Source organism: Rhodococcus sp. 21391, from assembly GCF_016772255.1.
GTDB lineage: Bacteria > Actinomycetota > Actinomycetes > Mycobacteriales > Mycobacteriaceae > Rhodococcus_F > Rhodococcus_F opacus.
Map to the genome: position 1 here is coordinate 2,287,305 of NZ_CP063781.1, position 922,746 is coordinate 3,210,050.

General features: G+C 67.0%; 810 protein-coding genes, 75 pseudogenes and 1 riboswitch (2 of these 886 running past the window's edge). Of the genes and pseudogenes, 441 read left to right on the top strand and 444 right to left on the bottom strand.

Going from position 1 to position 922,746, the window contains the following annotated elements; all coding sequences use genetic code 11:
* A protein-coding gene (locus GO592_RS10735; protein WP_007299372.1) for a helix-turn-helix domain-containing protein crosses the window boundary here: on the top strand, positions 1-445 show its 3' end. 470 nt of this gene lie to the left of the window's left edge; 445 of the gene's 915 nt are visible here — the last part of the coding sequence; its start codon lies off the left edge, out of view; it ends in the stop codon at positions 443-445.
* 438 nt (positions 446-883) lie between these two features.
* A complete protein-coding gene (locus tag GO592_RS10740) occupies positions 884-1,978 on the top strand; it encodes a HoxN/HupN/NixA family nickel/cobalt transporter (protein ID WP_007299371.1) in 1,095 nt (364 codons plus the stop codon).
* A 315-nt stretch (positions 1,979-2,293) separates the two neighbouring features.
* Here GO592_RS10740 and GO592_RS10745 read toward each other — a convergent pair whose 3' ends face one another.
* The 6 genes from GO592_RS10745 to GO592_RS10770 form a co-directional block, all read right to left on the bottom strand.
* Positions 2,294-2,590 (bottom strand): Mu transposase domain-containing protein, encoded by a 297-nt coding sequence (locus tag GO592_RS10745; RefSeq protein WP_050998671.1) that lies wholly within the window; start codon positions 2,588-2,590, stop codon positions 2,294-2,296.
* Between the two features lie 265 nt (positions 2,591-2,855).
* A complete protein-coding gene (locus GO592_RS10750; protein ID WP_050998670.1) occupies positions 2,856-3,140 on the bottom strand; it encodes a hypothetical protein in 285 nt (94 codons plus the stop codon).
* A 504-nt stretch (positions 3,141-3,644) separates the two neighbouring features.
* On the bottom strand, positions 3,645-4,004 hold the full coding sequence (locus tag GO592_RS10755; protein ID WP_007299370.1) for a Zn-ribbon domain-containing OB-fold protein: 360 nt from the start codon (positions 4,002-4,004) through the stop codon (positions 3,645-3,647).
* A 928-nt stretch (positions 4,005-4,932) separates the two neighbouring features.
* Positions 4,933-6,582: an AMP-binding protein gene (locus tag GO592_RS10760; protein WP_007299369.1), complete on the bottom strand. Its 1,650-nt coding sequence runs from the start codon at positions 6,580-6,582 to the stop codon at positions 4,933-4,935.
* Between the two features lie 911 nt (positions 6,583-7,493).
* Entirely contained in the window at positions 7,494-8,987 is a 1,494-nt protein-coding gene (locus GO592_RS10765; RefSeq protein WP_007299367.1) for an aldehyde dehydrogenase family protein, read from the bottom strand.
* A gap of 182 nt (positions 8,988-9,169) precedes the next feature.
* A complete protein-coding gene (locus tag GO592_RS10770; RefSeq protein WP_237737191.1) occupies positions 9,170-10,717 on the bottom strand; it encodes a sigma-54-dependent Fis family transcriptional regulator in 1,548 nt (515 codons plus the stop codon).
* A gap of 320 nt (positions 10,718-11,037) precedes the next feature.
* On the opposite strand from GO592_RS10770, the gene GO592_RS10775 reads away from it, so the two are divergent.
* Positions 11,038-12,129, top strand: a complete 1,092-nt coding sequence (locus tag GO592_RS10775) for a helix-turn-helix domain-containing protein (protein ID WP_237720541.1) — start codon at positions 11,038-11,040, stop codon at positions 12,127-12,129.
* Here the strand turns inward: GO592_RS10775 and GO592_RS10780 are convergent.
* On the bottom strand, positions 12,087-13,340 hold the full coding sequence (locus GO592_RS10780) for an acyl-CoA dehydrogenase family protein (protein ID WP_007299364.1): 1,254 nt from the start codon (positions 13,338-13,340) through the stop codon (positions 12,087-12,089). The two genes, GO592_RS10775 and GO592_RS10780, sit on opposite strands and share 43 nt — an antisense overlap.
* Before the next feature lie 1,344 nt (positions 13,341-14,684).
* Here GO592_RS10780 and GO592_RS10785 point away from each other — a divergent pair.
* Positions 14,685-16,226: an alpha/beta fold hydrolase gene (locus GO592_RS10785; protein WP_039952306.1), complete on the top strand. Its 1,542-nt coding sequence runs from the start codon at positions 14,685-14,687 to the stop codon at positions 16,224-16,226.
* Entirely contained in the window at positions 16,226-17,779 is a 1,554-nt protein-coding gene (locus GO592_RS10790; protein ID WP_007299362.1) for a serine hydrolase domain-containing protein, read from the top strand. Before GO592_RS10785 ends, GO592_RS10790 begins: the two co-directional genes overlap by 1 nt.
* 9 nt (positions 17,780-17,788) lie before the next feature.
* On the opposite strand, the gene GO592_RS10795 is transcribed toward GO592_RS10790, so the two are convergent.
* The gene (locus GO592_RS10795; RefSeq protein ID WP_202715114.1) at positions 17,789-18,811 is read right to left on the bottom strand and encodes a 3-keto-5-aminohexanoate cleavage protein; all 1,023 of its coding nucleotides are present in this window, start codon (positions 18,809-18,811) and stop codon (positions 17,789-17,791) included.
* A 192-nt stretch (positions 18,812-19,003) separates the two neighbouring features.
* On the opposite strand from GO592_RS10795, the gene GO592_RS10800 reads away from it, so the two are divergent.
* The 3 genes from GO592_RS10800 (at position 19,004) to GO592_RS10810 (ending at position 22,049) form a co-directional block, all read left to right on the top strand.
* Positions 19,004-20,008 carry an AraC family transcriptional regulator gene (locus GO592_RS10800; RefSeq protein ID WP_007299360.1) on the top strand — a complete coding sequence of 335 codons (1,005 nt, stop codon included), beginning with the start codon at positions 19,004-19,006 and terminating at the stop codon, positions 20,006-20,008.
* 217 nt (positions 20,009-20,225) lie between these two features.
* On the top strand, positions 20,226-20,633 hold the full coding sequence (locus tag GO592_RS10805; protein ID WP_007299359.1) for a carboxymuconolactone decarboxylase family protein: 408 nt from the start codon (positions 20,226-20,228) through the stop codon (positions 20,631-20,633).
* A gap of 57 nt (positions 20,634-20,690) precedes the next feature.
* Positions 20,691-22,049 carry an MFS transporter gene (locus tag GO592_RS10810; RefSeq protein WP_007299358.1) on the top strand — a complete coding sequence of 453 codons (1,359 nt, stop codon included), beginning with the start codon at positions 20,691-20,693 and terminating at the stop codon, positions 22,047-22,049.
* 288 nt (positions 22,050-22,337) lie between these two features.
* On the opposite strand, the pseudogene GO592_RS10815 reads toward GO592_RS10810, so the two are convergent.
* The 5 genes and pseudogenes from GO592_RS10815 to GO592_RS10830 form a co-directional block, all read right to left on the bottom strand.
* A pseudogene (locus tag GO592_RS10815) lies at positions 22,338-22,988 on the bottom strand (MFS transporter); the annotation flags it as partial.
* A gap of 18 nt (positions 22,989-23,006) precedes the next feature.
* Positions 23,007-23,405: a Zn-ribbon domain-containing OB-fold protein gene (locus GO592_RS10820; RefSeq protein WP_237720539.1), complete on the bottom strand. Its 399-nt coding sequence runs from the start codon at positions 23,403-23,405 to the stop codon at positions 23,007-23,009.
* A 37-nt stretch (positions 23,406-23,442) separates the two neighbouring features.
* Positions 23,443-24,606 (bottom strand): annotated as a pseudogene (locus tag GO592_RS10825) (thiolase family protein).
* On the bottom strand, positions 24,603-25,004 hold the full coding sequence (locus GO592_RS44225) for an AMP-binding enzyme (protein ID WP_007299355.1): 402 nt from the start codon (positions 25,002-25,004) through the stop codon (positions 24,603-24,605). The pseudogene GO592_RS10825 and the gene GO592_RS44225 overlap by 4 nt, the downstream one beginning before the upstream one ends.
* Before the next feature lie 16 nt (positions 25,005-25,020).
* A pseudogene (locus tag GO592_RS10830) lies at positions 25,021-26,598 on the bottom strand (AMP-binding protein).
* Between the two features lie 668 nt (positions 26,599-27,266).
* Here GO592_RS10830 and GO592_RS10835 point away from each other — a divergent pair.
* Positions 27,267-27,779: a hypothetical protein gene (locus GO592_RS10835; RefSeq protein ID WP_007299354.1), complete on the top strand. Its 513-nt coding sequence runs from the start codon at positions 27,267-27,269 to the stop codon at positions 27,777-27,779.
* Positions 27,780-28,280: 501 nt separating this feature from the next.
* Here the strand turns inward: GO592_RS10835 and GO592_RS10840 are convergent.
* Positions 28,281-28,445 (bottom strand): annotated as a pseudogene (locus tag GO592_RS10840) (IS3 family transposase); the annotation flags it as partial.
* Between the two features lie 178 nt (positions 28,446-28,623).
* Here GO592_RS10840 and GO592_RS10845 point away from each other — a divergent pair.
* Positions 28,624-29,088, top strand: a complete 465-nt coding sequence (locus GO592_RS10845; protein ID WP_037206748.1) for a pyridoxamine 5'-phosphate oxidase family protein — start codon at positions 28,624-28,626, stop codon at positions 29,086-29,088.
* Positions 29,089-29,377: 289 nt separating this feature from the next.
* Here the strand turns inward: GO592_RS10845 and GO592_RS10850 are convergent.
* A pseudogene (locus GO592_RS10850) lies at positions 29,378-29,908 on the bottom strand (transposase); the annotation flags it as partial.
* A 61-nt stretch (positions 29,909-29,969) separates the two neighbouring features.
* Between GO592_RS10850 and GO592_RS10855 the strand changes: the two are divergent.
* A pseudogene (locus tag GO592_RS10855) lies at positions 29,970-30,364 on the top strand (IS110 family transposase); the annotation flags it as partial.
* Here the strand turns inward: GO592_RS10855 and GO592_RS10860 are convergent.
* Positions 30,341-30,523: a hypothetical protein gene (locus GO592_RS10860; protein WP_050998668.1), complete on the bottom strand. Its 183-nt coding sequence runs from the start codon at positions 30,521-30,523 to the stop codon at positions 30,341-30,343. The pseudogene GO592_RS10855 and the gene GO592_RS10860 overlap by 24 nt on opposite strands.
* A 639-nt stretch (positions 30,524-31,162) precedes the next feature.
* A complete protein-coding gene (locus tag GO592_RS10865; RefSeq protein ID WP_007299350.1) occupies positions 31,163-32,104 on the bottom strand; it encodes a hypothetical protein in 942 nt (313 codons plus the stop codon).
* Positions 32,105-32,414: 310 nt separating this feature from the next.
* Here GO592_RS10865 and GO592_RS10870 point away from each other — a divergent pair, with 310 nt between their 5' ends.
* The gene (locus tag GO592_RS10870; protein WP_007299348.1) at positions 32,415-32,750 is read left to right on the top strand and encodes a helix-turn-helix domain-containing protein; all 336 of its coding nucleotides are present in this window, start codon (positions 32,415-32,417) and stop codon (positions 32,748-32,750) included.
* A 74-nt stretch (positions 32,751-32,824) separates the two neighbouring features.
* Here GO592_RS10870 and GO592_RS10875 read toward each other — a convergent pair whose 3' ends face one another.
* Both GO592_RS10875 and GO592_RS44235 read right to left on the bottom strand, forming a co-directional pair.
* Positions 32,825-33,769 carry an RES family NAD+ phosphorylase gene (locus GO592_RS10875; RefSeq protein WP_007299347.1) on the bottom strand — a complete coding sequence of 315 codons (945 nt, stop codon included), beginning with the start codon at positions 33,767-33,769 and terminating at the stop codon, positions 32,825-32,827.
* Between the two features lie 800 nt (positions 33,770-34,569).
* Positions 34,570-34,809, bottom strand: a complete 240-nt coding sequence (locus tag GO592_RS44235) for a hypothetical protein (RefSeq protein ID WP_007299346.1) — start codon at positions 34,807-34,809, stop codon at positions 34,570-34,572.
* Between the two features lie 229 nt (positions 34,810-35,038).
* Between GO592_RS44235 and GO592_RS10885 the strand changes: the two genes are divergently transcribed.
* The 4 genes from GO592_RS10885 to GO592_RS10900 all read left to right on the top strand — a co-directional run bounded on the left by GO592_RS10885 (position 35,039) and on the right by GO592_RS10900 (position 40,434).
* Positions 35,039-36,877, top strand: coding sequence for an AMP-dependent synthetase/ligase (locus GO592_RS10885; protein WP_007299345.1), 1,839 nt, complete (start codon positions 35,039-35,041; stop codon positions 36,875-36,877).
* A 95-nt stretch (positions 36,878-36,972) separates the two neighbouring features.
* Positions 36,973-38,073 carry a patatin-like phospholipase family protein gene (locus GO592_RS10890; protein WP_039952300.1) on the top strand — a complete coding sequence of 367 codons (1,101 nt, stop codon included), beginning with the start codon at positions 36,973-36,975 and terminating at the stop codon, positions 38,071-38,073.
* 169 nt (positions 38,074-38,242) lie between these two features.
* On the top strand, positions 38,243-39,604 hold the full coding sequence (locus tag GO592_RS10895; protein ID WP_007299343.1) for a wax ester/triacylglycerol synthase domain-containing protein: 1,362 nt from the start codon (positions 38,243-38,245) through the stop codon (positions 39,602-39,604).
* Positions 39,605-40,050: 446 nt separating this feature from the next.
* A complete protein-coding gene (locus GO592_RS10900) occupies positions 40,051-40,434 on the top strand; it encodes a hypothetical protein (protein ID WP_039952288.1) in 384 nt (127 codons plus the stop codon).
* Between the two features lie 146 nt (positions 40,435-40,580).
* On the opposite strand, the gene GO592_RS45795 is transcribed toward GO592_RS10900, so the two are convergent.
* Entirely contained in the window at positions 40,581-40,712 is a 132-nt protein-coding gene (locus tag GO592_RS45795; protein WP_272943284.1) for a hypothetical protein, read from the bottom strand.
* A 186-nt stretch (positions 40,713-40,898) separates the two neighbouring features.
* Here GO592_RS45795 and GO592_RS10905 point away from each other — a divergent pair.
* From GO592_RS10905 to GO592_RS10910, 3 genes and pseudogenes are all read left to right on the top strand, one after another.
* Positions 40,899-43,255: pseudogene (locus tag GO592_RS10905) on the top strand (arylsulfatase).
* Between the two features lie 333 nt (positions 43,256-43,588).
* Positions 43,589-43,711 (top strand): hypothetical protein, encoded by a 123-nt coding sequence (locus tag GO592_RS45800; protein ID WP_257225826.1) that lies wholly within the window; start codon positions 43,589-43,591, stop codon positions 43,709-43,711.
* 156 nt (positions 43,712-43,867) lie between these two features.
* Positions 43,868-44,173, top strand: coding sequence for a hypothetical protein (locus GO592_RS10910; protein WP_443218439.1), 306 nt, complete (start codon positions 43,868-43,870; stop codon positions 44,171-44,173).
* 280 nt (positions 44,174-44,453) lie between these two features.
* On the opposite strand, the gene GO592_RS10915 is transcribed toward GO592_RS10910, so the two are convergent.
* Positions 44,454-44,633, bottom strand: a complete 180-nt coding sequence (locus tag GO592_RS10915; protein WP_172650982.1) for a hypothetical protein — start codon at positions 44,631-44,633, stop codon at positions 44,454-44,456.
* A 2,458-nt stretch (positions 44,634-47,091) separates the two neighbouring features.
* Entirely contained in the window at positions 47,092-47,241 is a 150-nt protein-coding gene (locus GO592_RS10920) for a hypothetical protein (RefSeq protein ID WP_167332386.1), read from the bottom strand.
* Between the two features lie 340 nt (positions 47,242-47,581).
* Here GO592_RS10920 and GO592_RS10925 point away from each other — a divergent pair, with 340 nt between their 5' ends.
* Positions 47,582-48,466, top strand: a complete 885-nt coding sequence (locus GO592_RS10925) for a class I SAM-dependent methyltransferase (protein ID WP_007299407.1) — start codon at positions 47,582-47,584, stop codon at positions 48,464-48,466.
* Positions 48,467-48,734: 268 nt separating this feature from the next.
* Here the strand turns inward: GO592_RS10925 and GO592_RS10930 are convergent, their stop codons facing one another.
* Genes GO592_RS10930 through GO592_RS10940 form a run of 3 tightly spaced genes read right to left on the bottom strand, consistent with a single transcriptional unit; the run spans position 48,735 to position 50,911 of the window.
* Positions 48,735-49,364 carry a cytochrome b gene (locus tag GO592_RS10930; RefSeq protein WP_007299408.1) on the bottom strand — a complete coding sequence of 210 codons (630 nt, stop codon included), beginning with the start codon at positions 49,362-49,364 and terminating at the stop codon, positions 48,735-48,737.
* A complete protein-coding gene (locus tag GO592_RS10935; protein WP_007299409.1) occupies positions 49,354-50,460 on the bottom strand; it encodes a catalase family peroxidase in 1,107 nt (368 codons plus the stop codon). The genes GO592_RS10930 and GO592_RS10935 overlap by 11 nt, the downstream gene beginning before the upstream one ends.
* Positions 50,453-50,911: a COG4315 family predicted lipoprotein gene (locus GO592_RS10940; RefSeq protein ID WP_007299410.1), complete on the bottom strand. Its 459-nt coding sequence runs from the start codon at positions 50,909-50,911 to the stop codon at positions 50,453-50,455. The genes GO592_RS10935 and GO592_RS10940 overlap by 8 nt, the downstream gene beginning before the upstream one ends.
* A 209-nt stretch (positions 50,912-51,120) precedes the next feature.
* Here GO592_RS10940 and GO592_RS10945 point away from each other — a divergent pair, with 209 nt between their 5' ends.
* Complete coding sequence (locus tag GO592_RS10945) at positions 51,121-51,678, top strand: sigma-70 family RNA polymerase sigma factor (protein ID WP_007299411.1); 558 nt, start codon at positions 51,121-51,123, stop codon at positions 51,676-51,678.
* Positions 51,665-52,333 (top strand): zf-HC2 domain-containing protein, encoded by a 669-nt coding sequence (locus GO592_RS10950; RefSeq protein WP_007299412.1) that lies wholly within the window; start codon positions 51,665-51,667, stop codon positions 52,331-52,333. Before GO592_RS10945 ends, GO592_RS10950 begins: the two co-directional genes overlap by 14 nt.
* A gap of 24 nt (positions 52,334-52,357) precedes the next feature.
* Here GO592_RS10950 and GO592_RS10955 read toward each other — a convergent pair whose 3' ends face one another.
* Positions 52,358-52,930, bottom strand: a complete 573-nt coding sequence (locus tag GO592_RS10955; protein WP_007299413.1) for an amidohydrolase family protein — start codon at positions 52,928-52,930, stop codon at positions 52,358-52,360.
* 68 nt (positions 52,931-52,998) lie between these two features.
* Here GO592_RS10955 and GO592_RS10960 point away from each other — a divergent pair, with 68 nt between their 5' ends.
* Positions 52,999-53,196 carry an FCD domain-containing protein gene (locus GO592_RS10960; protein ID WP_007299414.1) on the top strand — a complete coding sequence of 66 codons (198 nt, stop codon included), beginning with the start codon at positions 52,999-53,001 and terminating at the stop codon, positions 53,194-53,196.
* 179 nt (positions 53,197-53,375) lie between these two features.
* Here the strand turns inward: GO592_RS10960 and GO592_RS10965 are convergent, their stop codons facing one another.
* Entirely contained in the window at positions 53,376-53,636 is a 261-nt protein-coding gene (locus tag GO592_RS10965) for a WhiB family transcriptional regulator (protein WP_007299415.1), read from the bottom strand.
* A 231-nt stretch (positions 53,637-53,867) separates the two neighbouring features.
* Between GO592_RS10965 and GO592_RS46490 the strand changes: the two are divergent.
* Positions 53,868-55,276 (top strand): annotated as a pseudogene (locus GO592_RS46490) (PLP-dependent cysteine synthase family protein).
* A gap of 14 nt (positions 55,277-55,290) precedes the next feature.
* On the opposite strand, the gene GO592_RS10975 reads toward GO592_RS46490, so the two are convergent.
* On the bottom strand, positions 55,291-55,800 hold the full coding sequence (locus GO592_RS10975) for a GNAT family N-acetyltransferase (RefSeq protein WP_039952325.1): 510 nt from the start codon (positions 55,798-55,800) through the stop codon (positions 55,291-55,293).
* Between the two features lie 456 nt (positions 55,801-56,256).
* Here GO592_RS10975 and GO592_RS10980 point away from each other — a divergent pair.
* Positions 56,257-57,309: pseudogene (locus tag GO592_RS10980) on the top strand (LLM class flavin-dependent oxidoreductase).
* A 161-nt stretch (positions 57,310-57,470) separates the two neighbouring features.
* Here GO592_RS10980 and GO592_RS10985 read toward each other — a convergent pair.
* Positions 57,471-57,831: pseudogene (locus tag GO592_RS10985) on the bottom strand (aldo/keto reductase); the annotation flags it as partial.
* Between the two features lie 204 nt (positions 57,832-58,035).
* Here GO592_RS10985 and GO592_RS46495 point away from each other — a divergent pair.
* Positions 58,036-58,581 (top strand): annotated as a pseudogene (locus tag GO592_RS46495) (class I SAM-dependent methyltransferase); the annotation flags it as partial.
* Between the two features lie 532 nt (positions 58,582-59,113).
* Positions 59,114-59,317, top strand: coding sequence for a cold-shock protein (locus GO592_RS10995; RefSeq protein ID WP_005242781.1), 204 nt, complete (start codon positions 59,114-59,116; stop codon positions 59,315-59,317).
* 123 nt (positions 59,318-59,440) lie between these two features.
* Here the strand turns inward: GO592_RS10995 and GO592_RS11000 are convergent, their stop codons facing one another.
* A complete protein-coding gene (locus tag GO592_RS11000) occupies positions 59,441-60,784 on the bottom strand; it encodes an NAD-dependent succinate-semialdehyde dehydrogenase (protein ID WP_007299423.1) in 1,344 nt (447 codons plus the stop codon).
* Between the two features lie 505 nt (positions 60,785-61,289).
* Here GO592_RS11000 and GO592_RS11005 point away from each other — a divergent pair.
* Positions 61,290-61,448, top strand: coding sequence for a hypothetical protein (locus GO592_RS11005; protein ID WP_005261946.1), 159 nt, complete (start codon positions 61,290-61,292; stop codon positions 61,446-61,448).
* 144 nt (positions 61,449-61,592) lie between these two features.
* On the opposite strand, the gene GO592_RS11010 is transcribed toward GO592_RS11005, so the two are convergent.
* Complete coding sequence (locus GO592_RS11010; protein WP_007299424.1) at positions 61,593-61,952, bottom strand: thioesterase family protein; 360 nt, start codon at positions 61,950-61,952, stop codon at positions 61,593-61,595.
* Positions 61,953-62,173: 221 nt separating this feature from the next.
* On the opposite strand from GO592_RS11010, the gene GO592_RS11015 reads away from it, so the two are divergent.
* Both GO592_RS11015 and GO592_RS11020 read left to right on the top strand, forming a co-directional pair.
* On the top strand, positions 62,174-63,820 hold the full coding sequence (locus tag GO592_RS11015; RefSeq protein WP_039952330.1) for an alpha/beta fold hydrolase: 1,647 nt from the start codon (positions 62,174-62,176) through the stop codon (positions 63,818-63,820).
* A gap of 117 nt (positions 63,821-63,937) precedes the next feature.
* Positions 63,938-65,230, top strand: coding sequence for a wax ester/triacylglycerol synthase domain-containing protein (locus GO592_RS11020; protein WP_007299426.1), 1,293 nt, complete (start codon positions 63,938-63,940; stop codon positions 65,228-65,230).
* A 53-nt stretch (positions 65,231-65,283) separates the two neighbouring features.
* On the opposite strand, the gene GO592_RS11025 is transcribed toward GO592_RS11020, so the two are convergent.
* The gene (locus GO592_RS11025; RefSeq protein WP_005575322.1) at positions 65,284-65,727 is read right to left on the bottom strand and encodes a DoxX family protein; all 444 of its coding nucleotides are present in this window, start codon (positions 65,725-65,727) and stop codon (positions 65,284-65,286) included.
* Between the two features lie 211 nt (positions 65,728-65,938).
* Here GO592_RS11025 and GO592_RS44250 point away from each other — a divergent pair, with 211 nt between their 5' ends.
* Both GO592_RS44250 and GO592_RS44255 read left to right on the top strand, forming a co-directional pair.
* Positions 65,939-66,094 carry a hypothetical protein gene (locus GO592_RS44250; protein ID WP_237720549.1) on the top strand — a complete coding sequence of 52 codons (156 nt, stop codon included), beginning with the start codon at positions 65,939-65,941 and terminating at the stop codon, positions 66,092-66,094.
* Between the two features lie 191 nt (positions 66,095-66,285).
* Positions 66,286-66,504, top strand: a complete 219-nt coding sequence (locus GO592_RS44255) for a GvpL/GvpF family gas vesicle protein (RefSeq protein ID WP_007299427.1) — start codon at positions 66,286-66,288, stop codon at positions 66,502-66,504.
* A gap of 86 nt (positions 66,505-66,590) precedes the next feature.
* Here GO592_RS44255 and GO592_RS11035 read toward each other — a convergent pair whose 3' ends face one another.
* Complete coding sequence (locus tag GO592_RS11035) at positions 66,591-66,953, bottom strand: cupin domain-containing protein (RefSeq protein ID WP_007299428.1); 363 nt, start codon at positions 66,951-66,953, stop codon at positions 66,591-66,593.
* 472 nt (positions 66,954-67,425) lie between these two features.
* Positions 67,426-68,919, bottom strand: coding sequence for a wax ester/triacylglycerol synthase family O-acyltransferase (locus GO592_RS11040; protein ID WP_007299429.1), 1,494 nt, complete (start codon positions 68,917-68,919; stop codon positions 67,426-67,428).
* 951 nt (positions 68,920-69,870) lie between these two features.
* Here GO592_RS11040 and GO592_RS11045 point away from each other — a divergent pair.
* Positions 69,871-70,134 (top strand): hypothetical protein, encoded by a 264-nt coding sequence (locus tag GO592_RS11045; protein WP_172650977.1) that lies wholly within the window; start codon positions 69,871-69,873, stop codon positions 70,132-70,134.
* On the opposite strand, the gene GO592_RS11050 is transcribed toward GO592_RS11045, so the two are convergent.
* Positions 70,113-70,301: a hypothetical protein gene (locus GO592_RS11050; RefSeq protein ID WP_007299431.1), complete on the bottom strand. Its 189-nt coding sequence runs from the start codon at positions 70,299-70,301 to the stop codon at positions 70,113-70,115. The genes GO592_RS11045 and GO592_RS11050 overlap by 22 nt on opposite strands.
* Before the next feature lie 59 nt (positions 70,302-70,360).
* Here GO592_RS11050 and GO592_RS11055 point away from each other — a divergent pair, with 59 nt between their 5' ends.
* Positions 70,361-73,330: a UPF0182 family protein gene (locus GO592_RS11055; RefSeq protein WP_202715116.1), complete on the top strand. Its 2,970-nt coding sequence runs from the start codon at positions 70,361-70,363 to the stop codon at positions 73,328-73,330.
* 303 nt (positions 73,331-73,633) lie between these two features.
* Here GO592_RS11055 and GO592_RS11060 read toward each other — a convergent pair whose 3' ends face one another.
* Together GO592_RS11060 and GO592_RS11065 are read right to left on the bottom strand one after the other, a co-directional pair.
* Complete coding sequence (locus GO592_RS11060) at positions 73,634-73,810, bottom strand: enoyl-CoA hydratase-related protein (protein WP_172650975.1); 177 nt, start codon at positions 73,808-73,810, stop codon at positions 73,634-73,636.
* Between the two features lie 26 nt (positions 73,811-73,836).
* Positions 73,837-73,929, bottom strand: a pseudogene (locus tag GO592_RS11065) (LysR family transcriptional regulator); the annotation flags it as partial.
* Between the two features lie 247 nt (positions 73,930-74,176).
* Here GO592_RS11065 and GO592_RS11070 point away from each other — a divergent pair.
* The 7 genes from GO592_RS11070 (at position 74,177) to GO592_RS11100 (ending at position 80,599) form a co-directional block, all read left to right on the top strand.
* Positions 74,177-75,523: an MFS transporter gene (locus tag GO592_RS11070; protein WP_172650974.1), complete on the top strand. Its 1,347-nt coding sequence runs from the start codon at positions 74,177-74,179 to the stop codon at positions 75,521-75,523.
* A 5-nt stretch (positions 75,524-75,528) separates the two neighbouring features.
* On the top strand, positions 75,529-76,722 hold the full coding sequence (locus GO592_RS11075; protein ID WP_237737192.1) for a CaiB/BaiF CoA transferase family protein: 1,194 nt from the start codon (positions 75,529-75,531) through the stop codon (positions 76,720-76,722).
* 24 nt (positions 76,723-76,746) lie between these two features.
* On the top strand, positions 76,747-77,940 hold the full coding sequence (locus GO592_RS11080) for an acyl-CoA dehydrogenase family protein (RefSeq protein ID WP_172650972.1): 1,194 nt from the start codon (positions 76,747-76,749) through the stop codon (positions 77,938-77,940).
* 46 nt (positions 77,941-77,986) lie between these two features.
* Positions 77,987-78,982 carry a LysR family transcriptional regulator gene (locus GO592_RS11085; protein ID WP_172650971.1) on the top strand — a complete coding sequence of 332 codons (996 nt, stop codon included), beginning with the start codon at positions 77,987-77,989 and terminating at the stop codon, positions 78,980-78,982.
* Positions 78,982-79,335, top strand: coding sequence for a YidH family protein (locus tag GO592_RS11090; protein WP_172650970.1), 354 nt, complete (start codon positions 78,982-78,984; stop codon positions 79,333-79,335). Before GO592_RS11085 ends, GO592_RS11090 begins: the two co-directional genes overlap by 1 nt.
* A complete protein-coding gene (locus GO592_RS11095) occupies positions 79,336-79,656 on the top strand; it encodes a DUF202 domain-containing protein (protein WP_172650969.1) in 321 nt (106 codons plus the stop codon). It abuts the gene before it with no gap.
* Positions 79,657-79,774: 118 nt separating this feature from the next.
* A complete protein-coding gene (locus tag GO592_RS11100) occupies positions 79,775-80,599 on the top strand; it encodes a bifunctional allantoicase/(S)-ureidoglycine aminohydrolase (protein ID WP_172650968.1) in 825 nt (274 codons plus the stop codon).
* Between the two features lie 71 nt (positions 80,600-80,670).
* Here GO592_RS11100 and GO592_RS11105 read toward each other — a convergent pair whose 3' ends face one another.
* Positions 80,671-81,570: a helix-turn-helix transcriptional regulator gene (locus GO592_RS11105; protein ID WP_172650967.1), complete on the bottom strand. Its 900-nt coding sequence runs from the start codon at positions 81,568-81,570 to the stop codon at positions 80,671-80,673.
* Positions 81,571-81,671: 101 nt separating this feature from the next.
* Here GO592_RS11105 and GO592_RS11110 point away from each other — a divergent pair, with 101 nt between their 5' ends.
* From GO592_RS11110 to GO592_RS11120, 3 genes and pseudogenes are all read left to right on the top strand, one after another.
* The gene (locus GO592_RS11110; RefSeq protein WP_172650966.1) at positions 81,672-82,721 is read left to right on the top strand and encodes an alcohol dehydrogenase catalytic domain-containing protein; all 1,050 of its coding nucleotides are present in this window, start codon (positions 81,672-81,674) and stop codon (positions 82,719-82,721) included.
* The gene (locus GO592_RS11115; protein ID WP_172650965.1) at positions 82,718-84,148 is read left to right on the top strand and encodes an MFS transporter; all 1,431 of its coding nucleotides are present in this window, start codon (positions 82,718-82,720) and stop codon (positions 84,146-84,148) included. The genes GO592_RS11110 and GO592_RS11115 overlap by 4 nt, the downstream gene beginning before the upstream one ends.
* 83 nt (positions 84,149-84,231) lie before the next feature.
* Positions 84,232-85,151, top strand: a pseudogene (locus GO592_RS11120) (aldo/keto reductase).
* A gap of 255 nt (positions 85,152-85,406) precedes the next feature.
* Here the strand turns inward: GO592_RS11120 and GO592_RS11125 are convergent.
* The 5 genes from GO592_RS11125 to GO592_RS11145 all read right to left on the bottom strand — a co-directional run bounded on the left by GO592_RS11125 (position 85,407) and on the right by GO592_RS11145 (position 89,897).
* The gene (locus GO592_RS11125) at positions 85,407-86,051 is read right to left on the bottom strand and encodes a TetR/AcrR family transcriptional regulator (RefSeq protein ID WP_172650964.1); all 645 of its coding nucleotides are present in this window, start codon (positions 86,049-86,051) and stop codon (positions 85,407-85,409) included.
* Positions 86,048-87,523 (bottom strand): MFS transporter, encoded by a 1,476-nt coding sequence (locus GO592_RS11130; RefSeq protein WP_172650963.1) that lies wholly within the window; start codon positions 87,521-87,523, stop codon positions 86,048-86,050. The genes GO592_RS11125 and GO592_RS11130 overlap by 4 nt, the downstream gene beginning before the upstream one ends.
* A gap of 100 nt (positions 87,524-87,623) precedes the next feature.
* Positions 87,624-88,358, bottom strand: a complete 735-nt coding sequence (locus GO592_RS11135; RefSeq protein ID WP_337952683.1) for a nitroreductase — start codon at positions 88,356-88,358, stop codon at positions 87,624-87,626.
* Positions 88,359-88,446: 88 nt separating this feature from the next.
* Entirely contained in the window at positions 88,447-89,373 is a 927-nt protein-coding gene (locus tag GO592_RS11140) for an alpha/beta hydrolase (protein ID WP_202715119.1), read from the bottom strand.
* A 26-nt stretch (positions 89,374-89,399) separates the two neighbouring features.
* Positions 89,400-89,897, bottom strand: coding sequence for an alpha/beta hydrolase (locus tag GO592_RS11145; protein ID WP_202715120.1), 498 nt, complete (start codon positions 89,895-89,897; stop codon positions 89,400-89,402).
* Between the two features lie 49 nt (positions 89,898-89,946).
* Here GO592_RS11145 and GO592_RS11150 point away from each other — a divergent pair.
* Positions 89,947-90,729 (top strand): annotated as a pseudogene (locus GO592_RS11150) (AraC family transcriptional regulator).
* 47 nt (positions 90,730-90,776) lie between these two features.
* Here the strand turns inward: GO592_RS11150 and GO592_RS11155 are convergent.
* Together GO592_RS11155 and GO592_RS11160 are read right to left on the bottom strand one after the other, a co-directional pair.
* The gene (locus GO592_RS11155) at positions 90,777-90,983 is read right to left on the bottom strand and encodes a hypothetical protein (protein WP_172650961.1); all 207 of its coding nucleotides are present in this window, start codon (positions 90,981-90,983) and stop codon (positions 90,777-90,779) included.
* Positions 90,980-91,216, bottom strand: coding sequence for a hypothetical protein (locus GO592_RS11160; protein ID WP_005261916.1), 237 nt, complete (start codon positions 91,214-91,216; stop codon positions 90,980-90,982). The genes GO592_RS11155 and GO592_RS11160 overlap by 4 nt, the downstream gene beginning before the upstream one ends.
* A 303-nt stretch (positions 91,217-91,519) precedes the next feature.
* On the opposite strand from GO592_RS11160, the gene GO592_RS11165 reads away from it, so the two are divergent.
* Together GO592_RS11165 and GO592_RS11170 are read left to right on the top strand one after the other, a co-directional pair.
* Positions 91,520-91,708, top strand: a complete 189-nt coding sequence (locus GO592_RS11165) for a ChaB family protein (protein ID WP_202715121.1) — start codon at positions 91,520-91,522, stop codon at positions 91,706-91,708.
* 118 nt (positions 91,709-91,826) lie between these two features.
* Entirely contained in the window at positions 91,827-92,255 is a 429-nt protein-coding gene (locus GO592_RS11170) for a nitroreductase family deazaflavin-dependent oxidoreductase (RefSeq protein WP_005569020.1), read from the top strand.
* 37 nt (positions 92,256-92,292) lie between these two features.
* Here GO592_RS11170 and GO592_RS11175 read toward each other — a convergent pair whose 3' ends face one another.
* From GO592_RS11175 to GO592_RS11195, 5 genes are all read right to left on the bottom strand, one after another.
* The gene (locus GO592_RS11175) at positions 92,293-93,075 is read right to left on the bottom strand and encodes a TetR/AcrR family transcriptional regulator (protein WP_169695092.1); all 783 of its coding nucleotides are present in this window, start codon (positions 93,073-93,075) and stop codon (positions 92,293-92,295) included.
* A 38-nt stretch (positions 93,076-93,113) separates the two neighbouring features.
* Positions 93,114-94,697, bottom strand: coding sequence for an FAD-dependent monooxygenase (locus GO592_RS11180; protein ID WP_202715122.1), 1,584 nt, complete (start codon positions 94,695-94,697; stop codon positions 93,114-93,116).
* 171 nt (positions 94,698-94,868) lie between these two features.
* Positions 94,869-96,566 carry a (2,3-dihydroxybenzoyl)adenylate synthase gene (locus GO592_RS11185; RefSeq protein WP_202715123.1) on the bottom strand — a complete coding sequence of 566 codons (1,698 nt, stop codon included), beginning with the start codon at positions 96,564-96,566 and terminating at the stop codon, positions 94,869-94,871.
* Between the two features lie 43 nt (positions 96,567-96,609).
* The gene (locus GO592_RS11190) at positions 96,610-98,934 is read right to left on the bottom strand and encodes a hydantoinase B/oxoprolinase family protein (protein WP_202715124.1); all 2,325 of its coding nucleotides are present in this window, start codon (positions 98,932-98,934) and stop codon (positions 96,610-96,612) included.
* A gap of 11 nt (positions 98,935-98,945) precedes the next feature.
* Positions 98,946-101,048 (bottom strand): hydantoinase/oxoprolinase family protein, encoded by a 2,103-nt coding sequence (locus GO592_RS11195; RefSeq protein ID WP_172650956.1) that lies wholly within the window; start codon positions 101,046-101,048, stop codon positions 98,946-98,948.
* 639 nt (positions 101,049-101,687) lie between these two features.
* On the opposite strand from GO592_RS11195, the gene GO592_RS11200 reads away from it, so the two are divergent.
* The 7 genes and pseudogenes from GO592_RS11200 to GO592_RS11230 all read left to right on the top strand — a co-directional run bounded on the left by GO592_RS11200 (position 101,688) and on the right by GO592_RS11230 (position 107,997).
* Positions 101,688-102,446 carry a maleate cis-trans isomerase family protein gene (locus GO592_RS11200; RefSeq protein ID WP_202715125.1) on the top strand — a complete coding sequence of 253 codons (759 nt, stop codon included), beginning with the start codon at positions 101,688-101,690 and terminating at the stop codon, positions 102,444-102,446.
* A 23-nt stretch (positions 102,447-102,469) separates the two neighbouring features.
* Positions 102,470-103,117, top strand: a complete 648-nt coding sequence (locus tag GO592_RS11205; RefSeq protein ID WP_172650954.1) for a VOC family protein — start codon at positions 102,470-102,472, stop codon at positions 103,115-103,117.
* Entirely contained in the window at positions 103,114-103,359 is a 246-nt protein-coding gene (locus GO592_RS11210) for a hypothetical protein (RefSeq protein WP_133984012.1), read from the top strand. The genes GO592_RS11205 and GO592_RS11210 overlap by 4 nt, the downstream gene beginning before the upstream one ends.
* A complete protein-coding gene (locus GO592_RS11215; protein ID WP_202715126.1) occupies positions 103,356-104,591 on the top strand; it encodes an alpha/beta hydrolase in 1,236 nt (411 codons plus the stop codon). The genes GO592_RS11210 and GO592_RS11215 overlap by 4 nt, the downstream gene beginning before the upstream one ends.
* 84 nt (positions 104,592-104,675) lie before the next feature.
* Positions 104,676-106,010, top strand: coding sequence for an MFS transporter (locus GO592_RS11220; RefSeq protein WP_237737194.1), 1,335 nt, complete (start codon positions 104,676-104,678; stop codon positions 106,008-106,010).
* Positions 106,007-106,932 (top strand): annotated as a pseudogene (locus GO592_RS11225) (SDR family NAD(P)-dependent oxidoreductase). Before GO592_RS11220 ends, GO592_RS11225 begins: the two are co-directional and overlap by 4 nt.
* A 60-nt stretch (positions 106,933-106,992) precedes the next feature.
* Positions 106,993-107,997: pseudogene (locus GO592_RS11230) on the top strand (acetyl-CoA C-acyltransferase).
* 143 nt (positions 107,998-108,140) lie between these two features.
* Here the strand turns inward: GO592_RS11230 and GO592_RS11235 are convergent.
* Positions 108,141-108,887, bottom strand: a complete 747-nt coding sequence (locus tag GO592_RS11235; protein ID WP_172650952.1) for an SDR family oxidoreductase — start codon at positions 108,885-108,887, stop codon at positions 108,141-108,143.
* A 358-nt stretch (positions 108,888-109,245) separates the two neighbouring features.
* On the opposite strand from GO592_RS11235, the gene GO592_RS11240 reads away from it, so the two are divergent.
* The 3 genes from GO592_RS11240 (at position 109,246) to GO592_RS11250 (ending at position 113,788) form a co-directional block, all read left to right on the top strand.
* Positions 109,246-110,409 carry an amidohydrolase family protein gene (locus tag GO592_RS11240; RefSeq protein WP_237737195.1) on the top strand — a complete coding sequence of 388 codons (1,164 nt, stop codon included), beginning with the start codon at positions 109,246-109,248 and terminating at the stop codon, positions 110,407-110,409.
* A 1,013-nt stretch (positions 110,410-111,422) separates the two neighbouring features.
* Positions 111,423-111,875: a hypothetical protein gene (locus tag GO592_RS11245; RefSeq protein ID WP_237737196.1), complete on the top strand. Its 453-nt coding sequence runs from the start codon at positions 111,423-111,425 to the stop codon at positions 111,873-111,875.
* Positions 111,876-112,033: 158 nt separating this feature from the next.
* Complete coding sequence (locus GO592_RS11250; protein ID WP_202715127.1) at positions 112,034-113,788, top strand: MOSC and FAD-binding oxidoreductase domain-containing protein; 1,755 nt, start codon at positions 112,034-112,036, stop codon at positions 113,786-113,788.
* 22 nt (positions 113,789-113,810) lie between these two features.
* Here the strand turns inward: GO592_RS11250 and GO592_RS11255 are convergent, their stop codons facing one another.
* The 3 genes from GO592_RS11255 to GO592_RS11265 form a co-directional block, all read right to left on the bottom strand.
* Complete coding sequence (locus tag GO592_RS11255) at positions 113,811-114,182, bottom strand: OsmC family protein (RefSeq protein ID WP_237737197.1); 372 nt, start codon at positions 114,180-114,182, stop codon at positions 113,811-113,813.
* A gap of 80 nt (positions 114,183-114,262) precedes the next feature.
* Complete coding sequence (locus GO592_RS11260) at positions 114,263-115,105, bottom strand: hypothetical protein (protein ID WP_202715129.1); 843 nt, start codon at positions 115,103-115,105, stop codon at positions 114,263-114,265.
* Positions 115,106-115,268: 163 nt separating this feature from the next.
* The gene (locus tag GO592_RS11265; RefSeq protein ID WP_172650947.1) at positions 115,269-116,252 is read right to left on the bottom strand and encodes a potassium-tellurite ethidium and proflavin transporter; all 984 of its coding nucleotides are present in this window, start codon (positions 116,250-116,252) and stop codon (positions 115,269-115,271) included.
* Positions 116,253-116,441: 189 nt separating this feature from the next.
* Here GO592_RS11265 and GO592_RS11270 point away from each other — a divergent pair, with 189 nt between their 5' ends.
* The 21 genes from GO592_RS11270 (at position 116,442) to GO592_RS11370 (ending at position 141,316) form a co-directional block, all read left to right on the top strand.
* A complete protein-coding gene (locus tag GO592_RS11270) occupies positions 116,442-116,963 on the top strand; it encodes a TetR/AcrR family transcriptional regulator (protein ID WP_237737198.1) in 522 nt (173 codons plus the stop codon).
* Between the two features lie 195 nt (positions 116,964-117,158).
* Complete coding sequence (locus tag GO592_RS11275) at positions 117,159-120,425, top strand: protein kinase domain-containing protein (protein ID WP_202715131.1); 3,267 nt, start codon at positions 117,159-117,161, stop codon at positions 120,423-120,425.
* A 275-nt stretch (positions 120,426-120,700) separates the two neighbouring features.
* Positions 120,701-121,903 carry a CaiB/BaiF CoA transferase family protein gene (locus GO592_RS11280; RefSeq protein WP_172650944.1) on the top strand — a complete coding sequence of 401 codons (1,203 nt, stop codon included), beginning with the start codon at positions 120,701-120,703 and terminating at the stop codon, positions 121,901-121,903.
* Between the two features lie 28 nt (positions 121,904-121,931).
* Complete coding sequence (locus GO592_RS11285; protein WP_172650943.1) at positions 121,932-122,819, top strand: LLM class F420-dependent oxidoreductase; 888 nt, start codon at positions 121,932-121,934, stop codon at positions 122,817-122,819.
* Positions 122,820-122,848: 29 nt separating this feature from the next.
* Positions 122,849-124,303: an aldehyde dehydrogenase family protein gene (locus GO592_RS11290; protein WP_202715132.1), complete on the top strand. Its 1,455-nt coding sequence runs from the start codon at positions 122,849-122,851 to the stop codon at positions 124,301-124,303.
* A complete protein-coding gene (locus tag GO592_RS11295; RefSeq protein WP_172650941.1) occupies positions 124,285-125,925 on the top strand; it encodes an AMP-binding protein in 1,641 nt (546 codons plus the stop codon). The genes GO592_RS11290 and GO592_RS11295 overlap by 19 nt, the downstream gene beginning before the upstream one ends.
* Before the next feature lie 43 nt (positions 125,926-125,968).
* Positions 125,969-126,439: a VOC family protein gene (locus GO592_RS11300; protein WP_172650940.1), complete on the top strand. Its 471-nt coding sequence runs from the start codon at positions 125,969-125,971 to the stop codon at positions 126,437-126,439.
* A gap of 29 nt (positions 126,440-126,468) precedes the next feature.
* Entirely contained in the window at positions 126,469-127,293 is an 825-nt protein-coding gene (locus GO592_RS11305) for an IclR family transcriptional regulator (RefSeq protein WP_172650939.1), read from the top strand.
* Between the two features lie 130 nt (positions 127,294-127,423).
* Positions 127,424-128,104: an NADPH-dependent F420 reductase gene (gene npdG / locus GO592_RS11310; protein WP_172650938.1), complete on the top strand. Its 681-nt coding sequence runs from the start codon at positions 127,424-127,426 to the stop codon at positions 128,102-128,104.
* Positions 128,085-128,402 (top strand): NIPSNAP family protein, encoded by a 318-nt coding sequence (locus tag GO592_RS11315; RefSeq protein ID WP_172650937.1) that lies wholly within the window; start codon positions 128,085-128,087, stop codon positions 128,400-128,402. Before npdG ends, GO592_RS11315 begins: the two co-directional genes overlap by 20 nt.
* A gap of 102 nt (positions 128,403-128,504) precedes the next feature.
* Positions 128,505-129,554: an LLM class flavin-dependent oxidoreductase gene (locus tag GO592_RS11320; RefSeq protein ID WP_172652294.1), complete on the top strand. Its 1,050-nt coding sequence runs from the start codon at positions 128,505-128,507 to the stop codon at positions 129,552-129,554.
* Positions 129,551-130,249 (top strand): enoyl-CoA hydratase/isomerase family protein, encoded by a 699-nt coding sequence (locus GO592_RS11325; protein ID WP_202715133.1) that lies wholly within the window; start codon positions 129,551-129,553, stop codon positions 130,247-130,249. The genes GO592_RS11320 and GO592_RS11325 overlap by 4 nt, the downstream gene beginning before the upstream one ends.
* Complete coding sequence (locus GO592_RS11330) at positions 130,246-131,409, top strand: acyl-CoA dehydrogenase family protein (protein ID WP_172650935.1); 1,164 nt, start codon at positions 130,246-130,248, stop codon at positions 131,407-131,409. The genes GO592_RS11325 and GO592_RS11330 overlap by 4 nt, the downstream gene beginning before the upstream one ends.
* Complete coding sequence (locus GO592_RS11335) at positions 131,406-133,964, top strand: bifunctional FO biosynthesis protein CofGH (RefSeq protein ID WP_172650934.1); 2,559 nt, start codon at positions 131,406-131,408, stop codon at positions 133,962-133,964. The genes GO592_RS11330 and GO592_RS11335 overlap by 4 nt, the downstream gene beginning before the upstream one ends.
* A 41-nt stretch (positions 133,965-134,005) precedes the next feature.
* The gene (gene cofC, locus GO592_RS11340) at positions 134,006-134,674 is read left to right on the top strand and encodes a 2-phospho-L-lactate guanylyltransferase (protein WP_237737199.1); all 669 of its coding nucleotides are present in this window, start codon (positions 134,006-134,008) and stop codon (positions 134,672-134,674) included.
* Between the two features lie 127 nt (positions 134,675-134,801).
* Positions 134,802-136,058, top strand: coding sequence for an MFS transporter (locus tag GO592_RS11345; protein ID WP_202715134.1), 1,257 nt, complete (start codon positions 134,802-134,804; stop codon positions 136,056-136,058).
* A 69-nt stretch (positions 136,059-136,127) separates the two neighbouring features.
* On the top strand, positions 136,128-137,114 hold the full coding sequence (gene cofD, locus GO592_RS11350) for a 2-phospho-L-lactate transferase (RefSeq protein ID WP_202715135.1): 987 nt from the start codon (positions 136,128-136,130) through the stop codon (positions 137,112-137,114).
* Positions 137,111-138,469: a coenzyme F420-0:L-glutamate ligase gene (locus tag GO592_RS11355; protein ID WP_202715136.1), complete on the top strand. Its 1,359-nt coding sequence runs from the start codon at positions 137,111-137,113 to the stop codon at positions 138,467-138,469. Before cofD ends, GO592_RS11355 begins: the two co-directional genes overlap by 4 nt.
* Before the next feature lie 84 nt (positions 138,470-138,553).
* Positions 138,554-139,747, top strand: a complete 1,194-nt coding sequence (locus GO592_RS11360) for an NAD(P)-dependent malic enzyme (RefSeq protein WP_202715137.1) — start codon at positions 138,554-138,556, stop codon at positions 139,745-139,747.
* A 246-nt stretch (positions 139,748-139,993) separates the two neighbouring features.
* Positions 139,994-140,926, top strand: coding sequence for an NAD(P)H-binding protein (locus GO592_RS11365; RefSeq protein WP_007297719.1), 933 nt, complete (start codon positions 139,994-139,996; stop codon positions 140,924-140,926).
* A 93-nt stretch (positions 140,927-141,019) separates the two neighbouring features.
* Positions 141,020-141,316, top strand: coding sequence for an antibiotic biosynthesis monooxygenase family protein (locus GO592_RS11370; protein ID WP_005571680.1), 297 nt, complete (start codon positions 141,020-141,022; stop codon positions 141,314-141,316).
* Between the two features lie 373 nt (positions 141,317-141,689).
* On the opposite strand, the gene GO592_RS11375 is transcribed toward GO592_RS11370, so the two are convergent.
* The 13 genes from GO592_RS11375 to GO592_RS11435 all read right to left on the bottom strand — a co-directional run bounded on the left by GO592_RS11375 (position 141,690) and on the right by GO592_RS11435 (position 154,948).
* Complete coding sequence (locus GO592_RS11375; RefSeq protein WP_005571679.1) at positions 141,690-141,935, bottom strand: hypothetical protein; 246 nt, start codon at positions 141,933-141,935, stop codon at positions 141,690-141,692.
* Between the two features lie 160 nt (positions 141,936-142,095).
* The gene (locus GO592_RS11380) at positions 142,096-143,844 is read right to left on the bottom strand and encodes a sigma-54-dependent Fis family transcriptional regulator (protein ID WP_007297717.1); all 1,749 of its coding nucleotides are present in this window, start codon (positions 143,842-143,844) and stop codon (positions 142,096-142,098) included.
* A 101-nt stretch (positions 143,845-143,945) separates the two neighbouring features.
* Complete coding sequence (locus GO592_RS11385; protein ID WP_007297716.1) at positions 143,946-144,266, bottom strand: hypothetical protein; 321 nt, start codon at positions 144,264-144,266, stop codon at positions 143,946-143,948.
* A complete protein-coding gene (locus tag GO592_RS11390) occupies positions 144,263-145,633 on the bottom strand; it encodes an FAD-binding oxidoreductase (RefSeq protein ID WP_007297715.1) in 1,371 nt (456 codons plus the stop codon). Before GO592_RS11390 ends, GO592_RS11385 begins: the two co-directional genes overlap by 4 nt.
* Before the next feature lie 50 nt (positions 145,634-145,683).
* Positions 145,684-146,010 (bottom strand): putative quinol monooxygenase, encoded by a 327-nt coding sequence (locus GO592_RS11395; RefSeq protein ID WP_007297714.1) that lies wholly within the window; start codon positions 146,008-146,010, stop codon positions 145,684-145,686.
* Positions 146,011-146,107: 97 nt separating this feature from the next.
* The gene (gene groL / locus GO592_RS11400; protein WP_007297713.1) at positions 146,108-147,757 is read right to left on the bottom strand and encodes a chaperonin GroEL; all 1,650 of its coding nucleotides are present in this window, start codon (positions 147,755-147,757) and stop codon (positions 146,108-146,110) included.
* A gap of 44 nt (positions 147,758-147,801) precedes the next feature.
* Positions 147,802-148,827, bottom strand: coding sequence for an NAD(P)-dependent alcohol dehydrogenase (locus GO592_RS11405; protein WP_007297712.1), 1,026 nt, complete (start codon positions 148,825-148,827; stop codon positions 147,802-147,804).
* Positions 148,824-149,567 carry an iron-sulfur cluster assembly protein gene (locus GO592_RS11410; protein ID WP_007297711.1) on the bottom strand — a complete coding sequence of 248 codons (744 nt, stop codon included), beginning with the start codon at positions 149,565-149,567 and terminating at the stop codon, positions 148,824-148,826. Before GO592_RS11410 ends, GO592_RS11405 begins: the two co-directional genes overlap by 4 nt.
* A complete protein-coding gene (locus GO592_RS11415) occupies positions 149,564-150,610 on the bottom strand; it encodes an amidohydrolase family protein (protein ID WP_007297710.1) in 1,047 nt (348 codons plus the stop codon). The genes GO592_RS11410 and GO592_RS11415 overlap by 4 nt, the downstream gene beginning before the upstream one ends.
* Before the next feature lie 79 nt (positions 150,611-150,689).
* A complete protein-coding gene (gene mimD, locus GO592_RS11420; protein WP_007297709.1) occupies positions 150,690-151,031 on the bottom strand; it encodes a propane 2-monooxygenase effector subunit MimD in 342 nt (113 codons plus the stop codon).
* Positions 151,028-152,134 (bottom strand): aromatic/alkene monooxygenase hydroxylase subunit beta, encoded by a 1,107-nt coding sequence (locus tag GO592_RS11425; protein ID WP_007297708.1) that lies wholly within the window; start codon positions 152,132-152,134, stop codon positions 151,028-151,030. The genes mimD and GO592_RS11425 overlap by 4 nt, the downstream gene beginning before the upstream one ends.
* Before the next feature lie 50 nt (positions 152,135-152,184).
* Positions 152,185-153,228 (bottom strand): 2Fe-2S iron-sulfur cluster-binding protein, encoded by a 1,044-nt coding sequence (locus GO592_RS11430; protein WP_007297707.1) that lies wholly within the window; start codon positions 153,226-153,228, stop codon positions 152,185-152,187.
* An 85-nt stretch (positions 153,229-153,313) separates the two neighbouring features.
* Positions 153,314-154,948, bottom strand: a complete 1,635-nt coding sequence (locus GO592_RS11435; protein ID WP_005264697.1) for a methane monooxygenase — start codon at positions 154,946-154,948, stop codon at positions 153,314-153,316.
* Positions 154,949-155,313: 365 nt separating this feature from the next.
* On the opposite strand from GO592_RS11435, the gene GO592_RS11440 reads away from it, so the two are divergent.
* Positions 155,314-156,942, top strand: coding sequence for a sigma-54-dependent Fis family transcriptional regulator (locus GO592_RS11440; RefSeq protein ID WP_039951360.1), 1,629 nt, complete (start codon positions 155,314-155,316; stop codon positions 156,940-156,942).
* A 113-nt stretch (positions 156,943-157,055) separates the two neighbouring features.
* On the top strand, positions 157,056-158,513 hold the full coding sequence (locus GO592_RS11445) for a catalase (protein ID WP_007297705.1): 1,458 nt from the start codon (positions 157,056-157,058) through the stop codon (positions 158,511-158,513).
* Positions 158,514-158,601: 88 nt separating this feature from the next.
* Here GO592_RS11445 and GO592_RS11450 read toward each other — a convergent pair whose 3' ends face one another.
* Together GO592_RS11450 and GO592_RS11455 are read right to left on the bottom strand one after the other, a co-directional pair.
* Entirely contained in the window at positions 158,602-159,762 is a 1,161-nt protein-coding gene (locus GO592_RS11450) for a hypothetical protein (protein ID WP_007297704.1), read from the bottom strand.
* Entirely contained in the window at positions 159,762-160,712 is a 951-nt protein-coding gene (locus tag GO592_RS11455; protein WP_007297703.1) for a metal-dependent hydrolase, read from the bottom strand. Before GO592_RS11455 ends, GO592_RS11450 begins: the two co-directional genes overlap by 1 nt.
* Positions 160,713-160,967: 255 nt before the next feature.
* Here GO592_RS11455 and GO592_RS11460 point away from each other — a divergent pair, with 255 nt between their 5' ends.
* Positions 160,968-161,573 carry a TetR/AcrR family transcriptional regulator gene (locus GO592_RS11460; RefSeq protein WP_007297702.1) on the top strand — a complete coding sequence of 202 codons (606 nt, stop codon included), beginning with the start codon at positions 160,968-160,970 and terminating at the stop codon, positions 161,571-161,573.
* A gap of 27 nt (positions 161,574-161,600) precedes the next feature.
* On the opposite strand, the gene GO592_RS11465 is transcribed toward GO592_RS11460, so the two are convergent.
* The gene (locus tag GO592_RS11465; protein WP_007297701.1) at positions 161,601-161,975 is read right to left on the bottom strand and encodes an ANTAR domain-containing protein; all 375 of its coding nucleotides are present in this window, start codon (positions 161,973-161,975) and stop codon (positions 161,601-161,603) included.
* 86 nt (positions 161,976-162,061) lie between these two features.
* A complete protein-coding gene (locus GO592_RS11470) occupies positions 162,062-163,024 on the bottom strand; it encodes an NAD(P)-dependent alcohol dehydrogenase (RefSeq protein ID WP_007297700.1) in 963 nt (320 codons plus the stop codon).
* A gap of 252 nt (positions 163,025-163,276) precedes the next feature.
* On the opposite strand from GO592_RS11470, the pseudogene GO592_RS46500 reads away from it, so the two are divergent.
* The 3 pseudogenes from GO592_RS46500 to GO592_RS46505 form a co-directional block, all read left to right on the top strand.
* Positions 163,277-164,290 (top strand): annotated as a pseudogene (locus GO592_RS46500) (condensation domain-containing protein); the annotation flags it as partial.
* 273 nt (positions 164,291-164,563) lie between these two features.
* Positions 164,564-169,537: pseudogene (locus GO592_RS45815) on the top strand (amino acid adenylation domain-containing protein); the annotation flags it as partial.
* A 177-nt stretch (positions 169,538-169,714) separates the two neighbouring features.
* Positions 169,715-170,404: pseudogene (locus tag GO592_RS46505) on the top strand (thioesterase domain-containing protein); the annotation flags it as partial.
* A 255-nt stretch (positions 170,405-170,659) separates the two neighbouring features.
* On the opposite strand, the gene gvpO (GO592_RS11480) reads toward GO592_RS46505, so the two are convergent.
* Complete coding sequence (gene gvpO / locus GO592_RS11480; RefSeq protein WP_237720321.1) at positions 170,660-171,010, bottom strand: gas vesicle protein GvpO; 351 nt, start codon at positions 171,008-171,010, stop codon at positions 170,660-170,662.
* A gap of 724 nt (positions 171,011-171,734) precedes the next feature.
* Between gvpO (GO592_RS11480) and GO592_RS44275 the strand changes: the two genes are divergently transcribed.
* A complete protein-coding gene (locus tag GO592_RS44275) occupies positions 171,735-172,052 on the top strand; it encodes a hypothetical protein (protein WP_007295500.1) in 318 nt (105 codons plus the stop codon).
* Between the two features lie 439 nt (positions 172,053-172,491).
* Here the strand turns inward: GO592_RS44275 and GO592_RS11490 are convergent.
* Both GO592_RS11490 and GO592_RS11495 read right to left on the bottom strand, forming a co-directional pair.
* A pseudogene (locus tag GO592_RS11490) lies at positions 172,492-172,885 on the bottom strand (tautomerase family protein).
* Between the two features lie 126 nt (positions 172,886-173,011).
* Positions 173,012-173,164 (bottom strand): annotated as a pseudogene (locus tag GO592_RS11495) (methylmalonate-semialdehyde dehydrogenase); the annotation flags it as partial.
* Positions 173,165-173,212: 48 nt separating this feature from the next.
* Here GO592_RS11495 and GO592_RS11500 point away from each other — a divergent pair.
* Entirely contained in the window at positions 173,213-173,533 is a 321-nt protein-coding gene (locus tag GO592_RS11500; protein WP_007295498.1) for a hypothetical protein, read from the top strand.
* Positions 173,534-173,869: 336 nt separating this feature from the next.
* On the opposite strand, the gene GO592_RS11505 is transcribed toward GO592_RS11500, so the two are convergent.
* Positions 173,870-174,643: an SDR family NAD(P)-dependent oxidoreductase gene (locus tag GO592_RS11505; RefSeq protein WP_007295497.1), complete on the bottom strand. Its 774-nt coding sequence runs from the start codon at positions 174,641-174,643 to the stop codon at positions 173,870-173,872.
* A gap of 113 nt (positions 174,644-174,756) precedes the next feature.
* On the opposite strand from GO592_RS11505, the gene GO592_RS11510 reads away from it, so the two are divergent.
* Positions 174,757-175,362, top strand: coding sequence for a TetR/AcrR family transcriptional regulator (locus tag GO592_RS11510; protein WP_005560648.1), 606 nt, complete (start codon positions 174,757-174,759; stop codon positions 175,360-175,362).
* A 620-nt stretch (positions 175,363-175,982) separates the two neighbouring features.
* On the opposite strand, the gene GO592_RS11515 is transcribed toward GO592_RS11510, so the two are convergent.
* Positions 175,983-176,408: a YciI family protein gene (locus GO592_RS11515; protein ID WP_202715204.1), complete on the bottom strand. Its 426-nt coding sequence runs from the start codon at positions 176,406-176,408 to the stop codon at positions 175,983-175,985.
* A 166-nt stretch (positions 176,409-176,574) separates the two neighbouring features.
* Positions 176,575-177,417 (bottom strand): class I SAM-dependent methyltransferase, encoded by an 843-nt coding sequence (locus tag GO592_RS11520; protein WP_193385510.1) that lies wholly within the window; start codon positions 177,415-177,417, stop codon positions 176,575-176,577.
* Between the two features lie 270 nt (positions 177,418-177,687).
* Between GO592_RS11520 and GO592_RS44280 the strand changes: the two are divergent.
* Positions 177,688-177,900, top strand: a pseudogene (locus GO592_RS44280) (acetate--CoA ligase family protein); the annotation flags it as partial.
* A gap of 37 nt (positions 177,901-177,937) precedes the next feature.
* Positions 177,938-178,069: pseudogene (locus tag GO592_RS44285) on the top strand (enoyl-CoA hydratase); the annotation flags it as partial.
* 28 nt (positions 178,070-178,097) lie between these two features.
* On the opposite strand, the gene GO592_RS11530 reads toward GO592_RS44285, so the two are convergent.
* Positions 178,098-178,439, bottom strand: a complete 342-nt coding sequence (locus GO592_RS11530; protein ID WP_007300637.1) for a nuclear transport factor 2 family protein — start codon at positions 178,437-178,439, stop codon at positions 178,098-178,100.
* Between the two features lie 87 nt (positions 178,440-178,526).
* Between GO592_RS11530 and GO592_RS11535 the strand changes: the two are divergent.
* Together GO592_RS11535 and GO592_RS11540 are read left to right on the top strand one after the other, a co-directional pair.
* A pseudogene (locus GO592_RS11535) lies at positions 178,527-179,159 on the top strand (MmyB family transcriptional regulator); the annotation flags it as partial.
* Positions 179,160-179,247: 88 nt separating this feature from the next.
* Positions 179,248-179,388, top strand: coding sequence for a hypothetical protein (locus GO592_RS11540; RefSeq protein ID WP_162130662.1), 141 nt, complete (start codon positions 179,248-179,250; stop codon positions 179,386-179,388).
* 380 nt (positions 179,389-179,768) lie between these two features.
* On the opposite strand, the gene GO592_RS11545 is transcribed toward GO592_RS11540, so the two are convergent.
* Positions 179,769-180,680, bottom strand: coding sequence for a helix-turn-helix transcriptional regulator (locus tag GO592_RS11545; protein ID WP_007300635.1), 912 nt, complete (start codon positions 180,678-180,680; stop codon positions 179,769-179,771).
* 272 nt (positions 180,681-180,952) lie between these two features.
* Here GO592_RS11545 and GO592_RS45820 point away from each other — a divergent pair.
* The 5 genes and pseudogenes from GO592_RS45820 to GO592_RS11565 all read left to right on the top strand — a co-directional run.
* Positions 180,953-181,093, top strand: a pseudogene (locus GO592_RS45820) (MFS transporter); the annotation flags it as partial.
* A 79-nt stretch (positions 181,094-181,172) separates the two neighbouring features.
* Complete coding sequence (locus tag GO592_RS45825) at positions 181,173-182,105, top strand: MFS transporter (protein ID WP_272943297.1); 933 nt, start codon at positions 181,173-181,175, stop codon at positions 182,103-182,105.
* Positions 182,106-182,142: 37 nt separating this feature from the next.
* The gene (locus GO592_RS11555; RefSeq protein WP_237720617.1) at positions 182,143-182,412 is read left to right on the top strand and encodes a hypothetical protein; all 270 of its coding nucleotides are present in this window, start codon (positions 182,143-182,145) and stop codon (positions 182,410-182,412) included.
* Between the two features lie 645 nt (positions 182,413-183,057).
* Entirely contained in the window at positions 183,058-183,912 is an 855-nt protein-coding gene (locus tag GO592_RS11560) for an alpha/beta hydrolase (protein WP_082325036.1), read from the top strand.
* Between the two features lie 63 nt (positions 183,913-183,975).
* A pseudogene (locus GO592_RS11565) lies at positions 183,976-184,993 on the top strand (zinc-binding dehydrogenase).
* A 217-nt stretch (positions 184,994-185,210) separates the two neighbouring features.
* Here GO592_RS11565 and GO592_RS11570 read toward each other — a convergent pair.
* On the bottom strand, positions 185,211-186,251 hold the full coding sequence (locus GO592_RS11570; protein ID WP_007300632.1) for an NAD(P)-dependent alcohol dehydrogenase: 1,041 nt from the start codon (positions 186,249-186,251) through the stop codon (positions 185,211-185,213).
* Positions 186,252-186,359: 108 nt separating this feature from the next.
* Positions 186,360-186,821 (bottom strand): MerR family transcriptional regulator, encoded by a 462-nt coding sequence (locus GO592_RS11575; RefSeq protein ID WP_007300631.1) that lies wholly within the window; start codon positions 186,819-186,821, stop codon positions 186,360-186,362.
* Positions 186,822-187,616: 795 nt separating this feature from the next.
* Between GO592_RS11575 and GO592_RS11580 the strand changes: the two genes are divergently transcribed.
* A complete protein-coding gene (locus GO592_RS11580; RefSeq protein WP_007300630.1) occupies positions 187,617-187,919 on the top strand; it encodes a hypothetical protein in 303 nt (100 codons plus the stop codon).
* 240 nt (positions 187,920-188,159) lie between these two features.
* Here GO592_RS11580 and GO592_RS11585 read toward each other — a convergent pair whose 3' ends face one another.
* A complete protein-coding gene (locus GO592_RS11585) occupies positions 188,160-189,140 on the bottom strand; it encodes a proline dehydrogenase family protein (protein ID WP_007300629.1) in 981 nt (326 codons plus the stop codon).
* Positions 189,140-190,795 (bottom strand): L-glutamate gamma-semialdehyde dehydrogenase, encoded by a 1,656-nt coding sequence (gene pruA / locus GO592_RS11590; RefSeq protein WP_007300628.1) that lies wholly within the window; start codon positions 190,793-190,795, stop codon positions 189,140-189,142. Before pruA ends, GO592_RS11585 begins: the two co-directional genes overlap by 1 nt.
* Before the next feature lie 173 nt (positions 190,796-190,968).
* Here pruA and GO592_RS11595 point away from each other — a divergent pair, with 173 nt between their 5' ends.
* The 3 genes from GO592_RS11595 to GO592_RS45835 all read left to right on the top strand — a co-directional run bounded on the left by GO592_RS11595 (position 190,969) and on the right by GO592_RS45835 (position 193,519).
* On the top strand, positions 190,969-192,681 hold the full coding sequence (locus GO592_RS11595; RefSeq protein ID WP_237737200.1) for a PucR family transcriptional regulator: 1,713 nt from the start codon (positions 190,969-190,971) through the stop codon (positions 192,679-192,681).
* A gap of 272 nt (positions 192,682-192,953) precedes the next feature.
* Positions 192,954-193,148, top strand: coding sequence for an NmrA family NAD(P)-binding protein (locus tag GO592_RS45830; protein WP_257225796.1), 195 nt, complete (start codon positions 192,954-192,956; stop codon positions 193,146-193,148).
* 14 nt (positions 193,149-193,162) lie between these two features.
* Complete coding sequence (locus GO592_RS45835) at positions 193,163-193,519, top strand: NmrA family NAD(P)-binding protein (protein ID WP_257226392.1); 357 nt, start codon at positions 193,163-193,165, stop codon at positions 193,517-193,519.
* Here the strand turns inward: GO592_RS45835 and GO592_RS11605 are convergent.
* A complete protein-coding gene (locus GO592_RS11605; protein ID WP_007300626.1) occupies positions 193,516-194,121 on the bottom strand; it encodes a hypothetical protein in 606 nt (201 codons plus the stop codon). The genes GO592_RS45835 and GO592_RS11605 overlap by 4 nt on opposite strands.
* A gap of 686 nt (positions 194,122-194,807) precedes the next feature.
* On the opposite strand from GO592_RS11605, the gene GO592_RS11610 reads away from it, so the two are divergent.
* The 3 genes from GO592_RS11610 to GO592_RS11620 all read left to right on the top strand — a co-directional run bounded on the left by GO592_RS11610 (position 194,808) and on the right by GO592_RS11620 (position 198,053).
* A complete protein-coding gene (locus GO592_RS11610) occupies positions 194,808-195,263 on the top strand; it encodes a helix-turn-helix domain-containing protein (RefSeq protein WP_007300625.1) in 456 nt (151 codons plus the stop codon).
* 9 nt (positions 195,264-195,272) lie between these two features.
* A complete protein-coding gene (locus tag GO592_RS11615; RefSeq protein WP_050998703.1) occupies positions 195,273-196,463 on the top strand; it encodes a PIN domain-containing protein in 1,191 nt (396 codons plus the stop codon).
* Between the two features lie 369 nt (positions 196,464-196,832).
* Positions 196,833-198,053: an NAD(P)/FAD-dependent oxidoreductase gene (locus GO592_RS11620; RefSeq protein ID WP_007300623.1), complete on the top strand. Its 1,221-nt coding sequence runs from the start codon at positions 196,833-196,835 to the stop codon at positions 198,051-198,053.
* 202 nt (positions 198,054-198,255) lie between these two features.
* On the opposite strand, the gene GO592_RS11625 is transcribed toward GO592_RS11620, so the two are convergent.
* From GO592_RS11625 to GO592_RS11645, 5 genes and pseudogenes are all read right to left on the bottom strand, one after another.
* Positions 198,256-198,759: a hypothetical protein gene (locus GO592_RS11625; RefSeq protein ID WP_237720616.1), complete on the bottom strand. Its 504-nt coding sequence runs from the start codon at positions 198,757-198,759 to the stop codon at positions 198,256-198,258.
* 329 nt (positions 198,760-199,088) lie between these two features.
* Positions 199,089-199,832, bottom strand: coding sequence for an alpha/beta hydrolase (locus tag GO592_RS11630; RefSeq protein WP_202715139.1), 744 nt, complete (start codon positions 199,830-199,832; stop codon positions 199,089-199,091).
* A 243-nt stretch (positions 199,833-200,075) separates the two neighbouring features.
* On the bottom strand, positions 200,076-201,587 hold the full coding sequence (locus tag GO592_RS11635) for a protein adenylyltransferase SelO (RefSeq protein WP_007300620.1): 1,512 nt from the start codon (positions 201,585-201,587) through the stop codon (positions 200,076-200,078).
* A gap of 319 nt (positions 201,588-201,906) precedes the next feature.
* Positions 201,907-202,666, bottom strand: a pseudogene (locus tag GO592_RS11640) (enoyl-CoA hydratase-related protein).
* The gene (locus GO592_RS11645) at positions 202,663-203,499 is read right to left on the bottom strand and encodes an SDR family oxidoreductase (RefSeq protein ID WP_039952837.1); all 837 of its coding nucleotides are present in this window, start codon (positions 203,497-203,499) and stop codon (positions 202,663-202,665) included. The pseudogene GO592_RS11640 and the gene GO592_RS11645 overlap by 4 nt, the downstream one beginning before the upstream one ends.
* A 596-nt stretch (positions 203,500-204,095) precedes the next feature.
* On the opposite strand from GO592_RS11645, the gene GO592_RS11650 reads away from it, so the two are divergent.
* On the top strand, positions 204,096-205,127 hold the full coding sequence (locus GO592_RS11650) for a PucR family transcriptional regulator (protein WP_007300618.1): 1,032 nt from the start codon (positions 204,096-204,098) through the stop codon (positions 205,125-205,127).
* A gap of 154 nt (positions 205,128-205,281) precedes the next feature.
* On the opposite strand, the gene GO592_RS11660 is transcribed toward GO592_RS11650, so the two are convergent.
* The 5 genes and pseudogenes from GO592_RS11660 to GO592_RS11680 form a co-directional block, all read right to left on the bottom strand.
* Positions 205,282-206,034: an enoyl-CoA hydratase/isomerase family protein gene (locus tag GO592_RS11660; protein WP_237737201.1), complete on the bottom strand. Its 753-nt coding sequence runs from the start codon at positions 206,032-206,034 to the stop codon at positions 205,282-205,284.
* A gap of 2 nt (positions 206,035-206,036) precedes the next feature.
* A pseudogene (locus GO592_RS11665) lies at positions 206,037-207,469 on the bottom strand (phytoene desaturase family protein).
* A pseudogene (locus tag GO592_RS11670) lies at positions 207,466-209,336 on the bottom strand (DUF3556 domain-containing protein). The pseudogenes GO592_RS11665 and GO592_RS11670 overlap by 4 nt, the downstream one beginning before the upstream one ends.
* Before the next feature lie 31 nt (positions 209,337-209,367).
* Positions 209,368-210,912 (bottom strand): class I adenylate-forming enzyme family protein, encoded by a 1,545-nt coding sequence (locus GO592_RS11675; protein WP_007297754.1) that lies wholly within the window; start codon positions 210,910-210,912, stop codon positions 209,368-209,370.
* A gap of 122 nt (positions 210,913-211,034) precedes the next feature.
* Positions 211,035-211,622, bottom strand: coding sequence for a TIGR03086 family metal-binding protein (locus tag GO592_RS11680; RefSeq protein ID WP_007297753.1), 588 nt, complete (start codon positions 211,620-211,622; stop codon positions 211,035-211,037).
* A gap of 144 nt (positions 211,623-211,766) precedes the next feature.
* Here GO592_RS11680 and GO592_RS11685 point away from each other — a divergent pair.
* A pseudogene (locus tag GO592_RS11685) lies at positions 211,767-212,681 on the top strand (alpha-ketoacid dehydrogenase subunit beta); the annotation flags it as partial.
* A gap of 128 nt (positions 212,682-212,809) precedes the next feature.
* Positions 212,810-215,347 (top strand): excinuclease ABC subunit UvrA, encoded by a 2,538-nt coding sequence (locus GO592_RS11690; protein WP_007296667.1) that lies wholly within the window; start codon positions 212,810-212,812, stop codon positions 215,345-215,347.
* Between the two features lie 42 nt (positions 215,348-215,389).
* On the opposite strand, the gene GO592_RS44300 is transcribed toward GO592_RS11690, so the two are convergent.
* Both GO592_RS44300 and GO592_RS11700 read right to left on the bottom strand, forming a co-directional pair.
* Positions 215,390-215,689, bottom strand: coding sequence for a hypothetical protein (locus tag GO592_RS44300; protein ID WP_237720380.1), 300 nt, complete (start codon positions 215,687-215,689; stop codon positions 215,390-215,392).
* A 313-nt stretch (positions 215,690-216,002) separates the two neighbouring features.
* Positions 216,003-217,442, bottom strand: coding sequence for an ISNCY-like element ISRjo3 family transposase (locus tag GO592_RS11700; RefSeq protein WP_011599295.1), 1,440 nt, complete (start codon positions 217,440-217,442; stop codon positions 216,003-216,005).
* Between the two features lie 185 nt (positions 217,443-217,627).
* Between GO592_RS11700 and GO592_RS11705 the strand changes: the two are divergent.
* Both GO592_RS11705 and GO592_RS11710 read left to right on the top strand, forming a co-directional pair.
* Positions 217,628-218,251, top strand: a pseudogene (locus tag GO592_RS11705) (class I SAM-dependent methyltransferase); the annotation flags it as partial.
* Between the two features lie 175 nt (positions 218,252-218,426).
* A complete protein-coding gene (locus tag GO592_RS11710; RefSeq protein WP_172650843.1) occupies positions 218,427-218,753 on the top strand; it encodes an ANTAR domain-containing protein in 327 nt (108 codons plus the stop codon).
* Positions 218,754-218,857: 104 nt separating this feature from the next.
* On the opposite strand, the gene GO592_RS11715 is transcribed toward GO592_RS11710, so the two are convergent.
* Complete coding sequence (locus GO592_RS11715; RefSeq protein WP_202715140.1) at positions 218,858-220,540, bottom strand: nitrite/sulfite reductase; 1,683 nt, start codon at positions 220,538-220,540, stop codon at positions 218,858-218,860.
* A gap of 105 nt (positions 220,541-220,645) precedes the next feature.
* Between GO592_RS11715 and GO592_RS11720 the strand changes: the two genes are divergently transcribed.
* The 4 genes from GO592_RS11720 to GO592_RS11735 all read left to right on the top strand — a co-directional run bounded on the left by GO592_RS11720 (position 220,646) and on the right by GO592_RS11735 (position 223,207).
* Entirely contained in the window at positions 220,646-221,473 is an 828-nt protein-coding gene (locus GO592_RS11720) for a sulfurtransferase (protein WP_172650841.1), read from the top strand.
* A gap of 9 nt (positions 221,474-221,482) precedes the next feature.
* Positions 221,483-222,175 carry a hydrogen peroxide-dependent heme synthase gene (gene hemQ / locus GO592_RS11725; RefSeq protein WP_043792728.1) on the top strand — a complete coding sequence of 231 codons (693 nt, stop codon included), beginning with the start codon at positions 221,483-221,485 and terminating at the stop codon, positions 222,173-222,175.
* 73 nt (positions 222,176-222,248) lie between these two features.
* Positions 222,249-222,725: a MarR family winged helix-turn-helix transcriptional regulator gene (locus GO592_RS11730; RefSeq protein ID WP_172650839.1), complete on the top strand. Its 477-nt coding sequence runs from the start codon at positions 222,249-222,251 to the stop codon at positions 222,723-222,725.
* Positions 222,726-222,775: 50 nt separating this feature from the next.
* Positions 222,776-223,207, top strand: a complete 432-nt coding sequence (locus GO592_RS11735) for a DUF5313 family protein (protein WP_037202753.1) — start codon at positions 222,776-222,778, stop codon at positions 223,205-223,207.
* Positions 223,208-223,237: 30 nt separating this feature from the next.
* On the opposite strand, the gene GO592_RS11740 is transcribed toward GO592_RS11735, so the two are convergent.
* The 3 genes from GO592_RS11740 to GO592_RS11750 form a co-directional block, all read right to left on the bottom strand.
* A complete protein-coding gene (locus GO592_RS11740; RefSeq protein ID WP_202715141.1) occupies positions 223,238-224,251 on the bottom strand; it encodes an alcohol dehydrogenase catalytic domain-containing protein in 1,014 nt (337 codons plus the stop codon).
* Positions 224,252-224,631: 380 nt separating this feature from the next.
* Positions 224,632-225,270, bottom strand: a complete 639-nt coding sequence (locus GO592_RS11745; RefSeq protein ID WP_202715142.1) for an HD domain-containing protein — start codon at positions 225,268-225,270, stop codon at positions 224,632-224,634.
* 132 nt (positions 225,271-225,402) lie between these two features.
* The gene (locus GO592_RS11750) at positions 225,403-226,359 is read right to left on the bottom strand and encodes a GlxA family transcriptional regulator (RefSeq protein WP_202715143.1); all 957 of its coding nucleotides are present in this window, start codon (positions 226,357-226,359) and stop codon (positions 225,403-225,405) included.
* Positions 226,360-226,511: 152 nt separating this feature from the next.
* On the opposite strand from GO592_RS11750, the gene GO592_RS11755 reads away from it, so the two are divergent.
* The 7 genes from GO592_RS11755 to GO592_RS11785 all read left to right on the top strand — a co-directional run bounded on the left by GO592_RS11755 (position 226,512) and on the right by GO592_RS11785 (position 233,813).
* Positions 226,512-227,438 carry a cyclase family protein gene (locus GO592_RS11755; RefSeq protein ID WP_172650835.1) on the top strand — a complete coding sequence of 309 codons (927 nt, stop codon included), beginning with the start codon at positions 226,512-226,514 and terminating at the stop codon, positions 227,436-227,438.
* 44 nt (positions 227,439-227,482) lie between these two features.
* Positions 227,483-229,015 carry a long-chain-fatty-acid--CoA ligase gene (locus GO592_RS11760; RefSeq protein ID WP_202715144.1) on the top strand — a complete coding sequence of 511 codons (1,533 nt, stop codon included), beginning with the start codon at positions 227,483-227,485 and terminating at the stop codon, positions 229,013-229,015.
* A 114-nt stretch (positions 229,016-229,129) separates the two neighbouring features.
* Positions 229,130-230,365, top strand: a complete 1,236-nt coding sequence (locus GO592_RS11765) for an ABC transporter substrate-binding protein (protein ID WP_172650833.1) — start codon at positions 229,130-229,132, stop codon at positions 230,363-230,365.
* Entirely contained in the window at positions 230,362-231,147 is a 786-nt protein-coding gene (locus GO592_RS11770; RefSeq protein ID WP_144286857.1) for an ABC transporter ATP-binding protein, read from the top strand. Before GO592_RS11765 ends, GO592_RS11770 begins: the two co-directional genes overlap by 4 nt.
* The gene (locus tag GO592_RS11775; protein ID WP_172650832.1) at positions 231,144-231,851 is read left to right on the top strand and encodes an ABC transporter ATP-binding protein; all 708 of its coding nucleotides are present in this window, start codon (positions 231,144-231,146) and stop codon (positions 231,849-231,851) included. Before GO592_RS11770 ends, GO592_RS11775 begins: the two co-directional genes overlap by 4 nt.
* Positions 231,852-231,867: 16 nt before the next feature.
* Complete coding sequence (locus tag GO592_RS11780) at positions 231,868-232,752, top strand: branched-chain amino acid ABC transporter permease (protein WP_202715145.1); 885 nt, start codon at positions 231,868-231,870, stop codon at positions 232,750-232,752.
* On the top strand, positions 232,749-233,813 hold the full coding sequence (locus GO592_RS11785; protein ID WP_172650830.1) for a branched-chain amino acid ABC transporter permease: 1,065 nt from the start codon (positions 232,749-232,751) through the stop codon (positions 233,811-233,813). Before GO592_RS11780 ends, GO592_RS11785 begins: the two co-directional genes overlap by 4 nt.
* A 73-nt stretch (positions 233,814-233,886) precedes the next feature.
* On the opposite strand, the gene GO592_RS11790 is transcribed toward GO592_RS11785, so the two are convergent.
* From GO592_RS11790 to GO592_RS11815, 6 genes are all read right to left on the bottom strand, one after another.
* A complete protein-coding gene (locus GO592_RS11790) occupies positions 233,887-235,260 on the bottom strand; it encodes a phosphotransferase family protein (RefSeq protein WP_237737202.1) in 1,374 nt (457 codons plus the stop codon).
* The gene (locus tag GO592_RS11795) at positions 235,251-236,435 is read right to left on the bottom strand and encodes an acyl-CoA dehydrogenase family protein (protein ID WP_202715146.1); all 1,185 of its coding nucleotides are present in this window, start codon (positions 236,433-236,435) and stop codon (positions 235,251-235,253) included. The genes GO592_RS11790 and GO592_RS11795 overlap by 10 nt, the downstream gene beginning before the upstream one ends.
* Position 236,436: 1 nt before the next feature.
* Positions 236,437-236,829 carry a nuclear transport factor 2 family protein gene (locus GO592_RS11800; protein WP_237737203.1) on the bottom strand — a complete coding sequence of 131 codons (393 nt, stop codon included), beginning with the start codon at positions 236,827-236,829 and terminating at the stop codon, positions 236,437-236,439.
* Positions 236,830-236,903: 74 nt separating this feature from the next.
* Positions 236,904-237,827 carry a hydroxymethylglutaryl-CoA lyase gene (locus tag GO592_RS11805; protein WP_202715147.1) on the bottom strand — a complete coding sequence of 308 codons (924 nt, stop codon included), beginning with the start codon at positions 237,825-237,827 and terminating at the stop codon, positions 236,904-236,906.
* Positions 237,824-239,089: a CaiB/BaiF CoA transferase family protein gene (locus GO592_RS11810; protein WP_202715148.1), complete on the bottom strand. Its 1,266-nt coding sequence runs from the start codon at positions 239,087-239,089 to the stop codon at positions 237,824-237,826. The genes GO592_RS11805 and GO592_RS11810 overlap by 4 nt, the downstream gene beginning before the upstream one ends.
* A 43-nt stretch (positions 239,090-239,132) precedes the next feature.
* Positions 239,133-239,768: a TetR/AcrR family transcriptional regulator gene (locus tag GO592_RS11815; protein ID WP_112298309.1), complete on the bottom strand. Its 636-nt coding sequence runs from the start codon at positions 239,766-239,768 to the stop codon at positions 239,133-239,135.
* 86 nt (positions 239,769-239,854) lie between these two features.
* On the opposite strand from GO592_RS11815, the gene GO592_RS11820 reads away from it, so the two are divergent.
* Together GO592_RS11820 and GO592_RS11825 are read left to right on the top strand one after the other, a co-directional pair.
* Positions 239,855-240,421 (top strand): VOC family protein, encoded by a 567-nt coding sequence (locus GO592_RS11820; RefSeq protein ID WP_172650826.1) that lies wholly within the window; start codon positions 239,855-239,857, stop codon positions 240,419-240,421.
* Positions 240,422-240,456: 35 nt separating this feature from the next.
* Positions 240,457-241,095: a carboxymuconolactone decarboxylase family protein gene (locus GO592_RS11825; protein WP_172650825.1), complete on the top strand. Its 639-nt coding sequence runs from the start codon at positions 240,457-240,459 to the stop codon at positions 241,093-241,095.
* A gap of 54 nt (positions 241,096-241,149) precedes the next feature.
* On the opposite strand, the gene GO592_RS11830 is transcribed toward GO592_RS11825, so the two are convergent.
* Positions 241,150-241,650, bottom strand: coding sequence for a helicase associated domain-containing protein (locus GO592_RS11830; RefSeq protein ID WP_172652278.1), 501 nt, complete (start codon positions 241,648-241,650; stop codon positions 241,150-241,152).
* Between the two features lie 151 nt (positions 241,651-241,801).
* Positions 241,802-242,179: an AMIN-like domain-containing (lipo)protein gene (locus GO592_RS11835; RefSeq protein WP_237737204.1), complete on the bottom strand. Its 378-nt coding sequence runs from the start codon at positions 242,177-242,179 to the stop codon at positions 241,802-241,804.
* 668 nt (positions 242,180-242,847) lie between these two features.
* Between GO592_RS11835 and GO592_RS11840 the strand changes: the two genes are divergently transcribed.
* Together GO592_RS11840 and GO592_RS11845 are read left to right on the top strand one after the other, a co-directional pair.
* Positions 242,848-242,997 (top strand): hypothetical protein, encoded by a 150-nt coding sequence (locus GO592_RS11840; protein ID WP_166680588.1) that lies wholly within the window; start codon positions 242,848-242,850, stop codon positions 242,995-242,997.
* An 86-nt stretch (positions 242,998-243,083) separates the two neighbouring features.
* Positions 243,084-243,464: a hypothetical protein gene (locus tag GO592_RS11845; RefSeq protein ID WP_172650824.1), complete on the top strand. Its 381-nt coding sequence runs from the start codon at positions 243,084-243,086 to the stop codon at positions 243,462-243,464.
* 337 nt (positions 243,465-243,801) lie between these two features.
* Here the strand turns inward: GO592_RS11845 and GO592_RS11850 are convergent, their stop codons facing one another.
* Positions 243,802-245,304 (bottom strand): carboxylesterase/lipase family protein, encoded by a 1,503-nt coding sequence (locus GO592_RS11850; RefSeq protein WP_202715149.1) that lies wholly within the window; start codon positions 245,302-245,304, stop codon positions 243,802-243,804.
* Between the two features lie 384 nt (positions 245,305-245,688).
* On the opposite strand from GO592_RS11850, the gene GO592_RS11855 reads away from it, so the two are divergent.
* The 3 genes from GO592_RS11855 to GO592_RS11865 all read left to right on the top strand — a co-directional run bounded on the left by GO592_RS11855 (position 245,689) and on the right by GO592_RS11865 (position 247,714).
* Positions 245,689-246,024, top strand: a complete 336-nt coding sequence (locus GO592_RS11855; protein ID WP_202715150.1) for an SDR family NAD(P)-dependent oxidoreductase — start codon at positions 245,689-245,691, stop codon at positions 246,022-246,024.
* A 413-nt stretch (positions 246,025-246,437) separates the two neighbouring features.
* Complete coding sequence (locus GO592_RS11860; protein WP_172650822.1) at positions 246,438-247,199, top strand: ParA family protein; 762 nt, start codon at positions 246,438-246,440, stop codon at positions 247,197-247,199.
* Positions 247,196-247,714: a hypothetical protein gene (locus GO592_RS11865; RefSeq protein WP_005253169.1), complete on the top strand. Its 519-nt coding sequence runs from the start codon at positions 247,196-247,198 to the stop codon at positions 247,712-247,714. The genes GO592_RS11860 and GO592_RS11865 overlap by 4 nt, the downstream gene beginning before the upstream one ends.
* 255 nt (positions 247,715-247,969) lie before the next feature.
* Here the strand turns inward: GO592_RS11865 and GO592_RS11870 are convergent, their stop codons facing one another.
* Both GO592_RS11870 and GO592_RS11875 read right to left on the bottom strand, forming a co-directional pair.
* Positions 247,970-248,623 carry a DUF305 domain-containing protein gene (locus GO592_RS11870; protein WP_202715151.1) on the bottom strand — a complete coding sequence of 218 codons (654 nt, stop codon included), beginning with the start codon at positions 248,621-248,623 and terminating at the stop codon, positions 247,970-247,972.
* On the bottom strand, positions 248,613-250,187 hold the full coding sequence (locus GO592_RS11875) for an LVIVD repeat-containing protein (RefSeq protein ID WP_202715152.1): 1,575 nt from the start codon (positions 250,185-250,187) through the stop codon (positions 248,613-248,615). Before GO592_RS11875 ends, GO592_RS11870 begins: the two co-directional genes overlap by 11 nt.
* A 158-nt stretch (positions 250,188-250,345) precedes the next feature.
* On the opposite strand from GO592_RS11875, the gene GO592_RS11880 reads away from it, so the two are divergent.
* Positions 250,346-251,260 (top strand): exodeoxyribonuclease III, encoded by a 915-nt coding sequence (locus GO592_RS11880; RefSeq protein WP_172650819.1) that lies wholly within the window; start codon positions 250,346-250,348, stop codon positions 251,258-251,260.
* Between the two features lie 38 nt (positions 251,261-251,298).
* On the opposite strand, the gene GO592_RS11885 is transcribed toward GO592_RS11880, so the two are convergent.
* A complete protein-coding gene (locus GO592_RS11885; protein WP_202715153.1) occupies positions 251,299-251,616 on the bottom strand; it encodes a hypothetical protein in 318 nt (105 codons plus the stop codon).
* A gap of 45 nt (positions 251,617-251,661) precedes the next feature.
* A complete protein-coding gene (locus GO592_RS11890; protein WP_043792718.1) occupies positions 251,662-252,576 on the bottom strand; it encodes a hypothetical protein in 915 nt (304 codons plus the stop codon).
* 277 nt (positions 252,577-252,853) lie between these two features.
* On the opposite strand from GO592_RS11890, the gene GO592_RS44305 reads away from it, so the two are divergent.
* The 3 genes and pseudogenes from GO592_RS44305 to GO592_RS11905 all read left to right on the top strand — a co-directional run bounded on the left by GO592_RS44305 (position 252,854) and on the right by GO592_RS11905 (position 254,633).
* Positions 252,854-253,438 carry a hypothetical protein gene (locus tag GO592_RS44305; RefSeq protein WP_237737206.1) on the top strand — a complete coding sequence of 195 codons (585 nt, stop codon included), beginning with the start codon at positions 252,854-252,856 and terminating at the stop codon, positions 253,436-253,438.
* 283 nt (positions 253,439-253,721) lie between these two features.
* Positions 253,722-253,865 (top strand): annotated as a pseudogene (locus GO592_RS11900) (DUF2637 domain-containing protein); the annotation flags it as partial.
* 420 nt (positions 253,866-254,285) lie between these two features.
* Positions 254,286-254,633: a hypothetical protein gene (locus tag GO592_RS11905; RefSeq protein ID WP_237737207.1), complete on the top strand. Its 348-nt coding sequence runs from the start codon at positions 254,286-254,288 to the stop codon at positions 254,631-254,633.
* A gap of 330 nt (positions 254,634-254,963) precedes the next feature.
* Here GO592_RS11905 and GO592_RS11910 read toward each other — a convergent pair whose 3' ends face one another.
* Positions 254,964-255,644 carry a hypothetical protein gene (locus GO592_RS11910; RefSeq protein WP_202715155.1) on the bottom strand — a complete coding sequence of 227 codons (681 nt, stop codon included), beginning with the start codon at positions 255,642-255,644 and terminating at the stop codon, positions 254,964-254,966.
* A gap of 309 nt (positions 255,645-255,953) precedes the next feature.
* Complete coding sequence (locus GO592_RS11915; RefSeq protein WP_007299272.1) at positions 255,954-257,351, bottom strand: diguanylate cyclase domain-containing protein; 1,398 nt, start codon at positions 257,349-257,351, stop codon at positions 255,954-255,956.
* 329 nt (positions 257,352-257,680) lie between these two features.
* Between GO592_RS11915 and GO592_RS11920 the strand changes: the two genes are divergently transcribed.
* From GO592_RS11920 to GO592_RS11965, 10 genes are all read left to right on the top strand, one after another.
* Positions 257,681-257,938, top strand: a complete 258-nt coding sequence (locus GO592_RS11920; protein ID WP_007299273.1) for a hypothetical protein — start codon at positions 257,681-257,683, stop codon at positions 257,936-257,938.
* 135 nt (positions 257,939-258,073) lie between these two features.
* Positions 258,074-259,909 (top strand): hypothetical protein, encoded by a 1,836-nt coding sequence (locus tag GO592_RS11925; RefSeq protein WP_007299274.1) that lies wholly within the window; start codon positions 258,074-258,076, stop codon positions 259,907-259,909.
* Positions 259,909-260,706: a hypothetical protein gene (locus tag GO592_RS11930; protein ID WP_007299275.1), complete on the top strand. Its 798-nt coding sequence runs from the start codon at positions 259,909-259,911 to the stop codon at positions 260,704-260,706. The genes GO592_RS11925 and GO592_RS11930 overlap by 1 nt, the downstream gene beginning before the upstream one ends.
* Before the next feature lie 206 nt (positions 260,707-260,912).
* Positions 260,913-262,913 carry a cutinase family protein gene (locus GO592_RS11935; protein WP_007299276.1) on the top strand — a complete coding sequence of 667 codons (2,001 nt, stop codon included), beginning with the start codon at positions 260,913-260,915 and terminating at the stop codon, positions 262,911-262,913.
* A 77-nt stretch (positions 262,914-262,990) separates the two neighbouring features.
* A complete protein-coding gene (locus GO592_RS11940; RefSeq protein WP_007299277.1) occupies positions 262,991-263,242 on the top strand; it encodes a hypothetical protein in 252 nt (83 codons plus the stop codon).
* Between the two features lie 5 nt (positions 263,243-263,247).
* The gene (locus tag GO592_RS11945) at positions 263,248-263,586 is read left to right on the top strand and encodes a hypothetical protein (RefSeq protein WP_237720529.1); all 339 of its coding nucleotides are present in this window, start codon (positions 263,248-263,250) and stop codon (positions 263,584-263,586) included.
* Positions 263,587-264,299: 713 nt separating this feature from the next.
* Positions 264,300-265,103, top strand: coding sequence for an alpha/beta hydrolase (locus tag GO592_RS11950; protein WP_007299279.1), 804 nt, complete (start codon positions 264,300-264,302; stop codon positions 265,101-265,103).
* A 481-nt stretch (positions 265,104-265,584) separates the two neighbouring features.
* The gene (locus GO592_RS11955; protein ID WP_202715156.1) at positions 265,585-265,734 is read left to right on the top strand and encodes a hypothetical protein; all 150 of its coding nucleotides are present in this window, start codon (positions 265,585-265,587) and stop codon (positions 265,732-265,734) included.
* Between the two features lie 228 nt (positions 265,735-265,962).
* Entirely contained in the window at positions 265,963-266,661 is a 699-nt protein-coding gene (locus GO592_RS11960; protein ID WP_007299280.1) for an IS6 family transposase, read from the top strand.
* Between the two features lie 388 nt (positions 266,662-267,049).
* Positions 267,050-267,562, top strand: coding sequence for a hypothetical protein (locus tag GO592_RS11965; protein WP_172650812.1), 513 nt, complete (start codon positions 267,050-267,052; stop codon positions 267,560-267,562).
* A 460-nt stretch (positions 267,563-268,022) separates the two neighbouring features.
* On the opposite strand, the pseudogene GO592_RS11970 reads toward GO592_RS11965, so the two are convergent.
* A pseudogene (locus GO592_RS11970) lies at positions 268,023-268,448 on the bottom strand (YciI family protein).
* A gap of 177 nt (positions 268,449-268,625) precedes the next feature.
* On the opposite strand from GO592_RS11970, the pseudogene GO592_RS11975 reads away from it, so the two are divergent.
* The 4 genes and pseudogenes from GO592_RS11975 to GO592_RS11990 all read left to right on the top strand — a co-directional run bounded on the left by GO592_RS11975 (position 268,626) and on the right by GO592_RS11990 (position 274,398).
* A pseudogene (locus tag GO592_RS11975) lies at positions 268,626-270,058 on the top strand (ISNCY family transposase).
* Positions 270,059-270,276: 218 nt separating this feature from the next.
* Entirely contained in the window at positions 270,277-271,908 is a 1,632-nt protein-coding gene (locus tag GO592_RS11980; RefSeq protein ID WP_007299282.1) for a flavin-containing monooxygenase, read from the top strand.
* Positions 271,909-271,926: 18 nt separating this feature from the next.
* Positions 271,927-273,297: an NAD-dependent succinate-semialdehyde dehydrogenase gene (locus tag GO592_RS11985; RefSeq protein ID WP_007299283.1), complete on the top strand. Its 1,371-nt coding sequence runs from the start codon at positions 271,927-271,929 to the stop codon at positions 273,295-273,297.
* Positions 273,298-273,537: 240 nt separating this feature from the next.
* Entirely contained in the window at positions 273,538-274,398 is an 861-nt protein-coding gene (locus GO592_RS11990; RefSeq protein WP_007299284.1) for a mycofactocin-coupled SDR family oxidoreductase, read from the top strand.
* A 208-nt stretch (positions 274,399-274,606) separates the two neighbouring features.
* Here GO592_RS11990 and GO592_RS11995 read toward each other — a convergent pair.
* Positions 274,607-275,002, bottom strand: a pseudogene (locus GO592_RS11995) (transposase); the annotation flags it as partial.
* A 178-nt stretch (positions 275,003-275,180) separates the two neighbouring features.
* Here GO592_RS11995 and GO592_RS12000 point away from each other — a divergent pair.
* From GO592_RS12000 to GO592_RS12030, 7 genes are all read left to right on the top strand, one after another.
* Positions 275,181-275,609 carry a GlcG/HbpS family heme-binding protein gene (locus GO592_RS12000; RefSeq protein ID WP_007299286.1) on the top strand — a complete coding sequence of 143 codons (429 nt, stop codon included), beginning with the start codon at positions 275,181-275,183 and terminating at the stop codon, positions 275,607-275,609.
* Between the two features lie 260 nt (positions 275,610-275,869).
* Positions 275,870-277,417 carry a sugar ABC transporter ATP-binding protein gene (locus GO592_RS12005; RefSeq protein ID WP_237720527.1) on the top strand — a complete coding sequence of 516 codons (1,548 nt, stop codon included), beginning with the start codon at positions 275,870-275,872 and terminating at the stop codon, positions 277,415-277,417.
* Positions 277,414-278,394: an ABC transporter permease gene (locus GO592_RS12010; protein ID WP_007299288.1), complete on the top strand. Its 981-nt coding sequence runs from the start codon at positions 277,414-277,416 to the stop codon at positions 278,392-278,394. The genes GO592_RS12005 and GO592_RS12010 overlap by 4 nt, the downstream gene beginning before the upstream one ends.
* Entirely contained in the window at positions 278,394-279,386 is a 993-nt protein-coding gene (locus GO592_RS12015) for an ABC transporter permease (protein WP_007299289.1), read from the top strand. Before GO592_RS12010 ends, GO592_RS12015 begins: the two co-directional genes overlap by 1 nt.
* Positions 279,387-279,474: 88 nt before the next feature.
* On the top strand, positions 279,475-280,563 hold the full coding sequence (locus GO592_RS12020; protein ID WP_082324977.1) for a sugar ABC transporter substrate-binding protein: 1,089 nt from the start codon (positions 279,475-279,477) through the stop codon (positions 280,561-280,563).
* Positions 280,564-280,668: 105 nt separating this feature from the next.
* Positions 280,669-281,604, top strand: a complete 936-nt coding sequence (locus GO592_RS12025; RefSeq protein WP_007299291.1) for an AAA family ATPase — start codon at positions 280,669-280,671, stop codon at positions 281,602-281,604.
* An 81-nt stretch (positions 281,605-281,685) separates the two neighbouring features.
* Positions 281,686-282,564: a vWA domain-containing protein gene (locus tag GO592_RS12030; protein WP_237737208.1), complete on the top strand. Its 879-nt coding sequence runs from the start codon at positions 281,686-281,688 to the stop codon at positions 282,562-282,564.
* Positions 282,565-282,629: 65 nt separating this feature from the next.
* Here the strand turns inward: GO592_RS12030 and GO592_RS12035 are convergent, their stop codons facing one another.
* On the bottom strand, positions 282,630-282,854 hold the full coding sequence (locus tag GO592_RS12035; protein ID WP_007299293.1) for a hypothetical protein: 225 nt from the start codon (positions 282,852-282,854) through the stop codon (positions 282,630-282,632).
* Positions 282,855-283,255: 401 nt separating this feature from the next.
* On the opposite strand from GO592_RS12035, the gene GO592_RS12040 reads away from it, so the two are divergent.
* Positions 283,256-283,657 (top strand): WhiB family transcriptional regulator, encoded by a 402-nt coding sequence (locus GO592_RS12040; protein ID WP_039952236.1) that lies wholly within the window; start codon positions 283,256-283,258, stop codon positions 283,655-283,657.
* A 296-nt stretch (positions 283,658-283,953) separates the two neighbouring features.
* Positions 283,954-284,522, top strand: a pseudogene (locus GO592_RS46510) (transposase); the annotation flags it as partial.
* Positions 284,523-284,910: 388 nt separating this feature from the next.
* On the opposite strand, the gene GO592_RS12050 reads toward GO592_RS46510, so the two are convergent.
* A complete protein-coding gene (locus tag GO592_RS12050) occupies positions 284,911-285,210 on the bottom strand; it encodes a hypothetical protein (RefSeq protein ID WP_007299296.1) in 300 nt (99 codons plus the stop codon).
* A gap of 30 nt (positions 285,211-285,240) precedes the next feature.
* Here GO592_RS12050 and GO592_RS12055 point away from each other — a divergent pair.
* The 4 genes and pseudogenes from GO592_RS12055 to GO592_RS46515 all read left to right on the top strand — a co-directional run.
* Positions 285,241-286,068 (top strand): annotated as a pseudogene (locus tag GO592_RS12055) (IS256 family transposase); the annotation flags it as partial.
* Positions 286,069-286,126: 58 nt separating this feature from the next.
* Positions 286,127-287,368 carry a tyrosine-type recombinase/integrase gene (locus GO592_RS12060; RefSeq protein ID WP_202715054.1) on the top strand — a complete coding sequence of 414 codons (1,242 nt, stop codon included), beginning with the start codon at positions 286,127-286,129 and terminating at the stop codon, positions 287,366-287,368.
* The gene (locus GO592_RS12065) at positions 287,365-289,797 is read left to right on the top strand and encodes a tyrosine-type recombinase/integrase (RefSeq protein ID WP_237737170.1); all 2,433 of its coding nucleotides are present in this window, start codon (positions 287,365-287,367) and stop codon (positions 289,795-289,797) included. Before GO592_RS12060 ends, GO592_RS12065 begins: the two co-directional genes overlap by 4 nt.
* 40 nt (positions 289,798-289,837) lie before the next feature.
* A pseudogene (locus GO592_RS46515) lies at positions 289,838-290,364 on the top strand (transposase); the annotation flags it as partial.
* Here GO592_RS46515 and GO592_RS12075 read toward each other — a convergent pair.
* Positions 290,357-292,045 carry a sigma-54-dependent Fis family transcriptional regulator gene (locus GO592_RS12075; RefSeq protein ID WP_202715157.1) on the bottom strand — a complete coding sequence of 563 codons (1,689 nt, stop codon included), beginning with the start codon at positions 292,043-292,045 and terminating at the stop codon, positions 290,357-290,359. The pseudogene GO592_RS46515 and the gene GO592_RS12075 overlap by 8 nt on opposite strands.
* 230 nt (positions 292,046-292,275) lie before the next feature.
* Here GO592_RS12075 and GO592_RS12080 point away from each other — a divergent pair, with 230 nt between their 5' ends.
* The 4 genes from GO592_RS12080 (at position 292,276) to GO592_RS12095 (ending at position 296,297) form a co-directional block, all read left to right on the top strand.
* Positions 292,276-292,722 (top strand): hypothetical protein, encoded by a 447-nt coding sequence (locus GO592_RS12080; protein ID WP_202715158.1) that lies wholly within the window; start codon positions 292,276-292,278, stop codon positions 292,720-292,722.
* Positions 292,719-293,072 carry a MaoC family dehydratase gene (locus GO592_RS12085; protein WP_202715159.1) on the top strand — a complete coding sequence of 118 codons (354 nt, stop codon included), beginning with the start codon at positions 292,719-292,721 and terminating at the stop codon, positions 293,070-293,072. Before GO592_RS12080 ends, GO592_RS12085 begins: the two co-directional genes overlap by 4 nt.
* Entirely contained in the window at positions 293,069-295,237 is a 2,169-nt protein-coding gene (locus GO592_RS12090; RefSeq protein WP_202715160.1) for an acetate--CoA ligase family protein, read from the top strand. Before GO592_RS12085 ends, GO592_RS12090 begins: the two co-directional genes overlap by 4 nt.
* 214 nt (positions 295,238-295,451) lie before the next feature.
* A complete protein-coding gene (locus GO592_RS12095) occupies positions 295,452-296,297 on the top strand; it encodes a mycofactocin-coupled SDR family oxidoreductase (protein WP_202715161.1) in 846 nt (281 codons plus the stop codon).
* A 103-nt stretch (positions 296,298-296,400) separates the two neighbouring features.
* Here GO592_RS12095 and GO592_RS12100 read toward each other — a convergent pair.
* Positions 296,401-296,736: pseudogene (locus GO592_RS12100) on the bottom strand (IS630 family transposase); the annotation flags it as partial.
* 89 nt (positions 296,737-296,825) lie between these two features.
* Between GO592_RS12100 and GO592_RS12105 the strand changes: the two are divergent.
* From GO592_RS12105 to GO592_RS12115, 3 genes are read left to right on the top strand one after another with little or no spacing between them, the layout of a single operon-like run.
* Entirely contained in the window at positions 296,826-297,644 is an 819-nt protein-coding gene (locus tag GO592_RS12105) for an enoyl-CoA hydratase (protein WP_202715162.1), read from the top strand.
* Between the two features lie 12 nt (positions 297,645-297,656).
* Entirely contained in the window at positions 297,657-297,866 is a 210-nt protein-coding gene (locus tag GO592_RS12110) for a hypothetical protein (protein WP_237737210.1), read from the top strand.
* The gene (locus tag GO592_RS12115; protein WP_202715163.1) at positions 297,859-298,908 is read left to right on the top strand and encodes an enoyl-CoA hydratase/isomerase family protein; all 1,050 of its coding nucleotides are present in this window, start codon (positions 297,859-297,861) and stop codon (positions 298,906-298,908) included. The genes GO592_RS12110 and GO592_RS12115 overlap by 8 nt, the downstream gene beginning before the upstream one ends.
* 1,346 nt (positions 298,909-300,254) lie before the next feature.
* Here GO592_RS12115 and GO592_RS12120 read toward each other — a convergent pair.
* Both GO592_RS12120 and GO592_RS12125 read right to left on the bottom strand, forming a co-directional pair.
* Positions 300,255-301,625, bottom strand: a complete 1,371-nt coding sequence (locus GO592_RS12120) for an FAD-binding oxidoreductase (RefSeq protein ID WP_202715164.1) — start codon at positions 301,623-301,625, stop codon at positions 300,255-300,257.
* Positions 301,622-303,322: an L-lactate permease gene (locus tag GO592_RS12125; protein ID WP_172650798.1), complete on the bottom strand. Its 1,701-nt coding sequence runs from the start codon at positions 303,320-303,322 to the stop codon at positions 301,622-301,624. Before GO592_RS12125 ends, GO592_RS12120 begins: the two co-directional genes overlap by 4 nt.
* A gap of 128 nt (positions 303,323-303,450) precedes the next feature.
* Here GO592_RS12125 and GO592_RS12130 point away from each other — a divergent pair, with 128 nt between their 5' ends.
* A complete protein-coding gene (locus tag GO592_RS12130) occupies positions 303,451-304,131 on the top strand; it encodes a GntR family transcriptional regulator (RefSeq protein ID WP_172650797.1) in 681 nt (226 codons plus the stop codon).
* Positions 304,132-304,275: 144 nt separating this feature from the next.
* On the opposite strand, the gene GO592_RS44320 is transcribed toward GO592_RS12130, so the two are convergent.
* A complete protein-coding gene (locus GO592_RS44320; RefSeq protein ID WP_237737211.1) occupies positions 304,276-304,437 on the bottom strand; it encodes a hypothetical protein in 162 nt (53 codons plus the stop codon).
* Between the two features lie 118 nt (positions 304,438-304,555).
* Positions 304,556-304,750, bottom strand: a pseudogene (locus GO592_RS12140) (hypothetical protein); the annotation flags it as partial.
* A gap of 6 nt (positions 304,751-304,756) precedes the next feature.
* Here GO592_RS12140 and GO592_RS44325 point away from each other — a divergent pair.
* From GO592_RS44325 to GO592_RS12150, 3 genes and pseudogenes are all read left to right on the top strand, one after another.
* Positions 304,757-304,921: pseudogene (locus tag GO592_RS44325) on the top strand (Lsr2 family DNA-binding protein); the annotation flags it as partial.
* A 263-nt stretch (positions 304,922-305,184) separates the two neighbouring features.
* Positions 305,185-305,574, top strand: a complete 390-nt coding sequence (locus GO592_RS12145; RefSeq protein WP_172650795.1) for a hypothetical protein — start codon at positions 305,185-305,187, stop codon at positions 305,572-305,574.
* Between the two features lie 81 nt (positions 305,575-305,655).
* Entirely contained in the window at positions 305,656-306,933 is a 1,278-nt protein-coding gene (locus GO592_RS12150) for a sensor histidine kinase (RefSeq protein WP_172650794.1), read from the top strand.
* A gap of 25 nt (positions 306,934-306,958) precedes the next feature.
* Here GO592_RS12150 and GO592_RS12155 read toward each other — a convergent pair whose 3' ends face one another.
* Positions 306,959-307,441 carry a hypothetical protein gene (locus GO592_RS12155; protein WP_172650793.1) on the bottom strand — a complete coding sequence of 161 codons (483 nt, stop codon included), beginning with the start codon at positions 307,439-307,441 and terminating at the stop codon, positions 306,959-306,961.
* Positions 307,442-307,577: 136 nt separating this feature from the next.
* On the opposite strand from GO592_RS12155, the gene GO592_RS46265 reads away from it, so the two are divergent.
* From GO592_RS46265 to GO592_RS12175, 8 genes and pseudogenes are all read left to right on the top strand, one after another.
* Positions 307,578-307,775: a PAS domain-containing protein gene (locus GO592_RS46265; RefSeq protein WP_337952685.1), complete on the top strand. Its 198-nt coding sequence runs from the start codon at positions 307,578-307,580 to the stop codon at positions 307,773-307,775.
* A complete protein-coding gene (locus tag GO592_RS44330) occupies positions 307,762-308,022 on the top strand; it encodes a hypothetical protein (RefSeq protein WP_337952686.1) in 261 nt (86 codons plus the stop codon). Before GO592_RS46265 ends, GO592_RS44330 begins: the two co-directional genes overlap by 14 nt.
* Positions 308,019-308,189: a hypothetical protein gene (locus GO592_RS44335; protein ID WP_237737213.1), complete on the top strand. Its 171-nt coding sequence runs from the start codon at positions 308,019-308,021 to the stop codon at positions 308,187-308,189. The genes GO592_RS44330 and GO592_RS44335 overlap by 4 nt, the downstream gene beginning before the upstream one ends.
* A 111-nt stretch (positions 308,190-308,300) precedes the next feature.
* Positions 308,301-308,453, top strand: a pseudogene (locus tag GO592_RS45840) (diguanylate cyclase domain-containing protein); the annotation flags it as partial.
* Between the two features lie 44 nt (positions 308,454-308,497).
* Complete coding sequence (locus GO592_RS45845) at positions 308,498-308,623, top strand: hypothetical protein (protein ID WP_257226388.1); 126 nt, start codon at positions 308,498-308,500, stop codon at positions 308,621-308,623.
* 344 nt (positions 308,624-308,967) lie between these two features.
* Positions 308,968-312,006, top strand: a complete 3,039-nt coding sequence (locus GO592_RS12165; RefSeq protein ID WP_202715165.1) for a serine/threonine-protein kinase — start codon at positions 308,968-308,970, stop codon at positions 312,004-312,006.
* 148 nt (positions 312,007-312,154) lie between these two features.
* Positions 312,155-312,544 carry a hypothetical protein gene (locus tag GO592_RS12170; RefSeq protein WP_202715206.1) on the top strand — a complete coding sequence of 130 codons (390 nt, stop codon included), beginning with the start codon at positions 312,155-312,157 and terminating at the stop codon, positions 312,542-312,544.
* Positions 312,545-312,633: 89 nt separating this feature from the next.
* Entirely contained in the window at positions 312,634-313,746 is a 1,113-nt protein-coding gene (locus tag GO592_RS12175; protein WP_172650791.1) for a CapA family protein, read from the top strand.
* A gap of 66 nt (positions 313,747-313,812) precedes the next feature.
* Here the strand turns inward: GO592_RS12175 and GO592_RS12180 are convergent, their stop codons facing one another.
* On the bottom strand, positions 313,813-314,001 hold the full coding sequence (locus GO592_RS12180; protein ID WP_202715166.1) for a hypothetical protein: 189 nt from the start codon (positions 313,999-314,001) through the stop codon (positions 313,813-313,815).
* Between the two features lie 165 nt (positions 314,002-314,166).
* On the opposite strand from GO592_RS12180, the gene GO592_RS12185 reads away from it, so the two are divergent.
* Complete coding sequence (locus GO592_RS12185) at positions 314,167-315,435, top strand: serine/threonine-protein kinase (protein ID WP_202715167.1); 1,269 nt, start codon at positions 314,167-314,169, stop codon at positions 315,433-315,435.
* 4 nt (positions 315,436-315,439) lie between these two features.
* On the opposite strand, the gene GO592_RS12190 is transcribed toward GO592_RS12185, so the two are convergent.
* Positions 315,440-316,048 carry a poly-gamma-glutamate hydrolase family protein gene (locus GO592_RS12190; RefSeq protein ID WP_237737215.1) on the bottom strand — a complete coding sequence of 203 codons (609 nt, stop codon included), beginning with the start codon at positions 316,046-316,048 and terminating at the stop codon, positions 315,440-315,442.
* Positions 316,049-316,485: 437 nt separating this feature from the next.
* Between GO592_RS12190 and GO592_RS12195 the strand changes: the two genes are divergently transcribed.
* Both GO592_RS12195 and GO592_RS12200 read left to right on the top strand, forming a co-directional pair.
* Entirely contained in the window at positions 316,486-316,851 is a 366-nt protein-coding gene (locus GO592_RS12195; RefSeq protein ID WP_037233968.1) for a peroxiredoxin, read from the top strand.
* Between the two features lie 94 nt (positions 316,852-316,945).
* Positions 316,946-317,917, top strand: coding sequence for a nucleoside hydrolase (locus GO592_RS12200; protein ID WP_202715169.1), 972 nt, complete (start codon positions 316,946-316,948; stop codon positions 317,915-317,917).
* Between the two features lie 292 nt (positions 317,918-318,209).
* On the opposite strand, the gene GO592_RS12205 is transcribed toward GO592_RS12200, so the two are convergent.
* The 4 genes from GO592_RS12205 to GO592_RS12220 all read right to left on the bottom strand — a co-directional run bounded on the left by GO592_RS12205 (position 318,210) and on the right by GO592_RS12220 (position 320,351).
* Positions 318,210-318,929: a DUF3105 domain-containing protein gene (locus GO592_RS12205; RefSeq protein ID WP_202715170.1), complete on the bottom strand. Its 720-nt coding sequence runs from the start codon at positions 318,927-318,929 to the stop codon at positions 318,210-318,212.
* A 548-nt stretch (positions 318,930-319,477) separates the two neighbouring features.
* Positions 319,478-319,729, bottom strand: coding sequence for a hypothetical protein (locus GO592_RS12210; protein WP_172650785.1), 252 nt, complete (start codon positions 319,727-319,729; stop codon positions 319,478-319,480).
* A gap of 5 nt (positions 319,730-319,734) precedes the next feature.
* Entirely contained in the window at positions 319,735-319,929 is a 195-nt protein-coding gene (locus tag GO592_RS12215; RefSeq protein ID WP_005253188.1) for a hypothetical protein, read from the bottom strand.
* Between the two features lie 95 nt (positions 319,930-320,024).
* Positions 320,025-320,351 carry a hypothetical protein gene (locus GO592_RS12220; RefSeq protein ID WP_043793774.1) on the bottom strand — a complete coding sequence of 109 codons (327 nt, stop codon included), beginning with the start codon at positions 320,349-320,351 and terminating at the stop codon, positions 320,025-320,027.
* Positions 320,352-320,566: 215 nt separating this feature from the next.
* Here GO592_RS12220 and GO592_RS12225 point away from each other — a divergent pair, with 215 nt between their 5' ends.
* Positions 320,567-321,277 carry a tyrosine-protein phosphatase gene (locus tag GO592_RS12225; protein ID WP_172650784.1) on the top strand — a complete coding sequence of 237 codons (711 nt, stop codon included), beginning with the start codon at positions 320,567-320,569 and terminating at the stop codon, positions 321,275-321,277.
* A 40-nt stretch (positions 321,278-321,317) separates the two neighbouring features.
* Here GO592_RS12225 and GO592_RS12230 read toward each other — a convergent pair whose 3' ends face one another.
* A complete protein-coding gene (locus GO592_RS12230; protein ID WP_144286832.1) occupies positions 321,318-321,800 on the bottom strand; it encodes a DUF1707 SHOCT-like domain-containing protein in 483 nt (160 codons plus the stop codon).
* Positions 321,801-321,903: 103 nt separating this feature from the next.
* Here GO592_RS12230 and GO592_RS12235 point away from each other — a divergent pair, with 103 nt between their 5' ends.
* Positions 321,904-322,431, top strand: a complete 528-nt coding sequence (locus GO592_RS12235; RefSeq protein WP_172650783.1) for a PadR family transcriptional regulator — start codon at positions 321,904-321,906, stop codon at positions 322,429-322,431.
* Positions 322,432-322,467: 36 nt separating this feature from the next.
* On the opposite strand, the gene GO592_RS12240 is transcribed toward GO592_RS12235, so the two are convergent.
* The 3 genes and pseudogenes from GO592_RS12240 to GO592_RS12250 all read right to left on the bottom strand — a co-directional run bounded on the left by GO592_RS12240 (position 322,468) and on the right by GO592_RS12250 (position 324,866).
* Positions 322,468-322,998 (bottom strand): hypothetical protein, encoded by a 531-nt coding sequence (locus tag GO592_RS12240; protein WP_237737216.1) that lies wholly within the window; start codon positions 322,996-322,998, stop codon positions 322,468-322,470.
* Positions 322,999-323,076: 78 nt separating this feature from the next.
* Positions 323,077-324,174: pseudogene (locus GO592_RS12245) on the bottom strand (calcium:proton antiporter).
* Positions 324,175-324,176: 2 nt separating this feature from the next.
* Positions 324,177-324,866, bottom strand: coding sequence for a TetR/AcrR family transcriptional regulator (locus GO592_RS12250; protein WP_172650781.1), 690 nt, complete (start codon positions 324,864-324,866; stop codon positions 324,177-324,179).
* A gap of 214 nt (positions 324,867-325,080) precedes the next feature.
* Here GO592_RS12250 and GO592_RS12255 point away from each other — a divergent pair, with 214 nt between their 5' ends.
* Complete coding sequence (locus GO592_RS12255; protein ID WP_065491257.1) at positions 325,081-325,347, top strand: hypothetical protein; 267 nt, start codon at positions 325,081-325,083, stop codon at positions 325,345-325,347.
* A gap of 211 nt (positions 325,348-325,558) precedes the next feature.
* On the opposite strand, the gene GO592_RS12260 is transcribed toward GO592_RS12255, so the two are convergent.
* Positions 325,559-326,944, bottom strand: a complete 1,386-nt coding sequence (locus GO592_RS12260) for a DUF2252 domain-containing protein (RefSeq protein ID WP_172650780.1) — start codon at positions 326,942-326,944, stop codon at positions 325,559-325,561.
* A gap of 353 nt (positions 326,945-327,297) precedes the next feature.
* On the opposite strand from GO592_RS12260, the gene GO592_RS12265 reads away from it, so the two are divergent.
* Genes GO592_RS12265 through upp form a run of 3 tightly spaced genes read left to right on the top strand, consistent with a single transcriptional unit; the run spans position 327,298 to position 330,481 of the window.
* Complete coding sequence (locus GO592_RS12265; RefSeq protein ID WP_202715172.1) at positions 327,298-328,569, top strand: GTP cyclohydrolase II; 1,272 nt, start codon at positions 327,298-327,300, stop codon at positions 328,567-328,569.
* Positions 328,566-329,831 (top strand): URC4/urg3 family protein, encoded by a 1,266-nt coding sequence (locus GO592_RS12270; protein ID WP_172650778.1) that lies wholly within the window; start codon positions 328,566-328,568, stop codon positions 329,829-329,831. Before GO592_RS12265 ends, GO592_RS12270 begins: the two co-directional genes overlap by 4 nt.
* Positions 329,832-329,851: 20 nt before the next feature.
* Positions 329,852-330,481, top strand: a complete 630-nt coding sequence (gene upp / locus GO592_RS12275; RefSeq protein WP_005253200.1) for a uracil phosphoribosyltransferase — start codon at positions 329,852-329,854, stop codon at positions 330,479-330,481.
* Between the two features lie 28 nt (positions 330,482-330,509).
* On the opposite strand, the gene GO592_RS12280 is transcribed toward upp, so the two are convergent.
* The 7 genes and pseudogenes from GO592_RS12280 to ald form a co-directional block, all read right to left on the bottom strand.
* Positions 330,510-330,851, bottom strand: coding sequence for an HNH endonuclease (locus GO592_RS12280; RefSeq protein WP_005575223.1), 342 nt, complete (start codon positions 330,849-330,851; stop codon positions 330,510-330,512).
* A gap of 13 nt (positions 330,852-330,864) precedes the next feature.
* Positions 330,865-332,304 carry an FAD-binding oxidoreductase gene (locus GO592_RS12285; RefSeq protein WP_237737217.1) on the bottom strand — a complete coding sequence of 480 codons (1,440 nt, stop codon included), beginning with the start codon at positions 332,302-332,304 and terminating at the stop codon, positions 330,865-330,867.
* Positions 332,288-333,757: an APC family permease gene (locus tag GO592_RS12290; protein ID WP_172650777.1), complete on the bottom strand. Its 1,470-nt coding sequence runs from the start codon at positions 333,755-333,757 to the stop codon at positions 332,288-332,290. The genes GO592_RS12285 and GO592_RS12290 overlap by 17 nt, the downstream gene beginning before the upstream one ends.
* 271 nt (positions 333,758-334,028) lie before the next feature.
* The gene (locus GO592_RS12295; protein WP_172650776.1) at positions 334,029-334,451 is read right to left on the bottom strand and encodes a hypothetical protein; all 423 of its coding nucleotides are present in this window, start codon (positions 334,449-334,451) and stop codon (positions 334,029-334,031) included.
* Between the two features lie 187 nt (positions 334,452-334,638).
* Positions 334,639-335,121 (bottom strand): DUF1931 family protein, encoded by a 483-nt coding sequence (locus GO592_RS12300; protein WP_172650775.1) that lies wholly within the window; start codon positions 335,119-335,121, stop codon positions 334,639-334,641.
* Positions 335,122-335,568: 447 nt separating this feature from the next.
* Positions 335,569-336,142, bottom strand: a pseudogene (locus GO592_RS12305) (alanine racemase C-terminal domain-containing protein); the annotation flags it as partial.
* 20 nt (positions 336,143-336,162) lie between these two features.
* A complete protein-coding gene (gene ald / locus GO592_RS12310) occupies positions 336,163-337,269 on the bottom strand; it encodes an alanine dehydrogenase (protein ID WP_202715173.1) in 1,107 nt (368 codons plus the stop codon).
* Positions 337,270-337,737: 468 nt separating this feature from the next.
* Here ald and GO592_RS12315 point away from each other — a divergent pair, with 468 nt between their 5' ends.
* The 3 genes from GO592_RS12315 (at position 337,738) to GO592_RS12325 (ending at position 343,576) form a co-directional block, all read left to right on the top strand.
* Positions 337,738-339,267 (top strand): hypothetical protein, encoded by a 1,530-nt coding sequence (locus GO592_RS12315; protein ID WP_172650773.1) that lies wholly within the window; start codon positions 337,738-337,740, stop codon positions 339,265-339,267.
* A 213-nt stretch (positions 339,268-339,480) separates the two neighbouring features.
* Positions 339,481-340,713 carry a hypothetical protein gene (locus GO592_RS12320; RefSeq protein WP_172650772.1) on the top strand — a complete coding sequence of 411 codons (1,233 nt, stop codon included), beginning with the start codon at positions 339,481-339,483 and terminating at the stop codon, positions 340,711-340,713.
* A 19-nt stretch (positions 340,714-340,732) separates the two neighbouring features.
* Positions 340,733-343,576 (top strand): FtsW/RodA/SpoVE family cell cycle protein, encoded by a 2,844-nt coding sequence (locus GO592_RS12325; RefSeq protein WP_202715174.1) that lies wholly within the window; start codon positions 340,733-340,735, stop codon positions 343,574-343,576.
* Here the strand turns inward: GO592_RS12325 and GO592_RS12330 are convergent, their stop codons facing one another.
* The 4 genes from GO592_RS12330 to GO592_RS12345 form a co-directional block, all read right to left on the bottom strand.
* Positions 343,577-344,566, bottom strand: a complete 990-nt coding sequence (locus GO592_RS12330; RefSeq protein ID WP_144286821.1) for a rod shape-determining protein — start codon at positions 344,564-344,566, stop codon at positions 343,577-343,579.
* A gap of 99 nt (positions 344,567-344,665) precedes the next feature.
* Positions 344,666-345,379 carry a YwaF family protein gene (locus GO592_RS12335; RefSeq protein ID WP_172650770.1) on the bottom strand — a complete coding sequence of 238 codons (714 nt, stop codon included), beginning with the start codon at positions 345,377-345,379 and terminating at the stop codon, positions 344,666-344,668.
* Between the two features lie 18 nt (positions 345,380-345,397).
* Entirely contained in the window at positions 345,398-346,744 is a 1,347-nt protein-coding gene (locus GO592_RS12340; RefSeq protein WP_202715175.1) for a permease prefix domain 1-containing protein, read from the bottom strand.
* Complete coding sequence (locus tag GO592_RS12345; protein WP_005246523.1) at positions 346,744-347,106, bottom strand: PadR family transcriptional regulator; 363 nt, start codon at positions 347,104-347,106, stop codon at positions 346,744-346,746. Before GO592_RS12345 ends, GO592_RS12340 begins: the two co-directional genes overlap by 1 nt.
* Positions 347,107-347,236: 130 nt before the next feature.
* Here GO592_RS12345 and GO592_RS12350 point away from each other — a divergent pair, with 130 nt between their 5' ends.
* Complete coding sequence (locus tag GO592_RS12350; protein WP_005262751.1) at positions 347,237-347,980, top strand: Clp protease N-terminal domain-containing protein; 744 nt, start codon at positions 347,237-347,239, stop codon at positions 347,978-347,980.
* Positions 347,981-348,011: 31 nt separating this feature from the next.
* On the opposite strand, the gene GO592_RS12355 is transcribed toward GO592_RS12350, so the two are convergent.
* The gene (locus tag GO592_RS12355; protein ID WP_172650767.1) at positions 348,012-348,908 is read right to left on the bottom strand and encodes an SDR family oxidoreductase; all 897 of its coding nucleotides are present in this window, start codon (positions 348,906-348,908) and stop codon (positions 348,012-348,014) included.
* Between the two features lie 113 nt (positions 348,909-349,021).
* A pseudogene (locus GO592_RS12360) lies at positions 349,022-349,285 on the bottom strand (helix-turn-helix transcriptional regulator); the annotation flags it as partial.
* Between GO592_RS12360 and GO592_RS12365 the strand changes: the two are divergent.
* Positions 349,284-349,724 (top strand): annotated as a pseudogene (locus GO592_RS12365) (aldo/keto reductase); the annotation flags it as partial. The pseudogenes GO592_RS12360 and GO592_RS12365 overlap by 2 nt on opposite strands.
* A 37-nt stretch (positions 349,725-349,761) precedes the next feature.
* On the opposite strand, the gene GO592_RS12370 reads toward GO592_RS12365, so the two are convergent.
* The 3 genes from GO592_RS12370 to GO592_RS44350 all read right to left on the bottom strand — a co-directional run bounded on the left by GO592_RS12370 (position 349,762) and on the right by GO592_RS44350 (position 351,204).
* Positions 349,762-350,343 carry a hypothetical protein gene (locus tag GO592_RS12370; protein WP_237737219.1) on the bottom strand — a complete coding sequence of 194 codons (582 nt, stop codon included), beginning with the start codon at positions 350,341-350,343 and terminating at the stop codon, positions 349,762-349,764.
* The gene (locus tag GO592_RS44345) at positions 350,344-350,631 is read right to left on the bottom strand and encodes a hypothetical protein (protein WP_237737220.1); all 288 of its coding nucleotides are present in this window, start codon (positions 350,629-350,631) and stop codon (positions 350,344-350,346) included. It abuts the gene before it with no gap.
* A 399-nt stretch (positions 350,632-351,030) separates the two neighbouring features.
* The gene (locus tag GO592_RS44350) at positions 351,031-351,204 is read right to left on the bottom strand and encodes a hypothetical protein (protein WP_237737255.1); all 174 of its coding nucleotides are present in this window, start codon (positions 351,202-351,204) and stop codon (positions 351,031-351,033) included.
* On the opposite strand from GO592_RS44350, the gene GO592_RS44355 reads away from it, so the two are divergent.
* The 3 genes from GO592_RS44355 (at position 351,164) to GO592_RS12385 (ending at position 352,694) form a co-directional block, all read left to right on the top strand.
* Positions 351,164-351,322, top strand: a complete 159-nt coding sequence (locus GO592_RS44355; protein ID WP_237737238.1) for an RGCVC family protein — start codon at positions 351,164-351,166, stop codon at positions 351,320-351,322. The two genes, GO592_RS44350 and GO592_RS44355, sit on opposite strands and share 41 nt — an antisense overlap.
* A gap of 101 nt (positions 351,323-351,423) precedes the next feature.
* On the top strand, positions 351,424-352,188 hold the full coding sequence (locus GO592_RS12380) for a haloacid dehalogenase type II (RefSeq protein ID WP_005564579.1): 765 nt from the start codon (positions 351,424-351,426) through the stop codon (positions 352,186-352,188).
* Between the two features lie 101 nt (positions 352,189-352,289).
* Positions 352,290-352,694 (top strand): hypothetical protein, encoded by a 405-nt coding sequence (locus GO592_RS12385; protein WP_144286814.1) that lies wholly within the window; start codon positions 352,290-352,292, stop codon positions 352,692-352,694.
* Between the two features lie 57 nt (positions 352,695-352,751).
* Here GO592_RS12385 and GO592_RS12390 read toward each other — a convergent pair whose 3' ends face one another.
* The gene (locus GO592_RS12390; protein ID WP_202715177.1) at positions 352,752-353,741 is read right to left on the bottom strand and encodes a glutamate ABC transporter substrate-binding protein; all 990 of its coding nucleotides are present in this window, start codon (positions 353,739-353,741) and stop codon (positions 352,752-352,754) included.
* Positions 353,741-355,102 carry a hypothetical protein gene (locus GO592_RS12395; RefSeq protein ID WP_202715178.1) on the bottom strand — a complete coding sequence of 454 codons (1,362 nt, stop codon included), beginning with the start codon at positions 355,100-355,102 and terminating at the stop codon, positions 353,741-353,743. The genes GO592_RS12390 and GO592_RS12395 overlap by 1 nt, the downstream gene beginning before the upstream one ends.
* A 165-nt stretch (positions 355,103-355,267) precedes the next feature.
* Between GO592_RS12395 and GO592_RS12400 the strand changes: the two genes are divergently transcribed.
* Positions 355,268-356,359, top strand: coding sequence for an ABC transporter substrate-binding protein (locus GO592_RS12400; protein ID WP_202715179.1), 1,092 nt, complete (start codon positions 355,268-355,270; stop codon positions 356,357-356,359).
* 21 nt (positions 356,360-356,380) lie between these two features.
* Here the strand turns inward: GO592_RS12400 and GO592_RS12405 are convergent, their stop codons facing one another.
* Positions 356,381-356,803: a nuclear transport factor 2 family protein gene (locus tag GO592_RS12405; protein ID WP_172650761.1), complete on the bottom strand. Its 423-nt coding sequence runs from the start codon at positions 356,801-356,803 to the stop codon at positions 356,381-356,383.
* Positions 356,804-356,964: 161 nt separating this feature from the next.
* On the opposite strand from GO592_RS12405, the gene GO592_RS12410 reads away from it, so the two are divergent.
* Positions 356,965-357,594 carry a class I SAM-dependent methyltransferase gene (locus GO592_RS12410; RefSeq protein WP_005262736.1) on the top strand — a complete coding sequence of 210 codons (630 nt, stop codon included), beginning with the start codon at positions 356,965-356,967 and terminating at the stop codon, positions 357,592-357,594.
* On the opposite strand, the gene GO592_RS12415 is transcribed toward GO592_RS12410, so the two are convergent.
* Entirely contained in the window at positions 357,545-358,291 is a 747-nt protein-coding gene (locus GO592_RS12415) for a MerR family transcriptional regulator (RefSeq protein ID WP_237737221.1), read from the bottom strand. The genes GO592_RS12410 and GO592_RS12415 overlap by 50 nt on opposite strands.
* Before the next feature lie 87 nt (positions 358,292-358,378).
* Between GO592_RS12415 and GO592_RS12420 the strand changes: the two genes are divergently transcribed.
* Positions 358,379-358,849: a DUF6194 family protein gene (locus tag GO592_RS12420; RefSeq protein ID WP_172650759.1), complete on the top strand. Its 471-nt coding sequence runs from the start codon at positions 358,379-358,381 to the stop codon at positions 358,847-358,849.
* Positions 358,850-358,911: 62 nt separating this feature from the next.
* Here the strand turns inward: GO592_RS12420 and GO592_RS12425 are convergent, their stop codons facing one another.
* Positions 358,912-359,253 (bottom strand): hypothetical protein, encoded by a 342-nt coding sequence (locus GO592_RS12425; RefSeq protein WP_202715181.1) that lies wholly within the window; start codon positions 359,251-359,253, stop codon positions 358,912-358,914.
* A gap of 305 nt (positions 359,254-359,558) precedes the next feature.
* On the opposite strand from GO592_RS12425, the gene GO592_RS12430 reads away from it, so the two are divergent.
* The gene (locus GO592_RS12430; RefSeq protein WP_237737222.1) at positions 359,559-360,290 is read left to right on the top strand and encodes an alpha/beta fold hydrolase; all 732 of its coding nucleotides are present in this window, start codon (positions 359,559-359,561) and stop codon (positions 360,288-360,290) included.
* Between the two features lie 39 nt (positions 360,291-360,329).
* Here GO592_RS12430 and GO592_RS46520 read toward each other — a convergent pair whose 3' ends face one another.
* Positions 360,330-360,851 (bottom strand): hypothetical protein, encoded by a 522-nt coding sequence (locus GO592_RS46520; protein WP_443218440.1) that lies wholly within the window; start codon positions 360,849-360,851, stop codon positions 360,330-360,332.
* On the opposite strand from GO592_RS46520, the gene GO592_RS44360 reads away from it, so the two are divergent.
* Complete coding sequence (locus GO592_RS44360) at positions 360,747-360,998, top strand: hypothetical protein (RefSeq protein ID WP_237737223.1); 252 nt, start codon at positions 360,747-360,749, stop codon at positions 360,996-360,998. The genes GO592_RS46520 and GO592_RS44360 overlap by 105 nt on opposite strands.
* Before the next feature lie 191 nt (positions 360,999-361,189).
* Entirely contained in the window at positions 361,190-361,780 is a 591-nt protein-coding gene (locus GO592_RS12440; RefSeq protein WP_172650757.1) for a class I SAM-dependent methyltransferase, read from the top strand.
* 52 nt (positions 361,781-361,832) lie between these two features.
* Here the strand turns inward: GO592_RS12440 and GO592_RS12445 are convergent, their stop codons facing one another.
* Entirely contained in the window at positions 361,833-362,153 is a 321-nt protein-coding gene (locus tag GO592_RS12445) for a hypothetical protein (protein WP_005246478.1), read from the bottom strand.
* Between the two features lie 244 nt (positions 362,154-362,397).
* On the opposite strand from GO592_RS12445, the gene GO592_RS12450 reads away from it, so the two are divergent.
* From GO592_RS12450 to GO592_RS12460, 3 genes are all read left to right on the top strand, one after another.
* Entirely contained in the window at positions 362,398-363,108 is a 711-nt protein-coding gene (locus GO592_RS12450; protein ID WP_202715182.1) for an SDR family NAD(P)-dependent oxidoreductase, read from the top strand.
* On the top strand, positions 363,105-364,163 hold the full coding sequence (locus tag GO592_RS12455) for an S-adenosylmethionine:tRNA ribosyltransferase-isomerase (RefSeq protein WP_172650755.1): 1,059 nt from the start codon (positions 363,105-363,107) through the stop codon (positions 364,161-364,163). The genes GO592_RS12450 and GO592_RS12455 overlap by 4 nt, the downstream gene beginning before the upstream one ends.
* Positions 364,164-364,262: 99 nt before the next feature.
* On the top strand, positions 364,263-364,457 hold the full coding sequence (locus tag GO592_RS12460; RefSeq protein ID WP_172650754.1) for a CsbD family protein: 195 nt from the start codon (positions 364,263-364,265) through the stop codon (positions 364,455-364,457).
* 21 nt (positions 364,458-364,478) lie between these two features.
* On the opposite strand, the gene GO592_RS12465 is transcribed toward GO592_RS12460, so the two are convergent.
* The 11 genes from GO592_RS12465 to GO592_RS12515 all read right to left on the bottom strand — a co-directional run bounded on the left by GO592_RS12465 (position 364,479) and on the right by GO592_RS12515 (position 370,460).
* Positions 364,479-364,811 carry a gas vesicle protein K gene (locus GO592_RS12465; protein ID WP_005262635.1) on the bottom strand — a complete coding sequence of 111 codons (333 nt, stop codon included), beginning with the start codon at positions 364,809-364,811 and terminating at the stop codon, positions 364,479-364,481.
* Positions 364,804-365,013: a gas vesicle protein gene (locus GO592_RS12470; RefSeq protein WP_005262634.1), complete on the bottom strand. Its 210-nt coding sequence runs from the start codon at positions 365,011-365,013 to the stop codon at positions 364,804-364,806. The genes GO592_RS12465 and GO592_RS12470 overlap by 8 nt, the downstream gene beginning before the upstream one ends.
* A gap of 4 nt (positions 365,014-365,017) precedes the next feature.
* On the bottom strand, positions 365,018-365,797 hold the full coding sequence (locus GO592_RS12475; RefSeq protein WP_172650753.1) for a GvpL/GvpF family gas vesicle protein: 780 nt from the start codon (positions 365,795-365,797) through the stop codon (positions 365,018-365,020).
* On the bottom strand, positions 365,784-366,191 hold the full coding sequence (locus GO592_RS12480) for a gas vesicle protein (RefSeq protein ID WP_172650752.1): 408 nt from the start codon (positions 366,189-366,191) through the stop codon (positions 365,784-365,786). The genes GO592_RS12475 and GO592_RS12480 overlap by 14 nt, the downstream gene beginning before the upstream one ends.
* On the bottom strand, positions 366,188-366,478 hold the full coding sequence (locus GO592_RS12485; protein ID WP_172650751.1) for a gas vesicle protein GvpO: 291 nt from the start codon (positions 366,476-366,478) through the stop codon (positions 366,188-366,190). The genes GO592_RS12480 and GO592_RS12485 overlap by 4 nt, the downstream gene beginning before the upstream one ends.
* Before the next feature lie 6 nt (positions 366,479-366,484).
* On the bottom strand, positions 366,485-366,736 hold the full coding sequence (locus GO592_RS12490; RefSeq protein ID WP_005564558.1) for a gas vesicle protein GvpG: 252 nt from the start codon (positions 366,734-366,736) through the stop codon (positions 366,485-366,487).
* 3 nt (positions 366,737-366,739) lie between these two features.
* Positions 366,740-367,528 carry a GvpL/GvpF family gas vesicle protein gene (locus GO592_RS12495; RefSeq protein ID WP_005262630.1) on the bottom strand — a complete coding sequence of 263 codons (789 nt, stop codon included), beginning with the start codon at positions 367,526-367,528 and terminating at the stop codon, positions 366,740-366,742.
* The gene (gene gvpJ, locus GO592_RS12500; protein ID WP_172650750.1) at positions 367,528-367,941 is read right to left on the bottom strand and encodes a gas vesicle protein GvpJ; all 414 of its coding nucleotides are present in this window, start codon (positions 367,939-367,941) and stop codon (positions 367,528-367,530) included. The genes GO592_RS12495 and gvpJ (GO592_RS12500) overlap by 1 nt, the downstream gene beginning before the upstream one ends.
* Positions 367,938-369,122 (bottom strand): SRPBCC family protein, encoded by a 1,185-nt coding sequence (locus GO592_RS12505; protein ID WP_202715183.1) that lies wholly within the window; start codon positions 369,120-369,122, stop codon positions 367,938-367,940. Before GO592_RS12505 ends, gvpJ (GO592_RS12500) begins: the two co-directional genes overlap by 4 nt.
* Before the next feature lie 5 nt (positions 369,123-369,127).
* Complete coding sequence (locus GO592_RS12510; protein WP_007295655.1) at positions 369,128-369,850, bottom strand: hypothetical protein; 723 nt, start codon at positions 369,848-369,850, stop codon at positions 369,128-369,130.
* Between the two features lie 280 nt (positions 369,851-370,130).
* On the bottom strand, positions 370,131-370,460 hold the full coding sequence (locus GO592_RS12515) for a hypothetical protein (protein WP_237720332.1): 330 nt from the start codon (positions 370,458-370,460) through the stop codon (positions 370,131-370,133).
* Between the two features lie 1,023 nt (positions 370,461-371,483).
* Here GO592_RS12515 and GO592_RS12520 point away from each other — a divergent pair.
* The 3 genes from GO592_RS12520 (at position 371,484) to GO592_RS12530 (ending at position 374,438) form a co-directional block, all read left to right on the top strand.
* Complete coding sequence (locus tag GO592_RS12520; protein WP_007295651.1) at positions 371,484-372,683, top strand: serine hydrolase domain-containing protein; 1,200 nt, start codon at positions 371,484-371,486, stop codon at positions 372,681-372,683.
* 116 nt (positions 372,684-372,799) lie between these two features.
* Positions 372,800-373,846 carry a sigma-70 family RNA polymerase sigma factor gene (locus GO592_RS12525; RefSeq protein WP_007295650.1) on the top strand — a complete coding sequence of 349 codons (1,047 nt, stop codon included), beginning with the start codon at positions 372,800-372,802 and terminating at the stop codon, positions 373,844-373,846.
* Between the two features lie 205 nt (positions 373,847-374,051).
* Positions 374,052-374,438: a hypothetical protein gene (locus tag GO592_RS12530; RefSeq protein WP_005565561.1), complete on the top strand. Its 387-nt coding sequence runs from the start codon at positions 374,052-374,054 to the stop codon at positions 374,436-374,438.
* Between the two features lie 11 nt (positions 374,439-374,449).
* Here GO592_RS12530 and GO592_RS12535 read toward each other — a convergent pair whose 3' ends face one another.
* The 6 genes from GO592_RS12535 to GO592_RS12555 all read right to left on the bottom strand — a co-directional run bounded on the left by GO592_RS12535 (position 374,450) and on the right by GO592_RS12555 (position 380,058).
* The gene (locus GO592_RS12535; RefSeq protein ID WP_193385468.1) at positions 374,450-375,376 is read right to left on the bottom strand and encodes an LLM class F420-dependent oxidoreductase; all 927 of its coding nucleotides are present in this window, start codon (positions 375,374-375,376) and stop codon (positions 374,450-374,452) included.
* Between the two features lie 412 nt (positions 375,377-375,788).
* Positions 375,789-376,106 (bottom strand): chorismate mutase, encoded by a 318-nt coding sequence (locus GO592_RS12540; RefSeq protein WP_037203437.1) that lies wholly within the window; start codon positions 376,104-376,106, stop codon positions 375,789-375,791.
* Between the two features lie 137 nt (positions 376,107-376,243).
* Positions 376,244-377,647 carry a phenylacetate--CoA ligase family protein gene (locus GO592_RS12545; protein WP_007295648.1) on the bottom strand — a complete coding sequence of 468 codons (1,404 nt, stop codon included), beginning with the start codon at positions 377,645-377,647 and terminating at the stop codon, positions 376,244-376,246.
* 220 nt (positions 377,648-377,867) lie between these two features.
* Complete coding sequence (locus GO592_RS44365) at positions 377,868-378,134, bottom strand: hypothetical protein (protein WP_237720331.1); 267 nt, start codon at positions 378,132-378,134, stop codon at positions 377,868-377,870.
* A complete protein-coding gene (locus GO592_RS44370; RefSeq protein ID WP_237720330.1) occupies positions 378,131-378,436 on the bottom strand; it encodes a hypothetical protein in 306 nt (101 codons plus the stop codon). The genes GO592_RS44365 and GO592_RS44370 overlap by 4 nt, the downstream gene beginning before the upstream one ends.
* Positions 378,437-378,453: 17 nt before the next feature.
* Positions 378,454-380,058: an AMP-binding protein gene (locus GO592_RS12555; RefSeq protein WP_007295647.1), complete on the bottom strand. Its 1,605-nt coding sequence runs from the start codon at positions 380,056-380,058 to the stop codon at positions 378,454-378,456.
* Positions 380,059-380,118: 60 nt separating this feature from the next.
* Here GO592_RS12555 and GO592_RS12560 point away from each other — a divergent pair, with 60 nt between their 5' ends.
* From GO592_RS12560 to GO592_RS12575, 4 genes are all read left to right on the top strand, one after another.
* Positions 380,119-380,283: a hypothetical protein gene (locus tag GO592_RS12560; RefSeq protein ID WP_155756081.1), complete on the top strand. Its 165-nt coding sequence runs from the start codon at positions 380,119-380,121 to the stop codon at positions 380,281-380,283.
* Between the two features lie 520 nt (positions 380,284-380,803).
* The gene (locus tag GO592_RS12565; RefSeq protein WP_007295646.1) at positions 380,804-381,379 is read left to right on the top strand and encodes a transglycosylase family protein; all 576 of its coding nucleotides are present in this window, start codon (positions 380,804-380,806) and stop codon (positions 381,377-381,379) included.
* Positions 381,380-381,446: 67 nt separating this feature from the next.
* On the top strand, positions 381,447-381,734 hold the full coding sequence (locus GO592_RS12570) for a hypothetical protein (protein ID WP_007295645.1): 288 nt from the start codon (positions 381,447-381,449) through the stop codon (positions 381,732-381,734).
* A 130-nt stretch (positions 381,735-381,864) separates the two neighbouring features.
* Positions 381,865-382,695: an HpcH/HpaI aldolase/citrate lyase family protein gene (locus GO592_RS12575; protein ID WP_007295644.1), complete on the top strand. Its 831-nt coding sequence runs from the start codon at positions 381,865-381,867 to the stop codon at positions 382,693-382,695.
* Here the strand turns inward: GO592_RS12575 and GO592_RS12580 are convergent.
* Positions 382,692-384,101 carry an MFS transporter gene (locus tag GO592_RS12580; protein ID WP_007295643.1) on the bottom strand — a complete coding sequence of 470 codons (1,410 nt, stop codon included), beginning with the start codon at positions 384,099-384,101 and terminating at the stop codon, positions 382,692-382,694. The two genes, GO592_RS12575 and GO592_RS12580, sit on opposite strands and share 4 nt — an antisense overlap.
* 50 nt (positions 384,102-384,151) lie before the next feature.
* Here GO592_RS12580 and soxR point away from each other — a divergent pair, with 50 nt between their 5' ends.
* Positions 384,152-384,592: a redox-sensitive transcriptional activator SoxR gene (soxR, locus tag GO592_RS12585; protein WP_005565550.1), complete on the top strand. Its 441-nt coding sequence runs from the start codon at positions 384,152-384,154 to the stop codon at positions 384,590-384,592.
* A 168-nt stretch (positions 384,593-384,760) separates the two neighbouring features.
* Entirely contained in the window at positions 384,761-385,063 is a 303-nt protein-coding gene (locus GO592_RS12590) for a hypothetical protein (RefSeq protein ID WP_007295641.1), read from the top strand.
* A 52-nt stretch (positions 385,064-385,115) separates the two neighbouring features.
* On the opposite strand, the gene GO592_RS12595 is transcribed toward GO592_RS12590, so the two are convergent.
* From GO592_RS12595 to GO592_RS12625, 7 genes are all read right to left on the bottom strand, one after another.
* Positions 385,116-385,310 carry a hypothetical protein gene (locus GO592_RS12595; protein ID WP_005246414.1) on the bottom strand — a complete coding sequence of 65 codons (195 nt, stop codon included), beginning with the start codon at positions 385,308-385,310 and terminating at the stop codon, positions 385,116-385,118.
* A 68-nt stretch (positions 385,311-385,378) separates the two neighbouring features.
* The gene (locus GO592_RS12600) at positions 385,379-385,840 is read right to left on the bottom strand and encodes an RrF2 family transcriptional regulator (protein WP_039950286.1); all 462 of its coding nucleotides are present in this window, start codon (positions 385,838-385,840) and stop codon (positions 385,379-385,381) included.
* A 59-nt stretch (positions 385,841-385,899) separates the two neighbouring features.
* Positions 385,900-386,649 carry an SDR family oxidoreductase gene (locus tag GO592_RS12605; protein ID WP_007295639.1) on the bottom strand — a complete coding sequence of 250 codons (750 nt, stop codon included), beginning with the start codon at positions 386,647-386,649 and terminating at the stop codon, positions 385,900-385,902.
* Between the two features lie 147 nt (positions 386,650-386,796).
* Complete coding sequence (npcC, locus tag GO592_RS12610) at positions 386,797-387,699, bottom strand: hydroxyquinol 1,2-dioxygenase (RefSeq protein WP_007295638.1); 903 nt, start codon at positions 387,697-387,699, stop codon at positions 386,797-386,799.
* A gap of 95 nt (positions 387,700-387,794) precedes the next feature.
* The gene (npcA, locus tag GO592_RS12615; protein WP_007295637.1) at positions 387,795-389,381 is read right to left on the bottom strand and encodes a 4-nitrophenol 4-monooxygenase/4-nitrocatechol 2-monooxygenase oxygenase component; all 1,587 of its coding nucleotides are present in this window, start codon (positions 389,379-389,381) and stop codon (positions 387,795-387,797) included.
* 17 nt (positions 389,382-389,398) lie between these two features.
* Positions 389,399-389,956 (bottom strand): 4-nitrophenol 4-monooxygenase/4-nitrocatechol 2-monooxygenaser reductase component, encoded by a 558-nt coding sequence (gene npcB, locus GO592_RS12620; protein WP_063709723.1) that lies wholly within the window; start codon positions 389,954-389,956, stop codon positions 389,399-389,401.
* A gap of 257 nt (positions 389,957-390,213) precedes the next feature.
* Positions 390,214-391,149, bottom strand: a complete 936-nt coding sequence (locus GO592_RS12625; protein WP_039950300.1) for a LysR family transcriptional regulator — start codon at positions 391,147-391,149, stop codon at positions 390,214-390,216.
* A gap of 251 nt (positions 391,150-391,400) precedes the next feature.
* On the opposite strand from GO592_RS12625, the gene GO592_RS12630 reads away from it, so the two are divergent.
* Both GO592_RS12630 and GO592_RS12635 read left to right on the top strand, forming a co-directional pair.
* Positions 391,401-392,444, top strand: coding sequence for a maleylacetate reductase (locus GO592_RS12630; protein ID WP_050998562.1), 1,044 nt, complete (start codon positions 391,401-391,403; stop codon positions 392,442-392,444).
* Between the two features lie 73 nt (positions 392,445-392,517).
* Entirely contained in the window at positions 392,518-392,901 is a 384-nt protein-coding gene (locus GO592_RS12635) for an ester cyclase (RefSeq protein ID WP_237720329.1), read from the top strand.
* A gap of 15 nt (positions 392,902-392,916) precedes the next feature.
* Here GO592_RS12635 and GO592_RS45850 read toward each other — a convergent pair whose 3' ends face one another.
* Positions 392,917-393,039: a hypothetical protein gene (locus tag GO592_RS45850; RefSeq protein ID WP_007295632.1), complete on the bottom strand. Its 123-nt coding sequence runs from the start codon at positions 393,037-393,039 to the stop codon at positions 392,917-392,919.
* 217 nt (positions 393,040-393,256) lie between these two features.
* On the opposite strand from GO592_RS45850, the gene GO592_RS12640 reads away from it, so the two are divergent.
* Positions 393,257-393,577 (top strand): hypothetical protein, encoded by a 321-nt coding sequence (locus tag GO592_RS12640; protein WP_007295631.1) that lies wholly within the window; start codon positions 393,257-393,259, stop codon positions 393,575-393,577.
* Positions 393,578-393,699: 122 nt separating this feature from the next.
* Here the strand turns inward: GO592_RS12640 and bla are convergent, their stop codons facing one another.
* On the bottom strand, positions 393,700-394,653 hold the full coding sequence (gene bla, locus GO592_RS12645; RefSeq protein ID WP_007295630.1) for a class A beta-lactamase: 954 nt from the start codon (positions 394,651-394,653) through the stop codon (positions 393,700-393,702).
* Between the two features lie 147 nt (positions 394,654-394,800).
* Between bla and GO592_RS12650 the strand changes: the two genes are divergently transcribed.
* Entirely contained in the window at positions 394,801-395,694 is an 894-nt protein-coding gene (locus GO592_RS12650; protein ID WP_005260701.1) for a LysR family transcriptional regulator, read from the top strand.
* Positions 395,691-396,599 (top strand): serine hydrolase, encoded by a 909-nt coding sequence (locus GO592_RS12655; protein ID WP_007295629.1) that lies wholly within the window; start codon positions 395,691-395,693, stop codon positions 396,597-396,599. Before GO592_RS12650 ends, GO592_RS12655 begins: the two co-directional genes overlap by 4 nt.
* 5 nt (positions 396,600-396,604) lie before the next feature.
* On the opposite strand, the gene GO592_RS12660 is transcribed toward GO592_RS12655, so the two are convergent.
* The 3 genes from GO592_RS12660 to cobG are packed head-to-tail and all read right to left on the bottom strand — an operon-like array spanning position 396,605 to position 399,888.
* On the bottom strand, positions 396,605-398,107 hold the full coding sequence (locus tag GO592_RS12660; RefSeq protein ID WP_007295628.1) for a precorrin-2 C(20)-methyltransferase: 1,503 nt from the start codon (positions 398,105-398,107) through the stop codon (positions 396,605-396,607).
* Positions 398,104-398,730 carry a precorrin-8X methylmutase gene (locus GO592_RS12665; RefSeq protein WP_005260698.1) on the bottom strand — a complete coding sequence of 209 codons (627 nt, stop codon included), beginning with the start codon at positions 398,728-398,730 and terminating at the stop codon, positions 398,104-398,106. Before GO592_RS12665 ends, GO592_RS12660 begins: the two co-directional genes overlap by 4 nt.
* Positions 398,731-398,754: 24 nt before the next feature.
* Entirely contained in the window at positions 398,755-399,888 is a 1,134-nt protein-coding gene (gene cobG, locus GO592_RS12670) for a precorrin-3B synthase (protein ID WP_007295627.1), read from the bottom strand.
* A gap of 6 nt (positions 399,889-399,894) precedes the next feature.
* Positions 399,895-400,037, top strand: a riboswitch (cobalamin riboswitch).
* Positions 400,038-400,093: 56 nt separating this feature from the next.
* Here cobG and cobN point away from each other — a divergent pair.
* On the top strand, positions 400,094-403,696 hold the full coding sequence (cobN, locus tag GO592_RS12675) for a cobaltochelatase subunit CobN (RefSeq protein WP_007295626.1): 3,603 nt from the start codon (positions 400,094-400,096) through the stop codon (positions 403,694-403,696).
* Between the two features lie 31 nt (positions 403,697-403,727).
* Positions 403,728-404,123 carry a PPOX class F420-dependent oxidoreductase gene (locus GO592_RS12680; RefSeq protein ID WP_005260695.1) on the top strand — a complete coding sequence of 132 codons (396 nt, stop codon included), beginning with the start codon at positions 403,728-403,730 and terminating at the stop codon, positions 404,121-404,123.
* Between the two features lie 83 nt (positions 404,124-404,206).
* On the opposite strand, the gene GO592_RS12685 is transcribed toward GO592_RS12680, so the two are convergent.
* Positions 404,207-404,791 carry a TetR/AcrR family transcriptional regulator gene (locus GO592_RS12685; RefSeq protein WP_007295625.1) on the bottom strand — a complete coding sequence of 195 codons (585 nt, stop codon included), beginning with the start codon at positions 404,789-404,791 and terminating at the stop codon, positions 404,207-404,209.
* A gap of 80 nt (positions 404,792-404,871) precedes the next feature.
* Here GO592_RS12685 and GO592_RS12690 point away from each other — a divergent pair, with 80 nt between their 5' ends.
* The gene (locus GO592_RS12690; protein ID WP_007295624.1) at positions 404,872-406,059 is read left to right on the top strand and encodes a DUF418 domain-containing protein; all 1,188 of its coding nucleotides are present in this window, start codon (positions 404,872-404,874) and stop codon (positions 406,057-406,059) included.
* On the opposite strand, the gene GO592_RS12695 is transcribed toward GO592_RS12690, so the two are convergent.
* The 5 genes from GO592_RS12695 to GO592_RS12715 form a co-directional block, all read right to left on the bottom strand.
* The gene (locus GO592_RS12695) at positions 406,028-406,375 is read right to left on the bottom strand and encodes an ANTAR domain-containing protein (RefSeq protein WP_007295623.1); all 348 of its coding nucleotides are present in this window, start codon (positions 406,373-406,375) and stop codon (positions 406,028-406,030) included. The two genes, GO592_RS12690 and GO592_RS12695, sit on opposite strands and share 32 nt — an antisense overlap.
* Positions 406,372-406,578, bottom strand: coding sequence for a hypothetical protein (locus GO592_RS12700; RefSeq protein WP_007295622.1), 207 nt, complete (start codon positions 406,576-406,578; stop codon positions 406,372-406,374). The genes GO592_RS12695 and GO592_RS12700 overlap by 4 nt, the downstream gene beginning before the upstream one ends.
* Positions 406,579-406,796: 218 nt before the next feature.
* Positions 406,797-408,158, bottom strand: coding sequence for a metallopeptidase TldD-related protein (locus GO592_RS12705; RefSeq protein WP_007295621.1), 1,362 nt, complete (start codon positions 408,156-408,158; stop codon positions 406,797-406,799).
* A complete protein-coding gene (locus GO592_RS12710; RefSeq protein WP_007295620.1) occupies positions 408,155-409,675 on the bottom strand; it encodes a TldD/PmbA family protein in 1,521 nt (506 codons plus the stop codon). Before GO592_RS12710 ends, GO592_RS12705 begins: the two co-directional genes overlap by 4 nt.
* A gap of 22 nt (positions 409,676-409,697) precedes the next feature.
* Entirely contained in the window at positions 409,698-410,465 is a 768-nt protein-coding gene (locus tag GO592_RS12715; RefSeq protein ID WP_005573638.1) for a TSUP family transporter, read from the bottom strand.
* Positions 410,466-410,511: 46 nt separating this feature from the next.
* Here GO592_RS12715 and GO592_RS12720 point away from each other — a divergent pair, with 46 nt between their 5' ends.
* Positions 410,512-411,675 (top strand): sensor histidine kinase, encoded by a 1,164-nt coding sequence (locus GO592_RS12720; protein WP_037205116.1) that lies wholly within the window; start codon positions 410,512-410,514, stop codon positions 411,673-411,675.
* Between the two features lie 10 nt (positions 411,676-411,685).
* Here GO592_RS12720 and GO592_RS12725 read toward each other — a convergent pair whose 3' ends face one another.
* The 3 genes and pseudogenes from GO592_RS12725 to GO592_RS12730 all read right to left on the bottom strand — a co-directional run.
* The gene (locus GO592_RS12725; RefSeq protein WP_007295619.1) at positions 411,686-412,090 is read right to left on the bottom strand and encodes a hypothetical protein; all 405 of its coding nucleotides are present in this window, start codon (positions 412,088-412,090) and stop codon (positions 411,686-411,688) included.
* A 116-nt stretch (positions 412,091-412,206) separates the two neighbouring features.
* On the bottom strand, positions 412,207-412,491 hold the full coding sequence (locus GO592_RS44375) for an amidohydrolase family protein (protein WP_237720328.1): 285 nt from the start codon (positions 412,489-412,491) through the stop codon (positions 412,207-412,209).
* Positions 412,492-412,522: 31 nt separating this feature from the next.
* Positions 412,523-413,515: pseudogene (locus GO592_RS12730) on the bottom strand (amidohydrolase); the annotation flags it as partial.
* On the opposite strand from GO592_RS12730, the gene GO592_RS12735 reads away from it, so the two are divergent.
* The gene (locus tag GO592_RS12735) at positions 413,487-413,699 is read left to right on the top strand and encodes a BBE domain-containing protein (RefSeq protein ID WP_157234172.1); all 213 of its coding nucleotides are present in this window, start codon (positions 413,487-413,489) and stop codon (positions 413,697-413,699) included. The pseudogene GO592_RS12730 and the gene GO592_RS12735 sit on opposite strands and share 29 nt — an antisense overlap.
* On the opposite strand, the gene GO592_RS12740 is transcribed toward GO592_RS12735, so the two are convergent.
* The 4 genes from GO592_RS12740 to GO592_RS12755 form a co-directional block, all read right to left on the bottom strand.
* On the bottom strand, positions 413,671-415,224 hold the full coding sequence (locus tag GO592_RS12740; protein ID WP_007295617.1) for a hypothetical protein: 1,554 nt from the start codon (positions 415,222-415,224) through the stop codon (positions 413,671-413,673). The two genes, GO592_RS12735 and GO592_RS12740, sit on opposite strands and share 29 nt — an antisense overlap.
* Positions 415,225-415,464: 240 nt before the next feature.
* Positions 415,465-416,136, bottom strand: a complete 672-nt coding sequence (locus GO592_RS12745; protein WP_007295616.1) for a PAS and ANTAR domain-containing protein — start codon at positions 416,134-416,136, stop codon at positions 415,465-415,467.
* A gap of 123 nt (positions 416,137-416,259) precedes the next feature.
* Positions 416,260-416,544: a YciI family protein gene (locus GO592_RS12750; protein ID WP_005575305.1), complete on the bottom strand. Its 285-nt coding sequence runs from the start codon at positions 416,542-416,544 to the stop codon at positions 416,260-416,262.
* A gap of 11 nt (positions 416,545-416,555) precedes the next feature.
* Entirely contained in the window at positions 416,556-416,984 is a 429-nt protein-coding gene (locus GO592_RS12755; RefSeq protein ID WP_005246355.1) for a CBS domain-containing protein, read from the bottom strand.
* 177 nt (positions 416,985-417,161) lie between these two features.
* Between GO592_RS12755 and GO592_RS12760 the strand changes: the two genes are divergently transcribed.
* The gene (locus GO592_RS12760; protein WP_005260679.1) at positions 417,162-417,821 is read left to right on the top strand and encodes a response regulator; all 660 of its coding nucleotides are present in this window, start codon (positions 417,162-417,164) and stop codon (positions 417,819-417,821) included.
* Positions 417,822-417,848: 27 nt separating this feature from the next.
* Here GO592_RS12760 and GO592_RS12765 read toward each other — a convergent pair whose 3' ends face one another.
* Complete coding sequence (locus GO592_RS12765; RefSeq protein ID WP_007295615.1) at positions 417,849-418,466, bottom strand: hypothetical protein; 618 nt, start codon at positions 418,464-418,466, stop codon at positions 417,849-417,851.
* 202 nt (positions 418,467-418,668) lie between these two features.
* On the opposite strand from GO592_RS12765, the gene GO592_RS12770 reads away from it, so the two are divergent.
* From GO592_RS12770 to GO592_RS12795, 6 genes and pseudogenes are all read left to right on the top strand, one after another.
* On the top strand, positions 418,669-419,175 hold the full coding sequence (locus tag GO592_RS12770; protein WP_007295614.1) for an FxsA family protein: 507 nt from the start codon (positions 418,669-418,671) through the stop codon (positions 419,173-419,175).
* A 12-nt stretch (positions 419,176-419,187) separates the two neighbouring features.
* On the top strand, positions 419,188-420,792 hold the full coding sequence (locus GO592_RS12775; protein ID WP_039950262.1) for an amidohydrolase: 1,605 nt from the start codon (positions 419,188-419,190) through the stop codon (positions 420,790-420,792).
* Positions 420,782-422,485 (top strand): apolipoprotein N-acyltransferase, encoded by a 1,704-nt coding sequence (lnt, locus tag GO592_RS12780; RefSeq protein ID WP_007295612.1) that lies wholly within the window; start codon positions 420,782-420,784, stop codon positions 422,483-422,485. The genes GO592_RS12775 and lnt overlap by 11 nt, the downstream gene beginning before the upstream one ends.
* Entirely contained in the window at positions 422,412-423,194 is a 783-nt protein-coding gene (locus GO592_RS12785) for a polyprenol monophosphomannose synthase (protein ID WP_007295611.1), read from the top strand. Before lnt ends, GO592_RS12785 begins: the two co-directional genes overlap by 74 nt.
* 356 nt (positions 423,195-423,550) lie before the next feature.
* Positions 423,551-428,524 (top strand): annotated as a pseudogene (locus GO592_RS12790) (amino acid adenylation domain-containing protein); the annotation flags it as partial.
* Positions 428,525-428,618: 94 nt separating this feature from the next.
* Positions 428,619-429,305: a thioesterase domain-containing protein gene (locus GO592_RS12795; RefSeq protein ID WP_237720333.1), complete on the top strand. Its 687-nt coding sequence runs from the start codon at positions 428,619-428,621 to the stop codon at positions 429,303-429,305.
* A gap of 528 nt (positions 429,306-429,833) precedes the next feature.
* On the opposite strand, the gene GO592_RS12800 is transcribed toward GO592_RS12795, so the two are convergent.
* The gene (locus GO592_RS12800; RefSeq protein WP_005255751.1) at positions 429,834-430,172 is read right to left on the bottom strand and encodes an RNA polymerase-binding protein RbpA; all 339 of its coding nucleotides are present in this window, start codon (positions 430,170-430,172) and stop codon (positions 429,834-429,836) included.
* A 172-nt stretch (positions 430,173-430,344) separates the two neighbouring features.
* Between GO592_RS12800 and GO592_RS12805 the strand changes: the two genes are divergently transcribed.
* The 7 genes from GO592_RS12805 (at position 430,345) to GO592_RS12835 (ending at position 463,248) form a co-directional block, all read left to right on the top strand.
* Entirely contained in the window at positions 430,345-430,677 is a 333-nt protein-coding gene (locus GO592_RS12805) for a hypothetical protein (RefSeq protein ID WP_005246337.1), read from the top strand.
* A 215-nt stretch (positions 430,678-430,892) separates the two neighbouring features.
* Positions 430,893-457,679: a non-ribosomal peptide synthase/polyketide synthase gene (locus GO592_RS12810; RefSeq protein ID WP_007295610.1), complete on the top strand. Its 26,787-nt coding sequence runs from the start codon at positions 430,893-430,895 to the stop codon at positions 457,677-457,679.
* A 117-nt stretch (positions 457,680-457,796) separates the two neighbouring features.
* The gene (locus GO592_RS12815) at positions 457,797-459,017 is read left to right on the top strand and encodes a lipase family protein (protein WP_005570621.1); all 1,221 of its coding nucleotides are present in this window, start codon (positions 457,797-457,799) and stop codon (positions 459,015-459,017) included.
* A 120-nt stretch (positions 459,018-459,137) separates the two neighbouring features.
* Complete coding sequence (locus GO592_RS12820; RefSeq protein ID WP_007295609.1) at positions 459,138-459,824, top strand: SDR family NAD(P)-dependent oxidoreductase; 687 nt, start codon at positions 459,138-459,140, stop codon at positions 459,822-459,824.
* A gap of 75 nt (positions 459,825-459,899) precedes the next feature.
* Positions 459,900-462,257, top strand: coding sequence for an ATP-binding protein (locus tag GO592_RS12825; RefSeq protein WP_039950249.1), 2,358 nt, complete (start codon positions 459,900-459,902; stop codon positions 462,255-462,257).
* Between the two features lie 275 nt (positions 462,258-462,532).
* Positions 462,533-462,922: a Zn-ribbon domain-containing OB-fold protein gene (locus GO592_RS12830; protein WP_007295607.1), complete on the top strand. Its 390-nt coding sequence runs from the start codon at positions 462,533-462,535 to the stop codon at positions 462,920-462,922.
* Between the two features lie 5 nt (positions 462,923-462,927).
* Complete coding sequence (locus GO592_RS12835) at positions 462,928-463,248, top strand: hypothetical protein (protein ID WP_005246323.1); 321 nt, start codon at positions 462,928-462,930, stop codon at positions 463,246-463,248.
* A gap of 10 nt (positions 463,249-463,258) precedes the next feature.
* Here the strand turns inward: GO592_RS12835 and GO592_RS12840 are convergent, their stop codons facing one another.
* Genes GO592_RS12840 through GO592_RS12850 form a run of 3 tightly spaced genes read right to left on the bottom strand, consistent with a single transcriptional unit; the run spans position 463,259 to position 466,868 of the window.
* Complete coding sequence (locus GO592_RS12840; RefSeq protein ID WP_007295606.1) at positions 463,259-465,355, bottom strand: xanthine dehydrogenase family protein molybdopterin-binding subunit; 2,097 nt, start codon at positions 465,353-465,355, stop codon at positions 463,259-463,261.
* On the bottom strand, positions 465,352-466,344 hold the full coding sequence (locus tag GO592_RS12845) for an FAD binding domain-containing protein (RefSeq protein WP_007295605.1): 993 nt from the start codon (positions 466,342-466,344) through the stop codon (positions 465,352-465,354). Before GO592_RS12845 ends, GO592_RS12840 begins: the two co-directional genes overlap by 4 nt.
* The gene (locus tag GO592_RS12850) at positions 466,341-466,868 is read right to left on the bottom strand and encodes a 2Fe-2S iron-sulfur cluster-binding protein (RefSeq protein ID WP_005255769.1); all 528 of its coding nucleotides are present in this window, start codon (positions 466,866-466,868) and stop codon (positions 466,341-466,343) included. Before GO592_RS12850 ends, GO592_RS12845 begins: the two co-directional genes overlap by 4 nt.
* A 75-nt stretch (positions 466,869-466,943) precedes the next feature.
* Between GO592_RS12850 and GO592_RS12855 the strand changes: the two genes are divergently transcribed.
* From GO592_RS12855 to GO592_RS12875, 5 genes are read left to right on the top strand one after another with little or no spacing between them, the layout of a single operon-like run.
* Positions 466,944-467,861: an amidohydrolase family protein gene (locus GO592_RS12855; protein WP_007295604.1), complete on the top strand. Its 918-nt coding sequence runs from the start codon at positions 466,944-466,946 to the stop codon at positions 467,859-467,861.
* A gap of 57 nt (positions 467,862-467,918) precedes the next feature.
* Complete coding sequence (locus GO592_RS12860; RefSeq protein WP_007295603.1) at positions 467,919-468,584, top strand: glycosyltransferase; 666 nt, start codon at positions 467,919-467,921, stop codon at positions 468,582-468,584.
* Positions 468,581-469,546 carry an acyl-CoA dehydrogenase family protein gene (locus GO592_RS12865; protein WP_007295602.1) on the top strand — a complete coding sequence of 322 codons (966 nt, stop codon included), beginning with the start codon at positions 468,581-468,583 and terminating at the stop codon, positions 469,544-469,546. Before GO592_RS12860 ends, GO592_RS12865 begins: the two co-directional genes overlap by 4 nt.
* Before the next feature lie 2 nt (positions 469,547-469,548).
* On the top strand, positions 469,549-470,322 hold the full coding sequence (locus GO592_RS12870) for a PIG-L deacetylase family protein (RefSeq protein ID WP_007295601.1): 774 nt from the start codon (positions 469,549-469,551) through the stop codon (positions 470,320-470,322).
* Positions 470,316-470,933, top strand: a complete 618-nt coding sequence (locus tag GO592_RS12875) for a class I SAM-dependent DNA methyltransferase (RefSeq protein WP_007295600.1) — start codon at positions 470,316-470,318, stop codon at positions 470,931-470,933. The genes GO592_RS12870 and GO592_RS12875 overlap by 7 nt, the downstream gene beginning before the upstream one ends.
* 13 nt (positions 470,934-470,946) lie before the next feature.
* On the opposite strand, the gene phoU is transcribed toward GO592_RS12875, so the two are convergent.
* Positions 470,947-471,594: a phosphate signaling complex protein PhoU gene (gene phoU / locus GO592_RS12880; RefSeq protein ID WP_007295599.1), complete on the bottom strand. Its 648-nt coding sequence runs from the start codon at positions 471,592-471,594 to the stop codon at positions 470,947-470,949.
* Between the two features lie 38 nt (positions 471,595-471,632).
* On the bottom strand, positions 471,633-471,902 hold the full coding sequence (locus GO592_RS12885; protein ID WP_039950295.1) for a DUF4235 domain-containing protein: 270 nt from the start codon (positions 471,900-471,902) through the stop codon (positions 471,633-471,635).
* A 133-nt stretch (positions 471,903-472,035) separates the two neighbouring features.
* Between GO592_RS12885 and GO592_RS12890 the strand changes: the two genes are divergently transcribed.
* Positions 472,036-473,358 (top strand): NAD(P)/FAD-dependent oxidoreductase, encoded by a 1,323-nt coding sequence (locus GO592_RS12890; RefSeq protein ID WP_039950240.1) that lies wholly within the window; start codon positions 472,036-472,038, stop codon positions 473,356-473,358.
* 42 nt (positions 473,359-473,400) lie between these two features.
* Positions 473,401-473,628 (top strand): hypothetical protein, encoded by a 228-nt coding sequence (locus GO592_RS12895; protein WP_007295596.1) that lies wholly within the window; start codon positions 473,401-473,403, stop codon positions 473,626-473,628.
* Here GO592_RS12895 and GO592_RS12900 read toward each other — a convergent pair.
* Positions 473,625-474,314: an HAD family hydrolase gene (locus GO592_RS12900; RefSeq protein ID WP_039950238.1), complete on the bottom strand. Its 690-nt coding sequence runs from the start codon at positions 474,312-474,314 to the stop codon at positions 473,625-473,627. The genes GO592_RS12895 and GO592_RS12900 overlap by 4 nt on opposite strands.
* Before the next feature lie 91 nt (positions 474,315-474,405).
* Here GO592_RS12900 and GO592_RS12905 point away from each other — a divergent pair, with 91 nt between their 5' ends.
* Together GO592_RS12905 and GO592_RS12910 are read left to right on the top strand one after the other, a co-directional pair.
* On the top strand, positions 474,406-474,870 hold the full coding sequence (locus GO592_RS12905) for an SRPBCC family protein (RefSeq protein ID WP_005255793.1): 465 nt from the start codon (positions 474,406-474,408) through the stop codon (positions 474,868-474,870).
* 4 nt (positions 474,871-474,874) lie between these two features.
* On the top strand, positions 474,875-476,494 hold the full coding sequence (locus GO592_RS12910) for a phytoene desaturase family protein (RefSeq protein ID WP_039950236.1): 1,620 nt from the start codon (positions 474,875-474,877) through the stop codon (positions 476,492-476,494).
* A gap of 12 nt (positions 476,495-476,506) precedes the next feature.
* Here the strand turns inward: GO592_RS12910 and GO592_RS12915 are convergent, their stop codons facing one another.
* The 4 genes from GO592_RS12915 to GO592_RS12930 all read right to left on the bottom strand — a co-directional run bounded on the left by GO592_RS12915 (position 476,507) and on the right by GO592_RS12930 (position 479,551).
* A complete protein-coding gene (locus tag GO592_RS12915; protein ID WP_039950235.1) occupies positions 476,507-476,917 on the bottom strand; it encodes a PIN domain-containing protein in 411 nt (136 codons plus the stop codon).
* A 631-nt stretch (positions 476,918-477,548) separates the two neighbouring features.
* Entirely contained in the window at positions 477,549-478,694 is a 1,146-nt protein-coding gene (locus GO592_RS12920; RefSeq protein ID WP_007295592.1) for an RNA polymerase sigma factor, read from the bottom strand.
* 2 nt (positions 478,695-478,696) lie between these two features.
* Positions 478,697-479,104: a YciI family protein gene (locus GO592_RS12925; protein WP_202715209.1), complete on the bottom strand. Its 408-nt coding sequence runs from the start codon at positions 479,102-479,104 to the stop codon at positions 478,697-478,699.
* Positions 479,105-479,404: 300 nt separating this feature from the next.
* Entirely contained in the window at positions 479,405-479,551 is a 147-nt protein-coding gene (locus GO592_RS12930; RefSeq protein WP_193385491.1) for a hypothetical protein, read from the bottom strand.
* 167 nt (positions 479,552-479,718) lie between these two features.
* Between GO592_RS12930 and GO592_RS12935 the strand changes: the two genes are divergently transcribed.
* Positions 479,719-482,841, top strand: a complete 3,123-nt coding sequence (locus GO592_RS12935; RefSeq protein ID WP_039952085.1) for a Tn3 family transposase — start codon at positions 479,719-479,721, stop codon at positions 482,839-482,841.
* A gap of 114 nt (positions 482,842-482,955) precedes the next feature.
* Here the strand turns inward: GO592_RS12935 and GO592_RS12940 are convergent, their stop codons facing one another.
* Together GO592_RS12940 and GO592_RS12945 are read right to left on the bottom strand one after the other, a co-directional pair.
* Complete coding sequence (locus GO592_RS12940; protein WP_039952068.1) at positions 482,956-483,525, bottom strand: hypothetical protein; 570 nt, start codon at positions 483,523-483,525, stop codon at positions 482,956-482,958.
* Between the two features lie 385 nt (positions 483,526-483,910).
* Complete coding sequence (locus GO592_RS12945; protein WP_007298955.1) at positions 483,911-484,300, bottom strand: hypothetical protein; 390 nt, start codon at positions 484,298-484,300, stop codon at positions 483,911-483,913.
* 88 nt (positions 484,301-484,388) lie between these two features.
* On the opposite strand from GO592_RS12945, the gene GO592_RS44380 reads away from it, so the two are divergent.
* From GO592_RS44380 to GO592_RS12960, 5 genes and pseudogenes are all read left to right on the top strand, one after another.
* Complete coding sequence (locus GO592_RS44380) at positions 484,389-484,757, top strand: LGFP repeat-containing protein (RefSeq protein ID WP_007298954.1); 369 nt, start codon at positions 484,389-484,391, stop codon at positions 484,755-484,757.
* Positions 484,758-484,788: 31 nt separating this feature from the next.
* Positions 484,789-484,836: pseudogene (locus GO592_RS44385) on the top strand (hypothetical protein); the annotation flags it as partial.
* 12 nt (positions 484,837-484,848) lie between these two features.
* Positions 484,849-485,685 carry an LGFP repeat-containing protein gene (locus GO592_RS44390; RefSeq protein WP_007298953.1) on the top strand — a complete coding sequence of 279 codons (837 nt, stop codon included), beginning with the start codon at positions 484,849-484,851 and terminating at the stop codon, positions 485,683-485,685.
* Positions 485,686-486,431: 746 nt separating this feature from the next.
* Entirely contained in the window at positions 486,432-487,409 is a 978-nt protein-coding gene (locus GO592_RS12955; protein WP_039952066.1) for a recombinase family protein, read from the top strand.
* A 173-nt stretch (positions 487,410-487,582) separates the two neighbouring features.
* Positions 487,583-487,732 carry a hypothetical protein gene (locus GO592_RS12960; RefSeq protein ID WP_155756038.1) on the top strand — a complete coding sequence of 50 codons (150 nt, stop codon included), beginning with the start codon at positions 487,583-487,585 and terminating at the stop codon, positions 487,730-487,732.
* Here GO592_RS12960 and GO592_RS12965 read toward each other — a convergent pair.
* From GO592_RS12965 to GO592_RS12975, 3 genes and pseudogenes are all read right to left on the bottom strand, one after another.
* Positions 487,731-488,252, bottom strand: a pseudogene (locus GO592_RS12965) (endonuclease); the annotation flags it as partial. The gene GO592_RS12960 and the pseudogene GO592_RS12965 sit on opposite strands and share 2 nt — an antisense overlap.
* An 11-nt stretch (positions 488,253-488,263) precedes the next feature.
* Positions 488,264-488,713, bottom strand: a complete 450-nt coding sequence (locus GO592_RS12970) for an STAS domain-containing protein (RefSeq protein WP_039952064.1) — start codon at positions 488,711-488,713, stop codon at positions 488,264-488,266.
* Between the two features lie 244 nt (positions 488,714-488,957).
* Complete coding sequence (locus GO592_RS12975; RefSeq protein WP_039952084.1) at positions 488,958-489,683, bottom strand: GAF and ANTAR domain-containing protein; 726 nt, start codon at positions 489,681-489,683, stop codon at positions 488,958-488,960.
* Between the two features lie 209 nt (positions 489,684-489,892).
* Between GO592_RS12975 and GO592_RS12980 the strand changes: the two are divergent.
* Positions 489,893-491,216 (top strand): annotated as a pseudogene (locus tag GO592_RS12980) (HNH endonuclease).
* Between the two features lie 115 nt (positions 491,217-491,331).
* On the top strand, positions 491,332-493,050 hold the full coding sequence (locus GO592_RS12985) for a cutinase family protein (RefSeq protein WP_007298946.1): 1,719 nt from the start codon (positions 491,332-491,334) through the stop codon (positions 493,048-493,050).
* Between the two features lie 333 nt (positions 493,051-493,383).
* On the opposite strand, the gene GO592_RS12990 is transcribed toward GO592_RS12985, so the two are convergent.
* The 8 genes from GO592_RS12990 to GO592_RS13025 all read right to left on the bottom strand — a co-directional run bounded on the left by GO592_RS12990 (position 493,384) and on the right by GO592_RS13025 (position 496,510).
* Complete coding sequence (locus tag GO592_RS12990; RefSeq protein WP_007298945.1) at positions 493,384-493,707, bottom strand: hypothetical protein; 324 nt, start codon at positions 493,705-493,707, stop codon at positions 493,384-493,386.
* A 38-nt stretch (positions 493,708-493,745) separates the two neighbouring features.
* Positions 493,746-493,895 (bottom strand): hypothetical protein, encoded by a 150-nt coding sequence (locus tag GO592_RS12995; RefSeq protein ID WP_167332381.1) that lies wholly within the window; start codon positions 493,893-493,895, stop codon positions 493,746-493,748.
* Between the two features lie 14 nt (positions 493,896-493,909).
* Positions 493,910-494,146: a DUF3618 domain-containing protein gene (locus tag GO592_RS13000; RefSeq protein ID WP_005257253.1), complete on the bottom strand. Its 237-nt coding sequence runs from the start codon at positions 494,144-494,146 to the stop codon at positions 493,910-493,912.
* A complete protein-coding gene (locus GO592_RS13005) occupies positions 494,143-494,586 on the bottom strand; it encodes a phage holin family protein (RefSeq protein WP_007298943.1) in 444 nt (147 codons plus the stop codon). Before GO592_RS13005 ends, GO592_RS13000 begins: the two co-directional genes overlap by 4 nt.
* Positions 494,587-494,662: 76 nt before the next feature.
* Positions 494,663-495,190 (bottom strand): DUF6328 family protein, encoded by a 528-nt coding sequence (locus GO592_RS13010; RefSeq protein ID WP_007298942.1) that lies wholly within the window; start codon positions 495,188-495,190, stop codon positions 494,663-494,665.
* Positions 495,191-495,313: 123 nt separating this feature from the next.
* Positions 495,314-495,592 carry a GlsB/YeaQ/YmgE family stress response membrane protein gene (locus tag GO592_RS13015; protein WP_007298941.1) on the bottom strand — a complete coding sequence of 93 codons (279 nt, stop codon included), beginning with the start codon at positions 495,590-495,592 and terminating at the stop codon, positions 495,314-495,316.
* A 100-nt stretch (positions 495,593-495,692) separates the two neighbouring features.
* Entirely contained in the window at positions 495,693-495,929 is a 237-nt protein-coding gene (mbp1, locus tag GO592_RS13020) for a microaggregate-binding protein 1 (protein ID WP_005570747.1), read from the bottom strand.
* 41 nt (positions 495,930-495,970) lie between these two features.
* Positions 495,971-496,510 (bottom strand): Dps family protein, encoded by a 540-nt coding sequence (locus tag GO592_RS13025; protein ID WP_005257247.1) that lies wholly within the window; start codon positions 496,508-496,510, stop codon positions 495,971-495,973.
* A 480-nt stretch (positions 496,511-496,990) separates the two neighbouring features.
* Here GO592_RS13025 and GO592_RS13030 point away from each other — a divergent pair, with 480 nt between their 5' ends.
* From GO592_RS13030 to GO592_RS13040, 3 genes are all read left to right on the top strand, one after another.
* The gene (locus GO592_RS13030; protein ID WP_007298940.1) at positions 496,991-497,236 is read left to right on the top strand and encodes a cold-shock protein; all 246 of its coding nucleotides are present in this window, start codon (positions 496,991-496,993) and stop codon (positions 497,234-497,236) included.
* 146 nt (positions 497,237-497,382) lie between these two features.
* A complete protein-coding gene (locus GO592_RS13035) occupies positions 497,383-497,814 on the top strand; it encodes an ATP-binding protein (RefSeq protein WP_037203841.1) in 432 nt (143 codons plus the stop codon).
* Complete coding sequence (locus GO592_RS13040) at positions 497,814-498,611, top strand: SigB/SigF/SigG family RNA polymerase sigma factor (RefSeq protein WP_007298938.1); 798 nt, start codon at positions 497,814-497,816, stop codon at positions 498,609-498,611. Before GO592_RS13035 ends, GO592_RS13040 begins: the two co-directional genes overlap by 1 nt.
* 7 nt (positions 498,612-498,618) lie before the next feature.
* On the opposite strand, the gene GO592_RS13045 is transcribed toward GO592_RS13040, so the two are convergent.
* Complete coding sequence (locus GO592_RS13045; RefSeq protein ID WP_007298937.1) at positions 498,619-498,873, bottom strand: hypothetical protein; 255 nt, start codon at positions 498,871-498,873, stop codon at positions 498,619-498,621.
* 164 nt (positions 498,874-499,037) lie between these two features.
* On the opposite strand from GO592_RS13045, the gene GO592_RS13050 reads away from it, so the two are divergent.
* Positions 499,038-499,379 (top strand): hypothetical protein, encoded by a 342-nt coding sequence (locus GO592_RS13050; RefSeq protein WP_007298936.1) that lies wholly within the window; start codon positions 499,038-499,040, stop codon positions 499,377-499,379.
* A 219-nt stretch (positions 499,380-499,598) separates the two neighbouring features.
* Positions 499,599-500,369: a GAF and ANTAR domain-containing protein gene (locus tag GO592_RS13055; protein WP_007298935.1), complete on the top strand. Its 771-nt coding sequence runs from the start codon at positions 499,599-499,601 to the stop codon at positions 500,367-500,369.
* A 2-nt stretch (positions 500,370-500,371) separates the two neighbouring features.
* On the opposite strand, the gene GO592_RS13060 is transcribed toward GO592_RS13055, so the two are convergent.
* The 7 genes from GO592_RS13060 to GO592_RS13090 all read right to left on the bottom strand — a co-directional run bounded on the left by GO592_RS13060 (position 500,372) and on the right by GO592_RS13090 (position 506,916).
* The gene (locus GO592_RS13060) at positions 500,372-501,196 is read right to left on the bottom strand and encodes a glycosyltransferase family 2 protein (protein WP_007298934.1); all 825 of its coding nucleotides are present in this window, start codon (positions 501,194-501,196) and stop codon (positions 500,372-500,374) included.
* Positions 501,193-502,197, bottom strand: a complete 1,005-nt coding sequence (locus tag GO592_RS13065) for a glycosyltransferase (RefSeq protein WP_007298933.1) — start codon at positions 502,195-502,197, stop codon at positions 501,193-501,195. The genes GO592_RS13060 and GO592_RS13065 overlap by 4 nt, the downstream gene beginning before the upstream one ends.
* A complete protein-coding gene (locus GO592_RS13070) occupies positions 502,194-503,321 on the bottom strand; it encodes a glycosyltransferase (RefSeq protein ID WP_007298932.1) in 1,128 nt (375 codons plus the stop codon). Before GO592_RS13070 ends, GO592_RS13065 begins: the two co-directional genes overlap by 4 nt.
* Positions 503,303-504,370 (bottom strand): hypothetical protein, encoded by a 1,068-nt coding sequence (locus tag GO592_RS13075; RefSeq protein WP_007298931.1) that lies wholly within the window; start codon positions 504,368-504,370, stop codon positions 503,303-503,305. The genes GO592_RS13070 and GO592_RS13075 overlap by 19 nt, the downstream gene beginning before the upstream one ends.
* Positions 504,371-504,419: 49 nt before the next feature.
* Positions 504,420-505,862, bottom strand: a complete 1,443-nt coding sequence (locus GO592_RS13080) for an alpha,alpha-trehalose-phosphate synthase (UDP-forming) (protein ID WP_007298930.1) — start codon at positions 505,860-505,862, stop codon at positions 504,420-504,422.
* On the bottom strand, positions 505,859-506,314 hold the full coding sequence (locus GO592_RS13085; RefSeq protein ID WP_007298929.1) for an STAS domain-containing protein: 456 nt from the start codon (positions 506,312-506,314) through the stop codon (positions 505,859-505,861). The genes GO592_RS13080 and GO592_RS13085 overlap by 4 nt, the downstream gene beginning before the upstream one ends.
* A 368-nt stretch (positions 506,315-506,682) precedes the next feature.
* Positions 506,683-506,916, bottom strand: a complete 234-nt coding sequence (locus tag GO592_RS13090; protein WP_007298928.1) for a CDGSH iron-sulfur domain-containing protein — start codon at positions 506,914-506,916, stop codon at positions 506,683-506,685.
* A 24-nt stretch (positions 506,917-506,940) separates the two neighbouring features.
* On the opposite strand from GO592_RS13090, the gene GO592_RS13095 reads away from it, so the two are divergent.
* Positions 506,941-507,987, top strand: coding sequence for an iron-containing redox enzyme family protein (locus tag GO592_RS13095; protein WP_007298927.1), 1,047 nt, complete (start codon positions 506,941-506,943; stop codon positions 507,985-507,987).
* A gap of 2 nt (positions 507,988-507,989) precedes the next feature.
* Here the strand turns inward: GO592_RS13095 and GO592_RS13100 are convergent, their stop codons facing one another.
* The 3 genes from GO592_RS13100 to GO592_RS13110 all read right to left on the bottom strand — a co-directional run bounded on the left by GO592_RS13100 (position 507,990) and on the right by GO592_RS13110 (position 511,108).
* Positions 507,990-509,375, bottom strand: coding sequence for a WS/DGAT/MGAT family O-acyltransferase (locus GO592_RS13100; protein WP_007298926.1), 1,386 nt, complete (start codon positions 509,373-509,375; stop codon positions 507,990-507,992).
* A 120-nt stretch (positions 509,376-509,495) separates the two neighbouring features.
* Positions 509,496-510,662, bottom strand: a complete 1,167-nt coding sequence (locus GO592_RS13105; protein WP_007298925.1) for an AI-2E family transporter — start codon at positions 510,660-510,662, stop codon at positions 509,496-509,498.
* Positions 510,659-511,108 carry a DUF6292 family protein gene (locus GO592_RS13110; protein WP_007298924.1) on the bottom strand — a complete coding sequence of 150 codons (450 nt, stop codon included), beginning with the start codon at positions 511,106-511,108 and terminating at the stop codon, positions 510,659-510,661. The genes GO592_RS13105 and GO592_RS13110 overlap by 4 nt, the downstream gene beginning before the upstream one ends.
* A 121-nt stretch (positions 511,109-511,229) precedes the next feature.
* On the opposite strand from GO592_RS13110, the gene GO592_RS13115 reads away from it, so the two are divergent.
* Together GO592_RS13115 and GO592_RS13120 are read left to right on the top strand one after the other, a co-directional pair.
* The gene (locus tag GO592_RS13115) at positions 511,230-511,940 is read left to right on the top strand and encodes an enoyl-CoA hydratase/isomerase family protein (protein ID WP_037203807.1); all 711 of its coding nucleotides are present in this window, start codon (positions 511,230-511,232) and stop codon (positions 511,938-511,940) included.
* A 105-nt stretch (positions 511,941-512,045) separates the two neighbouring features.
* Positions 512,046-512,471 (top strand): cupredoxin domain-containing protein, encoded by a 426-nt coding sequence (locus GO592_RS13120; protein ID WP_007298923.1) that lies wholly within the window; start codon positions 512,046-512,048, stop codon positions 512,469-512,471.
* A 5-nt stretch (positions 512,472-512,476) separates the two neighbouring features.
* Here the strand turns inward: GO592_RS13120 and GO592_RS13125 are convergent, their stop codons facing one another.
* Genes GO592_RS13125 through GO592_RS13135 form a run of 3 tightly spaced genes read right to left on the bottom strand, consistent with a single transcriptional unit; the run spans position 512,477 to position 515,015 of the window.
* Positions 512,477-512,929, bottom strand: coding sequence for a nitroreductase/quinone reductase family protein (locus GO592_RS13125; protein ID WP_007298922.1), 453 nt, complete (start codon positions 512,927-512,929; stop codon positions 512,477-512,479).
* An 8-nt stretch (positions 512,930-512,937) separates the two neighbouring features.
* Positions 512,938-513,840, bottom strand: coding sequence for a DUF4436 family protein (locus tag GO592_RS13130; protein ID WP_007298921.1), 903 nt, complete (start codon positions 513,838-513,840; stop codon positions 512,938-512,940).
* Positions 513,841-513,854: 14 nt separating this feature from the next.
* Positions 513,855-515,015, bottom strand: coding sequence for a zinc-binding dehydrogenase (locus GO592_RS13135; protein WP_007298920.1), 1,161 nt, complete (start codon positions 515,013-515,015; stop codon positions 513,855-513,857).
* A gap of 130 nt (positions 515,016-515,145) precedes the next feature.
* On the opposite strand from GO592_RS13135, the pseudogene GO592_RS13140 reads away from it, so the two are divergent.
* Positions 515,146-515,680 (top strand): annotated as a pseudogene (locus tag GO592_RS13140) (carboxymuconolactone decarboxylase family protein).
* A gap of 41 nt (positions 515,681-515,721) precedes the next feature.
* Here GO592_RS13140 and GO592_RS13145 read toward each other — a convergent pair.
* A complete protein-coding gene (locus tag GO592_RS13145; protein ID WP_007298918.1) occupies positions 515,722-516,147 on the bottom strand; it encodes a hypothetical protein in 426 nt (141 codons plus the stop codon).
* 158 nt (positions 516,148-516,305) lie between these two features.
* A complete protein-coding gene (locus GO592_RS13150) occupies positions 516,306-517,787 on the bottom strand; it encodes an MFS transporter (protein WP_007298917.1) in 1,482 nt (493 codons plus the stop codon).
* 249 nt (positions 517,788-518,036) lie between these two features.
* Between GO592_RS13150 and GO592_RS13155 the strand changes: the two genes are divergently transcribed.
* Positions 518,037-518,744 (top strand): hypothetical protein, encoded by a 708-nt coding sequence (locus tag GO592_RS13155; RefSeq protein ID WP_007298916.1) that lies wholly within the window; start codon positions 518,037-518,039, stop codon positions 518,742-518,744.
* Here GO592_RS13155 and GO592_RS13160 read toward each other — a convergent pair.
* A complete protein-coding gene (locus GO592_RS13160; RefSeq protein ID WP_007298915.1) occupies positions 518,704-519,552 on the bottom strand; it encodes an alpha/beta fold hydrolase in 849 nt (282 codons plus the stop codon). The genes GO592_RS13155 and GO592_RS13160 overlap by 41 nt on opposite strands.
* A gap of 158 nt (positions 519,553-519,710) precedes the next feature.
* Between GO592_RS13160 and GO592_RS13165 the strand changes: the two genes are divergently transcribed.
* A complete protein-coding gene (locus GO592_RS13165) occupies positions 519,711-520,457 on the top strand; it encodes a response regulator transcription factor (protein ID WP_007298914.1) in 747 nt (248 codons plus the stop codon).
* Here the strand turns inward: GO592_RS13165 and GO592_RS13170 are convergent.
* Positions 520,433-521,398: an alpha/beta fold hydrolase gene (locus GO592_RS13170; RefSeq protein WP_007298913.1), complete on the bottom strand. Its 966-nt coding sequence runs from the start codon at positions 521,396-521,398 to the stop codon at positions 520,433-520,435. The genes GO592_RS13165 and GO592_RS13170 overlap by 25 nt on opposite strands.
* 53 nt (positions 521,399-521,451) lie before the next feature.
* On the opposite strand from GO592_RS13170, the gene GO592_RS13175 reads away from it, so the two are divergent.
* Entirely contained in the window at positions 521,452-521,991 is a 540-nt protein-coding gene (locus GO592_RS13175; protein ID WP_007298912.1) for a TetR/AcrR family transcriptional regulator, read from the top strand.
* A gap of 39 nt (positions 521,992-522,030) precedes the next feature.
* On the opposite strand, the gene GO592_RS13180 is transcribed toward GO592_RS13175, so the two are convergent.
* Positions 522,031-523,674: an ABC transporter permease gene (locus GO592_RS13180; RefSeq protein WP_007298911.1), complete on the bottom strand. Its 1,644-nt coding sequence runs from the start codon at positions 523,672-523,674 to the stop codon at positions 522,031-522,033.
* Positions 523,671-524,600 (bottom strand): ABC transporter ATP-binding protein, encoded by a 930-nt coding sequence (locus GO592_RS13185; RefSeq protein WP_007298910.1) that lies wholly within the window; start codon positions 524,598-524,600, stop codon positions 523,671-523,673. The genes GO592_RS13180 and GO592_RS13185 overlap by 4 nt, the downstream gene beginning before the upstream one ends.
* 188 nt (positions 524,601-524,788) lie before the next feature.
* On the opposite strand from GO592_RS13185, the gene GO592_RS13190 reads away from it, so the two are divergent.
* From GO592_RS13190 to GO592_RS13200, 3 genes are all read left to right on the top strand, one after another.
* Positions 524,789-526,285: a DUF4389 domain-containing protein gene (locus GO592_RS13190; RefSeq protein ID WP_039952056.1), complete on the top strand. Its 1,497-nt coding sequence runs from the start codon at positions 524,789-524,791 to the stop codon at positions 526,283-526,285.
* Entirely contained in the window at positions 526,282-526,824 is a 543-nt protein-coding gene (locus GO592_RS13195; RefSeq protein WP_039952081.1) for a flavodoxin domain-containing protein, read from the top strand. Before GO592_RS13190 ends, GO592_RS13195 begins: the two co-directional genes overlap by 4 nt.
* 74 nt (positions 526,825-526,898) lie before the next feature.
* Positions 526,899-527,141, top strand: coding sequence for a PLDc N-terminal domain-containing protein (locus GO592_RS13200; protein ID WP_039952054.1), 243 nt, complete (start codon positions 526,899-526,901; stop codon positions 527,139-527,141).
* Positions 527,142-527,156: 15 nt separating this feature from the next.
* Here GO592_RS13200 and GO592_RS13205 read toward each other — a convergent pair whose 3' ends face one another.
* Positions 527,157-528,164, bottom strand: a complete 1,008-nt coding sequence (locus GO592_RS13205) for a potassium channel family protein (protein ID WP_007298906.1) — start codon at positions 528,162-528,164, stop codon at positions 527,157-527,159.
* Between the two features lie 38 nt (positions 528,165-528,202).
* Positions 528,203-529,102, bottom strand: coding sequence for a universal stress protein (locus GO592_RS13210; protein WP_082324966.1), 900 nt, complete (start codon positions 529,100-529,102; stop codon positions 528,203-528,205).
* A 406-nt stretch (positions 529,103-529,508) separates the two neighbouring features.
* Between GO592_RS13210 and GO592_RS13215 the strand changes: the two genes are divergently transcribed.
* The 5 genes from GO592_RS13215 (at position 529,509) to GO592_RS13235 (ending at position 537,847) form a co-directional block, all read left to right on the top strand.
* Positions 529,509-531,557, top strand: a complete 2,049-nt coding sequence (locus tag GO592_RS13215; RefSeq protein ID WP_007298903.1) for an erythromycin esterase family protein — start codon at positions 529,509-529,511, stop codon at positions 531,555-531,557.
* 505 nt (positions 531,558-532,062) lie between these two features.
* Entirely contained in the window at positions 532,063-534,018 is a 1,956-nt protein-coding gene (gene ftsH, locus GO592_RS13220) for an ATP-dependent zinc metalloprotease FtsH (protein WP_237720503.1), read from the top strand.
* A 316-nt stretch (positions 534,019-534,334) separates the two neighbouring features.
* A complete protein-coding gene (locus GO592_RS13225) occupies positions 534,335-534,784 on the top strand; it encodes a hypothetical protein (RefSeq protein WP_007298901.1) in 450 nt (149 codons plus the stop codon).
* Positions 534,781-536,325: an FAD-dependent monooxygenase gene (locus GO592_RS13230; RefSeq protein WP_007298900.1), complete on the top strand. Its 1,545-nt coding sequence runs from the start codon at positions 534,781-534,783 to the stop codon at positions 536,323-536,325. Before GO592_RS13225 ends, GO592_RS13230 begins: the two co-directional genes overlap by 4 nt.
* A gap of 127 nt (positions 536,326-536,452) precedes the next feature.
* Positions 536,453-537,847, top strand: a complete 1,395-nt coding sequence (locus GO592_RS13235) for an alpha/beta family hydrolase (protein WP_193385490.1) — start codon at positions 536,453-536,455, stop codon at positions 537,845-537,847.
* Positions 537,848-538,111: 264 nt separating this feature from the next.
* Here GO592_RS13235 and GO592_RS13240 read toward each other — a convergent pair whose 3' ends face one another.
* From GO592_RS13240 to GO592_RS13260, 5 genes are all read right to left on the bottom strand, one after another.
* On the bottom strand, positions 538,112-538,531 hold the full coding sequence (locus GO592_RS13240; RefSeq protein ID WP_039952050.1) for a hypothetical protein: 420 nt from the start codon (positions 538,529-538,531) through the stop codon (positions 538,112-538,114).
* A 127-nt stretch (positions 538,532-538,658) separates the two neighbouring features.
* Complete coding sequence (locus tag GO592_RS13245) at positions 538,659-539,558, bottom strand: universal stress protein (protein ID WP_007298897.1); 900 nt, start codon at positions 539,556-539,558, stop codon at positions 538,659-538,661.
* 82 nt (positions 539,559-539,640) lie between these two features.
* Complete coding sequence (locus tag GO592_RS13250; protein ID WP_007298896.1) at positions 539,641-541,212, bottom strand: MBL fold metallo-hydrolase RNA specificity domain-containing protein; 1,572 nt, start codon at positions 541,210-541,212, stop codon at positions 539,641-539,643.
* Positions 541,213-541,507: 295 nt separating this feature from the next.
* Positions 541,508-542,056, bottom strand: a complete 549-nt coding sequence (locus GO592_RS13255) for a PAS domain S-box protein (RefSeq protein ID WP_007298895.1) — start codon at positions 542,054-542,056, stop codon at positions 541,508-541,510.
* Between the two features lie 500 nt (positions 542,057-542,556).
* Positions 542,557-543,552: an Acg family FMN-binding oxidoreductase gene (locus GO592_RS13260; RefSeq protein WP_007298893.1), complete on the bottom strand. Its 996-nt coding sequence runs from the start codon at positions 543,550-543,552 to the stop codon at positions 542,557-542,559.
* Positions 543,553-543,909: 357 nt separating this feature from the next.
* Between GO592_RS13260 and GO592_RS13265 the strand changes: the two genes are divergently transcribed.
* A complete protein-coding gene (locus tag GO592_RS13265) occupies positions 543,910-545,274 on the top strand; it encodes a wax ester/triacylglycerol synthase family O-acyltransferase (RefSeq protein WP_007298892.1) in 1,365 nt (454 codons plus the stop codon).
* 87 nt (positions 545,275-545,361) lie between these two features.
* Positions 545,362-546,111: a hypothetical protein gene (locus tag GO592_RS13270; protein WP_005563428.1), complete on the top strand. Its 750-nt coding sequence runs from the start codon at positions 545,362-545,364 to the stop codon at positions 546,109-546,111.
* A 51-nt stretch (positions 546,112-546,162) separates the two neighbouring features.
* Here GO592_RS13270 and GO592_RS13275 read toward each other — a convergent pair whose 3' ends face one another.
* Genes GO592_RS13275 through GO592_RS13285 form a run of 3 tightly spaced genes read right to left on the bottom strand, consistent with a single transcriptional unit; the run spans position 546,163 to position 547,309 of the window.
* Complete coding sequence (locus GO592_RS13275; protein WP_007298891.1) at positions 546,163-546,597, bottom strand: CBS domain-containing protein; 435 nt, start codon at positions 546,595-546,597, stop codon at positions 546,163-546,165.
* A 55-nt stretch (positions 546,598-546,652) separates the two neighbouring features.
* On the bottom strand, positions 546,653-546,811 hold the full coding sequence (locus GO592_RS13280; protein ID WP_037205825.1) for a hypothetical protein: 159 nt from the start codon (positions 546,809-546,811) through the stop codon (positions 546,653-546,655).
* A 39-nt stretch (positions 546,812-546,850) separates the two neighbouring features.
* Positions 546,851-547,309: an Hsp20/alpha crystallin family protein gene (locus GO592_RS13285; RefSeq protein WP_007298890.1), complete on the bottom strand. Its 459-nt coding sequence runs from the start codon at positions 547,307-547,309 to the stop codon at positions 546,851-546,853.
* Between the two features lie 455 nt (positions 547,310-547,764).
* On the opposite strand from GO592_RS13285, the gene GO592_RS13290 reads away from it, so the two are divergent.
* Positions 547,765-548,067, top strand: a complete 303-nt coding sequence (locus GO592_RS13290; protein WP_231137585.1) for a DUF1918 domain-containing protein — start codon at positions 547,765-547,767, stop codon at positions 548,065-548,067.
* Positions 548,068-548,073: 6 nt separating this feature from the next.
* Here GO592_RS13290 and GO592_RS13295 read toward each other — a convergent pair whose 3' ends face one another.
* The 4 genes from GO592_RS13295 to GO592_RS13310 all read right to left on the bottom strand — a co-directional run bounded on the left by GO592_RS13295 (position 548,074) and on the right by GO592_RS13310 (position 550,600).
* Positions 548,074-548,637, bottom strand: a complete 564-nt coding sequence (locus tag GO592_RS13295) for a CBS domain-containing protein (RefSeq protein WP_005563421.1) — start codon at positions 548,635-548,637, stop codon at positions 548,074-548,076.
* A gap of 97 nt (positions 548,638-548,734) precedes the next feature.
* Complete coding sequence (locus tag GO592_RS13300) at positions 548,735-549,631, bottom strand: universal stress protein (RefSeq protein WP_039952079.1); 897 nt, start codon at positions 549,629-549,631, stop codon at positions 548,735-548,737.
* Positions 549,632-549,740: 109 nt separating this feature from the next.
* Positions 549,741-549,998 (bottom strand): hypothetical protein, encoded by a 258-nt coding sequence (locus GO592_RS13305; protein WP_007298887.1) that lies wholly within the window; start codon positions 549,996-549,998, stop codon positions 549,741-549,743.
* Positions 549,999-550,000: 2 nt separating this feature from the next.
* The gene (locus tag GO592_RS13310; protein ID WP_007298886.1) at positions 550,001-550,600 is read right to left on the bottom strand and encodes a CBS domain-containing protein; all 600 of its coding nucleotides are present in this window, start codon (positions 550,598-550,600) and stop codon (positions 550,001-550,003) included.
* Positions 550,601-550,778: 178 nt separating this feature from the next.
* Here GO592_RS13310 and GO592_RS13315 point away from each other — a divergent pair, with 178 nt between their 5' ends.
* Positions 550,779-551,882: a 3-oxoacyl-ACP synthase III family protein gene (locus GO592_RS13315; protein WP_007298885.1), complete on the top strand. Its 1,104-nt coding sequence runs from the start codon at positions 550,779-550,781 to the stop codon at positions 551,880-551,882.
* Positions 551,866-552,741, top strand: coding sequence for a 3-oxoacyl-ACP synthase III family protein (locus tag GO592_RS13320; RefSeq protein ID WP_007298884.1), 876 nt, complete (start codon positions 551,866-551,868; stop codon positions 552,739-552,741). The genes GO592_RS13315 and GO592_RS13320 overlap by 17 nt, the downstream gene beginning before the upstream one ends.
* 43 nt (positions 552,742-552,784) lie before the next feature.
* Here the strand turns inward: GO592_RS13320 and GO592_RS13325 are convergent, their stop codons facing one another.
* The 3 genes from GO592_RS13325 to GO592_RS13335 form a co-directional block, all read right to left on the bottom strand.
* On the bottom strand, positions 552,785-555,688 hold the full coding sequence (locus GO592_RS13325) for an arylsulfatase (protein WP_007298883.1): 2,904 nt from the start codon (positions 555,686-555,688) through the stop codon (positions 552,785-552,787).
* Positions 555,689-555,835: 147 nt separating this feature from the next.
* The gene (gene mgtA / locus GO592_RS13330; RefSeq protein ID WP_050998659.1) at positions 555,836-558,469 is read right to left on the bottom strand and encodes a magnesium-translocating P-type ATPase; all 2,634 of its coding nucleotides are present in this window, start codon (positions 558,467-558,469) and stop codon (positions 555,836-555,838) included.
* Between the two features lie 100 nt (positions 558,470-558,569).
* Positions 558,570-559,232: a hypothetical protein gene (locus GO592_RS13335; protein WP_007298881.1), complete on the bottom strand. Its 663-nt coding sequence runs from the start codon at positions 559,230-559,232 to the stop codon at positions 558,570-558,572.
* A gap of 157 nt (positions 559,233-559,389) precedes the next feature.
* Here GO592_RS13335 and ppsA point away from each other — a divergent pair, with 157 nt between their 5' ends.
* Complete coding sequence (gene ppsA / locus GO592_RS13340; RefSeq protein ID WP_007298880.1) at positions 559,390-561,759, top strand: phosphoenolpyruvate synthase; 2,370 nt, start codon at positions 559,390-559,392, stop codon at positions 561,757-561,759.
* Positions 561,756-562,121, top strand: coding sequence for a hypothetical protein (locus GO592_RS13345; protein ID WP_007298879.1), 366 nt, complete (start codon positions 561,756-561,758; stop codon positions 562,119-562,121). Before ppsA ends, GO592_RS13345 begins: the two co-directional genes overlap by 4 nt.
* Here GO592_RS13345 and GO592_RS13350 read toward each other — a convergent pair whose 3' ends face one another.
* The 3 genes from GO592_RS13350 to GO592_RS13360 all read right to left on the bottom strand — a co-directional run bounded on the left by GO592_RS13350 (position 562,122) and on the right by GO592_RS13360 (position 565,208).
* On the bottom strand, positions 562,122-563,075 hold the full coding sequence (locus GO592_RS13350; RefSeq protein WP_007298878.1) for a 1-phosphofructokinase family hexose kinase: 954 nt from the start codon (positions 563,073-563,075) through the stop codon (positions 562,122-562,124).
* Between the two features lie 54 nt (positions 563,076-563,129).
* The gene (locus tag GO592_RS13355) at positions 563,130-564,581 is read right to left on the bottom strand and encodes a bifunctional aminoglycoside phosphotransferase/ATP-binding protein (RefSeq protein ID WP_007298877.1); all 1,452 of its coding nucleotides are present in this window, start codon (positions 564,579-564,581) and stop codon (positions 563,130-563,132) included.
* A gap of 69 nt (positions 564,582-564,650) precedes the next feature.
* Complete coding sequence (locus GO592_RS13360) at positions 564,651-565,208, bottom strand: GNAT family N-acetyltransferase (RefSeq protein ID WP_007298876.1); 558 nt, start codon at positions 565,206-565,208, stop codon at positions 564,651-564,653.
* A 177-nt stretch (positions 565,209-565,385) separates the two neighbouring features.
* On the opposite strand from GO592_RS13360, the gene GO592_RS13365 reads away from it, so the two are divergent.
* The 7 genes from GO592_RS13365 to GO592_RS13395 all read left to right on the top strand — a co-directional run bounded on the left by GO592_RS13365 (position 565,386) and on the right by GO592_RS13395 (position 571,283).
* Positions 565,386-565,739, top strand: a complete 354-nt coding sequence (locus GO592_RS13365) for a three-helix bundle dimerization domain-containing protein (RefSeq protein WP_007298875.1) — start codon at positions 565,386-565,388, stop codon at positions 565,737-565,739.
* Positions 565,740-565,807: 68 nt separating this feature from the next.
* Positions 565,808-566,056 carry a dsRBD fold-containing protein gene (locus GO592_RS13370; protein WP_039952077.1) on the top strand — a complete coding sequence of 83 codons (249 nt, stop codon included), beginning with the start codon at positions 565,808-565,810 and terminating at the stop codon, positions 566,054-566,056.
* 9 nt (positions 566,057-566,065) lie between these two features.
* Positions 566,066-567,835, top strand: a complete 1,770-nt coding sequence (gene acsA / locus GO592_RS13375; protein WP_007298873.1) for an acetate--CoA ligase — start codon at positions 566,066-566,068, stop codon at positions 567,833-567,835.
* Positions 567,832-568,830, top strand: a complete 999-nt coding sequence (pdhA, locus tag GO592_RS13380) for a pyruvate dehydrogenase (acetyl-transferring) E1 component subunit alpha (RefSeq protein ID WP_005563393.1) — start codon at positions 567,832-567,834, stop codon at positions 568,828-568,830. The genes acsA and pdhA overlap by 4 nt, the downstream gene beginning before the upstream one ends.
* Entirely contained in the window at positions 568,827-569,801 is a 975-nt protein-coding gene (locus GO592_RS13385) for an alpha-ketoacid dehydrogenase subunit beta (RefSeq protein ID WP_007298872.1), read from the top strand. Before pdhA ends, GO592_RS13385 begins: the two co-directional genes overlap by 4 nt.
* Before the next feature lie 15 nt (positions 569,802-569,816).
* Positions 569,817-571,025, top strand: a complete 1,209-nt coding sequence (locus GO592_RS13390) for a dihydrolipoamide acetyltransferase family protein (protein ID WP_007298871.1) — start codon at positions 569,817-569,819, stop codon at positions 571,023-571,025.
* A gap of 9 nt (positions 571,026-571,034) precedes the next feature.
* Positions 571,035-571,283, top strand: coding sequence for an acyl carrier protein (locus GO592_RS13395; RefSeq protein ID WP_005261629.1), 249 nt, complete (start codon positions 571,035-571,037; stop codon positions 571,281-571,283).
* A gap of 11 nt (positions 571,284-571,294) precedes the next feature.
* On the opposite strand, the gene GO592_RS13400 is transcribed toward GO592_RS13395, so the two are convergent.
* Entirely contained in the window at positions 571,295-574,045 is a 2,751-nt protein-coding gene (locus GO592_RS13400; protein WP_039952041.1) for a cation-translocating P-type ATPase, read from the bottom strand.
* 204 nt (positions 574,046-574,249) lie between these two features.
* Between GO592_RS13400 and GO592_RS13405 the strand changes: the two genes are divergently transcribed.
* The gene (locus GO592_RS13405) at positions 574,250-576,583 is read left to right on the top strand and encodes a heavy metal translocating P-type ATPase (protein ID WP_007298869.1); all 2,334 of its coding nucleotides are present in this window, start codon (positions 574,250-574,252) and stop codon (positions 576,581-576,583) included.
* A gap of 12 nt (positions 576,584-576,595) precedes the next feature.
* Here the strand turns inward: GO592_RS13405 and GO592_RS13410 are convergent, their stop codons facing one another.
* From GO592_RS13410 to GO592_RS13425, 4 genes are all read right to left on the bottom strand, one after another.
* Positions 576,596-577,477, bottom strand: coding sequence for a universal stress protein (locus GO592_RS13410; protein ID WP_007298868.1), 882 nt, complete (start codon positions 577,475-577,477; stop codon positions 576,596-576,598).
* A 122-nt stretch (positions 577,478-577,599) separates the two neighbouring features.
* Entirely contained in the window at positions 577,600-579,327 is a 1,728-nt protein-coding gene (locus GO592_RS13415) for a GAF domain-containing sensor histidine kinase (RefSeq protein ID WP_039952039.1), read from the bottom strand.
* A 46-nt stretch (positions 579,328-579,373) separates the two neighbouring features.
* Positions 579,374-580,036: a response regulator transcription factor gene (locus GO592_RS13420; protein WP_007298866.1), complete on the bottom strand. Its 663-nt coding sequence runs from the start codon at positions 580,034-580,036 to the stop codon at positions 579,374-579,376.
* A gap of 96 nt (positions 580,037-580,132) precedes the next feature.
* Complete coding sequence (locus tag GO592_RS13425; RefSeq protein WP_007298865.1) at positions 580,133-580,423, bottom strand: hypothetical protein; 291 nt, start codon at positions 580,421-580,423, stop codon at positions 580,133-580,135.
* 270 nt (positions 580,424-580,693) lie between these two features.
* Here GO592_RS13425 and GO592_RS13430 point away from each other — a divergent pair, with 270 nt between their 5' ends.
* Positions 580,694-581,296 (top strand): Rv1733c family protein, encoded by a 603-nt coding sequence (locus tag GO592_RS13430; protein ID WP_007298864.1) that lies wholly within the window; start codon positions 580,694-580,696, stop codon positions 581,294-581,296.
* A 42-nt stretch (positions 581,297-581,338) separates the two neighbouring features.
* On the opposite strand, the gene otsB is transcribed toward GO592_RS13430, so the two are convergent.
* Together otsB and GO592_RS13440 are read right to left on the bottom strand one after the other, a co-directional pair.
* Positions 581,339-584,980, bottom strand: a complete 3,642-nt coding sequence (gene otsB / locus GO592_RS13435) for a trehalose-phosphatase (protein WP_007298863.1) — start codon at positions 584,978-584,980, stop codon at positions 581,339-581,341.
* Between the two features lie 72 nt (positions 584,981-585,052).
* A complete protein-coding gene (locus GO592_RS13440) occupies positions 585,053-585,586 on the bottom strand; it encodes a flavodoxin family protein (protein ID WP_005257913.1) in 534 nt (177 codons plus the stop codon).
* Between the two features lie 442 nt (positions 585,587-586,028).
* On the opposite strand from GO592_RS13440, the gene GO592_RS13445 reads away from it, so the two are divergent.
* On the top strand, positions 586,029-586,925 hold the full coding sequence (locus tag GO592_RS13445) for a universal stress protein (RefSeq protein ID WP_005574437.1): 897 nt from the start codon (positions 586,029-586,031) through the stop codon (positions 586,923-586,925).
* A gap of 22 nt (positions 586,926-586,947) precedes the next feature.
* On the opposite strand, the gene GO592_RS13450 is transcribed toward GO592_RS13445, so the two are convergent.
* The gene (locus GO592_RS13450; RefSeq protein WP_039952076.1) at positions 586,948-588,186 is read right to left on the bottom strand and encodes a serine hydrolase domain-containing protein; all 1,239 of its coding nucleotides are present in this window, start codon (positions 588,184-588,186) and stop codon (positions 586,948-586,950) included.
* Between the two features lie 214 nt (positions 588,187-588,400).
* Between GO592_RS13450 and GO592_RS13455 the strand changes: the two genes are divergently transcribed.
* The 9 genes from GO592_RS13455 to GO592_RS13495 all read left to right on the top strand — a co-directional run bounded on the left by GO592_RS13455 (position 588,401) and on the right by GO592_RS13495 (position 595,755).
* On the top strand, positions 588,401-588,655 hold the full coding sequence (locus GO592_RS13455; protein ID WP_005257908.1) for an SHOCT domain-containing protein: 255 nt from the start codon (positions 588,401-588,403) through the stop codon (positions 588,653-588,655).
* Positions 588,656-588,865: 210 nt separating this feature from the next.
* Positions 588,866-590,287, top strand: a complete 1,422-nt coding sequence (locus GO592_RS13460; RefSeq protein ID WP_007298861.1) for a wax ester/triacylglycerol synthase domain-containing protein — start codon at positions 588,866-588,868, stop codon at positions 590,285-590,287.
* A 68-nt stretch (positions 590,288-590,355) separates the two neighbouring features.
* Complete coding sequence (locus tag GO592_RS13465) at positions 590,356-590,643, top strand: DUF1876 domain-containing protein (protein ID WP_005257904.1); 288 nt, start codon at positions 590,356-590,358, stop codon at positions 590,641-590,643.
* A gap of 126 nt (positions 590,644-590,769) precedes the next feature.
* Entirely contained in the window at positions 590,770-591,927 is a 1,158-nt protein-coding gene (locus tag GO592_RS13470) for a 4Fe-4S dicluster domain-containing protein (protein ID WP_007298860.1), read from the top strand.
* Positions 591,924-592,385: a cyclic nucleotide-binding domain-containing protein gene (locus GO592_RS13475; protein WP_007298859.1), complete on the top strand. Its 462-nt coding sequence runs from the start codon at positions 591,924-591,926 to the stop codon at positions 592,383-592,385. Before GO592_RS13470 ends, GO592_RS13475 begins: the two co-directional genes overlap by 4 nt.
* The gene (locus GO592_RS13480; RefSeq protein ID WP_007298858.1) at positions 592,382-593,230 is read left to right on the top strand and encodes an FAD/NAD(P)-binding protein; all 849 of its coding nucleotides are present in this window, start codon (positions 592,382-592,384) and stop codon (positions 593,228-593,230) included. Before GO592_RS13475 ends, GO592_RS13480 begins: the two co-directional genes overlap by 4 nt.
* Entirely contained in the window at positions 593,230-594,015 is a 786-nt protein-coding gene (locus tag GO592_RS13485; protein ID WP_007298857.1) for an oxidoreductase, read from the top strand. The genes GO592_RS13480 and GO592_RS13485 overlap by 1 nt, the downstream gene beginning before the upstream one ends.
* Positions 593,999-595,291, top strand: a complete 1,293-nt coding sequence (locus tag GO592_RS13490) for a Ni/Fe hydrogenase subunit alpha (protein ID WP_007298856.1) — start codon at positions 593,999-594,001, stop codon at positions 595,289-595,291. Before GO592_RS13485 ends, GO592_RS13490 begins: the two co-directional genes overlap by 17 nt.
* A complete protein-coding gene (locus GO592_RS13495) occupies positions 595,288-595,755 on the top strand; it encodes a hydrogenase maturation protease (protein ID WP_007298855.1) in 468 nt (155 codons plus the stop codon). The genes GO592_RS13490 and GO592_RS13495 overlap by 4 nt, the downstream gene beginning before the upstream one ends.
* Positions 595,756-595,780: 25 nt before the next feature.
* On the opposite strand, the gene GO592_RS13500 is transcribed toward GO592_RS13495, so the two are convergent.
* Positions 595,781-596,794, bottom strand: coding sequence for an Acg family FMN-binding oxidoreductase (locus tag GO592_RS13500; RefSeq protein ID WP_007298854.1), 1,014 nt, complete (start codon positions 596,792-596,794; stop codon positions 595,781-595,783).
* Positions 596,795-596,950: 156 nt separating this feature from the next.
* Here GO592_RS13500 and GO592_RS13505 point away from each other — a divergent pair, with 156 nt between their 5' ends.
* The 9 genes from GO592_RS13505 to GO592_RS13545 all read left to right on the top strand — a co-directional run bounded on the left by GO592_RS13505 (position 596,951) and on the right by GO592_RS13545 (position 606,493).
* Entirely contained in the window at positions 596,951-597,862 is a 912-nt protein-coding gene (locus GO592_RS13505; RefSeq protein ID WP_007298853.1) for an ABC transporter ATP-binding protein, read from the top strand.
* Complete coding sequence (locus tag GO592_RS13510) at positions 597,852-598,652, top strand: ABC transporter permease subunit (protein ID WP_005257886.1); 801 nt, start codon at positions 597,852-597,854, stop codon at positions 598,650-598,652. The genes GO592_RS13505 and GO592_RS13510 overlap by 11 nt, the downstream gene beginning before the upstream one ends.
* A 2-nt stretch (positions 598,653-598,654) precedes the next feature.
* Positions 598,655-599,593 (top strand): universal stress protein, encoded by a 939-nt coding sequence (locus GO592_RS13515; RefSeq protein WP_007298852.1) that lies wholly within the window; start codon positions 598,655-598,657, stop codon positions 599,591-599,593.
* The gene (locus GO592_RS13520) at positions 599,580-600,878 is read left to right on the top strand and encodes an MgtC/SapB family protein (RefSeq protein WP_007298851.1); all 1,299 of its coding nucleotides are present in this window, start codon (positions 599,580-599,582) and stop codon (positions 600,876-600,878) included. The genes GO592_RS13515 and GO592_RS13520 overlap by 14 nt, the downstream gene beginning before the upstream one ends.
* A 160-nt stretch (positions 600,879-601,038) precedes the next feature.
* Positions 601,039-602,055 (top strand): Acg family FMN-binding oxidoreductase, encoded by a 1,017-nt coding sequence (locus GO592_RS13525; RefSeq protein WP_039952031.1) that lies wholly within the window; start codon positions 601,039-601,041, stop codon positions 602,053-602,055.
* A 110-nt stretch (positions 602,056-602,165) separates the two neighbouring features.
* Positions 602,166-603,020: a universal stress protein gene (locus GO592_RS13530; protein ID WP_007298849.1), complete on the top strand. Its 855-nt coding sequence runs from the start codon at positions 602,166-602,168 to the stop codon at positions 603,018-603,020.
* 65 nt (positions 603,021-603,085) lie between these two features.
* Entirely contained in the window at positions 603,086-603,685 is a 600-nt protein-coding gene (locus tag GO592_RS13535) for an Rv1733c family protein (RefSeq protein WP_007298848.1), read from the top strand.
* A gap of 61 nt (positions 603,686-603,746) precedes the next feature.
* Entirely contained in the window at positions 603,747-605,186 is a 1,440-nt protein-coding gene (locus GO592_RS13540) for a wax ester/triacylglycerol synthase family O-acyltransferase (RefSeq protein ID WP_007298847.1), read from the top strand.
* Positions 605,183-606,493, top strand: a complete 1,311-nt coding sequence (locus tag GO592_RS13545) for a wax ester/triacylglycerol synthase domain-containing protein (protein ID WP_007298846.1) — start codon at positions 605,183-605,185, stop codon at positions 606,491-606,493. The genes GO592_RS13540 and GO592_RS13545 overlap by 4 nt, the downstream gene beginning before the upstream one ends.
* A 16-nt stretch (positions 606,494-606,509) precedes the next feature.
* Here the strand turns inward: GO592_RS13545 and GO592_RS13550 are convergent, their stop codons facing one another.
* Both GO592_RS13550 and GO592_RS13555 read right to left on the bottom strand, forming a co-directional pair.
* A complete protein-coding gene (locus GO592_RS13550) occupies positions 606,510-607,103 on the bottom strand; it encodes a hypothetical protein (RefSeq protein WP_007298845.1) in 594 nt (197 codons plus the stop codon).
* Between the two features lie 37 nt (positions 607,104-607,140).
* Positions 607,141-608,022 (bottom strand): universal stress protein, encoded by an 882-nt coding sequence (locus GO592_RS13555; RefSeq protein ID WP_007298844.1) that lies wholly within the window; start codon positions 608,020-608,022, stop codon positions 607,141-607,143.
* Between the two features lie 256 nt (positions 608,023-608,278).
* Here GO592_RS13555 and GO592_RS13560 point away from each other — a divergent pair, with 256 nt between their 5' ends.
* Positions 608,279-608,461: a hypothetical protein gene (locus GO592_RS13560; RefSeq protein WP_007298843.1), complete on the top strand. Its 183-nt coding sequence runs from the start codon at positions 608,279-608,281 to the stop codon at positions 608,459-608,461.
* A gap of 47 nt (positions 608,462-608,508) precedes the next feature.
* Here GO592_RS13560 and GO592_RS13565 read toward each other — a convergent pair whose 3' ends face one another.
* From GO592_RS13565 to GO592_RS13575, 3 genes and pseudogenes are all read right to left on the bottom strand, one after another.
* The gene (locus GO592_RS13565) at positions 608,509-609,576 is read right to left on the bottom strand and encodes a magnesium transporter (protein WP_007298842.1); all 1,068 of its coding nucleotides are present in this window, start codon (positions 609,574-609,576) and stop codon (positions 608,509-608,511) included.
* A 625-nt stretch (positions 609,577-610,201) separates the two neighbouring features.
* Positions 610,202-610,360: a hypothetical protein gene (locus tag GO592_RS13570; protein WP_157234281.1), complete on the bottom strand. Its 159-nt coding sequence runs from the start codon at positions 610,358-610,360 to the stop codon at positions 610,202-610,204.
* Between the two features lie 185 nt (positions 610,361-610,545).
* Positions 610,546-610,944, bottom strand: a pseudogene (locus GO592_RS13575) (TetR/AcrR family transcriptional regulator); the annotation flags it as partial.
* 117 nt (positions 610,945-611,061) lie between these two features.
* Here GO592_RS13575 and GO592_RS13580 point away from each other — a divergent pair.
* From GO592_RS13580 to GO592_RS13640, 13 genes and pseudogenes are all read left to right on the top strand, one after another.
* A complete protein-coding gene (locus tag GO592_RS13580) occupies positions 611,062-611,526 on the top strand; it encodes a hypothetical protein (RefSeq protein WP_007298839.1) in 465 nt (154 codons plus the stop codon).
* An 81-nt stretch (positions 611,527-611,607) separates the two neighbouring features.
* A pseudogene (locus GO592_RS13585) lies at positions 611,608-611,791 on the top strand (CsbD family protein).
* Positions 611,792-611,854: 63 nt separating this feature from the next.
* Positions 611,855-612,010, top strand: a complete 156-nt coding sequence (locus tag GO592_RS13590; protein ID WP_007298838.1) for a DUF6131 family protein — start codon at positions 611,855-611,857, stop codon at positions 612,008-612,010.
* A 904-nt stretch (positions 612,011-612,914) separates the two neighbouring features.
* On the top strand, positions 612,915-613,469 hold the full coding sequence (locus GO592_RS13595) for a hypothetical protein (protein ID WP_237720502.1): 555 nt from the start codon (positions 612,915-612,917) through the stop codon (positions 613,467-613,469).
* 449 nt (positions 613,470-613,918) lie between these two features.
* Positions 613,919-614,611: a hypothetical protein gene (locus GO592_RS13600; protein WP_039952070.1), complete on the top strand. Its 693-nt coding sequence runs from the start codon at positions 613,919-613,921 to the stop codon at positions 614,609-614,611.
* A gap of 5 nt (positions 614,612-614,616) precedes the next feature.
* A complete protein-coding gene (locus tag GO592_RS13605; protein WP_202715184.1) occupies positions 614,617-615,912 on the top strand; it encodes an SRPBCC family protein in 1,296 nt (431 codons plus the stop codon).
* Entirely contained in the window at positions 615,909-616,277 is a 369-nt protein-coding gene (gene gvpJ, locus GO592_RS13610; RefSeq protein ID WP_007300718.1) for a gas vesicle protein GvpJ, read from the top strand. Before GO592_RS13605 ends, gvpJ (GO592_RS13610) begins: the two co-directional genes overlap by 4 nt.
* A complete protein-coding gene (locus GO592_RS13615; RefSeq protein ID WP_007300717.1) occupies positions 616,277-617,083 on the top strand; it encodes a GvpL/GvpF family gas vesicle protein in 807 nt (268 codons plus the stop codon). Before gvpJ (GO592_RS13610) ends, GO592_RS13615 begins: the two co-directional genes overlap by 1 nt.
* Before the next feature lie 4 nt (positions 617,084-617,087).
* On the top strand, positions 617,088-617,351 hold the full coding sequence (locus tag GO592_RS13620) for a gas vesicle protein GvpG (RefSeq protein WP_007300716.1): 264 nt from the start codon (positions 617,088-617,090) through the stop codon (positions 617,349-617,351).
* Positions 617,352-617,358: 7 nt separating this feature from the next.
* Positions 617,359-617,649 carry a gas vesicle protein GvpO gene (gene gvpO / locus GO592_RS13625; RefSeq protein WP_007300715.1) on the top strand — a complete coding sequence of 97 codons (291 nt, stop codon included), beginning with the start codon at positions 617,359-617,361 and terminating at the stop codon, positions 617,647-617,649.
* On the top strand, positions 617,646-618,053 hold the full coding sequence (locus tag GO592_RS13630; protein ID WP_007300714.1) for a gas vesicle protein: 408 nt from the start codon (positions 617,646-617,648) through the stop codon (positions 618,051-618,053). The genes gvpO (GO592_RS13625) and GO592_RS13630 overlap by 4 nt, the downstream gene beginning before the upstream one ends.
* Positions 618,054-618,221: 168 nt before the next feature.
* Positions 618,222-618,370, top strand: a pseudogene (locus tag GO592_RS13635) (gas vesicle protein); the annotation flags it as partial.
* A 532-nt stretch (positions 618,371-618,902) separates the two neighbouring features.
* Positions 618,903-619,025: pseudogene (locus tag GO592_RS13640) on the top strand (NrdH-redoxin); the annotation flags it as partial.
* Positions 619,026-619,108: 83 nt separating this feature from the next.
* On the opposite strand, the gene GO592_RS13645 reads toward GO592_RS13640, so the two are convergent.
* Positions 619,109-619,654, bottom strand: a complete 546-nt coding sequence (locus GO592_RS13645) for an Lrp/AsnC family transcriptional regulator (protein WP_007300712.1) — start codon at positions 619,652-619,654, stop codon at positions 619,109-619,111.
* 162 nt (positions 619,655-619,816) lie between these two features.
* Here GO592_RS13645 and GO592_RS13650 point away from each other — a divergent pair, with 162 nt between their 5' ends.
* Complete coding sequence (locus tag GO592_RS13650; protein WP_007300711.1) at positions 619,817-621,208, top strand: NAD(P)/FAD-dependent oxidoreductase; 1,392 nt, start codon at positions 619,817-619,819, stop codon at positions 621,206-621,208.
* A 210-nt stretch (positions 621,209-621,418) separates the two neighbouring features.
* Positions 621,419-622,048, top strand: a complete 630-nt coding sequence (locus tag GO592_RS13655; protein WP_039952848.1) for a hypothetical protein — start codon at positions 621,419-621,421, stop codon at positions 622,046-622,048.
* A 27-nt stretch (positions 622,049-622,075) separates the two neighbouring features.
* On the opposite strand, the gene GO592_RS13660 is transcribed toward GO592_RS13655, so the two are convergent.
* Positions 622,076-622,663, bottom strand: coding sequence for a CGNR zinc finger domain-containing protein (locus GO592_RS13660; RefSeq protein ID WP_007300709.1), 588 nt, complete (start codon positions 622,661-622,663; stop codon positions 622,076-622,078).
* Between the two features lie 103 nt (positions 622,664-622,766).
* On the opposite strand from GO592_RS13660, the gene GO592_RS13665 reads away from it, so the two are divergent.
* The 6 genes and pseudogenes from GO592_RS13665 to GO592_RS13690 all read left to right on the top strand — a co-directional run bounded on the left by GO592_RS13665 (position 622,767) and on the right by GO592_RS13690 (position 627,911).
* Positions 622,767-623,939: an epoxide hydrolase family protein gene (locus tag GO592_RS13665; RefSeq protein WP_007300708.1), complete on the top strand. Its 1,173-nt coding sequence runs from the start codon at positions 622,767-622,769 to the stop codon at positions 623,937-623,939.
* A 201-nt stretch (positions 623,940-624,140) separates the two neighbouring features.
* Positions 624,141-625,067, top strand: a complete 927-nt coding sequence (locus GO592_RS13670) for a metal ABC transporter substrate-binding protein (protein ID WP_172652268.1) — start codon at positions 624,141-624,143, stop codon at positions 625,065-625,067.
* The gene (locus GO592_RS13675) at positions 625,064-625,801 is read left to right on the top strand and encodes a metal ABC transporter ATP-binding protein (RefSeq protein WP_005255114.1); all 738 of its coding nucleotides are present in this window, start codon (positions 625,064-625,066) and stop codon (positions 625,799-625,801) included. The genes GO592_RS13670 and GO592_RS13675 overlap by 4 nt, the downstream gene beginning before the upstream one ends.
* A gap of 6 nt (positions 625,802-625,807) precedes the next feature.
* Positions 625,808-626,734 carry a metal ABC transporter permease gene (locus GO592_RS13680; protein WP_005255112.1) on the top strand — a complete coding sequence of 309 codons (927 nt, stop codon included), beginning with the start codon at positions 625,808-625,810 and terminating at the stop codon, positions 626,732-626,734.
* Position 626,735: 1 nt separating this feature from the next.
* Positions 626,736-627,293, top strand: a pseudogene (locus GO592_RS13685) (Fic family protein); the annotation flags it as partial.
* A gap of 141 nt (positions 627,294-627,434) precedes the next feature.
* Complete coding sequence (locus GO592_RS13690; RefSeq protein ID WP_007300705.1) at positions 627,435-627,911, top strand: hypothetical protein; 477 nt, start codon at positions 627,435-627,437, stop codon at positions 627,909-627,911.
* A gap of 13 nt (positions 627,912-627,924) precedes the next feature.
* On the opposite strand, the gene GO592_RS13695 is transcribed toward GO592_RS13690, so the two are convergent.
* The 3 genes from GO592_RS13695 to GO592_RS13705 all read right to left on the bottom strand — a co-directional run bounded on the left by GO592_RS13695 (position 627,925) and on the right by GO592_RS13705 (position 630,171).
* Positions 627,925-629,136 (bottom strand): RNA polymerase sigma factor, encoded by a 1,212-nt coding sequence (locus GO592_RS13695; RefSeq protein ID WP_007300704.1) that lies wholly within the window; start codon positions 629,134-629,136, stop codon positions 627,925-627,927.
* Position 629,137: 1 nt separating this feature from the next.
* Positions 629,138-629,497: a YciI family protein gene (locus GO592_RS13700; RefSeq protein ID WP_007300703.1), complete on the bottom strand. Its 360-nt coding sequence runs from the start codon at positions 629,495-629,497 to the stop codon at positions 629,138-629,140.
* Positions 629,498-629,616: 119 nt separating this feature from the next.
* Positions 629,617-630,171, bottom strand: a complete 555-nt coding sequence (locus GO592_RS13705) for a helix-turn-helix domain-containing protein (RefSeq protein WP_005255107.1) — start codon at positions 630,169-630,171, stop codon at positions 629,617-629,619.
* 93 nt (positions 630,172-630,264) lie between these two features.
* On the opposite strand from GO592_RS13705, the gene GO592_RS13710 reads away from it, so the two are divergent.
* From GO592_RS13710 to GO592_RS13735, 6 genes are all read left to right on the top strand, one after another.
* Entirely contained in the window at positions 630,265-630,939 is a 675-nt protein-coding gene (locus tag GO592_RS13710) for an AzlC family ABC transporter permease (protein ID WP_007300702.1), read from the top strand.
* The gene (locus GO592_RS13715; RefSeq protein ID WP_007300701.1) at positions 630,936-631,259 is read left to right on the top strand and encodes an AzlD domain-containing protein; all 324 of its coding nucleotides are present in this window, start codon (positions 630,936-630,938) and stop codon (positions 631,257-631,259) included. Before GO592_RS13710 ends, GO592_RS13715 begins: the two co-directional genes overlap by 4 nt.
* 17 nt (positions 631,260-631,276) lie before the next feature.
* The gene (locus GO592_RS13720; protein WP_007300700.1) at positions 631,277-632,101 is read left to right on the top strand and encodes an MBL fold metallo-hydrolase; all 825 of its coding nucleotides are present in this window, start codon (positions 631,277-631,279) and stop codon (positions 632,099-632,101) included.
* Between the two features lie 60 nt (positions 632,102-632,161).
* Entirely contained in the window at positions 632,162-632,962 is an 801-nt protein-coding gene (locus GO592_RS13725) for a helix-turn-helix domain-containing protein (protein ID WP_007300699.1), read from the top strand.
* Positions 632,963-632,975: 13 nt separating this feature from the next.
* Positions 632,976-633,149 carry a hypothetical protein gene (locus GO592_RS13730; RefSeq protein WP_009480519.1) on the top strand — a complete coding sequence of 58 codons (174 nt, stop codon included), beginning with the start codon at positions 632,976-632,978 and terminating at the stop codon, positions 633,147-633,149.
* 181 nt (positions 633,150-633,330) lie between these two features.
* On the top strand, positions 633,331-634,725 hold the full coding sequence (locus tag GO592_RS13735; RefSeq protein WP_005255101.1) for an NAD(P)/FAD-dependent oxidoreductase: 1,395 nt from the start codon (positions 633,331-633,333) through the stop codon (positions 634,723-634,725).
* Between the two features lie 79 nt (positions 634,726-634,804).
* On the opposite strand, the gene GO592_RS13740 is transcribed toward GO592_RS13735, so the two are convergent.
* Both GO592_RS13740 and GO592_RS13745 read right to left on the bottom strand, forming a co-directional pair.
* Positions 634,805-635,266: a PaaI family thioesterase gene (locus tag GO592_RS13740; RefSeq protein WP_005255099.1), complete on the bottom strand. Its 462-nt coding sequence runs from the start codon at positions 635,264-635,266 to the stop codon at positions 634,805-634,807.
* A gap of 250 nt (positions 635,267-635,516) precedes the next feature.
* Entirely contained in the window at positions 635,517-636,290 is a 774-nt protein-coding gene (locus GO592_RS13745; RefSeq protein WP_007300698.1) for a hypothetical protein, read from the bottom strand.
* A gap of 185 nt (positions 636,291-636,475) precedes the next feature.
* Here GO592_RS13745 and GO592_RS13750 point away from each other — a divergent pair, with 185 nt between their 5' ends.
* Genes GO592_RS13750 through GO592_RS13760 form a run of 3 tightly spaced genes read left to right on the top strand, consistent with a single transcriptional unit; the run spans position 636,476 to position 639,878 of the window.
* Positions 636,476-637,945 (top strand): FecCD family ABC transporter permease, encoded by a 1,470-nt coding sequence (locus GO592_RS13750; protein WP_007300697.1) that lies wholly within the window; start codon positions 636,476-636,478, stop codon positions 637,943-637,945.
* Positions 637,942-639,048, top strand: a complete 1,107-nt coding sequence (locus GO592_RS13755) for a FecCD family ABC transporter permease (protein WP_007300696.1) — start codon at positions 637,942-637,944, stop codon at positions 639,046-639,048. The genes GO592_RS13750 and GO592_RS13755 overlap by 4 nt, the downstream gene beginning before the upstream one ends.
* Complete coding sequence (locus GO592_RS13760; RefSeq protein ID WP_007300695.1) at positions 639,045-639,878, top strand: ABC transporter ATP-binding protein; 834 nt, start codon at positions 639,045-639,047, stop codon at positions 639,876-639,878. The genes GO592_RS13755 and GO592_RS13760 overlap by 4 nt, the downstream gene beginning before the upstream one ends.
* A 6-nt stretch (positions 639,879-639,884) precedes the next feature.
* Here GO592_RS13760 and GO592_RS13765 read toward each other — a convergent pair whose 3' ends face one another.
* Complete coding sequence (locus tag GO592_RS13765; RefSeq protein WP_007300694.1) at positions 639,885-642,473, bottom strand: phosphatidylglycerol lysyltransferase domain-containing protein; 2,589 nt, start codon at positions 642,471-642,473, stop codon at positions 639,885-639,887.
* Positions 642,474-642,649: 176 nt separating this feature from the next.
* On the opposite strand from GO592_RS13765, the gene GO592_RS13770 reads away from it, so the two are divergent.
* From GO592_RS13770 to GO592_RS13820, 11 genes are all read left to right on the top strand, one after another.
* The gene (locus tag GO592_RS13770; protein WP_005246077.1) at positions 642,650-643,063 is read left to right on the top strand and encodes a BlaI/MecI/CopY family transcriptional regulator; all 414 of its coding nucleotides are present in this window, start codon (positions 642,650-642,652) and stop codon (positions 643,061-643,063) included.
* A 26-nt stretch (positions 643,064-643,089) separates the two neighbouring features.
* A complete protein-coding gene (locus GO592_RS13775) occupies positions 643,090-644,043 on the top strand; it encodes a M56 family metallopeptidase (RefSeq protein ID WP_005255089.1) in 954 nt (317 codons plus the stop codon).
* A 225-nt stretch (positions 644,044-644,268) separates the two neighbouring features.
* The gene (locus tag GO592_RS13780) at positions 644,269-646,143 is read left to right on the top strand and encodes a DEAD/DEAH box helicase (protein ID WP_007300693.1); all 1,875 of its coding nucleotides are present in this window, start codon (positions 644,269-644,271) and stop codon (positions 646,141-646,143) included.
* A 152-nt stretch (positions 646,144-646,295) separates the two neighbouring features.
* A complete protein-coding gene (gene gndA / locus GO592_RS13785; protein ID WP_005255084.1) occupies positions 646,296-647,747 on the top strand; it encodes an NADP-dependent phosphogluconate dehydrogenase in 1,452 nt (483 codons plus the stop codon).
* Between the two features lie 96 nt (positions 647,748-647,843).
* A complete protein-coding gene (locus GO592_RS13790; RefSeq protein WP_005255082.1) occupies positions 647,844-649,241 on the top strand; it encodes a DEAD/DEAH box helicase in 1,398 nt (465 codons plus the stop codon).
* Between the two features lie 5 nt (positions 649,242-649,246).
* Complete coding sequence (locus GO592_RS13795; RefSeq protein WP_007300692.1) at positions 649,247-650,125, top strand: DMT family transporter; 879 nt, start codon at positions 649,247-649,249, stop codon at positions 650,123-650,125.
* 3 nt (positions 650,126-650,128) lie between these two features.
* Positions 650,129-651,565, top strand: a complete 1,437-nt coding sequence (locus GO592_RS13800) for a GuaB1 family IMP dehydrogenase-related protein (protein ID WP_007300691.1) — start codon at positions 650,129-650,131, stop codon at positions 651,563-651,565.
* A gap of 306 nt (positions 651,566-651,871) precedes the next feature.
* Positions 651,872-653,242, top strand: coding sequence for a hemolysin family protein (locus GO592_RS13805; protein ID WP_007300689.1), 1,371 nt, complete (start codon positions 651,872-651,874; stop codon positions 653,240-653,242).
* Positions 653,235-654,323: a hemolysin family protein gene (locus GO592_RS13810; protein WP_007300688.1), complete on the top strand. Its 1,089-nt coding sequence runs from the start codon at positions 653,235-653,237 to the stop codon at positions 654,321-654,323. The genes GO592_RS13805 and GO592_RS13810 overlap by 8 nt, the downstream gene beginning before the upstream one ends.
* Before the next feature lie 4 nt (positions 654,324-654,327).
* Positions 654,328-655,188 (top strand): hypothetical protein, encoded by an 861-nt coding sequence (locus tag GO592_RS13815; RefSeq protein ID WP_007300687.1) that lies wholly within the window; start codon positions 654,328-654,330, stop codon positions 655,186-655,188.
* The gene (locus tag GO592_RS13820) at positions 655,185-656,522 is read left to right on the top strand and encodes a CoA transferase (protein ID WP_007300686.1); all 1,338 of its coding nucleotides are present in this window, start codon (positions 655,185-655,187) and stop codon (positions 656,520-656,522) included. The genes GO592_RS13815 and GO592_RS13820 overlap by 4 nt, the downstream gene beginning before the upstream one ends.
* Here the strand turns inward: GO592_RS13820 and GO592_RS13825 are convergent.
* Positions 656,506-657,135 carry a maleylpyruvate isomerase family mycothiol-dependent enzyme gene (locus tag GO592_RS13825; protein WP_007300685.1) on the bottom strand — a complete coding sequence of 210 codons (630 nt, stop codon included), beginning with the start codon at positions 657,133-657,135 and terminating at the stop codon, positions 656,506-656,508. The two genes, GO592_RS13820 and GO592_RS13825, sit on opposite strands and share 17 nt — an antisense overlap.
* A 90-nt stretch (positions 657,136-657,225) precedes the next feature.
* Here GO592_RS13825 and GO592_RS13830 point away from each other — a divergent pair, with 90 nt between their 5' ends.
* Together GO592_RS13830 and GO592_RS13835 are read left to right on the top strand one after the other, a co-directional pair.
* Positions 657,226-657,693 carry an OsmC family protein gene (locus tag GO592_RS13830; RefSeq protein WP_007300684.1) on the top strand — a complete coding sequence of 156 codons (468 nt, stop codon included), beginning with the start codon at positions 657,226-657,228 and terminating at the stop codon, positions 657,691-657,693.
* Positions 657,690-658,721, top strand: coding sequence for a nucleoside hydrolase (locus GO592_RS13835; RefSeq protein WP_007300683.1), 1,032 nt, complete (start codon positions 657,690-657,692; stop codon positions 658,719-658,721). The genes GO592_RS13830 and GO592_RS13835 overlap by 4 nt, the downstream gene beginning before the upstream one ends.
* Here GO592_RS13835 and meaB read toward each other — a convergent pair.
* The 3 genes from meaB to GO592_RS13850 are packed head-to-tail and all read right to left on the bottom strand — an operon-like array spanning position 658,710 to position 663,893.
* The gene (gene meaB, locus GO592_RS13840; protein WP_005255064.1) at positions 658,710-659,714 is read right to left on the bottom strand and encodes a methylmalonyl Co-A mutase-associated GTPase MeaB; all 1,005 of its coding nucleotides are present in this window, start codon (positions 659,712-659,714) and stop codon (positions 658,710-658,712) included. The genes GO592_RS13835 and meaB overlap by 12 nt on opposite strands.
* Position 659,715: 1 nt before the next feature.
* On the bottom strand, positions 659,716-661,980 hold the full coding sequence (gene scpA / locus GO592_RS13845) for a methylmalonyl-CoA mutase (protein WP_007300682.1): 2,265 nt from the start codon (positions 661,978-661,980) through the stop codon (positions 659,716-659,718).
* Complete coding sequence (locus tag GO592_RS13850) at positions 661,977-663,893, bottom strand: methylmalonyl-CoA mutase family protein (RefSeq protein WP_039952847.1); 1,917 nt, start codon at positions 663,891-663,893, stop codon at positions 661,977-661,979. The genes scpA and GO592_RS13850 overlap by 4 nt, the downstream gene beginning before the upstream one ends.
* A gap of 117 nt (positions 663,894-664,010) precedes the next feature.
* Here GO592_RS13850 and GO592_RS13855 point away from each other — a divergent pair, with 117 nt between their 5' ends.
* The 8 genes from GO592_RS13855 to GO592_RS13890 all read left to right on the top strand — a co-directional run bounded on the left by GO592_RS13855 (position 664,011) and on the right by GO592_RS13890 (position 673,981).
* Positions 664,011-664,832 carry a PaaI family thioesterase gene (locus tag GO592_RS13855; protein WP_007300680.1) on the top strand — a complete coding sequence of 274 codons (822 nt, stop codon included), beginning with the start codon at positions 664,011-664,013 and terminating at the stop codon, positions 664,830-664,832.
* 49 nt (positions 664,833-664,881) lie between these two features.
* Positions 664,882-665,592, top strand: a complete 711-nt coding sequence (locus GO592_RS13860) for a TVP38/TMEM64 family protein (protein WP_257226353.1) — start codon at positions 664,882-664,884, stop codon at positions 665,590-665,592.
* Between the two features lie 59 nt (positions 665,593-665,651).
* Entirely contained in the window at positions 665,652-666,233 is a 582-nt protein-coding gene (locus tag GO592_RS13865) for a hypothetical protein (RefSeq protein WP_005255056.1), read from the top strand.
* Entirely contained in the window at positions 666,230-666,757 is a 528-nt protein-coding gene (locus GO592_RS13870; RefSeq protein WP_007300678.1) for a hypothetical protein, read from the top strand. The genes GO592_RS13865 and GO592_RS13870 overlap by 4 nt, the downstream gene beginning before the upstream one ends.
* 124 nt (positions 666,758-666,881) lie before the next feature.
* Positions 666,882-668,633 (top strand): fatty acyl-AMP ligase, encoded by a 1,752-nt coding sequence (locus tag GO592_RS13875; protein ID WP_007300677.1) that lies wholly within the window; start codon positions 666,882-666,884, stop codon positions 668,631-668,633.
* A 29-nt stretch (positions 668,634-668,662) separates the two neighbouring features.
* Positions 668,663-668,947, top strand: coding sequence for an acyl carrier protein (locus GO592_RS13880; RefSeq protein WP_007300676.1), 285 nt, complete (start codon positions 668,663-668,665; stop codon positions 668,945-668,947).
* Complete coding sequence (locus GO592_RS13885; RefSeq protein ID WP_007300675.1) at positions 668,944-673,239, top strand: type I polyketide synthase; 4,296 nt, start codon at positions 668,944-668,946, stop codon at positions 673,237-673,239. The genes GO592_RS13880 and GO592_RS13885 overlap by 4 nt, the downstream gene beginning before the upstream one ends.
* A gap of 4 nt (positions 673,240-673,243) precedes the next feature.
* Positions 673,244-673,981, top strand: a complete 738-nt coding sequence (locus GO592_RS13890; protein WP_007300674.1) for a thioesterase II family protein — start codon at positions 673,244-673,246, stop codon at positions 673,979-673,981.
* Here the strand turns inward: GO592_RS13890 and GO592_RS13895 are convergent.
* The 3 genes from GO592_RS13895 to GO592_RS13905 are packed head-to-tail and all read right to left on the bottom strand — an operon-like array spanning position 673,962 to position 676,444.
* Complete coding sequence (locus tag GO592_RS13895; protein WP_007300673.1) at positions 673,962-675,164, bottom strand: SPFH domain-containing protein; 1,203 nt, start codon at positions 675,162-675,164, stop codon at positions 673,962-673,964. The two genes, GO592_RS13890 and GO592_RS13895, sit on opposite strands and share 20 nt — an antisense overlap.
* Positions 675,165-675,596 (bottom strand): NfeD family protein, encoded by a 432-nt coding sequence (locus GO592_RS13900; RefSeq protein WP_005241863.1) that lies wholly within the window; start codon positions 675,594-675,596, stop codon positions 675,165-675,167.
* An 8-nt stretch (positions 675,597-675,604) separates the two neighbouring features.
* Complete coding sequence (locus GO592_RS13905) at positions 675,605-676,444, bottom strand: DUF3097 domain-containing protein (RefSeq protein ID WP_039952851.1); 840 nt, start codon at positions 676,442-676,444, stop codon at positions 675,605-675,607.
* A gap of 67 nt (positions 676,445-676,511) precedes the next feature.
* Here GO592_RS13905 and GO592_RS13910 point away from each other — a divergent pair, with 67 nt between their 5' ends.
* A complete protein-coding gene (locus tag GO592_RS13910; RefSeq protein ID WP_005255042.1) occupies positions 676,512-677,321 on the top strand; it encodes a hypothetical protein in 810 nt (269 codons plus the stop codon).
* On the opposite strand, the gene GO592_RS13915 is transcribed toward GO592_RS13910, so the two are convergent.
* The 8 genes from GO592_RS13915 to GO592_RS13950 form a co-directional block, all read right to left on the bottom strand.
* On the bottom strand, positions 677,287-678,396 hold the full coding sequence (locus GO592_RS13915; RefSeq protein WP_007300672.1) for a ferrochelatase: 1,110 nt from the start codon (positions 678,394-678,396) through the stop codon (positions 677,287-677,289). The genes GO592_RS13910 and GO592_RS13915 overlap by 35 nt on opposite strands.
* A gap of 41 nt (positions 678,397-678,437) precedes the next feature.
* A complete protein-coding gene (inhA, locus tag GO592_RS13920) occupies positions 678,438-679,235 on the bottom strand; it encodes an NADH-dependent enoyl-ACP reductase InhA (protein WP_005241845.1) in 798 nt (265 codons plus the stop codon).
* Between the two features lie 48 nt (positions 679,236-679,283).
* Positions 679,284-680,033, bottom strand: coding sequence for a 3-oxoacyl-ACP reductase FabG1 (fabG1, locus tag GO592_RS13925; protein WP_050998704.1), 750 nt, complete (start codon positions 680,031-680,033; stop codon positions 679,284-679,286).
* 63 nt (positions 680,034-680,096) lie between these two features.
* Positions 680,097-681,077 (bottom strand): VWA domain-containing protein, encoded by a 981-nt coding sequence (locus GO592_RS13930; protein WP_005255039.1) that lies wholly within the window; start codon positions 681,075-681,077, stop codon positions 680,097-680,099.
* Positions 681,074-682,048 (bottom strand): DUF58 domain-containing protein, encoded by a 975-nt coding sequence (locus GO592_RS13935; RefSeq protein ID WP_005255038.1) that lies wholly within the window; start codon positions 682,046-682,048, stop codon positions 681,074-681,076. Before GO592_RS13935 ends, GO592_RS13930 begins: the two co-directional genes overlap by 4 nt.
* A complete protein-coding gene (locus GO592_RS13940; RefSeq protein ID WP_039952850.1) occupies positions 682,045-683,220 on the bottom strand; it encodes an AAA family ATPase in 1,176 nt (391 codons plus the stop codon). Before GO592_RS13940 ends, GO592_RS13935 begins: the two co-directional genes overlap by 4 nt.
* A gap of 204 nt (positions 683,221-683,424) precedes the next feature.
* Positions 683,425-684,924: an NlpC/P60 family protein gene (locus tag GO592_RS13945; RefSeq protein WP_007300670.1), complete on the bottom strand. Its 1,500-nt coding sequence runs from the start codon at positions 684,922-684,924 to the stop codon at positions 683,425-683,427.
* A gap of 381 nt (positions 684,925-685,305) precedes the next feature.
* Positions 685,306-685,911: an Rv1476 family membrane protein gene (locus GO592_RS13950; RefSeq protein ID WP_005255035.1), complete on the bottom strand. Its 606-nt coding sequence runs from the start codon at positions 685,909-685,911 to the stop codon at positions 685,306-685,308.
* 308 nt (positions 685,912-686,219) lie between these two features.
* Here GO592_RS13950 and acnA point away from each other — a divergent pair, with 308 nt between their 5' ends.
* Both acnA and GO592_RS13960 read left to right on the top strand, forming a co-directional pair.
* The gene (acnA, locus tag GO592_RS13955) at positions 686,220-689,024 is read left to right on the top strand and encodes an aconitate hydratase AcnA (protein ID WP_005255034.1); all 2,805 of its coding nucleotides are present in this window, start codon (positions 686,220-686,222) and stop codon (positions 689,022-689,024) included.
* Between the two features lie 207 nt (positions 689,025-689,231).
* Positions 689,232-689,798 (top strand): TetR/AcrR family transcriptional regulator, encoded by a 567-nt coding sequence (locus GO592_RS13960; protein WP_005241827.1) that lies wholly within the window; start codon positions 689,232-689,234, stop codon positions 689,796-689,798.
* A 24-nt stretch (positions 689,799-689,822) separates the two neighbouring features.
* Here the strand turns inward: GO592_RS13960 and GO592_RS13965 are convergent, their stop codons facing one another.
* Together GO592_RS13965 and GO592_RS13970 are read right to left on the bottom strand one after the other, a co-directional pair.
* The gene (locus GO592_RS13965) at positions 689,823-690,038 is read right to left on the bottom strand and encodes a helix-turn-helix domain-containing protein (protein WP_005255033.1); all 216 of its coding nucleotides are present in this window, start codon (positions 690,036-690,038) and stop codon (positions 689,823-689,825) included.
* Positions 690,039-690,111: 73 nt separating this feature from the next.
* Positions 690,112-691,743: an ABC-F family ATP-binding cassette domain-containing protein gene (locus tag GO592_RS13970; protein WP_007300669.1), complete on the bottom strand. Its 1,632-nt coding sequence runs from the start codon at positions 691,741-691,743 to the stop codon at positions 690,112-690,114.
* 649 nt (positions 691,744-692,392) lie between these two features.
* On the opposite strand from GO592_RS13970, the gene GO592_RS13975 reads away from it, so the two are divergent.
* Entirely contained in the window at positions 692,393-693,541 is a 1,149-nt protein-coding gene (locus GO592_RS13975; RefSeq protein ID WP_039952845.1) for a lycopene cyclase family protein, read from the top strand.
* A 40-nt stretch (positions 693,542-693,581) separates the two neighbouring features.
* Positions 693,582-694,469, top strand: a complete 888-nt coding sequence (ku, locus tag GO592_RS13980) for a non-homologous end joining protein Ku (protein WP_442792411.1) — start codon at positions 693,582-693,584, stop codon at positions 694,467-694,469.
* 17 nt (positions 694,470-694,486) lie between these two features.
* On the opposite strand, the pseudogene GO592_RS13985 reads toward ku, so the two are convergent.
* Positions 694,487-696,707: pseudogene (locus GO592_RS13985) on the bottom strand (ATP-binding protein).
* Between the two features lie 213 nt (positions 696,708-696,920).
* On the opposite strand from GO592_RS13985, the gene GO592_RS13990 reads away from it, so the two are divergent.
* The gene (locus GO592_RS13990; protein WP_007300667.1) at positions 696,921-697,262 is read left to right on the top strand and encodes a metallopeptidase family protein; all 342 of its coding nucleotides are present in this window, start codon (positions 696,921-696,923) and stop codon (positions 697,260-697,262) included.
* A gap of 193 nt (positions 697,263-697,455) precedes the next feature.
* Here the strand turns inward: GO592_RS13990 and GO592_RS13995 are convergent.
* A pseudogene (locus tag GO592_RS13995) lies at positions 697,456-697,877 on the bottom strand (MmcQ/YjbR family DNA-binding protein).
* 18 nt (positions 697,878-697,895) lie between these two features.
* Between GO592_RS13995 and GO592_RS14000 the strand changes: the two are divergent.
* The gene (locus GO592_RS14000) at positions 697,896-698,057 is read left to right on the top strand and encodes a hypothetical protein (protein ID WP_157234345.1); all 162 of its coding nucleotides are present in this window, start codon (positions 697,896-697,898) and stop codon (positions 698,055-698,057) included.
* Here GO592_RS14000 and GO592_RS14005 read toward each other — a convergent pair whose 3' ends face one another.
* The 7 genes from GO592_RS14005 to GO592_RS14035 form a co-directional block, all read right to left on the bottom strand.
* Complete coding sequence (locus tag GO592_RS14005; protein ID WP_007300665.1) at positions 698,058-698,477, bottom strand: metal-sulfur cluster assembly factor; 420 nt, start codon at positions 698,475-698,477, stop codon at positions 698,058-698,060.
* Positions 698,474-698,989 carry a Fe-S cluster assembly sulfur transfer protein SufU gene (gene sufU, locus GO592_RS14010; RefSeq protein ID WP_025432540.1) on the bottom strand — a complete coding sequence of 172 codons (516 nt, stop codon included), beginning with the start codon at positions 698,987-698,989 and terminating at the stop codon, positions 698,474-698,476. Before sufU ends, GO592_RS14005 begins: the two co-directional genes overlap by 4 nt.
* The gene (locus tag GO592_RS14015) at positions 698,986-700,245 is read right to left on the bottom strand and encodes a cysteine desulfurase (RefSeq protein ID WP_007300664.1); all 1,260 of its coding nucleotides are present in this window, start codon (positions 700,243-700,245) and stop codon (positions 698,986-698,988) included. The genes sufU and GO592_RS14015 overlap by 4 nt, the downstream gene beginning before the upstream one ends.
* Positions 700,246-700,251: 6 nt before the next feature.
* Positions 700,252-701,061: a Fe-S cluster assembly ATPase SufC gene (gene sufC, locus GO592_RS14020; protein WP_005255023.1), complete on the bottom strand. Its 810-nt coding sequence runs from the start codon at positions 701,059-701,061 to the stop codon at positions 700,252-700,254.
* 45 nt (positions 701,062-701,106) lie between these two features.
* Entirely contained in the window at positions 701,107-702,336 is a 1,230-nt protein-coding gene (gene sufD, locus GO592_RS14025; RefSeq protein ID WP_007300663.1) for a Fe-S cluster assembly protein SufD, read from the bottom strand.
* On the bottom strand, positions 702,336-703,796 hold the full coding sequence (gene sufB / locus GO592_RS14030; protein WP_005565756.1) for a Fe-S cluster assembly protein SufB: 1,461 nt from the start codon (positions 703,794-703,796) through the stop codon (positions 702,336-702,338). Before sufB ends, sufD begins: the two co-directional genes overlap by 1 nt.
* A gap of 95 nt (positions 703,797-703,891) precedes the next feature.
* Positions 703,892-704,641, bottom strand: coding sequence for a helix-turn-helix transcriptional regulator (locus tag GO592_RS14035; protein ID WP_237737224.1), 750 nt, complete (start codon positions 704,639-704,641; stop codon positions 703,892-703,894).
* Positions 704,642-704,773: 132 nt separating this feature from the next.
* On the opposite strand from GO592_RS14035, the gene mptB reads away from it, so the two are divergent.
* The 5 genes from mptB (at position 704,774) to GO592_RS14060 (ending at position 710,780) form a co-directional block, all read left to right on the top strand.
* Positions 704,774-706,558, top strand: coding sequence for a polyprenol phosphomannose-dependent alpha 1,6 mannosyltransferase MptB (gene mptB, locus GO592_RS14040; RefSeq protein WP_007300661.1), 1,785 nt, complete (start codon positions 704,774-704,776; stop codon positions 706,556-706,558).
* A gap of 6 nt (positions 706,559-706,564) precedes the next feature.
* Positions 706,565-707,509, top strand: coding sequence for an ABC transporter ATP-binding protein (locus GO592_RS14045; RefSeq protein WP_039952844.1), 945 nt, complete (start codon positions 706,565-706,567; stop codon positions 707,507-707,509).
* Complete coding sequence (locus tag GO592_RS14050) at positions 707,506-708,306, top strand: ABC transporter permease (RefSeq protein ID WP_007300659.1); 801 nt, start codon at positions 707,506-707,508, stop codon at positions 708,304-708,306. Before GO592_RS14045 ends, GO592_RS14050 begins: the two co-directional genes overlap by 4 nt.
* Positions 708,303-709,748, top strand: a complete 1,446-nt coding sequence (locus tag GO592_RS14055) for a hypothetical protein (RefSeq protein ID WP_007300658.1) — start codon at positions 708,303-708,305, stop codon at positions 709,746-709,748. Before GO592_RS14050 ends, GO592_RS14055 begins: the two co-directional genes overlap by 4 nt.
* Before the next feature lie 69 nt (positions 709,749-709,817).
* The gene (locus GO592_RS14060) at positions 709,818-710,780 is read left to right on the top strand and encodes a COX15/CtaA family protein (RefSeq protein WP_007300657.1); all 963 of its coding nucleotides are present in this window, start codon (positions 709,818-709,820) and stop codon (positions 710,778-710,780) included.
* On the opposite strand, the gene GO592_RS14065 is transcribed toward GO592_RS14060, so the two are convergent.
* Positions 710,777-711,142, bottom strand: a complete 366-nt coding sequence (locus tag GO592_RS14065; protein WP_005565772.1) for a hypothetical protein — start codon at positions 711,140-711,142, stop codon at positions 710,777-710,779. The two genes, GO592_RS14060 and GO592_RS14065, sit on opposite strands and share 4 nt — an antisense overlap.
* Positions 711,143-711,222: 80 nt before the next feature.
* On the opposite strand from GO592_RS14065, the gene GO592_RS14070 reads away from it, so the two are divergent.
* Entirely contained in the window at positions 711,223-712,188 is a 966-nt protein-coding gene (locus tag GO592_RS14070; protein ID WP_007300656.1) for a quinone oxidoreductase family protein, read from the top strand.
* Between the two features lie 57 nt (positions 712,189-712,245).
* Here the strand turns inward: GO592_RS14070 and GO592_RS14075 are convergent, their stop codons facing one another.
* Complete coding sequence (locus GO592_RS14075; RefSeq protein WP_005255013.1) at positions 712,246-713,229, bottom strand: heme o synthase; 984 nt, start codon at positions 713,227-713,229, stop codon at positions 712,246-712,248.
* Between the two features lie 216 nt (positions 713,230-713,445).
* On the opposite strand from GO592_RS14075, the gene tkt reads away from it, so the two are divergent.
* Genes tkt through pgl form a run of 5 tightly spaced genes read left to right on the top strand, consistent with a single transcriptional unit; the run spans position 713,446 to position 719,881 of the window.
* Positions 713,446-715,554 (top strand): transketolase, encoded by a 2,109-nt coding sequence (tkt, locus tag GO592_RS14080; RefSeq protein WP_202715185.1) that lies wholly within the window; start codon positions 713,446-713,448, stop codon positions 715,552-715,554.
* Between the two features lie 6 nt (positions 715,555-715,560).
* A complete protein-coding gene (tal, locus tag GO592_RS14085; RefSeq protein ID WP_007295871.1) occupies positions 715,561-716,685 on the top strand; it encodes a transaldolase in 1,125 nt (374 codons plus the stop codon).
* A gap of 3 nt (positions 716,686-716,688) precedes the next feature.
* Positions 716,689-718,233, top strand: a complete 1,545-nt coding sequence (zwf, locus tag GO592_RS14090; protein ID WP_007295872.1) for a glucose-6-phosphate dehydrogenase — start codon at positions 716,689-716,691, stop codon at positions 718,231-718,233.
* The gene (opcA, locus tag GO592_RS14095; protein WP_005262262.1) at positions 718,234-719,145 is read left to right on the top strand and encodes a glucose-6-phosphate dehydrogenase assembly protein OpcA; all 912 of its coding nucleotides are present in this window, start codon (positions 718,234-718,236) and stop codon (positions 719,143-719,145) included. It begins immediately after the preceding gene.
* Positions 719,138-719,881, top strand: a complete 744-nt coding sequence (gene pgl / locus GO592_RS14100) for a 6-phosphogluconolactonase (RefSeq protein ID WP_007295873.1) — start codon at positions 719,138-719,140, stop codon at positions 719,879-719,881. Before opcA ends, pgl begins: the two co-directional genes overlap by 8 nt.
* Before the next feature lie 318 nt (positions 719,882-720,199).
* Here the strand turns inward: pgl and ppc are convergent, their stop codons facing one another.
* From ppc to rpe, 15 genes are all read right to left on the bottom strand, one after another.
* Entirely contained in the window at positions 720,200-722,956 is a 2,757-nt protein-coding gene (gene ppc / locus GO592_RS14105) for a phosphoenolpyruvate carboxylase (RefSeq protein WP_007295874.1), read from the bottom strand.
* A gap of 46 nt (positions 722,957-723,002) precedes the next feature.
* Positions 723,003-723,236 carry a preprotein translocase subunit SecG gene (gene secG, locus GO592_RS14110; protein WP_005241788.1) on the bottom strand — a complete coding sequence of 78 codons (234 nt, stop codon included), beginning with the start codon at positions 723,234-723,236 and terminating at the stop codon, positions 723,003-723,005.
* A 125-nt stretch (positions 723,237-723,361) separates the two neighbouring features.
* On the bottom strand, positions 723,362-724,147 hold the full coding sequence (tpiA, locus tag GO592_RS44405; protein ID WP_007295875.1) for a triose-phosphate isomerase: 786 nt from the start codon (positions 724,145-724,147) through the stop codon (positions 723,362-723,364).
* Positions 724,148-724,150: 3 nt separating this feature from the next.
* Complete coding sequence (locus GO592_RS44410; protein ID WP_005564784.1) at positions 724,151-725,362, bottom strand: phosphoglycerate kinase; 1,212 nt, start codon at positions 725,360-725,362, stop codon at positions 724,151-724,153.
* Between the two features lie 17 nt (positions 725,363-725,379).
* Positions 725,380-726,399 (bottom strand): type I glyceraldehyde-3-phosphate dehydrogenase, encoded by a 1,020-nt coding sequence (gene gap, locus GO592_RS14120; RefSeq protein WP_005241784.1) that lies wholly within the window; start codon positions 726,397-726,399, stop codon positions 725,380-725,382.
* Positions 726,400-726,661: 262 nt separating this feature from the next.
* Complete coding sequence (gene whiA / locus GO592_RS14125) at positions 726,662-727,645, bottom strand: DNA-binding protein WhiA (RefSeq protein ID WP_005262275.1); 984 nt, start codon at positions 727,643-727,645, stop codon at positions 726,662-726,664.
* Entirely contained in the window at positions 727,636-728,661 is a 1,026-nt protein-coding gene (locus GO592_RS14130; RefSeq protein ID WP_037206106.1) for a gluconeogenesis factor YvcK family protein, read from the bottom strand. The genes whiA and GO592_RS14130 overlap by 10 nt, the downstream gene beginning before the upstream one ends.
* The gene (rapZ, locus tag GO592_RS14135; protein WP_050998569.1) at positions 728,658-729,524 is read right to left on the bottom strand and encodes an RNase adapter RapZ; all 867 of its coding nucleotides are present in this window, start codon (positions 729,522-729,524) and stop codon (positions 728,658-728,660) included. The genes GO592_RS14130 and rapZ overlap by 4 nt, the downstream gene beginning before the upstream one ends.
* A 44-nt stretch (positions 729,525-729,568) precedes the next feature.
* Positions 729,569-731,752: an excinuclease ABC subunit UvrC gene (gene uvrC / locus GO592_RS14140; RefSeq protein ID WP_007295876.1), complete on the bottom strand. Its 2,184-nt coding sequence runs from the start codon at positions 731,750-731,752 to the stop codon at positions 729,569-729,571.
* Between the two features lie 68 nt (positions 731,753-731,820).
* Positions 731,821-732,273, bottom strand: coding sequence for a PH domain-containing protein (locus GO592_RS14145; protein WP_005241776.1), 453 nt, complete (start codon positions 732,271-732,273; stop codon positions 731,821-731,823).
* A gap of 13 nt (positions 732,274-732,286) precedes the next feature.
* Positions 732,287-732,778 carry a 6,7-dimethyl-8-ribityllumazine synthase gene (gene ribH / locus GO592_RS14150; RefSeq protein ID WP_005241766.1) on the bottom strand — a complete coding sequence of 164 codons (492 nt, stop codon included), beginning with the start codon at positions 732,776-732,778 and terminating at the stop codon, positions 732,287-732,289.
* Positions 732,775-734,028, bottom strand: coding sequence for a bifunctional 3,4-dihydroxy-2-butanone-4-phosphate synthase/GTP cyclohydrolase II (locus GO592_RS14155; RefSeq protein WP_009480441.1), 1,254 nt, complete (start codon positions 734,026-734,028; stop codon positions 732,775-732,777). The genes ribH and GO592_RS14155 overlap by 4 nt, the downstream gene beginning before the upstream one ends.
* 80 nt (positions 734,029-734,108) lie before the next feature.
* A complete protein-coding gene (locus GO592_RS14160; RefSeq protein WP_005241761.1) occupies positions 734,109-734,717 on the bottom strand; it encodes a riboflavin synthase in 609 nt (202 codons plus the stop codon).
* Positions 734,718-734,728: 11 nt separating this feature from the next.
* Entirely contained in the window at positions 734,729-735,781 is a 1,053-nt protein-coding gene (gene ribD / locus GO592_RS14165) for a bifunctional diaminohydroxyphosphoribosylaminopyrimidine deaminase/5-amino-6-(5-phosphoribosylamino)uracil reductase RibD (RefSeq protein WP_007295877.1), read from the bottom strand.
* Positions 735,782-735,810: 29 nt separating this feature from the next.
* Positions 735,811-736,494 carry a ribulose-phosphate 3-epimerase gene (gene rpe / locus GO592_RS14170; protein WP_005241758.1) on the bottom strand — a complete coding sequence of 228 codons (684 nt, stop codon included), beginning with the start codon at positions 736,492-736,494 and terminating at the stop codon, positions 735,811-735,813.
* 58 nt (positions 736,495-736,552) lie between these two features.
* Between rpe and GO592_RS14175 the strand changes: the two are divergent.
* Positions 736,553-736,888, top strand: a pseudogene (locus tag GO592_RS14175) (MmcQ/YjbR family DNA-binding protein); the annotation flags it as partial.
* Positions 736,889-736,952: 64 nt separating this feature from the next.
* On the opposite strand, the gene GO592_RS14180 reads toward GO592_RS14175, so the two are convergent.
* From GO592_RS14180 to fmt, 3 genes are all read right to left on the bottom strand, one after another.
* Positions 736,953-737,810: a mycofactocin-coupled SDR family oxidoreductase gene (locus tag GO592_RS14180; protein WP_007295879.1), complete on the bottom strand. Its 858-nt coding sequence runs from the start codon at positions 737,808-737,810 to the stop codon at positions 736,953-736,955.
* A 128-nt stretch (positions 737,811-737,938) separates the two neighbouring features.
* The gene (locus GO592_RS14185; protein WP_039950475.1) at positions 737,939-739,366 is read right to left on the bottom strand and encodes an RsmB/NOP family class I SAM-dependent RNA methyltransferase; all 1,428 of its coding nucleotides are present in this window, start codon (positions 739,364-739,366) and stop codon (positions 737,939-737,941) included.
* Positions 739,363-740,286, bottom strand: coding sequence for a methionyl-tRNA formyltransferase (fmt, locus tag GO592_RS14190; RefSeq protein WP_007295881.1), 924 nt, complete (start codon positions 740,284-740,286; stop codon positions 739,363-739,365). The genes GO592_RS14185 and fmt overlap by 4 nt, the downstream gene beginning before the upstream one ends.
* A 31-nt stretch (positions 740,287-740,317) precedes the next feature.
* On the opposite strand from fmt, the gene GO592_RS46525 reads away from it, so the two are divergent.
* The gene (locus GO592_RS46525) at positions 740,318-740,557 is read left to right on the top strand and encodes a hypothetical protein (protein ID WP_371737098.1); all 240 of its coding nucleotides are present in this window, start codon (positions 740,318-740,320) and stop codon (positions 740,555-740,557) included.
* 58 nt (positions 740,558-740,615) lie between these two features.
* On the opposite strand, the gene GO592_RS14195 is transcribed toward GO592_RS46525, so the two are convergent.
* From GO592_RS14195 to GO592_RS14285, 19 genes are all read right to left on the bottom strand, one after another.
* On the bottom strand, positions 740,616-741,593 hold the full coding sequence (locus GO592_RS14195) for an esterase/lipase family protein (RefSeq protein ID WP_007295883.1): 978 nt from the start codon (positions 741,591-741,593) through the stop codon (positions 740,616-740,618).
* Between the two features lie 98 nt (positions 741,594-741,691).
* Positions 741,692-742,348: a PadR family transcriptional regulator gene (locus tag GO592_RS14200; RefSeq protein ID WP_007295884.1), complete on the bottom strand. Its 657-nt coding sequence runs from the start codon at positions 742,346-742,348 to the stop codon at positions 741,692-741,694.
* A 131-nt stretch (positions 742,349-742,479) separates the two neighbouring features.
* Positions 742,480-743,907, bottom strand: a complete 1,428-nt coding sequence (gene rox, locus GO592_RS14205; protein WP_007295885.1) for a rifampin monooxygenase — start codon at positions 743,905-743,907, stop codon at positions 742,480-742,482.
* Positions 743,908-744,099: 192 nt separating this feature from the next.
* Positions 744,100-746,118 carry a primosomal protein N' gene (locus tag GO592_RS14210; RefSeq protein ID WP_082324877.1) on the bottom strand — a complete coding sequence of 673 codons (2,019 nt, stop codon included), beginning with the start codon at positions 746,116-746,118 and terminating at the stop codon, positions 744,100-744,102.
* A gap of 46 nt (positions 746,119-746,164) precedes the next feature.
* Positions 746,165-747,379 (bottom strand): methionine adenosyltransferase, encoded by a 1,215-nt coding sequence (metK, locus tag GO592_RS14215; protein ID WP_005241739.1) that lies wholly within the window; start codon positions 747,377-747,379, stop codon positions 746,165-746,167.
* A 132-nt stretch (positions 747,380-747,511) separates the two neighbouring features.
* Positions 747,512-748,816, bottom strand: coding sequence for a bifunctional phosphopantothenoylcysteine decarboxylase/phosphopantothenate--cysteine ligase CoaBC (gene coaBC / locus GO592_RS14220; protein ID WP_007295887.1), 1,305 nt, complete (start codon positions 748,814-748,816; stop codon positions 747,512-747,514).
* Between the two features lie 14 nt (positions 748,817-748,830).
* Entirely contained in the window at positions 748,831-749,136 is a 306-nt protein-coding gene (rpoZ, locus tag GO592_RS14225) for a DNA-directed RNA polymerase subunit omega (protein ID WP_005241734.1), read from the bottom strand.
* A 41-nt stretch (positions 749,137-749,177) separates the two neighbouring features.
* Positions 749,178-749,801 (bottom strand): guanylate kinase, encoded by a 624-nt coding sequence (gene gmk, locus GO592_RS14230; protein ID WP_039950481.1) that lies wholly within the window; start codon positions 749,799-749,801, stop codon positions 749,178-749,180.
* 8 nt (positions 749,802-749,809) lie between these two features.
* On the bottom strand, positions 749,810-750,130 hold the full coding sequence (mihF, locus tag GO592_RS14235) for an integration host factor, actinobacterial type (RefSeq protein WP_005262298.1): 321 nt from the start codon (positions 750,128-750,130) through the stop codon (positions 749,810-749,812).
* Positions 750,131-750,256: 126 nt separating this feature from the next.
* Positions 750,257-751,096 carry an orotidine-5'-phosphate decarboxylase gene (gene pyrF, locus GO592_RS14240; RefSeq protein WP_237720351.1) on the bottom strand — a complete coding sequence of 280 codons (840 nt, stop codon included), beginning with the start codon at positions 751,094-751,096 and terminating at the stop codon, positions 750,257-750,259.
* The gene (carB, locus tag GO592_RS14245; protein WP_007295890.1) at positions 751,093-754,461 is read right to left on the bottom strand and encodes a carbamoyl-phosphate synthase large subunit; all 3,369 of its coding nucleotides are present in this window, start codon (positions 754,459-754,461) and stop codon (positions 751,093-751,095) included. Before carB ends, pyrF begins: the two co-directional genes overlap by 4 nt.
* A complete protein-coding gene (gene carA, locus GO592_RS14250) occupies positions 754,461-755,621 on the bottom strand; it encodes a glutamine-hydrolyzing carbamoyl-phosphate synthase small subunit (protein WP_005569135.1) in 1,161 nt (386 codons plus the stop codon). The genes carB and carA overlap by 1 nt, the downstream gene beginning before the upstream one ends.
* Complete coding sequence (locus tag GO592_RS14255; protein WP_007295891.1) at positions 755,618-756,184, bottom strand: PH-like domain-containing protein; 567 nt, start codon at positions 756,182-756,184, stop codon at positions 755,618-755,620. Before GO592_RS14255 ends, carA begins: the two co-directional genes overlap by 4 nt.
* On the bottom strand, positions 756,181-757,524 hold the full coding sequence (locus GO592_RS14260) for a dihydroorotase (RefSeq protein WP_007295892.1): 1,344 nt from the start codon (positions 757,522-757,524) through the stop codon (positions 756,181-756,183). Before GO592_RS14260 ends, GO592_RS14255 begins: the two co-directional genes overlap by 4 nt.
* The gene (locus GO592_RS14265; protein ID WP_005262310.1) at positions 757,521-758,465 is read right to left on the bottom strand and encodes an aspartate carbamoyltransferase catalytic subunit; all 945 of its coding nucleotides are present in this window, start codon (positions 758,463-758,465) and stop codon (positions 757,521-757,523) included. Before GO592_RS14265 ends, GO592_RS14260 begins: the two co-directional genes overlap by 4 nt.
* A complete protein-coding gene (gene pyrR / locus GO592_RS14270) occupies positions 758,466-759,095 on the bottom strand; it encodes a bifunctional pyr operon transcriptional regulator/uracil phosphoribosyltransferase PyrR (protein WP_005572577.1) in 630 nt (209 codons plus the stop codon).
* Positions 759,096-759,235: 140 nt separating this feature from the next.
* Positions 759,236-759,745, bottom strand: coding sequence for a transcription antitermination factor NusB (gene nusB, locus GO592_RS14275; RefSeq protein WP_005241711.1), 510 nt, complete (start codon positions 759,743-759,745; stop codon positions 759,236-759,238).
* On the bottom strand, positions 759,746-760,309 hold the full coding sequence (gene efp / locus GO592_RS14280; protein ID WP_005241702.1) for an elongation factor P: 564 nt from the start codon (positions 760,307-760,309) through the stop codon (positions 759,746-759,748). It abuts the gene before it with no gap.
* Positions 760,310-760,343: 34 nt separating this feature from the next.
* Positions 760,344-761,447, bottom strand: coding sequence for an aminopeptidase P family protein (locus GO592_RS14285; protein WP_007295893.1), 1,104 nt, complete (start codon positions 761,445-761,447; stop codon positions 760,344-760,346).
* Positions 761,448-761,583: 136 nt separating this feature from the next.
* Between GO592_RS14285 and GO592_RS14290 the strand changes: the two genes are divergently transcribed.
* Entirely contained in the window at positions 761,584-762,330 is a 747-nt protein-coding gene (locus GO592_RS14290) for a B-4DMT family transporter (RefSeq protein WP_007295894.1), read from the top strand.
* Positions 762,331-762,418: 88 nt separating this feature from the next.
* Here GO592_RS14290 and aroB read toward each other — a convergent pair whose 3' ends face one another.
* From aroB to aspS, 14 genes are all read right to left on the bottom strand, one after another.
* Positions 762,419-763,531 carry a 3-dehydroquinate synthase gene (aroB, locus tag GO592_RS14295; protein WP_007295895.1) on the bottom strand — a complete coding sequence of 371 codons (1,113 nt, stop codon included), beginning with the start codon at positions 763,529-763,531 and terminating at the stop codon, positions 762,419-762,421.
* A 65-nt stretch (positions 763,532-763,596) separates the two neighbouring features.
* Complete coding sequence (locus GO592_RS14300) at positions 763,597-764,103, bottom strand: shikimate kinase (RefSeq protein ID WP_005241678.1); 507 nt, start codon at positions 764,101-764,103, stop codon at positions 763,597-763,599.
* A 38-nt stretch (positions 764,104-764,141) separates the two neighbouring features.
* Positions 764,142-765,329, bottom strand: coding sequence for a chorismate synthase (aroC, locus tag GO592_RS14305; protein WP_007295896.1), 1,188 nt, complete (start codon positions 765,327-765,329; stop codon positions 764,142-764,144).
* A gap of 75 nt (positions 765,330-765,404) precedes the next feature.
* The gene (locus tag GO592_RS14310) at positions 765,405-766,064 is read right to left on the bottom strand and encodes a prepilin peptidase (RefSeq protein WP_039950485.1); all 660 of its coding nucleotides are present in this window, start codon (positions 766,062-766,064) and stop codon (positions 765,405-765,407) included.
* A gap of 34 nt (positions 766,065-766,098) precedes the next feature.
* Complete coding sequence (locus GO592_RS14315) at positions 766,099-766,926, bottom strand: shikimate dehydrogenase (RefSeq protein ID WP_007295898.1); 828 nt, start codon at positions 766,924-766,926, stop codon at positions 766,099-766,101.
* Complete coding sequence (locus GO592_RS14320) at positions 766,916-768,625, bottom strand: endolytic transglycosylase MltG (protein ID WP_007295899.1); 1,710 nt, start codon at positions 768,623-768,625, stop codon at positions 766,916-766,918. Before GO592_RS14320 ends, GO592_RS14315 begins: the two co-directional genes overlap by 11 nt.
* A complete protein-coding gene (gene ruvX / locus GO592_RS14325) occupies positions 768,622-769,158 on the bottom strand; it encodes a Holliday junction resolvase RuvX (protein WP_039950486.1) in 537 nt (178 codons plus the stop codon). Before ruvX ends, GO592_RS14320 begins: the two co-directional genes overlap by 4 nt.
* 2 nt (positions 769,159-769,160) lie before the next feature.
* Positions 769,161-771,833 carry an alanine--tRNA ligase gene (gene alaS / locus GO592_RS14330; RefSeq protein WP_007295900.1) on the bottom strand — a complete coding sequence of 891 codons (2,673 nt, stop codon included), beginning with the start codon at positions 771,831-771,833 and terminating at the stop codon, positions 769,161-769,163.
* A gap of 120 nt (positions 771,834-771,953) precedes the next feature.
* Complete coding sequence (locus tag GO592_RS14335; RefSeq protein WP_007295901.1) at positions 771,954-773,387, bottom strand: replication-associated recombination protein A; 1,434 nt, start codon at positions 773,385-773,387, stop codon at positions 771,954-771,956.
* A 54-nt stretch (positions 773,388-773,441) separates the two neighbouring features.
* The gene (locus GO592_RS14340) at positions 773,442-774,617 is read right to left on the bottom strand and encodes a phosphotransferase family protein (RefSeq protein WP_039950487.1); all 1,176 of its coding nucleotides are present in this window, start codon (positions 774,615-774,617) and stop codon (positions 773,442-773,444) included.
* A gap of 65 nt (positions 774,618-774,682) precedes the next feature.
* Positions 774,683-775,633 (bottom strand): transglutaminase family protein, encoded by a 951-nt coding sequence (locus GO592_RS14345; RefSeq protein WP_007295903.1) that lies wholly within the window; start codon positions 775,631-775,633, stop codon positions 774,683-774,685.
* Positions 775,630-778,209 carry a circularly permuted type 2 ATP-grasp protein gene (locus GO592_RS14350; RefSeq protein WP_007295904.1) on the bottom strand — a complete coding sequence of 860 codons (2,580 nt, stop codon included), beginning with the start codon at positions 778,207-778,209 and terminating at the stop codon, positions 775,630-775,632. Before GO592_RS14350 ends, GO592_RS14345 begins: the two co-directional genes overlap by 4 nt.
* On the bottom strand, positions 778,209-779,180 hold the full coding sequence (locus GO592_RS14355) for a DUF389 domain-containing protein (protein WP_007295905.1): 972 nt from the start codon (positions 779,178-779,180) through the stop codon (positions 778,209-778,211). The genes GO592_RS14350 and GO592_RS14355 overlap by 1 nt, the downstream gene beginning before the upstream one ends.
* Before the next feature lie 70 nt (positions 779,181-779,250).
* A complete protein-coding gene (gene aspS, locus GO592_RS14360; protein ID WP_007295906.1) occupies positions 779,251-781,059 on the bottom strand; it encodes an aspartate--tRNA ligase in 1,809 nt (602 codons plus the stop codon).
* Between the two features lie 143 nt (positions 781,060-781,202).
* On the opposite strand from aspS, the gene ypfJ reads away from it, so the two are divergent.
* From ypfJ to GO592_RS14375, 3 genes are read left to right on the top strand one after another with little or no spacing between them, the layout of a single operon-like run.
* Complete coding sequence (gene ypfJ / locus GO592_RS14365) at positions 781,203-782,129, top strand: KPN_02809 family neutral zinc metallopeptidase (RefSeq protein WP_007295907.1); 927 nt, start codon at positions 781,203-781,205, stop codon at positions 782,127-782,129.
* Positions 782,130-782,188: 59 nt separating this feature from the next.
* Positions 782,189-782,815 carry an ArsR/SmtB family transcription factor gene (locus GO592_RS14370; RefSeq protein WP_007295908.1) on the top strand — a complete coding sequence of 209 codons (627 nt, stop codon included), beginning with the start codon at positions 782,189-782,191 and terminating at the stop codon, positions 782,813-782,815.
* A gap of 2 nt (positions 782,816-782,817) precedes the next feature.
* Positions 782,818-783,534, top strand: coding sequence for an SRPBCC family protein (locus GO592_RS14375; RefSeq protein ID WP_007295909.1), 717 nt, complete (start codon positions 782,818-782,820; stop codon positions 783,532-783,534).
* Between the two features lie 17 nt (positions 783,535-783,551).
* Here GO592_RS14375 and GO592_RS14380 read toward each other — a convergent pair whose 3' ends face one another.
* A complete protein-coding gene (locus GO592_RS14380; RefSeq protein WP_039950489.1) occupies positions 783,552-784,007 on the bottom strand; it encodes a hypothetical protein in 456 nt (151 codons plus the stop codon).
* Positions 784,008-784,132: 125 nt separating this feature from the next.
* Here GO592_RS14380 and GO592_RS14385 point away from each other — a divergent pair, with 125 nt between their 5' ends.
* On the top strand, positions 784,133-784,555 hold the full coding sequence (locus GO592_RS14385; RefSeq protein WP_005574251.1) for a PPOX class F420-dependent oxidoreductase: 423 nt from the start codon (positions 784,133-784,135) through the stop codon (positions 784,553-784,555).
* On the opposite strand, the gene GO592_RS14390 is transcribed toward GO592_RS14385, so the two are convergent.
* The gene (locus tag GO592_RS14390; protein WP_007295911.1) at positions 784,542-785,585 is read right to left on the bottom strand and encodes an Rv2578c family radical SAM protein; all 1,044 of its coding nucleotides are present in this window, start codon (positions 785,583-785,585) and stop codon (positions 784,542-784,544) included. The genes GO592_RS14385 and GO592_RS14390 overlap by 14 nt on opposite strands.
* A 108-nt stretch (positions 785,586-785,693) precedes the next feature.
* Between GO592_RS14390 and GO592_RS14395 the strand changes: the two genes are divergently transcribed.
* The 3 genes from GO592_RS14395 (at position 785,694) to GO592_RS14405 (ending at position 787,861) form a co-directional block, all read left to right on the top strand.
* Complete coding sequence (locus GO592_RS14395; protein WP_039950491.1) at positions 785,694-786,092, top strand: RidA family protein; 399 nt, start codon at positions 785,694-785,696, stop codon at positions 786,090-786,092.
* Between the two features lie 1,098 nt (positions 786,093-787,190).
* Positions 787,191-787,481, top strand: a complete 291-nt coding sequence (locus GO592_RS14400) for an ANTAR domain-containing protein (protein ID WP_005262351.1) — start codon at positions 787,191-787,193, stop codon at positions 787,479-787,481.
* A 5-nt stretch (positions 787,482-787,486) separates the two neighbouring features.
* Positions 787,487-787,861, top strand: a complete 375-nt coding sequence (locus tag GO592_RS14405; RefSeq protein WP_005574257.1) for a WhiB family transcriptional regulator — start codon at positions 787,487-787,489, stop codon at positions 787,859-787,861.
* A gap of 599 nt (positions 787,862-788,460) precedes the next feature.
* Here GO592_RS14405 and GO592_RS14410 read toward each other — a convergent pair.
* The 4 genes and pseudogenes from GO592_RS14410 to GO592_RS14425 all read right to left on the bottom strand — a co-directional run bounded on the left by GO592_RS14410 (position 788,461) and on the right by GO592_RS14425 (position 792,772).
* On the bottom strand, positions 788,461-789,078 hold the full coding sequence (locus GO592_RS14410; RefSeq protein ID WP_007295913.1) for a sigma-70 family RNA polymerase sigma factor: 618 nt from the start codon (positions 789,076-789,078) through the stop codon (positions 788,461-788,463).
* Between the two features lie 476 nt (positions 789,079-789,554).
* Positions 789,555-790,364, bottom strand: coding sequence for an ABC transporter permease (locus GO592_RS14415; RefSeq protein WP_202715186.1), 810 nt, complete (start codon positions 790,362-790,364; stop codon positions 789,555-789,557).
* Positions 790,361-791,287, bottom strand: coding sequence for an ATP-binding cassette domain-containing protein (locus tag GO592_RS14420; protein WP_007295915.1), 927 nt, complete (start codon positions 791,285-791,287; stop codon positions 790,361-790,363). Before GO592_RS14420 ends, GO592_RS14415 begins: the two co-directional genes overlap by 4 nt.
* Before the next feature lie 236 nt (positions 791,288-791,523).
* A pseudogene (locus GO592_RS14425) lies at positions 791,524-792,772 on the bottom strand (NAD(P)-binding domain-containing protein).
* A 103-nt stretch (positions 792,773-792,875) separates the two neighbouring features.
* Here GO592_RS14425 and GO592_RS14430 point away from each other — a divergent pair.
* Both GO592_RS14430 and GO592_RS14435 read left to right on the top strand, forming a co-directional pair.
* On the top strand, positions 792,876-793,745 hold the full coding sequence (locus tag GO592_RS14430; protein ID WP_007295916.1) for a helix-turn-helix domain-containing GNAT family N-acetyltransferase: 870 nt from the start codon (positions 792,876-792,878) through the stop codon (positions 793,743-793,745).
* A 25-nt stretch (positions 793,746-793,770) separates the two neighbouring features.
* Complete coding sequence (locus tag GO592_RS14435; RefSeq protein ID WP_007295917.1) at positions 793,771-794,301, top strand: DinB family protein; 531 nt, start codon at positions 793,771-793,773, stop codon at positions 794,299-794,301.
* Positions 794,302-794,407: 106 nt separating this feature from the next.
* On the opposite strand, the gene GO592_RS14440 is transcribed toward GO592_RS14435, so the two are convergent.
* From GO592_RS14440 to GO592_RS14455, 4 genes are all read right to left on the bottom strand, one after another.
* Positions 794,408-795,487: a DnaJ C-terminal domain-containing protein gene (locus GO592_RS14440; RefSeq protein ID WP_007295918.1), complete on the bottom strand. Its 1,080-nt coding sequence runs from the start codon at positions 795,485-795,487 to the stop codon at positions 794,408-794,410.
* A gap of 85 nt (positions 795,488-795,572) precedes the next feature.
* A complete protein-coding gene (grpE, locus tag GO592_RS14445; RefSeq protein ID WP_007295919.1) occupies positions 795,573-796,244 on the bottom strand; it encodes a nucleotide exchange factor GrpE in 672 nt (223 codons plus the stop codon).
* Positions 796,241-798,088, bottom strand: a complete 1,848-nt coding sequence (dnaK, locus tag GO592_RS14450) for a molecular chaperone DnaK (RefSeq protein ID WP_005568902.1) — start codon at positions 798,086-798,088, stop codon at positions 796,241-796,243. Before dnaK ends, grpE begins: the two co-directional genes overlap by 4 nt.
* A gap of 247 nt (positions 798,089-798,335) precedes the next feature.
* Positions 798,336-798,665: a VOC family protein gene (locus tag GO592_RS14455; protein ID WP_005568901.1), complete on the bottom strand. Its 330-nt coding sequence runs from the start codon at positions 798,663-798,665 to the stop codon at positions 798,336-798,338.
* A 294-nt stretch (positions 798,666-798,959) separates the two neighbouring features.
* Between GO592_RS14455 and GO592_RS14460 the strand changes: the two genes are divergently transcribed.
* Together GO592_RS14460 and GO592_RS14465 are read left to right on the top strand one after the other, a co-directional pair.
* Positions 798,960-799,244, top strand: a complete 285-nt coding sequence (locus GO592_RS14460) for a hypothetical protein (protein WP_007295921.1) — start codon at positions 798,960-798,962, stop codon at positions 799,242-799,244.
* Positions 799,245-799,417: 173 nt separating this feature from the next.
* The gene (locus GO592_RS14465; protein ID WP_007295922.1) at positions 799,418-801,481 is read left to right on the top strand and encodes a transglycosylase domain-containing protein; all 2,064 of its coding nucleotides are present in this window, start codon (positions 799,418-799,420) and stop codon (positions 801,479-801,481) included.
* A 243-nt stretch (positions 801,482-801,724) separates the two neighbouring features.
* On the opposite strand, the gene GO592_RS14470 is transcribed toward GO592_RS14465, so the two are convergent.
* Positions 801,725-802,150 carry an ABC transporter permease gene (locus GO592_RS14470; RefSeq protein ID WP_007295923.1) on the bottom strand — a complete coding sequence of 142 codons (426 nt, stop codon included), beginning with the start codon at positions 802,148-802,150 and terminating at the stop codon, positions 801,725-801,727.
* The gene (locus tag GO592_RS14475) at positions 802,147-803,211 is read right to left on the bottom strand and encodes a daunorubicin resistance protein DrrA family ABC transporter ATP-binding protein (RefSeq protein WP_039950497.1); all 1,065 of its coding nucleotides are present in this window, start codon (positions 803,209-803,211) and stop codon (positions 802,147-802,149) included. Before GO592_RS14475 ends, GO592_RS14470 begins: the two co-directional genes overlap by 4 nt.
* Before the next feature lie 138 nt (positions 803,212-803,349).
* On the opposite strand from GO592_RS14475, the gene GO592_RS44415 reads away from it, so the two are divergent.
* Positions 803,350-803,997 (top strand): alpha/beta hydrolase, encoded by a 648-nt coding sequence (locus GO592_RS44415; protein WP_007295925.1) that lies wholly within the window; start codon positions 803,350-803,352, stop codon positions 803,995-803,997.
* Between the two features lie 262 nt (positions 803,998-804,259).
* On the opposite strand, the gene GO592_RS14485 is transcribed toward GO592_RS44415, so the two are convergent.
* Complete coding sequence (locus tag GO592_RS14485) at positions 804,260-804,880, bottom strand: class I SAM-dependent methyltransferase (protein ID WP_172650645.1); 621 nt, start codon at positions 804,878-804,880, stop codon at positions 804,260-804,262.
* A gap of 68 nt (positions 804,881-804,948) precedes the next feature.
* Here GO592_RS14485 and GO592_RS44420 point away from each other — a divergent pair.
* A pseudogene (locus tag GO592_RS44420) lies at positions 804,949-805,138 on the top strand (polyketide cyclase); the annotation flags it as partial.
* 60 nt (positions 805,139-805,198) lie between these two features.
* On the opposite strand, the gene GO592_RS14490 reads toward GO592_RS44420, so the two are convergent.
* On the bottom strand, positions 805,199-806,116 hold the full coding sequence (locus tag GO592_RS14490) for an alpha/beta hydrolase (RefSeq protein WP_007295927.1): 918 nt from the start codon (positions 806,114-806,116) through the stop codon (positions 805,199-805,201).
* 341 nt (positions 806,117-806,457) lie between these two features.
* Positions 806,458-807,780 (bottom strand): class I SAM-dependent methyltransferase, encoded by a 1,323-nt coding sequence (locus GO592_RS14495; protein ID WP_007295928.1) that lies wholly within the window; start codon positions 807,778-807,780, stop codon positions 806,458-806,460.
* A 277-nt stretch (positions 807,781-808,057) separates the two neighbouring features.
* Between GO592_RS14495 and GO592_RS14500 the strand changes: the two genes are divergently transcribed.
* Positions 808,058-808,318, top strand: coding sequence for an acyl-CoA-binding protein (locus GO592_RS14500; protein ID WP_039950499.1), 261 nt, complete (start codon positions 808,058-808,060; stop codon positions 808,316-808,318).
* A gap of 480 nt (positions 808,319-808,798) precedes the next feature.
* Here GO592_RS14500 and GO592_RS14505 read toward each other — a convergent pair whose 3' ends face one another.
* Positions 808,799-809,713, bottom strand: a complete 915-nt coding sequence (locus GO592_RS14505; protein ID WP_007295930.1) for a LysR family transcriptional regulator — start codon at positions 809,711-809,713, stop codon at positions 808,799-808,801.
* A gap of 351 nt (positions 809,714-810,064) precedes the next feature.
* Between GO592_RS14505 and GO592_RS14510 the strand changes: the two genes are divergently transcribed.
* The 3 genes from GO592_RS14510 (at position 810,065) to GO592_RS14520 (ending at position 813,675) form a co-directional block, all read left to right on the top strand.
* On the top strand, positions 810,065-811,459 hold the full coding sequence (locus GO592_RS14510; protein ID WP_172650641.1) for an SLC13 family permease: 1,395 nt from the start codon (positions 810,065-810,067) through the stop codon (positions 811,457-811,459).
* 208 nt (positions 811,460-811,667) lie between these two features.
* A complete protein-coding gene (locus tag GO592_RS14515; protein ID WP_007295932.1) occupies positions 811,668-812,786 on the top strand; it encodes a PrpF domain-containing protein in 1,119 nt (372 codons plus the stop codon).
* A gap of 43 nt (positions 812,787-812,829) precedes the next feature.
* The gene (locus tag GO592_RS14520) at positions 812,830-813,675 is read left to right on the top strand and encodes an HpcH/HpaI aldolase/citrate lyase family protein (protein WP_007295933.1); all 846 of its coding nucleotides are present in this window, start codon (positions 812,830-812,832) and stop codon (positions 813,673-813,675) included.
* 6 nt (positions 813,676-813,681) lie between these two features.
* Here GO592_RS14520 and GO592_RS14525 read toward each other — a convergent pair whose 3' ends face one another.
* Complete coding sequence (locus GO592_RS14525) at positions 813,682-814,602, bottom strand: LysR family transcriptional regulator (RefSeq protein WP_005262520.1); 921 nt, start codon at positions 814,600-814,602, stop codon at positions 813,682-813,684.
* A gap of 226 nt (positions 814,603-814,828) precedes the next feature.
* On the opposite strand from GO592_RS14525, the gene GO592_RS14530 reads away from it, so the two are divergent.
* The 3 genes and pseudogenes from GO592_RS14530 (at position 814,829) to GO592_RS14540 (ending at position 818,255) form a co-directional block, all read left to right on the top strand.
* On the top strand, positions 814,829-816,100 hold the full coding sequence (locus GO592_RS14530; protein ID WP_007295934.1) for a CaiB/BaiF CoA transferase family protein: 1,272 nt from the start codon (positions 814,829-814,831) through the stop codon (positions 816,098-816,100).
* Positions 816,100-816,891 carry an HpcH/HpaI aldolase/citrate lyase family protein gene (locus GO592_RS14535; RefSeq protein WP_007295935.1) on the top strand — a complete coding sequence of 264 codons (792 nt, stop codon included), beginning with the start codon at positions 816,100-816,102 and terminating at the stop codon, positions 816,889-816,891. The genes GO592_RS14530 and GO592_RS14535 overlap by 1 nt, the downstream gene beginning before the upstream one ends.
* A gap of 138 nt (positions 816,892-817,029) precedes the next feature.
* Positions 817,030-818,255 (top strand): annotated as a pseudogene (locus tag GO592_RS14540) (NAD(P)/FAD-dependent oxidoreductase).
* A 126-nt stretch (positions 818,256-818,381) separates the two neighbouring features.
* Here GO592_RS14540 and GO592_RS14545 read toward each other — a convergent pair.
* A complete protein-coding gene (locus GO592_RS14545) occupies positions 818,382-819,671 on the bottom strand; it encodes a glutamate dehydrogenase (RefSeq protein ID WP_007295937.1) in 1,290 nt (429 codons plus the stop codon).
* A 186-nt stretch (positions 819,672-819,857) separates the two neighbouring features.
* Here GO592_RS14545 and GO592_RS14550 point away from each other — a divergent pair, with 186 nt between their 5' ends.
* Both GO592_RS14550 and GO592_RS14555 read left to right on the top strand, forming a co-directional pair.
* Positions 819,858-820,781 carry a LysR family transcriptional regulator gene (locus tag GO592_RS14550; protein WP_007295938.1) on the top strand — a complete coding sequence of 308 codons (924 nt, stop codon included), beginning with the start codon at positions 819,858-819,860 and terminating at the stop codon, positions 820,779-820,781.
* A gap of 346 nt (positions 820,782-821,127) precedes the next feature.
* Positions 821,128-821,538 carry a hypothetical protein gene (locus GO592_RS14555; RefSeq protein ID WP_231137896.1) on the top strand — a complete coding sequence of 137 codons (411 nt, stop codon included), beginning with the start codon at positions 821,128-821,130 and terminating at the stop codon, positions 821,536-821,538.
* A 299-nt stretch (positions 821,539-821,837) separates the two neighbouring features.
* Here the strand turns inward: GO592_RS14555 and GO592_RS14560 are convergent, their stop codons facing one another.
* From GO592_RS14560 to GO592_RS14595, 9 genes and pseudogenes are all read right to left on the bottom strand, one after another.
* Complete coding sequence (locus GO592_RS14560; RefSeq protein WP_039950501.1) at positions 821,838-823,238, bottom strand: FAD-dependent oxidoreductase; 1,401 nt, start codon at positions 823,236-823,238, stop codon at positions 821,838-821,840.
* A 16-nt stretch (positions 823,239-823,254) separates the two neighbouring features.
* On the bottom strand, positions 823,255-824,142 hold the full coding sequence (locus tag GO592_RS14565) for an AurF N-oxygenase family protein (RefSeq protein WP_039950502.1): 888 nt from the start codon (positions 824,140-824,142) through the stop codon (positions 823,255-823,257).
* Between the two features lie 699 nt (positions 824,143-824,841).
* On the bottom strand, positions 824,842-825,504 hold the full coding sequence (lexA, locus tag GO592_RS14570) for a transcriptional repressor LexA (RefSeq protein WP_039950504.1): 663 nt from the start codon (positions 825,502-825,504) through the stop codon (positions 824,842-824,844).
* A gap of 188 nt (positions 825,505-825,692) precedes the next feature.
* Positions 825,693-827,063: an MFS transporter gene (locus GO592_RS14575; RefSeq protein ID WP_039950505.1), complete on the bottom strand. Its 1,371-nt coding sequence runs from the start codon at positions 827,061-827,063 to the stop codon at positions 825,693-825,695.
* 452 nt (positions 827,064-827,515) lie between these two features.
* Complete coding sequence (locus tag GO592_RS14580) at positions 827,516-827,920, bottom strand: hypothetical protein (RefSeq protein WP_237720352.1); 405 nt, start codon at positions 827,918-827,920, stop codon at positions 827,516-827,518.
* A 26-nt stretch (positions 827,921-827,946) separates the two neighbouring features.
* The gene (locus tag GO592_RS44425; RefSeq protein ID WP_237720353.1) at positions 827,947-828,123 is read right to left on the bottom strand and encodes a (d)CMP kinase; all 177 of its coding nucleotides are present in this window, start codon (positions 828,121-828,123) and stop codon (positions 827,947-827,949) included.
* A gap of 76 nt (positions 828,124-828,199) precedes the next feature.
* Positions 828,200-828,591 (bottom strand): annotated as a pseudogene (locus GO592_RS14585) (dihydrofolate reductase family protein); the annotation flags it as partial.
* A gap of 156 nt (positions 828,592-828,747) precedes the next feature.
* Positions 828,748-829,254 carry a hypothetical protein gene (locus tag GO592_RS14590; RefSeq protein WP_007295944.1) on the bottom strand — a complete coding sequence of 169 codons (507 nt, stop codon included), beginning with the start codon at positions 829,252-829,254 and terminating at the stop codon, positions 828,748-828,750.
* Between the two features lie 95 nt (positions 829,255-829,349).
* Positions 829,350-829,496 (bottom strand): hypothetical protein, encoded by a 147-nt coding sequence (locus tag GO592_RS14595; protein WP_157234187.1) that lies wholly within the window; start codon positions 829,494-829,496, stop codon positions 829,350-829,352.
* Positions 829,497-829,766: 270 nt separating this feature from the next.
* On the opposite strand from GO592_RS14595, the gene GO592_RS14600 reads away from it, so the two are divergent.
* Positions 829,767-830,381, top strand: coding sequence for a maleylpyruvate isomerase family mycothiol-dependent enzyme (locus GO592_RS14600; protein ID WP_007295945.1), 615 nt, complete (start codon positions 829,767-829,769; stop codon positions 830,379-830,381).
* A 461-nt stretch (positions 830,382-830,842) separates the two neighbouring features.
* Here the strand turns inward: GO592_RS14600 and GO592_RS14605 are convergent, their stop codons facing one another.
* From GO592_RS14605 to GO592_RS14610, 3 genes are all read right to left on the bottom strand, one after another.
* Positions 830,843-831,574, bottom strand: a complete 732-nt coding sequence (locus tag GO592_RS14605; RefSeq protein WP_007295946.1) for a hypothetical protein — start codon at positions 831,572-831,574, stop codon at positions 830,843-830,845.
* 245 nt (positions 831,575-831,819) lie between these two features.
* Positions 831,820-831,954 (bottom strand): hypothetical protein, encoded by a 135-nt coding sequence (locus GO592_RS45855; protein WP_257226352.1) that lies wholly within the window; start codon positions 831,952-831,954, stop codon positions 831,820-831,822.
* 274 nt (positions 831,955-832,228) lie between these two features.
* Positions 832,229-833,458: an Lsr2 family DNA-binding protein gene (locus tag GO592_RS14610; protein ID WP_237737239.1), complete on the bottom strand. Its 1,230-nt coding sequence runs from the start codon at positions 833,456-833,458 to the stop codon at positions 832,229-832,231.
* A gap of 1,173 nt (positions 833,459-834,631) precedes the next feature.
* On the opposite strand from GO592_RS14610, the gene GO592_RS14615 reads away from it, so the two are divergent.
* Both GO592_RS14615 and GO592_RS14620 read left to right on the top strand, forming a co-directional pair.
* Positions 834,632-835,177, top strand: coding sequence for a dihydrofolate reductase family protein (locus GO592_RS14615; protein WP_172650634.1), 546 nt, complete (start codon positions 834,632-834,634; stop codon positions 835,175-835,177).
* A gap of 92 nt (positions 835,178-835,269) precedes the next feature.
* Entirely contained in the window at positions 835,270-835,431 is a 162-nt protein-coding gene (locus GO592_RS14620; RefSeq protein WP_257226351.1) for a hypothetical protein, read from the top strand.
* A gap of 492 nt (positions 835,432-835,923) precedes the next feature.
* Here GO592_RS14620 and GO592_RS14625 read toward each other — a convergent pair.
* Positions 835,924-836,968: pseudogene (locus GO592_RS14625) on the bottom strand (GAF domain-containing protein).
* Positions 836,969-837,115: 147 nt separating this feature from the next.
* Here GO592_RS14625 and GO592_RS14630 point away from each other — a divergent pair.
* From GO592_RS14630 to GO592_RS14645, 4 genes and pseudogenes are all read left to right on the top strand, one after another.
* A complete protein-coding gene (locus GO592_RS14630) occupies positions 837,116-837,304 on the top strand; it encodes a hypothetical protein (RefSeq protein WP_172650632.1) in 189 nt (62 codons plus the stop codon).
* Between the two features lie 847 nt (positions 837,305-838,151).
* Positions 838,152-838,490 (top strand): WhiB family transcriptional regulator, encoded by a 339-nt coding sequence (locus tag GO592_RS14635; RefSeq protein ID WP_172650631.1) that lies wholly within the window; start codon positions 838,152-838,154, stop codon positions 838,488-838,490.
* Positions 838,491-838,503: 13 nt separating this feature from the next.
* Positions 838,504-838,797 carry a DUF4193 domain-containing protein gene (locus GO592_RS14640; RefSeq protein ID WP_172650630.1) on the top strand — a complete coding sequence of 98 codons (294 nt, stop codon included), beginning with the start codon at positions 838,504-838,506 and terminating at the stop codon, positions 838,795-838,797.
* Between the two features lie 224 nt (positions 838,798-839,021).
* Positions 839,022-839,443, top strand: a pseudogene (locus GO592_RS14645) (helix-turn-helix domain-containing protein); the annotation flags it as partial.
* Positions 839,444-839,789: 346 nt separating this feature from the next.
* On the opposite strand, the pseudogene GO592_RS46530 reads toward GO592_RS14645, so the two are convergent.
* Positions 839,790-840,759, bottom strand: a pseudogene (locus GO592_RS46530) (transposase).
* A gap of 376 nt (positions 840,760-841,135) precedes the next feature.
* Here GO592_RS46530 and GO592_RS14660 point away from each other — a divergent pair.
* On the top strand, positions 841,136-843,199 hold the full coding sequence (locus GO592_RS14660) for an erythromycin esterase family protein (protein WP_202715189.1): 2,064 nt from the start codon (positions 841,136-841,138) through the stop codon (positions 843,197-843,199).
* A gap of 113 nt (positions 843,200-843,312) precedes the next feature.
* Here the strand turns inward: GO592_RS14660 and GO592_RS14665 are convergent, their stop codons facing one another.
* A complete protein-coding gene (locus GO592_RS14665; RefSeq protein ID WP_202715190.1) occupies positions 843,313-845,121 on the bottom strand; it encodes an adenosylcobalamin-dependent ribonucleoside-diphosphate reductase in 1,809 nt (602 codons plus the stop codon).
* A gap of 128 nt (positions 845,122-845,249) precedes the next feature.
* Here GO592_RS14665 and polX point away from each other — a divergent pair, with 128 nt between their 5' ends.
* From polX to GO592_RS14680, 3 genes and pseudogenes are all read left to right on the top strand, one after another.
* Entirely contained in the window at positions 845,250-846,983 is a 1,734-nt protein-coding gene (gene polX / locus GO592_RS14670) for a DNA polymerase/3'-5' exonuclease PolX (RefSeq protein WP_237737226.1), read from the top strand.
* A gap of 263 nt (positions 846,984-847,246) precedes the next feature.
* Positions 847,247-848,425, top strand: a complete 1,179-nt coding sequence (locus tag GO592_RS14675; RefSeq protein ID WP_172650627.1) for a site-2 protease family protein — start codon at positions 847,247-847,249, stop codon at positions 848,423-848,425.
* A 314-nt stretch (positions 848,426-848,739) separates the two neighbouring features.
* Positions 848,740-851,354 (top strand): annotated as a pseudogene (locus GO592_RS14680) (cation-translocating P-type ATPase).
* 92 nt (positions 851,355-851,446) lie between these two features.
* On the opposite strand, the gene GO592_RS14685 reads toward GO592_RS14680, so the two are convergent.
* The 6 genes from GO592_RS14685 to GO592_RS14710 all read right to left on the bottom strand — a co-directional run bounded on the left by GO592_RS14685 (position 851,447) and on the right by GO592_RS14710 (position 855,049).
* Positions 851,447-852,946, bottom strand: a complete 1,500-nt coding sequence (locus tag GO592_RS14685; RefSeq protein WP_202715191.1) for a GNAT family N-acetyltransferase — start codon at positions 852,944-852,946, stop codon at positions 851,447-851,449.
* Between the two features lie 108 nt (positions 852,947-853,054).
* Positions 853,055-853,321, bottom strand: a complete 267-nt coding sequence (locus tag GO592_RS14690) for a cold-shock protein (RefSeq protein ID WP_443218441.1) — start codon at positions 853,319-853,321, stop codon at positions 853,055-853,057.
* A gap of 8 nt (positions 853,322-853,329) precedes the next feature.
* Positions 853,330-853,767 carry an SPW repeat protein gene (locus GO592_RS14695; protein WP_007297864.1) on the bottom strand — a complete coding sequence of 146 codons (438 nt, stop codon included), beginning with the start codon at positions 853,765-853,767 and terminating at the stop codon, positions 853,330-853,332.
* 59 nt (positions 853,768-853,826) lie between these two features.
* Positions 853,827-854,261, bottom strand: a complete 435-nt coding sequence (locus GO592_RS14700; RefSeq protein WP_007297865.1) for a CBS domain-containing protein — start codon at positions 854,259-854,261, stop codon at positions 853,827-853,829.
* Between the two features lie 77 nt (positions 854,262-854,338).
* Positions 854,339-854,506: a hypothetical protein gene (locus GO592_RS14705; RefSeq protein ID WP_039951475.1), complete on the bottom strand. Its 168-nt coding sequence runs from the start codon at positions 854,504-854,506 to the stop codon at positions 854,339-854,341.
* 84 nt (positions 854,507-854,590) lie between these two features.
* Complete coding sequence (locus GO592_RS14710) at positions 854,591-855,049, bottom strand: Hsp20/alpha crystallin family protein (RefSeq protein ID WP_039951477.1); 459 nt, start codon at positions 855,047-855,049, stop codon at positions 854,591-854,593.
* Between the two features lie 197 nt (positions 855,050-855,246).
* Between GO592_RS14710 and GO592_RS14715 the strand changes: the two genes are divergently transcribed.
* Positions 855,247-855,519: a hypothetical protein gene (locus tag GO592_RS14715; protein WP_007297867.1), complete on the top strand. Its 273-nt coding sequence runs from the start codon at positions 855,247-855,249 to the stop codon at positions 855,517-855,519.
* 336 nt (positions 855,520-855,855) lie between these two features.
* On the opposite strand, the gene GO592_RS14720 is transcribed toward GO592_RS14715, so the two are convergent.
* A complete protein-coding gene (locus GO592_RS14720) occupies positions 855,856-856,740 on the bottom strand; it encodes an SPFH domain-containing protein (protein ID WP_007297868.1) in 885 nt (294 codons plus the stop codon).
* Positions 856,741-857,183: 443 nt separating this feature from the next.
* Here GO592_RS14720 and GO592_RS14725 point away from each other — a divergent pair, with 443 nt between their 5' ends.
* The 3 genes from GO592_RS14725 (at position 857,184) to GO592_RS14735 (ending at position 861,968) form a co-directional block, all read left to right on the top strand.
* On the top strand, positions 857,184-858,530 hold the full coding sequence (locus tag GO592_RS14725; protein WP_007297869.1) for a phosphoribosyltransferase family protein: 1,347 nt from the start codon (positions 857,184-857,186) through the stop codon (positions 858,528-858,530).
* Positions 858,531-858,767: 237 nt separating this feature from the next.
* Complete coding sequence (locus tag GO592_RS14730; RefSeq protein ID WP_007297871.1) at positions 858,768-861,569, top strand: AMP-binding protein; 2,802 nt, start codon at positions 858,768-858,770, stop codon at positions 861,567-861,569.
* A gap of 186 nt (positions 861,570-861,755) precedes the next feature.
* A complete protein-coding gene (locus GO592_RS14735; RefSeq protein ID WP_007297872.1) occupies positions 861,756-861,968 on the top strand; it encodes a DUF3263 domain-containing protein in 213 nt (70 codons plus the stop codon).
* Positions 861,969-862,338: 370 nt separating this feature from the next.
* Here the strand turns inward: GO592_RS14735 and GO592_RS14740 are convergent, their stop codons facing one another.
* From GO592_RS14740 to GO592_RS14755, 4 genes are all read right to left on the bottom strand, one after another.
* The gene (locus GO592_RS14740) at positions 862,339-863,541 is read right to left on the bottom strand and encodes a patatin-like phospholipase family protein (protein WP_050998629.1); all 1,203 of its coding nucleotides are present in this window, start codon (positions 863,539-863,541) and stop codon (positions 862,339-862,341) included.
* 565 nt (positions 863,542-864,106) lie between these two features.
* Positions 864,107-864,559, bottom strand: coding sequence for an Rv1733c family protein (locus tag GO592_RS14745; RefSeq protein ID WP_050998630.1), 453 nt, complete (start codon positions 864,557-864,559; stop codon positions 864,107-864,109).
* 68 nt (positions 864,560-864,627) lie between these two features.
* Entirely contained in the window at positions 864,628-864,867 is a 240-nt protein-coding gene (locus tag GO592_RS14750) for an ATP-binding protein (protein ID WP_237737227.1), read from the bottom strand.
* A 94-nt stretch (positions 864,868-864,961) separates the two neighbouring features.
* Positions 864,962-865,273 carry a DUF4193 domain-containing protein gene (locus tag GO592_RS14755; RefSeq protein ID WP_039951491.1) on the bottom strand — a complete coding sequence of 104 codons (312 nt, stop codon included), beginning with the start codon at positions 865,271-865,273 and terminating at the stop codon, positions 864,962-864,964.
* Between the two features lie 797 nt (positions 865,274-866,070).
* Here GO592_RS14755 and GO592_RS14760 point away from each other — a divergent pair.
* A pseudogene (locus GO592_RS14760) lies at positions 866,071-866,939 on the top strand (universal stress protein).
* A gap of 1,218 nt (positions 866,940-868,157) precedes the next feature.
* Positions 868,158-870,209, top strand: coding sequence for an NAD(+) synthase (locus tag GO592_RS14765; RefSeq protein ID WP_007297879.1), 2,052 nt, complete (start codon positions 868,158-868,160; stop codon positions 870,207-870,209).
* A gap of 102 nt (positions 870,210-870,311) precedes the next feature.
* Here GO592_RS14765 and GO592_RS14770 read toward each other — a convergent pair whose 3' ends face one another.
* Together GO592_RS14770 and GO592_RS14775 are read right to left on the bottom strand one after the other, a co-directional pair.
* Positions 870,312-870,440 (bottom strand): GntR family transcriptional regulator, encoded by a 129-nt coding sequence (locus GO592_RS14770; protein WP_237720447.1) that lies wholly within the window; start codon positions 870,438-870,440, stop codon positions 870,312-870,314.
* An 852-nt stretch (positions 870,441-871,292) separates the two neighbouring features.
* Positions 871,293-872,234: an acyl-CoA thioesterase gene (locus GO592_RS14775; RefSeq protein ID WP_007297880.1), complete on the bottom strand. Its 942-nt coding sequence runs from the start codon at positions 872,232-872,234 to the stop codon at positions 871,293-871,295.
* A gap of 151 nt (positions 872,235-872,385) precedes the next feature.
* Here GO592_RS14775 and GO592_RS14780 point away from each other — a divergent pair, with 151 nt between their 5' ends.
* Positions 872,386-874,533, top strand: a complete 2,148-nt coding sequence (locus GO592_RS14780) for an acetate--CoA ligase family protein (protein ID WP_039951480.1) — start codon at positions 872,386-872,388, stop codon at positions 874,531-874,533.
* A gap of 398 nt (positions 874,534-874,931) precedes the next feature.
* On the opposite strand, the pseudogene GO592_RS14785 reads toward GO592_RS14780, so the two are convergent.
* From GO592_RS14785 to GO592_RS14810, 6 genes and pseudogenes are all read right to left on the bottom strand, one after another.
* Positions 874,932-875,450, bottom strand: a pseudogene (locus tag GO592_RS14785) (ATP-binding protein); the annotation flags it as partial.
* Positions 875,447-875,899: a hypothetical protein gene (locus GO592_RS14790; RefSeq protein ID WP_007297884.1), complete on the bottom strand. Its 453-nt coding sequence runs from the start codon at positions 875,897-875,899 to the stop codon at positions 875,447-875,449. The pseudogene GO592_RS14785 and the gene GO592_RS14790, both read right to left, overlap by 4 nt.
* A gap of 181 nt (positions 875,900-876,080) precedes the next feature.
* Positions 876,081-876,939, bottom strand: a pseudogene (locus GO592_RS14795) (integrase); the annotation flags it as partial.
* Positions 876,940-877,257: 318 nt separating this feature from the next.
* Positions 877,258-877,869, bottom strand: a pseudogene (locus GO592_RS46275) (DUF998 domain-containing protein); the annotation flags it as partial.
* A gap of 503 nt (positions 877,870-878,372) precedes the next feature.
* The gene (locus GO592_RS14805) at positions 878,373-878,825 is read right to left on the bottom strand and encodes a hypothetical protein (protein ID WP_007297887.1); all 453 of its coding nucleotides are present in this window, start codon (positions 878,823-878,825) and stop codon (positions 878,373-878,375) included.
* Positions 878,822-879,394 carry a hypothetical protein gene (locus GO592_RS14810; RefSeq protein ID WP_039951483.1) on the bottom strand — a complete coding sequence of 191 codons (573 nt, stop codon included), beginning with the start codon at positions 879,392-879,394 and terminating at the stop codon, positions 878,822-878,824. The genes GO592_RS14805 and GO592_RS14810 overlap by 4 nt, the downstream gene beginning before the upstream one ends.
* Positions 879,395-879,642: 248 nt before the next feature.
* On the opposite strand from GO592_RS14810, the gene GO592_RS14815 reads away from it, so the two are divergent.
* Positions 879,643-879,951 carry a hypothetical protein gene (locus GO592_RS14815; RefSeq protein ID WP_237720449.1) on the top strand — a complete coding sequence of 103 codons (309 nt, stop codon included), beginning with the start codon at positions 879,643-879,645 and terminating at the stop codon, positions 879,949-879,951.
* On the opposite strand, the pseudogene GO592_RS14820 reads toward GO592_RS14815, so the two are convergent.
* Positions 879,928-880,179, bottom strand: a pseudogene (locus GO592_RS14820) (alpha/beta fold hydrolase); the annotation flags it as partial. The gene GO592_RS14815 and the pseudogene GO592_RS14820 overlap by 24 nt on opposite strands.
* 209 nt (positions 880,180-880,388) lie before the next feature.
* Between GO592_RS14820 and GO592_RS14825 the strand changes: the two are divergent.
* From GO592_RS14825 to GO592_RS14835, 3 genes are all read left to right on the top strand, one after another.
* A complete protein-coding gene (locus GO592_RS14825; protein ID WP_007297890.1) occupies positions 880,389-881,171 on the top strand; it encodes a DUF1206 domain-containing protein in 783 nt (260 codons plus the stop codon).
* Between the two features lie 788 nt (positions 881,172-881,959).
* Positions 881,960-882,286 (top strand): hypothetical protein, encoded by a 327-nt coding sequence (locus GO592_RS14830; RefSeq protein WP_007297891.1) that lies wholly within the window; start codon positions 881,960-881,962, stop codon positions 882,284-882,286.
* 292 nt (positions 882,287-882,578) lie between these two features.
* Entirely contained in the window at positions 882,579-883,262 is a 684-nt protein-coding gene (locus GO592_RS14835; protein WP_202715193.1) for a PAS and ANTAR domain-containing protein, read from the top strand.
* Between the two features lie 106 nt (positions 883,263-883,368).
* Here GO592_RS14835 and GO592_RS14840 read toward each other — a convergent pair whose 3' ends face one another.
* Both GO592_RS14840 and GO592_RS14845 read right to left on the bottom strand, forming a co-directional pair.
* Positions 883,369-883,671 (bottom strand): hypothetical protein, encoded by a 303-nt coding sequence (locus GO592_RS14840; protein WP_007297893.1) that lies wholly within the window; start codon positions 883,669-883,671, stop codon positions 883,369-883,371.
* Between the two features lie 21 nt (positions 883,672-883,692).
* Positions 883,693-884,427 (bottom strand): TetR/AcrR family transcriptional regulator C-terminal domain-containing protein, encoded by a 735-nt coding sequence (locus tag GO592_RS14845; protein WP_007297894.1) that lies wholly within the window; start codon positions 884,425-884,427, stop codon positions 883,693-883,695.
* 231 nt (positions 884,428-884,658) lie between these two features.
* Between GO592_RS14845 and GO592_RS14850 the strand changes: the two genes are divergently transcribed.
* The 8 genes and pseudogenes from GO592_RS14850 to GO592_RS14885 all read left to right on the top strand — a co-directional run bounded on the left by GO592_RS14850 (position 884,659) and on the right by GO592_RS14885 (position 889,685).
* The gene (locus tag GO592_RS14850) at positions 884,659-884,994 is read left to right on the top strand and encodes a hypothetical protein (protein ID WP_007297895.1); all 336 of its coding nucleotides are present in this window, start codon (positions 884,659-884,661) and stop codon (positions 884,992-884,994) included.
* Positions 884,995-885,234: 240 nt separating this feature from the next.
* Positions 885,235-885,486, top strand: coding sequence for a hypothetical protein (locus GO592_RS14855; RefSeq protein ID WP_157234253.1), 252 nt, complete (start codon positions 885,235-885,237; stop codon positions 885,484-885,486).
* Positions 885,487-885,500: 14 nt separating this feature from the next.
* A complete protein-coding gene (locus tag GO592_RS14860) occupies positions 885,501-885,752 on the top strand; it encodes a hypothetical protein (protein ID WP_007297896.1) in 252 nt (83 codons plus the stop codon).
* Positions 885,749-886,708 carry a hypothetical protein gene (locus GO592_RS14865; protein WP_007297897.1) on the top strand — a complete coding sequence of 320 codons (960 nt, stop codon included), beginning with the start codon at positions 885,749-885,751 and terminating at the stop codon, positions 886,706-886,708. Before GO592_RS14860 ends, GO592_RS14865 begins: the two co-directional genes overlap by 4 nt.
* Positions 886,709-886,823: 115 nt before the next feature.
* Positions 886,824-887,381 carry a CsbD family protein gene (locus GO592_RS14870; protein WP_202715194.1) on the top strand — a complete coding sequence of 186 codons (558 nt, stop codon included), beginning with the start codon at positions 886,824-886,826 and terminating at the stop codon, positions 887,379-887,381.
* A gap of 29 nt (positions 887,382-887,410) precedes the next feature.
* Positions 887,411-888,094 (top strand): IF2 family translation initiation factor, encoded by a 684-nt coding sequence (locus GO592_RS14875; RefSeq protein WP_202715195.1) that lies wholly within the window; start codon positions 887,411-887,413, stop codon positions 888,092-888,094.
* A gap of 413 nt (positions 888,095-888,507) precedes the next feature.
* Positions 888,508-888,980: pseudogene (locus GO592_RS14880) on the top strand (CinA family protein); the annotation flags it as partial.
* Between the two features lie 51 nt (positions 888,981-889,031).
* Positions 889,032-889,685: a HemK2/MTQ2 family protein methyltransferase gene (locus GO592_RS14885; protein WP_007297003.1), complete on the top strand. Its 654-nt coding sequence runs from the start codon at positions 889,032-889,034 to the stop codon at positions 889,683-889,685.
* A gap of 19 nt (positions 889,686-889,704) precedes the next feature.
* Here GO592_RS14885 and GO592_RS14890 read toward each other — a convergent pair whose 3' ends face one another.
* The 7 genes from GO592_RS14890 to GO592_RS14920 form a co-directional block, all read right to left on the bottom strand.
* Positions 889,705-890,391, bottom strand: a complete 687-nt coding sequence (locus GO592_RS14890) for a hypothetical protein (protein WP_007297004.1) — start codon at positions 890,389-890,391, stop codon at positions 889,705-889,707.
* Between the two features lie 64 nt (positions 890,392-890,455).
* Complete coding sequence (locus GO592_RS14895) at positions 890,456-890,956, bottom strand: hemerythrin domain-containing protein (protein ID WP_007297005.1); 501 nt, start codon at positions 890,954-890,956, stop codon at positions 890,456-890,458.
* A 531-nt stretch (positions 890,957-891,487) separates the two neighbouring features.
* Positions 891,488-891,979, bottom strand: coding sequence for an STAS domain-containing protein (locus tag GO592_RS14900; protein WP_007297006.1), 492 nt, complete (start codon positions 891,977-891,979; stop codon positions 891,488-891,490).
* Between the two features lie 767 nt (positions 891,980-892,746).
* Positions 892,747-892,929 (bottom strand): hypothetical protein, encoded by a 183-nt coding sequence (locus tag GO592_RS14905; protein WP_007297007.1) that lies wholly within the window; start codon positions 892,927-892,929, stop codon positions 892,747-892,749.
* A gap of 848 nt (positions 892,930-893,777) precedes the next feature.
* Positions 893,778-894,065, bottom strand: coding sequence for a hypothetical protein (locus GO592_RS14910; protein ID WP_007297009.1), 288 nt, complete (start codon positions 894,063-894,065; stop codon positions 893,778-893,780).
* A gap of 974 nt (positions 894,066-895,039) precedes the next feature.
* Entirely contained in the window at positions 895,040-895,675 is a 636-nt protein-coding gene (locus tag GO592_RS14915; protein WP_007297010.1) for a TetR/AcrR family transcriptional regulator, read from the bottom strand.
* Positions 895,676-895,714: 39 nt separating this feature from the next.
* Complete coding sequence (locus tag GO592_RS14920; protein WP_007297011.1) at positions 895,715-895,999, bottom strand: hypothetical protein; 285 nt, start codon at positions 895,997-895,999, stop codon at positions 895,715-895,717.
* Between the two features lie 624 nt (positions 896,000-896,623).
* Here GO592_RS14920 and GO592_RS14925 point away from each other — a divergent pair.
* On the top strand, positions 896,624-896,977 hold the full coding sequence (locus tag GO592_RS14925) for a hypothetical protein (RefSeq protein ID WP_007297012.1): 354 nt from the start codon (positions 896,624-896,626) through the stop codon (positions 896,975-896,977).
* Between the two features lie 135 nt (positions 896,978-897,112).
* Here the strand turns inward: GO592_RS14925 and GO592_RS14930 are convergent, their stop codons facing one another.
* From GO592_RS14930 to GO592_RS44435, 3 genes are all read right to left on the bottom strand, one after another.
* A complete protein-coding gene (locus GO592_RS14930) occupies positions 897,113-897,427 on the bottom strand; it encodes a hypothetical protein (protein WP_039951067.1) in 315 nt (104 codons plus the stop codon).
* Between the two features lie 979 nt (positions 897,428-898,406).
* Complete coding sequence (locus tag GO592_RS46535; protein WP_420228097.1) at positions 898,407-898,643, bottom strand: hypothetical protein; 237 nt, start codon at positions 898,641-898,643, stop codon at positions 898,407-898,409.
* A gap of 236 nt (positions 898,644-898,879) precedes the next feature.
* Positions 898,880-899,098: a hypothetical protein gene (locus tag GO592_RS44435; RefSeq protein WP_237737228.1), complete on the bottom strand. Its 219-nt coding sequence runs from the start codon at positions 899,096-899,098 to the stop codon at positions 898,880-898,882.
* Between the two features lie 59 nt (positions 899,099-899,157).
* On the opposite strand from GO592_RS44435, the pseudogene GO592_RS44440 reads away from it, so the two are divergent.
* The 4 genes and pseudogenes from GO592_RS44440 to GO592_RS14955 form a co-directional block, all read left to right on the top strand.
* Positions 899,158-899,354 (top strand): annotated as a pseudogene (locus GO592_RS44440) (VOC family protein); the annotation flags it as partial.
* 865 nt (positions 899,355-900,219) lie between these two features.
* Complete coding sequence (locus GO592_RS44445; protein ID WP_007297016.1) at positions 900,220-900,438, top strand: hypothetical protein; 219 nt, start codon at positions 900,220-900,222, stop codon at positions 900,436-900,438.
* A 13-nt stretch (positions 900,439-900,451) separates the two neighbouring features.
* Positions 900,452-900,991 (top strand): hypothetical protein, encoded by a 540-nt coding sequence (locus GO592_RS14950; protein ID WP_007297017.1) that lies wholly within the window; start codon positions 900,452-900,454, stop codon positions 900,989-900,991.
* A 351-nt stretch (positions 900,992-901,342) separates the two neighbouring features.
* Positions 901,343-902,017, top strand: a complete 675-nt coding sequence (locus tag GO592_RS14955) for a response regulator transcription factor (protein ID WP_039951077.1) — start codon at positions 901,343-901,345, stop codon at positions 902,015-902,017.
* On the opposite strand, the gene GO592_RS14960 is transcribed toward GO592_RS14955, so the two are convergent.
* From GO592_RS14960 to GO592_RS14975, 4 genes are all read right to left on the bottom strand, one after another.
* Positions 901,993-903,411, bottom strand: a complete 1,419-nt coding sequence (locus GO592_RS14960; protein ID WP_007297019.1) for a sensor histidine kinase — start codon at positions 903,409-903,411, stop codon at positions 901,993-901,995. The genes GO592_RS14955 and GO592_RS14960 overlap by 25 nt on opposite strands.
* Positions 903,412-903,448: 37 nt before the next feature.
* A complete protein-coding gene (locus GO592_RS14965; RefSeq protein WP_202715196.1) occupies positions 903,449-907,873 on the bottom strand; it encodes a non-ribosomal peptide synthetase in 4,425 nt (1,474 codons plus the stop codon).
* Positions 907,870-908,517 carry a HemK2/MTQ2 family protein methyltransferase gene (locus GO592_RS14970; protein ID WP_007297021.1) on the bottom strand — a complete coding sequence of 216 codons (648 nt, stop codon included), beginning with the start codon at positions 908,515-908,517 and terminating at the stop codon, positions 907,870-907,872. Before GO592_RS14970 ends, GO592_RS14965 begins: the two co-directional genes overlap by 4 nt.
* 286 nt (positions 908,518-908,803) lie before the next feature.
* Positions 908,804-909,733, bottom strand: a complete 930-nt coding sequence (locus tag GO592_RS14975; RefSeq protein WP_237720391.1) for a phosphatase PAP2 family protein — start codon at positions 909,731-909,733, stop codon at positions 908,804-908,806.
* Between the two features lie 780 nt (positions 909,734-910,513).
* Here GO592_RS14975 and GO592_RS14980 point away from each other — a divergent pair.
* Positions 910,514-910,771 (top strand): DUF7218 family protein, encoded by a 258-nt coding sequence (locus GO592_RS14980; RefSeq protein WP_007297023.1) that lies wholly within the window; start codon positions 910,514-910,516, stop codon positions 910,769-910,771.
* A gap of 510 nt (positions 910,772-911,281) precedes the next feature.
* Positions 911,282-911,470: a hypothetical protein gene (locus tag GO592_RS14985; RefSeq protein ID WP_007297024.1), complete on the top strand. Its 189-nt coding sequence runs from the start codon at positions 911,282-911,284 to the stop codon at positions 911,468-911,470.
* A 911-nt stretch (positions 911,471-912,381) separates the two neighbouring features.
* Here GO592_RS14985 and GO592_RS14990 read toward each other — a convergent pair.
* The 6 genes from GO592_RS14990 to GO592_RS15015 form a co-directional block, all read right to left on the bottom strand.
* A complete protein-coding gene (locus GO592_RS14990) occupies positions 912,382-914,445 on the bottom strand; it encodes a 3-hydroxyacyl-CoA dehydrogenase NAD-binding domain-containing protein (RefSeq protein WP_007297026.1) in 2,064 nt (687 codons plus the stop codon).
* Positions 914,446-914,462: 17 nt separating this feature from the next.
* Complete coding sequence (locus GO592_RS14995; RefSeq protein WP_007297027.1) at positions 914,463-915,605, bottom strand: acyl-CoA dehydrogenase family protein; 1,143 nt, start codon at positions 915,603-915,605, stop codon at positions 914,463-914,465.
* Positions 915,606-915,679: 74 nt separating this feature from the next.
* Positions 915,680-916,822 carry an ABC transporter substrate-binding protein gene (locus GO592_RS15000; protein ID WP_007297028.1) on the bottom strand — a complete coding sequence of 381 codons (1,143 nt, stop codon included), beginning with the start codon at positions 916,820-916,822 and terminating at the stop codon, positions 915,680-915,682.
* Between the two features lie 31 nt (positions 916,823-916,853).
* Positions 916,854-918,629, bottom strand: coding sequence for an ABC transporter permease (locus GO592_RS15005; RefSeq protein ID WP_237720392.1), 1,776 nt, complete (start codon positions 918,627-918,629; stop codon positions 916,854-916,856).
* Positions 918,626-919,756, bottom strand: coding sequence for an ABC transporter ATP-binding protein (locus GO592_RS15010; protein WP_007297030.1), 1,131 nt, complete (start codon positions 919,754-919,756; stop codon positions 918,626-918,628). Before GO592_RS15010 ends, GO592_RS15005 begins: the two co-directional genes overlap by 4 nt.
* Positions 919,757-919,799: 43 nt before the next feature.
* Positions 919,800-921,188: an MmgE/PrpD family protein gene (locus GO592_RS15015; protein WP_007297031.1), complete on the bottom strand. Its 1,389-nt coding sequence runs from the start codon at positions 921,186-921,188 to the stop codon at positions 919,800-919,802.
* A gap of 227 nt (positions 921,189-921,415) precedes the next feature.
* On the opposite strand from GO592_RS15015, the gene GO592_RS15020 reads away from it, so the two are divergent.
* Together GO592_RS15020 and GO592_RS15025 are read left to right on the top strand one after the other, a co-directional pair.
* On the top strand, positions 921,416-922,123 hold the full coding sequence (locus GO592_RS15020) for a GntR family transcriptional regulator (RefSeq protein WP_007297032.1): 708 nt from the start codon (positions 921,416-921,418) through the stop codon (positions 922,121-922,123).
* A 33-nt stretch (positions 922,124-922,156) separates the two neighbouring features.
* On the top strand, positions 922,157-922,746 hold the 5' portion of the coding sequence (locus tag GO592_RS15025; protein ID WP_007297033.1) for an MFS transporter. Its footprint extends 577 nt past the window's final position; 590 of the gene's 1,167 nt are visible here — the first part of the coding sequence; its start codon is at positions 922,157-922,159; the stop codon falls past the right edge of the window.

The window sequence follows — 922,746 nt, forward strand, 5'->3', positions numbered from 1 at the left end:
TGCAGACGGGGAGGTGTCCTCCGGGGGAGCGATCGGACTCGCCGGGGGCCTGGCGGACCTCGCCATCACAGCGGCGCAGGAGGAATGTTGTCAGCCCGAGGATCCGGATGCTGGGGTGCGGGACCTGTACGTGAACATGGTGCGGTATATCGGACAGCACCTCGACGACCCGGATCTGTCCCCGACCAACATCGCCCGGGCGTTCTTCGTCTCCACCAGAACCGTGCACCGAGTGTTCGCGCGCTTCGACGCAACCGCGGCCGCCACGATTCGTGAACACCGACTCGAGGCCTGCCGTCAGGCGATGGTGGCTCCACGCAACACCCCCCGATCCTTGACCGACATCGCAACCCAGTTCGGATTTGCCGATCTGTCAGTCTTCAGCAGAGCCTTCACGGCGACTTACGGCACCAGTCCGAGCCGGTACCGCGAACAACACCGATGATCGAGGCCCGATAGTCGATCCGCCGAGCGTCGGCACGTCAGCAGTCCCACCGGCGCTCCTGATGAGCGCTGCACGTTGACAACCTCGACGCTCGCAGATCGAGACCTGCGCGATCCGTTCAAAGTTCGTGGACCACGACACGTGGTGCCGGACGGCGGCCGTCCCGGTCGCTGACCACCCGTGAAACGGACGATGGCACGGAAAGCAAAAGTGACTGTCACTGAGGGTCAAGCGCTACGCATCGACGGCTCCTATCCTTCGAAGACGACCGAAGATCGAAATGGTTCATCGTCTGCGTGAATCACCTGCCGATACACAGTAGTTCGAAGCGCCACAACATATCCGACCGACGGAGCGATTCAGGCTGAACAGCACGCCCGACAGCTGTTTCTACCCCTCGCGGCCAGCGAACTATCGCTGTAGACACAAAGGACAACCATGGCGTCCGTAGCCCACTCGTTCACCACCCGATGGACCAGCGCCGAGCGATCGCGCCTCGCCGCCATCGTCGCGGCCGTCGCCGCCTTGCACGTCCTCGGGTGGAGTCTCTACCTGTGGCAGAGCGAAAATCTCGCGGCCGCCAGTGGCTTCGCGGGAGCGGGGACCCTCGCCTACATCCTCGGCATGCGTCATGCCTTCGACGCCGACCACATCGCCGCCATCGACGACACCACACGGCTGATGCTCGTGCGCGGACGACGGCCGGTCGGTGTCGGTTTCTTCTTCGCGATGGGCCACAGCGCCGTCGTGCTGGTACTCGCCGTTCTCGTCGCCTTCGCCGGCGCCAACCTCAGCGACACCAGCCTGGACGGGATACGCGGTGTCGGCGGCACCATATCAATCCTGGTCGCGATCGGCTTCATCGCCCTCGTCGCCGCGCTCAACGCCGTCGTGTTGACCGGGCTGACCCGACTGTGGCGCCACTATCGCGTCGGCACTCTCCGCGCCGAACAGATCGACCTGCAACTGCTGAACCGAGGTCTGGTCAACCGCGTTCTCGGCTCGCGCGCCCGCAACCTGATCAAGTCTTCCTGGCACATGGCGCCACTCGGTTTCCTCTTCGGTCTCGGTCTCGAGACTGCCAGCGAAGTCACCTTGCTGGCGCTGTCGGCGACGACCGCGGTCAACGGCGGTATGTCGTTTGCCGCTGTCCTGACCCTGCCGCTGCTGTTCGCGGCCGGCATGTCGATGATGGACACAGCCGATAGTCTGCTCATGACCCGGGCGTATTCATGGGCCTACCGCAGCCCTGGTCGCCGCCTGTATTACAATCTGGCGACCACCGCGATGACCGTGGTTATCGGACTGTTCGTGGCATCGGTCTACCTTGCCGGAGCACTCACCGACCACTTCGGAGTAACCACCGGCTGGATCGGCTGGTATGGCGCCCTCGCCGATCACTTCGAACTGTTCGGATACGTCATCGTCGGTCTCTTTGTTGCATCCTGGCTGGGCGCGGTGCTGCTCTGGAAGCTGCACTACCACAAAGCCGAGGCCGAGCGCGCTCCCGATCCAACCATGTCAGCCTTCTGACCAGGAGAGCACCGGACCACCGCCGAGGGTGCCGCTGACCGCACGATGACCACCCATCCGGCCAACCACCCGCGGCGCCTGGCGGACAAACCGCAAAGGAAGGAATCGACCGCAAAACTAGTTCTAGGACAGCGAGTTCCCCGGCCCCGCGGTCCTTCTCCCTATTCGGAGTTAACCACCCGTCGGGACACCTTGGCGTTAGCCGGGGCGCGCCTCGTCGAGTACCGTGAACTGCTTCGGCAGGCGATCGACCACCAATGGCAAATGCCGAGCTCGCGAGGACCTCTATCCCACCGGCGCGGCTGTTGCCTTTCGTTACGTAGATCCCGAGGCGCGGACGTGCCCGGCGCAGGTGTCAGCGAGCCGGTCCCAGTTGGGCATCGCATATCCGACCTTCTCGGTGGGCGGATCCTCCTGGTCGGTGCGGCGCCCACCGGCGGGCTGGCGCGGATGCGCCTTCACCAGGGTTCCGCGGGCGTAGAACTTCACCAGCGCACTGTCCGCCCGCACCTCGAGCACACTGCCGATCCACTGTCCCGGGATCGAATACAGCGCTCTGGCCACCTCGGCATGACAGTTGCGGTGCACCTTGACCCGCATGAAGATCGGCACGTCGTAGACCGGCGAACCGGCAGCAGCGGCGCCTCGTCCTCTCGTCGAACACCTCGAGCGGGCGGATGGCGGCCGCGGGCGTGGGTCCGCCTCCCGGGCTATGTCGCGGCACCGTGCTTCGGCACGCTGTTACGCCTCGCCTAGATTTGCGAAGTCCGTACCGGCCCAGTAGTTTCCGAGCATACCGAACTACCCTTTCGGTCCGGGGCTGATCTATTGGGGACCGGATCCGGGCCGGGTCGGTGACGAACTGGGCGTAGTCCAATTAGCCCCGCGACAGCCGTGGGTTGGCCGGGTCCGCCTCGGTCACCACCGCCAGGCTCTGCGAGTACGTCAGCCACACGAACATGTGCCGCGAGTACACGGCGGTGAAGATCAACGCGTGCACCTTGCGGCGCCGCCCGGTGTCCGGATCGGTCAGATAGCCGAGGTAGCCGAAATCGATCTGGCATTCGCTGCCTGGATCGCCGTCGACGATGCGGACGGGGGTGTCCCTGCGGCCGAAACCACACCGCTCGGTGGCGAATCGGCGCAACGTCCGATACGGCACCACACAGCCCTGCCGAGCCAGCGGGTTTCGATCTTGGTGATCGTCAGTGGCGGATGGTTCCCGCCGTCGGCGACCCACGCGGTGATCTGGTCCTCGATCCGCAGCAGCCGGTCCGGGCGGGCCGGTGTCCGTTCGGGCACCGCCTCGATCACCGCACCGATCAGCCCGTCGTCGAGGGCCTCGACCCGTCGGTGCGCTGCAAGGCCCGCTGCCTGGGCGGCCTGCACGTAGCGGTGGGCCGTTTTGCGGTCCACCCCGCAGTGCGCCGCGTCGGTGCGAAATCCCGGTGGCGGGACCCGGGCACGCCGAGCCAGATCCGGAGCGCCGGGTGGTCCCATAACTGGCAATCCGAGTGTTCCCACGTGGGTGGCAGAAATCGGGTCGAAACGGTGACATGCTCATGGCAGGCGACAATCTGCGGTGTCCACCCAATCGCCGCACCGAAATGGGGATGTCCAGTCCACGCCAAGAAACGTGCGTCGCCGTCGTCGCTGCGCAGGAGAATCACGGCCCCTGGTAGGTCTGAACAGAGAACAGGGGCAGTCGTTCGTCCATTGCCGACGGTTGGAACTCGACGCGTGCCGGCTGCCCGGAATGGGTCGGAACATTCCCGGCGATCCACGAGTACACCCAGGGGCCGTCGTCGAGTGCAACGATCGCGATTGTGCGCGAGACGGGATCGTCCTGGGTTCCGTAACTCTCGCGATGCATCACCTTCGACGACACGATGGAGCCGATGCCGCTGGAGGACACCGATTCGAGATCGACGCCGTGGCACGCCGAACACGTGGCAATCAAGGGCGCCAGCAGTGTGCCACAGGCTCTGCATCGTTGGATCACCAGGGAGCCTTCGCGGGGGTTCATCCTGCCCGCCCTCCGCTGAGGCCGTTGCGCACAGTCCTCATTGGCCCGGTATGGACGGGATCGTCGGGAGGCCAGCTGCCAGAATCCGCCACAGTGTATCGAGACGACGGGTTGTTCGAGCGGGCGTTGAGGGGCGGCGCTGATGCTGTTCTGAAGCGGAGCAGTTCTACCGGATGTGACGCTTCAGACGGCGAAGTTGTTGGACTGGGGTGTGTTCTGGTGGTGGGGGACATCGGACGCCTATATTGCGATGGTGATAGTGGGGTGTCCCGCTGGTGAAGACGTGGCAGGACTGCTCGATCAGCCGATTAGTACGTCATTCGGTCGTCGGTTGTTGCGGCATTCCCCCCGTGGATATGCCGCGGCGCGTGGTGAGGTTCAGCTGGCATTCTGCACGAAACGCTCTATCTAAGAGTCCCTTTCGTTTGGTCCCGTTTGAATTGCTGGTGGCTGAAGTGGCTGACGCGTTATAGAGATGGCCGTTCACGTGCCTGAGATCATTGCTTCCACCGGTAGAACGGCCGGCAACACACCGGATCGGCGATGAACTACTCGATGTGCAGGGGTGGAGCATCGACTCACCTCGAGTTGCCCGCCCGTCACGAAACCCGGTCATCAGTGAGCGGCTCTTCCATCACTGGATCTGTCCATGACAGGGCCGCATCGTGTGTGGCGTGCGACCACCCTAGGTAGGAGCGGGTGAGCGCTGTTGTGAGAAGGAAGTGGCCCAGTGCCCGCTTACCTACACGGGGCATGAGGATGCGGAGTACTGCGAGGAACGCATATACGAGAAGGGTGGGCAATTTCGGGCCTCGAGTTCGCGGATATTTTCAGCGAGATCCCGAACTACGGGGGTCTCGTCGTATCGATGTTCAAGTGGTCGGTGGCCGGGCGTGGCGTCAGATTTTCGTGGCTATATCTGTGCGCATTACTGTTTACGGAGTAGGAAACGTTGTACTTTTCCGCTGGGTGTCTTGGGGAGGCTCTGCACGAAGTGCACCCGGCGGGGGTAGGCGTGCGCGGCGAACTTTCGTTTGACGAGCGTCTGCAGATCGGCCTCGAGTTCGTCGCCGCCGACCACTCCATGGCGGAGGACCACGAACGCTTCGAGCACCTCGCCACGAAGCTCGTCGGGCATTCCCACCACGGCTGCTTCGATGACGTCGTCGTGAAGTACCAGTACGCTTTCGACGTCGAACGGTCCGATTCGGTAGCCGGCCATGATGATGACGTCGTCGTCGCGGGCGGAGAAGAAGTAGTTCCCGTCGGCGTCGACCATCCCCGCGTCACCGGTCAGGTACCAACGCCCATCTTCTGTGTAACGCTGTGCAGTCTTTTCCGGGGCGTCGATGTAGCCGGGGAACCACAGCAGCGGGCTGTTGACGGTGTCTACCACCACGCGTCCCATCGTCCCCGCGGCGGCGAATTCGTCGGTGTCGTCAGCGAGCACCGCACAAACGAAACCCGGCAATGGCTTGCCCATCGAACCGGCCGGCACATCGGTGGCGAGCGCATCGTGCCAGGCGTTGGAGATGAACATGCCGTGTTCGGTTTGCCCGTAATGATCGTGTACCTCGACTCCGAGAGCATGCTTCGACCAGCCCACCACGTCGGGGGTGAGTGGTTCGCCCGCGGAGGACGCGCGCCGCAGACTGATTCCGGCGGGTACCGGCGTCGGGTCGGCGCGAAGGCTGCGGTACACGGTGGGCGCGGCCGCGAAGTTCGTCACGCCGAATCGTTCGATGATCTGCCAGGTCAGCGGTGCGGAGAAGCCGGCGTGCAGCAGGATGCTGCGCGTTCCGGATGCCAGGGGCGCCAGGATCGCGTAGTACAAGCCGTAGGCCCAGCCGGGGTCGGCGGCGTTCCAGAAGACGTCGTCCGGTCGCGCATCCAGCCCGAACTCCAGGTAGGCGTGGAACGATGCCAGGGCGCGCACCGGGACCGGCACTGCCTTCGGGGTGCCCGTGGTTCCGCTGGTGAACAGTTGCACGAGCAGCCCCCGGCCGCCCACGGCGACGGCGTTGCCTCGGGGGTCGTCCGGGGTGTATCCGGCCAGAAGGTCGTCCAGGCGTAACTGCGCCGGATTCTCGGTGCTGTCGGCAGCGATCACCAACCATGGTGCGTCGGCCGGAATGTCCTCGCCGGGTTGGAGTTTGTCGAGCTGGTTGGCGTCGCTGACGACGATCTTCGCGTCGCTCGATTCCAATCGGAACCCGATGGCGGGCGGTGCGAACGCGGTGAACAGAGGAACGTGCACCGCACCTCGGCGCCAGATGCCGAGCAGGACGACCACCAGCTGCGCGGACTTGCTCATCAACGTTGCGACGCGATCGCCCGGCTCGATGCCCAGTTCGGCCAGTGCGGCAGCGAACTGGGCCGACTTTCGCCTCAAGTCACCGTACGTCAGATCAGTTGTTGACAGGTCGCTCTCGACGACGGTGAAGGCCACCGTGTCGTCGGGATGACGGTCACACAGCAGCTCAGCGGCGCACGCCTGAGGCGTGTCGTACTGCGCCAGCAGTTGCCGGATGCGTTCATCGATGTCGCTGGAAATGATCTTCTCTCCTTGATAATTCATGCGTTGCGGTCAGGTCCGAGCCCGCTACTTCGGTACTGAGAAGAGCCGGCGCCGTAACCCCGCGGCACCAGGTCGGACTGGGCCACGGCGAGCGCCGTTCCGGGGCCAACCGTGCGTGGACGCAGTTCAGTGCGGCACCTGCGTCCACGCACGTCCCAGGTGAATGTGCAACTCTCGTTTGAGGTCCCGGATACGGGGCAGATCCGCTGGTCCAGGCCCCAGCGCATTCCGAAGCAGTTCGAGATATCTGGGGCGTGTGACTCCGAAGTGTTCGAGCAATTCCGTGGCACTGGAACCGCCGTATGGCGACCACCGTATCGCGAAGTCGATCAGCCAACTGTCCTCGGCTGTCAACGTCTCCGCCTTCAGCAGAATCTCGTATAGCTCGCGGCATCGTGCCAGCGTCCCCGGCCCGAACGCCTCTCCGGTGCGTGAGCGCCGGTGCCGAATGTGTGGCTCTGCTGAGGCAACGCCTGCACGCGGGTTGGTCGGCATCTGCCACCGGGGCTCCGCCGTATCGGTGGGCACGCTGATCTCATCCGAAACGACGAGGGCGGAAACCGCGGCCGTGGTGTTGTCCATTAGTTTCCTCTCGTCCCACGTTCCCTCCGCAAAGAGGGGAGTCTCGGTAGCTGCGATCGTTCCCCCGGGGCGCTACCCCGGAGTGTGTTATCCGTGTATTGACGATTCTTCCAGCGCGCTATCAGCGTGTCTTGACGCACAGCGACAGACGTTTTTGCATCGAGCGACACGTGTGGCAATGAGAACCATGAACTTCCGGCGAACTCCCGACATGCTGCGCAGCCGAGCGTCGAACGGTGGCGCTGCTGCCCCGATCCACCTCCTCGCGTTCGGCTGAGTCCGCCAGGCAGATGCCGTGGTCGAGGACGCGCGGCATCTGCCCGGGGTGGCTACTTCTTGAGGATCACGGTCTTGGTTTCGGTGTATGCATCGAGGACCGCGGCGCCGTGTTCGCGGCCCCAACCGGACTGCTTGTAACCGCCGAACGGCAGTGCCGGGTCGAGGACGTGGTAGCTGTTGATCCACACGGTGCCGGCCTTGAGTTGTGCGGCGACGTTGTGAGCCTTGGACACATCCGAGGTCCAGACACCGGCGGCGAGCCCGTAGTCGGTGTCGTTCGCGGTGTGGACGATGTCGTCGACCTCGTCGAACGGCGACACGGTGACCACTGGTCCGAAGATCTCCTCCTTGACCACTCGCATGGTCGGTGTGGTGTCGACCAGGACCGTCGGTTCGACGAAGTAGCCGACGTCGCCCTTGCGGCCGCCACCGGTCAATGCGGTGGCCCCCTCCTCCCTGCCGCTGTCGAGGTATCCGAGGACGGTGTCGAGTTGCTTCTGCGACACCAGCGGGCCCATCTGACTTTCGGGATCGAGGCTGTCACCCACCTTCAGGGTGGACGCGATCTTGGCGACCCCTTCGACGACTCGGTCGTAGATTTTCGACTGCACGAACAGCCGGGACCCCGCCTCGCAGGCCTCACCCTGATTGAAGAAGATGGCCATAGCCGCCCCCTCGATGGCTGCGTCGACGTCGGCGTCGGCGAAGACGATATTGGGGGATTTGCCGCCGAGTTCGAGGGTCACCCTCTTCAGGTTGCCGCCGGCCGAGGAGATGATCTCGCGTCCCACCGCGGTGGACCCGGTGAAGGAGACCTTGTCGACTCCGGGGTGGGCGGTGAGGGCGGCACCGACGTTCTTCCCGTCGCCTTGCACAATGTTCACCACACCGTCGGGCACTCCGGCGTCACGAAGCACCTCACCGAGCAAGGCCGCACTGAGCGGGGTCTGCTCGGCAGGCTTGAGAATGACGGTGTTACCGGTGGCGAGCGCGGGACTGAGCTTCCAGGCGGCCAGCAGCAACGGGAAGTTCCAGGCGACGATCGCCGCGACGACACCGACCGGCTCGCGCACGGTGTAGGCGAAGTAGTCGCCAGGCGCTGCCGTGGAGGTGACGGGGATCGTGCTGCCCTCGAGCTTGGTGGGCCAGCCGGCCATGTACCGGAACCAGTCAGCGGACAGCGGCACGTCGACCAGGCGCGCGTAGGTCAGCGGCTTTCCGTTGTCGAGTGCCTCGAGGAGGGCGAACTCTTCGACGCGTTCTTCCAGGAGATCGCCGACCCGCCACAAGATTTTGCTGCGCTGGGCAGGAGTCATACGGCCCCAGGGCCCGTCGAGGGCGCGACGGGCCGCCGCGACCGCACGGTCGACATCCTCCGCGTCGCCAAATGCAACCTGGGCAAGGGATTCACCGTTGCTCGGGTTGAACGAGGCGAATGTTTCGCCCGACGCTGCCGGAACCTGTTTGCCGTCGATCAGATGCAGGACCGGATTGCTCAGGAAAGCCGAGACCTGGGTCGAGGGTGCAATTGTAGTAATCGTCATTGCGTGCTCCTTGAAGTTGTTCTTGTCCTGATGGATTGAGTCGTGATTGCCGGTATTGCCGGGGTCGGGCGCTTCGCGTCTCCGTCGGCATCTTTTTCCAGGGTCGACTTTTTCCAGGGTCGACGGTCCGGCTGCTCCTAGCTTTGGGTGTGTAGTCGAACGGTAGTTCCGGCAGCGATGCGTCAACTGTGTAAAAAATGGACGGTGTCATCGGTGATTTTCAGCGCGCGCAGCCGGTTGTAGAGGGTGGTGCGGGTGACCCCGAGGGACTGTGCCGCCCGCGTCTTGTTGCCGTCGAAGCGGCGCAGCGCTTCGATGATCGCGTGCCGCTCGGCCTCTTCCCGGCCGGCGAGGGAGGGCACCGGCCGCAAACGATAGGCCGCGGGCAGATCAACGATCTCGATCGCACCGAATGGTCTGTTGGCGAGAGCGTGACGCAGGACCTCACGCAGTTCTGGGATATTTCCCGGCCAGGGTTGGGCCGTCAGCAGGCGGGTCGTTGCGGGAGCCAATCGATGGGTCCGATCCGGCTGAAGAGCGTCGATCACCGACTGTGCCAGCAGCGGAATTTCGGTGCGCCGCTCGCGTAACGGCTTCAGCGCGACAATTCGGCGACAGCGCCGGACCAAGGACTGAACGTGAGCGGGAAGCCACGTCTGCGGATTTCCAGTGAGAACAATCGGCACGCTGTGATGACCGGCGCTGATCGTCCGAGCCAGAAGGTCGACCAGATCCCCGGGCAGGACATGGACATTGTCGACGACAAGTCCGTCTGCGTGCCGGTCTAGCGTGGCCGCAAGCCGCTCGGCCCACGCCGTGGAATCCCCGACGAGGCAGTCGAGTGCGTCGATCACAGTAACCGATGTCCCGTCGAGGAGAGAGCGGGCTACCGTGCTTCTGCCGCTGCCGGGTTCACCTTCGACGTACACGCTGGCGGTTGCTGTGGCCGCCGCTGGCTCGGCGCCCACGAAGTGACCGCGATTCGCTGGCTCTGCACCCGATGCATCTCTCGGTACGGAGCGCGTTCGAAGCCGGAACACTGCGCCGTGCGCTACGTCCTGGAGCCTGTCTATCCGGGCCGTGACCATTGCTCCGGACAACAGGACCACCGACTCGACTGTTGACGCCCCTCGGTGGGCAGTAGAGCGGGCAATCTCGCGCATTGCCTCGAGGTCGAGGTCTTCGACCATCGCCAACGCGGCGGTGCTGGTCAGCATGACGTGGTCATTGAGCGCGACAATGGCCCGTCCGGTCCTGCAGGCCTCTCGGAAGGCCCGGAACAGCCGCGAATCGGCCGGCCGCGACGTGTCGATCAATCGCTGTTCGATGTCATCGACGGCTCGGGCGAGGGTCGGCGGAAACAGGGGGTGGGCATCGTCCGGATGCACCGTGATGTTGAGAACACCCTCGACCCTTCGGGTGAGGGGGTGCAGGATCGGCAGGCCGTAGCAGGTGAAGCCGCTCAGGACGGCCGCAAAGTGCTCGGCGCCGTGCACCCACATCCCGCTTCGAACTTCGGCGGGAGTCCCCAGCCCGTTGGTTCCGACATCGGATTCCTTCCACCTCGAACCTGTCACTGCGCCGGCGCGCTGGAGTGTGCTGTCGATCGTCGGCCGGTCGCACCAGCGTCCGACGATTCGACAGTCCGCATCGGCGAGAAGCAGGCTGTACGTCAGACCCGTCAGGTCACTGGCCACGCCATCGAGCACCGGTACGGCCGCGGTCAACAAACGACTCGACGATTCGAAGTCGCCGATCTGCAGGCGCTCGAGGACCATCTCGTGCGTGAGTCCCGCGAGCTCCGATCGCTTCCACGACGCAGCTATCTCCGGACGCAGCAGCTTGTCGTGGACTCCGGACGAGTCCGTCATGGTTCCTCTCCTTCGTTCGACGTGACGTCTCGGCCCACCCGAGATGACGCCGGACCTTCAGGCTGATTTGTGCCTGCGCTTGTCGTCGAACTGCTGCGGGCGTCTCCCTGTCGGCGTCTGTGCCCGATGTCCTGGACGATCCCTCCACTTGACAGGGATGTCCGAGTGCGCAGAATCTGATGGCATACGTGCTCGGCACGCTGGTCGCGCCCGGAACAGGAGGGATACCCGTGCCTTACTGGTCCACCTCTGGCTTGAGTGTGCAGGATCAGGCCAGATATTGGGGTGATGTCGTCTGTGAGGCCTTCACGCCGCTCTCCCCGCGGCGCGGGCGGGTACATATCGATCACAGTGCCACCGCCGAGGGGATACCGGGGTGGGTGCGGTCGGAACCACTGGCAAGTACCAACGGCGCCGAAATCGCCTCCTGCACTCAGCTCCTGACGCACGGAGCGGCGGAGGTCCGGCGAGCACCGCAGGAGGCGCTCTTTGTCAATTTGCAGCTGTCCGGGACCTGCTTCGGCGAGCAGGATGGCCGCCGATGCATCGTCCGTCCGGGCAGCTTCGCCATCTTCGACACCACGCGTCCCTACACGCTCGAGTTCCGGGAGCCGTCGAACGAACCCAACTGGCGAGTCTTGTCCTTCCGGATTCCCCGCGATCATTGGCACTCGACGGTTCGTGTCGATGACGCAACCTCTTGCGCCATCGACACGAACACCGGTCCCGGCCATGTTGTGGGAGCGATGATGTCAGCCCTGTGGAGCGAACAGTCGAACATTGATGACATCGCGCTGAAGACGCTCGAGCGGTCGTTTACCGACGTTCTCACCGCGGCAACCTCGTCCCGGTTTGGTGCATTCGCGACATCCGACGACGAACGACGTGATGCGGCGTTGCGCCGGATTGTGCGGCACTACATTCGCGCCGCCGTCCCCCTCGGACGGGTCAGTGCTGAGGGAGCCGCACGGGAGGCCGCGATCTCGGTGCGAACCCTGCACCGGTTGTTTCAGGCGGTCGGCACCACATTCTCGGCGTGTGTCCGAGACGAGCGGCTCCGAGGCGCGATGAGCGACCTCGAGGTGGCACCGGATTCGGTGATGTTGAGTGAGATCGCCACCCGCTGGGGATTTTGCGACAGCTCCCATCTGACCCGCACATTCCAGCGTCATCTCGAGTGCACGCCCACCCAGTACCGGGAAACTCACCGGATCGCGGCCGTGTCGGCTCAGATAGCTGCGATGCCTGCTGAGGACTCCATCGGGTCGTAGTCCGCGCTCTTGAGCAACGCGTGCAGCTGGCGGCGCCGTACACCCATGTTGCCTCCGTCGTAGACGGGGAAGCACAGGACGTCCTCCATGATCGCAGCGATCGGTGTCTGGTCGCCGTACGAATTCACCCCCACCACCCGCATCGTGTCGTAGACCACCTGCACGGACAGCTCGGACGCGAAAACTTTGACCATGTGACCGAGTTCTTCGTCCGCGCCGTTGGTCTTGTCATAGAGATCGCAGGCTTTCCAGGTGAAGTATCTGGCCGCCTCGATCCGAGTCTTGATGTCGACGAGCATGTAGCCGACATTCTGGTAGTCGATGATCGGCACCGGACCGGACCGCTTGTCGGTCTTGGCGAACTCGAATGCGTAGTCGAATGCGGCTCGCATCCGGCCGACACAGGCCGCTCCGATGAGGGACGACGTCCAGTTGAAGGTCTTCCGGGAGATTTCGATGCCGTCCCCGGGGGCTCCGATCAGGTTACCTGCGGGTACGCGAACATCGGTGAACGTGATACGGGGAGAGATGGTCGCCCGGTGGCCCATCGTGTCGATGTATGACTCGACCTTGATACCCGGGGTATCGCCCGGGACGACAATCACCGCCAACGACTCTCGAGGGGGCAGGTTGAGGTCGGTGCGGCATAGGACGCTGATCAGCGCGGCGCCGTTTCCATCGAATCCGCATCCGTTGGTGGTGAAGTGCTTGTCACCGTTGATGACCCATTCGTCTCCGTCCAGTCGGGCGAAGGTCTGTACACCGGTGGAGGGGTCGCTGGAGTCGAAGTTCGCGCCGCCGGACGTCTCGGTGAAGGCCCACGCCGCGAGGAGTGGTTCGCTCCCGGCGAAGGAGGGCAAGAACTGGGCCTTCTGTTCCGCGGTTCCGAAGTGAATGATCGGCTGGAGTCCCAAACCGGTGCCGAGGAGCGCAGTCGGAACATTGATATCGACGCGCGTGAGTTCCTCGGCAGCTAAGGCGAAGTCGAGTGAAGGCATGGCTGTTCCGCCGTATTCGACGGGCACCAGCGCCTTCATGAAACCCGCATCCACCATGTCCTGATAGAACGGCTTGATCGCCGCAAACCGGGCCTCTGGGGTCGGCAGAGGCGATATTACCCCCTCGACGAGACTGAGCCGGTCGTCCGCGAACGATCGTGCCGCCTTCTGTAGACCGGCTTGTTCCGGGCTCAGATCAAAGTTGATGGCCATTGCGATCAAATCCTCCGTTGCTTGAATTATTACGAACGTGTGAGCCCAGCCACACCGGGCCCTCGACAACAATGGTGTCCCGTCGCGGGCTACCACGCTTGGATCCCCGCGCCAACTAACTTGGATGATTGCGCCAGGTAGGCCAAGCAACTCCCTACGCTGACGGCGCGGTCTGCGCCGACACCTGCCCACCGGCAATGCCCGTCTGGAATCGGATAGCGATCGATGCAGCAACACGGGCGATCCGGTCGCGGACTCGCGGAGTGGGAGGCGTGTTCGGCGCTGCGAGATGCTATTCGCGCTCAGCGACCCGGACAACACCGTCGTTCATTCCCATCGCGGTGGCCAGTTCCGTTCGAAGGCGAAAGCGCCCGCCTCGGGGTTGCGGCCGTGGGACTCTGCCGTGACCGAACGCACGCAGGAGCACTGGGGTGCACCGTTGTTGTTTGCTTTCGCCGCACGTCACCCCCTGGCCGCCTCCTCGAGGGCGAGCCGCTGGGGGAGGACCACCGGAACCCACTTCGCCAGGCTTCTCATCTGAACACCCAGCCTGAGGCCGCGGTCGAGGGTCCGGGGTGCATCAGCTCTTCTCCTTCAAGGCGCGCGCCGGGATACCGACGACGAGCACTGCGCCAGCGGTCACCACGAGGGCGGCGCTGATCTGCAGTCCCAACGAGAGGCTGCCGGTGTGTTCCTGAATGAGAGTCGGCCTCGGTGATGCCGAGCAGGAAACGCATGACGTAGAACGATGTTTCGTCCCAGACGAACATCGTCGCGATGGTGACCGCGCCCCAGCTGAGCATGAAAGGGCGATGAGGCATTCCGTGTGTGCCTCACCGATGAGGAGTCCGCAGCGCTCGAGTCCGCCCTGCGCAAGCTCGACTCCCTCGCTCGTGCCATGCGACGTCGGAGGAATAGCCCGGAACTGGGAAAACACACGCCGCGCGGGGCTCACCTGTTGACCTTCGCAACACCTGGTGCTTTTCTGGTGCTACCGCCCCAGAGGCGAATCAATGGACGACACTGTTGTGATGTGCTGGACGGGCTTCCTTTCATCATGACCACAGCGGGCAACTCGCCCGTCCCTGACGCCAATCGGGGAATCTATCGCACCGACTATCTCGTTTTGCGGCGGTGATCTCGCGCCGCCTATGGAATGCGTTCTCAACCGAGCTGGCCGACCGCACGATTCGATTCATCACCGAGCGTCTGCATAAGGATCGCCGGCTTTCATCGGTTCTCAAACTTCCGGTATTGCTATGGGGTGTGCCAGGATTTATCTGGGTAAATACTCGGCCGAGCCCGAACACAAGGTTCGGGCGGTCGCCATTCAGGGTGGTCGACATGCGGTTTGTGAACCAGATAACGGTGATTGCGTTTGTCTCGATTCTCGTCAGCTCAGCGTGTAGCAACAATTCCGATCCGTCCAGTTCGCCACCGACGACTGTGGCTCATCCGCCGGCGGAGTTTGTCGAGGGTCCGTGCGCGAAGACGCCGAATCCGGTCCCACTGCTGGAGAATGCTCGCTGCGGGGAATTGTTGGTACCGGTGAACCGCACCAAAGAAGACAGCGGAACCTTGCGCTTGGCAGTAGCGATCGTTCCGTCGGAAACGCAGCCGCCGACAAAGGCTCCGATCGTCTTTCTCATGGGCGGGCCCGGTCAGGATGGGGTCACGGATCCCCCGATCAACCCGGACGTCCCGCTGAACCGTGATCGCGATCTGATCCTGATGGGACAGCGCGGCAACATGACGTCCAGCTCGCCGTTGCCCTGCCCGGAGATTTTCGAGTTCTTCGCCCAAAGGATCGGAATGGCGTGGAACGCTGAGTCCACACGGGATGCGTACGTAGAAGCGGTGAAGGAGTGCCACGACCGCCTGGCTCCCACCGTTGACCTCTCGGCGTTCAATTCGACCGAGAGCACCTATGACCTGATTGATTTACGCAAGGCACTCGGCCTCGAGAAGTGGAATGTGTTCTCCCACTCGTACGGCACCGACCTTGCGCTGATCTACATGCGTCAAGACGCCGACGCTATCGAGTCGATCGTGTTCGACGGAGTGACGCCTCCATCGGCTGGTGCCCTGGGGTGGACCTGGGCCAGCGCTCGCCAAGCATTCGACAACATGGTCAAGGCGTGCGAGGACCAGCCAGCATGCAAAGAGCGCTATCCCGACCTGGGGGCAACGTTCATCCGGCTGGTCAATGAGCTTGAAGCGAAGCCCATCACCACCACGGTCAACGTTGAGGGTGTAGGAGACACGAAGGTTGTCGTCGACGGCGGAATGCTGCTGAACTGGTTTGTCCCCGTGGCTACCCATCTACCGAAAGAGTTCCCATCAACGGTCGATGAGCTCGCAAACGGGAATGCGCAGCCCATTGCGTCGCGTTGGGCCGAGGTTTGGGGGCATCCGGAGAGGGGCGCCCTCCATTGGGGCCTCACCCTGAGCATATGGTGCCGTGAATGGATCCCGTTCGAGACCGTCGAGCAGTCAATGCAACAGGCGGAAAAGGAATTCCCTGAACTGCCGGAGTCCGTTCGGGCCCAAGCGCCGCAGCTGCCGTTCCTGCGCGACGCCTGCGAAGTGTGGGACGTGCCGAAGGCCCCTGACTCGATCCGAGACATCACCGTGAGTGACATCCCTTCGCTTGTGCTGTCGGGAACCTACGACGGGCAGACCGGAGCGGTGTGGGGCGACTACATCGCGAAGGATCTCTCGCAATCCATAGTCGCGGTAGTGCCCGGAGCTGCACACGGTGTGTATGCAGAGCCACCGTGCGGAGCCGAGATAATCGCGTCGTTTTTCGACAATCCGGAGAAGCCGGACATATCCTGCACGGACACGACGCAACTGCCGGCATACGACATTCTCCCGCCACGCTGATGACGACCGAGGTGTTCGCCGTCGGTGGCCCTGAGTTGTCGCGCCGGGCGGTGCTTGGCGGGGCGGTCGCCGGGTTGGCGGTGCTCGTATTGCCGGCATGCTCGTCGAAGGAGTCGACCACCACAGCTACGAGCGTCCCGACGAACGCGAAGGAAGCGTTCACCGAGCTCGACGCCAAGATCGCCAAGGCGATGAAGGACTACGCGATCCCCGGGGTTGCGGTTGGCGTCATTGCCGACGGTGAGGAGTACATCAAGGGGTACGGGGTCACCAATGTCGACCACCCGACACCGGTGGACGGCGACACCCTGTTCCGGATCGGCTCCACGACGAAGACGTTCACCGGAACGACCTTGATACGCCTCGTCGACGAGGGCAAGGTCGATCTGGAGGCACCGATACGCCAGTATCTGCCCGATTTCGCGGTCGCCGATCCAGAAGCCAGCGCCACGGCGACGGTGCGACAACTGCTCAACCACACGTCGGGTTGGCTCGGTGACGATCTCCAGGACTTCGGTCGAGGCGACGACGCGATAACCAAGTTTGTGGCGTCGATGACCCGGCTCCCACAAAAGACCCCGCCGGGCACGGTCTTCGCCTACAACAATGCGGGGCTGGTTGTGGCGGGGCGGATTGTCGAGGTCGTGACCGGATCGGTCTACGAGGACGCCGTCCAGAAGATGCTGCTGGACCCGCTCGAGTTAAGTCACACCCACTTCTTCTCGGACCAGATAATCGGCCGGAATATCGCCGCCTCACACAACGTCGACGACGGAAAAGCCGTTGTGGATCCGGGTTTCTGGTTCTTCTCGCGCAGTTGCAGCCCGACCGGATCGTTGATTTCCAGCGTGCGGGATCAGGTGCGCTACGCGCGCTTCCACCTCGGCGACGGCACTACACCCAAGGGAGATCGGTTGATGAGCAAAGACTCGCTCATCGCCATGCGTTCCAATCCAGGCGTCGGCGGCACGCTTCAGGTCGAACTCACCGGCATGGGAGTGTCATGGATGCTGCGGCCGTCCGCGGAGAACGAGACGATCGTCCAACATGGCGGGACCTGGGCGGGTCAACGATCCGGGTTCTTCATGGTGCCCAGCCGTAACTTCGCCATGACCGTGCTCACCAATTCCGAGGGTGGAGGGAAACTGCTCAACGAACTGTTCGCCGAGGACTGGTCGCTTCGCCGCTTCGCCGGAATCAGTAACCTGCCCGCGACGCCCCAGAAGTTGAGCACGGCCGAGTTGGCGCCCTACGAGGGGGCGTATGCCACTGACGACATCGATCAATCGGGCACCCTGGGGACCGTCGTGATCAACTTCCGCGGCAAAGATGGCCAGCTCGTCGGCAACATGAGCGACGCCCCGGATGGCATCTACCTGCCGGATGAGCAGACAGTCCCGAATCTCGGTCTTGCGCTTTACAAGACTGACTATGGGCTCGACCTTGGCCCCGACCTCAAACCCACCGGCACCCGATCCAACTTCGTTCGGGGGTCCGATGGGAATGTCGCCTGGTTCAGCAACCACGGACGGCTCTACTGGCACCTGCAGTAAATAGCCGATCTACCCTCGGTTCGGCGCAAAGCCCAGCTTGGCAAGGGTCTCGTCCGCGTCACGGTAGGTTTCGCCGATCCGGTAGATCTCGCGGGCCTCCTTGCCGGTGGCAACCTCGCGGCCGAGTTCGCCGGCGATCCGGACCAGCTGCTGGATCTGCTGGACCGAGGTGAATTTCTCGCCCTTGCGGCCCCAGATGGTGTCTTCGTTGCCGCAGCGGGGGTGCAGGCCCATCGCGATCGCCATCGCGTTGACCGGCAGCACGCTGCGCATCAGGGTCTCGAGGGTCAGGCAGGCACCGTCCGGGACTCGCTGGATGAAGTTCATGATGTTGTACGGGTTGGGGCCGTCGAAGCCGCCGCCGATGCCGACCCAGGTCAGGTTGAGCGGACCGGTGTAGATCCCGCGCCGGATGAGCCGTTCCATGGTCTCGAGCTGGGGGATGCTCGACAGCTGGAAGTGCGGCTGAATGCCCTTGGCCTGCAGCCGGCGCAGGTGCTCCTCGACCCACGTCGGGCCGGCGGGCACCGTCATCTCCCGGTAGGTCTCCATGAGCTCCGGACGCGCGAGCGACGTGCCGGCGATGTCGTCGGCGGTCATGAGTTCCATGATGTTCATCTGCGAGGTGTTGATGGCGATCGTGACCTGGTCGGGTGCGGGATCGAGGTCGGCCAGCATGTGCCGGGTGTCGTCCGAGAGCCACTTCGCATCCGCCCCTTCGCCTTCGGGTGCGAAGGAGATCGATCCGCCGACCTGCAGGATCATGTCCGGCACCGCCTGGCGCAGTCCGGCGAGCAACTCGTTGAACTTCGAGAGCCGCTTGGAGCCCTTGCCGTCGAGCTCACGGACGTGGATGTGCAGGACGGTGGCGCCGGCCTCGTAGCAGTCCACCGCCTTCTGGACGTGCTCGTCCATCGTCAGCGGCAGGTCCTCGCGGAAGTCGTCCGGCTCCCACTCCGGGCCGTACGGAGCGGCGGTGATGACCAGCTTCTCCTGGTTTTCGGGGAAGAGCGCGTCGTCGTGGAAATGCATTGTGAGACTCCGTTTCTCGGTGGGTCCAACGGATGTGAGGAAGGGTCAGAAGGCCTGTCGCGCTGCCGGCGCTCTTTGTGACGTCGCTAACACGACAGTAGTCAGGAGACCTCCAACTACTTACCCTTGCGGGACATATTCATTAACCGTTAGGGACATCTCCGGTCTCGCAGCGGCCGGAGAGGAATCACGGTGTCAAAGCCCCTGGCGCGTTACGCCGCACTGACCGGATACGTCGAGCTGGGACGCTCGCTGTCGATCGACCCGGTCCAGTTACTGCGCAGCGTCGACCTCGACCCGGCGGGCCTCGAGATCCAGGACCGCTGGGTGCCGGCCGCCGCCGTTGCTCGCCTCCTCGAACTCTCGGCCGCCGCGTCCGGTCGCCAGGACTTCGCCCTCAGACTCGCCGAACGTCGGCGCCTGTCGACCCTCGGCCCGCTCAGCGTGAGCATCCGCGAGGAACCGGATGCCCGCAGCGCGCTGCGGATGCTGATCCGCTACCAGCACACCTACAACGAATCCCTACACATCCGGGTAACCGAACGCGACGGTCTCTCCGCCATCGCACTCCACGTCGAACCCGGCGAACCGATGCCCGTTCGCCAGTCCGTCGAGCTCGCCACCGCCGTGACCCACCAACTGCTGCATTACCTTCTCGGGGACCGATGGCAGCCCGTGTCGGTGTGTTTCGAACACGGACGACCCGACGACGACAGCACCCACCGGCGCATCTTCGACGCACCCCTGACCTTCGGCGGCGACTACTCCGGGATCGTCACCTACACAAGCGATCTTGATCAGGTGAACCGACTCTCCGATCCGCTGCTGCGCAACTACACGCAGCAGTTTCTCGATGACCTGGCGGCGCCGGAGGAGCCCACCCTCACGATCCGGGTCCGTGAACTCGTCGAACTCCTGCTGCCGACCGGCCGCTGCTCGGTCGAGCAGGTAGCCCGGAGCCTCGGTGTGGACCGGCGCACCGTACACCGACACCTGGCCAAGTCGAACCTGACCTTCACCGGGGTCGTCGACGCGACCCGCGCCGAACTCGCCCGGCGCATGGTGACGGGCCGGCGCCACACGTTCACCGAGATCTCCGAGATGCTGGCGTTCTCCGCACCCAGTAGCTTCTCCCGCTGGTTCCATCAGCAGTTCGGCATGAGCCCGCGCGAATGGCGCAAACGCTCGGACGGCTGACCGATCGCCCGGGCCGGTGTGTGAACGAACGGTTCACGGCCGCCGAGAACCTGAACGGTCAGGTCACGCGGAAGCCTGTCCCGAAATGTACAGAATGACGTCCCGCAGGGTTAACTATCCCGAGCGCGCCGGAGCTAACGTGATGCACACCACATCCGCTATGAAGGACAGCCTGCATCGCACCCCATTTGCCCCTTCTCTGTGAAACGAGTGCCGCGTGCCGACGAATCCCGACCCGATCCCCACGCCGACCCTCGACGCCATGCGTCGTGACGGCAACTGGAACCCCCTGTGGAACACCCTGTCCGACTGGGATCCGGAGTGGACCGAGCAATTCATGGCGATGAACGCCACCCCGGTCCGACGCGGCGTCTTCACTCCCGAGTTCGTCGAACTCCTCAGCATCGCGATCGACGCCGCCGCCACCCACATGTACGCACCCGGCGTGCGACGGCACATCCGGATGGCCCTCGAACTCGGTGTCTCCCGCGAGGAGATCCTCACCGTTCTGCAGATGGTCAGCGTCCTGGGTATCCATGCCTGCAACCTCGGCGTCCCCATCCTCGAGGAGGAACTCGACGCTCACGAACGTCGCCAGATCGCCGCGCCGCGCACTGCGCCCTGATCCCCCACGTCCGCACCATCACCCCCCACTTCGGTCCAGTCGCCCCCAGGAGCCCCAATGGGACTGTCCACCACCACCGATCAGCCGGCCGAACCCACCGTCGACCCCCAGTTCACCGGGACCGCCGCCGAGCGACCCGCGACCCGCCGCCGGATCTACCCGTGGCTCGTGTTCGCGCTCACCTTCGGCCTGCTGCTATCCGACTACATGTCCCGCCAGGTGCTCAGCGCAGTCTTCCCGTTCCTGAAAGCCGAATGGGCCCTGTCCGATTCCCAGCTGGCCTCGCTCACGAGCATCGTCGCCCTGATGGTCGGCCTGCTCACCTTCCCGCTGTCGCTGCTCGCCGACCGTTGGGGCCGGGTGCGGTCGCTGATCCTGATGGCGGTGCTCTGGAGCATCGCCACCCTGTTCTGCGCGGTGGCGGCCAACTACGAGCAGCTGCTCGCCGCCCGCTTCCTCGTCGGGGTCGGCGAGGCCGCCTACGGCAGCGTCGGTATCGCGTGGATGCTCAGCGTCTTCGCGCCCCGCGTCCACTCCACTCTCAGCGGTGCGTTCATGGCCGGCGGCTCGTTCGGTTCGGTCGTCGGCGTCTCGCTCGGCGGAGTCATCGCTGTGCACCTGAGCTGGCGGTGGTCGTTCGCGGCGATGGCGGTGCTCGGCCTGATCCTCGTCGCCATGTTCCGGGCCGTGGTCACCGAACGCCGGCTGGCCGCGCACGCGGTCGACCAGGACGCCGCGCCGGTCGCTCGCCCCGACAGCCGCCCGATCCGGGTCCCGGTCTCGACGCTGTTCACCAACCCTGCCGTCTGGTGCGCGTACCTCGGCGGCGGACTGCAGATTTTCACCTCCGCCGTGCTGCTCGCCTGGACCCCCAGCTTCTTCAACCGCTACTACGGCATGGCTCCGGACAAGGCCGGCGTGATCGCCTCGGTCTTCGTGCTGCTGATCGGCACCGGCATGGTGGTGTGCGGCATGATCACCGACCGCGTCAGTCGCCGCAACCCGGCCGGGAAGTGGTCCAGCGCCATCGCGTTCTGCGTCATCTCGCTGGCCGCCCTCGGCATCGGACTGCAATTGGAGACCGGTGCGGCGCAGCTGACCCTGATCGGCATCGGCGCCTTCTTCTCCGCCGGCTCCTCCGGTCCCACCGCGGCGATGGTGGCAAGCCTGACGCACCAGTCGGTGCGGGCCTCCGCCCTCGGCAGCCTCACCGTCGCCAACAACATCCTGGGACTGGCCACCGGACCGTTCGTCATCGGCATCCTCGCGGACCATCGCGGCCTGCTCGGTGCACTGCAACTGGCCCCGCTGGTGTACCTGCCGGCGATCGTGGCACTGTTCGTCGGCAGGCGGATATACGCGTCCGGCCTCGCGAAGCTCGCGGCGCAGAGTGCCGCCGCAGCAGCCAAGGCCTGACCCGCGGCCGCCCCGGACGGCACCTGCTACACCGCCAAGTCCAAACAGATCACCCTGCTCGAGACCTGGGGCGGGACATGCCGGTGACCCCGAGCACCGAACCCCCCACGCGGGCGATCTCCCAGGTGCACATCACCGCCGATCGCCGGGTCGCGGACCTGACCTTGAATGCGGCTGCCCAGTTCGCCGGTCACGCCGAAATCTTCACCAAGGCGAGGCTCTGTGCTGTGCCGAAATCGTTGATGGTTCGATCGCTGGCGCGAGTATCGATCAGCCGCCCCCGGATCGTGGCGAAGGGGCCATCTTCAACCGGATCAGCAGACCGATCGCGATCATCACGGAGGAGGCAAGGAACCCCACGCGCCAACCCCAGGTCATGAACGCTTCGTCGGACAGGGCCAGCGTCAGGCTCATGAAGACCCCGTTGGCCAGCAGCAGTCCGGCAGGAACACCGGCCTGTGGCCATGCGCCGAACAGTCCGCGTCGACTCGGGGGTGCGTGTTCGACCGCGACCAGGACGGCGCCGCCCCATTCGCCGCCGACACCGAAGCCCTGCACGATGCGGAGGACGAGCAGCAGGATCGGCGCCCATATCCCGGCGACCGCGAAGGTCGGGAGCACCCCGATGAGGGTGGTGGCGACACCCATGATCATCAGGGAGGACACCAGCATCGCCTTGCGGCCGATGCGGTCACCGAAGTGCCCCATGATCACCCCGCCGAGGGGGCGGGCGATGAATCCGGCCGAGTAGGTCAGCAGCGCCAGCAGTGTGCCGGTCAGTGGGGAGTAGGAGGGGAAGAACAGATGCGGGAAGACCAGTGCGGCCGCGGTGCCGTAGAGGTCGAAGTCGTACCACTCGATCGTGGTGCCGATGAAGCTGCCCAGGCGCGCCCGCCGTTGAATGTCGGCGCTCGAGGGTGCGGGGGTGGAGGTGGTCATGGCGATGTCCGTCCGTTGTCAGGATCGCGGTAGGGGAGTGTCGGCGTGAAATTGCAGCGGGGGCTGCTCGGATCCAGGGATGTGCGGTGCGAGCTGCACCCGCAGGCCGACGTGCACGGTTGCCGGGTCGCAGTCGATGATGTTGGTCATCATGCGGGGGCCCTCGTCGAGTTCGACCAGGGCCAGGACGTAGGGGGTGTCCTGTTCCCATGCCGGGTGGCCGGGTTTGCTGACCACAGTGAACGTCCAGACGGTGCCGGTGCCGGCGGCTCGGATCCAGCCGAGGTTCTCCGACCAGCAGGCCCGGCACATCCCGGCGGGGTAGTGCTGGCAGCGCCCGCAGTCCTCACACTGTTGGATCCACAGTTCACCGTCGGCGGCGCACTTCCAGTACGGCTCGGTCAGGGTTGTGGTCACCGGACCCGGCCGCGGCACCGTGCGGGCGACTTCTTGGTCATGTGTTTGCTCCTCCAAGCACTAGTGCGACTTCTTCGCTCATCGTGGCGCCGTTGCCGGTCACCAACGCCAGCTCGGCGTCGGCGACCTGACGCGGGCCGGCGGCGTGCCGCAGTTGCCGCACCGCTTCGACGATGTGGGTCATGCCGCCTGCGAGATCTGCTTGACCGCAAGCCAATTAGCCACCATTAGGGTTCACCGGGAGCGGGCTGGTCGCGGAGAAGTCGTACTCGGCGACCCACTGCCCGCCTTCGCCTTTGGCGCAGAGTCCGGCGTCTTCGGCGGTGATACCGACGACGATGGAGTAGCAGTCGTAGATCGAGAGGAAGTCGAGATCGGACGGTCCTACCTGCGCCATCCGGTAGGCGTCGGCGATGGCCGGTGCCAGCGGGGAGGTGGTCAGGTTGGGTGCCTGGCTCAGGGTGCGGTGGGTGACGCGCTCGCCAACGCCGAGTAGATACACCGGTGGGTGTGGGTGGTCGGCGGCCCGCTCGGTGGAGGTGACCACCAGGGCGTTGGCGCCGCCGCACGGCATGACCGTCTCGAACAGACGCAGCGGTGACATCACCATCGGGGAGGACAACACGTCGTCGACGGTCAGCGGCTTGCCGTAGAACACGGCATCCGGGTTGAGTTGGGCGTTCGCGCGTTCCTTGACCGCCACGTTCGCGAGTTGCTCGGGGGTGGTGCCGAACTCTGCCATGTGTTTTTGCGCGATCATCGCGTAGGCCTGGTTCGCGCCGCTGGCCCCGTAGGGGACGTCGAACTCCCGGATCGGGTTGCGGTTCGGGGACCGGGGCGCCCGGTCGGGCTCGCGGGTATTGCCCAGCACGCACAGCACGGTCTCGCACATGCCGGCGTTGATGGCGGCGGCCGCACGCCAGACCATTCCGGCGCCGGCGGCACCGCCCAGGTCGACGACGTCGGCGAATCGTGGTTGCAAGCCGAGGTATTCGGCGATGGTGGCAGGCACGTGTTGCGGGGTCTCGCCGACTTGGGGGCCGCAGATGACGCCGTCGATCGCCGACGGTGTCAGGCCGGCGTCGGCGACCGCGGCCCGGCCCACTTGCGCGATAATTTCGAGGGTGGAGACGCCGGGGGTGGTGCGCCGGGCCGGCACCTCGGCGGCACCGATGATCGCCCCGAGCTTGCGTGCGCTCATGAGAGGTTCCTGATCAGATCGAGGGCGGCGGGATCGTCGAGGGAGGACGTGTCACCGGATGGGTTGCCGAGATAGACAGCCCGGGTCACCCGGCGCAGGATTTTCCCGCTGCGGGTGCGGGGAAGGGAGTCGACGATGTGCACCTTCTTGGGGGTCAGGGGTTTGCCGAGTTGCCGTCCGACTTCGGCGGTGATGGTGGCCGGAAGCTCGGCGTGCTCACCCTGCTTGGCTTCGGCGACCCGGGCGAACACCACGAGTGCTTCGCCCTTGATGTCGTCGGGGACACCGATCGCGGCGGACTCGACGACCTGGTCGACGCCGTTGACGACGGATTCGACTTCCGCCGGGCCCAATCGTTTTCCGGCGATCTTGAGGGTGTCGTCGCTGCGGCTGCGCACGTACCAACTGTCGTTGTCATCGACCTCGACCCAGTCGCCGGTGGTACCAGGTGCCGTCCCACCGGTTCCAGTAAGTGCTGTAGTAGCGGTCGGGGTTGGCCCAGAAGGTCAGCGGCATCCCCGGGGACGGCTGTCGGAGGGCCAGTTCACCGAGTCCGCGGGTGAGACTGCGGCCGTCGCTGTCGACGATGTCCGCACCCATTCCGGGCAAGGGTCCGGCGAACCCGCAGGGGTGGATGGGTTGTGCGATGGTGTTCGACAGGATGGCCCCTGACACTTCGGTTCCGCCGCTGTAGTTGATGATCGGGATGTGCCCACCGCCGACCCGGGAGTAGAGCCACTCGTACGCATCCGGGGTCCAGGCCTCACCGCTCGAGGCCAGCACCCGCAACTGGCCGGTGTCGATCGGCACCTCGGGTTGGGTGTCCTAGTCCATCAGCGACCGGATGAGGGTCGGGGAGACTCCCAGCATGGTCACGCCGAGTTCGCGGACCATGTTCCAGATGCGGTCGGTGTCCGGCCAGTCCGGGGTGCCGGCGTAGAGAGCGACGGCGCTGCCGGCGATCAGACCACCGAGCACGATGATTAGGCTCATGATCCAGCCCGGATCGGTGATCCAGGTCGACACGTCGCCCGGGCCGATATCGAAGCTGAACGCGGCATCGCTACCGGCCTTGACGGCGAACCCGGCGTGACCGAGCACCACACCCTTCGGTGCCCCGGTGGTGCCGGAGGTGAATGCGATGAGCATCGGGTGATCGGTGGGGCACTCGGCGGTGGCGACGGGTTCCTGGGGGGTGCCGGTGCCCAACTCGTCCCAGTGCACCGGTCCGGGCAGATCAACCGGCAGCGTGTGCGCCAGCAACGGGACCACGATCGTGGTGGTCAAAGACTCTACGGCGGCGAGGGCGGGGGGCAGATCAGCCGGTATTGCGATCTCACGGCCGCGGCGGTGGAACCCATTGGACATGATGTGGGCCTTCGCACCGGCGATACGCAATCGATCGATCACCGCCGCCGTGCCGAAACCGGAGAAGATCGGGACCGAGATCGCTCCGATTTTCGCGCAGGCCAACTGCGCGACCGCGGCTTCGCGCACCATCGGCAATAGGATGCCGACGGTGTCCCCGAACCCGATCCCAGCGTCGATCAATCCCCGTGCAACCCGGTCAATCTCGAGGGAAAGCTGGGAGAACGTCCACCGTCCGCTGCTGCCGTCCTCGAGCTCCCAGGACAGGGCGGTGTCCTTACCTCGTCCGGCTCGGATCCAGCGGTCGACCGCGTTGTCGGTGATGTTCAGCGCCCCGCCGGGAAACCGCTTGGTCCTGTGCGGTGCGTCGAATTGGTCGGACACACCGGACGGTTCACTCTGCCACTCGAGTTGGAGCCAGTCTGCGACGCAGCCCCAGAACCACCCGGGGTCCTCGTTCGCCGCCGCACCCAGCTCGTCGATATCCGTGCATCCGACGTGCTGGGCGAATGCCAGGATCCGACTGCGATCGACTTCGAGTTGACCCGGCTGCCACACCAGATCATCAATGTCCGACAAGGGGATAGTGGTCACAACATCTCCTCCGTTTATGAGCTGAGTCACATGGGTGATCTGCTGGGGAAGACGTTAGGAGTGGCGACCGTGATACGTCGTTACGTAAAAAAGAGAACTTCACCGCCCTGGTCTGCAAAATCGGCAATCCGGCGGGGGTTCTCGGACGGCCGCGGATGACGAACGCTTCCCTCCGGCGGACCTGGGCAGGCGATAAGGCACGAAGGGCTACTTCGGTGTGGTTGCCTGTTCGGCGATCGTCCGCCGAACCTCCAGGTCGAGTCTGTTGACCTGGGTCGCCCGGTCATCTGCTGCCTGGGCGGGAGTGCACTTGCATGCAGGATTCTTTCCCTGAACACCATCACGGCCGGAATGGGAGGGGCAGATGTTCGCGGCGGCAAGACCTCCTTGGCCTCGGTATGGACTTTGGAGAACACCACGTCCGGGTGTTTGCCTCCCACCACTGTTTGGCTATGAGACCGACCATGCAAGGATCCTGATATGGCGGAGCAGTCCGGGGACGATGCACGAAGCGACCTTGACGAGGCCGCTTTGCAGCAGATGACTAAATGAGCTCATCGACCACCTCCATCGCCGGGCCCACCAGATCGGTGAACTGATCGCTCAGCGATACCGAGAAAGCCGTCGAATACCGTTCGCTTCCTGATGGTTTCATCGAGCAGGATGTCGCACCCACGGCGCGCGCGAACCTCGAGGCGATGCTCGCCAGCCTCACCGACGACCATGATGCGGTTTCCGACCAAGACGAGACCGCCGCCCGATACGCCCCGTTCCGCGACAGTGCGGTGCGCCGGTTCCATCAGGGTGTTCCCGTGCAGGCTCTGCTTCACGCCTATCGGCTGTGGGGCCACACCGTGTGGGAGCAGGTTCGTCAAGCCCCACAAATCCGGAACAACCCCGAGCTGGGTCTGGTGGTGGCCGGCAAGATTATGCGCCACGTCGACCTGGTGTCCACCGCGGTCGCCCAGCCGTACCTCGAAGAAGCCTCCGGCGTCATCCGGGACCGCGAAGTCCTCCGGCGTGACCTGCTCGAAGCCCTCATCTCCGGCAACCCCTCACCGGCGGATCAAGCTGTGCCGAGCTGTACCCGCACCACTCTGTCGGAGTCGCGATCGAACCGGTGGCAGCAGAGCGTCCCGGGCACGGCCCGGTCGTCCCCGCCGCCCCCGAGCGCCCGGGCAGGTCCTGCAGGCCGCTGCGTAGCGCTCTGACGCGTTGCGTCGGCCCTTCCAGTCGACCTAGTCCATTCGCACGCCCACCTCCTCGCCAGATCCGGCGTGAACCCCATCCGCACGATGCCGCGTCAATCGCGCCGTGCAGTAACGAGGTGCTCCATGCTCGATGTCACTTACTACCCCATGTCCGCCATCCAGTGGTTCTGGCACAAAATCTTCGGCTCCGCGCTGGGCTCGGACAACGGCTTCGCCTGGGCGCTGGCAAACGTGTATGCGTACGTGTCGACGAGGGAGCGCCGAATGGTGGATGTGCAGGCAGTACGAGGTCACCGCCGGTGGTCGAGTCGGGCATGTGGTGGACGTCGAGCACCGCACCTTTGTGGCTGAAGTCCGCGGGGACAGGGCGTCTTGAACGATCGAATGATGCTGCCACTGTTTGACGACGGTCATGGACGCCGCTTCACCTTGCCCCCTTGACAAACCTGATTCCATATCAGGGCTTGCCCCTACCCTGGTTGACACACGGGGTGTGCAGTTTCAGGCCGCGTGTGCGGTCTGATGGAGCGTCTCATATTCGACGGGTGTCGGTCGACCGAGACCGCGTTGCCGGCGCCGCCGGTGGTCGGTCGTCTCGATACACCCGACGATCGCCAACCGTAGTTCCTCACGGCTGCTCCAGCGGCGACGGTCGAGGACATTGCGTCCGGCCGGGCACGCACCACGCGCTCGTCGAGGGCACCACACACGCCGTTTGTCCGACAGTGGATTGGGGCGGATACGTCGCGTAGAGCCGAGACAGCGACGATGATTCGTGGAGGTGGATCGGTGCGCGGAACGGGAACGAGCACCGGACCTGATGCCACGACAGGAGGCAAAGACAATGGGAAGCAATGAGCCAAGTCTCAGGGAACTCGCTGTCAACGAATGTTGGGCGCTGCTTCGTACCGAGAGTATTGGCCGTCTCGCTGTGTGGGTGGACGACCACCCGGATATCTTTCCCCTCAATTATGCGGTCGATCATGGAACCCTCGTGTTTCGATCCGGGAGAGGCACCAAGGTGTCCGCTGCGCTGTCAGATGCGCCGGTTGCGCTGGAAGTCGACGGCTACGAGGCTCCGTCGCGCGAAGCGTGGAGCGTGGTGATCAAGGGGCGTGCGGAGGGGATCCGTGAAATCGACGAGTTGATGGACACCGTGGATTTGCCACTCTTTCCGTGGCAGGCCGGGGCGAAGAACCTTTTCATCCGACTCGTTCCCACCCATGTGTCCGGCCGCCGGTTTCCGGTTGTCGACCCGGCCATGTGGCAAACTCCCTTCTCGAACGTGCGACGTTCGCCTTCGGAGTAGCTGGTGTGGACAGCACACCTACCCCGACGGCCTTGACGTGAACGTGGTGATAGACAACGGTTCCACGAACAAGACGCCGGTGGTCGAGCGGTTGGATGAGGTTGCCGCAGAAGTGTGGATACCGGTGACGTCGCTAACGCGTTGTCATGTTCCGACGGTCCCGCGCGAACGGAGCGCACCCGACTCCCGGTACGTCGGCGGACTCCTTCGATGTGTACGGGGTCCCGTTGACGCCCTTCGGTGTGTCAAGCGGCCGGTGCGATTGCGGGGTGACTCGATCGCAGTCTTTGAGGAGGTAGAGGATCTCGCGGGTGATGAAGCGTTTGAGGCATCGCAGGATTTCGGGATTGGAGTGCCCGAAAGCACGTTTGCGGGCGACGTAAGCCTGGGTCTTTGGATCCATGCGCCATCGGCTGACGGCGATCATGTGCAGCGCCGAGTTCGCAGCTCTGTCATCGCCGCGGTTGTGGCGATGACGGGTGGTCATCCCGGAGGACGCCGGGAGCGGGGCGGCACCGCACAGCATGGCGAAAGACGCCTCCGAGGTCAGCCCCTCAGGGTTGGCGCCGGCAGTGATGAGTAACTGGGCAGCGGACTGGTAACCGACTCCGACGCGCTCGAGAAGGGTGGGCTCCAGTTCCTCGACGAGGGCGTGAATGGGGCGGTCGAAGTCGGCGATCTCATCGTGCAGTTCCAGGTATCGGCGGGCGAGGTGCTTGAGTGCGATCTTGGTGGCAGTGGTCGGGTCGCGGAAGCCGGTCAGGTCGGGCCGCCAGGCGGCGAGGGTGCGGATCAGCTGCATGCGGGACAGGTTGCGGATCTGCTTCACCGCGACCGCGCCGAGCCGCAAGTGGGTGGCCGATCTGACGCGGATTGCCGCGACCGAATTCTTCTCCACCACCCGCGCCGGCTATCGGGCCATGCTGCGCTGGATGCGCAGCCACGGCGACCTCGCCCGGATCGGCGTCGAGTGCACCGGCTCCTACGGTGCCGGACGGCTCCGATTTGTCGACAATGCCGGGCTCGAGGTCCTCGAGGTCACCGCACCCGACAGGTCTGATCGACGACGCCGCGGCAAGGATGACACCATCGACGCCGGGAACGCCGCACACGCCCGTTCGCCCAGATCAGAACCGTCACACCGAAAACCCGCGACGGAATGGTCGAGTCGCTGCGGGTCCTACAGGTCACCCGCAAGACCGCCATTTCGGCCCTTAGGGTTGCACTCCAGATGATCAAGTCGCAAGTCATCTCAGCGCCCGAGGTACTGCGCGATCTCCCGGTCCAGCAGGTCCGGTGCGGCGGTATGCCGCGGGTTCTGTTTCGTCGACCCGCCCTTCCAGTCTTTGCGTAGGTAGGCGCCGCGGCGATGGTCGTGGTCTTTGGGTCGGGGGTGCCTCGCGGCATCGGTACTGTCGGTGACCGTGGGCAGCACGGGGCAGCGGCGAGCCGATCGGGCGCTGGTCGCCGCTTATCACGAGGCCCGGCTGGGTGAGCTGATCGAGTGTGCCGCAGCCGAGGTCGAGCGCGTCCGCCGGCGACGTGGGCGCGTTCACCGTCGATGAGGCACTGCACCACTATCACCTCGTGGCGATGGAACTGTGGAAGTTCTGCTGCTCGAGTTCACCGCGCGTGTGTTGGAAAGACTCGTGGCTGACGGCGAGATGATCGAAGGGTGGGAACGCGCCACGCCTCGCCGCCGGGAGTAGTACGTGTCCGCGGCGCTCCGCGCGTCGACGTGAGGGTCGGTGCGAGCCGGGGACGGTGAAGGCCGGCCGCCGTAGTGTGGTCAGCGCCGCTCGCTCCCGTTTTCGGGCGGCCTCGACCTCCGTCGGCCGTATCTGATCGACGCCCGTATCGCACGGTGGCGGTCACCACGATCTGCCACCGCGCGGATGCTTATCGATCCTCTTCCTGGCTGCAGGGATCGACCGGATCCCGGCGAAAGTCGGCCGGCGTCGAGCGCGAGTCACGATCCCGCGGCGGCGTGCGCCGCTCCGGCTTTTCGGTGGCACTACTGCAGGTCGCTGGTGACCAGGCAATCCCTTACGGCACCCATCACTGGATCTGCGGTTCACACGCCTGCCCGGTCGAGGCGTTCGATGAGGCGTGGTTTGCGCGCGTGCGTCTGACGTAGTGCCAGGCAGCGCTGGGTGAAGGCGTCACGTCGGCCGTCGCGTTCGGCGAGCGTCTGCAGTTCGGTGAGCAGTGCGGCGGCGGCGTCATACTCGCGGGGTTTGCGGGTGGCGATCATCGCGTCGATCTGCGACCACGTGGCCTCCTCGTCGCGGGCCAGCTCGTCGATTCGTTTCTCGCGGGCGAGGGAACGGTCCTGCTGCCGTCGGGCTTGCTGCTCGGCACGCCGGGCGGCCACCCGGCGCTCGCGGTCGCCCCGGCGACGGCCTGCGGCGTCGAGAAGATCGGCCACGGTTCGGCGAGGTGGGGATGCGATGGGTGTGCTGTGTTCGTTGTGGAACCTGCGCAGCATCTCCGCCCGTACGGTCACGGCGTGGTCTTCGGCGACCCGCAGCAGGAGCCGGTTCTTCTCGGCAACGGGCAGGTCCTGCACCCAGGCGGCGAGTTGGCCGGGGGCGTCGGTGGTCTCGGCGAGTGGTGCGCTGGTCTGGGCCGCGATGGCGAGCAGGTCGTCGTCGACGCGGAGGAAGTCGGCCAGGGCGCGCTGCGCCGCGGTGAGCGCGGCCGATCCGGGTGGCACGGGTGGCTCCAGATCCTGATTGGCGTTGCGGTCGACGGCGTATTCGTCTGTTTCCGCGGTGCCGTGGCCGGCCAGCCAGGCGAGGTGGAGCGGCCGGAGATCGCCCGCGGCGAGTTCGGCGCGGACTCCGACGATGGCGGACAACGGTGGGCAGGCGTCAGGATCGAAGTCGCCGGCCACGTCCTCGCTGGTCAGGTCGAGCACGAGGTATTCGCCTGTGGTCCAGGCCGTTACCTGGTCGCCGACGCAATAGTCCCGGGCGACGTCGATGTCGAGCACGCCGCGCGGTAGGCGGAGCATGATCCGCTGTGCGGCCGGCCACGTCGAACCCGCTCGCGCATCCCGGCCTGCAACGCCGTCTCGCCGCGGGCGCTCAAGCGCTCGGCTACACCCTCGTCTGAGGTGCGCCGTGGGGCGATCCTGGAAAGTGGGTGGCGTCGTTGACGACGCCAGGCCTCCGTTGCGTTGTTTCGTTTGTTGCGTATATCTCGTTTAGGAGGTGCGCGATGTACGCAGCACATGATCAGCCGACCGTGGTCGAGCAGGAGCAGGCCCGGCAGGCCCTGCAGTTGCTTCGTGATGTCGGGCAGAGACGGGGGAGACCCTCGATGTGACCGTGGCAGGTACCGCGGAGTCGGTGCATCTTCCTCGGGCGGTGCTCGATCTGATCCGCGAGGTGTTGGCGAATATGGCCGCGGGGCAGGGGGTCACCGTCGTCCCGGCGCACGCGGAGCTGACGACCCAGCAGGCCGCGCAGATGCTCAATGTCTCGCGCCCGCATGTGATCAAGCTCCTCGACGAGGGGCATATCGAGTACCGAATGGTCGGCCGGCATCGCCGGATCCTCGCATCCTCTCTGCTCGCTTATCAGCGGACGCAGCTGGGGGCCTCGCGTGACGCCGCGGAGGAGCTGGCGGCCCTGACGGAAGACCTCAAGCTGTACTGAGGTGACCTTCACCGAGCTTCTGCGACGCGAACTTATTGTACCCGAATATTTTACGAGATTTCCTTATTCGGATCTTAGACCGCGTTGTGCATGCCCCGGTGGACGGAACGCGTCCGCGGGCGAGGTGTTTGAGAACGTGGTGGATTGCCCGGACCTCCGGGTGGGGATGTTGGAGAAGCTGCGGGAGTTGATGAATGCCGGCGGTGCCGGATTCTCCTGGCCACCGGAGGCGTGCCGCCGGGTGTTGCGGCACGTCGGACGTAGGTCGGGTTGGGGGAGAGGATGGCGCTGTGGTCGGCACTGATGCGGGCGACGAGGTCGCGGCCGGGGCCGTGGTCGAGCGGCAGGGGCGTGGTGGTGGGGTCGATTGCCAGGTCGGGGTGGGGTGTGATCGCGGGGTCGGTGGTGAGGATCCAGGCGAGGGTGTCGTCGTTGTGCCGGGGCCGGAAGGCGAGTCCGTCGATGTCGTTGTCGGCGGCGCGGATGGTGTGGGCCCACCGTCTTGTCGTGACGTAGTGCCGGGCTTCGCATTTGGTGAGCCAGACGACCGAGGCCAGGTGCGGGCCGTGGAGTGCGGCCGTGGTGAGGGTGCGGGTGACGGTGAGGGCGGTCAGGGTGCGGCCCGTCACGGTGGAGGCGGGCACGATCCGGGCGATCGAAGGGTCGAGTGGCAGGTCCCGGCAAATGGTTTCGGCGATCGCACCGTCGGGGCTGTCGGCGAGGTTGAGGTAGGCGTGGCTGCCGTCGCGGGAGTCGAATCGGCCGCCGGCGAGTTCGTCGGGTTGGGCGGTCGGGTTCAGGGCGTGTGGGGCGCGGTGGCCAAGCGGTGCACGCCGCGCAATCAGGGCGGCTTCGCCGGTTGTTTTCGCTCCTGCTGCTCGGAGCCTTCGCGTAGTCGCGGGGGGAGTCGACCAGACGGCCCTTTCCCCCGGGGGCGGCCGCGTACTGAACATCAACGACGACGGGATCAACGTCACGGTGACGATGACGGGAAAGCGCTGGGACGGTGAGCAGATCATCCGTTACGAATACACAGTGCCGGGCTGACAGTGCGCACCTCCGTTGCCGACGTCGGCACGACGCGCCTCACCCAGGGCCTCCCGAAGGGCACCTCCGACGTCGCCGAGCCCGTCCGACCGCAGTGCCAGCAAAAATCGACCGCGGATTCTGCGTTCACGCCCCCGCTGCGCACCTCGTGCCCGCCGCGAAGTGGACGTGCGTCGATTCGCTGGTGAGCACCGATTCGTCGAACATGTCCAGCGGCAGGGTGATCATGCACCCGCTAACACGTCCAAGCCGCTACGCCGCCGCAAACAGAGCGTCGGCAGGTACCTCGACCACAAGCACCCCGAGAGGGATGTCCGAACGGCCATTGCCACACGCCTCAATGCCGTCCCGGCAAGTCGACTTCGCTGGCCACCTTGTCGTCACGGAGGCCTTTCCAGCTCGGGTGACGCAGCCCCCCGCTGGTGTTTCGCGGTACTCGACATCGCCGACCAACCGTGGTTCGACCCAGCGCGCACCCTTCGTGTCCCGCGCAGGCGGCGGTGAATCGAGGGGAGTCGTGGGTCGTTCTATCGCAGCGAGCTGCCCTCGTAGTGATTACCGTGTCGCGGTGGTGAATCCGGTGCCGAGATGTCCGATGTAGACCAGTCGGTGGTTGTCGTCGTATGCGGCGGGGAGGAGTGATCCGATGCCGTCGTGGGTGGCTCCGGTGCCATCGACCCAGCCGACGAATGATTCCTTCGGTGTTGGCGCGTAGTGGTTGTCTGATCCAGGCGGGGAAGCGGCGACCGGGTTGATACGTCGAGTCGACGCGTTATGCGACTGCTCCCTCGGGGTGATGTCTACGGGCGAGATCGAGCATCTGCTCGCCGTCGACGTCGGTCCAGTACGGCGGCACCTGCAGGCGGGGCCCGGACAGCGCGAGGTCGTCGAGTTCGGTCCGTCGCCGCAGGTGGGGCAGCCCGGTCGTGGACTTGCCATCGAGGGCCAGGACGTCGAATACGTAGTACGTGACGGGCGCCTCGTTGCGGAGCTGTGTGGTGGGGGACAGCATGGAAAGGTGGCAGTGATGTCATTTCCGCTGCGGCTGACCTCCGGGCTACACCGTTGTCGACGGTGGTGACGGCGCGTTGACCGTCCCACTTCATTTCGAACGCCCACCCCGCACCGCCGGGAAGTTGGCCGAGTGTGGCCAGAATCGGAGACGGGACCGTCGACGAGGAAGGCATCCACCGGCCTGGTAGGCAGGCGACGCAGCCGCATAAGACCCCTAGACTGGGTATATGGCTGCGCTGAGCCCCGCGGACGAAGTCGTCGATCAAGCGAAGATCGACCATCGAGCCCCGTCGGTTGCCCGCCTCTTCCTCGATCGTGTCGGCACCACCCCGCAGGCGGAGGCCTTCCGGTTCCTGTCCGGTGGCGGCTGGATGAGTGTCACCTGGGGGCAGGTGGGTGAGCGGGTCCGTATACTCGCCGCCGGGTTGATCGCGCTTGGTGTCGAATCGGAAGACCCGGTCGCGGTGGCGGTGTCGACGCGATACGAATGGGTGCTCGTCGACTTCGCCGTGATGTGCGCCGGGGCTGCGACGACCACGGTCTACCCCACCACGAAGGCCCCCGACGTCGCTTTCATCGTGTCGAACTCGGGCAGCCGCGTCGTGTTCGCCGAGGACCAGACCCAGGTCGACAAGCTCCGACAGCATCGCGCCGAGTTGCCCGGCGTCCGCACGGTGGTGATCATCGACGGCGAGGGCGACGGCGACTGGGTGCTGACGCTTGCCGACGTCGAGGAGCGCGGCCGGCGGCTTGTCGCACAATCCCCCGACGTCGTGACCGAGCGCACGTATGCGATCCGTCCCGAACACGTGGCGAGCATCATCTACACGTCCGGCACCACGGGTAAGCCGAAAGGTGTGATCCTGCCCCATTCGGCATGGACGTATACCGCGGCCGCCGTCGATGCTCTTCACATCCTCGGTCCGGACGACCTGAATTATCTGTGGCTGCCCCTGGCCCACGCCTTCGGCAAGGTGATGCTGGCACTGCCGCTGCAGATCGGCTTCCCCACCGCCATCGACGGCAGGGTCGACAAGATCGTCGAGAACATCGCCGTGGTGCATCCCACCTTCATGGGTGCGGCTCCGCGCATCTTCGAGAAAGCCCGCGCGCGGATCGAGGGCATGGTGTCCGAGGAGGGCGGGCTGAAGAAGAGGGTCTTCGACTGGGCGATGGATGTCGGGCTGAGGGTATCGAAGGCGAAACAAGCAGGCGAGGAACCGTCGCGGCTGGATTCGCTGCGCTACAAGGTCGCCGACCGGCTGGTGTTCTCCACCATCCGGGAGCGGTTCGGCGGTCGGCTGCGCTTCTTCGTCTCGGCGGCGGCAGCGCTGGATCGGGAGGTCGCGCAGTGGTTCGATGCCGTCGGCATCATCGTGCTCGAGGGTTACGGTCTCACCGAAACCGCGGCAGCGTCCAGTATCAACCGTCCGGAGGCCTATCGCTTCGGAACCGTCGGCTGGCCCTTCCCCGGCACCGAGGTCAAGATCGCCGACGACGGCGAGATCCTGCTGAAAGGCCCCGGCGTGATGACCGGCTACCACGACCGCCCCGACGCCACCGCGGAGGCGCTCGAGCCGGACGGCTGGTTCCACACCGGCGACATCGGCGAGATCGACGCCGACGGCTATCTGCGCATCACCGACCGCAAGAAGGACATGTTCAAGACGTCGCAGGGCAAGTACGTCGCGCCGTCCGCGATCGCGGCGACGTTCAAGGGCATCTGCCCGTACGTCGGGGAGATCATCGTGCACGGCGAGAGCCGGCCCTACTGCGTCGCGCTGATCAGCCTCGATGCCGAGGCCGTCACCGAATGGGCAGGCAAGAACGGGCTGGGCGGCAAGTCGTTCGCCGAGATCGCACGGCACGACAAAACGCACGAACTGATCGGTGGCTACATCGACGAACTCAACCGGCGACTGAACCGCTGGGAGCAGATCAAGAGATTCGGCGTCATCGACCGAGAGCTGTCCATCGACGCCGGCGACTTGACACCGAGCATGAAGCTGCGCCGCACGATTGTCGTCGACAGCTTCGCCGACAGCATCGACACGCTCTACGTCTGACCGATCCCGTCGTGCCGCGCGTTTCGCGACGATAGCGTGATTCTAGGGACCGACGACTCTGGCCTGGAACAGCCGTGAACGCACACAGTGAGTACATGCTCAGCGCTGTGCTCGATGTCTTCCGGCTCCGGCAGTACTTCAATGTCATCACCCGCACGCGCGAGTTGCTGGAGGGGGTACGCGAAGATGCCGGGTTCCTCGCCGATGCCGGTCGGGCGGTGCTCCCACTGCCCGACGCGACACGCGGACAGCACTTCCGGCCCTTTCCGCCGTTCTCGCCGTACCCCACCACGGTGGCGAAGGGTCAACGGGTGGCGCTGGTCGCGACAGGAGGAAGTGGTGCGCTCGCGTCCGTGGTGGGGGTGGCGCGGGCCTTCGAGGAGGGCGGCGTCCGTCCCGCCGTCATCTCGCTGTGCTCTGGGTCGGCGATGTTCGGTTTCCCGGTCGCCGCCGGATTCTCCGCCGAGGAAGTCGCCGCGTTCGTCCTCGGACTGCGGCCCGACGACTATCTCGATGTCGGCTGGCGCGAGCTGCTCAGCGTGGCACCGACGGCCGGCAGGGGATTCGCCGGCATCCTGCGCGGCGAGGCGATCGAGAACGTCTATCAGAGTCTCCTCGGTGACATGACGCTCGGCGAGATGCCCATTCCGGCGTATGCGCCGATCTGGAACGTCGAGCAGAATCGTCTCGTGTATCTCGGGTCTGGTACCTACCCCGATCTGCCGGTGGCGCGCGCCGTGCGCATGGCCGTCGCGTTGCCGCTGTTCATTCAGCCGGTCGAGTTCGGGGGCTTCCACTGGTGCGACGGTGGGATCGTCGATATCTTCCCGGTCCATCCCGTTCTCGACATCGAGGAACCCTGCGACCTCACCCTGGCAGTCAACGGCTTCTACCCGCCCGGGTTCGAGGGCGAAGACGCCACCGGGTGGGAGGATCGGCGGGCGAGCATCCTGTACGTCGCGAGCCAGGTGCGCACATGCCAGCAGATCGAGCTGGCACGGGAAAACCTGTCCCGGCTTCGGTCGGCCTCTACGGTGACGATGATCGAGCCCGTTCCCTACGAGACCGTGCGTGGCGTCGGTTTCTACCGACAGTTTCTGAGCACCCGGAACTGGGCCCAGTTCATGCTGGCGGGCTACCGTGATGGCCGGCAGGCACTGGCAACGCCCCGGAACACTGTCGGCGCGGAGACGTAAATACAGGGGATCTTCGCCGGCAATGAGCGGACGAACGACTCTATTGGAGTCCAGTCGTGAATCACTAGCGTCGAGGATGAGGCACTATCACGCACAGGCGCAAGGGCGGATCTTCATGGCGGACGCGCGCGAATCGCATATGACCCAGCCGGACTTCTTTTCCTGGAGAATGGAACGGGACCCGATCCTGCGGTCCACGATAGTGGCCGTCATCGTCTTCGACACCACACCGGACTGGGGCCGTTTCGTCAACATGATCGACCGAGCCAGCCGGGTGGTCCCGAATTTCCGGCACAAGCTCGTCCCGGCTTGGTTGGGGTTGGCACCACCGCACTGGATGGTGGATCCGGACTTCGATCTGTCGTGGCATCTGCGCCGCTTGGCGCTACCCGACCCCGCCGACATCAGGACGGTCCTCGATGTCGCGCGGCGATCGGGAATGGAGTCGTTCGACCGCGACCGTCCGTTGTGGCATTTCACGCTACTGAGCGGCCTCGACGACGGCCGGGCCGCGCTGGTTCTGAAGGTTCACCATTCGTTGACCGACGGCCTCGGCGGTATCCAGATCGCAGACCAGATAGTTGATTTCGCCCGCGGGGGGACGGATCGAGGCCCGCTGCCGGATGCTCCCGTGCCGACGGAGACAAGCGCTCTCGCGGACACGGTGGAATGGGAGGTGGCGACGGGTTTCGAGCTGGCGCGGAAGGCCGTCGGTGCCGCCTTGCCATCGGTGCGCCGCGCGCTCGTCAATCCCATCCGCGCGGTGCAATCCGCCGCCACGACGGCCGCCGCGGTCGTTCGCTTCGCGCGTCCCATCCCGGATACCCTTTCCCCCGTCATGACCGAACGCAGCCTCAGGCGGAGGTTCGCGGTGATCGACGTTCCGGTCGAACCGTTGCATCAGGCGTCGAAGCGCACCGACGGTTCACTCAATGACGCATTCCTCGCTTCGATCCTGCTCGGGCTGCGGAAATATCACACCCTGCACGGTGCTGACGTCGAATACTTGAGGGCGACCGTGCCGGTCAGCCTGCGCACCGAAGCCGACCCGTTGGGCGGCAATCGCATCACGCTGGTCCGGCTCGCGCTGCCCGCGAACGTGACCGACCCAGCCGAACTGATGCATCGGATCCACGAGATCGTCGGCGCATCGCGCCACGACCCCGCGGTCCCGCTGTCGGGCGCCATCGCCGGCGCACTCAACGTGCTTCCGTCCAGTTATCTGGCCTCGGTCTTCAAACACGTCGACTTCCTCGCATCCGACGTGCCGGGTTCCCCGATCCCGATGTATGTCGCCGGCGCCGAGATCGAGCGGTACTACGCCTTCGGACCCACGCTCGGCACCGCCCTCAACGTCACCCTCATGTCCCACACCAACACCTGTTGCATGGGAATCAACGCCGACACGGCATCGGTCCCGGACCTCCAGGTCATGACCGACTGCATCGTGGACGGTTTCCATGCGGTTCTCGGCGTGGGCGCAGCGCAACCGCCCGCGACGGTCCTCACGCCGTCGTGGGTCAGTGTCTGAGATTGTTATCTCGGGCCGTCAGAGCATCGGTGGAGAAGGGTGGAGTACGACCTGCGGCGACGCAACCTCGCCAGCCCACTCGCCGACGTTCGGGGCCCGACCGGGCGTACCCGGGCCATCGCCGCCGCGATCCGGACCGGTCTCGCCCGCGGCGACGATCCCGACAACATCGAGGAGCTGATCCGGTGTGCCGAAGCAGCCGGCCTGTCCATGTCGGAGTATGATCGCCTCCTGCCGTGCGTGTTCACCGTTCGGGGTTCGGCTTGCGGGACGGCGCGAAGCGGGCGACCCCAGAACCTGCGTCCTTCCGTCCAGAATGACCTTCCCGCGGTGCGGCGGATGAGTACTACATCGCCCTCGGTGGTCTTGCTTTGGGCGTTCGCACGTGAAGAGCGCAAGGGCGATTGCTATGGCGTCGAGGCGGGGAGCGCGAGAGGAGGCGACCGGTGGAGCTTCTTGTACGACTCTTCCTCGGCGTGCTCCTCGTTGCGCACGGCCTGGTCCACCTGATGTGGTTCGCACCCAGCGACGATCCGGCGTGGCCGTTCCGGCTCGACCGGTCATGGCTGATCTCGGAAGCGACCTGGAAACCGGTCGCGATTGCCCTCGTCGCGCTAACCGTCGCGGGGTTCGCGCTGCTCGCCCTCGCTGTATGGGGAGTACCGGGTTTGGCATCGATCTGGCCAGGGCTGGCGATCGGGTCCGCCGTCGCCTCGCTCATCGCCCTGGTGCTCTTCTGGGATCGTCAGCTCCTGTGGGGCGTTGCGATTGACGTCGCCCTCATCGTCGTGGCGTTGGGGCGTCCCGGCTGGACGGATCGCCTCGGATAGGCACGTCCGCGAGGCGTCCGGGCCGCGAGGATGCGTAACTCCGCCACTCCGGCCGGTTCACCGATGTCTGGGGCCACTCCGGCGGGCGGCGCCGCGTCCGTCGGGGAAGCAGTCCGCCGACGCCGCGGTGCATCCGGCAGCGGTTGTCACCGCGCCCAGGACTCGTCGGGCAGGGACAGGATGCGCAGGGCGAGGCCGGTCAACACGATGGCGAGGAAGGCTCCTCCCCGTGGACGATCCAGCCCTCCGATGGTTACCTCGTCCTCGACATCGAGCACGTCACCGGACGACGCTGACCCTGCCCCGGCTGGCAGGCGACCAACGATAAGACGGATAGCTGGCTGCAATGGTCCTCTCAGGTCGCCCGTTCCGGGATGAAACTGCTTTGCCGTTCGGCCCTAGCCATCGTCGGGGCTGGAGTGCTGTGGTGAGAAGGAGGGCCAACCCGATCAAGGAGCCAAATCATGGCTGTACCGTTCCGCGGAATCGTCAACGTCGACATTCGGGATTCGGTTCCGGATTGGGGTCCGTACGAGCAGCCGAAAGCTGCTCCGGGTTCGCCGAACGTGCTGTACATCGTGCTCGACGACGTGGGTTTCGGTGCGCTGGGGTGTTATGGCGGGCCGATCGAGACCCGAACATCGACCGGATCGCCGCGAACGGGCTGCGGTACGGGCAGTGGCACACCACCGCCCTGTGCTCCCCGACGCGATCCTGCCTGCTGACGGGACGTAACCACACCACCAACGGGATGGCGTGCATCAGTGAGGCGGCGGTCGGGTTCCCGGGCGCGAACGGGCACATTCCCCCGGAAGGCGCGACGCTCGCCGAGATCCTGGTCGAGCAGGGATTTTCCACCGCGATGGTCGGCAAGTGGCATCTGTGCGCCGAGGACGAGATGAACCTGGCCTCCACGAAGCGGAACTGGCCTATCGGCCGGGGTTTCGAGCGCTTCTACGGATTCCTCGGGGCCGAGACCAGCCAGTGGTATCCGGACCTGGTGCACGACAATCACCCGGTCGAGCAACCGGCCACCCCGGAGGAGGGTTACCACTTCGGTGTCGACATCACTGACCGGGCGCTCGAGTACTTCGGCGATGTCAAGGCAATCGCCCCGGACCGGCCGGTGTTCCTCTACTACGCCCCCGGATGTGCGCACGCTCCGCACCAGGCGCCGAAGGAGTGGACCGACCGGTATCGGGGCAGCTTCGACGCTGGGTACGAGGAGATGCGCGCGGAGATCCTGGACCGCCAGAAGGAGATGGGTCTGATACCGCCCGGCACCGAATTGCCCGCGCTCAATCCGATCGGCGGCCCAGAAACACGCAGCGGCCCTGAAGGAAAGCCGTTCCCTCTGATGGACTACACCCGCCCGTGGGAGAGCCTGTCCGGCGATGAGAAGCGGTTGTTCGCCCGGATGGCGGAGGTGTACGCGGGGTTCGTCTCGCACTGCGACGATCAGATCGGCCGATTGCTCGCATACCTCGAGGAGATCGAGCAACTCGACAACACCATCATCGTGCTGGTTTCCGACAACGGGGCCAGTGGCGAGGGCGGACCCAACGGTTCGGTGAATGAGAACAAGCTATTCAACGGTGTCCCGGACGATCTCGCCGAAAACCTGTCCCTGCTCGACGATTTGGGCAGCACCCGACCTACAACCATTACCCGAACGGGTGGGCGATGGCGTTCAACGCGCCGTTCAAGATGTGGAAACGTTACTCGTTCAACGGAGGCACCTGCGACCCGTGCATCATCTCCTGGCCGGCCGGCATCACCGCGCGCGGCGAAATCCGCGATCAGTACCACCACGCCACCGATGTGGTGCCGACGCTGCTCGACTGCCTCGGGATCGAACTCCCCGACACAGTCAAGGGATATACGCAGCACCCGATCCAGGGTGTCAGCATGCGCTACAGCTTCGACGCCGCCACCATTCCGACCGCGAAGCACACCCAGTTCTATTCGATGCTCGGCACCCGCGGGATCTGGCACGACGGCTGGAAAGCGGTCACCACACACCCGGCGATCAGTGGGTGGAGCCACTTCTCGGAAGACGCCTGGGAGCTCTATTACACCGAGACCGACCGATCCGAACTCCACGACCGCGCCGCCGAGGAACCCGGCAGACTCGCCGAACTGGTCGGACTGTGGTTCCACGAGGCCGGCGCGAACCAGGCGTTGCCGCTCGATGACCGCTTGCCCATCGAAATCCTGCTGACCCCTCGACCGCAGCTGACGCCGCCACGCAACCGCTACGTCTACCGGCCGGGCGGGGCAGAGGTGCCCGAATCACGTGGCGGTCAGCGTCCGTAACCGCTCGTACTCGATCGGAGCGCTCGTCGATATCCCCGGCCCGGGGGCGGCCGGAGTGTTGTTCTCGCACGGCGGACGTTTCGGTGGGCACGCTCTGTATGTCAAAGACAACCGGCTGCACTACGTGTACAACTTCCTCGGCAGCGAACAGCAGCTGATCCGAGCGGACGAGGAGTTGCCGACCGGTGAGAGCCTGATCCTGGCGGCGTCCTTCGACAAGGACGGTGAGAACCCACCCGGCCATGCTCACGGGGTCCTGAGTCTCTACTACGGTGACCGCAAGGTGGCCGAGGGCCGGATCCACACCCAGGCAGGAAAATTCGGGATCGGCGGCGAGGGACTCAACGCCGGACGCGACGCCGGCGAACCCGTCACCGACGACTATCCGGGTACCGCCCCGTGGGCGTTCACCGGCGGCACCTTGAACAGGGTCGCCGTCGACGTCAGTGGTGAGCCGTTCGTCGACCTCGAGCGTGAAGCAGCCGCCATGCTTTCCCTCGAGTAACGGCGGCGAACCGACGCGATGGGGTCGCGGCGAGCAGGAGAGAAACAGTCAACTGCCCCGGTCGACGGCCCATCGTGTCCGGCCACGGCATCGTCGACGAGGTTGGCCACTGGCGGAGTTACCAATCGACCGAATCCGTCTCCCACCGTGTGTTGTGCGCCCCGCCATGCACGATGCCCGACGTCAAGGGGTCGTTCAGCCCTATCGGACACCGAGGTGATCCTGCTGAAGTGGAGAGCAGGCACCACACACGTCCGAGGGGTCGGGTGTGGCCAAGCACCCGCTCGCGGTCGTGCCGCACACGCGCGTGAAGCCATCGCCACGATGACTCTCGTGTTCTGGAGGTACCCGTCGGAACTGGTCGTGATGGTCACCGTGGTGGCGCTGTTCCTGGTGGAACTGGTTCCCCGGCCTGCCCTGCTCACACATGGCACCCCACAAGAATCGACAATATGAGGAGGATGTGGCGAACATGACCGAAGAAATTGACGAGCTCGGTCCAGTCGACTGGATCGTGGTGGAGTTCCCCGGCAGCAAGTTCAACGGGGAAATCGCACCCGCACTCGTGACCTCGTCGAACGCGGAATAGTCCGTGTCCTGGATCTTCTACTTCTGAAGAAGGACATGGACGGGTCACTCGAAGCGTATGAGCTCTCCGACCTCGACGACAGTGAGATCGGCGAGTTGCGGTCCTACGAGACCGAGTTGGCGATGCTCCTCAGCGAGGACGACGTCGACGCGGTCGCCGCGGCGATCGACCCCGGAAGTACAGCGGCCGTGCTGGTATGGGAGAACACGTGGGCCGCACCGTTCGCGTCGGCCACGCGCCGCGCCGGTGGACAACTCGTGGCAAGTGGGCGCATCCCGGTGCAGGCCCTGCTGGCCGCAATCGAATCAGACGAGGAAGTCGGTGCCTGACATGCCTTTAGCGGCCAGACGTTTGCGCCGGGCAGCGGTGATCGGACCCGCCCCGGTCGCGCGTACCGCCACCACGGTCGCCACGGCGGCGGTGGTGGCACACGGAGTCAGGCGCCGTACCGATCGGCGAGACGATCGGCGGGACGACCGCAGGGACCGGCGGCGCTGAAAACTCAGGGCACCGGATGTGCTCACAGCGAATGAGTTCAACTCCGGGAAGGTCAGGATCCCGGCGTCGCAGCCGCGGCGTGCAAGATCTTTCACACGCAGTATGGCTTTGTCAGAAGCACCAATTGAGGCTGGCCGATCCCAGCGGTACACCGAAGCAGATCGTCACCGACCCGGCGGCAGGAGTCGCGGCGGGTACTGCCGGTGCGGCCGAAGCTGTGGGCGTGGTGAGGGCGCCGAGGGACAGGGTGATGGCAACCGCGGAGAGCGCGGCGGCAATTCGAGTAGACATTTTCAGGGTCCTTGGTGTGGTTGATGAATGAAACACAGTGCGCACCGGGCGGATCGGCACCCATCGAGAACAGGTGTTCACCGGTCCTGTGCGGGTACCCGCACCGAGCCCGATCAGCGTGGTCGGTCCTGCTGGTTCTCCGGCTCCTCCCGATCGGCGAACACCGCCTCGATACGGCTGGTGCTTTCGGACGTGCTGAACGATTCCCGGATGGGTACCGAGGAAGTCGGTCTGCCGTGGAGATGATCTGACGTCTCGTGTCTGCGTCAACTTTCGACCGAAATGGGGGGTGACATCGGGTCGTGGATCCGAGCGCGGTGCCATTCCCTGTAGTTTCGAGCGTCCCCTGTGCAGGAGTGACTGTTGTAGAGCACAAGGTCATCAACAGCGCCAGTGGGTGCGAAACAACGCTAGTGGCATCCCGTTTCCGTCGCTGCCCATTCACAGTCCTGAGCCCGGGCAAGCCCGACGATGAGAGCCCTCGGACAGCCTAGCGCCGACGCGGAGATACCCGGAACCACGGTGCGTCACGAGGACGAGACACGATCGGCTGTGGGCGTTGGGGATCAGAGGATCAGGCCGAAGTTGTCCTTCTCTCCTAGCGAGGGAGTTTACCGCCGGACGAGCATCGAAGGCGCGTCTCGATAGCGTTTCCTCGACCGGGGCACCCTGACCAGAACGAACCCGGTAGCCCCCGGTGGCATTCCCGTTCCAGGGGCGCTAAACGGAGCGGAGGCAACGTGTCGGTAACTGACTGAACTCGAGCCGCCTCCAGTCGTCCAGCTTGTCGAGAATCGATCGTTATCTAGTTCCATCCGTAGGGTGTCCTTGACGTTGAACTCGAACGAGTGAGACGCCCAGTCCTGCGTGGCGGATGTGGTTATCTGCCACCGTTCATTACGCAGATTGACTGGAGGTTCGATGCTTGTTCAGCGTGTGGTGCGGCCGTCGGTGCACGCTCGCCGATTTCAATATCGCGCATTCGAGTGCGGGCGTTGGTTCTGGCAGAGCCGATTCGGCGGCGGACCGATCGACTCGCCTGGTACCGATCCTCCCGAACTCCACCCGCCCGGGCGCAGAGAGATCGTCCGGGTTGGCGTCGGTGTGCGTCCGTGGGCCGCAGTGCCGATGGGCGGATCTGCTCTTGCTCGGGGATGGATCGGTGGGGGAGCTGACCTGGCTGGCACGGGCCGCCGACGAGATCGCCGAGCAGTACCGTGACCGCCGATAGCGACACACCCGAGCCGCCACGGCGCTGGAGCTGACCGGGGGAGCCCACCGAAGAAGCGGCACGGTGGTCTGTTTTTCGTGTGAGCGGTGTCGGGGCGCATGCAGTTGGATGCAGGTTTTCCGGAGGTGAGGCGCGCCGGTGCCCGGTGGTAGCGTCGCGCTGGCTGCAGGGGTGCGATCGAATGTCGCAGGGCACCGACGTTCCCGTCACCGGATCGTCAGGCCATCCGGGTTAGTCCGCTCAGCGCGCCGGAACGACTGCACATGATCGCCGCAGACCGATAAGTGCGCCATCCGCACGCCTCCGGCGACCGCGATCGGCGCAGCAGCGGGGTGAGTACGGCGGTGACCGGACCTGCTCTAGAGCACACCGGTGGGGGTGTGTGAGCCGCGGTCTCGTCGGGTCGGGTCGGGATGCCGGTGCCGGGCAGACGGCCGGGCACCGGAATCGGGCCCGCCAGGGGGCGTTCTGCGCCGCGGTGATGGGGCGGAGATCGCCTGCTTTGCACCGCTCTCGCTGATGTATTCCAAGCGTGCGGTGCAGGCGCTGACCGAACCCGACAGCTGGGACGACCGGCTCGATGCCGAGTTCGATCAGTGCTGGACCAGCGCGGACTTCGCTGAGAGGCAGCTTGCCCGAGCCGAGAACCGTGTGCCGAAATTCGTGGGAAGTGAGGATGCACCCATGAAGGCTGCACCATTCTTAAAGCCGTCCCTCCAGCATCGCCGAGGCCGTCAAAATTCTGGAGTCCGCGGGCGGCGAGGGGCAAGGTCCTGACCGGGGGACAGAGTCTTGTCCCGGTCCTGGCGATGCGCCTCGGGCGTGTGAACTTACCTGATGGATTCGATGAGATCGATGCCGAAGTGCTCGAAAACTCTCGTTTCTTCCCCTGTCCTGCGGACTGGGCTTCGTAAGGCGCCGGGTCCGGACCTCTGCAGCAGCCGGATTGCATTCCGGATCGTCGCAGCTCGTCGAGATCACCATGCTGCTCGGTCAACGTGAGCGGCTCGAGACCACAGTCGTCGATTTCGATCGAGCGGTTCAACTGATCCGCGAGACTGTCGGCGCACTGTTGGACATCGTTCCATCCGTAAACTTGCCGGTCGTCATCCCGAGATGCGGGGCATCTCTGCTTGTGCTGCAACGTTTTCGAGTGCGACGCGCGGCGGGGGAGCGGACGGACACGTCACGCGGTGTTCCATCCGATTCCCTCGTCGGGCGATTTCGTCAGTTCGTGACCGCGGGGCGGGTGGGCCTGCGGTCGTCGGCGAACATGGCCTCGATCCTCGACTTGATCTCCGCGGTGCTCATCGTGCCGCTGTGCCGGGGCGTCTGCCGTCCGGTGGGAGTCGTCGGGGCAAACGAGGTTGTCGCCATGTGTCCTGCTTTCGTCGGTTACCGATATGTGTGCCTCACGGTCACGGTTGTGATCTGGTTCACATCGTGGCCGACTATGTTGTACACCACATGTTCGGTCCTGTGCCACTCGGCCTGGTCGCGTCGGTCTTGTCCGAGGATGGGACAAAGCGGGTGCTGGTCGGCGAATCGGCTCCGGCTGATTCCGATGGCCCCGAGCGTAGAATTGCGCGGGTTCGGTCGATCACGCTGGGCCCGGATTTCGGTGAGGCCTCGCCGAACTTCTCTGGCCTCGTCGCCGCTCTGCCCTGCTCGATCGTCGGCTCCGGTTCTGCGACGAGTTCGGGAGGGTGCTTCAGCGATGCGAACTGATGGAGACAGTTGGGACATCGTCAGTAGCGTGGGCCTGACCGCGTTGGGAGTGGCGACCTTCCGGGCGTTGGAGACAGTTCGCCCCGACGCGTTGATCCAGGACGACTTCGCGCGGTGGTTCGTCGAAGCGGCGGGTGAACCGCATTTCACCGGGCTGTTGGCCGACCCGTCGTCCCTCGGGGACATGCCGGTCTCGGGTTTCATGGGTAGTCGGACCAGATTCTTCGACGAGTTCTTCTCGACGGCTACGAGCGCGGGCGTGTCGCAGGCGGTGATCCTCGCGGCCGGGTTGGACGCACGGGCGTATCGCTTGGACTGGCCGACCGGCACGACGGTCTTCGAGGTGGACCAACCGCAGGTGCTGGAATTCAAAGAGGAGGTCCTCGCCGATCATGGGGCCAGAGCGAAGGCAGATCGTCGCCCGGTGGCCGTCGATCTGCGAGACGACTGGCCTGCCGCGCTCCACGCTGCAGGCTTCGACCCTGGTAAGCCGACCGCCTGGTCGGTGGAGGGGCTGCTGGCGTACCTCCCGGGGGCGGCGCACGACGCGCTGTTCGAGCGGATCGACCAACTGTCCAGCCCCGGCAGCCACCTTGCCGTGGACAACTTCGCGGCGGGAACCGACCTGCAACGCTTCGATGCCATCAGAGCGAAGTATTCCGCCAATAATCCGTTCGGCGACATCGACATCTCCGAGCTGTTCTACGGTGACGAGCGGGCCGATCCGGTGCAGTGGTTGACCGGGCACGGCTGGTCGGTGCGGCGGTCCAATTCGCTCGAGCTGGCGGCTGCCTACGGGCGGCCGGTTCGGGACCTCCCCGAAGAACTTGTCGATCTCTCGAAGCGATCGACGTACCTGACGGCGGTCAAGTAGCCCACTGCCCAGCTCGCAGCGATGAACCGCAGAGGCGAGGCATTGCGGTGGACCGCCATCCGCGCGTACATTGGTAGTTGCGGATCGAGAGAGTAATCGGCAACGGTGAAACACTCGAGAAGCAGAGATCCGGCCGAGAATGTGAGAGCATTCCCGGCCGAACCCCTGTCTGGGGCATGTTCCCGCTCATCGACTCGCCAAACTGGTGCTCCATTGCGCTACCGCCACGAGTCGCACGCCGGTCTCGGCCTCGATGCTGCGGGCATTGCTATTCTCGATCCTGCTCTGCTGCAATATCATCGACGATCCTCGCAGGTGCCGGTCGGGACGCGGTAGGCGAGGACTTTCGGCGAGTGCGCCACGGTGCCATCCGGTCGAGGAGCCTGTCGTTCAGGACCAGCACATGAAAGAGGACGGCGGACATGTGTGCGGTGAAGGTGAAGAACAGAAGGTAGGCGAATGCGGTGTGAGCTTGTCTCAACAACGCGTAGACGCTGGGATCGGGTGCAAGCAGCGGGGGCAAGTGCAGATGCTGGTAGAGGATGATCGGGTAGCCGCCGGCCGAGAGCATGGCCCACCCGGTGAGTGGCTGGATCACAAGCAGCGCATAGAGCAGGTACTCCGACGCGGTTGCGACCCGGCGCTCGACCGGTCTCATGATGGCGGGTGGTGCGGGCGTGCGGCACACCAGCCGATTGCCGATTCGGACGATCACCAGGGCGAGGATCGCGGCGCCCAACGGGACGTGCACCGAGCGCAGCAGATGGTAGTGGTCGAGGGTCGTCACCATGACGGCGCCGACGAGCAGTTGTGCGATCACCATGACCACCATCGCCCAATGCAGCAACCGGACGGTCGGCGCGAACCGGAGCGGGTGGTCGGTCGGGTCAGCGGTCATCGCGCACCCCATCCACATCGACGAGGGCCGGTGTTTTGGGCTCCCCGGACCGGCGGGTGAACGATTCGGTGTAGACCGCGGACCGGGCGCTGAGCAGGGGATCGTCCGAGGGCGCAATGCCCGTTGGGAGGATGAGCGGGTCGAAGTTGAGGTCCCGCGCGGTGTGCGGCGCTTCTGTCTGGACCGCGTCGATGGTCACGGTGCCGACCTCGAGGACCTGCCGGGTCGGCGGCCACGGCCGGGTGGCGTCGTCGGTCCGATCGCCGGGTTGACCGATCGTGAGCAACATCCGCCACCGCAACGGCCCACGCGAGACTGCCGCGGTGAGTGTGTCGAAGAGGTAATCGCGCCCCGGCAGCGGCGGCAGGCCGGGGGAGCGGGCCGGTTGCTCAGGGGCCAGTGTCCATCGCACCGGAACGGTGACTCCGGTGTCGTTGGTGCAATGGAAGGCGTTGAGACCGTAGAAGGTGCTGTCGTCGAATCCGGAGGTCGGTGGATGCTGTCGGATGAGGTTCATCGCCGCCGCGGTCTCGGGATGGCGGGAGAGAAACGCCGCCATGCGACCCGGATCGGGCTTGTCGGTGGCCGGGTCCGTTTTCGATGCGAGCAACCGCTCGTAGAAGCCGTCTGGTGTCCGGTCGGGGAACACGGGGGTGTTGACCATCGCGGTGCGCCACTGCTCGCCATCGGGGAGGTCGAACGCCAACCCCAGCCCGCGGACCGTGGCGTCGGCGTCCGGAGTGGACGGATTCCCGCCCGAGAGTGAGAACCGGCCGGTCACCGGGATCCGGCCGACCCGGAAAACGCTGGCCGTGGAGACCGCGGACCCGGCGCCGGTGGCGGTGAAATATCCGGTCGCGCCGACTCCTTTGGCGTGATTGCGCCGGAACCCGTCGTGGTGCCCGGCGACCTCCTCGAACCGGTCGGTCAGCCGTGCCGGGGTCAAAGCGTCGGTGTCCAGAGTCCCCGCCGCACAGACGAACCCGCCGACGTCCACTGCCGCGATCGCGCCGACCGCGGCCAGGCCGAGCAGCGCACTGCGCCGACTGACCGCCGGGCGTGGCGCCCCAACTGGGGGTGCGGTGGCGTCATCCATGGGCGGAGTCGACCGTCACCACGTGCCAGGTTCCCTTGATGCCGTCGCCGCGCGTCTGCCCGGGGGCGGTGTCTTTCGCGAACCGGTAGAGCGGGTGGCCGTCGTAGGTGATTTGGACGGTTCCGTCCGGCCGCGTCGTGGCACCCGTGCGGGCGGCGAGGGTGGCGTCGGGCCGGGGTGCTCCGAGCGAGGGCGGCCAGATCTCGGCGCAGGGGCCGGTGCACCGGATGGAGCCGGGGGTGTCCTCATCGAATCGGTAGAGCGCCAAACCGTCTCCGTCGGTGAGCACCGTGCCGACGGCGGTGTCCCGGGTGCCGAGCTCCACCTGCCCGGCGGCAGCCGGGGTCGCCGACGGCTGAGTCTGGGCGTCGTCAGTGGCGGTGCCGCACGCCGACATCAGCGCGATCGCGGTGCCGGCGCCGGCCGCCGCAAGGATCGATTTGTTCAGCATCTTCGGAGGTCTCCATTCGTTCGTTCCCGTGTGCCGGATCGTTCGGCGCTGGGGAGTACGGATGGTCGACGATCCGCGTTCACCTGCCGGAGCCGCCTCCGCGCACCGGAGTGGCAGGATTCGAGATGAACGCCGCGCCGCCCGCGCCCGTACTCCTCGGTGGGTGTCGGGTGAGCCGACGCCGTATCCGGTGTTTCGGGAGGTGAGTGGTGCGGCTTCGTATCGTGCGCACACGCGGGGACCAGTCCGAGGGCGGTTTGGATGACGAAACGGTGTTGCGGGCCGCCTACGACGAACACGGAAGGGAACTGTTCGCCCTCGCCTACCGCTCCCTCGGAGACCGGGGTCGCGCGGAGGAGGCGGTACAAGAGACGTTTCTTCGGGCGTGGCGGCGCGCGGACCGGTTCGACCCGCGACGCGCTACGCTCCGGACCTGGCTGTATGCGATCTGCCGCAACGTGGTGATCGACGCGATCCGGGCTCGTGCCGCCCGACCCGAGCTGGCCGACGCTGCACCACCAGAGCTGCCCGCACCCGAGCGTCCCCTCGAACAACTGCTGGTGGGGCTCGAGATGGAGGAGGTGCTGCGGCGGCTGTCACATCAGCACCGCTGCGTCCTGGTCGAGATTCACCTGCGTGACCGACCCGCCGCCGAGGTGGCCGCACAGCTCGGCATTCCCGTGGGCACCGTCCGCAGTCGTGTGTACTACGCGCTGAAAGCTCTCCGGCTCGTACTCGAAGAAATGGGGTGGCATGGTGACCACTGACCGCTGCCAGCAGATGCGCACCATGTTGGGGATGTACGCGCTCGGTCGCCTCGACGACCGCGAGACGATCACGCTTCGCGCCCACCTCGACGGCTGCCCGGACTGCCGCACCGAGTTGCGTCTGCTGACACCGGTCGCGGCCGCCCTGTCTGCGGCGGACCCGGACCGGCTCACCGAACCTGCGCCCCGGCCGTCGTCGACGCTGCCCGACGCGATCTTCGGGGCCGTAGACCGCGAACGCGGACGGAAGCGGTACCACCGGATCGTAGTCGGCGCCGCGGCCGTCGTGATCGCCGTCGGCCTGGTGACCGGCGGGTACTTCCTGCGCGGGGGCACCTCGACTGCCCCGCCCGGGCAGCCGGTGGCATTCACGGTGCTCGCCGCAGGTGTGGACGCCTCCGCGCGGGTGGAGAACCGGGCGTGGGGAACCGGAATCAGCCTCGACGTCGCCGGACTTCCGCAGGGCCGCACCTACAACGTCTGGCTCCAACGCTCCGACGGAAGTCGCATGAATGCCGGCAGTTTCATCGCCGGCGGCGACAAGACGATGTCGATGCAGTTGGCGGTGGGGCTGCCGATGTCGGATGCGACGATGCTCGGGGTGAGCGCCCCGGGCGACGACCGGACCCTGCTGCAAGCGCCCCTGCGGTCCTGACCGACACCAATCCTCGTGGACGACTCAGAGGAGCCGGCCGTCGCGGGCGACGACCCGTCCGGCCCGCACCACCGTGTCCCGACGGGGGAGTCGACGACGATCTGCCGGCACGCATTCTCCGTCCCGCAACATGAAGTCGGCGGGTGAACCCGGTTGCAGGTCGACCCGCGGTAGCCCCATGACGGCAGCACCGCCGTCGGCGGCGAGCTCGAAACACGGCTCGAGATCCTCGTCGAGGCTCGCGTCGAGTGCCCAGCCGAGCAGCCATGCGCGGTGGAGCATGTCCGCGTTACCGAATGGGCTCCAGTTGTTGCGAACGCCATCCGACCCGAGCCCGACCCGGACACCTCGCTGCGCCAGGCGCCGGAAGGGCAAGACAGTTGTTGCCGACAGCGCGGCCGTCGTCAGTGCGATGTCCGCCTCCGCCCGCAGGTCCGCTGCCGAATCCCGGCTTTGGCAGGACAACTCAGCTACGGCGAAGGCGTGGCTGGCCGTGACCCGGCCGTGTAAGCCGGCGGCTCTGGTTCGCTCGGCGATGTCGGTGAGAGTCGCGGTACCCGTCTCGCCGGTGTCGTGGAGGTGGATGTCGATCGGCAATCCGTGTCTTTCGGCGATCCCGAAGACCGTGTCGAGTTGGCGGGGCCTCCTCCTGTTCCACCGGGGGTGTGGTCGAATCCGGCCGGGTCGATCCCACCGATCACGTCGACCAAGCCGCTGTCGGCGGCCATCTCGAGCACGAGCAGCTGTACCAGGCGCTCCGAGCTCGCGACGCCGACGGAGCAGAAGGACTGGCCCGCCGACACGTCGTGGGTACCCGGGTTGAAGCCCTCCGATCCCTGGCCGCCGAGACCGAGACGACCTGAGGCGCCCCGCGTAGCACGCGGGCAACCACGGTCTCTCCTACGACTGCGAGATTCGAACGTACCTGTCTAGCCGATCAGGACCACGAAACCTACTCGCCGCGAATATAACTCGGCTGAAGGATCCGGCAGGACGGTCGAGCCGAGCCGCTCGTGTGAGAATGCCCGGCGCGGGCGTTCGCTCACCGGCCCAGTCGTGCGAGCCGTTCGCCCGGTGTCGTCGCACCCCAGACGCCGTGCTGTTGGCTGGTGTTGAGGGCATACTCGAGGCATTCCTCCACCACCGCGCAGCCGCGGCAGAACTCCTTGGCGAGATCTTCGCGCTCGGAGCGAGCGTTTCTTCGTTCGGCGTCCGCCGGGAAGAAGATCTCCGCGTCCGCTTCATGGCAACGCGCGGCCAATCGCCACTGCCACAACTCGGTGTCGTGAGGATGCAGTGTCATAACCGGTGTCGACATCTTTCGACTACCCCCTTCGCTCTCGGTCGCCCCGAATTACAGCCCATTCGGCAACACACGAGAAGAATTCGAATCTCCAGGATTTCGGGGTGAACTCGCTGCGCCGTTCGTGCCGAGCCACTGAAGATCTGATCGGCGTGACGCGAATCCTGTTGTTCGACGCTGCTCTTGCGATGCTGACCGGGCGACACCCGGGCGGACTCGAAAGGCAGACGCATGACCATCTTCGATCCCCCAGGCGACGCTGCGAGCCTCGGAGTCTACGACTCGATCACCGACGCCATCGGCAACACACCCCTCGTCCGGTTGAACCGGGTAACCGGAAGTATCTCCGCGACGGTGTATGCCAAGCTCGAGTTCCTCAACCCCGGCGGAAGTGTGAAGGATCGCGCCGCCCTGGCCATGATCCACGCGGCCGAGGAATCCGGGGAGCTCCCGCCCGGAGGCACCGTCGTGGAAGGCACGTCGGGCAACACCGGAGTCGGGTTGACGTTGGTCGCCGCCGCTCGGGGATACCGTTCCGTAGTCGTGGTACCCGACAAGACGAGCGTCGAGAAGATCGCGTTGCTGCGGGCGCACGGGGCGCCAGGTTCATGTGACACCGGGCGGCAGGCCCAGCCACCATCCCGAGTTCGTACGCAACGTGGCCACTCGTCTCGCGGCGGAGATCCCCGGCGGCTGACTCGCCGGCCAGTACGACAACCCGGCCAATCCCGACGCGCACCGCACCACGACAGGTCCGGAGATCTGGCGTCAGACCCAGGGCCGAGTCACTCATTTCGTCGCCGGTGTCGGAACCGGTGGGACCATCACGGGGACGGGGGAGTTCCTGACGAAGATCTCCGGCGGGGCCGTGCAGATCATCGGCGCGGATCCGGAGACCTCCGTATACGGCGGGGGAGACGGACGGGCCTGGTACATCGAATCCGTGGGCCATTTTCTGCACCCGCAGACCGAGCAGGACGAGTGACCGGATTCCTATCACCCGGACGTCGTCGACCGTCTCGAGCGGATCACGGACATCGAGGCGCTCACGGTGCTGCACCGCCTCGCCCGGGAGGAAGGACTCCTCGTCGGAGGTTCCGCCGGCACCGCGGTCGCCGCCGCCCTGCGGGTCGCGCGGACCCTCGGCCCGGACGACGTCGTGGTCGTGATCGTCCCGGACTCGGGCCGGGCCTACCTGTCGAAGTACTTCGACAACGAGTGGCTGGGACGGCTGGGCTTCCCGCTCTACCACGCAGCGACCGGACCCGTTGTGCGTGACGCACGGGGCGGCCGGGGAAGCGCACCCCGGGCAATGCTGCCACCGCAACCGTCGCGGAGGCGCGTGAGTTGCTCGCGGACACCCAGGTGCTACCCGTCGCGCTGGCGCGCCCGGTCACCGGTCCGATCGTGGTCGCGGAGATCCTGGGATCCGTCAGTGCCGCGTCACTGACGCACGTCCGGACGACGACCCGATCGGCGTGCACATCGATCAGCCGTTGCCCGTCGTGGGAGTCACCGAAGAGTTGTCGGTGGCAGTGCAACGAATCGGGGGGCACCGAGGGCCGGTGATCGTGTCCGAGAACGGGCGAGCCGTGGCGTTGGTCGACGCCGACGTCGTCCGCACCTCGCCTGTGGCGTGAAGTGCGGTGATCCGTCACCCGTGATCGAACACCTTCTCGTAGCAATTCGAGAAGGGCAAGATCTCGTATGGGGAGAAGTTCGGAATCCGTGAGTAGCCACTCTTCTCGTACAGCCTGACCGCATCGGGTTGCCGGTCGCCTGTCTGGAGTATCAGGCGTGGGCGCCCCGCCTTCCTTGCGGAATCCTCGACCGTGCTCAACAACGCTGTCGACACTCCGGTTCCGCGATGTTCCACTGTGACGAACATCCGTTTCAACTCCAGGTCGTCGCCGTTCCACCTGAGCGCGGCGTGACCGACTGCTTCTCGTTTGTCGGTGGCCCCCGCGGCGGTGTACACCACCACTGTGAGGAAAACGGACGTCGGGTCAACCGCATTGGTGGCGGCGCGGTCTGCAGTCGATACTCGGGCGGAGTATCGCGGCCCCACTTCGCGGGCCATGGCCGCTCGCAATGCCTCCGCATCGGGATCGAACCAAGGCACCTCGGTTACGTGAAGTTGCGAGAGTGCTAATTCAGAGGTCATTCACATTCTCCGTCGATGACAACGCAGTTTCGGTAGATGCTTCCCGATCTTCATTCGGGCTTCGAGGGTTGACATCAACATGACGCCAACGGTGTCCAGCAATCTCTGCTCGCTACCGATGAAGGTGCAGGTGCATCGATATTTGCGATCTGGAGGAATTTATTTCCAGTTGTGTCGAACTGTCGCACGTCAGGCCCTGTTTCTCGTCGTGGAGGACGCAGGGCATGGACGTTCGACGGTGACAACCGGGGTTAGTCTCGCAATGTTCGAATGCCGGTCCCGTCATCCAGTCGGGTGATGAGGCGTCCCTCGGGGGGCAATAGTAGGGAATGGACGCAATCGTAGCGGCGCACACGGCTGTCGGTCCGGACGCGCCCTCCGCCCAATCGTTGGAGACGGCACGATTCGCCGATCTCAGCCTGCCGATCACCGACGTCGAACAGGAATTACCACCTCATGAGTCTCGAATTCCTCTGGTACATACCGAATCAGGTCACCACGGCGATGCCGTCACGGTTGACCACAACAGTCTGGACACCCTCACGAGCCAGGCGAAGGCCCTCGAGGACCACGGCTGGAAAGGGGGCTTGATCGGCACCGGTTGGGTCGACCGGACACGCTCACCGTCGCCGCCTCCCTTGCGGCCAGGACGGCGACATTCGAGCCGCTCATCGCAATCCGGCCGGGGTACGGGCAACTGGCTCACTTCGCCTCCGCCGTCGCTACTCTCGACCATCTGACCGGCGGCCGGGTTCGGATCAACGTCGTGTCCGGGAAAGACAACCTCGGAGCCTACGGCGAACACGAGAGCGACCAGGCCCACCGTTACGTCCGCACCAAGGAGTTCCTCCAGCTCGTCCGCAAGCTGTGGACGGAGGAGAACGTCACCTACCGGGGTGAGCACTTCCAGGTCACCGATTCCACAGTGCTGCCCCGGATCCCACCACGCGGAGATCGGACCCACCCGACGCTCTACTTCGGTGGCGCGTCCGAAGCCGCCGAGCGTGTTGCGGCGACCGAGGCCGACGTTCAGCTCTTCTGGGGTGAGCCGCTCGCGGGGGTGCAGGAGCGGATCGAACGGTTGCGGTCATTGAGCGAGGAACTCGGCCGAGCGCATGCGCCGCTCGAGTTCGGCCTGCGGATCACCACCTTCGTCCGGGACACGACCGAGCAGGCCTGGGCCGAGGCAGAGGCGAAAGTAGCGGAGATGGCGAAGAATCAGGGTGCGCCTCCACAGAATCCGCATCGCCAGACCGCCGTTGGACAGCAGCGACTCCTCGACCTGGCGACGCGGGGCGACGTGCTCGACGACAACCTGTACACCGCACCCGGAAGGTCGGTGGCGGCGGCGCGGGCACCACCTGGCTCGTCGGCTCCCCGGAGGACGTCGCGAAGTCGCTGCGCAAGTACCAGGACCTCGGCATCACCCACTTCGTACTCTCCGACACCCAGTATCTGCCGGAGATCGAGCGTCAGGGCAACCAGCTGCTGCCGTTACTGCGGGAATGAGCCGGGGGGCGCTACTTGCGCTTCCCGCAACAGGTTTGCGCAAACGGTGACAGTCACCCGCCCGCGCTGTCGGCGCGAGCGGGTGACTGGTTGTCATCGGGTGGTGGCTCTGTCACACAACGAATCCCAGCGGACGAAGCACGCCGGAATCTTCACGTCGGTCAGAGCCTGAGTTCGGTTCCGTGCACGCCGTGTTCCTCGATGAGGGCGAGTTCTTCGTCGGTGAGCGGCGGGAAGTTCAGGGCCGCGATATTGTGGTCGAGCTGCTCGGTCGAACTGGCTCCGATCAGTGCCGAGGTGACCTCCTGCCGCCGCAGTACCCACTGCAACGCGAGCTGTGCAAGTGACTGGCCACGGGCCTCGGCAATCCTGTTGAGCTCGGCGGTGCGCTGCCGGTAGGTTTCGTCGATCACATCCGGCGTCAGGAACGTGCTGTTCTGTGCTCGTGCGCGCTCGGGGAATCGACTCCAGGTACTTGTCCGTCAGCAGACCCTGCGCCAGGGGTGAATACACGATCAGCCCGGTTGTTGCGGGGGTCGGTGGTGTATCTGGCCAGGCTGTCCGTCCGGGGAATCGCCACGATCCACCGAGTTGTAAAGAAGCCCGCCGCTCACTGTGTTTCGTTCATCGGTGACGGACTCGAATGAGTTAGTCGGTGACCGACGGACGGTTTCGGTGTCGGCTCGGTACCGGGGCGACGGCGCGGCGACACGCGTGGTCGGATCCATGCGAACACAGTCACCGAACGGAGACGGAAAGGGAATCGTTCGGATCGTGCAGATTCTCTGGAAAGACTCCCCGCTGACGTCCTGCCGATCGTCGAGGACTTCGCGGCACTATCTTGGGGTGGTGGGCGAGGATGACACCTGGGCCGGTTTGGCCGACCAGTTTGCGGACGAGGCGTATGCCTCGGTGAAGGGGCGCGTGCGAACCTATGTGCTGCACCAGCAGCTGCTGGAGCATTTGCCGGCCCCTCCAGCCCCTGTGCTCGATGTCGGCGGAGGCGCGGGCCATCAATCGTTCCTGCTGGCCCAAGCCGGTTACGACGTGACGTTGCTCGACCCGTCGTCGGCGATGCTGGACAAGGCTCGACAGCGACTCCAGCGGCTGCCTGGAGAGGTCCAGCGACGGGTGACGCTCGTGGAGGCCGACGGCGAGAACGCCGATGAGGCGGTGAATGGTCAACGCTTTGCCGCCGTGTTGTGTCATGGCGTGCTCGGGTACCTGGAGCATCCGGAGCCGTTGGTCGACCAGCTGTGCAGGTGCGCTGCCGCGGGTGGCGTCGTCTCGATCATGACGGGCAACGCCAATGCGATGGCAGTGCGACCGGCCTTGGAACAACGGTGGGACGACGCTCTGGCATCGTTTGACGCGAGGGGCGAGATCGGGGTGCTGGGAGTGCCGACTCGTGCCCATACGGTGGAGGAACTCAGCGAAGTCGTGCAGAGCCGCGGCGTGGAGCCAGTGCGATGGTACGGGGTGTGGATGTTCGTCGACTGGCTCGATTTCAGTGGAGCGGGGTTGGACCCGAGCGATTCACAGCAGGTGGAGGCGGCGGCAGCAGTCGAACTCGAGGCCAGCCGACGAGACCCCTACCGCCAACTCAGCCGCGTCTTCCATCTCGTGGGACGCAAAAGTTTGAGCTGACGGGACAACGGCACCATCGGTACGCCACCACAAAGTCATCGCCGATGCACGCAAATCCGGTGCGCGGTCTTCGTGTCGACATCGAGATGGCAGGATCAAGTCATCGAGATCGGAACCTCGATGTGAGGGTCCGGATCGAGATCGAGGGAGTATCGGCATGGCACAGGGCATTGTGAAGTGGTTCAACGGTGAGAAGGGCTTCGGTTTCATCGCACCCGACGACGGAACTCCGGACGTTTTCGTGCATTACTCGGAAATCTCGGGCAGCGGTTTCAAGTCGCTCGATGAGAACCAGCGCGTGGAGTTCGAGGTCGGCCAGGGGCAGAAGGGCCCGCAGGCCACGAACGTGCGCTCTGTCTGACCAGTGCCACGTGGGGACCGCATCCGATGGGTGCGGTCCCCGCTTCTGTCGCCGGATGGGTATCCGGTCAAGGCCCCGATATCGAACTGCACGCCGAGGGCGCTGAATTCCGGAGTCGATGGTTCAGCTGACGCGGATGAGTTTCTTGTTCACGAATTCGTCGATTCCGTATTTGCCGAGTTCACGACCGAAACCGGAGCGCTTCACGCCGCCGAACGGCAGCTCAACTCCCTCGGCGCCAACGGCATTGACGAACACCATGCCGGCCTCCAGTGAGTCGGCGACGCGGTAGGCCTGATCGGGGTCGGTGGTGAAGACATACGAGCCGAGACCGAACGGGGTGTCGTTCGCCAGTTCGACCGCCTCGTCCTCGGAACGCACCTTGTAGACAGTCGCTACCGGCCCGAACAGTTCCTCCCGGTAGGTGCGTGAATCCCGTGACACATTCGTCAGCACGGCCGGTGGGAAGAAGGCGCCCTTCCGTTCGCCCTCCGACACCAGCGTGGCGCCCTCGGCGATCGCCTGCTGCACCTGCTCGGACAGTCGGTCGGCGGCGGCGACCGACGACAGCGGCGCGAGTTCGTCTGCGGTGGCGAGTACCTCCGCGGTGAATCTGCCGACGAAGTCGTCGTAGAGGTCCTCGGCGATGATGAATCGCTTCGCGGCGTTGCACGCCTGCCCGGCGTTCTCGAAACGACCTTCTACTGCCGCTTTTACGGTGGCGTCGAGGTCATCGGAACTGAGCACGATGAACGGATCGGAACCGCCGAGTTCCAGTACCACCTTCTTGAGGTTGCGGCCGGCGATCTCGGCGACCGCTGCGCCCGCACGCTCGGACCCGGTCAAGGACACACCCTGGACCCGCGGATCGGCAATCGCGTCGGCGATCTGCTCGTTGGTGGCGTAGACGTTGACGTAGGCGCCCTCCGGATATCCGGCGTCGGTGAAGATCTGGTGAAGTGCCGCCGCCGATTCCGGACACTGCGGTGCGTGTTTGAGCACGATGGTGTTGCCCAGTGCCAGATTCGGACCCGCGAACCGGGCGACCTGGTAGTAGGGGTAGTTCCACGGCATGATGCCGATCAGCACACCGATCGAGTTGCGGCGAATCAACGCGGTACCCGCACCCTCGACCAGGTCGATCGGCTCGTCGGCCAGGAACTTCTCGGCGTTGTCGGCGTAGTACTGGTAGATCGCGGCGCTGAAGTCGACTTCCCCCAACGACTGGTCCAGCGGCTTGCCCATCTCCCGCTGGATGATCTTGGCCAGCTCGTTGCGGCGTTCGGTGTGTAACTCGGCGACCTTGCTGAGCAGTCCGGCGCGCTCAACCACCGTCGAGCCGCGCGACCACTCACGGTGTGCCTTCTCCGCCGCGGACAACGCCGCCTGCATCTGCTCGTCGGTCGCGGTCGGATATTCGCGCACCGTTTTTCCGGTGGCGGGGTCCACAACTGCGTACAGGCTCATGTTCACGTCTCCTCGGAAGGGTCGGGCATTCCAGTATCGCTTGCGATGGGTGCCCAGGAGTGGACCTCGAGTCGCGAGGTGGGGGGTGGCGCCGCCTCAGCACAGGTCGCTTGTTCGCGGCGGCCGCGCAGTGAGATCGTTCACTGTTCAGCGGTCGGATGGTATCGGGGTATAGGCTTGGTGCACCGGAATGGTTGCCGCGTCGAGCGAGTCGGCTCAGGCCATCCCGATTCGAAAGAATGCCGGCCGGTTCGCGGCCGATGCAAGGAGCGTCCATGGATGCCAATGGCTACAGGCACGCCGAGGCGCCGCGCAGATCCGCACCGCGCGACCATCTCCAGGGGTGGGCACGCCGTCTCGGATTCGATGCTGAGACCACGCCTGATGGCGAGCCGAAAGAGCCGCCTACGACATCATGCGGACCTCGCCATATATCGACAATGATCTACCCGGTCGCCATCACCCCAACCGGCCGCGCCCACATACGCCTGAATCAAGGAACAGAATGACCATCGATCATGACAAAACCGAACTCCCGCTCTTCTCTGCGCAGCGAACACTGACCCACAGGACCCAGGAGCCCGTCACCGACGCGCCGCGCACCGACGATCCACCCACGCAAACATCCGCCGAGATCCATCGTTCACTCTTCAGCGACGAGTGAACGGCGTGCTCGGCCGCGAAAGCTGTGACCCCTCCGGTCGAGTGGGGTAACCACTTCGTCGATGCGCCGTAGTGGTGGCAGGAACGCAACGGTGCCCGCCACCAGGGCTAGGGGATCGGGCTGGTCGTGACTGGTGATCAGTGGTCAGGCCCGTGACGCCGCCTCGAGGAACCGGTCCCGGTCGACGATCGCCCGGTCGATCTCGCCCGACGCGACAACCTTCCCCGAGCTGTCGGTCGCCCGCACGGTGAAGGTGAGGCGGTGGCCGACAGCGGCGGCTGGTGGCTCGGCGGCGATCTCGATGCTGGCACCGACCGGTGTCGGGCCGCGGTGCTCGATTCGGACAGCGGTCCCGACGGTCGTCTGACCCGCACCGATGAACGATGCAGCGCAGGCGACGGTGGCCGCCTCCATCCAGGCAATCAGCCGTGGGGTCGCCAGCACGGGAACGTCACCGCTGCCCAACGCGGTCGCGGTATCGGACTCGACTACCTCGTAGCGCACGCCAATACCGTACGCCGGGCGCGGCTTGGCGGGAGTGATGCGGGTTGCTGCACGATGACGTAGCGCCGCAAAGGTGTGTGCACCTGGACATTTCGTGGCGACATCTTGCGATTCCGGGTTGCCGATCGTCGCGATGGTGCGTCTGAGACACTGGCTGCTGAGCGATAGCGTGCGCCGCCACTATCGTCACGACACGGGACTTACGAGGGGGATCGCGAGGTATGCCGGGGATCGATGGGCACTTGGACTCGAGGCGGCGCGCGGGCGCGCGGTCCTCATGGCGCACTCGATGTGTCGCCCTCGTGGTCGGCCTCACCGCCACGATCGCCCTGGTGACGGTGCCGCCCGCCGCCGCGCAGCCGGCACCGGGTGCCGATCTGCGCTGGGGGCCCTGCCCGGGCGAATACGAGTTGGATCCGGCATCCGATCAGTGCGCGTCGGTCACTGTTCCCCGTAACTACGCGGACCCCGCCGCCGGCACGATCGACGTTCTCGTCACCCGCCACCGCGCCGAGGATCCCGGCTCGCGCCGCGGCGTGCTGTTCACCAATCCCGGTGGGCCCGGCGGAGACGCGATCGGCTCGAACAGCATGTTCGTCGAGATCCTGCCCGACGCGGTCCGCGCGCAGTGGGACATGATCGGTGTCCAACCGCGCGGGCTTCCGTACGCAGGCGCCGTCGAGTGCGTGCTGGCCCCTGAACAAACGACGGCGATGAGCCTCGGCTTCGGCGGTGCCGCGACGCGTACGGCATGCGAGTCCGCTGCGCCGGGCACCACGGCGCACCTGACGACCGAGAACACCGCGAAGGACTGGGAGCAGGTCAGGCTCGCACTCGGCGAGGACGTGATCGACATCTACGGCCTCTCGTACGGCACGATCCTCGGATCCACCTACGCGACGCTATTCCCTCAGCACACTGGTCGCATGGTCCTCGATTCCGCGGTGGACCAGAAGTGGCTGTGGAACGACGTGTTGTGGCAGCAGAACGACGGCTACAAGGATCGCTTCTACGACCTCATGGACTGGATCGCCGCCCACGACGACACGTATGGGCTCGGTGACACGCCATTGAAGGTGTATCAGCGGTGGTCGGACCGGATCGTCGAGGAAGCCGGCGGTAACCCGACGCTCGCGCCGCCGCCCGCCCAGATCGGTGACGTACCGCCGGGCCTGGAAGCCGTTGCCGATGCCTACCGCGGCGGGGTCGATCTCACCGGACCGGCACGCATTCAGTTCGAGGCCTTCATCCGCAGCCTCGCCGACCCGTCGCACACCCAGATGTCGTCCAGCATGTACGTGATGACGCGGCAGGTGCTTCCCGCCCGCAACAGCTGGCCGCTCATGGCCCGGGTGATCCGGGACGGGCGAGACGCGATTCCCGACGGCACCGCGATGGACGACCTGACGGAGCAAGAGTACGAGCGGATCGCCCAGGCCCAGGTGATGCAGTCACTGGTCCTGTGCAACGAGAACAATGTCGCCGCTCGGCCGGGCCGCATTCCGGGTTGGCTCTTCTCCACCTTCGTCACCGGAGATCTCTTCGACCTCATCGGGTACAGCTACAGCGCCGGGCCCGAATGTGCCGGTGCGCCGCCCGTTGCCGCGCTGCCGACGTTGAGCAATCGGGGACTGGCGACGGCCCCGCTCGTCCTGCAGGGAATGCGCGACCCGCAGACCCCCTATCAGGGCGGAGTTCAGCTCGCTCACGACATGGCGGCGCACCTCGTCACCGTCGAGGGAGGAGATCACGGTGCGGGGATCCAGGGTGGCAACGCCGTCGTCGACCAGGCCCTCACCGAGTACCTCGAGACCGGGCGCACCACCGTCACGCACGCCCCTGAGGCGCCGATCACCGCACCGCTGTGAAGTCCGGAGACGGGCCGCGGACGAAAAGATATAGGCAAGCAACACCCTGAGTCGTGCTGAGCTCCGAGACGGGCGTTCCTGGTTCGAAAAGGTGCAGACCCGAATAGACTTGCCGAGGTGAGCCGCGAGGATCCCGATCGGCTGTCCGCCGACGACGCACATATCCTGGGGCTCGAATCGGCGGTGATAACCGGCCACACGCTCAAGCTGGTCGTTATCGAGCCGGCCACCTCCCCGCTCGACGTCGAGGCTCTGCGAACTGCGGTGTCGGAGCGGCTTTCGAGCCAGCCGCGAGCGACGCAACGGATCGACACATCGGTACCGGAGCCGCGCTGGGTCGACGCGACCGCGTTCGAGATCAGTGACCACGTCCGGCGCCGGGAAGAGCCCGGGTGTGCCTCGCGCGACGATCTGTGGCGGGCCGTCAGCAAGCTGATGTCCGAGCACCTCGACCACGAGCGTCCCCTGTGGACGTTCGATCTGATCGGGCCACTCGGCGACGGGCGCGAAGCGATCGCGGTGCGGATCCATCACGCGATGGCCGACGGGATCAGCGCGGTTCGCTTCCTGGACGACGTGCTCTGGGATCAGCACCTCGAACCGCCCCCGCGAGAACCGCGATCGGGCCTTCGCGCCGCTTCGTCGCAACGTTCGCGGGTCGACGAGGTGCTGCGGATGCCCGCGGCTGTGCGTCGTGAGCTCGGCCATCGCGGATCGCACTCGCCCTTCGACCGCCCGATCAGTGCCGCCCGCGAGCTCGCCTTCACCGTCGCCCCGCTCCAGGAGCTGAAGGCAATCGGCGCCTCACGCCCCACCCGTGCAACCGTCAATGACGTACTCCTCGCGATCGTCGCCGGCGGCCTGCGCAGCTGGCTCAGCGCTGGAGCGACGGCCCTGCCGCGGCTTCGTGCTCAAGTTCCGGTCAGCCTGCACCACCGGGATGAGGGAGCGGGCGAACTCGGAAACCGTGATTCCTTCCTGAACGTCGATTTGCCGCTCGCCGAGGCGGATCCGCTGACCCGACTCGACCGGATCAACGCCGAGACCAGCAAGCGCAAGCGCCTCGACGACGCCGAAGAGCTGTTCGATCTCTTCCACGCACTCGGACGCGTGAAGCGCGTCGAGGAAGCCGCAAAGCGACTCGCCGGCAGCGCGCGCGAGTTCAGCCTTTCGATCTCTAACGTTCCCGGCCCGCCCGCGCCGGTCAGCGTTTCCGGACGCCGGGTCGAGCGGCTGTTCTCCTCCTCCGAGCCCGCCGCTCACCACGCGCTGCGGATCTCGGCGATCTCCTGCGCCGGGATCATCGGTATCGGGCTCTGCACAGACCCCGAGGCGCTGCCCGACGTTGCCCGGCTGGCGGTGGCGATGGAAGATTCATACGCCGAGTTGCGTGACGCCGCGATCACATGACGTCGATCCCGCTCGGTGTCAATGGCATTCGATGCCGGGCGGGGGTGGGTGGTTCAGGCGCGTCGGACAGGCACGATCGATCGAACCCGCGCGTCACGCAGGAACAAACCGCCCCACACGAAGATGCCGACATAGATCGGGAACAGGGTGGTGCTGATGATGGGCTGCTCGGTGAGCATGTTGGTCGCGACCGCTCCACCGAGGTATCCGGTCAGCAGCACCGCGCCCAGGATGGACGTGGCGGGCACGAGGTACAGAATCAGGCACACCAGCAGAACGACCCCGATGACACGGTTGAGGTTCTCGGCAAAGCCCAGCTCGGCCATCGCCTCGCGCACCATTTGGGTGTTCGCGATGTGGATGAGCGAGTCGAACAGGAGAAACAACACCACGAGGGCGCTGACGACAAGTCCGGCAACTCTGGCCTTCTTTGTGGTTTCGCCTGTCGGCGCCGGTGCCGCGTTGGAGGTTCCCGTGGAGGGTGGTGTCGATGTCATGAGACTTTCTCCTTGTTGTTCATGAAGCTGCACACCTCGTCTGCACGCTTCGTGTCTACTCACACCAGTACAGACCAGAGGCGACGGGAAAACTCACCGCGGGGAGGTCGTGAGCGAAAGGGGAATCAGGTTTGCATCGGGCACGACCTCGAGTCGGTAAACGCCGGTGACGTAGCGGCCTGAGAGTTCGGGCCCGCGGCGAACTAGTGCGGTGGGCGAGGTCAATGCCATTGCGCGATACCGATTCATTGCGCCGGTCAGCCACCTGTGTCGACTACCTCGTGCGCAGGCGGTGGTCAGCGACGCGGACTCGGCGAAGGACGAGTTGCTGTCGGCGCCCGCGGACGAATTCGCTGCCGCGTTGTAACAACTGGAGTGGTCAAGGCTCGGTACGTCGTCAGGGGCCGCTACGTCGAGAAGGCGATCTGCGAACGAGCAGGCGGCGAGACTGCGCGACGAGATCCGCGACAAGCGGAGGATGCCGACCGCGACGCTCGCATAGCGCTCGGGGAACTCGTGAGAAACGCGATCGCCGCCAAGTGAGACGAGGACACCCGGATGGTGGTCGAAGTCCTCACGAGCTCGCTCACACCCTCGATGTGCGTGAACCCACGCACGAGGAGGGGCCGTGCAAGTCGCGGTCCTGACCGGTGGGACGAACTCGAGCAGACCGTGGGTGAACTCGCCCGGGACTGGGACGGCCGGATCGAGATGCGCCTGCTCGGGCCGCTCGCCGCGTACGACTTCGCCGGGACACAGAAGCCGGAGCAGAGCTGATTGACGGGTCTACTTCTGCGTTGTCATTCGTCGCGTCGGGGCCGCCGGCGCAGGTTCGCGGTATGCAGGTTGCGGCAGCGGAGGGTCTACCGCTTGGCGTAGTCGGCGACGCCGGTCCAGTCGATGACCACGCAGGGCTCGTCGCCGAGAATCCAGGCGTCGTGTCCGGGCGGACAGATCATGAGATCACCGGGGCCGAACTCCATGTCCTCCCCGTCGTCCATGACGATCTTCATACGACCCGAGATGACGTAACCCATGTGAGCCGCTTGGCAGCTGTTTGTTTTGGCGATCGGTTTGACGTGCTTGGACCACTGCCAGCCGGGCTGGAAGGTCGCCCTCCCCACCGCGCCGGAAGTGACATTGACGAGCTCGAGCTTGCCCATGTCGTCCTCGAAGGGGCGGGTTTCCTCGGGTGAATCGAGACTCTTGCGGATGAGACCGGACATCGGTTGTCCTCCCACGTCGTTGTGGCGGCACCCACAGATGTGACGGACCTTCGACCGGCAAATCGGGAACCGCGGGCTGAAGCGATTTCCTGACTCTTCGATTCTGGGCTGGCACCCTGGTTTGCCGCAATATCGAGCGGCGTCCGTGGGTGGGGACAGCGGCGCTCTGGGCGAACAACTCCGCACTGAGGCCGACAGATCCTCAGTCGAGATGGATGGCCGAGATGCAGGCCGATCCTCGCGGCGGAATGACCCTCGACGACGCCTTCTTCCCGCACGATGAGGACTTTCGGGGTCTGCGGGGATTCCTATACAGCGAGTCGATCGCTCAGTTCCATGTCCTCGCGGCGATGGCCGGATCCGCCCCACAGGACTGCCTCCACGCAATATCGCGGCCGGATAGACGTCCGGATAGAGCTGTAACTGTCTACGGATTCGGGTCGGTAAATGGTGGTGCCGATGTCGAGAGCGGTTACCTCGACTCCGGGGGCCGGCAGGGGCGCAGGTATCGGACGTTGCGGGTGCACGCGGTCAGTTCGGATAGAGCCTGGTGTAGCTGCCCGGTCACGTCCCACACATCGGGGACGAGGTTTCGGCAGGCGATGATGCCGACGTCGAGGTGCCGGCCGTAGGACATGGCGGCGATGGTGATGCCGCCTGCGGCGTCGCTGACGGCGGAGACGGGAAAGTTCCCGGTTACCTCGATGCCCGCGGCATACAGCGGCCGAGCAGGGCCGGCGGCGTGGGAGATGATCAGGTTGACCGGTGGCGTGGGCATGGTCAGCGTCCGCAGCGGTGTGCGCGAGAGCAGACCGCGCAGCGCTCGCGGCAGCGCGGCGCCGAAGTCGCGGACGAGCGTGGCGGGTGCGGCGCGGAAACGTTGGGGTGCCGCCGTGAGCGAGGTGTGCACCTTTTGCAGCCGGCGGGCCGGGTCGGATTCGTTGATCGGAAGGGCGATGGGCAGGAGGGAGAGCCGATGGCCGGCGGCCGCGAACTGTGCGTCGGTGCGCCCCGCGATCGGCATGGCGGCGGCCATGGCCGTGTCGGGCAGGGCATCGTGGTCGATGAGCCAGCGACGCAGCACGGTGGTGCACAGCGCCGTCACCACGTCGTCGACGGTAAACCCCATCGCGGTCCTGACCGCCTCGACCTCGCCGAGCGGCAACGAGGTGAACGCGAAGCGTCGGTGCGCGGTGGCGGGGCCGGTGAATGGGGTGTCGGGCGGTGTCAATGCCTCGGCCGTCGGCTCGTCAGCCGACCACCGCCATGCGCGCGGGGTCAGCCGGCGGGCGAGTGTGCCCAGCAGGTCCGCGCCCGGGTGGGTGAGGGCGTCGGCGAGCTCGGGCAGGTGCGGTGCCAGCCGGAGCGAGGACCACATCAGCCGCGCGGGCAACAGTGCCAGATGCCAGGCACTGTTGCCGAGCATCCCCAGGGCGCCGGCCGCCTGGTACTGCTCGTCGCTGAGCCGGTGCGGCACCGTGCGGGGTTGCGGGGTGGTGTCCATCAGCACCGCGAGAGCCTGCGCCGCGGTCAGGCCGTCGATCACCGCGGGGTGCACCTTGGTGTAGATCGCCTGCCGGCCACCGGTGAGCCCGTTCACCAGATAGCACTCCCACAGAGGCCGGTTGCGGTTCAGTGGACGTGCCGCGAGACCGGAAATCTGCTCGGCGAGCTGTTCGTCGGTGCCGGGACCGGTCAGAGCGACTTCCCGGATGTGATAGCCGAGGTCGAGGAACTCTGAGTCCACCCAGTAGGGCCGGTCGAGCCCGAGAGGTACCTCCTGTAGCCGCCACCGCAGTGGCCCCACCAGGTGTAATCGACCCTCTGCGAGCGTCCGGAGGTCCTGCACCGTGAGCCCGCCACCTGGCGCGGTGGGGCCGAGGACACTCAGTACCCCGACATGGGTGGAGGTGGTGGATGTCTCGGCGTCGAGGAACTGCGCATCGAGTGAACTTAGCTGGTGCATAAGGTTTTTACCTGGATTGGGTGAGCCAACTTGCTGGGCGAGCCCACAAGGCGTCACCACAACGCTACGCCGCGACGCGTCCCCGTGGTGTCCCAAACAATTCGTTCACCGAATCCTCAATGAGCGTCGATCGAACCACTTCGAATTGGCGCACACCGAGTTTCGATTTGCGGCCCCCGGAACGGCTGCACGCGGGCAGCAGCGAGGGTTCGTGCGGATATCCGCCGGTCGGGGCGTTGAAGATCGTCGGCGGGGACGGCAGGCGCGCCTTCTCGTCGAAGGCCGGTCGGTGAAGCGCAACGTGGGTTCGGAAGGTGCCGTGGCCGTCGATCGCACCCTTCGAATGCCACGAAATCCAGTGGGTGCCATCAGTACGCCAGATTCGGTTGCCGCAGAACGCCAAGTCTCGATCGGGACAGAAAACTACGGGCGGCGAATGGTCGTGGCATATGTATCGGCGTTTCCTGCAACCCTCGGGTTCCGACTCGCGAGGCCTGTTCAATCGGCGGCGTAACGTCCTGTCAGCCGCAGGGCAGAACGGTGCCCAGCAAGCTGGGGCCCGAGCTGCGCCGCAACCTGGCCGGCCAGCAACCCGTGCAGCCTGTGGGCCGTTGACGGACCCCCAATAATTCGCAAAAGTCCGATTCCGACGCCGCATCGTGGTTGCCGCCGAACAAGAGATGCCGGTGCACATGCGTCTCTCGGCGGTCGACGTGAAAGCCTCTTACCGGGTGTGCGTGACCGCGGCGGGGGCTCCTCGCTTCGAATCACGGAGTGTTCCGTCCGACCGGGCACCTTAGGCAGTGGATTCTTCGCCGCTTGTCGTGTTCGGCTCGGCCTGGTTCTCGCCTGGACACCGCTATCGCCCGAATCGACGAGATGACCTCCGCAGCGACATCGTCAAGCTGAGCGACGCGGACCTGGCCTGGCTGCGGCCAGGCGATCGCTACCATGACCGACCGCGACCTGCTGGCCCGTAGAACCGATCGGCAGCGGCTGCGGACGCTCGGCCTCGACGACCTTCGAGAAATTTTGCACCGCGCGAACGCTGCGCGGCACGGGCCATCACCTCGGCCGGCGAAGAGCCTCCCCGCACCGATGCTCTCGCTGCAGCCGGCCGACAAGCATCGACGGGGTGTGCCGGTCGGCGGGTGCCAGGGTGCCCTTGACGGTCGTTTCCGCTGTTCCGCCGATCAGGTCACCGCGATGATCTGAGGGAGCAGTGTGTCACCGGCCGAGGAGGCACCGGCGACGAGTTGCGCCATCGAACCCGGCGGCACTCGTTCCGGTGCCGAGTGCGCGCCGGCCAGGACGAGCCCGGCGCCGGCCAGGACGAGCCCGGCGCCGCCTAGAATGGGGTGATACGGACGCCTTCGCTGCATCGGGCGGGGTGATCCGCGGCGGCTGGGCTCCTTGCGAGCCCGACCCGTGGGAGGTGGCCATGCAACCGTCCGACCGGATGCGGGCGCTGCCGCGGCGGGCCCGGGTCACGATCATGGTGACGGTGGCTCTCGTTGCGTTGCTGGTGATCGGGCCGCGTCTGGTCTTGGTGTATACCGATTGGCTGTGGTTCGGTGAGGTCGGCTACCGCCGCGTGTGGGGGACCGTGCTGGTCACCCGGCTGATCCTGTTCACGGCGGTGACGCTGCTGGTGGGTGCGGTGATCTTCGCGGCCATGGTGTGGGCGTACCGGTCCCGCCCACTGTTCGCAGTCGAGGACTCGGCCGCGGCCGAGGCGAAGGATCCGCTCGAGCGGTATCGGACGGAGGTGCTGCGCCGCCCCCGGTCGTTCACGGTGGGGATCGCGCTGCTGCTGGCGCTGCCGTTCGGGCTGCACGCGCAGGCGAGTTGGGAGACGGTGCAACTGTTCTTGCACGGCGGCGGCTTCGGCACCGTGGACGCGGAGTTCGGGTACGACATCGGCTTCTACGTCTTCGACCTGCCGTTCTACCGCTTGGTCCTGACGTGGCTGTTCATCGCGGTGTTCCTGGCGTTGCTGATCGGCCTGGGAACCCACTACCTGTTCGGCGGCGTCCGGCTGACACCGAGCAAGGACCACGTCATCGAGGTGTCCCGGCCGGCGCGCATCCAGCTCGCAGTGCTCGCGGGCACGTTCATCGCGCTGAAGGCGGCCTCGTACTGGTTCGACCGGTACTCCTTGTTGTGGAGCGGCCGGAAGGAGCCCACCTTCACTGGGGCCGGATACACCGACATCAACGCGGTGCTGCCGGCCCGGTTGATCATGGTCGCGATCGCGGTGCTGTGCGCGGTGGCGTTCTTCGTCGCGATCGCGGTGCGGGACCTGCGGATCCCGGCGATGGCCACGGCACTGCTGGTGCTCTCGGCGATCCTGGTCGGCGGAATCTATCCGGCGCTGATCGAGCAGTTCTCGGTCCGCCCGAACGCCGCCGACCGGGAGAGCCCCTACATCGAACGCAACATCGCCGCGACCCGGCAGGCCTACGGACTCGGCCCGGACCGGGTCGACTACCTCGACTACCCCGGGGTGGGCACCCGGCCGCCCCGGGACATTCCCGCCGACGTCACCACCATCGCCAACGCCCGCCTGCTGGACCCGACCGTGCTCTCGCGCACCTTCACCCAGCAGCAACAGCTGAAGAATTTCTACGGCTTCCCCGAGCACCTCAACATCGACCGCTACACCATCGACGGACAACTCGCAGACTACATCGTCGCCGCCCGCGAGCTCTCCCCGAACAGCCTCAGCGGCAACCAGACCCAGTGGATCAACCGGCACACCGTCTACACCCACGGCAACGGGTTCATCGCCGCCCCCGCCAACAGGGTCAACGCCGCCGTCCGCGATGTCGCCGGGCAGAGCGCGAGCAGCGACAGCGGGTACCCGATATACGCGGTCAGCGACATCGCCTCCCAGGCGGGCGGCGACCAGGTGATCCCGGTCGAGCAACCGCGCATCTACTTCGGTGAGGTGATCGCGCAGGCGGACCCGGACTACTCCATCGTCGGCAGCCCGGAGGGTGCGCCGCCGCGCGAGTACGACACCGACACCGCCCAGTACACCTACACCGGCACCGGTGGGGTGCCGGTGGGTAATTGGGTCAACCGGTTGGCGTTCGCCGCCCGGTACGCCGAACGCAACATCCTGTTCTCCGGCGCCATCGGGCCCGAGTCGAAGATCATCTTCAACCGGGACCCGGCCACCCGCGTCGAACACGTCGCTCCATGGCTGACCACCGACTCCAACCCGTATCCGGCGGTGGTCGGCGGCCGGATCGTGTGGATCGTCGACGGCTACACCACCGCCGCGCACTACCCGTACTCGCAGGTCGGTTCACTCACCGCGCCGGTCGTCACCGAGACCGGCCGCACCTCGCCCCCCGAGCACGTGTCCTATGTGCGGAACTCGGTGAAGGCCACCGTCGACGCCTACGACGGCACCGTCACCCTCTACCAGATCGACGAGAACGACCCGGTCCTGCGGGCGTGGATGAGCGTGTTCCCCGGCACCGTGCAGCCGCCGAAGGCAATCCCGACCGAGCTGCGCGCGCACTTCCGCTACCCCGAGGATTTGTTCCGCCTGCAGCGGGACCTGCTGGCGAAGTATCACGTCGATGATCCGCGGGAGTTCTTCACTACCAACGCGTTCTGGTCGGTGCCCAGCGATCCGACCGCAGACACCGGTGGGGAGCAGCCGCCGTACTACGTCCTGGTCGGCGACGCCGAGACCGCGGCCCCGTCCTTCCGGCTCACCAGCGCCATGGTCGGCTTCAACCGCGAATTCCTCTCCGCCTACCTCTCGGTGCACTCCGACCCCGAAAACTACGGCAGGATCGATATTCTGCGGTTGCCGACGGATACCCAGACCCAGGGCCCGCGGCAGACCCAGAACTCGATGATCTCCGACACTCGCGTCGCGTCCGAGCGCACCCTGCTCGAGCGGTCCAATCGGATCTACTACGCCAACCTGCTGACGCTGCCGATCGCCGACGGCGGCATCCTCTACGTCGAACCGGTTTTCACCGAACGTTTGACCAGCACGCCCAACGGTTCCACCTTCCCGCAGCTGGCCCGGGTGCTGGTCAGCTACCGCGAACCGGGCACGGGCGGAGTGCGGATCGGCTACGCCCCCACTCTCGCCGAGGCCCTCGACCAGGTCTTCGGCACCGGCACCGGCGCCGTCGCCACCGCACCCGGCGGCGACGCCACCACACCACCACCTACCGGCGGGCAACCGCCGCCGCCTCCACCGGGCGCCCCGCCGCCGGCGGCATCGGACCAGCTGACCGCCGCGGTCCTCGAACTCAACGACGCCCTGGCCAACCTGCGCGAGGCGCAACGCACCGGCGACTTCACCGCCTACGGCGCGGCCCTGGACCGCCTTCAACAGGCCATCGACACCTATCTGGTCGCCGGCGGAACCCCGCGTTGACGCGTCCCCTCCGCACGCTCCGTTCAATGACGGTGTGCTGTAAAGAAAGTCACAGGTTCGACGACGTCGGGTAGGCCGGCCAGGACCACCCGCCGGCCGCGTACGTGCACCCCGGCCCGTCCCTTCGCCGCCCTCGACCCGATGGCGGCGTTGGACAAGGCGACTACCGAACGGCTCGAGGATTCCTGGAGGACCTCTAGCGTGAGGCAGTGCCACATTCGGGCACGGGGCACCCGTTCCTCATGTAAGACGCGCGGTTCGGGTTCGACCCGCACGGCAATCGGCGCGCAGCGCGTCAGGGAATCAGATGCCGGCGAGGTCGCCGGGAAAGCCGGCGGTCGGGAAGTCGGTGTTGAAAACGATACTGTCCGATGCGATTCGGAAGTCGGCTGCTGCTGCCATCGACAGACTGGAGTCTGCGCAGCCGCCGTTGATGGCGGCGATGGTCGGTTGCGGTATCAGGTACAGCCGCTGCGTCACCTGGCTTGGCAGCCGAAGACGCGAAACGACGGCTGGGCGACGTGCAAGGCCTCGGCCGCTCTGTTGATGCCGCCGTTGTCCACGACTGCAGGAAAATACTCCATCTGCCGCACGTCCATGCTGACAACGTGACCCACTGGGGCACGCGTCCGCAGTGCCCCAGTCTGCCCGTCGTTGTGGCCCCGGTTCCAGCTCGCAGGACGTACCTGACCAGAACCTATAGGCAAAACCGTATGGTCCGACCGCGGATTGCCGGTTGATGCTGCGCCGCGACTCGGCTGTGCTGTTGGTACCGCTCCCGGGACCCATCGCATCTGCCGTCGGGGCCATCCACTGCCTGAGCGCTCACACTTCCGGAGGATATTCATGGTGACGATCGAAACCAGTCCGGGCGACACCGGACAGCGGCGGCCGCGCCCGGCGAGCCGTCGTGCGTGGGGCATTGTCGTTCTGCTGTTCCTGTTCTTCACGCTGAACTTTGCCGACAAAGCCGCGATCGGACTGGCGAGCCACCAGATCCGTGACAACCTCGGAATCACCGCAGGTCAGTATGGGTTGCTCAGCAGTGCCTTCTTCTGGCTGTTCGCGATCGGCGCGGTCACCCTCACCGCGGTACTCCGCAAGATCTCGTACACCTGGGGTGCCGGACTGCTGATGGTGACCTGGATTGTCAGCATGTTGCCCCTGACCGTTCAGACGTCGTTCGGTGTGCTCCTCGCGTGCCGAATTGCGTTGGGCTTCTTCGAAGGTCCCGCGCACGCGCTGTGTCAGTCGATCGTCGCCGACCGCTTTGCGCCGGACAAGAGGGCGACGGCCGGCGCCCTCGTCAACGCCGGCTCCTCGGTGGGCCCGCTGGTGGCCGCCCCCGTGCTGACCTGGGTGATCCTGACCTGGTCCTGGCACGCCGCGTTCGCTGTCCTCGTTGCCCTGGGTGTGCTGTGGGTGATCGGGTGGTTCTGGTACACCGAGAAGTTGCCGCTCAAGCGGACCGAGGCTGCGGTCGAGGGCGTCGCGAAGATCGACGACCCCAACGGCCACATCGTGGTTCCCTTCCGCCGCCTGCTGATGTTGCAGAGTTTCTGGGGCCTGGTCCTCCTCTCGTTCGCCGGTTACCTGATCTCCTCGCTCAAGGTGGCGTGGCTGCCGGCGTACATGAACGAGGGGCTCGGGTACTCGGCGAGCACCGTCGGCACGCTGGTGACACTGCCGTACATCGTCGCGGTTGCGATCCTGCTCTCGGCGGGGCTGCTGTCCGGCCGGCTGCTCAGGAGGGGCTACAGCGCACGGGTCGCGCGCGGCTACCTCACCGGGGCGTATCTGCTGGTCGGAGGCATCTCGATGGTGATCTTCACCCAGCTCGCGCCGGGACCGTTGCAGCTGATATTCGTGATTGCCGCGTTTGCGGTCAACAGTGTCGCGTTCTCCGTCGCCTTTGCCGGTGCGTCCGACTTCCTGCCGGCCCGGCAGCGGGTGGCGTTCTTCGGCTGCATCATCGCCGCCTACAGCGTCGCGGGCATCGTTGCACCGTACGCCCTCGGACTGATCGTCGAGCATGCACCCAGCGCGGCGCAGGGCTACTCGACCGGTTTCATGTTCGTCGGCATCACGGTGTGCGTGCTCGGTGTCGTCGGTGGCGTGATGCTCAACCCCGAGAGGGCCAAGGCCAGGCTCGAGAATCTGACCGCCGAATACGCGGCGCGAGAGGCACGGTGAGCACCATGCGTGGACCCCTCACCGGCATCCGGGTACTCGACCTCGGCCAATACATCGCCGGACCCAGTGCCTGTCAGACCCTCGCGGATCTCGGCGCGGACGTCCTGAAAGTCGAGAGCTTGCGCGGCGATCAGGCTCGGAGTATCGGTACGTTCGGCGAAGCGATGGTGCAGGCCTACAACCGGGACAAACGCAGCATCGCCCTCGATTTGAGCCGAGAGGAAGCCCGGGTGATTCTCCACCGGTTGCTGGCCGAAGCCGATGTGCTGGTTCAGAATTTCCGCAACGGCTCCGCCGAACGTCTGGGAATCGGAGCGGACGAACTGAGCCGCCGTTACCCCCGGCTCGTGCACGGAAGCGTGACCGGATTCGGGGTCAACGGGCCCTCGAGCGCCCGTCCGGGACTCGACATCGCAGCGCAGGCGGAGTTCGGGCTGATGCATGCCACCGGGGAAGCGGACGGGGAGCCGCAACGGCTGGGGCTGCCCGCCGCCGACGTCACCGCGGCCAATGCGCTCGCCACCGGCATCCTCGCCGCGCTGTACCGGCGAACTTCGACCGGTCGAGGCGCGCACGTTCAGACATCGCTGATGGAGGCGACACTGGCGATGCAGGCGGCGAACTGGGGGGAGTACACGATCACCGGGCAGGCACCGCGGCGCAAGGGCAACGGCCAGGCACACGCCGCTCCGGCTGCAGACGTCGTCAGCCTGACGGACGGAAAGATCGTGCTCTCGGCCTACACGGACGAAAAGTGGTCTGCTCTGTGTCATCTCATCGATCGCCCGGACATGATCGACGATCCGCGGTTCGTCGACAATCCGGCGCGCGTCGCGCACCGGCACGCACTCTTGGCGATTCTGTCCGAAGCGTTCGGCACGATGACGCGCGATCAGGCCGTCGAGCGGTTACTGTCCGCCCAGATAGTATGCGGCGCAATACGATCCTTCGACGACCTGGCCGAAGACAAGGACGTCGTGGAGTCCGGGGTTCTCGTCGACGTCGCCGGAGCCGACGGCACGTCGTTCACCAGTCCCGGGCTGGCATTCACGCTCGACGGCCGTCGCCGCACCACATCGGTCGCCGCACCGGCCACCGGTCAGCACACCTCGGCCGTCCTGCACGAACTCGGCTACACGGACGAGGAAGTGGCCGGACTGTTCGACAGCTGCGTTGTCGGTGACTCCGCACTCAACTGACACCCATTTCGAAAGGTTCCCTACATGATCGACCCAGAGGTCTTGGACTACGACTTCCCCACCTACCTGAAGGTGATCGCCGACTTCACCGAAAACGAACTCGTCCCAGCCGAGAACGAGATGGTCGAGGCGGGTGCGGTTCCCGCCCGAATCCTCGACCGGATGGCGGCACTCGGCCTGTTCGGCATCTCCATACCGCGCACGTACGGCGGCCTCGAGTGGTCGATGGAGCAGCAGGTACGGCTCACCTTCGAATTCACCCGTGCATCGTGCGTCTACCGCTCACGCTTCTCGACCGTGATCGGACTGTGCTCGCAGGCGATCCTCGATCACGGCACCGAGGAACAGCGCCTGCGGATGCTTCCCGCCATGGCCGCAGGCGAGTTGGTCACGGCATTCGCCCTCACCGAGGAAGCGGCAGGCTCGGATGCGGCCCACCTGCGCACCACCGCCGTGCGTCGAGGCGACGTGTACCTGCTCGACGGATGCAAGCGCTACATCACGAACGCCGCCTGGGCGGACGCGTTCATCGTCTTCGCGCGGACCGATGAATCGGACGAGGGCGCCGGCGGGGTGTCAGCCCTCATCGTGGACGCCGACTCGCCCGGCGTGCGGACGGCCCTGCCCACGATCATGAACGGGCACGCCGAGGCGCCGGTCGGCGAGATCTACTTCGACGGTGTCGAGGTGCCTGTTGCGAACCTTCTCGGGGGCATCGAAGGCGCGGGGCTGACGATGGCACTGCGCGGCATCAATCATGCGCGTCTGCATGTCGCCGCGACCTGTGTCGGTCAGGCGACTCGCATGTTGGAAGAGACGACTTCACATGTCAACGGCCGCAGACAGTTCGGTGCTCCGCTGGCGGATCTCGGCGCGGTTCAGGCGACGCTCGGAGCCGGCTTCGCCGAACTCGAGGCCGGACGTGCACTGACAGTGGAGAGTGCGCGAGCCTTCGACGAGGGCGACATCCCACGCCACCGCATCGCCGCCGCCAAGCTGTACAGCTCCGAGATGGCGAGCCGGGTCGCCGACCGTTGCGTTCAGCTTCTGGGCGGTGAGGGCATCGTCGGTTCACACCCCGTGCCGCGGATGTGGCGTGACGTTCGTGCGCTCCGCATCTACGAGGGATCCTCGCCGATCCACGAGCGGAACCTCGCCAAGGCCATGATCAGACAAGTCGGCGTCGACGGGACACTGCCCGACTCCTACCGCGCCTGACACGGAAGGAGTGCCGGTCCGCCGGGGCGGAGGGAAGTATGAGGCCATGGACATCCGACAACTCGAGTACTTCCTAGCCGTTGTCGAGCACCAGGGTGTGAACCGGGCGGCTCAACACCTGCACGTCGCGCAGGCATCGCTCTCACAGGGCATCCGTCAGCTCGAACGTGAGCTGAAGCTGAGCCTGTTTCACCGGACCGGCCGAAATCTCGTGCTCAACCCCGCGGGCCAGCTGCTGGTGGAGCCTGCCCGCAAAGTGCTCGGCGACCTCGTCGCTGCGCAGGACATCATGCGCGGGGCTCGTGAAATGCAGGTCGGGTCTGTCACGATCGGCACGATGCCGGAGATGTCCAGCGAGGCGGTCGCCGCGTGGAGTGCCTCGTTCACGAGTCTCTACCCCGAGATCCGGATCGAGCTGTTGGAGTTCCCCGGCGCCAGGGAACTCTGCGACGAGGTGCTTGCCGGGCACTGCGAGCTCGGCTTCACCACCTTTCCCGTTCCGACGGAGAACCTCGAGCGAGTGGAACTGGGGGACCAGAGGCTGTTGCTCGTGATGCCGCCCGGGACCGCCACCCCGGACGCCCCGTTCGAGCTGCGGCGGCTCGAGGGTGTGCCGCTCGTGGTGAGTAACTCGGCGCTACGCGAGAACGACATCGTCGCCTCGATGCTGCGACGAGAGTCGGTGATTCCACTGGTCCGGGCGCAGATGCCGAACCGGCACGCGCAGATGACGCTGGTCCTCAACGGGGCCGTCAGCGCATTGCTGCCGCTGCGGATGGCGACGGCCGCTCACCGATTGGGCGCGGTCGTCGTCGAAACCGATCCGGAGATCCGGACGCCGTTCGGCATCGTGCACCGCCCCGGGGCCCTGACCCCCGCCGCACGGAGCTTCGCCGTCCAGAGCCACGCGGACCTGGCACGGCGCAACGCCCGGATCGCCGAACTGGAGGAAGCAGGTGCGTCGCTTCTCGACGCCGCCCTGACGGAACAGGCCGAAGGGGAAATGAACAGACACCGCACTCGGAAAGGACCTGGCACCTGATGCCGAACTGGACACGGTTTCGTTCCGGAAAGGACCCCGACCCACGCTTCACGCTCGCGAACGAACGCACCTACCTGGCCTGGATGCGCACGGCCACGGCATTCGTCGCCTCCGGGCTCGGGGTCGAGGCCTTCGGTGGCAGTCTGCTCCCGCCTGCCGTTCGTACGGGGCTGGCCGCACTGCTCCTCATTTCGGGTGCCGTCGTCGCGGTCGCGTCTTTCGTCCAGTGGATCAGTGCCGAGCGAGCACTGCGGACGGGCCGCACGCTGCCGGTTCCGGTAATGGCACCGGTCGTCGGTGTGGTGCTCGTCGTCTGCGCATCCGTCTTGGTTGTCGAAGTTCTGAGGTTCTGAATGGTCGCGGCTCAGTCGACCGACGCCGGGCTTCAGCCCGAGCGCACCTCGCTGTCCTTCGCGCGGACGAGTGTGTCGATACTCGGATTGGTAGTGGCCTGCCTGCGTTGGCTTCCGCCCAGCAACTCCATAGCGCTGGTCGGACCGGTGATCGTGGGCGCACTCGTTTCCGGAGTCACGGTTCACGAGCATCGGTCACGGTCCCACCGAATGACGCGATGTGCGACAGGGTCCGCAACACCGGCACTCGGCGCCGGAGCTGTCCTGGCCGTGAGCATCGTCGTGCTGAGCCTCAGTGGACTGTGGGTTTTTGCGCACTGACGCCCGGACTCGGGTGCAGCCGGAACCCTCCCCACGAATATTCTCGTGTGAGACCCACAGGCGGAAGATCGACACCACCGGTGGCACGCCACTGTCCCGACAACCCGATTAGGAAAGCATGAACTACTACGTTCCGCGAGGCGGCCTGCCGCCGCAAACCGACCTGACCACCGACCGCGCGGTCTTCACGGAGTCCTACGCGGTCCTGCCGCGTCGCACGATGAGCGACATCACCGCCAGTCTGCTGCCGCACTGGAATGGGACCAGGGCGTGGGTGCTGGCGCGGCCGTTGTCCGGATTCGCGGAGACCTTCTCGCAGTACATCGTCGAGGTGTCGTCTGGTGGCGGCAGTGATCGTCCCGATGCCGATCCGGGCGCCGAGGCGGTCGTGTTCGTTGTCGACGGTGCGCTGACCCTCACACTCGACGGGGTCGAGCATGTGCTGGATGCGGGGGGCTACGCCTACCTCGCTCCCGGCGCCCGGTGGACCTTGCACAACCACGGTCCGGCCACCGCGACGTTCCACTGGATCCGCAAGACCTATCAGCAGGTCGACGGCATCGAGGTGCCCGAGTCTTTCGTGACCCGGGAGCAAGATGTCGACGGCGTCGAGATGCCCGACACGAATGGGGCATGGAAGACCCAGCGGTTCGTCGATCCGACCGACATCCGCCACGACATGCACGTCAACATAGTGTCTTTCGAACCTGGAGGTGCGATCCCGTTCCCCGAGACGCACGTCATGGAACACGGTCTGTACATACTCGAGGGCAAGGCGGTGTATCTGCTCAACAAGGATTGGGTCGAAGTACAAGCGGGCGACTTCCTGTGGTTGCGTGCCTTCTGCCCCCAGGCGTGCTACGCGGGCGGGCCGAGTCGTTTCCGCTATCTGCTCTACAAAGACACCAACCGGCACGCCGGCCTCCAACTCGGACTCTCCTGAATGTGACATGATCCTGTGTGCCCCTGCAGTTGTCGCAAGGGGGCGGCATTCCGATCCGCTGTGCGCAGCGATCAATGTAGTCTGCTGGGAGCGGTGTGTTCGGTGCCGAGTTGTTCCTGGCTGGCGGCCCAGGATGCGAGGAGTTTGAGGGCATCGGCGGTGGGTGTGCCGGCGGCTGCGGTGTAGATGTTCAGTTGTAGGCCGGGTTCGGAGGGCAGCTCGAGTGCTTCGAAGTCGAGGTCGAGGTGTCCGACGGCGGGGTGGCGCAGGCGTTTCCGCCCGCTGCGGTGGAAGCGGACGTCTTGTGATGCCCAGCGCTGGCGGAAGAGTTCGCTTTGGGTGGACAGTTCCCCGACCAGTGCGATGAGTGCTTTGTCGTGGGGGTTGCGGCCTGCTTCGAGTCGGAGCATGGCGGCGGCGTCCCTGGCAATGGTGTCGTAGTCGACGAAGAATTCTTCGGCCGCCTGGGGGTGGAGGTAGACGAAGCGCGTGGTGTTGGCGGGGCGGCGAGGGGCGGCGAGCACGGGGGAGTAGAGGGCGCGGGCGAGGTCGTTCATGGCGATGATGTCGTGGCGGCCGTTGCGGATCCAGGCCGGCGCGTCGGTGATGGCGTCGAGTACTTGCTGGATTGCCGGGCGGACGGTAACCGCCGGGGTGCGGGGGCGGCGGGTGGTGCTTGCTTGCGATTGGCGGGCGAGGGCGAAGAGGTGGTCGCGTTCGGCGTCGTCGAGTTGCAGGGCGACGACCAGCGCGTCGAGGACGCTGTCGGAGGCGCCGGCGAGGTTGCCGCGTTCCATGCGGACGTAGTAGTCGACCGAGACACCGGCGAGCATGGCGACCTCTTCGCGGCGCAGGCCTTTGACACGGCGGTTGCCGCCGTACACGGGTAGTCCGCTCTGCTCCGGGGTGATGCGTGCGCGCCGGGTGTTGAGGAACTCGCGGATTTCGGTGCGCAGGTCGATCGAACTCATGAGTCCACGGTAGGCAGTGGCCGCCGGATGTGGGAGGTACTGGCAGTACCCGGAACGTCCGTGACTCCTCGGGCGGCCGGAATGGGGGTCAACTGGATGGCATGAAAGCGACGTACATGTTCGGCGCGGGCGATGTCCGCGTCATCGATGTTCCTGATCACACCATCCAGTCGTCCACCGACGCTCTGGTACGGATCGTGCGGGCCTGCGTATGTGGCAGCGACCTGCATCCCTATCACTCCATGGACGTCGATCCCGACGGCAGATCGATGGGCCACGAGTTCATCGGTGTCGTCGAAGCGATCGGTTCGGATGTGAGGACGTTGCGGGTCGGTGACTTCGTCATCGCACCGTTCGCGGTGTCGTGTGGCACGTGCGTGTTCTGCGCCGCGGGTCTGCAAACCTCGTGTGTGCGCGGCGGGTTCTGGAATGACACCTCGTTGGGCACGGCGGGTGGTCAGGCCGAGGCGGTCCGGGTGCCGCTGGCCGACGGCACGCTGGTGAAGGTGCCGGTGGGCGAGGATGCCGACGATGCGCTGCTCGACTCCTTGCTGACGTTGTCGGATGTGTACGGCACCGGCTGGCATGCTGCGGTTCGCGGCGGCGTCGGAGAGGGCAGTGTCGTGATGGTGATCGGTGACGGGGCGGTGGGATTGTTGGCGGTGCTGTCGGCTCGTCGGCTCGGCGCCGAGCAGATCGTGTTGATGGGGCGGCACCAGGTGCGGACCGACCTCGGTCGCGAGTTCGGTGCGACCGAGGTAGTTGCCGAGCGTGGCGAGGAGGGGATCGCGAAGGTTCGTGAGCTGACCGGCGGACTGGGCAGCACGGTCGTCCTCGAGGCGGTCGGTCACCGGCCCGTTTACGATCAGGCCGTTGGCGTAGTCCGCGCGGGCGGAGTGATCAGTCGCGTGGGTGTGCCCCAGTACGAGGACGCGCCCGTCGGGTTCGGGAGCCTGTTCGGGCCGAACATCACCCTGACCGGTGGTCCGGCGCCGGTGCGCGCCTACATCGAGCAGCTGCTTCCGGCAGTCCTGGACGGCACCGTCCAGCCGGGGAGGGTGTTCGACCGGACCGTCGGCCTCGGTCAGACGCCGGAGGGCAACGCCGCGATGGATGCCCGCGACGCGCTCAAGGTCGCGGTCCGGCCGTGACCACTGCCGTTTCCGGTCGCGCCACGGCCACCCCGACCGCGATTCTGGGAATCATCCTGGCGAGCTATTTCATGGTGCTGCTGGACAACTCGGTGATTTTCACCGGGTTGCCGAGCATCCGATCCGGGCTCGGACTGTCACCGGCGGCGCTGTCGTGGGTTCAGGACGCTTACACTCTGGTCTTCGGTGGCCTGCTCCTGTTGGCCTCCCGCGCGGGGGACATCGTGGGGCGGCGCCGACTGTTCAGGATCGGTCTCGCGATTTTCGGTACCGCGTCCTTGCTCATCGGGCTCGCGCCGGCGGGATGGTGGATGATCGCCGCCCGCGCGGTGCAGGGAATCGGTGCTGCGATCGTCGCACCGACCTCGTTGGCGTTGATCACGACCTACTTCGACGGCGAGGCCCGAAACAAGGCCATTGCCTGGTACGCCGCAACGGCCGGAATCGGCGCCAGCCTCGGCCTTCTGGTCGGAGGTGCGCTCACCGAGTGGATATCCTGGCGAGCGGCGTTCCTGGTCAACGTCCCGATCGCGGTAGCTTTGATCGCCTGGTCCCGCACAGTGCTCGTGGAAACCCCACGTCGAACCGGACGGTTCGACGTAATCGGTGCTGTCGGTGCGACACTCGGCATGGGTGCCGTGATCTTCGGGATCATCGAATCCGCCGAGACCGGTTGGGGATCGGCACGGGTACAGATCGCTCTGGCACTCGGGGCCGTCCTGCTGATCGGGTTGGTCGTTCACGAGGGCCGGGTGCAGCAGCCGATCCTGCCGCTGCGGTTGTTCCGCAGTCGCGAACGCAGCGGCGCCTATACCGCTCGGCTGCTGTACCTCGGGGCGATGATCGGGTTCTTTTACTTCACCACCCAACTGCTCCAGGACGGGTTCGGCTTCTCCCCACTGCAAGCTGGACTCGGCTTCCTGCCGATGACCCTCGTCAACTTCGTCGTCGCGCTCATGGTTCCCCGGCTGAGCGCCCGGCTGTCGAACGAGACTCTCCTCGCTACCGGGACGGCGCTGACTCTGGCCGGCATGGCATGGCTGAGTCGCATCGACCCACTCGATACGTATCTCGTGGACGTTGCACTCCCGATGATCCTGGTGGGCGCCGGGCAGGGCCTGGCGTTCGGGCCGCTGACGAACGCAGGAATCGCCGGTGTCGATTCGGCGGACGCCGGCGCGGCATCCGGACTGGTCAACACAGCCCATCAACTCGGAATGGCACTCGGGTTGGGCGTCCTCGTCGCACTCTCGGCAAACACAGGCAGCAACCTCGACGGACCGGCGGCGGTGACCGACCACGTCGGCACCGCGCTCACCGGCGGCACCGTACTGCTCGTCGTCGCGCTGGTCGTCGTCCTCACGGTGATCGTGCCCGCCGCACGGCACCGCAGTTCGGGTTCGGCTCTGCACCGACCCGCCGCATGAAATCCGCTGGTCGAACCAGGTACTGCCGGTACCTGGTTCGACAGGCACTCCCAGCGCGCGCTGACCGAACCTAAGGTTGAAACATGACCATTCCCCAATTGACCTTGAACAACGAAATCACGATGCCGGCACTGGGTTTCGGTGTGTACCAGACGCCGCCCGATGACACCGTTGCAGCGGTCGAGGCGGCATTGGAGGCCGGATATCGGCACATCGACACCGCCGCTGCTTATCAGAACGAACGCGAGGTCGGCGAAGCCATACGCCGTTCGGGCATCGATCGCTCGGACATCTTCGTCGAGACCAAGATCTGGATCACCGACTACGGCTACGACGCGACGCTGCACGCGTTCGACAAGAGTGCCCGCAAACTCGGAATCGATCAGATCGACCTGCTGATTCTGCACCAGGCACTGCCCGGCGAGTTCACCCTCACCGGCGAGGCCTACACAGCGCTCGAGACGCTGCTCGGGGACGGTCGCGTCCGCGCCATCGGTGTCAGCAATTTCATGTCCGACCACCTCACGAGACTGCGGGACGAAGCATCAGTGGTGCCGGCGGTCAACCAAATCGAGGTACACCCGTACTTCCGTCAATCCGACGTGCTGACCGCCAACGCCGAACACGGGATCCTGTCCCAGGCATGGTCCCCGATCGGTGGGATCACCTTCTACCGCGGCGGCTCCCACGGCTCCACACTCGACGATCCCACCATCGGGGACATCGCAGCGGCGCACGGCAAGAACCGGCGCAGACCATGCTGAGATGGCACCTGCAGCAGGGCCGCCAGGTGATCCCGAAATCGGTCACCCCGTCGCGTATCACCGAAAACTTCGACGTCTTCGACTTCGAGCTCACCGCCGATCAACTCGCCGCGATCGACGCTCTCGACACCGGCGTGCGCGGCGGCCCGGAACCGGAGGACATCACCCGCGAGACATTCGGCCTCGAGATCCCCGAACCCCGAGGAGTGCAGAGAGCGACCCCGGTCAGCGAATGGTAGTGGTGAAAGTGCGTTTTGCGCCCGGCGCCCGCACCGCGTGGCGCTCGCACGCCCAGGGTCGGACCCTGCACATCACGGAAGGCACTGCCTGGTACAGTCCCGCGGCGGACAGAAGGTCGAAGCACACGCCGGTCAAACCCTCTACTGCCCACCGAACGAACAACATTGGCACGGAGCAAGCACCGACTCGTTCATGAACACCTCGCCATGCTCGACAACGCCGACGACCCGGCCACCACCACGACCCGCTGCACCTTATCGAGGCCACAGATTTTCCATGATTTGTGCGACTTCCTGTGCGTTCATCGGTGCCGCATCGAGTCTTTCCGCGCCGGGTCGCAATCCCGCGATCACGACCGCGAGGATTCTGCGCCAGCCGGTGTCGGTGACGCCGCGTGTCGTCGCGACGACGCCGCGGAGGGACCAGAAGATCAGGTCCAGGTCGGCGTCGGTGGCGTCCTCGCGGATGCGGCCGTGCTGCTTGGCTTGCGTCAGCAACTCGAACAGGATGCGTCGATATTCATTCCTCAGAACTGTGGTCTGATCGTCGTTCCACATGCGAGACAGGCATCCGCGGTTCGACGCCAGGATGGCTCCGCTGCCGTAGAGCACCTGCTCCAGCCCCTCGCCCTCCGGCGCGGACGCGGCATCACGGGCCAGGGCGAGGAAGTCTTCGAGCACCTGGCGAACCAGTTCACTGATCAGCGCATCTTTGGTGGGGAACCGGCGGTAGAGGGTGCCGATGCCGACGCCGGCGACCCGGGCGATCTCGTCGACGCCCACATCCAGGCCGCGCGCACTGAACACGGTCGCTGCCGCATCGAGTAGTCGTTGCCGATTCTCCGCGGCGTCGCGGCGCAGCGACTTTTCGCTTCTCTGAACGCTCACATTGGACGTCATTCGGATTCGCCGCCCACCAGCGTGCCTCCCGCAACCATCGCGAGTTCCGGGTGTCGCAGCTCGGGCGACCCTTCGAGGTTCGTGGTCTTGTCCCGCTTCACTGCCGGGATGAACAGGGCCGCAACGGCGCCGAGGCCAACTGCCACGCCCAGCATGACGAAGCCGTTGGTGTAGCCGGATTCCTGCGGAACCCCCGCGGAGGACGCCCCGGCGGTGACGACGCTGGCCATGCACGCAGCGCCCAGCGAGCCCCCGATCGTGCGGATGTTGGCGTTCATACCGCTCGCGACACCGGTTTGTTCGGGTGGCACCGCGGCGACGACAACGTTCGACATCGCCGAGAAGGCCAGGCCGAAACCGATCCCGACCAATGACGTGGCGATGTAGATGTCCATCTCGGTGTCATGCAGAAGAGCCACCACGAAGTAGCCGATCGCACTGACGATCGACCCTGCGATCAGCAGGTTTTTCGAACCCAGTCGAGCTGCCAGGCGGCCTGAGGCGAGTCCGAGCAGGAACATTCCCACGCTCACGGGCAGCAGCATCAGACCCGACTCGGTGACCGACGAACCAAAGCCATATCCGGCCGACGCGGGCGTCTGCAGAAATTGCGGCAGGAAGCCGAACGCGGCGTACATGCCGACCCCCATCAGCAGCGCCAACAGGTTGGCGGCCCAGACGCTGCGGATTCGCATCATCTTCATGTCGATCAGCGGGTTGGCGGATCGCGATTCAACCACTACCCACGTCACCAAGATGACCGCGGCGGTCACCAGCAGTCCGATGACGATCGGAGAGCCCCAGCCCCAGGTCGGTGCCTGACTGACACCGAGCAACAACGCGACCAGCCACCCGGACAGCAACAGTGCGGTGAGCCAGTTGATCCTCCCGGCAGTTCGAACGGGAGACTCGGGGACCAGGATCTGCGCGGCCAACCCCGCCAGCACGACCATGGTCAGCGGAATCCAGAAGAGCCAGTGGTAACTCAGCACGGTCACGATAGGACCGGCAAGGACGATGCCGAGACCTGCGCCGACAGCGGTGAGCGCGGCGATGACGCCAACCGCTCCCACCACCTTCTCCTGCGGGAACTCGTCGCGGATGATCCCGAACGCCAAAGGCAGCACACCGCCACCGATTCCCTGGATCACCCGCGCGGCGATCATTACCGGCAGCGAGGTGGCGAGGGCTGCGAGCAGCGACCCCGCCGCCAGGGTGACGAGTGCAACGACGAACAGTCGCTTCTTGCCGTGCATGTCACCGAGGCGTCCCATGACCGGGGTGAAGATCGACGCCGACAGCAGGTAGGCAGTTAGCACCCACGTGACGTCGGCCTGTGTGGTGCCCAGCGCCGACTCGAGGGTGGGCAACACCGGCATCAACAGTGACTGCAGCAGGGCAAAGGCACCGACACCAATAGTGAGAACGGCAAATGTCAGCTGATAGTGCGTCCGCAGCGAAGCGGTTTTCATGAATACTCCCAACAAAGCGGAGCGTTCACTCCGCATGCGGAGAATCTATCATTCGAAGCGGAGGGTCAGCGCGACATCGCCTCCGTTGTTGCCGCGATGCTTATTCGCGGACCCGCGTCACGACTTCGTTCAGCGGTGCCCGCGCAGTGCGGTAGTTGTTGGCCGGGTGGTCGGTGTCGGCGAAGCCGAACGAGATGCCGACCATGATCTTTCGATCCGCCGGGATGTCGAAGTGCTGGCGGATGAGGGGGGAATGGCTGGCGAGCGCGGCCTGGGGGATTGCTCCGAGCCCGAGGCTCCGTGCCGCGAGTAGGAACGTGCCCACGTACAGGCCGGTGTCGGCAGCCCCGTACGCCCCGTGCACCGCGTCGGTGGTGATGATCGCGACGTGCGGCGCGCCGAAGAAGCGAAAGTTCTCGAATGCCTGGCGGGCGGACGCTTCGCGGTCGCCGCGCTCCACGCCGACGGCCTGATACAGCTGCCAACCGCTGGCGCGTCGCCGCTCACGGTAGACGCCGCGGTACTCGGCTGGGGCATCGAAGTCGAACTTGGGCTGGTTGTTTCGCGCGCTGTTCGTCATTGCCTCGCGGAAGCGTTCCGTGGCCTCCCCGCTGGTCACGATGACCTGCCATGGCTGCGTATTGCACCACGATGCCGATCGTTGCGCGATGGTGAGTAGGCGATCGATCGTTTCTTCGGGAACCGGACGTCCTGGTAGGCGCGGCAACGTTCGCAACATAGCACATAATGTATAAAAGTGATTCGACTCGATGCCGGGTTCTCGGTCATCGAGAAGTGACGCGTGGGACGGGCCGCGACGTGGTAGAGGAATCATTGAGGCAACTCGGAAGCTGGAGTGGCGATGCCGAGACCTCCCGGGCCACTGGGGATTCCAGAGGCCCGGGAGGACCGCATCGGGCTGGTCAGTTCCCTTCGCAGTGAGCCGCCAGGTTCTCCCGGAAAAACGGGGTAGCTTCCGCCACGGCGTGGTCGACGTACTTCGGCACGTCGTAGAAGTCCATGTGGGCGCCCCCCTCGACGACCACCAGCTTCATTGGGCTGCGGACCCGGCCGTGCAGTTCGGTGGACATCCACAGTGAACCGGCTTCGCTGCCCGCGACGATCAGCAGCGGTGCGGTGAACAGGTCCTCGACCAGATGGAACGCGTCGAACGTGAAGATCCGCGAGATACTCTTGGCGGACAGCTGCTTGTTCTTCGCGTTCGGGTGCTGCGCCCGCGACGTGAGGTAGTAGTCGTGCGCCTCGACCAGGTCGCGCGGGGTGTTTTCGTCCGGCTGCTCCGGAACGTACGGGATGTACGCCGGGTCCGCCCCTTGGGCCTCGGTGGTCCGCTGCTGGGCGACCGCCTGCAGTGTGGGCGCCGCGGCCGCGTCGGAGTCGGTCCCGAACCACCCTCGTCGGAACGAGGTGCCGATGTTCACGGGACTGACGGTGGTGACGGCCTTGATCCGGTAATCGGTCAGGGCCGCATTCACCGCGTACCCGCCGCCGGCGCAGACCCCGAGGACGCCGATCCGTTCAGCGTCGACGTAGTCCAGACTCTGCAGGAAGTCTACGGCGGCACGGACGTCCTCCACCCGAGCGAACGGATCCTCGAGGTGGTGCGGCTCGCCACCGCTCTCGCCCTGGAACGAGGCGTCGTAGGCCAGGGCGACGAAGCCCTCCTCCGCCATCTTCGCGGCGTACAGGCCCGCGGTCTGCTCCTTCACGCCGCCGCCCGGGTGCACGGTCACGATGGCCGGGTAGCTGCCCTGAGGATCGAAGTCGCCGGGGAGATGCAGGTTGCCGGCCATGGTGATCGGGCCGTTGGGGAAGGTGATGGTGTCCATTGCTGAGTTCTCCTGATTGCTTGCGGTCAGAGGTTCTTGTTGTAGAAGGGGATGAGAGCGTCGAGGGCCTGCCCGACCGGTTCGGGCTTGTCGTACAGGTCGTAGTGCGACCAGCCTTCGGCCACCACGAGCTGCTTCGTCTCGGAACGTGCGCGTCGGTAGATCTCGAGGCCGTCCCGGTAGGAGCCGAACGCGCCGGGCTTGTCGCCGACGACGACACACAACGGCTGGGTGAGGAGCACCTCGGCGTGGGTGAACGCGTCGCATCCATACCCCGCCGCCCTTCGGGACACGAGGCTTCGGGTCGCGCCGTTCGGCTTCTCGCCTCGACTGGTCTTGTAGTACTCGGTTGCCTCGACGACATCGAGGCCCATTCCGGCCGCGGCGTCCACGGTGGGGGGTAGCAGGTTCTCCACGTTCGGCTCGGCGCCACGGACCTCGGCAGTGCGCTGCGCGGCGATCGCCTCCAATGTCGCGATCGGTTCGTAGCGGTCCAGTTCACCGTATCGGTGCAGCGGCGACAATCGAATATCAGTCGATTTCTTTCGAGAATCAGCCGGTAGGTTGGGTGTCGTGAGAAATGTCCCGCTCGGCGACGTCGACCGTATCGAGCGGGGACGTGCTCCCGATCGCGACCGACTATCCGGCCGGCGTCGTGCTGGACTGGCACGAACACCGTCGTGCGCAATACCTGTACGGAGCTACAGGAACAATGGTTGTCGAGACAGACAACGGCACCTGGACGGTCCCCACCGCGCAGGGTGTCATGATTCCTCCCGCCACAGGGCATCGGGTGCGGATGCTCGGCGTAAGTACGAGCAGTCTCTACATCGAACCAGCTGCGGTGCCGTGGTGGCCCACGGTGTGCGTCGTGGTCGAAGTGTCATCGCTGCTCCGCGAATTGCTGCTCGTCGCCGCCGATCTCCCGCCGAGTACGACCGCGACGGTCGGGAGGGTGCCATCGCGGCACTGCTGCTGTTCGAGCTGGCAACTCTCAGGTCGCTGCCCCTGCACCTGACGCTGCCCACGTCGGCCGACCTGGTCGCGTTGTGCCGTTCCTATCTCGGCAAGCCGGAGGTCGGCGTGACGAATGCCGAGTGGGCAGGCCGAGTGGCGATGAGCGAACGCGCTTTCACCCGGCGATTCCTAGGCGAGGTGGGGATCAGTCCGGCGGCGTGGCGCCTACGGGCCCGGTTGCTGGCCGCCATCCCGATGCTGCGCTCGCAGCCGGTGACTCGGGTCGCCTCGACCCTCGGTTACGCATCTCCGGCAGCTTTCTCTTTCGCCTTCAGCCGCGAGTTCGGAATGCCGCCGTCCGTGTCGGGTCGCCGCGAAGACGGTTCCGCGAACCGCTGAGTGGCGGGGCCCCGGCGGAGAAAGCAGCCGACCGGCGACGATGGTTGTCACATGCTGTCGAAGATGCGTTGTTCCGGTACTCCGGCGTTCTGTGCTGCGGTAACGGCGTCGAGGAGGTCGTCGGTGAGCTGCTCGAAGGTGGCCGATCGGACCCGTTCGCGTGGTCGGTCGCTCGGGTGGGTGGTCAGAAAACTGTCCAGCATGGCGCAGGTGTCGCGTACGTGTTCGAGCGCCCGGCGCTGGTCGTTGTTCATCGACGGTCCGGGGTTGGCGTCTCGTGCGGCGCCCTGGGCGAGCGAGCGTGGTCGACCGCCCTCAGCAGGTCGTGCGTGAGTCGCTTGTAGGTGGTGAGCCATCGGTGGTCGACGGGTTCGTCGCGCAGATACGCCGTCAGGGCGGTGGTGTTGTCGCCGGTATCCAACCATCGGCGTAGGTCGGTGGTGCGATCCTGGACGTGCTGTAACAATGTGTGTGGCGAAACGGGCATCGAGTCTCCTCCGGTGTGGACTTCCCTTCGGCGAGAATGATTTTGGCGTTGCTGTGTGTTTTCCGAGGTCATTGTTACCCATACCGGTGCCCGGTGCCAGGTGTTCGCCGGTCTACACCGTTGGCAGGCCACTGCGGAGACCCACCTGAATGCCTGTGATCGCCGGTGCGGGGTTCCGTGCGTAGGTCGTGCCTGCGCCCGGCGGCCGACATCGGAAAACCCGGTCAACCCGGTACCGCCGCGGGGGTCCCGGGCGGACAATCGAGGGGTACATCACGGCAATGACCGAGAAGGAGTGGAGCGGTGAACCGAACCGAGCTGCCACAGACACTGCGGCGATCGTCGAAGGAGGTGCAGGCGGCCTTCGCGACGGCTCATGAGATGGCCGTTCGGCGGTACGGCGAGGGCGAGGAGGCCCAGCGAGCGGCGTACGGGGAGCTCAAACAGAGTTACGACCTCGTCACCGACCACTGGGTACCCAAGCAGGACTGATTCTGTCGGTGCCGCACTGGTCGCCATCGCGGTCAGCAAGGGAACGAGTGCGACACGAGTCGACAACGTCGACCGGAAATGCCGCCTGTTCCCGCGCCGGGCTAGGACAATTCCCAGGATGAGCACTCCCGACGACTGGAACGCGAACATCATTGCCGAATTCCGGGCACACCAGGGCCGAGTGGGTGGCCCATTCGAGGGCGCCCCGGTGGTGCTGGTTCACCACCGGGGCCGTAAGACTGGGCGCGATCGCGTGAGCCCAATGATGTATCTACCCGATGAGCAAGGTCCGGACACTATCTACGTCTTCGCTTCCAAGGCCGGTGCCCCGACCAATCCCGACTGGTACTACAACCTCGTCACCGCAGGCAAGGCCGAGGTCGAACGGGGCACCGAGCAGTTCCCGGTGACTGTCGTCGAGGTGACCGGTGACGAACGGGATCGGATCTTCGCCGAGCAGGCGCGTCGGTATCCCGGCTTTGCGGAGTACGCGGAGAAGACCGCGGGCATCCGGACGATCCCTGTGCTGGCGCTGCGCCGCGGGTGACCTCCATCAGATCGGCGCACGTTGCTGTCGAGCGTGGTCAGTCGGGGCGTGATTCGTCGAGCAGTCGTTCGAGGTAGTTCAGGTCCTGGCGGAGCATGGCGATCGCTCGCGCCGGACCTTCCGGGGTCGCCGACTGCGGGTCCTGGTGGACCAGCGAGCGTACTGCCATGTCCGCAAGTTGCGTAGCGATGACTCGGTCGTCGACTGCGTTTCCCGGCTGATGCCACCAGGCGATCCAGTTGAGCATGCCGATGACGGCCAAGGCCGCGGTTCGCGGGTCGACCGGTCGCATCTCGCCGGTGCGGATACCGTCTTCGACGACCTGGATGAATTCCTTCAGCACGTGTCGACGGCTCTGCTCGTAGTTGCGCGAGATGTCTTCGGGTAGTTCGGCTTCCGATCGGACGATCAACTGGAATCGATCTGGGGCCTGCGCCTGATGCAGTGCGATGGCGGTGGCCATCTCGCGGAGCTTTTCCGTCGGACCCAGATCGGTGCGCTCGTTGATGGTATGCAGCAATGCGGCCGGTGTCTCAGTGCTCTCGCTGACCAGGCGGGAGAGGAGCTCGTCCTTGTTGGCCACGTAGTGATAGAGCGCCGGCCGTGTCAGGCCGGTTGCGTCGGCGATGTCCTGCAGTGTGGTGCTCGCGAATCCTCGTTCGGCAAACAGTCGAGTGGCTTGCTCGATGATCTGCTTTTCCACCAGCTCACGGCGAGGGTTGCTGCGGATGCCCGCGCTTTCGGTCGCAGCCTGATCGGTGGAACGGGATTTGCCCCGGCCTCGGGGTCGGCGCTCGTTCGCGGCCTCCTCGCTTGTCATGTCCGAAGGATAACCGGCGCCGGTCACCGGTCGCGTACTCATGTCGAGACCCGCAACCCGGAAAGCGCCGGATCAGCGTCCGACGTCGCCGGATCACGGAAGAACGCGAGGTGCATCCGTACGCTGGCCAAACCTGCTGCGACATCTGCGCGGCAGGAAGTGGGGGCCTCGACGACGACGACTGCGTCCGTGTGGTGACCGAGACGTTCGGCGAAATCGAGCCTGCTGAGCAGCGATGAGCGGGTGGATGGGCCGGTGAGCCACAGAGTTCGCGCGGTTGGTGCAGTCTCGACGAGTGCGGTGGCCTCCGGGCCCCACGCGGAGTCGAAGTCGATGTCGAGCACTGTGGTGGTGGTGGCATCGCGCAGGTCCGCCGGTGCGATCCGATGCTCGAATCGGCAGTCACCGTGGTCGAGTGGTTGCCCGATTGTCCAGTCCGTGATGTCCGTGTCGGGGATCGCGTAGGCAGGCACGTCCGCGTAGCTCGCCAGGCCCTTCCGCACGAGCGTGGGCGCGGTGTCGTGGAATCGGTTGAGGCTGACCTTTCCGGCGCGGGTCATGTAGGCGATGAGCAGCTGTTCGACCGGAAGTGCCATCCTCTGGGGGAAGGACTCCCACCAGAGTTCGCTGCGGTGCGCGATGCGCTGGAGGTATTCGACGGCGGGGCGGCGAGCCCGCTCGTAGTCCGCGAGCGCGTCGTCGATGTTCAGGGAGGCGGTGAGGGTGTGGTCGAGTGCGATGGCGTCTTCCATGGCGAGCTTGGTGCCCGAGCCGATGGAGTAGTGCGCGGTGTGGGCGGCGTCGCCGAGGAGTACGACGTTGCCGCTGTGCCAGTGCTCGCACGAAATGGTGCGAAAGCGCGTCCACCGGGTGCGGTTTCCGATCAGTCGGTGGTGTTGGAGGGTGTCGGCGAACGCGTCCTGCAGGTACTCGAGGGCGAACCCGTCGCTGGCGGTGGGGGCGGTCCGGTCGGTGGAGACATCGAATCCTGCCCGCCGCCATGTTTCCTCGTCGGTTTCGATGAGGAAGGTGCTGCGGTCGGCGGCGTACGGGTAGGCGTGTGCGACGAAGGTGCCGTGCTCGGTGGTGACCGGAACGAAGATGGCGCTGGGGAGCGCGAAGTCGGTTCCACACCACAGGTAGAGGCCGGCGCCGGTGTCAATGCGGGGCCCGAAGGTGTCGGACATCTGCGTGCGGGTTGCGCTGTTGATGCCGTCGGCGGCGATGATCAGGTCCGCATCGAGCTCTGACGCTTCACGCCGTTCGCCGAAATGTATTTGCACCCCGGCGTTCTGGGCTTGTTGCTGGAGGACCGCGAGCAAGGTGGTGCGTGCGATAGCGAGGAGATCACCGTGTGCCAGCCGGGCGATCTGATCGCCGACTTGCATCGACATTTCGTGGGCGTGCGCGGCCGCCACAATGGCTTCGAGCGATGCCGGGTCGGCTTCCCGCAGGTTCCGCTGGGTGCGAGACGCCAGGCCGACGCCGAAACCGAATGTCTGATCCGGGGGGCTCTGTTCGTAGACGGTCACCTCGGCGTTCGGATGGCTGCGTTTGATCAGCCTTGCGGCATAGAGGCCGCCCGGTCCACCGCCCAGTACTGCTACTCGCTCGAGATTCATGACGAACTCCACTCTCTATGACGTATATGTCAATTATTCTACGCATATGTCGAAAGGTCAACTTGGTTGTCTCCGGGAGGGGACAGGGAATCGGCCGCCGCGTTCACGGACTTCGGGGCATGCCCGGTCAGGCATGCCCCGAAGGTGTTGAGGTGCGGTGGAACTACCGATCTATGCACCCACGCGACGTGAGTCGGCCTCGTTGGCAACCTTCGCCGCGATCTCGGCGCGCAGTCGTTTCTTGTCGATCTTGTTCACGTTCGTGTGTGGCAAGGTTGTCACCCACTCGAGCCGTTCGGGCCACTTGAATTTGGCGACCCCGAGCTGCGCCAAGTGCTCCTGAATGTCGTGTAGCGGCAAAGCTTCTCCGTCAATCGACACCAGATATGCGCAGGTCTTCTCTCCCAGCCTGGGGTCGGGCATGGCGACCACCGCCGCGTGTGCGATATCGGGATGCTCGAGCAGAAGCAGTTCGACTTCTTCGGCGTTGATCTTCTCACCACCCCTGTTGATGAGATCCTTGATCCGACCCTCGATCGACAGATAACGTGCACCGTCGATCACCGTGATCGCGCCGAGGTCCCCGGTGCGGTAGAAACCGTCGGAGGTGAAGGCGTCCCGGTTGTGGTCCGGGGCGTCGAAATAACCGGGGAGCGTGTAGGGGCCTCGGCAGCACAGTTCTCCGACCGCCCCGTCGCCGAGTTCGTTCTCGGTGCCGGGTTCGAGGATGCGTATCTCGTCGTCGGACGAGATAGCGGTACCCACTGTTGTCAGTCGGGCTTCTGCGGGGGCGTCGAGTGGGGTCACCGTGAACAAGCCCTCGGCCATGCCGAACAACTGCCCGGCCCAGCGTCCGGTTCCGTCGTCGACGCGCTCGAACAGCTCGTGCGGAACCTTGGCGCCGGAGAGGATGACGCGTTCGAGCCAGGCTCCAGCCTGGTCGAAGTCCGGACTCAGCACGGCCTGGTAGTGGCCGTGCCCGATGAGGACCTCGGTCGCTTTCGTCCGCGCCATGAGCTGGAAGGCGGTCGGGGCATCAGCGGTGGCCAGGACCAGGCAGGCGCCGACCGAGTGCGCGGCGTGGAGCCCGCACGAGATGCCGGCGTTGTGGATGATCGGGATCAGATGTGCGACCCGGCTGTTCTCGTCCCATCCGAGTCGCTGTGCATACAGCAGCGCGTTGTTCCAGTATTCGGCGTGGATGCGTGGGATGACCTTGGGAACTCCGGTGGTGCCACCGGAGAGCTGGAACGCAACCACGTCGCAGGCGTCGGTGTGTGTTGCGACCTGCTCGACGATGCCGTGCGCTGTGTGGGGATCGATCTCGAGACCGAGATCTTCGAGGCGAGTCACGTCGTCCCGGTCGCTGATCTCCGCATCGCCGACGGTGATGATGTGCCGCATGGTGGGATGGCCGTCGGCGTGTTCGCGGGCGAACTCGACGAGATCGAAGGTGGGCAGATTCGCCTCGACGAGGTGCGCGACGGCGCCGACCTTGCGACTGATGTGTCCGATCTCGTGCATGCGGTGCGCTGCCAGCGTCGCCACCGGGACCAGCCCGGCCTTGATGCAGCCGTACCACGCGAGGACTGTCTCCAGACGGTTGGTGAGCTGGAAGATGACGGGATCGAGTCGCTGGAGGCCGAGCCGGATCAGCCCGGCCGCGATCTGGTCCGTGCGACGATCGAGTTCTGCGAAGCTCATCTGACCTTCGGCGGTGATCACGGCCGGTCGGTCCGGGAACCGGGTGGCGACCTGGTATAGCCGCCGCCCGGTGGGATCGGTGCTCCACTCACCGCTGTCGCGGTAGCGGCGGGCGCGATCCTCGGGGAACGGAACGAGGCGCCCACCCCAGTCCGAGAATGTCACCTTTGTCCTCCTCTTCTGGTACTGATCGCAATTGTCCGGCACATCACCGCTCCGCCACCGCGGGCAGAAGCCGCGCCAGGTCGAGGGCGTGGTCGGGGTGATCAGCCGGCACGATGCCCGAGTAGATGGCGGTCCAGCAGCCGGGGCAGCACAGCTGCCGGAAAACCACCGGGGTGTCGACATACTCGGCGGGGTCGGAGGTCACCTGTGGGCCGGCGGTCGACGACGGGCCCTCGAACCGAGCGAGATCGAGCGTGGTGTTGTTCTTGTCGTCTCCGAGGAGACGTCCACACTGGGCGCAGGCGATCGCGCGGGTGTCTCCGACCGTGACCTCCGCCAGGTTGTCGTCGAGCCTGCGAGCTCCGGCCAGGTCGAGCACGGGCGCATCGGACCGAGTGGTCCCGGAGCGGTCTCGGCGCTCAGAGCGCATCTCGTCCCGCCGATCCGAAGTCCGGATGTCATCGGCGTCTCCGTCGGAGAGGATGACGCCGTAGACGGTCTCGGCACCGTGTTCGGTGACCTTGCCTTCGCGGAAGTCGGCTGCCACGGCGGCCGGGTCGCGCAGCAGCGGATCGCCGTAGCCGCCGCCGCCCTGCCAGTGCATGTACAGAACCTCACCGGGTGCCACGTAGCTCTCCGCGTAGCAGGCGCCCAACTCGCGGCCACCGCCGAGCTCGTCCAGCGCGTCGGGGATACGGCCGGCTGCGAACTGTTCGACGATGTCGGTGCCGCGGGCGAGGACCTCGACGCCGGTGTTGCCCGGGTATCCGCCCGCGAGACCGTTGTTCTGGGCGACGGCCTTGCCCGCCGACGCCAGCACCAGGCCCATCGGCAGGCTGGTGCCGTACGGGGTGATGGCGATGGAGGCACTGACACCGCCGCGCTGGCGTCCGGGTCCGCCGGAGTCGGGTTCCTCGCGGCGCCACAGGGTGAGCAGAGGGTAGAGGAATTCGGTCATCTCGGTGTCCGGGATGCGGCCCATCGGGATGCAGAAGAGGCCACCGGTGTCCATGCCGTCGGCGGTGGGGCGTGCCCCGTAGCCGCCGGCCATCGGCTCCATCATGATGTTGAGGAACGGCACCGACTGTTCGGGTCGCTCGTCGAGTCCGGCGATCACCGCGGTATCCCACGTGCCGCAGCACGCGGCCTGCACGCTCTTGCCGAGATCGACCGACCAGTCGAGCATCTGCGACAGGCATTCGGCGATCAGGGTGCCAGTGAGCCACGCCGGTCCGATCGGGCCACGGCTCACCGCCGCCGGGAACGTCGCGTTGTTGATGGTGCCCTCCTCGGCGACCAGATCGAAGCAGCGCATCAATCCGCCTGCGGACCAGGGGATGTCGCCGGCGAGGATCGGCAGGATCGCGAGCATCACACCGCCTCGCATGCCGGCGTACGTGCAGTTGATGACGCCGGTCTGCGGGTCGGTGCCGGTGAAGTCGAAGGTGAGGTGATCGGCGGTCTTGGTCATGGCCACGGTGATCTTGTGGATTCCGCGGTCGCCGACTTGCGACTGGTCCTGGTAGCCGGTGGCCTTCCAGGTGCCGTCCGGCAGTGATGCGAGCTTGCCGCGCAGGCGCCCTTCGGCGTCGGCCATCATCCGCTTCATCACGGCCTTGACGGTGTCGGCACCGTACTGCTCGATCACCGCGAGCAGTCGGTTGCGGCCCACGGTGTTGGCGCCGATCTTCGCGCGCAGATCGAGTCCGACGAGCATCGGCACTCGCGAGCGCCGCACCCAGGCGTCGGCGACGTCGCGCTGGAGTTCGTAGTCGCGGACGACCTTGATCGGTGGGGTGGGCAGGGACTCGGAGAACACGTCCTGGGCGGAGGGGTCGAACGAGCCGAGCCCGGATCCGCCCAGGTCGGGTTCGTGACAGATGGCGCTGGTCCACCCGAACAGCTTGCCCTCGTGGAAGATTGGCTGGTAGACCATCACGTCGCTCTGGTGCAGTCCACCGCCGACCCAGGGGTCGTTGCACAGGAACATGTCGCCCTCGGTGATACCCGGGTTGGTCGAGCGGTGCTGGAGGGTCCAGTAGATGGCGAGGTCGACGGCACCGACGAGCATGGTGTTGTACAGGCCGACCTGCACTTCCTGGCCGATTTCGTCACTGATGGCGAAGTCGAAGTCATTGGCGTCGGTGACGATGGGGGAACCGGACATCCGCTTGAGTGCCTCACCCATCTCGTCGGTGACCGACCACAGCCGGTGCCGGATGACCTCGTAGGTCAACGGGTCGAGGTCGTCGATCTGCTCTTGGGTGACGGTATGGACTTCCAGTGCCGGGGGAAGTGATCGCGAGAGGGCGTCGGGGTCGATCGGTCGGCTCGAGAAGACTTCGGAGCCGGGAATCTGTGCGGTCATGAGTGGTGCTCCTACTGGGCGACGATGGTGAGATTGCCGAGGCGGTCGACGGTGCCGGTGGTGCCGTGGGGGACGACGACGGTGGTCGTGGGGACCTCGACGATGGCCGGGCCGGGCAGGACGTGTCCGGCGAGTAGCTTGCTGTAGTCGTAGACGTCGGTGTCGACGTAGCCGAGCTTGCCGTCGAGGCAGACCTTGCGGGTGCTGATCCTCGCGGCGGAGGCATCAGCGGAGTCCGCGGACTTCAGTTCCGGCAGGGTGGGGGAGAACGGCAGGATGCCGGTGGCGCGCACCCGGTAGGTGATCGCTTGGATGCCGGCCTCCCGGAATCCGCTGTCCTCTCCATAGAGTTCGGCGTACCGCTGCTCGAACAGATCCGACGCCCGCGCGATCTCCTCTGCGTCGAGATTTCCGGCCGGAATCGGGGTGGCGACCTCGGCGAGCTGCATGCTGTAGCGCATGTCGATCTCACGCTCGATCTCGACGCGCGTGAAGGTCAAACCCTGCCGGTTCAGTTGTTCGAGCACCTGGTTCTCCAACTGGGTGAAGTTTCGATCGGCGCGGGTGGGATCGAGGGGCATGGCCGCCGGGTCGGACAATTCGGCGGCGAGGACGATGTTGGACGAGGCGAGACCGTATGCCGAGAACGCGGAGGCGACCTGGCCGAGCGGGACGATGACCTCCCGGACGCCGACCTCGGCGGCGTAGGCCGCGCAGTGGGCGGGGCCGGACCCGCCGAAGGCGTAGAGGACGAAGTCACGCGGGTCATGTCCGGCCTCGACGACGGTCTTGCGCAACAGGTCGCCGGTCTGGGCGTTCTGGACTGCGTAGATGGCTGCGGCAGCGTCCTCGATCGACATTCCGAGGGGTTCGGCGATTCGGGCGCGGATCGCCTCCCGCGCGAGGTTCTTGTCGAGCGGCTTGCGGCCGCCGAGCAGGCCCCGTTCGGGCAGGATCCCGAGCACCAGGTTGGCGTCGGCGTTGGTGGGTTCGGTGCCGCCCTGGCCGTAGCAGGCGGGCCCGGGGACGGCCTGGGCGCTGTGGGGGCCGATTTGTAGGTTGCCGCCGGCGTCGATCCAGGCGATGGCGCCGCCCCCGGATCCGATGGCGTGTACCTCGAGGGTGGGCACGTTGATCGGATGGTGGTTGATGATCGTGCTGGAGGAGCGGACGGGTTCGCCGTCGACGACGAGGCCGACGAGGAAGGTGGTGCCGCCGACGTCGGTCGCGATGATATTGCGATGGCCGAGTTGCCCGCCGAGGGATACCGCCCCGACCACGCCACCGGTCAGCACCGATCCGACGGTGCTGATCGCGTTCTTCGGTGCCTCCGCGGCGGCGACCGCTCCGCCGTTGCTTTGCATCACCAGCAGCGGTCCGGCGAGGTTTCGCTCGCGCAGCTTCGATTCCAGTTCGCCGAGGTAGTCCCGGAGCCCGGGGCCGATCTGGGTGCTCATGATGGTGGTCGCGTTGCGGGCGAACTCGCGGATCCGGGGGCTCACCTCGCTCGACAGGGAGACGAACATCGTCGGGTCGATCTCGTGGACGAGTTCGCGAATGCGCTGTTCGTGCGCGGGATTGCGGAACGACCACAACAGTGAGACCGCGATCCCCGACACTCCCTCGGCGAGGAGCACACGGATGGACTCTCGGGCAGACTCCTCGTCGAGGACGACGACGACATTGCCGTCACGGTCGAGTCGTTCGGTCACCTCCAGGGCGTGCTTCTTCGGGATGAGACCGTGAGATTTTCTCTGCCCCATGACATTTTGCAGCTGCTCCGGTGAGCTTCCCAGATACCGGCCCTCCACGTTCATGATGTAGATCGAGTCGCGGTGCCCCTTTGTGGTGAGGAAGCCGACTGGGGGCACGTTGCCCATGACGAGGGCATTGAGTGACGAGGTGGTGCCGTGCGCGATGTGGTGCGTGTCGGCCAGCATCTCTTCGACCGGGCATCCCAGTTGTTCGGCGAGTGCCTCGAGAACATCGATGACGCCGAGGGAGTAGTCGGGCGGGGTCGAGGGAGCCTTGGCGGCGAGAACAGTGCCGGCACTGTCGTCCAATACCGCGTCTGTGAACGTGCCACCGACGTCCACTCCGATTACATATGCCATTGCCGCTGTGCTCCTTCGTCCTGGGGGAATGCGACGGGGGGTGAGGTCATCCTCGAACACTCCTTACGTCAATGTCGAGTATTCGACGTGTCTGGTGACATGTCAAGTGTCGAATGTGAGTAGCGACACGAAAGTGAGTGGACTGCGACCAGTCGGTTCAGGTGCGCGGTGGGGCGATCTTCGAGCGGAGTGCAGACCGGCTGCGGATGCCCTGTGTCGTCGACGAAGACGGTGACGTGCAACCGGAGGACCGGACCTCGTCGCGGAACGTGCGCGGACCAGGGGTAGGCCACTGAGGTGGTCCGACCTGTGCGATATGTAGGGCGAGCGTGAAGTAGAGCAGGGAATACTCCAGGCGTCCGGCCCATGTCGTGGCCCTCGAGTGGTGGGCGGCGCCGCCACCCATCCCATGCGAATGCCCGCTCATATGGCCATCGGATCATCCTTCCTCGCGCGCGTTCATGCTGGCGGCCGACGGTGTGTGCACGTTGTTTTGGCATCGAGATCGCGTCCGCCGTCCGGCGGGGCTTGACGAATCATCATTGGCGTCGAATACTCGTCGTGAACGTAAATCTACGTCAGCCGGGGTGGTGCTCTCGCAACCACCGCCCGGGCATTCCAGATCAGAAGGGCTACCTCATGGGCATTCACCGCATCGGGCTCGTCGTGCCGAGTTCGAATGTGACGGTCGAGACGGAAATGCCGACACTGCTCAACCGGCATGCGGACGCACAGTTCTCGTTCCACTCGAGCCGAATGCGGATGCAGGCCGTGTCGCCGGAACAGTTGCGGGCGATGAACGCTCAACGGGAGCGGTGCATCCTCGAGCTCGGTGACGCGGGCGTCGACGCCATCCTCTATGCGTGCCTGGTCGCCCTGATGTCCGTGGGTCCCGGGGAGCACCAGCGCGTGGAAGGCCTGGTCGCCGAGCAACTGGCGGCCGGCGGTTCCGACGCGGTAGTCCGCTCCAGCGCGGGCGCCCTCGTCGAAGCACTCCACGCGATCGACGCGAAGCGAATCGTCCTGGTCACCCCCTACATGCGTCCCCTCGCCGAGCAGGTTGTCGCCTACATCGAGGCCGAAGGAATTCAGGTATCGGATTGGCGCGCCCTCAAGGTCGCCGACAACGCCGAGGTCGGCTGCATCCCCGGTGACCGGGTCATGGACGCCGCTCGATCACTCGACCGCACCGGAGTCGACGCGCTGGTGATCTCCGCGTGCGTCCAGATGCCCTCGCTCGACCTCGTCCAGGCCGCCGAAGACGAGTTCGAACTGCCGGTGCTCTCGGCCGCCACCGCTGGCGTCTACAGCCTGCTGCGAGCCCTCGGCCTTCCGGTCGACATCCCGGGAGCCGGTGGTCTCCTGCGTGCCGATGCTCCGGCCGCTGCCCTTCAGTAGCCCTGAATCCATTGGAGTTCAACATGTCCGAACAGAAACACACGGTCAAAGGCGTCGACCACGTCGCCTACCCCACATTCGACCCCGCCGCGACCGTCAAGTTCTACCGCGACGTTCTCGGGTTCCCCGTCGTGCACTCGATCTGCGCGGCCGGCTGGGGCCCGGAAAAGCACCCCGACTTCATCCACTTCTTCTTCGACATCGGCAACGACGACCGGCTCGCCTTCTTCTACTACTTCGGCCTCGAACCGTTCGACGGAGGCCCGCAGGGCGACTCGTACTCTCGCTTCACCGAGGACGTACCCATCTTCTTCATCCGCTCCCGCCACCTGGCCATCCACGTCGACAGCGAAGACGACCTGATGGAATACCGGCGGCGCCTCGATGGCAGCGAATGGCCCGTCGAGATGCAGATCCAGCACGAGACGATCGAGTCGATCTACACCCACGACCCCAACGGCTACATGATCGAAATCACCCGGGCGCTGCGCCCGGTCACCCCACAGGAGGACCTCGACGCCAACATCACCATCGACGCCCTCGTCGACGTCGTGTCCGGCCCCGAACCGAGCATGGCCGCACTACTCACCCGCAAGGCAGAGCTGATCGTCGAGCGCGCCGAGGCCTGGCAGCAGAAGCAGGACGAGAAAGAAATGGTGAGCCACCGATGACCACGCTGTTCGTCCTCGATGTCCCCGAGAACACTCCGATCGCCGCAGTCGCGGGACAAGACCCGGCCGTGATGATCGATCGCGTCGGACCGTACTACCGAATCGTCTCCGATGCCCCCATCGTGATCGACCGACGGGCGACCAAAGTCCGCCACGCGGTGTGGTACAGCAGCGTCGCCGGACTGCACCGGTCCCGAATCACCCAGTGGGACAAGGATGCCATGCGAATCGAGCCGCGATGACCGTACAAACTCAGCGGCTCGGCGCGGGACGGTACATCGACGCCGCCCGAGCCCCCGACGTATCCGTCACCTCGGTGCACGAACTCACCACCGCGGACGGAGCGAAGATCTCCGGGGTCCTGCGGGTCGTCCCCGGAGCCCGCACCGTCGTCGCACTGATGCACCCGCGCCAGGACCTGGCCCACCACGTGCTGGTGCCCGAGTTGCTCGCCCGCGGGTTCGCGGTGTGGACGCAGGGCACCCGATCGGTCAACAACGACATTTCCCTGGTGCACGAGCAGGCCCTGCTCGATGCTGCGGCCGGGCAGGTGTTCCTGCGGGAGAGGGGTTTCGAGCACGTCGTCACCCTGGGGCATTCCGGAGGCGGCACGCTGTTCGCGTTCTACCACCAGCAGGCCGGACTACCGGCGGGGGAGCGGCTGACCAGCACCCCCGCCGGCCGGCCCATCGACCTGGCGGGCGCGCAGATGCCGCTGCCCGATGCAGCAGTGTTCATGGCGCCGCACCCAGGGCAGGGTGCGCTGTTGCAGCGGTTGATCGACCCCTCGGTCGTCGACGAGGCCGACCCCCTGTCCGTTGATCCGCGGTTGAACCCGTTCGATCCCGCCAACGGATTTGCCGAACCGCCGCACAGCTCCTCGTACTCGCCCGAGTTCATCACCCGCTACCGGGCGGCGCAGCGTGAGCGCATTGCCCGCATCGACGCACTCGCCCGGCGACGCGTCGACGAAGCCGCCGACGCGCGTCGCCGCTACAAGAGCACTTCCGACCCGGCGGATCACCGCGCCGCGCTCGCACCCCGCGTCCTCACCGTGTACCGCACCGACGCGGATTTGCGGTTCACCGACCTGTCCCTGAGCCCGAACGAGCGGCCCTACGGGTCACTGTTCGGCCGAAGGCCGGACCTGACCAACTACGGACTCGTCGGCTTCGGACGCTTCGTCACCCCGGACGCCTGGCTGTCCACCTGGTCGGGACTGAGCAGCAACGCCGACTTCCTTCGCTGCGCCCCTGCTCTCACCGCGCCGTCCCTGTTCGTCGAACTCACTGGCGACCAGGCCTGTTTCCCTGAGGACGCCACATCCATGGTCGATGCCCTCGGATCGGCGGACAAGACCCACGTCCGCGTCGCCGGCACCCACTTCGGCGGCCCGATCCGCGATGGCGCCCCCACCGGCGCCAGCCTGGCCGCCGCCGACATCGGTACCTGGTTGGCGACCCGGTTCGCCTAGACATTCCCCAGCCCCCCGGTGGCCCCGCCTGGCCCGAATTCAGCGGCGCAGGCGTGGCCACTCCCTCTCCGAGCGGAGACAACAATGTCTGTTCGTATCCCTCCCTCAGCGCCCGTCGTCGGGCTCTGCCTCATGGCACTGGTCCTCGAGGGCTATGACCTTCTGATGTTCGGAACTGTGGTTCCGTCACTGCTGAGTTACGCCCCCTGGAATCTGGACGCAACCGACGTGGGAATGCTCGGCTCACTCGTCGGCGTCGGCATGCTGGTCGGCGCTCTGCTCGCCGCAGCCGTCGCCGACCGATGGGGCCGCCGCCGCACACTTCTCGCCGCCGTCGTTGTGTTCTCCGCCGCGATGGGCGTGTGTGCGATCGCGCCCACCCCCGCGGTCTTCGGAATCGGGCGGGTTGTCGTGGGTCTCGGTGCCGGCGTCCTCATGCCCACCGCGGCAGCGACGTTGATCGAGTTCGCCGCCCCGGGCGCCCGAGCCAGGTCGGTGGCGCTCGGGTTCGTCGGCACCAGCATCGGCGGGATACTTGCCGGGGTGCTCTCGCTGTGGCTCGTGCCCGAGTACGGGTTCCGGGCTATGTTCCTGGCCGGTATGGTGCCTGCACTCATGTTCCTGCCCGTGATGCTCCGGTACCTCCCGGAATCACCGGCCTATCTCGCCTCCCGGGGCCAGCACGACGCTGCCACAGCGATCGCTCACCGATATCACCTCGGCCTCCCCGCCGACCTCAACTCCATCTCCGGGCCGGATCCCACTGCCACACCCGAACGCGGGCTGCGCGCACTCTTCGGCACCGAGCGCACCCTCGCGACATTGCTGTTCTGGGCGATGACCCTGGTCTGCCTTCTCGTGTTGTTCGGCGTCGCGACCTGGCTTCCCGCGCTCATGAAATCTGCCGGCTACCCGCTGGGAGCGGCCCTGTCCTTCCTGCTCGCCTTGAACGTCGGCGGTGCGGCAGGAGCACTCATCGGTGCCACGCTCGCCGACCGGTACGGCATCAAACCCGTCACAGTCGCCTTCTTCCTCAGCGCCGCACTGTCGCTGCTGGCCATAGCGACCGCCCCACCACTTGCGGTGATCTACCTGCTGGTGATGCTGGCCGGGCTCGGCACCACGGGCACCCAAATCCTGCTCAACACCTACATCGGTACCTATTACCCCGCATCCTGCCGGGCCACCGGACTCGGAATGGCACTGGGAGTCGGGCGGATCGGTGCCATTATCGGCCCCACGTACGGCGGACTCTTCGTTGCACTCGGCGCCGATACCACCTGGCAGCTGTTCGCCTTCGCGCTGCCAGCCGTCGTCGGAGCCGTCGTGACCCTCCTGGTACCGCGCCGCGCCACGGGCGATACGACCACCACCCTCACCCCTGCGGCCGAGCCCGCCGACCGGAAGGCTGTGTCATGACCATCGATTTCGCCGGACAGGTCGCCATCATCACCGGGGCCGGCGGTGGACTCGGCCGCGCTCACGCCCTCGCCCTCGCGGCCCACGGCGCCCATGTCGTCGTCAACGACATCGGCGGATCCCCCGAGGTCAGCTCCGCCGATGACACTCCGGACACCCCCGCGGGCCGTGTCGTCGCCGAGATCACCGCCCGCGGCGGCTCGGCGATCGCCGACCACGCCGACGTCACCGACTACACGCAGGTCACTGCGATGGTCGACCGCGCTCTCTCCGCCTGGGGACGAATCGACATCCTGATCAACAATGCCGGGATCCTGCGCGATGCCAGTTCCGCAACGCTGGTCTCGACGACTTCCGCACGGTCCTGGACGTCCATGTGATGGGCGCCGTGAACTGCAGCAAGGCCGTGTGGCAGCACATGATCACTCAGAACTACGGCCGAATCCTGATGACTACCTCCGCCTCCGGAATCTACGGCAATTTCGGGCAGGCCAACTACGCTGCAGCGAAATCCGCGCTCGTCGGGCTGATGAACGTGCTCGGCATCGAGGGCCGATCCAAGGGCATCCACGTCAATGCTCTGGCACCGCTCGCGACGACCCACATGACCGAATCGATCTTCGACGCCACGGCCGCCGAAATCTTGACCCCGGAGTCGATCACACCCGGCGCACTGTTCCTGGTGTCCACGGACGCGCCGACCAAGACGATCCTCGGCGCCGGCGGTGGAACATTCGCGGTCAGCCGCATGCTCGAATCCCAAGGCGTCTTCCTCCCCGCCGATGCCAGAACCCCCGACGATGTTGCCCGCCACTGGCCGCAGATCAGCGACTCGAGCGTGCAGTCGGGCACCGACAGCACCACCGCCCAGATTCAGCACTTCGTCGACTCCGCCACCCGAGCCGGCACAGTTGCCCGTTGACCCTGCGAGCCCGGCGTCACCAACCATCACCGTGTGACTTCGTCCAGAGATGAGCACCACATGAGGGAAGCCGTCCTCGTCTCGACCGCACGCACGCCGATCGGCAAGGCGTATCGAGGCTCCTACAACAACACCCAGCCCCAGTAGCTCGCCGCACACGCGATCGCCCACGCCGCGCAACGAGCCGGAATCAACGGCGAGGAGATCGAGGACGTCGTCCTCGGTTGCGCCATGCAGGAGGGCTCGTCCGGAACCAACATCGCCCGCCAGGCCGCGTTGCGCTCCGGGCTCCCCGCTTCTGTGCCGGGCATGACCATCGATCGGCAATGCTCCTCCGGGCTGATGGCCATCGCCACTGGCCGAACGGTACAAGGTCAGCAGAGACCGTCAGGACGAGTCCGCGCTGCTGTCCCAGCAGCGCACCGCCGCAGCGCAGGCCGCTTCGACGCCGAAATCGTTCCCCTCGACAGCCTCGAGACCACCGAGGATGGGAACGTACCCGTCCAGCTGGGCAGGGACGAAGGGAACCGTCCCTCCACCACTGCGGCCGGGCTCGCCGCACTGCGCCCGGTCCTTCTCGACGGCGAGGTGACGAACAGGTCGAGCGTGACGGCCGGCAACGCCTCCCAGCTCTCGGATGGTGCCTCGGCATCGGTTCTGATGGAGGCGAAGGAGGCCGAACGCCGCGGTCTCGAACCGCTCGGCGTGTACCGCGGCATGGTCGTGGCAGGGTGCGGACCGGACGAGATGGGAATCGGACCGATCTTCGCGATCCCGAAGCTACTCGAGCAGCACAACCTCGCTGTCGACGATATCGGTCTGTGGGAACTCAACGAAGCCTTCGCCTCCCAAGCCGTCTACTGCCGCGATCATCTCGGCATCGACCCCGACCGATTCAACGTCAACGGCGGCGCAATCTCGATCGGTCATCCGTACGGGATGACCGGCGCCCGCCTGGTCGGCCACGCCCTCATCGAAGGCAAACGCCGAGGAGCCCGGTACGCGGTCATCTCGATGTGCATCGGCGGCGGGATGGGCGCAGCCGGACTCTTCGAACTCAACTGAAATCCGCTATGCAGCAGTGCTTTTGCCCTACGTGCCGGAGATGGGGCCTACGCCCCGAAGTCTCGTCCGGGCGATCTTGCTCCTGCACCGTCACCTCGGCGTCGGGGTGACGGTGCAGGAGCAGTTTGGCAGCGTATAGCCCGTCAGGTCCACGGGAGGTCGACATAGTGGACGTCGGGCCCGGGGGTGGTCAGCGTGATTTCGGGAACGGAGCACCGCGGCGAGGTGCGCAGAAGAAATCGCACCGCTTCGGCCACGTCCGAGGGCGGCAGCATGGCACTGGGGTCCTTTTCCATCCACGAGGATCCGGGTGTCTCGACCAGTCCCGGGCAGATGGCGGTGACCTGGATGCCGAGACGGCTGAGTTCGCCGTGCGCCGACTGGCTCAGGGCGATCATCGCCGCTTTGGTCATCGAATAGGCGGCCACTCCTGCCCGCGGCAGCTTGCCGAAGATCGAGCTCACATTGACGATCAACGCCTTACCGTGTTCGGCTCCCGCCACTTGCAGTGTCGGAATGCAGCTCTGCATCAGCAGGTAAGCGGACCGAAGGTTCAGATTCAGATGGAGGTCAAGCTTCGGCGTCGCCAAGTCGGCAATATTTCCGCTCAGGCCCAGGCCTGCATTGTTGATCAGGACGTCGGTGCGGCCGTACTGCTCGACGTGCGAGGCCACGGCGGCCTCACAGTCGGCGCTATGGGCCAGATTTCCGGACACCGGCAGGACCTCGACGCCACGCCCGCGCAGGTGGGTCGCAGCCTCGGTGAGCTTGCTCTGGTCTCGCGCGACGATTGTCAGGTTGTAGCCCTCGTCTGCGAGCGCTTCGGCGATCGCCAGCCCGATTCCTGCGGATCCGCCAGTGACGATTGCGGCTCGTTGATTCCCGTTCATCGCATCCTGCTTTCTGCTCGTGTTCGTTGTGGCATGTGGTTGTTCGGGTGGCGTTCTGGTATCGCCCAGATGCCGAAATGCGACCTCGCGATAGTTGTGCGCGGCCGGTGCGGTTCCGCCGGCGAGATCTGCACTGGCTGTGTGGGCACCGCGCGTCCGGGCGATGGATCCGAAAGGACGCGATTCCCGGGTGTGGCCCTTGACGCAATCGTTTACGTCCGTGTTCAATATCTTACATCAATGTAGATGTACCGACCAAGGATGGCAGGGGCGATGACTCGCACAGAATTCGTAATCAGGGATGTAAGGGTCTTTGACGGAGAGGAGGTTGTCGAGCGCGCGACGGTCCACGTGAGGAGTGGGTGGATCGAGGCGGTCACCACGCAGTTCGGACTCGACTGACGAGATCGAGGTCGTCGACGGGCGGGGCAAGACTCTGCTTCCCGGACTGATCGACAGTCACACTCATGCGCAGCTGCCCTCATTGGAACACGCCCTGTTGTTCGGCGTGACCACGGAACTCGACATGTTCTCCTGCCCGGAATGGATGGATGGGCAGCGGCGTGACGCCGCGGATCGCAACGACCTCGCTGATGTGCGGTCCGCATCCATCGGCGCCACCGTGTTGGGTGGACATCCGTCAATGATGATCGGAACCTACTTCGCTGAGCAGTATCCGGTGGTGGCATCCCTCCAGGATGCCTCCGCGTTTGTGGGCGCACGTGTGGCGGAGGGCGCGGACTACATCAAACTTCTCATCGATGACGGTACTGCGCTCGGGCACGATTCCCCCACCCTCGGCGAGGACGTGGCGCGGGCCATCGCAAACGCGGCACATGACCACGGGAAGATGGCGGTTGCGCACGTCACTTCACTGGCCGGGGCGGAGCAGGCTCTTCGCGCCGGTGTCGATGGACTCGTGCACATCTTCTTCGACCGACCGCCCACAGACGAGATCATTGCGCAGGCGCTCGACGCTGGAGTCTTCATCACGCCGACACTCAGCACGGTTGGTTCCCTCGCCAGTGACATCGATGGGACCCACCTCGCCAACGACGACAGAGCCCGTCCACTCATCCCGGCTTCGTGGCGGGAGAATCTGTGCCAATGCTGGCATCTGGGTTCCCCGGGATCCATAGGCCATGCGATTGAAGCAACACGGCGGATGCACGAAGCCGGAGTGGACATCTTGGCAGGCACTGATGCGGCAGGCATTGGTGTGGTCGGCACGGCGCACGGAGTGAGCATGCACGGCGAGCTCGAGCTCCTCGTCCGAGCAGGTCTGTCGCCAGTGCAGGCGCTGCGCGCGGCGACGTCATTGCCCGCCCGACGGTTCGGTCTCAGTGACCGGGGTCGAATCGCACCGGGTCTTCAGGCTGACCTACTTCTGGTCGAGGGTGACCCCACGCAGGAGATCACAGCTACTCTCTCGATCGCGGGCATCTGGCGGCGCGGAGACAAACTCTCCCGCGTCCCGCGAGACTCGGACAGGTCCTCGAAGATCGGCCAGCCGGCGGTCTGATCGACTACGAATCGGTGTGCACGAGAGGGCGCCGCTCGTTGCTGTGGTAGGTAAACTCTTTCTGCGGGAGAAGGCTTCTCGAACTTCCCCACTCGCGCTCGCTCCTCGCGTTCGATCACCGGCAGCGCGCACGCATGACGGGGGAGTGAGACACCATACGCTCGCCGCCGTGGACAAATGAGGACGGTCGTAGTCGAAAAGCTCGCCGGATACTCGCGCCGATACGGAGAGTCCGGTGCGCCGTCTCTCGATGTGCGTCGGCGGAGGGATGGACGCAACCGGGCTCTTCGAGGTCGCTGTGCGTATGGCGTAACGATTCGCGCCCGAGGCCGAGTGCCGTGGCTATCGCCAACAGGAAGGCCGGATGCACCAGGTTCACAGGCCTCTTGGCCTGTCGGCAACCGCTGCAAACTATCCGCGGAATCGACGGCGGGGCTGCCCAAACGGGTCGACCTCTTCGAGCGGGCACGCCGAAATCCCCTAGAAGAAAGAGGAATTCACCACCCATACGAAAAGGCCACCGCAATCACAGCGCTACGCACAACCATTTACATCACTCCATGGGGACTCTTGCCTGCTGCCTGCTGCCTGCTGCCTGCTGCCTGCTGCCTGCTGGCAGGGCAGCCGAGCCGGCGTTTGCCTTGTCGCCGCCGCAGAGCCACCCGAGACGATACGGGCACGGTATTACCAGGTGGCTCAGCAGTTGGCGATTGCCCTGTGCAGGTCTGGCCATCGCTCCGTGTACCGCGTCGCGCCCGACATGATCCGCTGGGCACCAGCCGCAGTGCGGTGTCAAGCCCTGGCGCAGTGAGACGTTCAAATTCTCTACCGATCCGGAGCTGGTCGCGAAGGTCACGGGGGCTGTGCACATCGCGTCACCGTCGTCAGGTGTGCGTCCACAAGAGGAGGTCCTCGGCCCGCTGGCAACCCACGTACGCGACGAGGCGAACGGGTCCGGTTCGCGGCGTTCACGCACTCCAGGAGTGCGTTCGTCGTTCAGAAAAACGCCTCTGATGAGATCGGCCGGGTACCCTCTGGGCGCGTCCCTGTCCTTCCTCCTGACCCGGAACCTCGGAGGCGCCGTCGGTGCCCTCGGCGGTGCCGTACTCGCTGACCGATACGGGATCAAACTGGCCGTCGTCTACTCGTTGGTGTTGCTCGCCGGAGTCGGCACGACCGGCACCCAGATCCTTCTCAGTATGTTAATCGGCGGTCACTACCCTGCGTGGAGCCGTGCCACAGGACTAGGTGTGGGCCGGATCGGGGCGATCGTCGGCCCCACCTACGGTGACGTTCTCGTCGCGATCGGGACCGGAACCAGTTGGCAAATAGCGGCTTTCGCGGCACCGGCCGTCGTCGGTGCCATCCTGACCGTGGTCGTTCCGCAGCGCACACCGATCCGCCGATTCGCTCAGGCCCGGCGTCCTTCCGCGGCCGCGGGTATAGATCGGAAAGCTGTTTCATGACTATCGGACCGGTCAGGAGTGGCGCAGATTACAGTCGGATATAGGATGTTCTGCAACATGACGAAGCTGCTCATCGCGATGACTCGGGCGCGAACGATGGACACCTCCGGCAAACCGCTCCGCGCGAAACAGCGGCCGAAACAGTAAGGGGTCGCACAATGGCACGCCTGCAGTCGCTCAACGTCGGTATGCCGAAAGACGTGCCCTGGCAAGGCCGGACCGTCCACACGGGCATCTTCAAGTACCCCGTCGACGGTCCACGCATGGCCCGCACGCTCGACATCGACGGCGACGGTCAAGGCGACCTCGAGGGCCACGGCGGCGAAATTCGTGCCGTGCTCGTCTACCAGTGTCAGTCCTACGACTTCTGGCGGCGGCATCTCGATCGCGACGATCTCGAATATGGCCAATTCGGTGAGAACTTCACCGTTGACGGCCTACCCGACGACGAGGTGCACATCGGTGATCGTTATCGCATCGGCGACGCCGAGTTCGAGGTCACCCAGCCCCGCGTCACCTGTTATCGGGTCGGAATGCGCCTGGGTGAACCCGAGATGCCGGCGCTGCTCGTCGCCCACCATCGGCCCGGGTTCTACTTCCGGGTCATCACCGAAGGGCAGGTGCAGGCCGGCGACGAGATCGTCCGCACCCGGATCGGCCGGCACCGCATGAGCGTCGCCGCCGTCGACGCGCTGCTGTACCTACCTGACCGGGACATCGGCCAACTCCGCAAAGCAGTGGACATCCCCGCGCTCAGCCCCGGCTGGCAGCGATCGTTTCGTGATCTGCTCGACGCCGCCGAGCACCCGGCGCACGCCGACGAGCCGCCCGCCGGCGCCGAATCGAACGCCTGGGCCGGCTTCCGGCCGCTGCGCGTCTCACGGATCGTCGCCGAAAGCACAACCGTGGCGTCGATCTACCTGGCACCACACGACGATGCCCCGTTGACCCGGCCGAAACCCGGCCAGTACCTCACCCTCCGCGTCGCAGGCGCCGCCGACCCTCCACCGGTGCGCAACTATTCACTGTCCGCCACCCCGTCGGACAACGAGTACCGCATCAGCGTCAAACGCGAGACCCATGGCCTCGTCAGCACCTATCTCCACACGCGGTTGCGTGTCGGCGACACCGTCGACATCGCCTCTCCGCGTGGCGATTTCGTCCTTCCCGAAGACCGCGACGACACCACGCCCGTGCTTCTGCTCTCGGCCGGCGTCGGGGTGACCCCCGTTCTGGCGATGCTGCATGCACTCGCCGCAGCCCACAGCAAGCGCGACATCTGGTGGCTGCACACCGCTCATTCGGCCGCCGAACACGCTTTCGCGGCCGAAGCGCACAAGCTGTTGGCTGGCCTCGACCGGGGGCATGAACACGTTTACTACACAGCCCCTGGCCCGGCAGCGGTCGTGGATCCGCCGGCCGTCTCCGGCCGCCTCGGCCGCGAAGCCCTCGGCGTCCTGGCCCTGCCTACCGACGCGACCGCCTACCTGTGCGGTCCCACCCCGTTCATGGCCGCCGTCCGCGAAGCACTCACGCGTGTCGGGGTGGGCTCCGACCGTATCCACACCGAGTTGTTCGGCGCACTCCCGGCCATCAACCCGGGACTGACCGACGCCGCCCACGCTCCGCCGCACCAGCCCCCAGGCCCCGCCGGCATGGGGCCGCGGATCACCTTCACCCGCAGCGGACTCACCGCGCCATGGAGCGACGAGTACAGCACCGTCCTCGATTTCGCCGAAGCCTGCGACGTTCCGACCCGCTGGTCGTGTCGCACCGGCGTGTGCCACACCTGCCAGACCCCGATCCACTCCGGGACCGTTCGATACCGACCGGACCCCCTGGAGCCCCCGACGCCGGGCACGGCTCTCCTGTGCTGCTCGCAACCCGAAACCGACCTCGTTCTCGATCTCTGAAGAGCCACGGAGGCCCACCTGGCTACTCGTCCGCAGTCGTCAACTCGCGGATGGACACCCCTTCCGTGGAAATGGACGCAGCATCAATCAGAGCTTGCCCCGGTCGACGCCTCGCAAGGTGGGGAAGTGCCGCACGCAAGCGCTCGGCGTGTTCGGCGTTCGCCACGTGCCAGTCCAGACGAATCACTTCGATGGCGGCGCCGTCATCGGTTCCCATGACGCGGCCGACGTTCAAGCTTGCTGACACTGTGAGCGTGGCGGACTCGGCTATCGCGACCTCGCCGAGCAGCCGAAGCACTACCAGCGAGGCAGCGGCAAGCCCGGCGAGCATGTGCTCGACCGGATTTGCGCCGGAATCGTGCCCGCCGTATCGCGGCGCTTCGTCAATCGTCACCTCGTGCCTTCGCGCTGTGACCGTCGTGCCTTGGGTCCCGAGCAGCGCGTGTACGACGAGTTGCTCACGTCGAGGAGTAGTCACCGGACCGCCTCGTAGAATTCTGCGGCGGTGTGCCCACTCGTGTGCAGTGCGCCTGCCAGCCAGTCGAGCGCGTCCGCACCGGCGGCGTGGACGTCGCGGGGATCGGGACCGTACTGAGGGGACAAGTAGTCCGCCAACAAGCGCTGCGCATCTGCCCGGCTGCTGTCGTGCAACAGTGATGCCACCGCATCGAGTGCCACGGGATCTCGGCTCCTGACCTTCGCGATTGCCGCCGTCTGCGCGGCGACGACCTTTCGTACGGACGGATGGTCGACGCTGGTTCTCGCTACGTCGACGGCGACGCCCGCAGTGGGGAATTTGAGGGCGACGCCGAAGAACAGCGAGTCGGTGAGCCCGAGTCGTGACAGAGCGCTGGGGGCGAACGCGGAGCCCAGAACGGCCGCGTCGGCAACTCCGGACGTCAGTGCCTCCACACGCAGGCGATCGCCTGTGCTTCCTGCGGGGAAGCGCAGGACCGCCGGGGCTTCCTCCGCGGACCAGTGGTCGTTCAGCACCTTCTGGGTGAATGCACCCACGATCGATCCCTCCGGATAGCCGGCCAGGACGGTAGGTCCGGTCGATCCCGTCCCCTCCTTTCGTGTCCAGATCCAGAACAGCGGGTGGAGGGTGTGGACAAGTGCAACTTTCCATCGGCGTTGTCCCCGAAGTGCTTCGACCAACGAGCCGCCGAGCCCTGCGGACAGCGCTGCCTCGGGATGGTCCGGGCCGGGCACCGCTTCCACCTCGATGCCCAGACGGTCGTAGTAGCCCGCTCGTTCGGCGATCTCGTGGCACACCAGTTCGTGGACGTTGTGATCGCGATACCCCAGAAGAATCATTGCCGTTCCTTCCCAGCGAGTCCGCTCAGCCCGGTTGGTTCAAGATAATGAACTCAATTCCATATTTAGAATACCGAGACGATAGAGGGGTGCTTCGGAACCTGTCAAGCGCCGAAGCTGCGGCACCCCGTTCACTGGATCGCTGTCAACTGACCGAGGAGAGTCATCGCGCGGAGCGCCGCGAATTCTTGTGGAGCAACCGGACGGACTTCGTCGCGATCAGCACCACGAGGGTTGTCACGGCACCGAGCAATCCCCTGATGATCGCTTGCCAGGCGTGCGGTTGCACGAGGTGGAGCCAGGTGATGGCGAGGGCAACGACACTCGCGACCGGGAAGGTGAACGACCAGAAGCCGTGCGAAAACGGCAGGGCGCGGTAGCGCGGCAGCAAGGGTGCCTGAACCATGACCATGAACGCCGTGATGGCGGTGAGCGCCACGGACAGGGCGTCGGGTTGCCCGTTCGAGATGGTGAGCCATGCTGCAGCGCCAACCGCAGGCGGAGCGATCATGATTGCGAGCGTCGGGACGAGGGGCGCAGGCATTGTGGGGCGCAACGCGAGCCTGAGGAACAGCAGCATGGAAATCATCACCCAGAAGAACAGGCCGATCGCGAAGCTTCCGATCGCGAGCCAGTCGAGACCGATCCGGGCTGCGGCGAACGACCCGACGAGGCCGGCTGCGCTGATGGGGAGGTAGTATCCGCCGTGCACGGATTCGAGCGCCATCTTCCCGCTCATCCAGAAGCTCATCATCCATGCACCGAATGCGGCTGCGGCAGTGATGGAGACGAGTGTCAGCGCGGTTCCGGCAAGTGGAAGCGTGCCGTGCAACTGTGCTCCCAGCAACATTGCGGACAGCGGAAGCAACGCCGCGAGGGGACCGTGGGCGAAGTGTGTGAGCTGATGTGAGATCCGTTGAGTGGTGCGCTTGGCGCGGTGCGCGTGCGCTGTGGCTGTCGAGACCCAGGCGAGTGCTGCGATCACCCAGAATGCCTGGACGAACGCGAAGGGAGTGCCGAGCGCGGTCGTGGCGACCGACCAGGCCTGGGCCAGTCCGGCAAGGCCCAGCGGGATCGCGAGCGTGTTCAGTGGGAGAAGGGTGCGCGAGTGTGGCTCGACGGCGGTGATCGAGTGTTGTCCGGACAATGAAATGCCTTCCTGACTGGGTGGAGATCCTCGGGTTCTGGATCGAACGAAGTTCTTGACCTAGAGGTCAAAGCCAAGTGCGAGTCACCCTATTTGTTCTTGACCTTGAGGTCAACAACGATGGCGAGTTAACCTACCCGGGTGGCGAGACCGATGCGTTTTGAGACAGATGTGGCGATTGAAAAGGCGATGGACTTGTTCTGGCTACAGGGATACGCCGCGACGACTCCCCAGCAGCTCGCGGTCGAGATGGGAATCGGGAAAGGCAGCCTGTACAACACATTCGGGAGCAAGCACGCCTTGTTTCTGCGAGCGCTTCGGCGCTACAGCGAGATGCGACTCGAGTACCTCGACGATCTGTTCACCGCATCTGGACCGATAGGACCTCGTCTCGAGGCGGCGATGGCCGTTCTCGCCGGGGTCGGCGAGCACCGGCGAGGGTGCGTCATGGTCAATGCTGCGGCAGAGCTCGGCACCGTTGACGACGAGGTGAACCTCGTCGCGGACGAATTGTTCACCCGGATCGAAGCGATCTTCCGGCGCGCAATCGTGAATGGGCAGGAGTCCGGGGAGTTCGACAGTGCCCGACCCGCCGACGTTGCAGCTCGACAACTGCTGGCCTCGGTGATCGGTCTCAGCGTGCTCGTGAAATCGGGTGGTCGACCAGAGCCGTGTGCCGCCGTTGTCGACGGGGTTGTCGCCGGACTGTGAGCTGCGAAGAACCGCTCGTCGGTAGACCCGATTCTGCAGAATCGGTGACCCTCACATGCTGCCGCGCTCAGGTTCCGCGGCTATATCCTGGAGTGCACGCGATCGAAAGGTGAGTTCACGGTTGTTATGCACTGGTCGTGCCGTCGGGACCGGTGTGCGGGGAACCACGAGCCGACGGGGTGAGTAGACCGTCCGATGGGTGAAGATGATCCGTGCGATACGCAGCGGTACGTCGTCCCCGACGTGGCTGCGGAGCTGAGCGGGGCCGGCTTCGACGATGCCCGGGAGATCGGGCGCGGCGGTTACGGCGTGGTCTACCGCTGCACTCAGGCGGAGCTCGATCGCACGGTGGCGGTGAAGGTGCTCACCGTCGAACTCGACGAGGAGAATCGGGCCCGGTTCTTCCGGGAGCAGCGGGCGATGGGGCGGCTGACCGGGCACCCGAACATCGTCGGCGTCCTGCAAGTCGGTGCCACCGACAGCGGACTTCCGTACATCGTGATGCCCTACCATTCGCAGGGTTCGCTCGACGTGCGGATCCGCCGCCGCGGTCCGCTGCCGGTGGAGAGGGCGCTGCGCCTCGGCGTGAAGATCGCAGGCGCGGTGGAGTCGGCGCACCGGCTCGGCATCCTGCATCGCGACGTGAAACCTGCGAATATCCTGCTCACCGATTACGGTGAACCGGCGTTGACCGATTTCGGCATCGCGCACGTCAGCGGTGGCTTCGAGACCGCCACCGGGACGGTGCAGGGATCGCCGGCGTACACCGCGCCGGAGGTACTCGGGGGTGACCCGCCGACCCCGCCCGCCGACGTCTACGGCCTCGGTGCCACCCTGTTCAGTGCTCTCACCGGCCATGCCGCGTTCGAACGTCGCAGCGGCGAACAGGTCGTCGCGCAGTTCCTGCGGATCACCACGCAAGAGGTGCCCGATCTGCGTGACCACGGGATCCCGGACGACGTGTCCGAGGCGATCGCGCGGGCTATGTCTCGAACCCCGGATCAGCGCCCGGCCACCGCCGCCGACTTCGGGGAGGAACTGCGACGGCTCCAACACGATCATGGTTTTCCGGTCGACGAGATGGCCCTGCACACCATCCCTGGGTCGGCAAGCGGCGACGCACAACCAGAGTCCGGCCGACCTCGATCGGCGGTGTCCTCCGCGCTGGGCGCGACGGGACGTCTTCCCCTGGAACTGACCAGTTTCGTCGGCCGCCGACACGAACTCACCGAGGCCAAGAATCTGTTGGCCGGGTCCCGACTGGTGACGTTGATCGGGATCGGGGGTGTGGGCAAGACGCGGCTGGCGATGCGGGTGGCGGCAAGTGTCCAGCGCGACTACGCCGACGGTGTGCGGCTTGTCGGATTAAGTGAACTGCGCGACGAGTCGTCGCTCGTCGACGCAGTGGCCGGCGCACTGGGATTGCGAGACCACTCGGCGAGGCCGCTGCGTGAGGTCCTGATCGAATTTCTCGTGCCGCGGGAACTGCTGTTGGTCCTCGACAACTGCGAGCACATGGTGGACGCAGTGGCGGAACTGGCCGAGACCCTGTTACGGGTGTGCCCGTGCCTGCGGATTCTGGCCACCAGCCGCGAACCCCTGGTCATCGGTGGGGAAGCAGTGCTGCGGGTCCCCCCGCTGGCTGTCCCGGATCCGGAACGGCGGCCCTCCTTGCGAACGTTGTCCCGATACGATGCCGTGTCGTTGTTCGTCGAACGCGGCGCTGCCGCGGTTCCGGGGTTCGCGCTCACCGAGGAGAACGCGGCGGCGGTGGCGGGGATCTGTCACCGGCTCGACGGGTTGCCGCTGCCGATCGAATTGGCGGCGGCCCGGTTGCGGGCGATGTCGCCCCAACAGATCCTGGGGCGCCTGACCGACCGCTTCACCCTGCTGACCCGCGGCAACCGGGGTGCGCCGACGCGGCAGCAGACGCTGAGGTTGTCGGTGGACTGGAGCTTCGAGTTGTGCACCGCCGGTGAGCAACTGGTGTGGGGGCGGGTGGCGGTCTTCGCGGGGTGCTTCGAACTCGATGCGGCGGAGCAGGTGTGTGGCGAGGGCCTGGCCTCGGGCGAGTTACTGGACACGCTGACCTCCCTGGTGGAGAAGTCGATCCTGATCCGGGAGGAATCCGGGTCGGTGGTGCTTTTCCGGATGCTCGAGACTCTCCGTGAGTACGGCTACGAGAAACTCGAGCAGTCCGGCGAGGCATTGGATCTGCGTCGCCGGCACCGGAATTGGTACGAGGCGTTGGCGCTGGAAGCGGAAGCCGAATGGATCAGCGCGCGCCAACTCGACTGGATCACCCGGCTGAAGCGGGAACAACCGAATCTGCGGGAGGCCCTCGAATTCGGCGTCGACGACGATCCCGTCGCCGGTCTGCGCACCGCCGCCGCACTGTTCCTGTTCTGGGGCTCTCAGGGCCTCTACAACGAGGGGCGGCGCTGGCTCGGCCAGCTGCTCGCCCGCCAGAGCGGCCCACCGACGGTCGAGTGGGTCAAGGCCCTCGAACGCGCCGGCATGATGGCCAATGTGCAGGGTGATCTGACTGCCGGAGCCGTACTCGTGGCGGAGGGGCGAGCGCTCACTGCCCACACGAGTGACCCCATGATGCGCGCTCTCGTTGCGTACGGCGATGGCATGCTTGCCCTTTACAGCGGTGATCTGGCGCGTGCGTCTTCGCGCCTCGAAACCGCTCTCGCGGAGTTCGGCGGGCGCGGTGACCGAACGCTCGAAGTCGCCACCTTGTACCCGCTGGGTTTGGCGTACGGGCTGCGCGGCTCGACCGACCGGGCGATCGAACGGCTCGAGCGCGTTCTCGCGATCACCGAGCAACACGGCGAGAGAATGTATCGGTCGCACTCGTTGTGGGCCCTGGGTATCGCCCTGTGGCGGCACGGGGACGGCGATCGCGCGGTCCGAGTGCTCGAGCAGTCGCTCGAGGTGACCCGGCAAGTGCACGGCCCCCGTGTCGCCGCCTCCTGTCTCGAGGCGCTGGCCTGGATCGCCTGCGGACTGCGTGACGAATCGAGGGCCGCGGTTCTGCTGGGAGCCGCGGACGAGTTGGCACGGTCGGTGGGAAGTGCCGTGGTGATCTATTCCGATCTTCTTGTCTACCATCGGGAATGCGAACAGAATTCTCGACGGGAACTCGGGGACAGAGGTTTCGCGGCCGCCTACCGCAAGGGTCGGGAACTCGGTTTCGACGCGGCCATCGCCTACGCACTGCGCGAGCAACCGCCGAGCACCGCCGCGCCCACCACCGGCGGGTCGACGCGACTGACCAGGAGGGAACGTCAAGTCGCCGACCTCATCGCCGAGGGTCTCACCAACCAGGCCATCGCCGACCGCCTGGTGATCTCACCGCGCACCGCGCAAGGGCACGTCGAGCACATCCTGGCCAAATTGGGTTTCACCTCCCGGGCGCAGGTCGCGGCCTGGGTCGTGGAGCAGACCGACGACTGAATGGAACATCTCCGCTCGCGTTGAACGCAGCAGCCGGCGACGACTACGACTGCGGGCCGATCCCGCGCATTGCGACGAAAACTGTTCTCCGCGAAGGTATGTAGGTTTTCGTCTCGCCTCGTAGTGCACGCCATCTCCGGTCGCGGGACTGGGTCGCCGACCACACGCCCGGCGTCCGGAGGTCCATTTCCCTCTTGACAGCGAACCGCGGTGCTCGTAACGTCCGTGGAGTTCCAAATAATGATGTCAGTTCAGAATAATGAACGGAGCGTGTGATGGGGTTCACCGGAAATGTCGAGGCGCTATCGGGAATCCGGGTGGTCGACGCCGCGACGATGGTCGCCGGCCCCTTGGGTGCGTCGCTGCTCGCCGATTTCGGTGCCGACGTCATCAAGGTCGAGCCGATCGGCGGCGACGAGTCGCGCACGTTCGGGCCGGGACGAAACGGCATGAGTGGTGTCTATTCCGGGGTGAACCGAAACAAGCGCGGCCTCGCACTCGACCTTCGGACGGAGGCGGGCCGTGAGCTGTTCCACGAGCTGTGCTCGACAGCGGACGTGCTCATCGAGAACATGCTGCCGGCGGTACGGGAGCGATTCGGGCTGACTGCCGCCGAGCTTCGCGAACGGCATCCCCACCTGATCTGCCTCAATGTCAGCGGGTACGGCGAGAGCGGCCCCCTCGCGGGTCGTCCCGCGATGGACCCGGTGGCTCAGGCGCTCACCGGTCTCATGGAGGCGACCGGTGAGCGCTCGGGGAGGTCGCTCAAGGCCGGTCCGCCCGTCGCCGACAGCGCTGCGGGCTACCTGGTCGCGATCGCCGCCCTCGTCGCGCTCTTCGCGAAACAGCGCACGGGGGAGGGGCAAAGTGGCTCGGTGTCCCTGGTGGGAGCGCTGTTCCATCTACAGACGCCGTGGCTGGGGCAGTACCTCCTCGCCGACTACATCCAGGGCAAGGTGGGCAACGGCAGCAATTTCTACGCGCCGTACAACGCCTATACGACCCGCGACGGCGGCGCGGTGCATGTCGTTGCCTTCAACGACCGCCACTTCGTCAAGCTCGCCCGGGCGATGGGTGCCGAGGCACTGATCGACGATCCGCGCTTCGCGCAGGCCGTATCCCGACTGGAGAACCGTGAGGCCCTCGACGCCGCCGTCGCACCCTGGTTCGCCGAACGTGACCGCGACGACGTCGTCGCACTGCTCTCGGCACACGACATCATCTGTGCCCCGATACTCGCGTACGACGAGGCCGTCAGGCATCCCCAGATCCAGGCACTGGACCTCGTCGTCGACATCACCCACGACGAACTCGGACCGCTGCAGGTTCCGGGTCTCCCGGTGAAGCTCTCGGGCACCCCGGGACACGTACATCGCCCACCGACGTCGTTGGGCGAGCACACCACCGAGATTCTCAGCGATCTCGGATACAAGGACGACCGGATCGCGGCCCTCCGGGCCGAGGGGGTCGTCCGATGACCACAGAACATGGCGAAAGGAACCACCAATGAAGGTCGGAATCAGGATCCCGGGAGCAGGACCGTGGGCAGGGCCCGAGGCGATCACGGAGGTGTCACGGTTCGCTGAGAAGATCGGCTTCGACTCCCTCTGGATGACTGATCACGTGGCATTGCCGACCCGGGTGGAGACGGCGTACCCGTACACCGATGACGGCAAGTTCCTGTGGGACCCCGCCACGCCGTACCTCGACTGCCTCACGTCGTTGACGTGGGCGGCGGCCGCGACCGAGCGGATTGAGCTCGGCACCTCATGCCTCATCCTTCCGTGGCGACCGCTCGTCCAGACCGCCAAGACGCTGGTGAGCATCGACGTGATGTCACGCGGCCGGCTGTCGGTCGCCATCGGCGTGGGCTGGATGAAGGAGCAGTTCGAGCTGCTGGGAGCGCCCTTCAAGGACCGCGGCAGGCGGACCACGGAGATGGTCAACGCGATGCGGCACATGTGGAAGGAGGACGAGGTCGACTTCGACGGCGAGTTCTACCAGCTCCACGACTTCAAGATGTATCCGAAGCCGGTGCGGGGCACGATCCCCGTCTGGTTCGCCGGGTACAGCACCGCCTCCCTGCGCCGTATCGCCGCAATCGGCGACGGCTGGCACCCGCTGGCGATCGGGCCCGAGGAGTACGCCGGTTACCTGGCGACTCTGCGGCAGTACGCCGAGGAAGCCGGTCGCGACATGAACGAGATCACCCTCACCGCGCGGCCTCTGCGGAAGGCGCCGTACAACGCCGAGACGATCGAGGCGTACGGCGAACTCGGTGTCACCCACTTCATCTGCGACACGTCTTTCGAGCACGACACGCTCGAAGCAACCATGGACGAGCTTGCCGAGCTTGCCGACGCCGTCCTCCCCACCGCACACAACCTGGCCTGAACGGCCCGGCGGAAGAAAGGACGAGAATTGTGCAGGCACTCACCTCATCAGTTCCCCTCGTCATCGGCGACCAACTGACTCCATCGTCGACGGGGGCGACCTTCGACTCGATCAACCCGGCCGACGGGTCGCATCTGGCCAGCGTCGCCGAGGCAACGGTCGCGGACGTCGCGCGTGCGGTCGAAGCCGCGAAGGCTGCGGCCCGGAAGTGGCAGCGCATGCGTCCGGCCCAGCGAACCCGCCTGATGTTCCGCTACGCCGCGCTGATCGAGGAACACAAGACCGAGCTCGCCCAGCTGCAGAGTCGGGACATGGGCAAACCCATCCGTGAGTCGCTCGGAGTCGATCTGCCGATCATGATCGAGACGCTCGAGTACTTCGCGGGCCTCGTGACCAAGATCGAGGGCCGAACGACGCCGGCACCCGGCCGTTTCCTCAACTACACCTTGCGTGAGCCGATCGGTGTGGTGGGCGCCATCACTCCCTGGAATTTTCCTGCAGTGCAGGCGGTCTGGAAGATCGCCCCGGCTCTTGCGATGGGCAACGCCATCGTGCTGAAGCCTGCGCAGCTCGCACCACTCGTGCCCGTGGCACTCGGCGAGCTCGCCCTGGAGGCGGGACTGCCGCCCGGGCTGGTCAACGTCCTGCCAGGCCGCGGGTCGGTGGCGGGTAACGCCTTGGTGCAGCACCCGTCGGTCGGCAAGGTGACGTTCACCGGCTCGACCGAGGTCGGTCAGCAGATCGGCCGGATGGCGGCCGACCGCCTCATCACGGCTTCGCTGGAGCTGGGCGGAAAGTCGGCGCTGGTGGCGTTCGGCGATTCGTCCCCGAAGGCGGTCGCAGCCGTGGTCTTTCAGGCGATGTACAGCAACCAGGGCGAGACCTGCACGGCGGCGAGCCGACTGCTCGTCGAGCGGCCGATCTACGACGAGGTGGTCGAGCTCGTCCAGGCGCGTGTCGAGGCTGCCCGGGTGGGCGACCCCCTCGACCCCGACACGGAGATCGGCCCGTTGATCAGTTCCGAGCAGCGGGCGTCGGTCCACTCGTACGTCGTCTCCGGGACGGAGGAAGGCGCCAAGCTGATCAGCGGTGGCGACCAATCGCCGTCCGGAGCGCCGGAGGAGGGCTTCTACTACCGACCGACGCTGTTCTCCGAGGTCACCAAGGACATGCGCATCGCTCGCGAGGAGATCTTCGGACCCGTGCTGTCGGTGCTGCCGTTCGAGGGCGAGGAGGAGGCGATCACTCTGGCCAACGACACCGTCTTCGGATTGGCCGCAGGGGTCTTCACCCGCGATGTGGGCCGTGCTCTGCGGTTCGCGCAGACGCTCGATGCCGGCAACGTGTGGATCAACAGTTGGGGAGTGCTCAATCCCGCGTCGCCGTACCGAGGCTTCGGGCAGAGCGGCTACGGCAGTGACCTCGGCCAGGCGGCCATCGAGAGCTTTACCAAGGAGAAGAGCATATGGGCACGCCTGGACTGACCTCCGGGGCATCGCGGTCACGGACCATCGGGCGGTTGATCGACGCCCGCCACACCCAGGATTGGGAGCCTGCGGCGGACTACACGATCACCGAGGATGCCCTCTTCGCGCGCGACCCCGGCGCAGTGGCCGTGTTGCGCGGTGGGCTCGACACACCCGAGGAGGTGACGTTCGGTCAGATGCAGCACGCCGCGGTGCGCGTCGCCGGTGTCCTCCGCTCCCGCGGGGTCCAGCCCGGTGACCGCGTGGTCCTGTACCTCGACCCGTCGGTGGAGGCAGCCGAGGTCGTCTTCGGGGTACTGGTCGCGGGCGCCGTACTGGTACCCGTCCCGCGACTGCTCACCGGTACCTCGGTGGCACACCGGCTCGTCGACTCGGGCGCGACTGTGCTGGTCACAGACGGTCCGGGCGTCGACCGGCTGGAGTCGACGGGATGTTCCCTGCACGACGTCGACGTGCTCACGGTGGACGGTGCCCGCGGCACGCCGCTCGGGGACCTGACCCGCGGGGTCGACCCGCTCGCCCCCGTGCCCCGGCAGTCCTCGGATCCCGCTCTGTTGATGTACACGTCGGGCACCAGTGGTGCGCCCAAGGGCATCGTTCACGGCCATCGGGTCCTGCTCGGACATGCGGGAGTCGATTACGCGTTCGAGCTGTTCAGGCCGGGTGACGTCTATTTCGGTACTGCGGACTGGGGTTGGATCGGCGGCCTGATGCTCGGGTTGCTGGTTCCGTGGTCTCTCGGAGTTCCCGTCGTGGCGCACCGGCCGCAGCGCTTCGATCCCGGTGCCACCATGGACATGCTGAGCCGGACCGGCGTGACGACAGCGTTCCTGCCCGCCTCGGTTCTGCGGATGTTTGCCGAACACGGGGAACCGGCCCGGCGGCGCCTGCGGGCGGTCGTAACCGGTGGCGAACCCGCCGGCGCCGTGGAACTAGGCTGGGCCCGGCGATATCTCAGCGACGCCGTCAACAAGGCCTACGGTCAGACGGAGGCCAACGCGCTCATCGGCGACTCCGCTGTTCTCGGATCCGTCGACGACGCAACCATGGGCGCTCCGTATCCCGGGCACCGCATCGCGCTCCTGGACGACGCGGGTACCCACGTCGCGCCCGGCGAGGCCGGCGAGATCGCGCTGGAGCTTCCGGATCCGGTTGCGCTGCTCGGCTATTGGGACGCATCGTCAGCTCGTGTCGTACCTCCCGCCGGGAGTTGGCACCGGACAGGTGATCTGGCAAGGCTCGCACATGGGCGCCGGCTGGAGTACCTCGGCCGCGCCGACGACGTGATCAAGAGCCGCGGCTACCGCATCGGCCCGGCGGAGATCGAAGAGGCCCTGAAGCGTCACCCGCAGGTCCTGGACGCCGCCGCGGTGGGGCTGCCCGACCCGGAGACGGGGCAGCAGGTCAAGGCGTTCGTCCACCTCGCTGCCGGCGAACTCACCGAGGACATGGCTCGACAGCTCCGAGAACTCGTCGCAACAACGGTCGGCCCACACGCGCGTCCCCGCGAGATAGAGGCAGTCGCAGCGTTGCCGCGCACGGAGACCGGAAAGGTCCGGCGCCGCGAGCTGGTGCCGTCTCCGGCTCGAGTGCTCGGCGACTGCCGCGACCTCGCATGATCCACCCACCCCCACACGGAAGTACGAGAAGAAGGACGAAGCAATGCGTAAATTCTGGCACGTCGGCATCAACGTGACCGACATGGACAAATCGATCGACTTCTATCGGCGAATCGGTTTCGAGGTAGTGCAGGATCGGGAAGTGGAAGACAGCAACCTTGCGCGCGCGTTCATGGTCGAGGGTGCCAGCAAGCTGCGCTTCGCCCACCTGCGCCTGAACGACTCGCCGGACGAAGCCATGCTGGACCTCATCGAGTGGAGGGACGCACGATCCGAGGGGCGAGCGCAGAGCGACCTCGTGCACCCCGGACTCTGCCGATTCTCGATCCTGACCGACGACATCGACGCCGAGTACGCGCGGCTAGCGGACGACGGCGTCGAGTTCCTCCACTCGCCGCAGACGATCATGGGTCCGGACGGGGTCAAGGGCTGGCGGCTGCTCTTCGCGCGCGATCCCGACGGCACGCTGTTCCACTTCGCCGAACTGGTGGGGCAGGCCGCTACGGTCAGCTGACAGCATTCGCACGACGAAGGTAGGAACCCTTGACCAAGGCAGAAGTCCCGGGAAGCAGCGCGACTGACGAGCGGGGCGAGCAATCCAGTGAGCAGCTGGTGCCCGCCATCTCGCGCGCCACCCGCGTGCTCGAGACACTGGTCCAGCAGTCCACCGGCGCCACGCTCACCGAGTTGGCCAAGCGGTGCGCTCTGGCGAAGAGCACGGCGTCGGTCCTGCTCCGGACCATGGTGGTCGAGGGCCTCGTCGTGTACGACCAGGAGACGCGTCGGTACAACCTCGGCCCACTGCTCGTGGAGTTCGGGGTGGCGGCAATCGCACGAACGTCGGCGGTCGCCGCGTCGCGGTCGTACATGGAGTGGCTGGCCGAGCGGACCGAGCTGGCGTGTCTGGCCATCCAGCCGATGCCGGACGGTCACTTCACGGCGATCGCGAAGATCGAGAGCCGCAAAGCTGTGAAGGTCACCATCGAGGTCGGCGCGCGCTTCGGTCGAGACACTCCGTTGATCAGCCGACTCGCGGCGGCATGGCCGAGCAGGGGTCGCCCGGAGCTTGTCGAGTACCCCGCCGATGAGCTCGACGAGCTCCGGGCGCAGGGCTACGGCGCCGTCTACGGCGAATATCGACCGGAACTCAACGTCGTGGGGGTCCCGGTGTTCGACCGAGACGGCGAGCCGTGCCTGTTCATCGCCCTGCTCGGTATCGGCGACGATCTCACAGCTGACGGTGTGGCCGGGATCGCCGACTACCTCGTCACGGCTTCGCGGGAGATCAGCTCGCATATCGGCGGACGCATTCCGGCGGACTACCCGACTCCTGTCGGGGCCCCCGACCTCGGCGCCGGGCGCGACTGACCGAGCCCCCGATATCAATCAAGCGGCGGCCCCACCGGGGCCGGCCGCTCCGAGTCGACCCCAACGGTCGGCTGACCACCTCCGGTGCACCGCGTCGGAGGTGTCCCGTCCCAACGTGTAGGAGACAGACATGAAGAGCAGCAAGATTGCCGTCGTCGGCGGCACCGGGCCCCAGGGAAAGGGGCTGGCCTACCGGTTCGCGGCGGCCGGCTGGCCCGTCGTCATCGGATCGCGTTCGGTCGAACGCGCGGAGGAGGCCGCCCTCGAGGTGCGCCGACGCGCCGGCGACGGCGCTGTGGTCAGCGCTGCCGACAATGCGTCGGCAGCTGCCGACTGTCCCATCATCGTGCTGGTCGTCCCGTACGACGGCCATCGTGAGCTGGTTTCGGAACTGGCACCCCACTTCGCGGGCAAGCTCGTCGTCAGTTGCGTGAATCCGCTCGGGTTCGACAAGTCCGGGGCCTACGGTTTGGACGTCGAGGAAGGTAGCGCTGCCGAGCAACTGCGCGACCTCGTGCCCGATGCCACGGTGGTCGCTGCGTTCCACCATCTGTCGGCGGTCAACCTCTGGGAACATGAGGGCCCCCTTCCCGAAGATGTGCTCGTGTGCGGCGACGATCGGTCCGCGAAGGACGAGGTGGCTCGGCTCGCTGTCGCGATCACCGGCCGGCCGGGCATCGACGGAGGGGCGCTGCGGGTGGCGCGGCAGCTCGAACCGTTGACCGCCGTTCTCATCAATGTCAACCGGCGCTACAAGACGCGCTCCGGTCTCGCCGTGAATGGGGTTGTTCATGATCCACGAGCTGCGTGAGTATCGTGCTCTGCCGGGCCGTGCCGAGGACCTGCACCGCAGGTTCGCCGACGACACGCTGGCCCTGTTCGCGGAATTCGGGTTACAGGTCGAGGGGTTCTGGCACGAGGCAGGCAACCGTGCCCGGATCGTCTACCTGTTGGCGTTCCCCGACCTCGAGGCCGCGGACGCGCATTGGGCCCGGTTCCAGGCCGATCCGCGGTGGCGTGCGTTGAAGGCACGCACCGAGAGCGATGGGCCGCTCATCTCGGAGATCCGGAGCACATTCCTGATCACCCCGGCGTACGCCCGCTCCTGAGCGGCGCCGAACGAGGCTGGACTGACTCTTGACCGTCGCCGTGTTCTGCCCTTATCCTGTTCCATATAGTGATTCGAGTTCAACATCATGAAGAGAAGTTCGATGATCAAAGGCATCCAGCTCCATGGTTGGGCTGACGGGCCGCAGATGGTGGAAGTGGCCGAAATCGCCGCTGGGAGTTTCGAAACCGTCTGGCTCAGTGACCAATTACAGTCCCGAGGCGTCGCCGTTCTCCTCGGCGCAATCGCTGCGCGCACCGGTGTCGGAGTCGGCACTGCCGTGACCTTCCCCTTCGGGCGGAACCCCCTCGAAATGGCATCCAGCATGGCCACCTTGGCGGAGTTCATGCCCGAAGGACGTCGGGTCACCATGGGAATCGGCACCGGCGGTGGGCTGGTGAGTGCGCTTATGCCGCTGCAGAACCCGATCGACCGCGTGGCCGAGTTCATCGCGATGTGCCGGCTTCTCTGGCAGGGCGAAGCGATCCGAATGGGTGACTACCCACAGATCTGTACAGCCCTCGGCTTGCGCGAGGATGCTCGGGCGTCGTTCTCCTGGACAAGCAAGCCCGACGTGCGCGTCGTCGTCGCCGGCGCCGGACCGAAAGTGCTGGAGATGGCCGGCGAACTCGCAGACGGCGTCATCTGCGCCAGCAATTTCCCGGCCCACAGCCTCGCGGCTTTCCGCAGCGGCCAGTTCGACGCGGTGAGCAACCTCGATGCGCTCGACCGGGGCCGACAGCGCAGTCGGCGGGGGGAGTTCACCCGGATCTACGGCGTGAACCTGTCTGTGTCCGCCGACCGGGACAGCGCCTGCGCGGCCGCACGGCGACAGGCCACACTCATTGTGAGCCAACAGCCTCCAGAGAACCTGCACCGGGTCGGCTTCGAGCCCTCCGACTACGCCGCCACCCGAGCGGCGCTCAAAGCTGGAGACGGCGTAGACGCAGCCGCCGACCTCCTCCCGCAGGAAGTCGCGGACCAACTCGTGGTCTCGGGCACGCCCGGCGACTGCATCGAGGCGCTGGCCGAGTTGCTCGGGTACGCGGAGGATGCCGGATTCACCGAGGCCTACATCGGTGCCCCGGTCGGCCCGGACCCCCGCGAGGCGGTCGAGCTGCTCACCTCCCAGGTCCTGCCGGAGCTCCGATGAGCGCGAATAGGGAAGTAGCCCTGGACTTGTGCCCGGCCGAGCACCACGACGGTCTGATCGTCCTGACACTCAATCGTCCCGAGGCACGCAACGCCCTCGACGTCCCCCTGCTCGAGGCGTTCGTCTCCGCACTTGCCGAGGGAAAACGCGCGGCCGCCGATGTCCTTCTCGTGCGGGCGGAGGGACCCGCGTTCTGCGCAGGAGCCGACGTGCGTTCCGACGACGGCACCGCGACCGGCCGCCCGGGTCTCCGGCGCCGGCTGATCGAGGAAAGCCTCGACCTGATCGGCGACTACCCTGCCGCAGTGGTCGCGGTCCAGGGCGCCGCGGTCGGCGCCGGCTGGGCCATAGCCGCGGCCGCGGACATCACCCTGGCCTCACCTGCCGCGTCGTTCCGATTCCCCGAGCTCCCACTCGGATTCCCACCCCCTGACAGCACGGTGCGCCGACTCGAGGCCGCCGTCGGTCCGGCGCGGGCACTGCGGCTCCTGGCCCTGAACGAGCGCTTCGTCGCCGACGACCTCGCCGGGCTCGGTCTGGTGGACGTCGTTCCCGAGGATTCGCTCGACGTGACGGCGCGCGAGACGGCCGCCCGACTCGCGGTTCTTCCGCCCGAGCTGTTGCGCGATCTCAAAGCAGGGCTCTCCGCCTGGAAGCGGACCTCTCTACCGAACACCCTCGAAAGGCAATCATGACCACCAGCATCCACATCCAGACCGACGAGCAGGCGCACCTGCGCACCACGGCCCGGGCGTTCCTGGCCAGACACGCTCCCGCGCTCGACGTGCGCATCTGGGACGAGGCGGGGAAATACCCCGAGCACCTGTTCCGCGAGATCGCCCGCCTCGGGTGGTACGACGTGGTGGCCGGAGACGAGGTCGTCGACGGTACGGCCGGCCTGCTGATCACGCTCTGCGAGGAGATCGGCAAGGCGAGCTCCGACCTCGTGGCCCTGTTCAACCTGAACCTCAGCGGACTGCGCGACATCCACCGCTGGGGCACGCCCGAACAGCAGCAGACGTACGGCGCGCCGGTGCTGGCCGGTGACGCGCGCCTGTCGATCGCGGTGAGCGAACCCGACGTGGGCTCCGACGCGGCCAGCGTGGCCACGCGAGCCGAGAAGGTCGGGGACGGTTGGGTTCTCAACGGCCAGAAGACCTACTGCGAAGGCGCGGGCCTGCCCGGCGCGGTGATGGAACTCGTCGCCCGAGTGGGCGGCGGTGGCCGCAAGCGCGACCAGCTCGCCGTATTCCTCGTCCCGGTCGACCATCCGGGTGTCGAGGTCCGCCGGATGCCTGCGCTCGGCCGGAACATCAGCGGCATCTACGAGGTCTTCCTGCGCGACGTCACCCTCCCTGCGACGGCGGTGCTGGGTGAGCCCGGTGAAGGATGGCAGATCCTCAAGGAACGCCTGGTGCTCGAACGCATCATGATCAGCTCCGGCTTCCTCGGCAGCGTGGCCGCGGTGCTCGACCTGACGGTCCACTACGCCAACGAGCGCGAGCAGTTCGGCAAGGCACTCTCGACCTACCAGGGCGTGACCTTGCCCCTCGCCGAGATGTTCGTCAGGCTCGACGCGGCCCGATGCGCCGTGCGCCGTTCGGCCGACCTCTTCGACGCGGGTCTGCCGTGCGAGGTGGAGAGCACCATGGCGAAGTTCCTCTCCGGTCAGCTCTACGCAGAGGCCTCCGCGCTGGCGATGCAGATCCAGGGCGCCTACGGCTACGTGCGCGACCATGCCCTGCCGATGCACCACTCCGACGGGATCATCGCCCGCGTAGTGGCCGGGCCGCCCTCGGTCCAGCTCGACTTCATCGCCCGGTCCATGGGCTTGGGGACAGGAGCGGGCAGATGACGGGCCTGAGACGTGCGCTCGCCCGGGCGAGCGCCGGCAAGACCATCGACGCCGATGAAGCCGAGATCCTTCTCGGTGCCCGCGGCGACGACCTCGACCGGCTGTGCGCGATCGCTGCGGGCGTCCGGTCGGCCGGGCTGTTCGATGCTGGTCGGCCCGGGGTGGTGACCTACAGCCGGAAGGTGTTCATCCCGCTCACCCGTCTGTGCCGGGACCGCTGCCACTACTGCACCTTCGCGACGACCCCCGGGCGGGTCGACGAGCCGTTCCTCTCGCCCGACCAGGTGCTCGAGATCGCCCGTGCGGGCGCCCGGATGGGCTGCAAGGAAGCCTTGTTCACGCTGGGTGACCGGCCCGAGGACCGGTGGGACGCCGCCCGTGAGTGGCTGGAGTCGCGGGGCTACGCCGACACACTGTCCTATGTGCGGGCCATGGCGGTGCTGGTGCTCGAGGAGACCGGTCTGGTGCCCCACCTGAACCCCGGAGTGATGAGCTGGGCCGAACTTCAGCGTCTCAAGCCAGTGGCCGGTTCCATGGGTCTGATGCTCGAGACCACGGCCCGCTCGCTGTGGGCAGAACCCGGGGGATGTCACTACGGTTCCCCGGACAAAGATCCCGCCGTCCGTCTGGCCTGCATCGAGGACGCGTCCCGCACCAACATCCCCTTCACGACTGGGATCCTGGTGGGGATCGGCGAATCGTACGCCGACCGCGTGGAGTCCATCCTCCAGATCCGCCGGATCGCGCGGCAGTACGGCGCCATCCAAGAGGTGATCGTCCAGAACTTTCGCGCCAAGCCTGATACCGCGATGCGGTCGGCCGACGATGCAGACCACGAGGAGTACCTGGCCACGATCGCGGTGGCCCGTATCCTGCTCGGCCCCTCGATGCGTCTCCAGGCCCCGCCCAACCTGTCGGAGCCGGGCGAGCTTCGCCGGCTGTTGGCGGCGGGGGTCGACGACTGGGGCGGGGTGTCGCCGCTGACCCCCGACCACGTGAACCCCGAGCGGCCCTGGCCGGAGATCGAGCGACTGCGTGACCTGAGTGCTGCAGCCGGTTTCGAGCTACGGGAGCGTCTCGCCGTCCAGCCGCAGTACGTGCTTGCGGGGGAGCGGTGGGTCGACGCCCGCGTCCGGCCGCACCTGTTGGCACTCGCCGACCCGGAGACCGGGCTGGCCGCCGACGTGCTCCCGGAGGGCAGGCCGTGGCAGGATGCTGCGCCGGGCGAGTCCAGTGGCAGAACCGATCTGCACCTCGAGATCGACACCGAAGGGCGTCGCACGGATACCCGCAGCGACTTCGCGAACGCTTTCGGTGACTGGACCGTGCTCGGCGAGGAGATGACAGCCCGTGCGGGGACCGCCGTCCCCCCGCGCCTGGACAGCGAGGTGCTCGCCGCCTTGCGCGCAGCCGAGCGCAATCCGGCCGGACTCAGCGACGCCGAGGCCCTGGCGCTCATCCACTGCGACGGCGCGGATCTGGATGCCCTGTGCGCCCTGGCGGATCAAGTCCGGCAGTCGACAGTGGGCGACACGGTGACGTATGTCGTCAACCGGAACCTGAACTTCAGCAACGTCTGCTACACCGGCTGTCGCTTCTGCGCGTTCGCGCAACGCGCGAGCGATGCCGATTCGTACCGGCTCTCCGTCTCCGAGGTGGGGGAGCGGGTCGCGCAGGCCTGGGACGTCGGCGCCACCGAGATCTGCATGCAGGGCGGAATCGATCCCGGCCTCCCGAGCACCATCCATCTCGACCTGGCCGCCGAGACGAAACGCCGGAGCCCGCAGATCCACCTCCATGCGTTCTCGCCCATGGAAATCGTGAGCGGGGCCTCGCGCATGGGTATTTCGGTGGCCGAGTGGCTGACCGAGGCACGCAAAGCGGGGCTCGACTCGGTCCCGGGCACCGCTGCCGAGATCCTGGACGACGAGGTCCGGTGGGTGCTGACCAAAGGCAAACTTCCTGCGGCCGAGTGGATTCGGGTGGTCGAGACCGCGCACGAGCTCGGTATCCGTACCACCGCGACGATGATGTACGGGCATGTGGACGAACCCCGGCACTGGGTCGGGCACCTTCGGGTCCTGCTCGACATCCAGAAGAAGACAGGCGGTTTCACGGAGTTCGTTCCGTTGCCGTTCGTGCACCAGAGTTCGCCCATCTACCTCGCAGGTCTGGCGAGGCCGGGCCCGACCCGACGGGACAACCGCGCAGTTCACGCGTTGGCGCGGCTGATGTTGCACGGTCAGATCGACAACATCCAGTGCTCCTGGGTCAAGCTCGGTCCGGACGAATGTGTGGAACTACTCCGCGGTGGGGTCAACGACCTCGGAGGCACACTCATGGAGGAGACCATCAGCAGGATGGCCGGTTCGACCAACGGGTCGATGAAGACCATCGCCGACATCACCGACATGGCGGGGGCGGCAGGTCGGCCCGCCCGGCAGCGCACTACCACCTACGAAGACGTCGACCCCGAACGCTCGTCTGCAGCAAGCCGATTCGATGAGCGAGTTCGGTCCGTGCTGCCGCTCGCGGTGGGACTGGTCGGCCAGTGAGTGCAGTGAATCACCCGGGCTCGGGGTGTCGCGGGCCCTGGGTGGCCGTCATTCCCCAGCGGGACATCACGTCCGCGAAGTCGCGACTCCTGCTCCGGCCGGAGGCCCGGCAAGCGGTTGTGCGCGCCATGTTTCGAGACACGGTCTCCGCCGTGCAGGCAGCCTCGCGGGTGCAGGCGGTCGTCGTCGTGGTGGACCGGATTCAGGACGCCGCCCACGTCCGGTCGCCGGGCGTCGTACCACTGATTCTGCCGGACACACGCGGCATCAACGATGCTCTGCGTGAGGGTGGGCGCCGGGCACGCGAGTTGTGGCCGGAGTGCCGGCTGGCGGGACTGCCCGCCGACCTTCCGAGCCTTCGCAGCGAGGACCTGGACGTCGCGCTGAGCGTGGCCGGGCGGCACGCACGCACGTTCGTCGCGGACAGACGACGTGAGGGGACGAGTCTCCTCACCGCCGCCGAGGGCATCGACCTGGATCCGCAGTTCGGGGGACCCTCGCGTCGGGCGCACCTGGCCTCCGGAGCAGTGGAGACGCTGGTCCCCGACATCGAGTCCCTGCGGCGCGACGTGGACGATCTCGACGACCTGCAGGACGCCGCCATGGGGGAAACCGGTGCCGCCCTGCGTGCCGTCCTCGGCAGCCTGGGGCACCCGTTCGATTCGACATCGGAACGCCAGATTTTCGCATATCACTCAGTGATGCAGTGATTTTCGGTCCGTTCGGGTCATCGCGCTCGAAGGGTTGAGGGCTTCGGCCCAGCGATCGCCGAGCAGTTTCGTCACCGGGGCGCCCTCGTCGTCCCGCGCATCAGTTCCCTATTCCTTGAGGAAGCACATGAACAATCGACTCAGCTTTCCCGCTTATGTAGGCGTCGCGGTTCTTGCATTTCTTGCGATAGCCGCCGACGGTTACGACCTCGCCATATTCGGTGCCGCGACGCCGCAACTGCTCCACTACGCTGATTGGGGTCTCACCACCGCGCAAGTCGGATTGATCGCCAGTGCGGCGATCATGGGGATGGGCATCGGATCCATCGCAGCTGGCGTGCTTGCCGATCGATTCGGGGTTCGGTGGTTGTTTCTGCTCTGCGTCTCCTGGTTCTCGGTCGGCATGATGCTGTGTGCAGCGGCGCCGACTGCCGAACTTCTCGGAATCGCACGGTTCGTCGCTGGGTTCGGGCTCGGCGGTGTGGTGCCGACAGCGGTCGCTTTGACCATGAGTGTCGCACCCGCGCATCGGAAGAACTTCCTCAACGGCATGATCCTGGCCGGCCTACCCCTGGGTGGCGTGATCGCCGCTCTCACCGCCCTGGCCTTTCTCGACGTGCTGAGCTGGCGTGGAGTCTTCTTCATCGGTGGCGCCTTTCCCCTCCTCACCGTGGTTCCGATTGTCGCAGTGAAACTCGGCCGGTGGGTACCCACGCCGGCTTCGGTGCGGTCGAGCGGTGGGGAAGCACGACGGACCGTGCGTGACCTCTTTGCACGTCTCGGCCGCAGCGGGTGGCGGGCCCTGGCAGTGTTCACCGCCGTGACATTCTGTGGCCAGATCCAATGGTACGGACTGCTCACCTGGCTGCCGCAGATCATGAAGGCCAGCGGCTACTCCCTCGGCTCGGCGTTGGTCTTCCTGGTCATATTCAGCATCGGAGCCGCGACCGGTGCGTCCGGCGGCTCCTGGATTGCCGACAGAGTCGGCGAACGTCGTGCAGCCATTACCGGGTTCACGGTCGGCGCGGTCGCCCTCATTGCCCTGGCGGTACACATGCCGGCGCCCGTTCTCTACGTCTTCCTGTTCCTCGCCGGGGCGGGAACAGGTGGAACGCAACCGATCGTCTTCGGATTCGTCGCCAGCTACTTCCCCGCCGACATCCGTGCCAGCGTCATCGGATTCGTTGCAGGAGTGGGCCGGATCGGAGGCGTCTGCGGGCCGATCCTGGGTGGCTTGATTGCCGGCCGGCCGTCGATCGTGATGTTCTCGGTGCTCTCGGGAATCGGAATCTTCGCAGCACTGCTGTGCTGCTTCGCGTTGCCGGCGACCAAGACCGAGAAAGACCACACCATCGCGACAGCGAGCACACCGGCTGAGGTGTGAACCCGAGTCGACTGCCGCCGGGAGTTGATGTCTGTGCATAGGTACCAGTCGTAGGCGGAGGTCCGGAACGTGAACGTGACTGTATTGGTTGGCGGGGTGGGTGGGGCCCGGTTCCTGCAAGGTGTGCGGAGACTTCTGGGGGTTGTGCCCGGTGGTGGGGGTGCCGATTCTGCGCACCGGATCACTGCGGTGGTCAATGTCGGTGACGATGTGTGGATGCACGGGCTGCGGATCTGCCCGGACCTGGACACCTGCATGTACACCCTCGGTGGTGGTATCGACACCGAGCGTGGATGGGGGCATGCCGGTGAAACGTGGAACGCCAAGGCCGAACTCGCCGCCTATGGTGCGAAACCGGATTGGTTCGGGCTCGGTGACCGGGACATCGCCACGCATCTGATCCGCAGCCAGATGCTGCGGACGGGGTATCCGTTGTCGGCGGTGACCGAGGCGTTGTGCAACCGGTGGCAGCCGGGTGTGACGCTGCTGCCGGTGACCGACGATCGTAGTGAAACTCACGTCGTGATCACCGATCCCGAGGACGGGGAGCAGCGGGCGATCCACTTCCAGGAGTGGTGGGTGCGGTACCGCGCCCAGGTCCCGACGCACAGCTTCGCGCACATCGGCGCCGAGCAGGCCGCCCCGGCGCCGGGGGTGCTCGAGGCGATCGAGACGGCCGACATCGTGCTGCTGGCACCGTCGAATCCGGTGGTCAGTGTGGGGGCGATCCTGGCGGTGCCGGGAATCCGCGGTGCGTTGCGCACCAACGCCGCGAAGGTGGTCGGGATCTCGCCGATCATCGGCGGAAAACCGTTGCGGGGCATGGCCGACGAATGCCTCGACGTGATCGGCGTGGACACCTCCGCGGAGGCGATCGGCCGCTGGTACGGGGCCCGGTCCGGGACCGGGATCCTCGACGGCTGGCTGGTCCACGACACCGACACCGCCGAGGTCCCCGGGGTGGAGGTGGCCCGGGTGCCGCTGATCATGACCGACCCCGACGCCACCGCGGACATGGTCCGCTCCGCACTCGACCTGATGGGAACCCTGCTATGACAGAACCGGAAAGACTCGTCGATCATGCGCCCGGCGGTGCGATCGAAATCCGGCCCATCGCGGGCCTGCCCGAGTTCCGGCCCGGCGACGACCTGGCGGCGGCGATCGTCGCGGCCGCGCCGTGGCTCGAGGATGACGACGTCGTCGTGGTCACCAGCAAGGTGGTGTCCAAGGTCGAGGGCCGGATCGTGCCCTCGCCGACCGACCCGGAGGAACGCGACGCCGCCCGCCGGCGCCTCGTCGAGCAGGAAGCGGTCCGGATCGTCGCCCGCAGGGGCCCCATCCTGATCACCGAGAACCGGCTCGGGATCGTGCAGGCCGCGTCGGGGATCGACGGCTCGAACGTGGCGGGCTTCGAACTGGCTTTGCTGCCGGAGGATCCCGATGCCAGCGCCCGCGCGCTGCGCGATGGGATCGAGGTGGCGCTCGGGGTGCGGGTGGCGGTGGTGGTCACCGACACCATGGGCCGGGCGTGGCGCAACGGCCAGATCGACGCCGCGATCGGCGCGGCCGGACTGTCCGTACTGCACGACTACGCCGGTTTGCGCGACTCCCGGGGCAATGAACTATTCGTCACCGAGGTGGCGGTCGCCGACGAGATCGCCGCGGCGGGGGATCTGGTGAAGGGCAAACTCGGCGGGGTACCGGTCGCGGTCATGCGTGGTCTGGATCTGGTCGACGACGGTTCGCGGGCACAGGATCTGATCCGGCGTGGCGCCGAGGACCTGTTCTGGCTCGGCACCGCCGAATCGGTCGAGCTGGGCCGGGCGGAGGCGTTGCTGCTGCGCCGCTCGGTCCGCCAGTTCTCGACCGACCCGGTCGATCCGGATGCGGTGCGGGCGTCGATCGCGGACGCCCTGACCGCGCCCGCACCGCACCACACCCGACCGGTCCGGTTCGTGTGGGTCCGCACCCGCACCCTCCGAGACGCCCTGCTGACCCGGATGCGGGAGCAGTGGCGCACCGACCTGGCCGCCGACGGGATGAGCGCGGACGCGGTGGCGGCGCGGGTGGCCCGCGGCAACATTTTGTTCGACGCACCGGAGGTGATCATCCCGTTCTGCGTCCCCGACGGCGCCCACACCTACCCCGACAAGCGCCGGCAGGCGGCGGAGTCGACGATGTTCACCGTCGCGGTCGGCGCCGCGGTGCAGGGGCTGCTGGTGTCGTTGGCCACCAAGGGAATCGGCAGTTGCTGGATCGGGTCGACGATCTTCGCCGCCGACATCGTCCGCAGCACCCTCGACCTCCCCGCCGACTGGCAACCGCTCGGAGCGGTCGCCGTCGGCCACCCCCTTCAACCACTCACACCCCGACACGCCGCCGACCCCGGCGACGCCCTGATCGAGAGATGACCCACGCGCAATGAGCGCCGAATCAATGATCAATTCCGACGACACGCTGCCGCTGATCGTCGATAGCCAAGAAATGAGTAGACAATGACCATCGTGTCCGAACCCACCACACCGCAGAAGGTCGAGCTGACCGACGAGGAGATCTTCGCCGGCCACATCGGGGGGAAGCTCTCGGTTGAGACCACGACCGCCCTCGATACGCAGCGCGCCCTGTCCATCGCCTACACGCCCGGTGTCGCGCAGGTCTCCCGGGCCATCGCCGCCGACGAAACCCTCGCCGACCGGTACACCTGGACCAGCCGCCTGGTGGTCGTCGTCTCCGACGGCTCCGCGGTGCTTGGCCTCGGGGACATCGGCCCGCGGGCCTCGCTGCCGGTGATGGAGGGCAAGTCGGCCCTGTTCAAGAACTTCGCGGGCCTGAACTCGATCCCGCTGGTCCTCGACACCAAGGATCCCGACGAGATCGTCGAGACCCTGATCCGGCTGCGCCCGAGCTTCGGGGCGGTCAATTTGGAGGACATCTCCGCACCGCGCTGCTTCGAGATCGAAAAGCGCGTCATCGAGGCCCTGGACTGCCCGGTCATGCACGACGACCAGCACGGCACCGCGATCGTCGTCCTGGCCGCCCTCAAGGGTGCGGTCAAGGTCCAGGACCGCGACCTCCACCAGTTGCGGGTGGTCATCTCCGGTGCCGGCGCCGCCGGTGTCGCGTGCGCGAACATCCTGCTCGCCGCGGGGATCGCGGATGTGACGGTCCTCGACTCGAAGGGCATCGTCTCCGCCGACCGCAAGGACTTGAACGAGGTCAAGGTCGACCTGGCCGCGCGCACCAACCCGGCCGGCCACCGCGGCGGCATCGTCGAAGCCCTCGACGGGGCGGACGTGTTCCTCGGGGTGTCCGCGGGCACCGTGCCGGAGGAGCTGATCAGGGCGATGGCCGAGGATTCCATCGTGTTCGCGTTGTCGAACCCGGACCCGGAGATCCACCCGGACATCGCCCGCAAGCATGCGGCGATCGTGGCCACCGGACGCAGTGACTTCCCGAACCAGATCAACAATGTGCTGGCCTTCCCCGGTGTGTTCCGGGGTGCGCTCGATGCCGGTGCCCGCCGGATCACCGAAGGTATGAAGCTCGCCGCCGCCGAGGCAATCCTCTCGGTCGTCGGTGCCGAGCTGGCTGTAGACAAGATCGTTCCCAGCCCGCTCGATCCTCGCGTCGCCCCCGCTGTCGCGGAGGCAGTCGCCGCCGTTGCTCGTGCAGAAGGCGTCACCGACTAGCGAGAATCCGTCGAGCACCCCGATCCGGAACCCGCACCCACGGTTCCGGTGTCGGGGTGTTCGCGACGGAACCGGCAGTCGGTGATCCCCAAGTGTCTTTTCCGGTGGGTGGCTGGCGCGCGCCGTCCTGTCGTAATGTCGCAGGAGAGCGTAAATCCAGGAGGTCCACCATGGCTCCAGTGCGCGTTCCAGTGTCAGTAGAGCTGTCGTGGCGTCTTCACGCGACGCGAACAGCGAGATTCGGTCATGAGTGACGGGGCCCCGATCCTGATGACCGGTGTGGGCGGTGGTTACAGCAGTATCAGCCGGCTGGTCGCCGAGCAGCTGCTGCGCAGTGGCGAGCCCGTGCGGGCGATGGTTCATCGCGATGACGGCCGCGCCGACGCACTACGGGAGCTGGGAGCGGACATCGTCGTGGGCGATCTGACCCGCCCCGGCGACGTCGCCGCGGCGCTGACGGGCGTGACGCGGATGTTCTTCAACATGAGTGTGTCCGCGGACTATCTCGAGGCGGCCGCCGTTGTGTGCGCGATCGCCGACGAGCGGGGCGATCTCGAGGCGTTGGTGAACATGTCCCAGATGACGGTGTCGCAGATGACGTCGACCAGCACCGACGAGTCTCGGCACCAACGGCTGCACTGGCTCGCCGAGCGCATCATGAACTGGTCCGGTCTGCCCGTCGTCCACGTCAGACCCACAGTCTTCCTGGACAATCCGCTGTTCACCGTCGTGGCGAGCCGTTCCGTCGCCGAACGCGGCGTCTTGGCCTTGCCGTTCGGTACCGGCAGGACCTCGCCCGTCGCCGCGACCGACGTGGCCCGAGTGATCGTCGCCATTCTTCAGGATCCAGCAGGGCGAATCGGGCAGGTCTTCGAGCTGACCGGCCCCGCCGTCCTGGACATCGACGGCCTCGCCGAGCAGTACACGCGTGGCTTGGGACAGTCGGTGACGGGATCCGATCTGCCCCACGACGACTTCGTGGAGTTGTTGAGCGCCGTTCCCGACATCTCGTCGCACACCGTGCAACACCTCCTCACCGTTGCCACACTGCACCGGGACGATCGCTACGACCGGTTGACCACCGACGTCGAGGACGTGACCGGCCGGCCCGCGCAGTCGGTCGAGCAGTACGTCGCCGCACACCGCGAGCTGTTCTCGAAGCCGGCCGCCGCCGGGTAGTGAGGGCCGAGAATCGCCACTACTTGCGCCACCCGTTCGAGCGGCGATCACGTCGCTCGCACCCACGACCTTGCGACGTCGCATACTGTGCCGATGATCTTGGAACATGCGCTGCTGTCTGTGACACCCGCGAGGGTCGAGGAATTCGAATCTGCATTCGGGCAGGCCGAGGCGATCATTTCGTCGATGCCGGGATTCCTGCGACTGCGATTGTCACGCGGCCTCGAGCGACCGAATGTCTATCTCCTGCTGGTCGAGTGGGAAGAACTCGAAGACCACACCGAAGGCTTTCGGCAATCGTGCCGGTACCAGGAGTGGAAGGACCTGCTGCACCACTTCTACGATCCCTTCCCTCTCGTGGAGCATTACGCGCCTGTCCGCGAAGTGTGATTCGACGCCTCGCCGAGGCTGGCGCGACACGCGGACACCAGTCTGGTGGTGGCGGGGCTGCCGCCGTCACCGCAGGACGGGCATACCATCGTGACGGTCCGTGCGATTTCGTCGACGGTGACGGTGAGCGGCACGGCGCACTGGCGGCACCATCTGTGTCGCGTGACGGCGTTGACGTGTGTCGGCGACGCGACGCATTGGTGAATCCACCGTCGGTGCAGCGGGCACGTCGTCCGATCATCGGGGGACAAGGTTCGTGCATCCTCAGCGGCGTCTTCCCTGGCCAGTTGATCACTGAGCATGGTCGCGCAGGTCCGTCTCACCCCAGATGAGTGGTGGCGGGCCGGTGCGGGCCGGATCGCGCAGGAGGTTGTCATGGAGTCACCTCGACGAGATCGAACCGGGAGTGCAATTGCGCCCAGGTGGCCCGGCGACGGCCGTCGCGGGTGCGGTAACCGCTGCCCGGCTCCGGAACCCAGGTCCGCATCAGATCGTCACGTACCGCGGGACGGTCGGTGGGTTCGCACGTGTGCGCCAGCGCGGCGACCAACCACACCCGGGAGGTGGTGCTGCCGGGGGATACCGAGTGGGTATCCGCGCCAAGCGGGTTCGTATTCATGGGTCGTCCTCGCGTCGGTCCCGGTCGCGTTCCCGCACTCGAAAGAGGCTGGCCCTCAACGAGTTGCTGATCCGCGTGGGATTCTCTGTCTGACCTCATGATCCGCCGGCTAGGGTGTGACGAGTGTCTCATTTCCTGACACCAACTGATGCGGGCGACGTCAGATGTCGATGCCGAATTCCTTGATCTTGCGGTAGATGGTGGCCCGTGAGATGCCGAGAGCTGTTGCGGCGGCCTTCTTGTTGCCGTGATTCTCTTCGAGGCTGCGCACGATGGCGTCGCGTTCGAGGGCTTCGATCTGTGTGAGTGTGTGGCGGCTCAGAGCGTGGCACATCGGGGGCAGCTGCTCGACCTCGACGACACCGGAGCGCTGACGCTGGACCACATCGTGCAGAACCTGGCGGAGCTCGGTGACGTTTCCGGGCCAGCTGTACTTGCAGAGTTGGCGCATCGCCGCAGGCGAGAGCGACAAGTCCGCGCCGCGACCGAGCTGCCTCAGTAGATGCGGTACCAAGCTGTGGAGATCGTCGATGCGATGACGCAGCGCGGGCATGGTGACGGTATGGCTGAAGTGGGGAAGGATCAGTGTGTCGAGGTCGGTATTGTGATCGGTTCCGCCGATGGTCGCACCGATCCATCCGGCGTGCTCGCGTCCTTGAATGAGGTCGGCGACGATCCGCTGCTGTGACTCGCCGAGGAGGTCGATGTCGCGCAGTATGACGCTGAATCGGTCTTGCCCGAGTTCCTGTTCGAGTGCCGACAGGGCGGCGCTGTCGCCCGCGAGTTCGGCCACCGTGAAGATCCGTGTGCGGATGGGAATGTGTTCGATGGCAACAGCTTTGAGAGCTGATCCGCGGCCGCTTCCGGTTTCGCCGGACACGGTGACCCACTGTTGTTCACGCGCGCAGCGAGCGATTTGCTGGCAACTGCGACGCCAGGACGCGCTGCTCCCGGTGATTCCGGGCAAGACGCGGATGCTCTCGAGCGCAGGGGATCCCGATGTGGGGATCTCGAGTAGATGCACGTAGAACAAGGCCATCTGCCTCCGGGCGCCGAGCCCGAAGTCCTCGACCGATGACAGCCGGGCCGTCTGCCCGCTGGGCAGGGCGACGATGTGTCGTTGGGTGGCGGGCGCGCCGCTCAGGTCGACGGCGTGTTCGAGCAACGCACCCTGATCCTGGGCATCCAGTGCCACGCGTAGTTTTCGGTTGACGAGAACGACATCGTCTCCGAGCGCCAACACTCCCGTTTGGGGTGACCGCCGACAGGCCTTCAGATAGGTGTTGAGTAATGCGGTCTGGTCCGCACTGGCCTGTGCGAGGAGGCGGCCTTCGATCTGAGCCGTGGCGGATTTGGCGAGGGTGGCCAACAGCGGGCCCCCGTCCTCTACCCAGCCGGTGAGATCGAGCGCGCCGACGAGGGCGCCGGACATCGGATGGGTGATCGGGACACCGGCGCATGCCAGTTGCCCGAGGCAGTCGGCGTAGTGCTCGGCGCCCGTCACCAGGGTGGGCTGACGGGTTTCGAGAGTGGTGCCGATGCCGTTGGTGCCGACGAATTCTTCCGAGTAGCTGTAACCGGGTATCAGTTGGACGTCGTCGAGTGTGCGATTAAGTCGTCGGCTGGCGGTGATCCTGGTCAAGATCACTCCGTCAGCCGAGGTCAGGATGACGCTCACCGGTTCGTCGACCAGTCCGTCCGCGAGCTGCCGCAGCACGGGTTCGGCTGCCGCCACGAGAGGGCAGTCCAGATTCGGCTCTCGCACGAACGGGAGGTCGAGTTGGTCGGGGCGCACCTTGAGCGACTTCGATCGCTGCCACGAGTACGAGATGGGCTGGCGAACGGAGCTGTCGAGGCCGTCGTCGGCGAGGAACAGCTCTCGCGCCTTCTGTAGATCCTTGCTGGTCATGCTGTATTGACGCCCCGATTCTCCGCCTCTCACGTAGTTGAGGGTACGTCGTCTCGATGTGAGACGGGTCTCAATATGAGACGGGGTGTGGAGGGCCGGGGTCAGGTCGGGGACGGCCGCGGCGTCGGCCGGGATGCACTGTCATCGACGTGGCCTTTCGACGCAGGGGAGGGGGGGTGAGCGGTTCGCTGTAGCCGCTCGGCGCACACGGCGAGAAGACGGTGCCGGAGGGTGTCGTCGAGGGGCGGGAAACGGCGTCCGGCCAGGACCTTCAGGCGTTCGAAGTACTGCGCCTCGGTCCACCCGAACGTGACGAAGATGTCTTCGGCGCTGCCGCCGCCGAACACTGCCCACCGGTTGCCGAACTCCAGGACGAGGTCGTCGTCCCGTTTCGATCGGATGCGTGGTTTCGTGGGTGTCATATGGCACGCCCCGGATTGAGAATTCCGGTGGGGTCGAACGCTGCCTTGACTTCTGCCATCAGGGACCTCTCCACCGAGCCGATCATGGGTTCGAGGTAGCGGCGTTTGAGGTCGCCGACGCCGTGCTCGCCCGTGATGGATCCGCCCAGCGCCAAGCATTGCGCCACCATCTCGTCGAAGGCCTGGTGGGCCCGTTCGGTGGCGTCCGGATCTGCGGCGTCGAACACGATCGTGGGGTGGAGGTTGCCGTCGGCGGCGTGCCCGAAGGTGCCGATGAGGAGGTGGTGGTGGTCAGCGATGCGGGTAATGGCGTCGAGCATGTGTGGTAGCCGGGGCACGGGCACGGCCAGGTCGTCGAGCAGAGTGCTGCCGCGGCGTTCGAGGGCGGTCAGCGCCACACTGCGGGCCTGCATGAGGGCGTCGCCTTCGGAGGGGTCGGTGCTCATGTACAGCTCGGTGGCCGCGGCGGCACGGCACGCGTCCGCGCTGCGCTGCGCTTCCGCCGGGGCTGCGTCGCCGTCGCACTGGATCAACAGCAGCGCACCGGCCGTCTGGTCGAGACCCATGCGGGTCATGTCGTTGACGGCCGAGATAGTGGTGCGGTCCATGAGTTCCACCAGGCTCGGGTCGGCCACCGCCTGAATCGCCATCACTGCGTCGACCGCCCGGACGGGCTCGGCGAAGGCGGCGACGACGGTGGCCGTGCGTGCCGGTGGTCGACGCAGCCGCATGGTCGCCTCGACGATGACGGCCAGGGTGCCCTCGGACCCGACCAGCAGTTGGGTCAGGTTCAATCCGGCGACATTCTTGCGGGTGGTGGCGCCGGTGTGGATGATCCGGCCGTCGGCGAGCACCGCCTTGATCCGGGCGACGTGGTCGCCGGTGACCCCGTATTTCGCGCAGCATGCTCCGCCGGCATTGGTCGCGAGGTTTCCCCCGATCGTGGAGACGGCGCGACTGCCGGGGTCGGGAACGTACCAGAGTCCGCGCTCCGCCGCCGCGGCTGCGAGATCACCGTTGATCACTCCCGGCTCGACCGTCGCGGTGCGGGACTGTTCGTCGATGGTGAGGATGCGGTCGAGTTTCGCGGTGCTGAGCACGATGCAGCCGTCGATCGCGTTGGCCCCGCCGGCGAGTCCGGTGCCCGCCCCTCTCGTGACGACCGGAATGCCGTACCGGTGGGCGGTTTTCAGGGTTCTCACGACGTGGTCGGTGGTCCGGGCGCGGACCACCGCGATCGGATGCCCGGAGGGGGAGAGCATCGACTGGTCGCGGGTGTAGGCGATCATGGTGTCGCTGTCGGTCACCACGGCATCGCCCAGCGCCGCGAGCAGACCCGCGACGGGACCGGTCGTCACCACGGTCATGCTTGTCCTTCCACAGTGTTGTATTCCGTCGGGTTGTGCACCGCACCGGGTTACCGATTGATCTCCAGTTCGCCCATGCGGGACCAGTCCGTGCCGGGTAGGTCGGTGTGGAGGATGCGCGGTGTCTCGCTCAGTGCCGGGCGCATCGCGTCCAATCCCTTCCGGAAGTGGTCGGCAGCGACGTGGTCGGACCCGGCCTGCCCGTCCCGGAACGCCTCGATCAGCACGAACTCGGCGGGATCGTCTGCGTTGCGATGCCATTCGAACCAGAGATTGCCCGGCTCGGATCGGGTTGCGTCGGTGAACTCCTTGGTGACGAGTAACCAGTCGTTCCGGTACTTGTCGAGGACCTTGAACTTCACCACGATGAAAATCACGATGACTCACTTTCTTTCGGACGAATTCCTCACCGCCGGAACGGGGGAGTGGGTCACCGCCTCGCAGGACCGTCGAGGCGGTGACCCACTGCGTGCACTAGTAGATGTTCGACGGGCGGACCATGCCTTCGGCGAGATCGCCGAAACCGGGCGCCATGATGGCACCGGGATTGCCCAGCATCTCTTCCACGACAGCGGTCTCCGTGGTGATCAGAAGTGCCGCGATCGAGGCCGCGCTCTCGAGTGCGGCGCGGGTGACCTTGAACGGATCGATCACCCCGTCGTCGAACATGTCCCCGTATTCACCGGTGAGCGCGTTGAACCCGTGCCCGAGCGGCAAACCGGCGACCACCTCGACGACCTCGTCGCCGTCGAACCCGGCGTTGATCGCGATCCAGCGCAGCGGTTCGGCGAGGGCGCGGCGCACGACGTCACACCCGATGGCCTCGTCGCCGGTCAGGTCGAGATCGGCCAACGCCCGATGCGACTGCGCCAGCGCGGTACCACCACCGGAGACGATCCCCGCCTCCACCGCGGCGCGAGTGGCGGCCAGGGCGTCCTCGACGCGCAGCATCCGCTCCTTGAGCTCGACGCTGGTCGCGCCGCCGACGCGGATGACGGCAACCCGACCGGTGAGCCGGGCGATGCGCAGTTCGAGGCTCTCCTGGTCCGCCTCGATCTTGGCGCGCTCGTGCTGGGACTCGAGCTGGGCGATGCGGGCGTCGAGCAGTCGCTGGTCCCCGTGCCCGCCGACGATCGTGGTCTCGTTCTCGGTCACGGTGATGCGATCACACGAACCGAGATGCTCGACACTGATTTCGGACAGTTCGATGCCGGTGTCCTTGGCGATCACGTGCCCACCCAGCGCCACCGCGAGGTCTTCGAGCTCGGCGACCCGGCGGTGCCCGAAACCGGGGGCCCGGACGACCACCGACTGCATGGTCTTGTGCATGTTGCCGCCGACGAGCAGTTGCAGCGCCGGCCCGTCGACCTCCTCGGCCAGCACCACCAGGGGCCGGTCGGCGCGCTTGGCCACCTCGATGCTCGGCATGATGTCTTGGACCTGGGTGATCTTCTTGTTGGTCAGCAGGATCAGCGGATTGGTGTGCACCGCTTCCATCCGCTCCGGGTCGGTGACCATGTAGCCGGAGATGTAGCCGTGATCGAACTCGATGCCGTCGACGATGTCGACCGACAGCCCGAGGATGTCGCTCTCCTCGGTGGTGACGACCCCGGACTTGCCGACGAAGTCGACGGCCTTCGAGATGGCGTGCCCGATCACCTCGTCGTCGCTGGCGGCGAGGGTCGCGATCCGCTGCAGATCGCTCTGCCCCCCGATTTGGGAGGCCTGCTCGTGGAGGGAGTCGACGACCACGGACACGGCCCGTTCGATGCCGCGACGCACCCGCATGGGGTTGGCGCCGGCGTCGACGGACCGCAGACCCTCGCGGACCATCGCCTGGGCGAGCACGGTTGCCGTGGTGGTGCCGTCGCCGACCACACCATTGGTTTTCATCGCCACTTCCTTGACCAGCTGGGCACCCATGTTGGCGAAGGGTTCGCGGAGCTGGATCTCGCGGGCGATGGTCACGCCGTCGTTGGTGATCGTCGGTGGTCCGGTGAGCTTTTCGAGCACCGCGTTGCGCCCCTTGGGGCCGAGGGTCACCTTGACCGCGTCGGCGAGGGCGTTGACGCCGTGCTCGAGCCGTGCTCGGGCGTCCGTGTTGTACCGCAGCTCTTTGGCCATGGCTGATGTCCTTTCGTACTGACTCGAGCGGAGTGTGCGACGTGTTACGGGACGAGAATCGCGCGGCCGCGGACCCGGCCGGCATCGAGATCGTCGAGTGCTTGCTGGAAGTCCTCGAGCCGGTACCGGGTGGTGTGCAATGTGACCTTGCCCTGGGCGGCAAGGATCATGAGCTCCTGGAGGTCGTTGTAGGAGCCGACGAGATTTCCGATGAAGTTGATCTCGGTGGAGATCACATCGATCGTCGGGACGTCGATGTTCTCGCCGTACCCGACGACGTAGTAGTTCCCGGCGCGGCGCAGCATCGCGATCCCTTCTGCGGTCGCGCCGCCCTCGCCGACGAAGTCGACGACGGCTTCGGCGCCGTGACCGCCGGTCAGGTCGAGCACCTGCTGGATGTGGGTGCCGTCGGCGACGATGCCGTGGTCGGCGCCGATCTTCACGGCGAGTTCGACGGCCGCGGGGTTGCGGTCGAGCACGACCACGGTGACACCGGAGATCGCCTTCAGGACCTGGATGCCGATGTGACCGAGTCCGCCGGCCCCGATCACTACGCACACGTCTCCGGGCCGAGTCGTCTTCGCGGCCTTGGCAACGGCGTGGTACGCCGTCAGGCCCGCGTCGGCGAGGGCGGCGACATCGGCCGGTTCGAGCGAGTCGTCGATCCGGACCACGCTGCGGGCGGTGGTGCGCAGATATTCGGCGTAGCCGCCGTTGACGTCGATGCCGGGGAATGTGCTGTTCTGGCAGTGGACGTCGTCTCCGAATCGGCACGCCCGGCACAGTCCGCACGTGATGAGCGGGTGCAGAATCACCTTGTCGCCGACCGCGACATTGGTGACGGCGTCGCCCACGGCGTGGACCCAGCCGGCGTTCTCGTGTCCGATCGTGTACGGCAGCGCGACACCGGACTTCGCCTCCCACTGCCCTTCGAGGATGTGCAGGTCGGTGCGGCACACCCCCGCGCCGCCGATGCGCACGATGACATCGAGCGGGCCCTCGATCGTGGGTTCGGGAATGTCGGTGAGCTGCAGTTTGGTGTGGTATCCCACCACTTGCACGGCCTTCATCGCGGGCTCCTGGTTCTGAGATTGGTGATGCGCGGTGTGGCGCCGACGGATTCGCTGTCGGCGTAGCGGGTGGCGAGCAGGCCCCGGCAGAAGTGCGCGTTGCCTTCCATCGAAATGCGCACCGACTTGGCGAAGCGCAGCCGCATCGGCACCGATTCCGGGGCGATGCGTGTGCCGTCGTCGTCGACGAACACCCGGCTGGCCGGGCAGATGCTCAACCCGATGCCGATCCGGCGACGCAGCAGCGCGGCCTTGGCCTTCCCGGGAGCGAGGTCGCTGAGGGTGAGCCGGTAGATCTCGTTCACACCCACATCGGTGGTCTTCAGGTGCGCCTCGACACACCGTTCCATCGCCGCAGCATGGGCCTTGGACCGGAACGTTCGGCGCAACTCGTGCAGACTCTCCTCCGCCTCGGCGCCGAACGTCCCGACGTACCCGGCGTCCGCCGCGAGACCGGCGTTGATCTTGTCGCTGTCGTGGTGGTCGTCGAGCAGCACCCGCACCTCGCCGATGTCCTCGACCAGACGCAGGGCGTCGAGGGCGTCGGAGGCCATGAGGTAGGCGAAGTTCGGTGAGCAGAACGCGGTGGGCAGCCGCAGGTGCACGGTGACCCCGTCGTCGTCGAGGGTGACCGACCGGACGAAACCGAGATCGGTGATCGGCTCGTCCAGCTCCGGGTCGGTGACCGTCGACAGGGCCATCAGGACGTCCTGTTCGGTGCAGACGACGGCGGCGGTCATGACGACACGGTTTCCCGCGCCCCGGCAGCGACCTCCACACCTTCCTGCCCGGCCGGCTCGGCCAGTCGCAGGTTCGCGGGAACGTCGATGTCGTACAGCGCTGCCGCGTTGAGGCCGAGGATCTTCTGCTTCTGCAGGGCGGTGATCGGGGCGTACTCGCCCTGCATGTCCTCGGGGATCTGGAAGTCGACGAACTTCTCGATCAGCCACTTCGGGGTCCACAGCGCATAGTCGCTGCCGAACAGGATCTTGTCCTCGCCGATCCAGTAGAGCAACTCGCCGATGATCTGGGCGAAGTAGCGGGGCCGGGTGTGGATGAACGGAAGGGCAACCGCCAGGCCGCCGTACACATTCGACTCCTGGGTGGCGATCCAGCAGAAGTCCTCGAGCCGCGGCAGGCCCACGTGCTCGACGACGAACCGCAGGTCCAGGTAGTCGGTGGCGACCTTGTCGATGTCGGAGACGTCGAAGGCGTCGCGGTCCAGGGGGCGGATCGTCGGGCCCTTGTGGACGTGAATGTTCTTGATCCCCAACTCGATGCACTCTTCGAGGTAGCGCCGCGACCAGGGGTCGTCGAGTTTGTAGCCGCGGGAGTCGCCGTGCCATTCGGCGGTGTAGAGCTTGACGCCCTGCAGGTTCATCCGGTCGGCGTCGCGGCGGAGCTGTTCGAGCCCGGCCTCCTCGTGGCGCGGGTCGTAGGCGTGGTTGTAGGTCAGTTTGCCGGGGTGCTTGGCGACGAGGGCGAGTGCTTCGTCGGTTCGCCCGAATCCGTTGTGGTAGAAGTCGCTGAGCAACGTGGCCTGGAAGATCGCGTGGTCGACGTATCCGTCCACGAAGATGTCACGCTCGAAGCGTTCGCTGCCGTAGTACGTGTAGGTGTCGTAGTCCCACACGACCTCTTCGGGGCTGAGGTTCTTGTGATAGTCGTAGAAGCAGTCGATGAACTGCTTGCCGTGTACGTTCTTCTGGTTCGACTCGCGGGCGTCCCAGACGTGCACGTGGCCGTCCACGATGAAGTATTTCTGACCGTCCTTCTGATACATCGGGTCCTCGCTTGGTCCTGTTTTTCGGATGGGCTGGGGGTGTCCGGGGCCACCCTGTGTGGCCCCGGACTGCTGCGATCTACTGCGCTGTGAGGTCGAATCCGATGTACTCGGCGGCGTCCTCGGGGCTGGCGAACAGCAGGGTCTTGTCGTCGAGGTGGACCATGCGCCCGTAGTGGGTGGAGCTGATCTCCTCGAAGATGGAGCCGTCGAATTCCTGACCCAGGGCGTCGGTGAGTTCCTCGTAGTCGAAGTTCAGCAGCTTCTGGCCGTCGACGCGGATCATCGACGGGTACTCGGTCAGCTCCACACCGTCCTTGGCGCCCATCACCTCCGCGACGACACGGCCGATGGGGGTGTTCATCAAGGTGACGCCACACATGTTGGAGAACTCGGTGGTCGATCCGAATTGCATGCTCACTGGTCCAACTCCTTGGGGATGTCGAGCCCGAGGTCCTCGAGCAGGGAACGGAACTTGTCGGTGGCGGCGTCGAAACTGTCGGCGAAGGTGACCGCCTTGTCGGCCGGCTGCGACCAGATCGGCTGCAGCGCCCGGGCGGCGTCGAGGCACCGTGGCACCCAGATGGCGAGCCAGGTACCGAACAGTTCCTTGTTCGTCTCTCCGTGCTCGGGGTCGCGGGTGAGCAACCGGAACAGGTTGCGGGTGTAGGCGAGGTCGCGGTCGTAGTCGTGCTCGCCGGTGCCCACGATGGTGGGGGTGATGTAGTCACCGTTGCCGGCGGCGATCTGCATGACCAGTTCGGTGCGGAACAGTGATCCCACCAGCTGCTCGAAGACGATGTTCGAGCCGAACAGCAGCTCACACCAGTCGGGAACCGCGGTGAGCCGCTCGACGACCTCACGGGTGGGCTGCCACTCCGGCGCGGACTGCCAGACCTCCTGGTGGGCGGTGCCGTCGAAGTTCTCGGTGGCCTCGGACAGGTCCAGGTTGAACAGGGCCAGGTCCTGGGCGAAGCGCATCTTGTGGGCGGCGTTCACCGCGACGGCGGTGTTGATCATGTTCGTCGGGCAGGACCGCTGGATGGAGGTGAACACGTGCAGCGCCAACCCGTTCTCGGCGTGCATCCACGCCCCCAGGTTGCGGGAGACGAACGTCAGCCACGGGGTGTTCCAGCCGTCGTAGACCCGGGCACGCTTGGCGTTGGACAGGCACAACTCCACCTGGTGGACCACCTTGGAGTTGTTGCGGTAGATGGTCTGGTCCCATTCCTCGTTCGGATCGAGGAAGGCGTGCCAGTTCGACGACTTCGCGGCCGTCCACTCCTGCGGATAGCCGCCGGGACCGTCACCGAAGCCGTAGATCCAGCCCTGGGAGAGGTGGCGGTCGGGATCGGGCTGCACGTCGACGGTCACGTCCTCGTACATCGTCGACCGCTTCTTGGCCGGCGTGTAGTAGGTGAAGCTGCGGCTGCGGGAGCTGGGGAACTCCAGCGCACCGGCTTCGGAGTCGGTGAACTCGATCTTCGGGAAGCTGCGTTGCTTGGACTCGGCGGTTGCGGTCATCTCGTTTCTCAGTTCTGTCGGTGAAGCAGGAAGGTGGTTTCCCAGGACGTCTACTCGAAGGCGGGGCTGGTGAACTTGTCGTAGAAGATCTGGTCTTTCGGTGTGTCGTTCGCCTCGAGTAGTTCCAGGGCGGCGTCGACCATCGGCGGCGGCCCGCACAGGTACACCTCGGCCCGGCCGATGTCCGGTTCGCGGCGGCCGACGACGTCGGTGACGTTGCCGTCCTCGACGGCGATCGCACCTACGGGCAGCGGGTCCATCGATTCCGAGAGGCAGGCCACGAACGTGAAATTCGTCAGTCCTCGTCCGAGTTCGAGGATCTCGTCGACGTAGAACAGGTCGTGCGGGGTGCGGGCACCGTAGTAGAAGTGCACCTGCCGGGTGTTGCCCGTCTCGCTCATGTGCCGCAGCAGCGATAGAAGCGGAGCCATTCCCGCGCCGCCGCCGATGAAGACCATCGGCAGGACATGGCCTTCCTTGATGGTGAACGACCCGTACGGTCCGGTCAGGGCGATCTCGTCACCCACCGAGATCCCGTCCTCGAGCAGCCCGGCGAACTTGCCACCGGGGTATTTCTTGATGAGGAACTCGACATGCCCCGGCGTCGACCGGGTCGTCGCCATGGAGAAGGACCGATGCTCCTCGGTGCCTGGGATGTGCAGGTCCGAGTACTGACCGGGTTTGAATTCGTATCCCGCCGGTTCGACCGGCGCCAACCGGAGCGACACGATGTCCTTGGTCATCGGCTCGATCCCGGTCACCCGAGTGCGCACATCCTGGATGGGGACACCGCCGAGAAGTTCGTCCTCGTCGAAATTGAGCAGCTCGATGGTGCAGTCGCTGTATGCAGTCGAGCGGCAGAGCAGGACGTGTCCCTCGTCGACCTCGGCGTCGTTGCACGCAAACGTCGAGTAGTCCTCCATCTGGATATCGCCGTCGAGGACAAAGGATTTGCAAGCCGAGCAGCGTCCCTCGCGGCAGCCGTGCATCAGGTGGATGCCCTGCCGGAACGCGGCATCGAGAATGTACTCGTCTTCGCCGACTTCCATCTCGATGTCGACGGGCTCGAAGTTGATACGGTGCTTGTCGGCCACGGGGTCTCTCCTGGACTCGTGAAAATGAATGGTGAAGCGGTGGGTGGCGCCGGAGTGGCCGCGGCGCCACCCACCGAGCCTGAGATCAGGCCGGAACTGTGCCGCCGGCGCGGTACGCGGCGATGTGCGCGTTGCGTTCGGCTTCGGACATCTCGTTCAAGAGCACGTTCGGGCTCTGGAAGGTGTTGCCCCGCACGTCGTCGAGAGTCCACATCTTCTTCGGATCGTCCAGGTCGAGGTGCGGCTGGCCGACCAGGGTCTTGCCGTCGTCGCGGACGTAGCCGAGATCGGAGACGATGTCGGCGAGGTCCTTGCCGTGATGCAGGGTTTCCCACTCCCGGAATCCGGTGAGCCGGCCCATGTTCGGGGTCGGCCGGCCCTGGTACTCGCTGCGGAACGCGACGGCGTCGGTCCAGTAGCAGGTTTCCGAGCAGTAGGTCCGCCACTGCTCGTCGACCTTCTCCACGACCATGTCCTCACGGATGAGGGCGGGAACCATGCAGGTCCAGCACCGGTGCGGGTACTGGTACCCGACCTCCTCGAACGCGATCGGCTTGTTGCGGCCGGGGTAGGCGAGCCGGTTGTACTCCTCCCACCACTTGCCGTACTTCGAGTACCAGCCCGGGTACTTGTGCTCGAACCACTCGAAGTCCTTGTCGGTCATCGCGTCGATCCGCCAGTAGTTCACCGGCCATCCGGTGGCGAAGAACCGGGCCACCTCGTGGACGTAGCCCTTGTCGGTGATCCGCTTCCAGGCCTCCTCGACCAGGTCGTGCGGGATCGTCAGCCCGTACTTCTCGAGCGGGATGAGGTAGCTGCGGTAGTAGTCGTCGTAGATCCATCGACGCCACATCTCGGCGTAGCTTTCCCGGTCCTTGCGGCGGTCCTTCGTGCCGTACTCGATGAAGGTGCCGATCGCGGCGTCGACGACGCAGTGGTTGTTCCACCACGCGTACCGCAGGTCACGTTCGAGCAGTGGACGGTTGCGCTCGTCGGCGAGTGCCATCAGAAGGATCGAGTAGCCGTTGGAGATGTGCCGCGACTCGTCCGACTGCACCGAGTGGAAGACCGTCGGCAACAGGTAGTCACCATTGGCGGCCGCCTCGTCGGGCATGGCTACGAACAGGGTGTTGGTGAACGCCGTCTCGGCGACCACGGTCAGGTAGATGTTCGCCGCGGTGATCGCGTCGCCGGTGATGAACCCTTCACCGAACTGCCTGCCGATGGTGCCCGCGTAGTTGTTCGCGAACGCCTTCTCGGTCATGTCGAAACCGGCGGGATCGATGTAGTTGTTCATGTACAGCTTCTTGAGGTTCATCTGGATCGTCGAGTGACGAACCTCGTCGATCATCTGCACCGCCAGCCCGTTGTGGATTTCCGGGTTGGGGACGGCGTCGATGGCCATCGGCATCGCTCGGGCGGCCGAGATCTCCGGGAACGGAATGATCGACAGGAACAGCTTCTGCCACTCGAGCCACCGCTGCTGCACCTGGCGGAACATGTTGCCGCGGATGGCACCGTCCATGGCGCCGTACACGCGGTTGTCCTTCTCTTCCTCCATCGGGAAGTAGGACCGCATGATCTGTTTGAGAGGATCCTTCTTCGGAGCCTTCTCGAAGGTGTAGTCGGTGCCGAACCGGGTGGCCGGGGTTGCGAATGTCGGATCCCATGACAGTTCGGTGATCTTCGCGTGGGCCTTTGTCAGGCTTTGCCTACTCAATGTGCGCCTCCTGGATCGTGAGCCGGCCGGGTGCCGGCTGTGGGGGGACGTTGTGGAAATTGATTGAACCCCGTGATCCAGCTCTCATTCGTCTCAGTGTGAGACGCAGGTCACTTCCGGGTGGGTGGTGGCTGCCTACACTTGCCCCGCGCCGCGGCAGACCCACGCAGCCCTCGAGCAGCCGAACCAGGAGACCAGAGCGAGTGACCCCACAGCCCACCAGCACGTCACACCACCGCACGACGCCGAAGTCGAACTCGGACTCGGACTCCGAGGGGGCTCCGGCCTCGAGTTCGCCTGCAGGATCGGACTACCTACGTCTGAGCAATTGGCTCCAAGTATCCTGGTCGCGATCTCGACAGGCGTTGGGAGACGACGACCGTCCCGCCGCCGCGTATGTCGAGCGCATGGCCACCGACACGGTGCTCGAGCGTGCCGCCCGATCCGTACTGTCCGAGTTGACCGTCGCCATCGAAAATGAGCCGGTATCACTGATTCTCACCGATGTGAACGGCATCGTGCTCTCCCGCACCGGCGGCGACAGCGCCTTGTTCACCGCACTCGACCGAGTCGACCTCGCCCCGGGCTTTCGCTACGCGGAGACTCAGGTCGGCACCAATGGAATCGGCACCGCGCTCGAGGTCGGCCGACCTCTCCTCGTGGACGGAGACCAGCACTTCAGTGGTCCGCTGCGGTCCTTCTCCTGCGCGGGAGCGCCGGTGACGCACCCCATCACCGGGGCGATTCTCGGTGTCGTGGACCTGACCACCGCCGCGCAGAATTCCAACACCCTGTTGCTGTCCTTCGCTACACTCGCCGCAACCCGCCTTCGTGAGCGCATGCTCGACGACGCAACCGAACTGGACCGGGCGATCTTCAGTGCGTACCGGTCCGCATGCCGGCGCTCCAGCCGACCCGTCGTCGCTGTCGGTGACGAGGTCGTGATGATGAACTCGCTGACCCGGCAACAATTCGACTCACCAGACCAGATGGCGATTCTCGAACGCACCCGAGACATCGGCGGTGAAACGACACCGGTCACGATCCTCACCGAGCTGCCCAGCGGAACGGTCGCACGCCTGAGTTACGAGCCGACATTCACCGGTAGCCGGCTGGCAGGAGGCGTCGTTCGGATCACGAAACAGGTTGCTTCGCTGCGCCTTTCCACTTCGAAGGCGAATGTACCCACCCCGCCCGCGATTGCCGGTGCCAGCCCGCTCTGGCGGCACACGGTCCAGGCGGTCGTCGACGCCTGCCGGCGACAGGACTGGCTGGTCCTCGACGGAGAACCCGGCGTCGGCAAGACCGCCTTGATCCGAGCGGCGCACCAACTCGTACCGGACCGCGGACTCGCCGTCCTCGACGCCACCGCACTCGGCGACGACCTCCTCACCGAGGCCTCCGACGAACTCGACAGCGGATCCGACCTGGCAATACTGCACGCACACGTCCTGAACGACACTCATCTCGCCGCACTCGCGGACCTACTGCAGGGCCCCCAGGCGCAGGAGCCACCTCGCAGACCGTGGGTGGTGCTCACCCGGTATCCCCAGGACTCGACCGACACCACTCCACTGCTGCGCATGTTCCCCAAATCGATCACGGTGCCACCCCTGCGGCACCACCTGGACGATATTCCCGATCTTGTGCGCAGCCTGCTCGACACCCTGGGGGCCACCGGCCTCACCCTGTCTCCGGCCGCCTCGAATCAGCTCGCGCGTCTGGCGTGGCGCGGAAACGTCACCCAGCTGAAGAAGGCTCTCGAGGACACCTACCGGCGGCAACGGTCCGGTGTCGTCGAAATCGACACCCTGCCTCCCGCATGCCGTTCCACCACACGCCGAACGTTGACCAGGATGCAGGCGCTCGAGCGGGACGCGATCGTGGACGCGCTCGCGCTTCATGCCGGCGACAAGACCGCCGCTGCCGCCGCTATCGGCATGTCCCGAGCGACGATCTACCGCAAGATCCGCGAATTCGGCATCGTGCTCTGACCGACCGTACCCCTGGAATGTCAAATTGAGACATCGCTGCGCTCTCCGTCGAGGGATGCTCTCGCCGAACCACATTCACCCGCCCAGCCTCGGGTGTCAGACAGGAGAAATCGATGACCAACCCGAACGGACTCACCACAGTCGCCGGTGCGCCGGTACCCGACAACCAGAACAGCCTCACCGCCGGCGCACGCGGTCCGATGCTCCTGCAAGATGTTTGGCTTCTCGAGAAGCTCGCCCATTTCGACCGTGAAGTCATCCCCGAACGCCGCATGCACGCCAAAGGTTCGGCCGCGTTCGGCACCTTCCGCGTCACCCACGACATCACCGCACACACCAACGCCGCCGTATTTTCGGAGATCGGCAAGCAGAGCGAGGTCTTCCTGCGTTTCTCCACGGTCGCCGGCGAGCGCGGCGCCGCCGAGGCCGAACGCGACATCCGCGGATTCGCTGTCCGCTTCTACACCGAGCAAGGCAACTGGGACGTCGTCGGCAACAACACCCCCGTCTTCTTCTTCCGCGACCCCCTCAAGTTCCCCGACCTCAACCACGCGGTCAAGCGCGATCCGAAGACCAACCTCCGGTCGGCGGAGAACAACTGGGACTTCTGGACCAATCTCCCGGAGGCGCTGCACCAGATCACCATCGTGATGTCCGACCGCGGCATCCCCGACGGCTACCGGCACATGCACGGATTCGGTTCACACACCTTCTCGTTCGTCAACGAGGCCGGGGAACGCTCCTGGGTGAAGTTCCACTTCCGCACTCGGCAAGGCATCAAGAACCTCACTGACGAAGAGGCCGCCGTCGTCGTCGCCGGCGATCGCGAGTCGGCGCAGCGCGACCTCTTCAATGCAATCGAGGAGGGCAATTACCCGAAGTGGACCCTTTTCGTGCAGATCATGCCGGAAGCCGACGCCCAGACCTACCGCTACCATCCGTTCGACCTCACCAAGGTGTGGTCCAAGAAGGACTATCCCCTCATCGAGGTCGGGGAACTCGAGCTCGACCGCAACCCGGAGAACTACCACGCCGACGTCGAGCAGGCCGCGTTCTCCCCGGCGAACATCGTTCCCGGCATCGGCTTCTCCCCGGACCGCATGCTGCAGGGCCGGCTGTTCTCCTACGGCGACGCCGCCCGCTACCGGCTCGGCGTCAACCACCACCAGATTCCGGTCAACAGTCCCAGAGGGGCAACCCACGTCAATTCGTTCCACCGTGACGGCGTCATGCGCGTCGACGGCAACCAGGGCAGCGTCCCGAGCATCGAACCCAACTCACACGGCCGATTCGCCGACCAGCGGAGCTACGCCGAACCGCCACTCGAAGTCGGCGCGGTCGCCGACCGGTTCGACTACCGAGCAGACGACGACAACTACTTCGAACAGCCCGGCAACCTCTTCCGCGGCATGACTGCCGACCAGCAGACAGTGCTGTTCGAGAACACCGCCCGCGCCATCACCGGAGCGTCGGCTGCCGTCATCGAGCGCCACATCGCCAACTGCACCCAAGCCGACCCCGCCTACGGCGAAGGCGTGCGAAAGGCCTGTGAAGCCCTCGGCGCCTTGTAGTTCGCGACATCCCAGCCCGTGATCTGCGCGTCACCGCCAGATCACGGGTGGGGTCGCACCGGCCGACCAGCCGCTCCCGTCGTCGCGCCTATCGGACCGCGTTCGGCACCACACCCTCACCGGAGATCGGGCCCCGGCCGTCAGCGGGGCCCCGCGGCACCGTGAAGGTGGCGGCGACGCACAGAATCGCAATCGCGAAGCAGGCGATGGTGTACCAAAGATTTCCGATGGGATCGCCATTGCTCGTGACGCCGTCGACAGCGCCGAAGTAGCTGGGCAACGCGGTCACCCACAGAATGCCCATCACGGCGAGGTACACCACGCTGTAGACACGGACGAAATCGTTCGAATAGGCGGGTACGTCCGACGTCCCCCGCCGCAGCCGCGACCATTGCCGGACCAGGATCGGGATCGCGACGAACACGACGACCATCAGTTCGGCCGCGTAGAGAATTCCCCGGACCGTGGTGCTCTCCATTCCGAGGACCGTCGCCGGGATCGGGAGGATGAACGTGCCCGCCGATGCCAGGAGACCGATCACGATCGTGCGCCACACCAGCTCGAGCCCGGTGAAGTCCCGTCCCTTGTCGGCGTACCGCCCCACGAAGAACTGAACGCACAGGGCCAGCGACATCGGCCACAGGGCCGCGAACACCACCACGCTCGGTAGTGGGACCGAGTCGAACATGGGCTGGTTGACCGGGTTGGTGGTCGACCATTCCCACCATCTCAGCTGCGGTCCGAGCTGGTCGAAGATTTCGTAGAACGCGTGGTGCACGAAGCCCACGCAGACCGCGCCGACGAGTATCCCGTACTTCCGGAAGACGCCGAACATCCGGACAAGCTCGAAGGCGAGCGTGGCCATCAGCGGATAGATCGCGATGATGTACAGCGGCAACCGGCCCCACAGGAAGTCCACGGTGAACACGTTGTGCGCGAACATCGTGTCCACGTGCTCCTCGATTCCGAACGCCGCCGGAAAGTACAGCGGTGGCTCGATGACGAACAGGTACGCGGTGGCCCCGAACCAGAGCACCAGATTGGTCGGATCGCCGTTGCGGCGCCAGCGCAGGATCGCGAATACGAGCGCGAGCACCGACCCGAGCACGATGGTGAGCTCGAGGACCGGCAGGGTCCAGTTCTCCAGCGCGAACGGGCTGCGGACCTCGACGAGTCCGCCGGCCTCGGCGCACGAGAAGCCGAGCGCAGTCGAGAGTTGGTCGAAGGTGGGCGAGCAGAGATCGGCCATCAGTCGACCACCGCCGCGACGGGATCGGTCCGGCGTGTGCGCGACTCTGCGGTGTACCAGCGGGTGCAGTCGTAGCCTGCGTCGTATCGGGCGAACCACTCGCCGGCGAGCGCGGGCAGTTTTTCGTGCGTGGGGTCGTGCTTCGGCATCTGGCTACGGACGATGCCGGCGAGGGCGGTCAGCTGTTCGCCGCGCGGGAGGTCGTCGAACGCACGCGGCATGACGCCCTTGCTCAGGTAGGGTGCGAACACCGTGAGCAGTTTCTGCTTCGTCCGGTGCGTGGCGAACATTGACATCGAATCGACTTTCCGCTCCTTGATCGGCACGTGCTGGTTGAAGCCGGCGCAGGCGATCCGCATCACCTTCATCACGTGTGCGAAGATCGACGGAGCCATCCGCATCCGGTACAGCTCTTCCCCGACAAGGGAATTGAAGATGATCATCGCCGAACTTCGGTGTTCGACCTCCTCGACGAAGTGCCAGATGAACAGGGAGGCGACCCGGTCGTCTCCCGGCCGGAAGAGGGTGGCGTCGTTGTCGAGCATCAGTTTGAATACCGGCGTGAAGGTCGCCTCCAGGTCTGCGGTGTAGGCGAGTCGGTAGTTCAGAGTGGTCGCCTCGGTGAGGAGGTCGTACTCGCCGATCACCGCGTCGAGGGTGTTCTGGAGCCCCGGGTATCGCTTGATCAGGGCTTTGACGTGCTGGCGATGCGCGGTCGAGTGGTGACCCTCCTGACGCATGAACGCCATGGCCTCTTCTGCGATCTCAGGATCTGTCATCCGCGGTTTGGCCTGCATGATCGCCTTGACGATCATCTTCTCGAAGCCGACGGCCAGGAACGAGATCGCATTCGACATGCTCGACCAGGCCGGGTTGTCGGGGTTCCAGAGGAACGGGACGTCCTGTTCGTCGAACGCGAAATCCATCTTTCTGGGGTGCAGGTCGGTCATGTGGATACCTCGTCTCGTGCGGCATGAGTGGGCTGCAGCCTCTGGGTGGGTAGAGACCCAAGTGACTAATAACATACACACATCGAACTGATTGTATGATGACGTTTCGATGGTTCCCTGGAGACTGTCTGCGAAGCAGGCCTTCGAGTCGAAGGGTTATGCGTTCGCGGTAACCTCTGAATCCAGGTCGGGAGGTGCGCCGACAGCCCTTGCGCGACGTTCGGGCCCCGCGTTGTGAGAGGTAGGGAAAAGACAGTGGCTGGCAGGCGTGGGTGGGGTGGCAGTCCGCCTGAAAATGACGAAGAAGCGTCCCGGCGAATCGTCACCGCCGCAGTCGAGCTCATCAGCCGGAAAGATACGGCGATCAGCATCGCCGACGTTGCGGAATCCCTCGGCGTCATCCGTCAGACGGTGTACCGGTACTTTCCCAGCACCGACGCCCTCTTACGGGCCGCCGCCATCGCCGCTGTCGACGGATTCCTCGACCGCCTCGCAGCACACCTCGTGGGTATCGAGGATCCCGCAGAAGCTGTGGTCGAGGCCGTGATCTACACGCTCAACGAAGCGCCCCGCATACCACAGCTCGGCATCATGCTGTCCGGCTCTCACTCCCACACCGCGGGAATCACGTCCGATGAAGCCCTTTTGTTCGGAATGACGATGATCAGGCGCTTCGACGTCGACTGGGAGCGGCACGGCTACGATGAGCCGGCCCTGCGTGAGCTGGTCGAATATCAGCTGCGGACGATGCAGTCGTTCTTCATCTCGCCCGGAAGCCCGCCGCGTAGCCAGGACGAACTGCGTGCGTATCTGCGACGGTGGGTGGGATCGACGGTAACCGTCCCGCGCAGTCCGGCCTAGCACCAACGGGGATCTGCCGAAGGCTGGTCACGGTCGTATCTGGGTTGCGAGGTGGGGATGGTGTCGCCCGTGCAGGCTGGCTATTCGCCGCGAAGGACGGTGGTGCCCCTGCGGCTGTCCGCGGAGTCCTTCCCATTCGGGGAACGAGCCCGGACGGCGGCTGGTGAGGTGCCGGGTGTTGCTGGTGAGGTCGATCAGGCACCGGGCGGCGCCCTGCACGGAGAGGTGGTGCCGTCGTGCCACGTCGAGCAGTTCGTCGAAAGCCTGGGCATCGCTGTAGCCGCGGCTGGTGATCAGAACTGTCTTCGCGGCGGTCAGGAGTTCACGGTCGGACGGCCCGCGGCGCCGGTCGAGGAAGCTTCGGGTGGGTCGCGGGGGGTTCGGGGTATCGGATTTCAACATGTGGCATCGTCCTTTTGTCTACGAGATTCCCCCAGGTCGCGGTCTCGTAAACGTGCGTACCCGAGTGCTGTTTCGTGTGGGCTCGTCTAGGCCACGGTGATGACGACGTTGCCCCTCTTGTGTCCGGTGTCGACGTACCGATGCGCCTCGACGATGCGTTCCAGGGGATAGCTGCGGTCGATGACGACCCGCAATGTGTCCGCGTCGAGGAGCTGCTTGATGTACGCCAATGCGTCGTTCTTGCGGACGGACATACCGGTGACGACTTTCCTACCGCCTCGGAGCGACGTCCAGAGTGACAGCACGTAGTTGTTCAGCCCGGATGTGGGAACGTAGCATCCGTTCTCGGTGAGCGAGCCCTTGCACCGAGCGAACGAGTTCCTGCCCACCGTGTCGAAGACGACGTCATATGCTTCGGTGTTTTCGGTGAGGTCCTCTTTGGTGTAGTCGATGACCTTGTCGGCGCCCAGGGACTTCACCATCTCCATGTTGTGCGGACCGCACACGCCGGTGACCTCCGCGCCGAAGGACTTGGCGAGTTGCACCGCGTAGGTGCCGATGCTGCCGGAGGCGCCGTTGACCAGGACCTTCTGTCCGGTTTGCACGTTCGCCTTGTCCCGGAGGAAGAACAGTGCGGTGGTGGCGCCGTCGACGGCGGCGGCGGCCTCTTCGTAGGTCTTGTCGACCGGCTTGATTGCGAGCGAGGCGGTTTCCGGCAGGCACTTGTACTCGGCGTAGGCGCCGATATCGAAACCGGTGAACCCGAATACCTGATCGCCCGGCTGGAACCTGTGCACGCCCTTGCCGACGGCCTCGATCTCTCCGGCAAGCTCGAGGCCCAGGGTCCGCAGTTTCCTTCGTGGTTTTCGCAGCCCGAGGATGAAACGGCCCCAGAGCGGTTCGCCCCGCCGCATCTTGCATTCGGCTGTAGTCACCGTCGTCGCGTGGACTTTTATCAGGACTTCGCCGTCCTTGGGCGTCGGTTTCGGGACCTGCGCCAGTTCGAGTACGTCGGGTCCGCCGAACCGGGTGTGGATGATTGCCTTCATCGCGGACCTCCTCGGCGGCGTTCCAGGTCGTCGCGCCTCGAACAAGCTCACGGCCAAGCATAGTTCTCCGGCATCCTCGTCGTGGGGTTGTGCGGGCGGTCAGGGTGTCGACACCGCACACCTAGGGTGTGTTTTCGCGCACGGCGATCCGCGGGACTGTAGTGGCGTCGGTATGTCCGGCTCCCCCCTGTCCAGAAGGACCGAGCGTCCCGCCGTCAACCCAGCGGCGCAAGCACACTGGTTGGTGATTTGATGGAACACGCTGCGCGAGTGAACTACCGAGAGCATCGATCCGATCCGTTCCCGCTGTCCGCGGCGCAGCACGGGCTGTGGTTTGCGCAGCAGCTCGCCCCGGAGGTGCCGATCTGCATTGCGCAGTACGTCGACATCCGCGGGCCGCTGGACGTCGATCTGTTCCGCGAGGTAGCACTCGTCGCCGGCCACGAATACGAGTCCGTGTTCCTGCGTCTGGTCGACGTCGACGGTGAGCCGCACCAGGTGGTCGACCCACCGGCCGACGCGGCCATGGGAATCGTCGACTTCCGCGGTGCATCCGACCCGATGGCCGCCGCCGAGGCGTGGATGCAGGAGAACTTCACGGCACGAGTCGATTTCGAGCACGACTATCTGTGCGAATCGTCGCTGCTGCGGGTGGGTGACGAGCGGCACCTGTGGTACAGCAGGATCCACCACGTCGCCCTCGACGGATACGCGGCGATGACGATGGTCAATCGTGTCGCCGCCCTGTACACCGCGGCAGTCCAGGGCCTCGAGCTTCAACCGAACCGCGCAGCGGACCTGCACACCCTGCACCGCCTCGAAGAGGAGTACCGGGCATCCCACCGGTTCTCGTCCGACGGCGACTACTGGGCCGAACGTCTCCACACACGCACGAACGGCGCCTCCCTGACCGACGTCGAGGCTCCGCCTGCAGCCCACAGTCTCACCGTGCGCACGGCGCTGTCCGCCGATACCGTCACACGGCTCGAGGACACCGACGGCCGGCCGGGCGCGACGGCAGCGGCCGCGTTGATCGCCGCCTTCGCCTGCTATCTCTCGCGGCGGACGGGACGGCAGGACGTGCTCGTGGACATTCCGCTGTCCGCACGCACCACCGCTGTACTGCGCCGATCCGGCGGAATGCTCGCCAACGTCGCACCCCTGCGGGTGCAGGTCCGACCCGACGACACCGTCGGCGACCTCGTGACCCGGGTCCAGCACGAACTCATGGGAGCAATGCGGCACCAGCGCGGCAACGTCGAGGACATTCTGCGCGAGCTGGGCGTGTCCGCCGAGGCCCGCAGGATCTCGGGACCGATGATCAACGTGATGCTCTTCGATCAGGATCTCACCTTCGGGTCGCTGACCGGAGACTTCCGGATCCTCACCACCGGTCCCGTCCCGGACCTGTCCGTCAACGTGTACCGGAGCGGCACCCCGGCGTCGACGATTGTCGAGTTCGAGGCCAACCCGTACCGCTACCGCGACGACGACCTGCAGTCGCATCACGCCGGCGTCGTCGAATTGATCGACGAACTGCTCGCCGCCGACCCCGGCACTCCGCTTGCGGTGATCGGTGTGGCGGAGTTGGAGTGTTTGACGCCGGTGGTGGGTGAGGTGTCGGTGTCGGAGGTGACGTTGCCTGAGTTGTTGGCGGCGTCGGTGGTTGCGGATCCGGGTGCGGTTGCGGTGGTGTGTGAGGGCCGGAGTGTGACGTATCGGGAGTTGGATGAGGCGTCGAATCGGTTGGCGCGGGTGTTGCTCGAGGCGGGGGTGGGTGCGGAGTCGGTGGTGGCTGTGGCGGTGGCGCGGTCGGTCGAGTCGGTGTTGTCGGTGTGGGCGGTGGCGAAGACGGGGGCGGCGTTTTTGCCGGTGGATCCGCAGTATCCGGCGGGTCGTGTGGAGCACATGGTGGTGGATTCGGGTGTGGTTGTGGGGGTGACGCTTTCGCAGTTTCGGGATCGGTTGCCGGGTTCGGTGCGGTGGGTGGTGCTCGACGATGCGGTGACGGTGTCGCGGTTGTTGTCGGTGTCGGCGGGGGTGGTGACCGATGTGGATCGGGGTGCGTCGGTGCGGGTGGGTCAGGCTGCGTATGTGATTTATACGTCGGGGTCGACGGGTGTGCCGAAGGGTGTGGTGGTGACGCATCGGGGTTTGGCGAATGTGGTGGCTGCGCAGCGTTCGGGTTTCGGGGTGTGTGTGGGTGCTCGGGTGTTGCATTGTGCGTCACCGAGTTTCGATGCGTCGGTGTTCGAGTTGGTGTGGGCGTTGGGGTTGGGTGCGCGGTTGGTGGTGGTTCCTCCGACGGTTTACGGTGGGGAGGAGTTGGCGCGGATTTTGGTGGGGGAGTCGGTGACGCATGCGGTGTTGACGCCGACGGCGTTGTCGTCGGTTGATCCGGCTGCGGTGGGGGCGTTGGGTGCTTTGGTGGTGGCGGGTGAGGCGTGCCCGCCGGAGTTGGTTGCGCGGTGGGCTCCGGGTCGGCGGATGTTCAATGCGTATGGGCCGACGGAGGCGACGATCATGTCGAATGCGAGCGGTGGTTTGGTGGTGGGGGAGTCGGTCACGGTGGGTGGTCCGGTTCGTGGGTTCGGTGAATTGGTTCTGGATGGGCGGTTGCGGCCGGTGCCGTTCGGGGCGGCGGGGGAGTTGTATTTGTCGGGTCCGGCGCTGGCGCGGGGGTATCGGAATCGGTCGGGGTTGACGGCGGGGCGGTTTGTTGCGGATCCGTTCGGTGGGCCGGGGCAGCGGATGTATCGGACGGGGGATGTGGTGCGGTGGCGGCGGTCGGTGGGTGGGCCGGTGCTCGAGTATGTGGGTCGCTCGGATTTTCAGGTGAAGATTCGTGGTTTCCGGATCGAACTCGGCGAAATCGACGCAGCGCTGACCCGGCATCCCCGCGTCGCGTTCGCGGTGACCCTCGGCCGCACCGCCCCGTCCGGCGACACCGTCCTGGTGTCCTACGTCCTGCCGTCCGGTGACGGCGAACCCGACGTCGCCGAACTGACCGACCATGTGCGCGGCTTCGTGCCCGCCCACATGGTTCCCGCGACGATCGTGATCCTCGACGAGCTGCCCCTCACCCCGGTGGGCAAGCTGGACCGGCAGGGTCTGCCGACCCCGGATTTCGCGATCGTACGCACCGTGTTCCGTGCGTCGACCAATTCGGCCGAGCACACCGTGGCAGACGTCTTTGCCGAGGTGCTGGGACTCGACCGGGCGGGGCTGGACGACAACTTCTTCGACCTGGGCGGTAATTCGCTGAGCGCGACCCGCGCCGTCGCCCGCATCAACTCCGTCCTGGGTGTCGGCTTGGGGGTCCGGGAGCTGTTCGAGTCGCCCACGGTGGCGGGGCTCGCCGCCCGCGCCGCTGCCGCGGATCGCCGCACCGCGGCGCGTCCCGCCCTCACGGCGGGCCCGCGCCCCGACCGGGTGCCCCTCTCCCTCGCACAGCAGCGGATGTGGATCGTCAACCAGGTCGACACGACCTCGCCCGCCTACAACGTTCCGATCGCGCTGCGCCTGACCGGGGAACTCGACATCGACGCTCTGCGCGCCGCGTTCGGCGACGTCGTCGAACGGCACGAGCCGCTCCGCACCGTCTATCCGGGGTCCGCTGACGGCCCGCATCAGGTGGTGCTGCCCGCGGATCGGGTGACCGTCGACCTCACCCCGGTCACCGTGTCCGACGAGGCTGCGATGCGCACCGAGCTGGTGACTCTGGCGTCGGCGGAATTCAACGTGAGTCGCGACGTCCCGATGCGCATCGCGGTACTGCGGATCGGTCCGGATCAGCACGTGGTGGTCCTGGTGCTTCACCATATCGCGGCGGACGGCTCGTCGATGGCGCCGCTCGCCCGCGACGTGATGGTCGCGTACACCGCGCGTACGCACGGACGCCCGCCCGGATGGGCGCCGATGCCGGTGCAGTACGCGGACTTCGCGCTGTGGCAACGCCGCACCCTGGGCAGCGACACCGACCCGGACTCGCCGATCTCGGCGCAGCTGGACTACTGGCGCCGGACCCTCGACGGGATGCCCGAGCTGCTCGAGCTGCCGACCGACCGCCGGCGTCCGCTGCAGCGGTCCTCACACGGCGCCACCGTGGCGTTCGCGATCGGAGCGGACCTTCACAAGAAGCTGTCCGACCTCGCCCGGGGTCACGATTCGACGCTGTTCATGGTCGCGCACGCCGCACTCGCCGTCCTGCTCGGCCGGCTGAGCGGCGAGACGGACCTCGCGGTGGGCACGCCCGTCGCCGGTCGCGGCGACGCGGCACTGGACGAGATGGTCGGCATGTTCGTCAACACCGTGGTGCTGCGGACCCGCGTCGCACCCGAGCGCTCCTTCACCGATCTGATGGCGCACGTCCGCGAGACCGATCTCGGGGCGTTCGGGCACGCGGAGGTGCCGTTCGACCGGGTGGTGCAGGCGGTCGACCCGGTGCGGTCGACCGCGCACACCCCGCTGTTCCAGGTGCTGCTCGAGTTCCAGAACACCGAGGAGGGCCGCCTCGAACTGCCCGAACTGACCGTCGAGGTCGTCGACGCCGGTGTAGAGGTCGCCAAATGCGACCTCTACCTGACCCTGAGCGAGAACGTCGACGCAGCCGGCGAACCTGCCGGAATGTCTGCGGCATTCGGTTTCGCCACCGACATCCTGGACGCGAGCACCGTGCGCGGTTTCGCAGACCAGTTCGTCCGCATCCTCGACGCGGTCACGGCGTCGCCGGACCGCCCGATCGGTGACATCGCCGTGATCGGTGTGGCGGAATTGGAGTGTTTGACGCCGGTGGTGGGTGAGGTGTCGGTGTCGGAGGTGACGTTGCCTGAGTTGTTGGCGGCGTCGGTGGTTGCGGATCCGGGTGCGGTTGCGGTGGTGTGTGAGGGTCGGAGTGTGACGTATCGGGAGTTGGATGAGGCGTCGAATCGGTTGGCGCGGGTGTTGGTCGAGGCGGGGGTGGGTGCGGAGTCGGTGGTGGCTGTGGCGGTGGCGCGGTCGGTCGAGTCGGTGTTGTCGGTGTGGGCGGTGGCGAAGACGGGGGCGGCGTTTTTGCCGGTGGATCCGCAGTATCCGGCGGGTCGTGTGGAGCACATGGTGGTGGATTCGGGTGTGGTTGTGGGGGTGACGCTTTCGCAGTTTCGGGATCGGTTGCCGGGTTCGGTGCGGTGGGTGGTGCTCGACGATGCGGTGACGGTGTCGCGGTTGTTGTCGGTGTCGGCGGGGGTGGTGACCGATGTGGATCGGGGTGCGTCGGTGCGGGTGGGTCAGGCTGCGTATGTGATTTATACGTCGGGGTCGACGGGTGTGCCGAAGGGTGTGGTGGTGACGCATCGGGGTTTGGCGAATGTGGTGGCTGCGCAGCGTTCGGGTTTCGGGGTGTGTGTGGGTGCTCGGGTGTTGCATTGTGCGTCACCGAGTTTCGATGCGTCGGTGTTCGAGTTGGTGTGGGCGTTGGGGTTGGGTGCGCGGTTGGTGGTGGTTCCTCCGACGGTTTACGGTGGGGAGGAGTTGGCGCGGATTTTGGTGGGGGAGTCGGTGACGCATGCGGTGTTGACGCCGACGGCGTTGTCGTCGGTTGATCCGGCTGCGGTGGGGGCGTTGGGTGCTTTGGTGGTGGCGGGTGAGGCGTGCCCGCCGGAGTTGGTTGCGCGGTGGGCTCCGGGTCGGCGGATGTTCAATGCGTATGGGCCGACGGAGGCGACGATCATGTCGAATGCGAGCGGTGGTTTGGTGGTGGGGGAGTCGGTCACGGTGGGTGGTCCGGTTCGTGGGTTCGGTGAATTGGTTCTGGATGGGCGGTTGCGGCCGGTGCCGTTCGGGGCGGCGGGGGAGTTGTATTTGTCGGGTCCGGCGCTGGCGCGGGGGTATCGGAATCGGTCGGGGTTGACGGCGGGGCGGTTTGTTGCGGATCCGTTCGGTGGGCCGGGGCAGCGGATGTATCGGACGGGGGATGTGGTGCGGTGGCGGCGGTCGGTGGGTGGGCCGGTGCTCGAGTATGTGGGTCGCTCGGATTTTCAGGTGAAGATTCGTGGTTTCCGGATCGAACTCGGCGAAATCGAATCGGCTCTTCTCGGATACCCCGGTATCGATCGTGCCGTCGTGAACACCAGCGGCGACCGGCTGGCCGGCTACGTCGTCCCCGCTGCGGGTTCGCTACTCGACACCTCCGCGGTCCTGGCGCACGCCCGCGCGCGGTTGGCCCCGCACATGGTCCCCGCGACCGTGACCGTGCTCGACGCCGTGCCGGTCACCGCGAACGGGAAACTCGACCGCGCCGCCCTGCCGGAGCCCGACTTCACCGCGGTGCGCGCCGCGTACCGGGCACCGCGCAACGCGACCGAGGAAGTAGTGGCCGCCGCGTTCGCCGAGGGGCTCGGACTCGACCGGGTCGGCCTCGACGACAACTACTTCACGCTCGGCGGCACGTCGCTCACCGCGACGAGCGTGATCGCGCGGATTGCCGAATCGTCCGCGCGCGCCGTGCCGGTGCAGTGGATCTTCACCCATCCGACGCCGGAAGCCCTGGCGCACATGATCGCTACGGCGCCAGTGGACTCCTGGGCGGAGGATGCCGCCGACCGGTCGCTCGACGTCCTGCTGCCGCTGCGTACCACCGGAACCGGCAACCCGGTGTTCTGCATCCACCCCGCGATCGGGTTGGCCTGGTGCTTCACCGGACTGGTGCAGTATCTCGGCGACCGTCCGGTGTACGGGCTGCAAGCCCCGGCGCTGACCGACCCGGACGTGCGTGTCGACTCCTTGGAGGATCTCGCCGCCCGGTATGTCCAACGGATCCGCTCGGTGCAACCGGACGGTCCGTATCACCTGGTCGGCTACTCGGTCGGCGGTCAGATCGCCCATGAGATGGCGGTGCAGCTCACGGGTGTCGGCGAGGAGGTGGCCACCCTCGCGATGCTCGACACACACCTGGCCGAAGGATTCGGTCACACGACGGAGAAGCCCACCGTGGCAGCACTTCTGGCGGAGCTCGGCGCGGTGGTCCCGGGTAACGAGAATGCGGCGGCGACCACGGATCGTGCCGTGGAAGTATTGCGTCGCACCGGCGGACTGTTCGCTGGTGTGACCGTGGACGACCTCGACTCCGTCCACCGGGTGTTCACCCAGACGGTCGACCTCGCCCTCGCGCACCGCCCGTCCACACCGAGCGGTCTCGATCTGTTGTACTTCGGTGCGGCAGATTCTGTGGATGCATCCACCGGCGTCTCCGCGTGGAGGCCGCACATCAGCGGCGAGATCCTCGAACACGCCGTTCCCGTAACGCACCAGCAGATGACGAGTCCGGAAGCGCTCGCCGGCATCGGCCCCGTCCTCGCACAGCACGTTGCGCTCGCGGACCGCCGGCTCGCCCGGTCCTAGGCGCTCACGCCCGGCCGGCGCGCCGGGTGATGAATTCCGTGAGTTACGCGTTCGATTCGCTTGTTGCCGGCGGATTCCGCTACTCGTCGGTTGGGAGCATCGACCACGGCTGTCGGCGCACCTGCCGACCATCGGGGTGGTGTGTTCTCATGCTCTCCACGACACTCGCCCTCCTGACAGTTCCTCGTCGACACGCGCACCGACGTGAGCGCCGAGGACCTGCGGTGTGCGGGCGCGAACTCCCACCGGCACCTGTCACCGGGCACCGTCGCTTCCGTCACGGTGGGGGTCGTCATCTTCGTCGACGGGAAGCGCTTCGTCTGCCACCTCGATGGCGGAGCCGCGCCGGTACCGGCGAGTCCTCCGGTACGACAGCAATTCTCCATCGAGGTCCAGCACCACCTCGTAGAGTGCGAGCATGTCCGCTGACGGGGGTATGTGCCGGTCGTCGACCACCTCCACTTCCACCGACCAGCCCTCCTCGGTCGGCAGCACCGCCGTCGCGTTCTCCGATTCCTTTCCGATCACATCTGCGATGTCACGCCACGCGGCCGCAGCGGCCGCCGCCGCCGACACGGGGCGGGGGATGTTCGTCGGCCATCCCAACCATCTCCTTCCCCTCCGGAGCGTCCGGTGTGAGCTGGGCATATACAAATTCTTCTCTGATTGGTGGCCGGACACCAGGGGCGTGGGCGCCGGCCGGCAGCGAACCGACCGTTGGTGCAAGTGCCGGAGCGTGCAGATGCCCGGCCCTGCTCAATGTTGGTCGTCGAAGTACGACCCGCGCTTGCGTGCCGAGGCGATTGCAGCACCATTGCCCCTACACACAGGGTGCTCTCTTCTGACATCCTCCGGATCGAGGACACCGCGACCAATTGAGTTCCGGCCTCCGGCCATCCGGAGTAACAAGACGGTCGGGTGTTCGCGATCGGCCCTCGGTGGGAGGCGCCGGCTCGCCGGCTGCAGGGAGTGAACGACCATGGCTCAGGGCAGCGGTTACAAGTCGCTCGACGGGAATCAGCGGGTGGAGTTCGAGGTGGGCCGGGGAGTCGATTTGCCCGCGAAATGGGCCGGCTTCATCGAACAAGAATGCACCGTCGGGGCTCTGGCGATGCCTGAGGTAGGAGGCCCGAGCGACACACCGTCCCCGGCGCATACAACGGAGCCTCCGACGTGATGAGCCCGATGGCGGAAGACAATGACGGACCGATTCATCGCTGGACGCCCCTCGACGTCCGGATCGAGGCGGTGGAACGTTTCGCGGACTGTACCGAACATGTGCTCACTGTCGGCGACCTGCAGTGGGCTGACGTGGCGAGGATTCCGGCTGTTGGCCGTCAACAGTTCCCTTCGTCGCCAGCAGGAAAGCATTCGAGCCGCCATTTTGCTCAGTCGACGCGACGTGGGTCATCTGGGCGTGGCATTTGTGCGCGCGGCTCTCCAGGACCTGACGTATCTCGGGTTCTTCGCGTCGCTCGACCTGGAGGAGTCCCAGGAGTTGTTCGTGTCGGTGGGCAGCTTCGACTCCCTGAGAGCACTGCTTGCGCATCAAAACTATATCGGGGACAAGGAGATGGCACGGCTCTGGTATCCAAATACTTCCTCGAGTGGGCAGTTGCCAGGAGCGAGGAGACCAGAGCTGTGCTGACGGTGCTGAAGAAGCAGTACGGGTGGTCGGATGGCATCGTACGACGGGGGTGTGGGTCGCAGACCGTGTCGGCCAACGCGAGCTGTATGACTATCTGTACGCAGCGTCGAGCCGGGCAGTGCACTTTTCAGTCAGTGAGATCATGCGTCGTGGCTGGGTAGAACCGACCGGAATGCTGGTCACGGACAAGCGTGCGTTTCGAGAGCACCTCACCTCCTTCGCTCTCGACTGGTTGTGGCGGCTGTACGTCGAAACCTGGCGGATCGCTGTGCCGATGCTGGACAGGCCGGAATCAGCAGCGACGAATCCCTCGGGTTCCCGCGGGCGGATCCGCCATCGGATCGATGCGCCGAGATGTCCGTGTAGCCGTCGTAGCGTGCCCAGGTCACGGCGAAGGTGAGGATCTCTGTTTGATATCCGGTCATGTCGATGCCCGTTCTCAGAGGTGTCCTTCCACGAATTGGGCAACACCGTTGCCGAAGGACCAGTCGTCGCGTGTGTTTTCGAGCACCGATACGATGACATCGGTTGGCGCCAAACCGGTCTCGTCGTGCAGGCGATCAGCCAGTGCCCGATACGTGGCCTTCTTCTGCTCCTGGCTGCGGCCCTGATTGGGCCACCTGCACGACCACGATGTCGTCGGTTCGCTCGAACCCCAGCCCGGTGTCCTCGGCAATAATCTGACCCGGCTTGTGCTCGGAGATGATCTGGTAGCGGTCTCGGTCCGGTGCTGCGAAGTGCTCGAGCATCACGCCCTGCACTACATCCGCGAGGTGACGAAGCTGTTCAGGAGTACGCCTGTTCTCGATGACGTGGATGTGAACGAGAGGCATGACGTGCTCCTTGATGGTGTGATGGGTGATCGTGCGGTTGGGGGCCTGTACGGGGTGCGGTCCGAGATCCGCACCCCGCACAGGTGATTGGTGGGTTTCCGTCTACGAAAGCCTCATGGAAAAGGGCTAGTTGTTCTGGGGGAATCCGAGGTTGATGCCGCCGTGGCTGGGGTCGAGCCAGCGGGTGGTGACAACCTTGCCGCGGGTAAAGAAGTGGACGCCTTCGGTGCCGTGCGCGTGGGTGTCGCCGAAGAGGGAGTTCTTCCAGCCGCCGAAGGAGTCCGAGGAGGTCCGATCCGGCAAGCCGCCGCATGTAAGGATGCGTTCATGGGTACTGAGGATCACGACGCCCCTGCAGGTGACAGTCGACCGACGGCTGATGATGGGCCGTTCACGTTGACGGTCGACGGTGAGGTTTTCACCGTGAGACTCCGCCCAGGCGAACCAGGCGCCTGCGACTATGACTGGGTATCCGGACCGAACAAGGGGTACGGTTTCTCCAGCTTTCAACGCGTAGCGTTTTCGAGCATTCAGGATCGAGCGAACACTCCCTCTACGCTGCAGCCGAACACAATTGACGAGCATCGCGAGTCGATCCGCGATTTCCTCGGTCAGATCAATCCCGAGACCGGCTACATCGGCGACTGAGACTCCGCCGCGAGGCACAGAGGTCCTTGGAATGAGACGGTCGCCGTAGTTCGTGAAGACAACCCAGGACGTCCCGTTCGATGGGATGCTCGTTCAGTCCGCATGTACAGATGCGCCGGAACTTTCTTAGGTCCAGTCGCGGCACTAGTGGGGGATCGTATTGGCGCAGCTTGACGTAATACGACGCTTCTGTCACAACGAATTCGGGCAGGATCTGCTCATCCGCTCCGCCACAGGGCTGCCACGTCTGTGCGAACTTCAGCGTCGTCTCGTCATCGGCAGCATTCACGCCGTCGTCGTGCGTGTCGCGCCGGTGTTCTGTTTGTGCCGCGGGCATTACACGGTGTTGACTCCGACGCGTCCGCCGTCGACGTCGAGGACTGTCCCGTGTACGAAGCGGGCGTCGTCGGAGGCGAGGTAGAGCACGGCGTCGGCGATGTCTTCGGCGGTGCCGGGCCGGCCGGCGGGTGTGGAGTGCATCAGGGTGTCGGCCGGGGAGTCGGCGTCGGGTCCGGCGGGGCGGATGACGCCGGGGGAGACGGCGTTGACGCGCAGGCCCCGTGGGCCGAATTCGGCGGCCCAGGATCGGGTCAGGCTCTCGATCGCGGCCTTGGACGAGGCGTAGACGGGGCCGTGTGGGATTCCGAGGCGGGCCACCCACGAGCCGAGGTTGATTACGACGCCGCCACCGCTCTCGGTCATGTGTGGGGCCAGGGCTTGCACCAGGAAGATGGGTGCCTTGACGTTCACGGCGTAGATGCGGTCCACGATGTCGTCGTCGACGGTCATCGTGCCGGAGGCCGGGAAGATGCCCGCGTTGTTGACCAGGATGTCGAGGTTCCCGCCGGTCAGGCGCAGCACCTGCTCGGCGAGGGCGTGGCTGGTGGCGGAGGTGCCGTCGAGGTCGGCAGCGAGGAAGTCCGCGCGGCCTACCGTCGCCTGGATCGCGGCGATGGTCTCGTCCCCGCGTGCCGCGTCGCGACCGGAGACGATCACGTGGGCGCCCTCGGCGGCGAAGGCGACGGCGATTGCGCGCCCGATGTTGGAGGTCGATCCGGTGACGAGGGCGGTGCGACCCTGCAGTCGGTTGCCGGTGAAGTGATTGGTCATGTCCCGACCGTAGGACCTATTTTTTGGACCCACAAGTCCAGAAAGTGGGGTGTGATCGCTGTCAATGGAGTAGTAGAGGGTTTGCCGGTCCAGAATTGCGTTACCGTCGGCATATGCCGATCACTGCGAAGGGGCTCGCGACCAGACAGCGCATCGTCGAGGGTGCCGCGACTCATCTTCGGGGTGGTGAGCCCGGTCAGGTCACGCTCGACGACATCCGCGCGATCACCGGAACCAGCAAGGGGCAGCTGTTCCACTACTTTCCGGGCGGCAAGGACGAACTGCTGCTCGCCGTCGCCGTCTACGAGGCGGGCCGGGTTCTCGACGATCAGCAACCGCACCTCGGCGCGCTGACGTCGTGGGCGGCGTGGCTGAGGTGGCGGGATGCGTTGGTCACCCGCTACCGCGCTCAGGGAGCGCATTGTCCGCTCGGGTCGCTGCTGGCCCAGGCGGGCGGAACGCCGGGGGCCTACGAAGTGGTCCGAACACTGCTGGCACAGTGGCGGACCCACGTCGTGGCCGGGATCGAGGCGATGCAGGCGGCAGGGCAGATCCGGGCGGAACTGGATGCGCCGCGCACCGCGTCCGCGTTCATCGCGGGAATTCAGGGTGGGGTGCAGGTCCTGCGGTCGACGGGCAGTGTCGAGGATCTCGAAGCCGTCCTCGACACTCTGATCGACTACCTTCGGGGCCCGGGATCGCCCGGCGCTACCTGCTGATCGGCTGGGTTTGCTCAACTGCTGGGCCGCGTGTCCCCTGTGCCGAGCGGGACAGTTTGTGAGTAGGGCTATTTCTGAATAGTATTGCTTTTCAGTGACTTTGGGTGTTCGTGCCTACCGTGGACCGGTGAGTTTGGAAGCGGGTGCGGTTCGAGGTGATCTTGGCCGGTGAGGGACGCTACCGTCGCCCGGCTGGAAGCATCGGCGGCGGATGATCATCGAGCTGCGGGACGTCACTGAAGACTGAGGGGGTCGAGAAGTCCCGCAGCCGATGCCTGCTCTCGGGAGGGGACTGTTCACCGACGACAAGGACCACCCGAGCAGGTCGTGCACCCGGATATCATGCTCGGGCGTGCAGCCTTCCGACCGGTCGACGACGAGCTCGAACCAGAGGAGACGCCGAAGCAACGCGCCCGCCGGGAGCTGAAGAAACGGATGACCGCCGAGCGGCTGTCGAGACAGAAAACCGGAGGCACCAACCCAGAGAAGCGGTGCACGCCTCCGGCTCATCCTGTGCATCCGCGGGGTCGCCGACTCCAGCCCACCCTTGCCCACGCACTAGACAGTCTGCTTGTTCGAGCGTCCCCGGCACTGCGATCAAAGGATCGGGGGACGTGTCATCACCCCTGGTGAAAACCACACTCCGTAGTGGTCGGAGCTGCGGTCAGGAACGGGCGCACCTCGAGCCATTCGTGGATCGGTTTCCCACCCGCCCCCGGGGCCGCGGACAACTCGCCGGCCAGTTGGAGCGCCCGCTCATGGCTCTCGACGTCGATCACCATCCAGCCGGCGATCAGGTCCTTGGTCTCCGCGAACGGGCCGTCGGTGACCGGCGGTCGCCCCTCACCGTCGTAGCGGGCGAACGTGCCCTCCGCGGAGAGTGCCTGGCTGTCGACGAACTCGCCGGTGCTCTCGAGCCGGGCGGCGAAGTCGTTCATGTACTGCACGTGGGCCGAGATTTCCTCCGGCGTCCATTGGTCCATGGGCACGTCGTTGGTCGATGCGGGCGCGCCACGGTAGTGCTCGAGCAGTAGGTACTTGGCCATCATGTTCTCCTTGGTGCGGTGCGGCCCATTCTGGCCGTGTTCACTCCGGGGACGAAGCGACGCGCGGGTTCTCGACATCCCACGGCGACATTTCCTGACCATCTTCTCTGTCGGGCCACAATCCGGCTAGGGGTGGGCGTCTCGTCCAGTCCGGTGATGATGGCCTCTAGTCTCGGGTCGGGTTGGCGTGATGGTTGACCCACCGTGCCTGTCGGTGGTCCCAGTAGCGGGTGCGATCGTGGGGGTGGGCGCGACCATTGGACGGTGAAGCGGGGGTAGCTGTTCCCGTCGTGGTTTTACTGTGTGATCCTGCGTCGGCGTCGAGAGAACCACCGGCAGTCGGATGCCCGATGGAAGGGCTACGGTGGGGCCGCCTGTGGGCCCGTAGAACCACGTCGTGGGTGTGGTGTGCTCCCGCGCCGCCACTGATCGAACGCTCCCGCACCTCGTTGACGTCGATGTGCCAGCTGTCATCGAGTAGCGCCGCCACATCACCGGGTGTGACCCAATCATCGGGATCGAAGCCGTGCTCGCGCGCCGCATCCGCGTCGCGGACGTCGTGGTGCACAACCAGCAAGATGCCGCCCGGTGCGACGGCGGAGACCAGCGCGCGTTCGGCAGCACGGTCGGGGGTACCGCGCAAGGCGGGGTACTGGGCGGAGACCAGGTCGAAACCACCCGCGGGCAAGTCGGCATCGAGCAGTCCGCTCAGCACCCAGGTGATGTCCACGACTTCCCCGTCGGCGTGGGCCTTTGCTCGGTCGAGGGCGACCTGGGAGATGTCCAGCGCGGTGACGGCCCATCCCTGGCGGGCGAGCCAGAGCGCGTCGGCGCCTTCACCGCAGCCGACGTCCAGGGCGCGTCCCGGCCGTGCGCCTGTCATCTCGTCAACTAGGGCGCCGTTGGGTTCTCCGCTCCACACGCGATCCCGCTCGGTGTAACGCGCATCCCACTCGTCCGCCTCACGTGATGTCGTCTTGACCTCGGTGACCTCGCCCGCTATTTCCATACCCATACAGTGCAATAACACCGACGTTTTCGGCGAGAGTTCTTGCCGGACCGGCAAGAATTGGTCTGGATTGGGTTCTACTGCGATCCTGACACGCACAGTGTCATGCGGGTTGGGGCCTGCTCGATGTCGAGATAGTCGTCGATGAGAAGTGCCAGACATTCCGGCGGACCCGCGACAAGCGGCGAACGCCACGTACACGGACACGGGATTTCCTCGAAACTCGAGGAACAGTCCGGACAGTCCCACTAGAAGGCGGCCGCCCCGTTCACCGCCCTCGAGGCTCACGAGATGATCGACGAGACCATCGCCTCTCACACGCTCGACGGCTACCGGCACCTCCCGATCGTCGCCCGGGAAGCGCCGGCCCGCTTCCTCGTCCGGGTCGGCGACATCGTCGCCGCCTCACCCCGAGATCAGCGAACTCGACGCGACCTCAACCCCGTGATCGCATCGGACACCGTCATCGTGCTCGTGGACGTGCGAATCATCCTGTCCAAGAAACACCCTGGAGACCACACAAAGCTTCGTCAAGGACGGACATTCCCGGCGGCGGAGGGGCGTGGCTGCTGCCGCGGCCGTCGGACTGGCCCGGGCCAGCGAGATGGCGTTCACCGGGGAGGCGATCGACGCCGCAACCGCCCGGAACTGGGCGCCACCCGGTGGCTCGACACAGCTTGCTAGGGCCGCTTGCCGTACCCGAGCGCCTCGACGATCTTCCCGTCCCGGACGCGCATGAGATTCACGCCCCGATAGTTCTCGGTGCCGGTGATCCTCCAGCGGATGACGGCTCGGTCGCCGTCTATGTCGACGTGCTCGACCGTGAACCCGATGGCGGGGTCGGAGGCCAATCCCTGCCAGCCCGCGAGGCATTCGTCGTAACCCGTCCATCGGTTGCCGTCGGGCTCCGGGCCGGTGCCCTCCATCAAGCAGTCGGGGGCGATGAGGTCGACGAGCTTGTCGGGTGCCCGTTCGAGGAACGCGGCGTTGTATTGATCGATGACTGCTGCTGTGTCGGTCATGGCCGTATCGTCTGCCGCGGAGTCACTGCTAGCAACTCCCTGGAAGGAATGGCATCGACCCCCGGGGTGCGCGAAGATTGATCGGTGATGACGCGGTTCCCGAGTGAGTTCCGGCGTTGGCGCACGGCCCGCCGGATGAGCCAGCTGGATCTCGCGCTTCGGGCGGGCACCACCCAGCGGCACGTGAGCTTCGTCGAACAGGGCCGCTCCCGCCCGGGTCGGGGCATGGTGTTGCGCCTGGCGGAGTCGATGGAGCTCACGCTACGGGAGCGCAACGAGCTGCTCCTCGCTGCCGGCTTCGCCCCGGCGTTCCCGGAGTCACCGCTCGACGACGAGGCGCTCCGCCCAGTTCAACAGGCGCTGGAGACGATTCTCGACGGTCATCTCCCGTACCCGGTGATGGTCGTGCGGCCGCACGGCATCCTCGTCGTCGCCAACCGGGCGTTCGAGGTGTTCCACGAAGGCGTCGACCCCGCGCTGCTCGCACCACCGGTCAACGTGTTCCGCCTGGCCCTGCACCCCGATGGGAATGCGCCCCGGGTGCGCAACCTGCCGGAGCGGGGCCGGCACATCACCGAGCACCTGCGGGCTCAGCTGGCGCAGAGCCCCGACCCGGCGTTGGAGGCGCTTCTCGCCGAGCTCGAGTCCTACCTTCCGCCACTGCCCGAGGAGGCCGACGTGCTCGGCTTCGCGGTGCCGCTGGAGCTGGGCTCGGCCGATGGCGACCTCCGGCTCATCACAACGCTCACGTCGTTCGCGACCGCCTCCGACGTGACGCTCGCCGAGCTGCACCCCCGAGAAGTTCCTCATGCCCCGCCCCTCCGACATGCGGTACCGGTGGGTCTGCGTACGGCTCGATGCCCTCGACGTCGAGGAGCTGCGCGAGCTGCTCGTCGACGCGTGGCGGATGTGCGTGCCGAAGAAGGTGGCTGCCGCCTACGAAAGTTGACCGATGCCCTGCTCCGAATGACATGGCCGACGTCGGGGTCGTCCCGAATGAGAGATTGCCGTTCTCCCATGTGCGCGGGCGAAGTTGTACTGGGTGCGCTGGGCGGGCCTCGTCAACGTAACTGCGCCGTGAGTCGGGATGATCGTCGGATGGTTGTGGGGGACGGGACGCGGGTGGATGCGACGCGCTGCACAAACTCGGCACCATCGCTCTCGCGCTGGCCTTTTCCGAGGGCGGGCGCGGCATTCCCCCAACCGCATCTCGTACGACCGCCTGGTTGCGGATGAACGCCAGTCCCCACACGGCGGTCGTCACCCGAAGTTCCGCAACGATGCGGTGTGTTCAGTCGTTGGTGGGTCTGGTCCCGAGGTGCTGTGGGCCTATTGGGGGTGGTGGGGTAGCGCTTGATCGGGAGCGGGGGTGAGGTGTGTGGTCGCCCAGGTTGCGAGCAGGGTCATGGCGTCGGCCGACGGGCTTCCGGGTTCGGGGCTGTAGATGGTGAGGACCAGGCCGGGGTCGGCAGGTAGTGGCATTGTTTCGTAGCCGACTTCGATGTCGCCGACGAGGGGGTGGTGGAAGGTCTTGGTGCCGGTGTAGTGCAGGCGCACATTGTGTTTGGCCCACCGGGTCCTGAATTCGTCGCTGCGGGTGGACAGTTCGCCGACCAGGTCGGAGATGCCGCGGTCATAGGGGTCGCGGCCGGCGTCGGTGCGCAGGAGGTTGACCGCGCTGTCGGCCATCTGGTCCCAGTCGGGATAGAACTCGTGGGCGCGGGGGTCGAGGAAGCAGAACCGGACGAAGTTGACCGGCTTGCTGGGGTCGGGGTGCAGCGGATCGGGGTAGAGCGGGCCGTAGAACGCGTAGGCCAGTTGGTTGCCGCATACGAAATCGTGCCGGGCGTTACGCACGAACGCCGGCACCGTCATGGCGTCGCACAGGCGCTGCACCATCGGCCGAATGGTTTTGGTGCGGCGGGGCCTGCTTCGCTGCGGGCCGGTGGTGACGGCACGGTGCAGGTCGACCAGGTGGGAGCGTTCCGCTTCGTCGAGTTCGAGCGCGCGGGCGATGGCGTCGAGCACGGATTCGGAGACACCGGTGACTTTGCCGCGTTCGATCTGGGTGTAGTAGTCGACCGAGAGCCCGGCGAGCGTGGCGACTTCTTGGCGGCGGAGACCGGGGACGCGGCGTTTGGCGGCGTCATAGACCGGAAGCCCGACCTGGTCGGGGGTGATCTTGGCCCGCCGTGACGCCAGGAACTGGCCGATCTCGGCCGCTCGGTTGGTGGACTCCATAGAAGTGAGGGTACGACCCGGCCGTCGGCGGCTGCCAGGTTCTGCGAGGGGGGTGCTGTCGGCACCCCTGTCATCGTCGCCTCCCACGGGGGCTCTTTGCGGCGTTGCATGAGTGTCGGACATCGAGGCACCCGAATCGCCTCGATGGACAGCGATCCCGAAACGAAGAGGTGATGATGAAGCAGCGAGACCGGACGACGCCGACCCCTCGGCTGCCCGGACTGGTGTACGTGATCGGTGCGGGCATCTTCCTGATGGGCACCACCGAGTTCATGATCGCAGGCTTGCTGCCCGAGGCCGCCGCTGATCTCGGTGTGGATGTCGCGCAAGCCGGGTTGCTGGTCACCGCCTTCGCGGTCGGCATGATCGTCGGACCGCCGGTGATGGCGCTGGCCACCCTACGGCTGCCCGCGCGGGCCACCCTGGTATGCGCGCTGGCCGTGTTCGCCGCTGGGCACGTCGTCGCCGCGGTGAGCGACTCGTTTCACAGTAGTGACCGCCTCACGGGTGGTGACCGCGCTGGCCACCGGCACGTTCTGGGCGGTCGGTGCGGTCGTTGCCACCACGGTCGCCGGACCCGGGGCGAGCGCGCGAGCACTGGCGGTGATGTCGGGCGGACTGAGCTTGGCCGTGGTTGCCGGGGTGCCGTTGGGCACTTTCACCGGCCAGGCCACCGGGTGGCGAGGCCCGTTCTGGATGCTGGCCGGATTGTCGCTGTTCGCGATCGGAGCTGTGCTGCGGTTCGTGCCGGCCGCTGTCGGCGGCCACCGGGCAGAGGTCTCGGTTCGCGCCGAACTTTCGGTGATTCGGCCGTGGCGGGTGTGGGTTGCGTTGGGTGCGATCGTGCTCGCCCAGGCCGGGTTCCTCGGCGCCTACAGTTTCATCAGCCCCCTGCTCACGGAGCGCGCCGGCATTCCAGCACCGATGGTGCCCCTGGTGTTGGTCGGGTTCGGAATCGGTGCACTCGCCGGCACCGCGCTCGGCGGTCGTGTCGGGGACCGGTACCCACTGGTCACGATCGCCGTAGCGGTCTCGCTCACCGCGACGGCGCTGCTGGTCCTCGCCGCCGCAGCCGATCACTCGGCGATCGTGGTCATGCTGGTCGTCCTTCTGGGTGCGTGCGGTCTCGGGGCCAATCCCGTGCTGATCGCGCAGACGTTGCGCTTCGCCGGAGACGGGTCGGCGCTGGCGTCGTCGCTGGCGACCGCCGGATTCAATCTCGGTACCGCCGCCGGATCGGCCATGGCCGGGGCAGCCCTGTCGACGTCGCTGGGGCTGGTCGGCCCGGCCGTGCTCGGAGCGGTCCTGACCGGATCCGCGCTCGCGCCGATCGCCCTGCTTGCGACCACCACACGACGAACCATCCACGACATGAGAAGCCGCCGCCACGATGATCAGAGAGGCGACTTCACCGCAGTGCGCTGACCTGCACTGCCTACCCCTCCGGAGGAGGGATCGCACTGTGACACAACCACATACTCGAGCGCTGGCCACCCCACCAGCTTCGCTAGCCCACATTGCCGTGGAGGGATTCTGCACCGTCACGTCCCTCACCTTGTTCCTCCGCCTCGACGCGCACGCTGTCCTGGTTACCGATACCCGACTCGAATCGACCATCAGCGCGTACGGGCTGGGAGTCGGTCGGTGGATCTTTACCCTCGCCGTACTCCTTCTCGCAGCCGGATCGGCCGCACTGCTCATTGCGCTGGTCGGGCTCATTGTTAGACGATGAGAACCGCAGTTCGCAAGGGCGATACATCCGCGCCGACGCAGTCATTTTCTCGATCGTTGTCGTGATCCTCGCTGTCACCACCTACACGGACTCGCTGTGCGGATGACCGCGCCGGGTCCGTACCGCCGGACCGCTCAGCTCGGCCGGTACGCCATCCGTGTGGAGAACTCGAGGCGCCGCTACCGTGAGACGCCCTATCGGCGCGGATGATCGGCGCTCCGCGTCAGCGAGAACGAGACCACGACGACGCTCGCATCTTCCGGCGACGCCATGGTGGACGGCAAGGATGGCCCCGGAGAACACCGCGATGATGCGGTCGCGGAGACGGACTGCTGCGAGGGACGTGAGAGGGGTGCCGGCAGCACCCCCCTGATCAGCGCCTCCCACATTCGTGCTCTGCGGTGTTGTATGGGTGCCGGACACCGGGGCTCGACGGCGACGGCCGTTGATCAGACAGGACAGTGAATTTCCCGTCAGCGAAGGGATCCACGAGCACTCTCACGTCGGTTGTCTGCCGCACCGTACGACGAGAGGTCGAGCGCGTGCGACACCGGGCAACTCTGATCCACCTGAACCTCATCACCGAGCTGCGGTAATGCGCCTGCAGCCATACGCTTTCGTCGCATACGACAAGGAGCATCAACGATGAACACAGACCCTGACACCGCTGGGCGGCCGAGAGCGACAGCTTCTGCGGGACGAGACCTCAAACGCCGTGGCCTGCTGAAGATGGCCGAGCAGGGATTCGTCGCCCTGTCCCTGGACCTGTCGTTTTGGGGCGAGAGTGAAGGTAAGCCCCGCAACGCCGTCTCACCGGACATCTACGCCGAGGACTTCAGCGCCGCAGTTGATTACCTGCGCACCCAGACCTACGTCGACAAGGAAGCGATCGGCGCGATCGGGATCTGCGGGAGCGGCAGCTTCGTCATCAGTGCAGCCGAGATCGACCCGCGTATCAAAGCCATCGCGACAGTCAGCATGTATGACATGGGCGCCGCCAACCGGAACGGGCTCAGACACTCCGTCACCGTCGAGCAGCGGAAGGACATCCTCGGGCAGGCAGCGCAACAGCGCGACGTGGAGTTCGCGGGTGGCCAAACCGAATACACCAGCGGAACACCTGAAGAGCTCAACGATCAGTCAACCGCGATCGACCGCGAATTCTACGACTTCTACCGCACCTCCCGTGGGCACAGTCCGGCCACCACAACGCATCCCACGCTGACCAGCAACGTCAAGTTCATGAACTTCTACCCATTCGCGGACATCGAGACGATTTCTCCTCGTCCGATGCTCTTCATCGCGGGCGAGCAGGCACATTCCCGGGAGTTCAGCGAAGAGGGCTACCGGCTTGCCGGCGAGCCCAAGGAACTGGTGATCGTTCCCGGCGCCGGTCACGTGGATCTCTATGACCGCGTCAATCTCATCCCCTTCGACAAGTTGACCACGTTCTTCCAGGACAACCTCGGTAACCCACACACCGATGAGGGAGAACGCTAGGCGCACCTGGGCGCTCACCCAACACCGGCACCATCAGCAGACCAACGTGGACGGGATCCACTCATGCGTGGAGTTGTAATGCGCGCCCCCGGCGACGTTCGTGTCGACGAGCGTGACGACCCGACCATCCTCGAACCGACCGACGCGATCATCCGCGTCACCGCCGCCTGCATCTGCGGTTCCGACCTGTGGCCCTACCGCGGCATCGAGAAGCCGGAGTCGCCGCAACCGATGGGCCACGAGTCCGTCGGCATCGTCGAGCAGATCGGCGACGAGGTAAGGAGCGTAAGTCGGCGACTTCGTCGCCGGGTCGACCTTCGCCTCCGACAACACCTGTCAGATCTGCCGATCCGGCTACCAGAGCCGCTGCGTGTACGCCGTCCCGAGGGGATCGATCGGCACCCAGGCGGAGTACGTGCGTGTCCTGCTGGCCGATGGCACCCTCATGGCCACCCGGACACAGCCGACCCCGGAGCAGATCCCCCATCTGCTGGCCGCTTCCGACGTCCTCGGCACCGGGTGGTTCGCCGCCATCGCCGCCGAGGCCGGCCCGGGGAAGACCGTCGCAGTCGTCGGAGACGGCGGTGGGACTGCTCGCCGTTCTCGCCGCCAAACACCTCGGCGCGCAACGCATTACCGCCATGAGCAGACACCCCGACCGTCAAGCCCTGGCCCGAAGGTTCGGTGCCACCGACATCGTCACCGAGCGCGGCGACGACGGCGTCGCGAAGATCATAGAGCTCACCGAGGGCCTCGGCGCCCACTCGGTCATCGAACCCGTCGGCACCCAGGAATCGATGATGCAAGCCATCCGATCGACCCGCCCCGGCGGTCACGTCGGCTACGTAGGCGTCGCCCACGAAGTCGAACTCCCCGGCATGGAGCTGTTCTTCTCCGGTGTGCACCTGCACGGTGGCCCCGCACCGGTACGCCGATTCCTCCCCGAACTGATCGAGCTCATCATCAACGGTCGGATCGACCCGGGTGAGGTCTTCGACCTGACCTTGCCTCTCGAACAGGCCGCCGAGGCTACGAAGCGATGGATGAGCGCCGCGTGACCAAAGTGCTGCTCACCCTCTGATCCACAAGCGCAGGTGCGGCTCCTTCACCCGGAAGGAGTCGCACATCGGACGGTCTACTCACTCCGTGGCCTCGTGGGTTCCGCGCACTGGTCCCGACGGCATGACCAGTTCAGATACAACCGTGGATGCACCTCTGGATTGCGCGCTTTCGAGGATATCGCTGACGGTCCCTGTATTCAGACGCTCGCCGGTCTGCGGCGGGCGTTCACGGTGGGGTCAGTTCAGGCTGGCGGTGTCGATGACGAACCGGTATCGGACGTCCGAGGCGAGGACCCGCTCGTACGCCTGGTTGATCCGGTCGGCGGGGATCACCTCGACTTCGGATCCGATGCCGTGGTCGGAGCAGAAGTCGAGCATTTCCTGGGTCAGGGCGATGCCGCCGATCATCGATCCGGCGAAGTTGCGGCGGCCGCCGATCAGCGACATCACGTTGAGGCTGAGCGGCTCGGCTGGGGCGCCGACGTTGACGAGGGTGCCGTCGATCGCGAGGAGGCCGAGATAGGCGTTGGGATCGATGCTGGCGCTGACCGTGTTGATGATGAGGTCGAATCGGCCGGCGAGCTGCTCGAAGGTGTCGGGGTCGGAGGTGGCGTAGTAGGCGTCGGCGCCGAGGCGCAGTCCGTCCTCCTGCTTCTTCAGTGTTTGGGAGAGCACGGTGACCTCGGCGCCGAGGGCGTGGGCGATCTTGACGGCCATGTGCCCGAGGCCGCCGAGGCCGACAATGGCGACCTTTTTGCCGGGGCCGGCACCCCAGCGGCGCAGCGGGGCGTAGGTGGTGATGCCGGCGCACAGAAGGGGAGCTGCGGCGGCCGGGTCCAGGCTCTGCGGGACGGAAACGACGTAGTCGGCGTCGACGACGACGTGGGTGGAGTAGCCGCCCTGGGTGGTGGTGCCGTCGCGGTCGACGCCGGCATAGGTGGGGACCATGCCGTTGGCGCAGTACTGCTCGTCGCCGCCCTGGCAGTTGGTGCAGTCACCGCAGGAGTTGACCAGGCAGCCGACGCCGACGCGGTCACCGACTTTGTGGCGGGTGACGTCGGCGCCGACCTCGGCGACGATGCCGACGATTTCGTGGCCGGGCACGACCGGGAAGGGTTGCGGGCCCCAGTCGCCGTTGACGGTGTGGAGGTCCGAGTGGCAGATGCCGGCGTACTGGATCTCGATGAGGACGTCGTGGGAGCCGACGTCGCGGCGCTCGATGGTCGTGGGGACCAGCGGCTGGCCGGCGGCGGGGGCTGCGTACGCGTTGACTCGCATGGCAGATCTTCCTTCTTCTTGGGTGGTCAATTCGGTAGTGAGCAGGACATGGCTGAGTGACCGGTGGCGCATCGGTCGAGGGGCGCGCACCGGGGGAGGTGGGTAGGGTTATCGCCTCTTGGTGTTGTGGAGTTGGTCGGCCAGTGCGCTCGCCTCGGCCGCGAGGAGCGCGGCGCGGGGCTCGTCGCCGGCGTCGATCGCGTGCCAGTAGTCGATCTTGAGGTCGACGTAGCGTTGACGGAGTGCGATCTGCTGGGCCTCGCGCGCAAGTTGCTGCCGGCGTTCGGTCAGCAACTCGATCTGCGCGGGGGCGGCCGCGGCCCCGAGTTGTCCGTTGGCGACGTACTCCTTCATGTCGTTGACCGACATCCCGGTCGCTGCCAGGCACGCGATTGCCAACAGCTTGCCCAGGTCGTCCTCGTCGTAGACGCGGTGCCTATTGCTCTCCCCACGGCTGATCGGCGCGATCACCCCGACCGACTCGTAGTAGCGCAGCGTGCTGGCCGGAAGTCCGGTCAGAGCGGCCGCGTCCTTGATCGTGTAGACGCGTGGGGTGGTGTGTGCACTCACGTCATCGACGCTATGAACTTCAAGTACTTGAAGTCAAAGGTTAGCTGAGTCACACCGTTGCACCGCAGATCAGCGCACCCCCGACGAACACGCTCACTAGACCGCTCCACGTCACGCCCTCGCGACCTTCGTTCTTCGTGCGGTGGCGCACGCGACGGACAATCAGGTGCCGCAGCGGGTGATCGCGAAACCTGGCCGTCACGCAACCGGAGGTCAGCCGGATGGTGCAGGAGGTGCGGTTGAGACGTCCGCCCGCGACCGCTCCCCGAGAAGTTTCTGCTCGAGCACGCACGGTCGGATGGCCGAGCTGACCGCCTGGAACTGCACCTTCGGACATGTCCAGGACGACCCGCTCGGGGAGACCTACGTGCGGGGACGTCGAAGGTGGGCCCATGCCTGAAGACGGCAGCGGGTGCGCACGGAGGCCCGCAGTCATCGAGGAGCGTGGCGGCCACCCGTCCTCGCTACCGGGCATCAACGGTGACTCGCACGAGGAGCTCGGACGAGATTGACTACTTGCAACCAAGGTTTGAGGCCCTCACCGATTGGTGGGGCCTCTTCCTGTGGCAACAGAGCCGGAGAGGGGATTGCGGCGGGCTGAAGGCGGGCGGGCGCCGGTCGCGAATCGTGCTGAGGGCGTGGTCCGGTGTGCGCCCAGTGCGAACGTCGGGTGGAGTAGGTCCCCTCCTCCTGGGGTGGGCAAACGGACCCCTGGGGTTGCTTCAGATCGGGCACGGGAGTGGGCAGAGTTGTACCTGTCACCGAAACACTTCCCCGACACTCTGGAGAAACTGAATGATCAACGCCCGACGAACCTTTGCCACCGCCGCTTTCGCCGCTCTTCCGATCCTGAGCGCCTTCGGGGCGGCGTCCGTCGCTCATGCCGAGCCGATCGGCCCGAACGGTCCCACCGGTGGGCCGTGCCCGATCGTGAACACGGACTCGAACGGAAACGAGACAGTGACATACGGCAAGCCCGGTGATCGCAATGGTGCCCTGGTCTGCGGTGCGGACGGTGAATGGACCGTGGGCAAGGCAGGCGGATTCAAGGGTGGCCCCGGACAGATCCAGACTCAGCCCGGACTGTCACGCGGATAGGCCACAGGTCTTCCCTTCCCCTGCTCCCGGGAGAGCGAGTGTCCCGCATCGATGCCGTTGCGGGACACTGTCGTCGAGAGGGACGTCGTCGTGTGTTCATTCCTGATAGTGGATACCGACGGTGCCCCCGCCTGCGCGGTCAGCCGACGATCGGTCGGTGTCCGTACCTGGTTGTGGGCGGGGGCGAGTGGGGATCCCGGCCCGACCGGGGGTCGAGCCGGGATCCTGTGTCCTTCACGGCTAGTTGCGTGATGCCAGCGACCGGAGGAAGAATGCGAGGTTGGCGGGGCGTTCGGCGAGGCGGCGCATGAAGTAGCCGTACCACTGTTCACCGTAGGGCAGGTAGGTACGTACGTGCTTCTGTTCGCCGACCAGCCGAAGTTGTTCGGAATCGCGGATGCCGTAGAGCATCTGCAGTTCGAACTCGTCTGCCGCCCGGCCCTTCGCTTCGGCGTATTGCATCGCCGCACTGATCATCGCCGGGTCGTGGGAGGCGACCATCGGGTAGCCCTGACCGTTCATCAGGATCCGCAGGCACCGCAGGTATGAGTCGTCGACCGCGGTCTTTTCTTGATGGGCAACAGATGCGGGTTCCTTGTACGCGCCCTTGCACAGCCGGATTCGCGATCCGGGGCCGGACATGTCCTTGCAGTCCGCCTCGGTGCGCTTCAGGTACGCCTGCAGCACGGTGCCGAGGGTAGGGAAGTCCTCGCGAAGTTCGCGCACGATCGACAGGGTCGAGTCGGTGGTGGTGTGGTCCTCGGCGTCGACGGTCACCCACGCGCCGGCTTCTTCCGCAGCGGTGCAGATCTTGTGCGCGTTCTCGAGGGCAACCTTGTGCCCGTCTCGGGCCAGGGATTGGCCCAGGGCAGACAGTTTCAGCGACACCTCGATGGTGCGCACCGGCGACGGCGGGAAGGTCGCCGGAGTGCCCCCGCTGGTCGCGAGCGCTGACAGGTTCGACAGCAAAACCAGGTAGTGGGACACCGTGTTGTTCGCTTGCGTGAGATCGGTGGTGTCCTCACCGAGGTAGTCGATGGTGATGTATCGGCCGGAGTCGAGGATTCCGGTGGTCGCGGTGATCGCTTGGCTCTCGGTTTCACCGGCGACGAACCGGTCGACGAGATTGCGGGTCACCGGGACCTTGCTGATGGTCCGTTCCATGCGAGGGGAGCGGGCTGCGGCGAGCAGGGCAGGCCGCAGCAGGTCGGCGGCCGCCATCAGATGTTCTCGGAGGTGTCGGCGCCCTGGTGCGGGTAGCGGTGGTCGGTGGCCGGGACGAACGTTTCCTTGATGGTGCGGGCGGAGGCCCAGCGGAGCAGGTTCTGCGGGGAGCCGGCCTTGTCGTTGGTGCCCGAGGCTCGTGCCCCACCGAAGGGCTGTTGTCCGACGACGGCGCCGGTGGGCTTGTCGTTGATGTAGAAGTTGCCGGCCGCGAATCGCAGGTCGTCGGTCGCCTGGGCGATCGCGGTGCGGTCGTCGGCGATGATCGACCCGGTCAGCGCGTACGCGGACCCCTTGTCGACCAGGTCGAGGACCTTCTCGAACGACCCGGCTGCGGAGTCGTCGTAGACGTGCACCGACAGGATCGGTCCGAAGTATTCGGTGCGGAAGGCCTCGTCGGTGGGGTCGTCGCCGAGCAGCACGGTGGGGTCGACGAAGTACCCGATGCTGTCGTCGACGTGGCCGCCGGCGGCGATGGTCAGGCTCGACCTGGCCTTCGCGCGGGCGATGGCGTCGGCGTTGCGGTCGAAGGCCCGCTGGTCGATGACGGCGCCACCGAAATTCGAGAAATCGGTGACATCCCCGTATTTCAGCGTCGACGCCTTCTCGATGAAGTCGTCGCCCATCTTCGCCCACACCGACTTCGGGACGAACGCGCGGGAGGCCGCGGAGCACTTCTGACCCTGGTAGTCGAACGCGCCGCGCAGCAGGGCGGTGGTCAGGGTGTCGGGGTTCGCGGAGCTGTGGGCGAGGACGAAGTCCTTGCCGCCGGTCTCGCCGACGAGGCGCGGGTAGCTGTTGTAGTTGGCGATGTTGTTGCCGACCTGACGCCACAGGTGCTGGAACGTGGCGGTGGACCCGGTGAAGTGGATCCCGGCCAGGCGGGGGTCGGCGAGAACGACGTCGGAGACCGCGGCGCCGGCGCCGTTGACGAGGTTGATCACACCCGGGGGCAGGCCCGCGGCCTCGAGCAGTTTCATCGTCCAATACGCGGCGACGGCCTGGGTCTGCGACGGCTTCCACACCACGGTGTTGCCCATCAGGGCGGGGGCGGTGGGCAGGTTGCCGGCGATGGCGGTGAAGTTGAACGGGGTGATCGCGTAGACGAAGCCCTCGAGGGAGCGGTATTCGAGCTTGTTCCACACGCCGGGGGAGGAGATCGGCTGGTCGGCGAGGATCTGCCGGGCGAACTGGACGTTGAAGCGCCAGAAGTCGATCAGCTCGCACGGACTGTCGATCTCCGCCTGGTACGCGGTCTTGGACTGGCCGAGCATCGTTGCGGCGGCGATTGTTTCACGCCACGGTCCGGACAGCAGGTCGGCCGCACGGAGGAACACCGCGGCGCGGTCCTCGAAGGACAGTGCCCGCCAGGCCGGGGCGGCGGCGGTGGCGGCGGTGACGGCGTCCTGGATGTCCTGGGGGCCGGCGTTGGTGAAGGTGCCCAGCACGGCGGCATGCCGGTGCGGCTGGACGACGTCGATCGCGGGGCCGTTGTTTCGCCGGTGCGCACCGCCGATGACGTTGTGGATCTCGGTGGGGTTGGACCCCAGCTCTGCCAGCTTCGCCTGCAGTCGCACCCGCTCCGGGCTGCCCGGGGCGAAGGAGCCCACCGGCTCGTTGACTGGCTGCGGGGTGGTGGTGATGGCGTCCATGAAACCTCCTACGAGGGGTGTGGCGGCGACGGAGCCGCTGCAAAGCACTACCCGTAGTCAACACCAACACCCACGGAAAACTATCAGCCAGTCAGACGAATAATCAGGCTTGAGATTGTATGATCGGCCAATCGCATCCTTTTGATCAATCTATCGGGACAGGGAGACCAGCCGTGTCGTCTCGTAAACGTGCCGTCGCCAAAGCAGGCCGAGAAGCGGAATCGAGCGAAACTATCACCCTGCGTGAACTTCTCGCCGCACTTGATACGTCCGTGGTCGAGTTGATAGAGGCACCCGCGGGGGGTTCGGTCGCCATCTCTTCCGTCGCCCTGGTCGACAGCTCCGATTTGTCGGTAGAGGTCGAGTCACCGTCGCCAGATCTCTACCTACACGTCGGCGTGAGGAAGGCCGAGGCCGTGCGGTGGTTCGAGGAGGTCGCGCTACGAGCCCCCGACCACAGGCCGCGCGCGGTGATGTCGAAGTCGGCGGCATCGTCGACCGCTCTGCAGTCCGCGGCGCGCAGCGCCGGAGTCGCACTGGTCGCCGTACACCCGAAGGCCCGGTGGGACCACGTTTTCCCCCTCATTCAGCGCATGCTCGACCGCTCCCGGCAGCAGTACGACAGGCTGGGTGACCCAGAGTTGCTGGCCGTTGACACGGACCTGTTCGGCCTCGCGCAGGCCATCGCGCAGAACGCCGGCGGGATGGTCTCGATCGAAGATGCGCAAGCGCGCGTGCTCGCGTACTCGGCGTCGGACGAAGCGGCCGACGAATTACGGACGCTGTCGATCCTCGGCAGGATCGGCCCGCGCGACTACCTGAAGGCGATGCAGGAATGGGGCGTCTACGACCGGCTGCGTGAGAGCGATGAGGTCGTCGACGTCCCGGCACACGACGAGCTCGGCACGAAGCGACGATTAGTGGTGAGCATCCGTCAAACCGTTGAGGACGGCTCGGCCGCGCCCCGGCTGCTCGGATCGATCTGGGTGCAACAAGGGTATGCCCCGTTCACCGATAACGCCGCCGACGTACTGCGGGGCGCCTCCGCGATCGCTGCGCGGATCATTTCCCGCAGTCTCAATGCTCCTTCGACGGAGGGCGTGCTGATTCAACGGCTGTTCGGTGCGCGCGGGGGAGGGGTGGATGCCCCATCGGTGGCCAGCGCCCTGAACCTGCCGGATTCAGGATCGGCCGCCGTGGTCGGATTTGCCGTGACCGCAGGAGAGCCCGAACCGCCGTCGGAGATTGTCACCAGTGTAGGCAACATGATCAGTCTGCATGCGAGCGCGCTCCGACGTGACTCGGTGTCCACGATGATCGGCCACCGCGCCTACGTCCTGTTTCCTCGTTACAAGTCGGCGAATATCATCGCGACGTGGACCCGCCAGTTGGTCGAGCAACTCGAGCAGAAGCGATCGATACTCCTGCGTGCCGCGATCGCTATGCCCGTTTCGGGTCTCGGACAGGTTGCCGGAGCCCGGACCGAGGTCGACCGGGTCCTTGACGGGACCGCCGCGACTTACCCCGAGGGACGGGTCACCACGCTCGCCGAATCCCGCACCGCGGTGTTGCTCGGCGAGATCCTCGACCTCGTCGGGGGAAACAGCGAGCTGCGTGATCCGCGGCTCGATGCCCTCGTCGAATACGACGACAAGCACGCTTCGAATCTGCGCGAGAGTGCCGAGGCGTACCTTGCCGAGCACGGGGACGTGCGCAACGCTGCCGCCGTCCTGCAGGTTCATCCAAATACGTTGCGCTACCGTATCCGGCGCGTCGAAGAGATCGTTGGCGTCAATCTGCAGGACGCATCCGATCGGCTGCTCATCGAAATCCAGCTTGCGCTCTTGCGACGTCCCGCCGGACAGAACCGCCCCACCCTCCGCTGATCGCAGTGTAGATCGTCGAAGTCCTCGACGGGTCGTGCAGCGAACATGGCGGAGTCCCGAACGGATTTCCGTAACGAGAGTTTTCGACATCTGTCGAGTTTCATCGTCTGGTTCCATGCGATCTCGTGATCGTGCCGTTTCGTCTCCCATCCGAGGGTCGCTCACTGTCATCCGTCGGCCCACTGATGGCCGCGCAGAGGGACACACGTCTTGGTGAGCGGACGGAGCCTGCGAGTACGCTGGCGCGGTCGACAAGGAGAGGTGTTGTGCCCATGAGTGAGCCGTATGCAGTCGTCGGAGCGACGGGTGGTCAAGGAGGCGCCGTCATCGACGCGCTGCTCGAACGAGGGCGGGAAGTCCGAGCGCTTGTCCGTCGAAGCTCTTCTCGCTCAGACGCGTTGCGCCTGCGAGGCGTCGCCATTGCGTGGCCGATATCACCGATCGGGCGGCGATCGCGTCTGCCGTAGATGGGTGCGCGGGCGTGTTTGCCATGACCACACCTTTCGAAGACGGCCCGGAAGCGGAGATCGCTCAGGGTGCCGCGCTTGTCGGCGCGTTCAGTGATTCCGGTGTTCCACACGTGGTGTTTTCTTCGGCGGCGGACGCAGACAAGAGCACTGGGATCCCACATTTCGACACGAAGGCTGCTCTACCCCGAGGTGGGGTGGCAGAGCTTCGCCGATTGGGCCGCCCAGTTGGCGTGACGTCTGCGGAAAGCAAGTGGTCGACGAGTTCGGTGTCGAAGTGGTCGACCATTGGGTGCAGTTCGGGACGGTGCCGGCATCCGAACCCCGAAGACGAGTGGGTCGTCGCTACTGGTGGCAATCGCGCTCGTTAGTGACGTTTGCCGGTCGGTGTTGTTCGGGTGCCCGGCGGCGGGGTCTCGGCGCGAGCGAGTTCGGCTACGCGGTCGGCCAGTTCTCCGGACAGTGTCGTGTCGGGTTCGGTGCTCGCGGCGTCCTCGAGCTGGGTGATGACGGTGTCGGTCGTCGGCTCGGCGGTGCCGGTGGTCGGGGGGTGCTCGAGTTGATATTGCGTCTCGATGTCTTCGAGGTGCTCGGCGAGTAAGTCGGTGTCGAGTTGGTGCGCCGCCTTCTCGTTCAGTTCGGCGTTCTCGACGGTCGCGGACCGAGGGGCGGTCTCGGCGTCAGCTGCAGCGTTATCCGGTGCGCTGGGATCGCGATCGGTGTCGGATGCAGTACCGGAGACCAGGGTGACGCGGGGTGTGGTGTCGGCGGCATCGTGGGCTCGGTCCTGGTGACCGAGAACGGTGCCGACGGCACAATCGAGCAGGCTGAGGCTGCCCCGGTACAGCCGTCGGGCCGGTGCTGCGGGTGCCAGGTGTGCGATTACCTGTTCGTCGACCAGGCGCAGCGGGTAGCGCACGATAGTGTACTGCGCGCGCAGTATGGCCAGGGGGAGTGCGGTGATGATGTTCATGAGGCCTCTATGTTCGGGTGGAAGGGTCAGGAGACTGGGCTGCCGCCGCTGAGGAGTTCTATACCGGCGCTGCCGAGCGCCCCTCCCACGGACTTGATCTGGGGTCGGGTCCGATCGGTCTAACTCGCGTGCGGACGGAGATGTCGATTCCGGGAGTCCCTCGACAGGGGCGGGACCACCGGCCGGGTCCCCGGTCCCCGGGACCGGCGGAGGCTTTCGGACATCACGCGTTGCCACCACAGGTCCAATGGACTCGGATCCGGCCACCGAATCGGATCGTCTTCCGATCCGAACTCAGGGTCGCTGCCGCTACAGGGGCCTTCTTCTTCGATGCGAGGCACGATCTGTACACCCTCTCGGTCAGACGCATCCGGTAGGTCGAATGCGCCGCGATCCTTCTGCTGGTTCGACGTCAGCCACCGTCACCGGCTACCCGCGTCGTCGCCTGCGGTCCGGTTACCCGAAACAGCGTCCGACTACCCACGCCAGGACGCCGATGGCGGCCCGGCTTCAGCCCTGCTGTGAAACAAACACGATGACGGAATCCGTCGATCTAGCTGCATGGGTCCACGGTGCGGCCGACTTGCGCGGCGCGGTCGGGTGCCCGTCACCCACCGTCCCCGAACGATTCCACCGGCATTGTGTGTTCGTTTTTTTTCGTTTTATGGTGGGGTATGGGTGCTGGGATGAGCCACACGGTGTTGCCGGTCGCCGACGATCGGGATCTTCTCGCCGCGCTGAGGGCCGTTCTCGCTGGTCAAGAGCAGGTGTCGATCTCGACCCCGGAGGAGTCCGTGCCGCTGCCGGACAGTGTTCGGGGGTTGCTCGTCGACGCGGTCACCGCCCTGGATCAAGGACAGGCTGTGACGGTGGAGCCACATCGCACCGTGTTGACGACGCAGGAGGCCGCGGAACTGTTGGGCATCACCCGGCCGACCTTGGTGCGTCTGCTGGAGGCGGGGAAGATCCCGTACACCTCGCCCGGCCGTCATCGGCGGGTGGAGTTGGCGGACGTGCTCGAATTCCAACAGCGCGAGCGTGCGCGCCGCGGCCAGGTGTTCAAGGAGATGGCGCACGAGGAAACCCCGGACCCCGGCGACGCCACTGACGGCTTCGTGTCTCGACCCGCCGATCCGGGGTGAGGTCGCTCTATGGCTGTCTTTCGGGTGGTTCTGGACGGATGCGTCATGCTTCCCCAGACCCTGAGCAATCTGCTGCTCACTCTGGCCGATGCCGAGGTGTTCCGGCCGGTGTGGACGCCGGATCTGCTCGACGAGGTCGAGCGCAACCTGTCCGGCGGGCGGTTCGGGAAGCCGCCGGAGCAGGCGGCGCGGCGAGTGCAGCAGATGCGCAGAGCATTTCCCTTCGCGGAGGAGGAGTCACGTGGTTACCGGGAACTGATCCCGGCGATGACCACCGAGCCGAAGGACCGGCACGTCCTGGCTGCGGCTGTACGCTCCGGTGCGGGTGTGATCGTGACCGCCACCCTGGCGGATTTCCCGCAGGCGGCCCTCGATCCGTTCGACGTCGAAGCGATCCATCCCGACGAATTCCTCTGCGATCAACTCGATCTGGACCCGGACGCGGTGTTCGAGTGCCTGCACGTACTGGTGGACCGCACTATGTTCCCGCCGCGCACGGTCGGGGAGTTGTTGGCGTCTCTGGAGCGGCTGACGCCGCGGTTCGTCGACGCCGTCCGGGCATTGCTCGTCGCCCGGGGCGAGGTTCCCGACGCTGGTACGGTGCCGGCGGCGTCCTCCCTTCCGGAGTTGACCGACGAACAGATCAGCGCCGTGCCGGCCGAGATACGGGAGGCCTACTTCGAGCTTCGTGCAATGGATCCGGCGGAATTGTTGCGGTTCCTCGGGCATACGCGGCTGGTGAGTGCGGCGTGGGCGTTCTTGATGTCGGTATGCGTGGACGGGGATCTGCTGTCGGTGTGGCCGAACGTGGATCCGGACTTCCGGGCGGTCCTCGCCTGGCGGTGGGTGCAGGACAACCATTATCAGATGACGATTGACGGTTGGGAGGGAGAGGCGGTCGCTTCGGCCCTCGCGGTGCCGGCGCCGGAGCATCCGCTGTGGGTGCATTTCGAGCGTGTGCACGTGCGGTCGTTCCGGGCGATGCTGCCGGATCCGGCGAGGTGGGGGATCGGTACCGGCACAAGGATCGTCGGCCCCGGTGTGGAGGTGCTCTATGTGCACGAGATGTCGACGCTCGAGAGCGGTGTGTGGGAGCCGAACATTCCCCGGCCGGTGTTTCCGATCCTGATGCATCTCGTCGGCGATCGGTGGCTGGTGCGGAACCTGGGGTCTGAGGAGGACCCTGCCGCAAGGGCCTGATTCCGGCTGCGTCTGTATTGCGGTCACCGAACGCGCTACCGACGCCTTCCCTACGCTGCCGGCGTTGTCGCACCCCGGGTTGTCCGGGCCGATCGACAGTGCGCCTATCAGCTCGGCTAACACCATCACCTGAACTGCGGCACACACTCGGCGATCCGGTGACCCCGAGGTTTCCCTTGATGGCACGGCCGACTGCCCCGCAGACGCTCTCCTGCGCCGCCGCAGAGCCTTGTCGTTGACTGATCGGTAGCAGGTCACATCTGGTTTTCGGGGAGCGCCGACGCCCGATGAGGGGGGCGTGGGTCCTGTGCTGTCACAACGGTGGAGCGGGCGGTGTCTTATGTGCGACCCCAATCTCGAGGAGACATCATGAATGCGAACTCTGTGCGCCCCGGAAAGATCGATGTGGTCGTGGTTGGCGGCGGGTACGCCGGCGTGATGGCGGCGAATCGCCTCACCAAGCGCGACGATGTGGCGGTGACGGTGATCAATCCACGTCCGTGTTTCGTCGAGCGGGTCCGTCTGCACCAGTTGGTGGGCGGGTCCGACGACGCGGTGGTCGACTACTCCGACGTGCTGGCCGGAGGCATCCGGTTGTTGGTGGACAGCGTGACGAGGATCGATGCTGCCGAGCGCGGCGTGAAGCTGGAGACCGGCGAGACCGTCGGATACGACTACCTGATCTACGCCGTCGGCAGTGGCAGCGCCGACCCGGCCGGCGTACCCGGAGCGGCCGAGTTCGCCCATCCGACCGCCAGCCTGGAGGAGGCGCAGCGGATTCGGTCGGTCCTCGAGGACGCCCCTATGACGGCGCCGGTGACGGTCGTCGGTGGCGGTCCGCTCGGCATCGAGACGGCCGCCGAGCTCGCGGAGCTCGGGCGCACTGTGACTCTGGTCTGCGGCGACCGGCTCGGCCCCTACCTGCACCCGCGGGGCCGACGCTCGGTGGCCAGGGGGTTGTCCAATCTTGGTGTAGCCGTGATCGACGGCCCCGGCGCGACGGTGGCCGCGGTGACACGTGACGCCGTGGAGCTCAGCGGCGGCCGTGTGCTCCCGAGCACGGTGACGATCTGGACCGCCGGCTTCGGCGTTCCGGACTTGGCCGCCCGCAGCGGGCTGAGCACCGACGCGATGGGCCGTCTTCTCACCGACGAGACGCTGACCAGCGTGGACGACGAACGCATTGTCGCGACCGGTGATGCCGCGGCCCCGTCGAACCTGCCGTTGCGAATGAGTTGCCAAGCGGCGCTTCCTCTTGGTTCGCATGCCGCTGACACGGTGCTCAGCCGGATAGCGGGGGAACGGCCCGCAGACTTCGGCAAGGGGATCGCCGCCATGTGCGTCAGCCTGGGGCGTAAGGACGGAGTTTTCCAGCTCGCACACAGGGATGACACCGCGATGCGGCTTCACCTGCGGGGCCGCCTCGGTGCGAAGCTCAAGGAAGCCGCGGCAGCGAGTCCCGTCAAGCAGCTGGCGGACGAGGCGCGAAAGCCCGGGTCGCACACGTGGCCGGTCAACGACGCCTCCCGGCGGCAGCGGGTCCAGGCTGAGCACGGTCGATCGCTGTCCAAGCCAAGCAGACTGGCATGAGCGGGGAGGTGGATGGGGATGCTGGGCTCGCCAACCGACGCCGAGGACGTCCTCCAGGAGACCTGGCAGGTGGTGGGTGAAGTTCGACCTGGGCTGGTATGGGCGAGCACGCGGCCCCGCCGCTGTAAGGGACCCGTGAACGACGTCGGTTCGAGCGGCGCAGCTTCCGCAGGCGCCGCCGTTCCTGCTCCGGCCGCCGCCGCTACCGCCCCGCGTCAGCAGGAGCTGTGGGCGTGGTGGAGGTGGAGGTCGTCGGTGTGGGTCTCGTCCGCGTCGGTAGCTCTGGTGGTGGCGGCAGTATCCAGGTAGTGGTCGGCTCCGACGAACGTGTCACCGGGAGCACCTCGAACGTCGTCTGCACCACCATGGACGGGGTCGGCAGGCACCGCAGCCCGGCGACCTGGAAACCGCGACTGCCCCGGTTCGGCACCGCGGCGCGGAAGTCGGCGACTCTGCCGACCTGCCGGGTCTCACCCAGGACACGATCGCCGAACTCCACCGCCCACGGTCCGGCGCAGCTCGGAAGATTCGCCGCGTGGTACTGGATCCGGTCGCCCGGCTGCCCGCGAGGCGGAGTGAGGGTGAGTACCGGCCCGGCGGGGTCGAGCATGCGCGTCGCTTCCGTGTCGGGTTCGCTCGACGCACCGCCGCCGATGTGGACTGCGAGCAGGAGAACAACCGACCCGACGAATATCGTCGTCGTCAACCAGGGTGTCTGCCGCAACGGTCTCACCTCGCACCCTCAATTATGCGGCTTCGCCGCCGCGCGCACCGCGTTGACGCGTGTGCGGTGGGGCGACCGCGCACTGAGCACTTCATCGAGGGCAGGAACATCCGATTACCTGGACACTCTCGGCTCGCTGCGGCGGATATCCGCCGACCCGCACCTTTCGTCCGGGTACCGGCGCACCTCGCCGGTGAAATCAGGCGGAATCTGGGGCGATGACGTCATCCGGCCGTCCCACTGGGGGATCCCCGAGCGGCGAGGAACTGGCCTCCGCTGGGCCCATCTGCTGGGGTCGGGAAGATGCCCATCTACGCAGGGCGTCCGAATCCGGGAATCACGGCGAGCCACTGGCAGACTGCCTGCGTGTAGAGGTCGGGCGCCTCGACGGGAAGCAGGTGGCCAACGTCATCGATGGGCCGGGGTGTCCAGCCCGGCAGTCGGGCGTGCTGCATGAGCGACGTGGGGTCGACAACGTGATCGTCCCTTCCCCACAGCACAAAGACCGGCACCCGCACGGAATCGAGTGCCTCGTTCGTCGGTCTCTGCGTGATGAACATGGCCTTGACGATCGACGCGAACGCGGCAGCCGTGCCCGCGAGCCGTTCCGGGTGCTCGCGGGCCGCCTCGAGGGCATTGAGCCACAGGTCGACCTGCGCTCGTGAGACACGGCCCGGGTCTCCACCGATGAGGTCGGTCCGGCTACCCGAGATGGAGCCCGCGTCGTTGATCGCGCTTCGCTTGGCGTCCAGTATTCGCCGGCCCGCCAGTCGCAGCACCATGCGTGTCATTGGCGGGCCAGCCGCGACGACGAGGCGTCCCAGTGTCTGCCACCCGAGCGCCTCGGCTGGTGACGTCCGGCGCCACGGCAGCGCCGGGGCCACCAAGACGACTCCCCGAGTCTTCTCGGGCATCCCCGAGCCCGCGTTTCGCGTATACCGGCACCGCACCGACAGTCCCGGCTCGCCCTCGTTGCCGGGGACCCTGGCTTGGCTCATCACGACGACATGGATGGCGGAGTTGAGGGTGCGGTCGCCTTCCCCCGTCACGTCCACGCCCTGCCCACCGCAATAACCCTCCGGAGCCGGCGCTGACCGCCATCCGATGGCGCGCAAGGGTGGTTGGTTGGCCCGGGCGGAGTCCACGCCCTCCGGGCGGATCTCGCCTACGCAGACTGGCCGCTGCATTCCTGTGCATTTAGGTGTCATTCGCTGGGGTAGCTGGACAGCCTTCTTCAGGCTGAGTGGCAGCCACCCCGAATTCACTCGACGCGAACGTAGCCTATGGTCACTTGGAAGTTAAGTGCCGCAAAAGGTTTGGAAGGTCTGGTTGAACGACTGTGGAGCGGGCGTGGTGTAGTCGGACCACTCGTCGCGGCGGTCGAACGGATGCGTGACGACCTCGAGCAGGTTCTCGAACGGAGCGAGGTCCCCGTCGGTCGCGGCGCGCAGAGCCGCATCGAGCTGATGATTGCGGGGGATGTACAGCGGGTTGACGCGGTCCATTGCGTTCGCGGTCTCCGCCGCCCCGCGCCCATGGTTGGTCAGGGCGCCGCGCCAGCGTTCCAGCCATGGCCCGATGTGCTCGCGCGGTACGAGGCCGTCGAGCGGCGTCGAGTTTCCGCGTAGTTCGTCCGCGAGAGCACGGAAGGTGCCCGTCCAGTCGGCACCGTGTTCCTCCAATAACGTCAGCAGGTCGTCGATCAGCGCTCGCTCGACGAGCGTGCCGGCCAAACCGAGCTTTGCCGCCATACCGGTCGCGTAGTGGCCGTCGTAACGCTCGTCGAAGGTGTCGAGGACCGCCGAGACCGCGGCGATCGCGTCATCCGGCGTGGAATCGATCAGGGTCAGTAGCGTTTCCGCGAGGCGCGCCAGATTCCACTTCAGGACAGCGGGCTGCTTGCCGAACGCATAGCGGCCGCCGTGGTCGATCGAACTGAACACTGCGGCCGGGTCGAACGCGTCGAGAAAGGCACACGGACCGTAGTCGATGGTCTGGCCCGAAATGGTCGTGTTGTCGGTATTCATCACCCCGTGCACGAAACCGGTGAGCATCCATTTCGCCACCAGGTAGGCCTGCGCCTCCACCACCGCCTCGAAGAACGTCAGGTAGCGATTTTTTTCACGCTCCGCCGGTAGTTCGGTCAGCTGCGGGTAGTGGCGGGCGATCGCGTAGTCGGCGAGCGGCTGCAAGACATCGCCCTGCCGCACCGCGTATTCAAAGGTGCCCACCCGCAGGTGACTGGCCGCGACCCGGGCGAGCACGGCACCGGGCTCGGCGCCGTATCGGCGAACGTGCTGGCCCGTCGCGACCACCGAGAGCGCACGCGTCGTGGGGATGCCCAGGGCGTACATGGCCTCACTGACCAGATATTCGCGCAGCATCGGGCCGACCACCGCGAACCCGTCGCCGCCCCGGGAGAATGGCGTGGGCCCCGAGCCCTTGAGGTGCAGATCGACCCGCTGCCCATCACTGTTCACCAGTTCGCCGAGCAGTAACGCCCGACCATCCCCGAGGAACGGTGCGTATCCGCCGAACTGATGGCCCGAATATGCCATCGCCACCGGCTTGGTCCCGGCGGGCGCCGTCGATCCGGACAGCACGCCGACTCCGTCCTCGCTTCGCAGTGCCCGGACTTCCAACCGCAGCGACGCCGCGAGCTGCTCGTTGAGCACCAGCAACGTGGGGTCCGGCGCATGCGCACCCTGCCAGGGGACCGTCAAGGCGCCCAGCTCGTCGGCAAAGGTGCTCTCGAGGCCGGCCACCGCTGTGTTCGTGCCCACCGTGGAGTTCGGGAATGCATTCATCATCCGAGGGTAACCACCGCACGGCCTGTCTCGCCGCTCACGACCAACAGAACGTCCGAAAACCAAGATGGTCGACCATCTGCCGCCGCCGCCCGTCGATGGCCGCATACAGAGCATGGTGGTGATCTCCGGCGGACTGGTCGGCGCCCTGCGCGGCCGCAACCGCTCTACCCGGGAGCGCTTCGAAAACTCTCGGCTACCCCGGCATCACGGGCGTTGATCCTCGAGGCCCTCGCTCGCCGACAGGTCACTTCGGCCTTCTTCGTGATGGATGTTGTGGCGGTCCCGATGGTTCTCAGGTCCGGCGAAACGCGGCGGGACGCTAATTCCGGAACGCGGTGACGCCTTCCTCGAAGTCGGGGGTGGCGAGTAGCTCGAGTTGCCCGTTTCGTTCCCGTGCGAATGCATGGTCGAGTTCGGTGAGTGTGGCGTCGTTGACGGCGTCTTTCGTCAGCGGAAGGCGTCGCCGGGGCCGTTCGTGAGCCGGCACGTGAGGTTCTCTACGGCAGAGTCGAATTCGCCGTCGGAGAAGACATCGGCGATGAGCCCGGCGGCAAGCGCTTCACGTGCCGGGAGTCGTTCTGCGACGAGAGCCATCTTCATGGCACGGGTGCGGCCGATCGACGCGGCGACGAGAGCGGTGGCTCCGCCGTCCGGCATGAGACCGACCTTGGTGAGCGCAACAAGGAAGTAGCTGGACTTCGTAGCGACAGTGAGGTCGCATGCGAGTGCCAGGGATCGCCGACACCCGCGATGGGTCCGTTGACTGCACCGACGACGGGACGGGGAAACGCGCGGATCGCGGCCACGGTTCGGTTTGCGGCATCGATGGTGGCCGCTGCCGGCCGGTCGTTCGTCGTCGTGGTCGACAGGTCGGCACCGGTGCAGAACGCGCCCCCGGCGCCGGTGAGGACGGCCGCGCGGACCGCCGAATCGCCGGCACGCGACTCGAGGGCGTCTGTGATCGCGTCGAGCGTTTCGATCCGCACTGCATTCATGCGCGCCGGCCGGTCGAGGGTGACACGGAGGAGGTCAGCGTCGAGGGCGGGTACGACGCCTGACGTCGAAGAATGCGATGTCATCCCGCAGCAGCGTCGACGAAGATGTCGATCGTCAACGGGGCGGTTCCACCATATGTCGTGAAATCGGTGATGCCGGCTTCGGTGAGAATTTCGACGTCGAGGAGGGTGCGACCGTTGTCGGTGCCTGCGGGACGGCCGAGCAGTTCGATCGCGGCGTCGGCCATGATCTCGGGGGAGCGGGAGTGCTCCAGGCTGTCGTGGCCGCCGAGCAGGTTCCCGACCGCTGCCGTCGCGATCATCGTCTGCGGCCACAGGCAGTTGCTGGAAATGGGTAGATTCGCGTGTTCGGCGGCGATGCCCAACGCCGCCAGCGTCATCCCGTACTTGGCCAGCATGTAGCCCGGATGGGCGCCCAGCCAGTGCTGCGACATGTTCAGTGGTGGTGAGAGTGTCAGTACGTGCGGGGCGGAGGATTTCTGCAGGTATGGAAGACACGCCTGGGTCAGGGCGAAAGTGCCGCGCACGTTGACCTGTTGCATCAGATCGAACCTCTTGAGCGGCAGGTCCTCGGTCTTCGAGACATCCAGCACGCTTGCGTTGTTGATGACGATGTCGATGCCGCCGAAGTTGTCGACGGCGGCATCGACGACCCGGGCGATGTCGTCATCGTTCCGGACGTCACCGACAACGGGTACGGCGTGTCCGCCCAGCTCGTTCAATTCTGCGACGGCGGTATGAATCGTCCCGGGCAGTCGAGGGTCGGGGGTATCGGTCTTGGCGAGCAGGACGACGTTTCCACCGCGGCCCGCGATCGCGCGCGCAATGGCAAGTCCGATACCACGACTTCCCCCGGACATGACGGCGGTTCTCCCGTGGAAGCTTGTGGTGTTCACTGTGATCCCTTCGTTGTGGACGCTGAGACGCCGTTCGCGCCTGTCGAACTGGACGGGATCGCTCGAAAACAACCCCGTACGACGGTGTCTCGGGGGCCGTGCGTCGCTCATCGAGCAGTCCGCAGGCGTTGGCCGAGCGCTCTTGACGATAGGAGAATCCTGTGATGGTGACCACGTCCGCGAAGCATCAAGAAACAGATGCCCTTTGTCCTGTCGGGACATGCTCGGTTCGTGCCAGTGGAGACCTGGACGGCGGGCTGGGCGGAAATGTGCAGGTAGAGATGCTGAGGATGGCGTTCCGGGTAAATCGTCATGCGCGGATGTCGACTGCTCTATTGTCTTCGCATGGCTTCACACGACGAGCGCGCCGCGCTGTTGGTCGCACGAATCGCGGGCTCGCTCAACCAGCGGCTGGTGACGTTGACCGCCGATATCACGGATGTGCTGTACAGCGAGATTCCCGATCTGCGTGCCGATCGGCAGCTGTTCGACCTACTCGGTGCCAGTGTCGAAGGAAACCTCTGCCCGAGTCGGTATGCGCGTACAAGCGCGTTGACGGGAACCCCTCCAACCTCCTCAAGCTGGTATTTGACGAGTTGGGTGGGGAAGCGGTCGAGCCGGAACTCGGTGTGCCGGTGCTCGAGCGCATCATCACCGTGATGTCGGTGTATATCGACAGGGTGTCGCAGCAGGTGGTCGAAGTCTACGAGCGTGAACGGGAGCGGTGGCTGGCCCACCAGAGCAGTGTTCGTGCCGTCCGAGTCCAGGAAATCCTGGCGGGCAACGAACGCCCGGACGCCGGGGCCAGCGCCGCCCTTAACTATGTTCTGCATCAGAATCACCTGGCGGCCATCATCTGGGTTCCCGATACCGGTTCGGGAGACATGCTGGCCAGAATCGAATCGGCGACGCACGACGTCGCAGGGTTCATGGGTGCAATGACCGATCCGTTGTTCGTGGCGGCCGACCGCGTCACCGGATGGGTATGGGTCCCGCTCGGTACGCGCGCGGCTCCCCGGCGAGGTTACGGTGAATTGCGCGATTTCCTCGAGGCCCGCCATCCGGGGCTGGTCATGGCCGTCGGCGGGGTCACCAACGGCCCGGAGGGATTCCGGCAGTCGTACACGCGTGCTCAGCGCGCACGAGCGCTCGCGATCGCTGCAGGAAAGAATGCCCCCGTCGTGACCGCGTACGACGAACCGGGAGTGTCGACAGTCGCACTGCTGATAGAGGACGTCGCGTCGACCCGGGCGTGGGTGCGCAGCGTCTTGCGTGGTCTGGCGGCCGACAATGAGAACGCCGCCCGCCTGCGCGAGACCGTACAGGTCTACCTCGCAAGCAACCTCAGCAATGTCGCCGCAGCGAAACAGATTGATCTGCACTATAATTCAGTGAAATATCGGGTGAAGCGGGCCGCGGAGGAACGGGGCGAAGACTTCACCGGGGATCGCCTCGCCGTCGAGCTCGCCCTGCTCGTGTGCCAATGGCTGGGACCTGTGGTCGTGACGCCGGATCAGGCGAAGGGGCGAGCCGACGGTCAAAGGAGTGGGTGGGCGGTAAGGGTGGGGTCGGTGACCGTCCGCGGCGGATCATCGGGATCGCTCACCGCGTCCTCGAGGGCGATGTAGTCGCCGAAGGACAATCCGGCTGCCGCCAGGAGGGCTGCGTACAGTCGATCCAGCATCGTTCCTCAGTTCGTGTGCGTCGTGGAGTGGGTCGCGCGCCCGGCACCGCAGGATCGCTGCGGTGCCGGGAAACGCTGTCGGGTAGGGGAATCGTCCCTCAAATCGTACTGGTGCGGAGCACGCGCTGGGCTCCGTGCCGGTACTGATGAGGATGACGTGGCGCGTCACGCTCGCAGTGCCCGGAAGTGTTCCTCCCGGCGCGACGACGCATGACCGCGGCGCCGATCCCTTCCAAGGGCGGGATTGTCGTTGCCAGCGCACGTGCCAGCCGCATGGCCTCCGGCAGTACCTCATGTGGATGGACGACCCTGTCGATCATTCCGCAACGCAGTGCCGTCTCCGGCTCGAGCGCGTCGCCAAGGAACACCGACCTGGCCTGGAGTCGACCGCCGAGTGCCCTCGCGTCGGGATCGCAGTCCGCATATCGTCCTATTCCCCGCGACCCGAGCGAGGCGTGAGAACTGACGATGGCTGCGTCACACGCCAAGATGAGATCGAGGCCTCCACCCGAGGACGAACCGTTCACGGCTGCAATCAGCGGTTTGCCGATGTCATGTCGGACGAAGCCGCCGAACCCCCATTCCGGGTGTCCGGGTGCGTCGATGCTGTGCCCGGCGGTCAGGGCGGCCAGATCCGCACCGGCACAGAAGGTATCTCCCGCACCTGTGAGGATTCCGACCCGAAGGTCGGGAGAGTGGGCCAGTGTTTCCATTGCCGCGCCGACCGCGGCGGAGACGTCCGAGTTGACGACGTTGCGGACCTCGGGACGATTGAGGGTTATCACTGCGATCGGACCGTGCCGCTCCAGGAACGCCGCACCACGGCGATTCCGTTTCCCAGACCTCTCCACGGTCACAGCACATCGCCGCCGTGTCTGCGCAGGTGGCGCAGTGCGGATTGGGCGGCGTTGAATCCGCTCATCCCGTGGGCGCCGGCTCCCGGCGGCGTGGACGCCGAGCACAGATAGGTTCCCGGTACCCCGGTGCTGTACGGGTCGAGGGCGATGCGCGGACGCAGCACCACCTGGGTTTCGCTGTTGGCTCCGCCGATGATGTCACCGCCGATGTAGTTGGCGTTCGACTCGGCGAGCTTCACGGGCCCACTGCTGACCGTGGCGACGATGCGGTCCCGGAACCCGGGCGCGAACCGTTCGATCTACGCGGTGATCGCCTCCGTCGCGTCGCCCGTGTAGCCGTGCGGGACATGGGCGTACGCGTAGAGCGGATGCAGGGTTCCTTTCGACCGTCCGGGGTCGGCGAGGTACTGCTGTCCGACGAGGACGAACGGCCGCTGCGGCATCTTCCCCGTCGCGACGTCGCGTTCGGCGTCGGCGATCTCGGCGAAATTCCCGCCCAGGTGGACGGTTCCGGCGCGGCCGCAGTCCGGGTTGCGCCAGAGCACGCCGCCCTCGACGGCGAAGTCGACCTTGAATGCCGCCGGTCCGTGCTTGAACCGCCGGTACGCGCGCGCGACCCGGTCGGGCAGGCGAGCGCCCAGGATGCCGAGCGCGGCGGACGGCGCGACGTCCAGCAGGACGACGTCGGCGGGCGGAAGTTCGTTCCAATCGCGGACGTGGACACCGGTGGTGATCTTGCCGCCCCGGTCGGTGAGCAGGGCGGCGAGTGCGCCGGTGATCGACTGCGATCCGCCCTCGGCGACCGGCCAGCCGTAGCGGTGCCCGGCGGCGACGATCATCATCCCGACCGCGGACGTCGCGGGCCGGTCCAGGCGGTAGTAGGCGTGCGCGGCGGCGCCGCCGAACAGTGCGCGGGCCTTGTCGGTGCGCCACCAGCGGGCCGTCACCGCGGCCGGCAGCAGGGCCCGGGGTCCGAAGCCGGCGAGCCGCAGCGGATGCCGGGGCACGTTCGCGATCGGACGCATGAGGTCGGCGGCCAGGTCGTCGAATCCGTCGGCGAGTCCGCCGAACATGCGCTGCCAGCGGGCGCCGTCCTCGCCGAGTCCGGCGGCGGTGGCCGCGATCGACCGGTGCAGCAACCCCGCCTCACCGGAGTCGAGGGGTGGGCGCAGTCGATCTCCGGCCACTTCCACGTCAACCCGTACCGGCCGAGGTCGAGGGTCTGCAGATACGGCGACCCGGCACCCATCGGGTGGAACGCCGAGCACTCGTCGTGCAGCAGTCCCGGGACGGTGAGTTCGCCGGAGCGGGTGCCGCCGCCGATGGTGTCGGCGGCCTCGAGGACCTGGACGTCGACGCCGTGCCGGGCGAGGTGGACCGCGGCGGCGAGCCCGTTGGGCCCGCTGCCGACCACGACTGCGGTGGTCACCGCAGCACTCCGCTGCCCTCGTCACCATGGAGGGACGAATTGGTGGCGTGCTTGCTGCGCATCCTCGGTTCCGACAGCGAGCCGGGATCGGTGATCGCCCGGTCGGCGTCGATGTCCAACGTCCACCGCACATCGAACGGGATGGGACCGTTCGGCAGCCACGGCTGTTCGGCGATGGCGTCGGACACCTTGTAGGTGCCTCGCTCGATGACACCGAGGGCGACGTCGATCACCTTGTACTCCTGAATGCCCTTGTGGATGGGCTGCGATTCGATCCACGCGATCAGGAACTCTCCAGGCGCGAAGTTGCAGGGCCGCTGAATGGCAGCAATGAGGTGCTCGTTGTGCAAGTGGCCGTCACCGAAGTTGAACGCCACCAGTGAGTTGCAGCTGAACTCGGCCTCCCGGAGGGAGTAGGTGTCGATGTCGTCCCGAGATGCCGACTCATCAGCGACAACAGGGCGCGGCCCTGGCTGTGCATCGACCTCCAGCCGAGCAGCTGGTGCATCACGACGTCGGCGACCTCGGCCGGATACGTCGCCAGCAACTGGGTGCGGGTGTTCTGACTGGGCCGCGTGATGAACTCGTCCAGCTTGTCCTCCGCACCCGGTGCGAATGCCCAGGTCGCCGAGGCCCAGTTTCCTGCGTACTGCCGCATCGAGGGCAGGAACGACACGAGGTCGGGGCGCAGATTGCCGAGGATGGGGAAGAACACCAGCGCGGCGACGATCGCGGCGAGCAGCAGCGGTGAGGAGACGTCCCCCAGCCCGAAGCCGGCGGCGTTCGGGAAACCGAGGAACAGGAATACTGCCGCATACGCGAACAGCAGGTTCCATTCGAGGGGGACCGCGAGCGGGAACGTGGACAGGATGAACAGGTGGAACGCCACCATCAACGCAACCGCGAGCAGGGTGATGGTGCCATTCGTGGTGAACAGCAACACCAGTGGAGTGACCACCTCGACGACGGTGCCCAGGACGTGGGCGACGCCGCCGGCGACGATGGACGGCCGCAGGTCGTTCGGGAAGCTGCGGTAGTGGGCGCGCTTGATCGTCTTCGACGGCAACCAGAGGGTGTTGGACAGCATCGGCGGCACGACCATCGAGAAGTGGTGGCCGAGCTTCGAGATGCCGGCGCCGACCCACACCGACACGATGAGCAGCTTCAGCGCGACGATCATGTCCACGAACGGAAGGACACCGAAGAAGACAATGGCCGGGAAGTACTGCTCGCCGCGGGCGGCGATGAAAATGACCTTGTCACGCAGCCCGATCACGATCAGCAGCGCGATCAGCGGCAACAGAAGTGTGGGGTTCACCAGGCCGTGGTTGCCGGGCAACGCCGCGTCGACAGACGGTGTGTGCACCCCGGCAAATCCGAGCGCGAGGACGATGTTGACCAGGATTGCGGCGTAGACGAGGACGTCGAAGACGGTGCGAGTGTCGCCTGATGTCAGCGGCACCTTCCCTGGCCAGGGTGGCAGGCGAATGGTTCCCGGCCGGAGCCAGAACAGCGCGCCGCCCATCATCGGTTTGAAGTGGCCGGCGAGCGGACCCCAGGAACCGCCCAGGCCGAGGGTCTCGACGAGCAGCGTCCACAGGATGAGCTTCTGGTAGACGATGGGTGCGTTCCACCACGCGCCGACGTCGAGCACGTTGTATCCGGACGTGAATGTCGCGATCGACAGTCCGGCGGCGATGTACAGGACGAGCAGCTTGAGAATGTAGATGGTGTGCACCATCTTCGGGGTGCCGAAGCCGTAGTCGACCCAGTGGGTCGACATGGCTCGGATCCGGTCGAAGAAGGGGCGGTCGAGGAATGTTGCGGGGTCTACTTCGGGGAAGTTCCCGGTTGAATCCCATCGGATGCTCCTGGATAGGGCGGGTGGAGGGTAGGTGTCATCGCCTCGGGGGTGTCCCGAGTTGCGGCAGGGTGTTGTGGTGAGCGGTGAGAGCCTGTTGCTCATCCCCTCGTGGCGGCGGGTTGCGGCGGTGACGGCTGCGCAGTCCCGGCTTGTCGATCTTGCCGACGGGGTTGCGCGGCAAGGCGTCGACGATGTGTATGGCCACGGGCAGTTTCACTTTCGTGAGCCGGTCGCGCAGGTGCTCGGTGAGCTGGTCCTCGGTGACCGGACTGTCGGGGTAGGTGACGACGTAGGCGACGGGCACCTCGCCATACACGTCGTGGGGCGCTCCCACCACGGCCGCCTCGAGTACGCCGTCGTGAGTGGCGAGTGCGTTTTCGATCTCCTTGGGGTAGATGTTCTCGCCGCCCCGGATGATCATGTCCTTGATGCGGTCGACGAGGGTGAGGTAGCCGTCCTCGTCGAGTCGGCCGACGTCGCCGGTGTGGAGCCATCCGTCGACAATCGTCCGGTCGGTCTCCTCGGGACGCCCCAGATAGCCGTGCATCACGTTGGCGCCGCGGACGACGACCTCGCCGACCGCTCCAGGGGGGAGCAGAGCGCCGGAATCGTCCATGATCGCGAGGGTCTGCCCCGGCAGTGCGGGCCCCACGGAGCCGAGTTTCCGGACGCCGGCAGGCGGGTTGCACGCCGATGCGCAGGTGCCCTCGGTGAGCCCGTACCCTTCGACGATCACCAGGCCGAAGCGTTGTTCGGCGCGGTCGAGTAGTTCCTTGGAGATCGGCGCGGCGCCGCAGACGGCGAACCGCAACGAGGACGTGTCGGTGACAATCTCCTCGGGTTGCGACGCGAGCAGTGCATAGATTGTCGGGACCGCGGAGAAGTAGGTCGGCCGCAGCCGGGCGACGTCGTCGAAGAATCGGGCCGGAGAAAAACGTCCGGTGACGCTCAGTTGCCCTCCCGCCAGCATCGGCGCGAGAAAGCTGACACAGATCGCGTTGACGTGGAACAGCGGCAGGACGAGTGGGCAGTGGTCATCGGTGGTCAGTGAAAGGTGCTCGGCCAGAGAAGAACTCATGAACTGCAGGTTGTCGTGGGTGAGCATGACTCCCTTGGGGTGCCCCGTCGACCCCGACGTGTAGATCAGTAGTGCGACGTCACTTCCCGCCGGGCGGAGGCCTGGGGTCGGCCCCGAAGGCTGAGATGCGGCCATCTCGTCGACCGCGATCGACGGACGACCGGCGGTAGGGGCGTCAGGTCCCTCGTTCACGACGAGGACGGCGCCGGTGTCGGCGATCTGGTACTCCGCTTCCACGGCGGTGAAGGTGGGATTGACCGGTGTCGCGGCCGCGCCGAGTCGCCAGGCCGCCATCAGCACGACGAGCAGCTCCACCCGGTTCGGCAGCATCACCGCGACGACGTCACCCTTGCCGACCCCGTGTTCGCTCAGTTGTGCCGCGAACGCATCCACGCGATCGGCGAACTGCCGGTACGTGAGGTCGAGGTGGTCGTCGCGCAGGCACGGTGCGTCACCGTGCTCGGTCGCGAGGTCCCAGGTGAAATAGCCGATGTCGGACACTGTTTCGATCCCCTACACTTTGCCGTGTGATCCACGACACTATGCGGGGAGAGTGTGGTCCGAAATATTCCGCCGGGCTCGAGTTCGCCCCGGTCTTTGTCCGCGGCGGACAGTGCGGACTGCTACGTGGCGGCGGGCACCCACCGTGGGTCGCGGCCGGTCAGGCCGAGCAGTTGTTCGAGCAGTGGCGCGGAGTCTGGAACGCTCACCGGTGGCCCGAACAGTCCAGGTGTGCCGTGGGGGTTCTGGTCGGCTGACGACTTCGCGAACTCGTATGCGGCGCCGAGTAGTTCCGGTGTGCAGTGGAAGTTCTGGCCGGTGGCGACGGCGAGGTCCCAGCCGTGCACGACGATCTCGTCCACCGCGACCGCGCCCGCGATGTCGGCCGGTAGGTCGAGTCCGCCTGCCTGGGTCATCCCGTGCCATGCCGGCTCCTCGCGCCAAGCTCCGGCCAGGGCGGCCAGACGCTGCGGGATCCGGGTGCGCCAGTCGGTGCCGAGGCGAGCAGCGTCGGCGGAGGGCGGTTGGCTGCCCCCGGCCGGCGGGGTCTTCGTCGCGGCGGCGGTGAACGCGAGTGACAGCCCGTCGATGTGGTCGAGGAGATCACCGACCGTGAGCTCCGGGCACGGTGTCGGTGCGGTGAGTTGGTCGTCGCGCACGGACTCGACGAGAGCGGCCATCACGTCGGCGGCGGGTCGGAGATCGAACATCTTCAGCACTCCTCGCACGGTCACTGGAAGGTCGATGGAGGTCCTACGTTACGACGGGCTGCACCGGTCGAGGTCGGAATCCGGGTCATCGGCATGAGGGATCGAGCTCCCGGTGACCGTCCACGGCGGTGTTACCGGGAGGACTTGGCGAAGGGTCTGATGAAGAAGGCGGGGTCGGCGCGCGTGTTCGACACGCTTCTCGACGAGCAAGCGATCCTGGGACTCGCGCTGGGCGCGGGGGTGTCCGGGTTGTTGCCGATCCCGGAGATCCAGTACCTGGCGTATCTGCACAATGCCGCCGATCAGATCCGCGGGGAGGGTGCGACGTTGCAGTTCTTCTCCGACCGTCAGTACCGCAATCCGATGGTGGTGCGGGTCGCGGGGTACGGGTATCAGAAGGGGTTCGGTGGGCATTTCCACAACGACAATGCCGTCGCCGCGTTGCGTGACATCCCCGGCATCGTCGTGGCCTCCCCGGCTCGCCCCGACGACGCCGCGGCCATGATGCACACGTGCGCGGCGGCAGCGCGCACCGCGGGGGCGGTGTGTGTGTATCTGGAACCGATTGCGCTGTATCACACCCGGGATCTGTACGAGGACGGTGACGAGCAGTGGCTGGCCGCGTATCCGGATCCGGTGAAGCGGGCCGAGAACCATGTGCCGATCGGCTCCGCCCGCACGTACGGTGACGGCACCGACCTGACCATCGTCACGTTCGGCAACGGGGTCCGGATGAGCCTGCGGGTCGCGCGCCGGCTCGAGAAGGCGCACATCGCCGCGCGTGTGGTGGACATGCGGTGGCTCGCACCGCTGCCCGTGCACGACATCCTCCGAGAGGCGTACGCCACCGGCCGGGTGCTCGTCGTCGACGAAACCCGATCTTCCGGGGGCGTCGCGGAAGGAGTCGTCACCGCGCTGATCGACGAAGGTTTCACCGGCCGTCTCGCGCGAGTAGCCAGTGAGGACAGTTTCATCCCGCTCGGCGATGCCGCCCTCGAGGTCCTGCTCTCCGAAGACACCATCGAGGCCGCGGCGATCAAGTTGGCACAGGTGAGCTGATGGCATTGGTCGGGCCGGAATCCGGGGCGGACTCTCGCCGAGAGAGCGGCGCCAGTACACATGGTTCCACCCCTCGAGTAAGACTGGGACGTAACCTGTCCGAGCACGAACCGACACCGGGAGCAGTTGTGCCCACCTTCGATCCCGCACCGCAGGCTGCAGCGCGACGTGCCCAGGACTTCAACGGCATCGCAGTGTTCGACGCCAGCGAACACAACCTCGCCCACGTCGATGTGGTCATTCCCCGGGACTGCATCGTCGCGTTCACCGGAGTCTCGGGATCGGGCAAGTCGTCGTTGGCCTTCGGCACCATTTACGCCGAAGCGCAACGGCGGTTCCTCGAGTCCGTCACCCCGTACGCACGCCGGCTGATGGATCAGATCGGAGCGCCCAGGGTTGGGGACATCACCGGGCTTCCACCGGCGGTTGCCTTGCAGCAGGCCCGCGGTCACACCTCCGCCCGATCGTCGGTCGGCACCCTCACCCATATCTCGAACGTGCTACGGATGCTGTTCTCCCGAGTCGGTACCTACCCGCCGGGTGCCCCCGTCCTCGACTCGAACGCGTTCTCGCCCAACACACCCGAAGGCGGATGCCCAGCCTGCCACGGACTCGGACGCACCCACGACGTCGATATCGATGCCCTGGTGCCGGACCCGAGCCGAAGTATCCGCGGCGGTGCCGTCGCCGCATGGCCCGGCGCCTGGCTGGGCAAGAACTACCGCGACATCCTCGACGCACTCGGTATCGACGTGGACCGCCCCTGGTCCGAGCTCCCGGAAGGCCAGCGTGAGTGGATCCTCACGACCGAGGAACAACCCACGGTCACGGTGTCACCCGTGCGCGACCCGGGCAAGATGGTGCGCGACTACCAGGGAACGTTCTCGAGCGCCCGCACCTACGTTCTGCACACCTACGCGACGACGAAGAGCGCAACCCAGCGGGCGAAGGTCGCCCGATATCTGGTGTCCCGGCCCTGCAGTGCCTGCAACGGCAAACGGCTGCGCCCCGAGGCGCTGGCCGTCCGGTTCGCCGGCCTCGACATAGCCGACGCCACGGAACTGTCACTGGCCGATCTGGCCTCGGTCCTCGACGCCGTCGTCGTATCCCGCGATTCCGCCGCAAGCGACGCCACCGAACGAGCATCCGCGGCGCTGGTAGACAACCTTCGCGGCCGCCTCGCGGGTCTGACCGAGCTCGGGCTGGGATACCTGAGTCTCGCCCGTTCGACCACCACTCTCTCGCCGGGCGAACTTCAGCGCCTGCGGCTGGCCACCCAGCTGCAATCGGGTCTGTTCGGAGTGTTGTACGTCCTCGACGAACCGTCCGCGGGCCTGCATCCCGCCGACACCGAGGCGCTGGTCACCGCCGTGCGGCGGCTACGCGCGGCAGGTAACTCCGTCTTCGTCATCGAACACAACCTCGACGTCGTCCGCGCGGCAGATTGGATCGTCGACGTCGGTCCCGGAGCCGGGGAGCACGGTGGGCGGGTGCTCTACAGCGGTGAGGTGGACGGTCTCGCGCACGTCCCCGAATCCGTGACTCGCCGATACCTTTTCGGAACCGCCGAGAGTTACCCCGAGCCCGGACCGCCGAGCAGGTGGATCGAACTCGCCGGCATCACGATGCACAACCTGCGGGATCTGACCGTGCGAATCCCGCTCGGGGTGCTCACCGCGGTCACGGGTGTGTCCGGATCGGGCAAATCCACACTGGTGAGCCGTGTGCTGACCGACGTCGTCGCCCAACACCTCGGCGTCGACAGAGAACCCGGCGCCGACACCGGGGGAGACGACGCCGACGACTCCACGGTCGTACTGGCCGAGGAGCGCGAGAAGAACGCCGAGCCGACGGTCGTGGCCGCTCACGGGCTGGGACACATCAACCGGTTGGTGCGCGTGGACCAGACCCCGATCGGGCGGACTCCGCGCTCGAATCTTGCCACCTACACCGGTCTCTTCGATGTGATCCGGAAACTCTTCGCCGCACACCCCGTTGCCCGTGAACGCGGATACAGTCCGGGCCGATTCTCATTCAATGTCAGTGGCGGCCGTTGCGAGGAATGCGAGGGAGCCGGTTCGATCACCATCGGTATGCTGTTTCTGCCCGAGGCCTCCGCACCGTGCCCGGCCTGCGCGGGCGCACGGTACAACGCGGAGACCCTCGAGGTCCTCGTCGACGGCCGGACGATCGCCGACGTCCTCGCGATGACGGTCGACGACGCCCGTGCTTTCCTGAGTCACGTCCCGGCGGCGGCGAAAAGCCTTGACATGCTTGTCGAAGTCGGTCTCGGATATCTGCGGCTCGGCCAATCCGCCACCACCCTGTCCGGCGGGGAGGCGCAACGCGTCAAACTCGCCAGCGAGCTGCAGCGCCTCCGATCCGGGCACACGCTATACGTACTCGACGAACCGACCACCGGATTGCACCCTGCCGACGTCGATCGCCTCATGGTGGTGTTGCGACGGCTCGTCGCGGCGGGAAATACCGTCGTACTCGTCGAACACGACATGCCGGTCATTGCCTCGGCGGACTGGATGATCGATCTCGGGCCCGGCGGGGGAGACAACGGCGGCCGGATCATCGCCTCGGGACCACCGACGGTCGTGGCCGAGACGGCCGGCTCCGCCACCGCCGCCTATCTCGCTCGACATCTCGCCGTGTGAGGGTGCGCATGTGAGCGACGAAGTCGGTATCCGGTTCGTGTGCTACCGGTTCAGTGGGCGTGGATTCCGTAGACGGTGACGACGAAGCTGTGTCCCTTGGCGGTGCAGGTGACGTCTCCCATGAACCCTGCGAGACAAGGTGGTTCCCCCGTGGGTGATCGTTTTCTGGTGCATGCTCTGGCTGGTGGCGACCTCGGAGATGTCGGGGTTGCCGCCGGGCAGGGTGAACGGGGTGCCGGGCGGGTAGGTGGGGTGAGAAGGTAGCCAGGGAAGGTCGATGACGACGTGCTGGACGGGTCCCAGCCACGGCAGTCCGAACTCGCCGAGGATCGGGAAGTCCATCGGCAATGGTTGTGGCAGATCGCATCCCACGCTGTCGTCGGGTGCGATCGAGCAGTTGAAGTTCCCCACACGGAAGTAGACGGGGTGGGGGAGTCTGCCTGCGCGGGTGTTGCGAACGCGAGGAGAGCGGCTGCTGTAGCCGTGAGCAGGCTGGTGGCTCGCTTCACTGAACGTTTCATACGAGGCATATACGCTGGGAACGGTGTGCGTTAGCTACTTCGACCTGAAAAACGAGGCGCCCCGGTGAGCATGATTCGGCCGTTCTCGGCCGGTCGTGATTGGGTTGGCCGCAATTCCCCCCGATCGGCGCCTTTCACGCTGCCAGGGTGCTGATCTTGACCAGGTTGTGCGCCAGGACCCCGTGGCCGACCCAGATCTTGGCGCCTTCGGTGCTGTCGATGCGGGTGCGGTCCCAGCCATATCCACGTTTGAGGGCGCTGATTCTGCCTTCGACTCCGGTGCGCCACTTGATTGTTCGTCGGAACGCCGGGCGGTGTTCCTCGGCTCGCCGGTCAGCTGAGGGTTTGCCCTTGCGGGGGATGACGACGTGGCGCACGCCGAGGTCACGGAGGTCGTCCTCGACGGCCTTCTCGCCGTAGCCGCGGTCGGCGGTGACCGTGCGGGGTGGCCGGCCGGCGCGTGTGCGGACCCGATCCACGGCTGGGGCCAGCTGGGGTGCGTCGGCCGGGTTGCCGCGTTCGACGTTGTGGTCCACGATCACGCCGTCGTCGCCTTCGACGAGCTGGGTCTTGTGGCCGAACTCGACCGGTTTGCCGAGCCGTCCCTTGGCGATGGGCCGGGCGTCGGGGTCGTGCAGGCTGACTCGCCGGGTGGCTCCGTCCGGGGTCTGCCCGGCCAGCCGCTGTCGGGTCTGCGCGGTGATCTGCCGGGTGGCGGTGACCAGGTCCTCGAGGTCGTCGATGGCGCGGGCCAGGCGTCCGCGCCGGCGGCCCGCGGCCCCGTCGTGCTCGCCCTGGGCCTTCCGGGCTGTGGCCTTGGTGCGTGCCCGGCGCAGCGCGTGTTTCGCGTTGGTCAGCAGCCGTTCGGCATCGGTGGCGGCGGTCTCGGCCAGGTCGGCCAGCTCCCCGGTGGTGCGCCGGACCGCCGCCAGGGCCTCGTCTCGGCCGGCGGCGCTGCGCGACCGCAGCTTGAAACCGATCGCGTGCGCACGCCTGCCCGCCGCACGGGATCGGTCCCGGACCGTGGTGCGTGTCGCTCCACCGGCGGCCTGGATCCGCTTGCCCGTGACCGCGATCCGTCGGATTGCCTTGGCCAACAAACCGGAGTCGGTGGGGTAGGACACGTTGCTGGGCACCACGGTGGTGTCGGCCCGCAACTTGGTGGTGCGCAGCACCTTGGCCTCGGTGGCCTTGGCCAGCAACGCCTCGTTCAGCCCGACCACCGCCGCCGCGCCACAGCGGGTGGTCAGCTTCATCAACGTCGTCGGGTGCGGCACCGACCCGTCCAAGGGGATCCGGCAGAACCGGCGCCAGGTGAACGAGTCGCTCACCTCGCGGCACAGGCTCTCGTAGCCGAGCCGGTAGCGGAACTTGAGGAACATCAGCCGCAGGTAGGTCTCCATCGGCGTCGACGGACGACCGATCCGCGGGTCGAAGTACGGAACGAACGGTGCGAAGAACGCCGGATCATCCAACAGCGCATCCACTCGCTCGAGCTCCGCGGGAAGCCGCAGCAACTCCTGCGGCAGCACCGACTCGAACAACGACGGTTGATCGCCTACGGTACGGAACACGATGGCCTCGATCCCTTCTAGCCCAACGGGTTGAGGCCATTGTTCCGGTTCAGGACTGGCTGATCACGTACCGCCACACCCCGACTTTTTCAGGTCGAAGTAGCTAGGCGTGGCATCGGATGCTCGAGAACTGACCCTGAGGAGCGAGAACGTCATGGCGACGGCAGGCGAGCAGACGTACGGACCGGACAGCATGCCGCGGTGTCGTCCAATACGTCATCCTGGGGGCGGGCTTGGACACCTTTGCCCAGCGTAGGCCGGGGATCGCCTCCCGCATCCGGGTATTCGAGGTCGACCAACCCGGCCCCCAAGCCTGGAAGCGGAACCGGTTGATCGAGCTGGGCTTCGGCGTTCCCGACTGGTTGCGGTTGGTGCCGGTCGACTTCGAGGCGAGCGATTTCTGGTCGGAGCAGCTGGCTGCAGCGGGCTTCGATTCTCGACTGCCTGCGGTCGTCGTCTCGACCGGCGTCACGATGTACCTCACGAAAGGCGCCACCGCGGCCACCCTGCGCCAGCTCGCCGGTCTCGCTGCCGGCTCGACGCTGGCGATGACGTTCCTACTGCCGACCGAACTTCTCAACGACGCCGATCGCCCCGGATTCCGGGCGTCCGAGAGCGGTGCGCGGGCGGCCGGAACACCGTTCGTCAGTTTCTACACCCCGCCGGAAATGCTGACCCTGGCCCGCGAGGCTGGGTTCGACGGCGCGAAGCATGTGGCGGGAACTTCATTCGCCGAGCGCTACTTCGCCGATCGATCCGACGGCCTGCGCCCGTCGAGTGGAGAAGACCTGTTGGTGGCCACTACCTGAGAGCTTTGTCATGTGACGGCACAGCTGGACATTTGTCTAGATGACAGGCGCGGCGCCGTCGGCTAGAAATGTTGAGGTATCGACAGTGACGTGACTCACATTTTGCGTCCGGACTGGATCGTCGGCACACCGGCGGGTCGGCGGTCGATGCACGAGAGCGAAGGAGCATCGCGGAATGATCGAGGACAGCACCGAACTACTGACTCCGACTCCCGGCCCGACACGCCTGATCCCTCATAGGCGTCCCGACGGACGTGAACTACTCGGCACGGCGAAGGGAATCCTGATCGCCGGTCGCGGCTGCAGTGACGCCCAGGCTTTCGACGAACTCCTCGACGTCGCCCGGCGTCATCATCTGACCGTCCTCGGCGCTGCCCGGAGCCTGGTAGACCTCGCCGCCGGACCCTCGCCCCGTCGGCGCTCGCCCGAAGCCGCCCGATTCGAAGAGTGGGAGCAGTTGGTCAACCAGCTTCCTCCCCGCCGACACGCGCAGGCGAGTTGACGCGACCCCTCACCGACGCCGGCAAGTAGCGGACCTCGACTGACGGGCGCGCCGGGAGGTCTGGCCTCAGCCGCGATTACGTGGTGGCCGGCGGTGCCAGCCGATCATGCGAGATCGGCTTCGGTGGCGCGTTGGACCCAGGCCGCGAATTTCTCGGAGCCCTCGCGGTCGGCCACGTACCGTCGAACGATCCGCTCGACGTAGTCGGGCACCTCGGTGGCTGGAAGCTTGTGGCCGCGCAATTTGCGCCCGAAGCTCGTAACCAGCCCGAGGCCGCCGCCGAGATGAACCTGGAATCCCTCGACCTGGTTGGAATCGTCATCGGTCACGATCATGCCCTTGAGGCCGATGTCGGCGACCTGGATGCGGGCGCACGAGTTGGGGCACCCATTGAGGTGCACTGTGATCGGGTGCTCGAGCTGATCCTGGACGTCGGCCAATCGCTTCTCGACGTCTGTGATGAGTGCGGCGGCTCGCGCCTTGGTCTCGACGATCCCGAACTTGCAGAATTCGATGCCCGTGCAGGCCATGGTGCTCCGTCGCCACGGTGACGGGCTCGACGGGAACCCGAGAGCGTCGAGACTCGATCGAAGTGAGCCGACCTGTTCGTCGGGCACATCGAGGATGACGAGTTTCTGCATCGGGGTGATGCGGACCCGCCGGGATCCGGATGCTTCCGCTGCTCGTGCCAAGTCGGTCAGCACGGTGCCGCCGACCCTGCCCACGACGGGTGCGATCCCGACGGCGTTGAGACCGTTCTTCTGACGCTGGATACCGACGTGATCGCGGGGTTCGTCGAGCGGTTCGGGTGCTGGTCCATCGAGCATTGCGCGTCCGAGGTATTCCTTTTCGAGCACGTTGCGGAACTTCTCGACACCCCAGTCCGAGACGAGGAACTTCAAGCGCGCCTTCGCCCGCAGTCGCCGATACCCGTAGTCGCGGAAGAGGGAGACGATTCCGATCCACACGTCGGGCACGTCTTCCAGTGGTACCCATGCGCCGAGGCGCTCGCCGATCCGCGGATTCGTCGACAGGCCGCCGCCGACCCAGACATCCAGTCCCGGGCCATGAACCGGATGGTCGACACCGATGAACGCCACATCGTTGATCTCGTGGACCACGTCTTGGAGGCCGGAGATGGCGGTTTTGAACTTGCGCGGCAGGTTGGAGTACTCGGGGTTTGCGATCAATCGGCGGGTGATCTCGTGCAGAGCGGGTGTGGCGTCGAGAACCTCGTCGACGGCAATGCCGGCCATCGGCGAGCCGAGGACCACGCGCGGGGTGTCGCCTGCGGATTCGGCGGTCGTGAGGCCTGCCCCTTCGAGTCGCCGCCAGATTTCGGGTAGGTCCTCGACCCTGATCCAGTGCAGCTGAATGTTCTGGCGGTCGGTGAGATCCGCGGTGTCGCGGGCGAACAGTCGGGAGACTTCACCGACGACGCCCAACTGTTCAGTGGTCAGTGCCCCTCCGTCGATGCGGATGCGGAGCATGAAGTGCTCGTCCTCGAGCTCTTCCGGCGGCAACGTGGCGGTTCGGCCGCCCTCGATGCCAGGTGCGCGCTGGGTGTAGAGCCCCCACCAGCGGAATCGGCTTCGCCGATCGGTCGGGTCGATGCCGGCGACGCCGGTACGGCAGTACACCTCTTCGATTCTCTTGCGCACGTTGAGGCCGTCGTCGTCCTGTTTGACCTGCTCGTTCACATTGAGTGGCTCACGGTCGCCCGGTGCCCATTGCCCCTCAGTGCGCGGGGTCTTCGCCTGCGCAGCGCGGGTCTTCGGTGTTGTCATCGGTGCTCCTGTCGAAACTGCGTGCCGAAACTGTAGCGTAGGCGAATAGATCGTGCATTAATTATATGTGCACACCCCGGTTGCCGACGACGTGAAGGATGAACCATGAGTAGAAGCAATTTTCTGGTCGACGCCGAATGGGTCGTCGAACACGGACACGACCCCGACGTCGTCCTCGTCGAGGTGGACGAGGACACCGCGCAGTACGAGGCGAACCACATCGACGGTGCCGTCCGGATCGACTGGAAGCGCGATCTTCAAGATCCGGTGCGCCGCGACGTCATCGATCGGCGATCGTTCGAGAAACTCCTGTCCGAGAGAGGCATCGCCAACGGCGACACGGTGATCCTGTACGGCGGGAACAACAACTGGTTCGCGGCCTACGCGTACTGGTACTTCAAGCTCTACGGCCACCGCGACGTCCGGCTGCTCGACGGCGGACGCAAGAAGTGGGAGCTCGACGGCCGGCCCTTGTCGAGCGAGAAGGTCACCCGGCCGGTCACCGACTACGTGGCGTCCGAGCCCGTGTCGGGAATCCGCGCGCACCGCGACGAGGTGATCGAGCAGATCGGGAACAAGAACATCGTCGACGTCCGGTCTCCCGCCGAATTCTCCGGGACGATCCTCGCTCCCGCGCAGTTCCCGCAGGAACAACCCCAGGTCCCGGGGCACGTCCCGACTGCGGTCAACGTGCCGTGGTCCAAGGCTGCCGCTGACGACGGCACCTTCCTCAGCGAGGACGAACTCCGCGCCCTGTACGGCGGCGCCGGCCTCGACGAGACGAAGGACATCATCGTCTACTGCCGGATCGGCGAAAGATCGGCGCACAGTTGGTTCGTTCTCCACGAACTGCTCGGCTACCCCGACGTTCGGAACTACGACGGCTCCTGGGTGGAGTACGGCTCGTTGGTCGGCGCCCCGGTCGAGCGGTAGCCCGAGCCCTTGACCAGGTCTCGCTTTACCGAGCTCAATCAGCGCGTGCGGTTCATGATGTTCACCGTGTTCCGGGTGGCCCCCGGCGCACTGCCGGATGTGCGCGCCGAGGTGGTGGACGATGCGCACGCCTATCTCGAGCGAGTTGCCGAGTCCGGTGTTTCGATCCGCGGAATCTACGACGTCGCAGGACTACGTGGAGATGCCGACTTCATGATGTGGACGCATGCCGACACCGTCGAGGGATTGCAGGCCGCCTACTCCGGTTTTCGTCGCTGCCGACTCGGGCGGGCGTGTACGACGGTGTGGAGTGCGGTCGCGCTCCACCGGCCCGCCGAATTCAACCGCACTCACATCGCGGCGTACGTGGCCGATGAGGAGCCGGGGCAGTTCGTGTGCGTGTACCCGTTCAACCGATCGCTCGAGTGGTATCTGCTGCCGGACGCCGAACGGCGACGGCAGCTCGCCGAACATGGCAGAGCGGCTCGCGCCTACCCGGACGTGCGGGCCAACACTGTGAGTTCCTTCGGGTTGAGCGACTACGAGTGGATCCTCGCCTTCGAGGCTCCGGACTCGAGCCGGATCGTCGACATGATGCGAGACCTTCGTGCGACCGACGCGCGTCGGCACGTTCGGTTGGAGACGCCGTTCTTCTCCGGCCCGCGAACCGGCCTCGATGCCCTCGTTGCGCGTCTGCCTTGAGGATCGCCGACTATCTCCAGAATGATTCGTGCAATATTAGTTATTGCACGAATCATTCTGGTAGCCTGGTGGCATGACCGCAGACATTGAGCAGGAGAAGGTCGGCAACGATCTACTCGCTCTCGACCGGCAGGTATGTTTCGCGCTCGCGATCGCGAACCGGGCGGTTCTCGCCGTCTACCGCCCCCTGCTCGAACCGATGGGGCTGACGCATCCGCAGTATCTGGTCATGCTCGCTCTCTGGGGAAAGGCCCCGATGGCGGTCAAGGAGATCGGGACCGCGCTGCAACTCGATTCACCCACCCTCTCGCCGCTCCTGAAGCGCCTCGAGGCGTCCGGACTGATCACGCGCACCCGCAGCCGGGCCGACGAGAGGCAACTGGATGTCGAGCTGACCGAAGCCGGTGCTGCGCTACGTGCGGAAGCCGAGAAGATTCCGCCCGCCGTGATCGAGAAGCTCGGGGTCAGCCTGGCCGAACTCGAAGAACTCCACGACGTTCTCACTCGCGTCAATCAGGCTGCGCTCAGAGCGGGCGCGCTCGATCAATGAGGACAATCATGTCGAATTCGACTTCAGTACAACGTGAACAGGTAGTCGTCATGTCGCGAAACACGCAACGAACCCGGCCCGGCCCCATACAGTGGCTGGGCTACGCGGTAGGCCGCAAACTTCCCGACTCGATGCAGGACTGGGTCCGCAACGACCTGGTCGGTGACTGGGCGGTTCCTCGGCACCTCATTCGCAGCATGGTCCCGTTCGTTCCGGTCTTCGCCGCGTTCTTCCTGTTCCCTGGACCGCTCGGACTGCGCGCCTCCATGGTCCTGCTCGGAGTGCTACTCGCCGTGTTCTACGCGGTGTCGTACATGGCGCAGAACCGATCTCGACGCCTCGAGAGGCACGGACTGCCGCCCGATCTGGAGAACCCGAGGAAGGCGTCCCGTCACGACGCCGAAAAGGCGGCGTACGAGAAGCTCCACGGACCTTCCGGCACCTGGGGCATCGAACGGCGGAGTGGCAACGAACCCCGCTGAAGACAGTCGATCAACCGATGCCGAGAATGGTCACATGGTGAGGACCATGCGATAGCGTGCCCGACCTTCCTCCATCGCTGCATAGGCCTCCGCCGCTCGAGTCAGAGGCCGTTCCTCGATTCGGGCGCGCACGCCTGACAGGACCGCGAAGTGCATCGTCTCTTCGACGTCGCGGGCGGTGCCGGACGGGTGGCCGGTGACATCGACGCCGGGAGTGATCAGCTGTAGAGGACTGATCGGCAGTGGGTCGGGCGTGACACCGACGACCATGAGTTCACCGAGCGGAAGCAGCCCACCGACCACATCACCCATCGCTTTCGAGTTCGCCGCGGTCCCCAGAACCACGGACACGCCACCGAGAGCCTGCAACGCTTCGCTGACGTCGCCGGCGGTGGAATCGATGTAGTGGTGGGCGCCGAGCTGACGGGCGTCGTCGCCTTTGTCGGCGCCGCGGGCGATGGCGATCGTCTCGAAACCCATCGCCCGGGCGAACTGCACACCGAGGTGGCCGAGTCCGCCGATGCCGAGGATGGCGACGCGGTCGCCCGGGACGGCCCTGGTTTTGCGCAGCGCGTCGAACGTGGTGACCCCGGCGCAACTCATGGGTGCTGCTTCCGCGAAGGACAGCTCGTTCGGAATCCGGGCCAGCGCATTTGCTGGAACGATCACCGACTCGGCGTATCCGCCGGGGTACTGCCAGCTCGGCACCTGCAACTTCTCGCAAAAAATGAAGGAGCCCTGACGACAGGGGATGCACTGGTTGCAGTGCCCACCGAACCAACCCACAGCGACACGGTCGCCGACGGCGTAGTGGTCGACGCCGTCGCCGAGTTCGGCGATGGTTCCGGCAATCTCGTGTCCAGGTGTCAGGGGCCAGGACATGTCCGGGAACGCGCCGTTGACGAAGGCGTGGTCGGTGCCGCACACTCCGCACGCCGACACCGCGATGCGTACGTGGTCGCGCGGGGGCGACCCTGTTTCGACGTCGACGAGTGTCAGCGGTTCGCCGGGGGCCTGGACGTGAACTGCCTGATGGGTTGGCATATGCATCCTCCCTGTCTGTCATCCTGGGCGATCGAGACCTACGTTTCAGTCAAGCCCCTCAGCTGAGCTCCTGACAAGGGTTGACGGGGTCCGACCCATCGGCTAAGTCTGCCGGACTCGAAGCTGGACTATCGGACAACTGCCGGCACGACCGATGAAAGTCGTCGAACGAGCATTGCGCGTTACGGACAGGCGAAGCGAGTAGGCGAGCTGCCGCGGACTCGTCAGTCATTGCACCTCGGCGGACCGACAAATCTATACCACGTGAAATCTATGGATTGTCGGCGCAATTCATCATTGCGATCGGGGTCGCCGAAAGCTGACGGTTCGCGTGCGCCTGGCTGTGCGGGCGCATCGAGTGTCGCGCGCAGCGACGGAAGTCATTCGGACCACGCGGAATTCAGGATCGCATCCACGAAGTCACCCCGGACGAAGCCGGGAACGAAGTGTGCCAGGACATCGGCTTTCACGTTGCCGAATGTGGTGTCCGGGCGGTCGTGGAGTCCGTCCGTGAAGGCAGCGAGGATCTCGTCCTTGAAGTCCGGCCGCGGGTGGGATGCAACGACGGCGGCGCGTTCCGCGTCGGTGATGGCGTCGTAGCCGATTCCGAGTACGTCGAGTTCGACGCCGCGGGTAAGCAGCGCGATCTCCGGGGCCATATGCAGTGGAATCTCGGGAGTGGTGTGGAGTGCGATGCTCGTCCACACCGTGTCTGCCGCGTCTTCACCGATTCCGTGGGAGCGGAGGAAGTTGCGGGCCTCGTCGGCGCCGTCGATCTCGAATCGCTGATCCGTTCGCCGGTATTTCGTCGTGAGGCCGAGGTCGTGGAACATGGCCGCGACGTACAACAGTTCAGGATCGAACGTGAGTTTCTGGTGTCTCGCTCGGAGCGAACCGAACAGGAATACGCGCCGGGAGTGGTGGTAGATCAATGGGTTCGCGGCCTCCCGCACCAGTTCCGTTGCCTCGGTGACCAGGGTGGTGTCGGGGATGTCGATGCCTGCGATGGTGTCGGTCATACATTTCTCGCTTCCGGAAGTTCTGGTCGGCAGGTGCGGCTGATCTACTTCACAGTGACATTGTCGACCGCGACGAAAACCGGTATTCCGGACCACTTCCGCACAGATCGGGACATGCCCTGTCGGCTGCTTTCAGCGGGTGGAGTGAAATCGCTGCCGATACGCCCGGGGAGAGACCCCGAGATGCTGGATGAAACTGCGTCGCAAAGTCTCCGGGCTTCCGAATCCGCTGTGTTGCGCCGCGGAAGTCACGGTGTGGCCTGCATCGAGCATGGCTTTTGCAGTGTCGAATCGGATCAGTTCGACGTACTTGGCCGGGGTGGTGCCCAACTCGTCCTGGAACAGCCTGGTCAGGTGCCGGGGACTGACGTTGGCGCGTGCGGCGAGCCGAGTGGCGGAGTGGTCACCGGCGGGGTCCGCGGCCACGGCATCGACCACCTCGCGGAGCTGTCCGGTGCGTGGCCGCGGCCCGCGCAGGCTGGGGGAGAACTGGGACTGCCCGCCTGGTCGCTGCAGGAACACCACGAGCGACTGGGCGACCGTTCGTGCCAGTTCGGTGCCGTGATCGCGTTCGACGAGAGCCAGGGCCAAGTCGATGCCTGCGGTGACTCCTGCAGAGGAGAAGATGGTGCCGTCCTCGACGAAGATTGCGTCGGGTTCCACGGTGATCCGGGGATATCCGCGCGCGAGGGTGTCGGCGTGCTGCCAGTGCGTGGTCGCGCGTCTACCGTCGAGGAGCCCGGCCGCCGCCAGGATGAACGCACCGGTGCAGATCGAGGCCATCCGGTCGGCCTTGGCGGCCAGAGTGGTGGCCGCACCCGCGAGTTCCGGGCTCACCGGCGTCGACGGAAATCGGTCGCCGCCCATCACCAGCGCGGTCGACAGACGACCTGTGTCCGCGGCGTCGACATCGATGGAAATCCGCATCCCGGTGGACGAGGTCACGTCGACCGCCCCGACCGAGCACAGCACCAACTCGTACGTGGGGCCGAGTCGATTGGCCTCCGTGAAGACCTCGGATGGACCGGCGACGTCGAGCATCTTCACGCCGTCGAACACGAGCACGCCGACACGGTGGGGCACATCCATGAGCTCATCTTCCTCGCCTCATGCTTTCAACGGCCCGCCGGCTCGGACCCTTCGGTAGGCCCGGTGTTGACACCGGGGGTGCTGGAGGTCACAATTCGCATAGTTGACATGACTGTCACGTCATACTTTGTTCGAGTGCCCGAGGAGGCAGGATGACCACGTCCATATCCGATATGCGAGAGTTGGGCCGACGGGTGAGCAACTGGGGTCGCTGGGGCGCCGACGACGAGCGGGGGACCACGAATCTCATCACGCCCGAGTGTGTGGCGGCTGCCGCGGCGCTGATTCGGACCGGCAAGATCTTCGAACTGGGCATCCCACTCGACGGTGACGGGCCCCAGCCGGGAGGCAATCGGATCAATCCGATCCGACTGATGGCCGAGAACGGGCAGGAGCAGGTGCTTCCCGGCGGCTTCAAATGGGCCGACGACTATGTCTTCATGCCGCTGCAGGCCGGCTCGCAGTACGACTCCCTTTCCCATGTGCACTACGACGACCAGCTCTACAACGGGCATCCGGGATCCGGCGTCACCGTCAAGGGTGCCGGCAAGTGCGGAATTCACACCCAGGCGAAGGGGATCGCCGGGCGCGGCGTGCTGCTCGACGTGGCCCGGGCACGCGGTGTGGACTGGCTCGAAGCCGGGACCGCGATCACCCCGGACGAACTCGACGCCGTCGCCGCCGCTCAGAACGTCGAGATCGGTTCGGGCGACATCGTGATGATCCGCACCGGTTGGCGCGCAAAGTTTCTCGCCGACCATGACCCGGCCGGCTTCATGGCCGGTGAGCCGGGCCTGAGCCTGTCGTGCGCGTCCTGGCTGCGTGAGCGCGACGTCGCGGTGGTGGGCTCGGACAACTGGGCGGTCGAGGTGATGCCCGGCGAGAACCCTGGGGCGCTGTTCGAGCTTCACATGGTGCTCATTCGGGACATGGGCATGACCCTTGCCGAGTTGCTCGACTTCGAGGAGCTGTCCGCCGCCTGTGCTGCCGACGGCATCTACGACTTCTTCTACGCCGGACCGCCCCTACAGTTCACCCGCGGTGTGGGATCGCCGATCAACCCCCTCGCTATCCGGTGAGCACCGACTCCACCGCCACCTCACCAGTACCTAGGAGAAACTGAATGCTGGTCAGCGACATCGTCGAATACGGCGCGCGCAAACATCCCGACCGGATCGCGCTGCGATTCGAGGACGAGGCAGTGACCTACGTCGAGCTGCGTGACCGCAGCAGACGGCTTGCCGGCGCTCTGCTCGGCGTCGCGGCTCCGGGGGACCGGGTCGCAATCTTGTCCACGAACTGCACCGAATACTTCGACTGCTACTACGGTGTGCCGATGGCCGGGATGGCCTTGACCATCCTCAACTTCCGCCTGCATTCCGACCAGATCGCCGCGCTGATCGAGCACTCCGGTGCGACCGTGCTGATCGTGGCCGCGGAGTTCGCCGGAACTATCGAACAGATTCGCGATCGAATCCCGTCGGTGCACACCGTGGTCTCCATCGGAACCGCCCCGGGAACCCTCGGCTGGGACGAGTTCGTGGGCGACGGGCCTGCGCCGGCGCCGTCGGTGCGACCGGCACCGGACGACATTGCGTGGCTGGTGTACACGTCGGGCACCACCGGCATGCCGAAAGGTGTGATGATCAGTCATCGCAGCCTGGTCAGCGGGATCACGTCGTCGGCGCTGCAGTGGGCACTGCCGGAGGACACGGTCTTTCTATTCTGCTTCCCGCTGTGCCACGTCGGCGGGTACGTGACGTTACTCAACCACCTGATGGGCAGCACCGTCGGCATTCTCCGCACGTACGACAATGCGACGTTCCTGCGTCTGGTGGAACAATGGAAGGTCACGCAGACGGGCCTGGCGCCGACCATGATCAACTTCCTGCTCCAGGATCCCGCACTCGACGACCACGACCTCAGCTCCCTGCAGGCAATCGGCTACGGCTCGTCGGCAATCCCGGCCCAGGTACTGCGTCAGGGGCTCGAACGCCTCCGCTGCGACTTCTACCAGGGCATGGGAATGACGGAACTCGCCGGCAACGTGCTGCACCTCGACTACGACGCGCACCGGCGTGCCGCCGGCGGGGAGAGCGAACTACTCGCGGCCGCAGGAAAACCCATGCGCCTGATCGACTTCCGCATCGTCGACGACACCATGCGCGACGTGCCCACCGGTCAGGTGGGGGAGATGGTGATCCGCGGCGACCAGGTGATGACCGGCTACTGGCACGACGAGGACGCGACCGCCTCCGCATTCACCGACGGATGGTTCCACACCGGCGATCTGGTCCGCCGCGACGACGAGGGCTTCGTCTACATCGTCGACCGAAAGAAGGATCTGATCATCAGCGGCGGTGAGAATGTCGCGTCTCTGACCGTCGAGCAGGCTCTCTACCGTCACCCCGCCGTCGCCGAGGCCGCTGCGATCGGCGTCGAGGACGAGACCTGGGGCGAACTGGTCTGTGCGGTCGTCGTTCTCCGTGAAGGCGCCACCGCCACCGCGGACGACATCATCACCACCTGCCGAGAACAGCTCGGCGGATTCCAAGTACCCCGGCGGGTCGTCTTCATCGACACCCTGCCCAAGAACGTCACCGGAAAAGTCCTCAAACGCGATCTGCGTGAACGCTTCTCTCACGTAACTGTCTAAGCCCCACACCAGCGCACGGCGGCGACGACTCCTCGTCGCCGTCGCTGCGCCCTGCCGACAACACCTGAGCCGGGCTAGCTTCCGGCTCCCCTGCCTTCCATCAACGGAGCGACCATGAAACGCATCCTCGCCGTGGGCCTGACAGCCCTGTGCGCCACCGCGTCCCTGAGCGCATGCTCGGGCCGTGACACCGCCACCGCCGCAGGTGACTGCGACCCCGGCATCACCGACACCGAGATCCATTTCGGCACCAGCTTGGTGCAATCGATCGCCGGGCCCCAGGCGACCGCGGCATCGGCCCTGTTCGACGAGGTGAACGCCACGGGCGGCGTCGCCATGGGTGATGGCAAGTCCCGCAAGATCATCTACACCGCACTCGACGACGGGTACGACCCGGCGCGCACGGTCGGCAACGTCCGATCGCTGGTCGAACAGCAGCAGGTGTTCGCGATCCAGAACCTGATCGGTACCGCGTCGACCCTCGCCGTCGTCGACTATCTCGCGCAGAAGAACGTCCCGCTGGTGTTCCCCATGACCGGCACCGACGAACTGCTCGCCACCCTCGGCGAGCGGCCCGTGGTCGCCGGTGCGGTCAACCCGCAGACCGGCTGGGAGGTAGCCGAGCGCGCCGAGCAGATCCTGCGCGATCACCCGCAAGCGAGGGTTGCGGTGCTGTATCCGAACGACAGTCTGGGCAACGGCAGCCTCGCTGCCCTGGCATCCGGCCTCGACGGCAGCGGCGCGCGGATCGTTGCACAGCAGTCGTACGAGCAGACCACACCGTCCGTGGATTCCCAGGTCGTCAACCTCGCGAGCTCCGGGGCCGACGTCTTCGTCAACTTCGCGACCGCCAGCTTCGTGACGCAGTCGTTGAAGAAGGCGCACGAGCTGGGCTGGAAGCCGGAGACCTACATCTACTCCGGCGCCACTGACACGAACTTCGTTCTGGCGCCGGCCGGTCTCGACGCCGCCGAAGGCGTGCACTCCTTCTACTGGATCTACGACGTCAGCAGCGCCGACCACGACCAGCGCCCGGGCATGCGCAACTGGCGGGCGTTCGCCGAGCGGCATGCCGAAGCGATCAAGTCGACCGACACCATCGCGGCGACCGGGTACAACACTGCTCAGCTGCTGGTCGCCGCCCTCGAGCAGATGAAGGGGTGCACCCGCGCCGATCTGCTCGCCTCCGTCCGGAACCTGCAGGGAGTCACCACGGACCTGTCTATCGACGGTGTCACGTTCGATACCAGCGCGGACTACCCGTACGCGATCACGTCGATGGCTCCGATGACCTTCCGCGACGGCAGTTGGCACTACGACGCTGTGGTCACCCGCAGCACCGAGCGATGACCGCCGGACCCCTGGGGGTGCCTCCGCTGCAGGTGAACGACGTTCGCCTGCGATTCGGCGGAGTCGTCGCCCTCGACGGGCCATCATTCACGATCGAACCCGGCCAGATTGTCGGGCTGATCGGCCCCAACGGCGCGGGGAAGACCACCCTGTTCAACTGCATCAGCGGGCTGTACCAACCGGAGTCGGGACAGATCACCTTCGGGTCTGCCGACCTGCTCGCGCTGTCGGCGGACGCGGTCGCCGAGGCCGGAATCGCGCGCACGTTCCAGAACATCGGCTTGTTCCCGACGATCTCGGTGCTCGACAACATCCTTACCGGGGCGTACTCACGCACCCGGGCAGGTTTCCTCGCCACCGCGTTGGGACTGCCGCGCACCCGCCGGGAGGAGGCCGACGAACGGCAGGAGGCCTGGGCGCTTCTCGAATCGATGAATCTCGAGCACGTCGGCCGCGAACCGGCAGGCAACCTGCCCTACGGCACGCTCAAACGGGTCGAGCTCGCACGCGCACTGATGCAACGACCCCGGCTTCTGATGCTCGACGAACCGGCGAACGGCCTGATCCACGAGGAGGTCCTCGAACTCGCCGACACGGTCCGGCGCCTGCGCGACGAACGGGGATTCTCGGTGCTGCTCGTCGAGCACCACATGGCCATGGTGATGTCGATCTCCGACCGTGTGGTGGTGCTGAACTTCGGGCAGAAGGTGACCGAGGGCGAACCGGCCGAGGTCGCTGCCCATCCCGAGGTCATCGAGGCATACCTGGGCGGTGCCGCATGAACATGCTCACCGTCGAAAACCTGCATGCCCGGTACGGGCGCGCGGAAGTGCTGCACGGCATCGACTTCCAGGTACCGGCAGGGGAGGTGACGGTGGTGCTCGGCGCGAACGGGGCCGGGAAGACCACCATTCTGCGATCGATCTGCCAGTTGGTGCGTACCACGGGGCGCATCACCCTCGACGGCCGCGACATCACCGGCATGCGGACCGACCGGATCGCCCGCCTCGGTGTGGCCCACGTACCTCAGGGGCGCGGCACATTCGGAGACCTGACGGTGGAGGAGAATCTCCGTGTCGGTGGATACACCACCTCTGCCGCCGCCACCCACCGGGCGATCGAGCACTGGTACGACTTCTTCCCGCGACTACGGGAACGACGACGGCAACAGGCAGGCGGGCTCAGCGGCGGTGAGCAACAGATGCTCGCGATCGCCCGGGCACTCGTGGCAGGTCCGAGGCTGCTATTGCTCGACGAGCCGTCTCTCGGCCTGGCCCCGCGCATCACGCAGGAGGTGTTCCGCGCGCTCGGCCGGATCAGCGAGGAGACCGAGACGACGATCCTCGTCGTCGAACAGAACGCGCACCTCGCTCTCGACATCGGGACGTCTGCGGTGCTCGTCGACGCCGGTCGTGTCGTCGCCCAACGCGCTGCCGCCGGATTGGCCCACGACGAGTCGGTGCGCCGCGCGTACCTCGGCTACTGAGCACAGGAGAGTGGTCATGGATGTATTTCTTCAACAACTGGTGGACGGGCTCACGTGGGGCGCCCTGTACGGCGCGTTCGCGTTGAGCATCGTCCTGGTCTACCGAGCCTCCGGGATCGTCAACTTCGCGCAGGGGGAGATGGCGATGTTCTCGGCGTTCTTCGCGTGGCAGTTCCACCAGTGGGGTGCGCCGCTGTACCTCGCCGTCCTAGGCGCGATGGTGGTGGCCTTCGGCGGTGGCGCCGTCGCCGAACGAGTCCTGATCCGCCCACTGGCGTCCTCACCGAACCACATGCCGTTGGTCATCATCACTCTCGGTTTGATGCTGGTACTCAACAGCGCCGCGGGGTGGATCTGGGGTGTGCAGAGCAAGGAGTTCCCGGCGATCGCTGCCGGACCGGTACTCGCCCTCGGTCCGGTCGCGGTCTCCCGGCAGTCATTGGTGATCGTCGGGGCCGTCAGCGTCGTCGCGGCGCTACTGTTCGTCCTGTTCCAACGCACCAAGGTCGGATTGGCGATGCGGGCGGCGGCCGCCAACCCCGACTCCGCGCAACTGATCGGGGTCCCCGTCGGTCGCATGCTGATGATCGGCTGGGGCCTGGCGGCGGCCATCGGGGCCCTCGCCGCCGCCCTCGCGGCGCCACAACTGTTCCTGCAACCGAACATGCTCGTCGCCTCGCTGATCTACGCATTCGCCGCCGCCGTTCTCGGCGGCCTCGACAGCCCGGTCGGCGCTCTCGTCGGCGGGTTGTGTGTAGGTGTCGCGGAAAACCTTGCAGGCACATACATTTCCTGGATCGGACACGACTTCAAACAGGCTGTCGCGCTGGCGCTCATCCTCGGGGTGCTGCTCCTCAAACCCGAGGGCCTGTTCGGTGCACGAAAGGTGGCCCGGGTATGAGAATCGTCGAACTCCTTCGCCGGCCCCGCGCCGAACTCGACCCACCGCGGTGGCTGGCAAGCGCCACCGTCGTAGTGGTGGTTCTCGTAGCGGCGGTGGCACCGCTGGTGTCGGCGCCGTACGTCAACTTCGACCGCTCCATGGTGCTGGTGTACGTGGTGGTCGGGTTGGGACTGAACCTGCTGACCGGCAACACCGGTCAGATCTCGCTCGGCCACGGCTTCTTCTTCGCCGTCGGCGCCTACCTCAGCGCCGTGCTGGTCGAGAACCACGACGTCCCGCACCTGCTGCTCCTTCCGATCGCGTTCGCGGTCTGCTACGTCATCGGGTACCTGTTCGGCCTGCCCGCCCTGCGCCTGCACGGACTCCAATTGGCACTCGCCACGCTGGGTCTGGCGCTGGTGACCCCCGCGGTGATCAAACGGTTCGAACACGTCACCGACGGACAGGCGGGAATCAACGTCGCCGGTGCCGAACCGCCCGGCTTCAGCGGACTCGAACGCGACCAGTGGGTGTACTACCTGTGCCTGGTCGTGGCGCTGATCGCCTACCTCGTCGTGCGACGGCTCTCCACCGGCCGAATCGGCCGATCACTGATCGGAATCCGAGACTACGAAGCCGTCGCCACCACTCTGGGCGTCCCCGCCACCCGCACCAAGACGACGGTGTTCGCGCTCAGCGCGGCACTCGCCGGTGTCGGCGGCGTGCTCTATAGCTTCGTGGTCCAGTACGTCGGACCCGAGGCATTCGGGCTGCCGCTGGCGATCGCCTTCATCACCATGATCGTCATCGGTGGCCTCGGCACCGTTCCGGGCGTCGTGTTCGGCGCGTTCTTCGTGCAGTATGTGCCGCAGTGGACGGCGGAGATCAATCAATCGGCGGCCGGCATGACCTACGGAGCCGCGCTGATCGTCTTCATCTTCGTCCTCCCATACGGGGTGATCAGCCTGGTCCGATGGGCGCTGGGGCCACTGGTGAGCAGGATCCCGGGCACTCGCTCACACACCCGGTCGACGACGCCGGCCGATGAGGATCCACGGGAACTGGTCGTCTCCCACTGACGACTGACATCGGCCGCGAAAACAGGCAGTGCCCGGCGGACGGATCCGCCGGGCACTGCCTGCTGTTCGCGTTCTATCGGTTCAGGTGCCGGGGAGCGGCCACACGCAGACGGGCCAGCACCGCGATCGAGATCGCCCGACGCACCCCGTCGTCCGAATAGTCCAGCGCTCCCACGCGCAGCCGAGAGGCGAGCTCGGCCTCGGAAACGCACCCGAGCGCACCGAGGGCGTCACCGAGAACGGAGTCGATGCCGTTCCCGGCGTCGAGTTCGCGTCCCGCGGTGCGCAGCAGGTTGACGCAGATCCGCAGCAGATACCGCTGCCGATCGTGCGTGCCCTCGAGAGTGGGGCCGATGTCGGTGGCCAGCGTGTCGGCGACCAGATCGACGATCTCGGTGACGGTGGGCCGCCCGTGTACGGTGGGCCCGGGCGGGGTGGTCGGTGGAGTAGGCACGGAGTCGTCGAGCACACCCAGCACATCGAGCAAGTCGTACTCGGATTCGCAGACCCGCCGTCCGATTGCCGCCAACTCGAGAGACGGCTCCGCCCCACCGAAGTGACGTTCGGCCTGAAACCTGCTCAGGACCAACCATCTCAGCGTCCCGAAGGCTTCCCACCAGTGCAGTTCGGCCACCGAGGGGCGTGTCCCGGTGGCCTTCTCGTAGCCGTCGAGGAGCTGTTCGCGGGTACCGATGCCGGCGACCGGTGCGGGCGCACCGAACCGCCACGCCCGCACACACAACCAGCCGAGGTCCTCGACGGGGTTGCCGAGGTGGGCGAGTTCCCAGTCGAGCACCCCGCGGATGCCGGTACCGGCGACGAGAAGGTTTCCGATCCGGAAGTCACCGTGTACGAGGGTATTCGGGCGATCCGTCGGGCGGTGATCGCGCAACCATCGCAGACCGGCCTCGACCGCCGGACGGGGATCGTTCAGGTCGCGGTAGACGGCCTCGATCGCGTCCACCGGGTCGGTGGCGTCGAGCATGTCGAGAGTGTCCAGGGGAGTGCGATGGATCCGGCCGAGCACGTAACCCATGTCCACGGCAAGGTGGCTGCGCACCGCCTCGAACGCCGGATCCTGCTGCAGCCTCCGGGGGAGTGCCTCTCCTTCCACCCTGTCCATGAGCAGGTACGGAGCGTCGATGCCGGGCGCTGTGTCGCCGGAAGCAAGGACCACGGGCACCGGTACTCCGGCAGAGGCGGTGGCCCGCAGGCACGCCACCTCCGCCCGCATCCGGGCGGCGTCGCCGTGCCCGGGTGGGTCGCGGCGCAGCACCACCGGCAGAGGACGCCCGTCCGGGCTCTCGGCGTCGACGGCCCACACCTGCCGGCTGGCACCGCCGGTGAGTTGCCGGGGTTCCCCGACGGTCGTCCCTGTTCCATAGGCGGCAGTCAGCACGGCGCGGACGCCGTCTTCGAGGGTGACGGGGGCGTGAGTCATCGCCATGGGGCGGCCTCCGGATCGCGCAGCAACCGACGGGCGGTGGACATGCGGTGCACTTCGTCGGGTCCGTCGTAGATACGTGCGTACCGCGCCTGCCGGTACATCCGTTCGAGCGGGGTATCGGCGGTCAGGCCGAGGGCTCCGTGGATCTGGATGGCACGGTCGACGACGTCGTGCAGCATGCGGGCACCCCAGAACTTCACCAACCCGATGCGGACCCGGGCATCCTCCCCGGCGTCCATCGCGCGGGCGGCATCGAGCGTCATGAGCCGGGCGGCGTGGATCTGGGCGGCGGATTCGGCGATGTAGCGGTGCACTTCGCCCTTCTCGGCGAGCAGGGAACCGTGGGCGAAGCGGGTGTTTGCGCGGTCACACATCAGCTCGTATGCCCGCTGCGCCTGCCCGAGCCAGCGCATGCAATGGAAGATCCGACCAGGGCCGAGCCGGTCCTGGGCCACCGCGAAACCCTTGCCGCGCTCGCCGAGGAGGGCGGAGGCCGGAACGCGGACGTCGGTGAGCCGGACCTCGTAGTGATCACTCGGGTTGTGCCCCATCGTGGGGATCGAGCGGACGATCTCGAATCCAGGGGTGTCGGTCGGCACGATGATCGCACTGATGCGCTCGTGCCGCGGGGTGGTGTCGGGTTCGGTCCGCGCGAAGACCGAACAGTAGCCCGCATCCTGGACTCCGGTGGTGAACCACTTGTGCCCGTTGACCACCCAGGTGTCGCCGTCGAGTTCGGCACGCGTGGCGACGAGAGTGGGATCCGAGCCGGCCACTTCCGGCTCGGTCAGACCGACCGAGGGGAGCAGGTCGCCGGCGACCATCGGGGGTATCCATCGCTGCTTCTGCTCGGGGGTGCCGTGTTTGTGCAGCATCAGCGTGTCCTGCATGGAGACCGAGCCGACGGCCATCTGACCGAATTCCGAGCGTCCGATGATCTCGTTGAGGTAGACGAAGTCGAGGAAGGGGACGCCACCCCCCCCGAGCTCGGCGGGGTGGCCGAGTGCCCACAGGCCGAGTTCCTTGGCTCGCTCGCGCAATTCGGCGAGTGCCTCGTGCGCGGCGCCGTCCTCGTTCACCAGGACGGGTTCGGCGGGGATGACGGTCTCGTCGATGAACGAGCGCATCTGCGCGCACAGTTCGGCGAGGGGAACGGCGGAACGGGTGTCGGTCATGTCAGTGCTCCCGTGGATGGGCGGCCGGCGTGCGCAGAGGCAGGGTGGCGGCGGAGTCGACGTATTCGTCGATGCGGGTGATCCGGCCGCCGGCGACGCGGACGAACAGGCTCGCCGGCACCTCCAGCAATCCGTGCCCGGGCAATGTGGCGCGCAGTACGTGCTGCTGAGCGAAGCCGTCCGGCAACTCGTGGCGGCGGATGTCCTCGTAGCGCAGGTCGTCGAGGGTGCGTGAGAGCCAGCGCAGCACGCGCAGGTTCTCGGTGACCGTCTGCTCGCGCCCGTCGTCGTTGTGCCAGATCCGTGCGTCAGGTGCATACAGTTCGGTCAGCGTCGTCTCGTCGCCGTCACTGACGGCGGCGAAGAAGCGATCGGCCAAGTCGTTCATGATCATTCGTCACTTCCGTGCGGTGCTGCCGCTGTGGTCGGCGAAGCGGGTCGTCCGTCCCGGTGGCGGCAGCGAGATGGTCAATTGCAGGCGGCGCCGGCCGGTACCGGTAGGCCTCCGGCCTGGAGCAGTCCGCTGGGGAGGGACTTGTGGAGCAGGCGCTCAGCCAAACGGGCGGCGGCGAGTTCCCTGTCGATGTCGATGCCGGTGGTGATGCCGCCATCTTCGAACATGTAGACCAGTTCCTCGGTGGCGATGTTGCCGCTGGCTCCGGGCGCGAAGGGGCAACCACCGAGGCCACCGACGGAGGCGTCGAATTGGCGGATGCCCAAGGTGTACGCCGCCCATGCATTGGCGAGGCCCTGACCGCGGGTGTTGTGCAGGTGCAGGCCGAGATCGATGTCGGGGGCGGCGGCGCGTACCCGGGTGAGCACGTCGGTGGTGCGCACCGGTGTCCCGGTGCCGATGGTGTCGGCGACCGACAGGGCGTCCGCGCCCGAAAGAACTGCACGGCGAGCGATTTCGGCCACCCGATCCGGTGGGGTCGGGCCGTCGAACGGACAATCGAAGGCGATGGCGATGATCACTTCGAGATGGCCGCCGGCCTGGTGGACAAGTTCGGCGACGGAGGCGATCAGCGCGATCGACTCCTCGCTGCTGCGGCCGACGTTGGCTCGGCTGTGCCCGTCGGAGGCGGACACGACGTACTCGAGGCGGGACACGCCGGCCGAGAGTGCCCGCTTCACCCCGCCGAGTCCGGCCACCAGCGCCGAGAACGTCACGTGTGGCCAGCGGCTGAGGTGGGCGGCGACGCCCTCGGCGTCAGCCAATGCCGGGACTGCTCGCGGGGAGACGAAAGACGTGACCTCGATGCGTCCGACGCCGGTGGCCGCGAGTGCGTCGATCAGCTCCAGCTTGGCCTCGGTGGGAATGGGCCTCTCGATCTGCAGTCCGTCGCGGGGTCCGACCTCACGGATGTCGACCCTCGGTGGGGTCTCGGTCATGAGATCGTGCCCTGATCGCGCAGCGCGGCGAGCCGTTCGGTGTCGTAACCGAGGAGCTCGGTCAGCACCTCGTCGGTGTGGGTTCCCGGTCTGCTCGGCCCGCCCCAGCGGACCCCGCCCGCGGTCTCGCTGAGTTTCGGGATCACCCCGACTCCCTTCACCGGTTCGGGGTCGAATCCTTCGTCTCCGGGCCCGAGGGACGGGTCGACATGGTCGACGAAGATCTCGCGGGCGTTGAACTGCGGGTCGGCCAGTACCTCGGCAACGGTGTTGACCGGTCCGGTGACCACCTCGAACTTCGTCAACAGTTCGATCAGGTCGGTGGCCGGGAAACCGGCCGCCCACTCGGCGATGAGCGCGTCGAGTTCGTCCTGGTGATCACCGCGTGCGGTGTGGGTGGCGTAGCGGACGTCGGTGGCCAGCTCCGGACGATCCATCGCGGCAGCCAGGCGCGCGAACAGCGTGTCCTGGTTGGCCGCGATGATCACCCACAGTCCGTCCTGCGTCCGATACAGATTGGACGGTGCGACGCGATCGAGTCGGGTGCCGGAGGGTTGCCGGACATGGCCGGTCTTGTGGTAGTCCGGAACGGTGGATTCCTGAATGGCCAGGGCTGCCTCGGTGAGCGCGGCGTCGACGATCTGACCCCGTCCGGTGCGCTCGCGCGCGATCAGTGCCGCGAGGACACCCTGGAAGGCGAACATCCCGGCGAGGCTGTCTCCGAGGGAGAGAGCGATCCGGGGCGGCGCCTGTCCGGGAAACCCGTTGAGGTGGCGCAATCCGCTGATGCCTTCGGCGACCGAGGCGTATCCGGGACGGCCGGCGTACGGTCCGGTCTGGCCGTATCCGGAGACCCGAGCCAAGACCAGCCTTGGGGAGATCTCCTGCAGGACGTCGTAGCCGACGCCCCAGCGCTCGAGGGTTCCGGGCCGGAAACTCTCGACGACGACGTCGGCGGTGGCGACGAGGTCGAGGAAGATCTGCCGTCCGGCTTCGGTTCGCAGGTCGAGATTGACGCAACGCTTGTTGCGGGCGTGCACGGACCAGAAGTACTGGTGCCCACCCTCGGCCTGCCCCCAATCTCGCAGTGGGTCAGGACGATCCGGAGCCTCGATCTTGATGATGTCGGCCCCCATGTCTCCGAGCAGCCGTCCGCAGTAGGGGCCGGCGATCAAGGTGCCCAGTTCGAGTACCCGCAGGCCGTCGAGTGCTCCCGGAGGGATCTCATCAGTGGCGGTCGAGGGCGGCGCATGCGTTGTCATGGTGCTTGCCTTTGGGGGATGAGAAGGGATGAAAATTCGGTGCTCAATCCCGGTTCAGCCCGAGTGCGCCGAGGCACATCTGGTCGAGGGTGTCGAGCAGAGCCGCCTCGTCGGCCTCGTCGCCCTGGATCAACCACAGATACAGGGTGTGGTCGACCATGGCGGCCATGGCGCGGGCGGCCAGTACCGGGTCGAGGGTGGCCGTCACCAGGCCGTCCTGCTGCCAGCGTGCGATGGCGCGGGAGGTCCGGTCGATCAACTGACGACGGTGCTCGTGGCGAAGTTCGCGGAACTCGGCGTTGAAGGTCGCGACCTGTTCGACGATCGCCATCAGCCGGGCGTTTCGGCGATAGGCCTGATAGTACGAGCGGTTGGAGGCGATCAGCTTCTCCGCCGGGGACAGATCCGTATCGGTCGGCTCCCGGCGGTGCATGTCCTCGAACAGTCGCGTGCTCAGCTCCCGGAACACGTCGTCCTTCGACTCGAAATAGCGGTAGAAGGTGCCGTAGGAGACCTTCGCCTCCTGGGCGATGTGTTCGACCCGGGTGTCGAGGAATCCGACTGTCTCGAACACCTTCTGCGCAGCGTCGAGGAGTGCGTCACGCGTCTTGCGACCACGCGCGGTCAGGGTGTCGGCCGTCGCCGGCGTGGACGGGGTATTGACAGATGACTTGCTCACAGACAAACTCTCCCAATAGATGACATGACTGTCAAGTCATTTTTGATCGCTTCTCGCGACGACTTCACCACATCGGAAGGACCGCTATGAGCACTTCGAACTCCAAGTACGAACTTCGTGGTATCAACCACCTCGCGCTGGTGTGCTCGGACATGCAACGCACCATCGATTTCTACTCAGGCGTGTTGGGCATGCCCCTGATCAAGACCATCGAGCTGCCGGGGGATCTGGGTCAGCACTTCTTCTTCGACTGCGGCAACGGCAACACCATCGCCTTCTTCTGGCTGGCCGATTCCCCCGAGGCTGCGCCCGGTCTCGCCGCCCCCAAGGGACTGCCCGACGAGGGCGAACTCGCCAGTGCGGTGGGATCGATGAATCACGTCGCGTTCGCGGTGCCCCCGGAACAGTTCGACGAGTACTACAGCCGGATGCAGGCCGAGGGAATCAAGGTCAGCCGGATACTCAACCACGACGACAGCCCCTCCGGTGTGTCCCGGCACGTGCACTCGGGCACCTTCGTGCGCTCGTTCTACTTCCAGGACCCGGATGGTGTCTTGCTCGAATTCGCCTGCTGGACACGCACCTTCACTGAATCCGACGTCTCGCACGAACCGAGGACCGCCGCCGACCGGCGCGTACCCACCGCATCCTGACCCTGCCCGCCGTCCGCCGTCCGAAAGGAGCCGCAGTGCCCCGCTTACGGGAAGTGCCCCGCGCCGAAGTCACCGACGAGAAGATCCTCTTCTTCTACGATCGACTGTTTGGACCCGACAAAGATCCTGCCGTCGATCACGGCACCGTGCACGGCACTCCCGGCGACTGGTGGACCGTATTCGCCCAGTCACCGGATGTGTTCCGGCACGCCGTACGCGGGTTCTCGCTCTACCGCAACGCCTCCCTGGACCCGCTGCTGCGCGAACTGGGACAGGGCCGGGCCGGGTACGCGCGCGGAAGCCAATTCGTCTTCTCCCAGCACTGCAAGCAGATGCGTACCCTCGGGATGCCCGAGGAGAAGATCGCGGCCGTTCCGCACTGGCAGGTCAGCGACTGTTTCTCCGCACTCGAGCGGGCCGTGCTTGCCTACACCGACGGCCTCGTCTACGACGGCGGCCGGGTACCGGACGAGGTGTTCGCGGTGCTGAAGACCCACCTGACGGATCCTGAGATTCTGGAACTGACCTACATCACCAGCCTCTACGACATGCACGCGACCATGTGCCGCGCTCTTCGTCTCGAATTCGACGACCGGCCCGAGTTGGTCGCCGAGGTCGAGATTCCTGCCGGTGTCTCAGTTCGGGATCTGTCGGCCGACCTGTCCGGGGAATGACCTGATGCTCGAACATATGTACAGCAACAGTATTCAGGGTGCGGGTCGTCTGCCTTACGTCGCCTGTCCGACAAGGTGCGCTGATGTTCGGGGGCCTCGTGGTCGTGGACCGGGGGAGACGCCGAGCACGGAGAGTGTGCGACGCTCTTTGTCCGGCAAGGCGTCGGCCCTCCACTTCTTCACCGCCCGGTAGAGCCACTGGCCCACCTGTTCACCCTCAGCGGTGACATAGTTCGCGGGAACAAGTGCGTTGCCGTGCTCTTCCCGGTAGGCGGCGATGGCGGTGAGCATCCGTCGTCGCTTGGCGTCGGTACGTGACACGGCCGGAAGTGGGACGTCGTCATCGCTCCACAGAAATCCGATCGCGTCGAGTTGCTCGATGCGCTGGGGCGGCAGAGTGCCGAGCATGCGGGCAATCCGCTGGCGGTCCTGCCAACGTCCCAGTCGGAAACCGCATTTGGTGACGTAATCGGCCGGGACCGAAGTTCGGGGGTGCTGGTGCTGAAAGGCGCGGTAGAGCTGCAGTGCGGAGGTTGCGGGCCTGTTATCTCGCATCGAGATCGCATCCTTGTGAAAGCCGTCGAGCATTATCCGGATAGTCATCACTTCAAGTATGTCAACGAGTTTGACGATCTGTCACGAAAGTCGGCTCGTGTCGCCCGGGGAATGCAATCTCTGCCGGGGCGACGAATTCCCGAATGTGGCGCTAGTCGTGGATGTCGACAGCGATTCTCGTCGGTTCTATGAGAGTCGTGACCTGGAACTGCGGGTAGTCGGTACGGAGGCCGACGAACGACTGGGTGCCTCTCTCGTAGTTGGGTGTGAGGTGCACCTCGACGACGCTGTACGCCGCGGGGTCCGACAACGGGTCAGGTCCGTTGTACGCGGCGATCCCACTCTCGGCCGCGGAGTCCGTGTCGAAGAAGTAGATCTGCAGGATCGATCGACCCTGGATTCGTGCCGCGGTCTCTTGGCCGCGTTGCGTTGCCTCGGAGACGTATTCGGCGCCAGCGAGGTGCGTACGTGCCGCCGAAGTCGTAGACGATGCGATCGAATCTGTCGTGACGTTCGATGTGCACGCCACTGGCCGTTACTCCGGGGACGGGTGGAACGACCAGTGTCCTCGGGCCCGGTGTTGTCGGTGTTGTCGGTGTGGGAGGATCGGGGATACCGGGACCCGCGTTCGGGTCCGTCGGCGGGGAGGATCCGGTGGTTGGGGCGCGGCACCTCCGCCGGATTGTGCAGCGGGGACCATGCTCCACGGGATCGTCGTTCCTTCGACGGATCCCACTTGTTCGCTGGGCGACTGGCAGCCCGCCGCCAGGGCGATACAAGTCGTCGTTGCGACGAACAGGATCGGTGTGCGCGTTTCGCCCCTCATGGTATTGGTATCGACCTGCGCCGACGAGATGTGACTCGCGCAGCCGGAGGGTGTGGATCTGGACGTCAAGTGCCTGAGCGTGCGTAGCCGGGACTTGCTTCAGGGACACGCCATTGTCCGGTACCTTGCGGATGGGGGCCCCAGATAGCCCGAGATCGCATAGCGTGCGGACCAGGTCGAGGCGAGCCGCTGCCCCGTTGCGCTCAGCCAACTGGACGAAGGACTAGAGCTCGTTGTCATCCACGTAGCAAGAGTGTGGTGTCCACGACCTGCTCGCCGACATGTGGCACTCCGCGCCGGATCCGTAACAGACCATTCGGTCTGGACGATCAAGATGCCGAGGTCTTATACCGACACAAGGAGCGAGAACAATGGGTTCGTCTGAAGTCTTCACCGATTTGGTCGCCTGGGGTGCCGAGGGTTTCCTGAACGGAAATCCGGTGCAGTCGGCAGTGGGCACCGTGCTGTTCCTCGGCCTGGGACTCTGGGACCTCGTCACGGGTGCACCCATCGTCATCTGAGCCGGCCAGATGCTCGGCCGCGGGGCTTCGACACGTCCCCAGCGGGAATGTCCGACGCCAGACTTCTTGCTACTGAAAGGATCTCAATGAGAAACGCTATTGGCGTTGCAGCACGCGCCACGGCCGCCGTCGTATCGGGGCTGGCCTTCACAGCGATCATCAGCTCCGGCACCGCCCAGGCGGACCCCCAGGACTGCATCATCCAGCGGGATGCCTTCAGCGCGACGGCGACCTGCCATGACACCGATGCGCCCGCCGGCAGGGAGTACGCGCTGATCGTCGACTGTTGGGGCCTTCACGGCATCCCCAACGCCTTTCCGTTGTATGCGATCGGGCCCTTCAGCCAGTCCAGTCCCTCATTCGTGCCGACAGGTCAGGCCACCGGGGCTTGCAGCACGAATTGGGGTGCCCCCTCGTTGAATGCCGGCGTGATCACCAACGCCCGCGTGGAGATCTATCGCCAGTAACAGATAACAGGGACGCGACCGCGTGTTCGCCGAACCCGTGTACTCGGTTGGGCTCTCGCGTCATGGCTTCACCGCATCACCAAGGCGAGGGCCGTAGCGCCAACGACCGTGCGCAGAGCTGACCGAACAGGGACCCGCTTTTCGGCGCGTGGACCCTTGCGGGTGTGCGCGCTGGGCGCCGATCTCGTCGCGGTGCGAGTTCGTCAATCGGGAAGATCGTTGGACGTGCAACTGCAGACACCGGCCGGTGACGGACGAAGTCGACTCCGCCGGTGACAGCCGCTGCGACCTCGGAAGGGCGACCGATGGGATTTGTTGCCGGGATGGGAGCGGCTTCTCATGCTTGTCTGTGCGCGGAGCTTCGGATTGTGGAGGTGCCCGGCAGGTATTTCGCGCCGGTGTCGTCGGGAGCGGCGTCCTCGCAGAGGTGGGGGCTGGAATCGAACCTCATCGCTGTTCTGGCGTCGTCGTAGGTGGGCCAGCCGGGATCTCCGTGGGTAGCGAAGTCGAGCCAGGTTTGGTGCATCGCGTCGGTGAGTGCGCCGGGTGCGGCGTCGCCGATGAGGCCGCGGCATGCCTGTGTCGTGTCGAAGACGAAGGGGACGTCGAGGCCGTGTGCGGCGCCGTGCAGTGGTGATCGCCAGGCGAATTCGTAGACGTAGGTGGGGCCTGGGTGGCGGCGCGCGGTGCGGCGGCTCGGTGATCTGAACATCAGGTCCGTGTAGGCGGTTGTGAGTGCGTGCGCGGGGGTGACGGCCGGGTCGTGGAGACCGTGTCGTTCGAGGAGCGCTTCGGCATCGGGGTAGGTGGCGGCCAACTCGGCTACGGCGTCACGCGCGTCGAAGGCGGCGAACTCGTCGGCACCGAAACCGAGGTTGACTTCCTCGAGTGTTGTGCCGATCAACAGGTCGACGCCGCGCGAGTGTGTGCTCGGGACTCCGACCGGATCGGGGAGGACGTCGTCACCCGTGGTGGGGAGGAACAGCGCACGACGGTGGCCAGGATCGAAACCGTTGTCGTCGCGCAGGTCCGGGTGGGGTTCGTTTCTGAGCAGCGCTGCCTGCGCGCGTAGCAGCTCGGGGGCAGAGAATGCTCGGAATGCGTCTGTGGTCGGGGAGGTTCCGAGCCTGGCAGCGAGTGCCTTCGTGAGTTCTTCGGTGAGCTCGAGCCGGCGGGCCATCTCGTCGTGTCCGCTCTGGACTATCGCGCGCTGGAACAGTCCGGCGGCCAGCGGGGAGTGCAGCAGGAACGCGACCGAGGAGCCGCCGGCCGATTCGCCGAAGACGGTGACGTTGTCCGGGTTCCCGCCGAACCCGGCGATGTTGTCGCGAACCCAGCGCAGTGCTGCGATCTGATCGCGCAATCCAATGTTCGTGATCTCACCGGACAGTGCGAGGAAGCCCTCCGCCCCGAGTCGATAGTTGACGGTGACCAGGACGACGCCGTCGCGCGCGAACGAGGTGCCGTCGAAGGCGGGGGCGGCGCCCGACCCGATCACGAACCCGCCGCCGTGGACGTAGACCATCACCGGAAGCCCACTCGTGCCGGGGTCGGGTGTCCAAACGTTGAGATTGAGGTATTCGCCGTCGCCGGTGACCCATCCGGGCCCGATCAGCGGCGCCAAATTCGCGTGGGCGGGATGCAAGTGTGGCTGGGGTGCGGTCGCGCCGTAACCGGTGGCGTTCCTGGTCCCTGCCCATCGTTCGGCAGGGGCAGGGGGTGCGAATCGGCGTTCGCCCGCTGGAGCTGCCGCGTAGGGTATTCCCAGGAATCGGGCGACCCCGTCGGTGTGGTCACCGGAGAGTCGCCCTGCCTCCGTTCTCACGGTACGGACGGTCATCAGCGACGCCCCCTTTCGTATGTGCGCATCACGCTGGATGGTCGGGCCGAGGGTGGTGTGTGAAATCGGCGCCCACCTGGTCCAAGCCTGCCATGGGCTTCGGTGTCCGGCCTGAGAGCTCTGCCGTCAAGTCGTGTTGTGGGTCGTGATAGACGACTCGGACGACGGTCCGCTCGAGGCAGCGCATGACCTAGCGGAAGCTGTTCTAGATTCGTCTCACCGCAGGAGTGGGATGCCACGCAGCTGCTGATCCGGGACCCGAGCGCGACGCCCAAGCTGCCGCTCGACGCCGCTCGAGTTCGTACCGATGAAGTCCGGAATCTCGCGTGGTCTCACATCGCGCGGTCTTGCGCTGGTACGCGAGAGGTGAAAGGCGGATGAGTAATGCTGCTGCAGAACCGCATCACGATCGTCCACGGGGGCAGTGGCGCCGTCGGCTCCGCGGTCGCGCGGGCGTACGCGCGGGAAGGCGCTGAGGTGCACCTCACCGGACGCACGCGAGCCACGCTCGAGGATGTCGCCCACAGCATCAGGGACGAGGGCGGGATTGCGCACGTCGCTGTTCTCGATGCGGTGGACCGGGACGCCACCCGTCTGTTGCTGCCGCGGCGCCCGAGCTACGCCGATGTCGCCAACGCGGCCGTCTTCGCCGCGTCCGACTGGGCCACTGCGATGACCGCGACCGAGATCAACCTCACCGGGGGCGCTGTCGTCGACTGACACGAGGCTGCCGGTTGGACGAACACCCACAGGCACACGACTCGAGGAGACACCAGTCGACGGCCGCCGCTTCGGTGTCGAGTGTCCCGTGGGCGGCGATGATGGCGAGGTCCGCATCCCACGAGAAGGTCCCAAAGTTGAAAATCGTTGTCCGCGAACACGTCGAAGTCGAGGGTAGCAACCACCCGCGGAGGGGATGAGCAGGTGCTGCCAACAGGACTGCGGTCACCGGACTCTCGGATGGTGTTGGATTCGTCGAGACCGCGGTGAGGGCCGATCAACCGTGACGAACTCGTGGTCGAAGCGGCGGGATCGGACATGTTCCAGCTCAGATCGGCGGGTCATCCGCGTGCCTCGACCAAGTTAAGTATCTTGAGGGGCGTCATTATATTTACACGAAGGGACAGGCCCACATGACCCGCACCATCGCAGTGGTCAACCATAAAGGTGGCTCCACCAAGACCACGAGCACGGTCAACCTCGCCCAAGCCCTCGTCGAAGCCGGCTACACCGTCCGCGTCATCGACCTCGACCCACAATGCAACGCCACCACCTGGCTCGGCGCCACGCCCGAAGCCGTCGACAACGATGTCCTGTCGGTACTCATGCTGGTTGCGAGCATCGAAGACGCCACCACCATCACCGCGTCCGGGATTCACCTCGTTCCTGCCACCAAGGAACTCGATTCCGTCGGGCCCTACTTCCTCAAGAAGCCCGGTGCACACGGCATCCTGCGCAAAGCCCTCGCCAGCGCTCCCGAGGTCGACTTCAACCTCCTCGACTGCCCCGGAGACTTCGACCACCTGACCATCAGCGCACTCGTCGCCTGCACCGAAGTGCTCGCCGCTGTCATGACAGGAGCCATGGAACTCGAAGCGCTCATGCGGATCGAAAACTACATCACCCAGCAGGTCGAGCTGCTCAACCCCAGCGCACGGCTCAATCACATTCTGTGCGGCCGCGTCGAACTCGGCCAGGTCATCGACCAGCAGGTCCTTGCCGCGCTCCGCGAGACCTACGCCGAGCAGACGATGCGCACCATCATCCCGAAGTCCGTCCGAGTCAGCGAAAGCTACAGCGCCGAAGAACCCGTCGTGAGGTGGGCACCGTCCTCCTCCGCAGCTCGCGCCTACCGCGACGCCGCCCAAGAACTCGTCGAAAGGGACCCCCGATGACCGTGACACGTAAACCCGGACTCGCAAACAACCCCCTCGAACGCCGCCACCAGCCCCGCACAGGCGCCCACCAGGACGGGACGTACTCGAGAACGAGTCGCAAGGACCTCCTGACGAACGTGACACGTAAAGCCGGACTCGCAAACAACCCCCTGGAACGCCGCAAGCCACGACTGCCGAACCTCGTCGAACAGGGCGTGGACCTCGCACAAGGAGCAGCCACCATCGCCGAACCTCAACCGGGGCCGGTGGCCCGCGGCGAGGAAAAGAAGACCACCAAACGGGTGCCCGCAGACAAGAAGCAGGTATCCGTCTACATCAACAGCGCCAAGGTCGAAAATGGTAAGAATGCCATCGCTGCCATCGGCCACATCGCCGGCGCCCCCAACAGTTGGTCCAACCTCGTCGACGAAGCCCTCGACCAGTACCTCGCCGTTCTCGAACGCAGATACAACAGTGGCGAACCCTTCCCGCCGCGCAACGCCGAATTCGTCCGGGGATCACGCATCAACTAGCCCGCCCCGGAGCAGTCACAATGACACGACCGGCTCGTCAGTCGATCGTGGCAGGCTATTGGTAGGTGCGGTTGTTACGCATCGACGACAAGCCGGTAAACGCTGCTCGAGACCGTCGAGATCGACCCCGAACGGGCCGACCCGAGCTCGCGCCGGACTACAACGTCGCGCGGTGCGGGGGCGGACCTCGCAGTCCCGGCATCTGCGCGACATGCGTCGGGCTTCCGGGTGTGGGCGGTGGAGAGCCTCAACGCCTCAAGGGTGGGGGAGCGGTGTCGCGTCTCGGGTGTCGAGTATGGCAGTCATCACTGCGATTTCATTGCTCTGGTCACGGATCATCCCGCGTGCGATGCGGCGGATCGGTTCGGATGCAACTGCGTGGGTGGCTGCCTCGGCCATGTCGACTCCCCCCTGATGGTGCCGAATCATGAGCTGCAGAAACAGTGTCTCGGCATCTGCTCCGCGCAGGCCGGCGAGCCGGGTGATCTCGCTGGTACTCGCTGCCCCCGGCATGGGCGCGCCGCCGTGGTCAGTCATGGCGTGATCCGATCCGTGCATCCACTGCATCGGTTGCGGTGTAGTGAACGGTTCGTCGAAGAGGGTGAGCCAACCGCGCATCGTCGTGATCTCGGAGGTCTGTGCGACGACGATCTGATCGGCGATGACCCGGGTCTGCGGATCGACGTCCTGCGACAATGTCTGGGCGATCAGCACGGCCTGCTCGTGGTGCACCGACATGTCCTGTGCGAAGCCGATGTCCGCTGATGACAGTTGCACCGTGTCGGGGTTGGTGTCGCGTTCCGATTCGAACCACATTCCGGCGGCGACCCCGGCGACGCCAAGCACGATGGCGCACAGCAACAGGACGAGGGGACCGCGGAACGACGAAGACTTGGTGTCACTGACCATAAGTCGAAGCCTGATTCGCCGGTGGTTGATAGACGGTGTCGTCAAGTTGCAACGCCATGAAGCCGTTGTCGCTGCACGAGGTCCAGATCTGGTTGCCGTGGAACTCCGGAGGTGAGAAGCACCAGTCCGCCGACAGGTCGCCGAACGCCACCATTCCGGCGCGCGGGCCGAACGCGACCCGCGGATCCGTCTTGCCCTCGAAGACGGCGCGGGCGAGCGGAACGAAGTTGAAGAGTGAGACACCGATCAGCGAGGACAATGCGTGTGGAGAGTTGGTGAGCTGAACGTTCTTCCCGGTCTGTGCCGGCGGGTTGTAGTAGGCGATCTCACTGATGCGGTTCAGATCACGGATATCGAACACGCGGATCCCGGACGACTCCCAGGAGCACGCGAGTGCGGTCGGGTCGGCTGGACGGTCGACCACGCAGTAGTGCGGATCGTAGGAGAACACCGAGCCGCCTTGCGACGACCGAAGGTTCGCGGCGGTATTGGCCGGAAGTTGGATCTCGAGCTTGATCTTCTGCACGATTTCGGCGTGCGCCGGGTCGGCGACATCGAAGACCTTGATTCCACCGCCGCCGGTTTCGTCGACGGTGAAGATGTAAGGCTTGTCCCCATAGGTGACCGGGATGCTGTGTTGATTGAAGAAGCCGTCGGTCCACAGGTAGGTGGCGATCTGCGGGACGGTGGGATATGGGTCGCCCCGTTGCACCGCGCTGATGTCGAGGACTGTGATCCCACCGAGATTCGACAGGTACATCCGGTTCCCGTCGGGGGTGATGCCGAAGCCGTGCCCGCCGAGTCCGTGTAATCCCTGCCAGATGATCCGCGGCTCGGCGGGGTTACTGATGTCGATGGCGGTGAGGAAACCCGGTGCGGGGCCGGACACCCAGTAGGTGTTGCCGTCCGGCGAGAAGCCGCCCTCATGGGAGATGAACGGCAGCGGCATCGTGACGTTGCTACCGGCACCACGATTGAGCAATCGGGGGTGGGCGCAGTCGGAAATGTCGTAGACGGAGAAATAGCCGGTGCCGGCAGCGATCGGCACCGCCGTGGCCGCGAGCAACTTGCGTGCCTTGTTGACCTTCAGACTTTCCCAGGTTCCGCCCAGCATCGCGGGTTCGTTCAGGGTCGTGGACAACACCGGCTGCGCAGGGTTCGACACGTCGAGCACCTGTACGCCCGGCGTTGTGGGGTTGAGCAGGTTCCCGGGGAAGAACGTGCTGGTGTAGGAGCAGTGGTCGTAGGTCACCGACAGCAGGCCACCACCGCGATCCTGTAAGCCTCCGACCAGCGACATATTGCATCGATAGCCCTGGGTGCTTCGGCCGTTGTTTCGGTCCGCGGCTGGAACGTCGCCCTGCATGCCCGTTTCGGGCAGCGAGCCGGGGCCGCAGTTCGCCCTCGGAACGGCCGTCGAGCCGATGTCGTCGAAGAAGAACGTCTCGGCTGACGCGACGGCAGGCACGGGGCTCGTCGCGACCCCGAGGACAACCGATACCGTCAGGGCCGCGGTCGCCACACCTCGCCGGGCACTTCCTGGCCGCGTCCGCGCGATCCGCATCGAGATCTCCCCCCCTGCAGTGTGGTCTCAATCACGGGAAGGCTAGCAACGCGTACTCGAGTTCACATACAAATCGGCCAACTCCGCAGAACTGCCAGACGGCACGTGAAAGGTATGGCGAGATTCGACGCGTCGGTCGGATCCCTACACTGTCACTCGTGCGAATCGCGACCTTCAACGTCAACGGGATCCGCGCAGCGCAGCGGCGCGGCTTCGAGGACTGGCTGGGCGACCGCGGCCCCGATGTGGTCGCGCTTCAGGAGGTGCGGGCTCGTGCCGAGTCCATCCCGCCGGGGGTGTTCGGCGACTACCACCTCACGTACGACGAGGGGGACGTCGCGGGCCGCAACGGTGTCGCGGTCCTGACCCGGCAGGCGCCCGTCGCAGTTCGGACGTGGAGCGGTACGGCGCTGATGCGGGCGCCAGGTGAAATGCACACCGACAGCGTCGAACTGGATCCGGAGCCGTTGGCCCGGGGGCTGGGAGAGTTCGCGAACCAGGGTCGGTACGTCGAGGTCGACCTCGCCGAGGCGCCGATCACCGTGGCATCGATGTACCTGCCGAAGGGTGGCCTTCCGGCCCACCTCCAGAAGCCCGGGCGGATGCGGGAAGCGCCCGACGGCGGAGCCCGCTACGACCGCAAGATGCGCTTCCTCTCCGCGTTTGCGCGACAGCTGACCCGCTCGCGGCGCACGGCGCGCGCACGCGGCAGGGAACTTCTGCTGATGGGTGACCTCAACATCGCGCACACCCGTTCCGACGTACGGAACTGGCGGCGTAGCAACCAGGTCGAGGGGTTTCTGCCGGAGGAGCGTGAGTGGTTCGACTCCATCCTGTCGCCGCGCACCCTCGTCGACGTCGTCCGGCGACAGCATCCGGGCGTCGAGGGTCCGTACTCGTGGTGGTCGTGGCTGGGGCAGTCATTCGTGAACGACATCGGCTGGCGCATCGATTACCACCTCGCGACGCCGCAATTGGCACGAGCGGCGGTCACGGCCGGCACCGACCGTGATCCGGCGGCCGACCGCCGGATGAGCGATCACGCTCCGGTCGTCGTGGACTACGACTTCTGAGCGGTCCGGACGCCTGTGTGGCGTGGACAGCCCGAGGCTCAGGTGGTCAGTTTCATGGACAGGAAGGCCAAGGTCGCCCCGAACTCCCGGATCTCGCTGGGCTGATCCGGCCGGCATGCCCATTCGATCAGGTCTCGATCGGCCACCAGCTCGGCCGCGCGACGGCGGGACTCTTCGGGGTCGGGCGGTGCTGCCCGGAGCGCATCACCCAACCGGCTCAGGGGTTCGACGAGAGGAAGGAGCTCGGAGGGAGGGCGGTTCTGAGGCGTGAAAACCCGCTGAGCACTCTTGATCACCGTCATTGCCGCGAGCCACGAAACCTCCCAAGTACCGTCCTGGTCATTCGGTGGTTGCATAGCGCCAGCGTAGACATCGAGCGTCGAGTGTCGCGGGTGATCGGTCTACGGCTGTGCGACCACGGTGTTCCCGTTGTCGTCGGTGCAGTTGATCGTGTAGCCGATCTCCGCGGATCCCGGGTCTCCCGCGAGGCGGCATTCCCACCCGTCGAAGCTGTACACCGGTTCGTTCTTGTCCGGTGCGGCGAAATACTTCGTGAGCATCGCGTGCGCCTCGTCGCAGCGGAGTGTTCCCTTCACGATGACCACGGTCGCAGGCTTTCCCGTCTCCGGATAGGCAACGGGGCCACACTGATTCGATCCGCGCGCCTGCTGGGGAAGCGGGGCCGCCGTGGGCGCGATCTGTGCCGGGCTCGCGCTGGGGAGGCTCACGGGTATCGGGGTGAACTCGAACTTGTAGCCGCTGGTGGAGATGGTGAACCCCTTGTCCGTTGCATCCTCCCTGCAGGAGACGCCGGAGAACTGCACATTGCAACTGAATCCGTCGATCGCCAGCGTGGTGTCGTAGGGGAGGACCTTGGCGTTGGCGGGAAAGACCGTCTGGTTCCAGTTCTGGAAGCTCGGCTCCTTCCCCGCCTCGACCGCGATGAGGTTCGCCTCGGCCGGCGGGCCTCCGTCCGGCGAGGCGATCTGCGGAGCCCCCGGGACTCCCAATGGCCCCGCAGTGGGATGAGACGCACATCCGGCAACATTCCTGGTGGGAATGATCGCGCACTGCCATTTCCCTGACGGTGTGACGAACCCGTAGGCATCGGTTTCCGGGTCGCTGGAGGCGTACACCTTCGCATCGACACCGTTGACGGGTGCCTCCGCGGCCGGCGCCTCGTCGGAGGCACTCGGCGCGGCCGATTCGGTGCCCTCGGTCGACGATGCGTCCTGGGTGCAGGCCGCAAGAAACAGGGTCGACGCACCGGCGATCGATGCCAGTGCCACCGCGGGCCGAAGTCGAATCCTGGTCATGAACCACACCCCTTTCTCTTCAGTCTGCTGGACCGATCGGATGAGATGTTCCCACGAATGCCGGTGTGCCGCGTGGCATCGATCGATCCGCGCCGAACAACTGCAGGCGACAGGGGCCGAAGGTGTCGAGACGGCCCACCCAGGTGTCGCATTACCCCACCCTGTGGTGATGGTGCCGAATCGGGATCCCCACGAGGATCGATCCCGTGTTCCTCGAACTGTCCGGACTCGCGGGCGGCACCCGGTGAGTCTTCGCGCGCAGTGTGCGACCGCCCTGGTGACCGCCGTACTGGCGGTCGCGGTGGCGGCCGGCCTGGTCGCCAGAAGCGACCGGCCGCACGACAACCTGGGGTGGCTGCTGGTTGCCACCGGGCTGCTGTGGCTGGTGAAGGGCTTTCGGCTGTCGACGGTTCCGGCCCTGTTCACGGTCGGCGCCGCGCTGACCAACATGTACATTGCGGTGCTGATCCAACTCGTGTTCAGGTTTCCCTGGGGGCGGTGGCGCCACCGGTGGGAGCGGTGGTTCGTCGACGGAAGCTACGCGTACTACGCCGTCGCCGTCGTGTCCGAGCTTGCGTTCCTCGACACCCACCGCATCAGCCCGGCCCATCCACCGTCGTTGAATCTGCTCCTGGTGCGTGACGACCCGAGGGTCTTCGCGGCGCTGCAAGTGATGTTCGGTGCAGTGGGGATCGCCCTCGGGGTGGTCCTGATCGGCGTGGTGATCGCCCGATGGAGGTCGGGTTCACCGGCCTACCGGGCCGCCGTGGCGCCGCTGTGGATCGCCGCTCTGCGCTACCGCGTCGCCCGAGCCGCAGTGCGCAACCTCGATGATCGAGATCGGCACCGCCCCGCTCGGTGATCGCTTCATCGACGCGGTGCGCGCGGCACTGCGCGACCCGGACCTGGCGTTGTGGTCGTTCTCCCGCGCGGACGACGGATATTTGGACGCGCAAGGGCGTCCCCAGGTTCTGCCACCCAGGAACGATCCCCGCGAGGCGACCGCCCTCATCCGCGACGGCGTCCTGGTGGGGGCGGTGGTGTACGACCCTGCGGTCGCCGACCAGCCGAGGCTGCTGGCGGCCGTGCGGGCCGCCACCACTCTGGCGCTGGACAATCAGCGACTGCAAGGTGAACTGCGAGGCGCAGTTTGCCGATTCGACAAGGTTGCGCAACGCGCAGTCGACGCCGGGTTCCGAACGCCCCCGTTGCCTGAGCTCGAGGAGATGGCGGACGGACGCAATGCGGCAACGCTCGATCCGCAGTACACATTGGTCGGGGCACCCTGATCACCCACTCATGGCAACGCGGCGACGACCAGCTCGTGCCCTCCGCGGCACGACCAGGGAGACGACCCGACCAACAGAACGAAGCGCGCCCCACCCAGCAAATTCCGAACCTCCGCAACAGCCAGCGCTTCTGACCGCAACACAGCCCGACGTTGCGTTGCAGCCAGATGAGGTTGGCAACGCAACGCCTGGTTGCGGAAACGCAACGCCGACCAGTACGAGGTTTGGCAACGCGGGCACCGATTCGGATGCAACAGGCAATCGGACGTGTGGACCCGCAATGCGGATGCAACACCATCACAACGTCGGCGATCATCTGCGCATCGCAGGTGGTCGGGCGCCGCGTTGCATGCTGGACACCGGTGACTCATACAGTTCACTCGGAAGAGAGTGGATGAGGGAGCGGTTGTGGAGTGGTTCGTGTCGTTTTGGGATCTGGAGATGCAGCGGACATCGGTGCGCGCGGGGGAGGCGTCCGATCGCGATGACGCCATGGCTCGGGTCATCGCCGCTGGGCGCGACCTGGCGTGCCGTGACGACGGATCGGTGGTCAATAAGACTGCCCACATCCGGATCGGAACCGAGCTGGCGGTGGTGACCGGGTTCGACAATCCACGCCTGGACGACGAAAACCTGCGCTGCCGTATCGAGGCGGCCATCGCCGCGAAGGAACACCACGCCCGCACGATGTGGCAACGTGTATCCGTCGAGCTGCCTCTCGCCGCAGGCGCACATACCCCGCCACTCGATCCCGACGCGGGCGAGTAGATGGGTGGTGATCGATCCCGACGGGTAACCGGGATCGATCGCGCCACGAGAGTCGATTGCGGGTCTCGTCGAATGCCATCGCGGCCGCTCGAGTCGTTCGACGGTGCCGCGCACATATCATGTGTGTGTATCGACGCGGGTACGTTCAGTTGCTGAACGGTGGCTCTTCCGGCATGGGGGAGAGCATGCACGATTTCATCACGGTGACATAAGTGCCCGAGCCTGGGGAGGTTGTCGATTTTTCTCCGGCGACCCGGATGGCCGGCCCGGATCACCATCACGTGCGCCGAAAGGTTCCACGATCGTCACTGCGAAGCGAGGATAGCTACGCTAGCTGGCATTGCGGTTGGCTGCTCGTTCGACGTTTCGTTTGAGTACGGCCAACATCCGTGCCTGCATGATCCAGACCACCGGGGGAAAGAGCCAGTAGAAGACGAAACGCCCGAGCCAGCGAGGGCGGAAGACTTGATACCCGGCGATCACCAGACGGGTGCGCCCGCCGGGCAACTCGTTCAACAGGAAGCCCCAGAGTCCTTCGGTGTAGGCCGACGGCCGTGGCCGGTGGGGATCGAGAATGCGGCCTCGAAGATCGCTCAACCCGCGCAGTCCCAGGAACCGATTCGGTTCCAGCGCTGCGACCTCCCAGGCGTCCACGGGGCCGTGGCGGCGTGTCCAGTACTTCACGTAGTCGCCGAGGGCGAGGTCCTGCCACTCGGGGTGGACTCTTCGGGCACTGGGGCGACCGGCGTTGTCCAGGTGGTCCCAGGAGTACCATCCCCCACGATCGCCGCCCAGCTGTACCAGCCACGGCCAGACCTGATCCGGCGGGGCGTCGATCGTGACGGCCATCGCCCCGCCCCTTTCACCGTCGGGAACCAGGTCGGCACCGGGATACGGCCCCGCGACTTCCTCCTCCGTTGCGCCCCAGCGCACGAGCCGAGGGCGTACCCAGGCTGCGTAGAGGACAGCTGCTGTCCCGGCGACACCGACGATCTTGCGTCCGAACGTCATACGACAAGCATTAGAGGCCTTGCACCGCCTCGCAAGGGACCAACGTCACGGGGTTGTGCGGCCCCCTCGGGGGCCCGCCCGCCGCCAGACAGGAAGTGGGGACACGAGCGGCGTAGATCGGTGCTGCTGGGGCGGGCGAGCGGCGGGAATCGCACGTGTCCGGGCATGCGGCACACAGTATTCCCACGACGGTGGTGTCCGGTCAGGGATCCGCTGACGTCACAGCGGCCGGGGCCGAGGATTCCGACACGTTCGGGACAATCACCCGCCGCCACGACGTTGAGAACCCGCAGGGTGCGGCTGTTCGGGTCAGGGCGCGAGGGCGAAGCCACTGCCGGTGGCTTTGGCGTGGTACATGGCCGCATCCGCGCGACGGATCAACGTCTGCCGGGTTTCCTGCGGTCCGGCGAGTGCGATGCCGACGCTGGCGGTGAACCGAAGTGGGCGCCCGGCGGAATCGGCCCCGACTTGCAGGTCGGTGATCCGGGTGGCGAGGGCGATGGCCTCCTCGACCGAGGCGGTGCCGGGGCACACGATGAGGAATTCGTCGCCACCGATCCGGGCCACCGTGTCGGCGGGCCGCACCACCGACCGCAGCTGTTCGGCCAACCGGATGAGGGCGTCATCCCCAACCGCGTGGCCGAGCCGGTCGTTGAGGCTCTTGAACTCGTCGACGTCGATCAGCAACGCCGCGACCCGGTGTTCGCTCCCTGCTGCCGCGTCCAGGGCGGCATCGATCTGCTGATGCACCAGGGCACGGTTCGGTAGCCCGGTCAGCTGATCGTGCAGGCTCTGATACCGCAGCGCCTCCTCGGCCTCGATGCGCCGGATCGCCGCCGTCAGCACCGCGGTCACCGAGCGCAGGAACATCACCTCCCGGTCGGAGTAGTCACGGGGGCGGGCACTGTGTGCGGTCAACACACCCCACACCGGCTCGGCACCGATGGGAACGCACACCCCGGACCGCAGCCCCCGGGCGTTCATGGCTTCGGTGGAGAACCGGCGCTCCCCGTACCGGTCGGGGCAGATGATGATCTCCTCGGTGGCGGCCGCGTAGCCGGGTTGGGACTCGGTACCGGGGGTGAGGGTGTCCGGGGCGGGTGGTTGACCGCGGTAGGCGAGTACCCGCAACACCCCGCCCGGCTTTTCGGCCCGGGCCACCGAGGCGCAGTTGACCCCCATCAACGCGGCGGCGGCGTCCGCCGCGGCGGCGAGCACGTGCTCGAGGTCGCCGTCGACGGCGAGCCCACTCAAGTCGGCGAGGGAGCGTTGTTCGCGGGCCCGATACGCGGCCGCCTCCAACGCGGTGTGCAGGCGCTGTTCGTGCTCCTGAGCGGTCCGCAGGTCCTGGGCGATGCAGGCGATCACCGTCGGACGGTCATCCGCACGCTCGACCACGAACGCCGACAGGGTCACCGGGATCGGTTCACCGGTCAGGAAGTTCCGAAACTCCGACCGCCCCTCCCACTGGCCCTGGTCGAGCAGGGCCGCTTCCATCTCGGGGGCCTGCACGAACCCGACATCGGTGAAGAATTCCGGGGCCCAGCGCGCGGCGACGGCGGCCTCGTCGGTCAGTCCCATCAGGTGCATTCCGGCGGGGTTGAGATGGAGCAGACGACCGGTGTCGTAGTCGGCGATGGCGACCAGGTTCTGGGCATGCTCGATCACCGACAGCAATATGCGGGCTTCCGCCGCATCCGGTTTCATCCCGGTCGTCCTTCCCCGGCGTCGATGACGGGCGCCTCCATTGTGTCGAGCAGTTCGGGTCGAGCCTTCGTAGTGCTTGTGATTCGAGTGAACACCGACGGGTTCGATCAGTCGATGGGCGATGCGCCCAGATCCTGGGTCATCCGGCTGGAGGATCGACTCCCCACGAGGGGTGCGTCCTGCGGAAGGAGCCTCTCCCGGGCGTGCAGTCGTCTCCAGTTTTGATCATCACCAACCACCCCCCTTGACAGGTTGCCTAGCCTTAAGCACCACACCCCCGAGCCGGATCGGCCAGATCGCGAACCTAGGCCAGCCAGTACCGGTTGCGCGTGATCGACGCGGAGCTGATCGCGTCGGTCGGCCACGAGATGCTCGACGTCACCATGCCGTATCTGAGTGCGTACCTGCGCGAGCACGCCGCAGCGCTGGGGCGACCGAGGCATTCCTGGTCTCCCGGTGGTGCATCGACGACGGTTGTCCGCATCGCCGATGCGGCCGGCGCACACGGATTCGAAGACGCCGGGGCATCTTCGCAGACAACGGCAACGGCGGTTTCGTCGGCCAGAACTCGGCGGTGGGCCTGCTGATTCCGCCGGCGACTCCGGTCGTGATTCGGGGCAGCGACGAGCCGAACCCGAGCGTTCTCCACCGCTGGGAGCCCCGCCGGCAGCCGATACCCCTCGGGCCGCGGCGGTGTGTCCGTCTCGTCGAGGACGGGATGTATGAGCGGGCCGTGGGAGCAGATTCCTCTGTTCGGACTGCCCGAGGCGACCCCGCCGACCTCTCCCGATTCCGCCGTTGCGGTGCAACACTCACCCGTTGCGGACGCAACAGAAGCCGACGATGCACCCCAGGAACTCGACGATGAAACAGCATCGGACTATGGCGCAACGGAGACCAGCGTTGCCGACGATGCCGCCGATCCGGTCGCAACGCCGACGCCGGTGTGGGAGACGTTGCCGGTGGGGGAGGACGCCGACGGGCACGCGCTGATCGTGACCGCCGCGGGAACGTACACACCGTCCGGTCGTGAGTTGACCGGTCCGGTCGATTCGGTGGAGAAGCTCGACAAACTGGTTCGCTGGGCTGCCTTGACGCCGTTGGGTGCTCCGCCGCAGGTGTGGATCGTGGGCCAGGGCGCGTGTGAGGCGTTGGGGTGGGTGATCGATCCGGGCAGCGAGGACGACTTCGACGACATGGAGGCGCTGCGCACGCGCGCCGCCGCCGACCTGACCGCGGTCCTGCAGGCGACGTTGACGCCGATGCTGAGCGCGGGGTGGGAATTGCGCGGCGATCCGGGGCATGTGGTGCACCTTTCCCGCAGCATCGGCAAGTTCACTTCGATGGTCGATGTGGTGATCGAGCCGTACGTGTGGACGTACTGGAACAAGGACTTCGGTTGGAACAACCGGGTCGGCGAGATGGGCATTCTCGGCTCACCCACCGCGGGAACGTATCTCCCCGACGACGACCTGCCGGCCGCGCGTGAGTTGGGTCGACGGTTGGCGTGGTCCGCGAAACACCTCGGGGTGCTCCCGGGGCCGACGCCGGCGCGCACCGGCGCTGCGATCGTCGACAAGATCAAGCGCGAACGCACCCGATCCGGCAAGGGCATTGTGGTGGCGACCGCCGGCCCGGTGCCACCGCTGGACGGCGCCCCGCGCGGAGACCTCGAACCCGCGGTCGGTTGGACCCGGGTCCCCGACGAACAGGACCTCGAGGGGACGAGCCGGTTGGTGTCCATCGACCAACGCGCCGCCTACCTGGCCTCGGCCGGGATGCTCGAATTCGGGTACGGGCAACCCCAACATCTGACCGGTCAGGCGGCGGCCGTGGCGGCGGTGGGGGACAAGGGTGCCCCGTTCGGGCTGTGGCGGATCACGTTGCCGCCCGGGCAGACGTTGTCGCTGCCCGAGAAACTCCCGTTGCCGCACCCCCACATGCTGGCGGACCAGCCGGTGCAGACGTGGGTCACCTCCGTGAGCCTCGACGGACTGTGCTCACCCGTGGCGGACGGAGGAATCGGCGCCGACCTCGACGACCTGGACATCACCGAGGCCTGGGTCTACCCGCAACAGTGTCGCGTTTTGGACAAGTGGGCGAAGATCCTGCGCGAGGCCCGCAAGGTCTCGGTGGACACCGACGACGAAGCGACGAAACGGTTCATCGGCTCCTGCTACAAGGGCTACATCGGGCGAATGGTCAACCCGGACATGTGGACCGCGAAGCAAATGCAACACCACCACCACCAACCGCTCTGGCGCGCGTCGATCATCGCGCACTGCCGGTGGCGCGGCCGCCGCGTCGCGATGCGGATCGCCCACGAACACAGCCGCTGGCCGATCCGCACCGTCACCGACTCCTGGGTGTACCTCCTTGCCGATGGCGAGGACATCGCCGACCCGAGCGAGGCGCTGGGGAAGATGTCGGTCGAGAAGGACGTGGTCCTCACCGACACACTCCTGTCCGCCTTCACGTCGGCCCAGGACGTGCACGACGTGAACCTCGCGATCAAGGCGGCCTTCGCCGACGACGAGCTCTCTGAGGGAGATCTCTGATGGCCCTGCATCTCCCGAAGCCGCGGACCACGAAGCCGGCACAGGAGGCGGTCGGCCTCGACGGCCTCGAGGTCTCCGTTGCCAACGCCGCGACCAGCGGTGTCGAAAAGTCCAAGCAGGTCAAAAGTGGGGGACTGGCCGGACTGACCAGCAAGGTCTCGGTCAAGCAGCTGCGGAAGGAGCTCGGAAACGAGGGCCTGCGTCAGGCGGCGATCGATGCCGGCCGCACACCCCCATCTGCGCGCACGTTGCGCCGGTGGGCGCAGCAGGGCCGCATCCCGCATGCTGACGTTCTCGAGCGTGCGCAGCGGCGTGCGGCGATCGAACGCCTCGGTGGCGTCGATGCCGTGGCGGCGAAGATCGGGCGGTCCCGCTCCGCAGTGTCCCGGTACCGGTCCGGTGAAACGAACGAGTTGCGTGCCGACGCCAGCAAGAAACTCAAGAACGTCAAGGCGCAGGACATCATGAAACGTGCCGGAGTGTTGCGGCCGGACGGAACCCCCAAAAGGGCGGTCATCCGGGTCAAGGGCGGTGTCATGGTCCGCAACGGCGCCGACGAGGGCTACGACTACCGGGTCCGCACCCTGGATTTCGCGAACTCGGACACACCGTTCACCAGTGAGGAGTCCCGCGAACTGGCCGCCGCGCTGGCGAATGACGATCACGCCCGGGTCGTCGCCCCGCTCGAGAGGCACGCCACCCTCGACTACCCGGAGAACAAGGGCTTCGACAAGTACAGCGACCAGTTCGGATTTCACTTCGACCACATCGACTCGGTCCACATCGACTGGATCTAAAACGCTGGGAACCATCCCCCACCAGCCCGCCGCGGCACGGGTCGGGTGGCCCGTGTCGCATCGCACGTGAAAACACCCGACTCCGGCCCATTCTCACCGGTCAGCGCCCCAAAAAAGGAGCGGGGGCACCCCGACACCCCGTTGAGGGGAAACACCGAAATGGGTGAAGGTAGGCATCAGTGTCCCTTCCGGTAATCGAGGTGCCAATGCCCGCCAGACGTTCGAGAACCCGTCGCACGGTCGCACTGATCGCCACTGCGACCGTCGTCGTCGGCGTCGCTCTTACCGCACCCCCGATCGCCAACGCCGCCCCGACCAACTGCGCGGCGACATTCAACCTGCTCATCCCCGGAACGTGGGAGACCAACGAGAACGCCGACCCGAACCAGCCCGTAGGCATGCTCGCCCCCGTCGCGGAGGCGATCAAGGCACAGAACGGTGCCCGCGCACAGACTTACACGCTGCCGTACATGGCGTCCGCGTTCGACAACGGCCACACCTACGCCGACAGCAAGACCGACGCGGTCAACAAGGCCACCGCCGTGCTGAAGTCCTGGGCCGACACATGCCGGGGCACGAAGATCACGATCACCGGATACTCCCAGGGTGCGGACGCTGCAGGCGATCTCGCGTCGGCGATCGGAAACGATCAAGGCCCGGTCGAGGCGGACCAGGTCCTCGGTGTGGCGTTGCTCGCCGACCCGGGTGCCGGCACGAAGGGTGCCGCGACGGTGGGGCCGAAGACCTCCGGGGAGGGGATCGCCGGTCCCCGGTCGCAGGGCATGGGCACACTGTCGGGGCGGGTCGCCTCGATCTGCGATCCGAAAGACCTGTATTGCTCGATCCGCAAGGGCACCAACCCGTTCCTCGGATCGCTCGGGTCGATCCTGTCGAAGACCCCCGGCAACACCGGCGCCGGTACCGATGGTGGTAACGCGGCGGTCGCCAACGCGCTGACCTCGGATTTCGCTGACGCTGACGCCGACCTGACCGGTCTCGGATCGAATGTCGACGCGCTCGGAAAGCAACTGCGCGGCACCGACCCCGGCGGGACGGTTGATATGAACGAGGTCGCCGACACCGCGACCTCGCTGAGCAAGACGCTCAGCTCACTCGCCGACCTGCTGCAGTCCGGGGCCGCGAACACCACCGCCACCGCGGGCCTGGCCGCAGCCCCAGTGGGCACACCGGAACACGCGGCCGCACAGGTCCTCACCACAGCCAGCCAAACCAATCTGGCCGGTGCACTCGACTCGGCGGCCACGATCGCGAACACCGCAGCCACACTCGCGAACAACGGCACCACCATCCTGCCCGCCACCGCACCCGAAATCTCTCAACTCGCGGGCACCGCCGCATCACTCGGTGACCAGATCGCACCCGTCGCCGCCACCCCGGCAGATGCTCTCTCCTCCGCCTCGAGTGTGCTGTCGGTCCTCAAACCGAAAGTCGTCGTCGACCAGGCCCTGAACGTCGTCACCGGCGTCACTGCCCTCGATATTCAGAAGATCCTGCACAACCTGATCGTGCTCCCGCAGAAGATCGCCGCCGGCGATGTCCGGGCCGCCCGCGATGCCGCACGAGAGCTGAACGTGCAGTTCGAGCCGCTGGTGAAGATGGTCGCCGGTGTCGACTTGAAGTGGGTCTCCCGGATCCTCGCGATCATCCCGGACCCGTCCGGATACACCCAGATCGCGGCGCTGGTCACCAGCATTCTCGGCAATGTCGATGTGATCAAGCTGGCCAACATCGCCGGTCAAGCCCAGGAAATTGCGTGGGCCGCCGCGGACAAACTCTTTCCCCCGCCCGGGGTGTTACCCGACCCGGTGGGTGCTGCGGCGCAGACGGCGGCGCTGATCCCGCTCGGCCTCGACCTCGCCTCGGTGGCCGCGAAAATGCTCACCGGCAAAGCCAGCAAGACCGACCCCGCGCTGCTCGGCAAGCAGGCCAATCCCGTGGGGAACGCGATCACCACGCCGACGCAGGCCCTCGACCTCGCAGGACTCGCCGGGTCGGTGTCGACGATGGCGCGCTCGCAGGGGGCCGAGGATCTCGCCCAGGTTGTCGGGGAGGGCCTGACCGCGGCCAGCTTCTTCGCCTCCGGGGCACACCAGAGCTACCAGAACCTGGTCGTCGACAACGCCGGCCGCAACGCCATCCAGTGGGTCTCGGATTGGCTGAACCTGCAGATCACCCGTGCCGTCTGACGATCCGACCGCGTCCTCGCCCGAATAGGAGCACCGGAAAATTGGCCGCTCGAGTACACCGCCCCACCTCCTGTTGGGTGACCTGCCCGCACTGCGACAAACGCACCTACTTCACACGCAAGGATGCCCGCGCCGCCCGCACCCATCACGAAAAGCGCCGCGGACTGTCGATCTACCCCTGCCCACACCACGAAAGGGGCGGCGACGGCTTCCACGTCGGGCTCCGGCCAGAGGGACTGGGCCGCGGCGCCATCGACCGCGACACGCTCGCCGATAGCCAGCGGACGGCACTCTCCGAAGGCAGGTTCGCAGCCGGGAGTGCGCGGTGACACTGATGAACGCCAAGGGCTCACCCACCACCCCGATCCCACTCGACCCCGGCGCCCGGATCCGCTTCGGCATCGAACCCCGCCGCCCCTACACCGTCCGCGCACTCTCGGAGCACTTCGTCATCTGCACCCGCCAACGCGACTTCGCCACCCAAGGTGAGTTCGTCTACACGGTTATCGACTGGCGGAACGGAATCCGCGGCCCGATCAACGTGATCGGGCACAGCGCGGACGTGAGCACCGATGAGCGGTGCCGCGACCTCCTTCACGACCTCGAAGCCGGCCGGTGGGAAATCAGCCACCGCAACCGCGTCCAGCTCGACCTTCTCGACAGGGGCGAGTGATGAGAGAGAACACGCCCGAGAGGGCCTATCGCGCCGCGCTAGTGCTGCATAATATACTGCAAGCGCAGTGGTGGTCTTGCCGCAGCCTGAGCTGCTGTTCGACCACCCGATACTGCCGATTAACCCACGATCACCGACCTGATAATTGTGTATGCCACGGATCGGGTCCCGGTCCTCGCGTGACTGTCCAACGGTCACCGTGAGGCGATGGTGCGCAACGTCAGTGGAGTTCGCTCGGTCCGATGCTCCGTAACACAGCGCCGATGGTGGCTACGGTGGTTTCGGTGCGCTGTCGTAGCAGGAGCTGGAGCGGGTCTGCTACGCCGAGCCAGGGGCTTGGCCGGCGACGTCCGGTTTCGCGGTCGAGCACCGCGCGTAGCCGACTTTAAGATCTTCTGGCGTCGGGAATCGGGGCCGGTTTCGCAGTATCGTCGGATGGACCGACATCTCACGTCGTTCGTTCTCCAGCGCGGCATACCGGAATTTTGGAGCGGACATCTATACCGAACGGGTCGCGGCCGATTCAAGCCACAGGTTCGCCGTGGAGCGCTGTCCTCGGGTGTTCCGGTAGAGCGGAAGGCCAAAGCGAACCCGGAAGCTGAGAACGGCGTACAGCCGGTTTTTGCTAGATGGCGCCTGCTGACTTAGCGCGGTGACACACTGATTGGTGACCGACGATGCAACTGCCAGCTCTGAACGCGGAGGAGTCAGCGATGCTGGAGGTAATCGAACGGGGTACTCGCAACGGGAGCGGTCCATCATTGATCTTCGTGCACGGCACGTGGCACGCAGCATGGTGTTGGGACGAGCACTTCCTCGACTTCTTCGCAAGCAAAGGCCACCACGCACTCGCGGTGAGCCTGCGCGGCCACGGCGGAAGTCCCAGCCCCAAGCCACTTCGCTGGGTGACGATCGCGGACTACGTCGACGACGTGGCCACGGTCGCCAACGAACTTCCATCGAGACCGGTGGTCATCGGCCACTCCATGGGCGGATTCATCGTGCAGAAATACTTGGAATCCCACAGTGCTCCGGCCGGCGTACTGCTGGGGTCCGCTCCTTCCGGTGGGATCTGGCGTTCGACGCTCAGAACGCTGCGGCGGCACCCACGCGCGCTCCTCGCAGAAACGCTCACACTCAGCCCGTACCGTCTCGTCGGCACCCTGGAACTGGCTCGCGACCATATGTTTTCAGCACAGATGCCCGAAGCCGATGTGGAGCGCTACTTCGCCCTATTGCAGGAAGACAGTCACCGGGCAATGCTCGACATGCTGGTCCTCAATCTGCCGAAACCGAAGCGGGTAACAGCACCGATGCTCGTGCTCGGCGCCGATCAGGACCATGCCTTCTCGCCAAAGGAGGTGCGAGCAACAGCGCGCGCCTACGGCACCGAGGCTGAGATCTTTCCGAACATGGCGCACCACATGCTGCTCGAACCGGGGTGGGAGAGGGTCGCCGAACGGATCGATGGCTGGCTCCGCCAGTTGCCGTCTGTGGCCCCGGAATCGCCCGAATGAAACGAGCGGGCGACTCTCGAGGCCGGTATAGCGATGGCCAAAACGGACCCTGGTGACCGCAGAAAGTCGTTGAGCCCGTTTTGCCTCCTCGGCGGGCTGGGTAGCATGCTGCCCTCGCGATTTCAGCGGCCTGTGTGGCCGCTTCGCTGGTAACGGCGCTCCTACCGTCAGCGATAGTTGATGCAGGTCGGGAGGGCCAGGAGTACGTCATTTACACCTTGGAGTGGACCATTAATCGATGACGCGGTCATTTGGTTCGCAACAGTGACATTGTCGGCATGGGCACCGGGACAGAACCCGCTGACGGTCTCGCACCAGTCGCGCACCCTGCGTGACGACGTGTACACCCACCGGCCCGATCCAAACCTTTCGTAAGGAGGCGTGTGATGGATTGGAACTACTTCATCCATCCCGATATCTACCAGTGGCTTGCCCCTTTCAATCCGTTCTTTCGTTGGCTGATTGAAATCGGGGTGTGGTGATGAGCGAGATACAGGTGGCCCTGGACACCGCCACCCGTGACGAACCGATGGGACGTGACGGATGTCGGGTCAAGGAACTCCCCAAACGCCGGCGCCCGGTAGCAGCGTGGTGGGGGTGCCCAGGTAGCCGGGCATACCGCCAGCTGTGAAGGCAGCGATCACCGTCCCGGATCCGGTCTGGGCGACCCCCGGGGCGTGCGATACGTAAAAGAGGTCCGCAGCGCCGCTCGCGCCGGTCGATAGGTTGCGCCAGTGGACGACAAGATCGCAGTAGGGGTATACGCCGCAGCGGAATCGAGTGATCCCCGGCTCGTCTGGGTCGGCACTGTCACGTTGTTGAACGCGGCAAACTGGGAGAATGTGGCGTGACCACCCCAATGCCATCGTACAAAGGCCACCGTTACCCGGTCGAGATCATCAACCACTGCGTGTGGTTGTATTTCCGGTTCCCGCTCAGCTTCCGTGAGGTCGAGGAGATGATGCTCGAACGCGGTGTCGCGGTCAGCTACGAGACGATCCGGCGGTGGTGCGCCAAGTTCGGGCAGGCCTACGCCAACCAGCTGCGCGGGCGGCGGGCCCGGCCCGGTGACAAATGGCACCTCGACGAGGTCTTCATCCGGATCAACGGCACCCAGCACTACCTGTGGCGGGCGGTCGACCAAGACGGCAACGTGCTCGACGTGCTGGTCCAGTCCCGCCGAGACGCGAAGGCAGCCAATAAGTTCTTCCGCAAGCTGCTCAAGGGGCTGCGGTACATGCCGCGGGTGATCATCACCGACAAGCTCGCCAGCTACCAGGTGGCGCACCGCGAGATGCTGGCCTCGGTCGAGCATCGCCGGTCGAAGTATTTGAACAATCGAGCCGAGAACTCGCATCAACCCACCAGGCAGCGAGAACATGCGATGAAGCACTTCAAATCACCCGGGCACGCGCAACGATTCCTGTCCGCCTTCTCGGGCATCTCACCGCATTTCCGGCCCAACCGGCACAGACTATCGGCGCCCGAATGGCGTACCGAGATGGCCGACCGTTTCGCGGTCTGGCGGGACGTCACAGCGACCGACTCCGCCGCCTGAAAAGTGGACGACCCGGCGGCTTACCGTAGCGTCATTCCCCAAATAAACTGCGCTGCTGTATTATTCAACTAACGTGACAGTGCCCGGACGACTCGGTTCGAGTACCCCAATACCCTGCGCCGGGGCCGGTCGCTCGAAGACACTGAACATACGCACCAGCAGCTGAACTCAGGCGAAACGAGGATCGATGCCTGCGATGGATACCGACAGCACCCCCGAGTCCGAGAACGAGCCGGACGCTCGGCCCGCGGCTGCTCCGGTGCCGACCCCGGGCACATCGGGATCGGCGCCGGCATCGACCGCGAGCCTGGAACACGACGTCCGCGTCGCGACCCGCACCGGCCGATACGCACTGGCCACCGCCTTGTGCGCGGCGATCGTGTCCAGCGTGGTCTCGGCCGGATCCGCTGTCTATGTCAGCAGAAACGAGCTGGCGAGAAAGGAGAGCGCCGCCGCAGCCGCGGAAGTGCGAGAGAACCGGCAGCGGGTCTACGCCGATCTCATGACAGGAGTGGCCGAGTATGTCGAAGGACTCGGGTTCCTCGAGGGAACGCTGACGAGGAATCTGCCGGATCGGGAGACTGTCCGGGCGGCCACCGATGACCTCACCGGTAGGGGAGGGGCGGCAATCAAGACCGTCAACATGGTCTTCCTGGTAGGGAGTATGCAGCTCGTGCCGACACTCGACGAGTTCATGCACCCGTACGACTCCTTCGTCCGAGTTCACTTGAATCCCTTTATTCTTCACAACTTCGGAGGCTCCGGCGACGTGACCGACCCCGACGGTCTACTGCGCGACGGCCCGGGCTTGGTCGACGAGATCGATCGGATGATGGCAGAGTCCGGGGAGTTCGTAGGAGACTTCCTCGTGCGGGCGCGAGAGGACCTCGGAACCGGCTGAACCATGACGTGCAACCGTCGATGCTTGGTCACGCGACGCGGCCGAGGTCCGTGCTTGATCAGTCCGCGGCTGGCTCGATTGGGGTGAACCGATTGACCTTCCGTTGGTAGTACGGTCACGCCGGTGATCGGCGCGCACCACACGGGTCATCGACGAGCTGGACCGCATCCTCGCCACAACCTGGGCAAGATCAGCGCCCTCGCCGAGTGACCGACGCCCTCCGCGCAACCCGGACCTCGTCGCCCGGGACGAATTGCGTTGTCACTGCGCAGATCGTGCGGTCAGCCCTCGGTGGGCCGGGGTGCGGGGGAGGCCGGGCCGCTTGGCGTCATCGTGTTCCGGCGGCGGTTCCACCGCGGGCTCGGGTTTCGGGGTAGCCACCGGCGCCCCGATCCGAGGTCGGGCCGTCATCCTCGACGGATGGGAGACCGGCACGGCGATCAGAGGAGGGGACGTGTCATCACCCGTGGTGAAAGCCGCATTCCGTAGTGGTCGGTGCGGTGGTCAGGAACGGGCGCACCTCGAGCCATTCGTGGATCGGTTTCCCACCCGCACCCGGGGCCGCGGACAGCTCGCCGGCCAGCTCGAGTGCCCGCTCGTGGGTCTCGACGTCGATCACCATCCAGCCGGCGATCGGGTCCTTGGTCTCCGCGAACGGGCCGTCGGTGACCGGCGGTCATCCCTCGCCGTCGTAGCGGACGAACGTGCCCTCCGGGGAGAGTGCCTGACTGTCGATGAACTCGCCGGTGCTTTCGAGCCGGGCGGCGAAGTCGTTCATGTACTGCACGTGGGCGGAGATCTCCGCCGGCGTCCACTGGTCCATCGGTACGTCGTTGACCGATGCGGGCGCGCCCCGGTAGTACTCGAGCAGCAGGTACTTGGCCACCGTGTTCTCCTTGGTGCGATACGGCCCAATTGTGGCCGTTTCACTCCGGGGACGAAGCCGCGCGAGGGTTCTCGACATCCCACGGCGACATTTCCTAGCTCCTTCGATGCGTTATCAGCCAGTCCTGGAACGGGAGAATGGCCTCAACCCCTTGGGCTAGAAGGGATCGAGGCCATCGTGTTCCGTACCGTAGGCGATCAACCGTCCTTGTTCGAGTCGGTGCTGCCGCAGGAGTTGCTCCGGCTCCCTGACGAGCTGGCTCGGATCGACGCGTTGCTGGGTGGTCCGGCGTTCTTCGCACCGTTCGCGGGCGTACTTCGACCCGCGGATCGGCCGTCCGTCGACGCCGATGGAGATCTACCTGCGGCTGATGTTCCTCAAATTCCGCTACCGACTCGGCTACGAGAGCCTGTGCCGCGAGGTGAGCGACTCGATCACCTGGCGGCGGTTCTGCCTGATCCCCTTGGACGGGTCGGTGGCGCACCCGACCACGTTGATGAAGCTGACGACCCGCTGTGGCCCGGCGGCGGTGGACGGGCTGAACGAGGCGCTGCTGGCCAAGGCCACCGAGGCCAAGGTGCTGCGCACCACCAAGTTGCGGGCCGACACCACCGTGGTGCCCAGCAATGTGTCCTACCCCACCGACTCCGGTTTGTTGGCCAAGGCAATCCGGCGGATCGCGGCCACCGGAAAGCGGATCCAGGCTGCCGGTGGAGCGACCCGTACCACGGTCCGGGACCGGTCCCGTGCGGCGGGTAAGCGGGCGCACTCGATCGGTTTCAAGCTGCGGTCGCGCAGCGCCGCCGGACGTGACGAGGCCCTGGCTGCGGTCCGGCGCACAACCTTCGGAGCTGGCCGACCTGGCCGAGACCGCCGCCACCGATGCCGAACGGCTGCTGACCAACGCGAAACAAGCGCTGCGCCGGGCACGCGCCAATACCACAGCCCGGAAGGCCCAGGGTGAGCACGACGCAGCCGCCGGCCGCCGGCGCGGACGCCTGGCCCGCGCCATCGACGACCTGGTCACCGCGACCCGGCAGATCACCGCGCAGACCCGTCAGCGGCTGGCTGGGCAGACCCCGGACGGAGCGACCCGGCGGGTCAGCCTGCACGACCCCGACGCCCGGCCCGTCGCCAAGGGACGGCTCGGTAAGCCCGTCGAGTTCGGCCACAACGCTCAGCTCGTCGAAGGCGACGACGGCGTGATCGTGGACCACAACGTCGAACGCGGCAACCCGGCCGACGCACCCCAACTGGCCCCTGCTGTGGATCGGGTCCGCACACGCGCCGGGCGCCCGGCACGCACGGTCACCGCCGACCGCGGCTACGGCGAGAAAACCGACGAAGAGGACCTCCGCGACCTCGGCGTGCGCAACGTCGTCATCCCTCGCAAGGGTAAACCCTCAGCTGGTCGGCGAGCCGAGGAACACCGCCCAGCGTTCCGGCGAACAATCAAGTGGCGCACCGGAGTCGAAGGCAGAATCAGCGCGCTCAAACGTGGATACGGCTGGGACCGCACCCGCATCGACAGCACCGAAGGCGCCAAGATCTGGGTCGGCCACGGAGTCCTGGCGCACAACCTGGTCAAGATCAGCACCCTGGCAGCGTGAAGGACGCGGATCGGGGGGGACTTGCGGCCAACCCAATCCCGACCGGCCGGGAACAGCCGAATCATGCTCACCGGGGCGCCTCGTTTCTCAGGTCGAAGAAGCTACGGTGACCACTGTTACAAATTCGAACACCTCACCTCGTACGCATTGGCTCACGCTTGTCCTGAAACGTGAAGTGCACAACACCCCCGTGTGTGCCAACTCGAAGGGCAATCACCATGAATGCAACCTCCGGTTCGGAGATCCGTGATGTCGACGCCATCGTCGTCGGTGCAGGCTTCGGCGGCATCTACATGCTCCACAAACTGCGCAACGACCTTGGCCTCAACGCGGTGTGTATCGACAAGGCGGCCGGTGTGGGCGGAACGTGGTTCTGGAACAAATATCCCGGCGCCCTGTCGGACTCGGAAAGTTTTGTCTACCAGTACTCGTTCGATCGTGACCTGTACGTTGACACGAATTGGACCACCAAGTATGTGCGACAACCGCTCATCCTGGAGTACCTCAACGGCGTGGTCGACCGTTATGGGCTGCGCGAGCACTTCTTGCTCGAGACCGCCATGACCGGTGCGAACTTCGATGAAGCCAGCGGCACCTGGACCGTGCAGACCGACCGCGGCTTCGCGCTGCGCGGCCGATTCCTGATCAACGGTCTGGGTCTCCTGTCGGCCACCAACATGCCCGCCTTCCCCGGGATCGAGCGTTTCGAAGGCCAGGTTCTGCACACCGGCGCCTGGCCTGAGGACACCGATCTCACCGGAAAGCGCGTCGGTGTCATCGGCAACGGCTCCACCGGCTGCCAGGTAATCACCGCCACCGCGCCCGTCGCCGGGCACCTCACTTCGTTCCAGCGCACGCCGCAGTACTCCGTACCTGCCGGAAACCGCGAACTGCCCGCGGACAAACTGGCCTCATACAAGGAGAACTTCGAGTCCATCTGGGACCAGGTACACAATTCCAGTGTTGCCATGGGGTTTGTTGAGAGCCAGATCGAAACCTTCAGCGTCACCGAAGAAGAGCGCGAGCGTATCTTCGAGGAGGCGTGGCAGGAGGGTGGCGGCTTCCGCTTCATGTTCGAGACGTTCTGTGATATCGCCACCAATCCTGATGCCAACGAGGAAGCCGCGAAGTTCATCCGCCGGAAAATCTCCGAGATTGTCAAGGATCCCGAGACCGCGCGCAAGCTCACCCCGAACGATCTGTATGCACGCCGGCCGCTGTGTGACTCGGGCTACTACGAGGTCTTCAACCGGCCCAACGTCAGCATGGTGCACATCGGTGAGAACCCGATCGTCGAGATGACCGACAAGGGCGTCCTCACCGCCGATGGAACTCTGCACGAGCTCGATGTGCTGATCTGCGCCACCGGATTCGACGCGGTAGACGGCAACTACCGGCGCGTCGCCATCCATGGCCTCGCCGGGCAGTTGCTCGGCGACAGCTGGAAAGAGGGGCCGACCAGCTACCTGGGCATGGCTACCAGTGGATTTCCTAACATGTTCATGATCCTCGGGCCCAACGGTCCCTTCACCAATCAGCCGCCCTCCATCGAGACCCAGGTGGAGTGGATCGCGACGACCATCGGTGAGCTGGCCGGTAGTCCGGGGGAGTGGCTTGATGTGAAGGCCGACGTCGAGGACCGGTGGACCGAGACCTGCGCCGAAATCGCGGACCAGACGCTGTTCCCGAAAGCCGATTCGTGGATCTTCGGGGCCAATATCCCTGGCAAGAAGCGCACGGTGATGTTCTATCTCGGTGGCATTAAGGAGTATCGAGGCACCCTCGTCGGCGAAACCGCTGCCGGTTACCCCAACTTCATCCGCAAGTCCGCTGTGCTGAACCCGGCCTGACCCAGAGAGGGGATACCGATGGCGAAATACACCACGATTAATCCTGCTACGGGCGAACTGATCCAAGAGTTCAACACGGTTGCCGACGCCGCCGCTCGTGAGGCGGTGGCGGCATCGGCCACCGCCTACCAACACTGGCGCGACGGCGGCATCGACGTTCGTAGTGCGGTCCTGCAGCGGGTGGCCGATGCGCTGCGTGCCCAGTCGGATGAACTGGCCGAACTCATGACACTGGAAGTCGGCAAGCCAATCGGTCAGGCACTCGCGGAGGTGGCACTGTCCGCGTCCATTTTCGAGTACTACGCCACTACCGGTCCGGACCTAATCGCCGACGAGGAGCTCGACATTGCAGGCGAGGGTCGGGCGGTAGTGCGCACCGCACCGATCGGCCCGCTGCTGGGAATCATGCCGTGGAACTTTCCGCTGTACCAGGCTGCCCGCTTCATCGCTCCGAACCTGTTGTTGGGCAACACCGTATTGCTCAAACACGCGAGCAACTGCCCACAACAGGCCATCCGGATCGAGCAGGTCATCACCGAGGCCGGCGCGCCGGCGGGTGTCTACCAAAATCTGCTGATTTCAGGTGCGCAAGCCTCGGCTCTGGTGGATGATCCCAGGATCCAGGGGGTGTCCCTCACCGGTTCCGAACGCGCCGGCACAGCCGTTGGGGAAGCCGCCGGACGCAACCTCAAGAAGTGTGTCCTGGAACTCGGCGGCTCAGATCCGTTCCTGGTCCTGCCGGGTGCAGACGTCGCGCGCGCGGTGGGCGCCGCGGTGCCGGGCCGATTCTGGAATGCGGGCCAGACCTGCACCTCATCGAAGCGCTTCATCATCCATTCGTCGTTGTGGAATGCCTTCGTCGAGCAGTTCCTTTCGGAGGCCACCAGCTGGCCGGCGGGCGACCCTACGATGTCCGACACCAAACTTGGGCCAATGGCCTCGGTCTCCGGACGCGACGAAGTGGCCGAACAGGTCGACGACGCGGTGGCCAAGGGCGCAGTGGTGCACCTCGGCGGCAAGGTGCCTAACGGGCCTGGCGCGTACTACCCGGCGACGGTGCTCTCGGCGGTGACCCCCGATATGCGGGCCTACTACGAAGAGTTGTTCGGCCCGGTGGCTGTGCTGCACAAGGTCGACTCGGTGGATGAGGCGATCGCCTTGGCCAACGACACCCCGTTCGGACTGGGAAGTGCGGTCTTCACCGAGGATGACGAACTGGCCCAACAGGTGGTCGACCGTCTCGACGTCGGCATGGTGGGTATCAACGCCACCGTCAAGAGTGCTCCCGACCTGCCGTTCGGCGGTGTCAAGAGTTCCGGGATCGGCCGTGAACTCGGTCGGTTCGGGCTCGACGAGTTCTCCAACAAGAAGCTCATCCGGTCGTTCTGACCGAGTGGACGCATCGAATACGGCTGTGGTGTTGAGCTGAGTGCGCAGGACTTCGGGTCCGGCACCCAGCTCGACGCACCCGGGGACCTTCTGGCCTGTGGCATCCCGCCCACCGTCGAGCAAACGTACAAAAGCTGAACACCTCCGCCCGGTTGTGACCTAGCACACTGAAGTTCGCCCGGCCGGTATGACTCGCGACAACCCGTCTCGGTATCAGGACACCAGACCAAGGAGAAACCAATGGGAAACCTGGAAGGCAAAGTAGCTTTCGTCACCGGAGCTGCCCGCGGCCAAGGACGGGCGCACGCCAAGCGCCTCGCTCAGGAGGGCGCCGACATCATCGCCCTCGACATCTGTGGACCCATCAACTCCTCGACGGTGCCGTCGGCGTCCCGCGAGGATCTCGAGCAGACCGTCAAAGAGGTGGAGGCCCTGGATCGGCGCATCGTCACCGTCGAGGGCGACGTGCGTGACCAGCACTCGCTGGACGAGGCCGTCGAACTGGGCATGCAGGAGTTCGGGCGACTGGACATCGTGATCGCCAACGCCGGCCTGCTGAGCTACGGCAACGCCTGGGAGATGACCGATGAGGTCTGGATCGACATGGTGGACATCAACCTCAACGGGGTGTGGCGCACTATCAAGTCCGCCGTGCAGCCCATGATCGACGGTGGCCGCGGCGGCTCCATCATCATGACGAGTTCAGTGTATGGGCTCTCGGGTGCACCCACCGTTGCCCACTACACGGCTTCGAAGCACGGCGTCGTCGGCCTGATGAAGTCACTCGCAATGGAATTGGCGCAGTACAGCATTCGTGTCAATACCATCAATCCGACGTTCGTAAACACCGACATGATTCACAACGAGGCGCTGTACAAGCAGTTCCTGCCCAACCTCGCCACGCCCGGACGCGAAGAGTTCACCTCTGTTGCGGGCTCGCTGAACCTGCTGCCGACCACCTGGGTAGAGCCCGAGGATATCGCGAACGCCGCGGCCTGGCTGTCCTCTGACCAGGCGCGTTACATCACAGGTGTCAGCCTGCCGGTGGACGCAGGCTTCCTCCTGCAGCGCAATGCGATTGTGCCGGCCCACCTCCAGTAACGCCGACGCCGAAACCCGGCCGCCAGCGGGGCCACGGCAGATGGTAGTGCACGCCAGATTAGAGGATCCGCCGTGCACCACCATCCGCGCCCCGCTCCACCACGTGCCGAGTCAGTTCGCGAAAGACATCGCGACGACTTAAAGGCTGCCTCATGCGGGGAGCCTCTTGTAGTAAGCGAGCGCGGTCGCGAGATGGAGGAATCCGGCAAAGTGCTCGGCGTGGCGTTCGTAGCGGATGGTCAGGCGTCGGTAGCCGGTGAGCCAGGCACATGGTGCGTTCGATCTTCCACCGGTACCGGCTCAGCCGGTCGTTCCTCTCGATTCCGCGGCGGGCGATGCGTGGAAGAATTCCCTCTTCGCGCAGCCACCGGCGGTGCTTGTCGTAGTCGTAGCGCCTGTCGGCGCGCAGCGTTCCGGGTTTGCGACGGCGCGGACCTCGTCGGGACTTCACCGCCGGGATCGCGCTGACCATCGGTTGCAGCAGGGTGCTGTCGTGAGTATTCGCCGCGGACACATCGACGACCAGCGGGATGCCGTTGGCCTCGGACAGGACGTGGATCTGCGACCCCTTCTTGCCGCGATCGACAGGACTCGGCCCGGAGATCCCGGTGATCGTGGCGCTGGACCCGAAAAATCTGCTGAACCCCCGGCTCGGCATCTGAGCCCGACAAGGCCCGGGCGCATGCGCTGAGACGGCGACTGCGCGCTACCAATTCGCGCGGAGTTCGACGCGGAGTTCGACGCGGATCATGACGGCGACAAACCACAGTCAAGGAGAACATATGAAGCTTTCTGCTGCGCGCCTCATCATCGAGAACGCCCAGAAGTTCGGGCACGACTCATCGTTCGCTCCATTGGCCATCGTCGTGCTCGACGGTGGCGGGAAAGTGGTCGCCTCCGAAAGGCAGGACGGCGCGTCGATGGGGCGGCACGAGATCGCCTTCGCAAAGGCCTACGGCGCGCTGGCGCTCGGCGTCGGGTCGCGTGCACTGATGAACCGCGCCGAACAGCAGCCTTACTTCACCACGTCGGCGGGAATTGCGCTAGGGGGCGCCCTAGTTCCGGTTCCTGGCGGCGTCCTGGTGTTGTCGGACGACGCGACGGCTGCCCCGCTCGGCGCTGTGGGGATCTCCGGTGAAAACTCCGACCGGGACGAATCCGCAGCGGTACACGGCATCATCGGTGCCGGACTGATCGCCAAGGCCGATTAGACCGATCCTGTGCCGCGATCGTTCAAGATCTGAACACCTCGACATAGCTGTGATGTTCAACACTATTGAGACCACCCGGAGAGAGCGTCACAACCGCCGGCCAGTGCAGTCCACTCCCGGCGGGTATCGCTCCAGAACGTCCTGCGCGGTCCACGAATGCTAGGAGTAGCCGTCATGTTCCCTAACCTCGATCACGGAGGCTGCCCGCCGCAGCGTGATCCCCATTCGGAAACAACACTTCACAAGATCGGGCCGGCCTCGTGAGCACGTCTCCGCTGCGCTTGCAGATGAAGAACGTCTGTAAGAGCTATCGGGCGGTCAAAGCCCTCCGCGGCGTTGATTTCGAGTTGCGACCCGGCGAGGTCATGGCTCTGCTGGGAGAGAATGGCGCGGGAAAGAGCACCTTGGTCAAAGTGCTGGCCGGCCTCATCACCCCGGACGACGGAGAGATCTCCATCGACGGCGAGATCGTTGACTTGAGCTCAGCCAGAAAATCCCGGGCTGCGGGAGTCGCTGTCGTGCAGCAGGAGTTCAGCTCCATCCCGGCCATGACGGTGGCTGAGAACTTGGCGCTGGGTCGCGATGACGTCGCCGCCATCGCCAGTCGCGGCCGGCTCCGTACAGCGTGCCGCCCGTTGCTCGCCCGCGTCGGCCTCGAGCACATCGACCCCCTGGCGCGCGTCGAGACGCTGTCGGTGGCTGAGACCCAGTTGCTCGAGGTAGCCCGTGTGCTCGCCGTCGATGCGCGCGTCATCATCTTCGACGAACCCACCGCCGCACTGTCCGATGCCGAGATCACCAGGGTGCTCGCGCTGGTGAGGCAGTTGGCCGACGAGGGCCGCTCCATCATCTACGTCACCCACCGGCTCGGTGAGGTGTTCGAAATCAGTGACCGAGTGACGATTTTCCGCAACGGCAGCAGCCTTGCCGCCCAGTCCACCCAAGATCTCAGCGTTGAGACCGTCGTCACCACAATGCTCGGCCGTGAGTTGGAGCAGATGTACCCAGCCCGCACAGGCCAGGCGGGGGACGGCGACCTCCTGGTGGTCGAGCGCCTGACCGGCCCCGGTATCACCGCGCCCGTGACTGCCCACTTCAAGCGTGGCGAGATCATCGGAATCACCGGCCAGATCGGCAGTGGCGCATCGGCGTTCATCGAAACGCTGGCCGGCCTGCAGACTCCGCAGTCCGGGTCTGTGACACTCGCGGGTCAACCGCTGCGCCCGGGCCGCCGACGCGGTATCGCCAGGGGGGTGGCCTACTGCTCACCCGATCGCAAGCGCGACGGGGTGTTCCTCAACCTGTCCATTAGCCGGAACCTGTCCTCGCCGTGGTTGCACGCGGTCGCCCGAATCGGGCTTCTGAACAAGCGTGCGGAGCGCGCCGAGGCCGCTCAGGCCGCAGCACGATTCGCGATCGACAGCAAGCGGATGGGCTCGGCCACCGGTGATCTCAGCGGTGGCAACCAGCAGAAGGTCGCGCTCGGCAAGTGGCATGGCATCAACCCGAGCGTCCTGCTGGTCGAGGAACCCACCCGGGGTGTCGACGTCGGTGCCCGCGCCGAGATCTACACCCAACTCCGCGAACTCGCAGACAGCGGGATGTTGGTGATTATCAACTCCTCGGACACAGCAGAGGTTTTCGGGCTGGCCGACCGGATCGCCACCTTTTACCGCGGACGGATGTCCGGGTTGCGACCATTCACGGAGCTGACCGAGCAGCAGGTGGTCACCGAGGTCATGCACACCGACCTCCACCCACACGACCTCCACCCACACGACATCCGCATCAACGAGGAAGTGTCATGACAGTCATCTCACGGGCCCCCGAGGTTCCTTCACCGGCGACGGCGGTGTTCCGGCGGGTCGGTCCCAATCTGGCGGTCGTCGGATTGGTGACGCTGGTGCTCGCTGTGGCTGCGATCACCACCGACGGATTCTTCACCACCGACAACGCCCGGGCAATCCTGCTGAGCGCGTCCATCGTCGGGGTGGTCGCCGTCGCCATGACACCGATCACGCTGTCCGGCAACCTGGTATCGCTAGCCGTCCAGCAGATGACCATCCTGGCCACCATCATGTACCTGGCCATGGCGCGCGACGGAATGCACTGGCTGGCCGCGCTGGCCGCAGTTGTGGTCGCGATGGTCGTCGTTGGGGTATTGCAGGGCGCCGTCGTGGCGCTGGGCATGAACCCGATCGTCACCACCCTGGCCGCGGGAGCGATCATCTTCGGGGTGCTGGCCTCCTACACCAATGGACGCGCGGTCACGGCGACCGGGCCGCTGCTGGCCTTCGTCGCCGAAGGATCGCTGTTCGGAATCCCGGTCGCCGTCTACGCGTTTCTACTGTTCACCCTGCTGGCGCAGTTCTACGTGACAGGAACGGTACTCGGCAGGCAGACACTTCTGGTGGGCTCCAACCGGGAGGTTGCCCGCAACAGCGGCCTGCCCATCGCCACGATCATCATCTCCGCGTTCGTGGTGCTCGCACTGGGCACGGCGCTGGCGGGACTGCTGACGGCCGGCCAGATCGGCCAGGCCACCCCCAGCGACCTCGGAGGTCTCACCTTCGATGTCATCGCGGCAATCCTGGTGGGCGGCACTGCAATCCAAGGCGGTGAAGGATCACCGCTGAGGTCGGCCTTCGGCGCCATCGTCATCGCCTGCTTCAACAACATCATGGTTCTCAACGGACTGTCGATCGGGCCCCGGCTCACCTTTGCCGGTGTCCTAGTGGCGACGGTGGTCCTCCTCCTGCACGTGACGAGAAAGGGAACGCGGTGATGAACATTCGCGATCAGCTGCTACCGCGACTGCGGCAGTATCTTCCACAGCTGGTGTTGTTCGGCGCGGTGTGGATTGCCATGGCCATCGCGGTGCCGGCGTTCACCGGTGAGGCCGCCGTCTTCTCGACACTGAGCCAGCTACCGCTGGTGGGGTTGGTGGCCCTCGGGGTCGCCATCACCATGATCGCCGGCGAGCTGGACCTCAGTGTGGCGTCTATGGCAGCGCTCTGCGGCGTGTTGGCCATCCGGCTCGCCGATCTGGGTCTCATTGCCGCACTGGGTGTGGTGACCGTCATCGGAGGCGTATACGGCTGTCTGCAGGGCTACCTGATCGCCCGGCTGCGCATCAACTCGATGGTCCTCACGGTGGCGTCACTGATTCTGCTGCAGGGGATCTCGTGGCTGGCCAGCGGAGGCGGGTCGATCCAGCTGACCCAGTTCGGCCTCTCGGACCCGCTGCTGGCCCGCTGGGGCGTGCTGTCCCCGTCGATCCTGGTGGCGGTCGTGGTGTTCGCGGCGATCGGCGTGTACATGTCGGTGTCCCGGTGGGGCCGCGAAATCTATGCAGTCGGCGGTGCCCGCAACGAGGCCTTCGCAGCCGGTGTGCCGCGACTGCGCCCCTTGATCCACGCGTTCGCGATCTCCGGTGCGTGTGCCGGGTTGGCCGGCGGACTGGTCTCGCTGCGGGCCGCGAGCGCCACGCCGGACGCGTTCAGCTCGCTGCTGTTGGCGGCCGTCGCCGCTGTGCTCGTCGGCGGGGTAAGTCTTTACGGCGGACGGGGGACGGTGGTCAACGTGGTCCTCGGTGTGCTCATCGTCAGCACTCTGTCGGCGTCCCTGGCGATCAGCGGTCAGCCCACCTTTGTAGCGCAGTTGCTGACCGGACTCCTGCTGCTGGTCGTGATGGCGTTCGAATTCACGGTCAAACGCCTCGGCGCGACCAAGCCCAAGGTGTCACGACAGCCTAAGACGCTGGTACCCGCTTCATGACGGCACCCTCTACGAGCCGCGCACAACCAGCGATACAACACAATTCACGGAGGTTTCCTGTGACGAGAGATTTGGAAGTGATGCACTCATGCGGAACATGATCAGAAAACTTATGGCGGCTTCGGTCGCCGCGGCGGCCACCATGGCAGTGGTGTCCTGCAGCAGCGGGGCGGGAGCGGATGCGGCGAAGAGCATCGTGGCCTTTATGCCCTCGACCTCGAACGTCTACCTCGCGGCGTGTGCGCAGGCCGCCCGTGAGGAAGCCGAACGCAACGGATACTCGCTCAAAATCATCGAGAACGACTTCGACCAGGCCGAAGAGGATCAGCAGGTCCAGCAGTTCCTGGCCACAGGCGAGCGCCCGGCGGCGATTCTCTGGTGGCCGAGTGTGGTGGACGCAGCGATCAACTCCACCAGGCAACTCGCCGAGGTGGCACCGCTGATCCAGACCGACCAGACGCTCACCCCCGAACTGGCGGAATATGTGAAGGCCTACGGCGGCGTCGATCAGGCTGAGATCGGCAAGATCTCAGGTGAGATGGCGCTAACAGCGCGCGACGAGGCCGTTGCCCACGGCATGCAGCTGCACAGCCCGCAGGGCAACATGCTCGAGTTCTCCTTCGGACCGGGCTATACCGCCGGCCTCGACCGCACCGCTGCGTTCAAGGAAGCGACCAAGGCGGCGCCGTTCAATAGTTTGCACAACGAGCCAACGGGTTTCGACACCCAAGCCGGGTACGAGGCAGCAAGCCAAATCATCCCGCAGTACAAGGACAAGGGCATCGATTTCATCTTCACCCACAACAACGACATGGCAGTCGGGGTGGTGCGGGCACTGAAGCAGAATGGGTTGACCCCGGGCAAGGACGTGATCGTGATCGGCGGCAATCTCGCAGGCGACACCGCCCCGCTGCTGGCCGGTGAGGTGTACGGCGCGGTGGTGCAGTCTCCCGTCATCGAAGGAATGCTCGCGATGCGATCGGTGATCCAGTACATCGAGACCGGACAGGTTACCGATGACGAGCAGTATCTGCCACCGAACCCCGAGCTGCCGGTGTTCGATCCCAAGACGCCGCCGCTGCGGGTGGCGTTCCAGCCGAATGTCGTCGTGAACAAAGATAATTATCGCACATTGCGACTGTGGGGCATGGACGTGCCGACACTGGTTCCGGCCTGATCGGCCGCAGCCCGAGACCAGCCGCCACGGCTCCGGCGGTAGACAAGCACCCGCCGGAGCCGTGGCGGTACCAATCTTCAACACCAGGCAGAGAAGGACGGGCCGATGAGCGTGTCACTGGATCGGATACACGAGGCGGACGTACGAGACCGCGTCGCAGCGCGGGTAGTGGGTCGCTCCCGCGAACTCGAACTGCTGATCGCGGCGCTGTCCGCAGGCCGCGACATCGTGCTCGAGGGCCCACCCGGCACCTCAAAATCGACTCTGTTGCGTGCCATCGCAGGGGAATGGGGTGTGCCCATGTTCCTCGTCGAAGGCAATGCCGAGCTGTCACCATCGGTGATGATCGGACACCACAGCCCGTCGGAGGTGCTGTCCTCGGGTTACTCGGACGCCTCCTTCGTGCCGGGACCTCTGGTGGAGGCGATGACCCAGGGCGGCATCCTCTACGTCGAGGAGTTCAACCGGGCCCCGGAGGACACCGTCAATGCGCTGCTCGCGGCGATGTCCGAACGGCGCGTGGTTGTTCCGCGGGTCGGCGAGTTCACGGCACACAACGGGTTTCGACTCATCGCTTCGATGAACGTCTTCGACAATCTGGGCACCAAACGACTGTCGAGCTCGATTCTGGACCGCATGTGCCGGCTCAGCGTCGACTACCAGAGCGCAGCCGAGGAACGCGATGTGGTGGCCGGGCACGTCGAGCACGTGGTCACCCAGGGCATCGTCGACGCCGTCGAAATCACCAGGGCGACGCGTCATCGTGACGAGGTGCGCCAAGGCAGCAGCGTCCGGGGTGCCATCGATCTGGCCATGGTCATCGACCGCCTCGCCGCGATGCGTCGGGTGGAGGTACCCGTGTCCACTGACGGCGTGGCGCACAGCGGGCCGGACTACATCCAGCTGGTTCGTGATGCCACGCAGGTGGCCCTGTCGGCGCGCGTGCATCTACATCGCGGTGCCGAAGTCACCGTGGAGACAGTGCTTGACGACATCCTGGACCTCTACTTCGCGGTGGATCTGGATCGCGACCCGGGTTGAAGGACCGTCGACGCCGATGGGGCACTGCGGCCCGCGGTGCACCGACAGGTGTTCGAGCCGCTGCGGCGCAGACCCAAACGATTGACCGAGGCCCCCAACCTCTACCAGGGCGGCAGCGGAGGTGGCCATCTCGATGTGTCGGGGCGTCCTGCCGACGACGCCAGCGGGGACACCAGGCGACAGCCCACCAATGCCGCCACCACCAATGAACGGGGTGCCCAGAGCGGCACCGACTCCGCCGCCGCGGCCAATCGGCGGCAGGCACACCGCTTGGTGCACCGGCTCGCGCTCGAGGCGCCGTGGGAGTCGCCGCTGCGCAGGGGCGGCCCGAATATGGTGTCGTTACGCTGGGACGGCCGCGGCGGCGAGGTCGACGTGGACCGGACCGTCGGTTCGGTGATTCCCGGACAGCGGCTGCGGGATGATCACATCTTCGTCCGCCGACGGATGACGCGATCGCGGTCAGTGGTGCTGCTCATCGACGTGTCGGGATCGATGAAAGGCGGCCGGATCAAGACGGCGGCCGCGGCCATTGGTTCTCTAGCCGGAGAGCTCACCGATGATGCGGTTGGGGTTGTCGCTTTCTGGTCGGACGCCTCGGTGGTGCTGCCGCTCGGTGAACGTCGGGCGCCCTCGGAGGTCCTGGACACGGTGCTGGACATCCCTGCTCGCGGGTTGACCAATGTTGGATTCGGACTCAGCACCGCGATCGCCGAGCTCGATGGTTGGCCGGTCGACGACGCACGCATCATCCTGTTGAGCGACTGCGTTCACAATGCCGGCCCCGACCCTCGTCCGTTGGTACTCGGCGGACCGCGTATCGATGTCCTGCTGGACGTATCAGAGGAACACGATGAGCGGGTCGGGCGGGACCTGGCGCGGGCGACTGGCGGCCAGTTGAGGACGGTGCGCACTGCAGCAGAGGTTCCCGCAGGGTTGACGTGCTTCTTCGCTAGCTGACGGCCGCCGCGCTCAGGTGGAGGAGGCGCGTACGGCCGGTTCCGAGGCCCCAAAGCGCTGACATTCTAATCAGGGCCCGGCAAAGTCGTGACGGGATACTCACTGAGCTGCGGTTTCAGTGCTGGATAGCACTCGATATATTGCGGGAACCGGGCCTCGATCTCGAAGAACTTCAGCAACGCCACGAAGCCGATCCGCGTCGGACCGGATTTGTTCGCCACCAACTCCCAGTCCGGCTCGACCAGCGTCCAGCACGCGATCAGATCCTCAGGCTCCCACTCACGCCGCACAACTCTGTCAACCTACCGGGCTGCGCTCGGCCGCGCGCCAGCTTGCCGTTCGCCGGAGCTACAGCAGTCCCGGGCCTTTACGGGTGGGGCGTCGAGGGGTCGCCCTCCCTGTGGTGCGAGGCCCACGTTGGTGCGCCCATGGCGGCGGCCCTCCCGAGGTGATCAGAGCCGATTTCGGGATGGACACCGCAGCGTTCTGTCGGGCACTGGTGGCGTATCTCGACGTCGCCGCGCCGGCACCGCTGCGGCCGCTTGGTCGAGCAAGTGATCGCCGTCGCTCGTCGAAGGTTCTGGGTGGGCACCTGACCTTGAAGAGACCGTCCGGACTGACTGTGAAGGATGTTGTTTGCGAAAGGGGTTACCGCGGTGACAGGTCCGCCGCACAAATACCCGTGAGTGAGATGAGGGAGACCGATCCGATGACTTGTATATCCGCTCGTGCGCCGAGCACCGTGCCGGCTTCCCGCCGTGAAGGTACGCCGCGGACCGGACTGCCCGTCGACCGTGATCGTGGAGATTGGCGCCTCCTGGGGTCGTGCCGGAACGTCGAGTCGTCGTTGTTATTCTCTCCAGAGGGGGAGCGTGGTCGGGACCGGGCGCGGCGCGAAGCGCACGCCAAACGCGTCTGCCAGGGCTGCCCGGTGCTCACCGAATGCCGCGAGTACGCCCTGGCTGTTGCCGAACCGTACGGAACGTGGGGCGGGATGTCCGAGAACGACCGCAGATGGCACATCCGGCGCCAGACAACCAGTGAGGCTTCGCCTCGGACCGCCGACCTTCCTGTCGGGGAACCGATGCGCTGACAGACGATGCGCCGCCCTGAGAACTTCCACGTCCTGTCTGGAATGCACGGGGTTGTGATCAACAATTAGGGGCGCTCGCGGGTCGATTTCGAGCCGATCCGAAACCAGGTACCTGCCTACCGCCAGAGCAAGGGGGGCGATGGTCATAAGCAAGGACGGACGATCCCAGATGGCGGGAACCTGGTCAGCGGGATATACGACGAGGATGCACATGCGGACGCTGCATGTTGCAGTCGCAGTGGGCGGTGTTGCACGCCGTTGTTCCCCGGCGGGCGCACCCGCTTAGGCGACGCTTAGGCGCGCTGATCCTTCCGTGCAGCCCAGCGCAACGAACACGAGGCCCACTGCAACGAGGTCTGGGGTTAGGCGCGGCCTATGCGCTACGGGTCATCTCACTGCTCGAGCTGATCGACGTCCTCGACACCTATGAGGCACGTTTCACGACGGCGATCGCCGATCAACTGCGGGGCCACGTCGGCTACCACGTCATTCAGCAGCTACCCGGCGTCGGCCCGGTTCTCGATGCGGTATTCGTCGCAGAAATCGGAGACGCTCAACGGTTCTCGGGACCAGACCAGTTGTGTTCATGGGCGGGATTGACCCACGCCACCACGAGTCGGACACCCTCGTCAGGCGTGGACACATCACCAAGCAGGGCAGCCCACTGGTCCGCTGGGCGGCGGTCGAGGCCATCCAGCACCAACCGACCGGCACGAAGATCTCCCTCGATCGTGCACGCATCGAGGCCCGCCGCGGCAAGAACATCGCCAAGGTCGCCGCGGCCCGCAAGCTGCTCACCCTCGTCTACTACGGCCTGCGCGACGAGCACATCCGCGTCCTGGCCCAGCAGAGGACGGCGGCGTGAGCACCCCGGACGCAGCACGCGCGCGGCCGCAAATTTGTCTGATCCCCGCATCGCGGCGTGATCGTGCCTCTTGATTGACCCCCGCGAGTTGCCACCGCACCGCACCGCTCCATGTCCGCCCATCGCCGGACGAAGGGATGACCGGCAGCCGAGGCATTCGGCCCTGCCCAACCCCCATACGCATCACACTGGAGACGTTGCCTCACCACACAACTGCACATCGCCCCCCAACTCTCGCACCCAGTGTGCGCCGTCCCGGGCCACGGTCAAGATCGTTCGTCCTCGCTACGCTGCGGGCGCTGCATCTTGACCGGACGGTCCTTTGTCCGGCGCTGTCCGCATGGAGGCCGGAACGGCGTGAACAGCACCCTTGACAGCCCCCGCCCCTTCAGGGATGACAAATCTGCGTCCATATCAGTGGTCTGATTCGGTAGAGCCCGCAGGCGCAGTCGAGTGCGTCCTCGGGGGTGCCGGCGAAATCGCCGCTGGGCAGGATCGAGTCCTGGTACTTGCCGGTGCTGGCGAGGTGGATCGCGAATCCCCACGAGCGGGCCGAGCCGCCGTAACGCAGCCGCATCAGCGGTAGGACGGTGCCGTCCGGCAGTGTCGCATCGATGTAGGCGAAGGATCCTCGAAATCGGGCGTCGACGTCACGCAGTTGCGGCCAGCGGCGGGACTGTAAGAACAACAGTGTAACTCTGACAGGAGGTGCACCACTATGACTGATGTGATTGATCATGAGGCCGAAACAAACTCGGCACGTGTGGGTGTCAGCGACGCGAGGCTGCAGGAGCTGGTGGATCAGGCCCGGGCCGACGGCCTGCAGCTCACCGGCGAGGGCGGGTTGCTGGCGAAGTTGACCAACCTGGTGGTCGAGTCCGCGCTCGAGGGCGAGATGGACGACCACCTCGGCTACGGCAAGGATGACTCGGCAGGCCGAGGCAGCGGCAACTCCCGCAACGGCAGACGCGCCAAGACCGTGTTGACCGAAGCCGGCCCGGTCGAGCTGGAGGTGCCTCGCGATCGGGAATCCTCCTTTGAGCCGAAGATCGTGGCCAAGCGGCAGCGGCGGCTCACCGGGGTGGAAGACATGGTGATCTCGCTGTCGGCCAAGGGACTGACCACCGGTGAGATCTCTGCGCACATGGCCGCGGTCTATGGCGCCGAGGTGTCCAAGCAGAGGATCTCGACAATCACCGAGCGGGTGATGGACGGCATGGCCGAGTGGCAGAACCGCCCGGTGTATCCGGTGCTGTTCATCGACTGTATCCACGTCAAGATCCGCGACGGCAACGTGGCCAACCGGCCGATCTACGTCGTGATGGGGGTGACTGTGGACGGCACCCGCGACATCCTCGGATTGTGGGCCGGCGAGCACGGCGACGGGGAGGGGGCGAAGTATTGGCTGCGGGTGTTGTCGGAGCTGAAAAATCGTGGTGTGCAGGATGTGCTGATCGTCGTGTGTGACGGTCTGAAGCATCTGCCCGATTCGATCGGGCAGGGGTGGCCGCAGACTATCGTGCAAACCTGCGTGGTCCACCTATTGACTGAACTACCGCCGGAATTCTTGCAGGTCATGACTGGTGCGGATACGGTTCGTTGCCATGATCGAATCCGATGGCAGTCCGCGGGATCTGGTCGCGCTGGTGGTGGGTCGCCGGGGTTCACTGGTGGACACGGGCGAGGGGTGGCGGCCGTGGCGGCTGCTTGATCCGGACGGAGCGCCGGTCGCAGCAGTGACCGCATTCTTCAGTGACTTGAGCGCAGCGGGCCGATCGGCGGCAACGCAGCGGTCGTATGGGATGGCCTTGCTGCGCTGGTTCCGGTTTCTGTGGGCAGTCGAGGTGCCGTGGAACGAGGCGACCCAGGTCGAAGCCCGGGATTTCAGTATCTGGATTCGATCGTTTGACAAGCCGAGTCGGCGAGAGGGCGCGCCGGAGCCGAAACCGAACCCTGTGACCGGCAAGGTCGGTCCGGGACGCAAGTACGCGTCCTCGACCAGAGCGCATTCGGAAACGGTGCTGCGCAACTTCTACGAGTTCCATCGAGAATCTGGCAGCGGACCGATGATCAACCCGTTCCCGCTGTCGCGAGGGCGACGCCGGGATGGTCGCGCGAATGCGCATCACAATCCGATGGAGCCGTATCGGCGTGAACGCTCGGGGCAGTATCGACCGCGGCTGGTGCCCAGAATCCCGCGCAGTATTCCGGATTCTTGTTTCGATGAGCTGTTCGTGCGGCTGGGATCGCATCGCGACCGGGCGTTGGTGGCGTTCTGGGTCTCCACCGGCACCCGCGCCTCGGAGCTGCTGGGCTGCAAGAGAGCCGACGCCGACACGGGGCGGCAGCTGATCACCGTGGTGCGCAAGGGATCAAGGGTGTTGCAGCAGGTGCCCGCGTCACCTGACGCATTCGTGTGGTTGCGGCTCTACCAGCAGCAGATGCATGGCCTGGTGTCCGCCGGAGGCGATGACCCGTTGTGGTGGACGCTGCGCAAGCCGTTCCGGCCGTTGACCTATCACGCGGCCCATCGTATGTTCACTCGGGTCAACGCGCTGCTGGACGCGAACTGGACGCTGCACGACCTCCGTCACACCGCCGCCTATCGGATGGCGCGTGATCCCGGGATGCCGATCACCGATGTCCAGTGGGTGCTCGGCCACGCGTCGCTGACCACGACGCAGATCTATACCAACCCCGTCCCGGAAGAGGTGATCGCCTCGGTGCTGGCCCACCACGTCCGCCGCGCGAACCCCGACGAACAACCACGTGCCGGCGACGACACGTCAACCCAGCGATACCGACCCGAGTCGCTGGACGTGCTGTTCGGCAGAGGCGTCCGGTGATCGAGCCGTTCATCGCCGCACCGTTGCCGACAAAAGCCCTGCGCGATCCACGCTATAAGCCGTCGAGTCTGCAGACGGTCCCGCAGCTGCTGCACCAGTTCCCACCGCGAACCCTGCCGGTGAGTTGGGACGCGACACGGGACTCACGGGGCGAGGTGCTTGCGCGGGCACTCGTGCAGCCGCTGCTCGACGCCGACCGGCACGAGCAGTCACGACATCACCGCGGTCTGCGGGCGGTCCTGGATTGGCTGACCGAGTTCCCTGGCGTCACCTGGCAGGAACGGTTCCTCGACAGTATTGAGACGCCTGCGGACAACATTGGCTGGAAACACGCTGCAGCGCAATGGTGGTCGAGTACACGACCAGAACCGACGACGGTCAAGAACGGCATCAACCTGATTGCCATCGGCACCGCCTCGTTGATCTGTGCGGACGTGCTGCGGCCCCCGGTGGACTGGTTGATGAGCCCCAGAACGCCGAAGAACCTGGCCATGCGTCTGGAGCAGGCGCGTGATCCGCACGGGTGGGCGGCCTTGCGCGCAGCCTGCGACGCCGACCCGGCCGGGCGCTCCACGAAGACGAGGGCGCTGTGTCGGATCGCGGTCATCATGGCCGCCAAGGGCGGCGCAGTCGCCGACATCACGGTCGGCGACTGCCTCGAGCTGCTGCAGGCCATCCAGCGGATCGGGGGTGGCAAGACCACCACCAGCGGCTATTTCTATCACTTGCTGCGCACCATCGGCGTCCTCGGCGCAGACGCTCCGTCCACGGTGCGGGTGTTCGGCACCACCGGGCAGGTCAGCGTCGAGCAGCTGATCGACCGGTACGGCATATCATGCCGCCCCGTTCGGGATTTGCTGGTCGACTACCTACGCGAACGCCAATCCACTGTCGACTATGTGACTCTGCAACGACTGGCCGGAACTCTGGGCAAATTGTTTTGGGCCGACCTCGAACACCACCACCCGGGCATCGACTCGCCGCGACTGGCCCCCGAGGTCGCCGCGGCCTGGAAGCAGCGCGTCCTCACCCGAGAGTCGGGCCTGTCCACCCTGGCGATGGTGCGGGCGTTCTATCTGGACATCGCGCAGTGGGCGATGGAAGAACCCACACGATGGGGTCCGTGGGCAGCGCCGTGCCCGATCCGCAGCGACGAAATGTCGCGGACGAAAACCCTGCGGCAGCGCAAATCCCGCATGGATCAGCGCACCCGCGAACGACTTCCTGTCCTGCCCAACCTTGTCGCCGCCGTCAACGCCGAGCGACGCCAGGCAGCAGAACTGCTCCACGCAGCCCAAGCTGCTCGCCCCGGCGACACGTTCACCGCGGCCGGGCAGACCCTACGCCGCAGCATCCTGGCCGCCCGCGACGGTGGCACGAAGATCTGGTCCGAGGACCCTACCGGCGGGCCCCGACTCGACTTGACTTTTCAAGAGCACCAAGCATTCTGGGCATGGGCAGTAGTTGAAGTGCTGCACCACACCGGGCTGCGCATTGAAGAACTCTGCGAGCTCAGCCACCACAGCTTCGTCCAATACACCCTGCCCACCACCGGCGAGCTCATCCCGCTACTGCACGTCGCGCCGTCGAAGACCGACTGCGAACGGCTGCTGGTCATCAGCCCCGAGCTCGCCGACGTCCTGTCGGCCATCGTCTGCCGTGTCCGCGGCGACGACGGCGCGGTTCCGCTGGTCGCCGCCTACGACTACCACGAGAAGGTCTGGAACCCGACGATCCCGCTGCTCTTCCAGCGGCACTACGGCGGCGAACGCCGCCCCATCAACCCACCGGCCGTCCGCCGACTGCTCAACGCGGCGCTGGTCAAAACCGGTCTCACCGACACCACCGGGCAACCACTGCGGTTCCTGCCGCACGACTTCCGCCGAATCTTCATCACCGACGCCATCATGAACGGCATGCCACCCCACATCGCCCAACTCGTCGTCGGCCACCGCGACATCAACACCACCATGGGCTACAAGGCGGTCTACCCCGAAGAAGTCATCACCGGCCACCGCGCCTTCCTTGCCCGCCGCCGCGCCCTGCGGCCCGGCGAGGAATACCGCACTCCCACCGACACCGAATGGAACGAGTTCCTTGGGCATTTCGAGCACCGCAAGGTCGCCCTCGGAACCTGCGGGCGCGCATACAACACGCCCTGCATTCATGAGCACTCCTGTCTGCGCTGCTCGCTACTGCGACCGGACCCCCAGCAACGCCGCCGACTCACCGAGGTCCGCGACAACCTGCTCGCCCGTATCGACGAAGCCCACCGCGAAGGCTGGCTCGGCGAAGTCGACGGACTCCGCATCAGCCTCGCCGGAGCCGAACACAAACTCGCACAACTCGGCGAACTCACCACCCGCGCAGCTACCGTGCACCTGGGACTACCCCACTTCTCCCACCTCGTCGGCCGAACGGTCCGATGACGAACAGATCCCAAGCAAAACGTCGTAGTTCAGAGAACAGCTCCTCCGCAATACCTATGCCTACGCCTCCCGCAAGGACTGGGCCGAGATCGCCAAGGACCTCAAACCGGTGTCTCCCCCGGGCACTGCGTGCAGGGAGGTACCCCCACCGCGCCGTCGGAGCAGGCCGCGCTGGACCGGTTCGCCGAGTTCAGCGACAAATGGGAGACACGTTATCCCGCGATCATCCGGATGTGGACCAACGCCTGGGCCGAGTTTGTGCCGTTCCTGCCGTTCGACCACGCGATCAGGCAGGTGATTTACACGACCAACGCGATCGAGAGTGTCAATGCTCGAATCCGCAGGGCTGTCAAGGCCCGCGGCCACTTCCTATTAGTTACGTGGAATCAGAACGAGGCGCTGAAATGCGTGTACCTGGCCATCATGAGCCTCGACCCCAAAGGCACCGCCCGCCAGCGTTGATCCAACCGCTGGAAGGCAGCGCTGAATGCCTTCGAGATCACCTTCGACGGACGCCTGCCGCCGGACGAAAGTAGCTACAGTTCAACCAGTTACACCGTTAACTGACAGACCCCTGTGGAATCTTGTAGGCGCGGATCTTGGCGTACAGCGTGGGCCGGGAAACTCCGAGTTGCTTGGCGGCGATGGTCTTGTTGCCGTTACAGCGGGCCAGCACGCGCAGGATGACGTCGGCTTCGGCCCGCTCGAGCAGTGTCAGTCGCCGTTGCCCCCACACCGACGCGCGGATGTGGCCGGGGAGGTCCTCGACCTGGATGACCTTGCCGGTGGCGCGAGCCGCCGCCGTGCCGATCGCCTGCCGGAGTTCGGTGATGTTGCCCGGCCACGGATACTTCTGCAGCTCGGTGACGGCCTCCGGGCACACTTCGATCTCCCCGGCGAACAGTTGCGCCAGGGGCTCGATCTCGTCATGCCTGTTCCGCAGCGGGGTCACGTCGAGGACTGTCGCGCCCAGGGCGTCGATCACCGGCGCCGGGGCATCCGCCGACTGATCGGGGTCCACGACCACCGTCGCGGCGATCTTGGGGGGCTCGGTGGCGGCGGTGATGGCGCTGGCCACCCCACGAGCGCTCTTCGGGTCCAGGTCGTTGAGGTGGGTGAGGATCAGAGGCGTTGTCGACCCCAGGGCGCGGCGCAGCGCAGCGAACCACTCGTCGCAGTTGTGGGGCACCAGGTTGGAGGCATCCAGAATCGACACCTCGTCGGTGCCGAACGCCTTGGCAAGTGTGGTTCTCTTCCCGGTTCCCGGCTCCCCGCGTAGCACCACTCGTCCACCGCGGCGCACGATGTGATCGGCGGCGGCGGCGGCATCGGGCCGGGCCGGGGTGAAGCTGCCGGAGGTGACGACAGGGGACCCCGAGGTTGTCGCGGCGTTGTCGAAGATCAACACCGCGCCTACGAGGCTGCGGCCGTCGAAAATGGCGCGGACCGTCGCCGTGGAGCCATCGGGGGATTCGATCTCGGCGTTCTTGCGTCTGCCCACGCCGTCGAGCACCCGGCCCCACAACACGTCGCGGCGAAAGTGCGGATCGGCGGCGAAGTGATTGCCGATGATGAGCTCGCTGTTGAGCGCCACCACCGGGTATGTGCTCTTGGCTTCGGCCTCTAGGAACTCCTGCAGCAGACGCCGTTCGCGCACGCTGGCCGCCTCCTTCAACGCCCCCTGCACTTCGCGTGCCATCTTCTGGACGATGGCCGCGAAGGTCGCTTCGGTGTGTCCGGGCGGCCATGTCAGGTTGATCGTGCCCAGCGCCCGGCGGGTAATCGGGTCGATCACGGGTGTGGCGACACAGTTCAGCTGGTGGAAGCACTCGCGGAAATGGTGCTCCGCTTTGATGGTGACGGTGCGGCCAACCTCCAGCGACGTCCCCACCGCGTTGGTGCCGATGAGCTCTTCGTTGAACGAGTGCCCCACCACCTGGCCGGCATCGTCGAGCGCGGAGCGTAGGCGTGAGTCTGGCGCCCACCGCCACAATAAATTGGCCGAGCCGTTGGCGATGGCCATGCTGGTCTCGGTGCCGGTCAGCAGCTCGGCCATGTCGTTCATCAGCGGAATGGCGATCCGGGCGAATCGACTCTCGACATCGATGTCAGTTCTCCGGTAGTCGACGGACAGCGGGTTGACACCGCTGAGCTTTGACCGGCGCCACGAGGCGAGGATGTCCTGGTTCAGTCCCCTCGGCTCGCCACCGGTCTGGAAACGCTCCCACGCGTCGTCGTGCTTGTGCATCGTCGCTCCTACTCCTACGAATTCTGCCCACAATGATGCATGTGATCGGGGTCACCGTGTTAAACAGTTTGACACCGTGTTCACGATTAGCGACTGGCTCGGACGCACCGATCACGCCCGTAAGAAATCTGAACAGGCTCGGCCTTCGGTGCGCGGACAGACTGCTGGTGGACAGGCACCCAGCACCTCGCGGAGTGCGCGACGGCGAATCGAAGGCGGGTTGATTGATAATGGCAACCAACGACTGGGGGCCGTGGCTCGACGTTCCCCTCGATCAATTGAGGCCCGGAACTACACTGTACTCACGCTTCGAGCTGCGTTCGGACATTGTCGCCGCCGTTCGGGAATTGGTCGACGGAGTGCCCGTCCCTATCCCCGTGGCGGGCGAACCGGTGTCCCCTGCCGTGTACAGCAGTTTCCTGCCGTTCTACCGCGCTCTCGGCGGACGGATCGAACAGGGCACCGTGCACACCCACCAGAGCATCAGCGTGAACTCGGAGCCGGCGAAGGTGGGCGACGTGCTGGACGCCGACGTGACCGTTGTCAGCGCGGAATTGAACGGCGACAAGCGGCCCGTCGTGGTGGATATCGTCTTTCGCAGCGGCTCACGCTGGGTTTGCACCACCCGCAGCCGGTACCTGTGGGGATACTCCGCACCTAGGGCCGCGGCCCGATGACCGAGATCCTGCGGCGGACCTTTGTGCAGGCCGACCTCGACCGGTTCGGCCGGGTCAGTGGCGGTGACGGCCTGATCCACACCGACCCCGACTATGCCGCCGCCACGCCCTTCGGCCACACCCTGGTGCAAGGAATGATGCTGGTGGGACTGATGGAGCGAGCGGTGGCTACGGTGGCACCCACTCGGCGCGACACCCGGCTCGATGTCACATTTGTCGCACCCGTCGGCCCGGGAATGGCGGTGGTCATCCGGCAGGTCGACGACGCGGATCCGCCTCGCTTCGAAGCCGCCGCCGACGGAAAGGTGGTCCTCGTGGCCACGCTCGAACCGATAGACCAGGGAAGATGATGAACAACACCGAGCAAACAGGCGCAGCCGTGCTGCAGCAGAACCCACTTGACGCGCTCTTCGGCCCGAAATCCGTTGTCCTCGTAGGCGCTTCGTCCGATCGGACAAAGATCGGCGGCCGGTTGCTGGCCCACCTGCTGCGTTATGGCTATGCAGGCCGGCTGCACCTGGTGAACCGCTCGGAATCCACCGTCCAGGGCCTCGACGCGGTGCCCTCGATCGAGGAACTGCCCACTGACGCCGACGTCGATCTGGGTCTGGTGGCGGTGCCTGCCGCGCATGTTCCCGCTACGGTGCGGTCACTGGCGACGGCAGGCGTGCGGGCTGCCGTGATTGTCAGCTCGGGTTTTAGCGAAACCGGTGCCGCAGGCAAGGCGCTCGAAGACGAGATCCGCGAGATCGCCGCGGTGTCAGGGATGCGGATCCTCGGCCCCAACTGCCAGGGTGTCGCAAACATCGAATGCGGTTTGGCGGCGTCGTTCTCGTCGGTATTCGGCACCATCGAAGAGGTCTCGGACGGCCCCACCGCGGTGGTCAGCCAAAGTGGCGCGATGGCGGCGGTGCTGACCCAGCTGTCTCTGGGCCGCTCTAACGGGGTCCGCTACTGGGCGGCCACCGGCAACGAAAGCGACCTGGTGGTCGCCGATCTGGTGGCGCACGTCGTCACCGACCCGGCCGTCCGCGTGGTGCAGATCTACTTGGAGAACATTGCCTCGGCCAAGGTGCTTGCTGAAGTCGCCCGCCTCGCACGCGACCGCGGGACAACACTGCTGGTGCTGAAGTCAGGAGTCACGGCCGACGGCGCCAAGGCTGCCTCGTCGCATACCGGCGCGCTGGCGCAGGAAGACGGGGTCATCGGGGCGTTCCTGGCACGTCACGGATTGGTCCGGGCGCAGAACCTGCGTGAAATGAGTGAACTGGCTGCAGTTTTCGCCAGTCCGAAGCGACCTGCGGGTAACCGGGTTGCGATGATCACCAACTCGGGGGGCCTGGGCGTGATGCTGGCCGACGGTGCCGCCCACAACAAGCTCGCCCTCGCCGAGTTCTCAGCACAAACCACGGCCGATTTACGGGAGTCGCTGCCTGCGTTCGCCGCGGTGTCCAATCCGATTGACGTGACCGCCCAACTGCTGAGCCGGCCCGAGTTGATCCGCGAAGCCATCCGGGCGGTCGAAGCCGACCCCGGAGTGGACGTGATTGTGATCGCCTTGGGCATCTTGGGTTCCTACTATGACCTCGACCAGATCCTGTCGGATGTTGTGGAACTGGACCGCCGGACTGACAAGGTGGTGGTGGTGTGCTGGGTGGCTGGCGATCCCGGCATGCCCGCGCGGTTCGCCGCCGCCGGGTTGCCGACTTTCGACGACACCACCTCGGTGATGAACGCCGTCGGGGCGCTGGTGGCGCACACCGAGTTCGTCCGAGGCGCCTCCGCAGACGCCGACACGGCGGTGAGTACACCGCGAGGTGCCGTCGCGCTGCCAAGTGCCGCCGCCGGGACGCTGTCGGAGTATACCGGCAAGCAGTTGTTACGCAGCTGGGGACTGTCGGTGGTGGACAGCCGCCTCGCAGCCTCCGCAGACCAAGCCGTCGCGGCCGCCGAAAGTGTCGGCTACCCGGTGGTGCTCAAACTCTCGGCTCAGGGGCTGGCGCACAAGACGGAGTTGGGTCTGGTGGAGGTGGGGGTGGCCGATGAGCATGCTCTGCGGGCCGCCGCCGTCCGGATGTTGGCGGCCACAGGACCCGACGGCCCGGTACGCGGCGAGGTCGACGGCTTGCTGGTGGAGCCCCTCATCGGCGGCGGCCTCGAGATGAATGTCGGTGTGCTACACGACCATACCGTGGGCAATGTCGTAATGGTGGGCGCCGGTGGGACCGCCGCCGAGCTGCTGGCCGATGTCGTGTTGCTTATTCCGCCGCTGACCCCCGCAGCGGTGCACGAGGCACTGCGCGGACTCCGCATCTATCCCCAATTACAGGGATACCGCGGCGAATCCGCGCGTGATATCGACAGCTTCGTCGATTTCGTGGTAACACTAGGCAATTCGGATGCCGTGACTGCTGAGTGCGTCGAATCTCTGGACGTCAATCCCGTTCTGGTGATGCCTGCGGGCCATGGGTCGGTGGCCGTCGACGTCGCATTGACCCCCCGTACGCCCGGCTAGGCCTCGCGGGTGCCTCCGGGACGACAGCCCTGCACCGACCACATTTTCACCCGTCGGTGCAGGGCTGGTCGTGCGGTGCTGTACGGGGTGCGTGCGTGAGAATTGTCCACATTCTTGACAGCACACGTCGCCGAATTAGCCGTTTCATAGAAGGGCAAGACGGGCTCGAAAAGATCGAGCTTCAACACATTACGTCGATCAAGGAGAATTTCTGATGGGAAGGCTAGCGGGCAAAGTCGCCCTCATCACCGGAGCGGCTCGCGGGCAGGGCCGGGCGCACGCCATCCGGCTCGCCGAAGAAGGAGCCGACATTATCGCTCTCGACATCTGTGAACCGGTGGAGACGTCGCCTTTCGCGGTCGCGAGCGCAGCCGACATGGCCGACACCGTGAAGGCCGTGGAAAGCCTGGATCGCCGGATCATCAGCAGTAAGACCGATGTTCGTGACGGAGCAGGTACCCGCGCGGCAGTGGCCGAAGCGGTCTCCGAGCTGGGCCGCCTGGACATCGTGAGCGCCAACGCCGGCATCATCAGCTTCGGCCACGCGTGGGAACTCACCGACGAGCAGTGGAAAGAGATGATCGACATCAACCTCACCGGTGTCTGGCAGACCGCCAAAGCGGCTGTCCCGCATATGGTGGCCGGAAACAACGGCGGATCGATCGTGCTCACCAGCTCCACCTACGGTGTCGCCGGTTCCGCCACGCTGGCGCACTACACAGCCGCCAAGCACGGTGTGGTGGGACTGATGAAGGCGCTGGCACTGGAATTGGCGGACAAGAGCATTCGGGTCAACACCGTGCACCCCACGTTCTGCAACACCGACATGATTCACAACAACGCGATCTACCGGCAATTCTTCCCCGATGCCGACAACCCGAACGTCGATGACTTCGCCCGCGCGGCGCAGTCAATGAATGCACTGCCAACGCCGTGGATCGAACCGACCGACATCTCGAACGCCATCCTGTGGCTCTCCTCGGATGAAGCGAGGTTCGTGACCGGTAGTTCGATTCTGGTGGACGCGGGCTTCCTCCTCAAGCACAACGTTGGCGCCTGACACTGCCGGTGTCGGCGGCGTCCGACGCCGGACGGCCTTCGATCTGTGCCTTTCGACCGGCTTTGTGGATCTCGTCATCACCCCGGCAGCGGCAACCGCCGGGTCACTGTCGACCTGCGACGCAGCGTAGTACGCGACCATCGCTGGTGTCCTGAGTCGTTCGGGAGCAGTAGCGGTCGAGGCCGGCGAGGATTTCGTCCGCGGTCTTGGTCCATACGACGGGTTTCGGCTCGTCGTTCCACACGGCGATCCAGGCGTTGACGTCGTCCTCGAGGGCTTTGACGCTGCGGGGGACGAGCGGCGGAGTTTGCGGCTGGTTCAACCCGGCGAACCAGTGTTCGACGAGGTTGAGCCAGCTGCCCGAGGTGGGGATGAAATGCAGATGAAACCGAGGGTGGGCGGCCAGCCATTTCTTGATCGCTGGGGTCTTGCGCGTGGCGGTTACACCGAGCCGATCCTGCACCGCCGCCGCGCTGCGCAGAAGCTCGTCACTGGCAAAATACACGACCACACGATGAGGAAGTAGAGATGACTCAGACCGCCGATCAGGCAACCCCGTTCAACACCGACCACAACTACCAGTTTCTGCTTGTCGAGCGACGGGGACCGGTGGCACTTATCACCTTGAACCGCCCCTCGGCGTTGAACGCACTGTGCGACGCACTCACCATCGAGCTGACCCAAGCCCTCGACGAGACAGAGGCCGACGACACCATCGGCGCGGTCGTGCTCACCGGTAGCGCAAAGGCATTCGCTGCCGGCGCCGATATCAAGGAGATGCAGCCGAAGTCATTCGCTGACGTCTATCTCGAAGACTTCATCACCGCCAGCTGGGAGCGTGCCTCCACCACGCGCAAGCCAATCATCGCGGCCGTGGCGGGCTTCGCCCTCGGTGGCGGTGCCGAGCTCGCAATGAGCTGTGACTTCATCATCGCCGCGGACACAGCGCAATTCGGCCAGCCGGAAATTACGATCGGCATCCTGCCCGGAGCCGGTGGCACCCAGCGCCTGACGCGCGCGGTCGGCAAGTCCAAGGCGATGGACATGGTTTTGACGGGCCGACGTATCGACGCCGACGAGGCCGAGCGAATTGGCCTTGTCGCGCGTGTCGTTCCCGCCGACGATCTGATTGAAGAAGCCGTGGCGGCCGCGACCAGCATTGCCGGTTTCTCCCGCCCGTCGGTCCTGATGGCCAAGGAAGCGGTGGACCGGGCATTCGAGACCACTTTGTCGGAAGGTCTGCTCTTCGAACGCCGAATGTTTCACGCCTGCTTTGCCACCGAAGGCAAAGCCGAAGGCATGGGCGCGTTCGTCGAGAAGCGTTCTCCGAACTTCAATGGACGCTGAGAGGAGATCAACATGTCTGCATCCATCGGGCTTCCACGCGTCATGCGCATCGGAGGCGGTGCTGTCGCCGAGATCGGTAGCGTTGTCGCAAGTCTGGGATTCTCGCGACCGTTGGTGGTCACCGACAACGTCCTCGTCGGCACAGGTGCAGCGGCGACGATGATGAAGTGGTCCAACGACACCCAGTTTCGTAACCACTACTCGATGCCCACCCATGAGTGAGGGGGTCGTATCGACCGAGAAGCTCACGGTCGACGACGCGGTGCTGAGTGAGCTGCGCGGGAACGTAGGAGTTGTCACCCTCAACCGGCCACGTCAGCTCAACGCGCTCACCACGCCCATGGTCGAGTCGATCGATGCCCGGCTAGCCGCCTGGAGCGGTGAGGGACTGCGCGCCATCGTGCTGAATAGTGCCAGTCCGAAGGCGTTCTGCGCAGGCGGTGACATCCGGGCAATCCGGGACAACAGTCTGACCGGCGACGCCGAGGCCATCGAGCGGTTCTTCGCCACCGAGTACCAGCTCAATCACCGGATCGCCACCAGTGCGGTTCCCGTCGTATCGTTCATCGACGGCATCTGCATGGGCGGCGGCATGGGACTGTCGATCCACGGAACGTTCCGGGTGGTGACGGATAACGCCTCATTTGCCATGCCGGAAACGAAGATCGGCTTCTTTCCTGACGTGGGTGCGAGCTATTTCCTGTCACGCCTGCCCGGCGCGCTGGGCACTTATCTCGGACTGACCGGGGCCCGGATCACAGCGGCAGATGCGCTGTACTGCGGTCTGGCGACGCACAGAGTAAGCGCTGGAGCATTCGACGAGCTGATTGAGGCCATCGATCAAGGAGAATCCATCCACGGCGTGTTGGCCGGTATGGCCGGATCGTCAGAGAGCAGCGCCGGTTCCCTCGCTGCCCACCGTGCCGAGATCGACTGGTGCTTCGGTGCGAGGACCGTGCGAGAGGTTGACGAGCGTCTAAGCCAGGTCGGCGGGACATGGGCTACGACGACCCGTGACACCCTGCACGAGCTGTCGCCTCAGAGCCTTGAGGTGTCGCTGCATCTCATCTCTTGGGGCCGGCAGCGGTCGCTAGCCCAGTGCCTAGAAGCTGAACTTAATGTCGCGCGGAATGTGGTGAAAACCGAAGACTTCATCGAAGGAGTGCGCGCGGCGCTCGTCGATAAGGATCAACGCCCTCTCTGGGGTGAATCGCGGTTTAGGGGTGCAGATTCAGTTGGGCGCGCCACATGGAATGTGTGCTGAGGTTTCGGCGTCGGTGGAGCCGGTGAGCTGCGATTGAAGGTTTGATCGAAGGGTGCGCCACAACGGTATTGGTACAAATCCGTACTCGTGGTCCTGGTCTACCAGTCTGAAAGGCGGAACCTTCGCACCAGACGTGGAGGCAGCTGATGACAAGCCTGGAACGCTGCCCGAGCATGGTCCGTCCTTCGATGAAGCGAGCAGCACGATCAGGTCATCGCTCAGACAGACGTTAGAACGCCGAACGATTGAAGGCAACGCGCACCGAGGTAACACACAAGGCGGATCTACCGTCACCGGGACCGCAGGAGGTCATCTAGTACTGACCTCCGCCGGCAACAACTGGAGGCTCTTTGCTCGGTGCCGAGGCTTGCCTGCAAGCGAATTTTTTCCGCGAGAACGGACGACACTCGGCAGTGGGAATGCAAAGCCCCGATAGCTACGAGAAGTCGCTTCGGGCGGCAGTCGCCTGAAGCAGGTAACCCCCTTGTCCACCGTTCAGGGGGAACCCCAGGCGTGCTCCGTCGCTTCACCCAGACACCCGGTACCTGCTGGTTTGCCCACTGGGAAAGGATCCGGCCGCATCACCGCTCCCGAACACTATCCGCGGCTGCCGATGCCCAGCCGGGAGCACATGGTCCGGTTTTCTGGAGATATCGATCTCGCGGACACTCAATTCGGCGGCGGCATGCTGGGGATGAGCGCGCACCTATGGGGCCGTGACGATCACGCATGGTGCGTGGCAACCGACATAGACCTCATGACGACCTACCTCGGCGCGTCAGCGGAATGCGTCGAGGCCGTGCTCACCGCCCTGATCTTGAAGCACCCCCCCGATCAGAAGATCACCTGGGACAGCGACACAGTCAACCCCCGTTGCCTGGAAGCCCATTCTGACCTATGCCGTGGTGCGCACCAGTCCACCGCATGGGGGCCGCTGACCGTGAACGATGCACCCACACCAACGGCACCAGCCACCGGGAGCTGCGGGTCCGCTCCCGGCAATGGAACCTGGTGAGCGCCGATTCGGTGGCAGGATGTGACCATGCGTTGGACCGAAGAGCCGCTTGACGAGTCCAATTCGGGGGCAGGGCGATTCAACTTCGGCTTTGTGGGGGAACCGCCGCCTGAACTTGCCGCTCATATCGATCGTTTTGCGGATCTGCACACGAGGGAACGCCAACGCAAACTTCAACGTCACGACGTCCCGGGCTTCCGCAAGCCGCCGAAGAAGGATCAACAGGCTCTCTTCCAGTCCGCCGGCCCTCGTCTACACGGCGGTCCACTCCTGGCACCCACGGAGGGAAGATGGCCTATCACGGCGGGAACTACGGAGTCCCCGCCCCGTATTACATGCCCCTGCCCGGATTCAGGATGTTCGTCGGGTCGAACGCTGCCTTGACCCGGGCCATCAGCTCACGTTCGGTGGTACCCACCATGGCCTCCATGTACGGTTCCTTGAGGACTCCGATTCCGTGTTCACCGCTGATCGATCCGCCCAGAGCTAGGCACTCGGCCACCATCTCGTCGAACGACTGCATCGCCCGCGTGGACTGCTCGCTGTCGGACGCGTCGAACACGATGGTCGGGTGCAGATTGCCGTCCGAGGCATGGCCGAACGTGCCGATCGTCAGCTCGTAGCGTGCCGCGATGCCCTCGATGGCATGCAGCATCTCGGGTAGCCGATGCACCGGGACGGACAGGTCGTCGAGCAGTGTTGAGCCCTGTCGTTCCAACGCGGTCAGCGCAACACGGCGCGCCTGCATGAACGCTTCGCCCTCCACCGGATCGTCGGTGTCGTACACCTCGGTGGCGCCGGCCTCGGTGCAGGACTGCGCGCAGATTCGGGCTTCGGCGGTGGAATCCCGTCCGTCGCATTGGATCAGCAGGAGTGCACCGGCGGACTCGTCGAGGCCCATGTGGGTCATGTCGTTGACGGCGGCGATGGTGGTGCGGTCCATCAGTTCCGCCAGGCACGGTTCGGCGGTCTGCCGGATCGCGAGCACCGCGTCGATGGCCTGCGCGGTCTCGGGGAAGCTGGCGACCACCGTGGCGGCGGCGGAGGGCGCCGCCCGCAACCGCATGGTCGCTTCCACGATCACCGCGAGGGTTCCCTCGGAACCGACGAGCAGTTGCGTAAGGTTCAGGCCCGCGACGTTCTTACGTGTCGCCGCGCCGGTGTGGATGATCCGCCCGTCCGCGAGCACGGCCTTGATGCGGGCCACGTGGTCGGCGGTGACGCCGTACTTGGCGCAGCAGGTGCCTCCCGCGTTGGTTGCGAGGTTGCCGCCGATGCTCGAGATCGCCCGGCTGCCCGGGTCCGGCACATACCAGAGCCCCAGCTCGGCGGCCGCCGCCGCCAGGTCGCCGTTGATCACACCGGGTTGCACGGTGGCGGTCCGTGCGGCGGGGTCGATGTCGAGGATGGCGTTCATCTTCTCCACGCTCAACAGGATGCACCCGTCGAGTGCATTCGCGGCTCCGGCGAGGCCGGTGCCCGCGCCGCGGGTGACGACCGGAACACCGTGCCGGTGAGCAATTTTCAGGGTTTCCACCACATCGTCGGTGTTGCGGGCGCGGACCAACGCGAGCGGCATTCCCGCCGCGGTCAGCAGCGATTGGTCGCGGCGGTAGGCAAGCATCAGGTCGGGCTCGGTGACGACGGCGTCGCCGAGGGCTGCTGTCAGTTCGGAGACAGGGGTCAAGACGTCGAGACTCATGGAACCATCCATCCGAGTACGGGGGTCGACTGCAGGTAAATGATGATCGTGAGGAACGCGAGCAATCCCAGGCTCCACCCGATGAGTTTGCGCAGAATGGCCCCCTCACTCCCCGGGAGTCCCACCGCCGCGACGGCCACCGACAGGTTCTGCGGCGACAGCATCTTGCCGAGCACGCCGGCCGAGGAGTTGGCGGAGGCCATCAGCACCGGATCGAGCCCGGCCTGCTGTGCCGCGGTCATCTGCATGACGCCGAACAACGAGTTCGACGACGTGTCGGATCCGGTGATGGCGACGCCGATCCATCCGATCACGGGAGAGAGGATCGCGAACAACCCTCCGGTGGAGGCCAGTGCCATTCCGAGACTGCCCGTCTGACCGGACAGGTTCATCACGAACGCCAGCGCCAGGACCGCGGTCACGGTGACGATGGTCCACCGCAGCTGCACGAGAGTGTCCCGGTACGCGCGGAGCGCCTCCCGGATCCCGATGCCGTAGATCGCGGTGGTCACGACCGCCGACAACAGCAGCAGTGTGCCCGTCGCTCGCAGATGGTCGAGCTTGAATGTCTGTGCACCGACGGCGTTTCCGTCCGGATCGACGACGTCGAGTCCCGGCCACGCAAACGCGATCGTGCCGATATCGGCGAGCCAGACCTTCACGACAGGCACCTGAGCGAGGGAGAAGATCGCGATGATCGTCACGTAGGGGGCGAGCGCATAGACGGCGCGGCGCCCGCGCCCGTAGTGGTCGAATCGGCCGGGTGACGTGGGTGTCGTCGCGCCGGCCCCTGATGCGGACGTGATGCCGACACCGATACCGGCGCCCACGGGAGCCTGGCCGCGGTCGCGTGCCGGCACGTCGGGGGAGGCCGCCAAGGTCTCGGCGGGACTCCAGAGTTTCAGCATGCCGAGCACGGCAATCACCGTCACTACCGCGGCGACCACGTCCGTCAGCTCGACCGTGAAGTAGTTGGCCGTGAGAAATTGCGCGAACCCGAAGACGAGTCCGGCGACCAGCGCGACCGGCCAAGTCTGGCGCACGCCGCGACGGCCGTCGACCAGGAACACCATCACCAGCGGGATGATGGCGGCGACGAACGGGGTCTGACGGCCCGCCATGGCGGAGAGGTCGTCGAGCGGCAGTCCGGTCACCCCGGCGAGCGCCAGGATCGGCGCACCGAGCGCGCCGAACGCCACCGGCGCGGTGTTCGCGAGGAGTGAGGTGCACGCGGCCTTGAGCGGCTTCATGCCCGCGGCCAGCAACATCGCCGCCGAGATCGCGACCGGAGCACCGAAGCCGGCGAGTGACTCGAGGAGAGCGCCGAAGCAAAACGCGATCAGGATGGCAAGGATGCGCTGGTCATCGGAGATCGACCGAATCACCCGGCCCAGCTCCTGGAACCAGCCACTGACGACGGTCAACTTGTAGAGGAACAGGGCGTTGACGAGGATCCAGAGAATCGGAAACAGCCCGTAGAATGCGCCCTCCGCAGTGGCGCTCGCCGCCTGTCCGATGGGCATCCGCCAGCCGACGATCGCCGCGCAGACCGCGAGGGCGAGTGCGATCAGGGCCGCCCGGTGCGCTTTCCACCGGAACACTCCCAGCATCACGAACATCGCCAGGAGCGGCACCGCCGCGATGACTGCCGACCACCCCAGCGACCCTCCGATCGGGTCCAGTGTCTGTTGATACATCGAGATCTCCTCTGTGATTGCCGCCACCCAACCCAAAGATTGTCAGACAAGTACTCAGGTCTGTCAAGAATGCATGTGCGTCGTTGTGGGAAGATCGGGTAGTTCATTCACGAGTGGAGGAGATCGAGATGGCGGGACGGGTCGCGGCGCTCTCGATAGTCGACGCGCTGGCTTTCGAGCTGCGGCAACGACTGTTTTCGGGCGAACTCACCCACGACGACGCGCTGACCGAGGCCGAAGTGGCCCGCAACTACGAAGTGGCCCGGCCGACCGCGAAAGCGGCCATCGAGAAGCTGGTGGGCGAGGGATTGCTGCAGCGCAGCACCCACAAGACCGCGCGGGTGCCGCATCTCGGGCCCGATGACGTCCGCGACATCTACCGGACCCGCGAACATCTCGAGGCCGCCGTGCTGCGCGAACTGTCGAAGTCTCGCACCGTTCCCGACGATGCCGTGGACGCCAATGCGGAGATCTCGGCGATGACCGACGCCACCCCGCTCTCGATCGTCGAACCCGACATGCGGTTCCACTCGGCACTGGTCACCGCGATGGGCAGCCCACGGACCAGCCGCGCCTTCCGGGCGCTTGTGTCCGAAGTGCGGCTGTGCATGGTCCAGGTCCAGGGCAAGCATCTGCTCACCAACCAGAGCATCGTCGCCGAGCACCAGCAGATACTCGATGCCATCGCAGCCGGCGACGGGGACGCGGCCGCGGAGATACTCACCAGCCATCTCAGCCGGGCGCGGGAACGCCTGGCCGCGGCCCTCGGCGGCATTCCCGGCCCCGAGGCCGAGCTGACCGAACCGTAAGCGCACCCCCGGTGGCCGGGGGTCCGGGTGCGACGATTCGGTACGTCCCAGTCGTGGCTGTAGCTCGATCGGTATCCATCGCCCGGGACTGTGATGATCCTGCGGTGTTTGCCGCGTTCTGGCGCGGTCTGCTCGGCGGCGAGATTACGTGCTGCTCGATCCCGCCGGCCACCCGATCTGCCTGTGCCTGCGGGAGCCGAACCTGACCGCGTGGAGCAGCTGACACAGCCACCGTTCGATCACCGACACCGTATCGTCGGCGAGGTTGACGACGTAGGCGGTGTGGCTGGTCGGGTCGACGGCCACACCCTGCGGACTGCTCCCGACCGGGGCGGTGTCGGGGTCGGTGCAGGTCTCGGTGCAAGTTCCGCTTCGGCTGTCGGGGAGTCGGATTCGGATGTCAGTACCGAGCCGACCCGCTCCTGGGCCCGCCCTCGATACGAAAGGTCGTCGTCAGCCAATTCGGTGCATTCACCATGCTTTCGTTCACGATTGCCATCCCGCCACGCTCGTCGCTCAAGCTGTTGTACACACCCGCGAGATACGTGCCCGGGTAGTGGACGGTGCCGGCGGTTGCTTCGGGGGCGCACCCGCGAGTGGCGAAGTAGTCGTTCCCCAGACGATGGTCGCGGCGAAGGCGCCGGTGCAGAGGGCAGTGGTGAGGAAGGCTCCGGCGAAGAAGTCGCCGAGGGAGATTCGTGAGTGGGCGATCGGGGCGGGTCATGAGGTGTCCTCCCGCGGCCGGATTTCGGTCGAGATCGAGCTAGCCTTCCATGATGCTCAGGCCGAGATTTCGGTCGCGTGAGTTGCGGCATTGCCCTGAAGCACAGCGTGGCCATCCTGCCGCGAAGGCTATGAGCCTGTGGAAATCATGATCCTCGGCGGTGGGTGGTTATCCGCGCAGCGGTGCCGGGGAGGGGTGCGAGGTCTCCCGGTGACCTGACTTCACGATTCCCGCGCGGACTGGATCGCGATGGTCGGCATTTGCGTTGGGGAACGCCCGGTGGCCGCGGTTGCCGATATCCGTGCACCTGTTGGTGACACGATGGGCGGGTGGGGAGACAGAGCGGGATCTTCGGGGTTGCGGGTGCGGTCGTCGGGCCGGTCGCGGTGGTGGTATTCGCGGCGTTTACGTCGCGGCCGTACACGGTGGCCACGTCGTTCCAGCCGGCGTTGACTGATCCATCGATTGTGTCGGTGATCGTGTTCGGCGGCGGCGCCGCCGTGGCCGGGGCCGGTTGCGGTGTGGTCCTGTGGCTGTCTGGGTGGAGGGTGGTGCGAGACGCGGCAAGTGAGGACGAACGCCGCCGTCGGCGCACCTTCCTGCTCGGCCGGACCGTCGCCGCAGCCCTGGGCGGTATCACCGTGGGGCTATCGCGGAGGTCCGCAGGGCCCGCGCGCAGACCGTCGAGTACCAGGGGTCCCCCCACAGTCCGGTGCTAGAATCTTGGGCATTGTCGCAGGTCCAGCAGTTGATGTCCCCGCATCTTCCTGTCGGAGTCGCCCGGCCGAGGAGGCCGTCCCATGGCTGAGTCATCGGTACTACCCGCGGATCTCGGCGGCAGCCCAGATCTCGAACGCATCATCCTCGAGCACGCTTATCGCGGCGCCTATCTGCAGCTCGCGCTTCGCGGTGTGCTGGTGCTCTTCATTGCGTTGACTCTCGGGTTCGTCCCGCCCATGAACGATGCGGGCGTGTGCGTCGCGGTCCTGATCTGCTACGCACTCTGGTCCGGCGGGCTCGCGCTGTGGACTCGTCGAGGCGGTCCGGGGCCGGTGAACGCGATGTGGCTCGCACTGTTCGTCGACCTCGCGGTCCTCGGCTGCCTCACTCTGTTGACTGGTATTGCAGCGCAACAGAGTTGGACCGCAGACATCCTGAGCAACGGTTTGTTCGTGATCCCGCTCCTGGCCTCCACGCAGCTGCGCCCAGGTGTCTGCGCGTCCGTGGTCGTGCCTACGGTCTTGGTGTTCCTGGCCGCCAGCTGGGCCACGATGGCTTCGAACGAAGAACCCTGGACCTCCATCCTGCTCAGCACGATGGCCCTCGCCGTCCTCGGTGCAGGCGCCGTCGTGCTCAGCAGAATTCAACGCTCCAGAGTGCTGACCATCGGTCACCTGGTGCGCGACCGCACCGCCCTGCTCGCAGAGTTGATGGGTCTCGAACAACGCGAACGACGTGCGCTGTCCGAGCAACTCCACGACGGGGCGCTCCAACTCGTCCTGGCCGCGAAAATGGACCTCGACGACCTCACCGGCAGTGCCGACCCGGAGGCGGTGGATCGCATCACCCACGCACTCACCGAGTCCGCGACCCTGCTCAGGGCGACCGTCTCGGAGCTGCATCCCACTGTGCTCGATCGTGTCGGTCTCGCTCGCGCTCTCGGCGACATCACCCGATCCGCCCAGGCACGTGGCGGTTTCGACGTGGAGCTTCTGACCTCGGAATGGGTCGACGACCTTCGCACCACGGCTGATGATGTGCTGTTCAGCGCGGCACGCGAATTGCTCAGCAACGTGGTGAAACACGCGCACGCCCGTACCGTCCGGGTCGAGCTGGCGCGGTGGGGTGAGCATGCGGTCCTCGATGTCACCGACGACGGGTGTGGCATCTCCCGTGAGGCGATCGACCGAAGCCTCACCAGAGGCCACATCGGACTGACATCGCACGAACTCCGTGTCGTCGCGGCCGGAGGCAGCTTCTCCGTCCACCCCGGACCTCGATCCGGGACGGTTGCGCACATCGAAATGCCGTTCGAGATCGTGACAGCACCCGATGCCCTCACGACCTCGGCGCTCTAGCAGACGCCGGGCTTCGCTTTCACGATCAGTCGGATGTGACAGCGGACGGACTGGCTTCGAGGAGGGCCGTGACACAGGTGGGGCCGAGACCGATCTCCGGCCACCCCGCCGAGATCATGATGTCGTGCGGGCGTGTACACGTACCGAGCCAATAATTCGGCTCCGTGCGGTACGCGGGCACCCCACCCCACTTCAGCGGCGAACCGGATCGCGGCAGGTAGGGGTCGGCTTCGCCCGCCACGGACCCCAGCTGCAGCAGGACCGACAGATACGACCACTGGGTGTCGGGATCGGTGGGATCGGACAGCGATCGTGTCTCGTGATGCGCACGTTCGGCGGCGCACCCGGTCGCAGTCAGCGCGAGTCGGACATGGATTCCGGACGAGAAGGCGACGATTCCGAGCAAGTCGAGGGTGATGTGAGTTTTGGACGCGAGGATGGTGGGACCGTGCACTGCGGTCCCACTCGCTGCCGGCGGCGCGAATGCCGGCCAACGCGCTCTGCGCATGCCCACGATCGTGCACCTACACCGAGGCAGAATCAACGTGCCACGCCCGTACCGCCGCGGCGGTGCCGACGCCGCTTATCGTGGAGGAGGTCACAGGCGGGTGTGGGACGGAACGTTCGCAGGGGATTGAGTACCCATGGAGGCTCTGCCGGATTCGGGGATGGTGCTCGCGGTCCTCGAACACACTCCGGCCTTGGTGTTCGTGTCCGAATTCGTGTCCGGGCGAATCGTGTATGTCAATCCCGCCGGTGTCGGTCTGCTCGGATTGGGGGATGCCGTACGCGCGGACGACGGCGGAGCTGTTCACCGATGTCGGCCTCGTGCAGGCCCGTGAGGTGGAGTCGGCGCTGGTCGAGCGGGGGGAGTGGAACGGGCTGACGGAATTCCGCCATTTCGTGACGGGCGAGCCGATCCCGATGCTGATCTCGACATTCGTGCTGCAGCACACGCGCACCGGGCCGTCGCTGGTCGCCTCGTTTGCACAGGATCGCCGCGGCGCAGAAGAGGACGAACAACGCTTGCATCGCGCTCTGGCGGAGTCAGCGTACCGGGCCCGCGGCAGCAGGCGATCGCAGACTTGAGCCAACTCGCGGTCGGCGGGGACCTCGACGAGCTCCTCGCGGCGGCGGCCGGTGCGGCCGCCGCACTGATGGGTGTGCGGTGCTCGTCGATCGCGCAGATGTCCGACGACGGCGAACTCGCCGTGCTGGTTACCGAACCGGGCATTCGCCCGACGCCGGCTCGATGACGCCCTGGACGCCGCGCCGCGAGGTGGCACGCGCGTTGCGCTGTTGTTGGTCGATCTCGACGACTTCAGATCGTCAACGACAGCCTCGGCCATGCCGGCGGCGACGACGCGTTGATCGTTCTCGCCAGGCATCTGCGGTCGGCGGTGCGCCCGGGCGATACCGTTGCCCGCCTCGGCGGTGACGAATTCGTGGTGGTGTGTGAGCACGTCGCGGGCGCAGCAGAGGCGGTGGCGATTGCTGCCCGGATCACCGGAAGCGTCGCCGACCTGAACCGGCAGGATCTCTCGACTGGCCGATCAGTGGGAGTATCGGTGTCGCACTCTCCGATCCGGAGTGCACCCGTGAAGAACTCGTCCGCCGGGCAGACTCGGCGATGTATCGGGCGAAGGCTGCGGGGGCGGGCGGTTACGCGTTCTACGACGGCCCCTTCTAGGGCAGCCGCAGAACCCGATTTGTGCGCTGTCGCCGACGTGACATGAAGTCGTGACTGCCGATAGGCACCCTAGGGAGGGGAAATTGTCATCTTGACGCGGATCTCGACCCGTCGAATACTTTCTGGACAGGGCGGATCCCGTCGACATCCGACGAAATGACATCGCGCTTCGCCCTTGTGACAGAAAGATATTCGCAGTCGTCGACTGCTGGTGGCGTGTCGGTTGGACCTGCATCAGAGGTGAATGCGATGAACCCGAGTGTGCACGTCGGCACGAAGCCTGCCCTACTCAGCGGGCCCAACCGCGACATCGTCGTGGATGTCGAAAGGAACTGAGGCGCCCGATGGCCGATTTCGACCCTGACGCGACCCAGGCGGCGCCGGTCCGTGCGGTGGGCCGCGGGATCGTGGCCGAGTTGGACGCTGCCGGGTTCGCCGGTGCCGAGGAGGTCGGCCGGGGCGGATTCGGTGTCGTCTATCGCTGCCTGCAGCGTTCGCTGGGTCGAATCGTCGCGATCAAGGTGCTGACGTCGGACCTGGACCCCGAGAACCGCGAGCGCTTCCTGCGGGAGGGGTACGCGATGGGTGGGCTCTCCGGCCACCCGAACATCGTCAACATACTGCAGGTCGGCGTGACCGACACCGGTCGCCCGTACATCGTCATGCACTATCACCCGCGCGATTCACTGGCGGTCCAGATACGCCGGGAAGGTCCGCTGCCGTGGCCGGAGGCGATCAGCATCGGGGTGAAGTTGTCGGGAGCCCTGGAGACGGCGCACCGGACCGGCACGCTGCATCGCGACATCAAACCCGCGAACATCCTTCTCACCGACTACGGCGAGCCGCAGCTCACCGATTTCGGCATCGCACACATCGCCGGCGGGTACGAAACGGCCACCGGCGGGTTTACCGGGTCACTGGCGTTCACCGCGCCGGAGGTGCTCAACGGGGAGTCGCCGACGGCGAGATCCGACGTCTACGGACTGGGCGCGACGATCTTCTCGCTGATCGCGGGGAGGGCGGCGTTCGAGCGGAAGACCGGTGAGGAACTCGTGGCGCAGTTCGTGAGGATCAGCAGCCAGCCGGTGCCGGACCTACGCGCTCAAGGCATCCCGGACGGCGTGTGCACTGTGATCGAGAGGGCGATGGCGACGAATCCCGCTGCTCGGCCGGCGTCCGCCGAGGAGTTCGGACACGAACTCCAAGCCGCTCAGCGACACATCGGTTTGCGTTCGGACGCGATGGCGCTGGCACCCCTGGAGACCGCGCAGACGACCGAGACACACCGGTCGGAGTCCGGTGCCGATGGATACCGCCGAATCCGGTACGAAGGTCAGGACAGCGGCCGGCGTCTATGGGTCGAACCGACCCAGCAACTCCAGCCCGATCCTCATCCCTCGGGACCGCCGCTCTGGCCGCCGACGGGCCCGCCGCCCTGGCCACCGGCCGGAGGTCCGGGCAGCATCGGAGAGTCCCGCAAAGGTCGGCGCGCAGTCCTGACCGCGCTCGCACTGGTCGTCGCGCTGGTGCTGGCCGGCGGCGGGTACCTCGTGCTTCGAGAAACCACCGGACCCGGCACCGCAGGACCGATCGTTCAGGACGCCGGCGCGTCTCCTTCCGTCGACCCGACTGCGGCGTGGCGACCGGTCGCGGATGCCCGTGTTGCCCGCCAGCAGACGGCAACGACGGTCGCGGACGGGACGATCTGGGTCTTCGGTGGGTTGGATGAAAACGGCGTCTCCACCCAGCAGGAGGGCTACGACCCGGCCATCGACACCTGGAAGGCCGGCCCCGACCTTCCGGTCCCGCTCAATCATGCGATGGCTGTCACCTACAACGACGAGCCCGTACTGATCGGCGGCTGGAAGGCGGAAGGTCAGAACCTGACCGCGGTCGACTCCGATCGGGTGATGGCCATGCGCGACGGTCGGTGGGTGGACCTGCCGCCGCTGAACGCACCGCGGGCGGCCGGTGCCGCGGCCGTGGTCGGCGACAAGATCGTGGTCGCGGGCGGACAGGCGAACGGCCAACTGGTGGCGACGGCCGAGGTGTTCGACGGAACGAAGTGGACGACCGTCGCGCCTGTCCCCACACCACGGGAGCATCTGGCCGGGGTGTCGGACGGCACGTACTTCTATGCCATCGGTGGGCGGGATCTGGCGTCGGACCAGAACACTGCCGCGGTCGAACGATTCGATCCCGCTGCGGGAACCTGGACGACGTTGCCCGCCATGCCCACTCCTCGCGGCGGCCTCGGTGCGGCGTTTATCGACGGCCGCATCGTCGCGGTCGGTGGTGAAGAACCCACTCGGGTGCTGTCGACGGTCGAGGCCTACGACGTGGTCGCGGGAACGTGGTCGCAATTGCCGGCTCTGCGCACACCGCGGCACGGGATGGCGGTCGGCGCGGTCGGCGACACGGTGTATGCCGTCGGCGGCGGTATCAAACCGACACACGCCGAATCGACCGCTGTGTCCGAGGCCTTGCAACTCGCGCCACGCAAGACCCAATGGGCGCCGGCGTGGCGTCCGCTGAAGGATGCGCCGATCGCCCGTCAGCAGACGGCGACGGCGGTCGCGGACGGGACGATCTGGGTGCTCGGTGGCCTCGACAATGCGGGGTCGACCCCGAAGGTCGAGGGGAACGACCCTGCCATCGACACCTGGAAGGCGGGTCCCGACCTTCCGGTCCCCCTCAATCACGCGATGGCCGTCGAGTACGGGGGCGAGTTGGTGGTCCTCGGAGGCTGGGTGCCGAAAGGTCCGAACCTCACCGGGACGACATCGGACCGGGTGCTCGCGCTTCGGAATGGCAAGTGGGTGGATCTGGCGCCGATGAACGAGCCGCGGGCGGCTGGTGCCGCAGCCGTGGTGGGCGACAGGATCGTGGTCGCCGGGGGACAGGCGGACGGTGAACTGGTGGCGACGACCGAAGTGTTCGACGGCACGAAGTGGACGACCGTCTCGGACATCCCCACACCACGGGAACACCTGGCCGCGGTGTCGGACGGTACGTACTTCTATGCCATCGGCGGGCGGGATCTGGCGTCGGACCAGAACACCGCCGCGGTCGAACGCTACGACCCCGCCGCGGACACGTGGACGACGTTGCCCGCCATGCCCACTCCTCGCGGCGGGCTCGGCGCGGCGTTCATCGACGGCCGCATCGTCGCGGTCGGTGGCGAACAACCGACCAAGGTGCTGTCGACGGTCGAGGCCTACGACGTGGCCTCGGGGACCTGGTCACCGTTGCCGCCCATGCCCACCGGGGCTCACGGGATGTCCGTCGCGACGGTCGGTCACACCGTCTACGCCATCGGCGGTGCACTACGGCCCACCCACGCGGAGTCCACCGCGACTGCACAGGCACTGGATTTCTGGTGAGTGCCGGTATCGACGGGTCGTTCCACCAGCGGTCATGCACACTGAAGGTCTTCTGTCCGTGTAGTTCTGCTCAGTCGAGTGGGACTAGACTTGTCGTTGGAGGGGCGAGTTTCGCACGAGATGCGGGCCGGGTAGGAAGTGGTTCGTGATGAAGGTGACGGCGAAGGCCACCCGTTGTGGCGGCTGGTGGGTGGTGGAGGTCCCGGGAGTCGAGGCGGCTCTCGCCCGAGCACGGCGGCTCGATCAGATTTCTGCGATCGTGGCGGATGCCGTGCATCTGGTCAAGGATGTGCCGGTCGAGGACGTCGAGGTGGTCCTCGATTACGAGATCGGGGATTCGGCGGCGCTCATGGAGGCCAGAGCGGCCCACTTGCAGGTCGAGTCCGCCGCCCACGCGCAGGAATGTGCAGCGCGGGCCTCGCGGGCCGCGGTGGCGCACCTGCGCCGATCGGGTCTCTCGGTGCGTGACATCGGTGTCATCCTCGAGCTGAGTCCGCAACGGGTCTCTCAGCTCGACCGAGCCGGCGCTCGTGCCTGAAGACAGCGCGAGCGACGGGTGCATTCTCTGAGTCGTGATGTCGGTCTCCGAGCATGTTCCCGGTACTCGTGCTGTCGCTGAGGATTTCGATGTCCGACACCATCAGGATGTTCCTCGCCGGCGACGTGATGACCGGTAGGGGAGTCGACCAGATCCTCCCCTTTCCCGGCGACCCGGAGTTGAGGGAGCGTTGTGTCCGCGACGCACGCGAGTACGTGGCGTTGGCGGAGAAGCGAAATGGTTCGATCCCCGGCCCCGTCGGGTTCGGGTGGCCGTGGGGTGAGGCGTTGCGCGTCCTCGACGCGGTGGAGCCGGACGTTCGCGTCGTCAATCTCGAAACGTCCGTCACCGCGTGTGCCCGCTTCGCGTCCAAAGGAATCAACTACAGAATGCATCCGTCGAACGTGGGGGTGCTCACCGCTGCGCGGATCGACGTCTGCGTACTGGCGAACAATCACCTGCTCGACTTCGGCCCCGATGGGCTCGTGGAGACCCTCGATGTGCTGGCCCGCAACGGCGTGCGGACCGTCGGAGCGGGGCGCACCGTGGTGCAGGCGTGGTGTCCCGTGGTCGTGGCGGCCGGGACGGGGTGTCGGCTGCTGATCTGGGCAGCAGGTATGTCGTCGAGCGGGATGTCACCGCACGGGGCGGCCCGCCGGGGCCGGCCTGGTGTCGCGTACCTCTCGGAACCCACCGGCGCCGAGGCGGACCGTGTGCTCGACCGGACGCGGTTGGTACGGCGGAACTCGGACGTGGTGGTGGTCTCTGTGCACTGGGGTTCGAACTGGGGATACGACGTGCCGGATGCGCATGTCGAGTTCGCGCATCGGCTCGTCGACGGTGGCGTCGACGTGGTCTTCGGGCACTCGTCTCATCACCCGCGGCCGGTCGAGATCTACCGAGGCCATCCGATCTTGTATGGCTGCGGCGACCTGATCAACGACTACGAGGGCATCGGGGGACACGAACGCTTCCGCGACGATCTGCGTCTGCTCTACCTGGTGACCCTCGACGCGCCCACCCACGAACTGCGCGAGCTGCGAATGGTTCCGATGAAATCCCGGCAGATGCGACTGCAACGCGCGTCGACAGGTGACACCGAATGGCTGCGGCGGGTCCTCGACGGGATCAGCCGCGGCTTCGGCACCCGCATCGATGCCGGCGACGACGTCCTCGTCGCCCGCGCGAGGCACGAGAACTAGGGACCGGCGGGGTACCTTCCGCGGCGCCCGAGTCGAGATCGGACGCCGCCGAAGAGTGGAACAAGGTTACCGATCAGCGTCGACGCCGCTGCGAATCCAGTGCTGGATCCGCCAGATCGCGTTGTACAGATTCCACGGTGCGACGTCGTAGGTGTCCCACGGCTGACCGACGTGTGCGGTCCATTCGGGAATCCGGCCACAACAGATCCGGTGACCGAAAACGTGAAAGAGGTTATTGCAGAATGCAGTACGCATCAGGCTTCTCCTGAGTCGGGGCGGCCCCGGACCGGAGCTAGCCTAGGTGCGTTCTGCGCATACGAGCACACTACCCGGCTCCAACGAGACCCTGTGGCCGGCACCGCCTAGAATTTCGGGTGCACAGTTCCGCAGACGCGGCAATTTCGAGCGCGGAGAGTGGCAATGCAAGCTGGAACGCTATTCGGCAAGTACCGGCTGGACCGTCCGCTGACGGTCGATGTGAGCGGCGAGGTGTGGGCGGCGTTCGACACCGTCACGTTCCGTCACGTCGTGGTGCGGGCACTGCCGCCGGACGCAACCGAGGACGACGAATTCTGCGATCGGTTCGAACGGGAAGCCGGCATCGCGGCCCACATCCGGAACCCGCACGTGGTACCGATCTGCGACTTCGGGCAGATCGGCAACCGACTCTTTCTCGCAACGCCGCCGACCCAGGGCACGAACCTGCGGACGCTCCTTCAGTCCACCGGACCGATGGACGTATCGCGCGCGGTCGGCGTCGTCGAGCAGCTGGCGTCGGCGCTGGAGGCAGTGCGCGCGGCCGGACTGGTCGAGCAGGAAGTGTCGTCGGCGAACGTCGTCGTGCAGGACGGGGGACTGATCCAGCTCACCGACGTCGGGCTCCCCGTGATTCTCGGCGCCGCGTCGGGCGTTTACGGCCTGACCTGTGTGTTGTACGAGTGCCTCACCGGCGAGGTGTTCCCGACGTCGGAGATCCCGACGCCGCCTGTCGGGATGGCCGCCGTCATCGCACGCGGAACGGCGGTCGACCCCGCGCGGCGCTATCGGTCGGCGGGCGAGTTGGCCGCTGCCGCTCGTGTCGCGGTGCCACCGCAACAGCCTGCCGCCGATCCCACTCCCGCGACCCCTGCGATCGCCCGGAACCGCCGTCTCCTGGTTTCCGGACTTGCGCTCGCCGCGATCATCGCTGCCGCGATTGTCGGTGGCGTGATCATCGGGTCCCGCGCGCCATCGCCACAAGTCGCCGTTCCTACGCCGTCGTCGAGCGCGGCCGGGACGGCATCGCCGTCGTCGTCACCGACCACCATGGCGAACCCGACCGCTGCCGAGCAGGTGCCGTCGGTGCAAGCACCGTCACCGACGCAGGCACCGGTCGCGGAGGTTCCCATTCAGGAGGAGGTCATACCGACTCCGGCACCGCAATCACCACCGGTAGTGCCGGCACCGCCCCCGGGAGCGTCCGCTCCGCAGGTGTTGCCGTGCTACCCGGGTTACGAGCACACCCCGCCACCGGACGGTCCGTGTCTCCCGCCCGGCTCGCCACCGGCGAATGCGCCGGCACCCGCGCCCGCGCCTGCACCGGCGCCGGCACCGGCACCCGCGCCTGCCCCGCAGGTGCTGCCGTGCTACCCGGGTTACGAGCACACCCCGCCCCCGGACGGGCCGTGCTGGGCTCCCGCGGGCCCGTGAAGTCTCACCGACAGTTGTCGGTGGCGATCCAGGTGTCGTAGACCTCGCTGACAGCTGCAGCGATCGCGCGGCCGTGCACTGTCCGCGCGGGTCGGGACTGTTCGATCTGGATTCCGCCGGCGGCGTCGATGGTCAGGCGGTTGACCAGGTTGGATCGGGATTCACCGCTATGTCGTTCTCCGGGTTCGGCGAGCCGAACACAGATTCCGCTTCCATCGAGTGCCTTCGCGATCGCGTCCCGGACGTCCGACTTGCGCCGCGCGGGCGCAAGGCCGCCGATGAGGACGTCGTTTCCTCGGTAGCCGTGAAACGACAGCGCCCACTGGAATCGTCTCGCGGACAGGGAGCGGAGAAGCGGCAAGCTGTGCACGCTGAGATCGCTCGAGGAAATGTGCCAAGCCCGATATGCGTTGCCCACCGGTCGCCAGCCTTTACACGCCCACAGCGTCGAATCGCACGATCCGAGCGAACCGACGACCTGTTCAGCCTGCTGGTCCGTTCGGGTTTCGATGGCGCCACCGTGCGGTGCCAGGACCACGAGACGGTGATGTCGCCCGTCGTCTTCGAGCCGCTCGATGAACTCACCCTCTTTTTCGGCCTCTTCCTCGGTCATCGCCGTGGCGATGCACCGAGGGTCGAGAATCACCGTCTGTCCCGGCTCCGCGTCGAGCCGACGACAGCCCCCCTCCGTTATCCGGATGGTGTCGTCTTCCGTATCGTCGTCTGGGATCAGTGTGAACAGCGCGGTCGTCCCCCTATGGTTCACACGAGCTTGCTGACGCGGCTGGGCTCCGATCCCGGTCAGAATCCGCGGGTGAATCCCGATACGTTCGTCGGCGGATGCGCTGGTAGAGCCATCGTGACGGACTGCGAGGCGTAACGTCATCGAAACCTGCTGAAACGGACGCTGTTCGAACACGTTCTCAGGTTAGGCGAGAATCAGTTGCGGGTGCGGTCGAAACAGGCAACCGCCACCGATCTCGACGTGCGAGTCCTGTGACTCGATGAGCCCCCTTGTCGGCAGTCCTCGCGCGGCGAAGACTCGAATCCATGAGTAATAAGGCAGTGGTCAGTCTCACCACCGGTCTCGAGGACGCCGAGAAGGTGACGGTTGCGTTTCTGGTCGCGGTCGGTGCGGCAGAACAACAGCGCGAGACGCTGATGTTTCTCACGAAGGAAGCGGTACGGCTCGCGCTCGACGGCACGATTCAGGGCGTGGCCTGCGAAGGTTGTCCGCCGCTTCCCGATCTGGCGGCACGATTCGAGACCGCGGGCGGCATCTACATGGTGTGTCCGATCTGCTTCGAGGCCAAGCACCTCGACAAGGACGCACTGGTATCCAATGCCGAACTCGCCGGGACGGTGCCGATGTGGAAGTGGATCGGCGACGAAGGGGCGGTCACCTTCAGCTACTGACCGGCGGAACGAGCCGGGGGCCGGGGTCCGGTTACACTGCGCGCGAATGTAATCGAGTCGATCCGATCATGGATCACGGAACACAGGACCGGGAGTGACCGACCGCTACGTACTCGTCGACACCGACACCGGCGTCGACGATGCCCTCGCCATGCTCACCATCGCGCAGCACTCCGGAACCGAGATCATCGGTGTGGGAACAGTGTTCGGGAACTGCACCGAACAGCAGGCCGCGCGGAACGCCCTCACCGTTCTGTCCGTCGCCGGCCTACGCGATGTTCCGGTGTGCATCGGACAACCACGTCCCGGGCCACCACCTGCCACCAGTTCGCCACACGGACTCGACGGACTCGGTGACCGCGGATATCGGCCACGACCCGGCGTGGGCCCGGCGCCCGAGTCCGCCGTCGATCAACTGCTGCGCGTCGCCGCGGAGCAGCCCGGTGCGGTGGACCTGCTGTGCCTGGGTCCGCTGGCCAACATCGCCGCCGCCGTCACGCGCGAGCCACGTGTCCTGACCCGCTACCGTTCGGTGACCATCATGGGCGGGATGGGACCCGCCTCTCGTAGAGACGTCGAGGCCGCAGTACAACCACAGTTTCTCGAGAAAGGTGACACCAACACCAATCATGATCCAGTCGCGGCGACGGTGGTTTCTGCAGCGCCTGGAAAGATTACGTGGGTGGGAATGAATGTCACCGGCCGACTTCGATTGGCCTGGGCCGATCTCGTTGCTCGTTCGGAGGTGGGAAAGACGGCGACCTTCGTCCGCGACATCACCGAGGACTATCACCGCTACTGCACCAGCACATATCGTGCCGAGGTTCCGATCTACACCGCACACGATTCCGTCGCAGCCGCTGTGATGCTCGACCCCACGGTCGTGCTGTCCGCCACCGACGCCCGACCCCGGGTGATCCACGAGGACGGCCGCGCCGGCGTGTGGGGCGTCAATCCAGTACGGGGGCCGGCACACCGATTCGTGACCGACCTCGATTACCGTTCGATCAGGACGCGGATCGCCGCCACGCTCGACGCTGATATCCCCCGACCGGGCACCGTCTAGCAGTGCCCGCTCGTCACCGGTCGGTATTCGACACGGCGTCGACGCCCCTCATGCGGAGGCGCCGAGCAGATGCAGTTCCTCCGCCACGATCAGATCGACCTCTTCACTGGTCAGGCCGGACAACAAATGTGCCGCCAACATCGCTCTCACCTCCTCATGTGCTCCTACTGATACGTCGAATCGGCGATCGCGATATCGACACACGGAGCACATTTTCGGGTAGGTAATTTTCGGCTTCGACCACAGGATCCCAGTCGCGTGCGAAGTGGTGTGGAAACGTTCGCTGAAGCGACTACTTACCGTCGACCGGAAATGCATCCGCACCCGGTGCGGACGGATCGAACGGTGGCGGGTCGGCCGGATCGAATCCACCCCGCACCGTCGAGCAAGTTGCCCCCGGTTCCGGGTAGGTGTTCGGGTTCTGTCGCAAGGCCGTGAGGAAGTCGGAGATGCGGCGATCGTGGACGTCGTCGAGTTTCAGTTGGTGACCCCACGACTGCAGGGACACCGTCGAATCGAGACCGGGGTACGGCGACATCAGGGTGTACGGTGCGCCGTCGACGTTCTCTGCCAGCGCCGCGATGTCGTCGTCGTCCAGCCGGTCCGGGTCGTAGGTGACCCACACGGCGCCGTGTTCGAGGGAGTGGACGGCGTTCTCGCTGCGGATGGCTTCGGGATAGACAATGCCGGTGCACGTTGCCCAGTACTGGTCGTGGGCGCCGCCGAACGGGGGACTCTGGTCGTAGGCCACTCGTTGCGGTGCCTGCACATGGGCGGCGGGCGGATAGTCGACGGTGACGATCCCTTCGATTCCCAGTGACGGGTCAGGATTGTCCGCGTTCGGCGAGAACTCGTGGGCTTCGCGACCCTCGTCGGCTCCGGAGGTCAACGCGTAGGCGACGACAGCGACCGCTCCCACGACGACCACCACGGCGGCGAGCAGCAGCCAGGGCAGGCGCCGCAGTCCTGGGGACAGTCGAGTTTTCGGGTCCACGCTGCGGTCGTTCGTCATTGCCGATCCTTCGTCTCACCGGGCGCCCTGACCGCGCATCCCCATCTGTGAAGCATGGTAGTAGACGGTGAGGTAACGCCCGGATCCTCGACGGTGCGGCGTCGCCGCTCCGCACGGCGGTCAGGATCTCGGTGCTCCGTTTCGATCTGCTGCAGATTGGAGGAAGCCTGTGCTTCCTCTTGCGAGCCGCGCTGCGAAGCGTGCTGTGCCATTCGTTGTGTAGCGCCAGGCTTGTCGAGGTACCCGCCGTCGAGAGCCATGGCCAGTAGAGAAGCGCTACGGCGGTCGTGTCGAAGGTGGATTCATCGGCACTGCAACAGAAGTCGACGACGGACTGCGGGAATCGTTCGGGCAGCGTCCTGCGACGGACTCATGGTGCGCTCCCGCTCCGACTTCACCGAAGTGCGCATCGAGATTCACGGGGTGACCAGCCGACGGCCGACTCACTGGCCGCGAAGTTCGCGACGTCCTGCCCGATCTACGACACCATCAGGCGGGGAAGTGGAATCGAGTTGACCGTCACTGCCCACTCTCGTGGCGTAGGAGATTCAGAGTGACGGGCGTGGGCGGGAGATCGCGGTGTCGATCACTGCGAAGATGTCGCGCTGTGGAACCGTGTCGCCCCAGGCGGCCGTCTGGGCTGCCTCGATCAGATCATCGGTGAGACTGTCCAACAGCAGTGCCGTGTGGGGGTCGGTTCGGTGGCCGGGACTGTCGAAGGCGCGTAGCGCATCGACCGCGTCGCGGTACCGGCCGAGCCCTTCAGGTGCCGCGCTCACCTGCATCGCTTGCACGTTCATCGTGCTCAGCTCCGAACCATGCTGTTGGACAGACGGGCTTCGTTCAATGCTCGACTGGCGGGATCGCAGCGGTACTGGCCGGTAGTGGTGTGCCGGTAGCCTGGGCCGTCCTTCGCGACGGCGTGCCCGCAGTAGCGGCATTCGTGACCGGACTGCCCGATGCGGATGGTTTCGATGGTGGGATACGTGTTGGTGCTCATTGTTCTCGTTCGTCGGTGTGGTCGGTGGTGTCTGTGAAGTGGGGGTGAAAACGGCTGCGGTGGACTTCGCGGCGCCACGGCCGCCGGCGGCCGCGTCATGCGTATTCGGAGAGGCGCTCGGCCGAACCGACGTGGGCGCGTTCCAGGGCCTCCCAGACGAGGTCGTAGCGCTTGAGGGTCATCTCGTCCGCGTTCGCGAGCAGGGCGTCGAGGAGGGAGTGTGGATCGTCCTGCCAGGAGTGCAGCGCGGCCGCGACGGTTCGGTTGGTGAACAGACCCGATTGAGCAAGGGCGTGACTCCACTCGTCGAACAGACCGCTGTGGATGCGTTCGACAGCGTCGTGGTCGAATCCCTCGGCGACGAAATCACGCGCAAAGGTCGCCGTGACGTAGTCACCGCAGGTAATCGGTTCTGCATTCATCGGTGCGAGCACCCTCCGTCAGTGGCGGCGTCGGACCAACGGGCGACCCCGGTTCGTGAGTATGAGACAGGTCACATCGTCGCCCACTGCGGGGATACGGCGCATCGGCCGAATCACCGGGGGGTATACCTATCTTCTGGTCCTCGCAGCCCGCGTCCGGCGGGGACACGGACCGTTTGGCCTGGTCACGGCCTCTCGCCTCGGAAGGAAGCTCCATGACCGTCACGGACCTCGATGTCCTCCCCAACCTGCGCGACCTCGGCGGCCTTCCGCTCGCCGAGGGGCGCCGGACCCGGTCCGGGGTGCTCTACCGCAGCGCTCTGCCGGCACCGGGCGACGCCCGCCCGACTGCGGTCGACGAATGGCCGGCCCGCACCGTCGTCGACCTGCGCAGTCCCCGGGAATACGCGACCCGGGGGCATCCGCTGCGGTCGCAGAAAACTGTCGTGCACCAGATCTCGCTGCTGTCCGATGCCGAGGTCGCAGCGCCGAACCAGGGTGCCCGGCTCGCCGACGTCTACCTCGGGATTCTGACCAACGCGGGGGAGCGACTCGTGGACGTCCTGCAGGTGGCAGCCACCGCCCCGGGCCCGGTGCTGCTGCACTGCGCCGCAGGCAAGGACCGCACCGGCGTCGCGGTGGCCTTGCTGTTGCGTACGGCCGGAGTCGAACCCGACGACATCGTCGCCGACTACGAAGCGACCAAGGAGCACATGGGCGCCGTCCTGACCCGAATCACCCGTTTCGCTCCCGAGCTGGGTCAGGCGCATCCCAACGACCGTGATCTCCGAGGTGCCGTCCCCGAGGCCATCGAGGGTGTCCTGGCCATCTGGGACGCCCACCCGGGTGGTGTGCGCGCGTGGCTACGGGCGCACGGTGCCACCGACGAGACGATCCGACTCTGGATCGCGCGCTTCGCCGGGTGACCGACGGACCGGGGCTCAACGCCCTTCGTTCCGCGCGCGTTCAGCGACCCGCCACGACTCTGATCCGATCGTCGTGCAGAGCATCGGTGATCTTGCTGCACCCGCCCTCGCGTCCGAGCAGTGTCCTGCCCAGCAGCACCAGCCCCCACGGGCCAATCACCCAGATCGGCCAGGGGTAGATCAGGCTGCCGGTTGCGAGCGAGACGATGCCCCAGATCGCGATGTTGATCCCACCGGCGGCGAGCCAGGCGAGCCACTCGATCCGCTGGTGCCCCGGGATGCGGCGACGCGAGGGGCGGGTCGTCGGTGCCCCGGGCCTGGCGGTGGCAACTGCCTGGGGTGCCGGCGGAAGATCACGCAACACCTGATGCGCCTGTTGCTGGGTGGTCGATCGATATACCTGTGCCACCCGCTGGTCGAACTCGCCGATGGTCAGTCGCCCGGCGGTGAGGTGCCGCCCGAGTTCACCAACGACCTGCTCGCGTTCGGAATCGGATATCCGGATGTTGTCCGCGTTCTGCATCGGACCCTCCTCAGCGATGACATTCCACTGTGGAATGTCGCTTATACCATGATCGATATGCCACAGTGGAATGTCAACCCCCGACTGCGCGAAGGACCGTGCCATGGCCGAACGCCCCCTCAACGCCACTGCGGCATCGCTCCTCGGATTCCTGCACGAGGGATCCAAGACGGGATGGGACCTGGTGGTGACCGCACAGGAACGCATCGGCAAATTCTGGTCGATCACGACCAGCCAGGTGTACCGGGAGCTGGCCGCGATGGAGCGTGCCGGGTTGATTGAGGCGGGGGAGCGAGGCGCCCGCGAGCGCAAGCCGTACACGCTCACCGAGGACGGTCGCCGGGCGTTCGCGGAGTGGATCGAGCGCGACCCCGGCCCGGAGAACATCCGTTATCCGATGCTGCTCACCGTCGCGTTCGGCGCGCACCTTCCGCCCGAGAGGTTGGCCGCGATGCTGCACTCGCACCGTGCAGCGCACGAGAGTCAGCTCGCCGAATACGAGCGTGAGGCCGCAGTGCACGGATCCAACCGATTTGCGCTGGCCACACTGGACTTCGGGATCGTGTACGAACGTGCGGTACTCGAGTGGTTCGATCGCGTCGGGAACCGTCTGGGACAGGGAAGTCGCTGACGGCCCCGTTGTTCGCCGGGTGCAGGTTTCGGAGAGTCAGCCGATCACGCCGTCTTCGGCAACGACAGCGGTCGGCAGATCCACCCGTCGTGGAGGGCCGGCTTCGTCGCAGATCACGGTGACGAAGGCCGGAAAGACTATTCGCCACGAGCCGCCCACGGGAGACAACGCGCTCGCGGCGAAATCGGCCCCTTCCTTCGGCAGCAACGTCACGGGTTCCTCCTGCAGCCATTGCGGCGTGGGAATCCGACGGTTCTGCTCCTCGGCGGGATCGACGATGAATCGCACGTCGTTGGCGGTACCGGTTCCGACGTTGCGGAGCCGGAACCGGTCGACGGGTCCGCGGATCCGCTGGACTTCGAACTGGACGTCCTGCGGCTGTGGGAATGCTCGCTGCGCGGCTTCGGTGATCCGGGTCAACGCGGTGACCTGCTCGAGCGCCGCGTCCAGCGCAGCCTCGGCCTCGCGCCTGGCCTGATCGGCGAGGGTTGCCTTCCGCCACGCTGCGGCAGTGGTGGCACCGAACAGCACCGCAGCCGCCGCGCTGACCCACGATGCGGTTCTCATGCGCGGAAACTTACCCGACCGCATATCGGGAAGGTTCGCTGGTGATGACTCCGCGAGCGGTGACGCGCCGGGCGATGGTCAAGGGTTGACGGAAAGGAACACGTAGGCAGCCAGCAGCACCAGGTGGACGCCACCTTGGAGTCGGGTGGCACGGCCGGGGACCACCGTCAGCATGCCCACCACCACGGTGATGGCGAGCAACACGACCTGGGTGGGACCGAGACCGAGCAGGAGTGGGCCGTCCAGCCAGATCGAGGCGACTGCAATGGCGGGGATGGTCAACCCGATGTTGGCCATCGCCGATCCCAGGGCGAGATTCAAGCTGATCTGGATCCGGTTTCTCTGCGCCGCCCGCACCGCGGCGAGGGTTTCCGGCAGGAGTACGAGCAGTGCGATGACCACGCCGACGATGGATTATGGCAATCCGGCATCCGCGACCGCGTCCTCGATCGCTGGGGACTCGATCTTCGCCAATCCCACGACTGCGCACAGAGCCAGCACCAGTAGGGCGAGGCTCATGCCCGCCATCCTGCCCGTCGGGGGTGCGGCGTTCCGGTCGTCGACGCTCACAGGTTCGTCGGCGATGACGGGCCGGAAGAAGTGCCGATGCGGTCCGGTCTGGGTGATGACGAACATCCCGTACAGAACCAGCGACGCCACTGCCGCGAATATCAATTGAGCCGAGGAGAATTCGGGGCCCGGCCGGCTCGTCGTGAAGGTCGGCAGCACCAGGCTCAAGGTAGCCAGTGACGCCACGGTCGCCAGTGCCGCGCCGGTACCTTCGCATTGAACAGCGCGACCCGTACCTTCGTGAGCCGACGAACAGCGACAACCCCATGATGCCGTTGACGGTGAGCATCACCGCAGCAAATACCGTGTCGCGGGCAAGCGAGGCCGTCGCCGGGCCACCCGAGATCATCAACGTCACGATCAATCCGACCTCGATGACGGTGACCGCGACAGCGAGGATCAGCGATCCGAACGGTCGCCGACTCTGTGCGCAACCACCTCGGCGTGATGAACGGCAGCCAGCACCGCACCGACCAGCACCACCGCCACGACGAGCACCAGAACGGTGCCGATGTCTCGGCCCCACGTCAGGCCCAGCACCGCGACGGAGACCGGTGGTATCACCAGCGGCCACTCCGCAGTGACCGACCGCCACCCGAACACCATGATTAGGCCTTGCCAGCTCCATTCGCTCGGGTGGACCGCAATGCGGAACCCGCATCACCCATCCGCGGCGAGCCGGCGGCGAGTTGGGTCCGGGCCGACGGGGTTCGGGTGAGTGCGGCCCGCGTGGCGGCCTCGACCGTCATCACAATGAAATCGCGTCGGCGCGCGTCCCGGTCGCGACCACGCGGAAGAGGTGTCGAAAACAGCCGGTCTGCGGTCTGGAGAGCTACCCAGCCGTCGACGAGCGTGATCACGGTGATGAGCAGTTCCTGGGCGTCGCTCTCGGAAAGTTCGGGGACAGCTTCCCGTGCGCTGGCGACGATCGCCTGAGCGTGCTTCTGTCGCGATGCTTCCGCGACAGGTGCCTCGAGTTCGAGTCCCTCCCAGAACAGCAGACGGGTGAAGGTGGGGTGCTCGCGCTGGTAGTCGAATCGGCGACCGGCGTAGTCGGCGATGGCGGCGACCCCGTGACCGGACAGTTCGACAGCGGCCAGCGTGGTTGCGAGTTCATGTTCGAGGACCGCGCTGAAGAAGGCTTCCTTCTTGCCGAAGTACTGGTAAATGCGCTCTTTGTTCACGCCTGCTTTCTCGGCGATCCGATCGACACGAGCACCGGCCAGACCGAACGAACTGAATTCTGCAACTCCGGCCTCGATGAGAAGTCGCTTGGTTCGTTCGGTATCCCACGCCACGGCTGCATCCTACGACAACTCCAACTGTCTGGTTGCAATCCGCATGTCCAGCCCCTACGGTCGAACGGCAACTGAATAGTTGGGGTTACGAGAAGGGCTACTCAGGATGGAATCTCTTGCTCTCGCATCGACAGTGGTCGAACATCTCGCTCCGACGACCACGAAGCGCCGGCCTCCACGAACGGAACGTGCCGACGGGCGCCCTCGGGATCTCATGCCGCTGGGGGCCCCGTCCATCCACTTGCGGGTGGTCGTCACCTGGGTGTCCATCTTCCCGCTCGTCACGGTGGGCATGACCGTCATGACCTTGTCGGGCCCGATCACGGCCACCTGGCCGACCTGGCTGCGGGCTTTGTCGCTCACCGGTGTCGTCGTTCCGACCGCGGTGTATTTCGTCGTGCCGCGTGTGCTTGCCCTGTCCGTCCGGTGGACGATCTGGCGGCGCCGGCGCTCTGCCGCCGCAGAATCCAGTGAATATTGATGGGGTCGGCGTCGGAACAAGTAGTTCGGTGCAGATCATGTCAGAGGTGCGAGGTACGTTCTCGTTGCGACGAAAGAGGTCGCCACTCACACTCACGAATCCGAGGCGTTTCGGCTCGGGTGGATACGAGGTGCACCTGCGCCTCGTGTCTTGGGGAGTGGCGGCCTCTCTCGGTTTCGCCACCAGCTGCTCGTGGTGCTTGCGTGCCGAATCAGGCCGGCTCGGCGGCGATTCGCCCCGATTTCACCGCGGCGACCAGTGTTGCGTGGTCGGCTTCGGTCTGATCGGCGTAGCTGACGGCATACCGCCCGATCACCTCGTCCAGTTCCGTGTCGCCGGCGAAGTAACCGGCGAGCACCCGCGGATCGAGCGAGCGGGTATGTGCACGCGCGAGCAGGGCGCCGGCGAGCCGGCCGTAGTCGTCGAGATGGTCTTGCTCGAGACCGGTGGGATCGATGTCCCCTTTGAGATTTCGGAACTGCCGCACGATGTAGGGGAGGCCGTCGATCGTCGTCCAGCCCAGCAGGATGTCCGATTCCGCTTGCACCAGCCGGGCGCCGTGCACTATCCGCTTGCCCTCGTGTTTCGGCTCGTCGACCGGTAGGAACGCCGACAGTGCGGACGGCCGGGCCTGTTTCAGTTGAAGTACGAGCACCTCGTCCCGATTACCGTGCAGCAGGGCGATATAGCTGCGCAGACCGACGCTGCCGGTTCCGACGATCCGGAACGCGACGTCGGCCACGGCGAATCGGGCGATCAGGTTCCTGCGGGACTCGCGCAATGACTCGACATAGAGTTCCAGACCATCGGTCACGGCATCGGCGGTTGCGCGGTCGACGTGGGTGAGGACCGGCGGGTCGTCGATGAACCGTCGCCGGCGGATCCCGGTCTCGTGATCTTCGAGGTGGGCGGTCCACTTCGCCGCCACCTTCTCGCTGGTATTGCGTCGCGCTTTCTGCGCGGCCTTGTCGAAGTCGTCGAGCAGGGCGTCGGCCTTGGCCCGCTCGAGCACCGACTTGTCCGGCAGTGCATTCCAGGACTGAAGGAATGGCAGTTCGGCGAGATCGCGGATGGTGCGCCGATACGATTTGACGGCATCTTCGGCGGCCTCGATGCAACCGTTCTCGGACACACCGCCTTCACGTCCGGCGAGGACCAGACTCGCGGCGAGGCGTTTGAGATCCCACTCCCACGGGCCGGGGAGGGTCTCGTCGAAATCGTTGATGTCCATGACGATCTGACCGTCCGGTGTCCCGTACAGGCCGAAGTTGGCCGCATGGGCGTCACCGCACAACTGCGCTGTCAATCCGGTGACCGGAGAGGTGGCGAGGTCGGCCGCCATCAGGCCGGCGGCGCCGCGGAAGAACGCGAACGGGGAGGCGATCATTCGACCGATTCGCAGCGGAATCAGATGCGCCAGCCTCCCCTGGTTACTGGCCTCGACGAAATCGAGCACATCCGGCCGTCCAGCGCCGACCGCGGTGCTCCCGTGCGCACTCGACGGCACGGTGGCCTGCAACGCGTCGCCACGCGCGAAGACGTCGTCCGCCTCGATCTGGGTTCGCAGGTCGACGGTTCGCGCTCGATTCTTCGTCACCTCGGCGACACTATCCCAGGTCCTCGAGGCTTTCCGCTCGTCGGCGCCAACCCATCGCGCGCGATGGGATCGGCCAGCTGGTGGTGCTGCGCGACGACGGCGGGCCGGTCCGCCTGAGGTCGGCCCTGGCAGTTCAGAACGCGCGAATGACGCCGGTGACCTGCGAAGGATGGGCCTCGCGAGTCGGTTCGCTCATGCTGCCGGATCGCCTGGACGGGTCCCCGTGTTCGCCACACGACATTGTGGCGACAGAGTGGTTATGCTTCGGTTTCCGGTGGTCGGCAGCATCCGGCGCCGGAGACACGTTCCGGCGGCATGCCGTGCCGCCGGGCCTTCCTTAACGGAGGAACGCCATGTCCGCTGAATCCGTCGCCGCCACGCCCGACTCTGCCGGCGGCCACATCCGATTGACCTCACACAGCGGCGGTGTCGGGGCCTTGCCGATCCGCTGGGGAGCACCCACGGCGTCCGAGCGCGGACCGGTGGTCGGCACCACCACCAACCGCGCCCACCGCAACGTGATCGGAACGCACAGCGGCTCGTACAGCATCTACCGGGCACTGGCGGTGGCGTCGGGCGCGCTGTCGCGCCATCACAAGGCCGACCTCACCAACACCGCCCCCACGAACATCATCGGCCCGTACCCGCAGTGGAGCGAGCCCGGCAAGATCGTGAGCCTGGACCCGTGGGGTGCCACGGTGGCCGAGGTCTTCGCCGCCGAGTTGGCGGCCGGTCACGACATCCGCCCCAGCATCGCAGTCACCAAGGCGCACGTGATCCTGCCGGAGGTCATGGAGGCCATCCAGAAGGGTCGCCTGTACCCGGACGGCCGCTTCCTGCTGCCCAGCGGTGCTGCGCTGGTCACCAAGGCGGCCATCGAGCCCGTCTGGCACCTGCCGGGTGTGGCGGAGCGCTTTCACTGCAGCGAGACGGATCTGCGCCGCGTGCTGTTCGAGGAGACCGGCGGCATGTACCCCGAACTCGTGACGCGCTCGGACCTCGAGGTGTTCCTGCCCCCGATCGGGGGTCAGACCGTGTACATCTTCGGCGACGCTCGTGATCTTGCCGATCCTGGCGTGGAGCTCACCGCACGCGTACACGACGAGTGCAACGGCTCGGACGTCTTCGGCTCCGACATCTGTACCTGCCGCCCGTACCTCACGCACGCGATCGAGGAGTGCATCCAGGGTGCGCAGCGCGGTGGCGTGGGCTTGGTGGCGTACTCCCGCAAGGAGGGCCGTGCGCTCGGCGAGGTGACCAAGTTCCTGGTCTACAACGCGCGCAAGCGCCAAGTGGGCGGCGACACGGCCGATCAGTACTTCGCCCGCACCGAATGCGTGGCCGGCGTGCAGGACATGCGCTTCCAGGAAATGATGCCCGACGTGCTGCACTGGCTGGGCGTCAGAAAGATCCACCGTCTGGTGTCGATGAGCAACATGAAGTACGACGCCATCACCGGCTCGGGTATCGAGGTCGTGGAGCGGGTGGACCTCCCCGCGGGTCTGATCCCGGCCGACGCGCGAGTGGAGATCGATGCCAAGATGGCCGCCGGTTACTTCACCCCGGGGGCGGTGCCGGACGCTGACGAATTGGCGAAGGTCAAGGGCCGGGAGCTGGACGGATGAGCGTGATCGGCGTCGGTCCTGCCCTGGATACCGGGCGGGCCGAGGGCGCGGTCGCGGCTCTGCGTACCACGTCGGCCGTGCGGGAGCGCGCGCGACAGCTGCTGTCCCGTGCCCGCGAGGGCGATTCACTCTGGTTCGACGTCGACGACGACGCGTTGCAGACGACCGCTGCCGAGGTCGCCGACGTCACGCGTGCCCGCTATCCAGACCTGAAGATCCCGTACCACAGCCGCTGGCGCCATTTCGAAGCCGGCGGCGTCGACCGTAAAGCCGAGCTGGATGCACGGCTGACCGCGCTGGATGGACCGGGCCGCGCCCGCGCCATGATCGACCTGGCCGTGGTCAGCGTGCTGCTCGATGCAGGAGCCGGACCAGACTGGCACTACCACGAGGTTGCCGGCGGGCAGCGCTTCGCCCGTTCCGAGGGGCTGGGCGTCGCGAGCTGGCACGCGTTCCTGGGCGGCCTGTTCTCGAGCGACGCGGCGTACCCGCTGCAGGTCGATGCGGCAGGACTGCGTGGTCTGGACACGGACCGGTTGGCCGAGGTGTTCCAGGCCGGCCCGTCCAATCCGCTGGTAGGCCTCGACGGGCGCCTGCTGCTGCTGCGACGGCTGGGCGAGGCGCTCTCCGCACAGCCCGAGGTGTTCGGTCCGCAGGGTCGGCCGGGTGGCCTTTTCGACCTTCTGGCCGCCCCGCAGGGTGCGGCCCCGGCGACGGTCGCCGCCCACGACATCCTGTCGCAGCTCCTGACGTCGCTGTCGGGCATCTGGCCGGCGGGCAACGCCATCGGCGCGGAGCCGTTGGGCGACTGCTGGCGCCATGGCGCGGTGGCCGGTCCGGGCCTGACCCAGGGCTGGATGCCGTTTCACAAACTGTCGCAGTGGCTGAGCTATTCGTTGCTCGAGCCCTTCCAGTGGGCCGGTGTCGAGGTGGTCGGGTTGGACGAGCTGACCGGCCTGCCCGAGTACCGGAACGGCGGTCTGCTTCTCGACACCGGCGTGCTCCGCCTGCACGATCCGGCGTGGGCTGCGCAAAGTTGGACGGCGGGAGACGAATTGGTGGTCGAGTGGCGCGCGTTGACGGTAGCGCTCCTGGACGAGCTGGCCCCGCTGGTGCGCGCACGTCTGGGCGTGGATTCCCGAGCGATGCCGTTGGCCTGCGTCCTGGAGGGCGGCACCTGGGCGGCGGGCCGTGCGCTGGCACAGCGCTCGCGTGGTGGGCTGCCGCCGCTGAACGTCGTCAGCGACGGCACGGTCTTCTAGAACGAAACGAGGACGAATACATGGGCACGGTACACGTGATCGACCACCCGCTGGTGCAGCACAAGCTCACGATGATGCGCCGTAAGGATGCTTCCACCAACAGCTTTCGACGATTGGCAAACGAGATCTCCGCGTTGATGACGTACGAGGTCCTCCGCGACATTCCGATGCAGGAGATCGACGTCGAGACACCGCTGGAATTCACGACCGGCAAGGTCATCGACGGCAAGAAGCTGGTCTTCGTCTCCATCCTGCGCGCGGGTACCGGCATCCTCGACGGCATGCTGACAATTGTGCCGGGTGCGCGCGTCGGCCATATCGGTCTCTACCGCGATCCCAAAACCCTCGGAGCCGTGGAGTACTACTTCAAGATGCCCGGCGATCTGCTGGAGCGCGACGTGGTGGTGATCGACCCGATGCTGGCCACCGGCAACTCCGCCGTCGCGGCGGTGGAGCGGCTGAAGGAATGCGGTCCCAAATCCATCAAGTTCGTCTGCCTGCTGACCTGCCCCGAAGGCGTTGCCGCCCTGCACAAGGCGCACCCCGACGTCCCGATCTACACCGCCGCCGTCGACCGCCAACTCGACGAGCACGGGTACATTCTGCCCGGCATCGGGGACGCCGGCGACCGACTCTTCGGCACCAAGTAGTAGACGCGGTCGTCACACGGGTCTGCGATTACGGGCCGGTGATTTCCGGCGCCTCGAGTTCGGTGCCCGGTTGCGTGGGGAACCGCAGCGCGAGTGCTGTCTTGATTTCGATGTGACGCAACAGGAAGGCGCGCTCGTCGAGCCGCTTGCGCCGCAGCCAGCCGGTGACTTCGTCGTTGCATTTACTGGCGTTGCACGAGCCGCAGGCCGGGGCGATGTTGTCGAGGGTGTAACGCCCGCCGCGGGACAGTGCCTGCACGCAGTCGCGTTGCAGCGGCTTGTCGGTCGCGCCGCAGTACGCGCAGCCGCCCCACGCCTCGGTGAGTGCACTCCACTGCTCGGCGGTGAGATCGTGCTCGACACTCTCCATCCGACGCTTGCGTTTACGCGCGCCCCTGGCCCTGCGACTCCGGTTGACCGCCATCGCCCCAGGGTAGGACGCGGGACGGGTCAGCCGGTGACAGGGGCACGCTCTGCTCGAAGTTGAACACGTTCTCCGGGTCGTAGGTGGCCTTCACCTCGCGCAGCCGCTCGCGGTGGGAGCCGTAGTACTCACGTTCCCAGTCCGCCGCGGCGGCGTTGGGCACGTTGACGTAGGCGCCGTCACCATAGGGGCGCAACGCGCGCCAGAAGTCGGCCGCCCAGCCCAGTGCCGTCGAGTTCAGGGCGGGGTCGTTCCAGGCGGCACCCGGCTCGCAGTAGAACAGTGCGTCGCGGTGAGGGAACGCGGTTCCGCCGGGCGGCGCATGCCGTACGGCCCCGCCGAAGCTCGTGCAGAAGAAATTGCTCGGCGGGCTGGGCGTGTTGCCCATGTAGTGGACGATCAGATCGATCGCCTCGTCGGGGAACGGCTGGGTGACGAACTGCGAGTAGAACTTCCAGAGGGCGACGTCATCCGGGCCCCTGTCGACGTCGCCGTACACGGTCGGCCAGGCGTCCTCCGTCACAGTCACGTCGGGGTCGCCGATCGTCAGCAGCGGGCGCAGTTGGTCCTCGAGTTCTCGCCATGAACCGCCGTACAGCAGCGCAGACAGCTCGACCGCGGTCGAATCCACCTCGAGCGCGCTGGTCAGCCGCTCGTCGGCGACCGGCGCGTCGCGCTGCCACGCGCGAAGTAGGGCGCCCAGCTCGCCGTGACCGGTCCACCTCGCGACCAGGAATGTGACGTTCGAGAGCTCGTGCAGCCTCAACGTGTAGGACGTCGCAATCCCGAAGTTGCCGCCGCCTCCACCACGGCACGCCCACAGCAGGTCGGAGTTACTGTGCTCGGTCGCCTCCACGACCTTCGCCGAGCGCGAGCCGTCGGCTACCACGACCTCCGCTGTGAGTAGGTTGTCGCAGGCCAAACCCATGCTTCGGGTCAGTAGCCCGAAGCCACCCCCGAGAATCACCCCACCGAGACCGACGCCGCCCTCCGAGCCGGTCGGAACGACGAAGCCGCGTTGCCCGAGCGCCGCGACCGTCTCCTTCTGCGTCAGCCCCGTCCCAACCGTCGCAGTGCGCGCCGTTTCGTCGATCACGATGCTCTTCATCCGACTGACGTCCACGACCAGCCCGCCGTCGATCGACGACCAGCCCTCGAGGCTGTGGCGACCGCTGCGGGCACGCAGGGCGATCCCCTCCGTGCGTGCCCAGCGGACCGCGTTGACCACGTCCTGTGTGTCGCAGCAGAACACGATGGCTTCGGGGTAGCGGGAATACAGGCGGTTCCAGCCGACCCGCGCCGCCTCGTAACCGGAGTCGCCCGCACGCACCACGTCACCGGTGAGCATGGTGGTCCCGGCAGTCAGGGGCTTGACCTGTCGGTCAGTGTGAGAAGACATCGGCGTCTCCTGGCTCGGTGTCCAGTACCTCGCGTTTGAATAGCAACAGGTAGCCGAAGTACAACCCGCCTGCGACGAGCAAGCCGACCGCAATGAGGATCGAGGTCAAAGCAGTCGAGGGCGAGACGATCACGAACAACACGACAGCCGACCACACCAGCGCGCTGATCGCGACCGGCAACTCGAAGCGCCCGAGATCGAACGCACCCGCCTTCCGATCCAGTCGTCTTCGCACCGCCAGATAGAGGACGATTATCGCGCCGTAGAGAACTGCCGAGATGACCGTCCCTACCGTGAGCAACTCCAGCAGGGCGCCACCCGGCAGCACGGCCATGAGGACGACCCCCACGACGACGATCAGGATGGTCGCCGGAATGGGTGTCTGCGTGCGCGGATTGACCCGACGCATCAGCCGGTGAGCAGGGAAACGTGCGTCGCGCGACATCGCGAACACCATCCGCGAGCAGGTGGCCAGGGTCACCATCCCGGCGCCGAAGAATGCGAACGCGATCGCGACCAGCAGCGACCTCTCCATCACCGGACCCAGCTGATCGCGCAGGATCGCCGCCACCGGCGTGTCGCTGTCGCTCACCCGGGGGATATCTTTGATCGCGATCGTGAGCGCGATCAGGAACACCAGTCCCAGCACCGCCGCCGCCACGACCGATCCCACGATCGCGCGCGGGACGCTGCGAAACGGATCCTTGGCCTCCTCAGCCATATTCGCCGCGGAGTCGAAGCCGACGAGTGTGGCGAGCCCCATGATCATCGCAGCCATCAACCCGCCGCCGACAGCGAAATAGTTGGGGGCGCCCTCGGTGATACCGCGCGAGGTGAGGTTGCCGACCGAGCCCTCGCCCGAGATCGCCACAGCGACGAAGAGCCCGATCGCCAGCACCACCACGATCACCAGTTCGAGCCCCACCGCGCCCGACGTGATCAAGCCGACGAGGCGCGTGGAGAACACGACGAGCACCGCCTGAACAAGGACCACGACGAGCGTGATCACGCGCGCGGTGCCCTCGTCCGGCTGCATGCCGAACAGTGGCATGAGTGCGGAGCTTGCCATCGCATTGTCGACCGTCACCACGCCGAGCGCCAGGTAACAGAAGGTCAGCCAACCGAACAACCAGCCGACTTTCGGGTTGGCCAGCCGCGAGGCCCATTGGTAGGAGGAGCCGCTGAGTGGGATGCGGGCCGCGAATTGGGCGATCACCAGCGCAACGAGGGTCTGCCCCAACGCCACGATGACCCAGAGCCAGATCCCCACCGGCCCGGCGTCTCGCAGTACGTCGTCGTAGGTGCCGAAGATCCCGACCGCCACCGAGATGAATGCGAACGAGACAGCGAACACCTGAAAGGAGCCCAGAGTTCGCTTCAGCTCCGGTTTGTAGCCGCAGTCTTCACATTCTTGATCGGCGATCTGTGCGCCCATCACGTTTTCTGCCGTCATCTCGGCCGCCTCACGTTCACTCGGGAACTGCGGAGAAGTCGATTCGCTTGAAACGACCCGTCACAACGAGACCCGTTCCACGATCAGAGCGAGACCGGTCTGTTTCATCCTCCACCTCATGGATTCGGATGTCATCGATGGTTCGTCTCTCTAAATACTCCGAGATGCGGCAGGCACACGTCATCGCACACGTCTCGGCCGCCGGCGCGAATGGCACCGGCGGCCGCGAGACTCTGCTGGAGACCGAGCGTGAGTCGGCCTCGAACGTATGTCAGATCCAGGGCATGTCCGGATCGAGCGAGTGGGAGATCACCCCGTCGTCGGGCTCGAGGGGGTAGTTGACCTGGTGGATGGTGGCGGCCTGCTGGGAGTTCACGGAAGCGGCGGCGGGTCCGTAGAGGGATGTGCCGCCGGGCTCGACCAGGGTGGTGCCGGGCTCGACGAGGGTCACCTGCGGGGGTACGTCCTCGTCGGGGGCGTCGCAGGAAACCATGGGCCATGCGTTTGCGCAGCCGATACGGTCCCTGACGTCGACCTTGTAGGGGGAGAGTCCGGACTCGGGGGAGGCGACTTGCGGGAACGTCGACTGCGCGGGTGCGGCGACGGCAGTCGCGCTCTGGGCCATGAACATTCCCAGTCCGAGGGCGGCGCCCGTTGCGGCTACGGCGGCGATGCGTGTCTTCGTCGAGTTCATTGCGTTGCTCCTGAGTGTGGTGTGTGAATTTCCGCGTCCCTTGTGGACGAACACCAGTCTTCGCCGGAACGGGGGGCCGGCAACGCCCCCTGAAGGGGTGGGCGGCCATCCATCCAGGGGTGGATCTCTGCACCCCGGGGTGTGTTCCGAATGCATGAAGAGGCAGTGGCCTGCCGTGGTTGGGAGGTCAGAGATAGAGGTCGACGAGGGTACTGATCACCGACCAGTGCGTGGTTCGTGCCCGCACGGTTCTCAACTCGGGGTAGACGGTGCGGAACGTGCGCGCGAGGGCGACGCTGAGTCCGCCGGTGATGTCGGGGAGCCCCAATCGAGTTTCGGTTGCGAGGATGCCGTCGAGGGGCGGGTAGTCGGACAGTCGCTCGACGATCGGGTCTACCCGGAGGCCGGGGCCGAGCTCGCGGAACAATCCGATGTTCTCCTGTAACCCTCGGGTGATCGGCAGGTCGGTGGGTTCGACGACGTGCCGGTGCTGGGCTGCCGCGCTCTCCTGTGCGACGAGGATCAGGTCGTAGAGTTTCGCGGTGACGACGTCGTCGAACCGGTGAAAATCGTCTCTGACGACGCCGAGGCTGGCGACGTCCCGGAAGATGTCCGCGAACTGGTCGAACGTCATCAGCGTCCCGTGGCTTCCGGCCTCCGCACGTTCCATGAGGTGATCATCCCCCGGGATGCGGTCACAATTCCGACGAACCGCGCGCACAGGGCGCTCGGTCGGAAACGACGGGCGGGACGGAGGATCTCCAGGCCGTCTCGGTGCGGCGGAGGATACTTGAATCTCATTGTCCGGCATGACGTCCTGCGTCCCCTCCGACCACGCCAAGCCACCCGGAAAGGCAACCTGTGAACACCACCATCGGCACCGGATCCGACCACGTCCGCCCCTACCTGCACTTTCTCGTCGCCGTCGAGGAACCCAGGAACTTCGGCATCCGGTGGTCCTGCCCGAGCTGACCGTCATCGAACGCGTCCGCGCCAGCGCGGAAGCCACGCTCACCGATCGGCGCCCTCACCCCCGAGGCCTTCCGAGAGGTAGTCCAGCGCCCTCGTGAACCTGGACGCCTGATCACACTGCCGAACCAGCAACTGGTGGCCGGCCTCAGCCACCGCCGATGTATCGCTTCACGATCCGCCCTCGCAGTCCGGTGACCACCTCGTAGTGAATGGTGCCGAGTGGGTCGACCCAGTCCTGTGCGACGGGTTCGCCGCGTCGGCCGTTGCCGAAGAACACGGCGTGGTCGCCTTCCCGGACGCCGCCGCCGTCCGGGCCGAGGTCCACGACCACCTGGGCCATGCACACCCGGCCGATTCCCGGCCGTCGGACGCCACCGAGCAGCACGTCGAAGTTCCCGCCGAAAGCGCGCGGGATTCCGTCGGCGTAGCCGGCGGGCAGCAGGGCAACGACGGTGTCGCGCGGGGCGATCCAGCCGTGCCCGTAGGACACTCCCTCGCCGGCCGCGACCTCCTTGACCAACGCGACCCGCGTCCGGACCGTCATCGCCGGGATCAGCCCGAAGGTCCCCAGTTCGGGATCGGTGTCAGCCCGTAGACGGCGATTCCCGGTCGGACCAGATCGAAATGCAGGTCTGGTCGGTGAGGGTGGCCGCCGAGTTCGCCAGGTGCACGACTTCCGGTTCGAGTCCGCGCGCCTGCGCCGTCGCAATCGCGTCGAGGAATCGCACCCCGGCGGAGGCTAGGCGGCCGGTGTGTGAGCGGTGTAGCCGTGGGCGGCAGCGACTTCGGCGGACAGCAGTTGTCCGTCGTGGGTGGACAGGCCGTCGGCGAGTCCGGGGACGGTCGCGGTGGCCTCTTTCCAGCCCTTGTCGGCGAGGGCGGCGACGTAGGGGAGGGTGGCGTTGGTGAGGGCGTAGGTGGAGGTGCGGGGGACGGCGCCGGGCATGTTGGCGACGCAGTAGAAGACGGAGTCGTGGACCTGGTAGGTGGGTTCGGCGTGGGTGGTGGGACGTGAGTCCTCGAAGCAGCCGCCCTGGTCGATGGCGATGTCGACGAGGACCGAGCCGGGCTTCATCCGCGAGACGAGGTTGTTGGAGACGAGGGTGGGGGCCTTGGCGCCGGGGACGAGGACGGCGCCGATGACCAGGTCGGCGCCCTCGACGGCCTGTTCGAGTTCGAGGCTGTTGGAGGTGATGGTCTTGACCTGGCCGTGGTAGAGGGCGTCGATGTCGCGGAGGCGGGCGATGGACAGGTCGAGGACGGTGACGTCGGCATGCATGCCGTGGGCGATGGCGGTGGCGTTGCGGCCGGAGACGCCGGCGCCGATGACGACGACCTTGGCCGGGCGCACGCCGGGGACGCCGCCCATCAGGACGCCGCGGCCGCCGCCCTGGCGCATGAGGTGGTAGGCGCCGGCCTGTGGGGCGAGTCGTCCGGCGACCTCGCTCATCGGGGCGAGTAGGGGGAGGGAGCCGTCGGTGCCGATGACGGTTTCGTAGGCGATGGCGGTGGTCTTGGACGCGAGCAGGGCGTCGGTGCAGTCCTTGGAGGCGGCGAGGTGCAGGTAGGTGAAGAGCACCTGGTCCTGGCGCAGGCGGGTGTATTCCTCGGCGATGGGTTCTTTGACCTTCAGGAGCAGGTCGGCGGTGTCCCATACCTGGTCGGCGGCCTGGAGGATGTGGGCGCCTGCGGCTTTGAAGTCCTCATCCGCGAAGGAGGAGCCGATGCCGGCTTCGGCTTCGATGATCACCTCGTGGCCGCGTTCGGTGAGTTCGTGGACACCGGCGGGGGTGATGGCCACCCGGTATTCGTGGTTCTTGATTTCGCGGGGGATACCGATCTTCACGGGTAAAGCTCCTGAGCCTGTGGGTGTTTGTTGTGCGCGACGGGCGTCGCGGCGATCGGTGAATGTGAGGCGCATCACTTGATCGCGGAACCAAGTATGAATATTAGCCAATTCAGTGCCAAGAGAACTGCAGATAATTCTGTTTGAGAACGTGACGGCTAGTTAAGATTCAGTTCGGGGAGTGGATGAAGCCCCGGAACCGAAGCATGTTCAGGAGTCGAGCGGTCAGCCGAGCCGCCACCCCAGCCTGCCCAACCGCCGGGGAAAGGGGCGGGAGGACATCCGAGTCGCATCGATGCGGCGAGGGCTGCAATGACCGACGAGCACCTGTACATCCGGGCGCTGTACCACTCACGTTCGCGAGGCCGTCGAGCACTCGCCCTGTCCAGGCCGCGGACCTGACAGCGTGTCCTGCGTGGTCGCCGCATGGGTTGTGCCGGACCGCGAACAGCGAGTACAGCGAATGATATGACGTCGACGAAGGGGACGCGGTGGTTGCCGTTGGCCGCCGTCGCGGTGCTCGTCGTCGTGCTCGCGGCGAGCGGGATTATTCCCGTCTGGCCGGGACTGCTGCACCTGGTTGCGCTGCCGCCGCTGGATCAGTTCGCGGACCTGCGACTTCTGCTGGTACGTACCGCCTCGTGGCCCCAGTTCCTGATGTTGCTGGCCGTGGTGTCGGCCGTGCGGGTCATCCTGATGGCCTGGCTTCTCGGTGGACTCGATGCCCGACGCCTCCGCTTCGCCGCAGTGTTCTATGCGGTGGCGTTCGGCCCCGTCCTCTTGGCGACGCTCGGTGACGCAACCGCCTACGCGACGCTGTACTCGCGGGCGTTTTGGCCGGCGGTGGCGCTGGTCGGGCTGCTGGTCCTGATACTCGGCTCGGTCCCGTGGCAGGGCGGGGTCACCCTACGCGGTGCGATGGCGCGGGCGTGGCGTCGCGGCCTGCGGATCGAGGTGATGGTGCCGTACTGTGCGGCGGTCCTCGCGCTGGGCGCTCTGGCCGACCGGGCCCCGGCCCTCACTGTGCTGCTCGTGCCGGCCTCGGCTGCGGCGACAGGGCTGACAGTGTGGGCGATGGACCGTGCGCCACTCACCCGGCCCGTTACCGCATTCGTCGCCGTCCTCGTCGCGGTGACGGTGGCGTCGGTGGTCTTCGTTCAGACACGACGCTATGACGATCCGGAACCCGGGTCACGACAGGCCGGTTCGCTGTTCATCATGTCCGGAATCAATTCGCGTTCGGGGCAGGGGAGCATCCACCGGGCGGACGTGCACCGGCTGGGTTACGAATGCGATCAGGTCTATTACTTCTCCTACGCCGGCCCTGGCGACGGGCAGCCTCAGCGCGACTCGACGTGTCCGATCAGATCGGGGGCCCCGTACGAACCTGCCGACACCCAGCGCCCCGTCGAGGAACAGGTCGCGTTGTTTGCCGAACAGACCGAGAACCTGCAGCGGCCGTTGATCGTTGCCGCACATTCCCATGCCGCCTGGATCGCGTGGGAGGCGGTTGCCACGGGTCGGGCGCGGGTCGACGTGCTGGTGCTGGTGGGTATCTTTCCGGAAACACCGCTCGGCTTTCCGCCTCCGGACGTCGACCGACGGGGCAGGGTGTTCGGCGACCTGTTGCGGTGGGCGGCGCCCGCGACCGACATCGCCTTCTTCCACTTCGACCCCGATACGCCCGCGGCGCGGCAACTGCTCGGCACCGCGGGCAGTGCACAGGCCATTCTCGGCGAGCCGCTGCCCGGGGAGGTGCGTGTTCTGAGTATCACCTCGGCTGCCGATCTTCCACTGATGCCGCACGGCTGGCGGCTGGACGTCGAACGCAATGGCTGCCCGGTCCGCGCCGCACACTCATCGCTGCCGACATCGGCTGCGTTCGACGACGAGGTGATCCGGTTCCTGGACCACCGGGATTCTCCACCGTGTCCGATGTGGCGGGACTGGGGTGCGGTCGTGATGCGGGCGTTCGGGGTACCGCCGAGCGTGAGCTGACCGGCACCGTGGCGAACCAGCTGTCTGATCGACGACACACAATTGTGTCGAAGCGGTCGGGGCGATTTCTCGGACGCCGGAGCGCGGCCCGGAGTTAAATGGAATGACACAGGCGTAAAGGATTTCGGCAGCGAGTAAGCCCAACTCAAGGTCCGCCGCCGCCCGCTCCGGTGTCGTCCCAACCGTGCGGGAGGCATAGCGTCGGGGTGCACGATGATCGAAGCAGTGACAGGGCTCCTTGCGAGGAGAACCGAGCCCGCCGATGCCCGCCCCGACCCGCCCGAACACATCGATTACGACGAACGTGTCCGCGGTGTCCGACTCGGACGACTTCTTGCGGTGGCGGCCCTGACACCAGCCCAGGCTGCGCTACTCGTCGCGGATGCGCTCGATCAGCTCGAACCGGCGCGCAGCGAAGGGCCCTACCCACTCCACCTCCGGGACGTGACGGTGTCCGAAAGTGGACAGCTCACGATCGGGTGCACGGGCAGTGCGTCACGGCACGACATCAGCGAGGCGGTGGCCGAGCTCGTCCGGCGTATCGCGACGAACTGTCGCGGTTCGGCATTGGCCGACCGGTTGCACGAATCGCTCGCCGAAACAACAGATCTGGATGTGTTGGGGCAACGGGTTCGTCAGGCGATCGCACCCGACGTCGACCCGGCACAGGAGAGCAGGAAGCGCTGCCAACTCGCCGGGCTCGTCGCCGCGACGATGGGACGGCCGCGTACTGACAGTCGAGTCGTGGGGGAGCGGACGGAAGTACAGGACTGGCCGTATGTTGCGGAGGGATCCACCCTCGCACCGTCAGGCTGGTTCCCGCCGGTCCGGAATCCGTGGCATCGCAAAAGGAGACGACCGTCGCGGCGGCAGGGAGCGCTCGGTCTGATCGCGATCCTGATACTCGTCGCTGCGGCGTTGATGGCTCCACGGGTGTGGTCCGAGCTGCGCCGGGGGTGGGACGCCGTCCTGAATCCCGTGAATCCCGCGGAGCAGAATCAGATTCGGCCCGTGTCGCCGCCTCCACCGGAACCCCCGGCTGATCAGGCCGCGCCGGCGACGACCGATGTCGGCCGGGCGCCGTCGTCCGTCGACGTCGGTGCCCCCGGGAGCGCGGGCCCGATCACGCTCGTCACGGCCACGCGCGCCAACGGTGAGTGTCGCCCGGGGCAAGTGTGCGCGATCCGGGTCGACGTTCACCTGGATCCGGCGGCAGCTGTCGGCGCCGTGACCTGGCGGGTGAACGTGTACGACCGCTGTTCCGGCGAGGTGCGGACGGGGAGTGACGTGTCGCTGCCCGTTCAGCCCGGGTCGCAGCAGGTGTACGGCATCGTCCGGACCGATCTGCCGCCGGGCGCCGCGCTCGCCGTCGGGGCCGTCACCAGCGCCCCGGCGACGGCCGCGTCCGAGCCGCTGCTGGTGCCCGCCGAAAACGCTCGCTGCTGAGCGCCGGGGGAGGGGTGGGATGCACGACGACAAGCATGATGACAAGCACGAATCCGACCCGTGGATCGTCGGTGCGGCGATCGTTCTCGTCGTGCTCGGCCTTCTGAATTTGCTCTCGACAGGGAAGACAGCAGACGCTGTTCGCCACACGCTCTTCGCCGTTGCCGGTCTCGGCATCATGTATGTGGTGTCCCGCCTGCGGATGAGTGATCTCCGCGCCTTCGGCTGGGCAGTGTTCACCGTGGCCACCGTGTTGCTGGCGGTCGTGCCGCTTGCGGGGGTCGCGACCAAGGGTGCTCAACGCTGGCTGGACTTCGGCGTATTCACCGTCCAGCCGTCCGAACTGGCCAAGCTCGCCCTGGTTCTCGTGCCCGCGAGCATGCTCGCCGGTGGGTTCACGCCGGCACGATTCGTCGCGACCTTGGCGATCGGGGGCGTACCCATTGCACTCGTCGCACTCCAACCCGACCTGTCGACTGCCGTCGTCCTCGTTGCGACGGCGGGATTCATGCTCATCCTCGCCCGCGTCCCGCTGCTGCCTTTGGTTCCGCTGTTCGTGCTGGGTCTCGCGTCGTTTCCGCTGGCCGTGCTCTTCCTCCGCCCCTACCAACTCGAACGGGTCCACGTGTTCTTGTCGAGCAACGCCGACCCCGCCGGCGCGGGATGGGCCGAGTTGCAAGCGAACATCGCGATCGGCAGCGGTGGCCTGTGGGGGCTGGCGCGCGACCCGATGTACGCGGTGCGGGCCGAGTATCTTCCCGAATCGGAGCACGATCTCGCGTTCGCCAGCCTGGTGTACGGGTGGGGTTTGACCGCCGGCTTGGCTGTCGTGGTGGCAACGTCGGTCATCGTGTGGCGGGCTGCACTCTCCGCGCGCACGGCGCGCACTCGCGAGGCCGCACTCGTTGCGGCCGGAATCGGCGCGTTGTTCGGCATCCACGCGCTGGTGTCGATCGGTCAGAGTCTGTCGCTTCTGCCCCATACCGGCATGCCGATTCCCCTCTTCAGCTACGGGGGCACCGCCGCCATCGTCGGTTTCGTCGCCATCGGACTGGTGCTCGCGGTGCGCCGAGACGGCGTCGCGCGACCGCTGTGGACCCCGGATCCCCGACGGCGACGCCGCCCGCGCGGAATGTCGGCGGGCACCCTGACGATGACCGCGGCACTCGTCGCGATGTCGGTGTTCGCCTGGCAGGTGCAGCACGACCGGGGTGCGGAATTCCGGGCGATGAGCGACCAGCAGATGATGCGGTGCATCCGCCTGCCCGCAGAGCGCGGACTGATCCTCGACCGCAACGGAATTCCGCTCGCGGTCAATGTCGCCGAGTACGCCGTGGCGGTGGTCGCTCGGATGTTCGAGGAGAACGACGACGACACCCGCAGCCGGTTGGCCGCTCTGCTCGCCACGTCTCCCGACGAGTTGGCGGACCTGATCGAGGCCGGTGGCGAGGGGGAGTCTCAGGTGGCGGTAGGCAGAGTCGCGCCCGACCAGGCTCGCCGCATCGTGGATGCGCGACTTCCCGGTGTGCTCGTGGTGCCGTCCGGCCGCAGACAGTATCCGTACGGTGCCGTGCTCGCCTCCGTCCTCGGGCATGTCGGAGTCGCCGACGCAGACGACATGGAACGCTGGCCGCATCTCGCGCTCGGGTCCCGGGTCGGCAAGGCGGGACTCGAAAAGCAGTACGACGCTCTGCTCCGCGGCAGCGACGGCAAACAGTGCGTGTACGTCGATCCGTCCGGGCATCCGGTAGCGGCCGGCGAACGCGTGGACCCGGTGCGAGGCCATGATCTGCGCCTGCACCTCGACATCGGGGTGCAGAACCTGGCGACCGACGCACTTGTGGAGGCGATGCGAACCAGCAAGGGCGACCTCGGTGCCGCCGTCGTGATGGACGCGCGGACCGGAGCCGTGCTGGCCCTCGCCAGCGTCCCGGGCGCCGACAACAACGTCTACGGACCTCCGGCCGACCTCGTCGCCCTCGCGGCGCAGAGTCAGACCCCGGGGCCGAGCCCGTTGGTCAACAACGCCACCCAGACCGCGGTCCCGCCCGGCTCCACCTTCAAGATCGTCGTCGCGGCGGCGAATACCCAATACCCGGTGCTGTCGCCGGACACGGTGGTCGACACGGGCGCGGCCTACACCTACGGCGGCCACACCTTCCGGAACTGGCAACCGATGGGCCCGCACAATCTGCTCCAGGCGATCCAGTGGTCCGACAATGTCTACTTCTACAAGCTCGGTGAACTCCTGGGCCCGGAGAAGATGGCGGACGTCGCGGGGCAACTGGGCGTCGGCCGACGTTCCGGGATCGACCTGCCCGGCGAGGCCGAGGGATTCCTCGGCACCCCGGAGAACGTCGGAAGCATCGGGGCCACCTGGTATCCCGGGTCGACCCTGTTGATGGGTATCGGGCAGGGCACCGTCAGCGCGACCCCGATTCAGGTGGCGCGCTGGACGTCGGGCATCGCCACAGGTGCGATGGTGACGCCTCAGCTCGCTGCGGCATACGGGTCGGAACTGACCCCCATCCCGACAGCGGAACCGCAGCGCCTACCGTTCGCAGACCTACTCGGTCCTGTCCGGGCAGGCATGCGAGCATCCGCGTCGGCCGGGACAGCCGGGCAACTCGCGGACCTCCCTGTACCGGCCGGCGCGAAGACCGGCACGGCGGAGGACCCGTCCGCGCCCGGCGAAGGACTCAACGCCTGGTTCTCCGCGGTCGCGCCTTTCGACGCCCCCCAGATCCAGGTGTCGGTGCTGATCCGCGGCGGTGGCTTCGGGTCGGCGACGGCGGGCCCCGTGGTCAAGAAACTTCTCGAACACTACTTTCCGCGACCACCCGTCCCGGCGCCGAATCGGTGATCAGCTGCTGTACGCGGCAACCACCTCAGGATGAACCAGACACGCCGTGGCGCCTTCGGCGACGCAGGTGAGCGGGCGTTCGGCCGTCTTCACCGGGAACCCGAAGGCCTCCTCGAGCAGCTGCGACAGGCCACGTAGCATCGCCCCGCCGCCGATGACGAGTAGCCCTTCCGACATCACGTCACCGATCGCCTGGGGAGGAAGGTCCTCGAGACACTCGGTCAGTGTCTGCACGATTCCGGTTGTGGTCGGACGCAACGCATCCACGATCTCCTCGGTCTCGAGTGTGACGAATCGCGCCCGCCCGGTAACGGCGTCGCGACCCTCCACGACGAGTGACTGCCCTTCGTCGGTCTCCGGTGCGCCCAGTTTCGCCCGCTCGGCGGTGAGTTCGCCGACCACGATCTTGTGCTCCGACCGCAAGTACTGGTATAGCGCGTTGGTCAGTTCGTCCCCCGCGAGTCGGCAACTGCGGTGAGAGAGAATACCACCGAAACAGATGGCGGTGATTTCCGAAGTGCCGCCGCCGATATCGACGACGAGGTGTGCGCGTGGTTCCATGGGGTTGATTCCGCAACCGAGCGCACCCGCCACCGGCTCCGGTATTAACCCCACCTTCCTCAAACCGGCTTCGTGGCCGACCTCGAGCAGGGCCCGACGCTCGAGCGGGGTGGCACCCGCGGGGACCGAGATGACTCCCTTGGGCCGCAGCCCGTATCGCCTTGCAGAGGAGACCCGTTTGATGACGGCCGTGACGAATGCCCGCGCCGACTCCAGGTCCACGATCACCCCGTCACGCAACGGTCGAACCGGCGTGATTCCGATAGGAGTGCGGCCGACGAGACTTCGCGCCTCCGTGCCGATTGCAAGAGCACGGTGCGGATCCTTCGTTCGAACGAGCATGAAGGACGGCTCGTTCAGTACGATGCCGTCGTCGGGAGTTCCGACGACAGTGTTGGCAGTTCCGAGATCGATACCAAGTCCACCCACGTCGGCCTCCATCGGGATTCCAGCGAGATGGATCTGATGTTACGCAGCGGCAGCGTCGTTCGGAAGACAATGCGTGACACCAAAGACGCCGGGACAACGTCAGGACGGCAGGGGGCTTTCCTCGGCGCGTCGTCGTGCCCGCTCCCACGGCCACGTCATCAGGGCCCACACAACGAGAATCAGTGTCGTTGCGCTCAGTAGGTACACCGGCCACGGACCCAGAACGTCCAGAAGGGTCGCGGTGGCGGGCTTTCTGTTGAGGAATCCGTAATTGGTTCCGGCGACACGGTTGAACGTGAAGGTAGCCGCCGCCCAGACGACCGTGACCAGGACCGTGAACCGGTAGCTGCGCCATCGGGGCCGCATCCTTCGGCCCCACGTCAGATAAATGGCCGCCCAGACCACGAGCAGGTGAATCGCCCAGAACGCGAGAAACTGGTAGTGGGGGAAGTCCGGACCGGTCAGAACAGGCGAGATCAACGCCTGGGTGCTCAGCACGAGTCCCCAGTAGTACGTGAGCGCGTAGGCCCACTGCGCCCGGGACCACAGCGCACAGGCCGCCGCGACGGTCGCGAGATCGGTCAGGCGCAGCGGTACCGAACCGCCGATGGTGGGCGGAAGCGAGAAATAGACCAGTGTCGCGCCGTAGATCGCGGCAGTCAACACCGCAAGGACGCGGCCGAGGCGTCGGGCCTGCGATTCGGTCTGGCAGCGTCCGCGCCAGACCAGAATCGCGGACCCCACGACGAACAGCGCGATCATGGCCCAGTAAGACGGGCCGTATGCCGTGAATTCCCTTTGCGAGGAAAACAATCTCGATCAGCTCCGTGGTCACACGAAGTCGAAAACCGGTGGGAGAACGCCGACCATCAACGCCGCCCACACGCCGAAGACGGGAAGGTAACGGGTCTGCCAGCGTTCGGTGGAGCTGAAACCGCGACGGCCGCGCAGGAACCCGAGGATGAGATGAGCCGACCAGGTCAGGTTGACGAGGAGGACCAGGTTCATTCCGAGTGCCGCCACCTTGTTCGGGGTGAAGCCGAATTCCGCGATTCGAGTGAGCATGGCGAACAGCATCAGCAGGTCGACCGCGAGGGCACTGACGACGAGGACGAGTTGGAGGCGGTCGAACAGGTCGGGTGGCAGGTAGGGGTCACGGGCGGAAATCGCGTACAACAGCAATCCCAGGACGACGACGAGAATGAGATCCATCAGGATCAACAGGTTTCGGTCGACGTCGACGACGCTGCCGGTCGTAGCGAATGCCGTGAGCAACACGAGCAGCATGAGCGTGGTCAGTGGGGTGAACACGCGGGTGAGGACTGGGGCGATGTTCTCGACTACATTCTGTTTCGCCTCCACGAGCCATGCTGCGACGATGACCGCGCCGGCCGTCCCGAACGGCAGCACCCAGTCCTCGATGAACCACTCGACAACCAGGCCGAGCGCGTCGAACGCACCGATCGTCAGGCCGATGAGGACGCCGCCGCCGAGGGCGACGAGGGTCAGGTAGACGACCCATTCGCCGGTGAATCGGATGAAGTCCATTCGCCGCCGATCCGATCGCCACTGACCCCCGACATACGCGAGGCCGACGGCGAACCACAGCGCGATCGGTGCGTGGATCGCCGCGATCACCTCGGTGGCACCGTTCGACGCGAACGGGAAGACGTTCAACAGAACCGCCGCCAGGGCGAACGGCACCAGCAGCACCGCGGCGAGCCGGGGCGTGACCTGTCGCTTCCAGGCGAAGTATCCGGCGAGGAACGGAAGAACGAACAGGCTGAGGTTGCGTGCGAGGTCCTGCTCGCCGAGTGTCGCCACGCCTGCCTTGACCGACAGCGCCGCGCCGACGGCGAGCCCGAGAACGACGAACAGCTCACGTGTGGGGCGAGTGCCGTCGCCATCCGACGCGGCCGGCATCAGAACGAGTTGCTTCCACAGCCGATCGGAGTGCTCGCGCGCGAACTCGCGGGAGATGTCGTCGACGTTGCCCATGCGTTTGACCGCGACCAGGAAGGCCTCGTCGGTCTGCAGTCCGGCGGCGGACAGATCCGAAATTTGATCGCGTAGATGGTCTTCCATCTCGTCGGTGTCGGCGGCGGATATCGCGTGACGGCGCTCGACGTAACCCCGCCACTGGCCGATCTGCGATTCGAGCTCCTTGTCGGTATCCATCACGACCATCCTTCGGCGGAGGCTGGGGGCAGTTGGACGGAGCGCCACACCTGGCTCAGAGCGTCCGCGACGACGTCCCATTGGGCGCGTCGTTCCGCGAGCATCTCCCGGCCCGCAGCGGTGATCGTGTAGTGCTTACGCCTTCGCCCGCTGTCGGAGGCTCCCCACGATGCCGACACGTATTCCAACCTTTCCAGGCGATGCAGAAGTGGGTACAACATTCCGTCGGTCCACTGAATCCGTCCGCCGGACAAGTCGTTCACTCGTTTCAAGATGGCATACCCGTAGGACTCGCCTTCCGCGAGAATTCCGAGCACGAGGGGAGTGGCCGAAGCCGCCACCAGATCTTTCTCGATATGCATAGAACCCCTATCCCTAGCTCTGCTAGTTATAAAAACTAGCAGATCGGATCGCGGGTGGTGCGCAGCTCGCGGAAGTCGAAAGCGACAACCTGGGGTTGACGCGCACGGTGCGTCAACCTAGAGTTGACGTATGGAGACTTCAGATCGCACGACCCCACCCATCCGACTCGACGAGCTCATCGACGCGATCAAGAAGGTGCACGCCGAAGCCCCGCTCGAGCAACTCACTGACGCGGTCCTCGCCGCGGAACACCTCGGTGAACTGGCCGACCATCTCATCGGCCACTTCGTCGACCAGGCCCGCCGCTCGGGGGCATCGTGGACCGAAATCGGCAAGAGCATGGGCGTCACGAAGCAGGCCGCGCAGAAGCGATTCGTCCCCAAGGATCCCGGGCAGGCCTCCGACCTCGACCCGAATCAGGGATTCAGCCGGTTCACTCCGCGCGCACGACAGGTGGTGGTGGTCGCGCAGAACGAGGCCAGGGCGGCACGCACCGCCGAGATCCTGCCCCAGCATCTCATCCTCGGACTCCTGGCCGATCCGGAAGGACTCGGCGCCCGAGCGATCTCCGCGCAGGGCGTGACACTGGATTCGGTCCGGCACGCCGCGACCGCGACGCTGCCCCCCGCCGTCGAGGAGGTGCCCGCGCTCATTCCCTTCGATGCCCAGTCACGCAAGGCGCTCGAACTGACGTTCCGTGAGGCACTACGTTTAGGGCACAACTACATCGGAACCGAGCACATCCTGCTGGCCTTGCTCGAGGTCGAGGACGGGGTCGGAGTGCTCACCGGACTGGGTGTCGACAAAGCTCGCGCCGAGGAGAACATCGCCGCCAACCTCGACGCCATCGTCGCCGCCCGCGAAAAGGAGTGACCTCGCAGGGTCTCCGTCGCCCACGCGGTGCTCAGGTGAAGGGCGTCCCGCCGGTGACGCCGAGCACTTCTCCGGTGACGTAGCTGGATTCGTTCGATGCGAGGAATACGTACGCGGGTGCCAGTTCGGCCGGCTGGCCGGGCCTGCCCAGAGGCACGTCGTCCCCGAACTGCCGATAACCGTCGGCGGGCATTGTCGCGGGGATCAGCGGCGTCCAGATGGGCCCCGGTGCAACGGCATTGACCCGGATTCCCCGCTTCGCCACATCGGCCGCCAAACCCTTGGTGAAATCGATGATCCCTGCCTTCGTGGTGGCGTAGTCGAGAAGCCCGGGAGACGGATTCATCCCCTGGATCGACGAGGTGTTCACGATCGTCGATCCAGGTTCCATGACCGCGACGGACTTCTTGCACAACCAGAACAGCGCGTAGAGGTTCGTGCGCAGGACACGGTCGAACTGCTCGGTGGTGATGTCGGCGATACCACCCGTCTGCACCATCTGAAAGGCCGCGTTGTTGACGAGTATGTCGAGACCGCCGAGTTCACGGACCGTCAGATCCACGAGCGCCTGACAGTGGTCCTCCGACGTGATGTCACCGGTCGCGACGACGCCTCGTCGTCCGGCCTCTTCCACCAGTCGCACAGTCTCCCGTGCGTCCGACTCCTCGGCCTCCAGGCAACTGACCACGACGTCGGCACCCTCGCGTGCAAACGCGATCGCCACCGCCCGTCCGATGCCCGAATCCGCGCCGGTGATCAGGGCGCGGCGACCGTCGAGGCGGCTGCTTCCCCGATAGGACTTCTCGCCGTGATCCGGGGCGGTCACCATGTCGGAGGTCAGTCCCGGGTGCGGTAACTCCGGTTGGTGTTCGCGATCGGGGGCGGGGTACTGCGTAGTGGGATCCTGCCGGACGTACTGGTCGGCCATTCTCGTACCCTTCTTCGTCTTCTGTCGAATCGGCAAGCCGGACTGATCACTTCGTCGAATCAGTGAAAGGCGCTTCCCGCGACGCTTACCCCTTCGAGAGGACCCGGAAACCGTCAGGGCAGGGGGCCGGCGTGCGATAGTGCGGTGTTCGTGCCTATGCCGTGAGCGTCTTTGCCGGGGGAGGCGCCGAACAGGCGGCGGTATTCGCGACTGAACTGTGAGGGGCTGTCGTAGCCGACACGATGCCCGACGCCCGCGACGTCACCGGGGTGGGCGACCAGCATCGAGCGGGCGTGTTGCAGTCGAATTCGTTTCTGAAACTGCAAGGGGCTCATGGCCGTGACTCCTCGAAAGTGCCGGTGAAACGCTGATGCACTCCCGTGGAGCCCACTGAAGAACGGTTTCCTGTCCGGCAAATATCGCCGCGGCACAGAGGTCACCGACTCCGCCCGCACCGCCTTCGTCGGCGGTCCGACCGACGCCGAGTTCGTGGTCATCGACGCCGTCGCCGCAATCGCCGACGACCTTGCGACCACTTCGGCAGCCGTTGCGCTGGCCTGGCCGCGTGCCCGGTCCGGGACCGTCGTGCCTATCCTCGGCGCCAGGCGCGTCGAGCACCTCACGGACAACATCGCCGGCCTGGAGGTGACCCTCAGCCCCGAACACCTCCGCACGCTCGACGAAGTCTCGGCGCCGACACTGAATTATCCGGCGCCGATGCACGGCGAGCAGCGGGCGATGCTCCAGTTCGCCGGCGCCACGGTGGACGGGGAATCGTCCACCGTGTATCCACCGCTGCTGCAGAGCGACGTCCGAATCCGGCCGGGTGAGGTACGGACAGCGAGGTCGACCCCTAGTTCGCCGGCAATATCCGCCGAACCGCGCGAATCGTGACGGCCGGGCTCGCCGGATGCCATACCTCGCGATCAGAGTAGGACCAGGCATAAGTAGGACTACCGTCGCAAATGCAGTCGAGTAGCCCCGGCGCGTCGAGTTCGTCGGCTGACCATTCGTACAGTTGCTGCAGCCGCGGCCCGATCAGGCCGTAGTCCAGCATCTCACCGACGTTGTGCTCAGCGGCGACATACGCCGCGACGTCGTCCCCGAGGGGATATCGGTCGGGGAGGACCCGAGAGAGGGACAGGAAGTTCCCGGTCATCGAGAGACGGGGATCTCCGAGAAGTGGGCCGGCCGGCGCGAGCCGCCCGAGCGCCAGACGCGGCGCCGCGACCAGGGCATGGGCATAGAGAACACGGAGCAGTACGACGTTGAGGAAGAAGCGCTCCGGACGGCTCTCCGTGCAGGCAAGGTCGCGGTGGTCCAGGTAGGCGGAGGCGATGCTCGCATTGTGGGCCCGGTACCACGTGCGTGCGGTCGGATCGCCAACGAACAGCATCCACAGATCGACGGTGTGCGAGGACGGCGTCCCGCCCATTCAGCCGCTCCGGGCGACAGCCTCGCAGCCGTCGCGCATCAGCCGCTCGTTGACCGCTCGCCACCACGGACTGCCGGGCGGCATCGCACCGAGCGGCGCCAGCACGCCGCGGCCGATCGGCCAGCGCATGAACGACAAAGCCGCCCGGCGGAACGGTAAGTGCCGGGGTGCGTTACCGATCGGACCGTGATAGGTACGGGCGATCAGCTCGAGTCGGACTGCAGGATCGTCACACACCGCATGGACCTGACTCCGCGCCCACTCTGCGGCGGAACGTCGAGAACTCACGCTCCCTATTGTCGGACCCGCCGGCGCTGGGCGGAAGTGTGCGATTTCTACTCGGCCGCGTCTGGCGTCGCACCCGGCGGATGCCACCGATGTATGTTTCGGGTGCAACAGCGGAGAAGTCCTGTGACTTGATACGACAGCGAATGCAGAAGAGCTACAACAGAGTTCCGTTCCCTCCCTCCGGCCATGGAGACACTCCTACGGACCGGTCGAACGCACACCGCTGGCACCGCACTGCTCATCGGATTCGGTGCAGGTCTCACGTAGGCCGCTCAGGTCGTCACGCCGCCCGCAGCGCCGTACGCTCCCTGACGACTCGGCAATCACCCGTGATCGGAGGGTGGTGGGCGGTAGGGGGAGTAGCGTGGTGGGTGTCGAGGGTTATTCGAATATGCGCGGTCATGCCATGTCGTCCTCGGCGCCCACACCGGCCCGCAGTCCAAGGGCCGAGAACTGGAGCGCCGCCATGGCGTCGAACCCGACTGATGTGTCGAATTTACTCGTGTCCGAGTCACCGAGCCCCGTGTCGGCGGTGGAATCGGCGGCGTCGTGCACGGCATGCCCACACAGCACGGATTCCCACGATGCGCTCGGGGTTCGGTTCTGTGCCGTGACCTCGGCGCGAAGCCTCGATCGTAAGTGCATCTGCGCCGGTGAACAGGTGAGTGGACAGCACTACTCCCGGTACTGAATCAGACGCTCGCCCACGGGCGGTCCGTTCGATTCGCCGACGGCGTTGCATGACGGCACTATTCTCATGCCACGTCGTACGTTCGAGTCGAAAGGACGCCCATGGCTCGTGTGCAGTTCCGGTCCCCGTCGACGGGACGCAATGTTCGCGCCGTGTTGTTCGATACCTTTGGCACCGTTGTCGACTGGCGCTCCGGTATCGCCGCCGCTGTCGCGGACTACGCGGCGCGCCATCAGCTCGAGGTGGACGCAGTTGCGTTCGCCGACCGGTGGCGTGCCCGTTACCAGCCCTCCATGGATGCCATCCTTTCCGGCACCCGCGAGTTCGTGACTCTCGATATCTTGCACCGCGAGAACCTCGACTTCGCGCTCCGCGAATCGGGCATCGACCCCTCGGATCACGATGCCGGAGAGCTCGACGAGCTCGCGCGCGCCTGGCATGTGCTCACCCCCTGGCCCGACAGCGTGCCAGGTCTCACGGCACTCAAGGCCGAGTACATCATCGGCCCGCTCTCGAACGGCAATACCTCACTTCTGCTCGACATGGCCAAGAACGCCGGAATCCCGTGGGACGTGATCATCGGCTCCGACATCAACCGAAAATATAAACCTGATCCCCAGGCTTACCTGCAAACGGCGCAGTTTCTCGGTCTTCATCCGGGCGAGGTCATGCTCGCCGCCGCCCACAACGACGACCTCGAAGCCGCGCACGCTGCGGGACTGGCCACTGCGTTCATTCTCCGGCCCGTCGAGCACGGACCGCACCAGACCGACGATCTCGCGCCAACAGGCAGCTGGGACATTTCGGCCACCGACATCACTCATCTCGCAGCGCAGCTCGGTGAGGGATCGACAGGGTTCAGGTGAAGTGGCGAACCTTCGGGTCGCATGCCTCACATCTGTCAGGTAATCCTTGACGCCGCGTTCCGCCTCTGTCAGGCTATACCTGACAGAAATGGGAGGTTGTCATGGAACTTGTCGAACGCGCCGTCAGCGCGGATATCAACGCCGCTGCTCGCGCGGTGATAACGGCGGCGGCCGCCGAAGCGAGCCGTCACGCTGACGAAATCATCGGCACCGGACCGCTGCCCGGTACGGCGGAGTGGGACGCCGAGCAGGGTACGGACATTCCCGAAAAGCGGACCCTGGCCTGGCATCTGCTGAGTCTTCGCATCCAGCTCGCCGCCGGGCTGGACGGCGTCGAAACCGTTCTCGGCCTGCGCTTTCAGGGAGCGACGTGGGCGACCATCGGGAAGGCCGCCGGGATGACCCGTCAATCCGCGCACGAGCGGTGGGGTTCCCGCACGACCGCCCTGCTCGACCCGATGGGGACCGGCCTGCCCAAGACCGTCGCTGACGACGATCCGAGCTGAACCGGGACGTGGTGGAACTCGGGGCGACAGAGGAGGCGCCGCCGTCGGAGGGGCCGGTCAGTCCCGGTACTGCGGGGACGGTGGTCCGGGTGCCGGGCCGAGCGACGACAGCCACCGATCGTAGAGAGCAGTCCAGGTTCCGTCTGTGCGCAGCCGTTCGAGTGTGCCGTTGACGAACCGGACGAGGTCGTCGTGTCCGGGAGCGAGGCCGATGGCGTATCGGGCGGAATCGGTTTCGGGACCGACAATTTCCAGATTCGGATCCTGGGCGACGAGACCGGCGAGGACGGCAGCCCCTGCAACCGCGTCGACCTGTCGCTGCTGGATGGCCATGAGGCAGTCGTCCCAGTCGGGTACCGCAAGGATCGTGGCTTTGGGGGCGATACGCGACAGCGCCGACACCGACGCGGGGTCGTGGTGCGTGCAGACCCGTCGCCGGGCAAGGTCGGCAGGACTGGAGATACCCGACCCGTCCCGCACCACGAGCCGGCGGGATGCCTCGAGATACACCGTGGAGAGCGCCAAGTCCTGGGAACCCTCACAGGGGAGGGCAACCGGACGCACGACCATGTCCGCGTCGCGGCGGGCGAGCATCTCGGCGCCGTCATCGGTTCCGAGCGGCCGGAACTCGACCCTGGTGGGATCGCCGAGTAGATCACGTGCAACCTCCCGCGCGAGGTCGACACCGAATCCGGTGAGGGTGCCGGTAGTCGGGTCGCGGAAGCTGAACAGGTTGGTGTTCTGGTCGACCGCGACGACCACCGTGCCGCGGGCACGGATATCGCCGAGAGTGCCACCGAGGCTGGGATCCCCCGGACGGAGACTGGCCTGTGCTGCACATGCCGACGGCTCCGTGGCCGGCGGCGGCGCCTCGGACGGTGCGATGAGCTGGGCGCCGGCCGACAGGGGGAACTCCGTGAAGTCCCCGGAGAACCTCGGGGTGGGTGCATCGGGCGCGCCGCAACCGGCAATCAGGACAGCTCCGAGCACGAGGCTGCCGAGCAGCCGAGCGGAGCGCGGTCGCCGTTCCGGGTGTCGTCGCACCATCAGTGGTACTCACTCACTCTGGGCTCGATCCCCGCGACGACGGCGAGCGCTGCGGAAACGGCGAGCACGATGCCCCCTACGGCGAGCGCCGCCATCGTGCGGTACGACTCCCGCATCGCGTCGAGTTCCTCGGTGCGCAGAGCCGTGATGGCGTCTTCGAGCGCTTCGTCGAGGGCCCGGAACTGGGCCGTCGATGCCGTCGATCCCGGACCGACCGCAACGTCCGCCGCGCCTTGGTAGTCGCCGTTTGCGAGCTTCTGCTGCAGGTCCCGGTGCGCGCCCCGCCATCCGTCGAACGCGGCGGACGCCCCGCCGATCGTCGGTGCGACGACGGTGTTCCGCGACGCTTCCGAATTCAAAATTTCGGCGAGTGCGTCCGTGTGCCGGGTGTAGTCGCTCCCGGCTGGATCGAAACCCGGACGAAGCAGTCCGAGCGTCTCGTCGGCGCGGGCCTGCTGGGCGAGGATCCTCGCCTTCGTGACCGCCGCGAGGGGCTCCGCGCCGTCGATCCGTGCGCGTTCGCTGGCCGACGTCGACAACAGCCCGGCGACCACGATCCATACGACGAGAGCAGCCAGCAGGACGGTCGCACACGCCAGTCCGGGATTGACCCGGCGGCGGCTTCGATGCGCCACGTACGTGTGCGCGACGGCGAGGACGACGACCCCGGCCGACGCGACCACTATGGCGGTGGCGGGCAACCTGGCAGTGTGGGACTGCGTGTCGGCGACGGCGCGGGCCTGGTCGTTGTAGAGGCGTTCGGCCAAAGGCAGGATGGTGTCCTGCATGAGAGCCGAAGCGGTACCGAGATACGCCACCCCGACCGGATTTCCCGCGGAGTCGTTGGACCGTGCGGTCGCCACCAGGTCCGTGTACACGGCGACGTGCCGCGACATCTCGGTGAGCAGTCGCAGCGATTCGACGTCGCCGGAGGTGACGCCGTACGACGCGGTGACGAGTGCGTTCGACGCGTCGCCGATCGCCTGGTTGTACCGGTCGCGCACCGCCAGCGGCTCGATGGCACCCGCGATGAACGACGACGTCGCTGCCGCGTCGGCGATCGACAACGAACTGAACAGATTCTGCGCGGCGTCCGCGAGCGGTTCGGTGTGGGCGCGAAGGGTTTCCAGGCGCTGCTGCCGCGCGGCCACCACGGCGGACGTCACGAGGCCGGCCGTCAGCGCGACCGCGACGAGGACGACGGCGAGGAGGGAGAGGCGTCCGGGTGTGGACGCAAGGAATTCGCGCCAGGGGCGCCGCCGGACCTCGGGTTCGACGAGCAGGGATTCGTTCAGGAGATGCTCGGCCGGCGAAGTGTCACGATCTCCGCTGGATACGACGCCGCGGTCCTGGTGGAACACCGTCTCCTCCTCATCCCTGCACACAGTGTGCGCCGATCACGGTCGGAAAACACCGAAAGCATCGACGTGCGCGAGTAGCCGGCCTCACCCGCGGGTACCTCCAGACTGGGCACGATCGGACTGGAGATCCGCGGGTCATGAAGACAAGCTCATGAAGACAAGCTCATGAAGACAAGGGTGCGCGCGTTCTGCGTCGCCGCCGCGGTCGCAGCGATGGCGCTCGGGGCCTGCGCGGCCCCTGCGCCACGGGCCGACGACGAAACGGAGAAGGTCTTCTTTTTCTTGCCGAACACGACGACCACCCGATTCGTGGAGCGAGACGAACCCCTATTCACCGACTTCCTGGAGCTGTTCGCGCCGGAGGCGACGGTGACGGTCCGCAACGCCGAGGGTGATCCTGCCCGTCAGCAGAGCCAGGTCGAGTCGGCGATCGCGGACGGCGCGTCCGTGCTCGTGCTGATCTCCGCGGACGCGAGATTTTCGGGTGGCGCCTTGACTGCCGCCGCCGAGGCGAACGTTCCGGTAGTGCTCTACGACCATGACGCGGTCGGTGGACCGGCAGACGTTCAGGTGATCTTCGATCCACTCGAGGTCGGCCGACGGCAGGGGAGCCGCGCCGCGGATCTGATCGCCGCGATGCCCGGCGACGGTGTGAAGATCGCCCGGGTGGAGGGAAACCTCGGTGAATACGGAACCCGTCAATTTCGGCTCGGTCAGGACGAGTATCTGCAGCCACTCGCCGACAGTGGCAAGATCCGCGTGGTCTGCGAGACCGCGATCGACGACTGGGACCCGGCCGAAGGTCAGGCATTCGCGGAGGAATGCCTGACCCGCGAGAACAACGACATCGCGCTGTTCGTCACCATGAACGACGACCTGGGAGGCGGAATCGTCGCGGCACTGGCCGGCCGCGGGCTCGCCGGACGGATCCCGGTCACCGGGGGACAGGACGCCAATCTCGCTGCGCTGCAACTGATCGCGCAGGGAACTCTCGACAACACGATCTTCAAGAATCTGTCCGACCAGGCGAAGGTCGCCGCGCAGCTGACCACATCGATCCTCCAGGGCGAAGGCCCTCCGGAGGAGATGATCAACGGCACGATCGACAACCAGTACATGGCCGTGCCGACGGTGTTCCTGCCCGTGCAGAACATCACGAAGGACAACCTCCAGGTCGTGGTCAACTCCGGCTTCTACACGTGGCAGCAGATCTGTGCGCCGGATCCGGCATCCGCGGTGTGCGGGGAGCACAGCTGAGCCGGGCGGAACTCGGCGAGTTCAGCTCAGAGGCGCGATGACACCGCGGTCGCCGATTTCGGCGCCGACGTCGATCACCCGCCCGGCCAGCAACCAACCCGACGGTCCGCGTCGCCACTCGTCGCGGTACTCACCGAGGCACTCGTACGTCGTGCCGGCACGGTCGCCGAGGCCGACGTGAAACGCCCGGAAATAGGACCGAGTACGCGCCGCGTCACCGTCGACGTCGACGCGGATGTTGCCGAGCAGGTGCTGGGTGGCGCCGCAGACGTCGAGGTGGGAACGGACGCGGGCGACCACGTCGGCCCGCCCGGTCCGCCCGTAGGCCACGACATCTTCGGTGAGCGTCGCCGCGAACCCCGGCCAGTCCTTCGTGTCGAGCAGGACGGCCACGACGTGCAGGCGGTCGGTGATCGGGACGCGGTCGGGAGCGGGCTCGGGCATGGCCCGATCTTCCTCGGAGGGCCGGCCGCGTCGGCCCGGAATCCCGCTGATCGAGACTGTCCGGTGGCGTAACACCGTCGGGCTGCGGGTGGGGTGCGAGGGTTGGGTCGCATACGGTGGCAGTGGCTCGCCGGGCGGGCCGCATCGAGGAGGAATCGGTAATGAGTGCACGTACACCCAAGGAGCGCATCCCCAGCCAGTGGGAGGAGATCACAGCCGCCGATCCCGGGCACTCGACGTGGTACGTCGAGCGGTTCCGGGCGATGGAGGCGCAGGGCAAGGACATCGTGGGAGAGGCGCGCCTGGTCGATGCAATGCTCGGCCGTGGCGGTCGGGTACTCGACGCGGGGTGCGGACTGGGCCGCCTCGGCGGCTATTTGCACGATGCCGGTCATGTCGTGGTGGGGGTCGATGTGGATCCTGTGCTCATCGACGTGGCGAAGGAGGATCACCCCGGTCCGACGTGGCTGGTCGGTGACCTCGCGGAGTTGGATCTGCCGGCCGACGGCATAACAGCCGATTTCGACGTGATCGTCTGTGCCGGCAACGTGATGACTTTCCTTGCGCCGTCGACCCGCGAGTCGGTGCTGGCGGGATTCGCCTCCCATCTCGCCCCGACCGGTCGCGTGGTTGTGGGGTTCGGTGCAGACCGGGGCTACGAGTTCTCACAATTCCTCGCGGACGCTCAGGCCAACGGCCTCACGGCAGATCTGCTGCTGTCGACGTGGGATCTGCGCCCGTTCACCGAGGATTCCGACTTTCTCGTCGCGGTGTTTTCGCGCGCGCACTGACCACCCCTTCCTGGAGCGAGAGGAGCACGGTGAGGGCAGCGGTTGCATCGAGCAAGGCTCGGGAGCGTGCTGTGGTGGCCTGGTCGCGGGCAGCCAGCGCGGCGCCGATGTCACCCGATCCGGAAGTGCGCCCGAGTTGTGCCAAGACCCCGCGGAGAGGTGCGATGCGATAACCGGCCTTTCGCAGCTGATGCACGACGCGAGCGTCGCGGACCTGGGTCGGGGAGTACCGGCGCGCTCCGGTGAATGTGTCCCGGTCCGGGACGACGAGTCCCTCTGTGTCCCAGTGCCGCAACGTGGAGGGGCGGATGCCGAGGGCGACGGCGAGTTCGCTCACGCTCATCCAGTCCGAGGCCTGCACGTCGTCGATCGGTTCGGTCGAGATCACATCGGCGGCCTGCTTCGCCAGGGCCAGTTCGGTTCGTTCCGCGTGGAGTCGGGCGTGTGCTGCATCGAGGAGAGCGACCGTTGTCGCGGCCGGGCACGTGTGCACGCTGCGCATGATCCGTTTGGCTTCGACCGGGCCGGCGCCGATGGCGAGTTCGCGATAGGCGAGCGCGGCCTGCACATGCGCGTCGGTGTAGATGCGGTATCCGGTTGCCGTGCGGGTTGCGGGAGGCAGCACCCCATCGCGTTCGAGGTTGCGCACGTGCTGCACGGAGCACCCGGCACGCCGGGCGACATCGACTGTCCGCAAATGACGCGATTGGAGACTTGGCACCGTATTTCTCCAACGTTTGCTCTTCGAGGTCTCCACAAGCACCTTAATGAAACGCTGGAAGCTATGACCATGGACGACATCATCGACTTCGTCGAAGGCCTCGGCGACGTTCTGACGCTCAGGCCTGCCCCCGGCGACGGTTCGCCGGAGATCAGCTGCGGTGACACCTTCTTCTACTACTCACCGGATCGAATCGTTCCCGACAGGACCCAGCCCTTCGCCACGATCGTCACCAAGAACTACCCCGGCGACGAAAGCTCGGGTCTGGACCGCGCGGGCGCGTTCCGGGTGAACATCCACGCCGGGAAGGAGGCATTCATCGAGGCAACCGGCCACGCACTGCGGGGACAGGGCGTCGCCGACGCCAGTGTGCCCGACACCGTCATCGCGCATCCCGTCTACGGCCCTTTGGGCTGGCTGGCGGTCACCGAGCCTGGCTCTCGCGCCGGCGAAGTCACTCGAGAGTTGCTGCGCGGGGCGCACGCCCTCGCTCGCTCGCGCTACGAGCGACGAGCGGAATCCACCCGACGCTGATACGAGAAAGGCGCGCGGGACCGAGGACGACGAAAACTGGCGTCGTCCTCGGTCACGCGTCGTCACATCTGGTAGATCTGGCTGCTGTTCCATCCGACGAGGAGTTCGTCGAGCGTCATGCTCTGGTCCCTGCGTTCTTGCCGTTGGTCGCGTTGTCGGTCGTGGCGGGGGCCGTCACCGTGGTCATCGCGGTCGCCGGGGATGGTGGGTGCGGCGACTGTCGTGACGGGATGGTCGGCTGCTGTCGCGACGGCGGTGGTGGCTCCGAGAGGGATGACGGCGAGCGCGGCGGCGACCGCGGCCGTGGCGAACCGGTTTCGCAGGCGGATTCGAGGGAGACGAGTCACTGCGCCCGAAGTATTCGCCGCGTGCGACGTCTTTGAGTGGGGAAGTGAGGTGTGCATTTCGTAGTGTCCTGTTCGAATGCGTGGGCCCAACGTCCACAGCTACTCGAATGGTGTCGGCGAAGGCCCGGAACGTTACACCCGACGGTCCAGGAATTTCGTTTCCACAGTGAATCCCTCCCGTTGTGGAGATGTTCTCCATGGATGGATTCCCGAGTCCGTACTACCGTCGCAGTGACCGCAGGCGGGCACCGTGGCGCGTCGGCCGGGACCAGTGGGGGACAGGAGAAGCAGAGCCTTCCATCGAATCTGGCGGGGCTCGAATCGACTACACCGTGCACGGTGACGGCCGATCCTCGTCGAGCGTGGTTTTGCTGGCGGGTTTCACAGCCCCCGCCACGTCGTGGCGGTATCAGATCCCGTCGCTGATCCAGTCAGGTCACCGCGTCATCGCGGTGGATCTGCCGGGCCACGGAACGGCTCCCGCCATGCTGCCCGGCACGACGATGCAGACACGCGCCGTCGTGCACGCCTTCATTGAGCAACTCGACCTGCAGGGTGCAGCAATGATCGGAGGCTCGATGGGCGGAAGCACGATCTGGTCGTACGTCGACACGTACGGCACGGGGCGGCTTCGCGCCGCGGTTGTGGTCGATCAGACTCCGCGGATGCTCAATGCACCGGAGTGGGCGTACGGGTTCTACGGCTACGACCAGGAGAAGGTCGACACATTCTTTGCGGACGGGATTCCCGCGACTGGCCACGGCACCCCGATCTGGAAACGCGGCATGCGGTTGGTCCGCCTGCTTGCCGCGATCGGCCGCGTCGACCGAACCCTGTCGCCACCGGAACTCGCCCTGTTAAACGATCATGCGAAACGCGACTGGCGTTCGACGCTCGGTGCGAGCGATCTTCCCGTGCTCTTCGTTGCCGGTTCCGACAGCGAGTCTTGGCCGTCAGCACACGCCGCAGCGGCCGCAGCATTCGCACCGAATGGATCGTCGACCGTCGTCGCGCGCGCAGGCCACGCGACGAACATGGAACGACCCCATTCGTTCAACAGGGCTGTCGCCGAATTTCTCGATTCCACGTCCTGAGCCCTGAACGGTCGCAAGCGCCGCCGAGGTCGCTACCGGTCAGTCGGCGGACCGCACGACGACCGTGCCGCCGATCCCCGCGGCCTCACGCGCCGCCTCCAACACCGCGATGGTGCCGAGCGCGGTGCGGGCAGGCACCGGTTGCTCGCCGTTGCGGCAACGGCGGTCGTGAATTCCGTGTAGTAGTCCTGATACGCACCCCGTTGCGGCGGGACCGTTTCCGCGCCCTCTGCGGTGTGGAGGACGCCCCACCGTTCCCGTCGTTCGTAACCCCACCCGGCGGGATCGTCGAGGGGCCGCGTCCCCGCGAACAGAGTCTGTGCCTGCACGTCCGCACCGTCCGCCAGATAGGCGCCCAAGCTGCCGAACGCCCGCAGCCGTCGTCCCTCGAGGTGGTTGACCTTGCTCCGGGAGACGCTCGATGCTCGGGGAGACGCTCGAGTAGACACCGCTGCGGTGAGCGATGTTGACGACGAAGCCGGCATCGGTGCGCCCCTCCGGGCGGTCGACATAATCGAGGTGGGCGTCGACCCTCTCTGCCGGACCGAGCAACCACAGCATTTTTTCGACGACGTGTGCGCCGATGTCGCGCAGCAACCCGCCGGTCGTGCCGGCTTCGAGCGTGCCGGCACGTCCAGGTCGAAGTCGATGAGCTCGCCGAGGCTCGAGAACACCGGTACTCCGGGCGGCGGTCTGGGCGACACGTGAGGCGGAGCGGGAACTCACTACCCGGTGCCTGTACAGCAGGAAGTCGCGGTGTCGGGGGTCGAGAACCGCGCAGTGCCATGCCACGATGAGGTGGCACGATCAGTTGCAGGGAGGCGACGACATTGCCGGAGCGATCAGGACCCCACGCCGACGATCCGTTCAGCGGTCGGCAGCCAACCAGTCACGAACGGATGACGGGACGGCCCTGGGATGCGTCATACCACGAGGGGCCTGCGCCGTGGGATGTCGGCCGGCCGCAGCCGGCGATCGTGCGGGTGGCATCCGAAGGTGGATTCGCCGGAGCGGTGCTCGATGCGGGATGCGGGACCGGCGAGAACGCTCTTCACGTCGCCTCGCTGGGATTGCAGGTTCTGGGCGTCGATGTGGCGGAGACGGCACTGGCGATCGCCCGTGAGAAGGCCGATGACCGTCGGATCGAGGTCGAATTCGCGGTGGCCGACGCGTTCCAGTTGGACAGTACGGGGCGCCGGTTCGACACCGTGCTGGACTGCGGACTGTTCCACACGTTCGACGCCGCCGAGCGACCACGCTACGTGGCGAGTCTGGCGTCGGTGACCGAACACGGCGGAACCGTGTATGTGTTGTGCTTCAGCGACGATGGTCCCGATACCGGCCCGCACCCCGTCCGCCGGGACGAGCTGAGAGCGGCGTTCGACCCCAGCGATGGATGGATGGTCGCCGCCGTCGAGCCGGACCGGATCGAGACGAGATTCCACGACGACGGCGCACCGGCCTGGTTCGCGACCATCGAGCGGATCTAGTCGGCGGGTGGGTCGGCCCGGTGAACGGTCGACATTTCGTTCGTGTGTGCCGTCATTCGGCGTTGCCGGTCGGGAAGTAGACCGACCCGTCGCTACCTACGCAGCCGCCCTGGACGGGGCCGGGACCGAAGTACGCGCCGTTGACCTGACCGGCGCCACCGGAGGAATTCGACCCGACTCCGGCTCCCGCGACGCCGACTGCCCCGCAGGTGTAGCTGTTCGAGTCGCCCGGCTCGCTCTCGACCTGAACCTGTGTTCCCGGAGTGTTCGGATCCCCGTGCAGATTCGGTGCCGCGGCCGCGACACCGGGTGCGGCGAAGATGGCGAGTGCGGCGGCCGCCGCGAGCGCCGAGCGCACTGCGAATGTGTTCATGCGATTCACCCTCGATTCGGTGGGCGCCCCGGATTCAGCTCGCCCGGTTCCGGCAGGCCGTCTCCCGCGACGCATTCGTCTTACGGTAGGACCCCAATTATCGTTCGCTCCACCCTGAAATCCCACCCCGGGTGTGCGCCGCGTGAATCGGCCAGGCGGCACATTCCACCCACCGCCCTTGACATGAAGTGGACTTTAGGTTTCACGATGGGTCGCAGATGTCACTGGAGGCAAGGAGTCTGCGATGAACGGCACCAGGACGGCGCTGATCACAGGAGGATCGGCAGGGCTGGGACGGGCGAGCGCACTCGCGCTCGCGGAGCGCGGCTGGGAGGTGATCGTCACCGGGAGGCGGGTCGAACCGCTCGATCGGGTTGCCGCGCGGGCTCACACCATTACCGCCCTCCCCGGTGACGTGACCGATCCGCGGCAGCGCGAGCGCATCGCCGTCGAGATCGTGGCGCGGGGGCGACTGGACCTGTTGCTCAACAACGCCAGCGCGCTCGGACCCAGCCCGATGCCCGCCCTCGCACGGTATCCGGAGGACGCATTGGCGCAGGTCTTCGCGACCGATGTGCTCGCACCGCTGGCCTTGATCGCCGCGCTGATCGCGCATGTGCGGAATGCGGGCGGGACCGTGATCAACATTTCGTCGGATGCCGCGGTCGAGGCGTATGCGGGCTGGGGCGGTTACGGGGCGGCGAAGGCGGCGCTCGACCACGCAACCGCGGTGCTGGCGGTCGAGGAGCCCGGCCTGGCGGTCTACGCCTTCGATCCCGGCGACATGCGCACCGAGATGCATCAGGCGGCGTTCCCCGGCGAGGACATCTCGGATCGGCCCGATCCCGAGACCGTGGTACCAGCGTTGCTGCATTTGCTCGACACGAGCCCACCCAGCGGCCGGTATCGTGCGGCGGACCTCGCGGTCGCAGCGAACACGGTGGTGTCGTCGTGACGCGCGCACGGGTCGCCTCCGCGGCCGAGTTCCGGTTCGTGCTGCCTCAGCGGTTGGAGGCGAGTGGTCCACCGGAGAGCCGGGGGTTGCTGCGCGATTCGGTGCGGCTGCTGGTATCCGATCGGGGCAGGGTGGAACACACCAGATTTCACGAGCTGCCGCGCTTCCTGCAGCCGGGCGACGTGGTGGTGGTGAACGCGTCGTCGACGTTGGCCGCGGCGGTGGACGGGACCGTCGACACGGTAGGACCCGTGGTCGTGCACTTCTCCACCGACCTCGAGGATGGGGACTGGGTGGTCGAGGTGCGAGCGCCGGGACCGGTCTCCGTGGCCCTCGACGCGGTCGCGGCGGGAACACGGATCATTCTGCCGCGCGGCGTTGTTGCGACGCTCGTGGAACCGTGGCCCCTCGGTTCGACCAGGCTGTGGCGGGCCTCGATCGACGGCGTCGCGGACGTAGCCGCGGAACTGCTCGCCACCTCGGGCCGTCCGATCACCTACGCGTACGTCCACGAACGCTGGCCCCTGTCGTCGTACCAGACGATCTTCGGACGCACCCGTGGAAGCGCCGAGATGGCCAGCGCCGCCCGGCCGTTCACCCATCCGATGGTTACCGATCTGGTGACGTCGGGCGTGGTGGTGGCGCCGATCCTGCTGCACACGGGTGTCTCGTCGCCGGAGCGAGGGGAGCCACCGATCCCGGAGCGGTACGAGGTGCCGGAGCAGACGGCGCGCCTGGTCAACGACCGGCGCGCCGCCGGAGGTCGCGTCATCGCGGTCGGCACCACCGTGACGAGGGCCCTCGAGACCCAGGCCACTTCGGACGGCATGTCGCTGGCGGGCGCCGGCTGGACGGACCTGGTACTGAGCGCGGCGAGGCCGACACGGGTGGTGGACGGCCTGATCACGGGCTGGCACGCGCCGGGGGCGTCGCACCTGATGCTGCTCGAATCGGTGGTGGGGGAGGCGGCCGTCCGTCGCGCCTACGACGAGGCGCTGGCACACGGCTACCTCTGGCACGAGTTCGGGGACAGTGCGCTGTTGCTGCGACGGTGACGCCGCGCCCGCGCTTCTCGACAGCGACACCGGGTGCGAGTTGACTGAAGGTGGTGATCTCGGCAAATCAGAAGGGATCGCAGAGAGCAGGACGTCGTCATGAACATGGGAAAGAAGATCCGGCACAAGGTCGAAACCGCCGAAGGCGCCACCAAGAAGGCTGTCGGCAGGGCCACTGGGAACGCCCACCTCGAGGCGGAGGGGAGCAAGGAACAGGCCAAGGGCAACACCAAGCAGGTGGGAGACAAGTTCAAGGACGCGGGCAAGAAGATCAAGAACGCCTTCAAACATTGATCGAACCTCGGTGAGTCCGGACTATTCGTTCGACAGCAGCGGCCCCAGCGGTCCGAGGTCGATGTTCAGGTCCTCGGGCGTGAGATCGAAATGCTCACGCAACTCGGCCATCCGCTCCTCGAGGAGCATGAGTGTCGTGCCGATGCGTTCGATCTGCTCGTCGCTGAGATCGCCGTGTTCGACGCGGCGTATCGCCTGCCGTTCCATCAACTGTCGTAGTAGTTCGACGATCGTCAGGACCAGCGTGACCAGGCCCTTCTCGACGGATTCGGGGTCGGCGTCGATTCGCTGCGGAAGAACCCGGCGACCGATGTCGGTCGGGGCATCCGAATCGACGGGCTCGGACTCAGTCATCGGCGGGGTCCGGCCCGGCCGGGTCGGGGACGAGTGCGCTGACCGATGCGATGAGTGTGCGCAGCGAGATCCGGACCATGTCGACGTCGGCGAGCGACAGGGTGATCTCACCGGTGATGACGACACCACCGCCGAGCACCCGATCGAGCAGGTCGACGAGCGCGATGCGGCGAGTGTCGTCCGCGGGGACCATCTCGCTCATGGGCTCACCCGTCGATCCCGGCGAAGGAGTACGGCGGCCACGGTCCGGTCAGATCCAGTGTGATGCCCGGGCGTTCGGTGTCGAGTGCCGACACGAGCGCAGCGAAGTCGTCGACCCGTTCGTTGTCCACGAGGTAGGTGCCGTTGAAGATCATCCAGGCCCGTTTGCCGGTCAGCACCGGATCGGTGACTTGCCGTCGAAGCCCGTCGACGGCAAGGCCAAGAAGCGCGGAGTGAATCTCGTCCGCGTGGCCGGCCGCCCTGCGTTCCACGTCTTGCTGTGCGCTCAACTCCGCACGACGACGCAGGAGATACGCGGTCCCCTTTCCCCCAGTACCCGTCGCGGAAGGCTCCTCTTTCACGTTCTGCGCCAAAGCCTTCGCGTCTCCGTACGCTTTGACACCCCATTCGCTTCGTCCGGTCACCCGACGCAGCGTTGTGCTGAACTCCTCCTGTCGTTCGTCGAGGAGGAGGCGAACGCGATCGTCGTCGAGGTAGAGGGTCGCCAACCGCAATGGAACGGTGGGACCGTGGCGCAGTACGGCAGCCACCACAGCGTCGTGTGCTCTCGCGGTTGCCGCGAGCCAGTCGAGGTCCTCGAGGTTGCGCTGCAGCGGGTCCTGCCCGAATTCGCTCAGACTCACCGTCCCCACCACCGCGACCAGACCCGCCGACGCCACCGCGCGGACCGGCTCGCCGGCCACTCCGGTGACCCCGGCGAGTTGTGCGTCGCCGATGCTGTCGGTGGTGATGCTGTAGAGCCACACGCCGTCATCCGCGGTCATCGTCTTGCTCCTGACGTTTCGCCTCCACCTCGACCGTTTCGGCGGTCTCCACGGCAGGATGAACAGACCTGTCGGACTCGAGTTCGGCGATCCGCTCCCGCAGCTTCCGGTTCTCGAGTTCGACGTCGCTGTTCCTGCCCGTCAGCCAGGGGTCGTGCTCCCACCAATCGATGCCTACCTCCTTCGCGGTTTCCAGCGAGGCGATCACCAGTCGGACCTTGATGGTCAGCAGTTCGATGTCGAGCAGGTTGACCTGGATGTCTCCGGCGATCACGAGCCCCTTGTCGAGTACCCGCTCGAGGATCTCGCCGAGGTTCGTCGACTGGTGCCCGCCGCCCATTCCGCCGCCCGAACTCTGCGGAAGGTTGCTCGCGCCGCCGCCGGCGATGGTCATGACTGCGCGCTCCCGCTGTCACCGACACCGCGGACGTAGCGGCGGGTTCTGCGGTAGGACAGGAGCTCTCCATCCAGATCCAACACCACCTCGTACATCGCGAGCATGTCCGTCGACGACGGTATTCGCCGGTCCTCGACTACCTCCACCTCCACCGTCCAGCCGTCGTCGGTCGGCATGACCGATGTCGCACCCAGTGGTTTCTTGCCGGTCAACTGCGCAATGTCACGCGTCGCGATCTCGGCGATCTCGGGTGCCGGCAACGGTGGTGGCTCCTCGTCTGCCATCGCCCGTCACTCCTTTTCCGGACCGGTGGGATGTGCTGTTCCGGTCATTCGATCGAGGATGGCCTGCTGTGCCTGCTCTTCCTCCTCGGCGGAGATCTCGCCTGCCGCACGGGCGTCCTCCAGCTCCTCGAGAGCGCGGCGCGCACTCGCGGGATTGTGGAGTTCCTCCTCGACCTGTTGCTGGATCAACTCGGCCAGCGAGATCACCCCACGAACGGGGGCGAGTGGCAGGGTGGCGATGAACGACAGCAGACCCATCGGTCAGCCCTCCGGTTTCTGCGTCACCACGAAGTCGTAGGCGGCGAGCGGTCCGAGCAGGCGCATGTCGACCCGGCCGTCCCACTGCTCGGCCAGTTCTCCCACTGCCTTCTCGAGTTCTTCCTGCCGGGCGACCTCGACGAGGACGGCTACTTGCGCGGCCTCCTCCTCGTGCGTCGGTTCCCGGACGTTGACCGAATCGGACAGCGAGTCGAGTGCCTCGACCACCTTCCGGGTGTCTTCGTCGCGCTTGGCCTCGATGGCGTTGCTCACGATCTCGCCGAGGGCCATCCGGGCGTCGCGGGTGGTCTCCTCGGGCTGATCTCGGATCGTGCCGAGCAGCTTGCTCGCCTGTTCGTTCTCTTCGATTATTTCTCGGAGGATCGCCTCCTCGACGTACCGCCCCTTCACGACGTATTGTGCTCGGCCTTCGAGTTCCTCCAGCGCGGCGGCGAACTCCTCGGCGTGTGCCGCGAGTAACTCCTCCGCGACGGCGTCCTCATCGGTCATGACCGCCCCGAAACGAAGTGGGAGCACCGGTGCCACCCGAGACGTGCCGTCCAGCACGTGTGCATGGGTTCGGAGGTCCTCGGGCTTCCCGAGCGGTCTGTCCACTGAAATTTCGCTCACGAGCGCTGCGATGTCGCCGTGCTTGACGGTGCTGACCGGTCCGTCACACACGCCGACCGCGTCTTCTTCGGCTTCCACATCGGCAGGCACGATTCCGTACACGTAGACACCGCTGGTGCGCGGCTCGTCGGGTGCGTCGGTGCTCTGTTTTGACGTAGACATCACTTGTCCCCTCGAGTGGACTTACGCGAAACGCGTTCGCGCTCAGGTTCTTCCTGCCCTCCGCCGAGGATGTCGCCGAGTTTCTCACCCGCGGACTCGAGTGCGCCCTTGGTTTTCGACTTGGCACCACCCTCGGTGACGTCCCCGACGAGATCCGTCAGGCCCTTCGGCTCGCCACTGCCGATTTCGAGCCGGTTCACGGCCTCCGCGAACCTCAGGTAGGTGTCGACACTGGCGACCACGACGCGTGCGTCGATCGTCAGCAGTTCGATGCCGACCAGCGAGACGCGCACGTAGGCGTCGATGACGAGACCCTTGTCGAGGATGGTGTCGATGACGTCGGCGAGGCTACTCGAGCTGGGACCGCCACCGACTCCGCCGCCACCTCCCCCCGCCGGTTGTATCGCCGTCATCGCCGTGCTCCTTGTCTCGAGCCCGCCGTCTTCGCGGCAGTCTTGCGCGGGCGACCTCGCCGTTTCGGGGCCTGGTCCTCGGCGGCAGCCGCGGTCTTGCGCGGGCGACCTCGGCGTCGCGGCGGCGGTGCTTCCTCGTCCTCGTCCGTTTGCTCGCCGGCGTCCTCGTCGGTTTCCTCGGTGTCGTCTTCGTTGGTTTCCTCAGCCTCGTCGCCTTCGGGCTCCTCGCCTTCAGCCTCCTCGCCTTCGGGCTCTTCACCCTCGCTCTCGTCCGTTTCCTCTTCCTCGAGATCCTCCGATTCCTCCGGCTGCGCCTCGTCCTCCTCCCGCTCGACTACCTGACCGTCCCGGATTTCTCCGCGCCAGCCCTCGACGTCGTCGGGATGGAGGATTGTCTGTGTCATGACATGGCGTGCAAAGTGCTTCAATTCCAGCCGTGCTCGTCGTCCCTGTGCACGCCAGAGGTTTCCCGTCTTCTCGAACAGTCCCTTCGGGTGATACTCGAGGATGAGAACGATGCGGGTGAGATCGGGGGTCACCTCGTGGAACGTCACCGCCCCGTCGATGAAACCTTTGGCGCCCTTCGAGCGCCACACGATCCGCTCGTCGGGAACCTGCTCGAGGATCGTCGCTTCCCAGGTTCGGTGCGACAGGAAGATCTGTGCCTTCCATTCGAGCTTTTCGTCCGATTCCTGTTCGACCCGTTCGACCTTCTTCATGAACGACGGGAAGTCGGCGAATTGGGTCCACTGGTTGTAGGCCAGCTGAACCGGGACTCCGACGTCGATCGTTTCGACGATGTTGGTCAATTTCAGCTTCTTGCCTTTTCCGCTACCGCCACCGCCCCCGCCGGTGACGGCGTCCTTGACGTCGGAGGCTTTGTCCTTGACCATCTGCTTGGCGCCATCCCACCAGCCGCCGCCGGTGTCGGACTTGTCCGGCGACTCGTCGTCATCCGTTTTCTCGGAACCGGTGAGTGCGGCGAGCAGCCCTCCTTCGCCGCCGCTCTCGGCGTAGTCGGTGAGCCGACCGGAGGTGTTCGACACCTTGTCCGAGACCGACGACAGTGCCTTCTCGGCGACCGTGCCGAGCAGCGTCTGTATCGAGTCCTGCAGCACGCTCGACGCGCCGTGCCCGTCACCCGGTACGGCCTCTTGTAGTTTCTTCGCGGCGTTCGTCATCGTGCTCACCGTCCGCCGCGCCGGACGGGCGCAGAATTAGTCGTGGCCTTGGCCCGTGTCTTTCGGACCCTGGTAGGGGCCTCTTCGTCATCCTCGTCGGATTTCGCGCTCCGCGATCTGCTGGTCGGCCGAGAGCTGCCGTTACTGGAAGTCCGTCGACGCGCGGCGGGGCGCTTGCGTGGGGGCGCGGATTCCTCGTCGGCGGCATCTTCCTCGTCTGCGGCATCTTCCTCGTCGGGTTCCTCGTACTCGTCGTCCTCGTCGGCGTACTGTTCGTCCGGCTCTTCCTCGACTTCGGCTTCGTCGTACTCCTCGTCCTCGGACCGGCCGCGTCGCTTGCGACCGAGTTTTCCGAGCCTGCTGAGCTTGCCTACGGAATTGCCGACACCGCTCGCGGTGTCGTCCACGGTGTCGCCTACGTCGCCGACGACTTCTCCGCCGCTTGACAGGAGGCGGTTGTTGAGCGAATTGATGCGTTGGCTTGCGGCGGTGACCGCCGCTGCCTTCGCCGCGCTGACCAGCTCTTCGCGCACCGAGTCGCTGATCTTGGCGAACTCGGGGGAGCTCGCGAGCATCTTCGTACCGCGTTCCAGTAAATCGCGTGGTCCGCCGGGGAAGCGTCCGGTCGCACCCGCGGCCGCGAGCATCAGTGCCATCTTCATTCGGTGTGTACGGCCCAGCATGTATCCCGCGCCGACGGCCAATGCCACCTGACCTTTGGTCTTCATCGTCGAACCCCTTTACCGAGTAGTCACCGGCGCATCGCTCGCCCACTTCGGCAATGTGTCGCAGGACCGTTCTCGGAAATGTCTCGCAAAACCGTGCGCGGTAAGCGGCGCCGCTTGTCGACTACCCCAGCTGCGGGACACTCAACCACCAGCAAGAAATTCGGTTCGGGCAGCTTTCCGCGGCCACGCATCCACGCGGACTGTATCGAGATGGCGAATTGGCGCCGAGAATCGAAAGTTCCTCAGCGTCAACCCTGTTCGCGGTGAAAATTCTGGTCGTTCACGTGGCGGCGGCGCGCACCGCCGCCACCAGCGCCGCGACAATGAGCACCAGCAGGACGACCACGAGCAGTACCGGCGCGAGCAGGGACCCGAGGACCAGGACGAGAACGAGGGCGACCTTGGCCTTGCCGCTCAACCCGGACACGAGCGCTTTGATCGCGGCCCACACAGGACTCTTGCCGGTCAGGGCGGCCCGAATGCCTGCGATTGCGGCGTCGATCCCGGCGTCGCTCTGCGCGATCGTGTCGACGAGCGTGTCCATCCATTCCCGGAACTTCTGCCGAATATTCTGCGTCACCGTCTCGCCGCGTTCTCGCAGTGCGTCCATGAGCCGGTGAACCTGGTTTTTCAGCCATGCGATGACCGCCTCGACCGACCGCGACAACAGTCCGCGTTCGGTATCCTGCGAGATCGGGTCAGACCTGCGCTGACGAGTCGGCGTGGTGGACCGAGGGCGCGCCGTCACGTGGGACCCTGTGTCTCGGGGACGCTTCCGGGTCGTCGGCTTCGTAGTGTCGGAGTCGGCGCGGTCCGTTCGCGACGGTGGGGGTGCCGGCTTCCTTCTCCCGGGGACGCTGTGGCGTGTCGTGGAGGGTGATTTTTCGGCTGCCGGTCGCCTGGGGGGCAACGGTCGTCTTCGTGGCAACCGCCCCGAGGTTGCGCCGGAGGGCGGCGTCGACTTCCTCGAAATCTGGTGTGATCGAACTGGCGCCGCCGTGGCGGTGGCCATCGGCTCGTCGTTGTCCGCGGTCTTGCGGTGAGAGGAAGTGCCTCCACGGTCAGGCCTGGCCGGTGTGCTCCGGCCGCTTGTCCTCACCCGTGCACCCATACACCGCAATTACCCTCGCGACCATTCTTGAAACGGGAGCGGATCTAGTGGGCGCTACAGGTGCGGCGGATCTACCCCTCTCCGACGCCGCGTTCGTCTGAGCGGGTTGTTGCGGGTGACGATGAGCGGGTCGGAGGAGGTGAACCGGTGATCGGGTGTCAGTGCGGTTCCCGCATTCTGTCTCCTCGGGGCCCATCGTGAAGGTGGAGAAGTGTATTTTCTCGCGGGAGATTGTTCCGGTGAAGTCGAAGGAGCGGGCGGGCATCGGGGTTAGGATGCACAAGGAGATCTGCCCAGCTGGTACCGCTCATCGGCGCGGTATCGAACTCTGCCGCAGAGGCGGTGATGCCGGCGATGAGGAATTTCCCGGCGGAGAACGTGCCGAGCCGGACGGCCGGAGGGCGTCGGTGCCGCACACCGAATGCCACCCGCGCCGCTGTGCTCGCGGTGGGCGTTGCCGTTGCGATCGCGGGCTGCTCGACCAGTTCAGAGCCGACGACCTCGCAGACGTCCAACGGTGCATTGCCCGCCGCGACGAGCGCGGCCGCACCGGAGGGGTCGGCGCTGAAACCCATCGATCCGGCTGCATTCCAGGCCGCCGTGAACGCGGCGGCCGAGGAGCTACTCGTGCCCGGCGCGGTGGTGCAGCTCCGCACCCCGCAGGGGACCTTTGGCGCCGTGGTCGGTACGGCCGAACTGGGCGCGCAGACGCCGCCTGACGAACAAACCCATTTCCGGATCGCGTCGAACACCAAGACCATGACTGCGGCGCTGACCGTGCTCCTCGCCCAGGACGGGAAGCTCGAGTTCAGCGACCCGGTGTCCACCTACGTTTCGGATGTGCCCAACGGCGAGAACATCACCGTCGCAGAGCTGTTGACGATGCGCAGTGGGCTGTACAACTACACGAACTCGCCCGAATTCGCGGCCACTCTGGATACCGACCCGGCGAAGGCCTGGACGCCGCAAGAGGTCTTGGATATCGCGTTCCGGCACCCGCCGGAATTCCCGCCGGGCACCTCCTACGAGTACAGCAATACGAACTACGCATTGCTGGGTCTGATCGCCGAGAAGGTCGGCGCGCGCCCATTGGCCGAGCAATTGCGGGATCGATTGTTCGGGCCCCTCGGGTTGCAGCAAACCTCGCTTCCCGCTGCCGACGACGCCGCGACCATCCCGGATCGCTATTCGCACGGCTACATGTACGGCGAATCGTCCTACGCGATGGTCGACGAGGAGTATCCCGCAAACATGCAGGCCGCCGCACGCGCGGGAACGCTCCAACCCCTCGATTACACCAACCAGAATTCCTCCTACGCCACCGCTGCCGGTGGCGCCATCTCCACCGCAGACGACCTGGCCACGTGGATCCGGGCCCTGGTGTCGGGCACTGTCCTGAATCCCGAGTACCAGCAGCAATGGCTCCACAGCCTGCAACCCGAGGATCCGAGCACACCCGACGGGCAGCAATACGGGTACGGCATCAGCTATCAGCGTTTCGGGCCGAACGCCTCGATGTACTACCACGGCGGTGAGCTGCCGGGTTTCAACTCGTTCATCGGCTACGACCCGGACAACGACGTCACGCTGGTGATCTGGACGAACCTGACCTTGTCGCCCGAGGGCAAGACCACGGCGAACGCTTTGCTGCCCACAGTTCTCGACGAGGTCTACGCCGGGATGTCGCTGGCGCCCACACCAGCTCCGACCACCACCAGGTGATGTGGTGCGCTGTGCCACGGTCCGATGCTCGAGATAGACCGAGAGGGCCCGTTTGCCGCTGGCAGGTCTTGCCGGTCGCCGGTGCGACCGCCGGCGGTCGGGCAGAATCGTCCCTTGTGACCGACATGTCCGCACGAACACCCGGCGCGGCAGACGCCGAGGATGCCGACCTGGCCAGGGCGCGCGACGGAGACGATGCCGCGTTCACCCGCCTCGTCGGACCGTTGCGCCGAGAACTGCACGCGCATTGTTACCGCATGCTCGGATCCAGTCACGACGCCGACGACGCTCTGCAGGATGCCTTGTTGCGGGCGTGGCGCGGTTTTGCTCGGTTCGAAGGTCGAAGCACGCTGCGCTCCTGGCTCTACACCGTCGCGACACGCACGTGCCTGGACACCGTCGAATCGCGCGGTAGGCGGGCCCTGCCCGTCGACCTGGGCCCGTCCAGTGATCGTGCCGTCATCGGTGACGTCCCGCTCACGGACGTGGCCTGGCTGGGGCCCTACGCTGACGCGGGTCCGACCGCCGAATCGGCAGGGCCGGCCGCACACTACGAGCAACGCGAGGCTGTCGAATTGGCATTCGTTGCGGCACTGCAACATCTGCCGGGCAATCAGCGGGCGGCCCTGCTTCTCTTCGAAGTCCTGGGTTTCTCCGCCGCCGAGATCGCCGACACCATGAATACGTCGACGGCGTCGGTGAACAGCGCGCTGCAGCGGGCACGGGCGATCGTCGCCGAGAAGATTCCGCCGGTCACGCAGGCGCACACTTTGCGAGAGATCGACGATACGCGTCTGCGTGCCATCGTCGCCGGGTACTCCAGTGCTTTGGAACGCGGTGACGCCGACGCCCTGGTTGCCTTGCTGACGGAGGATGTCACCTGGTCGATGCCACCGATGGCGCACTGGTACCGCGGTCTCGACGCGGTCACCGATTTCGCGGTCCGGGTCCCGCTCACGGGGTGCGGTTCGTGGCGTCACCTCCCGGTCGGTGCGAACGGTCAGCCCGCCGTCGCCTTCTACCTCTGGGACGAAGACGCCGGCACCCACCTGCCCTGGTCGATCACCGTGCTGACCCTGCGCGGCACCAAGATCGCGGACCTCACTTCGTTCCTCGGGCCGGAACACTTCGAGCCGTTCGGGCTGCCCGAATCGCTGCCCTGAACCCTTGCTCGGCGACGTGCTGTGTGCCACGGGCGGCACCACGACGGCACACTCATCTTTTACCGAGACCTCGAGCCGAACATTTCAGCCCTGCCGGCGGACAATCGCCGGGGTAGTCTTCCGATGCCGCGGTTTCGCCACCGATGATGCAGCCGCAGGTTACAGTCAGAACCGGTTTTTCCTTCTTCAGCAGGGTGGGATCGCGATGAACTTGATCAAGAAATCGGCAGCGTCGGTCCTCGTCGCAGCGACGGTGACACTGGGGGCGGGTACGGCCCACGCCGACCCGGTCCTACCGAACACGGGAACGCCGGCCCTGGCGATCCCCGGCAGGCACGAGGTCGACAAGCAGAAGGCCCTCGAGAACATGCTCAACGAGCTCGGCGTCGGCTGGGCCAACGGGGGAGCGGCCGGGACGGCGATCGGCGCGCTCATCGGTCTCGGCGTCGGGTGTGTCTCGATGTTTCCCGGCAGTCTCGCCGGTTGCATCGTCGGCACGCCGATCGGGGCGATCACCGGCGCGATCGTCGGTATCGGGCAGGGCAACCCCAGGGCGCAGCAGGCCATTCAGGAATACATCAACACCCCGTGAGTCGTTGTCCGTCAGCTCTGTTCGCGGAGTTGACGGATCACGGGCGCGAACACCTCCAGATACGGTTCGTGGACGGTGATGTACGAGAAACCGTAGCGCTCCCGATGGCGTCGGAGCTGCTCGGCCATCTCCTCCACGGTCCCCACGAGGACAAACGGGGTGCCGAGGACGTCGTCGACTGACATCGTCCCACCGAGCCGGTCCGCGATCTCGCTAGCCGCGGCCCGGCGGTCATCCGTCTCGACGACCATCTGGACCAGTAGATGCCACTCGATGTCTTCAGCTCTCGCGTCGGCGTGTGTCCGCACGAACCGAATTCGCTCGGCGGTCTCGTTCGCGGTAGCGAGGCGGAAGGTGCCCGGGGGTCGGCCCGGAATCTGAAGTGCCCCCGCGACGCCGACGATGTCGGCGTGGGCCGCCGCGACCCGCAGCACCCGGTCGCCGGTGCCGCCGATGATCAGTGGTGGGCCCGAGCCGCCGAATCCGCGCCGCTGCAACGGTCGTGGCAGGGCGCGGCCCTCGGGTAACTCGTCGAGATCCGCGGTGAAGAAGGTGCGCAGGCCGTCGACCATCTCCGACAACTGTTCGACCCGTCCGCCGAGGGCTTTCCATTCGATACCAGCTGCGTCGAACTCCCACTTCATGTGTCCGGCACCGAGTCCGATGTCGAGCCTTCCGTCGGTGAGGACGTCCGTCGTCGCGATCTCGCGGGCGAGGAGGGCCGCATTCCAGAACGGTGCGTTGAGCACCAGGGTTCCGACACGCAAGCGGGTGGCATCGGCGACGGCCACCAGCAGCGGAAACGGGGCCGGGGCGCCGAGATGGTCCGCGGCGAACACGGTGTCGTAGCCGGCGCTCTCGCCGAGTCGGCATCGGTCGAGAAGGGCGTCGCGGGACTCGAAGCCGAAGACGTTGAACGAGAATCGGAAATCACGCATGGTCTTCACGATGCACCCCCAGCGGCTCGGCTGGTGACCGAATGCGGTGAGGAAATCCAAGGACCGCATGGCGACGGAAGTAGGCCTTGCTCGCGGTGGGCGCACGGCGCAGTCGGCCGGGGTGGGAGAGGCATCGACCGCCTGCTGGTGGTCGAGGGCGGCACCGAACGCACTGAAGTCGCCTCGCCGCTGGGCGTCGCGGATCTGTTCGAATGCCGCCTTCAGTTCGACAGCCGCGGTCGCATCCGCCGTCGGAGGATCCGGGATGGTGACATCGGTTGGGGGCGCTTTCGGTGTCGCGGCCGATCTGGCGCACCCGGATTGTGCTGGACAGGCGAACAGTGCCCAGCGTCACGACGACTGCTGGGCACTGCTCTCGTGCTCGGTATCGACCGAGGTGAAAGTGGGTGGGCTACCGAGTTCGGTACGTCGAAGAGAAGGGTGGCCGCGCCAGCCGGAGCAATTCCAGGGCCAGCAGTGAGCCGCGGGGACCCAACTCGTCCTGATACCGGCGGATCACGTCCGTCTCGCCGCCGAGCGCGACCATCGGTGCACCGGACTCGACCCGGGTTCGGGCCGCGAGCTGTGCGAGAGCGAGACGGCGATTGACCGCATCCAGGATCTCCGCATCGAGGCGGGCGATCTCGGCGTGAACGCGACTCAAATCTGTGGCGGCAGGTGATGCGCCCCCAGCGTTCTCGGCGACCGCCCCGCAATCAGTGTCCGTCATCATTGCTCCTCGACTGGGTGACCGTGTACGACCATCCTCGAACGGGAGTGGCCGTGAAGACAGACACCCTTGGGTGCAGATCGTCGACCCCTGGCCGACTCGACCGCCCGAGTGGGTACCGCGGTTGCACCTCGGGTCTATCTCAGTGCGATGAACCGCTGCAATTTCCCGCTCGCCTGATGACGCTGCAGATGGTCGACGACCGCGATCCGGACCTGCGGATCGGCCACACCTTGCCGACGCAACGCCGCGGCGACAGCCGGCGCCAGCGCGGCGACGTCCGGGTCGCCGACCGCGAAGATCTCCGCTCCGTCGACCGTCTGTCTGACCTGATACTCCGAAATACGCGGATCTGCGCCGAGGACGTAACGAAAAGTGCTCGCCGGCACGATCGTCGTTCCGTACCGGAAGTCGTCGTCGCGCCGCCCACCGATGTCGGCGACGCGCGCGAACGCGCTTCCGCACGCGCACCGATCGGGCAGCAACGTGACCTGGTCTCCGAGGTCGTACCGGATGAAGGGAAACGTGCGGTTGGCCAGACCCGTGGCCAGCGTTCGCGCGGCGGGCGCATCGGCTGCGACCGGAGCACCACTGTCATCGACACGCTCGAGCACAACCTCGTCTTCGCACACGTGCAGGCCCTCGCCGTATCCGCATCCCACGGCCTGCACGCCGATCTCGGTCGACCCCCAGAGGTTGTGGATCGGCACCGACCAGGCGTCGCGGATGGCCTGCCGGTCCTCAATCAGCAGGGGTTCGGAGTTCGTGCTCACCCGCACGGGACTGATCTTCAGGTCACCCGCCACTGCCGCTCGGGCAAGTCGTCCGATCTCCGTCGCATAGCCCACCAGATGCGTGGGCCGGGCAGCGGCCACGGCGGCGACGACCTCGTCGAACGGTGCGCCCACCGGGATCACGACGGTCTCCATCCCCGGTGCGGTCGGCACGTCGAACAGAGGGGTGCTCGCATGCGGGGGGACACCGGCCGCCAGCACGGCCAGCCGTGCAGGAGACCGCACCGACGACGCCCGCCGTTCCTCGCGCGCCTGTACCCGCCAGGCAAGGCACGCCGCCGAAACGTAGAACTGCCAATCCCAGACGTAGACGCCGCGGACACCACTCGACCCACCCGAGCTGAAGATCTGCTCGTCGCCCGACGTGTACGAAAACCATTGTTGCTCGGACAGAATCCGTTCGGCGCGTTCGCGGTCGAGGTCGCGAACCGTGACGACCGCATCCCACTCGTCCTGGGCGTCCCGCTTCGTCATCATCGGCAGCGACGCCAGGTCGGCGACCGAGGCCGAGGACGGATCGAGACCGCGAAGTCTCCGGGCATGAAATGGCGACCGCTCGCGTGCGTGCGCGAGGAGGGCCCGCAGCCGCTCGGTACGGTAGCGCTCGATCTGATCTCTCGACCAATCCAGGCGTCCCATGTGATCCTCGAGTGCGGCCTGAACCGCGTTGACCTGGCCGGCACGCACACGCGCGTACGCCGTGTGCTCCGCGTCTTCCGAAGCACCTCCGGGAACCGATCGGGACATGACGCCTCCGCATCACAGTGGTCCGGCGCAGCACTTTCGTACGTACCCTTCCGAGTTTTGCACAACGACGCACGGGCCGTCAGGCACGTGCGCGAACCCAACGCGGTGCCCACAAGTCTCCGAGCGGGTCAGCCCCGCCGGCCCGGGGGTCGGATGCATTATTCAGCACGGAGGTGACGTGGCAGCGGAGAAGCATCTTCCAACGTAACGGGCCGGGCTTTCAGAGTTCGGCGGCCGGTGCGCGTTCGTCGGTGCGAACCTTTCGCAGGAGCCGTTTCAGTGTTCGGGAGTCCCTCCACCCGAACGATGTGTGGTCTGTGGCGCGGCGGTGGACCATGTCGAAGATTCGTGCGGGGACGACCACCTGGTGTCTCGCCGCACTTGCCATGACCTCGATGACCGCGCGGTGGGGCCGGTCGTCCTCGAGCGCGAAGCCCGCATCGTGCAGCGCCGCGGGAGGCAGTGCCGGCCGCAATGCCGAGATCACCTCGTAGGCAAAGGCGTTGAAATCTTCCTACCGAAGGCGTTCGTGAGGGTGACCCTGGCCACGGAACCGAGCAGTTCGCTCTCGCGGGCCAACCGGGGGAGTTGCCGTTCCCAGCCGGGCCTGGAGGTGATGCCCGCCCCGGCGATCACGCCGACCGCGCCGAGGGCTCGAACGTGGTCGATCCACCCGTGCGGGGGCACGACGACGCCCTCGAAGAGAACGTCCGTGTCGTCCTCGATCAACAGGGTGCGCCGTCGACCGATCGCAACGACGGGGGTTTTGTTCTCCGATTCCGCGCTCACGCGCTCCTGCGAGACAGTCAATTCGAGTTTCGAAGTTCGAACTTGAGGACCTTCCCGGTCGGGGTGCGGGGGAGTTCGAGGGGAAAGACGATCTCATCGGGCACCTTGAACTTCGCGATACGCCCACGGGTGTGCTCGACGAGTTCCTCAGCCGTGACCGTGGCCCCCTTCCTCACAATGACGAATGCCTTGGGCCGCTCGCCCCACTTGGGATGTGGGACACCGATGACCGCGACGTCGAGTACGGCGGGGTGCGTTATCAATGCCTGCTCCACCTCGATGGTTGAGATGTTCTCGCCGCCGGAGATGATGATGTCCTTCGCGCGGTCCTTGAGCTGGATGTAGCCGTCCGGGTGCATGACGCCGAGATCGCCCGTGTGGAACCAGCCGCCCGCGAAGGCTTCCGCAGTGGCCTCGGGGTTGCGGTAGTAGCCGAGCATGACGTTGTTGCCGCGCAGCACGATCTCGCCCATGGTCTCGCCGTCGGCGGGGACGTCGTTCATCTGCGCGTCGACGACGCGGGCGTTCTCTGCCTGCACCATGCCCACGCCCTGCCGGGACAGCAGGGACGCGCGTTCCTCGGCGGTGCGCTCGCTCCACGACTCCTGGTACTCGCAGATCGTGTACGGCCCGTAGACTTCGGTCAGCCCGTACACATGGACGACGGTGACGCCGATCGCCTCCAACTGGGCGATCACCGTCGGTGACGGCGGCGCCGCGGCGGTGGTGATCCGCAGGGCGTCGACCGGATGTGCCTGGGGCGCTTCGGCAATGGTGGAGCACACGGCGGGAGCGCCGCACAGGTGAGTGACCCCGAGGGTGTCGATGGCGTCCCAGATCGCGTCGGCACGCACCGCGCGCAGGCAGATGTGCGTGCCGGCGGCCTGCGTGACCGCCCACGGGGTGCACCAGCCGTTGCAGTGGAACATCGGCAGCGTCCACAGGTATTTGGTGGACCCGGTGAAGCCGTTGTGGAACGTTTCGCCGAGGGAATTGAGATAGGCGCCGCGGTGCGTATACATCGCGCCCTTCGGTTTCCCGGTGGTTCCGGACGTGTAATTGATCGCGATCACCTGCTGTTCGTCATCGACACCCCAGTGCAACGGGATGTCGTCCACGTCGTCTGCGGCCGCGAGGAAGTCGGCGTACATCCCGGTCGCGATCCCCTCCGGGACCACCGGCCGCGCGATCGTGGAGTCGGGAATCTCGATCACCTCGCGCAGACTCGGGACGGCGTGGCGGGCGGTCGCGACGGATCCCACGAGTTCGGAGTCGACGAACAGCAGGCTCGTCCCGGAGTGCTCGAGGATGTACTCCAGTTCGCGGCCCGCCAGCCGCCAGTTCAGCGCGATGAAGACGCCACCAGCGAGGGGCACCGCGAAGTGGGCGAACAGCATTTCGGGGGTATTCGGGCACAGGAACGCAACGCGGTCGCCGGGCTCGATCCGGCTCCGCAGGACCCGGGCGAGTCTCTCGACCTCGTCGCCGAACTCGCGATAGCTGTAGCGGCGGTCGCCGTGAATGACGGCGACCCGATCCGGGAACACCGTCGCCGAGCGCTCCAGGAAGCGCAGCGGACTGAGCGGTGTGTGGTTCGCGGGCGAGAGGGTCGGTCCGGACACTGGAACCTCCGAGATGTGGTGAAGGTGCTCTGACGGGCGATACACGCCCAAGATGACGTTATGGAACATCACGCCGGCACCGCTACCCTCCGAGGTGGGTACGCCGAATATGAGAGTGCCGGTGAACGACACGTCGAGACCCCGCGAATCGCCGACCGGCTGTCGCTGAGCGTCGAGTCGTACATGCGCAATCTCGTGGGCAAGTGGGAGGTGCGCAGCAGGTAGGAAGCTGTCGTGGACGTCCTGCGTTTGCTTCCCTGATGTGCCGCCGTCTCGGTTGCTGATCCCGAGATTCCTTGCGTGCGAGGGCTGTTCATCTCCTCTGGATGGGCCGTCCGGACAGGGTGCTGCCACGACTACGGGCCGCGGCGGGTGCGCCGCGCGGACGCCGTGTCGAAATCGAGACCCCGCCCCAAAGCGGGAATGGATGAGCCGCTGCGGTATTCACTAGCCCTTCTGACGCGTCACGGAATTGTCACGACATGACGTCGAAACGGTATCGAAACCTCAGAACAGCACAATTTTCACTCGCGTTTCTCAATAGTCGAACATCCGTACCTTGTTCATGCCGTGTGAATTTCGGGAGGAGGCCACGTTCGGGGGCCCGCCGCTGCAGATCTGCCGACGCGGGTTCGTAATCCCGACACCTTCGAGGCGCGGGACGAGGCACCGAAAGGGACGGCCGACAACCGAGACGTCGTCGCCGGCACGCCGCGTCCGCACGCGCGGAGAGGATTGAGCCAGCATGACCACTCGTAACATGGAGAAGCACACCCTCGGCTGGATCGCCCTGATCGGCGCGGCAGTCACCGTTCTGCTCGGGCTGGGCGCCGGAACCGCTGGAGGCGCCCCGCACGACTGGGAGGAAGTCGCCGAGTGCGAAAGCGGCGGTGACTGGACCACCGACACCGGAAACGGGTTCTACGGCGGACTGCAGTTCACACCGGAAACCTGGAAAGCCAACGGTGGAACGGGCATGGCCTCGGAAGCCAGTCAGGCCGAGCAGATCCGCGTCGCCGAGAACGTCCTGAAGACCCAGGGCCCCGGCGCATGGCCCGTGTGCGGACAGTATCTGAAAAAAGGCGGCACAGCGCCCGTCGAGGTACCCCACACCACGCCTGCGCCTGCACCGGCCATCGAAACTCCTGACCCAGTCGAGACGCCGGACGTTGTCGAAGCTCCTGCGACCGTCGACGATTCCGCGGCGGTGAAGGCGGCGGTGAAGGCGGCGGCCCAGGAAGCGCTGAACAGCGCCCGTGAACTTGCCGAGCAGAACGGGTCGGCTCAGGTGTTCGAGGAGCGGGCGTCGGCTCCCCGGTAACGTCCGACGGTTCTTGTGCGAACTAACCACACAGAACGGTCGTGTCGTCGCCTACGAAGGAGATCTCGTGCAGAAGAAGTCCGCTCGGCGTACCGCAGCATTGGTCGGGATACTGTCCGCACCTCTCGTTCTCGGAGCCACCGTGGGTGCCGGAACCGCGAGTGCCGAACCCTGGCACATCGGCCCCGTTTATCGTGCCGAGACGTCCGGTGAAGGTGCGGAATACTTCTGCGGGAAGGCTGCGGCGCTCGAGCAGACGTCGGGAGTCGTGATCGTGCCGTGCACGTTCGATGAACCGACCAATGTCTGGTACCGCGTCGTCTTCAACCCGGCCTCCTGGGGCTTCGACTTCTGAGGTGAACTGCCGGGATCGGAGGCGCACCTGACGAAGCGGTGACCGGGCACCGTCGGCGCACTCCGCTTCGTCGAGTGCGTCGCCTCCCGGTCGCGCGCAGACTCCTCGGTATGGCCGAGGGAAGAGCAGAATGAGTGTCGAGGCAGCCCAGCGCAGCGAGGTCGACGTCGCAATGGCGCGGAGTTGGCTTCTGGTCCCTGCGGTCGGGAGCGAGGTCCTCGCGGCTGCGTCTGGCGCCGACTCGCTGATCATCGACCTCGAGGACGGTTTGCCGTTCGCGGCGAAAGACGAGGGGCGGGCCTGCACCGCTGAGTGGCTCGCCCGAAATGCAGGTTGGGTGCGGATCAACGACGCGACCACCCCGCACTGGCAGCGCGACCTCGACGCGCTCCGCGGCCTGCCCGGCCTGCGCGGGCTGATGCTGTCGAAAACGGAAGCACCCGAACAGGTGCGGGACACCGCTGAAAAGATTTCGGGTGTTCCGGTGGTCGCTCTCGTCGAGTCCGCGGCCGCGATCGTGGCAGTCGACGACATTGCTCGCACCGCTCCCGTCTGTCGACTCGCGTTCGGGATCGGCGACTACTGCCGCGACACGGGTGCCGGGCGAACTCCGATGGCGTTGGCGTACGCCCGATCCCGGCTCGTCAATGCCAGCCGGGCTGCCCGGATCGGAGCCCCGATCGACGGGCCGACGCTGTCTCGCGACGCCGAGGTCGTCCGGGACGACACGCGACTGGCCCGCGAAATGGGGATGACCGGAAAACTGACCCTCGCGTCCGACCAGGTGCCGGTGATCAATACCGCGTTGGCACCCGATGCGGACGACATCTCGTGGGCGGAAACGACGATCGAGCGTCTGGGTGCGGACGGAAGCCGCGTCACTCACGGCGGGCATCTGCCACAGCTCGCCCGCGCCCACGACATTCTCCGTCGCGCAGACCACTTCGCGTCTCGGGCCTAGGACGGTCGGGCGTCCTCGTGCTCGGCCTGCCGGGTCGCGCGGTACGCGGTGAACACGCCGGCTGCCGCGATGACGCCGAGGCCGAGGAAGAGCACTCGTGCCGAGGCGAGGGCCGAGGGCGCACCGAGGTTGACCAGCACCCCGGCGACCGCGGACCCGACGGCCATGGCGATCAATTCGACCGTGTTGAGCCCCGCCGCGGCCTTGGCCCCCTCCTGCTCGTCGTCGGTGCTCCGCATCGCGGCGACCATCAGGTGCGGGAAGGCGAGGCCGATCCCGGCACCGGCGGCGGCCAGGGCGCCCGCCCACAGAATCACCACTCCCAGCCCGGCGTCGTCACGCCAGAGGGCCGCTGTGAGGACCAGGCCGGCGGCGAGAACCAGTGGTCCGGCGATCTTCGCCGCCGTCTGCGCACGCGGGCGGGAGATGTCGGAGCTGAAGATCATGGTCACCGACCATCCCACCGACATCATGGCGCCGAGGAAGCCCGCGGCGAACGGCACCAGTCCGGCGAGCCGTTGACCGAACAGGGGTGTGAAGGCCTCCGACACGGTGCCGGACGCGAGCACCGCGATGGTGAGGTAGATCCACTTCAGCGACGACGCCCGGGTGTACGTCGACCGCGGCAGCACTCGGCGCGGTGATCGCCGCTCCCAGGCCAGGAAGAGAACGATGAACGCGGCCCCGACCGCGATCAGGGCCAGCATGTGGGTCCGGTTGCCGAGGATGCCCGCCACGCTGATCGCGATCGTCGCGAGGGTGAGCAGTACGAGTGACGTGGCAGGCACGGGTTCTCCGCCACGCACACGCTCGGTGCGCGGCAACGCGCGGGGAGCGATCACGGCGATGGCGGCGGCAACCACTGCCAGCGCGACGAACGCGAGACGCCACTGGCCGAGTTGCGCGAACAGTCCTCCGATCGCCGGTCCCGCCAGAGTTCCGACGCCCCACATCGCCGAGACCAGCGCGGTCGCGCGGGCCCACAGATATTCCGGTAGCGCCTCGCGCAGTACCGCGTAACTCAGCCCGGCGAGCAAGCCCCCACCGAGCCCCTGGACCGCTCGTCCGACGAGGAGCACCTCCATTGACGGGCTGACGGCGCAGATCATCGTGCCGACGAAGAACGGAGCCAGAGCGAACAGATATGCACCGAGCGCCCCGCGATGCGCGAGCAGCCGGCTGACGGTCATCGACGAGATCACGGACGCCACCATGAAGACGGTCGCGCTCCACGCGTACAGCGATTCGCGACCGAGTTCGCCGATGGCGGTGGGCAGCAGGCTCGTCGTCAGAAAGATGTTGACGGCGTGCAGTCCCACGCCGCCGGCGAGGACTGCGGACGTGGAGCGGTAGCGGGGTCCGAGCAGTTCGGACCAGCTGGCCGGTGACGGGGCGGTCGTTGTCATGCACTCCACGCTAAAATCTCGAGTGGACTCGAGGTCAAGGGGCTGGTGTGATGTCTTTGGATCCGAAGGATCTGCTGTCGGTGGGGGAGGTGTCCCGTCGGACCGGTGTCGCTGTCTCGGCGCTGCACTACTACGAGCAGCTCGGACTGATCGCGTCGACGCGGACGTCCGGGAATCAACGCCGGTACGAACGGCACATGCTCCGGCGGATCTCGCTGATCGTGGTGGCCAAACGGCTCGGGATCCCACTGGCCGACGTGGGAACGGTGTTCGAGACGCTCCCGGCAGACCGGATGCCGTCGATCCGCGACTGGCAGCGCGTGTCGAAGCTGTGGCGGGTGCAGCTCGAGGATCAGCGCAAGCGAATCGAGCGCCTCGAACACGAGCTCACCGGATGCATCGGGTGTGGTTGCCTGTCGATGAAGGCGTGCTATCTGCTCAATCCCGAAGACCAACTCGCCGTAGAGGGGTCGGGACCGAACCGGCTCTGAACGGATCCCGCCAGTCGGTACGTCGCCATCGATTTCCATCAGGGTGGGGTGATTCCACTCCCAGGGGTGCCGCGAAGCCCCCCGAGGGTTGCTTCAGTTCGGGAGCCGGAGTGGGCAGAGTTGTACCTGTCAACGAAGCACTATCCGACCATCCTCTGGAGAAACTGAATGATCAACGCCCGCCGCACCATTGCCGGCATCGCTTTCGCTGCCCTTCCCGTCTTGAGTGCCTTCGGGGCGGCGTCCGTCGCTCATGCCGAGCCGATCGGCCCGAACGGTCCCACCGGTGGGCAGTGTCCGATCGTGAACACGGACTCGAACGGAAACGAGACAGTGACGTACGGCAAGCCCGGTGACCGCAACGGTGCCCTGGTCTGCGGTGCGGACGGTGAATGGACCGTGGGCAAGGCCGGCGGATTCAAGGGCGGCCCCGGACAGATCCAGACCCAGCCCGGACTCTCACGCGGCTAGGCGGCGTATGAACTCGCTGGGTTGAATCTTCCGGACGGCATTGACGAACGGGTCAGAGGTACTCGTGGCGGTGTCCGCATTCGAGGCCGTCGGGCGCCGATCGTGGGCATCGATTCATGCAGTGGAAGACGCGATACCGCTTGCCCGGGGGGAGCGACGCGAAGCCGGCATGGGCGTCCTTGATTTCGTATCCGATCGGACCGCGGCAGAACGAACAGGTCTTGGTCTCGTCGGTTCCGGTCTCCATCCATCGATCGTAGGGCGGTTCACGGTTGGGAAGTCAGGAATCTCGCGTTCCGTCTGCCGCGGGTGACCTCAGGTCGTGGGCGTCGCCAAGATGTGTTTGAGGCCGGCGAGGTCTATCGTCGCGCCGAGGTCGGCGATCGTCACACCCGATAGTGATGCGCGCCAAGCCTGTTCGGCACCGGCCATGACTTTCGCGATGCCGCACGCAGAGCGGCACTGCTCTGGAGGGGCGGCGAGCACTCCTTGCCGGCGGATCTCGGTGCATCGAAAGGCGGGCTCGGTTCCGTCGACGGCCTGGACGACGTCGAGGACGGTGATGGCCTCGGGTGCGCGGGTCAGGACGTATCCGCCGTCGCGGCCCTCGGTGGGGTGTACGAGGCCGGCACGTGCAAGCGACTGCAGGTGCTTGGCGAGGTATGTCTTCGAGACACCGTGCAGTTCGGCCAGCCGGGCCGTGGGTACCGGGCTTTCGGCCTGGCTGAGAACCACGCAGCAGTGAAGTGCCCACTCCACACCACCGGAAAGCTTCATGGCCACGACTCTATCCATGCCCCTGTGTCAGTGGTGCGGGGTGGTACTGCGTCATCGTTTCAGGCGTGTTCGCGCAACCACTCGTCCAGAGTGGTCGGTGCGATCCAGGCATTGGCGCCGGGTGTCGGGGTGATCGCAGCGTCATCGAGTTTGGCACCGAAATAGCCGGCGTCGGGATCGGTCGTCACGGTCCGCTGGTCGCCGGTCGAGGCGAACAGCCGTCGAACGAGTGCATCGATGCCGAGCGGTTCAGGTCCCGCAATTTCGACTGTGCCGCCCAGCGGGGCACCGACGGCGACCTCTGCTACCCGGGTGACGACGTCTTTCGAAGCAATCGGCTGAAGATGTGCCGGGGTCGCATGCACCGTCTCGCCGACTGTGCCTGCCGCGGCGATGCCGGCGATGAACTCGAAGAACTGCGTCGATCGCACGATCGAGTAGGGGATGGGGCCGGACTTGACCAGATCCTCCTGGGCGACTTTGGCACGCATGTATCCGGAGTCGGGGAGTCGATCGGCGCCGACGATGGACAGGACGACATGATGCCCCACGCCTGCCGCCTCTTCGGCGGCGAGCATGTGCTTCGTCGATTCGCGGAAAAAGGCCAGGACGTCGTCGTCTTCCCACGACGGCGAGTTGGTGAGGTCCACGACGACGTCAGCGCCCTCCACAGCCTCCGCGACTCCCTTGCCGGTGGTGGTGTCGATACCGTCGCCGCGACCGAGGGCCGCGACGTCGTGCCCGGACTTGCTCAGCGTCGATGCGACCTGACTCCCGATGAGTCCGGTTCCGAAAATGACGATCTTCATGCCCGTCTCCTAACTTGGATTTATAGTGTCCTAGTTTACTCGGATTACAGGTGTCCGAGTCAAGGGTTGTGTACGTTCTGTGTGCCGGACGGGCCGGGCCGGCCTCGTCGTCCTTCGGATGTAGGTATGGAGCCAGAGCAGCGTGAATCAAATCTGTTCTGGTGCAAGGACTATGTCAAACTCGCATCGAGCCCAGTTCCGGTCGCCGATGTGGCGCCCATCGGGGGTGGGTGTCCCTGGGGGTTGCTCCACGAAGTCCTTGATCAGCGAGTCCTTCACGCCGAACACGCTGTCCCCGCGTTCGAGTTGCGGATCGCCCGCGACGAAGATGTGCGTGACGAGGGTCCGCAGGCCATCCGCGGTGACCATGAAGTGAAGGTGCGCGACCCTCATCGGTGATCGGTTGGTAGCGGCCAGCATCTTTCCGACCGGACCATCGCTCGGGATGGGGTACGGAACAGGTGTCATCCCCCAGAACCGGTAGCGTCCGTGTGCGTCCGAGAACAGGTGCGCCCTCCCCGAGACCCGACCGTCGGAGTATTGAACGTCGTAGAACCCGTCTTCGTCGTTCTGCCACACCTCGATGCGGGCTTCGGGAACGGGGTTGCCTGCGGTGTCGGTGACTGTTCCTTCGATCCAGCAGGGTTGCCCGGTCGCGCCACCGGCAATGTCGCCGCCAAGGGTAACTTCGGGCGCATCCTCGACGAAGAACGGTCCGAAGACGGTGGACTCGGTGGCATCTTCGTAGGCCGGGTTGCTGACGGCGATGGTCTGCATGGAGACACCGAGGACGTCGGAGAGCAGGATGAACTCCTGGCGCCGGTCATCGGTGATGTTGCCGACGGCGGTGAGGAACGCGATGGCGTTGCTCCACTCGTCCTCGCTGAGGCGCACTTCACGGATAAACGCATGCAGATGCCGGGTCAAAGATTGCATCAACTCCTTCAGCCGCGGGTCGGTCGTGGAGTCGAATGACGCGACAACACTGTCGACGAGCCGCTGCTCGATCGCGAACTGCTCTTCGAACGTTTCGGTATCGGTGGTGTGCATCGGTAGTCCTCTCACAAAACCTGGGCGCATCCGAATGTGCAGGGCCCAGAGCTGGGACTGTCGGGCCGGGAACATGCCCGGCCCGACAGCGCTGATCAGACCTTCTCGGTCTCCTTGTAATAGCCGTCTCGGACATCCTGCTCCCGCGCGTACTCGGGTTGGTACGCAACGGACGCCCAGTTGGAGTTCTTCTCCACCTCGGCCGCGCGCGCGGCGAGCGCCTCGGTGTCGCCGAAGCCGAGAACCTGTCGCGCAAGGTCGGTCAACGGGCCGTCGACCTGGTACTCGGTGCGCTGCATCGTCAGCAACCTCACGAGGTAGAGCGGCGTGCCGTTGAACTTCTCGAACATTTCGTGGCGGGCACCCCACTGGGTGAGATAGCGTTCGCTGATCTGCCGGAAGATGGATACGCGGTCGCGCGCACTGATCGATGTGCCGCGCAACGCCTCTTCCAGCTTGGGGCCGAGGAACGGATGGTCGAAGTCGGCCTTCGTCGGTGACATCACCACGCCGCGACCGCAGAATTCGATCAGCTGGTTGACGGCGTTGTGGATGTTCTCGAGGTAGTGGGCGCGTCCGAGGTCGACGTAGATGTTGTTGGGCTTGAACAACCCGCCCGCTGTCGTGAATCCGGTCTCCTCGGCGGCAATGGCGAATGCCTTGCAGGTTTCGCGAAAACGGACGAGATCGGCAAGCTGCGACTGCACGATCGGGTTGTTGTTCGTCCCGAGCGCGTTGGTCAGCAGGAGGGCGAGACCGACGATCAGTTCGGCGTGGACCGCGTGCCGAATCTGGGTCTCGATGTGGACCCAGTCGAACTGGCGCTGCGGGTACCACTTCGCGTGATCGGGATTGCCGATGTGCTGAACGTTCTCCCACGGGATGAAGACGTCGTCGAAGTACGCCATTCCGTCGAGTTCGTCACCGATGGTCGACAGTGGATGGTCGTAGGGGTCGGCATCCGGGGTGGCGTTCGATTGGCGACACACCAGTGAGAGCCCAGGGGTGTTGACCGGAACAATTGCGTACACGGTCTGATCCGAGGTCTGCCCCGGTCGCCACAGGTTGCCGACGAGCAATTCGTTGACGAAGGGAAGAGATGTTCCCATCGCTTTCCAGCCGCGGACGACGATTCCCTGGTCGTTCTGTTCCACGATGCTGAGCATCGGGGTTTCGACGAGCGCGTCGTCGCGTCCGCGGTCGAACTGCACGTCGACGAACATGGGGGACAGGGCGACGTCGTCGGTGGTCACCCGCTGCCACTGAGACCGGATATTGTCCGCAAAGGAGATAGTGCGTCCGCCGGCGACGACTGCGTTGTCCCCCCACGGCTCCGGATCGTCGATCTGGGCGTACATCACGACATGCATTCCCGCAGGCGGCCGAGTGAAGATACCTCCCTGGAAGTGCCGGAACCAGAATTCGTGGTAGGCGCGGCGGCGCGCGGCATCGGCCTTCGATCGGGGTAGGAACCAGTGCATCGACTTCCGGACACCGTCGTCGTCGACGAAGGTCAGAACATCCTGATGCTCCGGGTCGAGATGCAGATCGTAGTACTCCGCAATCGCTTTCGCGTAACCACTCGTCTTGGGATGGGTGGTGACGTCGTCGATCAGTTCGCCACCGACATATACCTGGCGTCCGTCTCGAAGCGACTCGAGATACTGCTGTCCTGTCCTCATGGAGGAACCTTTCTCTCTCAGTGGGGGGAAACTGCGTTGTCGGCCTGCGTGGTTCGCCACATCGCATTCCTGTAGGGAACGAAGTGGCCGAAGCGGCCTCGGTAGTACGACAGTGGATTGCCGGTCCCCGCCTGGGCCTCCACGACCTCGGCGACGAAAATGCGGTGCGTGCCGCCTTCGAGATCGTCGACGACGCGGCACGTGAGGTATGCCAACGCTTCCGCCAGGCGGGGACCGTGCTGGCGGTGGTGCACGGCTACATCGGCGAACTTGTCCGCCCCAGGCGTTGCAAACGTGTGAGCCAGGGACGCTTGATCCTCACCGAGGATGTTGATCGTGAAATGGCGGGCCTTGCGGATTGCAGCGTGCGTCCCCAGTTTCTGATTCAGGCAGACCAGGACCATGGGGGGTGTGTCGCACAGCGATGTCACCGCGCTGATCGTTGCGCCGTAGGGGACGCCGTCGTGCGCAGCCGTCACGATCGTGACACCACTTGCGAAGTGTCCGACAACGTTGCGGAATTCGGCTTTGTCCAAGGGCTGCAGGACATTCTGTTTCATCGGATCCTCCAACATTCGGCCTCGGGTCGGCTTGTCCGGATTTAGTGTTGTCTGGTTAGATCCGGCCGTTCAAGCGCCCGGCCACGGTCGGCGGAGTGGAGCGGCCTGCGCCGTGTGAGCGGAAGGCTGTGATCTACCTGACACGAAGAACGCTAGAACCCCATCCGGATTCAGTCCAACAGATGTGGCAGATGGGTAATATCGGCCGCGCCGATATGTCGGGGTGCAGGACCGTGCCGCAATTGTCGAGACGGGCTCAACGCTCGCGCCCGTTACGACACGTCTCCGGTCGGGGTGAGGCGGGCTGCGGTGTCGGCGAGGCGCTGTCGAAGCCACCGATGACCCGGATCTTCGCTGTGGCGCGGATTCCAGTACATCGCGTCGGTAATGCCCGGCACCGGAATTGGCGGATCGACGAGGCGTAGGCCGTCGAGCGGCAGCATGGAAGCGGCCCGTTCGAGGACCAAGCTGACGAGTGATGTGCCGCGGATGAGGAGGGGCGCCATGAGAAAGCTTTCGACCGTGAGCTCTATTCGCCTTCGCACCCCGAGTGAGGCCAGATGGCGATCGGCGTAGTTCAACTGCCTGTCCTGGCCGATGGAATACACGAGATGGGGCAGCTGTAGATAATGGTCGCGCTCGAGTCGAGCCAACACTGCCGGTTCGTGCATGCTGCCGTCGAGCATGCATACCCAGCGGTCGGAAAACAGTGAGACGCCGGGCAGTGGCGAGTCGCCCATCATCTCTCGGGGTTCGATGACAAGGTCGGCGGAATCGAGGCGAAGAACAGCAGGAACGTCGGGGGAGCGGGGCAGTACGTTCACCGTGACATTCGGGGCGTCGTCGGCGAGTCCGCGGAGCAGGGGCGCCAGAACGACCGCCGTCGCATAGTCCGATGCGCTGATCGAGAATGATCTGGTCGTTGTGCGTGGATCGAAGTCGTCGCTCTGTGCGAAGACGCCGTCGATCTGGTGCAGGATCTCCTTCACCGGCGGGATCAGGGCCTCCGCGCGGGGGGTGAGGACGAGGACTCGGCCGTTGCGGACCATGAGCGGATCGTCGAACAATCGTCGCAGCCGCGACAACGAGCCACTCATCGCAGATTGGCTCAAATTCAACCGTCGTGCAGCCTCGGTGACACTTCGCATGCTCAGCAGGGCATCGAGATCAACGAGCAGGTTGAGGTCGACACTACGGAGATCCTTCATCTGGTCCACACTATCGGCACCAGCGATGTATTGCATCTGTGACATCCGTTGGACCGGACGACCTGGAATGAGTGAATATTCTCGAACCCGCAACGGGCGGGCGTCGGCGTCAGTTCACGACGCCGACCGGACGGCAGTGGTGGGTGCCACGCTACGAGTGGAGTTCATCGATGAATAGGGCGGAACCTTCAGTGTCCTGGGATATTTCGGAGAGCGACATGCCGAGCCCCATAGCTTTCACTCGAACAACATTGCCCGGTCGAATAGTCTTCGGCGACGGGGCACTGGCCCAGCTGGCACCGGAACTGGACGGCGGAAGCCTGCGCAGAGCGATGCTCATCGTCTCGGCCCGCCAGCCGAAACTTGCGGTCCCCGGACGGTCCGCGTTAGGCCATCGAATGGCACTGGAGTGGAACGAAGTTCGACAGCATGTACCCCGCGATCTGGCCGAACGCGCCACAGTCGCCGCCAGCACCGCCGACACAGACGTGATCATCGCCATCGGCGGCGGCAGCACCGTCGGACTCGGCAAAGCGGTCGCAGTGAGTACCGGCCTCCCCCTGGTCGCGGTCCCCACCACGTACGCCGGCAGCGAGATGACGCCCATCTACGGGCTCACCAGCGGAACGGTCAAGAAGACCGCCCGCGATCCTGCGGCCCTGCCGAAGATCGTCGTCTACGACCCGCGGCTCTTGACCGCGCTGCCCGCCTCGATCGTCGGCCCCAGCGGGATGAACGCCTTGGCCCACTGCGCCGAAGCCCTTTGGGCGACGAACCATGACCCGATCACTGACGCACTGGCTCTCGATGGTGCCGGCCGACTCCAGAGCTTCCTGCGCCGGGCGTACACCACAACCGACCTTGCAGCCCGTGGAGAGGTTCTCCTCGCCGCCTGCCTGGCCGGCATCGCGCTGGGCACGGTAGGTACCAGTGTGCATCACGCGCTGTGTCATCTCTTCGGAGGAATGTGCGACGCCCCCCACGCCGAAACCCACGCGATCGTCCTGCCCTACGTCATCCGGTACCTGGAACCTGCGATCCCCGACACCATCGCCCGTGTGGCCGAGGTGATGAAATGTGACCCGACGACACTCGCCGACAACGTCTGGTCGCTGGCCCGGTCGGTCGGCACACCGACAGGGCTCCGAGCCATCGGCATCACGCGGGACCAGATCGATGCAGTCGCGGAAGCGGCCGTGGCCGAGAATCTTGTCAGTCCTCGGCCGCTGGATCTGCGACCGATTCGCTCTCTCCTCCGCGATGCGTGGAACGGAGAGCTTCCCCAATCACTGTGACGGCAAAGTCTTCCCCCACGTCGAAGGCTGCCAAGTAAGGGAGACACTGATCATGAACTCACTCACCCAGATCGTGACCGATCTGTACACGGCATACAACAACCACCGCCCCGCGGACGTCGCGAAGCTCTACGCTCCGCTATGTCGGCACCGCGATATCGCAGCCGGCGCGGACCATCGCACACCGGAGAAGATCGCCGCCGGCCTCGCCGGGCTCTTCGCAGCATTTCCCGACGCGCAATGGAGCCTCGATGACACGCTCATCGGTGGCAACCGTGCGGTGGTGACCTACGCACTGTCCGGTCACTTGAATGGCCGCCTGGGCCCGTACGAGCCGAAAGGGCAGAGTGTGCACCTGGCCGGAGTGCAGATGCTGGAAGTGAAAGGCAACCGCATCATTACCAGCACCGACTATTGGGACGGTGGTGCTCTTCATCGCCAGCTGAGCACGTCGTGAATATTCAATGCTGCTTCAGCCCTTCCTCTTTCGGATGATCTTCGTCGACTCCTGGGACTTCGCCCGCTTCTCCGCCCGGCGCTCCCTGAGTGCGCGTGCGGACTGTTTCGAGCTCTTGACGGCGGATTTGTCAGCCATTGTCGCTCCATCTTCGAGTGGCCACCACGAACTGATCCTGACCATACCCAGGAAAGTGGATAAGTCCACTTCGGCATCCGGCTCGAACGGGGTGCCGTGTCGGAAGCGATCATCCGTGAGATCCCAAGAACCGCAGTAACGCTCACGAACTTGCTTATTTCTGTGCGGTGGCTATGGTGCATGCAAGCATCAACGGCATCTACCGGAGGACTGAAATGTGAATGCAGCTACCGATCGTCAATGGGCGGTTCGTGACGCTGTTCTGCGTTGGCTTCTCGCGAAGGCGACGGAAGGGTACCGAAGTCCGATTCTGGACGCGGATGCCATCGGTGAGACGGTCGGCTGGGCGCCCTCGCCCCTGACTCGGGACGAGGTGGCCGATGCGTCGAATTATCTTTACCGGGAAGGGTATGTGACGGGCGTGCCGGTGATGGGCATCGGAATTCCGCGCCCGATGTTGACGGTGGCCGGGCGGCGCGTCGCCACGACGGGAAGGCCTCTGCGCCGCGCGATGCGCGGTCACGACGTCGTGAGCTAGCGACAGCTGGCTCCGTCCGTCGACGCACCAGCTAGTGCGTCACCTGCACAGTCGAGAGCAAGATGCGGTGCGGGTACGCGAGACTGCCGTCGCCCGTTCGTTCCTGCCCTTGCTCAGATGGCTCAAGGTGCAGTCAAGCCCTTGATGACGGCCGCGGTGGTGTCGGCGATCGCCTGGTTGTTTCCCTGCGCGTCTTCCTGATTCGTGAGGCTGTCGGTGAGGATGGCGAGGACGATGGGGGCGCCGTCCGGACTCCACGCGACACCGGCATCGTTGGCGGTGCCGAAGCCGCCGCCACCGGTCTTGTCGGTGGCAGTCCATCCGGTCGGCAGCCCGGCGCGCATTCTCTTGTCCGACGTCTTGCTCGCCCGCATCCACTCGAGGAGCTGGTCACGGCTGGCCGTGTCGAGGGCGTCTCCCAGGAGCAGCGCACGGAAACCCTGCGCGAGGCCGTTCGGTGTCGTCGTGTCCCGGGGGTCGTCGCGGAATGCGGTGTTGAGTTCGGTCTCCCACCGGTCCAGCCGTGTGCTCCCGTCTCCGACGTCTCGGGCGAGGTCGGTGACCGCCTGCGGACCGCCGATCTCCCGGAGCAGGTAGTTCCCGGCAGTGTTGTCGCTCTGCGTCAGCGCTGCTTCGGCGATCTGCGCCAAGGTCATCGGGGTGCCGGCCGCAGCGGCGGTGACCGGCGAGTTCTCGACGAGGTCGCCGGGTTCGATCACGACGGTCTTGTCGAGTGACGTGGACCCGTCCTCGGTCTTTCGCAGGACCGCGGCGGACGCGTAGGCCTTGAACGTCGAGCACATCGCGAACCGTTCGTCGCCCCGGTGGCTGTAGACCTCGCCGGTCGCGGGATTGACTGCCGTCACTCCGATCCGCGTGGAGTGCTGCGCCTCCAGGGCGTCGATCGTCGCGTCGAGGGGCCGCCGATCCGGTGCCGCAACCACCGACGTGGTGGGCTGGGCTTGTTCCGCGGTGGCCGTGCACGCCCCGAGCAGCAGGGGCAGCGCCAGCGCGAGAGTGATGGCACCGCGACGACCGGTGCGCCGGGGCTTCGGATGATTTCGGTATGTGGGCATGGATTCAATGTCGGATGCGGACACTCATAGCGCAAAGACGACAGCGGCGTGGTCGCGAGTCGGGTGCGCTATCGCCGCAGTTCAGGGCAATGTTTTGTGCCCGGGAATCGGTGGGGTCGCCCGACTGGGGCGGTCGGAACTGGTTCAATGGTCGCCATGGATCTGCTCCGCCACCTGAGTTTCTTTGTCGCCGTTGCGGAAGAGGGACATTTCGGCAACGCCGCATCCCGGCTCGGTATGACGCAACCGCCGCTGTCACAGGGAGTGCGGCGGCTCGAACAGCGACTCGGTGCGGAGCTGGTCCAGCGCAGTGCCCGAGGAGTCGGGCTCACCGATGCCGGACGCCAATTGCTCCCGCGTGCGCGGCTTCTCGTTGCCGACGCGGCCCGATTCGAGGACGAGGCGCACCGCATCGCCGGCGGTCGCGATGCGGTGGTGCGGTGGGGTGTCCCGCACTCGGTGGCCGACGGTGTGGTGGTGCGGTGTGTCCGTGCTCTTCGCGACGCGGACGAGGCCCGGCCCACCCGGGTGGTGACGACCACGGCGTCCACCACCGAACTGGTGGACGCCGTCCGCACGGGCAGTCTCGACGTCGCCGTGGTCGAACATCCCGCTCTGCTCACCGGCGTCGACAGCGGGCCGGTGCTGAAGCTTCGACGGTGGGTCGTGGTGCCGGACGACCACCCGGCGGCGGTCGCGAGGAAGGCGCAGGTCCGGATGCTGCGCGGACTGGCCCTCGCCACCGGTCCACGGTCGGACAATCCGCCTGCCCATGACCTGTTCGTCGACCTGTGGCGGGCCCGGGGTGCGGACCCGGACATCGTGGTCGCACCGGGTCCGCGAGAGATTCTCACGCACGTGGCCGCAGGCGGTCATTTCGGGGTGACGGCGACGGCACCGACGGTCATGCCGGGTGTGGCCTGGGTCGATCTGCTGCGTGAAGATCTCGCGCTGCGCCTGCGCATCGTCTGGCGCTCCGGGGCCGACGTCGCACCGTCCGCTGCCGCCCTCGACCGGGTGCTGCTGAGGGCCGATCGATGACCGCGTCGGCGGAGAAGCGGATCCGTGACGTCTTCGCCGACGCCGGGTGCACTGGATGGCTGCACGCCCGCCGCGTCGGGACCCCGATCGACGACGGGGGTGACATCGCGGTCGGCGCGGACGACCTCGTGGTTCTGGCGTCGGTCTACAAACTTCCGCTACTCGTAGCCCTGTGCCGTGCTTTCGAATCCGGGGAGTTGTCGCCGACCGCGACCGTCCGGATCAATCCGGCCGACTGCACGCCGGGGCCGACGGGGGTGTCGACGTTCCGGGATCCCGTGGTGCTGAGCTGGCGGGATCTGGCGCTGTCGATGATGACCGTGTCCGACAACGCCGCCGCCGACCTCGTTCTCGGGCAGGTGGGACTGGAGAGCGTCGAGCGGGCGCTGTCCGAGTTGGGCATGACGAGCACGCGCATCATCGGCGGCACAGCGGATGCGCACCGCAGCCTGGTGATCGACGCCCACGCGCACACCACCGCCGAAGCATTCGCGGCACTGGCCGACAACGACGAGGCGTGGACCGTGTCCGCCTACGACCCGTCGTATGCGAGCGCGACGACTCCGCGGGAGATGACCTCGCTTCTCGACGCGATCTGGACCGGTAGGGCGGTGCCCGGGCCGCAGGGCGAGTTTGTCCGGCACGTGATGTCCGCGCAGATCTGGCAGCACCGCATCCGGTCCGGGTTCCCGTATTCCGAGGTGGACGTCGCCGGGAAGACCGGGACAATCGGCGCCATCCGCAACGAGGTGGCCGTCGTGACGTTTCCCGGCGAGACTCCCGTCGCGGTCGCCGTCTTCACCCGCGCCGCCCGAACCGATCCCGTGCTTCCTGTGGTCGATGCCGCGATCGGGCACGCCGCCCGGATCGCGGTGACCGAACTCCGCTCCGGCCGTGTCGACTGAGGTACTCAGCCCGGATAACGCCGGGGCGTGAACACCCTCGTTCCGTGTTCGTTCTCGACGACGGTCGTCATGGAGGAGCCCACGATGAGCAGACACCGCATGTCGATCTCGGCCGGGTCGAGGTCCGCGAGCCGCACGACCCGCACCGACTCCTGCGCGCCGGCCACGTCGCGGCCGATGATCACCGGGGTGTCGGGGGAGCGGTGCTCGAGAACCAGATCGCGCATCGCGGCGACCTGCCAGGTGCGTGACTTCGACGCGGGGTTGTAGACGGCGAAGGCCATGTCGGCGCTCGCGACCGCGGAGATGCGCTGCGCCACCACGTCCCACGGCTTGAGCCGGTCCGACAGCGACAGGACGGCGTAATCGTGCCCGAGGGGTGCGCCGACCCGGCTCGCGACGGCATTCGCGGCGGTCATGCCGGGCAGGACGCGCACGGGGACGCCGCGCCACTGCTCCTCGGCCGCGACTTCCAGCACCGCGGCGGCCATGGCGAACACACCCGGGTCACCGGACGACACGACGGCGACGCGGGCCCCGTTCTTGGCCAGGTCGAGTGCCATCGCGGCACGTTCGGCCTCGACGCGGTTGTCGCTGGAGTGACGGCGCTGGCCGGGACGTTCGGGGACCCGGTCGATGTAGGGGCCGTAGCCGACGAGGTCGGTGGCGAGCGACAGTTCGTGCTGCACTTCCGGTGTCGTCCAGGCCTGATCGCCGGGACCGAGCCCGACGACGACGAGTTCGCCCTGCGGTGCCGCGTCGTCGCGGCGCGCGTTCGACGGGCTGGGCACGATGGCGATCGAGAAGTAGGGGACGTCGCTGTCCGAGACGTCGTCCGCGGCGTCGATCTTCTGCCGGGTCGTGCTGGCCCGCTCGACGTACCACGTCTCGTCGATGCGGCCGGAGTCCTTCAACGCCTGCCGGACGGCCGGGTAGGTGCGTCCGAGTTTCAGGATCGCGGCGGCGTCGGTCTCCCGCAGGCGCCGCGTCAGCTCGCCGCGGGGCAGCGTTCCAGGCAGGACGGTGAGGATCTCCTCGCCCTCGACGAGCGGCATCGCCAGCGCGGCGGAGGCGGCGCTGATCGACGTGACCCCGGGAATGACCTCCGCCTCGAAGCGCTGCGCCAGCCTCTTGTGCATGTGCATGTAGGAGCTGTAGAACAGCGGGTCGCCCGCGGCGAGGAGCGCGACCGACCGGCCGGCTTCGAGGTGGGCGGCGAGTCGCTGCGACGCCTCCTCGTAGAACTCGTCCATCGCCCCCTGGTACCCGCCGGGGTGGTCGACGGTCTCGATGGTGACGGGGTAGACGAGGTGCTCCTCGATCTGACCGTCCCGCAGGTACGGCGCCGCGACCGCGCGGGAGATGCTCTTGCCGTGCCGGGCGCTGTGGAACGCCACCACATCGGCCTCGGCGATGACCCGCGCGGCCTTGACCGTCACCAGTTCCGGGTCGCCCGGTCCGATGCCGACGCCCCACAGTTTTCCGGTCACCCGCTCGTCGGAGCTCATTCGATCTCGCTCGCAATCGCATTCAAAGCCGCAGCCGTGATAGCGCTGCCACCCCGGCGGCCGCGGACCACCAGATAGTCCAGTCCGCTCGGGTGCTCGATCAACGCTTCCTTCGACTCCGCCGCACCGATGAAGCCGACCGGACCGCCCACGATCGCGGCAGGCCGGGGTGCCCCGGATTCGATCATGTCCAGCAGGTAGAACAACGCGGTCGGGGCGTTGCCGATCGCGACGACGGCACCGTCGAGTTTGCTGCCCCACAATTCGAGTGCGGCCGCCGAGCGGGTGTTCCCGATCTGCTCCGCCAGCACGGGGACCCGGGGGTCGCGCAGCGTGCAGAGGACTTCGTTGTCCGCAGGCAGACGCTTCCGGGTCACGCCGGCAGCGACCATCTGCGCGTCGCACAGGATCGGGGCGCCGCCCGCCAGCGCCGCGCGGGCGGCCTTCACGACACCGGGGGTGAACGCGACGTCGTCCACGAGGTCGACCTGACCGCTTGCGTGGATCATGCGGACCACGGCCTGCGAGACGTCCTCGGGAAAGGCACTGAGATCCGCCTCGGCGCGGATCGTGGCGAAGGACTGGCGGTAGATCTCCGCGCCGTCTCGGATGTACTCGATCATCCGCTCACGATAGAGGCACCGAGGTCACGGCTCCTCCACCCGGTAACCCGTCTCCGTGGCGACGACGTCGGCGACCTCACCCTTGGGCCGCCCGCAGCACCGCTCGCAGCCCGACCAGTGCTGCCGGCCCTCCACCGGGAGTTCGCCGCTCGCGACGGCGTTCCGCGCGTCGGATCGCACGTCGGCGAGCGCCTTCTCGCAGCCGGGTTGCCCGGTGCAGGCGCTGACGTTCAGCCACGGCGAGTTCTCGTCGAAGATCAGGCCCATCGGGGCGAGGACCCGGACCACCTGCTCGGCGGACCACTCGTCGAGATCGCACAGCAACACCGATTTCCACGGCGTGACGATCACCGGCTTCTCGACCGCGGCGAGAAACTCAGCCAGCCGGGCATCGAGGATCCCGAACGCGAGGCCGCCGCCGAGGGTCACGTTGCCGTCCGGTTGGTCGAGCCACCCGATCGGCGGCCGATGGTCGTCGAACCCGCTCACCGGGTCGGCGGTCGGTGCGAGCGTCAACGCCGACAGGACCCGTTCGACCCCGTCGGCGATCTCGGACAGCCGCCAGTGCTGATCGCGCAGCTCCAGGAAGACGCGGGCGGCGTCCAGGAGCACCGCCACCGATTCCGTCGCCGCGATCCGGGCACCGCTGTCGCGACCGGCGAGGACCAGGGCGACCTCCGTCTCGCTCACCGCATGGACGCCGAAATCGCCGCCGAGCGCCGACACGTCGCCGCGTCCGTCGTCGAGGGTGAACAGCGTGCGGCCGGGCAGGTCCGCCAGCGCGGCGTCCGCGCACAACGTTCGGTCGAGTTCGTCGACCAGATCCCGCAGGTCCGCGACACCACCGATCCGGCCGGTCAGCGGCGAGACGAGGATGTTGCGGACCCGCTCGTGGGTCTCCGACGGCAGGAGGCCCGCGTCGGCGAGGCGGCGGGCGAACTCCTGCGGATCGCGGACCGCCCGCAGTTGCGCGTTGCCGCGGGAGGTCAGTTCGATCTCGCCGTTTCCGAGGTCGCGGGCCGATTCCGCGAGGGTCTGCAGCTGGGTGGAGGTCAGCACACCTCCGGGGAGGCGCACCCGGGCGAGGGCACCGTCGGCGGCCCGGTGGACCTGCAGCGCGCCGGGGCATGCGTCGGGGCGGGAACGGGAGTCGACCATGGTCCCAGGTTACGTCCGGCCCCGGGTAGCATCACCAGCACTTGCGACAGCAGGAGAGGAAGCCGGTGAAAATCCGGTGCGGTCGCGCCACTGTGAGCCCGCCGAAACCGGTGGGCGAGCCAGACCCTCACCTGCCGTCCTCCGACCTACGGTTCCGCACAGAACCACCGCCACGGGGCGCGACACCCCCAGGAAGGCTCCACACGTGATCCTGCTGCTCTCCACCTCCGACACCGACCTGCTCAGCGCACGCGCCAGCGGGGCGGACTACCGCTGGGCCAACCCGGCACGGCTGCTGGTCGAGGAGGATCTGCCGGGACTGCTCGACGGCGCCGACCTGGTGGTGGTGCGCATCCTCGGTGGCCGGCGGGCGTGGGAGGAGGGCCTCGACGCGGTCCTCGCCAGCGGACTGCCGGTGGTGGTCCTCGGCGGCGAGCACGCCCCGGACGCCGAGCTGATGGAGTGCTCGACGGTCACTGCCGGTGTGTCGGCGGAGGCACACAACTATCTCGCCGAGGGCGGCGCCGACAACCTCGCCCAACTGCACCACTTCCTGTCGGACACCGTGCTGCTGACCGGTCACGGTTTCGAGGCGCCGGTCCACCTGCCGAGCTGGGGTGTCGCGCCGTTCGCTCCCGACGGGAACCCGGACCGCCCCACGATCGCCGTTCTCTACTACCGCGCGCAGCACCTGGCCGGGAACACCCGCTACATCGAGGCGCTGTGCGACGCCGTCGTCGCGGCGGGCGGCACCCCGCTGCCGATCTTCTGCGCGTCGCTGCGCACCGCCGAACCGGAGTTGCTGAACACGCTGCGCCGGGCGGACGCGATGGTGGTCACCGTGCTCGCCGCCGGCGGCACCAAGCCGGCCGGCGTCTCGGCCGGTGGCGACGACGAGGCGTGGGACGTCGCCGCGCTGGCCGCGCTGGACGTGCCGATCCTGCAGGGACTGTGCCTGACCAGCAGCCGTGAATCGTGGGAGTCCAACGACGACGGATTGTCGCCGCTCGACGTCGCCACCCAGGTCGCGGTCCCCGAGTTCGACGGCCGGCTGATCACGGTGCCGTTCTCGTTCAAGGAGATCGACGCGGACGGTCTCTCCACCTATGTTCCCGACGCCGAGCGCGCCTCCCGGGTGGCGGGCATCGCCGTCCGGCACGCCCGGCTCCGGCACATCCCCGCGTCCGACCGCCGGATCGCTCTGATGCTGTCGGCGTACCCGACGAAGCACGCCCGCATCGGCAACGCCGTCGGTCTCGACACGCCGGCCAGCGCGATCCGGTTGCTCACCGAGATGCGGGCCGCCGGATACGACCTCGGCCCGGCGGACGGACCGGATTCCGTGCCGGGTCTCGCCGCCCAGGACGGCGACGCGCTGATCCACGCCCTCATCGCCGCCGGCGGCCAGGACCCGGACTGGCTGACCGCGGAGCAGCTCGAGGGCAACCCGATCCGGATCTCCGCGGCCCGCTACCGCGAGTGGTTCTCGGCGCTGCCCGCCGAACTGCGCGAGGGCGTCGAGGAGCACTGGGGGCCGGCGCCGGGCGAACTGTACGTCGACCGCTCGCAGGATCCCGCCGGTGAAATCGTCATCGCCGCAATGCAGTTCGGGAATCTCGTGCTGATGGTGCAGCCGCCGCGCGGATTCGGGGAGAAGCCGGTCGCGATCTACCACGACCCGGATCTACCGCCGAGCCACCACTACCTCGCCGCCTACCGGTGGATCGCCGCGGACGCCGCCGCCGGCGGTTTCGGCGCCGACGCCGTCGTCCATCTCGGCAAGCACGGCAACCTCGAATGGCTGCCCGGCAAGACACTCGGCATGTCCGCGTCGTGCGGCACCGACGCCGCACTCGGCGACCTGCCGCTGATCTACCCGTTCCTGGTCAACGATCCGGGGGAGGGCACGCAGGCCAAGCGCCGTGCCCACGCGACTCTCGTCGATCACCTGATCCCGCCGATGGCCCGCGCCGAGAGCTACGGCGACATCTCGCGGCTCGAGCAGCTGCTCGACGAGCACTCGAACATCTCCGCGCTCGACCCGTCCAAGCTGCCGGCCATTCGTCAGCAGATCTGGACGCTGATGCGCGCCGCCAAGATGGACCACGACCTCGGACTCGAGGAACGTCCCGACGAGGACGTGTTCGACGACATGCTGCTGCACGTCGACGGCTGGCTGTGTGAGATCAAGGACGTCCAGATCCGTGACGGCCTCCACATCCTCGGTGCCGCACCCCGCGACGACGCGGAAGTCGAACTGGTGCTCGCGATGCTCCGCGCCCGGCAGATGTGGGGCGGCGAGCAGAACGTCCCCGGACTCCGCGAGGCGCTCGGCCTCAGCGAGGACGGCGACGAATCCCGTACCCGCGTCGACGACATCGAGCAGCAGGCGCACGCACTGGTGCAGGGCATGCACGACGCCGACTGGAAACCGGACGCCGCCGACACCCTCACCGACGACGCCACCGTCGCGAAGATCCTGCGCTTCGCCGCCACCGAGGTGGTGCCCCGCCTTCGCGAGACCGACAACGAGATCGCCCAGGTGCTGCACGCGCTCGACGGCGGATTCATCGCCGCCGGGCCGAGCGGTTCGCCGCTGCGCGGGCTGATCAACGTGCTCCCGACGGGCCGCAACTTCTACTCCGTCGACCCGAAGGCCGTGCCGTCCCGGCTCGCCTGGGAGACCGGCCAGGCGATGGCCGAATCGTTGCTGGACCGCTACAAGTCCGATCACGGAGAGTGGCCGCGCTCGGTGGGTCTGTCCGTGTGGGGCACGTCCGCGATGCGCACCTCCGGAGACGACATCGCCGAGGTCTTCGCGCTCCTCGGTGTGCGCCCGGTGTGGGACGAGGCGAGTCGCCGCGTGGTGAACCTCGAGGTGATCGACCTCGAGGAACTTGGCCGGCCGCGTATCGATGTCACGGTCCGGATCAGTGGCTTCTTCCGTGACGCGTTCCCGCACGTCCTGGCACTGCTCGACGACGCCGTCCGGCTCGTCGCCGCGTTGGACGAACCGTCGGAGAGCAACTTCGTGCGCGCGCATGCGCAGGCGGATCTCGCCGAGCACGGCGACGAACGCCGCGCGACCACCCGCATCTTCGGGTCGAAGCCGGGCACCTACGGGGCCGGGCTGCTGCAGCTGATCGACTCCAAGAGCTGGCGCGGCGACGCCGACCTCGCCGACGTGTACACCACGTGGGGTGGTTTCGCGTACGGCCGCGGACTCGACGGCGCCCCCGCCGCCGACGACATGCGGACCGCATACCGTCGAATCACCGTGGCGGCCAAGAACACCGACACCCGCGAACACGACATCGCCGACGCCGACGACTACTTCCAGTACCACGGCGGCATGGTCGCCACCGTGCGGGCTCTCACCGGAAAGTCGCCCGAGGCATACATCGGCGACAGCACCCGGCCCGAGTCGGTGCGCACCCGAACCCTGTCGGAGGAGACGTCCCGGGTGTTCCGCGCCCGCGTCGTGAACCCGCGGTGGCTCGAGGCGATGCGACGCCACGGATACAAGGGTGCGTTCGAGATGGCGGCCACCGTCGACTACCTGTTCGGATACGACGCCACCACCAACGTCGTCGCCGACTGGATGTACGAGAAGCTCGCCGAGTCGTACGTGCTGGACGAGCAGAACCGCAAGTTCATGGAACAGTCCAACCCCTGGGCCCTGCACGGCATCGCCGAACGCCTGCTCGAGGCGGCCGAGCGGAACATGTGGGAGCACCCCGAGCAGCAGACCCTCGACGGCCTGCGGCAGGTGTACCTCGAGACCGAAGGCGAACTCGAAGGAGACTGAGCACCCGTCGGGCTCCGCGGTTCGGTCTAGCATGGGGCCGGTGACCACAGAATTCGACCGGGTGTCGTCCGCGAAGTACGTCCTGCTCACCACGTTTCGGAAAGACGGCACCGCGGTGGCGACACCGCTGTGGGCCGCCGCCGACGGTGACCGCCTGCTGATGTGGACGGTCACCGACTCCTACAAGGTCAAACGCATCCGCCGCAACCCGGAGGTGACGGTGGCCGCGTGCGATGCGCGCGGCAAGCCGAAAGGCCCCGAGGTTCCCGCCCGCGCGGTCATCCTCGACGCCGCCGGCACCGATCACACGAGGGACGTGATCGCCCGCAAGTACGGCATCCTCGGCTGGCTCACGATGAAAGGCAGCCTCCTGCGTCGAGGAAAGACCGGAACCATCGGACTCGCCGTCACGGCCGAGGACCGGTAATCAGGTCTCCGCTCGGCGTGGGCGGCCGTGATGTGGAACCTGTCCAGTGCTGGCGCGTGGTCGGTTGATCGGCAGCGCTCCGGTCAGGCGAGTGCGCGAAGGTGCTCGGCGATCATCCGCTGAGCGGTTTCCGGGGTGTCGGTGTCCCCGAGCAGGACGTGCATCGCCGCGCCGTCGACGAGTGCGTGCAGGCGCATCGCCTCGGTGTCGACGTCGATGTCGGGCGCGATCAGGCCCCGCTGAGCGAGGCCGGTCAGGATCGCGGCGCAGGCACCGCGGAGTTGCCGTTGGGCATCGAGGGCGATGTCTTTCAGTAGTGGATGGGCGGGGCTTTCCGCGACGAGGGCGAGGTTCACCTCCAATTCGCAGCGTCGGCGGTCGTCGAGCGGGAGGACTTCGTCCAGCACCGCGAGGGCGCGCTGCCACGGGTCGGTGATCGACGCGTGGGCCTGTGCTCGTTCGCGGACACGCGTTGCGACGAGCCGCATCGAATAGGCGAGGAGTTCGGCCTTGCTGGCGAACACGTGTCGGAGCGATCCGCTCGAGATTCCGGCCTCGGCGGCCACATCGCGTACGGACACGGCGCCGATGCCCTCGCGTTGGATCACCCGCCACACGGCCTCGGCGATCTCCTGCTGCCTTCGGTCGTGGTCGATGAGCTTCGGCACCCCGCCATGTTAACACGGCCGTGCTAGCATGATGCCTTGTTGGCACGATCGTACTAAAAAGTACTGGAGAGGCTGAAGGTATGACGTCGCAACTGTCGAGTTCCCACCGCTATGCCGCACTCGACGTCATGCGCGGTGCGGCCATCCTGGGCACTCTCGCCACCAACATCTGGATCTTCACCAACGTCGAGGGGCTGGTGGGGTACATCGATGGCACCGGACGAGCCACCGGCGGCTGGGCCCCGGTGCAGGCTGTGCTGCAGCAGTTCGCGCAGGGCAAGTTCCTCGGCCTGCTCACCATCATGTTCGGCGTCGGACTGCTCATCCAGCAGCGTTCTGCGCAGCGACAGGGCCGGCGGTGGCCGGGCGGATACCCGTGGCGCGCGGGGCTGCTGATGCTCGATGGAGCACTGCATTTTCTGCTGTTCACCGAGTTCGACGTCCTGACCGGATACGCCTTCACCGGATTGATCGTCGCCTTCATCCTGACCGCAGGCATTCGCGCGCAACGTGTCTGGATGGCGTGTCTGGTGACCGTCCACGCGGCGATGCTGGGCCTCGTCGTCGCGGCGTTGTCCTCGGCGCCCGCGCGGGAGCCCCAGCCGCTGTCACCGAACCCCTATGCGGACGGCAGCTTCTGGGATCTCGTCGTCTTCCGCGCCGACCACGTGTTGCTGTTCCGGCTCGAGGTGCTCTTCATCCTGCCGCTGTCGATCGCCCTGTTCCTCGTCGGTGCACACCTCTACGGTGCGCGCGTCCTCGACCCGGACCGCGGCGACTTGCGTCGGCGCCTGATGGTCGCGGGCCTGGCAATCGCACTTCCGCTGGACGTCGCGCTCGGATTGTTCGGCGGAGACGCAGGCCTGATCCTCGGCAGGTACGGGACCGCTCCGGTGGTGGCGTTGGGGCTACTCGCCGCGATCGCGCACCGCTACGCGGGCGGACGCGAACCCGGCCCGGCCGGTCGGGCGCTCTCGGGAGTCGGCCGCACTGCGCTCAGTTGCTATGTGCTGCAGAACATCCTGTGCTCGATCGTCTGCTACGGCTGGGGATTCGGCCTCGCGGCCCGGTTGAACGGCGCCACCGTCGTTCCGGCGACCATCGTGTTGTTCGGTGCCGTCTCGGCGACGCTGATCGTCGTGTCACGCCTGTGGTTGCGGCGGTTCGATCGGGGGCCACTCGAATGGCTCACGCACCGGGGCTACCAGCGTCTCACCCGGGCGGACAGGAACGGTGTCACCGCGCCAGCAATGTCGTCCATTCCTTGAACTCGAGGGCGTACGACGGTGCGGGCGTCGTCACGGAGGGGCACGGCTGTCGCCGAGTCGCCAACTCCACCAACGACTTCGCTGCCCGAATCACGCTGACGTGGTGATGCCGGGAGACGTCGAGCAACTCCTCGAACGCCTCGGCGTCGCCGTAACCGCGGGTGGCGATGAGGATGCCTTTCGCGGTGGCGAGAACCTCGCGTCCGTCGGGGTGACGGTGCGGAATCGGATGTGCGGGCGGTGCGGCCTCGAGTACGTCGTTCGACACTGTGATCTCCTGGATTGTGGTGCTTCGCTGATGTCTCGGCGCGGTCATACCGCTGCCACCATCAGTGCCGTGGCGAGGGCGACGATCAGTCCTCCTGTCGCGGCGGCGAGAACTGAACCGGTGATGATGCCGATTCCGGTGGCGCAGACGAGGCAGACGAACGTCGTCAGTGCCACGTCGGCGAGAGCGAACCGTCTCGTGACCTTGGTGTGGTCGTGGAGCAGTTCGTGGGTGGTGGTATCGGAGTGCATGAAACCTCCTGGTCAGACGGGCAAGGGACGTACTCGGCGCATGCGCCGGCCACGCGGCGCTACGGTGAGTTTCGGCCCCGTTCTCTGGAGACCTGAATATGACATGCGCGGCGAAACGGCTCTGGAGTGAGCAATCTCATATGCGCGATGTCTGCAGCATTTATAACGGAAACAGTACGGGCTGTCACCTAGACGAGCGTCCGCATAGGATCCGCGACTCAGAGCGCCTTGCTGACCGACGACATGTGGAAGTCGGGGACACGCAACGGCGGCATCGCGGTTCGGGTGAACCAGTCCTTCCATTCCCGGGGCAGCGTCCGCTCGGTGGCTCCGCCCTGGGTGATCCTCCGCAGCAGGTCGAGGGGGCTCTCGTTGAACCGGAAGTTGTTCACGGCACCCGTGACCTTCCCGTTCTCGACGAGGTAGACACCGTCCCGCGTCAGTCCCGTGAGCAGCAGGGTGGCGGGGTCGACCTCCCGGATGTACCAGAGGGTGGTCAGCAGCAGCCCCCGTTCGGTCTCGGCCACCATCTGGTCGAGCGATACCGAGCCGCCGGCGTCGAGGATCAGGTTGTCGCCGGGCACGGTCACGTCGGCGCCGAATTCCTTCGCCGCCGCCCGCGGGTACGCGAGCGCGTTGACGGTGCCGTCACGGATCCAGTCGACCCGGCCCGCGTCCATCCCGTTGTCGAAGACGGACACGGATTCGGACGACGACCCGGTGACGACGAACGGTGTGTATTCCACGCCGAGCGCGGCCGGATCGGAATAGAGGGTGAGGGGAAGTGCACTCAGCTTCTCCCCGATGCGGGTGCCGCCGGGCGCAGACAGGGCGGAGTGCCCTTCCTCCGCGGCTCGGCCTTCCATGGTCCACATGAGATAGATCATGAGGTCCGCGACTGCGGACGGCGGCAGGATTGTCTCGTAACGGCCCGCGGGCAACTCCACCCGGTTGCGGGCCCAGTCGAGGCGTGTCGACAGGTCCTGGAGCAACTTCACGCTGGCCACATCCGTGAAGTCCTTGGTGCTGGTGCCCACCCAGGCGCTGGCGTCGCCGCGTTTGCCGTTGATCTCGACCGACCCGGTCGGCTGGGCGAACCGGCGCCGGATTCCGGTCGACGTGCCCAGCCAGGTCGTGTGCAGCTGGTGATGGGCGAAACCGTAGAGCTGGTCGCTGCCGTCGAAGCCCATGCTCAGATCCTGGGCGAGTTGTTCGAACGCGCCGATCTCGGTGCGCTCCGCCGAGTCGTCCCACCGCTCGTCGGTGTCGGTGCCGGTGAGCAACGGCATCGCGTCGGACGCGGGTGTGGCTGTGCGGGCGGCGATTTCGGCCGAGCGGACCACGCCGTCGATGTCGGCGGCGTCGACGGACGCGGACGTGACGATGCCGACCTTCGCGTCCTCGCCGACCCGGACGATCGAGATGACGGTCCAGCTGCGCGACGTCGACACTCCGTTGGTGGTCATCGAGTTGCCCGCCCACCGCAGGGACGCCTCGCTGGCATCGGTGACGATCACGATGGTTTCGTCCACGGTGGCCCGGGCGAGGACCTGCTCGACGAGTTGCTGCGGTGCGATCATCGGCCGCCTTCCGTCCGAGTGTTCAGTACGTTGACGCCGCGGAAGAGTGCCGACGGGCAGCCGTGGCTGACGGCCGCGACCTGACCGGGCTGCGCCTTGCCGCAGTTGAAGGCGCCGCCGAGCTGCCAGGTGGAGCGGCCGCCGACGGCGTCCATCGAACCCCAGAAGTCCGTGGTCGTCGCCTGGTACGCGACGTCGCGGAGTTGTCCGTCGAGTTTCCCGCCGCGGATGCGGTAGAACCGCTGACCGGTGAACTGGAAGTTGTAGCGTTGCATGTCGATCGACCAGGATTTGTCGCCGACCACGTAGATGCCGTCCTCCACACCGGAGATCAGGTCGTCGGTGCTGCGATCGGCGCCGGGATCGGGTTGCAACGACACATTGGCCATCCGCTGGATGGGGACGTGGTGGGGCGAGTCGGCGTACGAGCAGCCGTTGGAACGCTCCAGCCCGAGACGGGGCGCGAACGCCCGGTCGAGTTGGTAGCCGACGAGAATCCCGTCGGCGACCAGGTCCCAGGACTGGGTTTCGACGCCTTCGTCGTCATAACCGACCGTGGCGAGACCGTGCCGCTCGGTGCGGTCGGCGGTGACGTGCATGATCGGCGTCCCGTAGCGCAGGGTGCCGAGCTTGTCGGGGGTGGCGAACGACGTGCCGGCATACGCGGCCTCGTAACCGATGGCGCGGTCGTACTCGGTGGCGTGCCCGATGGATTCGTGGATGGTCAGCCACAGGTTGGTCGGGTCGATCACCAGGTCGGTGAGACCGGGCACCACGGTGGGGGCCTTCACCTTCTCGGCCAGCAGGTCCGGGATCCGGGCGAGTTCGTCGGTCCAGTTCCACACCCCGTCGCCGGCGACGTACTCCCATCCGCGGCCGACGGGGGGAGTGAGGGTACGCATCGTCTCGAACACACCGGCCGACTGGTCGACGGTGGTGGCTTCGAGTTGCGGATGCAGCCGCACCCGCTGCTGCACGATGGACGAGCCGGCGAGATCGGCGTAAAACGTCTGCTCCTTCACCTGCAGGCATCCGGCGGTGACGTGGTCGACGCCGTCGGAGGCGAGGAGCCTGCGGGAGTATTCACCGAGCAGCGAAATCTTGTCCGAGGCGGGAACTTCGAACGGATCGACGTCGTAATCGGACACCCAGCGGACGTCCGCGTGCACCGGTTCGGCGGCGAGTTCGACGTGCTCCCGGTTCAGTCCACGCAACGCCCGGGCGACGGCGACGGCCTGTTCCGCGGTCGCGGCGGCGGTCGCCGGGGTCAGCTCGGCATGCGAGGCGAAACCCCAGGTGCCGTCGACGACGACCCGCACCGCGAAGCCGAGTTCGGTGGTGTCCACCGCCGACTGCACTTCGCCGTCGCGCAACCGCAGCGACTGGCTGGTGAGCCGATGCACCCGCAGGTCGGCGTGCGACGCGCCCGCCGCACGGGCGGCGGCGAGTGCCGCGTCCGCCAGCGAACGCAGGGGGAGGGCAAGGAATTCCGGATCAACCTGTCGTGGAGCCGTCACCTGGACCACCGTAGTCGGTCGCTCAGCCGAATTGCTGCCAACCCAACCGGATCACCATCGCGATCACCACGATCAGCAGGGTGATCCGGACGAATCCGGCGCCCTTGCTCAGCGCCATCCGCGATCCGGTGATAGCGCCGATCACGTTGCAGACCGCCATGCCCAGGCCGAGCGCCCACAGCACGTGGCCGGCGGCGGCGAAGAACACCAGCGCACCGAGATTCGATCCGAGATTGATCACCTTCGCCATCGCGGCACTGCGTACGAATTCCGTGCCCAGGAACGTGGCGAAACTGATGATGAGGAATGTCCCGGTGCCCGGCCCGAACAGTCCGTCGTAGAACCCGAGGAGACCGGCGGACAGCAGGACGACCGCGATTACCTTCCGCCGTGTCGGCGGATCCTTCGCCAGCGTGGTGCCGAGCTGCGGACGGATCGTCACGAACACGGCGACGCCGACGAGCACCGCCATGATGAGCGGGATGAAGACGTCCTTGTCGATGCGTGACACCGTTGCCGCGCCGAGCGCGGACGCCACCGCCGCGAGCAGGCCGGCGGGAACCAGCAGCCGCCAGTTCATGGGGATGCGGCGCGCGAACGTGACGACGGCGGCGGATGTGCCGGTGAACGCGGTGAGCTTGTTGGTGGCCAGCGCCGCCTGCGGCGTCAGCTGCGGTGCGACGAGAAACAGTGCGGGAATAAGGATCAGTCCGCCGCCGCCGACGACGGCATCCACCCACCCGGCGGCCGTCGCAGCGGTGAGAAGAAGCGCCCAGTCACCCACATTCATGGTGCAGACTCAACCACACCCACCCTGAGGTACTTACGCTGTGCACATGCGGAGGTTCAGTCTGTGGCTGCGAGGAAAGCCGACGGTTGCGGACTCGATGTTGGCGGCGATCCTGTTCGCCCTCGAGGTGTTCGTGTTCACCGCGTCGGGAGACCGCTCGCCGTGGGTGCAGCTGGTCATGGGTTTCCTGCTGTGCCTGCCTATCGCGTGGCGTCGCAAGTATCCGCGGGCGGCGGCCGGTGCCGTTCTGGTGGTGTCGATCACGATCACGTTCGTCAGTTACTCGATCGGTGACCTCGACGCCGAGCATCCCGGTCTGCTGGCGCTCGCCGTCGCCCTGTACACACTCGTCGCCTACGTCGACCGCCGGACCGCCGCCATGTACGCGGTGGGCCTCGCCGTGGATTCGGCCCTGTCGATCTGGTTACTGGAACAGGAACTGCTGGCGGCCGGACTGTTCTCGGTCCTCGTCTTCGCACTCTCCTGGATCACGGCGGAGTTCCTCGGCGCCCGCCGGGCCTACGACGAAGAGGTCGCCGCGCGCCTCGTCGTCGCCGACTACGACCGGGATCGTCGCGCCGAGGACGCGGTGGCGGCCGAGCGGACCCGGATCGCCCGGGAATTGCACGACGTCGTCGCGCACGCGGTGAGCGTGATGATCGTTCAGGCCGACGGCGCGTCCTACGCCTTGAAGAGCAACCCCGACATCGCGAAGCAGGCACTCACCAACATCGCCGGCACCGGGCGGGAGGCTCTGGCGGAACTGCGGCGCACCGTCTCGCTGCTGCGCACCGAACCGGCGACCGACGACATGCCCCAGCACGGCACGGCCGGCCTCGCCCGGGTGGTCGACATGATGCGCAGCGCCGGACTGCCCGTGGAACTCGAGCTGACGGGGGAGTTGGACGACATCAGCCCGGCGGTCAGTCTCGGCGTCCACCGGCTGGTCCAGGAATCGCTGACGAACGTGCTGCGGCATGCCGGAGAACGTCCGCGCGCGAAGGTGCGGGTGCGGCGCCGCGAGACGGACGTGCTCGTCGAAATCACCGACAACGGCAACTCGTCCGGGCAGTTCTCGCTCGGATCGGGCAACGGGCTGCTGGGGATGCGGGAGCGGGTCGCCGTGCTGCACGGCACCCTCGAGGCGGGACGGCAGACCGACGGCAGTTGGCGGGTCACCGCGGAGTTGCCGCTCGAGCTCGAGGACTGAGCGGCCCCGGCTACTCCGTCTCTGGTGGTGTCGCTTCCTCCGGCTGGTCGAGGACGCTGACGGTGACGCCGTAGGGAAGGAACCGCACCGACCGGTGAGGATCCGTGTTGTGCTTGTGCGCGCGGAGCGCATCGAGTTCGGTGGCATACACCTGCTCGACCCGTGCGACGCCCTCGCCGTCGAGCGTGTAGATCGCCCACACACCATCACCGGTCTCACCCGTCGTTTCCGGCTTCGACGCGCCGCGCGGCGACCGGGCGAAGTCCGCGAACACGCCCGTCCACGGAATCCGAGAATCTGCCTGGTCCAGGAACCTGACGATCCGGTCCTTGACGCCCTGCAATTCCTCGCCGGCCTCACGGATCACGCGGTCGAGATCGTCGGGGTCGAACCCGAACGGCCTGTTGTCGCCCATCACTGTCTCCTGACTTCGGCGGGACACCTCCAGTGTGGCCGCGGATGCCGATCGGCGCCACGACGGTCCGCCGACCGGCATCCGCGCCGCCGACCAGGGCTGCCTCCCGCTGGTCCTCAGGCGTCCGGTGCCGTGTAGACGCGATCACCGCCCACATAGGTCAGGACGGCCCGGGTCTCGCCGATCGCGTCGGCGGTTTCGGTGAACGGATCCCGGTCGAGGACCACCAGGTCGGCGAGCTTGCCCACCTCGATGCTCCCCGTGTCGTCGAGGTGGTTCACGTACGCGGACCCGGCGGTGTACGCGGTGAGTGCGGCCGTGAGGTCGATTCGCTGCTCTGGGAGGAACACCGGGCGCCCCTGCCCGTCCCGGCCCGGCAGCACGCGATTGGACCGCGACATGGATGCGGTGGATCGGGTCGGCGCTGCTGACCGGCCAGTCGCTGCCGGCTGCCAGCGTTGCGCCCGAGCGCAGCAGGGAACCGAAGGGATACTGCCGACGGGAGCGTTCGTCCCCGAGGAACGGAATGGTGAGTTCGTCCATCTGCGGCTCGTGGGCTGCCCACAACGGTTGCATGTTGGCCGTGACGCCGAGCGCGCGGAAACGGGGGATGTCGCCCGGGTCCACGACCTGCAGGTGGGCGAGGTGCGGCCGGGTGTCGCGGAATCCGTTCGTCGTCCGAGCGGCGTCGACCGCGTCGAGCGCATCGCGCACGGCCCGGTCGCCGAGCGCATGGAAGTGCACCTGAAATCCGAGGGCGTCGAGTTCGGTGACGTAGCCGCGCAGCTCGTCCGGGTCGACGAAGCTGGTCCCGGAATGGGCTGTCGCGCAGGCGCATCCATCCAGATACGGGGAGATCATGGCCGCGGTGCGGGATTCGGCGACACCATCGAGCATGATCTTCACGGTGTCGGCCCGCATCCTCCCGACGCGGAGAAGGGACCGTCGCCGGAGCAGGTCGGGGACCTGCTCGGCGCTCCGATCGCGATCCCACCACAGGGCGCCCGCAACCCGCGCGGTGAGGGAGCCGTCGCCGGCCGCGGTCAGGTAGGCATCGGAGACATCGGAGATCCCGGAGGTGTCGCCGAGTAGCGCGTCCTGCCACGCGGTGATGCCGAGCGAATGCAGGTGCCGCTGGGCGTGGAGCAGCGCCTTCAGCCGGTCGTCGGGGGTGTGCTGCGGGGTGTGGCAGCCGACCAGCTCCATCGCAGACTCCTGGAGCATGCCGGTCGGCGCGCCGTCGGCGTCGCGTTCGATACGTCCGCCGACGGGATCGGGGGTGTCTCGAGTGATGCCCGCGAGGTCCAGAGCTCTCGTGTTGGCCCATGCTCCGTGATGGTCGCGGTTGGGCAGAAACACCGGCCGATCCCGCACGACGGTGTCGAGGAGTTGCGCGGTGGGTGTGCCCCCGTCGAACGCCTCCATCGACCACCCGCCGCCGACGATCCACGGCAACTCCGGGTGTGCGCCGGATTTCGGGTCGGCGTTTCACCGCCTCGGTGAGGCTAAAAAGAAGTTCGACCCGGATCACGTCCTCACCCCCGGCTACGACGTCTTCGAGGGCAGCCTGGGCGACGGCGTCAGCCGCCGGCGAGCGGAACCAGGATGAAGTGGCCGGCTCCGCGGGCGGCGGAGAACACGTCCCAGGACATCGGGCCGCCGGGACCACGGCCTTCCTGGTAGCGGAGATCGAATGCGGGGTTCACGGGTGCGAGCCGGTAGTCGAAGAAGGCGTAGTTGGCGCGCAGCAATGTGCGCGCCGGTTCGGTGGCCTCCGCGAGACGGGGCACCAACCGGTCCTCGACCACCAATCCGCGGTCGGAGAATTCGTCGACGATGACGCATTCACAGAAGTACGCGAGGGTCCCGATCTCACCGGGGGATCGCACCGGTGCTTCCCCGACGAGGGTCCCGACCGCCTGGCCGACCCGCTCGTAGTCCTGCGCGCTCGCCCAGTTACCGAAGATGGGGGGTGCGTCCCACGGGAGACCGTTCTCGACGTCGTAGTACACGGCGCCGGCGCCCAGCACGGCGAGCAGGCCGGCCAGTGCGCCGGCGACAGCGCGGTCCGTGGCGTTGCGCGCGGCGCTCCAGTGGATGCCGGCGGCGAGGACGGCGAACATCGCCAGCGTGGTCGCGGGCGCCACGTAATACCAGTGGTACGGCACGGTGTCGAGCACGACGTAGGCGGCGTAGTAGAGGGCACCGGACAGTCCGAGCGCGAGCAGCGGCACAGGCACCGGTCGCTTCCCTGGCCTGGCGTACGAGGCGAGCGCGACGAGAATCAGAACGAGTGCGAGGGCCGCGGGACCGAATGCCGCCACGGTCCGCCACGGGTTGGACTCGAGGTACATGATCGGGCCGGTGAGGTAGTTGTAGCCGCCCACATCGGAGGCCTGGCCCTGCTTGATCAGGAAGGTGTCGGGCAGAGCCGAACCGAGGACGATCCAGCTGAACAGGTACCACGGCCCGGCGATCGCGGCGAAGCCGGCGAGGGCGCGGCGCAGTTGCGTGCGAATCGCCGGTGACAGGGCGGCGATGACCACGACGAAGACGAGCAGGTCCAGACGTACCAGCGACGCCATGCCCGCGGCTGCGCCGAACCGGGCGGCCCTGCCTTCGAGCGCGAACCACACCATCACCGCGACGGCCGCCGGGATCAGCAGCACCTCGAGTCCGACCGCGGACAACACGAACGGGTTGAACACCACCAGCGCTCCGGCGAGCACCGCCCAGACGGTCCCGAGGCCGAGGCGCCGGCACGTGCGCGCCAGCACCCAGCCCAACAGGGCGGTGACCGCGACGTTGAGCATTCCGAGCGCGAACAGGGGATCGCCCGGGCCCCACAATCGGGTCAGGAACGTCAATGCCCCGAGCACGAGCACGTTGAGCGGGGACGTCGACGTGTTCGCGGTCAGTCCGTTTACGATCGCCCACTCCCCGTGGACGGCGAGGTTCCTGGCGGCGGACAAACTGATGTAGGCGTCGTCCGTCAGGCTGCCGGAGACGATCCAGAACAACACGGCCGCCACCACCGCGCCGGACGCGGCGAGGATCGCCGGCGTCCGAAACGGGCTCGGTACCGGTGGCGGGGCAGACCGCTCGAGCGGTTCGTTCAGCAATCCTGTGGACACCGCGACATCCTAGAGAGTGGAGCCGGGATCGCTGCTCGCAGCCACCGAACTCGACGGCAACACAGTCACAAGTCCCTGGAAATGTCCTCCCGCGCGGACTCGCTGGTGCCCGTCGACTGTTTAGTCATTCGAGAAGACGGGAAATCGACGCCCCAGGGCCGGAAGCGTCACCGGTGGCACGACCGGCCCAGGTTCCGCGGGTTGAGCCCCCAGGTCGCGGGACCGCCCCCGGGGCTTTTTCTATCGGCGGCGCCGCTCGTGAGCCGTGAGCAGCAGAGCGTCGAAACGGTCGCGAAACGAAGTGGGCGTGTGGATTTCGTCGCCGAATGCGAGAACGATTTGCTCCGCGATGACGCGGATCTTCGTGTTCGTCTGCTGTGACCGCCACGTCAGGAGGTCGAACGCGGCGTCGGCGGAGACGGAGTAGACGAGCATCAGCGCACCCTTGGCCTGTTCGATGACTGCCCGCGAACGGACGGCGTCGAGCGAAGCGACTTCAGCCGTGTCGAGCAAGCGGGGGTTATTCCAGATCTCGTCGGTCCTGTCCTGCCACACGAGCACGACGAAGCGGCCGTCCGCGGAGGTGAACGCGGGAGCGACCCCGTGCGCCCACAGCCAGTTCCCGTTCCTGTGCCGGACGCGGGCATAGCCCGCTTGGGCGGTGCCGGTATCGAGGACACCCCCGACGAGGCCGAACCACCGCGGCGCGTCCGACGGGTGCATCAAACCGGCGAGGTCCACACGATCGAATTCGTCCAATCGGTAGCCGACGAGGTCGGCCAGGGCCGGGTTCGTCAACACCAGTCGCCGTCGGTCGTCGTACACGCAGACGGGGCGCGGCAGAGAGACCACCAGCGAGGTGAACGCGTCGTGGCCGAGACTGTCGGTCGGTGCGAGGGGGAACCCGGACATGCGTACTTCCTTCAATCTCTCGCCCCGACGACGACTCGTACAGCCGATCGTCGCGGCGTGCGCAGAACGATCCGCTAGAGGGATTCGGAGCCGAGCCCTGTTCGGCTGGGTGTGGCGTGCGTCCTACTCGCTGAATTCGCCCATCGCGGGCGTCCATTCGCGGATCTGCACCTTCTCGACCAGATTTTCCTGTACGAACGGATCCTGCGCGAACAGGCGCGCGACGGCGTCCTCGTCCTCGGCCTCGACGATGAACAGCGCACCGTGGCCGTCGGCGAGGGGGCCGGTCGAACGCATGACCTTGCGGCGGACGAGTTCGGTCAGCCATCCACGATGCTGCGTCCGATGATCGTCGCGCAGGGACGACGTCTCGGGGCTGTACGTGTATTCCACGACGAACAGGGCCATCAGGTTCTCGCTCAGCCGTGGTCGATGTACGACTCGAGCTGGTCGCGTTCGGTCTGCAGCTCGCCGATCCGGCTCTTCACCACGTCGCCGATGCTGACGATGCCGACCAGCTGCCCGTCCACGATCACCGGCAGGTGCCGGATCCGGCGTTCGGTCATGGTTTCGGCGAGACTGTCCACGGTGTCGGTCGGGAGACAGGTGAACACCGATGTCGTCATGATGTCCACGACCCGGGCATTCAGGATGTCGGGGCCGCGCTCGTGGATGCGGCGCACGACGTCGCGTTCGGTGACGATCCCGACGACGGCGTCGTTCTCCGTCACCACCAGGGCGCCCACATTGTGCCTGGCGAGTTCGCCGATCAGTGTGCTGACCGGCATCTCCGGATCGACCGTCACCACGGCCGGACCCTTGTTCCGCAACACATCCGCGATTCGCATCTGGACACCCCGATCTGTGGGCACTCCGACTGGCCGCCGATTCGATCATAGGCAGACTTCGAGCGTATGCCAGCGCTTCTGCCGGTCTTGGTTTGGTTATCTACTCGTGACCGCCGTGTCCCGCGGGCCGGTGTGCGGGTCGGGCGCCCACCGGGACTGCGGTGTTAGGTTGGCGCTGTGCCGATCACCGTGCTACTCGTCGACGACCAGGAACTGATGCGGATGGGCCTCAACATGGTGCTCGACGCTCAGGACGACATCACTGTCGTCGGTGAGGCGAGCGACGGAGCGGCGGCCGTCGCCGCGGTCCGCAAACTCGAACCCGATGTGGTGTTGATGGACGTCCGTATGCCGGTGGTGGACGGGGTCAGCGCGACCGCCCAGATCCTGGAGTCGGGGGTCGCGAGTCGCGTGCTGGTGATGACCACCTTCGACCTCGACGAGCACGCCATGGGTGCGTTGCGGGCCGGGGCCAGCGGCTTCCTGCTCAAGGACACCCCGTCGGAAGACCTGGTGTCGGCCATCCGCAGTGTGGCCGCGGGGGATGCAGTGGTGTCGCCGAAGGTGACCCGCCGGTTGCTGGCGAGGTTCCTCGACGACGGTCCCGGTCCGCTTCGTGACCCGGAGGTCCTCGACGTGCTGACCGAGCGTGAACGGGAAGTGCTGCAGCTGGTCGCCACCGGCTTGTCGAACACGGAGATCGCCGGTCAGCTCTTCCTCTCGGAGTCGACCATCAAATCGCACGTGGGCCGGATTCTGACCAAGTTGAACGTCCGCGACCGGGTCCAGGCAGTGGTGCTGGCCTACGAGACGGGCCTGGTGCGACCCGGCTCGTAGGCCGGCGGTTGGGGAAGCGTACTGCCGCTAGACGGTGAAGGTGCCGACGGTCGGGACCACGGTGCACGTGACGGAGTCGGCGTAGCCGACCGTCCCGAACATCGTCGCGAGGACGGTTCCCTTGCCGGTGTCGACGATCTTCGACAGCAGCGGGGTATTGATGATCGGAAGCTTGTCGTCGAGCTTGACGATCCCGCCCTGGAACGTCGTGAGGTTGATCCAGGCGACGCTGAGGTCGGACGACTGCGGGATCGCCACGTAGGCGGGGATGGCCTGGAATCGGAGTTGGTTCGCGGTGATCTGGGGGAACAGGTTCGGTCCGCCCTGAGCGCTCGCCAGCGTGACCGTCGCGGGCTTGTCGGCGACGCCGCACCCGAGCGTGGGAGACGGGTACATGAAGTCCTGCGGTGTGGTGAGTCCGACCTCGAGCACATCCTTCGGGATGAACACGCTGGCGCCGAGAAGAGCGTCCATGGCGGCCGTCGCGGCGGGGGAGACCTCGGTGGCCAGCGCCTGCAGTTCGGCGGCACCCTTCGCGAAGTCGGCGACCGGTGCCGCCGATGCCGGTCCCGAAGACAGCATGCCGAAGGCGGCTGCGGACGCGAGAACGATTGCGGCTCGGCGGAAGACGGTGGAACGAGTCATATCGGCTCCTCGTTGTGCGCGGGGTCGGAAGACCCCCATCGCAGTGAACTGCACCATGCGCAGACTCTCAATGTCAACTTGAGGTTTAGCATTGTAAGCGCTTCGATATCAACGGCCGGGAGAAAATCGGCGCCGTCGAACGTTGAACGATCAGACGGTTGACCCAGACCCTCGATGACCCGGCCGTCCGAAAGGGGGCGTCATGTACGCCGCACTGTTCCTGTTGTACGTAGTGGTGGAGATCGCCGCGCTCGTCCTGGTCGGTAACGCGATCGGCGTGCTGTGGACTGTTCTCCTCCTGCTCGGTGGAACGCTGATCGGACTGCTGCTGATGCGGTCGCAGTGGCGTCGTGTGATGGACGGCCTGCGCCGGGCGGCGAGCGGCGACGGCTCTCCTGGTGCGGCGGTCGCGGACGGCGCACTCGTCGCGTTGGGCTCTGCGCTGATGTTCGTCCCCGGCCTGGTCACCTCGGTGCTCGGGCTGCTCTTCCTCGTTCCCCCCACCCGATGGGCACTTCGGCCCGTCGTGGTGCTGCTGGCAGGCAGGCGTGCCGCCACCGTCGTGGCTGGGGCGGAGGCGTTCGCGCGGGCACCCCGGCGGGGTGGCGGCGAGGTCATCGAAGGGGAGGTGGTCGACGAGGTCTTCGAGGGCGTAGTGATCGACGAGGAGCCCCGAACCCCGACCCGTGATCCCCGCGTTCTCCCCTAACAGGCAGACTGGTTGCCTGTGACTACACAACTGCTGGTCGGCGGCCGAATCTACAGTTCCTTTGCTCCAGACGCCACGTCGATGGCAGTGACCGACGGCGTCGTGTCGTGGGTCGGCGACGACCGCGCGGCCCGCGCGCTGCACCCCGGCGCCGAGGTGGTCGACCTCGGCGGCGCGTTCGTCACCCCGGCTTTCGTCGACACCCACGTGCACGTCACAGCGCTCGGCCTGAACATCGTCGGACTCGACCTGGTCGGTGTCGGATCGCTTCGCGAATGCCTGGACCGGCTCGCCTCCTTCGCCCGCACCCACGGCGACGCGGTCATCTGGGGACACGGCTGGGACGAATCGGCGTGGCCGGACGGCGCCGGTCCCACCACGGCGCAACTCGACGAGGCCGCGCCCGGACGCACGGTGTATCTGTCCCGGATCGACGTCCATTCGGCAGTCTGCTCGACGGCCCTGCGCCGGTCGGTCCCGGATCTGAGCGACACCGCCGGCTTCTCGCCGGAGGGGCCGCTGACATTCGAGGCGCACCACGCCGCCCGCACCGTCGCGCGCTCGCTGCTGACGGCCGAGCAGCGTTCCGCCGCCCGCATCGCCGCCCTCGACGCCATCGCCTCCCGCGGCATCGTCGCGGTGCACGAGTGCGGGGGCCCCGACATCGCCGGACTCGACGATTTCCGTGAACTCCTCGCCACCCCGCACGGTGTCGAGGTCCGCGGCTACTGGGGTGAGGCGGTCGCCGACGCCGAGGAGGCCAGGAAGCTGTTGAACACCACCGGCGCCCACGCGCTGGGCGGCGACCTGTTCATCGACGGATCCCTCGGCTCCCACACGGCGTGGCTCAGCGAACCCTATGCCGATCTGGACGGCGGCACCGGCAAGAGCTACCTGGGAGTCGACGAGATCGCCGCACACGTGCGCGCCTGCACCATCGCCGGAATCCAGGCCGGATTCCACGTCATCGGCGATGCCGCCGTCCGGGCCGCGGTCGATGCGTTCGCCGTCGTCGCCGACGAACTGGGCGGTCCCGCGGTCGCGAAGGCCGGGCACCGACTCGAACACGCCGAGATGTTGACCGGTGACGACGCTGCGCGGCTCGCGCAGTGGGGTGTGATCGCCAGCGTCCAGCCCGCGTTCGACGCCCTGTGGGGTGGGACCGACGGCCTGTACGCGCAGCGCCTCGGAACCGAGCGTGCCCTCACTCTCAACCCGTTCGCCGCCGCCGCCTCCGCCGGGGTGTCGCTGGCACTGAGCTCCGACGCACCCGTCACCCCGGTCGACCCGTGGGCGATGCTGCGCGCGGCCGTCCACCACCGCACGCCCGGCAGCGGGATCTCCCCCCGCGCGGCGTTCTCGGCTGCCACGCGCGGCGCGTGGCGGGCCGGCGGGGTTCGGGACGGTCTTGCCGGGACGCTCGACCCCGGAGCGCCCGCGTCGTACGCCGTGTGGGATGCCGGTGAACTCGTGGTCAGCGCGCCCAAGGACTCCGTGCAGCGGTGGTCGACCGATCCCCGGTCCAGGGTCCCAGCCCTGCCGCGGCTCGAGGACGACGCGCCCACGCCCGTGCTGCTGCGTTCGGTGCACCGGGGGAGCGTCGTCCATGAGCGGTAGCACCGCGTCTCGCTGGACCACCGGAAAGCGCGGCGTGCTGGTACGTTCCGTCCTGTCGGTGGCCGCGGGATTCCTCGTGTTCGCCGGCTTTCCGCCCCGTCCCCTCTGGTTCCTCGCACCCATCGGCATCGCCCTGCTGACGCTGATCCTCACCGGTGCGGGGGGTGCGGCACGGAGATTGCGCGCGGGCTTCGGCTACGGCTACCTCGCGGGACTCGGCTTCCTCGTGCCGCTGCTTCCGTGGATCGGGGTGTTCGTCGGCGCCCTCCCATGGCTTGCCCTCGCCGCGGTCGAGTCGCTGTACATCGGATTGTTCGGGGTGCTCGCCGTGCTCGTCTCCCGGCTGCGCTGGGCCCCGCTGTGGATCGCGGCGTGCTGGTCGCTCACGGAGTGGCTGCGCGCCAGCGTGCCGTTCGGTGGCTTCCCCTGGGGGCGGTTGGCGTTCGGCCAGTCGGAGGGCTGGTTCCTACCGCTCGCGAGCATTGGCGGTGCCCCGTTGCTCAGCTTCGCCGTCGCGCTGACCGGCGCCGGACTGGCATCCGTCGCCGTGACGGTGCGGGCCCGGGTGAGCGGCGCCACGAACTGGACGCGGCCGCTCGCAGGCGGTCTGGTCGTCGCACTCGCCGCGACGGTCGTGTCGCTCGCGCTGGGGCCGACGCTGCCGGGCATGGACTCGGGAGACCGGACGATCACCGTCGCCGCGATCCAGGGCAGCGTCCCCAAACTAGGACTCGACTTCAACGACCAACGCAAGCGGGTCCTCGACAATCACGTGAACCGCACCCTCGAACTCGCAGACGACGTCGCGTCGGGCGCGGCGCCGCAACCCGACCTCGTCGTCTGGCCGGAGAACGCGTCCGACATCGATCCCCTGCGCAACGCCGACGCCGCCGCCGACATCTCCCGGGCGTCCGAGGCGATCGGTGCGCCGATTCTGGTGGGTGCGGTGCTCGTGAATTCCGACCGCACCACCAGCAACTCGGTGATCGTGTGGGACGGCGATGCGGGACCGCAGGAGCAGCACGACAAGAAGATCATCCAGCCGTTCGGCGAGTACCTGCCGTACCGCGGGTTCTTCCGGCACTTCTCCTCGTATGCCGACCGGGCGGGCAACTTCGTTCCCGGGGACGGGGACGGGGTCGTCCACGCGGACGGAATCGCCGTCGGGGTCGCGACCTGCTACGAGGTGGCGTTCGACCGGGCGTTCGAGCAGTCGGTGCGCAGCGGCGCCGAACTGCTCGCCGTCCCCACCAACAACGCCACGTTCGGCGACACCGAGATGACCTACCAGCAGCTCGCCATGTCACAGGTGCGGGCCGTAGAGCACGGTCGCGCCGTCGTCGTCGCCGCGACCAGCGGTGTGAGCGCGATCATCGGCCCCGACGGGTCCACGGCGGCGGAAACCCCACTTTTCGTACCCGCGGCCCTGGTGTCGCAGGTGCCGCTCCGCACCGGTACTACGCTGGCAAGTCGGCTCGGCCCGATTCCGGAGGTTCTCCTCTGTGTCGGCGCCGTCGCTGCCGTCGCGTTCGCCGTGGTGCAACGACGACGCACAGTTCGCCCACTGATTCAACGCAGTACCGAGAAGGCGCCGGCAGTTGCCGGCAGGGAGGATCCTCATGGCATCGGAGACCGATTCCGGGCAGAGCGGGGCACCGAGCGCACGGACTCTGGTGATCATTCCGACGTATAACGAGCGGGAGAATCTCGGCCTGATCGTGGGCCGCCTGCATGCGGCGCTGCCGCGGACGCATGTTCTGGTCGTCGACGATGGCAGCCCCGACGGCACCGGAGACATCGCGGACGCCCTCGCGTCGAACGACGAGGCCGGCCGCATCCACGTGATGCACCGCACCGAGAAGAACGGTCTCGGAGCCGCCTACATCGCCGGATTCCACTGGGGCCTGGACCGGGACTACACCGTCCTCGTCGAAATGGACGCGGACGGCAGCCACGCGCCCGAGCAGTTGCATCGCCTCCTCGACCAGGTGGACGCCGGCGCCGACCTTGTGCTCGGTTCGAGGTACGTGCCGGGCGGCACGGTGGTCAACTGGCCGAAGCACCGCGAGTGGCTCTCGCGCGGCGGGAACATCTACTCGCGGCTCGCCCTGGGCGTGAAGATCAAAGACATCACCGGCGGATACCGGGCGTACCGCCGTGAGGTGCTCGAGAAGCTCGACCTCGCTGCGGTGGAGTCGCATGGCTACTGCTTCCAGGTGGACCTGGCGTGGCGGGCCATTCAGGAGGGCTTCGACGTCCGCGAAGTTCCCATCACGTTCACGGAACGAGAGATCGGCGAATCCAAGATGAGCGGCGGGATCGTCCGCGAGGCGCTCCTCAAGGTCACACAGTGGGGGCTGCGGAATCGAATCGCCAAGATCAAGGGTGTGACAGCCGGCTAAGGCTCGGCGCCGACCGCTGCCCCGCTCCTTCCCGGAAGGAGTGGGGCAGTGCTATATCTATGGTCCGGAAACAGGATCCACGTGGGTAAACCCGCGCGGTGTCCACATTGTGAGACGCCCTGAAACGGTGTGAACCGTACGTCCGATAGGAACCTGAAGCGTACTCCCGGGTAATGTTCGGTAAATTCCCAGGTTCGCAGGTCACTATGAGTTTCTTCGGTGGCCGGTGGGTTCGTCCCACCGCCGGAGCGGGAAAGAGGACGAACAAGGTGGTCGAAGCTGTGCCGAGTGGTGACGTGACCACCGAGGGTCGCCTTCCGGACGGTGCATTTCCGCTTTCCGCCGCTCAGCAGGGCATGTGGTTCGCCCAGCAACTCGATCCCGACGTACCCGTCAACATCGCGCAGTGCGTCGAACTGGTGGGTGCCCTCGACGTACCGCTGCTATCGGAGTCGATGATCACCGCGGGCCGCGAGCTCGGCTCCGCATTCCTCCGACTCGTCGAGGTCGACGGGGTTCCCTACCAGGTGGTCGATCCGACCCTGGAAGCATCGGTCCGGTTCGTCGACCTGCAGCACGAGCCCGATCCGCGGGCCGCGGCCAAGGAGTGGATGCGGCAGGAGTACACCGCCCCGCTCGACGTGTGCCGCGATCGGCTCACGACCTCGGCGCTTCTGCGCATCGGGCCGGATCGCCACTACTGGTACAGCAGGGTCCACCACGTCGCGCTCGACGGCATGGGATCGGTGACCCTCGTCGACCGGACCGCGGAGCTCTACACCGCAGCCGTCGAGGGGTGCGGTGTAGAGCCGTCCAAGGCTGCCGAACTCACCGACGTCGCCCGGGTCGACGAGGACTACCGGACGTCGGCGCGCTGCCGGGCCGACCGGGAGTACTGGTCCGAGCGGGTGTCCACCATCGGCGAACCGCACAGCCTCGTCGACCGGAGCGCCCCCGCGCGGGCGCGGAGCCGCACGACGGGCGGCCAGATCCCCGACGCCCTTGTCGACCACCTCGAGGCTGCGACGGACCGCCACGACTCGTCGACCGCGTTCGAGGTCATCGCCGCCTTCGCCGCGTACCTTTCCCGGATGACCGGACGCGAGGACGTCGCGGTCAGCCTGCCCGTCACCGCCCGCACCACCGCGCTGCTCCGCCGCTCGGGCGGCATGGTGTCCAACGTCGTCCCGTTGCGCCTGCACGTGCGCCCGGACATGACGAACACGGATCTGGTGGCGGCGGTCCGGCTGGAGGTCACCGCGGCGCTCCGGCATCAGCGGTACCCGCACATCGACATCCGTCGCGACGCGGCCATCGATCATCAGGGTTTCTACGGCCCACTGATCAACGTCATGCTGTTCCACAACGAGATCACCCTCGGCAGCATCGTCGGCAGGCTCGAACTGCTGTCCACCGGACCGATCACCGACCTCGCGGTCAACGTCTATCACGGGGTCGCCGGCACCAGCCTCAACCTGGACCTCGAGGCCAACCCCGACCTGTACTCCGAAGACACCCTCGCCGCGCATCACGCTCGCTTCAGCCGGTTCCTCGGCGCGTTCCTCATCTCCGACACCGACGGACCACGACGGATCGGCGACCTCGACATCCTCGACGAGGACGAACGCCGCAGCCTGCTGCCGGCCACCGGGCGCGCCGGATTCGCACCCGTCACGCTGCCGGATCTACTCGCCGGCGCCGTCCTCAGCAACCCGGACGGCGATGCCCTCGTCGCACCCGGGCACGGGACGTCCGCCGCCGCGCTGAGCTACCGCGCCCTGGACGAGACGTCGAACCGGCTGGCGCGGCTACTGATCGACCTCCAGGTCGGCCCGGAGGTCGTGGTGGCGTTGGCGCTGCCGCGGTCGGTCGAGTCCGTGTCCAGTGTGTGGGCGGTCGCGAAGGCGGGGGCGGCGTTCGTTCCGGTGGATCCGGGTTATCCGTTCGAGCGGATCGCGTTCATGCTGGAGGATTGTGGGGCGCCGATCGGGATCACGACCGCCGCGTTGCGGGAGGGTCTGCCCGACGCGACCCAGTGGATCGTGCTCGACGACGCGGAGTTTGTGTCTGCCGTTGCCTCGTATCCGGCGGATGCGGTCACCGACGCCGACCGGACGGGTGTGTTGTCGGTGGATCATCCGGCGTATGTGATTTACACGTCGGGGTCGACGGGTCGGCCGAAGGGTGTGGCGGTCACGCATCGGGGTGTGGTGAATCTGGCTGCGGATGAGCGGGATCGGTTGGGGGTGGGCGCGGGTTCGCGGGTGTTGCATTTCGCGTCGCCGAGTTTCGATGCGTCGGTGTTCGAGTTGGTGATGGCGGTGTGTGCGGGGGCGACGCTGGTGGTGGCGCCGACCAGTATTTTCGGTGGCGCCGAGTTGGCGGAGTTTGTTGCCGAACATGAGGTGTCGCATGCGTTTTGCACGCCGGCGGCGTTGGCGTCGTTGGATCATCGGGGTCTGGACCGTTTGAAGACGGTGGTGGTGGCGGGTGATGTGTGTCCGCCGGAGTTGGTGTCGCGGTGGGCGCCGGGTCGGGTGATGGTCAATGCGTATGGTCCGAGTGAGACCACCATCATGTCGTCGGCGACCGGACCGATGGTGCCCGGGCAGCCGGTCACCGTCGGGTCACCGACCGTGGGTGTCGACCTCGTCGTCCTCGACCACCGGTTGCGTCCGGTCCCGGCCGGGGTGCGCGGGGAGTTGTATGTTCTCGGCTCGAGCTTGGCTCGGGGGTATGTGCGTCGGGCCGGGTTGACGGCGGGGCGGTTCGTGGCGTGTCCGTTCGGTGCGGGCGGGCGGATGTATCGCACGGGTGATGTGGTGCGGTGGGTGGTCGCCGCGGACGGCACCTGGGTTTTGGAGTTTTTGGGGCGTAGTGATTTTCAGGTGAAGATCCGGGGGTTCCGGATCGAATTGGGTGAGATCGACGCCGCGTTGGCAGCGCATCCGGTGGTGGAGTTCGCCCACACGGTCGGCTATGACGACGAGAGCGCGAGCAGTCGCCTGGTCTCGTACGTGCTGCCGGCGCCCGGTACGGAACCTGATACCCGGGTGTTGTCGGAGTTCGTCGGGGAGCGGTTGCCGGGGTACATGGTGCCGTCGGCGATCGTGGTGTTGGAGTCGTTGCCGCTGACCCCGGCGGGCAAACTCGACCGCAACGCCCTGCCCGCACCGGTATTCGGCGCACACTCGGCCGACATCGTGCGCCCGAGAACGGTCACCGAGGAGATCCTCCTCGGGATCTTCCGCGACGTCCTCGGCCTGCCCGACCTGAGCGTCGACACCAGCTTCTTCGAACTCGGCGGCAACTCGCTGATGGCCACCCAGGTCGTGTCCCGGGCGAACACCGCCCTCGGTGTGCGGATCGGGGTCCGGGACCTCTTCCAGTCGCCGTCGGTGTCGCAACTGGCGGTCGCGGTGGCGAACACGAGCCCGCAACCCGACCCGCGGCCGGTGCTCGAAGCGCGGCAACGACCCGACCGCGTGCCGCTGTCCGTCGCGCAGCAACGCATGTGGTTCCTCAACCAGTTCGACACGGCATCGCCCGCCTACAACCTGCCGATCGCGTTGAGGCTCACCGGCCCACTCGACCGCAATGCCCTGCGAGCGGCGCTCGACGACGTCCAGGAACGTCACGAAGCGCTGCGCACCGTCTTCCCCGACACCCCTGACGGACCCCACCAGCTGATCATGCCCGCCGTGAGTGTGCTGGCAGGCGACGATCCGATCGACGTCGACGCAGATTCGCTCACCGCCGCAGTGACGGCACTCGGCGGTTCCGGATTCGACCTCACCATCGACAGACCGCTGCGCGCCGGGCTGTTCCGTGAGGCACCCCACCGGCACGTTCTCGTCCTCGTGGTTCATCACATCGCCGCCGACGGCTGGTCGATGACGCCGCTGGCCGCCGACGTGATGGTCGCGTACGCGGCGCGGGCAGCCGGTCACGCACCTACCTGGGCACCGCTCCCGGTGCAGTACGCCGACTACAGCCTCTGGCAGCGGGACCTACTGGGTTCGGAAGACGACCCGAACAGCCTGTCCGCCAGGCAGATCGCCCACTGGCAGGCAGCGCTCACCGGTGTGCCGCCACTGATCGAGCTGCCCACCGACCGGACACGGCCCGCCGAGATGTCCCACCGGGGCGGGCGTGTCGAGTTCACGATCCCGGCCGACGTGCACGGGCGTCTCGTCGATCTCGCACAGAGCACCGGCACGACGCCGTTCATGGTGACGCACACCGCGCTGGCGGTGCTGCTCCGCCGTCTCGGCGCCGGATCGGACATTGTGATCGGCACACCGGTCGCGGGACGCGGCGAGGAAGCGCTCGACCACCTCGTCGGCATGTTCGTCAACACCCTCGTGCTCCGCACGACCGTCGACCCCGGCGACACCTTCGGTGACGTACTCGCCCGCACCCGCGACGCCGACCTCGCCGCGTTCCAGCACGGCGACGTCCCGTTCGAGCGCCTCGTGGAGGTGCTCAGCCCCGCCCGGTCGTCGGCACACCACCCGCTCTTCCAGGTGATGCTCACCTTCCAGAACACCGCGAACACCCGGGTGGAACTCGACGGACTCGAGGTCGAGGCAACCGAGATCGACGTCCACGTGGCGAAGTTCGACCTACAACTCACCGTCGTCGAGCAGTTCGACTCCGCCGGCGCCCCCGCCGGGCTGGCCGTGCAACTGTCCTACGCGACAGACCTGTTCGACGAGGACACTGCCGTGTCGATCGGCGAACGGTTCGGCCGGCTCCTCGACGCGGTCGTCGACAACCCGCCGGTCTCGGTCGGCGACATCGACCTGCTCGACGCGGACGAGCGGTCCGCCCTCGCGGCGGCCAATGCGACGCACCACCCCGTACCGGCGGATACCCTGGTGTCGTTGTTCGCGGCTCAGGCCGCCGCCACTCCCGACGCCGTGGCGCTGGTATTCGAGGACCGGTGGCTGACCTACGCCGAATTCGACAAGCACACCGACCGCCTCGCCCGCAACCTGATCGGAATCGGAGTGGGACCGGAGTCCGTCGTCGCGGTCGGGATGCGCCGATCACTCGATCTGCTCGTCGCCATCTACGCGATCGTGAAGGCAGGAGCCGCATACCTGCCGATCGATCCCGATCACCCCGCCGAGCGCACCGCATACGTGATCGACAGCACGCAGCCGGTGTGCGTGCTGACGCGCGCTGCCGACGACACCACCTTCAGCACCGCGGCACCGGTGGTGAACGTCGACACCCTCGACCTCCGTGACGAGGACTCGGCACCGATCTCGACCACGCTCACCGCCGACAACACGGCGTACGTGATCTTCACGTCCGGGTCGACGGGCCGGCCGAAGGGCGTCGCCGTCACCCACGGTGCGATCGTGAACCGGGCTGCAGTCGCCGGCGCTGACCGAGGACGAGCCGCACCTGAAGACGATCACCGACTTCGCGGCCCGCTATGTCCGGGAGATCCGTTCGATCCAGCCGCACGGCCCGTACCACCTGGTGGGGTGGTCGCTGGGTGGAGTCATCGCTCACGAGATGGCGGTGCAGTTGCAGGACGCCGGTGAAGAGGTGCGTCTGCTGGGGCTCCTCGACAGCTATGTCGGGATCGACCGCAGCGTGGAGAACTCCGCGACCACCGCGGATCTTCTCGGCGGAGTCGGCCTGGACCTCCCGGACGGCAGCGTGCTCGACGAACTCGCGCCGGACGGGCAGTTCGACGCCGAGCGTGCGGCGGCACTGCTGCGGGTTGTCGGAGGGCCGCTGGCGGCGCTGACCGCTTCGGAACTCGGACGGATCTACGGCAATGCGCTGCGAGCCCCCACACTGATCGACGCACACCGGCCGAGGGTGTTCGCGGGCGATCTGGTGTTCTTCACCGCCGCCCTGGACGACGGTTTCCACGTGGACCCGGTGACCTGCTGGGGACAGTTCGTGCGCGGGAGCATCGTCGAGCATCCGGTGGACGCGACGCACTGGACGATGACGACGCCGGCTGCTCTCGCCGCGATCGCACCGCACCTCGAGCATTCGCATCGTCGGCCGCGGCACGCCGCGCCCGACACCGGCAGCGACAGCGATCCCGACGACAGCGCGAACCGGCCGCACTCGGTGCGCTGACCGCATCACCGCCCGACAGACCGGAAGGTTTGGTTTGGGCGGTGATGGGGGAATACCACGAAATGTCAGTGGTTGTACAGAAGGCGGTTGACCACCCCTGAATATCGTGGACGCCCGACCGGTCGTGGTTTCGGGGTGCCGATTTCATACTCCAGGTGTGAGATTTACCCGAAGAGAAGACCAAACCCTTGACTCCGCGGTACCGAATAGTAGATTGAGAGCGGTCATGTGACCTACCTCTCAAATGGTACGGAAGCCCGAGAGGTCGGTCATACGTGGTTTCTTCGACTGCGTGTTCGGGGCGTGACGCTCGGTGCTTTGTGTGCTCGGAATGTAACGCGCCCGCGTTCAGCAGATCGGAGTACTTGGATGAGTCCTGTCGAGACGGTGACCAGCCCAGTGACCAACAGAAGCTTGTCCGTGTCGAACACCCCGTCCGCGCCGAAGCCGGGGTCGCAACTTCCCCGGACGCGGCGAACGCCGCCCCGGCAGAGCCGAGACGGCGTTCGTACGGTTCGGTTGCCTGTGTCAGGCTCCGCGGCGCTTCGCCTTCAGCAGGTCGAGGCGCTCCTTCAGCAGCTCCTCCAGTTCCTCCTTGGAACGGCGTTCGAGCAGCATGTCCCAGTGGGTACGCGGCGGCTTGACCTTCTTGGCCTCGGGCGCAGTCCCCTCGACCAGGGTTCCCTCGAGGCCGTTACGGCACAGCCACGTGCCGGGAATCTCGGCATCGTCGGCGAAGGGAATGTCGAACACCTCACCGTTGTCGCACCGGTACTTGGCCATCCGACGGGGCGCGAGGTCGTGGTCACGGTCGGTCTCGTAGCTCACCGCTCCGAGTCGACTTCCTCGAAGTACGCGATCTGCCATGGTTGTGTCCTCTCCTCGATCGTCTCCGCGCGAGTACGCCTGGACCAGAACCAAGCGTTCACACTCATCTACAACGCCACGGCCTCCCGATTGGTTCCCGCACGCCGCGCAGATGCAACCTCGGCATCTTACCGGGCGGGCCTCGAGGCGCCGCGCAGTAAGGTGGTTGACCATGACCGGCGCCTCCCGCAGACCCGATTCCTGTGTGTGGTGCGGGAGGGAAGTGGCCGAGACGGGGATGGGGCGGCGCCGCCGGTACTGCCGCCAATCCTGCCGGCAGCGCGCGTACGAGCAGCGCAACCAGGTCAAAGGCACGAGCATCCCCGCCGATGCGGTGGTGCTCACCTCGGAGGAAGCCTCCGCCATGGTCGACCGGGTTTTCCAGGTTCGATGTGCTGCCGAGGACGTGGCGACAGCCGTTGCCGAAGGTGCGGCGGCCCATGAGGTGGAGTCCCTGTGCGCCGACCTCGTGCAACTCGCGCGTGAGGCCGAACGCTTCCGCTGAGCCTCGGACAGAGGCAGGGGAGCGCAGGACGCACTCTGCTCGACCGGTCCGACCGTCGCCTGTCGATGGCGATTCCGAAACGAACATCACGAATCGACGCACACCGGGCCCACGCGTACAGCACGATCAGTACAGCGTGGGAGACCGGCGTCGGTTGGTCCGTCTCACGCGCAGGACTTGCGCATCCAAGGTCTTCTACCCGCTGGGGGAACGCGATGACGAGTGTGAATTCGCCGCAGCCGAATAACGGCGCCGAAGATGTGAACGTTCCCGAAGGGGCCTTCCCGCTCTCCTCGGTGCAACGGAGCATGTGGTTTGCCCAGCAACTGAGCCCGACGGTTCCCAAGTTCATCGCCCAGTACATCGAGTTGCGGGGCGAGATCGACCTGGACCTGTTGAGCGATGCTGCGGTGCGGGCCGGTCAGGAGTTCCAGTCGCCGTTCCTGCGACTGCTGGACGTCGACGGGGAGCCCTACCAGGCGGTCGATTTCAGCATCGACCCGTCGATCGGCTTCCTCGACTTCCGGGGCGAGTCGGACCCGATGGCCGCCGCGCAGGTGTGGATCGACGAGGATTACGCGACGCCGCTGCGGCTCACCCGGGACCGACTCGTCGAGATGACCGTCCTGCAGGTCGGCGATCAGCACTACTTGTGGTACACCAGGATTCACCATGTCGCGCTCGACGGGTACAGCGGTATGACCATGGTGAACCGGATCGCGGCGCTGTACACCGCGGCGGTCGAGGGCACCGAACCGGAACCGAACCGTGCGCTGGATCTGCGCGACCTCTACGAGTTGGACCAGAAGTACCGGGCGTCGAGCCGATTCGAGAACGACCGGTTGTACTGGGCCGAACGCATTGTCGGCATCGAGCACGGTTCGACACTCGCCACCCACGATGCGCCCGCGGCGGCGAAGAGCCGGCTCGAGAGCGCGAAGATATCCGAAACCGCACTGGGTTTCCTCGGAGAGTCGGATCAGCGGGTCGGCGCCACGTCGGCGGCCGTCCTGCTCGCCGGGTTCGCCTGTTACCTGTCCCGTATGACGGGCAAGCGGGACGTGCTCATCAACCTGCCGGTGTCGGCGCGCACCACGGCGCCCTTGCAGCGGTCCGGTGGCATGCTCGTCAACGTCGCCCCGCTGCGGATCACCGTCCGCCCGGAGGACACGGTGGCCGAGCTCGTGCAGCGGACGCAGCTCGAGCTGATGGGTGCGCTGCGCCATCAGCGGTGCAGCCTCGAGGACATCCGCCGCGATGCCGGACTCGCCGGCACCGCGGAAGGCCTCGCCGGTCCGATGGTGAACGTCATGCTGTTCCACCAGGCGTTCACGCTGGGCACGGTCACGGGCGAGTACCACATCGTGACGTCGGGCCCGGTGGACGACCTGCTGGTCAACATCTATCAGAGCGGTGACGGCCAGACGCTCCTCGATTTCCGCGGCAACCCCAACCGGTACGGCTCGGAGGAGTTGCGCGCACACCACCGCAGGTTCGTGGAGCTGGTCGAGGAGTTCGTCACGGCCGAGCCGCAGACGCGGACCGCCGACATCCACGCCGAGAGCGCACGCCTCGGCGCGCGGTTCCTCGAGCGGGAGGCCCAGCTCGCGTTCTGGAAGCGGGAGTTGGTGGGCCTGCCGGAGGTGACGGCACTGCCGCTGGACCGGCCCCGCCCGACCGAGCGGCTCGGGGCGGGCGAGGTCGTCGGGTTCGCCGTCGACGGCGACGTGCAGCGCCGCGCGGCGCAGCTGGCAGAGCAGGCGGGCACCGGGATCTTCACCACGCTGCACGCCGCACTCGCGGTCCTGTTGGGCCGGCTGGGCGACACCGACGACGTCGTGATCGGAACGCCGATCGTCGGGCGCGACGCGTCCGATTCCGACGACCCGGAAGCCGGAGCATTCTTCAACAAGACCGTCCTGCGGTCGCAGGTGGATGTCGCATCGTCGTTCGTCGACCACCTGAGCCGGATCCGGGACGCCGACCGGGCCGCGTTCGCGCATGCGGCGCTGCCCTTCGACGATCTCGTTGCCGCCCTCGGGGCCGAATCAGACCCCTCGCACTCGCCGCTGTTCCAGGTGATGCTCGAATTCACCGACGGCGGGCACCCGCACGACACGTCCGGGAACGTGACGGTCAGCCCGATCCAGCGCGAACATCGGGCCCTGGGACTGGATCTGGTGTTCTCCCTCACCGAATCGGAGACGGGCGGGATCAACGGCCGGCTGCGGTTCGCCACGGACGTGTGGGACCGTGACAGCGCGGAGGCGCTCGCCGCGCGCTTCGTCCGCATCCTGCAGGCGGTGACGTCGGACCCCGCCGCACCGGTCGGGGACGTCGACCTCCTCGAGCAGGTCGAGTACGCGGAACTCGCGCCGGTCCGCGACGAGCCCTCGGTGGAACCCCGCACGCTTCCCGCGCTGCTCGCGCGCGCCGTGGAGGCGGGCGGCGCCGGGGACGCCCTCGTCTACCAAGGGCGCACGCTGACCTACCCCGAACTCGACGATCAGTCGGATCGTCTCGCCCGCATGCTGATCGGCCACGGAGTGGGGCCGGGTTCTGTTGTGGCGCTGGCGATCGCGCGGTCGATCGAGTCGGTGCTGGCGACCTGGGCAGTCGCGAAGTCCGGGGCCGCGTTCGTCCCGGTCGACCCGAACTATCCGGCCGACCGCATCGAGCACATGCTCACCGATTCCGGTGCGGTCGTCGGTCTCACCGTGGCGGCGCACCGGTCGTCGCTGCCCGAGACCGCGCCGTGGCTCGTGATGGACGACGCGTCGTTCGGCCGGGACCTGGCGAAGCACGCGGCCGGCGCGGTCACCGACGCCGACCGTCTCCGCCCGTTGCGGACCGCGGATCCGGCCTACCTGATCTACACGTCCGGCTCCACCGGCACACCCAAGGGTGTCGTCGTGACCCACGTCGGCCTGGCGAATTTCGCCGAGGACGAGCGGCAGCGGTTCGACGTGACCGTGGGGGCTCGCACCCTGCACTTCTCGTCACCGAGTTTCGACGCGTCCATCCTGGAACTGCTTCTCGCCGTGGGTGCCGGTGCCACGATGGTGGTGGCACCGTCGACGGTGTACGGCGGCACCGAACTCGCGGACCTGTTGCGCCGCGAACGGGTGACGCACGCGTTCGTGACCCCGGCCGCGCTGGCATCCGTCGATCCCACCGGGCTCGACCACATCCGGTGCGTCGTCACCGGTGGCGAGAGCTGTCCGCCTGCGCTGGTGGCACAGTGGGCGCCGGGGCGGGTCATGTTCAACGCATACGGACCGACCGAGGCCACCGTGGTCGCGAGCGTGGCAGGACCGTTGACGGTCGGTGAACCGGTGACGATCGGCCGCCCGTCCCGCGGTTGCGGTCTGCTGGTGCTCGATTCGCGGTTGCACCCCGTCCCGAGAGGGGTCCCCGGCGAGCTGTACATCACCGGCGACGGTGTGGCACGTGGGTACCACAATCGGTCGATCCCGACGGCCGAACGGTTCGTCGCCGACCCCCACGGTGCGCCGGGCGAGCGGATGTACCGCACCGGCGACCTGGCGCGGTGGAACGCCGCCGGTCAGCTGGAATACCTGGGCCGCACCGACTTCCAGGTGAAGATCCGCGGTTTCCGCATCGAACTCGGCGAGATCGACGCCGTCGTCCGCTCGCACCCGAGTGTCGCGTTCGCGACCACGGTCGGACGGACCGCACCGTCCGGCGACACGGTGCTGGTGACGTACGTGCTCCCCGAGGACGGGACGGACGTCGTCGTCGGCGACATCCTCGAACACGCCGCAGCAGCGCTGCCCGCGCACATGGTGCCCGCCCGGGTGATGGTGCTTCGAGAGGTCCCGCTGACCCCGGCTGGCAAACTCGACCGGAAGGCGTTGCCGGAGCCGCAGTTCGAGGCCACCTCCACCGTCTACCGGGCGCCGGTGACACCCACCGAGATGCAGATCGCGGAGGTGTTCGCGGCGCTTCTGGGAGTCGAGCGCATCGGCGTCGACGACAGCTTCTTCGACCTGGGCGGCGACTCCCTCGTCGCGACCCGCGTGGTGTCCCGGGTCAACGCGGCCCTGAGCACGGAGATCGGGGTGCTCGATCTGTTCGAGGCGCCCAGCGTCGCATTGCTCAGTGCCCGCGTGGACGCTCTCGGGCCCCGCACCTCCGCCCGGCCCGTGCTCGCTCCGCGGGCGGGGTCCGGCCCGGTGCAGGTGTCGCTGGCGCAGCAGCGGATGTGGTTCATCAACCAGCTCGACACCGCCTCGCCCGCATACAACATTCCCGTCGGTATCCGGCTGCGCGGCACGCTCGACGTGGAGGCGCTGCGGACAGCGGTGAGTGACGTCCTCACCCGGCACGAGTCGCTGCGGACGGTGTTCCCGAACACCCCCAACGGTCCCATCCAGGTGGTTCTGCCGGTCGCGGAGGTGCGCCCGCCCCTCGACGCGGTCGAGGTGGCCGAGTACGAGCTCGAATCCCGCCTGATCGCCGACGCCGCAGCGGGGTTCGACGTCACCGTCGAACCGCCGATCCGGGCGGAGCTCTACCGCACCGCGACCGACGATCACGTGCTGGTCTTCGTGGTGCATCACATCGCCGCCGACGGCCTGTCGATGACACCGCTGACCCGGGACGTGATGGTCGCCTACCACGCCCGTGCCGCAGGCGACACGCCGCAGTGGGCGCCGCTCGAGGTGCAGTACGCCGACTTCGCGGTGTGGCAGCGCGAGCTGCTCGGTTCCCCAGACGATCCGACGAGCCTCCTCGCCCGGCAGCTGGCGTTCTGGGCCCGCACCCTCGACGGCGCCCCCGAGGTCATGGATCTGCCGACCGATCGGCCGCGCCCGGCCCGGCAGTCGATGATCGGCGCCACCGCCGACTTCTCCATCCCGGCGCGCATCCACGCCGCGCTGCTCGAGATCGCAGGCGCCAACGACGCCAGCCTGTTCATGGTGGTGCACGCCGCCCTCGCGGTCCTGCTGTCCCGGTCGAGCGGGTCGTCCGACGTGTCGATCGGATCCCCGGTCTCCGGGCGTGGCGAACGGCAACTCGACGACGTCGTCGGCATGTTCGTCAACACCGTCGTCCTGCGCACCACCGTCGACCCCGATCGCAGCTTCCCCGAGATCCTCTCGCACACCCGCTCCGTGGATCTGGAGGCGTTCAGCAACACCGATCTGCCGTACGAGCGGCTCGTCGACGAACTGAAGCCGACCCGCTCCGAGGCGCATTCACCGCTGTTCCAGGTGATGCTGGTGCTGCAGGGATTCGCGAACACGCGGCTCGAGCTGCCCGGCCTCGACGTGGAGGTCGAGGCCCTCGAGACCGGTGCCGCCAAGTTCGACCTGCAGGTCATCCTCACCGAGCACACCGAGGAATCCGGCGCCCCGGGTGCGATCGACGTCCAATTCTCGTACGCGTCGGAACTGTTCGACCCGCCGACGATGACGGCGCTGGCCGAACGCTTCGTCACCCTGCTCGAGACCATCACCGCCGGTTCGGACGCGAAGGTCGGCGACATCGACCTGATCGGCGCGGACGAGACCCACCGGATGCTCGAGCAGTGGATCGACACCGACGTCGCCGTACCGGACTCGGCGACCCTGGTCAGCCTGTTCGAGGCGCAGGTGGCACGGACCCCGGACGCCGTCGCCGTGGTGTTCGCCGAAGAGGAACTGCTGTACGCGGAATTCGATGCCCGCGCCAACCGGCTGGCCCGCGAACTCCTCGCGCGCGGCGTCGGACCCGAATCCCGGGTCGCCGTCGCCCTGCGCCGTTCGCTCGAGCTGATGATCGCGATCTACGCGGTGGAGAAGACCGGGGCGGCGTACGTTCCGCTCGACCCCGACCACCCGGCGTCGCGGATCGCCTACGTGATCGAGAGTGCCGAACCCGCATGCGTTCTCACCGCCTCCCGCGACAGGTGCGAGGGCGTCGACGGCGCGGCCGGTGCGTCCGTGATCGAGATCGACACCCTGAACCTGTCCCGGCGGCCGAGCACTCCGATCACCGACGCCGAGCGGGGCGGTCCGATCCACCCCGATTCGACCGCCTACGTGATCTACACGTCCGGATCGACGGGCCGGCCCAAGGGTGTCGCCGTCAGCCACCGCGCGATCGTGAACCGGTTGCTGTGGATGCAGGACACGTACCGGATGGACCACACGGACGTGGTGCTGCAGAAGACCCCCGTCACGTTCGACGTGTCCGTGTGGGAACTGTTCTGGCCGCTCGAGGTCGGTGCGCGACTCGTCCTCGCCGCGCCGGACGGACACCGCGACCCGACGTACCTGTCCCACATCATCGCCGACCACCAGGTCACCACCATGCACTTCGTGCCGTCGATGTTGGCGGTGTTCACGGCGGGCGCCGAACCGGAACTCTGCGGTTCGCTGCGTCAGGTGTTCTGCAGCGGTGAGGCGCTCCCGCCCGCCACCGCCGACGCATTCCGGGAATTCGGTTCCGCGGCGCTGCACAACCTGTACGGCCCGACGGAGGCCGCCGTCGACGTCACCTACTGGGAGTGCACGGAAGGCGACCGGGCCTCGGTCCCGATCGGCGCGCCCGTGTGGAACACGCAGGTGTACGTCCTCGACTCCCGGCTGCACCCGGTGCCGGTCGGGGTGCACGGCGAGCTGTACCTGGCCGGCATCCAGCTGGCCCGCGGCTACGTCGGGCGCAGCGATCTGACGTCGGACCGGTTCGTGGCGAACCCGTTCGGCGCGCCGGGACAGCGGATGTACCGCACCGGCGACGTCGTCCGCTGGCGTGCCGACGGCAACATCGAATACATCGGCCGCCGCGACTTCCAGGTCAAGCTCCGCGGTCAGCGCATCGAACTCGGCGAGGTCGAGGCGGCGGTGCTGGCGCACCCGTCGGTGGCGCAGGCCGTCGTGACCGTGCATCGCAGCGAGGCCACCGGCGAAAGCCTCGTCGGCTACGTGATCCCCGTGGCAGGCGCCGACATCGACACCGCCGTCGTGCGCGACGCGGCGGCGGAGGCGCTGCCCGCCTACATGGTGCCGACCCGGATCATCGTCCTCGACCGGTTCCCGCTCGGGGCCACCGGCAAGTTGGACCGGGCCGCACTGCCCGAACCGGAATTCCTCAGCCCGTCCGCCGAATTCGTCACCCCGCGCAACCCGATCGAGGAGATCCTCGCGTCGATCTTCGCGGATCTGCTCGATGCACCCCGTATCGGCGTGTACGACAGCTTCTTCGACCTCGGCGGCAACTCACTGGTGGCCACCCGGCTGGTGGCGCGGGTCAATGCCGCGCTGGGCAGCCGGATCGGGGTCCGGGAGATCTTCGACGCCCCGACCGTCGCGACCCTCGCCACCCGGATCGAATCCGAGGCCGTGCAGGGCGCCGAACGCCCGCCGCTGGTGGCCGGGGTGCGCCCCGACCGACTGCCGGTCTCGCTGGCGCAGAAGCGCATGTGGTTCATCAACCAGTTCGACCTCGACTCCCCGGCCTACAACATCGCGCTCGCGGTGCGGTTGACGGGTGACCTCGACGAGGACGCGATGCAGGACGCCGTCGCCGACGTGATGGACCGGCACGAGTCGCTGCGCACCCGGTTCCCGATGGTGGAGGGCGAACCCGTCCAGGTGATCCTGCCGACCGAGGACGTGGTGCCCGATCTGTCGCCGATAGTGACAACGGAAGCCGAACTGCCCGAGCACATCTCGCGACTGGCGGGCGCCGGTTTCGACGTCACGGTGTCGGTGCCGGTGCGTGCCGCCCTGTTCCGGACCGATCCCGGCGAGCACGTTCTCGTCATCGTCGTCCACCACATCAGCGCCGACGGCTTCTCCATGGCCCCGCTCGCCCGGGACGTGATGACCGCCTATGCGGCCCGCACCGGGGGACAGGCACCGGACTGGACGCCGCTGCCGGTGCAGTACGCCGATTTCGCACTCTGGCAGCACCGGGTACTCGGCAACGCCGACGACCCCGACAGCCTGCTGGCCGCCCAGCTCGACTACTGGACGCACACGCTTGCCGGGCTTCCGGAACTGCTCGCGCTGCCGACGGACCACCCCCGCCCCACGCAGCAGTCGATGCGCGGCGGCATCCACTCGTTCAGCATCGACCCACAGGTGCACGGCCGATTGATCACGACTGCCCGCGAACACAATTCGAGTGTGTTCATGGCCGTCCACGCGGCGCTGGCCGTGCTGCTGGCCCGGCTGGGCGACACGGACGACGTGTCGGTGGGTACCCCCATCGCCGGTCGTGGTGACGCCGCCCTGGACGACATGGTCGGCATGTTCGTCAACACCCTGGTGCTGCGCACGCCGGTCGAACCGGCCGACACGTTCACCGACCTGCTGTCCACGGTCCGCGACACCGACCTGAGCGCCTTCCACCACGCCGATCTGCCGTTCGAGCGACTGGTCGATGCGATCTCGCCCGAACGCGCGACGTCGCATTCGCCGCTGTTCCAGGTGGTGCTCGAGTTCCGCAACAACGAGCGGCCGCGGCTGGAGCTGCCCGGGTTGACCGTCACCGGCCTCGACCTGGCCACCGACATCTCCAACTTCGACCTGCAACTCACCCTCACCGAGGAATTCGGGGTGTCGGGAGAGCCCGCCGGGATCTCCGCGGCCTTCACGTACGCGTCGAGCCTGTTCGACGCGTCCACGATCGCTGGTTTCGCCGACTACCTGCAGCGGATCTTCGACGCGGTGACGTCCGAGCCGGGCGTGGCCGTCGGTGACATCGACCTGATGGTGGCGTCCGAACGTGCGGCGCTCACCCCGGTGATGGACGGGCCCGACGCCGAACCGCGGACCCTGCCCGAACTGCTCGCGGCCGCGGCCTCCGTGGACCCCAAGGCGGCCGCGTTGTCCTACGAGGGCAGCGAGGTGACGTACCGCGAACTCGACGAGCAGTCGAACCGTCTCGCCCGCTTGCTGATCGGGCGCGGCATCGGCCCCGAATCGGTGGTCGCGCTGGCGCTGGCGCGGTCACCGGAGTCGGTCCTGTCACTGTGGGCGGTCGCCAAGACCGGTGCCGCGTTCGTCCCGGTCGACCCGAACTACCCGACCGACCGGATCGTCCACATGCTCAGCGACTCCGGTGCGGCGCTCGCGCTCACCGTCGCCGAGTTCCGTCCCACGCTGCCGGACTGCACGTCCTACGTCGTGGTCGACGCACCCGGATTCGACGACGAGGTGAGTGCGCACTCCGCCGCGGTCGTCACGGACGCCGACCGGACACACCCGCTCGCGCTGGAGAACCCGGCGTACCTGATCTACACGTCCGGGTCCACCGGCACCCCGAAGGGTGTCGTCGTCACCCACCGCGGCCTGGCGAACTTCGCGACCGACGAACGCGTCCGCTTCGGGGTCACCCCGCGGTCGCGCACGCTGCACTTCTCGTCGCCGAGCTTCGACGCGTCGATCCTGGAACTGCTGCTGGCGGTCGGCTCCGGCGCGACCATGGTGATCGCTCCGGCGTCCGTCATCGGCGGCACCGAACTCGCCGACGTGCTCCGGGAGGGCCGGGTCACGCATGCGTTCATCACCCCCGCCGCCATGGCGTCGGTGGACCCCGCGGGCCTCGATCAGCTCGAGTGCGTCGCCACCGGCGGCGACGTCTGCCCGCCGGAGCTGGTGGCGCAGTGGGTGACCGGGGGCAGGCGGATGTTCAACGCCTACGGCCCCACCGAGGCGACGGTCGTGTCGAGCGTGACGGGACCGATGCTTCCCGGTGAGGGCGTCACCATCGGCCGTCCGCCGATGGGAACCGGGGAGATGGTGCTCGATTCACGCCTGCACCCGGTGCCCAACGGGGTGACCGGCGAGCTGTATGTCACCGGTTCCGGTCTGGCCCGCGGCTACAAGGACCGGGTGGGCACGACGGCGGAGCGTTTCGTCGCCAACCCGTACGGGGGCCTCGGCGCCCGCATGTACCGGACTGGAGACCTGGCGCGCTGGAACGGTGACGGTCAGCTCGAGTACCTGGGCCGCAGCGACTTCCAGGTGAAGATCCGCGGTTTCCGCATCGAGCTCGGCGAGATCGAGACCGCCCTCACGCGCTACCCGGGAGTCGCCCGTTCGGTGGTGTCCGCGCACAAGGGCAGCACCGGCGCCAACCGGCTGGTCGGGTACCTCGTCCCTACGGCGGGCGCGGAACTCGACCCGGAGGCGGTCCTCGATTTCGTCGGCGGATTCCTCGCCCCGTACATGGTGCCGTCCGCACTGATCGTCCTCGACGAGTTGCCGCTCACTCCCGCGGGCAAGCTGGACCGCCGCGCGCTGCCCGAGCCGGACTTCGGGGCCCGGGTATCGACCGGCCGCGCGCCGGTGTCGGAGATGGAAGAGGTGCTCGCCGGACTGTTCGCCGAGGTCCTCGGTCTGGAAACCGCCGGTGTCGAGGACTCGTTCTTCGCCCTCGGCGGCGACAGCATCATGTCGATCCAGTTGGTGGCCCGCGCGAAGGCGGCGGGTGTGGTGCTGACCCCGCGGGACGTGTTCGAGGCCAAGACCGTTGCCGGTCTCGCCGCGGTGGCGTCGTGGGTGGGCGCCGCCGACATCGTCGTGCTCGACGAGCTGCCCGGTGGCGGAGTCGGCGACATGCCGACCACCCCGATCACGAAGTGGCTGCTCGAACGGGGCGGCGAGTTCAACCGGATGTCGCAGTCCGCGCTGCTGACCGCACCGCCGAACCTCCGCGAACTCGAACCTCTGATCGCCACGTTCCAGGCCGTCCTCGACCGGCACGACATGCTGCGCGCGCAGCTGATCGTCCCCGCCGAGGACTCGCACCTCGCCGTCCGCCCGGTCGGTGCGGTCGACGCGCAGGACCTGATCCGCCGGGTCGCCGTGTCCACGGCCCCGGGAACCCGGGCGTTCGCGGCGACCGTGATCGCGGAACTCGACGCCGCGCTGGACCGCCTCGATCCCGCGGCCGGCGTCATGGTGCAGGTGGTGTGGTTCGACTCCGGGGAATCCGGCGGCCGCCTGCTCGTCGTCGCGCATCACCTCGTCGTCGACGGTGTGTCGTGGCGCATCCTCGTCCCCGACCTCGCGACCGCGTGGGCGCAGATCTCGGCAGGCCAGGAACCGGTCCTCGAACAGGTCGGCACGTCCATGCGCCGGTGGGCGCACGGACTGGTCGACGAGGCGGCGAACCGGGCAGGCGAACTGGACCTGTGGCAGCGCATCCTCGACTGCGAGGACCCGCTCGTCGGCAGCCGTCCGCTCGACCCCGACATCGACGTCAACGCGACCGTCGGCCGCGTCACGGTCCAGCTGCCCGCCGAGGTCAGCGAGGCCGTCCTCACAGCTCTACCGGAGGCGATCCACGGCAGCGTGAACGACGGACTGCTCACTGCGCTGGCGATGGCGGTCACCCAGTGGCGGCGCTCCCGCGGCCACACCCTGCACGGCAGGTCCGTCGAGGGCACCCTGGTGAGCCTCGAGGGACACGGCCGTGAAGACCAGGTCGTGCCGGGCGCCGATCTGGGCCGCACCGTCGGCTGGTTCACGGCGATGTTCCCGGTGCGTCTCGACCTGTCGGGCATCGACCTCGACGACGCGTTCGCCGGTGGCAAGGCCGCCGGGTCCGCGATCAAGGCGATCAAGGAACAGCTGCTCGCGATCCCGGACCACGGCATGGGTTACGGCATGCTGCGGTACCTCAACGCCGACACCGGACCGCTGCTCGCGGCCCGCTCGCTGCCGCAGATCAGTTTCAACTACCTGGGACGCTTCGCCGCCGACCTGTCCGAGGCGGCCACCCGCGCCGGCTGGACGCCGACCGGTGAAGTCGACATGGACCGCGCGCAGGACCTCGACACCCCGGTCACCTCGGCCATCGACGTCAACGCGGTCACCACCGAGGTGGACGACCGGCCGCAGCTGCGCGCCACGTGGGCGTACGCGGCCGGCGTCCTGACCGTCGCCGAGGTCCGGGAACTCGCCGAACTGTGGGTCCGGGCGCTCACCGCGCTCACGACGTACGCGGCCCGCCCCGACGCCGGCGGCGTGACCCCGTCCGACCTCGAACTGGTGAGTCTCGACCAGGACGCCATCGACCGCATCGAATCGCGCTTCCCGGCGCTGTCCGACATCTGGTCGCTGTCGCCGCTGCAGTCCGGACTGCTCTTCCACGCACTGCTGGCCGATCAGACGATCGACTCGTACACCGTGCAGGTGACACTCGAACTGCGCGGTGCCGTGCCGTCCCGCATGCGGGTGGCCGGGCAGGCCCTGCTCGACCGGCACGCGAACCTGCGGGCGTCGTTCGTCTACGACGAGGGCGGCACCCCCGTCCAGGCGATCCACGGGTATGCGGAACTGCCCTGGACCGAGATCGACCTGTCCGGTCTCGACGCGGAGAGCCGCGAAGCCGAGATCGTGCGACTCCTCGACGCCGACCGGCGCCGCGGGTTCGACATGGCCACCCCGCCGCTGTTGCGGTTCATGCTGATCCAGATCGGTGGGGACGAGCAGCGCCTGATCGTCACCAATCACCACATCCTGCTCGACGGCTGGTCGATGCCGCTCCTGATCCGCGACCTCCTGACCCTGTACGCCACGGAGGGTGACGCCACGGCGCTGCCGCGGGTGCACCCGTACCGCGACTACCTCGCCTGGATGTCGCACCGCAGCGCCGAGGACTCGCTCGGTGTGTGGCAGCGTGCCCTCGCCGGGGTGGACGAGCCGACGCTGCTCGCCCCGGCCGACGCGTCGGTGCAGAGCGACACGCAGTCCGGTCAACTGCTCGTCGAACTCGACGTCGACCGCACCGATCAGCTGAGTGTGCTCGCACGCGAGCACGGTCTGACCCTCAGCACCCTGATCCGCACCGCGTGGGGAATCGTGCTGGGCGGCTTGGTCGGCCGCTCCGATGTGGTCTTCGGTGGGACGGTGTCGGGTCGACCTCCGCAGATCGCCGGAATCGAGTCGATGGTGGGTCTGTTCATCAACACCCTGCCGGTGCGGGTGGTTCTCGATCCGCGGGAAACGCTGGGGGAGTTGCTCGAACGCATTCAGGGCGAGCAAGCCGCGCTGCTGGACCACCATTACGTCGGATTGACGGACATCCAGTCGGTGGCCGGTCCCGGTGCCGGTTTCGACACGCTGACGGTGTTCGAGTCGTATCCCGTCGACCGGGAGGGGCTGACCGATCAGACCGACATCGCCGGCATGCACGTCCTCGACGTGCACGACAGCGCGAACGCCGCCCACTACCCGCTCGCGCTGATCGCCTCGGCGCACGAGAATCTGCAGCTGAAGCTCGAGTACGTCGAGGAACTGTTCGACCGGGCCGACGTCGAGCGGATCGGCGACCGGATCATCCGGGCACTGATCGCGCTCGCCGAGCACCCCGGGATGAAGCTCGCGCAGCTGCGCCTGCTCACCGAGGCAGAGGAAGCCGAACTGGTTCCGGCCCGCGGCGTGCCCGGCCGCTCCGTGCGCACACTGCCGCAGATGTTCACCGACACGGCCGCGACGTCGGGCGACGCCACCGCCCTCGTGTTCGGCGACCGCCGGATGTCCTACCGGGAACTCGACGAACGGTCCAACCAGCTCGCGCGCCTGCTCATCGACCGCGGCGTCGGACCGGAAGACATCGTGGCCCTGGGTATCTCACGGTCCATCGAATCGGTCCTCGCGGTGTGGTCGATCACCAAGACCGGCGCGGCGTTCGTTCCGGTCGATCCGACCTACCCGCGCGAGCGGGTCGAGCACATGGTCACGGATTCCGGGTGCACGTTCGGTCTCCGCCTGGACGCCGATCACGGCCGGCTCCCGGACACGGTCGGCTGGCTGACCCTCGACGACCCCGACACCGACGCCGCCATTGGGGCGATGTCCACCGACACCGTGACCGACGACGACCGCGTCGCGCCCCTGCGCTTCGCACACCCCGCGTACGTCATCTACACGTCCGGTTCCACCGGCAAGCCGAAGGGCGTGGTGGTCAGCCACCGCGGTCTCGACAATTTCGCCGAGGAGCAGCGGACCCGCTACGGGACGGATTCCACGTCGCGGGCGTTGCACTTCTCCTCACCGAGCTTCGACGCTTCCGTCCTCGAATACCTCCTGTCGTTCGCCGTCGGCGCGACCATGGTGATCGTGCCGCCGTCCGTGTACGGCGGCGAGGAACTCGCGGAGCTGATCCGCACCGAGGGCGTCACCCACGGGTTCGTCACCCCCGCGGCGCTGGCCTCCGTGGACCCCGAGGGGCTCGAGGTGTTCCAGAACGTGGTCGCCGGCGGTGAGGCGGTTCCTCCGGAACTGGTGACCCGCTGGGCACCGGGCCGCACCATGTACAACGGTTACGGTCCCACCGAGACCACGATCATGAGCAACCTCAGCGACCACCTGCAGGTGGGGGAGACGGTCACCATCGGTGCCCCCGTCCGCGGCGTCTCCGAGGTGATTCTCGACTCGCGGCTGCAACCGGTCTCCGTCGGCGTCGCCGGCGAGCTCTACATCTCCGGTGAGGGCCTGGCCCGCGGCTACCATGCCCGCGCCGCGCTGACCAGCGAGCGGTTCGTCGCCAACCCCTACGGTGACCCGGGCGACCGGATGTACCGCACCGGCGACCTCGCGCGGTGGCGGTCCGATCACACGGTCGAATACCTGGGCCGCACCGACTTCCAGGTGAAGATCCGCGGCTTCCGCATCGAGCTCGGAGACATCGACAGCGCACTCGCCTCGCATCCGTCCGTGTCGTTCGCCGTCACACTCGGGCGCCCCGGCCCCGCCGGCGACACCGTGCTCGTGTCCTACGTGCTGCCGGAGACCGGGTCGGCACTCGAACCGCCGGAACTGAAGGAGTGGACGGCGAACCTGCTGCCCGCGCACATGGTGCCGTCGAGCATCATGATCCTCGACGAGATCCCGCTGACCCCGGTCGGCAAGCTCGATCGGGCCGGGCTGCCCGAACCGCAGTTCCTGCCCACGTCGGACGACTTCCGCCCGCCGTCGACGGTCCTCGAACACACGATCGCCGACGTCATCACGACGGTCCTGGGGATCGAACGAGTCGGCATCGACGACAACTTCTTCGACATCGGCGGAAACTCGCTGATCGCAACCCGTGTCGCCGCACGCCTGACCGCGGAACTGGACACCGACATCGGCGTCCGCACCCTGTTCGAGGCACCGACGATCCATCAGCTGGCCCGCCTCATCGAGTCGACGGCATTCGCACCCGCGCAGGACGGCGCCCACGTCCGGATCCCGCTCGGCCCGGTCCCGCGGCCCGCGCACGTGCCGGTGTCGCTGGCGCAGAAGAGGATGTGGTTCCTCAACCAGTTCGACACGTCCTCGGCGGCCTACAACATCCCCCTGGCCGTGCGGCTGACCGGTCACCTGGACGTGGAGTCGCTGCGTGCAGCGGTGACGGACGTCTTCGTCCGCCACGAATCGTTGCGGACCGTGTTCCCGTCCCACGACGGCGAACCGACTCAGGTGGTGCTCTCACCCGGTCAGTGGACGCCGAACCTCGAGATCGTCGAGGTGTCCGAGCACGAACTCCGGGGGCACATCGCCGGTCTCGCGACCGCCGGCTTCGACGTGACGGCCGACGTGCCGATGCGGTCGGCGCTGTTCGCACTCGCCCCCGACGATCACGTGCTCGTGATCGTGGTGCACCACATCTGCGCCGACGGGTTCTCGCTCACCCCGCTCGCCCGGGACGTCATGACCGCGTACGCGGCCCGCATCGCGGGGAGCGCGCCGCAGTGGAACCCGCTGTCGGTGCAGTACGCCGACTACACGCTGTGGCAGCTCCAATTGCTGGGCGACGAGAGCGACGCCGAATCGCTGATCTCCCAGCAACTTCGGTACTGGACGGATCAGCTGGCCGACCTGCCCGAACTCCTGCAGCTGCCGACCGACCGGGCGCGACCGGTCCAGCAGTCGTTCCGCGGCGCGCAGGTCGACTTCACGATTCCGGCGGACGTGCACCGGGCGCTGGCGGCGTTGGCGCGCAAGCACAACTCCACCATGTTCATGGCCGTCCACGCGGCCCTGTCGGTGCTGCTGTCCGCGCTGTCGTCCACCGAGGACATCGCGGTCGGCACCCCCATCGCGGGCCGTGGTGACGCGGCACTCGACGACATGGTCGGCATGTTCGTCAACACCCTGGTGCTGCGGAGCGCCGTCGACCCGGCGGAGGGTTTCGGTGCCCTGATGGATCAGGTGCGGGCCACCGACCTCGCCGCGTTCCACCATTCGGACCTGCCGTTCGAGCGGCTCGTCGACGTCCTCGCGCCGGAGCGCTCCACCGCGCACTCGCCGCTGTTCCAGGCGCTGCTCGAGTTCCGGAACAACGAGACACCGCGGCTCGAGCTTCCGGAACTGACCGCGGCCGCCGTCGATTTCGATCTGGAGGTCGCCAAGTTCGACCTGCAGCTCAGCGTCGAGGAAGGATTCGACGCGGACGGGGTGGCGTCGGGGATCGCCGCGTCGTTCATCTTCGCCACCGATCTGTTCGACGCCGGCACCGTCCGCACGTTCGCCGACCGGTTCCTGCGCATCCTCGGCGCAGTCACCTCCGACCCGCACGCCCCGGTCGGTGACATCGTGATCACCGACGCCGCCGAGCGGTCGGCGATGGCGACCGAATGGAACACCGCCGGACTCGACGCGGGCACCGACACCCTCGCGGACCGCTTCGCGCAGAGCGTGGCCCGGTTCCCCGACGCCACGGCCGTGACGTCGGAGGACGTGGCACTGACCTACGCCGAGCTCGACGCCCGGTCGAACCGGCTGGCCCGCCTGCTCATCGCCCAGGGAGTGGGGCCGGAAACGCTGGTGGCCGTGGCACTCCCACGCACCTGCGATCTGATCATCGCTCTGCTTGCGGTGATCAAGACCGGCGGTGGCTACCTGCCCGTCGACATCACCTACCCGGCGGACCGGCTGGCGTTCGTGTTCGAGGACGCCGCACCGAACTGTGTCATCACCACCACGGGAGACGTCTCCGCCCTGCCCGACTCGGAGACCCCGGCGATCCTGCTCGACGACCCCGAGACCACCGCGGACCTCGTGCATCAGTCGCCGGCGACGATCACCGACGCCGACCGGGTGACACCGCTCGACTCCTCGTCGGTGGCGTACGTCATCTACACCTCCGGGTCGACCGGCCGCCCCAAAGGCGTGGTCGTCTCGCACCGCAACGTGCTGACGTTGTTCGCGAACACACAGCCGCTCTACGGGTTCGACGAGAACGACGTGTGGACGATGTTCCACTCGTACGCGTTCGACTTCTCCGTGTGGGAGCTGTGGGGTCCACTGCTCTACGGCGGCCGACTCGTCGTCGTCGACTACTACACGGCGCGGTCGCCGGAAATGTTCCACGAACTCCTGCGGAACGAGCAGGTCACCGTCCTCAACCAGACCCCGACCGCGTTCTATCAGCTCGCCGAGACCGACCGCATCGTCTCGGAGATCGACGTGAACGCCGCGGCACTGGCGCTGCGGTACGTGATCTTCGGTGGTGAGGCTCTCGACCTCGGACAGCTCGGCCGCTGGTACTCCCGGCACGACGACTCCGCCCCGACCCTGGTGAACATGTACGGCATCACCGAGACGACGGTCCACGTCAGCTATCTGGCGCTCGACCGCGAGTTCGCCGAGTCGGCGTCGGCCAGCGTCATCGGCCGCGGAATCGCCGGGCTGCACGTACACGTCCTCGACCGGCGCCTGCACCCGGTTCCCCCGGGCACCATCGGGGAGATGTACGTCTCGGGTGACCAGGTGACCCGCGGTTACCTCGGCCGGGCCGGGCTCAGTTCGACCCGGTTCGTGGCCGACCCGCTCCGTCCCGGGGCGCGGATGTACCGCACGGGTGACCTGGCGCGCTGGAACACCGACGGCCAGCTCGAGTACCTGGGCCGCAGCGACTTCCAGGTGAAGATCCGCGGTTTCCGCATCGAACTCGGCGAGATCGAATCCGCGCTGCTCCGGTACCGCGGCATCGCCCAGGCCGTCGTCCTCACCCGCGACGACGGGCACGGCGGTCACCGGCTGATCGGCTACGTGGTTCCGGAATCCGGCGCGACCGTCGAGGTGTCCTCGGCGCTCGAATTCGTCGGCACCCAGCTCACCTCGTACATGGTGCCCGCCACCCTCGTGGTGCTGGACGCGCTGCCGTTGACGAGCAACGGCAAACTCGACCGCCGCGCGCTGCCGGAACCCGACTTCGGGGCCCGGGTGTCGACGGGCCGCGCCCCGGCCACGGAGATGGAAACCGTCCTCGCCGGTCTGTTCGCCGAGGTGCTCGGTCTGGAATCGGTGGGTGTGGACGATTCGTTCTTCGCACTCGGCGGCGACAGCATCATGTCGATCCAGTTGGTGGCCCGCGCGAAGGCGGCGGGCGTGGTCCTCACCCCGCGGGACGTGTTCGAGGCCAAGACCGTTGCCGCGCTCGCCGAGGCCGCCTCCTGGGCGGGCGCCGCCGACGTGGTGGTGCTCGACGAACTGCCCGGTGGCGGGATCGGCGAGATGCCGATCACCCCGATTACCGCGTGGCTGCTCGAACGGGGTGGCGACTTCCGCCGCTACACCCAGACCGCGCTGCTCTCCCTGCCCGCCGCGGCCGACGAGACACTGCTGAAGCGCACGATCGCGGCCGTCGTGGATCACCACGACATGCTGCGGGCGCGTCTCCTCGGTGCCGAGCCGCAGTGGCGGATCGAGGTGCAGGCCGTGGGCGCGGTCGACGTCGACGACGTGCTGCACCGGGTCGAGGTCGCGTCGGTCGTCGGTTCCGGGTTCGCGGAGACCGCGACCCGGGAACTCGATGCCGCGGCAGGACGACTGGACCCCGAGGCCGGCGTGATGCTGCAGATGGTGTGGTTGGACGCCGGCGACGAGGGCGGGCGGCTGCTGGTCGTCGCCCACCACCTGGTGGTCGACGGCGTGTCGTGGCGGATCCTCGTCCCCGACCTGGCGACCGCGTGGGCGCAGGTCTCCTCGGGTCAGGAACCGGCCCTCGAGCCGGTCGGCACGTCGATGCGACGCTGGTCGCACGGACTCGTCGAGGCGACACGCGACCGCGCCGACGAGATCGAACTGTGGCGCCGGGTGCTCGAAGCCGACGACCCGCTGATCGGATCGCGTCCACTCGACGCCGCGATCGACGTGGCAGGGACAGTCGAGAAGGTGACGGTGGAGGTGCCCGCCGACGTCACGGAGGCACTGCTGACCCGTGTCCCCGAGGCGTACCACGGCGGCGTCAACGACGGACTGCTCACCGCGCTGGCGCTGGCACTGGCCCAGTGGCGGCGCACCCACGGCGACTTCACCCGGGAGTCGCTGGTCAGTCTCGAAGGCCACGGCCGCGAGGACCAGGTGCTGCCGGGCGCCGATCTGGGCCGCACCGTCGGCTGGTTCACGGCGATGTTCCCGGTGCGCCTCGACTTGTCGGGCATCGACCTCGACGACGCGTTCGCCGGTGGCAAGGCCGCCGGGTCCGCGATCAAGGCGATCAAGGAACAGCTGCTCGCGATCCCGGACCACGGCATCGGCTACGGCATGCTCCGCTACCTGGACCCGGAGAGCGCCGATCAGCTGCGGGCGCTGGCGAAGCCGCAGGTCACGTTCAACTACCTGGGCCGGCTGGGCGGCGCGACGTCCACCGACATCCACGGTCACGCCTGGGTTCCGGTGACGGACACGAAGCTCGACGACATTCCGGCCTCCGACATCCCGGTGGCATCGGCGCTCGACATCAACGCCGTCACCGGCACCGGGGCCGACGGCAACCGGCTGCGGGCCACGTGGGCGTTCCCGACCGGTGTCCTCACCCCGTCCGAGGTCCGCACGCTCGCCGACCTGTGGGTGCAGGCCCTGACCGCGCTGACCACCCACGTCGCGCGACCCGACGCCGGCGGCGTGACCCCGTCCGACCTCGATCTGGTCACCCTCGACCAGGACGCGATCGACCGGCTCGAGACCAGGTTCCCGGCGCTGTCGGACATCTGGTCGCTGTCACCGCTGCAGTCCGGGCTGCTGTTCCACGCCCAGTTCTCGGACGCCACGGTCGACCCGTACCTGGTGCAGCTGGCGCTGAAACTGCGCGGCGACGTCGACCCGGACCGGATCCGCCGGGCCGGGCAGGCCCTGCTGGACCGGCACCCCAACCTGCGGGCCGCGTTCGTCCACGACAGTGCGGGGGCCTCCGCACAGATCATCCAGCAGCACGTGGAACTGCCGTGGTCGGAGTTCGACCTCTCGGCACTCGACCCCGACGAAACCACCCGCGAATACGACCGGATCGTGGCACGGGACCGGTCGGTGAAGTTCGACATGGCGAACGCGCCGTTGCTGCGCCTCGCCCTCGTCCGGCTCACCGAGGACGACTACCGGCTGATCCTGACCAACCACCACATCCTGCTCGACGGCTGGTCGACTCCGCTGGTCATCCGCGACCTGCTGACCCTGTACGCGTTGGACGCCGACGGCAGCCTGCTGCCGCGGGTCCATTCCTACCGTGACTACCTGTCGTGGATGAAGCGCCACGACACCACGGACTCCCTCGACGCCTGGCGCACCGCGCTCGACGGGGTCGAGGAGCCGACCCTCCTGGCCCCGCTGGAGCGGGGTGAGGCGCACTCCGTTGTCGCGGAGGAAACCGCCTTCACACTGTCGGAGGAGCAGACCACCCGGTTGCGGGACCTGAGCCGGGAACGCGGGCTCACCCTCAACACCGTCGTCCAGACGGCGTGGGGAATCGTGCTGGGCGGCTTGATCGGCCGCTCCGACGTAGTGTTCGGCGGGACGGTCTCGGGCCGGCCGCCGCAGATCGCGGGCATCGAATCGATGGTGGGTCTGTTCATCAATACCCTGCCGGTGCGGGTGACCCTCGACCCGTGGGAGTCGCTGGGCGAGCTGCTCGAACGTGTGCAGAGCGAACAGGCCGCGCTGCTCGATCACCATTACCTGGGCCTGACCGACATCCAGTCGGCGGTCGGCGGCGGCGGTGCCTTCGACACGCTGACCGTGTTCGAGTCGTACCCGGTGGACGAGGCGGGACTGACGGAACAGACCGACATCGCCGGGATGTTCGTCACCGGCATCGACGGCAAGGACTCCGCGCACTACCCGCTCGCCGTCGTCGCCTCCGGGGACGCGCGGCTGAACTTCAAGTTCGAGTACCTCCCCGAGGTGTTCGAGGAGAGCGCGGTCGACGAGATCGCGGACCGGCTGCAGCGGGTGCTCGACGCCCTCGCCGACCGGCCCGAGATTCCGCTGGCCCACATGCAACTGCTCACCGAGGCCGAACTCGCCGAGTTCGCGCCGGTACGCGGCCGCCCGGGGTTCTCCGTCCGGACGCTGCCGCAGATCTTCGAGGACGCCGCTGCGCTGGATCCGAACCGCACGGCGCTGACGTTCGAGGGCCGCAACGTCTCCTACCGGGAACTCAACGAACGCTCCAACCAGCTCGCCCGGGTCCTCATCTCCCGCGGCGCCGGCCCGGAGACGTTCGTGGCGCTCGGCATTCCCCGGTCGATCGAGTCGGTCCTCGCCGTGTGGGCGGTGGCAAAGACGGGCGCCGCATTCGTCCCCGTCGACCCGAACTACCCGATGGACCGCATCGAGCACATGCTCACCGATTCGGGTGCCACCATCGGACTGACCATGGCCGCGTACGAGAAGGCGCTGCCCGATTCGGTGCCGTGGCTGCAGCTCGACTCGCCCAAGTTCGAGAAGGCCTGCCAGTCGAAACCTGCTCTGCCGGTGGCCGATTCGGATCGACGGTCGCCGATAAGCCTCGACAACGCCGCCTACATCGTCTACACCTCCGGTTCGACGGGCAAGCCGAAGGGTGTCGTGGTCACCCACGAGGGCCTCGACAACTTCGCCGAGGACCAGCGGCAGCGTTTCGCCGCCGCGCAGACGTCCCGCACACTGCACTTCTCGACGCCCAGCTTCGACGGGTCGGTGTTCGAGTACCTGCAGGCGTTCGGGGTCGGCGCCACGATGGTGATCGCACCGCCGACGGTGTACGGCGGAGCGGAACTGGCCGAACTGATCAGGTCCGAACACGTCACCCACGCCTTCGTCACCACCGCGGCGCTGTCCACGGTCGACCCGGAGGGGCTCGACGAGTTCCAGTACGTCGTGTTCGGCGGCGAGGCGTGCCCGCCGGAACTGGTGACCCGCTGGGCGCCCGGCCGGCAGCTGTCCAACGCATATGGCCCCACCGAGACCACGGTGATGGCCAACATCAGCGACCCGATGACGGTGGGCGATCCCATCACTCTCGGCGGCCCGATCCGCGGAGTCGGTGAGCTCGTGCTGGATTCACGTCTCCAGCCGGTGCCCGTCGGGGTGCCCGGAGAGCTGTACATCACCGGTGCGGGTCTCGCCCGCGGCTACCACCGCCGCCCGGAACTGAGCAGCCAGCGGTTCGTCGCCAACCCGTTCGGGGAGGCGGGGGAGCGGATGTACCGCACCGGCGACATCGTCCGGTGGCGTGCCGACCACACCGTCGAGTACGTGGGCCGCAGCGACTTCCAGGTGAAGATCCGCGGATTCCGCATCGAACTCGGCGAGATCGACAACGAGATCGCCACGTACCCCGGGGTCAGCTTCGCCGCGACCCTCGGTGTTCCCGGCCCGTCCGGTGACACGGTGCTGGTGACCTACCTGCTGCCCAACACAGCCGGCGGCATCGATCCGGCCGAGCTGACCGCGCACCTGTCGACCCGGCTCCCCGCGCACATGGTGCCGACGAGCGTCATGTTCCTGGACGAGATCCCGTTGACCCCGGTGGGCAAACTGGACCGATCGGCGCTGCCCGCGCCCGAGTTTCACGTCACCACCACCGAATTCCAGCCGCCGACCAACGATCTCGAACGCACGATCGTGGACATCTTCGCCGACGTCCTCGGTATCGAACGGATCGGAATCGACGACAACTTCTTCGATCTCGGTGGAAACTCGCTGGTCGCCACCCGGGTCACGGCACGGTTGCGGGACGCCCTCGACACCGACATCGGTGTGCGCGCCTTGTTCGAGTCGCCCGACGTCCGGTCCCTGGCCGCACGTGTCGCCGACAGCGTGAGCGGCGGCGCCCGTCCCGCGCTCGCGCCGGTCGAACGGCCCGACCGGATTCCGCTGTCGCTGGCGCAGAAGCGGATGTGGTTCCTCAACCAGTTCGACACGTCCTCACCGGCCTACAACATTCCGTTGGCCGTCCGGCTGACCGGGGCCCTGGACGAGGACGCCCTGCGGCTGGCGATGGCCGACGTCCTCGAACGTCACGAGACGCTGCGCACCGTCTTCCCGACCGTCGACAACGAACCGACCCAGCGGATCCTGCCCGCCGCCGATGCGCAACCGGAGGTCGACACCGTCGCGGTGGCGGCGGAGGACCTGCCGCGGCACATCATGGATCTGGTGTCCCGGGGGTTCGACGTCAGCACCGACATGCCGGTCCGGGCGGCGCTGTTCCGGATTGCGCCCGACCATCACGTGCTGACGATCGTGGTGCACCACATCAGCGCGGACGGGTTCTCCCTGGCGCCGCTCGCCCGCGACGTCATGGTGGCGTACTCGTCACGGCTCGGCGGCGACGGCCCGCAGTGGGATCCGCTGCACGTCCAGTACGCCGACTACACGCTGTGGCAGCACGCCGGACTCGGCTCGGAGAACGATCCCGAGTCGATGATCAACCAGCAGTTGCGGTTCTGGTCGGAGACGCTGGCCGGTGTGCCGGACGTCATCCAGTTGCCGACCGACCGACCGCGCCCGATCCAGCAGACGTTCGAGGGCGATCGGGTCGAGTTCGCGATCGACGCCGACATCCATCAGCGGCTGACTGCACTGGCCCGGGCCAACAACGCCACCATGTTCATGACGGTCCACGCCGCGCTGGCCGTGCTGCTCGCGCGGCTCGGCAGCACCGACGACGTCGTCATCGGCACCCCCGTCGCCGGGCGCGGTGAAGCCGCCCTGGACGACATGGTCGGCATGTTCGTCAACACGCTGGTCCTGCGGAACCGGATCGACCCGGCGTCGACGTTCACCGAACTGGTGCAACGGATCCGGGAAACCGACCTGGCCGCGTTCCAGCACTCGGACCTGCCGTTCGAGCGGCTCGTCGAGGAACTCAACCCGACCCGGTCCACGTCGTACTCACCGCTGTTCCAGGTGGCCCTCGAATTCCAGAACAACGAGAACCCGACACTGGAACTGCCGGGCCTGCGGGTCGAGAACGTCGACCTCGAAACCAAGGTGGTGAAAGAGGATCTCGAGGTGATCCTGGCCGAGCGGTTCGATCAGGACGGCGCTCCCGCGGGTGTCGCCGGCGGACTCGACTTCGCAGTTTCCCTCTTCGACCCCGCCACGGCACGCTCGATCGCGGATCGCTTCGTCCGGATCCTCGCGGCCGTCACCGCCGACCCGGACCGGCCGATCGGCGCCCTCCCGCTGCTCGACGACGCGGAGATCGAGGAGATGGTCCCGGCGCGCGGCAAGCCCGACGTGCGCCCCGAGGTGTGGCCCGACCTGCTGACGGCCGCCGCGGCACTCGACCCCGATTCGATCGCGTTGTCCTTCGAGGACCGGCAGGTCACCTACCGCGAACTCGACGAATGGTCCAACCGGCTGGCGCGGGTGCTGTGCGCACAAGGCGTCGGGCCGGAGACGTTCGTGGCCATCGGTATGCCGCGATCGATCGAGGAAGTGGTGTCGATCTGGTCGGTCGCGAAGTCGGGTGCGGCGTTCGTGCCCGTCGACCCGACCTACCCGCGGGACCGCATCGACTACATGCTGACCGACTGCCGGGCGCCCGTCGGCCTGACCGTCGCCGATCGTCGCGACAGTCTGCCGGACACCGTGCAGTGGCTGGTGCTCGACGACGAGTCGTTCGCCGAGCAGGTCGCGGCCGTCTCCTCGGCGCCGGTCACCGACGCCGACCGCCCGCGCCCCCTCCGTCTGGCCAATCCGGCGTACCTGATCTACACGTCGGGGTCGACCGGTAAACCGAAGGGCGTCATCGTCACTCACCGCGGCATGGCCAACCTCACCGCGGAGGAACACGAACGGTTCCAGGTCACGCACGACTCGCGGGTCTCGCATCTGGCGTCCCCGAGCTTCGACGCGTCGATCTTCGAGCTGATGATGGCGTTCGGGGCGTCGGCCCGGGTCGTGATCGTGCCGCCCACCGTCTTCGGTGGCACGGAACTGGCGGACCTGTTCCGGCGCAACGCGGTGACGCACGCGTTCATCACACCCACCGCGCTGTCGTCCATCGAGGACGTGGGACTCGAATCGCTCCGCGTCCTCGCGGTGGCCGGTGAGGCCTGCCCGCCGGAACTGGTGGAGATCTGGGGCAAGCACCGCAACATGCACAACGGGTACGGGCCCACGGAGACCACCATCCAGGCGAGCGTCAGCGCCCCGATGCGTCCGGGTGGGGTCGTGAACATCGGCGCACCCGCGCTGGGATTCGGTTCGCTGGTCCTCGACGAACGCCTGCAGCCCGTCCCGGTGGGTGTGCCCGGCGAGCTGTACATCACCGGACCCGGACTGGCACGCGGGTACCACAACCGGTCGGCGCTGACGTCGGAGCGGTTCGTCGCCTGCCCCTTCGGAGAGCCCGGTCGCCGGATGTACCGCACCGGCGACGTGGTGCGCTGGCGCGGCGACCACACAATCGAGTACATCGGCCGCACCGACTTCCAGGTGAAGGTCCGCGGATTCCGCATCGAACTCGGTGAGATCGACGCCGTCCTCGCCCGCCACCCCGCGGTCGCGTTCGCAGCCACCATCGGTCACACCGGACCGTCCGGGGACACGCTCCTCGCGTCGTACGTGCGGGCGGCCGAGGGACACGATCTCGAGCCGGCGGAGTTGCGTACCCACGCCGCCGACCGCCTGCCCGCGCACATGGTCCCGTCGGCAGTGGTCGTCCTCGATCAGATCCCGATGACCCCGGTCGGCAAACTCGACCGCAAGGCGCTGCCCGCGCCCGAGTTCGGCACCACCGGCGCGGCCTTCCGGGCCCCGACGACGGCGACCGAGAGGATCATCGTCGAGGCCTTCGCCGAGGTGCTGGGCGTCGACCGGGTCGGCACCGCCGACAGTTTCTTCGACCTCGGCGGCAACTCGATCGTCGCCACCCGGGTGATCACGGTGCTGCAGGAACGCCTCGGACGGCAGATCCCGTTGCAGTCCATGTTCCTGGACCCGACACCCGCGGGCCTGGCACTGCGGGTCGACACCGAGAACGCGGCCGGGTCGCCGGTGGACGAGGCGCTCGGTGTGGTCATCCCGCTGCGGCCGACAGGGGAGAAGCCGCCCCTGTTCTGCATCCATCCCGGCATCGGCCTGTCGTGGGGTTATGCGGGACTCCTGCAGCACCTCTCGCAGGACCGGCCGGCGTTCGGCCTGCAGTTGCCGATCATCAGCGGCGGCCCGAGCTTCGAGTCGATCGAGCAGCTGGCGCACCAGTACGTGCTGGAGATGCGCAAGGTCCAGGCGCACGGGCCCTACCACCTGCTGGGCTGGTCGCTCGGCGGCGTCATTGCCCACGCGATGGCCGTCGAACTGCGGCGGGAAGGCGAGGCGGTCGACACGCTGGCCGTCATGGACAGCTACGTGACGAACGGGACCGACCAGGGCCCGGAGAGTCTCACCGTGTCCGAGTTGCTCCACGGGCTCGGACTGGACCTCGAGTCCGTCTCCGGAGAGGAACTCACCTACGAGCGCGCGGTCGAGTTGCTGGACGACGCATTCGGGCAGAAGACGGGACTGACGCCGAAGCACCTCGAGCGGATCAGCGCCGGATTCACGAACTCCTCGCGGATCATGAACAACTTCCGCCCGCAAGTGTTCGACGGGGATCTGCTGTTCTTCACCGCCGCCGGATCGGCGTCGACGGACCAGCATTCACCCGAGGAGTGGCGGAGTTCCGTCACCGGAGGCATCCGGGAAGTGAAGATCGAGTGCGAGCACAACCAGATGATCGAACCCGAGGTTCTGGCCGTGGTGGGGCCGGTCCTCGAGGATTACCTGAGCACGCATTGACCCGATTTCGTTGCGGCGGGCCCGCCGTCCATTGCATTGCCGTAACGGGCGGGCCCGAATACCGATATCTCCTGCGAACTCGGTAACAATCGATCTCTAGGCAAACCAGGAGGCGGCATGAAGCGCGCACGTATCACGAGCCTCACCGCGGGTGCGTTATGTGCCGCGTTCGTCGCCTGCACTACCGTCGCGAACGTCGGAGTCGCGGCCGCCGTGCCGATCTATCCCGCGTCCGACCCCGACCCCTTCTACCTGCAGTCGCAGGGGCTGGCCGCTGCAGCGGTCGGGGAGCCCCTCGCGGTCCGTCCGATGCCGCCGCTGCTCGCCTTCCCCGACACCGACGTCTGGCAGGTGAAGTACCGCACCACCAACTCGGAGGACCACCCGATCTCGTCGGTCACCACCGTGCTGGTACCCCGCACCCGGCCGGTGAACGGGCCGCTGCTGTCGTATCAGCACATCATCAACGCGCTCGGACCGCGGTGCGCGCCGTCGCGGACCCTGTACTCGAACGACCCCGACCTCCAGATCAAGGAGGCGCCGGCACTGAACCTCGCACTGCAGCGCGGCTGGACGGTCGCGCTTCCCGACCACCTCGGCCCGAACAGTGCCTACGGTGCCGCGAAACTCGGCGGAACCATCACCCTGGACGGCATCCGCGCGGTTCAGCGGGTGCCCGAACTCGGTGTGGCGGAGAGCCCGGTCGCACTGGCCGGATACTCCGGTGGCGGCATGGCGTCGGCGTGGGCCGCGGCGCTCGCACCCACGTACGCGCCGGAACTGAACATCGTCGGTGTCGCCGAGGGCGGTGTGCCCATGAACATCGGCAAGATGGCCAACGGACTCGGCATGCAACCGCATCCGGCATTCGGCCTCGCGATGGCGGCGGCACTCGGACTCGAGCGTGAGTACCCGGACCGCCTGCCGATCAGCGAGCAACTCAACGATCGCGGCCTGGCGATGCGCGACGAGATGGTCAACGCGTGCACCAACGGCATTCTGGCGGCCGGCGCCGGTCGCAGCGCGACGGAGGTCGCCAAGACCACCGACCTCATGAGCAGCCCGCAGGCCTGGGAGGTGCTGAACGAGAACAGCGTCGAGCTGTACCCGGGTGTTCCGACCGCGCCGATCTTCGAATGGCACAGCCCGACAGACGTACTCATCCCGGTCGACTCGATCGAGGCGACCGTCGCGCGATACTGCGCCGCCGGCGCCAAGGTGCAATCCGATCTGTTCCCGAGTCCCGACCACCTGACCACCGCCGTGCTGGGCCTGCCGACCGCCCTGGACTACCTCGACGCCCGGTTCCGGGGCGACCCGGCGCCGTCCAACTGCTGATTGGTGCGGCGGCGATCAGCGACGGGTTGCGGGTGCGGCTCGTCCCGGATTGTGTTCTGCCCGTACACAGTCCGAAAAGTTAAGCGTTTGGGCAGATCTACCAGGGGGTATTCCGAACTCATGCACCCCAGCACACGCACCGCAGTCGTGACCGGATCGGACTCGCCGATGGGCCGAGCGGTCGCACTGGCGCTCGCGGACGACGGGTTCCACATCGGCCTCGCCTACGCCGCGGACCGGGACAGCGCCGAGTCCACCGCCGCCGACATCCGGTCCAGATCGGTGAACGCGGCCGTGCAGCGCATGGATCTGGCCGACTTGCCCGACTCCGCGGCCGCCGTCGACGAGTTCGCCCGGGAGCTGGGCGGAATCGGCGTTCTCGTCAGCTGCCCCGGAAGCACCGCCGTCGAGTGCATTCAACGCGCCGTGCGTTACATGATCGCGAGCGGTGAGGGCGGCCGGATCGTCAACATCACCCCATCGTCGTCCGGGCTCGGCGGACTCACCGGCCTGCTCGCCGCCGAACTGGCGCGATACTCGATCACCGTCAACTCGGTCATGGTGCCCGCAGTCGAACCGGACTTCGCATCGCCCGGCCCCGACGACCGGGAAGTCGCCGCCGTCGCGTCGTATCTGACCGCGCCGGCCGCAATGTTCGTCACCGGGGCCGCCTACGTGGTCGACGGCGGCCGGATCGCCATGATCCCGCACAGCCTGACCGAGGCCGCCACTCGCCGGCCGGCCCGCCGCGCCAACCGCATCCGGTCCTACACCGGTCGCTGGGCGCCCACCCGCTGGACGAGGTGATCCGGTTCGCAGGGCCCCGAGACTCGCGGACCCGCAGCCGAAAGCGTCGTTGCCGCCGCGCACCGGGAGTACCGTGTGCGCAGGGGGCTGCGAGTCGAGAGTGACGGTGTGATGCCGGCGGCAGTGAAGGGCACAGTGGGAAACCTGCCCCACGAACTGACGAGTTTCGTCGGCCGTCGCCGTGAGGTGGCCGAGGCGCGACGTCTGCTGTCCGTGTCACGTCTGGTGACACTCGCAGGGATCGGCGGTGTCGGGAAGACCCGGCTGGCGTTGCGCGTGGCCGCCGACGCGAGCCGCGCATTCGAGGACGGCGTGTGGCTGGTCGAGCTGGGGGAGCTGGACGACGACACGACACTCGTCGACGCCGTGTCGGCGGCACTGCGACTGCGCGAGCAGCGCTCCGGGAACCCGGAGGTGCTGCTGACCGAGTACCTCGCGACCCGGCAACTGCTGCTGGTGCTCGACAACTGCGAGCACGTGGTCGCCGCGGCCGCCGCGTTGTCGGAGACATTGTTGCGGAGCTGCCCGGAGTTACGGATCCTCGCGACGAGCCGCGAACCGCTGGCTATCGGCGGCGAGGCGGTACTGCGGGTGCCGCCGCTGACGGTGCCCGAACCCGAACGCTCGTCCCTGCAGGGGCTGCCGCAGTACGAGGCGGTGACGTTGTTCGTCGAGCGGGCGGCCACCGCGGTGCCGGAGTTCGAACTCACCGAGGACAATCATGTGGCGGTGGCCCGGATCTGCCGCCGGCTGGACGGATTGCCGTTGGCGATCGAGCTGGCGGCGGTGCGGCTGCGGGTGATGTCGGCGGAACAAATCCTGCAGCGGCTGACCGACCGCTACCGGCTGCTGACGGTCGGATCGCGGGGCGCGCCGAGCCGGCAGCAGACCCTGCGGCTGTGCGTCGACTGGAGTCACGAGCTGTGCACCGAGGAGGAACGCGAGCTGTGGGCGAGGCTGTCGGTGTTCGCCGGCGGCTTCGAACTGGACGCGGTGGAGGGAATCTGCGCCGGCGACCTGCCGGTGGAGAACGTCCTCGACGTGGTGGCGTCGTTAATCGACAAATCGATCCTGATCCGCGAGGAGTCGGGGCCGGCGGTGCGGTACCACCTGCTCGAGACGGTGCGTGACTACGGCCGTGAGAAATTGCAGGAGACCGGGGAGTACGTGTCGCTGCGCCGGCGGCACCGCGACTGGTACGAACAGCTGGTGGTGCAGTGCGAGGCCGAGTGGATCGGACCCCGGCAGGTGATGTGGATCAGCCGGCTCGACGCGGAGACGCTGAACGTGCGGGCGGCCCTCCATTTCTGCCTGACCGAGCCGGGGGAGGCCGAGACGGGGCTGCGGATCGCCGCCGCCCTGTACCCGTACTGGCGCGCCCGCGGACTGCTCCGTGAGGGTCGCCGCTGGCTCGGACAGCTGCTGGGACGGCACCCGGGCGGCGCGAGCCGCGAACGGATCGAGGCGCTGTACGTCGACAGCGTGCTCGCGGGGATGCACGGCGACCGCGAGGCCGCGAAAGCACTGGTCGACGAGGGCGCCGTCCTCGCCGACAGGAACGGTGACACGCTGATGCGTGCCCTGGTGGTCCACGCCGCCGGGTGCTGCGCCATGTTCGCCGGGGATCTCCCGCGCGCACGGGCATGCTTCGAAGATGCGCTCGCCGAATTCCGCGACAAGGGCAACCTGCTCCAGTTGACGTGGGGACTGCTCGGGTTGGCGCTGGTGAGCGGCATGCAGGGCGACGGGGCAGTGGCGAAGATGTGTGGATCCGAGATCTTCGCCCTGACCGAGGCCCACGGCGAGTCCGTGTACCGGGGCTGGTCGCTGTGGGCGGCGGGAATGGCTGCGTGGCAACGCGGACACCTTGCCCTCGCCGACGACTACGTGAAGCAGGGGCTGCGGCTGTCCCATCTGGTCGACGACCGGATCAGCGCGTGCGGGGCACTCGAGGTGCTCGCCTGGGTCGCCGTGGGCGCCGGCCGGGCCCAGCAGGCCGCCGAACTGATGGGCGCCGCGGAGGCGGTCGCGCAGACCGTCGGCAACCCCAGCACCGTCTACCCCAACCTGCTCGTCCACCACGCGGAATGCGAGCAGCAGGCCCGCGCCGTGATCGGGGACCGCGCGTTCGACGCCGCCTTCGACCACGGTATGCACACGTCGTTCGACGATGCGGTCGCGTACGCGCTCGACGAGCAGCGACCGGAGGCGGTGTCGGCGTCGAACGGGGCGACGCACCTGACCCGACGCGAATGGCAGGTCGCGGAACTGGTCGCCGACGGGCTCACCAACAAGGCGATCGCGGCCCGGTTGGTGATCTCCCAGCGCACGGCGCAGGGGCATGTCGAGCACATTCTCGCGAAACTGGGTTTCAACTCGCGCACCCAGATCGCGGCGTGGATCGTCGAACACGCACAGGACCCGCACCCCTGACCGGGCACCTGCACGGGACGAAATAGGTATGTCCCCGGGTCGTTCAGCCGCTGTACTTCGCCGCCGCGGACGGGATGCTCATACGCGTCCCCCCAATCCGGCTCCAGACCGAGGCCCCCGATGTCCACTGATCCCCGAACACACCGAAAGCCCGACCCCCAACTTCCACGGCCCCCGATTCTCCGTCGGGCGCACACCGACCGGTGTCTTGTGTGGATCGGGGGAAACCGAATGGCAGACGACGTGGTGGGGCAGGAACTCACGGGGGTGACGGCGTGACCACGGACGGCATGACCCGCTGGCAGGGACTCGCCCAGAAATGCGAGCTGATGATCCAACGCTGCCTCAACTGCACGACCCTGCTCGCGCCGTTGATGGCCACCTGCTCCGCTTGTCAGGGGTCGAACCTCGAGCGTGTCCCGTCGTGTGGCGTCGGATCGATCGTGTCCTCGAAGGTGGTTCACCGTGAGGTGAACGGGGCGGACCGTGGTCTCGTCCCGTGCACGATCGCGATCGTCGAACTCGACGAGGGTCCGTGGGTCTACACCTGGATCGACGGCGACGTCCCGGCACCGTCCGACTGTCCGGTTCGCGTCGAGTTCCGCCCTGCGTCGAGGGCGGAACAGTTGCCGGTGTTCGCGGTCTGCTCCGCCGGTCAGCGGTGATCGGCGTGACGACACAGACCGCGGACGAACCGGAGGAAGCGTTCGGCACCGAGTGGCTGCGCCTGGCGCTTCGCCGGTGCGATCTGCTCGCGCAGATGCACTCGGTGAGCTCGGATGCCCGGTGGATGATCAGCTTCGCGATCCAGTGGGCACCGTTCGGTGGTGCCAGCGCGGCGGAACTGCTGGAGCGATTCGGTGTCAGCCGCCGACGCTTCATGGAACTCGTGCTCGAGGGACTCGCACCGAAATCCACCGACGTCCAGAAGATCCGTGCGATGAAGAGTCACCTGCGCACGTCCCTCGCGCAGGCGTGGGACGTGCGGTAAACCCGGTCGATCACCCGGGCAGCAGGTCGTCCAGGTGGATCGGCACCTTCCGGACCCGGACGCCGGTGGCGTGACGAACAGCGTTCGCCACCGCGGCCGCGGCCCCGACGATGCCGATCTCGCCGGCGCCCTTCGATCCCATCGGGTTGGCGTGCTCGTCGACGTCGTCGAGGCACACCGCGTCGAGGTACCTGATGTCGGCGTGCGTGCTGACGTGATAAGAGGCAAGGTCATGGGTCACGACGTGACCGAACCGGGGGTCGTTCACACTGCTCTCGTGCAGGGCCATCGAGATCCCCATCGTCATCCCGCCGAGGAGTTGCGACCGAACCGTGCGGGTGTTGATCACCCGGCCGATCGCGAATACCCCGAACATGCGTTCGACGCGGATCTCGCAGGTGTCCCGGTGGACGTGCGCCTCCACGAAGTGGGCACCGAACGAGTGGAGCGCTAACCTGTCGGCGTCGGGGTTGTCGGGCGTCCCCGCACTCGTCGCCGCGCCCGGGGCGGGTGACGTGCCGTGCTGGTCCCGGAACGCCCGGGCCGCCGCGACGATCGCACTGCCCCAGGAACTGGTACCCGTGGAGCCGCCTGCGACGGTCGCCGACGGAAGATTCGTGTCGCCGATCTGCAGGACGATCGCGTCGAGGGGACAGCCCAGCGCGTCGGCGGCGATCTGCGTGAGCGCGGTCCATGCGCCGGTACCGATGTCGACCGACCCGATCTGCACGGTGTACGTGCCGTCGGATTCGTACACGATCCGGGCAACCGATCCCGGTGACGTGTTGGCAGGATACGTTGCGGACGCGACGCCCATCCCCACCTGCCACTCGGAGTCCGACCGGGCCCGCGCCGTCGCGTCGCGGTCCGCCCACCCGAAACGCCGGGCGCCCTCCCGCAGGCAGTCGGTGAGGCGCCGACCCGACCAGGGGCGGCCCGTACTCGGGTCGACGTCGGGTTCGTTGCGGATCCGCAGTGCGATCGGGTCGAGTCCGCAGGCCTCGGCCAGTTCGTCCATCGCCACCTCGGCCGCGAACATGCCCGGGGTCTCGCCGGGCGCACGCATCCAGGAGGGGGCGGGCACGTCGAGGGACGCGAGACGGTGGGTGGTGTACCGGGTGCCCGCGGAGTACATCAGCCGCGACGGGACTGCCGCCTGTTCGGCGAATTCCTTGATCTTCGCTGACTGCACGATCGCCTCGTGGGAGAGCGCGGTCAGCCGTCCGTCCGCATCGGCCCCGAGCCGGATGTGCTGCACCGTCGGGGTGCGATACGCGGAGAGGGCGAACATCTGCTGCCGGGTGAGCGCGAACTTCACCGGCCGGCCGTCCACCCGCTGCGCCGCCAGCACCACGAGCACGTCGTGCGCGTGCGGCAGTCCCTTCGAGCCGAAGCCGCCGCCGACGTACGGGGCGATCACCCGCATCTGCTCGACTTCGAGTCCGAACATCGGTGCCAGCGTCTGCCGCACGGAGTGGACGCCCTGCGTCGAATCGTGCAGCGTCAGAACCGGTCCGCTGCCGCCCGGGGTCCATCGGGCGATGGCGGCGTGCGGTTCCATCGGATTGTTGTGTTCCATCGCGGTCGAGTACACCTGATCGACCGTGACCGCGGCGGCGGCGAGTGCCGCGTCGACGTCGCCGTCCTCGGTGTCGGTCGGGAACCCCGCGTTCACGTCTTCGGGGGCGTACAGGTCGTCCCGGCCGGAATGGAAGTCGGTGTCGTGGGATTCCACGTCGTAGTCGACGCGCACGAGGCTCGCGCCGTGCCGGGCGACCTCCGGTGTCTCCGCGACCACCGCACCCACGAACTGGCCGCGGAAGTGAACCTCGGGGTCCTGCAGGATCGCGAGTTCCCCGTCCGAGGTGTCCGCGAGGCGGGGCGCGTCGAACACAGTCAGGACCGCGAGCACCCCGTCCAGGGCTTCCGCGTCGGCCGTGTGCATCGCCCTGACCCGGCCGCGTCCGATCGTCGACAGGATCGGATGCAGATACGTCGGCTCCTCCACGGGGTACTCGAACGCATACAACGCCGAACCGGTCACCTTGTCGTGGGCGTCCAGCCGCTCGGCGGAGGTTCCGATCACCTTCGGATCGACGAGGGTCATCGGCGCGCCTCCTCGGTGAGTGATCGAAGTACCGACACGAGCACCCGCCGGGTCAGTTCGGCCTTGAATTCGTTTCCCGGAAGTGGTTGTGCCGCCGCGAGTTCCGCTGCAGCGGCCTCGGTGAACGTGTCCTCCGTCGGCTGCGATTCGACGAGGACCTCCTCGGCGAGCGTGGCGCGCCAGGGCCGGTGTGCGACCCCGCCGAGCGCGACCCGTGCCGACGTGATCGACGTATCCTCGATCGTCAGCTCAGCGGCCACCGACACCAGCGCGAACGCGAAGGAGGCACGGTCGCGCACCTTCCGATACGCGGACCGGTTTCCGGCGGGCGGCGGGGGCAGCTCCACGGCGGTCACGAGGTCGCCGTGCGCGAGGACGGTGTCGTGCTCGGGCCGGTCCCCGGGAAGCCGGTAGAACTCGCTCAACGGGATTCGCCGTTCACCGTCGGCACTGCGCACCACCACGACACCGTCGAGCGCCGTCATCGCGACGGCCATGTCGGACGGGTGCACGGCGACGCAGTGCTCCGACGCGCCGAGAATGGCGTGGTAGCGCACGTAACCGCCGATCGCGGAACATCCGGTGCCGGGCTCCCGCTTGTTACACGGCGTCGAGACGTCCTGGAAGTACACGCAACGGGTCCGCTGAAGCAGATTTCCCGCCGTGGTCGCGACATTGCGCAGTTGTCCCGACGCACCGGAGAGGAGCGCGCGCGACAGCATCGGGTACCGGGCGCGGACGACGTCGTGCGCGGCGAGATCGCTGTTGCGGACGGCCGCCCCGATCCGGAGCCCGCCGTCCGGAAGTTCGGCGACGTCGTCGAGGGGAAGACGGCTCACGTCGACGAGGAGATGCGGGTGCGCCACCCCCAGCTTCATGTGGTCGACGAGGTTGGTGCCGCCGGCGAGGAACGACGCCCGCGGGTCACCCGTGACCGTGGCGACGGCACTGTCGACGTCGGTGGCCCGCTCGTAATCGAAGGGAATCACGCCTCCGCCGCCTGCCTGATCGCCGCGAGGATGTTCGGGTACGCGCCGCACCGGCAGAGGTTTCCGTTCATCCGCTCCCGTATCTCGTCGTCGGTGAGTTCGGGCGGAGCGGTCAGGTTCTCGGTGACGGCGCTCGGGTGCAGGGCCAGGAACTCGTCGAACATCCCGATCGCCGAACAGATCTGACCGGGCGTGCAGTAACCACACTGCAGTCCGTCCTGCTCGACGAACGCCTGCTGAACGGAATGCAGCACCTCTCCGTCGGCCAGTCCGTGCGCGGTGACGACGCGGTCCCCGTCGTGGGCGACGGCGAACGTGAGGCAAGACGTGGCCCGTCTGCCGTCGAGGAGGACGGTGCACGAGCCGCACTGGCCGTGGTCGCAGCCCTTCTTGGGCGCGGTCACCCCGAGGTGATCGCGAAGCGCGTCGAGCAGCGTCGTGCGGGTGTCGACTTCGAGTGTCCGTTCCTCACCGTCCACGGTGAGGGTAATCTTCCGGTAGCGGGGGCTGTCCGCGACATTCATGGCGGGAGGTTACCCGCGGGCACCGATCCCGAATCAGAGTCGGCTCCCGCGGGAATTGCTGGTATTTCGGACCACATGGCCTCTGCTCAGTGGATCGACACGCACGTGCATGTGGTGGACTTCCTGCAACATCCCGCCGCCGTGCACGAATTAAGAGACACCCTGGTCGACGCCGGTGCGCAGCGCGCCGTGGTGTTCGGTCTCCCGCTGAAGAAGAAGTGGTCGACGGCCGAGCCGGTGCGGCCGGACTACCATCTCGACGACAACGCGCCGTGTCATTACCACTCGCTGACCGACGCCATCGTCCTCGACCTGCTACCCGAACTCGAATCCGACGGCCGGTTGACGGTGGCGCCGCTCGTCTGTGGTTTCGATCCCACCGACCGCCTCGCGGTCGAGCATGTCGAATTCGTGTGGAGTCGCACCGATCGCTGGGCCGGTGTCGGTGAGGTCATGTTCCGTCACGACGACCTCACGAATCTCACGCTCGGCGAGGTGCCCTCTCCCGACCACGTGGCGATGGACGAGGTTCTCGCGTTCTGCGCCGAGAAGGAGGTGCCGATCTCGCTCCATCACGACTCCGCCTCGACCGGAATGCCGGGCAGGCACGAATACATCGGCGCACTCGAGCGAGCCCTCGAACGGCATCGGTCGACCTCCGTCGTCTGGTGCCACGCGGGCGTGTCGCGCCGCGTCGACCCCAGCGGTCAGTTGGGCCTGGTCCGCGAACTACTGGGTCGGCACCCGAACTTGACCGTCGAACTGTCGTGGGTGTTGCTGGATCGAATCGTCGACGGCTCCGACGTCGCCGCCGATTGGGTGGAGGTGATCACCCGGCATCGCGACCGATTCGTCGTCGGCACGGACACCGTGGGCAGGGCGGAGACGGTGAAGACCCGGGGACGTCAAATCCGTACGTTGCTGGGTGCGCTACCCGTCCCGGTCGCGCACCAGGTTGCCGTCGTCAACGCCGAACGGTTGTGGTTCCCCTGACGACGGACTGGGTACTTGCTGAACCCGGAAACAGTGAGTGATCAGGAGGGGGACGTCATGCGCGTCGAGCACATCACGGTGGTTGTGCCCGCCCACGACGAGGAAGCGCTGCTGCCGCACTGTCTGGAGGGGTTGCGTGCCGCCGCGCGGGAAGTGTCCGTGCCGGTCACGACGGTGGTGGTGCTCGACGGATGCACCGACGGCAGCGAAGCCGTCGTCCGTGAGGCGGACGTCGACGTCGTGGTCCTGGGTGCGCGGAACGTCGGCGCGGCCCGTCGTGCGGGTTTCGACTCGGTCGCCCCACGCTCACACGAATGGTTCGCCACGACGGACGCGGACTCGCAGGTCCCCGCCCACTGGCTCTCGTCCCACCTGCAGCACGCGAGTCGTGGGGCGCAGTTGGTGGCGGGCACGGTGGCGGTCACCGACTGGTCGGGGTGGCCCGACCACGTCCGGTCGCGGTACGGCAGCGCCTACCGGTCCGGCGCCGCCCATGGGCACGTGCACGGCGCGTCCCTCGGATTCTCCGCGGAGCTGTATCGGGCGGTGGGAGGTTTTGCCGCACTGCCCGCGCACGAGGACGTGGATCTGGTGCAGCGGATGGTCGGGCGGGGAGCGAACGTGGTGTGGAGTATCGACGCCCCGGTGGAGACGTCGGCGCGAGTCGAGGCCCGAGCCCCGCAGGGGTTCGCCACGTACCTCGAGGGATTGCAGGACCGATGAGCGCCGACGTGACCCACGACAGCAGCCCCGCCGCCGCAGCAGTGCGGGCGATCATCCGTTCGGGGGACGCGGAACTGCCGCTGCCGGGCGGCGGCTCGACCGCAGCCCGGTGGGCGCGGCTGACGCAGTGGTGCCGCCACGACCTCTCGGTGGGCCGGCTCCTCGAGGCGCACGCAGACGCGGACGCGATCCTCGCCGAAGTCGACGGGACCCGCGCCGGCCGGAACGAGTTCTGGGGTGTGTGGGCCAGCGAGCCACCGCACCCCGTGCTGGACGCCTCCCACGACGCGGCCGGGTGGCGCCTGCGGGGGACGAAGGCATGGTGCTCCGGGGCGTCGATGTGCACGCATGCCCTGGTCACGGCACGAGTCGACGGGCAACCCCGGCTGTTCGCCGTCGACCTGCGGGAATCGGGTGTCACGGCGGGCCACGGAGGCTGGCGAAATTCGGGCATGGCGGCGACCGACACCGAATCGGTGACGTTCGACGGCGTTCCCGCGCGACCGGTCGGCGCTGCGGACGAGTACCTCGACCGTCCCGGGTTCTGGCACGGCGGCATCGGGGTGGCGGCGTGCTGGTTCGGGGGCGCGCTCGCCGTCGCCGAACCGCTGCGGGTGCAGGCCCGGAGTGGCCGCGCGGACAGTCACCAGCTCGCGCACCTCGGCGCGATCGACGTCGCCGTCAGCGCGGCACGATGGGCATTCGAGTCCGCGGCCGGGGAAGTGGATGCGAGCCCCCTCGATCGGAGGTCCGCCCAGACGCGCGCGTTCCGGGTGCGAGCGCTGATCGAGCGGACCGCGAGCGACGTGATCGACCGCGTCGGCCGCGCGCTGGGCGCCGCGCCCCTCGCGACGGATGCCGGCCATGCCCGCAATGTCGCGGACCTCCTCGTGTACATCCGGCAATCCCACGCCGAGCGCGATCTCGCGACACTCGGCGCACTCGTCGCGGGGGAGGACTGACAGTGGACAACGGCACCAGATTCCGGGAGCTCCCGGTGGCCGCGCGCGGCACACCGGAGGACGAATGGCAGCCGTGGCTGGCGTCCACCCCCTTCCTGCCGGTACCACTCGCGGAGTGCGACCGGTTGATCGTCGTCGCACCACATCCCGACGACGAGGTACTCGGTGTGGGCGCGCTGATGGCCACTGCCGCGGCCGCCGGTATTCCCGTCGTGGTGGTGGCGGTGACGGACGGTGCGGCGTCCCACCCCGACTCGCCGACGCTGACGCCCGACGCACTGGCCGCCGCACGGATCGCGGAATCGAACCAGGCGACAGCACTGCTGGGTGTCGGCGAACCACTGCGACTCGGAATACCGGACGGCGGGGTGAGCGCGCACGAGCACGAACTCACCACCCGCCTCGTCGGCGTGCTCACCGCGACCCCCGGAGAAGCGGAGAGGGTGTGGGTGCTCGCCACCTGGCGAGGCGACGGCCATCCCGATCACGAAGCCACCGGAAGAGCTGCGGCAGAAGCCTGTTCGATCACCGGTCACCGACTGATCGAGTATCCGGTCTGGATGTGGCACTGGGCGCGGCCGGCCGATCCGGCGGTGCCCTGGAACCGGATACGCGTCCTGACCCCGGCCGCGGAGATCCTGGAACGCAAACGCCGTGCCGTCGACGAATTCCGCACCCAGATTCTCCCGCTTTCCGAAGACCCGCGGGACGCCGCGATCCTCCCGCCGTGGGTGCTCGCGAGACTGATGCGGACGACGGAATGGGTGCTGTGGTGAGCGCGATGGATCCCGGCTACTTCGAAACGATGTACGCCGAATCGGCGGATCCGTGGGGCTTCGACGAACGATGGTACGAACGCCGCAAGTACGCGCTCACTCTCGCGGCCCTGCCCCGCCCGCACTATCGGCGGGCGTTCGAACCGGGGTGCTCGATCGGCGTGCTCACGGCGCACCTGGCGCGACGCTGCGACTGGGTCGTCGCAACCGACGTGGTACCGCGTGCGCTGGAGAGCGCACGGGACCGTCTGCGTCGCGAAGGACTGGCAGACCGGGTGGAACTCGGCCGGGCATCGCTGCTCGACCCGTGGCCACCCGGCGCCTTCGACCTCGTGGTGCTCAGTGAGGTGCTGTACTACTTGACGCCCGCCGACCTCACGACCACGCTGGGACGTGCCGTCGACGCCCTCGAAGAGGGTGGCACCCTCGTGGCGGTCCACTGGCAGCATCCGGTACCGGAGTATCCGCAGACCGGGCGCGCGGTGCACGAGACGGTCGCGGCGACCGACGGCCTCCACCGTGCCGGGGCGTACCGGGACGCGGACTTCCACCTCGACGTCTACACCCGGGGTCCGGTGCCGTCGGTGGCCGCGGCGGAAGGGTTGAGCTGACCCGGCGTCGCCCTCATTGTTCGGGCAGGCTCCCGGTCTCGAGGAAGATGACGCGCCTGCCGATCTCGACCGTGTGGTCGCAGAACCGCTCGTAGAAACGGCCGAGCAGGGTGATGTCGACGGCGGACTGGACACCGTGCGGCCAGTCCTCGGCCTGGGTGATCGTGAACAGGCTCCGATGGAGATCGTCCATCGCCTCGTCCGCCGTCAGCAAGCCGCGTGCGCGCTCGGGATCGCGGTGCTGCAGCACCTGCTCGGTTTCCCTCGCCTGCGCGACGGCGACGGCGCCCATCTCGGTGAACACGTCCAGGACCTCGTCGGGAACGACGTGATCGGGATGCCGTCGGCGGGCGATCTTCGCGATGTGCACAGCGAGACCGCCCATGCGGTGCAGATCCGCGGAAATGTGGAGGCCGCCGACCATGAATCGGAGGTCGTGCGCGACCGGTGCCTGCAGCGCCAGCAGGGCGAAGGCACGCTTCTCCCACTGCGCCGCGGCATCGTCGAGCTCGCCGCTCACGTCGATGACGTGCTCGGCGAGCTCGAGGTCTGCCTGCAGCAGTGCGTCGCTCGCCTCCGACATCGCGGTTACGGACAGCCGGCACATGGAGGCGAGATCGCCGGACAGGCTGTCGAGGTTTTCCGCGAAACGAGTACGCATCGGCTCAGCCTAGGGGGTTCTATGACAACTGCCTCGATCTACCGGGGGTCGGCGTGCGCCAGCTTCCGGTATCCCTGCGCGCCTGCGCGGTCCACCGCCGCCTTGACCAGGCCGAATACGGTGCCCTGCACGGCCGCCGCGATCAGTACTTCGCGGGCGCTGCGTGAGAGATCCTTGGGGTCGGGAGCCTCCGATTCGCCGGCGACACGCTTCCACACCTGACCGAAAACCGCACTGGCCGCGATTCCGCCGGCGACACTCGCGGCCAGCGCCAACGGTTTGTACATTGCCTTCGATACGGCACTCATCTTCCCGCCCTTCGCATTCGATCCCATCGATCGCTCTCGGTACGGCGAGTACCCGTATTCCCCGTCCTCACACCGCGGTGCAGCGACGCCGGCGATTGTTTCGTTCGAGCCCAGGGCGGGGACAGTGTTCTGTATGACCAACGAATCAGCTGGAGAGCCAACTCGCATCGTAGTGGTGGGAAGCGGCTTCGCCGGATTCGAATGCGCACGTGCTCTCGCGCGGCGTCTCCGGGGGACCGATGCCCGCATCACCATGATCTCGCCACACGACTACATGCTGTACACCCCGCTCCTGCCGGAGGTGGCGGGCGGAATCCTGGACGCTCGGTTCGTCACCGTTCCTCTGTCCGAGGCGCTGCCGAACGTCGAACTGGTGAAGGGCAGCGTCGATTCCGTCGACTTCGACTCCCGCACCGTGCACGTGACCGACTGCGAGCAGGGCGTCGAGGACGTGGCCTGGGACCGGGTGGTGCTCACCCCCGGATCGGTGACCCGCCTGTTCGACATTCCCGGGCTCGCCGAGCACGCGAGGGGGCTCAAGACGCCGGCCGAAGCGCTGTACTTCCGCGACCAGCTCCTCACCCAGATCGAACTCGCCGAGCGGGACACCGACCCTTCGGTTGCCGATGCCCGCCGAACGGTCGTCGTCGTGGGTGCGTCCTACGCGGGCACGGAACTCACCGCGCAACTGCGCGCCCTCGCCGACGAAGCGGCCGCACGGCGAAAACTCGACCCCGCGAAGATCCGGTTCCTGCTGCTCGACGCCGCCGACAAGGTGATGCCGGAGGTGGGGGAGAAGCTGGGCGGCAAAGTTCTGGACGTGCTGCGCTCCCGGGGCATCGACGTGCGCCTGGAAACCACTCTCACGGAACTCGGACCCGAACACGTGACGCTCGACGACGGCACCGTGATCCCCACCCGCACCGTCGCCTGGGTGACGGGTGTGACCGCCAGCCCGCTCATCGACACGCTCGGGTTACCCAGCGAGAAGGGGAGATTGACGGTCCGCCTCGACCTCTCGGTGGACGGGCATCCCGACGTCTTCGCGGGCGGCGACGCCGCGGCTGTTCCTGACCCGAAGAACAGCGGATCGGTCACCCCTCCCACCGCCCAGCACGCCGTGCGGCAAGGACAGGCCTTGGCCCGCAATGTCGCGGCAAGCCTGGGCGTCGGCGACCCGAAACCGTACAGCCATCGCGACATGGGTCTCGTCGTGGATCTCGGCCCGGGGTTCGCCGTCGCGAACCCTTTCGGCATTCAGCTGTCGGGGTTCCTCGCGAAGGTGGTCACGCGCGCCTACCACCTCTACGCGATGCCGAACGCGGCCAACCGCTGGGCGGTCGCTCTCGCCTACCTCACCGATCTGCTCTTCCCCCGCCCACTCGTGTCGATCGGGCTGGTCAACGATTCGGATTCGCGGTTCGCAGCAGGTGAGGGCGTAGGGGCACAGTCGTGAAACCACGGCGTTTTCGGCACGACGCAACGAAAGGAACAGATGATGACTGAGAGCAAGAAGGAATTCGTCGCACTTCGCCTCGACGAGGTGATCCACGAATGGGAGGCGAACGCGCCTGCCGGAGGTTCGGGATCCGGGGGATCGGAGGGGCCGTTGGTCACAGCTCAGCGCCATCGCGCCGAGATAGACTCCGCGACCGACGAGCGTGTCGACGAGATCGCTGACGCGTATCCCGAGATCGCGCAGGCGTGGTCGTCCCGCGGAGCCTAGGACCCCAGCAGCCTCGCGAGCGGACTGGACTCGAGGTGGTCCAGTAGGTCCTGTGCATCCTCGAACACCGCCTCCGCGCCGGCCTCTGTCAATTCGGCGCGGGAAATTCCGCCGCTGAGGAGACCGACAAAGGTGACCCCGGCGCGGGACGCCGCTTTGCCGTCCCACACCGCGTCGCCCACCATCACCGCAGTGCCCGAGGACGTGGACGAGCGGTCCATCGCTGCGCGAACCACTCCGGGATCAGGTTTGGCGGAAGCGACGTCCTCGGACGACGTGGTGTGCGCGATGTACGAGTCGACCGACAGGACCTCCCGCAACACGTCCAGCTCCTCCTCGGGAGCGGAGGTGGCGAGGACGACCTGCACACCACGCCCGTGCAGTTCGCGGATCAGTTCCCGGGCGCCGGCGAGCGGCCGCATGCTGTCCCGCGCGCCGAGGTAATACGTCTTGTGGAGGTCCTTCGCGCGGTCCCCGAGCGTGTCCGCGTCGTCGCCGAGTAGCGATTCCAGGAGAAGCGACGAATCCAGTCCGATCGCGCGATGCACCCGCCACGCGTCGACGTCGTGCCCGACCTCCCGGAACGCTCGCTGCCACGCTCGCACGTGCAGATAGTTGGAGTCGACCAGCGTGCCGTCGACGTCGAACAGCGCTGCTCTCACGGCGGTAGAGGATTCCGAAGACATAGGCTCGAGCAAACCACAGTGCCCGGTGCGTGGCGACCATTGCGTAGCTCACGTTTTCGATCCGGGGAACGTGGGTAAGCGCTGGGAGTCCATGAGGTACTCGTTCGAGGGAGTGGTCGTCATCGAAGCACACTGCGACACGTCGGCTTCGGCTTCGGACGTGTGGTCCGTTCTCGCCAACGGATGGCTGTACCCGTCCTGGGTGGTCGGGGCGTCACGCATGCGTGCCGTCTCCGCCGACTGGCCCGCCGTCGGAAGCCGTTTGCATCACTCGGTCGGTGCCTGGCCCGCGTTGATCGACGACTCCACCGAGGTCCTGTTCGCCGAAGAGAATCGTGAACTGCGGCTGCTGGCCCAGGTGACGCCCACGAAGGCCGTTGTGCGACTGCGACTGGAGCCGCGTGGATCCGGCTGCCACCTCCAGATGTCCGAGGCCGCAGCCTCCGTACCGCTGAAGTGGGTTCCGCGGACGGCGCAAGACCTCGCGGTCCTCCCCCGAAATCTGGAGTGCCTGCGCCGGCTCTCGTTCCTCGCCGAGCGAAACACGAAACCCTGACGCCGTGACAGTGCGGACAGTCGACGCCGTCGTCATCGGAGCCGGGCCCAACGGTCTCGCCGCGACGGCCACCCTGGCGGAGGCCGGCTGGGATGTCGTCCTCCTCGAACAGCAACCGGAACCGGGTGGCGCCGTCAGGTCGGCCGAACTCTTCCCGGGTTTCCGTACCGACCTGTTCAGTGCGTTCTATCCGCTGGCGGCGGTGTCGCCGGCGATCCGGCACCTCGACCTCGAGGGTGTGGGTCTGCAATGGAGTCAGGCGCCCGCTGCGGTCGGGCACCCCAGGCACCCGGACGACGACGATGCCCCGCTGATCCACCGGGACCCAACTGACACAGCGGCCGACCTCGAGCGCAGGCAACCGGGGGACGGACAGGCGTGGCTCCGGCTCTTCGAGCAGTGGAAGGACGTCAAGGAACCGTTCCTCGACACCCTGTTCAGCCCGTTTCCCCCCGTCCGCGGACCACGACGACTGCTGTCGCAGCTCGGCACCGCGGAAGCACTCCGGCTCGTGCGTTTCCTCATGCTGCCCGCACGCCGGATGACGCACGAGCTGTTCGACGGGGAATCCGCCCGGGTGTTGTTGCTGGGCAACGCAATGCACGCCGACACACCGGTCGACGCACCCGGAAGCGGAGTCATGGGATATCTCCTGACCATGCTCGCGCAGGACGACGGGTACGTCGTCCCGGTCGGTGGGGCCGGCGCACTCTCCGCCGCGATGGCGGAACGAGGGAGACGGAACGGCGCAGAAATTCGTTGCGGCGAGGAGGTGACGTCGATCGAGGTCACCGGGGGAGTGGCGACAGAGGTTCGGACTGCGGGCGGCGACCGCTATCTGACCAGACGCGCGGTGCTCGCGGATGTCTCCGCGCCCGCACTGTACGGACGGTTGCTGGATTCCTCCGTGGTACCGGCGGGCGTCCGAGCCGACCTGGAGAAGTTCGAATGGGATACCCCCGTCGTCAAGGTGAACTACGCACTCGACCGCAAGATTCCGTGGCGCTCGCGGAGCCTCGAATCCGCCGGAACCGTGCATCTGGGCGCCGACGACAACCGACTGGTCCGGTGGATGGCCGACCTGACCACAGGCGTGATCCCGACACACCCGTTCCTGCTGTTCGGACAGATGACGACATCCGACCCAAGCCGTTCGCCCGAGGGAACCGAAAGTGCCTGGGCCTACACCCATCTGCCGCGGGGAATCACGGACGACGAGTCGGCGGAGTTGCTCGCGCACCGGGTGGACGCGATGCTCGAATCGCACGCGCCGGGATTCGCCGAGCGGGTGGTCGGGCGCAACGTGCAGCGTCCGGGCGACCTCGAGGCGAGCAACGCGAACCTGCACGGCGGCGCCGTCAACGGCGGCACCGCCCAGCTGTACCAGCAGCTCGTCTTCCGCCCGACCCCCGGTTCGTCCGGGCCCGACACGTCGATCGGCCGGCTGTACCTGGCCAGCTCGGCCACCCACCCGGGCGGCGGTGTCCACGGTATGTGTGGGTACAACGCGGCCCGTGCCGCGCTGGCCGACCACGGACGGTGGGGGTTGGTGCGGAGGAAGGTCCGCGGCCGCATCCTCGACCTCGTGGTCACCGACGGTAAGCGGTCCGCGCACCAACGCTGAGCGGCGGGACTGCTAGGAGTCGATACGGTCCAGGAGCCAGCGCGGACCGAACGTGCGGGCCCCGAGCGCCTCGACTCGGTTGCGGAGTCCCTGGTCTGCGGTGACGACGATGATCGGCCGGTCGCCGTCCGCCTCGGCGGCTGCGGCCACCACGTCGACGATCGCGTCGTCGCCCGAACTGTCCGCCGATACCACCCGCAGGCCCTCGAATTCCGCGCTCGTCGCTCCGGTGACGGCGGCCTTCGCCGCGCCCTCGAGGACGACCACCACCTCGGCGGGCTGATCCAGGCGCTGTTCGAAGGTGGCGAGCTCGGCGAGTAATCGTCGGGCCGCGCCGGCACGGTCACGCCACCAACCGTCGGGTCGCGAGCCGACGACGTTCGCAGCGTCCACCACAACCAGCACAGTCCTGTCGTCAGCCACCTCCTCAGTCTCCTCTCTCGTCACACCGCCGTGTGGGTGCGATGAGGCTGGTTTGTCGGGGGAGTGGTGGATTCGGCCGCAGGACGCGCCTGTCGCGGGGGAGGACTCGGTGGGCAGTTCTGGTGAGGCAACAGCCGCATTCGTGACGCGGCATACCCCCGACAATGCGCGTCCGACGGTATGACGACTGTGTCAGACTCCGACTCGGACGGAACACCGTAATTACCCGACTTTTTGTGTGGTTGTTTCACGTTGCCGGGGTAGTGGGACTACCACCTGCACCTCCCGACTCCATTCACAACCTGGCCGAATTGCTTTGACCCTGAGCCTCAGCCAGATGCCGCAGTAGGGGAGAGGGCACTACCGGGTCGGCCGAGCGACCACAGGGGGAGTGCAACAAACCGCCCGACATTCAGGCGAGTCGGGGAGCGCTACGATCCCGAATCGCGCAAGCCCCGGTCATTGCCATTCGTTTGTCATCCCTCTCGGTATGTGACTCGGACCGCGACGGAACACCATGATTTACCGAATATAGCAGTGTTACGTCAGCGAGAACCAACCGTCCTCACCACAACCACTGGCGTTCCTCCCTCCCGTTCATCACCTCGACAACCAGCACATACGACGCGGCTCAGCTTCGCAGCTGGGTATTGATCCGCGCGGCCTGTCGTGTGAGGTGGTCGCGTTCGGGGAGGTTGGGCGCCGACCGGGCAGCTTCGCCGTAGAGCCGCGCTGCGGTCGCAGGGTCACCGTCGCGCTCGTGTAGGTACGCTGCGGCCGCGGAGTACCGGGGAAGGGTGGAATCGAGCCCCGCAAGGGCAGCCAGGCCTGCTCTCGGGCCGTCCGCCTCGCCGACCGCGACGGCGCGGTTGAGGCGGGCCACCGGGCTGTCGGTGAGGCGGACCAGTTCGTCGTACCACTCGACGATCTGCACCCAGTCGGTCTCCTCGGCCTTCTGGGCGTCGGCGTGGAGCGCAGCGATGGCAGCTTGGGCCTGGAACTCGCCCAGTCGGTCGCGGGCGAGGGCTGTCTGGAGCACGTCGACGCCCTCGGCGATCAGGCGGGTGTTCCACAGGCTGCGGTCCTGCTCGGCGAGGGGCACGAGGCTGCCGTCGGTGCGGGTTCGTGCCGGACGCCGGGCGTGGTGGAGCAGCATGAGCGCGAGCAGGCCCGCGACCTCCTCATGGATGGTCATGGCCGCCAGTTGTCGGGTGAGCCGGATCGCCTCGACGGCGAGATCGACGTCCCCGGAATAGCCCTCGTTGAAGACCAGGTAGAGCACGCGCAGCACCGTGGCGACGTCGCCGTGCTGGTCGAACCGGACGCTCGAGACGGTCCGCTTGGCCCTGCTGATCCGCTGGGCCATGGTCGACTCGGGCACGAGGTAGGCCTGCGCGATCTGACGTGTGGTCAGGCCACCGACGGCGCGCAGCGTGAGCGCGACGGCCGAGGCCGGTGTCAGGGACGGGTGCGCGCACAGGAAATACAGCTGGAGCGTGTCGTCCACCGCCTCGCCCGGGCCGGGTACGGGCTCTGCCTCCACGAGCACCTCGCGGTTTCGGCGGGAGCTGTCGGCGCGGGTGGCGTCGAGAAACTTGCGCCAGGCCACGGTGACCAGCCAGCCCTTGGGGTCTCGCGGCGGATTGTCCGGCCACGCGCGCACGGCTTCGATCAGGGCGTCCTGCACGGCGTCCTCGGCCGCCGCGAAGTCGGCTCCGCGCCGGACGAGGACGCCGATCACGGTGGGGGTGAGGGTCCGCAGAAGTGCGTCGTCCACCGTCACTCCGTGATGGTCGGGGGCTCAGCCAGGAACGGGCGCACCTCGAGCCATTCGTGGATCGGTTTCCCACCCGCCCCCGGGGCCGCGGACAACTCGCCGGCCAGTTGGAGCGCCCGCTCGCGGGTCTCGACGTCGATCACCATCCAGCCGGCGATCAGGTCCTTGGTCTCCGCGAACGGGCCGTCGGTGACCGGCGGTCGCCCCTCACCGTCGTAGCGGACGAACGTGCCCTCCGCGGAGAGTGCCTGGCTGTCGACGAACTCGCCGGTGCTCTCGAGCCGGGCGGCGAAGTCGTTCATGTACTGCACGTGGGCCGAGATTTCCTCCGGCGTCCATTGGTCCATGGGCACGTCGTTGATCGATGCGGGCGCGCCACGGTAGTGCTCGAGCAGTAGGTACTTGGCCATCATGTTCTCCTTGGTGCGGTGCGGCCCATTCTGGCCGTGTTCACTCCGGGGACGAAGCGACGCGCGGGTTCTCGACATCCCTGCACGGATTCTTTTCGATCGTCGCGATCCGTGACGGACGGTCAGCTGCTCCACCGTTCGACGATGATCCCCTCCGGCCTGCGCATGGTGTCGATGGCACCGACTGGCGCGAGGGCGTGTTGTGATGTACAACATACTCGTAAGTTTGTGACTCAAGTCACTCAGCTGCTATAACGGGGTACGCCAACTCATGACCCGCACCACGGTGCACCAGGACGATCAGCGCACGATGTCGCCGCCCTCTGTCGAGGAGCCGCGACGCCGCCACACGCTGCGGCCGACCGTGTACATCGCCTCCGTCTCGGCGGCAACCGCAACCGCGCCCGCAGTCGTCGTGACGGGATCCGTGCTCGTCGCCGTCGCCACCTCCGTGTCAATGCTCGCCGCCGTAGTACGGGGTCGGCCGGAGTACGGCAGAAACGGGCCACTCGGGATTTCTCGATGCTGGTATCGGGGTGATCAAGTGCCTGTCGAGCGGGGGCCGGTTAGTGTCGCTCACGTCATGTTGGTGATCGTATCTCTGGGGTGTGTGGGTGGCGTCGATCGATCGCACCGCCTATCCGCGGTTCTCGCGGATGGTGTCGGTGGGGGAGCTGGCCGAGGCGTTCACGCCGTCCGTCGAGGAGGTTGAGTGGGCTCGTGGCCGTACCCGGGATGCGCAGCACCTGCTGGTTCTGCTGGTGTGGCTGAAATCGTTTCAGCGTCTGGGCTACTTCCCGAAGCTGGTCGACGTGCCCGAGGTGGTTGCGGCGCACCTGTGTGGGGTACTGGAGTTGCCGGCGGGGACCGTGTTGGTGCAGGACGCGGAACGGACGGCGAAGCGGCACCGTCAGTGGGTGCGGGACCGGTTGGGGGTGACGTATGAGCCGGCGCGGGTCCGGGACATCGCAGAGCGGGCGATTCGCGACGCGGTGCAGACGAAGGACAACCCCGCGGATCTGATTAACGTGGCGCTCGAAGAGTTGGTCCGCACCCGATGTGAGCTGCCCGGCTTCACCACCCTGGACGCGATGGCATCGACGATCCGGGCCGAGGTCAACACCGCGTTGTTCACCAAGGTGGCCGGCCGTCTCGGTCCGGCCGATCGGTCCCGGCTGGGGCGACTGCTGTTGGTCGATCCGATCACCCGGCGCAGCGAGTTCGACAGGGTCAAGGACACCGCCAAGGCCGCCTCGCTCGGTAAATTCAAGGCTCGCCTTGACTACCTGCGACAACTTGACGATCTGGGGCCGACAGAGGTATGGCTCGCCGATGTCCCGCCGGGCAAGGTCGCACACTTCGCCGGTGAGGCGAAGGTGACCGACGTGGCCGATCTGCGCAAGGTCGGCGAGGACAAGCGGATCACCCTGGTCGCCAGCCTTCTGCACACCGCCCGCGCCGGGGCGCGCGACGAGGTGGTGACCATGTTCTGCAAACGCATGGCCGCCCTCCACAAGAAGGGCCGCGAGCACCTCGAGGCACTGCGCGAGGAGCACCGCGCCGAATCCGAACGACTACTCGGCGTATTCGGCGACGTGCTGACCGCGGTGCGCGAAGCCCTCGACCCCACCACCGGCGATGGCCGCCCGGACATCCGCCCCGGTGAGTCCGCGGACGCCGGTGCCGCCTCGGCCCGGCCAATGGAGGCGGTGGCCGAGCAGGCCGGACGGCTGGTGCTGAAGACGTTGGCCCGGGCTGGCGGCATGGACGCCCTCGTGGGCGCCCATGAGGCGGTCACCGCCCATCACGGCAACAACTATCTGCCGCTGCTCGAGCGGCATTACCGCTCACACCGGTCGGCGCTGTTCACCCTGCTGGACTGCCTCGAGCTCGAAGCGACCAGCGCCGATCGCAGCGTGCTCGACGCGGTGGAATTCCTGCGCGCGCACCGCAACACCCGCGCCAACCTCATCCCCGAGCATGTCACCGTAGAACAGCCCGGGGCGGACGGTGCCCCCTCGACGGTGACGCTGACCATCGACGTCGGGGTGTTCGCGTCGGCGGCGTGGCGCAAGATCCTGCGGGACAGGGACCGGCCGGGGTTGCTCGTGCGGCGACATCTCGAGGTGTGCGTGTTCTCCGCGCTGGCCGCCGAGCTCCGTTCCGGGGACGTCGCGGTGGCCGGGTCGGACTCGTTCGCGAACCTGCACGCTCAGTTGATGTCCTGGGACGAGTGCGCACCGCTGGTTCCGGCGTTTTGCGCTCAGGCCGGCATCCCGGCCGAGGCGAGCGCGTTGACCGCGTTCTACCGGGAGAAACTGACTGCCACCGCCGCGGCGGTGGACGCCGGCTACCCCGGCAACACCGACCTGATGCTCGAGGACGGGCGGCCGGTGCTGCGCCGCCGCAAGGGCGCCGACCGGTGCCCGGAGGCGCTGGCGCTGGAGCGGGCCATCCACGACCGGCTCCCGCACCGCGCACTGCTCGACATTCTCACCCGCACCGCGTTCCTGCTGGGCTGGCACCGTCACTTCGGCCCCGCGTCGGGTTCGGACCCGAAAATCCGGGACGCCCTCGGACGGTACGTGCTGACCGTGTTCGCTCACGGCACCCTGCTCGGGCCCAGTCAGGTCGCCGCGCACATGCGCGGGCAGGTCAGCGTGCACGAGCTGTCGCTGGCCGGAAACAAGCACACCACCGCCACCAAAATCGACCAAGCGTCCACGGTGGTGATCAACGCGTTCCACCGGCTGGATGTGGCCGGCATGTGGGGCGACGGGAAGGTCGCCGCGGCGGATGGGACGCAGGTCGAGACCTGGGAGAACAACCTGCTCGCCGAATCCCACATCCGCTACGGCGGTTACGGCGGAATCGCCTACCGGCACATCTCCAACACCTACATCGCCCTGTTCAGCCACTTCATCCCGTGCGGGGTGTGGGAGGCGGTGTACATCGTCGAGGGATTGCTGCGCAACGACTCCGACATCCAACCCGACACCGTGCACGCCGACACCCAGGGCCAGTCGTTGCCGGTGTTCGGGCTCGCGACGCTGCTGGGTTTCGATCTGCTCCCACGGATCCGCAACTGGCACGACCTCACCTTCTACCGCCCCGACCCACGGTCCCGCTACCAGCACATCGACCGGCTCTTCGGCGACGAGAGCATCGACTGGGATCTGATCGAAACCCACTGGGAAGACCTACTGCGCACCACCATCTCCATCCGGGAGGGCCGCCTGTCGTCGGTGACCCTGCTGCGCCGCCTGGGCAACCACTCCCGCAAGAACCGCCTATACCGGGCGTTCCGCGAACTCGGCAGGGTCATACGCACCATCACCCTGCTGCGGTACCTGTCCGAACCGCAGCTGCGGGAACAGATCACCGCGATCACCAACCGCAATGAGGCGTTCCACGGCTTCGCCGACTGGCTGATGTTCGGCGGCAAACTCATCGGCCACAACGACCCCGACCACCAGGAGAAGGTGATCAAGTTCAACGAACTGATCGCCAACTGCGTCATATACTCCACCGCCTGCGACATCACCGACGCCGCCAACGAGATCGCCGCTGACGGCGAACCGGTCGACCCGGACGATCTGGCCACCATCGCCCCCTACATCACGCACACGGTGCGCCGCTTCGGGAACTGGGTCATCAACCTCACCCCACCGGAGCAGACCCCGACCACCCGACTCGACCTCGAGCCTCGGGTGCTGTTCCGGGCCGCCCCGGCTTGACAGCACGAGTGCCGTCGACCCGGGCACCGGTGCCGGGCGCCCGGCATCTCCCGAACACCAACTGCACCCGCGGCCCGACGCAGAGCTGATGCCTTCGACGCTGTTCGGACGCGGTCAGAACCGGAAACCGCGGCCCGGGTCCCGGGCGACGGCATCGCCGAAGGGCAGAAACCAGTCCTCGGGTTCGAGGTTCACCCCATCGCGGACCGGGACGCCGTCCTCGTCGTACAGAGTCAGCACATCATGGTCCTGGAATAAGAAACTGGTGGGCGCCGCCCAGTCGGTGTCATTGTCGTGTGCCGGCGCCTTGGCCAGCATCTGGTCGAGGTGACCGGCGAGGTGATCGCTGCTCGCGCGGGTCAAAATGATGTGCAACGCCATTTCCTCCCCGGTGCAGGTCGGCTCTGGGTCCGTCCCGGCGGTGATATCGCCGGCGAGGTCGTCGAACGCCCGCGCCATCTGCCGCCTCCACGATGCGTCCTGTCCCCAGGTGCAGGGCGGCAGCGCAGCGAGTAGTGATCCGTGGTCCTCGGACTCGATCACCTGATCGCCCAGGGCCTCGGTGTCGCCGTACGCCGTGGCCGCCAAGACGGCGGCAGTGGCCATGATCGCGCGACGCCGCCGCTCGGTCAGCTCGTACACGAACTCATCGTCATCAGGTGGTGGTTGCGGGACCAGTTCCATTCTCGCACCCTACAACCGGCATCCCGGACCACACCTGAATCCACGAACTCAGCCCTCCCCCCAAGACGACCACGCATAGTCCCCACTCCTCCTCGGCGGCAGCCCTGATGCGAAATGCACTCCCTTGCAGTGCTACATGAAGTCCGAAACTCCTTGCAAAACAGGGCAACTCCCTGTTTCATCGCGACACGCCCGCGCACATCGACCCTCCGTCGTTCCTGTGCCGGTCAAACGTCCAGGTCAGCGCAACATCACCGGCCGGACTTGCATGTGTAACCGGATCGGCGCTTGCCTTCCTGAGAGATTCCTGGGGGTTCGTCGCATAGGTTGCTTTTCAGCGAGTGGGCCCGCCGCTGACCGAAAGTCCCCTCACAGGAACCGGATGTCAGATGGCCAGAGTGACGAAGTACCTGAATTTGCCGCGCCCGAAGCGGGCTTCACCAGCAAAAACGTTGATCCTCGCATCGTTAGCGTCGGTATTGTTCGCGACCGGCGGAGGGATCGCCGCAGCGCAACCCACCACCACACCGACACCCACACCGAGCACGACCACCACCACACCGACATCGCCGACGCCCACGGAGACCACTGCGGAGCGTGTAACCCCGAGCAGCACTGTTCCTTCGTCGCCGCCGGCATCCCCGTCGGGAACGGTACCCGCCGTCGAGTCGACGCCAGAGGCCTCTGCCGCACCCGACGTAACAACGCCGGCGCCATCGGGGAGCGCCCAAACCGACAGTAGTGCGCCGACAACGACACCGAGCGAATCCACCACCCCCAGCTCAGCCCCTGCAAATGGGAAGAAGATCCCTTACACAGGGTTACCGACCGAGAACCCCAACGCGACCATTGTCCCGGGCAAGATGCGTTCGGATCGAGAAGAGCTGCCCGAAGGGTTCACAAAGGAAGACGCCGACAAGGCCGAGATGAAGGAAGCGGAGCTACAGAAACAAGCTAGCGGCCTCCGGGCCGCGGTGGCCCCCGGCTGCCAGGTGTACTGGCCGTCGGACTTCCAGGTCTGCGGTGCCATCCGCGACAAATACAACTCACTCGGCGCACAGTTCAGCTTCCTGGGCTTTCCCACCACCAACGAACTCACGAACCCCGACGGATTTGGACGCAGATCCGTATTCGTCAACGGACCGATCTACTGGTCCGCCGCCAGTGGCGCCCACCCGGTGGTGAACCACTTCTTCGCGGCCAGGCAGCCTCCTCGGGTACCCACTCTCTGATGAGATCGTCCTACCCGACGGGCAGGGCCGGATGAACCGCTTCGAACGCGGCGTCCTCTACTGGCACCCCTCCCATGGAGCCCACCCAGTAGTGAGCGGAATCCTCGATCAATGGACCGCTTCAGGTTACGAAACTGGAGCGTACGGCTACCCCACTGCCGACGAAGTAACACTGCAAGATATTGCGCGACAACAACAATTCCAGAATGGCATCCTGTACTCACCGAAGCGGGTTGCAGCAGATGCCGCATATAAGGACTACATGCAGGCACCCGCGGCCGCCCAATGTGCCGCACCGCTGGGGTCTCGCGTCGGTGCGTGGACATGCACAAAAGCAGGTGGTGCAGCTGCGGCTCTTCCGGCACCTCCCCAGTTCAACGGTCCGGGTGAATATTGCGACGTCAACTTCGGCGGTTGCTGGAATGTCTATGACGACTTCCGCGCTGACTATCAAGGCGACGTTGTGTTCGGCGCGGGTCCGCAGATCATAGGCAACGGCTCCGTAGTCGTGGAATGGAAGCTAGCCGGTCCCTACACTCAGATCACACGGGCAACCGTCAGCTCGAACGATGCCGTTATGGGACGCGTCGTATTTGCTGGTGCGCTTCAGAATGGTGCCGTCGGAGTTGCGAATGGTGGATCCCTCATTCATTCCACCCAGCCGCAGTTCGCGCCGGGACCGCACATGACGGGACGCGCCGTCGGCTTGCCGAATCCCTCAGGTATGGAACTCGAAGACCGACGGATGCGTGACCATAACTACGTCGTACAGATATCGGTAGAATTCAGCGAATGGCCAGGCTACTGGTACTTTTACGTACGCAGCCCCGTTGCGCACTACGACGACGACGACCCGAACGACATTTACAGATTCATGGGAGCCGATCAGCTACCAGGTAACCCCGTGGGGGGAGACTGGAAATGGTGAGCACACGACCCGCACCACGCAATGACCTGAACTGAGGAGAACGGGAGATGAATATCACGACTCTCGTCCTTGAGAAGTCACGCGTAGTGGTTCAGTGGCGTGAAGACGGGATGAGTTACGTAGCGCGGGAGGAAGACCTGCCGCGGCTAGAAGCCCGGCCGGACACTATTGGCTCGATCTGGCACCCACCGTTCACCGAACGACAGGTGGTCGGATTCGAGGAGGCACCTCCTGGAGATCTAGACCGGCCATCGTGGTGGGCTATGTACGGCTACGCCGACCCAGAAGTGCAGGTCACGGTCACAGTCGACGATCAACCGGACCCGATAGTCCACCGCATCGGCCTTGTCTGGGCATGTGAATGGATCAGCTACCCCACACGCGCGCACGTACACAGGTCCGACTGGGACACACCTGACCTGATCAGGTTCATTCGCCCAGAATTTTTGCCACCAGCCCCTTACCCAGAACACGTCAGGTGATCGGCTTCGGCAGCATCCAATATCGACAAGAAGCCCGCTACAGGAGGTTTTTGGTAGCGGGCTTCTTGCCGTGTACTTCACGTGCAGTACGTGGGGACGAGTCAGCCGCGTCCCTGCCTCGTCGTCCCACATCCAAGGAAATGAGACGGTCACCCACCCGCCGAAGCATCCCTGCAAAGCGCCTGGTCAGAGCATCCCAAAAGTTAATTCCACAATTCCGTGTCACAACAGCCGTGCAGTCATGACTTTCGGTACGCTCAATCCGTGGAGCTGGGGTACGCGCGGGTGTCGACGAGCAAGCAGGACCTCGATCGACAGATCGACGCGCTCACCAAGGCCGGAATCGAGCAGGCGAACATCTACGTGGACAAGAAGTCCGGGACCACCACCGACCGGCCCGGGCTGCAGGCGCTGCTCGGCTACGCCCGGCCGGGCGATGTCATCGTGGTGCACACCCTCGACCGGCTCGGCCGCACCGTGCGCGACACGCTGAACCTGATCCACGACCTGCACCAGCGCGGCATCGGGTTCCGGAACCTGGCGGACCCGATCCGTATCGACTCCACGAACCCGGACGATCCGATGGGGCAGCTGGCGGTGGTGCTGCTGGCGCTGTTCGGGCAGATGGAACGCACCTACGCGGTCGAGCGGGCCGCCCACGCCCGCACCGTGGCCACCGCCAAGGGGCGCCGCACCGGCCGGCCGAGCGTGGTCACCGACGCCCAGCTCGCCTACGCCACCCAACTCCGCGAGGGTGGCGCCACCGTCGCCGAGATCACCGCCCAGACCGGGCTGACCCGCTCGACTCTGTACCGACACCTCCCGCCGCGGGAAACCGATCCCGTCACCGCGGCCACCGCGAGTACCGGCGGCATCCGAACAGGCTCCGCCTCCACCGTTTCTGCGGGACAACCACGCGCCGAACGCGGCACGTTGGTGTGTCCCACGTGCGGGCATCGTCCTGCCACCCGCAGCGAGGCCATTCCGCACCGTGACGACCTGGCCACCATCTGGCTGCAACTCGACGAGCGCCGTCGCCGGGTCCGCGAGCAACACCACTGCGCCCGATGCCAGCCCCACGACCACGTCCTGGTAATCAGCTGCTCCCGCTGCGGCGACGGACCACTGGTCACCGGCATAGACCCGGCCAGTACCCAACCGCCACAACCCATCCTGGACTGGCTCGAACACCATGGATGGACCACCACCCCGGAACTCGTCTGCGGCAATCACCGTCGATGACGGAGCCTGCTGTGACTCTCATCGTCGGCAGCTACCCGTCAAAGGCCCGTTTCCGGCGTACTCCGGCCGTGCCCCTAGTACTCGCCGCGCTCCTGATCTAACCGTCCGCCTCGCGGGCGCACCCTTCGACCACCACGCGGCACTCGCCGGCGCAGAAGACAGAAAGCACTCACATGAACACCTTCACCACGCCCACCTCCGCTCGCAATCGCGGCTTCGCCCCCTCTCGTGGCTCGATGAGCACGATGGAGATCAAGAACCGCATCGAAGCAATGTTCCGCGAGGACGACGAGCGCGAGTCGAAGGCGATCAGAGCGGAGTAGTGTCGAAGTAAGGCCGTACCCACGGCCACACGTCCTGAACTTCCCGGAGAAAGATGTCGGCGCCCACCGGGCCGATTCCATCGAACTCCGTCAGTAACCGAACTGCTCCGGAGATCTCCTGATCGCAGGCTCGGGCCAGCCGGCGCAGGTCGCCGCCATACTCGTCGTCGACTCGAACTGCGGCGGCGTGCAGACGGGTAGCCGTGCTCTCGTCATAGCGCACTTAACCCGCTCTGCCGAGTGCAGAGATGATGGTGCGACGGTCCGCCGTGCGTACCGCGCGTGGGCTGCGCAAGCCCGCTCGGAACAGTTCCCGGGCCGCCGCGACAGCGATCTCCGAGGAGATCCGCGTGCTCAGCAGCAAAGACAGTGTCAGCAGTTGGAAGAGCGGCGTCGGGGTGTCCTTCAAGGTCACGTGCGACGCGGACGCGTACGTCGGGCCGGCGTTGTCGAGAAGTGCACGCGCGGTCTCCGCGACGCTTGCCTCCTGACGCCCACGAGTGGGCTGCTTCCCGGACATGTCGACTCCGATCAGCTGTGTGCGATTTTCTCCACCCTCTCGAAGGCGTCGCGAACCGTGCGGCACGTGGGGATCATCGCGTCGAGGCCGATGGCCTCGACAGGTCGGAGCACCGCTCGATTGCCCGCCAGCACCCATGCAATGTGCTGCCGCCTAGCAGATTCCGCAAACTCGGACAGGATCGACAATCCCGAGGTTCCGACGAAGTCGACTGCAGTCATGTCGACGATGATGCGTGAACGGGAGCCCCCGTCGGTCAGGTGCGCGAGAGCGAGCGCGAAGGCAGGAGCGGCGAGCACATCGATGTCGCCATAGATTCGTCCCACCGTGGCGTCGGCGTCCGGCGCGACCTCGACGGCCATCCGCAATCCACGGTCACGGTTGAGCGCATCCCGTGTGACGTGGCCGGTCGGCTTTGCGGTCAGGGGAGTGACCCGGAACGACGTGCGTGATGGTTTCATGACCCTCCGATCGCGTGCACTCAGTTGGTGTCGGCGCGCCGAATGGAGCGCAGCGGCACCAAGACCGCAGTGGGAGTGCACACAATATTTGTCCACCGCGCACTGCTGCGGCCTCCGGACAATCTGCAGCTGTGTTCTCAACCACGCGCGATCAACACTACGTCTCCACCAGATCGGCATCAACCGATTGCCAACGCGCTCTAACGGAGGCAGGTGGGGGTCCCGCTCGTGAGCCGAGGACGTGTCAGTCGAACTTCGAATTGTGATGCGCGATGACTTCCCGCGCGACACCCGTGAGCTTGATGTTCATGTCCTGCGACGTCTTGCGAAGCAAGTCGAAGGCTCTACCCTCGGAGATGTCGTGGAAGGCCATCAACAATCCGATCGCTTTTCCGATCTCGCGGTTGCTGGCCAGGCCCTCACGCAGGGTCTGCGCTTCCTGGTGTTCGTGGAGCGCTGTCAGCGTCACCGCCGCGAACGCCGTGATCAGAATCGCCTGATCGACCGATTCGTTGGTGAATTCTCCTGGTTTGTCCGAGAACAAATTGAGTGCGCCGACCTTGCGGCCGCGGATCATCAGCCGGAACCCGGCAGCGCCCCGGACCGGGGTTTCGGCGGTTGCCCGACGGGCAAGGCGTGGCCACTGGGTCGAACGGGCCAGCTCGGCTTCGACCTGCGGTGCATCGTTCTCGATCGCATCGAGGCAGGGCCCTTCCTGCTCGGCTCGCTCGAGGGCGTCGACCCGGGCCGCGATGTCGTCGCTCGCGGCCACGGTGACGTGGCGATCGTTCTCCTTCAGCATGAGGCTGGCGTGGTCACACCCGGGTACCAGGGTGGCGGCGGCATCGCAGATGGCCTGGTAGACCTGAGCGAACTCGTCGCCGTTGTACACCATCTCGGCCAGCTTCGCGAAGACGGCGCTGGGTCCGTCGTCTCCGGCACGCGTCATATCCGAAGGATCATTCGGCATCATTCGCCTCCCGAGGTGCACCAACGCGGCGTGAACCGGCGCCGCAGTTCTCGCGACGTCTGGTCAATTCTGCCAGAACGGTAACGACCCCTGACGGGCCGAGGGTGGCCGCCCTCGCGCGCGGTGAGTCTTCCGTCCGAGTATTGCCACGCGTGCGGCGACTCGCTAGACTCGAACATGCATTCGAACGACCTTGGGGGAGGTTGGTTGTGGGGGCTCTGGTTGCAGCGGATTTGGACGAGTTGCGTGCGTTCACCGCGCGGCTGCGATGTGTCGAGGCGGGTGGGGACGCGGGGTTGGGGATCGAGTGGCTCGATGCGATCGAGGCGTTGAAGTCGGTCGGGTGTGCGGTGCAGGCGGTGATCACCGACGGCGTCGCGACGAGTATCCGTGCGGACCGCAGGGCTCGGGGGTTGCCGCGGGTGGAGTGGGACCGGGGTATCGCGTCGCAGATTGCGTTGGCGCGCAGGGAATCCCCGAACCGCGGCGGTCGGCATCTGGGGTTCGCGCAGGCTCTGGTGCACGAGATGCCGCACACCCTCGCCATGTTGCAGACCGCGCGGTTGAACGAATGGCGGGCCACCCTGTTGGTGCGGGAAACGGCGTGCCTGTCGGCCACGGATCGGGCGATCGTGGACCGCCGGTTGTGCTCGGATCCAGCCATTCTCGACGGGGTCGGTGACCGCGGTCTGATCGCACGGGCGAAGGCGTTGGCGGTGGAACTCGATGCCGCGGCGGTCGTGGCCCGGCATCGTAAGGCGGTGTCCGAGCGTCGGGTGACGACGCGGCCGGCGCCGGATTCGATGGCGTATCTGAGTGCGTTGATGCCGGTCGAGCAGGCGGTGTGTCTGCAGGCGACCCTGGGCCGGGATGCGGACAGTCTGATCGCGACCGGGAACAGTGGTGGTCGCACCCGCAATCAGTTGATGGTGGATCTGTTGTTCGACCGCGGCACCGGGCAGACCGCTGCTGGTGGTGTTCCGGTGGCGGTGAATCTGGTGCTCTCGGACGAGACGTTGCTGGCCGGCGGGCACGAGGCCGCGCAGTTGCACGGCTTCGGGCCGGTGCCGGCCGGGATTGCCCGGCAGCTGGTGGCCGACGCCGTCGATCGTGGCACCGAGACGTCGCTGCGGCGGGTGTACTCCTGCCCGCGGTCGGGTGCTTTGACGGCGATGGAGTCGCAGTCGCGCACGTTCCCGATGAGCCTGCGGAAGCTGATCGACCTCCGCGACCGCACGTGTCGTACGCCGTGGTGCGATGCACCCGATCCGGCACCACGACCACATCCGCTCCCGCCGACAGCACGGGGCGACCAGCGTGCACAACGGGTCCGGACTGTGCGAGGCCTGCAACTACGCGAAGGAAGCACCGGGGTGGACGGCCCGACCGGTGCACAACCCCGGCCGCACCCCCCTCATCGACCTCGGCACCCCGACCGGACACCACTACCGGTCGGCGGCCCCACCGCTCCCCGCAGCTGGACGACAGTCGGAGGTCGAAACTGTTGTGAGCACACACCTCCGCGCCTCCTGAACGACACCTTCCGAGGCGGAGGTGTAACGCCGCTGATGCAATGTGCGACTTGTCTGTTAACGCGTTGACACCTACTCGGGTGTTCGACACGGGCTACGAACGGATGGGGTAGACCATGGAACGTCGCGTTTCAGCACGCAAGGTCGCACATCGACGAAGGATCGCAGGCAGTCTGATCGCGCCCGGCGCGTTGGGGCTGGCGGCGCTGCTCGCGACACCGTGGTCGAACCCGGGTTCACCGGCCACGACGGCGACAGCCTTGACGGCGGCGGCCTCGGATGCGTGTTACGACATGGTCAGTATCGCCGTTGCCGGCCGCGGTGACACCCCACGCGAGGGGAACCGGATGCTCGTGGCGCCCGACGGCACACGCCTTCCCGCGTCGTACTCCAGCGACTACAGCAGCCCCTGGATCGACGAGGTGGTGAATGCGCCGCAGCAATCCGTCGGCGGAGGGTCCTACGCCGCGGTCTACATCGAGTATCCGGCCAACATGAATTCGTACGAGGACGCCGTGAACGCCGGCGTCGACAACACCGAAACCGTGATGCGGTCGATCCACGCGTCGTGTCCGGACACGAAGTTCTCGATCGTCGGCTACAGCGAGGGCGCCGATGTGGCACGGCGGGTTGCGATGGAGGTCGGCAACCAGGACGGCCAGGACGGCTCGTACGACATTCTCGATCCCGCGTCCGTTGTCGGTGTCGTCATCCTGGCGGATGCCGGCCGCAACCTCGGGGGAGGGCCATTTCCCGGCTCGGAGAACGAATTCCGCAATCCCGACGGCTTCGACCTTGCGTACCAGTCGGGGCAGGCGGGCACGTCGGGGCGGGGAGCATTGCCGGGCACGTCGGGCAGCTTCGGTGCCCTGGACGGGAAGGTGGCATCGTTCTGCTCGGAAGGCGACCTGACCTGCTCCGCACCCGAGAACATTGCGCTACTGCAACTCGCGATCAACGTGGGACGGCAGTTGAACGTCGACTCTCTGCAGAAGGATGGGCTGACCCCCGCGACAGGACAGGATCTTGCGGTGGTGCTCGGGCAGCTCGCCCTCGCCGCGTTCGCGGACATTCAGTCGCAAGACAATTGGATGCAGTCCGATGAGACGTTCCTCGACGTCCTGGTCAAGGTGTCGGATCCGGCGTACAAGCTCGATGCCGCTGCGGCGCAATCGGACACGTCAGCTGGTCCGATCTCGTCGAATCAAGCGGTCGACCTGGTCTACCTGCCCGCGAAAGTGCGGAACGAGATCATCGGGTTCATCGCGGACAACCAGAACACGATCCAGGTGGCGATGAGCGACCCGTATCAGCAGACGCTGGGGGAGGGGACGGGCCATCACTTCGACTACTGGCGTGATGCGAACGCCGCCGGCGGGAAACCGCTGACGTCCGCCCAGTACGCTGCGGCCTGGTTGACGCACCTGGCGCAGGAAGCGGAAAAGGGCGAAGCGCGAGCGGCCGCTGCGGAACCGTCGACCGCGAAGCTCGCCGCTGCGTCCACGAAGGAAACGGAAGCGTCACAGGTCGCCCCCACCACCGACAGCGCGAAAAAGGCTCAGTTGGTGAGTAACCCGGTCGGCACGACCACGACGACCAGCAGTTCGCCGACACCGACGACGACGGTCGCGACGACTACGTCACCGGAACCCACGACAGTCGTCGAGGTAGCCGCAGACCCTGCGACCTCGGCTCCTCAGGCCGCCGCGGAAACAGCGGACACATCCGTGGTGACCGCTACCACGGCGGAACCCAACGCTACTACGGCATCGGAGTCACCGACGACCACCACGCCGGTCGTCACCACGACAACGGTTCCGCCGGCGGCCGGGTGACCCCTCGTCAGTGTTGCTCGGCTTCGCGTGCAGCACGAGGCGGGTCCGGTAGCTCTGCCACCACGTCCGGTCTTCTGCGGGCACGTTGGTGTTGTCGGGCCGAAGTCCGACCGTCGCGTCGAGCGGGAGAGTCCGGATGGTGTCGTCCGCGTGCGCCCATGCTGTGTGCGGTACTGCCCGACGATGTATTCGCGTGACTCGTCGGGGGTCGCCCACATGTCCATGTCTTCGGCGTCATCGGTCACCCGCGGTGGGAATTGGACGGATCGGCCGAACGTATTCGGACAGCCCGTCCAGCTTGGAGGTAGCGGTGAAGGTCCACCTTCGGACCTGTCAATGCCCTTCCTGATCGGTTAGGTCCTTGCCTTCGAGCGCCTTGACGCGACGCCGTTCGAGGAGCACGAGCCCCGTGCCGAGCACGAGGCAGAGGACGCAGGCGATCCCACCGATCAGCGCCCAGCCCTCGAATCCGTACCCGGCCGCGACCAGCGTCAATCCGAGCACGGCGATTCCTGCGGCGATGAGGATGTAGCCCGGCCAGTTCCGGCTGTCGGTGATTGCCTCGCCGGCGTGATTGCGCATGGTGTGGGCATCGTCCTGCGGGTGGTGCTCGGAGTTCAACTCATGGCTGGGTCCGTTGTCCGGCTGATACGTCACTGCAGTCCTCCTGTGCTCGAGCGGTGATCTGAGTTTCATCAGTCGGTCTCGGTTTCGGCGTCGGCGGAGTCGTCCGCCAACTCGGGTGCGTTCTCTCTCGTCGCCATGCCGCCGTCCTTGCCGTGATCGGCGGGACCGGGACGGCCACCCTTGGGCTCGTCCGTCCCGCCGTGAGTGTCTTTGGTCATGATCACGCTCTCCTTCAGTGGCTGTGCCGACGGCGTTGTCGTACGGCGAGGTAGGCAACGACGAATGCGCTGACGAGTCCGGCCGCCACGGCACCGCGGGGTTGCTGCCGGATCCTGTCGAGTTCGTGACGCGCGCCGGCTTTCGCGCGTGCGGGCACGTCCACCTTGCGGTGTAGCGCATCCACAGTGGATGCGAGTGCGGCTCGCTGTTCGGCGACGGAAGGTTCCGGTTGCGGCTGTGGGTCGGTCATCGAAGACCTTCCTTCACGGTGTCGACGTCGGCGCGAACGCTGTCGGCCATCTGCTCGGGCACGGGCGGCAGCGCGTTCTTGGCGCGGCGGGCTCCGACCGCCGCGACGACACTGCCCACGATGATCAGCACGGCGGCCACGATCAACGCGGCCAGCCACGGATCGAGTGTCGTCGCCAGTCCCAGAATGACGGTGGCGACGAGGGCCCCGAATCCGTACAGCAGCAGCAGCACGCCTACTCCGGAGACACCTGCTCCGATCCCGAAGCGCGTTCCTTTGTCTTTCACTTCGGTGAGGGCGTGGGTCATCTCGGTCCGTACGAGTCCCGTTACCTGATCGGTGAGTCGTTCGACGAGTTGGACCGTCGACAGCTCGTCGAGATCGTGTGCAGCGCCGGGCGGTTGGACCCGCGCGGAATCGGCGCGATGGATATCGGTCATGTCCGTGCTCCTTCCTCGTCTCCGCTCCGCCTACCCGGGAGCGTTCCGAGCGAAACAGGATGGTCTTCCGCCATGCTCACCGGTCTGCGGAGTCGCCGTCGGTCGAGCGATGCCGCGACTGCAGGATCGCAGCGAATCCCCACAGTCCGCAGAACATGGCGAAGGCCACCGCGGCGGCGAGGGCTCCGACGAGGGGTGAGATCACGAAGCTGAAGATCAACGCCACCACACCGATCAGCGCCAGCGCGAGGGTGGCGATGCCGCAGATCGCGAGGCGATGGGAGGCAGAGACGAGATCCGGGAGCGCGTGCCGGCGGAAGAGCATGCGGTGCAGGCCGGCAGGGGCCACCAGGAGCATGGTCGACGTCACCGACAGTGCGACGGTCGCCAGATAGATGGCGACCTCGCTGTTCGAGAGGTCCTCGAAACGCTGCTGGAACGGCAACGTCAACAGGAAGCCGGTGAGCAGTTGCACGCCGGTCTGCACGACACGCAGTTCCTGGAGAAGGCCACTCCAGTTCCGGTCGAGCCGTTGAGTCTCGGTCTCGTGCCGGGCGCGGAAGTTCCAGTGCGCATCGTCGCGATCCAGTCCTCGACTGTCCATCCCTCTGGAGTACCCGATCACCGGCGGTGAGGGCACTATTTCGCGGGGAATACGGGGAGAGAGCCACAGAACCGGGTCTGCCCATCGTGCGATGGGCAGACCCGGTTCCGGAGTACGGGCCGACTAGCGTCGCCCGGCCGTGCTCCGTCCGGTCACGAGCTTGACCAGGAACAGGAGTATCACCGCGCCGAGTAGGCAGGTGAAGAAACTGAACCAGAGACCGCCGCCTTCGACGTCGGTGCCGAAGAGGCTGAGGATGAAGCCGCCGAGGAGGCCGCCGATGATTCCGACGACGATGTTGAGGATGATTCCCATCTGAGCGTCGGTCTTCATGATCTTGCTGCCGATCCATCCGGCGAGGCCGCCGATGATGATCCAGCCCAGAATTCCCAGTCCTAGCACGTATCAGTCCTTTCGGGGGGGAGTGGTGACCGGCGCCGGCCGATTCCACTCGGTGAAGAGACGCTCGGTGCGGGCCGGTCGTGATCCGGCCCGCACCGTCTCACTGTTCGGCGCGCTGGCGTGCTTCCTGCGCTTCGGCCTTGCCTCGGGCCTTCTCCGCTTCGGCTTCCTTTGCGGCGGCCTCGCGTTGGGCGGCGGCTTTGTCCTGCTGCGCTTTGCCCTCGCGGGTGAGATCGTCCTGACCGGACACCGCACCCGCGGCTTCCTTCGCTTTACCCTTGACGTCTTCGACGACGCCCTTGACGGCCTCGGCCGGACCGCTGTTGTTCTCAGCCATGTTCGTCACCTTTCGGTTGTGGACGGGAGATTCGGCAGTGCTCACCGCGCTTGCGCGGCTGCCTGCTTCTCGGAGTGCGCGCCGTTGTTGGACAGGCTGCCCCCGGAGTTCTCGAGGTGGGCGCGGACGAACCACTGGAACTTCTCGAGTTCGCCGGTCTGCCCGATGAGAAGATCTTCGGTTATCGGGTCGAGATCGCCCGTCTCGGAGATCGCCTTGCGGTTGTCTTCGACGACACCGCTGTAGACCAGGTCGAGGGCTCCGAGGTGCGCCTGCGCCGTATCGCGCTTCACCGAGTAGTCGTCCCAGGTGCGGTCGCGGGCGATGGCGGCCGGGGTTCCGTCGGGCGACTTCCCCAGCGCGGCGATGCGTTCGGCGACGGCGTCCGCGTAGCCGCGCACCAGTTCGACCTGCGGGTCGATCATCTCGTGCACGCCGATGAAATTCGGACCCACCACATTCCAGTGAATGTGCTTGAGCGTCAGATGCAGATCGTTGTAAGCGCTGAGCCGCTTCTGAAGTATGTCGGCGACTCGCGCGCCTTGATCGTCGGAAAGACCTGGCACGGTGAACTTCGACATTCTCGGTCCTCTCTTTCGCTACATACCTGCCGGCGGAACTTCGAGGCTTCGGTGCCCCCCGTCGGTTGCTCGGGAGGCGGGGCGCCGGTTGAACTCACCGCGTACCCGTGGTGAGCAGTCTCGAATCACCAGCACCTGCCTCGCCGCAACCCGCGCTCGCGTCGACCAACGTTTCTGATTCGACTGCTGAAGTTCCGACCACTCGACCGTACTACAAAATCTATGTCGGGCAAATCAGATCTTCTGCGGTGTTCGGAGAGGATGCGCTGGGCCCGGCAGATCTCGATTGTGCATAGGCTCCGCCCGAATCGCCCCGTACCCGCAAGAGAGGCATTATTTTCGGTCTGATTCGACCAGGGGTCGACCGTGCATACGCCGAGGAGGAGCAATGCTCAACGTGGCTCTGCTTGTGGTTCTGCTCGTTGCGAGTCTGTGGGGCGGAGCTGCCCTCCACTGCCTGGCCGATCGAAGGGCGGAACGATGAGCGCCGGGCACACACTGCCTGCCGGGCAGTCGGAGGCACTGCGCACGGGCACGGTGCGCTGGTTCAACGCCGAACAGGGCTTCGGTTTCCTCGCTCCGGCCGACGGATCCGACGACATCTTCGTGCACGTCTCCGAAATCGCCGGAGACGGTCACCGCATTCTCGAGGAAGGGCAGCACGTCAGCTTCACCGTCTGCCGCACCGAGACCGGCAACCAGGCGCGCGACGTCCGGGTCGCCTGAGCCCTCCGAATCGAGTCCGTCGAACCGGCAAGTCGGGTCGCATTTCGGCCCAGCTCGCACTTTCGTTCGCCGACGGGTTGAGGGTCGCGGCAGCTGGGTACGCTGCCGAGAGTCGCAGAAACCGACGACACAGACGTGGAGTGCAGATGGCCGAGGTCGACGAGGTTAGACGAATGAAAACGAGATCCGGTGTGCCCGTAGAACTTCGTGTGGCGGCGGAGTTCGAACAGTTGCCTGTGGTGCGCGCCGTCGCGGAAACTCTCGCCGTGCTGGGAGACTTCACGCTCGACGACGTGGCCGATATCAAACTTGCCGTGGACGAAGTGTGTTCGGAACTGATCGCGGCTGCGCCGGGAAGCGCCGAACTGACATGTTCGTTCGCCGTCACGGAGACGGGGTTGCACGTGACGATCAGTGCACCCCTCACCCGAGGCGGAGTGCCCAACCGGGAGAGCTTCGGCTGGCACGTGCTCGAGACGTTGATGAATGCGGTTTCGGTATCGGCGGGACCCGTCGGCAACGGGTCCGTCGAACGGACCGTGGCGGTGGAACTGGTCAAATACCGGGGCACCATCTAGTGTCTCCGGTTTCGGAACGCGGCGAAGGGCACCGTCTCGGCAGAGACGACTACAAGGACGTGGCGCCCGCGGTTGCGCGCCTGCGAGCCTTGGACGCGTCGTCCGGGGACGTGTCCGTCCTGCGCGACGAAGTCATCACACGTTGCCTTCCCCTCGCCGATCACATCGCCCGCCGATTCGGTGGGCGCGGCGAGGCGCACGAGGATCTGCTGCAGGTCGCCCGGCTCGGGCTGGTCAAGGCCGTCGACCGCTTCGATCCGGACCGCGGCTTCGACTTCGTGTCCTACGCGGTGCCCACGATCATGGGGGAGGTTCGCCGGTACTTCCGTGACACCGGCTGGTCGATGCGAGTGCCCCGGCGCATGCAGGAACTCCACGCGTTGATCACCAAGGCCGTCGACGAGCTGTCGCAGGAACTGGGACGGTCGCCCTCGGCCAGTGAGATCGCCGCCGAACTCGAACTCGACGTCCGGGAAGTGTCCGAGGGCCTGCTTGCGAAGAATGCCTACCAAACCTTGTCGATGGATGCGGCCATGGGTGATGATCCCGACGACCTTCCCCTCGCCGAGACTCTCGGTGAGGAGGATCCGGAGCTCGCGAACGTGGAAAGTCACGCCGCCGTGCGGCCGGCGTTGGAGAAACTTCCGCCGCTCGAACGCCGCGTGCTGATGTTGCGGTTCTTCGGATCGATGACCCAGACGGAAATCGCCCAGCGCGTGGGCGTCTCGCAGATGCAGGTCTCGAGGATCCTGGCGCGCACTCTGTCCGGGCTACGGGAGCAGTTGGGCGGCGGCTGACCACGCGTCACCCACCCAAACCCGCGACAGTCGATTCGAGCGACGCGGCGTGGAACTCCAGATCGCTCTGCGAGCAGTCGCGGTCTTTCGGGAGCTGCTCGCGCAACTCGTCCCGGGTCACGATGACCAGGGACTGATGCTCGTCGCCCAGCTCACCCGAATCGACGATGGTGGGGGCGCCGCTCTGCAGGATCAGGGCGGGATCCGGCAGTGGCGAATCGAGAAGTGTCTGCAGGTGGGTCGCGGTCACGTGGGTGTTCATAGTGCCCGGCATACCCGGACATACCGCGTTCGAACCCCGCCGGTTGATGCTGCCGCGAGTCGGGCACCCGGCAGTCGTCGTCGCACGAAGGGAGAGAAGGCTGTTGCATCACCGCGCTCCGGCGCCTGTGCTCGTGGGCGTACGGCGATTCCGATCAGCCGGCGATGCTCGGCGACCGCATCCTGGCGGTCGCGGTGGGCGCCGGAACCGGTGGACGGCCCGATCGTTGGGCCGAACGGTCGGCGCAGGTGCGCGTGCAACTGGACGACGCCCTCGACGCCGTGGCCTGGACGGCGGAGAGCGCGCGCCAACGTGCGACGCGCCGCCGGTCCGGTCGCCGCCGGAAGGAGGTGGGGACAGGCGGTCGTTTCGTGGAGGCTCTGGCAGAGGTGATCCGATCCGAAGTCGCCTTCGCCGACAGCCGCGACGCTCACGTCGCCGCCCGCCGGACGGCGGAGGAACGGCTCGGCAACTTCGAGGATGCGGTGCCTCCCACAGCGGTCTGACCCGGGGTTCGTCGATGAGCGCCGGCAGCATCCTCCGGCCGTGTGCGGCGGCGCTGAGCTTGCTGACCGGGGAATCTCCCGGCTCGCCGTCCGGGACGGGATCGGTGGACGAGGACGGTCCCGGGGTCGAGTAAAGTCTTCTCGACGGTAGAGACAACTGCTGCGTTCGTTCAGTGGGTGTCCTGTCGGTTACACCCGGAATTTGAGGTGTATCCGAGAATGGCCGAGACTGTGGGTGAGCACCCTGAGTCGATGTCCCCCGATCTCGACAGCGCGACGATCGCTGCCCAATTGGGCTCCTTGGCAACCGCGTTGGACGAGTTCAATCGCAATTCCGGTTCGCAGGTGGAGATGAGCCTGCTGCTTCAGCGGGTCTGCGAACAGGTGGTGGACGCGATCGCCGACGCCGACATGGCCGGGATATCGCTGCTACGCGACGGGCGGGTAGTGACCGTCGCGTACACGGACGAGGCGATCCGTGAGATCGACATCGAGAACTTCCAGGCCATCGACGGCGACTACTTCGGTGTCGCAGGAACACGGAAGGTCGTCAAGGCCCGGCTCGGGGAGGCCGCGGCCCGGTGGCCGTCGGTCGCGGACAATCTCGACCAGGCCGGTATGCGCAGCTTCCTGTCCGCGCCGCTCGCCGTCGACGAGGCCCTCGCCGGCACCCTCAACATCTACGGGCGGGGGGATCACGGGTTCAGCGAACTCGACGCCGTGGTGCTGCTCGTCTACACGACGGCGATCGAGGGTTTGCTGAGAAGCGCCCGCAGCGTGGAGCTGGCCCGGAACGAAGTCTCGGGCCTCACGAGGGCCATGAAGTCCCGCGCGGTCATCGAGCAGGCCAAGGGCATCGTGATGGCGCTGCGGGGCGTTTCCGCGGACCAGGCGTTCGAGATCCTCGTCGCGCAGTCGCAGCAGGAACACATCAAGTTGGCGGAGGTGGCGCGCCGCATCGTCGAATCGGTGACGACGAATCCCGAGTGAGGTCATGTCCTCACCCACGTATGGAGGTCGCGGTCGTACTCGATCAGACCGCCGGCTTCGAACGCTTTCAGCCAGCCCCGCATCGGCCACCGCCCCCAGCGGCGGTGGAAGGTGCGGGCGTTGGCGAGGATGTCACGCAGATGCTCGACGGGCGGATCGGACACCGGATGATGCTGGTGGAACGCGTCGGCTCCGCCCACCCATCTCAGACCGACGCCCGCGGCGCGGGCGGTCTGCGCGAAGTCGGTGTCCTCCCCGCCGTAGCCGGAGTAGTCGGTGCAGAACCCGCCGACATGCTGCCAGGTCGCGCGGCCGAGCGCGAAGGACAGTGACCAGAACAGATCGAAATCGGTTCCGGCCGTCACGGACCCGTTCGGCGGTGCGGGGCGCGCCGGGTGCGGGGATCGCAGCTGGTCGAGCCCGTCGAGGTCGTATCCTCCGGGACCGGGCGGCGGAAGGTACGTCACGGGGCCGCACAGCAGGGCCGACCGATTGCCCGGATGCTCGGCCGCCGACACGTAGCGGTCCAGAAGCTCCTCGGAGGCCATGCAGTCCACGTCCAGGAAGACCAGTAGATCGGCGCCGCCGGCGAGCGCGGCGGCCGCGCCGATGTTGCGTGCGGCCGCCAGTGGCAGTCGTCCCTCGTCATGGTCCAACCAGATTCCCCGCGCGTGTCCATGTGCGGAGACGGCGTCCATCGTCCGCGGGTCACCCATTGCGACGACGACGTGGTCGTCGCAGGCGCGCCGGCTCCGTCCGAGGGAACGCAGCTGCATCCGCAGGTGACGGTCCCGGTGCGCGGCGATCGTCACGACCGCGACCTTCATGTCACCGATTCCGCCCGTTTCGCAAGACTGTCGATGACTGCCGCTGCACGGGGGGCGGCACCCGCGGTCTGCCAGCACACCCAGCGTTCGCCGCCGAGGGCGAGTGCCCGGTCGAGGAGGGCCGGCCACCGGTTCAGCTCCGGCCACTGCGGTACCGTCACGGCGAGTCCTCCGCGGGCGAGTGCGTCCGCTGTGGCCTCCTGTTCCCCGAACGGCCGCGGCTGGGCGATGACGATCGCAGGGCGGCGCGCGGCGGCGATCTCGGCGAGGGAGTTCTGGCCGGCATCGGAGACGACGACATCGGCACCGCACAGCTCCGGCCACGGGTCGTTCACCCACGGTGCCCCGGGAACCCCGAGCGCCTGCCATCGGTATCCGCGGTGACGGTGTGCACATCGACGGACGTCGGCGAGCGTCGCCGCTGTGCCCCCGGCACCGCTGAGAACGAGTATCCGCGGGCGGGCCGAGTCGGGGCCGCCGGCGGGTGCGCGGCCGTCGAACCGGCTGATTCCTCCGACGAAGGTGGTTTTGTGCGCGAATTCCCGCAACCACTCCGGGTCGTACATTGCCTGCGGCCATGCGGCGACGATGTGGTCGGCCAGCCGGTAGCCGAGGTGATGGGCTGGATCTGTGCGTTCGCCGGGCATCGCGATCACCACCACGGGCACGCCCAGCAGCCGAACGAACGCCGCCACCTCCACCGATACGTCGACGACGAGCAGGCTGGGGTGGGTCTCGTCGACCCACGACGCTATGCGGGACATGCGAGTCCGCAACCCGACGTCGTGCACGGGTGCCCAGTGCAGAGCATCGTCGGCGGTGGGGTTCTCGGGGGAGGAACCACGGTCGTCGCGCGCCAGTGAGACGCTGTCGGCGAACGGGGCGCCGGGAGCGATCGGCGCCGAGGACAGCGCGGTGACGGGCGTGTCCAGAGCCGCACAGATGCTCGACGCGCGCATCCGATGCCCCGACCCGTGGTGGTGGATGTAGTAGCCGATCACGACGCCTCCCGCCGCTCGCCGTCGGCGCGGACACGGTTCGCCGCGAGCCGACGGTAGATACTCACGTAGGCATCCACCATGCGGCGTTTGGAGCAGTGCGCCCGGGCGTGCGCTCGCACCGCCCCACGTGGCAGCGCGACGACCCGCGGTATCGCGTCGGCGAGGGCATCGACGTCGTCGGGCGGGACGAGGCGACCACAGTCGGCGGACACCACCTCGGGGATACCGCCGCGCGCGAACGCGGCGACGGGTGTGCCGCAGGCGAGCGCCTCGGCCACCACCAGCCCGTAGGGTTCGTCCCACAGTGGAGTGATCACGGCCGCCGCCGCACGACCGATCGCTGTCGCCAACTCGGGCTGGGTGAGGTGCCCCAGATAGGTCACGTCGGCACCCAGCAGGGGTGCGATCGTGCTCTCGAAGTAGGCAGGATCGCTGATGGGTCCGGCGAGATGGATCGCGAAGCCCGCGCGGCGCGCCGCCGCGACCGCGACGTGCGCACCCTTCTCGGGTACCAGTCGGCCGAACCAGATGAGGTCCGTGCCGCCGGCCCCTTCGGGCCAGCCGTCGACGTCGACACCGTTCGGCACGACATCGATGCGGTCGACGGTGTGACTCCACGCTGCCGCGGTGTGCCTGCTCACGGCCACGAAATGTGCGTCGGTGCCGGCCCGGACGGCGAGGGCCGATTCGAGCCACGGAGTGGGCGGTGTGTGCAAGGTCGACAGCACCGGTATCGGAACCGCGGGGGCCATGGCTACGGGAAGGTAATGCAGGCTGTGGTTGTGCACCACGTCGAACGACCCCGCCAGCGGCCCGGCGAGATCGAGCATCAACCGCAGATACGCATGGTGCTCCCGCAGGAAGTCCATCGGTGGCATGGACACGTCCTGCTGGGCGGCGACACTCGTCGCCAAGGTCTCCACCGTCAGGTGGGCGCAACCGAGGCCCGGATCGGATCCTGGTCCGGCGAAGAGACTTACCCGATGCCCGTCGGCGCACAGGCTTCGCGCCAGATGCCAGACGTGCGATTCGAGGCCGCCGGGGAACGGTTGCCGGATGGGGTGCCGACTCGAGGCGATCAGGGCGATGCGGAGCGCATCGCCGTTCACGGCAGTGCACGCCACGACAGCGCTCTTTCGTACAGGTCGTGGTGTGCACGCGCGAGGAGGCGCCGCTGTGTTGCGCGCGCGTCCCACGTCGCCCGGGCCGTCTCGGACCCGTACAGGGTGCGGATGGCTCGATCGAGCGAGGTCGCGTCGAAGGATTCCTCGTCGAATCCGTAAGTGGCGCAGTCCTGTTGCTGCGAGTAGAAGCCGCACGTCGGCGCAGCCACCGCGGTGCCGAGGTCGTGGCATGCCTCGAGCCATCCGGAGTGGGTGCCGAAGCGGTACGGCAGCACCGAGATCGACAGCGACGACAGATAGTCCCACAACTGGTCGTCGGAGAAATACGGGTGGACACGCACCTCGACGCAGTCGGCATCTCGGTACTGCAGTAGTCGCGCCGCCGCGTCCGGCGCGTACCAGTAATTGCCCGGTTCGAAGATCTCGTCATGGACGTCGATCTGCAGACGCGCTCCAGGTAGCCCGGAGACGGTCCGGGCCAGGGTGTCCAGTACCGGGAACGGATCCATGTTGGCGCGCAGGCTCTTGACGTGGACGCCGACCACGAAGTCGTCCGAGTCCGGGCGGGGACGCTCGATCAGAGGCCGCTCCACGACGTGCGGGTGGTCGAGAACGGTCGCGATGCGGGCCCAGTTCGCGTCGACAACCGCGGCCGCGCCGTCGGTGAGGGTGACCAGTTCGGTGGCGGCAGGCACCAGTACGTCCAGGATCTCGAGGTGCGGCTCGGGGTCCGGGTGGTGCGGATTGCGGAGGTCGTGCACCGTGTACACCAGCGGCTTTCCGCGGACGGACAGTTCGTGGACGATGTCTTTCATCTCGGCCGGATCGATGGCGTCGAACCCGAAATGAATATGGAACACGTCGAAGTCGCGATGGTGGCGGCTGATCCATCCCGGATCCAGCATGAGCGGTGGCCACCATCCGCCGGGGACCTTGCGACCGTCCGCCGGGACCGGATCGGGGAGACGCACGACGTCGCCGCCTCCGTCCGGGTCGGCCAGATGACGAACGTAGACGTGTGACTCCGGGACGGAGGCAACGCGAATCATGGGTACTCCTTCGGCCTCTGCCGAGATACGACGGGGGTAGTGCGACTGATCAGTCGCCGGCGACCGGAGACAGCGCGCCGAGGAACGACTGCGCCCAGCGGTGCACGTCGTGGTCGAGCACCTGGCGGTGCAGCCGCGACATGCGGCGCCGTCCCTGCTCCCGCTCCTGGTCGAGGGCGGCCATGATCGTGTTCTTCACTCCGTCGAGGTCGTGCGGGTTCACCAGGTAGGCGCCCCGGAGTTCGGCGGCGGCACCGGCGAACTCGCTGAGCACCAGCGCCCCACCCAGATCCGCTCGACAGGCGACGTACTCCTTCGCGACGAGGTTCATCCCGTCACGCATCGGGGTGACCAGCATGACGTCGGCGGCCAGGAACAGCGCGATCAGCTCGCTGCGATCGACCGGCTGATAGAGGTAGTGCACGACCGGCCGGCCGATCTGACCGTGATCACCGTTGATGTGGCTGACCTGCTCCTCGATGGAACTGCGCATCTTCATGTAGTGCTCGACGCGTTCACGGCTCGGGGTGGCGAGCTGCACCATCACGGTGTCGGACGGATCGAGCCGGCCCTCGTCGAGCAGTTCGCCGAGCGCCGAGAGCCGCAGGTCGATGCCCTTCGTGTAGTCGAGTCGGTCGACTCCGAGGAGGATCTTGCGGGGGTTCCCGAGCTCGCGGCGGATCTCGGCGGCCCGTTCGACGATGGCGGGATCGGTGGCCTGTTCGACCAGTTGCCGCGAGTCGACGGAAATGGGGAACGCTCCGACCTGCACGACCCGGTCGTCGAGTGTCACCCGGCCGAGTGCGCTGCGCACGCCGACGCCTGCGGTGGTGGTGTCGAGTCCCAGCAGCCTGCGCGCCAGGAACAGGAAATTGTTGGCGCCGCCGGGCAGGTGGAAGCCGATGAGGTCAGCGCCGAGCAGCCCCTCCACGATCTCCTTGCGCCACGGCAACTGCATGAACAGTTCGACGGGCGGGAAGGGGATGTGGAGGAAGAACCCGATGGTCAGGTCGGGGCGCAGCTCCCGCAGCAGACGGGGCACCAGCTGCAGCTGGTAGTCCTGCACCCACACCGTTGCGCCCTCGGCCGCGGTGCGCGCGGTCTCCTCGGCGAAGTGGCGATTCACGTCCAGGTACGAGTGCCACCAATCCCGGTCGAAGACCGGCGCCACCAGCACGTCGTGGTACAGCGGCCACAGCGTCGCGTTCGAGAATCCTTCGTAGTACAGCGAGACCTCGGCCGAGCTCAGCTCCACCGGGTACAGGTCGATCCCGCCGGAGACGATCGGTTCGACCTTCGTGTCGGGCACACCGGGCCAGCCCACCCAGGAACCGCGTTCCCGGTCGTGAAGGATCGGTTCCAAGGCTGTGACGAGGCCTCCCGGGCTCCGCTTCCAGCGTGTCGTCCCGTCGTCGAGTGTCTCCATGTCCACGGGCAGTCGGTTGGCGACCACCACGAAGTCGGACGTGCCGTACGGAGCAGTGTCTTTCACGCCGAGCGCCCACCCTGGTGAATTGCCTCGGCGACCAGCCGGAAGGCGTCCTCGAGGTCGGCGCAGAAGGGGATTTGTGCAGCCATGTGCATTGCCGTCAACGGCCTGCGGAGAGCGGTGTTGCCGGTCACCGCCCACGGCACGGCGAGCCTGCGGGCGCGACCGGCCATGATGTCGAGTATCGGTAGGGCAGACGCGCAGAAGAACTGCACGTCCGTGAGGTCGAGCACGAACGGAAGTCGTTCGTTGATCGCCTCGTCGAGGTGGTTCCCGAAGGTGTGGAGGGTGGTGACGTCGATGTCACCGGATATCCGGACGACGAGAATTCCGCCGGCACCGGGCGCACTGACGACGGAGAGCCGCCCGTGCTCAGGCTCGACGGCCCAGCTGAACAGCGTCGAATTGTCGGCAGGGTCGTAGCGTGTCGGCAGCGCACTGAGAACAGATTTCATGTCGTTTCCTCACGATCGAGCGACGTAGGAGACAGGCACGAAATAAGGCGCGTGAACCGTGCCCGTCCATTGCGGCTGGGGGCTCAACCGTGCAGGACTCTGACGTTACCCCATGGTGTCAATAACGGGGACGCGTTTCTCACCCCACCATCACCGCCGATGTCGCGCCGTTCGCGTTTTCGGTTGTCCCACTGCACTTCTCGACGGCACGTCCGGCGGCACAGCGGGAGCCCGGCGTAGCTTTTCCGCGGAGTGGGTAACCGGTACGGATGGAAATCATCGCCATCGTGATCCTTGTCGGCGTCGTGACGTTCGTGATCGCGCGCCGCCGTGCGCAGAGTCGGAAGCAGAACTGATGCGGAACAGTCCTACGGGCGACGCCGCTTCTTGTGCGAACTGTCGCAGAAGGGAGCGATGCTCGTCCGCCCACACCGGCACAGCGCCACGGTGGCCCGATCGCCGCCGAGCGGGTTACCGTCGGTGTCGAGGATCCGCGCAGCACCCCGCACCAGGAGTGGACCATCAGGGCAGACGGTGATCGTGACGTCGGACTCGTCGGCCCCGGCAGATTCGTCGGCCCCGGGAATGGGAATGGAGTTCATATGACTACTTTGCACTCTCGGTCGATGTCGGACACGGTGGCGCAATCGGGAACGTCGATGCCCTTCCCGAAGCCGCGCGGTCCCGTCAGCGATCTCCTGTTCTCCATTCTGCGCGCCGACGGCGCCGATGCCGAACCGTTCGTGGCGGCGGCACGCTCCCTCGCCTCGTCGGCGCGCGACAGTCCCCGGGCGTTCCTCGTCGACGAGGACGCGCAGATCTGCCTGACCGCGCTCTACGAACTGCACCTGCAGGGGATCACCGGTGTCGGTGACGAGTGGGAGTGGAACAGCGACCTGATCGCCGCCCGATCGGCGCTCGAGGTCCCGTTCGACGCCGCGATCCGTGACGTCGCCGACGCGCCGACCGGCGCCGAAGACGTGGTGACAGCGCTGTGGGCGATGACCGCCCCCAGCACGGCGCCGGGGCTGTCCGGTCACATGGCCCACGACGCGGATCTCACCCAGTTCCGGGAGCTGCTGATCCACCGTTCGCTGAACCAGTTGCGTGAGGCCGACGTGCACACGCTCGGCATTCCGCGGCTCGCGGGTGCACCGAAAGCGGCGCTGGTGGAGGTGCAGTCCGACGAATACGGCGGCGGCAGGCCCGAGAGGATGCACTCGGCGCTGTTCGCCACCACGATGCGCGAGCTCGGGCTGTCCGGCGACTACGCGCACTACATCGACGCGGTGCCCGCAGTGACGCTGGCGTCCCTCAACGCGCTGTCCCTGTTCGGCCTGCACCGCGGCCGTCTCGGGGCCCTGGTGGGGCACCTGTGCGCGGTGGAGACCACGTCCGCACTGCCGAGCAAGAAGTACGCCGCCGGACTGCGCCGCCTCGGATTCGGGAAGGCGGCCACCCTGTTCTTCGACGAGCACGTGGAAGCCGACTCCGTGCACGAACAGATCGTCTGCCGCGACCTCGCCGGCGGGCTGGTCGCGGCACGGCCCGCAGTAGCCGACGACATCCTGCTGGGGGCCGCGGCCTGCCTGGCCTTCGACGACCTCGTCGGCGATCACGTCACCCGGTGCTGGGAGGAGAACCGCACGTCCCTGCGGCAGCCACCCGGTTAGGGTCAGGTGCCGGACGCGGCGACCGCGTGCTCGAGGTCGCTGAGCGACGTCTCCAGGTGCGTGATGATCCGCTGAAGATGGGGGACGGCGTGCCGATCGCCTACGACGCCGACGTCGAGCTGACCGGACCGACTGGTGAGGGTGAGGCTGAGCGCCTGACCCCCGAGGACCGTCGGCGCCGGATAGACCGCGTCGAGGCGGGCGCCGTTCCAGTACCGCGGCCTCGACGGGCCCGGCATGTACGAGATCATCACGTTGAACGGCGGGGGAGTGTCGTCGACGAACCGGCGGACCGGCTCGAGCAGGATCGGGCTGATCGCCAGCGCGCTCATCAGCTGGAACTGGGTGTGGCTCAGCGCGCCGAACACACGGTTGGTGTGCTCGACCGATTCGCTGATGCGAGCCAGGCGTGCCGCCGGATCCGCTTCGTCGGTGGCGAGGCCGACGACCATCGCGCCGACGCCGTGATCGCGGCCGCGCGGACCGATCATCGTGCCGCCGAGGTCGAGGGGCACGGGCAGCATCGCCGTCAGCGGCGCGTCCGGCAGCGCGTACTGCTCGAGGAGATACTGGCGCAGCGCCCCCGAACACATCGCGAGCACCACCGCGTTGATCGTGGTGCGGGCCGCGGTGGCCACCGACACCAGGCGCCGGATCGGCCACGACCGTGCCGCCAGTTTCCGGGCCCGGCCGACCGGAACGTTGAGCATCGTGGGCGGTGACTGCAGAGGAAGGGTCAGATGTTGCTCGCGGACGCCGTCGTACGCGACCTTCGCGAGCGCAGGCAACACCCCGACGATGCTGGTGGCGGCCCGCACGCCGGCCCGGACCATGGCCACCGGCAGCACGGATTCCCGCCGCGGCGTGCCGGCGACCCCGGGCGTCCACGGTGCGGGGCAGTCGCGGGCGTCGGGGTCGGTCGACAGGGCGTGATGGAGAAGTCGCAGCCCGGCCGGTCCGTCCATCAGCGACAGGTGAATCTTCGAGAACACGGCCGTCCGTCCGTCGGCGAGCCCCTCGATGACGTGCATCTCCCACATCGGGTGCTGCGGGTCGAGCGGCATGCCGTGCATCTGGGACACCAGCGACAGCAGATCCTCCATGCGGCCCCGGCCCGGGACCGCCGTGTGCCGGACGTGGTAGCCGAGATCGATGCGGTCGTCGAACGACCACCAGGGATAACTGGCGCCCCGGAGCGGACGTACGGCGCGCCGGCGGAACGTGTCCGACGCGCCCTCGTGCGAGATCAACGCCTCGAACATGGCCCGGGCATGATCGGGCCCCGACTCGGGCGGCGGTTCGAACAGTTCGAGCGCACCCACGTGCATGGGATGCGACGGCGTCTCGAACAGCACGAACATCGCCTCGGTGGGACTCATCACCGACATTCAGCGCCTCTTTCTCCATGCTCGGAACACGGCCCGAGCATGCCCCGGCGCATCCCACGTCTCCAGGGTAAGCAGAACACGGAAACTTCTTCCGCACGGCCGTTTTCGTGCCCCGCCTGCTCAGCCGCGGTCGAGCTGCGGAAACACCGTCTCGCGGGCGAGAAGCAGAACGGCGGCGGCGACAGGTATCGCGAGCAGCGCCCCGACGATCCCCAGCAGTGCGCCGCCGATGAGGACGGCGACGACGGTGACCATCGGGGGCACCTTGACGGTTCGGCCGATGATGCGGGGAACGAGAAGGTAGTCCTCGAACAGGCGGAGGGCGATGAAGAAGACGATGGTGGCCAGTGACACCGGCAGGGACACGGTGAGGGCGACCAGCGCCACCACGACACCGGCGAGGGTGGATCCGACCACCGGAATCAGATCCAGCACGGCGACCAGGACGGCCAGCAGCAACGGGTAGGGGACGTCGAAGGCGACCAGCCACACGAACGTGAGGACGGCGGTGATCAACGAGATCAGGAGGTTCCCGAGCACGTATCCGCCGACCTTCGCGAAGATTTCGTCGCCGATCAGAATCGTGCGTGGACGCCGCGAGTTCGGGGCCAGGCGGTAGATCGACGACCGGATGTGCGCGAAGTCGGCCAAAAAATAGGCGGTGAGCACGACCACGATCACGGTGCCGCTGATCGCGCTGAACACGAACTTGCCCGCACCCACGATCCCGCCGACGACGATCGGTACATTGCCCGCATCGAGTGCCCGGCGCAGTTCGTCCTGCAGATGGAAGCGGGTGCTGAGTTCCCCCAGCACCGGGTAGTTCTGCTCGAGGTGCCCCAGGTAGTCCGGGGCGTTGTGCACGAGGGCGCCGCCCTGCGTCACCATCGGCGGGATCGCCGCGGCCAGGAACCCGGCCAGCACGGCGAAAGAGAGGACGAAAACCGTTGCGACCGCGGCCCATCGGGGAAATCCGTGCCGCACCAACCAGGACACGGCGGGTTCGAGGCCGATCGCGAGGAATGCGGCGACGGCGATCAGGACCAGCACCCCGCGGGCCGCGAGAACGACCTCGATCAGGGCGTACGTGACGGCGACACCGGCGGCTCCGGCCATCCCGATCAAGAACGGGGACCGGCGATCGAACCGCGGTCCGGGCTTCCCGAGCGGATGCGCCGCCGTGCTGATGCGCGCCGCGCCCTCCTCCGCGGCGATGATCGGCTGCTCCTGCGCGGGGGAATGCGGTTGGGCCACGCTGTCGTCGTGGCCCCCGGCGGCCGTGGTCACGGCCGGCGGACGACTCTGTCCCGCCGTCCGCTGCCGGTAGCGTCCCGCCCAATGCGAGGACACCGATCCGCGGCGGTCGACGTGCCGGGACCGGTTGTCGGCGCAACCGGCGATGCGGGTGTCGAGCGGCAGTAGTCGTCGATCAACTCCACCGCGTGTTCCGCGCACACGGCGGGTGACGGCATCCGCCCGATACCGAGGCCGGCGATCACGATGACGCTGCGGCGGCCCAATCCTTCGACGCCGAGCGACCAGCCGAAGGTCCGGTTCCACGCCAGCACCGCGTTGCGTCCCGGCAGATAGTGCAACCGGAGCGGCAGAACGAGGACGACTTCGATGCTGTCGCTGTCCCACCAGTCGATGGAGTCGGCGTGAACGCTCCTGGCCACCGTGTGGATGTAGTCCCGAACGGTGCGGGTGTCGGCAATGCCTGTTCCGCTCTTCATCGTCCACCGCCTCAGCTATTTGACGATCGACATACCCGGCCCCGCGACAGTTGAAACTTCACCCACCGAGGTGTGCGTGCTCGAGGGGCGCGACGCGCCCGTCTCCGGGTAGCCTCGCCGCATGCCTTACGTGGAGCGCTCGGGAGATGTGTTCGTCCTGTACTTCGGTGAGGAGGGGGAACCGGACAGCGAGAACGCCTTCCACCCGGATTGGATCGACAAGGTCGAGGGCCTGCTCGATCAGGTCGAGCAACACGACGGTCCCGCCGCACTGGTGACGACGGGACTCGGAAAGTTCTACTCCACCGGTCTCGACACCGCCTGGGTCGTCGCCAACACTGACAAGCTGAACTCCTACATCGACCGTGTGCAGGCCCTGTTCGCGCGGATCCTCACCTTCCCCCTGCCGACCGTGGCCGCCCTGACCGGGCACACCTTCGGCGGCGGCGCAATCCTTGCGGCGGCCCACGATCACCGGGTGATGCGTGAGGACCGCGGCTACTTCTGCTTGCCGGGCATCACCATCGGGGCGAGTTACGCGCCGGGCAGCATTGCGCTGCTCGCGGCCCGCCTGCCCGCGCGGGCCGTGCACACCGCCCTGGTGACCGGCCGTCGGTACGGTGGCGTCGCGGCGAGCGAGCTCGGGTTCGTCGACGAGGTCGCCCCCGAGCAGCACGTGCTCACCAGGGCCGTCGAACATGCGCAGGGCCTCGTCGCGACCCGCGGACGCACACTCGGTGAGATCAAGTCCTCGCTCTACGCGGACGCCGTCGCCTCGCTCCGCACCCCGGTGGCGAACCTCGAGACGCAGGAGGCGCTGAACGGCGGCTGACGAGTCACGGGGCACACGAAGGGTGCAGGCCGTGAAAACGGGTACTACTCCCGCGAGGAGCGGGGCGTCGGGCATCCGTTCTCACCGTCATCCGGAGGCGACACCATGAAACGCGTTCTGACACTTGTCCTGCCGATCCTGCTGGCCGTCTTCGCGCTGGCCGCGTGCGGAAGCGACGGTGACGACTCGTCCGGTTCGGCGGAAACGGCGTACGGCGGGGACCATCCCATGTCCGGCATGCCGTCGATGTCCATGTCGATGCCGATGTCGATGCCTGCGGGGGCTCAGCGGGAGATCGTGATCTCCGATTTCACGTACACCCTGCCCGGCACGTTCGCGCCGGGAGAAGAGGTCACCGTCCGCAACGACGACACCGCCGAACACACCGTGACGGCGGACACCGGCGACCTGTTCGACGTGGAGGTTAAACCGGGTGCGACCGCGACGTTCACCGTCCCCGGTCAGCCGGGCACGTTCGCGTTCCACTGCACCTATCACCCGAACATGGTGGGCACGCTCGAGGTTCGGTGATCCCGTCAGTCGAGCGGCTCGATGCGGAAGACCTCGCACCGGTCCGCGGCGGCCGCGAACGCCTCCGGGGAGGAGTTCGCGACCGTCCCGGCCTTGAGGAACATGGTGACCCCGTGCGGCACCCGGGTCGGGAACTCGCGGAGGATCCGGCCCCGCTCCGACACCGGCAGCGCGACCAGTCGGACACGCTCGCGTCGCCGCCCCCGGGTCAGCTCACCGCGCCCGGCGGCCCGGGCGTTCTTCGCCCAGTCCGATTCGGCGTATCCCGCGACGACGTAGCGCCGGCCGTCCACCTCGTACGGTGAGACGGGCGTCGACCGCAGCACGCCCGTCTTCCGGCCGGGGACGGTGAGCGCCGGCATCGGCATCGGTACGCCCAAGCGATGCAGGCCCACGATCACCCTGTTGACGTGGGCGAGATACCAGGGCGGCAGCACTCTTCCGGTCCGGCGCACCATGTCCTCGACTATTCCGAACCCGGCGCTCTCGTGGCAACCACCTCGTGCCGTCCGGGCTCGCTGTCCCGCCACCAGCAGAACACGAACAGGGCCAGCGACGCGACGAGTGTGGAGACCACCCACACCGTGAGGGCGATGTCGACCCACGACCCGATCGGCGGGCTTCCCGGCAGGATTCCGCGCAACGGCACGACGGCGAACAGCATCGCGGCCATCCAGCCCAGCATGTCGGTGTTGACGGCGCGCTTGCGGCGGAACGTCTGCAGCGCGACGAAGGCGGCGAGGCCCGCCAGGATCGTCATCATCAGCAGCAGGATTCCGGCGTAGATCAGGTTCCCGCCCGTGCGCGCGAACATCAGCGCGGCGCCGGTGCCGTTCCGGGAGAGGTCCGTGTCGACCGCCACCGCCTCGGCGCGCGCCTTCCACCCGTCGACCCGGCCCTCCAGCAACAGGGCCGTGGGCACCAGTTCACGGTCGGCGCCGAGCCCCTGATACGCCTCCACCACCATCGGATTCACCTCGAACCGGTCGAACGGCCAGTACGCCGCGTTGCCGGTGGCGATGAACTCGGTATCGAAGGTCGTGGCCGAGGCGCCCGCCCGGAAGACGATCTCCTCGTGGCTGGTGCTCGGGATGAGAAGCAGCGTGATGTCCCGGTTCAGTGTGTCGCCGTTGGCGTGAAGGAAATTCTCACCGACGGTAATCGTCACCTCGGCCTGCACCCGGTCGGTCGTCGGCTGCAGCGACTTCGCCGTCACGAGGACCACGACCTCGTCGCTACCGATCTCGAACGGTTCGTCGTCGTCGCCGGTGCGGCTGCTCAACCCGTACACGATGAGCGACGCGGCGTAGATCAGCGCGAGGAGAAGCGCCGGCACGGCCCACTGGAGCCGGGGATGGTGGGCATTCATGGGCGTTCGGCGAATCACAACGAGACGGAGACGTTCTCGGGGTCGATCAGGATCTTCGCGTGCACCTCGGGGCTGCCGAGCGCGGTGAACGCGGATTCGACACCGGCCAACCCGACCGTGCCGGTGATCAGCGGCGTCGGATCGACCTTTCCGTCGGCGAGCATCTGGAGTGTGTCGCGGAATTCGCGGGGATCGTAGGCGATGGCGAAGCGAAGGTCGATCTCCTTGTTGATCGCCAGTGCGGGCCGGAAGGAGTCGGACTCCATGCAGACCCCGACCACGACGACACGTGACCGCAGCGGCGCCCCGGCCAGTATGCCGTCGATGACTCCGGGCATCCCGACACACTCGAAGACGACCGGCCCGGACGGTGTTGCGCCCACCGCGTCGGCGAGGGTGAAGGCATGCCACCGCGGCAGCTTCGGGATGCGACGCAGCTTCTCCATGGTGTCCAGCCCGAGGGCGAGCACCTCCGTGATGGAGGTCGTCTCCCTGCGCCGCGGATACGACGTCCAGGGCGACGCCGCGGCAGGATCGACCACGACGTCGCCCCCGCAATGCCGGGCGAGTTCCCGCCGACGGGTGGAGAAGTCGGCGGCGACCACGGTGCGGACACCGGACGCCTTCAGCATGCTGATCACGGCGAGACCGATCGGGCCACATCCGATGACGATCGCGGCGCGGCCCTTGCCGACGTCACCCTTCCGCACCGCGTGCCACGCCACCGCCATCGGCTCGGTCAGTGCGGCCTTCTCCGCCGACAGCCCGTTCGGCACAGGCAGGGTCATCGACTCCTGCACCACCACCTGTTCCGCATAGCCGCCCGGCGCCGAGGCCGACAGCCCGGTCAGGTGGATGTCCGAACCGGTGCGGACGACGGGCAACGCAACCACCGCGGTACCCACCGGCCACCGTTTCCGGCAGCCGGGCCCGTAGTGCGCAATGGTGCCGCTGAACTCGTGCCCGAGTACGACTCGCTGGTGGGAGCGCATGAAGTCGCGGTAGCCGGTCTCGGCCGCCAGTTCCGCCATCTCGTCGGCGTGCACGCGGGCGTGCAGGTCCGAGCCGCAGATCCCGCACCGGGACACATCGATCAGCACCTGACCCCGGGCCGGGATCGGAGCCGGGATGTCACCCAGCTCCAGGCGAGTCTCGGTGCAGATGACAGCCTTCATGCTGGGCTCCTCGGGTGCGGCGCGGTGGGCCTCCGCTCCGAACGTAGAACACTCCCGACGCCCACACACCACGATTGCCGAATGGTCGCCACAGGGGTTCCCGTCCCGGCGATGGGTGCAGACCGACAGCATGAGCGTCCTCGGTCAGATGGACTCGTTTCGTCGCGTCTTTCCCACCGCCCGCCGTAACCGGGCAGACCTGTTGCGCTGGTTGCGGCGCCGACCGCAGCTACTCGCCGCCGTCGGGTTCCACGAGTTCGCGCTCGCGACGAGCGCAGGGTCGATCCCCGCCTCAAAGCGCTCGGCGAGATCAAGGCGGCCGCGCTGACCAACTGCGAGTACTGCCTCGACATCGGATCGGCGTTCAGCCGTGCTCTCGGAGTGAGCGACGCGCAGTTACGCGCTCTCCCGACATTTCGTGAGAGCAGCGAATTCGACGACACCGAGAAGCTGGTGCTGGAGTTCGCCGAGGCCATCACCCGCACACCCGCCCACATCGGCGAGGCCCTGCGACGCCCACTGCTCGCCGAGTTCTCCGAGGCGCAACTGACCGAACTCGCCGCGGCCATCGCCTGGGAGAACCACCGCGGACGTCTCAATCAGGCGCTCGTGTCCGGCCCTCGGGGTTCTCCGACAGCGACTTCTGCGTCGTGCCCGAGCAATAGCCGACGGAGTCTCCGAACTCGGTCCGATCGACGCCAGATAGTCAGCGGCAGCGGGAACGGGACAACCCGCCGAGCACGAAACCCAACCCGATGCCGAGCATCCACACGTCCTTCGCGACGGCGATGCCGTTCTCGTTCGGCCAGATGCTGCCGGGGTTACGCAGCGCGGGCGTCCTCGCGTACATGGCCACGAGGCCACCGGAGAACCCGGTGAGCGCCGCCCCGGCCACGGCGGAGGGCACAAACGGTGCGAGTAGTGCTGCGCCCGTGCCGATCTCGGCGACCGAGAGCAACTTGATGAATCGTTCCGGAGGAATCGCGTTCAGGAACGGGAACGCTCCCGCCGCCATACCGTGAATCCCCTGGGCGGTCTGCTCGTCCGCCGACCATTTCTGTATCCCCGTATGGAGGATGAAACCCCCCGTCGCGATGCGCGCGGGAAGGTCGCCGAGTGTGGTCAGTCGCATGGTGGTCTCCTGTCGTCCGGGTCGAACCAGAGAACTGTTCCCCTCCTCAGCCTCCCACTCGGTCGACGGCCGGGAGCGGTTTCGACGAAGCAGGGGCGCCTGCTGATCGTCGCCGCGCCCTCGCGGAGCCGCGGCGACGACGGTGCGTGACCGGCGGCTCAGTGGGCGAGGACGACGGCCCCGTCCGTGTCGGCGGCGGCCGCTGACCCCGAACCGGGTGCGCTCAGCTGCGAAATCCGGCGGGGCAACGCGAAGGCCACGATCGCGCCCACTAGTGCGGAGATCGCGCCGATCACGAACGCGATCGTGATGCCGGTGTCCGTGTAGAAGACCGCCCCCTGCATGACGGTCGCGATGTGCGAGTTCAACACCGAGAAGGCGATCACCGGAAGGATGGCGGGCAGGATGCTCTGGAACACCGCCACCATGCTCGCCGTCGTCGCCTGCAATTGCGGCGGCACCGCGGCGATGAGCAGGTTCGGGATGGAGGCGTACCCCATGCCCATTCCCACGCCGAGGAGTGCGGCGAATCCGATCAGGAGTGCCTTGTCGTCGTGGATCATCGCCGTGAGCAGGCAGGCGGCGGCCATCACGAGCATGCCCACGACCATCAGGACCCGGGGGCGGACGTTCAGGGGAACCAGGGTTCCGACGATGAGTCCGCCGATTACCACGGCGCCACCCAACGGTGCCTGGAAGATCGCGAATCCCTCTGCGCTGATGCCGAATCCGTAACCGAGACCCAGGATCGCCGGGGTCATGCACATCATCGGGAGCATGATCGTGAACACCGAGGACGTGCCGTAGCAGAAGCCCGCGCCGAGCGCCGTCAGCAACACCGGCCGCTTACCGAAGAACCGGATGTCGATCAGCGGGTCCGCGAGCAGGCGTGCGGACACGATCCACGCCACCAGCAGGGCCACACCGCCGGCGATGAATCCGATCGTCGACCCCGACGTCCAGCCCCACGAGGGCCCGAAGCTCACCCCGACGAGGATGCCGGCGAGTCCGGCGCCGAGGAGCGCCGCACCGATCAGGTCGATGCGGGAACGCAGGCGCACGGGCGACTCCCCGGTCGTCGCCCGGATCAGGACGCTGAGGATCACCAGGCCGGCCACGAAGAACCAGAAGATGCTCCGGAAGCCGAAATTGTCGATCAACCGGCCGGTGAAGAACGGCGCGGGGATCGCGATGAGTCCCATGCCGCTCGTGGCGATGCTGACCGCCAACGCCACCGTCCGGGCGGGGAAGACGTCACGGATGAGCGAGTAGCTCAGGAACAGGCAGGGCACGAGCAGACCGGTGAGTGCGCGGCCGGCGATCAGCACTGCGTACGTCGGTGCTATCGCCGAGATCAGCGACCCGAGCGCCGACAGGCACACGGCCGTCAGCAGGAGCTTGCGCTTGCCGTGCGTGTCGGCGAGCTTGCCGATCAGCGGGCAGGTGATCGCTCCCACCAGCAGGAACGACGTGAGCAACCACGCGCCCTGGGTCGTCCGGTAGTGGGTGACGATCTGCGGCAATGCGATCGAGATCATCATGTAGCTGACCGCGAGCATCTCCAGAAGCAACACGATCGAGGCGAGCGAGAAGATCAGGCGGGGCGTCCATCGCTCGGTGGTCGCATGGGTGACCATCATCGGGTCCTTTCGAATACCTGCCCGGGACTCGGGGCGGTGCCGCGGCACAGCGGCGACCCGAGCCGGGCGGTGGGGGTGGGTGGTCACATTCGGTGGTCGAAGTCTCGTGAATGTGTAATTGACATCACAGTTCTCGGGGATGCGGCACGCCATGCGGCGTTCCGCCCAGCGGGAAACCGACCGGAGTGCGTGTTCGCCGGTTGACGCGAATCGGTGATTCCCGGTCCCCACTCGAGCGAGGATCGACTCATGGCCGAAACACAGCGCGAGAAGGAGTTCCACCGGCTGAGAACGCCACGCTCGGCGGCCGTCGCGGGGATCGTCTTCGCCGTGCTGTTCGCAACCAGCCTCGTTCTGCTGCGGACCGCGCTGCCGGCGGACCCGTTCGACGAAACCCCCTGGGTGGGGAGCGGCGAGACGCGGATCAAGGCCGCCCTGCTGCTTGCTCCGTTCGCGGGGATCGCCTTCCTCTGGTTCATCGGCGTCATCCGCGACCGGCTCGGCGACCTCGAGGACCGATTCTTCGCGACGGTGTTCCTCGGCAGCGGATTGCTGTTTCTCGCGATGGGTTTCGTCTCGATGGGGGTGGCGGGCGGCGTCCTCGCCATTGCCCGCCACTCGGGCAGCTCCGCGAACGAGATCGTCTACTTCGGCCGCGAGATCATGCTGCAGATCAACCACGTCTACGCGCTGCGTATGGCCGCGGTGTTCATGATCTCGCTGGGGACGATCTGGCTGCGGACCGGCCTGATGCCGCGATGGCTCGTCGTGACCACGTATTTGCTGGCTCTGGCTCTGCTGGTGATCGTCGACTTCAGCCTGTGGACGACATTGGCATTCCCGGCGTGGGTGCTGCTGGTCAGCGTCTACATTCTGGTCCCCGGACGCCGCGCGAGCGCGGTCGCCGACCGATCGCTCAGGTCCGCGCCGGCGTTGTGGAGACGAAGTCGTCGATGATCTCGACCACCGCGGCGGGATCCTCCAGGTGGGGATAGTGCCCGACCCCGTCGAGGACGGCGAGCCGGCTCCCGGGAATCGCCTCGTGCGCCGCATATCCGTGCGCGACCGGGATGATGCCGTCCGAATCGCCCCAGATCAGTTGCGTCGGGAGACCCTCGTTCAGGTACAGGCGGCTCAGCGCGCTCACCGCCTGCCCCCGATGGTCGACGACTGCGCGGAGCGTCCGCAGAAACGCCTGCCGGGTGGCCGAATCGGACAGTGACGAGTAGGCGTTCCACATCTCGTCACCGCGTACCGAGTGGATTCCGACCGCCGAAAGCCAGCCACGGACCTTGTTGCCGGCGTCACGAACCACCGGGGGCGCCACCAATGGCAGGAGAAACTCGGACCCCGGCGCCGCCAGCAACCGCAGGGTCCAGTTCACGTCCGGTCCCAGTCCGCCGCTGCCGATGAGGACCAGTCGGTCACACAGTTCGGGATGCTGGTAGCTGAACTGCATCGCCACCCCGCCGCCGAGGGATTGACCGATCACGGTCACCCGTTCGATGTCCACTTCGTGCAGGAGGTCGCGCAGCCAGGCGGCGAACGCGCCCAGCGAGTAGTCGCCGCGAGGCTTCGCGGAATCACCGTGGCCGGGCAGGTCCGGCGCCAGGACCCGGTACCGCTGCGCCAATTGCGGAAGAATCGCACGCCACGTCGCAGAACTTCCCGCCATCCCGTGGACGAGCAGCAGCGCCTCGCCCTCACCGCTCATCCGGTATGCGACTGCCTCCCCGTGCAGTGCGAGGTGCTGGAGTTGGGACATACAACGACCTCCCGATCGGGTGATGCTGCGGCCTCTTCGGTAACGATAGGGGAGTTTCGCTCGATATCGTCATCAACTGCGGCGTGGGAACTTGATCTCAGCCCCCGGTTGATCTAGCTGGCACCCCAAACAAGGCTCGAAAAACAGGAGGAACCCGCATGAACTCTGTGTCGAGCCCGGCCATCGCTCGTCCGCGTGTTCTGCTGATCGACGCCGACGTCGAGACATCTCTCGTCGACCGCCTTCGGGATGGGGGATTCTTCGTCACGAGGACGTACGCGGAACCGGTGCGATCGCGGATCGAACCTCCCGACGTGGTCATCGTCGACGCGCGATCGCCGCATCTCGACGCCGACACCACGGTGCGGGCGTTGAAAGCGATGCGATTCGCGCTCGCCATCGTGGTGATCGGCACCTTCCGTTCCGGCGACCGCCGCAGTGACCTCCTCGAGGCCGGCGCCGATGACGTGATGGAGATGCCGGTCGGGGCGGACGAACTCGTCGCACGGCTCCGCGCGATCCTCCGCCGGGTGAAGCCCGACGTGTCCGCACAGGCACAGCCCGGCGCGCAGGACGTCTGCCTGTGCGAGGAGTCTCACGAACCCGACCACGACGGGCTGCGCACCACCCTGACCCGGACGGAATTCGTCCTCTTCACCGTGCTCGCGCAGAATGTCGGCCGAGTCGTCACCCGCCGCGACCTCATGCTCATGGTGTGGGGTGTGACGGTCGAATCGAAGACGAACGTCCTCAATGCCTATGTCTGCTCGCTGCGGCGGAAGCTGGTGGCCGTCGGATCGCCGTACGTCGTCCACACCGTGCGCGGCGTGGGATTCGCGCTCGGCGAGGTCGAACGTCCGGGGAGCATCGATTCCGTCCGTCAGGTGCCTGTCGCCGCCTCGTGACACGGACCCGGCTGCGCGAAGAATTCGAGCGCCCGTTCGAGCACGACATCCGGCGTCTCGTCGACGAGGAAATGTGAGGCGCCGTCGACGAACTCGACACCGAAGTCGTCGGTGCGCTCCTCGAATCCGCCGAGGAACTCCGGGCGCACGATGGGGTCTTCGGCGCCGATGAGCGCCCGGGTGGGGGTGCTGAGCCGGCAGTGCCTGTACGTGCCGGTCATGATCCGCGCGGCCTCGCGCATGATGAAGCAGCGGTAGAGAGCGGACGCCGCGTCGGAGCGGGCCGGTTCGCGCAGCCGTTCGGCGAACAGTTCGATGTCCCGCTCCGACCAGGCGTTCCGGTTCGTGGTGAAACCCCGCAGCAGGTGGTAGGTCAGCCGTTGATGTCCCCGGCCGAGCAGGCGTGGACCGAAGAACGGTGCGGCGATCACGGGTTGGAACCAGCCGTGCCGGGCGATCGTCAGCAGCAGCCGTGGGTCGAACCGCACGAACGGGTGAGGGACACCGAGGCTCACGTACTTCCGGACACGGTGGGGCGCGCTCAGGCACAGCTCGTATCCGAGCAGTGCGCCCCAGTCGTGCGCGATCAGGCAGACCCGGTCGAGTTCGAGCGCGTCCAGCAGCGCCACGACGTCGGCGAGCAACTGCTCGCGGTCGTATCCGGTGGGCGGGGCGTCGGTCCAGCCGGCGCCGCGAAGATCCGGGCAGATCACCCGGTAGTGCGCGGCCAGCCCCGGGAGTATCCCGCGCCACTCCCACCAGTGCTGGGGGAAACCGTGGAGCAGCACCGCCGGTTCGCCGTGACCGGCCTCGGCCACGTGCATGCGCAGGCCGGGGAGTCGGAGGTAGCGGTGCCGGACACCGTCCAATGCAGGAAAGGTGTTGTCCGGCTCGCCGTTCGGGCCGGAAAGTCTGTCGTTTTCGCGGGCCGCGTGTCTCATGACCTCACGTTACTACGATCATAGTGCCAAATCACTATGTTTATAGTAGCGGTGTGACGCCAACGAGAACGAGAGCGCTCGACGCAGCGATCGACCTGGTCGGAACCGAGGGTCTGCGATCGCTCACCCACGCCCGGGTCGACGAACGCGCCGACCTCCCGAAGGGAACCACGTCCAACTACTTCCGTACCCGGGCGGCGCTTCTCACCGGCACCGTCGACGCGATCGTGGAACGCGAGATGTCCGAAGTCGGCGTGCTGGCACCGACATCCGCAGAGGACCTCGTCGATGCGCTCTGCCGTCTGATCGACTACACGACCGTCACCAACCGAACCGTCACCGCCGCCCGGCTGGTCCTGTTCCTGGAGGCCAGCCACGACCCTGCTCTCCGGGAAGCGCTGGCGCGCGGACGCACAGCCATGGAGGCGTCGGCCGTGTCGGCATTCCACCGGCTGGGAGCACGGGATCCGCAGACCGCCGCCACCGCGGTCATGGCCTGCGCAGAGGGGGTGATCCTGCATCGCATCGCCCGGTGGGACACCACGGATCCGCGGCCGACGTTCACACTGGTGGTGCGGGCTGCGCTGAACTGACGTCCCGCGTTCGCCGCCGAGAATCGCTACCGAGATCGGTCACCTCAGGTCGCGTCGGCGGAAGCCGATCAATCCGACTGTGACGAGTGTGGCCGCGATGACCGATTCCCACACGATCGGTGCCGGGTCGAACGCCCCACCAGGAAGTTTCGGAAGGTGACCGAATGGTTCCAGGTCGAGGACCCAGGCCGGGAGGCCGGTGAGGGAGCCGACCGTGAAGATCAGGATGAACGCTACATAGACGGCCCATGCGGCGGGCGCGAGGCGGGGCCGCAGTCCGAACAGTGCCACGGCTACTCCGGCCGCTATCCAGATCGCGGGAAGTTGAACCAGTGCGCCGGCGACCGTCGCGGGGAGCTTGTCCGAGATGTCCCCGACGGACGCACCGTACGTCACTCCGACGGCGACCCCGGCGACGACGATGGCGACGGCTGGGCCGAGCACCGCGAACAGCAGGTGGCTCAGTGCCCACCGGACGCGGCCGACCGCTCCCGCGATCACCGGCTCGCCGCGTTGCGCGGTTTCCTCGTAATGGAGCCGGAGGGCGGCGGAAATCGCGTATGCCGACGCGGCGATGCCCAGCATGGTGAGCGCGAAGGCGACGAAGACGTCCTCCACGGTTGCATTTCCGCCGAGGCGGGCAAGGAAGTCGTTGATCGTCCGGCTGTCGCCGAGTTGGTTGCCGAGTCCGTGGGCCGCAGTGCCGAACAACAGTCCGTACAGGAGCAGGGCGACGGTCCACGCGAGCAGTGTCCCGCGGTGCATCCGCCACGCCAGACCGACGGGCCCCGCGAGAGCCGGCCCGGCGGTCTCGCCGCCGGGGCGTTCCGCGATGAGTCCGCCACCGACGTCGCGGCGGCCAAGCAGCACGTAGGCGGCGGCGGTCGACGCCGCGGTCGCTGCCACATGCAGCAGGAGAACCCACCACCGCTCCTCGGCGAACGGGCGCAGCTGCAACGACCACCCCTGCGGCGACCACCACGACAATGTCCCGGAACCGGCATCACCGACGGCGCGGAGTGCAAAGAACACTCCGAGTGCGCCCAGCGCGACGCCGCGGGCCGTGCGGGCGGAGGTGGTCAACTGCGCGGCGACGGCGGCCACGCCGGTGAACACGAGACCACTTGCGGCCAGGGCGGCTCCGTAGCCGATCGAGCCGGCCAGCGGCAGGTCGAAGATGCGCAACACGACGGCGAATGCGGTTCCCGTCACGATCGACGCACCCGCGGCCACGACGATCGCGGCGGTCAGTCCGGAGTATCGGCCGACCGCGGTCGAATCGATCAGCTCGGCGCGACCGGATTCCTCCTCGGCCCGGGTGTGCCGGATCACGGTCAGGATCACCGCGACGGCGATCACGGTGTACAGCGCCCCGGCTTTCCAGATCGCCACCGCCCCGGGACTGGGGTTGAATATGGGTCCGTACATGGCGATCTGGGCGGGACTGGCGGCGGTCGCCGCCGCAAACTTCGCCAGATCGGCAGCCGTCGGGTAGACCGATTTGATGCTGCCGGCATAGGTGATCGGCATCAGTACGCCGATGATCACGGTCCACAACGGAAGCACGACCCTGTCGCGGCGCAGGCAGAGTAGAAGAAGGTGCAGTGTGCCGGCGAAGTCCGCAGTGAGACCCGCGCGCACCCCGGCAGCGTCGCGGGGGCCGGTCACGGACGCGGTGGTCATGTCCGCTCCTTCACCCTGCCGGCTGACGGCTCGTCCGGGGCGCCACCCACCCGATAGTGCCGCAGGAACAACTCCTCCAACGTGGGCGGCGTGCTGACCAGGCTTCGGACGCCCGTGTCCCCGAGCACCCGGATCAGCTGGCCGAGGCCTCCGCTGTCGACCTGACAATGCAGCGTGCTGCCGTTGATCACGATATCCGCGACGCCGGGGATGTGGTGCAGGTCGCCCGGGTCGCCGAGCAGTTCGGCGGTGATCGAAGTGCGGCTGAGGTGACGCATCGAGTCGACGGCGCCGCTGTCGACTGTCTTGCCTTCACGGATGATCGTCACCCGATGGCAGAGCGCCTCGACCTCGGAGAGGATGTGGCTCGACAACAGGATGGTGGCGCCGCGGTCGACCGCTTCGCGGGCGCACTCGCGGAAGACTTGCTCCATCAATGGATCCAGACCGGAGGTGGGTTCGTCGAGGAGCAGAACCCTGGCGTGCGACGAGAGGGCCGACACCAGAGCTACCTTCTGCCGGTTACCTTTGGAGTAGCTCCGCGCCTTCTTGCGCGGATCCAGATCGAACCGATCGATGAGTTCTCCGCGGCGTTGTTCGTCGAGTCCGCCGCGCAATCGTGCCAGCAGGTCGATCGTTTCGCCACCGGACAAGGACGGCCACAGTGTGACATCGCCGGGCACGTAGGCCACTTCACGGTGAAGCGCGACTGCATCGGACCACGGATCGCGACCGAGCATCCTGGCCAGACCCGACGTGGCACGCAGGATCCCGAGCAGTACACGAATGGTGGTGGATTTTCCGGAACCGTTCGGCCCGAGGAAACCGTGGATCTCGCCGGCGTCGACGGTGAGATCCAACCCGTCCAGTGCGTGAACGTGACCGAAGTATTTGTGAAGACTGTGCACTTCTATGACGTGGTGCATGTCAGCTCCTGTCCTGCTCAACTGTCGCTGATCCACCGGCCGGTGTACTAGGGCCTTTCGTCCGCGTTCTTTCGTTGCCGCAACCACGCGCAACCGGTCGGGCGAGGTGGTGACCAATGACCCTGACGCGCCGATGGAGCCAGGACCCACACTGAGACTTCGGGGACACGGACCGGGAGGAATTTCCTGTGCGAACCGGCAGAGTGGCTGTTCTCGTCTTGGGCTGTCTGAGCGCCCTGACCGGGTTCGCGCTGCTCACTGCCGCGGTGTTTCTGGGGTGGGCCTACTTCATGCAACGCGACGGTGGGCACTTCACCTCGCCGCGTGAGCACTTCGAGACGAGTGAAAGTGCCCTGGTATCGGAGAAGGTCGATCTCTTCGAGGGCGCCGACTTGCCGGAAGGGTTCAGCACCGAGGACCTCGGCCGGGTACTGCTGCGAGCCACCGCGACCGATCCCAGCCAGGAGATCTTCATCGGGATCGGCCCTCGTGACGAGGTCGACAAGTACTTCACCGACGTTGCTCGCACCGAGGTGACAGACGTGCACTTCGATCCGTTCCGACCGACCTATCGGCAGATTCCTGGAACCCGGCCCGCGGAAGCACCAGGGGCGCAGTCGTTCTGGTCGACCTCTTCAGCGGGTCCCGGCACACAAGAAGTGCGCTGGGAGCTGCAGCAGGGTGCCTGGACGGCTGTCGTGATGAATGCCGACGCCGCCCCCGGGGTGTCTGCCGACATTCAGGCCGGGGCACGCCTCGCTTTCCTCGGACCGCTCGCTCTGAGTGTCCTGATCGGCGCAGTCGTCTTTCTGATCATCGGAATCCCGTTGATCGTGGCAGGAGCGATCGGTCTGGGTCGGCACGGTCCGCCGCAACCGCATCCCGTCGGACCGGACGCAGCCGACGACACGTTCGCCGGCGACGTCACCCACCCCCAGGTTCCATGGACCGTCTATCCCACTCGTCTCGTGGGTGAACTCGACGAGCCACTGTCGCGATGGCTGTGGCTGGTGAAGTGGTTACTGGCGATCCCGCACTACTTCGTGCTCTTCTTCCTCGGGGTCGCGTTCGTCGTCACCACCCTGGTGTCCGGATTCGTGATCCTGTTCACGGCGCGGTATCCGCGGGCCCTCTTCGACTTCGGCGTCGGCGTTCTCCGGTGGTGGTGGCGCGTGCAGTTCTATACCTACTCGGCCCTGGCGACGGACCGCTACCCACCCTTCACCCTGAAACGTACCGACTATCCGGCGGACTTCGACGTCGATTATCCCGTGCGGCTGTCCCGCGGACTGGTGCTCGTGAAGTGGTGGCTGTTGGCGATCCCGCACTACCTGATCCTGTCGCTACTCGCGGGAGGGTGGTTCGGGAGCTGGCGTGCCGGAGCGTTCGCCACCGACGGTGCGCACTACGGGCAGACGTGGCTCTTCGGTTCTCTGCTCGGTCTCGTGGTGACCTTCTCGGCAATTGCGCTTCTCTTCACCGGACGGTATCCACACGGTCTTTTCGACTTCGTGATGGGCATCAACCGCTGGGCGTTTCGCGTCGCGGCCTACGCGACCCTGATGCGGGACGAGTACCCACCGTTCCGCCTCGATCAGGGACCGTTCGAGCCAGAGGAGCCCAGGCCTGACTCGAGCGGTGACGATTCCGGTGCCGACACCTCTCCGGAAAGGCCGTGCCCATGAAAGTACTGGTGGCGTACGCGACAGCGAAGGGCTCGACCCGCGGGATAGCCGAGAGACTCGGGTCGTGTATCGAAGGTTTCGGGCAGGAAGTCGATGTGCGGGCGGCCGCGGATGTGTCACACGTGCACTCCTACGACGTGATCGTTCTCGGAAGCGCGATCCATGACGGGCAGTGGCTCGCCGACGCCTCCGAGGCGGTCGAGCGCCTGCGGTCGCAATTCGAGGGGAAGCGAGTATGGGCGTTCTCGGTGTCGTCGGTGGGCGTCACCAGCACCACCCTGTCCAAGCGGCTGGCGCGTCTTCTGCGTCGCATGACACCGGAGCCTCGAGCGGTGCAGTTGCTGCGGGATGCGGCCGACGTGCGCGACCACCGATTCTTCGCCGGGGCGATCGCCCCGGGTGATTGGCCAGGATTCGGGCGAGTCGTCTTCACGCTCATGGGCGGGCACTACGGCGACGCCCGGGACTGGTCGGACGTGTGCGCGTGGGCAGGCACCATCGCCGCCGAATCGACCCGGGACACGGAAAGACGGACCTAGATCCAGTGGTCGGCGCCGCGGAGGCATTGCTCTCGCGGTGCCGGGCCGGTGGAGGTGAGATCGGAGGAGCATCGATGAGTCCAGTGAAGAGGCGTGTGACGTGGGCGAGTCTGACAACGCCGCAGCGCGCCGCGCTGGCCGTGGCGGCGGCGGTGCAATTAGGGCTGGCCGTGGCGGCCTGGGCAGATCTGGCGAAGCGTGATCCCCGCGAGATCAGGGGGAGCCGAACGATGTGGGCTGCCGTGATTGCGGTGAACTTCATCGGACCCATTGCGTATTTCCGGTGGGCTCGCCGCACCCCGGAGGAGGCACGATGAAGGGCCGGAAACCGTTCAGGGTGAACCGATTCCCTCGCTCTGCTTGACCTCGCGGCGGAGCGCATCGAGCTGCGGCGCCGTTCCGAGTGCAATGACAATGGTGCCCGGGTCCAGACGTCGCTCCAGCGGGGGATTGGCAATGAACTGCCCCGTCGGTGACCGCAACGCCATCAACAGCGAGCCGGTGGCCGCCGCGAGGTCCGCTTCCGCCAGCGTCCGCCCGGCCAGCGGCGAACCAGCCGAGACCTCGACCTCCTCGATCCGGTAGTCCAGTGTCTCGTCGTGCATCACGACGTCCAGGAACTCGGCGACGTGTGGCTGGAGCGCGAAGGCACCCATCCGGCGCCCCCCGATGAGCTGAGGGTTGACGACTCGGTTTGCTCCCGCCCGAATCAGCTTGGATGTCGAACCGTCGTTGCGGGCTCGGGCGATGATGATCAGGTCCGGCCGCAACGCGCGGCTCGAGAGGGTGACGTAGACATTGTCCGCGTCGGTGTCGAGCGCCGTGATCAGAGCGTGGGCACGGCCGATTCCCGCCGCTTCGAGAACCTGGTCGTCAGTGACATCCCCGACTACTGTCGGGACGTCGAGGTCGGCGAGGCGCTCCGGATCTCGATCGACGACGACGACCGGCATCCCGAGCGTGGCCAGGTACTGCGCTCCGGCCCGTCCGACCCGGCCGAAACCACAGATGATCGCGTGCCCGGTCATCCGGCTGATGTGTCTGTCCATTCGCCGACGCTCCATGTGCTGACGTAGATGTCCCTCGATGAGTGCTTCGAGGATTACCCCGAAGGTGTACAGGGCCGTACCGGCACCCGCAAGTATGAGCAGGATCGTGAAGATCTGGCCCACTGCACCGAGTGGGTGGACCTCACGAAACCCGACCGTGCTGATCGTCGTCACGGTTTGGTACAGCGCATCCAGAATGCCGAAGCCCAGGACGACATACCCGACCGTGCCTGCAACGACGACGAACCCGAAGGCCCCCAGTGCGCGGCCGATCCTCAGGAGGGGACTCATCACGGTCCTCCCTGCCTGCCCGTCGTGGGGTGCCACGGTCACTTGCCTGCGTACCGAAGGCGGCGGTGCGGACCGGCAAAGATGACCGGGCACGTCGCGTGCATGAGGACGCCCGTGGCCGTGCGGCCGAGGATTCCGCGCGGTGCAGCGGGGACACCGCGTCCGACGATCAGCAACTCGGCCGACGACGAGTAGCGGACCAACACTTCATCCGCCGGCGCCTCCGTGGTGATCGGATCCACGACGACCTCGGGGAAGCGGCCCCTCTCCGGCGCCAACCATGCATCGAGACGATCTCGCGCCTCGTCCGAACCTGCGGTGGGGTCCGGTATCGACGAATTCGGTCCGGTCGCGACGGAGTGCACAGCGCGCAGCACGGTCCCGCTCAGTTGTGCGTGCCGAAATGCATAGTGCAGGACGTCCGGTTCGCCGTCCGACCGTACTCCTGTCACAATCGACCCTCCGGTGCGGCGAAACCCAGGCCTGACCACCGCAACTGGACAGGCGGAGCGTGCGATCAGCGCCGCGGTCGTCACGAGCGACGCGGGTGCGGAGGACGAGTCGCTCCTGGCGCCGAGCACCAGCAGTTCGGCCGCGTCCGCGGCCTCGAGGAGTGTTGTGAAGGACGTTCCCGCCCGCATCTCCATTCTGATTTCGGTGGTCCCGGGCCGCGTGGGTCCGGAGGCGGCGACGTGGCGGGCGACTTCTGCGGCCTCGGTGAGGTGCATGTGCGCGTCCTGGGCTCGCTGTCGCTCGTGCTCCCCGTGGTGTGCCTCGCCCCGTCGCCCACCTTCGGAGGGATCGTGCACGAAGAGCATCCGCAACGGAACACGATGAAGGGCAGCAACTTCCGTCGCCCACGCGGCGGCGTTCAGCGCACCGCGCGAACCGTCGATCCCGACAACGATGTGACGAGGATGATGGGCGGCGTCACTCATTCCATTTTCCGTTTCTCTGGATCGGCTCGGGGCGAAAGCGTGGTCTGGGCAATCTGAGACTGGATCGGCATCGTCACGATCCGCAGCCGAGTCGGAAATGAACACCTCGCTCGTACTGAGTCACGACACGCATGGAGAGGGCAAGGAGAAGCCCGCGTGAAACGACTACGGCGAGAATGATCACGGCAGGCATGACGGCTCCGACGTCGACGAAGGGGTACGTCTACATCGAAGGCGGCTGGGCGGCATGGCAGTAGGGCCGACGGTCACTAGTTGGGGCATTTCGTCAAGGGTGGTGGTTCGCGGAGAGAGGCACTTCGGCCCTGTTCCAGCCCGGATCGACACCGCAAGGATCGATCTGGGGCACGGAATACACACGCGTCCGGACACTGGGAAGCAGGGTGACATGAGCGCGACCACAGCGACGCCGGCGGAGCGGCCGGAGCAAGTCTTTCAAGACCGACGGGAGGCCGGACGGGTCCTGGCAGGACTCCTCGAGGGCTTTCGCGGCAACCCCAAGGTCACCGTGCTCGGGCTGGCGCGGGGAGGCATCCCCGTGGCGTGGGAGGTGGCAGCCTCGTTGGGTGCCCCCCTCGACGCCTTCGTCGTGCGTAAGCTCGGTGTGCCGGGCCACGCGGAGTTCGCGATGGGCGCACTGGCCAGCGGCGGAACCGTGGTGGTCAACGACGACTTGATACGAGACCTGCGAATCTCGCCGGAACAGATCCGCCGGGAGCTCGATCGCGAGGGCCGGGAACTGCTGCGACGGGAAGCCGTCTACCGAGAGAACCGACCGCCTCCCGACGTCGCCGACAAGATCGTCATCCTCGTCGACGACGGCCTCGCTACCGGCGCGAGTATGTTCGCTGCCGTCGACTCACTGCGCCGACAGGAACCTGCCCAGATCGTGGTGGCGGTGCCCGCCGCACCGGAGTCCACCTGCCGCGACCTCGGCGCCATGGTCGACGACGTGGTGTGCGCAACGATGCCGTTTCCCTTCCACGCAGTCGGCGAGTCGTTCTGGAACTTCGCACAGGTCACCGACAGCGAGGTCCTGACGCTTCTGCGCACGCCCACTTCCGCTGGGACAGCTCGTGATGCGAAGGCGCTCGAATTCGGTTCGGCAGCAACAGCTGTACGGATTGCGGCGCTCGATGCCCCGGACGGTGTCCCCTCGCTCAACGTGCTTCTCGATCTGGTGGGTGACGCCCGGATCGTGGTGATCGGCGAAAGCTCGCACGGCACTCACGAGTTCTATGCGGCGCGCGCGGAAATCACCAAACGGCTCGTCGAGGACAAGGGATTCTCGGCGATTGCTGCGGAGGCCGACTGGCCGGACGCCTACCGCGTCAACCGCTACGTGCGCGGTGGTGGTCACGACACGACCGCCGAAGAAGCTCTCCGTGGGTTCGAGCGGTTCCCGTCCTGGATGTGGCGGAATGCCCCGGTACTGGACTTCGTCGGATGGTTGAAGGAACACAACGACCGCTCGAGGGCGCAAGGACGAACCCTCACGGGGTTCTACGGTCTCGATCTGTACAGCCTGCACAGATCGATGCGTGAGGTCCTGGAATACCTCGATCGGGTGGACCCCGCGGCTGCTCGTCGTGCGCGTGACCGCTACTCCTGCTTCGATCACCTCAGTGGCGACGACGGCCAATCATATGGCTACGCAGCGGCATTCGGTGCAGGGGAGTCGTGCGAGCAGCAGGTTGTCGAACAACTCGTCGAGCTGCAACGCCATTCCCTGGAGTATGTTCGGCGCGACGGAATGGCCGCCGAGGACGAGCAGTTCTACGCCGAACGCAACGCGGTGAGTGTGTGCGATGCCGAGGGCTACTACCGAACGATGTTCAGTGGCCGCGTGTCCTCGTGGAACCTACGGGATCGTCATATGGTTCAGACACTGGCAGCCCTCGTCTCGCACCTCGACCGACACTCGGGTAGAGCATCTCGGATAGTGGTGTGGGCACACAACTCGCACGCCGGCGACGCGCGCGCAACCGAGGCCGGAACCCACGGCGAAGTGACTGTGGGGCAACTGGTGCGGGAAGCGTATCCCGACGCCTGTCGGCTGATCGGGTTCACCACGTTCGAGGGTTCGGTCACCGCGGCGAGTCAGTGGGGTGGACCGGCCGAACGCAAGGAAGTGCGCCCGGCGTTGCCCGGTAGCGTCGAGGAACTCTTCCACGAACTCGGAGAGCCGTCCTTCCTCGTGCGCACAGACGAGGGGAACGCTGCCGCGAGGACACTGCGGGCTGCGAGACTGCAGCGGGCGATAGGGGTGATCTACCGACCCGAGACCGAGCGGCAGAGTCATTACTTCCACACCCGGATCTCGGATCAGTTCGATGCGGTAATCCATATCGACACGACCAGGGCGGTCGAGCCCCTCGAACGCACAAGTCTCTGGGTTGAAGGCGAAACACCGGAGACCTATCCCTCGGCGTTCTAGCAACCGGTCCCGGTCGTCCATGTGTAGGCCGTGCGGTGCGAACGGGGCGAGCCCGTGAGCTGGTCTGTCAGGCAGGGCATCCGAGGAGTTCGAGTTCCTCTGCGACAACGAGGTCGACTTCCTCATCGGTCAAGCCGCCGAGAAGGTGCAACAGCAGCATCGATCCCATCTCCCTCAGCCGAGCCGGGCGCCTCACGTATCTCCTGGTCGGGGTGGGTCGTGGGGTGTCTTCCCGTGTCTATGTTCCATCGAACCCGGTGTACGCGGGCCGGCCGAGAGGACTTGGTCCTTTACCGAGGGGCCACTAGGCATCGACTTGTGGCACCCGCGCCACGCGATCCGACCGGAGACGTCCTCGGCCGCGAGATGACATTCGGCCCTGTCTTCCGGGCCGCGGTCCGGCGACGCTGAGAGGGCACCGAGAAAACGAACAAGGGGTCGCGGCGTGCACCCGATCAGCTCTGGGTCGTGGGCGACCACGCTCGGACGAGCAACGGGAGCGGACGTGATCACTCGACTGCGATTCTCGCCCCGGAATCTGTCCCGTTCGGCACGATCGGGCCCACCACCCGACCCCGGCCCGCCGCCGGCCCCGTCGGCGGGTTCGTGGTGGCCGATGCTCGCCTTCTTCGGGATGCTGCTTGCGGTGGTCTTGGTGGCCTCGCTGGCAGGCTCGGGCGGCCAGACACTGTCATACAGCGATTTCCTGGGCAGGGTCGACTCCGGATCGGTCAAGACGGTGACCATCGACGGCGACGGCGGTGTCGACGGAACGCTCACCGACGACACATCCTTCGTGACCCAACTCCCGACGGCCCTGAATGTGACCGGTCTCGACCAGCGCCTGCAGGCCAAGAACATCCAGATCACCGCAAAGAAGGCGACCGGCAACGGGTGGGGGGCCCTGCTGGGTGGCCTGCTTCCGCTCGTGCTTCTCGGCGCACTGTTCTTCTGGGTCACCCGGCGGGCGCAGCACGCGTTCAGCGGAGGAGTCGGTGGTGCCGGCGCATTCGGCCGCTCCAAGGCGCGAGTGATCGAGGCGAAACGCCCAACCACCCGTTTCGCCGACGTCGCCGGCTACGAAGGGGTCAAGCAGGAAGTCAGCGAGGTCGTCGACTTCCTCCGCGATCCCGCGAAGTATGCCGCGGCCGGAGCGCAGGGGCCCAGGGGAGTCCTCATGATCGGACCGCCCGGAACGGGTAAGACGTTGATGGCGCGCGCGGTCGCCGGGGAGGCGAGCGTCCGGTTCCTCTCGGTCACCGGGTCCGAATTCGTCGAGATGTTCGTCGGTGTCGGCGCGTCCCGCGTCCGCGACTTATTTGCGCAGGCCCGCAAGAGTCCGCCCTCAATCGTGTTCATCGATGAAATCGACGCCATCGGCAGCCGGCGCGGCAGGGCCGGTTTCGGCGGGAACGAGGAACGCGAACAGACCCTCAACCAATTACTTGCAGAAATGGACGGTTTCGACCAGAGCGTGGGAATCGTGGTTCTCGCCGCCACCAACCGGCCGGAATCGCTGGATCCGGCGCTCCTGCGGCCCGGCCGGTTCGACCGCCGGGTGACGATTCCACTCCCCAATCAGACGGAACGGGCAGCAATCCTCGCAGTTCACGTCCGAGGCAAGCATCTCGGTCCGGACGTCGATCTCACCATCGTCGCCCGGGGCACCCCCGGATTCTCCGGCGCCGACCTGGCGAACGTCGTGAACGAGGCCGCGATCAACGCCGTACGTGGAGACCGGACTGTCATTTCCGCGCAGGATCTGGCCACCGCACGCGACCGGGTCCTGCTCGGGCGGCGCGACACCACGAACGCGCTGCTACCGGAGGAACGCCATTCGGTGGCAGTCCACGAATCCGGTCATGCACTTCTCGCCGCGCTGTGCCCGCACGCGGATCCGGTGGCGAAGGTGACGATCCTGCCCGCCGGAATGGCGCTGGGCGCCACCGAACAGCTCCCCGAGGTCGAACGGCATCTCTACAGCGAGAGCTACCTCGCCGATCTGCTCGCCGTGCGGGTGGCGGGGCGGGCCGCGGAACTCGTCGTGTTCGGTGAGGGCTCCACCGGCGCCGCGAACGACCTGATCGGCGCGACCGCCGTGGCTACACGGATGGTGCGTGAGTTCGGCCTGTCGAAAGCCTTGGGCCCGGTCGGATATGCGTCGGAGAGCTCCGAGTACCTGCATGCCGACCCCCCGGCCACCGCGCTGACCAGGCCCTACTCCGAGCAGACCCAGCGCGTCGTGGACAAAGAGGTGGCGGCGCTGCTCAGGGCGGCGGAAGCCCGGGCGACCGATCTTCTCGTCCGCCATCGCACCGCCCTGGATCGCCTCACTGCGCTGCTGGAGGAAAGGGAAACCGTGGACGGCTCCGTCGTCCTGGATACCCTCCGTGAGGAGTCCTACCCTGGCGACGCCCGCGCCGGGCGCAGCCCGGACGAACGACATCTCGGTGTCTTCTGACGGCGAAGTGGCCGCCGGGGACCTTCGGCCCTCGCGCCGCCCCGCAGGCAGCGTCGATGGTAGACGTATGGCATACGAAGTCGAACGGAACCCCGCGGTGAACCGGGGTCAGGGGCGAGGCGGCGAGGCCGTCGCGCGTGAGGACGAGACGACGACAGCTTCCAATCCTGGTGCAGAGCACTCCATCCGTGACGCCGAACCACGACCGGTGCCCTTGCGGGTTGCGGCGCCGAGATTGTTCCGGTGTGCCGCGCGTACGGCGAACCTCCTCGCCCGCCGCCGTCTTCACCAACCGAAACGGCACAGGGGCCTTAGAATGACCTTCGCTGACGGCACCACCGGAGTCGTCTACCGCGAAACCGTCATGTGCGGTGAGTCTCCACCCGATCCGGCGGTCCTCGTCGTCTCCTTCCGACTGCGCGGTGTCCACGGCTGGGGTCACCCGCTGTTCAGGGCCGAAAGCCTGCTCAACACAGCATTGTTCGCGGGGTTCCCCGGATTCGTGTCGAAGCTGTGGCTCACCGCGGACGAAGAGGACCGGTACCGCGGTTTCTACCAGTGGGACGGCGCTCGCTCCGCCGAGGAGTACGTCCGGGTGTTGTGGTGGCCTCTCGCGCTGGTTAGCCATCGGTCCTCGATCCGATACTGCATCTTGCCCGGTCGTCTTCGCGACGACGTTCTCGAACGCGCCGAGTCAGGAGAGGGCACCGCACAGCCTGACACGGCGTGGTGGCGGCTCGTCCGGACGGAGACGAAACCGAGATGACCGCGCCGGACGGGCAGCCTCTCGACGTGCTCGTCGTCGGCGCAGGCCCGACCGGACTCGCCGCGGCGCTGATCGCTCACGATCACGGCGCACACGTGCGCATCGTCGACCGCAGACCCGACGCACCCCGATTCTCGCGGGCTTTCCTCGTCCAGTCCCGGACCCTCGAAGTACTGCGGCCGCACGGTGTGACAGATGAACTCCTCGCGCTCGGAGACTCCAACCCGCAGGTGCACCTCCACCTGCGTCGGCGCTGTGTGCCCGTCCACGTGGGTGAAATACGGCTGCCGGACACCGCATTCCCGAATTTCCTGCTCGTGCGGCAAGCCGACGTGGAAGCCGTTCTGCGACGAGCACTCCGCGGCCGTGGCGTCGAGGTGGAGTGGGAGACGCAGTACGAGTCCTTCCGGGCAGTCGACGGAGTCGTCTGCGATGTGACGCATCACGGCATCCGCCGACAAGTCGCGGCCCGGTTCCTCGTCGGGTGTGACGGCAGCACCAGCACGGTGCGCGCGACGGCCGGCATCTCCTGGGACGGGTCGGTGTACCCGCACGAGATTCTCCTCGCCGACGTCGAACTCGACGGTGAGGTCCAGACCGGCGTCGCACACGTCGCGGTCCACCGTGAGGGGCTGCTGTTCCTGCTGCCGCTGGGCGAAACCGCTCGCTGGCGGGTGCTCACCGCCCAACCCCCGAACTGCGCGGAGGCCCCGACCGACCGACACCACCTGCAGAAGATCCTCGACAGGGCTGACGTGCATGCCCGCATCACCCGGATCGCCTGGTCGGAGCGGGTACCGGTCCAGCACCGCGTCGCGTCCCGGTATCGATGCGGGCCGGTCTTTCTCGCAGGGGACGCCGCTCATGCCTTCTCCCCGGCGGGCGGCCAGGGCATGAACACAGGTATCCAGGACTCTGCCGACCTAGGGTGGAAACTCGCGTTCGCGGCACACCTCCGGCCCGGTGGCGACGCCACCCTGTTGCGGTCGTATGCGGAGGACCGTCGGCCCGCCGCCCACCAGGTGCTGCTGCTGACCCACATGCTGTTCTGGGCCGAGGCCGGCCGCGGTCGGGTGCCGTCGCTTCTACGCGGCGCCTTCTCCTCCGCAGGGGCACCGCTGGTCCCGGTGCTGTTGCGGCGGCGTCGGCTCGTCGCGCACGCGGTGCGAGTGCTCGCCCAGCTTCGCCGGCACTATCGGCGCGGTCCACTGTCGGTCGAGGGCTCCGGCGATTCCGGCGTCGCCGCCCCGGCCGGTGAGCGGATCCCGGACGAGGAGGTGACCGTCGACGGCGGCCGGCAACGTCTGCACGACCTGATCGCGACGCCGGCAGTACAGGTGCTCCTACATCGGGACACGCAGTGGGGAATGCCGCCGGCGCCTGACGGACGGCTACAGGTCCACCGAATTCGCAGCTGGTCGGGTACCGGCATCGTGATCGTTAGACCAGACGGATACGTCGGGTTTCGGAGCGGCTCCGACACTCAGGGGGCCGCCGAGTGGCTGGAACTGATCGGAGCGTCTCCGGCACGCTCGACGTGACGTTGCGGCATCTCCGTTCGGCGCCGGCTGAGGACCGCGATTGGCGACCAATGGCCCTGGAATGCCTGGGTCGGACGGAAGTAGGTTCGGAACAGGCCTGAGAATGTTCCGGCCCGAGGAGGTTCTGATGGGATTCGCCGATCGCGCTGATGCGGGACGACGCCTGGCCAGACGCCTGCGCGAGTTTCGAGGACGAGACGTCGTGGTGCTGGGGTTACCCCGAGGGGGAGTGCCGGTCGCATTCGAGGTCGCGAAGGCATTGCACGCCCCTCTCGACGTGATCGTGGTCCGCAAGCTCGGTGTCCCGTTCCAGCCCGAACTGGCCTTCGGCGCGATCGGCGAAGGCGGCGTACGGGTGGTCAACACCGAAGTCGTCAGTCGGGTCGGTCTGACCGTCACCGATATCGCCGCCGTCGAACGCACCCAGTTGGCGGAACTTCGTCACCGCGCTGAACGAGTGCGGGAGAAGTTCGGCCGGATCCCGCTGGGGGGACGGATTGCGTTGATCGTCGACGACGGCGTGGCGACCGGTGCGACCGCGCGGGCCGCGTGCCAGGTCGCGCGCGCACAGGGTGCCGCGCGGGTCGTCGTCGCAGTCCCGATAGGGTCGCCGCGCCGGATCGACGACCTCGCCGAGGACGCCGACGAGGTCGTGTGCATGCAGACCCCGAAAGGATTCTCCGCAGTCGGACAGGGATACTACGAGTTTTCCCAGACCACCGACGAAGACGTGACCGAACTATTGCAGCGTGCACGCAGCGGCTTCGGAGAACCCGCCGCCACGGCACCGGACACCGGTGACGATCCGCCGATTCGCGACGACGACATCGAGGTCGACGTGGGCCGGGTCCGGCTTGCCGGGCACCTCGTCGTCCCGGAAGACGCCATCGGGATAGTCGTGTTCGCCCACGGCAGCGGCAGCAGCCGCCACAGCCCTCGCAACCGCTACGTCGCCCAGATCCTGAACCGGGCCGGACTTGCCACCCTCCTGTTCGACCTACTCACCGCCGCAGAAGAAGGCGACCGCACGCTGGTATTCGACATCGACCTCCTCGCCGAGCGGCTCGTCGCGGCCACCCGGTGGCTCGGGACACGATCGGACACCGTCGGTCTGCCGATCGGATACTTCGGGGCCAGCACGGGCGCCGCAGCAGCACTGCGCGCGGGCACCGACTCCCACGTCGATATCAAGGCGATCGTCTCCCGCGGTGGCCGAGCCGACCTCGCCGGTGAGCGTCTGACCGAGGTCCGAACCCCCACACTGTTGATCGTCGGCTCCCGCGATGAAACCGTCCTCGACCTCAATCGCCGCGCGCAGGCCGTGATCCCGGGCACGTGCCGGATCGAGATCGTGCCCGGTGCCACCCACCTGTTCGAAGAACCCGGCACCCTCGAACGGGCTGCAGTACTGGCCCGCGAATGGTTCACCACACACCTCCCGTCCACGCTGTCACCCCCTGCGCCGCAGTACGCAACGATAGAACCCGAATGCCCCCCTGGACCTCCCTCGAAGGCCACATGATCCGCGTCGAGGAACACCTCGACAAGGGCCGCTACACCCTGCGCGCCGAACTCCCCGGAGTCGACCCCGCCACAGACGTCGACATCAGCGTCCACGACGGACACATGACGATCAAAGCCGAACGCACCGAACAACACAAGGAAGGCGTGCACCCCGACCTTCCCGGCAATTCCGCACGAAGGAACCGCAGCCCGCGGCATCCGAAAAGGGCAGTCTCTGAACGTAATTGCTCGTCTCGCCGCAGGCTCCGAACATCGGCCGTGCTCAGCTCTCCGGCAAGCCGGGTTGCGGTGCATCCGCGTGTGGTGTCCGGATCAGCGATTGACGCAGACGGGACCACTGATGGGTCCAGCCCTGCAGGGGCGCCAGTGCCTGCTCGATTAGTTCGATCTGATGGTCGAAAGCCGACAGTTCTGCCTGCAATGCCTGCACTGTCAACCGCTGGGCGTGTAGTTCCTCGACCAGGACGTCGAACTCCGCGACCAACGGTGGGGCCAGCTCGACCAACTGCTGAAGCGACTCCAGCATCCGGGTCACCGGCACCGCGACGGGCTCAGGTATTGCGCTGACCGCCTCGCCTCCCATTGTTCCCATGAGGCGGGTCACGGCGCGTGTTCCCTCCAGCAATTCGTCCATCGCGGAGTGAAGCAAGCTGTATCGGTGCGTCTCTGCCTGTCCGGTCATCGGCACCACCTTCCTCCAGAATCCTTGTGACCCTCCAGTTTCGCCCCGGGTCGTGGCGCGCTGGTCCCGTGCTTCGCCTGCCAGGTCGTCCGACCACTGCCGTCGGGCCGCGCCGACACCGACAGGCCTACGTCGCGGAACTCGGGAGCACTGAACGGACGATGAGTAGGGGACACGTCACCGTGTGTAGCAGGGCTCTGCTGGTCGAGCCCAGCAGCAGGCTCGCGAATCCACCTCGACCACGGCTCCCGACCACCAGGAGTTGCGCCCGCTCGGCCTGCTCGCGCAGATTCCGAACAGGTTGGTCCATGACCACGACCGGCCGAACCTGCACGTCGGGGAAGTCCTCGGCGCGACCGGCCAGGCTCTCGGACAGGAGCGCCCCCTCGCGGCTTTCGACCTGCGTCCAGTCGACGTCACTGGGGAACGGGGCGTGCAGCTCGACATCCGACCAGGCGTGTACCGCAACAAGTTCGACCTGACGCAATGCGGCCTCTTCGAACGCCGCCGAGATCGCCGGCTCGCTGTCCGCCGAGCCGTCGACACCGACCACGACGGGCCCTGCGACGTCATTGATCTCGGTGTGCGGCAGGTCTCGCACGACAGCGACGGGCGCGTGCGCATGAGTCACGACCGCCGCACTGACCGATCCCAGCACGGTACGGTCGATGATTCCGTGTCGGTTCGCGCCGACAACCACCATCAGTGCAGACTTCGACCGCTCGACCAGCTCACCGGAGGGAGCGCCCATGCAGAACGCCGTGTCGATCTCGAGGGTGTGCCCCGGTACGGCCCGGGTGGCCACCTCCTCGGCCCGGACGAGCCGCGCCTTGCACTCGAGTTCCTCCTCCTCGAAAAAGCTGGCAGGCACCCCGACCGGCATACCGTGGGCGCCGGGGACGAACATGGTGGTGACCAAGGTCAGCGGAGCATTCCGCAATGCGGCTTCGCGCGCCGCCCACGACACGGCCTGGAGGGACGACTCCGATCCGTCTACTCCGGCGACGATCGGGCGGCGGGTGGTCATGATGTCTCCTCGGGATTACGCGGATCATCGAGTCCCCACCATCGTTGCCGCTGCCGTGATGGCGCCGTAGAGGAGAAGGTCATCACATTCCGTACCGTTCCAGAACTTTGCGCATATCCGCGACGGCCTTCTGGCGGTTCACCGGATCCGGGATCTGGGCAAGTTGACGCTTGAGGCTCACCGCGAAGTCGGCGTAGTCGTTCTGCCAGTCGCGCCCGATCAGTTGCGCAGCATCTGTGCGGGCGGTGCCGATCAGCTTCGCGGGGGTGCCGCACTGCAGTTGGTAGCTTTCCCCGATGTTCGGGGTGACGATCGAAAGGGAAGGGTCGTCTTCCGACGCCAGTTCGGTCAGCGCCGAGATTGCCCCCGGTTCACCGTGGGTCAGGAACAGGCTGCCCGAGATAGGCTTCCGCTCCTTGATCCAGTCCAGCAGTTCGGCCTGATCTGCGTGGGCGGAATAGCTGTCGAGCCGCCGAATATGCGCTCGCACATTGACGTCGGTGCCCGAAATTTTCACTTGCCGTGCGCCTTCGAGGATGACGCGTCCCAGCGAGCCTTGGGCCTGGAATCCGACGAACAAGATCGTCGAATCCCGGCGATGCAGATTGTGTGCGAGGTGATGGCGGATGCGTCCCGCCTCGCACATCCCCGAAGCCGCAATGATGATGACCCCCGACATGCTGTTGATCCGCATCGAGGCGGAAGCATCATCGACATAGTGGATCGAGGGATGGTGGAAGATGTCCTTGCCCCCGAGATCCTCGAGCTCGCCTGCATGCCTGGCGAATACGCTGGTCGCGCGGTTGGCCAGCGGAGAGTCGACGAAGACCGGAACGTTGGGGATGCGGTTCGCGTCGGCGAGATACGCAATGTCGAGCAGCAGTTCCTGCGTTCGTTCCAACGCGAAGGCAGGGATCACGAGATTTCCACCACGCGAAATGGCCTTGTTGATCTCCTCTTCCAGCAGGTCACGCCGCTGGTCGATGCTCAGTCGCACCCGGGTTCGGCTGCCGTACGTCGATTCACAGACGACGAAGTCCAACCCCGATGGACCCTCCGGATCGGCGTGAAACGCCTTGTACTGAGGACCGAGATCACCGGAACAGAGCAGGCGCACGCCCCCGGCGTCGACCTCCGCCGATGTTGCGCCCAGAATATGACCGGCATTCCACAGCCGCGCTCGAAAGCCTGTAGCGGGCTCGAACCATTCCTCCAACGGCACAGGACGGGTCTGCCGCCACGCCGTGAGCCCATCGTGTTCGGTGTAGAGCGGGGTAATTGTCGCCTCTCCGGCACGATCGCGTCGTCGGTTTCGGTGTTGCGCCTCGAACTCCTGGATACGCCCGGCGTCGGCGAGCATGTATTGCAGCAGGTCGGATGTTTGGTCGGTGCAGAAGATCGGCCCTTCGAAGCCTTGCGCCACCAACTTGGGTAACAGGCCGCAATGATCGATATGCGCATGGGTGAGAACGACTGCATCAATCGTGTCCGGCGCGAAGGTGAAGGCACCGTAGTTCAAGGTCTCGAGGGTGCGCGATCCCTGAAACAGGCCGCAGTCCACCAGGATGCGCGTGCCCTCCGACTCGATCTCCATGCATGAGCCGGTCACTGTCTTCGCAGCACCGTGAAAAGTGAGGTTCACGTGATTCGCCATGCGAGGCTCCTCGTATTTGATCTGGCTTCCGGCCGAAGCGCGCGGGTGTCGAACGACACGACGCTGCCCTGCCGAGGCAGCGACGAAATCCAGACTCTGATGCACTCGCTCCCAGCATCCGGGACCGGTGCCCTTGCCTGTATCGCACGGCTCTCACGATTCGAGTGAACATCGGAGGGCAGGCGGGCCGGTAGGGTCTCCCGTCACCTCCAGGCCGCGGGTGAGTTACTCGTAGTAGCGGCGGTGTGGCGTACCAGCAGCCGTCGAGCTCGCGCGAGGTGTCCTGCACCGGCGTTCACTCGAATGCGCGAACCCGACCGCCGTCCCACAATCGTTCGGTGACGTCCTCGAAGCACACGAGCGTGATCGGATCGTCGTGCCTGAGCAGTACCGACCTGCTCACCAGTGCACGAACGACGAACCCGTCCTGATGCGCGAGTTCGATCACCTTCCCGGCGAAGTCGTGCAGGATGGCCACCGCCTCGGCATCGTTCGGCGACGACTGCGGATCGACGAAATCCGCGACCGAACCATCACCGAGCCCGCCCTCGCCGTAACCCAGCATCCGCTCCAGCGCCCCATTCGCATGCGAGATCACACCATGCCTGTCCACCGCGAGAGCGGGCACCGGTAGCCGTCGCAGCAACACGAGGGCGGGAAGTTGCTCGAGGTAGTCCTCCGCGGTCGCCGGATTCCGGCGTCGTCTGTCGTCTCTCGGCTCCGACCGTCGTGGGGTGCCTGAGGCGGCGAGCATCGCGTCGATGCGGGTCTTGATCTCCGCGCTACTGATCGATCGCAGGGGTGGCAGGAGTTGATCGAGCCGGTGTATCGGATGGTTGCTCATATGTTCAGGCCTCCGGGTCGGGGCGGTGCGGTGCGCGAGGCACCACCGCGGGTGGGTCAGATCAGCACCGCGGCGAGCGCGACACAGCCCGACACGAGGACGGCGGCGCTGGCCGCCACACATGTTGATCCGGTGCCCGATGGTCGTCCGATGGTCGCGTCGGCCCTCGGGCGGCGCCGGAAGTTCGGTAATCGGATACTGCTCATCGCCCAGGACGGCATCTTTCAGATCGGCGCGTGGACGGGTGGGGTCGCCGGCCACCGACGGTTATCGGGGATACGGTGCTCCACCACCCTCTGCAAGGATTACGTGCAGGGGTCCCCGCTGCACAGGGCAATAAGTCACTGATTCGGCCCGCCTCTGGATGCGGGTCCACGCCCCGGCACTGCCCGGGTTCGGGGGTACGCCCGGCTGCGCGACCCGGGCGCGGTGTGGGAGTCGCCCTCCTGCCCCGAACTGCGTCCCCGAACGGTCCCCCTGCGATCTCTGCGCCAAGCCGGTCAGCAACGTTGACCGGGTCGGGGGACGATGGTGAGAACCGACTCGATCGGGCGGCGGGGTGTCTGTCGTGGAGGAACCTGCGTGCCAGTCGAACCGATTCGAATCAGGACTTGCGGTACACCCGAGTCCGGCAGCAGGCTGCCAATCATTCTCCGACTTTGCGGCAACTCGGTCATGTGGGTCAGCGGGCATGTTGCGTGTCCGGTGGCCGTGGCTTCGAGCAGTACGGCCGATAGGGCTTCGCCGGTGCGCACCCACGCTCCACGGTCGTCGCCGTCGGTGCTGAGGACGAGCACCGTCGCTTGGTCGGGATGGAGGATGGAACCGCTGTCGGAGCCGATGGGGAATCGGCGCCCGATGTCGACGCGGGCCTGATTGTCCGCGGTGGCCAGTGCCTCTGTCGGGATTCCGTCCTCGGGGAGAGAATGTCCTGCCCACCAGTAGAGTTCGGTTTGGTAGGTGGGGTCGAGCCGCCGGGAGGCGGCGGTGAGTTCGGTGGCGGCCGCAAGCACTGGTCGGGCGCTGTGCGGCAATACCGTCAGGTGAACGCCGTGCCCGCGAACCATGTCCTTCAGCGAGGCCGGTGACAGTGTATTCGGATCGACCGGATCGAACGGGCCCCGATCCGAATAGCGGCGGCGAATCGCGGAAAGCAGATCGAGATCGTGCGACTGCGGGCTTCGGGTGTAATGGTGGAACCGGATCTGGGCGACATGGGACGGGCTCGCCTGGTCGGGTAGTCGGCGTATGTCGGCCAACCAGCCCAGCGCGGTCAATGCGGTGCCCAGATGATGCAGGGCCGCTCCACAGCTGACCACCAGTTGCCGCTCCGACGGGTCCGCCGAGGCGAGTCGGCGGTGGGAATCGGCAGACAAATCGAGCACACCACCGTCATAGCGCCACCGCCACGGTTGGGTGTTGTGTACCGACGGCGCTCGGCAGGCAAGGCCGACGGCGATCCGAATGAGATCGTCATCGGGGACAGTAGGCTGCATTGTCGTCTCCTCGACCGCCTGCCCGAGTTGCTCTGACGGCCCGGGGCATTCCGTCTTCAGTGTTCGCCGGTTGGGAGTTCACGATTAGGGCCGATGGTCATCGAGTGACGACTGTGTTCCATCGACATGTCCGGCACGGGCCGATGCCGGGACGTCGACGGGGCTGCCGCGGGGAGACGGTTTTCGAATCGTTCGGCTGGCATCGTGTCGAACCCGGGTTCGCCCGTGGCGTTGACCTGTGACCCTATTTTCCCGCGCACTCCCGGATCGACACTGGTGGAAGGAGGACACCTCGCGAGGGCGTGGTAGTCGTGGTCGGTCCGGGATCGACGTTCCTGCACTGATGGGGTGAGGCTCATGGAGCGGTTGACCGCACAGGACGTGATGACTCTGTGGCCGGACGAGGCCGGGTGGTCGCAGGACATCGGTCTCGTGGCCCTGCTCGACGCCTGTGACCTCGTCGACGCGGACGGGCGGAATCTACTCGGGGACGTCCGGACATCGATCGAGGCGCGGTTGCAACTGGCGCCGCGTCTGCGGCAGGTGGTCTACGTGCCTCGGTGGGGTCTGGGACGGCCACTGTGGGTGGATGCGGCAGCCTTCGATGTTCGAGACCACGTGTGTGCCGTCCCGCCGGTGCATCACGCTGACGAGGCGCGGCTACTCGAGGTGGTCGAGGAGTTGCGTCGGCGTCCGCTCGACCGCTCCCGGCCGCTGTGGAAGATGTGGTTCGTACCCGGCCTGGCGGGCGGCCGGACCGCGGTCTATGTCCGGGTCCACCACGTGATCGCCGACGGCCCGGCCGGGGTGGCGATGCTCGGTGCACTGTTCGACTCTGCGCCCGACGGTCCGGCTCCTCGGGTCGAGCCGTGGATGCCGGCCCCGGTGCCGGCGGCGAACGAGCTGATCGTCGACAACCTCCGGCGTCGCCGGGCTGCGGTGGCTCGTATGCTGGCGGCGTGTACACGGCCAGCGACGATCGTGTGTCGTACCCGGCGTGCGTGGGCATCGGTGCGGGAGATGGTCTCCGGGGGACGGGCGCCGCGATGCAGCCTGAATCGGCCGATCGGTGCTGCTCGTGAGTTCGCTGTCGTACGAACCGAACTCGCAACGATGCGGAGGATCTCCGATCGGTACGGTGTGAAGGTCAACGATGTGCTGCTTGCCGTCTTCGCCGGTGGCCTGCGTGAACTGTTACGCAGTCGAGGGGAACCGGTCGACAACCTCGAGTTGCGTGCGGTCGTGCCCGTGTCGCTGCATCGGGAGCGGCCGGGGCCGGCGCGCGGGAATCTGCTTGGGCAGATAATCGTGCCGCTCCCGCTCTCGATCGACGATCCCGTCCGCCGACTGGTGTCGATAGCCGCCGACACCGCCACCCGTAAGCGGGGTGTCCGTCCGCGCCGGGGGGCCGTGGTCGGCGGCCGGACCGTCCGGTGGATTGCCCTGACTCTGCTGTCTCGGCAACGAATGATGAACACGTATGTCGCCGACGTGCCCGGCCCGCCCGTCCCCCTCTACCTTTTCGGGGCCGCCGTGCGCGAGATCGTCCCGGTAGTGGCCCTGATGGGAAACATCGCGGTGGGTGCCGGCGCGTTCTCCTATGCGGGGCAGTTCACGATCACGGTTGTCGGTGACGGTGCCGTATGCCCCGAGGTCGACGTGGTTGCCCGCGGTATGGAACAGACGCTGCGGTCACTCGAGGCGTCACGGCACCGGGACTGATCCACTCGCGAGGAGTATTACCCCGGACGATGCGAGAGTTCGCCGATTCGCCGGCGATGTCCCGTCGTGCTGTGCCACGCTCGAACGATGCAGACGGAGCGAGACCAGCTGCTGCTCACGGTGCGCAACCTCGCACGGTTTCACCGGGAACACGAGAAGTTCTATTCCGAATCACCATTTCACGACGTGATCCGGTTGCAACGCAACTCACGGGCATTGAAGGCATTGGCCGAACGGTGGTCGGTGGTCGCACCGTCCGGTGAGACGTCCCTCAGCCCGTTCGCGGGCGCTTCCGACCTCAACGATGATCGCGCCACCGAGACGCTCGGGATCCTGTTCATGGAGGGCGGTGGCGAGCCCGCGGAGATCACGAATCTGAAACGTGATCTCAGCGCGTTAGGGGAGGCGAACCGGGCGATCGGGCAGTGGCTGGCGTCGGCGATGTCGGCGGCATGGGACATGTTGGAGGCATTGCTGAGCTACCCGGAACTTGCGGATCTGCTGGCCGAACGGCACCGTATCGTGAGCAACGACTGGCAGTGCGCGTCGATGGCCGAACTCATCGCCCGCAACCTCGACCGCGCGGTCGCGATCCTAGGGCGGGTCGACTTCACCCCGGCCGCCCTGCGTGCGGACCTCACTGCGCACCGTGTCGTTCCGCGGTATCTGTTCTCGGCCTCGGAAATGCTCGATTATGCCGCGGATCTCGCGGCTCGCAGCGCGGTGCTCACGCACGAGAACGAGCGACGCTGGCGGATCTTCCACGAGCGGGTCGATCAGATAGTCGGGGCCGCCGACACCCCCGGCGGCAACGAAATCCGACCGGAGGGCAGGTAGAGACCGATTGCCACGGCGTGGGCTTGTGGGGCCTCCTCATCGTGGTGGGTTTCAGTGGCTGGGGAGGGCTTTCGGTGCGCAGATGGCTTCGACGAACGCGCCGACGGCGTGTTCGGGGAGGTGGCGGGCGATGTCGGCTTCGCTGATCATGCCGACGAGCCGGTGGTCGTCGAGGACGGGCAGGCGGCGGATCTGGTGTTCTTCCATGACGGTGACGACTTGTTCGACGGTGGCTGCGGCGTCGACGTGGTAGGTGCTGCCCTGGGCGAGGTCGCCGGCGGTCATCGTGTTGGGATCTGTGCCGGCGGCGACGCATTTGAGGACGATGTCCCGGTCGGTGATGATGCCGTGGAGGCGGTCGTCGTCTCCGCAGATCGGCAGCGCTCCGACGTCGAGCTCGCGCATGCGTTGCGCGGCGGTGGTGAGGGTGTCGTGTTCGCCGATGCAGGTCGCACCGGTGTGCATGATGTCACTTGCTGTGGTCATGGTGGTGATCTCCAAAAGGTTGCAAACAATTGTTTCGATGGTCCGCGCTGAGGCTTCAGTGGCCGTTGGAGCCGGTGACGGCACTGGCCAGCAGGTACGTGCCCAGGAGGACGGCGGCCGGCGCGGCGATCGCGAAGGCGATGGTGCTCCAGGCGCCGATCGCCGCGAGGACAAGCCACAGGGCTCCGATGACGGGGATGATCGTCTTGGGCATGCTGTCCTCGATGGGCCACGGGTGGGTTCGAACCGGCGGTCAGGTGGTCTTTTCGCCGGTGGGGGTGGTTTTCGTGATTTCGACGTGTTTTTCCGGTGTCGGGGATTCGGTGACGGGCATCGTGACAGTCAGGATGCCGTCGGTGTAGGTGGCTTCGATGTCGTCTTCCTTGGCGCCGGTGGGCAGGGGCATGGATCGGTAGAAGCTGCCGTAGTGGAATTCGGATCGGGCGCCTTCCTTGTGCTGTTCGGTGCGTTCGGCTTTGATCGTCATTTGTCCGTCGCGGACGCTGATGTCGACGTCTTTGGCGGGGTCGACTCCGGGGAGTTCGGCGCGCAGGGTGTAGCGGCCCTTGTCGAGGTGTTCCTCGACGCGGATCATGTGGCCTTCGAGGGAGGTCCAGGGGGGCATCGCCTCGAATCTGGCCATGAGGTCGGACCAGTCCGGCAGGGACGGGAGCAGGGCCTGGTGTGGGCGGCGGGGGGACAGAATGCTCATGATTGACTCCAGAGGATTTTGAAGTGGTTGCTGGCGTCTTCGAGTCCACTCGTCATCGGGTGAAGCCAGTAGGGCCGACGGTCCTCAATTCGCGGACTGCGGTCGGCGGCCTGACCCTTGTCTCGCACACTCGGCTCAGAGCGACACCGCCTGCCGTGCCTCGTCGAGCACGTACTTCGGCGAAGTTGTGGCCGCGACTGTCGACACTCATGTCGACGATCCGCCAGACTGACCTCACCGATTTGCGTAGCGGGTGGTGACAGGTGTGGCGAGTCCGAACCGAGGACCCTCGGCCCTACCGTCACCACCCGAGGCGAGTGGACTCTGAAGGGGGTCGGCCCCCACTACCTCACCCGCCTCGACAGCACCGTCACGGAAATCGCACGGACCACGACGATCGAACTACGGCACACGCACGGGTCGCCCGTGTCGGATCGCGACGAATGGAGATCGACATGCATGCAGAACCAGGGGACTGGCTGGTGGTGAAAGGCACGGTCGTCGACAGCCCGGACGAGGTCGGGCACATCGTCGAGGTTCGCCGCGCCGACGGCGCGCCGCCGTACCTCGTCAGGTGGATACGGGACGATCACGAGGCGCTCGTGTTCCCCGGCCCGGACGCGCATGTGGTGACGGCCGCTGCGAAGAGCGAGGAGGACAGTCACGAGCGGCGGCGCATTTCCGCGCTCCAAGACGCCATTGCCGGGAAACCGCACATCGAGCAGCGGACTCTCCGAACCCGCCCCCGAAAGTCCTGATATCGATCAGGACTGGGTGAGCTGAACGTCTGCGACGCCCGGCACGGTCTCGGCGAGGGCAGTCACTACCCCCCGTTCCGGATCGTCGAGCGCGAGCCCGGCGATCGTCACCTTGCCGTCTGCGATCCGCACCGTCCACCGCCGCGATCCCGCATACACATCGAGGCGGTGTTGCACTTCCCTCGCTATGTTCGTGTCGTCCATCGTCAGGATCTCGAGAAGATCACGCCGGGTGACGATTCCGATGACGTCGTGTTCGTGGACGATGGGGATCCCGCGCAGACCTGAGCGCAGCATCGCAGACGCGAGGTCGCTGACGTCGGTGTCCGCTGTCATAGCGACGACTGGGCTGGTCATCGTCTCGGCCGCTGTGACATCGGCTCTGGGGAGCGTAGCGAACTTTTCGCGGAGCAGATCGCCCTCGGAGACGATGCCCACCAGATGCTGCGACTCGTCGACGACCGGCAGGACGGTGAACCCCGAACTCGCAATGATGCGGAGGCATTCGTCGACCGGGGTCGACCGAGTCACAGTGGTGACCGGGCTACTCATGATCTGTTGCGCTTGCATGACAGCTCCTTCCTTTCGACAAACCGGCGCTGCAATCGGGCGCCGACAGGCGGCAGGGCCGACGCGTCGTCTTGGCCAGCGGACGCATCGACCTACGTCAATGGCGGACGATCAGCAGCGGGCAGGTGATGGAGTGCAGAAGCGCCCGGCTGGTCGAACCGAGCAACAGTGAGGCGAAACCACCACGCCCCCGGCTGCCTGTCACCACCAACTGCGATTCCCGTGCTTGCTGGAGCAGGTGGTGAACCGGTCGATCTCGGACGACAACTTTGCGGACGGACACGTCCGGATACTTGTCCTTCCATCCGGCGAGGCTCTCCGACAGGACGGCCTGTTCGGCGGTTTCGATTGCCGACCAGGGAAGATCGTTGTCGCTGAGATCGGCGGGGGTAACGGTCAACAGGCTGAAGTCGCTCCACGCGTGCACCGCCACGAGATCGACGCCGCGCAGAGAGGCTTCCTCGAAGGCAGCCGCGATGGCCGGTTCGCTGTTCGGCGAACCGTCGACACCGACCACCACCGGACCGTCCAATGGCGGCGCATCCGTCTCGGGCATTCCGCGGATCACCGCCACCGGGCACGCTGCATGACTGGCGACCGCGGAGCTGACCGATCCCACCAGGCCGCCGGTGAACTCTCCGAGGCCACGGGAACCGACGACCAGCATGCGAGCCGACTTCGCGGCGTCGAGCAGGACCGTCGCGGCCGAGCCGTGGCGTAGCGCCGTCCGGAGGGTGAGATGGTTGCCGGGCACGCTCCGTCGGGCGAGTTCGGCGGCCGTGGCGAGCCGCTGGGTACCCCCGTATTCGACGCCGGTGAATGCGCCTGCGGACAGGTTGACGGCGTCGCCGAACGTGCCGGGCGCCTTCACGAGGGAGGACACCAGAAGTAGCGGGGCTCGGTGGTGGACGGCCGCGTCGGCTGCCCAGCGCACGGCGTCGAGCGATTGCGCCGATCCGTCCACACCTACGACGATCGGTGAATCTGTCGGCATGTCGATTCCTCGTCTCTGTTCGTTCGTGCAGGCCTGGTCGAGAATGTGCCACCGCCGCGTGACCGTCTCGAGAGGGCACACAGCCCTCTTCGGATCGCGGGGCGGCCGCTCACAGCGAGTTCACACCGTGGAGAAGCAGGGCGGGCAATCCCGGGACCATCAGTCCGACACCGACCGACACGGTCGCGGCGCCGACGACACGGTGGTGTGGATTGCGGAAGATGCCGAGTCCGATGAAGACGATCGCTGCTGCGCCCCCGAGAACGGTGAGGGGAGACGTCACCGACAATGCCGCGAGGCCCACGACGGTGGCGGCGGCGACCCATGGCCATCGCAGGTCTCGGGCTTCGAGATATCTTGCCTGCATTGCTACCTCCCACCGGGAGATGTCGATTCGGGCGGGAAGTGCACCTCGGCGATGCCCGGCACGGTGTCGGCCAGGGCGGCGATGACATTTCGTTCCGGGTCGTGAGGCGTGACGCCGAAGATCGAGGCGGAGCCGTGGGCAACGTCTACGCGCCATCGGCCGGCTCCACCGTAGACGTCGAGGCGGTGCTGCACTTCCTTCGCGACCTGAGCGTCGTCGGTCGTGAGGACGGCGATGAGATCGGGACGGGTGACGATCCCGAGGATGTCGTGGTCGTGGACGATGGGGATGCCGCGCAGCCGAGATCGAAGCATGGCGGATGCGAGTTCGCTGACCTCCGCGTCGGCCGTCATCGCCACCACGGGACTGGCCATCACGTCGCCTGCGGTCATCTCGTCCGGCTGCGAATCGGCCCCGCCCAGCTCACGGAATCGTGCACGGAGGAGATCACCCTCGGACACGATGCCCACGAGATGCTTCCGCTCGTCGACGACCGGAAGCACCGTGAAGCCCGAACTTCCGACCAACTGAAGGCATTCGTCCACCGAGGTGGATCGGTCCACCGTGGTGACCGGGCTGCTCATGACGTGTCGTGCCTGCATGACGACTCCTCTCCTCGTCCCTCAGCGTCGGCGTGCCACTGTCACCGGACAAGGGTCCTAGGACCTCACCTCGTCGCTTTCCTCGGTGCTGGTTCGAACGATTCCCCGGAAGGGTCCAAATGCCCTGGTGACGAGATCGCCGGTGCGCGATTGTGGAGTGAGCACGGAGGTGGAAAGAATGGTCAAGCGTTGGCTGGTCATGGAGACCGAGAACGGCGACCTGCGAATGCCGTTCGCTACGCGTCTCGCCGGGGCCGGCCGGCATCTACCCGTGACACATCTCACGACCACGGACCTGATGTCGACCACCCGTCACTCGACTCACATCGACCTCGAGCGGCTCACCGGGATCCGTGAGCGCCGGGTGTCGGTGGGGGACGAGGACTCCTACACACTGGCGATCTCGGCGGCACTGGATTGCCTGGAACGGTCGAACCGGGACGCCGGGTCGATCGACGTGGTGGTCAGTTGCAGCATCACCAAGTTTCACGGCGGTCTCACCCAATGGCTGGAACCGACGATGAGCAGTGCGGTCGCCCAGGCGATCGGCGCGCAGGGGGCGATGACCTTCGATCTCTCGAACGCGTGCGCCGGCATGTTGACCGGTGTGACGGTGATGAACAACTGGATCCGTCAGGGAATCGTCGAACGGGCACTTGTCGTCAGTGGTGAGTACATTTCGCAGCTCGGACAGAATGCTGCCCAGCACATCCGGAACATCATGAGCAAGGAGCTTGCGTCCCTCACGCTCGGCGACGCCGGGGCCGCGCTGCTCCTCGAACGTGCCCCTGCCGGATCGGCCGGGATCGGTTTGGCCGGATTCACCACCGTCGCCGACTACAGTCGGCTCTGTCTCGCGTACCCGAAGGGCGGCGACCCCGGCGCCCGGATGTTCACCAATTCGCGGGGGATCCAGCGGGCGGCGATCGCGGACACCCCACTGTTGTTGCACGAGGTGCTCGACGCCGCCGGGATCTCCCTCCACGACATCGATCACGTGATCACACACCAAACCTCGGCGCGGGCGATCCGCAAAGGGATGGCCGAGGTGACCGCCACGCTGGGCGATTCTCCACGGCACGACGCCGTCATCACCGTCGACCGCTACGGAAATACGGCCTCGACGACCCACACCGTCGCGCTGGTCGAGGAACTCGAAGCAGGCCGCATCCGAGCGGGTGAGAACGTGGCGTTGATCGCCCTCGCATCGGGTTTGGAGATCGGCGTCGTTCTGTTGACCCTGGACGAGGAATTGGTGGCACGCTATGGGCACAGTCATTGATCGGCTCGACGTCACACGAGGCGGCTGGCGTACCCGCCACAGTGCATTGCATCTCGCGGTGTCGGCCGCCCAGACCTGCCTCGAACGGGCCGGTCGGAATGCCGACGACCTCGATCTGCTCGTCAACGTCGGGTTGTACCGCGACCGGAATCTGGGAGAGCCCGCCCTCGCGGCGCTCATCCAGGATGATATCGGTGCCCACCCGGAGGACCCCCACGACGACACGCACGGGACCTTTTCCTTCGATGTCGCCAACGGATCCTGTGGGGCTCTCAACGGTCTGCAGATCGTCGACGGATTCCTGCGGTCGCACACGATCGACTGGGCGCTGGTGGTTGCCAGTGACGCCGATCCCGGACGTGGGATGAGCGAGCACTTTCCGTTCGCGCCGACGGGTGGAGCCATTCTCTGCCGCTGGACCGACGACGAATTCGGCCTGGGCCCCGTCCGTTGGGTGAATCGCTACGATGCCGGTGAAAGTTTCTGCGCCACCGTCGGACTCGAGGACGCCCGGAACGTACTGCGGTTCCGGGAATCGGATTCGATGGACGAGCGATTCGCGACCGCCGGAGCGCAGGCGGCACGGGAATGCCTGGAAGCATCCTCCCTCGACCTCGCCGATGTCGATCTGATCGTGGCCGCTCCCGCCCGGCGGAAGTTCCGCGCGACGCTCGCCGAGCACCTGGGCGTCCCCGTGCCACAGATCGTTGTCGCGGACGACGAACGGATGCATACCGCGTCCCTCGTGGCGGCCCTGGACCGCCGGACGGGTGGTATCCCGGCCGGGAACCGAGTCCTGATCATCGCCGTGGGTGCAGGGGTCACCGCCGGCGCCGCCCTCTACAGCGAACACCCTTGAGCCACAGCGAACACCCCTGAGCCCGGGCAAAGGCATCGTCGGGTCAGCCGGCCGCGCCGTGCCCGACACCCTGCATCGCCGCGTGCTCGTGCAGCGCGAGCTCGGCCTCGTGGTGTGCCGGTTGGAGATCGAACACGACCTCGTGGACGGTCCCGGTGAACCGGTACGGGGCCTTGTCCTCGTAATCGCGGTCGACGACCAGGCCGTTGTCGCGGCCCACGTCCATTCCCGCGTACGAACTGAAGGCCACGGGCACCGTCCGGGGCATGTCACCTTGCCCGATCAGTTCGTCGTTCGCCCACAAGGACACGTGACCACCGCTGCCCGGTTTGGGCTCGTCGGTCTCGAACAGCATCTTCACGGTGACATCACCGGTCGGAATCTTCTGCTCGGACGCGTGCCTGTAGGTCTCCACACCGAGGAAGGAATACGTGTGGTGGAGTATGCCGGTGCCGTCGACCCACAGTGCGAAGCCGCCGATGAAGTCGGCGTTGGCAACGATGACACCCTCGGCGCCGTCCTCGGGTACGTGAACGTTCGCTTCGATGGCGTACGAGCGTCCCGCCACACGAGGGACCATGCCGCGCTGCACGTTCTGGACGTCGCCCTTGAAGGTGAATCGGGTGGTCGTCGGCATCGGCGGCAGCAGGCCGAAGAAGATCGACATCCCCCCGAGCAGGGGGAGAGCCCGGTTGCGTTCCGCCTCACGCCACCACAGCTGCTTCAGCTCCTCCAGTCTGTCGGGGTGATCGGCGGCGACGTTGTGGGCCTGGGAGAAGTCGTCGGGCAGGTAGTAGAGCTCCCAGACATCGTCGTCCGGGTTGTAGACACCCGGTGCGAACCGTTTGATGGTCTCCGGGGAGAAGTCCCAGGGGGCCTTGTCCAGGCGGGTGCACGCCCACCAGCCGTCCTGATAGATCGCGCGGCTGCCGAACATCTCGAAGTACTGCACCGTGTGCTGTTCGGGGGCGTCGGCGTCGGCGAATGTGGGGAGAAAGCTCGTTCCGTCCATGGGTTCCTGGTCGATCCCGTCGACGGTGGTCGGTTCGGGCAGCCCTATCGCGGCGAGCACGGTGGGGGCGATGTCGATGCAGTGGGTGAACTGCCCCCGCACCTGTGAGTCGGGGGTGATCCGGTTCGGCCACGCGATCACCATCGGGTCGCGGTCGCCGCCGAGGTGGCTGGCCATCTGCTTGCCCCACTGGAACGGGGTGTTGTTCGCGTGCGCCCAGGCGGCGGCGAAGTGCGGAGCGGTGTGGTCGCCGCCGAGCGCCTCGATCCCACCGTATTCGTCGATCAGCTTCAACTGGTGTTCGGCGTCGAGTACCACCCCGTTGAGGAAGGTCATCTCGTTGAAGGAGCCGGTGATCGTGCCTTCCATGCTGGCGCCGTTGTCACCCCAGATATAGAAGACGAGCGTGTTGTCGAGATCGCCCATGCCCTCGATCGAGTCGAGCAGCCGCCCGACGTTCCAGTCGGCGTTCTCGGAGTACCCGGCGAACACCTCCATCTGTCGGGCATAAAGCTTCTTCTGGGAGTCGGACAACGTATCCCAGGCGGGAAACAGGTCCGGTCGCTCGGTCAGTTCGGTGTCCGCGGGAACGATACCGAGCACCTTCTGACGCTCGAGCGTCTTCTCGCGGTAGGTGTCCCAGCCGTCGTCGAATTGCCCCTTGTATTTGTCCGCCCATTCCTTGGCCACATGGTGCGGGGCGTGGCTGCACCCGGTGGAGTAGTACATGAACCACGGTTTCTGTGGGTCCTGAGCCTGGACACCGTGGAGCCACTCCACCGCCTTGTCGGTGAGGTCGTCGGGGAAGTAGTAGCCGTGACCGTCTTTGCCCTCGGGGACGCCGAGGACCGAGTTGTCCTGGGTGACGATCGGATCGTATTGTCCGGCCGCACCACTGAGGAAGCCCCACCAGTGGTCGAAGCCCCACCCCTGCGGCCAGTTGTCGAAGGGTCCGGCGGCGCCCTGCACGTTGTCCGGGGTGAGGTGCCACTTGCCGAACCCGCCGGTCACGTACCCGTTCTCGCTGAGAATCCGGGGGAGTGCGGTGCAGCTTCTCGGCCGCACGGCCGTGTATCCGGGGAAGGGGCCCGGATACTCGGCAATCGAGCCGAATCCCACGCGGTGGTGGTTGCGGCCGGTGAGAAGCCCCGCCCGGGTGGGCGAGCACACCGCGGTCACGTGAAAGCGGTTGTAGGTCAATCCCTGTTGCTGAACCCGGCTCAAGGTGGGGGTGCGGATCGCACCGCCGAAGGTGTCCGGGCCACCGAAACCGGCGTCGTCGATCAGCACGATCAGCACGTTCGGAGCACCGTCCGGTGGCTTCGGCCCGGGCACGATCGTCCAATCCGGTACGGAGTCCTGCACCGTGCGGCCAATGGTGCCCCCGAAGGTTCGGTTGGGGATCGGTAGCCGCGTGCGGTCCGGATCGAACTTCCCCATTGCCGCGGCCAGGGACGCCTCGAGGTCCCTCAGGCTCGAACCATCCAATTCCGCGACCGACTTCAGGGGAGCGCCGCCGAGTGCCTGCTCCACCTGCAGCCGGCTGCCCGACGGCAGGACCGCGATCACCACGCATGTCCCGGAGGCCAGCGCCTCACCGATCTTGGTCTCGAGACCGCTCGTGATGCGGTGTGAGGCGAACTTGCCTGCCAGCGCGCCGGCACCGGCGCCGACGGCGGCTGCAGCCAGCATCGGCGGGGCGAACAACCCCACCACCAGGCCGACGCCCGCACCCCAGCCGGCGCCTCTACGGCCCAGATGGTCGCCCGTGTCGATCACGGTGAGGTTCCCGTCCGGGTCCTTCGTTACCAGGACTGCACCCCGAAGGGTGATCTGCTTGCCGCGCACCTGAGCGGTGAGCGCGTCGAAGTCCTCACGTGCACGGTCGAGGTCCTGATAGCCGGCGACGAGGACCAGCGCGTTGTCTTCAGTCATGGGGGACTCTCCGTCATCGGTGTCGCCGGTTCTGTGTGGGCGGCCTGCTCTCGATGCTCGTCCGGCGGCAGACTCGGCGACAAGGATCAAAAGGCCTCTGTTTCCGGCAGCCTCCGCGGTCCGCCCGGGGGTCCGACCCGGTCGCCCTCACTCGTCACGTGTGCGGTCGATGCCCGACGGGGACCCCGTAGCAGCGGTGACAGGACCGGCCGAGCTGAACCGTGCTGCGCGCCGATGTACGCGGTGCCGATGGTCGCGCCATCGCGGCGGCGGTGCGGGCCGAATCGGCTCGGAGTAGAAGATCCGCTTCCCGAATTCGATCAACACCAGATACCCGGCAACCAGGGCGACCAGGACGAGGAAGAACCCGACCGGAAGAGCAACGAATCCAAGACTCGTGGCCCAGGGCGACAGGGGAACCGCGATACCGGCGGCGAGGACCCCGGCGACGGTCGCCACCAGACCCGGACTCGGGCGGCTGCGCAGAAAGGGGATTCGCCGCGTCCGGATCGCGAAGACGATCAGTGTCTGAGTGGCGAGCGACTCGACGAACCACCCGGTGCGGAACAACTCCGGGCCGGCGTGGAACACACCCAGCATGATCGCGAAGGTCACGAAGTCGAACAGTGAACTGATCGGCCCGAAGAACAACATGAAACGTCGGATGAACGCTATGTCCCAATGTGACGGCGCGTGCAACTGCTCCGGATCGACACGATCGCTGGGGATTGCGAGTTGGCTCGTGTCGTACAGCAGATTGTTGAGAAGGATCTGCCCCGGCAGCATCGGCAAGAACTTCAGCACAGCAGAGGCTGCGGCAGCGCTGAACATGTTTCCGAAGTTGCTCGATGTGCTCATCAGGACGTACTTGATGGTGTTGGTGAAGGTGCGGCGCCCTTCCACGACGCCGTCGGCGAGCACCCCGAGGTCCTTCTCGAGCAGGATCACGTCCGCGGCGTCCTTGGCCACGTCGGTGGCGGAATCGACCGAGATGCCGACGTCCGCGGCGTGCAGGGCCAGCGCATCGTTCACGCCGTCACCGACGAAGCCCACTGCCCGACCGTGCGTGCGCAGGGTGGCGACGAGGCGCGCCTTCTGTTCCGGGGAGACTCGGGCGAACACTGTGCTCCGCGCGGCGGTCGCACTGAACGCCTTCTCGTCGAGAGCGTCCAATTCCGGACCTGTCACGCTGCCGCCGGACACCACACCAAGTTCACCGCAGATCTTCTCGGCCACCCGCGGGTTGTCACCCGTCGCCACCTTCACGGTGATACCCAGTTCGGCGAGCCGCCGCAATGACGCTGCGGCGGAGGCCTTGGGGCGGTCCAGGAACACCAGGAAACCCGTGAGGGTCAGCGCGTCCTCGTGATCGACGTCGAGCCGGTCGTCCTCGTCCGCACCCCTGGTCGCGACGGCGACGACGCGACTTCCCTCGGCGAAAAGGGTGTTCAGCGTGACCTGCGCGGAGGAATCGAGGGCCACACAACGGTCGAGCACGATTTCCGGTGCGCCCTTCACGACGATCATTCGCCGACCGCTCGGTGCACACACCAGTGTCGACGACATCCGCCGCTGGTGGTCGAAAGGACAGCTCGCTACCCTCGTGTACGCATCGGCCACGGACCCGGCGGCCCCTGCAGCCGCCCAGAGTGCGGTGTCCAAAGGGTTCGTACCCAGATGGCCGGTTCCGGTCTCCTCGACCTCGGTGGCGAGCAGCCCGTGCAGAAGGGCGTCCGGGCACGGGGCGCCGCGTGAATCCAGGGCAGCGACGAAGCTGACCCGGCCATCGGTGAGGGTGCCGGTCTTGTCGGTGACGAGAACATCGATATCCCCGAGATCCTCGATGCACACCAGCCGTTTGACCAGCACCTTTCGCTTGGCGAGCCGGCGGGACCCCTCGGCGAGCGCCGTGCTCACCACAGCGGGGAGCAGTTGTGGGGTCACCCCCACCGCGATCGCGAGCGAGAACAGCAGCGAGTCGATGAGCGAGCGGTGCAACGACAGATTGATGACCATGATCATTGTGGTCAGGGCGACCGCGACCTGAAGCAGGAGGACGGAGAACCGCCGCAGACCCGTCTGGAACTCGGTTTCCGGCTCACGCTCACCGAGTCCCACTGCGATGCGACCGAATTCGGCGTCGACCCCGGTGGCGACGACCACCCCGGTACCCGTCCCGGCGTGCACGACGGTCCCCATGAACGCGCAGTTCGACCAGTCCGCCAGGGAGCGTGAGGCCGGGACGGGAGCAGTCGACTTCGCGGCCGGTTCGGACTCGCCGGTGAGTACGCTCTCGTCGCACTCGAGGTTCACCGCGTTCAGGAGCCGCAGATCGGCGGGAACGACCTCGCCGAGCACGAGTCGCACCACGTCACCCGGCACCAGGGTGATGACGTCCACCCGGCTCGGGGTGCCGTCTCGGAGAACCACCGCGGTGTGCCGCATGCGCGAATGGAGTGCCGCCGTTGCGCGTTCGGCGCGATATTCGTTGGCGAACCCCACCCCGATGCTCGCCGCCAGAATCGTTCCGATGATGACGGCATCGTTGTGGTCGCCCAGGAAGTAGGACGCGACGGCCGTTGCCGCGAGCAGGAGCAGCAGGGCGCTGCGAAGTTGGCGTCCGAGGACGGCGAGTGCGTTGACGCGAAAGGTTCGCACGGTGTTCGGTCCACACAGACCCAGCCGCCGCTCGGCGTCGGTCGAGGCCAATCCGTGAAATGAAGAAGCCACGTCGCGAAGGACACTGTCGCTGTCGCTCGTCGCGGCGCCACCGAGGGAGATGGGCGGCGGAAGTGGAGTGCTGCGATCCGTGCCGGGAGATGCCGGGTTTGCACCTGTTCTCACGAGGTTATCCTCCAGATGGGTGCGGCGAGTGTTCGCTTCAGGTCGGCCGTGCAGCTTCGGTGCCGGCGGCCGATGCGAGGGCCCGGATCGTGAGAAGCATCTTCCGGCTCATGACAAAGCCGATCGGCTCCATCAGCAGAGGCCCGAAGAAGAGACGGCTGACGAGTCCGGGGCCGCAGGAGCTGCAGCCCCGCTCGATCAACCGGGTGCGCCCAGCCTGGTCGCGAAGAAGATGAAACGCCCAGATGGAGGCGTCGCCGGTGCGGGGGTCGCGGGCATGGAGGACCAGGCGTGCATTCGGTTCGACCGACGCGACAGTCAGCGGGGGCGCTTTCGGGTGCAGCCGCACTTCGTCGCCGGTGTCCAGGTTCTGGTAGTCCCGAAGTACCTTGTCGGTGTTACGCACGCGACAACCGATGAGGTTCTCGAGTCCGACGTAACTGTAGAAGCCGCCGCGGCCCTGACCCAGCTGGACAATCAAGGGCCACACCACTTCCGGCGGCGCGTCGACCGTGACGGCGTGCGTGTAGCACCATGCGGGGTGGGGGATCAGCTCGTCTCCCGGCAGCGCTGCCGCCGCCTCCGCTGCGGTCGCGCCCCACGTCGTGCGCCGCCGGCGCAGCGGTTTCGTCAGGAGCACGTGCGTCGCAATCAACACCGCACCACCGAGGGACTGCCGGATGACGGCCGAGCGCGTCACGACGGTGCCTCCTGTCGGTCGAGGTTACGTCCCATCATCGAGCCGCAGACCGGAGTTCGACAGGGTATTTCGGCCCCGCGCGAAGTGGCGGTGACTTTGGACCCTGTGCGGTCCGAAGTCGACGGTGTTCGCTGGACCATGACGACGAGGAGACCTCATGAACGTGCAACAGACGGTGGTCGAGCACCGTTGGGTCAAGCCGCTCGATCAACTCGGATTGGCGGACGCACCATCGGTAGGGGGCAAGGCGGCCAATCTCGGTGAGCTGACGCGCGCCCGCTATCCGGTCCCCCCAGGATTTGCCGTCACCGCGGACGGCTACCTGGGGGCGATGGACGAGGCGGGAGTGCGCGACACCCTTCGGGAACACGGGTTGCCGAAAGCCGGGACCGACGACAACACCCTCACCGCAGCCTCGCACGAGTTGCGGTCGACCGTGCTCGGCGTTCCGATGCCCGCTGCCCTGCGAGCGGAAATTCTCGCTGCGTACCGTGAGCTCGGCGCGGGGGCGCCGAGGGTCGCGGTCCGCTCGTCCGCCCCCGCCGAAGACGCGGCCGACACCTCGTTCGCAGGTATCCACGACAGCTTCGTCGGCGTGTCCGGTGACGACGCGCTGATCGAGGCAATCGGCAAATGCTGGGCGTCGCTGTGGTCCGAGCGCGCACTCACCTACCGCAGCGTTCAGGGAGTGACCGACGAGCCGTCGATCGCGGTCGTCGTCCAGTTGATGGTGGACGCCGACCAGTCGGGCGTGGTCTTCACCGCAGATCCCAGAACCGGCGCACGCGATCGCATCGTCGTCGAAGCCGCGACCGGACTGGGCGAGGTCGTGGTGGGAGGCCAGGTGGAGCCGGACACCTATGTGGTGGCGAAGTCGGGATTCGCAGTGATCGACGCCCACATCGGGTCACAGTCCTTCTCCATCACCGCGGATGACGAAGGGGAGCACTCGGTAGAGATTCCCGCCACGGCACGAGGCCGACGCGTTCTCACCGACCAGCAGCTCGAACGATTGGCGTTGCTCGCCGTCGCTGTCGAAGACCATTATCACGTCCCCCAGGACCTCGAATTCGCGTTCGCCGCAAATCGGTTGTGGATCGTCCAGACCCGCCCCATCACGACTCTGGGACAGCCCCGGGCTCGCACGGAGGAACACCGCGAATCGACGAGCAAGGCCCTCGTCCACGGGCTCGGCGCAGGCCCCGGAACGGCGACCGGCCGCGTCCGCATCCTGCGGTCCGTGTCCGACGCCCACCGGTTGTCCGACGGAGAGATACTCGTCGCACCCATGACACGCCCCGACTGGCTTCCCGTGCTGCGCCGTGCGGCGGCAATCGTCACGGACGGCGGCGGGATCACCTGTCACGCCGCCATCGTCGGTCGCGAACTGGGACGTCCCGTGGTCGTCGGTACCCGGACCGCCACCACCGAACTCGTGGAGGGGGCGATCGTCACGGTCGACGGTGATTCGGGAGTGGTCTACGACGGAGCGGTATCCGCCTCTGCACCGGAGTCCTCGGCGAAGGGTGCCGTTTCCGCACCGCGACCGGCGACGGAGCGGACCGGTACGGGGTCCGCACCGGAGGCGACGGCCACCTCCGTGTACGTCAACCTCGCCACACCGGACGCCGCCGACCGTGTGGCCGCTTCCGACGTCGACGGAGTGGGGTTGCTGCGCGCCGAGTTCATGATCATGGACGCGCTGGGTGGGACACACCCGGCAGCGATGATCGCGCAGGGACGCCGCGACGAGTACGTGGCCGAGATGGCGGCGGCGGTCGAACGCATCGCCGCCGCGTTCACGCCGCGCCCCGTCATCTACCGGGCGATCGATCTACGCACCAACGAATTCGCCAACCTTTCCGGTGGCGACGTGGAGCCGCACGAAGACAACCCGATGATCGGCTACCGCGGCTGCTTCCGCTACGTGCGCGAACCCGAACTGTTCCACCTCGATCTCGACGTGCTGTTCACCGTCAGGAAGCGCTACCCGAACGTGCATCTGATGATCCCGTTCGTCCGCACCCGGTGGGAGCTCGCTCAGTGCCTTGCCGACCTCGACTCCCATCCACTGGGCGCGGATCGCCGCATGCACCGATGGATCATGGCGGAGGTCCCCTCCGTCGCGTACTGGATTCCGGAGTACGCGGCCCTCGGCATCGATGGCGTCTCCATCGGTACCAACGACCTCACCCAACTCGTGCTGGGAGTCGATCGGGATTCCGAGATCTGCCGGGATTTGTTCGACACCATGGACCCCGCCGTACTCGACACCATCGACGTCATCATCGAGCGTGCCACACGTGCCGGGCTCACCACCTCCCTGTGCGGGCAGGCAGTGTCGACCAACCCCGCTCTAGCAGAACATCTCGTACGCAACGGCATCACCTCGGTGTCAGTGGCACCGGACGTCGCCGCCATTACGCGCCACAACATCGCGGCCGCGGAACGCAGGATCCTGCTCGACCGAGCGAGGTCAGACCTGCGAACGTCCGCGGATGGGGACCGGCGAGGAGGAACCCGATGAGCGAACCCGTCGCGACACTGATCAGCAGCACCGGCGACTCCGTCACCGTGCACGGTCCCGGTGGCACCGACACGGTGCTGCCGGTCGCCGTGTGGCAGCTGCCCGACGCCCGTCAGGTGGTCGTGGTGGGGGAGGGCGGTCCGCTCATCGTCGCCGATATCGACGGGGCGCACCTCGCCGAGGCGATCCAGTCGAGATGGCCCGGCGCCACCATGCTGGAGCGCCGCACCCGTCCCATCGCCTCGACAGGTGACCCACGAGCTTATGACGCCGTGTACTGTCAACTCGCGCTGGATGGTTCACGATGCGATCCGAACTACGCGGAACTGAGCGCGGCCGGTCTCCATCTCGCACACGCCTGACTATCCGACGATGGTGCCCGCGGCGGATCCGTCGGTGAGCAGTTGATAGAACCTCTCGACGTCGGATCGCCGGCACAGGGCGGTGCCCGGTGTCTGCAGCATGGCCGCCCCCGCGGCGATCCCGTACCGCACCGAGTCGCTCAACGAACGACCGTGTGCCAGGCCGCACACCACACCGGCGACCATGCTGTCGCCCGCACCGACACCGCTGACCACCGGGACTTGGACCGACGGGAAATACTCGTCGCGGTCTCGCGTGACCAGCAGAGCGCCATCGGCACCGAGCGAGAGGACGACGACCTGGGAGATCCCCCGGTCGATGACTTCCCGAGCCGCAGCCACCTGGTCGTCGATCGCCGACAACTCCCGCCCCGTCCAGTCCCGGAGTTCGCGAATGCTCGGTTTGACGAGAAACACACCACCCCGAAGTTGTCTCAGGGCCGGACCGGACGTATCGACGATGACTCGCGCACCGAGGTCGCCGACGACGTCCGCCACCTGCTGGTAGAAATCGGCGGGCACACCCGGCGGCAGACTTCCGCTCACCACCACATAGTCGGCGCCCGACGCGACCTCGATGACCAGGTCGAGACAGGCCACCTGTTCCCTTGCGGTCACTGTTGGTCCCGGCAGGACGAAACGGTACTGCAGACCCGTCTCGTTCTCGTTGATCGTCAGGCTCTCCCGTGTGGAACCGCGGATCGTCAGGCTCCGGATCTCGACACCCTCGGTGGCCACGAGATCCTCGAGGGCCCGGCCGGTATGGCCGCCCGAAGGAAACACCGCCGTCGCGGGAGTTCCGAGAACGTGCAGTACTCGGGCCACGTTCAGTCCGCCGCCGCCGGGATCGCGGCGAGGTGCGCCGCAGCGCACCTTGTCGGTCGGCACCACCCGATTCGTGCTCGTGGTGATGTCGAGCGCAGGATTCATCGTCAACGTCACGATGTCGGGCATGGGCTCTCCTGTCGTCGGGCACGCCGGGCGGTTACCGGCGAACGGTAGCTGTGACTACTCATCTCGCCACCCCGACGTGGAATGCCAGATCCGCTCCGCCGTCTGCACGCTGTCCCCGGCGGCCGTGTCCGTGTCGACCGCGGTGGCCGAGGGCCACGCCGTGGCACTCGCGGCCATCGCGTCGTACACCACGGGGGTGGCGTCCGAGTCACCGGTGGGACGGCTCCCGATTCTCGCGATCGCCACGGCGCGTGGTGCCCTGCATTCGAGTTCGACGAGATCGCTGTGGGTGCAGGAAGCGACGAGCGCAGCGCGCTCCCGGAGCATCGGGTGGGTCCACGACGCATCCAGCACGACCGACCTTCCCGCCGTGAGATGGTCGCGAGCGCGCCGCAGCACCTCGGCGTAGGTGTGGTCGGTCATGGTGCGGCTGTACAGGCCCTCACCGAATCCGGCCACCTGACCGGAATGCGGATCGAGGCCGGCGAGTTCCTTGCGGACGCGGTCGCTGGAGATGACGACGGATCCGGTGACGTCAGCCAATCCGCGTGACAGCGTCGACTTTCCGGTGCCGGGCAGCCCACCGACCAGAGCCATTCGCACGGTTCCGGCGCGCAGATGCCGCAAGGCCAGGCGGCAGTGCGCCCGGGCATCCTCGCGGGCAACGCGGGAGCCCTGCGTGTACCGCAAACAGGCCACCTTCGCGCGGACGAACGCCCGATAGGCGATGTAGTGATGCCGCAACGATGTCGGGGGCTGGTCGTGTGCCGCGGCGCAATATCGATCGAGGAACCGCAACCCGAGGTCCTCGCGTCCCAGGTACTCGAGATCCATGGCGAGGCATGCCGCGTCGTCGATACAGTCGACGTGGCGTAGGTGGTCGTCGAAGTCGAGACAGTCGAGAATGCGCGGCCCATCGTCGAGGCAGAAGATGTCGTCCGCCAGAAGATCGCCGTGACCATCGACTGTCCGGCCTTCCCGAATACGGTTCTCGAACAGGCATTTCCGCCCCTGCAGATACCTGAGGGCCCGTCGCTCCACCTCGTCGACGTCCGCCGCCGGGAGGACATCGCACCGGTAACTCGTCACCTCGGAGACGTTGGCGCACCACCGCGCGGCCACCGCTCCGGGCATGGCGTCACGATCGATGTCCGCGGACTGGTCCGCTCCGGCATGGAATCGGGCGACGACGGCGGCGATCACATCCACGTGTGCGGTGGCGTCACCGCCCCCGCCGAGCAGCCGGGTCAGTCGTCGGTCCGACGGCATCCGGCGCATCTTGACCAGCGCTTCGGTCGGTCCTCCCGCCGGGTCCGTCAAATCGGCGACTCCGAGATACACGTCGGGGCACAGCCTGCGGTTCAATGTCACTTCACGCTCACAGGCCGCGCGACGCCTTTCGGCGGTGCCGAAGTCGGCGAACGCCGTCCGGATCGGCTTCTTCGCCTTGAAGACGACATCACCGACCATGACGACATAGGCCGTGTGCGTCTCGACTCCGTCCATCTCGAGGCCACCGACTGCCTGCGGTGGCGAACACCTCTGAGTTCTCTCGGTCGCCGACATGATGGTGCGTCACATCACGACGGGCCGGGGCAGCGCCGAAGGTCCGTCAGCCTGCGCGTCCTCATCGAGGTCGAGGTCGAGATGAAGCGTGGTCCCGTCACGACGCAGCGCGTGGGCCCACCCCCGCTCTCGGATCACCTCGAGCATCACGGTGTTCCGCGCCAGCACCTCCGCCGTCATCCGCCCGATACCGTGCGCCCTCGCTGCGTCGACGAGCCGGGTCAGCAGCATCGTTCCGATTCCGTGCGATTGGTAATTGTGATCGACCACCAGCGCGAATTCGACCAACGGGGCGTCGTTGTCCAACTGGTGTACCGGGCTCACGTAGTTCGCGACTCCTACCAGGACGCCACCGATGTAGGCGCCCAGTGCGCAATGCCCGGGGTCTTGCCGGCACAGTGACGCGGCCAGATCCCCGAGATGCGTCGGACGGGCGCCGAAGAACCTCAGGTAGGCGTCGTGCTGGTCCATCCGCTCGTGCAGAGACTGCACGTCGTCTCGGTCGGTAGGTCGAAGGGAACGCACGACGACACCCGTGGTGACCGCGCGTGGCATCCGGGTTTTCATGCACCGTCACCTCCGTCGTCGGCCGTCGGAATTCATTCAAGCGTGGGAGGCGGACGCGGCGTCAGAGCCTTTGGTCCTCGACTACGGTCCTTCGCCTCTATTGCCGGTGTCGGTGGGTTCGCGATGCTGAAGGAAACCAAGGACGCCCACCCGGCATCGAAGGATCCTCGAAACGCAATGACCAGCACGAACAGTGACAGGGAGACCACGTCGATGGTGCACGCGCAGGCCCCGGTGGTGGAGCGGCTGATTCCCGAGTTCGGGGGGAGTTTCACGCGGGACGCGATTGCCCGGACAGTCGCGGGCAGCATTTCGGATCTCGCGGGGGTGCCGATCGCCGACATACCGGAACTGGCCGAGCGAGTTGCCCGGCAACGGCTCTTCACGGCACTCGAACGGCATCCTGAACGGTCGCCGTCCGAGCGTTGTGATCCCACACCGCGCAACCGAGTGATCGTGGCCCACCGATCCGGGGGACCGGGCCCCGTTACCGAGCGTCACCACACAGCAATCGAACAGGAGTGGCCATGACGGACCAGTGGCACGGGCGCGATGTGCAGGGGCCCGGAGCGGCGGTGACCAGACCGCTGCCCGCGACTATGTTGCCTGTGGAGATCGAGATATACGAACCCGACGCGGAGCCGACCCGTTCCCGGGCCAGGGCGCGCCTGCGTACACACGACAAGACCCTCCTCGAGGGACGGGGAGAGGCCAGCTGCCACTCTCGACACGGCACAGTACAGGTCAGCCGCGAGATGGCCGCTGCTCGTGCATTGACCGACTTGGCGCACCAATTGTTCGAGCTGGCAGCCACAGAGGACGCGGCTGCATGCGGACGCGGATTGTGATCAGCGGCCATGAGCATCACTCCCACATCGCCGTCCACCAGTGGGGTGGCACCGAACTTCACCGACTACGACGATGAACGGTCCCGGTTTTCGTGGTCTGCCATCGAGCGTCGACTCGGGCCGGCCCCCGGTGGCTGCAACATCGCGTATTACGCGGTCGACCGCCACGACTGTGGGCCGCAGCGGGACAAGGTCGCGTTCCGGTTCGTGGGTCCGAACAAGGGCGCCGGCGAGCTACCCGTCACCGAGGTCACCTTCGGTGACTTCGCGCACCGAGTCCGCAAGTTCACCGCCGTGCTGCGCGGACTCGGCGTGGGGAAGGGCGACCCCGTCTTCGTGTTCACCGGTCGTATCCCGGAGCTGTACGTCAGCATCCTCGGGGCGTTGCGCAACGGAAGCGTGGTCTCGCCGTTGTTCTCCGCCTTCGGCCCCGAGCCGTTGGCCACGAGACTTCGGCTCGGCGACGCCCAAGTCCTGGTGACCACCGAGCAGCTGTATCGGCGGCGGGTGGAGAAGATCCGCGACTCGTTGCCGTCCTTGCGCCACGTGCTGGTGGTGGGGGATGCCGGTTCGATCACCGACGTTCCGGACACGCTCGACTTCCACAGCATGATGGTGGACGCCGACGGGGACTGCGATATCACCCCGACCTGCGCCGACGATGTTGCCCTGCTACATTTCACCAGCGGAACGACCGGTACCCCGAAGGGCGCGGTCCATGTCCACGGCGCCGTGGCCACCCATTATGCGACCGGGTTGTTCGCCCTGGACCTGCATCCATCGGACGTATTCTGGTGCACGGCGGATCCTGGCTGGGTCACCGGCACGTCGTACGGGGTGATCACACCGTTGCTGCACGGCGTGACGTCGATCGTCGACAGCAACGAATTCGATGCCGAACGGTGGTACCGCATCCTCGAGGAGCAGGCCGTCACGGTCTGGTACACCGCGCCGACCGCGATCCGCATGCTGATGAAGTCCGGGCCGGAGTTGGCGCACAAATACTCCTACCCCCACCTGCGGCTCATCGCCAGTGTCGGCGAACCACTCAACCCCGACGCCGTTCTGTGGGGACGAGACGTGCTCGGTCGGCCCATCCACGACAACTGGTGGCAAACCGAAACGGGCGGCATCATGATCGCCAACACACCCGGTTTCGCCATCAAACCCGGATCGATGGGACGACCCCTCCCGGGCATCGACGCCGCCATCGTCCGACGCACAGGGGACGGCGGCATCGAAACCGTCGAAACACCGAATGTGGAGGGGGAACTCGCGATACGCCGAGGCTGGCCCTCGATGTTCCGCGGTTACCTGCACAATGACGACCGGTACCGGCGCGCCTTCGCGGGCGACTGGTACCTGACCGGCGACTTGGCCAAGCGCGATGCGGACGGCTATTACTGGTTCGTGGGTCGGGCCGACGACGTCATCAAATCGGCGGGTCACCTCATCGGTCCGTTCGAGGTGGAGAACGTCCTCATGGAGCATCCCGCGGTCGCCGAAGCGGGAGTCATCGGCAAGCCGGATCCGATCGTGGGTGCCGTGGTCAAAGCCTTCGTGTCCGTGAAGACGGGCTGGAACGCGGACGACGCCCTGCGCCGTGAACTTCTCGGGTACTCCCGCAAGAAACTCGGCGCCTCGGTCGCCCCCAAGGAGATCGAGTTCGTGGAGGTTCTCCCGCACACACGGAGCGGCAAGATCATGCGCAGGCTGCTGAAGGCACGCGAACTGGGTCTGCCGGAGGGGGACACATCGACTTTGGAGGTGGGCGGATGACTGCCCCGGACTTTCCCTACGACAAGGCGTTCGCGGTCGAGTTGCTGACGGACATGCTGCGCATTCGACGCTTCGAGGAGAAGGCTGCGGAGCTGTACGGCGCCCAGAAGATCCGCGGGTTCCTGCATCTGTATGTGGGGGAGGAAGCGGTCGCGGTCGGGGCCTTGCATGCCCTGTCTCCGGGCGATGCGGTGGTCGCGACCTACCGCGAGCACGGCCACGCGCTGGTGCACGGTGTCCCGATGAACTCGATCATGGCCGAGATGTTCGGGAAACGCGAAGGCTGTTCGAGGGGGCGAGGCGGATCGATGCATCTGTTCGATGCCGCCACCCGGTTCTACGGGGGCAATGCGATCGTCGCCGGCGGTCTGCCGCTCGCGGCCGGTCTGGCGTTGGCCGACAAGATGCAGGGTAAGCGCCGAGTGACGGCCTGCTTCTTCGGCGAGGGCGCGATGGCGGAGGGCGCCTTTCACGAGACCATGAATCTCGCATCGCTGTGGCAGTTGCCGGTGCTGTTCTGCTGCGAAAACAACCTGTACGCCATGGGCACGGCCTTGTCCCGCTCGGAATCTCAAACGGATCTGTGCGTCAAAGCCGCGTCGTTCGACGTCCCGACGCTCAAGGCGGACGGCATGGATGTGATTGCCACCCTGCACGCGGCCCGCTCCGGCGCCGCGCACGTCCGCACGACCGGCGGCCCATTTTTCATCGAATTCCAGACGTACCGATTTCGTGCCCATTCGATGTTCGACCCGGAACTGTATCGCGACAAGGCGGAAGTGGAGTCCTGGAAGGAGAGGGGTCCGATTCACACCTTCTCGGCGCGGCTCAAAGCGCTCGGGCTGTTCTCGGAGGAGGAGTTCCTCCGCATCGACGACCGCGTCATGTCGGAGGTCGATGCCGCGGTGAACTTCGCCGAGGCAGGCACCTGGGAGGCGCCCGGGGACCTCCTGCGCGACGTGCTCACGCCGGCGCGAACAGAGGAGGCGTCGTGAAGATCAGTTACCGGGACGCGATGCGGGAAGCGATCCGTGAGGCGATGCACTCCGATCCGCGGGTGTTCCTCATGGGTGAGGATGTCGGACGCTACGGCGGCACGTACGCGGTGTCCAAGGGCCTGCTCGCCGAATTCGGGGACGAGCGGATCCGCGACACTCCGCTCTCGGAGTTGGGTTTCGTGGGAGTGGGGATCGGGGCGGCCGTGGGCGGGATGCGCCCGATCATCGAGGTGATGACCGTCAACTTCAGCCTGCTCGCGCTCGACCAGATCGTAAACACCGCGGCGTCGCTCCGGCACATGTCGGGCGGACAATTCTCCGTCCCCGTGGTGGTGCGCATGGCGACCGGCGCCGGCAGGCAACTCGCCGCGCAGCATTCGCACAGCCTCGAGAACTGGTACGCCCACATCCCCGGAATCCGGGTCCTGGCGCCCGCGACAGTGGCGGACGCGCGCGGCATGCTCCGACCGGCCCTCGCGGACCCCGATCCGGTGATCATCTTCGAACACACCCAGCTGTACAACTCGTCGGAAGACCTCGAGGGGCCCGTCCCGGTCGACATCGACTCGGCAGCGGTACGCCGGGAGGGAAGCCACATCAGCCTGATCACGTACGGCGGGTCGCTGCCCAAGGCCCTCGCCGCCGCCGACGTACTGGCAGAGAAGGGAATCGCCGCCGAGGTCGTCGACCTTCGGGTGCTGCGCCCCCTCGACACCGACACCATCGCCGCGTCGGTCCGGAAGACACACCGTGCCGTCGTGGTCGACGAGGGCTGGCGCACCGGCAGTTTCGCGGCGGAAGTGATGGCGCAGATCGTCGAACGCGAATTCTACGAGCTCGACGCGCCACCTCGCCGCGTGTGCAGCGCCGAGGTCCCGGTCCCGTACGCCAAGCATCTCGAATACGCGACCCTTCCTCAGGTCGAGACCATTGTGTCCACGGCGTGGAATGTGATCGGCGATCGGTAGGAACGAGGCATAGCCATGTTTGATTTCACGCTGCCTTCCCTGGGCGCCGACATGGATGAGGGAACGTTGACGGACTGGTTGGTCAAACCCGGTGACGAGGTCGAGCGCGGTCAGGCGATAGCGACGGTCGACACCGTGAAAGCGGCCGTGGACGTGGAGATCTGGCAGAGCGGCACCGTTCACCGGTTGCTCGTCGAGCCCGGAACGACCGTGTCGGTCGGAACCCCGTTGGCAACGCTGTCGAGTCCCGGAGAATCACCACCGCCCGAGCGGCCGTCTGCCGATGCGGTGCCCGGCACCACCACGGTCGCCACCGCACCGGAACCAGCACCGGCACCGGAACCAGCACCGGCACCGGCACCGGCACCGGCACCGGCACCGGCACCACGGCGCAAGGTCTCGCCCAGGGCGCGCAGGGAAGCGGAAAGGACAGGGATCGATCTCGCCGGTGTCACCGGGACAGGCGCCGGTGCTGCGGTCACGCTCGACGACGTTCAGCGCGCGGCAGCCCACAGCATCGAGCCTGGACCGTCCGAGGCGAAGGCCAAGGCCGAGGCCAAGACCCGCGATATGCGTCGCGCGATCGCTGCTTCCATGAGCCGCTCCAAGCGGGAGATCCCGCACTACTACCTGATGGACGAGATTCCACTGCGGACGGCGACGGACTGGTTGCGCACCGAAAATGCCGCCCGCCCGATCACCGAACGAGTCCTCCTCGCCGCTGTGCAACTCAAGGCGGTGGCGCTCGCTGCCCAGCAGTTCCCGGACCTCAACGGGTTCTGGCTGGACGGCGAGTTCCGGCCGGCACCCCACATCCACCTCGGGGTGGCGATCTCTCTGAGAGACGGAGGTCTGGTCGCTCCCGCGGTCCACGACACCGCCGACAAACCCCTCTCCCAGCTGATGGTGGAACTCGGCGATCTGGTGACCCGGGCCCGTGCCGGTTCGCTGCGCAGTTCCGAGATGTCGGACCCGACGCTGACCGTGACGAACCTCGGGGAACGTGGGGTCACCTCGGTTTTCGGTGTGATCTATCCGCCTCAGGTGGCGTTGGTGGGTTTCGGGAGGCCCAGTGAACGCCCCTGGGTGTTCGACGGAGATCTGCAGGTCGCGACGGTCGTGACAGCTACCCTCGCCGCCGATCACCGTGCCAGCGACGGAACACGGGGCGCACAGTTCCTGACCAGAATCAACGAACTGCTCCAACAGCCGGACAAGTGGTGAGGACGACAGATGAACAGCGAGACGATCGACTCGAGAGTCATACGCGCATTGCGGGAGATCGCGCCGGAGATCGAGGACGAGGAACTGTCCTCGGATGTGCCGTTACGCGATCAGGTCGATCTGGATTCGATGGACTGGCTGAACTTCCTCGTGCGCCTGCATGCCGTATTCGGCGTCGATATCCCGGAATCCGACTACGCGACACTGGTGACCGTGGAGGACATCGTCGAATACATTGCCTCGCAAACACACACCTGAGGGCGACGCGGCTACTGCGGGACCTCGGCGGGCGACCGGGGCGCAACGCTCCCGGGTGTCCGTCGCCGGTGCCACCGCCACGCTTCGTCACATCCCCAGACGATGAACGGCAGCGGAAGGAGCCACAGCACCTGATGCCACTGCGGAATCACGGTTCCGAAGATATGTCGAAGCACCGGCACCGTGACGACCAGCGCGGCGAAACACACTTCGAAGGCGATTCCCCACAGCAACAGGGGGTTGGACGCGACTCCAACCTTTGCGAGCGATGCGTGCTCGGTTCGCGAGGCGAACGCAGTGCCGATCTGGCAGGCGACGATGCCGAGGAAGCTCATCGTCGTCGCCGATTGCCAGGTGTGGTGCAGGATTCCGGCACCCACATCGGCACCCAGATACCAGCCACCTTCGAGAAGTGTCGCGAAGAAGAGCGTCATCACCAATACTGCCGACACACCTCCCAGCAGACCCCACGACCGGACGAGGATCCCCCTGTCGACCACGTTCTGGGTGCGCTTGCGTGGACGCCGATCCATCAGGCCCGGTTCGGCCTTCTCACGGCCCAACGCCAGCGCCGGTAAGGTCTCGGTGCCCAAATCGATGGCGAGAATCTGCATCACCGTGAGGGGAAGGGGTACCTGTCCGCCGGACAGTGCGTAGACGAGGAACGGCACCACCTCGGGGGTGGCGTGCGCGAAGATGTAGACGATGAACTTGCGGACGTTGTCGTAGACCCTCCGTCCCGCCTCGACGGCGCTGACGATGGTCGCGAAATTGTCATCGGTGAGGACCATCGTCGCGGCCTCCCGCGCGACATCGGTGCCCGACTTACCCATCGCCACACCGATATCGGAACGGCGCAACGCCGGTGCGTCGTTGACGCCGTCACCCGTCATCGCGACGACCTGCCCGCTGTCGCGCAAGGCATCGGTGATCCGCAACTTCGCCTCTGGTGAACTGCGCGCGAAGATGAGTTCGACGTCGGTGGCGAGCAACCTGTCGAGATCGGGTTCCGGCATCTGCTCGAGTTCCGAGCCGGTGACGACCCGTAGACCTGCGTGCCCGATCCCTACGCTCTGTGCGATCCCTCGCGCGGTGAGGCCGTGATCACCGGTGACGACGATGATCCGAATTCCCGCAGAATGACACCTGGCCACGGCCGCCGCTACCTCCGGACGCGGAGGATCGAGCATTGCCGCGATTCCGAGGAGGGTGAGATCGCTCTCCGCCTCTTCCCGCGTCAGTCCCGGGTGAGTGCCCGCGTCGGTGTCGCGCTCGGCGACGGCAAGCACACGCAAACCTTCGCGAGCCCAGTCGCGTACGAGATTCGCGGTGAACTCCCGATCGGAACTGGTGAAGGCCGGGTCCACACCAGCGGGACCGGCGATTCGGGTACACCGGTCGAAGATCTCTTCGGGTGCTCCCTTGGCATGGATGTGCAGCGTGTCACCGATACGATCGACGGTGGACATCCGGCGCAGCTCCGGGTCGAAATGGAACTGCGACACCCGGATTCCGTCAGCGTCTTCTGTCGAGGCTCCCAAGGACAGCGCTGCGTGCAGCAATGCCACCTCCGTCGGATCACCGGATTCGGCACCGGTACTCGAGATGCGGATCTCCGCGCTACAGCACGCGACGACAGCCCGGGCCGTCCGACTTGCCGAAGCGTCCGGTGCCGGAACGGGGACGGCACCGTCGAACGTCACGACCCCGTCAGGGGTCCACAACCTGGTGGTACGCATCCGATTCATGGTCAGGGTGCCGGTCTTGTCGGTACAGATGACGCTGGTGGAGCCGAGTGTTTCCACAGCGGAGAGACGTTTGACCAGGGCGCCCTGTCTGGCGAGGGTACGCACGCCCACCGCGAGAGCCAACGTGATCGTCGGCAGTAGGCCCTCCGGCACGTTGGCGACCAGGAGCCCGATTGCGAAATTGACCGAATCGTCGAGCGACAACCCCGCCATGAGCGTCCCCAGCGGGATGAACGCCAGACCCATCGCCACCGCAACCGCCGCGATCAGCCAGGCCACGCGTTTCACCTGCTTTTCGAGGGGGCTTTCCTCATGGCCCACGCGTTGTGACAGAGCCGCGATGCGTCCGAGTTCGGTGTGCATTCCTGTCGCGAACACGACCGCGGTGGCATCGCCGCCCACCACATTGGTGCCGCTGAAGGCGATGTCCGCGGCCTCGATCAACGGTCCCGTCGTCGACCCGGCGTCGAATCGGATCAAAACCGGTACGGACTCACCGGTGAGAGTCGACAGATCGACCTCGAGCGATCCCGACAGGAGTCGCGCATCGGCGGACACGCGGTCGCCTTCGGTCAGGAAGATCACGTCGCCCGGCACGAGCGACCGGACGTCGACCGTCTCCGTCGTTCCCTGACGGGCGACGCGCGCCCTGGTTGGCAGAAACGCCGCCAGTGCTTCGACCGCCTGCTCGGCGTGTCGTTCCTGCACGAACGCGAACGCGGCGTTGAGCAGGATCACGATGACAATCGCGACACCCAGCGGCGCTGAGCCGCTGAAGACGGCGAGTACGGCAGCCATCCACAAGAGCAGCGCCAACGGATGCGTGAATTGCCGCAGTAACTGCCGGGGCCAGGTGCGCCCGCGATGCCGAATCAGTTCATTGGTCCCGTAGACGAGTGTTCGTCGCTCCGCTTCCCTCCGTGACAGTCCATCCCGTCTGGTGCGGAGGTCACGCAGTAGCCGGTCGGTCGACTCCTGAGGGTCCACGCGAGCTGTCTTCGTCGGCGTCACCATCGCGCGCTCCTGGTCGTCGGGTCGATCCGGTAGGGATCACGTGGGACGGGCCCGGCGGGGTTCTTCTCCGACGGTGCGCCATCGACGGTTGCGGGGAAAGGGACCTTGGTCCTCTCTTACGGTCGCACGCAGCCCGAACCGGGTCCGGGCTGCGACGATGGAGACACGCGTCCTCACGCGTCGGCCCTCGACGAGGGAAGGCATATGCACGACACACGAACCCGCGAAACGTGGAATGCGCGCCTGACGAGGCTGTTGGCACCCACCCTGCTCGCAGTCACGTCGGTGGCGCTCGTGTCCGGCGTGGTGGCCACTTCGCTCGGTCGGCCGAGCGTCGCGGACGCGTGCTGGGCGATCGGCACGGTGGTGTCCCTGGCGCCCGCTGTGGGCTGGGTCGTCGTGGCACTCCGTCAGCGCACAGCTGGTGTCGACCTCATCGCCGTGCTCGCCCTCGCGGGAACACTCGCGGTCGGCGAGTATCTGGCAGGTGCCCTCATCGGGTTCATGCTCGCGACGGGGCGCACGCTCGAATCCGCGGCGGAGCGGCGCGCGTCACGCGATCTGCGCGCCCTCCTCGAACACGCACCACGACGAGCACACAAACGGATCGGCCACGACGTCGTCCTCGTCCCCTTGGACGAGGTCGAGCCCACCGATCTGCTGGTCGTCGCCTCCGGAGAGGTTGTCCCCGTCGACGGCGTCGTCGTCGCCGACCGATCGGCCGTCCTCGACGAGTCCGCGCTCACCGGGGAGTCTCTCCACGTCGAACGACAGGTCGGGGAGTCGGTGCGCAGTGGGGTGGTGAACGTCGGATCGACGATCGAGCTGCGCGCCACCGCGAGCGCCGCGGACAGCACCTATTCGGGCATCGTCCGACTGGCGCAGGAGGCCGCTGCCGACAAGGCACCGATCGTACGGATCGCGGACCGCTTCGCCGTCTGGTTCCTTCCCCTGACCCTCCTGGTGTCGTCCGTCGCATGGTGGCTGAGCGGTTCCGCCGTGCGCGCGGTCGCAGTTCTCGTGGTCGCGACCCCGTGTCCGTTGCTGCTCGCCGCCCCTGTCGCCATCGTGTCGGGGCTGTCCCGCGCCTCACGGATCGGTGTCGTCATCCGCGGCGGTGGAGCACTGGAAACACTCGGGCGAGCTCGGACCCTGGTGATGGACAAGACGGGAACCCTGACGACCGGCAGGCCATCGGGACTCGACGTCGCAACCGCCCCCGGCCACAATCCCGACGAGGTACTCCAACTCGCCGCAGCCGTCGACCAGCTGTCACCCCATGTTCTCGCCGAGTCGATCGTCCGCTTCGCGAGGGCACGGGGCTGTCCGCTTCCACTGCCCACCGATGTCAGCGAGCAGGCGGGGACCGGGGTCACCGGCATCGTGAACGGTCGTGCGGTGAAGGTCGGTTCGGATCACGGCGTGTTGCCGGACTGGGCGGAGGCCGTCTCGACGCGATCGGCCCTGGACGGCGCGGCGGTGGCCTGGGTACAGGTCGACGACGCACTGGTAGGGGCGATCCTGCTGCGGGATCCTCTTCGTCGAGACGCGCCTCGCACATTGCGGCGATTGCGGGCAGCCGGACTGGACCGACTGATCATGCTGACCGGAGACCGCCGGGCGCCCGCCCTCGAAATCGGATCCATCGTCGGACTCGACGCCGTGCTCGCGGAGCAAACTCCCATGGACAAGGTGGCAGCAGTTCAGGCGGAGAAGCGCAAGGCTGTCACGATCATGGTGGGGGACGGGATCAACGACGCCCCCGCCCTGGCGGCGGCGTCGGTCGGAGTGGCGATGGGGGCGCGGGGAGCCACGGCCAGTTCGGAGGCTGCCGATATCGTGCTGACGACCGATCACCTCGCCCGGTTGGCGGACGCGATGGAGATCGCACGACGGTCGAGGCGGATCGCGATCCAGAGTGCCGGGATCGGCATGACGCTGTCGCTGCTGGCGATGATCGCCGCGGCGTTCGGCTGGATCGCTCCCGCGCCCGGCGCCCTGCTGCAGGAAGGAATCGACGTGGCGGTCATCCTCAACGCCCTGCGCGCCCTTCGCGGCGGCCGGTCCTCCGAACTCACGGTGACGCGAGAAACCGGCCTGCTATTGCAGCGTTTCGATCGCGAGCACGACGATCTGCGGGGAGCGCTGGCGCTGATACGTGACGCTGCAGAGCGGGTGACCGCCGAACCCGGAACCGAGACACTGGCGGCGGTGCGTAGAGCACACACCGTCCTGGTGGAGCAGGTCCTGCCCCATGAACGTGCCGAGGAGACCCAACTGTATCCCGCGCTGGCGGACGCCTTCGGAACGGCGGAAGCCACCGCCCCGATGAGTAGGGCTCATGCGGAGATCGATCGACTCAGCCGGCGCCTGGGAACTCACCTCGGCGCGGTCGAGGCGCACGGCGAAGTCCGCCCGGACCAGCGTGATGACCTTCTCGCCTGCCTGTACGGGTTGTATGCGGTGCTGCGTTTGCATTTCGCCCAGGAGGAAGAGGACTACTTCGCCCTCGCCCCGAGAATCGACGACGAGCACTGACAGCCGTCGGCGCTACCGGACGACGAGGATCGGGCAGCGGACGGAGTGCATCAAGGCCCTGCTCGTGGATCCCAACAACATACTGGTGAAGCCGCCGCGTCCGCGGCTGCCCACGACGAGAAGTCGCGCGTTGTCGGCTTGTTCGCGCAGGTTACGCACCGGTCGGTCCATCACGACCATCGTCCGAACCTTGACGTCCGGGAAATCCTCGGCCCGGCCGGCGAGACTCTCCGACAGGAGGGCCGTTTCCTGGGTGACGACCTGCTTCCACCCGGAGACGCTACCGCCCTCGTGGTGCACGGGGAGGTCGACGTCGGACCAGGCGTGAACGGCCACCAGTTCGCACTGCCGCAGGGCGGCCTCCTCGAACGCCATCGAAATGGCGGGCTCGCTGTGTGCCGACCCGTCCACACCCACGACGACGGGCCCCTCGAGTCGGGTGACCTCGGAATCGGGAAGCCCGCGGATGACCGCCACCGGGCACGGTGCGTGGGTGGCGACCGCGGCGCTGACCGATCCCAGGAAGCCGCGCTCGATGATTCCCTGCCGGTTCGAGCCGACGACGACCATCGCGGCGGATTTCGATCTTTCGAGGAGTTCACCGGCCGGCGTTCCGGTGCAGAGCGTGGTGTGAATGTCGAGGGAATGCCCGGGTACCGCTCGGGCGGCGATTTCCGCCGCGGCAGCCAGCCGGTTCTTCCCGTTGCGTTCCTCGTCGTCGAAGAAGCTCTCCGGCATGCCGATCGGGACACCGTAGGCGCCGGGCACGAACGTGGTCGAGACCACCGACAGTGGCGCATTACGCAACGCCGCCTCCTGTGCGGCCCACGCGACTGCCTGGAGGGACGACGGTGAACCGTCTGTTCCGACGACGATCGGGCGGCGGGCGGTCATGGTGTTCTCCTCGGGGGCAACGCGCGGCAGGAGTTGCCGCTACCTCTCATCGTTACGGTGCCTCCGACGCCGGCGTAGGGGAGAAGGTCCCCACCTCGGCGGACGGGCGAGCCGATCCCGGCTCAGGGCAGTGGAGCCGACCACCGGAGAGTGGTTCCGCCGCCGGGGGTGGTGTCGATGGTGAAGCGCCCGTTGACTTCCTGTGCTCGGGCAGCCAGATTGTCCAGGCCACTTCGGGAGACGCCCTCCGGAAACCCTTTGCCGTCGTCCGCGACCTCGATGACGAGATCGTCGTAGACGGAGATGCTGACGGTGACTGTGCCGGCCGCTGCGTGGCGCACCGCGTTGCTCAGTGCCTCACGCAGGACCGCCTCGGCATGTTCGGCGAGCACGGCATCGATGACCGACAGCGGCCCGGACATGTGCACGGTCGTGCGCAGCCCTGAATCCGCGGTGATCTCGGCGATGATCTCGTGCAACCGCCGCCGGAACTGGGTCACGGCACCCGAACCGCCGTGAAGGTCGAAGATCGCGGTACGGATGTCACGCACGATATCGTGAAGATCGTCGACCGACTGCACGAGTCGCTGCTTGACCTCGGGTGACTTCGCCCTCTGCAGAGTGCTCTGGAGCGACAGGCCGACCGCGAAGAGCCGCTGGATGACGTGGTCGTGGAGATCCCGCGCGATCCGATCCCGATCGGACAGCACGTCCAATTCGTGCATTCGGCGCTGACTGTTGGCGAGCTGCAGCGCGACGGCCGCCTGATCGGCGAACCCCGACATCAACGCCAGCTGGTCCTCTGTGAACGGCGCTGCGTCGGCATGACGGAGCACCACCAGCACACCGGCCACCGATTGCGTTGCACGCAGCGGCAACGCCAGCGCCGGACCGAACCGGGTTCCCGTCTCGAACCCGGGATCGAAGGCTAGAGCGTTGACGCGGAGCGGTGTCCGATCACGGAAGGCTTCGCCGGACGTCGACCCTTCGAGTGGAATCGTTCGGCCGATGCGAGCCGACACCGTTCCGGCGGACGCGGTGACCACGAGTTCGGTGACCTCGTCCGATGGGATGTCGGGGTCGTCCGGCACCGCGAGAAAAGCGCTGTCGGCATCGGTGAGGGAGAGCGCGTCGTCGGCGATCACCTGCAACACCTCGGCGGTCTCGCTGCCCGCGAGTAGTTCGGTCGCTATCTCACGCGTCGCCTCGAGCCACGCCTGCCTCGTCCGGGACTCCTCGTACAGGCGGGCGTTCTCGATCGCGATCCCGGCGGCGGCCGCGAGTGCGCGGAGAAGGACCTCGTCGTCCTCGGTGAACTGTGCACCGTTCGCCTTCTCGGTGAGATACAGATTCCCGAACGCTTCGTCCCGGATCTGAATAGGAACGCCCAGAAACGTTTTCATCGGCGGATGGTGGTCGGGGAATCCTACCGAGGCGGCGTGATGGGAGAGGTCGTCCAACCGGACCGGTTTGGGATTGGTGATGAGGAATCCGAGGACCCCGCGGCCACGGGGCAGGTCACCGATCCGTTCGCGCATTTCCTCGTCGATGCCCTCGAAGACGAACTCGCTCAGCCCCTCACCGGGGGCGAGCACGCCCAGCGCACCGTATCGGGCGTCCACCAGGTTGATCGCGGCGTGGACGATGGTGCGGAGCGTGTTGTCGAGGTCGAGGCCCGAGGTCACCGCGAGCATCGCCTCGAGGAGTCCGTCGACGTGCTCGCGGGCATCGACGATCAGCGCGATGCGTTCCTGCACTTCGGTCAGGAGTTCACGGAGCCGAAGCTCGGACAGGCTGCCGAGCAGCGGACCCGGGTCACGCTCATCGGCTTGACGGGTCACACCACGCATTGTCCCACGTCGCCGGTGCGCTGCGGGTCGGAAGCCGTGATCGGGCTCAGGGCCTCGACTGTGAGGTGTCGGACGGTCTCGACGGCATCTTCGTGGCAAGTACCGCTGCCTGAGTCCGGCGTTCGACTCCGAGTTTGGTCAGCAGCCTGGAGACGTAATTCTTGACGGTTTTCTCCGCGAGGAACATCCGTGCAGCGATCTGACGGTTGGTCAGCCCTTCACCGAGCAGGGCGAGGAGCGTCCGTTCCTGATTGGTCAGGTGCCCGAAGATTCCGTCCTTCTCACTGGCGTCCGCGCGGATCTTCATCATCAGGGCAGCGGCCGCACGGCTGTCGAGGAGCGACTTTCCTGCCCCGACGTCGTGGACCGCCTGGGTCAATTCCATACCGCGGATGTCCTTCACGACGTATCCGCTGGCCCCGGCGAGAATCGCGTCGAGCATCGCCTGGTCGTCCGTGAACGAGGTCAGGATGAGACAGTGCAACTCCGGCATCAGTGAGTGCAGTTCGCGGCACAGTTCGATTCCGTTGCCGTCGGGGAGCCGCACGTCGAGGACCGCGACGTCGGGTTTCAAGGCCGGCACTCGTGCCATCGCCTGGGAGTAGGACGCGGCTTCACCGACGACCGTCAGATCGGGGTCGGCTGTGAGGAGGTCCGCGATTCCGCGCCGGACGACCTCGTGATCGTCCACGAGAAAGACGTTGATCATGCCGCAACCTCCAGTCGTGCTGTGTGATCGCTCCGGAAGATCAGATTACGCCGGGATCAGGTGGCGCCAGAAGCGCCGGCGCGGGGCCACCGACGGTCATCGAGTGGCGGGACGAACCGGGCGCATCCCGTGCCGGCGTGGTCGGTGGGGCATCAACATCGCCACCGCCAGGCCGACGGTGGCGACCAGTGTCGCGGCCGCGCCGACTCCGACGAGGGGAGTCGCCAGCCAGGCGCCGAGCAGGACGACCAGGCCTGCGGTCACCGCCCCCGACAGCAACGCCAGCACCAGCCCGATCGGGTGGAGGTACAGGAACTCGCCGGGTTCGCCGTCGCGCGGGCGACGGTCCTCGCGCGGCCGCGGTGCGGTGGGGTGACGTTCGAACATGCGGTCCTCACTCCTTCGCCGACGGGTGGTTCCGATGTGGTGTGTCGGCCTCTTCCACAACGGTGCGATAACGGCGCGCGCGTTTCCAGGGCCGAAAGTCACCAGGTCAGTGTTGCCGGGTTTTTGCGGGCGACCAACGACATGTGACGCCCGGCCGGGCCTCCGATGCCGGTCCGGCCCGGTCGTCCCTGCCAATGACCTTGTGCCCTAGGCCGTTCACCTCGTGCGCGCAAGACTCGAACACAGGAGGACCGTTCCGAGGAGGGCGTGATGACCATCGATCAGGCACTGCGCTGGTGGCGTCTGGCGCCGTGGAGTCGAAACCCTCTGATGCGGGGCACGGATCGTGTCGACTCCGTCGTCGCGGCCGTCCTGATCGCCTTCGTCCTGATCGTGGTCCCGTTCGCGGCGGCGTTCGGAACCGTGACCTACACCGGCTTGGCCGAACGGTCTCACGCCGAACTGCAGACCAGGCACGCACAGTCCGCCGTTCTCGTCGAGGACCCACGGCCGGTGGTGGTCGCCGACGCGCACAGCCGCTCACCGGACACGCAGGACCGTGCGACAGCGCAGTGGACGGCACCGGACGGCACCCTCCGCTCGACCGACGTGGAGACCGCGCCCGGGACGCACCGCGGCGACACGGTCACGGTGTGGGTGGACACGAACGGGAACGTCGCCGCCGAGCCCCGGTCGGGAATGCAGAACGCGGCGATCGCCGTGAGCGCGGCCCTGTCGGTGTGGGCGGGCGCGGCGGTCGGCGCCCTCCTGCTGTACTCCGGGGTGCGGTGGATCAGCGGCCGAAGCCGGATGCGGCAGTGGGATCGGGAATGGAACGATCTCGGTCGCACACCGGGATGGCCGGTCAGTTGACCGACCGACGCGCCGGTCGTGAACGGCCCGCCTCGACGATGCCTAACCCAGACTGACCGTGCACCCCGGTTCCAGCCGAACGACCTGATCGCGACACGAGATCTCGATCGCGCGTTGATTTCCGGCGCCCGCGCTGACCTGAACGCGCCGACCGCTGATCGTCAGCCACAGCTGGTGCCCGCGATAGACGATCGGAAACTCGAGCGCACCGAGCGTGTGCGGCCATTCCGGGCTGAACACGAGGCGGTCACCGCGCGTTTCCAGTCCCGTGAAGCAGCGCTGCAGCAGGTCGATGCTTCCCGCCATCGCCGCCAGGTGGATCCCCTCGGAAGTCGTACCTCCCTGGATGTCCGTGATGTCGGACGCGAGCACCTTCTCGAAGAATTCCATGGCCTTGTCACGATTGGCGCGGGCCAGCACCCAGGAATGCACCACCGCGCTCAGCGTCGAACCGTGCGAGGTCCGGGCGATGTAGTAATCGATGGTGCGCGGTATTGCCTCCGGTTCGAACTGATATCCGAGTCGCTCGAACAGATCACGCAGTTCGTCGGCGGACAGCAGGTAGAACAGCATCAGAACGTCGGCCTGCTTCGACGCCCGGTACCGGTTGACGTCATCCCCCTCCGCCTCGAGGATGCGGTCGAGCCGTTGAATGTCGACGTACCGCTCCCGGTAGCCGGCCCAGTCCAGTTCCGCCAACTCTTCGTACCCCTCGAACTGACTGATGACCCGATCGTGGAAAGGAACGAACATTCGGCGGCTCACGTCCGCCCACCGCGCCATCTCGTGGGAATCCAAGCTCAGAGAGTCGACGAGATCGGACCGGTTCTGGGTCGGAATCGCATCGAGCGCCTCGATCGCCCGGAGGATCACCCACACGGCCATGACGTTGGTATACGCGTTGTTGTCGACTCCCTCGTGCGGTGCCTCGGGGTAGCCGGAATGAAACTCGTCCGGTCCCATGACTCCGCGGATCGTGTAGCGACCGCGGGTCCCCTCGTAGGAGGCGAGGCCGGCGAAGAATCGGGCTATCTCTACCAGCATCTCGGCGCCGAAATCACTGAGAAACTCCAGATCCCCGGTGACCTGGTAGTAGTGCCACACGTTATAGGCGATCGCGATGCCGATGTGGTGTTGACGCCAACTCGGGTCCGGGAGCCAGCGACCGGACCGCGGGTTGAGATGCACTTGCTGGCTTTCCTCCCGGCCGTCGCTACCCGACTGCCACGGGAACATCGCGCCGCGGTAGCCGGCCGCCCGCGCAGCGCGGCGGGCCTCCGGCAAGCGACGGTACCGGTAGCGCAGCAACGACCGGGTCAAGGTCGGCACCCGCAGGTTCAGGACCGGGAAAACAAACAATTCGTCCCAGAAGACGTGCCCCCGATACGCCTCGCCGTGCAGTCCTCGGGCCGGCACACCGACGTCCAGGTCGGCAGTGTTCGGCGACACCGTCTGCAGCAGTTGCATCTGATGGAGCCTGGCGATGCGCAGGACGTCCTGGTAATCACCGAGGGTGATGCCGATACGGTCCCACAGGTGCTCCCAGGCCAGCACATGACCGTCCAGCACTTCCTCGAACCCGCCGATCGACGGCACCCAGCGTGCTGCTTCCTCGGCCGGCTCGGACAGGGCGTGATCGCGCCCCGTGAACACTGTCACCATCTTCTCGAACGTCACGGACTCACCCTCGCCGACGTCTACCGTGATGTCGTGGCCTATGCGGCCGTCGCGGTCGAGCAGACGGTACGTGGACGCGCGGTGTCGGTCGTGGGGCGACAGCGTGGTTCGTGCCGCCATGGACACCGGTATGCCCGATTGATTGGTCTGCATCGCCAGCAGGACGGAGTCCGCCGACAGCGCGCCGGAACGGAGTAGCACGAGATGCTCGGCGGCGAGATCACGGTACCGCTCGACGAGGGTGTTGCGCACCGAACCATCCAGAGCCGAACGCAATTCGAACGAGCCGGACCAGTTCTCCGCGATGATCGTCGTCTGCAGCGCACAGACGTGGGGTAAGTGCATGGCAACGAATCTCCGCTGGATGACCGACGTCGTGCGCCCGGCGTCGTCCCGGTACCGAAACCGGCGGGTGAGCACGGCGCGACGCAGATTGAGGTACTGGCGGTACTCGAGCAGGTCGACGGTATCGACGTCGAACCACGGCCCGCCCTCGATACGAAAGGTCGTCGTCAGCCAATTCGGTGCATTCACCATGCTTTCGTTCACGATCGCCATCCCGCCACGCTCGTCGCTCAAGCGGTTGTACACACCCGCGAGATAGGTGCCCGGGTAGTGGACGGTGCCGGCGGTTGCTTCGGGGGCGCACCCGCGAGTGGCGAAGTAGCCGTTCCCCAGAGTGCAGATGGCCTCCCGTAGCTTCTCGGTCGCGGGTTCGTAGCCGTCGAAGAACAGCATCCATGCATCGGCCGCGGACGCGGTCTCGGGGTCGCGGCCGAGAAGATCCCCCAGCCGCTGCAACAGTTCGCGAACCTGAGCCGGATCGTTCACGGCGAATTTTGCCGCCGACCGTCGATCCCCGATCTCACTGCTGCGGACGACGATCCCCACCCCGGTCGCCGACACGGCGTCGAATGCGTCCTCGTCGGTGAGATCGTCACCGACGTAGATCGGAAGTAGGGATCTCGCGTCGTGGATGTGCTCGAGGACCCAGTTCAGTGCGCGTCCCTTGTCCCAATCGACGTCGGGACGGAGTTCGACTACTTTGCGCCCACCGGTGACTCTGAGCCGGACCTCCCCGGACGTGGCGACGTCACGGACCGTGGCGACGACCTCGTCGATCCGGTCGGCGGCAACATTGCGATAGTGCACGGCGACGGTGTACTTCTTGGGCTCGATCAACACGCCCGGCACGTCGCGGAGGCGGTCGGTGAGCGCGCGGGTGGCGTGATGCAGTACCGGTACCGCGGCGAGAGCGTCAGGGTTCTCGTAGTACTGCCCCTGCGGCCCCGCCAACTCGAAGCCGTGGCTGCCCGCGTACCAGATCTCCGCCATGCCGACCCGTGCCTGCACATCCGCGAGGTCGCGTCCACTGATCACGGCCACCGGGCATTCGCGTGTCAACCGGGCCAACTCGGCGGCCACACCGTCGACCAGAACGGCCGCCGACGGATCGGACACGATATCCGAGAGGGTGCCGTCGAAGTCGAGAAACACAGCGGGCCGGCGGACACGGAGGAGGGCGGTGAGTTCGTGCCGAGACGTCAGCGCGTCCGGAATCTCGGACAACCGGAGATCGCCTGCGCGGACCTGGATCTCGGAGGTGTCGGCGACGACGATGTCTGCTCCACATCGACTCAGCCTGTCGGCGCGACGGTCGGGAGCGACCCCGATGACGAGAGCGAAGCCGCCACGGCTGGCCGCGGCTGCCGTTGCTCCTGAGGTCGTGACGACCACCGCACTGCCCGGACGCGCCCCCAGCCGATCGGCGGCGTCGGCCGGCGACGCGCCTGCGACCCGAACGGGAAACACCTCGGCGATCCCAGCGGAGTCGAGCATCGGCTGAACGTCGCGATCGGACGAGAAGATCGCTGTCGCCACCCCGAGACTCTGCAATCGACGGACGAGTGCCATCGTGGTGTCGGCCCCGGCGGACTCGGTCGTCACGACGTCGAGGTCGAGGATCACCGCATCGTGCCGACGCAGATCGATCGCAGTCTGTGCCATGGGCTCAGCTCCCGGGTGGCGAACGCGGTCGCAGTCACGGGCCGATAACGAGCCCGGGCGACGCGGGATGTGCTACGCGGGAGTGGAACTGACCTGTTGGGCGAGTGTCCGACCCCACTGCTCGGCGCGTGTCTCCTCGCCTTCCTCGAGCCGCGATTCCTTGTCGACGAGGAAACTCTCGGACTCGGCGACGAGATCGAACCCGCGCAGGCGCAGCTTTCGGCAAATACCTTTCGATGCTCGGCCGGTCAGGAGCGCAGGGCCGCCTGACCGAGTGTCGAAGGCCACCGCCTTCCCATGGCTCGGGGGGAGCCCGTCGAGCCACTCGCGGAGGCCTTCGCTTTCCGCGTCGGGTTCCAAGGCCACAGTGCTGTCCGGTTTGTGGGCGGTCACGGCGGCCCCGTGGCGGGTCGACTCGCGGCTCATCCCGTGGACGTGCGTGGGACCGCCGACGATCACGAGATCGTAACCGGACAAGTCTTCGTCGCCGGCTCGGGCGACCGGGATCGCCGTCACAGCGCCCGCGGACTCGAGACCGCGGGAGATCGCCTCTGCCACGTGCCGGGTATTTCCGAACATCGATTCGTAGACCACAAGTGTTCGCATGTCGACTCCTTCTATGGGTGGTACCGCTCGGTCCCGGCGCTCCGTGCACGAGGATGTTCCGGCCGATGGTGTCAAGTCGACTGGTGTGCACCGAACATCACGCGTGCCCACCAGTCGGCCAGCGGACTCGGATCGGGCCATTCGATCCGATCGTCATCAGTATCGGGCGCGGATGGCTGTGTTCGTCTCGTCGTCGACCGACTTCCCTGTCGACGATGGTGAGGTGGGGGATTCATGGCAAACTCCGAGGTGTCGTGTCACTTCGGATTCAACCAACGATGTCGCCCACCGAGTAGGGTCTACCGTCACTTTCCGGGACGTTGCACGCCCCTGCCGCGTGCGCAGGTGTCGGGTACCGCCGCGTTGCAGGCAGATGACCTATGCCTCTACCGGCGCCGTTGCCGCGTCTGAGACCGTGACGGTGACCGGAGGAGTTGAGAATATGAGCGTTCTCGCGCAACGAAAGTCCATCGTCGTCGGTGTCGACGGTTCGGAAAGAGCGATGAGAGCCGCTGTGTGGGCAGCGGCGGTCGCTCAGCGGAAGTCCGTGCCACTGCGAGTGGCTCACGTCCTGCCGAGTCCGGGATACCACTACAGCGAAGCCGCGCTTCTCTTCCAGAACGAGTTCGCCCAGGAAGTCGAGAAGTCTGCCCACGAGATCCTGGATCGGGCCGAACGGCACGTGAAGAGCGCGTTCCCCGACGTCACGGTCTCGTGCAGCACCCATCCCGGCCCTGCGGGACCGGCACTCGCAGGATTGAGCGCGCACGCCGAGATGGTGGTGGTGGGTTCCACCGGTGCGGGGGCGCTGGAAACGCTCGTCACCGGCTCCACCGTCATGCAGGTGGTCAACCGTGCGCACTGTCCGGTTACCGTGTTCCGATCGGAGGCACCGTCCCCGGTACCCGACCACCGTCCTGTCGTCGTCGGAGTCGACGGCAGCGAACTGAGCTCACTCGCCATCACCACGGCCGTCGAATTCGCCACGTTCTTCGAGGTACCGCTCCTCGCGGTGCACGGCTGGGGCGCCGGCGACCTCTCGGAGCGCCCTGCCGCCCTGCCGATGGTGAACTGGGCCGTCGTCGAAGAAGAACAATCCGTTCTGATGGCGGAAAATCTCGCCGGCTGGCGCGAGAAGTGTCCGGATCTGCAACTGACCACCGTCGTCGAACAGGCCAATCCGGCCGAGCTGATCCTCGAATATGCCCGCGACGCGCAGCTGGTCGTCGTCGGCAGCCACGGCCACAACCGTCTGGCCGGCGCGTTTCTGGGATCGACCAGTCAGAATTTGCTTCATCACGTCGCCTGCCCGATCACGATCTGCCGCCGGGCGAGCTAGACCCACGGCTGCGGCACCACGCCTACAGTCGCCGAGCGATCGATTCTGCCTGCGCGCCCAGTTTCGCCAGCCGCAGGTCGGCGAGCGGGGTCAGTGCACCGCCCATCCTGTTCGTCACGAACGCCACCGACAGCCCCGTCTCCGGGTCCGCGAACGCACCGGAACCACCGAGTCCGTAGTGGCCGAATGCGTGTGGATACTGATTGCGGCTGGCGACGAACGCCGCGTGATAGCCCAGGCGCCAGTTCATCCGGATACCGAGCACATAGTCGCGTGCCGTCGTCTGCACCTCACCGATCTGCGCGAGAGTTTCCTCCGTCAGGAACCTCCTGCCGCCCACCATGCCCTTGTTCGCGATCGCCGCATACATGCGGGCGAGGGCGCGGGCACTGAAGACACCGTTCCAGCCGGGCATCACGTAGTCGTGAATGGCCGGATTGCGGACCAGTTCGTCGAACCCCTCCGGCATGCCTGCGTGTGCGATGTTCCGAAGCACAGGCAAGCACGACAGAGCAAAGGACGCCGTCTCCCAGGGCACCCCGAACGGAGTGATGCGAGGGAAGGACTTCGCGATGCGGTGACGTTCCTCCGCGGGAACCTGGAACCAGAACTCGCGGATTCCGAGGGGTTCGGCGATCTCGGTGCGGACCAGGTCGGTGAACGACGAGCCGGTCGCCCGAGTGGTGAGTTCCGCGACCAGTGATCCGAACGTGACGGCGTGATAGCCCGGCATGACGGCGCGGCGGCGATCCGGTGCCGCGGATGCGAGAGCGCCGACGACGCTGTCGTGGTCGAACAGGGCCGACGGCCCCGGTACCAGTCCGCGCACACGGTGCAGCCCGGCCCGGTGGGTCAGCAGCTCCCGTACCGTCACCAACTCCTTGCCTGCACTCGCGAACTCCGGCCAATACGTGGCAACGGGTGCGTCGTAGTCGATCAGCCCGCGGTCCACCAGCCGGTGGAGCACCGTGCTCGCCACACCCTTGCCGGTGGAAAAGGACACCGACACGGTGTCGGATCGCCAGCGCGTGTCGCGCGCCGCCCATCCCGACCAGATGTCGACCACGGGCTCACCGTGCAGGTAGAGCGCGAGGGCGCCACCCCCGTCGGTGGGCTGCCCGAACAGTCGGAAGAACTGACCGGCCAGCTCACCGAACCGAGGATCGACGAGCATCATGCTGGGCGTGGGCAGGTCCGGACGCGCCACCGTACGCTTGCGGGCCGGCGGACTTCCTGCGGCGAGTTCGCGAGGGTTCGTCATGGTGTGCACGTCTTCTATCCTTCGGCGGTCGCCCGATGCCACCACCGATGCTTGTATACAACGCCGGATACGGCGCCCTGATTCCGCCGGCGCTAAAACCACCGGAAACGGCCGAAAGACCCTGTGAACGACCCCTCGCACGGTTGGACACTGGTAGTACGGCGGACCGACCTGGACGCACGCCGCCGAACAGACCGTAGGAGGCCGCCCCGTGATGTACGACAACGATTTCGGCGGTTGGGGGTATGCACTGATGTTCACCGGGATGGCGCTGTTCTGGGGCCTACTGATCGTGGGGATCATCCTGCTGATCCGTTATGTGAGTCACCCGTTCCCGGCACCGCCCGGTGGGGCACCGCCGCTTCGCAGTGCCGAGGCGGTCCTTGCCGAGCGGTTCGCACGCGGCGAGATCGACGAGCAGGAATACCGGAGTCGCCTCTCCATTCTGCGCGCCGGGACGACACCCTGACATGAGCACACGTCGAAGGAGGTGACCGTGATGGATGCGATGCCGATGTTCCACATGTTCATGATGTGGCTGCACAGCATGGGTGTTCTCCCACCCATGCACATGATGCCGATGTGACTCGTCGCCCGCCGGGAACCACAGGGATCGAGTCCCCGGCGGCCACCCCGAGCCCATCGACCCAGACCGACCGCAGACCCGAGCACGAGCGAGTTGACCGACGTGAGCACGACGCATCAGCAATACATGACCCAGACCGACTTCATGTCGTGGCGGATGGAGGAGGATCCGATCCTCCGCTCGACCATCGTGGCGGTCGCGCTACTCGACCGCAGTCCGGATCAGAGCCGATTCGTCGACATGATGCGGAGGGCGGTCGACCTGGTACCCCTCTTCCGGCGGGCGGCGATCGAGGCACCGATGGGCTTGGCGCCGCCGAGGTGGGCAGACGATCCGGATTTCGATCTCAGCTGGCACCTGCGCCGCTACACCCTTCCCGAACCCCGAACATGGGACGGGGTTCTCGACTTCGCCCGGACCGCCGAGATGACCGCGTTCGACAAGCGCCGTCCGCTCTGGGAGTTCACCGTTCTCGACGGATTACACGACGGCAAGTCCGCCCTCGTGATGAAGGTGCATCACTCTCTCACCGACGGTGTCAGTGGAATGCAGATTGCTCGCGAGATCGTGGATTTCACCCGCGACGGGGGGGCACGGCCGGACCGGACCGAGCAACGGACCGCCACGCCGGACGGTGAATCGCCTGACCCGCCGGGCCGCCTCTCCTGGTACCGGGACACGGCCACGGACGTGGCCCGTCGGGCATCGAACACGCTCGGCCGCAACGGTGTTCGACTGTTCCGGACTCCGAGGGCCGCCTGGCGCGACGCAGTCGCCCTGGCCGGCTCCACACTGCGCCTCACGCGTCCCGTGGTCTCCACACTGTCCCCGGTGATGACGAAACGCAGCACGCGGCGTCACTGCGCGGTGCTCGACGTGCCGGTGGACGCGCTCGCTCAGGCGGCCGCGGCGGGTGCCTGTTCCCTCAACGACGCGTTTCTCGCTGCTGTCCTGCTGGGAATGGCGAAGTACCACCGACTGCACGGCGCCGAGATCAGTGAACTGCGGATGACGCTGCCGATCAGCCTGCGTGCCGAGACGGACCCGATGGGAGGCAACCGCATCACCCTGGCACGTTTTGCACTACCCACCGACGTCGACGACCCCGCCGAGTTGATGCGCCGGGTGCACGCCACGGTGGATGCCTGGCGCCACGAGTCCGCGATTCCGCTGTCACCGACGATCGCCGGCGCCTTGAACCTGCTTCCGGCCTCGACACTCGGAAACATGCTCAAACACGTCGACTTCGTCGCCTCGAACGTCGTCGGATCGCCGGTGCCACTGTTCATCGCCGGGTCGGAGATTCTGCACTACTACGCGTTCAGTCCCACACTCGGATCGGCGTTCAACATCACCTTGATGTCCTACACCTCACGATGCTGTGTCGGGATCAACGCCGACGCCGATGCCGTCCCGGATCTCGCCGCCTTGACCGATTCGATAGCCGACGGGTTTCGCTCCGTCCTCGGGCTGTGCGCGAAGACAACCGATACGAGGGTGGTCGTGGCCTCGTGATCGCGGCACACCCCATACCGAGAACCACATCGAGGGCGCGACACCGCGTCCACACCGAACGGAGGCCGATGAACATGAACGAGAAGAAGTGGTCCGTGGAGATCGTCATCGACGAACACGACGCCGACGAGGGCGGATCCAAGACCCGGGCACAGGCCCGGCTCCGAACCCGCGATACCCACACCCTCGTCGGGGTCGGGCTCGCACGCCGGAATCCCGCGGACACCGAGATCCCCGAGATCGGGGACGAACTGGCCACGGCACGTGCGTTGGCCGACCTTGCCCACCAATTGATCGAGCTCACCGCCGCCGATGTGGAAGCGGCCACTCACAGCAGCGTTCACCTCACCGAATAACCGGGCCCGCCGGGGTGGGCTTCGACACGAACCGAGGAAAGGCCGAACGGCCCTGGTTCCGGGGTGATGCGCCTGGCTCAATGGACGAAGGGCCCACACCCGCCGGGTCGGCAAAGGAGTGAGCGCATGGATGGGCAACCGACCGTCCACCCCGATGCGAGTGTTCTGGATCGCCGCGGCCTCGACCAACTGATCGAGACACTCCGCGCCCGCGGCTATTGCGTCGTCGGTCCCACCGTCGAGGACTCGGCCATCGTTCTCGCCGAACTCGAATCCGGCGCGCAGCTGCCGTCCGGCTGGGGTGTGACGACCGGACCCGGGACGTATCGGCTGCGTCGGCGGGACGACGCCGCGGTCTTCGGCCACTCGGCCGGCCCGCAGTCGTGGAAACGCTTCCTCCATCCGCCACGACAGCAGCAGTGGTCCGTCGACCGGGACGGTGCCTTCATCGCACCGGCACCCGACGAGCGGCCCTACGCATTCGTGGGGGTCCGAGGCTGTGATCTCGCGGCGATCGCGGTCCTGCGGCGGGTGCTGTGCCCGGACCCCGATTCCGACAGCACCACCGCCCGCAGGTTCCGGCAACTGTTCATCGTGGCCGCCCACTGCACCGAACCCGGAGGTGTGTGTTTCTGCGCCTCGATGGGGACCGGACCGGCGGCCGGGCCCGGATACGACCTGGCACTGACCGAGCGCATCGACGACAACGGTCACCGCTTCGTCGTCGAGGCCGGCACCGAATCCGGTGCCGCCGTCCTCGCCGAGGTCGCCCACCGCACCGCCGCGACCGCAGAGGTCGACGAGGCCCGGAACGCCGTGAGCACCGCAGCCGGCCGGATGGGACGGGCAATGCCCGAGGTGGATCTTCATGACCTCCTCCGCGACGCGCGCGGAGCCGACGTCTGGGAGGACGTCGCCAGCCGGTGCCTGACCTGTGGAAACTGCACCATGGTGTGCCCCACCTGCTTCTGCACCACCAGTGAGGACGTCACCGATCTGACCGGCGAGCACGCCGAGCGCTGGCAGCACTGGTCGTCGTGTTTCGAACCCGATTTCAGCCACGTCCACGGCGGGAACGTCCGGACGTCAGGGGAGAGTCGGTACCGGCAGTGGATGTCCCACAAACTCGGCACGTGGTTCGACCAGTTCGGCAGCTCCGGGTGCGTGGGATGCGGACGGTGCATCGACTGGTGCCCAGTCGGTATCGACATCACCGAAGAGGCCGCACGGCTCGTCCAGCTCATGCCGGCGTATCGGCCGGAGGACGACCGGGAGCAACGGTGAACGCCGACGAAGCGCCGCTGCCCCCTGCCCTCGGCCACCTCGGCCACGGGCACCGGCTCCGGCTCGCAGAACTCAGCACACCGGTTCGATTCGCCGCGGGGGAATTCGTCTTCCGCGAGAACGAGCCGGCGACCCGGTGCTGGCTGCTCGGTACCGGTAGTGTCGTCCTGACCACGCTGGTACCTGGCCGCGGCACCGTCGCACTCGAAACCCTGCACGGCGGTGACGTTCTCGGCTGGTCCTGGCTCGGCACCCGGCAGCTGTGGCAGTTCGATGCACAGGCCACCACGACCACCGACGCCGCGGAAGTGGACGTCGCCGCGCTCGAGCAGATGGCGCTCTCCCAACCCGACTTCGGGTACGCCGTCACCCGCGCGTTGTCCGGGGTGCTGATCGCCCGACTGCAGTCCACCCGCGCCCGCCTGCTCGATCTCTACGCGAACCGAGGGGAACGGTGACTGTCGTGCCCACCGACCGCATGCTGCCGACCGGATACCGGGTCGTGTCCCGTTCGGTGGAGACACGCGACTCGGTCACCATGACCCTGGTCCCGGCCTCTGAACCTCCGATGCCGCTCCCGCGGTTCACCCCCGGCCAGTTCATGATGCTGTACGCCCACGGGGTCGGCGAAGTCGCCATCTCGGTGTCCGGAGACCCCTCCCGAACCGATGGAACCCTCGTCCACACGATCCGCGACGTCGGGGCCGTGAGCCAGGCACTCCACGACGCCCCGCTCGGTACGATCATCGGCGTGCGGGGCCCCTTCGGGCAGGGCTGGAACCTGCCGGCCGGCTCGGACCGCGACCTCGTGATCGTCGCCGGGGGAGTGGGGTTGGCGCCTCTGCGCCCCGTGGTCCTCGCCGCACTGGCCGCCCGGGAGAAGTTCCGCCGACTCACTCTCGTCGTCGGCGCGCGCAGCCCCGCCGACATCCTCTACCGCAGCGAACTCGCGGCATGGCAGGCCCGCACCGACCTCACCGTGGAGTTGACGATCGACCAGCCGATCGCGGGATGGACGGGAGGCGTCGGATTCGTCACCGAATCCCTGCACCGGGTGGATGTCGACCCCGAACACACCACCGCACTGTTGTGCGGGCCGGAGCCGATGATGCGGTTCTGCGCCCGGGCGTTGACGGACCACCGGGTGAGTCCGCGCGACATTCAAGTGTCCGTGGAACGGAACATGCAATGCGGCGTCGGGGCCTGCGGACACTGCCAGCTCGGCGAACTGCTGCTGTGCCGGGACGGTCCCGTCGTCGACTACGCCACCGCCGAACCACTCCTACGGGTACCGGAGCTGTGATGAGCGCACCACCGACCACCAAGCCGAAACTCGCCGTGTGGAAGTTCGCCTCCTGCGACGGCTGTCAACTGACGTTGCTCGACTGCGAAGACGAGTTACTCGCGCTGTCCGAGGCCGTGGAGATCTCCCACTTCCTGGAGTTGTCCGACACGATCACCGCGGGCCCGTACGATCTGTCGCTGGTCGAGGGGTCGATCACCACGGCCGCCGACCGGGACCGCATCCGCGCAGTGCGGGCGCAGTCCCGGTTTCTCGTCACGATCGGGGCCTGCGCGACGGCCGGCGGCATCCAAGCGTTACGCAACTTCGCCGACATCGACGACTTCCTGTCGGTGGTCTACGCGAGGCCTGAGTACATCGACACCCTCGCCACCTCGACCGCGATCTCGGCGCACGTCCCCGTCGACTTCGAGCTACGCGGTTGCCCGATCGACCGGCGTCAGCTCCTCGAGGTCATCACCGCGTACCTGGCGGGCCGGCGACCGAACATCCCCGACACCAGCGTGTGCACCGAGTGCAAGCGGCGCGGACTGACGTGTGTGATGGTCGCCGACGGCACACCGTGCCTCGGCCCGGTGACCCACTCCGGGTGCGGCGCGCTGTGCCCGTCGGTCTCCCGCGGGTGCTACGGCTGCTTCGGTCCCACCACCGACCCGAATCTCGCCGCGATGAGCGGGTGGCTGCGCACGTGCGGGATGAACGAGGACGCCATCGGCCGCATCTTCGCCACGTTCAACGTAGCGGCCTACGGATCCGAAGGGCACGACCGTGGCGCCCCGGAATAGGGAACTGACCGTGCGCGCCCTCGCCAGGGTCGAGGGTGAGGGCCGAGTCGACGTAACCGTGCGCGAGGGGAGAGCCGAACGCGTCGAACTCAACATCTACGAGCCGCCCCGCTTCTTCGAATCCTTCCTCCGCGGCCGCCACTTTCTCGAACCCCCGGACATCACCTCGCGTATCTGCGGTATCTGCCCGGTCGCCTACCAGGTGAGCGCATGCAATGCCATCGAGCAGGCATGCGAACTCGAACTCGACGACGCGGTGAGGGATCTGCGGCGACTTCTGTACTGCGGCGAGTGGATTGCCAGTCACGTGCTGCACATCTACTTCCTGCACGCACCCGACTTTCTGGGGCTCCCGGATTCGATTGCCCTCGCCCGGCGCGATCGGGAGGCCGTCGAGCGGGGCCTGTCGTTGAAGAAGGCCGGAAACGCGATCCTCGATGTGATCGGTGGCAGACCGATCCACCCGGTCAACGTCCGAATCGGTGGGTTCCACCGGATGCCGACCACAGCCGAACTGATTCCCCTGTCCGACCAACTGCGCACGGCACTCGATCACGCCGTGGCCACCGTCCGATGGGTGTCGTCCTTCGACTTCCCCGACGTCGAACTCGACCACGACCTCCTCGCACTTCACGACGACTCCCGCTACGCAATCGACGACGGCGATATCTGGTCGTCGACCGGATTACGTTGCACCGCTGAGGAATTCCCGAAACACGTGGTCGAGCGTCAGGTGCCGCACTCGACCGCACTCCACGCCGAGCTCGACGGCCGCCGCTACCTCACCGGACCACTGGCTCGATACTCACTCAATTCGTCGCAGCTTGCCGGAGTGTCGGCGCAGACCGCCGCCGACGCCGGGCTGGGCGCGCAGTGCCGGAACCCGTACCGTAGCATCGTCGTCCGCGCCGTCGAGGTCGTCTACGCCGTCGAGGAAGCCTTGCGGATCATCGACCGCTACGAGCGGCCTGCGGAGCCGTTCACCGCCGGGCCACCGATACGCACGGTCGGGCACGGGGTCAGCGAGGCACCCCGTGGACTGCTGTATCACCGATACGAGTTCGATCCCACCGGATTGATCCGCGCCGCCACCATCATTCCTCCGACCTCGCAGAATCAGGCTGCCATCGAACACGATCTACGGCGCGCGGTGGACGGAAATCTCATGCTGGCCGATGACGATCTGACAACGCTGTGCGAACGAACCATCCGCAACTACGATCCGTGCATCTCCTGCGCCACCCACTTTCTGACCCTCACAGTCGACCGCCGATGACCGTCGTAGTGATCGGGCTGGGAAACGATCTCCGCCGCGACGACGGGATCGGCCCGACGGTTGCGCGGCAGGTCGCGGACCACGTCGCCCCGGACGTGTGCGTGTCGGTATCCGATGGGGACCCGGCCACTCTGCTCGAAGCGTGGACCGGTGCGCAGCTGGCCGTCATCGTGGACGCCGTCGTATGCGACCCGCCGCGACCCGGCACCGTCTATCGGCTCACTCCGGACGAACTCGGCGACGTTCGGGCGGGGACGTTCAGCACGCACGGAATCGCGCTCGACCACACCGTTCGCCTCGGCGCCGTGCTCGATCGGCTGCCCCACAGAATGATCGTCCTGGCGGTGGAGGTCGCTGATCTGGGTGGTGGCCGCGGGCTTTCACCCGCGGTGGGTCGAGCTGTCGACACGGCGGTGTCGGCGGTGCTGTCGGTGATCGGTGAGCACTCCGACCGAATGTCCTGACCGTGCGCAGGTGTCGCCGGAATCGTCAACGAGTGGAGTGGCGGCGGCCGATCGAGAACACCGACTCGACGGGGCGTCGCGGAGTCTGCCGCGGCGGAGACTTCTTCTCAGTCGTGCCTACCCGAATCAGGGCCTGCGGGAAGCCGCGGTCGGGGAGTAGTTCGCGGATCATCTCCCGGCTCTGACGGAGTTCGGTCGTGTGCGTCAAGGGACACGTCGCGAGACCGCCGACGGTAGCCTCCAGCAGCACCGCGGACAGGGCCTCACCGGCCCGGAGCCACGCACCGCGGCCGTCGGTGTCGGTGCTCAACACGAGAACCGTCGAGCGGTCGATCGCCGTTCTCGCGTCATTGTCGCGGCCTGCCGGGAAGCGGCGTCCGATGTCGACGCGGTCACGGTTCTCCGCGGTTGCGAGGGAATCCGACGGTATTCCACCCTGAGGAATGGAATGACCAGCCCACCAGTGGAGTTCGGCCTGGTAGGCGGAGTCGTATTTCCGTGCGGCCGCGGTCAGCTCCGTCGCCTTCGCGAGTGTCGGACGAGCGTCCTGTCCCAGCACCGTCAGGTGGACGTCCATGCCCCGCGCCATATCGGTCAATGCCGCGGGCAGCGGGGTTTTCACGCTGACCGGGCCGAAGGGCCTGCGGTCGGAATATCGGTGCCGGATCGCTGCAAGCAGATCGAAGTCGTGCGACTGAGGCCGGGCGTCGTGGCGGAACCGAATCGTCGCCAGATGCCCCGAGTGTGGACCCTCCGGGACGCGCCGGATGTCCACCGACCATTTGAGCCCGGTCAATGCCGTCTGGAGATGATTCAGCGCCGCACCACAACTGACGACCAATTGCCGGCCCGACGGGTCCGTGGAAGCCAAGAGCCGGCCGCGTTCGGTGTAGAGGTCGAGCTGCCCGTCGGCGTACGTCCACTGCCACGGCTGACTGTTGTGTACCGACGGTGCCCGGCAGGCGAGGTCCACGGCAATGCGGACGACGTTCTCGTCGGGAATGGTGGTGTCCACGATCGCCTCCTCGGTGAATCGCACTCCGCCCAGACCCGGGTCGGACAGTCGGTGCGTTCACCTCAGTGTTCGCCTTCTGGGTGGCCTGAGGTTAGGGCCGATGGTCACTGCCGGACACCCGCAGACGATTCGGGCCGGAAGACCCTACTGACGGCAACTGCCCGCTGTAAGCCTGAGAAGATGTCCAGCGACATCGCCATTCGCACGGTCGGCCTCACCAAGCGGTTCGGCTCCGTGCTCGCCCTGGACGCGGTGGACCTGAATATTGTCGAGGGTGAGGTCTTCGGTTATCTCGGCCCCAATGGCGCTGGAAAGTCGACCACGCTGCGTCTGCTCGTCGGCTTGCTGCGTCCGACTGCCGGATCGGCCCAGCTGTTCGGTCTCGACGCATGGTCGGCGGCGCCCGCGGTTCATCGTCTGATCGGCTATGTCCCCGGTGAAATGGCACTGTACGACCGCATGACCGGCCGCCAGCACATCACGTACTTCGGACACCTACGGGGCAAGCCGGGCGACAAAGCGGCGACAGTTTTCGCCGATCGGCTCGATCTCGACCTCGACCGAACCGTCCGGACGATGTCGAAAGGAAACCGCCAGAAGCTCGCGTTGGTCCTCGCGCTCATGTCCGGCCCGCAGTTGCTCATTCTCGACGAACCTACCGGCGGCCTCGATCCGCTGGTGCAACACGAGTTCCATGCGATCGTTCGCGAGCACACCGCATCCGGCGGAACGGTGTTGCTGTCGTCTCACGTACTCAGCGAAGTTCAGCAAGTAGCCGACCGCGTCGGTGTACTGCGGGAGGGTCGCCTCATCGCCGTCGAGAGTCTTCACGAACTACGCCAGAAGTCGCTGCACCATGTCATCGCCGAATGTGCGACGCCGATCCGGGAATCGGACTTCCGCGAAGTGGCCGGCCTCCGCGACCTCACCGTCGCGGGCACGTCGCTCACGTGCAGTGCACCGCAGTCAGCGTTGGACGCCCTGATTCGTCGGATCTCGCAATTCCGCATCGTCGACTTCGAGTGCGCCGAGGCCGACCTAGAGGAGACATTCATGGCGTTCTACGAGAGTCGAGACCGACATGCTGCGTAGCGTGCTCACCAAGACGTTGTACGATCAGCGCCGCGCGTTCCCTGCATGGGTCGTCGGGCTCGCGCTGTTGGTGGCGATGTACGTGGCGATCTGGCCCAGTGTTCGCGACCAGCCGTCGATGAATCAGTTCCTCGACGAAATGCCCGAGGCGTTTCGCGCCCTGTTCGCGATGTCCGGGGCCGACATGTCTACCCCGGTCGGATACATCGAGATCGAACTGCTGTCGTTCATGGGTCCATTGCTGCTTCTGATCTATGCCGTCGGAACGGGCGCGGCGGCGGTCGCCGGAGAGGAGGAGCGGGGAACGCTCGATCAGTTGCTCGTCACGCCCCTGAGCCGCGGGCGAATCCTGACGGAGAAATTCGGTGCCCTCGCCGTGGGCACCGTGGCACTGTCGGCGGTCATGGGACTCGCCCTGCTCGGGGAGGGGATACTCGCCGACATGGATCTGCCGGTGGGAAACGTCGCGGCGGCAATGACTCACCTGGCGCTTCTGGCGCTGGTCTTCGGCGCACTCGCATTCGCGATCGGCGCCGTCACCGGCCGCCCCGCACTGAGTCGTTCGGTTCCTGCCGTGGCCGCGATACTGGCATATGTGCTCAACGGGCTCGGGCCTGTGGTGTCGTGGTTGGCGCCGTGGCAACGATATTCACCGTTCTATCAGTACGCCGGCCATGATCCGTTGCGCCATGGGTTCTCGTTCGCGGCAGCATCCGTCTCCTTACTCACAATTGCAGTGTTGCTCGGAGTCGCGCTCGTGGGGTTCGCCCAGCGCGATGTGGTGAGATAACCGTGACCGACGCGAGGACACCTTCTCTCGAGCCGGTTGTCGTCGGAGTCGACGGCTCGACGGCAGCGAGAGCTGCGGCGCGCTGGGCCGCCGCGGTCGCGGAGAAGCAGGGAACAACGTTGCACCTGGTTCACGTGCTCCCTCCACCCCCCGTCTTCTACGCAGAACCGCGTCCCCTGCCGTCGGAAGACGAGGACCGCATCGCCGCGGAAACGTTCCTGGCCGGTGCGTTGCGCGGCATCAGGGCCGACCGGCGTGCCCTCGCCGTGGAGTGTTCCTCACCTACCGGGTCGACGGCGGCCGACATCCTGTTGCCGTTGGCGGACTCAGCGTCGATGGTGGTGATCGGGTCGACGGCACGAGGCCCGGTGGAGGGGTATCTGAACGCTACGGCGCTGCGACTCGCCCATCACTCACCGTGCCCGGTCGTGGTGTGGCGGGGAGCCGAAGAGCACGCGATTCCCGACCGACGCGCGGTCGTCGTCGGTGTGGACGGCAGCCGGTGCAGCGTCGCCGCCGTGGCCGACGCCTTCCAATTCGCCGGGCAATTCGACGCGCCGCTGATCGCGGTGCATTCGTGGAGGTCGGATTTTCCACACGATACCGAGAACGACGCGGTCGGGGTCGGGGCATGCCGACGGGAAGGGGCAGTTCTGGCGGAAAGTCTCGCCGGCTGGGTCGAGCGATATCCCGACGTGGTCGTGCGAGAGATTGTCGAGTCCGGTGGTGCAGGTGAGGTATTGCTCCGCTGGTGTGAGGACGCGCAACTTCTCGTCGTCGGAAGCCATGGGCACGGCGCGCTCGGCCGTGCGATCCTCGGGTCGACGAGCCAGGACATGCTTCACCGGGCCCGCTGTCCGGTCATGATCAGCAAACTGCACCCGGACACCGGTTCGGTTCATGATCACGCCACGGAGTTCGGCGACCGTGGACATCGCTGAGTTCCACGCCTACGGCTACGCCGCCGCCCTGCTGATCGGGCTCGGGCTGGGAATCGAGCGGGAACACGCGGCCCGGACCCCACCCGACGGTGCGGACCCGGGGTCTTGGGAGTTGCCCGGCGCACGTACCTTTCCGCTCATAGCCCTCGCCGGCGCCATCGCAGCGCACCTCGGCACCGCCGTAGTCACGGCGGCTTTCGTGGGGATCGCGGCCCTCGTCGTGGGGTGGTACTGGGTACGCACCCATATCCCGCCGCGACCGGACGTCGGGACCACCACCGCGTTCGCCGCCCTGGTGGCCTTCCTGCTCGGTGCCCTCGCCTGGCACTATCCGTCACTCGCCGTTGCGCTCGGCGTGATCGTGCTCGTCCTCCTCTCCGTCAAATACCCCATGCACGAATTCGCGGAGCACATGATCGACGAACGCGACATCACGGACTTCTGCGTACTGCTCGCGATCGGCTTCCTCGTCCTCCCCCTACTTCCAGACCGTGACGTCGGGCCCTACGGCGCGTTGAACCCTGCGACGATCGGGCGACTGGTGCTCATGCTGAGCCTGATCGGCTGGGTGGGCTATGTAGCCACCCGGATCCTCGGCCCACGCTGGGGACTGCTGATCGTCGGCTTCGGCGGCGGGTTCGTCTCCGGCGCTGCGACCACCGCCGTCATGGCGCGGACAGCGCGCCGAGAACGGGATTCGCCGGATGCTTTACCTGCGGCACTGATCGTGAATCTGTCCACCATCCTGCTCGTCGTCGGTATCACCTGGGTCGTCAACTCCGAGGTGTCGGCACAGCTGGCACTGATACTCGGCGGAGCTGCCGCACTCGTCGTCGCGGAGACCGCCGTTCTCGTGCTCCGGGGCTCGCACGACCGATCGTCGGGCAGCCGCGCCCAGGGGACACAGCCGGCCACGGGTTTGCTCGACCGCCCGATCTCGGTTCCGGCAACACTCTCATTGGCAGGAATTTTGCTCGTCCTCCTCGTCATGACAAAGGGCGCCGCGGACAGCTTCGGAGGTGGCGGTGTGGTCGCTGCATCGGCTGTCGGCGGATTGGCCGATGCCCATTCCTCGTCGCTCGCCGCGGCGTCCGCGGCGGGTGCCGAGATCACCGTCGACACCGCGACCGTGGCGGCGGTTGTCGCCGTCGGAACGAACCTGCTCACCAAACTGGTCCTCGCCGCCGTTGCCGGTTCGTTCCGGTTCGCCGTGACGCTGGCGGCGTGGCTGGCCCCACCGGTCGCTGTGACAGCCGCGACCGTGTGGGTCGTGCTCATCCAGTGATCAGCCGCAGATGCGCTGGTCGGACCGTGCCGTCTCCGCCGGACGGTGTCGATGACCTACGGCCCTAGAGCCACCGAGCCGCGAGCACAACACTCGAAGCCAGGACAAGCAGGAGACACACGATGACCGGCGGAGCATCCACCACACACACGGACACACTGTGAACACGCGAGAGCTGCCCGTGGTACCCGACCGGCGTACCGTCGAATCAGCTGTGGCGCTGGCGTGCCGCGCGCCGTCGCTGCACAACAGCCAACCGTGGCGTTGGGTGATGGGCACTAACTTGCGGTTGTACAGCGATCCCGACCGGCTGCTGCCCGCCACCGATGGCTTTGGCCGTCAGATGGTGATCTCCTGCGGTGCGGCCTTGAATCACCTCGAGTACGCATTCACGGCAAATCGCTGGCGTCCTGTGATCGAGCGGCTGCCGCGTTCTTCCGACCGGCAACTCCTGTCGACGGTCGGCTTCGTCCCGGCTCCGACACCGACAGATTTCGTCGCCCGAATGGCGGCGGCGATCGAACGAAGGCGAACCGAACGACTGCCACTGGACGCACCGTCCGCGTGGACGGAGACACTCGAGCAGCTGGTGCGAATCATTGCAGGAACAGGCGTCGAACTCGAAGACCTCGGCGAGCGAAGCCGTCCCGCACTCGAGGACGCATCACGCCGGATGACCGGTCTACGGCACGACGACCCCACCTACCAAGCCGAACTGCGGTGGTGGTCGGGGCGCGGACTGTTCCCCGACGGAGTGCCGGAGCAGGCGCGTCCGTCCGACTCGCAGCAGCACTCGGTGCACCTCTCACGAGAGTTTCCACCCGGCCGCGCGAGCACACCCGACGGCAGCCCGTCGGAAGACCGCGCCGCGATCCTCCTGCTCTCCACATCCACGGATTCGAGACTTGATTGGCTACGGAGCGGCGAAGCACTCTCCGCCGTTCTGCTCGCCTGCACGGACCGCGGACTCGCCACCTGCCCCGTCACCCATCTGACCGAACGCGCCGCGACACGGACAATGCTCCGGGAGCTGTCTTCCGGGGACGGGATGCCGCAGGTTCTGATCAGGGTGGGAGCGGGCACCGGGGTGGGGGAACCGTCGCCCACACCCAGACGCCCGTTATCGGAAGTCCTGGTTCGAGAACGGCCCGCGCCGGGAAACCTGTCCGGTGAGTAGGGGAGGGCTGCCACCCCTGGCAATACGACGAGCGTCAACCCAACGATGCGACGCAGATCGATGACACGAATGAGGTTCGGGCAGCGAGCGGAATCGATGAGGAGGTCACCATGGTCGATCCGGGGATCGTTGTGGGAGTGGACGGATCCCGGTCGTCGCTGGATGCGGTGCGGTGGGCCGCACGTGAGGCTACAGTGCGCGCGGCGCCGCTACTGTTGTTGTCCTGCATCACGTACCGCGGTGCACAAGATGGGCCGCGACTCGCTGAAATCCTCCACGCCCGAGCCGAGCGGGACCTTGCCGAAGCACTCGAGACCGCCCGAGCCGGATCCGCAGACGCACACATCGACATTCGGGCCGAAGTGTCCCATCAGAACGCCCCGGGATCACTCGTCGACCGATCCGCCGGCGCAATAATGGTCGTACTCGGCAGGCGCGGACTCGGCGAGTTCACCGACGGGCTGATCGGTTCCGTGACCTCGGCCGTGGCGCGTCATGCGCAGTGCCCGGTAGCAGTGATCGACGGCTGGTCGAGAGTCGCGGACGGCACGGGACCCGTCGTCGTCGGCGTCGACGGATCTCCGAGCAATGCACGGGCCGTCGGGCTGGCGTTCGAGGAGTGTTCCCTTCACAGCACGGAACTGATCGCACTGCACGCGTGGTCCGACCAGGACCTGTCGAAACTCCCCGTCGGTGAAGAGCAGACCATGGAGCGGTCAGTGCTCGAAGCCGGCGTCGCCGAATGGTGTGAACGATTCCCCGAGGTCCGGGTGCGACAGACCCTCGTTCGGGACCGACCGGTTCGCCACCTCCTCGAAATGGCCGACGAAGCCCAGATGATCGTGGTCGGCAGCCGTGGACGGGGCGGCTTCTCCGGGATGACGCTCGGCTCGACCAGCGCAGCCTTGGTGCACATAACCCCGTGTCCCCTCCTGATCGCCGGACCGATCCGACCAGAGCGATGACCTTGGGCCCTACATCGGCATCTGTCCCGGCGCGACACTCGAAGGAGCAATCGCAGGAGGTCGTCATGATCGGGGAACAGACACTGGTATCGCGGATGTGGCGATTGGGGCCGTGGAGCGGGAACAGACTGATGCGGGGAAGCTATCGCCTCGAATCCTCGGTCTTCCTCGCCGTCGTCGCCCTGGTGCTGATCTTGGTTCCCCTCGCCGCAGCCTTCGGAACCGTTACTCACACACGCCTCGACGACCAATCCCGCGCCGACCGCGAAAACCGGCATCAGATCGCGGCAGTGCTCCTCGAGGACCCAACTGTGAACCTGGCGGATACCACCCCGGCAACGGGTGCCACGGGGCAGGCACAGGCCCGGTGGGCGGTGGATGGGACCACACGCACCGGCCAGGTACTGACCGCGCCGGAAGCGAAGGCGGGACAAACGATCAGCATGTGGATCGACCCGGCCGGCAAGATCGTCGATGCGCCGAAGACAGGCACCGAGAACGCATTCGAGGCCGTGGGCGCCGCACTCGCACTGTGGACAACGGGTGCGACGATCTGTCTCACGATGTTGATCGGAATTCGCTGGGCAGGAACCAGATACCGGATGTCACAGTGGGACCGCGAGTGGAGGAACCTCGGAAAGGCCCCCGGGTGGCCGGTCAGCTGACGCCCATCGATGTCGAACACAAGAAGACGACGACGATTTCCGAATGGTGAGGCCAGAGCCAGTGGACGACAACTTGAGCTTCCTGGACGCGGGTTTTCTCGAGACGGAGGACTCCGACCCACACGCGAGCCTGACGATCGGTGCTCTCGCCATCATGGACGGCCCCGTTCCCGGGCAAGACGAATTTCGTGACACAGTCGCCGCACGTTTCGCGAAGCTCCCGCACGCCCGAGACAGGGTTCACACGGTCCCACTCGACTTCAGCCCACCCTCCTGGTCACCGGATCCGCATTTCGACCTCGGCCATCATCTGCGACGGGTCGCCGTCCCGGAACCAGGGGAGGAGGAGTCCCTGTTCGGTTTCGTCGCCCGAGTCATGGCACACCGACTCGACCGTGACCGCCCCTTGTGGGAATGCTGGGTCGTCGAAGGCCTCACCGACGACCGCTGGGCCATACTGACCAAGATTCATCACTGCATGGCGGACGGGATCACCGGAACCAAACTGTTCGAGGCCATGTGCGACGAAGTCGTGGCCGAAACGTCGGGGACCGCAGAGCCCGACACCGACGCCGAGCCGGTACCGGTACCGGTACCGACCGTCGGCACACGCCTCGAGAGCGTCGAGAGCCTGGTCCGCTCGACGATCGAATTCCTGTCCCCGGTGCGGCAACTCCGGCTCGTCTCGGCGGCACTGGCAATTCCACGTCGGCTGACGGCAGCCGGTATCGGCGTCGCAACCGGCCTCACCCACCTGCTGTCCGAGATACTGACCTCATCCACGGACACTTCGCTGATCGGACCGATCGGTCGCCAGCGCCGCTACTGCGCCGCGCGAGTCAGGATGCATGACGTTCGCGAAATCTGCGCCACGTACCAGGTCACCGTGAACGACGTCGCACTCGCGGCGATCACCACCGGACTACGGCAGCTGCTCCTGAAACGGGGCGAGCGTCCCGAACCCCACACGGTCCGCACGCTCGTCCCCGTGTCCGTCCGCTCCGCAACCGAGGAACATGCGATCCACAATCAGGTCTCGCTCATGCTGCCCTTTCTGCCAGTCGACATCGAAGACCCGGTCGAGCAGTTGGTCGCCGTCCACGAACGCCTCACGACGCACAAGGCGAGCAAGGAAGCGGAAGGGGGCAAGGCGTTCACCGCGGTGGCCCAGTACGGGCCGTTCATGCCCATGGCCTGGGCCGTTCGACTCGCCACCCGGTTTCCTCAGCACAGTGTCGTCGCCGTCGCAACCAACGTCCCCGGACCGAAGGCCACACGACACGTAATGGGCCGCACCATCCTCGAGATCCTTCCGTACGTGCCGATCGCGCTGCGGCTGCGGATCGGGATCGCGATCCTCAGCTACAGCGACCATCTCGCCTTCGGTCTCACCGGGGACTACGACACCACACCGGACCTCACCGACCTGTCCGACTCCATAGAACGTGGTGTCCTGATTCTCCTCGCCTCGTCGCGCGCGGCTGACGCAGCCTCAGAATGACGGCCGGCGACCGTCGCGAGCAACTCGGCTCGGGCGACTTGATCACGCTCGTCTCGGACGTCGGACCGGTACCCATGAACGTCGGCGCGATACTTTTCGTTGCCGGTGGAGGTGACGTGGATACGGCGACCGTCGAGGCCACGTTCGCACGGCGGCTCACCAGCATTCGGCGCCTGCAACAGCGCCTGGCCACGCCACGGCGGGGCCTGGGACGGCCGTACTGGGTCGACGACTCCGATTTCGACGTCCGCGCCCATGTGGCCCGAGTCCGGTGCCCGAGCCCGGGGGACCGTGACGCTGCGCTGGCAATCGCGGTGGACGCGGTGATCCGGCCGCTGCCCCGGTCACGACCATTGTGGCGGGCGGTCGTCGTCACCGGTCTCATCGACGATCGCACCGGTCTGGTGCTGGTGCTGCATCACGTCGTGGCCGACGGGATCGGTGGGCTCGCCGTGCTCGCGCGCCTGGTCGACGGCGCGGACGCGGCTGGGCCGGCCCACGATACCGCGGCACCGCCTCGGGGCCGGTTCGTCGACCGCGTTTCCGAACGGTGCCGCACGCTGCGCCGACTTCCGCACAGGGTTGCTCGTATACGAGGCGGCTGGGCCGAACTCGGTCGTGGGCGCGGCGGGTGGGCACCGCGGTGTTCCCTGAACGCTGCCACCGGCCCCCGTCGCAGGGTAATGACCGTCGACGTCGGTCTCGACGGTGTCCGGGCAGCGGGGCGGAGGTCGGGTGCCACCGTCAACGATGTTCTGTTGGTCGCCGTCACTGGGGCATTGGCCGAACTCCTACGTGAGCGGATGGAGTTTCCGCAGGAGCTGGTGGTGTCGGTGCCCGTCTCGGCCCGGAGTTCGGCAACGAGTGGGCACCTGGGGAACCAGGTCGGTGTAATGCCGGTACGTGTACCGCTGGTAGGAAGTTTCCAGGAACGGCTGACCACTGTTTCGGGCGTCACCCGCGTTCAGAAGATGCGAACCCGAGGTACGTCCTCCGCACTGATCGGACCACTTTTCCGGATCCTGGCCGCGCTGCGGTTGTTTCGGTGGTTCGTCGACCGTCAGCGACTCGTCAACTCGTTCCTGACGAATCTCCCGGGTCCCCCTGGGCAAGTCGTCATCGCCGGGGCACCGATCACAGGCATCACCCCGATCACCGTCACCGCGGGGAACGTCGGCGTCGCGTTCGCGGCACTATCCTATGCGGGCACGCTGACAGTAACGATCATCGTCGACCCCGACGTCGTACCCGAGGTCCGCGAGCTCGCCGCAGCTCTGCACGAACAATTCCGGGCCGCCATCGAGTGACGAGCTGGGCCGCGACTCAGAGAGACTCGGCCTCGTCCCGGATCAGGCGCAGTACCGGTCCACCCATCGCCTTGACGAACGGGCCCACCACCGTCCAATACCCGTGGAAACTTCGCCGTGCCTTGTCGTCCGTGCCGTGTACGCGCACCTCGGTGACTAGGACAGACGTGTGGGCGTCGTACGTGAGAACTGTGAAACCCCAAGCGCCGATGCCATATCCGGGAAGGGCGAACCGGCCGAAGTCTGCTGGCGACCACTCGACGCGGCCGTAGCCCTTCTCCCACCAGCGACCGATGAACCCGAGCACCATCGCGTGTCCCGGCTCCTCCGCGAGAAGATGGAACCCGCCGTCGGGTTCCAGCAGCTGGTCGAACCTGAATTCGGACCGACTCCGCTGGATATGGGCGCCCCGACGTCCGCGGACGGTGTCGATCGCAATTCGGGCCCGGTTCGGGAGCGCGACCGCCGGCGACCGGAAGAAGTCGACGCGGCGGATGGCGGCGAAGGTCGTCGGCGCAGACGCACGGACGACCTGCGTGCGCAGAATGCGTTGCTCATACCTCGGCAGCTGGGACTCGATCAGGCTTGATCCGAGGCTGGGGTCGTGCACGATACATCTCCTCCTGGGCGGCATCCCCGCGGTAGGGCTAGCGAACAATGAGGAGTGGGCAGACGACCGAATGCATCAACGCCCTGCTGGTCGACCCCAGCAGCATGCTGGAAAACCCTCCTCGCCCCCGGCTCCCCACCACGAGAAGCTGCGCATTCTCGGCCTGCTCACGCAGGTGCCGGGTGGGGCGATCCCTGACCACGATGGTGCGAACCTTCACATCCGGATAGTTCTCCGCACGACCGGCGAGATTCTCGGACAACAGGGCCGTTTCGTTGGCCGCATCCCGCGTCCACTCGGCTTCGCTGCCTCCGTCCAAGGAGAGTTCCAAGACGATGTCGGACCATGCGTGAACGGCGACGAGTTCCGATTGCCGTAGGGATGCTTCCTCGAAGGCCATCGAGATGGCCGGTTCACTGTGTTGTGATCCGTCGACACCCACGACAACCGGTCCGGAAATGTCGTTGATATTGCGATCAGGTTCACCGCGGATCACCGCGACCGGGCATGAGGCGTGGGTCGCCACCGCCGAACTGACCGATCCCAGGACGGCGCGCTCTACGATTCCCCGTCTGTTCGCACCCACAACGAGCATCGTGGCATCCGCCGAACGTTCAAGAAGTTCACCGGCCGGCGTCCCGGAGCAGACGGTGGTCTCGATCTCGATGTGGTGTTCGGGCACTGCGGCACGAGCGGTTTGCGCCGCGCGGTCCAACCTGTCCTTACCGTCGCGCTCCTCGTCCTGGAAGAAGCTGGCAGGCACACCGATCGGGACGCCGTACCTTCCGGGAACGAACATCGTCGTGACCAGTGACAGGGGCGAGCTGCGGAGCGCGGCCTCCCTCGCCGCCCATGCAACAGCCTGCAGCGACGATGGGGAGCCGTCGATCCCTACAACGATCGGGCGGTGGCCGGACATGATGCACTCCTACGGGTTCCTGGCGCCGAGTTTCTGCCTCGATCTTCATCGTTGCGGCCCACGGGTGATACCCGTAGGGGAGAAGGTCACCAGGCTGAGACCCTGGACCCCATTCCCTACGGCAAAGCCGCAGCGCCGCGGGTGACCAATGACTCTGTCACCGCAGACCGGCGGCGATGACACTGAGACGAGGCGCCCCGATCGTGTTTCTCGCGATCCGGTGTCACGCACTTCGGCCTGGGGAAGGTATGTGACCATGAGCGACGGCAACACCGGCGCCGCGGGCGGCGGAGCGATCTACGCGCTGGGCATCTTCGGAGCCTGGGTGTGGTTCTGGCAGCAGGCGGACGCATTCTGGGAGTATGTTCTCGCGATCATCCAAGGGTTGTTCTGGCCGGCGTGGATGGTCTACGACCTTTTCAAGGTCCTTGCAGGGTAGGCGCTTTCGGTGTCCCGCCTCCTCGCCGCAGGTTCGGACAGGGGGATCTAACTGACGAGCGCCGTGACGGCCGCGAAATAGATCATGATCGACAGCAGGTCCTGTACGACAGTCGCAAGTGGACCGGAGCCGAATGCCGGGTCCTTGCCGAGTCGCTGCAGGAGCCACGGCAACACCATGGCGACGATAGTGGCGATCGCACTCGCGGCGAGAACCGCTGCGGCCACCGCGACCGCGAGCATCGTGTCACCGGTCATCAGGCTGACGACCGGGAGCATCACGGCTCCGAGGAGCGCACCCACCGACAGACCGGTGAGCGCTTCGCGCCGCACGATACGTCGAATTCCCACTCCGACGGACAAGCCACGGATCGCCAGGGTCTCGGTCTGCGTCCCCACCGCGTCCGCGAGATAGACGATTCCGGGTATGAAATAGGCGACGGCCACGTTCGCTTCGAGAGTGACTTCGAACGCCGCCATGAACACGGCCGAGACCATGGCACCCAGCAATCCGACGAGGAGCCAAGGAACACGGTGCCACAGCCTGCGCCGCACGCTCTCCACGCTCGTCTCGCGGGTGGTCTTGACCGAATGGAGGAAGCCACCCAGGCGTGAGAGATCCTCCTCATGCTCCTGGAGCAGCACGGTGAGAAGTTGTTGTGGCGCTATCAGACCACGGAACCGACCGTCGTCATCGACCACGGCCAGCCCCGGCTCCCCGTGCTGAACCGCCTGCCACGCGGCCCGTTCCTGGTGGGTATCGGGTCGGACCGCGGGCGGATTCGGATCCATGACGTCGCGTAGCTCCGCACAGCCGGGGGCACCGAACATACGTTCGATCGGTGCGACACCCACGAGCCGGCCGGCGACCAGTACGGCGACGACCGAAGCGCAGTCATATCGCTTGGTGGCCATATCGCTCAGTACGGCCGTCACCGAGTCGCCCGGGGCGGCGGTCGGAACCCGCATGCAGGCGTGCCGGAGCGCAGTCCTGGGTTCGGGCTCATCGTCGAAGGCCAGCAATTCGGACACCGGCACACCCTTTCCGGACGTGTTGTGAATGCCCTTCGATCCTGGCACGGCAAGGGGGCGCGCGTTATCCGACACCGGCCACATTCCACATGAACCAAGCCACGGTCGTTACGTCACAGTGACGAAATAAGGAGGGTGGGCGGGAGGAGGGGACACCCGAAACCGAACATTCATTCGGAAGAGTCGACCACTCGGCGACGACGCCGAATTGGCTTTAGCGGTCCGGCGCCGCACATCCGGCGACGTGAATATTATTCAGCACGCCGACGGACGCATCGCGCCGCGACGGTTCGACGTCGACGCACCGAGCCGAATGGGTGACGAACGAGCGCCGGACGGACCCGGGCACCAGGCAGTCGCAGAACAGGCTGTCGGTATAGAGGCAGGCCGAATCCGGCCCTCTGACCTGCGGCGACAAAACGCCACTTTTTGCCGATAATCCACATTATGTCAACTAGTGGATCGCTGGGGCCGCCCCCGCAATATGCCGGGCCCATCCGGCCCGCCCATCCTCCGCCGCGCCGCGCCACCGGCGATCTCTGTGTCGAACGACGCGACGACCAGAACCGCTTGGACGGGAGAACATCCGGCCGAGCCGGCCGCGACATCCTCGTCGAGAATTCACCGGTTTCGCTCGCGAGGAACCTGACACGAAGACACGGGCGCGTGCTGCCACCGCCCTTTACCGGCGGCCGGGACGACATCGCGCTCAACACACCGCGGCTTCGTGCAGGCCGTATCCCGTCGCTTCTCCCCCGCGCCGATTGTCGGAATCGAGCCGATAGCCCTCGAGCAGGCACTGTTCCCTGAGCAGTCGCTTGTCGACCTGCCCCCCGGGTCGACTTGCCAGTTCGGTAGAAGTCCCCATGTGAAGTTGCGTAGCTGCCTTTGGGCTGCTCGTCGTCGCGATCAGGATCTGGGAGGTCTTGGGGCGCCACGTTGCAGTCCGTCGCCATCTCGGGGTCAGCCCGTTCAGGGTCGATCTCGAAGGGCTCGAGCAGCGTTTTCCGGCTTACCGTCGATGCTGAGCGACAGCGCATACCGAGAGCGTGCCACGGTGCCCAGCGGCCGAAGCCCGAGCGGTGTCGACAGCGGCCGGGTGACCAGGAGCGGCACCATCTGAGGATGGGCGAGCGCCAACCGGCGGAAGCCCCGCGCGACCTCCCGCAGCTGAGTTGCCCAGTCGACGTCGCCGATGTCGACCTCGAATTGTTCGAGGACACGCTCGGCGAGCGCGTCGAGGAGCGCCGCCTTGCTCGGAGCGTGACGGTACAGGGCCATCGGGTCGCGGCCCAACGCTTTGCCGAGGCGCCTCATCGACAGCCCGTCGATGCCACTGCGATCGACGATCCCGAGCGCACACGCGAGTACCCGCTGCCGGGTGATCGGATCACCGCCGGGGTCGCGCCCACGGCCGGGCCGGGTCGCGCGAGGAGCGGGCACATCGGCCATCACTACCCCCTTCCCTACGCCGTTTCACTGTAGCGCTAAGCCGTAGCTCTACGCTGTTGACGCGAGGGCGAATGCGGCGTTGACTAGGTAATACACCGTGGGCCACTGGAGGCCGTCATGATCATCATCTTCGGACTCGTCGTCCTTCTCGCCGCCGTGATCGTCGGACTCACCGGCGTGCTGAGCAACAGCGGCGACGGCCACGCCCTCACCGACGGGTTCGCCGTGTTCGGCTATCACGTCACCGGTTCCACCGGCACGCTGTTCCTCTACGGCATCGTTGTCGGCGCGGTAGGGCTCATCGGACTCGGCCTGCTCCTGGCCGGCGCCCGGCGCACCTCCCGGCGCGGCCGCATCGCCCGCCACGACCTGACAGAATCGCGCCGCGAAACAGCCGATGCGTACCAGGATCGGGACCGCCTCGCCGAACAGCGCAACATGGTCGCCGCGGACCCGGACACCGCCCACGCGTCACCGCACGGTGTCGATCGCGGTCGCCGGCCCGCCGGGGGACGCGACTGGCGGCACCCGTTCGGCCACCGAACAACTCAGGCCACCACCACCCATGACGTCGCACGCTGAGGACACCCCGGCACCGGGCCCCACAGACATCCGCCGCCGCAGCCGCGCCGTCCGATCACCCAAGAGAGAAGAAGCACCGCCATGAGCATCGCGAAGAAGCTTCGGCACAAGGCCGGCCGCCGAGGGCGCAACCAAGAAGACGGTCGGCAAGGCCCTCGGAAATGAACGCATGGAAGCCGAGGGGAGTGCAGAGCAGGCCAAGGGCAACGCCAAGCAAACCGGTGACAAGTTCAAGCAGAAGATCAGGCACCCCTTCAAACACTGACCCGCTCACACACCGTCCGATCCCCCAATCCCCCAGTCTCCATCCCGAAATCAGGTCGCCGTCATGATCATTCTCGGCATCATCCTCGCCATCATCGGCGCGGTGGCCGGCATCCCCGTCCTCTTGTACGTCGGTATCGCGCTCATCGTCATCGGCGTGGTCCTCGAGACCATGGGCATGACCGGCCACGCGGTTGCGGGCCGACGCCACTACTACTGACCCGGTCCGAAGCCGCACCGGACGTGCGCACCCCAGCGTTCCGGGACGGAGCTCGTCCGGAACCTGGAGGACGCCATGGCGATATCCGACATCAAGGAATACGCGCACCTCACCGACGCGGACGTCGAGGCGCTCAGCGACCAACTGACCAGCTACCCCCTGGAAGCCGATGGTGCGGCGGAGTACGCGGCCGTCCCGGATGCCGCGGCCCGGTTGGTGATCCACGGGCAGCAGGACCACGGTTCCACCGTTCGCGCCTTCGTCAGCCCAGTCGGTGCTCGGGCACCGGGACTACCCGGTGACACTCGCCTGCTTCCACGACGTCACCGAATTGCTGTGGAATGGTGTTCCCGCAACGGATTTTGGTTGACGTTCCAACATTTCCCTCGAACAGATCAGTGTTCGGGCAACGATCCGCTCAACCGAGCGCGACCGCCGATCGTCGATATTCGGCCTCTCGGTCATCCCAACGCCCGTGCTCCCCGGGGGTGCAGTGTTCCGGTGCCCAATCCGGTTCCCGGGGATCACCTCCCGGGGGTAGTTTGAGTGTATGGCTGCACGAGCAAGAACGGGCGGCCGGACACCCTCGCACCGAGGCGGCACAGTCGGCCACGGCACGATTGCCGGCGGCGACAACCCCACCGCGACCACCGCAACCAAGCCGGCGGCCCGGACATCCACGACGGCGAAAAGGTCCACGACGCCCATCACAACCGAGAATGGGCGGCTGCCGCGCAGGCGGCCGGCGGCGACGACATCGACTGCGGCCACCTCCCGGCGTAGTGGCCCGCGGCGGAGGGAACCGACACCGCGACCGAGGCGAACGGACGCCACCGGCGAATCATCCTCGGGCGCACCCCGTCGGCGGCGCGCCGACAGCGAGGCGCCCTCCGGGCGTGTGCCGGTGCGGGCCACCACCGCGAAGCCGGCAGCCCGCACGCATCCCCGAGGTGCGGGGTCCCGCACGGCCGCGCACCCGCGGTCCACCGCCCCGACTCGCACACGCCGACCGGACTCGTCAGCGAAGGACACCCACCGCGGCGGGCCCTCCGACACCACCCCGGGCCTGGTGTTGCGGTCGGTCGAGGCCGCCATCGAATGGCTGAAAACCCATATTCGCCAGCTACTGGAGACGGCGCGGGACCGTGGCGCCATGCTGACGGAAAAGATCAAGCAGAAGATCCAGGAGTGGATCGACACCCTCGTCGACGAGGTCGCGCACGGCGGGGTGGGCATGCAAGCCGGACTCGAAGGCGTTCGCGCCGCCCTGACGGGTAAGAATCCTGTGTGGGCCGCGATCAAAGGTCTGGTCTCCGGATTGAGCACCAAGGCCAAGATCGCCCTTATTCTCCTCCTGGTCCTCGGACTCCTCCTCGGGCCTGTGCTGCTCGTGGTCCTGCTGCTGGCCCTGCTTGTCATGGCGATCGTCGCCGCAGTGCGAGCAGCCGCCGCAGACTGACCTGATCGGCGGGTGGCAGGGCCGATTTCGCGAGCGGGCGGCACACGACGCTCCACAGAAAAAATTCATCGCGGCATTGCGCAACCATTGAACACCAGCGACCTTCCGTTGCTCGACGAACCCTCACGGAACCACCGCACAGTGCTTAATGCCTTGCGCAGCAATATCTTCGAGAGGTCCGTCCGCGTGAGGCCGTCTCGCTTCATCACGGTCGCTGCGGGAAAGGGCGGAAACATCGAATTTCTGCGCAACCGAGAAACGGGTGTCCGTGAAGTCGGCCCGAACAGTGTTTGTGCTGGTGATTGAGTGTTGCCGGGTTGGGGTAGTCCGACAATGCGTATCCCCTTCCGCGCACGGTCTTGCGGCACATCTCCGAAAACGGTCTTGCGACACATCTCCGAGGTTGGCGAGAGGTGCGTGGTGACTACTCGGCAAAAAGGGGTTCAATGATGAACAACAAGACTCAGATGGCGGCCGCGATCGGTGCGGGCTATCTGCTAGGCCGCACCCGCCGGATGAAGCTGGCACTGATGCTCGCCGGGGCCGGGACGACCGGGCGCTTTCGCGGCGGGCCGCGGGAGCTGCTCACACTCGGCACCAAGATGCTCGCGAATTCCCCGGAAGTCGCCAAACTCGGCGACACGGTCCGGGGAGAATTAGTCAGCGCGGCGAAGGCCGCAGCGGTCACCGCTGCCAGCCAGCGCATCGACTCGCTGAGCAACCGGCTCCAATCGGGCGGCCAGGAGATCACGGGCACCGTCAGCGATCTCCCGGACAACGTCAATGATGTCACCAAGGTGGGCACATTCGGCCGCAAGAAGCGGACTCGTTCGCGGGACGACGACGAGCAGCCCAGTACCGACGAACAGCCGGAGGACGACTCCCCCGGCGAGGAAGACGCGGCCGACGACTTCGAGGAGCAGGACGAAGACGAGGCAGCGGCCGACGAACAGCCGGCCCCACGTAAGCGGCCCACGCCGCGCCGCCGCGCGTCGAGCACCAGCAGCACCCGGCCCGCGAGCAGGTCGCGGACCGCGAAGTCAGATGAAGACGATGGTAACGAAGAGACTCCGGCCCGCAAAGGCAGGACACGGGCCAAGGCCACGACGGACTCCGCGCCCGTCCGACGGGCACGGAGGTGACGGCGATGACGAACGCCGCGAAGAAACTACAAGAGGCCGTACCGGGTGACGGGCACGGCGCGTCGAGCGTGCTGCAGGACTCGATACAGACGCTGCTCGGCACGGTCGCCGAGAAGGCACTGTCGTCGGTCTCGGACAAGGTGTCGAACACCTCCGGTCGGCTCACCGACTACGCCGAGAGCGGCGGCGAAGGAGGGCTGCTCGCCGCGCTCACCGGTTCCGAGAAAACGGATGACGACGAGTCGCCGGACAAGTCCGACACCGGCGGTGGCTGGTGGGAGGGCGCCAAGCAGATGGTCAAGGACAAGGCCTCCGACGTCAAGGACGCCGTCACCGGCGGGGGCGGTGGCGGTAGCGGAAAAGGCAAGAAGCTGAAATTGACCAACATCGTCGAAACGATCGACGTCGGAGTCCCGGTTCAGCTGGCCTACAACCAGTGGACCCAATTCGCCGACTTCCCGTCGTTCATGAAGAAGGTCGAACGGGTCGAACAGGAATCGGACGAAAAGCTCGAATGGAAGGCACAGATCTTCCTGTCGCACCGAACCTGGGAAGCGACGATCCTCGAGCAGGTTCCCGACGAGCGGATCGTGTGGCGTTCGAAGGGCGCCAAAGGTTTCATCGACGGGGCGGTGACGTTCCACGAGGTGACCCCCGATCTCACCCGCATCGTTCTCATCCTCGAGTATCACCCGAAGGGACTGTTCGAGAAGACGGGAAACCTCTGGCGTGCACAGGGACGACGAGCACGGCTGGAATTGAAGCACTTTGCACGCCATGTCATGACACAGACAATCCTCCATCCCGACGACGTCGAGGGCTGGCGCGGAGAAATCCGGGACGGTCAGGTAGTCGAGCGGGAGGAGGACGAGGCGCAGCCGGAGGAATCGGAAGAGCGCGAGGAAAGCGACGAGGACGAGGAGCCCGAGGCAGACGAGGACGAGTACGAGGAGCCGGAGGAAACAGACGAGGCCGAGGAAGAGGAACCCGAGGCTGAAGAGGACGAGGGCGAGGAAGCGGTCGACGAGGAGCCTGAGGAGGAGGAGGAGCCCGAGGCTGAGGAAGACGAGGGCGAGGAAGCGGTCGACGAGGAGGCCGAGGAGGACGAGGCGCCCCCGCCGAAACGCCGCGGCCGACCACGCAAGACCGCGGCCGCGAGTGAACCGCCGGCACCGGCACGCCGCGGCCGACCACGCAAGACCGCCGCCGCGAGTGAACCGCCGGCACCGGCACGCCGCGGCCGACCACGCAAGACCGCCGCCACAAAGTCCGCCGCCTCGAAGCGCGGAGCCCGCCGATGACCACCGGCGGACCCAGCTCGAGCAGCCTCGCCGACGTCATCGACACCATCCTCGACAAGGGCCTGGTCATCGACGCCTACGTGCGGGTCTCGCTGGTCGGCATCGAACTGCTGACCATCGACGCCCGCATCGTCGTCGCCAGCGTCGACACGTATCTGCGGTTCGCGGAGGCGGTGAACCGGCTCGAGATCGGCAGCGAACCCAAGGGCCTGACCGATCTGGTGGGGTCCGTGACCGAAGGTGGTGCCAAGTCGAAGACCAAGGGCGCGCTCGAGGCCGCCGGCGACAAACTCGGTGACCTCCTCGGCGGCGGACAAGAGGAGCCCGAGCGCGTGTCGCGCAAATCCAGCAGAGGGGACAAGTGATGTCCACGTCGAAGCAGGCCGATGCGTCGGACCAGGCCACCGATGCGCCCGAACAGCCGCGCACCACCGGCGTCTACGTCTACGGCATCGTGCCCGCGGACGTGGAGACCGAAGACGACGCGGTCGGCGTCGACGATTCCCAGGTGAGCACCGTCAGACACGGTGACATCGCGGCGCTGGTGAGTGAAATATCGGTGGACCGGCCGCTCGGCAAACCCGCGGACCTTCAGGCCCACGCACACCTGCTGGACGGCGCCGCGCGGGTGGCGCCGGTACTGCCCCTGCGGTTCGGGGCGGTGCTGACCGACACCGACGCGGTGAAGGACGAACTGCTCACCGCGCACGCCGACGAGTTCGCCGCCGCGATGGAGCAACTCGAAGGTAAGGCCCAATACGTGGTGAAGGCCCGCTACGTCGAACACGCCATCCTGTGGGAAGTGATCGGCGAGAACGAGCGGGCCAGCGCACTGCGGGACACGATCCGCGACCAGCCGGAGGCCACCACCCGCGACGCCCGGATGGCCCTCGGCGAGATCGTGGCCAACGCGATCGTCGCGAAGCGGGAGGAAGATACGGCCACCGTGGTCGAGGCACTCGACTCGCTGGCCGACGCGGTCAACGTCCGCGAACCCACCCACGAGGAGGACGCCGCCCAGGTGGCCGTCCTGGTCGAGGTCGCCCGGCAGGACGAGCTCGAGCAGGCGGTGGGCGCGTTGGCGCAGCGGTGGGACGGCCGGGTCGAGATGCGGCTGCTCGGCCCGCTCGCCGCCTACGACTTCGTGGTGTCCCCGACACCGGAGGGCTGAGGCGATGGGACTGCTCTCGTTCATCGTCACCCTGCCACTCGCGCCGGTGCGCGGGGTGATCTCGCTGGCCGAGTTGATTCAGCGGCAGGTCGAGGAGGAACTCCACAATCCCGCCAGCGCCCGCCGCGCGCTCGAGGAGTTGGACGACGCCCGCGAGCGGGGTGAGATCTCCGCCGAGGAGGAAGAGCAGGCGCAGCAGGCCATCCTGGACCGAATGACCGGAACGGGACCGGGACCGGGACCGACGGCCACTCCGGAGAGGGAGTGAAAAGGTCATGGCGCGGGAGCTGCCACCGCCCCTGCCGGCGCAGGACATCGCCGCGCTCGCGCTGCGGGACATCACCCAGCTGACGGGCAAGAAACCGTTGGGTGCGACGTCGGTGATGCCGACCGACGACGGATGGACCGTGGAAGTGGAAGTGGTCGAGGATCGGCGCATCCCGTCCACGACGGACATGCTCGCCCTGTACGAGGTGGTGTTGGATCTGGACGGAGAGTTGTTGTCCTACCGCAGAACCCGCCGCTACAGCCGCGGTGCCGGATACAGCGTGGGCGGGCAGTCATGACCCTGTCCGGCGGCAACTCCGGACGCCTCCCGCAGAGTCCCGCCGGGGGGCTGGGCGGCGGCGGACACCAGTCGACGAATCTCGGGGAAATCCTCGAGCGGGTACTCGACAAGGGCCTGGTGATCGCCGGGGACATCCAAGTCAACCTCCTCGACATCGAACTGCTGACCATCAAGGTGCGGCTGGTCATCGCCTCGCTGGAAACCGCGAAGGAGGTCGGGATCAACTGGTGGGAGAACGATCCATGGCTGACCGGCAAGAGCAGCGACCTCGAGCTCGAGAATCGAAAACTGAAGGAGCGCATTGCCGCACTCGAGTCCGACCGGTCGGTGCGTCCCCAGATGGAGGCGGGTACGCCAATCGAGGTGGAGGGCAGGCGACGAGACGACGATGACCGAGAGTGACGGGGTGTGGCCGGACGGCATCACCTCCGAGAGGGCAACGACACCGAACATCAGGGTGTGACACTGGAGATGACCGGACCGTGGCCCCCGTACGCCTTCGCGGGGATCGATCAGGCGAACCCGTGAGCGACATGGTTCCCGCGGTCCCCCGCGGACGACACTCGCCGCATCGCCTTGGTCGACCTGCTCGACCGGTGCTCGGTGGCGGGGTCGTCATCACCGGCGAGATCACGCTGTCGCTGGCCGACGTGGAGATGGTGCGGATCTCGCTGCGCAACAAGCACGCCGCCGACCACACCGCTACCGTTGATGGTGTTGCCGCGCCCATCGCGCGGTGGCCCGGTACCCCGCCGGAACCGAACCCCCCGGCGGGGTCAAGGAAGCCCCGCAACACACCAGCACCAGCACACCCCGGCGTACCAGTCCCCCAGCCGCCCGCGAGCACGCCGCCGTGACCGATCATGACTGGCAGGACGCAATAGTCGCCCACCAGAATGCCCGGGAAGCACGGCTCAGCGACCAGACCTTGCCCCGGCGATCCGAGACACTCCGAAGACCCGAGAGTCTGCAAACCGATCCGCACGCGAACTCGTGACTGAACCAGCCCGTCACTACGAGCCGATAACCCTTGAGCAGCAACGCTACTCGCAGTTTCCGGTCTCGTTGACGGTGCCAGCGACGGAGTCTTCCCTACACCGCCACTGACACCGAACGGTCACCATAACAGATAGTCGAACTCATGTTCGATCAGTGTGAAGGACTGTCGCTACCTCCGTCGCACCGCGCGAACCCGGGCCGGAGCGCATATGCTTCCGGTCCCCCGTCGTCACACACGGAGCGGAGCGCACCTTGACCATCACGATCTACAGCAGACCAGCCTGCGTGCAATGCACCGCCACCTACCGTGCCTTGGACAACGAGGGGCTCGATTACACAATCGTCGACATCACGCGAGACTCCGACGCCCACGACTCGACCGCATCAAAGCGCTCGCCGCAGCCTGACAGGTCCGGGCCTCGGCGCCCTGACACGACGCAGCGCCCACGGGGAGATCCTCAGCGGCCCGAGGAGTGCTCGGTCCCCGGCGCTCGATGTCGTGGACGCACGTGCTCGAAGATCAGGATGGTCTCGGTCGAGGCGACCGCAGGATGCGCGCTGAGGTGGTCGAGGACGAAGCGCCTCAACTCCTCGCTGCTCGCGGTGGCGACGTGGATGAGGTAGTCGTCGGCACCGGCGATGAAGTACACGTTCAGCACCTCGTCGACGGTGGCGAGTTGCTCGGCGAGCTGCCCGAGATGCTGTCTTGCGTTGGCTTGCACTCGAACTGCGATCATTGCCTGCAGGTCCCTGCCGAGGGTGGCGGGATCGATGTCGGCATGGAAGCCGCGGATCACTCCGCGGTCGATCAGGGACCGCACGCGGCCCAGGCAGGTCGAGGGGGCGATGCCCGCGAGGGCGGCGAGGGCGTTGTTCGGGGTACGTGCGTCCCGCGAGAGTTGATCGAGGAGTATCCGGTCGATGTCATCGATCGGCGCCCCCGCCCGAACATCGTTCGATACAGAGCCTTCCGAATACGGCTTGCTCGGAACATTCTTCTTCATCGGCTCAGTCTAAAGAATTTTGTTCCCTTACCTTGGATTCTCTGCGCCGCTTGTTCACTATTGATGCCTATTGGTCGAATTTCTGGTCGCAAGCGAACACACCCCCCCCCGTCTCCCCGACACCGAGATCGTCGCCCCTGAGCGTGATCGGAAAGGCTCACCATGAGCAACCACCAGCCGCCGCCCGCGCGTCACCGCGTCGTCGTCATCGGATCTGGCTTCGGCGGGTTGTTCGCGACCAAAGCCCTCCGCCGCGCGGACGTGGACATCACGGTGATCGACCGCACCACCCACCACCTGTTCCAACCGCTCCTGTATCAGGTTGCCACCGGCATCCTCTCCGAAGGCGAGATCGCCCCGTCGACGCGGATGATCCTCAAGGACCAGGCCAACGCCGCCGTCCGACTCGGCGACGTCACCACCATCGACCTCACCGAACGTACGGTGACGTCCGAACATCTCGGACAGACCACTGTGACCGGGTACGACAGCCTCATCGTCTCCGCCGGCGCTCAGCAGTCCTATTTCGGCAACGACCACTTCGCCGAACACGCACCCGGCATGAAAACGATCGACGACGCCCTCGAACTCCGTGGCCGGATCCTCGGCGCGTTCGAGCAGGCAGAGGTCACCACCGACCCGCAGGAGCGGGCACGCCTGCTCACCTTCGTCGTGGTCGGCGCCGGTCCCACCGGCGTCGAGATGGCCGGCCAGATCGCCGAGCTCGCACACCGCACGCTCGTCGGGGCGTACTCCAACTTCGATCCGCGGGATGCACGGATCGTCCTGCTCGACGCAGCCTCGGCGGTACTGCCGCCGTTCGGAGACAACCTCGGTTCCGAGGCGGCGGAAACCCTCGAAAAGCTGGGTGTGGAGGTGCGGCTGGGTGCGTCGGTGACCGACGTCGACGCCGGCGGACTGACCGTTCGCGATGCCGACGGCACCGAGCACCGCATCGAGTCCGTCTGCAAGGTCTGGTCCGCGGGAGTGGCAGCGAGTCCCCTCGGTCGCCGGCTCGCCGAACAGTCCGGTGCCGACATCGACCGTGCCGGTCGCGTCGCCGTCGACGAAGACCTCACCCTGCCGGGCAATCCGAACGTGTTCGTTGTCGGCGACATGATGTCGCGCGATCGTCTTCCCGGCGTCGCCCAGGTCGCGATCCAAGGGGGCCGCTACGCCGCGAAACAGATCGCCGCCGAGGTCACCGCTGCGGCGAAGGGGCGCCCGGCACCGGAACGGACCCCTTTCCGGTACCGCGACAAAGGCTCGATGGCAACGATTTGCCGATTCAACGCGGTCGCCGAGATCGGCGGCCTCGAGGTGACCGGTTTCCTCGCGTGGATCATGTGGCTGGCCGTGCACGTCGTCTATGTCGTCGGCTTCCGCAGCCGCCTCGCCACCTTGCTCTCGTGGGCCTGGACCTTCCTCGGCACCTGGCGCGGTCAACTGACCAACACCCACCAGCAGATCACCGCCCGCAACGCGATCGCGCAGCTGCACTACCTCGAACGCCGCATCGAGGACACGGAAGCCGACGTCGCGCGAGCGAGCTGACGCACCACTGACCGAGGCCTTGTCTTCCCGAATCCCCATGCGACGAAGCTCAACCACGCGGATCCAGGCACTGTCCGCCCAACCCCCGGCCGGGCGCGGCCATGTTGTCCGACAGATGTGTGCATCGAGGCGCGATCACGCCGAGCGCGATTGCGACCGGAGGACCACTTTGGAAACCTCGAAAGAATGGGCGTCGACCGACCAGCATCCATGATGTTGGCGAACGCCTGCGAGCTGTATCGAGACGCAGGCTTCATCGGGCAGCCGGCCGCCGCTGTCACCAGCCTGGCCTTCGTAGTTGCCGGCCTCGCGGTCGTCGCACGTCGTCCGCACGGCGCACCGACCGTCACCTACGGTCTGCTCGTCGTCGCAGTGGGCGCCGGGTCGCTCGTTGCGCACGGACCCAACCCGCCGTGGCAGGCGTACGCACACGACATCCCGATCGCGACACTGCTCACCTACATCGCCGTCGACGCCGCCTCCGACCGGATCGGCCGTCGACTGTCGCCGGTGTGGTGGTTCGTCGTCCCGGTCGTGATGATTCCTGCCGTGGCGGCCGGCCCGACGGTATCCACGATCGTGCAGGCAATGCTCGCCGCGGTCGCCGTGGGATTCGGTCTGGAACGCGCCCGCATCCGTCCGCAACTGCGGCGCGCGACCATCGTCGCGGGGCTGCTTCTCGCGTCCGGCGCTCTACTCGGTACCATCGGCGACCGGACGTCGATCTGCCAGCCGAGCAGTGTCCTGCAGGGGCACGCGCTGTGGCATGTTCTCGCCGCCGCAGGATTGTGGCGGCTCGCGCCCACGATCGGGCGGGCCCGAGGTTGGACGCCGAAGTGATCAGTTCAGTGCGACGGCCCAATCGGATCAGATGACACCCGTTCGTGCGGCAGTCCCGTTCTTGCGCTGGTTGGCATTGAACCGCGCCTTCTTCTGACGATTCCCGCACGTGTTCATGTCACACCACTTGCGGGTGCGACTTTGACTGGTATCGAAGAAGGCGGCCTGGCAGGTTGGCGATGCGCACAGGGCCATTTTCCCGTCCCGTTCGCCTGCGATGATGCTGATCGCGTCGGCGGCGATCACGCTCAGGGCGTCTTCTACGCAGGTAGCCGAGCTCAGTCGCCATTGACGATTGCCCTCGGGCGTCAGGATCGCCGCGGCCCGACCCCGAATGCTGCAGTCATTGATGGTGTGGATGGCAGACGCAGGGAGAGCGTCCTGGGTCGCGGTCGCTGTCGCGGCGGCGTGAATCGATTCCCTCAGTTCCCGAGCGAGTTCGAGCTGGGCGGTGGTGCAGGACTCCACGGTCAGGCCGTTCACTGCCAGCCAGTCGACGAGTCGCTGCGGCGTCGGAATGCGCTCCACGGCGTCGCCACGACGCTCCGTCAGAGTCGCCGTGAAGCTGGTTGCCAGCACGTTTCCGAGACGAAAGTCAGGGAATCGAGCGCGCATGGAACCACCTTAGCAGGTTGCATGCCGGCTCCCGGGCATGCTAGAACCGTCTTAGCCGGTTCACGATAGGTCGTTGCCGGTTCCGCGATGGCCAGGAGGTCTCATGCCCCGTCCAACCAGCGGCGTGCAAGCATTTGAAGCCCACGCAACTGACGCCGACCTCGATGATCTGCGCGCGCGATTAGCCGCGGCGCGGCTACCGGAGGCCGAGACGGTCTATCGCGCCGCGCCCAACCCTCGCCGATGGGAACAGGGCGTTCCTCTCGCCGACCTCGTCGATGTCGTGAACTACTGGCGCACCGGGTACGACTGGCGGTCGTTCGAAGAGCGCCTCAACCGTATCGGCCAGTTCCGCACGACAATTGATGATCTGGGAATCCACTTCCTGCACCGCCGATCCGCGCGCGCAGATGCCACTCCTCTGATCGTGACGCACGGCTGGCCAAGCAGCATTGCCGAGTTCATCGATGTAGTAGACGAGCTGGCAGATCCGAAAGATGCAGACGCGCCGGCGTTCCACGTCGTGGTGCCGTCGTTACCAGGCTTTGGTTACAGCGACAAGCCGGCCACCACCGGATGGGGAACCGAAAAGATCACGGCCGCATGGGTGGAACTGATGGGAAGGCTCGGCTACAGCAGGTTCGCAGCCCAAGGCGGCGACTGGGGAGGCAATATCACCACCGTCCTCGGCGGCAGGTTCCCGGCGCACGTTCTCGGCATCCACACAACGTTCGCGGAGGCACCGCCCGGCTTGACAACGGACGGGCTGACGGCGGTCGAGCGCAAATGGACCGAGGAAACCCGTGATTTCTGGCGCCACCGCGCGGCGTACGCGAAGCAGCAGGCGACCCGCCCGCAGACCATCGGCTACTCGCTCGTCGACTCACCGGTCGGGCTTCTTGCCTGGATTCTCGACAAGTTCGCCGAGTGGACAGATACCGAAGACAGCCCGTTCGAGGCGATTTCGAGAGACCGCGTTCTTGACAACGTCACCCTGTATTGGCTGACGCGGACCGGCGCATCGTCGGCCCGCATTTACTACGAAAGTCACAACTCGCTCGACCCCGAACTTCGGGTCGACGTCCCCTCAGCAATCACAATGTATCCCCGCGACATCGAGAAGTGTCCGCGCCCCTGGGCGCAGGCGCGGTACCGGCACATCGTCCGATGGAGGTCGCCCGAATCCGGGGGACATTTCCCGTCGCTGGAGGTTCCCGAGTATTTCGTCAAGGATCTACGAGAAGGCCTCGCGGCAGTGCTGGCCGCTGATCGGTGAACGCGGCTGGCTGCGGGGACTCGGATCACGAGCACCTGCGGACTGGTTTGCGGAGGCCCTGCCAGTGGTCATCTCCCCCGCCGCTGGCAGGGCCCCTCACCGCCGGACTGCGGCATCTCACGGCGTTGCGTGGGCGCCACACCCTTGTGGTTTCGGCGAGCCGAACATTATGATTCGACCGTGAAAACAACGGGCTTCAAGGTGGGTGTGCGACGGCGGTCGGCGACGGCTGCCGCAGCACTGACAGCTCTTGCCACAGCGCTGATGCTGTCCGGGTGCGGGACGAGCGACGGGCCGGCAGACGACAAACCGGTGGTGTTGACGACGTTCACCGTTCTCGCCGATATCGCCGCGAACGTCGGCGGTGAACACGTGACGGTCGAATCGATCACCAAGGCGGGCGCCGAAATCCATGGATACGAGCCCACCCCGGGCGATATCAAGAAGGCAGCCCAGGCCGACCTGATTCTCGACAACGGGATGAACCTGGAGGCGTGGTTCGCCCAGTTCGTCGACGGTGTGGACGTCGAGCACGTGGTCGTCAGCGACGGCGTCGAGCCGATCGCCATCGGCGAGGACGCCTACGCGGGCAAACCGAATCCGCACGCCTGGATGTCACCACTGAACGTGCAGATCTACGTCGACAACATGGTCGCCGCGTTCAGCGAACTCGATTCCGCGCATGCGGCCGACTATCGCATCAACGGCAACGCCTACAAGGCGCAGTTGCAGAAGGTGCAGGACGAATTGGTGGCCGAGCTGGGTGCGCTGCCGGTCAACGAACGGGCGCTGGTCACGTGCGAGGGAGCGTTCTCGTACCTGGCCCGGGACGCGGGGCTGACCGAGAAGTACATCTGGCCGGTCAACGCCGAACAGCAGGCCACGCCCCAGCAGATCGCTTCGACGATCGAGTTCGTCAAGGACAATCGGGTTCCGGCGGTGTTCTGCGAATCCACGGTGTCGGATGCGCCGATGCAACGCGTCGTCGAAGCGACGGGCGCCGCGTTCGGTGGCACTCTGTACGTCGACTCGCTGTCCGAGGCGGACGGGCCCGTGCCGACGTACCTGGATCTGATCCGGCACGACGCCGACACCCTCACCGCCGCACTGAACGGGCAGCAATCATGACCACCCAGCCGGCCGTCGAGGTACAGGACGTCACCGTCCACTACGGCGATGTCCTTGCGCTCGAACAGGTCTCGCTCGCCCTGCAGCCCGGACGCGTCTGCGGCCTCGTCGGCATGAACGGTTCCGGAAAGTCCACCCTGTTCAAGACGATCATGGGCACCGTCAAACCCGACTCCGGAACGGTCCGGATCAACGGCACGGCGCCGGCCGCGGCCCGCAAGACCGGTGTGCTGGGTTACGTTCCGCAGAGCGAGGACGTGGACTGGACGTTCCCGCTCTCGGTGCGTGACGTGGTGATGACCGGCCGGTACGGACACATGGGCCTGACCCGGCGGCCCGGCAGAGCTGACCGCGAGGCCGTCGACCACGCCCTCGAACGCGTCGAACTCACGGAACTGGCGGACCGGCAGATCGGGCAACTGTCCGGAGGCCAGAAGAAACGCACCTTCGTCGCCCGCGGAATCGCGCAGGGCGCCACCATCCTTCTCCTCGACGAACCGTTCGCCGGGGTCGACAAACGCTCCGAAGCCACCATCACCGCGCTGCTGCGTGAACTCGCCGCAGCGGGCGCGGCGATCCTGGTCTCCACCCATGACCTGCACGCGCTGCCCACCCTGGCCGACGAGGCGATCCTGCTGATGCGCACCGTTCTCATGCACGGCGACCCGACGGTCGTGCTGCAACCGGAGAACCTGGCGGCCGCCTTCGGCCTCGATGTCATGACAAGGACCTGAGAATCAATGGACGTCATCGACTTCTTCGTCGACCCGCTGCGCTACGACTTCATGGTCCGCGCACTGATCACCACCCTGATCGCCGCCGTGGTCTGCGCGGTGCTGTCGTGCTGGCTGGTTCTGATCGGCTGGTCACTGATGGGTGATGCGGTCTCACACGCCGTCCTGCCCGGCGTCGTCCTCGCCTACATCGTCGGCGCCCCGTTCGCGATCGGCGCGGTGATCTTCGGATTCCTGGCCGTGGCACTGATCGGGGTGGTCCGCGACACCAGCCGCGTCAAGGAGGACGCCGCGATCGGCATCGTCTTCTCCACCCTGTTCGCGCTCGGACTGGTGCTGGTCTCGGTCACCCCGAGCCAAACCGATCTCAACCACATCATTTTCGGCAACCTGCTGGGCGTGAGCCGCTCCGACCTCGTCCAGATCGCCGTACTCGGGGCCTTCGTGTTCATCGCACTGATCGTCAAGCGGCGCGACTTCACGCTGTACGCCTTCGACCCCACCCATGCCCACGCCATCGGCCTGAACCCGCGCCTACTCGGGGCGGCGCTCCTGGGGCTGCTGGCCCTGACAGCGGTGGTGGCCCTGCAGGCCGTCGGCGTCATCCTGGTCGTCGCAATGCTGATCATTCCCGGGGCAACCGCGTACCTACTGACGGATAGCTTCCACCGCATGCTGGTCATCGCCCCGGCGATCTCGGCGGCCTGTGCCGTCATCGGCCTGTACCTGAGCTATCACCTCGATACCGCCAGCGGCGGCATGGTGGTGCTGTCCCAGGGCGCGGCATTCGCGCTGGTCTACCTGTTCGCACCCCAGCACGGAATCATCGGTCGCCGAATCACCGCCTCCCGGCGACGCCGGACACCACGTGACGAACACAGGAATACCGAGATTCACGAGGAACGTGATTGGGCGCCGGAACCGAAGTCGTAGTCGATGGCGGCAGCAGCAGGTCTGGATCGGCGGCGGAAGCCTCGGACCGCACACCGCGCAATTCGTCCCCCCGCCCCATGACCGGGTTCCCGAACTGATCGACGACTTGATCGTCTTCGCCAACCGCGTCGATGTGCCCGTGATCGCGCAGATAGCGGTCGCGCACGCGCAGTTCGAAACCATCCACCCGTTCCTGGACGGCAACGGGCGTGTCGGACGCGCCCTGATCCAGGCGATGCTGCGCGGCGGACAGCTCACCCGCAGCGTTGCCGTTCCGGTGTCCGCGGGCCTCCTACACGACACCGCAGAGTATTGCGACGCGCTCGGCGAGTACCGGTCCGGGAACGTCGAGCCGATCGTCCGGTCGATCGCAGAGGCATCGTTCGGTGCGGTCGCCAACGGCTGCACCCTCGACGCGCAGATCGCGATCGACCGCCTGGTCGACGCCGGGATACTCGCCCAGACCACCGACGGGCGACGGAACCGGATCTGGCAGGCCGAGGACGTGGTCCAGATGCTGGACGAGTTCGCCGCCCGCGCCAAACGCCGCCGACACTGACTGCTCCGATCCCCGGCGGGTGCCGTCGAATGATCCGCCGGCGGAAACTGACGTGTCGCCCGCCGCCGTTTATACGCCCACCCGGCGGGTATCAATACCGTGACGTCCGGAGTGAGACCGCCGAGAACGAAGGTTCCGCTGATGACACTCGTGCCCCGGGCCGCGGTCACGCTGATCGCCGCAGGCCCCCTCGCCCTGTTCCTGGCCGCTCCCGCCGCCGCGGACCCGCCCGATGTGACCCTCACCGCCGCCGTGGCCGGGAGTACCGTCACGACGACGATCACGAACGACACCGGTGCCGACGTAGTGTGCGGCTTCGGCGGACTGCATGCGGCGGACGACATCGTGAACCCCGAATCCGTGGCGGTGTTCCACGAATCGAATGTGGTGATCGGGCCGGGACCGCGGGACTTCGTGTTCGACGCGGTGCCCGACGGCGACTACCTGATCCACTGGATCTGCAGTGAGAACGCGGGCCCCGGCGACGAGGTGTGGGGTTCGGCGCCGCTCCCGGAGACCGCGTACGCGAAGCCGGCGACGGCGGACCCTCTCCCCGTCACTGTGCGCACGGAGACGTGTTTCGGCTCGGTGTGCCTGCCACCGGGGCTGGGTTTCTGACCGGCAGCCCGTATCACCGGAGCGAATCGCGCTGTACCCGAAGGAATTCCCGCTCGACCACGTTCTCGGTGCGGTCGCGCGCCGCATCGTAGGCGCGCGCCGCCTCACCGGAACGGCCGAGGCGGCGGAGCAGATCGGCCCGCACAGCGTGGTACAGGTGGTAGTTGTCGAGGTCGAGTTGGTCGACGAGCGCCAGCCCCTCCTCCGGTCCCCTGACCTCGGCCACGGCGACCGCCCGGTTCAACGCCACCACCGGACTCGGCGCCAGCGGCATCAACTGGTCGTACAGCTGCAGTATCTGCCACCAGTCGGTGTCGGCGGCCGTCGCCGCGTCGCTGTGGACGGCGTTGATCGCGGCCTGAATCTGATACTGCCCGGGCGTGTTCCGTCGCAGGCATTTCCGCACCAGCGACTGCCCCTCGGCGACGAGGTCACGATCCCACCGACTGCGGTCCTGATCGGGCAGGAGCACGAGCCGGCCGTCGCCGTCGGTGCGGGCGTCTCGCCTCGACTCGATCAGCACCATCAACGCAAGCAGCCCGGTGACCTCCGGTTCGTCGGGCATCAGCGCGGCCAGGACCCGGCCGAGGCGGATGGCCTCGGCGCACAGGTCCGCTCGCGTCAGCCGGTCCCCCGAACTGGCCGTGTATCCCTCGTTGAAGATCAGATAGACGACGGCAAGGACGGCGCGGAGGCGGTCCGGAAGATCGGCCTCGTTCGGCATCCGGTACGGGATCCGGGCGTCCCGGATCTTCCCCTTGGCCCTGACCAGGCGCTGCGCGATGGTCGGCTCGGCGACCAGGAATGCGCGCGCGATCTCCGCGGTGCCGAGCCCCCCGAGGAGGCGGAGGGTCAGCGCGACCTGGGCGGCGGGGGCCAGCGCAGGGTGGCAGCACGTGAAGATCAGGCGTAGCCGGTCGTCGTGCACGACGCCCTCCTCCACCGGTTCGTCGCGGGCGAGCAGCAGGGCGGCCTGCGCGTGGCGGTCGTGCCGGGAGGCCTCGCGCCGGAGCCGATCGATCGTGCGGCGCCGGGCGGTGGTGATGATCCATCCGGCCGGGCTCGGCGGCAGCCCGGACGACGGCCAGCGCCGCACCGCCTCGGTGAACGCGTCCTGGACGGCGTCCTCGGCGATGTCGATGTCGCCGAACACCCCGACCAGGACGGACACCGCGCGACCGTGTTCTTCACGGAACACGTGTTCGATGTCGGCGGACGCGATCACGTCAGTCGCCGGCTCCGTCGTGGTGAGCGAACGGCCGGACCTCGATCGGGAGGGTCGTCGCCCGGGTGAGCTTGCGACCCCATTCGAGGGCGGCGTCCAGGTCGGGCGCCTCGACGATGGTGAATCCGCCGACATGCTCCTTGCCCTCGGTGTACGGGCCGTCGGTGACGAGCACGTCACCGCCCCTGGCCCGCAGCACGGTCGCGGTGGTGGGGGCGCACAGTCCCCCGCTGAACACCCACGCGCCTGCGGACACCATCTCCTGGTTGAGGGCGTCGAGATCGTCGCCGATCTTCGCGAGGACGTCGGGTTCGGGGGCGGGGCCGTCGGGTTGGTACACGCTCAACAGGTACTGGGTCATCTCGGGTTCCTCCTCGGATCGGCAGGCCGGCACCTTCGGATGTGGCCGGCCCTCACCTCCTATACGAACGTCACCCTTCCGATTCGACACTCTGCACGGAGGATTTTCGCCGAATGACCTCAGTTGTGCTCGGACACCAGGACGGCGCGGGTGCCCGCCTCCAGCGCTTCGAACACATGTGCGACGTCGCCGGGGTAGGCGATGTAGTCGCCGGGTCCGAGTTCGACCGGATCGCCCGCCACGCCGACCAGTGCGCGCCCGGCGCTGAGGATGACGTGTTCGACCACGCCGGGCATGTGCGGTTCGGATTCCCGCGCCGGGCCGGGTTCGACGGCGAGGCGGTACAGATCCCGGCGCGCGGACGGCGGGCAGGACGCGACGAGAGTCGCGCGGTAGTCGGACCGGTCGGACGTCAGTTCCGGGCCCTCGTCGGCCCGGATGACCTGGACGCGGGGCCGGGGCGGGTCCAGGAGTTGCGACATCTGCACGTCCAGTGCGACACAGAGGGCCCAGAGGGTTTCGACGCTCGGGTTGCCGCCCCCCGATTCGAGTTGGGACAGAGTGGATTTCGCGACCCCGGCGCGGCGGGCGACCTCGGTCAGGGACATGCCCGACCGTTCCCGTTCGCGACGCAGCGAGGGTCCGATATATCCCAGCGGGGACTGCCCTGCCATGGTTTCCCTTCCCGACTTCCGACATTGTGTTCATTATTCTGGGCGCTGCGTTCGTCTTGACGAACACCGCACCATGTGTTCAGTATAGAAGTCATGCGTTCGATGAAGCGAACACTCGATTCGCGGGTCCTCCGGAACATCGCGCTGGTGTGCCTCGCCGACGGACTGGTCGGCATGTCGTACGGCGCCATCGCGGTGGGGTCGGGCCTGGACGCATGGTTGCCCGTCGCACTGTCGGTGCTGGTCCTCGCCGGTTCTGCGGAGTTCCTGTTCATCGGCATCGTCGCGGCAGGCGGCAGCCCGATCGCGGCGACGATCGCCGGGCTTCTGGTGAACGCGCGGCATGTACCGTTCGGTCTGGCGGTCGGGGACGTGCTGGGGCGCGGGCTGCGACGCGTCCTCGGCGCTCATCCGATGAACGACGAGTCGGTGGTGTTCGCACTCGGCGAGACGGACCCCGGCCGCAGGCGCGCCGCGTACTGGGCGTGCGGTGTGGGGATCGCGGTGTGCTGGCCGCTCGGGGCCCTGCTCGGCGCGGTGGCGGGCACGGCGATCGGCGACCCCGCCGTGCTGGGACTGGACGCCATGTTCCCGGCGGTGCTGCTGGCGCTGGTGCTGCGGGCGTTGCGCGATCGGACTGTGCGGGTGCCGGCGCTGGCCGGCGGGGTCGTCGCCCTGGCCACTACTCCCTTCCTGCCCGCCGGGCTTCCGGTGCTGGCGGCACTGGTCGGGTTGCTCGCGGGTGTGCGGCGGAAGATGCTGCGTTGACCGGGAACCTCGTGCTGATCGGGTCGGTCGGGGTTCTCGCGGCAGGCACCTTCGCATTCCGATTCGCGGGCCCGGCGCTGCGGCCGCGGATCGCCACCCGGCCCTGGGTGGAGCGAACCATGGCGACGGCCGCCGTGGTTCTGCTCACCGCGCTGGTCGGCACGACGGCGCTCACCGAAGGTCACGACCTCGCCGGAGTGGCACGTCCCACCGGCGTCGTCGTCGCGGGCATACTCGCTTGGCGGAAGACGCCTTTCGTCGTCGTCGTCCTGTCCGCGGCCGCCACCGCTGCCGGATTGCGGCTCCTCGGCGTGCCGTGAGGATGCATGATCGAAGGGTGTTATTTCATCTCTGCGCCACGTGCGGCGTCGAACAGGACCCGAACACCCCGCTCCCCGACGAGTGCGCGATCTGCGCGGACGAACGGCAGTACATTCCGCTGGGCGGTCAGGAGTGGACCACCGTGGAGAAGCTGGCCGGTGCGGGGTACCGCGCGGTCGAGCACGAGGTCGAGCCGGGGCTGCACGGCCTGTACGTCGACCCGAAGACCGCGATCGGCCAGCAGTCCCTCGTGATCCGCACCCCCGCCGGGTCACTGCTGTGGGATCCGATCGGGTTCGTCGACGAGGCCGCCGTCGCCGCCGTCGCCGCGCACGGCCCGGTCCTCGCCGTCGCGGGCAGCCACCCGCACATGTTCGGCGCCCAGACGCAGTGGTCCAAGGCGCTCGGCGACGTGCCCATCCTGGTGGCCGACGCGGACCGCACATGGCTGGCGCGGTCCGACGGCCCGATCGTGTTCTGGTCCGGCACCCACGAGGTGACGCCGGGTCTGACCCTGCACCAGATCGGTGGGCACTTCCCGGGCAGCGCCGTCGCACATTGGCGGGACGGCGCCGACGGCCGGGGTGTCCTCCTCACCGGGGACGGCGTGTTCCCCAACCCGGACCGCCGCACGGTGTCGTTCCTCCGGTCGTACCCCAACCGGCTGCCGCTGTCCGCGGCGGTGGTGCGGCGCATCGCGGACCAATTGTCGCACCTCGAATTCGACCGCATCATCGGCAACTTCGACAACGTGATCGACAGCGACGGCCGGGAGGCGCTCGAATACTCGGCCACCCGTCACTGCGCGTGGGTGACCGGGGAGTTCGATCACCTGACGTGACCGCTGACCACGACGTCCGAGGTAATGGTCGCGGCGATCCGCCCGACCTAGGCTGGCCGCATGACCACCCTCGACGATCGGCGAACGTTGCATGTCGGTACCCATCTGCGGACGTGGCGGGAACGCCGCCGGCTCAGTCAGCTGGAACTGGCGAACCGGGCGGACATCTCGGCACGGCACGTCAGCTTCCTGGAGACCGGACGGTCGAATCCCACCCGGGCGATGCTGCTGCGCCTCAGCGAGCATCTCGACATTCCCCTGCGTGAACGCAACGCACTGCTCCTCGCGGGCGGTTTCGCGCCCGCCTTCCCGGAGCACAGACTGTCGGAGATGCCGATGGCGTCGATCGCCGACGCCATCGGGAAGATCCTCACCGCGCATTCCCCGTACCCGGCGGTGGTCGTCGACCGGCACTGGAACATGGTGGACGCCAACGACGCGGTCGCAGTGCTGACCGAGGGGTGCGCCGCGGAATTGCTCGAGCCGCCCGTGAACGTCCTGCGGTTGAGCCTGCACCCGGACGGCATGGCACCGCGCATCCTGGACCTGGCGCAGTGGCGGGGGCATCTCCTGCACCGGCTGCGGCACCAAATCGCGGTCACCGGCGACGACGGACTGCGTGACCTGCTGCGCGAGCTGGAGGGCTACCCCGGTGGCACCGTCGGCAGCGCCGAACTGCCGGGGTCGCTCGTCGTGCCGTTACGGATCCGGCACCACGACACGGCGCTGGCGTTCCTCAGCACGACCACGATGTTCGGCACTCCCCTCGACGTGACGGTCGCGGAGCTGGCCATCGAATCGTTCTTCCCCGCCGATGCGGTGACAGCGGCTACCCTCCGCAGTAGCGTGAGCAGCGACTGAGGAGGTAGGTCTGATGGACTTGACAGCAATTGGTGTCGGTTTCGGCTACGTGGTCGTAGTCCTCACCATTCTTGTCGTCGTGGTCGGGGTGTCGGCACTGTTCGTGTTCTCGATCAAATCGGATTTCATTCCGCCGGAATCCCCGGGGACTCCCACGGGGCGGAAGCGGATCGGCAGGGCGGAATAGCCGCGTACGCACCGGAAGGCGGGCAGTTCCTCACGGAGGGGCTGCCCGCCTTCACGTATGGACGGGCCGCCGGTTTCTGGATCGATTCCGCTGTGCCGGCGGGCGAAGCAACGCTTACTGAGACGCTCGGGGACAAGGCGACTACCGTGACAGGAGTCGTCTATTTTTCGAGGAGCACGGAATGAGTATCAAGTCGGTAGAGTCACGCCGCCATCGCGTCGTGGTCATTGGATCCGGCTTCGGTGGGTTGTTCGGCACACAGGCGCTGAAGAATGCCGATGTCGACATCACCATGATCGCGCGCACCACTCACCATCTGTTCCAGCCGTTGCTGTATCAGGTGGCGACCGGCATTCTCTCCGTCGGCGACATCGCTCCCGCCACCCGGTTGGTGCTGCGGAAGCAGAAGAACACCAAGGTTCTGCTCGGCGATGTCGACAAGATCGATCTCGAGGCGAAGACGATCACCTCCCGGTTCCTGGACCGGACCACGGTCACCCCGTACGACAGCCTGATCGTCGCGGCGGGCGCAGGCCAGTCCTACTTCGGCAACGATCATTTCTCCGAGTTCGCGCCGGGCATGAAGACCATCGACGACGCCCTCGAACTGCGCGGCCGCATCCTGGGCGCGTTCGAGCAGGCCGAATTGTCGAGTGATCCCGCCGAACGCGCCCGGCTCCTGACGTTCGTCGTCGTCGGCGCCGGTCCGACCGGTGTCGAGCTCGCCGGCCAGATCGCGGAACTGTCGCGGCGCACCCTGTCGGGGGCGTTCCGCAACATCGATCCCCGTGAGGCCCGCGTGATCCTGCTGGACGGCGCGGACGACGTGCTGCCCGTCTACGGCGGCAAGCTGAGCCGTAAGGCCCGCCAGCAGCTGGAGAAGCTCGGCATCGAGATCCAGCTGGGGGCGATGGTCGTCGACGTCGATGTGGACGGCCTCGTCGTCAAGGACAAGGACGGCACGCAGCGCCGGATCGAGTCGCAGTGCAAGGTGTGGTCGGCCGGTGTGCAGGCGAGCCCGCTGGGCAAGCAGATCGCGGAGCAGTCGGACGCCGAGATCGACCGGGCCGGTCGCGTCCTGGTCAACCCGGACCTGTCGGTGCCCGGCCACCCCGAGGTGTTCGTGATCGGCGACATGATGGCGCTCGACAAGTTGCCAGGTCTGGCGCAGGTCGCGATGCAGGGCGGCAAGTACGCGGCCAAGCAGATCAAGGCCGGCCTGAGCGGTCAGAAGCCGGAGGACCGGCCGCCGTTCAAGTATTTCGACAAGGGCAGCATGGCCACCATCTCGCGATTCAGTGCGGTGGCGAAGGTCGGGAAGCTCGAGATCAGCGGTTTCATCGGCTGGGTGGCCTGGCTGGCGATCCACCTGATGTACCTGGTCGGGTTCCGCAGCCGGCTGTCCACTCTGCTGTCGTGGACGGTGACGTTCCTCGGCCGCGGGCGCGCGCAGATGGCGTCCACCGAGCAGTGGGTGTTCGCCCGCAATGCGATGGAGCAGCTGGAGCGGCACGAGCGGGAGAAAGAGGCCGCCGAGAAGTCGTCCGGCGGCGCGCAGCGCAAAGCCGCGGGGTGACACCGCTTCACATTTGACGTGAACAGAGCGGAGGGGACGGACCTGTCGGGTCCGTCCCCTCCGCCGTGCGCGGGGTGTCTCAGTTGCCGAGACGTCCGGTGTCGGTGATGTTCGCGAGCCGGACCTGCCCCTTGGAGACGAGTCGATCCTGTTCGTCGGTGATCCGAACCTCCCACAGCTGCTGAGTGCGTCCGCGGTGAACGGGACTGGCTTCGGCGGTCAGCGTGCCCTCCCGCGTCGCCCGAAGGAAGTCGGTGTTGTTGTTGACGCCGACGACGTGTCCGCGGCCGCCGAGCCACACCGTGCCCGCTGCGCTGGCCACCGATTCGATGACGGAGCAGTAGACGCCGCCGTGCTGGATTCCGGCCGGCTGCTGCAGGTCGGGGGTGACGGTCCACTGCGCGCGCACGCGGTCGGGTGAGAGTTCGGTGTATTCGAGTCCGATGAGGGCGTCGAAGCCCTTGCCCAATTGATCGGCCAGCGCGGCGGTGTCGATCCGCCCGTCACCGTTCGATGCCTGCTGTTCCCCGGAATCCACCATCACACTCTCCATCGGATCACTGTGCGCTCTCGCGGCGCACCCGATCTCCTGCCTACACGACGGGAAGGGAGGCGGGGAAAGCAGGTGGGGCAAACGGATCGGCGGGCCCCGCACTGTGTCAGTGTGAGGCCCGCCGTGGGATGGACCTGGGAGCCTCTGCAGCCCTCAGGACTCCGGCGCGGTCCGGTAGTTCGGTCCTCGGCGTCGGTGTTTCTACTCGACGCCTGGAACAAGTATAGGCAAGGCTGCCCTAATTAAGCAAGCGCTTCCTCGCCTGCCCGAGTCGGCCGCAGTGCGGGCGCGCGATCCGGCTCTTGCAGCGGACCGGCACCCCGGCCGCCACGAACGCGTCCAGGATCCCCTGCCCGCGGCGCTGCGCGGCAGCCTCGCCGCCACCGGCGAGAATTGGCACGTACGTCGCGGCCCCGAGCACGGCCTCCCCCACGAGCCCCCAGAATCGGGACGCGTCGATCGGCGTCAACCGGGCGATCGCGTCGAACACCGCATGCAGCGACGTGAGACTGCGGTGCACCGTCCACAGCAGCAGCGCCCGCTCGCAGGGCACGGTGACCGTCCGCGGTGCGCCGGCATACGGGTCGTCCGGCAGCACGCGCAGGGTGTCGTCGGCGACACCCGCCCAGTCGATTCCCTCGTCGCTGTCCATGTGGATCCACAGGTTCTCGAGCCCCGGGTCCCACGCGCGCCCCTGCAGGACGACGAGCGCGGTGACACGCCCGACCACTGCGTGAATGAGCGCGGTGGCCACCTGCATCGCGGCGACGTCCGGGTCGGGAACGTCCTCGAGCGACCGGGCCCACATCCGGGACACCCGGTCGCCGTCGAGGTCTTCCGCCAGCGACCACCACCGGCGTTTACCCTCGTCTGCCATCGTCGCGACCGCGTACATGCGCGGATATTCGGCGTTCAGCGCGCGAAGTCGTGAACAGGACACGTCCAGTGCGGTCGCGGGGGCGGACAGGGTCGAAGTCACCGTGCACTCCAATCGGTCGGGATGGAACACCACCAAACATAGGTGAGCCTAACCAAATATCAAGACTTGACATCATGTGATGTGAGGCACCCCCGCCGACCGCAACGCCCGGGACGTGCCGCCGGATGTGGCATCAGGGATAGGGTTCCGTAACCTAAGTAGTTAAATTCGGTGCAGATCCGGTGCACAGGCACACACGTCAGGAGCTTCCCCCGCCAGTGACGACGACGAGACAGTTCGGCAGCGACATCCCGCACCTGCCGACCGACGAGCCCTACGGGAAGCGCGACGTCCCGCGCGGTCCCGCCCCGCTGTACCTCCGGGCACTCGCGGGACTGCTCGACATCGGGACAGTGGCCATCCCCCTCGTCCTCGGGTGGTACATCGTCGACTCCCTCCGCGACGACAACGGCGGCGGGCAGGCGGACCGGGTCGTCTTCGGCGGCGCCGCCGTCGCGATCGCACTCGGCCTCGCGCTGTGGAACCGCGGATTCCGCGAAGGCAACACCGGGCAGAGTTCGGGCAAGGGCTGGGTCGGCCTCGTCACCCGCGACACCCACACCCACGACGCGATCGGCCCGAAACGGTCTCTGCAGCGGGTGTTCCGGCGCTCCGGAACCGAGGTCGTCCGGGAAAGCACCGCGTCCGACGAAGGCTTCACCGTCCGCGAGAAGGACGTGTCCGTCGCGGCGATCCGGCGTCGTCGGCTCGTCGGGCTGGGTGTCCTCGTGATCCTGCTCGGGCTGGTCCTGCTCGCCAGCGTCGCGGTCGGGGCGCGGCCACTGTCGTTCGCGGAGATCTTCCACGCACTGTTCGATGCGGACGGTTCGCAGACCGACATCATCGTCCGCACGCTCCGCGGCCCGCGGACCGCGCTGGGACTCGTCGTCGGGATGGCGCTCGGCGTCGCGGGCGCCCTCATCCAGGGACACACCCGCAACCCGCTCGCCGACGCGGGACTCCTCGGCCTCAACGCGGGCGCCGCGTTCCTCGTCGTGCTGTCGATGTACCTGTTCGGGTTCAGCGCGCCCAGCGAATACCTGTGGTTCGCGTTCGCCGGGTCGTTCGCCGCCGGCGTGGTCGTGTTCGGGCTGTCGTCGATCGGCAACGGGGCGGCGAGCCCGCTGAGCCTGGCCCTGGCCGGCGCAGCCGTCGCGTTCTTCCTGCAGGCGATGACCAACGCGATCATCATCGTCGACCAGTCCAGCCTCGACTCCTACCGATTCTGGGTGGTCGGGTCGGTGGCCGGCCGCGGCTTCGACGTGCTCTGGCAGGTGCTGCCGTTCCTCATCATCGGTTTGATCCTCGCCCTCGTCAGCACACCCGGGCTGAACGTGCTCAGCCTCGGCGAGGACGTGGCACGGTCGCTGGGCACCAACATCGCGGCCAGCCGCGCACTCGGCATCGTCGCCATCACCCTCCTCACCGGTGCGGCCACCGCGGCGTGCGGCCCGATTGCATTCATCGGTCTCGTGGTCCCCCACGTCGCGCGGGCGATCACCGGCCCCGACTACCGGTGGCTGGTCCCCTACGCCGGCCTCCTCGGCGGCGTCATGCTCGTGACCGCCGACGTCATCGGACGCGTCGTGGTCCGGCCGGGTGAGTTGCAGGTGGGAATCGTGCTCGCCGTGTTCGGCGCACCGTTCTTCATCGCGTTGGTTCGGCGCAGAAAGTTGGCAAGCCTGTGAGCACTCGCGACGAAGTGCGCCCCGACCTCGAGGCCGCCCCGGCGTCCCGCGTCCCGGCGCGCCCCGCGTTCCGGCTCGGACCGATCTCCCTGGTCCTGCGGCCCCTCGGTATCGCCGTCAACGTGGCCCTGCTGGTGGCGCTGTTCCTGGTGCTGTGCCTCAACATCGGCCGCGGCGACTACCCGCTGTCGATCCCCGAGGTCACCAGGGTGCTGTTCGGCGGCGGCACGAAGGCCCAGAACTTCATCGTCATGGATCTGCGCCTACCGCGGTCGCTGACCGGTGTGTTCATCGGCATGGCCCTCGGCCTGGCCGGTGCCATCACCCAGTCGATCGCCCGCAACGCCCTCGCCAGCCCGGACATCCTCGGCATCACGTCCGGTGCCAGCGCCGCCGCGGTCGCGCTGATCGTCCTCGGCGGCGGCGGCAGCTTCGTCGGCCTCCTCGCCACCCTGGGCATACCGCTGGCCGCCCTGTTCGGCGGACTTCTCACCGCGCTGGTCATCTACGTGCTCGCGTGGCGCGGCGGAGTGGAGGGATACCGGCTGATCCTGATCGGCATCGGCATCAACGCCATGCTGATCGCGGTCACCGGCTGGCTCCTGATCTCCGCGGACATCAACGACGCGTCGCGGGCCCAGGTGTGGCTCAACGGCTCCCTCAACGGCGCCGCCTGGAGTCAGGTGTGGCCCGTCACGATCGCCGTCGTCCTCGTCGGCGGCTACGCCGTGATCTCGTCGTTCACGATGGGCGCCCTCCGCCTCGGCGACGACAACGCGGTGTCGCTGGGTGTGCGCCTGCAGTGGTCGCAGGCCCGGCTCCTGCTCATGGCCGTCGCCCTCGCCGGCATCGCGACCGCGGCCGCGGGTCCGGTCGGCTTCGTCGCGCTCGCCGCGCCGCAGGTGGCGCTGCGGCTGGTGCGGTCCGCGGGCCCGCCGCTCATCGCGTCGGCGCTGACCGGCGCCGTGCTCGTGGTGGGCAGCGACGTCGTCGCCCGCACGATCCTGCCCGTCGAGCTGCCGGTGGGTATCGTCACCTCGGCGCTCGGTGGCCCATTCCTGCTGTATCTGCTGGTTCGCAACAATCGGAAGGTCTCGGCATGACCGTGCAGACTGACTCTCGACTGATCGCCGACAACCTGAGCCTCGGGTACGGCGACCGGGTCATCGTCGACAACCTCGACCTCGAGGTGAGGACCGGGGTGATCACCACCGTGATCGGGCCGAACGGTTGCGGCAAGTCCACCCTGCTGCGTGCGCTGGGGCGGCTGCTGAAGCCGCGCAACGGTTCGGTTCTGCTCGACGGCAAGGCCATCGGATCGATGCGCACCAAGGACGTCGCCCGCACGCTGGGCATGCTCCCCCAGGCGCCGCTGGCCCCCGAGGGGCTGACGGTGGCCGACCTGGTGGCCCGCGGCAGGCACCCCCACCAGTCGTGGCTGCGGCAGTGGTCGTCCGACGACGAGGGCGAGGTCGCGGAGGCGCTCGCGCTGACCGGGGTGTCCGACCTCGCGGACCGCCCCGTCGACCAGCTGTCGGGCGGTCAGCGTCAGCGGGCCTGGATCTCGATGGCCCTCGCGCAGGGAACCGATATCCTCCTGCTCGACGAACCCACCACCTACCTGGACCTGGCGCACTCGATCGAGGTGCTCGACCTGGTGGACCGGATGCACGAGGAGCTGGGCCGCACCGTGGTGATGGTGCTCCACGACCTGAACCTCGCGATCCGCTACAGCGATCAGCTGATCGTGATGCGGGACGGCACCATCGTCGCGGCCGGCGCGCCGAAGGACATCATCTCCGCCGAACTCCTGCTCGAGGTGTTCGGTCTCGAGGCCGCGGTCATCGCCGACCCGGTGTCCGATCGCCCGCTGGTGGTGCCGATCGGCACCCGCCACGTGTACGGGGCGGTGGGCGGACCGGAGCCGAAGTAGCGGCCGTCAGCGCCGGCCGCCGATCATCGTCCGCACCAGCCGGTAGCTCTGCCCCAGCGACACCGTCGGCAAATACGCCCTGCCGACGGCGTTGCCGATGCTCGGCAGGGCGGCCGGATCGGCGAACGTCATGTGCATGGCCACGTACCGGGGCTGGAACTTCGACTTGAACGCGAGCAGCGAACGGAACCCGTACACCGGTTCCAGGGTCCGGCCGAGCAGATCCAGCACGCTGTCCATCACCGCCGACAGGCTCGACGACTCCGACCGTTCCCGCTCGTCGGCGTCGCTGTCCGGTTGCTCGACCTTGGCGAGCGGGGCGCCGGACAGGCTCAGGAACTGCGCACCCTCCTCCTCCAGTTTCAGCGCCGCGGACGCGATGAGGAACTCCATCGCCGGCCGGAACCCTTCCGAGCGCCGCCGCATGAAGTCGAGGGTCCAGCCGACCACCCGCCCATCCTGGTACACGGGCAACCAGGACGTGACGCCGTGGACGGTGCGGTCCTCGTCGACGGCGATCAGGCAGCGCACCTCCGGGTCGTCGACCTCGTCGAGTCCGCCGAGCGTGAACCCCATCTCGGGCATCCCCTTGTCGGCCACCCACTCCTCGGAGATCGCCGTGATCTGGTCGGTGATCGACCGCGGGGCGCTGGGGAAGCTGACCCATTCCGCGGTGATCCCCGACTTCTTGGCCTTGTTCAGGGCGGTCCGGACGTCCTGGAACCGCTTGCCGGTGAACGCGATCTGCCCCAGATCCAGCACCGTCTCCTCCGCGACCTGGATACCGCTCCACCCGAGGGCGTCCGTGACGGCGCGGACCTCGCCGGTCACCGAGTAGAAGCACGGGATCCACCCGTTGGCGGCGGCGAATTCGGCGAAGTGTTCGACGTTGTCCCGCAGCCGGTCGGGCGGGCCGACCGGGTCACCGGTGGTGAGGGCGACCCCGGCGAGGACCCGGTACGCGACGTAGCTCGTGCCGTCGGCGGAGAACCAGTAGTGGTTGCCACGCCACGTCGTCATCCAGGACAGCGGGCTTCCGCTCCCCGACTTCAGCAGGGCGCGTGCGCGTTCGGCGGCCGCCGAGTCCGATCCGATGGCGGGACTGAGGAACGTCGCGGCGACCAGCGCGCACGCCGCCACCCAGAACACCACCCCGGTCCACTCGTACAGCAGGGTCGCGGGAATGCTCTCCGGCAGCAGCCGGGGGTCGAGCCATTGCAGGTATACGGGCGGGATCAGCCGCTCCGGGAAGTCGGCGAGCAGCGTCGTGAACCCCGGCCGGGGATCGAACCCATGCCGCGCCCACAATCCGCCCAACACGTAGAGAACGGCGAGACCGGCCAGCAGCGACACCAGGACGATCGCCAGCCGGCGGTAGGTTCCGGCCGGGGCGGCGACATCGAAGAACCGGCGGGTGGCGAGCAGCACGATCAGGATCGCCAGCGGTGTCAGGAACGGCACCAGCGTCCGGTACAGGTTCGGGTCGGCGAGACCGTAGAACAGGGAGTCCTCGTCGAGGGAGTCGACGAACCGGACCGCGAAGTTCAGCAGCGACAGCACCAGCAGGATCACCTGGGCGATCACGGACGCGACCCACGCGAAGCGACGGCCCCGTCGGAGGCCGTCGCAGAGGGTGAGGAGGAACAGGGACGGCATCAGACTCAGCAGGGTCGGTCCGACCCCGGACAGGCGCAGTTCGAGCAGCCCGCGCCGGCATTCGGGGTCCGACGCCGACACCTCGCACAGGTCGCGCACTTCGCCGGCCGTGTAGGGGATGCCGCGGAACAGGTCGCGGAGCACGGCGAGGGGACCGACCGCCTCCGCGGACAGTGCCGCGATCATGGGGCCGATCGCGCTGGCCGCCACGATGATCGCGACGAGTACCCGGCCCTCACGCTGGGTGCCCGCGATCCGTTCGCCGCGGGCGGAGCGGCCGACGATCCAGCGGCCGATCACCAGGCCGACGACGGCCGCGGCGAGCCGGACCACGTCCTGCAGCGAACCACTGAACAGTGCCAGGGTGATGGTGAACACGAGGACGCCGACGCGGATCCGCCGACGCCACAGCGTGCCCATGTTCGAACTGGCCACCATCGCGGCACCGACGATCCACGTGCTCGGACCGACGGCCATGCCCACGTGCAGCCGGAAACCCCAGTTCGCGTCGACGACCTTCGCGACGGCGGCCACCGACAGTGCGAGCAGCCCGCCGAGTACCTGGGTGGCGACCGCGGCCAGCACGAACCGCGCCGACCCCATGCGACGTTCCAGCGGTGCGGCCGCCACTAAGACGAGGACGGTCGTCGACAGGTACGCCAGGACGTCGTCGCCCCACAGCCCGGCGGTGAACAGGGTCCACACCCAGCCGTTCTGGAACGCCCGGATCCCGATCGCAACGTGCTGGGACAGGTCGTGGGAGGGACCGCTGATCACACTGGACGTGGCGATCGCGAGGATCCAGATCACGACCAGCAGCGCGATGCTGACCGGTGCACCCCGCACCCCGCCCCAGACCCGTTCCGCTGCCCGCCCGGTCTGACCCTTGACCCTGGCCGCCGCATCGTGTCCGGTCGCCGCGCTGTCGTCGGTCTTCATCCGCCAGGTCCCCCACTCTCCGCGATGTCGAGAACGAACGCTTGCCCGGCGGGTCGGCCGCTGCCAACCCGACCGTAATCCACCCGTTCGGAGTATGGCCAATACCACACGCCGTGACGCAGTTTTACTACTACCAGTAGTACGTATCTGCGTCGTCGTATCCGTAGAATCAATTTATGGCTGGACTCGGCGAACTCGAACGCGCAGTGATGGATCACCTGTGGTCCACTTCGGAACCGCAGACGGTACGGCAGGTACACGAGGCACTGGCGGCACGCCGTGAACTCGCGTACACGACTGTCATGACAGTGCTCCAGCGACTGGCGAAGAAGCACCTCGTCATTCAGCAGCGCGACGACCGCGCCCACCGGTACCTGCCGGTGCACCAGCGCGAGGAACTCGTCGCGAGCCTCATGGTGGACGCCCTGCAGCAGGCCGACAAGTCCGGAAGTCGCGCCGCCGCACTCGTCCACTTCGTGGGGCAGGTCGGCGCCGACGAGGCCGACGCGCTCCGCGAGGCCCTCGCCGCGCTCGAGGCCAAGGAGCGATCCACCGGAGACAATCAGTCGGGAACCGTTCGCGCCGGCTGACGTTCGTCATGCATGATGAGTAGGACATGGACGCCACCACCGCGCTGGTATTCGGAGTACTCGCACTTCTTCTCGCAGGGCCTGTCCCTGCGCTGCTGAGTCGTGCCCGATGGCCGCATCGCGCCCCCCGAGCAGCCCTCGTGCTGTGGCAGGCAATCGCCCTCGCCGCAGTTCTGTCCGCGTTCAGTTCAGGTCTCGCGATCGCCAGCCAGTTGCTGGTCCCCGGACCGGACGGGCGCCCCACCACGGCACCGGTCGCCGAGATCGACGCCCTGGGCCTGCCCCTGTGGCTGCTGTACGTGGTGGTCTTCGCGCTCACCCTCCTCGTCGGCGCCAAACTGATCTTCTCGATCGTGCAGGTCGGGGTCCGCACCCGGCGCAGACGCGCCCGGCACCGGATGCTCGTCGACCTCCTCGACCGCTGCGACTCGTCGTCGCCCCTCGCCCGCACCCCGGACCTGCGGGTCCTCGACGTCACCGAGCCCATCGCCTACTGCCTGCCCGGTCTGCGGCAGCGGGTCGTGCTGAGCCAGGGCACGTTCACCAACCTCGACGACGCCGAGATCACCGCAATCCTCACCCACGAGCGGTCCCATCTGCGGGCCCGGCACGACCTCGTCCTCGAGGCGTTCACCGCCGTCAACGCCGCCTTCCCCACCGTCGTGCGCAGCAAGTCCGCGCTGGGGTCGGTGCAGTTGCTGGTCGAGATGCTGGCCGACGACTCCGCCGTCCGCGCCACCGGGCCGACCGCACTGGCCCGCGCACTCGTCGCCTGCTCGGGGTCGATCGCCCCGAAGGGTGCCATGGCCGCGGGTGGTCCCAGCACCCTGCTGCGGGTGCAGCGCCTGTCCTCCTCGGAGGCGGGCACCCCGGTGGCACTCGCCGCCTACGCCGCGTCGGTGGCCATCCTCGTGGTGCCGACCATCGCCGTCGCCGTCCCCTGGCTCACCGAACTGAGCCGGTTGTTCAGAGCCGTATAGTCACCCAGCTCACAACCCGCCGCATTCGATAACCGGGTGCCCCGTCGCGTACACTGGTCGACGGTCGCCACTGCGGCCCATCAACACTGAAACGGCACACAGCCCAATTCCCCGCACTTCCGCGAATGGATTGACCAGGTGACATGTGCCCTGGCTCGTCCCTTTGTGCGTGCTGCATGACAGCCCCCGCTCCGCGACGCGCCCTATGCCCGGAGAGGTATTTGCGTGACCAACGCTGTCCAGACGACGTCTGCCCCACTAGAGCAGACCGAGACCGAAACCCCTGATCAGAACGCCACCGTGACGTTCGCTGAGATCGGCCTGCCCGCTCCCCTGGTCCAGGCCCTCGCCCGCAACTCCATCACCGTCCCATCGCCGATCCAGGCGCTGGCCGTGCCCGATGCGCTGGCCGGCACCAACGTCCTCGGCCGCGCACAGACCGGATCGGGCAAGACCCTCGCATTCGGCCTGCCGATGCTCACCCGCCTGTCCCGCCACGAGGACCGGCCCGCACCCAAGCGTCCCCGCGCACTGGTGCTCGTGCCCACCCGGGAACTCGCATTCCAGGTGGTCGACTCCCTCAACTCGTACGCCGGGGCCATGGGCCTGACCGTCCGCCCCGCCGTCGGCGGCACCCCGTTCTCCAAGCAGGTCGACCAGCTGCGGCGCGGCGTCGACATCCTCGTCGCCACCCCCGGCCGGCTGAACGACCACCTGCGTCAGGGCACCTGCATCCTCGACTCGATCGAGATCACCGCGCTCGACGAGGCCGATCAGATGGCCGACATGGGCTTCCTGCCCGAGGTCCGGGCGATCCTCGGTGAGACCCGGGCCGACGGCCAGCGTCTCCTGTTCTCGGCCACCCTGGACCGTGAGGTGCAGTCGCTGGTCCGCCAGTTCCTGCCCGACCACGTGCAGCACTCCACCGAGGACGGTCGCGCCAGCGTCGACACGATGGAGCACTACGTGCTGCTCGTCGACCGCGGCCAGAAGGACAACGTCCTCGCGGAGATCGGTGCCCGCGACGGCCGCACGATCATGTTCGCCCGCACCAAGCTCGGCTGCGAGGGCATCACCGACCGCCTCCGCGCGGTAGGCATCGCCGCCGAGGCGCTGCACGGCGGCAAGGCGCAGAATCAGCGCACCCGTGTCCTCGAACGGTTCAAGAACGGCCGCACCCCGGTGCTCGTCGCGACGGACGTCGCCGCCCGCGGCATCCACGTCGACGGCATCGACCTGGTCGTGCACGTCGATCCGCCTGCCGATCACAAGGACTACCTGCACCGCGCAGGCCGGACCGCCCGTGCCGGCGAGAAGGGCACCGTCGTCGCGATCGTGCTCCCCAACCAGAAGCGCACGTTCCGCCGCCTGACCGGGATGGCCGGCGTCGACGCCACCGCCGTGCCCGTCACCCCCGGCTCGGAGAAGCTGGCCAGCATCACCGGCGCCAAGGCGCCCAGCGGAGAACCGGTGCGCGACACCTACTCCCGCGGCGAGCGTGGCGGCGACCGCAAGTTCGGCGACCGCGGACCCCGCCGTGAGGGCGGTTACGCCGGCCGCGACGGCGGCGGCTACCGCGGCAATCGCAGTGACCGCGGTGAGCGCAGCTTCGGCGACCGTCCGTCGGGTGGTCGCAGCTTCGAGGGTCGTGGCCCGCGCCGCGACCAGACCGACAACCGGTCCGGCGGCTACCGGGGCGACCGCCCGCAGCGTGACGGTGACAACCGTGGCGGCGGTTACCGCGGCGACCGGGACAACCGGACGTTCACCGATCGGGCCCCGCGCCGCGACTTCGGTGACAGTGCACCCCGCCGCGAGTACAGCGGCGGCAGCAGCGCCCCGCGCCGTGACTTCGGTGACCGCGGCGACAGCCACCGCGGTACCGGCGAGCGCAGCTTCGACCGCAGCGCCCCGCGCCGCGACTTCGGCGACAACCGCGGTGCGGCGGGCGGGTTCCGTCGCGACGACCGCCGCGACGACCGTCGGCCCGCGGCCGCGTCGGAGCGGCGCCCCGCGTCGACCGGTGGCGGGTTCCGCAGCCGCACGGATCGTCGCTCGTACGACGGCTTCGACGGCCCGCGGCGTGAGCGACGCAGCTGATCGATCGCTGATCGGACAACCGAATAACGAAGTGTGAGTGAAGGCCGGCCGTCGCGTGTGCGACGGCCGGCCTTCGTATGTTTGGCTTAGGCGGTTGAGGTTTTCGTAGCCGCCGATTTCACTACCGCCGAGCGAGAGGGAATGCTGTATCCATGACTATCGACAACACTGAGGGTGCCCGCGCCCAGATCGGCGTCACGGGACTGGCCGTCATGGGCTCGAACATTGCCCGCAACTTCGCCCGGCACGGTCACACGGTCGCGCTGCACAACCGCAGCATCGCCAAGACCGACGCCCTCATCAAGGAGCACGGCAGCGAAGGCGACTTCGTCCGCACCGAGACGATCGAGGAGTTCGTGGGCGCGCTGCAGAAGCCGCGCCGCGTGCTGATCATGGTCAAGGCCGGCGACCCCACCGACGCCGTCATCGAGGAACTCGCCGCGGCGATGGAGCCCGGTGACATCATCATCGACGGCGGCAACGCCCTCTACACGGACACGATCCGCCGTGAGGCCTCCCTCCGGGAGCGTGGCCTGCACTTCGTCGGCGCCGGCATCTCCGGCGGCGAGGAGGGTGCGCTCAACGGCCCGTCGATCATGCCGGGCGGACCGAAGGAGTCCTACGCGGCCCTCGGCCCGCTGCTCGAGTCGATCGCCGCGCAGGTCGACGGCACCCCCTGCTGCACGCACATCGGCCCCGACGGGTCCGGTCACTTCGTGAAGATGGTGCACAACGGCATCGAGTACGCCGACATGCAGCTCATCGGTGAGGCGTACAACCTGCTCGGGTCCGCCCTCGGCTACGACGCCGGGAAGATCGCCGACGTGTTCACCGAATGGAACGGCGGCGACCTCGAAAGCTACCTCGTCGAGATCACCGCGGAGGTGCTGCGGCAAAAGGACGCCAAGACCGGCAAGCCGCTCGTCGACGTGATCGTCGACGCCGCCGAGCAGAAGGGCACCGGCCGCTGGACCGTCAAGTCCGCGCTCGACCTCGGTGTCCCCGTCACCGGGATCGCCGAGGCCGTGTTCGCCCGCGCCCTGTCCGGGTCCCGCGAGCAGCGCAAGGCCGCGGTCGGGCTGGCGTCCGGCGTGCTCGCCGACAAGCCCACCGATGCCGCCCAGTTCACCGAGGACATCCGGCAGGCCCTGTACGCGTCGAAGGTCGTGGCCTACGCGCAGGGATTCGACCAGATCGCGGCCGGTAGTGCCGAATACGACTGGGACCTGCACCCCGCCGACCTCGCGACCATCTGGCGTGGCGGCTGCATCATCCGCGCCCGGTTCCTCAACCGCATCAAGGACGCGTACGACGAGAACCCGACGCTGCCGAGCCTCATCCTGGCCCCGTACTTCCGTGACGCCATCGAGACGGCCATCGACAGTTGGCGCCGGGTGGTCTCCACCGCCACGCTGCTCGGGATCCCGGTGCCGGCGTTCGCGTCGTCGCTGTCCTACTACGACGCCCTGCGCGCGGAGCGGCTGCCCGCGGCCCTGACGCAGGGGCAGCGCGACTTCTTCGGCGCCCACACCTACGAGCGGGTCGACGCGGAGGGCAAGTTCCACACCCTGTGGAGCGGTGACCGCAGCGAAGTGCAGGTCTGAGCCTCGCCGACTGCCCGTCCCCGGCCGTGACGTACCGCGTGTACGTCACGGCCGAGGCGTCGGAGGCCCCTGCTCGGAGGCGGTAGCCTTCTCGATATGCCCGACGACGAGTTCTCCTCCCCCGCACCGGTGGGTGAGACGTTCCTCGCGCTCGGTCTCCCCGCGGTGATGACCCACGCCCTCGCCCGTGGTGGCATCGGGGCGCCGTTCCCGATCCAGGCGGCCACCATTCCCGACGTCCTCGCCGGCCGTGACGTTCTGGGCCGCGCCCCGACCGGCTCCGGGAAGACCCTCGCGTTCGGACTGCCGATGCTCGTGCGGCTCAAGGGCGCCGCGAGCAGGCGGGGCTTCCCGCGCGGCATCGTCCTGGTGCCCACCCGTGAACTGGCGTTGCAGATCGAGCGCGCCCTGGACGAGCCGGCGCTGTCCGTGGGGTTGCGGGTGGCGAACGTCGTCGGCGGGATTCCCATCAAACGTCAGGTCGAGATCCTGTCGCGGGGTGTCGACCTGCTGATCGCGACGCCGGGACGCCTCGCCGACCACGTGGCGCAGGGGTCGGTGTCGCTCGACGACGTGACGGTGCTGACCCTCGACGAGGCCGACCACATGGCCGACCTGGGGTTCATGCCGCAGGTCACGACGATCCTCGACAAGACCCCGGCGGGCGGTCAGCGGCTGCTGTTCTCGGCCACCCTCGACGGGGAGGTCGACACCCTCGTCCGCCGGTACCTGCGAGACCCGGTCACCCACTCGACGGCGCCGGTCACCGCGTCGGTGGGCACCATGCGCCACCACCTGCTGTTCGTCGACCGGGTCGACAAGAAATCCGTGGTGGCACATATCGGTTCACGTGCGGGACGCACCCTTATGTTCGTGCGCACCAAGTACGGGGTGGACCGGCTCGCGCAGCAACTCCACGAAGCCGGCATCTCCGCGGGCGCCCTGCACGGCGGCAAGGCGCAGAACAACCGCACCCGCACCCTCGAATCGTTCGCCGACGGCACCACCCCCGTCCTGGTCGCCACCGACGTGGCGGCGCGAGGCATCCACGTCGACGACATCTCACTCGTCGTCCACGTCGACCCCCCGGCCGACCCCAAGGACTACCTGCACCGCGCGGGCCGCACCGCCCGCGCCGGCGAGTCCGGTGTGGTGGTCACCCTCGTCACCGAGGACGAACGCGCCGAGGTGGAGAAGCTGACCCGCAAGGCCGGGATCGAGGTGGACGGCGTGCGGGTGCGGCCCGGCGACACGGTTTTGGCCGAGATCACCGGCGCCCGCCGCCCGACCGGGAAGGCGGTCCCCGCACCCGACACCCGGGCACCGGCGCAGGACACCCCGAAGAAGGGCAGGCAGGCGCACGACACCGGCGGTCGCCCGGCCCGCCGCGGCCGGCCCGGGGACGGCGGAGCACCGCGGGCGGGTGCCCGACGCGGCCGGAAACCCGGACCTGCGTCAACTCCGCACGGACACCGCAACCGCGGGGCACACTGAGAGGCATGTCCCTGCCGTTCGCGTCGATCGTGTGCGCGCTGATCGCGGCACTGCTGTTCGCGTGCGCGTCGGTCGCCCAGCAGAGCGCGGCGTCCGCGGTCCCCGAGGACGCCGCGTTGATGACCACCCTGCTGCGCAGTCCCCGCTGGTGGGCCGGCATCGTCGGGGACGGCGGCGGGTACGCGATGCAGGCGGTGGCGTTGGCGCTCGGGTCGGTGCTCGTGGTGCAGCCGCTGCTGGTGACGGCGCTGCTGTTCGCGTTGCCGTTGTCGGCGAACTTCTCCGGGTACCGGCTCAGCCGCACCACCTGGGCCCTCGCCGTCGCACTGGCTGTCGCGCTCGCGGTCTTCCTGGTGATCGGCGACCCCACCGAGGGCAACATCGACGCCCCGTTCCGCGAATGGGTGGTGCCGCTCGGCATCCTCCTCGCCGTGGTGGCGGTCGCGGCCGCCGCGGGGATGTCGAAGATCGACCCCGGATGGCGGGCGCTGCTGCTCGGTGGGGCGGGCGGCATCCTGTACGGGGTGGCGGTCGCGTTCACCAAGTACGTCGTCGAACTGGTGCCCCGCGGGCTGTTGGCGGTGCTGAGCAGCTGGCAGGCGTGGGCGCTCGTCGCCGCCGGCCTGCTCGGGGTGTATCTGCAGCAGCGCGGGTTCCAGGTGGGTCCGCTGTCCGCGTCGCTGCCCGCACTGACCATCGCCGAACCACTCGCCGCCGTCTTCCTCGGCATGACCGTCCTCGACGAGCGGCTGCGGGTGTCGGGTCCCGGACTCGTGGTGGTCGGCTGCGCGGTCGCGGTGATGCTGGTGGCCACGATCGGACTGTCCAGGTCGCAGGCCCAGCGGACATCCGACACCACCGCAACTTCCCCGGTATCGTCCTGACATGTGCAGTTCCTCGACGGGCATCGCCCTCCCTATGACCTGACGTACGACGACGTGTTCCTGGTGCCGAACCGCACCGAGGTCACCTCGCGATTCGACGTCGACCTGGCCACCTCGGACGGGTCGGGCACCACCATCCCGATCGTCGTCGCCAACATGACGGCGGTCTCGGGACGCCGCATGGCGGAAACGGTCGCCCGCCGCGGCGGTCTGGTGGTCCTCCCCCAGGACCTTCCGGCGCCTGCCGTCGCTGAGACCGTGTCGTTCGTCAAGAGCAGGCATCTGGTCGCCGACACCCCGGTCACGCTCGGCCCCGACGCCGCCGTGTCCGACGCCCTGGCGCTGCTGCCGAAGCGGGCGCACGGCGCTGTGGTCGTCGTCGAGAACGACCGCCCCGTCGGTGTCGTCACCGAGGCCTCCTGCACGGACGTCGACCGGTTCGCGCGACTGCGCTCGGTGGCGCTCACCGACTTCGTCACCGCCCCCGACTCCGCGTCACCGCGGGAGGTATTCGAACTCCTCGAGGGCAAACACGACTCCCTCGCCGTGATCGTCCACCCCGACGGCACCCTCGCCGGGGCCCTCACCCGCACCGGCGCCATCCGGGACGGCATCTACCAGCCCGCCGTCGACGGCAACGGGAAGCTGCGGATCGCCGCGGCCGTCGGCGTCAACGGCGACGTCGCCGCGAAGGCGCGCGCCCTGGTGGACGCGGGGGCCGACCTGCTGGTCGTCGACACCGCGCACGGCCACCAGCAGAAGATGATCGACGTGCTCGGTGCATTGAAGAAGGCCGACCTCGGTGTCCCGCTCGTCGCCGGCAACGTCGTGTCCGCCGCCGGCACCCGGGACCTGATCGACGCGGGCGCCGACATCGTGAAGGTCGGTGTCGGACCGGGCGCGATGTGCACCACCCGGATGATGACCGGGGTGGGCAGGCCGCAGTTCTCCGCCGTCGAGGAATGCGCCACCCAGGCCCGCGCGATGGGTGCGCACGTGTGGGCCGACGGAGGTGTCCGTCACCCCCGCGACGTCGCTCTCGCCCTCGCCGCGGGCGCGTCGAACGTGATGATCGGGTCGTGGTTCGCGGGCACCTACGAATCACCCGGCGACCTGCGGGTGGACCAGTCCGGCAACGCGTACAAGGAAAGCTTCGGCATGGCCTCCAAGCGTGCGGTCGCGGCGCGCACCGCCACGGACACCGCGTTCGACCGGGCCAGGAAAGGCCTGTTCGAGGAGGGTATTTCGAGTTCCCGGATGCGGCTGGACCCGGACCGCCCCGGCGTTGAGGACCTGATCGACCACATCTGCTCGGGTGTGCGCAGCACCTGCACGTACGCGGGCGCGCGGACGCTGGCGGAACTGCACGAGCGGGCCGTTCTCGGTGTGCAGTCCGCCGCCGGGTTCGCCGAGGGCCGCCCCCTGCCGGCCGGCTGGTGACGACCGCATCCTGATGTGCCGGTGGGTGTCCTGTTCCACGGAACCGGACATCCACCGGTATCATGGGTCGCTCAACCACACCAGTTCTCGGCGCCGGACCCGTCCGGGCCGTCGAGGCCGAACGAGAGGACTCCGGTGCCCGCGGCACCCACACACGAAGCAAGCGCCCCACCCGCCGTCTCCGGGAGTGCCGTCGCCTCCTGCTCCGTGGAATCGGATTCCGATTCCGCCGGTTCGGAGGGCTCCTCTAGCGAGCCGGGTGACAAACCCGGCGACCCCCGTTCCTCAGCTCGGCGGCGTTGACACATGGACATCGCGCTCAGCATTCTCGCTCTGCTCGGCTTTCTCGCCCTGACCGCGGGCACCGCGTTGTTCGTGGCGGCCGAGTTCTCCCTCACCGCCCTCGAACGCAGCACCGTCGACTCGCACGCCCGCGACGGTGACCGCCGGGCCCGGCAGGTGCAGCACGCCCACCGCACCCTGTCCTTCCAGTTGTCCGGGGCGCAGCTCGGCATCACCATCACCACGCTGATCACCGGTTACCTGTCCGAACCGGTCCTCGCCCGGTTCATCACCCCGGTGCTGTCCGCGATCGGGTTCAGCGAATCCGCTGCCGCGGCAACGTCGTTGGTGATCGCCCTCGTCCTCGCCACCTCGTTCTCGATGGTGTTCGGCGAACTCGTGCCGAAGAACCTCGCCATCGCCCACCCCCTGCCCACGGCACGTGCGACGGCTGGCATGCAGGCCGCGTTCTCGCTCATCTTCAAGTGGGCCATCAACGGGCTCAACGGATCCGCGAACTGGCTGGTGCGCCGCCTCGGCATCGAACCGGCCGAGGAACTGCGGTCGGCGCGGTCCCCGCAGGAGCTCGGGTCGCTCGTGCGGACGTCCGCGCAGCGCGGCGCCATCGACAAGGGCACGGCGCTGCTGGTGAACCGCTCGTTGCGGTTCGGGGAACGCACCGCGGAGGAACTGATGACCCCGCGCGTGAAGATCGAGACCCTGTCCACCACGGACACGGTCGCCGACCTGATCGACGCCGCCTCCCGCACCGGGTTCTCCCGCTTCCCCGTCGTCGACGGGGACCTGGACGACGCCGTCGGCGTCGTCCACATCAAGCACGCGTTCGCGGTGCCCGCCCATCGCCGCCGCACCGCCCGCCTCAACTCGCTCGCCCAGAAGGTCCCGGTGGTGCCCTCCAGCCTGGACGGTGACGCCCTGATGGAGCGGATCCGGTCCGACGGCATGCAGGTCGCGTTCGTCGTCGACGAATACGGCGGCACCGCCGGGATGGTCACGATGGAGGATCTGATCGAGGAGATCGTCGGCGACGTCCGCGACGAGCACGACGAATCCGAGATCGACGTCCAGCGGGTCGGTGACGGCTGGTCCTGCTCCGGGCTGCTCCGCGTCGACGAGGTCTCCGACACGACCGGCTACACCGCACCCGACGGCGAGTACGAAACCCTCGGCGGACTCGTCCTCACCGAACTCGGGCGGATTCCCGACGAGGGCGACGAGGTCGAACTCCCACTGCCCGAGGGCGCGCACGACCCCGGTGGCCGGTGGGTCGCCACCGTGACCCACATGGACGGCCGGCGCATCGACCGGGTGCTGCTCACCCCGAAGCCCGACGAGACCGCCCACACCGACAGCGAGGAGGACGACGATGAGTGACCTCTTCGGTGTGCTGCTCACCTTCGTGCTGCTCGGGGGCAACGCCTTCTTCGTCGGCGCCGAGTTCGCGCTGATCTCGGCCCGCCGCGACCGGCTCGAGGCCCTGGAGTCGCAGGGCAAGAAACGTGCCCGCACCGTGATCACGGCGGGCGAGAACCTGTCGCTGATGCTCGCGGCCGCGCAGCTCGGCATCACCATCTGCTCGATCCTGCTCGGCAAGGTCGCCGAACCGGCGATCGCGCATCTCCTCGAGGTCCCGCTCCACGCGGTCGGCCTGCCCGCCGGGCTGCTGCACCCGGTGGCGTTCACGATCTCGCTGGCGCTGGTCGTGGTGCTGCACATCCTGCTGGGTGAAATGGTGCCGAAGAACATCGCACTCGCGGGCCCGGAGCGGACGGCGATGCTGCTGGTCCCGGTGCACCTGCTGTTCATCAAGCTGGCCCGCCCGCTGATCTCCTTCTACAACCTGTGCGCCAACCTGACGCTGCGGTTGCTGCGGGTGGAGCCGAAGGACGAACTCGACGTCACCGTGTCGGCGGTGGAACTGTCCGAGATGATCGGCGAATCCCGTTCCGAGGGACTGATCGACGCGGAGGAGCATCGTCGGCTCACCCAGGCGCTGGAGACCACCGACCGCACGGTCAGCGAGGTGATGATCCCCCTCGACAAGGCCCGGACCATCCCCCTGTCGGAGGGGGGAACCCGGCTCGGCGCCATCGAGCAGGCCGTCGTCGAGACCGGGTACTCCCGATACCCGGTGCGCGCCGACGACGGCTCACTCGTCGGGTACCTGCACCTCAAGGACGTGCTCGACGACATCCTCGACGAGGAGGCCGGACCCGACACCGTGATCCCGCGGTCGGACATCCGTCCGCTGCCGTGCATGTCGACCGCCACCCCGCTCGCGGAGGCCCTGGCGAGTCTGCGCCGCGCCAGCTCCCATCTGGGGGCGGCGGCGGACCCGTCCGGGCAGATCGTCGGCATCGTCGCCCTCGAGGACCTCGTCGAGGAATACGTGGGCACCGTCCGCGACGGCACCCACCGCGTCAACGGCGTCAATCCGGGACAGCGATCGAGCTGATCGGATGGACGTTCTGGATGCGTCGGAGTGGATCCCTCGCCGCGACCGGCACCAGGCGAGGGTGTCCGCGCTGATCGGACCGCACCTGGAGCGCCGGGAACGCGGCGAGACCCACCCGGTGATCGACTTCCTCTTCACCTATTACAGCTACCGGCCGAATCAGCTGCTGCGCTGGCACCCCGGGTGGGGAACGGTCCTCGCCGGCGGGGACGAGTACGCCGAACTCCGCGGGTATCACCGCACCGACGCCGGGGTCACCGTCGACCCGGAGTTCCTGCAGCGCCGCTCGGACACGGTCGCCTTCACCACACGACTGATGGAGGCGACCGCCGGGCGTCCCACCCACCTGTCCTGCTTCGGCCTGCACGAGTGGGCGATGGTTTACCGATCGGACGAGGTTCGGCACGGCAGCGTCCCGCTGCGGCTCGGGCCGGGCGGCACCGACTCCGTCGTGGAGTCGCTGCACCTGCGCTGCACCCACTACGACGCGTTTCGGTTCTTCACCCCCGCCGCTGAACCGCGGAACAGTGAGCCGTTGACCCGCGAAGACCAGCTCGGGCGGGAACAGCCCGGGTGCCTGCACGCGTCCATGGATTTGTACAAGTACTGCTACAAGCTGGCGCCGATGATCGACTCGGACCTGACCGTCGACTGCTTCGAGCTGGCGCTCGCCGCGCGGGAACTCGACATGCGGGCCAGCCCGTACGACCTGACCGCCTACGGGTACACTCCGATCCCAATCGAGACCCCGCACGGCCGCGCGGAGTACGTCCGGGAGCAGTCGGCGCTGGCCGCCCGCGCCGCACCGCTTCGTGCCGCGCTGCGTGACCGGTGCCGCCGGTTGCTCGCTACCGTGAGCCCATGACTCTCCCGGGCTACGACCGCTACTGTGCCGAGATCGTCACGCAGACCGAACTCCCCGGTGATTACCTGGCGGCCCGCCTCCCCGTCCTCACGTTGGCGGCCGGTTCGGTGGCCGCGCTCACCGGTGCCGTCGACCGGTTCGACAGCGCGGTGGGCCGCGCCCCCCGGCCGTGGCGGCTCGATCCCGAGCGGATCGCCGCCTCGTTCGCGAGCGACCGGCTACTGCGGGTATCGGGCGCCCCGGTGTCCGGTTTCGCGGAGCTGTCGGGGTTCTTCGCGGCCGCGGACGGCTGGGTGCGGACCCACGCCAACTACCCGCATCACCGCGCGAGACTGCTGGCGGCACTCGACCTCCCCGACGACGCCGGCCGCGACGCGGTGGCCGCCCGGGTCGGGAACCTGACCGCCGCCGACGTCGAGGACCGTGCCGCCGCGGCGCAGGCCATCGCCGTGCGCGTGCGGACCGCGGCGGAGTGGGCGGCGAGCCCGCAGGGTGCGGCCGCGGCGTCCGGCGACCTCGTGTCCACCGTCGTGCACGCCGCGAGCTCCCGTCCCGGGACACGGCAACGCTCCCGCCGGGAATCCGGCAGGTGGCCGTTGGCGGGGGTGAAGGTCCTCGACCTGACCCGGGTGATCGCCGGTCCCGTCGCCACCCGCACGTTGGCGCTGCTCGGCGCCGACGTGCTGCGGATCGATCCGCCGGCGATCCCCGAGATCGTCGTGCAGCACCTCGACACCGGGCAGGGCAAGCGGTCCGCGCTGCTCGATCTGCGGTCCGCCGACGGCCGACTGTTGTGGGACAGCCTGCTCGCCGAGGCGGACGTCGTCGTCACCGGGTACCGGCCGGGCGCGCTGGACGGTCTACTCGACGACGCCCCCGACCATCTGGTGCGGGGACGGGTGTGCGCGTGGGGCGGCTCCGGCCCCTGGGCGCACCGCCGCGGCTTCGACAGCATCGTCCAGGCGGCGTCGGGAATCGCGACGATCGAGGGCGGCGACGACACCCCGGGCGCGCTGCCCGCGCAGGCACTCGACCACGCAGCCGGCTATCTGCTCGCCGCCGGCATCGTCGACGCCCTCGCCGCGGGGCACGTCGACGGACGCGGCCGCTCCGTCGACGTGTCACTCGCCCGCACCGGCGCGTGGCTGCTGGCCGCGGACGGCCGATCCGAGGATCCGCCGCCGGCCGCGGTGCCCGGGCCCCGGTGCCTCACCGCGCACGGCGACCTGGTGACCGCCCGTCCCGCCCTGGCCGAATTCGACGACTACCCGTTCCCGGCCCGGCCCTGGGGTGGCGACACCCCCGGCTGGTCCGGTGTCACACCGTCGCCGTGAACCGCGGGCTCGGTTCCCCGGTCAGATGTCCCGGCGGCAACCGGCGTCCGCACAGCACGAGGAGCAGGTCCTGGGCGGAACCGCGCAGCGGCGCGCCCGCACCGTAGGTCCAGGCGCGGTCGTCCGCCGTCAGCTGCACGCCCGCCAGGTCGGTGCCGAAGTACTTGACGTGCTTCGGGCCGACGCCGCCGAGGACCCGGTCGAGGCGGTCGTCCGGGACCCGCCTGCCCAGGCCGAGCGCCACCGACACGTCGAGACCGTGGATCACGTCGTGGGACAGTGCCCCCTCGAAGCCGCCGCCCGGCGGCTTCCACGGATGCGCGACGTTCTCCTCCGGGGTGTGCAGCAGCGCGTCCGCGGTCAGGGTCCGTGCGTCCTCGCGGGCCTGCGCGTCCGACATCCGGTTGAAGTTTCCGCGCGCCTTCACCATCTTCAACAGGATCCGCGGCGTCGACAGGCGGTACGGCATGGTGATGTGCGCGATCACCTCCCGGCTGCGCCACCCCGCGCACAGCGACGGCGCGTCCCATTGCTCCGGCGTCAGTCGCGCCAGCATCGACGCCAGGTCGCGCCGCTCCCCTGCGACCCAGTCCGGTGCCGTGTCCCGTGCCATGTCCGTCTCCTCCGGTCGCCGTGTCGTGCTCTACGTAGGCAGACCGTGCCCGCCGGCGAAACTCATCGCGCAGCCGTGAAGAATGGTCGGGTGAGCACACACGACTACACGCTGACGGTCACCTGGACCGGCAACCGCGGCGCGGGAACGTCGGGCCCGGACGCCTACGACCGCGACCACGTGATCGCGGCGGCCGGGAAACCCGATCTGCCGGGCAGCGCGGACCCGTCGTTCCGCGGCGACGCCACCCGCTGGAATCCGGAGGAACTGCTCGTCGCGTCGCTGTCGCAGTGCCACATGCTCTGGTATCTGGGCCTGGCCGCCGCGGCCGGTGTGGTCGTCGTCGACTACCGGGACGACCCGACGGGCACGATGGTCGAGCACCCGGACGGGGCGGGCGAGTTCACCGAGGTCGTGCTGCATCCCACGGTGACCGTCGCGGATACGGCGATGGCCGCGCGCGCCGAGTCGCTGCACGCCCGGGCGCACGCGAGGTGCTTCATCGCCCGGTCGGTCGCGTTCCCCGTGCACCACCGGCCGACGGTGGTGACGGCGTGAGCAGGCAGCGACTGATCGTGGACGTCGACACCGGCATCGACGACTCCCTCGCGCTGCTGTACCTGCTGGCCAGTCCCGAGGCAGAGATCGCCGGCATCGCCAGCACCGCGGGCAACGTGCCCGTCGAGCAGGTCGCGGCGAACAACCTGAACTGGCTCGCCCTGTGCGGCGCACCCGACATCGAGGTGGCGCTCGGCGCCCGGGTGCCGCTGGACTGCCCGCTGCGCACCACCGAGGACACGCACGGACCCCAGGGCATCGGGTACGCCGTCCTCCCCCCGTCCGGGCGGTCGCTGTCGGAGCGGGACGCCACCACCTTGTGGGTCGACCTGGTCCGCGCCCACCCCGGCGAGCTGACCGGGTTGGTGACCGGGCCGCTGACGAACCTGGCCCTCGCGATCCGCGAGGAACCCGCACTGCCCCGGTTGCTGCGGCGACTGGTTGTGATGGGTGGGGCGTTCAACCACCCCGGCAACACCACCCCCACCGGTGAATGGAACGTGTCGGTGGATCCGGAGGCGGCCAAGGAGGTGTTCGACGCGTTCTCCGGGCTGCCGGAGGGCCGGCGTCCGATCCTGTGCGGACTGGACGTCACCGAGACGATCGAGATGACACCGGACCACGTCCGGCGGCTGGCGGAGGCGGCGGGAAGCGCACCCGCCGAGATCATCTCCCCCGACGACGGACCGCAGGTGCGCTCGACCGCCTCCAACCCGGTGATCCGGCACCTGTCCGACGCCATCCGTTTCTACATGGACTTTCACCGCACCCACGACCAGGGTTTCCTGGCGCACATGCACGACCCGTTCGCGGCGGCGGTGGCGTTGAACCCGGCGATCGCCCGCACCCGACCCGCTACGGTCGACGTCGAACTGCACGGCCGGCTGACCCGGGGCGCCACGGTCGCCGACTGGGTGGGTCATTGGAACCGGGAACCCAACGTCGACATCGCGGTGAGCACCGACCCGGTCGCGTTCTTCGACGATCTCGTCGACCGGGTCGGGCGCTTCGCGAAATCAGTCGGCTGACGCGTCCGGGCCGTCGAACGCGTCGAGGATCTCGGCGGCGGCCAGGGCCGCCGTCAGGGAACCGTCCCGCACCCGCTGTTCGATCTCGCCGCGGATCGCCTTGACCCGGGTGTTGGACGCGAGCCGGCGCAGCAGCTGGTCGTTGACCATCGTCCACGTCCAGTCCACCTGCTGGCGGCGCCGGTTCTCCTCGAACTGCCCGGCCGCGGTCAGCACCTCACGGTGCCGGCAGACGGTGTTCCAGAAGTCCTCGAGACCGACACCCTCGAGACCGCTCATCGTGATCACCGGCGGCGTCCAGACGGCGTCGTGCGGGTAGATCAGCCGCAGCGCACCCGCAAGTTCCCGGGCGGCGCCCTTCGCTTCCCGCTCGTGTTTGCCGTCCGCCTTGTTCACGGCGACGAGGTCGGCGAGTTCGAGGACACCCTTCTTGATGCCCTGCAACTGGTCGCCGGTGCGGGCCAGGGTGAGGAAGCAGAAGCAGTCCACCATGTTCGCGACCGTCACCTCGGACTGCCCGACACCCACCGTCTCGACGAGGATCACGTCGAATCCGGCGGCCTCGAGCAGCACGATCGTCTCGCGGGTCGCCTTCGCGACACCGCCGAGGGTGCCCGACGTCGGTGACGGCCGGATGTAGGCGTCCTTCTCGACGGTCAGACGCGCCATCCGCGTCTTGTCGCCGAGGATCGACCCGCCCGTGCGCGTCGACGACGGGTCGACGGCCAGGACCGCCACCCGGTGCCCCTGCCCGATCAGGTGCATCCCGAGCGCGTCGATGAACGTGGACTTCCCGACGCCGGGCACACCGGTGATCCCGACCCGGTGCGCCTTCCCCGATTCCGGCAGCAGCTCGAGCAGCAGCCGCTGCGCCGCCTCCCGGTGGTCGGTGCGGGTGGACTCGACCAGGGTGATGGCCTTCGCCAGGCCGGCGCGCTGATTGGCGCGCACGGCCTGGGCGAGCGCATCGATGTCGACTGGAGGCCGCCCCATGTTATTCCGGGGTGCCCGTCAGGTCGTGGCCGAGCTGCGCGGCCAGCTTCTCGAGCAGGCCGCTGGCGGCGTCCGCGATGACCGTCCCCGGGGGGAAGATCGCGGCGGCACCCGCCTCGTACAGTTCGGCGAAGTCGCCGGGCGGGATGACGCCCCCGACCACGATCATGATGTCGGGACGTCCCACTGCGGCGAGGGCTTCCCGGAGCGCAGGCACCAGCGTGAGGTGACCTGCGGCCAACGACGACACACCGACCACGTGGACGTCGTTGTCGGCCGCCTGGTTGGCGACCTCCTCCGGGGTCTGGAACAGCGGTCCCACGTCCACGTCGAATCCGATGTCCGCGAAGGCCGTGGCGATCACCTTCTGGCCGCGGTCGTGGCCGTCCTGCCCCATCTTGGCGATGAGGACACGGGGACGCCGGCCCTCCTCCTCCGCGAACTTCTCGACGAGTTCCGTTGCCTTGTTGATGTTGTCGACCTTTCCGGCCTCGTCCCGGTACACACCGCTGATGGTCCGGATCTCGGCCTGGTGACGCCCGTACACCTTCTCGAGCGCCTCGGAGATCTCGCCGACCGTTGCCTTCGCGCGGGCCGCATCGATCGCCAGGGCCAGCAGGTTGTTCTCCATGCCGCCCTCCGTGGTGGCCGCGGCGCGGCTCAGTTCGGCGAGCGCCGCCTCGACGGCGTCCGAGTCGCGGTCGGCGCGCAGCCGGTCCAGCTTCTCGAGCTGCTCCTTGCGGACCCGCGAGTTCTCGACCTTGAGGACCTCGATCTCGTCGGCCTCGTCCGGCACGTACTTGTTGACGCCGACGAGCGGCTGCCGGCCGGAGTCGATGCGGGCCTGCGTGCGGGCCGCGGCCTCCTCGATCCGCAGCTTCGGGATGCCCTCGCTGATCGCCTGCGCCATGCCGCCGGCCTCTTCGACCTCGGCGATGTGTGCGCGGGCCCGGTTCGCCAGCTGGTGAGTGAGCCACTCGACGTAATGCGATCCGCCCCAGGGGTCGATGGGACGGACGGTCCCCGACTCCTGCTGCAGCAGCAGCTGGGTGTTGCGGGCGATGCGGGCGGAGAAGTCCGTCGGCAGCGCGAGGGCCTCGTCGAGCGCGTTGGTGTGCAGCGACTGGGTGTGCCCCTGCGTCGCCGCCATCGCCTCGACACATGTGCGGGCCACGTTGTTGTAGACGTCCTGCGCGGTCAGCGACCAGCCCGACGTCTGCGAGTGGGTGCGCAGCGACAACGATTTCGCGGACTTCGGTTCGAACTTCGCGACCAGTTCACTCCACAGCAGGCGACCCGCCCGCAGCTTCGCGACCTCCATGAAGAAGTTCATGCCGATCGCCCAGAAGAACGACAACCGGGGCGCGAACTTGTCGATCTCCATGCCGGCGTCGAGACCCGCACGGATGTACTCGACACCGTCCGCGAGGGTGTACGCCAACTCCAGGTCGGCGGTGGCCCCGGCCTCCTGGATGTGGTAGCCGGAGATGGAGATCGAGTTGAACTTCGGCATCTTCGCGCTGGTGTACGCGAAGATGTCGGAGATGATCCGCATCGACGGCTTCGGCGGATAGATGTAGGTGTTGCGGACCATGAACTCCTTCAGAATGTCGTTCTGAATGGTTCCGGCCAACTGCTCCGGGGCGACACCCTGCTCCTCGGCGGCCACGACGTACAGCGCGAGGATCGGCAGCACCGCACCGTTCATGGTCATCGAGACGCTGACGCTGTCGAGCGGGATGTGGTCGAACAGCTGACGCATGTCCAGAATCGAGTCGATCGCCACCCCGGCCATGCCGACGTCACCCTGCACCCGCGGATGGTCGGAGTCGTAGCCGCGGTGCGTCGCCAGGTCGAACGCCACCGACAGACCCTTCTGCCCGGCCGCGAGGTTGCGGCGGTAGAAGGCGTTGGATTCGGCGGCGGTGGAGAAGCCCGCGTACTGGCGGATCGTCCACGGCTGGTTCACGTACATGGTGGGGTACGGTCCGCGCACGAACGGTGCGGCGCCCGGGAAACTGCCCACCGGGTAGCCCTCGGCCTCGGCGGCGTCGCGGTCGGCCTTGGTGAAGACGGGTTTGACGTCGATGCCCTCGGGGGTGGACCACACCACCTGTTCGGGGCTGTAGTGGTTGGCGGCCGCGGCGGATGCGATCAGCTCGTCCGTCTGCTCCGGGGTCGGGGCGGGCGGCTGCGGAAACTGCGGATCCTCCAGTGGCACGTCGGCGAAGCTGCCGATCGCGTGCTTGACCTCGCGAGTAGTCACTTCTTGCTCCCTGTGTCGCCCGAGGAGTCACTCGAGCTCTCGATGGTGTCGAGCAGGCCGGACAGGACCGAGACTGCGTCGATACGGGCGGTGACGAATCCGTCGGGCCGGGCGGAGCCGTCCGCGTCGGCGACGACCTTCTCCGGGCCGGCGAGCAGCACGGTGCCGACACCGGCCGCGCGCAGTTCCTCCACCGCGGCGGTGGCTTCGGCGGCGTACCGCTTGTCGGTACCGCAGATCACCGCGATACCGGCGCCGGAGTCCTTCGCGGCGGCGGCGATGCTGCCGTCACCGATGGCGAGGGGACCGGGATTGCGGGCCTCGATGCCGCCCGACGCCAGCAGGTTCGTGCTGAACGTGGTCCGCACGTTGTGCTCGGCGACGGGGCCGAGCGGGGCCAGGAAGACGGCGGGTCGCGCCCCGTGCGCCGCCAGGTAGGCGTCGGAGCGGTCCCGCAGCGCCTCGAACGCCGCGGCGTACCGGGCGACGCTCCCGGTCTCGGCGGCGCCCGCGGGCAGCGGGGCTTCCGCGAGGTTCGGGAACTCGTTGACCCCGGTGACGGTGGTCTTGCGGTGCGCGATGTCCGAATCACGTTGGGCGCGGGTGGACGCGATCCGGTCGCCGATCAGACCGGCATCGAGCGCGGCGACGTAGCCGCCCGCCGCCTCGATCTGCTGTAAGAATTCCCACGCCTTGGCCGCCACCTGCTGGGTGAGGTCCTCGACGTACCACGACCCGGACGCCGGGTCGAGCACCCGGCCGAGATGCGACTCCTCGAGCAGCAGCAGCTGGGTGTTGCGGGCGATGCGGGCGGCGAAGGTCTTCGACACACCCAGCGCCCCGGCGGGCAGTGCGGCGTCGAACGGCAGTACTGTGACGGCGTCCGCGCCGCCGACACCGGCACCGAACGCGGCGAGCGTCGTGCGGAGCATGTTCACCCACGGATCGCGTTGCGCCATCATCGCGGCCGAGGTGACCGCGTGCTGGGGGGCGCCGCCGAAGTCGGAGGCGCCGCACACCTGGGCGATCCGCGCCCACACCAGCCGCGCCGCCCGGAACTTGGCGATGGTCTGGAACTGGTCGTCGGTGGCCGAGAACCGGAAACCGAGCTGCCCGAGCGCCTGCCCGATGGTCAGGCCGCTCTCGGTGAGGGCCCGCAGATATTCGAGGCCCGCCGCGATCGCCGCACCGAGTTCCTCGGCGTCGGACGCACCGGCGTTGTGAAACACGGTGCCGTCCACGGTGATTGCCCGCACGCTCTCCGAACGCGCCGCGGACTCGGCCGCGAGGGCCACCGCATCGCCGAGTTCGACGTCGGCGGCACCGGAGAACGCGCTCGTGAGCGGGGCGGTCCCGAGGTCGACGCGGACTGCGGTGCGGTCGGTGACCCCGTCACCCGCCGTGGCACGCGCGTCGAGCAGCGCGAACAGTGCCCGCCCCGCGAGCGGCGCGTCCGTTCCGGCGTCGAGGGTCAGCGGGGCCAGGTCGAGGAGCACCCCGTCGAGCGCCGTCTCCAGCGACCGGACCGGAAGGTCGGCGCCTCCGACGGCGAGCCACAGCGCGCTGACACCGTTCTCCAGGGCGTCCAGGACGGAGCGGTTGACGTCCGCCGCCTCCGCGCCCTCGCCGAAGCGGGCGCTGACCAGCCAGCCCGCGTTCACGTCCCGGGTGGCGTCCGCGCCACGCACGTAGGGGAAGGTGCCGGGCAGGGGCTGCTCCGGACGCTCGTCGCGCTGGCTGTACAGCGGCGCGACGGTGACACCGTCGTAGGTGACGGTCTCGAGGAGCTTCTGGGGTTCCGGACCGAGTTCCGCGGCGTCGATCCGACGCGACTTCGCGAGGACTCCGGCCACGGAGTGCTGCCAGTCGGCGTACGCCCGCGCAGCTTCCTCGGCTTCTGAAGCTAATGACACGGTGTCGGCTTCCTCTCCCTGATGAGCGATCGATCAATACATTGTGTGACTGTGATGCTAGCCGCAGTTCGGCGCCCCCTATCGTGAGGATCACCACACGATGCATAACCTCAGGTCATGAGTATTGCGCAGGAACCGGTGGTCACCGATCGCACCGCCACGCAACGGTTGTTCGGCCTCGGCGCGCCGACCCGGGACGTCGACGACCGCGGCGAACCCCTCAATCGTATGAGCATGGACATCGGCGCGCTCGCCCCGAATACCGCCCGGACCGCCTACGGCGGCGTCCTCGCCGTGCTGCTCGACGATCTCCTGGGATTCACCGTCTGGGACCGGCGCGGAACACGCGACGGCCTGGTCTCGGCCGAGCTGTCGGTGGACGTCGTGACACCCCGGCGGTGGCAGGGACCGACGCTGCAGGCCGAGAGCCGGCTCCTCGCACTCACCGCGGACGGCGGCACCTCGACCGCCCGCGTCCACGACTCGGCGGGCACCCTGATCGCCACCGGCACCCTGTGGGGCAACTTCGTGGACCGGCCGGCGCCGGGCGCGGACGGGTCGGCCCTCCCCGACTTCCCGGAACCGGGGGTCGCGCCGCTCGACTGGATCGGCGGCCGGATCGAGGACGGACCCGACGTGCGGGTCGTGGTGCCGGCCAACCCGCTGGTCGCGAACAAACTCGGGTTCATGCACGGCGGCGTCCAAGGCTGCGCGATGGACCTCGCGGCGAACGCGGCCCTGAGCCGGGCCGGCGCGGATATGGACACGGCGTCTGTGCGGATCAACTATTTCCGTCCGATTCCCCTCGATCGCGACACGACGTTCACCGCGGACGTGGTCAGGGCGGGCCGCTCGGTGGCGGTGGCCCGGGTGGCCGGGACCTCGGGCGGGCGGATCTGCGTCGAGGCGACCGTGACCGGGCGCCGACGCCTGTCCTGACCGGCGCTCATGGCGCCCCGCCCCGGTCACCCGGGTAGCCTGATGCCCTGTGAAGAGACGCCTCGGGGACCGCAGGGTGATCGGCGTCGCCGTACTGGCAGTCGCGCTGGTCGTCGTGGCGCTGCTGGCCCCGCACCCGTCCGTGCTGCAGGTGCGGGAATGGGCGCGGTCGGTCGGGCCGGCCTTCCCGCTCGTCTTCTTCGCCGTGCACGCGCTGGTGACGGTGTTCCCGTTCCCCCGCACGGTGTTCACGTTGAGTGCCGGTCTGCTGTTCGGTGCGTGGCTGGGCATCGCGATCGCAGTGCTGGCATCGACGGTGAGTGCGGTGCTCGCCCTCTACGTGGTGCGCGCCGTCGGCCGGGACGTGGTGTGGCAGCGCATCTCCAATCCGACGATCCGCCGGGTGGACGAGCGGATCGCCCGGCGCGGCTGGCTCGCCGTCGGTTCGCTGCGACTGATCGCGTTCGTCCCGTTCTCCGTGGTGAACTATTGCGCCGGGGTGTCCTCGATCCGGCTGGTCCCGTACGTGCTGGCCACGGTGGTCGGTGTGCTGCCGGGGACCGTCGGCATCGTCGTTCTCGGCGACGCCCTCACCGGGGAGACGAAGCCGGGACTTCTCGTGCTGTCCGCGGTGTGCATCGTCATCGGAATCGCCGGGCTGGTGGTGGACTCTCGGCGGCCGCTGGACGGTTCCGGCGACACGATGCCGGACGTGGCTGTCGACCGCCCCGCCGAGGACGAGTCAATAGCGCAGCCTTGAACCCAGCTAGTCAAGCTTTGAGTCTTGACATATTAATATCTAGTTTCTAACCTTGACCCATGTTCGTGTTGACGGTCGACCAGCGCGGAAGCCGCCGCGACGTCGACCGCGTCGCCCAACTCCTCACCGAATTCGCGAACCGTGACCTCGTCCGCCCGTTTCAGCGGACCGCCGGCGACGAGGTCCAGGCCGTCGTCGCGGACCCGGCCACCGTCGTCGACCTCGCACTCGACCTCGTCGGACGCGAACACTGGAGCATCGGCATCGGCGCCGGACCCGTCGAAGAACCCCTCCCCGCCGAGACCCGGGCCGGTCGCGGCCCCGCGTTCGAATCCGCACGGGTCGCCGTCGACCGCGCCAAGAGCGCCCCCGGCCGGGTGGCCGTCGAAGGCTCCGACCCCGAGAGCGCCGCCGACGCCGACACCGCCCTCACCCTCGTCGCGGTCCTCGTCGCGCGCCGCACCGAGGAGGGCCGCGAGGCCGTCGAACAGATGCGGCACGGATCCACCCAGACCGAGGCGGCCCGCGCGCTGGGCATCAGCAAACAGGCGGTCTCCCAACGACTCTCCACCGCAGGCTGGCATGTCGAGACCGCCGGACGACGACTGGCCGAACGACTCCTACGCAAGGCGGACACGTGACGACCCTCGCACTCATCGCGCTCGGCGTCGCCGCCGCCGCACCCCTGGCCCTCGCGGCGCCCCACAGCCCCCGCTGGATGTCGCAGTGGGCGGCGCCGATCGTGGTCGCGCTCGCCCTGGCCGTCGCCGCGCTCGCCGCCTCCGCCACCACACCGGTCACGGGCTTCGCGCTCGCCGCGACCCTCGTCCTGTGCGTCGCGGCCGCCACCACCGGCGGGGCACCCCTCGTGCTCGCCGCGTTCCGCATCGCGCGCCGCCAGCCCGACGCCGGATCCGACCAGCGGCCCGACGCCGGGCCGCTGCGCGGCGGACGGATCATCGGACTCCTCGAGCGTGCCGCCGTCGCGGCCTCGATCCTCGCGGGCTGGCCGGAGGGCATCGCCGTCGTCCTGGCGGTCAAGGGACTGGCCCGCTACCCCGAGCTGCGCGAACCGCACGCGTCGGAACAATTCATCATCGGCACGTTCACCAGCGTGCTCTGGGCGATCGCGGTGTGCGGAACGGGACGCGCACTCATCACCTAGCCGTCCCCGCCACCGGTGCGGGACATTCACCCCCGGGGGGCACAGAACCAGCCCTGGGGGTGGTGGGAGCGCTGCCCGATGCGGACGAGAGTCGTACTCGTCCGCATCGAGGGAGAAAAATTTCGTGCCTACCGATTTCGTGTCACACGTCCGCGCCCAGGTCGCCACGTACGGCGACGACCGGTCCTACATCTACCACCGTGAGGTCGGCCGCGAACTCGTCGCCGAGGACGTGACCTACCGCGACCTGGATCGGGACGCACGCGCGCTGGCGGTGTGGCTGTCGACCCGGCCCGAGGCCGAGCATCCGGTGATGCTGCTGTACGTCGACGGAATCGACTTCCTCCGCGCGTTTCTCGGTTGCCTCTATGCCGGGGTGGTCGCCGTCCCCGCCCCGGTCCCGCACGACGTGCGCAGCATGCAGCGCGTCGCCACGATGTTCGACGACGCCGATGTGCGCCTCGTCCTCACCACCGCCGCGGTCGCCGAGCCGCTCGACACCTGGATCCGCGACTCCGGGCTCGCCGGCACGGTCTCCGTCGCCGCGACCGACACCACCGAACCGGGCGATCCCGACGACTGGCGGCTCCCCGACCTCGACGGCGACACCCTGGCCTTCCTCCAGTACACCTCCGGTTCCACCAGCGAACCGAAGGGGGTGATGGTGACCCACGGAAATCTGCTGCACAACGCCGCGGCCATGACCCGCGCCAACGGCGCCGACGACACGGTGACCGGCGCCGGCTGGCTCCCGCACTTCCACGACATGGGTCTGATCGGGATGCTGCTGCTGCCGATCTACGTGGGCGGCAATCTCGTGTTCATGTCGCCGATGTCCTTCCTCAAGCGGCCGGTGCGGTGGCTGCAGCTGATCGACCGGTACCGCGCCGACATGACCCTCGGCCCGAACTTCGCGTACGACCTCGTCGCCCGCCGGATCTCCGACGATCAACTGGCCGGGCTGGATCTCTCCTCGGTGCGGGTCGCGCTGAACGGGGCCGAACCCATCCGGCCACGCACCCTCGACGCCGTGACCGACCGGCTCGCACCCTTCGGCTTCCCGGCGGGCGCGTTCCTGACCGCGTACGGGATGGCCGAGGTGACCCTGCTCGCGACCGCGAGCGAGGTGGGCTGCGCCCCAAGGTATCTCGACGTCGACGCCGACGCGTTGGAGCGCCACGAGCTCACCCCGAGGGCCGGTGGTGTCCGGCTGGTCAGCAGCGGCCGGCCGTTCGGGTGCGACATCCGCATCGTCGACCCGCACACCGGCCGGGAGCTGCCGCACGGCCGGGTCGGGGAGATCTGGATCTCCGGTGGCAGCGTCGCCGCCGGCTACTGGAACCGGCCCGACGAGACCGAGGAGAAGTTCCGCGCCACCCTCGCCGACGACGGACCGTACCTGCGCACCGGCGACCTCGGGGTGACCGACGACGACGGTCACCTCTACGTCACCGGCCGCCTGAAGGACCTGCTGATCGTCAACGGCCGCAACCTCTACCCGCAGGACGTCGAGGAGGCCGTGCGGGAGCTGCATCCGGCGCTCACCGGTGCCGCCGGGGTGGTGTTGTCGATGGATACCGGGCAGCACGAGCGGCTGCTGGTGATCCACGAGGTCAAGACCGCGCTGATCGACGACCTGACGCTGCCCGGCCTCGCCCGCCGGATCCGGCTCGCCGTCGCCCGCGACTTCGACGTCCACGCGCCGAGCGTGGTGCTCGTCGACCGGCACGGAGTGCATCGCACCACGAGCGGGAAGGTCCAGCGCAGATCGATGCGCGCGTCGTTCCTGCAGTCCCGCGTCGAGGCGGTGCTGCACGAGGAGATCGACCCGGCGGTGCAACGCCTCCGTGCCACCGCCGTCGCAGCGCCCGCCTGACCCCCGATCACCGACCAGAGAGAACCCCGATGCGTATCCCCGAACAGAGCACCCCGCGCGACCACGCACCCGTCATCGATTGGCTCGCCGGACGGGTGGCCTTCCACACCGAACAACCGGTGCGCGAGATCGACCCCCACCTGCCCCTCGCCGAACTGGGAATCGAATCGGTGTCCGCGGTGAGCCTGTGCGGCGAGATCGAGGACCGCTGGAACCTCGAACTCGACCCCACCGTGGTGTTCGACTATCCGACCATTGCCGAGATGGCCGTCTTCGTCGTCGGCGAAGCAACCCGGTACCGGACGGCCTCATGACCGACGTCGCCGTCGTCGGCCTCGACTGCCGCTTTCCGCAGGCACCCGACGCCGACGCGTTGTGGACGCTGCTGATGGGCGGCGGCGACGGAATCACCGGCGTCCCCGCCGGGCGGTGGAACGCGGACGACGTCTACGACGCCGCCGGCGGTCCCGGCTCGGTGAACAATCGCAGCGGCGGGTTCCTCGCCGACGCGGACGCGTTCGACCACGAATTCTTCGGCATCGCGCCCTGCGAGGCCGCGGCGATGGACCCGCAACAGCGGCTGCTGCTGCAGGCGGCGTGGCGGGCCTTCGAGGACGCCTGCCTGGACCCGCGGGCGCAGGCGGGGTCGAACACCGGCGTGTACGTCGGCGTCATGGCCAACGAGTGGAATCTCCAGATGCGTGACGCCTCGCGTATCACCCCCCAACTCGGCAGCGGCAACGGCTATTTCATGACCGCCAACCGAGTGTCCTACCACCTGAACCTGCAGGGCCCGAGCATGGCGATCGACACCGCCTGCTCGTCGTCCCTCGTCGCCGTGCACCTGGCCTGCGCGGCACTGCGGTCCGGGGACTGCGATCAGGCCCTCGCCGGGGGCGTCAACCTCACCCTGACCCCGACGGTGAACGTCTTCTACACCCAGGCCGGGCTGTCCGCGCCGGACGGCCGGTGCAAACCGTTCAGCGGAACTGCCGACGGCATCGGTCGCGGCGAGGGTGTCGCGGTACTCGTGCTGCGCCGGCTCGAGGACGCGCAGGCCGAGGGCCTGCCGGTCTACGCGGTGATCAAGGGCAGCGCCGTCAACAACGACGGCCGCAGCAACGGAATCACCGCACCCAACCGGTGGGCCCAGCAGCAGGTCGTCCAGACGGCCTACCGCCGTGCGGGTGTCACGCCGGCCCAGGTCGCGTTCGTCGAGGCCCACGGCACCGGAACGGTGCTCGGCGACATGATCGAGAGCAAGGCCCTCGGTCACGTCCACGGGGTGACCCGGCCACAGCCGTGCGCGATCGGATCGATCAAAGGCAATCTCGGCCACACGGAGGGGGCGGCCGGCGTGGCCGGTCTGATCAAGGTAGCCCTGTCCCTGCACCACCGGGTGGTACCGCCCAGCCGCCACGCGGAGGACGCGAACCCGCGACTCCGGCTGGCGGACAACGGCCTCCGGCTCCTGTCCGAGCCGATGACGCTGCCCGGCGGTGATGTGCACGGCGCCGTCAGCAGTTTCGGGCTCGGCGGCACCAACGCCCACATGCTGCTGGCCTCCGCGCCGGCCCCCGACCCCGCCGCGGCGAGCGCCGGAGGCGGCGTGCTCACCCTGTCGTCGAACAACCCGGACGGCCTCGCCCGCAACGCCGCCGTCCTGGCCGACGATCTCGCACGTCCCGGCGTCGACCTGGGCCGGGTCTGCTGGACCACCAACACGGTCAAGGCATCCGGGCGCCACCGCCTCGCGCTCACCGCGCACGACCGGGAGGACGCCGTCGCGGCGCTGCGCGCGGTCGCGGACGGCGAAGACCTGCTCGCGTCGCTGTCCGGCGCGGCCCGCCCGGTGAGCATCGGCTGGTTCTTCACCGGTCAGGGTGCGCAGTACCCGGGAATGTCCCGCGCACTGCACGAGCACCACGGCGGCTACCGGCGCGCACTGTCCGACGTGGACGAGCGGATGACACCGCATCTGGGCCGCTCGGTGCGGGAGATGCTGTTCGATGCCGGTGACGAGATCCATCGGACCGAGTTCGCGCAGCCCGCCCTGTTCGCGGTCGAATACGCGCTGGCCCGGACGCTCGGCGAGCTGGGTGTCGAACCGGCGTGGCTGATCGGTCACAGTGTCGGCGAGTACGCGGCCGCGGCGCACGCCGGAGTGTTCGCCCTGGACGACGCGTGCCGGCTGATCGTCGCGCGGGGACGGTTCATGCAGCAACTGCCCGCGGGCGGCACGATGCTCGCGGTCCGGGCCACCCCGGACGAGGTGGCCGACCTGCTCGCCGGCGAACCCGCGGCCGCGCTGGCGGCGGTGAACGGGCCGCGGGACGTGGTGCTGTCGGGGGCGGCCGACGCGCTCGAACGCCTCGGCGCCGCCCTGACCGCGACCGGATTCCTCGTCCGCCGGCTGACCGTCTCGCATGCCTTCCACTCCCCCGCCGTGGCGCCGATGCAGGACGCGTTCGCGGAGGTCGCCGCCGACTGCAGCTATGGGCCGCCCGCAATCCCGATCTTCTCGACCACACGCGGACGGCTGCTCGACGTCGACGAACCGATGGACGCGGCCTACTGGACCGACCACATCACGGCGACCGTGCGGTTCGCGGACGCCGCCGCGGCCGCCCTCACCTGCGATCCGACCCACCTGATCGAAGTGGGCCCCGCACGAATCCTGTTGCCGCTGACCGCCCGCGCCCATCCCGAGTCGCCCGCGCGGCACCTGGCGCCGTGCCCCGGCCCGGCCGCCACCGGCACCGAACTCCCCGACACCCTCGCCGCCCTGTACCGGGACGGACTGGGCCCCGCGTGGGATGCGCTGTACGAGCCGGGCTCACGGGTCCGGCTGCGGCTCAGCGGATACGACTTCGCCACCACCGCCCGCTTCTGGACACCCGAGGACGCACCCGCCGCCGCAGTGCAGGCCACCGGCACCGCATCGACTACCGTCACACGAGAACCCGAGGACACCACCATGGACCAGCTGATCGCGCTCTTCCGGGAACAGGCCGCCGTTCTCGCCGCCGCCGCCAACGGCGTACCCGCGGTAGCCCTCCCCGCCCCCGCGACGCCGGACGTCGGAGCGGGTCCCGCAACAGCGGTCGGCGACGTCGCGACCAGAATCCGCACGGAAGTCGCCCGGGTCAGCGGATTCCCCGCAGCCGCACTGAAGACGACACAGACGATCGTCGGCGACCTCGGATTCGACTCGATCATGATCACCGACCTGTTCGCCGGGGTGAGCCGCGCCTTCCCCGGTCTCGTCGTCGAACCGCACTGGTTCTCACCGAGCCGCACACTCGGCGATGTCATCGAGCACGTGACCGCGCACCACGCACCCGGGTCGCGCCGCACGGTGACGGCTGTCCCGGAACCGGAACAGACGGTGGCACCCGAGTTCCGGATCGCGGAGTTCCCGGAGGTTCAGGCGCTCGCCGCACGGCTGAACACGGCCGAGGGGCTCGGGGTCACCAACCCGTACTTCCTCGTCAACGACGGCGTCACCCGGGACACGTCGACGATCGGAGGCGCAGAGGTCGTCAACTTCTCCAGCTACAACTACCTCGGCATGTCCGGGCACCCCGCCGTCGTCTCGGCTGTGCAGGACGCGGTCGCCCGCTACGGCAGTTCCTGCTCGGCCAGTCGGCTGCTGTCCGGGGAGAAACCGGTACACCAGGAACTCGAGGCCGAACTGGCCGGCCTGCTCGGCACCGAGGACGCGATCGCCCTCGTCAGCGGACACGCCACCAACGTCACGGTGATCGGCCATCTCCTCGGGGAGGGTGACCTGGTCATTCACGACAGCCTCGCGCACGACAGCATCCTGCAGGGCTGCGCCCTGTCCGGCGCCACCCGGCGTCCCTTCCCGCACAACGACCACGCCGCGCTGGACGCCCTCCTCACCGCGATCCGATCGCAGTACCGGCGGGTCCTCATCGTCATCGAGGGCGTCTACAGCCAGGACGGCGACATCCCCGACCTGCCCGCGATGATCGCGGTGAAGAAGAAGCATCGGGCGCTGATGATGATCGACGAGGCGCACAGTATCGGGGTGCTCGGCGCCACCGGCGGGGGCATCGGCGAGCACTTCGACGTCGACCGCGACGACGTGGAGCTGTGGTCCGGCACGATGTCGAAGGCCCTGGCCGGCTGCGGCGGCTACGTGGCGGGCAACGCCGAGCTCATCCGCTTCCTGAAGTACACGACGCCTGGCTTCGTCTACAGCGTCGGGATCACGCCGATGAATGCCGCGGCGTCCCTGGCCGCGATCCGGCAGATGCGCGCCGAACCGGAAGCCCTGGACCGGTTGCGGCGCAACTCCCGGCTCTTCCTGCAGCTCGCCACGGACGCCGGAATCGATACCGGGGACACCGAGGACACCCCGGTCATCCCGTGCATCGTCGGGGATTCACTCCGCACCCTCGCACTGTCCAACGCCCTGCTCCGGCGCGCCATCAACGTGAACCCGATCCTCTACCCGGCCGTGCCCGAAGACCTCGCGCGGTTGCGCTTCTTCGTCACCTCGTGCCACACGGAGGACCAGATCCGGTCCACGGTGGCCGCTCTCGCCGAAGAACTCGCCACGCTCGTCGCGGCGGCGTAGCGCCGTGCCCGGCCCCCTCCGGCTGTTCTGCTTCCCTCACGCCGGCGGCGGATCCTCGACGTACCGCCACTGGCACCGCGCCCTGAGCCCGCACGTGTCGGTGTGGCCCGTGCAGCTGCCCGGACGGGAGAGCCGTGCCGGCGAGGCCGGGTTCACCGACGTCGAGTCCCTCGTCACCGCACTCGACTCCGAACTCGTCGAACACCTCACGGAGCCGCACGTCTTCTTCGGGCACAGCATGGGTGCGTTGGTGGCGTACCGGCTCGCGTGCCGCCGGCGCGCGGCCGGGCAGCCGCTCCCACGGGCGCTGCTGCTCTCCGGGTACTCGGCGCCGCACCTACCCTCGCCGCTGCCACCGGTCCACGACCTGGACGACGCGCCACTGATCGAGTTGCTGCGCATCACGGGCGGTCTGCCCGCCGACCTCCCGGCCCGGCCGGCGTGGCGGGACCGCTGCCTCCCCGCGCTGCGGGACGATCTCCGCCTCTGCACCGGCTACCGCGATCCGGGCGACCCGCCGCTTTCCTGTCCGGTGCATGTGCTCGGCGCGGACGCCGATCCGCTGGTCGGCGAGCGGGATCTGCACGCCTGGGAGCGGCACACCACCCGGCTGCGCGAGGTGCACATCATGCCGGGCGATCACTTCTACCTCGAGCACACACCCGAACACCTCTTCGGCGTGCTCCGCCCGTTACTGCGTCGCTACGCCGTGTCGGAGTCGGTCAGTGAGTCGGCGGGGTGACGGGCGGCGGCAGCTGCCCGGGCGCTCCCCCCGGATCCCGCGGCGCATGCTCGTCGGCGCCACCGGACGTCGCGAGCGGTCCCGGACCGTCGACTGGACGACGGGCCTCGACCTCCGCGGCCCGGACGGCCTGCGCGATCGCCGGGTCGGACTTGGTCTCGAACCAGTCGGCGACTTCTTCCGAATCGTCCTCGGGCTTGGGCAGATCCTCCTCCGTGGTGGACGGCTCGTACCGGAACACCCCGTCCTGCCCCTGCGCGCCGAGGGTCTTCGCGAACCCCTTGAGGGCGTCACCGAAGTCGCTGGGCACCAGCCACACCTTGTTCGCGTCGCCCTGTGCCATCTGCGGCAGCGTCTGCAGATATTGGTAGGCGAGGAGTTCGGGGGTGGGCTTGCCGGATTTGATTGCGGCGAACACCTTTTCGATCGCCTTCGCCTGGCCCTGCGCCTGCAGGTACTTCGCGGCGCGGTCGCCCTGCGCCCGCAGGATGCGGGACTGCCGCTCACCCTCCGCGGTGAGGATCGACGCCTGCTTCGCGCCCTCCGCGGCGAGGATGCGGGACTGCTTGTCGCCCTCCGCCGTCTTGATCGCCGACTCCCGATGCCCCTCGGCGGTGAGGATGGTGGCCCGCTTCTCGCGGTCCGCCTTCATCTGCTTCTCCATCGACTCCTGAATCGACGGCGGCGGATCGATGCTCTTGAGTTCGACCCGGGCGACGCGCAGACCCCACCGGCCGGTGGCCTCGTCCAGCACACCGCGCAGCTGCCCGTTGATGGAGTCACGCGAGGTGAGCGTCTCCTCCAGCGTCATGCCGCCGACGACGTTGCGCAGCGTGGTGGTGGTCAACTGCTCGACACCGACGATGTAGTTGCTGATTTCGTACACCGCGGCCTGCGGGTTGGTGACCTGGAAGTACACGACGGTGTCGATGTTCAGCGTCAGGTTGTCCTGGGTGATCACCGGCTGCGGCGGGAACGACACCACCCGTTCACGCAGATCCACCTTCGCCCGGATACGGTCCGCGAAGGGGATCAGGAACGTCAGCTGGCCCGACACGGTCCGCGCGTACCGGCCGAGTCGCTCGATCACCGCGGCCTCGGCTTGCGGCACCAGCGCCACCGATTTGGCCACCACCAGGGCGACGAACAACACGAGCACGATCAACACGATGAGCGCTGCCATCTACGGTCCCCTCCATACGACGGCGGTCGCGCCGTCAATTTGCATTACCGTCACGGTCGTACCCGGTGGATACACTTCCGTGCTGTCGAGCGGGCGGGCCGTCCAGACGTCGCCGCCGAGCTTGATCTGCCCTGCGTGTTCGGCGACCTCCTCGAGCACCAGGGCCTGCTTGCCGGTCAGCGCCTCGATCCCGGTCGGGGTCGGTGGCGGGGTCTCGAACTTACGCAACAACACCGGCCGCACTCCGAGGATCAGGGCGAGGGACAGCACGCCGAAGATGACCGCGTCGACCCAGACCGGGAAGTCGGTGATCGCGGTAACCCCGGCCGTGGCCAGCGCACCGCCCGCCAGCATGAGGAGGAAGAAGTCCCCCGTTAACGCTTCCGCGGCGGCGAGCAGCACCCCCGCTACCAGCCAAATCAATGCAGCCACAACACCATCTAACCAGAATCTCCGGAACCGACGGTGACGAAGTCGACCAGCTGTTCGACCGCCCCGATCAGTGGTGCCTCGAGGTCGCGGAACGAGTTGACGGCCGAATAGACCCGGCGCCAGCCGTCGCGCGGTGTCCCCCACCCCAATTCGCGGCACACCCCGGTCTTCCAGTCCTCACCGCGCGGGATCTTCGGCCACGCCTCGATGCCCACCGCCGACGGGCGGACCGCCTCCCACACGTCGATGAACGGGTGCCCGGTCACGAGCACGTTCGGCCCGAGCCCCTGGGTCAGCTGCGTCTCCTTCGATCCGGTGACGAGGTGATCGACGAGGACACCGACGCGCCGTCCGGGGCCGGGCCGGAACTCGGCGAGCCGTTCCCCGAGATTGTCGAGACCCTCGAGGTGCTCGACGACGACACCTTCGACGCGCAGGTCGTGCCCCCACACCCGTTCCACGAGGGCGGCGTCGTGCACGCCCTCCACCCAGATCCGGCTCGCCAGCGCCGTCCGGGCCCGCAGCCCCTCCACCTTGGTGGATCCCGACGCCGATCGGGTGGTCACCGGTCCGGCGGGCTTGGCCGCCGGGCGGATCAGGGTGACCGGTTTCCCGTCGATGAGGAACGCCGCCTCCCGCATCGCGAACAACCGGGTGCGCCGCGCCCCGTCCTCGAGGCGGACGAAATCGCCGTCGTAGGTGCGCTCGAACCCCACCACCGCCCCGCAGAAACCGGTGCCCGCGTCCTCGACCACCAGGTCCCGCTCGGCCGGGACCGTCGGCGTCACGGGCTTCCTCGCGCGTGGGTGTCCGGAAAAGATGTCGCCGTATCTGTCGCCTCCGCTCACGGGCGCTGACGCTATGCCAGCGGCGCCGTTACGCACACGCCGCCACGCCGACATATGCTCGTTTATCGTGACTTCACCCAGCGCCACTCTCACCGTGTGGGCCAGTTCCTGGCTCGCCGGGAACAGTGCACCCGACGACGTCATCGACGCCCTCCACGCGTGGGCGCCGATGCATCTGGCCTGCGCCGAGGACGAGGGGACGGCCGGCCGCACCGGGCTGCCGTGGCCCCACCCGCAGGACGCCGGGGTGACGGCGCTGCTCCAGACGATGCGCCGCTCCGTGTCGCAACCCGAGACCGAGATCCGGCTGGTCCTGCCCGGGCCGGGCGACGTGCGCGGGCTTCCCGCGGGCACCGAGTTCGCGTCCGCCGCGATCAGCGCGGGCGAGGGTGTGCTCGTCGGACCGCCCGGCCGGTCCGGAACGGGGCTGGTCCCGCACGTCGAGGGTCCGGACGTGCTGCGCTGGACGGTGTCGACGATCGAGCGGCTTCCCCTCGACGCCCACCACACCGGACTGGGCGAGGCCGAGTTCACGATGCGGCAGGCGGTGCGGGACGCTGCAGCTGCGCTCGAGGCGCTGCACATGCTCGATTCCGGTTTCGGCGCCGACCCGCGCGCGCTGATCGCCGACGCGCTGGCGCAGTCCGCACGGCACCGGTATCCGGCGACGATCGCCCCGCGGGCGCTGCGGATCCTGGACTCGGCCGATCAGGTGGCTGCGATCCTCACGGTCGCCGAGCAGATGGCCCCCGCGCGCACCGTGTCCGCGTCGGGTGCGGCCACGCTCGAGGATCTGCTGCGGCCCCTGCGTTCGGCGGTGCGCTCGGCGCGCACCGCCGCCGTCAACGCGTGTGCGCGGGACGGCCTGACGGCCTGACCACGGCCTTGCAGCAGTCGACCGCGCAGGACCGACCGTCCAGGGTCGAACCGAGCAGCGGCTCGGAACCGAGCCGCGCGGCGGGTGTGCCGGCCAGTTGCTCGGCCACGAGTGCGACGACGAGTTCGGCGAACCGCCGATCCGTTCCGGGGGTGGCCGCGCGTACGAAGTCGATGCCGAGTTCGGCCGCCTTGTCCCGGGCCTCGGTGTCGAGATCCCACACCACCTCGAGGTGGTCGGACACGAATCCCACCGGGCACACGATCACCGCGCCCACACCGCGGCCGGCGAGGGCGTCCAGGTGGTCACAGATGTCCGGTTCGAGCCACGGCACCTGGGGTGGCCCGGACCGGGACTGCCACACCAGGTCGAAGTCGTCGAAGCCGGCGGCGCGGGCGGTGAGCCGGGCCGCCTCGGCCACCTGCCGGCTGTAGAGACGACCACCCTCCGCGGGCGGTCCCGCGTTGACGTCCGCGGACACCGGCACCGAATGCGCGGTGAACACCAGCCGCGCGTCGGCCCGGCGCCCGGCGGGGAGCTGCGCCGCGGCCTCGCGGACGGCGTCGGCGAACGCCCCGATCAGCAGCGGGTGGTCGTAGTACTGGCGCAGCTTCAGCAGGTGCGGAGCCCCCTCCCCGGCCGCGGCCCGCGCCCGCGCGACGTCCTCGTGGTACTGCCTGCAGCCCGAGTACCCGCCCCACGCCGACGTCGGGAACACGAGGGCCGACCGCACCCCGTCCTCACCCATCCGGGCGACGGTGTCCTCGACCATCGGGTGCCAGTTCCGGTTACCGAAATATACGGGCAGATCGATTCCAGCGCTTACCAATTCGGATTCGACGCGGGAGATGATGTCGCGATTCAGAGCGTTGATCGGCGACACGCCCCCGAAATGCAGGTAGTGCTCGGCGACCGCGTCCAGACGTTCGGGCGGCACCCCCCTGCCCCGGGTCACGTTCTCCAGGAACGGGCGCACGTCAGCGGGCTGCTCCGGACCCCCGAACGACAACACGAGAAGGGCATCGAACCGGGAACCGGAACCGTCCGTCGAATTCGCAGCGATCATGATCCCCATCTTCCGTGGTGCCGTTCGGGGCGCACTCCCCGGGTAGTGCCCTAGCCGGCCATCGCGTGGGCGCCACCGTCGACGTAGATGATCGACGCGGTGGTGCCGGGCAGCCAGTCGGACAGCACGGTGCACACGGTCTTCGCGACCGGCTCCGGGTCGTCGACGTTCCAGCCGATGGGCGCCCGCTCGTCCCACGCCGTGTTGAGTTCGTTCATCTGCTTGGCGTCGTCGGTGGCGGTGCCGGCAATGGCCTTGGCGGCGAGGGTCTTGATCGGGCCCGCCGCGACGAGGTTGGAGCGGATACCGCGTTCGCCGACCTCCTTGGCGACATACCGGTTCACCGACTCGAGGGTCGCCTTGGCAACACCCATCCAGTTGTAGAACGGCACCGCGCGGGCGGGATCGAAGTCCATGCCGACGATCGACGCATTGTCGTTCAGCACCGGCAGCAGCGCCTTCGACAGCGACGCGTACGAGTAGGCGGAGACCTCGAACGCCACTCCCACATCGGACCACGGTGCGTCGAAGAACGGGCTGCCCAGGCAGGACCGCGGCGCGAACGCGATGGAGTGCACGACGCCGTCGACGCCCTCGGGTGCGATCTCCCGGATGCGGTCGGCGAGGCTGGCGAGGTGCTCCGGGTTCTGCACGTCGAGTTCGAGCGCGGGCGGCACCGGCTGCGGCAGGCGCTGCGCGATGCGGTCGATCAGCCGGAGACGGTCGAAGCCGGTGATGATCACCTTGGCGCCCTGTTCCTGGGCGACCTTGGCGACGTGGAACGCGATGGACGCGTCCGTGATGATGCCGGTGACGAGAATGGTCTTACCTTCGAGCAATCCGCCCATGAGGTGTCCTCCTGTGAAGAAAAAGTCCGGGAAGTGGAGTGGGGAGAGCTAGTGGCCCATGCCGAGGCCGCCGTCGACGGGGATCACCGCGCCGGAGACGTAGGCGGAATCGTCGGAGGCCAGGAAGCTCACCACCGCGGCGACCTCCTCGGGCTTGCCCTGCCGCTGCAGCGGGACGGCGCCGGTGATCATGTCCTTGTACTTCTCGTCGAGTACCGCGGTCATGTCGGTGTCGATGAATCCCGGGGCCACCACGTTCGCGGTGATCGAACGGGAACCGAGTTCACGGGTCAGCGACCGCGCGATACCGACCACGCCGGCCTTCGACGCCGCGTAGTTCACCTGGCCGGGACCACCGGCCAGACCGACGACCGACCCGAGGAACACGAACCGGCCGAACCGCGCCCGCAGCATCGACCGTGTCGCCCGCTTCGCGACGCGGAACGCGCCGGTCAGGTTGGCGTCGACGACGGAGGTGAACTGTTCCTCGGTCATCCGCATGATCAGCGTGTCGTCGGTGATGCCGGCGTTCGCGACGAGAACCTCGACGGGACCCTGGTGCGCTTCGACCTCCTTGAAGGCGCGGTCGACCGACTCGGTGTCGGTGACGTCGCACTGGACGCCGAACAGGCCGTCGGGCACACCCGAACCGCGGTGCGTGACCGCGACTTTGTGGCCGTCCGCCGCGAGGCGCTGCGCGACAGCGAGGCCGATCCCGCGGTTGCCGCCGGTGACGAGCACCGACCGAGGAGTGGACACCGTCCCAACTGACGCGTCAGTAGTTTGTGGGGTAGACATGGGGATCAACCTATCTGTTCAGATGTGCAGGAGTGGAAGCGCGGGGCCGCGGTGGAACGCAGATCACGGCAGCCGTTGACGCAGGACCAGCGCGAGGATCAGCCCCGCCGTGGCGGACAGGACCCCCAGCACGAGCCAGGGGCGGCTGGCGTCGCCGCGGGTGGTCTCGAACCCGATCTGCTCCTCGAGGGTGTCGTAGACGTCGCGCAGTTCCTCCAGGCTCGAGGCCGTGAAGAAGCTGCCCCCGGAGAGATCCGCGATCTCCCGCAGTGACGGATCGTCGACGGGCACGGGGATGCGTTCGTCCTCGATCTCGACCTTGCCGTAGCTGGTGCCGAACGAGATCGTCGAGATGGGGACGTCCTTGTCCTTCGCCTGCCGGGCCGCGGTGAACCCGCCGCGCGGATCGTCCGGGTTCTCGGGCACCGTCTGCTTGCCGTCCGAGAGCAGCACGATGCGGGCGGGCGGCGCCTGATCACTGCCGCCGAGCACCGCGGCCAGCGTGTCGATCGACTGCAGCGACGTGAAGATCGCCTCACCGGTGGCGGTCCGCTCGCTCAGCTGCAGATTGTCGATCGCGACCTTCGACGCCTCCCGGTTGGTGGTCGGCGACACCAGCACCGAGGCCGTGCCGGCGAACGCGACGAGACCGAGGTTGATGCCGGGGGTGAGCCCGTCGGCGAACGACTTCGCGGCGTCCTGCGCGGCGGCCAGCCGGGTCGGTTCCACGTCGGTCGCCTTCATCGACAACGACACGTCGATGACGAGGATCACGGTCGCCCGGTTCCGTGGAACCCGCTTGTCCTCCGTCGGCCCGGCCAGCGCCACACTGAAGAACACCAGCGCCAGCACCATCAGCAGCGCCGGAATGTGCCGGGCCCGGCCAGGCCTCGACGGCGCGACCTTCTCGAGGAGCGCGAAGTTGGTGAACCGGAGGGTGTGCTTCTGCCGCTGACGCTGCACCCACACGTATCCCGCGACCAGTGCCACGACGATCAGGAGGAAGAGCAGCCACCACGGCGAGGTGAACTGGGAAAGGCTCACCGGCGGGACCTCTGGTTCGTCGCGGTCCCGTAACTGTGCTTCCGGGCGGACACGAACCGCACGACATCCGAGATCCAGTCCCGGTCGGTCCGCAGACTGAGCAGCGGTGCGCCGCAACGCCGCAACGACTGCTCCACCTGCAGGCGGTGCTCGTCGGCGGCCCGCGCGAAGTCGGCGCGCAGTTGCGGTGTGGTCGTGAACTCGCGGGTCCGTCCGGACTCCGGATCGTGCAGCACTACATCCCCTATGTCGGGTAATTCCAGATCTCGCGGGTCGAGCACCTCGACACCGAGTACGTCGTGGCGGCCCGAGATCGCCCGCAGCGACCGCTCCCAGTCGATCGGTCCGAGGAAGTCACTGATGACGACGGCCAGACCGCGGCGACGCTGGGGCCGGCGCAACGACTCCACCGCACCCTGCAGGTCTCCCCGCACCCCGTCCGGGGCGTGCGGGGTGGTCGCGATCTGACGCAGCATCGCCTGCGCGTGGATGCGGCCCCCGCGGGCCGGGATCCGGGTGGTCCGGGCGCCGGTCGAGACGATCGCCCCGATCCGGTTCCCGCCGCCACTGGTCAGGTGCGTGACGGCGGCGGCAGCGGCCACCACGAGGTCCCGCTTCTCGCAGCCGGCGGTACCGAAGTCGAGGCTCGACGACAGATCGACGACGAGCCACGTCTCGAGTTCCCGGTCGGCCACCGACTGCCGGACGTGCGGGTGCGTCGTCCGGGCGGTCACCGACCAGTCCATCTGACGCACGTCGTCGCCTGGCTGGTACTCGCGCGCATCACCCGGTTCGGAGCCCGGTCCCGGGATCAGGCCCAGGTGGTCGCCGTGCAGCACGCCGTCGAGCCGGCGGCGGACGGTCAGTTCCAGCGTCCGCAGCGCCGCGGACAGTTTGGGATCACGGAGTTCGCCGGAACGAAACGACGGCGGCGGGCCGGAGCTCTGCGCACCGGCGGTACGCGCACTCACCGTGGCTGGCTCATCGCCGTCGGTCCGGGCACCGACGTGGACGGGACCGGCGGTCCGTGGTGACCGGCGGGAGCGGCCGGGACCGTCGTCGGCTGTGCGGCGATCTGCGGCAGACCCACGGTCTGCAGCACGCGGGAGATGACGTCGTCCGGGCTGACCTCGTCTGCGAGAGCGTCATAGGACAGCACGAGACGGTGACGCAGCACGTCCGGGATCACCTCGAGCACGTCCTGCGGCACCACGTAGTCACGCCCGCGCAGCAACGCCAGCGCCCGGGCCGAGGAGATGATGCCCAGCGTCGCGCGCGGAGACGCGCCGTACGCGATCCAGCCGTCGACTTCGGGGAGACCGAACTCGGCCGGCGTGCGTGTGGCCGCGATGACCCGGACCACGTAGTCGACGAGCGCATGGTGCACGAAGACACCGCTCGCGACCTTCTGCAGGCGGACGAGCTCCTCGGGATCGAGGACCTGGTGAGGTTCCGGCGCATCGACACCCATCCGGTAGACGATCTCGCGCTCCTCCTCCACCGTCGGGTAGTCGACGAGGATCTTGAACAGGAAGCGGTCGCGCTGCGCCTCCGGCAGCGGGTACACACCCTCGTTCTCGATCGGGTTCTGCGTCGCCATCACCAGGAACGGGTCGGGCATGTGGTACCGCTTGCCGCCGATCGAGACGTGCCGCTCGGCCATCACCTCGAGCAGCGCCGACTGCACCTTCGCCGGCGCGCGGTTGATCTCGTCGGCGAGCACGAAGTTCGCGACGACGGGACCGAGTTCGGTGTCGAACTCCTCGCGCCCCTGCCGGTAGATGCGCGTACCGATCAGGTCGGTGGGCACCAGGTCGGGGGTGAACTGGACACGCGAGAAGGATCCGCCGACCACCTTCGCGAACGTCTCGACGGCCAGGGTCTTCGCGACACCCGGCACACCCTCGAGCAGCACGTGCCCTTTCGCGAGCAGACCGACCAGGATCCGCTCCACGAGCCGGTCCTGCCCGACGATCACGCGCTTGACCTCGTAGATCGCGCGTTCCAGCGTCTGGACGTCGGCGGCGAGACTGGGCGCGACAGTCTTCGCCGTCGCGCTCTGCGGGCCCGTGTTCTGTGAGGGTGCATTCGGCGCGGTGACGTTCTGGGGACCCGATCCGTTGGCCGCACCCCCGTTCTTCACACCTTCGGGAGCGGCCTTCGCGGGCGACTCCTTCCGGGCTGCACCCTCCGATACCGCATCATCACGTGAGGTCACCAAGAATCCACCGCTTTCACCTAGATCGTTCCGCCCGTTCACGTACTTGCTCAACTATTCCAGGTGCAAGCAACCCCCGCCGCAACCAAGCACGATCCGCACTGCGAACTACTTCATCGACATCATGGATCACGACACCATACGGACAGCGTAAGGGGTCATGCCGTCCCATCGCACCGGGGAGATCTTGACGACATCCCCCGACTCGGGAGCCTCGAGCATCTGGTCGTCTCCGAGATACAGGGCGACGTGCTGGCTGGCGTTCGGGCCCCAGAAGATCATGTCGCCGCGCTGCATCTCCTCCGAGGGAACCTGCTCGCCCGCGGTGTATTGATACCCGGTGTAGTGCGGCAGGGAGATGCCGATCCCGGCGAACGCGTAGATCATCAGACCGGAGCAGTCGAAACCGACCTTGTTGAAGTCGCCGTAACTGTCGGCGACACCGCCGTCGCGGATGCCGAGGGTGGGGCCGTTCTCGTCGCCGCCGCCCCACGCGTACTCCACACCAATCTGGGACAGTCCCCGATCGATGACGGTCTCGATGGCCTCGCTGCCGGTCAGGTCCTCACCGCTGGTCGACGGCTTCGACTTGGGGGTGGACTTCGGCGTGGTCGTCCCGCCGTCGGCCGAGGAGTCGGAGTCCTCGTCTTCCGAGTCCTCCTCGATCGTGGTGTGCGCGCGCTGCCCCGCGGCGAGTTCCGCGGCGCGCTGTCGAGCCGCCTCGTTGGCGGCCACCCGCGCCGCGGCCTGCGTCGCGGCCTCCCGGGCCGCGGCTGCGATGGCAGCCTTCTGCGCGTCCTCGGCGCGTTTCTGCTCCTCCCACGTCGCGTATGCCTCACGCTGCCCCTGCAACCCCGCGACGTTCCCGCGGGCGGCGTCGAGCTGGGCCTGGGCGGCGGCGCGGTTGCTCTCGATCTGCGCCTTCTTGGCCGCCTGGTCCTGCAGCGCCGACCGAGCGATCGCGATCGCCTGCTCCGCCAGCGACTTCTTCGACGCGGCCTGATCGGCGGCCACGTCCGCCTGCTGCTTCGCCTCGCGGGCCGCGGAATCCTTGTTGGCCTGCGCGGTCCGTGCCCGCTGCAGACCCTCGAGCACTGCATTCTGGCTGGTGGCCAGGAGTTTCAGAACCTGCGCCCGATCCAGGACGTCGCCGGGCCCCTGGGCGCCCAGGTAGGTCGAGATCGACGAGACGTTGGTGCCCTGCGTGTAGCTCGACCGGGCGTACTTGTCGAAGTCCTTCTGCGCGAGTTCGATCTGCGCGCCGGCGTCGCGCAGCGCCTGCTGTGAGGCCCCGACCACGCCGGCCGCCAGATCGGCGGCGCTGCGGGCGTTCTGCAGATCGACCAGGGCCCGGTTCACGTCCTCGCGCTTGATGGCGACCTCGTTGTCGAGCTGAGCGAGCTGCTGATCCGCGGAGGCGACCTGGTTGATCAATTCGCTGACCTGCCCGAGGCCCGCCGACACCTGGGTCTGGGCCTGCGCGATGTCGTTGTCGGACGGATTCGGCGGCGGGGGTGGCACCGCCGCGGCCAGGCCGGGCGTGCTGGTGATCAGGGCTCCGACGATGCCCAATCCGATCAGGAGTCGCGCCGTGCGAGTGCGCCCGCGGGAGAAGCTACGGTGCCCCACTCCAGCTCGTGCTTGTCGCTTCACAACTCTCTCCCTCGGTTCTGCACCGATCACGCACACCGCGCCGTGCTCGTCGTGGGGAGAAATTTGCGGCAGCCACACCTTCCCGCGCTTCGGCGACACCGATATACACCGGATCGCCGTCACTTTGGACGTCAATCACCAGCCTGCGACACTTCTTCCCCAAGAGCGCCAAATGCACCGTACGACACTTCCGGACTCTATGGAAACTTTAGTCACAAATAACACATGAGTAATTTGACCAGCGGAAATGTCGAACTGTGAATCGTCGGCGCTATTTACGCGCATCGACGCAGGCAGCGGCCACGCGTGGGCGAATCGTGAAATTGCCGCCGAGTTATCCCGGGAATTCGGGAGGAGTCAGGGCTTCGGCCGCTCGTACGACGTGCCGGCCCCCGAAGCGCTGTCGCCCTTTTCTGCCGTGTCGTCTCGAGATACGGACGCCCGGCGCGATTTCGCGAAGAACGTGGCAGCCGACGCGATCACGACGATCGCGACGATGACGGCCGTGAACAAGGCCCACGGCGGTCCCGGCTCGATCACCTCGTCGACGAAGTGATTCGCGGAGACCACCGCATCGCCGGTGTAGGTGCGGTCCTGACCCGATTCGAGCAGGACCCGGCTGATCGAATCGCTGTACGTGCCGACCCAGCTGGGACTCAGCACCAGAACGGTGCCACCCTCTTCCGCCCCGACCTCGGTCGCGAGGTCGCGCAGCTGCGAATCGCGGCCGGGATCCTCGTCCAGCACCACGATGCTCAGCTTGATCCCGTGCTCGGCCGCGCGGTCGACCACGGCGGCGAGTTCACTCGCCTCGTCGGACGGCGCCGACACGCCGTCGTCGGACACGTCCGCGACCACGTCGGAGACGTCGATGTCTTCCGGAAGGTCCGTCGACAACGGGAGAGCCGAATGGACGGGGAGCATGACACTGGCAGGAAGTGCGGTGGCGATAGGGGCAGGCATCTCTCATCCGGGTTTGCTGTAGGAACGTAAAGCCTCGCGTGAACACTACGTGAGGAGTCCCCGAAGTTCCGTTCCGTCCGCGCGCGTCCCACGTCGGGATCGAGGAGAATCGCCGAGGGGTACACGCTCGATTCCCCCCCCGAATTCTCACAGGACAAGCGTACTGTTAGACTATCGGAGGTACCGCGGTATGGGCCGATTCCGTCATCGCTAGCACGACAGCGCACACGGATCAGTCGTGCCCGCAGTGCCTGCAGCCGTCGACACAGCCCCGTCGGCGGCGACCCTCATAGACGAGTGGAGCTGACGTGAGCACGAGTATTGATTCGTTCGGCGCCAAAGGCACCCTCGAGGTCGGTGAGAACTCCTACGAGATCTTCCGCCTCTCGGCCGTGCCCGGCACCGAAAAATTGCCCTATGCACTGAAGGTTCTCGCCGAGAACCTGCTTCGCACCGAGGACGGCGCGAACATCACCGCCGACCACATTCGCGCCATCGCGAGCTGGGATCCGTCGGCCGACCCGAACGTCGAGATCCAGTTCACGCCTGCCCGCGTGATCATGCAGGACTTCACCGGCGTCCCCTGCATCGTGGACCTCGCCACCATGCGTGAAGCGGTCACCGCACTCGGCGGCGACCCGAACAAGGTGAACCCCCTCGCACCCGCCGAAATGGTCATCGACCACTCGGTCATCATCGACGTCGCCGGCCGCGCCGACGCCTTCGAGCGCAACGTCGAGATCGAGTACTCCCGCAACGGTGAGCGCTACCAGTTCCTCCGCTGGGGCCAGGGCGCGTTCGACGACTTCAAGGTCGTCCCCCCTGGCACCGGCATCGTCCACCAGGTCAACATCGAGCACCTGGCCCGGACGATCATGGTCCGTAACGGCCAGGCGTACCCCGACACCTGCGTCGGCACCGACTCGCACACCACCATGGTCAACGGCCTGGGCGTGCTGGGCTGGGGCGTCGGCGGCATCGAGGCCGAGGCCGCCATGCTCGGCCAGCCCGTCTCCATGCTGATCCCGCGCGTCGTCGGTTTCAAGCTGACCGGTGAGATCAAGCCCGGCGTCACCGCCACCGACGTGGTCCTCACCGTCACCGACATGCTGCGCAAGCACGGCGTCGTCGGTAAGTTCGTCGAGTTCTACGGCAAGGGTGTCGCCGAGGTTCCGCTGGCCAACCGCGCGACGCTCGGCAACATGAGCCCCGAGTTCGGTTCCACCGCCGCGATCTTCCCGATCGACGCCGAGACCGTCAGCTACCTCCGCCTCACCGGCCGCTCCGAGGAGCAGCTCGCACTCGTCGAGGCGTACGCGAAGGAACAGGGCCTCTGGCACGACGCCGACCACGAGCCCGAGTACTCCGAGTACCTCGAACTCGACCTCGGTGACGTGGTTCCGTCCATCGCAGGCCCGAAGCGCCCGCAGGACCGAATCCTGTTGTCGGACTCGAAGAACGCGTTCCGCAAGGACATCCACAACTACGTGGAGGAGCACCACCCCGCGGGTCACTCGCAGCTCGACGAGGCCGTCGAGGAGTCGTTCCCCGCGAGCGATCCCGCCGCCCTGTCGTTCGCCGACGACGGCGCAGTCGACGTGCAGTCGGCCGCCAACGGATCCGAGGGCCGCCCGACCAAGCCGGTCAAGGTTCTGTCCGAGGACAAGGGCGAGTTCATCCTCGACCACGGTGCCGTCGTGATCGCGTCGATCACCTCCTGCACCAACACGTCCAACCCGTCGGTCATGCTCGGCGCCGCCCTGCTCGCCCGCAACGCCGTCGAGAAGGGCCTGTCCGCCAAGCCGTGGGTCAAGACGTCCATGGCACCCGGTTCGCAGGTCGTCACCGACTACTACAACAAGTCCGGCCTCTGGCCGTACCTGGAGAAGCTCGGCTTCTACCTCGTCGGCTACGGCTGCGCCACCTGCATCGGCAACTCCGGCCCGCTGGACGAGCAGATCTCGCAGGCCATCCAGGACAACGACCTCACCGCCACCGCGGTGCTGTCGGGTAACCGCAACTTCGAGGGACGCATCTCCCCCGACGTGAAGATGAACTACCTGGCCTCCCCGCCGCTGGTCATCGCGTACGCCCTCGCAGGCACCATGGACTTCGATTTCGAGCACGACGCCCTCGGCACGGACGCCGACGGCAACGACGTGTTCCTGAAGGACATCTGGCCCTCTCCCCAGGAGATCCAGGAGACCATCAACTCCTCGATCAGCCAGGAGATGTACGTCAAGGGTTACGCCGACGTCTTCAAGGGCGACGAGCGCTGGCGCGGACTGCCCACCCCGGAGGGCAAGACCTTCGAGTGGGACGCCAACTCCACCTACGTGCGGAAGCCACCCTACTTCGACGGCATGCCGAAGGAGCCGACCCCGGTCAGCGACATCAAGGGCGCCCGCGTCCTCGCGCTGCTCGGCGACTCGGTCACCACGGACCACATCTCCCCGGCCGGCAACATCAAGGCCGGCACGCCCGCGTCGCAGTACCTGGACGCGAACGGCATCGACCGCAAGGACTACAACTCCTACGGCTCGCGTCGCGGTAACCACGAGGTGATGATCCGCGGCACGTTCGCGAACATCCGTCTGCGCAACCAGCTCCTCGACGACGTCTCCGGTGGCTACACCCGTGACTTCACCCAGGACGGCGGACCGCAGGCGTTCATCTACGACGCGTCGCAGAACTACCAGAAGGCCGGCATCCCGCTGGTCGTGCTGGGCGGCAAGGAGTACGGCTCCGGATCGTCCCGTGACTGGGCCGCCAAGGGCACCAGCCTCCTCGGCGTCAAGGCCGTCATCACCGAGTCGTTCGAGCGCATCCACCGCTCCAACCTCATCGGCATGGGCGTCGTGCCGTTGCAGTTCCCGGCCGGCGAGTCCGCTGCGTCGCTGAAGCTGGACGGCACCGAGGTCTTCGACATCGAAGGCGTCGAGAAGCTCAACGAGGGTGTCACGCCGAAGACCGTCAAGGTCACGGCAACCCGCGAGAACGGTGAGAAGGTCGTCTTCGACGCGGTCGTGCGTATCGACACGCCCGGCGAGGCCGACTACTACCGCAACGGCGGCATCCTGCAGTACGTGCTCCGCAACATGATCAAGGGCTAGGCGCTATCGCGCCTGTGCGAGCTTTCGGCCCACAGGCGCTACGCACCTGTGAGTGTTTTCGGCCATGACAGGCACGAAGCGCGCACGACCAGTTTCAGGGGAGCTTCGCCGCTGTCCCGATCGAGGTGGTCGTGCGCGCTTCGCGCTTTCGGTGGCCCTCACATGTCGAGGGCCGAAAAACACTGACAGGCCGACTAAGGAGGCACTTTGCCCAAGGTCAGTGAAGACCATCTCGCGGCACGGCGCAGTCAGATCCTCAGCGGCGCCCGCCGTTGCTTTGCCGAATACGGCTACGACGGCGCCACCGTCCGCCGGCTCGAAGAAGTGACCGGACTGTCACGTGGGGCGATCTTCCATCACTTCAAGGACAAGGACGGCTTGTTCCTGGCGCTCGCCCACGAGGACGCGACCAGGATGGCCGACGTGGTCGCACACGAGGGCCTCGTCCAGGTGATGCGGGACATGCTCGCCCAGCCCGAACAGTTCGACTGGCTGGGAACCCGGCTCGAAATCGCCCGACGGCTGCGGAACGATCCCGACTTCCGCAGAAGCTGGTCACAACGGTCGGCGGAACTCACCGAGGCGACCATGGCGCGTCTCGCGCGGCAGAAGTCCGCGGGCCGCCTCCGCGACGACGTCCCGACCGACGTGCTGATCGGCTACCTGGACCTGGTTCTGGACGGCCTCGTCGCACGCATCGCCTCCGGGCACGCCGGCGACAACCTGTCGGCCGTCCTCGACCTCGTCGAGGAATCCGTCCGACGCCGCGACTGACACCGCACTCCCCACCGACACCGGTCAGGTCTTGCGACGGTGAGCTCCGCCTCGTCCGCGGAGCTCCACCTCGGATTCCGCGAGGATGTTGCGGACGAATCCGTACGATCTCCCCATTTCCCGGGCAAGGGAACGGATACTCGCACCGGCCTGGTAGCGCTCCTTCAGCTCCGCCTGCAGATCGGCGCGCGACGGTCCCGTGATCCGAGCGCTCTTGGCGAAGACCCCGATGTCAGCCATGAACTCCTCCAGTCGGCGAGCGACGGTGGTTTCCACGGTAGAGCCCCGTGACGGCGATATCTACGCGCAGTGCTCAGGCGAGCTGGATCAGTTCCAGGTAGTCCTGCGACCAGTGGTCCTCCGTGCCGTCGGGCAGGAGAATGACCCGTTCCGGGTCGAGGGCCTCGGCCGCGCCCGGGTCGTGCGTCACCAGCACCACGGCACCGGTGTAGCTGCGGAGCGCATCGAGCACCTGCTCGCGGGAGACGGGATCGAGGTTGTTCGTCGGCTCGTCGAGCAGCAGGACGTTCGCCGCGGACGACACGAGACCCGCCAGCGCGAGGCGCGTCTTCTCGCCACCGGACAACGTGCCTGCGGGCTGCTCAAGCTGCGGGCCGGTGAACATGAACGCACCGAGCAGCGAACGCAGCTCCTGCTCCCCCGTGTCCGGCGCCGCGTGACGAATGTTCTCCCACACCGACGCGTTGTCGTCGAGGGTGTCGTGCTCCTGCGCGAAATAGCCGATCTTCAGCCCGTGACCGGGGACGAGCCCGCCTGCGTCCGGCGTCTCGACACCGCCGAGAATGCGCAGCAGCGTCGTCTTACCGGCACCGTTGAGACCGAGAACCACAACCCGTGACCCACGGTCGATCGCCAGATCCACTCCGGTGAAGATCTCGAGCGAACCGTAAACCTTGGTCAGGTTCTCCGCCATCAGCGGAGTCTTGCCACACGCGGCAGGCTCGGGGAACCGGATCCGGGCCACCTTGTCGGACACGCGTTCCGCGTCCAGGTCCGACATCAGCTTGTCGGCGCGCTTCGCCATGTTCTGTGCCGCCACCGCCTTGGTGGCCTTCGCGCCGAGCTTCGCGGCCTGCGCGCGCAGCGCGCCGGCCTTCTTCTCCGCATTGGCGCGCTCACGGCGGCGACGCTGCTCGTCGGTCGCGCGGGCGTCGAGGTACTTCTTCCAGCTCATGTTGTACACGTCGGCCTCGCCGCGCACGGCGTCGAGGAACCACACCCGGTTCACGACGTCGTTGAGCAGATCGACGTCGTGGCTGATCACGATCAGACCACCCTCGTGGTTCTGCAGGAATCCCCGCAGCCAGGTGATCGAGTCGGCGTCGAGGTGGTTGGTCGGCTCGTCGAGCAGAAGGGTCGTGTCCGACCGTCCGCCGCTACCGTCCGACGCCGCGAAGAGGATGCGCGCCAGTTCGACACGGCGACGCTGACCACCCGACAGGGTGTGCAGCTGCTGACCGAGGATGCGGTCGGCCAGCCCGAGGCTGTTGCAGATGCGCGCCGCTTCGCTCTCGGCCTCGTACCCGCCGAGTGCGGAGAAGCGGTCCTCGAGATTGCCGTACTTGCGCACGGCCTTGTCACGCTCGGCGTCGTCGACGACTTCCGACATCAGGATCTGCTGCTTCTCCATGTCCCGCAGCAGCGAGTCGAGTCCGCGCGCGGACAACACTCGGTCCTTCGCGAGGACGTCCAGGTCGCCTTCCTTCGGGTCCTGCGGGAGGTACCCGAGATCGCCGGTGCGCACCACGGCACCCGCGTACGCCTCCCCCTCCCCCGCGAGGATGCGGAGGGTCGTCGTCTTGCCGGCACCGTTACGGCCGACCAGCCCGATGCGGTCGCCGGGCTGTACCCGCAAAGCCGGTCCGGGCGCGGACAGCAACGTCCGCACTCCAGCTCGAACTTCCAGGTCGGTAGCGGTGATCAACAAGACTCCTAGGAAAATGACGCTCGCGTTGTATGAGAAAAACTGCGCAAAGAACACACGAACCAGCAATTTTACCCGACCGTCGGCGACTCGGAACACGCCTGCCGGTGATCCCGCTAACGTTCGCCGCCGTATCCGACCCGCAGGAAGCTCTCCGGCCCTTGTCCAGGTGCCTGATGGAAGGTGAGTTGCGTGGTGGTGAGATGCGCAACTGTGGTGAGCCCGTGGGGTAAACGAGAAAATCTCCACGGCGATAGTTCGCGAAACTTCGGCGTTCCGTCACGGCCCGACGTATTTCCTCGGCCGGCAACCTGGTGGGCTCGAGAGCCCAGCCGGTATCCTTTCGCGACATCGCAGGGCGCTTCGTGCTCGCCCCACCCGCGCCACTGCGGCGCGTTCAGCGCTCACGCTCCCCCGCAGCCGCCCCACCCGGCCGCGGCGCACGCTCCCCTGACCTCACCTCCCCCGGTCTGGGATCGCTGTGGTGGTTTAAGGAGATCGCGACCTGTGATTGTGGAGCCTCCACTACCCCGGGATAGCCGGAACATACCGCGCGAAGTTCGGAAAACTTTGCTGTTCCGTCGGCGTCCGAGTATGGAACCGGGTCTCGTTTCAGCCGATAATTCCGCCGCCGTGACAGGCTGGCGGCGTGACAGTTTCTCCCCGTCCAGCGATCTGGGACGTTGCGATCGTCGGCCTCGGGCCTGCCGGCCGCGCCCTCGCCCACCGGGCCACGGCTCTCGGTTCGACAGTCGTCTCGGTCGATCCACTCCCCCGTAGATCGTGGACCGCGACGTATGCGGCCTGGGAAGACGAACTCCCCGACTGGCTCCCTCGGGACGCCGTCGTCACGAGAACTCCTCGCCCGACAGCCTGGACGACCCGTCGCCATACCATCGACCGCACATATTGCGTTTTGAATACGTCAGTACTGCAATCAATACTCGGCAGCGGATGCGGAACCGTTCTTGCAGGTAGAGCCGTAGACCTCTCCCCCACTTCCGTCCAGCTGGACGACGGCTCGACGCTGAAGGCGCACGTCGTGGTCGATGCTCGCGGCACCGGCGACAGCCCCGACCTCGCCCAGCAGACGGCATACGGCGTCGTGGTCGACCCCGACACGGCCGCACATGCGCTGGCCGGCGAGGCCGCGGTGTTCATGGACTGGCGCCGCGACAACGGCACCTCACCCTCGGACGCGCCGTCGTTCCTCTACGGGGTCCCGCTCGCGCAGGACCGTTTCCTGCTCGAAGAGACCTGCCTGGTCGGTCGCCCCCCACTCCCGATCTCGGAACTCGCCACCCGACTCCACGACCGACTCCGACAGCGGGGCGTCACCGTGCCGTCCCGTTCGGACGTCGAGAGGGTCAGATTCGCCGTCGAGCCACCACCCGAGGCCGGCCGTGCCCACAGCTCGGATCAGGTGCGCTTCGGAGCCCGCGCCGGATTGATGCACCCAGGGACGGGCTACAGCGTCGCAGCGTCGCTCCTGTGCGCAGATGTTCTGGCCCGCGATCTTCGTGACGGTTCGAACGCACGACTGTGGCCGTGGAAGGCACGCACCGTCGCGTCGCTGCGATCGGTCGGCCTACGCGTCCTCCTCAATCTGGATTCCGAACACGTCCCCGAATTCTTCGAGCATTTCTTCGATCTGCCGCCACAACTCCAGGCGGCGTACCTGTCCGAGCGGTCGAATCCGCGCGGAACCCTGTCCGCAATGGGGCGGATGTTTCGAGCGTCCTCCGGCGATATCCGCAATGTGATTCTCCGTTCGACGCTTCGCCGGGAAGTTCGATGAACTGTCGCGCGAACGCGAAAAGGAGACCATCATGGAACGCATGCGGTCGATATGGAAGGGCTCGATAGCGTTCGGACTCGTGAATGTGCCGGTCAAGGTCTATTCGGCAACCGAGGATCACGACATCAGGTTTCACCAGGTCCATGCCAAGGACGGCGGCCGGATCAAATACAACCGCGTCTGCTCCGAATGCGGCAACGTCGTCCAATACGCCGATATCGACAAGGCCTACGACTCCGACGACGGCGTGCGCGTGGTATTGACGGACGATGATTTCGGGAAACTGCCCGCCGCCGAGAAACACGAGATTCCCGTTCTGCAGTTCGTGCCAACCGAACAGATCGACCCCATTCTGTTCGAGAAGAGTTACTTCCTCGAACCGGATTCGAGCTCTCCGAAGGCATATGTCCTACTCGCGACAGCCCTCGAGAACAGCGACCGCACGGCCCTCGTCCACTTCACCCTCCGGCAGCGCACCCGACTGGCCGCGATGCGTTCCCGGGACGGGGTGCTGGTGATTCAAACGCTGCTGTGGCCGGACGAGGTACGCGCCGCGGAATTCTCCTCACTCGACGGCGTCGACAAGCCGAAGGCGAAGGAACTCGCGATGGCCGAGACCCTCGTCGACAGCATGGCCGACGACTTCGACCCCACCGAATTCACCGACGACTACCAGGTGCAGTTGCGTGAACTGCTCGACGAGATGATCGAGTCCGGCGGCAAGAAGGTCATCCCCGTCGCCGAGGTCGAGAAGAGCGGCGAGGACGCCGAAGTGGTGGATCTCGTGGCCGCACTGCAGCGCAGCGTCGACGCCGCCGGGAAGAAGGCCGCACCCGCCAAGAAGAAGCCGGCGAAGAAGGCTCCGGCCAAGACCGCCGCGAAGAAGGCCACAGCGAAGTCATCCAGTTCGGAACGCAAGCGCGCCTGATCGACGATGAGGCGCTATCAGGACTGCCCCTGCGTCTGCTCGACGACCCATGCCGCGATCCGAGAACGGGAGGTGAATCCCAGTTTGGAGACGATGTGCTCCACGTGACCCTGGGCGGTACGTTGCGAAATGACGAGTTTCCCAGCGATCGCCTTGTTGGTGAGGCCCTCGGCGACGAGTTCGGCTACCTGCTGCTCCCGCCGCGAAAGAGTCGTGGGTCCGGGCTCTGCGGAGGTGTCTGGCCGCCCTATCTCGTCGAGTGCGTACGCTGCGCCTTCTTCGAATCGCGTCCCGAGGCCATCACGGAACTCCGTTCTCGAACGCGCGGTCACCCATCGCCCGGCGGGCGCGTTGCTCCAACTGGGAGTGGAGAGCCCCCACATCTGGGTAGTTGATGCTCGCACTCCCCGCCGGACGGACGAGCGCCGCGATCGCACCCATCAGCCTGGCGGCGCGCCGGGGAGCTCCCCCATCCACCGCGACCCACGAGAGAACCGCCATACACACCCCTGCGCTGACGCGGTCGTCCACTGACCGAGCACGGTGCAGCCCCTGCGTGACCAGATCCTTCGCACGGGAATGCTCGCCCCGCTGCCACGCCCCCAGCCCTAACCCCCAAAGCGCCCATCCCGGTAGACGGACTCGCCGCGCGCCTCGGTGAGCGCAAGGATCTCCTGCCAACACACTTCGCTCCGCGTCCGGTTCCCGTCCGCGTCACTGGCCAGAGCGAGCCCGAGCAGGGACGAGATCAGATACAGCAGGTTGCCGTCCGTGCGGAAAACCGCGAGCGAGGATTCGAAGTGTCGGCATGCCGTCGCGTAGCCCAGGGCGACCAGTGCGTGATGGCCGGCGGCATCGGCCATCAGCGCCTCGGCGACCCGATCGCCGAGCTGCGCTGCCAGCGCGCCACCACGTTCCACGTAGAGTGCCGACGCCTCCGGGTCGCCGTGCAGCCCGGACAGCACACCGAGCACACGAACCGCCTTGATTCTGTCCATTGGGTGTGCCGTCCTGAACAGCCAGTAGCTGCGCAAGCCACCGCATACCCTCACGCAGCCTGCCCCGCACACGCCAGTACGGGTACAACGCCGCTGCCATGCGAATCCCCGCATCCGCCTCACTCGAACCGATGAGGCAGAACTGCAGTGCTGCAAGGATGTTGGGCTGCTCGGCGTCGAGACGTACGATCCAGGCTGCCTGCCGGGAACTGATCCAATCGGACTCCGCCCGCAGCGCCACGTGTTCGTACCAGTCCCGGTGCCGCCGCAACAGCGATCCGAACTCGCCGGTCTCCTGCAGCCGTTCCGTACCGTAGTCGCGCAGGGTGTCGAGCATGCGGTACCGCACCGCCCCCGCGGCGTCCGCTTCGCGAATCAGGATCGACTTGCCGATCAGCGAACCCACTACATCCACAACCTGGTCCGCCGCCACGGGGTCGGCGCAGATGGCTTCGACAGCGTCGAGTTCGAAGCTGCCCGAAAATACCGCCAACCGTCCCCACATCGCTTGCTCGGCCGGAGTGCACAACTCGTGGCTCCAGTCGATGCACCAGTGCAGAGTTTGCTGCCGGGCCGGCACATCACGAGCACCTGTGGTCAGCAGGCCATAGCGGTCCGTCAGCCGATGCAGGATCTGCTCCACCGACATCACCCGCACACGCACCGCCGCCAGTTCGATCGCGAGCGGCAGACCGTCGAGGCGACGGCAGATCGCCGCGACCACATCCTGATTGTTCTCGGTGACAGCGAAGCCCGGGACCGCCGTCGCCGTGCGTTCGGCGAACAGGTTCACCGCCTCGTAGTGACCGAGTCGCTCAGCTGGCGCCGACCGCTTGTCCGATTCCGGCATCGTCAGCGACGGAACCCGAAACGTGGCTTCTCCCCCAATGCCGAGGGGTTCCCGGCTGGTCGCGAGAATCCGAAGTTCCGGGCAGGCGCGCGGAGAAGGGTTCCAGCGAGTTCGGCCACCGGTTCGACGAGGTGCTCGCAGTTGTCCAGTACAAGCAACAGTTTCCGTTCCGCGAGGTACTCGACGAGTGGTGATTCGGGTGCAGCGTCCTGGCCCTCGCGCAGTGTCAATGCCGACGACACGGCATCGACGACCGCGTCTGGATCGTGCAGTTCGCCCAACCCGACCGACCACACAGTCGGCGAACCTCAGCGACCTCACGGCGCCGACCGACGAGACTCGTCAATTCGTGGGGGAGATTCCCACGTCCGCCTTACCACCGGAACGCATGAAGCCGTCACTTTCATCGCGCGGACCCCCGCGAACCACGGTACCTCCGCCGCAGCGGCACGATGACGACATAGACGTGCAGGCGTTTTCCTTCGTCACCGACAAGCGGTACGGGGTGGACAAGGCCGCACGAACCCGCGGTGTCGGCTGGCGGCAGGAGGTCGGCGACAGTTGTGCGGCGCCGAGCAGGCCGGTGTGCCGGACAATAGGTTCATGATCGACGTCGAACGCGAGCGGTTCGAGGACATGGTCATCCGGGCTCTCGACAGTTTGCCGGCGGGGCTGGGTCGAGTGATGGCCAACGTAGCCGTCACCGTCCAACACGACGCCGGTCCGGCGGGTCTGCTAGGTCTGTACCAAGGAGTCCCACTGACCAACCGCACGACGCGGTACGCCGGTGTCTTGCCCGATAGGATCACGATCTACCGCCTCGCAATCTGCGCCATCTGCCGCAGCGACGCCGAGGTTGTGGAGCAGGTGCGCCGGACCGTCGTCCACGAGGTCGGTCATCACTTCGGTATAGACGACGCCCGGCTGCACGAACTCGGATGGTGAGGTCATCGACCCCAGCCGTGGTTGTACGAGGGCGAGTCGCTACGCCCGCCTACTTCGCAGCTCGAGGGAGGCCTCCCCCAGCGTTTTCTCATGCGCCATCGCCGACGTGGTCGTCGGCCGCCGCGACTGTGTCGACCTGACCGATCGGGAGCATGCTGTCGTCCGCGCCGACCCCGCGGCCAGGTGCTAGGTGCTAGGTGCGACGCTGTCCGCCGAGCCAAGCGGCGGCCCGGGTGGGCGAGGCGCGGGCGAGCCACGCGTCCTGGACTACCTCGATCAATTCCTGCAGCGTGAGATCACCAACCATGCTCGCCCGCAACAGTATCGAAGGGTGTCCATCGAAATGCGGGGTGGTGAAGAACGGCGACGCCGCGTCCTGAACCATTGCTCGCTGTCGGACTCGGACGGCACCCAGAACACGATCACGTCTGTGTATCGCTCTCCGGTACGAGGGTCGACGGCGTCGGGGCGCGGGGTTCGGAAGAACACGAACGATTTACCGCCCACCTGGTAGATGGGGTTGCCGCGGGGCCCATACTCGACCTTGGCGTGAGGCATCCGCAGGGCCAGTTCGTGGACATCTTCGACCCGCGCGTGCCGCGGTTTCGCCGCCATCACAGCAGTGTAGTGGTCATGCCCCGCTCCGAATACGCCATGGCGTCGATTGTCCTCGCGTTCGGTACCGTCGCCGACACCGGATGGCCCGCAACGACTCCCGGCCCGAGATCGGCACAAGAGGGAGGGCTCGGCGAGACGATTCTCGCCGAGCCCCTCCGTGTCACCAGTGGTGGGTGATCAGACCGTGAAACCGAGCGCGCGCAACTGCTCGCGGCCGTCCTCGGTGATCTTGTCGGGGCCCCACGGCGGGAGCCACACCCAGTTGATCTTCAGTTCGTTGCACAGACCGCTGCGCACGAGCGCACCCCGCGACTGGTCCTCGATGACATCGGTCAGCGGGCAGGCCGCCGACGTGAGCGTCATGTCGAGGGTCACGACGTCCTCTTCCTCGGTGATCCCGTACACGAGACCGAGGTCTACGACGTTGATGCCGAGTTCGGGGTCGACGACGTCACGCATCGCCTCCTCGAGTTCCTCGAGGCGTTTCGGGTCGGTAATCGCACTCGACGATGCGGTAGCGGTCTCGCCGCCCTGGTCGGCCGCCGCCTGCTCCGGTACGGCCGTGGCGTCCGCCTCCGGCGTCTGCGTCTCGCTCATGATGCCTGTCCTCCGATTCGAGCTGGTTCGCCGTCCGCTGTCGGAACGGCCGAATCCCGTTCGTCCACGACCCGGTCGTCCACTATCTGAACAACCGCGTCCTTGAATGCCATCCATCCCAGCAACGCGCATTTCACGCGGGCCGGGTATTTCGAGACGCCGACGAAGGCGATGCCGTCCCCGAGGACGTCCTCGTCCCCCTCGACGGTACCGCGGCTGCTGACCATCTCGTTGAATGCGGCAACGGTCTGCAGTGCCTTCTCGACCGGCATCCCCACCACCTGATCGGTGAGCACCGACGTCGACGCCTGGCTGATGGAGCAGCCCTGGCCGTCGTACGACACATCCACCACGGTGCCGTCGTCGGCGAGCTGCACGCGCAGCGTCACTTCGTCACCGCACGTGGGATTGACGTGGTGGACTTCGGCGCCGAACGGTTCGCGCAGGCCGCGGCCGTGAGGATGCTTGTAGTGGTCCAGGATCACTTCCTGGTACATCTGTTCCATTCTCATGCAGGAACCTCCCCGAAGAACTCCTGTGCGCGCCGCACCGCTGCCGCGAGAGCGTCGACCTCGTCGACCGTGTTGTACAGCGCGAACGACGCCCTCGCCGTGGCCGCGACACCGAAACGACGGTGCAGGGGCCAGGCGCAGTGGTGGCCGACGCGGATGGCGACCCCCTCGTCGTCGAGGATCTGACCGAGATCGTGGGCGTGGATTCCGTCGACCACGAACGACACGGCACCGCCGCGGTCCTCGGCGGTCGTCGGTCCGATGATGCGCACGCCGTCGATGGCACCGAGCGCTGTCAGTGCGGCCTCGACCAGGGTGTGCTCGTGCGCCGCCACCGCGTCCATCCCGATCTCCCCGAGATACCGGACCGCGGCACCGAGCCCGACCACCTGCGACGTCATGGGAACGCCCGCCTCGAACCGCTGCGGCGGCGGCGCGTAGGTGGTGCGTTCCATCGTGACGGTCTCGATCATCGATCCACCCGTGATGAACGGAGGCATCGCGTTCAGCAGTTCGCGGCGCCCGTACAGAACACCTACGCCGGACGGGCCGAGCATCTTGTGCCCCGAGAAGGCCGCGTAGTCCACACCGAGCGCGTGGAAGTCCACCGCCATGTGCGGAACGGACTGGCATGCGTCGAGCACCACCAGCGCGCCGACCGCGCGGGCGCGACGCACCAACTCCTCGACGGGTGCCACCGCTCCGGTCACGTTGGACTGGTGGGTGAACGCCACGACCTTGACGGCGTCGGTCAGCTCGAGCGAATCGAGGTCGATCCGGCCGTCGTCGGTGACGCCGTACCAGCGCAACGCGGCGCCCGTGCTGCGCGCGAGTTCCTGCCACGGCACGAGATTGGCGTGATGCTCGAGTTCGGTGATGACGATCTCGTCACCGGGGCCGAGGTGCCGCTCGAAGCGATCGTCGCCGAGGACGTGGGTGACGAGGTTCAGGGACTCGGTCGCGTTCTTGGTGAACACGAGTTCGTCGCTGTCGGCACCGACGAACGCGGCGATCGTCGCACGCGCGTTCTCGTACGCGTCCGTGGCCTCTTCGGCGAGCTGGTGAGCGCCTCGGTGCACGGCCGCGTTACAGGTGGTGAGGAACTCCCTCTCGGCGTCGAGCACCTGGTTCGGGCGCTGCGACGTCGCGCCCGAATCGAGGTACACCAGCGGTTTTCCGTCGCGGACCGTACGCGCCAGGATCGGGAAGTCCTCCCGGATCCGGGTGACGTCGAATACGCGCACCGAGGTGGTCATCTGCGTTTATGCTCCTTGCGTTGCTGCAGCCTGAGTGAAGCGCTCGTAGCCGTTCGCCTCGAGTTCGTCGGCCAGTTCCGGTCCGCCCGACTCGACCACACGACCGCCGACGAACACGTGGACGTATTCCGGCTTGATGTACCGGAGGATGCGCGTGTAGTGCGTGATCAGCAGGATTCCGCCGTGCTCGCGTTCCTTGTACTTGTTCACGCCCTCGGAGACGACGCGCAGGGCGTCGACGTCGAGACCGGAGTCGGTCTCGTCGAGGATCGCAATCTTCGGCTTCAGGAGACCGAGCTGCAGGATCTCGTGGCGCTTCTTCTCACCGCCGGAGAAACCTTCGTTGACACTGCGCTCGCCGAAGGAGGGGTCGATGTCCAGCTCGGTCAGCGCTTCCTTGACTTCCTTCACCCAGTGGCGAAGCTTCGGGGCCTCGCCACGGACTGCGGTGGCCGCGGTGCGCAGGAAGTTGGACATGGAGACGCCGGGAACCTCGACGGGGTACTGCATCGCCAGGAACAGTCCCGCGCGGGCACGCTCGTCGACGCTCATCTCGAGGACGTCCTCACCGTTGAGGGTGATGGATCCCGAGGTGATCTGGTACTTGGGGTGACCCGCGATGGCGTACGACAGCGTCGACTTGCCGGACCCGTTGGGTCCCATGATCGCGTGGGTCTCGCCGGAACGAACCGTCAGGTTCACACCCTTGAGGATGTTGATCGGTTCGGCGTTCTCGTCGGTGTTCGCGACGTCGACGTGCAGGTCCTTGATTTCCAGGACCGAGGTTTCGGGGGTGGAAGCGTCAGGGGTAGACATTGTGATCCTTCGAAGAAATGGGAAGTAGTGGTCCGGCGGCGCGGGTCACACGCCGACTGCGGCGAGTTCGGCCTCGACAGCCGCCTCGAGGCGCTCGCGAATCTCGGCGACGGCGATCTTGTTGATAATCTCGTGGAAGAACCCGCGCACGACGAGTCGCCGTGCCGCGTCCTCGGGGATCCCGCGGGCGCGCAGGTAGAACAACTGCTCGTCGTCGAATCGACCCGTGGCACTGGCGTGGCCGGCACCCACGATCTCACCGGTCTCGATCTCCAGGTTCGGAACCGAGTCCGCGCGTGCACCGTCCGTGAGGACCAGGTTGCGATTCAGCTCGAACGTGTCGGTGCCTTCGGCCGCGGCGCGGATCAGCACGTCGCCGATCCACACGGTGTGGGCGTCGGGCTTTCCCGAATTCGGATCACCCTGCAGGGCGCCCTTGTAGACCACGTTGGACTTGCAGTGCGGCTGCGAGTGATCCACCAGCAGTCGCTGCTCGAAGTGCTGTCCGGCGTCGGCGAAGTACAGGCCCAGCAGTTCGGCGTCGCCGCCGGGACCGTCGTACTTGACGGTCGCGGACAGGCGGACGAGGTCGCCGCCGAGGCTGACCGCGTTGTGCCGCAGTACCGCATCGCGGCCCAGCCGCGCGTGATGCGACGCGACGTGGACGGTGTCGTCCGCCCAGTCCTGGACGGCGACCACGGTGAGGCGCGCGCTGTCGCCGAGAACGAATTCGACGTTCTCGGCGAATGTGCCGCTGCCGCGCTGGTCGATGACGACGGTCGCCTTGGCGAAGGCTTCGAGCCGGATCTGCAGGTGCCCGAAGGCGACCTTGTCCTCGCCCGGGCCGGTGACCGTGATGTTGATCGTCTCGGCGACCTCGACCTCACGGCCGACGGTCACGACGGTGGCCGTCTCGAAACCCGAGTAGGCCTGTGCGGCCACCCGGTCGGCGGGCACGCCGGCCTTGCCCAGCCGGTCGTCGTCACGCCCGACGGTCTCGACCTGGACGGAGTCCGCACCGGCGACGTCGACGGTGACCGTGCCGTTCGCGACGGCCGTTCCGTCGTGCAGTCCACGGAGTCGGCGCAGCGGGGTGAACCGCCAGACCTCGTCGCGACCACCCGGGATCTCGAACGCGTTGACGTCGAACGAGGTGAAGACCTCACCCTTGTTCTTGATCGGCGAACCGGTGGCGGTCCGCGCTATCCGCGGATTCTCGCCTGCGACGGCTCCCGCGACTCCGAGATTCTGGACACCAGTTTCTGGCGTGGTCACTAACCCACCGCCCCTTCCATCTGCAGTTCGATCAGGCGGTTCAGTTCCAGGGCGTACTCCATCGGGAGTTCCTTGGCGATCGGCTCGACGAAGCCGCGCACGACCGTGGCCATGGCCTCGTCTTCGGTGAGCCCGCGGCTCATCAGGTAGAACAGCTGGTCGTCGCTCACCTTCGAGACGGTGGCCTCGTGGCCCATGGTCACGTCGTCCTCGCGGATGTCGACGTACGGGTAGGTGTCCGAGCGGCTGATCTGATCGACCAGCAGCGCGTCGCACTTGACCGTCGACTTGGAACCGTGGGCACCCTTGTTGACCTGGACGAGTCCGCGGTAGGACGCGCGTCCACCGCCACGGGCCACCGACTTGCTGATGATGGTCGACGACGTGTGCGGCGCGAGGTGCAGCATCTTGGCACCGGTGTCCTGGTGCTGTCCCTCACCGGCGAATGCCACGGAGAGAACCTCGCCGCGAGCGTGCTCGCCCATCATCCAGACGGCCGGGTACTTCATGGTGACCTTGGACCCGATGTTGCCGTCGATCCACTCCATGGATCCGCCGGCTTCGACCTTGGTGCGCTTGGTGACCAGGTTGTAGACGTTGTTCGACCAGTTCTGGATCGTCGTGTAGCGGCAGTGGCCGCCCTTCTTCACGATGATCTCGACGACCGCGGAGTGCAGGGAGTCCGACTTGTAGATCGGCGCCGTGCAGCCCTCGACGTAGTGCACCGAGGCGCCCTCGTCGACGATGATCAAAGTCCGCTCGAACTGGCCCATGTTCTCCGTGTTGATGCGGAAGTAGGCCTGCAGCGGGATGTCGACGTGCACGCCCGGCGGGACGTAGATGAAGGAGCCACCCGACCACACCGCGGTGTTCAGCGCGGAGAACTTGTTGTCGCCGGCCGGGATGACCGTGCCGAAGTACTCCCGGAACAGCTCGGGATGCTGCTTCAGGCCGGTATCGGTGTCGAGGAAGATGACGCCCTGCGCCTCGAGGTCCTCACGGATCGAGTGGTACACCACCTCGGACTCGTACTGAGCCGCGACACCGGCGACGAGGCGCTGCTTCTCGGCCTCGGGGATGCCCAGCTTGTCGTAGGTGTTCTTGATGTCCTCGGGCAGGTCTTCCCAGCTCTCGGCCTGCTTCTCGCTCGAGCGCACGAAGTACTTGATGTTGTCGAAGTCGATGCCCTCGAGGTTCGAACCCCAGTTCGGCATCGGCTTCTTGTCGAAGGTCTTCAGCGCGCGCAGGCGGATGTCGAGCATCCAGTCCGGCTCGCTCTTCTTCGCCGAGATGTCGCGCACGACGTCTTCGGACAGACCGCGCTGCGCACTGGCACCGGCCTCGTCGGAATCGGACCAGCCGTACCCGTAATGCCCGAGTGACGCGATGGTCTCTTCCTGCGTGAGCGGCTCGGCGTTGGCCGACGCAGTGGATGTCACCTGGTCTGATGTGACGGTCATGCGAGCTCCTTCCGGAGTCTTGTTACGAGACCGGCGAGGGCTGGTCGCCGGTGGAAAACAGGTTGCTGACTAGGGGGTCTATCGGGAAAGCGTTGTTATTTGGGACCGGACGGCGGGACGAGTGGAACGTGAGTGGTGCATGCGCAGTCACCGTTCGCGATGGTCGCGAGCCGCTGGACGTGGGTGCCGAGAAGTTGGGCGAACGCTTCCTGCTCGGCTTCGCACAGTTCCGGGAACTCCTCGGCCACGTGCGAGACCGGGCAGTGGTGCTGGCAGATCTGGACGCCGTTGCCGACCGGGCGCGTCGATGCCGCGAATCCTGCGGTGGTGAACGCGTCGGCGATGGCGTCGGCGGTGGTTTCGAGGCCCTCGGCGCTGTGATCGGCTGCCGGGGTCACGTTTCCGACGATCGCCTGGACTCGGCGACGAGCGAAATCGGTGATCGCGGCGTCTCCCCCGACCTCCCGCAGTTGACGCATCGCCGCGCCGGCGAGGTCGTCGTACGCGTGGCCGAGCCGGCCGCGGCCCTTGGCGGTGATCTGGAAGTATTTGGCGGGTCGTCCCCGTCCGCGGTGACGCACCGCGACGGAGGACGCCTCGCGCGCCTCGCCGGAGTCCAGGAGCGCGTCGAGGTGACGACGGACACCGGCGGCACTCAGACCGAGGCGGGTTCCGATTTCCGACGCGGTGATCGGCCCCTCCTCGAGGAGGAGCTTCACGACGGCAGCTCGGGTGTGGCCTTCGTGGCCGACGGCGACGGGTGACGCGGTTTCGACAGGCGCCGCCGAGGAAGGCGCATGAACTGCGCTTTCCTTCGTTGCACGTGGTGTCGTATCCGTTTTCACAACACCAGTGTGACGGAATTCGGATCGCAGGTCTACTAAGGGTGCCCTGCCTTACACCTGTGATTATGTGCGGCTCGGGCCCGGGAATACTGGCCGAACCGACTGTGTTCGGCGCACCGCTACGCTGCCTGTGTGCCGCAGACCCCCGAGAACCCGGAGCCGACCCGCGCGGAGCCGACCTTCACGGCTCGCGCCGCTCTTCGACATCCGGCCGAGCTCGCCCGGCGGGCGCTGGGCATCGACGGCCGCTCCCCGCGACCCTCGGTGGCGGCCGCGCTGCACGGCGACGAGCCGGAAACCGCGGGCCTGAACGAGCAGGAGACCGCGCAGCTCCGCGGGATCCGCCGGTTCGGTGCGACCGGAGCCGTCCTGATGGCGGTGGGTGCGCTGGGCGCAGGCGCCCAGCCGGTACTGCAGAACCCTGTCCAGGGTCTTCGCGTCATCGGTCTGCCCGCCCGGATCCCCAGTGTGGCGTTGACGCTGACCATGACCGGCACCGTGATGATCGTGCTCGCGTGGCTCCTCCTCGGACGGTTCGCGATCGGCAGTCTGCAGTCGGGGGCGGTGCGTCGCCTCAACCGGTCCCAGCTCGACCGCACCCTGCTGCTGTGGATCATCCCGCTGTCGGTCGCGCCGCCGATGTTCAGCAAGGACGTGTACTCGTACCTCGCGCAGAGCGAGATCGCGGCCCGTGGGCTCGATCCCTACGCCATCGGTCCCGCGGGTGCGCTCGGCGTCGATCACGTCCTGACCCGGACCGTGCCGACGATCTGGCGCGACACGCCGGCGCCGTACGGTCCGCTGTTCCTCTGGATGGGGCGCGGTATCAGCTGGCTGACCGGCGAGAACATCGTCGCGGGGATCTTCCTGCACCGGCTGCTGGCCCTCGCCGGTGTGGCCATGATCGTGTGGGCGCTCCCCCGGCTGGCGCGACGCTGCGGCGTCGCCGAGGTCAGCGCCCTCTGGCTGGGCGCCGCCAACCCCCTGCTGCTGTTCCACCTGGTCGCGGGGATTCACAACGAGGCGCTCATGCTCGGCCTCATGCTGGCCGGGATCGAGCTGGCGCTGCGGGCCGTCGAACGGTCGGAGCCGATCCGCGGGCAGTCCCTGCTCCTGTTGCTGTCGGGGGCGGCGCTCATCGCCCTGTCGTCGACGATCAAGATCCCCTCCCTCCTCGCACTGGGATTCGTCGGAATGGCGCTGGCCCGGAGGTGGGGCGGAACCCTGAAGGCCGTGCTCACGGCGGCCGCCCTGCTCGGCGGGGTGGCCCTGGCGGTCACCCTCGTCATCAGTACGTCCAGCGGACTCGGCATCGGCTGGGTACACACCCTCGGCACCGCGAACGCGGTCCGCAGCTGGATGTCCATCCCCACGCTCCTCGGACTGGGCACCGGACTGGCCGGGGTCCTCCTGGGCCTCGGCGACCACACGACGGCGGTGCTGAGCCTGACCCGGCCGATCGCGGCCGTCGCTGCGGCGTTCATCACACTGCGGATGCTCGTCGCCACGCTCGTCGGCCGCATCCACGCGGTCGGCGCGCTGGGGCTGTCCCTCGGCGCGGTCGTCCTCCTCTTCCCCGTGGTGCAGCCCTGGTATCTGCTGTGGGCGGTCCTGCCGCTCGCGGCGTGGGCCACAGCACCCGCCTTCCGCGTCCCCGCCATCGTCTTCTCGTCCATCGTCAGCGTCATCCTGATGCCGAACGGCGGCGAGTACCAGCCCTTCGTCATCGTGCAGGCCGCCATCGCCACCATCTTCACGGCCGGAACGCTGATCGTGATCACCCGCAACCGGCTGCCCTGGCGGGTCGGTTCGGAGCAGCAGCCGACCGTGCCGGACCCCCAGGATCCGCCCCGGGACGACGCCGACGCGGAAAGCCGGGGCACCGGCCGGGTCACACCAGGCCAAGGCTTACGCTGATTCCCCGTGACCTCGCGAACGCCCGGATCGGCGCAACCTGCTGTACGCCTGGAAGGCGTGGTGAAGGCCTTCGACGGTGTGAGGGCCGTCGACGGACTCGATCTCACCGTCGAACCGGCACAGGTGGTCGCGTTGCTCGGCCCCAACGGCGCGGGTAAGACCACCACCGTCGAAATGTGCGAGGGCTTCGTCCGCCCGGACAGCGGCACCGTCCGCGTCCTCGGACTCGACCCCGTCGCGGACGCCGGCGCCGTCCGGGCCCGGATCGGCGTGATGCTGCAGGGCGGCGGCGCCTACCCCGGTTCCCGCGCCGGTGAGATGCTCGACCTCGTCGCGGCCTATTCGGCCGACCCCCTCGACCCCGACTGGTTGCTGCGCAGCCTCGGACTCGAGGATTCCCGTCGCACCCCCTACCGCAGGCTGTCGGGCGGGCAGCAGCAGCGCCTGTCCCTGGCCTGCGCGCTGGTCGGCCGGCCGGAACTGGTCTTCCTCGACGAACCCACCGCCGGACTCGACGCCCAGGCCCGCCTGCTGGTGTGGGAACTGATCGACGCCCTGCGCCGCGACGGCGTCAGTGTGCTGCTGACGACGCACCTGATGGACGAGGCCGAGGAACTCGCGGACCGACTCGTCATCATCGACCACGGGTCGATCGTCGCTGCGGGTACGCCCGCGGAGGTCACCAGCCGCGGCGCCGAAGGCCAGTTGCGGCTCAGCGCGCCCGCCGGTCTGGACACCGCACCCCTCGCGAGAGCCCTCCCCGACGGTTTCCGGGTGGCCGAATCCGGACCGGGCACCTATCTCGTCGAAGGGCCGATCGATCCGAAGGTGGTGGCGTCGGTCGCGTCGTGGTGCGCCGATCTGGACGCCCTGATCAGCGACATCCGCGTCGACCAGCGCAGCCTCGAGGACGTGTTCCTCGAACTCACCGGCCGGGAACTGAGGGGATGACGATGAGCACCAGTGACCGTTTGACGGAGAATCGTTTCGCCCCGGGCACGTTCGCACCCGATCCCCGCCCGAGCGGCGCGGCGGTCATGTTGCGGGCGCAGACTGCGCTCGAACTCAAGCTGCTCCTGCGCAACGGGGAGCAGCTGCTGCTGACCATGTTCATCCCGATCACGCTGCTGATCGGCCTGTGCCTGCTGCCCATCGGCGATCTCGGAACGTCGCGGGTCGACAAGGTGGTGCCCGCCGTCATGATGGTGGCGGTGATGTCCACCGCGTTCACCGGCCAGGCCATCGCGGTCGGTTTCGACCGCCGGTACGGGGCCCTCAAACGGCTCGGCGCCACTCCCCTGCCGACGTGGGGAATCATCGCCGGGAAGAGCGCCGCGGTGGTCATCGTCGTCGCCCTGCAATCGGTGCTCCTCGGTTCCATAGGACTGGCGCTCGGCTGGCGTCCGAGTGCGTGGGGACTCGTCCTCGGCGCCGTGATCATCGCCCTGGGCACCGTGACGTTCGCGGCGATGGGACTGCTGCTCGGCGGCACCCTCCGCGCCGACATCGTCCTCGCGCTGGCCAACATCCTGTGGTTCGTCATGGTCGGCGTCGGCAGCGTGGTGTTCGCCACCGGCGACCTGCCCTGGCTCCTGCACACCGGGGCCCGGCTGATTCCGTCCGGTGCGCTCGCACACGCGCTCGACGCCGCACTGTCGGGGTCGGTGGACCTGCTCAGCGTCGTGGTCCTCGTCGTCTGGGGTGCGGCCGCGGGAGCCCTGGCGTCCCGGACGTTCCGATTCACGTGAGCCGCCGACACGCAGCCCGCCGCGCCCGCACCGTCGGCACCGTTCTGGCGGTCCTGCTCGCCGTTCTCGGCTGCGGCACCCTGCCCGCGGGCGCCGCACCGCAGTGGGGACCACCGGCCGCGCCGAACCCGTTCCTCGGACCCGCAGGCACGTCCACGATGCACGGCGACGCCGGGTCCACCGACGTCACTCCGCTGCCCGGTCCCGGCACCGGCCCGCTCACCCTGTCCGCGTACCCGTTGGTGTCGGCGTGCCCGACCCTCCTGCAGGGTTCCGACCGGCTCGTCGTCGCCTTGTGCACGTCCGTGGCCGGCCAGGTCCCGACGGTGCACCTGATCGACCCCGCCGCCCCCGCGGCCCCGTTCGGCGCCTCGCTCGCCACGTTCGCACTGGCGAAGGGCAGCCTCCTGGGCGGCGTGTACGCGTTCCTCGACAACGACAACAGACTGGTCGCGGTGGACGGCAACCGTCAGCTACTACGCCTCGGGCATTCGCGGGACCCCGACGGCCGCTGGCGGATCACCGTCGACTCGCGCGTCGACCTGTCCGGCAGTGTTCCGCCGGGCGACAACGTGACCGGGCTGACGCCGGACTGGCAGGGCAACGTCTGGTTCGCAACGGGCGGCGGCGTCGTCGGGGCGGTGGATCGCGCCGGCGTCGCGCACAGCCTGCCGCTGGCCGCGGGCGAACAGGTCCAGAACAGCATCTCCACCTCGCCCGCCGGCACCGCGGTCGCGACGACGCACGCCCTGTACCAGTTCACGCTCCGCGACGGCGCGGTGCGTGTGGACTGGCGGCGGGAATACGACCGCGGTCCGGACCGTAAACCCGGGCAACTCAGCCGCGGCACCGGCTCCACCCCCACCTACTTCGGGCCGTCGACCGGCAGCGATTTCGTCGCGATCGTCGACAACGCCGACCCGCAGGTGAGTCTTCGGGTCTTCCGCGCCGATTCCGGTGACGAGATCTGCTCCCTCCCCGTGCTCGGCAACCCGGGCGGCAGCGAGAACTCGCCTATCGGCATCGCCAATTCGGTGTACGTCGCCGGGACGTACGGCTACCCGTATCCCGCCGTCCCGGACGGCGCGGGCCCTGCGGTTCCGACGAACGCCCCCTTCATTGGCGGCATGACCCGTGTCGACATCGACCCGATCGGCTGCCACCAGGTGTGGAGCAACGACGTCCGCAGCGCGGCGGTGCCCCACCTCTCGACCGGTGACGGGTTGCTGTACACCGTGATCCGTCAAGGATTCGACGTCACGACACCCCTCGACGGCTTCTCGTTCGCGGTGATCGATCCGGCGGACGGCTCGGTCGAGCACACCAGCCCACTCCCCGGCACCGCGGTCAACGACACCCTCCAGATGTCCGGACTCGTCACCGACACCGGCGACTTCTGGCAAGGTACGGTGACCGGCATCCTGCGGATTCGCGGTGAGTAGCACGGAGTCGAGCGCGCCGCCACCAGCCCAACGACACGCTGTAGTTGACGGCCCTCTACCATCGACGTCGTGCTGTATCGCGGGTTTCTGAGCCTGGTAGACCGTCTCCCCCTTCCGTCGCTGACCGTGCAGCGTGTCATCGCATTCGCGGTGATCCTCACGCAGGGCGGAATCGCCGTCACCGGAGCCGTCGTGCGGGTGACCGCGTCCGGCCTCGGCTGCCCCACCTGGCCGCAGTGCTTCCCCGGCAGCTTCGTGCCGGTCGGGCACGGCGAGGTCGCCGTCATCCACCAGGCCGTCGAATTCGGCAACCGGTTGCTCACGTTCGTCGTCGTCGTGGCCGCGGCCCTGATCGTCCTCGCGGTCACCCGTGCCCGCCGCCGTAAAGAGGTCCTCGTCTACGCGTGGATGATGCCCCTCGGCACCGTCGTGCAGGCCGTCATCGGCGGTGTCACGGTGCTCACCGGACTGCTGTGGTGGACGGTCGCGGTACACCTGCTCGCGTCGATGGCGATGGTGTGGCTGGCGACCGTGATGTACGCGAAGATCTGCGAACCCGACGACGCACCGGCAATCGACGTGATCCCCGCCCCGCTGCGGTGGCTCACCGCGCTGTCGGGTGTCGCGCTGGCGGGGGTGCTCGCCGCCGGAACGCTGGTCACGGGCGCCGGACCGCACGCGGGAGACAAGAGTCTCGACCGCGTGGTTCCCCGCTTCGAGGTGGAGATCGTCACGCTCGTGCACCTGCACGCCCAGCTGCTCGTGGGCTACCTGGCGTTGCTGGTCGGCCTGTGCTTCGGCCTGTACGCCGTGGACGCCACCCGCGCGGTGAAGATCCGCGTGCAGGTTCTGCTCGCGCTGGTGGTGGCGCAGGCGCTGATCGGACTCGTCCAGTTCTTCACGGACGTTCCCGCGGCCCTGGTGGCATTCCACGTCGCGGGGGCCGGGCTGTGCACCGCGGCCACCGCGGCGGTGTGGGCTGCGGGACGCACCCGCGAGTACGTCACGCAGCCGGACACCGCGAGCGTCTAGCGCTCGTTGCGGGCCTTCGGGAACCGCGTCTGCCGCGCGACCCAGCCGGCCATCTTCTGGAAGTGACCCTTGCGGGGCGTGACGATGCTGGTGATCGCGCGGTCCCACTCAGAGACGGTGACGTCGTCGAAGGATGCGACGACGGCGTTGGCGGTGGCGAGATCCTTGACCACCTGGTCACCGAGGATGCCGTCGGCGCCGACGAGCGTGATGCGGACGCCGGCGAGTCCGATCGGCTGGATGACGGCGCTGGCGGAACCGCCGTGCTCGGCCACGAACTTCTTGATCGCGTCGACCGTGTGGGACGGCAGCGAGGGCGCCGGGCTCGCGGGCGCCTGATCCGCGTGGGTGTCGGTACTCATGACCCCGAGAATACTGGGCGGTAGTGGCGTCGTGTCCGCCAGGCTCGGAACGGCGGCACTCGCCGTGTAGAACTGAATCCATGCGCGCTATACAGGTTTCCCGTCTCGGTGGTCCCGACGTCCTCGAACCGGCGGAGGTTCCCGAACCCCGGATCGGAGCGACGGATCTTCTGGTTCGCACCGAGGCGATCGGCATCAACTTCATCGACACCTACTTCCGGACGGGGCTGTATCCGCGGCCGCTGCCCTACATCCCCGGAGACGAGGGCTCCGGAGTCGTGGAGGCCGTCGGCGGCGACGTGACCGGTATCGCTCCCGGCGACCGGGTGGCCTGGTGCTCCGCCCCCGGCAGTTACGCCGAGAAGGTGGTCGTCCCCGCGGCGGCCGCGATCGCCGTCCCCGACTCCGTGCCCGCCCCGCAGGCCGCTTCCGCTCTGCTGCAGGGAATGACGGCCCACTACCTGGCCCACTCGACCTACCCGATCCAGTCCGGCGACACCGTCCTCGTCCACGCCGGAGCGGGCGGAGTCGGCCTGCTGCTGACCCAGATGGCGACCACGCTGGGCGCGCGGGTGATCACCACCGTGTCCTCCGACGCCAAGGAACAATTGTCCCGCGACGCCGGCGCACACGAGGTGCTGCGATACGAAGACGACATCGCCGCCCGGGTGCGAGAACTGACCGACGGCGAGGGCGTCGCAGCCGCCTACGACGGTGTCGGCGCGTCCACGTTCGAGGCCAGTCTCGCGTCGGTGCGGATCCGGGGGACGGTCGCGCTGTTCGGCGCGGCGAGCGGCCCGGTGCCGCCGTTCGATCCGCAACGGCTGAACCCGGCCGGTTCGCTGTTCCTCACCCGGCCCACGCTCGCGCACCACATCCGCAACCGTGAGGAATTGACGTGGCGGGCGGGCGACGTGTTCTCCGCCCTGGCCGACAATTCGCTGACGGTCCGGGTGGGCGCGGAGTACCCGCTCGAGCGGGCCGAGGACGCGCACCGCGACCTGGAGGCGCGTGCGACGACGGGATCGATCGTGCTGGTGCCCTGACGCGGAGCGTCAACTCGGCCCTGACGCGGAGCGTCAACTCGGCCCTGACGCGGAGGATCAGCTCAGCAGGCTGCCGACGGTCTGCAGTCCCAGCACGGAGTCGACGGCGAGACCGACGAAGACGATGGCCAGATAGTTGTTGGACTGCAGGAACAGGCGGAGCGGTTTCACGGCCGCTCCGCCGCGGACGCTGCGGTACAGCTGATGGGCCATCAGCAGGAACCAGGCACCGGCGACGAGCGTCACGACGGCGTACACGACACCCGCGGCGGGGACGAGCACGAGGGACGTGATCACCATCGCCCAGCTGTACAGCAGGATCTGCTTGGTGACGTGCTCCTCGGTGGCGATCACCGGCAGCATCGGGACACCGGCCGCCTTGTAGTCCTCCTTGTAGCGCATGGCGAGGGCCCACGTGTGCGGCGGCGTCCAGAAGAAGATGACCAGGAACAGCACGATGGGCTGCCAGCTCAGCGACCCGGTGACCGCCGACCAGCCGACCATGACGGGCATGCAGCCCGCCGCGCCGCCCCAGACCACGTTCTGCCAGGTCCGGCGCTTGAGCACCATCGTGTACACGAGCACGTAGAACGCGATGGTCAGGACGACCAGGCAGCCGGCGAGCAGGTTGGCCCGCCACCACAGCCACAGGAACGACGCGACACCGAGAGTCATCCCGAACACGAACGCGTGGGACGTCGGGACCGCGTCGCGGGCCAGCGGCCTGCGGGCGGTGCGTTTCATGACCTTGTCGATGTCGGCGTCGACGACGCAGTTGAGCGAGTTCGCGCTCGCCGCACCCATCCATCCGCCGAACAGCGTGCTGAGGATCAGCGCGATGTCGACGTTGCCGCGATCCGCCAGCAGCATTGCCGGGATGGTGGCGACCAGCAGCAGCTCGATCACCCGCGGCTTGGTCAATGCGATGTAGGCCAGGACCTTGCCCGTGACGCGACCCAGCACCGTACCGGTGTCGGTCGCGCGGGGGGCGGGGCTGGGGCTGCCGAAGCCGTGTCCGCTCGGCTGATGCCCTGTCCGCACGTTCTCTCCTCGCACCACGCGTAATTCCACATCCGAATGCCGGCGTCTGCTCCCGAAGTTCTTCGCGACGGCCGGCCGTCTACTACAAACGATGGTAGACCGCCGTAATGCGCGAACCGAATCGACCCGGATACGACCGCACACTAGGCTGGAGTCGCACAAGAGGCCCACGCATCCTCAGGCTCCACGTTCACCCATGTCAGGAGACTTCTGCCCGTGTCGATCACAGACGACATCCACGTCCTCACGCAACCGGTTCACCCCGCCGACTGGACCGAACTGGACACCAAGGCCGTCGACACCATCCGGGTGCTCGCCGCGGACGCGGTGCAGAAGGTCGGTAACGGCCACCCCGGCACGGCCATGAGCCTGGCCCCCCTCGCCTACACCCTCTTCCAGCGCGTCATGCGCCACGACCCCACCGACGCCGACTGGATCGGCCGCGACCGGTTCGTGCTGTCCTGCGGGCACTCCAGCCTCACCCTCTACATCCAGCTGTACCTCGCCGGCTACGGTCTCGAACTCGACGACCTGCAGGCGCTGCGCACCTGGGGCTCGAAGACCCCCGGCCACCCCGAACACGGCCACACCCGCGGTGTCGAGATCACCACCGGGCCCCTCGGTCAGGGCCTCGCCTCCGCCGTGGGCATGGCCATGGCCGCCCGCCGCGAACGCGGCCTCTTCGACCCCGAGCCCGCCCTCGGCGACAGCCCGTTCGACCACCACATCTACGTCATCGCCTCCGACGGCGACATCGAGGAAGGCGTCACCTCCGAGGCCTCCTCCATCGCCGGCGTCCAGCAGCTCGGCAACCTCACCCTGATCTACGACGACAACAAGATCTCCATCGAGGACGACACCGCCATCGCGCTGTCCGAGGACACCGCCGCCCGCTACGAGGCGTACGGCTGGCACGTGCAGATCGTCGAGGGCGGCGAGAACGTCGTCGCCATCGAAGAGGCCCTGAACAAGGCCCGCGAGGTCACCGACAAGCCGTCGCTGATCCTGCTCCGCACCATCATCGGCTACCCCGCACCGACCAAGATGAACACCGGCGCGGCGCACGGCGCCGCCCTCGGTGCCGACGAGGTCGCGGCCGTGAAGAAGGCGCTCGGCTTCGATCCGGACAAGACGTTCGAGGTCGCCGACGAGGTCATCGCCCACACCCGCAAGGTCGTCGAGCGCGGCGCCCAGGCACACAAGCACTGGCAGGCCCAGTACGACGAGTGGACCCACCGCGCCCCCGAGGGCAAGAAGCTCCTCGACCGCCTGATCGGCCGCGACCTTCCCGCCGGCTGGGCCGACGTGCTCCCCACCTGGGAGCCCGATCCCAAGGGCATCGCCACCCGCAAGGCGTCCGCCGCCGTACTGAACGCCGTCGGACCGGTGCTCCCCGAACTGTGGGGCGGCTCCGCCGACCTCGCCGAGAGCAACAACACCACCATCAAGGGCGCCGACTCCTTCGGCCCCGAAACCATCTCCACCCGGATGTGGACCGCCCAGCCCTACGGCCGCACCCTGCACTTCGGGGTCCGCGAACACGCCATGGGCTCGATCCTCAACGGCATCGCGCTGCACGGACCGACCCGCCCCTACGGCGGCACCTTCCTCGTCTTCAGCGACTACATGCGTCCCGCCGTGCGGCTCGCCGCGATCATGAAGACCCCGGTCACCTACGTGTGGACGCACGACTCCATCGGACTCGGCGAGGACGGGCCCACCCACCAGCCGATCGAGCACCTCGCCGCGCTGCGCGCGATCCCCGGCCTGTACGTCGTGCGACCCGGCGACGCCAACGAGACCGCCCACGCCTGGCGCGCCGTCCTCGAGAAGGGCGCCGACGAGGCCACCCGCGCTCCCGCCGGCCTCGCCCTGACCCGCCAGGACCTACCCGTCCTCGAGGGCACCAGCTACGAGGGCGTCTCCCGCGGCGGCTACATCCTCGCCGACGCCTCCACCGGCGCACCGCAGGTCGTGCTCATCGGCACCGGATCCGAACTGCAGCTCGCCGTCGCCGCCCGCGAAACCCTCGAGGCCGACGGCATCCCCACCCGGGTCGTGTCCATGCCCTGCGTCGAATGGTTCGACACCCAGGACCAGGCCTACCGCGACGGCGTCCTCCCCCCGACGGTCAAGGCGCGGGTCTCCGTCGAAGCCGGCATCGCCATGCCCTGGCACCGCTTCGTCGGCGACGCAGGCGAAATCGTCTCCATCGAGCACTTCGGCGCCTCCGCCGACTACAAGACCCTGTTCCGCGAGTTCGGCTTCACCGCCGAAGCCGTCACCGCCGCCGCACAGCGCTCACTCGCACGCGTGAAGGGATAGAACGCCATGACTCAGAACCCCAACCTCCAGAAGCTCTCCGAAGCAGGCGTGTCGGTGTGGCTCGACGACCTCTCCCGTGACCGCATCGAGTCCGGAAATCTCGCCGAGCTCATCGCGACCAAGTCCGTCGTCGGTGTCACCACCAACCCGTCGATCTTCCAGGCCGCACTCAGCAAGGGCCACGTCTACGACGCACAGGTCCGGGAGCTCGCCGAGCGCGGTGCCGACGTCGAGGCCACCATCCGCACGGTGACCACCGACGACGTGCGCGCCGCGTGCGACGTCCTCGCCCCGCAGTTCGAGGCGAGCCACGGCGTCGACGGCCGGGTGTCCATCGAGGTCGACCCGCGCCTCGCGCACGACGCCGACAAGACCGTCGCGCAGGCCGTCGAACTGTGGAAGATCGTCGACCGCCCGAACCTGTTCATCAAGATCCCGGCCACCGAGGCCGGTATCCCGGCCATCGCCAAGGTGCTCGGTGAGGGCATCAGCGTCAACGTCACGCTGATCTTCTCCGTGGAACGCTACGAACTCGTCATGGGCGCCTACCTGGACGGCCTCGAGGCCGCGAAGGCAGCCGGTCACGACCTGTCCCGCATCCACTCGGTGGCCTCGTTCTTCGTCTCCCGCGTCGACACGGAGATCGACAAGCGGCTCGACAAGATCGGCACCCCCGAGGCGCTCGGGCTGCGCGGCAAGGCGGCGCTCGCCAACGCCCGGCTCGCGTACGCGGCGTACCAGCAGGTCTTCGAGGTGCAGCCGCGGTTCCAGGGTCTGCTGTCCGACGGTGCCCGCCCGCAGCGCGCGCTCTGGGCGTCGACGGGAGTCAAGAACCCCGACTACCCCGACACTCTGTACGTCGCCGAACTGGTGGCCCCGAACACCGTGAACACGATGCCCGAGAAGACTCTCGACGCGTTCGCCGATCACGGTGAGGTCGCCGGCGACACGGTGTCCGGCACCGCGGTCGAGGCGCAGGAGGTGTTCGACAAGCTCAGCGCCGTCGGCATCGATCTGACCGACGTGTTCAAGGTCCTCGAGGACGAGGGCGTCGACAAGTTCGAGGTGTCCTGGAACGAGCTCCTGGAGGCCACCGCGGAGCAGCTGCGCGCAGCAGGGCAGAAGAGCTGATACGTGAGCGAGCCCGCAGCGTCAGACGAATGGGTCAATCCACTCCGCGACAGTAGGGACAAGCGCCTACCACGCATCGCCGGGCCGTGTGCGTTGGTGATCTTCGGTGTCACCGGCGACCTGGCCCGGCGCAAGTTGATGCCCGCCATCTACGATCTGGCCAATCGTGGTCTTCTGCCGCCCGGGTTCGCTCTCGTCGGGTTCGCCCGCAGGGATTGGTCGGACGAGGACTTCGGCAAGATCGTCCACGATGCCGTGCGCGACCATTCCCGCACACCGTTCCGGGAGGATGTCTGGGAGCGACTGTCGGAGGGCCTGCGTTTCGTCAAGGGCAGCTTCGACGACCCGGCGGCCTTCCAGGAACTCGCCAACACTCTCGGGACGCTCGATCGTGAACGCGGGACCGGCGGAAATCACGGGTTCTATCTCGCGATTCCGCCGGACGCGTTCCCGGTGGTCCTGAAGCAGCTGTCCGAGGCCGGTCTCGCGCAGTCGAACGACCAACAGTGGCGTCGGGTGGTCATCGAGAAGCCGTTCGGTCATGACCTCGGGAGCGCACGTGAGCTCAACGCGGTCGTAAACGAGGTCTTCCCGGAGGACACCGTCTTCCGGATCGACCACTACCTCGGCAAGGAGACGGTTCAGAACATCCTGGCGTTGCGCTTCGCCAACCAGTTGTTCGACCCGATCTGGAACGCCCACTACGTGGATCACGTCCAGATCACCATGGCCGAGGACATCGGTCTCGGTGGGCGTGCCGGGTATTACGACGGGATCGGGGCGGCGCGCGACGTCATCCAGAACCACCTGCTCCAACTCCTCGCGTTCACCGCGATGGAGGAGCCGATCAGCTTCGAACCGTCCGAATTGCAGGCGGAGAAGATCAAGGTGCTCTCCGCCACCAAACTCGCCCAGCCACTCGAGGAGACCACCGCGCGCGGCCAGTACGCGGGCGGCTGGCAGGGCGGCACCCGGGTGGTCGGCCTGCTGGAGGAGGAAGGGTTCTCGAAGGACTCCACGACGGAGACGTTCGCGGCCATCACCCTCGAGGTCGACACCCGCCGCTGGGCGGGGGTGCCGTTCTACCTTCGCACCGGAAAGAGACTCGGCCGTCGGGTCACCGAGATCGCCGTGATCTTCAAGCGCGCACCGCACCTGCCGTTCGATCAGACGATGACCGAGGAACTGGGGCAGAACGCCCTCGTCATCCGGGTGCAGCCGGACGAGGGTGTGACCATGCGGTTCGGGTCCAAGGTCCCGGGATCGAGCATGGAAGTCCGCGACGTCAACATGGACTTCAGCTACGGTCAGGCGTTCACGGAGTCGTCGCCCGAGGCGTACGAGCGCCTCATCCTCGACGTGCTCCTCGGTGAGCCCTCGCTGTTCCCCGTCAACGCCGAAGTGGAACTGTCCTGGGAGATCCTCGACCCCGTGCTCGCGCACTGGGCTGCGGACGGCAGGCCGGAACCGTACGAGGCCGGCACGTGGGGCCCGCCGGCGGCAGACGAAATGATGCACCGCACCGGTCGCGAATGGAGAAGGCCGTAGATGATCACCGACATTCCCGCGACCACCACCGGGCAGGTCAACAAGAAGCTGGTGGAGCTGCGCAAGACCGGCGGCGCGGTGACCCTGGGACGAGTGCTCACGCTGGTGGTATGCACCCGGGACAGTGAGTACTCGGAGGACATCATCGACGCCGCCAACGAGGCGAGCCGGGAGCATCCGTGCCGCGTCATCGTCGTCGCCTGGGGGTCCCGTGACGCGGAACCCCGCCTGGACGCGCAGATCCGCGTGGGCGGCGACGCCGGCGCGTCGGAGGTCGTCGTGCTCCGCCTGTTCGGCGAACTCGCCGACCACGAGAGCAGCGTGGTCGTGCCGTTCCTCCTTCCCGACACTCCCGTCGTCGTGTGGTGGCCGGAGACCGCCCCGGAGATCCCCGCCGAGGATCCGGTGGGCAAGCTGGCGATCCGGCGGATCACCGACGCGACCGATCGCGCGGATCCGGCGGCGGAGATCAAGAGCCGCCTCGCGTCGTACTCGTCCGGTGACTCGGATCTCGCCTGGAGTCGCATCACCTACTGGCGTGCGCTGCTGACCTCGGCCGTCGACCAACCGCCGCATTCGCCGATCACGTCGGCGGTGGTGTCCGGGCTGGTGGACGAGCCTGCCGTCGACATGATCGCGGGGTGGTTGGCGAGCCGCGTCGACGTCCCCGTCACGCGGCGGGTCGGCCCGTTGTTCGTGGAGATCAACTTCGCCGACGGTGGTGCGTTGACCATCAGCCGCCCCCAGACCGGCACCACGGCGACGCTCTCGCGCACCGGCAAGCCCGATGCGCGGGTCGCGCTCCGCAGGCGGGAAACGAGCGAATGCCTGGCCGAAGAACTACGCAGACTCGACCCCGACGAGGTCTACGAGACCGCACTCGCCGGGCTGACGAAGGTGACGTATGAGTGACATCCACGTAGAAGTCCACCCCGACACCGACACGCTGGTGACGAAGGCCGCGGAGCTGTTCGTCGACACCGTCGTCGCCGCCCAGAAAGACCGCGGTACGGCGGCGGTGGTCCTCACCGGCGGCGGCACCGGGATCGGCCTGCTCGAGAAGGTCCGGCAGAACCCGGGCGACATCGACTGGCGTTCGATCGACATCTTCTGGGGTGACGAGCGGTTCCTGCCGGCCGGCGACCCGGAACGCAACGACGTGCAGGCGCGGGCCGCGCTGCTCGACCACGTCGACGTCGACCCCGACCGGGTGCACACCATGCCCGTCGCGGACGGCATCTACGAGAACGACCCGGAGGCGGCTGCCGTCGCGTACGCGCAGGTGCTCGGGGCGCATGCCGGCGGCAAGCAGGTTCCGGTGTTCGACGTCCACCTCCTCGGCATGGGTGGTGAGGGACACGTCAATTCGCTGTTCCCCGACACCGACGCGGTCCGCGAGGAGCACCGGTTCGTCGTCGCGGTGACGGACTCCCCCAAGCCGCCGCCGGTGCGGGTCACGCTGACGCTGCCCGCCGTCCGGCACGCCGACGAGGTGTGGCTCGTCGTGTCGGGTGACGCGAAGGCCGAGGCCGTGGCCGCCGCGATCGCGGGCGCTCCCCCCGTCGAGATCCCGGCGTCCGGGGCGCGCGGACTGTCGGCCACCCGGTGGCTGCTCGACACGTCGGCCGCGTCCCGGCTGCCGAACTGACGCTCTCATCCGGCGGGGTCCTCGTCGTCCGCCGGTAACCCGGCGGGCGACCGAGGGTCCTGCTCGACCGGTGACCGGGTGACCCGGCAGTCGGTGACGATCCGACCGGCACGACGCGGAAAGGCCGTGCTCGTCCCCCGCCGTCCGATTCCCCCGCGCCAATAGTCCGGGTTGCCCGCGCAGCGTCTCATCCGTCGCCCCAATTCGTCTCGGAAACATTCGTGCTCTTTCCCGTTTTGACGCAGCGACGGACGGTTCGGTTCCCCCGCCCCGCAAGAAAGTTCACGCAAATCTCACGGGGCGCGGGAACCCGTCCGGCTACCCGCTGTTGCGCAGCGCGGTCGCCAGCCCGTTCATCGTGAGCTGGATGCCGCGGCGCGTCTGATCACTGTCGTCCCCGGCCCGGTAGCGGCGCAGCAGTTCCACCTGCAGGTGGTTGAGGGGCTCGAGGTACGGGAACCGGTTGTGCACCGACCTCTCCAGGCCGGGGTTGTCGGCGAACAGGGTGTCGTTCCCGGTGATCGCCTTGTACATCCGGATCGTCCGCTCGTGTTCCTCGGCGATCTTGCCGAACACCCGTCGGCGGAGTTCCTCGTCGGGAACCAGCTCCGCGTAGCGGGCGGCGAGGCCCATGTCGGACTTCGACATCACCATGGCCAGGTTGGACAGCACGGTCCGGAAGAACGGCCACTTCGCGTACAGGCGGGACAGTGTGGCCACCCTCTCGGGGTGGCCCTGCGTCCATTCCTCGAACGCCGCACCCGTGCCGTACCACCCGGGCAGCATGACCCGGGACTGACTCCACGACAACACCCACGGGATGGCCCGGAGGTCGGAGATGGACGTGGTCTGCTTCCGTGAGGCGGGCCGGCTGCCGATGTTGAGGGCCCCGATCTCCGCGACCGGAGTCGACATCTCGAAGTACTCCACGAATCCGGGTGTCTCGTGCACCAATTCGCCGTAGGCGCGGCGGGCCAGCGCAGCGAGCTCGTCGAGGATGCGGTACGCCGGTTCGGCGTCGTCGCCAAGTCCCTCGACGTCGAGCAGGGTGGCTTCGAGGGTCGCGGCGAGTAGCGTTTCGAGATTGCGTTGCGCGAGGCGGGGTTCCGCGTACTTGGCGGCGATCACCTCGCCCTGTTCGGTGATCCGCAGCGAGCCGGCCACCGCGCCGGGCGGTTGCGCCAGGATCGCCTCGTAGCTGGGGCCGCCGCCGCGACCCACGGTGCCGCCGCGACCGTGGAAGAGCCGCAACCGGATTCCCGCCTTGCGTGCGGCGTCCACCAGATCCAGCTCGGCGCGGTACAGCGCCCAGTTGGCCGCTAGGTAGCCGCCGTCCTTGTTGGAGTCGGAGTACCCGAGCATCACTTCCTGGGAGTCGCCGCGCGAGCTCACCAGCGCCCGGTAGATCGGCACCTCCAGGGTGGCTTCGAGGGTGGCGGCACCCTGCTGCAGGTCCTCGATCGTCTCGAACAGCGGCACGATGCCCACCGGAGAGGACGGGGCCTCCCCTGATCCGGGGTCGAGCAAGCCCACCTCCTTCAGCAGCACCGCGGCCTCGAGCATGTCACTGACGGAGGTGCACATGCTGATGATGTAGTTGGGCACGGCACCCGCACCGAGTGTCCGGACCGCGTCGGCGCCGGCCTGGAGAATGGCGAGCTCCTTCGCGGTCAGCTCGCTGAACTTCGCGTTCGCGGTGGTCAGTGGGCGCCGGGTCGACAGCTCCGCCGACAGCAGCTCCACCCGCTCGTCCTCGGACAGCGACGGGTAGTCGGCGTGCACGCCCGCCCACGCCAGCAGCTCGGCGACGACGGTCTCGTGCACGTCCGAGTTCTGCCGCATGTCGAGACCGGAGAGGTGGAAACCGAACACCGCCACCGAATCCCGCAGGTTCGCCAGCCCATCGTCGGCGATGGTGCCGTCGCCACCACGCCGCAGGGAATCGTCGACGATGTCGAGTTCGTCGAGCATCTGCCGCGGGGTGTCGTACGGTGCGAGGCCGAGGTCGAGCCCGTGATCGGGTGCCTCACCGAGAATGCGGTGCGCGGTGGCCGTGAGACGCCCCCGGATGCCCCGCACCGCGCGCCGGTAGGGTTCGTCGGCGCGGAACGGGGAATCGTCCTGCGACGCTGCGGCCAGGAGGTCGAGCCCGGGGGTGACGGTGACGAGGCGAGCCGACATCGACAGTTCGCGCTCGAGCGTCTCGAGTTCGCCGAGGTGATGCTCGAGGGCGGTGGCCGCGGCACGGGTGGTGGCCTGCCGGACCACCTCGTCGGTGACGTAGGGGTTGCCGTCGCGGTCTCCGCCAATCCACGACCCGGGACGCAGAATCGGTTCCCCGCCCAGATCCGCGTCCGGCCACCGCGACCGCAGGGCAGTGCGCAGTTCGGCGTTGATCTTCGGGACGACCTCGAACAGTGCCGCGTCATAGTACCGCAGCCCGACCTCGATCTCGTCCTGGATCCGCAACCGCGACAACCGGATCAGTGCGGTCTGCCAGAGGGTGAGGATCTGCCGCCGCAGCCGGACGTCGACGTCGGCCGTCTCGGTCTCGGTCAGGGCGGTGCGCTCGCGGTAGCGCATCAGTTCCGTGATCCGGGACTGGGTTTCGAACACCGTCCGGCGGCGGGTCTCGGTGGGATGGGCGGTGATGACCGGCGACACGAGCGCCCCGCGCAACGCGTCCGCGACGACGGCGCTGTCGAGGTGCGCGGCGTCGAGTTTGGCGAACGTGGCGGTCAGGGTGCTGTCGGGGGCGGGTTCACCGGCGGCGACGTGGACGGCACGCCGGCGTTCGCGGTGGATGTCCTCGGCAAGATTGGCCAGCAGGGCGAAGTGGCTGAAGGCCCGGATGACGGGAATGGTGTCGCTCGTGGAGACCTGGGTGAACATGTCCGCCAGATCCGCGCGGTCGATCTCGGAACGACGAACCCGGAACGATTCGACCCTGGCCTTCTCGACGAGGTCGAAGACGCCGTCCCCGGCCTGTTCCCGCACTATCTGACCGAGGATGCCGCCCAGGAGCCGAATGTCTTCGCGGAGTGGTTCAGTGGCCTCACGTGGGGTTTCGATCATGCATCCAGTATCGACCGGTGACGGCCCGTCTGCATGGTGAAGCAGATCAGCCGAACTTGATCTCCAGGCCGATGCCGATGATGGCGATCAACCAGATCAGGCCGGTGAAGACGGTGAGCCGGTCGAGGTTCTTCTCGACCACGGTGGAACCGGACAGGCTCGACTGGACACCGCCGCCGAACAGGCTGGACAGACCGCCGCCCTTACCGCGGTGCAGCAGCACCAGCAGAATCAGCAGCAAGCTGGTGACCACCAGCAAGATATCCAGGAACAGTTCCATGTCTGTCTACGTCCACCCATCCAGTAGGAACAACAACGACCTCGTACACCCTACAGGCGCTCCGCGCCCGTGCGCCTTTCCGGTACCTACAGCTACCGGAAAGGCGCACGGGCGCCGAAGGCGCCTTACGGCAGAGGTCCGCCCGCGGCGATCGCCGACAGCGTGGCGAACTCGTCAGCCTTCAGCGAGGCGCCGCCCACCAGGGCGCCGTCCACATCCGTCTGGCCGACGATCTCGCCGACGTTCTTGGCGTTGACGCTGCCGCCGTACAGAACGCGGACACCGGACGCGACGTCCGGCGAGGCGAGCTCACCGAGCGTGGCGCGTATCGCGGCGCACACTTCCTGCGCATCCGCGGCACTGGCCACGCGGCCGGTTCCGATGGCCCACACCGGCTCGTACGCGACGACGACCTTGGCGATGTCCTCGGCGGACAGTCCGGCGAGCGAGCCCCGCAACTGCTCGACGTTGTAGGACACGTGCTCGCCGGCCTCACGGACGTCGAGACCCTCACCGATGCAGACGATCGGGGTGATCCCGTTCTTCAGCGCGGCCTTGGTCTTGGCCAGCACGGTGTCGTTGTCCTCGCAGTGCAGGGTCCGGCGCTCCGAGTGCCCGACGACGACGAACGTGCAGCCCAGCTTGGCCAGCATGGAGCCGCTGATCTCGCCGGTGTACGCACCCGAATCGTGGGCCGACACGTCCTGCGCACCGTAGGTGAGCAGGAGCTTGTCGCCCTCGACGAGGGTCTGCACGCTGCGGATGTCGGTGAACGGCGGGATCACCGTCACGTCGACCTTGTCGAAGTACTTCGCCGGGAGCGAGAAGGCGATCTTCTGAACCAGCGCGATGGCCTCGAGATGGTTCAGATTCATCTTCCAGTTGCCGGCGATCATCGGCTTCCGTGCCATGTCTCAGGCCTCCAGAACTGCGATGCCGGGGAGTTCCTTGCCCTCGAGGTACTCGAGGGAGGCGCCGCCACCGGTGGAGATGTGCGAGAACCCGTCCTCGGGCAGACCGAGCTGGCGCACCGCCGCGGCGGAGTCACCGCCACCGACGACGCTGTACGCGCCCTTCCCGGTGGCCTCGATGATCGCCTCGGCGACACCCTTGGTGCCCGCGGCGAACTTCGCGAACTCGAACACACCCATCGGGCCGTTCCAGAACACGGTCTTCGCGCTGGTCAGGATCGCCGCGAACCGGCGAACCGACTGCGGTCCGATGTCGAGACCCATCCAGCCGTCCGGGATCTCGAGCACGGAAACGATCTTCGACTCGGCGTCGGCCGAGAACGAATCGGCGATGACCACGTCCTGCGGAATGTGGATCACGTCGGCGTACTGCTCGAGCAGCGCCTTGCACGTGTCGATCATCGACTCCTCGCACAGCGAGTTGCCGACCGACACGCCCTGCGCCGCCAGGAACGTGTAGTACATGCCGCCACCGATGACGAGGGTGTCGACCTTGGGGGCCAGCGCCTCGATCACCGCGAGCTTGTCCGACACCTTGGACCCACCCAGCACGACCGCGTACGGCCGCTCGGGCTCCTCGGTGAGCTTGCCGAGCACCTTGATCTCGGCTTCGACGAGCCTGCCCGCGTAATGCGGGAGCAGCTTGGCCACCTCGTACACCGACGCCTGCGCGCGGTGCACGACACCGAACCCGTCGGACACGAACGCGCCGTCGTCGCCGACGAGCTCGACCAGGGCCTTGGCGAGCTTCGTCCGCTCGGCCTCGTCCTTGCTGGTCTCCCGCGGATCGAAGCGGATGTTCTCCAGCAGGAGAACGTCGCCGTCCGTGAGCCCCTCGGCACGTGCCAGAGCGTCCTGCCCGACGACGTCGCCGGCGAGCTGGACGTTGCGTCCCAGCACCTCGGCGAGCTTCACCGCGACCGGTGCGAGGGAGTACTGCGGGTCGGGCTCACCCTTGGGGCGACCCAGATGGGCGGTGACGATTACCTTCGCGCCCGCCTCCGCCAACGCCTTCAGCGTCGGCGCGGAAGCGATGATGCGCCCGGGATCGGTGATCCGGTCACCGTCGAGCGGAACGTTGAGGTCGGAGCGCACCAGCACGGCGCGCCCCTCGACCCCAGCGTTCAGCAGGTCGTCGAGAGTCTGAACTGCCACTGTTACCGGACCTTCGCTCAGAGAGACTTGGCGACGAGACCGATGAGGTCGGCCAGACGGTTGGAGTAACCCCACTCGTTGTCGTACCAGGACACGATCTTGGCCTGATCGTCGATGACCTTGGTGAGGCCGGAGTCGAAGATCGAGCTGTGCGGGTCGGTGACGATATCGGACGACACGATCGGAGCGTCCGTGTACTTCAGGATGCCCTTGAGCGGTCCCTCGGCGGCAGCCTTCATCGCGGCGTTGATGTCCTCGACGCTGGCCGACTTCTTCAGGTTCGCGGTGAGGTCGGTGACCGAGCCCGTGGGGATCGGGACGCGCAGCGCGTAGCCGTCCAGCTTGCCGAGCAGCTGCGGGAGGACCAGGCCGATGGCCTTGGCGGCACCGGTGCCCGTGGGGACCACGTTCAGTGCGGCGGCGCGGGCGCGACGCAGGTCGCTGTGCGGGCCGTCCTGCAGGTTCTGGTCCTGGGTGTAGGCGTGGACCGTGGTCATGAGGCCCTTGACGATACCGAACTCGTCGTCGAGCACCTTGGCGATGGGACCGAGGCAGTTGGTGGTGCACGAGGCGTTGGAGATGATGTTCTGGCTGCCGTCGTACTTGTCGTCGTTGACGCCCATCACGATGGTGATGTCCTCGCCCTTGGCCGGGGCGGAGATGATGACCTTCTTGGCGCCGGCCTCGAGGTGGCCCTTCGCCTTGGCTGCGTCGGTGAAGATGCCGGTGGACTCGACGACGACGTCGACGCCCAGGTCACCCCACGGAAGCGCCGCGGGCCCTTCCTTGATGGCGAGGGCCTTGATCTTCTGGTTTCCGACGACGATGGTGTCTTCACCCTCGAGCGAGACGTCGTGCGGGAGACGACCCAGGATGGAGTCGTACTTCAGGAGATGCGCCAGCGTAGCGTTGTCCGTGAGGTCGTTGACCGCCACAATCTCGATGTCGGTGGTTCCGAGCGCCTTCTGCGCGTCCACCGCCCTGAAGAAGTTACGTCCGATACGGCCGAAACCGTTTACGCCTACCCGGACAGTCACAATCTGCTCCTTTGCGCATGATTCTGGTTGTGCAGCTCTGCTCCCGCGCCGCTACGACACCACCGACGGGTGGTCGGCGCGAGGGTTCATCGGTCGATGTGGCTCTAACCCTAGTGCGCGGGCCACGCGCGCGCGCAGTCACCTCCGGCACCCGTTTCCGGGCCGCCCCGACCCGAACGAACGGGACGCTCGTTCGATCTGACGCAACGAGCGTCCCGTTCGTCCGGGAGTGGGGGTGGTGCGAGGGGACCGCCGACGACGGTCAGGCGTCGTCGAGAAGGTCTGCGGTGACGGCCGACTCGGTGTCGGGGATGCCGGTTTCCTTGGCCTTGCGGTCCGCCATCGACAGCAACCGCCGGATGCGGCCGGCGACGGCGTCCTTCGTCATCGGCGGATCGGCGAGCTGGCCGAGTTCCTCGAGGGACGCCTGCCGGTGCTCCACCCGGAGGTGACCGGCCGCCGCCAGATGGTCGGGAACCTCGTCACCCAAGATGTCGAGGGCCCGCTCGACGCGGGCAGCGGCCGCGACGGCCGCCCGCGCGGACCGGCGCAGGTTGGCGTCGTCGAAGTTGGCGAGCCGGTTGGCGGTGGCACGGACCTCCCGGCGCATGCGACGTTCCTCCCACACGAGGCGGGTGTCCTGGGCGCCCATCCGGGTGAGCAGTGCGCCGATGGCCTCGCCGTCGCGGATCACCACCCGGTCGGTGCCACGGACCTCGCGGGCCTTCGCCGAGATGCCCAGCCGGCGCGCCGCCCCGACGAGCGCGAGCGCCGCCTCCGGGCCGGGGCAGCTGACCTCGAGCGCCGACGACCGACCCGGCTCGGTCAGCGAACCGTGCGCCAGGAACGCGCCGCGCCACGCGGCTTCCGCGTCGGCAACGCTGCCACCGACGACCTGCGCGGGAAGCCCGCGCACCGGGCGCCCCCGCAGGTCCAGGAGACCGGTCTGGCGGGCGAGTGCCTCGCCCTCCTTCGCGACCCGCACGATGTAGCGGGACGACTTGCGCAGCCCGCCCGCGCTGAGAACGTGGACGTCGGCGCTGTACGTGAACAGGTCGAAGATCTCGCGGCGCAACCGGCGGGCCGTGGACCCCAGATCCACTTCTGCCTCGACCACGACCCGGCCACCGACGATGTGCAATCCCCCGGCGAACCGCAGCAGCGACGAGACCTCGGCCTTCCGGCAACTCACATGAGTGACGACGAGACGACTGAGTTCGTCTTTGACCTCTGCTGTCATTGCCACGAAGCGCTCTCCCTTTCCTCTGGTGTCCCGGCCACTTCGCTCCCCCGAGACCCCGCATCGGGGTCGCTCCAGAGCTGTTCGAGAACGGACGCAAGTTTTCCTGCATGGTGCGTGTGGGTGCCGTGCTCCGACACGTCGGCGTACACGACGCGTGCCTGGAACTGTCCGGCGGCGCGGGCGAGGTGCTCGCGCTCGCGCCCCGGTGGCACCGAACCCGAATCGACCACGACGAAGTCGACGGTGAGTTCGGGTGCGTGTTGGGACAGTACGTGCAGATGACGCTCGGTGGAGAATCCTGCCGTCTCGCCCGGCTCCGGAGCCAGGTTGAGCACCAGCACCTTCCGCGCGGCAGTGGCGATCAGCGTGTCGAGGAGTTCCGGCACGAGGACGTGCGGGATGACGCTGGAGAACCACGACCCCGGGCCGAGGACGACCATGTCGGCGACGTCGATAGCCCGGACCGCGTCCGGGCATGCGGGCGGATTCGCCGGCAGCAGCCGCACGCGGCGCACCTTGCCGGGCGTGGTCGCGACCGCGACCTGACCGCGGATGCAGCGGCTGACCCGCGGGTCCGCCTCGAGGCCCTGCACGTCGGCCTCGATGTCCAGGGCGATCGGCGACATCGGCAGCACGCGCCCGTTGATCCGCAGCAGCCGCGCGAGTTCGTCCAGCGCGGCGACGGGGTCGCCGAGCACTTCGGTGAGGCCGGCCAGGATGAGATTGCCCACCGAGTGGCCGGCGAGGGCGCCGATTCCGCCGAATCGGTGCTGGATGGTGTCCGTCCAGTCCTGCACCTCGGGGTCGTCCGCGGCGAGTGCGGCGAGCGCCATCCGCAGATCCCCCGGCGGGATGACGCCGAGTTCGGCGCGCAGCCGTCCCGAGGATCCGCCGTCGTCCGCGACGGTGACGACGGCCGTGACGTCACGGCTGAGCCGGCGCGCGGCGCTGAGGGTGGCGAACAGCCCGTGGCCCCCGCCGAGCGCGACGATCGCAGGCGGCTGGTGCACCGGCCTCATTCGCGCCCCAGATCACGATGGACGACACGCACGTTCAGCCCGGAGTCCTGTCCGAGGCGGCTGGCCAAGGCCTCCGACATCGCGACACTCCGGTGTTTCCCTCCGGTGCATCCCACCGCGATGGTCATGTAGCGCTTCCCCTCCCGACGATATCCCGCGATCGTCAGATCCAGCAGGTGGTGATATGTGGCGAGATAGTCCTCGGCACCGTCCTGCGACAACACGTAGTCCCGCACGTCCGCACTCTGCCCGGTGTGCGGACGCAACTCGGGAATCCAGTGCGGGTTGGGCAGGAAGCGGACGTCGCAGACGAGATCGGCGTCCATCGGAAGACCGTACTTGAAACCGAACGACTGGACTGTTACTTGCATGGTCCGGTTCTCGGCGTCGCCGAACGCGTCCTCGATCTTCTGCCGCAACTGGTGGGCGGCGAGGGACGACGTGTCGATCACCAGATCCGCGGCGGCCTTCACCTTCGCGAGCTGATCGCGCTCGGCGGCGATGCCCTCCGACAGGGTGCCCTCGGCGCCTCCCCCGGACAGCGGGTGACTGCGGCGCACCTGCTCGAAACGGCGCACCAGGACCTCGTCCGACGCGTCGAGGTACAGCACCCGCGTGTGCACGGGTTTGCTCTCCAGTTCGGTGAGAACCCAGCCGAGGTCGCCGGTGAACAACCGGCTGCGCACGTCGATGACGACGGCGAGCCGCTCGAGCCGCGAATCGGATTCCAGGCTCAGATCCACCATCCGGGAAATCAGTTCCGGGGGAAGGTTGTCCGCGACGTACCACCCGAGGTCCTCGAGGACCTTCGCCGCCGTCTGCAGACCCGCCCCGGAGAGCCCGGTGACGAGAAGGAAGTCCATCGGCCGGACCGTGGGTGGACGGTCGCTCTGCGCGTGCTGCTCGTTCACTCGACACCTGTCCGTTGCGATGCGCTCTGTGCCGCCGGGCCGTGCTGTGCTACCGGTTCGCGGGGAATGTCCGCGCCGTTCTGTTCTGCCGTGCCCGGCCCGTTCCGATCTGGTTCATCATCCCCCACTCCCGCGACGTCCGCAGACGGTTCCTCCGCCCCGAGAGCGGTGAGTACCGCTTTCGCCGTGGCCGTTCCGATGCCGGGGACCGCGGTGATCTCCTCGACGGAGGCCTGCTTGAGGCGGGCGACGGATCCGAAATGCGTCACCAGGGCCTTGCGCCGGGTCTCGCCGAGCCCGCGGACCGAGTCGAGTGCGGACGCCGTCATCCGGCGGGACCGCTTGCTGCGGTGGAACGTGATCGCGAAACGGTGCGCCTCGTCGCGCACCCGCTGCAGCAGGTACAGCGACTCGCTCGTGCGCGGGAGGATGACCGGGTCCTCCTCCCCCGGCACCCACACCTCCTCGAGCCGCTTGGCCAGCCCGATCACGGCGACGTCGGTGATGCCCAGTTCGTCGAGCACCGCCGACGCCGCGGCCACCTGCGGGGCTCCGCCGTCCACGACGAACAGGTTCGGTGGGTACGCGAACCGCCGCGGCCTGCCGGTCTGCGGATCGATCGCCGCCTCCGGGGCGAGGTCGCCGCCGTCCCCGCCCGACACCTGGTCGGCGTCCGCCCCGGCCGCTTCGGCGCGCAGCACCCCGACGTCGCGGTTGTGCCGGAGGAACCGCCGCCGGGTGACCTCCGCGATGCTGGCGACGTCGTCGGAGCGACCGTCACCGGCGGCCTCCTTGATCGCGTAGTGCCGGTAGTCGGACTTGCGGGGCAGGCCGTCCTCGAAGACGACCAGGGAGGCCACCACGTCGGTGCCCTGCACGTGGCTGATGTCGACGCATTCGATGCGCAGGGGCGCCGAGTCCAGGTCGAGGGCCTCCTGGATGCCCTGCAGGGCCGCCGACCGCGACGTGAAGTCGCCGGCGCGGCGCAGCTTGTGCTGTTGCAGTGCCTCCATCGCGTTGCGCTGCACGGTCTCGGCGAGAGCCTTCTTGTCGCCGCGCTGCGGCACGCGGAGGCGGACCGCGGATCCGCGGAGACCGCTGAGCCACTCCTGCACCTGCTCGGCGTCGGGCGGCAGCACGGGCACCAGGACCTCCCGCGGCACGCCGCTGGTGCCGGCCTCCTGGTCGGTCGCGCCCGACAGCGCCGCCTGCTCACCGTAGAACTGGGTGAGAAACTGCTCGACGAGCAGCGGCAGGTCCGATCCCGCCTCGGAATCGACGCTGGCCCAGTCGATGACGTCACCCGCCTTCTCGACCACCCAACCGCGCTGACCGCGCACGCGGCCACCGCGGACGTGGAACACCTGCACCGCGGCCTCGAGCTCGTCGGTCGCAAACGCGGCGACGTCGGCGTCGGTGCCGTCCCCGAGCACGACGGCCTGCTTCTCGAGCGCGCGCCGCAACGCGCCCACGTCGTCGCGCAACCGCGCCGCCGTTTCGAAGTCGAGTTCTTCCGACGCCTCCTGCATCCGGGCCTCGAGCTGCCGGACCAGCTTGTCGGTGCGTCCCGACAGGAAGTCGCAGAAGTCCTCGACGATCTTGCGGTGTTCGGCCGCGGACACGCGTCCGACGCACGGCGCGGAGCACTTGTCGATGTAGCCGAGCAGGCAGGGCCGGCCGATCTGGTTGTGACGCTTGAACACCCCGGCCGAGCAGGTGCGGGCAGGGAACACCCGCAGCAGCAGGTCGAGGGTTTCGCGGATGGCCCACGCGTGCGAGTAGGGCCCGAAGTAGCGGACACCCTTGCGCCGGGGACCGCGGTAGACGAACAGCCGGGGGTATTCCTCGTTCAGGGTGACCGCGAGAACCGGGTACGTCTTGTCGTCGCGGTAGCGGACGTTGAACCGGGGATCGAATTCCTTGATCCAGTTGTACTCGAGCTGGAGGGCCTCGACCTCGGTGCTCACGACGGTCCACTCGACGCTGCCGGCCGTGGTCACCATCTGGCGGGTGCGCGGGTGCAGCGTCGAGACGTCGGCGAAATAGGAATTCAGCCGTGATCGAAGACTCTTCGCCTTCCCGACATAGATGACCCGGCCGTGCGGATCGCGGAACTTGTACACCCCCGGGTCGACCGGAATCGTTCCGGTCGCGGGGCGATATGTCGAAGGATCGGGCACCCCTCCACGTTAGTCGGCGCCACCGACCAACCCCGCATCCGCGACGTCGCGGAGGGGCGACCCCGGGTTCAGGACGGTGCGTACTCCGACGCGAGTGCGCGGAAGCGGTCGACAGCGTCCACGGCGTATTCGCGATCGTTGGACTGGATGGCCATCACGGCCAGGTATTCGTCGTCGGGCAGCTCGATCCGGGCCCACGCCGCGCCGTCCGGGAAGGACAGCCCCTCGTACAGGTCCCAGTCGACGATGCGCTCCCCGAGGACGTTGCGGACGGCGATGCCGCGGGGCCCGACCCGCAACCTGGGCCGGGTCAGCAGCAGGACCGCCGCCGCGAGGAGGCAGCCGATGCCCGCGAACGCCAGCTGGTCGGCGAGCCGGAAGTACACGCCCGTCGAATCGCCGCGCAGCAGGATTGCGAACGTCACATGCACGACGACGAGAAGGATCGCCACACCGATCGCGTACCGACGCGACTTGCGTGGCGTCGCGACGAGTGTCCACTCGGATTCGGGAGTGGTCATGAATGGATCCGGATCATACGAAGGACTCCTCGGCGCGGCGCAGTCGCGCCAACGTGACAGCGGTGTCGAGCGCGGCCGCGCAGGCCTGACCGCCTTTGTCCTCGACGGAGCCGGGCAGGCCACTGCGGTCGACGGCCTGCTGCTCGGTGTCCGTGGTGAGCACACCGTTCCCGACCGGGGTGCTCTCGTCCAGCGAGACCCGGGTCAGACCGGCCGTCACGGCGTCGCAGACGTATTCGAAGTGCGGAGTCCCGCCGCGGATCACGACACCGAGCGCGACGACGGCGTCGTGCGTGCGGGCCAGGGCCTGCGCCACCACCGGAAGCTCGATGGCACCGGCGACCCGGACCAGTGTGACGTTCTTCACGTTCGCCTCGGCCGCCACCCGCTGCGCGCCGGCGATCAGCGCCTCGGAGATCTCGGCGTGCCAGCTGCCGGCGACGATGGCGAGCCGGAGGTCGCCCGCCTCACCGAGTTGCAGCTCCGGCAGTCCCTCACCACTCACAGCATTTCTCCCGCTTCGAAGTCGTCGAGCCCGATCAGGTCGTGGCCCATGCGGTCGCGCTTCGTGCGCAGGTACGTCAGGTTCTCGGCGTTCGCCCGCAACGGCATCGACACCCGCTCGGTGATCTGCAGTCCGTAACCGTCGAGCCCGACCCGCTTGGCCGGGTTGTTGGTCAGCAGCCGCATCGAGGAAATACCCAGATCCACCAGGATCTGCGCGCCGATGCCGTAGTCGCGGGCGTCGGCGGGCAGGCCGAGCTCGAGGTTCGCGTCGACGGTGTCCGAACCCGCATCCTGCAGCTGGTAGGCCTGCAGCTTGTGCATGAGGCCGATGCCCCGGCCCTCGTGTCCACGCATGTACAGGACCACACCGCGACCCTCCTGCGCGACCATGTCCAGGGCGGCGTCGAGCTGCGGCCCGCAGTCGCAGCGCAGCGAACCGAACACGTCGCCGGTGAGGCATTCGGAGTGCACGCGCACGAGCACGTCGCTGCCGTCGCCGTCCGGGCCGGGCAGGTCGCCGCGAACCAGGGCGACGTGCTCGACGTCGTCGTAGATGCTCCGGTAGCCGACGGCCGTGAACTCGCCGTGCCGGGTCGGGATCCGCGCGGACGCGACCCGCTCCACGTGCTTCTCGTGCTTGCGGCGCCACGCGATGAGGTCGGCGATCGAGATCAGAGCGAGGTTGTGGTCGTCGGCGAAGACCCGCAGCTCGTCGGTCTGGGCCATATGGCCCTCGTCCTTCTGGCTGACGATCTCGCAGATCACACCCGCCGGCCGCAGGTCCGCCATCCGGGCCAGGTCGACGGCCGCCTCGGTGTGACCGGGACGGCGCAGCACGCCGCCCTCCTTGGCGCGCAGCGGCACGACGTGGCCGGGCCGGGTGAAGTCCTGGGCGCCGCTGGACGGGTCGGCCAGCAACCGCATGGTGGCGGCGCGGTCGGACGCGGAGATGCCGGTGCCGATGCCCTCCCGGGCGTCGACGGTCACGGTGTACGCGGTGCCGTGCTTGTCCTGGTTGGTGGCGTACATCGGGGGCAGGCCGAGGCGGTCGCAGTCGGCGCCGTCGAGCGGCACACAGAGATAGCCGGACGTGTATCGAACCATGAAGGCAACCAACTCGGGGGTGGCTTTCTCCGCGGCGAAGATGAGGTCGCCCTCGTTCTCGCGGTCTTCGTCGTCGACGACGACGACTGCCTTGCCTGCGGCGATGTCCGCAACGGCGCGCTCGATACTGTCGAACCTGGTCACGTGCTCGGTCTCCAAAGTCTTGACTTAGGCATCTTCGAATACAAACGGATGCATCCGTGGATGCTCCTCAACAGTACGACTCAGCGGCCGGCCGCTTGCAGCCGCTCCACATACTTCGCGATCACGTCGACCTCGAGGTTGACGGGCGTCCCGACGGACGCCGCCCCGAGGGTGGTCAGTTGCAGCGTGGTCGGGATGAGCGAGATCTCGAAATATTCCTCGCCGCGTTCGCCGCCGAGCGCCGAGACCGTCAGCGACACACCGTCGACCGTGATCGAGCCCTTCTCCACGACGTACCGGGAGATGGCGTCGGGCAACGCGATGCGGACGACCTCCCAGTTCTCGGACGGGCTGCGGCTGATGATGTGCCCGGTGCCGTCCACGTGGCCCTGGACGAGGTGGCCGCCGAGGCGGCTGTTCAGGGCAGCGGCCCGCTCGAGGTTGACGCGGCTGCCCACGTCGATCTTCTGCAAGCTCGACCGGTTCAGCGTCTCCTGCATGACGTCGGCGGTGAAGGAGCCGTCGGCCAGCACCTCGACGACGGTCAGGCACACCCCGTTCACCGCGATCGAATCACCGTGTGACGCGTCGGAAGTCACGACCGGACCACGCACGGTGAACCGTGCGGCGTCGGCCAGTTCCTCCTTGGCGACGACCTCACCCAACTCTTCGACGATCCCGGTGAACACTGTGGCTTCTCCTACGTTTGGGGGCTGTCAGGGTTTTCGGACACTGCTGGAACCAGACTCAACAACAAATCGGGGCCGATTGTTTCGACCGACTCGTGACGGAACCGCAGCGCGCCGTCGATCGTGTGCACACCCGCCTCCGCGACCGCGGGCGTGCCGGCGCCGAGGACCAGCGGGGCGAGGTACGCCTGGATGCGGTCGACGCGGCCCGCGGCGAGAAACGCGCCCGCCAGCCGGGGCCCGCCCTCGAGCAGCACATCGGTGTACTCCGCGAGTGCGGCGAGGACCTCGTCCACGTCGCGCGTGCGGAGCAGCAGGGTGGGCGCGGAGTCGTCGAGGACCCGGGCGTCCGCCGGGATGTCGCCGAGTCCGACGACGACGCGCACCGGCTGGTGAGCGGCGAGCGATCCGTCGGGCATCCGGGCGGTCAGCCGGGGGTTGTCGGCAAGCACCGTCCCGGTGCCGACCACGATCGCGTCGAGTTTCGCCCGGTCGGCGTGGACGCGTTCCCTGGCCTCGGGTCCGGTGATCCACTGGCTGGTGCCGTCGGCGGCGGCGCTGCGCCCGTCCAGGGTGGCCGCGTACTTCCAGGTGACGTGTGGCCGTCCGGTGCGCTGCCGGTGCAGCCAGGCCCGGAGCGGCCCGCGTTCGACGTCCTGGGCCCGCAGCCCGGACGTGACCTCGACCCCCGCCGAGACGAGGGTTTCCGCGCCGCCCGCGGCCTCGGGGTTCGGATCGCCCACCGCATAGTGCACCGCGATCACACCGGCATCGAGGAGCGCTTGCGAACACGGCCCGGTCCGGCCGTGGTGGTTGCACGGTTCCAGCGTGACGACGGCGGTGCCGCCGCGGGCGGCGTCACCCGCCTCCCGCAGTGCGACGACCTCCGCGTGCGGACCGCCGGGAGGCTGCGTCATCCCGACACCGGCGATGCGCCCCGCGGAGTCGAGGACCACCGCGCCGACCGCCGGATTGGGGCTGGTGAATCCGCGCGCCGACTCCGCGGCACCGATGGCGATCTGCATCGCGGCGTCGAGATCCGCAGCCGAATTCTCGTGCCGCACGTGAGAGTTCACGATGTGCCGGAGCGCCGTTACCGCGACAGACTCAGGTGCGGTGACGCCTTGGCAGCGCTGGCGCGCAGGGCACGCACGGCCTCCGCGGGATCGCTCGTGCCGTAGACGGCGGACCCGGCGACGAAGCAGTCGACGCCCGCCTCGGCAGCGGCCTCGACGGTGTCGGCGTTGATGCCACCGTCGATCTCCACGACCAGCCTCAGCTCACCCGAGTCGACGAGCCTGCGGACGGCCTTCGCCTTCGACAGCACCTCGGGGATGAACGACTGACCGCCGAAGCCGGGCTCGACGCTCATGACGAGAAGCGTGTCGAAGTCCTTCAGGATCTCGAGGTACGGCTCGATCGGCGTGCCGGGCTTGACGCTGAGACCGGCCTTGGCGCCGGCGGCGCGGATGTCCCGGGCCACGGACCGCGGGTCGTCGGTCGCCTCCGCGTGGAACGTGACGTTGTGCGCGCCCGCCTCCGCGTAGGGCGGCGCCCAGCGGCCGGGGTCGTCGATCATGAGATGGCAGTCGAGCGGGATGTCCGTCGCCGCGAGCAGGCTCTGCACGACAGGCAGGCCGAGCGTCAGGTTGGGCACGAAATGTGCGTCCATCACGTCGACGTGCAGCCAGTCGGCACCGGCGACCGCGTCCGCCTCCTCGGCGAGACGCGCGAAATCGGCAGACAGAATGGACGGTGCGATCATCGGGGTTGCCACGCGCCGCAGTTTAGTCGTACGCGTGCCGGGGCCGGATCCCGCGGTCCATACTGAGCTCATGCCGACCTGGACGGACGTCGTGGCGATCGGTGCGTCCCTGCCGGAGGTGCAGGAGAGCACGTCGTACCGCACTCCGGCGCTGAAGGTGGCGGGCACGTTGCTCGCCCGGTTGCGGGCCGAGTCGGACGGGGGCCTGGTGGTGATGTGCGACCTCGACGAGAAGGCGGCGCTACTGGCCCAGGGCGCGCCGTTCTACACCACTCCGCACTACGACGGTCACGGTTCGATCCTCGTCGACCTCGAGAGTGTCGACGTCGCGCAGCTGACCGAGCTGCTGCAGGACGCCTGGCGGATCAAGGCACCGGCGAAGCTGCGCAAGCGGTTCGACCAGACCTGGCGAGAATGGCGAGGGCCCGGGCGGCGCCCGCACGCCGGCCCGGACCCTCATCGGATCGGCGTCAGACGCCGAGCTTGAGGCCCGCCCCCGCATCGACCCGGAGCTGCTGACCGGTGACGAACCGGGACTCGTCGGACGAGAGGAACACCACCGCGTGCGAGATGTCCTCGGGCTCGACCCACGGGGTTGGCATCGCCTGCATGAACGGGAACGTGACTTTCGCGTCCTCGGCGGTCGGGTTCTCGAGGTCGGGGCGGAACGTGCGGAACATCGGAGGGCTCTGCAGCATGTCCGTGTTGCAGTTGGTGGGGTGGATCGCGTTGACGCGGATGGACTTCGGGCCCAGGGTGAGCGCGAGCGAGTTGGTGTACGTCCACAGCATCTTCTTCGCGAGCCCGTAGCCGTCACCGCCCGGCCCCTGCAGGGCCTGTTGACCGTTCAGGCCCGTCTGCGGGACCAGCCCGGCCACCGATCCCGTCGCGATGATCGACGCACCGGCGTCCAGGTGCGGAAGGGCCGAGTGAATCGTGTTGATCACTCCGACGAAGTCGACGTCGAACGCATCGACGAATCCCTCGACGGGCACGTCGTTCCCGAGGGGCGCGATCCCCGCATTGGCGACCACGACGTCAAGCCGTCCCAGCGTCGCGACCGCGGCGTCGAGTTCGCGTTGCAGTGCCGCGCGGTCACGCACGTCCACCTTGGCGGTGACGACCCGGCGCCCCGCCTTCTCGACGAGCCGTCCCGTCTCCTCGAGGTCGGCCTCGGTCGCCAGCGGGTACTCGTTCGATGCTCTGTCCTCGCAGAGGTCGAAGGCGATGATGTCGGCGCCCTCGTCGGCGAGATGCACTGCATGACTACGACCCTGACCCCGCGCCGCTCCCGTGATCAGAACGACCTTCCCCGCTACCCGATTCATCTGAAGTCCTCCACTCGCTTCGTGACGTACGTCTCTGTCGCGAGAAGAATTAGAACACGTTTCACACAAAAGTGAAACAGGTTCTACCAATAGTCGGGCAGATGTCCAGGTAGCGGGGAGCGACCGCCCTACGGCTTGCGCAACGCGGCCATGAACATCGCGTCCGTGCCGTGCCGGTGCGGCCAGAGCTGGACGCCCGGACCGTCACCCAGCTCCGGCACACCGGGTACGAGTTCACGCGTGTCCAGCGCCGTGAGCCCGTAGCGGCGCACCGCGTCCGCGACCACGGCCACCGTCTCGGACAGATGTGGCGAACACGTCGCGTAGAGGATCACGCCACCCGGACGAACCAGCCGAGCGGCCGACGCCAGGAGTTCCCGCTGCAGCTTCGCCAGACCCGCCACATCCGACGGCTGGCGGCGCCACCGGGCCTCCGGACGTCGGCGCAGCGCACCCAGTCCGGTGCACGGCGCGTCGACCAGGATCCGGTCGTACCCGCCCTCCAACCCGGGATCCCGCCCGTCGGCGACGTGCACGTCGACCGGCAGTTCCTTCGTCGTCTTGCGGATCAGGTCCGCACGGTGCGCCACCGGCTCCACGGCGTCGAGGCGTCCGCCCTCGATTCCGGCGAGGGCGCCGAGCAGGGCAGCCTTGCCGCCCGGGCCCGCGCAGAGGTCGAGCCAACGGCCCGCGTCCGGGCCGTCCAGCGGCGCCAGCGACAGCGCCCGGGCGACGAGCTGACTGCCCTCGTCCTGTACTCCGGCGAGCCCCTCGCGGACGGCGTCGAGCAGCCCCGGGTCGCCGCCGTCCAGATAGACCGCGTACGGCGAGTACCGCCCCACCTCGCCGCCGGTGGCGAGCGCGAGTTCCTCCGACGAGATCTCTCCGGGGCGGGCGACGAGATGCACCGCCGGCCGGGCGTCGTCGGCCACGAGGACATCCTCGAGTTCCCCGGCGTCGGCACCGAGCGCGTCGGCGAACACCTGGGCGATCCACACGGGATGCGCGTGCGCGAACGCCAGCCGCCCCACCGGATCGGCCGGGGCGAGGCGCTCCACCCATTCCGTCTCGGACCGCTCCGACACCCGGCGTAGCACGGCGTTGACGAAGCCCGCCTTCCCTGGACCGGCCTCCGCGCGCACGAGATCGACGGAGGTGGCGACGGCGGCGTGCGGGGCGACGCGGGTGCGGAGTAGCTGGTAGGCGCCCAGCTGGAGGACGTCGAGGAGCGGTCCGTCGATCTCGGCGATCGGCCTGCCGGCGCAGTCGGCGATCACGGCGTCGAGGAGCCCACGGGCGCGGGCGGCGCCGTACGCCAGTTCCGTGGCGAGGGCGGCGTCACGTCCGTCCAGGCGCCGCTCACGCAGCAGTCCGGGTAGCACAAGGTTGGCGTAGGCGTCGCGCTCCCGGACGGCACGCAGCACGTCCCTCGCGGCCAGCCTCGGCTGATCGAGACCGGACTGCGATGCGTCGGGGCGGCGCGCCTGGCGGGGACGGTTGTTGCGGGCCCCCGAGCCGGACTGGCCGCGACGTGCGGGCCTTCTCGATTCGCTCACTGTGCCCGTACCTCCGCGTCGAGTCGTGCGCCTCGCGCCCAGTCCAGGGCGGCCATCTGTTTCTTGCCCTGCGGCTGGATGCGGTCGAGCCGCACCGCCACCGTGGACGTGCCGATCAGGAATCCGGATCTGGTCACGGAGATCTCCCCCGGCTCCAGTCGCTCCTCCGTCGGAGTGACGGGGCCGACCTTGACGCGCAGATCGCCGATCGTGGTCCAGGCGCCGGGCGCGGGGGTCACCGATCGGACGTGCCGGTCCACCACGGCAGCTGTTCTGTCCCAACGGATCCGGGCCGCCTCGACGGTCACCTTGGGCGCGTGCGACACCCCGTCGGCCGACTGCGGGACCGCGCTGATCGCGCCGTCCTCGATCCCGTCGAGAACCGACTCCAGGAGGACCGCACCGCTGTCGGCGAGGCGGCCCAGGAGATCCCCGGCGGTGTCGGTGTCGCGGATCCTCTCGGTGACCACCCCGTAGACCGGCCCGGTGTCCATCCCCGCCTCGAGCCGGAACGCGCTCGCACCGGTCATGTCGTCACCCGCACCGATCGCGGCCTGCACCGGAGCGGCCCCGCGCCACGCCGGCAACAGCGAGAAGTGCAGGTTCACCCAGCCGTGCGCCGGGATGTCGAGGACCTTTTGCGGCAGCAGCGCCCCGTAGGCGACGACGGGCGCGCAGTCGGGGGCGAGGTCGGCGAGACGTGCGAGGAATTCCGGTTCCGAGGGCCGCTCGGGAGTCAGCACCTCGATGCCGTTCGAGTCGGCGAGTTCACCGATCGGTGAACGGACCACCTTCCGTCCGCGGCCCGCGACTGCGTCCGGGCGGGTGATCACCGCCACGACGTCGTGGCGCGGCGAACGGATCAAGCGTTCGAGCGAGGGAACGGCGGGCTCGGGGGTTCCGGCGAAGACTATGCGCACGTCGGCGACCCACACAACGGACGGTGGACCGCTGCGCGGGCCGAAACGATACTCACGAAGAAAGCTCCCCTTTGATCGACGATGTGCCGACCAGTCTAGGGAGTCGGACCCGGGCCGTAACACTCGGCGAACTGTCGTCGCCGCCCTGCAGGGCGTGAGCGATTCCGACGCCGAACACCTCGCGGCCGCACTCGACATCAAGACCGTGAAGAACCTCGGCACCAACAAGTACTTCCTCTGGGCGCAGGCCGTCGCGACACTGGCGGAGTAGCACACACACACAGAAGCGGGGAGCCGTGCAGCGCACGGCTCCCCGCTTCGTTGTGGGTCTATCTGTTGCTGTCGAGAATTACCTGCGGAATACCCGCGCCGACCGGGACGAACTCGCAGCGAGCCAGCGGAGTCGCGTTCGGGTCGAGTGCCGCACGGACGAGGTCGAGCGCGAACGGATCGTAGGGCGCCTGGAAATGTCCGGTGCCGTCCTGGGGGCATCGATCCTGAATCAGGATGTTGTCGGCCCCGGCGCCGCGGAGCGCCATGTTCGTGTACGGCTGGATCATTTCGTCGTACCGGGACCCGATGGTCGTGTACGCGACGCCGGGCACGGTGTCACCGCCCGCGTTGAGGGCGTTCATGAACGGCGAGCCCTGCATCTGCTGGCTGACGGCCACCGACGTCACCGTGCGGGCGAAGTCAGGTCCGCCGGGAAGTGCCTGCACGATCGGAACGAGGCCGTACATCACTCCCCCGTAGCTGGGCGACGCCAGTCCGACCCAGTCGTCGACGAACGGGGCGCCGCCGAGCTTGTTGACGTAGTACCGCGTGACGTTGGCACCCTGCGAGTATCCGACGGTGTCGACCTTGTCGGCGCCGGTCGCGTCGCGGACCCGGTCGACGAACCGGCCGAACTCCTCCGCGCTCGCGACGATGTCCTCGGTGCCGTAGGAATCGGCACCCGGCGCTCCGCCGTAGTTGAGCGCGAACACGCAGTAGCCGTCCGCGGCGAGCATGGGCGACAGGGCGGCCCAGTCCGCGTAGGCGCTTGCGTCGGTGCCGTGCGCGAGCACCACCGGCTCCGGGTGGTCCGGGGACGGTGTGCAGGAGAAGTCGTTCGATCCCGCGGGTGCACTGTCCGGGTGCTCGTGCGCATACGCGGCGGCGGCACTACGGCCGTTCTGAGGAAGCCCGGCCGTGGTGGGCACGACGGGCTGGGGCGGTGAGGCGTCGTCCGCGTGGGCGGTGGACACTGCGCCGGACATCAGCAGGACGACACCCGTGACGACCGCACCGGCACCCCGAAACCTCATGATCCCTCCCGACTTCGCCGTGACATTTCTGTGAACCTTCCCAGAATGTGCACGCGCTGTCGCGTCGAGTCGGCGGGCCCGCGGTGAGCCGTGGCGCCCTACGAGTCGGTGTCATCCTTGCCGGCTTCGCTCTGATCATCTTCGGCGAGAAGGCGATACATCGCGCGCCGCGCGTCAATGAGGATCTCGCCGGCACGCCGGACCTGGTCGTCGTCACCGACCGCGGCGACCTGACCCGCGGCACCCATCAGCAACCCGATCAGACCCCGCAGGTCCTCGGCGGGCCGGCCGACACTCTCCCGCACGTCGTCCCACGGGGTGCCGAGTTCGGTCTTGTTCGCTTCGACGAAGGCCTTGCCCTCGTCCGTCAGGCGTGCGGTCTTGCGGCCCGCCACCTTTTCGATGAGCACCAGACCCTCGTCCTCGAGCTGTGACAGCGCGGGGTAGATCGAACCGGGACTGGGCTTCCACACCCCGTCGCTGCGTTCGACGATCTGCTGAATCAGCTCGTAGCCGTGCATCGGCTCCTCGGTGAGCAGCAGCAGGATCGCGGAGCGGACATCGCCGCGCCGTCCCCTGCCACCCCGTCCGCGTCCGCGCCCGAAGTGCATTCCCGGACCGAAGGCGGGATCGCCCTCGGGGCCGAAGCGGCCTCGCCGGTGTCCGTGACGGTGGGGCCCCTCGGGCCGTCCCGTCCGTTCGCGTGTGAATCGGTCCCGTCGGGGACCCCTGTGTTCGAAATGGAAGTCTTCCATCATCAGCCTCCTTCTGTATCGCTGATGCATCAACGATATATCGTCAATTAGAACTCGACAAGGCCCCCTTCTGTGACGGTCGTCAAGTCGGCCCCGTACCCGAAGGGCGCTGTGGCCGGAGGCGTTCGCGCTCAGCCGGCGGCCGCGCCGAACCACCTGGGCAGTTGGCCGACCAGATCCTGCTGGTCTCCCCCGACCCATGCCACGTAGCCGTCCGGCCGCAGCAGCACCGCGGGCACGTCCAGTTCCTCGCTGACGTCGACGACGTGGTCGACCCGGTCTGCCCAGCCCGCCACCGAAAGCCGGCCGGTCTGGTCGAGCAGCAAGCCGCGGCCACCATGCATCAGCTCGTAGAGGCGCCCCCGCTTCAGCCCGATGTCGCGCAGCCGTCGGCCGAGCAGTTCGTGCCCCTCACCGAAGTCGTAGCGGACACCGATCGCGGTGACTTTCTCGGTCAGGTACCGGTTCACCTCCTCGACGTCCATTAGTTCCGACAGCAGCCGGCGCACCGCCTGGGGACCCGGCTCGGTGGACAGCAGCTCGGACTGCACGCGGGTGTTGTTCAGCACGTCGGCGGCTACCGGGTGCCGTTCGGTGTGGTAGCTGTCCAGCAGCCCCTCCGGTGCCCAGCCGTTGACCTCGGCGGCCAGTTTCCAGCCCAGATTGAACGCGTCCTGGACGCCGAGGTTGAGGCCCTGCCCGCCCAGCGGTGGGTGGACGTGCGCCGCGTCGCCGGCCAGCAACACCCGGCCGACCCGGTAACGCTCGGCCAGCCGTGTAGCGTCGCCGAAGCGGGACAGCCACCGCGGTGAGTGCACGCCGAAGTCGGTGCCGGCGAACACCCGCAGCTGTTGCTTGAACTCCTCGAGGGTCGGCGGGACCGACCGGTCCTCGGCCACCCCCTCGGCGGGCACGACGACGCGGTACACCCCGTCCCCGGAGGGCCCGGCGCCGAACCCCTTGTGGGTTTTGCGGACCTCGGCCACCACGGCGGCCAGCGTCTCCGGTGGCGCGGCCACCTCCATCTCGCCCAGGAGCGACTCGACCCGGGTCGGCTCGCCGGGGAAGCCGACGCCCAGCAGCTTGCGCACCGTGCTGCGGCCGCCGTCGCAACCGACGAGGTAGCGCGCGCGCAGCTGTGTGCCGTCGGTCGGCAGGGCGGTCACCCCGTCCTCATTCTGGCTCAGCCCGACCAGTTCGCAGCCACGCCGGATCTCGACGCCGAGTTCGGTGGCGTGCTCGATCAGCAGGCGCTCGGTGACGGGCTGCGGGATGCCGAGGATGTACGGATGTGCGGTGTCCAGCCGGTCGGGCCGCGGCTTGCTGATACCGGCGAAGAAGCCGCCGACGGGGTACTGCTTGCCGAGCGCGAGGAATCGCTCCAGCAGACCGCGCTGGTCCATAACCTCGACGCTGCGCACGTGCAGGCCCAGCGACCGGACATGCCTGGTCGGCTCGGCCTCCTTCTCCAGCACGAGCACCTGCACGCCGTGCAGCCGCAACTCGCAGGCCAGCATCAGGCCGGTCGGTCCGCCGCCGGCAACGATCACGTCAATCATGAAGACCCCCACATACGCCGCGAACCGATTTCCGCAGGTTCTGGCTTCGGTGGGAGATTCTGCGGCACGACCGGGGTCTTGCCGCAAGGCCCCCGGTGCGTTATATGGTGAAAGTGGCAGGGAGTGTATTACCTCCTTGCCATTCCTTTTGTGTCCCCCCGGGGGACTTTGTGTCCCCCCCGGGGGGCGGAACTAGCCGATCCGAATGGGGTCGATCTGGACCCGGGCAGGCTGCGAGTCCTTACGCGCGCTGCGCACCGACTGCGCCTCTCCCAGCGCTTTGGCCAGCGGCTTTCCCTCGCTACGGGGCACCCGGATCAGCATCCGCTCCACGTCCGCCGGCTCCGGCGCGTCGCCGGTGAACGGCAGCCGCTCCCCCGCCGGCAACTCGACCGGGCCCAGCAATTCCGCATTCGCCGGCAGATCGGCGAGCTCCAGGAGGTCGGCGATCGCCTTCGCGCTGCCGTCGATCGCCGCGAGGTGGATGGCGGGCGGAAATCCGACCTCCGCCCGCTCCTCGTACTGCGCACGGGCGTGACCGACCGGATCCCAGCGAACCAACGCCTGCACGGTCGGAATCCCCGAATCGGCGACCACGACCACCTGACCGCCCTCGGCGAACGGGCGTACGAGTGACGACGCCGTCATCCACCGCCGCAGCGTCTCCTCGGCGGCGCGCAGATCGGGACGGCCCAGCAGCGCCCAGCCGTCGAGCAGCAACGCCGCGCCGTAGCCGCCCGGCATCACCGGTTCGGCCCCGACCGTCGACACCACGAGGGTGGGTCCCTCCTTCACCTCGTCGACGACGTCCGTGCCCCCCGACATCCGGACGGCGACCCCGGGAAACGCGCGTCCCAGTTCCTCGGCGGTCCGTCCGGCACCGACCACGACGGCCCGCAGCGCCTTCGCTCCGCACGCGTGGCAGCGGTGTGCGGCGTCGGCGACGCCACACCACCGGCACGCGGGGGTCCCCGCCCCGTCCGGGCCGGCCGCGGACGGCAGCGCGAGAGGTCCGTTGCATCGTCGGCATCGCGCGGGCGCCCGGCACTTGCCGCACGCGAGGCTGGGCACGTAGCCGCGCCGGGGCACCTGGACCAGCACTCCGCGGCCGGCGCCGAGCGCCTCCCGGGCAGCCGCGAACGCGATCGCGGGCAGCCGGGCGGCGCGTGCGCCGGGATCGCGGGCCAGGGCGTGGTCGCTGTCCGCGAGTGCGGTGATCTTCGGGGTGGCCGCCCGCACCGAGTCCCGGGAGGCCACGAGGTCGTGCGCCCACCCCGAGTCGACCAGCGCCTGTGCCTCCGCGGTACGCGCGTGTCCGGCCAGTACCACCGCGCAGCCACTGGCGTACGCGCGGAGCAGCGCCACCTCGCGGGCGTGCGGATACGGTGCGCGCGGCTCGGAATGGTTGTCGTCCCCGTCGTCCCAGACCACGATCAGCCCGGTGCGCGGCGTCGGCGCGAACACCGAACTCCGGGTCCCGACGACGACCTTTGCCGTTCCGCGCAGCGCCGCCAGCCAGCGCCGGTAGCGCAGGGCCGGACCGAGACCGGCGGCGAGTCCGACGACCGCGTCCTTGCCCAGCAGCTTCTCCACCGCCGCGACCACGCGGTCGAGATCGCGCTGATCGGGCACGACGACGACGGTGCTCGCCCCGGTGGCGGCCACGAGCCCCGACAGTTCCGCGAGACGCGCCGGCCAGTCCTCGCCGGGGAGCGCCTGCCAGACCGCACGCGGGGCACGCTCCGCCGACAGTGCGGTCAGGAAAGCGCCGCCGTGGACGTACCGGTCCCACGCGCCGGTGTCGATCGCGATGTCCGGCACCTCGGAGGGTTCGGACGCGGCCTCGGACTCCGCGCGGGCGTGTCTCGGCGGGATCGCGAGTCGCAGGACGTCCGCGCGGGTCCCCGCGTATCGGCCGGCGACGAGGTCGACCACCCGGGTGATCTCCTCGGTCAGGACCCGCTCGGGCGAGATCACCCGTTCGAGCCAGCCGAAACGGCCCTGATGGTCGCTGGTCGCGTTCCGGGAGACGACGAACCCGTCGACGAGACGTCCGGCGAACCGGATGCGCACCCGGACCCCGGGCTGCGCCTGCTCGTCGAGGTCCTTCGGAACGAGATAGTCGAATTCGCGGTCGAGGTGGGCAAGCGGAAGCAGCGGCAGCACCCGGGCAACCGGATCTACTTCTGCCGCAACCTTTTCCGCGCTCACTCCGCGGCCCCTACCGCAGCGGCGCCCGCCGCGCCGTGACTACCGATCAGAGGCCTGCGGCTGCCCGCAGCTTCTCCGCCCGGTCGATGCTCTCCCACGGGAGGTCGATGTCGGTGCGACCGAAGTGACCGTAGGCCGCGGTCTGCGCGTAGATCGGACGCAGCAGGTCGAGATCGCGGATGATGGCGCCGGGTCGCAGGTCGAACGTTTCGGTGATGGCCTGCTGGATCCGCGCCGGATCCGTCTTCTCGGTACCGAACGTCTCGACGAACAGACCCACCGGCGCCGCCTTGCCGATCGCGTACGCCACCTGGACCTCGATCCGGTCCGCGAGGCCTGCCGCGACCGCGTTCTTGGCCACCCAGCGCATGGCGTAGGCCGCCGACCGGTCGACCTTCGAGGGGTCCTTGCCGGAGAACGCGCCGCCGCCGTGGCGGGCCATGCCGCCGTAGGTGTCGACGATGATCTTGCGACCGGTCAGGCCGGCGTCACCCATCGGGCCGCCGAGCACGAACTTGCCCGTCGGGTTGACGAGCAGGCGGATGTCCGAGACGTCGAGTTCGGGCATGTCGATTTCGGCGAGAACCGATCCGAGAACCTTTTCCCGCAGATCCGGGGTCAGCAGGTTGTCGAGGTCGATGTCCGCGGCGTGCTGCGTCGAGATGACCACGGTGTCGAGGCGAACAGCCTTGTCGCCGTCGTATTCGATGGTGACCTGGGTCTTGCCGTCCGGGCGCAGGTACGGCAGGACACCGGACTTGCGGACCTCGGTGAGACGACGCGACAGGCGGTGCGCCAGCGCGATCGGCAGCGGCATCAGTTCCGGGGTGTCGGTGGTGGCGAACCCGAACATCAGTCCCTGGTCGCCTGCGCCCTGACGGTCGATTTCGTCGTCGCTCAGTTCGCCGGTGCGGACCTCGTGCGAGTGGTCGACGCCCTGGGCGATCTCCGGGGACTGTGCGCCGATCGCGACGTTGACGCCGCAGGAGTTGCCGTCGAAGCCCTTGGCCGAGGAGTCGTACCCGATCTCGAGCACGGTGTCGCGCACGATCTTGGGGATGTCGGCGTAGGCGGTGGTCGTGACCTCGCCGGCGACGTGGACCTGTCCGGTGGTCACGAGTGTCTCGACGGCGACGCGGGCGCGCGGGTCGTCGGTGAGGAGCGCGTCGAGGATGGAGTCGCTGATCGCATCACAAATCTTGTCCGGGTGCCCCTCGGTCACAGACTCACTGGTGAATAGCCGACTACCGGACTGGCTCACAGAATTCCCTCTCGACAGTTGTCCTGAACAGCACTTGAAAACAGCTTAGCTGCGTAATACCGCGAACGACCCTAGCGCCACCCCGGCGGGAGTGACACCTTTCGAATCACCGAAACTCTGCCGGATTTTCCGTCAGAGCGTCCGGAACAGCTGGTCGACGGCGTCGAGCACCCGGCTCGCCATCAACGCCTTCGATCCGTGCTCGAGCGCGGACTCGGAACCGTCGGCTCCGAGCAGCCACCCGTCGTTGTGGTCGACCTCGAACGCCTTGCCCTCGCCGACCGCGTTGACGACGAGGAGGTCGCAGCCCTTACGCGCGAGCTTGGCCCGCGCGTACGTGAGGACGTCGCCGTCGGCGTCGCCCGTCTCGGCCGCGAATCCGACGATCACGGTCTTCGACGGGATCTCGCCGTCCCGCCGGGACTGCACCAGGCCGGCGAGGATGTCCTCGTTCTTGGTGAGTGCGATCGAGTCGGGCTCGCCCGCACCCTTCTTGATCTTGCTCGCCACCGTCGTCGACGGCCGGAAATCGGCCACTGCCGCGGCCATGATCACGGCGTCGAATCCGGGCGCGTGCTTGGCGACCGCCACCCGCATGTCTTCCGCCGTGCGGACGTGCACCACGTCGACGGCGGCCGGGTCGGCGAGGCCGGCGGTGTAGCCGGAGACGAGGGTGACCTCGGCCCCGCGCTGCACGGCGAGCCGGGCGATCGCGTAGCCTTGCTTGCCCGAACTGCGGTTACCGAGGAACCGCACCGGGTCGAGCGGTTCACGGGTGCCGCCCGCGGACACGAGGACCCGCCGGCCCTCGAGATCACGGGGCAGCGCGTCGGGACGCTCGACCAGCAACGACGCCAACCCGACGATCTCGTCGGGTTCCGGCAGCCGGCCTGCGCCGGTGTCCTTGCCCGTGAGGCGGCCGGATGCGGGTTCGATGACGGTCACGCCGCGTGCGCGGAGCGTGGTGACGTTCGCGACGGTGGCCGGGTGCTCCCACATCTCCGTGTGCATCGCGGGAGCGAACACCACGGGACATCGCGCGGTGAGCAGCGTCGCGGTGAGGAGGTCGTCGGCGCGTCCCGCCACAGCGCGCGCCATGAGGTCGGCGGTGGCGGGCGCGATGACGACGAGATCCGCTTCCTGCCCGAGACGAACATGCGGAACCTGCGGAACGTCGGTGAACACACCCGTGTGCACGGGGTTGCCCGACAGCGCCTCGAACGTCGCCTTGCCGACGAACTCGAGCGCGGACTCCGTCGGGATGACCCGCACATGATGCCCGGCCTCCGTGAAGGCCCGAATGACCGCACAGCTCTTGTACGCGGCGATGCCGCCGCCGACACCGACCACGATCCGCTTGCGCGTTGCCCCCGCGGGAACCGGTTCCGGTGAATCCGTCACGTGCCCGGAGACCGGGCCCGCTGCCTGTTCAGGCACGGCAGATCCTCCGCTCACTCGCCTTCGGTGTGCTCGAGAAGATCGGAGTGGATCTCACGCAGCGCGATGGACAGCGGCTTCTCCTGCAGGCCCGGCTCCACGAGGGGGCCGACGTACTCGAGGATGCCGTCACCGAGCTGGTTGTAGTAATCGTTGATCTGACGCGCCCGCTTGGCCGCGTAGATCACCAGCGCGTACTTCGACGACGTGCGAGCGAGAAGCTCGTCGATCGGAGGATTGGTGATGCCGAGCGGGGTGTCGTAAGCCGGCAGGGCGCCGTGGCTGGGTGTTGCGGACGCTACTGCGGGGGTGCTGCTCACTCGGTATCTCCTGAAATAGTTCTGGCTAGTTGATGTGAGATCTAGTGGGTCGACTCGGACTGTTCCGGTCGTCCAACCAACAAGGATACCAACTCGTCGCACGATCGGCTGACATCCTCGTTCACGATGACCGCGTCGAACTCGTCCTGCGCCTCCAGCTCGACTCTCGCGGTCGCGAGACGCCGCTCCACGACCTCGGCGGATTCGGTGCCCCGGCCGGTCAATCTCTCGACCAGCACGTCCCAGCTCGGGGGCGCCATGAAGACGAGCAGAGCCTCCGGCATCGCGGCGCGGACGGCCCGCGCCCCGGCGAGATCGACCTCGACGAGCACCGGTTTGCCCTGTTCGATCGCCCGGCGGACGGGTGCGGCCGGGGTTCCCGACAGCTGGAGTCCGCCGTGGATCTCGGCCCATTCGAGCAGCTCACCGGATTCGATCATCCGCTGGAACTCGTCACGAGAGGTGAACCGGTAGTCCTTGCCGTCCACCTCGCCCGGGCGTGGGTCGCGCGTCGTCGCGGACACGCTGAAGACGAGCTCCGGCATCCGTTCACGCAGGAGTCGCACCACGCTGGACTTACCGACGGCCGAGGGGCCGGCCAGTACTACCAGCCGACCCCTCCGCACTGCGGTCTTGCTCTCTGACACTTGTGCGTCAGCTACCACTGTCGTGCTCAGGCCTCGAAGTCGAACCTGGCGAGCAGGGCCTTCCGCTGCCGATCGCCGAGGCCACGGAGGCGACGGGTCGGAGCGATCTCCAGCTCGGTCATGATCTCCTGCGCCTTGACCTTGCCCACCTTGGGCAGCGCCTCGAGCAGTGCCGACACCTTCATCTTGCCCAGGATCTCGTCGTCCTCGGCGTCCTTGAGAACCTGCTTGAGGTCGGTGCCACCACGCTTCAGGCGCTCCTTGAGCTCAGCCCTGGCCTTGCGGGCAGCAGCTGCCTTCTCCAAAGCAGCAGCGCGCTGCTCATCAGTCAACTGGGGAAGGGCCACGGTTCCTCCGTCTCGTCGTTGGCAAATAGTCCAAACCACTGGATAACCAGCAGCGATAGCGACCGTACTCACGCCCGGCGCCGATTGCGAACCCACCCCCCGAGGTCAGAGCCGGATTCGGGTGGGCTATGAGAGTGCGGACTCGATCTCGTCGCGGACCGTGACGGCCGCCTCACGCAGTGCCGTCACCGACGGTCCGGCACCGAGAACACCACGAGAGCTGTTCGGTAACAACAGTTTTCGAGAATCGGGAAAAATGTCGGCGAGATCACCGGGAGTCGCCCCCTGGGCGCCGAGACCGGGCGCGAGAATCGGTCCGGAAAAATTCGACAAATCCAGGCCGTGTCCGCGTGTCGCGCCCACCACCAGACCCACCAGACCGGGTTGCGCGTCGTTGTGCCGGACCGCCGCGTCCACCACGGACTGGGCCACGGACACTCCCCCGGCGGTCTCCGCCGCCTGCAGGTCGCCGCCCTCCGGGTTGGACGTCCGGGCCAGCACGAAGAGCCCGCGGCCCTGCTCCGCCGCCAGCGACAGCGCCGGGTCCAGCGCACCGAACCCCAGATACGGCGACACCGTCACGGCATCGGACGACAGAGCCGACTCCGCACCCAGCCAGGACTGCGCGTACGCCGCCATCGTCGACCCGATGTCCCCGCGCTTGGCATCGGCGACGACGAGCGTCCCTGCCTCTCTGAGGACCGAAATGGTGCGTTCGAGCACCGCGTACCCGGCGGAGCCGTACGCTTCGAAGAACGCCACCTGAGGCTTCACGACGGCCACCTCACCGACGAAGGCCTCCACGCAGATCTCCGCGAACGTCTCCAGCCCCTCGGCGGAGACGGGCAATCCCCACGCCTCGAGCAGTCCCGGATGCGGATCGATCCCGACGCACAACCGCCCCCGGTGCTCGACCGCCGACATCAGCCGATGCACCCAGGAGTGGTGGTGATGGTGTCCGCTCACGACGACGCGGACCCGGTCGCGGGAGCCACGACCACGGCGGGCGACCGCAGCCGCTCGTGCAGCGCCTGGAGCGACTGGACACCGATGTCGCCGCGGATCGCGGCCTCGATGCCCTGCACCGCGGCGGACGCGCCCTGCACGGTGGTGACGCACGGGATGTTCATGGCGACGGCCGCGCTGCGGATCTCGTAACCGTCGACGCGCGGCCCGGAGTTGCCGTACGGCGTGTTGATCACCATGTCGACCTCGCCGTCGCGGATCATCTCGACGATGGTGCGCTCACCCGCCTCCAGCTTCTCACCGGAGTGCTTGTGCACCTCCTGGCATGTGATCCCGTTCCGGCGGAGAACCGCCGCGGTGCCCTCGGTGGCCAGGATCCGGAAGCCCAGGTCGGCGAGACGCTTGACCGGGAAGATCAGCGACCGCTTGTCCTTGTTGGCGACGGAGACGAACACCGAACCCGACGTGGGCAGCGAGCCGTACGCGGCCGTCTGGCTCTTCGCGAACGCGGTGCCGAAGTCGGCGTCGATGCCCATGACCTCGCCGGTCGACTTCATCTCCGGGCTCAGCAGGGTGTCCACCCCGGTGCCGTCGGCGCGCCGGAACCGGTTGAACGGCAGCACGGCCTCCTTCACGGCGACGGGGGCGTCCGCCGGGGTCGAACCGCCGTCGCCGGTGGCCGGGAGCACACCGCTCGCACGCAGATCGACGATGGACTCGCCCAGCATGACGCGGGCGCAGGCCTTGGCGAGCTGCACCGCCGTCGCCTTCGACACGAACGGCACGGTGCGGCTGGCGCGGGGGTTCGCCTCCAGGACGTACAGGATGTCGTCCTTCAGGGCGTACTGGACGTTGAGCAGGCCCTTGACGCCGATGCCCTTGGCGAGCGCCTCCGTGGAGCGGCGGACGTTCTCCAGGTCGGCGCGGCCGAGGGTGATCGGCGGCAGCGCACAGGCCGAGTCGCCCGAGTGGATGCCGGCCTCCTCGATGTGCTCCATCACGCCGCCGAGGTACACCTCGGAGCCGTCGCAGAGTGCGTCGACGTCGATCTCGATGGCGTCTTCCAGGAACCGGTCGACCAGGACGGGCCGGTCGTCGGAGATCTCGGTGGCGCGGGAGATGTAGCTCTCCAGCGACGCCTCGTCGTAGACGATTTCCATGCCGCGGCCACCGAGGACGTACGACGGGCGCACCAGCACCGGGTACCCGATGCCTGCCGCGATCTCGCGGGCCCCGGCGAACGTGGTGGCGGTGCCGAACTTGGGAGCGGGCAGACCGGCCTCGACCAGCACCTTGCCGAACTCGCCGCGATCTTCCGCGAGGTCGATCGCCTCCGGGCTGGTGCCGACGATCGGCACACCCGCAGCCTTCAGCCGCTTCGCCAGGCCCAGCGGGGTCTGGCCGCCGAGCTGCACGATCACCCCGGCGACGGTGCCCGAGAGCGACTCGGCCCGGTACACCTCGAGCACGTCCTCGAACGTGAGCGGCTCGAAGTAGAGGCGGTCGGCGGTGTCGTAGTCGGTGGAGACGGTCTCCGGGTTGCAGTTGACCATCACCGTCTCGTAGCCGGCCTCCGACAGCGTCAGTGCGGCGTGGACGCAGGAGTAGTCGAACTCGATGCCCTGACCGATGCGGTTCGGCCCGGAGCCGAGGATCAGGACCTTCGGACGCTCGGTCTGCGGGGCCACTTCGGACTCGGCCGCCGGGTCGAGTTCGTACGTGGAGTAGTGGTACGGCGTCTTCGCCTCGAACTCGGCGGCGCAGGTGTCGACCGTCTTGTACACGGGGTGGACGTTCCACTGCTCACGCAGCGCCCGGACGGCGTCCTCGCCGCCGATCTCGGGGCGCAGGGCCGCGATCTGCCGATCCGACAGGCCGTGGTGCTTGGCGCGGCGCAGAACCCGCTCGGTCACCTCGGGCGCCTCACGCAGCGTGTCGCCGAGCTCGTGGATCTGCAGGATCTGGTCGAGGAACCACGGGTCGATCTTCGTGGCGTCGAACAGCTGCTCGACGGTGGCGCCGAGAGCGAACGCCTTCTCGAGGCCGTAGACGCGGCCGTCGCGGGGGATGCTCAGTTCCGTCAGGAGGCTGTCGAGGTCGGTGGCCTCCACCTCGGGGCCCGTCCAGTACCCGGCCCGCTTCGTCTCCAGCGAGCGCAGCACCTTCCCGAACGCCTCGGTGAAGTTGCGGCCGATGGACATGGCCTCACCGACCGACTTCATCGTGGTGGTGAGGGTGTCGTCGGCGCCGGGGAACTTCTCGAACGCGAACCGCGGAGCCTTGACGACGACGTAGTCGAGGGTCGGCTCGAAGCACGCCGGGGTTTCCTTGGTGATGTCGTTGACGATCTCGTCCAGGGTGTAGCCGATGGCGAGCTTCGCGGCGATCTTCGCGATCGGGAAGCCGGTCGCCTTGGACGCGAGCGCACTGGACCGCGACACGCGCGGGTTCATCTCGATGACGACGAGGCGCCCGTCGGTGGGGTCCATGGCGAACTGGATGTTGCAGCCACCGGTGTCCACTCCGACCTCGCGGAGGATGTCGATCGACAGGTCGCGCATCGCCTGGTACTCGCGGTCCGTGAGCGTCATGGCGGGGGCGACGGTGATCGAGTCACCGGTGTGCACGCCGACCGGGTCGACGTTCTCGATCGAGCACACGATCACGACGTTGTCGCGGCCGTCGCGCATCAGCTCGAGCTCGTATTCCTTCCACCCGAGGATCGACTCCTCGATCAGCACGTTGGCGGTGGGCGACGCGGCGAGACCGCCGCCGGCGATCCGCGTCAGGTCCTCGTCGTCGTAGGCCATGCCGGAGCCGAGGCCGCCCATCGTGAACGACGGCCGCACCACGACGGGGAAGCCCAGTTCGGCAACCGTGTCGCGGACCTCGTCCATCGTGTAGCAGACACGGGAGCGCGCGGACTCGCCGCCGACCTTCGCGACGATGTCCTTGAACTTCTGCCGGTCCTCGCCGCGCTGGATGGCGTCGAAGTCGGCGCCGATCAGCTCCACGTCGTACTTCTCGAGGATGCCCTGCTCGTGCAGCGCCACCGCGGTGTTCAGGGCCGTCTGGCCGCCGAGGGTCGCGAGGACGGCGTCGATCGGGTGGCCTTTCTCGGCCTCGAGGGCGATGACCTTCTCGACGAACTCGGCGGTGATCGGCTCGACGTACGTGGCGTCCGCGAACTCGGGGTCGGTCATGATCGTGGCCGGGTTGGAGTTGACGAGGCTGACCCGCAGGCCCTCCTCGCGCAGCACCCGGCAGGCCTGGGTTCCGGAGTAGTCGAACTCACAGGCCTGGCCAATGACGATCGGCCCGGAGCCGATCACCAGGATGTGGGAGAGATCTGTACGGCGTGGCATTAGTTCTTGACTCCCTCGAGCAGGCTGGTGAAGCGGTCGAACAGGTACGCGGCGTCGTGCGGGCCCGCCGCGGCCTCGGGGTGGTACTGCACCGAGAAGGCGGATCCGTCGAGCAGGCGGACCCCCTCGACGGCACCGTCGTTGGCGCAGGTGTGGCTGATCACGGCCTTGCCGAACGGGGTGTCGAACTCCTGCCCGGCCTCGCCCTCGAGCGCGAACCCGTGGTTCTGCGCGGTGATCGCGATGCGTCCCGTCTCGTGTTCGACAACCGGGATGTTGATGCCCCGGTGACCGAACTTCATCTTGTAGGTGCCGAGACCCAGAGCCCGCCCGAGGATCTGGTTGCCGAAGCAGATGCCGAACAGGGGCAGGCCCTGCCCGATGACTTCCTTCGTGAGGTGCACGGCACCGTCGGCGGTCGCCGGGTCGCCGGGACCGTTGGAGAGGAAGACGCCGTCGGCCTTCAGGTCGAGGATCTGCTCGAGCGTCGCGTTGGACGGGAGCACGTGCACCCGGATGCCGCGCTCGGCGAACATGCGGGGGGTGTTGGTCTTGATGCCGAGGTCGATCGCCGCGACGGTGAAGCGCGCTTCTCCCCCGGTCGGCTCGACGACGTAACCGCTGGTGGTGCTGACCTCACCGGCGAGATCCGCGCCGAGCATCGACGGCTGGCTCTTCACGCGGTCGAGCAGCACGTCGGTGTCGGCCAGTGCGTCGCCGGAGAACACACCGGCGCGCATGGAGCCGCGGGTGCGCAGGTGGCGGACCAGTGCGCGGGTGTCGATGCCGGCGATCCCGACGACTCCCTGCTTCACCAGCTCGTCCTGCAGGGAGCCGGTGGCGCGCCAGCTGGAGGTGCGGCGGGCGGGGTCGCGAACGACGTACCCGGCGACCCAGATCTTCGCCTCGGCACTGCTGCCGGTGGGACCGACGGACTCGTCGTCCTCGTCGTTCCATCCGGTGTTGCCGATCTGCGGCGCGGTGGCCACGACGATCTGGCGGTGGTAGCTGGGGTCGGTGAGGGTCTCCTGATAGCCGGTCATGCCGGTGCTGAAGACAGCCTCACCGAGGGTCTGGCCGACGGCACCGAACGTGGTGCCCCGGAATATCCGTCCGTCCTCGAGGACCAGTACTGCAGAGTCGGTGTCGTAGCCGCTCATGCGTTCTCTCCGTTCTGCTCGACCTCACCAGAGCTCGCCGCATTCGCTGAATCTTCACTGTCTGTCTTGCCGTCCGGCTCCCCTGCGCTGACCCAGGCGGGGTACACGGACTTGTCGTCGCTCCGGAAACCGGTGTCGATCTCGGTGCCCGTCGGCAGTTCCCACCGGATCACCAGGACGCCGTCCTTGCTCATGACCTTGCCCGCGAGACCGCGCTCGGTGCGCACGGCGCGGACCGCGTCCTGCGGAATCCAGATCGCCGACGCCCCGTCACGTTCGAGCAGGATCCCGGCCGCGTATCGGGAGATTTCCCCCGTCGCCCGGAAACCGAGGTCGCCGACCGCGATCCGGTCCTGCCAGCTCGGGGCCAGGGTGCTGCCCACATACAGTCCGGTGGCCGGGGCGATCGTCTGCTCGCCGAGGTGCGCGGGCACGGCGGGAAGTTGCCCGACCCGGTCGGCCTGACGGCGGGCACGACCGCGCCACCCGATGTACATGAGGAAGATGGCCAGCGCCCAGAACGCGACGAGGCCGACTACCCACAGAATTCTCTCCACCGTCATCCCCTGCCGTTCCGCACCGGGACGCGGGCCTGGCCGTCGCTCGCGGTGATCCGGCCACGGAGGATCGTCGTGGTCACCCGCGCCGGCAGTGTCATCGACTCGTACGGCGTGTTGTGGGCGACGCTGGCGAGATCGGGGCCGCGGACCGTCCATTCGGCGTCCGGGTCGATCAGCACGAGGTTGGCGGGCTCGCCGACCTCGATCGGGCGACCCTGGTCGTCGAGCCCGACGATCTCGGCGGGCCGCTCGCTCATCACCCGGGCCACGCCGCGCCAGTCGAGCAGGCCCGTGCGGACCATCGTCTGCGCGACGATCGACAGTGCGGTCTCCAGACCCAGCATTCCGGGTCGGGCGGCCGCGAACTCGCAGCACTTGTCCTGCTCGGCGTGCGGTGCGTGATCGGTCGCGACGCAGTCGATGATCCCCTCGGCCAGTCCGGCCCGGAGCGCGGCGACGTCGCTCGCCTCCCGCAGCGGCGGATTCACCTTGTTCACGGCGTCGTAGGTCTCGAGCCGGGAGTCGTCGAGCAACAGATGGTGCGGGGTGACCTCGGCGGTGATCGAAATGCCTTGGCCGCGTGCCCACTTCATCAGTTCGACGGTGCCCGCGGTGGAGGCGTGGCAGATGTGCACCCGCGCCCCGGCGTCGCGGGCGAGCAGCGCGTCGCGGGCGACGATCGACTCCTCGGCGGCGCGCGGCCAGCCCGCGAGACCGAGCCGGGCGGCGGTGGGGCCCTCGTGCGCGACGGCGCCGACGGTCAGCCGCGGTTCCTCCGCGTGCTGCGCGATGAGCACCCCGAGCGAACTCGAGTACTCGAGCGCCCGGCGCATGATCAGCGGGTCGTAGACGCAATGGCCGTCGTCCGAGAACATCCGCACCCGGCCGGTCCCCGACGCCATCGTGGCCATCTCGGCGAGCTGCTTGCCCTCGAGTCCGACGGTGACGGCGCCGACGGGGTGCACGTCGACGAGCCCGACTTCCTGACCGCGGCGCCACACGTGATCGGTGACGACCACCGAATCGGCGACCGGGCTGGTGTTGGCCATCGCGAACACCGCGTTGTACCCGCCGAGCGCGGCGGCAGCCGAACCGGAATCGATGGTCTCGGTGTCCTCGCGGCCGGGTTCACGCAGGTGGGTGTGCAGGTCGACGAAACCGGGGAGCAGGATCTGCCCCGCCGCGTCGATCACCTCGACGTCCGGCGCGCTGTCCTTGCCCGCGTCCGCGCCGATCGCGACGATGACGCCGTCACCGAGCAGAACGTCGGTGGGCTCGCCCTCGCCGTACAGCAACACGTTCTTGATGAGCACTGTCTCTCCTGTCACTGCACTGTCACTCATCCCGCAACTTCCTCCGCTCCGACCAGCAGCCGGAACAGCACCGCCATCCGCATGTGCACACCGTTGGTCACCTGCTGCAGCACGGCGGTTCTCGTCGAATCGGCCACCGCCGACGCGATCTCCATGCCGCGCAGCATCGGACCGGGGTGCAGAACCACCGCGTGCTCGGGAAGCAGCGCGAGCCGTTTCTCCGACAGGCCGTAATTGATCGAGTACTCCCGCTGGGACGGGAAGAACCCACCGTTCATCCGTTCCGCCTGCACGCGCAGCATGAGGACGGCGTCGAGGCCGGGAAGCTCCGCGTCCAGCGAATGCGCCACCGACACCGGCCAGGTGGACACCCCCACGGGGAGCAGCGTGGGCGGCGCGACGAGGACCACCTCGGCGCCGAGCATCGACAGCAGCAGTGCGTTCGACCGGGCGACCCGGCTGTGCAAGATGTCGCCGACGATGGCGATGCGCTTGCCCTCGATGTCGCCGAGACGCTGACGCAGTGTGAGCGCGTCGAGCAGCGCCTGGGTGGGATGTTCGTGGGTACCGTCGCCGGCGTTGACGACCGCCGGTCCGCCGTCGTCCTGATGCCCGGTCCACTTCGCGATCTGGTGGGCCGCACCCGACGCGGGGTGGCGCACGATCAGCGCGTCGGCGCCGGCGGCGCGCAGCGTCATCGCCGTGTCCCGGAGGGATTCGCCCTTGGACACCGACGAGCTCGAGGCGCTGACGTTGATGACATCCGCGCTCATCCACTTCCCGGCGACCTCGAACGACACGCGGGTCCGGGTCGAATTCTCGAAGAACACGGTCATGACCGTCCGGCCGCGCAGCGTCGGGAGCTTCCGCACCTCACGTCCGAGGAGGGCTTGTTCGAAGCGTTCGGCCTCGTCGAGGAGTTCGACAGCCGATTCCCGTGTCAGGTCCGCGATCGACAACAGGTGCTTCACTTAGCTCTTCCCCCCGGAGATCATGACCGCGTCGCGGCCGTCGTGTTCGCTCAGGAGCACCTTGACGTCCTCGGTGCGGGCGGTGGGCACGTTCTTGCCCACGTAGTCGGCGCGCAGCGGCAGTTCGCGGTGACCGCGGTCGACGAGGACGGCCAGCTGAACGGCGCGCGGCCGCCCGAGGTCACGGAGGGCGTCGAGTGCCGAGCGGACGGTGCGGCCGGAGAACAGCACGTCGTCGACCAGCACGACCAGAGTGTTGTCGACACCGCCCTCGGGCACCGACGTGCGCTCGAGGGGGCGGTGCGGTTTGGTGCGCAGGTCGTCGCGGTACAGGGTGATGTCGAGGGAGCCGACCGCTGGGCGCACCCCGGAGAATTCTTCGACCTTCCCGGCGAGGCGCGCTGCGAGCGTCGTGCCCCGGGTGGGGATGCCGATCAAGACGACACGCGGCGCGTCACCGTCGGCGGCGTCCAGCGCGGTCTTCTCGATGATCTGGTGCGCGATTCGCGCAATGGTCCGTCCCACATCGGCTGCGGACAGCAGCTCGCGTGCGGGTTCGACGGACGGGGACGACTCTGGTGTTGAATCCGCCGGTTCCCCGGCGGGGCGAGACCCTTCGGGCACGCGCATACAACGACCTCCTTCTCCGCCTCACTGGACGGATCGTTAAAGGATGCCTGACGCGGACAGCTTATCAGCGCGTCGACTGCGCCAGGCCCGGACCCCTGACCTGCGGGCCCGTGGTCGCGGGCCCGCAGCGGGACACGAACTTACGAGCCTGCGTCGGTCGACTCGCCGCCGGCGGTCTCGGCGCGCCGCGACGTCGCGGCCGCAGCCGACCGCACCTGCGGGGCCACCAGCACGACCTGACCGAGGATGCCGTTCACGAACCCCGGCGACTCGTCGGTCGACAGCTGTTTGGCCAGCTCCACCGCCTCGTCCACGGCCACGACCGGAGGCACGTCGGTGGCGTGGAACAGCTCCCACACGGCGATGCGCAGGATGGCGCGGTCGACGGCGGGCAGCCGCTCGAGCGTCCAGTCCTGCAGGTGGGACGAGATCACCTCGTCGATGCGGTCCAGGTTCTCCGCGACCCCGGTCACCACGGTGACGGTGTACGGAGCGACCGGTGCCACGGAATCGTCCTTACCGGACAGGTCCGCGCGTTCGGTCGCGAGATCGACCGGATCGAGATCTCGCGCCTCGGCCTCGAAGAGGAAATCGACGGCGCGCTTGCGGGCCTTGTGCCGTGCGCCGAGTTTCTTATGCGTACCGGACACTCAGGAATTCACACGCCCGAGGTAGTTGCCGTCGCGGGAATCGACCTTCAGCTTGTCGCCGGTGTTGATGAACAGCGGAACGTTGATCTCGGCTCCGGTCTCGAGGGTGGCCGGCTTGGTGCCACCGGTGGAGCGGTCGCCCTGCAGACCGGGATCGGTGTGCTGGACCACCAGTTCGACGGTGACGGGCAGTTCCACGAACAGCGGAACGTCTTCGTGCGTCGCAACCTGCACGGCCATGTTCTCGAGCATGAAGCGGGCACCGTCGCCGACCGTGGCCTCGCTGATCGAGATCTGGTCGTACGTGTCGCCGTCCATGAAGATGTAGTCGGTGCCGTCGTGGTACAGGTACGTCATGTCGCGGCGGTCGACCGTGGCCGTGTCCACCTTGACGCCGGCGTTGAACGTCTTGTCGACGACCTTGCCCGAGAGCACGTTCTTCAACTTGGTGCGCACGAACGCGGGACCCTTGCCGGGCTTCACGTGCTGGAACTCGGTAATCGTCCACAGCTGGCCCTCGATCTGCAGGACCAGGCCGTTCTTGAAATCACTAGTGGAAGCCACTTGCTTCGCGTCTCCTCGATAAGGTCGAAACCGTCTACACGACAGTCAGGTCTTTGGTGGTGAGTGTGAGCAGCTCCGGTCCCTGCTCACGAACCACGAGCGTGTCCTCGATCCGCACGCCTCCGCGCCCGGAGAAGTACACGCCCGGCTCGACGGTCACCGCCGCACCGTCCAGAAGTGTACCGGTGCCCAGCTTGCCGATTCCCGGAGCTTCGTGGATCTCCAGGCCGACGCCGTGTCCGAGCCCGTGCAGGAACAGTTCCCCGTAGCCCGCGTCCTCGATGACCCGGCGGGCGGCACCGTCCACGGCGGACACCTCCGCGCCCGGCCGCAGCGCGTCCCGTCCCGCCTCCTGCGACCGCGCGACCAGCGAATACACGTCCCGTTGCCAGTCGGCGGCCTGCCCGAGGACATACGTTCTGGTCATGTCCGAGTGGTACCCGCCGACCTCGGCGCCGAAGTCCAGCTTCACGAAATCACCGCTGACGAGCACCGCCTCGGTCGGGCGGTGGTGCGGGATCGCCGAGTTGGCGCCCGCCGCGACGATGGTCTCGAACGAGATGCCGTCGGCGCCGTGCGCGAGCATCAGCGCCTCGAGTTCCCGGCCCACCTCCTTCTCGGTACGCCCGGGGCGCAGGCCCCCACGCTCGATCAGCTCGGCGAGCGCGGAGTCGGCGGCCGTGCACGCCGCCCGCAGCAAGCCGACCTCGAAATCGTCCTTCACCATCCGCAGTTCCTCGACGAGACCAGGAACGGGATCGAGCCGCGCGTCCGGCGCGAGCACCGACCAGGCCGCGAACTCGTCCACCGTGACCACGTGACTCTCGAACGCCAGCGAGGACGGACTCCGCCGCCCCACCGATTCGATGAGGTGCGCGGCGCTGGCGCGGGCGATCTCGGCCCGCAGATCGGGAACCTGTTCCCCGACCTGCGTGAGATAGCGGCCGTCGGTGCAGATGACGGTGCGCTCCTCGGCACCCTCGGCATCGGCGGCATGCACGAGCAGGGCGGCGTTGGACCCGGTGAACCCGGTGAGATAGCGGATGTTCACCAGATTCGTCACCAGAAGCGCGTCGAGATCCCGGGCGGCGAGGGCCGCGCGTAGCGCCGCGCGCCGAGAACCATGATCAGCAGGCATGTCGTCAAACGTACCGGCAAATCGTCACCCGGAGGGCGCGGATAGACGGCACCCGTCCGGTGGCGAGAACAGGTTTCAGAGCGCGCCCGTGTGGGTTAGACCACACGGGTGAAAACCCGCTCGTTACGCTGTGCCCATGAATGCGTGGGTGGTACGCGGCCTCGGCATGGCCCTGATACATGTTTTCGTTCGTGTGATCCTCGGTGTGTCGATCACACAGTGGCCCCTTCAGGGTTCCGCTCTGAGATGGCTCGCTCTGCTGATCGTCGTGTTCGTGGCACTGATCTGGGCCGGCATCGACGGCATCCGGGACCGTCGCCGGAACCCCGAGCCGGAGGACGGCGCCGACCTGACGATGCTGTGGCTGAAGGCGGCCCTGCTCGGCGGCGTCGTCGCGGGTGTGGGGAGCTGGCTGGCCAACCTGATTCCGTCCCTCAACGTCACCCAGAACTCGTTCTTCTTCGAGATCACGTCCGGGGCCGCGTTCACGGTCCTGCTGATCTTCGTGCCGGCCATGCTCGCCGTGTTCCTCGGCCGGTTCTTCGTCAGCCGCGAGTCCAGGAAGACGGAGAAGGACCGCAGCGAACGTCGGCCGGCGGTGCACGGTGCCGGAACGGCCGCAGGGGCCGCAGCGGGGGGAACCGCAGCAGCAGCGGTCGCCGACGACGAGGGCTACGGACAGAACTACCCCGGCCAGGCCTACGAGCAGACCACGGACACCGGTTACGCCGGGTCCGACGCCGACACGGCGGTGTTCGAACCGGTGCACAACTACCGCGAGGACACGTCCGACCTCGATCAGCCGCAGGGCGGGGACACCGGATGGCAGGATCCTGTCGACCTCGGGAAGCGCACCACCGACGACCAGCGCCGCGGCGAGTAACAGCCCTCGGCTTCACCACACCGACAGACGACGCGGCGGTGTGAGCGCACTCGCTCACACCGCCGCCTCTCGCTTTCGTGCCGCTACGTCACAGCAGGACGCCACCGCCGGTGCCCGGCTTCTCCTCCCGCGCCACCGCGGAGTACGCGGCCACGAGCAGAGACGGATCCGGACCCTCGAGCCGTCCGGGCTTCGCGAGCCCGTCGAGCACGACGAACCGCAGGACGCCCGCCCGGTTCTTCTTGTCGGTCTGCATTCCCTCGACCAACTGGCCGAACGCGTCCGCGTCGTACGTGGTGGGCAGACCCACCAGTTCCAGGATGGTGCGGTGCCGATCCGCCGTCGCGTCGTCCAGTCGTCCCGCCAGACGCCCCAGCTCGGCCGCGAAGACGAGCCCGACGGCGACCGCCGCACCGTGGCGCCAGCGGTAGCGCTCACGCCGCTCGATCGCATGTCCGAGGGTGTGCCCGTAGTTGAGGATCTCGCGCAGATCGGACTCGCGCAGATCGGCGGCCACCACCTTCGCCTTGACCTCCACGGACCGCCGGATCAGTTCGGGAAGAACGGTTCCCGTGGGGTCGAGAGCGGCTTCGGGGTCCTTCTCGATGAGATCCAGAATCACCGGGTCGGCGATGAAGCCGGTCTTCACGACCTCCGCCATCCCGGCAACGATCTCGTTGCGGGGCACCGTCTCGAGCGTCGCCAGGTCGATCAGCACCGCCGACGGCTCGTGGAACGACCCCACCAGGTTCTTGCCGGCCTCGGTGTTGATACCGGTCTTGCCGCCGACCGCCGCATCCACCATCGCGAGCAACGTCGTGGGCACGTGGATCACGCGCACACCGCGCATCCACGTCGCCGCGACGAACCCGGCGAGGTCGGTGGCCGCGCCGCCGCCCAGGCTGACCACGGCGTCGCTGCGGGTCAGCCCGATCCGGCCGAGGACCTCCCAGCAGAAGCCGGCCACCGCCAGATCCTTGCCGTCCTCCGCGTCCGGAATCTCGATGCGGTGCGCATCGATTCCCTTCTCGGCGAGCGCCGCGCGCACCGCCTCCGCCGTCTCCGCCAGCGGCGGCTGATGGAAGATCGCCACCGTCCTCGTGCCGGTGAGTTCGTCCACCAGCTCGCCGAGCAATCCGCGCCCGATGATGACCGGGTAGGGGTTCGCCGTCTGCACCTGTACGCGTACCGGTTCGGTCACTGTCTGCTGCTCCGCTCCGTCTTGTCCGAGATTCTCGGATGTCTCTGTTCCGCCGGGGTCGCCGATCACTCGGCGAGTTTCGCCACCAGCTGCTGCACCACACGAGCGGGACTCCGACCGTCCGTGCGTATCCGGATGGACGCCACCTGCCGGTACAGCGGTCGGCGCTTGCGCATCAACTCGGTGTACTTCTGGCGGGGGTCGCCACCGGCGAGAAGGGGGCGCGCGGTGTTGGTCCCCGTGCGCTTGAGCCCCTCGGCCACGCTGATCTCGAGATAGATCACGGTGTGGCCCTTCAACAATTCCCGGGTGCGCTCGGAGAGGATGGATCCACCGCCGAGCGACACGATCCCCTCGTGGCTCTCGATGGCCTTCCGGACGATCTCTTCCTCCAGGGCACGGAAGGCGGGTTCGCCCTCCTGGACGAAGATCTCGGCGATCGTACGTCCCGCCTCTTCCTCGACCGCCACGTCGGTGTCGAACAACGGAAGGTCCAGGGCCTGCGCGAGGCGCCGCCCGATCGTGGACTTACCCGCTCCCGGGGGGCCGACGAGCACGGCTTTCGGTGCCATCATCCGTCACCGCCCCGACGCGACGGCAGACCGGCTGGTCATCGCGCGAGCCGAGCTGCGACGCCCGACGCGTACCGCTCGTAGCTGGCGGTCGTCTCGGCAACCGAGTCGCCCCCGAACTTCTCGAGTGCCGCCTGGGCGACGACCAACGCGACCATCGCCTCGGCCACGACACCGGCGGCGGGCACCGCGCACACGTCGGACCGCTGGTGAATGGCCACGGCTTCCTCACCGGTCGACATGTCGACGGTGGCCAGTGCGCGCGGGACGGTCGAGATCGGCTTCATCGCCGCGCGAACGCGGAGCGCCTCCCCGTTGGTCATGCCGCCCTCGAGACCGCCCGCGCGGTTGGTCGAACGCAGGATTCCGTCCGGGCCCGGACGCATCTCGTCGTGCGCCTGGCTGCCGCGACGGCGCGCGGTCTCGAAGCCGTCGCCGACCTCGACACCCTTGATGGCCTGGATTCCCATCAGGGCGGACGCGAGACGGGCGTCGAGGCGGTCCGCGCCGCTGATGAACGATCCGAGACCCACGGGGAGGCCGTGGATGACGACCTCGACGACACCGCCCAGGGTGTCGCCGTCACGCTTGGCGGCCTCGATCTCGGCGATCATCGATTCCTCGGCGGCCTTGTCGAAGGCGCGTACCGGGCTGGCATCGATCGCCGCCAGATCCGACCCGGTGGGTTCGGGGCCGACATACGGGTCGGACGCGCCGATGGAGATCACGTGGGACAGCACCTCGACGCCGAACACCTGGCGGAGGAAGCTACGGGCGAACGTCGCGGCCGCGACCCGGGCCGCGGTCTCGCGTGCACTCGCGCGTTCGAGAACCGGGCGGGCGTCGTCGAATCCGTACTTCAGCATGCCCGAGTAGTCGGCGTGTCCGGGGCGCGGACGGGTGAGCGGCGCATTCCGCGCCTGATCGGCGAGCAGTTCGGCGTCCACCGGGTCCGCGGACATGATGGTTTCCCACTTGGGCCACTCCGTGTTGCCCACCTCGACGGCGATCGGACCGCCGAGCGTCCGCCCGTGGCGCACACCACCGACGATGGTGACCTTGTCGGCCTCGAACTTCATCCGCGCACCGCGGCCGTAGCCGAGGCGGCGTCGCGCGAGTTGGGTCGAGATGTCCTCGGACGTCACTTCGACGCCCGCGACCATCCCCTCGAGCATCGCGACGAGGGCGGGACCATGGGATTCTCCGGCAGTTATCCAGCGCAGCACGCCCAATATCCTTCCATGTCGCCGCGCCCGGCAGTGACGGTGGTCCTCCCAACCGCGTGCCGGGCGCGGACCCGCTCAGGCGACGTGCGCGGCGAACAGCGCAACCAGTGTCGCGACACACATGGCGGGGCCGTGCGGGAGCGGCGACGGCGAACGCCGAACGGCGAGGACGGTGCCGCCCGCCAGCGCTGTGAGCGCCGGCGCGAGCCCGGCCGCGAGCACCCAGGCCTCTCCCCCGGCCAGCCCGGCGGCCGCGCCGACTCCGAGAGCAAGTTTCACGTCACCCGCACCGACCGCACCAGGTGCGCCCAGGTACAGGGCGAGATACGCCGCCGCCAGCAGGAACCCGCCGATCACGGCCGCGGCCGCGGATCCGGTCGCGGCACCGCCGACGACGATCGCGAGGAATCCGGGCAGGGTCAGTAGGTTCGGCAGCCGCCGCGCACACAGATCGGTGGCGGCGAGACTCACACACCACCACCAGAACGCCAGCGCACACGGCAGCACCCACGGTGCCGATGCGGCGGAGCTGGCCCAGACCGTGACGGCGACGCCGACGGCGCACACCGCCTCGCACCAGCCAGGCCGCACCCTTCCCACGAACAGGCCGGACGTCAACCGGGCTGCCCATCCCGCACCCGCACCTGCCACCACACTCGCCGCGATCAGCCACCACATGCCGAGCAGCATGCGTGACCGGGTCACGGTGTCGATCACCGTGACCTGGCACGACAACCGACCTGTGGATGGCGGTCCGGCCTGTGGACAACTAGCCCAGAGCGGCTGCCATCGCGTCGCGCGGCGCCGGGCGACCGGTAAACTGCTCCACCTGCCCGAACGCCTGGTGCAGGAGCATCGAGAGCCCGCCGACGACGGTTCCCCCGGCCGCCTCGACCGCCGCGGCCAGCGGGGTCGGCCACGGGTCGTAGATCGCGTCGAGCACGAACGGCGCCCGCCCGAGAATGTCCGCGTACTCGGTGATCGCGGCGGACGGAACGGTGCTGACGAGCGCGGACGCCGCCGCGCACCGGGCACCGAGTTCCGGGCTGTCGAAGCCGAGCAACCGGACGTCGAGCCCCACCGATTCCGCGCACCCCAGTGCACCTGCCGCGCGACCCGCGTCCCGTGCCACCACGGTCACCGATTTCACGCCCATGTCGGCGAGCGCCACGAGCGCGGGCCTCGCCGTTCCCCCGGCGCCGACGACGACCGCCTCGGCGCCCGCGATGGTTCCGACACCACCCGCGGTGAGCGCACCGCTGACCCCGTCGACATCGGTGCAGTCGGCACGCCAGCCACCTTCGATACGGACGAGGGTGTTCGCCGAGCCGATCGCCACCGCCCGTTCGGTGCGCTCGGACGCGAATTCGAGTGCGGCGATCTTGCCCGGCATCGTGACGGACAGACCGACCCATTCCGGGCCGAGCCCGGACACCAGGCCGGGCAGCCGCTCCCCGTCGCACTCGATCCGGTCGTACGTCCACCCGGTGAGACCGAGCGCCCGATACGCCGCGAGGTGCAGTTGCGGCGAGCGCGAATGCGCGATCGGGCTGCCCAGCACCGCAGCTTTGCGTGCGGTCACCACTTCATCGTCCACTGTTGAGAATCCCGTTGTTCAGGGCCTGGTCGATGTTGGCCAGGTGTTCGTCGTAACTCTTCGTGAACAGGGTCGTGCCCTTCGAATCGACCGTCACGAAGTAGATCCAGTCGCCCGGCGCCGGTTGTTCGACGGCCTGCAACGCCCCGATGCTCGGCGAGGATATCGGCGTCGCAGGCAGCCCGGGGCTGGCGTACGTGTTCCAGGGTGTCACCTGTGCGCGGTCGGCGTCGGTGGTGGCCAGTTCGGTGGTGTCGAGCGCGTAGTTGACGGTCGAGTCGAACTGCAGCGCCTGGTTGACGGCGAGCCGGTTCAGGATGACGCGAGCGACCTTCGAAAAGTCGTCCGGCATCGCCTCCCGCTCCACCAGTGACGCCGCGATCAGCATCTTGTACGGCGTGAGGCCGACCTGGTTGCCCGCGGTGAGGATGCCGGTCTTCTCGTAGCTCGCGGAACTCTCGGTGACCAGCCTCTGGAGTATGGCGGCGGGGCCGGCGGTCGGATCGAAATCCCAGCTGCCCGCGGCGATCAGTCCCTCGAGCTGACGATCGCGGTCCGGAACACCGGCGACCGCGTCCTTCGCCCAGTCGGGAACCCCGAGCGCGGACAGGTCGCCCGCACCGGCGGCGTTGAGGTCGTCGTAACCGATGCACTGCTCCTGGCCGGCCTCACCGATGCAACTGGCCTCGGAGATCAGGGTGTAGATCCCCTTCTTCTTGGCCCCCGTCTGCACATCGGTGGTGTCGTGGAGTTGCCTGCCCTCGGAGATGATCATCTGCCCGACGCGGGAGGCAGGGTCGACCAGTTCTTGCACGGCATCATCTGCCGGGATCTGGGTCGAGAGGCTGTAGAAGCCGGGTTGCACCGAGTTCATCGCGTTGCTCTGGACTGCGGCGTTGAAGAAGGCCGATCCGCTGGCGACGACGTCCCGCTCGGCCAGAGTGGAGGCGATCTCCTCGGCGGTGTCGCCCGGATGGACCTGCACGACCACTTCGGGACCACCCGGGCCCGCGTAGTCCGCGGGGGCGTCGGGACCGCCGAAGAACATCTTGCCGCCGACGAACACGATGCCGACCAGCACTATCAGGACCGTCGCGGCCGCGAGGGCGCCGAACAGTTTTCCTCGGCGTGCGCGGCCCTTGGCCTGTTTGCGGCGGCGGGCCTGCGTGCGGGCGTGGGCGCGCGTCGGTGGGATCTCCTCGGGGATCGCCGAGATTATCTGCGTCTCGGCCTCCGCGAACGCGACATCGGGCTCGTCGGGCGGTGTGTCGTAGCGGTCGTCGGGATAGGTGTGGGCCTCGTACTGCTCGTCGACATGCACCGGCTCGTCGGCGTAGGCGGGCTCGTCGTACGCGCGGTCGTCGACTGCCGGTGCCCGGTAGGCGTGGGCGTCGCCGTACGAACGGGCACCGTATCCGTCCTCGTAGACGGGCTCGGGGTCGAACCGCTGCTCGTATACCGGGTTCTCGTACGCGGACTGCTCGTACACCGGTTCCGTGTAGTCGGCGTGGGGTTCGTCGACGTGACGGTCGTCGTACACCACCGCGTGGCGCCCCGTGGTGACGACGTCGTCGTCCTCGGGGGGCGGCGCGTAGTCGACCTGGTCGTCGTCCTCGTCGAGGTAGCGGTGCCGTCGGGGTTCGCGGGGGACGTACTGGAATTCGGGTCGCTCACCTACGGGTCGCCGATGATTGCTCACTGGCCTCCCTCCGGTAGCTGCACGTCCCCACCTGAATCCCCTGCATTCACCGACCTGCTCCGCTCGTCCAACCATCCCTGCAAGATCGCCACCGCCGCAGCCTGGTCGATCACAGGACGCTGGCCCCTCGCACTGACACCGCTCTCGCGAAGCGCCCGCGCGGCAGTGACGGTCGTCAGACGTTCGTCCGCCATCCGCACCGGTACCGGGTCGACCTTCCTTCGCAATCGCTTCGCGAACACAGTAGCGATCGAGGCGGCCTTCCCCCGTTCACCCCGCAAGGTCTGCGGCAGACCGACGATAACCTCCACGGCCTCGTATTCCTCGACAATGTCGGCAATGCGCCGGATATCCGGCGCGTCGGGTCCCCGCTCCTTGGACCGGGGCACCGTCTCCACGGGGGTGGCGAGGATCCCGTCGGGGTCGCTCGACGCGACGCCGATCCGGACGCTGCCCACATCGATGCCGATGCGCCGACCACGCCCAGGGTCGTCGACTCCCGGTCGATCCGGACCCTGTTCCGCGTGATCCACCGCTACTGGCTCCCCACCTTGTCCGCCACTTGTCCCCGGACAGCGTCGAGGGCGGCCGCAATTCCGCTGGTGTCGGAACCGGAACCCTGTGCCATGTCGGCCTTTCCGCCTCCGCGGCCGCCGATCTTCGGACCGAATCCCTTCACGAGGTCGCCGGCCGCCACGCCGAGTTCCTGAGCCGCCTTGTTCACGGCCACCACGAACGGAACCTTGCCGTCGACGTCACCGAGCAGCACGACCACGGCGGGCTGGGTGCCGAACCGGCCGCGGATGTCTGTGACGAGCCCACGCAGGTCGTTGCCGCCGACACCGGCCGGGGCGGAGTCCGCGACCAGCAGCACCGGCCCGACCCGCTGCGCCTTGTCGACGAACGTGCCCGCCGCGGCGAGAACCGCCTGCGCACGGGTCTGCTCGAGTTCCTTCTCCGCCACCCGAAGTCGCTCCACCAGCGCCTCGACGCGGGCAGGCACTTCTTCCGAGGGCACCTTCAGCGACGACGACAGACCGGCGAGGAGCGCGCGTTCCTTGGCCAGGTAACGGTACGAATCGAGCCCGACGTAGGCCTCGACGCGGCGCACACCGGAACCGACGGACTGCTCACCGAGCAGTGTGACGTTGCCGATCTGCGAGGAGCTGCCCACGTGAGTTCCACCACACAGCTCCATCGAGAACGGTCCGCCGATCTCGACTACCCGCACCTCGTCGCCGTAGTTCTCGCCGAACAGCGCCATCGCACCCATCGACTTCGCCTTGTCGAGGTCGGTGACGAACGTGTTCACCGAGTAGTCGGCGGCCACCGCCTCGTTCGCGACGACCTCGATGTCCTGCTTCTGCGCTTCCGTCAGCGCGCCCTGCCAGGAGAAGTCGAAACGCAGGTAGCCCGGCTTGTTCAGCGAGCCGGCCTGAACCGCATTGGGGCCGAGCACCTGTCGCAGCGCGGCGTGCACCATGTGCGTGCCGGAGTGCCCCTGGGTGGCACCCTTGCGCCACGCGGCGTCGACCTGCGCGAGCACGACGTCGCCCTCGGTGAGCTGACCCTCCTGCACGGTCACCTTGTGGACCCATAGCTTCTTGGCGATCTTCTGGACGTCGTTGACCTTCACCCGCAGTCCCGGGCCGGTGAGGGTACCGAGGTCGGCGATCTGTCCACCCGCCTCCGCGTACAGGGGGCTGCGGTCGAGGATGACCTCGACGTCCTGGCCGGCCGTCGCGACGGGGAACCGCTGCCCCTGCGAGATCAGCGCGAGAACGTGTGCCTCGGAGACCAATTCGTGGAATCCGGTGAACTCGGTGGGTCCGCGGTCGAGGAGTTCCTTGTAGACGGTCAGGTCGGCGTGCGCGTGCTTACGGGCCTGGGCGTCGTCCTTCGCGCGCTGCCGCTGTTCCGCCATCAGCGTGCGGAAGCCCTCCTCGTCGACGGTCAGGCCGGCTTCGGCCGCCATCTCCAGGGTCAGGTCGATCGGGAAACCGTACGTGTCGTGGAGCGCGAACGCCTGGTCGCCGCCGATCGTCGACTTGCCGGACGCCTTCACCGACTCGGCGGCGCCTTCGAACAGCTTCGAGCCGGACGTGAGGGTCTTGAGGAACGCGGTCTCCTCCCCCACCGCGACCGTCTCGATGCGGCCGAAGTCGGTGTCGAGGACGGGGTACGACGGTGCCATCGTGTCGCGGACGACGGTGATGAACTCACGCATGCTGGGCTTGTCGGCGCCGAGCAGCTTCGCGGACCGGACGATGCGCCGCAGCAGGCGGCGCAGGACGTAGCCGCGCCCGTCGTTGCCGGGGTTCACGCCGTCGGCGATGAGCATCGCGGCGGTGCGCGCGTGGTCGGCGATGACCCGGAAGCGCACGTCGTCGTCGTGGACGGCGCCGTACTTGCGGCCCGACAGTTCCTCGGCCTTCGCGATGACCGGGCGCACGAGGTCGGTCTCGTACACGTTGTCGACGCCTTGGAGCAGGAACGCGACGCGTTCGACGCCCATGCCGGTGTCGATGTTCTGCTTCGGCAGCGGGCCGAGGATCTCGAAGTTGTCCTTGCTGATGCCGAGGCCACGCTCGTTCTGCATGAACACGAGATTCCAGATCTCGATGTAGCGGTCCTCGTCGGCCTCCGGGCCGCCTTCCTTGCCGTACTCGGGGCCGCGGTCGTAGTAGATCTCCGAGCACGGGCCGCAGGGGCCGGGAATGCCCATGGACCAGTAGTTGTCGGCCATGCCGCGGCGCTGGATTCGCGATTCGGGAACGCCGACCTCGTCGCGCCAGATGTCGCGGGCCTCGTCGTCGTCGAGGTAGACCGTCACCCAGATGCGCTCGGGATCGAAGCCGTAACCCCCGTCGTCGACGCTCGAGGTCAGCAGCGACCACGCGTGCTTGATCGCGTCGCGCTTGAAGTAGTCGCCGAACGAGAAGTTGCCTGCCATCTGGAAGAACGTGTTGTGCCGTGTGGTGATGCCCACATTCTCGATGTCGAGGGTGCGCACACACTTCTGGACACTGGTCGCCCTCGGGTACGGCGGCGTCTGCTGGCCGAGGAAGAACGGCACGAACTGCACCATCCCGGCGTTGACGAACAGCAGGTTCGGATCGTCGAGAATCAGCGAGGCGCTGGGTACCTCGGTGTGGCCTGCCTTGACGAAATGGTCGAGGAAGCGCCGGCGAATCTCGTGGGTCTGCACGTCAGTGATCCTTATTGTCTGTCTCGAGGGCAACGATGGGTCGAACTACAGGGTCGAACCGGGGTCCAGCCGCTGATGCGGTCGCCGGGCAGCCGGGCACACCCGGCGGTTCGGCCACATTCAGCTTAACCGGCCACCCTGACGGTTCGTGCCGCGGACGATGGCGCGCAACTTGTCCACGCGCCCCGCGATGTCCCGCTCACCGCCGTGAGTGGTGGGCTGGTAGTAGTCGACACCGACCAGCTCGTCCGGCGGATACTGCTGCGCCAGTACCCCGTCGGGGTGGTCGTGGGGATAGCGGTACCCGACGGCGTTGCCGAGTTTCGCCGCCCCCGCATAGTGGCCGTCGCGCAGATGCGGCGGGACGAGTCCGGCGTTTCCGGCGGCGACGTCCGCCATCGCGGCGCCGAGCGCGGCGATGACGGCCCCCGATTTGGGAGCGGTCGCGAGGTGGATCGTGGCCTGCGCGAGGGCCAGGCGGGCCTCGGGCATACCGATCAGCTGCACCGCCTGCGCCGCGGCGGTCGCCGTCTGCAACGCGGTGGGGTCGGCCATCCCGATGTCCTCGCTGGCATGGACCACCAAGCGCCTCGCGATGAAGCGGGGGTCCTCGCCCGCGGTCAGCATCCGCGCCAGGTAGTGCAGGGCGGCGTCGACGTCCGAGCCGCGGATCGACTTGATGAAGGCGCTGATCACGTCGTAGTGCTGATCGCCGTCGCGGTCGTAGCGGACGGCCGCCTTGTCGACGCTCGCCTCCACGGTCGCGAGGTCCAGCAGCACCGGACGGTCCGCGTCACCGGCCTGGTCGAGCGCAGCACCCGCCGCCGCCTCGAGCGCGGTGAGCGCCCGGCGGGCGTCGCCGGCCGCGAGGCGCACCAGATGATCCATCGCGTCACCCGCGATCTCGATCTCCCCGCCGAGACCCCGCTCGTCGGTGCGGGCCCGCTCCAAGAGGTTCTCGATGTCGTCCGCCGTCAGCGACTGCAGTTGCAGGACGAGCGAGCGGGACAGCAGCGGGGACACCACGGAGAACGAGGGGTTTTCGGTGGTGGCGGCCACGAGCAGCACTATCCGGTTCTCCACCGCCGCCAGCAGGGCGTCCTGCTGGGTCTTGGAGAAGCGGTGCACCTCGTCGATGAACAGCACCGTCTGCTCGCCCGCGAGGAGGCGGCGGCGTGCCAGTTCGATGACACCGCGCACTTCCTTCACCCCGGCGGACAGCGCGGACAGCGCCTCGAAGCGGCGGCCGGTGGCCCCCGAGATCAGCGACGCCAACGTGGTCTTGCCCGTGCCGGGCGGACCGTACAGGAGGACGGACGCGGCCCCCGACCCCTCCACGAGACGTCGCAGCGGCGCACCGGGGCCCAGGAGATGCTGCTGCCCGACCACCTCGCCGAGCGTGCGAGGACGCATGCGCACGGCCAGCGGTGCGTGGTGGTCGGCCGACACCGGACCGGGAACCGATCGCGGGGCCGCCGCCTCGTCGGGCTGCGCCGTCTCGAACAGGCCTGCCGACTCGTCCTCGCCGACATCCGAACCGAAAAGATCGCTCACAAGTTCGACGCTACTGGAACCGCACCGTCCGACCCAGTCCGGCCGGACCGCGGGTCAGCCGACGGACAGTCCCCGGATCTTGTCGGCGATGACGCGGGCGTGGTGAGCGACCACCGTGTTCCCGGCGTGATCCGCCGAACGCGCCAGCTTGTCCCAGCGCTGGGTCAGCGCCTCGGACCGCGGCACGGACAGGTGGTGCTCGCGGACGGCGGCGATCCGCGTGTGGTTCTCCGGCAGGAACAGGTAGGTGCTGAGCCACACCCAGATCAGTTGCGCCTCGACCATGCGGGCGGCGAGCACGTTGTCGTCGGCGAGCGCGGGCCACATCCCCACGACCTCCGCGCGCCAGGCCTCGATCATCGCCTGCGTCCGGTCCTCGGACAGGTCGATGCTGCACAGGCAGCCGGGGAACGAGACCAGCGCGTACGCGATGTCGAGCATGGCGTCGCGGAAACCGCCCCACTCGTAGTCGAGGAAACGCACGCCCTCGTCGTTGACGATGATGTTGTCCGGGCACAGGTCGGACGGGCTGAACGCCCGGAACCGGCCGCTCTCGAACAGCTTCGCGGCACGCGCCACCTGATCGGTCAGGTCCGGCGAGACGTCGACGCGGAGGATCTCGGACAGCAGGCCGGGCACGGCGGGCACCGCACGCTCCACCTGCTCGGCCACGGTGTCGTCGCAGTGCGCCACCTCGGCGCGGCGCAGCAGCGCGGTGAAGTCCTCCTCGCGGCCCACGGTGGCCGCGTGCATGCGCCCAAGTGCCTGGGCCATGGCCATCAAGGTGTTCGTGACGGTGTCGGAGTCGGAGTGCTCGAGGAGGGCGCTGATCGGGGTGGCGTCCCCGAGGTCGCTGAGCACGAGGAGCCGGGCGTCGAGGTCGGAGGCGAGCAGCTCGGCTCCGGGGCGGCTGTCCGTCGCCAGCGCCGTGGCGAACTGGTACGAGACGGCCTCCCGGAGGAAGGCGCTGCGGCTGTCGCCGGCGAGATCGTCGGGATCGACGGCCCGCGCGCCGGACACCCCGGACTCCTCACGGACCTGCTTGATCACCAACGTCCGCGGCAGGGAGAACGGATTCTCCGCCACGCGCACACGAAGCACGATGGTGCGGCCACTACCGCCGAGATCCACGGGATCCACCAGTGTCACGGGTGCCCCTGTGCGACGGGTGAGCAGCTTCTCGGCTGCGGCAACTACCTCTGAAACGGGGTCTGCCAGTATTGCAGTCATCGCGGACCAACTTACCTGCTAGTGACACGGATCATCGAGTCCTCCACCGGAAGCCCGGATGAATTTCAGCATTTCGGCTGATCCGGCGCGAGCACTTCCATCGGCGCCACGTCAACCGACACCGCAATGGTGCTGTTTCGTGCCTCTGTGTATATGACACCCCGCAGGGGCGGCACGTCAGCGTAGTCCCGACCCCACGCGACCACGGTGTACCGCTCGTCGACCAGCTGGTCGTTGGTGGGGTCGAAAGCGAGCCACCGGTCCCCCGGCATCCACACGGCCGCCCAGGCGTGGGTCGCGTCGACGCCGATCATCCGTTCCTTGCCGGGCGGCGGCTGCGTCGCAAGATAACCGGACACGTACCGGGCCGCGAGTCCGCGCGACCGCAGGCAGGCGATGGCGAGCCGGGCGAAGTCCTGGCACACCCCCGACCGCTTCTCCAGCGCCTCCGCGACACGCGTGGAGATCGACGTCGAGCCCGACTTGTACTGGAAGTCGCGGTGGATGCGCGTGGTGAGATCGACCACCGCGTCGACGAGGGGCCGTTTCGGCGGGAAACTCGGCGCCGCGTACTCGCGGACCGCATCGCTGATCTCGGGGGGTTCGAGGTCCAGCACGAACTCCTGCGCCATCGCCCCCTCGGTTCCCACGGGGCGGGACAACTCCCACGGCGCGTTCGCCGGTGCGGCGGCGAGCCTGGTCTTGTCCGGACCGTACACCTCGATCTCGGACTCGGCCGCCACGACCAGTTCCTCGTGCGGCGCGCTCACCTGGAAGTACAGGTCCCGGTTGCCGTAGACGTCGGACCCGGTGGAGCGGTCCGCGGGCACCGGCGAGATGTCGACGATCGAACTCACGCACCGCTGTTCCTCGGTGTCACGGGGCAGGAGGTAACCCCGGCCGTACGACGAGGACACCGGCCCCGAGTACGTGTACGTGGTGCGGTGGGTGATCTTGTATCGGCGCAGCACCGGCCGTTCCGCTGCCTCGTCCGTACGGGGCGACGCGTCGGTCATGCGGGAACCCCTCCCTGCGAGGCGCTCCACGTCGTCCCGCTGCCCCACAGCGGCTGGGTGCCACCCGGCAGCGACAGCTGACCTTTCAGCATCACGTCGGACAGTTCGCTCAGCAGTGCGCGCATCGTGGTCGTCAGCCCACCCAGCTCCTTCCTGGACCCGTTCGCGTCCACCGATTCGAGTCGAGCGGGGTCGACGCGTCGCACGGTATTGACCATCTCCTCGACGAGCCGCTCCGCACGCGACGCACCCGAGGCGTCCGGCAGTGCGGCCAGATTCGCACGGAGCGCCTCGAGCTGGAACGCCAGCGACCGCGGGTTCTTCACGTCGAACAGCAGCAACTCGGCCACGGCGGCCGGGCGGATGCTCCGATTGCGGCGGCGGTAGACGACGGAACTCTCGGTGGCGACGAGAAGCGATTCGATCACCGCCCGCTCGGTCGCCGGATCCGTCTTCCGTCGCAGCGTGGACTCCACCAGCGCGATCAGGGTGGATGCCCGTTCGATCCGTTTGCCGATGTCCATGACGTGCCAGCCGGTGTCGCGGACCAACGATTCCGCAGCGACTCCCGACAGGGCGAGCATCCCGCCGAGCACCGCGGACTGCGCCTCGAACAGCACGGACCCGTCGTCGACCGTGTCGGCGGCGACCTGTCCGAGCGCGCGTTCGACGGAACTGAGGACGGCCCAGATGTCGTTCGACAATTGCCCGCGCACGGCCCGCGCGGCCTGCTCGACGCCGCGGACCGCGTGCGCGAGAGACCCGTCCCGGTCGGGGTCGATCGTCAGCGAACGGAATTCCGAGCGCACCCGCCGCTGGTCGGCGGCCGGATCCGAGCCGGAGTCGGCGCCGTGACCGGGCCCCTCCGGGCGGTTCCCGGCGTCGGCGACCCGCAGGACCGTGTCCAGCAGGATCGGGAGGCTTCCCCCGCCCGCGAGCCACGGTCGCAGGCGGTAGTCGCGGTACTTCTCGCCGACGGCGGTCATCAGGCGCGCCGCACCCTCGGCGCGCTCGGCGAACCGGCCCATCCAGAACAGTTCGGTCAGTGCGCGCGGCGACGTCATCAGATCGGACGTCGTCGCCGCATACGTGGGCAGGGCTTCCCCGTCCCGGTCGGCGCCGTCCCCCGGATCGGTGGACGCGGTGCGCTGGGCCAGCCGGATCCAGACGTCTTTCGCACCGGCGTGGCGCCGGTCCCCGCGCTCGGCCCCGGGAACCAGGGACGTCCCGAGACCTCCGGCCATCGGGGTGAATCCCACCTGCTGCGCGACACCGAACAGCCGCATCCCGACCGGTGCGAGGAAGACGTCCCCGGATCCGTCGGCCGCGGGCGCATACGAGGGGTCCGGCACCATCTGCCCGACCCACCGCTCGGGTTCGGCCCGCACCCGGTCCAGCAGGGTGTCCCGGTCGGCGTCACCGAGCTCGGCGGGCACGATCGGCGAACCCCCGTGCACCGCACGCAGCACCATCGACGAGGCATTCGCGAGGATGTGCGACAGCTCCGACCGGTCGCCACCCCAGAAACTCGGCACGGACGGCAGCAGCAGGTCCTCGTCGAAGAGACGACGGCACAGGTCCGGGAGCAGCCGGGTGAGGGCCGGGTTCTCGAGGATTCCGCTGCCGAGGGGGTTGACGACGGTCACCGCTCCCCGGCGCAGCACCTCGACGAGCCCGACCACGCCGGACCGGGAGTCGGGGCGCAGGTCGAGCGGGTCGGCGAGGTCGGCGTCCACCCGCCGGACGATGACGTCGACACGTTCCAGATTGCCGAGGGAGCGCATCCACACGTGGCCGTCGCGGACGACCAGGTCGGCGCTTTCCACGAGCGGGAAGCCGAGGACTGTCGCGAGATACGCCTGATCGAATGCCGCCTCGGACCGGGTACGGGGGCTGAGGACCACGACCAGGGGGTCCTCGGTGCCCGCGGGGGCGGCATCGATTGCCGCGAGCCGCATCGACTGGGCGAACGAGGACAGCGGGCGCGGGCCCACCGTCTCGTAGATGCCGGGCATCGCCCGGGCGACGACGCGGCGGTCCGCCATCGCGTAGCCGGCGCCTGCCGGGGACTGCGTGTGGTCGCGCAGCGCGTGGAAGGTGCCGTCCGCCCCGCGGCCGACGTCGAGTCCGTGCAGGAACAGTTGATGGCGGCCCGGCACCGTGATGCCGTGCGCCGCACGGACGTAACCCGGGTGCCCGAACACCGTGCGGGCCGGCACTGCGCCGCTCCGGACGAGCGCCATCGGTCCGTACAGATCGGCGAGGACCGCGTCGAGGAGGCGAGAGCGCTGCACGAAGCCCGCCGCGAGCTGCTCCCACTCCTCGGCCGCGACGATCAGCGGGACCGCGTCGATCTCCCACCGCGGCGGCGCGGTCGGGGCGTCCGACCCGTCGAGGGGGTTGTAGGTGATCCCGTGATTGTCGACGAGAAGCCGGATGCGGGACTGCAGGCGGCGGACGGAGTCCGGCCCGCCGCCGGTGAAGTCCTGCGCCAACTCCGCCCACGGTTCCCGGACGTCGCCGCCGTCGTCGAAGAGTTCGTCGTAGCCCGCGCCGTCGTGCGGTGAGACGATCATCAGGCCCTCCGCCTCTGTGCCGGCGAGCGCTCTTTCCGTGCCTGTTCGAGGAGCCGGCGCGGATCGCCGCCGCTGCGCAATCGCAGTGCCAGAACCAGAACGCCTGCAATCACGATGCCCACCATGTTGACGCCGAGTTGGAGCGCCGCCAGCGCCGCGACGCGCCATTCGCCCACGGTGACCGCGACGACGGCGAATCCCGCCGCGGGAACGGTGGTGACCGAGATGAAGACCCCGACGAGTGCCGCCGACTTCGCGGACACGAGCGCGAGCATGCCGGCCGCGCCGGCGAGGAGCGCGACGATCAGTGAGAGCGGTCCGACCCGGTAGATGAAATCGACCTGGTCGAGGGACTCGATGCTCTCGAACTCCATCCAGCCGACCCGCTCCATCAGCAGCGTCGCGACCAGCGTCGCCACCATCGCGAACGGGAAACCGAAGAGCAGGGCGATCAGCGACCGCCGGGCCAGACCGAGCTTGCGCCTCATCAGCGCGACGGCGAGTGCGGCGAGCGGACCGAACTCCGGCCCCACCACCATGGCCCCGACGACGGTGATCGGCGAGTCGGTCACCACCCCCACCGCGGCCAGCAGGCAGGCGATGGTGAGGAACGCGAGGAACGTGCCGTTGAGGGTCGACTCCTCGCGCGTCCGGCTGACCAGTTCCTCCCACACGACGCTGTCCGCGGGATCACCCGGAGCCGCCTTCTCCGCGTCGTGTGCGGATTTCGACAGCACCGTGTCGACGGGCTCCACCGTGATCGCACCGGTGCGGTCGATTCCCAGGGCCTCGAGCGCGTCGATCACGTCGTTCGCGGCCTCGCGGGCCACGTCGGTCTGGATCGCGTCACCGGCAGGGTCGATCGCGGCAGCGCGCAGCACCACCACGTGGGTGGCGCCAGGCTCCGCGGCGAGCACACCGAGGACGTCCTCAGTGTGCTCGGCCGGACAGATCACTCGCAGGTGCAACATGGTGTCCCCCGGCTGTTCCGCATCGTCCGGTCAATCGAGTCCCGCCGGCAGATCGCGCCGGCGGGCCCGCCTACTTGGCTGCGGGTGCGTCGAGCTTGGCCGCCGCGGCCTCGCCCTTCGGCTCCGGCTTGGCGTCCACCCCGGACTCCTTGCGCTGCTGCGCGGTGATCGGAGCCGGAGCACTGGTCAGGGGATCGACGCCGCCGCCCGACTTCGGGAACGCGATGACCTCACGGATCGAGTCGACACCGGCCAGCAGGGCGGTGATGCGGTCCCAGCCGAACGCGATGCCGCCGTGCGGCGGGGCGCCGAATGCGAACGCGTCGAGCAGGAAGCCGAACTTCTCCTCGGCCTCCTCGTGGGAGATGCCCATCACCTTGAACACTCGCTCCTGAATGTCCTTGCGGTGGATACGGATACTGCCGCCACCGATCTCGTTGCCGTTGCAGACGATGTCGTAGGCGTACGCGAGCGCGGAACCCGGGTCGGTGTCGAACGTGTCGAAAGACTCCGGCTTGGGCGAGGTGAACGCGTGGTGCACCGCCGTCCAGGCGCTGTAGCCGAGCGCGACGTCGCCGCTCGCGGTGGCGTCCGCGGTCGGCTCGAACAGCGGTGCGTCGACGATCCACACGAACGCCCACGCGTCCGGGTCGATGAGGTTCTGCTTGCGGGCGATCTCGCCGCGCGCGGCGCCGAGCAGCGCACGGGACGACTTGGTGGTGCCGGCGGCGAAGAAGATGCAGTCGCCCGGCTTCGCGCCGACGTGCGCGGCGAGCCCCTCGCGTTCGGCGTCGGTGAGGTTCTTGGCCACCGGTCCGCCGAGCGTGCCGTCCTCGCCGACGAGCACGTACGCCAGGCCCTTGGCCCCGCGCTGCTTCGCCCATTCCTGCCAGGCGTCGAGCTGCTTACGCGGCTGGCTCGCACCGCCGGGCATGACCACCGCGCCGACGTATTCCTGCTGGAAGACCCGGAACGTAGTGTCCTTGAAGAACTCGGCGCACTCCACCAGTTCGACACCGAAACGCAGGTCCGGCTTGTCGGAGCCGTAGCGTCGCATCGCCTCCGCGTAGGTCATCCGCGCGATCGGCGTCTTGATCTCGTGCCCGACCAGCTTCCACAGCGACGACAGCACCTCCTCGGCGAGGAGGATGACGTCGTCCTGGTTGACGAAGCTCATCTCGATGTCGAGCTGAGTGAACTCGGGTTGGCGGTCCGCGCGGAAGTCCTCGTCGCGGTAGCAGCGCGCGATCTGGTAGTAGCGCTCGATGCCACCGACCATGAGCAGCTGCTTGAACAGCTGCGGGCTCTGCGGCAACGCGTAGAAGCTGCCCGGCTGCAGTCGCGCGGGAACCAGGAAGTCGCGGGCGCCCTCCGGCGTCGACCGCGTCAACGTGGGTGTCTCGACCTCGACGAACTCGTGATGCGCGAGCACGGCGCGTGCCGCGGCGTTGACCTTGGACCGCAACCGGATGGCGTGACCGGGTCCCTCACGGCGCAGGTCCAGGTAGCGGTACTTCAGGCGCGCTTCCTCACCGGCCTGATCGTCCAGCTGGAACGGCAGCGGCGCGCTCTCGTTGAGGACCTCGAGGTCGGTGACGTTGACCTCGATGGCCCCGGTGGGGATCTCGAAGTTCTGGTTGCCCTCGGGACGCACCTCGACCACACCGGTCACCTTGACGCAGTACTCCGCGCGCAACCGGTGAGCCTGCTCGGCGGCGGCACCCTCCCGGAAGACCACCTGGGAGACACCCGACGCGTCACGTAGATCGATGAAGATCACCCCGCCGTGATCACGACGCCTGGCAACCCAACCGGTGAGGGTTACGGTCTGCTGGGCCTGCTCGGCTCGCAATGAACCGGCGAGATGTGTGCGCAGCACGGGATTCCTTTCGAAACATGGGGCAAGCTACTTCGTTGGCTGAGATCCTACGGAGACACTGTGCGTGAGCGGAAACGCATACCCGCTTCACGTGCGAGGCTGGATCGGCACACACCGGAAAATTGAAGAGAAAGCGACGACACATGACCTTCAACGAGGGCGCCCGCATGGACTCCGGCCGGGTGTCGGTCGGTGGCGGGGGCGGCGGTGGTCTCGGCGGAAAGTTCGCGATGGGCGGCGGCGCCGGCGGTCTGATCGTGCTGGTCCTCGCCCTGCTTCTCGGCGGCGATCCCGGCTCGCTGCTCGGCGGCCTCAGCGGCACCACGGATTCCTCCAGCCCGAATTCGGGTGCCGGCCTCGCCGGATGTGAGACCGGCGCGGACGCCAACCGCGACGTGAACTGCCGGGTGGTGTTCACCGCGGGCAGTCTGGACTCCGTGTGGGAGCAGGAACTCGCGAAACAGACCGGCACCGCGTACGTGCCGCCGGAGGTCGTGCTGTTCTCCGGTTCGGTCGACACCGGCTGCGGCAACGCCACCAGCGAGGTCGGACCGTTCTACTGCCCGGCGGACTCGACGGCGTACTTCGATACCAGCTTCTTCCAGCTCCTCGTCGACCGTTTCGGGTCCAGCGGCGGACCGCTGGCGCAGGAGTACGTCGTGGCGCACGAGTTCGGTCACCACATCCAGAACCAGCTCGGTGACATCGGCCGCGCGCAGGCCGACCCGAGGGGCGCCGACTCGGCCGCGGTGCGAACCGAATTGCAGGCCGACTGCTACGCGGGTGTGTGGGCTCACTACGCCGACACCCTCCCGGGCCCCGACGGCGGGCCGCCGTTCCTGAACACACTCACCGACACCGACATCGACGACGCCCTGTCCGCCGCCTCGTCGGTCGGTGACGACCGGATCCAGCAGTCCGCGGGCGGCCGGGTGAATCCGGAGGGCTGGACGCACGGCTCCTCGGAGCAGCGCCAGAAGTGGTTCACCACCGGGTACCGGACGGGTCAGGTCCTGGCCTGCGACACCTATTCGGCGCGCGATCTGAACAACCCGTCCGCGCTACGCTGACCACACCCGACAATTATTTTTGTCTTGACAGAATTTACCGTCGGTGTGACAGTGGACGCATGCTGGACGTAGCAGTGATCGATCACGCGGCCGCCGCGGAGATCTCCCTGGACCCGGTCCGGGCGCGGTTGCTCGCGGCGCTGGCCGAACCCGGGTCGGCGAGTTCCATCGCCGCCGCGGTCGGATTGACGCGGCAGAAGGCCAACTACCACCTGCGGGCACTGGAGGAGCACGGTCTCGTCGAACTCGTCGAGGAACGCAAGAAGGGCAACGTCACCGAGCGGGTCTTCCAGGCCACGGCGGCGTCGTACGTCATCTCCCCCGCCGCATTCGCCGCACTCGCGCCCGATCCCGACCGGGCACCGGACCAATTGTCGGCCCACTGGCTGGTGGCACTGGCCGCGCGACTGGTGCGTGAGGTCGGCGAGCTGATCGCAGGCGCCACCGCGGCGCGTCAGCCGCTGGCCACCTACGCGATCGACAGCGAGATCCGGTTCGCGTCCGCCGCCGACCGGTCCGCCTTTGCCGACGAACTCGGCGAATCCGTGAAACAGCTGGTGGCCCGGTACCACGACGAGAACGCCCCGAACGGGCGCAGGCACCGACTCGTCGTCGCCCTGCATCCCAGCCTGAAAATACCACCCGCGCAAGCGAAGTCACCCGACAACCATCACGAGGAGAGCTAGCCGTGTCCCAGAACTTCGAGATTCGCCGCGAGGTCGTCCTGAACGCGACCCCGGAAGACGTGTTCGCCGCCGTCACCACCGGCACCGGCGGCTGGATGTTCCCCTCCGACCTCGATCCCGGCGTCGGCCGCGAGGGACCCGACGACCCCACCGTCGTCGCGTGGGAGCCACCGCACAAGTTCGCCGTCCGCCAGGAAGGTCCCGGCGGCTGGTTCAACGCCCTCGAATACCTCATCGACGCCCGCGACGGCGGCACCGCGACGCTGCGCTACGTCCACAGCGGCATCTTCACCGACGACTGGGACTCGCAGTACGACGGCGCCGACAAGCACACCACGTTCTACCTCCACAGCCTCGGCCAGTACCTCCAGTACTTCGCCGGCCGCGCGGCCGGCTACATCACGACCGGCGGCCCGGACACGTCCACCGGTCCCGACGCGATGGCAACCCTCCGCGGGGCGCTCGGCCTGACCGACTCCTCCGCCGCCGGCGCCGCCGTGTCCGTCGACGTCCCCGGATTCGGTGTCGTCGACGGCGTCGTCGACTATCTGACGCCGCTTTTCATCGGCATCCGTACCGACGACGCGCTGTACCGGTTCTACGGCCGCAACGCCTTCGGCGGAACGGTCGACGCGGCGCACCACCTGTTCGCCGCGGGTGCCGACCAGGAGAAGTCGCAGGACGCGTGGAAGTCCTGGCTGGACAACGTGTTCGCCTGAACCCGCGGCACCGACGCTCAGGACGCGGTGAACTCGCCCCGACCCGGAATGTTCGGGGTGCTGGTGGTGATCTCGATGCCGACCCGGCCGGGGCCCGGATCGAAGTACACGGCTGTCGGTGCGCCCGGACCGTCCCATCCGCTCAACGCCCACTGCTTCGTTCCGGAGGCGCCGGTGTCGAGGTTGCGCCAGTGCAGGGTTCCGTCGACCAGGCAGACCCGGGAGGTGCCCACGAAGTACGTCTTCAACAGCACGTAGTTCGGCCCGTGCGGCTCCGGGTGGCCGGACGACGCCTGGGCGTCGATCCGCCCTCCGCACACGCTGATGTCGCCAGGGCTCAGACCGTGGCCGATCGTGTAGGTGGGGGTCAGGGTCGCCGTATCCGCCGCGGCGGCGGCCGGTGCACCGAGCAGTGCGGCCGCGGCGAGCGAACCCGCCACCGCCGATCGGACAACCAGATTTCCCACAGGCATGGCGCTCCTCGGTCGTTGTGCGTCGGGCGAACCCCTCTCCCCTTGTCTCCGGGAATGCGGAGAGCGTTACTCGTCCGCTTGGCTAGTGTCGACGCAGGAACATCGGTTGACTTCGAGGAGTTTCCATGTCGTTCACGGACGAAGAGATCGCCTACCTGCGGTCGCAGCCGATCGCCCGCGTCGCCACCGTGGGCGCAGACGGGCAACCCGACGTGGTTCCACTCGCGTTCGAGTTCGACGGAACGGACTTCTGGGTGGGAGGTTCCGGACCGTCCGTCACCGGTACCCGCAAGTTCCGGAACATCCGGGCCGGGAACGACAAGGTGTCGCTGGTCGTCGACGACCTGGTGTCGTTCGAGCCGTTCGTCGCGCGATCCATCCGGGTCTACGGCACGGCCGATCAGCCGGTGGAACGGGACGGAATGGTCGGTCCCGGTCTCTACGTGCGCATCGCACCGACCATCTCGTGGAGCTGGAACATGGCGGGAGAACCTGCCGGCGCCGAATGGTACGAGCCGAGACGGACCGTTCACGTCAGAACAGAGTGAGCGCCGGTCCGGGACGACCGACACCGACCAGTTCACCGCGATCGGACTCGACGGCCTCGGTGCGCCCGGCCTCCCGATGGTTCGCCCCGCCGCCCAGACCGTACCGGTCGACGAGTGGGTCGACTCGCTGCTTCAGCCACGACTTGTACTCGGGCGGAACGTAGGCCGCCCGCCCGTACAACTGCCGGTACTGACGGACGAGCGCGGGATGCTCCGTCGACAGCCAGTTCATGAACCAGCCTTTGGTGCTGCCCCGCAGGTGCATCGGGAAGACGGTCACACCCGAGGCGCCGGCGTCGGCGATCGATTCGAGTAGACCGTCCAGATGCCGTACCGAATCGGTCAGGAAGGGAATGACGGGGGCCACCATCACATTGCAGGGCAGTCCGGCGTCGGTGATCGCCCGGATCAGATCGAGGCGCGCCTTCGGCGAGGGCGTGCCCGGCTCGATCGACTTCTGGAGGTCGGGATCGTGGATCGCCAGCGACACGCCGATGCTCACCGGCACTTGCTGGGCTGCGAGCGTCAGCAGCGGGAGGTCGCGCCGCAACAACGTCCCCTTGGTGAGTATCGAGAACGGAGTGGCGGATTCGGCCAGCGCCCGAATGATGCCGGGCATCAGACGGTACCGGCCCTCCGCTCGCTGATAGGGATCGGTGTTGGTGCCGAGAGCGACGTGTTCCCGCTTCCACGACCTACGCCCCAGTTCCTTGCGCAGCACCGCCGCGACGTTGGTCTTCACGACGATCTGACTGTCGAAATCGCGGCCCGCGTCGAGGTCGAGGTATTCGTGGGTGGGCCGTGCGAAGCAGTAGCGACACGAGTGTGAGCATCCGCGAAAAGCGTTGACAGTGAAGCGGAAAGGCAGTTGCGACTCCTCGGGCATCTTGTTCAGCGCGCTCTTGCAGAGCACCTCGTGGAAGGTGATGCCGTCGAACTCGGGCGTCTGCACGCTGCGCACGAGCCCGGCGCGCTCCAGCCCCGGCAATGCACCGTCGTCGGCGTCGACCGCTTGCCCATCCCACCTCATGAGTACATGCGAACATTTGTTCTAACCGGTGTCAAGACTTCGACCCGTGAGGAGACCGGACCGTCGAGTACGACCGCGCTGGTGAGCGCCGGATCGGCGCTTGCGACAATGTCGCTCATGTCGAACAGAAACAACGTCTCGTCCGGTTCCGAGTGGGAAGCCAAGATCGGCTATTCCCGAGCCGTGCGGATCGGCCAGCTCGTGTCCGTGTCAGGCACCACAGCCTCAGGCCCCGACGGTCCCGTCGGTGGAGACGATCTCGGAGAACAGACCCGGGAGGCACTGCGCCGAATCGGGGCAGCACTCACCGAGGCCGGCGCGAGCACGACCGATGTCATCCGCACCCGCATGTACCTCACCGACATGAGCCGGTGGGAAGAGGCCGGCATCGCTCACGGCGAGGTCTTCGGCGAAATCCGTCCCGCCACTACGATCCTGGAGGTCAGCGCGTTGATCGCCCCCGGCCTGCTCATCGAGATCGAGGCCGACGCCGTCATCCGCGACTGACCCACTCGGAGGCGGCCCCTCACCCAACGCTCACGCCGCACGCAACAGCGTGATCAGCACCGTCTCGACTTCCGACCGGGCGGCACCATAGCGGGTCCGAGGTCGAGGAGGTGCGGCCGAGCACGGGCCACCATCAGCGAGCTCGGGTTTCGGGCAGTGCAGATCCCGTATCTCCCGAACGCGACGACTGGTGTGTGAGGTAGTCGCAAGGTGCGGTCTTCCGTCGCCGTGGCACGTGGGTCAGCTCAGGCCCATCCACTGCCGTTGCAGCTCGATCAGCTCGTACCGCGCCATTCGTCCAGAAATGGGCACGCACCAAACCCGGCCGCATCACCGCTCGCGAAACGAGCGCGCATCTGTGGTGGCCCGAGGATCACGCATGGTGCGTGGCGGTCGCCATCGACCTCATGACGACCTACCCCTGTGCGTCAGCGGGCTGCGTCGAGGCCGTACTCTCCGCCCCTGAACTTGAAGCACTCCCCGCCAACTCCCGATCAGACGGCAACGTGGGACAGCGACACCGTCAACCCGGTGCCCATCATCGGGAGTCTGACCTATGTCCTGGTCGCACCGGTCCACCCGCATGTGGATCGACGACTGTCTGGGCGCGTCGTCGACAGACACCGGTGAGGAATGTGCAGTCGGTGTGCGGACTTTCGGTCGCCACGCAACGAGGTGTCAGCACGATGGATCCGGCCCCGGTGCACCGGCTGACCGTTGTCGGTTCTGCGTCAACCCACCCGGTTGCGGCCCAGCATCCAGGTGTTGACGGCGCCGTCCCGTTGGTCACCTCGTCGACACCGACAATCATCGGCGGTGTCGGCCCCCGACCACCGCCGGACGAGTCGTTTCCGCCGAGTCGACCAGCACGGCGATCGCCGAGACTCGCCGTATCGAACGGCGTCGGTGAACTGCAACGCGTGGCGCATCGTGGCCGGATGCTGAATCTCGTCGTACCACGCGCCTAGGTACGACTAGGTGAATGTCGGTGTTCTCTGATCGTCTCGCCGACGACTCTGGAGAGAGAACCCGCCGCGCCGGCGGTGATGCGTGGCCGCCCATGCCGCCTGGACCGCGTACGCAGCGAAAGGACTCTCCATGCCCACTGACACCGCTGCCGCAGACGGACGGGACCCTTCGGACAACGCGCGGGCACCGCAACTGTCCGCCGCGGCAACACTCCTGGCCGAGCACTATGGCTGCAGCCGGGATGCCGCCTTTGATGCTCTCCTCGACATTGCCCGCCGCAACCACGCCAGCGTGGCCAACGCGGCCGAGCACGTCCTGTCCAGGCCATCGGCCGTTGACGGCCGGAGAGAGCAGCAGGAACCTCGCATTGCGGTCCCTCCGCAACGTGCGGCGCCCACGACGCCGGCGGTGTTCGAATGAACACGATGCCGCATCCTCCGCCCCTCGACGATTCCCCCACCCGCAGGGACAACGTCACACGCGATTCCGGTGACTGGCAGGCACGTGCCGCGTGCCGTGGTAACGATCTGGCAGTGTTCTTCTCACCCGACGCTGAACGCGGCCACGCCCGCAACCGGCGCGAAGCACAGGCCCGGCAGATTTGCCTGCCCTGCCCCGTGCTCGAACAGTGCCGCGATCACGCACTCGCGGTGGGTGAACCCTATGGTGTGTGGGGTGGCATGACGGAAACGGACCGACGAAGGCACACCAAGCGACTCCACCGCGGTGAGCGCCGACCACTCGGCTCCCAGCACCCCACCCGTGACCGACCGTCCCGCGAGTACGACGCTCGGCATTGACTCTTCGGCCGTAGACCGTTCGGAGACCTGTGGGACGTCGCGGACGGCGATCTGCTATCCGTCTCCGGCGCGGACTACTCGACCTCCGGGTCGTTCGGACCCCACCGATTCCTGCTCGTCGATCCGGACACCGCCGGCACGCTGTACGTGACCGCCTACGCCGACGGCGCCGTGTATGCCGTCACCGGCGCACCGGGCGGTGCACCCGCTGCTGTGCTCACCTGACCGGCTACTGCCGAGGGGCCAGTGCGTCCATCCTCGATCTCCTTCGTCTGTTCTGGTACCCATCCCCACGGATCGAGGAGTCACCATGACCAACCCCAATGAGTTCGAAAACCCGTCGACGGATCGGACGGACGCAACCCCTCAGGCTGCGGCGCCCACGTGTTGCAGCACCGAACGACAAGCCACCTGCTGCGATCACAGTGAGAAGTCGACGTGCTGCGGTCCGGCGGCGACGGCGGGCGGCGGATGCGGCTGCCAGTAGCCGTTAGTTCGGCAACAACGGCGGTGCGGTGCGAGCGAAGATGGGCTCGCACCGCACCGCCGTCTGTATGTGATGGCGGTGCGATCGCTGTCAGCAGAGCCGATGCTCCGGTCTACCGGCCATCCGTGGGTGTGGCTCCGCAGGCGCAGGATCCGCTGCGAGGCTGGTAGTCGTGCACGTGACCGGTCCGGTCCTGGCTGATCTGACAGCAGGCGTGCAATTGGGACTGGAGGGCAGCGCGGCCGCGTTGGACCCGGGATTTCATCCCGGACACCGAGATCCCGGCCTCCCCGGCGGCCGCGGCGTGGGTTCGGGCGTCGAGGTCGACCATCTTCACCGCCGCGGCCTGCTCGGCGGGCAGCCTCGAGAGCATCGGTACCAGGCAGGAGGCGAGTTCCTTCTCCGCCGTCTCGTCGGCGTCCGGTTCACCGTCGAGGGGGTTGTCGGGGACGATATCGACCGCCAGCTCGCGGCGATGGGGCGCGGACCGGTAGTAGTCGGTGATCGCGTTGCGGGTGATCGCATACATCCAGCCGAGGAGGCGGTCCTGCTCGCGCAGGTTGTCCAGGCTCTTGGCCATCCGCAGGAACACGATCGACAGAATGTCGTCGGCGTCCTCGGGACGCGAGACCCGGCGGGCGATGAAGGCCCGCAAGTCGCTCGAGAAGCGGCGCCAGAGCTGGTCGAGATCCGCTGGTGTCGTCGCGGTGGTGGCCGTGTCCTCGTTCATGATCTGTGGTTCCTCTCCGTCTTACAGGATCCTCGCCCCGAGGCGCGGTGGCGACCTCTCGGGTCCGGGTCCTTCCAGAGGTACGGACGACAGTGACCGCGATCGGACGCAGTGCGTCCGAATCCGAAGTTCCTCGTCTGTATGGGTGTCGATGTCGATTCCGGGTTCTCCGGTTCGACGTACCAGTAGAAGCGCGGTGAGGAGGTGAGAGCGATGCTGACCACACATCTGTTGTCGGGTCTGACCAGCGAAGAGGTCGATCTGATCGTGGCGGAGGAACTGCATCTGCTCGACGCCGCCGCATGAGCGCCGTCGACGCCCGCACCGGGCGCATCCGCTGACCACAGCGCTCTCCCAGCCTCTACCCCACTCCACCGGGGTAGGGGCCAGAAGAGTGCCCGGCTCCGGACCAGGAGGGCGCACACCAAACCCGCCCCGCCCCTCCCGTTGCGGGATGGGCAGGGCGGGTTCGTCGTTCAGCGGGTGCGTGCCGCCCGAACCAGGCGGGTCAGCACGGGCACGGCGGTCACCACCGCCCACAACCCGATCGCCGCGACCAGGGCTGCGGCGGTGTCGCCGGCGGTGGCGGTGCCGAGGACGTGGCCGCGCAGGGCGTCGGTGGCGTGCGCGACCGGATTCACCGTGGCCATGGCTTGCATCCAGCCGGGCATGGTCTCGATCGGCGCGAACGCACTCGAGACGAACATCAGCGGCATCATCACCATCATCCCGGCGAACTGGACGACGTCCGGGCGGCGGAGCCGGTCCCCGATCAGCCCGAACAGGGCGCTCATCGCCCCGGCCAGCACCACCAGCACGATGACCGCGGCGACGGCATCACCTGCGGTGCCGTGGAACTCGAAACCCAAAGCCACGGCGGCGATCCCGAGCAACGCAGCCCGGGCGAGGGTGAAGACGGCCTCGTTGATCGTGCGGGCCACCCCCGGCAACGCCGCCCGCATCGGCAGGGCAGCGAAGCGGTCGTGCACACCGTTGGTGTGATCGATCGCGGCGGAGACTCCGGCGTTGGTGCCGGCCATCACGGTGGAGACGGCGAGCATCGCCGGAGTGAGGAAGACGATGTAACTGACCCCGGCCGGAAAGCCGGGTCCGGCCGCGACGCTGCGGAACACCTGGCTGAACAGCACCAGCATCGCCATCGGCATGGTCAGCGAGAACATCAACAGCTGCGGAACACGCGAGCTGGTGCGCAGGTTCCGGACGGTGAGCGCGGCGAGCTGGTCCCCGATCGGGGACCGCTCGGCCGTGGTGCGAATGGTGGTCATTTGTGGGCTCCGGTGCTGTGGGCGAGGTGGGTGAAGACGTCGTCGAGGCTCGGGGAAGCTACGTCCAGGTCGGTGACCTCGATGCCGCGGTCGTGCAGGTCGGCGACCAGCGCGATCGCGGCGGGGGCGTCGTCGACGGTGACCGACGCCCGAACCCGGTTGTCGTCGACCCGGTCGGTGTCCGGGATGAACGGCAGCGCGGCGAGCTGATGGGCGGGAACGGTCGCGCTGACGACCTTGCCGCCGACGATCCGTTTCAGATCGGTCGGGGTGCCGCGGGCGGCGACCCGGCCCCGGCTGAGGACCACGATGTGGTCGGCGAGCCGGTCCGCCTCCTCGAGGTACTGGGTGGTGAGCACGACCGTGGTGCCCGCCTCGGTGAGCTCGTCCACGACGTCCCACAGCCCGGCGCGGGCGAGGGGGTCCAGGCCCGTGGTCGGCTCGTCCAGGAAAAGCACCGACGGGGATCCGATGAGACTGGCGGCCAGATCGATCCGGCGGCGCGAGCCCCCGGAGAGTTCCCCGACCCGCCGAGCCGCGTACTCGTCCAGACCGAGCCGGTCGATCAACGCGTCGGCCCGCGCTCGGGCGGTGCGCCGCAGCCCGGTCAGGCGGCCGATCAGCTCCAGATTCTCCCGGGCGGTGAGGAATTCGTCGAGCCCGGCGTATTGGCCGGTCACCCCGATCCGGCGACGGACCTCGGTGGCGTCGGCGACAACGTCCAGGCCCTCGATCTGCACGCGGCCGATGGTGGGCCGCACCAGGGTGGTGAGGGTGCGGATCAGGGTGGTCTTGCCGGCACCGTTATGGCCGAGCACCCCGAGCGTGGTCCCGGCGGCGGCCACCAGGTCGACGCCGTCGAGAGCCCACGTTGTGCCGTAGGCGACGTGCACATCTTCGACCACGACGGCCGGGGCGCTCATCGCACACCCCTGAACCGGTAAGGGGCGGGGCGGGTAATCGGGTGGGTGGTCATCGGAAGTTCCTCTCGGAAGGTGTGCTCCCACCCGTTGGTGAGTGAGAGTCCGCTTCTTCAGACGAACCAACTTCGAGTTGGACGCACCTGCCGCAGAACTAGGCGCCGGTATTGCGGGATGCCGGTTGAGCGGCCGGAGACGGGACGGAGCCCCCGTTCGATCAGCCGCGGCACCGGGCGCGGTCAGGCAGGCACCCCGGCGCCACCGCAGACGCCGGTCTCGGGCAACGTGAGTTCGACGCGGGCGGCGGCGTCGTGGTCGCCGGCCAGGGCGGCGGCGATGCTGCGGACCTGCTCGTACCCGGTCATCGCCAGGAACGTCGGGGCGCGGCCGTAGCTTTTCATCCCGACCAGGCACATTCGGCTCCGGATGGGACAGTTCGGCGACCCCGTGCGGGTAGACGGTGCCGCAGGAGTGCACGTTCGGGTCGATCAGCGGCGCCAACTCGACCGGGGCCTGCAGCACCGGATCCAAGCCGAGGCGGATTTCCGAGAGCCAGGACAGGTCGGGCCGGAATCCGGTCAGCACCACCACTGATCGACGTCCTCGATGCGGGCGCCGGTGTCGGAGATCAACGCCACCCGGCCGCTGCCGCCGTCGGGTTCGATGGTGGCGGTGCGGAACCCGGGAACCACCGTCAGCAGTCCTTCGTCGACCGCCCGCTTGGCGCGTAGGCCGAGGGCGCCGCGCGCGGGCAGCTCGTCGTCGTCGCCGCCGCCGAAGGTGGAGCCGACGTCGCCGCGGCGCAGCACCCAGCTGATCCGGGTGCCCGGGGCCTGCGGCTCCAGATCGGCCAGCGCCACGATCGCGGTGAGCGCGGAGTGGCCGCTGCCGGCGATCACGATGCGCTTGCCCGCGTACCGGTCCCGCACCTCGGGGTCGTCGACGTCCGGGACCCGGTACTCGATGACCTCGGTGGCGGCGCGCTCGCCGAGCGCGGGCAGGCCTTCACCACCGAGCGGATTGGGGGTGCCCCATGTGCCGGAAGCGTCGATGACAGCCTGCGCGAGGACGCGGTCCTCGGTGCCGTCGGCGCGACGGATGTGCACGGACAGGGGTTCGGTGTCGCGGCCGGCGTCGACGACCCGGTCCCGGCCGCGGCGGGCCACGCCGATCACCTCGGTGCCCAGCTGCACGATGTCGCCGAGGGCGGCGGCGAGGGGTTGCACATAGTTGTCGGTCCAGTCCTGGCCGGTCGGGTACGCGTCGTCGTCAGGGGCGGTCCAGTCGGTGGTGTCGAGCAGGCGGCGGGCGGCCGGGTCGATCAGCTCAGCCCAACTGGAGAACAGCCGCACGTGGTTCCACTCGGAGATCGCCGCGCCGGCCGCCGCGTTCGAAGACCAGCGGGGTCAGGCCGCGCTCACACAGCTGCGCCGCGGCAGCGAGGCCGATCGGTCCGCCGCCGACGACGACTACGGGCAAGGTGCTCATCTCGATCATCGTTCCATCGATGTTTATCGATCCTCTGATCCCAGAGAGTATCGATGCGTGTCAATGAAGGCAACCATCGATCAATATCGATATAGTGAAGGGCATGACTTCCCTGGACACGCCGGCCGTCCACACCCCCGGCGCCGATCAGGTGGATGCGTTGGCGCCGGAGGACGCGCTGACCTACGCCGGGTGGTTCGCCTGCCTGGCCGATCCCACCCGGGTGCGGCTGCTGCATCAGGTCGCCTCCCGCCCGGCCGGGATCACCGTTGGCGCGCTGGCCGAGGCACTGGGCATCGGCCAGCCCACCGTCTCGCACCACGTGCGCAGGCTCGCCGATGTCGGGTTCCTGTCCGTCCACAAGAACGGCACCAGCACCGTGGTCATGGTCAACCCGTCCTGCTGCACCGGTCTGCCGCACGCCGCCGACGCAGTGATGGGGGTGCTGACCGCGCGCCCCTGCTGCCCGGACGACATGCCCCAAGACGTCACGGTTCGCCCGATGCGCAACGAGGATTGGCAGCCGGTGCGCCGGATCTACGGCGAGGGCATCGCCACCCGCAACGCCACCTTCACCACCGAAGTCCCCGCCCGGGAAACCCTGGACGCGCAATGGCTTCCCGGGCATCGGTGGGTCGCCGAGATCGACGACGTCGTGGTCGGCTGGGCCGCCTTGTCCCCGACGTCCGGGCGGGCCTGCTACGCCGGGGTGGCCGAGAACTCGATCTACGTCGCCGACGAGATGCGCGGGCGCGGTGTCGGCAAAGTCCTGCTGCGCACCCAGGTGATCGCCGCCGACGAGGCCGGGCTGTGGACCTTGCAGACCTCGATCTTCCCGGAGAACCGTGCCAGCATCGCCCTGCACCACTCCGCCGGATTCCGGACCCTCGGTGTCCGCGAACGTATCGCCCAACTCGACGGCATCTGGCGCGACACCGTCGTCCTCGAACGCCGCTCCCCCGTCGCCGGCTGACCTTCCGAATCAGTTGGGGAGCATCATGTCCGAGCAGCCACCTGTCGATCGTGCCGCGATCGCCGCGGACCTCGAGCGCGCCCGCAGCGTGCTGCACGAGTTGCTCGACGCCGCGAGTTCCGTCGAGCTCTCGCGGCGTTCGTCCGGTACCCGGTGGACCAACGAGCAGCTGCTGTTCCACATGGTCTTCGGCTACATGGTGGTTCGCCGGCTGCTCCTGCTGATCCGGATGTTCTCCTGGTTGCCTGAGGGGGCGAGCCGACGGTTCGCGCATGCGCTCGATGCCGCCACCCCAGTCTTCGACGAGGTCAACTATCGAGGCTCCGCCCTGGCGGCGCGCGTCTACAACCGACGCCGGATGGGCCGCCACTTCGACCGCCTCATTGCGTCGCTGCAACGTTCCTTGGCTCGGGAGACGGACGCGAACCTGCACCGTGGCATGTACTTTCCAGTCCGCTGGGATCCGTTCTTCGACGACTACATGACCGCCGAACAGCTCTACCGCTACCCTGGCCTGCACTTCGACTTCCACCGCCACCAGCTCACCCTCGGCTGAATGTGCGTCGAGGTGACGGGGATGCTGGTCGGAGATGTCGATCCCGAGGTCCTCTCGCAGCACCCGCACCGTATTGGGGTGCATGCCCGGTTTATCGTTCCCGACATCACTTACCGTCGGCCCAGCCGGCGCGGGGGTCGAATCCGCCTGTTTCCTCTGCGCGGGCGTACGCCCGCAGCGCCTCAGCGGCTTCGTGGCCGAGATCGGGCGGGACCGAGACCTCCACGGTGACCAGCAGATCGCCCGCCGCGTCGCCGCGGTGGGGCACCCCGCGTCCGCGCAGCCGGAACGTTCTCCCGGACTGGGTGCCCGGCGGGATCTTCACACTGACCTGACCTTCGAGGGTGGGCACGGACAGCATTGTCCCCAAGGCTAGTTCGGCGAACGACACGGGAACGGTAACGGTGAGGTCATTGCCGCTGCGGGCGAACACCGGGTCCGGGTCCACGCGCACGGTGACGTACAGGTCCCCCGACGGCGCCCCGCCGAGACCAGGTTCGCCCTGCGCCGGTAGCCGGATGCGTTGCCCGTCGCTCACCCCGGGCGGAACATGGACGGAGATGGTGCGGGTGCGGTCCCCGATCCCGGCGCCCTGGCAGTCCGGACACGGGGCGTCGACGATCGATCCCGTGCCCCGGGTTCCCGGTCGTGTGCCGGAGCCGTGACAGCTGGTGCACACCATCGGCCCACTCACCCGCAGCGGCAACACCATCCCGGCGACCGCCTCCCGGAACGACAGCCGGGTCTCGGTCTCGACGTCACTGCCCCGCCTCGGCCGGGCCGACGCAGTTCGGGTTCCGGCGCGCCGGAACAGGTCCCCGAGCACGTCACCGACCCCGCCCAGAGGATCGCCCACGATGAAGGGTGAACCGCTCCCGAACAGGTCCCCGAAGTCGAAGCCGCCCGACCCGGCGCGCGGAGGAGAACCCGTCCCGGTGAACGCCCCGGATCGGTACAGCCTGCGCATGCGGTCGTATTCCTTGCGTTTGGCGGGGTCCGAGAGCACCGCATGCGCCTCGCTGACCTTCTTGAATCGTTCCTCCACCTCGGTGTTGTCCGGGTTGGCGTCCGGATGCAGCTCCCGCGCCAGCTTGCGGTACGCCTTCTTGATCTCTTCGGCCGACGCCGTCGAAGGGACACCCAGGGCGGCGTAGAAGTCACGGACGAACCATTCCTGCTGCGACACTTGGCATCCTCCTTCCTTCGCGGGGCCGCTGCGCGAGAGCGCCGTGCGCTCCGAGACCGGCACCGTCAGGCTGTCGGTCGGCGTCTCAGGAATCGCCGGCCGGTGCCGTGCCCGTGACATTTCCCGGCGGGGCCACCCCCTCGACGACGGCGACCGTCGCGGTCCGCAGCACCTTGTGGTCACCGAATGTGTAGCCGCGGCGCAGCACCCGGTCTACAACGGGATCACCCCCGGTGCCTTCGTGCTGGACCGCTTCGTGCAGGGTGGGATCGAAGCGCTCGCCCTCTTCGCCGAATGCGGCCACTCCCAGGCCGCTCAGGATTGCACCGAGCTTGGCCGCGATCGCACGCAGTGGTTCGTTTTCGAGGTCGCCGTGCTCGCGGGCGCGGTCGAGGTCGTCGAGGATCCCGAGAAATTTCGCCGCCACCGACGCCGTCGCGGCCTCGACGGCCGCGTGCCGGTCGCGTTCGATCCGGCGTCGGTAGTTGGTGTACTCGGCTTGCACCCGCTGCAGGTCGGCGGTCAACTCCGTCACTCGATCAGGGTCTTCGCCCGCGGTTCGATCGGTCCGGTCACCAGGGTGCATCTCGGCGTCCGGCGTGGTCGGGTCGGGTTCCCGTTGTGGGGTCGGGGTGACAGGCTCGCTCGGGGTGTGCCCACGTACCCGGCCGGTCTCCGGATCGACGCGGCGTTTGTCGGTGATCGAGATCGGTTCCCGCGGCGGCTTGTCGCCGTTACGGCGCTCGCTGCTACTCATCGGGTGTCCTCCCGTCCAGGTTCGTCCACCACCTCAGCGTCGAAGACTTCATCGGTGCCTTCAGAGGACCCGTTCCCCCCGCCGGGGGCGGCCGAGTCCTTCGCCTGCGCGTCGTAGATCGCCTGGCCCAAGGCTTGCGAGTCGGTGGCCAGTTTTTCGATGGCCGTTTTGATCGCCGCGACATCGCTGCCTTTCAACTTCTCCTGGGCATTCGCGATCGACGACTCGACCTTCTCCTTGACGTCGGCGGGTACCTTGTCCTCGTTGTCCTTGATGAACTTCTCGGTCTGGTATACCAGCGACTCGGCCTGGTTGCGGACCTCCGCTTCCTCCCTGCGCTGGGCGTCCTCCGCGGCGTGCGCCTCGGCGTCCTTGATCATCCGGTCGATCTCCTCCTTGGACAGGCCCGAGCCCTCCTGGATCTTGATCGTGTTCTCCTTACCGGTGCCCTTGTCCTTCGCGGTCACGTGCACGATGCCGTTGGCGTCGATGTCGAAGGTGACCTCGATCTGCGGCACCCCACGGGGGGCCGGCGGAATCCCCGCGAGCTCGAACGAGCCGAGCAGCTTGTTGTGCGAGGCGATTTCACGCTCACCCTGGAACACCTGGATCTGCACCGAGGGCTGGTTGTCGTCAGCGGTGGTGAAGGTCTCGGAACGCTTGGTCGGGATGGTGGTGTTGCGCTCGATGAGCTTGGTCATCACGCCACCTTTGGTCTCGATGCCGAGGGACAGCGGGGTGACGTCGAGGAGCAGCACGTCCTTGACCTCGCCCTTGAGAACACCGGCCTGCAGGGCAGCGCCGACGGCGACGACCTCGTCCGGGTTGACCCCCTTGTTCGGTTCCTTTCCGCCGGTCAGCTCGCGCACCAGATTCGTCACGGCGGGCATACGGGTGGAACCACCGACGAGCACGACCTGGTCGATGTCCTTGACGGCGATCTTCGCGTCCTTGATCACCGATTGGAACGGGGCCCGGGTGCGGTCGAGGAGATCGGACGTGATCTTCTCGAACTCGCTGCGCGACAGCTGCTCGTCGAGGAACAGCGGGTTCTTGTCCGCGTCGACGGTGATGTAGGGCAGGTTGATCGACGTGCTCTGCGAGGAGGACAGTTCGATCTTGGCCTTCTCCGCGGCCTCACGGAGACGCTGCAGGGCCATCTTGTCCTTGGTCAGATCGATGCCGTTCTGAGCCTTGAACTTGTCGACGAGCCACTTCACGATCCGGTCGTCCCAGTCGTCACCACCGAGGTGGTTGTCACCGGAGGTGGCCCGGACTTCGACGACGCCCTCACCGATTTCGAGCAGCGAGACGTCGAAGGTGCCGCCACCGAGGTCGAAGACCAGGATGGTTTGTTCCTTGTCGCCCTTGTCCAGGCCGTAGGCCAGGGCGGCCGCGGTGGGCTCGTTGACGATGCGCAGGACGTTGAGACCGGCGATCTGGCCGGCTTCCTTCGTGGCCTGACGCTGGGCGTCCTCGAAGTACGCGGGGACGGTGATCACGGCGTCGGTGATGTCCTCACCCAGATACGATTCCGCGTCCCTCTTCAGTTTCATCAGCACCCGGGCACTGATCTCCTGCGCGCTGTATTTCTTGTCGTCGATCGCCACATGCCAGTCGGTGCCGATCTCCCGTTTCACCGAGCGCACCGTCCGGTCCACGTTCGTCACTGCCTGGTTCTTGGCGGGCTGGCCGACCAGCACCTCACCGTTCTTCGCGAATGCCACCACCGACGGGGTCGTGCGCGCACCCTCCGAGTTGGCGACCACCTTCGGGTCGCCGCCCTCGAGCACGCACACCACCGAGTTCGTGGTCCCCAAATCGATACCCACCGCGCGAGCCATGACCGCCTCCAGCACCACACCGGGTGGGTGTGGTGCTTCCGCCGATCGTTCGGCATCACACCCACCGAACTTGAGTGTTATCGACTCAATTTTCCCCCAGGGAGAAATCGAGGTCAAGGCGAAGAATTGAGCGTCGAACGCTCAACATTGTGCGTGTTGCTCGGCGTCACAGCACCACCATCTCGATCTCCTCGACGAACTAGCCACCGGAGACCGCGCCGCCGCTCGCGCCCGGCAACGCCGACGTCTATCGGCCGCGCAGCCCGAACGGGTTTCCGTCGGCATCGGCGAGCACGCAAATCCGTGTCTCGGGTGCGACGTGACGCGGCGCGGTGCGCTCGGTTGCGCCGGCGGCAAGCAGGGTTTCGCGTGTCGCGTCGAGATCCTCGACGTCGGCGAAGGCAACCGGTCCGGCGGTCTCGTCACCTGGATTCAGGGCGACCTCGAAGCCGTCCACGTTGTACCCGACGTAGTAGGACTCGTCGGTGTGAGGTGCGCCGAGCAGCGCGGTGTAGACCGCCTTGGCGGCGTTCAGGTCGGACACGGGGATCACCAGGCTGCGGATCGTGGGGCTCATGTTCGTCTCCTCGGGCTACGGCGGTCATCGGCGACCGCCTCGTCGGCGATGACAGCAACCACGCTTTGTGCGCGCGAGGGCGGGCTCTTCTCGATTCCTGACCGTTCTGTCGGTGTGTGTCCGCCATAGCGTATCGACGCACGCGGGTTCCGGTGACGTTTCGGCCGGCCGTTTCGGCGTGGTCGCTGATCCGCCCTCCCCTAGCGGTGGCGGATCGCCCACCGCTTCACCGCCTTTGATGCTCTGACCCCGGAACCCGTTGGGGAACGCGCTATCGGTGTTACCTTGAGCCCTGTGTGTGGCGGTCGGCAATCCTCGCGGCGGCGCACGGCGCTGCTCACCGTGCTGGCGGTGATCGCCGCCGAGCGGATGGTCGTGCGGATCGGTCAAACCAATGCGGCGGGCGATGTGCTCGAGACCCTCCCAGATCTCGTCGGGACGCTCGCGCGGCGCCGCACTCCGGGGCGCGGTGCCGTCGGCACACGGCTGTCCCTGCCGGGCCGCGCCCGGGCACCGTCATCGACCTCGGCCGAGTCGCCCATGTCCGTGCGGAACAGCACCTGTGTGCTGCGGGTGTGACCGACGGGCACCGGCTACCGTCCCATCATCGGATCTGACGCCACCGCCACCCTCTCGTGACCGCCACGGGTACGCGCGCCACACCTCTCCCCCGACCGTGCCGCGCGGCCCGATTATCGTTCCAGCACCGGTAGATTCGTTCCGGTGCACCCCGTCGGAATGAGGTGCCGTAATTGCATTCCAGGACCGTTCTCAAACTCGCCGGCGCCACCGTGGCCGCGGGGGTGATGCTGGCCGGGGTGATGTTCCCGGTCGCCGCCGGGCTGGGGTACGCCTCCAACCGTGCTGCCGACAGCGTCGGTAATTCCTCGGCCGAACTGGCCGACGGAGTGGTGCCGGCGGTGACGACGATGACCGACATCACCGGGAACCCGATCGCCTGGCTGTACGACCAGCGCCGATTCGAAGTTCCCAGCGACCAGATCTCCAACGAGATGAAACTGGCGATTCTCTCCATCGAGGACAGACGGTTCGGCGAACATCAGGGGGTGGACTGGCAGGGCACGATGCGGGCGTTCTTCACCAACACCACCAGCGGTCAGATCGAACAGGGTGCCTCTACCATCAATCAGCAGTACGTGAAGAATTACCTGCTGCACGTGGTTGCCAAGACCGACGCCGAACGCCGTGCCGCGATCGAGACCACGCCGGTCCGCAAGATCCGGGAGATCCGGATGGCGATGACCCTCGATCAGGAACTCTCCAAAGAGGAAATTCTCACCCGGTATCTGAACCTGGTGCCGTTCGGCAACGGTTCCTTCGGGGTGCAGGACGCCGCCCGCACGTACTTCGGCATCGACGCCAAGGACCTGAACCTGGCGCAGTCGGCGATGCTCGCGGGCATGGTGCAGTCCAGCTCCGCGCTCAACCCCTACACCAACCCCGAGGGGGTGTTCGAGCGCCGCAATGTCGTTCTCGACACCCTGGTCGTGAATGTTCCGGACCGGGCCGCCGAGATCCGCGCCCTGAAGGAAACGCCGCTCGGGGTGCTCCCGACACCGAACAACCTGCCCCGCGGATGCATCGCCGCCGGCGACCGCGGGTTCTTCTGCGACTACGCGTTGCAGTACCTCCAGACCGCCGGGCTGTCCCGGGAGCAACTCGAAAAGGGCGGCTACCTGATCCGCACCACCCTCGATCCGGCCGTGCAGGGTTCGGTGAAGGCGGCGGTGTCCACCTACGCCGACCCGAAACTCCCGGACATCGCGAGCGTGATGAACGTCGTGCAGCCCGGGCAGGACCAACACCGAGTCCTGGCCATGGCGGGCAGCCGCAACTACGGCCTGGACGCAGCCGCCGCGGAGACGGTCCAGGAGTTGCCCTATTCACTGTCCGGGCACGGCGCCGGATCGGTGTTCAAGGTCTTCACCACCGCAGCAGCCATGGAGAAGGGCTTGCGGCTCAACGCGATCCTCGACGTGCCCGGGCGGTTCGACGCCCGCGGGATGGGCGACGGCGGTGCCCCCGGGTGCCCTGCGGCGACCTATTGCGTGCAGAACGCCGCCCCGTATCCGCGGGCGCTGTCGGTCACCGACGCCCTCGCCCAGTCCCCGAACACCGCGTTCGTGAAACTTCTCCAGGCCACCGGCGTGGATGCGACGGTGGACATGGCGGTGCGCCTCGGCATGCGGTCGTACACCGAACCGGGAACCTCCGGGTTCGGGGACCAGAGCCTGGCCGACATGCAGAAGGACCAGAATCTGGGGTCGTTCACCCTGGGTCCGGTGTGGATCAATCCGCTCGAATTGTCGAATGTCGCCGCGACCCTGGCCTCACACGGCAAGTGGTGCCCACCGACCCCTATCGACTCCATCGTCGACCGCGAGGGCAGGCCGGTCCCCCTCACCCAGCAAGCCTGCGAGCAGGTCATCGATCCCGGCCTGGCCGACACCCTGTCCAACGGGCTCAGCAAGGACGACCTGCCCGGTGGCACGGCGTCGGCCGCGGCCGCGGCCGCCGGGTGGAAGCTGCCGATGTCCGGCAAGACCGGGACCACCGAATCGCACATGTCGTCGGCATTCATCGGGTACACCAACAACCTGGCCGGCAGCGTCTACGTATTCGGGGACTCACCGACCCCTGGACAGATTTGCACCAGCCCACTCCGCTCGTGTGGGGACGGCAACCTGTTCGGCGGCACCGAGCCGGCCCGCACCTGGTTCACGGCGATGATGCCGATCGCGAACAACTTCGGCCCCACCACCCTGCCTCCGATCGACCCGCGCTTCGCTCGCTGACTGGAGGGCCGGTGGGTGGTCCTCCAGCGTGCAGACAGGAGAACATCTGACGGCGAGCTGGATCTCACCTGTCTCCTTGTAACGCGGGCGGGAGCCCGCGCGGTAACACAAGTGCCTCACCGGCCGCGTCAGTCGTGTTTCGCGCCGGTGGGGCCTCTCTCCCGGGGGGTGGAGACGCGGATCTCGACGTCGGCCGGCAAACCCAACGCGCACATCGACTTCCAGCAGTGCGGGTGCGCTCGGTCAGGCGTTTTCCTTGCGGAAGGTACGGGTTCCCCACCACACCGCGACGACGAACAACACCACCGCCCACGCGGTTCCCCACACAATCGCGGAGTTCGCGAAGTCACCGAAGAACGAATCCCGCACGGCGTCGACGACATGGCGGATCGGCATGAAATCGCTGGCCGTCTGCAACCAGGCAGGACCGATCGTCATCGGCAACAAAATTCCGGACAATAGCAACACCGGCATCATCACCATACTGATCACCGGAGCCATCACGTCTTCGCTCTTGGTGGTCAAGGCGAATGCATTCGACGCCGCCGCACAGGCCCCGCCGAGGTACATGACCGGCTGCAACAGGCCGATGATCACCCAGGCGGGGTTGCGCAGATTCATCCGCAGCTGGCGGCGGAAGACGATGAAACTCTCACGGGCGAACGTCATTGGCCTGCTCCTGGAGTGGTCAGCGCGGGGGCGGGGGTGGACTCGGATTCAGGGTCCCCGGTGGTGGTATCGGAGGCGGCGGTGTCGGCGTCGCGCAGGGACCGTCCGGTCAACGTCAAGAACACGTCGTCGAGGGTCGGCCGGTGCACCTCGATCGAGGCCAGGGTCACGTCGGTGCGGTCGAGGTCGCGCAGCAGTCCCGGGATCGCGCGCCCCGCACGCTGGACCCGACCACGGACATGATGGCCGTCCACCTCCACACCGGCCAGACCGTGCCGCGGTGCCTCGGCGATCGTGCCCAGCTTGTCTCTCACCAGCGGCACCATGTCGAGGTCGGCGATTTCGAGGTCGACGAGATCGCCGGCGACCTGCGCCTTGAGGTTCTCCGCCGTGTCCGAGGCGACGATTCGACCACGGTCGATGATGATGATGCGGTCGCTGAGGATGTCGGCCTCGTCCAGGTAATGGGTGGTGAGGAAGACCGCCGCACCACGGCGGGTCCGCAGCTCGGAAATGTGCTCCCACAGGTTCGCCCGCGCCTGAGGATCGAGGCCCCTCGTCGGCTCGTCGAGGAACATCAGGCTCGGCTCGTGAATCAGGCCCATGACGATGTCGAGTCGGCGTTTCTGCCCACCCGACATCGTCTTCGGCATCCGTTCCCACAGCCCGTCCAGCTGCAATTGCGAAAACAATTCTCTGCCGCGGGTTTCGACGTCCCGCGGGGAGCGGCCGCAGAGCATTCCGTGATCCATCACCTCCTCCCCTGCCCGGGCGCCGCTGAAGACCCCACCGCTCTGCGAGACGTAGCCGATGCTCCGCCGCACCTGCGTGGATTCGCGGACCACGTCGTATCCGGCGACTGTGGCCTCGCCTGCGGTCGGCCGCAGCAGGGTGGTCAGCATCCGCAACGTCGTGGTCTTCCCCGCCCCGTTGGGGCCGAGGAACCCGACGACCTCGCCCTCGGCGACATCGAGATCCACCCCGTCGACGGCGCGAACCTCCGATTTCTCCCGTCCATGGCGGGTGTGGAAGGTTTGGACGAGCCCACGTGCACGAATCACGACAAGCACTCTCCTCGAGGTCGGTCAGGCCAGTACTCAAAGATGATGGGTCGGGGCACAACCCGTTTTCGTTCTCTGCGTGATACAGACTCCTTCCGCACACAGAACTAAGTGGTGCGGTCCCCGGCGGAGTCGCCGGTGTGTGAGGGTCCGAGGGCAGCAGGCAAGAGAAACGCTCCGACAGACGTTCCGTCATCGAAGCACCGGGCGGGTTACGACAAGGACGACCCACCATCGACGGGCGGTGACCCCGTCGGCACCACGATCGAGATCGGCGGCGGCGGCGCGTTGCAGTGGGGCAACGGCGAGTACGGCGTGGTGCTGGCCCACGGTGCCGTCTTCGACGCCGCCAGCTGGGAGGATCAAGCCACAGCGATCGCCGACCAGGGTGCCACTGTCGTCGCAGTCGAGGACATCGCGCCGGAGTCGATCGCGGCCGCCGTCGCAAAGCTCCACGACGACGGGCATGCCGACGTCGCACTGGTGGGCGGAAGTGCCGGCGCCGATGCGATCCTGCAACTTGCCTCCCAGCAGCCCGACCTCCCTGATCAGCTGGTACTGCTCTCCCCCAACCGGGTTGTCGACGGCCTCGGCGGGGAGCCCAAGCTGGTCATCGCCAGCGAGGACGAGCCCGTCGCCCACGTGTCGCAGCAGCTCGCCGACAGCTCACCAGGCGTCGACAACGAGATGATCCTTCTGCCGGGCTCCGCCCACGCGCAGAACATCTTCGACGGCGAGAGCGGTGACGCGGCACTACAAGCGATCCTCGAGCGGCTGGCCAACTGAGGACCTTCCGGCCGGGCAACCGCCCACGCTCGACCTCGATCAGCGTTCCCTTCGACCGCTCACCGGAGAAAGCCGAGTAGACGTGAAACCCAAGACCGTCGTCGTCTCACTTCCCATCGTCGATCTGGACCACCGATCGCTCCGCTTCTACCGGGACGGGCTCGGGTTGTCCCCGACCGGCCTCGACGAAGCCATCCTTGCGTTCGAGCCGCGCGACTCGGCTGCGTTCGGGCGTGCTCGCCGAGCGGAACCCGGGGCCCGATCACGGCAAACGGCGTGCGGTGACTGCGCCGTGAGGCCTGTGACCGCTCCCCGTTCGTGTATGTGTCTCGATCACCTCGAAGCCGGCCGTGACCAACTTCTGGCTGAGTTCCGCTACCGGCCAACGATAGGCAGCGGTGACGGCATGGTCGAAAGTCCCTACGGTTGCTCCTTCGAAGAAGCCCACCAACAACCCTCCGCCCGACCGGATCACGCGTGCGAACTCGGCGAGCGGAGTGTGGATGTCCTGCGGACTGTGGTGAATGAGCGAGTACCAGGAAAGCACACCACCCAGTGATTCCGTCTCGGCGTCCAATGCCTCGAAGCCGCCGACTTCGAACGGGAGCTCTGGATACTGCGTACGAGCTCGTTCGACGAACTCAGGAACCAGATCGATCCCGCTCGCAGCCAGTCCGCACGCCGCCAAGAAGTCTGTCCACTGCCCCGGACCACAGCCGGCGTCGAGCACGGGACCAGTCAGGGTAGCGGCCCAGCTGCTCACCAGGGCCCGATCCGATGGGTGTGTCGAAGTCACGGAGCCAAAGAGGTCCACGTACTCCCGAGATCTGGCCGAGTATGACTCTCGGACGGTGTCGCCTGGTCGGGCGCTCGTATTCGCCATGCCGTCAATGATCGTCGATGGCGTGCTCCAGATGCCGAACGCTGACCGGCACGTCCCGACAGCCGGGTTACGACCTGGTGCCACGTGGTCCCTCCGAGACTGCGGTCACGCTCACCTACGACTGGTCGGCGGTGCCGCCAGTCCATCCGGGAGTACCTCCAGTTCCCGCCGTTCGGTCCTGACCATCTCACCAACTCGCTGCACCACCTGGCCGAGCTTGCCGCACCGACGTCCCGGGCTCGGACCCCCGACCGCTAGATATCTGCCGGTCGGCCCGCCGTCGCGGTCCGCCCGAGCACAGAAGGCCGTCGAGTAGTCCTACGGTTGGGCGAGCCGCTCGAGGAGCCATGAATCGATGCCGGTGAGCGCCGTCCTGGCCATTGCCGTGGGGTGGCCGGTGAACCCGTGGGGCGACTCGGGATAGATCCGGAGCTCGACGTCATTGCCGGCGGCGGAGAGCCGACCTGCCATCGCGAGGTTGTCTTCCAACAACACGTCATTGCACCCGACGACCAGCAGCGCCGGGGGAAGGCCGTGGAGGTCGCCGTAGACGGGAGAGATGTCCGGAGTGGTGCGATCTTCCACGTGGCCGACGTAGGCCTGGATGAAATACTCGTCTGCGATCCGACGTCCGGCCGGGGTCTGCGCGCTCAAGTCATAGGTGCCGAATTGGAGCGCGGCGCCGGTGAACCCGCCGACGGTCCCTCTGTCCCTCAGTCGGAGCAGGGTTGCCAGAGCGAGTGTTGCTCCCGCCGATCGCCCCCCGATCGCCAGTCGTGATGATCCGAAGCGGGCATCAGCGTGGCCGACGAGCCAGAGCGCCGCCGCTTCACAGTCAGCGGGTGCGGCCGGCCACGGGTGCTCCGGTGCCAGCCGGTAGTCGACGCTGACGACGGCGATGTGGAGAGCGTCTGCGAGCTCACGGTTGCGCGCGTCATCTCGCGCTGCGGAGTCCATGTAGAAGCCGCCACCGTGTATGTCCAGATAGACGCCCCGCGCTCGGCCGTCGGTGGGAGTGAAGATCCTCACCGGGACGCGTGCTCCCGCGGCTTCGACCATCTCTTCGATCGCCGGTGGATCGGCGGGAGAAGGACCGGACCGCCTCGCCCGCACGTCCCTCAACTCCTCGAGAGTGCCGGGGCCACGTCCAGCTGGCCGCGAGTGGTAGAAGCTCCGAGCTTCATCGACCTGCTCCGCCGGCACGTCAGCCGACAAATCGTCCAGCGCGAACCGCACGCGTCCTCCTCACACTCGGGGGTCTCGTCACGATGCTGTTACCGCACCGAGCGACGCGGACACATCATGCCCTACGTGCTCGCAACAGGTCGCCGGTCAGCGATCGCCAATCGGGTACGCCGATAGGCGTTCGGCTTGCGGAAAGGCTGCATTGCCACGGCCGGAGTCTGGTGTCCGTATCCGTCTGTCGTTGTTGATCGTCGACGTCGGCTGCGAATCGATCACTCGATACCTTGGCAGTCCGGTGGATCGAGAAGTCGAAGGATCCGGTGAGGCGCGCTCATACCGAACAATCTGAGTGTCGGCCGTCGTCGGTCGAATTATCTACTTCCCGACGGGTTTCACTGTTCGCGACCCGGCCAAGATGCTATCGGTGCGGATGACTGCAAGAGTTCGGCGCGGGTGCCGGGCATGCCGCTGTCACCCCGTTCGGAGGATTTGACTGCCAGAACCTGGTTGATCCCGAGCCGATTCGCCGCAAAAGCCAACGCCGCGCCGGCCATGTACAGCCGCCATACCCGTGCCCGCCCGGCGCTGCTGTGGGACACCGCTTCGTCCCAGTTCGCCTCCAGGTTCCCCACCCAGGCCCGCAGGGTCAGCGCGTAGTGCTCGCGCAGCGACTCGACGTCGCGCACCTCGAACCCGGCCCCTTCGAGCGCCTCGATCATCGGTGCGATCGGTTCGATTTCTCCGTCGGGGAACACATAGCGATCGATGAAGGACGTTTTGGAGAACTTGGCAGCGGGTTCGCCTGGTCGTCGCGAGATCGCGTGGTTGAGCAACCGCCCCCGCGGGCGCAGCAGCGCGAACAGGTCCGCGGCGTAGGTCGCCAGCATCGCGGCACCGACGTGCTCGGCCATGCCGATGCTCGAGATCGCGTCGTAGGGACCGTCTGTGACGTCGCGGTAGTCCTGGACTCGGATCTGCACCAAGTCCCCCACACCCGCGTCGACCATCCGTTTGCCGGCGTACTCCGCCTGCTCGTGGGACAGGGTGACACCGACGACGTGCACGCCGTAGTTGCGCGCCGCGTGCAGCGCGAAGGTCCCCCACCCGCAGCCGACGTCGAGGACCCGCATCCCCGCGGTCAGGCCTAGTTTGCGGGCCACCAGATCACATTTGGCGTACTGGGCCGCGTCCAGATCAGCGCTCGGCTCCGCCCAGTACGCGCACGAGTAGGTCATCGACTCACCGAGCACCAGTCGATAGAAGTCGTTACCGACGTCGTAGTGGTGGCTGATCGCGGCGGCGTCACGATCCTTGTCGTGCCGGTGCCCGCGCGCCGGTTTCATCTCCTCCGCCGGCGGCTTCGGTGGCAGGCCGATGATCCCCAGACGCAGCGCCGCTGTCGCCAGTGCCTTCTTCGTTTGCTTGTCGATCCGCACACCGGGACCCCTGCTCGGGTCCGACACCTGCTCCAACACGTCCAGCCCGGCGAGCAGGTCTCCCTCGATGTCGATGTCGCCGGACACGTAGGCCCGAGCGAAACCGAGATCGTTGGGCGCCCACAGCAACCGCCGCAGACAACGCCGATTGACGATGTGCACCTGCCACGGCGCGTCCGAAGGCCCACTGCGACTACCGTCCCAACACCTGATCCCCACCGGGACCTGCGCACCCACCACCGCACGAACCAGCGGCGCCACCGTGTCAGCGACCGTCATACACACCTCCGTCGAAGTTCGGGGTCCGACCAGCGCACAGGACTGTCGACCCGCACCAACGTCCCGCAAACCCACCTCGTCGACCATATCGATGAAACCCCCGTTGCCGCACACCTTCACACCGATTCCCGCTCGGCATAACCCTGCCTCTGAACGCCGCTCGGCTTCACGCGCCGACCGCGATGGCGCACAGCCAACTCGGAGCGAACGGATCAGGCGCCCTCGGCTCCGGCGTTACGATGGCGTCAACGAGTCCGTCCGAGAGCCAGGGGTGCCCATGCCGGATCTGGATCAGGCGTTTACCGATGCACAGGAGAACGTCAAGAAGCTCACCTCGAGGCCTGCCAACGATGAGCTACTGCGGCTGTACGCGCTGTTCAAGCAGGGGTCGAAGGGTGATGTCGAGGGCAAGCGGCCCGGTCGGTTGGACATGGTCAACCGCGCCAAGTACGACGCCTGGGCCAAGTTGGCGGGTACGAGCAGCGCCGACGCCAAGCAGGGCTACGTCGACCTGGTAGCCAGGCTCACGCAGGGCTGAGTTCGGAAGTTCCGGTCCCGTGCTGCCCGATCGACCCATACGAGAGCCGAATTCTTGTCGCCGCAAGCCGACGCGCGCCCGCACGCGCATCGAGACGGGAGTGTTAGCAGCGAACCCGGCTTCCACAGCGGGCAAGCCGCTGGCTCCGTGCGGGTCGACGCCGGAGAAGTACATCGTTCCCCGAAATCAGCTCTGTGCCCGCTCATTCGAGCGTCTACACCCACGGTGTAGACGCAGCGGCCGTCCGCGCCGACCGGGCCGTCCGGGAGGTGGTGACCGCACCGGCGGGCGTGCGGATGTTCCGGGTCCGGTGGCGCGAGCGGATGGTCGCGGGGGCAGGAGCCCGTCGGGGTCGGTAGCGACAAGCGGTGACACCACAACGAGGTATCGAGCAGGGCTGGGGCGAAACGCCGCTCGTCAGCGTCATCGACACTCGCGCCCCTTGTCCTGAAGGAGTGGTCGATCAGCGGTAGGCCGGTTCTACGCCTGTGTGGCGATGGCGTCGGCGGCGTCGTGCAGCGCGCGGGAGACGGCGTGCATGCCGGGGGTGTACTGCCGGCGGGCGAGCGAGGCGATGTAGATCGAGCGTGTCGGGACCCGGTCGGTGGGACGAAATCGGACTGCGTAGACGTCGGGGCGATGATGTGCGACGGCCAGCCGCGGGACCATGGCGATGCCGACTCCCGCTGCGACCATCGCTTCGATCTCTTGGTAGTCATGGGCCTCATAGACGACGTTCGGGGTGAATCCGGCCGTGTCGCAGCTGCGGTAAAGCACTTCGGCCGCCGGGTCGGCGTTGCGGATGATCCACTTCGCCGATTGCAGCGATGCCACCGTGACATCGTCGGCGTACGGCGCGTCGAACGGGACGAGCAGGACTGTTTCGTCCTCCATCAGCGGCACGAGGGCGAGGGATTTCTCGGTCTCCTCGGTCCAGTCGTAACTCCAGAGCAACGCCATCTCGACCTCGCTCGAATGGAGCATCTCCAGCAGCCGCGGGCGGACCGCGGATTGGACGCGCACGTCGATGCCCGGCCAGTGGGCGTGATAGTTCTTCAGCGCGTCCGAGAGCAGTGAGGCGCTGACGGTGGGGAAGGAGCCGAGTCGGACGGTGCCGCGCTCGAGTCCCAGCAGAGCTTCCAGGTCGCCGTGGGCGGCGCGCATTTCCTGACGGAACAGCCGCGCACGCGTGACGAGAATTTCGCCGGCTTCCGTCAACCGGACGCCACGAGGCAGGCGGGTCAGTACCGGCTGCCGGATCTCCTGTTCCAGTTTGGCGATGCGCTGCGACGCGGCGGAGGGCGTGACGTTGGCGCGTTCGGCGCTGGTGAGCGATCCGGCCTCGTCGATGTCGAGGAGCAGGAACAGGGTCACCACGTCGAACGAGTTGCGCATCGGTACCTCCAACAAGCCTTTAATCCTGCTAAACCCCGGCGTAGAAATACGACATTGTCATAAACATAACCCGCTCATAGTGTGATCTGCGTAATGATCAAGTGAAGGATGTGACATGCAGACGATCGCTACTCCCCCGCACGGGATCACGGCACGGAATCGCCCCGACGACGCCGTCGATCACGCAGTGCGCTCACTGCTCGTCGCGCCGGCCGGCATCGGCGAGGTGGCGGAAGAGACAACCCCCGCCCCACGCCTATTGTCTCCCAATTCTATTCACGTCCGTCCGTCGCGACCGGCTGCCGCCCAGGAGCCGTTCGATCCGCCCCGCAGCGAACCGAAAGTACGCCCATGACTTCCATCGAGATACTGCCACTGATCGCGTTGGTGGCAATGTTCGTGATAGCCACCTTCTTCCCCATCAACATCGGCATCTTGGGGTTCATCGGCGCATTCGTCGTGGGCGCCTTCATCCTCGGCTACGACGACAAGGAAATCCTCGCCGAGTTCCCCAGTTCGATCGTGCTGACGATCATCGGCGTCACTTACTTCTTCGGTATGGCGAAGAAGAACGGGACGATCGACCTCCTCGTCAATGCCTGTATACGTGGTGTTCGTGGACGGGTGACGATCGTCCCGTGGGTGTTCTTCTTCTGCGCCTCGGTGCTCACAGCCCTGGGCACGTTCAGCCCGGCTGCCGTTGCCTTGATCTCGCCGGCGGCGATGTCCTTCGCCGCGCGGACTCGGATGAGTCCGCTGGTGATGGGCATCATGACGATCAACGGTGCGCACGCCGGAGCGTTCTCGCCGATCTCGGTCTCGGGTGTGCTGGTCCGTGACATCGTCGAGTCGAGCGGCCTGACGATCGCGCCCTGGACCCTGTTCTTCGCCAGCTACGGCATCAATCTGCTGCTCTCGGTCCTCACAGTGGTCGGCTACGCCGTCCTCGCCCGGGTACGGAACCTCGAGTTCACCGCTACCGGCTCCAGCGCCGGAATCGACTCCGACGGCGTCGGGAGCGCACTACGCACCCCCACTGCGGGACCCGGTGGAATCCCGGCCGGCGGATCGTCCGGCCGGGGCGGTACCCAGGTACTCATCCGGACGCCGCGCACCGAGGTCGGCACCGACCACGACGTGCAGCCGGTCACCGGGGTCCAGAAACTCACGCTCGTCCTGATCGCCGGGGTGTTGGTGCTGGTCCTGGTCCTGCATATGCCGATCAGCTTCGTCGCCATCGCGGCCGGTGCGATCCTCGCCTTCACCGACCTGTCCAAGCAGAGTGAGGCCATCGCCGGTATCAGCTGGTCCACGGTCCTGCTCGTCGCCGGCATGGTCACCTACATCTCGCTCATGGAAGAGATCGGCACGATCGACCATCTCGCCGGGATGGCGATCACCATCGGCGCACCGCTGCTGGTCGCCGTCGTCCTCTGCTACGTCATCGGCGTCACCTCGGCGTTCGCATCGTCGACGGCGCTTCTCACCGCGGTCATCCCGCTCGCGCTTCCTCTGCTGCAGACCGGGGCGCTGCCGGTCGTCGGAGTCGTGGCAGCACTCGCCATCTCCGCCACCGTCGTCGACGTCTCCCCGTTTTCGACCAACGGCGCACTCGTCCTCGCCAACGCCCAGAACATCGAGCGTCCCCGGTTCTACCGGCAACTGCTCCTCAACGCGGGCATCGTGGTCGCGATCGCGCCGGCCCTGTGCTGGCTGGTGCTGGTGGTCGTCCCGACTCTGGTCTGACGCGCAGACAGCACCCGCGAGGGTTTAACTGAAGTTAACCCTCATCGATTTATTCGCCATTGTTCTCCACCCTGATGTAGGTCAGGGTGGGCAGTGGGACACCGCTGGGAAGCACGCTCCCCATCCGATCAGAGCCTCCAGCGGTGCCTCACAAACTCTTCGAACCCGAAAGGTGGGCCGGACCGTGTTCACACTTCATGGAACCTGGATGCGGGGAGGAACCAGCAAGTGCTGGCTGTTCAACGCATTCGACGTCGATCCGCTCATTGCTCAGGCCGGCGGCCTGGATGCCATCTTGACGTCGGCATTCGGCTCGGGTGATCCGCGTCAGCTCGACGGTGTCGGCGGCGGCAGCTCGACCACATCGAAGGCGGCGATCGTGCGCCGCTCCAGCGAGCCCGGAATCGACGTCGACTACCTGTTCGCTCAGGTCGCGATTGGTGACCGTCAGGTCGAATGGGGCAGCAACTGCGGAAACTGCGCCACGGCGATCGGGCTGTACGCGCTGCAGTCCGGGTTCGTTCCGGTGGACTCCGCGACGACGACCGTGCGGATGCGGAACCAGAACACCGGCGCGATCCTGGACGCCCAGATCGCCACTCCGGGCGGGATGATCCCCACCGAAGGCGACGCGGCCGTGCCCGGTACCAGCGCGTTGGGTGTCCCGGTGGGGCTCACCTTCACCGGTCTCGCCGCCGGTGCGGCCACACTGCTGCCCACCGGCGCCGCCGCCGATCAGATCTCGATTGCCGACCACACGTACCGCGCCACAATGGTCGTCGCCGGCGCCCCGGCTGCGTTGTTCAACGCTGCCGACCTCGGGCTGACCGGTGCGGAGGACAACCACACGATCGCCGAACACCTGCCGTTGCTTCTCCGGCTGCGACAGGAAGCGTCGTTGCGGATGGGACTGAGCAAGCCGGGAGATCCCGTCTCCCATGCGATTCCGAAAGTCGGTGTCGTGGGTCCGCCGGCGGACTACCGCACCAGCGCCGGCGTCGACATCCGCGGTGACGACTACGACATCTCGGTCCGGATGCTGTCGATGCTCGCCCCGCACCCGGCGATCGGGCTCACCTCCGCGGTCGCCGTCGCCGCGGCCTCCACCGTGACCGGAGGTGTCGTCACCGACAACACACAGGTCCGGTGGCCGGGATCGCTTCGGGTGGGAACACCTGCCGGGGTACTCGATGTCGACCTCTCCGTTTCCCTCGACGGGGTACTCGAATCGGTCACCCTGCACCGGGCGGCCCGCCGTATCGCATCGGCGGAACTGTTCGTCACCGCCCCGGCGCCGGCTCCGGCACTGGTCGGCTCCGCGCGGTGAGGACTCCGCACAGCCCCGCCCCCGCGATGCGACAGGAATCCTGATGCCCGAGAAGATCGCGATCGCGCCCAGACCGATCGACACGCGGATCGCCCGATCCTGGCTCCTGGTCAACGGCACCCGAACCGACCTGTTCGACCAGGCCGACCGCTCCTGCGCAGACCAGATCGTCCTCGACATCGAGGACGCCGTCGACCCTCAACTCAAATCCACCGCGCGGGAGGAGGTCGCCGCCTGGCTCGAGAACACCTCGGCCTGGGTGCGGATCAACGACCGGTCCTCGCCGTACTGGAGCGATGACGTCGATCGCCTCGCCGGGCTTCCCGGACTGGCGGGCGTGATGCTTGCGAAAACCGAAGCCGCAGAACATATCACCGAAACCTTCGACCGACTCGGCGCAGCCACCCCGGTACTCGCGTTGGTCGAATCCGCCCTCGGAATCGACCAGGCCGGTGATATCGCCCGCGCCCGCGGCGTCTTCCGACTCGCCTTCGGCAGCGGCGACTATCGCCGCGACACCGGCACCAGCGCGGACGACCTCGCCATGGCCTACCCCCGCTCCAGACTGGTGGTCGCCAGCCGAATCGGCAACCTGCCCGGACCGATCGACGGTCCCACCGTCAGCAACAGTCACACCGTGCTACGTGAACAGTCGGCCGTGTCCGTGTCCCTCGGGTTGACCGGGAAGCTGTGCCTGGACACCGAACAACTGCCGGTAATCAACGAGTCGATCAGCCCTACGCCCTCGGACGTAACCTGGGCGCGGGAGTTTCTCGCCGATTTCGAAGCCCGCGGCCGCGTTGTCCGCGACGGCAGCGACCCGCCCCGGCTCGGTCGGGCCGAGAAGATCATCCGCCTCGCCAACGCGTTCGGAATCCGCCGGAGCTGACCGGTCCTATCCGGTTTCGAATCCCTCCTGCAACTGGTGGGCGGCGGCAGTGCACACCGCGATCCCTTCCTGCGCGGCCGGGCTGAGCCGCCGCTCGGTCAGATGCGCGACCAGGATCCGGCGCTGCGGCGGACGGGTGGCGAGGGGAATCGACCGGACGTCGGGCCGAAGGTTGAGTACGGCCAGTCGCGGAGCAATAGCCACGCCGAGCTCGACAGCCACCATCGCCTGCACCTCACCGTAGTCGTGCGCGAAGACACTCGTGCGTGGCGTGAAACCACCTTGCTGACAGAGTTTTTCGAGGGTCTGCGCGACCGGATGATCGTCGGCGCGGACCACCCACGATTCGTCGCGCAATTCGGCGATCCGGATCGAGTCGCGGTCGGCCAGACGGTGCCGTTCCGACACCAGCAGCACGGTCGGATCGTTCATCACGTGGTGGTACGTCAACGTGGGGTCATCGACCCGATTCCACTCGTAGTCCCACAACAGCGACAGTTCGGTCTCCCGGCGGCGAAGCGCATCGACCAAGTACGCGAACCGGCCACTGAGCACCTTCAGCTCGACCCCCGGGTGCCGGGTCTTGAACTCCTTGACCACGAGTGGCAGCAGTGACGACCCAGCCGTGGGGAAGGTGCCGAGCGCCAGCACACCTGCACGCAGCCCTTTGATCTCCGCGAGTTCGGCATCGGCGGCCTCGAGTTCGATCAGGATGCGTTCGGTGTGCTTGACCACCGACCGCCCCGCCTCGGTCAACACGATGCCGCGCGCGTGCCGCTCGAGGAGCGGTTGCCCGGCCTCCTTCTCCAGCTTGGCGATTTGTTGGGAGACAGCCGAAGTGGTGTACCCGAGCGCCGACGCTGCCGCGGTGATCGACCCGTGCTCGGCGACCGCGCGCAGCGTGAACATCCTGGTCGTGTCCAGCACCCACCCACCTCCTGTGGCTTTAGAGAAAGTTAACACCTGTCGATACATCCGTGATTGTAGTTGAACCGTGCGAGTGTCAGTCTGAGATGGCGGCAGTGGCAGCTCAACACTCTCCGGCCGCACCGTGACACCGGCTCGCACCGGCCCCGTCGGACGACGCTCGTCCACGGCGACGGATGTCGAGTGCCGCCCACCGTATCTACTCCCCCACGCGTGAGGACAGCCTATGACTGCACACCCGAGTGACGTCCATTCGCCTGACGACCAGGCCGACGCCAGCACAGGCAACCGCCATTCTCCGACGCGTGGCCCCCTGCACGGCATTCGCGTCCTCGACATCAGTACCGTCTACGCCGCACCGATCACTGCCATGATGCTCGGCGACTACGGCGCCGACGTCATCAAGATCGAGCACCCCACAGGCGATCCCGCCCGCTCACACGGAGCACGCAAGGACGGCCACGGTCTGTGGTGGAAGGTGATCTCGCGCAACAAGAGATGCATCACCCTCAATCTCGGCACCGCCGAGGGTCAGCAGATGCTCCGCGATCTCGTCGTCGATGCCGACGTTCTGGTGGAAAACTTCCGCCCCGGTGTCCTCGAGAAGTGGGGATTGGGACCGGACCGGCTCCACGACCTCAACCCCGGGTTGATCATGCTGCGCGTCACCGGCTTCGGCCAATCCGGCCCCTACGCCGAGCGCCGAGCATTCGGGACCCTCGCCGAGGCGATGAGTGGATTCGCGCACCAAACGGGTGGCGAAGACGGTCCGCCGACGTTGCCGCCCTTCGGTCTCGCCGACGGTGTCGCCGGACTCGCCGGCGCATTCGGTGTGGTGACCGCGCTGCTGCACCGCAACGGCCCGGACAGCGACGGAAAGGGGCAGGTCATCGACCTGTCTCTGCTCGAACCGCTGCTGGGGATCCTTGGCCCCGGCCCCACCGCGTACCACCAGCTCGGCACCATCGCCGGTCGCAACGGCAACCGCTCCCCCAACAACGCCCCACGCAACACCTATCTCACCAAGGATGGGCGGTGGGTCGCCATCTCCGCGAGCGCCACCTCCGTCGCCGCGCGCGTCATGCACCTCGTCGGCCGCCCTGACGTCGTCGAACAACCCTGGTTCGACTCCGCCGGCGAACGCAGCCGAAACGGCGACCTTCTCGACGAGGCCGTCGCGAAATGGATCGCAGACAGGCCGCTGGACGAAGTCACGGCCGAATTCGAACGCGTGGGCGCCGCACTGGCACCGATCTACGACGTCGCGCAACTGATGAACGATCCGCACGTCCTACACCGCGACTGCATCACCACCGTCGACGACGACGACCTCGGCCCGATCAAGATGCAGAACCTCATGATCCGCATGCTCGGAACACCCGGTGCGATCAACTTCGCCGGCCGCCGACTCGGCCAGGACAACCAACAGTTCTACAAGGAAGCCCTCGACATCGACCCGGACCGACTGACCGAACTCGCCGAGAAGGGGGTCCTCTGATGGACCGCAGCTACCTGTTCGCCCCGGGCCACAACCGAAAACTCCTCGGCAAGGTTTTCGACGCCGGCGCAGACGCCGTCATCCTCGACCTCGAAGACGCGGTGCCGCCCGCCGAGAAGTCGACGGCGCGGGACAATGTCGCATTCGTCCTCACCACCCACACAGCATGGGTGCGGATCAACGCGCCCGGCACCGAACTCGCCGGAGCCGACCTCGATGCTGTCGCTTCATCGGCTCACGGCATCCGCATCCCCAAGGTCGAAACACTCGACGACATCCACTGGGTCGCGGACCGCGCCCCCGGAAGACCCCTGATCTGTGCTATCGAAACCGCGAAAGGCGTCGCCAACGCCTTTGCGATCGCCGAGCACCCCGCGGTCACCCATATCGCCCTCGGCGGTATCGACCTGCAGAAGGACCTCGGCACCGGGAAAGGGGACGCACCTATGCAGTACGTGCGCTCCCACCTCGTCGTCGCCGCCCGCGCCGCCGGCATCGCCCCACCGATCGACAGCGTCTACCCACACATCGACGACACCGACGGACTCGTCCGCCAGGCCACCCACAGCCGTGACCTCGGCCTGTTCGGCAAGTCCGCCATCCACCCCGCTCAGCTTCCGGCCATCCACACCACCTTCAGTCCGCGACAGAACGACATCGACTGGGCTCGACAAGTCATCGAGGCATTCGAGAACGCCGGCGGAGCCGCGGTGCGACTGCCCACGGGCGAATTCGTCGATCTCCCCGTCGCGGAACGGGCAAGGAAGATCCTGGACTTTGCGCACGCCTGACAAACCCCCACCCCCGCTCGCCGCCATAGCCCCCACTGTGGACCATGCTGATCTTCCTGGTGTGGTGCGGCATAGATTTCAGCCACGGACAGATTCGAGCCGACCCGCCACCCGCCCTAGACCTGGCACGATGGCAGGGTGACTGAACCCAACCGCGTCCTCGTCCTCGGCTCGGGATTCGCCGGCTTATGGGCCGCGCTGGGGGCGGCGCGGCGGCTCGACGAACTCCACGCGACGGGCACCGTCGATGTCACGGTGATCAGTACCAGCCGTTCCACGACATCCGGGTCCGCAACTACGAGGCAGACCTGAGCGCGTGCCGCATCCCGCTGAGCGATGTGCTCGACCCGGTCGACATCGGGCACATCGCCGCCGAGGTGACAGCGATCGACACAACGGCGCGCAGCGTCACCGTCTCGGGCCGCGAGGCACAGCGCACGCAGAGGTACGACCGTCTGGTCATGGCTCTGGGCAGTCGCGTGGCGACGCCCGATATCCCCGGTTTGCGGGAATTCGGCTTCGACGTGGACACGTACGACGGCGCGATGAAGCTACAGCGCCACCTGGCCGCGCTGTCCGACGGCGGAGCGGACGTGAGCGCGGCGACCGCGGTGGTGGTCGGCGCCGGCCTCACGGGCATCGAAACTGCGTCCGAGCTGCCCGGAAGGCTGGCAAAGGTGTGCGCGGGACGCAACGTCGAACCGCGGGTGGTGCTGATCGACCACAACCCCTACGTCGGTTCCGACATGGGCTCATCGGCGCGACCGGTGATCGAAGCGGCGCTGTCCGACAACGGCGTCGAGACGATGACCGGTGTCGGCGTCGCATCTGTCGACGAGCACGGCGTGACGCTCTCCTCCGGAGAGGTGCTGGCCGCGGGCACCGTCGTCTGGTGTGCGGGCATGCGGGCGAATCCGCTGACCGCACAGCTCGGTGGCGAGCACGACCGGCTCGGTCGCCTGCCGGTCGACGACTACCTGCGGGTGATCGGTTCGCCCGGAGTATTCGCCGCCGGTGACGTCGCCGCGGCGCGGGTGGACGACGACCACCTGTCGGTGATGTCGTGCCAGCACGGGCGCCCGATGGGCCGCTACGCGGGTTACAACGTCATCGGCGACCTGCTCGGGGAGCCGATGCTCCCGCTCCGGATCCCCTGGTACGCCACCGTTCTCGACCTGGGACCGGCGGGCGCGGTGTACACCGAGGGGTGGGACCGCCAGGTGGTGTCGCGCGGCGCGCAGGCCAAAGCCACCAAGGTCACCATCAACACCGAACGCATCTATCCCCCGTTGAACTGCGACCGCGACGCGCTGCTGGCCGCCGCCGCGCCGGCGCTGCAGGCACGACCCGATCCTGGACAATGACTTTCAGGAAATCGAGGACTCGTCGCCGTCTACTGCACGACCGCCGCAGGAAGCCGATCCGTCACACGCGGCGAGCCCACCGGGAGGGATGATCCGGGAAGCCAACGGGACCGCACCGCCCACCGTTCACGGGATGGTGAGCGCCGGCACTGCCGGAGAATCGGCGGGAGCCGGCGCACTGCGGTTGTCCGCGACGAGGTCCCACGCGGTCTGCCGTGGCGCCACGCCGTCCAGGATCCATTTGCCGAGCAGCAACGCGACCTTGGCCAGCATCTCGGTACGCAACCGCAGGAACGAATCCTCCGGATCGGTGCCGACCTGACTGAGTAGCACCCACCAGGCCCAGGCGACTGCTCCGGCGTTGACGACGAAGTCGGGGACCACCGGAATGCCCCGGCCGGTGAGCACCGCCTCGGCGCACGGGGTCGTCGCGGCATTCGCAGCTTCGATCACGACTTTCGCGGCGACCTGGTCGACGTTGTCCGTCGTGATCGCATATGAGATCGCGGCCGGGACGAGGATGTCTGCCTCAGTGGCGATCACAGCCGCGCTCGGCAACCGCTGAACATGCGAGGGGACGCGGGAGCGGTCGATCTCGCCGTAGCCGTCCCGCAGGTCGAGCAGCGCGGGAACGTCCAGGCCGTCAGGGCAGTACAGCGTGCCGAGGGCGTCGGCGACAGCAATCACGCGCATTCCGGCCTCGTACAGATACCAGGCCGCGCCGCCCCCCATGGTCCCGATGCCCTGGATGGCCACCGTCGTTTCGGCCTGAGGCCACCCACATGCTTGCACCGTGCCGATGCAGGCCTGCGCGACTCCGTAACCGCCGATCACATCGCCCAGCAGAAAACCGCTGGGCACCGGGGCGTTCAACGCGGCCCGTACCCGGCGCAGGGTCCCCTGCGGATCCTCCGCACGGCTGATCGCCGCATGGTAGGACTGTTGAAGGCCGAGTCGCGCGAAGACGTCGTCGAGCAGATGCTGCGGCACCCCCAGATCCTCCGCGGTCACCCAGTGCGCGGCCAGCCACGGGCGCATCGCCTGACAGAACCGCTCCAGAACACCGACGGCGCGGGGGTCCTTCCGGTCGAAGTCGATGCCACCCTTCGCGCCGCCGACAGGCAAGTCGAAAACCGCGGTCTTGGCAGCCATGCCTCTGGCCAGATCCTCGACCTCCGACATCGTGCAGCCTGCCCGCATCCGGGTGCCCCCGGTCGCCAGGTCGGACACCAACGTGTGCACGACGAGGTAACCATGAGCTCCGGTGACCGGATCAGACCACGTCACACGTAACAGGGGCTCACCGCGGTGCACGGTCGCCACATCGATGTGGCGCTGCGTCGCAGTGTTCGCGCGGTGGTCATACTCCCGGTGCTCGGTGGTGCGCCCGAACCCGCATTCCGTCGTCGTAGTCACCTCGATTTACCCCAATCGTCCTCAGAAAATCTTCGTCGCCACGACCACTCAGCCGATGACGCCAGAGTGCGCGCGCTGGTGACCAGGCGTCCAGTTACGAATCTTGGATGATTGCGTTCACGCTTTCTACACAGCGCAACGCGTGGTCCGGTTGGACGGTTGGGAATGGATGCCTAGGCTGGCGGCATGGAGCTGTCATTGCGCCGGTTGCGGATGCTTCGGGAGTTGCACCGCCGAGGCACCGTGACAGCCGCGGCGCTGGCCTTGCACTACACCACATCCGCGGTATCGCAACAGCTCACCCAGCTCGAACGCGACGTCGGCGCAAAGCTATTCGAGCGGCGCGGTCGGCGGGTACAGCTCACCGAGATCGGTCTGCTCCTCGCCGAGCACGCTGAGGAGATCATGCGATCGGTGGACCGCGCGACGACCGCTCTCGAGCAAACACAGGAAGGGGTCACCGCCCGATTGACCGTTGGAGTGTGGGCGTCCGTCGCGTCGAGCCTGGTGCCGAGTGCGCTGACGTTGCTGGCCGCCGAGCATCCCGGCATCGAGGTGCGAACGAGGGAGCTCGCGCCGGAAGATACCGCAGTGGCAGTGCAGGACGGCTCGCTGGACTTCTCGTTCGTGATCGACTATTCCGACTACCCGATGCAGTGGGACCCGGAGTTGACCAGAGTGGTGATCGCGGTGGAACGACTGCACGCAGCGCTGCCTCCGGGAACGGTGTCCGCCAGAACCATGGCGCTGGCGGATCTCGCTGAGCATCCCTGGATCCTTGCGGGACCCAAGTCGCATTTCGGCCGCGCGGTGCGCTTGGCCTGTCAGCGTTGCGGATTCGAACCCAGGATCAACCATGAGGTCGGCGAGCAGGCGACGGCACTCGCGATGGTTGCGGCGGGCCTGGGAGTCACCCTTGTCTCCGATCTCGGACTGACGCTGCGCCCGCCAGGAATGGACGTCGTCGCGCTGACCGAACCGCTCACTCGAACGATCTCCATCGCCCATCGGGGGACGGCCGCGCATCGACCGCCGCTGCAACTGGTGATCGACGCCGTGCGCGCCGCGGCGGCCGCACAGGGGCTCGCCGCACGGTCGCCGTACCCGTAGCCGTAGGCGACACACGTTTACCGGACAGTGCCCACCCGTCGGATGAATGCTCCCTATCCGCACCGCCGCCGGATTGCGATGCAGTGCAAGTCAACTCCTGCATTAGGTCTCTCGCGGATCAATGCTCCGGAATCGACTGAACGAGAGATGAGCCGGATCAATGCATAACTATGCGGTGGCTAACTCTTTTGGGAAATGCCTGGGTGAGGATGTGCCCGGATCGCTCGGAGCGGCCACTGGCGAAACCGATTTGCGGTTGCTCCGGTCGCACTTCGCACTCACACCTCGCACGACTATCCACGGAAAGGGTCTACCGTCGAGGTGAGAGTCCAGAGATGAGGCCACGGTGAGTACAACGGATGACAAGCGACGAGACGTCCTCGACGAGCACACGCTCCACATGGGCGCGGGCTTCAAAGAGAAGGACCGCGCGCACGTGCGAGAGGTGTTGTCGGCGCTCGCACCGCACCTCGGGCGTTGGGACCCCAGCGATGTGGACGTGGAAATCTCGGTGAAAGACCGGGGCGGCAAAGAACAGCGAGTCACGTTACGCACGACGCTCCCCGGCCTTCCGCCATTGGTGGCGGCCGCCACCGATCCCCACCTGGTTCAGGCTCTCGGCGCAGCGAAGCATGAGCTGATCCGGCAGATCGAAGACCAGAAGTCGGCACGGGAACCAAAGAACAACCGACAGCTCAGGAACAAGACAATCCGACATCTCGGCGCCCTTCGTACGCCACACACGGACACTCCGTGACCGCCGGCTTCGGCAAACTGGGCGGCCTCACGAAGAGGTCCAACGTGACCGTCTTTCTGCTTCGGCAACATGGCGCCGTTCTTCGTCACCGGGAGCGTGACCATGACGTGACCCGACCCGCACAGTCCGGCTCGTCGCCGTAGACGAGCCGTGTACTCCAAGTCGAACACCCACCTCAGGACGGTCACCGCCCCAGTTTGTACGGGGTTGCTGATCGCGTAGATGCGGGTGATCCGGCCGTCCTCGACCAGCAGACTCATTGCGGCGGCTGCGCCATCGAAGTCGAATCGGGCGCCCGGTCACACCCGCGAGTGCAGGTCTGCGGCGAGTTGCGTCACGGTTCCCGCGGCGCAGCTACGGTTGTCGCCGACGCCGCCGACGGCGCCTCGTTTCGCCCATCCGACGACGTACAGTCCCTCGAGCGGCTCGCCCGTCTCGAGAGAGATCACACGACCTCGGCGGTTGGGCACGACCCCCCGCTCGTCCACGGGGATGCCGTCGAGCGGCTTCGTCGTGAATCCGGTGGCGCATATCGCGGAGTCCGCGAGGAAGGTCCGACCGGTCGTCGTGGTGACGGCGACGCCGCCGGCCACTGTCTTCCCGAGATCGGTCACCTCCTGTCCGAAGGACAACACAACGCGCAGCCTGCCTACGTCCGTGGTGGTCCGGCCATCTGCCGCGGAAATGTCGGCAGCGGGCAGGGCGGAAATGTCACGTAGCAGCGGGGCGTCGGCACCGGCGCCCGGCCGACGGCCGGCGCGGTCGATCAGCACCTCGGCGTTCTCGAGGTCCAGAAGCTCATAGAATGCCGACGGCGTGAAGGAGGCGCGATCGGGTGCCGATCGCGACAACACCACCACCTCCGTCACCGCTTGGGCCGCGGCACCTCGGTCGCGTGCCCTGGCCATCCATCGGATGACATCGAAGGCGACGTTGCCCGCCCCGATCACGAGGGATCTCGGCCCCAGTGACCCGCGCGGGCGAAAGCCGGACGCCTCACAGTTCTCGGCCACCAGAATGTCGAGGGCCTCATAGACACCCTCGCCGCGATCCGCGGTGGGTCCGAGTCGCCGCGGCTGCGAAGCGCCACACGCGAGCACTATGGCGTCGAATCTGGTCCGAAGATCTTCGACCGAGACATCCACACCGACTTCTGTGTTGTGGAGGATCGTGACGCGATCGTCGTTGAAGGGCACGTCGAAGAGCCGCATCATGTCGCGAACGCCGACGTGGTCCCGGGAGACGCCCCGGCGCAGGAGGCCCCCGATCTCGCCGTGCTGTTCGAAGATGGTGATGCGTACCGAGGTCGATCGCCGAAGGAGTTCGCGAATCGTGTACATCGCCGCCGGCCCGGATCCGACGACGGCGATCTTCCGCATCTCGCTGGGCTTGCCCAGCGGGTGCTCGAAGCGGATCCGTCGCGACCGGGGCCGGGACTTGGCGGGAGCCTGCTCGAAGAACTCTGCGTTGCGGGCCGCGTAGGGCCGTTCGGTGACGGTCAACGTCCACTCGGGTTTGATGGCAGACGCCGGGCAGGCCTCGACGCAGGCGGTGCAATCGATACACGAGCGCGGGTCGATGAACAACGCCTCGGCCGACTCGAAACCCGCTTCGCCGGGAGCAGGGTGAATGCAATTCTGCGGGCACACCCGCACGCACGAGGCATCCTTACAACAATGCCCCAGGACAACGTGGGTCACAACGACTCCTGCTTGCTCAGAGAAGATTCGATTTTCGGTAGATCCATCGCGCGCCGAAATTCAGCAGCCCTTCTCTGCTCAGGAATTCGATAAACGGTTCTGCGGCCCTGCGGAACATTATCCTGTGGTGTTCGTTTGCGTCGATTTCCGGCCCCACTACCTTCCAATCCAGGCCGAGGTCCTCGTACATTCGACGATTGATCAGGCTCTTCGCGACGAGATGCGTTCCCATCGCGATGATCAGGGTGCTGATAAACCGTCGAACGCGCGAAATCTTTATCAACCGAGTCCGGATTTTCTGACGCGCGTACGCCATGTGCCGGGATTCCTCGACAACATGGATATAGCAAGCCCTGCGGATGGGCGCGGCGACGTCTTCGCTCGCCATCCAGTCGCGTTGCATGACGTCGAAGATCTCTTCGCCAGCCAGAACGATTCCGTACGCCACCTCGTCCCATGCGATGGTCCTGAACAGCCATCCGAAAAAATCCAGTGAGCGGTCGCGTCGATAGAAGTGCGATCCGATGCTGTCGATGACGTTGACGAACATCAACGAGTGCAGGTTCTCGTCGGCGCATTCGTTGAACAGAAACTTGACGTCCGAGCGGGCGGGGTCCGCACTGTGGCTGGCCCGCAGCAATGCCACCTGCAATCCCACCTCCAGCCAGATTCCGACGCCCAGGAACTGCGCGACCTCGCTTCTGGTGAGCCGGACGCGTTCCGACTCGGTCATGGAGTCCCACGTAGCGGTGCCGAAGAGAGGCGACCACTCGGGTGTCATCCCGTGAAATTCGGCGCCATCTGCATCGGGTTGGCAAACCACGGGGTCCCGGGGATCGAATGAGAGGCGCTTAGCCGATTCCAAGAGAGTATCGAATATCGCATCGCTTCCGGATGTCGTCATCCTTTCTTTTACTCCTATATCCTGTTCCAATCGAATCTCGAATCGATTAGAGAGCAATTGTGTTTATCCCGGGTGCCAGAACTCACCCTTGCGCTCTGCCTCAACTGTGTTCCGCCCGGCACATTAGTCGGTTACGGAAGCAATCGCAGAACCAGCAGCGTACCTCGCCACCGACTCGACGCTCAGGTCGCCGCATCCACTGAATTGATGTTGAATGTCTCGGCGTTTTCATGAGAATTCAAGTAACACGCAGTTGTTCCGGGGAATCGTGGCCGATCACGAGGCGAAATCCTGCGCGAGGATTTCCTCGCGAGCCGCTGGCGTCACGCAGAACCCGGGCCTGAGGATCGCCTCCGCGCGCAACGCGCTGCGCGGGGCTACCAGCAGTCCCGAACTCCGATGGTGGGCGGGAGCCGCAGTGGATCCTGACGACGAGCCCGTCGAGCCGGTGGCGGCAGGCAATGCCGGTGATCGTGGACAAGTCGTCGGAGGAGGCTCCGGTTGCCCCCGCGCCCGCCTCGGTTGGCATTGCGCCGGCGGCCGATCAGGGCGGGTGAGACGACGACGCGTGATGACTGCGGTCCGCCGGTGAACTCCTGCCCGACCATTCTTGTGTGGCCGGGCAGCAGCTGTCGAGGAAGTGGACACGATTGCAGAACCAGCCCCGAGGCGCGTGGCACCCTTGAGGTTGCCCGATCCTCAGATCCGGCGCATCACCGAAACCACCTTGCCCAGCACGACTGCGTCGTCACCGTCAATCACGGCATAAGCAGGATTACGGGGCTCGAGAAAGACGTGGCCATCGCGGCGCCGGAGCACCTTCACGGTGGCCTCGCCATCAATCATCGCGGCAACGATCTCGCCGGAATGGGCTTCGTCCTGGCGACGAACCACGACGACATCGCCATCGCAGATCGCGGCGTCGATCATCGACTCACCGCGGACCCGCAGCCCGAACACGGTGCCGGAACCGACGAGCTCGCGAGGGAGCGTCAGGATCTCATCGGCGTGCTCCTCCGCCAGGATCGGTGCGCCTGCCGCGATGTCGCCGACGACCGGGACCGTCACATTGTTGTCGGACGAGCGACCTCGCGTCGCCTCGGCGAGGAACGGGCGCACGTCCAATTGCCGAGCCATAGCCGTGCCCCTTCGCAGAAAGCCCTTTTCCTCGAGGCTCTTCAGATGCTTCGACACCGACGACGTCGACCGCAGGCCCACCGCGTCCCCGATCTGTCGGGTGCTCGGTGTGCATCCGTGAGCAGCCACCCAGTCCCGGATCGTTGCCAGAACCCGCTGCTGGCGCGATGGCAGGGTGGAGGCGTCGAGGCCACCGAACATGTCGAGATCGTCGTAATCGGTCACCGAAGAATGGTAGGGGGTGACGACAGCCCCCTCGTGCACGGTGTAGGCGTGCGGACCAGGAGCGGGGTCTCCGCGTCCCACCTCGCTGAAATGTCGACCTCGGTCGAGACACTCCAGGCCGGTAGTGGCTCGACACAGGGGATCGGTGCCGGCACCGATCCCCGGTACCCCGGACCGCGGGCATCAACTCAGCGGAGCTCCGAAGACACCCGCACGCCCCAGGCGCTACCCTGCTCGCGATCGAGCACCGTGACCGCCTTGTTCTTCAGCCCGAAGATGTAGACCAGCAAGCTGACCCCGATCACGACCGTCACGTAGGAGATGAACCAGCCGACATGCCCGGCCGATGTGGACGCCTGGAAAAGTACCGGCGCCGTACCGCCGAAGACGGAGTTCGCCAGCGCATAGCCCAGTCCCACACCCAGGGCACGGATGTCGGCGGGGAACAGTTCCGCCTTCACGATCGCGTTGATCGAGGTGTACCCGGTGAGGATGACGTAGCCGACCGCAACCAGCGCGAACGCCAAGAGCGGCGAAGTGGTCTGCGGCAAAAAGGTGAGCAGGACATAGGTGTAGAGGACACCACCCACACCGAAGAAGATCAACAGCGGCTTGCGCCCGACGCGGTCGCTGAGGAGGCCGCCGACCGGCTGCAGCAGCAACAGAAAGATCAGCCCCAGCAGGTTGATCCACGTCGCCGTCAGCGCCTGGTCGGCCCCGAAGGTGGACTTCACAATCGCCGGCGCGTTGACACTGTAGGTGTAGAACGCGACCGTGCCACCCGCGGTAATGAGGAACACCAGCAGCAGCGGACGCCAGTGTTCGGTGAACAACGCCGTCAATGACCCCGCCGTCCGGTCCTCACCCGCACGGATGGCCTTCAGATGCGACTCGCTGAGCGACTCGTCCATCGAACGCCGAATCCACAGCACGACCAGGGCGGCGATGCCGCCGATGAAGAAGCCGATCCGCCATCCCCAATCGTTCAACGCCTCGACATCGAGAACGCTGAGCGCGATCAGGAGCGTGAACTGCGCGAGGACGTGACCACCCACGAGGGTCACGTACTGGAAGGACGACAAGAAGCCGCGCCGATTCGCGGTCGCCGCTTCGGACATGTACGTCGCCGAGGTGCCGTACTCCCCACCCGTTGCGAATCCCTGAACAAGCCGAGCGAGGACCAAAACCACCGCCGCCCAATACCCGATGACTTCGCGTGTCGGCATGACCGCCACCACGAAGGAGCACGACGACATGATGGTGATACTGAGCATCAGGGCAGCCTTGCGGCCACGACGGTCGGCGAACCGGCCGAAGAACCAGGACCCCACCGGTCGCATGACGAAAGTGACCGCGAAGATTCCATAGATGTACAGCGTGGAGTTTTCGTCGTTCTCGTCGAAGAATTGCGCCTCGAAATACGTGGCAAAGACCGTGTAAATGTACACGTCGTACCACTCGACGAGGTTTCCTGCCGAGCCCTTCATCGTGTTGAGCACCGCCCGCCGGGTGCTCGTCGGAGCGCGGGTTGGACCGGACGGAGTCGCGTCATCGCTCATCCGTCGACGATAGCGGATCGATCTCCCACACCTGGGCGAGTCGCCCAGCGGCGGTGTCAGTTCGCTCACCTGTTCGCCACCACGCGCCGATAGTCGCACGGTAAGCACAATGATCACCGATCTTGACAGGTGCGAAACCTCCGCACACCCGATGGTGCAGCCGGCACGTGAAATACATTCACTACCAACCTAATAGCGTTCATGCACGCAACTGGAGTGCGACAACACGTGTTATCGTTTGCGTCAATACCCTTGGCGGACAGTGTCTTAGCAGCCGGGTATGCCTCCACCATGAAACGCACGCATGGCTCCTGGAGAAGGAGCAGGACATGCGCACCGGGCGGCCGGCGTTTGCACGATCAACGGCAGCAGCCGCTCTGCGAGTCCACTGATGAACTCACCCGCTCGCGGATCGGCGAACGATTCAGAGAGTCAGCGAAGGTGTTGATGCATCACAGAGTGGGCAGCTCGTCGACCAATACTTCCAACAGCTCCGTGTCGTGGCGGTCTGGGCGCGGTGGTGCCAGCATCGCTACGCCGAGCTCAGACGGGAAGCCGTCGACTACGCGCCCCGGGTCGAGTCGGTCCAGGACTGCGTACCATTCGGCCAGTGGTTCGGAGAGTCGGGCATGCAAGTCGAAATGACCGCGCCGGCGGGTGTAGTCACCATTGCGTTGGGTCGCCAGTTGCTGCGGGTCGGGGATCGACAACAGCACCACGTCGGCGAATCCGAGACGACGCTCCGTGAACATCTGCCGGACTGCGGCGAGTTCGTGCTCGAACCGCGTGACCGGTGCCGCACCCACTGCGGCCAGGCACCAGCTGTAATGCAGTTTCAGCGGGTCACTGTCACACACCGCCACACCGCCGGCGTCCTCCAAGGTCAGCGCCCGTCTCCACCGCTGGCGTTGACCTGCGGCCAGCAGGCCGCCTGCTCCGCCGGATCGGATCCGTCCGGTTCCTGCCCTGTCGGGATGTATTCGGCGACGAACTGTCCCGGCACCGCGCGGCACCACGTGGTTTTCCCGGCGGCACTGGGCCCTTCGACAGCGACAATCACCGGCACACCCTACCCATCCAGGGACACGACGATCCACCGATCAGCTCGCCAGTCGAGCGGTCGTGCTTCATTCACCGGCCGCACCCTGGAAGATCGGGTCATCACCGGCCTGACCGGTGATCACAGGAAAGAGCGTCACCTGCAGGCGGTCGACCGGGCCGGCGGCCATCAGCGCCCGGTTCATCGACAGGCTGCCGTGCGAGCGCAACGGCACCTCGGACTCCTGCTCGCGCCTGGCGACGATGTCGACGGCGTCACCACTCACGACGGTCGCGTCCGGCCAGTCGAGAGGTCCACGCAGGGTAGTCGACACCACCGTTGCCGGCAGGCTCCTCATCCAGGTGACCCACGGATCACGCACGTCGGATCGGGGCCTAGCTTGCCCCAGTAGCCGCCCCAGTCGCCGCCGCTGATCCCGCCGTCGCCGTCGAGGCTGGAAAAGACGTCGAAGGTGTAGGTTGCGGTCATGTCGTTCTCCTCGAGTGCGGTTTGATCGGTGTGGGTCGTGTACCCGACGAAACAGCATGGCGAACGTTGGCTCTGGTCAGAACGGGCAACAGATGCTCAGGCAGCGATCCGTCACCGATAGCGGATCCCGGACGATGACAGTGCTTCAGTTCCACGTCAGGCCGACGGGGCCGTGGGTTGCTCGGCCAGCCGCTTGAGATTGAGCAGTTGACGGCGGGCCATGACGAGGTCGCCGACGGAGATCAGTGGCGCGAGCCAGCGGCCCTTCGCCATGACGATCTTCAGCAGCAGGCGCGTCGAGTCGCCGTTCGGAACGAGCACGTACGACATCACCGCACCCATGATCCCGCCGGTGAGCTGTTCCGCCGTGGAGACGGAGAGGATGCGCCCGAGGGGACGATTCCCCGAGGCCGTGAAGTGCTGACCAGCTGTGGGTTCCGGCAATGCGCGCAGCTGCCGTGGCGATCGGCGCCCGAGATTGTCGATCCAGTCGTAGGAGTACGGCGCCAGTCGGATCTGCGCGACCCACGGCCACAGGCCGTCGGGCGTGCTGTGCACGGTGACGCCTCGCCAAGCCTGCAGCACGGGAACTGGGATCAGCTCGTCGCACGGGTAACGACGGGCAACCTCGTCATCGGTCACGCCCCATCGGTCACCGATCATCACAAGTCCTTCCGTCGAAAGCGGATCCTGACGGGGAGGTCCGGAGGGGGTTCATCCCGCACATGTCAGATCGGCAACACGCGGGTGAGGTGCCATCACTCCGCAAGATTGCGCCACCACCGTCCCAGCGTGGGCGTCCAGGACAGATGGACCCCGATCTGGCCTCCCAGATGGAACGGCGCGGTGTAGGGCAGCGCATCGGACTTGAACACAATCGGCACCGTCAGTAGACGCTGTGTCATGACTCCATCAGACGATTGAGCACGGACCGATCATATCGCCGAGTTCCTGGAGGTTGGATTCGATTGAGGAGCCACCAGCGGGGAAAATTCGGCCGTTTGTAGCCGGGCGATGGTTGGTTCCGCAAGTGAATCGTCATCCGGTGCTCCGCTCGGCGTTCCGCACGACGATCCTGCTTGCGGCACGACGGCCTCAATCGTCCTCGGCGTTGGGGCGGGACGGCGTCGGGCCCAATGCAATCGGTGACGGGCAGCATTTGTCACACTGGTTTCATGAATGATGTCTGGCCGATCGTGCACGCGGAGCGTGCGGCGCTGATCGATGACCTCACCGACCTCACCGACGACCAGTGGGCCCACCCCTCACTCTGTGGTGACTGGACCGTGCACGACGTCGCCGCACACTTGATCAACAACGCGAAGACCACCCGCCTCGGCATCGTGCGCAACATGGCCCGGGCGCGCTTCAACTTCGATCGCCAGAACGCCCAGGGCGTCGAACGCGAACGCGGCGCCACGCCCCGCCAAACGCTCGCCCGGCTCGAGCAGGTAGCAACACGTACATCGACGCCGCCGGCCCCGCTCGACAGCAGGCTGGTCGAAGAGGTCGTCCACGGCGAAGACATCCGACGGCCGCTGGGCATCACCCGTACATATCCGTCGGAGGCGGTCATCAGGTCGTTGCAGTATCAGGCGCGCACCCCGGTATCCCTGGGCGGAGCGAAGCAACTCATTGCCTCGGTCCAGTTGCGTGCCACCGACGCAGACGTGTCGATCGGAGATGGCCCAGAAGTCCGCGGCCCGGCACTGTCACTGCTCATGGCAATATCAGGGCGCAAGTCGGCGCTCGATGACCTCGAAGGACCCGGAATATCTGCGCTGGAGTGATCACGCCCGTGGCGTCCCGCAGAATTGACCACCAGCGAGACACTCTGGCCGACAGCCCGCCCCGGACCGGTGGTTCCGCAAGCGGATCGCTCAGCGGCCTGCCGGAGAGACACCGTGTGGCGATGTCGGATTTGTGAACGACCGCGGAGGTACCGCCGCGGAGGTACTGCCGCGGTTCGAGTGCGCGGTCGGGCCGCTCGGCCGATCCTCCATCACCGGTGTCGGTCGCCCCTTCGCTGACCGACCGGACGGGTTTCGTTCACAGCCCGGACTATGCACCCGAGCCGTGAACGGGTAACAGCCATTGGCGCTGAGCAGATCACGGCGTAGGCCCAGCTGATTGGCCGCTGGTGGTCCCGCGCCGCCCCGACCGGCCGATGGCCGGCACCGACGCATTCGGGGGGTTGTGCTTCTGCTGGCCGACAGCTCCTATCGTCTGCTGCCGGCCTGACGGACCGGCCTCACTTCAGGTGCCGAGCGAAGAACCGGTTCCCGTCGTCCCCCTCGAACTGCGGGACGCCGGTGTGCCCGCCCATATTGGCGTGCAGCGTCTTCTCCTTGGAGCCGAATGCGTCGAACAGGTCCAGGGCCAGTTGCCGGTCGTTACCTTCGTCGTCCCACTGCAGCAGGACCTGCAGCGGAATGGTGACCTGCCGGGCCTCCTCGAACATGGTGCGGGGCACGAAACTCCCGGCGAACAGAAGGGCGGCCGAGATGCGCGGTTCGACCACCGCCAGGCGGATGCCGATGGCGATCACCCCTCCCGAGTACCCGACCGGGCCCTCGATCTCGGGCAGCGAAAGGAGGGCGTCCAGGGCGGCCCGCCATTCCGGGACCGCCTTTTTGACCAGCGGGAGGAGGAGCCGGTCGACGATCTCGTCGTCGACCGGCTCGCCGGCATCCAGCGCCCGGCGCAGGTCGGCGCGGGCCTGCTCGGCGGCGGCGGAACGGGGGCGGGCACCGCTCCCAGGGAGCTCGATGGTGGCCGCGGCGAAGCCCTCCGCCGCGGCGTGCCGGGCTCGGGCCGCCAACCGGGGGTACATCATGTGCAGTCCGCCGGGGTGGCCGACCAGGATCAGCGGTGCCGGTGCGGATGCAGATTTGGGCGTCCACAGGATGCCGGGGATCTCGCCGAGAGTGAATTCGCGTTCGAGGACGCCGTCGTCGAGGCGCTGTTCGGAGGTGAATTGCATTGTCGTACCTTTCGAGAGTGCTCTTGAACGGCGCTCCCGGACGACCTATCGCCCGGCCGTGACCCCAGAGGGGAGCACCCATGTCGATACTGCGTTCACGGGTACCACCTCCTCGTTCTCTGGCACGGCCTCCGGAAAAGTAGCAGTGGTCGCCGTGATCCGCCAACAGGTTATTGTCACCGCAACCATTCCCGTTGGGCTGACGCAGGCGGTATTGACGTAATCGCACCCGACGAACACACCGCTTACGTCGCCCACAGCACGCCCACCACCGCGGTCAGCGTCATCGACACCGCCACCCACCCGATCATCGCGACGGTCCGGATCACCGAGCACGGGCAACTCATCGCCGCCACACCCACCAGCGTCGACGCGTACATCACGGTAATACGACACCGTCTCGGTCGCTTCCAACACAACCACGCCAGCCGACCCGCCGACCACCACACCCACCCCACCCGGCAACCGGGTGGGGTGGGCCGTCTGCTGAAGGTGAGCCATCGGAGACAATTCGATCGGTGCACGCGGCCCGTGCCTTGCCACACACGCGACGCAGGTGCCATAGTCGCGGTCTGCTCGGCCGAGCGCGGTGCCCACATCAACCGCGACGAACAGGCGCCGATGAATCAGGCCCTAATGGTGGACACCACCGTTTCAGCCGACCGCGACCGGCATCTGCGCCTGAGCGTCGAGGAAGGCCTGCTCGATTTCGGCCGAAATCCGGCCACGAGGGGACACTTCGCGCCCCTCCCCGATCGCCCACTCACGAATCTCCCTGGACGACTTCTTCGCCGAAGCCATCTTCACCGCTGTCTTCTCCGCAGCCGTCGTCTTCGCGGCCACCCTCCTCGCGGGTGTCTTCCCGGGTGTCGTCGTCTTCGCAGGGACCTTCGTCACGGCTGCCTTCTTCACGGTTGTCTTCCGCGCCGGAGCGTTCTTCGCGACGATCTTCTTCACAGCGGCCTTTTTCGCCGGCGCCGTTTTCGCTTGAACCTTCTTCGCCTGAGCGTCATGGAAGGCTTGCTCGAGCTCGGCCGGAATCCGGCCGCGAGAAGACACATCGTGACCCGCCCCGATAGCCCACTCACGAATCTCCCTGGACGACTTCTTCGCCGGAGCCTTGTTCACGGCCGTCCTCGTGACCGGCGCCTTCGCCGCGGCTGGCTTCTTCACGGCTGTCTTCCGCGCCGGAGCGTTCTTCGCGACGATCTTCTTCACAGCGGCCTTTTTCGCCGGCGCCGTTTTCGCTTGAACCTTCTTCGCCTGAGCGTCATGGAAGGCTTGCTCGAGCTCGGCCGGAATCCGGCCGCGAGAAGACACCTCGTGACCCGCCCCGATAGCCCACTCACGAATCTCCCTGGACGACTTCTTCGCCGGAGCCTTGTTCACGGCCGTCCTCGTGACCGGCGCCTTCGCCGCGACCCGCTTCTTCACGACCGTTTTCTCCGCAGCCGCCTTCGTCGCAACTGTCTTCTTCGCGGCCGCCTTCTTTACCGGCGCCGATTTCGTCTGAACCTTCTTCGCCTGAGCGTCATGGAAGGCTTGCTCGAGCTCGGCCGGAATCCGGCCGCGAGAAGACACCTCGTGACCCGCCCCGATAGCCCACTCACGAATCTCCCTGGACGACTTCTTCGCCGGAGCCTTGTTCACGGCCGTCCTCGTGACCGGCGCCTTCGCCGCGACCCGCTTCTTCACGGCCGTCTTCTTTACCGGCGGCGTTTTTGTCTGAGCCTTCTTCGCCTGAGCGTCATGGAAGGCTTGCTCGAGCTCGGCCGAGATCCGGCCCCGGGATGACACCTCGCGCCCCTCCCCGATCGCCCACTTACGAATCTCACTTGTTGTCTTCCTCGCCGAACCTTCTGAACCCCTCGGTGATACCGCCATGTGTCTCCTTCTTCGCCGGGCAACCGTCGAACGCACACAGTAACGGCAGGCGGCTTCTCCCGGTAATCAGGAAGCTCACCCGAATTGACAATTCACCGTCCCCAGCTCATCGCCGATCTGGGCAGGAAGTCACGATCCCCTTGGAGCTCCACACTCACGACGCCCCAAGCTTCAGGCAGAACGAGCGCGGCTTACCTTGTCAATTAACAACATTGGTTGGCCGCAGCGACGACAGGCTTTAGAATTGCACTTCAGGTCCGGCGGTATCCATCAGGCCGAGTCGCTCCGATCCGGATCAGCGATATCGAGCCGCATCTCTCAGGGCGGAACGCGTATCTGCGTGTTTCCGGAACGAGGCCTGAACCAGACAGCCATCCGATTGTGGGCCAGGAAATCCGGTGTTCGTTTCAGCCGTTCGGGAAATCGGCCAACTCCTGATATTTCTCGAGAGGCCGCTTCCTGGTAGCCGTTGCTGAATACGATCTACGCCATCTGCTCGAAGCGCAAACCCGCCCGCTCAACGGCGTGAAAACCTCCTCACCGAGCACCATGGCATCCCCCACGCCCCGGACACCAACGAATTCTTCCCAGAGTTGCTTTCTAGGCTGGTGCAGTGGGCTTGGAGGTTCTTGTCGGAAGCGGACTGCCTTCTCCGATGCGAGTCCGGGATCGAGAATCTGCCACCGACCGATCTCGCCGAACGGGAGCAATCACGTGGTCGAGTGCGGACGCGTAGACCGCTGTCTCGCCCTTCGTGGCTAGCTCTAGAATCCGAATCCGAATCCGAATTCGACGGCGTCGGACGCAGCGCTCTCCGAAATAAACCTGATGTGGTGGATACTGCTACTGGCCGGGGCAGCGGTCGGGGTTGACACGTGTTTGTCCTCACCGACCTCCTTCAGACTCAGGGGCTGAGTCAGTAACCATCCACCGCCCGGGAGCCTTTCGCGCAGACAGATATCGCCCGGGGCACGGGTGGAAGAACCGTCCAAGGGCCAGTTCACCAGATCCAGATGGTGACCCGATTACAGAATGCCGGTCGACCTGAAGCCCAGACAAGCCCCTAGCACCGCGATGAAGTCGAGGGCCGTCAGTGCTTGGATCGCAACGGCACGGGTGGGGCTGTTTACTGCTGGCGATGATTTTCCGGCCGAAGCGGGGTCAGTACTTGATATGAGGACACTCGCGATCACCCAGAACATCACCCTCGACGGCTCCATCGAGATGCTCGGCGACTGGTTCGATCCCGCGGACCAGGATCCGCAACTGCGCGAGGCGACCCGGCGGCAGTCCGAGCGCGCGGATGCGATGCTGTTGGGTCGGCAGACGTTCGAGGACTTCCGCGGCTACTGGCCCCAACAGACCGACGACCCGACGGGGATCACCGACGAGCTGAACCAGATCCACAAGTACGTCGTCTCCTCGACCATGGCCGACCCCCAATGGCGGAACTCGACCGTGCTCACGGGCGACTGGATCACCCAGGTACGGGACCTGAAGGGGAAGGAGGGCCGCGACATCGTGGTCACCGGCAGCATCACGCTGACCCACGCCCTGATCGTCTCTGGCCTAGTCGACGAGTACCGGCTGTTCGTGTACCCCGCTGTCCAGGGTCGGGGACGACGGCTGTTCCCCAACGGGTACGCGTTGCCGACGCTGGAGCTGGTGGAGGCCCGCGGTTTCCCGATCGGCGTCTCTCTGCTGCGCTACACCACGTGAGGACATCACCCCAGAGCAACCACCGGACGAACGATCCGCACACTCGACCCCCCTAGGCAGAACGGGACGCAACTAGTACTGCAACGGCACTTATGGGACGTGGCCGCGGGTTCACGGCCACCAAACGGCAAGGTGACCCGACCACCGAACTGCTGCTGGCCCACAAGCATCCCGACGAGCACCCGAACGCCGCCCGAGTCCTGGACCGCCTGCACGACGACACCGGTCAGCTGACGCGCAATCACGGGCGGTGATCGAGCAGGCCGAGGGCCCTCTGATGCTGGTCTACGGCATCCCCGCCGGGCTGGGTGGCCAACCCGCAGAACCCCGACCGAGTCACGACCGCGGTCGGGCACCGGTCCAGCCGGTCGGGCACTCGAACGGAACCGCTCCCTGAGCCGACGGTTTCCTCGAAAAGCCCGCGGCGAGTCGTATCCCGGACTGCCTAATCTCGACCCGACGGGATACGGCCCGCACCTCCAGGTTAAACCGCCCTCGGACGGACATCAATGGTCGGTTCGGGGCGGTCTTCGCCGTTCAGTCCGGGACCTTCGCGCCGCAGAACGACATCGACCATATCCATTCACAGCATCGGCAAGCCCGATCGTCCGCCGGACCGCACCGACCGGGCGGACGGCAAGGTGCGGGTACCTCGTTCCCACGGCGGGCCGCCACGCTGACGACAAGACTCTCCTTCAGCACCCCGATGTCAGCGCAGAATCGTCTCAGAGGCAACGGGATTCAGGTCAGGGGGCCACGGCGTACCCGCTCCCGGCGGCCTTGGCCTGATACATCGCCGCGTCCGCGCGCCGGATCAGCGACTCTCGGGTTCCGTCCGGACCGGCGAGTGCGATGCCGACGCTGGCGGTGAACCGAAGACCGCGCCCGCCCGAACCGGCCACGGTGTCAGCGGGACGCACCACCGACTCCAGCCGTTCGGCCCACTGGATCAGGGCGTCATCGCCCACCGCATGGCCGAGGAACATCACCTCCCGATCGGAATACTCCCGGGGGCGAGCACTCAACGCGGTCAACACACCCCACACCGACCCGGCGCGGCCGATGGGAACGCACACCCCGGACCGCAATCCGCCGGTCTTAATGGTGGCGGTGGAAAATCGGTTCTCTCCGTACCGGTCGGAGCAGACGATGTCTCGTTGACCGCGGCCGCATATCCCAGTTGGGAATCGGCGCCGGCGGCGAAGGTCTGCGGGGCGGGTGGTTGCCCCCGGTAGGCGAGCACCCGCAATACGCCGCCCGGGTCGCCGGCCCGGGCCACCGCGGCGCAGTTACACCCATCAACGCAGCCGCCGCGTCCGCCGCGCCCGCGAGTACGTCGTCGAGGTCACCGTCCACGGCGAGCCGACTCAGCTCGGCAAGAGCTTGTTGTTCGCGGGCCCGGTACGCCGCCGCCTCCATCGCCGTGTGCAGGCGTTGTTCGTGCTCCTGCGCCGCCCGCAGGTCCTGGGCGATGCAGGCGATCACCGCCGGGCGATGGTCGTCGGTGTGCTCGACCACGAAGATCGACACGGTCACCGGGATCGGTTCCCCGGTCAGAAAATGCCGGAACTCCGACCTCCCCTCCCACAGGCCCCGCTCGAGCAGGGCCGCTTCCATCTCCGGGGCCTGCACCACCCCGACATCGGTGAAGAACTCCGGCGCCCTGCGCGCCCCGACCGCGGCCTCGTCGGCCAACCCCATCAGGTGCCTCCCAGCGGGGTTGAGATAGCGCAGGCGACCACTGTCGTAGTTGGAGACGGCGACCAGGTTCTGGGCACGTTCGATCACCATGAGCAAAAGGCGAGCGTCGTCGCTGCCGATTTCATCCTGGCTGTCCCATCGAGGTGTCGAGGTGTAGAGGTGGTGTTTCAGTTCCGTGCCCCACCAGCGGTGTGTCAGCGAGCAGTGCGAGTGCCAGGTAGGCGGTCCTCGGCATACATGGCTTCGATTCTCGCTTTGATTTCGGCGGTGCTCATCGTGCTGGGCCGCCGCAGCGTGCGGGGCGTGGACACGGAGATCGTCGGGTTCGTGGGTGTTGCCATGAGAAGTCTGCCTTCGTCGCTGTTTCTTGGGGGCGCCGCCGTGAGCGGCCGCGTAGGTGTTGTCAGCAACCACGCACACATGTGATCTGATTCACACGCAATAGTGTTACGTTCTCCGCCACCCGCGTCGACCGACTGCACTCGCACGCCGGACCTCCCCTGGGCGACGGGGCCGCCACTCCCCTGTCCAGGAACCCTGTCGGGACGTCGGCGCTCACCCTCCCCCCATCGCCCGGGTCGAGACCGGGTCGGTGCGTCCATCAGCGATGGTGGCACCCTCGTCGCGATACCCCACTACAGGAAGGCCGCAGGGGAGGTACCGTCCAGGCTCTGCCGTCCGGCGACCCGGGCACCGCCCGCATCGTGGCCGTCTCGGACAACGTCGGAGAAGCGCCGAACTGCCGACCGAGCCGGTCGCCTCGATGCTCGCGACGAGACTGCGGATGTGATGCCAGTTACTTTCGAGCGATTCCCTTCAGCATCGAGCGCCGGGTCGCTACCATCGTTAGCACACCCTTTACCACCTCTCGAGAGGCTGCAAGGGTGGATCCTCCGGGTTCGTCCCGGTCCCACCGATGTCGAGCCCAGGCATCAACGCACCGACACGCCCTGTGGACGTGGTGCCGCACCGTTTACAGTCCCGGAACCCGGCCTGTCGCTGCCGCTACCCGACTGCTGACTCTCGGGCATCAGGAGTGAAACCGCGATGTGTCGAGGGGTCATGTCGCACAACACTTTCAGACTGCACGACAGTACGCGCCCGGTCCGACCCGGTTGCTTCCAAGGAGGTCCATCCCACCCACGCCGCCACATCGGCCTGCCCTGCACACACCCTCGGCAACAAGCCCAGGCCCGCCGGCCACACCCACGCGCCGCGCCGCCCTTGCCGACGGATCGGCTCACTGCTCCACTCCGAAAGCGACCATTCCGCTGTGCCTCATCATTTCCACCACCCCCGCGACCGGGACTGGCAACACCGCGCCTCCTGCCGCGGCTCCGACACCGAAATGTTCTTCTCCCCCGACGGTGAACGCGGCAACGTCCGCGCCCAGCGTGAGCACGCCGCCAAACAGGTCTGTCACAACTGCCCCGTGCTCGCCGACTGCCGCGCCCATGCCCTCACCGCCACCGAGGCTTATGGCATCTGGGGTGGGTTGTCCGAGAACGAACGCGCCCGCCTCACCCGACGCACCCGCCTCCCGGCCCGACCCCGTGAGTGTGGCAAGCCGCCGGACCCTTTAACCTGGCGGATCCGAACACCCAGAGCGTGAAGGTAGAACAGTCATGGCCACCGACTACGACGCACCACGAGTCACCGAATCCGACGAGTCGACGGACACGTCCCTCGAACAGCTGACCGCCAGCCGGAAGGACACCCAGTCCCCCGCGGTGGACGTCGAGGACACCGACACCGCAGAGTCCTTCGAACTGCCCGGCGCCGACCTGTCCGGCGAAGAACTCACCGTCCGCGTCATCCCCAGGCAGATGGACGAATTCACCTGCACCACTTGCTTCCTGGTCCACCACCGCAGCCGCCTCGCCGACAGCGAGCAGCGGATCTGCCGAGACTGCACCTGAGAACCGAGATACTTCGCGTGTCTCGGACACTTTCTGAGTGCTCAAAGCTGGGTGCACGCGCACCTCGCATCCCGAAATTCTGAGCTTGATGGCGCTCGCTGAAAATTCTCAGTTCTGCTTACCGAAAGTGCTCACCCGTGTGTCTTCGCCGATGAGGGCGGGTCTCCTTCGATGCTGGTGGTCTCTGACCACGCACCAGCGCCCGCGAAGGAGACCCGCATCTCATGTTGACAGGGGCGGAAGACGTGGAAGTACACGCACTGCACAAGCAGGGTTGGACGATCTCGGCGATCGCCCGACACACCGGACGCAACCGTCGCACCATCCGCAACTACATCAACGGCGTCACCACGCCCGGTGTCCGCAAACCCGCACGTGAGGGCCCGTTCGGGCCGTTCGTCGAGTACGTCACCTGCCGGCTGGCCGAGGATCCGCACCTGTGGGCTCGCACCCTGTGCGACGAGCTCGAAGAGCTCGGGTACCGGTTGTCGTATCCCACGCTGACCCGGCAGATCCGCGACCGCAAACTCCGCCCGGTATGCGAGGCCTGCGCGACGGCCACCGATCGGCGAACGCGATCATCGACCATCCGCCGGGCCTGCAGGCGATTTTGCACCGCAATCTGACGCCGCGCCCACCGGTCAGCGATCTGTTCGGCGCCGCCGGGCGCCGGTGGCTGTTCCGTCAGGAGTTGCCCGAGGACGAGCATCACGCAATCGGAGCGCTGTTACGGCAGCTGGACTTTCTCGGCAGCGAACTCGCCACCGCAGACCGCGAGTTGGCGATCGAGGCGCTCGCCGATCCGGTGGTGCGCCACTTGATGACCATCCCCGGAGTCGATGCGGTGGTCGGGTTGTCGAGCGCAAGCTTGCCCTCACCGCCGGCGCTCCGCGCGCACGCCCGCCGGGGTCCCGGCTACGACTACAACGACAAACAGTTGCGCCGGCACGAGCGAGAAGTGATCGAGGTTGCCGAACGCGCCCACGAAGCACTTATCGCAGGATGGCAGCCGCGGCGGCCGAATCACAACGCGCCCGCAGCCTTCCGGGGTCGATCCAACGGATCATAGGGTGGCTGACTCCGAGGTCAAGGCACACCGCTGCGCGGTGGCCTGCGGCCAGCCCTGACCACGGACCTGGGGCCGCCCACACAGCTGCTCTGAACCGACCGCGCAATGGATGTAATGAACGGTCCTGCTGAACGAGTGGAGACTTGACGATTACATCCGTCGAACAGATGACCCGGCGGATCTCGGGGTCGTAGTCGAGGAACGGCCGCGTTCTCGCTCCACGCGTTGTCCCACAGTCGGACGATCGCCGGATATCTCGGTCCCCATTTGCTGGCGAACTCGGTGAACTGTTCCTTGGCCGCTGGTTCGTTGACTGCGGTGGGGGCACCTCCCTGCACGCAGTGCTCGGGGGAGAGATCGGCCGCAGGTCGCGTGACATCTCGTCCCAGTACTGACGGGACGCATACCGGAAGGCGTTGCGCAGCAGATGAATCAGGCAGGTCTGAACCACCGTCAGTGGCCACTCGGTCGTGATCGCTTCGGGCAGCCCCTTGAGCCCGTCGCAGACGGCGATGCACACGTCGGCGACGCCGCGGCCCAAGGATTTCCGTCAGGACGGCAATCCAGAACTTGGCACCGGATACGCCGGGCCCAGGGGCGGACGGACCATTCGGTCAGCTCCGATCTCGACCGGGCCGATCTCCTTGAGCACCGTTTTCGCTCGTCGCCCGTTTCCCTGCATTTCTCCCCTTGACATGGTGTTTCTCGTATCCGAGGTGTTCATCCATTTCGGCGTCGAGCGCGGGTTCCAGAACGTTCGCTGTGAGCTGGTTGAGAAGCCCGTTCGGGCCAACCAACTCGACGCCCCCGGCTCTTGCCTGCGCGAGCAGTTGCTGAGCCAACTGCTGATGGTCCATCTTCAGCTGATCCATGGGATCGAGTGTTTCGGTCATCGCCTTTCCCTTCTCGCCAAGCTAGCTCGGCGTGTCGGCCCGATCGAGTTCAACCGATTTCCTGACAGTCCCCCGTCTGGTCGACTCCCACCGCGACTACGCGAGGGCTCCGCGCGCCAGGGGCGAAAACGACCGGCGAAGCCGCCATGATTCGAGGAGTGCAGCACTTGTGGCTGGTGAACAAGTCTTCCGGAGTTGGGATGATCGGCGGGCCCCACGACGCCGGTGACTAGTGTAGTTCGCCGGGCGCCCGGCTCGGTGATCCCGTGCTACCGCTGGTGCCCTTCGGCCCTGTCGCCGCCGAAGCCGTGAAAGCCACGATCGAAGAGTCACCCATGTTCAAGACTCAGACGAAGTATTGAGGAGTGAGGACCCGATGAGCAGTTCCACGGAAACTCCTGAAGGTAGGCCCGAACACGTGTTCCAGGACCGCCGCGAAGCAGGGCGGGTACTGGGTGAGCTCCTCGAGGCGTACCGGTCGAACCCTCGCGTCGTCGTGCTCGGCCTCGCCCGCGGAGGGGTCCCCGTCGCCTGGGAGGTCGCGGCCGCGCTCGATGCGCCGCTCGACACCTTCGTCGTCCGCAAGCTCGGGGTGCCCGGCCACGACGAGTTCGCCATGGGTGCGCTCGCGAGCGGTGGGGCGATCGCGAGCGGTGGGGCGGTCGTTCTCAACGACGATCTGCTGCGCGATCTCGCCATCACCCCGCAGCAGCTGCGCGAGGTCGTGGACCGGGAGGGTCGTGAGCTGGTGCGGCGAGAAGCGGCATATCGCGGCAATCGGCCACCGCTCGATGTCACGGGCAAGATCGTGATACTCGTCGACGACGGTCTGGCCACCGGGGCCAGCATGTTTGCCGCAATCGAATCGCTGCGGCAGCAAGAGCCGGCTCAGATCGTCGTCGCGGTGCCCGCCGCGCCGGAATCGACGTGCCGCACATTGGGAGCGATGGTCGACGACGTCGTATGCGCAACCATGCCCTTCCCCTTCCGGGCGGTCGGTGTCTCGTTCTGGAACTTCAGTCAGGTGACGGACGAGGAAGTACGCAGACTCCTGGCCACCTCGACTCGCCGACAAGGAACCCGAGATGCCCGGATACTCGAATTCACATCCGCAGCAGGCATCGTTCGGCTCGCATGCAGGGATGCACCGAATGGTGTCCCCTCTCGCGCCGACCTGCTCGACCTCGTCGGTGATGCACGTGTAGTCCTGATCGGGGAGAGTTCCCACGGCACTCGGGAGTTCTACGCCGCCCGTGCCGAGATGACCCGAATCCTGATCGAAGACAAGGGATTCACCGCCGTCGCCGCAGAAGCCGACTGGCCCGATGCCTACCGGGTCAACCGGTACGTGCGCGGACAGGGCCCGGACACATCGGCGGAGGAATCACTACGCGGATTCGAACGGTTCCCCGCCTGGATGTGGCGCAACACCGAGGTCCGCGATTTCGTGGCCTGGCTACGCGAACACAACGACGGCTGTGCGCCGGGTCGGGACCGTGAGGCGGGGTTTTACGGACTCGACCTCTACAGCCTGCACCGGTCCATGCATGAGGTCGTCGAGTACCTCGATCGTGTCGATCCGGAGGCGGCACGCCGCGCTCGGGCGCGGTATTCCTGCTTCGACCACGTCTCCGGGGAGGACGGTCAGGCCTACGGTTACGCCGCGGCATTCGGTGCCGGCGAATCCTGCGAGACCGAGGTGGTCGAGCAGTTGATGGACCTTCAACGCCACGCGGTCGACTATCTACGTGGCGACGGTGCGACAGCGGAGGACGACCAGTTCTACGCCGAACGCAACGCCTGGAGCGTGCACGATGCCGAGGAGTACTACCGCACCATGTTCCGGGGCCGGGTCGCGTCGTGGAACCTCCGTGACCGTCACATGGCCGACACCCTCGACGCGCTGATCGCGCACCTCGACCGAGGATCGAAGGGCCCCGCCCGCGTCGTGGTGTGGGCCCACAACTCGCACGTCGGCGATGCCCGTGCCACCGAGGTCGGCACCCAGGGCGAGCTCACGGTCGGACAGCTGGTCCGCGAACGCTACCGCGACGCCTGCCGCCTGATCGGCTTCAGCACCTACTCGGGGACTGTCACCGCCGCCGGCGAGTGGGGTGGGCTCGCCGCACGCAAGGTGGTCCGCGCCGCCTTGCCCAGCAGCGTCGAGGAACTGTTCCACGAGGTCGGCAAGTCGTCATTCCTCATCCGGACTCAGGACGGGTCGGTCGCCGACACCCTGCGGGCCGCACGCCTGGAACGGGCGATCGGCGTGATCTACCTGCCCGAGACCGAGAGACAGAGTCACTACTTCCACACCAGGCTGTCCGACCAGTTCGATGCGGTGATCCACATCGACACCACCCACGCTCTCGAACCCCTCGAGTACACGAGTCTGTGGGTCGAGGGCGAGCGGCCCGAGACCTACCCCTTCGCCCTCTGACCACGCCTCGGAGGTGCGCGAGTGGCAGATCCGCCGCTCGGCCTCAATCCGGTGGGATCGTCCGTCTCATAGTGTCCGGTTTCTGGAGGCACTGTGTTTCTGGAGGGCACTGTTCAGAACTCGCAGGCACAGCCGGCGCAACCTCCGGTGGAGCCGATGTCCGTCCGCGAGAGCCCTGGTTCGTGCGTGGCGAATGACAGGGCCTGGTCCTCTTTGCTGCCGTAGCGGTAGACGGTGATGCCCTTCAGCGAATACCGCCATGCGGTCAAGTAGAGGTCGCGGATGTCAGTGGCCGTGGCAGACTCGGGCAGGTTCACCGTTTTCGACACGGCGGCGTCCACGTGGCGCTGAACCGCCGCCTGCACCCGCAAGTGCCATTCAGGTGCGATCTCGAGCGCCGTGGGGAAGGCGGCCCGCAGGTCCTCCGGAACGTGGCGATTGCCGCGCACGCCTCCCCTGTGTGCGATGTCGGCAATCAGTTCATCGCTGTAGCAGCCGCGTTCACGGGCGAGGCGCTCGAAACCCCGGTTGATCTCCAGAACGCGACGACCGAGAACTCTGCGCTCGTAGGCGAGGGCGAACAACGGCTCGATTCCGGAGGACGTTCCGGCGATCAGTGAAAGGGTGCCGGTCGGAGCGACCGAGGTGACCTGCGCGTTGCGTAGGTGGCGGGTACTGGCAAACCTGCTGTCGGCGGCCCGCGGATACCGTCCGCGCGTGACGGCAAGGGCCGCCGACTCAGCATGCGCGATGTGCTGGATGTGTTGCGCGATCCGCCCCGCGAGGCGTACACCCGGTTCGCTGTCGTAGGGAATGCCGAGGTCGGCGAGCAGATCCGCGAGGCCCATCACGCCGAGCCCGATCTTGCGGGTTGCCTGCGCTGCGTCGGCGAGTTCGGGGAACGGATAGCGGCTGACGTCGATGACATCGTCGAGGAACCGCACCGCCAACCGCACGACTTCAGCCAACCGGTCCCAGTCGACCTCACCGTCCCGGGTAAGCAGGGCGAGATTCACCGAACCGAGGTTGCACGATTCATACGGCAGCAATGGGACCTCCCCGCACGGGTTGGTCGCTTCGATGCGCTCTCGCAGCGGATTGGCACGGTTGACCGTGTCGAGGAACAGCAAGCCGGGATCGCCGCTGCGGTGGGCCGCTGTGCAGATCGTGTCGAAGAGGTCGGCGGCCGGCACCTCCGCGACAGTTCGCTCCGTGCGCGGATTGACCAACCGGTGCGTCCGGTTGTGCGTGACTGCTCGCAGGAAGGCGTCGGTGACGGCGACCGAGAGATTGAAGTGACGCAGATCGCCGGTGGTCGCCTCCTTGGCGGCGGCGAAGTCGAAGACATCGGGATGGGAGACGTCCAGTACCGCGATGGATGCGCCCCGTCTACGGCCACCCTGCTGAATGACGTCCGCCGCGGTGTCGAACAGGCGGAGGAACGACAACGGGCCGCTGGCTGTGCCGCCGGTGCTCGCGACAAGGTCGCCCGCGGGACGTAAATGGCCGAAGGTGTAGCCCGTACCGGCGCCAGCCTGATGCAAGAGGGCGGTCTGTCCGAGCGTTCGGAAAATCGAGGGCAGCGAATCCTCGAGGGGGAGCACGAAACAACCCGAGAGAACGCCGAGCCTGGTGCCGGCGTTCATCAGTGTGGGTGAATTCGGCAGGAATTCGAGGCTACGCAGCAGAGAGGAGAACTGCGGCGCCCACTGCGTGGAGGACCCGGGTTGGAAATCATCTTCGACGCCCGCAACGAAGGTCGCGACTCGATCGAACATCTCTTCGGGTGACTCCACGGTCCTGCCGTGCTCGTCGCGGCGAAGGTACCGCTCGCTCAGCACTGCTGCTGCGGCCGGGCTGAACTGCCGCTGTCCGAGATCGGTCACCCGGTCGCGGCGGCCCCCGGGACGGGGCTCGCTCATTGCCTCAGTCTCGCGCGGACGCGTGTGCGATACAGGGGCCGTACGGCGTCCGGATCGAGGCCATAAGTCACTTGAAGCCAGCATCCACCTGGCCGATGGTGGGCATGGAGGGCAAGGGAGGTGCGCAGATGCCGCGATCCAACGACGCAGTCGCGGGAATGCTGCAGGAGTACTCCGAGCTACTCGCGATCTCCGGCAGAGCACCGTTCAAGGTTCGGGCCTACGAGAAGGCCGCGCGCACAGTCGCTGGGCATCCGGCCGAGATCGCGGGGATGGATGCGAAGGCGCTCGAGAAGATTCCGAACGTGGGCAGTCACATCGCCCGCAAGGTCCGCGAATTTCTCGACACCGGCTCGGTCACGGAATTGGTGGACCTGCGATCCCGGGTGCCGGAAGGGCTGCGCACACTGCTCACAGTTCCTGGGCTGGGTCCGAAGCGGGCGCATCAAGTCTACGAAGAACTTGGCATCACCTCTATCGAGGGGCTGCTGCAGGCCCTGCACGGCCACGTTTTGCGTGAGCTTCGCGGCTGGGGTGCCAAGAGTGAGGAGAACCTCGCCGAATCTCTGCGCGCCGCACATTCGGCGGGCGGCCGGGTACAGCTGGCGTTCGCGCTGGGACTCGCAACGCAGCTGCTGGACAGCATTTCGCGGATACCGCAGGTGCGCCGCGCCGCGTACGCCGGATCGCTGCGGCGGATGCGAGACACCGTCGGGGATATCGATCTACTGGTAGCCGCGCAGGACTCGGAGCCGATCATGACAGCTGTCGTCGGACTGCCGCTGGTCGCCCGGGTGCTCGTTCACGGCCCGACCAGAACATCGGTGATCACCACGACCGGGATGCAGGTCGACGTCCGCGTCGTCGATCCCTCGGTATGGGGTGCCGCACTGATGTACTTCACCGGTTCCAAGGCGCACAACATCCAGGTCCGTGAGCTGGCCGGACGGCGTGGGATGAAGCTGTCCGAGTACGGGTTGTTCGACATCGAAACCGGAAGGCTCGTCGCGGCCGAGACCGAAGAAGTGGTCTATGCCGAGCTGGGGATGCCGTGGATTCCGCCGACTCTACGGGAAGGCGCCGGCGAGGTGGAGGCCGCCTGCAACCAAAGACTGCCGGAAGTGTTGGAGCTGAAAGACATTCGTGGCGACCTGCACACCCACACCGATCTGACCGATGGGGTGGCCACGCTCGAGGATATGGTGGCGGCGGCAAAGGCCCGCGGGTACGAATACTACGCAATCACCGACCACGCACCGCTGCTCTACATGCAGCGCATGACCACCGCGAAGGCCTTGGCGCAGCGGCAACGGATCCGGGAACTGGAACGCCGCACGGGGATCCAGCTGCTGCACGGCACCGAACTGAACATTCAGCCCGACGGGTCCCTCGACTGGGACGACGAGTTTCTGTCCACATTCGACATTGTCGTGGCCTCGGTGCATTCCCAGTTCCGCCAGTCGCGCGACGAGATGACCGCCCGAGTACTGCGCGCCATCGAACATCCGTGCGTCAATGTGATCGGCCATCCCACCGCCCGCCTCATCGGGACCCGGGCACCCATCGATATCGACCTGGACGCGATATTCTGCGCGGCAGCCCGCACCGGCACGGCGTTGGAGATCAATGCGTCACCCGACCGCCTCGATCTCAGCGGCGATCTGGTTCGGCGAGCGCGCCACTTCCGCGTGCGATTCGCGGTCTCCACCGACGCCCATGCGGTCCCGCACCTGGACAACATGCGGTTCGGCGTGGCGACAGCACAACGAGGCTGGGCCTCCCCCACCGAAATCATCAATGCCTACCCACTCGATGAGCTGAACCCGTTTCTTGCGAAACAACGTCACCACGCACCACCGTGAGATGTGCGGCCCAGATTCCGCGACGTCTTCTGTCGGGAATCAGCTAGACGGGCCGATGTCCCTTCTGCACCACACGACACGCTGAAGTCACGTTCGGGCGACCTACGGCTGACCGAACTCGGTGCGGAGACCGAATCGACCGCGCGCCGGTTGCAGTCCCGGCGAACGTGACCAATGGCCCTGCCGTGCCGATCCGGTCCGGGGTGGAATGGAACGGTTCGGGTCGCGTCCGGCGACCACGGCTTCCAGCAGGAGGTCCCCCGATGTTGCGCGGAGCGATTCCCGTCGGCCGGATAGCCGGCATCCGGATCTCGGTGCACTGGTCGCTCATCGCGACACTGGCGCTGCTGGCTTCGCTGCTGTCGCTGTCGATATTGCCCATGCAGCTCGCCGGGCGGCCCACGTCGCATTACTGGATCATCGGCACGGTGACCGCGGCACTGTTCATCCTGACTCTCGTCGCACACGAATTCGCTCACTCCGTGGTCGCACGCCGCCACGGCGTCTCCGTCGACCGGGTGACCCTGTGGTTGCTCGGCGGGATGTCCGAGTTGCGCGACGAACCACCCGATCCGCAGGCAGATCTCCACATCGCCCTCGCCGGACCGATCACCAGCCTGCTCATCGGTGTGGCGTCCCTCGTCGTGGCCTTTTCGGTCGAACAGTTCACCGGTCCGCTCGTGACCGCTGGCCTCATCTGGCTCGGGACGGCGAACCTGATCCTCGCGATATTCAATCTGCTGCCCGGCGCACCCTTGGACGGCGGCCGGGTGCTCCGTGCCGTCCTGTGGCGTCGCAGCGGCGACCGACTGGCTGCCACCACGTCCGCGGCCCGGAGCGGACGGACCCTCGGACTGGCGCTGATCCTGCTCGGCGGAGCACAGGCAATACTGCTCGGAAGCGTGGGCGGGCTGTGGTTGATGCTGCTCGGGTGGTTTCTCCGCACGGCGGCGAATGTGGAACTGATGACCGCATCGGCACGGCACCGACTCGGGGACCTTCACGTAGCCGACGCGATGACACCCACTCCCCTCGCCGCGGCCGCGGGCGACACCGTCGAAGGATTCCTCGCCACCGCGGCATCGTCGTCCCACCACCGGCTCTTCCCGGTCGTCGACCCGAACATGCACCCCATCGGAGTGATCACCCTGAGTGACCTGGCCCGGACAGCCCCGGCGGCGCGAAGCCGGACAACCATCGGATCACTCGCCCGGCCCCTGCCCGACGCCGACATCGTGACGAGTGATGCCCTGCTGGCGGACGTGGCCACGGCGGTACTGCTCCGACCGGGTCTGGATCTGATCGCAGTCGTCGACGGTGGGCAGCGCCTGACGGGTATCGTCACGGCCACCGACCTCGTGCGGGTGTGCGACCGGACCGCGCTCGGACTTCCCCTCCGCCACCACCCGACGACCCCCGGCAGCGGCGGCGGACTCGACTGAACGTGGCGGGCAGCAGATCATCACCTCGCCCCGGAACAGACCAACGGACGGTTCACCACCGACACATGACGGCACTACGCTCCGCCGGTCCGCGTCCCCGCCCTCACTCCTCGAGCAGCCCGCCAAGGTGAGGACCTTCTCCCCTACGGCGCCATCACGGCAGCGGCGACGACGGTGGGGACTCTATGATCCGCGTAATCCGGGTCCTGCTGCCATGGGGGCGATCGGCAAGCAGTTTGCCTGGGCAGGCGCCTGACCCTTCGCACCACGGAGCAGTTTCGGGAGACCACGACCAACCGAGCCGAGGAGGCGGCGTGGACGGCGACCGCACAGCACAGACGGCCACCCGCAGTGGCCTGAGTAGTTCCGAAGCGGCCGCGCGCCTGCGCCGGGACGGCCCGAATCAGCTCCCCGCACCGAGCCGAGTGCCCTGGTGGCGAAGGCTGTTCGCCCAGTTGACACATTTCTTCGCGCTGTTGTTGTGGTTCGCGGCCGTTCTCGCCCTCGTAGCGGGAATGCCCGAACTCGGCATCGCCATCGTCGTGGTGATCGTCGTCAACGGACTGTTCGCCTTCGCTCAGCAGGAGCGGGCCGAAAAAGCCGCCGACAGCTCGGGGAACTGCTCCCGACCTCGATCGTCGTGCGACGCGACGGTGAACTGAGCCCCGTGCACACCCGCGATCTCGTGGTCGGTGACGTGGTCGCGCTCGGTGGCGGGGACCGGGTCCCGGCGGATCTCACCCTGGTCGTGTCCGAGCGGTGCTCGTTCGACGAGTCGACACTCACGGGTGAGAGCGAGCCGGTGTTCCGGGCGACGGGCACCCCAGTCCTCGCGGGCACGTTCGTGGTCGAGGGCGAGGCCGAGGGCGTCGTGAAGGCGACCGGGGCCCGTACCCGTCTCGCCGGGATCGCCGCGCTGACCACCTCGGTCCGTCGTCCGCCCGGCCAACTCGACAAGGAGATCCAGCGAATCGTACGCACGCTCGCGTTCGTCTCCGTCGGTGTCGGTGCCGTCTTCTTCGCGGTGTCGTTGCTCGTGGGCATCTCCTGGACGAATGCCTTCCTCTTCGCCGTGGGCATCACGGTCGCGCTGGTGCCGGAGGGCCTGCTCCCGACCGTGACGCTGTCCCTCGCGATGGGGGCCCAGCGCATGGCACGCAGTGACGCACTCGTCCGGAACCTCGAGGCCGTCGAGACACTCGGCGCCACCACCTTCATCTGCACCGACAAGGCAGGACTCTCACCCAGAACCAGATGAACGTCGTCGAAGTGTGGACTGCGGACGGGTCCGTGTCGGTCCACGGCGAGGGATACGAACCGACAGGTTCGGTGGCGGGCGCGCCGTCGGCCATCGCTCGAGCCGCGGAAGCCGTGAGGGCCGGAGTCGCGGCCTCGAAAGGACCGGTCGTCCACAAGGACGGCGAGTGGCACCCGGTCGGTGATCCGATGGAGGCGGCGATCGCGGCCTTCGCGGCGCGTCTCTTATCGCCGGATTCACCGGTGCCGGCAGAGGAGGTGGTCAGACGTTTCGGTTTCGACCCGCGACGACGGCGTGAATCGGTGATCGTGCGCGGGCAGCTGTTCCTCAAAGGAGCGCCCGACGCTGTGCTTCCCCGCTGCGCCGCCGGAAGGGCGTTGCTCGTCCAGGCCCACTCCGCGGTCGAGGACATGGCCTCCCGAGGCCTACGGGTGCTTGCGGTGGCCCGCCGTGAACTCGACGACCCCGGCCCCGACGCCTCGCCCGACCTCATCGAGCGCGATCTGGAGTTGCTGGGGTTGCTCGGTTTGGAAGATCCGCCGCGCACGACCGTGCCCCGGGCACTTGCGGCGGCGCGCAGCGCCGGCATCCGAGTCGCGATGCTGACCGGCGATCATCCGTCGACGGCGCACGCCATCGCCCGCTTGATCGGCCTGCTCGGCCCCGACGACATGGTTGTCCAGGGCGCGGACCTGCCCGCGGACGATCAGATCCTCGGCGCCCTCCTCGATCGCGACGGGATAGTCGTCAGCCGGGTGTCTCCGGAACAGAAACTTCGCGTCGCCAAGGCTCTGCAGGCCCGTGGACACATCGTGGCGATGACCGGGGACGGAGTCAACGACGGTCCGGCATTACGTCAGGCCGACATCGGGGTGGCGATGGGCCGGGGCGGAACCGACGTCGCCCGCGAAGCCGCGGATCTCGTGCTACTCGACGATGATTTCGCCACCATCATGACCGCAGTCGGACAGGGACGTGCCACATACGCCAACATCCGCCGGTTCCTCACCTACCATCTGACCGACAACGTGGCGGAGTTGACGCCATTCGCCTTGTGGGGGTTGTCCGGTGGCCTGTTCCCGGCTGGCATTGAGCGTGCTGCAGATCCTGTGCATCGACATCGGAACCGACCTCCTACCCGCCCTTGCATTAGGCGGCGAGGCGCCCAGTAAGGGGGTCCTCGAACGGCCACCGGAACGCCGGCATCTGGTGGACACGTCGTTGTTCACCAGGGTCTTCGGTGTTCTCGGTCCCACCGAGGCATTGGTGGAAATGACGGCGTTTCTCGTTGCCCTCATGGTGGCAGGGTGGCGGCCGGGCGGCGAGTTCCCCACCGGCCCTGCATTACTGGCCGCATCGGGGGCCGCGTTCACGGCAGTGGTGCTGGGACAGATCGGGACCGCGTTCGCGTGCCGGAGCACCAGCCGACCGCCGTGGGCGATGGGGTGGACGACCAATCGACTGCTGCTGTGGGCGGTCCTCGCCGAGCTCGGCGCACTGGTGTTCTTCCTGCTCGTCACTCCCGTCGCGGACCTTCTGGGGCACACGGTGCCGCCCACAGAAGGGTTCGTCGTCGCGGTCCTGGCCATTCCGGCAGTGCTCCTCGCCGACTACACCCACAAGCGAGTGCGGCAGCGTCGTAAGGCCGTCGGTGCTCGGCCGGTGGCCTAGCCGGTCACGTCGGTGAGAGAGCCGCGCCTACCCGACGGCCTCTTCGCCCTTGGAATTGACCTCCGTCGCCCACTGCGATTCGGGTTCCGCGTTCAGAGGCTTCCTTTCCGGATGACTCGTCCTGGATTTCCGTCCTGCGGCATTTCGGGGATCTGCGGGTGCAACTCCCGGTGTGAGATCAGTTCGAGGTCGAAATGCACCGTTGCTCCGTCGTGGTGCAGTGCGTCGGTCCAGCCCTGTTCGGTGATGATCGCGAGCATGAGGGTGTTCTCCGCGAGGATTTCCGCGGTCAGGTGTGCCACACCGTGAAGGTAGGCGGCCGTTCCCAATTCCCGCACGAGCTGTGTGCCGATGCCGTGCCGCTGTTCGTGGCCGGTGACCGCGAGTGCGATCTCGGCGCCGATGTGTCCGGGGGTGGTGTCGGTGACGACGTAGTTGGCGACGCCGACAAGGTGATCGTCTTCGAACGCGCCGAGGGACAGGTGCGCGTAGTCCTGCCGGCAGATCTGGGAAGCGAACTCGCCGAGGTGTTTCGGCCGCGGCGCGAAGAAGCGCAGATAGGCGTCCTCGTCGGACAGCTGCTCGTGCAGCTGCACCACCGCGTCACAATCGTCTGGGCCGAGCGCGCGGGTGGTGACACCGGGGATCGCGGTGTCCGTCGCCGACGCGGGCACCACCCTGGCTTGCGCGGTCGGCCGGCGCGCCCGGCCGGGTTCATCCGGTGGCGGCCGGGGTGGGCAGACCATCGTCGGGCACCGGCTGTGGTGGAACAGGTACGGGCTCACCGATTCACCGGCCCCAGCCGCAGCTGTGGGTCGTCGCCCGTGGGTTCCGATGACCACCAGCTGCGCGCCCGCTGCGCGTTCGCTCAGCGCCTCCCGCGGCGGGCCGGGCACCACGGACGCGGTGACGGCGACGCCCGGGAACGCCGCCCGTGCCGCGGACAGGATGCCCTCGAGGGTGTCCAGACCTGTGGCCTGCTCGGGTGCCGGCGCGGCGGGCTGGGAGTGTACGGCGATCAGTGGGGCGCCGAACAGGTCCGCGTATTCGAACGCCATCAGGGCGGCTTCGGCGCTGTCGGTGTCGGTGTCGACTCCGAGGACCACGGGCCGCTGGTCGGGAAGCTGTCCCGGTTGCCCCCGCCAGATGATGATCGGGCACGAGGTGTGTTCGGTGACGGTGCCGGCCCGCGAGGTCGCCGCCAGCACGTCGGTGCTTCCGGCGTCCGGGTGCCCGAGTACCACCATCCGCGCGCCCTGGCCTGCGGTGGCCAGTGCTCGCATGGTGGACGGGTCGATGCATTTGCTGCTGGCTTCCTCGATCAGCGCACCGCTGACGTCGAGATCGGGGAACCGGCGGTGGACGACCGCGATCGCATCGTCGACGACTGCGGTCGCGCTCGTATACGGTGCCCCGGCGGCCGGGCGGTGAGTGATGTCCGCCCACCTGTGGTCGGCGCCCTGAACGATGTGGACGATCCGCAGCGGGCAGTGCAGGCGTTCGGCCAGGGCGGCGGACCACAGTGCGGCGTCGCGCCCGATGGGTGGTTGGTCCACGGTGACCACGATCGGGGCCTGTTCGTGTGCAAGCATGAGTTTCCTCGATGAGATTCGAGGCCGGCTGCGACGTCCCCCGTCATCGTCCCCGCCGCCACGCATGTGCGCGATGGGCGGTGCCGTGCTCGACTCCCACCTCGTTCGTCAAGCAGTGTGGCGGGACTGCGCCTGCGCCCCGAGGGGGTGCACGTTACGGGCTTGGGGCGGTTGGTCGGTGCGGTCGATCTCGTAGACCACCACCTCACCGTCGTGGAGGGTGCCGAAGCCGTCTCCGGCGATCTCCGAGAAGTGCACGAAGACGTCGGCGCCGCCGTCATCGGGGGTGATGAGACCGAACCCCTGCTCACGGTTGAACCAGTGGACGACTCCGTGTTCGCGCGTTGGCTCCTCGTATTGGGAACGGCTGCGCAGGCCGCTGGTCATGATGATCGCCGAAGGAGGTCGGTTCCCACCGCGATGGCGGCCAGGCCCAGTACACACACCACCGCCCCGACGACAACGTTGGACCAGATCATCGCCGTGCTGGTGGTCACACCGGTGACGAGCCAGGGGGATACGACCAACCAGATCCCGAGCACCGGCGCGACGAAGGTCATGCCGTGGGTGCGGCCGTAGGCCGATCCGAACGCGGCCGCCAACAGCGCGACCGCGAGACCGGCGATCAGGTTCGACATGGTGAGCGATGTCTGGTCGGCGAAGCCGATGATCCAGGCGGACGCCGCACCGTACAGTCCGGACAGCAACATCAGCCCGTCGGCGACCTGGGCGGTGGGCTGTTCGGCCGCCTGGTCGTAGCGTTGGCGCAACGCGACGATGTCCGGATGGGTGTGGATCGGGATGTGTGTCGAGGACGACATTGTTCTCCACTCCTACTGGGCGGCGGGGAGGGCCCGCACGGGCCTCCCCGCCACGGGGTTCAGTGACTCGGGAGGGCTTTCGGGGCGCAGATGGCTTCGACGAATGCGCCGACAACGTGTTCGGGCAGGTGCCGGGCGATGTCGGCTTCGCTGATCATGCCGACCAGCCGGTGCTCGTCGAGGACGGGCAGGCGGCGGATCTGGTGTTCTTCCATCACAGTGACGACCTGTTCGACGCTCGCGCTGGAATCGACGTGGTAGGTACTGCCCTGTGCGAGATCACCCGCGGTCATCGTGGTCGGGTCCAGTCCGGCGGCAACGCATTTGAGGACGATGTCCCGGTCGGTGATGATGCCGTGGAGGCGGTCGTCGTCACCGCAGATCGGCAGCGCCCCGACATCCAACTCCCGCATGCGCTGTGCGGCTGTGGTGAGGGTGTCGTGTTCGCCGATGCAGGTTGCACCGGTGTGCATCACGTCACGTGCTGTGGTCATGGTGAATAGCCTCCGAAATGGTTGCAAAACAATGGGTGTGATGGTCCGGGGGTGGGTCATGGCCCGGGGTCGGGATGTCACCGGTTCCCGGACCCGACGACGGCACTGGCCAGCAGGTAGCAGCCCAGCACGACGGCGGCCAGCGCGGCGATCGCGAACGCGACGGTGCTCCAGGCGCCGATCGCGGCGAGCACGAACCACAAGGCCGCGATGATCGGGATCATCGGGATGATCGTCTTGGGCATGCTGTGCTCGATATGCGGGGTCACCCACCGGGACCGGGGCGATGGTGGTGGTGATCAGCCTGGTCCCGAGTTGCCGACCGCGCGTCAGTTGTGGCCGTTGCCGGCGGCGGCCGTCTTCGTGATTTCGATGTGCTTTTCCGGGGTCGGGGATTCGGTGACCGGCATCGTCACGGTCAGGATCCCGTCGGTGTAGGACGCGTCGATGTCGTCTTCCTTCGCCCCGGCCGGCAGCGGCATCGACCGGTAGAAGCTGCCGTAGTGGAATTCCGACCGGGTGCCTTCCTTGTGTTGTTCGGTGCGTTCGGCCTTGATCGTCAACTGCCCGTCCCGGACGCTGATGTCGACGTCCTTGGCGGGGTCGATCCCGGGCAGTTCGGCGCGCAACGTGTACCGGCCCTCGTCGAGGTGTTCCTCGACGCGGATCATGTGACCCTCGAGGGACGTCCAGGGGGGCATCGACTCGAATCGGGCCATCAGATCCGACCAATCCGGCAATGCCGGCCACGACGACTGGCTGGGACGGCGGGGGGACAAAATACTCATGGCTGACTCCAGAAACTGGGAGGTGGTTGTTTGACCTTTCCGAGTCCACTCCCCCTCGGGATCTGGCAGTAGGGCCAACGGTCCTTACCTCGAGAACTTCCCCAGGACGGCGACCATCCTGGCCCGGGGCATGCTCGACGAAAGGCCGGGGTTGTCGAGGTCTACCGATCCGCAGCGCGAGCGCGCAGGATCAACTCATGGGCTTGTTCGAAGTGTGCGCCAACATCGACCCCACACACACCGTCCTCATCGTCCGTGACTCCTCCGGGGAGGTGGTGCACCGCATCGAGAAGCCGCCGCGATGGGGTCTGCTGTCGGAAGGATCCATCGATTTCGCCGCATTGGAGTCGGCATTGCTCACGTTGGGATACCACCGGGCCCCGGACGCGGATTGGGTCACCGGCCATTGGTCAGCCCACACCCTCGCCGAAGCCGCACCGGGCAGCCGTTCTCCCGATAGCCCCCGCTGATCCGAGGTGCGCGAGGAACCACGGGTGACCGTCGACACCGGTCGCCGGAAGTTGGCGAGCGATCGCGACGGTACACGCCGCCTGCTTCCAGACTGCGATGGCCCACAAGTGAACTCCTCCACTCACCACGCACAGGACACCCTCAAACCGAACAGGACGGATACCCCGTTCATTCGCTTGTGCCGAGCAGGCGCCAAAACCCGAACCGCGGTCCACACAGGCGTTATCGCCGAAGGGATTGGCCACCTTGCGGCAGGAATGCCGGGTACTCCCCCTCTACGGCGAGGTGTCTGTCGGCATTCGCAGCGACCACACGCGATGTTCGCAATGTCTCTTCTAGTTGACGGTGGGTGCGGCTGTGGCCGAGTAGGGCGAAGTCGTCGACGGGTTGCCGTCCCCGGTGTCGATGTTCGACTGCCCCATGACCGGTTGGGTGAGGGGTGCGGCGGCGGCCGTTTCGCGGGACAGGAACGCCGCGACTTCGCCGATCGCACTCATCAGCGGGGCAGGGAACACCACCGTGGTGTTCTTCTCGACGCCCAACTCGAGGAGGGTCTGCAGGTTGCGCAACTGCAGGGCGAGGGGGTGGGCCATCATCGTGTCCGAGGCTTCGCCGAGCGCCGCGGCCGCCCGCGCTTCGCCTTCGGCGGCAATGATCTTCGCTCTCTTCTCCCGTTCGGCCTCGGCCTCGCGGGCCATCGCCCGTTTCATGGTGTCGGGCAACTGAATGTCCTTGAGCTCGACGAGAGTGACTTCGACGCCCCACTCGAGGGTGGTGGTATCGAGGATCTGCCGGATGCTCCCGTTGATGACCGCGGTGTCGGACAGGGCCTCGTCGAGAGAATGCTGCCCGACGACGTTCCGCAGCGTGGTCTGGGCGATCTGGTTGATGGCGCTGTCGACGTTCTCGATCACGACCACCGATTTCCTCGCGTCGATGACCCGGAAGTACGCGACCGCGGCGATGTCGACGCTGACGTTGTCCCGGGTGATGATGCCCTGGGACTGAATCGGCATGGTCACGATCCGCATCGACACCTTCGTGAGGTTGTCGACGACCGGGATGATCAGCCTCAAGCCGGGCTCGCGCACCCCGATGATCTTGCCGAGCCGGAAGTGCACCCCTTTCTCATACTGCTTCACCACACGTATCGAGGCCGACAGCAGCAGTGCCGCGACGACAACGACGACGATGGCGACAATGACGATGGTGGCTGTCACGACGACTCCAACCTCTCCTGGAACGATGCTGTCTTCCAGTGAACCCGTCAGTGGCCGGGGACATCAGGGTCCATCGTCACCAACAGCCGACGACCTTCGGCACGGCACTGCCTGGCCGCCATCACCCGCGGTGCGCAGAGGGCACCTCGCGCTCCGAACTTGATTCGATACCCGGCCACGCCTGGCGGTCCGGGCGCCCGGCACATTCAGCCCCGTCATGCGACCGGACCCTGCGATGCTGACTTCATGCTCCCGGAATCGGGACTTTGGGTTGCGTTCCGGACTTCACCGCCGGACGTGGATGCCCGTCGAGTCCTGCCTGTCGGTGAGGTGATGCGTTCTCGTGAAGGACCAAGGTCACACCGGTTGGTAACGGCTGGCCCTGTCGAGGGAGAGGGATCGGGCGCAGGGTGGTGAACAACCTGGGTAGGAGGTGGCTCCCGATGCCGTTTCTCGATCGCCGCGACGCAGGACGTCGGTTGGCCGGGCGACTCCAGGCCTTTCGCGACGAGAACACCGTGGTTCTCGGTTTGCCGCGAGGTGGTGTTCCCGTTGCCTACGAAGTGGCCCGCGCGCTGGACGCCCCTCTCGACGTGATCGTCGTACGCAAGCTCGGCGTTCCCTACCAGCCCGAGTTTGCCTTCGGCGCGATCGGCGAGGACGGGGTGCGCGTGCTCAACGACGACGTTGTTCGCATGGCGCACGTCACCGCCGAGGAGCTCACGATGGTGGAGCGAACCCAGCGGGCCGAGCTGCAACGCAGAAGCGCACGATTTAGGCGCGCGTGCCCACGGGTTCCGCTGACCGGGCGGACCGCGGTCATCATCGACGACGGGATGGCGACCGGCGCCACCGCCCGCGCGGGATGCCAGGTGGCCCGGGCACACGGCGCGGCGCGGGTGGTGCTGGCCGTTCCGGTGGGATCTCGCGAGGCGATCCACGACCTGGCCGGAGAAGCCGACGAGGTGATCTCGCTGGAGGCTCCGACGTGGTTCGACGCCGTCGGGCAGTGGTACGTCCATTTCGGGCAAACCTCCGACGACGAGGTCTGCGACCTGTTACGCCGCGCCGCCGAACGCGTCCCGGAACCGGTTCCGCCACCGGCAGCCGACCCCTTGCTGCGGGACGAGGAGGTAACGGTTCGGGCCGGGCAAGTGTCGCTGACCGGGCACCTCACCGTCCCCGAGAATCCGGTCGGCATCGTCGTGTTCGCACACGGCAGCGGTAGTAGCCGACACAGCCCGCGCAACCGCTACGTCGCCTCGGTGCTCAACCGGGCCGGGCTGGGTACCCTGCTGTTCGACCTGCTCACCGCGGAAGAGGAAACCCACCGGGCCAGGGTCTTCGACATCGAGCTGCTCGCGCAGCGGCTGGTCGCGGTGACCCGGTGGTTGGGCACCCAAGCGGAAGTGAACGATCTCCGGATCGGCTACTTCGGGGCGAGCACCGGCGCCGGCGCGGCACTCCGGGCCGCGACCGACCCACAGGTCGACGTCGCCGCCGTCGTCTCCCGCGGCGGCAGGCCCGACCTCGCCGGCGCCGAGCTGGCCGCCGTGCGCGCACCGACACTGCTCATCGTGGGCGGAAGTGACAACGTCGTGCTGGAACTCAACCGGCGGGCGCAGGCGGCCCTGACATGCGAGAGCGCGCTTGCGGTGGTGCCCGGCGCCACCCACCTGTTCGAGGAGCCGGGCACCCTCGAACAGGTCGCCGTCCTCGCCCGCGACTGGTTCGCCGAGCACCTGGCGCCGACTCGATCGGACGAGCAAACCGGGTCCGGGACCCGATGACTCTTCACATTGACTCCGGTACGGCCAACCGCCCGCTCGCGGACGTCGCGCTCGAGGGCTGGACATGCGCCACGTTCCGGCCACCGACATCGTGGCGCAACGGGACACTGCGTCGCCGCGGCAACTGTGTTCACTCGCGCCTCTGCCGGCCGAGGCAATCGCCCGCCTGCACAGTGACGGGCAGCGGGACAACCTCCTCCACCGCACGCGACGAGGTGGTCCCATGATGGATGACCGGTGACGACCTCCGGGCAGGACGAGGACCTGCTGCTCGCGGTTGTCCGGGATCTCGTGGCCGAACGGCGCACCGTCGATCGTGCGGCGCCCGCGACGCTCGACAGCGAGTTCGGCCATGACCTCGGGCTGGACAGCCTCGGTGTCACCGAATTGCTCGCCCGTACCGAAGATGCGTTCGGGGTGAGCCTGGACCGCGGCGTCCTCGCCACCGTAGAGACGCCCCGTGATCTTATGACCGCCGTGCGCCGCGCCCCGTCGCGGAGCCATCTGCCGTCGATACCCGTGCGGCACCCCGCGCCACCGCCGATCGCGCGGACTCCGGACGCGACCGCCACCCTCACCGAGGCGCTGTCGTGGCATGCCCGCACCCACCCCGATCGCGTACACCTGCGCATCCTTTCCGGCGGGACGGAAGACGAGGGAACACAGGACGAGGTCTGCTACGGCGAGCTGCAGTCCGCCGCCGCCACCGTGTCCGCCGCCCTACTCGCGCGCGACCTCCGGCCCGGCGACCGGGCAGCCATCATGCTGCCCACAGGCCGGGACTACTTCACCACCTTCCTCGGCGTGCTTCTCGCCGGCGGCGTCCCGGTACCGGTCTACCCGCCTGCCCGTCCGTCGCAACTCGCCGAGCACCTGCGCCGCCAGGTCCACATCCTCGGCAACGCGCAGGCCCGCATGCTGGTCACCGATCCGGAAGCCGCGCGCCTGGCCCGGCTGGTACGCAGCCAGGTGGAGTCAGTGCGCCACGTCCTCACCCCGAACGAACTGACCGGCTACGGGGAAGCGGCCGGCGCGGTCCGGGGCGCCGATGACATCGCTCTGCTGCAGTACACCTCGGGCAGCACCGGCGACCCCAAGGGGGTGACCCTGACCCACGCGAACCTCCTGTCCAACATCCGGGCGATGGGCACGGCGACCGGAGTCTCCACATCGGACGTCTTCGTCAGCTGGCTGCCGCTGTACCACGATATGGGCCTGATCGGTGCGTGGCTGTCCAGCCTGTACTTCGGTGTGCCGCTGGCGGTGATGTCGCCGCTGGAGTTCCTGGCCCGGCCCGCGCGGTGGCTATGGGCCATCGATGCCCACCTCGGCACGCTGTCCGCGGCCCCGAACTTCGCCTTCGAGCTGTGCATGCGCAAAATCACCGACACGGAGCTCGGCGGGCTCGACCTCAGCTCGTTGCGGATGGTGTTCAACGGCGCCGAACCGGTGAGCGCGGATACCGTGACCAGGTTCGCCGAGCGATTCGCCGCCTACGGCTTACGCCGCCAGGCCCAGGCCCCGGTCTACGGACTGGCGGAGGCGTGCGTCGGCCTCACTCTCCCCCCGGTGGGGCGCGGTCCGGTCGTGGACCGTGTCGACCGCGAGCGTTTCCTGCGCACCGGACGGGCGATACGGGCCGCCGATGCCGACCTGGATCCGCTCCGATTCGTCGGCTGCGGCCAGGCGATTCCCAATCATCAGATCCGCGTCGTCGACTCGGCGGGAAATGTGCTCGGCGACCGGCGCGAGGGCAGGATCGAGTTCCGCGGACCCTCGGCCACCACGGGATACTTCCGCAACCCGCGGGCCACCAAGGCGCTGCTGCGGCACGGATGGCTCGACACCGGCGATCTCGGCTATCTCGACGGTGGAGAACTCTACGTGACCGGCCGGATCAAAGACCTCATCATCCGGGCAGGCCGGAACCTGCACCCGGAAGAGCTCGAGCGGGCGGTGGGCGATATCCCTGGTATCAGGAAGGGGTGCGTCGTCGTCTTCGCGACATCCGGGCACCCCGGCGGCACCGAACGCCTGGTGGTGCTCGCCGAAACGCGGCAGACCGCGGATGCCGCGCTCACCGGACTGCGAGAACGCATCATCGGGATCAGCATCGACCTGCTCGGCACACCACCGGACGACATCGTGCTCGCACCACCCGGTACCGTGCCGAAGACCTCCAGCGGCAAACTCCGGCGCGCCGCCACCCGTCACCACTACGAGCAGGGAGACGTGCGGGCTCGTCCCCGCCCGGTGTGGTGGCAGCTGGCCAGATTCGGGGCACGGGGTGTGCTCCCTCGCCTACGGCGCGCCGGTGCGATCACCTTGACCGGGGCGTACGCCCTGTGGTGCTGGTCGGTGGTCGTCGCGGTGGGCCTGCCGACCCTGATCGCCGTGGCTCTCGTTCCCGGCCTCGGCGCCCGCAGGGTTGTCGTGCACGCGGCCGCCCGCAGCCTCGCCCGGCTCACCGGCACCCCGGTGACCGCGAACGGAGTCGACCGGCTCGCGCAGGTGACGTCTTGTGTCGTGGTCGCCAACCACGCCAGCTTCCTCGACGGCTTTGCGATGTCCACTATCCTTCCCCACCACTTCACCTTCGTGGCAGGTGAAGTCTTCGAGCACAAACCGCTGGTCGGCTTCCTGCTGAGGCGGATCGGCACTCGATTCGTCGAGCGGACCGAGCGCGAACAGAGCGTGGCCGACACCGGTCACCTCGAGGAAGCGGCCGCTGGTGGCGAACCTCTGGTGGTATTCCCCGAAGGCAGCCTCTCTCCGGTGCCGGGCCTGCGCCCCTTCCACATGGGGGCCTTCGTGATCGCCGCTCGAGCCGGTCTTCCCGTCGTGCCGGTCGCGATCTCGGGCACCCGCGCGATGATGTGGCCCGACCGAGGCACGATCATCCACCGTGGAGCCATCCACCTCGCTGTCGCCGAGCCGATCCTCCCTGTCGGGAACGATTGGACCGCCGCCACAGTGCTCGAACGAAAGGCACACGCCGCGATAGCCGCACACTGTGGGGAACCCGACATCGGCCGGTGACCCACCACCACGACGGCAAGCCCTCCGACCTTCTCGGGCGAGGACTTCGGACTCTAGAGCGAGCCCCGATGATCGCCATACGTTGACTGCAAGCACGGCCCGGCCCCGGTGTGCGCAACTGAGCACAACTTGCGCCAGCACCTCCTCATGTCGGCGCACCGGACTGAACGGTGAAAGGCGACGATCATGCACAGTACCGAAGCGGTGCAGATGGTCGACTTCGAACGGCGACGGTACCGCCACGGCGGTGGACCCGCCGACGACATCCGAACCGAGTTCGGGCTGCCCGCGACCACGTTCTTCCGGCGCCTCGAGGATCTTCTCGAAACCGACCCACCCGACACCATCACCCAGTCCGAGGCTTCGGAGATGCTGCGAGTATGCCGACGCCGACTCTAGCTCGACGAGTGATCCCTGTACGGCCCAGGCACAACCTCTGGCATCGCCGTCTCCGCGTCGGTCTTCTCGGCAGGTGCTGCGTCTCGGCGACGAGGGTCGACAGCGAGCCCAGGAAGATCTTGCGGCGACGCCGCCGGAACGGACCCGATACAGCGTCTCGGGCGCGGAGTCGGCGGCGCTCGCGTTTCGTGGTGCGCCGGCGGGGATCAGGTGGGTGAGGACGAGGTCCGAGGCGGTGACGGTGTGGGTGGGCCAAGGGCTCTGACCACTACTCTTCGTCACGATAGGCAGGCTGGCGGTAACGAAACTTCACGTTCGCGTGGTTTGCGTTCTCTGTGGGCGGTCGACAACGCGGAGCTTCGTACGCGGACTACACCGTTTTTCCGCCAGGGTCTGTGCCATGCTTGCGACCCAACTCGGCGATCTGACCAGTGAACTCCGGATCGAACAGTAAGAAGCTCAGTAAGTCGCCGCGGTCCTCGTGATCCCCACCCACCAGCCGCGCGATCACGGATGGTGCCGGGTTGCGCAGGAACCTGCGCAACGCGGAACGGCCACCCGTCACCTCCTCCGCGATCTCGCCGATGCGTCCTGCCTGTTCGAGCGGTGGGCCGGCGAAATCGATGCCGATGGGACGGTCGGCGGGCGAGACCGCCAGGCCCTGCGCGACCAACGCGTTACGGAACTCGAGTTCATGCAGATCCTCGATCATGCGATATCCGAGCATCGCCCGCAGTGCCAGCGCGGCTACACCCGCCACGTCAGGAGATACGGGCCGGCGCCGCCGACTACCTTCCGCGACGGCCGGTGGCCACACCCTCGGCTGCGTTGCGACGATACCCACGTGGTTCGCACCCAGCACCAGCGACGGTTTGATCGGGGTATTGAGCAGCAAACCGCCGTCGATGTGCCAGCCCGAGCGTTCAGGCGCACACCCGTCGCTGATGTAGATGGGCCGGAACAGGATTGGGACGGCCGCGGACGCGAGGAGATGGTCAACGGTCAGTGTCGTCGCAACATAACTGATATTTCGCCGTGCGTCGTACTCGGGCAGGGCGACCGAGTCATTCTTCTCCACGAACACCACTGTTCCGCCCGTTTCGACGGACGTCGTGGTGACGGCGACCGCATCCACCAGTCCATGGCGGATGTTCGCATGCAGCCGGCCCCACGGGACGAGCCGCTGCAGCGTCGCGCGGATCGGGGACGTGTCGAGCAGGCTGACCAGCCGTGCCCGGGGCACACCGATTGCCTGCCCCAAGAATGCCGCACCCGTCCCGAGGACACTGGAGACCAACGAGTACACATCGGACGACTCGACGTCGGTCCACAATTCGACGATCCGCTCCGCGGCAACGGATAGTCCGTCGTCGGCGAATGCGGCGAGCCCCACCACGTTGAGCGCACCGGCGCTCGTGCCGACAAAGATCGTCGGAGTCGCGCTGTGCGGGGCCATCCGAGGAAGCAGGGTCGTGATTGCACCCGCCTGGTAGGCGCCGCGCGCCCCTGCCCCCGCGACAACCAGCGCCGTCCGACCTGCTCCGTGGGGACCGCCCGCCGCCTGTCTGGGCATGCGCCAACGCTACCCGCCCGCTTCACCCGCTGAATACCAACTCAACGCCCTGGAGCGGGTCGGGTTCTGCGGGAGTCGATCTGTGGGGAAGGGCTCCGGCTCCCTCGACCGGGTCCGGAACGCGTCCGACTGCTCCCACCGGAGGCATATGGGACAACACACTGGCGCAACATCCGCGGAGAACTCGATGTGCGGACCAAGCAACGTTCGTCCTCGACCACCGGCGAGATCCCTCCCGATTTCGAGGCACCCCTACTGTCGGATCATCAAGCTGATCAGCGCTATTGCACACGGCATGCCGCGGGCTCCGAACTCGAAGCAGCTGCGAGAATCCAAGCCCCTGCTCGGTCTCGTGTACCGTCGTCGCGAGGCGTCGCACCCATCCGACCTGTCGGTCGAGGCGGTAGCGGTGGTCGGCATCGGTGCGATCGTCGAATCCCATCGGAACCTGCGCGGTTCGGTACCCTTCCAATCTCACGGCCTCCGCGAACACTGACCTGCTGGCAGCCACTGTCAAGGACCACCCACGGGCACCAAGTGTTGCGCAGTTGTAGTGCGTCGACCGTCAGCTGATCGACCATCCCGGTGTGTGTCCGAGGCTCTGCCATTCCCGCTGCCACTGCGCGCGGTGGCGTTTGTCGAGCAGCCAATGAAATCCGATCAGGAGCAGGCCGCAGCCGACCGTTCCGAGTACCAGGAACCCGAGTGCCGCACCAAGGGCCCCGATCGCGTTGTCGGTGCCGGTGTTCGGGGCTTGCATGTAGTTGCCGTCCTCGTCGACCCAGACGGTGACCGTCTGGCCGGCCCGGGCCCCGACGCCGCTGTCCACGATGCCGGTGTGCTCGGCTCCGTCGACCACCCACCGGGCGCGGACCTGGTCCTGTCCGGTCGGGCCCCGGGTCGGAGGTTCCCCCATCGGTGGGCGGGGATCGTCGAGCAACGCCGCGGGCACCTGTTGCCCGCTGGTAGCAGCCTGGTGCGCCTGGTCGGTCAGGCGGGTGTACGTTGCCGTACCGATGGCACCGGCGGACTTCTGTCACCTCCAAGGACCAACACGGAGGGGACCACCGTCCGGGCGGTGCGCAGTCACGGTTCCGGCAGCGGAGCAGTCCAGGTCAGACGGGTGCCAGTGGGTTCGTGGGGTGCCACGGTGCAGGTACCTCCGGCCTGCTCGGCCCGAACAGTCAGATTGTGCAGCCCGCTCCGCGCCACCGCCCGAGGAAGACCGACACCGTCATCGGCGACGTCGATCGTCAGGTCGTCGTCGACCGAGACGGTGACCGCCACCGAATGGGCTCGGGCATGATGTCGGCACCTGCCGGTCATCGAATGACGCGGGCACCACCTCACCCTGCCCCGCCCCGGCGGTGACCGCCGCTGACCCCGAAGGCGCACCGGCTGATCGATCCGACAAGCCGGCTCAGGTTGCGCAGTCCCGGCAGAACTTCATTCCATCCTTCGTCGCCGCCAGCCGCGAACGATGATGTACCAGAAAACAACCCGAACACACGAACTCGTCCGCCTGCCGAGGCCGAACTCGCACCGTCAACTCCCCCTCCCCCGACAGGTCCGCCCCCGGCAACTCGAACGCCTCCTCGACCGCGACGTCGTCGGCGTCCTCATCGATCACCGGCATCGGGGACTGCCGGCGACCAGGCGGCTCCTCCACCGCATCGTCGGTATCGACATCCTCGACGCGAGTACGCCGCGGTGCGTCGTAATCAGTGACCATGACGACCTCCACAACTTCCACCGCGCCAACACCCGACACGGTGACATCGACGCTAGATCCCGCAACAGCACACCGACAGAGGCCATAGGTCACTACCGTCGCCCACAGGGTCACCGGTCGGCGGCACCGCATTCGCGGACGGGAATTTTCGCCCCGGCCGATCTCGCGAGCGCAGGCCGCTACCCTGAGCAGCCATCTGGCTCCGCGGCGAGGCTGCATCCGGCGCATCCGGAGCGCTACCGATCGACCCTGGACTCGTGACCGCTCGCAGAACGACTTGATCGCCGGCCATCACCTGCCGGCTCGTCGCAGGCCCTTCCCGCTGTCACCGGCATCGCGCACTCCCCGGATTCGGTGGGCACGGTGCGCATCAGAGGTGAGGGAGGGCTGGACAGACCATGACCTGGCAGGCGCTGTGCTCGACAGTCGCAGGGCGGTCGAGCACAGTAGCGCGCGGGCACCACGTGATCGACCCCCACCGCGACCACCGGGGCACCGACGAGACGGGGTACTCGAACACGCACCACACCGCTTCGGCACCGCGCTCGGTTCCGTCCAAAGCGCCGAGCGTATGCGGCCACCGCCGATCGCGGTGGCCGTGTACACCTGTTCCGGCAACGCGTGCCCCGCAAAGGCCCGCCCACCCGGGCGCGAACGAAGCGCCCCCCGCCGCCCGGCAGGCGAGGACCTTCGACTCCTGACATCCCCAAATCGTCTGCGGGATGCTTGGTGAAGTCGGGCCGCACCGGGAGATCACACGATCAGGCGACCAGCGCACACTCACGGAGGAGGACACCATGGCCGATCCGATCGTTGTCGGAGTCGACCAACATTCGGCCCTCTCTGCAGTCACATGGGCCGCGCGGGAAGCGGTTCTGCGAGCGCGTCCCTGACGCTGGTGTCCGTCACGGCCCGCCCCGGTTCCGCCGGTGTCCCGATCGAGGCGCCCGCCGGGGTCTTCGAGGGCGCCGACGAGGACGCGGAAACGCTTCTGGCGCGAGCCAAGGCGATCGCGATGACAGTCGTACAAGGGCGCTCACTCGAGATCACTTCGGTGCATAGCAATTGATCACCCGTACCCGAACTGCTCGCGCGGGCGGAATCAGCTCGGATGCTGGTTGTGGGAACTCACCGGCATGGGCCCGTCGAGCGGCTGATTCTCGGGTCGGTCAGCGCCGCCGCTGTCGCGCACGCCCACTGTCCCGTGGCGGTCGTACGCGAACTCCCGCATGTACAGCCACACCAGATACCCGGTCTAGTCGTGGTCGGGGTCGACGGGACGGCAAGCAGCATACCCGCGATCGACCTCGCGTTCGAAGAAGCAGCACTCCGAAATGTCGACCTTGTAGCCGTACACGCATGGTCAGACATTGACCTGCACAAAGTCCGCGGCAGTCGCGATTTCGCATGGGACACCGTTCGCACGCGTGAAACCGCCGCAGTCTCCGAGGGCTTGGCAGGGCCTGTACAGGATTACCCGGACGTGAAGGTTCGACCGGTGGTCGTCGCGGACCGCCCGGCACACAATCTGCGCAAGCACGCAGAAACCGCGCAACTGCTCGTCGTGGGTCGCCGTGGTCGCGGTGGATTCCCGGGCATGTTGCTGGGATCGACCAGCAGAACGCTTACCCACTGGGTCAGTTGTCCGCTCATCGTCGTCCACTAATCGGCACACTTCACCTTCATACCCGCTCTCGAACAACAACACAGTCAGGCCGAACGACATTGTCACTGCGGTCGCCGAACGGAAGCCATGGCGGGCCGGCACTGAACATCGCAGACGCAAACGCCGACGGCGCTCCTGCGAAGTCGATCGTCCTCGCCGAACGCTGTTGCGGGCCGGGGCAAGCCGAGGCCCTCGCGGAGTTGAGCTGGGCTCAAACCAGAGAAAACATCTGATGCGATGCAAGGGGCGGGGGCGGCACGATCCGGCATGGAGATGACCTAGGACTCTTCCGGCGGGAGGACGAACAACCGCACAGTTGTACTACTAACGCCAATTGCGGAGCTCGATGGAAGCGGAAGCGGACCGACAGTCATGCCCGAAAGACAGTACCCACACCCTGTCGCCGACACTGCATACCGACGGCGACGGTGCACCGATCCCTCGTATACGTGGATTCGCCACCTACCCGGTGGTGTTCTCGTCGGCGCAGTCGTCGCAGCAATTGCCATCAGCCTTTTCATCTGGCTCGCAACGGAGCCGGGGGCATCGGCACGATGCGTCCTGCAGTCACGGCAACGCTGATACCGCACTTGTCAGACGTTCATATCGATACGCCGGCCAGGGACCGCACAATCTCGCTCGGCCGCGCCGCCGGCGGAAACACGAAGAGCAATTCGCCGTCATTCAGTCCCGTCGCGGTGTAAGGGGAGTCTGGGGAAGCGTCTCGGATCGTTCGCCTACGCTGCCGGACCAGAGCCACTGCTCTCCATCGCACGTTCCTGACCTCGACCCGTCGGCCCACGTCATGGCTCAGCTCTTGCCCGACCGACAGGAGTACGGAACCGACACGAAAGCTTGGGAGCCGGGACGCTCCCCGCTACCCGCCTGTGTCATTCATGAATTGTGCGCACTCGCCGACTGTCGGTTTCGGAGGCCGATTGCACACGCTCCGGGAGAAAAATTCGACAGCGCACACAACTTCGTTGGCGACACGTATCGGAAGTCAGGTGCATTCGTCGCGGCCGCAGAGGAACTGACGACCAGCAAGGTCGTGGTGGACGAGTGGGTGGTGCTGGTGACCACAGCGTGGTCTCGGCGCTTTCGGTCTCGCTGCCGCGCACCTGCGCGATGCGGGATCGTCTCCAATCCGGTCCGCACGTCCTATCGTGGATACGTGCAGGTGCACGGCCGCACACGGCGGGACAAGGGTGGTGATCGATGAACTTCCGCTCCAGCTATCGGCACGGTTTCCTCCGCGCGGCAGCCTGCACCATTCCCACGGCAATTGTCCAACCCGGGGTGAACGCGGTGTCCGTTCTGCGTGCCGCACGCGCCTGCCATGACGAGGGCGTCGGGTTGGCGGTATTCCCGGAACTGACACTCTCGGGTTACTCGGTGGACGACCTTCTGATGCAGGACACCGTGCTCGACGCCGCCGAGCAGGCGTTGGGTGAGGTAGTAGCAGGCTCGGCGGAGTTGTTGCCCGTCCTCCTGGTCGGCCTGCCCGCACGCCACGGGCATCGGGTGTACAACGTTGTCGCCGTGATTCATCGCGGACGCCTACTGGGTGCGGTCCCGAAGTCGTATCTGCCCACCTACCGTGAATTTTACGAGCGACGGCAGCTCGCGCCCGGGGACGACCTGCGCGGTCGCACGACCCGGCTCGGCGGAACGGAGGTGCCGTTCGGCCCCGACCTGCTGTTCGAAGCCGGCGACGTTCCCGGATTCACGTTTCATGTCGAGGTGTGCGAGGACATGTGGGTTCCCATTCCACCGAGCGCCGAGGCGGCATTGGCCGGTGCCACCGTGCTGGCCAATCTCTCCGGAAGTCCCGTCACAATCGGACGGGCCGAAGAACGCCGACTGCTGGTTCGGTCAGCGTCCGCCCGCTGCCTGGCCGCGTACATCTATTGCGCCGCAGGTCCGGGCGAGTCGACCACGGACCTGTCCTGGGACGGACAGACCCTGATCTACGAGAACGGGGTGCCGCTCGCAGAGGCAGAACGGTTCTCGCGGGGGCGCCAACGCGCCGTCGCCGACATCGACCTGCAGCTTCTGCGCAGTGAGCGGACCCGCATGGGGACGTTCGACGACAACCGGCGGCAACACAGCGCACGAGTCGAGTCGTTGCGCCGCATCACCTTCGAGTTGCGTCCCCCCTCCGAGGACATCGGCCTGCACCGCCGAATCAGCCGGTATCCCTTCGTACCCGCCGACCCCGCCCGGCTCGAACAAGACTGCTACGAGGCGTACAACATTCAGGTCGCAGGGCTCGAACAACGACTGCGGGCGCGACCGGGATCGAAGGTCGTGATCGGGGTCTCCGGCGGCCTGGACTCCACCCAAGCGCTGATCGTGGCCGCCAAGGTGATGGACCGCCTCGGCCGGCCACGACGAGACATCCTCGCCTACGCCCTGCCCGGCTTCGCCACCAGCGACCGAACACGCACCAACGCGAGCCGGCTCAGCGCGGCACTCGGCGTCGACCTCACCGAGATCGACATCACGCCGACGGCACGGCTCATGCTCAGCGAACTGGGCCATCCCTTTGCCCGTGGAATTCCGCTGTACGACATCACCTTCGAGAACGTTCAGGCGGGTCTGCGCACCGACTACCTGTTCCGCGCCGCCAATCAACGCGGCGGACTCGTCCTCGGCACGGGCGACCTCTCCGAGATCGCACTCGGCTGGTCGACCTACGGGGTGGGCGATCACATGTCTCATTACAACGTCAACTCGGGAATCCCGAAGACCCTGATACAACACCTCATCCGATGGGTCGTGACGACCAACCAATTCTCCGATGACGTGTCACACACCCTCGCGCGAGTACTGAACACCGTGATCAGCCCCGAGCTGATTCCCGCCGCACCCGGTGAGCCGCCCCAAAGCACCCAAACCACGATCGGACCCTACGACCTCCACGACTTCTTCCTCTTCCACGCACTCCGTTACGGATTCACCCCCTCGAAGACTGCCTTCATCGCCTGGCACGCCTGGCACGACCCAGCCGGCGGCGACTGGCCACCCGGATACCCGCCCTCTACCCGAGTCGCCTACCAACTTCCCGACATCCGGCAGTGGCTGACGGTGTTCGTCGAACGTTTCTTCGGGTTCAGCCAATTCAAGCGATCGGCGATGCCGAACGGTCCCAAGGTCAGCCTGGGAGGATCACTGTCCCCCCGGGGAGACTGGCGCGCGCCCTCGGACGCCTCCGCCCGCATCTGGCTCGACGAACTCGAGCGCAATGTCCCCACACACTGGGAATGATCGCCCAGCTGTGCTCTGGGAGCGCGGGCCTCGTGCGGCACGAGGACCAGCCCGACGACCAAGCCTCCAACTCGAAGATCCCGCTCTGTCCCGCACATCGAGTCATCGACAGATGCTCAGATGGAAGGACTCGCGCAGAGTATTTCGGGAAACCCCCACAGCAGAGCATATTTCTGGTTCGGACAGCCGCGATCTCGGAGGGAAGGTTCCATCGACGATGGTCTCATGCACCAGGGTCGGCAACCCGTTCCGCCGTACCGGTCGCTCAATGTGCGGGCGTTTCGGTTCGTGGGAGTTCCGTGAGGCCTCCGAGGACTACTACCGCGAGATGGATGCGATGAAACAAGACCTCATTCAGTGGTATCGGTCCGGGAACTACGACAAGCCGTGCCTGGTGGTGTGGGTTGGCGACCCGGCGAGCGATTGCACTCGACGACGGTATGGACTCGTTTGAGGTGCTCCGACAAGGCCGTGTGCCAGCGCGTATGCGCGTGCAAGCACGGGATCCGACCGAACACAGTCGGCAAGAGAGGTTTCGCACTCTGCGACGTCGCGGGTGCACTACACCACGCGGTGGGCCATGCCTGAACCCCCAACGGACGCAGGGACGAAACGCACCGGTTCCGCAGAATCGGCTAGCAGCCCTCCGACAGAGCGAGATCCCCAACCACCACGCCGACAATCGACCGCCAAGGACGTCACCGATCCAAGGGTGAAGCGAATCCAGTTGGCACAGACATTCGGGTGTGATCAGGATCGATGTACGCCTGCATAGCCCGCACACGCAACGTGATGATCGCCAGTGGGTCGAGCGAGATTCTGAATCAACGCAATATCGAGATCTTCGGCCACCGCTTCAAGAAACGCCGCCAACAATCGGCTGATGAACACCGACCAGACCCCGGCTTCACCGCGATAGCCCCGAAAAGTGGGCCACTTCGATGACGATTCTGTACTGATCGGACTGCAGATCCGGTCTCCGAGGAAAATCGGACAGATCATTTTCAGAGGGCCGGTGCGATTGGGAGGCCTCGAATTCGATAGTCGACGAGGGCCTGTCAAACTCGGGTTGGAATTGACATCTCACTGCCGAAACCCCTGTTGGGTGACTGTGGCGACGAGATCCCCTGAGGCGGAGTAGATCAGACCGCGTGCGGTACCTAGCCCGTGTGCGGTGCTGTGTGGACTGTCCTGAACGTACAACAACCATTCACCTATGTGCACGTCTTGGTGAAACCACAAGGCGTGGTCCACACTTGCCACCTTCTGTTCGCCGGAACGGCGAAGGTCACCACGTGTGTTCGCGATTACAGGAAGTAACGACCGATCGGAAGCAAACGCCACAATCGCCCGGTGCAGATTTTGTGATGCCGTAGACCTGAGCGCTTCGGCACGGAACCAGAAGCGCCGAAGCGCCGGATCGTCAGCGTCGTCTATGTACCTCACATCCAACGGCCTGGATGCGGTGCGCCACCGGGTGCGGGTCGGCCAATTTATCCCGTCCGGAGGTACCGAGGGGTCCCGGTGCCGCTGATGAAGTGGCAACAACGATTCGGGATCGGGCGACGGCGGTGGGGACTTGGAGATCACCTCTTGCAGCGGGCGAGCCTCGGTAAAGGATGCTTGGAAGGTCATCAGTTCCCGAGCTCCCTGGTGTGCGGTGACCGATCGGGTCGAGAAAGATCTTCCGTCCCTGATACGGGTGACGGAATAGTTGATGGACTCCCCCGGCCGTCCGGGACGCAGGAAGTATGCATGCAGCGAGTTCGTTATTCGGCTGTCGTCCACCGTGCCGGTAGCCGCGAGAAGCGCCTGGGCCAGTAGATGCCCGCCGAATACTCGTTGATCGAAGCCGTCTGGTGGACGTCCGACGAAGCGATCCGCAGCGACCGCAGTCAGCGCCAGTCGGTCGGCGAGTGAGGTCGTATTCACCATGCCGCGGATAGATGAGTCGTCGCCATCTACGCAATCGGTGGGTCCCGTCAGTTTCTCATCGGCTCGTCGAACGCTGCTTCCTGTCTCCATAGACAGTACTCTATAGAGTATGTAACTATGGTCACAAGGCATGGAGGCCGGTGATTCGGCGCACCTCGAATCCGAATCCGGTCGCTGTGCCGCTTCGGGCATGGGGTGCATCACCCCTTTCGCACTATTCGCTGCACAGGAGTTGACAGTTATGCAGAAGCAGTCAGATACGGCTATCGCGCGACCATTGCTCGCGCCCAAGAGTGTGGCCATTGTGGGCGCCTCGGATGATCCGACGAAGACGACGGCCCGACCGCAACAGTTCCTGGCGCAGGCCGGATATGAGGGGCAGGCCTATTTTGTCAATCCGCGGCGGGAGACGGTGCAGGGAGTGAAGGCGTGGCCGAGTTTGTCTTCGCTGCCGGAGGTTCCCGAGCACGTGTACATCATGACCGGTGCGGAGGCCGCGATCGAGGCGGTCCGCGAGTGCGCCCGCCTCGGCGTCGCTGTGGCGACGGTGCTCTCGTCCGGTTTCGCCGAGGAAGGCTCGGAGGGGCAGGAACGGGAAGATCGCCTGCGTGCCGCGGCGGCGGAAGGCACCGTGCGGGTGGTGGGTCCGAGCAGCCTGGGCGTGGTCAATCCCCGCAACGGTGTGATGCTCACGGGTAACGCCGCGTTCGGCGAACCGGACATCCCCAAGGGCGGCATCTTCGTGGCATCGCAGTCCGGCAGCGTGATCGGGTCCCTGGTCAGCCGGGCACGCGGTCGGGGAATCGGGTTCGCCGGCCTGGTGTCGACCGGTGGCGAGGCCGATCTGTCGTTGGGCTCGATCTGCGAGGCTACCCTCGACGATCCTGGGGTGACCTCGTATGCGTTGTTCCTCGAATCGCTGCGCCATTCCGAGGACCTGGCGTCGTTCGCACATGCCGCCCAGAAGGCCGGTAAGCCGGTTGCGGTGTATAAGCTGGGACGCTCGGAAGAGGCTGCCGCACTGTCGGTGTCACACACCGGCGCGCTTGCGGGTGAGGACAGCGAGTCGGAGGCCTTCTTCCGGGCCTGCGGTTTCGCCCGCGTGAACAACTTCGAGTCGCTGGTCGAGGCGCCGGCTCTGCTGAAGCGGGTCGGGCCGGCCGACCAGCCGCGGACACCCCGGATCGGTGTAGTCACCACCACAGGCGGCGGTGCGGCGATCATGGTGGACCAGTTGGCTATTCGGGGAATGACGATCGCCGGTCCGAGCGAGCAGCTGGTCGCCGACATGAACGCGGCAGGGGCTCCCATCCCCCACAGCTTGATTGCGGACCTGGGCCTGGCCGGGGCCCGGCACGACGTGGTGACCACGGCGCTGCGGTTGCTCCAGGACAGCGGTGAGTTCGACCTGATCGTCTTCGTCATCGGTTCGTCCGCCCGTTTGAACCCGGAATTGGCCGTGCAGGCGATTTCCGAGAGCGGGGGGCACGAGGTCCCGGTGGTGGCGTTCGCGTTGCCCGAGGCGCCCGAGGCCGCCGAACTCCTCAATCGTTCAGGAGTCCCGGCGTTCCGGACTCCTGAGTCGTGCGCCGATGTGGTGGCGGCGGCGTTCACACGCGTGTCGGCGACCATCGGTGAGGGTGCTCGCTTCGCCGTCGATGCGGCCGCGAACACCGAAGTCCTCGACGAGAAGGTGTCGGCGGATCTGCTGACGCGCCAGGGTGTGGCCTTCGCGCCGTCGGTGGCGGTGTCGGTCGACGAACTCGACAGCGACCTCGGGCTTCCTTTCGCCTATCCGGTAGTCGTGAAGGTGCTCTCGGACAAGGTGCCGCACAAGAGCGATGCCGGCGGCGTGGTACTCGGGGTCACCGATGACGAGGGAGTGCGGCGCGCGGCCCGGGAGATCGTGGCCAACGTCGCCGGCTACGACCCGGGCGTGGTCGTCGACCGAGTGCTCGTCCAGAAGATGGCGCCGAAGGGTCTGGCCGACGCTCTCGTGGGATACCGGGTCTCGCCCGATGTCGGGCCGATGGTGGTGCTGTCGACCGGTGGCGTGCTCGCCGAGATCTTCGCCGATTCGGCTGTGCGGCTCGCGCCGGTGGATGCCGCGACGGCGCGGGAGATGATCGACGAGGTCAAGGGACTCTCGGTCGTCACCGGATACCGGGGTCTGCCCGAGGGTGACGTCGCGGCCCTGACGGAGACCATCGTCGGCCTGTCCCGGCTGGCGATCGACGATCCCGACGTCCTCGAGGCGGAGGTGAACCCGCTGTCGATCGGTGCCGCAGGCGGGGGCGTGGTTGCGCTCGACGCTCTCGTTCGGCGGATCCCGGTGGCCGCGGGCGCGTCCGCGGCCACCGAGTCCGTGGCGGTGCCTGCACGAAGCTGACGAACTTCCCCCGCCAGCTGCCAGCTGCCAGCTGCCACCTGCCACATCCCCAGGGGATCGGGCAGGTGGCAGCGTTGCGTCGGGGGTACTGGCCGAGAGGACGTTAGGATGGGTTTCGGCCGTGCCCAGCGTGCTCAGAGACTGCAGCGGCGTACGACCGGGTGCGTACGCGAGGAGGAGCACAGGCAGATACAACATCGCCCCGGCGTGCGACACGACACCAGTTCTGGCGGGGTCAACGGACAGCGACGGGTACACGAAGTAGACTTGCCCACCAGAAAGGTGCTCCTCGAACGCAGTGATTATCGGCCCTCAGCAAGCCGTATTCTCCCAGTTCAGAGCACCTTTCTTCATGATCACACGCGGCCCGGGCATGACCAGCGTGAAAGCCCGAGGTTGGCGAGCAGTTTCTCGTCGGCGGCCTCGACGAGTTCGTTGACCAGTTTCGTCGCCAGGGTGTAGCAGACCCTGAAGCCGGCCTCGGCGGCGGCGGTGCCCAAGCCGATCAGCAGGTGCGATTTGCCAGTGCCGGAATCCCCGATCAAACACAACGGTTCGCCCTTGCGGACCCAGACGCAGCTGGCGAGGCTGTTGATGGTGGCCGGGTTGACGTTGGTGTTGGCGTCGAAGTCGAAGTCCGCCAACCATTCTGGTGTGGCAATCCGGCGGCCTTGACCCGGCGGATGCTGCGACGGCGGGCGCGGTCGTCGCATTCGGCGAGCAGCAGGTCGGCGAGGAAACCCTCGTAGGTCAGTTGCTCCTTGTGGGCGACGGTGAGCATGTCCTCGAACCGGGTGCGCACCGTCGGTCGCCGCAGATCACTGCAGGCCTGCTCGATCGCGGTGGCGGCGGCTTCGGGGGTCAGTCCACGTCGGCGCCGTACGGCGGCCGGTGGAGGTGGGGGTCGGCCCGGTCATGATGATGCTCCTTCACATGCAGAGACGGCGTCCGAGGACGGTGGCGGTCGCCGCCGCAGCAACTCGTCGTAGGGGGCGACGGTGGGAAGCGGACGCGAATCCGGTGGCAGCCCGGCGATCACCGCCTCCGGGAGGTGCTTGACCAGCCGCTCGAACGCCCCCTTGTTATGCAGACGTGCCAGCGTGGCGAACGGCGAAGTAAAAACCTTCGTGGCCAGACTGAGCCGCTCGATCTGTGTCGCGATGTAGAAGGCCTCTTCGTAGGTGGGGATGATCACGTCGATCTCGTGCTCGCGGACGATCCGCTCGAGTTCGGCGAGAAATCCCGCCGTGTCGCTCCGCAGCGACGGATAAACGAAATGATCGGTGAGGTACTTCGAATGGGTAATGGTTCCCCGGTGACAGGAAGTGATCGTCAGCGGCGTAACTCTCGCGGCCCTCGCCCGCAAGCTTACGCACCATACCCAAGGCGAACGGCATCCGCGAGCTGGTGATCAGCACCTTCATGGGTCCATCTTGCTCTTGAATTCGCAACGTCGGTAGGCCCGCCGCGTGGCGGTGCGAACCGCGCAACTCCGGCTTTCTTCACCGCTGGTGGTCACCGATTTTGCGATTTGCACGGGCGCGGAATTTTCGTCGGCGTCGGAACAACGGCGCACGAGCGCGCATGCGCGGCAACGCCGATCGACATACATGCCCTCGAACGGTGGTGCGGTGCGCAGCAACCGGATCACCCCGGGGCCGCCGGCGATGTCGTATGCGGTGACGACCTGCGCTCACCGCACGTACGCACACGGTGGGCAACTGTGAGGGTTTGTGGTGAACGGCAGCGCCCGCACCGTGCCGGTGCCTTCTTGGTCGGTCTTGGACCGCCGCAACCGCACGTGCACCCCATCGAGTCGGTGCACGGTCACGTCCCCACAGTGCCGGGCGACGAGGTCGCTGCGCCGGAACGCGCCGGCAAACCCATCAACAACATGGCACTGTCGCGGCGTTCGTGCACCTCGGCCGCCCAGCCGGTAACAGCCTGCCGAGCGGATCCGACGATGGTGACGACGTCGTCGACCAGCAACGGAACCCGCGGGCTGCGGGGCCGGTCGCCGTTCGATGCGTAATTGCGGCGGATCCCCGACAGGGTCGAGCGCACCAGGTCGTGCGTGTGCGGCGTCGGATGGCCCGCGGTCCGGTGGTGGTGGCCGATGGCGGAAACCCAATACGCCAACAACATCGGCGCATGCGCCCGCTCCCCCGCCGCATCATAGGTATCGGCGGCATCGACCAGATAAGCGGCGACCGTCACCGGATGCGCCGGGAGCTCGGTGTGCCCGTGCGTGATGCACCAGGCCTCGAATCGCCGCCATGCCGACGCATACGTGCAGCGGGTGCCCTCCGCGCGGGAAGTGGACACCGCCTGTGCGATCCGGGACACCACCGCCTCCGGCAACACCGGCGCACTCCCCCACTCAGACACGGACGCACCGGCAGCAATGCGGGGCGGCGGAGAGGTCTATTCGATCGTCACGGCCTCGCACCCACCGGCCACCACCGACAGACCACGTGCCGAAAATATGTCCGACGTGGCATTTTCGACGAACGGGATGTGCCGGCGTGATGGTGGCCGCCGTGCTTGTCTATCGCGGTGACAGCAGCGTTCCGCCTTCAGGAGGAAGGAGCAAGGGATCTCGGTGCGCGCCGGAGCGCCTACCGACGAACAGTGGTAGGTAGCCGCCGGACGGGGTGGGGTTACGGAGATGGCCAACGGGCTACCTCTACGGGACAACGGCAGGTCAGGGGGCTTCCGGTAGCGGGACCGCGTAGTAGCGGTGCGCGGGTGGAAAGCACGCAGCGAGAACTCGACATTGCGGAACACCGTGCGGCGTGCCAGCCCCATCAGGACCGCCATGCCGGTCACGGCCATCCACATCGGCAACGGGTAGAGAGCGAGACGCTCCCCCAGGCCGAAATGCAGCGCCTGACCCAGCATGAGGCCGGCGCCGACCAGGCCCGCGAGTGCGCACAGCGCGGACCACAGGGCAACCAGCCGCTTCTCGTGCCACATATGCCAGGCGATGAGCACGAGCACCACGTGGCGCGCCACGAAGCCCGGCAACACCGCCGACCAATGGATGAGCGTTCCATCGTTCGCCGGAAACAGTCCGGTGGCAGCGGTGCTGACCGCGATGATCGCGGCAAGCGAGAATATCCACTTCTTGTCCCGGCCACTTCTTATGTGCCGATGAAGAAACAACGCACCGAGGAGGGTGAGCACCCCGAGCGCAACGAACGCCGAATTCATGACGTCGTGCATCGGCGAGCAGGATCCGACTTCGCAGGTCGTCACGCCCAGGGAGCTGATCGAGTCCTGCGCGAAGCTGTAAGGCGTGCTCCACGCCGCCGCGGTGAACACCTCCGCCAACAAGTAAGCGAACGAAAGTACCCAGGCCGTGCCAGCAGCTGCGTGGCGAAGATTATCTGTTCTCGGTGACGTTCCGGCGGGGTGCGGATTGGTGATAGTGGATTCTCTCTGTCGAACCAGATGTGTCGAGTGAAGCCGGAAAGAGCCGGCCCGGATGATCTGCGTGACCCTACGACCCGTACCTGAGAACGCTGTCCGAAATGTCTGCATGGCCAGCCTCCACTGTGTATCAGGTCGTACTTGCCGGGGATCGGGCTCTACGCCCGGCGTCGTCGGTACATTGACGGTGATTCAAAAGTACTGGTGCGCAATCACTTCAAGGTTTCCGTTGACAAATCTCCGTTATCGGCCGTGTCCTTCGCCGAGGTGGCCGGGACCCTTCGGCGCCCCCGTCCCGCACGCCGGGCGGACACGACCAGCCCAAGCAAACGCAGTTGGCCAGACCGCGGCAGGATGCGGTGGTCTTCGGGGGAACTCCGCAGCTCGTTGCCCCGGCTCTGTACTCCTCAGAGCGCGAGCAGCCGCTGGAAGAACTCGCGGTAGCGCTTGAGCGCGATACGAAGATCCTCCGTAGAGCCCTCTTCGCCCCGAGCCCACTGCTCCTCGAGCCGCGAACGCGCCTCCGAGAACCCGGTCGTGAGCCGGTCGACGACATCGGACACGAGACCATCGGCCCTCTGAACGCACTCTCTGGGATCATCGACGAAGCCCGCCTGAACCTCGTCCCAACGCAAACGGAGGACCGACAACTCGTCCTCAGCGAAAAGCGATTGCCGGGAAGACGATTCGGCTGTCTCGGTCGATGAGTGGGTTCCCTCAGCCGACGGGACAGCCCCCGCATTCGACGAGCCGGTTGTCCCGACCGAGGGCTCGGTCCCGATCGAGCCGGTGGTCTCGGTCGACGATTCGACCCCCCTGGTCGAGCCGATCCCCTCGGGTTGCTGATCCTGGGTAGTCATGCGCGCGCCTCCTTCGGCTTGTCCTTGTTCTCGTCCGTCTCGAGCAATTTCTCGAAGAGCGCCCGGTAATGCACAAATGCCTCGCGCTGGTCCTCGGTACCGACGTCGCCCTGCTCCTGTGCGAGGTAGATGCCGTGCGCAGTTCGGTAGTTTTCGACGATCTTCGGATGGTCGACCGAAATGTCGGCCGCCCGCTGATCGAAGTCGTCGATCGGGTAGCCGCGCTCGCGCATGACCTGGATCACGAGCCGGTCCGCAGCACCCACCGCGCTCGACGGATTGTCGACGAACTCGATCTGCACCGTCCGCCACGAGTCGGCGTACTTCGCTTGCGCCTCGGGCGTCAACGGGACGATATCGAGCTTCTCCCGCTTTCGTTCGCGCGCGGCCAGTTCGTCCTCCGCGGCGTCTAGGTCGCCGACCTGTCCCACAGTGCGCTCGTATTCGGGACCAAACCGTCCCCTCAGCCGTTCCGTCCGCTGACGACTGCTCACCGAGCGGGAGGCGATGACCGCCACCACGGCGATCACGACGATAACCGCGATCAAGATCCATCCCCAAATAGGCATTTCTTTGAGACCTCCTCGTCCTTCGGACGAATACCCGAACGGCCTATTCGGAAACGGCGATTGCGCTGCACCCCGCAGGTCGGCGGGACACCAATCTGTGCGGCGACCACCGGCAAGTCCGATGTTCGAATTCTGGCGCCCTGAGAGGCAAAAGGTCGCTACGAAAGGGGCCAGCGCGTTCGAACCGGTTCGTCGAGCAGGCCGAGCTGCGAGTCAGTCAGGCACCGTTCTTCTTCGTCTGTGCCGGGATCGTTCTGGCGTGGCTGATCAGCTTGCCATGGTGGACGGACCTCAAGACCTGGCAAGTCGCCATTCATACCGTTGCGAGCGTTTTCACGCTGCTGTTGGTGGTATTGCTCGGGAACACGGCCGCCGCGCGAGCGAGGCCTCGCAAGGGAAACTCAATGTCATGGCCGCGCTGCGGGCATCGTCCGCGTTCGACGACCCACCCCGAGCTTCGAACGGCCGCGGATCACTGCGGGAAGCTGTTGGGCTCGAAGTGCGCCACTGAGATGTGGTGGTACGGGGATTCATCAGCGGCCACGGGGGAATTCTGAAGCCGAATCGAGGAATTCGTCGAGCACGCGGAAGAACAATGCCGGTTCGTCGAGTTGAGGGAAGTGACCTGCGCGGGGAAAGATCTCGACGCGACTGTGGGGTACGACGCGGCGCAGGTTCTCGGCGTGTGAGGCGGGAATCATTCTGTCTCTGCCACCCCACACCAGCAGCGCCGGAAGCGACTCGAACTTCGAGAAATGCTGCGCCGCGCTAGCACCACGATGTCCTCAGGTTCGTCGACGTCGGAGCGGGACCCCCTGTGGTACTCGTACACGGCCTCGAGCTTGCGTGGCGACACTGTGCCCTCCCGTCTCGTTGTTCAACCAGCAGAGCGACCTGACCCCACCCACCGAGGCGCTCGAAGCTGGATTCACGTAACTCGGAAAACGGGCGCCCCGATCGCAGCGTCGACGTTCGTCGCTGTGGAGAGCCGATCGTGGTGGCCCAGAACAGCTTCTTCGAACGGTTCGCCCGGGCAGGGTTCGTGGTGAGCGGCATCGTGCACCTGATCATCGGCTACATCGCCATCCGGCTCGCCCTCGGCGGCGCCGCCGGCACCGCCGACCAATCCGGTGCCATGACCGAACTGGCCGCCAAGCCGGGCGGCGTCGCCGCACTGTGGGTGGGCGTGGTCGCGTTCGCGATCATGGGACTGTGGCGGCTCGCCGAGGCGGCACTCGGCAGTTCGTCCCGACCGGACGCCGACAGCAAGAAATCGGAAGTGATCGATCGTCTCAAGGCATTTGCTCTGGCGGTGGTCTACTTCGCGTTCGCCTTCTCCGCGTTCGGATTCGCCCGCGGCAGCGGCAAGTCCAGCAGCGGCCAGAGCGCGGGGATCACCGCCCGCCTGATGCAGACCACCGCCGGCACGATCGCTCTCATCGCCGGGGCGCTGGTCATCATCGCGGTCGGCGGATACCACGTCTACAAGGGCGCCGGTCAGAAATTCCTGGACGACCTCGAAGGCAACACCAGCCCACTCGTACGACGCCTGGGCACGGTCGGCTACATCGCGAAAGGGCTGGCCATCGCGGCGGTCGGGTTGCTGGTGATCCTCGCCGTCAGCCAATCCGAGCCCGACAAAGCCTCCGGACTCGACGGCGCCTTCAAGACCGTCGGCGCCCAACCCTACGGAGCGGCCCTGCTCATCGCGGCCGGCGTGGGCATCATCACCTACGGCCTCTACAGCTTCGCCATGGCCCGATACGCCAAGATGTAGTCGCCGCGCAGCCCCGCGCAGTCGCAGTGAGTCGACACCGGGACGCGGAGCGCCTGCGGCCGCACTCCCGCGTCTGATTGACGTGACAGATGAGGAACTACGTAGCCGCGCATGATTGTTCAATACCGGGGTGTGGACGAGGTCGAATAGCGACGGCGAGGCCGCGTCGGGGTACCTCATGCAGTTCCGGCGCCGAATCTGGTTTCCCAGGATCGACCCAAGGGTACTTGCGGTGCATGGGTGCACGAGCGAGAACGGACGGCCGGACACCGGTCGCATCGCACCGTGGCGGCACAGTCGGCCACGGTAAGACCTCCGGCGGTGACAACCTGACTGCGACCTCCAAACCGAAGGCGGCGGCCCGGAGATCCACGGCGGCGAAAAGGTTCGCGGCGACCGCCACGACCGAGGCGGGCGGCTGCCGCGCCGGCGGCCGGCGGCGACGACATCGACCGGAGACCTCCCGGCGTAGTGGCCCGCGGCGGGGAGGGAACCGACGCCACGACGAACGCGAACGGACGCCACCGGCGAATCATCCTCGGGCGCACACGGTCGGCGGCGCGCCGACAGCGAGGCGCCCTCCGGGCGTGTGCCGGTGCGGGCCACCACCGCGAAGCCGGCGGCCCGCAAGCATCCCGAGGTGCTGTATCCCGCACGGCCGCGCACTCGCGGTCCACCGCCCCGACTCGCACACACCGACCGGACTCGTCAGCGAAGGACACCCACCGCGGCGGGCCCTCCGACACCACCCCGGGCCTGGTGTTGCGGTCGGTCGAGGCCGCCATCGAATGGCTGAAAACCCACATTCACCAACTGCTGGAGACGGCGCGGGACCGTGGCGCCATGCTGACGGAAAAATCAAGCAGAAGATCCAGGAGTGGATCAACACCCTCGTCGACGAGGTCGCGCACGGCGGGGTGGGCATGCAAGCCGGACTCGAGGGCATTCGCGCCGCCCTGACGGGGAAGAATCCGGTGTGGGCCGCGATCAAAGGTCTGGCCTCCGGATTGAGCACCAACGCCAAGATCGCCCTTATTCTCCTCCTGGCCCTCGGACTCCTCCTCGGGCCGGTACTGGTCTCGACGGCACTCGCGCAGGCCGGATCACGCGCCTAATCTTGTTACCCGGCGTCGCTGTCACCCCCAGGACAGGGCACCAGACCTTGTTGCGTTGCGCATAGCAATAAATATGAAAAGGGCAGGCGGGAGGGTGTTTCCCCGTCGGGGTTCGGGTACCCGTCCTGCCGGGGAGTGCGCGCGGCGACCGTGGCCGTCACCGAGGGAAACCCTGCCCTTTCCGGCGTACTGACATCGTCGGATGCAGCGGTGTGGACAATTTCTGCGCACTCCGATCAGAGTGCTCGGCATACTGTGGCGATGGCATCCGAGGCGTGGAGCACGCAGGGCCATGGGTGTAGCTGTGGACAGTGATGAGCTCCTCGGTTCGAATGCGCCCCCACAGGGCGGAAGTTTCCGGTTCTACCTCGACGGCCAGCGCTGGGAATGGTCCGACCCCGTCGCCCGGATGCACGGCTACCACCCAGGCGAGATAACCCCCACCACGGAACTGCTGCTCTCCCACAAGCATCCAGACGACCAAGCACCGGTTGCTGCACTCTTCGACAAGATGATCCACGGCGGCGAACCGTTCAGCAGCAAGCACCGCATCATCGACACCGAACGGCGCATCCACCACGTCATCGTGGTCGGCGATCGCATGCTCGACAAGAACAACCAAGTCGTCGGCACATCGGGGTATTACATCGACATCACCGAAGCCTTGGAAACCGACCTCCGTGAGTTCAACGCGGCGCTCACCGAGGCCGTCGCCGAACTCGAACAATCGCGGGCGGTGATCGAGCAGGCCAAGGGTGCTCTCATGCTCGTCTACGGCATCTCCTCCGAACGAGCCTTCGGCATCCTCACCTGGCGCTCCCAGGAGACCAACACCAGACTCCACACCCTGGCCGAGCGCTTCGTCGACGCCCTCGCCGCCGAGGCGACCCTCCCCGCGTCGTCGCGCGCCCAGTTCGACCACCTGCTCCTGACCGCACACAAGCATCCCGACACCCAGCCGATGGCACCGGACTGACCGGCGGTCTCATGCGATAAGCCTCACCGCGGGGAACCTGGACCGAGACCCACCCGCAGCACGAATCTCCGCCACCCGTATCGCTTCCCCGACAAGGGGACCCTCCCTACGCGGTGGTGAGGTCGGGTGGGTCGGGGAGGTCGACATCGAGAAGAAAGTCGAGCCAGATGAGCGCGTCGGCCGGGGCTTCCGCCCGCATGGTGAGGTCGAATTGTTCGGCGGCGGTGAGCGACCGCTCCACCTCGGCGTGATCCTCGACGAGGAAGGCCGACACCGTCCGCAGCACCCAACGCGCCGAGGCCGGCAAGTTGTCGACGTCGACGTACCCGCCGTCCGTGAAGCGCAGGTCGAGGATGAACCGCTCCCCCGGACCCGCGGCACCCAGGCGTGCGATGACCACGCCGAGCACGGACGGATCGGAGGAGCCCGTTCATGTGCCGGTTGCGGAGGTGGTTGTCTGGAAGAGGGTCTCGAGGCCGCCGATGGTGACATCGAGGCCCTCGTCGAGAAGTTGCGCACCGTCGTAGTCGGCGAGTTCGGAAGCGAGGGAGCGTAACCGGGGGAATTTGCTGCGCGGCAGGCGGTGCAGTCCGAGTCGGAGAAGATCCTCCGACTCGTCGGGGTCCTCGATCAGTTCCTGGAGCTCATCGAGAATGTGCCCTTGCAGGAACCCGAAGAACAGCCGGTAGGAGCGCAACGCATTCGGTGGGGAGAAGCCGGCCCGGATGAGCAGTTCGAGGAAGTCCTCGAGCGGGCGCAGCGTGCCCAGGGGCCGTAAGCCCAGCGGTGTCGCGAGGGGGCGGGTCACCAGTAGTGGCACGACATTGGGGTGCGCGAGTGCGAGGTCACGGTAGCGGTGGGCAAGTAACCGCAGTTCCTGCGTCCAGTCCTGCGCGTCCGGGTCGATGACGAGTTCCCGGAGTACCAGTTCGACGACACCGTCGAGGAGCGCCGCCTTGTTCTCCGCGTAGCGGTACACACTCATCGCGTCCCGGTCGAGCGCCTGCGCCAACCGGCGCATCGACAGGGCATCGACGCCCTCACGGTCGACGATCTCGAGGGCGGTGGCCAGCACCTGCTCGGTGGTCAGGCGGGTCAAACGAGTCCGCGTTCGGGGACGGGCCTTCGTCGTATTCGACTCGTCCGAGTCCGTGCGCGCACTCATCACTGCCTCCTCAGGTGAGACGGACCATAAGAGATGCGTCCACGCCGGATCGCGTCTTATGCAGCCCTTACCTACACCGTACACTTGCACTGTAGTTACTAATGGGTATACTTGCGGTGTATGGGTTCGCTCCAGCAGAGGGTCGCGCTCACCAACGTCCACCTCATTCGAGGAGACGTACATGGTGACCCGAGACTGCAAATACCGGGCACCCCATTAAAGGAGTCATCCATGACCTCCACTAACCCTGCCACCCACAGCAACACCGGCAGCAACACCGGCGCCGTAGCTTCCGGTCCGCGCGCTCATCTCGATTCGCGCCGCAGCACCGAGACGAAGGCCGCGTTCAAGACCACCGAGTTCTTCGTCTACATCGCCGCAGTCATCGGAGTCTTCATCGCCTCGTATCTGGTGCAGACGACCGACGCGCACGAGGACTATTTCCGGGCGGACCGCGCCTGGTTCTACATCGTCATTCTGACGATCGCCTACATCGTCAGCCGGGGTATCGCGAAGTCGGGTTGCCGCGAGCACTACACGGACACCGATCGGCACAACGGCGTCTAACTCTCTTCGTAGCGCAGGGGTCCCGGCGCCGAGTGTGCCGGGCCCCGCGGCGACGACGGCGGTCGACTCCGTGACACCCACATCGGGCCAGGCATTCAGCCGTTGTGCCCCGCTCTCGAATGAGGGACTAGGGCCCAGGATCTCGGACTGCGCGACATCCTCACCGCACCTTCTCGGCGAGAAACGACAGCACACCTGGTATCAGACTTTCGTGCACCACCAGACAGTGGGATCGACATCGTGTCCAAATTATTCTCGCCCTTACTCATTGACGACGTAGAGCCGCCGAGCATCGATACCGCTCCCGCCATCCACGCGGTGCATCCGTCCCTGGTGGAACTACCCGGCGTCCGGCGGGTCCTCGACCTCGCGGCGCTCACCATGTTGTCGGTTGCCGTGGCCGCCACGACGTCGTTCACAGTTGCGACCCTCGGTCTGCTCTCCGCGATCGGCACCCGGGTTGCGTTGCGCCGCAGCTTGACTGCTCGATAAGGAAGGTTCATCCCATGTGGATTCTCGTCAGCCGTCTGCTACGCCGATGGAAGATGATCGTTCTCGCTCTTACCCTCGTGGCCGCCGTACTGTCCCGACTCGGTAACCACCTCGAACGCCGCGCCGGCAAACCGACCACCACATCACGCGGCCTGCTCGGAATCTCGCGGTTCGCCCGCCACCGGGCCGGCGCCGATGACGCCACCACGCGTCCGGCCGGCGCACACCGCACACCCGACTCACTCGACCTCAGGAGTAATGCATGATCGACAACACCGCCACAGTGATCAACCAGCTGCGAGTCGTACTGGACCTGACGCACATCGAAATTCGGGTCGCCGAGACCCGGATCGCGCAAGCTCGAACGGAAGCGGTCCGCCGGGAGCTGTCGCAGAATGCCGGCAATGCGCGTGAGCGCGCCGGCGCAGTGGAGGAAGCGATCCGGGACCTCGGTGGACTTCCCGACGTCGTGGGCCCGTTCCTCGGTCGCGCGACTGCGATGGTGAAGGCGATGGCCGAGCAAGCGCAGCCGTTCGACGAGGCCCTGCTCGGTGATCTGATCCTCGAGCATCAGCTCCTCGACCGGGCGCGTTACCTCCGGGCACTGGCGACCGCGTCGCAGCACACCGGCGTCGTTGCACTGGCCGGACGATTGATCACCGCCCACACCGCCACAGTCGAATGGTTGACGACGGTGCTGGCGGAGGACGCCCTCGGGGGCCCGGCGGCATTGCGACGCACCCCGATGCAGGCCGCGACCGGGACCGCGATCCGGTTGATCACCGTCCCGGCGACGTGGTCGGCGCGCGGTATCGATCGCGCCATCGACACCGTCCGGGCCACCCCGGACCGGATCGGTGCGCTTCTGAGCCGCGGTGCCCACGCCGGTGACGTGGCCACGAAGACGCTCGTCGCCAGTCGCGACGCGGCACTCGAGTCGGCCGAAGAGGTGACCCGCAGAGAGGGCGCGTCCGGTGTCGCGGATGCCATCCGCAATGCCCGAACCGTCAATGGTTCTCTCGAGGACGAAGAGCTCCCGATCTCCGACTACACGGAACTCAATGTCTCCGGTGCGGTGGCCGCGGTGAAGGAACTCACCGTACCTGGCGATATTCGCATCATCATCGCCCACGAAGAGGCGAACAAGCACCGCCACGGGGTGGTATCGGCAGCGCAGATCCGCCTCGCCGCCATCGCGCAGGAAGTCGTCGGCATCAACTGATCGGGCGTGGGCGCCAGGCAGGCCGAACCGCGTCGACGCGATGAAGGCCGTCTGGCGCCACCCCATACGCGGGCCGCAGTACCGTCGCCCGCCCGAATACCAGGAGAACATTCTCATGAATGAGCAGAACACGTCCGGACAAGCGCGCAAGGGTCTCCTCGACTCGGTCAAGGGCAAGGTGAAGGAAGTGGCCGGGGCCGTGACCGGCAACGACTCGCTGGCCACCGAAGGACAGCTGCAACAGGCGCAGGCGCAGCAACGTAGAGAGGCGAACAGTGCGGAGGCCGTGGCCAGGGCGGAAACCTCGCAGGCCGCAGAGGAACTCGGCCAGGTGCGTCGTGAGAGTGCCGAGGAACGCGCTGCGATCAGCGCGGAGACGGCGGCCGCCGAAGAAGCTGCCCGGAACCGGCAGCAAGCAGTGCACCGGGCCGCGGAGCAGCAACAGCACCGCCAGGTCGCGCAGGAGCAGTCCCGCGCGGCGGCCGACGCCCGCGACGAAGCGGCCCGGGCGGAGACCGTCGAACGGGCGAAGACGGTCGCCGCCGCCGAAGAAGCCGTCGACGCCACCGACGAACACCGGCGGGCTGTCCGTGAAGCGAACGCCGCCCGCGACGAGGCAGAACGAGTTCGGCGCGCCGCCGAGGGCCTCAGCAACGACGCCGGCCTGTCCTGATCCACTCCCTACGAATAATCGGAGATTCCATGAACGTCCTTACCGTCCCCATCACGCTCTTTCGGTTGCAGTACACGATCCTGCGGATTCCTCTGCAACTCGTCGAAGACCAGTTGATGTCCCGGCTGGCAACCGAATCGCCGGCCCGGCTGATGTACGAGCGCACTCTGGGCGTGCTCGACGGCGCCGTCGGCAGTGCACTCGGGGACCGTGACACCGAGCGGCGCGGCGACGCACTGACCGAGCGCAGCGACGCACTGGCCCGGGCGGCAAAACTCGAAGAAGAGGCTGCACGCACCGAGGCCGAGGCCGACACTGCACTGGAAACCAAGCGTAAGCAGGTCCACGACAAGCAGGCGGCGGCGCGGGAGGCGAAGCAGCGGGACGTCGAACAGGCCCGCCGACGTGAGGTCGAGCGCAAACAGGCGGCCGTGCGGGACGCCGAGCAACGCAAGCAGGTCGCGAAGAAGAACGCCGATCAACTTGCCGCCCAACGCACCCAGGCGGCGGAGGCCGAGCACCGCGCCGAGCAGACCGAACTCCGGGAAGCCGAGAAAGCGGCGGCAGTGCCGGCCAAGGCCCAGCTGAAGGACGCCGCGAACAAGCAGGACGAGGCAGCGGACAAACGTGCTCGTGCCGACCGCGCCGAGAAGCTGGCCGAGGCGGAAAAGGCCAAGCGCCGCAACGAGACGGCAGCCAACGGGCAACGCTGACCCGACAGGCCGGTTCTAGGCGGCCCCCCGGTCAACCGGATGGGCCTCGCCGAAAGCGCCGACGGCGCTGCACCTCAAGGATTGCTTCGGGTCGGGATTGGGTACTCCGGTACACATGTCGTCACCCGCGTCCGGACGCGGTGCCGGCCAGGCTCCCCGGTTCAGCCAATAGCCGGTGGGCCGCCCCAACGCACGACCGGATGCATGATCTCGACGCGTCTGAGGCGAAGACCAGCGGCCTACTGCGAGGGGTAGCTACAGTCCGAGGGAGCGCACCAGCAAGGTTGCGTATCGAGACGGTGGAGGCCAGATGCTCAACGTGGCGTTATTGATGATCGTGCTCGCGACGGGTATGGCGGGCGCCTCCGCACTTCACCGTATCGGTCGCCGGAGTGCACCGTAGAGAACCCCGCATGAGTCACTGTGACGAGCGTGCGGAACGGATCTCGGCCGCAGCGCGCGATCGGCAACTCACCGTCGCCACCGCGGAATCGCTGACCGGCAGAAGAATCTCCTCGGTTCTCGGTGCCGCACCATCGTCGTCCGAATGGTATCGAGGCAGCATCGTCGCCTACGCCAGCACGGTGAAACAATTGGCTTTTGCAGGTTCCCGACGGCCCGGTGGTCAGCGAACCCAGTACGCGTGCGATGGCGACAACGGCAGCGGGGTTGCTCGGCGCGGGGTTGCTCGGCGCGGATCTGGCGGTGGCCGTCACCGGGGCCGGCAGACCACAACCCCAGGACGGACAACCACCAGGCACCGTGTGGTTCGGGGTTTCACCCGGCGGGTGCCGCTCGCACCGAACTACGGCACCTCGACGGTGATCCCGGCGACGTGGCGGAGGCGACCACCGCCCATGCCCTGTTCCTGCTCGAAGACGCGCTCCGCCGGTTGGGCGCGCATTGGTTTCGGTCCGGAGAGCGTGAAGAGTGGTCGATGCTGCTACGGATGCCGGGTGTCTATCCCCCACAGGACGATACGTGGCTGCTCGCCGACACGCTGACCGAACAACCACTGAATGCGTGCACGCGGGTCCTCGACATCTGCACCGGCACCGGGGCGCTCGCCCTGCGGGCAGCCCAGCTGGGCGCCGGCAGTGTCACCGCGATCGACATTTCCCACCGCGCCGTGCTCACCGCCCGGCTCAACGCCCGCGGGCACGGACGCACCATCCGGGTGCTCCAGGGAAGTCTGACCGTGCCTGTCCGCGGGGAACGCTTCGATCTGGTGATTTCCAACCCTCCATACGTGCCTGCCGAGGTCGACCGGATTCCCGACACCGGCATCGCGCGGGCCTGGGATGCCGGCACCGACGGGCGCGCGCTCCTGGACCGGATCTGCGCGCAGGCACCCGACGTCCTCGCACCTGGGGGAACGCTGCTCCTCGCCCAGTCGGCACTGAGTGGGGTCGACAAGACCCTCGTCATGCTCGAGGAGCACGGTTTGCAGGTCGACGTCGCCGCTCGGCGGGAGATCCCCTTCGGCCCCGTCCTGACCGGACGTCGCCGCATGTTGGAGTCGCGCGGTGTTATCTCCGCCGATCAGCGCAGCGAAGAGATTGTGGTGATCCGCGGCCGACAGGACGCATAGACGCTCCCGGCGACGGGGTCTACGGGGACCGGTCGCCGCGGCCGCGGCGACTCCCCCGGTACGCGCCGACCCGCACCCCGGCCAGCCAGGCAGTCCGAAGCGCCAACCAGGGTGGACAGTGGAGGACCGGGTCGAAGATGGGTTGCGCGTCGTCCGGCAGTTCCTGCACCCGTGTCAGCGTCACCTGCCCGGCGGGAACGGGCGAACCGGTCACCGAGACGAGTTCGAGCCGAAACCTCAGTGGCGCTACCGCGATGGATTCGCGCAGCGGTAACACGGGTGCTCCCGCTCCCCGGGGCGAGTTGGGACGGCGCCCGGTACAGCAGCCTGATGCCCTATTCGTCGAACGGTGCGGACACCAGGTGGGTGCTGGCCGTGCCGGTCGGACCCCATCCGGCGTCGACGTCGCTGGACGCGCCGCCGAGGTGCCGGAGCTGGCCAGCAGCAGATCCCACTCGCTATCGAGCGGATCGAGCGGATCGAGCGGGATCTTCAGCGCGAGCCCGAGCACGTCCGGTACTCCCGTCGGTGTTCCCACTCCCCCGGACAGCCTCGCCACCACGTTCGTCGTGGTCCCCGACTCCAACGTCCACCACCGGGTGTGCAACTCGATGTGCCCGGTGGCGACCAGGCCGCGCGGATGGAAGACCCGGGCGCCGCCCCGCAACGCAGCAGCGATCCGAAACGGGACCCCCACGAGCACCATTCGAACCTTATGTAGGGTCTGCCTGCCCGTTCCACCGCTCCCGGTCCTTCCGTCCGCTCGATCCCTATTTCAGGACGGCGTCGACCGTCTTCTTCAGCGCCGACGGCTGGGCGGGAGAGGTGGGCGCCTTCTCCTTCAATTCGAGCAGCCGTTCACCGATCTCCCGGAGCTGTTTACGCCCCAGCGCTTCCCGTACCTTGGGGAACCACTCCTGCTGTTCCTCTTCGATATGGTGTTCGACGTTCTCGATCAGCACGGTGGTCTTCGCGTCGAACCGCTCGTCCCCCGGCTTCATCGCTGCCAGCTCGACGACCAACATGTCCGCGACGTGGTGCTCCTCGTAGGATTCGAGGATGTCGTCCTCGAGGGCCGGGACGAGCTCACGGACCTTCGGGTACATACCCTCGTTCTCGATGTAGGTGTGCACCGTCAGGGCCTCGATGATCTTGTCAACGATGCGGCCCTTCTCCACCTCCGCGCCCGATCCCGCACCACGGAAGTCACGGAAAAGTTTCCGGATCTCCTTGTGATCGTTCTTCAAGATCACGATCGCATCAGTCGACATGAGTACCTCCCAGATGGGAATCGGATGGAGCACGCCAGAACGGTGACGGCCGTGCCTACGCTTTACCCACTCGCGCCCCTCACTAACAGGCTGCCCTCCGACCGGTGTGCCGCCCCGCCAGGAACACGAGGGCCGTCGGGCTCACGCAAGGACAGGGCGCGTTCAGCTCATGGATGAAGATGCCCGCTGCTTCGCGTCGAGACAACCGGGCGGCGATCTTCGCAGAGGCTGCTGCGCTCCGAGGCACACGCTGGGTGGTCCGGTCGGTTGCCGGTGTCGGATCAGGCGTGGGAGCGGTTCGCCCGCGCCGCCGCGCTCATTGCTTTCACACAGACCGCAGCATCAGGGCCTCACCCGACGCGAGGTCCGGATCGGAACGCCCACCGAATCGACTTCTCGACGCTTCGCACCGTGTGATGCCCTCCAGCACTTCCACTGTCGCCACTTCACCGCGGCGGCCTGCAGGCCAAACGGAAGGTCCGTGAGGCATGGCCGCCCGCCGCCCCGCGATCGCCCTCGCGGGAACCGAGGTCATCCAACAGGTTGGGTAGGGCGGCGCGCAGCGACCGGACGGTGGCGGGATGGGGTCGGCCGATCGAGCATCGGCAGCGGCGGCACCCTGTTGACCGCGGAGCCTGCCCTGGTGGGGTGGGCGGCGGTAAAGGCCTCCGCGACGCTGGCGAAGCACTGCACCGCGTCGATCCCGACCGCGACGATGATGCGGCGCAGGTCATCGGGTGCGGCAACGGTCAACCGGCTGCGCTGGTCGCGGAGCCGGTTCCCGGCGGCAGCGAGGACGGACAGCGCCGCGCATCCGACGAAACCGGTCGGAAGCAGGTCGACAACGACGCTGCGCCCACGCAGGACGACCTCGTCGAGGCAGGCACCGAGTACCGGTGCGGTGACCACGTCGAGGTCCCCGGTCACGCGCAGCACGACCGGACCGCCGGGGGGTTCGTCGATCTGGAGGGCGAAGCCGTATTCGTCGGGATCGGCCTGGTCCCAGGCCGCGGTCTGAGCCATCGCCAGACAAAAATGCTGCGTGGTATCGGTAATGGAACGAAGGTAAGCCATGGGTGCTCCCGGGCGTGCGACGGAGACCGAACCTGCGGAATGAGAACTCTCGAAGAGGTTTGGCGCACCGGCCGCGATGGTGGGTGGACTGCCGGGCTGCTGTCTCAACCTCTGCCCCTGACGGTAACCGGACCACGCCGTTGAGGGAACCCCTCCCCCGCGGCTAAACCCAGTGATCGGCGATCAGCCTCCTTCGGTAGGAAACGGGCTTCCCCTCGGATCGGCGGGTGTACCGCGTGGGGAACGCACCGATCGGGTATCCAATCCCTGTGGAAATTATCGGAATCGTCATTCTGGTCGGCGTCATCGCCTATGTCCTGTACAAACGCGGGAGGAAGCCATCCTCGGGGCACGGTTGACTCCCCCGGACACACACTGCCACCCGCACTGGGCATGCAGTTGGCCGCGGACCGTTGCTTCCGTCGAAGTGCATCGACGGCGCAGGATCCGGAGTCGACAGCGGTAATCCTGTCCCGCTCGACGATCCACCAACGGGTCGTCAGATTCCACTAAGGCAGAGGAATGATCGCGGCGGCGAGCTCTGACGGGTCCGGAAGCACCAGGTGCGTGGTCACAGGTTCGAGTCCGACCTCGGGCCACTCAGCGATCAGCGGCAGGTTTTGTGTTTGCGGTAACCCGGTTACTTCGTACAGGTACTCGCGCTGGTAGAGGTCCTGGCCGTTGTACCAACCGCGACTGTCACTACGAGGCACTGGCTAGAGAATCGAATCTACGAGTGCACGAAGTCGCATCGGACGACCGTGCACCTGGCCGTGACTGCGCTTACCCGTCTCAGGGTCGATGACAGCTGGCGCCGTGTATTCGCGTCTCATCGCTTCGGCGTGGATGCCGCTGCCGACGACGGTCACCGCGACCTCGAGGCCGGCCGAGTAAGCCATGATCGAGCGCAATCCGACCGTGACACCCTCGACACGGGCGAGCAGTACTGGACCATGCGCGATCGCACCGATCTCTTTCTCATTCGACGACGCAACCGCAGCACGTCATCGATACATCGTGTGCTGCCGCCGATATAGGCGCATGGGAAGTCGAAATGCGTTGCCACGTACCAGGCTTTATCGTCTGGCCACCACAGGTGAGCCTCCAGCCCGTGGAACGTGTCGGCTGCCCGAGCGACCGACCTCGTAGAAGGTAGTAGCGGAAGCCTGCGATCGTCAGTTTCGGAACGTCGCGGGGGATCCCGTCGAATGCGGTGTTGCCCTCCCAGAACCCGAACCAACAGTGTTCAGGGGTGGTGGTGTGCTGCGCGAGCACCTCACCCAAAGCCGTCAGCTGCTGGGGCTGCCACGGTGGGACGGGGGATTCCGGGACGATCGGGGTCGACTGCATGTACCCGGCGGAGCGAATTTGAGCATCGTCTCCAGCTCCATCGAAGGATGCACGATCGCGCCCGTGACCCGGGCAACGTCGGCCCAGCGCAACCACCGCTCATACCCGCCGTCGTCGACCGTCTCCACCGGTTGCAGCACGCGACCGTAGGCTTCGAACCCGGCGGGCACTAGTGAGGCCACAGTGGTCTTCCGAGTCACTTCGATGCCGTCCCGAACCCAGTACCCAGCAGACACGTCGTACTGAACGTCCGAATCCTGCCATTCGCTCGCCATACTGCCAGTCTCCACTGGCTGTCGGAATCACCACATTCACGCGGGGCCTATCGACATCGGCTTGCCCCACCCGGATCGGGTACCCGCGTCGATGCCGCGGTACGCCTGCCACGCCGCTCACCTCACGGGTGGATCCCGCCGCCGCGGGGCATGAGTTCGAACCACGCGCTCGCTCCGCCGCGCAGATGCGGATCCGGGTAGCACAGGGCGAGGCCTTGCGCATCGAACGCGGTGAACCACTCCTCCCAGGAGATGTGCTCGAGCTCGCCGGGGCGAACCGCGGCAAAGTCGATGTGCAGGGCGGCTGCGGTGTCGGTGGTCCTCGCCGTTCGTGCCGGTACGCCGTGATGCGCCTGAATCCAACCGCGGATCTCGTCGTGATCGGTGGTGATGTGCCGGTGTGAGGTCATGTCGGATCGGTCCTGGTTGGGGGCAGCCGTACGCGGGTGTTGTTTCGGATTGGCTCGGGTTACCCGCGCCAGCGCGACTTGAACCCCACCTGCGAGCCGCAAGCCGACCCCCCGACTTCCGCATCAACAGGCCCCAGGCACATCGATCCGGATACGATCCGCGGTGTGACGCTCGGCGGTCTCACGCTGTCCCTTCTCCGGTTTCCCTACCGGCTGCTACGCGTGCGTTCGAGATGCAGCCGATAGCGCCCACTCTCCGGCGCCCGACCTTCGGATCAAAGCAAGTCTTCCGCCGCGACTACCCGGGTACGCACACGCTTAACCGAGCACCCTCCCAGCGTGCACCGAGCTATCCCCTCCCTCCCGGCGACTGCGAGACCGTTCGGATGAGCTGACCGCTCTGGTCTCGCGCTGATCTGCGGTGGCAGAGTGGGCAAACCGCTGCACAGTGGCGGCGACGGTCAATCCGTCAGCCGCTGTCTGGCGAACAGCGTGGGCGGGCATGCGCCTCGAAACCGCCGTCGATGTCTACCCGCCCGGGCGACCAATACCATCGCCCGCGACGATCGAGGGCCCCTCCGCCACAAGGAATATCGCCACGAAGATATCGGCAGCAGAAACTTCGCTGAAACAGCAAAGTCACCAAGAATCCGGTCATGGGTTGGACACATAGTGCGACCGATTCGGGGTACTCCACCCACACGCTGCCGACGGCTCGACGGCTGTCCGCGGGCGGCGAGACCCTCTGTCGACTCCCCCTTTCGATCGAGGGCCGTCACCCGCCGCGCGTGGACCGCGGACGAACGATCGCGCTCACCCCCTCGGGCCCCGCGCGGCCCCGCGCGAGAAGTCACTCACACACCCCCGCGGCCCCGCGCGAGAAGTCACTCACATGCCCCTGGCTCTTCCTCTCATGCCCGCTGCGGTGTGACCCGATGCGTCAACCGCGCGCAGGGACAGAACGTCCGCGACAGTCAGCGAGCTTTGCTGGTGAGAATCTGTACGAGGTCGTCGAGGGCGATCAGGGCGGCGTCGCTGTCCCGGTCGACGAGCCAACGCAGCACCAATCCGTTCATGCACGCGAGCGCGAACCTGGCGACCTGCTCGACCGGGGTGATCCAGGTGACATCGGCGCGGGTCGCGCACAGGGTGAGGAACGCGACGGTCTCGGCGTCCATTGCGGAGTACTGCCGCTCGGCGATCGCCCCCGCCGCCAGGTTGCCGGCGCTGCGGCGGCGCAGCGCGTGGGCGGTCAGCTCGTAGGTCAGCAGCTGGTGGTGGGGGGTGGCTTCGACGATCGGCCACAGACCGCGGATTCCGGCGCGCAGCAGATCCTCGAGGGCCGGGATCCCGGTCAGCCCGGAGGGTTCGGTGTACTGCCCGAATGCCAGTCGCATCCCGTCGTTGACCTGCAAGATCTGGGTTTGTCCCAGTTCGGTGAGGAGGGTGTCCTTGTCGTGGAAGTGGTAGTGCACGATGCCGGGGGACGCCCCGGCGGCGGCCGCGAGGGGGCGCAGGGTCAGTGCGTCGACGCCCTGCTCGGCCGCGATCATCAACGCCGCCTCGAGAAGTTGGGCGCGGCGCTCATCGGCGGGCAGCTTCTTCGCCATCAATCGAGCGTAAGCGTCCGGCGGTCGGGGCCGGGGGCTTTATCCCACGACGATCAGCACCCCGACGGCCGCGACCGCGACCACGGAGGCGAGGATGCAGATCGTCCACGCCCGTGTCGCGACCCGGTGCCAGTCCCGGTCGCGGCGCACCTCCCGGGTAGTGAGGACCGGCGATATCGAGGGTGAGACCGCAGCGTCGACCCGGTCCGGTCCCCCTTCGCGAGAGCGTCCGGACACCGCATCGGCGGTCACCGCCGCGGCGAGCGACACCGCGATCACGCACAACGTGACCACCAGGACTTCGACCATCCAGAACACATTCATACCGGCAACTCGAACTTCCTTGTTCCGCGGGTCTCCCCGCTCGGCGATGGGCCACCTCTCGGTCCCGCCCGGTCGTGTATCGCCGGTAGGGCTCATCGTGTTTCACCGATTGGCCCATAAACTTTCTTTATTATTTTGATCAGTCGTCCAATTCCATTTTGACCACTCGTCCAATCGACGCGGTCGCGGCGCCATTCCGGTGGGCGACGCAGGAATTGCGTGAGGAACCTGGTGGTGACGTCCGTAGCGTTGTTCGTAGATGACACCATGCGCCGCGAAGTGAAATAATTCAGGGGGGCCGCACCGATTTCCTTCTGATTCTTCCCGCGACAGCAGAGGACACTATGCGAAAGCGAGGTCCGTCATGCAACGACGGGCCCAACTGACCCGAACCACCATCTCGGCGCGGGCGGCGGAGCAATTCGATCGGCACGGTACGTTTCGCACGCCGCCAAGGCGGCCTCTACTTCCACTTCCGGTCCAAACGGGACCGCGCCCGGCAGGTGACTGACGTCGGTCTGACCCGGTTCGACGACGGCTGCACCGAGCGGGCGGCACACCAGAACAGCACGCTCGATCAGCTCATCGAACTACGCGCTCGTCGACCACGGCCACGCCGACCCGTTGATCTGCGCCGCGTTCCGACTGGTCCTCGATCTCGGCGACCACCCTACCCCCGCACGGCCCGCCCTGTTCGCTACCTGGACCGCCCGCTGCCGGGACCTGGCGGCCCGCGCCGCCGCCGAAGGCCACCTGCGGCCCGGCACCGACCCCGGCTCCCTCGCCGCGGCCGTCGTCGCCACCGCATTCGGCTCCCGCGTGCTCGCCGGGAGCCCCGCCGCGGTCGCCAACCTCCCGCACCGAATGACCCAGGCCTGGCAGTTGCTGCTCCCGGCTGTCACCGAACCCGCCGCCCTGGAGTACTTCCACCAGTTCGCGCTCCGGCGAGAACCACACCGGACCGCACCCCGGCCGTAGACCTAGCGGGCGGGGGTGGACCCGTGGGTCAGCGCCGCTCGGGAACCGAATGTTACTGAGCTGTTGCCGTTTTCAATTGCCGTCGGCGGACGGGTCTGCTCGCACGCCAACGAAGTCCGGGCCGCTGGGGCCTGGTCACGACACGCTCACGCTCCCGGTGAAGAAGAACGGTGCCGTACCGCCGAAGCAGAAGACGGTGGCGTTACCCTTCGCGAAGCCGCTGAGCTTGCCGGGCATCCCGGGACCGAACGCACCGGTCTTGAAATTGAACGCCGAGTCGAATCCGAAGCAGGTCCAACTCTCCCCCGCCGGGACCGTGACCGTGACCTCACCGGCCGCACCGGCAGTCAGCGCCGGGACCGCCGTTGCGGTACCACCGGCCACGAAGACCATCGCCGGGGCGATCACCGCCGACGCCACAGCCGCACGCACTGCCATCTTCCTCGTCATGGCTCATTCACCTCATTCGAGAATCCCCGACTACGGACCCACTCGTCTCATGGGACCTCTGCGAATTTCCCTGAAATGCACCAACTCAGACAGATAACCCTGTCACCGATCTGAACATTCAATCATTTGGTCGACTGTTCAAAATAATTCCTCGAGGAATCCCCGAAAATGTGAAACATTCGGGGTTCCCCGACGGATAGTCCCAATAGGCGGGGGATGGAAAAGAAACACAATTTCGACGGAAAGGTGACCCGCTATGGGCTCGGCAGGAATCGACTTCAGTCTGGCTTTCGACGCGTTCCTCAAGTTCCTGAGCGTCGCGCTCGGGATCGATCTGGGTGTCGGCTGACCAGGACGTATCCACCACGAGTATCGGCGCTCCGGGGTGATCACCCCGGAGCGCCGAACCATGTCCCACAGCCCCCACCACTTCCGCGGCTGTTCGCCGCACCCGGGTTGTTCGTATGGAAGGCGATACACCTTCCTGCCCGGCCGGCGGTTCGCTACAGTCACCTGAGGGATCAGCCAGTCCCCCGCCACCGACGGGACCAGCCGCACCAGCTGCACCACGACAACGCCCGCGGCGCCCTCCCGACGCTGGGCGAGTGGGGCGAGGAACTCCTCGCCCGAGCGGCGGCGGCCGCCCTGATACGGGGTGCGTCGTGGACGCAGATCGCCGACCGGTTCGGGATACCCGAGCCGGCGTGCGAGCCCGACCCCTACGAGGGTGTGGGTCCCTGCACCACACCGCCGCTGCGACTGCTCCGAGCTGCACTGGCAGGACGCGATCGTCGATCATGAAAACGCCCGATCGCAGCGCGATCACACCACCGGCCCTGCCCCCCAACCACATTCAGAAGCCTGATTCGCTGCAGGCAACACCACCTGAGCTGCGGAGGCACCGGGGCATGCGTACCGCGAACCTTCGTCGATTCGCGACCGAACGCGAAACCTGTGCGGCATTCGTCGCTCATCCGGGTCAACCGGTGCAGGACACCCTGGGGCATCCGTACCGGGATGTCAGGGTTTGCGGCACCTCGACAGTGGTGGGGAGTTTGTCGCGCATCTTGTCCACCTGCTGCTGGATCCTCTCGACAGCCGAGTCATTGTTGAGGACGGTGACAACGCCTGCGGCGAAGGCGATCGAAATGACGATCGCCAACCCGCTCAGCACCAGCCCGGCGATCGCCACGCCCTTGCCGGTGATCCCCCCCACCCGCGGGCCGCCCGCAGGCCGAGGACACCGAGGATCAACCCGATGATGCCCAGGCCCAGCCCGACCGGGGGCAGGGTCACGATCAGCACACAGAACGCGGCAGTCCCGACGGCCGGTTGCAGGTGCGAGGTGTGCCGCCGCGGGCGGCGGCGTCCTCTGTCTGGTCGGGATGAGTGGTGACGCGATCCGGGCCTCCATCGCCAGCGCCGGGTGACAGCAGGTGAAGATCAGCCGGATCAGCCGGAGCCGGTCGTCGTCAATGGCGCCGAGAGACTCGGGTCATCGTCGTACACCATCTGAGCCTCCTTGTGCTTGTCGTCGCGCTTGTTCTCGCGCCGGATCCGGTCGATGGCCTTGTGGTGGGCGTGGGTGATCGCCTCGCGCGGGCGTTGATCGCGGTTCCTCACCTTGGCGTTTCCCCTTGTGGGCGGCCTCACCCCTACTACGAACGCCACCGCCCCTATCCGACACCACCTCCCGAACTTCTTCCGAGAACTTTTCGCTACGCCGGTTGTCAGCGAAGGCTATGTCCACCGAATTAGGAATACGCAACGTGGCGCTCGAGGTGGACGACCTCCAGGCGGCCTCCACCGAGTGGCCGCAGACGGCAACGGCCTGGTCGGCGGGATCGGTCAGTACGAGGACATCTGGTGGATGGCCTACGTGCGCGGACCCGAAGGGATCATCGTGTCGACAGTCGAGCGAATAGGCCGACGCCACCGTCAACCGCAAGACCCGTCTGCTCATGCGGGTGCTTGCCGAGGCGGCCTCCGGACTGCCGGTTCTCCCTTGGCAGGCGTCCCGAATGCCGAACACTGACCGGCATCGTCCCAGACAGGGGCATTCACCCGGCATCGGTCTGAGCTGGCGGATCGCCATTTGACCCGTCCGGTGAAGATCGCCGGCTGGTGCGTTGAACGGTGCGCTGAGGTCGGTTGCCTCTCGGCCGACGAGTCTCGGAATCCGCTGGCAACTCGCGGATTGCGTGCGCAGCTCATCGAATCCATCAGTTACCAGTGAATTCTGCGCGAGCCCCAAAGTCCACTGCCCAACGCGATGACCACCTGAGATTGGTCAATATGTTGATCTGTAATCCGTGCACGGTCTCGGCGGATCAGGTGTCGATCCCGACGTTGTCAGTGTCGGTGCCAGCAGACGATTACCGTCGCGGCTGACCGCTTACCGAGCTACGGCACGGTGGTGTCGGCGGCGGGGTCCGCCGGTCGATGGCGCAAGTCGACGTCAGGCACTGCTTTCAGCATTTCTTCAGCGGCCAGCGCGAACCATGGCGGTCATGTCGGTCGGGTATCGGGGAGCATTTCCCTCGCGAGACGGTCGCGGCCCGTGGCGTGCTCTGCCAGCTTGTTCTCAGCCGACAGCCAGGGCGCTGCCGAGACACCGAAAGTAGGTTGACCACTATGCGAAAAAGATCGTCCAGTTCGGCATTCCGCTTCTGCTTTCTGCCGGCCTGCTTGCAGGATGCAGCTCCAACGACAGTGGCACCGGGTCGTCGCCGAGTCCGACAACGTCGGTGGTTGCGTCTTCCACCATGACCCCAGGCGGCGGTGCCGCGGGAGTGGCTCAGGTCGACCCGAACCCGGCGAGCCAGAGTCAGATTCAGGCGGCGTTCGAGGCAGCTGGCGTCAGCAACGCGGGTAAGTGGGCGAAGGAGGTCACGGAGTACGGCCCCTATAGTCCCGACACGATGTCCGACACCCTGGCGACGGGATTGGGCAAATACGGAATCGATCAACAGACGCTGGACACGATTTTGAGTGTTCTGGCCCCACAGTAGGAGATGAGCGGGCATGGACGATGAGGTGGTTGCCCCGGACCACGGAGGCGCACGTCCAGCACGGCTTGTCGCGCGGTTTCAGGCGGCACTGCTCGCGCTGTCTGTGCTTTCATCCGCATTCGTCGCGGTTGAGCTGGCATCGTTGCGGCACTGGAAGAGTTCGGAGCAGATCGTGCCGTGGATTGTGCTGGGTGTGCTTGTCTGCTCGGCGTTGATCGTCGTGTTCAACCGTTCACGGATCGCCATCGTGCAGGCCCGGATCATCGCTCTGTGCGCCGCTCCGGCGGCTCTGTTCGGGGTGTATGAGCACGTGAGCGCGAACCTCGACACCAGGGTCCTCAACCACAAGTACGCATGGGCGGAGCTGCCTGCCTGGGAACATCTGTGGCTGGCATCGACCGGCGCTGTCGGTGGTACCCCGGCAACCGCGCCGCTGGTGCTTGCGCTGGCGGGGGTACTGCTGGGTTTGGCGACTATCGGGATGGCACCGGACACAGCCCGGGACGACTTCGCCCAGGACACGGGGGTCGATGTAGCCCGGGTGCGGACATGAGCAGACCGGCGCGACGGCGCTGGAAAACCAGGTGATGGTGGTGCCCCAGGGTCGATTGAAGTGCGCACGGTACGGGAGTCCTCCGCATTTACGCCGTCGATGAACTGTCGATCACCAAGGCACACCAGGCTCCCTTGCGACTCCGAGGCGCTCACCGCAACACCGGCAATCTTGGGGGCCTCCGACACTCCGACCTTCGCACGGGCGCGTCATCCTTCCGGTGCTGGTCCGGAAATTTGCAGGTGCAGCACCTTCGACCGGTCCGGGTCCGGGTCCGGTAGGGCGGTAACCGCGCTGCCGGTCGTACCGTTGGGGTCCACTGATTGCGGAATGATGTTGGAGGAGGCGGCGGTGCGGGTGTTGTTGGTCGAGGACGAAACGCGCCTGGCTGAGACGGTGCGGCGCGGCTTGACGGCTGATGGATGCACCGTGCAGGTCGAGCACGATGGTGTGGCCGGGTTGGCGGCCGCGGTTAGTGGCGGCTTCGATGTAGTGGTTCTCGACATCATGTTGCCCGGCAAACACGGGTACGACGTGATCCGGGAGATGCGGCAGCAGCAGGTGTGGACGCCGGTGTTGATGCTCTCGGCCAAGGACGGCGAATACGACCTCGCCGATGCGTTCGACCTCGGTGCCGACGACTATCTGGTCAAACCGTTCTCGTTCGTGGTGCTGGTGGCCCGGTTGCGGGCGCTGGTGCGACGTGGGGCTCCGCCGCGGCCCCCGGTTCTCAGTGCTGCGGGGCTCGAGTTGGACCCGGCCATGCGGCGGGTCACCCGCGGAGGCACCCGCCTCCAGCTCACCCCCCGCGAGTACAGCGTGCTCGAATACCTGATGCGCCACGCCGGTGCGGTCGTCACCAAACACGATATTCTGCAATCTGTTTGGGATGTCAATTACGAGGGCGACGACAACATCGTGGAGGTCTACATCGGCTACCTTCGACGCAAAATCGACGCCCCGTTCGGCACGACGAGCATCGACACCGTCCGCGGCGTGGGCTATTCGATGCCGTCGGAGACATAGGGGTCGTCGCCGATCGGGAGCGTGACCACGAAGTGCGCACCCGCATCTTCATGATCGCGGATATCGATCGACCCGTGATGTGCGGCAACGATCTCGGCGGCGATGGCGAGACCGAGTCCGGAACCACCGAATTCGCGGGTTCGGGGAGTGTCGAGGCGGACGAATCGCTCGAAGATCCGGGCCCGGTCCGCCGGAGCGATGCCCGGCCCGTCGTCGGTCACGTCGATGACGGCGTTCCCCTCGCACCTGCGGCAGGCAAGGGTGATTCGGGTGTGTGCGTGGCGGACGGCGTTGTCGACGAGATTGCGGACCAGCCGGGCCAACTGCTGCGGATCCCCGGCCACCCGGACAGGGTCGACGGTGGCTGAGACCGCTATGCCGGGAAGGCCCCGGAGGCGGGCGCGTTCGGCGAGGATCAGATCGTCGATATCGACGTCGACGCGCAGGTGGGTCAGTGAGTCTTCGTCGGCACGCGCGAGCAGGAGAAGATCTTCGACCAACGCATGCATTCGTCGGGCTTCGGGAAGCAACGACTCGTCGACCAGGGCCATGTCGATCAATTCGGGACGGGATTGTGCGAGTTCGAGTGCGGCGGTGATGGTCGCCAGCGGGCTGCGCAGTTCGTGCGAGGCGTCGCTGACGAAACGCCGCTGGGCCAGATGCCCGGCCTCGAGCCGGGCGAGCATGCTGTTCATGGTGACCGCGAGATCGGCAATTTCGTCCCGGGCCGCCGGCACGGGAACCCGCTCGTCGAGTTGATCGGTCGATATCGCCGCCACACGGGCGCGGATCCTCTCCACCGGGCGCAGGGCCGCGCCGATGAGCCGGTACGTGGCGACGGCGACGAAGCCGAGGACGACCGGCGCACCGATCGCGAGCAGCGCCGCGACAGTGGCCAGGACACCTTCAACCGGTTCGCGGTCGGCACCGGTGACCACGGTGACCGGCCCGTTGAGGGACATGGTGCCGTGGGCGGCCACCCAGTAGTCGCGTTCGTGCCCGAAGTGGAGGTTTCCGAGGTAGGCGGACTCGCCGGGTGGCAGCGGGGCGGCGAGGACCGGTGACGACGGAATCCCGGCCGAGGTGGCGAGCACGTTTCCGGCGCTGTCGAGGATTTGGACGGCCCCGATCTGGCCGTCGGTGGCGAGTAGCGATGCGTCGAGTTCCTGCGGCGGCTGAGTGCGCAATTGCTCGGTGATCTGGTGGGACCGTGAGTCTGCGGCGGCTCGGGCGGAGTGTTCGAGATTGCGGTACAGCACGAACAGGAGTGCCCCGCCGGCGAGGAGCAGGCACACCGTGACGGCGAGGACCGCGGCCGCGGTGGATCGCACCCGCACATTCCAGTTTCCGGGGTTCAGGCTGCGGCGGTCCATGGTGTTCAGTCTGACCGACACCGCATCCGCCGCCCCGGTGCCGGTGCGGTGCCCAACCTCATGCGACGGCCTCGGCGAGGATGGCGCGCAGCACGGGGAGGAATCCGGCGACGGTGTCGCGGTCGAACAGATCGGCCGAATACACCAGTTCACAGTCGATGCCGGCCGGGTCACCATCGGCATTGTGGTGGTCGGTGAAGTGGAAGTGCAGATCGCATTTGGCGATATCCAGCGGTTGCGGTGCGATCTCGAACTCCAGTCCGTCGGAGTCGAGGGTGGCTGCGGTGAAGTTGTTCAGGGACAACGCGACCTGGAAGAACGGGTGCAGCGACGGTGATCGGGGCGGGTCGAGCACGTCGACGAGATGCTCGAATTGGACGTCGGCGTGCGCGAACGCATTCAGCTCGGTGTCGCGGGACTGGTCGAGAAGGTCGGCAAGGGATGTGTCTGGCTCGACCGTCGAGCCGAGAACGAGAGTGTTGACGAACATGCCGACGACGTCATCGAGGTCGGGGTGGGTGCGGCCGGCTGTCGGTGTGCCGATCGCGATCGTGCGCTGGGAGGACAGGCGTGCGAGGAGCAGTACCAGCGCTGAATGCAGCACGGTGAACATGGTCGCCCGCCGCGCGTGGGCGACATGCAACAGTGCTCGGTGCGTTTGTTCGTCGATCGCAAAGCTCAGCCGGCCGGCCGCATACGTCCACCGTTGTGGACGGGGTCGGTCCGCCGGCAGCGTCAGTTCCCCGGGCAACCGTGCCAGTTCGGCTCTCCAGAACTCGATCTGACGAGCCGTGAGGCTGCCGGGATCAGCGTCGTCGCCGAGAAGGTCGTGCCGCCAGAGACTGTAGTGCGCGTACTGCGCCGGCAGCGGCGCCCACCTCGGCGCGGTGCCCGCAGCACGGGACGCATACGCGGTCAACAGGTCGCGGGCGAGGACTGCGAGCGACCACCCGTCCGCGGAGATGTGGTGGATCACGCACGCGAGCAGGTGCTCCTCGGGCCCGGTGGCGAACAGTGTGGCCCGCAACGGCGGTTCGGTACGAACGTCGAAGCCACGGTGCAGCAGCCAACGGATGTGTTGCGCAAGTTCGGAGGCGGTGACGTGTATCGGGGTGAGGTCGGGGACGGCGTCGGTGACGTCGAGGAACCGCTGGCAGGGGCCGTCCGCCGAATCGGGATACACCGTGCGCAGGGGGTGATGCCGGTCGAGCACGTCGGTGGTGGCATCGCGCAGCGCCTCGATGTCGAGGACACCGCGGATCGTGACGGTGAACGGGAGGTTGTACAGGGCTGGGCGGGTTGCGGTGCGGTCGAGGAATTGCTGCGCTGGGGCCAGTGGGACCCTTTGGGGCAGCAATTGTGTTGCGAACGCGCGCAGCGAGGAGAGTCCACCGGACTCCGGGTGTTCCTCTGCGAGAAGCTGGGCGAGGGCGGCGACGGTGGGGAACTCGAACAGATCGCGCACCCCCAACTGGGCGCCGAAATCGGCGTTGAGTGCCGCGATCACCCGGGTGGCGGAGAGCGAATCCCCACCGAGGTCGAAGAAGGACGATTCCGCGTCCACGACGTCGGTGCACAGTACCCGGGTGAGCACGCCAGCCACCGCGTGTTCATCGGGTGTGCGCGGCGGCCGCGCCGCGGGAACGACGGAGCCGAACTCGGGGGCCGGCAGGGCAGCCCGGTCGAGCTTCTTCGTCGGCGTCAGCGGAACGTCGTCCAAGACGGTGATCACCGCGGGCACCATGTAGTCCGGCAGCAGCTGGGCTACCGCTGCCCGCAGCATCGCCGGAGTCACCTCCGACGACGTCCGCAACAGCACATACGACACCAGCAGCGCATCCCCCGCCCTGTTATGGACTACGGTCGTCGCGAACTCCACATCTGGGTGGCCACGCAGGGCGGTGTCGATCTCGCTGAGTTCGATCCGGAACCCGCGGACTTTGACCTGGTCGTCGCTGCGGCCAACGTACTCGAGTGTCGCCTCGGGTGTCCATCGGACCAGGTCGCCCGTGCGGAACAGGCGCGAGCCGGGTTTGCCGAACGGATTGGCGACGAACCGGCCGGCGGTCATCCCCCCTCGGTGCGCGTAACCGCGGGCCAACCCGGTGGTGCCGAGATACAGTTCGCCGACCGCGCCGGAGGGAAGCGGCCGCAGGCGCCGGTCCAGCACCACCGCGTCGACGCCGCGCATCAGTGCACCGATCGTCACCGGCCGATCCGGGGCCATCGGGGAGCTGAGTGTGACACTGCACGTGGTTTCGGTCGGGCCGTAAGCATTGCGCATCGTCCGGTGGTGCGCCCAGCGCGTCACCAGTTCCGGTGGGCACGCCTCACCGCCGACCAGGACGAGTTCCACGTCGTCGAGGCCGTCAGGGTTCACCGTCGCCAGCGCCGACGGGGTCGACAGCACGTGGGTGACGTGTTCGTCGCGCAGGAGATCGGCCAGTTCGTGGCCGCCAACGACGTCCGGTGGGGTCACCACCAAGGTGGCGCCGGCCAGGGCGGCGGCGAGGACTTCGACCAGTGCTGTATCGAAGCTCGGGGAAGCGAAATGCAGGATCCGCGAGGTGGCGGAGAGCGCGTAGTTGTCGCGGATTTCCTGCGCGAGATTGGCCAGGCCGTCGTGGGTGACGACGACACCCTTGGGTGCGCCGGTCGACCCGGACGTGTAGATCACATACGCGGCATTTTCCCGACGCACCGGGCGCACCGGGCGCGGTGGCGGCACGTCGAGGGTATCGAGGTCGACGGTGAGCCATCGCACCGTTGCCGGCAGCTGGTCCCGAGTGTCGGAGGAGGTCAGGCCGACAACAGGTGTGCAGTCGTCGAGCATGTACTGGATGCGTGCACGCGGATACGTCGGGTCGACGGGGACATAGGCTCCGCCGGCGGCGGCGACCGCCCACACGGCGACCACCGATTCGTACGAACGGGGTACGGCAACCGCCACGAGATCTTCCGGACCGATGCCGGCACCCAGCAGCCTGCCGGCCAACGCGGTCGAATGACGGCCGAGATCCCGGTAGGAGAAGGATCGTCCGCGGTCGCGGACCGCCATTCGCTCACCGGATGCACCGGTAGCGGCGGCGAGTAACTGTGTGAGGGTTGCCGATTCGACATCGGCCGGGCCGCGCGCCGGTGTCAGGACCTCGCGTTCCCCGGGCAGAAACAACTCCAGGTCGGCGACGGCGCAGTCCTCACCGATAACGGTCACGAATGTCTGCAGGAAATGGGTAAACCGGCGGTGGTGGCTGCTCAGTTCCCGCTCGCCGTAGAGGGCGGGGTTGGCTTCGAAGTCGATCCGCGGCATCAGATCCGTGGAGCCCGGGTAGATGTTCACCGCCAGATCCGCGGTCGGACCGGTCGTGAGAACGTGCACGCGACCAGTGACCGCACCGAGGCTGATGTCCGGTTCGAACAGCATCAAATTCAGCACGGGGCCGAACGAGGCGAGCTCACCAATGGCCGTGCCGCGCTCACGACCAATGTCTTCACGCCGATACCGCTGATGGCGCAACGCCGCGATCAGTGCCGCCCGGGCGATTCCGATCGCTTCCTCGACGGTCGTGGCCCCGATCCCCGGCAGTGCCAAGGGCACCACATTCGAGACCGAGCCCGCCGCCGCCCGCAACGATCCGGTGGTGCGGGCCGTCACCGGAAGAGACACCATGACGTCGTCGACGTCAGTCATCCGTGCCAAATAGACGGCGAACGCCGCCACGAGGACAGCGGTGCGATCGAGGACGGACCGGCCCCCCGGCATCGGCATGGAAGACACCGCAATGGGGTCGCCGGTGACCCGGACAGCCGGCCGGGGCGCAGCGCTCCGCCCGGCAAGACTGACCACCGGTGGCAGATCAGGGGCGAGCCCGGCCCAGTACTCACGATCGGCATCGAACCGCCCCGACGATCGATAGTCCCGATCCGCTCGGCTCAACTGCTCGGGCCCCACCACCCGGTGCGGACCCGGCTCGCCGCCGCCGAGAGCCGCGACGTACCACTGCGCGGTCCGTTGCATCAGCAGCATCGCCGCATATCCATCCAATGCGAGGTGGTGGGCACGCGCATACCAGAACACACGATCGTCACCGACCCGCAGAACACGCGAGAAGACCAGCGAGTCATCGCCCATCGCGAGTGGGACCGTGCAGTCACGTCGCATCCACTCCCGCGCGAACTCGGCCGGGTCGCGTTCGGCGCGGAAGTCCAAAACCAGGACTTGACCTGCCGATCGAATCCTCTCACGTTGATACGGGTGTCCGTCGACGTCGACCAGCACGACCTCCGCGCCCAGTTCGTCCATCGCCCGCGTGTGCGCCTCGCACAGCTTCTCCACCTCAATGGGCCCGCTCAGATCCACGTACTGAGCGATGACGTAGGGCACCTCGGGGGTCAGCTGCTGCGCAAGCCAGATCGCCTGCTGCGCCGCGGTCAGTGGCACCAACCGGCCGGACGACTTGGAATGCGTCAGCTGGGTGCTCATTTGACCGCCCGGAACACGACGAGCTCCTCGGTGCACTGCTGTGGCCCGATCAAACCGCGATCAACGAGAAGATCCCGTCGTGCTTGCAGCACCGGACCGAACGGGACGCGGACACGGCGTGCTTCCTCAACATGTAAGCCGCTTTCCCCCAGCATCACTCGCGTCTTCTCCGTGCCGCTCAGCGTCGATTGCACGAGAATCAACCGGCCCCCCTCGTCAAGGAGGTCCGGGGCATCGCCGCAAATACGGTCCAACAACGCCCGCCCCTCGTGCCCGGCGTCCCAACACCGCGCACGACCCCTCGCCGGCAGCCCATCGTGCTCGGCAGGAACATACGGTGGGTTCGCTACGATCAAGTCGAACCGCCGGTGACGTACTCGCGACACCAGATCACCGCGAACAACCCGCACACGGTGCCCGCGAACCGCCGCATTGAGCCAGGTACTGACCAACGCCCGACGCGAAACGTCGACCGCGGTCACACTGCGCGCACCGGACCGAGTCGCCCACACGCTGACCACCCCAGCACCCGCACACAAATCCAGAATCCGCGTACCCGCGTCCACCTGCTCGTCGCCGAGCGAATCCACAAGAAGCCGCGAATCATGTTGAGGCCGATACACACCCGGAAAACGAAAGATCACCAACGCCCCCCTTCCTCCCAGCCTCCCGTCAGCGCAGCGATCCAACTCTGATCGAAGTGCGCGTTCAGCGCTCACAGCTCGGATCACCATGCCGAAGCAATGTCGTGCATGGCGCGCGGGACGAAACCGCTGTCGCTGTTCGGTTGTTGATGTCACTTTGCCAGATCGTCACACATGCAAGCTGAAAGTACGCTGAAAGTGCGTCCACCGCACATGGGCGCAGGCCGCCGGGTATGAGCTCGCCAGGTTCTGGCCACGTCCGGCAACGCGAACCCCAGTGCCACATTCATCCTGCGCGTCCCGCCGTCGTCTTGTTGGTGTGGTCAGGGTGCGCGGCGTTCTCATTCGGGGTCGTCGACTGCCAGCCGTGGGTGCGGGTGCGGTCCATCCAGGCCGTGTAGAGCGCACCGCCGATCACCGCGGCGAGGCCGCCGAGGAGCACGCCGCCGATCACGTCGGTGAGCCAGTGCTCGCCGAGGTACAGGCGGGTTGCAGAGACCACGACCGTCACCGCCGCGGCCACTATCAGCAGCAGGGCTCGACGGATCGGCGGCAGTGTGTACCCGACCATGACGGCGACCGTGGTGAACAACGCCATCGCCCCGGTCGCATGACCGGACGGGAAGGAGTGGTCCATCTCGAGCAGCACCTGCGTCACGATCGGTGGGCGAGTCCGCCCGACAACGTATTTCGTCATGGTGGAGGCCAGGGCCGCGCCGCCCACGGTCCCGATGAGGACCAGCGCGGGGATCGGTGAGCGGGCCCGGCGGGCCAGCACCGCCCCGAACACGACCGCGAGGACAATGGTGCCCGCCGGTCCGCCGGCATCGGTGACCGCGATAGCCGGGCCGGTCACCGAGTTCGACCTGTGCTCGGCGAACCAGCCCAGGACCGCCGGGTCTGCACTAATCAACCAGGCCCCTACTCTGACCTGGTAGGCCAGCGCGATCAGCGCCGCCGCCAATCCGGCACATTGCAGACCGACCAGCGCAGATCCGGTCGCACGCCGCTCACCTGACCAACTCCGCCACATCGACGCTCCGAGGAACATCGCCACACCCCCGACCAGGACGGCCAGGACGGCCAGGGCGAGCGTCGCGGCACCGTTCTGTTGTAGTTCGGCAACCGTGTCGTGGGCCCGCCCGACCAGGTTCGTATGGACCGGTGCGCCGAGCACCGACGCCAATGACACCGAGACTTGTCCTGCATCTCTCACGGCCGCAGTATCGGCGCCGGTAGCTGAGGAGCCGCTGAGAACGCGACCGCGATCACACCCGATGCCGCTGAACAGGAATTTCCACCCCCGACCTGTCTCGATGCGGCGACTCGCGCGGTAGCCTGAATTACCGACGGGTCTTCCAGTCTCCATCGCCAATCACCAACAGAGTCTCGACGAGCCGAGACGCCGCGGCGTCCAGCGGACTGCGGAGGCCTTGGTGCCGGGCCCGCCAACGCAGACATCGATGATCAACCGCTGATGTCCATCGCAGGACTCCTGTAGCTCAACGCAGCCGGAACAAGAACGGCCATGATTGAACCCAGTTCTTTGCCAGTCGGGGAATCCACCTCCGACGGGATAGAGGTGGTGCGGCACGGGTTCGAACACAAAGAGTAGATCGACCGTACTCCCGTCGTCACGTGGCGTGGCGAATCGCCCGTTCGGACGTCCGCGGCCGAGGTTGCGGCGCGCTTGCCGACCCGGTCCTGGCCACGGAATGACTAGTGCGGCAGGAGCCGTTGACGAGCACGGTATTCGAGGAATCCCCTTGCGGACGTTGTTCGCGCGGGTGCGCTCGACCGACGCCCGATTCCGTCTCATGTTCGTGTCTCACCTGGCGGGTGGGGGCCATCGGAATAAGGCGGGGCTGACCGAGGTGCCTCCCTGTTCGTTCCCGCCGGGCTGGTTGCAGACACCCTGATGTGTTCGCAGCGGGCGTATCTCCACCGAATGCGGGTACTCGCCGGACGTCAGACGTTGCACGGGAGGAGTCGACTCATGGCCAGGTCGTCGATCAAAGACGAGAAGCAATACGAGGAATTACGGGACGACGGTGCATCGAAACAGAAAGCGGCCCGGATCGCCAACGCGTCCGCGAAGAAGGGACGCTCTATCGTCGGCCGTAAGGGAGGCAAGTCCGGATCATACGAGGACTGGACGGTTGACGAGCTGAAGAAGAGGGCCAAAGAGCTGGGGATGTCGGGGTACTCGTCCAAGCGCAAGGGTGAGCTGATCGACGAGCTGCGTCATCACTGATTTCCAGGCTCTATCGCGGAGCCTGTGCGCCCTGTGCAACTGCGGAAAACCCGATCAGCGGCTCCGGTTGCGGTGCCAGATGCTGGCGGACAGAACCGTCGCGAAGGCGCACCACAGCGGATAGGGGCCAGAGCGGTTGCCGCGGTGCGGTCGACCTCGGCGGTGCGGCGGACCAGATCGGAGTGCAACCGCCGTCACCTCGGGAAGCGGAACCTGGGACAGGGGCTCCGGCCACCGCCGGCGCGTGGGTATGCCCAGGTAGGGCGACTCGGACCAGTACGCTCACGCGGGTCGAAGAGCGATCCTTGACCGGCACCTCGTTGCCGACGATCGGTGCGTTGGCTCATCTCGACGCTCCATCCTCGGAAAGTCGGTGAGGACAGCACTACCTCGTGCAAGCTGACAGAGTGACCGATCAGCACGAGAAGTGGCGTCCACCAACGCACCTGCCGGTGCTGGTGACGGATTCGTCGGTCGAGGACGGCGAGACACCACCACCGGAAGTCGGGGGTGATCGGCGAGTTTCCGCTGCTGTCCCAAGAGTTCCCCACCGACCCCGCCGATCTGTCGATCGTCACGCTCCGCGCCTCGGCCGAACCTCTGCACTCGGGCAAACCCGCACGCCAGCAACCCGGAACCGGTGAGCAGTGGTGGGATTGGGCTGTGCTGTTGCGTGGTGCCGGCTGGACGGCCACCTGATACACCCGCCGTCCGGTACTCGGTCAGGTCGAAGTCACGGGGCGACTGATCGGTGACCTCGCGTACGCCACCACCGGACGGATCCGCGGTCGGATCATCCGCGTCCAGGTGGCCGCCGACCGATACCACCGAGACCACCGAGACCACGATATCCCGCACTCCCCGTGGAAGCAGATGCCCGGGGCCCGCCACTACCGCGAGGTCACCACCGCACCGCGTTTCTTCGCCGGTGTCACCCGAACCACCGAGACGGCAACTGCGAGGTGGGCGTGCTGGTCGATCTGGACCTGACCGACGTCCCACCGCCACCGCTGCGCCCCAGTGTGGTCCCCGGCGCCGTGTCGCACACGGCACCGACCTGTGGCTGGTCGACCGTGAGCTGCCCCCTGGTCGTCCGTCTCGACTCCCACCGCCACGTCGCCGAGTACACACTTTCCGGGCAGATCTTCGACAACCCTCCGGCAGTCCGGACCCGGCGCGTGTGGGCGCATGCGGGAGGGTGCTGGGTCGGTGGCTGGGACGGGATCTACCACTTCAACCTGGACGGCACCGCGGCCAAGGTCAGCGATGCGCCGATCCGCGACGGCGCCGCCCACGGCGAGGTCCTGCTCGCCGTGGCGGTGCCGAGCCGTAATGCGGCCGAGCTGTTTCTGGTCCGACCGGATCAGGATGCGGTATCGAGCAGTGCCAGCGGGTGGGGCGACATCGAGTCGATGAACACCATCGACGACGGGCTTCTGCTGCTGTTCCGCCAGCGTGACCCCAGCACCGGCGCCCTGGGCGTGACCCGTCTGGTTCGGGTCGACGTGCACGGCATCGCGACCGTGGGGCCGCCAGTGGATCGTCGGGCATCCCCCCGGACGGCGCCGGTCTCGGACGGTGGTGGCCGCTCACCGGGCGACTCGTCGTTCTCAGGAACGCAGCAGGTCGAGCTCTCCCTTGGTGAAGCCGTGCCCGGTGCGGGCTGCCAGGGCGTCGAGTTCGTGTTCGAGGAAGCGGCGATCCTGTCGCCCGACCCAGTGGGTGATCCCGCCCTCGTGGGTGGGGAATCCGTATCCGAGGGTGAGCATCAGGTCGATGTCCGAGGGCCGGTCGGCGATCTTGTCCGCGAGCAGGAGTGCGGCCTCGTTGGCCATCGTGACCAACGCGCGAGTGACGATGTCCTGAGAGGTGAACGCCGCTCGTGTGATGGCCTTGCGTTGCGAGGACTGCTCGATGAGGGCCTCGACCGTGCTGTCCGGGTGTGGGGTGCGCGATCCGGGCTCGAAGTGATACCAGCCGTCCCCGGTCTTCTGCCCGAATCGGCCCAGTTCACACAGCGCGTCCGCGACGTCCGGGTACCGTTCCCGGGGGTCGCGGGCACCCGCTTTGCTCTTGCGCATCCGCCAGGCGATGTCGAGACCCGACATGTCCGAGACCGCGAAGGGTCCCATGGCGAAACCGAATTCGGTGAGAGCCGCGTCGACCTGCTGTGGGAGTGCGCCCTCTTCGAGCATGAGTTCGCACTGTCGGCGGTAGGCGTTGTAGATCCGGTTGCCGATGAACCCGTCGCAGACACCGGCGAGGATCGGCATCTTCTCCAGTACCTTCGCGGCGGTCAGTGCCACATCCAGTGCTTCTGTCGAGGTCTTCTCGCCGCGAACGATTTCGAGCACTGCGGCCCGGTGGGCGGGGCTGAAGAAGTGCATCCCCAGCACCCGGGTGGGTCGGGCAACCGCAGCGGCGATCTCGTTGACGTCGAGGTACGAGGTGTTGGTCGCCAGCGGCACGTGCGGGCGCAGGACGGCCTCGAGCTGGCGCAGGACCGTTTGCTTGACCTCCAGGTCCTCGTAGACGGCCTCGATCACCAGATCGGTTTCCTCGAGGTCGCGGATCGTTGTCCCGGCAGTCAGCAGGGAAAGATGGTGCTGAGCATCGGATTCGGTGAGTCGACCGCGAGTGACCATGCCCTGATAGGTGCGCTGCAGCCGTTCGGCCGCCGCAGCCGCTGCCTGGCGCTGCTGATCGACGAGGACCACCGGGACACCGGCCTCGACGAAGGCGCGGGCGATGCCCGCACCCATCGTCCCGGCGCCGACGACACCGACCGACTTCAGTTCTCGCGGCAGAGCCGGCCGGTTAGCTTTCAGGGCAGCCCGGCGGGCGAAGAACAGGTGCCGCAGCGCAGACGATTCGGTGCCGTTCCGCAGCCTGTTGAACTCCGCGCGCTCATGTTGAAAGGCCCGGTCCGCTGGCGCGGAGCCACCCATGAGGATCGCACCGACGGCGGCGACGGTCTGCGGCCGGGCCGATCTGCGGAGCGCCGTGGTTGCCACCTGCTCTACCTCACCGGGATCGGCACCGCGAACGGGCAGATTCCGCAGGATGCGTTTGCCTCGCAGCGCACGGGCGAAGCGAATCGCCTGTGCGCGAGGGGAGCCCGTGACCACCTCGTCGATCAGTCCTTCGCGGTGAGCCTGCTCCACGGGCAGCCGCTCCCCCGAGGTGACCAGTTCGAGTGTGCGGGCCGGCCCGACCAGGCGCATCGGCCGCTGGGTGCCGCCGGCGCCGGGGATCATGCCCAGCGGGATCTCGGGGAGCCCGACCACCCCACCGGCAAGTGCGATCCGGCCGTCGCATCCGAGCGCGAGTTCGAAGCCGCCCCCGAGTGTGGCGCCTGACAGCGCCGCGACGACCGGTTTGGCACTGGCCTCGATGGCGGCGATGACGGACGGCAGTTGCGGTTCGGGGACCGGGCCGCTGAACTCGCGCAGGTCGGATCCGGAGACGAAGTTGGCGCTCGCCCCGATCAGGACGATCGCGTCGACGTCGTCGTCGGCTTCGGCCACCTCGAGTCCGGACATCAGGCCCGCGCGTACCGCGGCGCTGCTGGCGTTGACCGGGGGGTTGTCGATGGTCAGAACCCCCACCCGGTCTTCGACGGTGTAGGTGACCGGGGTGGTGCCGAGGGAAAGTGGGGACACCTGCTGTGTCATGGAGCGTGTCCTTCCGGTCATCGACGCTGGCTGAAGCGGCGGCCGAAGATCTCCTCGGCGATCCGGTTCTTCAGGATCTCGATGGAGCCGCCGGCGATCATCCAGCCGCGGGTCCGGCGCATGCAGTATTCGACCAGGGATTCGGTGCTGTAACCGAGTGCGCCCATGGCCTGCATAGCCTCGTTGGCGGCCTTGAAACCGGCTTCGTTGGCGGCCAGCTTCGCCACCGAGGTCTCATAGGCGGACGGCAGCCCGGCGGCGGCGTTCCGCACGGCCCGATCGAGGAGCAACTCGGCCGAGTCGAGAGCGACCGCGACCTCGGCGAACTTCCACTGCAAACCCTGGAATTCGTTGAGGGTGCGGCCGAACTGGCTGCGTTCGCTGACATGGTCGCGGGCGAGGTTGAACGCGAGACGGCCGAGAGCGAGAGCGCGGGAGGCGTTGCCGATGCGCTCGACGTTGAATCCGCTCATCTGCTTCTTGAATCCGCCCGGCCCGAGCAGGACGTTCCCCTTCGGCACCCAGCAGTCGTCGAAGTACAGCTGTGCCCACTGCTCACCGCTCATGTACGTCGACGGGGTTCCGAGGGTCAGCCCCTTCGCGCCGCGTTCGACGAGGATGGAGCCGATGTTGCCGGTCCCGGGTCCGAATCGGACGTAGACCAGGAACAAGGTGGCATCGACGCTGTGAGTCCCCCAGATCTTGGTGCCGTTGATCCGGTACCCGTCGCCGTCCTCGGTGGCGCTGGTGGTCAACTCCGTCGCCGCCGACCCGGCCTCGGGCTCACTCATCCCGAGACCGATGAGGGTCCGGCCCGCGATCAGATCGGACAGGTACTTGGCCTTCTGCTCCGGTGTTCCGAACTCGGCGAAGGTGCGGATGGCACCGAAGTTGCCGGCCTGCAGAATGTCTGCGCTCTTCGGGCAGACCATCGCCACTTCCTGGATGACGGCGACCGCATCGGCCAGTCCGGCACCCTGGCCGCCGTCCTCGGCAGAAATGGTCAGCCCGAGCAGGCCCTGGGCGCCGAGGAGCTGGGCGATGTCCCAGGAGTAGTTCGGGTCGTGGGCGCGTGCGAGCGCCCCGTCGGCGAGATGTCGCTGGGCGAACGAACGCACCGAGTCGAGCAGGGCCTCACGTTCGGTCAGTACGGCGGTCATGATCACTCCTAAGTCAATACTCTATAGAGATAGTGGGTAGGGATAACGGCGGAAAAATCGTGCGGACGGTCTTGTCAGCCCATGTAGTTGAAGGCCTTCTTCCACATCTCTTCGTCACGGACCGCATACTGCGCGAACTGCTCCTCGGTGAAGAGGTGAAACTGCGGCGAGTTCGCCTGCGGCAGCTGGTATTCACCGGCCTTGACCGGCCCGATGTCGGTGCGGGCCGAGACGAATCCCTGTGCGGCGGCGAAGCTCTGGCCCGATTTCGACATGGTCCAGTTCATGAAGACCTTCGCGGCCGGGCTTTGCGCACCTTTGGCGGTCATTCCCATCAGGTTCTCCGATCCGGAGACACCCTTGTCCGGGATGACCAGCTTGATCGGGGCGCCCGCGAGCTGGGCGGCGAAGGCGTTGTTGAAACTCAGTGAACCGATTGCGATCTCGCCGCGGGCGAGGGCGTCGACTTCGGTGGAGGTGGAGTCGAAGATGCGGGGGTTCTGCGCGCCCTGCGCCTTCAGGAAGTCTTCGCCGAGGGTCTCGATCTGGAAGTGCGCGAGGGCGTTCAAGGTGCCGCCGGTGGTCACCGACACGACGCCGAGCTTGCCGGAATAGCGCGGATCGGTCAGGTCCTCCCACTTGGTGGGCTGGTCGTCCTCGATCATCGCGGAGTTGTAGCCCATCGCGTTGACGAAGTAGTAGCAGTTCACGAACGTGTCGCGGACACCGGTGTTCTGCTGGACCAGTAGGTCGTGGAACGGGGTCTGGTAGGGCACGAACACGTTCTGCTTCTCGAACTCGCGGGCGACCCGAGGGTCGGTGATGCGGATGATCTCGGCCGGCAGCTGGCCGGCTCCGTGTTCGGAGAGCGCGCGCTCGGCCAGCTTGTTGGTGGGCAGGCGGGTCAGTTCGATGTTGATGCCGGTTTCCTGCATGAAGCGGGCCGCGGTCAGGTCTTCGGCTTCCTTGCCGGTACCCGAGTACAAGATGACGGTGTCGTTCTTGGCGGCGTCGTAGAGCTGCTTGTCGGCGACGAGTTCGCCGTCGATGCGCAGGCCGTCGGAGGTGTCGACGGCGGACGGCGGGAGGAGTTCGCGCGCCTGGTCGTCTTTTCCGCCGTCGGGTGAGCCGCAGCTGGTGACGGTCAGGACGGTCGCGGCGGCCAGGGCGGCCGCGGTGAGCCACCGGCGCACACCGGGGCGTGTGGTGCTGCGCATGGTGTTCCTTTCGGTGTTCGAGGGGGTTCGCTCAGGCACCGCCGGCTCCGTTCTTGGCGCCGAATCGGCGGGGCAGGTAGCTGAGGAGGAACATGATGGCGCAGTAGATCAGGGCCATCGCCGACGCTTCCTGCAGTGCGCCGCCGTTCTCGAACTGGTCGTAGATGGCGATCGAGAGGATGCGGGTGTCGGTGGTGTAGAGGAACAGCGGCACGGTCAGCTCGCGCATGCTCAGCATGAGCAGGATCAGGAAGGTCGAGGACACCGCGACGCGCAGCAGGGGGATGGTGACATAGCCGATGGCGCGGGTGCGGCGGGCGCCGAGGAGCACGGCGCTGTCCTCGAGGTCGCGGTCGGTGGCCTGGATGGCGGCGGCGATGCCGCGGAAGCCTTGGGGCATCTGCACCGCGACGAAGCCGATGATCAGCACCCACAGGGTGCCGTAGACCGGGATGGGCATGACGAGCCAGGTCCACAGCAACCCGATACCGAGCACGATCGCGGGGATTGCCAGGGGCACCATCGACAGCGCCTCGAGGAGGCCGCGTGCGTAGGAGCTGGTGCGGTAGACGGTGTAGCCGACCAAGAACGCGAGGATGGTGCCGCCGAGCGCGGCGAGCAGGGAGACGATCACGCTGTTGGTCGCCGCGGTGGTGAACACCTCGGAGGTGAACACGTGCGCGAAGGAGGTGATGTCGAGGGCGGCGGGCTCGGTCAGGCTGGCGAAGGACTGCATGTACGGGGAGCTGCGGATCGCCGAGAGGAACAGGGCCAGCAGCGGCAACACGATCGCGAGCAGGAAGTACACCAGGGCCACAGCGACGACGGGTGTCTTGAATCGTCCCAGCGGCAGGGTGCGGGCCTTGACGCCCTTGCCCGAGATGGTCGTGTAGGAGCGCTTGGCCAGGATGCGCCGCTGCACCAGAGTGATGGTGACGACCGCGGCCACCAGCACGATGGCAATCACGGAGGCTTCGTTGCCGCGTGAGGGTGAGGTGTTCATCAGTCGGTAGATGAACGTCGGCAGGGTGTCGATCTGTCCGGGGGTGGCCAGGACCTGCGCGACCGGGAAGTTCTCCAGGATGAGGATGAACATCAGCAGGCCCGATCCCAGAATGGCAGGCAAGGCAAGGGGTGTGGTGACCGATCTGATGGTGTGCCAGGTGGATCCGCCGTGGACGCTGGAGGCGTCTTCGAGGTCGGGATTCATCAGGGACATCGAGCTGTGCATCAGCAGGAACGCGTAGGGCGCGTAGTACATCGCCATCACCATGACAACGCCGCCGATGGTGTACACGTTGACCGGATTGCCCATACCGAGATCGCGGAAGGCGACGTTGATCAGGCCGGCGCCGGGGCTGCCGAGCAGCGACCAGGCCAGCGCGCCGACGTAGGACGGCAGGAACAGCGGCATGAGACCGATCAGAAAGATGAATCCCTTGCAGGGGACATTGGTCCGCGCGGTCACGAAGGCCAGGAATCCACCGATCGTCAAGGCCAGCAGAGTTGCCGAGAACGCAATGATGAGTGAGTTCAGCGTGGCGCCGATAACGCCCGCTTCGGTGAGAACCCGGATGTTCTGCAGGGTCAGATCGAGGCCGATGCTGCCTGGTCTCGGTACCTCTTTGCTGAATGCCGCGAGGAGGACGAACCCGGCGGGGACCAGCACCAGGAAGGCGACCACCGCGAGGAGCGGCAGGCTTGCCACCTTTCCTCGCCGGCCGATGCGACGGGCGCGTCGCCGCGTGGGTGCCGGCGGCCGGGGTGTCATCGGTGGTGCAGGCTCGAGCACGCTGGTCGAACTCATGCCGCCACCGCCTGCGGGATGTCGCTGACCGGTGCCTCGTTCGGGAGGACCTTCACCCGGTTCGAGTCGATGGAGATGGACACACGGGCGCCGGGTGCGAAGGTCCCGACGGCGGGCGGTGCGCAGATTGCGTCGAGTGGCAGGCCACTGTCGGTGCGCACCTTGCAGCGGATGGATGCGCCCTGGAACACCGCAACTTCGACGGTGCCGCTGAGGTAGTTGGTGTCGGCGTCGTGACCCACCCGGTCGGTCGGTTGTTCGAGCGTCACCGTGATGTCCTCGGGCCGGATGCACACGCTGGCAGCAGTGCGGGGAACCGGGTAGGTGCTTCGCAGGGTGATGTCGTGGTCGGTCAGCTCCAGTGAGCTAGGTGTTGACGAGGGGGCAATGGGGAAGATGTTGGTCACGCCGAGGAAGCCGGCGATCGATGCGCTCACGGGAGATCCGTAGATCTGCTCGGGGGTGCCGAGTTGGGTGATGCGGCCTTCCTGCATGATCGCGATCCGATCGGCCAGCGCGAGCGCCTCCTGCTGATCGTGTGTGACATACAGGCTGGTCAGGCCGCGTTCGGTTTGGATGCGGCGCAGTTCGACGCGCAGGTCGTCGCGAAGACGTGCATCGAGGTTGGACAGGGGTTCGTCGAGCAGGAGCACGCTGGGCGACATTGCCATCGAGCGCGCCAGCGCGACTCGTTGCATCTGTCCGCCCGAAAGCATGCTGGCTCCGCGTTCGGCGAGGTGCGCCAGGCCGACGATCTCGAGGACCTCGAGGGCTTGGCGGCGGCGGTCTGCCCGGGCGATGCCCTTCATCTTCAGCGGGAACGAGACGTTTTCGAGGACCGTCTTGTGGGGCCAGACCGCGTACGACTGGAAGACCATGCCGACGTTGCGTTTGAACACCGGGACGACTTTTCCGCTGGCGCCGTCGAATACGGTGCGGTCTCCGATGGAAATCCTTCCACCGGTGGGTGATTCGAGTCCGGCGATGCACCGCATGGTGCTCGTCTTTCCGCACCCGGACTGGCCGAGCAGGACCACTGATTCGCCGTCTGGAATGGTCAGATCGAGTCTCTTGATCGCGACGAAGTCGCCGTAGGCGAGTTCGAGATCTTGTACTACAACCTCCATGAGAGGTCCCTTCCTAGTGGAGCTGGTGGGTGGGCCGTGGCGTTTATCGGGGGTCGGCGTTGCGGACCGCGGAGTCGAGGAAATCGAGGAACTCGAGGGAGTCGAAGTTCCACGACGACTCGATCAGGTTCTTGGTGCCGTCGGCGCCGATGACGGGTTCGACCAGAGCACGGGCCTTGCCTTCGAGGTCGCTGTCGGACAGCGGGTTCGACGGTTCGCCGTAGGGCTGTTCGACGCGGTGCTGGTATCGGGTGCCCTCGTTCATGACGACGGTGACATCGGCCGGGCGGCCGGACTTCGGGTATGCCGCGTCGGCGGCGTCGTCGAGGACGACCTGCACCTTGTTCATCAGTGCCTGTACCGCGATGTTCGACCGAGTGTCTTCGCTGAAGTCGGTCAGGGTCACCCCGCCGCGGAGCAACGCGACGGCGACGGTGAACGGAAGGCTCAACTGTGCTTGGAGGATGGTGTCGAGCTGTCGTCCTGCGTGCCGGGTGGCGATGGCGAACGTGCCGACGGTGACCGATGCGATGTCGGCCGGGTCGATGGTGTGGGTTTTGACCAGGTGAAGGGCGGCGTCGATTGCCCCGTGCAGGTGACGGCAGCACGGGTACGGCTTGACGTAGGTCCCGAGCAGCACCCACTCCTCCCCCAGGCCGCCCAGGAGGATCCCGGGGTCCCAATCGGTGCCCTCGACTCCCGCGTAGGCGGCGAAGTATCCGTCTTTGCCTTCGAGGATCGTGGTCGGGCCCGTCAACCCTGCCTGTGCGAGATCTGCGCTGGTGATGCCGTCACGGGCAGCCTTGCCGGGATGGAATCGTTTGATCTCCGCCGACTGGCCGAGGAATTCGAACAATCCGCTCGCATGTGAGCCGGCGATACCGAGGGTGTTCGCCACTCCGGTGACGTCGAGCTCCAGAAGTACCGCAACTGCGGCCGCGGCCCCGAAGACACCCGCAATGGCGGTGTTGTGGAAATGCCGGTTCCGGGTGGCCGGGTGACCGGCGGCAGCGATCCGGCAGGACAGTTCCATCCCGATGGCCGCCGCGGTCAGCACACGATCCCCGCTGATCCCCTTCTCCTGGGCGACCGCGAACACCGCCGGGAAGATCACCGAGGTGGGATGCATACTGCCGGGTGTGTACCCCTCATCGGTCTCGATGCCATGCCCGTTGGTGCCGTTGATCAGGGCCGCGCCCAACGCGGAGCTCCGGCCGTGACCGATGGCGGTCGCCGTGGTGCCGGGGTACATGCGGTGCACGTGTTCGCCGACTGCCCCGGACACCGCACCCGGCGAACTGGCAACGACACCGGCAAGGTGATCGAGCAGCAGCCGCCTGACGTGGTGATCCATTCTTTCGGGCAGCGGGCGTTGCTGCTGGTCGACGATCCACTCGGCAATGTTCCAGGTCAGGCGATCAGAGGAGGTCATGGGGTCTCCATCAGTAGTTCCGGGCCGCGATCCGAGAAGCCCCGTGGAGGCTCCGATCACATCGGCGTGTCTGCGTGACTCAAGTTACATACTCTATAGAGTGTTGTCTACTATCGATAGAAAAGCCGCCTGAATGGGCGCATTCCGGTTCGGGCTGATAGACACTATGTAGTACAGAAAATAGAGTGGCGGTTTCGCTGCTCGGTTTGCTCCCGAAAGGAGCCGTCATGACGTCGAGTGACATGGGAGCAGCCCCTCCGGTGAGCCGGACGGAATACGTCGCCGAGCGACTGAAGCAGGACGTCGCCTCCGGCGCGATCAAACCGGGCGAACTGATCAAGCAGACCGTACTGGCCAAGCGGTACGGGGTCAGCGCCACACCCGTTCGGGAGGCGATGCGACTACTCGCTGCCGACGGGGTTCTGAGCTATTCCCCACACAAGGGCGCCTCCGTACGGGAGATGACCCCGGACACCGCCCGCGACCTGTACCGGCTGCGGGCCGCCGCCGAACGTGAGGCCACCGTGATGGCGGTCGAACGGATGACACCGGCAGGGCTCGAGACCATCAGGGAAAAGCACGCCGCCCTCGACCGGGCGCAACGCGACGGCGCAGCAACCGCGGCCGACCTGTCCCTGATGAACCGGGCCTTCCACTTCGCCATCTACAGCCAGACCTCTCCCCTGGTCGTCCAGCACATCGAACTGCTGTGGTCGAGACTGACACCCAGCACCACCGTGTGGCGACACCCACCCGACGCCCACGAACTGGAAAAGGATCACGACCAGATCCTCGAGGCCATCGTGCGGAAAGACGCCCAGGCCGCTGGTGACTTCATGGCACAGCACATCCAGCGCGCCTACAAGATTCGGGAGAGCCAACCCGAACTGCGCGCGGCCGGATCGGACGAGCGCGAAGACTTCGGGAATGTCTGAGTTCGTCAGGCGCCGAATCTCTTCTACTCACTCGTGAAGTCCTGGTTCGTCTCCCTCTGCCTCGTCACCGCACTTCTTCAGGCCGTATACGCGGCAGTGCGCGTGATGATCTCGTACCGAGCCCTCGAGCTCGGCGGTAACGGCGCGACCGTGGGGATCCTGACCGCGTTGTATTCGCTCGTCCCGCTCGTCGCAGCGATCCCCATCGGCCGGGCCGTGGACGGCAGGCACGCGGCCGCGGTACTGCGACTCGGCGCAGCGCTGTCCGGCGTCGCGGTCGTCGTGATCATCACCAGCACTGACCTGGTCGTGCTCGCCGCCGGCAGCATCCTGCTCGGATTCGGCCACATCCTGACCCTGGTATCCGGCCAGGGATACGTACCGCTCATGTCCTCCCTCGATCAATACGACCGCAGATTCGGCGGCCTGACCGTCTGGATCTCCGTGGGACAGTCCATCGGCATTCCGGTGGCCGGTATCATCGCATCCCGCAGCCACGAAGGACACGTCGAAACCAACGGCGCGCTACTCGCGATGCTGGTGCTCGCGGCACTAGCAGCCACCGCGAGCCTGTCACCGCACCTACGGACACCCAAGACCGCGACACCGCGAAAATCCGCAGC

Excerpts from the sequence above, each read along its gene's own strand:
- GO592_RS11765 (WP_172650833.1), top strand. The coding sequence starts at position 229,130 with ATGAAACGCATCCTCGCCGTGGGCCTGACAGCCCTGTGCGCCACCGCG.
- GO592_RS11890 (WP_043792718.1), bottom strand. The coding sequence starts at position 252,576 with ATGACCAGGATTCGACTTCGGCCCGCGGTGGCACTGGCATCGATCGCC.
- npcA (WP_007295637.1), bottom strand. The coding sequence starts at position 389,381 with ATGAGGACAGGACAGCAGTATCTCGAGTCGCTTCGAGACGGACGCCAG.
- GO592_RS13615 (WP_007300717.1), top strand. The coding sequence starts at position 616,277 with ATGTCCACGTCGAAGCAGGCCGATGCGTCGGACCAGGCCACCGATGCG.
- GO592_RS12090 (WP_202715160.1), top strand. The coding sequence starts at position 293,069 with ATGATGAACAACACCGAGCAAACAGGCGCAGCCGTGCTGCAGCAGAAC.
- GO592_RS13035 (WP_037203841.1), top strand. The coding sequence starts at position 497,383 with ATGGCCGAGGTCGACGAGGTTAGACGAATGAAAACGAGATCCGGTGTG.
- GO592_RS14595 (WP_157234187.1), bottom strand. The coding sequence starts at position 829,496 with ATGACACAGCGTCTACTGACGGTGCCGATTGTGTTCAAGTCCGATGCG.
- GO592_RS13740 (WP_005255099.1), bottom strand. The coding sequence starts at position 635,266 with ATGGTGGATTCCGGGGAACAGCAGGCATCGAACGGTGACGGGCGGATC.
- GO592_RS44380 (WP_007298954.1), top strand. The coding sequence starts at position 484,389 with ATGCGTTCGGATCGAGAAGAGCTGCCCGAAGGGTTCACAAAGGAAGAC.
- GO592_RS11445 (WP_007297705.1), top strand. The coding sequence starts at position 157,056 with ATGACCAACCCGAACGGACTCACCACAGTCGCCGGTGCGCCGGTACCC.
- GO592_RS14905 (WP_007297007.1), bottom strand. The coding sequence starts at position 892,929 with ATGGCTTACTCGGCCGGCCTCGAGGTCGCGGTGACCGTCGTCGGCAGC.
- GO592_RS12470 (WP_005262634.1), bottom strand. The coding sequence starts at position 365,013 with ATGAGCGAGATGGTCCCCGCGGACGACACTCGCCGCATCGCGCTCGTC.
- GO592_RS14750 (WP_237737227.1), bottom strand. The coding sequence starts at position 864,867 with ATGACCGGCAGGTGCCGACATCATGCCCGAGCCCATTCGGTGGCGGTC.
- GO592_RS10925 (WP_007299407.1), top strand. The coding sequence starts at position 47,582 with ATGCGAACTGATGGAGACAGTTGGGACATCGTCAGTAGCGTGGGCCTG.
- GO592_RS11530 (WP_007300637.1), bottom strand. The coding sequence starts at position 178,439 with ATGACCGACACAGCAGCAGTCATCGATCAATACAACGCCGCGTTCCTC.
- GO592_RS10835 (WP_007299354.1), top strand. The coding sequence starts at position 27,267 with ATGCTCGCCAGCCTCACCGACGACCATGATGCGGTTTCCGACCAAGAC.
- GO592_RS13060 (WP_007298934.1), bottom strand. The coding sequence starts at position 501,196 with ATGAAGGTCGCGGTCGTGACGATCGCCGCGCACCGGGACCGTCACCTG.
- GO592_RS12010 (WP_007299288.1), top strand. The coding sequence starts at position 277,414 with ATGACAGTCATCTCACGGGCCCCCGAGGTTCCTTCACCGGCGACGGCG.
- GO592_RS11610 (WP_007300625.1), top strand. The coding sequence starts at position 194,808 with ATGAGCCACACGGTGTTGCCGGTCGCCGACGATCGGGATCTTCTCGCC.
- GO592_RS10935 (WP_007299409.1), bottom strand. The coding sequence starts at position 50,460 with ATGGATGACGCCACCGCACCCCCAGTTGGGGCGCCACGCCCGGCGGTC.
- GO592_RS12970 (WP_039952064.1), bottom strand. The coding sequence starts at position 488,713 with ATGAAACCATCACGCACGTCGTTCCGGGTCACTCCCCTGACCGCAAAG.
- GO592_RS11950 (WP_007299279.1), top strand. The coding sequence starts at position 264,300 with ATGCTGGAGGTAATCGAACGGGGTACTCGCAACGGGAGCGGTCCATCA.
- GO592_RS46520 (WP_443218440.1), bottom strand. The coding sequence starts at position 360,851 with ATGCTGTGGTTGCTCGGTCCGGCAGAGAGGGTCGACGCCCACCTCGAT.
- GO592_RS14630 (WP_172650632.1), top strand. The coding sequence starts at position 837,116 with ATGGCTTCGATTCTCGCTTTGATTTCGGCGGTGCTCATCGTGCTGGGC.
- pyrR (WP_005572577.1), bottom strand. The coding sequence starts at position 759,095 with ATGCGCGTGCCCGAAGGGTCTCGCCCCGCCGGGGAACCGGCGGATTCA.
- GO592_RS10965 (WP_007299415.1), bottom strand. The coding sequence starts at position 53,636 with ATGACACTGCATCCTCACGACACCGAGTTGTGGCAGTGGCGATTGGCC.
- GO592_RS13590 (WP_007298838.1), top strand. The coding sequence starts at position 611,855 with ATGATCATTCTCGGCATCATCCTCGCCATCATCGGCGCGGTGGCCGGC.
- GO592_RS12370 (WP_237737219.1), bottom strand. The coding sequence starts at position 350,343 with ATGGGCGGGACGCCGTCCTCGCACACCGTCGATCTGTGGATGCTGTTC.
- GO592_RS13470 (WP_007298860.1), top strand. The coding sequence starts at position 590,770 with ATGGATGGGCAACCGACCGTCCACCCCGATGCGAGTGTTCTGGATCGC.
- GO592_RS13305 (WP_007298887.1), bottom strand. The coding sequence starts at position 549,998 with ATGCAGGCAAGATATCTCGAAGCCCGAGACCTGCGATGGCCATGGGTC.
- grpE (WP_007295919.1), bottom strand. The coding sequence starts at position 796,244 with ATGAGTAGCAGCGAGCGCCGTAACGGCGACAAGCCGCCGCGGGAACCG.
- GO592_RS11755 (WP_172650835.1), top strand. The coding sequence starts at position 226,512 with ATGACCACGTCCATATCCGATATGCGAGAGTTGGGCCGACGGGTGAGC.
- GO592_RS11885 (WP_202715153.1), bottom strand. The coding sequence starts at position 251,616 with ATGCAACCACCGAATGACCAGGACGGTACTTGGGAGGTTTCGTGGCTC.
- GO592_RS11915 (WP_007299272.1), bottom strand. The coding sequence starts at position 257,351 with ATGAAACCGGATGCGGCGGAAGCCCGCATATTGCTGTCGGTGATCGAG.
- GO592_RS11155 (WP_172650961.1), bottom strand. The coding sequence starts at position 90,983 with ATGAACAACGACCAGCGCCGGGCGCTCGAACACGTACGCGACACCTGC.
- GO592_RS12390 (WP_202715177.1), bottom strand. The coding sequence starts at position 353,741 with ATGGTGCGACGACACCCGGAACGGCGACCGCGCTCCGCTCGGCTGCTC.
- GO592_RS13445 (WP_005574437.1), top strand. The coding sequence starts at position 586,029 with ATGAGCGTTCTCGCGCAACGAAAGTCCATCGTCGTCGGTGTCGACGGT.
- GO592_RS10865 (WP_007299350.1), bottom strand. The coding sequence starts at position 32,104 with ATGCTCCGCCTACCGCGCGGCGTGCTCGACATCGACGTCGCCCGGGAC.
- GO592_RS14780 (WP_039951480.1), top strand. The coding sequence starts at position 872,386 with ATGCAGAAGCAGTCAGATACGGCTATCGCGCGACCATTGCTCGCGCCC.
- GO592_RS11365 (WP_007297719.1), top strand. The coding sequence starts at position 139,994 with ATGAGTGACGGGGCCCCGATCCTGATGACCGGTGTGGGCGGTGGTTAC.
- GO592_RS13730 (WP_009480519.1), top strand. The coding sequence starts at position 632,976 with ATGGACTTGACAGCAATTGGTGTCGGTTTCGGCTACGTGGTCGTAGTC.
- GO592_RS13025 (WP_005257247.1), bottom strand. The coding sequence starts at position 496,510 with ATGTCGAAGTTCACCGTGCCAGGTCTTTCCGACGATCAAGGCGCGCGA.
- GO592_RS11390 (WP_007297715.1), bottom strand. The coding sequence starts at position 145,633 with ATGACCGTGGTGACGACCGGTCCCGTCGCGGGTCTGCTCGCGGCGCTG.
- GO592_RS12190 (WP_237737215.1), bottom strand. The coding sequence starts at position 316,048 with ATGACCGAGGAAGAGGCCGAAAAAGAGGGTGAGTTCATCGAGCGGCTC.
- GO592_RS13600 (WP_039952070.1), top strand. The coding sequence starts at position 613,919 with ATGAACAACAAGACTCAGATGGCGGCCGCGATCGGTGCGGGCTATCTG.
- GO592_RS12420 (WP_172650759.1), top strand. The coding sequence starts at position 358,379 with ATGACCATGGACGACATCATCGACTTCGTCGAAGGCCTCGGCGACGTT.
- GO592_RS12170 (WP_202715206.1), top strand. The coding sequence starts at position 312,155 with ATGAAGGTGACGGCGAAGGCCACCCGTTGTGGCGGCTGGTGGGTGGTG.
- gvpO (WP_007300715.1), top strand. The coding sequence starts at position 617,359 with ATGGCGCGGGAGCTGCCACCGCCCCTGCCGGCGCAGGACATCGCCGCG.
- GO592_RS13055 (WP_007298935.1), top strand. The coding sequence starts at position 499,599 with ATGGCCGAGACTGTGGGTGAGCACCCTGAGTCGATGTCCCCCGATCTC.
- GO592_RS12405 (WP_172650761.1), bottom strand. The coding sequence starts at position 356,803 with ATGCCCGAGCCCGCTCCCGACCGCGTCCCGATCACCGACCGCCTGCAC.
- GO592_RS11380 (WP_007297717.1), bottom strand. The coding sequence starts at position 143,844 with ATGACCAGCAAGGATCTACAGAAGGCGCGAGAGCTGTTCCTCGCCGAC.
- GO592_RS13865 (WP_005255056.1), top strand. The coding sequence starts at position 665,652 with ATGTTCGTGTTGACGGTCGACCAGCGCGGAAGCCGCCGCGACGTCGAC.
- GO592_RS12770 (WP_007295614.1), top strand. The coding sequence starts at position 418,669 with ATGTACGCCGCACTGTTCCTGTTGTACGTAGTGGTGGAGATCGCCGCG.
- GO592_RS12575 (WP_007295644.1), top strand. The coding sequence starts at position 381,865 with ATGAGTGTCGAGGCAGCCCAGCGCAGCGAGGTCGACGTCGCAATGGCG.
- GO592_RS12995 (WP_167332381.1), bottom strand. The coding sequence starts at position 493,895 with ATGACCAAAGACACTCACGGCGGGACGGACGAGCCCAAGGGTGGCCGT.
- GO592_RS13485 (WP_007298857.1), top strand. The coding sequence starts at position 593,230 with ATGAGCGCACCACCGACCACCAAGCCGAAACTCGCCGTGTGGAAGTTC.
- GO592_RS13275 (WP_007298891.1), bottom strand. The coding sequence starts at position 546,597 with ATGACCACAGCAAGTGACATCATGCACACCGGTGCGACCTGCATCGGC.
- GO592_RS12940 (WP_039952068.1), bottom strand. The coding sequence starts at position 483,525 with ATGGAACTGGTCCCGCAACCACCACCTGATGACGATGAGTTCGTGTAC.
- GO592_RS13405 (WP_007298869.1), top strand. The coding sequence starts at position 574,250 with ATGCACGACACACGAACCCGCGAAACGTGGAATGCGCGCCTGACGAGG.
- GO592_RS14260 (WP_007295892.1), bottom strand. The coding sequence starts at position 757,524 with ATGAGTGACAGTGCAGTGACAGGAGAGACAGTGCTCATCAAGAACGTG.
- GO592_RS11785 (WP_172650830.1), top strand. The coding sequence starts at position 232,749 with ATGAGAATCGTCGAACTCCTTCGCCGGCCCCGCGCCGAACTCGACCCA.
- GO592_RS12340 (WP_202715175.1), bottom strand. The coding sequence starts at position 346,744 with ATGGATACCGACAAGGAGCTCGAATCGCAGATCGGCCAGTGGCGGGGT.
- bla (WP_007295630.1), bottom strand. The coding sequence starts at position 394,653 with ATGCCCACATACCGAAATCATCCGAAGCCCCGGCGCACCGGTCGTCGC.
- GO592_RS13885 (WP_007300675.1), top strand. The coding sequence starts at position 668,944 with ATGACCGACGTCGCCGTCGTCGGCCTCGACTGCCGCTTTCCGCAGGCA.
- GO592_RS11260 (WP_202715129.1), bottom strand. The coding sequence starts at position 115,105 with ATGATTCTTCTGGGGTATCGCGATCACAACGTCCACGAACTGGTGTGC.
- GO592_RS15015 (WP_007297031.1), bottom strand. The coding sequence starts at position 921,188 with ATGACCTCCTCTGATCGCCTGACCTGGAACATTGCCGAGTGGATCGTC.
- GO592_RS11040 (WP_007299429.1), bottom strand. The coding sequence starts at position 68,919 with ATGCACCAGCTAAGTTCACTCGATGCGCAGTTCCTCGACGCCGAGACA.
- GO592_RS11730 (WP_172650839.1), top strand. The coding sequence starts at position 222,249 with ATGACCGCAGACATTGAGCAGGAGAAGGTCGGCAACGATCTACTCGCT.
- GO592_RS12650 (WP_005260701.1), top strand. The coding sequence starts at position 394,801 with ATGGTCGCCATGGATCTGCTCCGCCACCTGAGTTTCTTTGTCGCCGTT.
- GO592_RS13770 (WP_005246077.1), top strand. The coding sequence starts at position 642,650 with ATGGCTGGACTCGGCGAACTCGAACGCGCAGTGATGGATCACCTGTGG.
- GO592_RS12155 (WP_172650793.1), bottom strand. The coding sequence starts at position 307,441 with ATGCGCAGAGCGCGTTGGCCGGCATTCGCGCCGCCGGCAGCGAGTGGG.
- GO592_RS11085 (WP_172650971.1), top strand. The coding sequence starts at position 77,987 with ATGGACATCCGACAACTCGAGTACTTCCTAGCCGTTGTCGAGCACCAG.
- GO592_RS12655 (WP_007295629.1), top strand. The coding sequence starts at position 395,691 with ATGACCGCGTCGGCGGAGAAGCGGATCCGTGACGTCTTCGCCGACGCC.
- GO592_RS11330 (WP_172650935.1), top strand. The coding sequence starts at position 130,246 with ATGACCACCAGCATCCACATCCAGACCGACGAGCAGGCGCACCTGCGC.
- GO592_RS11935 (WP_007299276.1), top strand. The coding sequence starts at position 260,913 with ATGCCCGCCAGACGTTCGAGAACCCGTCGCACGGTCGCACTGATCGCC.
- fabG1 (WP_050998704.1), bottom strand. The coding sequence starts at position 680,033 with ATGTCTACCCCACAAACTACTGACGCGTCAGTTGGGACGGTGTCCACT.
- GO592_RS14400 (WP_005262351.1), top strand. The coding sequence starts at position 787,191 with ATGCCCACTGACACCGCTGCCGCAGACGGACGGGACCCTTCGGACAAC.
- GO592_RS14665 (WP_202715190.1), bottom strand. The coding sequence starts at position 845,121 with ATGAGCGAGCCCCGTCCCGGGGGCCGCCGCGACCGGGTGACCGATCTC.
- carA (WP_005569135.1), bottom strand. The coding sequence starts at position 755,621 with ATGAGCGGCTACGACACCGACTCTGCAGTACTGGTCCTCGAGGACGGA.
- GO592_RS11570 (WP_007300632.1), bottom strand. The coding sequence starts at position 186,251 with ATGCGAGTCAACGCGTACGCAGCCCCCGCCGCCGGCCAGCCGCTGGTC.
- GO592_RS12850 (WP_005255769.1), bottom strand. The coding sequence starts at position 466,868 with ATGAATGTCGCGGACAGCCCCCGCTACCGGAAGATTACCCTCACCGTG.
- GO592_RS11960 (WP_007299280.1), top strand. The coding sequence starts at position 265,963 with ATGCCATCGTACAAAGGCCACCGTTACCCGGTCGAGATCATCAACCAC.
- GO592_RS10810 (WP_007299358.1), top strand. The coding sequence starts at position 20,691 with ATGGGACTGTCCACCACCACCGATCAGCCGGCCGAACCCACCGTCGAC.
- GO592_RS11745 (WP_202715142.1), bottom strand. The coding sequence starts at position 225,270 with ATGACCGACACCATCGCAGGCATCGACATCCCCGACACCACCCTGGTC.
- ppsA (WP_007298880.1), top strand. The coding sequence starts at position 559,390 with ATGAACGTGCAACAGACGGTGGTCGAGCACCGTTGGGTCAAGCCGCTC.
- GO592_RS12440 (WP_172650757.1), top strand. The coding sequence starts at position 361,190 with ATGACGGGACGGCCCTGGGATGCGTCATACCACGAGGGGCCTGCGCCG.
- GO592_RS13265 (WP_007298892.1), top strand. The coding sequence starts at position 543,910 with ATGGAGCGGTTGACCGCACAGGACGTGATGACTCTGTGGCCGGACGAG.
- GO592_RS14470 (WP_007295923.1), bottom strand. The coding sequence starts at position 802,150 with ATGACGTTCGCCCGTGAGAGTTTCATCGTCTTCCGCCGCCAGCTGCGG.
- GO592_RS11245 (WP_237737196.1), top strand. The coding sequence starts at position 111,423 with ATGAGATCGGCCGGGTACCCTCTGGGCGCGTCCCTGTCCTTCCTCCTG.
- GO592_RS11560 (WP_082325036.1), top strand. The coding sequence starts at position 183,058 with ATGAACACAGACCCTGACACCGCTGGGCGGCCGAGAGCGACAGCTTCT.
- GO592_RS13990 (WP_007300667.1), top strand. The coding sequence starts at position 696,921 with ATGATCGACGTCGAACGCGAGCGGTTCGAGGACATGGTCATCCGGGCT.
- GO592_RS12240 (WP_237737216.1), bottom strand. The coding sequence starts at position 322,998 with ATGAGAACCGCATCGTGGGTCAGCGCGGCGGCTGCGGTGCTGTTCGGT.
- GO592_RS11840 (WP_166680588.1), top strand. The coding sequence starts at position 242,848 with ATGGGTTCGTCTGAAGTCTTCACCGATTTGGTCGCCTGGGGTGCCGAG.
- GO592_RS13160 (WP_007298915.1), bottom strand. The coding sequence starts at position 519,552 with ATGTCCCAACTCCAGCACCTCGCACTGCACGGGGAGGCAGTCGCATAC.
- GO592_RS12120 (WP_202715164.1), bottom strand. The coding sequence starts at position 301,625 with ATGAGTCTCGACGTCTTGACCCCTGTCTCCGAACTGACAGCAGCCCTC.
- GO592_RS12040 (WP_039952236.1), top strand. The coding sequence starts at position 283,256 with ATGAGGGAGACCGATCCGATGACTTGTATATCCGCTCGTGCGCCGAGC.
- GO592_RS44255 (WP_007299427.1), top strand. The coding sequence starts at position 66,286 with ATGGTGGTCGAAGTCCTCACGAGCTCGCTCACACCCTCGATGTGCGTG.
- GO592_RS14900 (WP_007297006.1), bottom strand. The coding sequence starts at position 891,979 with ATGGCTCAGACCGCGGCCTGGGACCAGGCCGATCCCGACGAATACGGC.
- GO592_RS11415 (WP_007297710.1), bottom strand. The coding sequence starts at position 150,610 with ATGTATCAGAAGGACGGTCAGAAATACTTCATCGTGGACGGCCACGTG.
- opcA (WP_005262262.1), top strand. The coding sequence starts at position 718,234 with ATGATCACCGACATTCCCGCGACCACCACCGGGCAGGTCAACAAGAAG.
- GO592_RS10975 (WP_039952325.1), bottom strand. The coding sequence starts at position 55,800 with ATGACCTCTGAATTAGCACTCTCGCAACTTCACGTAACCGAGGTGCCT.
- sufB (WP_005565756.1), bottom strand. The coding sequence starts at position 703,796 with ATGACCGTCACATCAGACCAGGTGACATCCACTGCGTCGGCCAACGCC.
- GO592_RS14065 (WP_005565772.1), bottom strand. The coding sequence starts at position 711,142 with ATGAGTACCGACACCCACGCGGATCAGGCGCCCGCGAGCCCGGCGCCC.
- GO592_RS11985 (WP_007299283.1), top strand. The coding sequence starts at position 271,927 with ATGGCGAAATACACCACGATTAATCCTGCTACGGGCGAACTGATCCAA.
- GO592_RS11235 (WP_172650952.1), bottom strand. The coding sequence starts at position 108,887 with ATGAACGGGAATCAACGAGCCGCAATCGTCACTGGCGGATCCGCAGGA.
- GO592_RS14845 (WP_007297894.1), bottom strand. The coding sequence starts at position 884,427 with ATGAGTGCGCGCACGGACTCGGACGAGTCGAATACGACGAAGGCCCGT.
- GO592_RS14195 (WP_007295883.1), bottom strand. The coding sequence starts at position 741,593 with ATGAGGTTTCGGGGTGCCGGTGCGGTCGTCACGGGTGTCGTCCTGCTG.
- tal (WP_007295871.1), top strand. The coding sequence starts at position 715,561 with ATGACTCAGAACCCCAACCTCCAGAAGCTCTCCGAAGCAGGCGTGTCG.
- GO592_RS10775 (WP_237720541.1), top strand. The coding sequence starts at position 11,038 with ATGGCATACGTGCTCGGCACGCTGGTCGCGCCCGGAACAGGAGGGATA.
- GO592_RS14735 (WP_007297872.1), top strand. The coding sequence starts at position 861,756 with ATGCACAGTACCGAAGCGGTGCAGATGGTCGACTTCGAACGGCGACGG.
- GO592_RS12695 (WP_007295623.1), bottom strand. The coding sequence starts at position 406,375 with ATGACCGCGCCGAGACATCAGCGAAGCACCACAATCCAGGAGATCACA.
- GO592_RS12530 (WP_005565561.1), top strand. The coding sequence starts at position 374,052 with ATGAACTTGATCAAGAAATCGGCAGCGTCGGTCCTCGTCGCAGCGACG.
- GO592_RS14930 (WP_039951067.1), bottom strand. The coding sequence starts at position 897,427 with ATGACGAGGAAGATGGCAGTGCGTGCGGCTGTGGCGTCGGCGGTGATC.
- GO592_RS11750 (WP_202715143.1), bottom strand. The coding sequence starts at position 226,359 with ATGGATGTGCCCCACCGTGTCGGCGTGCTCGTGTTCGACGGCGTGAAG.
- GO592_RS11285 (WP_172650943.1), top strand. The coding sequence starts at position 121,932 with ATGAAGGTCGGAATCAGGATCCCGGGAGCAGGACCGTGGGCAGGGCCC.
- inhA (WP_005241845.1), bottom strand. The coding sequence starts at position 679,235 with ATGGGCGGATTGCTCGAAGGTAAGACCATTCTCGTCACCGGCATCATC.
- GO592_RS13495 (WP_007298855.1), top strand. The coding sequence starts at position 595,288 with ATGACCGTCGTAGTGATCGGGCTGGGAAACGATCTCCGCCGCGACGAC.
- polX (WP_237737226.1), top strand. The coding sequence starts at position 845,250 with ATGCCGCGATCCAACGACGCAGTCGCGGGAATGCTGCAGGAGTACTCC.
- GO592_RS14370 (WP_007295908.1), top strand. The coding sequence starts at position 782,189 with ATGCTGGACGTAGCAGTGATCGATCACGCGGCCGCCGCGGAGATCTCC.
- otsB (WP_007298863.1), bottom strand. The coding sequence starts at position 584,980 with ATGGCACAGACTGCGATCGATCTGCGTCGGCACGATGCGGTGATCCTC.
- GO592_RS15000 (WP_007297028.1), bottom strand. The coding sequence starts at position 916,822 with ATGCGCAGCACCACACGCCCCGGTGTGCGCCGGTGGCTCACCGCGGCC.
- GO592_RS13570 (WP_157234281.1), bottom strand. The coding sequence starts at position 610,360 with ATGGGGACTTCTACCGAACTGGCAAGTCGACCCGGGGGGCAGGTCGAC.
- GO592_RS13400 (WP_039952041.1), bottom strand. The coding sequence starts at position 574,045 with ATGGTGACGCCGACGAAGACAGCTCGCGTGGACCCTCAGGAGTCGACC.
- GO592_RS14810 (WP_039951483.1), bottom strand. The coding sequence starts at position 879,394 with ATGCCTATTTGGGGATGGATCTTGATCGCGGTTATCGTCGTGATCGCC.
- npcB (WP_063709723.1), bottom strand. The coding sequence starts at position 389,956 with ATGTTGGAGGATCCGATGAAACAGAATGTCCTGCAGCCCTTGGACAAA.
- GO592_RS11175 (WP_169695092.1), bottom strand. The coding sequence starts at position 93,075 with ATGACAAGCGAGGAGGCCGCGAACGAGCGCCGACCCCGAGGCCGGGGC.
- GO592_RS12000 (WP_007299286.1), top strand. The coding sequence starts at position 275,181 with ATGAAGCTTTCTGCTGCGCGCCTCATCATCGAGAACGCCCAGAAGTTC.
- GO592_RS12300 (WP_172650775.1), bottom strand. The coding sequence starts at position 335,121 with ATGGAACGTGCGGAGGCCGGAAGCCACGGGACGCTGATGACGTTCGAC.
- GO592_RS11005 (WP_005261946.1), top strand. The coding sequence starts at position 61,290 with ATGACCATCGATCATGACAAAACCGAACTCCCGCTCTTCTCTGCGCAG.
- GO592_RS13000 (WP_005257253.1), bottom strand. The coding sequence starts at position 494,146 with ATGACCGACCCACAGCCGCAACCGGAACCTTCCGTCGCCGAACAGCGA.
- GO592_RS13655 (WP_039952848.1), top strand. The coding sequence starts at position 621,419 with ATGATGTTGGCGAACGCCTGCGAGCTGTATCGAGACGCAGGCTTCATC.
- GO592_RS13530 (WP_007298849.1), top strand. The coding sequence starts at position 602,166 with ATGGTCGATCCGGGGATCGTTGTGGGAGTGGACGGATCCCGGTCGTCG.
- GO592_RS13195 (WP_039952081.1), top strand. The coding sequence starts at position 526,282 with ATGAAAGTACTGGTGGCGTACGCGACAGCGAAGGGCTCGACCCGCGGG.
- GO592_RS12125 (WP_172650798.1), bottom strand. The coding sequence starts at position 303,322 with ATGTATCAACAGACACTGGACCCGATCGGAGGGTCGCTGGGGTGGTCG.
- GO592_RS13355 (WP_007298877.1), bottom strand. The coding sequence starts at position 564,581 with ATGGACGGAGTCGAGACGCACACGGCCTATGTCGTCATGGTCGGTGAT.
- GO592_RS12060 (WP_202715054.1), top strand. The coding sequence starts at position 286,127 with ATGATCGAATCCGATGGCAGTCCGCGGGATCTGGTCGCGCTGGTGGTG.
- GO592_RS14875 (WP_202715195.1), top strand. The coding sequence starts at position 887,411 with ATGAACGTCCTTACCGTCCCCATCACGCTCTTTCGGTTGCAGTACACG.
- GO592_RS13775 (WP_005255089.1), top strand. The coding sequence starts at position 643,090 with ATGGACGCCACCACCGCGCTGGTATTCGGAGTACTCGCACTTCTTCTC.
- GO592_RS14920 (WP_007297011.1), bottom strand. The coding sequence starts at position 895,999 with ATGAATGTGTTCTGGATGGTCGAAGTCCTGGTGGTCACGTTGTGCGTG.
- GO592_RS13130 (WP_007298921.1), bottom strand. The coding sequence starts at position 513,840 with ATGAATGCCCACCATCCCCGGCTCCAGTGGGCCGTGCCGGCGCTTCTC.
- GO592_RS12385 (WP_144286814.1), top strand. The coding sequence starts at position 352,290 with ATGGAACTTGTCGAACGCGCCGTCAGCGCGGATATCAACGCCGCTGCT.
- GO592_RS11080 (WP_172650972.1), top strand. The coding sequence starts at position 76,747 with ATGATCGACCCAGAGGTCTTGGACTACGACTTCCCCACCTACCTGAAG.
- GO592_RS13390 (WP_007298871.1), top strand. The coding sequence starts at position 569,817 with ATGTTTGATTTCACGCTGCCTTCCCTGGGCGCCGACATGGATGAGGGA.
- GO592_RS13790 (WP_005255082.1), top strand. The coding sequence starts at position 647,844 with ATGCCCGACGACGAGTTCTCCTCCCCCGCACCGGTGGGTGAGACGTTC.
- GO592_RS12495 (WP_005262630.1), bottom strand. The coding sequence starts at position 367,528 with ATGTCTACGTCAAAACAGAGCACCGACGCACCCGACGAGCCGCGCACC.
- GO592_RS13360 (WP_007298876.1), bottom strand. The coding sequence starts at position 565,208 with ATGAAAACCCGGATGCCACGCGCGGTCACCACGGGTGTCGTCGTGCGT.
- GO592_RS12315 (WP_172650773.1), top strand. The coding sequence starts at position 337,738 with ATGACGTCGACGAAGGGGACGCGGTGGTTGCCGTTGGCCGCCGTCGCG.
- GO592_RS13165 (WP_007298914.1), top strand. The coding sequence starts at position 519,711 with ATGAACTCTGTGTCGAGCCCGGCCATCGCTCGTCCGCGTGTTCTGCTG.
- GO592_RS10920 (WP_167332386.1), bottom strand. The coding sequence starts at position 47,241 with ATGGCGACAACCTCGTTTGCCCCGACGACTCCCACCGGACGGCAGACG.
- GO592_RS14965 (WP_202715196.1), bottom strand. The coding sequence starts at position 907,873 with ATGAGCACCCAGCTGACGCATTCCAAGTCGTCCGGCCGGTTGGTGCCA.
- GO592_RS14390 (WP_007295911.1), bottom strand. The coding sequence starts at position 785,585 with ATGAGGTGGGATGGGCAAGCGGTCGACGCCGACGACGGTGCATTGCCG.
- GO592_RS11780 (WP_202715145.1), top strand. The coding sequence starts at position 231,868 with ATGGATGTATTTCTTCAACAACTGGTGGACGGGCTCACGTGGGGCGCC.
- GO592_RS11500 (WP_007295498.1), top strand. The coding sequence starts at position 173,213 with ATGGGTACTGAGGATCACGACGCCCCTGCAGGTGACAGTCGACCGACG.
- GO592_RS13760 (WP_007300695.1), top strand. The coding sequence starts at position 639,045 with ATGACCGTGCAGACTGACTCTCGACTGATCGCCGACAACCTGAGCCTC.
- GO592_RS11050 (WP_007299431.1), bottom strand. The coding sequence starts at position 70,301 with ATGCAGCGAAGGCGTCCGTATCACCCCATTCTAGGCGGCGCCGGGCTC.
- GO592_RS14200 (WP_007295884.1), bottom strand. The coding sequence starts at position 742,348 with ATGGAAGACTTCCATTTCGAACACAGGGGTCCCCGACGGGACCGATTC.
- GO592_RS11605 (WP_007300626.1), bottom strand. The coding sequence starts at position 194,121 with ATGAACATCATCACCGCACTCCCCCTGGCCATACTGCGCGCGCAGTAC.
- GO592_RS12895 (WP_007295596.1), top strand. The coding sequence starts at position 473,401 with ATGACTGAGAGCAAGAAGGAATTCGTCGCACTTCGCCTCGACGAGGTG.
- mbp1 (WP_005570747.1), bottom strand. The coding sequence starts at position 495,929 with ATGGCTGAGAACAACAGCGGTCCGGCCGAGGCCGTCAAGGGCGTCGTC.
- GO592_RS11945 (WP_237720529.1), top strand. The coding sequence starts at position 263,248 with ATGAACGCCAAGGGCTCACCCACCACCCCGATCCCACTCGACCCCGGC.
- GO592_RS10890 (WP_039952300.1), top strand. The coding sequence starts at position 36,973 with ATGCTCAGCGCTGTGCTCGATGTCTTCCGGCTCCGGCAGTACTTCAAT.
- GO592_RS11865 (WP_005253169.1), top strand. The coding sequence starts at position 247,196 with ATGACCGTGACACGTAAACCCGGACTCGCAAACAACCCCCTCGAACGC.
- GO592_RS13365 (WP_007298875.1), top strand. The coding sequence starts at position 565,386 with ATGACCAGCACGAACAGTGACAGGGAGACCACGTCGATGGTGCACGCG.
- GO592_RS14015 (WP_007300664.1), bottom strand. The coding sequence starts at position 700,245 with ATGACCACCTCGGTGCGCGTATTCGACGTCACCCGGATCCGGGAGGAC.
- GO592_RS11070 (WP_172650974.1), top strand. The coding sequence starts at position 74,177 with ATGGTGACGATCGAAACCAGTCCGGGCGACACCGGACAGCGGCGGCCG.
- GO592_RS10895 (WP_007299343.1), top strand. The coding sequence starts at position 38,243 with ATGGAACGGGACCCGATCCTGCGGTCCACGATAGTGGCCGTCATCGTC.
- GO592_RS12350 (WP_005262751.1), top strand. The coding sequence starts at position 347,237 with ATGGAGACTTCAGATCGCACGACCCCACCCATCCGACTCGACGAGCTC.
- ku (WP_442792411.1), top strand. The coding sequence starts at position 693,582 with ATGCGGTCGATATGGAAGGGCTCGATAGCGTTCGGACTCGTGAATGTG.
- rapZ (WP_050998569.1), bottom strand. The coding sequence starts at position 729,524 with ATGGACTTCCTTCTCGTCACCGGGCTCTCCGGGGCGGGTCTGCAGACG.
- GO592_RS14435 (WP_007295917.1), top strand. The coding sequence starts at position 793,771 with ATGTCCGAGCAGCCACCTGTCGATCGTGCCGCGATCGCCGCGGACCTC.
- GO592_RS13300 (WP_039952079.1), bottom strand. The coding sequence starts at position 549,631 with ATGCCGACAGATTCACCGATCGTCGTAGGTGTGGACGGATCGGCGCAA.
- GO592_RS13325 (WP_007298883.1), bottom strand. The coding sequence starts at position 555,688 with ATGACTGAAGACAACGCGCTGGTCCTCGTCGCCGGCTATCAGGACCTC.
- GO592_RS13425 (WP_007298865.1), bottom strand. The coding sequence starts at position 580,423 with ATGTTCGAACGTCACCCCACCGCACCGCGGCCGCGCGAGGACCGTCGC.
- GO592_RS12085 (WP_202715159.1), top strand. The coding sequence starts at position 292,719 with ATGACCGAGATCCTGCGGCGGACCTTTGTGCAGGCCGACCTCGACCGG.
- GO592_RS13650 (WP_007300711.1), top strand. The coding sequence starts at position 619,817 with ATGAGCAACCACCAGCCGCCGCCCGCGCGTCACCGCGTCGTCGTCATC.
- GO592_RS14290 (WP_007295894.1), top strand. The coding sequence starts at position 761,584 with ATGAATGCGTGGGTGGTACGCGGCCTCGGCATGGCCCTGATACATGTT.
- GO592_RS14070 (WP_007300656.1), top strand. The coding sequence starts at position 711,223 with ATGCGCGCTATACAGGTTTCCCGTCTCGGTGGTCCCGACGTCCTCGAA.
- GO592_RS12680 (WP_005260695.1), top strand. The coding sequence starts at position 403,728 with ATGGGGCCGGTGACCACAGAATTCGACCGGGTGTCGTCCGCGAAGTAC.
- GO592_RS11980 (WP_007299282.1), top strand. The coding sequence starts at position 270,277 with ATGAATGCAACCTCCGGTTCGGAGATCCGTGATGTCGACGCCATCGTC.
- GO592_RS10915 (WP_172650982.1), bottom strand. The coding sequence starts at position 44,633 with ATGTCTACTCGAATTGCCGCCGCGCTCTCCGCGGTTGCCATCACCCTG.
- GO592_RS13090 (WP_007298928.1), bottom strand. The coding sequence starts at position 506,916 with ATGAACTCCATTCCCATTCCCGGGGCCGACGAATCTGCCGGGGCCGAC.
- GO592_RS12165 (WP_202715165.1), top strand. The coding sequence starts at position 308,968 with ATGGCCGATTTCGACCCTGACGCGACCCAGGCGGCGCCGGTCCGTGCG.
- GO592_RS14535 (WP_007295935.1), top strand. The coding sequence starts at position 816,100 with ATGGACCGCAGCTACCTGTTCGCCCCGGGCCACAACCGAAAACTCCTC.
- GO592_RS12755 (WP_005246355.1), bottom strand. The coding sequence starts at position 416,984 with ATGCGAATCGCGGATGTGTTGCGGAACAAGGGTCCGGCCGTGGTGACG.
- pdhA (WP_005563393.1), top strand. The coding sequence starts at position 567,832 with ATGACTGCCCCGGACTTTCCCTACGACAAGGCGTTCGCGGTCGAGTTG.
- GO592_RS11220 (WP_237737194.1), top strand. The coding sequence starts at position 104,676 with ATGTCTGTTCGTATCCCTCCCTCAGCGCCCGTCGTCGGGCTCTGCCTC.
- GO592_RS12800 (WP_005255751.1), bottom strand. The coding sequence starts at position 430,172 with ATGGCAGATCGCGTACTTCGAGGAAGTCGACTCGGAGCGGTGAGCTAC.
- GO592_RS12840 (WP_007295606.1), bottom strand. The coding sequence starts at position 465,355 with ATGACCCTCGTCGATCCGAAGGTGATCGGAACCTCCGCCGAGCGGCTG.
- GO592_RS11830 (WP_172652278.1), bottom strand. The coding sequence starts at position 241,650 with ATGCGAGATAACAGGCCCGCAACCTCCGCACTGCAGCTCTACCGCGCC.
- GO592_RS11930 (WP_007299275.1), top strand. The coding sequence starts at position 259,909 with ATGGCCCTGCATCTCCCGAAGCCGCGGACCACGAAGCCGGCACAGGAG.
- acsA (WP_007298873.1), top strand. The coding sequence starts at position 566,066 with ATGAGCATCACTCCCACATCGCCGTCCACCAGTGGGGTGGCACCGAAC.
- GO592_RS13240 (WP_039952050.1), bottom strand. The coding sequence starts at position 538,531 with ATGACCGGACAGGCAGAGACGCACCGATACAGCTTGCTTCACTCCGCG.
- GO592_RS12445 (WP_005246478.1), bottom strand. The coding sequence starts at position 362,153 with ATGAACACATTCGCAGTGCGCTCGGCGCTCGCGGCGGCCGCCGCACTC.
- GO592_RS14575 (WP_039950505.1), bottom strand. The coding sequence starts at position 827,063 with ATGAGCGATGACGCGACTCCGTCCGGTCCAACCCGCGCTCCGACGAGC.
- GO592_RS14500 (WP_039950499.1), top strand. The coding sequence starts at position 808,058 with ATGCCGGATCTGGATCAGGCGTTTACCGATGCACAGGAGAACGTCAAG.
- GO592_RS14520 (WP_007295933.1), top strand. The coding sequence starts at position 812,830 with ATGCCCGAGAAGATCGCGATCGCGCCCAGACCGATCGACACGCGGATC.
- GO592_RS13030 (WP_007298940.1), top strand. The coding sequence starts at position 496,991 with ATGAGCGCCGGGCACACACTGCCTGCCGGGCAGTCGGAGGCACTGCGC.
- GO592_RS15005 (WP_237720392.1), bottom strand. The coding sequence starts at position 918,629 with ATGAGTTCGACCAGCGTGCTCGAGCCTGCACCACCGATGACACCCCGG.
- GO592_RS14850 (WP_007297895.1), top strand. The coding sequence starts at position 884,659 with ATGACCTCCACTAACCCTGCCACCCACAGCAACACCGGCAGCAACACC.
- GO592_RS11520 (WP_193385510.1), bottom strand. The coding sequence starts at position 177,417 with ATGGAAATAGCGGGCGAGGTCACCGAGGTCAAGACGACATCACGTGAG.
- GO592_RS12925 (WP_202715209.1), bottom strand. The coding sequence starts at position 479,104 with ATGGCCAAGTACCTACTGCTCGAGCACTACCGTGGCGCGCCCGCATCG.
- GO592_RS13810 (WP_007300688.1), top strand. The coding sequence starts at position 653,235 with ATGAGTGACCTCTTCGGTGTGCTGCTCACCTTCGTGCTGCTCGGGGGC.
- ypfJ (WP_007295907.1), top strand. The coding sequence starts at position 781,203 with ATGACCTTCAACGAGGGCGCCCGCATGGACTCCGGCCGGGTGTCGGTC.
- GO592_RS12380 (WP_005564579.1), top strand. The coding sequence starts at position 351,424 with ATGGCTCGTGTGCAGTTCCGGTCCCCGTCGACGGGACGCAATGTTCGC.
- GO592_RS12600 (WP_039950286.1), bottom strand. The coding sequence starts at position 385,840 with ATGAAGCTTTCCGGTGGTGTGGAGTGGGCACTTCACTGCTGCGTGGTT.
- GO592_RS12900 (WP_039950238.1), bottom strand. The coding sequence starts at position 474,314 with ATGTCTTCGGAATCCTCTACCGCCGTGAGAGCAGCGCTGTTCGACGTC.
- GO592_RS11000 (WP_007299423.1), bottom strand. The coding sequence starts at position 60,784 with ATGAGCCTGTACGCAGTTGTGGACCCCGCCACCGGAAAAACGGTGCGC.
- groL (WP_007297713.1), bottom strand. The coding sequence starts at position 147,757 with ATGGCCAAAGAGCTGCGGTACAACACGGACGCCCGAGCACGGCTCGAG.
- GO592_RS12110 (WP_237737210.1), top strand. The coding sequence starts at position 297,657 with ATGTCTGCATCCATCGGGCTTCCACGCGTCATGCGCATCGGAGGCGGT.
- GO592_RS13950 (WP_005255035.1), bottom strand. The coding sequence starts at position 685,911 with ATGCCTGCCCCTATCGCCACCGCACTTCCTGCCAGTGTCATGCTCCCC.
- GO592_RS12485 (WP_172650751.1), bottom strand. The coding sequence starts at position 366,478 with ATGGCAGACGAGGAGCCACCACCGTTGCCGGCACCCGAGATCGCCGAG.
- npdG (WP_172650938.1), top strand. The coding sequence starts at position 127,424 with ATGAAGAGCAGCAAGATTGCCGTCGTCGGCGGCACCGGGCCCCAGGGA.
- GO592_RS12290 (WP_172650777.1), bottom strand. The coding sequence starts at position 333,757 with ATGACGGCAGAAAACGTGATGGGCGCACAGATCGCCGATCAAGAATGT.
- GO592_RS11455 (WP_007297703.1), bottom strand. The coding sequence starts at position 160,712 with ATGACCGACCTGCACCCCAGAAAGATGGATTTCGCGTTCGACGAACAG.
- GO592_RS14420 (WP_007295915.1), bottom strand. The coding sequence starts at position 791,287 with ATGAGCGCCCCGGCCGTCGTGGTCGAAGATGTGCACGTCGCCTACGGC.
- GO592_RS13465 (WP_005257904.1), top strand. The coding sequence starts at position 590,356 with ATGAACATGAACGAGAAGAAGTGGTCCGTGGAGATCGTCATCGACGAA.
- GO592_RS13150 (WP_007298917.1), bottom strand. The coding sequence starts at position 517,787 with ATGATGGTCACCCATGCGACCACCGAGCGATGGACGCCCCGCCTGATC.
- GO592_RS11190 (WP_202715124.1), bottom strand. The coding sequence starts at position 98,934 with ATGACCGCACAGATTCCCGGCTCCGAAGTCTTCTCGAGCCGACCGATC.
- GO592_RS12230 (WP_144286832.1), bottom strand. The coding sequence starts at position 321,800 with ATGCAGAACGCGGACAACATCCGGATATCCGATTCCGAACGCGAGCAG.
- GO592_RS14355 (WP_007295905.1), bottom strand. The coding sequence starts at position 779,180 with ATGTTGCACCTGCGAGTGATCTGTCCGGCCGAGCACACTGAGGACGTC.
- GO592_RS11850 (WP_202715149.1), bottom strand. The coding sequence starts at position 245,304 with ATGACCGTCCGTACCGTGAGAACGGAGGCAGGGCGACTCTCCGGTGAC.
- GO592_RS11335 (WP_172650934.1), top strand. The coding sequence starts at position 131,406 with ATGACGGGCCTGAGACGTGCGCTCGCCCGGGCGAGCGCCGGCAAGACC.
- GO592_RS12855 (WP_007295604.1), top strand. The coding sequence starts at position 466,944 with ATGGCCTCTGCTCAGTGGATCGACACGCACGTGCATGTGGTGGACTTC.
- GO592_RS14050 (WP_007300659.1), top strand. The coding sequence starts at position 707,506 with ATGACGATGAGCACCAGTGACCGTTTGACGGAGAATCGTTTCGCCCCG.
- GO592_RS11045 (WP_172650977.1), top strand. The coding sequence starts at position 69,871 with ATGACCGACCGCGACCTGCTGGCCCGTAGAACCGATCGGCAGCGGCTG.
- GO592_RS13680 (WP_005255112.1), top strand. The coding sequence starts at position 625,808 with ATGGACGTCATCGACTTCTTCGTCGACCCGCTGCGCTACGACTTCATG.
- GO592_RS11385 (WP_007297716.1), bottom strand. The coding sequence starts at position 144,266 with ATGACACCCACGAAACCACGCATCCGATCGAAACGGGACGACGACCTC.
- GO592_RS12450 (WP_202715182.1), top strand. The coding sequence starts at position 362,398 with ATGAACGGCACCAGGACGGCGCTGATCACAGGAGGATCGGCAGGGCTG.
- GO592_RS11130 (WP_172650963.1), bottom strand. The coding sequence starts at position 87,523 with ATGAAAACCGCTTCGCTGCGGACGCACTATCAGCTGACATTTGCCGTT.
- GO592_RS12625 (WP_039950300.1), bottom strand. The coding sequence starts at position 391,149 with ATGAAGGATCTCCGTAGTGTCGACCTCAACCTGCTCGTTGATCTCGAT.
- GO592_RS13630 (WP_007300714.1), top strand. The coding sequence starts at position 617,646 with ATGACCCTGTCCGGCGGCAACTCCGGACGCCTCCCGCAGAGTCCCGCC.
- GO592_RS10740 (WP_007299371.1), top strand. The coding sequence starts at position 884 with ATGGCGTCCGTAGCCCACTCGTTCACCACCCGATGGACCAGCGCCGAG.
- GO592_RS14885 (WP_007297003.1), top strand. The coding sequence starts at position 889,032 with ATGCTGCTACGGATGCCGGGTGTCTATCCCCCACAGGACGATACGTGG.
- GO592_RS13125 (WP_007298922.1), bottom strand. The coding sequence starts at position 512,929 with ATGGTGCGCCGGACCGGAAGAGTGCTGCCGCCCTGGTATCTCGCCCAC.
- GO592_RS13705 (WP_005255107.1), bottom strand. The coding sequence starts at position 630,171 with ATGGCAGGGCAGTCCCCGCTGGGATATATCGGACCCTCGCTGCGTCGC.
- GO592_RS12175 (WP_172650791.1), top strand. The coding sequence starts at position 312,634 with ATGTCCGACACCATCAGGATGTTCCTCGCCGGCGACGTGATGACCGGT.
- GO592_RS46265 (WP_337952685.1), top strand. The coding sequence starts at position 307,578 with ATGGAGGCTCTGCCGGATTCGGGGATGGTGCTCGCGGTCCTCGAACAC.
- GO592_RS12210 (WP_172650785.1), bottom strand. The coding sequence starts at position 319,729 with ATGAACGTGCAAGCGATGCAGGTGAGCGCGGCACCTGAAGGGCTCGGC.
- GO592_RS11325 (WP_202715133.1), top strand. The coding sequence starts at position 129,551 with ATGAGCGCGAATAGGGAAGTAGCCCTGGACTTGTGCCCGGCCGAGCAC.
- GO592_RS12490 (WP_005564558.1), bottom strand. The coding sequence starts at position 366,736 with ATGGGTCTGCTGTCGTTCATCGCCACCCTGCCACTCGCCCCCGTTCGT.
- GO592_RS12865 (WP_007295602.1), top strand. The coding sequence starts at position 468,581 with ATGAGCGCCGACGTGACCCACGACAGCAGCCCCGCCGCCGCAGCAGTG.
- GO592_RS44375 (WP_237720328.1), bottom strand. The coding sequence starts at position 412,491 with ATGTCGCGGTCCAATCGCGTGCTGCCGGGCCGGGACGGGCAGGGGCGC.
- GO592_RS11410 (WP_007297711.1), bottom strand. The coding sequence starts at position 149,567 with ATGACCGCCGCCGTCGTCTGCACCGAACAGGACGTCCTGATGGCCCTG.
- GO592_RS13185 (WP_007298910.1), bottom strand. The coding sequence starts at position 524,600 with ATGCACCACGTCATAGAAGTGCACAGTCTTCACAAATACTTCGGTCAC.
- GO592_RS13290 (WP_231137585.1), top strand. The coding sequence starts at position 547,765 with ATGCATGCAGAACCAGGGGACTGGCTGGTGGTGAAAGGCACGGTCGTC.
- GO592_RS12220 (WP_043793774.1), bottom strand. The coding sequence starts at position 320,351 with ATGAATGCAGAACCGATTACCTGCGGTGACTACGTCACGGCGACCTTT.
- GO592_RS45830 (WP_257225796.1), top strand. The coding sequence starts at position 192,954 with ATGAGTGAGCCGTATGCAGTCGTCGGAGCGACGGGTGGTCAAGGAGGC.
- GO592_RS11015 (WP_039952330.1), top strand. The coding sequence starts at position 62,174 with ATGCCGGGGATCGATGGGCACTTGGACTCGAGGCGGCGCGCGGGCGCG.
- GO592_RS14915 (WP_007297010.1), bottom strand. The coding sequence starts at position 895,675 with ATGGCGAAGAAGCTGCCCGCCGATGAGCGCCGCGCCCAACTTCTCGAG.
- GO592_RS13170 (WP_007298913.1), bottom strand. The coding sequence starts at position 521,398 with ATGAGACACGCGGCCCGCGAAAACGACAGACTTTCCGGCCCGAACGGC.
- GO592_RS14995 (WP_007297027.1), bottom strand. The coding sequence starts at position 915,605 with ATGACCGCCGTACTGACCGAACGTGAGGCCCTGCTCGACTCGGTGCGT.
- GO592_RS13710 (WP_007300702.1), top strand. The coding sequence starts at position 630,265 with ATGCGTTCGATGAAGCGAACACTCGATTCGCGGGTCCTCCGGAACATC.
- GO592_RS14005 (WP_007300665.1), bottom strand. The coding sequence starts at position 698,477 with ATGAGCGAGACGCAGACGCCGGAGGCGGACGCCACGGCCGTACCGGAG.
- GO592_RS11140 (WP_202715119.1), bottom strand. The coding sequence starts at position 89,373 with ATGGACACCATCACCTTCCCCAACGGCCCGATCACCATGGCCGGCAAC.
- GO592_RS13805 (WP_007300689.1), top strand. The coding sequence starts at position 651,872 with ATGGACATCGCGCTCAGCATTCTCGCTCTGCTCGGCTTTCTCGCCCTG.
- GO592_RS14605 (WP_007295946.1), bottom strand. The coding sequence starts at position 831,574 with ATGCAATTCACCTCCGAACAGCGCCTCGACGACGGCGTCCTCGAACGC.
- GO592_RS13310 (WP_007298886.1), bottom strand. The coding sequence starts at position 550,600 with ATGCAGGCACGACACGTCATGAGCAGCCCGGTCACCACGGTGGACCGA.
- GO592_RS13440 (WP_005257913.1), bottom strand. The coding sequence starts at position 585,586 with ATGCGAACACTTGTGGTCTACGAATCGATGTTCGGAAATACCCGGCAC.
- GO592_RS10790 (WP_007299362.1), top strand. The coding sequence starts at position 16,226 with ATGACGACCGAGGTGTTCGCCGTCGGTGGCCCTGAGTTGTCGCGCCGG.
- GO592_RS14485 (WP_172650645.1), bottom strand. The coding sequence starts at position 804,880 with ATGGCGAATACGAGCGCCCGACCAGGCGACACCGTCCGAGAGTCATAC.
- GO592_RS10930 (WP_007299408.1), bottom strand. The coding sequence starts at position 49,364 with ATGACCGCTGACCCGACCGACCACCCGCTCCGGTTCGCGCCGACCGTC.
- GO592_RS11345 (WP_202715134.1), top strand. The coding sequence starts at position 134,802 with ATGAACAATCGACTCAGCTTTCCCGCTTATGTAGGCGTCGCGGTTCTT.
- GO592_RS13135 (WP_007298920.1), bottom strand. The coding sequence starts at position 515,015 with ATGAAGGCTGTCATCTGCACCGAGACTCGCCTGGAGCTGGGTGACATC.
- GO592_RS12815 (WP_005570621.1), top strand. The coding sequence starts at position 457,797 with ATGAAGCGCGCACGTATCACGAGCCTCACCGCGGGTGCGTTATGTGCC.
- GO592_RS11585 (WP_007300629.1), bottom strand. The coding sequence starts at position 189,140 with ATGGCGGCCGCCGACCTGCTGCGGCCTGCCCTGCTCGCCGCAGCCCGC.
- GO592_RS14695 (WP_007297864.1), bottom strand. The coding sequence starts at position 853,767 with ATGTCGTCCTCGACACACATCCCGATCCACACCCATCCGGACATCGTC.
- GO592_RS13120 (WP_007298923.1), top strand. The coding sequence starts at position 512,046 with ATGAAACGCGTTCTGACACTTGTCCTGCCGATCCTGCTGGCCGTCTTC.
- GO592_RS12565 (WP_007295646.1), top strand. The coding sequence starts at position 380,804 with ATGACCACTCGTAACATGGAGAAGCACACCCTCGGCTGGATCGCCCTG.
- GO592_RS14870 (WP_202715194.1), top strand. The coding sequence starts at position 886,824 with ATGAATGAGCAGAACACGTCCGGACAAGCGCGCAAGGGTCTCCTCGAC.
- GO592_RS12195 (WP_037233968.1), top strand. The coding sequence starts at position 316,486 with ATGAGTAATAAGGCAGTGGTCAGTCTCACCACCGGTCTCGAGGACGCC.
- GO592_RS13255 (WP_007298895.1), bottom strand. The coding sequence starts at position 542,056 with ATGAGCAACCATCCGATACACCGGCTCGATCAACTCCTGCCACCCCTG.
- GO592_RS10780 (WP_007299364.1), bottom strand. The coding sequence starts at position 13,340 with ATGGCCATCAACTTTGATCTGAGCCCGGAACAAGCCGGTCTACAGAAG.
- GO592_RS11955 (WP_202715156.1), top strand. The coding sequence starts at position 265,585 with ATGAGCGAGATACAGGTGGCCCTGGACACCGCCACCCGTGACGAACCG.
- GO592_RS11515 (WP_202715204.1), bottom strand. The coding sequence starts at position 176,408 with ATGGCCAAGTACCTACTGCTCGAGCACTACCGTGGCGCGCCCGCATCG.
- GO592_RS44235 (WP_007299346.1), bottom strand. The coding sequence starts at position 34,809 with ATGCTGTCCCCCACCACACAGCTCCGCAACGAGGCGCCCGTCACGTAC.
- GO592_RS14675 (WP_172650627.1), top strand. The coding sequence starts at position 847,247 with ATGTTGCGCGGAGCGATTCCCGTCGGCCGGATAGCCGGCATCCGGATC.
- GO592_RS13675 (WP_005255114.1), top strand. The coding sequence starts at position 625,064 with ATGACCACCCAGCCGGCCGTCGAGGTACAGGACGTCACCGTCCACTAC.
- GO592_RS11105 (WP_172650967.1), bottom strand. The coding sequence starts at position 81,570 with ATGAGTTCGATCGACCTGCGCACCGAAATCCGCGAGTTCCTCAACACC.
- lnt (WP_007295612.1), top strand. The coding sequence starts at position 420,782 with ATGAGCGGTAGCACCGCGTCTCGCTGGACCACCGGAAAGCGCGGCGTG.
- GO592_RS13815 (WP_007300687.1), top strand. The coding sequence starts at position 654,328 with ATGGACGTTCTGGATGCGTCGGAGTGGATCCCTCGCCGCGACCGGCAC.
- gvpJ (WP_172650750.1), bottom strand. The coding sequence starts at position 367,941 with ATGACGGCGATACAACCGGCGGGGGGAGGTGGCGGCGGAGTCGGTGGC.
- GO592_RS11200 (WP_202715125.1), top strand. The coding sequence starts at position 101,688 with ATGGGCATTCACCGCATCGGGCTCGTCGTGCCGAGTTCGAATGTGACG.
- GO592_RS12105 (WP_202715162.1), top strand. The coding sequence starts at position 296,826 with ATGACTCAGACCGCCGATCAGGCAACCCCGTTCAACACCGACCACAAC.
- GO592_RS14550 (WP_007295938.1), top strand. The coding sequence starts at position 819,858 with ATGGAGCTGTCATTGCGCCGGTTGCGGATGCTTCGGGAGTTGCACCGC.
- GO592_RS12560 (WP_155756081.1), top strand. The coding sequence starts at position 380,119 with ATGGAACATCACGCCGGCACCGCTACCCTCCGAGGTGGGTACGCCGAA.
- GO592_RS12115 (WP_202715163.1), top strand. The coding sequence starts at position 297,859 with ATGAGTGAGGGGGTCGTATCGACCGAGAAGCTCACGGTCGACGACGCG.
- GO592_RS14565 (WP_039950502.1), bottom strand. The coding sequence starts at position 824,142 with ATGACGACATCCGGAAGCGATGCGATATTCGATACTCTCTTGGAATCG.
- GO592_RS14340 (WP_039950487.1), bottom strand. The coding sequence starts at position 774,617 with ATGACTGCAATACTGGCAGACCCCGTTTCAGAGGTAGTTGCCGCAGCC.
- GO592_RS11910 (WP_202715155.1), bottom strand. The coding sequence starts at position 255,644 with ATGACGTTCGGACGCAAGATCGTCGGTGTCGCCGGGACAGCAGCTGTC.
- GO592_RS12590 (WP_007295641.1), top strand. The coding sequence starts at position 384,761 with ATGATCAACGCCCGCCGCACCATTGCCGGCATCGCTTTCGCTGCCCTT.
- GO592_RS13825 (WP_007300685.1), bottom strand. The coding sequence starts at position 657,135 with ATGGCACGGGACACGGCACCGGACTGGGTCGCAGGGGAGCGGCGCGAC.
- pruA (WP_007300628.1), bottom strand. The coding sequence starts at position 190,795 with ATGGACGCCATCACCACCACCCCGCAGCCAGTCAACGAGCCGGTGGGC.
- GO592_RS14805 (WP_007297887.1), bottom strand. The coding sequence starts at position 878,825 with ATGACTACCCAGGATCAGCAACCCGAGGGGATCGGCTCGACCAGGGGG.
- ppc (WP_007295874.1), bottom strand. The coding sequence starts at position 722,956 with ATGATCGAAACCCCACGTGAGGCCACTGAACCACTCCGCGAAGACATT.
- GO592_RS11620 (WP_007300623.1), top strand. The coding sequence starts at position 196,833 with ATGAATGCGAACTCTGTGCGCCCCGGAAAGATCGATGTGGTCGTGGTT.
- GO592_RS11405 (WP_007297712.1), bottom strand. The coding sequence starts at position 148,827 with ATGAAGGCCGTGCAAGTGGTGGGATACCACACCAAACTGCAGCTCACC.
- GO592_RS14990 (WP_007297026.1), bottom strand. The coding sequence starts at position 914,445 with ATGACACAGCAGGTGTCCCCACTTTCCCTCGGCACCACCCCGGTCACC.
- GO592_RS14145 (WP_005241776.1), bottom strand. The coding sequence starts at position 732,273 with ATGACCACTCCCGAATCCGAGTGGACACTCGTCGCGACGCCACGCAAG.
- GO592_RS14685 (WP_202715191.1), bottom strand. The coding sequence starts at position 852,946 with ATGCTTGCACACGAACAGGCCCCGATCGTGGTCACCGTGGACCAACCA.
- GO592_RS13545 (WP_007298846.1), top strand. The coding sequence starts at position 605,183 with ATGACGGCCGGCGACCGTCGCGAGCAACTCGGCTCGGGCGACTTGATC.
- GO592_RS11450 (WP_007297704.1), bottom strand. The coding sequence starts at position 159,762 with ATGGCCGATCTCTGCTCGCCCACCTTCGACCAACTCTCGACTGCGCTC.
- GO592_RS12540 (WP_037203437.1), bottom strand. The coding sequence starts at position 376,106 with ATGACGGACACTGATTGCGGGGCGGTCGCCGAGAACGCTGGGGGCGCA.
- GO592_RS13605 (WP_202715184.1), top strand. The coding sequence starts at position 614,617 with ATGACGAACGCCGCGAAGAAACTACAAGAGGCCGTACCGGGTGACGGG.
- GO592_RS14700 (WP_007297865.1), bottom strand. The coding sequence starts at position 854,261 with ATGACCACAGCACGTGACGTGATGCACACCGGTGCAACCTGCATCGGC.
- GO592_RS13180 (WP_007298911.1), bottom strand. The coding sequence starts at position 523,674 with ATGACCACCGCGTCCGTGACCGGCCCCCGCGACGCTGCCGGGGTGCGC.
- GO592_RS13110 (WP_007298924.1), bottom strand. The coding sequence starts at position 511,108 with ATGAAGAGCGGAACAGGCATTGCCGACACCCGCACCGTTCGGGACTAC.
- GO592_RS10875 (WP_007299347.1), bottom strand. The coding sequence starts at position 33,769 with ATGATCTGCTCACCGTCCCAGCGCTTTCCCGTCATCGTCACCGTGACG.
- GO592_RS11855 (WP_202715150.1), top strand. The coding sequence starts at position 245,689 with ATGCTGCTGCAGAACCGCATCACGATCGTCCACGGGGGCAGTGGCGCC.
- GO592_RS12765 (WP_007295615.1), bottom strand. The coding sequence starts at position 418,466 with ATGACTCGTTCCACCGTCTTCCGCCGAGCCGCAATCGTTCTCGCGTCC.
- gvpJ (WP_007300718.1), top strand. The coding sequence starts at position 615,909 with ATGACCACCGGCGGACCCAGCTCGAGCAGCCTCGCCGACGTCATCGAC.
- GO592_RS12905 (WP_005255793.1), top strand. The coding sequence starts at position 474,406 with ATGAGGTACTCGTTCGAGGGAGTGGTCGTCATCGAAGCACACTGCGAC.
- GO592_RS12285 (WP_237737217.1), bottom strand. The coding sequence starts at position 332,304 with ATGTCTTCTCACACTGACCGACAGGTCAAGCCCCTGACTGCCGGGACC.
- GO592_RS12080 (WP_202715158.1), top strand. The coding sequence starts at position 292,276 with ATGGCAACCAACGACTGGGGGCCGTGGCTCGACGTTCCCCTCGATCAA.
- GO592_RS45855 (WP_257226352.1), bottom strand. The coding sequence starts at position 831,954 with ATGTACGCGTCGACGCTGGTGGGTGTGGCGGCGATGAGTTGCCCGTGC.
- GO592_RS12820 (WP_007295609.1), top strand. The coding sequence starts at position 459,138 with ATGCACCCCAGCACACGCACCGCAGTCGTGACCGGATCGGACTCGCCG.
- GO592_RS12325 (WP_202715174.1), top strand. The coding sequence starts at position 340,733 with ATGCACGACGACAAGCATGATGACAAGCACGAATCCGACCCGTGGATC.
- GO592_RS13145 (WP_007298918.1), bottom strand. The coding sequence starts at position 516,147 with ATGCGACTGACCACACTCGGCGACCTTCCCGCGCGCATCGCGACGGGG.
- sufU (WP_025432540.1), bottom strand. The coding sequence starts at position 698,989 with ATGAGAATGGAACAGATGTACCAGGAAGTGATCCTGGACCACTACAAG.
- GO592_RS12890 (WP_039950240.1), top strand. The coding sequence starts at position 472,036 with ATGACCAACGAATCAGCTGGAGAGCCAACTCGCATCGTAGTGGTGGGA.
- GO592_RS11545 (WP_007300635.1), bottom strand. The coding sequence starts at position 180,680 with ATGGAGTCCACCAACCGAGCGGCCGAGATCGGCCAGTTCCTGGCGTCA.
- GO592_RS10795 (WP_202715114.1), bottom strand. The coding sequence starts at position 18,811 with ATGCATTTCCACGACGACGCGCTCTTCCCCGAAAACCAGGAGAAGCTG.
- GO592_RS14660 (WP_202715189.1), top strand. The coding sequence starts at position 841,136 with ATGAGCAGTTCCACGGAAACTCCTGAAGGTAGGCCCGAACACGTGTTC.
- GO592_RS14495 (WP_007295928.1), bottom strand. The coding sequence starts at position 807,780 with ATGACGGTCGCTGACACGGTGGCGCCGCTGGTTCGTGCGGTGGTGGGT.
- GO592_RS12810 (WP_007295610.1), top strand. The coding sequence starts at position 430,893 with ATGACGAGTGTGAATTCGCCGCAGCCGAATAACGGCGCCGAAGATGTG.
- GO592_RS12690 (WP_007295624.1), top strand. The coding sequence starts at position 404,872 with ATGACGTCGCAACTGTCGAGTTCCCACCGCTATGCCGCACTCGACGTC.
- GO592_RS12020 (WP_082324977.1), top strand. The coding sequence starts at position 279,475 with ATGCGGAACATGATCAGAAAACTTATGGCGGCTTCGGTCGCCGCGGCG.
- carB (WP_007295890.1), bottom strand. The coding sequence starts at position 754,461 with ATGCCACGCCGTACAGATCTCTCCCACATCCTGGTGATCGGCTCCGGG.
- GO592_RS13345 (WP_007298879.1), top strand. The coding sequence starts at position 561,756 with ATGAGCGAACCCGTCGCGACACTGATCAGCAGCACCGGCGACTCCGTC.
- GO592_RS13620 (WP_007300716.1), top strand. The coding sequence starts at position 617,088 with ATGGGACTGCTCTCGTTCATCGTCACCCTGCCACTCGCGCCGGTGCGC.
- GO592_RS12345 (WP_005246523.1), bottom strand. The coding sequence starts at position 347,106 with ATGCATATCGAGAAAGATCTGGTGGCGGCTTCGGCCACTCCCCTCGTG.
- GO592_RS11275 (WP_202715131.1), top strand. The coding sequence starts at position 117,159 with ATGGGTGAAGATGATCCGTGCGATACGCAGCGGTACGTCGTCCCCGAC.
- GO592_RS11100 (WP_172650968.1), top strand. The coding sequence starts at position 79,775 with ATGAACTACTACGTTCCGCGAGGCGGCCTGCCGCCGCAAACCGACCTG.
- GO592_RS11170 (WP_005569020.1), top strand. The coding sequence starts at position 91,827 with ATGAGCACTCCCGACGACTGGAACGCGAACATCATTGCCGAATTCCGG.
- sufC (WP_005255023.1), bottom strand. The coding sequence starts at position 701,061 with ATGTCTACCCCTGACGCTTCCACCCCCGAAACCTCGGTCCTGGAAATC.
- GO592_RS14510 (WP_172650641.1), top strand. The coding sequence starts at position 810,065 with ATGACTTCCATCGAGATACTGCCACTGATCGCGTTGGTGGCAATGTTC.
- GO592_RS13350 (WP_007298878.1), bottom strand. The coding sequence starts at position 563,075 with ATGCCCGACATCGTGACGTTGACGATGAATCCTGCGCTCGACATCACC.
- GO592_RS12255 (WP_065491257.1), top strand. The coding sequence starts at position 325,081 with ATGCCGCTGGGGGCCCCGTCCATCCACTTGCGGGTGGTCGTCACCTGG.
- GO592_RS12185 (WP_202715167.1), top strand. The coding sequence starts at position 314,167 with ATGCAAGCTGGAACGCTATTCGGCAAGTACCGGCTGGACCGTCCGCTG.
- GO592_RS11740 (WP_202715141.1), bottom strand. The coding sequence starts at position 224,251 with ATGCCAACCCATCAGGCAGTTCACGTCCAGGCCCCCGGCGAACCGCTG.
- GO592_RS13555 (WP_007298844.1), bottom strand. The coding sequence starts at position 608,022 with ATGTCCGGCCACCGCCCGATCGTTGTAGGGATCGACGGCTCCCCATCG.
- GO592_RS12205 (WP_202715170.1), bottom strand. The coding sequence starts at position 318,929 with ATGACGAACGACCGCAGCGTGGACCCGAAAACTCGACTGTCCCCAGGA.
- GO592_RS10785 (WP_039952306.1), top strand. The coding sequence starts at position 14,685 with ATGCGGTTTGTGAACCAGATAACGGTGATTGCGTTTGTCTCGATTCTC.
- GO592_RS12215 (WP_005253188.1), bottom strand. The coding sequence starts at position 319,929 with ATGAGCACCAACACGTATCCCACCATCGAAACCATCCGCATCGGGCAG.
- GO592_RS13420 (WP_007298866.1), bottom strand. The coding sequence starts at position 580,036 with ATGATCAACGTCTTTCTCGTGGACGATCACGAGGTCGTCCGGCGCGGA.
- GO592_RS12785 (WP_007295611.1), top strand. The coding sequence starts at position 422,412 with ATGGCATCGGAGACCGATTCCGGGCAGAGCGGGGCACCGAGCGCACGG.
- GO592_RS13765 (WP_007300694.1), bottom strand. The coding sequence starts at position 642,473 with ATGAAGACCGACGACAGCGCGGCGACCGGACACGATGCGGCGGCCAGG.
- GO592_RS11090 (WP_172650970.1), top strand. The coding sequence starts at position 78,982 with ATGCCGAACTGGACACGGTTTCGTTCCGGAAAGGACCCCGACCCACGC.
- gndA (WP_005255084.1), top strand. The coding sequence starts at position 646,296 with ATGACTATCGACAACACTGAGGGTGCCCGCGCCCAGATCGGCGTCACG.
- GO592_RS13430 (WP_007298864.1), top strand. The coding sequence starts at position 580,694 with ATGACCATCGATCAGGCACTGCGCTGGTGGCGTCTGGCGCCGTGGAGT.
- GO592_RS13370 (WP_039952077.1), top strand. The coding sequence starts at position 565,808 with ATGTTGCCTGTGGAGATCGAGATATACGAACCCGACGCGGAGCCGACC.
- GO592_RS14775 (WP_007297880.1), bottom strand. The coding sequence starts at position 872,234 with ATGGAGACAGGAAGCAGCGTTCGACGAGCCGATGAGAAACTGACGGGA.
- GO592_RS14715 (WP_007297867.1), top strand. The coding sequence starts at position 855,247 with ATGGGCTTGTTCGAAGTGTGCGCCAACATCGACCCCACACACACCGTC.
- GO592_RS12860 (WP_007295603.1), top strand. The coding sequence starts at position 467,919 with ATGCGCGTCGAGCACATCACGGTGGTTGTGCCCGCCCACGACGAGGAA.
- GO592_RS11720 (WP_172650841.1), top strand. The coding sequence starts at position 220,646 with ATGAGTAGAAGCAATTTTCTGGTCGACGCCGAATGGGTCGTCGAACAC.
- meaB (WP_005255064.1), bottom strand. The coding sequence starts at position 659,714 with ATGGGGCGGCCTCCAGTCGACATCGATGCGCTCGCCCAGGCCGTGCGC.
- GO592_RS13415 (WP_039952039.1), bottom strand. The coding sequence starts at position 579,327 with ATGCGTGGTGTGACCCGTCAAGCCGATGAGCGTGACCCGGGTCCGCTG.
- npcC (WP_007295638.1), bottom strand. The coding sequence starts at position 387,699 with ATGCACACCACCGATACCGAAACGTTCGAAGAGCAGTTCGCGATCGAG.
- GO592_RS14515 (WP_007295932.1), top strand. The coding sequence starts at position 811,668 with ATGCGGGGAGGAACCAGCAAGTGCTGGCTGTTCAACGCATTCGACGTC.
- GO592_RS14710 (WP_039951477.1), bottom strand. The coding sequence starts at position 855,049 with ATGAGTATTTTGTCCCCCCGCCGTCCCAGCCAGTCGTCGTGGCCGGCA.
- GO592_RS13200 (WP_039952054.1), top strand. The coding sequence starts at position 526,899 with ATGAGTCCAGTGAAGAGGCGTGTGACGTGGGCGAGTCTGACAACGCCG.
- GO592_RS13270 (WP_005563428.1), top strand. The coding sequence starts at position 545,362 with ATGCAGACGGAGCGAGACCAGCTGCTGCTCACGGTGCGCAACCTCGCA.
- GO592_RS12535 (WP_193385468.1), bottom strand. The coding sequence starts at position 375,376 with ATGCGTGATTTCCGATTCTCGTTCAACGTCTTCGGCTTCGAGTCCCGC.
- GO592_RS13045 (WP_007298937.1), bottom strand. The coding sequence starts at position 498,873 with ATGAACACCCACGTGACCGCGACCCACCTGCAGACACTTCTCGATTCG.
- GO592_RS12700 (WP_007295622.1), bottom strand. The coding sequence starts at position 406,578 with ATGCACTCCGATACCACCACCCACGAACTGCTCCACGACCACACCAAG.
- GO592_RS14415 (WP_202715186.1), bottom strand. The coding sequence starts at position 790,364 with ATGACCACCATTCGCACCACGGCCGAGCGGTCCCCGATCGGGGACCAG.
- GO592_RS12270 (WP_172650778.1), top strand. The coding sequence starts at position 328,566 with ATGAGCGTGATCGGCGTCGGTCCTGCCCTGGATACCGGGCGGGCCGAG.
- GO592_RS14890 (WP_007297004.1), bottom strand. The coding sequence starts at position 890,391 with ATGGTGCTCGTGGGGGTCCCGTTTCGGATCGCTGCTGCGTTGCGGGGC.
- GO592_RS12130 (WP_172650797.1), top strand. The coding sequence starts at position 303,451 with ATGGCGGGACGGGTCGCGGCGCTCTCGATAGTCGACGCGCTGGCTTTC.
- GO592_RS12400 (WP_202715179.1), top strand. The coding sequence starts at position 355,268 with ATGAAGACAAGGGTGCGCGCGTTCTGCGTCGCCGCCGCGGTCGCAGCG.
- GO592_RS13820 (WP_007300686.1), top strand. The coding sequence starts at position 655,185 with ATGACTCTCCCGGGCTACGACCGCTACTGTGCCGAGATCGTCACGCAG.
- GO592_RS13895 (WP_007300673.1), bottom strand. The coding sequence starts at position 675,164 with ATGGCAGCGCTCATCGTGTTGATCGTGCTCGTGTTGTTCGTCGCCCTG.
- GO592_RS12180 (WP_202715166.1), bottom strand. The coding sequence starts at position 314,001 with ATGCGTACTGCATTCTGCAATAACCTCTTTCACGTTTTCGGTCACCGG.
- GO592_RS11465 (WP_007297701.1), bottom strand. The coding sequence starts at position 161,975 with ATGTTGAAATCCGATACCCCGAACCCCCCGCGACCCACCCGAAGCTTC.
- GO592_RS13855 (WP_007300680.1), top strand. The coding sequence starts at position 664,011 with ATGAGTATTGCGCAGGAACCGGTGGTCACCGATCGCACCGCCACGCAA.
- GO592_RS12480 (WP_172650752.1), bottom strand. The coding sequence starts at position 366,191 with ATGACCATCGCCGGCGGCGGCGCGAGCAACCTTCCGCAGAGTTCGGGC.
- GO592_RS11805 (WP_202715147.1), bottom strand. The coding sequence starts at position 237,827 with ATGACCGAGACCCCACCGAGGGTCGACATCCGTGAGGTCGGACCCCGC.
- GO592_RS12150 (WP_172650794.1), top strand. The coding sequence starts at position 305,656 with ATGGCTGAGTCATCGGTACTACCCGCGGATCTCGGCGGCAGCCCAGAT.
- tpiA (WP_007295875.1), bottom strand. The coding sequence starts at position 724,147 with ATGGCACGGAAGCCGATGATCGCCGGCAACTGGAAGATGAATCTGAAC.
- GO592_RS14405 (WP_005574257.1), top strand. The coding sequence starts at position 787,487 with ATGCCGCATCCTCCGCCCCTCGACGATTCCCCCACCCGCAGGGACAAC.
- GO592_RS11135 (WP_337952683.1), bottom strand. The coding sequence starts at position 88,358 with ATGATTCCTCTACCACGTCGCGGCCCGTCCCACGCGTCACTTCTCGAT.
- GO592_RS12425 (WP_202715181.1), bottom strand. The coding sequence starts at position 359,253 with ATGCACACCTCACTTCCCCACTCAAAGACGTCGCACGCGGCGAATACT.
- GO592_RS13690 (WP_007300705.1), top strand. The coding sequence starts at position 627,435 with ATGACACTCGTGCCCCGGGCCGCGGTCACGCTGATCGCCGCAGGCCCC.
- GO592_RS12975 (WP_039952084.1), bottom strand. The coding sequence starts at position 489,683 with ATGCCGAATGATCCTTCGGATATGACGCGTGCCGGAGACGACGGACCC.
- GO592_RS12750 (WP_005575305.1), bottom strand. The coding sequence starts at position 416,544 with ATGGCCCTGTTCGTCGTGGAATACACGTACAGCCCCGAGACGTCGTCC.
- GO592_RS11810 (WP_202715148.1), bottom strand. The coding sequence starts at position 239,089 with ATGACAACGCATGCGCCGCCCTCGACCGCCACTGATGAGATCCCTCCG.
- GO592_RS12510 (WP_007295655.1), bottom strand. The coding sequence starts at position 369,850 with ATGAAGACCAAAGGTCAGGTGGCATTGGCCGTCGGCGCGGGATACATG.
- GO592_RS11375 (WP_005571679.1), bottom strand. The coding sequence starts at position 141,935 with ATGAATACGAACCCGCTTGGCGCGGATACCCACTCGGTATCCCCCGGC.
- soxR (WP_005565550.1), top strand. The coding sequence starts at position 384,152 with ATGTCTTTGGATCCGAAGGATCTGCTGTCGGTGGGGGAGGTGTCCCGT.
- GO592_RS12410 (WP_005262736.1), top strand. The coding sequence starts at position 356,965 with ATGAGTGCACGTACACCCAAGGAGCGCATCCCCAGCCAGTGGGAGGAG.
- GO592_RS11370 (WP_005571680.1), top strand. The coding sequence starts at position 141,020 with ATGATCTTGGAACATGCGCTGCTGTCTGTGACACCCGCGAGGGTCGAG.
- GO592_RS13700 (WP_007300703.1), bottom strand. The coding sequence starts at position 629,497 with ATGACCCAGTACCTGTTGAGCGTGTACCAACCCGACGGCCCCGCCCCC.
- GO592_RS11205 (WP_172650954.1), top strand. The coding sequence starts at position 102,470 with ATGTCCGAACAGAAACACACGGTCAAAGGCGTCGACCACGTCGCCTAC.
- GO592_RS14910 (WP_007297009.1), bottom strand. The coding sequence starts at position 894,065 with ATGACCTCACACCGGCACATCACCACCGATCACGACGAGATCCGCGGT.
- GO592_RS14530 (WP_007295934.1), top strand. The coding sequence starts at position 814,829 with ATGACTGCACACCCGAGTGACGTCCATTCGCCTGACGACCAGGCCGAC.
- GO592_RS14615 (WP_172650634.1), top strand. The coding sequence starts at position 834,632 with ATGAGGACACTCGCGATCACCCAGAACATCACCCTCGACGGCTCCATC.
- GO592_RS11860 (WP_172650822.1), top strand. The coding sequence starts at position 246,438 with ATGACCCGCACCATCGCAGTGGTCAACCATAAAGGTGGCTCCACCAAG.
- GO592_RS12515 (WP_237720332.1), bottom strand. The coding sequence starts at position 370,460 with ATGGACGCACTGCGAGAACGCGGCGAGACGGTGACGCAGAATATTCGG.
- GO592_RS12805 (WP_005246337.1), top strand. The coding sequence starts at position 430,345 with ATGACCGGCGCCTCCCGCAGACCCGATTCCTGTGTGTGGTGCGGGAGG.
- GO592_RS12985 (WP_007298946.1), top strand. The coding sequence starts at position 491,332 with ATGGAACGTCGCGTTTCAGCACGCAAGGTCGCACATCGACGAAGGATC.
- GO592_RS14705 (WP_039951475.1), bottom strand. The coding sequence starts at position 854,506 with ATGCCCAAGACGATCATCCCGATGATCCCGATCATCGCGGCCTTGTGG.
- GO592_RS10845 (WP_037206748.1), top strand. The coding sequence starts at position 28,624 with ATGGGAAGCAATGAGCCAAGTCTCAGGGAACTCGCTGTCAACGAATGT.
- GO592_RS13320 (WP_007298884.1), top strand. The coding sequence starts at position 551,866 with ATGGGCACAGTCATTGATCGGCTCGACGTCACACGAGGCGGCTGGCGT.
- GO592_RS14620 (WP_257226351.1), top strand. The coding sequence starts at position 835,270 with ATGGGACGTGGCCGCGGGTTCACGGCCACCAAACGGCAAGGTGACCCG.
- GO592_RS12225 (WP_172650784.1), top strand. The coding sequence starts at position 320,567 with ATGACCGTCACGGACCTCGATGTCCTCCCCAACCTGCGCGACCTCGGC.
- GO592_RS14455 (WP_005568901.1), bottom strand. The coding sequence starts at position 798,665 with ATGAGCCCCACGATCCGCAGCCTGGTGATCCCCGTGTCCGACCTGAAC.
- GO592_RS44300 (WP_237720380.1), bottom strand. The coding sequence starts at position 215,689 with ATGGACTTCCCGATCCTCGGCGAGTTCGGACTGCCGTGGCTGGGACCC.
- GO592_RS13205 (WP_007298906.1), bottom strand. The coding sequence starts at position 528,164 with ATGAGTCCCCTCCTGAGGATCGGCCGCGCACTGGGGGCCTTCGGGTTC.
- GO592_RS11505 (WP_007295497.1), bottom strand. The coding sequence starts at position 174,643 with ATGACCAATCACTTCACCGGCAACCGACTGCAGGGTCGCACCGCCCTC.
- GO592_RS11470 (WP_007297700.1), bottom strand. The coding sequence starts at position 163,024 with ATGAAGGCAATCATCCACACCCGGTTCGGCGGACCCGACGTACTCGAA.
- GO592_RS14255 (WP_007295891.1), bottom strand. The coding sequence starts at position 756,184 with ATGACGGTGGAGAGAATTCTGTGGGTAGTCGGCCTCGTCGCGTTCTGG.
- GO592_RS13965 (WP_005255033.1), bottom strand. The coding sequence starts at position 690,038 with ATGGCTGACATCGGGGTCTTCGCCAAGAGCGCTCGGATCACGGGACCG.
- GO592_RS11320 (WP_172652294.1), top strand. The coding sequence starts at position 128,505 with ATGATCAAAGGCATCCAGCTCCATGGTTGGGCTGACGGGCCGCAGATG.
- GO592_RS13215 (WP_007298903.1), top strand. The coding sequence starts at position 529,509 with ATGAGCGCGACCACAGCGACGCCGGCGGAGCGGCCGGAGCAAGTCTTT.
- GO592_RS15020 (WP_007297032.1), top strand. The coding sequence starts at position 921,416 with ATGACGTCGAGTGACATGGGAGCAGCCCCTCCGGTGAGCCGGACGGAA.
- GO592_RS10760 (WP_007299369.1), bottom strand. The coding sequence starts at position 6,582 with ATGAATTATCAAGGAGAGAAGATCATTTCCAGCGACATCGATGAACGC.
- GO592_RS11540 (WP_162130662.1), top strand. The coding sequence starts at position 179,248 with ATGCCCCGCCCCTCCGACATGCGGTACCGGTGGGTCTGCGTACGGCTC.
- GO592_RS11210 (WP_133984012.1), top strand. The coding sequence starts at position 103,114 with ATGACCACGCTGTTCGTCCTCGATGTCCCCGAGAACACTCCGATCGCC.
- GO592_RS11035 (WP_007299428.1), bottom strand. The coding sequence starts at position 66,953 with ATGTCCGGTCTCATCCGCAAGAGTCTCGATTCACCCGAGGAAACCCGC.
- GO592_RS12505 (WP_202715183.1), bottom strand. The coding sequence starts at position 369,122 with ATGACGAACGCCGCGAAGAAACTACAAGAGGCCGTACCGGGTGACGGG.
- GO592_RS12665 (WP_005260698.1), bottom strand. The coding sequence starts at position 398,730 with ATGATCGAGTACATCCGAGACGGCGCGGAGATCTACCGCCAGTCCTTC.
- GO592_RS12725 (WP_007295619.1), bottom strand. The coding sequence starts at position 412,090 with ATGGGCGACAACAGGCCGTTCGGGTTCGACCCCGACGATCTCGACCGC.
- upp (WP_005253200.1), top strand. The coding sequence starts at position 329,852 with ATGGGCACGGTACACGTGATCGACCACCCGCTGGTGCAGCACAAGCTC.
- GO592_RS14350 (WP_007295904.1), bottom strand. The coding sequence starts at position 778,209 with ATGATCGTCTCACCGCACGACGGCGCGGGCTACGACGAACTCTTCGAC.
- GO592_RS11990 (WP_007299284.1), top strand. The coding sequence starts at position 273,538 with ATGGGAAACCTGGAAGGCAAAGTAGCTTTCGTCACCGGAGCTGCCCGC.
- GO592_RS15010 (WP_007297030.1), bottom strand. The coding sequence starts at position 919,756 with ATGGAGGTTGTAGTACAAGATCTCGAACTCGCCTACGGCGACTTCGTC.
- GO592_RS14740 (WP_050998629.1), bottom strand. The coding sequence starts at position 863,541 with ATGCCCAGACAGGCGGCGGGCGGTCCCCACGGAGCAGGTCGGACGGCG.
- GO592_RS13535 (WP_007298848.1), top strand. The coding sequence starts at position 603,086 with ATGATCGGGGAACAGACACTGGTATCGCGGATGTGGCGATTGGGGCCG.
- GO592_RS11315 (WP_172650937.1), top strand. The coding sequence starts at position 128,085 with ATGATCCACGAGCTGCGTGAGTATCGTGCTCTGCCGGGCCGTGCCGAG.
- GO592_RS13580 (WP_007298839.1), top strand. The coding sequence starts at position 611,062 with ATGATCATCATCTTCGGACTCGTCGTCCTTCTCGCCGCCGTGATCGTC.
- GO592_RS11820 (WP_172650826.1), top strand. The coding sequence starts at position 239,855 with ATGAGCACTTCGAACTCCAAGTACGAACTTCGTGGTATCAACCACCTC.
- GO592_RS13155 (WP_007298916.1), top strand. The coding sequence starts at position 518,037 with ATGGCCGAAACACAGCGCGAGAAGGAGTTCCACCGGCTGAGAACGCCA.
- GO592_RS12580 (WP_007295643.1), bottom strand. The coding sequence starts at position 384,101 with ATGACAACGACCGCCCCGTCACCGGCCAGCTGGTCCGAACTGCTCGGA.
- GO592_RS12075 (WP_202715157.1), bottom strand. The coding sequence starts at position 292,045 with ATGCACAAGCACGACGACGCGTGGGAGCGTTTCCAGACCGGTGGCGAG.
- GO592_RS11735 (WP_037202753.1), top strand. The coding sequence starts at position 222,776 with ATGTCGCGAAACACGCAACGAACCCGGCCCGGCCCCATACAGTGGCTG.
- GO592_RS11680 (WP_007297753.1), bottom strand. The coding sequence starts at position 211,622 with ATGTTCGATCTCCGACCCGCCGCCGACGTGATGGCCGCTCTCGTCGAG.
- GO592_RS14410 (WP_007295913.1), bottom strand. The coding sequence starts at position 789,078 with ATGAACGAGGACACGGCCACCACCGCGACGACACCAGCGGATCTCGAC.
- GO592_RS10885 (WP_007299345.1), top strand. The coding sequence starts at position 35,039 with ATGGCTGCGCTGAGCCCCGCGGACGAAGTCGTCGATCAAGCGAAGATC.
- GO592_RS11710 (WP_172650843.1), top strand. The coding sequence starts at position 218,427 with ATGATCGAGGACAGCACCGAACTACTGACTCCGACTCCCGGCCCGACA.
- GO592_RS11425 (WP_007297708.1), bottom strand. The coding sequence starts at position 152,134 with ATGACCGCAACCGCCGAGTCCAAGCAACGCAGCTTCCCGAAGATCGAG.
- GO592_RS14000 (WP_157234345.1), top strand. The coding sequence starts at position 697,896 with ATGCCCCGCTCCGAATACGCCATGGCGTCGATTGTCCTCGCGTTCGGT.
- GO592_RS13505 (WP_007298853.1), top strand. The coding sequence starts at position 596,951 with ATGTCCAGCGACATCGCCATTCGCACGGTCGGCCTCACCAAGCGGTTC.
- GO592_RS12715 (WP_005573638.1), bottom strand. The coding sequence starts at position 410,465 with ATGAATGTGGGTGACTGGGCGCTTCTTCTCACCGCTGCGACGGCCGCC.
- GO592_RS13395 (WP_005261629.1), top strand. The coding sequence starts at position 571,035 with ATGAACAGCGAGACGATCGACTCGAGAGTCATACGCGCATTGCGGGAG.
- GO592_RS11875 (WP_202715152.1), bottom strand. The coding sequence starts at position 250,187 with ATGCGGATCGCGCGGACGCGGCCAGGAAGTGCCCGGCGAGGTGTGGCG.
- GO592_RS14865 (WP_007297897.1), top strand. The coding sequence starts at position 885,749 with ATGATCGACAACACCGCCACAGTGATCAACCAGCTGCGAGTCGTACTG.
- GO592_RS10995 (WP_005242781.1), top strand. The coding sequence starts at position 59,114 with ATGGCACAGGGCATTGTGAAGTGGTTCAACGGTGAGAAGGGCTTCGGT.
- GO592_RS14385 (WP_005574251.1), top strand. The coding sequence starts at position 784,133 with ATGTCGTTCACGGACGAAGAGATCGCCTACCTGCGGTCGCAGCCGATC.
- GO592_RS13560 (WP_007298843.1), top strand. The coding sequence starts at position 608,279 with ATGAGCGACGGCAACACCGGCGCCGCGGGCGGCGGAGCGATCTACGCG.
- GO592_RS14300 (WP_005241678.1), bottom strand. The coding sequence starts at position 764,103 with ATGGCACCGAAAGCCGTGCTCGTCGGCCCCCCGGGAGCGGGTAAGTCC.
- GO592_RS13280 (WP_037205825.1), bottom strand. The coding sequence starts at position 546,811 with ATGCCCAAGACGATCATCCCCGTCATCGGAGCCCTGTGGCTTGTCCTC.
- GO592_RS11095 (WP_172650969.1), top strand. The coding sequence starts at position 79,336 with ATGGTCGCGGCTCAGTCGACCGACGCCGGGCTTCAGCCCGAGCGCACC.
- GO592_RS14765 (WP_007297879.1), top strand. The coding sequence starts at position 868,158 with ATGAACTTCCGCTCCAGCTATCGGCACGGTTTCCTCCGCGCGGCAGCC.
- GO592_RS13315 (WP_007298885.1), top strand. The coding sequence starts at position 550,779 with ATGGTCAAGCGTTGGCTGGTCATGGAGACCGAGAACGGCGACCTGCGA.
- GO592_RS14830 (WP_007297891.1), top strand. The coding sequence starts at position 881,960 with ATGGCTGAAAACCCACATTCACCAACTGCTGGAGACGGCGCGGGACCG.
- GO592_RS11770 (WP_144286857.1), top strand. The coding sequence starts at position 230,362 with ATGACCGCCGGACCCCTGGGGGTGCCTCCGCTGCAGGTGAACGACGTT.
- GO592_RS13250 (WP_007298896.1), bottom strand. The coding sequence starts at position 541,212 with ATGGCGAATCACGTGAACCTCACTTTTCACGGTGCTGCGAAGACAGTG.
- GO592_RS10765 (WP_007299367.1), bottom strand. The coding sequence starts at position 8,987 with ATGACGATTACTACAATTGCACCCTCGACCCAGGTCTCGGCTTTCCTG.
- GO592_RS12605 (WP_007295639.1), bottom strand. The coding sequence starts at position 386,649 with ATGAAGATCGTCATTTTCGGAACCGGACTCATCGGGAGTCAGGTCGCA.
- GO592_RS13295 (WP_005563421.1), bottom strand. The coding sequence starts at position 548,637 with ATGCAAGCGCAACAGATCATGAGTAGCCCGGTCACCACTGTGACTCGG.
- GO592_RS13115 (WP_037203807.1), top strand. The coding sequence starts at position 511,230 with ATGCCTTACGTGGAGCGCTCGGGAGATGTGTTCGTCCTGTACTTCGGT.
- cobG (WP_007295627.1), bottom strand. The coding sequence starts at position 399,888 with ATGGTCGACTCCCGTTCCCGCCCCGACGCATGCCCCGGCGCGCTGCAG.
- GO592_RS14430 (WP_007295916.1), top strand. The coding sequence starts at position 792,876 with ATGACTTCCCTGGACACGCCGGCCGTCCACACCCCCGGCGCCGATCAG.
- GO592_RS11160 (WP_005261916.1), bottom strand. The coding sequence starts at position 91,216 with ATGCCCGTTTCGCCACACACATTGTTACAGCACGTCCAGGATCGCACC.
- GO592_RS12595 (WP_005246414.1), bottom strand. The coding sequence starts at position 385,310 with ATGGAGACCGGAACCGACGAGACCAAGACCTGTTCGTTCTGCCGCGGT.
- GO592_RS13410 (WP_007298868.1), bottom strand. The coding sequence starts at position 577,477 with ATGACCGCCCGCCGCCCGATCGTCGTCGGAACAGACGGTTCACCGTCG.
- GO592_RS14725 (WP_007297869.1), top strand. The coding sequence starts at position 857,184 with ATGCCGTTTCTCGATCGCCGCGACGCAGGACGTCGGTTGGCCGGGCGA.
- GO592_RS14860 (WP_007297896.1), top strand. The coding sequence starts at position 885,501 with ATGTGGATTCTCGTCAGCCGTCTGCTACGCCGATGGAAGATGATCGTT.
- GO592_RS14180 (WP_007295879.1), bottom strand. The coding sequence starts at position 737,810 with ATGAATCGGGTAGCGGGGAAGGTCGTTCTGATCACGGGAGCGGCGCGG.
- GO592_RS13005 (WP_007298943.1), bottom strand. The coding sequence starts at position 494,586 with ATGACCGATATCCATCGCGCCGATTCCGCGCGGGTCCAACCGCCCGGC.
- GO592_RS11845 (WP_172650824.1), top strand. The coding sequence starts at position 243,084 with ATGAGAAACGCTATTGGCGTTGCAGCACGCGCCACGGCCGCCGTCGTA.
- GO592_RS13285 (WP_007298890.1), bottom strand. The coding sequence starts at position 547,309 with ATGAGCATTCTGTCCCCCCGCCGCCCACACCAGGCCCTGCTCCCGTCC.
- GO592_RS11635 (WP_007300620.1), bottom strand. The coding sequence starts at position 201,587 with ATGATGAATGCATTCCCGAACTCCACGGTGGGCACGAACACAGCGGTG.
- pgl (WP_007295873.1), top strand. The coding sequence starts at position 719,138 with ATGAGTGACATCCACGTAGAAGTCCACCCCGACACCGACACGCTGGTG.
- GO592_RS13225 (WP_007298901.1), top strand. The coding sequence starts at position 534,335 with ATGACCTTCGCTGACGGCACCACCGGAGTCGTCTACCGCGAAACCGTC.
- GO592_RS13050 (WP_007298936.1), top strand. The coding sequence starts at position 499,038 with ATGCTCGGCGACCGCATCCTGGCGGTCGCGGTGGGCGCCGGAACCGGT.
- GO592_RS12960 (WP_155756038.1), top strand. The coding sequence starts at position 487,583 with ATGAACACCTTCACCACGCCCACCTCCGCTCGCAATCGCGGCTTCGCC.
- GO592_RS11075 (WP_237737192.1), top strand. The coding sequence starts at position 75,529 with ATGCGTGGACCCCTCACCGGCATCCGGGTACTCGACCTCGGCCAATAC.
- GO592_RS12265 (WP_202715172.1), top strand. The coding sequence starts at position 327,298 with ATGTCCGCTGAATCCGTCGCCGCCACGCCCGACTCTGCCGGCGGCCAC.
- GO592_RS12235 (WP_172650783.1), top strand. The coding sequence starts at position 321,904 with ATGGCCGAACGCCCCCTCAACGCCACTGCGGCATCGCTCCTCGGATTC.
- GO592_RS11790 (WP_237737202.1), bottom strand. The coding sequence starts at position 235,260 with ATGGCGATGACTCACGCCCCCGTCACCCTCGAAGACGGCGTCCGCGCC.
- phoU (WP_007295599.1), bottom strand. The coding sequence starts at position 471,594 with ATGCGTACTCGTTTCGCGGAAAACCTCGACAGCCTGTCCGGCGATCTC.
- GO592_RS13010 (WP_007298942.1), bottom strand. The coding sequence starts at position 495,190 with ATGGACAGTCGAGGACTGGATCGCGACGATGCGCACTGGAACTTCCGC.
- GO592_RS11715 (WP_202715140.1), bottom strand. The coding sequence starts at position 220,540 with ATGACAACACCGAAGACCCGCGCTGCGCAGGCGAAGACCCCGCGCACT.
- GO592_RS12660 (WP_007295628.1), bottom strand. The coding sequence starts at position 398,107 with ATGAGCTCCGACGAGCGGGTGACCGGAAAACTGTGGGGCGTCGGCATC.
- GO592_RS12745 (WP_007295616.1), bottom strand. The coding sequence starts at position 416,136 with ATGTCCGGGTTCCCCCTCGCACCGACCGACAGTCTCGGCCACGACGCG.
- GO592_RS12705 (WP_007295621.1), bottom strand. The coding sequence starts at position 408,158 with ATGATCGCACCGCAGCAACTCGTCGAGCAGGTCCTCGCCCGGGCCACC.
- GO592_RS13565 (WP_007298842.1), bottom strand. The coding sequence starts at position 609,576 with ATGTGGCCGGTGTCGGATAACGCGCGCCCCCTTGCCGTGCCAGGATCG.
- GO592_RS12465 (WP_005262635.1), bottom strand. The coding sequence starts at position 364,811 with ATGACTGAGTCCGAGCCCGTCGATTCGGATGCCCCGACCGACATCGGT.
- rox (WP_007295885.1), bottom strand. The coding sequence starts at position 743,907 with ATGATTGACGTGATCGTTGCCGGCGGCGGACCGACCGGCCTGATGCTG.
- GO592_RS13075 (WP_007298931.1), bottom strand. The coding sequence starts at position 504,370 with ATGATTCGCGTTGCCTCCGTCCCGGAGTCACACGTCTACGTTCGTCAT.
- GO592_RS12280 (WP_005575223.1), bottom strand. The coding sequence starts at position 330,851 with ATGGAGAGTGTCGAGCACGATCTCACCGCCGAGCAGTGGAGTGCACTC.
- GO592_RS10755 (WP_007299370.1), bottom strand. The coding sequence starts at position 4,004 with ATGAACCCCCGCGAAGGCTCCCTGGTGATCCAACGATGCAGAGCCTGT.
- GO592_RS12295 (WP_172650776.1), bottom strand. The coding sequence starts at position 334,451 with ATGAACTCGACGAAGACACGCATCGCCGCCGTAGCCGCAACGGGCGCC.
- GO592_RS12885 (WP_039950295.1), bottom strand. The coding sequence starts at position 471,902 with ATGAGTGCCGTATCGAAGGCAATGTACAAACCGTTGGCGCTGGCCGCG.
- GO592_RS13210 (WP_082324966.1), bottom strand. The coding sequence starts at position 529,102 with ATGAGTGACGCCGCCCATCATCCTCGTCACATCGTTGTCGGGATCGAC.
- GO592_RS13880 (WP_007300676.1), top strand. The coding sequence starts at position 668,663 with ATGCGTATCCCCGAACAGAGCACCCCGCGCGACCACGCACCCGTCATC.
- GO592_RS12025 (WP_007299291.1), top strand. The coding sequence starts at position 280,669 with ATGAGCGTGTCACTGGATCGGATACACGAGGCGGACGTACGAGACCGC.
- GO592_RS14130 (WP_037206106.1), bottom strand. The coding sequence starts at position 728,661 with ATGAGGCCGGTGCACCAGCCGCCTGCGATCGTCGCGCTCGGCGGGGGC.
- GO592_RS11270 (WP_237737198.1), top strand. The coding sequence starts at position 116,442 with ATGGACTTGTTCTGGCTACAGGGATACGCCGCGACGACTCCCCAGCAG.
- GO592_RS11280 (WP_172650944.1), top strand. The coding sequence starts at position 120,701 with ATGGGGTTCACCGGAAATGTCGAGGCGCTATCGGGAATCCGGGTGGTC.
- GO592_RS11300 (WP_172650940.1), top strand. The coding sequence starts at position 125,969 with ATGCGTAAATTCTGGCACGTCGGCATCAACGTGACCGACATGGACAAA.
- GO592_RS11580 (WP_007300630.1), top strand. The coding sequence starts at position 187,617 with ATGATCAACGCCCGACGAACCTTTGCCACCGCCGCTTTCGCCGCTCTT.
- GO592_RS11250 (WP_202715127.1), top strand. The coding sequence starts at position 112,034 with ATGGCACGCCTGCAGTCGCTCAACGTCGGTATGCCGAAAGACGTGCCC.
- GO592_RS13450 (WP_039952076.1), bottom strand. The coding sequence starts at position 588,186 with ATGACGAACCCTCGCGAACTCGCCGCAGGAAGTCCGCCGGCCCGCAAG.
- GO592_RS12355 (WP_172650767.1), bottom strand. The coding sequence starts at position 348,908 with ATGGCCGACCAGTACGTCCGGCAGGATCCCACTACGCAGTACCCCGCC.
- GO592_RS14505 (WP_007295930.1), bottom strand. The coding sequence starts at position 809,713 with ATGCGCAACTCGTTCGACGTGGTGACCCTGTTCCTGCTCCTCGACATC.
- GO592_RS11195 (WP_172650956.1), bottom strand. The coding sequence starts at position 101,048 with ATGGCATATGTAATCGGAGTGGACGTCGGTGGCACGTTCACAGACGCG.
- GO592_RS14895 (WP_007297005.1), bottom strand. The coding sequence starts at position 890,956 with ATGTCGACTGATGCGATCGTGATCTTGAAGAACGATCACAAGGAGATC.
- GO592_RS13725 (WP_007300699.1), top strand. The coding sequence starts at position 632,162 with ATGACCACCCTCGACGATCGGCGAACGTTGCATGTCGGTACCCATCTG.
- GO592_RS14640 (WP_172650630.1), top strand. The coding sequence starts at position 838,504 with ATGGCCACCGACTACGACGCACCACGAGTCACCGAATCCGACGAGTCG.
- GO592_RS11775 (WP_172650832.1), top strand. The coding sequence starts at position 231,144 with ATGAACATGCTCACCGTCGAAAACCTGCATGCCCGGTACGGGCGCGCG.
- GO592_RS14755 (WP_039951491.1), bottom strand. The coding sequence starts at position 865,273 with ATGGTCACTGATTACGACGCACCGCGGCGTACTCGCGTCGAGGATGTC.
- GO592_RS12320 (WP_172650772.1), top strand. The coding sequence starts at position 339,481 with ATGATCGAAGCAGTGACAGGGCTCCTTGCGAGGAGAACCGAGCCCGCC.
- GO592_RS14610 (WP_237737239.1), bottom strand. The coding sequence starts at position 833,458 with ATGGCGGTATCACCGAGGGGTTCAGAAGGTTCGGCGAGGAAGACAACA.
- GO592_RS11510 (WP_005560648.1), top strand. The coding sequence starts at position 174,757 with ATGCCGATCACTGCGAAGGGGCTCGCGACCAGACAGCGCATCGTCGAG.
- GO592_RS14950 (WP_007297017.1), top strand. The coding sequence starts at position 900,452 with ATGGACGATGAGGTGGTTGCCCCGGACCACGGAGGCGCACGTCCAGCA.
- GO592_RS11295 (WP_172650941.1), top strand. The coding sequence starts at position 124,285 with ATGGGCACGCCTGGACTGACCTCCGGGGCATCGCGGTCACGGACCATC.
- GO592_RS13795 (WP_007300692.1), top strand. The coding sequence starts at position 649,247 with ATGTCCCTGCCGTTCGCGTCGATCGTGTGCGCGCTGATCGCGGCACTG.
- GO592_RS11360 (WP_202715137.1), top strand. The coding sequence starts at position 138,554 with ATGACCATCGTGTCCGAACCCACCACACCGCAGAAGGTCGAGCTGACC.
- GO592_RS13095 (WP_007298927.1), top strand. The coding sequence starts at position 506,941 with ATGTCGGACACGGTGGCGCAATCGGGAACGTCGATGCCCTTCCCGAAG.
- GO592_RS10940 (WP_007299410.1), bottom strand. The coding sequence starts at position 50,911 with ATGCTGAACAAATCGATCCTTGCGGCGGCCGGCGCCGGCACCGCGATC.
- GO592_RS11110 (WP_172650966.1), top strand. The coding sequence starts at position 81,672 with ATGAAAGCGACGTACATGTTCGGCGCGGGCGATGTCCGCGTCATCGAT.
- GO592_RS14835 (WP_202715193.1), top strand. The coding sequence starts at position 882,579 with ATGGGTGTAGCTGTGGACAGTGATGAGCTCCTCGGTTCGAATGCGCCC.
- GO592_RS13915 (WP_007300672.1), bottom strand. The coding sequence starts at position 678,396 with ATGGGGATCATGATCGCTGCGAATTCGACGGACGGTTCCGGTTCCCGG.
- GO592_RS12475 (WP_172650753.1), bottom strand. The coding sequence starts at position 365,797 with ATGACCGCGGATGACGGCGTGTGGCTCTACAGCATCACCACCGACAGC.
- GO592_RS11125 (WP_172650964.1), bottom strand. The coding sequence starts at position 86,051 with ATGACGTCCAATGTGAGCGTTCAGAGAAGCGAAAAGTCGCTGCGCCGC.
- GO592_RS12095 (WP_202715161.1), top strand. The coding sequence starts at position 295,452 with ATGGGAAGGCTAGCGGGCAAAGTCGCCCTCATCACCGGAGCGGCTCGC.
- GO592_RS10950 (WP_007299412.1), top strand. The coding sequence starts at position 51,665 with ATGGTGACCACTGACCGCTGCCAGCAGATGCGCACCATGTTGGGGATG.
- GO592_RS13085 (WP_007298929.1), bottom strand. The coding sequence starts at position 506,314 with ATGAAATCTGTTCTCAGTGCGCTGCCGACACGCTACGACCCTGCCGAC.
- GO592_RS13735 (WP_005255101.1), top strand. The coding sequence starts at position 633,331 with ATGAGTATCAAGTCGGTAGAGTCACGCCGCCATCGCGTCGTGGTCATT.
- GO592_RS14590 (WP_007295944.1), bottom strand. The coding sequence starts at position 829,254 with ATGATCGGTGACCGATGGGGCGTGACCGATGACGAGGTTGCCCGTCGT.
- GO592_RS14980 (WP_007297023.1), top strand. The coding sequence starts at position 910,514 with ATGGCCAGGTCGTCGATCAAAGACGAGAAGCAATACGAGGAATTACGG.
- GO592_RS13260 (WP_007298893.1), bottom strand. The coding sequence starts at position 543,552 with ATGCAGCCTACTGTCCCCGATGACGATCTCATTCGGATCGCCGTCGGC.
- GO592_RS11615 (WP_050998703.1), top strand. The coding sequence starts at position 195,273 with ATGGCTGTCTTTCGGGTGGTTCTGGACGGATGCGTCATGCTTCCCCAG.
- GO592_RS14395 (WP_039950491.1), top strand. The coding sequence starts at position 785,694 with ATGTCGCTCATGTCGAACAGAAACAACGTCTCGTCCGGTTCCGAGTGG.
- GO592_RS13660 (WP_007300709.1), bottom strand. The coding sequence starts at position 622,663 with ATGCGCGCTCGATTCCCTGACTTTCGTCTCGGAAACGTGCTGGCAACC.
- GO592_RS14380 (WP_039950489.1), bottom strand. The coding sequence starts at position 784,007 with ATGCCTGTGGGAAATCTGGTTGTCCGATCGGCGGTGGCGGGTTCGCTC.
- GO592_RS13455 (WP_005257908.1), top strand. The coding sequence starts at position 588,401 with ATGTACGACAACGATTTCGGCGGTTGGGGGTATGCACTGATGTTCACC.
- GO592_RS11215 (WP_202715126.1), top strand. The coding sequence starts at position 103,356 with ATGACCGTACAAACTCAGCGGCTCGGCGCGGGACGGTACATCGACGCC.
- GO592_RS13100 (WP_007298926.1), bottom strand. The coding sequence starts at position 509,375 with ATGTCGGTGATGAGTCCCACCGAGGCGATGTTCGTGCTGTTCGAGACG.
- GO592_RS12460 (WP_172650754.1), top strand. The coding sequence starts at position 364,263 with ATGAACATGGGAAAGAAGATCCGGCACAAGGTCGAAACCGCCGAAGGC.
- dnaK (WP_005568902.1), bottom strand. The coding sequence starts at position 798,088 with ATGGCTCGCGCGGTGGGTATCGATTTGGGGACCACGAACTCGGTGGTG.
- GO592_RS12545 (WP_007295648.1), bottom strand. The coding sequence starts at position 377,647 with ATGTCCCGATCGGTTCCCGGAGGTGCTTCGGAAGACGCGGAGCACACG.
- GO592_RS13510 (WP_005257886.1), top strand. The coding sequence starts at position 597,852 with ATGCTGCGTAGCGTGCTCACCAAGACGTTGTACGATCAGCGCCGCGCG.
- GO592_RS13645 (WP_007300712.1), bottom strand. The coding sequence starts at position 619,654 with ATGAAGAAGAATGTTCCGAGCAAGCCGTATTCGGAAGGCTCTGTATCG.
- secG (WP_005241788.1), bottom strand. The coding sequence starts at position 723,236 with ATGGAACTGTTCCTGGATATCTTGCTGGTGGTCACCAGCTTGCTGCTG.
- GO592_RS13245 (WP_007298897.1), bottom strand. The coding sequence starts at position 539,558 with ATGACCACCCGCCGCCCGATCGTCGCCGGAGTAGACGGATCGGAGTCG.
- GO592_RS11925 (WP_007299274.1), top strand. The coding sequence starts at position 258,074 with ATGAGCGGGCCGTGGGAGCAGATTCCTCTGTTCGGACTGCCCGAGGCG.
- GO592_RS13230 (WP_007298900.1), top strand. The coding sequence starts at position 534,781 with ATGACCGCGCCGGACGGGCAGCCTCTCGACGTGCTCGTCGTCGGCGCA.
- GO592_RS11180 (WP_202715122.1), bottom strand. The coding sequence starts at position 94,697 with ATGAATCTCGAGCGAGTAGCAGTACTGGGCGGTGGACCGGGCGGCCTC.
- GO592_RS11870 (WP_202715151.1), bottom strand. The coding sequence starts at position 248,623 with ATGGTCAGTGACACCAAGTCTTCGTCGTTCCGCGGTCCCCTCGTCCTG.
- GO592_RS14600 (WP_007295945.1), top strand. The coding sequence starts at position 829,767 with ATGAATGATGTCTGGCCGATCGTGCACGCGGAGCGTGCGGCGCTGATC.
- GO592_RS14285 (WP_007295893.1), bottom strand. The coding sequence starts at position 761,447 with ATGCCTGCTGATCATGGTTCTCGGCGCGCGGCGCTACGCGCGGCCCTC.
- GO592_RS11795 (WP_202715146.1), bottom strand. The coding sequence starts at position 236,435 with ATGACCGACACCCGTTCCGCCGTTCCCCTCGCCGAACTGTGCGCGCAG.
- GO592_RS14345 (WP_007295903.1), bottom strand. The coding sequence starts at position 775,633 with ATGACCGACGCGTCGCCCCGTACGGACGAGGCAGCGGAACGGCCGGTG.
- GO592_RS45850 (WP_007295632.1), bottom strand. The coding sequence starts at position 393,039 with ATGGCTGACAAATCCGCCGTCAAGAGCTCGAAACAGTCCGCACGCGCA.
- GO592_RS13665 (WP_007300708.1), top strand. The coding sequence starts at position 622,767 with ATGCCCCGTCCAACCAGCGGCGTGCAAGCATTTGAAGCCCACGCAACT.
- GO592_RS12015 (WP_007299289.1), top strand. The coding sequence starts at position 278,394 with ATGAACATTCGCGATCAGCTGCTACCGCGACTGCGGCAGTATCTTCCA.
- GO592_RS13235 (WP_193385490.1), top strand. The coding sequence starts at position 536,453 with ATGGGATTCGCCGATCGCGCTGATGCGGGACGACGCCTGGCCAGACGC.
- GO592_RS12720 (WP_037205116.1), top strand. The coding sequence starts at position 410,512 with ATGCGGAGGTTCAGTCTGTGGCTGCGAGGAAAGCCGACGGTTGCGGAC.
- GO592_RS11760 (WP_202715144.1), top strand. The coding sequence starts at position 227,483 with ATGCTGGTCAGCGACATCGTCGAATACGGCGCGCGCAAACATCCCGAC.
- GO592_RS11800 (WP_237737203.1), bottom strand. The coding sequence starts at position 236,829 with ATGATCATGAACGACTTGGCCGATCGCTTCTTCGCCGCCGTCAGTGAC.
- GO592_RS11055 (WP_202715116.1), top strand. The coding sequence starts at position 70,361 with ATGCAACCGTCCGACCGGATGCGGGCGCTGCCGCGGCGGGCCCGGGTC.
- GO592_RS11025 (WP_005575322.1), bottom strand. The coding sequence starts at position 65,727 with ATGACATCGACACCACCCTCCACGGGAACCTCCAACGCGGCACCGGCG.
- GO592_RS11355 (WP_202715136.1), top strand. The coding sequence starts at position 137,111 with ATGACAGAACCGGAAAGACTCGTCGATCATGCGCCCGGCGGTGCGATC.